Origin of the sequence: Gordonia sp. KTR9, assembly GCF_000143885.2 — a bacterium.
In the GTDB taxonomy this organism is placed as follows: domain Bacteria; phylum Actinomycetota; class Actinomycetes; order Mycobacteriales; family Mycobacteriaceae; genus Gordonia.
The window spans coordinates 2,526,174-3,448,919 of the sequence record NC_018581.1 but is presented as its reverse complement, the minus strand read 5'-3'; the positions used below and the strand labels follow the sequence as shown (position 1 = coordinate 3,448,919).

Annotated in this window: 770 protein-coding genes, 4 tRNA genes, 3 rRNA genes, 8 pseudogenes and 3 riboswitches (2 of these 788 running past the window's edge); of the genes and pseudogenes, 403 read left to right on the top strand and 382 right to left on the bottom strand. The window is 67.2% G+C overall.

Annotated features, from left to right (window positions below; all coding sequences use genetic code 11):
* Together dnaE and KTR9_RS16205 are read left to right on the top strand one after the other, a co-directional pair.
* Window positions 1–1,464: the end of a DNA polymerase III subunit alpha gene (gene dnaE / locus KTR9_RS16210; protein ID WP_014927276.1), read on the top strand. 2,079 nt of this gene lie to the left of the window's left edge; 1,464 of the gene's 3,543 nt are visible here — the last part of the coding sequence; its start codon lies off the left edge, out of view; it ends in the stop codon at window positions 1,462–1,464.
* 132 nt (window positions 1,465–1,596) lie between these two features.
* Window positions 1,597–1,866, top strand: a complete 270-nt coding sequence (locus KTR9_RS16205; RefSeq protein ID WP_044506900.1) for a hypothetical protein — start codon at window positions 1,597–1,599, stop codon at window positions 1,864–1,866.
* On the opposite strand, the gene KTR9_RS16200 is transcribed toward KTR9_RS16205, so the two are convergent.
* Window positions 1,809–2,795: an SMP-30/gluconolactonase/LRE family protein gene (locus tag KTR9_RS16200; protein WP_014927275.1), complete on the bottom strand. Its 987-nt coding sequence runs from the start codon at window positions 2,793–2,795 to the stop codon at window positions 1,809–1,811. The two genes, KTR9_RS16205 and KTR9_RS16200, sit on opposite strands and share 58 nt — an antisense overlap.
* Before the next feature lie 205 nt (window positions 2,796–3,000).
* On the opposite strand from KTR9_RS16200, the gene ilvA reads away from it, so the two are divergent.
* Together ilvA and KTR9_RS16190 are read left to right on the top strand one after the other, a co-directional pair.
* The gene (gene ilvA / locus KTR9_RS16195; protein WP_014927274.1) at window positions 3,001–4,377 is read left to right on the top strand and encodes a threonine ammonia-lyase IlvA; all 1,377 of its coding nucleotides are present in this window, start codon (window positions 3,001–3,003) and stop codon (window positions 4,375–4,377) included.
* A 277-nt stretch (window positions 4,378–4,654) separates the two neighbouring features.
* Window positions 4,655–4,981, top strand: coding sequence for a hypothetical protein (locus tag KTR9_RS16190; RefSeq protein ID WP_014925451.1), 327 nt, complete (start codon window positions 4,655–4,657; stop codon window positions 4,979–4,981).
* 48 nt (window positions 4,982–5,029) lie between these two features.
* Here the strand turns inward: KTR9_RS16190 and treZ are convergent, their stop codons facing one another.
* Entirely contained in the window at window positions 5,030–6,790 is a 1,761-nt protein-coding gene (treZ, locus tag KTR9_RS16185; protein WP_083889031.1) for a malto-oligosyltrehalose trehalohydrolase, read from the bottom strand.
* A 349-nt stretch (window positions 6,791–7,139) separates the two neighbouring features.
* On the opposite strand from treZ, the gene KTR9_RS16180 reads away from it, so the two are divergent.
* From KTR9_RS16180 to KTR9_RS16140, 9 genes are read left to right on the top strand one after another with little or no spacing between them, the layout of a single operon-like run.
* Entirely contained in the window at window positions 7,140–7,997 is an 858-nt protein-coding gene (locus tag KTR9_RS16180) for an MlaE family ABC transporter permease (RefSeq protein ID WP_035717212.1), read from the top strand.
* Window position 7,998: 1 nt separating this feature from the next.
* Window positions 7,999–8,865, top strand: coding sequence for an MlaE family ABC transporter permease (locus KTR9_RS16175; protein WP_010842297.1), 867 nt, complete (start codon window positions 7,999–8,001; stop codon window positions 8,863–8,865).
* 10 nt (window positions 8,866–8,875) lie between these two features.
* Window positions 8,876–10,210, top strand: a complete 1,335-nt coding sequence (locus KTR9_RS16170) for an MlaD family protein (RefSeq protein WP_014927271.1) — start codon at window positions 8,876–8,878, stop codon at window positions 10,208–10,210.
* Window positions 10,207–11,241: an MCE family protein gene (locus KTR9_RS16165; protein ID WP_014927270.1), complete on the top strand. Its 1,035-nt coding sequence runs from the start codon at window positions 10,207–10,209 to the stop codon at window positions 11,239–11,241. The genes KTR9_RS16170 and KTR9_RS16165 overlap by 4 nt, the downstream gene beginning before the upstream one ends.
* The gene (locus tag KTR9_RS16160; RefSeq protein ID WP_014927269.1) at window positions 11,238–12,227 is read left to right on the top strand and encodes an MCE family protein; all 990 of its coding nucleotides are present in this window, start codon (window positions 11,238–11,240) and stop codon (window positions 12,225–12,227) included. The genes KTR9_RS16165 and KTR9_RS16160 overlap by 4 nt, the downstream gene beginning before the upstream one ends.
* Window positions 12,221–13,354 (top strand): MCE family protein, encoded by a 1,134-nt coding sequence (locus KTR9_RS16155; RefSeq protein ID WP_014927268.1) that lies wholly within the window; start codon window positions 12,221–12,223, stop codon window positions 13,352–13,354. Before KTR9_RS16160 ends, KTR9_RS16155 begins: the two co-directional genes overlap by 7 nt.
* Window positions 13,355–13,365: 11 nt before the next feature.
* Complete coding sequence (locus tag KTR9_RS16150; protein ID WP_443134906.1) at window positions 13,366–14,520, top strand: MlaD family protein; 1,155 nt, start codon at window positions 13,366–13,368, stop codon at window positions 14,518–14,520.
* Window positions 14,517–15,689, top strand: coding sequence for an MlaD family protein (locus KTR9_RS16145; protein ID WP_044508017.1), 1,173 nt, complete (start codon window positions 14,517–14,519; stop codon window positions 15,687–15,689). The genes KTR9_RS16150 and KTR9_RS16145 overlap by 4 nt, the downstream gene beginning before the upstream one ends.
* 59 nt (window positions 15,690–15,748) lie before the next feature.
* Window positions 15,749–16,672 (top strand): hypothetical protein, encoded by a 924-nt coding sequence (locus KTR9_RS16140; RefSeq protein ID WP_014927265.1) that lies wholly within the window; start codon window positions 15,749–15,751, stop codon window positions 16,670–16,672.
* Between the two features lie 6 nt (window positions 16,673–16,678).
* Here the strand turns inward: KTR9_RS16140 and treY are convergent, their stop codons facing one another.
* From treY to KTR9_RS16120, 4 genes are all read right to left on the bottom strand, one after another.
* Window positions 16,679–19,009: a malto-oligosyltrehalose synthase gene (gene treY, locus KTR9_RS16135; RefSeq protein WP_014927264.1), complete on the bottom strand. Its 2,331-nt coding sequence runs from the start codon at window positions 19,007–19,009 to the stop codon at window positions 16,679–16,681.
* A gap of 4 nt (window positions 19,010–19,013) precedes the next feature.
* Window positions 19,014–21,560: a glycogen debranching protein GlgX gene (gene glgX, locus KTR9_RS16130; protein ID WP_014927263.1), complete on the bottom strand. Its 2,547-nt coding sequence runs from the start codon at window positions 21,558–21,560 to the stop codon at window positions 19,014–19,016.
* A gap of 134 nt (window positions 21,561–21,694) precedes the next feature.
* Complete coding sequence (locus KTR9_RS16125) at window positions 21,695–23,875, bottom strand: acyltransferase family protein (RefSeq protein ID WP_044506890.1); 2,181 nt, start codon at window positions 23,873–23,875, stop codon at window positions 21,695–21,697.
* 170 nt (window positions 23,876–24,045) lie between these two features.
* Complete coding sequence (locus KTR9_RS16120; protein WP_044506888.1) at window positions 24,046–24,603, bottom strand: TetR/AcrR family transcriptional regulator; 558 nt, start codon at window positions 24,601–24,603, stop codon at window positions 24,046–24,048.
* Between the two features lie 131 nt (window positions 24,604–24,734).
* Here KTR9_RS16120 and KTR9_RS16115 point away from each other — a divergent pair, with 131 nt between their 5' ends.
* Genes KTR9_RS16115 through KTR9_RS16090 form a run of 6 tightly spaced genes read left to right on the top strand, consistent with a single transcriptional unit; the run spans window position 24,735 to window position 29,927 of the window.
* Window positions 24,735–26,066 carry an adenosylmethionine--8-amino-7-oxononanoate transaminase gene (locus KTR9_RS16115; protein WP_014927260.1) on the top strand — a complete coding sequence of 444 codons (1,332 nt, stop codon included), beginning with the start codon at window positions 24,735–24,737 and terminating at the stop codon, window positions 26,064–26,066.
* Window positions 26,063–27,244, top strand: a complete 1,182-nt coding sequence (locus KTR9_RS16110) for an 8-amino-7-oxononanoate synthase (RefSeq protein ID WP_014927259.1) — start codon at window positions 26,063–26,065, stop codon at window positions 27,242–27,244. The genes KTR9_RS16115 and KTR9_RS16110 overlap by 4 nt, the downstream gene beginning before the upstream one ends.
* Window positions 27,241–27,981: a dethiobiotin synthase gene (bioD, locus tag KTR9_RS16105; RefSeq protein ID WP_014927258.1), complete on the top strand. Its 741-nt coding sequence runs from the start codon at window positions 27,241–27,243 to the stop codon at window positions 27,979–27,981. The genes KTR9_RS16110 and bioD overlap by 4 nt, the downstream gene beginning before the upstream one ends.
* Before the next feature lie 41 nt (window positions 27,982–28,022).
* Complete coding sequence (gene bioB / locus KTR9_RS16100; RefSeq protein WP_014927257.1) at window positions 28,023–29,060, top strand: biotin synthase BioB; 1,038 nt, start codon at window positions 28,023–28,025, stop codon at window positions 29,058–29,060.
* Window positions 29,061–29,094: 34 nt separating this feature from the next.
* Window positions 29,095–29,334, top strand: a complete 240-nt coding sequence (gene bsaP / locus KTR9_RS16095) for a biotin synthase auxiliary protein BsaP (RefSeq protein WP_010842313.1) — start codon at window positions 29,095–29,097, stop codon at window positions 29,332–29,334.
* Window positions 29,331–29,927 carry a DUF2567 domain-containing protein gene (locus KTR9_RS16090; protein WP_014927256.1) on the top strand — a complete coding sequence of 199 codons (597 nt, stop codon included), beginning with the start codon at window positions 29,331–29,333 and terminating at the stop codon, window positions 29,925–29,927. Before bsaP ends, KTR9_RS16090 begins: the two co-directional genes overlap by 4 nt.
* Here the strand turns inward: KTR9_RS16090 and KTR9_RS16085 are convergent.
* Both KTR9_RS16085 and map read right to left on the bottom strand, forming a co-directional pair.
* A complete protein-coding gene (locus KTR9_RS16085) occupies window positions 29,890–30,648 on the bottom strand; it encodes an NUDIX hydrolase (protein WP_044506884.1) in 759 nt (252 codons plus the stop codon). The two genes, KTR9_RS16090 and KTR9_RS16085, sit on opposite strands and share 38 nt — an antisense overlap.
* Window positions 30,649–30,734: 86 nt before the next feature.
* Window positions 30,735–31,508 carry a type I methionyl aminopeptidase gene (map, locus tag KTR9_RS16080; RefSeq protein WP_014927254.1) on the bottom strand — a complete coding sequence of 258 codons (774 nt, stop codon included), beginning with the start codon at window positions 31,506–31,508 and terminating at the stop codon, window positions 30,735–30,737.
* Window positions 31,509–31,589: 81 nt separating this feature from the next.
* Here map and KTR9_RS16075 point away from each other — a divergent pair, with 81 nt between their 5' ends.
* The 4 genes from KTR9_RS16075 to nadC all read left to right on the top strand — a co-directional run bounded on the left by KTR9_RS16075 (window position 31,590) and on the right by nadC (window position 34,533).
* Complete coding sequence (locus tag KTR9_RS16075) at window positions 31,590–31,850, top strand: helix-turn-helix domain-containing protein (protein ID WP_010842318.1); 261 nt, start codon at window positions 31,590–31,592, stop codon at window positions 31,848–31,850.
* Complete coding sequence (locus tag KTR9_RS16070; RefSeq protein WP_014927253.1) at window positions 31,847–32,353, top strand: DUF1990 family protein; 507 nt, start codon at window positions 31,847–31,849, stop codon at window positions 32,351–32,353. Before KTR9_RS16075 ends, KTR9_RS16070 begins: the two co-directional genes overlap by 4 nt.
* Before the next feature lie 195 nt (window positions 32,354–32,548).
* Window positions 32,549–33,607, top strand: a complete 1,059-nt coding sequence (gene nadA / locus KTR9_RS16065) for a quinolinate synthase NadA (RefSeq protein ID WP_010842320.1) — start codon at window positions 32,549–32,551, stop codon at window positions 33,605–33,607.
* Window positions 33,604–34,533 (top strand): carboxylating nicotinate-nucleotide diphosphorylase, encoded by a 930-nt coding sequence (nadC, locus tag KTR9_RS16060; protein WP_014927252.1) that lies wholly within the window; start codon window positions 33,604–33,606, stop codon window positions 34,531–34,533. The genes nadA and nadC overlap by 4 nt, the downstream gene beginning before the upstream one ends.
* Here nadC and KTR9_RS16055 read toward each other — a convergent pair.
* Window positions 34,530–34,853, bottom strand: coding sequence for a hypothetical protein (locus tag KTR9_RS16055; RefSeq protein ID WP_044506881.1), 324 nt, complete (start codon window positions 34,851–34,853; stop codon window positions 34,530–34,532). The genes nadC and KTR9_RS16055 overlap by 4 nt on opposite strands.
* Before the next feature lie 205 nt (window positions 34,854–35,058).
* Here KTR9_RS16055 and hisD point away from each other — a divergent pair, with 205 nt between their 5' ends.
* The 25 genes from hisD to KTR9_RS15930 all read left to right on the top strand — a co-directional run bounded on the left by hisD (window position 35,059) and on the right by KTR9_RS15930 (window position 64,049).
* Window positions 35,059–36,402: a histidinol dehydrogenase gene (hisD, locus tag KTR9_RS16050; protein WP_010842323.1), complete on the top strand. Its 1,344-nt coding sequence runs from the start codon at window positions 35,059–35,061 to the stop codon at window positions 36,400–36,402.
* Complete coding sequence (locus KTR9_RS16045; RefSeq protein ID WP_014927250.1) at window positions 36,399–37,550, top strand: histidinol-phosphate transaminase; 1,152 nt, start codon at window positions 36,399–36,401, stop codon at window positions 37,548–37,550. Before hisD ends, KTR9_RS16045 begins: the two co-directional genes overlap by 4 nt.
* The gene (hisB, locus tag KTR9_RS16040; protein WP_010842325.1) at window positions 37,547–38,200 is read left to right on the top strand and encodes an imidazoleglycerol-phosphate dehydratase HisB; all 654 of its coding nucleotides are present in this window, start codon (window positions 37,547–37,549) and stop codon (window positions 38,198–38,200) included. The genes KTR9_RS16045 and hisB overlap by 4 nt, the downstream gene beginning before the upstream one ends.
* A complete protein-coding gene (hisH, locus tag KTR9_RS16035) occupies window positions 38,197–38,835 on the top strand; it encodes an imidazole glycerol phosphate synthase subunit HisH (RefSeq protein WP_010842326.1) in 639 nt (212 codons plus the stop codon). The genes hisB and hisH overlap by 4 nt, the downstream gene beginning before the upstream one ends.
* The gene (locus KTR9_RS16030; protein WP_014927249.1) at window positions 38,832–39,170 is read left to right on the top strand and encodes a hypothetical protein; all 339 of its coding nucleotides are present in this window, start codon (window positions 38,832–38,834) and stop codon (window positions 39,168–39,170) included. Before hisH ends, KTR9_RS16030 begins: the two co-directional genes overlap by 4 nt.
* A gap of 56 nt (window positions 39,171–39,226) precedes the next feature.
* Window positions 39,227–39,970 (top strand): bifunctional 1-(5-phosphoribosyl)-5-((5-phosphoribosylamino)methylideneamino)imidazole-4-carboxamide isomerase/phosphoribosylanthranilate isomerase PriA, encoded by a 744-nt coding sequence (priA, locus tag KTR9_RS16025; RefSeq protein ID WP_010842328.1) that lies wholly within the window; start codon window positions 39,227–39,229, stop codon window positions 39,968–39,970.
* The gene (locus KTR9_RS16020) at window positions 39,970–40,791 is read left to right on the top strand and encodes an inositol monophosphatase family protein (protein WP_014927248.1); all 822 of its coding nucleotides are present in this window, start codon (window positions 39,970–39,972) and stop codon (window positions 40,789–40,791) included. Before priA ends, KTR9_RS16020 begins: the two co-directional genes overlap by 1 nt.
* A gap of 67 nt (window positions 40,792–40,858) precedes the next feature.
* Complete coding sequence (gene hisF, locus KTR9_RS16015; RefSeq protein WP_010842330.1) at window positions 40,859–41,632, top strand: imidazole glycerol phosphate synthase subunit HisF; 774 nt, start codon at window positions 40,859–40,861, stop codon at window positions 41,630–41,632.
* Between the two features lie 40 nt (window positions 41,633–41,672).
* The gene (gene hisI, locus KTR9_RS16010; protein WP_014927247.1) at window positions 41,673–42,074 is read left to right on the top strand and encodes a phosphoribosyl-AMP cyclohydrolase; all 402 of its coding nucleotides are present in this window, start codon (window positions 41,673–41,675) and stop codon (window positions 42,072–42,074) included.
* Window positions 42,075–42,150: 76 nt separating this feature from the next.
* The gene (locus KTR9_RS16005) at window positions 42,151–42,330 is read left to right on the top strand and encodes a tautomerase family protein (RefSeq protein WP_004021167.1); all 180 of its coding nucleotides are present in this window, start codon (window positions 42,151–42,153) and stop codon (window positions 42,328–42,330) included.
* Window positions 42,327–43,901 (top strand): anthranilate synthase component I, encoded by a 1,575-nt coding sequence (locus KTR9_RS16000; RefSeq protein ID WP_014927246.1) that lies wholly within the window; start codon window positions 42,327–42,329, stop codon window positions 43,899–43,901. The genes KTR9_RS16005 and KTR9_RS16000 overlap by 4 nt, the downstream gene beginning before the upstream one ends.
* Window positions 43,898–44,686, top strand: a complete 789-nt coding sequence (locus KTR9_RS15995) for a TIGR02234 family membrane protein (RefSeq protein ID WP_014927245.1) — start codon at window positions 43,898–43,900, stop codon at window positions 44,684–44,686. The genes KTR9_RS16000 and KTR9_RS15995 overlap by 4 nt, the downstream gene beginning before the upstream one ends.
* Before the next feature lie 163 nt (window positions 44,687–44,849).
* Complete coding sequence (trpC, locus tag KTR9_RS15990; protein WP_010842334.1) at window positions 44,850–45,668, top strand: indole-3-glycerol phosphate synthase TrpC; 819 nt, start codon at window positions 44,850–44,852, stop codon at window positions 45,666–45,668.
* A gap of 62 nt (window positions 45,669–45,730) precedes the next feature.
* The gene (trpB, locus tag KTR9_RS15985; protein WP_014927244.1) at window positions 45,731–47,077 is read left to right on the top strand and encodes a tryptophan synthase subunit beta; all 1,347 of its coding nucleotides are present in this window, start codon (window positions 45,731–45,733) and stop codon (window positions 47,075–47,077) included.
* Entirely contained in the window at window positions 47,074–47,883 is an 810-nt protein-coding gene (gene trpA / locus KTR9_RS15980; RefSeq protein WP_014927243.1) for a tryptophan synthase subunit alpha, read from the top strand. Before trpB ends, trpA begins: the two co-directional genes overlap by 4 nt.
* An 80-nt stretch (window positions 47,884–47,963) precedes the next feature.
* Window positions 47,964–49,592 carry a prolipoprotein diacylglyceryl transferase gene (gene lgt / locus KTR9_RS15975; RefSeq protein WP_014927242.1) on the top strand — a complete coding sequence of 543 codons (1,629 nt, stop codon included), beginning with the start codon at window positions 47,964–47,966 and terminating at the stop codon, window positions 49,590–49,592.
* 293 nt (window positions 49,593–49,885) lie between these two features.
* Window positions 49,886–54,457 carry a glutamate synthase large subunit gene (gene gltB / locus KTR9_RS15970; protein WP_014927241.1) on the top strand — a complete coding sequence of 1,524 codons (4,572 nt, stop codon included), beginning with the start codon at window positions 49,886–49,888 and terminating at the stop codon, window positions 54,455–54,457.
* Window positions 54,450–55,955: a glutamate synthase subunit beta gene (locus tag KTR9_RS15965; RefSeq protein ID WP_014927240.1), complete on the top strand. Its 1,506-nt coding sequence runs from the start codon at window positions 54,450–54,452 to the stop codon at window positions 55,953–55,955. The genes gltB and KTR9_RS15965 overlap by 8 nt, the downstream gene beginning before the upstream one ends.
* Before the next feature lie 160 nt (window positions 55,956–56,115).
* A complete protein-coding gene (pyk, locus tag KTR9_RS15960) occupies window positions 56,116–57,540 on the top strand; it encodes a pyruvate kinase (RefSeq protein ID WP_010842340.1) in 1,425 nt (474 codons plus the stop codon).
* Window positions 57,541–57,618: 78 nt separating this feature from the next.
* Entirely contained in the window at window positions 57,619–58,497 is an 879-nt protein-coding gene (locus KTR9_RS15955; protein ID WP_014927239.1) for an acyl-CoA thioesterase, read from the top strand.
* Between the two features lie 24 nt (window positions 58,498–58,521).
* The gene (locus KTR9_RS15950; protein ID WP_044506877.1) at window positions 58,522–59,031 is read left to right on the top strand and encodes a hypothetical protein; all 510 of its coding nucleotides are present in this window, start codon (window positions 58,522–58,524) and stop codon (window positions 59,029–59,031) included.
* Between the two features lie 217 nt (window positions 59,032–59,248).
* Entirely contained in the window at window positions 59,249–61,234 is a 1,986-nt protein-coding gene (locus KTR9_RS15945; RefSeq protein WP_014927238.1) for an ABC transporter ATP-binding protein/permease, read from the top strand.
* 108 nt (window positions 61,235–61,342) lie between these two features.
* Complete coding sequence (locus KTR9_RS15940; protein ID WP_014927237.1) at window positions 61,343–63,172, top strand: AMP-dependent synthetase/ligase; 1,830 nt, start codon at window positions 61,343–61,345, stop codon at window positions 63,170–63,172.
* Window positions 63,173–63,227: 55 nt separating this feature from the next.
* Window positions 63,228–63,698: a DUF6325 family protein gene (locus tag KTR9_RS15935; RefSeq protein WP_044506876.1), complete on the top strand. Its 471-nt coding sequence runs from the start codon at window positions 63,228–63,230 to the stop codon at window positions 63,696–63,698.
* A 42-nt stretch (window positions 63,699–63,740) separates the two neighbouring features.
* On the top strand, window positions 63,741–64,049 hold the full coding sequence (locus KTR9_RS15930) for an SHOCT domain-containing protein (protein WP_014927235.1): 309 nt from the start codon (window positions 63,741–63,743) through the stop codon (window positions 64,047–64,049).
* Window positions 64,050–64,318: 269 nt separating this feature from the next.
* Here KTR9_RS15930 and eutC read toward each other — a convergent pair whose 3' ends face one another.
* From eutC to KTR9_RS15915, 3 genes are all read right to left on the bottom strand, one after another.
* Window positions 64,319–65,125 (bottom strand): ethanolamine ammonia-lyase subunit EutC, encoded by an 807-nt coding sequence (gene eutC, locus KTR9_RS15925; RefSeq protein ID WP_014927234.1) that lies wholly within the window; start codon window positions 65,123–65,125, stop codon window positions 64,319–64,321.
* Window positions 65,122–66,531: an ethanolamine ammonia-lyase subunit EutB gene (locus tag KTR9_RS15920; RefSeq protein ID WP_010842348.1), complete on the bottom strand. Its 1,410-nt coding sequence runs from the start codon at window positions 66,529–66,531 to the stop codon at window positions 65,122–65,124. The genes eutC and KTR9_RS15920 overlap by 4 nt, the downstream gene beginning before the upstream one ends.
* Window positions 66,532–66,659: 128 nt before the next feature.
* Entirely contained in the window at window positions 66,660–67,262 is a 603-nt protein-coding gene (locus KTR9_RS15915; protein WP_014927233.1) for a TetR/AcrR family transcriptional regulator, read from the bottom strand.
* Between the two features lie 78 nt (window positions 67,263–67,340).
* On the opposite strand from KTR9_RS15915, the gene KTR9_RS15910 reads away from it, so the two are divergent.
* The gene (locus tag KTR9_RS15910) at window positions 67,341–68,228 is read left to right on the top strand and encodes an alpha/beta fold hydrolase (RefSeq protein WP_014927232.1); all 888 of its coding nucleotides are present in this window, start codon (window positions 67,341–67,343) and stop codon (window positions 68,226–68,228) included.
* A 17-nt stretch (window positions 68,229–68,245) separates the two neighbouring features.
* Here the strand turns inward: KTR9_RS15910 and KTR9_RS15905 are convergent, their stop codons facing one another.
* Entirely contained in the window at window positions 68,246–68,473 is a 228-nt protein-coding gene (locus tag KTR9_RS15905) for a dodecin (protein WP_010842351.1), read from the bottom strand.
* Between the two features lie 95 nt (window positions 68,474–68,568).
* Here KTR9_RS15905 and KTR9_RS15900 point away from each other — a divergent pair, with 95 nt between their 5' ends.
* On the top strand, window positions 68,569–68,976 hold the full coding sequence (locus KTR9_RS15900; RefSeq protein WP_014927231.1) for a YchJ family protein: 408 nt from the start codon (window positions 68,569–68,571) through the stop codon (window positions 68,974–68,976).
* A gap of 7 nt (window positions 68,977–68,983) precedes the next feature.
* Here KTR9_RS15900 and KTR9_RS15895 read toward each other — a convergent pair whose 3' ends face one another.
* The 5 genes from KTR9_RS15895 to KTR9_RS15875 form a co-directional block, all read right to left on the bottom strand.
* Entirely contained in the window at window positions 68,984–69,916 is a 933-nt protein-coding gene (locus KTR9_RS15895) for an antibiotic biosynthesis monooxygenase (protein ID WP_010842353.1), read from the bottom strand.
* A gap of 69 nt (window positions 69,917–69,985) precedes the next feature.
* On the bottom strand, window positions 69,986–71,383 hold the full coding sequence (locus KTR9_RS15890; RefSeq protein ID WP_014927230.1) for an amidohydrolase family protein: 1,398 nt from the start codon (window positions 71,381–71,383) through the stop codon (window positions 69,986–69,988).
* Between the two features lie 49 nt (window positions 71,384–71,432).
* On the bottom strand, window positions 71,433–72,428 hold the full coding sequence (locus tag KTR9_RS15885) for an antibiotic biosynthesis monooxygenase (protein ID WP_044506873.1): 996 nt from the start codon (window positions 72,426–72,428) through the stop codon (window positions 71,433–71,435).
* A 266-nt stretch (window positions 72,429–72,694) separates the two neighbouring features.
* Window positions 72,695–73,327, bottom strand: a complete 633-nt coding sequence (locus KTR9_RS15880; RefSeq protein WP_014927228.1) for a DUF2461 domain-containing protein — start codon at window positions 73,325–73,327, stop codon at window positions 72,695–72,697.
* Between the two features lie 5 nt (window positions 73,328–73,332).
* Window positions 73,333–73,992, bottom strand: a complete 660-nt coding sequence (locus KTR9_RS15875; protein ID WP_014927227.1) for a CHAP domain-containing protein — start codon at window positions 73,990–73,992, stop codon at window positions 73,333–73,335.
* Window positions 73,993–74,101: 109 nt separating this feature from the next.
* On the opposite strand from KTR9_RS15875, the gene KTR9_RS15870 reads away from it, so the two are divergent.
* Entirely contained in the window at window positions 74,102–75,586 is a 1,485-nt protein-coding gene (locus KTR9_RS15870; protein ID WP_014927226.1) for a phospholipase D-like domain-containing protein, read from the top strand.
* A 3-nt stretch (window positions 75,587–75,589) separates the two neighbouring features.
* Here the strand turns inward: KTR9_RS15870 and KTR9_RS15865 are convergent, their stop codons facing one another.
* The 4 genes from KTR9_RS15865 to KTR9_RS26985 are packed head-to-tail and all read right to left on the bottom strand — an operon-like array spanning window position 75,590 to window position 77,779.
* A complete protein-coding gene (locus tag KTR9_RS15865) occupies window positions 75,590–76,192 on the bottom strand; it encodes a TetR/AcrR family transcriptional regulator (RefSeq protein ID WP_010842359.1) in 603 nt (200 codons plus the stop codon).
* The gene (locus KTR9_RS15860) at window positions 76,189–77,394 is read right to left on the bottom strand and encodes an NAD(P)/FAD-dependent oxidoreductase (RefSeq protein WP_014927225.1); all 1,206 of its coding nucleotides are present in this window, start codon (window positions 77,392–77,394) and stop codon (window positions 76,189–76,191) included. Before KTR9_RS15860 ends, KTR9_RS15865 begins: the two co-directional genes overlap by 4 nt.
* Window positions 77,391–77,570, bottom strand: a complete 180-nt coding sequence (locus KTR9_RS15855) for a rubredoxin (protein ID WP_010842361.1) — start codon at window positions 77,568–77,570, stop codon at window positions 77,391–77,393. Before KTR9_RS15855 ends, KTR9_RS15860 begins: the two co-directional genes overlap by 4 nt.
* Window positions 77,567–77,779 carry a rubredoxin gene (locus tag KTR9_RS26985; protein ID WP_010842362.1) on the bottom strand — a complete coding sequence of 71 codons (213 nt, stop codon included), beginning with the start codon at window positions 77,777–77,779 and terminating at the stop codon, window positions 77,567–77,569. Before KTR9_RS26985 ends, KTR9_RS15855 begins: the two co-directional genes overlap by 4 nt.
* A gap of 113 nt (window positions 77,780–77,892) precedes the next feature.
* Between KTR9_RS26985 and KTR9_RS15850 the strand changes: the two genes are divergently transcribed.
* The gene (locus KTR9_RS15850; RefSeq protein WP_014927224.1) at window positions 77,893–79,209 is read left to right on the top strand and encodes an IS256 family transposase; all 1,317 of its coding nucleotides are present in this window, start codon (window positions 77,893–77,895) and stop codon (window positions 79,207–79,209) included.
* 13 nt (window positions 79,210–79,222) lie between these two features.
* On the opposite strand, the gene KTR9_RS15845 is transcribed toward KTR9_RS15850, so the two are convergent.
* Entirely contained in the window at window positions 79,223–80,557 is a 1,335-nt protein-coding gene (locus KTR9_RS15845; RefSeq protein ID WP_014927223.1) for an alkane 1-monooxygenase, read from the bottom strand.
* A gap of 591 nt (window positions 80,558–81,148) precedes the next feature.
* Here KTR9_RS15845 and KTR9_RS15840 point away from each other — a divergent pair.
* Window positions 81,149–82,411 carry an HNH endonuclease gene (locus tag KTR9_RS15840; protein WP_014927222.1) on the top strand — a complete coding sequence of 421 codons (1,263 nt, stop codon included), beginning with the start codon at window positions 81,149–81,151 and terminating at the stop codon, window positions 82,409–82,411.
* A 241-nt stretch (window positions 82,412–82,652) separates the two neighbouring features.
* Here the strand turns inward: KTR9_RS15840 and KTR9_RS15835 are convergent, their stop codons facing one another.
* Window positions 82,653–83,252: a hypothetical protein gene (locus KTR9_RS15835; RefSeq protein WP_014927221.1), complete on the bottom strand. Its 600-nt coding sequence runs from the start codon at window positions 83,250–83,252 to the stop codon at window positions 82,653–82,655.
* 368 nt (window positions 83,253–83,620) lie between these two features.
* On the opposite strand from KTR9_RS15835, the gene KTR9_RS15830 reads away from it, so the two are divergent.
* From KTR9_RS15830 to KTR9_RS15815, 4 genes are all read left to right on the top strand, one after another.
* Window positions 83,621–85,231 (top strand): aldehyde dehydrogenase (NADP(+)), encoded by a 1,611-nt coding sequence (locus tag KTR9_RS15830; protein ID WP_014927220.1) that lies wholly within the window; start codon window positions 83,621–83,623, stop codon window positions 85,229–85,231.
* Between the two features lie 25 nt (window positions 85,232–85,256).
* Window positions 85,257–86,189 carry a 5-dehydro-4-deoxyglucarate dehydratase gene (locus KTR9_RS15825; RefSeq protein ID WP_014927219.1) on the top strand — a complete coding sequence of 311 codons (933 nt, stop codon included), beginning with the start codon at window positions 85,257–85,259 and terminating at the stop codon, window positions 86,187–86,189.
* A 6-nt stretch (window positions 86,190–86,195) separates the two neighbouring features.
* A complete protein-coding gene (locus KTR9_RS15820; protein WP_014927218.1) occupies window positions 86,196–87,533 on the top strand; it encodes a glucarate dehydratase family protein in 1,338 nt (445 codons plus the stop codon).
* Window positions 87,534–87,639: 106 nt separating this feature from the next.
* A complete protein-coding gene (locus tag KTR9_RS15815) occupies window positions 87,640–88,533 on the top strand; it encodes a LysR substrate-binding domain-containing protein (protein WP_010842369.1) in 894 nt (297 codons plus the stop codon).
* 218 nt (window positions 88,534–88,751) lie between these two features.
* Here KTR9_RS15815 and KTR9_RS15810 read toward each other — a convergent pair whose 3' ends face one another.
* Window positions 88,752–89,147 (bottom strand): universal stress protein, encoded by a 396-nt coding sequence (locus tag KTR9_RS15810; protein ID WP_014927217.1) that lies wholly within the window; start codon window positions 89,145–89,147, stop codon window positions 88,752–88,754.
* Window positions 89,147–90,187 carry a 2-hydroxyacid dehydrogenase gene (locus KTR9_RS15805; protein WP_014927216.1) on the bottom strand — a complete coding sequence of 347 codons (1,041 nt, stop codon included), beginning with the start codon at window positions 90,185–90,187 and terminating at the stop codon, window positions 89,147–89,149. Before KTR9_RS15805 ends, KTR9_RS15810 begins: the two co-directional genes overlap by 1 nt.
* 371 nt (window positions 90,188–90,558) lie before the next feature.
* On the opposite strand from KTR9_RS15805, the gene KTR9_RS15800 reads away from it, so the two are divergent.
* From KTR9_RS15800 to KTR9_RS15760, 9 genes are all read left to right on the top strand, one after another.
* Window positions 90,559–92,133, top strand: coding sequence for an ABC transporter substrate-binding protein (locus KTR9_RS15800; protein WP_014927215.1), 1,575 nt, complete (start codon window positions 90,559–90,561; stop codon window positions 92,131–92,133).
* Window positions 92,134–92,150: 17 nt separating this feature from the next.
* Window positions 92,151–93,077: an ABC transporter permease gene (locus KTR9_RS15795; RefSeq protein ID WP_014927214.1), complete on the top strand. Its 927-nt coding sequence runs from the start codon at window positions 92,151–92,153 to the stop codon at window positions 93,075–93,077.
* Between the two features lie 31 nt (window positions 93,078–93,108).
* Window positions 93,109–94,107, top strand: coding sequence for an ABC transporter permease (locus tag KTR9_RS15790; RefSeq protein ID WP_014927213.1), 999 nt, complete (start codon window positions 93,109–93,111; stop codon window positions 94,105–94,107).
* A complete protein-coding gene (locus KTR9_RS15785; protein WP_014927212.1) occupies window positions 94,104–95,123 on the top strand; it encodes an ABC transporter ATP-binding protein in 1,020 nt (339 codons plus the stop codon). The genes KTR9_RS15790 and KTR9_RS15785 overlap by 4 nt, the downstream gene beginning before the upstream one ends.
* On the top strand, window positions 95,116–96,183 hold the full coding sequence (locus tag KTR9_RS15780; protein ID WP_014927211.1) for an ABC transporter ATP-binding protein: 1,068 nt from the start codon (window positions 95,116–95,118) through the stop codon (window positions 96,181–96,183). Before KTR9_RS15785 ends, KTR9_RS15780 begins: the two co-directional genes overlap by 8 nt.
* Window positions 96,184–96,211: 28 nt before the next feature.
* Window positions 96,212–96,931, top strand: coding sequence for a sulfite exporter TauE/SafE family protein (locus tag KTR9_RS15775; protein ID WP_010842377.1), 720 nt, complete (start codon window positions 96,212–96,214; stop codon window positions 96,929–96,931).
* A gap of 20 nt (window positions 96,932–96,951) precedes the next feature.
* Entirely contained in the window at window positions 96,952–98,310 is a 1,359-nt protein-coding gene (locus KTR9_RS15770; protein ID WP_014927210.1) for an enolase C-terminal domain-like protein, read from the top strand.
* A gap of 4 nt (window positions 98,311–98,314) precedes the next feature.
* Window positions 98,315–99,337: a 2-hydroxyacid dehydrogenase gene (locus KTR9_RS15765; protein ID WP_014927209.1), complete on the top strand. Its 1,023-nt coding sequence runs from the start codon at window positions 98,315–98,317 to the stop codon at window positions 99,335–99,337.
* 289 nt (window positions 99,338–99,626) lie between these two features.
* Entirely contained in the window at window positions 99,627–100,712 is a 1,086-nt protein-coding gene (locus tag KTR9_RS15760; protein ID WP_014924910.1) for an IS110 family transposase, read from the top strand.
* Between the two features lie 464 nt (window positions 100,713–101,176).
* Here the strand turns inward: KTR9_RS15760 and aqpZ are convergent, their stop codons facing one another.
* From aqpZ to KTR9_RS15745, 3 genes are all read right to left on the bottom strand, one after another.
* On the bottom strand, window positions 101,177–101,956 hold the full coding sequence (gene aqpZ, locus KTR9_RS15755; RefSeq protein ID WP_014927208.1) for an aquaporin Z: 780 nt from the start codon (window positions 101,954–101,956) through the stop codon (window positions 101,177–101,179).
* A gap of 160 nt (window positions 101,957–102,116) precedes the next feature.
* On the bottom strand, window positions 102,117–102,878 hold the full coding sequence (locus KTR9_RS15750) for a pirin family protein (RefSeq protein WP_014927207.1): 762 nt from the start codon (window positions 102,876–102,878) through the stop codon (window positions 102,117–102,119).
* 73 nt (window positions 102,879–102,951) lie between these two features.
* Window positions 102,952–103,626: a DUF1345 domain-containing protein gene (locus tag KTR9_RS15745; protein WP_010842382.1), complete on the bottom strand. Its 675-nt coding sequence runs from the start codon at window positions 103,624–103,626 to the stop codon at window positions 102,952–102,954.
* 107 nt (window positions 103,627–103,733) lie between these two features.
* Here KTR9_RS15745 and KTR9_RS15740 point away from each other — a divergent pair, with 107 nt between their 5' ends.
* From KTR9_RS15740 to KTR9_RS15705, 8 genes are all read left to right on the top strand, one after another.
* Window positions 103,734–104,027 (top strand): hypothetical protein, encoded by a 294-nt coding sequence (locus tag KTR9_RS15740; RefSeq protein WP_014927206.1) that lies wholly within the window; start codon window positions 103,734–103,736, stop codon window positions 104,025–104,027.
* Complete coding sequence (locus tag KTR9_RS15735) at window positions 104,024–104,848, top strand: hypothetical protein (protein WP_014927205.1); 825 nt, start codon at window positions 104,024–104,026, stop codon at window positions 104,846–104,848. The genes KTR9_RS15740 and KTR9_RS15735 overlap by 4 nt, the downstream gene beginning before the upstream one ends.
* A gap of 57 nt (window positions 104,849–104,905) precedes the next feature.
* Window positions 104,906–106,849, top strand: a complete 1,944-nt coding sequence (locus tag KTR9_RS15730; RefSeq protein ID WP_014927204.1) for a fumarate reductase/succinate dehydrogenase flavoprotein subunit — start codon at window positions 104,906–104,908, stop codon at window positions 106,847–106,849.
* 1 nt (window position 106,850) lies between these two features.
* Window positions 106,851–107,597 (top strand): succinate dehydrogenase/fumarate reductase iron-sulfur subunit, encoded by a 747-nt coding sequence (locus KTR9_RS15725; RefSeq protein ID WP_014927203.1) that lies wholly within the window; start codon window positions 106,851–106,853, stop codon window positions 107,595–107,597.
* Window positions 107,598–107,816: 219 nt separating this feature from the next.
* Window positions 107,817–108,959, top strand: a complete 1,143-nt coding sequence (locus tag KTR9_RS15720) for an acyl-CoA dehydrogenase family protein (protein ID WP_014927202.1) — start codon at window positions 107,817–107,819, stop codon at window positions 108,957–108,959.
* A 242-nt stretch (window positions 108,960–109,201) separates the two neighbouring features.
* Complete coding sequence (locus KTR9_RS15715; RefSeq protein WP_044506866.1) at window positions 109,202–110,146, top strand: WcbI family polysaccharide biosynthesis putative acetyltransferase; 945 nt, start codon at window positions 109,202–109,204, stop codon at window positions 110,144–110,146.
* On the top strand, window positions 110,143–111,153 hold the full coding sequence (locus tag KTR9_RS15710; RefSeq protein ID WP_014927200.1) for a hypothetical protein: 1,011 nt from the start codon (window positions 110,143–110,145) through the stop codon (window positions 111,151–111,153). The genes KTR9_RS15715 and KTR9_RS15710 overlap by 4 nt, the downstream gene beginning before the upstream one ends.
* Complete coding sequence (locus KTR9_RS15705) at window positions 111,150–112,526, top strand: glycosyltransferase (RefSeq protein WP_014927199.1); 1,377 nt, start codon at window positions 111,150–111,152, stop codon at window positions 112,524–112,526. The genes KTR9_RS15710 and KTR9_RS15705 overlap by 4 nt, the downstream gene beginning before the upstream one ends.
* Before the next feature lie 69 nt (window positions 112,527–112,595).
* Here KTR9_RS15705 and KTR9_RS27355 read toward each other — a convergent pair.
* The 6 genes from KTR9_RS27355 to KTR9_RS27985 all read right to left on the bottom strand — a co-directional run bounded on the left by KTR9_RS27355 (window position 112,596) and on the right by KTR9_RS27985 (window position 117,799).
* Window positions 112,596–112,668: transfer RNA gene (locus tag KTR9_RS27355), tRNA-Phe, on the bottom strand.
* Window positions 112,669–113,202: 534 nt separating this feature from the next.
* Window positions 113,203–114,168: a lactonase family protein gene (locus tag KTR9_RS15700; RefSeq protein ID WP_238553887.1), complete on the bottom strand. Its 966-nt coding sequence runs from the start codon at window positions 114,166–114,168 to the stop codon at window positions 113,203–113,205.
* A 164-nt stretch (window positions 114,169–114,332) separates the two neighbouring features.
* Window positions 114,333–114,752 carry an ester cyclase gene (locus tag KTR9_RS26570; protein WP_158409755.1) on the bottom strand — a complete coding sequence of 140 codons (420 nt, stop codon included), beginning with the start codon at window positions 114,750–114,752 and terminating at the stop codon, window positions 114,333–114,335.
* A gap of 223 nt (window positions 114,753–114,975) precedes the next feature.
* Entirely contained in the window at window positions 114,976–115,917 is a 942-nt protein-coding gene (locus KTR9_RS15690) for an alpha/beta hydrolase (protein ID WP_014927196.1), read from the bottom strand.
* Between the two features lie 380 nt (window positions 115,918–116,297).
* Window positions 116,298–117,218: a helix-turn-helix domain-containing protein gene (locus KTR9_RS15685; protein WP_044506864.1), complete on the bottom strand. Its 921-nt coding sequence runs from the start codon at window positions 117,216–117,218 to the stop codon at window positions 116,298–116,300.
* Between the two features lie 431 nt (window positions 117,219–117,649).
* Entirely contained in the window at window positions 117,650–117,799 is a 150-nt protein-coding gene (locus tag KTR9_RS27985; protein ID WP_014927194.1) for a carboxymuconolactone decarboxylase family protein, read from the bottom strand.
* A gap of 503 nt (window positions 117,800–118,302) precedes the next feature.
* Here KTR9_RS27985 and KTR9_RS28225 point away from each other — a divergent pair.
* Both KTR9_RS28225 and KTR9_RS28135 read left to right on the top strand, forming a co-directional pair.
* Complete coding sequence (locus tag KTR9_RS28225; protein WP_193363196.1) at window positions 118,303–119,040, top strand: tyrosine-type recombinase/integrase; 738 nt, start codon at window positions 118,303–118,305, stop codon at window positions 119,038–119,040.
* Window positions 119,009–119,374, top strand: a complete 366-nt coding sequence (locus KTR9_RS28135) for a tyrosine-type recombinase/integrase (protein ID WP_193363195.1) — start codon at window positions 119,009–119,011, stop codon at window positions 119,372–119,374. Before KTR9_RS28225 ends, KTR9_RS28135 begins: the two co-directional genes overlap by 32 nt.
* 229 nt (window positions 119,375–119,603) lie before the next feature.
* Here the strand turns inward: KTR9_RS28135 and KTR9_RS15675 are convergent, their stop codons facing one another.
* The 4 genes from KTR9_RS15675 to KTR9_RS27970 all read right to left on the bottom strand — a co-directional run bounded on the left by KTR9_RS15675 (window position 119,604) and on the right by KTR9_RS27970 (window position 122,800).
* On the bottom strand, window positions 119,604–120,212 hold the full coding sequence (locus tag KTR9_RS15675; RefSeq protein ID WP_014927193.1) for a nucleotidyl transferase AbiEii/AbiGii toxin family protein: 609 nt from the start codon (window positions 120,210–120,212) through the stop codon (window positions 119,604–119,606).
* Window positions 120,212–120,880, bottom strand: coding sequence for a type IV toxin-antitoxin system AbiEi family antitoxin domain-containing protein (locus tag KTR9_RS15670; protein WP_014927192.1), 669 nt, complete (start codon window positions 120,878–120,880; stop codon window positions 120,212–120,214). Before KTR9_RS15670 ends, KTR9_RS15675 begins: the two co-directional genes overlap by 1 nt.
* Window positions 120,881–121,005: 125 nt before the next feature.
* Window positions 121,006–122,010, bottom strand: coding sequence for a hypothetical protein (locus KTR9_RS27975; RefSeq protein ID WP_238553884.1), 1,005 nt, complete (start codon window positions 122,008–122,010; stop codon window positions 121,006–121,008).
* Between the two features lie 34 nt (window positions 122,011–122,044).
* Window positions 122,045–122,800, bottom strand: a complete 756-nt coding sequence (locus KTR9_RS27970) for a DNA cytosine methyltransferase (RefSeq protein WP_014927190.1) — start codon at window positions 122,798–122,800, stop codon at window positions 122,045–122,047.
* An 85-nt stretch (window positions 122,801–122,885) separates the two neighbouring features.
* Here KTR9_RS27970 and KTR9_RS15660 point away from each other — a divergent pair, with 85 nt between their 5' ends.
* From KTR9_RS15660 to KTR9_RS15650, 3 genes are all read left to right on the top strand, one after another.
* Window positions 122,886–123,263: a hypothetical protein gene (locus tag KTR9_RS15660; protein ID WP_148281204.1), complete on the top strand. Its 378-nt coding sequence runs from the start codon at window positions 122,886–122,888 to the stop codon at window positions 123,261–123,263.
* 115 nt (window positions 123,264–123,378) lie between these two features.
* Entirely contained in the window at window positions 123,379–123,615 is a 237-nt protein-coding gene (locus KTR9_RS15655) for a helix-turn-helix domain-containing protein (protein ID WP_014927189.1), read from the top strand.
* Window positions 123,616–123,885: 270 nt separating this feature from the next.
* The gene (locus KTR9_RS15650) at window positions 123,886–124,242 is read left to right on the top strand and encodes a hypothetical protein (protein ID WP_044506860.1); all 357 of its coding nucleotides are present in this window, start codon (window positions 123,886–123,888) and stop codon (window positions 124,240–124,242) included.
* 80 nt (window positions 124,243–124,322) lie between these two features.
* Here the strand turns inward: KTR9_RS15650 and KTR9_RS15645 are convergent, their stop codons facing one another.
* From KTR9_RS15645 to KTR9_RS15635, 3 genes are all read right to left on the bottom strand, one after another.
* A complete protein-coding gene (locus KTR9_RS15645; RefSeq protein ID WP_049942628.1) occupies window positions 124,323–124,793 on the bottom strand; it encodes a hypothetical protein in 471 nt (156 codons plus the stop codon).
* A 208-nt stretch (window positions 124,794–125,001) separates the two neighbouring features.
* Window positions 125,002–125,340 (bottom strand): hypothetical protein, encoded by a 339-nt coding sequence (locus tag KTR9_RS15640; RefSeq protein WP_014927186.1) that lies wholly within the window; start codon window positions 125,338–125,340, stop codon window positions 125,002–125,004.
* Between the two features lie 186 nt (window positions 125,341–125,526).
* A complete protein-coding gene (locus KTR9_RS15635; protein WP_014927185.1) occupies window positions 125,527–125,706 on the bottom strand; it encodes a hypothetical protein in 180 nt (59 codons plus the stop codon).
* Between the two features lie 345 nt (window positions 125,707–126,051).
* On the opposite strand from KTR9_RS15635, the gene KTR9_RS15625 reads away from it, so the two are divergent.
* On the top strand, window positions 126,052–126,576 hold the full coding sequence (locus tag KTR9_RS15625) for a hypothetical protein (protein WP_148281203.1): 525 nt from the start codon (window positions 126,052–126,054) through the stop codon (window positions 126,574–126,576).
* A 163-nt stretch (window positions 126,577–126,739) separates the two neighbouring features.
* Here the strand turns inward: KTR9_RS15625 and KTR9_RS15620 are convergent, their stop codons facing one another.
* From KTR9_RS15620 to KTR9_RS15605, 4 genes are all read right to left on the bottom strand, one after another.
* Window positions 126,740–127,231: a hypothetical protein gene (locus KTR9_RS15620; RefSeq protein WP_044506857.1), complete on the bottom strand. Its 492-nt coding sequence runs from the start codon at window positions 127,229–127,231 to the stop codon at window positions 126,740–126,742.
* Between the two features lie 237 nt (window positions 127,232–127,468).
* On the bottom strand, window positions 127,469–128,413 hold the full coding sequence (locus KTR9_RS15615; protein WP_014927181.1) for an acyl-CoA dehydrogenase family protein: 945 nt from the start codon (window positions 128,411–128,413) through the stop codon (window positions 127,469–127,471).
* 1 nt (window position 128,414) lies between these two features.
* Window positions 128,415–129,566: an acyl-CoA dehydrogenase family protein gene (locus KTR9_RS15610; RefSeq protein ID WP_014927180.1), complete on the bottom strand. Its 1,152-nt coding sequence runs from the start codon at window positions 129,564–129,566 to the stop codon at window positions 128,415–128,417.
* Between the two features lie 32 nt (window positions 129,567–129,598).
* A complete protein-coding gene (locus KTR9_RS15605) occupies window positions 129,599–130,345 on the bottom strand; it encodes an enoyl-CoA hydratase/isomerase family protein (RefSeq protein ID WP_014927179.1) in 747 nt (248 codons plus the stop codon).
* 151 nt (window positions 130,346–130,496) lie between these two features.
* Between KTR9_RS15605 and KTR9_RS26705 the strand changes: the two genes are divergently transcribed.
* Genes KTR9_RS26705 through KTR9_RS15585 form a run of 4 tightly spaced genes read left to right on the top strand, consistent with a single transcriptional unit; the run spans window position 130,497 to window position 135,530 of the window.
* Window positions 130,497–132,776 carry an acyl-CoA dehydrogenase gene (locus tag KTR9_RS26705; protein ID WP_014927178.1) on the top strand — a complete coding sequence of 760 codons (2,280 nt, stop codon included), beginning with the start codon at window positions 130,497–130,499 and terminating at the stop codon, window positions 132,774–132,776.
* A 34-nt stretch (window positions 132,777–132,810) separates the two neighbouring features.
* Window positions 132,811–134,472 carry an AMP-binding protein gene (locus KTR9_RS15595; protein WP_014927177.1) on the top strand — a complete coding sequence of 554 codons (1,662 nt, stop codon included), beginning with the start codon at window positions 132,811–132,813 and terminating at the stop codon, window positions 134,470–134,472.
* Window positions 134,473–134,521: 49 nt separating this feature from the next.
* Window positions 134,522–134,713: a ferredoxin gene (locus tag KTR9_RS15590; protein ID WP_014927176.1), complete on the top strand. Its 192-nt coding sequence runs from the start codon at window positions 134,522–134,524 to the stop codon at window positions 134,711–134,713.
* Window positions 134,714–134,747: 34 nt separating this feature from the next.
* Window positions 134,748–135,530: a FadR/GntR family transcriptional regulator gene (locus KTR9_RS15585; protein ID WP_044506853.1), complete on the top strand. Its 783-nt coding sequence runs from the start codon at window positions 134,748–134,750 to the stop codon at window positions 135,528–135,530.
* On the opposite strand, the gene KTR9_RS15580 is transcribed toward KTR9_RS15585, so the two are convergent.
* The gene (locus KTR9_RS15580; protein WP_014927174.1) at window positions 135,523–136,596 is read right to left on the bottom strand and encodes a hypothetical protein; all 1,074 of its coding nucleotides are present in this window, start codon (window positions 136,594–136,596) and stop codon (window positions 135,523–135,525) included. The two genes, KTR9_RS15585 and KTR9_RS15580, sit on opposite strands and share 8 nt — an antisense overlap.
* Before the next feature lie 86 nt (window positions 136,597–136,682).
* Between KTR9_RS15580 and KTR9_RS15575 the strand changes: the two genes are divergently transcribed.
* The gene (locus tag KTR9_RS15575; RefSeq protein ID WP_014927173.1) at window positions 136,683–137,540 is read left to right on the top strand and encodes an acyl-CoA thioesterase; all 858 of its coding nucleotides are present in this window, start codon (window positions 136,683–136,685) and stop codon (window positions 137,538–137,540) included.
* A gap of 34 nt (window positions 137,541–137,574) precedes the next feature.
* Here KTR9_RS15575 and KTR9_RS15570 read toward each other — a convergent pair whose 3' ends face one another.
* The 5 genes from KTR9_RS15570 to KTR9_RS15550 all read right to left on the bottom strand — a co-directional run bounded on the left by KTR9_RS15570 (window position 137,575) and on the right by KTR9_RS15550 (window position 142,576).
* Complete coding sequence (locus KTR9_RS15570) at window positions 137,575–138,441, bottom strand: NAD(P)-dependent oxidoreductase (RefSeq protein WP_014927172.1); 867 nt, start codon at window positions 138,439–138,441, stop codon at window positions 137,575–137,577.
* On the bottom strand, window positions 138,438–139,289 hold the full coding sequence (locus KTR9_RS15565; RefSeq protein WP_014927171.1) for a mycofactocin-coupled SDR family oxidoreductase: 852 nt from the start codon (window positions 139,287–139,289) through the stop codon (window positions 138,438–138,440). The genes KTR9_RS15570 and KTR9_RS15565 overlap by 4 nt, the downstream gene beginning before the upstream one ends.
* 101 nt (window positions 139,290–139,390) lie before the next feature.
* Window positions 139,391–140,233 (bottom strand): enoyl-CoA hydratase-related protein, encoded by an 843-nt coding sequence (locus KTR9_RS15560; RefSeq protein WP_083888974.1) that lies wholly within the window; start codon window positions 140,231–140,233, stop codon window positions 139,391–139,393.
* The gene (locus KTR9_RS15555) at window positions 140,193–141,761 is read right to left on the bottom strand and encodes an AMP-binding protein (protein WP_044507997.1); all 1,569 of its coding nucleotides are present in this window, start codon (window positions 141,759–141,761) and stop codon (window positions 140,193–140,195) included. Before KTR9_RS15555 ends, KTR9_RS15560 begins: the two co-directional genes overlap by 41 nt.
* A gap of 44 nt (window positions 141,762–141,805) precedes the next feature.
* A complete protein-coding gene (locus KTR9_RS15550; protein WP_014927168.1) occupies window positions 141,806–142,576 on the bottom strand; it encodes an SDR family NAD(P)-dependent oxidoreductase in 771 nt (256 codons plus the stop codon).
* A gap of 125 nt (window positions 142,577–142,701) precedes the next feature.
* Here KTR9_RS15550 and KTR9_RS15545 point away from each other — a divergent pair, with 125 nt between their 5' ends.
* A complete protein-coding gene (locus tag KTR9_RS15545) occupies window positions 142,702–143,880 on the top strand; it encodes a thiolase family protein (protein WP_014927167.1) in 1,179 nt (392 codons plus the stop codon).
* Between the two features lie 41 nt (window positions 143,881–143,921).
* On the opposite strand, the gene KTR9_RS15540 is transcribed toward KTR9_RS15545, so the two are convergent.
* On the bottom strand, window positions 143,922–144,356 hold the full coding sequence (locus tag KTR9_RS15540) for a Zn-ribbon domain-containing OB-fold protein (protein ID WP_014927166.1): 435 nt from the start codon (window positions 144,354–144,356) through the stop codon (window positions 143,922–143,924).
* Window positions 144,357–144,486: 130 nt separating this feature from the next.
* On the opposite strand from KTR9_RS15540, the gene KTR9_RS15535 reads away from it, so the two are divergent.
* The 4 genes from KTR9_RS15535 (at window position 144,487) to KTR9_RS15520 (ending at window position 149,445) form a co-directional block, all read left to right on the top strand.
* Window positions 144,487–145,665 carry a thiolase C-terminal domain-containing protein gene (locus KTR9_RS15535; RefSeq protein WP_014927165.1) on the top strand — a complete coding sequence of 393 codons (1,179 nt, stop codon included), beginning with the start codon at window positions 144,487–144,489 and terminating at the stop codon, window positions 145,663–145,665.
* A gap of 119 nt (window positions 145,666–145,784) precedes the next feature.
* On the top strand, window positions 145,785–147,263 hold the full coding sequence (locus tag KTR9_RS15530) for an aldehyde dehydrogenase family protein (RefSeq protein ID WP_014927164.1): 1,479 nt from the start codon (window positions 145,785–145,787) through the stop codon (window positions 147,261–147,263).
* A 45-nt stretch (window positions 147,264–147,308) separates the two neighbouring features.
* A complete protein-coding gene (locus KTR9_RS15525; protein ID WP_014927163.1) occupies window positions 147,309–148,298 on the top strand; it encodes a cyclase family protein in 990 nt (329 codons plus the stop codon).
* A 34-nt stretch (window positions 148,299–148,332) separates the two neighbouring features.
* Window positions 148,333–149,445 (top strand): Zn-dependent alcohol dehydrogenase, encoded by a 1,113-nt coding sequence (locus KTR9_RS15520; protein ID WP_014927162.1) that lies wholly within the window; start codon window positions 148,333–148,335, stop codon window positions 149,443–149,445.
* A 176-nt stretch (window positions 149,446–149,621) separates the two neighbouring features.
* On the opposite strand, the gene KTR9_RS15515 is transcribed toward KTR9_RS15520, so the two are convergent.
* Complete coding sequence (locus KTR9_RS15515; RefSeq protein WP_014927161.1) at window positions 149,622–150,902, bottom strand: cytochrome P450; 1,281 nt, start codon at window positions 150,900–150,902, stop codon at window positions 149,622–149,624.
* Between the two features lie 211 nt (window positions 150,903–151,113).
* On the opposite strand from KTR9_RS15515, the gene KTR9_RS26565 reads away from it, so the two are divergent.
* The 3 genes from KTR9_RS26565 to KTR9_RS15500 all read left to right on the top strand — a co-directional run bounded on the left by KTR9_RS26565 (window position 151,114) and on the right by KTR9_RS15500 (window position 153,433).
* The gene (locus tag KTR9_RS26565; RefSeq protein ID WP_014927160.1) at window positions 151,114–151,782 is read left to right on the top strand and encodes a TetR/AcrR family transcriptional regulator; all 669 of its coding nucleotides are present in this window, start codon (window positions 151,114–151,116) and stop codon (window positions 151,780–151,782) included.
* A 186-nt stretch (window positions 151,783–151,968) separates the two neighbouring features.
* Entirely contained in the window at window positions 151,969–153,123 is a 1,155-nt protein-coding gene (locus KTR9_RS15505; protein ID WP_014927159.1) for an amidohydrolase family protein, read from the top strand.
* Between the two features lie 4 nt (window positions 153,124–153,127).
* The gene (locus KTR9_RS15500; RefSeq protein ID WP_044507991.1) at window positions 153,128–153,433 is read left to right on the top strand and encodes a hypothetical protein; all 306 of its coding nucleotides are present in this window, start codon (window positions 153,128–153,130) and stop codon (window positions 153,431–153,433) included.
* A gap of 113 nt (window positions 153,434–153,546) precedes the next feature.
* On the opposite strand, the gene KTR9_RS15495 is transcribed toward KTR9_RS15500, so the two are convergent.
* From KTR9_RS15495 to KTR9_RS15485, 3 genes are read right to left on the bottom strand one after another with little or no spacing between them, the layout of a single operon-like run.
* On the bottom strand, window positions 153,547–154,719 hold the full coding sequence (locus KTR9_RS15495; protein WP_014927158.1) for an NAD(P)/FAD-dependent oxidoreductase: 1,173 nt from the start codon (window positions 154,717–154,719) through the stop codon (window positions 153,547–153,549).
* A complete protein-coding gene (locus KTR9_RS15490; RefSeq protein WP_014927157.1) occupies window positions 154,716–155,699 on the bottom strand; it encodes an acyl-CoA dehydrogenase family protein in 984 nt (327 codons plus the stop codon). The genes KTR9_RS15495 and KTR9_RS15490 overlap by 4 nt, the downstream gene beginning before the upstream one ends.
* 28 nt (window positions 155,700–155,727) lie before the next feature.
* Window positions 155,728–156,897, bottom strand: a complete 1,170-nt coding sequence (locus tag KTR9_RS15485; RefSeq protein ID WP_014927156.1) for an acyl-CoA dehydrogenase family protein — start codon at window positions 156,895–156,897, stop codon at window positions 155,728–155,730.
* 115 nt (window positions 156,898–157,012) lie between these two features.
* Here KTR9_RS15485 and KTR9_RS15480 point away from each other — a divergent pair, with 115 nt between their 5' ends.
* The 4 genes from KTR9_RS15480 (at window position 157,013) to KTR9_RS15465 (ending at window position 161,065) form a co-directional block, all read left to right on the top strand.
* A complete protein-coding gene (locus KTR9_RS15480) occupies window positions 157,013–157,993 on the top strand; it encodes a cyclase family protein (protein WP_044506850.1) in 981 nt (326 codons plus the stop codon).
* A gap of 68 nt (window positions 157,994–158,061) precedes the next feature.
* The gene (locus KTR9_RS15475; RefSeq protein WP_238553883.1) at window positions 158,062–159,531 is read left to right on the top strand and encodes an aldehyde dehydrogenase family protein; all 1,470 of its coding nucleotides are present in this window, start codon (window positions 158,062–158,064) and stop codon (window positions 159,529–159,531) included.
* Window positions 159,532–159,561: 30 nt separating this feature from the next.
* Window positions 159,562–160,071: a DoxX family protein gene (locus KTR9_RS15470; protein WP_044506848.1), complete on the top strand. Its 510-nt coding sequence runs from the start codon at window positions 159,562–159,564 to the stop codon at window positions 160,069–160,071.
* A gap of 52 nt (window positions 160,072–160,123) precedes the next feature.
* Window positions 160,124–161,065 (top strand): alpha/beta hydrolase, encoded by a 942-nt coding sequence (locus tag KTR9_RS15465; RefSeq protein WP_014927152.1) that lies wholly within the window; start codon window positions 160,124–160,126, stop codon window positions 161,063–161,065.
* Here the strand turns inward: KTR9_RS15465 and KTR9_RS15460 are convergent.
* The 4 genes from KTR9_RS15460 to dctP all read right to left on the bottom strand — a co-directional run bounded on the left by KTR9_RS15460 (window position 161,040) and on the right by dctP (window position 165,320).
* Complete coding sequence (locus tag KTR9_RS15460) at window positions 161,040–161,285, bottom strand: hypothetical protein (RefSeq protein ID WP_044506846.1); 246 nt, start codon at window positions 161,283–161,285, stop codon at window positions 161,040–161,042. The two genes, KTR9_RS15465 and KTR9_RS15460, sit on opposite strands and share 26 nt — an antisense overlap.
* A 679-nt stretch (window positions 161,286–161,964) precedes the next feature.
* On the bottom strand, window positions 161,965–163,464 hold the full coding sequence (locus KTR9_RS15450) for a TRAP transporter large permease (protein ID WP_014927151.1): 1,500 nt from the start codon (window positions 163,462–163,464) through the stop codon (window positions 161,965–161,967).
* Window positions 163,451–164,014, bottom strand: a complete 564-nt coding sequence (locus KTR9_RS15445) for a TRAP transporter small permease (protein ID WP_014927150.1) — start codon at window positions 164,012–164,014, stop codon at window positions 163,451–163,453. The genes KTR9_RS15450 and KTR9_RS15445 overlap by 14 nt, the downstream gene beginning before the upstream one ends.
* A gap of 28 nt (window positions 164,015–164,042) precedes the next feature.
* Window positions 164,043–165,320, bottom strand: a complete 1,278-nt coding sequence (dctP, locus tag KTR9_RS15440) for a TRAP transporter substrate-binding protein DctP (RefSeq protein WP_083888973.1) — start codon at window positions 165,318–165,320, stop codon at window positions 164,043–164,045.
* Window positions 165,321–165,908: 588 nt separating this feature from the next.
* Between dctP and KTR9_RS15435 the strand changes: the two genes are divergently transcribed.
* From KTR9_RS15435 to KTR9_RS26970, 4 genes are all read left to right on the top strand, one after another.
* Window positions 165,909–166,754 (top strand): SDR family oxidoreductase, encoded by an 846-nt coding sequence (locus tag KTR9_RS15435; RefSeq protein WP_044506842.1) that lies wholly within the window; start codon window positions 165,909–165,911, stop codon window positions 166,752–166,754.
* 103 nt (window positions 166,755–166,857) lie between these two features.
* Window positions 166,858–168,534, top strand: coding sequence for an FAD-dependent oxidoreductase (locus tag KTR9_RS15430; protein ID WP_044506840.1), 1,677 nt, complete (start codon window positions 166,858–166,860; stop codon window positions 168,532–168,534).
* A 26-nt stretch (window positions 168,535–168,560) separates the two neighbouring features.
* Window positions 168,561–169,976 (top strand): MFS transporter, encoded by a 1,416-nt coding sequence (locus KTR9_RS15425; protein WP_014927146.1) that lies wholly within the window; start codon window positions 168,561–168,563, stop codon window positions 169,974–169,976.
* A gap of 10 nt (window positions 169,977–169,986) precedes the next feature.
* Entirely contained in the window at window positions 169,987–170,862 is an 876-nt protein-coding gene (locus tag KTR9_RS26970) for an alpha/beta fold hydrolase (RefSeq protein WP_014927145.1), read from the top strand.
* Between the two features lie 326 nt (window positions 170,863–171,188).
* On the opposite strand, the gene KTR9_RS26560 is transcribed toward KTR9_RS26970, so the two are convergent.
* Both KTR9_RS26560 and KTR9_RS26555 read right to left on the bottom strand, forming a co-directional pair.
* Window positions 171,189–171,623 carry a hypothetical protein gene (locus KTR9_RS26560; RefSeq protein WP_049942603.1) on the bottom strand — a complete coding sequence of 145 codons (435 nt, stop codon included), beginning with the start codon at window positions 171,621–171,623 and terminating at the stop codon, window positions 171,189–171,191.
* Window positions 171,624–171,662: 39 nt separating this feature from the next.
* Entirely contained in the window at window positions 171,663–171,872 is a 210-nt protein-coding gene (locus KTR9_RS26555; RefSeq protein ID WP_148281200.1) for an MFS transporter, read from the bottom strand.
* 17 nt (window positions 171,873–171,889) lie between these two features.
* On the opposite strand from KTR9_RS26555, the gene KTR9_RS28220 reads away from it, so the two are divergent.
* The 5 genes from KTR9_RS28220 to KTR9_RS15390 all read left to right on the top strand — a co-directional run bounded on the left by KTR9_RS28220 (window position 171,890) and on the right by KTR9_RS15390 (window position 177,820).
* Complete coding sequence (locus KTR9_RS28220; protein WP_338010622.1) at window positions 171,890–172,324, top strand: SbtR family transcriptional regulator; 435 nt, start codon at window positions 171,890–171,892, stop codon at window positions 172,322–172,324.
* Between the two features lie 610 nt (window positions 172,325–172,934).
* The gene (locus KTR9_RS15405) at window positions 172,935–174,179 is read left to right on the top strand and encodes an ABC transporter substrate-binding protein (protein WP_014927140.1); all 1,245 of its coding nucleotides are present in this window, start codon (window positions 172,935–172,937) and stop codon (window positions 174,177–174,179) included.
* A 31-nt stretch (window positions 174,180–174,210) separates the two neighbouring features.
* Complete coding sequence (locus tag KTR9_RS15400) at window positions 174,211–176,229, top strand: ABC transporter permease (protein WP_014927139.1); 2,019 nt, start codon at window positions 174,211–174,213, stop codon at window positions 176,227–176,229.
* The gene (locus KTR9_RS15395; RefSeq protein WP_014927138.1) at window positions 176,226–177,092 is read left to right on the top strand and encodes an ABC transporter ATP-binding protein; all 867 of its coding nucleotides are present in this window, start codon (window positions 176,226–176,228) and stop codon (window positions 177,090–177,092) included. Before KTR9_RS15400 ends, KTR9_RS15395 begins: the two co-directional genes overlap by 4 nt.
* Window positions 177,089–177,820, top strand: coding sequence for an ABC transporter ATP-binding protein (locus KTR9_RS15390; RefSeq protein WP_014927137.1), 732 nt, complete (start codon window positions 177,089–177,091; stop codon window positions 177,818–177,820). The genes KTR9_RS15395 and KTR9_RS15390 overlap by 4 nt, the downstream gene beginning before the upstream one ends.
* 528 nt (window positions 177,821–178,348) lie before the next feature.
* Here the strand turns inward: KTR9_RS15390 and KTR9_RS27340 are convergent.
* The 8 genes from KTR9_RS27340 to KTR9_RS15355 all read right to left on the bottom strand — a co-directional run bounded on the left by KTR9_RS27340 (window position 178,349) and on the right by KTR9_RS15355 (window position 187,062).
* Window positions 178,349–178,861 carry a hypothetical protein gene (locus KTR9_RS27340; protein WP_148281199.1) on the bottom strand — a complete coding sequence of 171 codons (513 nt, stop codon included), beginning with the start codon at window positions 178,859–178,861 and terminating at the stop codon, window positions 178,349–178,351.
* Window positions 178,862–179,098: 237 nt separating this feature from the next.
* Complete coding sequence (locus KTR9_RS15385) at window positions 179,099–180,292, bottom strand: cytochrome P450 (protein ID WP_014927135.1); 1,194 nt, start codon at window positions 180,290–180,292, stop codon at window positions 179,099–179,101.
* 139 nt (window positions 180,293–180,431) lie between these two features.
* Window positions 180,432–180,623, bottom strand: a complete 192-nt coding sequence (locus KTR9_RS15380) for a ferredoxin (protein ID WP_014927134.1) — start codon at window positions 180,621–180,623, stop codon at window positions 180,432–180,434.
* Between the two features lie 105 nt (window positions 180,624–180,728).
* Window positions 180,729–182,198: an aldehyde dehydrogenase family protein gene (locus KTR9_RS15375; protein WP_014927133.1), complete on the bottom strand. Its 1,470-nt coding sequence runs from the start codon at window positions 182,196–182,198 to the stop codon at window positions 180,729–180,731.
* A gap of 71 nt (window positions 182,199–182,269) precedes the next feature.
* The gene (locus tag KTR9_RS15370; protein ID WP_014927132.1) at window positions 182,270–183,133 is read right to left on the bottom strand and encodes a mycofactocin-coupled SDR family oxidoreductase; all 864 of its coding nucleotides are present in this window, start codon (window positions 183,131–183,133) and stop codon (window positions 182,270–182,272) included.
* Window positions 183,134–183,297: 164 nt separating this feature from the next.
* Window positions 183,298–184,680 carry a phosphotransferase family protein gene (locus KTR9_RS15365; RefSeq protein WP_014927131.1) on the bottom strand — a complete coding sequence of 461 codons (1,383 nt, stop codon included), beginning with the start codon at window positions 184,678–184,680 and terminating at the stop codon, window positions 183,298–183,300.
* Window positions 184,681–184,858: 178 nt separating this feature from the next.
* Complete coding sequence (locus KTR9_RS15360) at window positions 184,859–185,467, bottom strand: DoxX family protein (RefSeq protein ID WP_014927130.1); 609 nt, start codon at window positions 185,465–185,467, stop codon at window positions 184,859–184,861.
* A 770-nt stretch (window positions 185,468–186,237) separates the two neighbouring features.
* Window positions 186,238–187,062 (bottom strand): mycofactocin-coupled SDR family oxidoreductase, encoded by an 825-nt coding sequence (locus KTR9_RS15355; protein WP_014927128.1) that lies wholly within the window; start codon window positions 187,060–187,062, stop codon window positions 186,238–186,240.
* Window positions 187,063–187,300: 238 nt separating this feature from the next.
* On the opposite strand from KTR9_RS15355, the gene KTR9_RS15350 reads away from it, so the two are divergent.
* Window positions 187,301–189,652, top strand: coding sequence for an alpha-L-rhamnosidase (locus KTR9_RS15350; RefSeq protein WP_049942601.1), 2,352 nt, complete (start codon window positions 187,301–187,303; stop codon window positions 189,650–189,652).
* A 1,032-nt stretch (window positions 189,653–190,684) separates the two neighbouring features.
* On the opposite strand, the gene KTR9_RS15340 is transcribed toward KTR9_RS15350, so the two are convergent.
* From KTR9_RS15340 to KTR9_RS15325, 4 genes are all read right to left on the bottom strand, one after another.
* A complete protein-coding gene (locus KTR9_RS15340) occupies window positions 190,685–193,057 on the bottom strand; it encodes an acetyl-CoA acetyltransferase (protein WP_014927126.1) in 2,373 nt (790 codons plus the stop codon).
* A gap of 20 nt (window positions 193,058–193,077) precedes the next feature.
* Window positions 193,078–195,189, bottom strand: coding sequence for an acetate--CoA ligase family protein (locus KTR9_RS15335; RefSeq protein WP_014927125.1), 2,112 nt, complete (start codon window positions 195,187–195,189; stop codon window positions 193,078–193,080).
* Between the two features lie 76 nt (window positions 195,190–195,265).
* The gene (locus tag KTR9_RS15330) at window positions 195,266–196,354 is read right to left on the bottom strand and encodes an NAD(P)-dependent alcohol dehydrogenase (RefSeq protein ID WP_044506831.1); all 1,089 of its coding nucleotides are present in this window, start codon (window positions 196,352–196,354) and stop codon (window positions 195,266–195,268) included.
* A gap of 140 nt (window positions 196,355–196,494) precedes the next feature.
* On the bottom strand, window positions 196,495–197,988 hold the full coding sequence (locus tag KTR9_RS15325; protein ID WP_014927123.1) for an aldehyde dehydrogenase family protein: 1,494 nt from the start codon (window positions 197,986–197,988) through the stop codon (window positions 196,495–196,497).
* A gap of 203 nt (window positions 197,989–198,191) precedes the next feature.
* Here KTR9_RS15325 and KTR9_RS15320 point away from each other — a divergent pair, with 203 nt between their 5' ends.
* On the top strand, window positions 198,192–198,830 hold the full coding sequence (locus tag KTR9_RS15320; protein ID WP_014927122.1) for a TetR/AcrR family transcriptional regulator: 639 nt from the start codon (window positions 198,192–198,194) through the stop codon (window positions 198,828–198,830).
* Between the two features lie 458 nt (window positions 198,831–199,288).
* On the opposite strand, the gene KTR9_RS15315 is transcribed toward KTR9_RS15320, so the two are convergent.
* Window positions 199,289–200,347: an enoyl-CoA hydratase/isomerase family protein gene (locus KTR9_RS15315; RefSeq protein WP_014927121.1), complete on the bottom strand. Its 1,059-nt coding sequence runs from the start codon at window positions 200,345–200,347 to the stop codon at window positions 199,289–199,291.
* Window positions 200,348–200,392: 45 nt separating this feature from the next.
* Here KTR9_RS15315 and KTR9_RS15310 point away from each other — a divergent pair, with 45 nt between their 5' ends.
* The 3 genes from KTR9_RS15310 to KTR9_RS15300 all read left to right on the top strand — a co-directional run bounded on the left by KTR9_RS15310 (window position 200,393) and on the right by KTR9_RS15300 (window position 204,045).
* Complete coding sequence (locus tag KTR9_RS15310) at window positions 200,393–201,625, top strand: CoA transferase (protein WP_014927120.1); 1,233 nt, start codon at window positions 200,393–200,395, stop codon at window positions 201,623–201,625.
* Window positions 201,622–203,019 carry an amidohydrolase family protein gene (locus KTR9_RS15305; protein ID WP_044507979.1) on the top strand — a complete coding sequence of 466 codons (1,398 nt, stop codon included), beginning with the start codon at window positions 201,622–201,624 and terminating at the stop codon, window positions 203,017–203,019. Before KTR9_RS15310 ends, KTR9_RS15305 begins: the two co-directional genes overlap by 4 nt.
* 147 nt (window positions 203,020–203,166) lie before the next feature.
* Entirely contained in the window at window positions 203,167–204,045 is an 879-nt protein-coding gene (locus KTR9_RS15300) for an acyl-CoA thioesterase (RefSeq protein ID WP_014927118.1), read from the top strand.
* Here the strand turns inward: KTR9_RS15300 and KTR9_RS15295 are convergent.
* A complete protein-coding gene (locus tag KTR9_RS15295) occupies window positions 204,028–204,924 on the bottom strand; it encodes an acyl-CoA thioesterase (RefSeq protein WP_014927117.1) in 897 nt (298 codons plus the stop codon). The two genes, KTR9_RS15300 and KTR9_RS15295, sit on opposite strands and share 18 nt — an antisense overlap.
* A gap of 103 nt (window positions 204,925–205,027) precedes the next feature.
* Window positions 205,028–205,786, bottom strand: coding sequence for an SDR family NAD(P)-dependent oxidoreductase (locus KTR9_RS15290; protein ID WP_044507977.1), 759 nt, complete (start codon window positions 205,784–205,786; stop codon window positions 205,028–205,030).
* 142 nt (window positions 205,787–205,928) lie between these two features.
* Here KTR9_RS15290 and KTR9_RS15285 point away from each other — a divergent pair, with 142 nt between their 5' ends.
* The 3 genes from KTR9_RS15285 (at window position 205,929) to KTR9_RS15275 (ending at window position 209,253) form a co-directional block, all read left to right on the top strand.
* Window positions 205,929–206,234, top strand: coding sequence for a hypothetical protein (locus KTR9_RS15285; protein ID WP_044506827.1), 306 nt, complete (start codon window positions 205,929–205,931; stop codon window positions 206,232–206,234).
* A gap of 37 nt (window positions 206,235–206,271) precedes the next feature.
* Window positions 206,272–207,780 (top strand): class I adenylate-forming enzyme family protein, encoded by a 1,509-nt coding sequence (locus KTR9_RS15280; protein ID WP_014927114.1) that lies wholly within the window; start codon window positions 206,272–206,274, stop codon window positions 207,778–207,780.
* 174 nt (window positions 207,781–207,954) lie between these two features.
* On the top strand, window positions 207,955–209,253 hold the full coding sequence (locus KTR9_RS15275; RefSeq protein ID WP_049942599.1) for an FAS1-like dehydratase domain-containing protein: 1,299 nt from the start codon (window positions 207,955–207,957) through the stop codon (window positions 209,251–209,253).
* A gap of 139 nt (window positions 209,254–209,392) precedes the next feature.
* Here the strand turns inward: KTR9_RS15275 and KTR9_RS15270 are convergent, their stop codons facing one another.
* From KTR9_RS15270 to KTR9_RS15255, 4 genes are all read right to left on the bottom strand, one after another.
* A complete protein-coding gene (locus KTR9_RS15270) occupies window positions 209,393–210,199 on the bottom strand; it encodes a FadR/GntR family transcriptional regulator (RefSeq protein WP_014927112.1) in 807 nt (268 codons plus the stop codon).
* A gap of 193 nt (window positions 210,200–210,392) precedes the next feature.
* Window positions 210,393–211,580 carry an acyl-CoA dehydrogenase family protein gene (locus KTR9_RS15265; RefSeq protein WP_014927111.1) on the bottom strand — a complete coding sequence of 396 codons (1,188 nt, stop codon included), beginning with the start codon at window positions 211,578–211,580 and terminating at the stop codon, window positions 210,393–210,395.
* A 39-nt stretch (window positions 211,581–211,619) separates the two neighbouring features.
* Window positions 211,620–212,432, bottom strand: coding sequence for an enoyl-CoA hydratase/isomerase family protein (locus KTR9_RS15260; RefSeq protein WP_014927110.1), 813 nt, complete (start codon window positions 212,430–212,432; stop codon window positions 211,620–211,622).
* Complete coding sequence (locus KTR9_RS15255; RefSeq protein ID WP_014927109.1) at window positions 212,429–213,529, bottom strand: acyl-CoA dehydrogenase family protein; 1,101 nt, start codon at window positions 213,527–213,529, stop codon at window positions 212,429–212,431. The genes KTR9_RS15260 and KTR9_RS15255 overlap by 4 nt, the downstream gene beginning before the upstream one ends.
* A 187-nt stretch (window positions 213,530–213,716) precedes the next feature.
* Here KTR9_RS15255 and KTR9_RS15250 point away from each other — a divergent pair, with 187 nt between their 5' ends.
* The 5 genes from KTR9_RS15250 to KTR9_RS15230 all read left to right on the top strand — a co-directional run bounded on the left by KTR9_RS15250 (window position 213,717) and on the right by KTR9_RS15230 (window position 219,346).
* Window positions 213,717–215,267, top strand: coding sequence for a class I adenylate-forming enzyme family protein (locus KTR9_RS15250; RefSeq protein ID WP_014927108.1), 1,551 nt, complete (start codon window positions 213,717–213,719; stop codon window positions 215,265–215,267).
* 38 nt (window positions 215,268–215,305) lie between these two features.
* Window positions 215,306–216,454, top strand: a complete 1,149-nt coding sequence (locus KTR9_RS15245; RefSeq protein ID WP_014927107.1) for an acyl-CoA dehydrogenase family protein — start codon at window positions 215,306–215,308, stop codon at window positions 216,452–216,454.
* Window positions 216,455–216,505: 51 nt separating this feature from the next.
* Window positions 216,506–217,651, top strand: coding sequence for a thiolase family protein (locus tag KTR9_RS15240; protein WP_014927106.1), 1,146 nt, complete (start codon window positions 216,506–216,508; stop codon window positions 217,649–217,651).
* Window positions 217,651–218,454 (top strand): crotonase/enoyl-CoA hydratase family protein, encoded by an 804-nt coding sequence (locus KTR9_RS15235; RefSeq protein WP_014927105.1) that lies wholly within the window; start codon window positions 217,651–217,653, stop codon window positions 218,452–218,454. Before KTR9_RS15240 ends, KTR9_RS15235 begins: the two co-directional genes overlap by 1 nt.
* Window positions 218,455–218,542: 88 nt before the next feature.
* The gene (locus KTR9_RS15230; protein ID WP_014927104.1) at window positions 218,543–219,346 is read left to right on the top strand and encodes an enoyl-CoA hydratase-related protein; all 804 of its coding nucleotides are present in this window, start codon (window positions 218,543–218,545) and stop codon (window positions 219,344–219,346) included.
* Window positions 219,347–219,505: 159 nt separating this feature from the next.
* Here the strand turns inward: KTR9_RS15230 and KTR9_RS27720 are convergent, their stop codons facing one another.
* The 3 genes and pseudogenes from KTR9_RS27720 to KTR9_RS15215 all read right to left on the bottom strand — a co-directional run bounded on the left by KTR9_RS27720 (window position 219,506) and on the right by KTR9_RS15215 (window position 221,774).
* Window positions 219,506–219,658, bottom strand: a complete 153-nt coding sequence (locus KTR9_RS27720; RefSeq protein WP_193363194.1) for a DUF7156 family protein — start codon at window positions 219,656–219,658, stop codon at window positions 219,506–219,508.
* A 16-nt stretch (window positions 219,659–219,674) separates the two neighbouring features.
* Window positions 219,675–220,598 (bottom strand): annotated as a pseudogene (locus KTR9_RS15220) (hypothetical protein).
* Between the two features lie 231 nt (window positions 220,599–220,829).
* Window positions 220,830–221,774, bottom strand: coding sequence for an NAD(P)H-dependent flavin oxidoreductase (locus tag KTR9_RS15215; RefSeq protein WP_044506824.1), 945 nt, complete (start codon window positions 221,772–221,774; stop codon window positions 220,830–220,832).
* 134 nt (window positions 221,775–221,908) lie between these two features.
* Here KTR9_RS15215 and KTR9_RS15210 point away from each other — a divergent pair, with 134 nt between their 5' ends.
* The 4 genes from KTR9_RS15210 (at window position 221,909) to KTR9_RS15195 (ending at window position 228,332) form a co-directional block, all read left to right on the top strand.
* Entirely contained in the window at window positions 221,909–224,215 is a 2,307-nt protein-coding gene (locus KTR9_RS15210; RefSeq protein WP_044506823.1) for an acyl-CoA dehydrogenase family protein, read from the top strand.
* A 219-nt stretch (window positions 224,216–224,434) separates the two neighbouring features.
* The gene (locus KTR9_RS15205) at window positions 224,435–225,787 is read left to right on the top strand and encodes an AMP-binding protein (RefSeq protein ID WP_083888971.1); all 1,353 of its coding nucleotides are present in this window, start codon (window positions 224,435–224,437) and stop codon (window positions 225,785–225,787) included.
* A 15-nt stretch (window positions 225,788–225,802) separates the two neighbouring features.
* A complete protein-coding gene (locus KTR9_RS15200) occupies window positions 225,803–227,332 on the top strand; it encodes an AMP-binding protein (protein WP_044506821.1) in 1,530 nt (509 codons plus the stop codon).
* 127 nt (window positions 227,333–227,459) lie between these two features.
* Window positions 227,460–228,332 carry an NAD(P)-dependent oxidoreductase gene (locus tag KTR9_RS15195; RefSeq protein ID WP_274518067.1) on the top strand — a complete coding sequence of 291 codons (873 nt, stop codon included), beginning with the start codon at window positions 227,460–227,462 and terminating at the stop codon, window positions 228,330–228,332.
* Between the two features lie 86 nt (window positions 228,333–228,418).
* Here KTR9_RS15195 and KTR9_RS15190 read toward each other — a convergent pair whose 3' ends face one another.
* The 4 genes from KTR9_RS15190 to KTR9_RS15175 all read right to left on the bottom strand — a co-directional run bounded on the left by KTR9_RS15190 (window position 228,419) and on the right by KTR9_RS15175 (window position 235,304).
* Window positions 228,419–229,162 carry an ABC transporter ATP-binding protein gene (locus tag KTR9_RS15190; RefSeq protein ID WP_014927096.1) on the bottom strand — a complete coding sequence of 248 codons (744 nt, stop codon included), beginning with the start codon at window positions 229,160–229,162 and terminating at the stop codon, window positions 228,419–228,421.
* The gene (locus tag KTR9_RS15185; protein WP_014927095.1) at window positions 229,159–231,987 is read right to left on the bottom strand and encodes a branched-chain amino acid ABC transporter permease/ATP-binding protein; all 2,829 of its coding nucleotides are present in this window, start codon (window positions 231,985–231,987) and stop codon (window positions 229,159–229,161) included. The genes KTR9_RS15190 and KTR9_RS15185 overlap by 4 nt, the downstream gene beginning before the upstream one ends.
* A gap of 45 nt (window positions 231,988–232,032) precedes the next feature.
* Window positions 232,033–233,274 carry an ABC transporter substrate-binding protein gene (locus KTR9_RS15180; RefSeq protein WP_014927094.1) on the bottom strand — a complete coding sequence of 414 codons (1,242 nt, stop codon included), beginning with the start codon at window positions 233,272–233,274 and terminating at the stop codon, window positions 232,033–232,035.
* A 356-nt stretch (window positions 233,275–233,630) separates the two neighbouring features.
* Window positions 233,631–235,304 carry a thiolase C-terminal domain-containing protein gene (locus tag KTR9_RS15175; protein ID WP_014927093.1) on the bottom strand — a complete coding sequence of 558 codons (1,674 nt, stop codon included), beginning with the start codon at window positions 235,302–235,304 and terminating at the stop codon, window positions 233,631–233,633.
* Between the two features lie 187 nt (window positions 235,305–235,491).
* On the opposite strand from KTR9_RS15175, the gene KTR9_RS15170 reads away from it, so the two are divergent.
* From KTR9_RS15170 to KTR9_RS15155, 4 genes are all read left to right on the top strand, one after another.
* Window positions 235,492–236,652, top strand: coding sequence for an amidohydrolase family protein (locus KTR9_RS15170; RefSeq protein ID WP_014927092.1), 1,161 nt, complete (start codon window positions 235,492–235,494; stop codon window positions 236,650–236,652).
* A 2-nt stretch (window positions 236,653–236,654) separates the two neighbouring features.
* Window positions 236,655–236,870, top strand: a complete 216-nt coding sequence (locus KTR9_RS15165; RefSeq protein ID WP_044506818.1) for a hypothetical protein — start codon at window positions 236,655–236,657, stop codon at window positions 236,868–236,870.
* Window positions 236,871–236,905: 35 nt separating this feature from the next.
* Window positions 236,906–237,832 (top strand): DUF7065 domain-containing protein, encoded by a 927-nt coding sequence (locus KTR9_RS15160; RefSeq protein ID WP_014927091.1) that lies wholly within the window; start codon window positions 236,906–236,908, stop codon window positions 237,830–237,832.
* A 101-nt stretch (window positions 237,833–237,933) separates the two neighbouring features.
* A complete protein-coding gene (locus KTR9_RS15155) occupies window positions 237,934–239,160 on the top strand; it encodes a CaiB/BaiF CoA transferase family protein (protein WP_014927090.1) in 1,227 nt (408 codons plus the stop codon).
* A gap of 760 nt (window positions 239,161–239,920) precedes the next feature.
* Here KTR9_RS15155 and KTR9_RS15145 read toward each other — a convergent pair.
* Window positions 239,921–239,997, bottom strand: a tRNA-Leu gene (locus tag KTR9_RS15145).
* A gap of 113 nt (window positions 239,998–240,110) precedes the next feature.
* Between KTR9_RS15145 and KTR9_RS15140 the strand changes: the two genes are divergently transcribed.
* Both KTR9_RS15140 and KTR9_RS15135 read left to right on the top strand, forming a co-directional pair.
* A complete protein-coding gene (locus KTR9_RS15140; RefSeq protein WP_014927089.1) occupies window positions 240,111–240,734 on the top strand; it encodes an ANTAR domain-containing response regulator in 624 nt (207 codons plus the stop codon).
* Window positions 240,735–240,928: 194 nt separating this feature from the next.
* Window positions 240,929–242,293: an ABC transporter substrate-binding protein gene (locus tag KTR9_RS15135; protein WP_014927088.1), complete on the top strand. Its 1,365-nt coding sequence runs from the start codon at window positions 240,929–240,931 to the stop codon at window positions 242,291–242,293.
* A 131-nt stretch (window positions 242,294–242,424) separates the two neighbouring features.
* Here the strand turns inward: KTR9_RS15135 and KTR9_RS15130 are convergent, their stop codons facing one another.
* The 4 genes from KTR9_RS15130 to KTR9_RS15115 are packed head-to-tail and all read right to left on the bottom strand — an operon-like array spanning window position 242,425 to window position 246,639.
* The gene (locus tag KTR9_RS15130) at window positions 242,425–243,237 is read right to left on the bottom strand and encodes an ABC transporter ATP-binding protein (RefSeq protein WP_010842414.1); all 813 of its coding nucleotides are present in this window, start codon (window positions 243,235–243,237) and stop codon (window positions 242,425–242,427) included.
* A complete protein-coding gene (locus tag KTR9_RS15125) occupies window positions 243,234–244,400 on the bottom strand; it encodes an ABC transporter ATP-binding protein (protein WP_014927087.1) in 1,167 nt (388 codons plus the stop codon). The genes KTR9_RS15130 and KTR9_RS15125 overlap by 4 nt, the downstream gene beginning before the upstream one ends.
* Window positions 244,393–245,382 (bottom strand): branched-chain amino acid ABC transporter permease, encoded by a 990-nt coding sequence (locus KTR9_RS15120; RefSeq protein ID WP_010842416.1) that lies wholly within the window; start codon window positions 245,380–245,382, stop codon window positions 244,393–244,395. Before KTR9_RS15120 ends, KTR9_RS15125 begins: the two co-directional genes overlap by 8 nt.
* 3 nt (window positions 245,383–245,385) lie before the next feature.
* Window positions 245,386–246,639, bottom strand: coding sequence for a branched-chain amino acid ABC transporter permease (locus KTR9_RS15115; RefSeq protein WP_010842417.1), 1,254 nt, complete (start codon window positions 246,637–246,639; stop codon window positions 245,386–245,388).
* A gap of 266 nt (window positions 246,640–246,905) precedes the next feature.
* Between KTR9_RS15115 and KTR9_RS15110 the strand changes: the two genes are divergently transcribed.
* From KTR9_RS15110 to KTR9_RS15085, 6 genes are all read left to right on the top strand, one after another.
* Window positions 246,906–247,475 carry a GNAT family N-acetyltransferase gene (locus KTR9_RS15110; protein WP_010842418.1) on the top strand — a complete coding sequence of 190 codons (570 nt, stop codon included), beginning with the start codon at window positions 246,906–246,908 and terminating at the stop codon, window positions 247,473–247,475.
* 31 nt (window positions 247,476–247,506) lie between these two features.
* The gene (polA, locus tag KTR9_RS15105) at window positions 247,507–250,287 is read left to right on the top strand and encodes a DNA polymerase I (protein ID WP_014927086.1); all 2,781 of its coding nucleotides are present in this window, start codon (window positions 247,507–247,509) and stop codon (window positions 250,285–250,287) included.
* The gene (locus tag KTR9_RS15100; protein WP_014927085.1) at window positions 250,287–251,372 is read left to right on the top strand and encodes an isocitrate/isopropylmalate dehydrogenase family protein; all 1,086 of its coding nucleotides are present in this window, start codon (window positions 250,287–250,289) and stop codon (window positions 251,370–251,372) included. Before polA ends, KTR9_RS15100 begins: the two co-directional genes overlap by 1 nt.
* A 296-nt stretch (window positions 251,373–251,668) precedes the next feature.
* Window positions 251,669–252,583, top strand: a complete 915-nt coding sequence (locus tag KTR9_RS15095) for an ABC transporter substrate-binding protein (protein WP_044506813.1) — start codon at window positions 251,669–251,671, stop codon at window positions 252,581–252,583.
* A gap of 1 nt (window position 252,584) precedes the next feature.
* Entirely contained in the window at window positions 252,585–253,544 is a 960-nt protein-coding gene (locus KTR9_RS15090) for an amino acid ABC transporter permease (RefSeq protein ID WP_014927083.1), read from the top strand.
* The gene (locus KTR9_RS15085; RefSeq protein ID WP_014927082.1) at window positions 253,541–254,347 is read left to right on the top strand and encodes an amino acid ABC transporter ATP-binding protein; all 807 of its coding nucleotides are present in this window, start codon (window positions 253,541–253,543) and stop codon (window positions 254,345–254,347) included. Before KTR9_RS15090 ends, KTR9_RS15085 begins: the two co-directional genes overlap by 4 nt.
* A 135-nt stretch (window positions 254,348–254,482) precedes the next feature.
* Here KTR9_RS15085 and KTR9_RS15080 read toward each other — a convergent pair whose 3' ends face one another.
* The gene (locus tag KTR9_RS15080) at window positions 254,483–255,346 is read right to left on the bottom strand and encodes a class I SAM-dependent methyltransferase (protein ID WP_014927081.1); all 864 of its coding nucleotides are present in this window, start codon (window positions 255,344–255,346) and stop codon (window positions 254,483–254,485) included.
* A gap of 44 nt (window positions 255,347–255,390) precedes the next feature.
* Here KTR9_RS15080 and KTR9_RS15075 point away from each other — a divergent pair, with 44 nt between their 5' ends.
* Window positions 255,391–258,390: an ATP-binding protein gene (locus KTR9_RS15075; protein WP_238553874.1), complete on the top strand. Its 3,000-nt coding sequence runs from the start codon at window positions 255,391–255,393 to the stop codon at window positions 258,388–258,390.
* On the opposite strand, the gene KTR9_RS15070 is transcribed toward KTR9_RS15075, so the two are convergent.
* Window positions 258,356–259,453, bottom strand: a complete 1,098-nt coding sequence (locus KTR9_RS15070) for a class I SAM-dependent methyltransferase (RefSeq protein ID WP_014927079.1) — start codon at window positions 259,451–259,453, stop codon at window positions 258,356–258,358. The genes KTR9_RS15075 and KTR9_RS15070 overlap by 35 nt on opposite strands.
* A gap of 488 nt (window positions 259,454–259,941) precedes the next feature.
* Between KTR9_RS15070 and KTR9_RS15065 the strand changes: the two genes are divergently transcribed.
* Genes KTR9_RS15065 through KTR9_RS15025 form a run of 9 tightly spaced genes read left to right on the top strand, consistent with a single transcriptional unit; the run spans window position 259,942 to window position 270,762 of the window.
* The gene (locus KTR9_RS15065; RefSeq protein WP_044506809.1) at window positions 259,942–260,823 is read left to right on the top strand and encodes a glycosyltransferase family 2 protein; all 882 of its coding nucleotides are present in this window, start codon (window positions 259,942–259,944) and stop codon (window positions 260,821–260,823) included.
* Entirely contained in the window at window positions 260,813–262,153 is a 1,341-nt protein-coding gene (locus KTR9_RS15060) for a lipopolysaccharide biosynthesis protein (protein ID WP_014927077.1), read from the top strand. The genes KTR9_RS15065 and KTR9_RS15060 overlap by 11 nt, the downstream gene beginning before the upstream one ends.
* Window positions 262,150–263,835, top strand: coding sequence for a glycosyltransferase family 2 protein (locus KTR9_RS15055; RefSeq protein ID WP_014927076.1), 1,686 nt, complete (start codon window positions 262,150–262,152; stop codon window positions 263,833–263,835). The genes KTR9_RS15060 and KTR9_RS15055 overlap by 4 nt, the downstream gene beginning before the upstream one ends.
* A complete protein-coding gene (locus tag KTR9_RS15050; RefSeq protein WP_014927075.1) occupies window positions 263,832–265,580 on the top strand; it encodes a hypothetical protein in 1,749 nt (582 codons plus the stop codon). The genes KTR9_RS15055 and KTR9_RS15050 overlap by 4 nt, the downstream gene beginning before the upstream one ends.
* Complete coding sequence (locus tag KTR9_RS15045; RefSeq protein ID WP_014927074.1) at window positions 265,577–266,857, top strand: hypothetical protein; 1,281 nt, start codon at window positions 265,577–265,579, stop codon at window positions 266,855–266,857. Before KTR9_RS15050 ends, KTR9_RS15045 begins: the two co-directional genes overlap by 4 nt.
* Window positions 266,854–268,035, top strand: a complete 1,182-nt coding sequence (locus tag KTR9_RS15040; protein ID WP_014927073.1) for a glycosyltransferase family 4 protein — start codon at window positions 266,854–266,856, stop codon at window positions 268,033–268,035. The genes KTR9_RS15045 and KTR9_RS15040 overlap by 4 nt, the downstream gene beginning before the upstream one ends.
* A complete protein-coding gene (locus tag KTR9_RS15035; RefSeq protein WP_010842433.1) occupies window positions 268,035–268,796 on the top strand; it encodes an alpha/beta hydrolase in 762 nt (253 codons plus the stop codon). Before KTR9_RS15040 ends, KTR9_RS15035 begins: the two co-directional genes overlap by 1 nt.
* Window positions 268,769–269,977 carry a glycosyltransferase gene (locus KTR9_RS15030; RefSeq protein WP_238553873.1) on the top strand — a complete coding sequence of 403 codons (1,209 nt, stop codon included), beginning with the start codon at window positions 268,769–268,771 and terminating at the stop codon, window positions 269,975–269,977. Before KTR9_RS15035 ends, KTR9_RS15030 begins: the two co-directional genes overlap by 28 nt.
* On the top strand, window positions 269,974–270,762 hold the full coding sequence (locus tag KTR9_RS15025; protein WP_010842435.1) for a glycoside hydrolase family 16 protein: 789 nt from the start codon (window positions 269,974–269,976) through the stop codon (window positions 270,760–270,762). Before KTR9_RS15030 ends, KTR9_RS15025 begins: the two co-directional genes overlap by 4 nt.
* A 284-nt stretch (window positions 270,763–271,046) precedes the next feature.
* Here the strand turns inward: KTR9_RS15025 and KTR9_RS15020 are convergent, their stop codons facing one another.
* Window positions 271,047–271,622 (bottom strand): 2'-5' RNA ligase family protein, encoded by a 576-nt coding sequence (locus KTR9_RS15020; protein ID WP_014927070.1) that lies wholly within the window; start codon window positions 271,620–271,622, stop codon window positions 271,047–271,049.
* 226 nt (window positions 271,623–271,848) lie between these two features.
* Here KTR9_RS15020 and rpsA point away from each other — a divergent pair, with 226 nt between their 5' ends.
* Entirely contained in the window at window positions 271,849–273,327 is a 1,479-nt protein-coding gene (rpsA, locus tag KTR9_RS15015) for a 30S ribosomal protein S1 (RefSeq protein WP_010842437.1), read from the top strand.
* 73 nt (window positions 273,328–273,400) lie between these two features.
* Here the strand turns inward: rpsA and KTR9_RS15010 are convergent, their stop codons facing one another.
* The gene (locus tag KTR9_RS15010) at window positions 273,401–274,006 is read right to left on the bottom strand and encodes an SWIM zinc finger family protein (protein ID WP_014927069.1); all 606 of its coding nucleotides are present in this window, start codon (window positions 274,004–274,006) and stop codon (window positions 273,401–273,403) included.
* The gene (locus KTR9_RS15005) at window positions 274,003–275,619 is read right to left on the bottom strand and encodes a DEAD/DEAH box helicase (RefSeq protein WP_014927068.1); all 1,617 of its coding nucleotides are present in this window, start codon (window positions 275,617–275,619) and stop codon (window positions 274,003–274,005) included. Before KTR9_RS15005 ends, KTR9_RS15010 begins: the two co-directional genes overlap by 4 nt.
* Before the next feature lie 222 nt (window positions 275,620–275,841).
* On the opposite strand from KTR9_RS15005, the gene KTR9_RS15000 reads away from it, so the two are divergent.
* The 3 genes from KTR9_RS15000 (at window position 275,842) to KTR9_RS14990 (ending at window position 279,345) form a co-directional block, all read left to right on the top strand.
* Entirely contained in the window at window positions 275,842–276,588 is a 747-nt protein-coding gene (locus KTR9_RS15000) for a TetR/AcrR family transcriptional regulator (RefSeq protein ID WP_014927067.1), read from the top strand.
* A gap of 101 nt (window positions 276,589–276,689) precedes the next feature.
* Window positions 276,690–277,925 carry a zinc metallochaperone AztD gene (aztD, locus tag KTR9_RS14995; protein WP_044506801.1) on the top strand — a complete coding sequence of 412 codons (1,236 nt, stop codon included), beginning with the start codon at window positions 276,690–276,692 and terminating at the stop codon, window positions 277,923–277,925.
* A gap of 586 nt (window positions 277,926–278,511) precedes the next feature.
* On the top strand, window positions 278,512–279,345 hold the full coding sequence (locus KTR9_RS14990) for a hypothetical protein (protein WP_044506799.1): 834 nt from the start codon (window positions 278,512–278,514) through the stop codon (window positions 279,343–279,345).
* A gap of 25 nt (window positions 279,346–279,370) precedes the next feature.
* Here KTR9_RS14990 and KTR9_RS14985 read toward each other — a convergent pair whose 3' ends face one another.
* Window positions 279,371–279,922 (bottom strand): TetR/AcrR family transcriptional regulator, encoded by a 552-nt coding sequence (locus tag KTR9_RS14985; protein WP_193363193.1) that lies wholly within the window; start codon window positions 279,920–279,922, stop codon window positions 279,371–279,373.
* A gap of 93 nt (window positions 279,923–280,015) precedes the next feature.
* On the opposite strand from KTR9_RS14985, the gene KTR9_RS14980 reads away from it, so the two are divergent.
* From KTR9_RS14980 to KTR9_RS14965, 4 genes are all read left to right on the top strand, one after another.
* Window positions 280,016–280,930 (top strand): alpha/beta hydrolase, encoded by a 915-nt coding sequence (locus KTR9_RS14980; protein WP_014927063.1) that lies wholly within the window; start codon window positions 280,016–280,018, stop codon window positions 280,928–280,930.
* Window positions 280,927–281,727: an SDR family NAD(P)-dependent oxidoreductase gene (locus KTR9_RS14975; RefSeq protein ID WP_014927062.1), complete on the top strand. Its 801-nt coding sequence runs from the start codon at window positions 280,927–280,929 to the stop codon at window positions 281,725–281,727. The genes KTR9_RS14980 and KTR9_RS14975 overlap by 4 nt, the downstream gene beginning before the upstream one ends.
* A 117-nt stretch (window positions 281,728–281,844) precedes the next feature.
* Window positions 281,845–282,741, top strand: a complete 897-nt coding sequence (coaE, locus tag KTR9_RS14970) for a dephospho-CoA kinase (protein WP_014927061.1) — start codon at window positions 281,845–281,847, stop codon at window positions 282,739–282,741.
* Window positions 282,742–282,876: 135 nt separating this feature from the next.
* Complete coding sequence (locus KTR9_RS14965; RefSeq protein WP_044507969.1) at window positions 282,877–283,347, top strand: hypothetical protein; 471 nt, start codon at window positions 282,877–282,879, stop codon at window positions 283,345–283,347.
* 22 nt (window positions 283,348–283,369) lie between these two features.
* Here the strand turns inward: KTR9_RS14965 and KTR9_RS14960 are convergent, their stop codons facing one another.
* Entirely contained in the window at window positions 283,370–283,960 is a 591-nt protein-coding gene (locus KTR9_RS14960; RefSeq protein WP_044506796.1) for a DUF402 domain-containing protein, read from the bottom strand.
* Window positions 283,961–284,054: 94 nt separating this feature from the next.
* Between KTR9_RS14960 and KTR9_RS14955 the strand changes: the two genes are divergently transcribed.
* From KTR9_RS14955 to KTR9_RS14945, 3 genes are all read left to right on the top strand, one after another.
* Window positions 284,055–284,720 (top strand): hypothetical protein, encoded by a 666-nt coding sequence (locus KTR9_RS14955; RefSeq protein ID WP_044506794.1) that lies wholly within the window; start codon window positions 284,055–284,057, stop codon window positions 284,718–284,720.
* A gap of 20 nt (window positions 284,721–284,740) precedes the next feature.
* Window positions 284,741–286,897: an excinuclease ABC subunit UvrB gene (gene uvrB / locus KTR9_RS14950; protein WP_014927058.1), complete on the top strand. Its 2,157-nt coding sequence runs from the start codon at window positions 284,741–284,743 to the stop codon at window positions 286,895–286,897.
* Between the two features lie 224 nt (window positions 286,898–287,121).
* On the top strand, window positions 287,122–287,565 hold the full coding sequence (locus KTR9_RS14945; RefSeq protein WP_004018865.1) for a universal stress protein: 444 nt from the start codon (window positions 287,122–287,124) through the stop codon (window positions 287,563–287,565).
* A gap of 88 nt (window positions 287,566–287,653) precedes the next feature.
* Here KTR9_RS14945 and KTR9_RS14940 read toward each other — a convergent pair whose 3' ends face one another.
* Complete coding sequence (locus tag KTR9_RS14940) at window positions 287,654–288,556, bottom strand: hydroxymethylglutaryl-CoA lyase (protein WP_014927056.1); 903 nt, start codon at window positions 288,554–288,556, stop codon at window positions 287,654–287,656.
* 424 nt (window positions 288,557–288,980) lie between these two features.
* On the opposite strand from KTR9_RS14940, the gene KTR9_RS14935 reads away from it, so the two are divergent.
* Window positions 288,981–297,284 (top strand): amino acid adenylation domain-containing protein, encoded by an 8,304-nt coding sequence (locus KTR9_RS14935; protein ID WP_014927055.1) that lies wholly within the window; start codon window positions 288,981–288,983, stop codon window positions 297,282–297,284.
* The gene (locus KTR9_RS14930; RefSeq protein WP_014927054.1) at window positions 297,281–320,527 is read left to right on the top strand and encodes a non-ribosomal peptide synthase/polyketide synthase; all 23,247 of its coding nucleotides are present in this window, start codon (window positions 297,281–297,283) and stop codon (window positions 320,525–320,527) included. Before KTR9_RS14935 ends, KTR9_RS14930 begins: the two co-directional genes overlap by 4 nt.
* A 75-nt stretch (window positions 320,528–320,602) precedes the next feature.
* Here KTR9_RS14930 and KTR9_RS14925 read toward each other — a convergent pair whose 3' ends face one another.
* The 4 genes from KTR9_RS14925 to KTR9_RS14910 all read right to left on the bottom strand — a co-directional run bounded on the left by KTR9_RS14925 (window position 320,603) and on the right by KTR9_RS14910 (window position 325,806).
* Complete coding sequence (locus KTR9_RS14925) at window positions 320,603–322,951, bottom strand: HelD family protein (RefSeq protein ID WP_014927053.1); 2,349 nt, start codon at window positions 322,949–322,951, stop codon at window positions 320,603–320,605.
* The gene (locus KTR9_RS14920; RefSeq protein ID WP_014927052.1) at window positions 322,948–323,640 is read right to left on the bottom strand and encodes a hypothetical protein; all 693 of its coding nucleotides are present in this window, start codon (window positions 323,638–323,640) and stop codon (window positions 322,948–322,950) included. Before KTR9_RS14920 ends, KTR9_RS14925 begins: the two co-directional genes overlap by 4 nt.
* Before the next feature lie 106 nt (window positions 323,641–323,746).
* Window positions 323,747–324,841, bottom strand: a complete 1,095-nt coding sequence (locus KTR9_RS14915; RefSeq protein ID WP_010844351.1) for a DoxX family protein — start codon at window positions 324,839–324,841, stop codon at window positions 323,747–323,749.
* A 266-nt stretch (window positions 324,842–325,107) separates the two neighbouring features.
* Window positions 325,108–325,806 (bottom strand): MBL fold metallo-hydrolase, encoded by a 699-nt coding sequence (locus tag KTR9_RS14910; RefSeq protein ID WP_014927051.1) that lies wholly within the window; start codon window positions 325,804–325,806, stop codon window positions 325,108–325,110.
* 242 nt (window positions 325,807–326,048) lie between these two features.
* On the opposite strand from KTR9_RS14910, the gene uvrA reads away from it, so the two are divergent.
* Window positions 326,049–328,931 (top strand): excinuclease ABC subunit UvrA, encoded by a 2,883-nt coding sequence (gene uvrA, locus KTR9_RS14905; RefSeq protein WP_014927050.1) that lies wholly within the window; start codon window positions 326,049–326,051, stop codon window positions 328,929–328,931.
* A gap of 95 nt (window positions 328,932–329,026) precedes the next feature.
* Here uvrA and KTR9_RS14900 read toward each other — a convergent pair whose 3' ends face one another.
* The gene (locus KTR9_RS14900; protein ID WP_010844354.1) at window positions 329,027–329,314 is read right to left on the bottom strand and encodes a hypothetical protein; all 288 of its coding nucleotides are present in this window, start codon (window positions 329,312–329,314) and stop codon (window positions 329,027–329,029) included.
* 114 nt (window positions 329,315–329,428) lie between these two features.
* Window positions 329,429–329,854 carry a DUF1844 domain-containing protein gene (locus KTR9_RS14895; RefSeq protein ID WP_014927049.1) on the bottom strand — a complete coding sequence of 142 codons (426 nt, stop codon included), beginning with the start codon at window positions 329,852–329,854 and terminating at the stop codon, window positions 329,429–329,431.
* A gap of 267 nt (window positions 329,855–330,121) precedes the next feature.
* Between KTR9_RS14895 and infC the strand changes: the two genes are divergently transcribed.
* The 41 genes from infC to KTR9_RS14690 all read left to right on the top strand — a co-directional run bounded on the left by infC (window position 330,122) and on the right by KTR9_RS14690 (window position 378,820).
* Complete coding sequence (gene infC, locus KTR9_RS14890; RefSeq protein WP_084817310.1) at window positions 330,122–330,763, top strand: translation initiation factor IF-3; 642 nt, start codon at window positions 330,122–330,124, stop codon at window positions 330,761–330,763.
* Window positions 330,764–330,879: 116 nt separating this feature from the next.
* Window positions 330,880–331,074, top strand: a complete 195-nt coding sequence (rpmI, locus tag KTR9_RS14885; protein WP_004018754.1) for a 50S ribosomal protein L35 — start codon at window positions 330,880–330,882, stop codon at window positions 331,072–331,074.
* A 43-nt stretch (window positions 331,075–331,117) separates the two neighbouring features.
* The gene (rplT, locus tag KTR9_RS14880; RefSeq protein ID WP_010844357.1) at window positions 331,118–331,498 is read left to right on the top strand and encodes a 50S ribosomal protein L20; all 381 of its coding nucleotides are present in this window, start codon (window positions 331,118–331,120) and stop codon (window positions 331,496–331,498) included.
* 47 nt (window positions 331,499–331,545) lie between these two features.
* Window positions 331,546–332,355 carry a TrmH family RNA methyltransferase gene (locus KTR9_RS14875; protein ID WP_014927047.1) on the top strand — a complete coding sequence of 270 codons (810 nt, stop codon included), beginning with the start codon at window positions 331,546–331,548 and terminating at the stop codon, window positions 332,353–332,355.
* A 46-nt stretch (window positions 332,356–332,401) separates the two neighbouring features.
* Entirely contained in the window at window positions 332,402–334,876 is a 2,475-nt protein-coding gene (locus KTR9_RS14870) for a Tex family protein (RefSeq protein ID WP_044506789.1), read from the top strand.
* 157 nt (window positions 334,877–335,033) lie between these two features.
* Window positions 335,034–336,428: an acyltransferase family protein gene (locus KTR9_RS14865; RefSeq protein ID WP_014927045.1), complete on the top strand. Its 1,395-nt coding sequence runs from the start codon at window positions 335,034–335,036 to the stop codon at window positions 336,426–336,428.
* A 118-nt stretch (window positions 336,429–336,546) separates the two neighbouring features.
* Window positions 336,547–337,599: a phenylalanine--tRNA ligase subunit alpha gene (gene pheS / locus KTR9_RS14860; RefSeq protein ID WP_010844361.1), complete on the top strand. Its 1,053-nt coding sequence runs from the start codon at window positions 336,547–336,549 to the stop codon at window positions 337,597–337,599.
* Between the two features lie 59 nt (window positions 337,600–337,658).
* Window positions 337,659–340,136 carry a phenylalanine--tRNA ligase subunit beta gene (gene pheT, locus KTR9_RS14855; protein WP_014927043.1) on the top strand — a complete coding sequence of 826 codons (2,478 nt, stop codon included), beginning with the start codon at window positions 337,659–337,661 and terminating at the stop codon, window positions 340,134–340,136.
* Between the two features lie 211 nt (window positions 340,137–340,347).
* Window positions 340,348–341,373: an N-acetyl-gamma-glutamyl-phosphate reductase gene (gene argC / locus KTR9_RS14850; RefSeq protein WP_014927042.1), complete on the top strand. Its 1,026-nt coding sequence runs from the start codon at window positions 340,348–340,350 to the stop codon at window positions 341,371–341,373.
* Window positions 341,370–342,638, top strand: a complete 1,269-nt coding sequence (gene argJ, locus KTR9_RS14845) for a bifunctional glutamate N-acetyltransferase/amino-acid acetyltransferase ArgJ (protein WP_014927041.1) — start codon at window positions 341,370–341,372, stop codon at window positions 342,636–342,638. Before argC ends, argJ begins: the two co-directional genes overlap by 4 nt.
* Window positions 342,635–343,552 carry an acetylglutamate kinase gene (argB, locus tag KTR9_RS14840; protein ID WP_014927040.1) on the top strand — a complete coding sequence of 306 codons (918 nt, stop codon included), beginning with the start codon at window positions 342,635–342,637 and terminating at the stop codon, window positions 343,550–343,552. The genes argJ and argB overlap by 4 nt, the downstream gene beginning before the upstream one ends.
* On the top strand, window positions 343,549–344,784 hold the full coding sequence (locus tag KTR9_RS14835) for an acetylornithine transaminase (RefSeq protein ID WP_014927039.1): 1,236 nt from the start codon (window positions 343,549–343,551) through the stop codon (window positions 344,782–344,784). The genes argB and KTR9_RS14835 overlap by 4 nt, the downstream gene beginning before the upstream one ends.
* Window positions 344,781–345,704 (top strand): ornithine carbamoyltransferase, encoded by a 924-nt coding sequence (gene argF / locus KTR9_RS14830; protein ID WP_010844367.1) that lies wholly within the window; start codon window positions 344,781–344,783, stop codon window positions 345,702–345,704. Before KTR9_RS14835 ends, argF begins: the two co-directional genes overlap by 4 nt.
* A 65-nt stretch (window positions 345,705–345,769) precedes the next feature.
* Window positions 345,770–346,276 carry an arginine repressor gene (locus tag KTR9_RS14825; protein WP_010844368.1) on the top strand — a complete coding sequence of 169 codons (507 nt, stop codon included), beginning with the start codon at window positions 345,770–345,772 and terminating at the stop codon, window positions 346,274–346,276.
* A 156-nt stretch (window positions 346,277–346,432) separates the two neighbouring features.
* On the top strand, window positions 346,433–347,632 hold the full coding sequence (locus tag KTR9_RS14820) for an argininosuccinate synthase (protein ID WP_010844369.1): 1,200 nt from the start codon (window positions 346,433–346,435) through the stop codon (window positions 347,630–347,632).
* Window positions 347,629–349,101, top strand: coding sequence for an argininosuccinate lyase (gene argH / locus KTR9_RS14815; RefSeq protein WP_014927038.1), 1,473 nt, complete (start codon window positions 347,629–347,631; stop codon window positions 349,099–349,101). Before KTR9_RS14820 ends, argH begins: the two co-directional genes overlap by 4 nt.
* Before the next feature lie 81 nt (window positions 349,102–349,182).
* Window positions 349,183–352,179 carry an AMP-binding protein gene (locus KTR9_RS14810; RefSeq protein WP_010844371.1) on the top strand — a complete coding sequence of 999 codons (2,997 nt, stop codon included), beginning with the start codon at window positions 349,183–349,185 and terminating at the stop codon, window positions 352,177–352,179.
* A gap of 5 nt (window positions 352,180–352,184) precedes the next feature.
* The gene (locus tag KTR9_RS14805) at window positions 352,185–352,400 is read left to right on the top strand and encodes a Trm112 family protein (protein WP_035718125.1); all 216 of its coding nucleotides are present in this window, start codon (window positions 352,185–352,187) and stop codon (window positions 352,398–352,400) included.
* Window positions 352,401–352,441: 41 nt separating this feature from the next.
* On the top strand, window positions 352,442–353,758 hold the full coding sequence (gene tyrS / locus KTR9_RS14800) for a tyrosine--tRNA ligase (RefSeq protein ID WP_014927037.1): 1,317 nt from the start codon (window positions 352,442–352,444) through the stop codon (window positions 353,756–353,758).
* Between the two features lie 448 nt (window positions 353,759–354,206).
* Window positions 354,207–355,729, top strand: a 16S ribosomal RNA gene (locus KTR9_RS14795).
* A gap of 433 nt (window positions 355,730–356,162) precedes the next feature.
* Window positions 356,163–359,297: ribosomal RNA gene (locus KTR9_RS14790) — 23S ribosomal RNA — on the top strand.
* A 123-nt stretch (window positions 359,298–359,420) separates the two neighbouring features.
* Window positions 359,421–359,537 (top strand): 5S ribosomal RNA (gene rrf, locus KTR9_RS14785).
* Together the 16S, 23S and 5S rRNA genes form the textbook arrangement of a ribosomal RNA operon.
* Window positions 359,538–359,667: 130 nt before the next feature.
* Window positions 359,668–361,935, top strand: a complete 2,268-nt coding sequence (locus KTR9_RS14780; protein ID WP_044506787.1) for an HAD-IIA family hydrolase — start codon at window positions 359,668–359,670, stop codon at window positions 361,933–361,935.
* Between the two features lie 11 nt (window positions 361,936–361,946).
* A complete protein-coding gene (locus KTR9_RS14775) occupies window positions 361,947–362,237 on the top strand; it encodes a hypothetical protein (protein ID WP_014927035.1) in 291 nt (96 codons plus the stop codon).
* 43 nt (window positions 362,238–362,280) lie between these two features.
* Entirely contained in the window at window positions 362,281–363,165 is an 885-nt protein-coding gene (locus KTR9_RS14770) for a TlyA family RNA methyltransferase (RefSeq protein WP_014927034.1), read from the top strand.
* Window positions 363,166–363,241: 76 nt separating this feature from the next.
* Window positions 363,242–364,261, top strand: a complete 1,020-nt coding sequence (locus tag KTR9_RS14765) for an NAD kinase (protein WP_010844799.1) — start codon at window positions 363,242–363,244, stop codon at window positions 364,259–364,261.
* Window positions 364,262–364,263: 2 nt separating this feature from the next.
* Window positions 364,264–366,018: a DNA repair protein RecN gene (gene recN, locus KTR9_RS14760; RefSeq protein WP_014927033.1), complete on the top strand. Its 1,755-nt coding sequence runs from the start codon at window positions 364,264–364,266 to the stop codon at window positions 366,016–366,018.
* Between the two features lie 103 nt (window positions 366,019–366,121).
* Entirely contained in the window at window positions 366,122–367,309 is a 1,188-nt protein-coding gene (gene steA / locus KTR9_RS14755) for a putative cytokinetic ring protein SteA (RefSeq protein WP_044507963.1), read from the top strand.
* A gap of 3 nt (window positions 367,310–367,312) precedes the next feature.
* Entirely contained in the window at window positions 367,313–368,248 is a 936-nt protein-coding gene (locus tag KTR9_RS14750) for a copper transporter (protein WP_014927031.1), read from the top strand.
* Between the two features lie 143 nt (window positions 368,249–368,391).
* Window positions 368,392–370,191 (top strand): CTP synthase, encoded by a 1,800-nt coding sequence (locus tag KTR9_RS14745; RefSeq protein ID WP_014927030.1) that lies wholly within the window; start codon window positions 368,392–368,394, stop codon window positions 370,189–370,191.
* 6 nt (window positions 370,192–370,197) lie between these two features.
* On the top strand, window positions 370,198–370,833 hold the full coding sequence (locus KTR9_RS14740; protein ID WP_014927029.1) for an NUDIX domain-containing protein: 636 nt from the start codon (window positions 370,198–370,200) through the stop codon (window positions 370,831–370,833).
* Window positions 370,830–371,750 carry a site-specific tyrosine recombinase XerD gene (xerD, locus tag KTR9_RS14735; protein WP_010844805.1) on the top strand — a complete coding sequence of 307 codons (921 nt, stop codon included), beginning with the start codon at window positions 370,830–370,832 and terminating at the stop codon, window positions 371,748–371,750. The genes KTR9_RS14740 and xerD overlap by 4 nt, the downstream gene beginning before the upstream one ends.
* Before the next feature lie 180 nt (window positions 371,751–371,930).
* Window positions 371,931–372,878, top strand: coding sequence for a ParA family protein (locus KTR9_RS14730; protein WP_014927028.1), 948 nt, complete (start codon window positions 371,931–371,933; stop codon window positions 372,876–372,878).
* Window positions 372,875–373,753: a segregation and condensation protein A gene (locus tag KTR9_RS14725; RefSeq protein ID WP_014927027.1), complete on the top strand. Its 879-nt coding sequence runs from the start codon at window positions 372,875–372,877 to the stop codon at window positions 373,751–373,753. Before KTR9_RS14730 ends, KTR9_RS14725 begins: the two co-directional genes overlap by 4 nt.
* The gene (scpB, locus tag KTR9_RS14720; RefSeq protein ID WP_014927026.1) at window positions 373,750–374,508 is read left to right on the top strand and encodes an SMC-Scp complex subunit ScpB; all 759 of its coding nucleotides are present in this window, start codon (window positions 373,750–373,752) and stop codon (window positions 374,506–374,508) included. The genes KTR9_RS14725 and scpB overlap by 4 nt, the downstream gene beginning before the upstream one ends.
* Before the next feature lie 6 nt (window positions 374,509–374,514).
* The gene (locus tag KTR9_RS14715) at window positions 374,515–375,450 is read left to right on the top strand and encodes a pseudouridine synthase (protein WP_014927025.1); all 936 of its coding nucleotides are present in this window, start codon (window positions 374,515–374,517) and stop codon (window positions 375,448–375,450) included.
* Window positions 375,447–376,160, top strand: a complete 714-nt coding sequence (gene cmk / locus KTR9_RS14710; RefSeq protein WP_014927024.1) for a (d)CMP kinase — start codon at window positions 375,447–375,449, stop codon at window positions 376,158–376,160. Before KTR9_RS14715 ends, cmk begins: the two co-directional genes overlap by 4 nt.
* Complete coding sequence (gene der / locus KTR9_RS14705; RefSeq protein WP_010844811.1) at window positions 376,157–377,596, top strand: ribosome biogenesis GTPase Der; 1,440 nt, start codon at window positions 376,157–376,159, stop codon at window positions 377,594–377,596. Before cmk ends, der begins: the two co-directional genes overlap by 4 nt.
* A gap of 117 nt (window positions 377,597–377,713) precedes the next feature.
* Window positions 377,714–377,977 carry a membrane protein gene (locus KTR9_RS14700; protein ID WP_044506782.1) on the top strand — a complete coding sequence of 88 codons (264 nt, stop codon included), beginning with the start codon at window positions 377,714–377,716 and terminating at the stop codon, window positions 377,975–377,977.
* Between the two features lie 149 nt (window positions 377,978–378,126).
* Window positions 378,127–378,200: transfer RNA gene (locus KTR9_RS14695), tRNA-Pro, on the top strand.
* Between the two features lie 143 nt (window positions 378,201–378,343).
* Window positions 378,344–378,820, top strand: coding sequence for a DUF6389 family protein (locus KTR9_RS14690; RefSeq protein WP_014927022.1), 477 nt, complete (start codon window positions 378,344–378,346; stop codon window positions 378,818–378,820).
* A gap of 14 nt (window positions 378,821–378,834) precedes the next feature.
* On the opposite strand, the pseudogene KTR9_RS14685 reads toward KTR9_RS14690, so the two are convergent.
* The 9 genes and pseudogenes from KTR9_RS14685 to KTR9_RS14645 all read right to left on the bottom strand — a co-directional run bounded on the left by KTR9_RS14685 (window position 378,835) and on the right by KTR9_RS14645 (window position 386,904).
* Window positions 378,835–379,567 (bottom strand): annotated as a pseudogene (locus tag KTR9_RS14685) (dienelactone hydrolase family protein).
* Between the two features lie 182 nt (window positions 379,568–379,749).
* Entirely contained in the window at window positions 379,750–380,838 is a 1,089-nt protein-coding gene (locus KTR9_RS14680) for an ATP-binding protein (RefSeq protein WP_014927020.1), read from the bottom strand.
* Between the two features lie 38 nt (window positions 380,839–380,876).
* Window positions 380,877–381,350 (bottom strand): GNAT family N-acetyltransferase, encoded by a 474-nt coding sequence (locus tag KTR9_RS14675; RefSeq protein ID WP_010843770.1) that lies wholly within the window; start codon window positions 381,348–381,350, stop codon window positions 380,877–380,879.
* Between the two features lie 23 nt (window positions 381,351–381,373).
* Window positions 381,374–382,315 (bottom strand): diiron oxygenase, encoded by a 942-nt coding sequence (locus tag KTR9_RS14670; protein ID WP_014927019.1) that lies wholly within the window; start codon window positions 382,313–382,315, stop codon window positions 381,374–381,376.
* Window positions 382,312–383,205, bottom strand: coding sequence for a prephenate dehydrogenase dimerization domain-containing protein (locus tag KTR9_RS14665; protein ID WP_014927018.1), 894 nt, complete (start codon window positions 383,203–383,205; stop codon window positions 382,312–382,314). The genes KTR9_RS14670 and KTR9_RS14665 overlap by 4 nt, the downstream gene beginning before the upstream one ends.
* Window positions 383,202–385,325, bottom strand: a complete 2,124-nt coding sequence (pabB, locus tag KTR9_RS14660; RefSeq protein WP_014927017.1) for an aminodeoxychorismate synthase component I — start codon at window positions 385,323–385,325, stop codon at window positions 383,202–383,204. Before pabB ends, KTR9_RS14665 begins: the two co-directional genes overlap by 4 nt.
* Before the next feature lies 1 nt (window position 385,326).
* The gene (locus KTR9_RS14655) at window positions 385,327–385,746 is read right to left on the bottom strand and encodes a chorismate mutase family protein (RefSeq protein WP_014927016.1); all 420 of its coding nucleotides are present in this window, start codon (window positions 385,744–385,746) and stop codon (window positions 385,327–385,329) included.
* 289 nt (window positions 385,747–386,035) lie between these two features.
* A complete protein-coding gene (locus KTR9_RS14650; protein ID WP_010843775.1) occupies window positions 386,036–386,338 on the bottom strand; it encodes a hypothetical protein in 303 nt (100 codons plus the stop codon).
* Window positions 386,335–386,904: a recombinase family protein gene (locus KTR9_RS14645; RefSeq protein WP_014927015.1), complete on the bottom strand. Its 570-nt coding sequence runs from the start codon at window positions 386,902–386,904 to the stop codon at window positions 386,335–386,337. The genes KTR9_RS14650 and KTR9_RS14645 overlap by 4 nt, the downstream gene beginning before the upstream one ends.
* Window positions 386,905–387,273: 369 nt before the next feature.
* Here KTR9_RS14645 and KTR9_RS14640 point away from each other — a divergent pair, with 369 nt between their 5' ends.
* Window positions 387,274–388,188: an alpha/beta fold hydrolase gene (locus tag KTR9_RS14640; RefSeq protein ID WP_014927014.1), complete on the top strand. Its 915-nt coding sequence runs from the start codon at window positions 387,274–387,276 to the stop codon at window positions 388,186–388,188.
* A 9-nt stretch (window positions 388,189–388,197) separates the two neighbouring features.
* Here KTR9_RS14640 and KTR9_RS14635 read toward each other — a convergent pair whose 3' ends face one another.
* Window positions 388,198–388,701, bottom strand: a complete 504-nt coding sequence (locus KTR9_RS14635) for a methylated-DNA--[protein]-cysteine S-methyltransferase (RefSeq protein ID WP_044506778.1) — start codon at window positions 388,699–388,701, stop codon at window positions 388,198–388,200.
* A gap of 120 nt (window positions 388,702–388,821) precedes the next feature.
* Here KTR9_RS14635 and KTR9_RS14630 point away from each other — a divergent pair, with 120 nt between their 5' ends.
* Window positions 388,822–389,247: a nitroreductase family deazaflavin-dependent oxidoreductase gene (locus KTR9_RS14630; protein WP_035717879.1), complete on the top strand. Its 426-nt coding sequence runs from the start codon at window positions 388,822–388,824 to the stop codon at window positions 389,245–389,247.
* Window positions 389,248–389,343: 96 nt separating this feature from the next.
* Entirely contained in the window at window positions 389,344–389,820 is a 477-nt protein-coding gene (locus tag KTR9_RS14625; protein WP_014927012.1) for a hypothetical protein, read from the top strand.
* Window positions 389,821–389,829: 9 nt separating this feature from the next.
* Here the strand turns inward: KTR9_RS14625 and KTR9_RS14620 are convergent, their stop codons facing one another.
* Window positions 389,830–390,879, bottom strand: coding sequence for a fused (3R)-hydroxyacyl-ACP dehydratase subunits HadA/HadB (locus tag KTR9_RS14620; RefSeq protein ID WP_044506775.1), 1,050 nt, complete (start codon window positions 390,877–390,879; stop codon window positions 389,830–389,832).
* Between the two features lie 63 nt (window positions 390,880–390,942).
* Window positions 390,943–392,202, bottom strand: a complete 1,260-nt coding sequence (locus KTR9_RS14615) for an oxygenase MpaB family protein (RefSeq protein WP_014927009.1) — start codon at window positions 392,200–392,202, stop codon at window positions 390,943–390,945.
* Between the two features lie 143 nt (window positions 392,203–392,345).
* Here KTR9_RS14615 and KTR9_RS14610 point away from each other — a divergent pair, with 143 nt between their 5' ends.
* On the top strand, window positions 392,346–392,996 hold the full coding sequence (locus KTR9_RS14610; RefSeq protein ID WP_014927008.1) for an MBL fold metallo-hydrolase: 651 nt from the start codon (window positions 392,346–392,348) through the stop codon (window positions 392,994–392,996).
* On the opposite strand, the gene poxB is transcribed toward KTR9_RS14610, so the two are convergent.
* On the bottom strand, window positions 392,993–394,729 hold the full coding sequence (gene poxB / locus KTR9_RS14605) for a ubiquinone-dependent pyruvate dehydrogenase (RefSeq protein ID WP_014927007.1): 1,737 nt from the start codon (window positions 394,727–394,729) through the stop codon (window positions 392,993–392,995). The genes KTR9_RS14610 and poxB overlap by 4 nt on opposite strands.
* 131 nt (window positions 394,730–394,860) lie before the next feature.
* Here poxB and KTR9_RS14600 point away from each other — a divergent pair, with 131 nt between their 5' ends.
* On the top strand, window positions 394,861–395,892 hold the full coding sequence (locus KTR9_RS14600) for an LLM class flavin-dependent oxidoreductase (protein ID WP_014927006.1): 1,032 nt from the start codon (window positions 394,861–394,863) through the stop codon (window positions 395,890–395,892).
* Between the two features lie 29 nt (window positions 395,893–395,921).
* Here the strand turns inward: KTR9_RS14600 and KTR9_RS14595 are convergent, their stop codons facing one another.
* The 10 genes from KTR9_RS14595 to KTR9_RS14550 form a co-directional block, all read right to left on the bottom strand.
* Window positions 395,922–396,563 carry a GyrI-like domain-containing protein gene (locus tag KTR9_RS14595; protein WP_014927005.1) on the bottom strand — a complete coding sequence of 214 codons (642 nt, stop codon included), beginning with the start codon at window positions 396,561–396,563 and terminating at the stop codon, window positions 395,922–395,924.
* Window positions 396,564–396,573: 10 nt separating this feature from the next.
* The gene (locus KTR9_RS14590) at window positions 396,574–397,377 is read right to left on the bottom strand and encodes an ABC transporter permease (protein WP_014927004.1); all 804 of its coding nucleotides are present in this window, start codon (window positions 397,375–397,377) and stop codon (window positions 396,574–396,576) included.
* Window positions 397,374–398,342 carry a daunorubicin resistance protein DrrA family ABC transporter ATP-binding protein gene (locus tag KTR9_RS14585; RefSeq protein WP_014927003.1) on the bottom strand — a complete coding sequence of 323 codons (969 nt, stop codon included), beginning with the start codon at window positions 398,340–398,342 and terminating at the stop codon, window positions 397,374–397,376. The genes KTR9_RS14590 and KTR9_RS14585 overlap by 4 nt, the downstream gene beginning before the upstream one ends.
* 34 nt (window positions 398,343–398,376) lie before the next feature.
* Window positions 398,377–398,862, bottom strand: a complete 486-nt coding sequence (locus KTR9_RS14580; protein WP_014927002.1) for a PPOX class F420-dependent oxidoreductase — start codon at window positions 398,860–398,862, stop codon at window positions 398,377–398,379.
* 67 nt (window positions 398,863–398,929) lie between these two features.
* Window positions 398,930–400,132: a serine hydrolase domain-containing protein gene (locus KTR9_RS14575; protein ID WP_044506772.1), complete on the bottom strand. Its 1,203-nt coding sequence runs from the start codon at window positions 400,130–400,132 to the stop codon at window positions 398,930–398,932.
* Window positions 400,133–400,204: 72 nt separating this feature from the next.
* Window positions 400,205–401,509, bottom strand: coding sequence for a polysaccharide pyruvyl transferase family protein (locus KTR9_RS14570; protein ID WP_044506770.1), 1,305 nt, complete (start codon window positions 401,507–401,509; stop codon window positions 400,205–400,207).
* A gap of 71 nt (window positions 401,510–401,580) precedes the next feature.
* Window positions 401,581–403,209, bottom strand: coding sequence for an FAD-dependent monooxygenase (locus tag KTR9_RS14565; protein ID WP_014926999.1), 1,629 nt, complete (start codon window positions 403,207–403,209; stop codon window positions 401,581–401,583).
* 117 nt (window positions 403,210–403,326) lie between these two features.
* A complete protein-coding gene (locus tag KTR9_RS14560; protein ID WP_014926998.1) occupies window positions 403,327–403,740 on the bottom strand; it encodes a hypothetical protein in 414 nt (137 codons plus the stop codon).
* A gap of 68 nt (window positions 403,741–403,808) precedes the next feature.
* A complete protein-coding gene (locus KTR9_RS14555) occupies window positions 403,809–405,236 on the bottom strand; it encodes an FAD-binding oxidoreductase (protein WP_014926997.1) in 1,428 nt (475 codons plus the stop codon).
* A 122-nt stretch (window positions 405,237–405,358) separates the two neighbouring features.
* Complete coding sequence (locus KTR9_RS14550) at window positions 405,359–408,559, bottom strand: AAA family ATPase (protein WP_014926996.1); 3,201 nt, start codon at window positions 408,557–408,559, stop codon at window positions 405,359–405,361.
* A gap of 111 nt (window positions 408,560–408,670) precedes the next feature.
* Between KTR9_RS14550 and KTR9_RS14545 the strand changes: the two genes are divergently transcribed.
* Both KTR9_RS14545 and KTR9_RS14540 read left to right on the top strand, forming a co-directional pair.
* Window positions 408,671–409,039, top strand: a complete 369-nt coding sequence (locus tag KTR9_RS14545) for a VOC family protein (RefSeq protein ID WP_010843796.1) — start codon at window positions 408,671–408,673, stop codon at window positions 409,037–409,039.
* A 40-nt stretch (window positions 409,040–409,079) separates the two neighbouring features.
* Window positions 409,080–409,682 carry a mismatch-specific DNA-glycosylase gene (locus KTR9_RS14540; RefSeq protein ID WP_044507959.1) on the top strand — a complete coding sequence of 201 codons (603 nt, stop codon included), beginning with the start codon at window positions 409,080–409,082 and terminating at the stop codon, window positions 409,680–409,682.
* Here the strand turns inward: KTR9_RS14540 and KTR9_RS14535 are convergent.
* The 4 genes from KTR9_RS14535 to KTR9_RS14520 are packed head-to-tail and all read right to left on the bottom strand — an operon-like array spanning window position 409,663 to window position 412,197.
* Complete coding sequence (locus tag KTR9_RS14535; protein WP_014926993.1) at window positions 409,663–409,959, bottom strand: DUF503 domain-containing protein; 297 nt, start codon at window positions 409,957–409,959, stop codon at window positions 409,663–409,665. The two genes, KTR9_RS14540 and KTR9_RS14535, sit on opposite strands and share 20 nt — an antisense overlap.
* Entirely contained in the window at window positions 409,959–410,789 is an 831-nt protein-coding gene (gene ppk2, locus KTR9_RS14530; protein WP_014926992.1) for a polyphosphate kinase 2, read from the bottom strand. Before ppk2 ends, KTR9_RS14535 begins: the two co-directional genes overlap by 1 nt.
* 11 nt (window positions 410,790–410,800) lie before the next feature.
* On the bottom strand, window positions 410,801–411,772 hold the full coding sequence (locus KTR9_RS14525) for a malate dehydrogenase (protein ID WP_193363278.1): 972 nt from the start codon (window positions 411,770–411,772) through the stop codon (window positions 410,801–410,803).
* A gap of 8 nt (window positions 411,773–411,780) precedes the next feature.
* Complete coding sequence (locus KTR9_RS14520) at window positions 411,781–412,197, bottom strand: META domain-containing protein (protein WP_044506767.1); 417 nt, start codon at window positions 412,195–412,197, stop codon at window positions 411,781–411,783.
* A gap of 164 nt (window positions 412,198–412,361) precedes the next feature.
* Between KTR9_RS14520 and KTR9_RS14515 the strand changes: the two genes are divergently transcribed.
* Entirely contained in the window at window positions 412,362–413,579 is a 1,218-nt protein-coding gene (locus KTR9_RS14515) for a hypothetical protein (RefSeq protein WP_014926989.1), read from the top strand.
* 39 nt (window positions 413,580–413,618) lie between these two features.
* On the opposite strand, the gene KTR9_RS14510 is transcribed toward KTR9_RS14515, so the two are convergent.
* The gene (locus KTR9_RS14510; protein ID WP_014926988.1) at window positions 413,619–415,166 is read right to left on the bottom strand and encodes a hypothetical protein; all 1,548 of its coding nucleotides are present in this window, start codon (window positions 415,164–415,166) and stop codon (window positions 413,619–413,621) included.
* 153 nt (window positions 415,167–415,319) lie between these two features.
* Here KTR9_RS14510 and secA2 point away from each other — a divergent pair, with 153 nt between their 5' ends.
* From secA2 to gcvP, 8 genes are all read left to right on the top strand, one after another.
* On the top strand, window positions 415,320–417,791 hold the full coding sequence (gene secA2, locus KTR9_RS14505) for an accessory Sec system translocase SecA2 (RefSeq protein ID WP_014926987.1): 2,472 nt from the start codon (window positions 415,320–415,322) through the stop codon (window positions 417,789–417,791).
* A complete protein-coding gene (locus KTR9_RS14500) occupies window positions 417,788–418,417 on the top strand; it encodes a CDP-alcohol phosphatidyltransferase family protein (protein ID WP_010843804.1) in 630 nt (209 codons plus the stop codon). Before secA2 ends, KTR9_RS14500 begins: the two co-directional genes overlap by 4 nt.
* Before the next feature lie 21 nt (window positions 418,418–418,438).
* Window positions 418,439–418,843, top strand: coding sequence for a glycine cleavage system protein GcvH (gene gcvH, locus KTR9_RS14495; RefSeq protein ID WP_010843805.1), 405 nt, complete (start codon window positions 418,439–418,441; stop codon window positions 418,841–418,843).
* A 273-nt stretch (window positions 418,844–419,116) separates the two neighbouring features.
* Entirely contained in the window at window positions 419,117–419,614 is a 498-nt protein-coding gene (gene garA / locus KTR9_RS14490; protein ID WP_010843806.1) for a glycogen accumulation regulator GarA, read from the top strand.
* Window positions 419,615–419,619: 5 nt separating this feature from the next.
* Entirely contained in the window at window positions 419,620–420,342 is a 723-nt protein-coding gene (gene ftsR, locus KTR9_RS14485; RefSeq protein WP_010843807.1) for a transcriptional regulator FtsR, read from the top strand.
* A 161-nt stretch (window positions 420,343–420,503) separates the two neighbouring features.
* Window positions 420,504–421,016, top strand: a complete 513-nt coding sequence (locus tag KTR9_RS14480; RefSeq protein ID WP_010843808.1) for a bifunctional nuclease family protein — start codon at window positions 420,504–420,506, stop codon at window positions 421,014–421,016.
* A gap of 298 nt (window positions 421,017–421,314) precedes the next feature.
* Window positions 421,315–421,959 (top strand): MerR family transcriptional regulator, encoded by a 645-nt coding sequence (locus KTR9_RS14475; RefSeq protein ID WP_014926985.1) that lies wholly within the window; start codon window positions 421,315–421,317, stop codon window positions 421,957–421,959.
* Between the two features lie 29 nt (window positions 421,960–421,988).
* Window positions 421,989–422,090, top strand: a riboswitch (glycine riboswitch).
* 173 nt (window positions 422,091–422,263) lie between these two features.
* Window positions 422,264–425,173: an aminomethyl-transferring glycine dehydrogenase gene (gene gcvP / locus KTR9_RS14470; RefSeq protein WP_014926984.1), complete on the top strand. Its 2,910-nt coding sequence runs from the start codon at window positions 422,264–422,266 to the stop codon at window positions 425,171–425,173.
* A gap of 94 nt (window positions 425,174–425,267) precedes the next feature.
* Here the strand turns inward: gcvP and KTR9_RS14465 are convergent, their stop codons facing one another.
* The 9 genes from KTR9_RS14465 to KTR9_RS14425 form a co-directional block, all read right to left on the bottom strand.
* Complete coding sequence (locus KTR9_RS14465) at window positions 425,268–426,503, bottom strand: substrate-binding domain-containing protein (protein WP_014926983.1); 1,236 nt, start codon at window positions 426,501–426,503, stop codon at window positions 425,268–425,270.
* 140 nt (window positions 426,504–426,643) lie between these two features.
* Window positions 426,644–428,836: a malate synthase G gene (locus KTR9_RS14460; RefSeq protein ID WP_014926982.1), complete on the bottom strand. Its 2,193-nt coding sequence runs from the start codon at window positions 428,834–428,836 to the stop codon at window positions 426,644–426,646.
* A gap of 73 nt (window positions 428,837–428,909) precedes the next feature.
* Window positions 428,910–429,812 carry a hypothetical protein gene (locus KTR9_RS14455; RefSeq protein WP_044507957.1) on the bottom strand — a complete coding sequence of 301 codons (903 nt, stop codon included), beginning with the start codon at window positions 429,810–429,812 and terminating at the stop codon, window positions 428,910–428,912.
* 5 nt (window positions 429,813–429,817) lie between these two features.
* Entirely contained in the window at window positions 429,818–430,891 is a 1,074-nt protein-coding gene (locus KTR9_RS14450; RefSeq protein WP_010843814.1) for a hemolysin family protein, read from the bottom strand.
* Window positions 430,884–432,332 carry a hemolysin family protein gene (locus KTR9_RS14445; RefSeq protein WP_014926980.1) on the bottom strand — a complete coding sequence of 483 codons (1,449 nt, stop codon included), beginning with the start codon at window positions 432,330–432,332 and terminating at the stop codon, window positions 430,884–430,886. Before KTR9_RS14445 ends, KTR9_RS14450 begins: the two co-directional genes overlap by 8 nt.
* 1 nt (window position 432,333) lies before the next feature.
* Window positions 432,334–433,767: a GuaB1 family IMP dehydrogenase-related protein gene (locus KTR9_RS14440; RefSeq protein ID WP_014926979.1), complete on the bottom strand. Its 1,434-nt coding sequence runs from the start codon at window positions 433,765–433,767 to the stop codon at window positions 432,334–432,336.
* Between the two features lie 15 nt (window positions 433,768–433,782).
* Window positions 433,783–435,240, bottom strand: coding sequence for an NADP-dependent phosphogluconate dehydrogenase (gene gndA / locus KTR9_RS14435; RefSeq protein ID WP_010843817.1), 1,458 nt, complete (start codon window positions 435,238–435,240; stop codon window positions 433,783–433,785).
* Between the two features lie 100 nt (window positions 435,241–435,340).
* The gene (locus KTR9_RS14430) at window positions 435,341–436,294 is read right to left on the bottom strand and encodes a M56 family metallopeptidase (RefSeq protein WP_014926978.1); all 954 of its coding nucleotides are present in this window, start codon (window positions 436,292–436,294) and stop codon (window positions 435,341–435,343) included.
* Window positions 436,295–436,338: 44 nt separating this feature from the next.
* Window positions 436,339–436,737: a BlaI/MecI/CopY family transcriptional regulator gene (locus tag KTR9_RS14425; RefSeq protein ID WP_010843819.1), complete on the bottom strand. Its 399-nt coding sequence runs from the start codon at window positions 436,735–436,737 to the stop codon at window positions 436,339–436,341.
* A gap of 352 nt (window positions 436,738–437,089) precedes the next feature.
* Between KTR9_RS14425 and KTR9_RS14420 the strand changes: the two genes are divergently transcribed.
* The 7 genes from KTR9_RS14420 to KTR9_RS14390 all read left to right on the top strand — a co-directional run bounded on the left by KTR9_RS14420 (window position 437,090) and on the right by KTR9_RS14390 (window position 442,265).
* A complete protein-coding gene (locus KTR9_RS14420; protein WP_010843820.1) occupies window positions 437,090–437,512 on the top strand; it encodes a PaaI family thioesterase in 423 nt (140 codons plus the stop codon).
* Window positions 437,513–437,646: 134 nt separating this feature from the next.
* A complete protein-coding gene (locus tag KTR9_RS14415) occupies window positions 437,647–437,949 on the top strand; it encodes an urease subunit gamma (protein ID WP_004022149.1) in 303 nt (100 codons plus the stop codon).
* A gap of 86 nt (window positions 437,950–438,035) precedes the next feature.
* Window positions 438,036–438,413 (top strand): urease subunit beta, encoded by a 378-nt coding sequence (locus tag KTR9_RS14410; RefSeq protein WP_014926976.1) that lies wholly within the window; start codon window positions 438,036–438,038, stop codon window positions 438,411–438,413.
* Window positions 438,414–438,416: 3 nt separating this feature from the next.
* Window positions 438,417–440,135, top strand: a complete 1,719-nt coding sequence (locus KTR9_RS14405; RefSeq protein WP_010843822.1) for an urease subunit alpha — start codon at window positions 438,417–438,419, stop codon at window positions 440,133–440,135.
* Window positions 440,135–440,800 carry an urease accessory protein UreF gene (locus tag KTR9_RS14400; protein ID WP_014926975.1) on the top strand — a complete coding sequence of 222 codons (666 nt, stop codon included), beginning with the start codon at window positions 440,135–440,137 and terminating at the stop codon, window positions 440,798–440,800. Before KTR9_RS14405 ends, KTR9_RS14400 begins: the two co-directional genes overlap by 1 nt.
* A 47-nt stretch (window positions 440,801–440,847) precedes the next feature.
* Complete coding sequence (gene ureG / locus KTR9_RS14395) at window positions 440,848–441,534, top strand: urease accessory protein UreG (protein WP_010843824.1); 687 nt, start codon at window positions 440,848–440,850, stop codon at window positions 441,532–441,534.
* 2 nt (window positions 441,535–441,536) lie between these two features.
* The gene (locus tag KTR9_RS14390) at window positions 441,537–442,265 is read left to right on the top strand and encodes an urease accessory protein UreD (protein WP_014926974.1); all 729 of its coding nucleotides are present in this window, start codon (window positions 441,537–441,539) and stop codon (window positions 442,263–442,265) included.
* Window positions 442,266–442,293: 28 nt separating this feature from the next.
* Here KTR9_RS14390 and KTR9_RS14385 read toward each other — a convergent pair whose 3' ends face one another.
* Both KTR9_RS14385 and KTR9_RS14380 read right to left on the bottom strand, forming a co-directional pair.
* A complete protein-coding gene (locus KTR9_RS14385; RefSeq protein ID WP_014926973.1) occupies window positions 442,294–443,811 on the bottom strand; it encodes an NAD(P)/FAD-dependent oxidoreductase in 1,518 nt (505 codons plus the stop codon).
* 171 nt (window positions 443,812–443,982) lie between these two features.
* Entirely contained in the window at window positions 443,983–444,588 is a 606-nt protein-coding gene (locus tag KTR9_RS14380) for a GNAT family N-acetyltransferase (protein ID WP_010843827.1), read from the bottom strand.
* A gap of 137 nt (window positions 444,589–444,725) precedes the next feature.
* On the opposite strand from KTR9_RS14380, the gene KTR9_RS14375 reads away from it, so the two are divergent.
* From KTR9_RS14375 to recD, 4 genes are read left to right on the top strand one after another with little or no spacing between them, the layout of a single operon-like run.
* Complete coding sequence (locus KTR9_RS14375) at window positions 444,726–445,241, top strand: acyl-CoA thioesterase (protein ID WP_044506760.1); 516 nt, start codon at window positions 444,726–444,728, stop codon at window positions 445,239–445,241.
* Window positions 445,242–445,272: 31 nt separating this feature from the next.
* Complete coding sequence (gene recC / locus KTR9_RS14370) at window positions 445,273–448,755, top strand: exodeoxyribonuclease V subunit gamma (RefSeq protein ID WP_014926971.1); 3,483 nt, start codon at window positions 445,273–445,275, stop codon at window positions 448,753–448,755.
* Entirely contained in the window at window positions 448,752–452,132 is a 3,381-nt protein-coding gene (locus KTR9_RS14365; RefSeq protein WP_014926970.1) for a UvrD-helicase domain-containing protein, read from the top strand. The genes recC and KTR9_RS14365 overlap by 4 nt, the downstream gene beginning before the upstream one ends.
* Window positions 452,132–453,994: an exodeoxyribonuclease V subunit alpha gene (gene recD, locus KTR9_RS14360; protein ID WP_014926969.1), complete on the top strand. Its 1,863-nt coding sequence runs from the start codon at window positions 452,132–452,134 to the stop codon at window positions 453,992–453,994. Before KTR9_RS14365 ends, recD begins: the two co-directional genes overlap by 1 nt.
* Before the next feature lie 103 nt (window positions 453,995–454,097).
* On the opposite strand, the gene KTR9_RS14355 is transcribed toward recD, so the two are convergent.
* A complete protein-coding gene (locus tag KTR9_RS14355; RefSeq protein ID WP_010842454.1) occupies window positions 454,098–454,853 on the bottom strand; it encodes a PIG-L family deacetylase in 756 nt (251 codons plus the stop codon).
* Between the two features lie 174 nt (window positions 454,854–455,027).
* On the opposite strand from KTR9_RS14355, the gene htpG reads away from it, so the two are divergent.
* Both htpG and KTR9_RS14345 read left to right on the top strand, forming a co-directional pair.
* Complete coding sequence (htpG, locus tag KTR9_RS14350; RefSeq protein ID WP_010842455.1) at window positions 455,028–457,031, top strand: molecular chaperone HtpG; 2,004 nt, start codon at window positions 455,028–455,030, stop codon at window positions 457,029–457,031.
* A gap of 31 nt (window positions 457,032–457,062) precedes the next feature.
* Entirely contained in the window at window positions 457,063–458,058 is a 996-nt protein-coding gene (locus tag KTR9_RS14345; protein ID WP_044506758.1) for a hypothetical protein, read from the top strand.
* A 6-nt stretch (window positions 458,059–458,064) separates the two neighbouring features.
* Here KTR9_RS14345 and KTR9_RS14340 read toward each other — a convergent pair whose 3' ends face one another.
* Together KTR9_RS14340 and KTR9_RS28130 are read right to left on the bottom strand one after the other, a co-directional pair.
* A complete protein-coding gene (locus tag KTR9_RS14340) occupies window positions 458,065–458,535 on the bottom strand; it encodes a nitroreductase family deazaflavin-dependent oxidoreductase (RefSeq protein ID WP_044506756.1) in 471 nt (156 codons plus the stop codon).
* Complete coding sequence (locus tag KTR9_RS28130) at window positions 458,532–458,663, bottom strand: hypothetical protein (protein WP_274518045.1); 132 nt, start codon at window positions 458,661–458,663, stop codon at window positions 458,532–458,534. Before KTR9_RS28130 ends, KTR9_RS14340 begins: the two co-directional genes overlap by 4 nt.
* Window positions 458,664–458,681: 18 nt before the next feature.
* Between KTR9_RS28130 and KTR9_RS14335 the strand changes: the two genes are divergently transcribed.
* The gene (locus KTR9_RS14335) at window positions 458,682–459,641 is read left to right on the top strand and encodes an N-acetylglucosamine kinase (protein ID WP_014926965.1); all 960 of its coding nucleotides are present in this window, start codon (window positions 458,682–458,684) and stop codon (window positions 459,639–459,641) included.
* A gap of 9 nt (window positions 459,642–459,650) precedes the next feature.
* Here the strand turns inward: KTR9_RS14335 and KTR9_RS14330 are convergent, their stop codons facing one another.
* On the bottom strand, window positions 459,651–460,493 hold the full coding sequence (locus KTR9_RS14330; protein WP_014926964.1) for a crotonase/enoyl-CoA hydratase family protein: 843 nt from the start codon (window positions 460,491–460,493) through the stop codon (window positions 459,651–459,653).
* Window positions 460,494–460,614: 121 nt separating this feature from the next.
* Between KTR9_RS14330 and KTR9_RS14325 the strand changes: the two genes are divergently transcribed.
* Entirely contained in the window at window positions 460,615–461,274 is a 660-nt protein-coding gene (locus tag KTR9_RS14325; RefSeq protein WP_014926963.1) for a PaaI family thioesterase, read from the top strand.
* Between the two features lie 41 nt (window positions 461,275–461,315).
* Here KTR9_RS14325 and KTR9_RS14320 read toward each other — a convergent pair whose 3' ends face one another.
* From KTR9_RS14320 to KTR9_RS14300, 5 genes are all read right to left on the bottom strand, one after another.
* Entirely contained in the window at window positions 461,316–461,870 is a 555-nt protein-coding gene (locus KTR9_RS14320) for a dihydrofolate reductase family protein (protein ID WP_014926962.1), read from the bottom strand.
* Entirely contained in the window at window positions 461,870–462,814 is a 945-nt protein-coding gene (locus KTR9_RS14315) for a helix-turn-helix transcriptional regulator (protein ID WP_014926961.1), read from the bottom strand. The genes KTR9_RS14320 and KTR9_RS14315 overlap by 1 nt, the downstream gene beginning before the upstream one ends.
* Window positions 462,815–462,885: 71 nt before the next feature.
* Window positions 462,886–464,637, bottom strand: a complete 1,752-nt coding sequence (locus tag KTR9_RS14310) for an alpha/beta hydrolase (RefSeq protein ID WP_014926960.1) — start codon at window positions 464,635–464,637, stop codon at window positions 462,886–462,888.
* Window positions 464,638–464,740: 103 nt separating this feature from the next.
* On the bottom strand, window positions 464,741–465,553 hold the full coding sequence (locus KTR9_RS14305; protein WP_014926959.1) for an ABC transporter permease: 813 nt from the start codon (window positions 465,551–465,553) through the stop codon (window positions 464,741–464,743).
* Window positions 465,550–466,473 carry an ABC transporter ATP-binding protein gene (locus tag KTR9_RS14300; RefSeq protein ID WP_014926958.1) on the bottom strand — a complete coding sequence of 308 codons (924 nt, stop codon included), beginning with the start codon at window positions 466,471–466,473 and terminating at the stop codon, window positions 465,550–465,552. The genes KTR9_RS14305 and KTR9_RS14300 overlap by 4 nt, the downstream gene beginning before the upstream one ends.
* Before the next feature lie 150 nt (window positions 466,474–466,623).
* On the opposite strand from KTR9_RS14300, the gene KTR9_RS14295 reads away from it, so the two are divergent.
* Both KTR9_RS14295 and KTR9_RS14290 read left to right on the top strand, forming a co-directional pair.
* Window positions 466,624–467,757, top strand: a complete 1,134-nt coding sequence (locus tag KTR9_RS14295) for a sensor histidine kinase (protein WP_014926957.1) — start codon at window positions 466,624–466,626, stop codon at window positions 467,755–467,757.
* Window positions 467,754–468,404 carry a response regulator gene (locus KTR9_RS14290; protein ID WP_014926956.1) on the top strand — a complete coding sequence of 217 codons (651 nt, stop codon included), beginning with the start codon at window positions 467,754–467,756 and terminating at the stop codon, window positions 468,402–468,404. Before KTR9_RS14295 ends, KTR9_RS14290 begins: the two co-directional genes overlap by 4 nt.
* Before the next feature lie 191 nt (window positions 468,405–468,595).
* Here KTR9_RS14290 and KTR9_RS14285 read toward each other — a convergent pair whose 3' ends face one another.
* Window positions 468,596–469,681, bottom strand: coding sequence for an NAD(P)H-dependent amine dehydrogenase family protein (locus KTR9_RS14285; protein WP_014926955.1), 1,086 nt, complete (start codon window positions 469,679–469,681; stop codon window positions 468,596–468,598).
* Window positions 469,682–469,816: 135 nt separating this feature from the next.
* On the opposite strand from KTR9_RS14285, the gene KTR9_RS14280 reads away from it, so the two are divergent.
* The gene (locus tag KTR9_RS14280) at window positions 469,817–470,551 is read left to right on the top strand and encodes a glucose 1-dehydrogenase (RefSeq protein WP_044506750.1); all 735 of its coding nucleotides are present in this window, start codon (window positions 469,817–469,819) and stop codon (window positions 470,549–470,551) included.
* Here the strand turns inward: KTR9_RS14280 and KTR9_RS14275 are convergent.
* A complete protein-coding gene (locus KTR9_RS14275; protein WP_014926953.1) occupies window positions 470,526–471,512 on the bottom strand; it encodes an arsenic resistance protein in 987 nt (328 codons plus the stop codon). The two genes, KTR9_RS14280 and KTR9_RS14275, sit on opposite strands and share 26 nt — an antisense overlap.
* A 51-nt stretch (window positions 471,513–471,563) precedes the next feature.
* Between KTR9_RS14275 and KTR9_RS14270 the strand changes: the two genes are divergently transcribed.
* Window positions 471,564–472,274, top strand: coding sequence for a CPBP family intramembrane glutamic endopeptidase (locus KTR9_RS14270; protein WP_044507955.1), 711 nt, complete (start codon window positions 471,564–471,566; stop codon window positions 472,272–472,274).
* Between the two features lie 27 nt (window positions 472,275–472,301).
* Here the strand turns inward: KTR9_RS14270 and upp are convergent, their stop codons facing one another.
* From upp to KTR9_RS14245, 5 genes are all read right to left on the bottom strand, one after another.
* Entirely contained in the window at window positions 472,302–472,931 is a 630-nt protein-coding gene (gene upp / locus KTR9_RS14265) for a uracil phosphoribosyltransferase (protein WP_010842472.1), read from the bottom strand.
* A 64-nt stretch (window positions 472,932–472,995) separates the two neighbouring features.
* The gene (locus KTR9_RS14260) at window positions 472,996–474,240 is read right to left on the bottom strand and encodes a URC4/urg3 family protein (protein ID WP_014926951.1); all 1,245 of its coding nucleotides are present in this window, start codon (window positions 474,238–474,240) and stop codon (window positions 472,996–472,998) included.
* Entirely contained in the window at window positions 474,240–475,487 is a 1,248-nt protein-coding gene (locus KTR9_RS14255; protein ID WP_010842474.1) for a GTP cyclohydrolase II, read from the bottom strand. The genes KTR9_RS14260 and KTR9_RS14255 overlap by 1 nt, the downstream gene beginning before the upstream one ends.
* A gap of 172 nt (window positions 475,488–475,659) precedes the next feature.
* On the bottom strand, window positions 475,660–477,903 hold the full coding sequence (gene katG / locus KTR9_RS14250) for a catalase/peroxidase HPI (protein ID WP_014926949.1): 2,244 nt from the start codon (window positions 477,901–477,903) through the stop codon (window positions 475,660–475,662).
* A gap of 81 nt (window positions 477,904–477,984) precedes the next feature.
* Window positions 477,985–478,410, bottom strand: coding sequence for a Fur family transcriptional regulator (locus tag KTR9_RS14245; RefSeq protein ID WP_044507953.1), 426 nt, complete (start codon window positions 478,408–478,410; stop codon window positions 477,985–477,987).
* Between the two features lie 127 nt (window positions 478,411–478,537).
* Here KTR9_RS14245 and KTR9_RS14240 point away from each other — a divergent pair, with 127 nt between their 5' ends.
* Window positions 478,538–479,431 carry a hypothetical protein gene (locus KTR9_RS14240; RefSeq protein ID WP_014926947.1) on the top strand — a complete coding sequence of 298 codons (894 nt, stop codon included), beginning with the start codon at window positions 478,538–478,540 and terminating at the stop codon, window positions 479,429–479,431.
* 39 nt (window positions 479,432–479,470) lie between these two features.
* Here KTR9_RS14240 and KTR9_RS14235 read toward each other — a convergent pair whose 3' ends face one another.
* On the bottom strand, window positions 479,471–479,884 hold the full coding sequence (locus KTR9_RS14235; RefSeq protein WP_035717273.1) for a hypothetical protein: 414 nt from the start codon (window positions 479,882–479,884) through the stop codon (window positions 479,471–479,473).
* Window positions 479,885–479,956: 72 nt separating this feature from the next.
* Window positions 479,957–480,517, bottom strand: a complete 561-nt coding sequence (locus tag KTR9_RS14230) for a DUF4334 domain-containing protein (protein WP_044506742.1) — start codon at window positions 480,515–480,517, stop codon at window positions 479,957–479,959.
* A 139-nt stretch (window positions 480,518–480,656) separates the two neighbouring features.
* Between KTR9_RS14230 and KTR9_RS14225 the strand changes: the two are divergent.
* Window positions 480,657–481,070 (top strand): annotated as a pseudogene (locus tag KTR9_RS14225) (PPOX class F420-dependent oxidoreductase); the annotation flags it as partial.
* 65 nt (window positions 481,071–481,135) lie between these two features.
* Window positions 481,136–481,573: a VOC family protein gene (locus KTR9_RS14220; RefSeq protein WP_014926943.1), complete on the top strand. Its 438-nt coding sequence runs from the start codon at window positions 481,136–481,138 to the stop codon at window positions 481,571–481,573.
* Between the two features lie 23 nt (window positions 481,574–481,596).
* On the opposite strand, the gene KTR9_RS14215 is transcribed toward KTR9_RS14220, so the two are convergent.
* Entirely contained in the window at window positions 481,597–483,240 is a 1,644-nt protein-coding gene (locus tag KTR9_RS14215; protein WP_044507950.1) for an alkaline phosphatase D family protein, read from the bottom strand.
* Between the two features lie 157 nt (window positions 483,241–483,397).
* Here KTR9_RS14215 and KTR9_RS14210 point away from each other — a divergent pair, with 157 nt between their 5' ends.
* Together KTR9_RS14210 and KTR9_RS14205 are read left to right on the top strand one after the other, a co-directional pair.
* Window positions 483,398–483,697 (top strand): putative quinol monooxygenase, encoded by a 300-nt coding sequence (locus KTR9_RS14210; RefSeq protein WP_014926941.1) that lies wholly within the window; start codon window positions 483,398–483,400, stop codon window positions 483,695–483,697.
* Between the two features lie 56 nt (window positions 483,698–483,753).
* A complete protein-coding gene (locus tag KTR9_RS14205) occupies window positions 483,754–484,437 on the top strand; it encodes a DNA alkylation repair protein (RefSeq protein WP_014926940.1) in 684 nt (227 codons plus the stop codon).
* Between the two features lie 70 nt (window positions 484,438–484,507).
* Here the strand turns inward: KTR9_RS14205 and gdhA are convergent, their stop codons facing one another.
* From gdhA to KTR9_RS14190, 3 genes are all read right to left on the bottom strand, one after another.
* On the bottom strand, window positions 484,508–485,869 hold the full coding sequence (gene gdhA / locus KTR9_RS14200; protein WP_014926939.1) for an NADP-specific glutamate dehydrogenase: 1,362 nt from the start codon (window positions 485,867–485,869) through the stop codon (window positions 484,508–484,510).
* Between the two features lie 184 nt (window positions 485,870–486,053).
* The gene (locus tag KTR9_RS26955) at window positions 486,054–486,434 is read right to left on the bottom strand and encodes a hypothetical protein (RefSeq protein WP_238553871.1); all 381 of its coding nucleotides are present in this window, start codon (window positions 486,432–486,434) and stop codon (window positions 486,054–486,056) included.
* Window positions 486,435–486,924: 490 nt separating this feature from the next.
* The gene (locus KTR9_RS14190; protein ID WP_014926937.1) at window positions 486,925–487,920 is read right to left on the bottom strand and encodes an alpha/beta hydrolase; all 996 of its coding nucleotides are present in this window, start codon (window positions 487,918–487,920) and stop codon (window positions 486,925–486,927) included.
* A gap of 248 nt (window positions 487,921–488,168) precedes the next feature.
* On the opposite strand from KTR9_RS14190, the gene KTR9_RS14185 reads away from it, so the two are divergent.
* Window positions 488,169–489,545 carry an NAD-dependent succinate-semialdehyde dehydrogenase gene (locus KTR9_RS14185; RefSeq protein ID WP_014926936.1) on the top strand — a complete coding sequence of 459 codons (1,377 nt, stop codon included), beginning with the start codon at window positions 488,169–488,171 and terminating at the stop codon, window positions 489,543–489,545.
* Between the two features lie 90 nt (window positions 489,546–489,635).
* Here the strand turns inward: KTR9_RS14185 and KTR9_RS14180 are convergent, their stop codons facing one another.
* The 3 genes from KTR9_RS14180 to KTR9_RS14170 form a co-directional block, all read right to left on the bottom strand.
* On the bottom strand, window positions 489,636–490,382 hold the full coding sequence (locus KTR9_RS14180; RefSeq protein WP_044507946.1) for an MBL fold metallo-hydrolase: 747 nt from the start codon (window positions 490,380–490,382) through the stop codon (window positions 489,636–489,638).
* Between the two features lie 190 nt (window positions 490,383–490,572).
* On the bottom strand, window positions 490,573–491,082 hold the full coding sequence (locus tag KTR9_RS14175) for a putative immunity protein (protein ID WP_014926934.1): 510 nt from the start codon (window positions 491,080–491,082) through the stop codon (window positions 490,573–490,575).
* Between the two features lie 24 nt (window positions 491,083–491,106).
* Window positions 491,107–491,580, bottom strand: a complete 474-nt coding sequence (locus KTR9_RS14170) for a winged helix-turn-helix transcriptional regulator (protein WP_014926933.1) — start codon at window positions 491,578–491,580, stop codon at window positions 491,107–491,109.
* A gap of 126 nt (window positions 491,581–491,706) precedes the next feature.
* Here KTR9_RS14170 and KTR9_RS14165 point away from each other — a divergent pair, with 126 nt between their 5' ends.
* Both KTR9_RS14165 and KTR9_RS14160 read left to right on the top strand, forming a co-directional pair.
* Window positions 491,707–492,882, top strand: coding sequence for an acetyl-CoA C-acyltransferase (locus KTR9_RS14165; RefSeq protein ID WP_014926932.1), 1,176 nt, complete (start codon window positions 491,707–491,709; stop codon window positions 492,880–492,882).
* A 181-nt stretch (window positions 492,883–493,063) separates the two neighbouring features.
* Window positions 493,064–494,344, top strand: a complete 1,281-nt coding sequence (locus KTR9_RS14160; protein ID WP_014926931.1) for a low temperature requirement protein A — start codon at window positions 493,064–493,066, stop codon at window positions 494,342–494,344.
* Between the two features lie 54 nt (window positions 494,345–494,398).
* On the opposite strand, the gene KTR9_RS14155 is transcribed toward KTR9_RS14160, so the two are convergent.
* The 5 genes from KTR9_RS14155 to KTR9_RS14135 form a co-directional block, all read right to left on the bottom strand.
* Complete coding sequence (locus tag KTR9_RS14155; RefSeq protein WP_014926930.1) at window positions 494,399–496,027, bottom strand: APC family permease; 1,629 nt, start codon at window positions 496,025–496,027, stop codon at window positions 494,399–494,401.
* A gap of 166 nt (window positions 496,028–496,193) precedes the next feature.
* Complete coding sequence (locus KTR9_RS14150; RefSeq protein ID WP_014926929.1) at window positions 496,194–497,489, bottom strand: NtaA/DmoA family FMN-dependent monooxygenase; 1,296 nt, start codon at window positions 497,487–497,489, stop codon at window positions 496,194–496,196.
* A 58-nt stretch (window positions 497,490–497,547) separates the two neighbouring features.
* Window positions 497,548–498,447 (bottom strand): LLM class flavin-dependent oxidoreductase, encoded by a 900-nt coding sequence (locus tag KTR9_RS26550; protein WP_014926928.1) that lies wholly within the window; start codon window positions 498,445–498,447, stop codon window positions 497,548–497,550.
* A gap of 2 nt (window positions 498,448–498,449) precedes the next feature.
* A complete protein-coding gene (locus tag KTR9_RS14140; RefSeq protein ID WP_014926927.1) occupies window positions 498,450–499,700 on the bottom strand; it encodes an acyl-CoA dehydrogenase family protein in 1,251 nt (416 codons plus the stop codon).
* Between the two features lie 61 nt (window positions 499,701–499,761).
* Window positions 499,762–500,961: a GNAT family N-acetyltransferase gene (locus tag KTR9_RS14135; protein ID WP_014926926.1), complete on the bottom strand. Its 1,200-nt coding sequence runs from the start codon at window positions 500,959–500,961 to the stop codon at window positions 499,762–499,764.
* 248 nt (window positions 500,962–501,209) lie between these two features.
* Between KTR9_RS14135 and KTR9_RS14130 the strand changes: the two genes are divergently transcribed.
* From KTR9_RS14130 to KTR9_RS14115, 4 genes are read left to right on the top strand one after another with little or no spacing between them, the layout of a single operon-like run.
* Window positions 501,210–502,802 carry an ABC transporter substrate-binding protein gene (locus KTR9_RS14130; protein ID WP_014926925.1) on the top strand — a complete coding sequence of 531 codons (1,593 nt, stop codon included), beginning with the start codon at window positions 501,210–501,212 and terminating at the stop codon, window positions 502,800–502,802.
* Window positions 502,802–503,878 (top strand): ABC transporter permease, encoded by a 1,077-nt coding sequence (locus KTR9_RS14125; RefSeq protein ID WP_010842500.1) that lies wholly within the window; start codon window positions 502,802–502,804, stop codon window positions 503,876–503,878. The genes KTR9_RS14130 and KTR9_RS14125 overlap by 1 nt, the downstream gene beginning before the upstream one ends.
* Window position 503,879: 1 nt before the next feature.
* Entirely contained in the window at window positions 503,880–504,782 is a 903-nt protein-coding gene (locus tag KTR9_RS14120; RefSeq protein WP_014926924.1) for an ABC transporter permease, read from the top strand.
* Window positions 504,779–506,488 (top strand): ATP-binding cassette domain-containing protein, encoded by a 1,710-nt coding sequence (locus KTR9_RS14115; RefSeq protein WP_014926923.1) that lies wholly within the window; start codon window positions 504,779–504,781, stop codon window positions 506,486–506,488. The genes KTR9_RS14120 and KTR9_RS14115 overlap by 4 nt, the downstream gene beginning before the upstream one ends.
* A gap of 57 nt (window positions 506,489–506,545) precedes the next feature.
* Here the strand turns inward: KTR9_RS14115 and KTR9_RS14110 are convergent, their stop codons facing one another.
* Entirely contained in the window at window positions 506,546–508,672 is a 2,127-nt protein-coding gene (locus tag KTR9_RS14110; RefSeq protein ID WP_014926922.1) for an MMPL family transporter, read from the bottom strand.
* A 108-nt stretch (window positions 508,673–508,780) separates the two neighbouring features.
* Between KTR9_RS14110 and KTR9_RS14105 the strand changes: the two genes are divergently transcribed.
* Window positions 508,781–509,221, top strand: a complete 441-nt coding sequence (locus KTR9_RS14105; protein WP_014926921.1) for a MarR family winged helix-turn-helix transcriptional regulator — start codon at window positions 508,781–508,783, stop codon at window positions 509,219–509,221.
* A gap of 13 nt (window positions 509,222–509,234) precedes the next feature.
* On the opposite strand, the gene KTR9_RS14100 is transcribed toward KTR9_RS14105, so the two are convergent.
* Complete coding sequence (locus KTR9_RS14100; protein ID WP_044506737.1) at window positions 509,235–509,528, bottom strand: hypothetical protein; 294 nt, start codon at window positions 509,526–509,528, stop codon at window positions 509,235–509,237.
* A 187-nt stretch (window positions 509,529–509,715) separates the two neighbouring features.
* Here KTR9_RS14100 and KTR9_RS14095 point away from each other — a divergent pair, with 187 nt between their 5' ends.
* Window positions 509,716–510,156, top strand: coding sequence for an acetyltransferase (locus KTR9_RS14095; protein ID WP_044506735.1), 441 nt, complete (start codon window positions 509,716–509,718; stop codon window positions 510,154–510,156).
* A 78-nt stretch (window positions 510,157–510,234) separates the two neighbouring features.
* Here KTR9_RS14095 and KTR9_RS14090 read toward each other — a convergent pair whose 3' ends face one another.
* From KTR9_RS14090 to KTR9_RS14075, 4 genes are all read right to left on the bottom strand, one after another.
* Window positions 510,235–510,765 (bottom strand): hypothetical protein, encoded by a 531-nt coding sequence (locus KTR9_RS14090; RefSeq protein ID WP_014926919.1) that lies wholly within the window; start codon window positions 510,763–510,765, stop codon window positions 510,235–510,237.
* Between the two features lie 104 nt (window positions 510,766–510,869).
* Window positions 510,870–511,568, bottom strand: a complete 699-nt coding sequence (locus KTR9_RS14085; protein ID WP_238553869.1) for a PE-PPE domain-containing protein — start codon at window positions 511,566–511,568, stop codon at window positions 510,870–510,872.
* Between the two features lie 372 nt (window positions 511,569–511,940).
* Window positions 511,941–512,729, bottom strand: a complete 789-nt coding sequence (locus KTR9_RS14080) for an SDR family NAD(P)-dependent oxidoreductase (protein ID WP_044506733.1) — start codon at window positions 512,727–512,729, stop codon at window positions 511,941–511,943.
* A 149-nt stretch (window positions 512,730–512,878) separates the two neighbouring features.
* Window positions 512,879–513,256: a hypothetical protein gene (locus KTR9_RS14075; protein WP_044506732.1), complete on the bottom strand. Its 378-nt coding sequence runs from the start codon at window positions 513,254–513,256 to the stop codon at window positions 512,879–512,881.
* Window positions 513,257–513,419: 163 nt separating this feature from the next.
* Here KTR9_RS14075 and KTR9_RS14070 point away from each other — a divergent pair, with 163 nt between their 5' ends.
* The gene (locus tag KTR9_RS14070) at window positions 513,420–514,307 is read left to right on the top strand and encodes a DUF5996 family protein (protein WP_014926915.1); all 888 of its coding nucleotides are present in this window, start codon (window positions 513,420–513,422) and stop codon (window positions 514,305–514,307) included.
* A 153-nt stretch (window positions 514,308–514,460) separates the two neighbouring features.
* Here KTR9_RS14070 and KTR9_RS14065 read toward each other — a convergent pair whose 3' ends face one another.
* The 3 genes from KTR9_RS14065 to KTR9_RS14055 all read right to left on the bottom strand — a co-directional run bounded on the left by KTR9_RS14065 (window position 514,461) and on the right by KTR9_RS14055 (window position 516,586).
* A complete protein-coding gene (locus KTR9_RS14065) occupies window positions 514,461–514,901 on the bottom strand; it encodes an SRPBCC family protein (protein ID WP_014926914.1) in 441 nt (146 codons plus the stop codon).
* A gap of 145 nt (window positions 514,902–515,046) precedes the next feature.
* Window positions 515,047–515,526: a DoxX family protein gene (locus tag KTR9_RS14060; RefSeq protein ID WP_014926913.1), complete on the bottom strand. Its 480-nt coding sequence runs from the start codon at window positions 515,524–515,526 to the stop codon at window positions 515,047–515,049.
* Window positions 515,527–515,686: 160 nt separating this feature from the next.
* Entirely contained in the window at window positions 515,687–516,586 is a 900-nt protein-coding gene (locus KTR9_RS14055) for a GntR family transcriptional regulator (protein ID WP_014926912.1), read from the bottom strand.
* A gap of 155 nt (window positions 516,587–516,741) precedes the next feature.
* Here KTR9_RS14055 and KTR9_RS14050 point away from each other — a divergent pair, with 155 nt between their 5' ends.
* The 6 genes from KTR9_RS14050 to KTR9_RS14025 all read left to right on the top strand — a co-directional run bounded on the left by KTR9_RS14050 (window position 516,742) and on the right by KTR9_RS14025 (window position 523,661).
* A complete protein-coding gene (locus tag KTR9_RS14050; protein WP_014926911.1) occupies window positions 516,742–518,007 on the top strand; it encodes a RuBisCO large subunit C-terminal-like domain-containing protein in 1,266 nt (421 codons plus the stop codon).
* Between the two features lies 1 nt (window position 518,008).
* Window positions 518,009–519,304: a four-carbon acid sugar kinase family protein gene (locus tag KTR9_RS14045; protein WP_014926910.1), complete on the top strand. Its 1,296-nt coding sequence runs from the start codon at window positions 518,009–518,011 to the stop codon at window positions 519,302–519,304.
* Between the two features lie 36 nt (window positions 519,305–519,340).
* Window positions 519,341–520,384, top strand: coding sequence for a zinc-dependent alcohol dehydrogenase (locus KTR9_RS14040; protein WP_014926909.1), 1,044 nt, complete (start codon window positions 519,341–519,343; stop codon window positions 520,382–520,384).
* A 75-nt stretch (window positions 520,385–520,459) separates the two neighbouring features.
* On the top strand, window positions 520,460–521,497 hold the full coding sequence (locus KTR9_RS14035) for a 2-keto-3-deoxygluconate permease (RefSeq protein WP_014926908.1): 1,038 nt from the start codon (window positions 520,460–520,462) through the stop codon (window positions 521,495–521,497).
* A 145-nt stretch (window positions 521,498–521,642) separates the two neighbouring features.
* Window positions 521,643–523,067 (top strand): pyruvate kinase, encoded by a 1,425-nt coding sequence (gene pyk, locus KTR9_RS14030; RefSeq protein WP_044506729.1) that lies wholly within the window; start codon window positions 521,643–521,645, stop codon window positions 523,065–523,067.
* 195 nt (window positions 523,068–523,262) lie between these two features.
* Complete coding sequence (locus tag KTR9_RS14025; protein ID WP_148281193.1) at window positions 523,263–523,661, top strand: hypothetical protein; 399 nt, start codon at window positions 523,263–523,265, stop codon at window positions 523,659–523,661.
* Window positions 523,662–523,859: 198 nt separating this feature from the next.
* Here KTR9_RS14025 and KTR9_RS14020 read toward each other — a convergent pair whose 3' ends face one another.
* The gene (locus KTR9_RS14020; RefSeq protein ID WP_044506727.1) at window positions 523,860–524,390 is read right to left on the bottom strand and encodes a hypothetical protein; all 531 of its coding nucleotides are present in this window, start codon (window positions 524,388–524,390) and stop codon (window positions 523,860–523,862) included.
* 167 nt (window positions 524,391–524,557) lie between these two features.
* Window positions 524,558–524,833: pseudogene (locus tag KTR9_RS14015) on the bottom strand (hypothetical protein); the annotation flags it as partial.
* A gap of 209 nt (window positions 524,834–525,042) precedes the next feature.
* Between KTR9_RS14015 and KTR9_RS14010 the strand changes: the two are divergent.
* Both KTR9_RS14010 and KTR9_RS14005 read left to right on the top strand, forming a co-directional pair.
* The gene (locus KTR9_RS14010) at window positions 525,043–525,498 is read left to right on the top strand and encodes an SRPBCC family protein (protein WP_014926904.1); all 456 of its coding nucleotides are present in this window, start codon (window positions 525,043–525,045) and stop codon (window positions 525,496–525,498) included.
* 239 nt (window positions 525,499–525,737) lie between these two features.
* Window positions 525,738–526,574, top strand: a complete 837-nt coding sequence (locus tag KTR9_RS14005; RefSeq protein ID WP_014926903.1) for a DUF4436 family protein — start codon at window positions 525,738–525,740, stop codon at window positions 526,572–526,574.
* Window positions 526,575–526,625: 51 nt separating this feature from the next.
* Here the strand turns inward: KTR9_RS14005 and KTR9_RS14000 are convergent, their stop codons facing one another.
* Entirely contained in the window at window positions 526,626–527,453 is an 828-nt protein-coding gene (locus tag KTR9_RS14000) for a MerR family transcriptional regulator (RefSeq protein ID WP_044507938.1), read from the bottom strand.
* A gap of 148 nt (window positions 527,454–527,601) precedes the next feature.
* Between KTR9_RS14000 and KTR9_RS13995 the strand changes: the two genes are divergently transcribed.
* The 4 genes from KTR9_RS13995 to sigJ all read left to right on the top strand — a co-directional run bounded on the left by KTR9_RS13995 (window position 527,602) and on the right by sigJ (window position 531,058).
* Window positions 527,602–527,940, top strand: coding sequence for a nuclear transport factor 2 family protein (locus tag KTR9_RS13995; RefSeq protein ID WP_014926901.1), 339 nt, complete (start codon window positions 527,602–527,604; stop codon window positions 527,938–527,940).
* A complete protein-coding gene (locus tag KTR9_RS13990; protein ID WP_014926900.1) occupies window positions 527,937–528,782 on the top strand; it encodes an oxidoreductase in 846 nt (281 codons plus the stop codon). Before KTR9_RS13995 ends, KTR9_RS13990 begins: the two co-directional genes overlap by 4 nt.
* A gap of 126 nt (window positions 528,783–528,908) precedes the next feature.
* Window positions 528,909–530,123 (top strand): NAD(P)/FAD-dependent oxidoreductase, encoded by a 1,215-nt coding sequence (locus KTR9_RS13985; RefSeq protein ID WP_014926899.1) that lies wholly within the window; start codon window positions 528,909–528,911, stop codon window positions 530,121–530,123.
* 29 nt (window positions 530,124–530,152) lie between these two features.
* Entirely contained in the window at window positions 530,153–531,058 is a 906-nt protein-coding gene (gene sigJ, locus KTR9_RS13980; protein ID WP_044506723.1) for an RNA polymerase sigma factor SigJ, read from the top strand.
* A gap of 69 nt (window positions 531,059–531,127) precedes the next feature.
* Here the strand turns inward: sigJ and KTR9_RS13975 are convergent, their stop codons facing one another.
* The 3 genes from KTR9_RS13975 to KTR9_RS13965 all read right to left on the bottom strand — a co-directional run bounded on the left by KTR9_RS13975 (window position 531,128) and on the right by KTR9_RS13965 (window position 533,585).
* The gene (locus KTR9_RS13975) at window positions 531,128–531,811 is read right to left on the bottom strand and encodes a type 1 glutamine amidotransferase domain-containing protein (protein ID WP_014926897.1); all 684 of its coding nucleotides are present in this window, start codon (window positions 531,809–531,811) and stop codon (window positions 531,128–531,130) included.
* A 94-nt stretch (window positions 531,812–531,905) separates the two neighbouring features.
* Window positions 531,906–532,874, bottom strand: a complete 969-nt coding sequence (locus tag KTR9_RS13970) for an alpha/beta hydrolase (protein ID WP_014926896.1) — start codon at window positions 532,872–532,874, stop codon at window positions 531,906–531,908.
* A gap of 120 nt (window positions 532,875–532,994) precedes the next feature.
* Window positions 532,995–533,585, bottom strand: coding sequence for a TetR/AcrR family transcriptional regulator (locus KTR9_RS13965; RefSeq protein WP_014926895.1), 591 nt, complete (start codon window positions 533,583–533,585; stop codon window positions 532,995–532,997).
* 181 nt (window positions 533,586–533,766) lie between these two features.
* Between KTR9_RS13965 and KTR9_RS13960 the strand changes: the two genes are divergently transcribed.
* The 9 genes from KTR9_RS13960 (at window position 533,767) to KTR9_RS13920 (ending at window position 543,545) form a co-directional block, all read left to right on the top strand.
* Entirely contained in the window at window positions 533,767–534,693 is a 927-nt protein-coding gene (locus KTR9_RS13960; RefSeq protein WP_014926894.1) for an acetoacetate decarboxylase family protein, read from the top strand.
* Between the two features lie 8 nt (window positions 534,694–534,701).
* Window positions 534,702–536,270, top strand: coding sequence for a succinic semialdehyde dehydrogenase (locus KTR9_RS13955; RefSeq protein WP_014926893.1), 1,569 nt, complete (start codon window positions 534,702–534,704; stop codon window positions 536,268–536,270).
* A 46-nt stretch (window positions 536,271–536,316) separates the two neighbouring features.
* Window positions 536,317–537,249 carry an NAD-dependent epimerase/dehydratase family protein gene (locus tag KTR9_RS13950; protein WP_014926892.1) on the top strand — a complete coding sequence of 311 codons (933 nt, stop codon included), beginning with the start codon at window positions 536,317–536,319 and terminating at the stop codon, window positions 537,247–537,249.
* Between the two features lie 321 nt (window positions 537,250–537,570).
* Window positions 537,571–538,125, top strand: a complete 555-nt coding sequence (locus KTR9_RS13945) for a hypothetical protein (RefSeq protein ID WP_014926891.1) — start codon at window positions 537,571–537,573, stop codon at window positions 538,123–538,125.
* A gap of 273 nt (window positions 538,126–538,398) precedes the next feature.
* Window positions 538,399–538,755: a hypothetical protein gene (locus tag KTR9_RS13940; protein ID WP_443134905.1), complete on the top strand. Its 357-nt coding sequence runs from the start codon at window positions 538,399–538,401 to the stop codon at window positions 538,753–538,755.
* Between the two features lie 673 nt (window positions 538,756–539,428).
* A complete protein-coding gene (locus KTR9_RS13935) occupies window positions 539,429–540,364 on the top strand; it encodes a helix-turn-helix domain-containing protein (RefSeq protein ID WP_014926889.1) in 936 nt (311 codons plus the stop codon).
* 193 nt (window positions 540,365–540,557) lie between these two features.
* Window positions 540,558–541,271 (top strand): helix-turn-helix transcriptional regulator, encoded by a 714-nt coding sequence (locus KTR9_RS13930; protein WP_238553868.1) that lies wholly within the window; start codon window positions 540,558–540,560, stop codon window positions 541,269–541,271.
* A gap of 283 nt (window positions 541,272–541,554) precedes the next feature.
* Window positions 541,555–542,769: an amidase family protein gene (locus KTR9_RS13925; protein WP_014926887.1), complete on the top strand. Its 1,215-nt coding sequence runs from the start codon at window positions 541,555–541,557 to the stop codon at window positions 542,767–542,769.
* Between the two features lie 278 nt (window positions 542,770–543,047).
* Window positions 543,048–543,545 carry a hypothetical protein gene (locus KTR9_RS13920; protein WP_014926886.1) on the top strand — a complete coding sequence of 166 codons (498 nt, stop codon included), beginning with the start codon at window positions 543,048–543,050 and terminating at the stop codon, window positions 543,543–543,545.
* A 63-nt stretch (window positions 543,546–543,608) separates the two neighbouring features.
* On the opposite strand, the gene KTR9_RS13915 is transcribed toward KTR9_RS13920, so the two are convergent.
* On the bottom strand, window positions 543,609–544,553 hold the full coding sequence (locus KTR9_RS13915; protein ID WP_014926885.1) for an NADP-dependent oxidoreductase: 945 nt from the start codon (window positions 544,551–544,553) through the stop codon (window positions 543,609–543,611).
* A 210-nt stretch (window positions 544,554–544,763) separates the two neighbouring features.
* Between KTR9_RS13915 and KTR9_RS13910 the strand changes: the two genes are divergently transcribed.
* Window positions 544,764–545,378 carry a hypothetical protein gene (locus KTR9_RS13910; RefSeq protein WP_238553867.1) on the top strand — a complete coding sequence of 205 codons (615 nt, stop codon included), beginning with the start codon at window positions 544,764–544,766 and terminating at the stop codon, window positions 545,376–545,378.
* Window positions 545,379–545,406: 28 nt separating this feature from the next.
* On the opposite strand, the gene KTR9_RS27955 is transcribed toward KTR9_RS13910, so the two are convergent.
* Window positions 545,407–545,616, bottom strand: coding sequence for a hypothetical protein (locus KTR9_RS27955; RefSeq protein ID WP_238553865.1), 210 nt, complete (start codon window positions 545,614–545,616; stop codon window positions 545,407–545,409).
* A gap of 311 nt (window positions 545,617–545,927) precedes the next feature.
* Window positions 545,928–545,987, bottom strand: a pseudogene (locus KTR9_RS28275) (hypothetical protein); the annotation flags it as partial.
* A gap of 65 nt (window positions 545,988–546,052) precedes the next feature.
* Here KTR9_RS28275 and KTR9_RS13900 point away from each other — a divergent pair.
* Complete coding sequence (locus tag KTR9_RS13900) at window positions 546,053–547,852, top strand: ABC transporter ATP-binding protein (protein WP_014926883.1); 1,800 nt, start codon at window positions 546,053–546,055, stop codon at window positions 547,850–547,852.
* Between the two features lie 45 nt (window positions 547,853–547,897).
* Here KTR9_RS13900 and KTR9_RS13895 read toward each other — a convergent pair whose 3' ends face one another.
* Both KTR9_RS13895 and KTR9_RS13890 read right to left on the bottom strand, forming a co-directional pair.
* On the bottom strand, window positions 547,898–548,422 hold the full coding sequence (locus KTR9_RS13895) for a hypothetical protein (RefSeq protein WP_044506721.1): 525 nt from the start codon (window positions 548,420–548,422) through the stop codon (window positions 547,898–547,900).
* Complete coding sequence (locus KTR9_RS13890) at window positions 548,419–549,237, bottom strand: class I SAM-dependent methyltransferase (RefSeq protein ID WP_014926882.1); 819 nt, start codon at window positions 549,235–549,237, stop codon at window positions 548,419–548,421. Before KTR9_RS13890 ends, KTR9_RS13895 begins: the two co-directional genes overlap by 4 nt.
* 186 nt (window positions 549,238–549,423) lie before the next feature.
* Here KTR9_RS13890 and KTR9_RS13885 point away from each other — a divergent pair, with 186 nt between their 5' ends.
* Window positions 549,424–551,907, top strand: coding sequence for an ATP-binding protein (locus KTR9_RS13885; RefSeq protein WP_238553863.1), 2,484 nt, complete (start codon window positions 549,424–549,426; stop codon window positions 551,905–551,907).
* 320 nt (window positions 551,908–552,227) lie between these two features.
* The gene (gene rsgA / locus KTR9_RS13880) at window positions 552,228–553,313 is read left to right on the top strand and encodes a ribosome small subunit-dependent GTPase A (RefSeq protein ID WP_014926880.1); all 1,086 of its coding nucleotides are present in this window, start codon (window positions 552,228–552,230) and stop codon (window positions 553,311–553,313) included.
* 21 nt (window positions 553,314–553,334) lie between these two features.
* Here rsgA and KTR9_RS13875 read toward each other — a convergent pair whose 3' ends face one another.
* Window positions 553,335–554,084 (bottom strand): DUF6319 family protein, encoded by a 750-nt coding sequence (locus KTR9_RS13875; protein ID WP_014926879.1) that lies wholly within the window; start codon window positions 554,082–554,084, stop codon window positions 553,335–553,337.
* Between the two features lie 477 nt (window positions 554,085–554,561).
* Window positions 554,562–555,503 carry an SDR family oxidoreductase gene (locus KTR9_RS13870; RefSeq protein ID WP_014926878.1) on the bottom strand — a complete coding sequence of 314 codons (942 nt, stop codon included), beginning with the start codon at window positions 555,501–555,503 and terminating at the stop codon, window positions 554,562–554,564.
* A 120-nt stretch (window positions 555,504–555,623) separates the two neighbouring features.
* On the opposite strand from KTR9_RS13870, the gene KTR9_RS13865 reads away from it, so the two are divergent.
* The gene (locus tag KTR9_RS13865; RefSeq protein WP_014926877.1) at window positions 555,624–556,463 is read left to right on the top strand and encodes a helix-turn-helix transcriptional regulator; all 840 of its coding nucleotides are present in this window, start codon (window positions 555,624–555,626) and stop codon (window positions 556,461–556,463) included.
* A gap of 39 nt (window positions 556,464–556,502) precedes the next feature.
* Here KTR9_RS13865 and KTR9_RS13860 read toward each other — a convergent pair whose 3' ends face one another.
* Window positions 556,503–557,294: a hypothetical protein gene (locus tag KTR9_RS13860; RefSeq protein ID WP_010842544.1), complete on the bottom strand. Its 792-nt coding sequence runs from the start codon at window positions 557,292–557,294 to the stop codon at window positions 556,503–556,505.
* A gap of 304 nt (window positions 557,295–557,598) precedes the next feature.
* On the opposite strand from KTR9_RS13860, the gene KTR9_RS27950 reads away from it, so the two are divergent.
* The 8 genes from KTR9_RS27950 (at window position 557,599) to KTR9_RS13820 (ending at window position 564,248) form a co-directional block, all read left to right on the top strand.
* Window positions 557,599–558,012: a GNAT family N-acetyltransferase gene (locus tag KTR9_RS27950; RefSeq protein WP_238553862.1), complete on the top strand. Its 414-nt coding sequence runs from the start codon at window positions 557,599–557,601 to the stop codon at window positions 558,010–558,012.
* Between the two features lie 52 nt (window positions 558,013–558,064).
* Window positions 558,065–558,268, top strand: a complete 204-nt coding sequence (locus tag KTR9_RS26940) for a zinc-ribbon domain-containing protein (protein ID WP_014926875.1) — start codon at window positions 558,065–558,067, stop codon at window positions 558,266–558,268.
* A gap of 54 nt (window positions 558,269–558,322) precedes the next feature.
* The gene (locus KTR9_RS13845) at window positions 558,323–559,858 is read left to right on the top strand and encodes a protein adenylyltransferase SelO (protein WP_044506715.1); all 1,536 of its coding nucleotides are present in this window, start codon (window positions 558,323–558,325) and stop codon (window positions 559,856–559,858) included.
* Between the two features lie 26 nt (window positions 559,859–559,884).
* Window positions 559,885–560,256 carry a TraR/DksA family transcriptional regulator gene (locus KTR9_RS13840; RefSeq protein WP_010842548.1) on the top strand — a complete coding sequence of 124 codons (372 nt, stop codon included), beginning with the start codon at window positions 559,885–559,887 and terminating at the stop codon, window positions 560,254–560,256.
* 115 nt (window positions 560,257–560,371) lie between these two features.
* Window positions 560,372–561,415 carry an NAD(P)-dependent alcohol dehydrogenase gene (locus KTR9_RS13835; RefSeq protein ID WP_044506713.1) on the top strand — a complete coding sequence of 348 codons (1,044 nt, stop codon included), beginning with the start codon at window positions 560,372–560,374 and terminating at the stop codon, window positions 561,413–561,415.
* Between the two features lie 45 nt (window positions 561,416–561,460).
* On the top strand, window positions 561,461–562,186 hold the full coding sequence (locus tag KTR9_RS13830; protein WP_044506710.1) for a lysophospholipid acyltransferase family protein: 726 nt from the start codon (window positions 561,461–561,463) through the stop codon (window positions 562,184–562,186).
* A 72-nt stretch (window positions 562,187–562,258) separates the two neighbouring features.
* Window positions 562,259–563,350, top strand: coding sequence for a YihY/virulence factor BrkB family protein (locus tag KTR9_RS13825; protein ID WP_035717335.1), 1,092 nt, complete (start codon window positions 562,259–562,261; stop codon window positions 563,348–563,350).
* 79 nt (window positions 563,351–563,429) lie between these two features.
* On the top strand, window positions 563,430–564,248 hold the full coding sequence (locus KTR9_RS13820) for a DUF1206 domain-containing protein (protein WP_014926870.1): 819 nt from the start codon (window positions 563,430–563,432) through the stop codon (window positions 564,246–564,248).
* A 24-nt stretch (window positions 564,249–564,272) separates the two neighbouring features.
* Here KTR9_RS13820 and KTR9_RS13815 read toward each other — a convergent pair whose 3' ends face one another.
* On the bottom strand, window positions 564,273–564,908 hold the full coding sequence (locus KTR9_RS13815; protein WP_014926869.1) for an isochorismatase family protein: 636 nt from the start codon (window positions 564,906–564,908) through the stop codon (window positions 564,273–564,275).
* A 124-nt stretch (window positions 564,909–565,032) separates the two neighbouring features.
* Here KTR9_RS13815 and KTR9_RS13810 point away from each other — a divergent pair, with 124 nt between their 5' ends.
* Window positions 565,033–565,980 carry a GlxA family transcriptional regulator gene (locus tag KTR9_RS13810; RefSeq protein WP_014926868.1) on the top strand — a complete coding sequence of 316 codons (948 nt, stop codon included), beginning with the start codon at window positions 565,033–565,035 and terminating at the stop codon, window positions 565,978–565,980.
* A gap of 16 nt (window positions 565,981–565,996) precedes the next feature.
* On the opposite strand, the gene KTR9_RS13805 is transcribed toward KTR9_RS13810, so the two are convergent.
* The 4 genes from KTR9_RS13805 to KTR9_RS13790 all read right to left on the bottom strand — a co-directional run bounded on the left by KTR9_RS13805 (window position 565,997) and on the right by KTR9_RS13790 (window position 570,013).
* A complete protein-coding gene (locus KTR9_RS13805) occupies window positions 565,997–566,446 on the bottom strand; it encodes a DUF1622 domain-containing protein (RefSeq protein ID WP_044506708.1) in 450 nt (149 codons plus the stop codon).
* A 51-nt stretch (window positions 566,447–566,497) separates the two neighbouring features.
* The gene (locus KTR9_RS13800; RefSeq protein ID WP_014926866.1) at window positions 566,498–567,997 is read right to left on the bottom strand and encodes a flavin-containing monooxygenase; all 1,500 of its coding nucleotides are present in this window, start codon (window positions 567,995–567,997) and stop codon (window positions 566,498–566,500) included.
* A gap of 121 nt (window positions 567,998–568,118) precedes the next feature.
* Window positions 568,119–569,219, bottom strand: a complete 1,101-nt coding sequence (locus KTR9_RS13795) for an NAD(P)/FAD-dependent oxidoreductase (RefSeq protein WP_014926865.1) — start codon at window positions 569,217–569,219, stop codon at window positions 568,119–568,121.
* Complete coding sequence (locus KTR9_RS13790; RefSeq protein ID WP_044507927.1) at window positions 569,219–570,013, bottom strand: PfkB family carbohydrate kinase; 795 nt, start codon at window positions 570,011–570,013, stop codon at window positions 569,219–569,221. Before KTR9_RS13790 ends, KTR9_RS13795 begins: the two co-directional genes overlap by 1 nt.
* A gap of 143 nt (window positions 570,014–570,156) precedes the next feature.
* Here KTR9_RS13790 and KTR9_RS13785 point away from each other — a divergent pair, with 143 nt between their 5' ends.
* From KTR9_RS13785 to KTR9_RS13760, 6 genes are all read left to right on the top strand, one after another.
* Complete coding sequence (locus KTR9_RS13785) at window positions 570,157–571,305, top strand: zinc-dependent alcohol dehydrogenase (RefSeq protein ID WP_010842559.1); 1,149 nt, start codon at window positions 570,157–570,159, stop codon at window positions 571,303–571,305.
* 9 nt (window positions 571,306–571,314) lie between these two features.
* The gene (locus KTR9_RS13780) at window positions 571,315–571,896 is read left to right on the top strand and encodes a hypothetical protein (protein ID WP_010842560.1); all 582 of its coding nucleotides are present in this window, start codon (window positions 571,315–571,317) and stop codon (window positions 571,894–571,896) included.
* Between the two features lie 18 nt (window positions 571,897–571,914).
* The gene (locus KTR9_RS13775) at window positions 571,915–572,589 is read left to right on the top strand and encodes a UdgX family uracil-DNA binding protein (RefSeq protein ID WP_014926862.1); all 675 of its coding nucleotides are present in this window, start codon (window positions 571,915–571,917) and stop codon (window positions 572,587–572,589) included.
* A gap of 122 nt (window positions 572,590–572,711) precedes the next feature.
* Window positions 572,712–573,176 (top strand): nuclear transport factor 2 family protein, encoded by a 465-nt coding sequence (locus KTR9_RS13770; protein ID WP_014926861.1) that lies wholly within the window; start codon window positions 572,712–572,714, stop codon window positions 573,174–573,176.
* A gap of 145 nt (window positions 573,177–573,321) precedes the next feature.
* Entirely contained in the window at window positions 573,322–574,656 is a 1,335-nt protein-coding gene (locus KTR9_RS13765; RefSeq protein WP_014926860.1) for an NAD(P)H-binding protein, read from the top strand.
* A gap of 134 nt (window positions 574,657–574,790) precedes the next feature.
* Window positions 574,791–575,804, top strand: coding sequence for a YihY/virulence factor BrkB family protein (locus KTR9_RS13760; RefSeq protein WP_010842564.1), 1,014 nt, complete (start codon window positions 574,791–574,793; stop codon window positions 575,802–575,804).
* A 39-nt stretch (window positions 575,805–575,843) separates the two neighbouring features.
* Here the strand turns inward: KTR9_RS13760 and KTR9_RS13755 are convergent, their stop codons facing one another.
* From KTR9_RS13755 to KTR9_RS13745, 3 genes and pseudogenes are all read right to left on the bottom strand, one after another.
* Complete coding sequence (locus KTR9_RS13755) at window positions 575,844–576,164, bottom strand: DMT family transporter (protein WP_010842565.1); 321 nt, start codon at window positions 576,162–576,164, stop codon at window positions 575,844–575,846.
* Window positions 576,165–576,166: 2 nt separating this feature from the next.
* A pseudogene (locus KTR9_RS13750) lies at window positions 576,167–576,509 on the bottom strand (DMT family transporter).
* Window positions 576,510–576,614: 105 nt separating this feature from the next.
* Window positions 576,615–577,079, bottom strand: coding sequence for a DoxX family protein (locus tag KTR9_RS13745; protein WP_014926858.1), 465 nt, complete (start codon window positions 577,077–577,079; stop codon window positions 576,615–576,617).
* A 117-nt stretch (window positions 577,080–577,196) separates the two neighbouring features.
* On the opposite strand from KTR9_RS13745, the gene KTR9_RS13740 reads away from it, so the two are divergent.
* Window positions 577,197–577,667, top strand: a complete 471-nt coding sequence (locus KTR9_RS13740) for a MarR family winged helix-turn-helix transcriptional regulator (RefSeq protein WP_044506705.1) — start codon at window positions 577,197–577,199, stop codon at window positions 577,665–577,667.
* A gap of 57 nt (window positions 577,668–577,724) precedes the next feature.
* Here the strand turns inward: KTR9_RS13740 and KTR9_RS13735 are convergent, their stop codons facing one another.
* Window positions 577,725–578,576 carry a helix-turn-helix transcriptional regulator gene (locus KTR9_RS13735; protein ID WP_014926856.1) on the bottom strand — a complete coding sequence of 284 codons (852 nt, stop codon included), beginning with the start codon at window positions 578,574–578,576 and terminating at the stop codon, window positions 577,725–577,727.
* Window positions 578,577–578,677: 101 nt separating this feature from the next.
* Between KTR9_RS13735 and KTR9_RS13730 the strand changes: the two genes are divergently transcribed.
* The gene (locus KTR9_RS13730) at window positions 578,678–579,442 is read left to right on the top strand and encodes an SDR family oxidoreductase (protein WP_044507925.1); all 765 of its coding nucleotides are present in this window, start codon (window positions 578,678–578,680) and stop codon (window positions 579,440–579,442) included.
* Between the two features lie 17 nt (window positions 579,443–579,459).
* Here KTR9_RS13730 and KTR9_RS13725 read toward each other — a convergent pair whose 3' ends face one another.
* From KTR9_RS13725 to KTR9_RS13715, 3 genes are all read right to left on the bottom strand, one after another.
* On the bottom strand, window positions 579,460–580,473 hold the full coding sequence (locus tag KTR9_RS13725; RefSeq protein ID WP_014926854.1) for a nitronate monooxygenase: 1,014 nt from the start codon (window positions 580,471–580,473) through the stop codon (window positions 579,460–579,462).
* Window positions 580,474–581,940, bottom strand: a complete 1,467-nt coding sequence (locus KTR9_RS13720) for a sugar porter family MFS transporter (protein ID WP_014926853.1) — start codon at window positions 581,938–581,940, stop codon at window positions 580,474–580,476.
* Window positions 581,941–582,164: 224 nt separating this feature from the next.
* Window positions 582,165–584,636, bottom strand: coding sequence for a sensor domain-containing protein (locus tag KTR9_RS13715; RefSeq protein ID WP_014926852.1), 2,472 nt, complete (start codon window positions 584,634–584,636; stop codon window positions 582,165–582,167).
* Between the two features lie 298 nt (window positions 584,637–584,934).
* Here KTR9_RS13715 and KTR9_RS13710 point away from each other — a divergent pair, with 298 nt between their 5' ends.
* The gene (locus tag KTR9_RS13710; protein WP_193363191.1) at window positions 584,935–585,822 is read left to right on the top strand and encodes a hypothetical protein; all 888 of its coding nucleotides are present in this window, start codon (window positions 584,935–584,937) and stop codon (window positions 585,820–585,822) included.
* 53 nt (window positions 585,823–585,875) lie between these two features.
* Window positions 585,876–586,736 carry an LLM class F420-dependent oxidoreductase gene (locus KTR9_RS13705; protein ID WP_014926850.1) on the top strand — a complete coding sequence of 287 codons (861 nt, stop codon included), beginning with the start codon at window positions 585,876–585,878 and terminating at the stop codon, window positions 586,734–586,736.
* A 286-nt stretch (window positions 586,737–587,022) separates the two neighbouring features.
* Here KTR9_RS13705 and KTR9_RS13700 read toward each other — a convergent pair whose 3' ends face one another.
* The 3 genes from KTR9_RS13700 to KTR9_RS13690 all read right to left on the bottom strand — a co-directional run bounded on the left by KTR9_RS13700 (window position 587,023) and on the right by KTR9_RS13690 (window position 591,279).
* A complete protein-coding gene (locus KTR9_RS13700; RefSeq protein ID WP_014926849.1) occupies window positions 587,023–588,411 on the bottom strand; it encodes an IS1380 family transposase in 1,389 nt (462 codons plus the stop codon).
* A gap of 323 nt (window positions 588,412–588,734) precedes the next feature.
* Window positions 588,735–590,324 (bottom strand): ABC transporter permease, encoded by a 1,590-nt coding sequence (locus tag KTR9_RS13695; protein ID WP_014926848.1) that lies wholly within the window; start codon window positions 590,322–590,324, stop codon window positions 588,735–588,737.
* 4 nt (window positions 590,325–590,328) lie between these two features.
* Window positions 590,329–591,279, bottom strand: coding sequence for an ABC transporter ATP-binding protein (locus tag KTR9_RS13690; protein ID WP_044507923.1), 951 nt, complete (start codon window positions 591,277–591,279; stop codon window positions 590,329–590,331).
* A 133-nt stretch (window positions 591,280–591,412) separates the two neighbouring features.
* On the opposite strand from KTR9_RS13690, the gene KTR9_RS13685 reads away from it, so the two are divergent.
* From KTR9_RS13685 to KTR9_RS13640, 10 genes are all read left to right on the top strand, one after another.
* A complete protein-coding gene (locus tag KTR9_RS13685; protein WP_004018570.1) occupies window positions 591,413–591,616 on the top strand; it encodes a DUF2945 domain-containing protein in 204 nt (67 codons plus the stop codon).
* A 93-nt stretch (window positions 591,617–591,709) separates the two neighbouring features.
* Window positions 591,710–592,069 carry a PadR family transcriptional regulator gene (locus KTR9_RS13680; RefSeq protein ID WP_010842578.1) on the top strand — a complete coding sequence of 120 codons (360 nt, stop codon included), beginning with the start codon at window positions 591,710–591,712 and terminating at the stop codon, window positions 592,067–592,069.
* Entirely contained in the window at window positions 592,066–593,409 is a 1,344-nt protein-coding gene (locus KTR9_RS13675; RefSeq protein ID WP_014926845.1) for a permease prefix domain 1-containing protein, read from the top strand. The genes KTR9_RS13680 and KTR9_RS13675 overlap by 4 nt, the downstream gene beginning before the upstream one ends.
* A gap of 58 nt (window positions 593,410–593,467) precedes the next feature.
* Entirely contained in the window at window positions 593,468–594,064 is a 597-nt protein-coding gene (locus KTR9_RS13670) for a sulfite oxidase-like oxidoreductase (protein ID WP_044506700.1), read from the top strand.
* On the top strand, window positions 594,061–594,777 hold the full coding sequence (locus KTR9_RS13665) for a ferredoxin reductase (protein WP_014926843.1): 717 nt from the start codon (window positions 594,061–594,063) through the stop codon (window positions 594,775–594,777). Before KTR9_RS13670 ends, KTR9_RS13665 begins: the two co-directional genes overlap by 4 nt.
* Window positions 594,778–594,836: 59 nt before the next feature.
* Window positions 594,837–595,313 (top strand): glutathione peroxidase, encoded by a 477-nt coding sequence (locus KTR9_RS13660; protein WP_010842582.1) that lies wholly within the window; start codon window positions 594,837–594,839, stop codon window positions 595,311–595,313.
* Window positions 595,314–595,347: 34 nt separating this feature from the next.
* Window positions 595,348–596,250: a DUF1295 domain-containing protein gene (locus KTR9_RS13655; RefSeq protein ID WP_044507921.1), complete on the top strand. Its 903-nt coding sequence runs from the start codon at window positions 595,348–595,350 to the stop codon at window positions 596,248–596,250.
* Window positions 596,247–597,368 (top strand): FAD-dependent oxidoreductase, encoded by a 1,122-nt coding sequence (locus tag KTR9_RS13650; protein ID WP_014926841.1) that lies wholly within the window; start codon window positions 596,247–596,249, stop codon window positions 597,366–597,368. Before KTR9_RS13655 ends, KTR9_RS13650 begins: the two co-directional genes overlap by 4 nt.
* Before the next feature lie 52 nt (window positions 597,369–597,420).
* Window positions 597,421–598,155 carry a hypothetical protein gene (locus tag KTR9_RS13645; protein WP_014926840.1) on the top strand — a complete coding sequence of 245 codons (735 nt, stop codon included), beginning with the start codon at window positions 597,421–597,423 and terminating at the stop codon, window positions 598,153–598,155.
* 4 nt (window positions 598,156–598,159) lie between these two features.
* Window positions 598,160–598,960: a crotonase/enoyl-CoA hydratase family protein gene (locus KTR9_RS13640; RefSeq protein ID WP_014926839.1), complete on the top strand. Its 801-nt coding sequence runs from the start codon at window positions 598,160–598,162 to the stop codon at window positions 598,958–598,960.
* 64 nt (window positions 598,961–599,024) lie between these two features.
* Here KTR9_RS13640 and fadD5 read toward each other — a convergent pair whose 3' ends face one another.
* The 4 genes from fadD5 to KTR9_RS13620 form a co-directional block, all read right to left on the bottom strand.
* The gene (fadD5, locus tag KTR9_RS13635) at window positions 599,025–600,629 is read right to left on the bottom strand and encodes a fatty-acid--CoA ligase FadD5 (RefSeq protein ID WP_014926838.1); all 1,605 of its coding nucleotides are present in this window, start codon (window positions 600,627–600,629) and stop codon (window positions 599,025–599,027) included.
* 434 nt (window positions 600,630–601,063) lie between these two features.
* Complete coding sequence (locus KTR9_RS13630) at window positions 601,064–602,311, bottom strand: RNA polymerase sigma factor (RefSeq protein ID WP_014926837.1); 1,248 nt, start codon at window positions 602,309–602,311, stop codon at window positions 601,064–601,066.
* On the bottom strand, window positions 602,308–602,685 hold the full coding sequence (locus KTR9_RS13625; RefSeq protein ID WP_014926836.1) for a YciI family protein: 378 nt from the start codon (window positions 602,683–602,685) through the stop codon (window positions 602,308–602,310). The genes KTR9_RS13630 and KTR9_RS13625 overlap by 4 nt, the downstream gene beginning before the upstream one ends.
* A 124-nt stretch (window positions 602,686–602,809) precedes the next feature.
* The gene (locus KTR9_RS13620; protein WP_014926835.1) at window positions 602,810–603,301 is read right to left on the bottom strand and encodes a M15 family metallopeptidase; all 492 of its coding nucleotides are present in this window, start codon (window positions 603,299–603,301) and stop codon (window positions 602,810–602,812) included.
* A gap of 113 nt (window positions 603,302–603,414) precedes the next feature.
* On the opposite strand from KTR9_RS13620, the gene KTR9_RS13615 reads away from it, so the two are divergent.
* Window positions 603,415–604,617, top strand: coding sequence for a DUF2235 domain-containing protein (locus tag KTR9_RS13615; protein ID WP_014926834.1), 1,203 nt, complete (start codon window positions 603,415–603,417; stop codon window positions 604,615–604,617).
* Here KTR9_RS13615 and KTR9_RS13610 read toward each other — a convergent pair whose 3' ends face one another.
* From KTR9_RS13610 to KTR9_RS13600, 3 genes are all read right to left on the bottom strand, one after another.
* Window positions 604,618–605,022 carry a VOC family protein gene (locus KTR9_RS13610; RefSeq protein WP_014926833.1) on the bottom strand — a complete coding sequence of 135 codons (405 nt, stop codon included), beginning with the start codon at window positions 605,020–605,022 and terminating at the stop codon, window positions 604,618–604,620. It lies immediately after the preceding gene.
* Window positions 605,019–605,303 (bottom strand): ArsR/SmtB family transcription factor, encoded by a 285-nt coding sequence (locus KTR9_RS13605; protein ID WP_014926832.1) that lies wholly within the window; start codon window positions 605,301–605,303, stop codon window positions 605,019–605,021. Before KTR9_RS13605 ends, KTR9_RS13610 begins: the two co-directional genes overlap by 4 nt.
* A gap of 189 nt (window positions 605,304–605,492) precedes the next feature.
* On the bottom strand, window positions 605,493–605,783 hold the full coding sequence (locus KTR9_RS13600) for a hypothetical protein (RefSeq protein WP_014926831.1): 291 nt from the start codon (window positions 605,781–605,783) through the stop codon (window positions 605,493–605,495).
* A 165-nt stretch (window positions 605,784–605,948) separates the two neighbouring features.
* On the opposite strand from KTR9_RS13600, the gene KTR9_RS13595 reads away from it, so the two are divergent.
* Both KTR9_RS13595 and KTR9_RS27945 read left to right on the top strand, forming a co-directional pair.
* A complete protein-coding gene (locus KTR9_RS13595) occupies window positions 605,949–606,704 on the top strand; it encodes a M23 family metallopeptidase (RefSeq protein WP_044506697.1) in 756 nt (251 codons plus the stop codon).
* A gap of 215 nt (window positions 606,705–606,919) precedes the next feature.
* Window positions 606,920–607,237: pseudogene (locus KTR9_RS27945) on the top strand (MFS transporter); the annotation flags it as partial.
* A gap of 88 nt (window positions 607,238–607,325) precedes the next feature.
* Here KTR9_RS27945 and KTR9_RS13590 read toward each other — a convergent pair.
* From KTR9_RS13590 to KTR9_RS13570, 5 genes are all read right to left on the bottom strand, one after another.
* Complete coding sequence (locus KTR9_RS13590) at window positions 607,326–607,736, bottom strand: hypothetical protein (RefSeq protein ID WP_044506696.1); 411 nt, start codon at window positions 607,734–607,736, stop codon at window positions 607,326–607,328.
* Between the two features lie 143 nt (window positions 607,737–607,879).
* Window positions 607,880–608,299 carry a HEAT repeat domain-containing protein gene (locus KTR9_RS13585; RefSeq protein ID WP_014926828.1) on the bottom strand — a complete coding sequence of 140 codons (420 nt, stop codon included), beginning with the start codon at window positions 608,297–608,299 and terminating at the stop codon, window positions 607,880–607,882.
* Complete coding sequence (locus KTR9_RS13580; protein WP_238553861.1) at window positions 608,296–614,700, bottom strand: putative T7SS-secreted protein; 6,405 nt, start codon at window positions 614,698–614,700, stop codon at window positions 608,296–608,298. Before KTR9_RS13580 ends, KTR9_RS13585 begins: the two co-directional genes overlap by 4 nt.
* Entirely contained in the window at window positions 614,701–615,345 is a 645-nt protein-coding gene (locus KTR9_RS13575; RefSeq protein ID WP_014926826.1) for a hypothetical protein, read from the bottom strand. It lies immediately after the preceding gene.
* Window positions 615,342–615,734 (bottom strand): SseB family protein, encoded by a 393-nt coding sequence (locus KTR9_RS13570; RefSeq protein ID WP_044506693.1) that lies wholly within the window; start codon window positions 615,732–615,734, stop codon window positions 615,342–615,344. Before KTR9_RS13570 ends, KTR9_RS13575 begins: the two co-directional genes overlap by 4 nt.
* A gap of 243 nt (window positions 615,735–615,977) precedes the next feature.
* Between KTR9_RS13570 and KTR9_RS27315 the strand changes: the two genes are divergently transcribed.
* The 6 genes from KTR9_RS27315 (at window position 615,978) to KTR9_RS13550 (ending at window position 620,600) form a co-directional block, all read left to right on the top strand.
* Window positions 615,978–616,352, top strand: a complete 375-nt coding sequence (locus KTR9_RS27315; RefSeq protein WP_148281191.1) for a hypothetical protein — start codon at window positions 615,978–615,980, stop codon at window positions 616,350–616,352.
* The gene (locus KTR9_RS26930) at window positions 616,294–617,010 is read left to right on the top strand and encodes a DUF3558 family protein (RefSeq protein WP_014926824.1); all 717 of its coding nucleotides are present in this window, start codon (window positions 616,294–616,296) and stop codon (window positions 617,008–617,010) included. The genes KTR9_RS27315 and KTR9_RS26930 overlap by 59 nt, the downstream gene beginning before the upstream one ends.
* A gap of 335 nt (window positions 617,011–617,345) precedes the next feature.
* Window positions 617,346–618,599, top strand: a complete 1,254-nt coding sequence (locus KTR9_RS13565) for a hypothetical protein (RefSeq protein WP_014926823.1) — start codon at window positions 617,346–617,348, stop codon at window positions 618,597–618,599.
* A gap of 25 nt (window positions 618,600–618,624) precedes the next feature.
* Entirely contained in the window at window positions 618,625–619,245 is a 621-nt protein-coding gene (locus KTR9_RS13560; RefSeq protein WP_014926822.1) for a uracil-DNA glycosylase, read from the top strand.
* Window positions 619,246–619,420: 175 nt separating this feature from the next.
* On the top strand, window positions 619,421–619,921 hold the full coding sequence (locus KTR9_RS13555) for a hypothetical protein (protein WP_014926821.1): 501 nt from the start codon (window positions 619,421–619,423) through the stop codon (window positions 619,919–619,921).
* A gap of 73 nt (window positions 619,922–619,994) precedes the next feature.
* Window positions 619,995–620,600, top strand: coding sequence for a class I SAM-dependent methyltransferase (locus KTR9_RS13550; RefSeq protein ID WP_044506689.1), 606 nt, complete (start codon window positions 619,995–619,997; stop codon window positions 620,598–620,600).
* Between the two features lie 35 nt (window positions 620,601–620,635).
* Here KTR9_RS13550 and KTR9_RS13545 read toward each other — a convergent pair whose 3' ends face one another.
* Window positions 620,636–621,121, bottom strand: coding sequence for a nuclear transport factor 2 family protein (locus tag KTR9_RS13545; protein ID WP_014926819.1), 486 nt, complete (start codon window positions 621,119–621,121; stop codon window positions 620,636–620,638).
* Window positions 621,122–621,466: 345 nt separating this feature from the next.
* Between KTR9_RS13545 and KTR9_RS13540 the strand changes: the two genes are divergently transcribed.
* Window positions 621,467–622,738, top strand: a complete 1,272-nt coding sequence (locus KTR9_RS13540; RefSeq protein WP_014926818.1) for a vWA domain-containing protein — start codon at window positions 621,467–621,469, stop codon at window positions 622,736–622,738.
* A 132-nt stretch (window positions 622,739–622,870) separates the two neighbouring features.
* A complete protein-coding gene (locus KTR9_RS13535) occupies window positions 622,871–624,307 on the top strand; it encodes an ADP-ribosylglycohydrolase family protein (protein ID WP_238553859.1) in 1,437 nt (478 codons plus the stop codon).
* An 86-nt stretch (window positions 624,308–624,393) separates the two neighbouring features.
* Here KTR9_RS13535 and KTR9_RS13530 read toward each other — a convergent pair whose 3' ends face one another.
* Together KTR9_RS13530 and KTR9_RS26925 are read right to left on the bottom strand one after the other, a co-directional pair.
* Window positions 624,394–625,275 carry an HNH endonuclease gene (locus tag KTR9_RS13530; protein WP_014926816.1) on the bottom strand — a complete coding sequence of 294 codons (882 nt, stop codon included), beginning with the start codon at window positions 625,273–625,275 and terminating at the stop codon, window positions 624,394–624,396.
* A 244-nt stretch (window positions 625,276–625,519) separates the two neighbouring features.
* Window positions 625,520–626,656, bottom strand: coding sequence for a DNA (cytosine-5-)-methyltransferase (locus KTR9_RS26925; protein ID WP_044507917.1), 1,137 nt, complete (start codon window positions 626,654–626,656; stop codon window positions 625,520–625,522).
* A gap of 208 nt (window positions 626,657–626,864) precedes the next feature.
* On the opposite strand from KTR9_RS26925, the gene drmD reads away from it, so the two are divergent.
* From drmD to KTR9_RS13495, 6 genes are all read left to right on the top strand, one after another.
* Window positions 626,865–630,032, top strand: a complete 3,168-nt coding sequence (drmD, locus tag KTR9_RS13520) for a DISARM system SNF2-like helicase DrmD (protein WP_014926814.1) — start codon at window positions 626,865–626,867, stop codon at window positions 630,030–630,032.
* Window positions 630,029–634,084 carry an Eco57I restriction-modification methylase domain-containing protein gene (locus KTR9_RS13515; RefSeq protein ID WP_014926813.1) on the top strand — a complete coding sequence of 1,352 codons (4,056 nt, stop codon included), beginning with the start codon at window positions 630,029–630,031 and terminating at the stop codon, window positions 634,082–634,084. Before drmD ends, KTR9_RS13515 begins: the two co-directional genes overlap by 4 nt.
* The gene (drmA, locus tag KTR9_RS13510; protein ID WP_014926812.1) at window positions 634,081–637,764 is read left to right on the top strand and encodes a DISARM system helicase DrmA; all 3,684 of its coding nucleotides are present in this window, start codon (window positions 634,081–634,083) and stop codon (window positions 637,762–637,764) included. Before KTR9_RS13515 ends, drmA begins: the two co-directional genes overlap by 4 nt.
* The gene (drmB, locus tag KTR9_RS13505) at window positions 637,761–639,845 is read left to right on the top strand and encodes a DUF1998 domain-containing protein (RefSeq protein ID WP_014926811.1); all 2,085 of its coding nucleotides are present in this window, start codon (window positions 637,761–637,763) and stop codon (window positions 639,843–639,845) included. The genes drmA and drmB overlap by 4 nt, the downstream gene beginning before the upstream one ends.
* On the top strand, window positions 639,832–640,551 hold the full coding sequence (gene drmC, locus KTR9_RS13500; RefSeq protein WP_238553858.1) for a DISARM system phospholipase D-like protein DrmC: 720 nt from the start codon (window positions 639,832–639,834) through the stop codon (window positions 640,549–640,551). Before drmB ends, drmC begins: the two co-directional genes overlap by 14 nt.
* 76 nt (window positions 640,552–640,627) lie before the next feature.
* Entirely contained in the window at window positions 640,628–641,011 is a 384-nt protein-coding gene (locus tag KTR9_RS13495; RefSeq protein WP_044506685.1) for a very short patch repair endonuclease, read from the top strand.
* Window positions 641,012–641,347: 336 nt separating this feature from the next.
* On the opposite strand, the gene KTR9_RS13490 is transcribed toward KTR9_RS13495, so the two are convergent.
* Genes KTR9_RS13490 through KTR9_RS13480 form a run of 3 tightly spaced genes read right to left on the bottom strand, consistent with a single transcriptional unit; the run spans window position 641,348 to window position 647,496 of the window.
* The gene (locus KTR9_RS13490; protein ID WP_014926808.1) at window positions 641,348–644,596 is read right to left on the bottom strand and encodes a helicase-related protein; all 3,249 of its coding nucleotides are present in this window, start codon (window positions 644,594–644,596) and stop codon (window positions 641,348–641,350) included.
* A complete protein-coding gene (locus tag KTR9_RS13485; RefSeq protein WP_014926807.1) occupies window positions 644,589–646,367 on the bottom strand; it encodes a phospholipase D family protein in 1,779 nt (592 codons plus the stop codon). Before KTR9_RS13485 ends, KTR9_RS13490 begins: the two co-directional genes overlap by 8 nt.
* Window positions 646,354–647,496: a DUF6361 family protein gene (locus tag KTR9_RS13480; protein ID WP_044507915.1), complete on the bottom strand. Its 1,143-nt coding sequence runs from the start codon at window positions 647,494–647,496 to the stop codon at window positions 646,354–646,356. The genes KTR9_RS13485 and KTR9_RS13480 overlap by 14 nt, the downstream gene beginning before the upstream one ends.
* A gap of 298 nt (window positions 647,497–647,794) precedes the next feature.
* Here KTR9_RS13480 and KTR9_RS13475 point away from each other — a divergent pair, with 298 nt between their 5' ends.
* From KTR9_RS13475 to KTR9_RS13415, 12 genes are all read left to right on the top strand, one after another.
* Window positions 647,795–648,448, top strand: a complete 654-nt coding sequence (locus KTR9_RS13475) for a hypothetical protein (RefSeq protein WP_238553857.1) — start codon at window positions 647,795–647,797, stop codon at window positions 648,446–648,448.
* Window positions 648,449–648,544: 96 nt separating this feature from the next.
* Window positions 648,545–649,609 (top strand): hypothetical protein, encoded by a 1,065-nt coding sequence (locus tag KTR9_RS13470; protein ID WP_014926804.1) that lies wholly within the window; start codon window positions 648,545–648,547, stop codon window positions 649,607–649,609.
* Window positions 649,602–650,042: a hypothetical protein gene (locus KTR9_RS13465; protein WP_014926803.1), complete on the top strand. Its 441-nt coding sequence runs from the start codon at window positions 649,602–649,604 to the stop codon at window positions 650,040–650,042. The genes KTR9_RS13470 and KTR9_RS13465 overlap by 8 nt, the downstream gene beginning before the upstream one ends.
* A gap of 557 nt (window positions 650,043–650,599) precedes the next feature.
* Window positions 650,600–653,380 carry an AAA domain-containing protein gene (locus KTR9_RS13460; protein ID WP_238553855.1) on the top strand — a complete coding sequence of 927 codons (2,781 nt, stop codon included), beginning with the start codon at window positions 650,600–650,602 and terminating at the stop codon, window positions 653,378–653,380.
* A gap of 141 nt (window positions 653,381–653,521) precedes the next feature.
* On the top strand, window positions 653,522–659,515 hold the full coding sequence (locus tag KTR9_RS13455) for a DUF4011 domain-containing protein (RefSeq protein ID WP_014926801.1): 5,994 nt from the start codon (window positions 653,522–653,524) through the stop codon (window positions 659,513–659,515).
* 116 nt (window positions 659,516–659,631) lie between these two features.
* Window positions 659,632–661,428, top strand: coding sequence for a hypothetical protein (locus KTR9_RS13450; protein WP_044506680.1), 1,797 nt, complete (start codon window positions 659,632–659,634; stop codon window positions 661,426–661,428).
* Between the two features lie 94 nt (window positions 661,429–661,522).
* Window positions 661,523–662,470 carry a hypothetical protein gene (locus KTR9_RS13445; protein WP_044506678.1) on the top strand — a complete coding sequence of 316 codons (948 nt, stop codon included), beginning with the start codon at window positions 661,523–661,525 and terminating at the stop codon, window positions 662,468–662,470.
* Window positions 662,467–662,955, top strand: coding sequence for a DUF3293 domain-containing protein (locus tag KTR9_RS13440; protein ID WP_014926799.1), 489 nt, complete (start codon window positions 662,467–662,469; stop codon window positions 662,953–662,955). The genes KTR9_RS13445 and KTR9_RS13440 overlap by 4 nt, the downstream gene beginning before the upstream one ends.
* Window positions 662,956–664,308: 1,353 nt before the next feature.
* Window positions 664,309–667,116: a PD-(D/E)XK nuclease family protein gene (locus KTR9_RS13430; protein WP_014926796.1), complete on the top strand. Its 2,808-nt coding sequence runs from the start codon at window positions 664,309–664,311 to the stop codon at window positions 667,114–667,116.
* Window positions 667,113–670,367: a UvrD-helicase domain-containing protein gene (locus KTR9_RS13425; protein WP_014926795.1), complete on the top strand. Its 3,255-nt coding sequence runs from the start codon at window positions 667,113–667,115 to the stop codon at window positions 670,365–670,367. Before KTR9_RS13430 ends, KTR9_RS13425 begins: the two co-directional genes overlap by 4 nt.
* 30 nt (window positions 670,368–670,397) lie before the next feature.
* Window positions 670,398–670,715 carry a hypothetical protein gene (locus tag KTR9_RS13420; RefSeq protein ID WP_014926794.1) on the top strand — a complete coding sequence of 106 codons (318 nt, stop codon included), beginning with the start codon at window positions 670,398–670,400 and terminating at the stop codon, window positions 670,713–670,715.
* 243 nt (window positions 670,716–670,958) lie between these two features.
* Window positions 670,959–671,282 carry a hypothetical protein gene (locus tag KTR9_RS13415; protein ID WP_044506674.1) on the top strand — a complete coding sequence of 108 codons (324 nt, stop codon included), beginning with the start codon at window positions 670,959–670,961 and terminating at the stop codon, window positions 671,280–671,282.
* Between the two features lie 102 nt (window positions 671,283–671,384).
* On the opposite strand, the gene KTR9_RS27310 is transcribed toward KTR9_RS13415, so the two are convergent.
* The 6 genes from KTR9_RS27310 to KTR9_RS13390 form a co-directional block, all read right to left on the bottom strand.
* Window positions 671,385–671,786: a hypothetical protein gene (locus KTR9_RS27310; RefSeq protein ID WP_049942595.1), complete on the bottom strand. Its 402-nt coding sequence runs from the start codon at window positions 671,784–671,786 to the stop codon at window positions 671,385–671,387.
* A 325-nt stretch (window positions 671,787–672,111) separates the two neighbouring features.
* On the bottom strand, window positions 672,112–672,993 hold the full coding sequence (locus tag KTR9_RS27305; RefSeq protein WP_049942593.1) for an SIR2 family protein: 882 nt from the start codon (window positions 672,991–672,993) through the stop codon (window positions 672,112–672,114).
* A gap of 473 nt (window positions 672,994–673,466) precedes the next feature.
* The gene (locus tag KTR9_RS13405; RefSeq protein ID WP_014926792.1) at window positions 673,467–674,024 is read right to left on the bottom strand and encodes a hypothetical protein; all 558 of its coding nucleotides are present in this window, start codon (window positions 674,022–674,024) and stop codon (window positions 673,467–673,469) included.
* Between the two features lie 377 nt (window positions 674,025–674,401).
* Entirely contained in the window at window positions 674,402–677,746 is a 3,345-nt protein-coding gene (locus tag KTR9_RS13400; RefSeq protein WP_014926791.1) for an ATP-binding protein, read from the bottom strand.
* Window positions 677,743–678,666 carry a DUF4194 domain-containing protein gene (locus tag KTR9_RS13395; RefSeq protein WP_014926790.1) on the bottom strand — a complete coding sequence of 308 codons (924 nt, stop codon included), beginning with the start codon at window positions 678,664–678,666 and terminating at the stop codon, window positions 677,743–677,745. Before KTR9_RS13395 ends, KTR9_RS13400 begins: the two co-directional genes overlap by 4 nt.
* The gene (locus KTR9_RS13390) at window positions 678,663–680,177 is read right to left on the bottom strand and encodes a DUF3375 domain-containing protein (RefSeq protein ID WP_014926789.1); all 1,515 of its coding nucleotides are present in this window, start codon (window positions 680,175–680,177) and stop codon (window positions 678,663–678,665) included. The genes KTR9_RS13395 and KTR9_RS13390 overlap by 4 nt, the downstream gene beginning before the upstream one ends.
* Window positions 680,178–680,301: 124 nt before the next feature.
* On the opposite strand from KTR9_RS13390, the gene KTR9_RS13385 reads away from it, so the two are divergent.
* The 3 genes from KTR9_RS13385 to KTR9_RS13375 all read left to right on the top strand — a co-directional run bounded on the left by KTR9_RS13385 (window position 680,302) and on the right by KTR9_RS13375 (window position 683,878).
* Window positions 680,302–681,417, top strand: coding sequence for an alpha/beta hydrolase (locus tag KTR9_RS13385; protein WP_014926788.1), 1,116 nt, complete (start codon window positions 680,302–680,304; stop codon window positions 681,415–681,417).
* 201 nt (window positions 681,418–681,618) lie between these two features.
* Window positions 681,619–682,014 carry a PLD nuclease N-terminal domain-containing protein gene (locus KTR9_RS13380; RefSeq protein WP_014926787.1) on the top strand — a complete coding sequence of 132 codons (396 nt, stop codon included), beginning with the start codon at window positions 681,619–681,621 and terminating at the stop codon, window positions 682,012–682,014.
* Window positions 682,015–682,303: 289 nt separating this feature from the next.
* A complete protein-coding gene (locus KTR9_RS13375; RefSeq protein ID WP_238553854.1) occupies window positions 682,304–683,878 on the top strand; it encodes a DUF6924 domain-containing protein in 1,575 nt (524 codons plus the stop codon).
* Window positions 683,879–684,284: 406 nt separating this feature from the next.
* Here KTR9_RS13375 and KTR9_RS13370 read toward each other — a convergent pair whose 3' ends face one another.
* Both KTR9_RS13370 and KTR9_RS13365 read right to left on the bottom strand, forming a co-directional pair.
* A complete protein-coding gene (locus KTR9_RS13370; protein ID WP_010842624.1) occupies window positions 684,285–684,971 on the bottom strand; it encodes a ZIP family metal transporter in 687 nt (228 codons plus the stop codon).
* Between the two features lie 121 nt (window positions 684,972–685,092).
* Window positions 685,093–686,141, bottom strand: a pseudogene (locus tag KTR9_RS13365) (IS110 family transposase).
* A gap of 727 nt (window positions 686,142–686,868) precedes the next feature.
* Between KTR9_RS13365 and KTR9_RS13360 the strand changes: the two are divergent.
* From KTR9_RS13360 to KTR9_RS13300, 13 genes are all read left to right on the top strand, one after another.
* Window positions 686,869–687,393: an MSMEG_0572/Sll0783 family nitrogen starvation response protein gene (locus tag KTR9_RS13360; protein ID WP_010842625.1), complete on the top strand. Its 525-nt coding sequence runs from the start codon at window positions 686,869–686,871 to the stop codon at window positions 687,391–687,393.
* A gap of 13 nt (window positions 687,394–687,406) precedes the next feature.
* The gene (locus tag KTR9_RS13355; RefSeq protein WP_014926782.1) at window positions 687,407–688,318 is read left to right on the top strand and encodes a carbon-nitrogen hydrolase family protein; all 912 of its coding nucleotides are present in this window, start codon (window positions 687,407–687,409) and stop codon (window positions 688,316–688,318) included.
* Window positions 688,311–688,781, top strand: coding sequence for an MSMEG_0570 family nitrogen starvation response protein (locus tag KTR9_RS13350; protein WP_014926781.1), 471 nt, complete (start codon window positions 688,311–688,313; stop codon window positions 688,779–688,781). The genes KTR9_RS13355 and KTR9_RS13350 overlap by 8 nt, the downstream gene beginning before the upstream one ends.
* Window positions 688,778–690,049, top strand: coding sequence for an MSMEG_0569 family flavin-dependent oxidoreductase (locus KTR9_RS13345; RefSeq protein WP_014926780.1), 1,272 nt, complete (start codon window positions 688,778–688,780; stop codon window positions 690,047–690,049). Before KTR9_RS13350 ends, KTR9_RS13345 begins: the two co-directional genes overlap by 4 nt.
* A gap of 320 nt (window positions 690,050–690,369) precedes the next feature.
* Window positions 690,370–691,425: an MSMEG_0568 family radical SAM protein gene (locus KTR9_RS13340; protein WP_014926778.1), complete on the top strand. Its 1,056-nt coding sequence runs from the start codon at window positions 690,370–690,372 to the stop codon at window positions 691,423–691,425.
* Window position 691,426: 1 nt separating this feature from the next.
* On the top strand, window positions 691,427–692,887 hold the full coding sequence (locus KTR9_RS13335) for an MSMEG_0567/sll0787 family protein (RefSeq protein ID WP_014926777.1): 1,461 nt from the start codon (window positions 691,427–691,429) through the stop codon (window positions 692,885–692,887).
* Between the two features lie 40 nt (window positions 692,888–692,927).
* Complete coding sequence (locus KTR9_RS13330) at window positions 692,928–693,776, top strand: carbon-nitrogen hydrolase family protein (RefSeq protein ID WP_014926776.1); 849 nt, start codon at window positions 692,928–692,930, stop codon at window positions 693,774–693,776.
* A complete protein-coding gene (locus KTR9_RS13325; protein WP_014926775.1) occupies window positions 693,773–694,915 on the top strand; it encodes an MSMEG_0565 family glycosyltransferase in 1,143 nt (380 codons plus the stop codon). Before KTR9_RS13330 ends, KTR9_RS13325 begins: the two co-directional genes overlap by 4 nt.
* The gene (locus tag KTR9_RS13320; protein WP_014926774.1) at window positions 694,912–695,913 is read left to right on the top strand and encodes a DMT family transporter; all 1,002 of its coding nucleotides are present in this window, start codon (window positions 694,912–694,914) and stop codon (window positions 695,911–695,913) included. Before KTR9_RS13325 ends, KTR9_RS13320 begins: the two co-directional genes overlap by 4 nt.
* Window positions 695,879–696,289, top strand: a complete 411-nt coding sequence (locus KTR9_RS13315) for a nuclear transport factor 2 family protein (RefSeq protein WP_014926773.1) — start codon at window positions 695,879–695,881, stop codon at window positions 696,287–696,289. Before KTR9_RS13320 ends, KTR9_RS13315 begins: the two co-directional genes overlap by 35 nt.
* Window positions 696,286–697,320, top strand: a complete 1,035-nt coding sequence (locus KTR9_RS13310) for an LLM class F420-dependent oxidoreductase (protein ID WP_014926772.1) — start codon at window positions 696,286–696,288, stop codon at window positions 697,318–697,320. Before KTR9_RS13315 ends, KTR9_RS13310 begins: the two co-directional genes overlap by 4 nt.
* Complete coding sequence (locus KTR9_RS13305; protein ID WP_044506668.1) at window positions 697,320–697,799, top strand: SRPBCC family protein; 480 nt, start codon at window positions 697,320–697,322, stop codon at window positions 697,797–697,799. The genes KTR9_RS13310 and KTR9_RS13305 overlap by 1 nt, the downstream gene beginning before the upstream one ends.
* Before the next feature lie 29 nt (window positions 697,800–697,828).
* A complete protein-coding gene (locus KTR9_RS13300; RefSeq protein WP_014926770.1) occupies window positions 697,829–698,434 on the top strand; it encodes an FKBP-type peptidyl-prolyl cis-trans isomerase in 606 nt (201 codons plus the stop codon).
* 241 nt (window positions 698,435–698,675) lie between these two features.
* Here KTR9_RS13300 and KTR9_RS13295 read toward each other — a convergent pair whose 3' ends face one another.
* The 4 genes from KTR9_RS13295 to KTR9_RS13280 all read right to left on the bottom strand — a co-directional run bounded on the left by KTR9_RS13295 (window position 698,676) and on the right by KTR9_RS13280 (window position 703,389).
* Entirely contained in the window at window positions 698,676–700,091 is a 1,416-nt protein-coding gene (locus KTR9_RS13295) for a cytochrome P450 (protein ID WP_193363188.1), read from the bottom strand.
* A 100-nt stretch (window positions 700,092–700,191) separates the two neighbouring features.
* Window positions 700,192–701,466 (bottom strand): glycosyltransferase 87 family protein, encoded by a 1,275-nt coding sequence (locus KTR9_RS13290; protein WP_014926768.1) that lies wholly within the window; start codon window positions 701,464–701,466, stop codon window positions 700,192–700,194.
* Between the two features lie 88 nt (window positions 701,467–701,554).
* Window positions 701,555–702,001 (bottom strand): globin domain-containing protein, encoded by a 447-nt coding sequence (locus KTR9_RS13285; protein ID WP_014926767.1) that lies wholly within the window; start codon window positions 701,999–702,001, stop codon window positions 701,555–701,557.
* Window positions 702,002–702,117: 116 nt separating this feature from the next.
* On the bottom strand, window positions 702,118–703,389 hold the full coding sequence (locus tag KTR9_RS13280; protein ID WP_044506665.1) for a reverse transcriptase family protein: 1,272 nt from the start codon (window positions 703,387–703,389) through the stop codon (window positions 702,118–702,120).
* 278 nt (window positions 703,390–703,667) lie between these two features.
* On the opposite strand from KTR9_RS13280, the gene KTR9_RS26910 reads away from it, so the two are divergent.
* Both KTR9_RS26910 and KTR9_RS13270 read left to right on the top strand, forming a co-directional pair.
* Window positions 703,668–704,027 (top strand): GNAT family N-acetyltransferase, encoded by a 360-nt coding sequence (locus tag KTR9_RS26910; RefSeq protein WP_014926765.1) that lies wholly within the window; start codon window positions 703,668–703,670, stop codon window positions 704,025–704,027.
* Between the two features lie 356 nt (window positions 704,028–704,383).
* Complete coding sequence (locus KTR9_RS13270) at window positions 704,384–705,646, top strand: HNH endonuclease (protein ID WP_014926764.1); 1,263 nt, start codon at window positions 704,384–704,386, stop codon at window positions 705,644–705,646.
* A 386-nt stretch (window positions 705,647–706,032) separates the two neighbouring features.
* On the opposite strand, the gene KTR9_RS13265 is transcribed toward KTR9_RS13270, so the two are convergent.
* The 5 genes from KTR9_RS13265 to KTR9_RS13245 form a co-directional block, all read right to left on the bottom strand.
* On the bottom strand, window positions 706,033–708,468 hold the full coding sequence (locus tag KTR9_RS13265) for an ATP-binding cassette domain-containing protein (RefSeq protein ID WP_014926763.1): 2,436 nt from the start codon (window positions 708,466–708,468) through the stop codon (window positions 706,033–706,035).
* Between the two features lie 206 nt (window positions 708,469–708,674).
* Window positions 708,675–709,085, bottom strand: coding sequence for a VOC family protein (locus KTR9_RS13260; protein ID WP_014926762.1), 411 nt, complete (start codon window positions 709,083–709,085; stop codon window positions 708,675–708,677).
* Between the two features lie 19 nt (window positions 709,086–709,104).
* Complete coding sequence (locus tag KTR9_RS13255; protein WP_010841122.1) at window positions 709,105–709,536, bottom strand: helix-turn-helix transcriptional regulator; 432 nt, start codon at window positions 709,534–709,536, stop codon at window positions 709,105–709,107.
* A gap of 41 nt (window positions 709,537–709,577) precedes the next feature.
* Entirely contained in the window at window positions 709,578–711,248 is a 1,671-nt protein-coding gene (locus KTR9_RS13250) for a phospho-sugar mutase (protein ID WP_014926761.1), read from the bottom strand.
* Entirely contained in the window at window positions 711,245–712,474 is a 1,230-nt protein-coding gene (locus KTR9_RS13245; protein ID WP_010841120.1) for a glucose-1-phosphate adenylyltransferase family protein, read from the bottom strand. The genes KTR9_RS13250 and KTR9_RS13245 overlap by 4 nt, the downstream gene beginning before the upstream one ends.
* 112 nt (window positions 712,475–712,586) lie before the next feature.
* Between KTR9_RS13245 and KTR9_RS13240 the strand changes: the two genes are divergently transcribed.
* Window positions 712,587–713,762 (top strand): NAD(P)/FAD-dependent oxidoreductase, encoded by a 1,176-nt coding sequence (locus KTR9_RS13240; RefSeq protein WP_014926760.1) that lies wholly within the window; start codon window positions 712,587–712,589, stop codon window positions 713,760–713,762.
* 19 nt (window positions 713,763–713,781) lie between these two features.
* On the opposite strand, the gene KTR9_RS13235 is transcribed toward KTR9_RS13240, so the two are convergent.
* The 6 genes from KTR9_RS13235 to KTR9_RS13210 all read right to left on the bottom strand — a co-directional run bounded on the left by KTR9_RS13235 (window position 713,782) and on the right by KTR9_RS13210 (window position 717,903).
* Window positions 713,782–714,789, bottom strand: coding sequence for an oxygenase MpaB family protein (locus KTR9_RS13235; RefSeq protein ID WP_014926759.1), 1,008 nt, complete (start codon window positions 714,787–714,789; stop codon window positions 713,782–713,784).
* 125 nt (window positions 714,790–714,914) lie between these two features.
* Entirely contained in the window at window positions 714,915–715,643 is a 729-nt protein-coding gene (locus tag KTR9_RS13230) for a VOC family protein (protein WP_014926758.1), read from the bottom strand.
* The gene (locus KTR9_RS13225) at window positions 715,640–715,960 is read right to left on the bottom strand and encodes a hypothetical protein (RefSeq protein ID WP_014926757.1); all 321 of its coding nucleotides are present in this window, start codon (window positions 715,958–715,960) and stop codon (window positions 715,640–715,642) included. Before KTR9_RS13225 ends, KTR9_RS13230 begins: the two co-directional genes overlap by 4 nt.
* A gap of 69 nt (window positions 715,961–716,029) precedes the next feature.
* Window positions 716,030–716,251 (bottom strand): DUF3263 domain-containing protein, encoded by a 222-nt coding sequence (locus tag KTR9_RS13220; protein WP_044506661.1) that lies wholly within the window; start codon window positions 716,249–716,251, stop codon window positions 716,030–716,032.
* Window positions 716,252–716,452: 201 nt separating this feature from the next.
* Window positions 716,453–717,541, bottom strand: a complete 1,089-nt coding sequence (locus KTR9_RS13215) for a DUF475 domain-containing protein (RefSeq protein WP_010841114.1) — start codon at window positions 717,539–717,541, stop codon at window positions 716,453–716,455.
* Window positions 717,538–717,903: a hypothetical protein gene (locus KTR9_RS13210; RefSeq protein WP_010841113.1), complete on the bottom strand. Its 366-nt coding sequence runs from the start codon at window positions 717,901–717,903 to the stop codon at window positions 717,538–717,540. Before KTR9_RS13210 ends, KTR9_RS13215 begins: the two co-directional genes overlap by 4 nt.
* Window positions 717,904–718,127: 224 nt before the next feature.
* On the opposite strand from KTR9_RS13210, the gene KTR9_RS13205 reads away from it, so the two are divergent.
* Window positions 718,128–718,472 (top strand): RNA polymerase-binding protein RbpA, encoded by a 345-nt coding sequence (locus KTR9_RS13205; protein ID WP_004019027.1) that lies wholly within the window; start codon window positions 718,128–718,130, stop codon window positions 718,470–718,472.
* A gap of 78 nt (window positions 718,473–718,550) precedes the next feature.
* On the opposite strand, the gene KTR9_RS13200 is transcribed toward KTR9_RS13205, so the two are convergent.
* From KTR9_RS13200 to cobN, 5 genes are all read right to left on the bottom strand, one after another.
* Window positions 718,551–719,369 carry a polyprenol monophosphomannose synthase gene (locus tag KTR9_RS13200; protein ID WP_044506658.1) on the bottom strand — a complete coding sequence of 273 codons (819 nt, stop codon included), beginning with the start codon at window positions 719,367–719,369 and terminating at the stop codon, window positions 718,551–718,553.
* Entirely contained in the window at window positions 719,353–721,038 is a 1,686-nt protein-coding gene (gene lnt, locus KTR9_RS13195) for an apolipoprotein N-acyltransferase (RefSeq protein WP_014926754.1), read from the bottom strand. Before lnt ends, KTR9_RS13200 begins: the two co-directional genes overlap by 17 nt.
* A complete protein-coding gene (locus tag KTR9_RS13190; protein WP_014926753.1) occupies window positions 721,035–722,669 on the bottom strand; it encodes an amidohydrolase in 1,635 nt (544 codons plus the stop codon). The genes lnt and KTR9_RS13190 overlap by 4 nt, the downstream gene beginning before the upstream one ends.
* A gap of 109 nt (window positions 722,670–722,778) precedes the next feature.
* Window positions 722,779–723,288, bottom strand: coding sequence for an FxsA family protein (locus KTR9_RS13185; protein WP_014926752.1), 510 nt, complete (start codon window positions 723,286–723,288; stop codon window positions 722,779–722,781).
* Between the two features lie 192 nt (window positions 723,289–723,480).
* Entirely contained in the window at window positions 723,481–727,293 is a 3,813-nt protein-coding gene (gene cobN, locus KTR9_RS13180; protein WP_014926751.1) for a cobaltochelatase subunit CobN, read from the bottom strand.
* A 78-nt stretch (window positions 727,294–727,371) separates the two neighbouring features.
* Window positions 727,372–727,442, bottom strand: a riboswitch (cobalamin riboswitch).
* A 60-nt stretch (window positions 727,443–727,502) separates the two neighbouring features.
* Here cobN and cobG point away from each other — a divergent pair.
* From cobG to KTR9_RS13165, 3 genes are read left to right on the top strand one after another with little or no spacing between them, the layout of a single operon-like run.
* On the top strand, window positions 727,503–728,699 hold the full coding sequence (gene cobG / locus KTR9_RS13175) for a precorrin-3B synthase (protein ID WP_014926750.1): 1,197 nt from the start codon (window positions 727,503–727,505) through the stop codon (window positions 728,697–728,699).
* A gap of 13 nt (window positions 728,700–728,712) precedes the next feature.
* Window positions 728,713–729,336 carry a precorrin-8X methylmutase gene (locus KTR9_RS13170; protein WP_014926749.1) on the top strand — a complete coding sequence of 208 codons (624 nt, stop codon included), beginning with the start codon at window positions 728,713–728,715 and terminating at the stop codon, window positions 729,334–729,336.
* 11 nt (window positions 729,337–729,347) lie between these two features.
* Window positions 729,348–730,970 (top strand): precorrin-2 C(20)-methyltransferase, encoded by a 1,623-nt coding sequence (locus KTR9_RS13165; protein ID WP_044506656.1) that lies wholly within the window; start codon window positions 729,348–729,350, stop codon window positions 730,968–730,970.
* Here the strand turns inward: KTR9_RS13165 and KTR9_RS13160 are convergent.
* The 4 genes from KTR9_RS13160 to KTR9_RS13145 are packed head-to-tail and all read right to left on the bottom strand — an operon-like array spanning window position 730,923 to window position 734,546.
* Window positions 730,923–731,684: a cobalt-precorrin-6A reductase gene (locus tag KTR9_RS13160; RefSeq protein ID WP_014926747.1), complete on the bottom strand. Its 762-nt coding sequence runs from the start codon at window positions 731,682–731,684 to the stop codon at window positions 730,923–730,925. The two genes, KTR9_RS13165 and KTR9_RS13160, sit on opposite strands and share 48 nt — an antisense overlap.
* The gene (cobM, locus tag KTR9_RS13155; protein ID WP_014926746.1) at window positions 731,681–732,457 is read right to left on the bottom strand and encodes a precorrin-4 C(11)-methyltransferase; all 777 of its coding nucleotides are present in this window, start codon (window positions 732,455–732,457) and stop codon (window positions 731,681–731,683) included. Before cobM ends, KTR9_RS13160 begins: the two co-directional genes overlap by 4 nt.
* The gene (locus tag KTR9_RS13150; protein ID WP_014926745.1) at window positions 732,454–733,752 is read right to left on the bottom strand and encodes a bifunctional cobalt-precorrin-7 (C(5))-methyltransferase/cobalt-precorrin-6B (C(15))-methyltransferase; all 1,299 of its coding nucleotides are present in this window, start codon (window positions 733,750–733,752) and stop codon (window positions 732,454–732,456) included. The genes cobM and KTR9_RS13150 overlap by 4 nt, the downstream gene beginning before the upstream one ends.
* Window positions 733,749–734,546, bottom strand: coding sequence for an SDR family NAD(P)-dependent oxidoreductase (locus KTR9_RS13145; protein WP_044507909.1), 798 nt, complete (start codon window positions 734,544–734,546; stop codon window positions 733,749–733,751). The genes KTR9_RS13150 and KTR9_RS13145 overlap by 4 nt, the downstream gene beginning before the upstream one ends.
* A gap of 63 nt (window positions 734,547–734,609) precedes the next feature.
* Between KTR9_RS13145 and KTR9_RS13140 the strand changes: the two genes are divergently transcribed.
* Window positions 734,610–735,026, top strand: coding sequence for a PPOX class F420-dependent oxidoreductase (locus tag KTR9_RS13140; protein WP_014926743.1), 417 nt, complete (start codon window positions 734,610–734,612; stop codon window positions 735,024–735,026).
* A 3-nt stretch (window positions 735,027–735,029) separates the two neighbouring features.
* On the opposite strand, the gene KTR9_RS13135 is transcribed toward KTR9_RS13140, so the two are convergent.
* The gene (locus tag KTR9_RS13135) at window positions 735,030–736,211 is read right to left on the bottom strand and encodes a M24 family metallopeptidase (RefSeq protein WP_044506654.1); all 1,182 of its coding nucleotides are present in this window, start codon (window positions 736,209–736,211) and stop codon (window positions 735,030–735,032) included.
* Between the two features lie 54 nt (window positions 736,212–736,265).
* On the opposite strand from KTR9_RS13135, the gene KTR9_RS13130 reads away from it, so the two are divergent.
* A complete protein-coding gene (locus KTR9_RS13130) occupies window positions 736,266–737,222 on the top strand; it encodes a 5'-3' exonuclease (protein ID WP_044507908.1) in 957 nt (318 codons plus the stop codon).
* 39 nt (window positions 737,223–737,261) lie between these two features.
* Here KTR9_RS13130 and KTR9_RS13125 read toward each other — a convergent pair whose 3' ends face one another.
* The 11 genes from KTR9_RS13125 to dop all read right to left on the bottom strand — a co-directional run bounded on the left by KTR9_RS13125 (window position 737,262) and on the right by dop (window position 749,636).
* The gene (locus tag KTR9_RS13125; RefSeq protein WP_014926740.1) at window positions 737,262–738,212 is read right to left on the bottom strand and encodes a DUF4333 domain-containing protein; all 951 of its coding nucleotides are present in this window, start codon (window positions 738,210–738,212) and stop codon (window positions 737,262–737,264) included.
* A gap of 241 nt (window positions 738,213–738,453) precedes the next feature.
* Window positions 738,454–741,261, bottom strand: coding sequence for a DEAD/DEAH box helicase (locus tag KTR9_RS13120; protein WP_044506652.1), 2,808 nt, complete (start codon window positions 741,259–741,261; stop codon window positions 738,454–738,456).
* Window positions 741,258–742,178: a twin-arginine translocase subunit TatC gene (tatC, locus tag KTR9_RS13115; RefSeq protein WP_148281281.1), complete on the bottom strand. Its 921-nt coding sequence runs from the start codon at window positions 742,176–742,178 to the stop codon at window positions 741,258–741,260. The genes KTR9_RS13120 and tatC overlap by 4 nt, the downstream gene beginning before the upstream one ends.
* A gap of 93 nt (window positions 742,179–742,271) precedes the next feature.
* On the bottom strand, window positions 742,272–742,544 hold the full coding sequence (gene tatA / locus KTR9_RS13110) for a Sec-independent protein translocase subunit TatA (RefSeq protein ID WP_010841094.1): 273 nt from the start codon (window positions 742,542–742,544) through the stop codon (window positions 742,272–742,274).
* 108 nt (window positions 742,545–742,652) lie between these two features.
* A complete protein-coding gene (locus KTR9_RS13105; protein ID WP_014926737.1) occupies window positions 742,653–743,624 on the bottom strand; it encodes a helix-turn-helix transcriptional regulator in 972 nt (323 codons plus the stop codon).
* Complete coding sequence (locus KTR9_RS13100) at window positions 743,624–744,616, bottom strand: helix-turn-helix transcriptional regulator (RefSeq protein WP_010841092.1); 993 nt, start codon at window positions 744,614–744,616, stop codon at window positions 743,624–743,626. The genes KTR9_RS13105 and KTR9_RS13100 overlap by 1 nt, the downstream gene beginning before the upstream one ends.
* A gap of 69 nt (window positions 744,617–744,685) precedes the next feature.
* Window positions 744,686–746,044, bottom strand: coding sequence for a Pup--protein ligase (gene pafA / locus KTR9_RS13095; RefSeq protein ID WP_010841091.1), 1,359 nt, complete (start codon window positions 746,042–746,044; stop codon window positions 744,686–744,688).
* Between the two features lie 75 nt (window positions 746,045–746,119).
* Window positions 746,120–746,896, bottom strand: coding sequence for a proteasome subunit alpha (gene prcA, locus KTR9_RS13090; protein ID WP_014926735.1), 777 nt, complete (start codon window positions 746,894–746,896; stop codon window positions 746,120–746,122).
* Window positions 746,893–747,768, bottom strand: a complete 876-nt coding sequence (prcB, locus tag KTR9_RS13085) for a proteasome subunit beta (protein ID WP_010841089.1) — start codon at window positions 747,766–747,768, stop codon at window positions 746,893–746,895. Before prcB ends, prcA begins: the two co-directional genes overlap by 4 nt.
* Window positions 747,765–747,956, bottom strand: coding sequence for a ubiquitin-like protein Pup (locus KTR9_RS13080; protein ID WP_004019064.1), 192 nt, complete (start codon window positions 747,954–747,956; stop codon window positions 747,765–747,767). The genes prcB and KTR9_RS13080 overlap by 4 nt, the downstream gene beginning before the upstream one ends.
* A gap of 180 nt (window positions 747,957–748,136) precedes the next feature.
* Window positions 748,137–749,636: a depupylase/deamidase Dop gene (gene dop / locus KTR9_RS13075; RefSeq protein ID WP_010841088.1), complete on the bottom strand. Its 1,500-nt coding sequence runs from the start codon at window positions 749,634–749,636 to the stop codon at window positions 748,137–748,139.
* A 67-nt stretch (window positions 749,637–749,703) separates the two neighbouring features.
* Between dop and glgP the strand changes: the two genes are divergently transcribed.
* Both glgP and KTR9_RS13065 read left to right on the top strand, forming a co-directional pair.
* Window positions 749,704–752,352: an alpha-glucan family phosphorylase gene (gene glgP / locus KTR9_RS13070; RefSeq protein WP_044506645.1), complete on the top strand. Its 2,649-nt coding sequence runs from the start codon at window positions 749,704–749,706 to the stop codon at window positions 752,350–752,352.
* Window positions 752,353–752,469: 117 nt separating this feature from the next.
* Complete coding sequence (locus KTR9_RS13065; protein WP_014926733.1) at window positions 752,470–752,895, top strand: nitroreductase family deazaflavin-dependent oxidoreductase; 426 nt, start codon at window positions 752,470–752,472, stop codon at window positions 752,893–752,895.
* A gap of 39 nt (window positions 752,896–752,934) precedes the next feature.
* Here KTR9_RS13065 and KTR9_RS13060 read toward each other — a convergent pair whose 3' ends face one another.
* From KTR9_RS13060 to KTR9_RS13050, 3 genes are all read right to left on the bottom strand, one after another.
* Window positions 752,935–755,487, bottom strand: a complete 2,553-nt coding sequence (locus KTR9_RS13060; RefSeq protein WP_044507905.1) for an FHA domain-containing protein — start codon at window positions 755,485–755,487, stop codon at window positions 752,935–752,937.
* Between the two features lie 117 nt (window positions 755,488–755,604).
* On the bottom strand, window positions 755,605–757,395 hold the full coding sequence (gene arc / locus KTR9_RS13055; protein WP_010841084.1) for a proteasome ATPase: 1,791 nt from the start codon (window positions 757,393–757,395) through the stop codon (window positions 755,605–755,607).
* A 179-nt stretch (window positions 757,396–757,574) separates the two neighbouring features.
* Complete coding sequence (locus KTR9_RS13050; protein ID WP_010841083.1) at window positions 757,575–758,405, bottom strand: tRNA (adenine-N1)-methyltransferase; 831 nt, start codon at window positions 758,403–758,405, stop codon at window positions 757,575–757,577.
* 201 nt (window positions 758,406–758,606) lie between these two features.
* On the opposite strand from KTR9_RS13050, the gene KTR9_RS13045 reads away from it, so the two are divergent.
* Window positions 758,607–759,491 carry a RecB family exonuclease gene (locus KTR9_RS13045; protein ID WP_010841082.1) on the top strand — a complete coding sequence of 295 codons (885 nt, stop codon included), beginning with the start codon at window positions 758,607–758,609 and terminating at the stop codon, window positions 759,489–759,491.
* 69 nt (window positions 759,492–759,560) lie between these two features.
* Window positions 759,561–760,427, top strand: a complete 867-nt coding sequence (locus KTR9_RS13040; protein WP_014926731.1) for a thioesterase family protein — start codon at window positions 759,561–759,563, stop codon at window positions 760,425–760,427.
* A 508-nt stretch (window positions 760,428–760,935) separates the two neighbouring features.
* Here the strand turns inward: KTR9_RS13040 and hisG are convergent.
* The 6 genes from hisG to KTR9_RS13010 form a co-directional block, all read right to left on the bottom strand.
* Entirely contained in the window at window positions 760,936–761,781 is an 846-nt protein-coding gene (gene hisG / locus KTR9_RS13035) for an ATP phosphoribosyltransferase (RefSeq protein WP_010841080.1), read from the bottom strand.
* Between the two features lie 92 nt (window positions 761,782–761,873).
* A complete protein-coding gene (locus KTR9_RS13030) occupies window positions 761,874–762,137 on the bottom strand; it encodes a phosphoribosyl-ATP diphosphatase (protein WP_014926729.1) in 264 nt (87 codons plus the stop codon).
* Window positions 762,134–762,805, bottom strand: a complete 672-nt coding sequence (locus KTR9_RS13025) for an HAD family hydrolase (RefSeq protein ID WP_014926728.1) — start codon at window positions 762,803–762,805, stop codon at window positions 762,134–762,136. Before KTR9_RS13025 ends, KTR9_RS13030 begins: the two co-directional genes overlap by 4 nt.
* Before the next feature lie 98 nt (window positions 762,806–762,903).
* Complete coding sequence (locus KTR9_RS13020; protein ID WP_010841077.1) at window positions 762,904–763,704, bottom strand: helix-turn-helix transcriptional regulator; 801 nt, start codon at window positions 763,702–763,704, stop codon at window positions 762,904–762,906.
* A 68-nt stretch (window positions 763,705–763,772) separates the two neighbouring features.
* Window positions 763,773–764,243, bottom strand: a complete 471-nt coding sequence (locus tag KTR9_RS13015) for a CinA family protein (RefSeq protein WP_014926726.1) — start codon at window positions 764,241–764,243, stop codon at window positions 763,773–763,775.
* A gap of 160 nt (window positions 764,244–764,403) precedes the next feature.
* Entirely contained in the window at window positions 764,404–765,834 is a 1,431-nt protein-coding gene (locus tag KTR9_RS13010; protein WP_014926725.1) for an MFS transporter, read from the bottom strand.
* 139 nt (window positions 765,835–765,973) lie between these two features.
* Here KTR9_RS13010 and KTR9_RS13005 point away from each other — a divergent pair, with 139 nt between their 5' ends.
* Window positions 765,974–766,897, top strand: a complete 924-nt coding sequence (locus tag KTR9_RS13005; protein WP_014926724.1) for a manganese-dependent inorganic pyrophosphatase — start codon at window positions 765,974–765,976, stop codon at window positions 766,895–766,897.
* Between the two features lie 15 nt (window positions 766,898–766,912).
* On the opposite strand, the gene KTR9_RS13000 is transcribed toward KTR9_RS13005, so the two are convergent.
* The gene (locus KTR9_RS13000) at window positions 766,913–767,677 is read right to left on the bottom strand and encodes a crotonase/enoyl-CoA hydratase family protein (RefSeq protein WP_014926723.1); all 765 of its coding nucleotides are present in this window, start codon (window positions 767,675–767,677) and stop codon (window positions 766,913–766,915) included.
* A 13-nt stretch (window positions 767,678–767,690) separates the two neighbouring features.
* Complete coding sequence (gene metH / locus KTR9_RS12995) at window positions 767,691–771,281, bottom strand: methionine synthase (protein ID WP_014926722.1); 3,591 nt, start codon at window positions 771,279–771,281, stop codon at window positions 767,691–767,693.
* A 51-nt stretch (window positions 771,282–771,332) separates the two neighbouring features.
* On the opposite strand from metH, the gene KTR9_RS12990 reads away from it, so the two are divergent.
* A complete protein-coding gene (locus tag KTR9_RS12990) occupies window positions 771,333–772,211 on the top strand; it encodes a PAC2 family protein (RefSeq protein WP_004019089.1) in 879 nt (292 codons plus the stop codon).
* Window positions 772,212–772,227: 16 nt separating this feature from the next.
* Here the strand turns inward: KTR9_RS12990 and KTR9_RS12985 are convergent, their stop codons facing one another.
* The 6 genes from KTR9_RS12985 to KTR9_RS12960 all read right to left on the bottom strand — a co-directional run bounded on the left by KTR9_RS12985 (window position 772,228) and on the right by KTR9_RS12960 (window position 777,191).
* On the bottom strand, window positions 772,228–772,536 hold the full coding sequence (locus KTR9_RS12985; RefSeq protein ID WP_010841070.1) for a hypothetical protein: 309 nt from the start codon (window positions 772,534–772,536) through the stop codon (window positions 772,228–772,230).
* Between the two features lie 58 nt (window positions 772,537–772,594).
* On the bottom strand, window positions 772,595–773,845 hold the full coding sequence (mshC, locus tag KTR9_RS12980; protein WP_014926721.1) for a cysteine--1-D-myo-inosityl 2-amino-2-deoxy-alpha-D-glucopyranoside ligase: 1,251 nt from the start codon (window positions 773,843–773,845) through the stop codon (window positions 772,595–772,597).
* A gap of 87 nt (window positions 773,846–773,932) precedes the next feature.
* Window positions 773,933–774,787 (bottom strand): SCO1664 family protein, encoded by an 855-nt coding sequence (locus tag KTR9_RS12975; protein WP_014926720.1) that lies wholly within the window; start codon window positions 774,785–774,787, stop codon window positions 773,933–773,935.
* A complete protein-coding gene (locus KTR9_RS12970) occupies window positions 774,759–775,493 on the bottom strand; it encodes a DUF3090 domain-containing protein (protein WP_044506633.1) in 735 nt (244 codons plus the stop codon). Before KTR9_RS12970 ends, KTR9_RS12975 begins: the two co-directional genes overlap by 29 nt.
* 25 nt (window positions 775,494–775,518) lie before the next feature.
* Window positions 775,519–776,280: an MSMEG_4193 family putative phosphomutase gene (locus KTR9_RS12965; RefSeq protein ID WP_044506631.1), complete on the bottom strand. Its 762-nt coding sequence runs from the start codon at window positions 776,278–776,280 to the stop codon at window positions 775,519–775,521.
* A 68-nt stretch (window positions 776,281–776,348) separates the two neighbouring features.
* A complete protein-coding gene (locus KTR9_RS12960) occupies window positions 776,349–777,191 on the bottom strand; it encodes an undecaprenyl-diphosphate phosphatase (RefSeq protein ID WP_014926717.1) in 843 nt (280 codons plus the stop codon).
* Between the two features lie 100 nt (window positions 777,192–777,291).
* Between KTR9_RS12960 and KTR9_RS12955 the strand changes: the two genes are divergently transcribed.
* From KTR9_RS12955 to KTR9_RS12945, 3 genes are read left to right on the top strand one after another with little or no spacing between them, the layout of a single operon-like run.
* Window positions 777,292–778,368, top strand: a complete 1,077-nt coding sequence (locus tag KTR9_RS12955; RefSeq protein ID WP_014926716.1) for a YncE family protein — start codon at window positions 777,292–777,294, stop codon at window positions 778,366–778,368.
* Window positions 778,365–778,709, top strand: a complete 345-nt coding sequence (locus KTR9_RS12950) for a DUF5703 family protein (RefSeq protein ID WP_014926715.1) — start codon at window positions 778,365–778,367, stop codon at window positions 778,707–778,709. Before KTR9_RS12955 ends, KTR9_RS12950 begins: the two co-directional genes overlap by 4 nt.
* Window positions 778,703–779,839, top strand: coding sequence for a quinone-dependent dihydroorotate dehydrogenase (locus KTR9_RS12945; protein ID WP_014926714.1), 1,137 nt, complete (start codon window positions 778,703–778,705; stop codon window positions 779,837–779,839). Before KTR9_RS12950 ends, KTR9_RS12945 begins: the two co-directional genes overlap by 7 nt.
* Before the next feature lie 52 nt (window positions 779,840–779,891).
* Here the strand turns inward: KTR9_RS12945 and KTR9_RS12940 are convergent, their stop codons facing one another.
* Window positions 779,892–780,437 carry a YbhB/YbcL family Raf kinase inhibitor-like protein gene (locus tag KTR9_RS12940; protein WP_014926713.1) on the bottom strand — a complete coding sequence of 182 codons (546 nt, stop codon included), beginning with the start codon at window positions 780,435–780,437 and terminating at the stop codon, window positions 779,892–779,894.
* A gap of 105 nt (window positions 780,438–780,542) precedes the next feature.
* A complete protein-coding gene (locus KTR9_RS12935) occupies window positions 780,543–781,877 on the bottom strand; it encodes a M20/M25/M40 family metallo-hydrolase (protein WP_014926712.1) in 1,335 nt (444 codons plus the stop codon).
* Between the two features lie 120 nt (window positions 781,878–781,997).
* On the opposite strand from KTR9_RS12935, the gene KTR9_RS12930 reads away from it, so the two are divergent.
* Window positions 781,998–782,086: transfer RNA gene (locus KTR9_RS12930), tRNA-Leu, on the top strand.
* Between the two features lie 90 nt (window positions 782,087–782,176).
* Here KTR9_RS12930 and KTR9_RS12925 read toward each other — a convergent pair.
* Window positions 782,177–783,106, bottom strand: a complete 930-nt coding sequence (locus tag KTR9_RS12925) for a mechanosensitive ion channel family protein (protein ID WP_014926711.1) — start codon at window positions 783,104–783,106, stop codon at window positions 782,177–782,179.
* Window positions 783,107–783,198: 92 nt separating this feature from the next.
* Entirely contained in the window at window positions 783,199–784,461 is a 1,263-nt protein-coding gene (locus tag KTR9_RS12920; RefSeq protein WP_014926710.1) for a M23 family metallopeptidase, read from the bottom strand.
* A gap of 112 nt (window positions 784,462–784,573) precedes the next feature.
* Between KTR9_RS12920 and KTR9_RS12915 the strand changes: the two genes are divergently transcribed.
* Both KTR9_RS12915 and KTR9_RS12910 read left to right on the top strand, forming a co-directional pair.
* A complete protein-coding gene (locus tag KTR9_RS12915) occupies window positions 784,574–785,638 on the top strand; it encodes a nucleoside hydrolase (RefSeq protein ID WP_044507899.1) in 1,065 nt (354 codons plus the stop codon).
* 9 nt (window positions 785,639–785,647) lie between these two features.
* Window positions 785,648–786,598 carry an LLM class F420-dependent oxidoreductase gene (locus KTR9_RS12910; RefSeq protein WP_014926708.1) on the top strand — a complete coding sequence of 317 codons (951 nt, stop codon included), beginning with the start codon at window positions 785,648–785,650 and terminating at the stop codon, window positions 786,596–786,598.
* A 343-nt stretch (window positions 786,599–786,941) separates the two neighbouring features.
* Here KTR9_RS12910 and meaB read toward each other — a convergent pair whose 3' ends face one another.
* From meaB to KTR9_RS12895, 3 genes are read right to left on the bottom strand one after another with little or no spacing between them, the layout of a single operon-like run.
* Entirely contained in the window at window positions 786,942–787,940 is a 999-nt protein-coding gene (meaB, locus tag KTR9_RS12905) for a methylmalonyl Co-A mutase-associated GTPase MeaB (protein ID WP_014926707.1), read from the bottom strand.
* Window positions 787,940–790,228 carry a methylmalonyl-CoA mutase gene (scpA, locus tag KTR9_RS12900; RefSeq protein WP_014926706.1) on the bottom strand — a complete coding sequence of 763 codons (2,289 nt, stop codon included), beginning with the start codon at window positions 790,226–790,228 and terminating at the stop codon, window positions 787,940–787,942. The genes meaB and scpA overlap by 1 nt, the downstream gene beginning before the upstream one ends.
* Window positions 790,225–792,171, bottom strand: a complete 1,947-nt coding sequence (locus KTR9_RS12895) for a methylmalonyl-CoA mutase family protein (RefSeq protein WP_014926705.1) — start codon at window positions 792,169–792,171, stop codon at window positions 790,225–790,227. Before KTR9_RS12895 ends, scpA begins: the two co-directional genes overlap by 4 nt.
* A gap of 147 nt (window positions 792,172–792,318) precedes the next feature.
* On the opposite strand from KTR9_RS12895, the gene KTR9_RS12890 reads away from it, so the two are divergent.
* The 3 genes from KTR9_RS12890 to KTR9_RS12880 all read left to right on the top strand — a co-directional run bounded on the left by KTR9_RS12890 (window position 792,319) and on the right by KTR9_RS12880 (window position 794,429).
* Window positions 792,319–793,104 carry a TVP38/TMEM64 family protein gene (locus KTR9_RS12890; RefSeq protein ID WP_014926704.1) on the top strand — a complete coding sequence of 262 codons (786 nt, stop codon included), beginning with the start codon at window positions 792,319–792,321 and terminating at the stop codon, window positions 793,102–793,104.
* Window positions 793,105–793,185: 81 nt separating this feature from the next.
* Window positions 793,186–793,791, top strand: coding sequence for a hypothetical protein (locus KTR9_RS12885; protein ID WP_014926703.1), 606 nt, complete (start codon window positions 793,186–793,188; stop codon window positions 793,789–793,791).
* Window positions 793,788–794,429 (top strand): hypothetical protein, encoded by a 642-nt coding sequence (locus tag KTR9_RS12880; protein ID WP_014926702.1) that lies wholly within the window; start codon window positions 793,788–793,790, stop codon window positions 794,427–794,429. The genes KTR9_RS12885 and KTR9_RS12880 overlap by 4 nt, the downstream gene beginning before the upstream one ends.
* Window positions 794,430–794,679: 250 nt before the next feature.
* On the opposite strand, the gene KTR9_RS12875 is transcribed toward KTR9_RS12880, so the two are convergent.
* From KTR9_RS12875 to KTR9_RS12865, 3 genes are all read right to left on the bottom strand, one after another.
* Entirely contained in the window at window positions 794,680–795,906 is a 1,227-nt protein-coding gene (locus KTR9_RS12875; protein WP_044506627.1) for an SPFH domain-containing protein, read from the bottom strand.
* Window positions 795,907–795,969: 63 nt separating this feature from the next.
* Window positions 795,970–796,398, bottom strand: coding sequence for an NfeD family protein (locus KTR9_RS12870; RefSeq protein ID WP_010841048.1), 429 nt, complete (start codon window positions 796,396–796,398; stop codon window positions 795,970–795,972).
* A gap of 82 nt (window positions 796,399–796,480) precedes the next feature.
* On the bottom strand, window positions 796,481–797,308 hold the full coding sequence (locus tag KTR9_RS12865) for a DUF3097 domain-containing protein (RefSeq protein WP_014926700.1): 828 nt from the start codon (window positions 797,306–797,308) through the stop codon (window positions 796,481–796,483).
* Between the two features lie 144 nt (window positions 797,309–797,452).
* Between KTR9_RS12865 and KTR9_RS12860 the strand changes: the two genes are divergently transcribed.
* Window positions 797,453–798,319 (top strand): hypothetical protein, encoded by an 867-nt coding sequence (locus KTR9_RS12860; protein ID WP_044506625.1) that lies wholly within the window; start codon window positions 797,453–797,455, stop codon window positions 798,317–798,319.
* 70 nt (window positions 798,320–798,389) lie between these two features.
* On the opposite strand, the gene KTR9_RS12855 is transcribed toward KTR9_RS12860, so the two are convergent.
* The 8 genes from KTR9_RS12855 to KTR9_RS12820 form a co-directional block, all read right to left on the bottom strand.
* The gene (locus tag KTR9_RS12855) at window positions 798,390–799,532 is read right to left on the bottom strand and encodes a ferrochelatase (protein WP_014926698.1); all 1,143 of its coding nucleotides are present in this window, start codon (window positions 799,530–799,532) and stop codon (window positions 798,390–798,392) included.
* Complete coding sequence (gene inhA / locus KTR9_RS12850; RefSeq protein WP_014926697.1) at window positions 799,529–800,368, bottom strand: NADH-dependent enoyl-ACP reductase InhA; 840 nt, start codon at window positions 800,366–800,368, stop codon at window positions 799,529–799,531. Before inhA ends, KTR9_RS12855 begins: the two co-directional genes overlap by 4 nt.
* A gap of 62 nt (window positions 800,369–800,430) precedes the next feature.
* Complete coding sequence (gene fabG1 / locus KTR9_RS12845; protein WP_014926696.1) at window positions 800,431–801,165, bottom strand: 3-oxoacyl-ACP reductase FabG1; 735 nt, start codon at window positions 801,163–801,165, stop codon at window positions 800,431–800,433.
* Between the two features lie 123 nt (window positions 801,166–801,288).
* Complete coding sequence (locus KTR9_RS12840) at window positions 801,289–802,257, bottom strand: VWA domain-containing protein (protein WP_010841042.1); 969 nt, start codon at window positions 802,255–802,257, stop codon at window positions 801,289–801,291.
* Between the two features lie 4 nt (window positions 802,258–802,261).
* A complete protein-coding gene (locus KTR9_RS12835; RefSeq protein WP_014926695.1) occupies window positions 802,262–803,200 on the bottom strand; it encodes a DUF58 domain-containing protein in 939 nt (312 codons plus the stop codon).
* Window positions 803,190–804,386 carry an AAA family ATPase gene (locus tag KTR9_RS12830; RefSeq protein ID WP_014926694.1) on the bottom strand — a complete coding sequence of 399 codons (1,197 nt, stop codon included), beginning with the start codon at window positions 804,384–804,386 and terminating at the stop codon, window positions 803,190–803,192. The genes KTR9_RS12835 and KTR9_RS12830 overlap by 11 nt, the downstream gene beginning before the upstream one ends.
* A 193-nt stretch (window positions 804,387–804,579) precedes the next feature.
* Complete coding sequence (locus tag KTR9_RS12825) at window positions 804,580–806,091, bottom strand: NlpC/P60 family protein (protein WP_010841039.1); 1,512 nt, start codon at window positions 806,089–806,091, stop codon at window positions 804,580–804,582.
* Between the two features lie 374 nt (window positions 806,092–806,465).
* The gene (locus KTR9_RS12820) at window positions 806,466–807,077 is read right to left on the bottom strand and encodes an Rv1476 family membrane protein (protein ID WP_014926693.1); all 612 of its coding nucleotides are present in this window, start codon (window positions 807,075–807,077) and stop codon (window positions 806,466–806,468) included.
* Window positions 807,078–807,450: 373 nt separating this feature from the next.
* Between KTR9_RS12820 and KTR9_RS12815 the strand changes: the two genes are divergently transcribed.
* Together KTR9_RS12815 and KTR9_RS12810 are read left to right on the top strand one after the other, a co-directional pair.
* Window positions 807,451–810,273 carry an aconitate hydratase gene (locus KTR9_RS12815; RefSeq protein ID WP_148281189.1) on the top strand — a complete coding sequence of 941 codons (2,823 nt, stop codon included), beginning with the start codon at window positions 807,451–807,453 and terminating at the stop codon, window positions 810,271–810,273.
* A gap of 15 nt (window positions 810,274–810,288) precedes the next feature.
* Window positions 810,289–810,855, top strand: a complete 567-nt coding sequence (locus KTR9_RS12810) for a TetR/AcrR family transcriptional regulator (RefSeq protein WP_014926691.1) — start codon at window positions 810,289–810,291, stop codon at window positions 810,853–810,855.
* Between the two features lie 4 nt (window positions 810,856–810,859).
* On the opposite strand, the gene KTR9_RS12805 is transcribed toward KTR9_RS12810, so the two are convergent.
* Window positions 810,860–811,723 (bottom strand): hypothetical protein, encoded by an 864-nt coding sequence (locus KTR9_RS12805; RefSeq protein WP_044506622.1) that lies wholly within the window; start codon window positions 811,721–811,723, stop codon window positions 810,860–810,862.
* 148 nt (window positions 811,724–811,871) lie between these two features.
* Here KTR9_RS12805 and KTR9_RS12800 point away from each other — a divergent pair, with 148 nt between their 5' ends.
* The 6 genes from KTR9_RS12800 (at window position 811,872) to KTR9_RS12775 (ending at window position 819,733) form a co-directional block, all read left to right on the top strand.
* The gene (locus tag KTR9_RS12800; RefSeq protein ID WP_014926690.1) at window positions 811,872–813,485 is read left to right on the top strand and encodes a GMC oxidoreductase; all 1,614 of its coding nucleotides are present in this window, start codon (window positions 811,872–811,874) and stop codon (window positions 813,483–813,485) included.
* A gap of 112 nt (window positions 813,486–813,597) precedes the next feature.
* Window positions 813,598–815,151, top strand: coding sequence for an AMP-binding protein (locus tag KTR9_RS12795; protein ID WP_044506621.1), 1,554 nt, complete (start codon window positions 813,598–813,600; stop codon window positions 815,149–815,151).
* A 175-nt stretch (window positions 815,152–815,326) separates the two neighbouring features.
* Entirely contained in the window at window positions 815,327–816,991 is a 1,665-nt protein-coding gene (locus KTR9_RS12790) for a thiamine pyrophosphate-binding protein (RefSeq protein ID WP_044506619.1), read from the top strand.
* Window positions 816,988–817,653, top strand: coding sequence for a hypothetical protein (locus KTR9_RS12785; protein ID WP_014926687.1), 666 nt, complete (start codon window positions 816,988–816,990; stop codon window positions 817,651–817,653). Before KTR9_RS12790 ends, KTR9_RS12785 begins: the two co-directional genes overlap by 4 nt.
* Window positions 817,650–818,678, top strand: a complete 1,029-nt coding sequence (locus KTR9_RS12780) for a 3-oxoacyl-ACP synthase III family protein (protein WP_014926686.1) — start codon at window positions 817,650–817,652, stop codon at window positions 818,676–818,678. Before KTR9_RS12785 ends, KTR9_RS12780 begins: the two co-directional genes overlap by 4 nt.
* Window positions 818,675–819,733, top strand: a complete 1,059-nt coding sequence (locus tag KTR9_RS12775; RefSeq protein WP_014926685.1) for a pyridoxal phosphate-dependent aminotransferase — start codon at window positions 818,675–818,677, stop codon at window positions 819,731–819,733. The genes KTR9_RS12780 and KTR9_RS12775 overlap by 4 nt, the downstream gene beginning before the upstream one ends.
* Here the strand turns inward: KTR9_RS12775 and KTR9_RS12770 are convergent.
* Window positions 819,717–821,345, bottom strand: a complete 1,629-nt coding sequence (locus KTR9_RS12770) for an ABC-F family ATP-binding cassette domain-containing protein (protein WP_014926684.1) — start codon at window positions 821,343–821,345, stop codon at window positions 819,717–819,719. The two genes, KTR9_RS12775 and KTR9_RS12770, sit on opposite strands and share 17 nt — an antisense overlap.
* Window positions 821,346–821,444: 99 nt before the next feature.
* On the opposite strand from KTR9_RS12770, the gene KTR9_RS12765 reads away from it, so the two are divergent.
* Window positions 821,445–822,254: an SDR family oxidoreductase gene (locus tag KTR9_RS12765; protein WP_014926683.1), complete on the top strand. Its 810-nt coding sequence runs from the start codon at window positions 821,445–821,447 to the stop codon at window positions 822,252–822,254.
* 58 nt (window positions 822,255–822,312) lie between these two features.
* Window positions 822,313–823,440: a lycopene cyclase family protein gene (locus KTR9_RS12760; protein WP_014926682.1), complete on the top strand. Its 1,128-nt coding sequence runs from the start codon at window positions 822,313–822,315 to the stop codon at window positions 823,438–823,440.
* A gap of 15 nt (window positions 823,441–823,455) precedes the next feature.
* Here the strand turns inward: KTR9_RS12760 and KTR9_RS12755 are convergent, their stop codons facing one another.
* The 10 genes from KTR9_RS12755 to KTR9_RS12710 form a co-directional block, all read right to left on the bottom strand.
* A complete protein-coding gene (locus KTR9_RS12755; protein WP_014926681.1) occupies window positions 823,456–824,445 on the bottom strand; it encodes an SGNH hydrolase domain-containing protein in 990 nt (329 codons plus the stop codon).
* A gap of 23 nt (window positions 824,446–824,468) precedes the next feature.
* Window positions 824,469–825,707, bottom strand: a complete 1,239-nt coding sequence (locus KTR9_RS12750; RefSeq protein ID WP_014926680.1) for an acyltransferase family protein — start codon at window positions 825,705–825,707, stop codon at window positions 824,469–824,471.
* A 105-nt stretch (window positions 825,708–825,812) separates the two neighbouring features.
* A complete protein-coding gene (locus KTR9_RS12745) occupies window positions 825,813–826,205 on the bottom strand; it encodes a J-domain-containing protein (protein WP_010841023.1) in 393 nt (130 codons plus the stop codon).
* A gap of 103 nt (window positions 826,206–826,308) precedes the next feature.
* Window positions 826,309–826,734 carry a metal-sulfur cluster assembly factor gene (locus KTR9_RS12740; RefSeq protein ID WP_014926679.1) on the bottom strand — a complete coding sequence of 142 codons (426 nt, stop codon included), beginning with the start codon at window positions 826,732–826,734 and terminating at the stop codon, window positions 826,309–826,311.
* Window positions 826,731–827,198: a Fe-S cluster assembly sulfur transfer protein SufU gene (gene sufU, locus KTR9_RS12735; RefSeq protein WP_014926678.1), complete on the bottom strand. Its 468-nt coding sequence runs from the start codon at window positions 827,196–827,198 to the stop codon at window positions 826,731–826,733. Before sufU ends, KTR9_RS12740 begins: the two co-directional genes overlap by 4 nt.
* Window positions 827,199–827,201: 3 nt before the next feature.
* Window positions 827,202–828,491 carry a cysteine desulfurase gene (locus tag KTR9_RS12730; protein ID WP_044507897.1) on the bottom strand — a complete coding sequence of 430 codons (1,290 nt, stop codon included), beginning with the start codon at window positions 828,489–828,491 and terminating at the stop codon, window positions 827,202–827,204.
* A 44-nt stretch (window positions 828,492–828,535) separates the two neighbouring features.
* Complete coding sequence (gene sufC, locus KTR9_RS12725; RefSeq protein WP_010841019.1) at window positions 828,536–829,309, bottom strand: Fe-S cluster assembly ATPase SufC; 774 nt, start codon at window positions 829,307–829,309, stop codon at window positions 828,536–828,538.
* Between the two features lie 51 nt (window positions 829,310–829,360).
* Complete coding sequence (gene sufD, locus KTR9_RS12720; protein ID WP_010841018.1) at window positions 829,361–830,548, bottom strand: Fe-S cluster assembly protein SufD; 1,188 nt, start codon at window positions 830,546–830,548, stop codon at window positions 829,361–829,363.
* Entirely contained in the window at window positions 830,548–831,999 is a 1,452-nt protein-coding gene (gene sufB / locus KTR9_RS12715; RefSeq protein WP_010841017.1) for a Fe-S cluster assembly protein SufB, read from the bottom strand. Before sufB ends, sufD begins: the two co-directional genes overlap by 1 nt.
* Window positions 831,996–832,847, bottom strand: coding sequence for a helix-turn-helix transcriptional regulator (locus KTR9_RS12710; protein ID WP_014926676.1), 852 nt, complete (start codon window positions 832,845–832,847; stop codon window positions 831,996–831,998). Before KTR9_RS12710 ends, sufB begins: the two co-directional genes overlap by 4 nt.
* A 133-nt stretch (window positions 832,848–832,980) precedes the next feature.
* On the opposite strand from KTR9_RS12710, the gene mptB reads away from it, so the two are divergent.
* The 4 genes from mptB to KTR9_RS12690 all read left to right on the top strand — a co-directional run bounded on the left by mptB (window position 832,981) and on the right by KTR9_RS12690 (window position 837,766).
* The gene (mptB, locus tag KTR9_RS12705) at window positions 832,981–834,810 is read left to right on the top strand and encodes a polyprenol phosphomannose-dependent alpha 1,6 mannosyltransferase MptB (RefSeq protein ID WP_014926675.1); all 1,830 of its coding nucleotides are present in this window, start codon (window positions 832,981–832,983) and stop codon (window positions 834,808–834,810) included.
* A gap of 108 nt (window positions 834,811–834,918) precedes the next feature.
* Window positions 834,919–835,902: an ABC transporter ATP-binding protein gene (locus KTR9_RS12700; RefSeq protein ID WP_014926674.1), complete on the top strand. Its 984-nt coding sequence runs from the start codon at window positions 834,919–834,921 to the stop codon at window positions 835,900–835,902.
* Window positions 835,899–836,714, top strand: a complete 816-nt coding sequence (locus tag KTR9_RS12695; protein ID WP_014926673.1) for an ABC transporter permease — start codon at window positions 835,899–835,901, stop codon at window positions 836,712–836,714. Before KTR9_RS12700 ends, KTR9_RS12695 begins: the two co-directional genes overlap by 4 nt.
* Window positions 836,711–837,766, top strand: a complete 1,056-nt coding sequence (locus KTR9_RS12690; RefSeq protein ID WP_014926672.1) for a COX15/CtaA family protein — start codon at window positions 836,711–836,713, stop codon at window positions 837,764–837,766. Before KTR9_RS12695 ends, KTR9_RS12690 begins: the two co-directional genes overlap by 4 nt.
* 13 nt (window positions 837,767–837,779) lie before the next feature.
* Here KTR9_RS12690 and KTR9_RS12685 read toward each other — a convergent pair whose 3' ends face one another.
* Window positions 837,780–838,166, bottom strand: a complete 387-nt coding sequence (locus KTR9_RS12685; RefSeq protein WP_044506614.1) for a hypothetical protein — start codon at window positions 838,164–838,166, stop codon at window positions 837,780–837,782.
* Between the two features lie 32 nt (window positions 838,167–838,198).
* Between KTR9_RS12685 and KTR9_RS12680 the strand changes: the two genes are divergently transcribed.
* The gene (locus KTR9_RS12680) at window positions 838,199–839,173 is read left to right on the top strand and encodes a quinone oxidoreductase family protein (RefSeq protein ID WP_014926670.1); all 975 of its coding nucleotides are present in this window, start codon (window positions 838,199–838,201) and stop codon (window positions 839,171–839,173) included.
* Window positions 839,174–839,180: 7 nt separating this feature from the next.
* Here KTR9_RS12680 and KTR9_RS12675 read toward each other — a convergent pair whose 3' ends face one another.
* The gene (locus tag KTR9_RS12675; RefSeq protein ID WP_010841009.1) at window positions 839,181–840,176 is read right to left on the bottom strand and encodes a heme o synthase; all 996 of its coding nucleotides are present in this window, start codon (window positions 840,174–840,176) and stop codon (window positions 839,181–839,183) included.
* A gap of 309 nt (window positions 840,177–840,485) precedes the next feature.
* On the opposite strand from KTR9_RS12675, the gene tkt reads away from it, so the two are divergent.
* Genes tkt through pgl form a run of 5 tightly spaced genes read left to right on the top strand, consistent with a single transcriptional unit; the run spans window position 840,486 to window position 847,013 of the window.
* Window positions 840,486–842,564 (top strand): transketolase, encoded by a 2,079-nt coding sequence (gene tkt, locus KTR9_RS12670; protein WP_010841008.1) that lies wholly within the window; start codon window positions 840,486–840,488, stop codon window positions 842,562–842,564.
* Window positions 842,565–842,615: 51 nt separating this feature from the next.
* Window positions 842,616–843,737, top strand: a complete 1,122-nt coding sequence (tal, locus tag KTR9_RS12665; RefSeq protein WP_010841007.1) for a transaldolase — start codon at window positions 842,616–842,618, stop codon at window positions 843,735–843,737.
* 6 nt (window positions 843,738–843,743) lie between these two features.
* Complete coding sequence (zwf, locus tag KTR9_RS12660) at window positions 843,744–845,297, top strand: glucose-6-phosphate dehydrogenase (protein WP_014926668.1); 1,554 nt, start codon at window positions 843,744–843,746, stop codon at window positions 845,295–845,297.
* Window positions 845,298–845,346: 49 nt separating this feature from the next.
* On the top strand, window positions 845,347–846,279 hold the full coding sequence (locus tag KTR9_RS12655) for a glucose-6-phosphate dehydrogenase assembly protein OpcA (RefSeq protein ID WP_010841005.1): 933 nt from the start codon (window positions 845,347–845,349) through the stop codon (window positions 846,277–846,279).
* Window positions 846,276–847,013 carry a 6-phosphogluconolactonase gene (gene pgl / locus KTR9_RS12650; protein ID WP_010841004.1) on the top strand — a complete coding sequence of 246 codons (738 nt, stop codon included), beginning with the start codon at window positions 846,276–846,278 and terminating at the stop codon, window positions 847,011–847,013. Before KTR9_RS12655 ends, pgl begins: the two co-directional genes overlap by 4 nt.
* A 4-nt stretch (window positions 847,014–847,017) precedes the next feature.
* On the opposite strand, the gene ppc is transcribed toward pgl, so the two are convergent.
* The 18 genes from ppc to KTR9_RS12555 all read right to left on the bottom strand — a co-directional run bounded on the left by ppc (window position 847,018) and on the right by KTR9_RS12555 (window position 868,583).
* Complete coding sequence (gene ppc, locus KTR9_RS12645) at window positions 847,018–849,849, bottom strand: phosphoenolpyruvate carboxylase (RefSeq protein ID WP_044507895.1); 2,832 nt, start codon at window positions 849,847–849,849, stop codon at window positions 847,018–847,020.
* Window positions 849,850–849,894: 45 nt separating this feature from the next.
* Entirely contained in the window at window positions 849,895–850,131 is a 237-nt protein-coding gene (gene secG, locus KTR9_RS12640; RefSeq protein WP_010841002.1) for a preprotein translocase subunit SecG, read from the bottom strand.
* Between the two features lie 131 nt (window positions 850,132–850,262).
* Window positions 850,263–851,051, bottom strand: coding sequence for a triose-phosphate isomerase (gene tpiA, locus KTR9_RS12635; protein WP_014926665.1), 789 nt, complete (start codon window positions 851,049–851,051; stop codon window positions 850,263–850,265).
* 3 nt (window positions 851,052–851,054) lie between these two features.
* A complete protein-coding gene (locus KTR9_RS12630; protein WP_014926664.1) occupies window positions 851,055–852,266 on the bottom strand; it encodes a phosphoglycerate kinase in 1,212 nt (403 codons plus the stop codon).
* 33 nt (window positions 852,267–852,299) lie between these two features.
* Complete coding sequence (gene gap / locus KTR9_RS12625) at window positions 852,300–853,319, bottom strand: type I glyceraldehyde-3-phosphate dehydrogenase (RefSeq protein ID WP_010840999.1); 1,020 nt, start codon at window positions 853,317–853,319, stop codon at window positions 852,300–852,302.
* Window positions 853,320–853,511: 192 nt separating this feature from the next.
* A complete protein-coding gene (gene whiA, locus KTR9_RS12620) occupies window positions 853,512–854,495 on the bottom strand; it encodes a DNA-binding protein WhiA (protein ID WP_014926663.1) in 984 nt (327 codons plus the stop codon).
* Between the two features lie 64 nt (window positions 854,496–854,559).
* Window positions 854,560–855,585, bottom strand: coding sequence for a gluconeogenesis factor YvcK family protein (locus tag KTR9_RS12615; protein ID WP_014926662.1), 1,026 nt, complete (start codon window positions 855,583–855,585; stop codon window positions 854,560–854,562).
* Complete coding sequence (rapZ, locus tag KTR9_RS12610; protein ID WP_014926661.1) at window positions 855,582–856,514, bottom strand: RNase adapter RapZ; 933 nt, start codon at window positions 856,512–856,514, stop codon at window positions 855,582–855,584. Before rapZ ends, KTR9_RS12615 begins: the two co-directional genes overlap by 4 nt.
* A complete protein-coding gene (gene uvrC / locus KTR9_RS12605; RefSeq protein WP_014926660.1) occupies window positions 856,507–858,558 on the bottom strand; it encodes an excinuclease ABC subunit UvrC in 2,052 nt (683 codons plus the stop codon). Before uvrC ends, rapZ begins: the two co-directional genes overlap by 8 nt.
* A 10-nt stretch (window positions 858,559–858,568) precedes the next feature.
* A complete protein-coding gene (locus KTR9_RS12600) occupies window positions 858,569–859,063 on the bottom strand; it encodes a PH domain-containing protein (protein WP_010840995.1) in 495 nt (164 codons plus the stop codon).
* Window positions 859,060–859,572 carry a 6,7-dimethyl-8-ribityllumazine synthase gene (gene ribH / locus KTR9_RS12595; RefSeq protein WP_010840994.1) on the bottom strand — a complete coding sequence of 171 codons (513 nt, stop codon included), beginning with the start codon at window positions 859,570–859,572 and terminating at the stop codon, window positions 859,060–859,062. Before ribH ends, KTR9_RS12600 begins: the two co-directional genes overlap by 4 nt.
* Window positions 859,569–860,891, bottom strand: a complete 1,323-nt coding sequence (locus tag KTR9_RS12590; RefSeq protein WP_010840993.1) for a bifunctional 3,4-dihydroxy-2-butanone-4-phosphate synthase/GTP cyclohydrolase II — start codon at window positions 860,889–860,891, stop codon at window positions 859,569–859,571. Before KTR9_RS12590 ends, ribH begins: the two co-directional genes overlap by 4 nt.
* A 20-nt stretch (window positions 860,892–860,911) precedes the next feature.
* Entirely contained in the window at window positions 860,912–861,550 is a 639-nt protein-coding gene (locus tag KTR9_RS12585; protein WP_014926657.1) for a riboflavin synthase, read from the bottom strand.
* A gap of 44 nt (window positions 861,551–861,594) precedes the next feature.
* A riboswitch (FMN riboswitch) is annotated at window positions 861,595–861,751 on the bottom strand.
* An 82-nt stretch (window positions 861,752–861,833) separates the two neighbouring features.
* Window positions 861,834–862,859, bottom strand: a complete 1,026-nt coding sequence (ribD, locus tag KTR9_RS12580) for a bifunctional diaminohydroxyphosphoribosylaminopyrimidine deaminase/5-amino-6-(5-phosphoribosylamino)uracil reductase RibD (RefSeq protein WP_014926656.1) — start codon at window positions 862,857–862,859, stop codon at window positions 861,834–861,836.
* A 4-nt stretch (window positions 862,860–862,863) separates the two neighbouring features.
* The gene (gene rpe / locus KTR9_RS12575; RefSeq protein ID WP_010840990.1) at window positions 862,864–863,568 is read right to left on the bottom strand and encodes a ribulose-phosphate 3-epimerase; all 705 of its coding nucleotides are present in this window, start codon (window positions 863,566–863,568) and stop codon (window positions 862,864–862,866) included.
* An 840-nt stretch (window positions 863,569–864,408) separates the two neighbouring features.
* Window positions 864,409–866,919, bottom strand: coding sequence for a TPR repeat region-containing protein (locus tag KTR9_RS12565; RefSeq protein ID WP_044506609.1), 2,511 nt, complete (start codon window positions 866,917–866,919; stop codon window positions 864,409–864,411).
* Window positions 866,919–867,227 (bottom strand): hypothetical protein, encoded by a 309-nt coding sequence (locus tag KTR9_RS12560; RefSeq protein WP_044506607.1) that lies wholly within the window; start codon window positions 867,225–867,227, stop codon window positions 866,919–866,921. Before KTR9_RS12560 ends, KTR9_RS12565 begins: the two co-directional genes overlap by 1 nt.
* A gap of 96 nt (window positions 867,228–867,323) precedes the next feature.
* Window positions 867,324–868,583 carry a DUF222 domain-containing protein gene (locus KTR9_RS12555; protein WP_014926654.1) on the bottom strand — a complete coding sequence of 420 codons (1,260 nt, stop codon included), beginning with the start codon at window positions 868,581–868,583 and terminating at the stop codon, window positions 867,324–867,326.
* Window positions 868,584–868,773: 190 nt separating this feature from the next.
* Between KTR9_RS12555 and KTR9_RS12550 the strand changes: the two genes are divergently transcribed.
* From KTR9_RS12550 to KTR9_RS12540, 3 genes are read left to right on the top strand one after another with little or no spacing between them, the layout of a single operon-like run.
* The gene (locus tag KTR9_RS12550) at window positions 868,774–869,136 is read left to right on the top strand and encodes an ArsR/SmtB family transcription factor (protein WP_044506606.1); all 363 of its coding nucleotides are present in this window, start codon (window positions 868,774–868,776) and stop codon (window positions 869,134–869,136) included.
* Window positions 869,136–869,615: an SRPBCC domain-containing protein gene (locus KTR9_RS12545; protein ID WP_044507893.1), complete on the top strand. Its 480-nt coding sequence runs from the start codon at window positions 869,136–869,138 to the stop codon at window positions 869,613–869,615. Before KTR9_RS12550 ends, KTR9_RS12545 begins: the two co-directional genes overlap by 1 nt.
* Entirely contained in the window at window positions 869,612–870,247 is a 636-nt protein-coding gene (locus tag KTR9_RS12540) for a dihydrofolate reductase family protein (protein WP_014926651.1), read from the top strand. Before KTR9_RS12545 ends, KTR9_RS12540 begins: the two co-directional genes overlap by 4 nt.
* 15 nt (window positions 870,248–870,262) lie before the next feature.
* Here the strand turns inward: KTR9_RS12540 and KTR9_RS12535 are convergent, their stop codons facing one another.
* From KTR9_RS12535 to KTR9_RS12450, 18 genes are all read right to left on the bottom strand, one after another.
* Window positions 870,263–871,636, bottom strand: a complete 1,374-nt coding sequence (locus tag KTR9_RS12535; protein WP_014926650.1) for an RsmB/NOP family class I SAM-dependent RNA methyltransferase — start codon at window positions 871,634–871,636, stop codon at window positions 870,263–870,265.
* Window positions 871,633–872,592, bottom strand: a complete 960-nt coding sequence (gene fmt, locus KTR9_RS12530) for a methionyl-tRNA formyltransferase (RefSeq protein ID WP_014926649.1) — start codon at window positions 872,590–872,592, stop codon at window positions 871,633–871,635. The genes KTR9_RS12535 and fmt overlap by 4 nt, the downstream gene beginning before the upstream one ends.
* Entirely contained in the window at window positions 872,593–874,557 is a 1,965-nt protein-coding gene (locus tag KTR9_RS12525; protein ID WP_014926648.1) for a primosomal protein N', read from the bottom strand.
* A 64-nt stretch (window positions 874,558–874,621) separates the two neighbouring features.
* A complete protein-coding gene (gene metK, locus KTR9_RS12520) occupies window positions 874,622–875,830 on the bottom strand; it encodes a methionine adenosyltransferase (protein WP_044507891.1) in 1,209 nt (402 codons plus the stop codon).
* A gap of 89 nt (window positions 875,831–875,919) precedes the next feature.
* Window positions 875,920–877,191 carry a bifunctional phosphopantothenoylcysteine decarboxylase/phosphopantothenate--cysteine ligase CoaBC gene (gene coaBC, locus KTR9_RS12515; protein WP_044506603.1) on the bottom strand — a complete coding sequence of 424 codons (1,272 nt, stop codon included), beginning with the start codon at window positions 877,189–877,191 and terminating at the stop codon, window positions 875,920–875,922.
* A gap of 15 nt (window positions 877,192–877,206) precedes the next feature.
* Complete coding sequence (gene rpoZ / locus KTR9_RS12510; protein ID WP_010840978.1) at window positions 877,207–877,506, bottom strand: DNA-directed RNA polymerase subunit omega; 300 nt, start codon at window positions 877,504–877,506, stop codon at window positions 877,207–877,209.
* Window positions 877,507–877,547: 41 nt separating this feature from the next.
* Complete coding sequence (gmk, locus tag KTR9_RS12505; RefSeq protein ID WP_014926645.1) at window positions 877,548–878,177, bottom strand: guanylate kinase; 630 nt, start codon at window positions 878,175–878,177, stop codon at window positions 877,548–877,550.
* Window positions 878,178–878,217: 40 nt separating this feature from the next.
* The gene (mihF, locus tag KTR9_RS12500) at window positions 878,218–878,532 is read right to left on the bottom strand and encodes an integration host factor, actinobacterial type (protein ID WP_004021989.1); all 315 of its coding nucleotides are present in this window, start codon (window positions 878,530–878,532) and stop codon (window positions 878,218–878,220) included.
* Between the two features lie 475 nt (window positions 878,533–879,007).
* Window positions 879,008–879,868: an orotidine-5'-phosphate decarboxylase gene (gene pyrF / locus KTR9_RS12495; protein WP_014926644.1), complete on the bottom strand. Its 861-nt coding sequence runs from the start codon at window positions 879,866–879,868 to the stop codon at window positions 879,008–879,010.
* Complete coding sequence (gene carB, locus KTR9_RS12490; protein WP_014926643.1) at window positions 879,865–883,200, bottom strand: carbamoyl-phosphate synthase large subunit; 3,336 nt, start codon at window positions 883,198–883,200, stop codon at window positions 879,865–879,867. The genes pyrF and carB overlap by 4 nt, the downstream gene beginning before the upstream one ends.
* Window positions 883,200–884,369 (bottom strand): glutamine-hydrolyzing carbamoyl-phosphate synthase small subunit, encoded by a 1,170-nt coding sequence (gene carA / locus KTR9_RS12485; protein WP_010840974.1) that lies wholly within the window; start codon window positions 884,367–884,369, stop codon window positions 883,200–883,202. Before carA ends, carB begins: the two co-directional genes overlap by 1 nt.
* Complete coding sequence (locus KTR9_RS12480) at window positions 884,366–884,986, bottom strand: PH-like domain-containing protein (RefSeq protein ID WP_014926642.1); 621 nt, start codon at window positions 884,984–884,986, stop codon at window positions 884,366–884,368. Before KTR9_RS12480 ends, carA begins: the two co-directional genes overlap by 4 nt.
* Entirely contained in the window at window positions 884,983–886,308 is a 1,326-nt protein-coding gene (locus tag KTR9_RS12475) for a dihydroorotase (RefSeq protein ID WP_014926641.1), read from the bottom strand. The genes KTR9_RS12480 and KTR9_RS12475 overlap by 4 nt, the downstream gene beginning before the upstream one ends.
* Window positions 886,309–886,339: 31 nt before the next feature.
* Window positions 886,340–887,290: an aspartate carbamoyltransferase catalytic subunit gene (locus KTR9_RS12470; RefSeq protein ID WP_044506598.1), complete on the bottom strand. Its 951-nt coding sequence runs from the start codon at window positions 887,288–887,290 to the stop codon at window positions 886,340–886,342.
* Window positions 887,290–887,874, bottom strand: coding sequence for a bifunctional pyr operon transcriptional regulator/uracil phosphoribosyltransferase PyrR (gene pyrR, locus KTR9_RS12465; RefSeq protein WP_010840970.1), 585 nt, complete (start codon window positions 887,872–887,874; stop codon window positions 887,290–887,292). Before pyrR ends, KTR9_RS12470 begins: the two co-directional genes overlap by 1 nt.
* Window positions 887,875–887,992: 118 nt before the next feature.
* Window positions 887,993–888,478, bottom strand: coding sequence for a transcription antitermination factor NusB (gene nusB, locus KTR9_RS12460; RefSeq protein WP_010840969.1), 486 nt, complete (start codon window positions 888,476–888,478; stop codon window positions 887,993–887,995).
* A gap of 3 nt (window positions 888,479–888,481) precedes the next feature.
* A complete protein-coding gene (efp, locus tag KTR9_RS12455) occupies window positions 888,482–889,045 on the bottom strand; it encodes an elongation factor P (protein ID WP_010840968.1) in 564 nt (187 codons plus the stop codon).
* Window positions 889,046–889,066: 21 nt separating this feature from the next.
* The gene (locus KTR9_RS12450; RefSeq protein ID WP_044506596.1) at window positions 889,067–890,176 is read right to left on the bottom strand and encodes a M24 family metallopeptidase; all 1,110 of its coding nucleotides are present in this window, start codon (window positions 890,174–890,176) and stop codon (window positions 889,067–889,069) included.
* 96 nt (window positions 890,177–890,272) lie between these two features.
* Here KTR9_RS12450 and KTR9_RS12445 point away from each other — a divergent pair, with 96 nt between their 5' ends.
* On the top strand, window positions 890,273–890,803 hold the full coding sequence (locus tag KTR9_RS12445; protein ID WP_010840966.1) for a B-4DMT family transporter: 531 nt from the start codon (window positions 890,273–890,275) through the stop codon (window positions 890,801–890,803).
* A gap of 40 nt (window positions 890,804–890,843) precedes the next feature.
* Here the strand turns inward: KTR9_RS12445 and aroB are convergent, their stop codons facing one another.
* The 15 genes from aroB to aspS form a co-directional block, all read right to left on the bottom strand.
* Complete coding sequence (aroB, locus tag KTR9_RS12440) at window positions 890,844–892,019, bottom strand: 3-dehydroquinate synthase (RefSeq protein ID WP_014926637.1); 1,176 nt, start codon at window positions 892,017–892,019, stop codon at window positions 890,844–890,846.
* 11 nt (window positions 892,020–892,030) lie between these two features.
* Window positions 892,031–892,600, bottom strand: coding sequence for a shikimate kinase (locus KTR9_RS12435; RefSeq protein WP_014926636.1), 570 nt, complete (start codon window positions 892,598–892,600; stop codon window positions 892,031–892,033).
* The gene (aroC, locus tag KTR9_RS12430; RefSeq protein ID WP_014926635.1) at window positions 892,597–893,805 is read right to left on the bottom strand and encodes a chorismate synthase; all 1,209 of its coding nucleotides are present in this window, start codon (window positions 893,803–893,805) and stop codon (window positions 892,597–892,599) included. Before aroC ends, KTR9_RS12435 begins: the two co-directional genes overlap by 4 nt.
* 51 nt (window positions 893,806–893,856) lie before the next feature.
* Window positions 893,857–894,261: a prepilin peptidase gene (locus KTR9_RS12425; RefSeq protein ID WP_044506593.1), complete on the bottom strand. Its 405-nt coding sequence runs from the start codon at window positions 894,259–894,261 to the stop codon at window positions 893,857–893,859.
* A gap of 87 nt (window positions 894,262–894,348) precedes the next feature.
* On the bottom strand, window positions 894,349–895,236 hold the full coding sequence (locus KTR9_RS12420; RefSeq protein ID WP_014926633.1) for a shikimate dehydrogenase: 888 nt from the start codon (window positions 895,234–895,236) through the stop codon (window positions 894,349–894,351).
* Window positions 895,233–897,128, bottom strand: a complete 1,896-nt coding sequence (gene mltG, locus KTR9_RS12415; RefSeq protein ID WP_014926632.1) for an endolytic transglycosylase MltG — start codon at window positions 897,126–897,128, stop codon at window positions 895,233–895,235. The genes KTR9_RS12420 and mltG overlap by 4 nt, the downstream gene beginning before the upstream one ends.
* Window positions 897,115–897,576, bottom strand: a complete 462-nt coding sequence (gene ruvX, locus KTR9_RS12410) for a Holliday junction resolvase RuvX (protein WP_014926631.1) — start codon at window positions 897,574–897,576, stop codon at window positions 897,115–897,117. Before ruvX ends, mltG begins: the two co-directional genes overlap by 14 nt.
* On the bottom strand, window positions 897,576–900,251 hold the full coding sequence (gene alaS / locus KTR9_RS12405; RefSeq protein ID WP_014926630.1) for an alanine--tRNA ligase: 2,676 nt from the start codon (window positions 900,249–900,251) through the stop codon (window positions 897,576–897,578). Before alaS ends, ruvX begins: the two co-directional genes overlap by 1 nt.
* A gap of 121 nt (window positions 900,252–900,372) precedes the next feature.
* Window positions 900,373–901,758 carry a replication-associated recombination protein A gene (locus tag KTR9_RS12400; protein ID WP_044506591.1) on the bottom strand — a complete coding sequence of 462 codons (1,386 nt, stop codon included), beginning with the start codon at window positions 901,756–901,758 and terminating at the stop codon, window positions 900,373–900,375.
* A 7-nt stretch (window positions 901,759–901,765) separates the two neighbouring features.
* Window positions 901,766–902,941, bottom strand: coding sequence for a hypothetical protein (locus tag KTR9_RS12395; RefSeq protein WP_035716982.1), 1,176 nt, complete (start codon window positions 902,939–902,941; stop codon window positions 901,766–901,768).
* 148 nt (window positions 902,942–903,089) lie between these two features.
* Complete coding sequence (locus KTR9_RS12390; protein WP_014926628.1) at window positions 903,090–903,995, bottom strand: transglutaminase family protein; 906 nt, start codon at window positions 903,993–903,995, stop codon at window positions 903,090–903,092.
* Window positions 903,992–906,700: a circularly permuted type 2 ATP-grasp protein gene (locus tag KTR9_RS12385; protein ID WP_044506588.1), complete on the bottom strand. Its 2,709-nt coding sequence runs from the start codon at window positions 906,698–906,700 to the stop codon at window positions 903,992–903,994. The genes KTR9_RS12390 and KTR9_RS12385 overlap by 4 nt, the downstream gene beginning before the upstream one ends.
* Entirely contained in the window at window positions 906,697–910,182 is a 3,486-nt protein-coding gene (locus KTR9_RS12380) for a transglutaminase family protein (protein WP_014926626.1), read from the bottom strand. Before KTR9_RS12380 ends, KTR9_RS12385 begins: the two co-directional genes overlap by 4 nt.
* Complete coding sequence (locus KTR9_RS27610; RefSeq protein ID WP_158409752.1) at window positions 910,179–910,331, bottom strand: hypothetical protein; 153 nt, start codon at window positions 910,329–910,331, stop codon at window positions 910,179–910,181. The genes KTR9_RS12380 and KTR9_RS27610 overlap by 4 nt, the downstream gene beginning before the upstream one ends.
* 21 nt (window positions 910,332–910,352) lie before the next feature.
* Complete coding sequence (aspS, locus tag KTR9_RS12375) at window positions 910,353–912,185, bottom strand: aspartate--tRNA ligase (protein WP_014926625.1); 1,833 nt, start codon at window positions 912,183–912,185, stop codon at window positions 910,353–910,355.
* A 196-nt stretch (window positions 912,186–912,381) separates the two neighbouring features.
* Here aspS and ypfJ point away from each other — a divergent pair, with 196 nt between their 5' ends.
* Window positions 912,382–913,236 (top strand): KPN_02809 family neutral zinc metallopeptidase, encoded by an 855-nt coding sequence (gene ypfJ, locus KTR9_RS12370; RefSeq protein ID WP_010840950.1) that lies wholly within the window; start codon window positions 912,382–912,384, stop codon window positions 913,234–913,236.
* Entirely contained in the window at window positions 913,233–914,906 is a 1,674-nt protein-coding gene (locus KTR9_RS12365) for a DUF885 domain-containing protein (RefSeq protein ID WP_014926624.1), read from the top strand. The genes ypfJ and KTR9_RS12365 overlap by 4 nt, the downstream gene beginning before the upstream one ends.
* A gap of 14 nt (window positions 914,907–914,920) precedes the next feature.
* Here KTR9_RS12365 and KTR9_RS12360 read toward each other — a convergent pair whose 3' ends face one another.
* Window positions 914,921–915,736 (bottom strand): SDR family oxidoreductase, encoded by an 816-nt coding sequence (locus KTR9_RS12360; protein WP_044506584.1) that lies wholly within the window; start codon window positions 915,734–915,736, stop codon window positions 914,921–914,923.
* Entirely contained in the window at window positions 915,733–916,410 is a 678-nt protein-coding gene (locus tag KTR9_RS12355) for a hypothetical protein (RefSeq protein WP_044506581.1), read from the bottom strand. Before KTR9_RS12355 ends, KTR9_RS12360 begins: the two co-directional genes overlap by 4 nt.
* Window positions 916,411–916,523: 113 nt before the next feature.
* On the opposite strand from KTR9_RS12355, the gene KTR9_RS12350 reads away from it, so the two are divergent.
* Complete coding sequence (locus tag KTR9_RS12350) at window positions 916,524–917,201, top strand: hypothetical protein (RefSeq protein WP_014926621.1); 678 nt, start codon at window positions 916,524–916,526, stop codon at window positions 917,199–917,201.
* Between the two features lie 3 nt (window positions 917,202–917,204).
* Here the strand turns inward: KTR9_RS12350 and hisS are convergent, their stop codons facing one another.
* Window positions 917,205–918,470 (bottom strand): histidine--tRNA ligase, encoded by a 1,266-nt coding sequence (gene hisS / locus KTR9_RS12345; RefSeq protein WP_014926620.1) that lies wholly within the window; start codon window positions 918,468–918,470, stop codon window positions 917,205–917,207.
* Complete coding sequence (locus KTR9_RS12340) at window positions 918,467–919,207, bottom strand: MBL fold metallo-hydrolase (RefSeq protein ID WP_014926619.1); 741 nt, start codon at window positions 919,205–919,207, stop codon at window positions 918,467–918,469. The genes hisS and KTR9_RS12340 overlap by 4 nt, the downstream gene beginning before the upstream one ends.
* Window positions 919,208–919,466: 259 nt before the next feature.
* Here KTR9_RS12340 and KTR9_RS12335 point away from each other — a divergent pair, with 259 nt between their 5' ends.
* Window positions 919,467–920,387, top strand: a complete 921-nt coding sequence (locus tag KTR9_RS12335) for a peptidylprolyl isomerase (protein WP_010840946.1) — start codon at window positions 919,467–919,469, stop codon at window positions 920,385–920,387.
* Window positions 920,388–920,703: 316 nt separating this feature from the next.
* Here the strand turns inward: KTR9_RS12335 and KTR9_RS12330 are convergent, their stop codons facing one another.
* A protein-coding gene (locus KTR9_RS12330) for a RelA/SpoT family protein (RefSeq protein ID WP_014926617.1) crosses the window boundary here: on the bottom strand, window positions 920,704–922,746 show its 3' portion. Its footprint extends 339 nt past the window's final position; 2,043 of the gene's 2,382 nt are visible here — the last part of the coding sequence; its start codon lies beyond the right edge, outside the window; it ends in the stop codon at window positions 920,704–920,706.

Here is a 922,746-nt window from a genome sequence, read left to right as displayed (position 1 = left end):
GAGGAACCGCTCAAGGAGATCCTGTCGGAGACCTACGGCCTGATCGTCTACCAAGAGCAGATCATGCAGATCGCGCAGAAGGTCGCCGGGTACTCGCTCGGACAGGCCGATCTGCTGCGTCGCGCGATGGGCAAGAAGAAGAAGGAGATCCTCGACGAGGCCTACGACGGCTTCGCGGAGGGCATGCGCACCAACGGCTTCTCGCAGGCCGCGATCACCGCGCTGTGGGACACCGTCCTGCCGTTCGCCGGCTACGCGTTCAACAAGTCGCACGCCGCGGGCTACGGACTGGTGTCGTTCTGGACCGCCTACCTCAAGGCGAACTACCCCGCCGAGTACATGGCCGGGCTGCTGACCTCGGTCGGCGACGACAAGGACAAGGCGGCGATCTATCTCGCCGACTGCCGCAAGCTCGGGATCACCGTGCTACCGCCCGATGTCAACGAGTCGCAGCGGAACTTCGCCGCGGTCGGCAAGGACATCCGGTTCGGTCTGGCGGCGATCCGCAACGTCGGGTCCGGGGTCGTCGGGTCGATCATCTCGGCGCGCGAGGAGAAGGGGAAGTTCACCAACTTCTCCGACTATCTCGGCAAGATCGACGTGACAGCCTGCAGCAAGAAGGTGACCGAGTCGCTGATCAAGGCGGGGGCGTTCGACTCCCTCGGACATCCGCGAAAGGGCCTGTTCCTCGTGCACGGCGAGGCCGTCGAATCGGTCATCGGCACCAAGAAGGCCGAGGCGATCGGACAGTTCGACCTCTTCGGCGATGCCGGTGGAGCCGACGACTCGATGGCCGAGGTGTTCGCGGTCAAGGTGCCCGAGGAGGAGTGGGACACCAAGCACAAGCTCGCCATCGAACGAGAGATGTTGGGGCTCTACGTGTCCGGCCACCCGTTGAGCGGCGTCGAACATGCGATCGCCGCGCACACCGACACGTCGATCTCGACCCTGCTCGAGGGGAACGTCGCCGACGGCGCCCAGATCACCATCGGCGGCATCATCTCGTCGGTGACGCGACGGGTGAACAAGAAGGGCGAACCGTGGGCCGCGGTCACCCTCGAGGACATGGTCGGCGGTGTCGAGGTCTACTTCTTCCCGCGCGCCTACACCGCATACGGGATGGACATCGTCGCCGACAACATCGTCCTGATCAAGGCGCGCGTGAACCTGCGTGACGACAGCATGATGATCAGCGCGAACGACCTCGCGGTGCCGGACCTGGAAACCGCCGGGGCGACGAAACCCGTTGCCCTCACCTTGTCGGCGCGCCTGTGCACCCCTGATCGCGTGGCCGCCCTCAAGCAGGTGCTGACCCGGCATCCCGGCATGGCCGACGTGCACGTCACCCTGGTCAGTGACAAGCGGCAGACCCAGCTGAAACTGACCGAATCGCTCCGCGTCGCGCCGAGCTCGGCGCTGATGGGGGACCTCAAGGCACTCCTCGGACCCAGCTGTCTGAGCTGAGATGAGGGCGCCCTGGGTGCGCGACTTCCCGTCGCCGTGACCGAGGATTCGGGTCGCCGAACATTTTGCTTCGTCTTCCGCTACACTCGACGACACGTCCGGTGCATGCGAGCAGTGAGGGAGTGATTCGAGATGGCGACCCTGATCGATGTCGACCCGCGCCATCGCGCGCCGCGGGCATCCCGCACCGTCGATGTCCTCGGCGTGCTGTGGCCCGCACACAAGGTCCACGCACTCGTCGCGGCCGCGGCGGTCGCGCTGGTGAGTGTCCTGCTCATCGGGTCGCTCGAGGTGACCGCGTGGGTGAGCGGGCTGACCCTGCTCGCCGTGTGGTGGGGTGAGCGCTACCTGCCCGGGACGGCAGCCGTCGCTCCGGCGTCGAATCCGCCCGGGATCTCATAGATACGCCCGTCGAATCCGGCGCGGAACAATCGTCCCGCCGAGAATCCGCGGTTCCCCCGTCCGTACGACAGGACACTCGAGGTCGGTAGTCCGGCCGCCAGCACGCAATAGCTGCCCGGCGAGGTGACCCGCACGATCTCGCCCGTCGCGTTGAACGGCACGATCGGACGGTCGCGCGAATCCAGGGTCAGTCCGTCCGGAGTCGACGGCGCGCCCACGGTGAGCAGATTCTGCACGACCCGCGGGTTCGCGGTGGAGATCCGGCTGACACCCGGGTTCACGAAGGTCCTCGACACGTAGAGCCACCCGTCGCCGCGACCGAGGACCGCCCCGTTGGCGCTCGGCAGTGCTCCCCAGGCCCCCTGCACGGCACCGTTCGGGCTCACCCGCCCGATGAGATTGCCGAAGTCGTTGGTGGCGTACACGTTTCCGCGGGCCGACACATCCATCCCGTTGGCCGCCGAGAGTCCCGACACCCAGGGGCGCAGCGCGCGGGTGTTGACGTCGAGGCGGGCGATGGACGCGTGCCGCAGCGCGTCGCCGACGAAGACCCGCGGGTCCGCGCCGTACCCGACCAGCAGGGTGCCGCCGGGGGTCCATGCCAGCGCACCCGCTCCGCTACCCCCCGGCACGCGTGCGATCGGAACGGCAGGTGCTCCCGGTCCGGCGAGGCGGTACACGCGACCGGAGATGAGGTCGGTGGTGTAGAGGCGACCGCCCGCGTCGACGGTCAGACCTTCGAGCGCCGCACCGGGGACCGAGCCGACGAGTCGCGCCGGCTGGCCGGCGCCCGCACACACCGGGGCGGCCGCGGCCGGGGCGGGATCCACGGCGGCTGCGAGGCCGACCGCCAATGCGGCGGCCGCACCGAGTGCGGCCAGCCGCGACAGGCGACGCGGGCGAGGTGCGAGAGTTCGACGAGTGATCATGGCTGCTCCCTGGTGGGTGGGACTGGGTCGCCGTCGGTGGTCGCGAATGGGACGGCCGTGGGGGAGATACCCGCCCGGGCCGCGTTCACACGCACCGTCCAGTGTTACGCCACCGAGCGGGAGAATGTGCCGCGATCGCGATTCGACCGGGCGTCGCGACGTCACCGCAACCCGCGACACCTGGACATGAGCCGACAGTGAGAACATGGCTGTCGTGAGTACGCACCACGTCCCGGTCCATCAGCAGGCATTGTCGGTAGACGCGATAGAAGCCGCGTCGATCCGCATCGCCGACGCGGTGGCGCGTACCCCCCTCGAGATCTGCCCGCGGCTGTCGGCCGGCTCCGGTGCCGAGATCTTCCTGAAGCGTGAGGACCTCCAGGCGGTCCGTTCCTACAAATTGCGCGGTGCCTACAACGTGATGGCGCAGCTGTCGGCGGAGGAGCTCGCGCGCGGGGTCGTCGCCGCCAGTGCCGGCAACCACGCACAAGGCGTTGCGTTCGCCTGCCGGAGCATGGGGGTACACGGACGCATCTACGTCCCGACCACCACGCCCAAGCAGAAGCGGGACCGAATCCGTTGGCACGGAGGCGACTTCGTCGAACTCCGGGCCGTCGGGGAAACCTACGACGCTGCTGCGGCGGCCGCTCAGGACGACGTGATGCGCACCGGAGCGGTGTGGATCCACGCGTTCGACGACCCGCGGACCGCGGCCGGGCAGGGGACCATCGCGCACGAGATCGTCGAACAGCTCGGTCGCGTCCCCGACGTCGTCGTCGCGCCGGTCGGCGGCGGCGGATGTCTGGCCGGGATGGCGACCTACTTCCGCGGTATCTCCGACGACGTGACGATCGTCGGCGTCGAACCGACCGGTGCGGTGTCGCTGAGCGCCGCACTCGTCAACGGCGGACCGGTCACCCTCGACGAGATCGATCCCTTCGTCGACGGCGCGGCGGTCAAGCGGATCGGGTCCATCGGACACCGGGTGCTGTCGGACCTGGGTGCGACCGTCACCGACCACCCGGTTCTCGCCGACATCGCCCCGACCCCTGCCGTGCGGGTGGTGCCCGACGAGCGGTTCGCGCCTGTCCCGGGATCGGCACACATCACCCACGTCGACGAAGGTGCCATCTGCTCGGCGATGCTCGAGCTGTACCAGAACGAGGGGATCATCGCCGAACCCGCGGGCGCCCTCGCCGTCGCCGTGCTCGACAAGCTGCAGCTGCCCGCGGACGCCACCGTGGTGTGCCTCGTGTCCGGGGGCAACAACGACGTGTCCCGGTACGGCGAGATCATCGAGCGCTCACTGGTCCACCGGGGCCTCAAGCACTACTTCCTCGTCGACTTCCCCCAGGAGCCGGGCGCATTGCGACGTTTCCTCGACGAGGTGCTCGGGCCCGACGACGACATCACGTTGTTCGAGTACGTCAAGCGGAACAACCGGGAGACCGGTGCCGCCCTGGTCGGTGTCGAGTTGGGGCACCGCGACGGACTCGGCGGGCTCATGGACCGGATGGCCCACTCCCGCCTGCACTGTGAGCGGCTCGAACCGGGTTCCCCGGCGTACGCCTACCTCACGTAGAACGTCGAGGGGGGTCTGTTGCCCACGCCGCCCCGCTGAGATGCGCCCTCGGCAGGATCCGCGGCGACGATGAGTTCGCCTTCTCGGTGGCGCTGTGGTGGGTGGTTTCCTGGGGTGCTTCGTGGTGCAGGCGCGTTTGCGGACGGGGAGCCCGGACGTCGGCCATCCGAACGACTCCCGACCTCCCGGGAACATTCCGGCCCGGGGTCGCCTCCAAGTACATGAACCGCCCAGAAGCACTGCACACCAGCGCTCCACCACTTGGAAGGACACCACCATGAGCACCGAGATCCCCGCCGACGCCGTTCTCGTCGACACCGACGGCGACGGAGCCGTCGACGCCGCCCTCACCGACGTCGACGGTGACGGCACCACCGACGCCATCCTCGACACCGACGGCGACGGCCAGGCCGACTCCATCGCCTACGACACCAACGCCGACGGCGAGATCGACGTCATCGAAGCCGACACCGACGCCGACGGATACACCGACATCGCCGTCGCCGACACCGACGCCGACGGCACCTTCGACACCGCCGTCGACGACGAAGGCAACGTCGAGGTCGGCGACTTCGGCAGCATCGACGGCGGCGACGCCGTCTGACCCCCGCCTGATTCCATAGCCCGAAGCCGCGTGTACCGCGGCTTCGGGCTAGGAATCGTTGTGGGCCGGACTCCGGCGTCCGACGATGACGTTGTGGCCCGGCGAGCTGAGCCCGGTGTCGTCGGATCGGACGGGCTCCCAGGCCGACTCGACGTCGAGGGTGACGGGCACGGTCACCTGTTGATCGCCGGGGATGCACACCACCGACCAGTCGCCGCGGTGCATCGCGAACCAGCCCGCCGCCTCGTCGAAGTCGACGGACACCGAGCCGAAGGTCGGATCATGCAGTGCTGCTTCGGCTTTCCGCAACGCGATCAGGGTCCGGTAGAAGTCGAGCACACGTGCGTGGTCGGGCCGATCGAGTTCGGTCCAGTCCAGCTTCGACCGCTCGAAGGTCGCCGGGTCCTGCGGATCGGGCACATCGTCGCTGTCCCAGCCGTGCTCGGCGAATTCCGACTTGCGTCCCTCGGCGGTCGCCCGGCCGAGTTCCGGTTCCGGGTGGGAGGTGAAGAACTGGAAGGGCGTCGCCGCGGCCCACTCCTCGCCCATGAACAGCATCGGGGTGAAGGGGGACAGCAGGACCAGTGCCGCCTTGATCGCCAGCTGTCCGCCGTCGAGGTAGGCACTCGGACGGTCGCCGATGGCGCGGTTGCCGATCTGGTCGTGATTGCAGGTGTAGGCGAGCAGGGCCGAGGCGGGCACCGTGCCGGTCGGGATCGGCCGCCCGTGATGGCGTCTGCGGAACGACGAGTAGGTGCCGTCGTGGAAGAAGCCGCCGGTGAGGACTTTCGCGAGGCACTCGTAGCTGCCGAAGTCGGCGTAGTACCCCTGCCGCTCGCCGGACACCAGGGTGTGGATCGCGTGGTGGATGTCGTCGTCCCACTGCGCGGTGAGCCCGAGTCCGTTGGCGGTGCGCGGCAGGATCATGCGGGGATCGTTCAGGTCGCTCTCGGCGATCAGCGACAGGGGGCGCCCTAGCTCGGCGGCGAGATCATCGGTCGCGGCGGCGAGCTCCTCCAGGATGTGGACGGCGCGGTGGTCGGCGAGCGCATGAACGGCGTCGAGGCGCAGTGCGTCGACGTGGAACTCGGAGAACCACCGCAACGCGGTTCCGATGATGAAGGCGCGCACCTCGTCGGAGTCCGGATCGGACAGGTTGACCGACGACCCCCAGGACGTCGTGCCCTCGCTGAGGTAGGGCCCGAAGTCGGGTAGGTAGTTGCCGGACGGTCCGAGGTGGTTGTACACGACGTCGAGGACGACGCCGAGCCCCTTGGCGTGGCAGGCGTCGACGAACCGGGCCAGCGAGGCGGGACCGCCGTAACTCTCCTGGACCGCGTACCAGCCGACGCCGTCGTAACCCCAGTTGTGGTCGCCGTTGAACGCGTTGACCGGCATCAGTTCGACGAAGTCGACCCCCAGGTCGACGAGATGGTCGAGTCGGTCGATCGCGGAGTCGAGTGTGCCCGCGGGTGTGAACGTACCCAGGTGCAGCTCGTAGACGACCGCACCCCGGATGTCGCGGCCGGCCCACGCGGCGTCGGTCCAGGTGTCGGCGTCGACGGTGAACAGCGCGGACAGTTCGTGCACCCCGCCCGGCAGGCGCACGGCGCGCGGATCCGGACGCGGCGGCCCACCGTCGACCGAGAAGCCGTAGCGGAGTTCGTCCTCGCCGTCGGCGGCCGGTGCGGCATCGACCTGCCACCACCCACCCCGCGCCGCCGACATCGCGATCCGACTCGGCCCCGACCCCGTCCCCGTCGTGGTCACGAGCTCGACGACCTGCGCCGTCGGCGCCCAGACGCGGATCTCGTCCAGCGACCGCGGTGCTCGGTAGGGACCCTCAATGGAACGAAGTGGTAGGTTTTGTTCCCGTTGGTCGGCCGACCAAGTTATTGTGCTCTGGGCAACAGCGGTATCGGTCGGGGGATTCGTCACATCATGCAAGGTATGTCGGACCTCGGACAGGCGCAGTCGGGCGCTACTGTGAGGCCGGACACATTTCGACCACGAGAATGGGGTATGTTACCCGCGGCGCTCCTGCCCACGGGGGGCACGCGAAGAGGTTCTGCGGAAACGAGGACGCGCGTCGGCGACGACGAGCGCGATCGCGACCTGACGGCCGGTGAACGGGTAAGCCGAGACGCAAGGGTAGGGATTGAGCACTAACGCAGTCACCTCGGACGACGAGGAGGTGGGTCGCAAGAGACCGGGGGCGGTTCGGTCGTGGTATGACGGCCATATCGTCGCCTCGTTCGACACCTTCGGACGCCAGCTCGGCATGTTCGTCGAGGTGTTCCGGACGCTCTTCGTCGATCTCTTCAAGCGACGCTTCCCGTTCGGCGAGTTCGTCCGGCAGTGCGCCTTCATGGCCAGCACCTCGGTCTTCCCGACGCTCCTCGTCGCCATCCCGATCGGCGTCATCGTGTCGATCCAGGTGTCCAACATCGCCGGTCAGGTCGGTGCGACCTCGTTCTCCGGTGCCGCCACGGGCCTGGGCGTGATCCGGCAGGGCGCCCCGCTGGTCACCTCGTTGCTCCTGGCCGGTGCCGTCGGTTCGGCCATCGCCGCCGACCTCGGCTCGCGCACCATCCGCGACGAGATCGACGCGATGCGCGTCATGGGCGTCAACCCGATCGAGCGCCTCATCTCGCCTCGACTGCTCGCCACCATGGTGGTCAGCTTCCTGCTCTGTGGCTTCGTCTGCTTCGTCGGGTTCATCACCGGTTACGTCTTCAACGTCTACTTCCAGGGCGGGACACCGGGCAGTTACACCGGCACCTTCGCGTCCTTCGCGACCACCTCCGACCTGATGTTCGCGTTGGCCAAGGCCGTCATATTCGGCGCGATCGTGGCGATCGTCGCCTGCGATCGCGGCCTCTCGACGAAGGGCGGGCCCGCCGGCGTGGCCAACTCGGTCAACGCCGCCGTCGTCAACTCGGTCCTGCTGCTGTTCACGGTGAACGTGATCCTGACGCAGCTGTTCACGATCCTGTTCCCGGCGAAGGTGGTGTGAGATGACCGCGTCACGGTATGTGCCTCCGGCCCTGCGGCCGCTCGAGGCCGCCAAGTCGGTGTACCGCGGTCCGCGTGATGCGCTCGCCGCGATGGGCCACCTGATCACCTTCCTGGTCCGGTCCATCGTTGCGGTGCCGCTGGCGTTCCGCCACTACAGCAAAGAGGTCTGGCGTCTCCTGGCCGACGTGGCGTGGGGCAACGGTGCCATCGTGGTCGGCGGCGGCACCGTCGGCGTCATGGTGATCCTCGGGATCATGGGTGGCGCGACGGTGGGGATCGAGGGCTACACCGCCCTCAACCTGCTCGGCATGTCGCCGGTGACCGGTGGTCTGTCCGCATTCGCGACGACCCGTGAGATCGCGCCGCTGCTCGCCGCCACCGCGTTCACCGCACAGTCGGGATGCCGGTTCACCGCGCAGTTGGGGTCGATGCGCATCGCGGAGGAGATCGACGCGCTCGAGGCGATCGCGATCCGGCCGCTGCCCTATCTCGTCACCACCCGGATGTGTGCCGCGGTCCTGGCGATCGTGCCGCTCTACTCGGTGTCGCTGGCCGCGAACTACCTCGCCTGCCAGTTCATGTTCATGGTGCAGAGCGGTCAGGGCGGCGGCACCTACCTGTACTACTTCAACCAGTTCCTCGTCTCGTGGGACATGTTGTTCTCGTTCATCAAGGTGATCGTCTTCGTCCTGCTCACGACCTTCATCCAGTGCTACTACGGCTACTTCGCCTCAGGGGGCCCCGAAGGTGTGGGAGTTGCTGCCGGACATGCCATCCGCCTCGCGATCATCGTCATCGTGTTCGCGAATCTGGTCATGACACTCGTGTTCTGGGGCACTTCGCCCGGAATCAAGATCTCGGGATGAGGGGGAGACCGTGAACATCGCGACCGACGGACGTAATCCCTCACTGCTGCAGTACGTGCTGCGGGGCGTCGCCTTCCTGCTCGTCCTGCTCGTCATCTTCGTGCTGCTCTTCATGCGTTACCAGGGGACGTTCAGCAAGACGGTGGCCGTGACCGCCGACCTCGTCGATGTCGGCGACGGCCTCTCCAACGGCGCCGACGTCCGGTACAACGGGCTCATCGTCGGGACGGTCAAGTCCATCGCCGTCGACGACGACTCGCAGGCCGACGCCGCCCGGCTGATCAAGAACGTGGGCATCGACATCGAGCCCGCCCAGGCCGAGGGGATCCCCGCGTCGGTGACCGCGCGGACGGTTCCGTCGAACCTGTTCGGCGTCAACTCCGTCGAACTGGTCCCGCCCGCCGAGGTGGGCACCGACCGGTTGTCCGCGGGGGATGTGATCCCGGCCGACAAGTCGCTCGAGACGATCAAACTGCAGGACGCCCAGAACGAGCTGAAGCAGATCCTCGACGCCGTACCGCCGGAAGAACTCGCGCAGGTCCTCGGCACCATCGCCGACGCACTCAAAGGCGGCGGATCGGTGTTCGGGTCGTTCGTCGGTGTGTTGCGGAACTACTTCGACTCCATCAACGCCCAGTTTCCGCCGGGCGCGCCTCCCGGTTTCGACAATTTCGACGCCGCGCTCACCGGACTGTCGCAGTCGGCGCCGCAACTCCTCGACACGTTGGGGCGCAGTGTGATCCCGGCGGTGACGCTCGCGGAGAAGCAGCGTGACCTGACCGCTGTGCTGACGGCGAGCCAGGGACTGATCGATCAGACCCAGTTGCTCTTCGCACGCAACGGCGACGGCGGCCAGCGCATCGTGACCGATCTGAACCGGATGCTGGGTGCGCTTGTCCTGGAACCGAACTCGCTGCCCCAGGGCGTGATCGCACTCAACAATCTGGCCGCTCGGGTGCTGACGGTGTTCACCGGCACCAACGGGCACGTACAGCTCAACATCGGGGTCAGTTTCGGCGCCTTCCAGCGCTACACCCGGCAGAACTGTCCGGTGTACGACGGCGGCCCCTACGGAACCCTGCGCGGTCCGGGGTGCGTCGGGCCGGGAACGGGGACCGGGCCGACGATGTCGGGTCCGCTGTCGATCTATCCCTCCGACGGAATGCGCCGCAACAAGCCGGTCGGCAACGTGACCACCGATGCCGACAACAAGACCCTCGGCACGGTGTTGCGCCGCACCCCGTCGGCAGCCGACACGATCATGCTGGGACCGCTCGTCCAGTCGCTCGACGTGCGGAACGCCACCGGGCCCGGTGGCGGCGACGGCCAAGGAGGGGGACGATGAGCGCGGCTTCGGGGTCGATCCGCAAACCGCTGATCGGGTTCACGATCTTCGGCATCGCAGCATTGCTGGTCACCTACGTGATCTTCTCGACGCTGGAACGTTCGGTGCCGGGATCGACCAACAGCTACACCACCTACTTCGGTGATGCGTCGGGTCTCGCGACGGGCGATGACGTCCGCATGGCCGGCGTCCGCGTCGGCCGGGTGGACCAGATCGAACTCGCCGACGGCCGCGCCCGGGTCTCCTTCGAGGTGCAGAACAACCAGCAGGTGTTCACCAACACCCGCGCGGCGATCCGCTACCAGAACCTCATCGGCCAGCGGTATCTGAACCTGACACTGGTCCCGGACCGGGAGAGCCGACCTCTCGACCCGGGGTCGACGCTGCAGCTGCCCTCCGAGGATTCCTTCGACGTCACCACCCTGCTGGCCGGATTCCAGCCGGTGTTCGAGACCCTCACCCCGGAGCAGGTCAACGCCCTGTCCGAGGGATTGATCCAAGCGTTCCAAGGCAATTCGGTGTCGCTGAGCTATACGGTCGCCGAGGTCGGACGGCTCGCTGAGGACACCGCCAATCGTGACGTCGTGCTCGGTGCGATCATCAACAACCTGAGTGTGGTGATGCGTGACCTCTCGCGGCAGGGCGGCCAGCTGGGCACCGTGATCGAGTCGATGTCGGCGCTGATCGCCAACCTCAACTCCAACTCGGCGGCCTTCGGTAGCGCGGTGACCGACATCGGCCGGACCGCAAGCGGTTTCGCCGACGTGCTGAGTGAGAGCCGGCAGAGCCTCGCCGACGCCGCGACGGACGGCCGGATCGCCACCAACACGCTGATCAGCAACGGCGCCAAACTCGATCGGATGGCGGTCGACGCCCCGGTCTTCCTCGGTCATTTCCCGCTCGTGCTCGGTGAGGGCGCTTACTTGAACATCTATGCATGTGATCTCGACGTCGCGATCGGTGACGTCCTGCTCCCGCCCGGGATCTTCAACAAGATCGGTGGCACGAGTCACTCGGTGGTGTGCCGATGAGCTGGTTCCGCAGAAGTTTTCGCAACAACCGGCGGGTGTGGTCCGGGGTGATCGGTGCCGTCGTCATCGTCGCCCTGTTGCTGGGCGTGACGGCCCTCGCGAGCGCACATCTGGGCAAGCAGACACTCACCGCCGACTTCGCCCAGGCCGGCGGTATCCGGCCTGGGGACAAGGTCCGCGTCGCCGGCATCGACGTCGGCGAGGTCACCGGCACCGAACTCGCCGGGCAGCACGTGGCCATCACCATGAAGGTCGACAGCGACGTCCGGGTGACGGCCAACGGCTCGGCGGAGATCAAGATGTCCACGCTGCTCGGTCAGCGCTACATCGATGTGTCGCTGGGGGATTCACCCGAGGACGCGCCCGACGGACACATCGGGAAGACCGCCGTGCCCTACGACCTGCAGCGCACCATCGAGGCGGGGGCGCCGATCCTGACCGGCATCGACGACAAGACGCTCTCCGAGAGCATCCGGACGCTCAACCGGCAGCTCGCCGGTGTACCGGCCATCACCGAGCCGACCTTCGAGGCGCTCACCCAGATGTCGAAGGTCATCACCAATCGCAAGGACCAGATCAATCAGTTGATCGCCGACACCAAGACGATCACCAGCATCGTGGACGACAACCAGGCCCAGCTCGCCGTGATCGTCGGGCAGGGGCGCGACCTGACCCAGAAGATCGTCGCGCGTGAGGAACTGGTCACCCGGATGCTCGACGGCATCGCCGAACTCACCGAGCAGGCGACCGCGGTGGCCGGCGAGAACGCGAATCAGTTCGCGCCGATCATGGCGAACCTGAACACGATCACCCAGGGGCTGGAGAAGAACCGCAACAATCTCCGCAAGTTGCTGGAGGTCCTGCCGGTGACCGCACGCCTGACCAACAACGTCATCGGTGACGGGCCCTACGCGAACGGCTACCTGCCGTGGGGCATCTTCCCGGACAACTGGCTGTGCCTGGCCCGGGTGGTGGACGGATGCTGAGCGCGGACACGAGGACAGGTACGACGATGCGCGCCAACGGACTTCGCCGCCCGATCCTGCTGGTCGGGGTCGCACTGCTCGGCATCCTCGGGCTCTCGGGTTGCTCGATGATCCCGGGGAGCTGGAAGGCGGCGGTCGGACAGGCGATCGAGGTCACGGCCTACTTCGACAACGTCGCCGGCCTCTACGTGAGCAACGACGTCGCCGTCCTCGGCATGCCGGTCGGCCAGGTCACCGCGGTCGAGCCGCAGGGCGACCGGGTGAAGGTGACCATGACGATCGACAGCGACGTACCGGTCCCGGCCGACGCGACCGCGGCGATCGTCAACACCTCGATCGTCACCACCCGGCACGTCGAACTGTCACCCGCCTACGACGGCGGACCGAAGCTCGAGGACGGGTCGGTCCTGAAGGAGACGAAGGCCCCGGTGTCGGTCGGCGAACTGTTCGACGCCATCGACGGTCTGGTCGTCGCCCTCAAGGGCGAAGGCGCCGGACCCGGCCCCCTCGCGGAGATGATCGACATCACCTCCGGCATCGCCACCGGCAACGGCGACGAGATCCGCGCGGCACTGGACGAACTCGGCGGGGCGTCGGATGTGGTGGCGGGCAACAGCGATGCCCTCGTCGACATCCTCGAGACCATCGAGGGGCTGACCACGACTCTCGTGCAGAACTATCCGAAGATGACCGCGTTCTCGAAGTCCGTCAACGAGGTGTCGGAGCTGCTGGGCGACCAGGCGCCGGGTCTGCTCGCGACGTTGGGGAACCTCAACCAGACCCTGCAGAACACGACCGTGTTCCTGCAGAACAACACCAACACCATGTCGGTGTCGTTCGACCGGCTCGCGGCGCTGACCGCGAACCTCAGCGACTATTCGCGGCAGGTCGTGGAGACCATCGACGTCGGGCCGCTGCTCTTCCAGAACCTGAGTAACTCCATCTCGGCCGAACAGGGCGCGTGGCGCGCGCAGGTGCTGCTCGACAAGTCCCTCGTCGACAACGAACTGCTCGCCGAGTTCTGTGAGGCGATCAATCTGCAGAAGGACGGCTGCCGGACGGGCAAGCTCAAGGACTTCGGGCCCGATCTCGGTATCTACTCGGCGATGCTGGAGTTGACGAAATGAGAACGGCGACGATGCACTCGCTGGACCGCGCGGGATCGGCCGGGCGTCCGTCGCCGGCGCCCTCGCGCCGCGGCGTCCGCCGGGGCGGCGTGCTCGCGGTGTTGCTCGCCGCCCTGATGGGACTCACCGGCTGCGGACTGCTCCCGAGTCTCACGGTCGAACAGATCCCACTGCCCGCACCTGGCGGCATCGGGGACTCGATCACGCTGACCGCGAACTTCGACAACGCGCTGAACCTGCCGACGCGAGCGAAGGTGAAGCTCAACGGAAACGACGTCGGGCAGGTCACCGACCTCGTCGCCAAGGACTACACCGCCGTGGTGACGATGGAGGTCAGCAAGAAGACCAACCTCCCGGTGGGCACGGGCGCCGAGCTGCGCCAGGCGACGCCCCTGGGCGACGTGTTCGTCGCGTTGCTGCCGCCGATCGAGGCGAAGGACGGTCTGATGGTCGACGGTGACACCCTCACCGGCCCGACGTCGGCCGCCGCGACGGTCGAGGATCTGCTGATCAGCATGAGCGGGGTCGTGGACAGCGGGTCGCTGAACTCACTGACCATCATCCTCACCGAACTGAGCAGTGCGGTCGCGACGAACCCGTCGGACCTCAACGGCGCGATCCGTGGCATGACGACCGGCATCCGGAAGCTCAACCAGAGTTCGGCCGCGGTCGATCGATCGCTGGCCACCACGCGTGTGCTCACCGGACAACTCGCCGACGGGCGCGCGCAGATCATGGCGTCGATCAACAAGCTGGGTCCGGCGCTGGAGTCGCTGAACGGGCAGATCGCCACGATCCTGACCACTCTGGACAAGACCCAGCAGGTCACCGCCGCCACCAACGATTTCCTCGACACCGACCAGGACAATCTCGTGGAGATGCTCGGTCATCTGTCGACCGTGCTGGCCGGCCTCCGTCAGGCCGCCGGCCCGCTCGGATCGCTGGCCGACAACCTGCACACGCTCACGCCGAAGTGGGTCAAGTCCACGCCGGGTAGCGCGGCGGCCGTGTCGTCGAAGGTTTACTGGCTCAGCCCGGGCGTCGGATTCGACTCGGCGAGCAGGTTGCCCGAGATCCAGGACGTCGACGAGGGTTCGGCGGCGTTGCAGCAGACACTGACCCGCCTGCTGGCGCGGATCACCGGGACAAGGGGGTGTTGCGGATGAGCGGCGTGTTCGGTGTCCTGCGCAGGAATTCGGTACTCGTCGGCAACATCGCCCTGGTGCTGGTGATGGTCGTCGGACTCGGCTACCTCGCTCTCGGTGTCCTGCGGTGGCAGCCGTTCGCCGACAAGTACTCGCTCACGATCGAGTTCCCCATCTCCGGTGGCCTGCAGGAGACCTCGGGCGTCACGCTGCGCGGTGCGCGCGTCGGCGACGTGGACACCGTTGGGGTGCAACCGGATTCGGTCAAGGTCGTGGTCACGGTCGACGACCGGTACAAGATCAACCGCGACAGCACGGTGGCGGCGCTGGGTCTGTCGGCAGCGGGGGAGCAGTACGTCGACTTCCAGCCGGCGACCTCGGACGGCCCCTACCTGAAGGACGGCGACGTCATCCGGGCCGACCAGACCGAGGTGACCGTGCCGTTCTCGCAGCTGCTCGAGTCCTCGCTGGAACTGATCAATCAGATCGATCCCGCGAAACTCCGTTCCGCCGTGGACAATCTGAAGATCGCGCTGTACAACGAGGACGGCACCAACGACCTGTCGGTGATCTTCGACTCGGGTGGCACCATCTTCGCGAAGCTGTACACGGCGCTGCCGGAGACCACCAAGTTCATCCAGAACGCGGGCACCATCTTCAAGACGACCGCGCAGATCCAGCCCGACCTCGGCACGACGGTGGCCGGTCTGAGCACTCTGGTCAACGCGGCAGCCGCGTCCGATCAGGAACTCCGTGAACTCCTCGACCGGGGCCCGTCGCAGTTCACGAGCCTGGCCGGGTCCATCAACCAGCTGACCGATCCGATCACCGACGTGACCAAGCAGTTCGTCGACATCGCCGAGCAGGGTGCACTCCGTGCGCCGGCTCTCGCGACGCTGTTCCCCGCCATCCGCGATGCCAGCGTCAAGAGCCTCACCATGTTCCACGACGGTGCATGGTGGGCGTTCGGATCGGTGTACCCGCGCCCGAGCTGCAACTACCCGGTCACACCCCGCCGGCCGACGCAGATCCTCGAGCTGACCATCCCGACCAATCTGTACTGTGTGACCGAGGATCCGCGCCAGCAGATCCGCGGCTCGGCCAACGCGCCGCGGCCGCCCGGTGATGACACCGCGGGACCGCCGCCGGGCTACGACCCGAACGCCCGTACCGTTCCGCTCGACAAGTGATGGGCCGCTCGACGACTGACGGCCACTCGACGACGACAGACAAGTTGCGTGACCTGTAGATGACTGACCGGAATGACCCTGACGTGAACCCGACGACCGAGAGCGAGGCGGACACCGCGTCCCCCGACACCTCCGCCGTCGCATCCGGCCCCACCGACGCGGTGACGGACGACGACACGGCGACGGACGAGACGGACGCGGCGGACGCGAGCAGTACCGGCGCGTCGCCGGCACCGCGTGGGAAGTCCGCCCGCCGGACCGGTTCCTCGACACCCGTCTCGAAGCCCGCCGCGGCCGACGACGCCTCGACCGAGAAGGGCGAGTCTCCGGCCGCGTCCCCGAAAGACGACGCGGGGCGTCGGGAGATCTCCTTCACGGTCACCGGCCGCGGGATCAAGAAGGTCCTCGCCGCCGTCGTGGCTCTCGCGCTGGTCGCGCTCGTCGCGTTCCTGGGCTGGCGCGCGTACGACCTCCAGCGGGAGGCCGATGCCTTCGCCGATTCGAAGGTGGCCTCGGCCGACTTCGTCACCAAGCTGGTCACCACCCTCAACGCCGACAACGCGGGCAACTCGAAGGAACTGCTGGGGCCGCTGTCGACCGGGGAACTGCGCACCCGCCTCGAGCAGGAGCGTGCCGACACCGAGGCGAACGTCGAATCCCTGAACATCGAGGTGTCCTCGACGATCAGTGTGGTCGCCGTGGAGACCGTCGATGCCGACACCGCCAAGACGGTGGTGATGGCCGAGGTGACGGGCCGCAGCGTCAAGCTGCCGAGCGGCGGCACGAGCCTGATGGTGTTCCGCCTGGACCTCAGCAAGGAAGACGGCAAGTGGCTGGTGTCGAAGGTCGACGGCCCGCCGGGAAGCCCCAGCGGCCAGATCGATCCGTCGCAATCGCTCCCGGGCGCCGGGGGCGCACCGGCACCGCAGCCGTCGCCGGCACTGCAGCCGGCACCACAGCCGGCTCCCGCTCCGGCCGGCTGACCCGCGTCAGTCCCGCACGAGGATCGCGACCGGGTGCTCGCCCCGCGCGGCGCCCAGGTCGACCGCCCCTTCGTACACGGCCCCCGATCGTTCGTCACGCCACCGCGATCCCGCGGGCAGCGTGATCGACGTGGCGGTCGCGGCCTCGTCGTCGAGGCTGTGGGTGAACCGCGCGGTGAGTACGACCACCGACGGGCCGTCGTCGGTGCCGCGCGCGAACGCGATGGTGTGGTCGGCGGCGGGTCCGTCGGCGGTCAGTCGCTCATAGGTCCCCGAGACACCGAACGCATCCGGGTGCGCGGCACGGACCCGTAGTGCGTCCCGCACGAGTCTGGTCTTGGGGTGGTCGGTCGACCGTCCGAAGTCGACCGGTCGTCGATTGTCGGGATCGACGAGGGAGTCCTCCCACCATTCGGTGCCCTGATAGATGTCGGGCACCCCGGGGCCGAGAATCGCAATCGCCTTGCGCGCGAGTGCTTCCTGCTCCCATGCGGAGGCAATCCGATCGACGAGTTCGGAGACCGCGGTCGCGATGTCTCCGGTGGTGACCTGGCCGATCCAGTTCTCGACCGCGGTCTCGAACTCCTCGTCGACCTCGGTCCACGTGGTGCGGAGTCCGGCCTCGCGGGTCGCCTTGCGGGCGTACTCCACCAGTCGTCCGCGCAACTCGTCGGTGACCCGACCGTCGGTCGGCCAGACCCCGACGATGTTCTGCAGCAGGAAATAACCGGTCAGGTCATCCGGCACGGCGGTGTCGCGCCAGATGGTCTCGACGAGCTGGGACCACCGGTCGGGGACCTGTGCGAGCACCGCGATGCGCGCACGCACGTCCTCACCGCGTTTGGTGTCGTGGGTCGACGTCGCCGTCATGGCCAGCGGCCACTGTGCGGCGCGCTCGGTGTTGTGCCGGTGGAACTCGGTGAGCGACAACACCGGATCGGCAGGGTCGCCGCCGACCTCCTGGGCGGACACCAGCCTTGCCGTGCGGTAGAACAGGCTGTCCTCGACACTCTTCGCGGTCACCGCGCCGCAGGTCTGCGCCAACCGCGACGTCGCCTCGCCGGGAACCGCGGTCTCGCGCACGACGAGATCGAGGGCCGCACGCAGGTCGGGCTTCGCGTCGGCGATGCTCGTCGCCACGGCGAGGAGGCGTGGACGCAACGACGGATAGTCCGCCCGGTACACCCCGAGCGCGGCGATGAGTTCGGTACAGGCGGCGGCGATGAGGTCCGGCTCCACGGCCGGCGATCCGCCACCGCCCGCGGTGAGCGCGCGCACGAGGCGGCGGAGCTCCGCCGGGAACGACTCGCGCACCGTGCTGAGCTTGCGTTCGTGCTCGGCGGCCTCCACCCACCGCGCGTCGCCGGACTCGCCGGTGATCCGTTCGTGCAACTCGGTGAGCTGGGCGACCCCGGCCGGCGCCACGAACACGGCGTCGATGACGCGCATGTGGTCGTAGCCGGTGGTGCCCTCGACCGGCAGGGTCGGTTCGAGCGGCTCGTCCGGCGCCAGGATCTTCTCGATGTAGAGGAGGCGGTCGTCGCCGATGTCGGCGCGCAGGCGGCGCAGATAGTCCTGCGGGTCCCACAGGCCGTCCGGATGATCCACGCGCACACCGTCGATGAGGTCGGCGTCGAGCAAGTCGCGCAGCCACTGATGGGTGGCGTCGTAGACCTCCGGGTCCTCCTGGCGGAGACCGGCGAGCTCGTTGACGGTGAAGAACCGCCGGTATCCGATGAGTCCGCTGTTCCAGGGGACGAGCCGATAGTGCTGGCGGTCGTGGACATCTCGTGGCGTGCCGCCGGGCCGAGTATCCCGGCCGGCGCCGGGCGCGATCGGGAATGCGTGATCGTAGTACCGCAGGTTCCCGTCCTCGTCGATCTCGAGAGGGCTCAGGTCTCCGTCGGCGGCGAGGACGGGCAGCGCCAGCTTTCCCTCGACACCGTTGTCGTCGCCGAAGTCGGCGTCGAAGTAGTTCGCGTAGTCCGACCCGGACCCGTGGCGGAGCAGGTCGGCGAACCACGGGTTGGCGAGCGCGTCCGCCACCCCGGTGTGGTTCGGGACGATGTCGATGATCAGACCCATCCCGCGTTCGGCTGCCGCCGAGCGCAATTCACGCAATCCCTCGACACCGCCGAGCACGGAGGCCACGGCCGGAGGCGGCAACCAGTCGTAGCCGTGCGTCGAACCGGCCGACGCCGTGCCGATCGGGGAGAGGTAGACGTGACTGATCCCCAACTCGGCCAGATGGTCGAGTATCCCGGCCGCGTCGGCGAACCCGAAGTCGCCGTGAAGTTGGAGCCGGTATGTCGCGTGTGGGGTCGGGCGGTTGCTCATGAACTCACGAGGTCTTCCGCAGGACCAGTACGGACCGCGCGCCGACCGTCACCGATTCGCCGGACGCGGCCGTCAGTTCGGTCTCGCCGACGGGGTGGGTGGTGTCGAGCTCACCGACCCATTCGTTGCCGTACCAGTTCGGCGGGAGAGTGAACTCCAGATCCTCGTAGTGGGCGTTGAAACAGATGAAGAAGGAGTCGTCGACGACGAGTTCGCCTCGTTCGTCCTTCTCGCCCAACCCGTTTCCGTTGAGGAACACCGCCAGGCTCTTGCCGAATCCGCTGTCCCAGTCCTCGGCGGTCATCTCTTCGCCGGCCGGGGTGAGCCAGGCGATGTCGAGTGCCTGGTCGCCCCACCGGATCGGTTTCCCGCCGAAGAACTTGCGGCGCCGGAACACCGGATGCCGGGTGCGCAGCGCGATGGCCCTGCGGGTGAAGTCCAGCAGGTCGGCGTTCTCCTCGGCGAGTGTCCAATCCATCCAGGACAATTCGGAGTCCTGGCAGTAGACGTTGTTGTTGCCGTGCTGGGTGCGCCCGATCTCGTCGCCGTGCGCGAGCATCGGCGTTCCCTGCGACAGGAACAGCGTCGCCAGGATGTTGCGCTGCTGTTGTGCGCGCAGAGCGTTGATCTCGGGATCGTCGGTCGGTCCCTCGACGCCGCAGTTCCACGACCGGTTGTGACTCTCGCCGTCCCGGTTGTCCTCGCCGTTGGCCTCATTGTGCTTGTCGTTGTAGGACACCAGGTCCCGCAGCGTGAAGCCGTCGTGGGCGATGACGAAGTTGATACTCGCGAGCGGACGCCGGCCGGTCGCCTCGTACAGATCCGACGATCCGGTGAGCCGGGAGGCGAACTCGCCCAGGGTGGACGGCTCGCCGCGCCAGTAGTCGCGGACGGTGTCGCGGTACTTGCCGTTCCACTCGGTCCACAGCGGCGGGAAGTTGCCCACCTGATAGCCGCCCTCGCCGATGTCCCAGGGTTCGGCGATGAGCTTGACCTGGCTGATGACGGGGTCCTGCTGGACCAGATCGAAGAACGCCGACAGCCGGTCGACGTCGTGGAGTTCGCGCGCGAGTGTCGAGGCGAGGTCGAACCGGAACCCGTCGACGTGCATCTCCAGGATCCAGTACCGGAGCGAATCCATGATGAGCTGCAGTGTGTGTGGATGGCGGACGTTGAGGCTGTTGCCGGTACCCGTGTAATCCATGTACATCTCGGGTTCGTCTTCGACGAGCCGGTAGTAGGCCGCGTTGTCGATGCCGCGGAACGACACGGTCGGACCGAGGTGGTTGCCCTCGGCGGTGTGGTTGTAGACCACGTCGAGGATGACCTCGATGCCGGCGTTGTGGAACTCGCGGACCATCGCCTTGAACTCGGTCACCGCGCTGGCCGGCTGGTCTCGGTTGGACGAGTACTCGATGTGCGGCGCCAGGAATCCGAATGTGTTGTAGCCCCAATAGTTTCTGAGACCCTGATCGCGGAGGACGAAGTCCTGCATGAACTGGTGCACGGGCATCAGCTCGATGGCCGTGATGCCCAGTTCCTTGAGGTGGTCGATGATGACCGGATGGCACAACCCGGCATACGTACCGCGTAGGTATTCGGGGACGTCGGGGTGGGTTGCCGTCATGCCCTTGACGTGCGCCTCGTAGATCACCGTCTGGTGATACGGACGATTGGGCGACCGGTCGTTCTGCCAGTCGAAGTAGGGATTGATCACCACTGAGACCATGGTGTGTCCGAGCGAGTCCAGCTGAGGCATCGGATTGACCGGTTCGGGGTCGGCATCCGGGACATTCTCACCTTCCGGCGGCGCGGTGCCGTCGGAGTCCGGCTGTTCTGTTCCGGACGGAACGGCCTCGTCGGTGTCGGCATCGGACGCCTCGCCGGGATCGGTCGTCTCCGATGTCGTCTCGTCGCCGTCGTCCAGACCGGTGTCGGCGCCCTCCTCGGCCGATGTGTCCTCGCGCGCGGGTTCGTCGCTGTCCTGGGGCGGCGTCGGGAGCGGGTAGGAGAACAGTGATGCGTCACCGTCGAAGTCGCCGTGGAACGCCTTGCCGTACGGGTCGAGCAGGAGCTTGCTCGGGTCGCACCGCAGCCCGCGCGACGGGTCGTACGGGCCGTAGACGCGGAAGCCGTAGAATTGTCCCGGGCCGACGTTGGGCAGATAGCAGTGCCAGCAGTAGCCGTCGACCTCTTCGAGCCGGATGCGGCGTTCGTGGCCCTCGCGGTCGATCAGACACAGCTCGACCGCCTCGGCCACCTCCGAGAACAGCGAGAAGTTCGTTCCCGCACCGTCGTAGGTGGCGCCGAGGGGAAACGGGGTACCCGGCCACACCGGGATCGGGGCCGGCTCCGGTTGGACCAGTGCTTCGGCCTGGATCGGGTCCGACGGCATGGGAACCGGGTCGGACGTGGCACCGCCGCTCGGTGGCGCCGCTGTCGTCGAGGTGGTGTCGAGGTCTGGTACAGCGGGCTTCGGGGTGGAGCCGGGATCGCCCGGCTGTTCACCGGGGGCTGGCGGTTCGGAGTTACCCGCCTTCGGCGACGTCATGGGTCGACCCTAGTCGCGTTGCCGCGGGCGGTCATCTCAGGACGCGGCCGGCCGGCTCGGATGTGGTCTGTCCCACCGGTATGCCTCCGCCGACTGTCGAGCGGTCGCCGATCAGGCCCCGATCGCAGGCGTCGTCACGGGACCTCGGGACCGGCCCAGGGCAGCTGCGCCGCCATCTGCCGACCCAGTTCGTCGGTGAGGCTGCGGACGTAGGTCGCACTCAGATGGTGCGGGTCCTTGTAGACGGTGATGTTGCCGACGATGGCCGGGCAGCGATCGGAGGTGCAGATGCCGTCGGACATGTCGAGTGGGTGGAAGTCGGGCCGCGTCGCGGCCAGTGCGGCGCCGGGGTCCTCGGGCGCGAGCACGGCGGCCCGATTCGATCCGCAACTCTCGGCGTCGCCGCCGTCGGCGAGGCAGATCGGCGTGTCGATGGTGCCCTTCGCGTTCTTCGGCCAGGGTGTGTCGCGCATACCGAGCACCGGCACACCCGCCTCGAGGAAGCGATCGAAGATCGGCACGTAGTCCGGCGGCACCCAGTCGCCGGGTTCGTAGTCCCGCGGCCGGGTCGAGTTCGTCAGGACGGCATCCGGTTTGTCCGCGATGACACGGTCGATGACACGCTGTCCCCAGTCGTAGCACTCGGGGTAGGGCACGCCGCGTTGCTTGGGCACGGGGTTCGTCGACAACGGACACCCCATCTTGAGGTAGGTCGTCACCTTGAAGCCGTTGCGCTTGCCGAGGGTGTCGAGCGCCGAGATCCACATCTCGGCGTGTGAGCCGCCGGCGAGGGCGATGGTGCGCGTCGCGGTGGGGTCGCCGTAGACGCCGACGTGGATCTCGTTGTCGGTGAAGTCGCTCATGTACCCGTCGGTGGAGGTCTCGGGGAAGTCCATGATGACCTCCAGTGCCGACGGCTGCGGGTCGAGGGCGGGTACCGGCCAGCCGTCGAGCAGCGCGCGGGCACCCGGGAACGACCTCGGATCGAGATTCTTCGTGTCGACGACGATGTTGGCGACATGGCGTTCCCACACGGTGATGCCGATGCCGGTGACGAGCGTGCCCACCACGAGGATCGACGTCACGACCGATGTGTAGGACATCCATCGGGAGCGTCCGTCCCGGGTGCCGCGTGTCAGCTCGGATCGGCCGCCCCCGCGCAACGGGTCCTCGATGTAGAGCTTGGTGAGCCATGCGAGTCCGACCGACACCGCGAGGATGACCACGCCCTCGAGGAAGTTCGCATGGTTCTTGTCACGCCAGGTCAGGTAGAAGATCAGCAGCGGCCAGTGCCACAGATACAACGAATAGGCGATGGTCCCGAGCCACACCGGCCACCGGCTCGCCAGCCATCGGTTGGTGACGGGCATCTCGGTGGAGGCGACGGCGTGGGTGCCGTGCGGAGGCTTCTGCAGCGCGGTCGCGCCCGCCCAGATGATCAGCAGCGTGGCACCGACCGGCACGAGCGCCATCGGACCGGGATAGGCGTTCACGCCGTCGATCCAGAACCCGCAGCTGACGATCAGGGCCAGTGCGACGACGGTCGCGATGTTGCGAAGCCAGTTGGGGACACGCAGCGACGGCAGCCAGATCGCCAGCAGGCCGCCGGCCAGCGGTTCCCAGAGTCGCGACAGCGTGTCGTAGTAGTTGTACGGCTGATTGATCGCCAGGCCGCGGTGCGCCCAGTAGAAGGAGGCGAGGGCGACGACGAACACCGCCCCGCCGACGAGGAACCTGATGACCCGGGGGTCGGCGAACGGCCGGGCGACCCGGGCGCCGAGTTTGAGCAGCGCCGCGAACGCGAGGGCGACGAGCAGGGTCAGGACGAAGAACTGGCCCTGCACCGACATCGACCAGATGTGCTGCAGCGGACTGTTCGCCGAACTGGCGGCGAGGTAGTCCTGGGAGTTCTGCGCGAGATACCAGTTCTGGTAGTACAGCGCGCTCGCGATGACCTCGCGCCCGACGTTGGCCCAGCGGGTCTGCGGCAGGATCACCAGCGTCAGGACCGTGACCGCGATGAGCACCGTGAACAGTGCCGGCAGCAGCCTCTTCAGCAGCCGCTTGAGGCGCGGCCAGGGATTGAGCGTGTCGCGGAAGGTGACGTGCGGCGCCTGACTGGCGATCGCGTGGCGCAACAGTGAGCCGACGAAGAAGTATCCCGAGAGGGTGAGGAAGACGTCGACGCCGCCGGAGACCTTGCCGAACCACACGTGGAAGCAGGCGACGAGGGCGATGGCGATGCCTCGCAGGCCGTCGAGGTCGGTGCGGTATGCGGGCGTCGTCGGCGTCGAGGGGGACGACGTCGGCGCCACTACTCGCGTCGTCGATGCCACAGGGCGTGTTCTTTCCGGTGGGGGACAGATCGGTCTCGAGGGCCGAGCCGTGATGACCGGCTAGCAATGTACTCGCCGAAGCTGTGAAATATCGATTCCGACGACTGTGACACTCGCCTGTACCGGTGATTCGGTGCGACCGGGCGGAATCACCGCGAGCGGCGCGTGCGAGCCCCGTCGAGGATGATGGCCAGCCCGTCGCGGAATTCGCCGCCGAAGTCACGACCCGACGGCCCGGTGACGCCGAGGCGCTCCATCTGCGCGCGTGTCTGTTCCTCGATGGTGAGTCCGATGACGAGCTGGCACAGTGCCGTGCTGACCGCCTCGGCGTCGCGCACCGACAGCCCACCGGACGAACCGGCGGCGATGATGTCTGCGGTGATGGCCTTCGACGACAGGCCGCTGGCCCAGCTCGACGAGACGACTTCGGCGCTGTCGGGTACCTCGAGCAGTGCGCTGCGCATCCCGGTGGCGAGCCGATCGAGGCGGTCGTCCCATGCCAGCCCGGTGTCGGGGATCGCGACCGCGGCCAGGATGTCGTCGGCGAGCGCGGCCAGCAGCGTCTGCTTGTTGGGGAAGTGCCAGTACAGCGCGTTGGGGCGGACGCCGAGTTCGGTGGCCAGGCGCCGCATCGACAGGTCGGCCAGGCTGTGCTCGCCCAGGATGTCGCGGGCGGCGCGCAGGACATCGGTCCGACTGTTGCTCACCCGCGTCAGCGTAGTGATCCGCGGATGGGGCATGCACCCCACCCCTGTACACCGTTCAGGAGGGCCTGTACGGTGTTCAGGAATCCTGGACGGTGTCCAGGCCCGGACATCGGCATCCAGGAGGTGCAGAAGTGGATCACGAGGACATCGGTCGCGTCGACGCGGACCACATCTGGCATCCGTACGGCGCGCTGCCCGCGACCACCCGGCCGCTGATCGTGAACTCGGCCGCCGGCGTCCGCCTCGAACTCGCCGATGGACGGTCGGTGGTCGACGGCATGAGTTCCTGGTGGGCCGCGATCCACGGGTACCGCCACCCCCGGCTCGATGCCGCCGCGGCCGCACAGCTCGGCCGGATGTCGCACGTGATGTTCGGCGGCCTCACGCACGAACCCGCCGCCCGCCTGGCGCAGCTCCTCGTCGACATCACTCCGTCGGGCCTGCAGAAGGTGTTCTTCTGCGACTCGGGATCGGTGTCGGTCGAGGTGGCGATCAAGATGGCGCTGCAGTACTGGCGCAGCCGCGGGCAGGCAGGTCGTACGCGCCTGCTCACGTGGCGCGGTGGATACCACGGCGACACCTTCGCCCCGATGAGCGTCTGTGATCCCGACGGCGGCATGCACACGATGTGGTCGGGCGTCCTCGCGAGCCAGATCTTCGTCGACGCGCCGCCGGCCGACTTCCGGGCCGACTACGTCGCCGAACTCGAGCGGACCGTGGCCGCGCACCGCGATGAGCTCGCCGCGGTGATCGTCGAACCCGTTGTCCAGGGTGCGGGTGGGATGCGATTCCACGACGCGGCGTACCTGCGTGCGCTCCGCGAGATCTGCGACCGCCACGACGTCCTGCTCGTGTTCGACGAGATCGCCACCGGATTCGGCCGTACCGGAACGCTGTTCGCGGCCGACGCCGCCCCGGGCGCCGGAGTGGGGGAACCGGGAACGGGCGTCGCACCGGACATCATGTGTGTCGGCAAGGCGCTGACGGGCGGCTACCTGACGCTCGCCGCGACCCTGTGCACCACCGAGATCGCCGACGTGATCAGCGCGGGGGAGGCGGGCGGACTCGCACACGGGCCGACCTTCATGGCCAACCCGCTGGCCTGCGCGGTCGCGGTCGCCGCGGTCGAGCTCCTGCTGGAAGGGCCCTGGGCCGAGCAGGTGTCGGCCATCGAGCGCGGGCTCGCACAGGGGCTCGAACCACTGCGGGATCTCGACGGCGTCGTCGATGTGCGCGTCCTCGGTGCGATCGGCGTCGTCGAACTCGATCGCCCGGTCGACATGGTCGCGGCCACCGATGCGGCCGTCGAGGCGGGGGCCTGGCTGCGGCCGTTCCGCAATCTCGTCTACACGATGCCGCCGTTCATCTGCACGGCCGAGGACATCGAGGTGATCGTGCGCGGGGTGTCCGCGGCGGTGTGCGCGACGGTGGGCGAGCGCGAACTGGCCGGGGTGCGGTCATGACGTCCGTGCAGGCGCAGCAGGACTCGACTGTCGTCACCGGTGGAGAGGTCGGGCTGGCCTGGCTCGCCGAGGCCGCTCATGAGCGGAGCGTGGCCGGGCTGCATCGCAGCCCGCATGTCCGGCGTGCCGGCGCCGGCGAGATCAACCTCGGTTCCAACGACTACCTCGGGTTGTCGACGCATCCCGCGGTCGTCGCCGGCGCCCGAGCTGCCGCGGACCGGTGGGGCGGGGGTGCGACGGCGTCGCGCCTCGTCGTAGGCACCACCCAGGCGCACATCGATCTCGAAGACGATCTCGCCGACTTCCTCGGATTCCCTGCCGCACTCACCTTCTCGTCCGGTTACCTGGCCAATGTCGGCGCCGTGACCGCCCTGGCGAAGCGCGGCGACCTCATCGTCAGCGACACCGGCACCCACGCGTCATTGATCGACGGCTGCCGGCTGTCCCGCGCCCGGGTCGTGGTCGTCGACCGCGGCGATCACGAGGCCGTCCGGCGGGCCCTCGCCGAGCGCACCGAGAGCCGGGCGCTGGTCGTCACCGATTCGGTGTACAGCATCGACGGTCAGCCTGCGCCGGTCGCGGATCTGTACGCGGCGGCACGCGCGCACGGCGCCGTCCTGCTCGTCGACGAGGCCCACGCCCTCGGTGTGCGCGGTCCGGGTGGGCGGGGACTCGTTGCCGAACAGGGTCTCTCGGGTGCGCCCGATCTCGTCGTCACGACGGTGCTGTCGAAATCACTCGGCGCGCAGGGCGGTGTGGTCCTCGGATCGCAGATGGTGCGGTCGCACCTGATCGACTGCGCCCGCACCTTCATCTTCGACACCGGCCTGAACCCCGCGGCGGTGGGCGCCGCGCACGCGGCCCTGGGCATCCTGCGCGCCGATCCCGGGCTCCCGGATCGGCTGCGCGCCAACGCCCGTCGTCTGGCCTCCGCCTGCGGAGCCGACGAGCCCGCGGCCGCCGTGATCTCGATCGTGGTCGGGGATCCGCAGCGTGCGGTCGCGGCTGCGGCGGCCTGCCGGGACCGTGGGGTCCTCGTCGGTTGCTTCCGTCCGCCCTCGGTCCCGGTCGGTACGTCCAGGCTGCGGATCACGGTGCGCGCCGACCTCGATGCGCGGGCCCTCGATCATGTGGCCGCCGTCGTCGACGCGGCCCTGCGCGAAGTCGGTGCGCGATGACCACCCGGGAGCGCGGCACGGTCCTCGCCGTCACCGGGACCTCGACCGACGTCGGGAAGACCGTCGCGACCGCAGCGCTTGCCGCATCGGTACGGCCGGAGCCGGCCGTATGCAAACCCGTCCAGACCGGAGTCGGTCCCGACGAGCCCGGTGACCTCGCCGAGGTACGCCGCCTCGCAGGCGTGATGACCGCCGTCGAGTCGTTCCGCTACCCGGAACCCCTCGCGCCCGACACCGCCGCGCGCCGTGCCGGGATGCCTCTGGCCGATCCGGCGGTGATCGTCCGCGCGGTGGACGACCTCGCCGCGACGCACGACCTCGTCCTCGTCGAAGGGGCGGGTGGAGTGATGGTTCGCCTGGGCGAGACCGCCACCATCCTCGACATCGCCTCGGCGAGCCTGCGGCCCGGCACCGCCGACGGTGTCGTCGTGGTGGTGGCACCGGGCCTCGGCGCGCTCAACCACGCCGAACTCACCGTGAACGCGGTGCGGGCACGTGGACTACGCCCGGCCGGACTCGTGATCGGCTGGTGGCCGGACGATCCCGACCTCGCGATGCGGTGCAACCGCACCGACCTTCCGCGGGTGACCGGGGTACCGGTCGTCGGCGTCCTGCCGGCGGGCGCGGCGGATCTCGAACCAGCCGACTTCCGCCGCCACGCACCGTCCTGGTTCGACGGCGAGTGGCTCTCCGCTCTTTCGCCCACGCGATCGGAACAGCTCGTCCGGACGCCGTAAACCGTTCCCGCAGTGGAACATCCATCCAAGGAGTATCACCAGTGACCCAGGCAACAGTCGACGCCGCCACCTCCGCCCCGGCGTCGGAGGACATCCTCGCGATCGCCCGCGCCCAGGTGCTCGACCGCGGCGAACCCCTCGATCAGGAGCAGGTCCTGCAGGTCCTGCGGTTGTCCGACGACCGGCTGACCGAGCTGCTCCAGCTGGCACATGACGTGCGGATGCGCTGGTGCGGACCGGAGGTCGAGGTCGAGGGCATCATCTCGCTGAAGACCGGCGGCTGCCCGGAGGACTGCCACTTCTGTTCGCAGTCCGGCCTTTTCGCCTCGCCGGTGCGCAGCGCCTGGATCGACATCCCCTCGCTGGTGGAGGCCGCCAAGCAGACCGCGAAGACCGGCGCGACCGAGTTCTGCATCGTCGCCGCGGTTCGCGGTCCCGACAAGCGACTGCTCAGTCAGGTCGCGGCGGGCATCGAGGCCATCCGCAACGAGGTCGACATCCAGATCGCCTGCAGCCTGGGCATGCTCACCCAGGAGCAGGTCGACCAGCTGCGAGACATGGGCGTGCACCGCTACAACCACAACCTGGAGACCGCGCGCAGCCATTTCCCGAACGTGGTGACGACCCACACCTGGGAGGAGCGCTGGGACACCCTGCGCATGGTCCGCGAGGCGGGCATGGAGGTCTGCTGCGGCGGCATCCTCGGCATGGGCGAGTCCCTGGAGCAGCGCGCGGAGTTCGCCGCCGAGCTGGCCACGCTCGAGCCCGACGAGGTGCCGCTGAACTTCCTGAATCCGCGGCCGGGCACCCCCTTCGGCGACCTCGACTTGCTGCCCGCGTCGGAGGCCCTCAAGTCGGTGGCCGCCTTCCGCCTCGCATTGCCGCGCACCATCCTGCGCTTCGCCGGCGGACGCGAGATCACCCTCGGCGACCTCGGGGCCAAGCAGGGCATCCTCGGTGGCATCAACGCCGTCATCGTCGGCAACTACCTGACGACCCTCGGCCGGCCCGCCGAGGACGACCTCGACCTCCTCAGCGATCTGTCGATGCCGATCAAGTCGCTGAACGACACGATCTGACGGGATCGTCCGCCGCGATGGGTAGCGTGTTCTCATGATCGACACCGTCCCGGGTCCACTCGCCGAGCCGTGCCGGTTCGGTGTCTTCACCGGACTCCAACTGGAACTGCAGGCTCCCGACGCCGTTCCGCAGGCCGCCCGGCTGGGTCTCGAACCACCTCGCTTCTGCGGTCAGTGCGGACGCCGGATGGTGGTCCAGGTGCGGCCCGACGGGTGGGACGCGCGCTGCTCACGGCACGGCACGGTCGACTCGACCGAGCTGGGGCGCCGGTGAACCCGCCGGTGCGCTCGGTCTCCCGCCTGGCGGTCGTCTGCATCGGTGTCGCGCTGCTCGGTGCGGTGGCCGGGGTGATCTGGGCCCTCGTCACCCCGCCGACGACCGGAGTCGTGTTCGAAGGTCTCCGCCGCGACGACATCCCCGCCGACTTCGACGGCGTGGGAGCCTTCGCCATGACGATGTTCGCCTACGGCGCGGTCGCCGCCGTGGCGGCGTGGTTCGCGGCCCGGTCGTGGCGGGGCGTCAGTGGTTTCGTCTGGCCGGCACTCGCGACCACGGCCGGATCGGCGATCGCGGCGTCGGTCGGGATGTGGGTCGCGGGTCTGCGATTCGACGACGATCCGACCGCGCTGCCGGTCGATGCGACGTATCGGATCGCGCCGGAACTCCTGCTCGACGGCGCGACCCGTGCCGGTTCGAGCCAGCCGTGGACGCTGCTCATCTGCGCGCCGTTCGCCTTCGCCCTCGTCTACCTCGTGTGCGTGTTGTCCTCGCGGACAGCCGACCTCGGTGTCGGGGATCTCGACGACCATGAGCTGTCAGCGGATGCGTTCACATCGGCGGGCGCAGCGTCGCGAACTCATCTGTGACGCGTAACTCCTTCTCGGCGAAGGCATAGAGGGCAGGCGGGCGGCCGCCGCTGCGGCCGGTCTTGCCGACGGTGCCGGTGGAGACCACCACGGCGCGCCGGCTCAGGATACGCAGCAGGTTGGTCGTGTCCACGGGATAACCCAGTGCGGCGCAATAGATCTCAGACAGTGCCGACATCGGGAACCGGGCCGGCGCCAAGGCGAACGCGATGTTGGTGTACGAGAGCTTCGCGGCGAGCCGATGCCGCGCCGCATCGACGATCTCGGTGTGATCGAAGGCCAGCGGCGGCAGTTCGTCCACGGCGAACCAGCCCGCGGCGTCGGGCGGCGTCGCGGCGGCGTCAGAGGGCACAAGGCCCATGTAGGTCGAGGCGATGGTGCGGAACACGGGCACCCGATGCGGATCGGAGAAGACCGACAGCTGTTCCAGATGCGCGATGTCGCGGACGTCGAGGGAGTCCGCGACGAGTCGGCGAGCGCTCGCCGACAGGGTCTCCTCGGCGCCGACCCCGCCGCCCGGCAGTGTCCAGAGGCCGTCGACCGACCGCGTCAACAAGACGCACAGCGAGGGATCATCGGTGTCCGAATCGCATCCGGAGTCGGGCGCGGTGTTCGGCGAGAACCGGATCTGGGGGACCCGGATCTGGAACACGACACTCAGGACTTCCACCCGGAGGGTCGTACCGTCGGCGATGGGTGGCTCGGACCCGGCGGCTGGCATGCGCACGATTGTAGGACGCCCCCTGCTGGTTGAGCCGGCTCCGAGCGCAAGCGAGGCGCCGTGTCGAAGCCACATGGTGACCTCGACTACCCGCCCCCGTTCGTCGTGAGGATCAGCGCTTCGCCGTCGGTGACGGCGATCGTGTGCTCGCTGTGGGCGCCGCGGGAACCGTCGAAGGACCGGATCGTCCACCCGTCGGCGTCGAACTTGATGCGCTCGGATCCGAGCGTGAACCACGGTTCGAGTGCGAGGGTGAGGCCCGGGCGGAGTTTCATGCCGCGTCCGGCCCGGCCCACGTTCGCGACGTGGGGGTCCTCGTGCATGGTGCGGCCGAGGCCGTGTCCGCCGAACTCGGTGTTGACCCGGTATCCATGCGCGGCGGCGACGGCGCCGATCGCCGACGAGATGTCGCCGATCCGCCCGCCCGGACGTGCCGCGTCGATGGCCGCGCTCAGGGCCTCCTCGGTGGCCGCGACGAGTCGCTGGTCGTCGGGTCGCGGGGTGCCGACGATGATGCTGCGTGCGGAGTCGGCCACCCAGCCGTCGATCGCGACGGCGATGTCCATGGACAGCAGGTCTCCGTCGGCGAGGACGTAGTCGTGCGGGAGGCCGTGCAGGACAGCGTCGTTCACCGACAGACAGATCACGTTGCGGAAGGGTCCGCGGCCGAACGACGGCGAGTAGTCCCAGTAGCAGGACTGCGCGCCTCGCTCGGCGATGAGTTCTCGCGCGCGTTCCTCGAGTTCGAGGAGGTTGACGCCGACGTCGGCGCGGCCGGCGAGGTCGTCCAGCAGATCGGCGATGAAGGCGCCCGTCACCCCCATGGCGGCCACCTCGGCGGGTGACTTCAGCTCGACCATTCTCGTCCTCTCGTAGCGGTGTGCGGTATAGAAATACCAGTATTGTCGGTATTTGTATACCGGAGCCGCTACCATCGCCACATGGTGCGCAACCCGTTGACCCCGGAACAGATCGCGGCAGGTCGTCGTCTCGGTGCCCGTCTCCGCGAGTTGCGCGACGACCGCCCGCTCGGTGATGTGGCACTCGGCGCGGGCATCTCGCCGGAGACCCTGCGAAAGATCGAGACCGGACGCATGCCGACGCCCGCCTTCGCCACGATCGCGGCTCTCGCCCGCGCGCTCGGTGTCTCGCTCGACGATCTGGCGCTCGTGCTCGACGCCGAGGTGGTGCGGGCCGGGTGACCGTGAACCGGCCGGCGCTCACCTATCCCGAGGTCGGCGCGACCTCGGGCACGCTGCCGCCCGGCTACCACCACCTGCGGCGCTCGCGGGTCGTGGGATCGGGGGCCACGTGCTTCTCCTCGGCCGGGCAGCGGATTCTCGGCTGGGACATGCATCGCCGTGCCGGTTTCGGGGTCGATGAGTCCACCTCCGCGGCAACGGTCGGCGCCGACGTCGACCTGCGGGTCGGTGTCGGACCACTCGGGATCACCGCGCGGTGCCGGGTCGTCGAGGTGATCGACGCACCGCGCCAGTGCGGCTTCGCCTACGGCACGCTCCCCGGTCATCCCGAGATCGGCGAAGAACGTTTCTGGGTGGAGTGGCTCGACGACGACACCGTGGTCGGGCACATAGTCGCCTTCTCGCGCCCGGGTCGGTGGTTCACCCGTCTGGGCGGCCCCGTCGGGCGGCTCGCGCAGTCGCGATTCACCGAGCGCTATCTCGACGCACTGATGTGCTCGTGAGGTGCGGACCGGCCGGCCTGGCCTGCCGTCGACCGCGTCCGGTCAGGTCGTGGGAATGTCCTGTGTGTGGCGAATGTTACGATGCATAGCGTTTTCGACCATGAGTCGAAAACCTGCCTCGGACACACGGCCCGTGATCTGGGGAACCAGCGTCCCGGGGACGGAACTCGTCGCCGGGCAGCCAGAGGAGTGGCAATGAGCATCACCAGTGATCGCCCGGCGGCCGTGACAGCAGCGGGGCTCGTCGATGCCGAGTGGTACGACGCCCCCGGTGGCTACACCGGCGTGGAGCCGACCCAGGAATGGGCGGACGAGGTGCGGCGCCTGGCCAAGGCGCGCAACGCGACGTTGCTCGCGCACAATTACCAGCTCCCGGCCATCCAGGACGTCGCCGACCATGTGGGCGACTCGCTCGCGTTGTCGCGGATCGCGGCCGAGGTCGACTCGGACGAGATCATCTTCTGCGGCGTGCACTTCATGGCGGAGACCGCCAAGATCCTGAGCCCGGAGAAGCGGGTCCTCATCCCCGACGAGCGCGCCGGATGTTCGCTGGCCGACTCGATCACCGCGGACGAACTGCGGGCCTGGAAGGCCGAGTTCCCCGACGCGCTCGTGGTGTCCTACGTCAACACCACCGCCGAGGTGAAGGGTCTCACCGACATCTGCTGCACGTCGTCGAACGCCGTCGACGTGGTCGCCTCGATCGATCCCGATCGCGACGTGCTGTTCCTGCCGGACCAGTTCCTCGGCGCACACGTCAAGCGCGAGACCGGCCGCGACAACATCCACATCTGGGCGGGCGAATGCCACGTGCACGCCGGCATCAACGGTGACGAGCTGACCGCGCAGGCGAACGCTCACCCCGACGCCGATCTGTTCATCCACCCCGAATGCGGTTGCGCGACATCGGCGCTGTATCTGGCGGGCGAGGGTTTCGTACCCGAGGACAAGGTGAAGATCCTCTCCACCGGCGGCATGCTCGACGCGGCCCGCGAGACGGGTGCGAAGCAGGTCCTGGTCGCCACCGAGGTCGGGATGCTGCACCAGTTGCGCAAGGCGGCACCCGGTGTCGACTTCCAGGCCGTCAACGACCGCGCGTCGTGCCCCTACATGAAGATGATCACGCCCGCGGCCATGCTCCGGTGCCTGCGCGAGGGCCGCGACGAGGTCTTCGTCGACGCCGATGTCGCCGAGAAGGCGCGCAAGAGTGTCGAGCGGATGATCGCGATCGGCAACCCCGGATCGGGCGAGTGAGCAACTCCACCCCCTCCACGAACGCGACGGGCAACGGCTTCGTCGGGCAGGCCGCGAGCGGCGAGCTGGGGGCCGCGGTCACCGACGAGGTCCGCGCGCTGATCCGCACCGCCCTCGACGAAGATCTGCGGTACGGGCCCGACATCACGACCTCGTCCACGGTCCCCGCCGACGCGGTCGTCGATGCGGCGATCATCAGCCGCGCGCACGGTGTGATCGCCGGCGTCCCCGTCGTCGAGGCGGTCTTCGACGAGGTGATCGGCGCGGGCGACTACACGATCACGTCCCGGGTCGACGACGGCGCCCGGGTGGAACCGGGTGCGGTGGTGCTCGCCGTCCATGCCCCGACGCGTGCGCTGCTGACTGCGGAACGCACTGCGCTGAACCTCATCTCCCACCTGTCGGGTATTGCCACCACCACCGCGGAATGGGTGGCGGCGGTGGAGGGCACGGGCGCCCGAATCCGCGACTCGCGCAAGACGCTTCCGGGCCTGCGGCATCTGCAGAAATACGCCGTTCGTGCCGGCGGGGGAGTCAACCACCGGATGGGTCTCGGCGACGCCGCCCTCATCAAGGACAACCACGTCGTCGCCGCGGGCTCGGTCGCGGCGGCCCTGCAGGCCGTGCGTTCGGCCGCGCCGGATCTCCCCGTCGAGGTCGAGGTGGACTCGCTGGCCCAGCTCGACGAGGTCCTCGAACTGCGACCCCAGCTGGTGCTGCTCGACAACTTCGAACCATGGGCGACCCAGATGGCCGTGCAGCGTCGCAACACCCGCTCGCCCGAGACCAAGCTGGAGAGCTCCGGCGGACTGTCCCTCGACGTCGCCGCCGACTACGCCCGTACCGGGGTCGACTACCTGGCGGTCGGCGCGCTGACACACTCGGTCACCGTGCTGGACCTCGGGCTGGACATCCCGGCGCCTTAGAGGCTGCTGGTGCCGCCGGTTCGGATGTCGACCTCGAACACATCCGTACGGGCGATAGCCCGATCCCGTTCGTCGGCGAGCGCCACGCGGCGCGGATCGGCGAGATAGGCGTCGAGCGCGTCGCGGTCGGCCATGCTCAGGATCTGCACCTCGTGCGGCGTGCCGTCGTGCCCGGCGCCGATCACTCGGCTGACGACCGCACCGCCGTGCTCGGCGAGCAGGTCGAGGACGGTGTCCTCGTAGCGGGTCAGCGCGTCGGCTGTGTCGTCGTGCGCCCAGAGCAGGCAGCAGAGGTGTAGCGGCTTCTGTGGTTCCGGCACGCGCCGGACGTTAAACGCGGACGACGTCGTCGTGCGACGGGGTTTCGGAGCACGCACGGTCGGCGGCCGTGTGAGAGGACGGGGCAGATTCGTCCGGATACCGGACCGAACTGCCCCGACGTTCTCGGTGACAACCCGCACCAGAAACCCGCTGGCACCCGACACGTATCCTTGTTGGGTAAATCCGCAGCCACCAGGAGAGATCATGCTCGCCCGAATTGACCTGCGCGGTAGCACGCCGACACTCGCCGAGTTGCGTCGTGCTCTGCCCCGCGGGGGTACCGATGTCAATGCCGTCCTCGACACGGTGACACCGGTCGTGCATGCGGTGGCCGACAACGGCACCAGCTCGGCACTCGACTTCGGCGAGAAGTTCGACGGTGTCCGTCCCGCCTCGGTGCGGGTGCCCGCGCAGGTCATCGCCGATGCGCTTGCCGAGCTCGACCCGCAGGTCGCCGACGCACTGCGCGAGTCGATCACGCGCGCCCGCAAGGTCCACGCCGATCAGCGTCGTGCGACCACGCGCACGCAGGTCGTCGACGGCGGCGTCGTGAGCGAGAAGTGGATACCGGTCCGTCGGGTCGGTCTCTACGTCCCGGGTGGCAACGCGGTGTACCCGTCGTCGGTGATCATGAACGTCGTCCCCGCGCAGGAAGCCGGGGTCGGCTCGTTGGTCGTCGCCTCGCCGCCGCAGAAGGACTTCGGCGGCTGGCCGCACCCGACCATTCTCGCTGCCTGCGCCCTCCTCGGCGTCGACGAGGTGTGGGCCGTCGGCGGTGCGCAGGGCGTGGCGCTGCTGGCCTACGGCGGCACCGACACGGAGCAGGCAGACGAGCCGGGCGCCGTCCTCGACCCGGTCGACCTCATCACCGGTCCCGGCAACATCTACGTCACCGCGGCCAAGCGACTGTGCCGCAGCGTGGTGGGCATCGACTCCGAGGCCGGGCCCACCGAGATCGCGATCCTCGCCGACGACTCGGCGGATGCCGGCATCCTCGCCTCCGACCTCATCAGCCAGGCCGAACACGACGTCCTCGCCGCCTCGGTGCTCGTCACCGACAGCGCCGAACTCGCCGACGCCGTCGACGCCGCGCTCGACACCCAGGTCGCGGCCACCAAGCACCGCGAGCGTGTCACCACCGCGCTGTCGGGGGAGCAGTCGGGTGTCGTCCTGGTCGACGATCTCGACGCCGGACTGGCCGTCGTCGACGCCTACGCTGCCGAGCACCTCGAGATCCAGACGCGCGACGCCGCCGCGGTCGCCGACCGCGTGCACAACGCGGGCGCGATCTTCGTCGGCCCGTACGCACCGGTCAGTCTCGGTGACTACTGTGCAGGCTCCAATCACGTTCTGCCGACCTCGGGTTCGGCCCGGTTCGCGTCGGGCCTGTCGGTGCAGACCTTCCTCAAGGGCGTCCACGTCATCGACTACGACGAGGCCGCTCTGCGTGAGGTCGCCGACAAGGTGGTGACGCTGGCCGACGCCGAGGACCTGCCCGGTCATGGCGACGCGGTGAAGCAGCGCTTCGTGAAGAGCGCCGCCCGGTGACCGCGTCCGATTCGGTGGTGGGTGCTGTCACGCCGGGTGCCTCGATCACCGTCGACGACCTTCCGCTGCGCGCCAACCTCCGCGGCAAGAGTGCCTATGGCGCACCGCAACTCAAGGTTCCGGTGATCCTCAACACCAACGAGAACCCGCACGCGCCGTCGCAGGCGCTGATCGACGACGTCACCGCGTCGGTGGGTGCGGCGGCCGCCGAGCTGCACCGCTATCCCGACCGCGACGCCGTCGCCCTGCGCACCGACCTCGCCGCGTACCTGACCCGGGCGACCGGCGTCCGGCTGGGCGTCGAGAACCTTTGGGCGGCAAACGGTTCCAACGAGGTCCTGCAGCAGTTGTTGCAGGCCTTCGGCGGGCCGGGCCGGAGTGCGCTCGGCTTCGTTCCGTCGTACTCGATGCACCCGATCATCTCGGACGGCACCGACACCACCTGGCTGGTCGCGGCGCGCGCGGCCGATTTCTCGCTCGACACCGAGTACGCGGTCGCCGAGGTCGCCAACCGCGAACCCGATGTCGTCTTCGTGACCTCACCGAACAACCCGACCGGCGGATCGATCCCGCTCGCCGATCTCCGCCGGATCGTCGAGGCCGCACCGGGCATCGTGATCGTCGACGAGGCCTACGCCGAGTTCTCCGCGGCGCCGAGCGCCGTCGAGCTCATCGACGAGTTCCCGGCGAAGGTCGTCGTCAGCCGCACGATGAGCAAGGCGTTCGCCTTCGCCGGCGGGCGTCTCGGATACCTGGCCGCGGCTCCCGCCGTCGTCGACGCGATCCAGCTGGTGCGGCTCCCGTACCACCTGTCGGTGCTGACCCAGGCCGCCGCGCGGGCAGCGCTGCGCCACAGCGACGACACCCTCGCCGGGGTGGCCGCGATCATCGCCGAACGCGATCGCGTCGTCGCGGAACTGACCGGCCTCGGGTTCCGCGTCGTGGACTCCGACTCGAACTTCGTGCTCTTCGGCGGCTTCCGGGATGCTGCGGCGTCGTGGCAGCGTTATCTCGACCAGGGCGTCCTGATCCGCGACGTGGGTATCGCCGGTCATCTGCGGGTGACCATCGGCCTCGCCCCGGAGAACGACGCCTTCCTCGACGTCAGCCGCACGCTCGCCACCACAGATCTGGAGAACACTCAGTGAGCAACAGCCCTGCGAGCACCCCCGCACCAGGGAGCCCGACACCGCGCATCGCGAAGGTCGAACGGACCACCCGGGAGTCCTCGATCTCCGTCGAACTGAACCTCGACGGCACCGGCGTGACGAACATCTCCACCGGCATCGCGTTCTTCGACCACATGCTGACCGCCTTCGGGCAGCACGGCAGCTTCGACCTCACGGTCGAGGCGAAGGGTGACATCGAGGTCGAGGGCCACCACACCATCGAGGACACCGCGATCGTGCTCGGCCAGGCGCTGGGTCAGGCGCTCGGCGACAAGAAGGGCATCCGTCGCTTCGGCGATTCCTGGATCCCGATGGACGAGACCCTCGCCCAGGCCGTCGTCGACGTCTCCGGTCGCCCGTACTGCGTGCACACCGGCGAGCCCGACCACATGCTCACCGCCGTGATCGGCGGCTACCCGGGTGTGCCGTACTCGACCGTCATCAACCGGCACGTGTTCGAGTCGATCGCACTCAACGCCCGCATCGCGCTGCACGTGCGGGTGCTCTACGGCCGCGACCAGCACCACATCACCGAGGCGGAGTTCAAGGCGGTGGCGCGTGCGCTGCGCGCCGCGACCGAATACGACGCACGCGTCTCCGGGGTGCCGTCGACGAAGGGTGCGCTGTGAGCGTCGACGTCACCATCCTCGACTACGGGTCGGGCAACCTGCGGTCGGCGCAGCGCGCGCTGGAACGGACCGGGGCCCAGGTGACGGTCACCTCCGACTTCACCACCGCCCTGGAGGCCACCGGACTCGTCGTGCCCGGCGTCGGCGCGTTCGCCGCCTGCATGGAAGGTCTCCGCGCCGTCAAGGGCGATCGGATCGTCGGTCGGCGACTCGCCGGCGGGCGGCCGGTGCTGGGCATCTGCGTCGGCATGCAGATCCTCTTCGAGCGCGGCGTCGAGTTCGGTGTCGAGGCGGAGGGTTGCGGGGAGTGGCCGGGCAGTGTGACGCAGCTGCCGGCGCCGGTGCTGCCGCACATGGGCTGGAACACGGTCGACGCCCCGGCGGGTTCGGTGCTGTTCGACGGACTCGACGCCGACACCCGCTTCTACTTCGTGCACTCCTACGCCGCGCAGACCTGGGAGATGGACAACGAGGGTTCGCCTCTGGTCGCACCCCGACTGACCTGGGCCGAACACGGCGGCCGGTTCCTCGCCGCGGTCGAGAACGGGCCGTTGTCGGCCACGCAGTTCCACCCGGAGAAGTCCGGTGACGCTGGCGCCCACCTGCTGGAGAACTGGGTTCGGGGACTCTCGTGACCGACGGCACGCCGCGCCCCGGCCACGACGGCGGGTTCGGCGACGGGCACGGCGGGCCGCCGCCCGAACCCGTGCCGGAGGACTCCGCGTCGGCGTCGACCGGTTTCTCGATCGCCAAACTCGCCTTCTACGCTCTCGGGGCGGGTGTGCTGGTCCTCGTCGCGTCCGTCCCGATCATCGCGCTGTGCGCGCACTGGTCGCCGATCGCCGGGCTCGTCGCCGCGCTGGTGGCGGTGGCGGCGATGATCGCCGCGATCGGTACCGTTGCCAACCGCATGGTCGACCGTGCGCGGGCGGACCTGATCGCGGCTCGCGACGGTCACGACCCCGCCTGACCACCCGTCCCACAGCCGCTCACGCTCGATCCAGAACAGACAGGACAGATTCACCCATGGGTAGCACCCTCGAACTCCTTCCCGCCGTCGACGTCGCCGACGGGCAGGCGGTCCGCCTGGTCCAGGGCGCGGCCGGCACCGAGACGTCCTACGGCTCGCCGCGCGATGCCGCGCTGGCGTGGCAGCGCGACGGCGCGGAGTGGATCCATCTCGTCGACCTCGACGCGGCCTTCGGCCGAGGCGACAACCGCGACCTGCTGGCCGGCGTGGTCGGCGAACTCGACGTGAAGGTCGAGTTGTCCGGCGGCATCCGCGACGACGATTCGCTGGCGGCCGCCCTCGCGACCGGGTGCACCCGCGTGAACCTCGGCACCGCTGCCCTGGAGAACCCGGAGTGGTGTGCCCGCGCGATCGCCGAGCACGGCGACCGCATCGCGGTCGGCCTGGACGTCATCCGCGACGGCGGGTCCTACCGCCTGCGCGGACGCGGCTGGGTCACCGACGGAGGCGATCTGTGGGAGGTCCTCGAGCGACTGAACCGCGACGGGTGCGCGCGGTACGTGGTCACCGACGTGTCCAAGGACGGGACGCTGCAGGGGCCGAACCTCGACCTGCTCGCCGAGGTCGCCGCGGCGACCGACGCCCCGATCGTCGCCTCGGGTGGAGTTTCGGCCATCGACGATCTGGTCGCGATCGCCGGCCTCACCGGCAAGGGTGTGGAGGGCGCCATCGTCGGCAAGGCGCTCTACGCGGGCCGCTTCACCTTGCCGGAGGCGCTGGCCGCGGTCGCCGGGGTCTGATGAGCGCGGCGGACACCTCCCTCGACCTGCCCCGGCTGCTCGACATCGCCGGGTCGATCCTCGACGCCTCCGTCGAGCGGTTCGTCGACGGTCAGGGCGCGCCGAGCGCGATCAACAAGGGCGGCACCGACTTCGCCACCCAGATCGATCTGGACCTCGAACGCCACATCGGGGCCGAGCTCGCCGACCGCACCCAGATCCCGGTGCACGGCGAGGAGTTCGGCGGCGCCGATGTCGTGGACGGTCCGGTGTGGGTGCTCGACCCGATCGACGGCACCTTCAACTACTCCGCGGGGATGCCGCTCACCGGCATCCTCCTCGGTCTGGTCGTGGACGGTGAGGCCACCCTCGGAATGACCTGGTTGCCTCTCGTGGGACGTCGCTACGCCGCGCACGTCGACGGTCCGCTTCTGGTCGACGGCGAGCCCGTCCCGCCGGTCCCCGACATGGAACTCGCCGAGGCCGCCATCGCGTTCGGCCCGTTCGACGCACGCGGCGGCGGCAGATACCCGGGCACCCGCCGCGCCGACCTCCTGCGCGAACTGAGCACGCGAGCCGCCCGGATCCGGATGACGGGTTCCACGGGTGTCGACATGGCGTTCACCGCGGCAGGCGTGTTCGGCGGGGCGATCGCATTCGGCAGGCACCCCTGGGACAACGCCGCGGGAGCGGCCCTGGTCCGCGCCGCCGGCGGCGTCGCGACCGACATCGCGGGCCGACCGTGGACCGTGGCATCGCCGTCGCTCGTCGCGGGTACGCCGACCGTGCATGCCGGACTGATGCGTGTCATCGGCGACACGGTCCGGGAATGGTCGGCGTGACGGCGCCGGGAACCGTGTTGAGGACGTCTGTGAGTACCGAAGCCACCACCCCGAAGGAGACCCGACGATGACGCTGGCGACCCGGGTCATCCCATGCCTCGACGTCGATGACGGCCGCGTGGTCAAGGGCGTCAACTTCGCCAACCTGCGCGATGCCGGCGACCCGGTCGAACTGGCCGAGCGCTACGACCGCGAAGGCGCGGACGAGTTGACCTTCCTCGACGTCACCGCGTCGAGCTCAGGACGTTCGACGATGATCGACGTCGTCAAGCGCACCGCCGACCAGGTGTTCATCCCGCTGACCGTCGGCGGTGGCATCCGGACCGTCGACGACGTCGACACGATGCTGCGCGCCGGGGCCGACAAGGTCAGCGTCAACACCGCGGCCATCGCCCGCCCGGATGTGCTCGCCGAGATGAGCCGGCGTTTCGGATCGCAGTGCATCGTGCTGTCGGTGGACGCGCGGACCGTGCCGGAGGGGTCGGAGCCCACGCCCTCGGGCTGGGAGGTCACCACGCACGGCGGCCGCAAGGGCACCGGTATCGACGCGGTCGAGTGGGCGGTCCGCGGCCAGGACCTCGGTGTCGGCGAGATCCTCCTCAACTCGATGGACGCCGACGGAACCAAGCAGGGCTTCGATCTGCGCATGCTGACGGCCGTGCGCGCCGCGGTGTCGGTGCCGGTCATCGCCAGTGGCGGCGCCGGACGCATCGACGACTTCGCCCCGGCCGTGCAGGCGGGCGCCGACGCTGTCCTCGCGGCCTCGGTCTTCCACTTCGGCGAACTCACCGTCGCCGAGGTGAAGGCGGCCATGCGCGACGCCGGGATCATCGTCCGATGAGGCGCCGCGCCCGTTCCCGCACCGATCAGGAAGGTCGCTGATGGCACTCGATCCCGATCTCGCCACACGCCTCAAACGCAACGCCGACGGCCTGTTCACCGCGGTCGCCCAGGAACGCAGCACCGGCACGGTGCTGATGGTGGCCTGGATGGACGACGTCGCTCTCGAGCGCACGCTGTCCACCCGGAAGGGGACCTACTACTCCCGGTCACGCCAGGAGTACTGGGTGAAGGGGGAGACCAGCGGGCACTCGCAGTACGTGCACGACGCCCGGCTCGACTGCGACGGGGACACCGTGCTGCTGGTCGTCGACCAGGTCGGCGCGGCCTGCCACACCGGCAATCACAGTTGCTTCGACACCGAGTCGCTGACCTTCGGGATCGACGCGGCGCCGGGTTCCGGGGCCGACGCCGGGCGGGGCTCGCCGGGCACAGCAGAATAGAAGTCCAGACGCGAGTCCCGGGGGAGACCTCCCGGGTGCTCGTCACAGCTCGAGACCTTCGAAAGGCGGTGCGTCCATGCCCCTCATCCAGATCTCGCAGACGCCGGGACTGTCCGATCGCGTGAAACGCGAGACGATTGCCGCGGTCACCGAGGCCTACGCCAAGGCGACCGGCAAGAACCCCGACTCGGTCTGGGTGACGATCACGGAGGTGCCGCGCAATCAGTGGGGCGTCGGCGGCGAGCCGCTCGGATGATCGCCACCACCGGCGGCGCGGCCGCCACCACCACTCTTCCGGAGTTCCTCGATCTCGCGCGTGATCACCGCGTCGTGCCGGTGACGCGCAAGGTCCTGGCGGACTCCGAGACACCGCTGTCGGCCTACCGCAAGCTCGCGGGTGACCGTCCGGGAACCTTCTTGCTGGAGTCCGCCGAGAACGGGCGATCGTGGTCCCGCTGGTCGTTCATCGGCGCCGGCGCGCCGTCGGCCCTGACCGTCGTCGACGGGCAGGCGCACTGGTGGGGTTCGGTGCCCGTCGGCGCTCCCGAGGGCGGCGACGCGCTCGAGGTCCTGGCGGAGTCGCTGCGTCTTCTGCAGACCGACCCGCTGCCCGGGATGCCGCCGCTGACCGGTGGGTTCGTCGGGTTCATGGCCTACGACATGGTTCGGCGGCTGGAACGTCTTCCCGAGACCACGGTCGACGACCTCGGCCTCCCCGACATGATGATGGTGCTGGCCACCGACCTCGCCGCGGTCGATCACCACGAGGGCACGATCACCCTCATCGCGAACGCGGTCAACTGGGACGGCTCCGATGACCGGGTGGAGCACGCCTACGCCGACGCCCTCGCCCGGCTCGATCGGATGACCGAGGCACTCGCCGCACCCGCGCCGTCGACGGTGTCGACCTTCGACCGCCCGCGCCCGGAGTTCTCCGCCCAGCGGTCCCTCGCGGAGTACAGCGAGATCGTCACCGACCTGGTCGGCGAGATCGAGGCCGGTGAGGCCTTCCAGGTCGTGCCGTCGATGCGCTTCGAGATGGACTCCGACGCCGACCCGCTCGACGTCTATCGCGTCCTGCGCGCGTCGAACCCGAGTCCGTACATGTACCTGCTGCGTATGCCCGGCACCGAGGAACACAGCGACACGGGCTCGCCCGATGCGATCGCGCGCAAGCCGTTCACCATCGTCGGCAGCAGCCCCGAGGCGCTGGTCACCGTGGCCGACGGGGTTGCGACCACCCACCCGATCGCGGGGACGCGCTGGCGCGGCGCGACCGAGGAGGAAGACCAGCTGCTCGGCAAGGGCCTCATCGAGGACGAGAAGGAGAACGCCGAACACCTGATGCTGGTGGACCTCGGACGCAACGACCTCGGACGCGTCTGCGTGCCCGGCACGGTCAAGGTCAGCGACTACCGGCACATCGAGCGGTACAGCCACGTCATGCACCTCGTCTCGACCGTGTCGGGGACCCTCCGCGACGACAAACACGCCCTCGACGCGGTGACGGCCTGTTTCCCGGCCGGAACCCTCACCGGGGCACCGAAGGTGCGGGCCATGGAGCTCATCGACGAACACGAGATGACCCGTCGTGGGCTCTACGGAGGGATCGTCGGCTACATCGACTTCGCCGGCAATGCCGACACCGCCATCGCCATCCGCACGGCACTGCTCGCGCGCGGCAAGGCGTTCGTCCAGGCCGGCGGCGGTGTGGTGGCCGACAGCGAGCCCGAGTACGAATACAACGAGGCGCGCAACAAGGCCACCGCGGTGCTCAACGCGGTCGCCGCCGCCTCGACGATGCGACGGGTGGGTGAGACCTCATGACCTCTGCCGAGCCAGGTGCCGGAGCAGGGCCCGACGCCGAGGCGTTGCGCCGCAAGTCAGTCCGCCGACTGCAGGTCCTCGCGGCCGTGCTGATGGCGGCCGCAGCGGCTGCGTTCTGGGGTGCGAGCCGGTTGACCTGGGCCACCGTCTCCGCCGAGGACGGGTTGTCCCCGCAGCGCGCGTTCGAGGTCAACGGCGGGGACTGGAGTCCGTGGCTCACCCCGCTCGCGCTGGTCTATCTGGCGGGCATCGCCGCGGCGCTGTCGGTGCGCGGCTGGGCGCTTCGCGTCGTCGCGATCCTCGTCGCCGTCGGCGGGGTGCTGGCCGCCTTCCCGGCGATCTCGCTGATCACCGGCGGCGCCGACTCGAACTATGCGGCAGATGCCGGCAGCATTCCCGATCGCTATGTCGTGCTCTACGTCGACACCAACCCCCTCGCCGCACTCGTCGTCCTCGTCGGCACCCTGTGCGCGGTGGGCGCGGCGGTCGCGCTTCTGCGCGTCGCGAAGGGGGCGACCAGGTCGTCGAAGTACACGACCCCGGCGGCACGGCGCGAGGAGATCGAGACCCAGATCTTCGCCGACTACGAGCGCCGCAAGGCCGCCCAGACGGAGACCGGAACCCCCGCGCCCGAGACGACGACCGGCGGGTCCGGCAAGCCGGGGGCCGCGGACGACACCGACTCGCCGGACCCGACGCCGCCGGGCGCGAACGAGCGCATGATGTGGGACGCGCTCGACACCGGCATCGACCCGACCGACCCCACCGATCCCGACCGACGCTGAGCCACGCGCGGATGCCTGGGCGTGCGAACTCACTGCCCGAGCCGGGACATGGCCGCGCACCCGTCGGCGCGACGAGGTCACAGATCGGCCAACCCGGCCGCAACCGGCCGCACCGGCCCGTCTACCCTGAGAACACACCTCGAGCGGAAGGGAGCAAGTCGCTGTGAGCGTGCCCAACGTTCTCGAATCGATCATCGAGGGAGTGAAAGCCGACGTCGCGGCTCGCGAGGCCGTGGTCGACTTCGCGTCGGTCAAGGCGGCCTCGGCCAAGGCTCCCGCACCCAAGGATGCACTGGCCGCCCTGCGCCAGCCCGGAATCGGCGTCATCGCCGAGGTCAAGCGCGCGAGCCCGTCGAAGGGTGAGCTCGCCAGCATCGGTGATCCCGCCGAACTCGCCCGCGCCTACGAAGAGGGCGGTGCGCGCATCATCAGCGTGCTCACCGAGGAACGACGGTTCCGCGGTTCACTCGCCGACCTCGACGCCGTTCGCGCCGCCGTGAACATCCCGGTGCTGCGCAAGGACTTCATCGTCGGCACCTACCAGATCCACGAGGCCCGCGCCCACGGGGCGGACGTCATTCTGCTGATCGTCGCCGCTCTCGAACAGAACGTGCTCGCCTCGCTCCTCGACCGCACCGAGAGCCTCGGCATGACCGCGCTCGTCGAGGTGCACACCGAGGAAGAGGCCGACCGCGCCCTCGAGGCCGGCGCCTCGGTCGTCGGCGTCAACGCGCGCAACCTCAAGACCCTCCAGGTCGAGCGCGACACCTTCTCCCGCATCGCACCCGGTCTGCCGACCGAGACCATCCGCATCGCCGAGTCGGGTGTGCGCGGTACCGCCGATCTGCTGGCCTACGCCGGCGCCGGCGCCGATGCCGTACTCGTCGGCGAAGGTCTCGTCACCAGTGGTGACCCGCGTGCCGCGGTCCGTGAGCTCGTCACCGCGGGTACTCACCCGTCGTGCCCGAAACCTGTTCGCTGACAACGCGTCCGGGCCGGTCTCGGTCCGCGTGATCCTGTCGGCCCGATCGTCTGTGAGATGAAGTGACCGCGCATCCTGATTCCGCCCACACCGATGTCACCGGGGCCACCCCGCTGCCCACCGCGAGTGTCGGGCTGACCACACGCACCTCCATGGAACCCGATGAGCACGGGCATTTCGGCGTCTACGGCGGGCGCCACGTCCCCGAGGCGCTCATGGCCGTCATCGACGAGGTCACCACGACCTTCCAGAAGGTCCGCGCCGACGACGATTTCCTCGCCGAGCTCGACCGTTTGCAGCGCGACTACGCCGGCCGCCCGTCCCCGCTGTACGAAGCGAAGCGGTTGTCCGAGTTCGCCGGTGGGGCGCGCATCTTCCTCAAGCGCGAGGACCTCAACCACACGGGCTCCCACAAGATCAACAACGTTCTCGGACAAGCGCTCCTGGCCCAGCGGATGGGCAAGCACCGCATCATCGCCGAGACCGGCGCCGGCCAGCACGGGGTCGCCACCGCCACGGCCTGCGCGCTCCTCGGCCTCGAGTGCGTGATCTACATGGGCCGGGTCGACACCGACCGCCAAGCGCTCAACGTCGCCCGCATGCGTCTCCTCGGTGCGGAGGTGATCGCCGTCGACAACGGCTCGGCGACGCTGAAGGACGCGATCAACGAGGCCATGCGTGACTGGGTCACCAATGCGCACAACACGTATTACTGCTTCGGCACCGCCGCCGGACCGCATCCGTTCCCGGTGATGGTCCGCGATCTGCAGCGCATCGTCGGGCTCGAGGCGCGCGTCCAGATCCTGGACAAGGCCGGGCGCCTGCCCGACGCGGTGACCGCGTGCGTCGGTGGCGGTTCCAACGCGATCGGTATCTTCCACCCGTTCATCGACGACGAGGGTGTGCGGCTCGTCGGATTCGAGGCCGCCGGCGACGGCGTCGAGACCGGCCGGCACGCCGCGACCTTCACCGGCGGGACGCCCGGCGCGTTCCAGGGCGCGTACTCCTACCTGTTGCAGGACGACGACGGTCAGACCATCGAATCGCATTCGATCTCAGCGGGTCTGGACTATCCGGGCGTCGGGCCGGAGCATGCGTACCTCAAGGACACCGGGCGTGCGGAGTACCGGCCGATCACCGACACCGAGGCGATGGACGCGCTCGCCCTGCTCAGCCGCCGCGAGGGGATCATCCCCGCCGTCGAGTCGGCGCATGCGGTCGCCGGCGCCCTGAAACTCGGGCAGGAGCTGGGTGAGGGCGCGATCATCGTGGTCAGCCTGTCCGGTCGTGGCGACAAGGATGTCGACACCGCCGCACGCTGGTTCGGATTGTTCGACACCCCGCCCTCGCAGGACGAGGCCACCCTCTCGGCATCGGCCGACGTCCAGAAGCCCGGAGAGCAGGCATGAGCACCCAGTCGATCCCGTCCAAACTCGGCCCCGTGTTCGCCCGCTGCCGGGAGGAGGGCCGCAGTGCGCTGATCGGTTACCTCCCGGTCGGTTTCCCGACCGTCGAGGAGTCGCTCACGTCGTTCCGGACGATGGTCGACGCCGGATGCGACATCATCGAGGTCGGGGTGCCCTACTCGGACCCGGTGATGGACGGCCCGACGATCCAGGATGCCGCCGACCTGGCCCTGACCAACGGTGTGCGCGTCCGTGACGTGTTCACCGCGGTCGAGGCCATCACCTCCGCCGGTGGCAACGCGGTGGTCATGAGCTACTGGAATCCGGTGCTCAAGTACGGGGTCGAGAACTTCGCCCGCGATCTGGCCGAGGCCGGCGGCGCGGGTCTGATCACCCCCAACCTGATCCCCGAAGAAGGGGCGCAGTGGCACGAGGCGGCCGACCGGCACGGTCTCGATCGCATCTATCTGGTCGCGCCGTCGTCGACGGCCGAGCGGATCGCCCTCACCGTCGACGCCTCCCGCGGGTTTGTCTACGCGGCGTCCACGATGGGTGTGACCGGTGCGCGAGATGCGGTGTCGGACATGGCCCCCGAGCTGTGCGCACGGGTTCGCGAGTACTCCGACATCCCGATCGGCGTCGGGCTCGGCGTTCGCAACCGTGAGCAGGCTGCGCAGATCGCGTCGTACGCCGACGGAGTCATCGTGGGATCGGCACTGGTGACCGCGGCGAACGCAGGGCAGGATCGGTTGGCCTCGCTGGTCTCCGAACTGGCCGAGGGTGTCCGCTCGCGCCGGGCATCGGTCTGACCCGAGCGCGCAGTTCTGATCGTCACGGCGGCTTCCGGTCGATGCGGGGAGCGCCGCGGCCGGTCGGCTAGGGTGGCAGCGTGATCGCGCCGACCTCGACGATGATGGCCTACCTCCCCAGTCCGCCCCAGGGCGTGTGGGACATCGGACCGTTTCCGCTCCGTGCGTACGCACTGTGCATCATCGTCGGCATCATCGTCGCCGTCTGGTGGGGCAACCGCCGGTGGATGGCGCGTGGTGGACAAGACGGCGAGGTTCTCGACGTCGCGATCTGGGCCGTGCCGTTCGGCCTCATCGGTGGTCGGCTGTATCACGTCATCACCGACTGGAAGACGTACTTCGGTGCCGATGCCCTGAAGGAGCCGATCGACGCCCTGAAGATCTGGGACGGCGGTCTCGGTATCTGGGGTGCGGTCGCGCTCGGCGCGGTCGGTGCGTGGATCGGCGCTCGTCGCCGCGGTATCCGCCTGCCCGCCTTCGGTGACGCCATCGCGCCCCCGATCTTGTTGGCGCAGGCCATCGGTCGTCTCGGCAACTACTTCAACCAGGAGCTCTACGGCCGCGAGACCACACTCCCGTGGGGCCTGGAGATCTACGAACGCGAGAACGCCGCCGGGTACTCCGATCCCGGGTTGATCGACGGCGTCTCCAACGGCGTCGTCGTCGCGGTGGTCCACCCGACCTTCCTCTACGAGCTGCTGTGGAACGTGCTCATCGTCGTCCTGCTGGTGGTCGTCGACCGGTACCTCCGCATCGGGCACGGGCGACTGTTCGCGCTCTACGTCGCGGGCTACTGCCTGGGCCGGTTCTTCGTGGAACTGCTCCGCGACGACCGGGCAGCCGTCGCCAATGACATCGCAGGCATCCGGCCGAACCTCTTCACCGCGGCGCTGGTGTTCGTCGCCGCCGTCCTCTACTTCGTCCTCGCGCCCAAGGGCCGCGAGCAGGGTCTGGAGATGTACCACGACGACCGTGCCGCCGAGCTCGCGGAACAGGGCGTCGCCGGGTACGTCGACGACTGGTACGACGAGGACCTCGAGCCCGAGGCGACGTCGGCGGTCGCCGCCGGCGGGGTGGCGACGGGCGCGACCGCATCGTCCCTGTTCGACGCCGACGACCCCGACCGAACGTCGCCGGATCCCGAGGTCGCCGAGGTAGCCGAGGGCGACGACACCGATGAGAGCGGAGACGCGCCCGTCACCGCGGCGACACCGGGACAGACCGAGGCCGCAGCGCAGACCGAGACCGACGCCGAATCGGACGCGCCGGTACCGCAGGCTGAGGCCGACGACGACTCCAGTGACGAGGGAGCTCTCACCAGCGGCGTCGTCGACCCAGAAGCCGTCGACCCAGAAGCCGTCGACCCAGAAGCCGTCGACCCAGAAGCCGTCGACCCAGAAGCCGGCGACGCGGAACCCGACGGTCCGGAAGCCGTCGACCCCGAAACCGGCGATTCAGAAACCACCGAGCCGGACGACCCCGCGGACCTGACGCCGACCGAGCAGCTCGCCACAGAGCCGGAGTCGGAGACATCCGCGGACACCGCGTCCCACCCGACGGACGATTCCATCGCCGACGAGGCCGCGGAGTCGCCGAGTCCCGACACCGACGACACGACATACACCGACGACACGACAGATCCCGACGACACGACAGATCCCGACGACACGACAGACCCGGATCCCGATTCCACCGGGGACAAGTCCTGAGCGTCCGGTCGGCGTCAGCGGCCGGTCGAGGTGCTCGTCGCCGCGGTCACCGGCGTCACAGGTCTCGGGCGACGACGGCCGCCGGGGTGTTCGGATAGGATCGGATCTCACGGTGTGCGATCCCTCCGCCCCGGTACCGACAGTTCCAGAGCCCGTGACCGATCAACGGTTCTGACTCAGCCCGGTACCGATCTCGGCACGGTCATTCGTACGCCGCGCAATGCTCCACGGGCCAATGCTGTCCCATTGGACACTCAGCAGCGAACCGTTCGCCGGTTCGAGTGGAGGTAGTGATGCTGTTTTCTGCGCTCCCGGCCAAGCAGGGTCTGTACGACCCGGAGGCCGAGGTCGACTCGTGTGGCGTGGCCATGGTCACCGACATCCACGGTCGCCGTTCGCATTCGATCGTCGCCGACGGACTGCTGGCCCTGGAGAACCTCGAGCATCGAGGTGCGGCCGGAGCAGAGACCAACAGCGGCGACGGCGCGGGAATCCTGATCCAGCTCCCCGACGAGTTGCTGCGCGCCACCGTCGACTTCGACCTTCCCGAGCCCGCCGCGGACGGGTCGAACAGCTACGCCGCGGGAACCTGCTTCCTGCCCATGGACCCCGACCTCCGTCGGGCCGCGATGGAGCGGGTCGAGGCGCTCGCCGCCGACGAGGGCATCACCGTCCTCGGCTGGCGCGATCTCCCGGTCGACCACGAACACGCCGACGTCGGCGGGACCGCCGTCGCGTGCATGCCGTACATGATGCAGCTGTTCGTCACCGTCGACCCGGCTCCCGGCGCCGAACGAATCGCCGGGGTGACCCTCGATCGCTACATCTATCCGTTCCGCAAGCAGGCCGAGCGGGTGACGCCGGAGATCGAGGAGGCGGGCACCGGCCTGTACTTCCCGTCGCTGTCGAGCCGCACGATGGTCTACAAGGGCATGCTCACCACGATGCAGCTGCCGCTGTACTACGAGGACCTGCGAGATGACCGCTGCCTCAGCGCGATCGCGATCGTCCACTCGCGTTTCTCCACCAACACCTTCCCGTCGTGGCCGCTCGCGCACCCGTTCCGGTTCGTGGCGCACAACGGCGAGATCAACACCGTGCGGGGCAACCGGAACCGGATGCGCGCCCGCGAGGCGCTCCTCGAGACCGACCTCATCCCGGGAGACCTCAAGCGCGCGTTCCCGATCTGCACCCCGGAGGCCTCCGACTCGGCGTCGCTCGACGAGGTCCTCGAACTCCTGCACCTCGGCGGTCGCGACGTCCACCACGCGGTGATGATGATGGTGCCCGAGGCGTGGGAGAACGTCCCCGACATGGACCCCCGTCGCCGGGCGTTCCTGCAGTTCAACGCCTCGCTGATGGAGGCGTGGGACGGGCCGGCCTGCGTCACGTTCACCGATGGCACGGTCGTCGGCGCGGTCCTCGACCGCAACGGCCTGCGCCCTGGCCGGTGGTGGCAGACGCGCGACGGCCGGGTCATCCTCGCCTCCGAGTCCGGAGTGCTCGACGTCTCGGTGGACGACGTGATCAGCAAGGGTCGCCTGGAACCCGGCCGCATGTTCCTCGTCGACACCGCTCAGGGCCGGATCATCCCGGACGAGGAGCTCAAGGGTGAGCTGATGAACGCCGAGGCGTACGGCGAGTGGTTGCATGCCGGTCTGCTCGACATCGCGACGCTGCCCGACCGGCCCGTCTTCCAGCCCAACCACGACACCGTGGTCCGCCGCCAGATCTCCTTCGGCTACACCGAGGAAGACCTGCGTGTACTCCTGACCCCGATGGCGGCGTCGGGCTACGAACCGCTCGGGTCGATGGGCACCGACACCCCGGTCGCCGTCCTGTCGCAGCGTTCACGTCTGCTCTACGACTACTTCGTCGAACTGTTCGCCCAGGTCACCAACCCGCCGCTGGATGCCATCCGCGAGGAGATCGTCACGTCGATGAGTCGCGTGATGGGTCCGGAGCAGAACCTGCTCCGCCCGACCGCGGCGTCGTGCCGGCAGATCATGGTGCACTGGCCGGTGCTGGACAACGCCGAGCTGGCCAAGCTCGTCCACATCAACGACGACGGCGACAACCCCGGTCTGTCGGCAAAGGTGCTCCGCGCGCTGTACGAGGTGTCCGAGGGCGGTGCGGGTCTCGCTGCGGCACTCGAGGATCTGCGCCTGCGGGCCAGTCAGGCGATCGCCGAGGGACACACCACCCTGGTGATCTCCGATCGGCTGACCGATTCCGATCACGCGCCCATCCCGTCGCTGCTGGCCACCTCGGCCGTGCACCATCACCTGGTCCGCACCAAGGAGCGGACGCGGGTCGCGCTGGTGGTGGAGTCCGGCGACGCCCGCGAGGTCCACCACATCGCCACCCTCATCGGCTTCGGCGCGGCCGCGGTCAATCCGTACCTGGCGCTGGAGACGATCGAGGACCTGATCGCCGAGGGTGAGCTCACCGGTGTCACGCGTGCCAAGGCGATCGGCAACTATCTGGAGGCGCTGGGCAAGGGCGTGCTGAAGGTGATGAGCAAGATGGGGATCTCGACCATCAGCTCCTACACCGCCGCACAGGCTTTCGAGGCCGTGGGGTTGTCCTCGGAGGTGGTGCGCGAGTACTTCACCCGCACGGTGTCGCGCATCGAGGGCGTCGGACTCGACGAGCTGGCCGAGGAGGTGCGGATCCGCCACCACCGCGCCTTCCCGGAGAACCCCACCGAGCAGGTCTACCGTCGGCTCGAGGTCGGTGGCGAGTACCAGTACCGCCGGGAGGGTGAGCTGCACCTGTTCTCGCCCGAGACCATATTCCTGCTGCAGCACGCCACCAAGACCGGCCGGGCCGAGATCTTCCGCAAGTACTCCGACGAGGTCGATCGGCTCTCGCGCGAGGGCGGTACCCTCCGCGGCCTGTTCGACTTCGATCTCGACGCGCGCGAACCGGTCCCGCTCGAGGAGGTGGAGCCGGTCGAGGCGATCATGAAGCGTTTCAACACCGGCGCGATGAGCTATGGGTCGATCTCCGCGGAGGCCCACGAGACCATCGCGATGGCGATGAACAGGATCGGCGGTCGCTCGAACTCGGGGGAGGGCGGCGAGGACGTCGAGCGTCTCTACGATCCCGAGCGCCGCAGCGCGGTGAAGCAGGTCGCGTCCGGGCGTTTCGGCGTCACGAGCGACTATCTGATCAACGCCACCGACATCCAGATCAAGATGGCGCAGGGAGCCAAACCCGGTGAGGGCGGTCAGCTCCCGGCCTACAAGGTGTATCCCTGGATCGCCAAGACCCGGCACTCGACGCCGGGTGTCGCGTTGATCTCACCGCCGCCGCATCACGACATCTACTCGATCGAGGATCTCGCGCAGCTGATCCACGACCTGAAGAACGCGAACTCGCAGGCGCGCATCCACGTGAAGCTCGTCAGCGCGGTCGGCGTGGGCACGGTCGCAACAGGGGTGTCGAAGGCGCACGCCGACGTCGTTCTCATCTCCGGGCACGACGGCGGGACCGGGGCATCGCCCCTGACCTCCCTCAAACACGCCGGCACGCCATGGGAGATCGGCCTCGCCGACGCCCAGCAGACCTTGATGCTGAATGGCCTGCGCGACCGCATCACGGTGCAGTGCGACGGAGCGCTGCGTACCGGACGCGACGTGATCACCGCGGCCCTGCTCGGAGCGGAGGAGTACGGATTCTCCACTGCTCCGCTGATCGTGGCCGGATGCATCATGATGCGTGTCTGTCACCTGGACACGTGCCCCGTCGGCGTGGCGACACAGAACCCGCAGCTGCGGTCACGCTTCACCGGGCAGGTCGACCACCTGGTCAACTTCTTCCGATTCATCGCCGAAGACGTTCGGGAACACCTGGCGCGGTTGGGTTATCGCACCCTCGACGAGGCCATCGGGCAATCCCAGCGGCTGCACACCGACACCGCGGTCGCGCATTGGAAGTCCAAGGGACTCGACCTCAGTCCGATCTTCCGCAAGGTCGAGGACAAGGGACCGACTCGTCGGGTGCGGGGTCAGGAACACGGCCTCGACCGTGCGCTCGACCAGACCCTGATCCAGCTCGCCGAGGGTGCGCTCGAGGACGCGCACCCGGTGACGCTGGAACTGCCGGTGCGCAATGTGAACCGGACGGTCGGAACCCTTCTCGGTTCGGAGGTGACGCGCCGGTACGGCGCGGACGGACTCGCCGAGGACACGATCACGGTCAAACTCGAGGGTTCGGCCGGGCAGTCGCTCGGTGCGTTCCTCCCGCCCGGCGTGACGATCCGGTTGACCGGTGACACCAACGACTACGTCGGAAAGGGGTTGTGCGGAGGCAAGATCGTCGTCACCCCAGATCCCGACTCGTTGTTCGTCGCCGAGGATCAGGTGATCGCAGGCAACACCATCCTCTACGGTGCCACCTCCGGTGAGGTGTACCTCAGAGGTCGTGTGGGCGAGCGTTTCTCGGTGCGAAACTCGGGCGCCACGGCCGTCGTCGAAGGGGTGGGTGACCACGCCTGCGAGTACATGACCGGTGGCCGGGTGGTCGTTCTCGGACCGACCGGGCGCAACCTCGCCGCCGGCATGTCGGGTGGGATCGCGTTCGTCCACGATCTCGATCAGGCGAAGGTGAACATGGCCATGGTCGAACTGCTGCGTCCCGACCCGGAGGACCTCGCCTGGCTCAAGCGCACCATCGTCACACACACGGAACTGACCGGTTCCGCGATCGGCGCGTCGATCCTGGCCGACTGGCCTCGACGCTGCCTGGCGTTCACCAAGGTGATGCCCACCGATTACAGACGTGTCCTCGACGCGGCCCGGATGGCCGAAGCCGAAGGGCGCGACGTCGATTCAGCGATCATGGAGGCGGCACGTGGCTGACCCGCGCGGGTTCCTGGAAGTCCCGAAGAAAGAGGCGAAGTACCGTCCCGTCGCCGAGCGCGTCCACGACTGGGACGACGTGTACGAGCACGCCGACAACCCGATCAAGGTCCTCGACGAGGTCAGCGCACAGGCCCGCCGGTGTATGGATTGCGGTATCCCGTTCTGCCACTCCGGAACCGCGGGGTGTCCGCTGGGCAACCTCATCCCCGAGTGGAACGACCTGGTCCGGCGCGGCCGGTGGGATGCGGCGAGCAGCAGGCTCCACGCGACCAACAACTTCCCGGAGTTCACCGGGATGGTGTGCCCGGCGCCGTGCGAGGCCGCCTGCGTGTTGTCGATCTCCGAACAGGCGACCGGCGGCAGTGTGACCATCAAGCGCATCGAGAAGACGATCGCGTACGAATCGTGGGCCGAAGGTGTCATCGGGCCCGAGCCGCCCGAGTCCACGACCGGCAAATCGGTCGGCGTCGTCGGCTCCGGTCCGGCGGGTCTCGCCGTCGCGCAACAGCTCACCCGTGCCGGGCACGATGTGACCGTCTACGAGCGCGACGACCGCCTCGGCGGGCTGCTGCGCTACGGCATCCCCGAGTACAAGCTGCAGAAGTCCGACATCGACCGGCGCATCGCCCAGATGCGTGCGGAGGGAACGACGTTCGTGACCAACTGCGACGTGGGGACCGACCTGTCGGTCGAAGACCTGCGTTCGACCCACGACGCGGTGGTCCTGGCCATCGGTGCGATGGAGGCGCGTGACAACCCGGTGCCGGGCCGGGAGCTCAACGGCATCCACCTGGCCATGGAGCATCTCGTGCCCGCCAACAAGGAGTGCGAGGGCGACGGCCCGTCACCCATCACCGCGGCAGGCAAGCACGTCGTGATCATCGGCGGCGGCGACACGGGAGCCGACTGCCTGGGAACGGCACACCGTCAGGGTGCGGCCTCGGTCGTGCAGCTCGACTACAACCCGGAACTACCCGGCGAACGCGACGACGAACGGTCCCCGTGGCCGACCTGGCCGCTGATCATGCGGACCTCGAGCGCGCACGCCGAGGGCGGCGAACGGCTGCACCAGGTCGCGGTGCAACGATTCGAGGGTGACGACGACGGCAACGTCACGACGATGGTCCTCGCCGAGGTGGAGGTGAGACGGGACGCCGAGGGCCGCCGCGAGATCACGCCGGTCGGTGACGAGTTCGAGATCCCTTGTGAGTTGGCGCTTTTCGCGATCGGTTTTGCCGGTGTGCGCGGCGGCCAGCTGCTGTCCGATCTCGAGATCGAACCCAATCCGCGCGGTGTGATCTCGTGCGGGAGCGACTGGCAGACCGACGCCCCGGGCGTGTTCGTCTGCGGCGACGCCCACCGCGGCGCGTCGCTGGTGGTGTGGGCGATCGCGGAAGGCCGGTCGACCGCGCGTGCGGTGGACGAGTTCCTCGTCGGCGAATCGGATCTGCCTTCGCCGGTCCGTCCCGCATCCCTGCCGTTGTCCGTGCGGTGACAGCCGGCGATCGTCGCCGAACACGCGCGGGCGCAACAAGTTAAGTTAATTTCATACTCGGCGGTAGCGGGCCGCCACCAGCGGTAACAGCTGGTGGCGTCCCGGTGACAAGTCGCCGCCGACATAGAGATGCACGGCTGATGAGGACTAAGGTGTTCTTGTGACACGCCGAACCAAGATTGTTTGCACGCTGGGCCCGGCCACCGCGAGTGATGAGCGTTTGAAAGAGCTTGTCGAGAGCGGTATGGACGTGGCTCGGATGAATTTCAGCCACGGTACGCATGAGGATCATGCGGCCGTTTATGCGCGCGTTCGTAAGGCTTCGGACACCACGGAGAAGGCGGTCGGTGTTCTGGCCGATCTGCAGGGTCCGAAGATCCGTTTGGGCCGTTTCGATGGTTGTGATGGGTCGACGGTGTGGGAGACCGGTGAACAGGTACGTATCACCGTCGAGGATGTCGTGGGCGAGCACGACCGGGTCTCCACGACGTACAAGCAGCTCGCCGAGGACGCGAGCCCGGGGGATCGTCTGCTGGTCGATGACGGCAAGGTCGGTCTGGCCGTGTCTGCGGTCGAGGGCAACGATGTCGTGTGCACGGTGACCGAGGGCGGGCCGGTCAGCAACAACAAGGGCCTGTCGCTTCCGGGGATGAGCGTGTCGGTGCCGGCGATGTCGGAAAAGGACATCGCCGACCTCGAGTTCGCGTTGGAGCTCGGGGTCGACATGGTGGCGCTGTCGTTCGTTCGCAGTCCCTCGGACATCGAGTTGGTCCATGAGGTGATGGACCGGGTGGGCCGCCGGGTGCCGGTGATCGCGAAGTTGGAGAAGCCTGAGGCGATCGAGAATCTCGAGGCGATCGTTCTGGCGTTCGACGCGATCATGGTGGCTCGTGGTGATCTGGGGGTGGAGTTGCCGCTGGAGCAGGTGCCGTTGGTGCAGAAGCGGGCGATTCAGATGGCTCGGGAGAATGCCAAGCCGGTGATCGTGGCGACGCAGATGCTCGATTCGATGATCGAGAATTCGCGTCCGACGCGGGCGGAGGCCTCGGATGTGGCCAACGCGGTGCTCGATGGTGCGGATGCGGTGATGCTCTCGGGGGAGACCTCGGTGGGCAAGTATCCGTTGGAGACGGTTCGGACGATGGACCGGATCTGCCGTGCGGTCGAGGGTGGTCCTCGTGATGTGCCGCCGTTGTCGCATGTGCCGCGCACCAAGCGGGGTGTGATCTCGTATGCGGCGCGTGACATCGGTGAGCGTCTGGAGGTGAAGGCGTTGGTCGCCTTCACCCAGTCCGGGGATACTGTGCGGCGGCTGGCACGTCTGCATTCGCGGTTGCCGTTGCTGGCGTTCACCCCGACGCAGGCGGTGCGCAGTCAGCTCGCGCTGAGCTGGGGGACCGAGACGTTCATCGTCGACCACGTGGACACGACGGACCACATGATCGATCAGGTCGACCATCAGCTGCTCCGCATCGGGCGGCTCAGTGAGGGTGATGTGGTGGTGATCGTCGCCGGTGCTCCGCCGGGGACGGTGGGTTCGACCAACCTCATCCACGTACACCGGATCGGCGAGCAGGACCACTGACCTCGTCCGCTCGGAGTTCGGGGCGGTGCACCAGCCGCGACGGTCGGGTTCACGAGACACACCACTAGGGTGTGAGGCATGACCGTGGACCAGGCCGGAGATCTCGGGAAACTACTCGCGTTGCTCGACGTCGAACGTCAGGGCGACGACCTGTTCATCGGGCACCACCCCGAGCAGGTCACCGCCCGGACGTTCGGCGGTCAGCTGCTCGGACAAGGCGTTGTCGCGGCGGCGCGGAGCCTGACCCGGGGCAATCCGCCCATCCACGCCCTGCATGCACATTTCATCCGTGGCGGGGACGTCACCGCGCCGATGGAGTACCACGTCGATCGCTTCCGCGACGGCAGGTCGTTCGCCAACCGGCAGGTGACCGCCAAGCAGGGCGGCGAAGAGATCTTCACGATGCTGGTCGCGTTCCAGGACAACACCTCCGGGCTCGAACATGCGGTGGAGATCCCGAACGTGCCCTATCCGGAGGAGTTGCCTACTCTCGGAGAGCATTTCAAGGGTTACGAAGACCGCATCGCGACGTTCGTGAATGCGTTGCATCCCATCGACATCCGCTTCGCCAACGACCCGAGCTGGAAGGCCAAGGACGCGGGGGAGAAGCTGACCGACAACCGGGTGTGGATGAAGGCCGACGGCACGATGCCCGACGACCCCGTGATGCACGTCGCGGCAATGTGTTACGCCTCCGACACCACGGTGCTGGATTCGGTCATCACCACCCACGGCCTCTCGTGGGGCATGGACCGGCTGTTCGCGGCGACAGTGAATCATTCGATGTGGTTCCACCGCGAGTTCCGGTTCGACGACTGGCTGCTCTACGCGACGCGGTCGCCGGTCGCGACCGGGTCACGCGGAATGGGCTCGGGCCGATTCTGGATGCGCGACGGCACTCTCGCGACATCGGTCGTGCAGGAAGCGCTCATCAAGTACTTCCCGCCCAAGAAGTGACCGCGCCGGTCTGCGGGGGAGCTGATGGATCGCGAACGGGGTGAGTCGGTGACACCGGGGTACGGCCCCGCCCACGAGATGTGGCTCGACCCCGGCCCGCCGCTTCCCCGGCGGACGTGGCAGCGGCGCACCAGGGTCCCGGTCATCGTCGCGACCTCCATCGCGATGGTCGGGTTCGCGGTGGTCGTCATCGCCGCCGTCATCGCGGGTCTCCTGACGACACCGGAGTTCACCGCCAAGGGCGGAGTGGTCGCCGACTGTGCGACAGAGGTCGCGGCGGTGCCGGGTGGGGGCACCCTTGCCCGTGGAGCCCGGGTCGTCATCTATGACGCTTCCGGCGGCGAGGTGGCGACCACCACGCTGTCGAGGTTCCTCCGTGGCGACGATGGTTGCCGGCTCACCTTCGAGGTGAGCGGTGTGGAGTACACCGACGCCGGCTATCTGGTCACCGTCGGCGACGCCGACGGTCGGTTCTCGGAGTCGATCTCGACCGCGGCCCTGCAGCAGGGCGCAGTGCTCCGGCCACTGGGCTGACGCCCGACTCGCCGGCGAAACCCGACAATCCACGCACTCGGCGGAGATGGCCGGTGCGACGTCGCCGTGGTTGCCCGGACACCGGGTGAACGGCGGGTTAAACTGCGCCGGATCATCATCGGAGTCACCGAACCCGTTGCGGCGGCCGGAACCTCGATGACATCGACCGGGGATGTCGACCCGGTCTCCGTCGGGACGTCCGTAGCGAGGAGTGTGCGTGGAGTACAGCATCGACTGGGGCAACGAGGTGTGGGCCAGTCTGAAATGGTTGGCCATCGCGTTCGCCATCTCGGCCGCGGTCATTCTCGTGATCGGCTACCTCCTGGCGAGGTTCAGCCGATGGGGCACGCCGCTGTGGCGGGTGATCGGCGGGTTCTTCACCGACCGGGAGACACGGGTCAAGGCGTGGGGGTTGGCAGTGGCCTTGACCTTGCTCGCGCTGTTGGGAGTCCGGGTGTCGGTGCTCATCTCCTACTGGAGCAACGACCTCTTCACCTCGCTGCAGACCGCCGGTGAGGGTCTGGCCGCGGGCGGTCCGCAAGGCGCCGAGATGCTCCAGGTGGGTGAAGACGCGTTCTGGCACTCGATGGCCGTCTTCGGAATCCTGGCCACACTCCATGTCGTCCGCACGATGGTCGAGATCTACGTGGGCGCCGCATTCGAGATCCGGTTGCGCTACTGGCTCACCGAGGGTGCCACTGCGGACTGGATGGAGGGTCGCGCCTTCTACCGCAACCGCTTCGTCGATCTCAGCGCGGGTCTGCTGCGCCGCAGGCTGTTTCGCCGCACCGAGTCGAACGTGAACCGTCGGGCCGCCGACATCCATCCCGGCGTCGACAACCCCGATCAGCGCATCGAGGCCGACATCACCACCGTCGTGTCATCGGGTTCGTCGCTGTTCTGGGGCGGCGGCGGGTCCTCGACCAATGGTGTCTTGCCCGCGTGCGTGTCGATCGTGTCGTTCGCTATCGTCCTGTGGGACCTCTCCGGTCCCGTCACCCTGTTCGGTGTCGAGATCCCGCGAATGATGATGTGGCTGGTGCTGGTCTACGTCCTCGTCGCCAGCGTGGTCGCATTCGCGATCGGACGCCCGCTGATCCGATTGAACTTCTGGCGCGAGCGCCTCACCGCGAACTTTCGTTATGCACTCGTCCGCATCCGCGACGGCGCTGAGAACGTCGCGTTCTACAGCGGCGAGCGCGTCGAACACACCAACCTCATGACCAGGTTCCGTGCGGTGGTCAGGAACTTCTGGCAGATCATCCACGTCCAACTGGCGTTCGTCGGCTGGAACTTCAGCGTGACCCAGCTGTCGGTGGTGTTCCCGTACCTCGTGCAGGCACCACGATTCTTCGACGGCCAGATCAAGCTCGGTGACGTGTCGCAGACCTCGTCGGCTTTCGCCGAGATGCACGATGCGCTCTCGTTCTTCCGGAACGCCTACGACGACTTCACCGTGCTGCGGGCCGCAATCATCCGTCTCGACGGCCTGGCCGACGCCGACGCGCGCTCGCGGGTCATGCCGGAGGTGACGACCGTGGATCGTGAACGCGCCGTCGCGCTGTCCGATGTCGACGTCAAGACGCCCAGCGGTGACGACCTGATCACCGCGCTGAACCTGTCCCTCGCGCCGGGCGCGGCGCTCGTCGTCAAGGGACGGTCGGGCTCGGGGAAGACGACGCTGCTCCGTGGGCTCGCCGGGTTGTGGCCGTTCATCGACGGCGAGTTCGCCCGGCCGCCAGGGGAACACACGCTGTTCCTGTCCCAGATGCCCTACATCCCGCTGGGGGACCTGCGGACCGCGGTCGCCTATCCGGCCCTGCCCGACGACGTCGGTGACGAGGCCATCAAGGTCGCGCTCGAGAAGGTGTTCCTCCCGCATCTCGTCGGCCGGCTCCACGACGAGGAGGACTGGGCCAAGGTGCTCTCGCCGGGCGAGCAGCAGCGCGTCGCCTTCGCCAGAATCCTGCTGACACGACCACAGGCGGTGTTCATGGACGAGGCCACCTCGGCGGTCGACGAGGGTCTCGAGTACTCGCTCTACTCGCTGATCCGTTCGGAGTTGCCGGAGACGATCGTGGTATCGGTCAGCCATCGGAGCACCACCGATCAGCATCACACGGACCTGCTCGAACTGACCGGCGGCGGGGCCTGGAATCTCGAGTCGCTGACCAACGGTCCTTCGCTGGACAAACGGTCCTGATCTGGGTTTTTTGCCAAGCGGTTACCAATCGCCGGATCCGTGCATGACCCCTGCCTCCACTCGCTAATGTGACGTGAAACACATCACTTCGGCAAGTCGAGGACTCTCATGACCGCTGCAGAGACCATCACGTTTCCCCATCAGACCGGCGTCGCCGTCGCGACGCTACCCGCCGCGTTCCAGCAGACGGTCACCGTGCGACCGGACGCCGTCGCGCTCCGCACCGTCGGCGGGCTGCAGGAGATCACCTGGGCGGAGTACGCCCGCCGGGTCGAGGCCATCGCCGGTGGACTCGCGGCGTTGGGCGTCACACGCGGCGACACCATCGGGATCATGCTGACGAACCGTCCCGAGTTCCACCTGGTGGACGCCGCCGCACTCCATCTCGGGGCCGTCCCGTTCTCGATCTACAACACGAGTTCGCCCGAACAGGTCGAATACCTCTTCGGAAACGCGGAGAACGCGGTCGTCGTCACCGAGCAGGTGTTCCTGCCGGTGCTCACGGCCGCGGCGACGGCCGTGTCCACCACGGTCGTCGTCGACGGAGTGGCGACGGGCGCGATCTCACTCGCCGACGTCGAACAGACGCCGGCGCCGGAGGGCTTCGACTTCACCGCGTCGTGGCAGGCGGTCAATCCCGACGATCTGGCGACGCTGATCTACACCTCGGGCACCACCGGCCCACCCAAGGGCGTCGAGATCACCCATCGCAACATCGTCGCGGAGATGGCCGCGCTCGCCGAGATCGTCCAGGCGGGGTTCGACGACCGGGCCATCTCATACCTGCCTGCGGCGCACATCGCCGACCGCGTGTCCTCGCATGCGGCGAACATGATGCGCGGCATCCAGATCACGACCGTGCCCGATCCACGCGAGATCGCCGCAGCGCTTCCCGACGTGCATCCCACCTTCTTCTTCGGGGTGCCGCGGGTGTGGCAGAAGATCCGTGCCGGCATCGAGGCGAAGCTGGCCGAGGAGTCCAGTCCGGCGAAGAAGGCACTCGCGGGCTGGGCGTTCCGCGCCGGGGCGTCGGCAGCCCAGGCCCGGATCGACGGCAAGGGATCGGGTGGCCTCGCGTACGGTCTCGCCGACCGTCTGGTGCTGCACAAGGTCCGTACCGCGTTGGGGCTGGACCAGGTCTCCTTCGCCGGTTCCGGCGCGGCCGCGATCCCGCCCGAGGTCCTGAGATTCTTCCTGGGCCTGGGCATTCCGGTCCTCGAGGTGTGGGGGATGTCGGAGACCACCGGCGTCTCGACGATGACGACCGACGACAATCTGCGGATCGGCACCGTCGGCACCCCGGTGCGTGGCGTGGAGGTGAGGCTGGCCGACGACGGTGAGCTCCTCGTCCGTGGACCGGTGGTGATGCGTGGCTATCGCAAACAACCCGACAAGACCGCCGAGACCATCGATGCCGACGGGTGGTTGTCGACCGGCGATATCGCGACGATCGACGACGACGGAAACGTCACCATCGTCGACCGGAAGAAGGAACTCATGATCAATGAGTCCGGTAAGAACATGTCGCCCACCAATATCGAGAACGCGATGAAGGCGGCCTCGTCGCTGATCGGTCAGGTGGCCGCGATCGGCGACGCCCGGCCCTTCGTGTCGGCGCTCGTGGTGCTCGACCCGGATGCCGCGGCCGCGCGCGCGAAGAAGCTCGATCTGTCCGGCGGCGATCTGGCCGAGTTGTCCACCCATCCCGACGTGGTCGAGGAGGTGGCGGTGGCAATTCGTGCCGGGAATCGGTCACTGTCCCGCGTGGAACAGGTCAAGCGATTTACCATCGTGCCGACCGCCTGGGATCCCGGCGGCGACGAGCTCACCCCGACGATGAAGTTGCGCCGCAAGCCGATTGCGACAAAGTATGCGAGCGAGATCGGTGAGCTGTACGAGGCGCAACCGGGACGGTCGGTGGTGGACCTGCGGTCGTGACCGGGGTCGATCGACGACGGTCTCACCGCCGGAACCAGACAGACGAGGAGAAGGAATGGACGACCAAGCAGGTGTCGACCAGACGGCAGATCGCGAACTCGGACCCATCGACTACATCGTGGTCGAGTGGACGGGCAAGCAGCCGACCGGCGAGGCGCTTCCGCATCTGATCGATCTCATCGACCGCGGCATCGTGCGGCTGATCGACATCGTCTTCATCACCAAGGACGCCGACGGCACCGTCGCCCGGCTCGAGATCAACTCGCTCGGAGCGGAGTTCGCGGTCTTCGACGGGGCAGCGACCTCACTGCTCGACGACTCGGACCTCGCGGAGGCGGCCACCGTCATCGATCCGGGCTCCAGCGCGGCCGTCCTCGTCTGGGAGAACGCGTGGGCCGCTCCGTTCGCCACCGCTGTCCGCAACGGCGGCGGACGACTCGTCGCGTCGGGCCGGATTTCGGTGGATGCCCTGCTCGCACAGCTCGATCTGGTCGACGAGGCGACACCGGCCGCACCGACCGCGTAGCTCGCCGTCGACAACCGATCTGACACCTCGAAAGGACAGAACATGCCAGGACTTCTCCGCGGCGTCGCCCGTACCGCCGTCATCTCCGGTACCGCGACGGCGGTGAGCAATCGCGTGTCCCGACGCCAGGCGAGCAAGTGGGCGCAGCAAGGCGCACAGGACCCTCGGTCACAGCAGCAGTACTCCCAACCGCAGTACTCCCAGCCGCCGCAGCAGCCACCCCAGCAGGCGCCCGCCCCGCGCCCCACGGACACGATCTCGGCGCTGAAGGAACTCGGGGCGCTCTATCAGCAGGGCATTCTCACCGAGGCCGAGTTCGCCGCCCAGAAGGCCAAGATCCTCGGTACCTGAGGCGCCCCCCTGCTCCCTGAGGTGCGAGGAGCGTTGGCGACAGCCCCTGCTCCCTGAGGTGCGAGGAGCGTTGGCGACAGCCCCTGCTCCCTGAGGTGCGAGGAGCGTTAGCGACGAGCCACGAAGGGTCCTGGTGAGCAGCCGCTCGGGAACCCTTCGTGGCTCGCTTCGCTCGCACCTCAGGGAGCGAGAGGTGGCTCGCTTCGCTCGCACCTCAGGGAGCGAAAGGTGGCTCGCTTCGCTCGCACCGCAGGGAGCAGCAGCCACTCTCACGACTCGTGCGGGAGCACTTCTGCGTCGTCGATGGCGTCGGGTGTTCCGTTGTGCGACATGTCCTTCAGAGCGACGCCGGATCGTCCGAGTCGTCGGGCGCCGTCGATGAGCGCGGCGGTCGTGGCCGCGGCGACGTCGTAGTGCAATCCGTCGGGCGGGTGGATGTTGGAGATGCAGTTCCGATCGGAGTCGGCGCGTCCCGGTCGGGGCAGGTGCGTGAGGTAGATCCCCAGGCTGTCGGCGACCGAGAGGCCAGGTCGCTCACCGATGATCACGATGAGGGTGGTGACGCCGAGGGCCTCGCCGATGTGGTCGCCGAGTGCGACGCGAGCCTCGGTCGCGATGACCGGCGGGGCGATGGAGTACCGGCCGTCGAGCCGGCGGAGGAGGGCCGCGAGGAGACCGTGGCCGTGATCGGCGAGCGCCCGGGGTGACAGTCCGTCGGCCAGCACGATGCCGATCTCGGCGTCGACCCGTGGGACCTGCGACAGATCCTCGGGCAGCCGACCCAGGTCGGGTCGGCGCAGGTATTCGCTGCGTGTCGCCGCGCGGCTGGTGACTGTGACCGGGGGATCGAGGTCGAGTTCGCCGATCGAGCGCGCGAACCCCTCGACGTCGAGCGGCTCGTGAACCGCGTCGCGGGCGGCGGCATGAGCGGCCTGGAATTCGAGGACCCGCCGCGACGGGAGCGAATTGCCGGCACGTCCGAGGCCGATCCGCGCCTGCGTGCTCCGGCGGAGTTCGGTCCAGGGGTCGGGCTGCGGAGCCTGATCGTCCGCGGGTGCGGGCCGGGCCGGCGTCATCGTCCGGCCGTCAGCGGCAGGAGGGGAGACTCGCCCGGGTCCACCGGCAGGATGCGTCCGGCGCCGTCGGTCATGCCGAGTCGCGCGAGCCAGGACTCGAACTCGGGGGCCGGCCGCAATCCGAGTGCGGCACGGACGTAGAGCGCGTCATGGAACGACAGACTCTGATAGCCGAGCATGACGTCGTCTGCTCCGGGAACGGCGATGACGAATGCGGCACCGGCGACACCGAGCAGCGTGAGCAGGGTGTCCATGTCGTCCTGGTCGGCCTCGGCGTGATTGGTGTAGCAGACGTCGACACCCATCGGCAGCCCGAGCAGCTTGCCGCAGAAGTGATCTTCGAGGCCGGCGCGGATGATCTGCTTGCCGTCGTAGAGATACTCGGGACCGATGAACCCGACGACGGTGTTGATCAGCAACGGGTTCAGCACTCGTGCCACCGCGTACGCGCGGGTCTCCAGGGTCTGCTGGTCGACCGGTTTGCCACCGGTCCCGAGGTGCGCGCCGGCCGAGAGTGCCGATCCCTGACCGGTTTCCAGGTACATCACGTTGTCGCCGACGGTCCCGCGGCGCAGTGACCGTCCCGCCTCGTCGGCGTCGCGCAGGATGTCCAGCGTCACGCCGAATCCCTTGTTGGCACCCTCGGTGCCCGCGATCGACTGGAACACGAGGTCGACGGGCACCCCCTGTTCGATGAGGTCGACGGTGGTCGTGACATGGGACAGAACGCAGGACTGCATCGGGATCTCGAAGCGCTGCCGGATGTCGTCGAGCATGTGCAGGAGTTCGGCCGTCGCGCGCGGTGAGTCCGACGCCGGGTTGATCCCGATGACCGCGTCGCCACACCCCATGAGCAGGCCGTCGAGGGTGGCCGCGGCGATGCCCCGCGGGTCGTCGGTGGGGTGGTTGGGCTGCAGCCGCGTCGCGATCCGGCCGGGCAGGCCGATGGTGGTGCGAAACGCCGAGGTGACCCTCGCCGCCGCGGCGACCAGGATCAGGTCCTGGTTCCGCATGATCTTCGACGCGGCCGCCACCATCTCCGGCGTGAGGCCGGGGCCGACGCGGGCGAGACGTTCACCGGCGTCGGACCGGGTCGCGATCTCCAGCAGCCAGTCCCGGAAACCGCCGACGGTCAGATGGGCGATCTCGGCGAACGCGGTCCGGTCGTGGGTGTCGACGATGAGCCGGGTCACCTCGTCGGATTCGTAGGGCACCAGCGCCTCGTCGAGGAATCTGCTGAGCGGAACGTCGGCGAGTTGCCATGCGGCAGCTGCCCGTTCGGCATCGGAGTCCGCAGCGCAGCCGGCGAGCTCGTCGCCGGACCGGCGTGGGGTCGCCTTGGCCATGAGCTCGACGAGGCCGTCGAACTCATGGGTCGTGCCGGCGATCGTCTGGGTGTATCTCATTGGATGCCCCGGCCGGAAGGGGAGTGGTCGCGCGTCATGGTCCCCCGAAGTCTAGGTTCGGTTCCGCGAAGCCGCATGCCGAATGCGGGACCGTCCCGGGCGTCGCACTGGCCGGATGACGCGGCGGGTCAGGCGGGAGCTCCGCTGTTCTCCGGGTCGGCCGTCAGCGCCCGCGCGTAGCCGCCCATCGCGCGTCCGGCAGCGAGGATCGGAGCCGTCGACCGCTGCGTCCGAGCGAGGATGAAAGCGCCCTCGAGGGAGGCGATGACGGCGAGGATCAGCGTTCGCGCCTCCGGCTCGGGCAACCCGTGTGTTCGGTACAGCGCGGTGCCCTGGTCCACCCAGGCGTCCATCACCTCCGCGGCCACCGCCCGGAGTGCCGGCTCCGTGTCGGCGACCTCACCGGCGACGGTCGCGACGGGACACATGTTGAGCCATCCGCTCTCGGCGATGGTGTCGGCTGCGGCGACGAAGGCCGCCTCGATGCCGTCGGCGATGTCGTCATATGGGGCGAGCAGCATACCGACGAGCTCGCCATACGCCGCACCGGACTGACGCAGCGCGGCGGCCGCGACGTCCCGCTTGCCGCCGCTGAAGTGGTGATAGATGGACCCGATCGGGGCGCCGGCCGCGTCGACGACCTGTTTGATCCCGGTCGCGGCATAACCCTGCCTGCGGAGTAGCTCGGTCATCGCGACCACGATGCGTTCGTCCGTCTTCACCCTGGCCATTCTAGAGCATCTGTTCTAGAGTGATCGTTCTAGAAGCTCCAGACCACGTGCTCGGGTATCCGATCCAAGGAGATCGACATGGAACACCACGACCAGGCGAGAGTGGATCGGTCGACGACGATGCGGCGGGTCGACACGCCGGCCGGAGTCATCGAGTACGCGGACGACGGCGTCGGCGCGCCGGTCGTGTTGCTCCACGGCCTGTTGATGGACCACGAAGTGTGGGATGCGGTGATCCCGTTGTTGCCCAGCGGGTTTCGGTACATCCGGCCGGTCCTGCCGCTGGGGTCGCATCGGATTCCCCTCGCCGCCGATGCCGACCTGACGCTGGACGGCATGGTTCGGCTCGTCGCCGGTGTACTCGACGCGCTCGACCTCGACGAGGTGACTCTCGTGCATTCGGACTGGGGTGGCGCACTTTTCCTGACCGCACTCGGCCTCGACCGGCGGATCGGGCGGATGATCGTTCTCCCGTGCGAGGCGTTCGACAACTTCCCACCGGGTCTGCCGGGGAAGATGGCGACGCTCGCGGTGCGCCTGCCCGGCGGGATCACCATTGCCGCACGCCAGTTGCGCATCGGATGGTTGCGGCGGCTGCCCATGCTCTGGGGCTGGATGGTGAACGGCCCGGTCGACCCGGCCCAGATGCGGCGCTGGACGGATCCGGTGCTCACCGATCCCCGGATACGCCGGGATGTCACGAAGTATGCGACCACGGATTTCGATGCCGCCGAACTCATCCGCCGCACCGAGGCGCTGTCCGGCTTCGAGGGCGAAGCTCTCGTGCTGTGGTCGCCCGACAACCGCGTGATGCCACCCGCCCACGGGCCGCGGCTCGCCGAACTCCTACCGCGCGGGCGTTACGTGCCGATGCCGGGCGCGGCGGTCCTGCCCATGCTCGACGACCCGCAGACCGTCGCCGCCGAGATCGGCGCGTTCCTCACCGACGCGAGACCCGCGTCGTGAGGAACGCGCCGTGACGATCACGGTGTCGCGTCGCCGGAGCCCTCGATCTTGAAACCGACCTTCAGCGTGACCTGGAAGTGTGCGATCTGACCGTCTTCGATGTGGCCGCGGGTCTCGGTCACCTCGAACCAGTCGAGGTGACTGACCGTCGCAGAGGCACGGGCGATCGCGTTACGGATGGCGTCGTCGGTGCCAGAGGCCGAGGACCCGACCACTTCGATGACTCGATACACGTTGTCCGACAAGGGAGTCGCTCCAATCATGAGAACCTACGGGCAGGGGGCGCGGTGGGTCCGCGGCGCGGACGACCGCTCCTCCTGTCTACCCCTAAGATCGAGAGGTGACCAGCAAACCGGCAAACCGAGACGTCCCCGCGAGGTGCCCGTGTCTGTCCGGTCTCGTGCTCGACGACTGCTGCGGACCCGTTCTCGCCGGTGAGCGTGCCGCACCGACAGCCGAGGCGTTGATGCGCTCGCGTTTCACCGCTTTCGCGCTCGGAGATCGGAATCACCTACTCGCCAGCTGGCACCCCGACACCCGTCCCGCCGCGCTCGAGCTGGACGAGTCGATGCGCTGGTACCGCCTCGACATCGAGTCGAGCGTCGGTGGGTCACCGTTCGACACCGAGGGTGAGGTCACGTTCACCGCGTATCACCGACGCGGCGCGGAACGGGGATCCCTGCACGAGCGCAGTCGTTTCACGCGATCGGAGGGCCGCTGGGTCTACGTGGACGGGGTCGTCGGGTGAGTACGACTCAGGAGTCGGCGTAATCCCAGAACTGCAGCCACGTCACGTTGGCGAACACCGTCAGACACAGCAGATAGATGAGCAGGACCGCTCCCGCCCCCGCGATGTTGCTCCGCCGGTTGTTCCCGTCGACCGGATCGAGCCATCGCCGGAACGGGCGTGACGCCCACGGCATCAGCCACCATTGCATGAGAGAGACGCTGACGACCTGACTCAGCCACAGCGCCAGCCACGGCTGGGCGCCGAAGCGGTCGAGGGTGGGGCCGAGAAATCTCGAGAGTGTCATCACCGTGGGGTACAGCACCAGCAGCACCATCATCGCCGACTTCCAGTTCGGCGTCTGCAGGATTCGGCCGCGGTCGGTGCGCACGGTGGTGCCGAATGCCGTCGTGCTCGCCATCGTCTCGAAGTCGTGGGTCAGGCTCGAACGCAGCCCGGCGAGCGCTTCGCCGCGTCGGCTCGACGACACCCAGGCCGCCAGCTGACGGTCCGTGCGGAACCGCAACACCGACAGCGACGTCTCTCGCTGTTCGTCGATGAACAGCGCCGTGCCCTCGTAGCCGCCGAAGCCGCTTGCCGCGTCGGTCAACACGTGTTGCGCCGCGACGAAGTCGCCGACCGCGCCCGCGACGATGTCATGGCGGAAGGCGCCGACACCCGGCGGCGGCGACCGGCCGTCGACGAGCTCGAGTACGGGCGTCGCCGGTAACCAGCCGTGCGCGCGTCCGGCGTCCAGCGCCGCGCGGTGGTGCGGACCGTCGAGCCACCGGTCCAGGGCGTCCTCGTCGACGAACGTGGTCGCGACCGCCGGATCGAAGTGCCCGTCGGTCACCGCCGAGATCGCGGTTCCCAGGCAGCCTCCGGAGTCGGTGGCCGAGGCGGCCAGCGTCGCGGCCCACTGTGCGAAGTCATCGGCTGGGCCGGCGTGGAACACCGACACCGCGATGATCGCGGTGCCGGCTGCGTCGCCGGCGGCGTCGTGGTTGGTGACGATCGTCGTGTCCGCCGGTCAGACGGTGACCCGACGCCCCTGGACCCAGACCTCGGCGATGGACGACTCGCGAAGGCCCATCAGCAGGCCGAACAGGGTTTGGTCGCGGGCGAGATCAGGGTCTTCGGAGCGGACGGCGTTGTCCAGTGTGGACTTCAGGGCCTCCACTGGTTCGATGACGAGGAAGTCGGCTTCCTTCCCCTGATCGAAGTTTCCGAAGCGGTTCTCCATGTCGAGGGCGCGGGCCCCGCCGACGGTCCCGATGAACAGCATCTCGGCCGGGTGCATCGAGACCCCCGCATCTCCGGGTTCGGTGATGTGCTGTTTGAAGGCGTCACCGAGGACGCGCGGGATCAGCCATTCATCGCCGCCACCGAAATCGGTTCCGGCGGAGATGTTCACGCCCGCCGCCACGGTGCGCTTCCACGGCATCGTCCCCGACCCGAGGAACAACTGGGACACCGGACAGTGCGAGATCGAGGTGCCGGTCTCGGCCATCCGCGCCAGTTCCGCATCCTGGCAGTGGACGCAGTGCGCGAGGATGGTGCGCGGACCGAGCAGGCTCTTGCCGCCGACCTCGGATCCGGGCAGGAACTTGCCGTCGTAGGTGTCGAGGTAGGAGTCGACCTGGTAGACCTCCTTGGTGGTGTCGACCTCGCCGGTGCCGGGGCGGTTGTTCTCGTTGAGGTGGCTGTGGACGTAGACGCCCTGGTCGCGGTACTCGTCGTACAGATCGCCGAGATTCTTCAGCGTCTCGGTGGTCACCGACAGCGAGAACCGCGGCACGATCGCGACGTGGAGCAGCGCGGTCCGGTAGTCGCCGGTGTCGGCCGCGTGCCACTTGTCGATCTCGGCCCGTGTGAGGCGGATGGCCTCTTCCTCCGAGGTCAACAGCGGTTTGGCGGTGTCACCACCGACGGTCTGGATACCGCGGCCGGCGACGATCCGCAGGCCTGCCTTGCGGGTCTCGGAGAACAGGGAGTCCTGGGCGTGGGGGAAGGCGGACCCGAACACCATCATCGCCGTCGTACCCGCGGCGACCCGTCGTCTGGTGAACTCGACCGCCGCGGCCTGGGCGAACTCGGGGTCGGCGAATTTCGATTCGGACGGGAAGATGCAGAGGTTGAGCCACTCGAGTAGCTGTCCGCCGCCGTAGGAGTCGCCGGCGTAGGTCTGCGGGAAGTGGATGTGGGTGTCGACGAAACCCGGTATGAGGTAGCCGCTCGGATGGTCGTGCGACTCGGCCGATGCGAATTCGTCTGGGAGGTCGGCCTTTTCGCCGGCGAACTTGATCGTGCCGTCGTCGCCGACGACCAGCGCTCCGTCGGGTATCGACACCAACGCGTCGACCGCCTCGGTGATGGCGGGACTGCCGGCCAGATGGAAGATGTGTCCGTAGTGGACGGTCTCGGTCATCGGTGCTCCTCGGTTGGTGTGCGTGCGGTCGGTGCTGTCACGGCGAGACTCACGGCAGTGTCCAGACCTGGACCGTGATCAGGTAGAAGATCGCGACCCAGGCCGCGTTCAGCGCGAGGATGAACAACGCGCCCCGGATGTTCGTCCGGGGTTGGGGCGCTCCCGGTCGTGGATGCAGCCACCACCCCAGCACCCGGTTCACGTAGTAGGGCATCGTGAGATAACTCATCGCGAAGCTGGACAACAGGTTTCCGACCAGCATGCCCAGCCAGAGCGGCATCCCCAGCGGTGCGGTCATCAGGGTGAGGAACACCACCGTGGGGTAGAGGCCGACCCAGACCGCCACGGAGGTCTTGACATTCGACGGCGGTGGCGCGTCGTCGTCGCCGTGGGAGAACCAGTTGCCGAAGGAGTGGTCGATCCGGCGCAGTGTGAAATCACCGAAGTCGTCGGCCTCGGCCAGGAGTCGGGCTCGCTCGCCGGACGTCAGCCAGGCGTCGAGGTGCTCGGCGGTGTCGAACCGGTAGGAGATCGTCCACTCCTCTTGGACGCCGGCGATCGGCCGGAACAGCTCGGTACCGCGGAACCCGGGAAAGCGGTTCTCGGCGGCGTCGACCTGCCGTTGCCATGCCAGGAAGTCGTCGACCTTGGCGTCGGCGACCCGGTGCGAGACCACGACGGTGACCAGGGTCTCCGGCTCTGCGGTACCCGGCGCCAGCACGCGGGCGGTGGCCGGACCGTCGAAGAGCGGTTTGCCCTCGTCGACGAGGTCGAGCCGGACGGCGCTGTTGAGCCAGTCCTGCAGGTGACTGACCGAGTCGAACCCGTAGATGGCCGTCCAGTCCGGGTGGCTGGGATCGGGGGCCCGAAGCTTCGACCCGACGTATCCGGGGAAGCGGGTGGCCGCGGTCTCGATCTTCCCGTACCACTCGCGGTAGCGGCTTTCCATACCAGCGTGGACGCGTTGCCCGATGACGAGGGTTGCGGCACCTTCGGCAGCTTCGGACTTCCGCCCCGTCTCGGGACGGGAGATCTCGTTGGTCATGGGTCCTCCGGTGCGAAGTGTCCCGGATCTGCACCACACGTGGGGGGTTGCGCCGGCAGGCATCGGGAAAGAAGATGCGGGACAGGAACTCTCGACGATCACGCGATCCGGGTGGGTCCGCGTTTCCCGCCGACGCGTCGTCGGGATGCTCGGGTGTGATCTCGGACGCGGTCGGCGCCAGTATCACCCCGCGCCGTCCCTGAGCGCGCGCCGAATCGGAGAACTCGTCGTGAATTGGTCCGGGCGGACCGGTGCGATCTCGGGGGTCAGCTGCCGGTCCGCACCGCGATCCATTCGACCAGGGGCACCGTCGCGCGCCAGTCCCGGCGTATGCGATCGACGAGTGCCGCCGAATGGATGATCTCGTCGAATCCGTAGTCCCGGCCCACCGACAGCGATCGGTGGCGGAGCAGTTCGATGCGCGGGTGGTCGACGTCGTATCCGCGGGGCGCGGTCTTGAGCCGGTCCCCGGCGATCTCCCAGCCGTCGGTGGTGAGCCGCCGCAGGAGGCGTTCGAGCTCGGGCCCGCTCCGGTCGTGGTCGATGGACTTGCGCAACTCGGCGAGCCGGGCCGGAGTGGCCTCGTAGAAGCCGGCGCCCACGCGGACACCCGGCGCCCCGATCTGGACGTAGTAACCGGTGGCCGGAGCCACCGCGACGAACGCGCCCTGATGGGTCTTGTACGGCGCTTTGTCCTTCGAGAATCGGACATCGCGATGTGGCCGGAAGATCTTGGCCGGGCCGAACTCGTCGGCCAGCGCGTCGGTCAGTGCCCTCATGGGCTCGGCGACCGCGGAACGGTAGACGTCCTTGTGGTCTTCCCAGAACACCTTGGAGTTGTCGATCTCCAGATCGTCGTAGAAGTCGAGTGCGGCTTCCGGGAACCCGGTGAAGTCCATCGCCGTCACCCGGGAACACCGCGACCGAATCCGAGGACACCGCCGTCGGATCGCCAGACCAGCGAGTGGATCCGGATGCGGCCCATCTCGTTGCCGCCCACGGTGACGGCGGTCTCACCGTCGACTGCCACGACGATGTTGGTGTGCTGTCCGAAGCCCGACGACCGGTCGTAGAGCACGACATCACCCACCCGGGGGGCGCGGTCGCCGACGGCTTCGAAGCGGCCGGCGGCCTCGTAGTACTCCTGCAGCGTGTACACGCCGGGGATGCGCCAGTGACCCGAGTGTGGGTTGACCAGCGGACTGCCCGCCGCCCGCATGATCCAGCTCACGAAGTTCGCACACCACGGCTCGTCGGCGCCCTCGGAGAAGAACGTTCCCGGTCGCTGGGCGGCGTGTTCGCGCCGCACCGCTTCGACGATCCGCAGCTGACCCGGCGTGAGTTCCGACGCGTCGACCTGCGGAAATTCGGCGGTGTCCCACGGCAACCAGCGTTCGGGCACGGCCTGCCACGCGACCAGGCCGACGCCGGCGACGACGACTGCGACCAGCGCCGCGGCGATCGCGGTCCGCCGACCCCGCCGACGTACCGGGCGTGTGCGCGCAGCGGCACCCGCAGGTCGGTCGGCAGTCGGGTCGGCGCTCACCTCGACGAGTGTAGGCATCGTTCGCGCCGCCCGGACCCGACCCGGCCTCGCCCGCAGGGGCCGCACGCGGTCTTGGCACAATGGGACGCCGGTCGGGGGGCGCAAGGCGATCCAAGGAGAGAACGCGGTGGACGAGTCAGCTCACGAGCCGATCCTGCGTGCGGGGGACACGTGCCGGGAGATCGCGACCGCGGATCGCGTCGCGTGCATCGTCGACGCCGCGGACTATTTCCTGCATGCGAAGTCGGCCCTCATGCAGGCGCGGCGGCGCATCGTCCTCATCGGCTGGGACGTGGACACCCGCATCAGGCTCGACCCCCGTACCGCCGACGACGAGGTCCCGGACGTGCTCGGTGACTTCCTGCGGTGGCTCATCGACAACCGCCCGGAACTGGAGATCCACGTCCTGCGCTGGAGTACCGGCGCGTTCACCGGAATCCTGCGCGGAGTCGCGCCGCCCTTCGTCCAGGACCTGCTCACCGGTCGCCGGCTGCACTACCGGATCGACGCCGCGCACCCCGTCTCCGCCGCTCATCACCAGAAGATCGCGGTGATCGACGACCAGTTCGCCTTCTGCGGCGGCATCGACATGACCGTCAACCGCTGGGACACGTCGGAACACCTGTCACACAACGAGTTCCGTCGAGACCCCGACGGCCGACCGCACGGTCCGTGGCACGATGTCACCGTCGCCCTCGACGGTGACGCCGCACGCGTGGTCGCCTCCGTCGCGCTCGACCGCTGGGAAGCCGCCACGGGCGAATGCCTCAAGCCCCTCGTCGACACCGACGGCCCCGACATCTGGCCGACGGATCTCGACGTCACGTTCACCGACTGCGACGTCGCGGTGGCGCGGACGATCCCGCAGTACGACAACCGGCCCCAGGTCGAGGAGATCCGGCTCTTGTACCGCGCTGCTTTCGCCGCGGCACGCCGCACCATCTACATCGAGAGCCAGTACCTGGCGGCCCGGGAGGTCGCGGATGCGCTGGCGGAACGTCTCACCGAGCCCGAGGGGCCCGAGATCGTCCTGGTGCTGCCCCGGAACGCGGACAGCCCGGTGGAACGACTCGCCATGGACGGCGCGCGGCACAAGCTCCTCCAACTCCTGTGGCGCGCCGACAAATACGACCGGTTCCGCGCGTACTACCCGGTGACCGCCGACGGTGACCCGATCTACGTGCACGCCAAGGTGCTGATCGTCGACGACGTCCTCCTGCGCATCGGATCGTCGAACCTCAACAACCGGTCGCTGGGATTCGACAGTGAGTGCGACGTCGCCATCGAGGCCGATCCGCGTGATCCGGCGGACGGGAACCTGCGGGAGACCATTCTGTCCATGCGTACGCGCTTGTTGTCCGAACATCTGGGCGTCGACGGCCAGGTGTTCGACGATGCTGTGGCACAGGAAGATTCACTCGTGCGCGCAGTCGATCGGCTGACCGGGCCGGGGCGGACACTCGAGGCGTTCGATCGCGAGACGATCGACGGCGAGCAGTCCCTCATCGCGGAGAACGAACTCGTCGACCCCGAGGACGCGAGAGTCGGCACGATCGACCGGCTCTATCGCGCGGTCATCCGGCGCGGCACTCGGAACCTGTTGCGCCGCTGATAGTCACACGCGTGCGCGGGCGACTTCGACGGCCGGGGCGATGATCGCGGCGAGGTCGGACGCCACATCCCGATCGCCTTCGGGAGGCATCGCGATGTAGCTGAGCGCCATCCGGGTGATCGCACGCGAGATCCGCACCACGTCGGAGTCGTGCATCGACAGCCAGGTGGACTCGCGGAAGGCGTCGGCCAACCGGTCGGCCGCCGTGGTGATGATCGGCGCGGCGTCGGTGGTGATCAGCTTCATGAGGTCGGGTTTGGCCTCGCCGGACAGCAGCGAGGCGATCAGCGGATCGGTGGCGACCCCGGCGAAGAACTCACCGAAACCCTTGTGCAGGGCTTCGGTGACGTCGCCGACGGAACCGGCAAGCGAATCCGCCACATGGCCCGCGAATCGGCCTGCCAACCGGACCGCGTAACCCTGCGCGAGTCCGTAGCGGGACCCGAACTCGTTGTAGACGGTCTGGCGGCTGACCCCGGTGGTGGCCGCGACATCGGACATGCGCACCTCCGCCCAGTCCCGTTCCAGCAGCAGGTCGTGCAGTCCATCGAGCAGCGAGTTGCGCAGCAGGGCCTTGCTGTCCTGTGCGTAGTTGCGGGTGGTCATCCGCCGACGCCGGCCGGCTGGAGGGAGGACTCGATCTCGGCGCGCAGGGACCGCCCGGAACCACCCCTTCCGATGCAGACCGCGCCGACGAGTCGACCGGCGGAGAACGAGCGGACGATCGAATTCGAATCGTCGGGCTCGACGTCGACACGATCTCCCGCGTTCGGCCACCCGACGAGCTGGATGTTGATGGAATACTGCATCGTCCAGGCCAGTGGCACACGCGGCACGGGTGCGGCGGTGTCGGCGTTCAGCCCGAGGTCGGCGGCGATCGTCATGGCGACCAGTCTGCCGTGCTCGGTCGCGGTGAGCCACTGCTCCGCACGCATCGGCGCCCCGGTCAACGGATGCGGACGCGCGGCGACGTCACCCGCGGCATATACGCCGGGCACACCCGTTCGCAGCGAATCGTCGACGACGATGCCGGCCGGATCGACGGGAAGTCCAGCGCTGCGGGCCAAACCGAGCTCGGGTTCCATCCCGATCGCACTGATCACCGTCCCCGTCAACGTGCGCCCGTCAGACAGCGTCACCGAGTGTGGGCCGGTGGCGACGGGCACCGCGCCGGTGAGAATCCGCACACCACGTTCGCGATGCAGCGTTGCCACCGCCTCGGCCACCGTCGGCGGGACGACACGGGACAGGAGCGATGAACCGCGCTCGACCACGGTGACGCGCGATCCCTCACCGGGTGTCGCGACCGCCGCGGCGATCTCCAGACCGATCAGTCCGCCGCCGATGATGATCACTGGTCCGTCCGCGATCGCCTCCCGAAGTCCCTCCGCATCGCGCCGGGTGCGTAACGAGGAGGGAGGCGACGACTGGCCGGGCAACCGCCGGGCCCGTCCGCCGGTGGCCAGGACCAGCGCGTCGTAGGCGACCTCGGTGACGTCGGCGAGGCGGACCCGTCGCGACGAGGGGTCGACGTCGACGACTCGGGTCGAGGTCACGATGTCGATGCCCCGCTCCGACCAGTACCCGGGCGGACGAAGCGTGATCTTGGTGTCCGACAGGTCACCGGCGACGAGGTTCTTGCTCAGGGCAGTCCGACGGTAGGGGAGGTGTGGCTCCTCTCCGAACACGGTGATCGTCCCGTCGAAACCGTTGGTACGCAGTGTCTCCGCGGCGGTGATGCCGGCGACGCCGGTACCGACGATCACCACCGATTCGCTCCCGGGGCCGCCGGCACGGGCGACGCTCACGGGCGGGCCACCTCGATCATCTCGAAATCGGCCTTTGCCGCACCGCAGTCCGGGCAGCTCCAGTCGTCGGGGATGTCGGCCCAGCGTGTGCCAGGCTCGATGCCGTCCTCCGGCCAGCCGAGCTCCTCGTCGTATTCGAAACCGCAGACCTCACAACGGAAGAGCTTGAAGTTCATCGGACTGACACTCCTTCGCCGGATCCATTCGGCCCACTCGCTTCGCCCTCGGCCGCGAGAAAGTCGACCTTCTCTCGCACACCGCAGTCAGGACACGCCCAGTCGTCCGGGACGTCGGACCATGCGGTGCCGGGCGGGAACCCCTCACGGGGTGCGCCTGCGGTCTCGTCGTAGACGTAATCGCACACCGGGCAGCGGAATGTGCTCATCGCGGCGACACCCCGTGCTCGGCGAGGACGCGCTCCCGGCGATGGGGACTGTCGTGAGAACGGTGTAAGTGGCCTTACCGCCCTCGGTGTGTCGGGGGCAGGAAGGTCGCATCATGACCGACACTCTGGTGGCTGTGGAGCCATCTGATGAACACGATGACGGGATCGTCGAGGTGCCTGCGGACCGCAGCGTCGATGAACTCGAGGTAGCCCGCGAGCTGGTCCGCCAGGCCCGGGAGGCCGGGGTCCGCCTGACCGGTCCGGATGGGTTGCTCAAAGCGATGACCAAAACGGTGCTCGAGACGGCGCTCGATGAAGAGATGTCTGAGCATCTCGGTTACGACAAGCACGACCAGCGTGGTCGCGGGAGTGGCAACTCGCGCAACGGGTCTCGGTCGAAGACCGTGCTGACTGATGCGTGTGGGCAGGTCGAGATCGATGTCCCGCGGGATCGGGCGGGCACCTTCGAGCCGCAGATCGTGAAGAAGCGCCAACGCCGCTTGACTGATGTGGATGAGGTGGTGTTGTCGCTGTATGCCCGTGGGCTCACCACCGGTGAAATCAGCGCCCATTTCGCCGACATCTACGGTGCTGCGGTCTCCAAAGACACGATCAGCCGGATCACCGACCGGGTGCTCGAAGAGATGGCCACCTGGCATGCCCGTCCGCTCGAACGCGTCTACGCCGCGTTGTTCATCGACGCCATCCATGTCAAAATCCGCGATGGGCAGGTAGGGCCCCGGCCGATCTACGCCGCGATCGGGGTGGATCTGGCCGGGCATCGTGACGTGCTCGGGATGTGGGCAGGTGAAGGCGATGGTGAGTCGGCAAAGTACTGGCTGGCGGTGCTTACCGAGCTGAAGAACCGGGGTGTAGCCGACATCTTCTTCCTCGTCTGCGACGGGCTAAAAGGCCTGCCGCAATCGGTCGGGGCGGTCTTTCCCGACACGGTGGTGCAGACGTGTGTCATCCATCTGATCCGGGGCACATTCCGCTATGCCGGCCGCCAGCACCGCGATGCTATCGCCAAGGCGATCAAACCGATCTACACCGCCCCCACCGCTGCAGCCGCGGCCGAGGCGCTGGATGCGTTCGACGCCGAGTGGGGGCACCGGTACCCGGCAGCTATCCGGTTGTGGCGCAACGCATGGCAAGAATTCATACCGTTCCTCGACTACGACATCGAGGTCCGTAAGGTGATCTGCTCGACGAATGCGATCGAGTCACTCAACGCCCGCTACCGGCGCGCAGTGCGGGCTCGTGGGCATTTCCCGAACGAGCAGTCGGCGCTAAAGTGCCTGTACCTGGTGACCCGGTCGCTCGATCCGACCGGCACCGGACAGAAACGATGGACAATGCGGTGGAAACCAGCACTCAACGCATTCGCCATCACCTTCGCCGACCGCATGCCGGCCAGCGAAGACAACTAACCGAAAACGCCACTTACACCGTTAGTCTGATACTCCCCGGCGATGCGGTGCGATGTTGATGCGTTCGACGTCTCCGTCGTAATGGTCGAGCACCCGCTTGTCCATCACCCGCCGCCAGATCGGCGGGAAGTAGGCGAGCGTGATCATGCTCGCGGCGATGCGGTGCGATGTTGATGCGTTCGACGTCTCCGTCGTAATGGTCGAGCACCCGCTTGTCCATCACCCGCCGCCAGATCGGCGGGAAGTAGGCGAGCGTGATCATGCTCGCGTATCCGCTCGGCAGATTCGGGGAGTCATCGAAGCTGCGGAGGGTCTGGTACCGCCGGGTGGGATTCGCGTGGTGATCGCTGTGCCGCTGGAGGTGGTACAGGAAGATGTTCGTGCAGATGTGGTCGGAGTTCCAGCTGTGCTCGGGTGTGCATCGTTCGTAGCGTCCGGTCGTCGTCTTCTGGCGGAGTAGACCGTAGTGCTCGAGATAGTTGACGGTCTCCAGCAGCGAGAACCCGTAGACGGCCTGGATCACGAGGAACGGCAGGATCTCCCAGCCGAAGGTCGCCATGAGCGCACCCCAGAGCACTATCGACATCGCCCACGCGTTGAGGACGTCGTTGCTCGGGTGCCAGAAGGGCTTGCCCGCTCGCTCGAGCCGCTTGCGCTCGAGTCCGACGGAGGACTTCAGGCTTCCCCAGACGCTGCGGGGAAGGAAGCGCCAGAACGATTCTCCGAAACGTGAGCTGGCCGGGTCCTCGGGCGTTGCGACCCGTACGTGGTGCCCGCGGTTGTGTTCGATGAAGAAGTGCCCGTAAAAGGTCTGGGCGAGAGTGATCTTCGACAGCCAGCGTTCGAGGTCGTCCTTCTTGTGGCCCAGTTCGTGAGCGGTGTTGATCCCGATCCCGCCCATCGCGCCGACCGACAGGGCCAGCCCGATCTTCGAGGCGAGACCGAGCCCGCCGTCGATACCGAGCCAGCTGAGGTCGTCGGCCGTCCACAGATAGCAGGCCATCACGAGGCTCGCGATCTGGAACGGGATGTAGACGTAGGTGCAGTAGCGGTAGTACTTGTCGTTCTCCAGCTGCTCCATCAGCTCGTCGGGCGGATTCGATCCGTCGGGCCCGAAGAAGACATCGAGGATGGGCAGCAGGACATAGACCAGCATCGGCCCGATCCACCACCAGACGGGCGAGAGGACCTCGAAGCCGTGGCCGACGGCATTGAAGCCGGCGACGAGCACCATCGCCAGGAAGATCGACGTCGGTGGTATCAGGCCGAGCAGCCACAGATGGCGCTTGCGGTCCTTCCACTCGAGGTGGGAGTCGTCCGCGGTGGATGGGGTCGATGCGGTACTCATGGGCGCTCCTGTAGGGACGGGGCTGTGACGTACAGCACTGGACATTAACCAAGTCAATGTCCGCTGTCTAGACATACAAGTCAATTTGTAAAGCATGATGCGTACGGCGGTGCCCGCCCGGTTCCCACCCGCACGCGGCCGTTCGCTGTGCAGGAGGTCAACCTGGCTCGCGATTGTGCGGTGGTCGCGCTCGTTGGGTGTGCGCTCAAATCTCCGGGATCCGTGAGTGGCTGAGCTTCGTTTTGCTGCGTGGGCGGTCAGCCACACCGGACGCCCGCCCTGGACGGCGGACACGCGTCCCCACCCGCATTACCCGACAACACCTTCTGGCCGAGTCGTGCGTTCACAAGTCGACACTGCACGTCCGCCGCGGACCGCAAACCCGGCCGAGTGTCGCGACGCTGTTCGAACCGGCCCACCCTGAAATTGCGCCCCGTTCGGTCCGGTTTTGCGAAACGGGTGTGACTGCAGTCGACTGTTGTCAACGATTTATGCACAGTCGACGAAAATCGACGCACAGTCGACGAAATCGACTGCACAGTCGAAGATTTCGCGATCCCGGGCTTGTGGAAAATCCTCGAAATCGAACGAATGTTCCTGTACCTTGGAGTCATGCCAGAGCTCACCACCCTCCTCGATCAGCTCATCGAGACCGCACCGCCCGCCGACGACTCCACGGGCACAGCAACATTCGACGCGTTGAACGTGTTGCGGTTGATTCGCAACACCGTCGATCACCAGATCGTCACTCACACAGCACAACTCGACGAACTCGAAGTCGCACACAAGGCAGGTGGCACCACCCGGCAGCTCTTGATCGAGATGGGACACGCACCCGCCATCGCCTCACGCATCATGCGAAGCGTCGACGGCCTACCCACGCTGCCCGCCCTGGCACGTCACGCCGCCGACGGACGCCTGTCGTCGGAAGTCGTCGACGCCATCGTCCGCGGGATGAACCACATCGACAAACGCTCGGCGACAGCCATTTCCGACGACGAGCGCTCCGAGTACGAGATCGAACTCATCGGTCAAGCACTCTCCGGGGCGACACCGACACAAGTGCTTGAACACGCGCGCACGATCGCCAACACCCTTGCCGACGCCACCGACACTGGCATCCCTGCCGCCGAGGACTCGTCGTTGAACACCGTCAACGTCCACACCACCGACGACGGCCGTATCGACATCCGCGCCGACCTCACCCAGGTCGTCGGCGAGAAGTTCCTGGCGATGATCGACGAACGTTCCTGCCCACGACCTGAACCCGACGGCGCCAACGACCGACGCACCGCTGAGCAACGCCGCGCCGACGCCTTCGAGTTGATCCTCGACCAAGCCGCATTGGGTGCGAGCATTGACAGCATCGGCAGTCCCCGCACGCAGCTGGTGGTGACCATCCCCGCCGCCGGCGCCGATCCGGCAACCCTGCCGTGGACTGGATCCGTCAGCCAGGCCACCGCGAAACGACTGTCGTGCGACGGGTCGTTGACCGAGATCGTCCTCGACAGTGAGGGAGTTCCATTGCAGATGGGGCACGCCCGGCGGTTGTTCCTGGCGCACCTACGTAAAGCCGTGATCGTCAGAGATGGCTGCTGCATCAAATGTGGTGCGCCGCCGTCGCATACGCAAGTCCACCACATCGAGCACTGGGCCGACGGTGGTTCCACCGACCTCGACAACGGGTGTCTGCTCTGCCAACGCTGCCACACCCAGGTCCACCACCACGGCTGGGACATCGTCCTCGGCTACGACCGACACCCCTGGCTCATCCCGCCCGCATCGATCGACCCACAACGACGGCCCATGCCCGCCTACAACCGGCGCACCATGCGACTCGACAACGCCGCCTGACACCCGCCGATCACACTTGGCGTAGCACCTTCCGCACCCGGCCTGGCCGGACCGCATCCGTCCCTTGACAACTCCACAGTGAGAGGCACTCGGGCCTCGTTCCCGCTCGGCACCGCTGAGCGGGAACGGGTTCCCGCATCGTCGAAAATGAAGAATCCCCAACCCCGCTCAGCGGAGTTGGGGATTCGGTGTCAGGCCGCGGTCCGGTGGGATGCTCGGGCAGCGGTGTCTCTGCTCGGTCTCAGGGCGTGTTGATCCAGTCCAGGATCGACTGGCCGGCGCGGGGATCGCCGTTGTTGATGCCGATGACCGCGCCGATGGCAGCGCCGACGCCGGCGCCCCAGACGCAGCCGACGATGATGATGCAGCCGATGACGAGTCCGGCGAGCGCGCCGATCGCGGTCGTGACGTTTCCGCCGCGGTTCCAGCCATTGGTGATGTGCCAGATCATCTTCTGGTAGGCGCGGTCCTTCTTCGCCGACGCCGGGCGGACGCCGGCCGCGATCGCGGCGCGCGCCTCAGGGGAGAGGATCGGCGTGAACGTCGCCTGGGTGCGATCGGCGGAGACCTGCGCGCGCATCGGAACCGCGGCGCCGTCGAAAGGCAGCACGAGTCCGATCCGTTCGATGGTCCGTCCGCGGGAGTCGACGACCTGGAGCTCCTGCTCGCCCGCGACGAACGTCGCGTTGCGCAGCTGGGAGACGATGGAGGTCCCGTCGGCAGACGCGCTCGAGTGGTAGGACGGCAGCGCGGGCGCGGGTGCGCCGTTGGCGGTGCCGAAGGAGATGGTGAGTGCCGAGATGGCCAGGGCCATGACGGCGATCAGGCGAATGCGCTTCATCGGTTCTGGATTCCGCTTTCGTCGAGTGGATGGTAAGCGCGATCCGACGGACGGCACATCAGGTGTGGCTCGGCGAATGTGCGTTATGTCGGGTTCGGCGTAGTGATTGTCCCATCACGGGTTGTCTTCCGACCGACCGGAGGCTCGGCGTGGGCCGTCCGGATGACGCATCGGACATCGGTCGGCCGCTCCCGGCGCGAGCGAATCACCTGGAATGATTCATCATCCGCATTGATGGCGTCACTAATTGACTTGGACATGAATGGATGACCGACTCTACGGTCGGGACATGCCGAACTCGGCGCGAGGCCGTCGCCGACGGCGACCGCCACTCCGGCAGACGCAGACTCACAAGGAATGGGACCACGATGACCATTGCGCACCGACCCGCACCGCTGACGACGCAGGACCTCACCGGCCAGCTGATCATCGCGGGTGAGCGGGTGACCGGCTCCGGGAATGCCGTCCACGGCATCGACCCCACCACCGGTGGGCGACTGCTGCCCGCATACGCACACGGCACCGAGGCCGATGTCGTCCGTGCGACCGCGGCCGCGGCAGACGCCTTCGCGCCCTACCGGGCGACCTCGTCGGAGGACCGGGCGCACTTCCTCTCCACGATCGCCGACAACCTCGACGCCGCGACCGAGGTCCTCGTCGAGCGCGCGGTCGCCGAGACCGGGCTCCCGGCGGCGCGCATCACCGGCGAGGTCGGTCGTACCTCGGGCCAGCTCCGCCTGTTCGCCTCGGTGCTGCGGGAGGGCAGCTGGCACGGCGCCCGGATCGACCCCGCACGCCCGGACCGCACGCCACAGCCGCGCGCCGACATCCGGCAGCGCAAGATACCGCTCGGGCCGGTGGCCGTCTTCGGCGCCAGCAACTTCCCGCTCGCGTTCTCGGTCGCCGGCGGCGACACCGCATCGGCGCTCGCGGCCGGGTGTCCGGTCGTGGTCAAGGCGCACGACGCCCACCCCGGCACATCGGAACTCGTCGGCCGTCTGATCACCGACGCGGTCGCCGTCACCGGGATGCCTGCGGGTACGTTCTCGCTGCTGTACGGCGCCGGACCCGAGCTCGGCATCGCACTTGTCACCGACCCGCACATCAAGGCGGTGGGATTCACCGGATCACGTTCGGGTGGAACGGCTCTCGTCGCAGCCGCGGCATCTCGGCCCGAACCCATCCCGGTGTATGCGGAGATGAGTTCGATCAACCCCGTCTTCCCGCTCGATGGTGCGTTGCGCGCCGACGCGGCGGGCCTCGGCCGCGCGTTCGTCGGCTCACTGACGATGGGATCGGGACAGTTCTGCACCAATCCCGGCCTCGTCATCGCCGTCGACGGCCCCGACCTCGACACCTTCGTCGCTGCGGCCGCCGAAGCGATCTCCGCGTCCACCCCGACGCCGATGCTGACTCCGGGAATCGCTGCGAGCTACGCGTCGGGTGTGGACGAGTTCGTCTCCGCCGCGGACGTCATCGCTCGGTCGGAGGAGTCGAACGCGCCCAATACGTGTCGGGCCGCGCTCTTCGGCACCGATGCCGAGACCTTCCTCGCGTCGGCGACGTTGCAACAGGAGATCTTCGGGTCGTCGAGCCTGGTCGTGCGGTGCCGAGATGCGCAGCAGGTACGAGAGGTGGCCGCAGAGCTCGAAGGTCAGCTCACCGCGACCGTCCATGCCGTGGACTCCGACCGGGAGGATGCCCGCATCCTGCTCGAGGCCCTGGAACTCAAGGCCGGCCGAATCCTCTTCAACGGGTGGCCGACCGGTGTCGAGGTCGGACACGCGATGGTCCACGGCGGACCGCATCCGTCCACCTCCGACAGCCGTACCACCAGCGTCGGGTCGCTCGCCATCGAGCGATTCCTGCGACCCGTGGCCTATCAAGACGTTCCGCCGGCACTGCTGCCGCGGCCGATCGCCGACGGCAACCCCGACAACATCTGGCGCCGCGTCGACGGCGAACTCATCCGCGACTGAACCACACCCCATCCAAGGAGTCCCAATGCTCAACGGCGTCCTGTTCTTTCCCGTCACACCCTTCGACAGCAGCGGTGAGGTGGACTACCGGCGCCTCGCCGAACACATCGACCGCGGGGTGGCGGCCGGCCCCGGTGGCGTCTTCGTCGCCTGCGGCACCGGCGAGTTCCACGCGCTCGGACTCGAGGAATTCGGTCGGATCGTCCGGTGCGCGGTCGAGACCGTCGCGGGTCGCGTCCCGGTGTTCGCCGGTGCCGGCGGCTCGATCATCCAGGCCCGGGAGTTCGCGGTGAGTGCGAAAGCCAATGGCGCCGAGGGTATCCTGCTGCTGCCCCCGTACCTGGTGACGATGCCACCGGCCGGCCTCGCCGAGTACACGCGATCTGTCGCGGCGGCCACCGACCTGCCGCTGATCGTCTACAACCGTGGCAACGCGGTGTTCGACGAGGAGTCGGCGATCGAGGTCGCCCAGCTGCCGACCGTCATCGGTTTCAAGGACGGCACCGGGGACCTCGACAACGTGTCGCGCATCGTGATCGCGGTGAAAGAGGCGCTGGGGGACTCCAAGGAGTTCCTGTTCTTCAACGGCCTGCCCACCGCGGAGATCACGCAACAGGCCTACCGTGCCATCGGGGTGACCCTGTACTCGTCGGCAACCTTCGCCTTCGCCCCGGAACTGGCTCTCGCCTTCTACAACTCGCTGGAGAACGGCGACGTCGAGTTGACCGAGGCGTTGTTGCGAGAGTTCTTCCATCCCTTGGTCCGTCTGCGTAACACCGTGCCGGGGTACGCCGTCGCGCTCGTGAAGCACGGTGTGACGATGGAAGGGATCAACGCCGGCCCGGTACGCGCGCCGTTGGTTCAGCCGACGCCTGAGCACCAGGCCGAGCTCGAGCGGATCACCGCGGCCGGCCGGGCGGTGCTGGCAACCACTCTCGCCGTCCAGGCCGCGGTCTGAGAAGTCATGTCGACGAACACAATGGACACGGCGCCGGTCGGCTTGTCCGCCATCGAGACTCCACGGGCCGACACGACGATCGCGAAGGTCGCCGTCACCCCGGTCGCCTTCGTCGACCCGCCGTTGCTCAACACGGTGGGTGTTCACCAGCCCTACGCACTCCGGGCGATCATCGTGATCGAGACGGCCGATGGTGTGCGCGGACTCGGCGAGACCTACGCCGACACCGCGCATCTCACCCGGATGGAGGCCGCCGCCGAGGCGATCATCGGTCTCGACGCGTTCGCACTCCACCGACTCCGGGACGCGATCGACGCCCGGATCTCGACGCTGACGGTCACCGGAGGCGACGGGGTCGCCGGGATGATCACCACGGCCAGCACGACCGATCGTGTCTTCTCGCCGTTCGAGGTCGCCTGTCTGGACATCCAGGGCAAGACCCTCGGCCGCCCGGTGAGCGACCTGCTGGGCGGACGCGTGCGGGACCGGGTTCCGTTCAGCGCGTATCTGTTCTACAAATGGGCGGCCCACCCCGGCGCCGCCGGCACCAACGGTCTGCCGGACGAATGGGGTGAGGCGATCGACCCGGGCGGCTTGATCCGACAGGCCCATCGGATGATCGACCGGTACGGGTTCACCGCGATCAAACTCAAGGGCGGGGTGTTCGACCCCGACGAGGAGATCGCCGCGATCAAGGCGCTGCACGCGGAGTTTCCCGGCGTGCCGCTACGTCTCGACCCCAACGCGGCGTGGACCGTGGAGACGTCGCTGCGCGTAGCGGCGGAGCTCGAGGGCATCGTCGAGTACCTGGAGGACCCGACCCCGGGCCTCGACGGGATGGCCCGGGTCGCCGAGCAGGCGAGCATGCCGCTCGCGACCAACATGTGTGTCGTGGCCTTCGACCATCTCGAACCCGCGGTGCGGAAGCGGTCGGTCTCGGTCGTGCTGTCCGACCACCACTATTGGGGCGGACTGCAGCGGTCGCGCCTCCTCGGCGGCATCTGCGAGACCTTCGGACTGGGCCTGTCGATGCACTCCAACTCGCACCTGGGTATCAGTCTCGCCGCGATGGTGCATCTGGCGTCCGCGACACCCAACCTCACCTACGCCTGTGACACCCACTGGCCCTGGAAGACCGAGGATGTGGTCAAGCCAGGAGCCCTCCGCATCGTCGACGGTGCGGTACCGGTCCCGACCGGCCCGGGACTGGGTGTCGAACTCGACGAGGAGTCGCTGGAGGCGCTGCACCAGCAGTACCTCGACTGCGGCATCCGCGATCGGGACGACACCGGCTACATGCAGTCCATCGATCCCGGCTTCGTGAACTCCAGCCCGCGGTGGTGACCACCGGACGCGGTCTGGATGAACCCTCGACCGGCACCGGAGACGTCGGCTAGCGTCATCCACACCACCCCGTAGATCACGGGGCCACGATGCCGAAAGTGGATCGATGTTCTCTCTGTCGCGCCTGTCCTGCTTCATCGCGGTCGCCGAGGAGCTGCATTTCGGCCGAGCCGCCGAGCGGCTGCACATGACGCAACCCCCGCTGAGCCGGCAGATCCAGCAGCTGGAGCACGAACTCGGCGTCCAGCTGATCGAACGCAGCAGCCGGGCGGTGTCGCTCACCGCGGCCGGTGCGGCATTCCTTCCCGACGCGCGGCGGATCGTGGCGCTCGCCGAGGGGGCGGCGCTGACCGTCCGCCGCGTGCCGGCCGGCGACCTGGGGACCGTCAACATCGGTTTCACGGGTGCCTCGGCGCGGGCGGTGTTGCCCCGCCTCATGCAGACCGCCCGTGAGAAGCTGCCCGACGTACGGCTCGTGCTGCGGGAGATGGTCACCGTCGCGCAGGTCGAGGCGCTGGTTCGTGGGGATCTCGACCTCGGCATCGTCCGGCCACCGATCTCCCGGCCCGGTGTGAATTCTCGTCCGCTGCACCATGAACGGCTGGTCGCCGCCTTGCCCGCCGATCACGAGTTCGCCGACGTCGAGCACCTGGCGATCGAGGACTTCGACGGTCAGGCGGTCATCATGTACTCGCCCACGGACGCTCGGTACTTCAACGAGCTGCTGATCAGTACGTTCACCGCGGTCGGGGCATCGCCCCGCTACGTCCAGTACGTCACCCAGGTGCACACCATGCTCGTGCTGGTGCATTCCGGGTTGGGGATGGCGCTGGTGCCGGAGTCAGCGATGACCATGCACCCCGACGGCGTGGTCTTCAAGGAGGTGACCGCGATCCGCGATCGCCCCGTACAGATGAACATCGCCTGGCGTGCCGACAACGCCAACCCGGCCCTGGCGCGGCTGATGAGAGACGTTCTGCCCGAACGGGAATGGATCTGACGGCGACCTGGGTTCTCGGAGAACCGATTCCCGTCGACTGTGCGCCAATTCCCGTCGACCGTGCGTCGATTCCCGTCGACTGGACCGGCAGAACGCACTTCGTCGACGCGACCTCGATCGAAGTCGCCTCGACGAAAGGAAGTCTGCTGGTCGATCTCCGCCGGAAGGTGGTGATAGGTGGTGATCAGGCTGCTGAGACCGACGCTCCGGAGAGCCGGTCAGACTGCGGCGCGTACCGGAGGCTTGACCGCGACCACCGGACACTGTGCGTCGAGCAGCACACGCTGGACCACGCTGCCGGTCAGCAGTTTGCCGACCGGTGAACGCCTGCGCTGGCCGATCACCAGGAGCTCGGCCGCGTCGTCGTAGGACGCGTCGATGAGTTGATCGGCGTGCGACAGGCCCGGATCGTTTTCGGCGACACGGTAGTCCACCTCGCCGGCCGCCGCGACGTCGCGGGCCTCCTCGAGATCGATCAGGAACTGCGGGGACGCGGCATCGTCACCGTCGGCCACGACCACGACGTCGGTGCCGCGCATCCGGGCCTCGGCGAAGCCGAACGGAAGTGCGCCGCGACCTTCGGGTGTCGGGAGATAGCTGAGGACGACAGACATCAGATGTCCTTTCGCGGCACGGGATTCGGGGCGACGACCGGGGTCGACAGATCGCCTGTCCGGAGGAACGACTCGAGGTTGGCGACGGTGAGTTCTTCCATGGCGGCACGGGTCTCGACCGTGCCGCTCGCGAGGTGGGGGAGCAGTACGACGTTGTCCATGGACAGCAGCTCCGCGGGTACCTCCGGCTCGTGTGCGAACACGTCCAGGCCGGCGCCGGCCAGTCGTTCGTGCCGAAGCAGGTCGACGAGCGCGTTCTCGTCGACGACGCTGCCGCGGGCCACGTTGATGAGGTAGCCGTCGGGACCCAACGCCTCGAGGACGTCTCGATCGACGAGATGGCGCGTGTTCGCTCCACCGGCGGCCGCGACGATCAGCACGTCTGTCTGCGCGGCGAGCTCGACCGGTGACGCCGCGTAGCGGTACGGGGAGCCGGCCACCGGGCGCCGGTTGTGGTACGAGATCCGGCAGCCGAAGGCCTCGAGACGGTGGGCGATCGCGGACCCGATGCGCCCCAGCCCGAGGATGCCGATGTCGGTGCCGGAGACCTTGCGGGTGAGGGGCACGTTGCCCTCCGCGGGCCAGCGTCCGGCGCGGACGAACCGATCGGCCGCGGAGAGTCCCCGCATCGTGTCGAGCAGCAGTCCGACGGCGGTGTCGGCGACACAGTCGGTGAGGACGTCCGGGGTGTTGCTGACCCCGATGCCGAGTTCGGTTGCTCGAGCGACGTCGGTGGTGTCGTATCCGACGCCGAAGTGGACGATGGCGCCGAGGTTCGGCAGTGCGGCCATCAGGCCGGCGTCGACCCCCGTCCGGCCGGAGGTCACGACCGCGGTCACCGCCTCTGCATTGCGTGCGAGGAAGGAAGCCCGCGTCTGGTCGTCGTCCGGCAGTCGCTCGGCGCCATAGGTGTCGGCGAGGCGCTCCTCGAGCGAGGGCTTGAGGGGTCCGACTCGCAGAACAGAGCCGTGCTGAGATGAAAAAGACTCTGGTGCAACGGGTTCCGGTGCTGTCGCGGTACCGGCCGAACTGCTCGTCATGATTGACCTCCAGGAGTGCAGGACACAGACCGGTCCTTCGGTGGATGGGTTCCACGCTAGAAGCGGGCACGGATACCTGTCCAACACGCAAATAACATGGATCGATACTCAAACAGTATGGATGCGGCGTCGTCGATTCGGAAGCCGGAACGCCGGAGAGGAAAACTGTCAGGTCAGCGGCGTTTTCGAGCGATCCGGGCGTCGGCCCGGATGCTCTGCGGGAGGGGCCAAAAGCCGCCGAAACGGCCTTCTACTGGGCTTTTGCTCTGTTGACGCCGTCATTCCCACGCTCATAGCGTGTGTCTACCGTCACAAACGCGGTCGAGCCCACCGCGAGATCACCCCCAGCTTCTCTGTCAACGGAGGTCCCCATGCAGATCGCAGCCCTGCGATCCCGGAAGCGCCCCGCGGCGTGTCTGATGACCCTGTCCGCGGTGGCCGTGCTCGCCGCCAGCGGTTGCAGCGTCGCGAACACGACCGCCGGCGAGAGCGCCTCCCCGGACACCCTGCGCATCGTCCTGCCCCAGGAACCGCCCACCCTGGAACCCTGCGATGCCTCCCTCACCGCGACCGGCGTCGTCGTCCGATCCAACATCACCGAGCCCCTCATCGAACGAAACCCGGACAGCGGCGCCCTGGAGCCGAGTCTCGCGACCGCGTGGAGGCAGGTGGAGCCGAACGTCTGGCGATTCACCACGGCCTCGGGGGTTGAATTCAGCAACGGGCAGCCGTTCGACGCCGAGGATGCTGCGTTCTCGATCCGCCGCACGTTCAACGGCGCTATCGGTTGTGACGTCAACGGCTATGTCTTCGACGACAGCACGCGCGAGGTGAGTGTCGTCGACCCGAACACGATCGAGGTCCGGACGGAAACGCCCGATCCGATCCTCCCGCTGCGCCTCTCCTTCATCGAGATCGTCCCGCGTACCACCGTCGCCGATGACAAAGTCCGCGTCCCGATCGGGACCGGGCCCTACATGGTCGACTTCTGGGATTCCGGCCAGCGGGTCGCGCTCAAGGCGAATCCGAACTATCACGGCGACGCACCACAGTTCAGCCGCGCGGTGTACCAGTGGCGCGGCGAGGGCAGCGTGCGCGCGGCGATGGTGACCAACGACGAGGCGGACATCGCCACGTCGCTGGGACCCGAGGACGGAGCAGGCGATCTCGGCACCGCCTACACCAACAACGAGACGACGGCGCTGCGCATGCAGGCCACCGATGCCCCGCTGAACGATCAACGGGTGCGGGAGGCCATCGATCACGCCATCAATCGCGACGGTATCGTCAGCGCGCTGTTCCAGGGGCTCGGCAACCCCGCGGCCCAGCTGGTCGGCAAGGGCATCGTCGGGTACAACGATCGGCTCGAGCCGACCTCCTACGACCTGGACCGTGCGAAGGAACTGGTCGACGAAGCCCGGGCCGACGGTGTGCCGGTCGACCGCACGATCCGGCTGATCGGGCGTACGGGCCAGTTCCCGAAGATCAACGAGACCATCGAGAACATCCAGTTCACCCTCGACCGGATCGGCCTGGACGTCGACATCGAGATGATGGACACGTCCGGTCAGATGCAGTACCAGACAAGGCCGTTCGTTCCCGGATCGGGACCCGTGCTGTTGATGATCATGCACGGCAACCAGGCCGGTGACACCCAGTTCACCCTGGACCAGTACATGTTGTCCGACGGCTACCAGAGCACCTACGGCACCGCGGCGTACGACGAGCAGATCCGCGCCGCCGAGGCGCTGACCGGAGCGGCACGTCAGGATGCGCTCGCCGCGGTACTGGCGGCCGAACCCCGCGAGATCCGCCAATATGCCTACATCGCGCACATGCAAGCGGTCCTCGGTAAATCGAGTCGTATTGCCTACCAGCCCAATTCGGCCACCGGCGATGAGATGCGTCTCGCCGAGATGACCCACGCGCCAGCCCAGAACGACTGAAACAGAGGCGATGACCGATGCTCACCTTCCTCCGGCGCCGGATGTTCACCAGCCTGATCCCGCTGATCATCGTCTTGTTCGGCGTGTTCTTCATGGCTCGGCTGACCGGCGACCCCACCAATCTCTACCTACCCGTCTCCGCCACCCCGGACCAGCGTGCCGAGTTCGCCGCGGCCAACGGGCTCGACAAGCCGATCTGGCAGCAGATGACCGACTATCTGACCGGGGTGCTGCACCTCGACTTCGGTGAGTCGCTCAAGACGGGGCAGGAGGCGGCAGGCATGGCGCTCCGCGCCTTCCCGGCCACCCTGCAGCTCGCGTTCGTCACGTTGATCCTGTCGATCCTCGGGTCGATCGTGATCGGCTGCTGGGCGGCCTACCGGCCGAACTCCCTCGCCGACCGCTTCTCGAGCCTGCTGTCGATGACCGCGGCCAGCGTCCCCGACTTCTGGTTCGCGATCACCGGGATCTGGATCTTCGCGGTCGTGTTCGGCTGGTTGCCGACGTCGGGGACCGGCGGGATGCTGGCCTGGGTCCTGCCCATCGCGACCCTGATGATCCGGCCGCTCGGCGTACTCACCCAGGTCGTGCGCGGTGCCATGGTCTCCGCGCTCTCGGCGCCCTACGTGAAGGTGGCACGCAGCAAGGGAGCGGGGGATCTGCGGATCGTCACCCACCACGCCCTGCGCAACGCGGCCGCCCCGGCCCTCACCGTCGCAGGCGATCTCGCGGTCGGCCTGATCAACGGTGCGGTCATCGTCGAGGCCATCTTCGGATGGCCCGGCATCGGCAAGCTGATGATCGATTCGATCCTGCAACGTGACTTCGCGGTCCTGCAGGCAGCGGTGCTCCTCACCGCCATCAGCATCTTCATCCTGAACATCGTCATCGACGCGGGTCTCGCACTTCTGGACCCCCGCGTTCGTGACAAGGCCACGGTCTAGTCGCCGACGACCATCGAGGAGTTCTGACACCATGTCCATCGTCACCGATCCCGTCGACACGACGAGTCCCGTCGCCTCGACCGACATCACCGGCGACTCCGTCGCCACCAAGAAGGTGCCAGCCGGGCAGCTGCCGTTGTGGCGGTTGTTGTTCCGCGACAAGTTCGCGACGGTCGCCGCGGGCATCCTGACCATCGTCCTGCTCACCGCGATCTTCGGTCCGTGGCTCGTCGGTGACGCCGCCACCGACCAGAACCTCGACGAGTCGAATCTCCCGCCGTTCAACCTGGACACGGGTTGGATGAACGTCCTGGGCACCGACCCGCTCGGACGCAGCATGCTCGCCCGGCTCATCGTCGCGTGTCAGACCACGCTGATGGTCTCCCTGCCCGCGGTGATCATCTCGTGCGTCGTCGGTTCGGCGATCGGCATGTGGGCGGGATACCACCGCGGGTGGCGGGAGACCACGGCGATGCGCATCGCCGACGTCATCATGAGCTTCCCGTCCCTGCTGCTCGCCGTCGTGATCCTGTACGTGTTCTCACCGAGCGCCGCCAACATCATCGCGGTGCTGGCGATCACTCGCATCCCGATCTACCTGCGGACCGCACGTGCCGAATCCGCCGAGCTCCAGAGCCGTGTGTTCGTCGACGCGGCAAGGACGTTCGGCGCGAGCAGCGGTGCCATTCTTCGTGGTCACGTGCTGCCGATCCTGCTTCCGACGCTGCTCACGGTCGCCACCCTCGACTTCTGTTACGTGATGCTCGCCGAGTCGTCGCTGTCGTTCCTCGGCATCGGAATCCAGCCGCCCGACATCAGCTGGGGACTGATGGTGTCGCAGGGCCGGACCTACCTGCAGACCGCCTGGTGGCTGTCGTTCTTCCCCGGTCTGGCCATCGTCATCACGACCGTGTCGGCCACGATGCTGGCCGCATGGGCGCGGATCGCGACCGATCCCGGCCAGCGGTGGCGACTGACCACCCCGAACGCCCGCAAGCGGTTCTTCTCCTCACGAAAGGCGCTGCGATGAGTGCTCCTGCCCTCGACCGGCCCGATGCCGGTACCGACGACCGCGTCGCGCTCGACGTCGTCGACCTGACCGTCGATCTGCGGACCCCCACCGGGGCCGTCCGCGCCGTCGATCATGTCTCCTTCCGTGCCCGGCGCGGCGAAACGCTGGCGCTGCTCGGCGAATCCGGGTGCGGCAAGTCGATGACCGCGCAGGCGCTGGTCGGTCTGCTCGACCCGATCGCGTCGGTCTCCGACGGGTCGATCACGCTCGACTCCGTCGACCTGGTCTCCGCGTCGCCGTCGAAGCGGCGCAACATCGCCGGCACCGAACTCGCGATCGTGTTCCAGGACGCACTGACCGCGCTCAACCCGGTCTACCCGGTCGGCACCCAGCTCGCCGAGCCATTCCGCATCCATCGCCGGATGTCGAGGAAGAAGGCCCGCCTCGAGGCGATCGAACTGATGCGTCACGTGGGCATCCCGGAACCGGAGTCCCGGGTCGACTCCTATCCCCACCAGTTCTCGGGCGGGATGCGGCAGCGTCTGCTGATCGCGATGGCGGTGGCGCTGAGCCCCAAGGTGCTGCTCGCCGACGAACCCACCACCGCGCTCGACGTCACGGTGCAGGCCCAGATCATGGCCCTGCTGAGCCGCCTCCGCTCCGAGCACGACATGGCGGTCGTCCTGATCACCCACGACCTCGCGCTCGTCGCCGAACAGGCCGACCGCGTCGCGATCATGTACGCCGGCAACGTCGTCGAGACCGGACCGGTCGCCGAGGTCTTCGGCAGTCCGAAACACCCGTACACCAAGGGACTTCTCGATTCGGTACCCGTCAGTGCCGAACGGGGCGCCGACCTGAAGTCGATCGGCGGGACCCCGCCCGACCTGCACTCCATCCCGGCGGGCTGCGTGTATCAGGCACGGTGTCCGCTGGCTCGGGCGCGGTGCGTCCAGCAACGCCCGACCCTCACGGCCACCGGCGCCGACCGCGCCGCCGCCTGCCACTTCTCGGAGGAGATCGACAATGCCTGAGACGACGACGAGGTTCGACAAGGCCCCGGCTCCGGCGGGCGGGGTCACCCCCGACACGAGCCGGGTCCTCGAGGTGCGCGACGTCGGAAAGACATTCGCGGTGTCCGGCAAGGGCGGACGCAAGCAACTGCGGGCACTCGACGGGATCGACCTCGAGCTCCGCCGGGGCGAGACACTCGGACTCGTGGGCGAATCAGGTTGCGGCAAATCGACTCTCGCACGGACGCTGATGATGCTCGAGCGTCCCGACTCCGGCACCGTCCGTTGGGACGGCACCGATCCCTATCGGCTCAAGGGCAAGGACCTGCTCGCCCTGCGCCGCAAGGTGCAGATGGTGTTCCAGGATCCGTACGCCTCACTGAACAACCGCATGACGGCGGCCGAGATCATCGGCGAGCCGTGGCGCACCCACAAGGATCTGTACCCCCGCAAACGGGACCGGGCAGCTCGGGTACGCGAACTGCTGCACCTCGTCGGGCTGCGTCCGAGCGACGAACACCGCAGTCCCCAGGAGTTCTCCGGCGGTCAGCGTCAGCGGCTGGGGATCGCTCGCGCGCTGGCGCTCGATCCCGAGGTGATCATCTGCGACGAGCCGGTGTCCGCCCTGGATCTGTCGGTACAGGCACAGGTGCTGAACCTGCTCAACGAACTCCAGCAGGAACTCGACATCTCCTACATCTTCATCTCCCATGACCTGTCCGTGGTCCGGCACGTGGCCGACCGGGTCGCGGTGATGTACCTCGGCAGGATCGTCGAGACGGGCAGCACCGAAGCCGTGTTCGACCATCCCGCGCACCCCTACACCGAGGCGCTGATGTCCGCGGCGCCGACCCTCGACGCCGAGAACCGCCGTGAGCGGATCCTTCTCAGCGGCGAGGTGCCCTCGCCGCTCAACCCGCCGTCGGGATGCCGCTTCCGGACGCGCTGCGCCCATGCCACCGACGTCTGCGCGACCGCCCTCCCGCCGGCCGTTGCCGACGGGCACCAGGCCGGTCACGTCGCCGAGTGCTACCACCCCCGCGGACGGGTCGCGCTGGGCATGCCCGCGCCGGCGGCATGAGTGCGCCCAGCATGAATGCCTCGGCCGCGTGAGCGTCGTCGCATGCGTGGTCATCGCCGTCGCCGTCTTCCTGGCGTCGTGCATGCAGGCCTCGATCGGCTTCGGGATGGGCATGCTCGCGGCACCGGTGGTTGCTCTGGTGGCGCCGACGCTGCTTCCCGGCATGTTGATCGCCTCCGCGACGACCGTGACGTTGCTGGTCGTCATCCGCGAGCGGGGGAGCCTGGACCTGCGCGGTACCGGGTGGGCGCTGATCGGCCGGGTCCCCGGGACCATCGCGGGCGCCCTGTTGCTGGTGTGGTTGCCGACCCGTGGGCTGTCGCTGTTGCTGGCCGCGGTCGTCCTCGGCGGGGTCGCGGTCGCGTCGGTCGGGTGGCGGCCGGCACCTGTGCGCCGCAACCTGGCGACCGCTGGCGCGGCGTCGGGATTGCTCGGCACGGCGACGTCCATCGGTGGACCACCCATGGCACTGGTGTACTCCGGCAAGGAGAACGCACACGTTCGCAGCAACATGAGTGCGTTCTTCCTCGTCGGAAGTCTGATGTCGCTGGGCGCCCTCGCCGCGACCGGGAGCCTCCGAGCGGAGATCCTCTGGGCATTCCTCGCACTGACACCGATCGTCGTCCTGGGCTTCGTCGCCTCCCGCGTCGTCAACCGGGTGCTCGACCGGAACCGGCTGCGCACCGTGTCGATCACGGTGTCGGCCATCGGCGCCGCCCTGCTCATCGGGCAACAGATCTTCTTCTGACACACGTGAAAGGACCAATCATGACGACAGCGACTTCGGCGCCGCGCGCCACGACGACCCCGGTCGTCACCGAGATGCGGGTGATCCCGGTTGCCGGACGGGACAGCATGCTGCTCAACCTCTCCGGTGCGCACGCCCCGTTCTTCACGCGCAACCTCGTGGTCCTCACCGACTCCGAGGGCAACCAGGGGGTCGGCGAGGTCCCCGGCGGTGAACCGATCCGGACCACGCTCGATGATGCGCGTCCGATCGTCGAGGGGCGCGGTATCGGCGAGTACAACGCGGTCCTGCAGGACATCCGGCGGACCTTCGCCGACCGCGACCGGGGTGGACGCGGAGACCAGACCTTCGACCAGCGCATCACGATCCACGCGGTGACAGCAGTCGAATCGGCTCTGCTGGATCTCGTGGGCCAGCACCTCCGGGTACCGGTGGCCGCTCTGCTGGGAGAGGGACAGCAACGCGACCGGGTCGCCGCGCTGGGCTACCTGTTCTTCGTCGGGGACCGCACCAAGACGAACCTGGACTATGCCGACGGTGCCGGCGAGGCCGACGACTGGATGCGCCTGCGCCATCAAGAGGCTCTCGACGCGGAGGGCGTCGTCGCGCTCGCCGAGGCGGCCCAGAAGCGCTACGGTTTCGCCGATTTCAAGTTGAAGGGCGGAGTTCTGTCGCCCGATGAGGAGGCCGATGTCGTCACCGCGCTCGCCGAACGCTTTCCGACGGCGCGGGTGACCCTGGACCCCAACGGCGGGTGGTTGCTCGAGGAAGCGATCCGGATCGGTGGACGCCTGCGCGATGTGGTCGCGTACGCCGAGGATCCGGTGGGGCCGGAGGGCAGGTTCTCCGGTCGTGAGGTCATGGCCGAGTTCAAACGCGCGACCGGACTCCCGACCGCGACGAACATGATCGCGACCGACTGGCGCGAGCTGGGACATACGATCCGGACGAACGCCGTCGACATCCCGTTGGCGGATCCGCATTTCTGGACCATGGCCGGCTCCGTGCGCGTTGCGCAGCTGTGTGATGCCTGGGGCCTCACCTGGGGCTCGCACTCCAACAACCACTTCGACGTCTCGCTGGCGATGTTCACGCACGTCGCGGCCGCCGCGCCGGGCGAGATCACCGCGATCGACACGCACTGGATCTGGCAGGACGGACAGCGCCTGACCACCGAGCCGTACGAGATCGTCGACGGCCATCTCTCGGTTCCCGACCGGCCAGGACTCGGCGTCGAACTCGACATGGAGCAGGTGGAAGCGGCCCATCAGCTGTACCGCACCGAAGGACTCGGAACGCGCGACGACGCGATCGGGATGCAGTTCCTCATCCCGGACTGGACCTTCGACAGCAAACGTCCCGCACTCGTGCGGAGCTGAGGCGGTGACGGAGTCGCGGAGCGATGTCCTGAAAGTCGTGGTGGGCGAACGCAATTTCGCGCCGCACCGCGAACTGTTCGAGAGCCTGCTGCCCGCCGGTGTCGACACCTCGTGGCACGCGGCCTTCGACGAGGCCGCACTCGTGGCCGATCTGGCCGACGCCGATGTCTATGTCGGCGGCCGGGTGACGCCGGCGATGGCACGAGCAGGTTCGGGGCTGCGGCTGGTGCTCACCGGCGGTGCCGGCACCGACAAGGTGAGTTTCGATGATCTCCCGGTGCACACCGAGGTGGCCAACACGTTTCACCATGAGGACTCGATCGCCGAGTACATCGCCGCCGCGGTGGTGACGGTGCGCCGCGACCTTCTCGTCCAGGACGCGGCCCTCCGGCAGGGGTCGTGGGCGTCGGCGGTCTATCGAGACGGCGTTCCGCAACCACAGACCCTCCGCGGGGCCATGATCGGTTATGTCGGCTTCGGCCACATCGGTCGGCGAACCGCGGATCTGATGGGGGCGTTCGGCGCGCGGGCCTGTGCGGTGACGGGTTCCGGCCGGGTCTCCGACGCCTCCGGGCTCGAATGGTACGGCGACACCGCCGATCTCGGTCGTCTGATGACGGAGTCCGACGTCGTGGTCGTCTCCGCGCCGCTGACGTCGAGCACGACAGGGATGATCGACGCCGCGCAGCTGCGACGGCTCGGGGCCTCGGGTGTGCTGGTGAACGTGGGCCGCGGCCCGCTCGTGGTCGAGCGGGATCTGTTCGAGGCGCTACGGGACGGGGTGATCGGTGGCGCCGCGATCGACGTCTGGTATCGCTATCCGACCGCCGGTGACCACGCGGATCCGTCGGAACTGCCGTTCGGCGAATTGCCCAATGTTCTGATGACCCCCCACATCTCGGGAGTCACCCGCGACACCTTCATCGGGCGGGTGCACGACATCACCGACAACATCTCCCGGCTGCGGTCGGGACGAGAGATCTTGCGCGTCGTCAGCAGGCCTCAATCGGCCAGCGCAACCGTGTGATTGAGCCTGACCCGAAAGACCCGACCCCGCTGCTCCCTGAAAGAAGCGACCACACTGCTCCCTAATCCGAAAGAACCACGCACCCACTGGTCCCTGATCCGAAAGAAGCGACCACCCACTGCTCCCCAATCCGAAAGAAGCGACCACACACTGCTCCCTGAGGTGCGAGGAGCGATAGACGGTATGAGGGCCTTGGGGCCGAAGGCCTCAAGCTGCAAACACATCGTGGGTTGCTGCTGCTCAGTTCACACTCGGCGGTAGCACCACATTGCAGATCAGGAGGCCTCCGGTGATTGTTCAGGGTACAAGTGTCGGATTGGATGTTCACGCACGTTCGGTGGTCGCTCACGCCATCGATGAGGACAGCGGCAACGTGATTCGGGAGACGTTGGTTCCCGATGCGGCGACCATCGTGAGCTGGCTTCACAGCTTGGCTCCGCCTGTGCGGGTTGCCTACGAGGCCGGTCCGACGGGTTTCGGATTGGCTCGGGCGATCACTGCGGCCGGGATGGAGTGTGTGGTTGCCGCGCCCTCGAAGCTGCAACGGCCAGCCGGGGACCGCGTCAAGACCGATGCCCGAGACGCTGCGCACCTGGCGAAGTTGCTGCGCCTGGGCGAGGTAGTCGCGGTCGGTGTGCCCGAGGAGGGTACCGAAGCGGCCCGTGATCTGGTCCGCGCCCGCGAGGACGCTCGCAGCGACCTGATGCGGGCGCGGCATCGATTGTCCAAACTGCTTCTGCGCCAGGGGATCGTCTACTCCGGCGGGAAACCCTGGACCGGTGTTCATCAACAGTGGCTGCAGCGTCAACGTTTCGAGCTGCCGCTGTTGCAAGCCGCCTTCGACAACGACCTGGACGCGGTGTTGAGCGTGACCGCACGCCGAGACCGCCTCGATGAGCTGATCGAACAGACCGCGGCCACCGATCCGTGGCGGGCTGTGGTCACCCGATTGTCATGTCTGCGGGGTGTGTCGACGCTGACCGCGTTCGCTCTGGCCGTCGAGATCGGCGACTGGTCGAGGTTCAGTGGCGCCACGATCGGCCCCTACGCCGGGTTGGTGCCCTCGGAATACTCGACCGGCGGTACCCGCAGTCAGGGATCGATCACCAAGGCCGGGAACGCCCACGTGCGGCGGTTGCTGGTCGAGGCGGCCTGGCAACACCGGCGGCCCTACGGCACGCCCGGACAGACCATGCGCCGTCGGTGGGAGGCCGCCTCACCCTCGGCCCGCGCCCGTGGCCATGCCGGCAACCGACGGCTACACAAGCGTTGGCAACAATTCGACCGCCGCAGCAAACATCCCTGCGTGGCCAACACCGCGATCGCTCGTGAGCTCGCCGGCTGGTGCTGGTCGCTGGCGGTGCTCGACGACTAACCAGCACTGACACACAATCTTGGCCACCCGCCGCGACTGTGCTGTGGTGAACAGGGAACGAATCCACGGCGTCGCTATGTGCGCCAGCACCTCTGGGTGCACGGTACGCACGCTTACATAGACCCGTCGGTCAGCGTTTTCATCTCCTGTCGAACACCGTTGAGCGGTAACCAACCCGCGTATATCAGTCCGACAACACCGTCGCGAGTAACGACCACCACACACCGCGGCGGGTGGCCAACCCCCACTACAGCCCCCTAGCAAGGAGGCCAACTCGCCATGGAACTTGACAAAGCAGCACTACATATCAGCGACGAGCCTCGAAGGGCCTGGTGAGATTCCTTGCGATGCCCTTCGTGGCTCGCTTCGCTCGCACCTCAGGGAGCAGTGATCGACGCTCGCCCCGCCCTGCCTGGCTCAGTAACAGGTTTTATGCGGTCTTGCGGATCAGGGAACGGGCGGGATCAGGCGTCGGCTGTCTCGACCCGGTCCGGCTCGGCGGCCGAGCGCTTGCCGTTCTGGAACAGCAGGGGGTAGAGGAGGCCGCCGATGAGTCCGCCGATCAGCGGGGCGAGCCAGAAGGCCCACAGCTGACCGGGGGCGCCGTTGCCGTTGAAGAAGGCGACGGCCGTCGACCGTGCCGGGTTGACCGAGGTGTTGCTGATCGGGATCGAGATCAGATGGATCAGGGTGAGGCACAGGCCGATGGCCAGTGGACCGAAGCCGGCGGGAGCGCGACCGTCGGTCGCACCCAGGATCACGATCAGGAAGAAAGCCGTCAACAGGATCTCCGCGATCAGCACCGCGGCCAGAGAGTAGTTGCCGGGGGAGTGTTCGCCGAATCCGTTGGCGGCCATGTTGCCCTCGGCTTCGAAACCGGGTTGACCTTTCGCGATGAGGAAGAGCATCAGACCGGCGAGCAGACCACCGACGACCTGCGCGATCCAGTAGGTGGGCAGATCTTTCCAGGACAGGCGACCGCTGACGGCGGCACCGAGCGTGATCGCGGGATTGAAGTGTGCTCCCGACACGTGCCCGACCGCGTAGGCCATGGTGACCACGGTCAGTCCGAAAGCCAGCGCGACACCGAGGAATCCGATTCCGACCTGGAAGGTGTCCTGGCCGTCTTCGGATTGGGCGATCTGCTTGGCGGCGTAGATGGCACTACCGCATCCGCCGAACACCAACCAGAAGGTGCCGAAGAACTCAGCCGCAAGTCGTGCTGCGGGCGACGGAGAAGGCATGGACGTCCTTTCGCTCGGTGACCTGACCGTCGAGGCGCGCGAGGTGCCTCACCGTTCGAATGGCTCACACCCTAGCGGTGCTGCCGCAAACAGGCAGCAATATAACAAATCATGTGCAGATCAGTGAACAGGTCGGAGCTGCGGGATGTCCCGGCGACGGTCAGCGGGAAAACGTCGTGTGCATCTCCCAGAACAGGATCTCGGCTTCGGTTGTCGTGGAGACGATGAGGGCGCCGTGGTCGGTCGTGCGCAGAGCGTCACCCTCGACGAGTCGTGCGCCGTCGTCGAGGTCGACGACGCCCCGGGCCACGTAGAGATGTCCGAACGGTGCCGGGGGCAGGGTGACCGATTGTCCGGGTCCGAGACGCGCGACGTGCAGTGCCGCGTCCGGGTTCTTGAGCGAGATCGCCGTGGTGGTGGCGTGTCCGGCCATTCCGGAAGCAACCGTCACCAGCGCGCCGGTGGCGAGGTCGGCGCTGAAATCGCGCTCGGCGTAACCGGGTTCACCCCCGGCGTGCTCGGGAGCAACCCACATCTGGACGACACGCAGGTCCCGGTCTTCGCCGCGCCGGGAAGCGTTCGCCTCGGTGTGGGTGATTCCGCGACCCGCGCTCATCCGCTGCGCGACGCCGGGGGTGATCACGCCGGCGTTGCCGAACGAATCACGATGAGCCACTGCGCCTTCGAGAACCCACGCGACGATCTCGGCGTCGCGGTGGAAGTGGGCCTCGAAACCTTCGCCGGCGTCGACGCGATCGTCGTTGTGGACGAGCAGGACGCCGTGTGCATTCGCGGTCAGGTCGAAGTTTCCGGTGACCGGGAAGGACTGGCGGGAGTCGAGCCACTCGCTCCGGAAGACGTACCGGTCGGCGCCTCGGATGACCTGCGGCGACGTCGTGGTCGTGGCCCGTGTTTCGCTCATCGTCGACTCCGATCTCGTCCGGGAACTCCGCCGGCTCAACCGCCACGTCGCCGACGCTATTCCGGTAGCACGGCTAGTCGAGGAGATTGACCGCGTTGGCCACGACCAGGCTGAGGATGACGATCGACAACAGTGACTGCGATGCCATCGCGAGCTTCGAGCGACGCGACAGCGGCATCACGTCGGTGGGACTGAACGCAGTTGCGTTCGTCAGTGCCAGGTAGAGGTAGTCGAAGAAGACGGGCCGCCAGTCCGGTGCTGCCAACCGCGGCTCGAGCTGCTGAGGAAACGCGAGATCGGGGCGTTCGGCCGGGTGTAGGTGCCGGTTCACCGGACCGCCGCCGTCGAGTTCCCAGTAGAGGAACGCGAACGCGATGACGGTCTGCAGCCAGACGAGCGCTCCGGCGACCAGCAACTCGTTCGCCGCCTCGGTCTGCGGGTTGCCGTACAGGAGGTCCCACACGAGTCGTCCCGCAGCCCAGGCCGCCCCTGCGGCGATGGCCACGACGAGACCGATCGAGAGTGCTCGGACCCACCGTCCGGGACGGTCGATCCGGCCGGGATCCACCACGATCAGCATCAGCAGCACGGTCCCCTCGATCGCCGGGAGCAGCCAGGAGACGCCGGCGGCGTAGCGCGCGGGGAGCAGGAACGGGATCGCCATCGCGACCAGCACGAACCCCGATGCCGTCCAGCGTTGCTCGGCGCGGGGCAGGTTCTCCCCGGGAACTCGGTCGTCATCGTTCATCCGGCGGCCTTCGGTGTAGGGGCTACGACACGTTCGGCCAAGACCGTTGACTCGACGTGCCCGGCCGGTACTGTGTTGTGCATCACATAGGCAGGAAGGGATGTGCCATGATATCGACCGAGATGAAGGATCTGCATCGCAGTATCGGGGTCTTGCGGCATCACATGACCACGCTGCAGACGCAGTACGGCGATGTCGACGCCGTCCGGCGGATGTCCAACGATCTGGACCGTCTGGAGATCGACCTCCACGATTTCGAACACGCGCCACCGCCGCCGCTGCAGGCGAAGCTCGGGCGGGACCAGGTCATCTATGTTCCCGACAGCAAGTCCGACGAGTCGGCCTGGCTGGGCGCGCAAGACGAAGGGCTGGGCTTTCATTCGCGTGAGCGCACGAAGTGAGCGCCCCCGCGACTGAGCGGGACACAGTCGGGGTCTTCTCTCCGGGTCGCGCGCGGATCCTGGCGCGAACACTTCGCCAGGACAGGTGGTGGCTCGCGCCGCTGCTGACTGTCACCGGTCTCGCGGCTTTCGTCATCTACGCCACCGTGCGCTCGTTCGTGCGGAGTGCCTATTACGTAGCGGATTACCACTACCTGTCGCCGTTCTACTCGCCCTGTCTGAGCGAGTCGTGCGTCCCTGGTGCCAGTCATTTCGGCACACCCTTTCCCGAGCTTCCGATGTGGATTCCGCTGGCGTTCTTGTCGCTGCCGTTCCTGCTCGGATTCCGGTTGACCTGTTACTACTATCGCAAGGCCTACTACCGTTCGGTCTGGTTGTCGCCGCCGGCATGCGCGGTCGCCGAACCGCACAGCCGGTACACGGGCGAGACCCGGCTGCCGCTGATCATCCAGAATTCGCACCGCTACTTCTTCTACGCCGCCGTGATCATCTCGGTGATCAACACCTACGACGCCGTCGTCGCGTTCCACGGCGCGGACGGTGGTTTCGGATTCGGGCTGGGCAACGTCATCCTCGTCGTGAACGTGCTGCTGCTGTGGACCTACACGGTGTCGTGCCACTCGTGTCGCCACGTCACCGGCGGCCGGCTCAAGCATTTCTCGAAACATCCGGTGCGGTACCGGATCTGGACCCAGGTCTCCAAACTGAACACCCGACACATGCAGTTCGCCTGGATCACGCTCGGCACGTTGGTGCTCACCGACCTCTACATCATGCTGGTCGCCAGCAACACCATCTCGGACCTGAGGTTCGTGGGTTGACCTGTTGAGACACAACGCCTGTTGTGCAGCCGTTTTCAACGTTGGGAGTCGCGCCAGATGGCCGAGCCGGAACGCTACGAGTACGACGTCGTTGTCATCGGTGCGGGTGGCGCCGGGCTGCGCGCGGTCATCGAGGCCCGCGAACGGGGTTACTCGGTTGCCGTCGTGTGCAAGTCGCTGTTCGGCAAGGCCCACACCGTCATGGCGGAGGGCGGATGTGCCGCATCGATGGGCAACGCCAACTCGAAAGACAACTGGCAGACCCATTTCCAGGACACGATGCGTGGCGGCAAGTTCCTCAACAACTGGCGCATGGCCGAGCTGCACGCGAAAGAGGCCCCCGACCGGGTCTGGGAACTCGAAACCTACGGCGCGCTGTTCGACCGGACCGCCGACGGACGGATCTCGCAGCGCAACTTCGGCGGTCACACCTATCCGCGACTCGCGCACGTAGGCGATCGCACCGGGCTGGAGCTGATCCGGACGATGCAACAGAAGATCGTCTCGCTCCAGCAGGAGGACTTCGCCGCCACCGGCGACTACGAGTCGCGCATCAAGGTGTTCGCCGAGTGCACGATCACCGACCTGCTCAAGGACGGCGACGCCATCGCCGGAGCATTCGGGTACTGGCGCGAATCGGGCCGCTTCATCCTGTTCGAGGCACCGGCGGTGGTTCTCGCGACCGGGGGTATCGGCAAGTCGTTCAAGGTGACCTCCAATTCGTGGGAATACACCGGCGACGGCCACGCGCTCGCGCTCCGGGCCGGGGCGAGCCTGATCAACATGGAGTTCATCCAGTTCCACCCGACCGGGATGGTCTGGCCGCCCAGCGTCAAGGGCATCCTGGTGACCGAGGGCGTGCGAGGTGACGGCGGAGTTCTCAAGAACACCGACGGCAAGCGCTTCATGTTCGATTACATCCCACCGGTCTTCAAGGGGCAGTACGCCGAGACCGAGAAAGAGGCCGACGAATGGCTGGCCGACAACGACAGCGCCCGCCGAACCCCGGACCTGTTGCCCCGCGATGAGGTCGCGCGGGCGATCAACGAGGAGGTCAAGGCCGGGCGCGGCACCGAGCACGGCGGCGTGTACCTCGACATCGCGTCCCGGATGCCTGCCGAGGAGATCATGCGCCGGCTCCCGTCGATGCATCACCAGTTCAAAGAACTCGCCGACGTCGACATCACTGCCGAACCGATGGAGGTGGGGCCCACCTGTCACTACGTGATGGGCGGGATCGAGGTCGATCCGGACACGGCCGCCTCGCGGGTGCCGGGACTGTTCGCGGCGGGTGAGTGTTCCGGTGGGATGCACGGCTCGAACCGGTTGGGCGGCAACTCGCTGTCGGACCTGCTGGTCTTCGGCCGGCGCGCCGGGCTCGGCGCGGCGGCGTACGTCGAATCGCTGACGACGCGGCCCGCGGTCTCCGCCGGTGACATCGACCGGGCTGCGGCGTCGGCTCTGGCGCCCTTCGATCCGCCGGCAGAGGGCAAACCGGAAAACCCCTACACCCTGCACACCGACCTGCAACAGGCCATGAACGACCTGGTCGGGATCATCCGGAAAGAGGCCGAGATGCAGGAGGCGATCGGTGTCCTCGCCGACCTGCGAACCCGGCTGGGCGGTATGCAGGTCGAAGGGCACCGCCAGTTCAATCCGGGCTGGCATCTCGCGGTCGACCTGCGCAACATGCTGCTGGTCTGCGAGTGCGTCGCGAAAGCCGCGCTCCTGCGTACCGAGAGCCGCGGTGGACACACCCGCGACGATCACCCCGCGATGGACTCGAGCTGGCGCAATGCCTTGCTGGTCTGCACCGCGGATCTCGACGGGGACGGTCCGGTTCCCGAAGTCAGCGTCGTGCGTACGGAACAGACCCCCATGCGGCCGGACCTGATGGAGTTGTTCGAGTTCCAGGAGGTCGAGAAGTACTACACCGCAGACGAGATCGCCGGTCATCCCGGCGCCGGAGGCGAACGAGCCGAGGGACATTCGGAGGACTGACATGGGATACGACGCGAAGTTCCGGATCTGGCGTGGCGACACCGACGCCGGTGGGCTCGAGGACTACACGGTCGCAGTCAACGAGGGCGAGGTGGTGCTCGACATCATCCACCGGCTGCAGGCGACGCAGGCCCCCGATCTGGCAGTGCGATGGAACTGCAAGGCGGGCAAGTGCGGCTCGTGTTCGGCGGAGGTCAACGGCCGCCCGAAGTTGCTGTGCATGACCAGGATGTCCACCTTCACCGAAGACGAGGTCGTCACGGTGACCCCGATGCGGACGTTCCCGGTGATCCGCGACCTGGTCACCGACGTCTCGTTCAATTACTCGAAAGCCCGTGAGATCCAGTCGTTCACGCCGCCCGAGGGTCTCGCGCCGGGCGAATACCGGATGAAGCAGGTCGACGTGCAGCGCTCGCAGGAGTTCCGCAAGTGCATCGAGTGTTTCCTGTGCCAGGACACCTGCCACGTCGTGCGTGATCACGAGGAGAACAAGCAGAACTTCGCCGGGCCGCGCTTCCTCATGCGTGTCGCCGAGCTCGACATGCATCCCCTCGATGTGGCCGAGCGGCGCGACTCGGCCCGCACCGAGCACGGACTGGGACTGTGCAACATCACCAAGTGCTGTACCGATGTCTGTCCCGAACAGATCAAGATCACCGACAATGCGCTGATCCCGATGAAGGAACGCGTCGCCGACCGGCACTACGACCCGCTCGTGTGGTTGGGCAACAAGCTGTTTCGTCGGTAGAAGAGCCGGCGCATGTGCGTGGCCCGGCCGGCGTGACCGTCCCAGGCTGATGTCGCGCAACGTTGCGGCGTGCGCAACTATTCTCTACATCTACCGCCGTACCTAGGACGTGGCACGCCTCGCTGAGACAAAGTGGCTCGGCCATGCCAACGCGACCTTGCCAACAGTCACTGTTACGCTCGCCGTTGACACTGTTATTCGTGGATAGGTAAGCACACCATGGCCGAACGTTCCTCCTGGGAAGACGACGATCTCACCGCATTGCGCGACCTCGCCCGCAGCTTCTGCGAGAAGGAGATCAAGCCGAACGCCGAGAAGTTCATCGAGCAGCACCACGTCGACCGCGACCTGTGGAACAAGGCCGGAGACCTCGGCCTGCTCTGTATGTCGATCCCGGAAGAGTACGGGGGCGGTGGCGGCACCTTCGCTCACGAGGCGGTCCTGATCGAGGAGCAGGCCCGCGTCGCGGACAGTTCGTGGGGCGTCAGCCTGCACAACGGCATCGTTGCGCACTACATCCTGGAGTACGGCTCCGAGGAGCAGAAGAAGACCTGGTTGCCGAAGATGGCGAGCGGCGAGGCGGTCGGTGCTATCGCGATGACCGAACCGGGCACCGGATCAGACCTGCAGAACGTGAAGACGAAGGCGATCAAGCAGGGCGACGAGTACGTCATCGACGGCTCGAAGACCTTCATCACCAACGGCAGCCAGGCCGACCTCATCATCGTCGTCGCCAAGACGGATGTGTCCGAGGGGGCCAAGGGCATCTCCCTGATCCTCGTCGAGGCCGAGCGCGAGGGTTTCCGTCGCGGACGGGTGCTCGACAAGGTCGGCCAGCGCGGTCAGGACACCTCGGAACTGTTCTTCGACGGCGTTCGCGTCCCCACCTCGAACCTGCTCGGCGCCGAGGAGGGGCAGGGCTTCATCCAGCTGATGCAGCAGCTCCCGCAGGAGCGGCTGATCATCGCGGTCGCGTCGGTGGCAGGCATGGAGAAGGCGGTCTCCGAGACCATCGCCTACACGAAGGACCGCACGGCATTCGGCCGACCGATCTTCAGTTTCCAGAACACCAAGTTCAAACTCGCCGAGGCGGCCACCGAGACGCGGATCGGCCGCGTGTTCGTCGACGACTGCATCAACAAGCACATCAACGGCGAACTCGACATCCCCACCGTCGCGATGGCCAAGTGGTGGACCAGCGACCGCGCCATGGTGGTGGCCGACGAGTGCCTTCAGCTGTTCGGCGGATACGGCTACATGAACGAGTACCCGATCGCTCGTCTCTGGGCCGACAACCGTGTCCAGAAGATCTACGCCGGGACCAACGAGATCATGAAGGAGATCATCGCGCGGACCCTCTGACGACCGAGCGACTCTCGATGTGGCGGCGGCCCCGGTGATCAGATCACCGGGGCCGTCGTACACCCGTCCGGTTCCCGGGGCGTTCCGAATGTCTGAGGACCGAGAACCGGCCGGCTGTGATCCATTCGATGATTCGTTAGCGGGCGAAACGGATACACCGGGTTGCCGGGGTGCTCAGAAGGGGAGTCAGTACTGACGATGAGAGACGACAACCGCGACGCTCCATGTGCTCCAGAGCTCCTATGAGGTCGAGTGACGACCTTGCGGCAGACGGTCGGACCCGGCACTACGGCGAGTTCTACGGCGTGACCGAGGCCCCGGGAACCGACGATCGGGAGATGCTCGTCGTCTGGGGGAACTGCCAGGCCGAGGCACTGCGGATCGTTCTGTCGAGCTCGCCGGACCTGCCGTTCCGTACTGTGCGCGTCCCGCCGGTCCACGAGCTCGAGTCCTCCGACCTCGCCCGGGTCGAACACCTCGTCCGCCGGGCCGCGGTCATCGTGTCCCAGCCGGTTCGTGCCGGCTACCGAGGTCTGCCGATCGGCGGACCGGACCTGGCCGACATGGCGCCGTCGGCGTCCGTCATCGTGTGGCCGGTCATCCGATACGGCGGTTTGTACCCGTTTCAGGTCATCGCCCGGCATCCCGCGCAACCGTCTGCGGTACCCGCTGCTGTTCCGTACCACGATCTCCGGACGGTGCTCGCGGTGCGGGACGGTCGTGGCCATGACGACGAGTGGGACGTCGACGTCGCGGCCGACCGCATCCGAGAGGCAGCGCAGTGGAGTGTGGAGCAACTCGAGGTACGCGAGCGGCGGCACTGTGACGTCGGGATCTCCGACATCCTGCTCCCTGCCGGGGCCGAGGCCGCCCACACGATCAACCATCCCGGAAACCGGGTGTTGCTGACGCTCGGCGCGCGGATGCTCGACGCACTCGGCGCGTCGGCCCCGGTCCCGCCGTCGCGCGATCTGCTCGGCAACATCCGAGCACCGTTGGAACGACGGGTCATCGATGCGCTCGGTATCGAGGCGTCCCCGCGAGCGTCCTGGGACGTCGACGGCGCAGTGATGTCCGACGACGATGTTCGCCGCCGCCAGATGCACTGGTACGCCGAACATCCCGAATTCATCGATGCCGTCCTGGACCGGTACGTCGACCTCATCGAGATCCTGGGACTGTCGTGACGGGGCCGATAGGACATCTCGTCGTCGGACCTCGGTCGCACGGTGTGGTGCGGTATGCGCAATCGGTTTTCGATGCGGTGATCGCCGAGAGTGCCGGTCACCGGCTCGCGTACATGCGCACACTCAGAGCGGGTGTTCCCCCGGGACTGGCCGAGTGCGCGCTCGTGCACGTGCACGTCACCGATCGGTTGTTCGGACGTACCCCATCGCGAGCACGTGACAACCTGCTCGCCATGATCGCCGGGCTGCACCGACCGGTCTCGGTGACGCTGCACGATCTGCCCCAGCCCTCGGACGGGGCGGCGATGCAGGCACGCATCGAGTTCTTCCGCTCGGTCGCCCGATCCGCGACGGGGGTGATCGTGTCGAGCCGACACGAGGCGTCGCTCTTCGCGGAGTACGTCGACGCGTCGATCACGCCGGAGGTGGTTCCGCTGATGTTCGACACCGTCCGTGTCGACAAGCCCACGGAGTCAACCGAATTGACCGTCGGCGTGCTCGGTTACCTGTATCCCGGGAAGGGGCACATGGAGACACTCCGGGCGATGTCCGGTCTGGATCCGTCGGTCGGCTTCGTCGCGCTCGGCACCCCGTCACCCGGGCATGAGGACCTGGCCGACGACCTCGCCAAGGTCGCCGCGGACATGGGCAGACGCTGCACCATCACCGGCTATCTGACCGACGACGAACTCCGTCGGGCGTCGGCCGAGGTCACCGTTCCGGTCGCCTACCACCGGCACATGTCGGCGTCCGGTTCGATCAACTCCTGGATTTCCGCCGGTCGCCGGCCGCTGGTCCCTCGCACCACCTATACCGAGGAACTCGATGCTCGTTCACCGGGAGTCGTGACGATGCACGGGAACAACGACTCCGCGCTGAAGTCCGCCATCGAGAGTGCGTTCGTCCGACCGGCGTCCACCTGGATCGACTCGGCAGTGGTGCCGTCGCCCACGGCGGTCGACGTCGGCCGAACCCACGAGCGGTTGTGGCGGCGGTGGAGTGCGTGACGGTCATCGAGCTCGACGACGGTCGGATCATCGTCCCAGACAACCGCTGGGACCTCGTCGGCGACTCCTCGCCGCGGCCGTTGGTGAGTGTCGTGATCCCGTACTACAACCAGCCTCACCAACTCGGGTTGGTCCTCGAGGCACTGACGGCCCAGACCTATCCGGCAGATCGTCTGGAGGTGGTGGTCGCCGACGACGGTTCGACATGCTCGCCCGACGTGAGCGCGTGGACATCCCGGCTGAACCTCACCGTGGTGACACAGGAAGACAAGGGATTTCGGGCGGCGGCCGCCCGCAACCTGGGAGTCGCGGCGTCGAGCGGCTCGGTTCTGTGTTTTCTCGACGCAGACACGGTCCCGACAGCTGACTACGTTCGCCACGCGGTCAGGTTGCCCGCCGCGGTGCCCGACGCACTGGTGGTCGGGCGACGCAAACATGCAGATCTCGGTCAGGTCGTCGCGGACTCGGTGGTCGAATGGCTGCGCGGACGGCGTCATCTCGAGAACTCGCATGACTGCGAACCAGGATGGCTGGTCGACGCATACGACCGCACGTCCAGCCTGCTGACCCCTGGTTGGGACAGCTACAAATACCTGATCAGCGCGGTGATGACCTGCAGCCGTACGTTGTTCGACGACGTGGGTGGATTCGACCCGTCCTTCGTCCGATACGGGGGAGAGGACTGGGAGCTCGCGAACCGGGCCTTCATGATGGGTGCGGTGTTCGCTCACGAGCCCCGCGCGGTGGCGTGGCACGACGGTCCCGACTGGGCCGAGCGTTCGGTGCGCGAACGGATCTCGGAGAAGAACTCGGAAGCGCTGGCACTCGCTCCGCTCGTGACCGATCCGGCGGCGCGAACAGCCGGACTGTCATACACGATCCCGGACATCGTGGTACTGGTGTCGACGGAGGGCCACACCGCGGCATCGCTGATGCAGACCGTCGGCAGTGCGCTGCGCGGTGTGGACGGCGCGGTCTGGCTCGTCGGCCCGCGCGCCGGCTCACTGTATGACCAGCTCGGGGTGCATGATTCGCGAGTCCGGATCGGCCGCCCGGACGCATCGACGTTGTCGCGGTGCAGGTTCGTCGCCGAGATCGCCGGTCCCGTCGTCTTCTCGGAGAGCTCGCTCGCGCTCCTCACCGCCCACGTTGCGCCGGGGGAGTGCGGCCAGGTGACGGTGGACTTCGACGGGTCGCCGTCGGCGTCGGTCATTGTTGCGGCGTCGCGTGCACGACACCGCGTCCGACGCTGGGCGGCCCACACCGGCGTGGACTCCGACGACCTCCTCCGCGGGCTGTTCGGGGTCCGGACCGTGCACCACAGCGAGGTCGAGATAGACGTCGCGGATGGCGAGCCGTCCCTGTCCTGGTGAGTGTCGAGTCGCCGCCGCCGCATGCCCCGCGGAACGCAGGATCCGGCCCCGGGCCGGGTTCGGTGTGCCTGGTGCCCACGGTCAGACCCGAACTGACACTGGACTGGACGGGTTTTCAATCCGTTGCCTCACCCTGTCGGATCAACAGCGGGTGCGGATGGTCAACAGCCACTCGGGGAACTCGGTTGCGATGCGGAGAATGATCCGCTCGGCCGACAGGCGGCCCTACGGTATTCGGTGCGCCGGCTCTCCACCCAGCCGCCGATCGAGAATCCGGCGATCCGCGTTCCACTGGGCGGGGCGCTCAATCCGTGCACGATGACGTACCGGTGCGGTGGGCGAGTCCGATCTCCAATTTACGGTCGTAGACCGCACCCAGGACGCCTCCCCTGCTGGCGTCACGGGTGCCGTCGGGTTGTGAGCCGTTCGGACGGTCGAAACAGACCGACACAACTGTATCGGCGGCGACCCGCCGGGCGGCTCAATCGAAGACGGCCGGATGGGCGTCGAGCATCAGACCTGGCGACCGCGCCGAGTGCGTCGGTCCATGTATCACCGCCGGCCTCGGCCATCGTCGTGATCCGGGCGCCGGCCATCCATCCGTCATCCCGAGGCTGGTGTGTCTGCTTCCAGGTAGCCGCTGAAGCAGAACCCGGGTACCGCGTGGTCTCGGAAGTTACCCCGAGGGAATGATGGTGAAAGCAGTGTCGCCGTCAGCGAATACGAGCCCAGTGTCGATCGGTGGCCGGTTCGCGCGAGCGAGCCTTCCGGAAGGCAACACTCTGAACGAGGTCACGTGCGCCGTACCGGTCGACAACGACGTGACATCGATGACGTAGAGCCAGCTTTCGTCCTCGCTCAGGACGACTCGGGCGGGAGGGCGCGTGGGCTCGACCTGCATCGATCCAAGAGAGTTGAGCGTCCCGCTGCCTCCGATCCGGAACTGCCCGACACTCATCCCCATCGTCATCGGCGAATACAGGTGCCTGCTATCGCGGGTGATAGCCATGCCGTGTGGCATCAGGCCCACGAACGGGGCCCCTATCGAGGTCAGTGTTCCGTCACTGTTGATCCGCCAACCACTGATGCTGTGCGATTGCTCGTTCGTGATGTACAGATACTTGCCATCGGGTGTGATGCTGCCCAGGGCGGGTGCGATTCCGGTCGTCTGGGTTGCGCCGATGTGCGTGAGTTCGCCTGAATCGCTGAATGCGTACGCGTCCATCGTGTTCAGAACGAAGCTCGGGACGTAGACATGTTTGCCATCCGGCGTGAAGAGCGGATGACCGAGAGGGCTGACAGCGTGGGGTTGGGCGGTCCGACTGATCGGAGTCAGTCTGCCGTCGACCGACACGCGGTAGGTGACCATGGTCGTCTTCAGTGCTCCGACTGTGGCGACCATGTACCTGCCGTCCGGACTGATGCCGAGGCCTGTCACCGGTTCGCCGGGCCGGGTCAGCCCACCCGGCAACGGTACGAGCCGGCCCTCCTTGCTGATCCTCCAGCCCTGAATCGTCCCCGAAGCAACGCCGGAGCCGTAGATGAAGCGGCGGTTCGGGTGTCCGATCAAACCCAGGGAGAAGCCCGCGGCGGCCGTAGTGCTGCTGACGGGGGTCAGCGTGCCTCCGTCAGCCCGGAGCACCTTGACCGCCTGTGTGCCCGTCGCACCGATGACCAGATACTCCGGGGCCGTGGTGGGTGACGGTCTGGGTGCCGCGGCGGCCGTCGAGGCGAGGGTGAACGAGATCATCGCGGTCGCGATCACGCTGATGAGTAGGCGGCGGCGTGAAGCGCCTCTACGGGACCTCATGATGCGAGGGGCAGCAGGCCGAGTTGGGCGAGAAATGATGCGTTGTCCCAATACACTCGGTGCGCGGTGATTCCGTTGCTGTCGCCGACGAAGACATCGATGAGCGTGAACGCTACGTCCCTTCCCGACGGGGGGACGTCACCGTCGGGCGTTGCCAGGGGTCCGTTCTGTGTGCCCTTGAACTCGACCTCGGCGACCAGACCGTTTCCTTGCTCCCATTGGTCGAGGACTGTCACCGTCATCCCAGGAAATGCCGTGATGAAGCCGTCGATCACGGGCCGGAGCTCGGCTGTGCCGTTCGCCGGGCCGGAAGGGAATGACGCGGCCACGTCGCTTGCGAAGCAGCTGATGGCGAGGTCGGTGTCCCCGGCATTCAGACCGTCGTAGTGGTCTTGGACGAGTTTGGCGAGTGTCACGGGTTCCTGTCCTCCGAAATCATGGTGGTGATGTGCATCACGCATGTTTCCGTATAGCGGTGTCGAGGACTGTCCAACTTTTAACACACTCGGTATCGAGAGACATGATCGATACTACTAAGGAGCCGTTCGGCATTGAGTTCGACGTCGTCAGCGAAACCGAGAATCCCGCACCCAGTGGGGAGGTGCGGGATTCTCGGGTGTCGGTGGGTTGCTGCGTGGGTTATAGGTGTTCTGCGAAGAATGGGATCACGGATTTGAGTGCTTCGCCTGCACCGTGGGGTTGGTCGTAGAGGTCGTAGTGTGACACGTTTTCGAGCACGATGAGCTTTTTGTCTTTGGATGCTGCTCGCCTGATGATGTCGTGTCCGTCGCGGTAGGCGCCGAATGCGCCTTGTTTGTCGCCGACGATGACCAGCAGTGGCTGGGTGAGGAGGGTGTCGGCGAGGTGGAAGGCGTCCCAGCCGAGAGCTGATGCGCCGTGGGCGTTTTCGAAGAGCACGCATCCGTTGGGTGATTCGCCGCGTTCGGTGCGGTAGTAGTCGTAGGCTTCGACGATGTCTATGTCACCGACGTCGTGTGCGGCTTCCTTCGAGTCGGGGAGCATTCCGGCGACGGCGCTGTCGGCTCCGCGGGCTTCCTTGGTGCGTTGGGTGGCTGCGGCCTCGAGTGCGGCGATGACGGCGTCGTTTGATCCTTGGGTTTCGCGCATCATGCGTCCGTAGTTGACGCCGGTGATGGACGCGACGGCCTTGAAGCGTTTTTCGGTCATGGCGGCGTTGAGTGTGTAGCCGCCGCCGCCGCACACGCCCAGCACGCCGATCCGGTCGGCGTCGACGTAGGGGAGGGTGGTCAGGTAGTCGGCGACGCGTCGGAAGTCCTCGACTCGTTGTGCGGGGTCTTCGATGAATCGTGGTGTTCCGCCGCTGGCGCCTTGGAAGCTTGCGTCGAAGGCGATCACGACGTTGCCGGCTTCGGCGAGTGCGCTGGCGTAGATGTTTCCCGATGTCTGTTCTTTGCAGCTGCCGATGGGGTGGGCGCTGACGATGGTGGGGTAGCTGTTGTGTGCATCGAAGTGTGGTGGGTAGTAGATGTCGGCGGCGATGTCCCAGTACATGTCTGGGTTGCGGAATGTGGTGTGTTCGATGGTGGTGTTGGTTGCCATGGTCAGGGCCTCCGTGTGGTGGTTTTGCTGTCGGAATTCATGCTCCCGTTTCGTTGCGTGTGCAACCAGGCTCGATTCGTTCCTGGGAGGAATCGCTCCCCCGGTGAGATGGCGTCAGCCGGCGCTGGGGATAGATGGAAGGTTGCGAATGGTGGTGCCGATATTCGGGTTCAAACGTTCTCAGTGCGGTGGCCCGGTGGTTGTCATCGGGGTGTGGTGAACGGCAGATTGCCAGCCGCAGGGCAGGGCGCATATGGCGATGAGTTCGCGAGCAACGCTGCCGTTTGAAAGTGTCTGGGCTACAACGAAAGCGGTGGCTGGGTACTGGCAGTTGTCGCATTTGCCAAAGTAGTTCAGGACCTCGGTCGCCTGCGTGTGTGTCATCTGTGGTCCTGCTCGTGATTCGTGTCTCCGGCCCGGGTGGCCGGGCCGGGCGAGCCGGTCGGCCGCGGGCTGGACGCGCTCAGCGACGCGAGAATCCGGAGCTTGTCGTGCGACGACGTGCCGGATTCTGCCGACCACAGCACGAGCTGCTGATCGGGATCGCCGGTGTAGCGGAAAGTGTCCCAGTCGAGTGTCAGGTCACCGACGTCCGGGTGGTGGAGCGTCTTGCTGCCGAACTCCTGTCGTGCGACGTGTCGGGCGGCCCACCAATGTCGAAACTGTTCGTCCGCGATGGAGAGCTCACCCACGAGCGACGTCAGCCGGGGATCATTGGGGTTCTCGATAGCATCCATCCGCAGGATCGCAACGCAAGTTCGGGCCACGCCGTCCCAGTCCGCGTACAGATTCCGCATCGTGGGGTCGCTGAATACCATCCGGATGTAATTGCGGTCGCGAGTGGCCATCGTCGAGAAATCGGCCAGGAGCGATGCGGCCAGCTGATTCCAGGCCAGTATGTCGAGATAGCGGCCGAACACCAGCGCAGGTGTCTCGGTGAGCTGGTCGAGCAGTCGCTGGATCTGGGGCCGGATGGGTTTGGCGCGGCGCCGCGGTGGTATGCGCCGGTCCGCTTGTTGCGCGAGCCTCTCGGCGTAGTCACGCTGATCTGGTGTGAGGCGAAGCGCGTGGCTCAGTGAATCCAGCACGGGCGCCGATGGCGCCAGCCGACCCTGTTCGATACGGGTGTAGTAATCGTGGCTGATCGCGACGAGGTCGGCCACCTCTTCGCGACGTAGCCCGTTGACGCGCCGCGTATGGCTGCCGTGGGTCGGGAGGCCGACGTCTTCTGGAGTCAGTTCGCTCCGGCGGGCTCTGAGGAAGTGGCCCAACTCGCGAAGATGTGGCTCTCGGTCTGTCATGTGTACACCCTGTTCCCCTCGCCAATCGCCAGTCCCGGTCGGCCGCCAGTCAAGATCCGGCCCGCGACACACGGCATTCCCGCCGCGCGGTCGGTTGGCTTTCCCGTGCCGTTCCAGACTGAACCCAAGACCCCTAGGCCGACAATGGGAGAGTTATTTCCCATGTAGCCCCATGTGGCGACCGGACGACCGATGGGGCCCCGGAGAGGCGAGGGCCAGCGCCTCTCGTCCTGGGGTCAACCAAGGTTTCAGTGGACGGTAGCCTGACTCCGGATTGGTGCCAAACACATCTCACAGACCCTAGATTCCTCCGAACACGCTTCGTTCGCATCCATACACGAGCGGGGTCTGTCCGCAGCCGGGAATGCTGCGCCCCGCCCGCGGAATGTAAGAGGGGCGGCACCCGGGCGGGGCGCTTCGACCGCGGCCTCTCAGAGGCGGGGCTGCAGCACCTTCCGGAGTTCACCGGTTGCGCTCATCGCCGTCGGCCAACCCGAGTGGAACGCGAGGTGGGTGACAACCTCGACCAGTTCAGCGGGCGTGATGCCGTTCTCGGTAGCCCGCTTGAGATGAAATTCCAATTGGTCCAGGTCGACGTCTGAATCCCATCGAGCAGAGTGGACTGCCTGCCGGGGAAAGCGTTTCGGCCAGAAGAGGTCGTACGGCAGGCTCGGTCAGTGTGCTGACGCAATTCAGTTGGGAACACCTCGATGTCATGCACGTGACACGCATTGATGTCTGCATGACAGCTACGGAAGCATGCGAACAAGCTACGAGCCTGTTGCTCTCTTGTGCCCCCGGTCAGACTCGAACTGACACTGGACGGGTTTTGAAACCATTTATCTCGAGCAATACCACGCGGGTTTCGTGCTGGTCAAGACGTAGGTTTATGCTGGTGAGAGACCGAATACGTACATGACTAGTCTCTGGGGCCACACTGGTTGACAGGTGTGAACTCGTTTTGCCATGCGCTGCCACGCAACCTTTTGACGGCTGCCATGCGCAGCTCCAGGACCGGAACCTAAAAGGGGAGTTGGACGCTGTGGCGTGGACTGAGCAGAATCGTTCGGGCACCTATAGGGCCATGTTCAGGGACGAACACGGCAGACGACGCAGCGCCGGAACCTTCGACCGCGAGAAGACCGCCCTAGGAAGAGCTCAGGCAGCCGAGGACGATGCCCGAACCCGCAAACCCCGGGAATCCCTCACCTGGGCTGAATGGCGCCAGCGGTGGGTCAAGACCCGCAACGTCGAAGCTTCCACCCTCGGTCGGGACAACGTACGGATCACCAAACACATAGGCCCTCAATGGGACGCGACCAGGCTAACCGACATCGCCCGGCCAGCGGTTCAGGCGTGGGTACGACACCTCTCACGCCCCAAGGCTGAGGGCGGGGCTGGCCTGTCGCCGTCAACCGTACGCAAGACTGTAGGTGTCTTATCCGCGTCGATGAAGGCGGCAATGCGCGAGGGGTTGATCGACGCAAACCCCTGCACCACTCTGGAATACCCTGCAATCCCACCATCCCCAGAACGTTGGCTCTCAACCGCAGAGGCAGACGCACTCCGAGACGTCCTCGCGGATCAATACCTGTTCACGTTCGAATTGCTGCTCGGTACCGGCGCTCGATGGGGTGAGGCGTGTGGAATCCACTGGGACGACGTCGATCTGTCACGCAAGACTGTTACGTTTCGCTGGTCGTGGGAGCGGCGTGAACACTACTTCAAGGCGCCGAAGACGGGTCGGACACGGATCGTCCCCATCGGTGAAAAGCTCGTGGCTTTACTGAATGAACCGGTTAGATCGGGATGGACTTGGTGAACCCCCAAAGGTCGACTATCGTGGCGGTTCCCGACCCCTCTACGGTGTTGTTTTGCGCACTGCCGCTGGCACACCCCCGAATGGGACTTCATTCGCCCATGGGCTGACAGCGGCCGGCAACGCAGCATTCACTGGTATAGGCCTCAACCGCAAGCGTGTTGGCAATGTGCGGCCGCACGACCTACGGCATAGCTACGCGAGTCGGCTCGTCCAGAGCGGTGTTCCGCTGGACACGGTTTCGAAGTTGATGGGGCACTCCTCAGTCCTCGTCACCCAGCGGTATGCGTCGGCGGGTGAGTCTCAATGGGAGGCAATTCGTGGTGTGCTGGGCTGATCGTGCTGTTAGGGCCAGACCAGATTCGGTGCGTTCCCCGAGCCGATGCATTGTGCTAGCCGCGCACGCTTGGCGGCGAGATCAGGTCAATAAGGGCCGGTCGCTGGGGGGCCACCGCCGGGTTAGCGACGGAGGCCGGGTTGCACTCAGGTCGAATTTCCTCTGTCACCGGCCAGCGTCCACTGACCGCGTGAGCATAATAAAGTAGCGCCCGCAGCGCGACGATCTCTTAGGTCAGACGTAATGGGCGCGGGTCGAGGGTGTCGCCGTGGGTACCGGTCAGCTCGTAGAGCGCGGCGACCTTGTCGGCGACCGCTTCGGCGGCGGCCTGCATCCAGATGACGGGCATGGGGTCGAGTTCGTCGAGCGCGAGCACCGGGCGCGGGCTGATCGTCTCGGGCGGTAGCAGCATCTCCCGGTGGGTGGAGAGGTCGAGCGTGGCGTCGGAGAACCGTTGTCCGGCAATGTTGTAGCGGATACGTCCGGCGAACAATCCGGGACTGCGTGTGGGAGTGATCGTGATGTCGAACTCGCCGAAGTCGCCGGGTCCGGGGCGGGCGGCCTGGCGCAGCGAGTGCTGCATGTGTTCGGCGTCGAGGCGGGTGGCCAGGTCGGCGTCGGCGGTGGGGCGGGCTTGGGTCGGCGCCCGGAATTGCAGGGCGCTGCCGCCGGTGAGGATCCACTGGTCGGCGTCGGGGGAGCGGAACAGCCGGGCCAGGAACAACTGGAGGGTCACGGTCTGAGCGAGCTCGTCGCGACTGAACCTGCTCGTCCGGGCCTCGGCGGACAGGCGGGCTTTCAGCCCGGCGCGGAAGGCTTCTTCGGACGCATACGGCATCAGCCGACCAGCACCGGCCCGGCAGGCATCTGGGCCTGATCGAGCAACGAGGCGAACAGCTCGGCGCCCGAAGCGTAGTTCCAGCGCGACGCGGCCCGATCGCATGCCGCGATCAGCTCGTCGGCGTCGACCAGCGACTCGCTCAGGCAGGTGTGTAGCGCGGTCCCGATGTGCCCGCCGTCGCCGTGGGTGAGCAGCAGGTCGGCCACGGCGCGCGCGGGTGTGGTCACCGGCAGCCCGTCGACGAGGTCCCAGTCGCGGCCGCGGTCACCGATCGGCCGGCGCCAGGTGCGCACCGACGGGTCGCGAACGTTGATGCGATGCGGGCTGCTCAGCTCGAGCCCGGATGCGGTGATCGTGCCCAGCCGCAGCACCTGGGCGGCGGCGGCGTGGCTCACCACGCTGTCAGGGTTGGTGCGGCGTTCGTCGATGTCTGCGGTGGGGTGCAGCGCCAACCACTGTGCCGCCCAGTCACCGAGGGTTGTCCAGGCCGAGGACTCGGGGAGCTCGTAGACGCCGTGGTGGACCCGGACGATGGCCTCACGGGCAGCGAGGCGGGCCAGGACGTACGGCGCGACGCCGAGGTTGCGGGCTTGGGCGGTGGTGAACAGGCCGAACTGGCGATCCGCCAGGTCGCGGATCGCGCCCCACCGGTCAGCGTCGATCATGCAGCAATAATAGCAACGGGAGCGATCGGTGAGGCTTTCCGAGCAGTCCGAGCGCGGCCCGTCCGTGTGGACGGGGCCGGGTGCCCCGGCACTGTGGCCACGGTGTGCCGGGGCGGTCGACGTCGTCATCCGCTGGTGGGGTGGAGGACTTCGCGTAGGCGGGTGCCGATCCACAGCGGGACGGGTGGGGTGACGGCGTTGCCGTAGCCGTCGATCTGGTCGCGGCCTTTACCCCAGACGGTGAAGGTGCCTTTGTGGTCGCCGAAGTCGGGGTCGAATCCGCAGCCGCGGCCGACCTCGTGCGGGGTCATCATGCGGAAGAAGCACTCATCGAGCGGGATGTCGGCGAGGGCGTCGCGCCAGTGGGAGGCCAGCAGGGCGGTGGTGTCGCGGCTGGTCAGGGTGCCCAGGGGGTCGGTGAGCGGGTGCGCGGCGGTTTCGGTGCCGGTGCTGCCGTTCTGTTTGAACCAGCCTGCGTGCAGGGCGGGGTCGCCGGTCGCGGTGAGCAGGCCGGGGGTCTGTTCGGCGGTGACTGTTGGCATGGCCTGGGCGTGGCTGGTCGGGGTGGTGTGTTTGCGGAAGGGCACCACACCCGAGGACACGATGCTCAGGGTTTCCGAGCCGCCCTGGGTGGGCAGGGCCTCGTCGAGGCCGCGTGGTGCGCCCTGGAAGTTGTTGATGGCCATCGCGACTGGGGGTGTGAGCAGGCCGGTGGTGTTGGTGGCGGTCTGGGTCCGCAGCGGTTGACCCAGGGTTCGGGTCCGGCACTGCGATCCGGGGCGCTCGAAGGTGTTTCCGGCGGCGACCATGATGGCGCCGGTACTGAGCAGCGCGGTCTCTTGCTGCGAGGTTTGGGTGGCCATCGGTTGCAGCGGGTGGCGCTCGACGCCGCGTTGGGCTTTGGCCGGCATCAGCACGGCGGGGAACTCGGCGAACTTCTGTCGGCACCGTTCAGCGCGGGCCATGGTCGCCGGGGCCAGCGGCTTGGTCCGCTCGCCGATCCGGGTGCCGAGGTGGGTGAGGTCCAGGGCGGTCAACGACGGTGTGGCGGTGGGGGAGACCTCGCCGAAGCAGCGCGGGCAGCGGTAGTTGTACTGCTTGCCGTAGCGCACCGATCCGCTGGCGGGCACGCCGGTCTTCCACGCCCACATCGCCTCGACAGCCTCATCGCAGGGGCCGCACCGCCTGGGGGCGGTGGTCGAGGTCGGGGGCGGGCAGTGTGCGGTCCCAGAACACGATGTAGAGCCGGTCCCGGCTCTGGGGGACGCCGAAGAACATCGAGTTGAGGTAGAGCACCTTGTGCTCGTAGCCGAGCTTGGTGATCTCGCGCAGCCACCACCGATACGTCGACCCGTCGCCGACCTTGCGTCGGCCCGGGACCGCTGGTCCCCAGGACTGCAACTCGGTGGTGCATTCGACCAGGATCAGCAGCGGGTGGTGCTGATCGGCGTAGTGCAGCACGCAGTTGGCCGTGGCCCGATCCCGCTCGGATCGGGTGGCGCGTTCCTCGAACTCGGGGTCGTCGAGGTCGAACAACGTCAGACCCTGTTCGTAGGCACGCTGGGTGTTGGCCTGGGAATGGTTGGTGCAGGTCACCCCCGCAACCAGCAGGTCGGCCGCCGGGAGTTCGCGCACCGAGTGATAGGTGTCGGAGTCGGTGTTGATCAGATCGGCGATCCAGTGCTCGACGTGCGGATGGTTGGCCTCGTGCACCTCGACCTCGACCTTGTAGCGGTTGTGGTTGGCCCCGACGATGGTGTCGAATCCTGCGGCCTCGATGCCCTGGGTGAATCCGCCGAATCCCGAGAACAAGTCCAGCGCGGTCGGGTTGTCGTGGCGGAATCGTCTGCGGCGCAGCGCCGGTCGATGTTCCGCCGTCTTCGAGATGATGTGCCCCATGATCGTCGCTTCCTCACTCATTCCATCCCTAGCGGTTGCCTATAGACAACCATTAGCGGTAGCCTATAGGCAACCATCAAGACGCAGAGGAAAGAAGGAGCAACACATGACAACGATCACCGAAAACACCTGCGCGGCAACACCGATGAGCGTTCATGCGCGAGCGATCGCCGCAAGCATCGAGCAGTGGCGCCAAGCCTACAACCTCGCAGGCAGCGTCGACGCTGAACATGACGCGGCCGCCGCCCTCGTCGGGCTGGTCGAGCAAGCGATGCCCGAGCTGGCGCGCACCGCGGTTGTCGAGCGGTCCTATCTAGTCCGCCGGGTGCAGCGCTACGTCGGCCCGCTTCCCGCACAGTGGGCAACGATGGACGATTCCGAGCGCGACCAGTACGTCTGTGACCATTGGCTGGCTGTCGAGGAGTTCGACGAGCACATCGACGACGACCAGCTGACCCTGACGACCGTGAAGCCCACCCAGTGACCGATGTCGCTCGTCCGGGCGCGGCGTCACCCTGCCGCCCGCGGCGACCACGTGGGTAGGCTCAGCCACGCCGAGCGTGCCCGCCAGTCCGGCGGGCGACAGGGGAGGAGTCTTGATGGCCGTCGACATCGACGAACCTGCGTTGCTGCGCGCACTCGGAGAAGCGATCACGACGCGCCGCGAGGAACTCGGGCTCAGTCAGCGCGCCCTCGGCCTCGAGGCCGGCGTCGAGCGCAACATGCTGCGCGGCGTCGAAGACGGGTCGCGTCGCGCGACGATCATCACGCTTGCACGCATTGCTGGGGCGCTGAAAGTGCCGGTGTCACAGTTGCTTCATCAGATCGGGTACTGACCTCGACAGCTCTCTTCGCGTGCGAACGTCGTCACCCTGAAGCCAGGACGGAGGGGAGAGGGCTGCACCGTTCGGGGGGTCTGCCGCTTTCCCCTCCCGTCCTGGGAGAACGATCTTCGGTTGGTGTGGCAACTCAGAAGAACGCTTCGCCACACTAGCAAACCTTATGTTTGCTGTAGTCGATGCCGTCCGCGCGGCCCGGCGCTTGCTTGTCACACGGCTCTGCAACACTGCACGCACGTCGAACCCGATCCGAAAGGACATACCCAGATGATGTTTCTGGCTCTCGACAACCCCACTCCGATCGCGCCGACTGGCGTCGTGGCCACGGCTGTCGGATGGGTGGTGATCGGGGTCTTTTGGGTCGGCGCGGTGGTCGTCGGGGCATTGCTCGGACACGCGGCCAGCGTCCCGGGTGCGGGCATTGAGGCGGCAGAGACGCGGCGGGCCCGCCGCGCCCCTGCGCTGCTCGTTGCCGTCGTGCTGATTGTCGCCCTCGTCATGGCTGCCCTACTGCTCCCGCTGCCCATCCCTGTCGCCATCGTTGTACCGGTGGGCGCAGGCATCGTGGCAGTAGTCGGTGTGTATGCCTCCCTACCTGGACCCCAGGAGTCGAGAACTCGCTAGTTCGCGAACATGAACGAGGGTCTGGTCCGTATCGGACCAGACCCTCTCTTTTTGCATATCGGAGCCCGTTGGTCTGAGGACTACGGGATGAGAACGTAGTAGGACACGCCCTTGTTGAGGTTCGGGTGAGTGGTGAAGGACATGAGGTTGATGCCTTGTCCGACCCCGCGAAGATTCACGCGGACAGGCGCTTCCGGTCGGGGACCGAGGTTCATCGGCACCACTCGTTCGCGGAACTGGATACCGGACCAATAGCCGATCGCCACGTTGACCTTGCAGGAGGGGTTGCGGCCCCAGGCGGGCTGATTGCCGGTAAATCCGCGTGAGGTCAGGGAAATGGTGGCCTGACCCCGCTTGGCGGGGTTGGTGTCGATTCCGACGTGGATGGCGCCGCGGCACAAGGCGTTGTTGCCCATGACCCAGATGTCTTCTCCGAGGATGCCGAGCCGTGGTGCTGGCGCTGCTGATGCCGGCGCCGGGACTGCGAGTAGCAGTCCCGACAGTGCGGCGACGGTGACCAGAGCCCGAGTGGTGAACGTCTTCATTGTCATGTGTCGCAACACTACTGTAGGCGCCGCCGGCGCTGCGGACATCGATGTCATGGTCCGGCTGAGCTACCGCATCGGGCACCAATCGGCCTGCTGCGCAGAGCTTTTGCCCACGTCACCGAGCAGGGCTTGTGTCCATCCGTTTTAGCGATACCCAAGCGGTCGAGGGCCGGGCGCCAGCTCGCAAGTGGTGCGCCCGACCCTCCCGGGGTTATCCGTAGATCACCTCGCCGTAGATGCCGGCTTGGGCGATGACATCGGCGGCGATGGCGTCGACGTCGCCGGCGTCGTTGCTGCGGTTGGCCGCTCGGATGAGGTTCCGTAGGTAGTCGGAGACCGCTGCCGAGCCGTCGGCGACGGCGTTAATTCCGCGGGCGATCGTGTCGAGAGTGACCTCGTGTACAGCGTGCTCGAGGTCTTCGATGACGGCGCGTTGGGTGGTGCTCCACCGGTATTCGATGCAGGTCCACCAGTAGCCGATGCCGCCTTCGAGGGCGCAGACGTAGATGTCGGAGAGGAACTGGGTGCGGGCGGTGGTGCGAGTGGTCATGGTGACTCCTTCCGATTGCGCGACCCGGTGTCGCGTCCCACCCTGGGGACACGGCGAGGGTGGGCGGTCAACGCCGCAGAGCGCAGCGCGGGTTGAGGGGCCGGGCCCCCGACGTGTCACCTGAAAGGACTTGTGACAGAACTATTGTCAATGCATCGTGGTCAGAAAAGTTGGTTCTGTGCGGCGTCAGCCGCTCCGAGGTGTTTCATTGAGCTGGTCAGCGATCGCGGACAGGGTGCGGGGAGTGGCCTGATTCCATGCGGTTTTCAGGCGGGATGATTCGCCGGGCGAGAGTGGCCGGCCGATCACGCCGGCGGTGATCGTTGCGATGGCCACGATGTCATCGAGGTCTACGACCTGGTTCATCGTGCTCCTTGGAGGTTCGTCGGCTCGCGGCCGGGGATCTGCGCTGATTGTGCCGGTGCCCTCTGACAGGCGCGAGCGACACAGTTTCGTCTAGGGCGGTTGCTAGCGTGACTAGATGACTACGTGGGATGAGGTCGAGGTAGGTAACCACCAGTTCCAGATCGGCGGGCTCGAGTCCGACCCCACCACCATCGCAGCGGAAACCGACGTCTTCACCGTGTCCAGGTCCGGGTTGCTGATAGTCCACACCGGTATCTCTGCGGGCCCGGCCACGGTCGGTGTCGACTCCATGACAGCGCCCCGCCGGCCGATCTGGACGCCTGGGACAACGTCGCGGAGACAACGGTGTCGACCACCCAAGACCTGCACGTGATGACCGTCGACGGGCGACGTCCTGAGACCCTGGGCCCCATCCCCGCTCCCGCATCTGGCGTAGTGACCCTCCGGGTATCCACACGCGGGCGTGCCGCGAACTGGGATCACATCGTCGACGAACCCTGCGAGGCCTACCTGATCCAGACGTGGCCGGCCGACACGAACACCCCGACCCGGCAACTGAAATCGGCTGACGGGATGTGGGCCGACGCCGACCGCAACCACGACGGGGACGCCGTCCAAGACGACCCTGGCATCGATGTCACTGCGGATGCGACGGTTCGGTTGCGCGGGCCCGTTATAACTCCCACGCCAAGTGAGTGGCAGCTGCTTGATGATGATGAACTGGTGGACGAAATCGACAAGCTCGTCGCGGCCCGAGACGCCACCGATGATCTCGCGATCCGAATGCAAATCGAGGTAGCCGCTCAGGAGTTGATCGACGAAGCACTCAACCGAGGTATCACTTATCCCGTCGCGCCTCACGCACCCTGATCGGGAGGTGGGGTACCTCTGTAGCTGCTGCCACTAGGTCGGTCGGCGATGTTCGGTGCGCCGTGAATCAGCGCCGAGAACCAGTCAGAGCTACCGTCGACCCAACCATTCTCCCTCAGGAAAAGCAGGTCACCCCAGGCCGCCGCCGACGGAAGTTCGAAAGTTAGGCGGGGAGGGAGCCGATCGCCGCTTGCTCGCCGTCGCGGCCACTCCGTGTTGCTACCCCGTCGATGAGAACTGCGCCCATGGCGCCTCCCGCGCGGCCGCGGGGCCACATGATCCCTGTCCGCTCAACCTGGTCCTGCACCAGAGTTGCACAGCTGACAGCTACAGCTTCTTCTCCGGCAGTGGCCAACACCCCTTCACCGGAATGCCCCATCCTGTGAGACACGCCGCCCTCAGGGGTGACGTCGCTCGACAGCCAGACGTAATCCTGCTCGTCATCCTCGCGAATCTGGAGATGCTCTGCCTTGAACCGAATATGGGCGATAGCGCCGTTGAAGCGGCGAACACGCAAGTCACGGCCGATCCGCTTCAGCGCGCGCGTCCACGCCATGGGCAGGACACTCGACGTCACCACGACGCCGACGTCCGAACTCCACGTGGCAGTCAGCAAAGTCTCGTAAGAGAACCAGCTGTCGACGTAGTTACCCACCCAAGCAGCCTAGACAACGAACCGCCTAGTGAGCAGAGCGGCGCACCGACACCGCCATCGGAACGCCCTCCAAGTCGCGATCGACAGACCTTACGTCACAATGCACCGAGAACTGTGCTCCCCCACGAGTACCTGTCCACCAAGTACACGCTCATTCCACGAGGACGATCGCCTCGAGCTCCCGCGTGACCAGATCGGGTGGCCGCGGGAGCTCGAGGCGAGCGCGAAAAATCTGAATCAGCCGTCGAATCCGCGAAGGACCAGTGACGGCGGAGTGCCCGCGGCCCGAGTGCGGGTACTGGTGACGTACTCGATTGCGGCGGTGTCCGGCACCGAGAGGCGCAACCACCGGGCTTGAGCGCTCAGGCGTATCAGTCCCGTCTCGTTGCAGAAGCCCAGCGCGCCGAACAGCTGGTGTGCGTGCGCCAGGACTTTGCCGGTCGCCTCCAGGGTGTACAACCAGGTCAAGGCGGCCGACGCGTGTGCCCGGTCGTCGTCGCGAGCCCACCGCCACCCTGCGTCGTACACGGCGACCTCGGCACCCTGCAGGAGCATCGAGCACTCGGCTAGCCGAACCTGGACCGACTGGCGGGATGCGAGCGGCTTGCCGAAGACGGTGCGGTCCTTGGCATGTCGCATCGTCATCTCGAATGCGCCGGATGCCAGGCCAAGTGCGGAGGCGGAGGCGAGCAACCAACGGCGAGCCGCGAGCGGGTCCGCGCCGTCGACGGAGCCCTCCAGCCAGCCATGCGGCATGTCGTAGGCGTTGTGGACGGCAGGGCAGGGCTGCCGAGTGAGTGCGGTGCCGTCGACGGTCGAGACGACTGCGTCCGCGCGTGCTCCCCAGCCGACGACCTGCCGGTCGGCGGCGCAGGGGCCAACACTTGTGATGACGCTGCCACGGCTGAGGACCTCGTCTGCCAATTCGGGATTGGCGCGGGCCGCGAGCTCGGCTTCGACAACCGGGCCCGGCAGAGGTGCGCGTGCGATCGTGCTGATGGCACAGACGACGTCGAGCATGTCGCCGCCCTGCGCCTCCAGGTCGAAGATTCCGAAGTCCACCAACTGTTTCCAGCCGTTCGCATCGTCGGTCTCCGAAACCTCGAACAGCGGACGGTCTCGTGTCCACCGACGCAGTTCGTCGACCAGCCCGGCAGTGTGATCGGGAAGTACGAAGTCCATCTCAGCGAATCCTCTCCAGACCCAGACCGCGTTGCGCGATGATGCCCATCTGGATCTCATATGCACCGGCGGTGACAGTCCCGGTAGGTGCCAGCCGGACGAAGTCCTCGATCTCGCCGCCCTCGACAGCCCAGGTGTCGTGCGAGTCGGCGAGTGCACTGGTACCGAGTACCTGGTCGGCGATGGCCGCGACCCGTTGTTCCAGAGTGACGTTGTGGACCCGGGCAGCGCTACCTTGCCAGGTCGGCACCTCGCCACGTTCTTTCATGTCGACGACCAGGTAGCTCATCAGCTCGGCCACGCGCGCGGAGGCGAGAGCGCCGGCGATGTCGCGGCGGATGTCCGGACGGTCGGCCTCGGGCAGGCGCTCCAGCTCGCCGAGAATGCGGGTGGATCTGGCGTACCTGGCCACACCGACTCGCTCGAAGGCCAACGACGCCATGGCCACTCGCCACCCATTGCCCGGAGTCCCGAGCACGGCGTCGGCGGGAATCACCGCGTCAGTGAAGACAACGGAGTTCAGCTTGTGTTTGCCGAGGGGCGTCGAGATGGTCTTGACCTCGACGCCGGGAGTGGACATGTCGATGAGCAACACCACGAGCCCGGCGTGCCGTTCGGAACCCTGTTCGCATCGCGCGACGAGGACGCCGAACTCGGCGAAGTCGCCGTAACTGGTCCAGATCTTCTCGCCGTTGATGACGAACTCGTCGCCGCTGGGTGTCGCCTTCGTCCGCAGCGCAGCCAGGTCCGACCCGGCGCCCGGTTCGGAGAAGAGCTGTGCCCATTGAACATCGCCGGCGGCAATGCGTGGGAGGTACTTCGCCTTCTGTTCGTCGGTACCGAACTCGATGATCGCCGGTCCGATCCAGTTGACGCCCATGTACTGGCCGCCGCGCGGCTCGAAGTACGCCCACGCCTCCTCCTGCAGCACCACCTGGCGCCAGTTCGAGGCGTTCTGACCGCCGTACTCTTCTGGCCACGTCTGGGTGAGCCAACCGCGCTCGGCCATCTCACGGGTGACGTCGAAGCTGAGGTCGAGATAGTCGTCCGGCCCGTGGAAGATGCCGACCCAGTCGTCGGGTAGCCGGGCTTCCAGGAGGGTGCGGAGTTCGGCGCGGAACTGCTCCTGGTCTTCGGAGAAATCGAGATCCATGGTGTCCTTCGTTCCTTCCCGGACCGATGTGATTACTTGCCGAGGACCTGCGCGGTCAGCGCGCGGAACTCGGCGGAGGCGATGAGCTGCCCCTGGATGTCTGCGGAGGCGTCGAAGTGGCTGTCCGACGGCCAGTCCTCACGAGCGAGCCGCGCGTACGACTCGAGGAGATGGCGGGGATGTGTGGCGAGTTTGACGGCGCGCTCGCGGGCGGCGTCGATCGCAGTCGGCTCGGCCTTCTCGCCCAGGCCCAGTCGCTCGGCGAGATCGGCGTCGATGCGCTCCTGGTCGGCGAGCAGGCGCCACAGGAGCGAACCGTCCAAGCGGCGGAGCAGTCCGATGCCGCCGACACCGTGGATGAGTCCGGCGTTCGCCCAGCCCTGACGGAACCAACCCCGGGGGCCAACGAACCGCATGTCGGCGGCCAGAGCGATGTCCAGGCCCAGCCCGATCGCGGCACCGTCGACGGCCGCGGCGGTGGGCAGGGGACACTGCTGGAAGGCGCGGATGATCCGCTGCATCCGGCTGTAGACCGTGTCGCGCACCTGCTCGGGGGTGTGGGTGGCCGAGATCTCGGCGAAGGCCGGTAGATCGCCACCGGAACAGAAGGCGCCGTTGCCGGTCACGATCACGAGAGCCGCGTCCGATCGCCCGGCCTCGTCGATCGCGGTTACGATCTCGTCGGCGTCGGTGGGATTGAGCGCATTGCGCTTCTCCGGCCAGTCCAGGGTCACCACGGCCGCACCGGACTCAACTGTCAGCACCACACCCACGGTCATCTCCTCCTGCTTGCATCCTCGCCCGGCCACCGGGCCACTGCGGCCGACTCCGGCCCTCGGACGAGTATGGACGTCCAGCCCCGATAAGTCTATGTTTTATCTACCTATTTATGCTAATTCTAGACGTGATGGCGAACACTCAGGAGGCCCAGTGACGACGAGCGCTAAAGCTCACACGAGCGCGGATGCCGGGTCCATCGGCCGGCTCGAGTCGACCGTGGAGACCGACGATCATCGCGCGTTCGCCGACGCGGTGTCCGCGGCGGTCGCGTCGATATGGGACGACGATGCCCTGAGGGCGGTCGGACGCGATGGCGCCGAGGCCGACGACGAGCTCGCATGGTCTGTGCTGACCGATGCGGGACTGCCCGCGGTGCCGGTCTCGGAGGCTCGTGGCGGGTTCGGTGGTGGATGGCTGGATGTCGTGTCGGCGACCGAACGCCTGGGTCTGGCGCTGGTGCCCACTCCGTTGGCGGCCTCCTTCGCGGCCACGATGATCCTGTTGCACCGGGACGACAACGACGACACTCTCCTCGGTCGGGTGGCCGACGGAAGTGCTCGGGTGACCGTTGCCGCGGATTGGCGAGCGGCCGACTGGGCCGACAAGGATTCGGTGAGCGTCGTCGCCACCGAGGCCGACTCCGATGGGACGGTGACGCTGACCGGACGGGTCGATTGTTACCTCCGTCCGTCGGCCGACCTCCTGCTGGTACCGGCGGTGACGCCCGACGGAGTGATCGTGGTGATGGTGCCGGCCGCCGACGCGGTCGTCACCTCTCGCATCGGTCTCGACCTGCTGTGCCCGCTCGGTGCCGTCTCCTTCGACGGTGTCGACGCCACCGTCGTACTCGAGGGACCGGCATCCCGGTGTGCGTTGTCCGCGGCCCACGCGGCCGCAACCCTCGCTCTCTCTGCCGAGCAGGTGGGCGTCTGCCGCCGAGCTCTGCGCCAGGCGGTGGAGCACGCGAAGGACCGCACGCAGTTCGGTGCGCCGATCGGACGATTCCAGGGCGTGTCCCACCGACTCGCCGACGTGTTCGTCGAGACCGAGCTGGCCGCGACGGCGGTGCGACATCTGGGCGCCGTGCTGGACGCGGGCGCGGATCCGGACGATGGAGAACAGCGCGCGGCCGCGCAGCTCGCGCATCATCAGGCGACCCGGGCCCTGCGCGTCGCATCGGCAGCACTGATCCAGGTCCTCGGCGGGCTCGGCTTCACCTGGGAGTCGACCGCCCACCATGCCTTCCGTAAGGCCGGGGCGCAGGCCAGGCTGCTCGGCCCGGCATCCGCGCCGACGGTTCATCGGACCGATGAGGCGATGGTGACCCCGCCGGCCGATCCCGTGGTCGACGAGTTCCGGTCGTTCATCGCCGACGCGCTGGCCGCGCATCGGGACCAGTGGGGTGCCGACGACACCTTCGCCGCCCGGCGCGCCTGGCAGCGCCGCCTGTTCGACGGGGGGTGGATCGGCCTCGGATGGCCGCAGACCCACGGCGGACGTGGCCTCACGGTGCGGCAACAGGTCGACTGCGAACGCGAGCTCGCGGCCGCGGGCGCGCCCACGATGGCCGGCATCCTGGGGATCAACAACGTGGGGCCCACACTGATCGCCCTGGGCACCCCCGAGCAACAGCGACATCTGCCGGCCATCCTCTCTGCCGACGAGGTGTGGTGCCAGGGTTTCAGCGAGCCAGGGGCCGGAAGTGATCTGGCCGGACTCCGCTGCCGGGCTGTGCGTGAGGGCGACGACTACGTGATCAACGGCCAGAAGATCTGGACCACCGACGGTCTGGATGCGACGCACATGGAACTGATGGTCCGAACCGACCCCGAGACGACGCGTCACGCGGGTATCACCATGCTGCTGGTCCCGATCGACACACCGGGCATCACGCGCCGTCCGATCGTCCAGCTCGACGGCACCACCGGATACGCCGAGGTCTTCTTCGACGACGTGCGGGTCCCGGTGTCGTCACTCCTGGGCGACGAAGGAGAGGGATGGTCGGTCAGTCGGACGACCCTCGCGTACGAGCGGACCGGCGTCGTCGCCCTTGCCGCCCGACTTCAGCAGACCGTGCGCGACGTCCTCGATCGCATCGATCCCGCGCTGCTCGATGACGACGTCGCACGGGAACTGGGCGAGACCGCGGCGCGTGCGCGCCTGTTGGATCTGCACGGCGAGAGAATCTTGTCGGCGATCGAGTCAGGTACGCCGCCCGGTCCCGAACAGTCGGTTGTCAAGCTCGCCTGGAGTCAGGTCACCCAGTCACTCGGTGAGCTCCGGCTGGCGTCGAGCGGAATCGATGCGCTCGAACCGGATGCCGTGACCGAAACCTCGTACCTTCGATCCCGGTCGGCCTCCATCGCCGGTGGTACCACCGAGATCATGAAGAACCTCATCGCCCAGAAAGTTCTGGGTCTGCCGCGATAGCTGTGGTGCCCACAGCACAGGAGGAGAACCTTTGATGACCGAGACAGCACTACATCCCGACGCCACTGCCGCGCAGGCGCCCCCGGTGGAATGGTCGAGCGGGGTACAGGAAACCGTCAACGAATTACTCGAGCGGGCTGCACGCGAATGGCCCGACCGCCCCTTCCTCGAGAACAACGGCGTTGTGCACAGCTACGCCGACCTCGCCGAGTCCGCCGCCGCACTCGCCGCCGGGTTGGCGTCGCTGGGGGTCGCGCGCGGGGACCGGGTCGTGATGTTGCTCGACAACAGCGTCGAGTGCGCGCAGGTGTGGTTCGCCGTGAACTGGCTTGGGGCCATCTGGGTGCCGCTCAACACCGCGAACAAGGGTGAGTTCCTGCGCCACCAGATCGAGAACTCCGGCGCCGCCGTGGTCATCACCGAGTCGCGGTTCGTCGAGCGCCTCGTGGCCGTGGCCGACGGGGTACCCGAGGTGACCACGGTCGTCACCCGGGATGCGACCGACCATCAAATGCCCTGGCGCACTGAGCGTCTCGACGAGCTGACCGCGGCTTCGGCCGGTCACCCGCCGGTGCCGATGGTTTCGGTCGCACCCGGCGATCTCGCGATGTTCATCTACACCTCTGGAACCACCGGGCCGTCCAAGGGGTGCATGATCAGCCACAACTACGTGTGCAATCTGGCCCGTCAGTATCTGATCGGGACCGGCCGGACGCCCGATGAGGTGGCATGGACGGCACTTCCGTTGTTCCACATGAACGCGGCATCGACGGCAGTCCTGTCCACGCTGATGATCGGCAGCAGGGTCTACCTCGCCACGCGGTTCAGTGTGTCGGGATTCTGGCGTCAGATCGAGGAGAGCGGTGCGCGGATTGCGACGCTGCTCGGTGCGATGTTGACCATGGTCGCCAATGCCCCCGAGACGGAGGCGGAGAAGCGGTGTTTCGGTCAGCTCCGTGTCGTGCGCGGTGCGCCGTTCCCGGCCTCATTGCAGGAGCAATGGAAACAGCGGTTCGGCGGGGAGATCTTCGGTTCGAACGCATTCGGTCTCACCGAGGCCTCGCTCGTCACCCTCGCCGACGCGTCGGCAACCCCGCCGCCCGGGAGTGCGGGTCGTCGGGGGCCGGACTTCGACGTCCGGATCGTGGACTACCAGGACTGTGAGGTCCCGGCGGGTGAGGTCGGCGAGATCGTTGTGCGACCCCGTCGCCCCAACATCATGTTCGCCGGTTACTGGCGTCGTCCGGACGCTACGGCCGAGGTGATGAGGAACCTGTGGTTCCACACCGGTGACCTGGGCTATTTCGATGACGATGACTGGCTGTACTTCGCCGACCGCAAGAAGGACTATCTGCGGCGCAGGGGCGAGAACATCTCGTCCTACGAGCTCGAGTCGACGTTCCATCAGCATCCCGCGGTGCGGGAATGCGCGGTGTACGCCGTGCCGAGTGAGCTCACCGAGGACGAGGTCAAGGTGACGGTGACCCTCCGTGAGGGTGAGTCGGTGACCCCGTACGCACTCTGCGAATGGTCGTTGGACCGCTTGCCGTACTTCGCGGTGCCCCGGTACGTCGAGATTCGCGATGAGTTGCCCAAGAACGCACTCGGAAAGATCCTGAAGTTCGAACTCAGGAACGAGGGCGTCACCCCCGACACCTGGGACCGCGAGGAATCCGACCTCGAACTCCGACGGTGAATCCGCTTTGCTGAGCACTCACCGTTCCGCCACTGACAAGGAGAAGACATTGAAGATCGTCGTCGACCGAGACGCGTGCCAGGGCCACGGGCGGTGCGCGGTGTACGCCCCAGAGGTCTATGAACTGGACGACGAGGGCTACTGCGCGATCACCGAGATGCTGGTGCCCCCGGCGCAGGAGGAGGATGCCATTTCCGGCGCCGACGCGTGCCCGGAAAACGCGATCGAGGTCATAGATTAAGCGAGTTTCGGGCGCGGTCCGTTACCATCACCCCATGACAATGCAGCCGGTGGACGCCGCCGTACCCAACGGCGGGTTCCGCGTGCCCAAGACTGCCGAGCTGGTGGCGGCCAACCTGCGCCGGCAGATCATCCGCGGTGAGCTGGTCGAGGGCGACAGCCTTCCGCCCGAACACCAGCTCACCGAGACGTATCAGGTCTCGCGCCCCACGCTGCGGGAAGCGTATCGGATTCTGGAGTCGGAGAGGCTCATCGAGGTGCGGCGCGGCGCCAAGGGTGGGGCGCGCGTGCGCCTGCCGGACGCTGACGTGGCCGCACGGCACGCGGGTCTGATGCTGCAGTTCGAACGCGCCGAGTTGAGCGATGTGTACGTCGCTCGCGCGGTGATGGAAGCCCCCGCCGCGGCGCTTGCAGCAGCCGATCCCAACAAGGAAGGACTCCGCCGGCTCGAGGAGAACCTGGCCGAGGCGGAACGTGTGCTGTCCGACCCCCTCGCCGACCAGAGCCGGCTGCCTCTCCTGTCGCGGAACTTCCACACGATCGTCGTCGAGATGAGTGGCAACAAGACGTTGGCGCTGTTCGACTCGATGATCGGCACGATCATCGACCTGGCCAGCAAGAACTTCGTGACAACGCAGTCGACTATGCGCCGCCCCAAATCGACGGCCACCGCGCTCAAAGCGCACAAGAAGTTGTACCGGCTCATCGCCGCGGGCGACGTCGAGGGCGCTGACGCGCTGTGGCGTCAGCACCTCGACGGTGTGTCGGAGACCATGACCGACGTGGTACCGGGCACGGTCATCGATCTGCTCAGCTAGCCCAGCGTGGCAGCACCGCGATGGTCGCGGCCGCCGTGATCTCGTCGCGCTGATTGCGGGACCGCACCGTGCATTCGACGCGCCCGTCGTCACCGACCGTGACGACCTCCCCCGAGATGCGGGTGAGGTCACCGATCAGGTTCGGTGCCAACAACTTTGCATCCAGGTCTACGATTGTCGCGACGTCGCCGCACCAGTCGGTGACGAGCTGTGCGAGCCACGAGATCCGCTGGGCGCCGAAGTCGTAGCCGCGCGCGAGTCCGTTCTGTCGCGCGATGTCGGTGTCCCAGTGTCCGGCTTCCGCGGTGTCGGGATACCCGTTCTCGCCGAACAATCGCGACGCCGGGTCCTCCGACCACATCCGGTGGGCCGGCCGGTCGGTGAGCACCAGCGGGGAGCCCCAGCCGAGCAACCAGGCGATGATGGAAGTCACCGTGAGCGGGCCCTTCACCAGCGTGCCCAGTCGATCGCCCACGCGAACGTCGGTGCCGAAAACCGGTCGAGAGTCGGAGTGGCTCTCGCGCAACGACTCACGCATCAGGTCGTCGAGTTCGGTAAGCGTGTATGACGGTGGCGCGGGCGCGTCGGCAGCGCGGGGGAGTGCCTTGTCGGCGCGTGCGAACCGCATGGTGCGCTTGTGGCATTCGGCGAGCAGTGTGTCGTCGACGTGATAACAGTAGCGCTCCTCCAGCTCGACGACCCGGCCACGGCTGCGTGACGTCCTGACCTCCACGCCGGCCAGTTCCACGGTCGTCCTCACGCAACGGTCGAGCTCGACGTCGGAGTGAAACGTCCACCGGTCGCCCTTCCAGAGCGCGGCGAATCCCGGCAGGTACGACGACGGTGCCGGGGGGACGGCATCGGCCGGTCGCCCGACGCTGCTGCAACTGTAGAGATAGGTCGGCGGCACTCGTCCGCCGGTTTCCCACAGAGGGTTGTCATCGCCGATACCGGCCGCGAAGTGCCGAACCGACTCGGCGGTGACCTGTCGGTTCCACCCCTCGACCGGGACGGGGACGCCGATCGTGCTGCGCAGCAGCGCGAGTCGATCGTCGAGATCAGACATTGCACTCCTCGATCATCGGTGGGCTCGGACCAGCGAACGTCACAATCAGATATATAATACAACTAAATTAGGGACGCGAGTTCGGTATGACCGGCGACACGGAGAGCGTCATCTCGCTCGACGACATCCTCACACTGCGACGGACCGGTGTGGACCGCTACGCGGGGTCGCCGGCCCCGGATGGGGGTGGACGCCTCTACGGAGGCCATGCCATCGCACAGGCCGTCATCGCGGCGTCTGAGACGGTCAGCGGCTCGGTCCTGCGGTCGCTGCAGATCGACTTCCTCCGCCCGGGGAAGGAGGAGCGCGGAGTCGATTACGCGGTGCAGCGGCTGCTCACCGGACGCCGTCTTGCGAGTCGACGGGTCGAGGGCCACCAGGGCGGCAAGCTCTTGTTCACCGCCACGGCGCTTTTCGCCGGCCAGGAGATCGCCGGGGCGGTGGATCTGCCCGAGGGGAAGAAAATGACCGACATGCCGCCGATCCCCACCAGGCGGGCTGTCGAACAACACGAAGTACGTGGCGTCGACGTGCCGGGCGCAGCGATTCCCCGATATGAGCGGACCGGGATGCGGTTCGTCGATGACCCGCCGCGGGTGGCGGCGCACACCGGATGCGTGCCGCGACGGAGCCGTGGGTACTGCGATCTGCGCGAGTTGGACCCCGAGCGGGCGATCGCGGGTCTCGGCTATGCGAGCGATCTGTCCATGCTCGACCCGGTGGCCTACAGTACCGGCCTGATCTGGCGCGAATCCGCGGTTCCGGCCACCCTCACGCACACGATGACCGTCCACCGGCCAGATCTCGTCGGCAGCATCCTGCTCTTCGATCGCGAGCTCGCCGGCGCCACGGACGGTATCGTCACCGTGGTCGCCGGCGTCTACGCCACGAGCGGGCACCGGGCCGCGACCCTCACGCAGAGCGCATTGCTCCTGGAGCCGTGACCGGGTGCCCGGATCGAGGCACCCGACGGCGGCCCTATCGGGCCGCGGTCACACCTAGGTCGAGCGGACCCTCGACGACGACGTGCCCGAACAGCCGGGTCTCGACCCCGAGCGACGCCGCAAGAGTGAGAGCCGAATCAGAGTCCTTGCTCAGATATTTGCCGACGCGTTCGCCGAAGGCGGCGACACTGCGCTCGGCGGACATCCGACGCATCGCGTCGGAGGCGCCACTGCACTGATTGACTGTCGACAGGAGTACGGCCGGATCGACACCGAGATCCTGCCCGATGCGCGCCGCTTCGGCGACCATCTGCACGTTGGCTGTGAACAACAGGTTGTTGATCAGCTTGATGGTGCTCGCGGTGCCGAGACCGCCCGTCGGAAGGTACCGACCGGAATAGGCCGTGACCGTACGCTCGGCGGTGTCCACCGCGTCGGGATCGCCGCCGGCCAGAACCGTGAGGCGACCTTCGCGAATGTCGGTCGCACTGCCACTGATCGGTGCATCGACAACCCGAGCGCCTCGGCGCGCGGCGGCATCGGCGATTGCGCTGATCAGGCGGGGTCCGGCAGTGGTGTGAATGACGAGCGTTGCACCGGCGTCGAGGTGAACCGCGACGCCGTCGTCACCGAGCACCACGTCCTCGAGCTGCGGCTCGTCGAAGAGGCAGACGACGACCAGCTCGCGGCCGCGGGTGGCAGCGGCGGGTGTGTCCACCACGTGTGCCCCTGCGGCGGTCAGCTCCTCGGCGACCTCGCGTCGGCGCACCGAAACGGTGACAGGCACCTGACGATCGAGGAGACGATGGATCATCGGGGTGCCCATGCTGCCCGCGCCGATGAACCCCACGTGCGGTCCGGCCGCCGGGGTGGTGCCGGGCGAGAGCGGTTGCCCACTCACAGGCCGGTCACCCCCGCCTTGAGCAGGGCGCCCGCATCGACCTTGAGTTGCAGGCCCGTCACATAGCGCGACTCGTCGGAGGACAGGAACACGACCGCGTTGCTGATGTCCTCGGGCTCCACATAAGGCACCGGCATGATCTGGGTGGTCGCGAAGGCGTCCAGAACATCTTCCCGCTTCGGGTCCTCGAGGTCGGGACGGAAGACCTTGTACATGGGAGCGCTGTGGAGCATCGGGGTGTTGCAGTTCCCCGGGTGCACTGCGTTGACCCGGATGTTCTGGGGGCCGAGCTGAATCGCGAGAGCATTGACCAGCGAGGCGACGCCGCGCTTGGCATACGAGTAGCCGGCGCCGCCGGGCCCGTTCTTGACGCCCTGTGGTGTCAGACCGGCAAATGAACCGGTCGCGATGATCGATGCACCCGCCTGGAGGTGGGGGAGCGCCACGTCGATCGCGTTCTGCACGCCGGTCAGATTCGTCGACACGGTCTCGAGCCACACCGAGTCGGGCTCGCCCTCCCCGAGCGGGCACACCCCGGCATTGGCGATCACGATGTCGAGCCGGCCCAGTTCGGCGACGCCGGAGTCGACGGCGGCGGCGAGGGCGGCCTTGTCCCGTACGTCGACGATATGGGGACTGATTCGACCGTCGAGGCCCTTGACCATATCCACCGTCTCGGCGAGATCATCGGGCGTGGCGAGCGGATAGTTCATCCACTCCGGCTGTGCGCAGATGTCCACCGCGATGATGTCGGCACCTTCGCGTGCCAACGCCAGGGCATGGCTGCGCCCCTGTCCTCGTGCGGCACCGGTGATCAGGGCGACTTTGCCCGCAACCCTACCTGTCATTGGTTACTCCTTACGTTCGGTCGTGCCGAGGTGCCCGGCCCGTGATGGTTGTGAACTGTCGTCGTCCGGATCGTTCGCCGGCAGCTCGTGTCAGTCGCTCGTCAGCGTCCGGTCCACTGTGGCGCCCGCTTCTCGGCGAAGGCGGCGAGGCCCTCGCGCGCGTCATCGGAGGCGTTGACAGCGGCGGCTTCGCGTGCAGTGTGTTCCCACAAACCCGCCTCGGCCGGTACGGAACCGTCGCTGATGCCCTTGGCTATCCGTTTGGTGGCCTGTACCGCCACCGGACCGTTTGCACCGATGGCGTCGGCCAGCAGCAGCGCCTCGGCCCGGACGCGGTCGGCGGGGACCACGCGGTTGACGAGATGGTGCTCGAGAGCTGCTTCGGCGCTCAGTGATCCACCGGTCAGCAGGAGTTCGAGGGCCAGGCGTTCGGGAAGTTGCCGCGTCCAACGGAAGGCGCCACCGGCGCCGGCAACTCGTCCTCGCTTCACCTCGGGCAGTCCGAAGACCGCGTTTTCGGAGGCGACGATGAGGTCGCTGGCGAGAGCGAGTTCGGTGCCCCCGCCCAGCGCGAGGCCGTTGACGGCGGCGATCGTCGGCTTGGAGATCGGGTGGTTGACGTAGCCGGCCAGTCCCCATGCTTCCCGTCCGGGCGGGATGATCGGCTCGCCCCTGGCGATCGCCTTCAGATCTGCGCCGGAGCAGAAGGCCTGTTCACCTGCCCCGGTGAGAACCACCGTGCGGATGTCGCGATCCTGTTCGGCGTCCTCGAGGGCATCACCGATCGCCAGGCACACGCTCATGTCCACTGCGTTGCGGACCTCGGGCCGGTTGATCGTGATCACCAGCGTATGGCCCTCTTGGACGATTACCACGGACTCGGTCACAGTCGACCCTTTCCGGTCAGGTCCCGACGCCGGTGGCGTCGGCGCCGTCCTGCACATGGCGGCGTAAGGCGAACTTCTGGATCTTGCCGGTCCCGGTCTTCGGGAGGTCGGTGAAGACGATGCGTCGCGGCACCTTGTATCCGGCGAGGTGGGTGCGCGAGAACTCGATGAGTTCGTCCGCGGTCACCTCCTGGCCGGACCTGAGGGTCACGAAGGCGACCGGTACTTCACCCCAGCGCTCATGCGGTGCCCCGACGACGGCTACCTCGGATACCGCAGGATGACGCGACATCGCTTGTTCGACCTCGATGGAAGCGATGTTCTCACCGCCGGAGATGATGACGTCCTTGCGCCGGTCCCGCAGCTCGATCTCACCCGCGGGATGCACCACTGCGAGGTCACCCGTACGAAACCACCCGCCGCCGAATGCGTCGCGGGTGCCGTCGGGATCGTCGTGGTAACCGGCGGCGACGGTGTTACCGCGGATGAGGACCTCGCCCACGGTCTGCCCGTCGGGAGGAACGTCGACTCGGGCCGGGTCCCCGTCCGGGACGACCCGCAGCAATTGCGCGACGACACTGGCATTGCCTTGCCGCGACTTCAGCACAGCCTGCTCGGTCAACGGCAGCGCATCCCACTCCGGTTGCCACTCGCGCAGCACCGACGGTCCGAACGTCTCGGTGAGACCGTACAGGTGGGTGACGGAGATGTTGAGGTCGGCGAGTGCCTTCAACAACGACGGGGAGGGCGGGGCCCCGCCGGTACCCACGGCCATCGGGTGATCGACGCGGATGGCGCGCTCGTGCGCGGCGAGGTCGATCAACACCGTCGGGGCGGCGTTCATGCTGGTGACGCCCTCGTCGAGGATCTTCTCCCAGATCGTGCCGGTGTCGACCTTGCGCACGCAGACGTGTGTCCCGCCGGCGGCGGTGACAGCCCACGGGAACGACCACCCGTTGCAATGGAACATGGGGAGCACCCACAGATGAACGGTCTCGGGGACCAGCCGCGCGTGGTAGGCCATCGACAGCGCCTGCAGATAGGCGCCGCGATGGTGATAGACAACGCCTTTCGGCTTGCCGGTCGTACCACTGGTGTAGTTGATCGCGATCGGCCCGCGTTCGTCGGTGAGCCGACGGTGCAGTTGCGCTGCGCTGCCCACGCGGTTGTCGTAGGTCGTCGAGTCCATGGCGGTCGCCACACCCAGCGTCTCGGCCACTGCGGCCAGGCTGTCGTCGTAAAGGAGGACATCAGCGCCCGCGTGCTCGACGATGTAGCGCAGTTCGGCTGCAGCGAGTCGCGTGTTCAGCGTGACCACCACCGCGCCCGCCATCGCCACACCGAAGTGGGCTTCGAGGAGCATCGCGCTGTTCGGAGCGAGGACCGCCACACGGTCGCCGGGCCCGACGCCGAGTTCGGCGAGCAGCCCGGCCTGACGACGGCATCGCTCGAGGAGTTCGGCGTAAGTGCGGCGTACCGGACCGTCCACGACGGCGATTCGGTGACCGTGCACCACGGCCGCGCGCTCGAGGTACGTGACCGGCGTCAGCGGTTCGAAGGACGAGTCGAGCTCGGGTTCGTTCATGTCGTCTCCGCGTCCGTTCCACTGTGACGGTGCGTGGGCATCGGTCACCGTGCGTTGAAGCGCTGGGCCCCGTCGATGCGGATGACCTCACCGTTCAGGTAGTCGTTCTCGGCGATGTGAAGCGCGAGAGACGCGTACTCCTCGACGTGCCCCATGCGCTTCGGATTGGGGACGCCCGGACCGAATTTGGCCTGCGCGTCGTCCTCGCTCATGCCGTAAGCCGGGGTGAAGAACGTGCCGGGGGCGATCGACATGACCCGCACGCCGACGGGCGCCAGGTCGCGAGCGGCGGTCAGATTCAGTCCGATCACGCCGCCCTTAGCCGCAGAGTAGTCGGTCTGACCGGGCGCGCCCTCGAAGCCCGCGATGCTGGCCGTGCTGATCACGACGCCTCGCTGTCCCGATTCCAGGGGCTCGTTGGCCGTCATCGCGGCCGCCGCCTGACTCATCACGTTGAAAGTGCCCGACAAGAAGATGTCGACCGTCTTGCGGAAACGCTCGAGTCCGTAGGGTTTGCCGTCCCGGTCGACGATGCGGGCGCGCGCCGCCGACCCGCCGTGCACGATCACGGCGACGCGCAGCGGACCCAGCTCAGAGGCGGCCGCGATGGCAGCGCGGACAGACTCCTCATCGGTCACGTCGGTGCTGCGGAACACGGCGGAACCGGATAGCTCCGCCGCGAGTTCCTGACCGCGTTCCTCGGCGAGATCGGCGATGACGACCTTCATTCCGGCCTCGACGAGCCGCCGAACCGTGGCCGCGCCGAACCCGCCCGCGCCGCCGGTCACGATCGCCGAGCCGCCTTCGAGAATCATACTTGTCGTCTCCTACTGTGAGCTGTTTCGGATATGGTTAACTTTTTATACCCAATCGGGGTTGGCGCACAAGGTCCCACATCCCGAAGCCGCATCCTGTGGCTGGCTGACGAAACGAGGTAACAGTGACCGACGCAGTGATTGTGAGTGCCGTTCGAACGCCGATCGGCACCGCGCGCAAGGGTTCCTTGGCCAATACCACCGCGCTGGAACTCGCACACGAGGCCGTCGGGGAGGCGCTGCGCCGGTCGACGGTCGACCCTGATCTGGTGGACGATGTCATCTTCGCCGAATCCGGCTGGGGCGGGGGCGACATCGCTCGGCACTCGGCAGTGACCAACGGGATGGTTCGAGTCCCCGGCCAGGCGGTCAACCGGCACTGCGCGGGGAGTCTGGCTTCGGTGGGCAACGCGGCGGCGGCTATTCGTGCCGACATGAACGACGTCGTGATCGCCGGCGGCGTGCAGTCGACGTCGACGGCACCGACGATGCGCTGGCGGGTGCCAGGCACCAGCGATGAGTTCGTCGAGAACTGGTTGAGTCCCACGCATCCGGACTCGCCTGCGGCGCCCAACCGGGACATGTCGATCACCGTCGGTTGGAACACCGCCCGCGCCGCGGACATCGATCGAGAGACGATGGACCGGTGGGCGCTTCGGTCGCATCAGCGTGCCATCGCAGCCATCGATGAGGGTCTGTTCGACGATGAGATCGTCTCGGTGAAGGCTCTTCAGCTCGACGGTTCGTACCGCGATTTCGCGGTGGACGAGCACCCGCGTCGAACCAGTACCTACGAGAAGCTCGCCTCGCTCGCCCCGCTCCATCCGGAGATCGAGGGATTCTCCATCACGGCAGGCAATGCCAGCGGCGTCAACGACGCCGCGGCCGCACTCACGCTCGCGAACGGTGACCTCGCCGCCGCGCAGGGATGGCCGGTCCTCGCGCGGGTCCGATCCTGGGCCGCGGTCGGGATCGAGCCGGCGCTCATGGGCATGGGTGTCGTGGATGTCGTGCCACTGGCCCTGCGCAAGGCCGGAGTGGATCTCGGCGACGTCGACGTGTGGGAGATCAACGAAGCGTTCGCATCGGTGCCCATCGCGGCGTGTCGCCGCCTGGGTATCAGTGAAGAGAAGGTCAACATGCTGGGCAGCGGCTGCAGCCTCGGCCATCCGGTCGCGGCATCGGGTGCCCGGATGCTCACCACACTGATCCATCAACTCCGACGCAGCGGCGGCGGCACCGGTGTCGCCGCGATGTGCGCGGGCGGGGGGCAGGCCGGGGCGGTCGTGCTCGAGGTGTACTGAGGCGAACCGAGACGGGCCGGCGAGTCGCCGGCCCGTCGGCGTCAGAGCGGACGGAACACGGGTACCGCACGGTCTTGGGTGTGGATGAACGTGACGGTGACGCGCATGCCGATCTGCACGTCCTCGGGATCGACGTCGATCAGATTGGCGGTGACCCGGAGGCCGGTCTGATCGTCGAGTTCCACCACCGCCGCGACGAACGGCACTTTCCAGCCGGGCAGCCACGGGTAGCGGTTGACGGTGTAGGTGAACACGGTCCCGTCGCCCGTGACGGCCTCCGGGCGGAGCGTGTCGGTGAGGCAGTACGGGCACCGGGGTTGTCCCGGGTGGATGAACCTGCGGCACTCTGAGCAGCGAGGGAGTTGCCAGGTCCCCGTCAGTCCTGACGTCCAGAACGCGGCGTTCGCCTCGGTGACAGGTGGTAGAACCCGGCTCTCGGCCAGGGGGTCTGCGGCCAGATCGCGGGAGGGGGTCATGGAAAGCTCCTGGGTTCGATCGACGCCGGGTACCGACGAGTCGCGGTACTCGACTCAATTCGATAGATGATTATACTAACTTTACGGCGTGCGGACAGTCGCCGCCATGACCGTTGAAAGGTCGAGGTCGATGCATCATTTCGAGTCCGACGTGGTGATCAGTGGAATCGGGCAGTCAGCGGTGGGGCGCCGCCTCGGACGATCCGGCCTGGACCTCACGGTCGAGGCGACCCGGGTGGCCTTGGCCGATGCCGGACTCACTCGTGCGGAAGTCAACGGACTGTCGGCCTACCCGTCGATGCACGACGACCCGGGCTTCGGGCCAGTCAGCGTATACGAGCTGAAGGAGGCGCTGCGCCTCGATCTCGACTGGATCGTCGGGATGCCCCATTCGATGGGCCAGTTCGGGCCGATCATCGAAGGGGCGATGGCGATCTCGTCCGGTCTCGCCGACCACGTGCTCTGCTATCGCACGATGACGGAGTCCACTGCACAGGGTGCCGCCGGACGCGCGGCCGTCACCGGTCGACCGCGGGCTTCGCTGAACCAGACGGTCGAGTACTTCATGCCGTACGGCCTTGCCAGTGCAGCGCCGTGGGTGGCGCTGTACATGCAGCGCTACCTTCACGAATTCGGTGCCAGTAGAGAACAATTCGGCGGATTGGCGGTCGCGCAGCGCAAGCACGCGATGTTGAATCCGAAAGCGTTGTTCCGGGAGCCGATGTCGATCGAGGACTATCTGGGTGCGCGGATGATCTCCGATCCGGTGTCCCTGTATGACTGCGACGTCCCGATCGACGGGAGCACCGTCGTCATCCTGTCCCGCAAGGATGCCTGCCCACGACCCGAGGCCTCGGTGGGCATCGAAGCCGTGGGGGCCGGGATGCGGGTCAGTGCCTACTGGGATCAGTCGCCAGACATGATTCAGATGGCGGCCACCGGTGCGGCGCAGCGACTCTGGCAGCGCACCGATCTGTCTCCGTCGGATGTCGACGTCGCCCTGCTCTACGACGGATTCAGCTACCTCGCCATCACGTGGCTAGAGGCTCTCGGCTTTTGCGGGCGAGGCGAGGGTGCCGCCTTCGTCGAAGGCGGCGAGCGCATCTCGCTGGGCGGGCAACTGCCGGTCAACACGCAGGGTGGTCATCTGTCCGGTGGGCGGCTGCACGGTTTCGGCATGCTCCATGAGGCCTGCCTCCAGGTTCGCGGTCAGGCGGACCGGCGCCAGGTCGCCGGGGCCGAGCTGGCCGTCGCGACCGCCGGTGGCGGTCCGTTGGCCGGCTGTCTGCTGGTTTCCTCGCCGGTCTGAGCGATCCGCTCGTACCCCCTTGACGTCGGCCTCCGTTGTGGCTTTAATCACGTTAAAGAAATAACTCTTTAAGCGATTCGCTGCGTCGCCGTGAGCGCGGAGCCACACCAGGAGCAACCATGACGAGCACCCTCGATTCCACTCCCACCGCGAACCCCATCAAGGACCGGGACGCGATCTACGTCGCCGGACAGTGGCAGAAGCCGGCCGGCGGCGAACAGATCACCGTCGTCGATCCCACGACCGGAACGTCGATCGCCACTCTGGCCGCTGCGGGCGTCGACGATGTCGACCGAGCAGTGCTGTCCGCGCGCGAAGCACTGGACTCCGCCGTGTGGAGCGGACGCGCACCCGACGAGCGTGCCGCGACACTCGTGGCCATCGCCGAGGCGCTCGACGCCCGGTCCGAGGCGTTCCTCTCGATACTGGTCGCCGACCTCGGATTGCCGCGTTCGTTCGCTGAGTTCGTCAATCAGACCGTGTCGCAGATCTGGCGTGATGTCGCGGATCTGGCCGCCGAGCTGAAGACCGAGGAGACTCGCACCGGCGCCGGATACAAGACCGTCATCCGCCGCGAGCCCGTCGGTGTCGTCGCCGCCATCGTCCCGTTCAACGCCCCGACCGCGCTGGCCGCGGCGAAGATCGCGCCGGCTCTGCTCGCCGGGTGTTCGATCGTGGTGAAGGCGGACCCGTCGACGCCGTTGGCGTCCTACCTCCTCGCCGAGGTGTTCGACGAGGTCGGACTGCCGCCTGGTGTGATCTCCGTTTTGCCCGCGGGTCGCGAGGTCGGCGCGCATCTCGTGGCACATCCCGGCGTGGATTTCGTGAGCTTCACCGGCAGTACCGCATCCGGCCGCGCGGTGATGAAGTCGGCTGCCGACCACATGGCCCGCATGACCCTGGAACTCGGAGGCAAGAGTGCCGCGGTCATCCTCGACGACGCGGACCCCGCGGCCGTGTTGCCCTTGCTCATCCCGCTCGCACTGGGGCAGTCGGGACAGGTGTGCACCGCCCTCACGCGTCTTCTGGTGCCCGAGGATCGCCTCGACCTGTGGTCTGAACTGCTCGCCGGCGCGTTCGCGTCGCTGCCGGTCGGCAACCCGGCCGCCGCTGAAACGGTCATCGGCCCACTCGTCAACGAGGATGCAGTTGCGCGGTGTGAGCGCTTCGTCGCGGCGGCCGTCGACACCGGCGCCCGCGTTCTCGCCGGCGGCGAACGGTTGTCGTTGCCGGGGATGGAGAACGGCTACTTCTTCGCTCCGACTTTGCTCGGCGACGTGGCACCCGACTCCGCGGTCGCCCAGGACGAGGTCTTCGGACCGGTGATCAGCCTGATCACCTACCGCGATGTCGACGACGCGGTGCGTATCGCCAACGGCACCGACTTCGGTTTGGCCGCAGCGGTGTTCGGCACCGATCTCGAGCACGCGCTCGCCGTGGCCGACCGCCTCGACGCCGGCGTGGTGGCGGTGAACAGCCCGGGTACCGCGATGGCGCAGCCGTTCGGTGGCTACAAGCAGTCGGGAATCGGGCGCGAAGGCGGCCCCGAGGGACTCGACCACTTCTTCGAGGTCAAGCAGATCCGGGTGCCCGAGTGACCCCGTCCGCCCACCTGGCCCCATCCGACCGAAAGGGAACTTGCGATGTCCGGTTCTGACCGCCCCCCGTTCGATGACCTCCCCCTCCTGGAGGGGATGAAGATCCGCTCCGCCTGGGGCCACTACGGCTCCAAGGATTCACTCGGAGCCGTCAACCTCATCACCGAAGACGTGGTGCGTGCCGCCGCGGCACTGGTGCACAGCGGGGAGCGCTTCGTGCTCTCGATGCCGCTGTCGATGCCCGATCCGCCCTTTTTCGGCCGCGAACCGCTCAAACACGAGTCGTTCAGCACCTATCAGGACGTCACCGACGACCGACTCGACAATTTCTATCCGCAGGCCGGCAGCCAGTGGGATGCGTTGGGCCATCATGGATATCCGGCCGAACGCGGCTTCTACAACGGACGCACCGAGGCGGACGTACTGGAAAAGGGTGAGCTCGGCATCGACGGGCCGGCGGCGCGAGGTCTGGTGACGCGGGGGGTGCTGCTCGACGTCCCGCGTCATCTCGAACGCAGTGGCGTGGACTATTCACCGGACAGCCGCTTCGAGATCGGCGCCGACTTGCTCGCCGACATCGCCCGGTCACAGGGCGTCGAACTCCGAACCGGCGACATCCTGTGCGTGCGCACGGGATGGGTCGGATACTACAAGGGCCTCGATGAGGGTGCCCGTCGCAACCTGGCCGAGGCCAGCCACCGGCTGGCTTTCGAGACCCCCGGCCTCGGGCCGGCGGAGGGTATCGGGCGGCTCGTCTGGGAGTCGGGCATCGTGGCAGTGGCCGTCGACAACCCGGGTGTCGAGCCCTTCCCGCCGCCGATGGTCACCGAGCCCCAACCGGGTCCGGACACCGAAAACCTCGTGCACACTCAACTTCTCACCGCGCTGGGGGTGCACTTGGGCGAGTTCTTCGACTTCGACGCGCTCGCCGAGGCCTGTGCAGCCGACGGACGCTACGACTTCTTGCTCACCTCGGCCCCGCTGTGGATCGACGGTGGCATCGGCTCCCCGCCGAACGCGCTGGCAATCCGCTGAGTGCCGAACATACACAGAGACAGAACGGACGACGATGAAGACACGTGCAGCAGTGCTCCTCGAACAGGGCAGGCCGTGGGAGATCCTTGAACTCGACCTCGATGACCCGGGACCCGGTGAGGTCCGCGTCAAGATGAAGGTGGCGGGGCTGTGTCATTCCGACAAGCATGTCAAAGTCGGTGGGGGAGCCAGGTTTCCGATTGTCGCAGGCCACGAGGGTGCCGGTGTCGTCGACGCCGTCGGAGACGGCGTCGACTCGGTGGCCCCCGGGGACAACGTGGCTATCTCCTGGATTCCGGCCTGCGGGCGATGCCGCTGGTGCAACGACGGACAGAGCAATCTGTGTGACCTCGGCGCGAACATGATGACCGGCGAGCTCGCTGCGGGGGGGTTTCGCTTCCATCACGAGGGACAGGACCTGGGGGGAGAGGGCGCAGTGGGCACCTTCTCCGAGTACACCGTGGTCAACGAACGCTCTGTGGTGAAGATCGACGACGACACACCGCTCGAGCACGCCTCGCTGGTCAGCTGCGGCGTGACCACCGGTTGGGGTGCCGTGGTCAATGCCGGCGGCGCTCGTCCGGGTGACGCGATCGCAATCTACGGCTGTGGCGGTATCGGCGCCAACGCGGTGCGGGCGGCCGCGGCACTCGGTCCCGACCTGCTCGTGGTGATCGAACCCGTCGAGTGGAAGCGGGACTTCGCCAAGCAGCAGGGTGCAGATCTGGTCTTCGCCGACGCCGAGCAAGCCCAAGCCGAGGTCTGGGAACGGACCCGCGGCGTCGGCGTCGACATCGCCGTCGTCACCACCGGCGTCGCTTCGGCAGAGGTGACCGGACAGGCGTTTGCGCTTACCCGTAAAGGCGGCAAAATCGTCCTGGTCTCAACGGCCGATGACATGATGGAGGACACCGTCGTCCTGCCCGGATCGCTGCTCACCTTCTTTCAGAAGACCGTGGTGGGAACGCTTTTCGGTCATTGCAATCCGCACTCCGACGTCCCGAAGATGCTCCGCATGGCGCGTGACGGCAAGTTGAACCTCGACGGTCTCGTGACAAGACGTTATTCACTGGACGACGTCAACAAGGGCTTCGACGACCTGCTCGCGGGTGAGAACATTCGCGGCGTCATCGCCTTCGACAACTGAGGTACGTCGGCAACAGCCGATGTGATCGCGAGGGCCAGGGACCGGCGTCCCTGGCCCTTCGTCGTCGCATGACGCGTAGCGTGTGCGGATGGTCGTGATCTGATCGCGAACACGACGATGCCCGGCGAGAGTGCTCTCGCCGGGCATCTGGGTCGTGGCGTCGGGCCTCGAGCGGGTCAGCCCAGAGTCAACGGGAGGGATTCCAGACCGGCGACTCCACCGCAATGCATGCGCAGCTCCGCGCCGGGGGTCACACGGTACTCGGGAATACGACGATGCCATTCCTCGAACGAGATGCGCAGTTCGAGACGGGCGAGGTTCGAACCTGCGCACCGATGGGCGCCGGCGGCGAAGGCGAGGTGCCGGTTCGGACGACGATGGAAATCCACCGTGAGCGGATCGTCGAACTCACGCGGGTCGCGGCAGGCCGACCCGCTGTGCAGCCACACCCGATCGCCCTTCTTCATCTGCACACCGGCGAACTCGAGGTCGTGCGTGACCGTACGAGCGTCGTTGACGAAACTGTTGAACCGCAGCAGTTCCTCGATGGCGTTCGGGATGAACTCGGGATCGGCGACGATCTGCGCACGGTGCTCAGGGTTGTCGGCGAGGTAGCGGAACATCAGGCCGTGCGCCGCCGTGACGGTGTCGAGACCGGCGATGAACAGCAGGAAGGACATGCGCAGCACTTCGTCGTGCGTGAGCTTCTCACCGTCGACCTCGCTGTTGAGGAGGACGGTGATGAGGTCATCGTTCTCGACTCCGGAGTCGATGTCGGCGGCGCGCTCGGCGATCAGCTGGGTCAGGTAGTTGGTGACCTCTCCGCCGGCCTCCCGCTTGCGCGCGAGTCCGTCGCCGATCTGCGAGCTGTGCAGGATCGCGCTCACCCACCCGATGAACTTCTTGTGTTCCTCGAACGGCAGACCGAGCATCTCGGTGAAGATCCGCACGGGAAGCTGTTCGGCGTAGGCCTCCATGAACTGGACTTCGCTTCCACCGGCGGCGAGGATGTCGTCGATCAGTGCGTTGGCGGTCGCCCGGATGTGGTCCTCCATGGGGCCGATCCGTTTGGGTCCGAACACCGGATTGATCAGTGCGCGGTACTTCTTGTGCTCCGGGGGGTCGAGTTCGATCGGGAGCATCTTGAGTCCGCCATAGCCCGGCCCGCCCGGCAACCCGACCGGTGAACTCGAGAAGTCCTCCGGGCGCTGGAACACCTCACGCTGGTCCTCCCAGCGCGTGACGGCCCAGAAGCCCTCGTACGCAGGGCTGTAGAAGACGCGGAACTGCTCACGGAGGTCGTCCATGAAGCCGATCGGGTCGATGTGGACGATCTCGTCGTTGTGATGATCGACCCAGTGAACGAGTTCTTGGGGTACATGCGAGGGCACCTCGACCCGCTCCGGAGGCGTCGTGCCTGTAGTCGGCGAGGCCACTGCGGCCGCGTTGTCACTCATGGGTTGTTGCCTTTCTCGTGTACGGCGCTCGATCCGTGCGGATGCTGAAGGGGTCTCGGCGAACGACGAACGATCTCCGCGCCCGCCGGAATAAGATAGATCATCTTACTAATACTAGTGATTGCGCTCACAGAGGTCCAGTCCGGCCCGGGGCCGGTTTCCCGGACGACCTCCGTTGCGCCGATGATGCTGGTGGTGGCACCGTACGGGCATGCCGAATCCCGATCACATCGCCGGACTCCGCATCGATCCCAACCCCGTGGCGTCCGCGCGACCCCGCCGATCGGCCACCCGCAGTCGGATCGCTGAGGCAGCTGCGCAGATCTTCGCCGAAGTCGGGTTCGCCGACACCACGATGGAGGCTGTGGCCGAGCGGGCTGACGTGTCGGCGCGCACGGTCTACCGGCACTTCGGTAGCAAGGGGGCGTTGCTGGCCGCCGGTTTCGCGGTCCGGATCTCGAATTGCCTGGCGCGGGTGTCCGTCTTGCTCGACAGCGGAATGGATCTCCGTTCGAGTCTCGAGAGTGCCGTGCGAGCCGGATTCCTCGACCAGTCCGAGCACACCGGGGGGCTGGTCGCGACTGCGGCCGGGGAGGGCGAGCTGTGGGCGCAGTGGCTCTGGGCAGCGCACCGCCAGCACAATGTGCTGGCGCGTCTGCTGTGTCGTGCCGATGGGCGACCCGCCGAGGAAGCGACGTCCCCGGTCTGGCAATTCCGTGCCGGTGCGCTGCTGAACGCCTTCGTCACCGCCCACGAGCTGTGGATTCGACACCCCGGGCAGCGAGAACTCCGAGACCTGCTCGTCGAGACGATCGAGACCATGATGCCGATTCTGAGCAGCTCCGAGCCCCTGGCTCCACCGATGAACGGACTCTGCTGAGACAGATGCCGCCGTGGTCCGAGGTCGGCGGCACTGGCGAATGAGGACGTGATCTGCCACACTCGAGTTGTGTCAGTTTATGACGCGAAATCAGTTAGCTATTGCAAGGCCGGATGGACGACGGTGCTCGGGCGGAGTGAGGACCGATCGCCGCTGTCGGACCGACCGAGTACGTGAGGACGTCACATGCCACTGCAAGACCACATGCAGCTCATCTCCACGGACGATCACCTGATCGAACCGGCCAACCTCTGGATCGACCGACTGCCTCGCAAATTCATCGAGGCCGGACCGCGCATCATCGAGAAGGTGATGAACGATCCCGATCGCCCTGCGCACGTCTGGACGATGGAAGGCAAGATCTACCCGTACATCGGCCTGAATGCGGTTGCCGGGAAGAAGCCCGAAGAGTTCGGTGCGGAACCGGTCCGCTTCGACGACATGCTGCCCGGATGCTACGACCCGAAGGCGCGCGTCAACGACATGGACATCGACGGAGTCCAGGCGGCGTTGTCCTTCCCCTCATTCCCCAAGTTCGCCGGCACGATCTTCCTGCAGAACGAGGATCGCGAACTCGCCTTGCTCTGTGTTCAAGCGTGGAACGACTATGTGCTCGACGAATGGTGCCCGACCGCTCCGGACCGCTTCATCCCGCTGGTGATCCTGCCGTTGTGGGATGCCGATCTCTGCGTGCAGGAGATCCACCGGACTGCCGCCAAGGGAGCGAAGGCGGTCTCCTTCCCGGAGAACCCGGCTCCGCTCGGGTTGCCGTCATTCCACACCGATCACTGGGACGGCGTCTTCTCCGCGTGTGAGGAGACGGGGCTGCCGCTGTGCGTGCACTTCGGCACCTCCGGTAAGCCGCCGATCACCGCGCCCGAGGCGCCGATGGCCGTGATGATCGCCTTGTTCGGTTGCAACTCGATGTACGCGACGGCGGACCTGTTGTTCTCGCCGGTGTTCCACCGCCACCCGCGGCTGAAGTTCGCTCTTTCCGAGGGCGGAATCGGCTGGGTTCCCTACATGCTGGAGCGGATCGACGCGACCTGGGAGAAGCACCGCTTCTACCAGAACATCAATCAGACCGTCCGTCCGTCGGACCTGTTCCGCGAGCACATCTACGGATGTTTCATCGAGGACGACCACGGCATCGCGAACCGGCACCTGGTCGGTATCGACAACATCACCTGGGAGTGCGACTACCCGCACTCGGACTCGAACTGGCCCAACAGTCGCAAGGTCGTGACCGAGGCCATGCGCAACGTGCCCGACGCCGAGGTCGAGAAAATGGTCGAAACCAACGCGCGCAGGCTGTTCAACTTCCCGCGGGTCGGTGCGTGAGGCGATGAGCGCACAGGCATCGGCGAACAACAACCGCAGCGAAGTCGAGCAGATCGAACAGATCAAGGCCGCGGACTGGACCGACATGGACCTGCTCACGCGGGACCTCGCGGGTGAGCTGCTCGACACCGAGATCGACGCCGAAGAACAGCGGCTCACGGCTGCAACCGACGATCCGGAGCTCAGCGACGAGCAGCGACGTGCTGCTGTCGAACTGCGGGAGAGGAGGATTCGGGCCATGCGTGAGGTGCGTTCGGGTCTGTCCGAACAACCCGATCCAGCCGCGACATCCCCTGCGGCGTTGAATTGACGATCAGACGACGACCGCGGTGCCCGCTCGGCGGGCACCGCGGTCGTTTTCTGTTCTGGTGTTCTCTGTTCTGGTGTGCCCGAATCGATATGGTGGCCGGGCGGACCGACCCCTCAGGCGTGGGCGGCCGCGGCGTTGGCCGACAGTTCTTTGATGAGCGGGGCCGACTCCTTGACGAAGCCTGCGGCCAGGAAGCCGATCAGCTTACCCTCGAACTCGCTGCGTGCCAGGAAGTCCTCGTCCCAGTCCCCGGCGACGAGAACGTGATCGTCGGCCGCGCCGGGGAATCCGTACCCGTCCAACCGGATGCCACCCTGCTCGGTCCAGAATCCCGGTACCGAGACGAAAGGCTCGGTCGAGCCGAGGATCGCGGCCGCCACGTGCCGTGCGGACTCGCCCGCGTGGGTCCAGTGCTCGAGCCGCCGACGCCTGCCGTGCAACAGTGCCTGCGGAGCCGAGGCGACGTCCCCCACCGCCCAGAAGTTCGACGCGCCGACGACGCCCAGCCTGTCGTCGACCTCGATACCGGCCGTCACATCGAGTGCGGTGGATCGAAGCCAGTCGACGTTGGGTGCTGATCCGACAGCTTCGATGACGACCGATGCCGCGAGCACTTCGCCGTTGTCGAGGACCACGGCCCGGGGTGCGGATTCACCGACGACGTGCGTCGCGGTGCGCCCGTTCCGGAACATCACACCGGCGGACTCCGAGCGCCGGCGCAGAGCTGCTGCGGCCGGCGCGCCGATCGCACCGACCAGGGGCTCGGCCTCGGGGGCGACAACGGTGACCACACGCCCGAATCGGGCGATGGTCCAGGCGAGTTCGGTTCCGAGGAAACCTGCGCCGAGGATCACGACATCACCAGTCCCGCTCAACGCCTGCGCCAGAGCCCGGGCGTCGGCAACCGTACGGACCACGTGTCGGGCCGTCGACGGGCCGGCCAGATCTAGTCGTCGCGGACGTACGCCCGATGCCGCCACGAGGTGGTCGTAATCCAGGGTGGTGTCGTCCGACAGCCGCAGCACGTGGGAGTCGAGGTCGACGTCCACGACACGGGTCTCGAGTCGCCATTCGAAATCCGCGGTCTTGCGCATCCGTAGCGGGACGTCATCGGAGGTCACGTCTGCTCGCAGTGCCGATTTGGAGAGCGGGGGTCGGTTGTAAGCACGCTCGGACTCGTCGGACAGCACGACCACCTCGCCGTCGAACCCCTTGGTGGACAGTGCTTCCGCGGTCCGCATCCCGGCAAGGCCGCCACCGACGACCACGGTGCGTGCGCGGCTCATGGCGTCACTCCGGTGCCCGAGAGGACCGAATGCGCGAGGGCCGACCCGCGCGACCCGACGTGGTCGAGCACTGTTGCCCGCTCGAGATAGAGGTGAGCATCGTGGTCCCAGGTGGTACCCATCGCACCGTGCGTCTGGATAGTGGCAGATGTCGCAGCGGTCGCCGCGCGGGTGGCGAGGAGCCTGGCGACGGACGCTTCCCAGCCGGCGCCCTCACGTCCCTCGGCAGCAGCGGTCGCGGCGAAGGCGAGTTGCGCGTCGGCGGCCTCGAGGGCCACGGCGACGTCGGCCAAGCGGTGTTTGATCGCTTGGAAGGAGCCGATCGGCTTGCCGAACGCCGTCCGGTCGCGTGCATAGGTCACGGCCAGGTCGAGACATGTCGACGCGATGCCGACCTGCGCAGCCGCGACCGCCAGCACGGCTTGCGAGCCGGCGCCCGCATCTGCGCTCACCAGGGTTTCTCCCAGCGCGGAGATCTTGAGTGCCGGTGTCGCCGCGTCGATCAGGTCCGCGGGCTCGGCATCGGTGACCGCGACGGCGCTGACCGTTGTCGACTCCGTACCCACGGACACCGCGATCGTGGTGTCGGAGTCGGCGTCGAGCAGCAGGTATCCCGATGTCACCGGGATGGCGAGCGCTGCCACGGCGTCGCCGGACAAGAGCCGGGCCAACAACGAGACATCCTCGCCGTCGGCGACCGCGGCCGCGGCGATCGTGGTGGCGAGCAGGCGCAGCGGAGCGAGAGCACGCCCGGCCTCGCGGTGTGCCAGCACCAGCTCTTTCTGCGAGAGTCCCAGCCCGCCCTGGGCTTCGGAGACCGTTAGACCGAACCATCCCAGCTCGGCGCTGCTCGCGATGAGTGATGTGACCGCATCACCGGCGGCGATCGAATGTGCCTGAGCGGGACCGGCGTGTGCCGCGAAGAAGTCGCGGGCGAGGTCCTGGATCTCGCGTTCGTCGTCGTCGAGTAGTAGATCCATGATTGTCCAATCGAGATGGGGGCCGGTGTCAGCGTGGCAAGCCGAGGACTCGGTCGCCGATGATGTTGCGTTGGATCTCGGAGGTACCGGCCCCGACCGTGCGGGCGAAGTCCCAGAGCCAGAGCCCGGACCACCCGTCCTCCCAGTAGGGCTGGAACTCGAGGCCGTCGGCCGCGAGCACCTTCATCGCGAGAGCGGCGACCTGCTGGCGCAACTCGGCGAAATACAGGCGGATGATCGAGCCCTCGGGCCCGGGCACGCCACCCCGGACCGACTTCGAGACGCTTCGATAACTCATGGCGCGCAGGGCGGCGACACTGGCACGGAGGTCCGCGAGTTCGACCGCGATGCTCTCGTCGTCGATCGCGCGCCCCGAACCGGACGGCGAGTCTCGCCGCCTGCACAGCTCGATCAGCTCGTCGACGGCGTGTGACAGTTCGAGCTGTTCGGTGAGGAACGCGGAGCCGCGTTCGAATCCGAGCGTGTTCATGGCGACGGTCCAACCGTTGCCGAGTCCGCCGACCACATTCGCCAGAGGAACGCGAACGTCGTCGTAGAACACTTCGCAGAAGTGGTGGTTCCGGGCGAGCGTCTTGATCCGGCGGACCTCGATACCCGGCGTGCCCAGCGGTACGAGCACCCACGAGAGGCCTTGGCGCTTTGGGGCTTCAGGATCGGTGCGGAAGAGGCAGAAATGGTAGTCGGCGACGTCGGCATAGCTCGACCACACCTTCTGGCCGTTCACCACCAGGTGATCACCGTCGATCACAGCACGAGTACGGACGGACGCGAGATCCGATCCCCCCGACGGCTCCGAGAATCCCTGTGACCAGATCTCCTCGCCACGGAGTATCTTGGGCAGGTGCTCGGTGCGCTGTGCGTCGGTCCCGCGGAGGGCGAGCGTCGGGCCCCCGTAGAACAGTGCCGGGAACGTCGTCCCGGTGTACGGAGCCTGGGCGCGTGCGTACTCCTCGTACCAGATCAGCTGTTTGACAACCGACAGGCCGAGCCCGCCGTACTCGCGCGGCCACGAGACTCCCGCCCAGCCGCCGTCGTATTGCGTCCGCTGCCAGGCGTTGTCGAAGTCGCGCATCGCTTTGCCGTCTTCCGGACGTCGCTCCGCGGGGACGTGCGCCGTCAACCACTCGCGCGCCGATTCACGGAAGTCGACTTCTTCGCGATCGAACTGCAGGTCCATGAGACCTCCTTACTCGTACCGGAGGCGGCAGCGCTCAGGCGGGCTGGCCGACTGTGTGGAACGATCATGCCGGATCCTCTGTTAATAGTCTAATTAGTTAACTAATATGGCGCCTATGCGTCTTCCCGATGATGAGCAGATACAAGCGTGGCACCCTCCGGCCTACACCGTCTCGACCGACGGCAAGGTGGTGGGGGCTCGCCCTGGAACCCCCAACAACTGGGGACGGTGGGGCGCGGAGGACCAACGCGGAACCGCCAACCTGCTGACCGACGACCGGATCGTGGAGGCAGGACGGCAGATTCGCAGCGGAAAATCATTTTCCCTTGCGCTGCCGATCGGCAAGCGATCGCCGGTCGTCGGCAGTCGCGTCGCCACCTTGCACACCTTCACCAGCTCGACCGTCGACGACATCGTCGGTGATCGGTCTGCGCTGGGCTTCCAGACCTCCGATGACATCGTCGTCATGCCCCTGCAGGGCGCAACGCAGCTCGACGGACTCGCGCACGTCGCGGCCGACGACACCATGTACAACGGCTACTGGGCAGGTCTGACCACTGCGCGGTCGGGTGCCCGCCGGCTGGGCGTCCATCATCTGGCCGGTGGAATCGTCGGCCGAGCAGTTCTCGTCGACGCAGCTCGGCACCTCGAGTTGGACCCCTACACCGGAGTCGTGGACGCCGACGGACTGGAATCGACGCTGGCCGCGGCTGGCGTGACGGTCCAGCCTGGCGACATCCTGCTGATCAGGACGGGTTGGCTCGAAGCGTTCCTGGGGCCGGACCGGTCGCCGCGAACCCGTGCGGCCGGCCTCGCCCCGTCCGTTGCTCCCTGGCTGGCCGACGCCGATGTGGCGATGGTGGCCACCGACACGCGTACCGTCGAGGCCCTGCCCAATCCGGACGGGGATGCGGTGTTGCCGCTGCACATCGCGGCGCTGCGCGATCTGGGTCTGCTCCTCGGAGAGTTGTTCGACCTCGATGACTGGGCTCGCGACTGCGCCGAGGACGGGGTGTACACCGGCATGTTCGTCGCGGCACCGCTGCCGGTCGTGGGTGGCGTAGGTTCGCCCCTCAACCCGCTGGTGCTGAAATGACGGCGACACTGGAATCCGCTGCGGCGGAATGCAACTCAATCGATCGAGACTATTAGATGGAGACGACCGTGATCGACAAGACCCAGCTCTACATCGACGGCACCTGGACCGACGGTGTTGAGGGCCGTCGGATGCCGGTGATCAATCCGGCAACCGAGGAAGAGGCGGCCACCGCCGCGGTCGGCACGGCCGCAGACTGCGACCGCGCGATCGCAGCGGCGCGCCGTGCGTTCGACTCCGGACCCTGGCCGACGATGAACCGAATCGAGCGGTCGGAACTGCTGGGCCGTTTCGCCGACGAACTGCGGGCGCGTCTGGATTCCCTGGCCGCTGCCATCACGCTCGAGACCGGGGCCCCGTCGGCCACGGTGCGCCCCGTCCACCTGCTCGCGCCGCTGGCCCATCTCGACTACTACGTCGAGCAGGCCCGCGCTCCCGAGGTGACGACACTTCCGCTACAGGTCAATCCGCGTCCGGACGGCACGTCGTGGCTGGGAGGGTCGGCGCAGGTCCGTGAGCCGGTCGGCGTGGTCTCGGCGATCACCGCGTACAACTTCCCGTTCCACCTGAATGTCGCCAAGCTCGGTCCGGCGTTGGCCTGCGGCAACACTGTCGTGCTCAAGCCCTCGCCGAACACTCCGTTGACCGCCGCGCTGATGGCCGAGGCGGCCGAGGCGGCTGGGTTTCCGCCGGGGGTCGTCAACGTCGTCAACGGGGGAGCTGACGTCGGTGCCCTGATGTGTACCGACCCCCGGGTCGATCTCGTGTCGTTCACCGGTTCGGAGGCGGTCGGAGCTGCCGTCGCCGCCCAGGCGGCGCCGACCATCAAGCGGGTGCTTCTCGAACTGGGCGGCAAGTCGGCCATGATCGTGCGCTCCGATGCCGATCTCGGCGCCGCGATCACCATGGGACTCGGCAGCGTGATGACCCAATCGGGCCAGGGATGCGCACTGACCACTCGTCACTTGGTACACGCAGATATCTACGACGACTACGTCTCCGGTCTGGCTGACCGGGTGCGCGCGATCCGCTTGGGGGATCCCGCCGACCCGTCGACGTCGATGGGACCCCTGATCAGTGCCGCCCAGCGGGAGAAGGTGGAGGGATTCGTCGACGATGCGCGAGCGGCCGGTTCGACGCTGGTGACCGGAGGCGGCCGCCCGGACTTCGCCAGAGGGTTCTTCGTGGAGCCCACGGTGTTCGCCGACGTCGACAACTCGACCCGGCTGGCGCAGGAGGAGGTCTTCGGACCCGTCGCGGCGGTGATGTCCTTTCGCGACGACGACGAGGCGATTGCGATCGCCAACGACTCGAACTATGGGCTCGGCGGAGCGATCTTCTCCGCGGATGCGGGCCGGGCCTTCGAGATGGCCAGGCGCATCCGGACCGGACAGGTCCACATCAACGGCGGGTCCGGGGCCTCGCCGGGTTGGGATCCGTTCGGCGGCTACAAGCGGTCCGGTCTCGGCCGCGAACTCGGAGAGGCGGGTATCGCCGATTACTCCGAGATCAAGACCATCAAGTATCACGCGGGCTGAACTCGGCCCGACCGAAGAAAGGAAAGAACGATCGACGCCATCGACCTCGGTCTGCTGTTCATCCGCGTGGCCGTCGGCCTCACTGTCGCGGCTCACGGGATCAACAAGTTCTACGGCGGCGGCCGGATACCGGGAACCGGCCGCTGGTTCGACTCGATCGGAATGCGGCCCGGACGGTTGCACGCCGTCCTGGCCGCATCGACCGAGGCGGTGGCGGGGGTGCTCTTCGCGGCCGGTCTGCTGACCTCGTTCGCCGCGGCCGGGATCGTCGCCGTCATGTTCGTCGCCGCCTACACCGTGCATCGTGCCGACGGGTTCTTCGTGAACGGCAATGGCTGGGAGTACAACATGATCCTCGCCGTGGTCGCCGTCGGCGTCGCAGTCACCGGACCGGGGGGGCTCTCGCTCGATCACCTGCTCGGGTCTGAGCCCCTGCTCGACGGCTGGTGGGGACTCGTCATCGGGCTGGTCGGCGGACTCGTCGCGGGGATCGGTCTGCTCCTCGCCTTCTATCGTCCCGTCACGACCGAGCCGGCCTGACCGGCACTGACACCCACGCGCCCGCGCACCGAACTCGAGGAGAGGTACCCCGATGATCGACACGACAGGACTACACCCCGAACTCGCGGCGATCGCGCCGCATCTTCCGGACCTGGCACTCGACGATCCACTGGCCGCTCGCGCAGCCGGTCGTGCGCTGGTCGAACAGGCGATGGCCGGCGCGCCCCCGCTGGACCTGTCCGGCATCGAACGGCAGGAGATCGAGGTCGCGGCCCCCGACGGTCCGGTCGCCGTCACCGTGTACCGGCCGGCGGGCGTCCAGGAACCCGCGGCCGTGATCAACATCCACGGGGGTGGGTTCGTCATGGGGGACCGGGAAGCCATCGAGGCCCAATGCGTCTCCTGGGCACGTGAACTCGGAATCGCGGTGCTGAACCCCGAATACGGACTCGCGCCGGAACGGCCGTGCCCGGGTGCGCTCGAGGACTGCTACGCGGTGTTGCAATGGGCTGCGGCAGGCGATTTCGACGCCGGCCGGCTCGCCGTCGCCGGCAGCAGCGCCGGCGCGTGCATCGCGGCCGGGGTGGCGCTGATGGCTCGTGACCGGGGCGGGCCGTCCCTTGCCTTTCAGATGCTCGGTTGTCCCGTGACCGACGATCGCGCGGACACGGACTCGGCGATGCGCTTCACCGATACGCCGGTGTGGAATCGCGAGAAGGTGTTGCAGTCGTGGGATCTGTACGCGGGCAAGGACCGTCGGCACCTCGGCGATCATGGTGCGCCGGCCCGGGTCGAAGATCTGTCCGGGTTGCCGCCGACCTTCGTCCTCGTGGCGGGCCTGGACCCGCTTCGCGACGAGGGAATCGGCTATGCCCAGCGGCTGATCGAGGCCGGAGTGCCGACCGAGTTGCACGTGGTCCCGGACGTCTGCCACGGTTTCACCTCGCTCCCGGGAACGCGCAGTACGGAATTCGCCGGGGTGCAGACGGTCGCACTGGGTCGGGCACTCACCCGGGTCCCACAAGGATCTTGAGCTCCTTGTTGTCGCCTGACAGGCTCGACGCGAGCATGGCTGGGGCGTCGGCGAGTGGTACGACTGTTGTCACCACCGCTCCGGCGTAGCCGTCGGCGAGCACGGCCACCGCAGTTCTGGAATCGACCACGGTGTAGGCGACCGAGCCGCGGACGGGGAGCTCTCCGGCGACGAGCCGCTCGGTCGGCAACTCGAGCGGCCGCGGTCCGGTGCCGATCACACCGATACATCCTGCGCGGCGGCGAGATCTGACAACGGGAGCGAGCCGGGGTATCGGGAAAGCGACTGCGTTGGCGCTTTCGTCGCGTGGTTATGACGTGGCGTTGGCGGCTCGTCCGGTGGCGGGCGATGAATCGTTGGACAGCAGTGTCACGGTGCATCCCCCCGATACGCGCAAAGCTGCCAGGCAGTTCGGCCGAGACGGCTGAGCTCGCGAGACGGTTCGGCGTGCGGACGCTCCTGGTGCCGTTGGATCTGACCGACCTCGCCACCGTGCGCACGCAGCTGCCGAGCAGGTCTCCGCAGAGTGGGGCGGAGTCGATGTCCTGTCCACAACGGGCGTCACGCGGGTCCGACCCTGCAGGCCGAGTTCGCCGACCGAGGTATCCGCTCATTCAATGTGGATACGAAATTCGTTGCCACGGAGGGGAACACGTTGGTAGCCAGCGAGATCGGCCACGATGTGAGCCGTGGTGCCGCCTCAGAGACGGTCGGTGCGACAATCGCGCGGATCGTCGACTCCGCGGAGGCAGATCAGTTCGCGGACGCTACCAGCGAGGCGCAACGTCTCGCGGCGTCGATCCGTCTTCTGGCCGAGTAGGTCCCGGTCCAAGACATGCCGAACCGGCCCCGGATCGCATGGTCAGAGACCAACGCGACCGGGACCGCCACGGTCAGATCTAACCGCTGCCCCTGTCCGGCAGCCACGTCGAGATCTCAGGGAACGCGATCAGCACACCGACCACGACGGCGGCTCCGGGCAAGAACCAGCCGACCGAGACGAAGACGTCCCGAATGGTGATCTTCTGACCCATGTTGACCGACGGATCGCGGACGATCGCATAGACGATCATCGACAGGATTCCGACGGGCGGTGTGAGCATCGCGATCTCGCCCATCAGCACCACGAACGCGCCGAACCACAGCAGCGAGATGTCCAGTGCGGTCAAGGTCGGGATCAGGATCGGGACCGTGAGCAGGATCATGGGGAGCGATTCCATGAAGGCGCCGAGGACGAGATACACGACGGTCATCAGGAGCAGGAATTCGACCCTGGAGAGATCCCACGAGGTGATGACGTCGGAGAACTTGGTACTGATTCCGGTCAACGCCATCATCCGGGAGAGCATCTCGACACCGATGAGCAGCAGGAAGATCGCCCCTACGGTCGAGACCGTGCCTGTACAGGCGGCCGAGAGCTGACGCCAGGTGGTGTTCGTGTGTCGGGTGTTGACGACGAGAACGACGATCGCGAACAGCGCTGCGAAGGCGCCGGCTTCCGTGGCGGTGACGACACCGGTGAACATGCCCACCACGATGATCGCGATGAGCGCCGGAATCGGCCATGTCGGAATGAGGCTGGCGAACCGACTCTTCCAGGTGACTTCCGGGCTCTGAACTTCACGAGAACCAGCGAGTCGCGGTGTGACGGCGACCACCGCGATGATGATCAGGGCGAACAAGACAGCCACCACGAGTCCGGGACCCAGACCCGCCAAGAGCTGTTTGCCCACCGGTACTTCGGCGACGCCCGCGTAGATGATCAGCAGGATGCTCGGCGGGATCAGCTGACCGGGTAGCCCCGCCACCATGACGGCCCCGAGGGCGAGTCGCTTGTCATATCCTGCCCGGAGCATCTCGGGCACACCGATTTTGGTGAGCGTGTAGGTGGTTGCCACCGACGACCCGGACACCGCGGCCAGGCCCGCGCCCGCGCCCGTGGTACCCACCGCGAGACCCCCGGGGAGCCAACCGAGCCATTGACGTGCCGCGCTGTAGACCGACGAGGCGACACCGGACTGTGACAGCAGCATGCCCATCAGCACGAACATCGGCACGACGCTCAGCGTCCAGCTCGCGATCGCGTCGAACGGCAACGAGCCAAGGGCGCCCGTCGCTGCACGTGGACCGCGCAGGTTGTACATGGCGATCAGCGACGGCACGATCATCGCGACTGCCACCGGGACGCGCAGGAACATCAGCGTGAGCATCGTGCAGATCGCGAGCACACCGATGGTGATCGAGGGCAGGGGGAGGAAGAGCGCAACGGTGAAGCAGGCCAACAGGGTCGTCGAGACACCGACGGCGGTCCAAGAGCGTCGTCCCGGTGGTCTGCCGCCGGACTCGGGGGCGCTTGCCGAGGAGTCCTCCCGGGCCATCTCGTTGTTAGTGATGGTCATCCGTCGCCCTTCTCGTGGTGCCACTGGCGGGAGTCAGTTCGTCATCGTCGGGGTCGACCTGGCCGGCGTACTCTGCGGAGGCGATCGACCGGACCGCCGTGGTGAGGAATTGCGCGGCAAGGACGGCGAACGAGACCGGCACCAGAATCCAGACCGGCCAGATCGTCAGCGCCGACACGCCGCCGGTGAGCTCGATGTCGTAGGCGTGTAGTGCCTCGCTCGCGCCGTACCACGCGAATCCCGCGAAGACCATCGCCGACAGCAGGTGCGATCCGACGATGACCCATCGCTGTGCGGCTCGAGGAATCCGGCGGAACAGGAGGTCGATGGAAACGTGCTCTCTACGTGCCTGCGCCGTGACGAACCCGATGAGCGCGAGGATCGGCATGTACCAGTACTCGGTGATCTCGAGTGTGTTCGGCACCGGAGCGGAGAAGAACGATCGTGTGATGGCGTTCAGGGTCACGTGCAGCATCATCAGTATCAACGTTGCGGCAGCGAGTGTTTCGGCCAGGGTCAGAGCGCGCCCGGCCAGGGATGGTCTGCTCATGTTCCTCAATCGTGTTGTCAGCGTTGGGCTATGACGGCCTGTGCGGCAAGTAGACGTCGCGGTGGACGCGGTCTGCGTACTCGGTGAAGTCGAGATCCGCCGTTGTGAACCATTCGGAGAATCCGGCGAGGTCCGCCTCGTTTCGGTACCCGCTCTCTGCGGGGATCGGCTTCCACTTCTCCGCTGCGGCCCTGGCCCCGGCCAGGAAGGTCGACGGATCCGGCACCGCATCGGACTCGGCGAACTCTGCCAACAGCGCCGTACTCGCTTGTTCGATCGATCGCCTGGCGCCCGGTGTGTACGGCTTCACCGAGCCACCGGCTTCGGCGATCTGTTGCGACACCTCGGCGTACAGCTTCATGCTCTTCTCCAGTTGGACCGCATACAGAACGCTCAACTTGTCCCAGAGCAGTTGTTGCGCTGCCAGCGGCAGTGAATTCCACGTGTCGGCCGAGAAGGCCCAGACCGCCGGGTTGGACGTCGCCGGGAGATCCGGCGAGAAGGTCACCTGTGGCGCGACGTCGACGACGTTGGTCGCGATGGCCCCGGTCGCCGCGGTGACGACGCAATCGACGACGCCACGCTGGACGCCTTCGTAGACATCGGAGTAGGGGATGGACACGGGGGAGGCGCCGAGGGCCGAAACCTGCGCGCTGTGTTCTGTCGATCCGGAGGACACCGTAGTGCCCTTGAAGGCCGACAGGTCGGTCCGTGACTGGGGGCAGAACATCAGTGGGCCGCCGACGAAGTTTGCCGGATTGAGAATCTTCAGGCGCTTTTCTTCGAATTCCTCGGTCAGCTCGGGCGAGGAGAAGGCGAACTCGGTCATCCAACTCGTGGCCGACAATGTGCCTTCGATCGGGCTCTGGTCGGCGAACAGGGTGGCCTTCGCCATGGCGTTGCTGACCGGGAACTCCGACGGCTCGTAGCCGGGTATGACCAGTGCCATGTCGATACGACCGTCCTCGAGCGCGTCGTCGGCGTCCTCGGCTTTGGCGATCGCATTCGAGTACGCCACATCGAAGGTGATCTTCTCGCCGGACCACTCGGTGACCGTCTTCATGTACATCTCCAGATCAGAGATGTTCAGCGAGCCGGCGGGGTTGGTCGCCTGGACATAGATCGTGACCGGCTCGGTGTCGGCGAGGGCCGACCGATAATCGTCCGCGTTCGCACCGTAGGGCACCGCGGGGCCGGAACCGCCTATCCCGCTGCGTGTTTCGGCGCACGATGCCAGGACAACGGCCACCACCACCGCGATGACCATGTGCGCCGATATCCGTTTGCCTCGCCCGGGTGAGGGCATATCGCAACTCCTCCTCTGTCGTCTGATGTCCTCGGCGGGTCGCCACTGCCGGCTCGGTGCAGATGCGAGCACCGGCCAGCCCACAGTAAATAGTTAAATAGGTCTACTATTTAAAGTGATCTAACTCACCGATCTCCTCGATGTCAAGACCTACCGTCGAATGCATCGACAAGAAGGTGCCGGTTGTCCCAAACCGCCGGGTGATATCGAAAGGCTGAGGGCGCTCTGTTCAATCCTGTTTCTGCGCAGAAGAATTCGGCCCGCAGCGGAGAGTGGGGGATGGGCTGGGGGTGTGATACGTGGTCAGGTGTCACACCGCGTGCATCGACGACGACATGGCAGTTCCGCGACGGCCGGATTCCGTACCCGACCTGTCGTGGATGCTGTCGGGAGCGCCCGTGAGGCGGGAGGTCGTGATCGCCAGGTCGGCATTAGGTTGAAGATTAATATGATTTATGATTTCGGTATGCCACTGATGGCGTCTCGCACGCTGCACGGAGGGGCGACTTGGAATGCGTGGCGGCGACTCTCGGAGAGCCCATTCCAGAGCAGTTGCGCCGGGTGGCGACACCAACGGAAGGAATCGTCATGAACCCTGCATCTGAGGACCGGTCGCTCGAAGGGCGCACCGTCATCATGTCGGGCGGAAGTCGGGGTATCGGCGAAGCCATCGCTGTTCGAGCGGCCCGTCGCGGCGCCAACGTGGCGATGATCGCCAAGACGACCGAGCCTCATCCGAAACTGCCGGGCACCATCTACACCGCCGCTGCGGCAGTCGAGGAGGCCGGTGGCAAGGCTCTGCCGCTGGTCGGTGACATCCGTGACGATGACTCCGTGGCAGACGCGGTTGCACGCACGGCCGCAGAGTTCGGCGGGATCGACATCGTTGTCAACAACGCCAGCGCCCTGGACCTGACACCGACCGAACACATCAGCATGAAGAAGTACGACCTGATGCAGGACATCAATGCTCGGGGCGCCTTCCTGCTGACGAAGACCGCGATCCCGCATCTGCGACGCTCGGCCAACGGGCACGTGCTGACCTTGTCGCCGCCGATCAACCTCGACCCGAAATGGTTCGGGGAGATCGGAACCGCGTACACCATCTCGAAGTTCGCGATGTCGCTCGTGACCATCGGCTTGTCGGCCGAGCTCGCGGAGGACGGGATCGCGGTGAACTCGCTGTGGCCGCGCACCACGATCGACACCGCTGCAGTACGGAACATCCTGGGCGAGAAGCTGGTCTCACGCAGCCGCACCCCGGGCATCATGGCCGACGCCGCGATGAGCATCATCACCCGCCCGTCATCAGAGGCCACCGGGAACTGCTTCATCGACGACGAGGTCCTGGCGGCCGACGGCATCGTCGACCTGTCGGGCTATCGAGTCGCCCCTGGTGAGGAAGAACTCGAGCTGGACTTCTGGATGGAGTGAGCAGCGGTGCCGGGGTACACCGCTGGATTTGTCTAGTTCATTTAGCTATTTTGTAGGAAGTGGTATCCCGACGCCGCAATCCGTGAGAGACAAGGTCAGACGAATGGCGCACGTGATCACCCGGCCATGCTGCAACGACGCCTCGTGCGTCAGCGTGTGTCCGGTGAATTGCATCCACCCGACCCCGGGGGAGCCGGAATTCTTCACGGCGGAGATGTTGTACATCGACCCCGAGACGTGCATCGACTGCGGTGCATGCATCGACGAGTGCCCAGTCGAGGCCATCGTGCCCGACGACCAGATCGACTCTCACACAGAGCCTTATCTGCAGATCAACGCGGATTACTACACGGACCACGACGTCGAGGGCGGACTGGTGTCGCCGACGAAGTCGCCGCCGCTGCCGGACGAACCACTGCACGTCGCGATCGTGGGTGCCGGGCCGGCCGCCTTCTACGCCGCCGAGGAGCTTGTCCGGCGGCAGAGCGTCAAGGTCGACATGTTCGATCGCCTCCCGACGCCATACGGTCTCGTACGGGCAGGTGTCGCTCCTGACCACGCGCTCACCAAGGGCGTCGAGAAGACCTTCGCCTCGATCGCGGCCAAGCGGAACTTCGACTACCACCTCAACGTCGAGGTGGGAAAACACATCAGCCACGACGAGTTGGTAGCGCGCTATCACGCGGTGATTTACGCCGTCGGCGCGGCCACCGACAGGCGACTCGGCGTCGACGGTGAGGATCTGGACGGTTCGATCCCGGCCACCCAGTTCGTGGCCTGGTACAACGGCCACCCGGACTACGCCGATCTCGACGTCGACCTCTCCGCCGAGCGGGCCGTGGTCATCGGCAACGGCAACGTCGCCCTTGACGTAGCGCGCATCCTGGTCACCGACCCCGAGGTCCTGGCGAAGACCGACATCGCTGACCATGCCCTGGCGAAGCTGCGTAAGTCGAACGTGCGCGAGGTCGTGCTCGTCGCGCGTCGTGGTGTCGCGCACGCCGCGTACACGAACAGCGAATTCCTGGCACTAAGTGAGGTCGACGGCGTCGACGTGGTCATCGACCCCGCCGATCTGGTCTTCGACGAGGCGACCCGGGCCGGACTCGACGATGATTCCCTGGACTCCACGATCGCCACCAAGATCCGACTCGCGCGCGAGTTCGCGGAGAAGCCGACGACCGAGGGCAACCGGCGCATCGTCTTCCGGTTCCTGACCTCGCCCATCGCCCTGGGCGGCGGCCGGGTGGTCGAGACGGTGTCGCTCGTGCGTAACGAATACACGTCGGGAGCCGGTGCGGTCGGCGTTGCGCCGACCGATCAGCACACCGAGATCGAGGCGGGGCTGGTGCTGCGCGCCATCGGGTACCGAGGCGTGCCGGTCACCGACCTGCCGTTCGACGAGCTGCGGACCGTGGTGCCCAACTCCGAGGGCCGGGTCCTGACCGAGGCCGGCGGCGAGGTGATCGGCGGGGTGTATGTCGCCGGCTGGATCAAGCGTGGCGCGTCCGGCGGCATCGGCATGAATCGCAGCTGCGGTCAGGAGACCGCCGCAGCCGTCCTGGCGGACTTTGTCGACGGCAAGCTCAGCGCTCCGGCCACCGCCCGCGCTGATGTTGCCGACCTCGTCGCCGATCGGGGAGCCCGTCGCATCGATCTGACGGGCTGGAAGAACATCGACGCCGTGGAGAAGGGCGCAGGTAAGGCTGCAGGCCGCCGCCGGCTCAAGCTCGTGCGGCTGACCGATCTCGAGACCGCTGCCACCGGCGATGCGCACTGAGGGCCCGCCGGCCCGAGCGGCTGCCGATGGTGTCTGACGAGTCCGAGACCGAACGTCCGTCGGGCGGTACCCATCTCGCGGTCGCGGCCGTGATCGCGGGGGTTGTCGCCTACTCGCTCCTGCAGTCCATGCTCGTGCCCGTACTCCCGGCGCTCCGCGACAAGTTCGAGGTGAGTACTCCGGACGCGGCGTGGATACTGACAGGCTTCCTGCTGTCGTCGGCGGTCAGCACGCCGATGATGGGGCGGATTGGGGACATACGCGGACTGAAGCGAACGTATCTCACTGCCTTGTACTTCTTGACGGCCGGAGCTGTCATCGCAGCCTTCGCGTCGACATCGGCAGTGGCTATCGCCGGACGGGTCCTCCAAGGGGTCGGTGGCGGTGTGATCCCGCTGGCCTACGGCATCCTGAGGGCGATCCTTCCGAGCCGGCGACTTCCGACGATGATCGGCGTGGTAGGCGGCGTCGCTGGGATCAGCAATGCGATCGGAACGGTTCTCGCCGGACCGATCCTGCAGTATCTCGGGTATGCATGGTTGTTCTTGATTCCTGCTGCTTTCTGCATCGTTTCGGGAATCCTTGTTGCGACCGTGGTGCCCACCGTCGCCCCTCGTTCCGAGGCAAAGATCAATGTCGTGGCCGGCCTGCTCTTCTGCGCTTGGTTGTCGACCCTGCTGATAACACTCGGACAGGGGAGCACCTGGGGTTGGATGTCGTCGCAAGTCATCATGGCGACCGCGATCGCTGTCGTGACATGTGCGATCTGGATCGCCGTGGAACTCAGGTCATCCAGTCCGCTGATCGACCTGCGGCTCATGGTCTCGCACCAGGCCGTGGCGGCTTCGCATGCGATCTCGCTGCTTCTCGGATTCACGCTTTTCGGTGTCTTCGCGCTTCTTCCCGCTTTCCTCCAGGATGCACAAGCCGGTTTCGGCCTGGCGAGTGCGACCGTCGGCTTTTACATGGTGGCGTTGAGTCTCGGCATGTTTACAGTGGGTTTCCTGGCGGGCCGACTCATTCGTGTCCTGCGTTCGAGGTGGATGGTGGCAATCGGCGCGATGGCGGTCGGTCTTGCGCTCCTCGCGCTCGGACTGTGGAACGTATCGCCGATCGCGGTGTGGTGCCTGACCCTGGTGATGGGTCTCGGCTTCGGTGGCTGCTTTCCGGCCATCTCCACGGTTGTCGTGATGTCTGTCGACCCTGCGGACACCGGGCAGGCGGGGGGCGTCAACGCGAACCTGCGCACCATCGGAGGCGCTGTGGGGACTGTGGCCGTGACCGGACTGATGTCGGTGGCCTCTCCGATGAGCCCCGCGGGTGGCTTCTCCGTCGGCTTTGGCGTGCTGGCCGTCGCCGCGACCGCGGTCTCGTTTTGCGCCGTCGTGTTCTTACCGCGTCGGCGCGGGGGCGGTTTCGACGCCGCTCGGAATCGAAAGTAGGGAACAGTAGATGGACAACTACTCCTCAGCAACGGGACGCGCGTCGTCAGTCGCCCTCGAACTATGTTGTGAGGGAACAGCAATTCGAGGCGAGCACACGATCGTGCCCCAGAGCTACGGGGATGTGGTGTTCGTTCATGGGGGCGGGCAGACGCGCCACTCGTGGCGACGCACGGCGAGGCGTGTCGCGTCCGCGGGTTGGTCCACCCTTGCCTTCGACCTCCGCGGTCATGGGGAGAGTGACTGGGCGCCCGACGGCGACTATTCGACCGATGCGATGATCGCGGACCTCCGAGCGGTGGTCGGGCAATTGTCGCGGCCCCCCGTCGTGGTCGGAGCCTCGCTGGGCGGACTACTAGCGGTTTTGCTGGACGGCGAAGGGCACGAGACCGTCCGGGCCATCGTGCTCGTCGACGTGGTACCTCGTGTCGATGAGGCCGGTGCATTGCGCGTCATGGAATTCATGGCGGCGCATCGAGAAGGATTTCGATCGCTCGATGCAGCAGCCGACGCTATTGCGGTCTACAACCCGCACCGACCACGAGCGTCCTCGACGGATGGACTCCGACGAATCCTTCGCTGGCGCGAGGATCGTTGGCATTGGCATTGGGATCCGAGCTTTCTTCCGGATCCGCCGGCGCGACGGACCGATCCGGATCGCGTGGCGGCTGCGGCAAGGAAGGTCACGGTGCCAACCCTTGCTGTGCGAGGTGCACACTCGGACATAGTCACCGAACAGGGACTGCGCGACCTTGCGGCACTCATACCGCACGCCCAGGTCGAGGTCGTTGATGCTGGTCATATGGTGGTCGGTGACGATAACGCCACCTTTGATGAGCAACTGCCCCGATTCCTGCTGACGCTCCACCAACTGTCATCACGATGACATCCGGTCGCCGCCGACACCCATCGCTGATGAGGTGCCGCCAGAACGGCGGGCCCTCCGATCCACTCTGGGAATCTTCGTAGGCGCCGAACCTTCAGGTACCCGACTACACCCGCTCGGTGAGCACGCCCTCGAGGCCGAACTTCGCCGCCGGTCGACACATCGGATCGAGCGAGCTGACATGCCGGCCCTGTCAGCTCCCGTCGATGAGGCGTTGATTGCATCAATGCTGCTGCACAAAGCGACTTTGAACTCACATCTTGAACGGCGCAGACGGTCGTACGGCGTCAGGCGTCCAGCTGACAGTATGCACTGCGGAAACGTTGTTACGGGGCAGGAACGCGGCAAGAGCCAGGGGCCAGCAGTGAGCCTACAGCGCCTAGGGCCATGATCGCCCGGAATGCCTCCGAACTGGGTAGAACCACAGGCCCAGTGGTCGTCGTCAACTGTGACAGGATCAGACCGGCCACAGCGCTGGCGCCCGCGGTGCCCAAGGCGCGCATCAGGGCGTTGAAGCTGTTGGCAGCTGCGGTCTGTTCCGGTGGTACCGCCGCCATGATCAGCGCAGGAATGGCGCCGAATGCCACACCGATTCCGACACCGATGACGGCGCCGATGAGTACCAGTTCCGAGATCGCATTGAGCATGACAACGCCGATGCCGTAGCCTGCGGCGACGATCACGGCACCCAACATGAGGCTGACTCGTGGTCCGCGGGCGGTGGTGATTCTCGCCGAGATCGGCGCAGAGACGAGGAGCATGGCGCCAAAGGGTGCCATGACCAGTCCGGCTGTCAGCAGTTAGCCGCCCAGGCCATAGCCTGTTGCTGCTGGCAGCTGAACAACCTGCGGGAACACCATCATCGCGGCGAACATCGCAAAGGAAAAGACCACCGACGCGGCGTTGGTCAGCAGTACCTGACGATGCGCGGAGACCTCGAGATCGACGAGTGGTCGATCGGTTCGGAGCTCCCACCACCCCCAGTAGAGCAGAACCACGACCGCGATCACGAGAGCAGTGACGGTGGGTGCCGAGGTCCATCCACAGTCGGCTCCCTTGGACACTCCGAGCAGCAAAGCGACCAAGCCGGCCGACGAGGCCGCAGCCCCGACGAAGTCGAGAAAACCGCCGCGCTTCCGGCCAGGATCGTGGCGACGCGCTGCGGCAGTGGGCCATCGAGTTCGTTAAGTTCGTCGGCGAGAAGCGTGGTATGCCCCAAGCGCTGAAACCAGTTCTCGGCGAACATAAGCCGTCTCACAGTGAAATCAAGCATCGTCTCGTTGCCGCAGCGGATCTGTTACTCGCCGACTCGGGAGAAAAGGTAGTTCGCGACGACATCAGCACACTCGACCTACTGATGCTTCTCAACGGAATCACTTATTTTGCAGAGGATTACGAGCCGATGGTCCGGTTCGTCGATGTCCTGCTCGACGGCCTTCTCGTCGCACGAAACGCGTCGTGAGATAATCCCATGACGTGCCACGATGCAACGATCGAGGATTCCTGGTCGGGGTCGCGAAACGTCGCGTGCGCCTTTGTTGTCACCCGGGGATTCGGCGCATCACCAGGATGTCATCTGGCCCGGCGCGTTTCAGGTCGGGATTCGCGAGCCACCTTTCGACTGTTCAACTGCAGGGCCATGATGGCCTCGTCGCCTGGCCAGTACATCGGATGCATCAGGTCCTGGCGCGGGACACAACGAGACGGGTCGGACACGTATAGGTAGCGTGACGACCACTTTGCCGACTGGCGCTTGGGTGGACGGCCTGCCTCGGCTACCGGTCACCGGCGCCTGAAAATGTTGGAACCGCTTCCCCTTCGTCTGCATGGCGGTCAGCAGGCGCGCGTTCTGTTGTGGACCCGCGGGAGTTGGGCCAATGGCATGTTGACAGGCCGCGGTTGCAGCTCGTTGTACTCGAGCATCCGTGTTCGCCGTGCCAAGGTCCCGACTAGACCTGGACCGTCCTGACCCATGGGGGCGTCGTTCGAGGCCCTTGCTTCTGGTGGCTTGACAATGCGTTAAATAAATATCACTATCTACGTGATTCAGATCACCGCGTCTCCTGGAGGAGATGCACTTCACGAGTGAGGTTCTGTTGAAGCGCAAACTCATCAGCTCTACGGGGGCGATCGTCGTCGCCGCTATGCTCGCGGCCGGGTGTGCCGATGCCGGCAGTGGGGATGGAAGCTCGGTCAGCGCGGGCGATACTGTCAAGGTCGGCTTGATGTATGACGTGACCGGCCCCGCAGCGGCCGGAAGCGTCGGAGCCGACATCGGTGCGAAGGCCCGGATTGATGCGATCAACGCTGCCGGGGGTGTGAACGGGCGCAAACTCGAACTGGTGATCGGAGACTCCGCCTCCACCCCTGCTGGGGCACAGTCGGCTGCCAAGACTCTTGTCGAACAGCGCGGGGTATTCGCCGTCATGACGTGGACCTACACCGCCAATGCCGCAGCGGCCTACCTCGAGCAGCAGGGCGTTCCTGTGATCGGCGGCAGTTGGGATTCAGCACCGCAGTGGGCCCACGGCGAGAACTTCTTCGGCACGCAGCCCGCGAACACCGAGGCTTCGGTGGTCACAACGTATGGCAATTGGTTCAAGAAGGCTGGCGTGACGAAGGCCGCGGCCATCGGGCTGAACACTGCTTCGGGCAAGACTGCCGCCGAGAAGGTGGCGGAATCGATCAAGTCGGGTGGTATCGACGTCCCGCTGGTCAACACATCGATCGACCAGACCACCGCCGACTTCGGCCCCACCGCGCTCGCCATCAAGAACTCCGGCGTCGACGGCCTCTATGTCGCCCTCGCCCCCAACGGCATCTACGCCCTCGCAGCGGCATTGAAGCAGCAGAGCGTCAATCTCAAGCTCGCCATGGCAGGCACCGGCTACGGTCAGGAGCTCCTCGACAACCCGTCCGCACGACAAGGCGCCGAGGGCATGCAGTTCGTCATGCACTACCAGCCCAAGGAGCTCGGCACGAACGCGACAAAGGCGATGGTGTCGGCACTCGAGGGGCAAGGCTTCACCGGGTCACCGGGGTTCGCCGTCGCCGGCGGTTACACCGACGTCGACCTCTTCGCGTACGGCCTGCGGCTAACCGGTGACGACCTCACCCGCGAGAACTTCGTCACCAAGCTGCGAGACGACACCGGATGGAACGCTGACGGTCTGATGGCGGGCACCGCCTCGTTTCCCGAGTTCGTCCCGGCGGGACCAGGCTTGAACTACGGCAATTGCATGTACGTGTCCGAACTCCGCGGGGAGAGCTTTACACCGGTCGTCGACACGCCCTACTGCGGCGACAACATCGACTGATCGATGGACAATCGACGGATTGGGTTGACCCATGCTTGAATTCACGGTGGCCGGACTCGCCCTGGGCTCGATCTATGCGATCGTCGCCTCGGGATTGGTCATCACCTACGTATCCGCCGGCGTACTGAACTTCGCGTTCGGTCCGATGGCTTTCTTCCTGGCACGCTTCTACTATTTCCTGCACAGCGAGCAAAGCATGGGAATCCTCCCGGCGTTCGTCATAGCGGTGTTGATCGGCGGCCCGCTGCTGGGCGTCGCGCTCTATTTCGCGTTGTTTCAACATATCCGGCGGTCATCGACACTCATCAAGATAGTCGCAACCATCGGGCTCTCGGTGGCCCTGCCCGCGGCCAGCAGGCTCATCTTCGGAGACCTCGCGGTCACCGTGGTCCCCGGCCTTGCTCCCGAGCCAGTAGCGGTCTACCGAGTCGGCGGCGTCGCCATCAACCTCAATCAGGTGTTGATGATGGGTGCGCTGGTGCTGCTCGTGGTCGTCGGCGGATTGGCATTGAAGTTCACCCAGGTCGGCCTGGTGGTGCGGGGGATGGTCGACACGGAAGCGATGTCTCAGCTCGTCGGGGTCAACACTCGGCTGGTGTCGGTGGGGGTCTGGGCGTTCAGCTCATTCCTCGCCGGCGTCGCCGGTGTCCTCGTGGCGCCAACCGTCGGGTTGTCGTCGGATCAATTCATCCTCCTGGTGAGCGCCGCGTTCGCCGCGGTGGTGATCGCCCGATTCGTCAGTGTCGGCGTCGCCATTGTCGCCGGCCTGCTCATCGGATGGCTCACCACCGTGATCCAGAGTCAGTTGCCATCCGACAGCAGTTGGACCACCGCCGTCGTCGCAAGCACGCCGTTCGCCCTGATGCTCATGGTGTTGCTCTATTACCGCGTCACCGGCCGGGGCGCCGACGAGGACACCGGTGTCGGCGGGGCACTGGACCGGGCGATCGCGGTTGTCGACACGGGTACCGCAAAGACCGTGGGAGGCAGCGTGCGCCGCATCTCCCAAGGATCCCGGGGTCCGCTCATCGCGCCGGGCGTACTGATCGCGCTCGTGTGCGTCGCTGTGCTGCCGCAGGTCTTGCCCAATTACTGGGTCGGCCTCGTCGCGCAGGGCATCTGCATGGCGATCGTGTTCTTGTCTTTCACCCTGCTCACCGGTCAGGGCGGCATGGTGTGGTTGTGTCAGGCTGCGCTGGCCGGCATCGGCGCGGTGACCACCGCCCAACTAGTGACCGAGTTCGGCTGGCCCGTCATCCCGTCCTTGCTCGCCGCAGCGGTGGTCACGTCGCTGTTCGGACTCGTCATCGGCCTCGTCACCATACGGCTGGGTAACCTGTACATAGCGTTGGTCACGCTGAGTTTTGCGTTGTTGATCCAGACGATGATGTTCACGCGCGAATGGATCGAGAACAACGGCGCCGGAATCGCCGTGCTGCGACCGGACTGGCTGCGCACCGATGCCGACTTCCTCTACTTCGGGCTCGTGGTCTTCAGTCTCGCCGCACTGGTGGTACTCAACTTTCGACGCTCGACTGCGGGGTTGGCCCTCGCGGCGGTCCGCTCCAGCGAAGCGGGTGCGCGATCGATCGCGATCAACGTGGTGCAGGCAAAGCTGATGGTCGCCGTACTGGCCTCGGCAACAGCGGGAGTCGGCGGCGGCATGATGGCTCTGTATGCGGGAGCGGCCACCCCGCTCACCTACTCGGCGATCCTCGGAATGGTCTGGCTCGCAGTGCTTGTCACCATGGGCGTACGTTCGAACATCGCCGCACTGTTCGCCGGGATGGCGCTCACTGTCTTCCCTGGCATCTTCTCGACCTACCTCCCACACTCGCTCGGTGACGTGCCCACCGTCCTGTTCGGCGTCGGCGCAATCCTCGTCGCCCGCGATCCCGAGGGGGTAGTCGCGACTCAGTCCCGCCAGATCACTGGTCTCGTAAAACAATTGGGGCGCAGTGCTGGCCGCCGCCCGTCCACCACGTCGCCACCTGGTGATGACATGATCACGCCGACAGCGCAACAGGCACAGGGAGAGGTGGCACGGTGAAGCACGCCGAGAGCCGGACGGCCGATGGTCCCGTGTTGTCCACCGTCGACATCACGAAGAGGTTCGGTGGACTGGTGGCGCTCGCGGACGTGAGCGTGCAGGTCGCGCCCAGTTCCATCGTCGGCCTGGTCGGACCCAACGGTGCCGGCAAGAGCACATTGTTCAATGTGATGTCGGGGTACTTGCGACCCTCGTCGGGTTCGGTGTTCCTCGATGGCGTCGAACAGACCCGCCACAGCGGGCCCCAGCACCGCGCGACGATGGGCGTTGCGCGGACTTTTCAACATCCGGAATTGTTCTCGGATCTGACGATTCGCGAACACCTGATCCTGGCCAAACGGGTCCGATCGGCTCCCCGGCGGCTGTGGACCGACCTGTTGCGCGGAGCCGGGCTGCGGATGTCGACGACGAGCGATGACGCGGCGGTGGACACGCTTCTCGACGATCTGTCGTTGACCGACGACGCCGACCGACTCGCAGTTGGTCTCCCCCTCGGCGTGGCCCGCCGGGTGGAGGTGGGCAGAGCGCTGATCACCGATCCCCGGGTGGTCCTCCTCGACGAACCGTCGTCGGGGTTGGACGAGTCCGAAACACGGGATCTGGCAAGGGTGTTGCGGGACGCGCGGACCAGACACTCGGTCGCTCTGGTACTGGTCGAGCATGACGTCGACCTGGTGTTGGGTATGTCCGACGAGGTCTACGTTCTCGACTTCGGCAAGCTCATCGCGCACGGCACGCCGGCGGAGATCCGGCGCGACCCGACCGTTCGGGCTGCATATCTCGGTGACGCCACCGAGATCGCGACCCCCGACACGCCCACGTCCGACACACCCGTTTCCGAACCGGCAGGACTTCACCAATGACCACCGATCACGTCCTCGAAGTAAGGAACCTCTCCGTCCGCTATGGACCGGCACTGGCAGTGCACGACGTGTCGTTCGACGTCCGCACCGGTTCCGTGACCGCCGTCCTGGGCACCAACGGAGCGGGCAAGACGACGCTGGCCCGGGCACTGTGCGGACTCGTCCGTCCGAGCGAGGGCTCGATCGTCTTCGCCGGTTCCGAGGTGGTCGGCATGCGGGCGGACAAGATCGCGCGAGCGGGACTGATGTACCTGCCGGAGGGCCGCGGTATCTTTCCTGGTTTAAGTGTCGGCGACAACCTCCGCATCGCCACGGTGAGCCGGCCACGCAGCCAACGTTCAGAGTGCATCGACCGCGCGGTCCAGTACTTCCCCGTGCTGGCTCAGCGCCTCGGCCAGCGGGCCGGGACCCTCTCCGGCGGAGAGCAGCAGATGCTTTCGCTCGCAAGGGCGTTGGCGTTGCGACCACCACTCGTGATCGCTGACGAGATGTCGCTGGGTCTGGCCCCGAAGATGGTGGACATGGTCTTTGAGGGACTCAAATCGGCGGCTGCGGCCGGCACGGCCGTCCTGATGATCGAGCAGTTCGTACATCGGAGTCTGGAGATGGCCGACTCCGCCCTGGTCATCCGACGCGGCAGCTTGGCCTGGCAGGGTCCAGCCGAAGGTGCGACCCAGGCGGTTGAGGAGCACTATGTCCCCGCCGGACGCACGGCGTCCGCGTCGTAGCTTCCCTGTTAACCGAAGGCGGCCTTCGGCCCCGTATGCTGGCTTGCGATGCTGATTTTCGCCGTTGGCTGCGTCAGCCGGGACATCTCGGTGCCGACAGGGTCAACGACTTCAGTGCGCGGATTTCTCATCGTTGGCTCACCGTGTTCTCGGTCCTGTCCCCGACGACTGACAGCTGGACAGCGCCGAACAAGACTCTGACCGACAGTGTCCACCTGGTGGTGGACTACCACACGAAAGCAGCGTTCGCGGCGGCTGCACTGCTGGTCAGCTCGGTACTACTACGCATCTCCGGCAGAAGCGTGGCCGCCACAGTCCCCTTCGCAATACTGTGGGCAATCGCGCTCACGCTGTCCATCCTTCAAGTCCGCGAATACGCTGGCCAGCAGTACGTGTGTTCCGACTCCGGGTTCTGTATTCCCGACCTCGGACTGTTCCTCACGGCCGTCCCGTTCGCGGTTCTGGTGTCCGCTGCTGTCCTCGGTTCGGCAGCCATTCACGTTGTACTCGCTAGGGAACCCCCGCCGATCAGCGGGGCACCGGTTCCGTCGATGAAGGCGGTGAAGTCGGTTTACTCGTCTCGCACGTTTCCGCCGAGTCCGACGAAGTTGTGGTGGCTCGTATCAGGTAGTCGAATCCGTAGTTGCCTGACCACGCCGTGTTCCAGCCGGTGTCATCGAGTTTCATGCCGATCTGCGCCTGGCTGGCTTCTGAGCATGCCCAGGTCTTCGGTGAAGCCGTCGGCGAAAGTGCGTCGGGTCGGCCCGTCCGTTGCGTCGGGGTCGAAGAGTTGGTCGGTACGCCGATGCCGACGGTGCGAAAGTTGATAGAGCAGCGCGTCGTCCTGATCGGGGTGTCCGTTTTGTACGCAGCACGGTGCGAGATAAGCCCGCCAACCTGCTCAGCGAGCGCCTCTGCGAGCGGCATCGATGCCGGTTCGACCGGACTCTCCGACAGTCCACGAGACGGCGCGTACGCAGGGACCTCACCACCGGCGAAACTCGCGCCGACAACGACCACTTCCGCGGGCGATTCACTCATCTGATCCTCCACGTGTCTCACATGGTGAGCACACCTACCGCGCACCATTCGGTATGCCGAATGATCAACGGCGAGAGTGGGTGTCGGCCCGGTGTCGATTGAGATCGTTTTCGGTTGATCAAGTAGCTGCGTCACTGCGCAGAGCAACGTCGCGATAGTCGGCTGCTTGCGAGAGTCTCTGGCGGGATGCCGCCCTGCCGTCTCACCCAGGGACTCTCGTTCGTCGCTTCTAGCGGTTCAGCGGTCCCAGACGATGGGGACCGAGTTGAGCCCGAGCTGAGAACCCATTTCCATCGGTGCAGCGTTCTCTGCGAGGCGGTAGTGCGGGATGCGCTTGTGCCACTCCTCGAGTGCGATGCGTAGCTCGCGGCGGGCGAGGTGCGAACCGAGGCAGCGATGGGGTCCTGCGCCGAACCCGATGTGATTGTTCGGGCTTCGGTCAAGGATGATTTCGGTCGCGTCGTCGTAGACGTTGCCATCGCGAGTGGCCGCGTTGAGTGGAAGTGACAACATCTCGCCCTTACGGATGGGGCAGCCGGCGACTTCGGTGTCTTTTGTGGCCTGCCGCGCGGGAACCACAATTGCGTAGGCCCGGATGAACTCCTCGATCGCCGAAGGGATTAGCTCTTCATCGTCGAGGATCATCTGCCGATGATCTGGATTGGCAGCCAGGTGATGGAAGATCAGTCCTAGTGTCGCCGACACGGTGTCCATACCTGCCATGAACATGAGGAGACAGAAGGAGTTCATGTCGTCCGCGCTCACCGGTTCGCCGTCGATCTCGAACGCCAGCGCCTGGCTGATGAGGTCGTCCTGCGGGTGCTCGCGGCGGGCTTCGATGATCGACCCGAAGTATTCGATCACCGCGTTCATCGCAGCCATCCGAGTCCGGGTCACTTCCTCGGTGTCACCCGTCGCATGCAGGATGTCGTGTTCCCACACCATGAGCTTGTCGAGATCCTCGACGGGCAGGCCCATCAGTTCGAGGAAGATCGATGTCGGGTACTTGAAGGCGAAGGCTTCCATGAAGTCGCACTCGGTGCCGTTGACGATCGGCTCGATGAGCTCGATGGCGCGCGCGCGGATTTTGTCTTCGAGCTTGTCAGCTTCTTTGGGCGAGAACAGTGGACCCAACTGCTTACGCCATTGACGATGTTCGTCGCCGTCGAGCATCTCCGGAATCCATTTGTACCCGGGTTCGGGATCGAAAACGCTGACCGCCCTACTCGAGAACGTCTTCGCATCTTGGTAGACAGCCATCATGTCCTCGTACCGGGTCACGATGTAGTGGGGCACGCCGAACTCGTTGCTGATAAGCGGCGCCTCATCGCGGAGCTGGTCGAACTGGGCTATCCATTCGCCCGCCGGTCGCGCCTCAAATGGGTTGATGGAGTGTACGGGGCAAGTGCCGGGTTTCTCTACGCTGGTCATGGTCTTCCTTTGCGTAAGGCGAAGTCGTCGGATTCGCCACGGGTCATGAGGTTGGGACAGCCACCACGTTCGCCTCGAACCTGGCTGATAGGTGAGTGGTGGAAGAGGCCGCCGAGAAGAAGCGGTCGATTTTGGTGGGTCAGCGCACCAGGGCGATGGCTCGCTCCGGGCAGGCGGCGACAGCTTCGTGGCCCTTGGCCTCGGCATCTGACGGCAGATCGACCTCAGCGCGTAGGGCGTAACCGCTGGCGTCGATGTCGAACAGGTCTGGATCAACCTGGTAGCAGCGTGCGTGCCCTGAACATTTGTCCAAATCGATGTGTGCCTTCATGTACTATTCTTTCCTCGTAGGGTGTGCGGACGAATCCGGTGATTTAGCGTCTGCCGCTGGCCCTCGTCAGCGAGTATCGATGCAACCTCCAAGCCGAATTGGCTTCTAACCGGATGCGACGGCCCAGGAGACGGTTTTGGTCTGCAAGAACTCGTCGAGGCCCGCCTCGCCCCACTCACGACCCAGCCCGCTCTGTTTGTAGCCACCGAAAGCCGCATGGGGGCTGATACCGCCACTACCGCCGTTGACGTTCACGAATCCGGTGCGAATGCGCTTTGCGATGCCGTACGCACGTGCTGGACTGTTTGCCCAGATGCCGGCTGCCAGTCCGTAATCGCTGTCGTTGGCAATGCGCACGGCCTCGTCATCATCGTCGAACGGGATGACCACGCCCACGGGACCGAAGAACTCACGCTGCGCGATGGTCATTGAGTTGTCGACGTCGACAAACAGGGTGGGTTCGACGAAGAACCCTTTGTCCAATCCCTGGGGCCGGCCTCCACCGAAGGCAATCGATGCCCCTTCTTCGACACCGATGCGGATGAGGTCCTCAACTTTGTGGCGTTGCGCCTCGCTACCCAATGGGCCCATGGCGGTGTCCGGCTCGGCGGGGTCGCCAACCTTCACGCCCGCAAGAGCGCCCTTGAGGATCGCGACGAGTTCGTCGTAGCGGGATCGATGGACCAACGTACGGGTCAGCAGTGCGCAGCCTTGGCCAGCATGAACAATCATGCCGCCGACCACGCTCGGAATGGCTTTCTGTAGGTCGGCGTCGTCGCAGATGATGTTGGCCGATTTGCCCCCGAGTTCGAGGACGACCTTCTTGAGCGTGGGCGATGCCTGCTCCATGACTTTCCTGCCGACTGTGTCCGATCCCGTGAAGCTCACCAGATCGACCTTCGGATTGGTGGTGAGCTCCACGGCACCGTCGAGATCCCCGTGCACGACGTTCAACACACCTGCCGGCAGTCCTGCCTCTTCTGCGATCTCTGCGATGACAAGTGCCTCCAGAGGAGTCGTCGGCGCCGGTTTGAGTACCGTGGTGCATCCCGATGCCAGCGCGGGCGCGATCTTCATGATGTTGAGGAAGAAGGGAAAGTTGTAAGCCGAGATCAGTGCGGCGACCCCCCACGGCTCCCGGAGTATGACTCCTTGTTCCATTCCGGTACCGATGTGTGGGGCGATGGGCTTCGCCAGCGGATACGAGGGCATCACTCGCTCGACCATGTCTCGGAAGTGCTGTATCGGAAAGCCGACCTGCACCGATTCTGCAACCGCCCGCGTCCCACCGGTCTCGGCGATGTTCAGTTCGACGAGGTCATCGAAACGCTTCTCCATCAACTCAGCCATGCGTCGCATGACAATCGACCGCTCCTGCATCGACATCTGGGGCCACGGACCCTCATCGAACGCGGTGCGCGCGGCGTCGATGGCCCGCACCATGTCGGTACGTGTACCTCGTGGAGCGGTTCCGATGACCTCTTCGGTCGCCGGATTGATTACCGGGAGGGTCTCGCCTGAGGACGGAGGGACCCATTCGCCGTTGATGTACAGATTGGAAAAGTCTTTTGTCATGATGATCCTCCAAAGAATGCCGACACGTGCTGCTGTGGCTCGGTGACAGGTCCAGATGCTGAGGGCGGGTGTTATGCGCTCGCGTACGGTGCGGTGTGCGGTAGGAGGGCTCCACCGTCGACCTTCAGCTGCAGACCAGTCACATAGCGCGACTCATCGGACGCCAGAAAGACGACGGCGTTGCTGACATCGACAGGCTCGATGTAGCCGATCGGCATCGGCTGCATGGCGGGGAAGGCGACTTCGGCGTCGTCGCGAGTCGGTGCTTCGAGATCCGGTCGGAACACGCGGTACATCGGGTCGCTCTGCAGCATGTCGGTGTTGCAGTTCGTCGGATGGACTGCGTTGACGCGAATCGACTCGGGTGCCAACTGGAGGGCGAGGTCGTGCACGAATCGGGCCACACCCTGTTTGGCGTGTGAGTATCCGGCACCACCGGGTCCCATGGCAGGGCTGTCGGTGGCACCCTTGACCATCGCCGCCACGGATCCGGTCGCGATGATCGAGGCGCCGGCAGACAAATGGGGATACGCCGCGCTGACGGTGTTGATCACGCCGACCAGGTCGACGTTGACGGCATCGAGGAAGGCTCCCTTCGAGATCTCCGCGCCCATTGGGCAGATACCGGCGTTCGCCACGACGATGTCGATCCGTCCGAGTTCGGCGATTCCGGCGTCTACCGCATCCCGCAACTGCGACGGTTCGCGTACATCGGCCCGGACGGCCACGCATCGCCGTTCTTCCTTCTCGACCAGACGCTGGGTTTCATCGAGGTCTTCCGGTGCCGCCAACGGATATTCGTTTGTTGCGATGTTCTCGCAGAGGTCCACCGCGATGATGTCGGCTCCCTGTGCCGCGAGCGCGATCGCGTGGCTTCGGCCCTGGCCCCGGGCCGCGCCGGTGATGAGGGCGACCTTGCCGTCGAGTTTTCCCATGTCGATTCCTTATGGCTGCTGGTGCGAGCGAGCGAGAGGCTAGCCGAGCCAGTGGTTCGCTGACGTATCTAACTAAGCACACCATGTGCTCTACCTCACTGTAGCGAACGAGAGAGAGCTTGTGAATAGGGCACGGCGTGATAGCTCGCTTTCGCGGCTGGAAGTCAATCCAGTGGGTCGAAATGGCGGTCCGCGAGCACGCCCATGGCGGGGCGCAGGACCTCGGTGCTCCTGGCCACCTGGCGGGCGAAGAAGCCGACTATCTGCGCGTCGGTCACCGACCCGGCTTGATGGGCCTGCGCCAGTGCGGCAATCGCGGTGGCGACATCCTCGTGATCCTGCGGAAGGATCTGCCGGATGTCTTCGAGATCGGCGGCTTCTTCGGCCTCCTTATACCGGTCGGATTGCCGCAGATACTTGAGGATGCGTGCCAGCCCCTTGCTGCGGGAGATGACGAAGTCATCGGTGCTGCGCGGAACGATGATCTGCCGAATCTGTTCCAGCGCAGCGTTATACAGCCAGTCGTCGGGTCCGGGCGGTGCGTCGAGCTCGGCGGGGTCGTCGACAGTCAGACCGAGAACGTCGGTCAAGGCTTCGATGAGTAGTCGCCGGTGTAGCAGTCCGTAAGCGAGCTGATTGCCGACCTCGGACAGCGGTGAGCGGTCGGAGTCGAGTTTGTGGCCGAGTATCACGACTCTCAGCTCGGCAAACACGCGGTAGTAACGGATTCGCGACAGATCGATGTCCCATGATACGCAATCGGCATAGTCGGTCAGGCGATCCCGCAAATTGGTGAAAGGCTCCTGCACCGCGCGCAGCGACACCCACGCGAGGTCGTCGTGGGGGTCGCCGAGATGGCCCATCTCGAGGTCGAGTACCGCGGTGACACGGCCGTTTTCGTACAGAAAGTTTCCGGGGCCGGTGTCTCCCTGAACGATGACAACCGGCCCGGACGCTGCTGGCCTGTTCCGGCGCAGCCAGTCCAGGCCGAGATCGATCAGCGGGTCGTCCTCCGCACTGCTTCCGCGATAGATGGCTTCCCACACATCGATCTCATGGTCGACCAGTTCGCGTAGATCCATATCGGCGTTCTGGTCGGGCAGGTCGAGTCGGTGGGGATCCACGCAGTGCATTGCCGCGAGTGTCCTCATGAACTCCGAGGCCACCGAGACCCGTTCGCCTTCGTCGGTCAGCGCGGAGAACCAAGGGTGGCCGGTCACCCGTGTGGAGAGAATGGCCTGCTCGGTGGGATGTACTCCGATGACGTGTGGCATCGGTATCCCGGTACCGTTGAACGCCTCGTAGAGCTTCGCCTCCCGGTGAAGTGTGAAAGGGTCCCCTTTCTCCTCCGGGGTCTCGCGGTCGTAGCGCAAGAACAGGGGAATGGCGCGGCCATCGTGGGTGACGCTGTCCACGTACCAGGCCTCGCGCCGGCCTCCGCCGGGTCTGCGTTCGACCTTGACCACTTCGGAGTCGGTGATCCTGCTTATCCAGGAGACAAGCGCCGTATCAAGGCTGATGTCGTCTGGGTTGGCTTGGCCGGTCACGGTTCTCCTTCGTTTGCGGACCGGCCCGACAGCCGACCACGAGATGTATTACCAATATAACTATGAGTCGCACTTGCCGGGTCCGAACGCGTGGGCTGGTTGGTTGATGGTCGAAGACGTTGGCTGGAAATGTCGCTGTTCCGCCGGCGACGGCTCCCGCCTTGGTTCGGTCAGACGATCACAGGCCTGATTGCGGCCGGTGAAAAATGGCGAGCTGCAGACCTGCTGCAGCGAGTCCGAATCCGGTAGCCAGTGCAGTGGATATACCCGGCCTCAGCTTGTCATCGATCCCCAAGGCTCGGTCGATGCTCAGGCGTCCGGGCCCGATGGCTGCCAGTGCAGCTGCGGCACACGAAAGGTTCGCAACGTACTCCCAGCCTTCGGACGTGATGAAAAAGCCGTTCTGCATGTGGACCGAGCGTGCGGCTACGGCCATGGTGCCAATGACCGCCGAGCAGGCTAGCGGGGTGGCGCCCCCGACGAGTACGGCGGCTCCGGCTCCGGTTTCGATGACCGCGGAAGTGCGGGCCTGGGCGGAGGGCAGGCGGAAGCCGATGGACTCGAACCAGGAGGATGTTCCTGCCAGGCTGCGCCCATGCATTACGCCATGAGCGATCATCGTTCCGCCGATGGATACCCGCAGGAGGATTTGGGCCAGCGGGCGATCTGACGCCTTGGGCGAGAATAGCGGCATGTCACCGTTCCGTTCCTTGGTTGGGTTGATGCGTAGGAGTCGAACGCCGCCCGGTGTGACGGTGGCCGGACGAATGAAACACATTGTCTGCATTGTGCTTCCGTCAGATGTTGTGATCGCACGCCGCCGCGGACCGTTGGCTTCGAGTGCAGGGTGCAACCTGCGGTCGGCAGTTCGTGTCCTCGCCGGTCCGTCGCATCGTCATATGATACCTAGTACACTATGTGTGGATAGGCAACCGTGTTCTGCGATACGAGCGGTCGCTCGTATTGCAAAACGGCTTCGCGTGGATGTGGATCGGCATCAGGGAAGGGCCGCGGTCGTGCCCGCCGCGGCGTCGGGAATCGGTGCCGCCAAGAGTCTGTATGCCTGACCCGCGGCCACGGGGTGTCGTCATGTTCACTCGTTACCTGGACGTGGACCATGCGCACAAGGGCATCCGTCGCAACGCCGTCTGTCCCGGTCTGGTGAACTTCGAACTGGGAGGCGTCAAACAGGCTTACGAGCTGGAGGGGCCGGTCGATCGCCGATTGGGCGGGTTACCGATCCGATCATCTATCCCGAAGGCACCCCGATCGCAACTAGACACAAGCCATCACCGCGCGTGCGGTCGGGGGCATCACATCGCCGCAAGAGGGGAGATCATGAACGACGGGTTCAGCTGGCACTACGGAATTCGACGCCGACGGCATCGGGTGAACCGCAGTGGAGCTGCGAAGTGACCGACTAAGTGGGGAGTGGGTCCGAGTTGGGCTTGCGCGTGGGGACAGCACGTTGACAGTCGGATCAGTCGAACGGTCTTTCCCGTGCTGCCGCGCGTCCGACCGCACGGGAAACAGACATTCCCGGGATGGTGCCCGATATCAGAAGTGCTGTGTCCCGCCGTCGACGGAGATTTCCTCGGCAGTGACGAACGACGCCTCGTCGCACGCGAGGAACGCGACGACACCTGAGATCTCCTCGGCCTCGGCAGAGAACCGGTTCAGGAACGTCGTTCCCATGCCTGCGAGTCGCGGGTTCGCCTCATTGGTCTGCTCGATGCGCGCAATCATCTGCCCCGACCCCATCGGAGTGTTCACCGCCCCGGGGTGGACTGTGTTGACGCGGATGTCGTACTGGCCGAGTTCGGCTGCGAATGCCCGGGACATTCCCACGAGTGCGTGTTTGCTCGTCGAGTAGTGAACCATAAAGGGCTGCACCTTCTTTCCTGCCAGGGAACTGATCAGGACGATAGAACCGCCCCCGCCGTCGATGAGATGTTGTGCCGATGCGGTGACCGTGTTCCACACGCCGGTCACATTGATGTCCATGACGTCCTGAAAGCTCCTCGGGGTCACTTCGTCCCAGGTCTCCGGGATGCAGATCCCGGCGTTGGCAACAACCACGTCCAGACGTCCGAGAGCGGCGACTCCGTCGGCGACGGCACGCTTCAGGCCTTCGAGGTCGCGAGTGTCGCAGCGAGACAGCAGTGCTTCCACGCCCTGTTCCTCGACCAGGCGCCGGGTCTCGTCGAGGTCGTCCTCGGTTGCCGAGTCATACGGCACACCGGGCAGTGGGCCCGCGAGGTCGACGCCGACGATATGCGCGCCTTCGCTCGCGAGTCGAACCACGTGCGCCCGTCCCTGACCACGGGCTGCGCCGGTGATGAATGCGACCTTGCCAACCAGCCGCTTTGATGGATGTGCCATTGATGCTCCTCTCGCAACCGCGCCATCAAACTTCGCCGGCGCTTGTGCCCAGCGACGTGCGCTACGACCGCGGCGCCGTCAGCGCCATACTCAGTATAGATAGTGCACGTAGTAATATGACGACGCTCGGACGCGCCGTGGCCCCGTATAACGGCGTCGCTGCCTCTGGCGTCTCGCCAATGAAGAGTGATGCATCGGATGAGAGGTTGGCTCGATGGGCAAACCTCGAGGAGGTTTTATGAACGTGCAAAGTGAACCGCGCTGGATCATCGATACGCGATCGGCGGCTGGGGGCGAACGGCGAGCGATTTACTTTGTCAGGGACATATCTGTGCGTGGGCAGGTCCGAACGGCACGCCTTCGCGCTTCGGCGCTCGGGTGGTATCGGGCGTTTGTCAACGGCGACGATCAGACCGGTCCGGCACTCGTACCTCGATGGACTCCGTTTGACCAGTACGTCGAATTCCAGGACTACGACGTCACCACCACTCTGGTGACGGGAAACAACCGGATCGGACTAGTCCTCGGCGACGGACGGTACAGAGGCGGTCTAGGCGCGTTCCAGCACGACAGTGTTTACGGCGATCGCCTTGCCGGATGGGCCCAGCTGACAATCGAGTACGTCGACGGGACACGGGACGAATACGTTACGGACACCACCTGGAAGGTGGGCGCGGGACCGATTGTGCGCAGTGACCCCATGGCAGGAGAAGTCGTAGACCTTCGCGTGCCCAGCGCGCTCGACCCGGCAACGGTTATCGGGGGGTTTCCGCATGCGGCGGTCACGCCGAGCGGGGCGCGCCAGCTGATCGCCGAGGAGGTGGAGCGCGTCACCGAGATCGGTCGGCTTTCCGCGGCATCGATTATTCGCACGCCGTCTGGGAAGCAGTTGGTCGATTTCGGTCAGAACGCGTCTGGCGTGGTGCGTATCAGGCTCTCTGGGCCGCCGGGACGAGTGGTCCGCCTAAACCATGGCGAGATCAAAGGCGCCGACGGTGAACTCGATATCAAATATCTGACTCCGTTTCGCGCCTGGCCCCACAAGCCGCAAACCGATCAGGTCACATTGGACGGGCGGACCATGTGGTGGCAGCCTTGGTTTACAATCCACGGATTCAGGTTCGTAGAAGTGGAGGGTCTCGACGCGAACCTCACCTCGGAAGATATCGAATTTGTCGTGCTCTCGACGGCATTGGAAGAGACCGGGTCGTTCACGGCGTCCGACCCGCGGTTACAGAAGCTGTATGAGAACGTGCGCTGGTCGATGCGCTCCAATTTCACTGACACACCGACCGATTGTCCAACGAGAGAGCGGTCCGGCTGGACCGGTGACGCACAGGTCTTCGCCGCTGCGGGGACCGTCTTTGCGGATATCGACGCGTATTTCCGTCGATTCTTACGAAACCTCGCAGCCGAGCAGCTGCCCGACGGGCGCATGCCGATATATGCCCCAGCCGAAGCTTCGGAATTCTCCGGCGGCATGGCCAGAACCACCCGCATGTTGTCCGGTTCTGCCGGCTGGGGCGACGCTATCGTCCTCATCCCTTGGACTCTGTACTCCTACTATGGCGACACCACTGTGCTTGAGTCCTCCTACCCGGCCGCCCAGCGCTGGATTGACTTCCTGGGCAACCGGGCGGCGGCGCCGAGCCGCAGAAAGCGTGGTCGCCGAGGCCGAGTGTCGGCCCACCATGAGCAGTTTATCGTGGAGAAAGGGTTCGACTGGGGAGAATGGATGCGCCCCGGCGAGTCTTTCCTTTCATCGGCAGTCGATTCTTTTCGCCGTTCCGGCGCGACCGTCGCTACCGCGTATTACGAGCATTCCGCCCGCGTCCTGGGAAAGATAGCGGGCGTGCTGGAACGCACAGACGACGAACGCCGGTATACTGACCTTGCAGACAGCATTCGCCTCGCATGGCGAGAGGCATACCTCGGACCTGACGGTCGAATCGGCATTGACCGTCAGGACGATTACGTCCGCGCCCTCGCCTTCGGACTCCTCGACGAACAGGAGAGGCCCGCGGCAGCTGCCCGGCTCGCCGGACTGGTCATCGCAGCGGACTACCACCTCGGAACCGGCTTTCTATCGACTCCGATGTTGTTGGACACACTTAGAGACAACGGTTACGCGGACGTCGCTTACCGACTGTTGCTGCAGGAGACCACCCCGTCGTGGCTCGACCAAGTTAACCGCGGCGCGACCACCACCTGGGAAACCTGGGAGGGCTACACGAAGAGAGGTAGTGCGGCAAACAGCCACAATCACTACAGCTTCGGCGCAGTGGCACGATTCCTGGTTGAACACGTTGCCGGCGTCGCCCCGGGGAAAGCAGGATTCGAAACAATCGAGTTTCGGCCCGGTCTCGAAAGTGGACTGACCTCCGCCGCAGCCGCGGTCGGAACGCCCCGCGGTACCGCGTCGATCGCTTGGCGCAAAACCGTCGGACACTTTTCGGTACATGTTGTCGTACCTCCAGGGGCGCTCGGGAAACTCGAAATATCCAGCGAGTCACACCTGCTCACAGAGGGTGAGCACGACCTCCACGTCACAATCCACGGCACACTTGTCAACTCGCGAGATGCCCCATAATCGCGCCAACCGTCCAGGGCTCACGTAGATGGCCCCGGTGGTGGTCGATCTCACCACCCCGCGACGCCGAGCCGCCCCTTTTGGCTGCCGCCGACGGCTGGTCCATGTTGAGCAGGGTCGGGCCGAATTTGGCTATCGGTGCCGATGCAGCCTCTGGCGTGGTCGTCGCCGAGCGAAAATGACCGCATCAGGATGCATTTGGTGCACATGGTTCTAGGTCGTCGGAACATGGTCGCGTGTCCTGCCGCGATCAGCGGGTCCGCTGTGACGATCGAGGACGCGGCCTCGGTGTCTGGTCCGCTCGACGCCGATCACCTAGTGAACCTGTCCCTGCTGATCCGCTGCGACTTCAGCGACCAGCTGCGTGGACGACGGTGGCGAAAGCGGCGGTCAAAGTGACGTGAGCGGTGACCGAGGGCGGGTGCTGCAGGACCCAGATATCACGGATCAGTCCGAATTGAATACGGCTCCGTTGTGAGCCGGCACACAAGATGGCGATCGATCTGCGCGAGGACTGTGGATCAGCAGACTCGAGGGCAACCAACCGATCGACACCTCGGGGAGTCGGAGGCGTGTCCGGGGTCGCGACGACGCGGGTCGCAAACGCCGTGATCTCGGTGCCGACACCCACGCAGCGGCCGTGTGACCGGACCTCGACGCGATCGGCGAGCGCTGCCATCAACCGACCGGCGTCACCGCGAGTACAAGAGCGGTGGTTCGAATCGGTTTGCTTCCGGTGCACATGAATGAGATCGAGTGCCGACACCACGGGGTGGGTCACGTCGTCGATTGGCCGCCGGCGGGAGGTCTCCACGAGGACTGTAGCCACCATCGCCAGAACGCCGAACGGACTTACGGAGGTGTGGCCAGCTCGACGACTCAGCCCTGTCACCACCCAGGGATTACCTCTGCGCGGCACTCCACAAAGACCGGTGTAAGAGTCGCTGTAGCGACTGGCACCAGTCTCTTACCGGCCGCGGACGGGTCCGCCGCGGCGTCCTGCCGTCGGATCGTGGCGCCGGCGGATGCCACTTACCGGTTTCGCCATTGTGGCCTGCGCTTCTCGCCGAACGCGGCCACTCCCTCGAACATGTCTTCGCTGACCATCAGTTCGTCCATTGCGTTGCAGTGGTGTGCGACGGCGTCGAGCGTATCCGGGATCGCGGCGGTGTCGTTCATGACCGCCAGGGAGACCCTGACAGATGTCGGCGAACCTGCCATGATCTCTCGCGCGAGTGCGCGGGCCTCGTCAAGCACCGACCCGGGAGATGAGACACGGTTGATCACGCCGTACGCGAGGCCTGTTTCCGCGGTGATCTGCTTACCGGTGAGAATCATCTCGGTCGCGAGCTTTTCGGGCACCATCCTCGGCAACCGCACAAGTCCTCCGGCGCCGGCGACGAGTCCGACATTCACCTCGGACAGGGCGAAGCGTGCTGATGGGTCGGCCACGACCAGGTGGCAAGCCAGAACGATCTCGAACCCGCCACCCATGGCGAAACCGTTGACGGCGGCGATAACCGGTTTGGTCATATGGCGGCGGGATGTGAGGCCGGCGAAGCCGTTCTTGGGAACCCACATCGGCTTCCCGCTCGCCGAGTAGCGCAGGTCGTTGCCGGCGCTGAACGCCTTGTCTCCGGCGCCGGTGAGAATCGCCACCCATAGAGCAGGATCGTCGAAGAACGCGGTGAAGACCTCGTCGAGTTCGTCGTTCGCCCGCGGCGTCAGCGCATTTCGCGCTTCGGGTCTATCGATGGTGACCTCGAGGACGTGCTCGTCGCGGTGTACGGTCACGAACTCATAATCCGATCGCAGTCGTGCCTTCCGGTGCGGTAGCCATTTATCCGCGGCGGCGCGATCGGTGGTGATGCGGTTTCCCTGAGCGATGGATCTGACGTATGCCGCTTGTCCTATCGCTTCACCGGACTCGAGTAACGACAACATCGCTTCGTCGCCGTCGAGGGTGGTGGCGAGGAAGCGCCGACCGTCGACGAGGCGTCCGACGACGACACCGAGTTTTCCTGCGCGACCGTGCTTGATGGTGTACGTCTCGATGGTGACCGCCCCATCGGCGACGGTCGCCACGTCAACTCCGCGGGCTTCGTCGAGTTCAGATTGGATCCGCGCGCTGCTGTCTTCTCGCCAGGCCGTAGGCGTTGTGGAGTACACGGCCGCGGAGTATTTGCTCAAGGTGCCGCCGTTGGCGCCGACGAAACCGAAGCTTCCGGGCTCGCGGCGTAGCCGAATCACGGTCTCGGCGAGCGCGTGCATCGAATAGTTGTTCCCGGCACCGCCGAAAAAGGGCAGGCCACCGGTGACAGTGAGTCCACGAGGATCGTCGGGATCGATCCCGAGCCGATCGATGACGTTGAAGACCGCGATCGGAAAGCAGCTGTACAGGTCGATGGTAGCCAGCCCGCCGACGTCGATACCCGCTAGTTCCAACGCGTGCTCGGAGGCCCGCGTGGCCGCCGGGCTGCGACTGAGATCGGGTCGCTCGAGAAGCGGCTTCTCCACGAGGTCGGCGTGCCCGTGGATAAACACCCACTTCTCAGAGGGGATGTGCAACTCGCGTGCCGCCTCCACGGAGGTGATGATCACGGCGGCCGCCTGATTGACCTGGTCGCGTGCAACGACGAACCGGGGGTACGGGTCGGCGATCATTCGGTTGCGATCTGACACAGTCGCCAATTCGTCGGCAGTACGTTCGACGGGCGCGGCCGAAAGCGGGTTCCTGGCAGCCACTCGCGAGAACGGGGCGAAAAGCTCACCCATTGCACCCGCATACTCACGGGTCGACATGCCCAACCGGGCTCGGCGGGCATTCTCGAAGAGGGCGTACTGACTGGGTGCATCGGTGAGTCCGTGCGTGCTGTGGTATCGGCGAACAAGGCCGCTCAGGCCGTAGCCTCGATCTTCAAGCTGCCCGCCGCGGCGCTCGCTGAAGTCCGGCTTGTTCTCTGCGGTGGCGAGTTGACGCACCGTGGAGATTGCTTCGGATCCCACGATCAGCGCGACATCGCTGAGTTCCTCGAGCGCGATGGCGCGACTGAGCTCGGTGACGAGGTGTTGGGGCGACTGGCCGCCGCCCACCTCGAGGATCGCGTGAGCAGGGTCCGCCCCGATCCGATCGGCGACCGATCGCGGAAAGTTGTCAGATCGTCCGAGCGGTGCCGGTGCTCTCGGCGTCGAGTTCTCGAACTGCCGAATACCGGCCACCGTGCCGATCCGGTCGATCAGGGAGCGCTGGTCGCATCCGGCGTCGTCGAGCGCGGCAGCTGCGGCCGCGGCGGCGAGACCGACTGCGGACAACCCTTGATAGTTCCCGTCGTCGATGCGCTCTGCGAACTGGCCGACGCCGACTATCACGGGTGTGCGCGGATCGAGTGATTCCAGCGATTGCATTACAGCTCCTTACCTCGGTCTCAGGCTCGCCAGGTGATTACGGCATCAAGTGCCTCGATGGTGTCCCCGTCCACACGCAGTGGATTGACCTCGAGCGACTCGAGGTCGTCGCCGAGTGCATAGGCCAGATTGCCGATGTCGGCCACCACCGCAGCCAATGCGTCCAGGTCCGCAGGAGCAGCGCCACGCACACCGTCGAAAATGGCGGATCCGCGCAGGCTGCTCAGTAATGCGCGGGCCCGGTCGACAGAGATCGGGAGGGTCGCCAGCGCAGAATCGGCGAGAACCTCGACGAAGATGCCGCCGATGGCCACGGCGAGAATCGGCCCCCACTGTGGGTCGCGCACGACGCCGACGAGTAGCTCCGTTGCCGCAGAACGCATGGGGGAAATGAAGACCCCCTCGATAGCGGCGTCGGGCACCTCCCGGGCGGCGTTGCTCACTGCGGCGAATGCTTCGGCGACATCGTTGTCACCCAGGATGGACAGACGGACGCCGCCGATGTCGGTCTTGTGGAGAATGTCGGGCGAAACGATCTTGATCGCTACCGGAGCTGCGAGTTCCCGCGCGACCTCGACTGCCTCGTCGGCGCTTGTGACGAGGTGTGAAGGGACCACCGGTATACCGGCATCAGCCAATACGGCGCGCGCAGCGGCTTCTGACCAGGAACCGACTCGCTCCCCGCGTACGTCGACCTTCGGGATCGCAGCGGGTTCTTCTTCCTTCGCGGCGGTAGCCTGCGACCACCACGCAATCCTCTGCAGCGCCACCACTGCCTGTCGCAGGCCGCCGACAGCGGTCGAAATCCCGGTCTTGGTCATCACCGTCCGAGTGATGTCGGTGATCGGTTGCATGACCTGGTTCACCACGACCACGGGGGTGTCGGACTGCGCTGCGCCGATCGCCTCCAGCATGTGACCCCCGGCGTAGGGCCCGTTCGTATCCTCCCACGGGAGTCCGGTGATGACCGCCACTGCACCGATGCTCGCGTCCGCCGACATCGCCTCGATTGCTCGGGTGAAGATGCTCGGGTCGAACACCGCCGCTCCTGTGACATCCAATGGGTTCTGCACAGTGCCGTAGTCCGGCATAATTCGTTGCAAGGCCGTTTCGGTGTCCTTGCTGAGGGCGGGCAGCGTGGCGCCGACGTCCTGTGCACGATCTGCCACGATGTCGCAGGCCCCTCCGGAGATCGAGACGACTCCGATACCGGGCGCGCGAAGTCGGCCAGTTCTCGCGGCGGTACCTGCGACGATCATCATGTCTTCGATGGAGTCGACTCTGATCACGCCGAGCTCGCGAAACACCGCGTCGATGGTGCGGTCATCCCCGACGAGTGCGCCTGTATGGGCCGCCGCGGTACGGGCGGAGAGTTCGCTGCTGCCTGCTTTGAGCACGACAACCGGTTTGCTGGCAACGGCCGCCCGACGTGCCGCCTCAGCGAACACGACGGGGTCTCGGACTGTCTCGAGGAAGATTGCGATCGCCTTGGTGTGATCGTCGTCGACGAGGAAGTCCAGGGCATGGCCGGCGGTGATCATCGCCTCGTTGCCGAGCGTGACCAAGTAGGACAGGTCGGCATCCGCCTGATGTGCGAAATCGACCATTGCGCTGGCGCTGGCGCCCGACTGGGACAGCAGACCCACGTGGCCGGCGACGCGCGGCAGGTTGGGTATAGGTGTGACAGGCACCTGATCGATCAGGTTGGCGAAGCCGAGGTGATTTGGGCCCAGCAGGACCATGCCCAGGTCCTCAGCGTGCTGGACGAGTACGGCCTCCGCCGCACGGCCGGACAGACCCGCCTCGCCGTAACCGGAGCTGAGGATCACCGCGTTGCTGATCCCTGCCTCGGCCGCCTCGGTCATGGCATCGAGGGTCGCGGCCTGAGGAACCATCAAGAATGCGACGTCAACGTCTTCGCCGATGTCTTTGCAGCTCCGCACCGAAGGGCGACCGTGGACTTCCACGCCTCGGCGATTGACGAGAAAAGTGTTTGCGCTGTACCCGAATTCGACAAGGTTGCGGTAGGCGGACGCGGAAAATCCTGACTTGTCGGATGCGCCGACGAGTGCCACGGTTTGCGGCCGGAACAGGGATCGTAACCGATCAGGGGTGATGGGAGTTCGAGACATTGGGCAAGTCCCTCCTGCTGGACGTTTGTCGACGCCCGAGCATTGATGACATTTTAGATTGATCTACATCGGTGACTCAGGTGAATGTCAGAACTGGCTTGATCACCGCATCGCGCATTCCTGTGATCGCGTCGTTGATCTGCTCGAACGGGAACACGTCGATGAGTTTTTCGACTGGGAACTTTCCCTCTCCATGCCAGGCGAGTAGTAGAGGGATCATCGAGTGAGGATCGGAGTCCCCTTCGATGGACCCCCGGATTGACTTGCCACTGTTGATCAAGTCGGCGATGTTGATGGTGATCTCAGGCGTACCGATACCGACAGTTACCAGCGTTCCCAAGGCACGGAGAGCGGCAGCGGCGCTCGCGATGACTGTAGGGACAGCGGTGGTGTCGAGGGCGTGCGTCGCACCGCCGCCGGTGATCTCGACGATCTGATCGACCAGATTGCCATCGGCGCCGTCGAGTACATGGGTGGCGCCGACGTCCAGGGCGATCTCTCGGCGACGCTGTGACAAGTCCACTGCGACGACCGTCGGCGCTCCTACGGCCCGGGCTGCCATGATCGCTGCCATCCCGACACCGCCGGCCCCGAAGACCACTACCGCAGAGGAAGAGTCGGGCCTGAGTACGTTGACGACCGATCCCGCACCCGTCTGAAATCCGCAACCCATCGGCGCCGCGATGGTCAGATCCACTTCATCGGCAACGACTACGACGTTCTCGCGGGTGGCGATCGCGTGACGGGCGAAGCTCGACTGCCCGAAGAACGAGGAGTAGACGGGAGACCCGTCAACGCTCACGGTGCTGGTGCCGTCGGTACGGGAACCAGAAGCGTTGAGGACAAGGAAGTTCTCGCAGTATGCCCGGTTTCCGGCGATGCACTGTGGGCAGGTTCCGCAACTGTTGTAGCTGACGAGAACCTTGGCGCCGACGGTGACATCGGTGACCGCGGCGCCGACCGCCTCGACGATCCCGGCGCCCTCGTGTCCGTAGAGGGCAGGCGAGTTCACTGCTGAGAACTCTTTGAACGACACGTCCGTATGGCAGATGCCTGCTGCTTCGATGCGAACCAGCACTTCCGTGTCCTGCAGGGAGGCGAGGTCGACTTCGGAGAGAACGAAAGGCGTTCCCGGACCGTGGGAAAGTGCCGCGATTGTGCGCATATGAGCTTCTTCCTCGGTGTCGTTGACGGGGCCGCGACGTTGCCGCTGACCGGCGCAGGCCGAGCGGCCATGAATTTCGGGTGTCATCTTCTGTCTCGGACGCGCTGCTGGACACGGGATGAGACCGGGGTTTCGGGAGGTCACGAAGATGCGGTGCGCATCTCGATCTCGACCTTGGCCTGCGAAATCATCGCTGCGAGTGCGTCGGCCTCCACCTCGCCGGCGGGTGGCATGGCGAATTCGGCTGTGCCACGGGCGCGTTCACTCGTCGCGATGGTGCGAAGATGACTGAAGGTGGTGAATCCGGTGTATCCGGTGTAGGCGCCCAGGCCGCTGCGCCCTATGCCTCCCGACGGGGCGCCTTCGACCCCCCAGTGCGCTCCGATGTCGTTGCGGGTTACGCCACCTGAGGTCGTGCGCTCGATGTACCTGCGGTAAGAGGCGTCGTCGGGTCCGAACCAGTAGGCCGCAAGTGGGCTGGGTTTGTGCACGATGTAGTTGATTGCCTCATCGAGGTCGTCGTACGGGTAGACAACGATGACCGGTCCGAAAATCTCGTCTTCTGCGATTGCCATGTCGGCGGTCACGTCGAGCAGGATCGTCGGCGCGATCCGCCGGGTTTCGCGATCGGGGAGCCTATCCGACTCAGTGGCGTCGCAGATGGTGATGCCGGTCGCTCCTTTCGCGACTGCGTCATCGACAAGGCCTCGGATTCGGTCGAAGTTCCGTTCGTTGATGAGCGATGTCACTGCAGGATCATCGGCGAACGTGGCGAAGAAACGCCTGACGACGCGGGTGTACTCGTCGACGAAGGAATCCATGAGGTCACGCGGCACGAAGACGTAGTCCGGACACAGGCACACCTGTCCGCCGTTGAGGAGACGAAAGGAGGCTATGCGGGTCGCGGCTTGCTCAAGATCGGCGTCGGGAGAGATGACCACCGGGTTCTTGCCGCCGAGCTCGAGGGTCACCGGAACGAGATTCCGGCCCGCCGACTCCGCGACCATCGCGCCGACCCCTGGTGAACCGGTGAACAAGATGTGGTCGAATCGAAGGTTGGAGAAGGCCTGTGCCGTTCCGATCCCTCCGGTGACCACAGTGACCTCTGAAGGGTCCATCGAGCCGGCAACAGCACGCGCGAACGCCTCCGCTGTGCGTTCAGGAATGTCGGAGAACTTGATCATGACCCGGTTGCCGGCTCCCAGAGCCTCGATCGTCGGCGCCGTCACCAAGCCGACCGGGAAGTTCCACGGTCCGATGACACCAACCACTCCTTTGGGACGGGACTGGATGAATGTCGGGGTGCCCGCGCTGTCAGATCCCTCGACGGCGCGATCCTGCATCCAGTCGACAAGGTTGGCGCGCACAATTGAAGCGGTCCGGATGGCACCCACGATGTCATTGGCGAGATTGGCCAACCGAGAGCGATTGCCAAAGTCGGCATGGAGAGCTTCGGCGATCTCGTCGGCGGCGCCCAACACCGCACCCACGAATCGGTCGATACGGTCGAGTCGCGTCTGCAACGTGGGTGGACCTTCTTCCCGGAACCCGGCGCGCAACCCGGACAGGGCCTCGCCGAGCGCTTGCGGGGAAGGATCGTGCATCCAGCCAGCGGTCTCGTCGACAGCGGTCATAAAAGATCAATCCTTTGCTCGAGCTCGGCGCTCGCGGAATCGCAATTCGTTCTGGGCCCAACATGAGCCGGAAGGTCCGCGACGGTGGCGACCGCCGGGGTTCGTCATTACTGAACGCTGACGTTCGGGATGTGTTCACAACGCTATACTGAACGCATACGTTCGGCAATACACGAGTTGAGATCATGGCAAGATCGGTCTCTATGAAGAGCGGTGTTCCCAGTGGTCGTCGTCGGGATCCCGACGTCGACCGGCGGGTGTTGGCAGCGGCCTTGGAAACCTACGGGAAGCGCGGCTGGGGCGGTTTCAGCGTCGAGGCCGTCGCCAAGCAGGCCGGCGCCGGTAAGGCATCGATCTACCTGCGATGGCCGACGAAGGAGGACCTTCTCGTCGACGCCCTCCACCAGCTGGGTAGCTCGAAGTATGTCGAAACCGGCGATGTTCGAAGCGATCTGTTGAGCCTCGCGACGCAATTGCTACAGCAGTACCTCAGTGACGAGGGACACGCAGCAATGCGACTAGCCGTTGAGACAGAGCAGATTCCGGCCGTGGCCGAAGCGTGGAGCAAGCTGCGAGAGTCGCAGATCTTGGCCGCGCGCCGTCTCGTCCGCAACGCGATCGATCGCGGCCAGCTGCCAGAATCCACATCTGTGACGCTGCTCCTCGATCTGTTGTGCGGGGCCACCACGATGCACGTTCAGGCAACCCCGCCGCGTATGAGACACCACATCCTTGCCGAGATCGATGACTACGCGCGGAGACTCGTCGACTTCTTGCTCACAGCCGTACGTGCTGACGAAGGACTAGTCGCAGACCACGGACCCGATCCATCCGCGGCTTGATCGACCTGACGACCGCAGAGTCGGTCGGGCTGTTGCTGTGCGCACTAGGGCCTCGTGATGGGTCTCGGCCCAGCCGACTGACCAGTCACGCTCAATCGCTACGTCGGCATCTACGGCACCCGGTGCGGCGGGACAAGCCCATGCGACTTGCCAGGTACCGGACCGCCGACCAGGACCTCTATTTGAAAGCAGACTCCGGTCCCCATGGCGGTCGGGGTTGCTCTATGCTGGGTAGACCGATGGTGCTAGCCCTTCGCGTCCGTCTGGTTGTGGTCACCGGTTACAACAGGCGCTCCCCATTGACGTTCGGTGCGGGTCGGCGGTATCACGGTGCCGGTCAGTGCTCCTCTTGGCGAGCGGCCGTTCGCAGCGGGGAAGTGGGGCGAGGCCAAGCCGGGGCGTTGAACCCGGCTGACCCAAATTCCTCGCAACCCCGCAGTGACCCGGTTACTAGAGGCTCAATCCTCGATGGCATCGATCAGCCCCCAGGACAGTGCTTGCGAGGCATCGATGTCGGCGCCGGTGACGAATAGGTGAAGCGCCCGCCATCGCCCGATCCGGCGGGGCACGCTCACGGTGCCGCCGGCGCCGGGGATCAGGCCCATCGACACCTCGGGGAGCAGGAGATGCGTGTCCGGGGTCGCGACGACGCGGGTCGCGAACGACGGGATCTCGATACCGGCACCCACGCAGTGACCGTGTAGCCGTACCTCGACGCGATCGGCCAGCGCAGCCATCAGCCGACCTGCCCCACCGCGGGTGCGGACGAGATGCGCGGTGGTCGCGTCGGGCATGTGACCGAATTCGTCGAGGTCCCCCCCGGCGCAGAACGAGGTGCCCGCCCCGTCGAGGACCAAACGGCCGATCGTCGCGTCGGCGATCGCAACCCGCAACGCTTCCACGAGCGCATCGCGCAGCGCCGTGCCGTAAGCATTGCGGCGCTCGGGCCGGTTCAAGGTAATGCGCAAGGTGTCGTCGACGCGGTCGAGCAGGACGGGGTCGAGCGCGGGCGGCGGGAGTGGCCGGTTCTGGGCGCGTCGCGCGGCCAGCCAGCGGCCGAACTCGGGACCTCCTTGCAGTGTCGAGTAAGCAAACGACTCGACATCGAGGGCACGGATCGGGTCGAGTGGTTCGGCTACGCGAATCACCTGTGCGACAACCAGAGCCGCCGTCGGGCATTGTCGGACGGCGTCGAGGAAACCGGCGAGTGCGAGATCCACGTCCTCAGCGCCGACGACTTCACGGTGGTCCGCTTCCGGTGCGTAGGTGAGATCTAGCGCCGACACCACGGGGTGGATCGCGTCGTCGATCGGTCGGCGAGAGGTCCCCACGAGGATGACCTCTGAAGCGCATGCGCGCTGCGCGGCTTGCGCGATGTGCCCGCTCACCCCGACAGGGATGTCGAGATCCACCACTACCACCGGGTCGGCAATCGTGGCCTCCGACCCGAAGAGTTCGCCGCCCGCCATGATCGGTGCGCCGGCGAGCTCGTCGATTGAGATGCGGCGGGTGTCCATATCCGTTGCCCTCCTGGTTGTCCGTGCGGACGGTAACATCTCCCTGTGCCCGGCGATGCTTCTCATGACCCCTTGGGTGCTTGGGCCGCAAGCGGGATACCGCATCTGACCGGTCGGTCCGACGGGCCACCGATCCTGCCCCTCGGCGACGCGGCGGTACAGGCGCGTCGCCTGACGGACTGGGTGCGCGCGGCGAGCGGCGGGTCGGTGGATCTCGACGGAGCCGCCCTGCTCGCCGAACGGGCGGCGCTCACCGGATTTCGCCGGTGCGGTGCCGTCACGCCCGGCGGTTCGGGACGGTTGTTACCCGCCACTGACGGATGGGTTGCGGTGAGCTGCGCCCGCCCCGACGATCCTGCCCTGCTCGGCGCCCTGGTCGGCCGGGATGTCGGCGACGACCCCTGGCCTGCCGTGCAGGAATGGGTTGGCGGACATACCCGCGCCGAGTTCGACGAACGGGCGACGCTACTCGGCATCGCCGGCGGCGGCGTCGCGCGGGACGAGGAGATCGTTGCGGCGTCGCGGGGGGTTCAGCGTCCGGCCGGTGCGGTGCGGGAGGTCGCCGGGATGCTGGTCGTCGACTTCAGTGCACTGTGGTCGGGTCCGTTGTGCGCACATCTGCTGGGACTGGCGGGAGCGCGTGTTGTCAAGGTCGAGACCCCGCAACGACCCGATGGCGCCCGTCGTGGCAACGCCGGGTTCTATCGGCTGCTGCATGGTGGTCACGAATCCGTCGTCCTGGACCCGGCCCTTCCCGGCGAACGCGACGCATTGCACCGCCTCGTTGCAGCCGCCGACATCGTCATCGAGGCCTCCCGGCCGCGCGCGTTGCGTCGATTCGGCCTCGACAGTGCCGAGTTCGTGGCCTCGGGCGGCACGTGGATATCGATCACCGCGGCGGGGCGGGATTCGGATCGCATCGGTTTCGGCGATGACGTCGCGGCGTCGGCGGGTCTCGTCGTCGGTGACGATGCCGGAATGATGTTCGTGGGTGATGCGATCGCCGACCCGTTGTCGGGACTGACCGCCGCCGCGCTGGCGATGTGCGCGACCAATGGCGGCGTCCTGTGGGATGTATCGATGCGCGCGACCGTGGCGGCCACGATCGGCGGTCCCGCGCCTCCTCCTGTTCGCCGATACCGCGAGCGGTGGATCGTCGAGTCCGAGTGGGGGGCCGTTGATGTGCTCGCGCCGACGCCTCGGGCGGCGATCTCGGCGGCCCCCGCATCGGGACGCGACACCGTCGACGTCCTCGCTCGCCTCGGGATACCGTGGTGACGCGGTTGGTCATCGTGAATGTGACTCTTCCCGAGGGTATCCGGGACGTCGCGATCACGGACGGTGTCATCACCGAGATCGCCGAGGAATTGCACCCGGCGGGGTCTGACGTCGTCGATGGCCGCGGGGGTGCCCTCATTCCCGGACTTCACGATCATCACCTCCACCTCCACGCGCTGGCGGCAGCCACGTCCTCGGTGCGATGCGGGCCGCCGCAGGTCACGAGCGCTGCGGAGCTCGCGACAGCCCTTGCTGCGGCGCCGACCGCCGGGGACGCCGGGTGGGTACGCGGGTTCGGCTATGTGGAAACCGTTGCCGGTATGCTCGATCGAACGTCTCTCGACCGTCTGCACGACCGGCGCCCGGTCCGCCTCCAGCACCGAAGCGGCGCCGTCTGGTTCTTCAACTCGGCGGCTGCGGCGATCGTGAATCTGTCTTCCGGTGACCACCCCGGGATCGAACGAGATGCATTGGGTGCACCCACCGGGCGTGTGTGGCGGGCCGACACCTGGCTTCGCGAGCGGATCGGCGGCGCCGGGCCACCCGGGTTGGCGGCAGTGGGCGCAGAACTCGCCCAGTTCGGCATCACCGGGGTCACCGACGCGACTCCGGACCTCCCCGACGACAGTCTGGCCCACCTGCTGGCCGAGCATGCGAACGGTGCGCTCCCACAAGGCCTTCACTTGCTGGGTGTGGAACCGGAGGTCACCGGATCAGCTCCGACGGTCACCGTCGGGCCCTGCAAGATCGTGCTGGCCGATTCCGATCTGCCGGACTTCCCGACGCTGTGTCGTCAGATCCGCAAGATCCGCGAGCACCGGCGCGGGGTCGCCGTGCACTGCGTCACCCGGGAGTCGTTGTTGCTGCTGCTGGCGGCTCTCGACGAGGTCGGTGCGCATCCGGATGACCGGATCGAGCACGGTGCGATCGTTGCCGAAGAGACCGCACTCGAACTGAGTCGGCGCGCCATCCCCGTCGTCACCCAGCCCGGGTTCATCGCCGACCGTGGGGACGACTACCTCGACAGGTTGGACGCGCACGATGTCCACGATCTGTACCGGTGCCGCACACTGATGGAATCAGGTGTGGCAGTTGCGTTGTCGAGCGATGCCCCGTACGGTCCCACCGACCCGTGGTCGGTCATCGCGGCCGCGGCGACACGGGTGGCGCCCGACGGCCGGATCGTCGGAGCCGCCGAACGCATCGACCGGAGGGCTGCGCTGCGGATGTATCTGGCCCCGTTGTCGCACCCACAGAGCCCGCCGCGAACCGTCGCGGTGGGCCGGCCCGCAGACTTGGTTGTGCTCGCGGGTTCGCTTGACCGAGCGCTGACGATTGGATCGGATGCCGTGCGCTGCACCATCATCCGCGGTCGAGTGATCTATCACGGGTGATTATCGGGTCTACGGGTCTGATGCTGGGGGTTGGTGGTCGGCCCACTCGCGCATAGTACGGAGAAACTAAACATAGTTTACTATGTGCACTATCAGGATGTTCGTCGCCCTCGTCGAACCGTTCCAAGAACCAAGGAGATATGAAATATGACGACAGTTCAACACCCGGGCCGCGCGGCGACGACCGATGTACCCTATCGCCCGGGCTGGCTGCCGACCCTTTTTGATCTGGACGATCTTCGCCGTGTTCTCGATGTACGGTTCCCGCCGAGTGGTGGTCGTACTGCTGTGGACAGTGTTCCCTCGGGCCACGGCGGCGTCCTCGGGAGTCAGCTGCTGGCACAGCAGGTCGTTCTGGCCGAGCGCAGTGAACCCGGCAAGCGCGTGCAGAGCCTGCAGACGCAGTTTGTCCGTGGCGGGCGATGGAACCGTCCAATCGACGTCGAGATCATTCGACACCACAGCGGGCGCTCATTCGCGTTCGTGGCTCTTGTGTTCCGTCAGGACGGTGACGTTCTCACCACGGCTTCGGTGATGTTGACGATCGATGAAGCGGATGATTTTCGACGGGACGTACCGCCCGCCGAGGCGAAGTCCGTCGAACATGCGTCGGAGGTGAGAAGGGCGTTGATCCCATGGGCGATCCGCGAATCGGTCACTGCCGATGCGGCCGATTATGAGGCCTGGATGCGAGTCCCCGAGGCGCGTGGCGACGCGACACTGGGACGCGCCTTGATCGCGCACGCGTCCGAGATTCCCGCGATCCACAGCGCCGTCGCAGCCCGCGGCATCGCCGTACCCGCGGGCGGGACTGTTCCGGGAAACATTCTGGCGCACACGGTTACCTTCACCGCACCGTCAGACCTCGCCGATTGGCACCGCATGAGTATCGCCAACGTGTTCGTCGGCAGCGGCCGCCAGCTGGGTAGGGGAGTGGTCGCCGATGCCGGTGGCCGCACTGTGGCCACCTTCGATTCGATTGGAGTCTTGCGAGTCCCGCAGGTGCGCTCAGCGCAGGCGCAGTAGACCTTCCTGGCTGGTGCTGGCAAGGAGCAATCCGTTGCGGTCATACAGGTGGCCGCGGCACAACCCTCGGCCGTGGCCCATCCACGACCCCTCTTGCTCGTAGAGGCGCCATTCGTCGATGCGGAACTGTTCGTGAAACCAGACCGTGTGGTCGAGGCTGGCCAGCTGCAGTCGGTCGTCCTCGATGGTGACCGTGTGCGGGGAGAGTGCGGACGACAGCAAGAACAGGTCGGAGAGGTAAGCGAACGCCGCCGCGTGAACCACGGGATCGTCACCCAAGGGTTCCGATGCGCGAATCCACGCTCGCTGAACCGGAGGACGCGACTCGCCGCGCGCGTTGGCCAGGCGCGGGTACTCTTCCGGAAACTTGAAGTCCGCAGCGACGTTGCCGCGGAGGTGCGACAACCAGGGGACGGCCGCTGCGTCCTCGGCGGTCAGGCTGTCGTCGAACTCGGGCAGGTCTTCCGGCGATCGCGCGGGCGCACTTACGGGGACCTGGTGGGTCAGGCCGCCCTCCACCCGCTGAAACGAGACCGTTGCAGTGAAGATCGGTCGGTCGGACTGCTCCGCCAAGACTCCGCGGGTAGTGAAACTACCGCCGTCGCGAAGCCGATTCACGTTGTACTGCACAGGTACAGAAGGGTCACCTGGGTGCAGGAAACTCCCATGCACCGAGTGCACGGGACGATCCGCGGGCGCGGTCCGGGCCGCCGCGACCACGGCCTGTCCTACCGCCTGGCCCCCGTAGATCCGTGATGCTTCGACAAACGAGTGGCCAAGAGAGGTGTCACTGTCGATTTGTTCGAGGTCGAGCACCTGTCGGAGGGGCGGTCGACAGGCTCCCGCCACGGTCTGGTCGAGCTCTGGGGTCGATGACATCTTACAAAGATAACCCAGTTAGATATGAATCCCGAGACCCCGGCGAACTGGGCGGCCCGCCCGCCGGACGCGAGGCAAGCTCGCGATGCCGGCGAGCCCTCGCTCACCGTGGGGCGAAACGCTGCCCGGCATCCAGGCGAAGGCACTGGCCGTTGAGCATCGGGTTGTCGACGATCGCAAGAGCAAGTTTTGCGTATTCCTCCGGGCGGCCCATGCGCTTGGGGAAGGCGGCGTCGGCGACCAGTGGGGCGATTTGCTCCTCGGTGAGGCCGGCGGTCGCGCCGGTCGCAAAGAGGCTTGGCGCGATCGCCATCGCGCGGATGCCGAGCGGTCCCAGGTCGCGGGCCATCACCAGGGCCATGCCGGCGATCGCTGCCTTGGACGCGGTGTATGCGACCTGGCCGATCTGCCCCTCGAATGCTGCGATGGACGATGTGTTGATGATGACGCCGCGCTCGTCGTCCTCGGCGTCGTTGGCACTCATGTGTTGAGCCTGAAGGCGATTGAGGTTGAACGTGGAGATCAGATTCAGATCGACGACGCTGCGGAATGACTCCAGGTCGTGTGGTCCGCTTCGGCCCAGCGTCTTCTTTACCGTGCCACCGCCCGCAGTGTTGATCGCGATGTGCAGACCGCCGAGCTCGGCGACCGCCCCCGCAAGCTGCTGCTCGGTACCCTCGTAGTCGAGGATGTCGACTGCGGCGAAACTGCCTCCGATTGCGTTGGCGATCTCTTTCCCGTCACTGCCGTCGCGATCGAGAATTGCGACGGTTGCACCTGCCGACGCGAGCGCCTCGGCGCTAGCGCGGCCCATCCCGGATGCTCCCCCGACAACGACGGCTTTCTTGCCCTGGATTTTCACTGTCATCTCCTTGTCTGGCGGGCAGCTTGTTCGGCCCCGACTTATAGTACTATGCTAACTATGTGATGCAGACCTCATGGTCTGCCATAGTGATGACGCGAGGTGGCGAGTGCATTGCGTCACAATTCATGGAGGAGAAATCATGGACCTCAAGGTCGGTCAATTGCTGGCCAGCGTCGTGGACTCGACCACGGCCATTGTCATCAGCGCGCCGAAGACGTCGGCGTCCTTGACATGTGGTGGGGTCGAGATGGTCGAGGGCAAGGGCCCTGGCGGCAGTGGCGAGATCGACCCGGCCCATCGCGGTGGAGCGAAGCTGGGCAAGCGGTATGTCGATGTCGACAGCGGGTTGGAACTGTTGTGCACCAAAGCCGGCGACGGCGCCCTGGCGTTCGGCGGCAAGGTGTTGCCGGAGAAGACGGCCAAGCCACTGCCCGCCTCGGACTGACAGTCCTGGCGCCGATCGCAATCACTATGGAGTGCTTATGAATCTCACGATGCTGCTCGACATGGCCGTGGACGGCTTCGGCGACCGCGTGCTCATCGGTCCCAGGGATTGCGGTATCACCGCACGCGGGCTCCGAGACAGGTCGATACGTGGAGCCGATCTGATCCGGAAGGCCAACGCGGACGCGGTCGTGTACCTGTCGTTGAACGGTCCGTCGTTCCCGATCGCGTTGTTCTCCGCCGCCCGAGCTGGCGTTCCGCTCGTTCCGGTCAACTACCGACTCGGTGCCGAACAGATCGAAGGGGTGCTCGCCAATCATCCTCGCGCTCTGGGGATTGTGGGCCCGGAATCTGTGGCGACGCTCGCCCGAGTCGGCATCGATGCGATGGCCGTCGACGACTTCCTCGCTGCTGTTTCCGGGGAACCCCTGACCGATCCCGAGGTGGAGGCGGGAGAGGTCGCCGACACCGGGGGGCCGGCAGTCGTCATCTACACGAGTGGAACCACCTCGGCGCCCAAGGGTGTGCTCTTGCGCCATGAGAACCTGACGTCGTATGTGTTCGGGTCGGTCGAGTTCGCCTCGGCCGCGGCGGAGGACGCAGCGCTGGTCAGCGTCCCCCCGTACCACATTGCCGCGGTTGCGAACGTGATCTCGAACCTGTTCGCCGGACGGCGGACACTGGTGCTCGAGCAGTTCACGCCGCAGCAGTGGCTAGAGGTCGCCAGGTCGGAGAATGTGACCAATGCTCTGGTGGTTCCGACCATGCTCGCGCGGATCGTCGACAGCGACGAGGACAAACATCTCCCAACGTTGCGCAACCTCGCCTACGGCGGGGCCCCGATGCCGGGAGCCATCATCGAACGCGCTCTGGAGATGTGGCCGGAGGTGGGATTCGCGAACGCGTACGGACTCACCGAAACCAGTTCAACCGTTGCGGTGCTCGGTCCCGACGACCATCGCGAAGCCCTGGCGAGCGACGAACCTTCCGTCCGGGCGCGCCTGTCCTCCGTAGGACGCGTCCTTCCGGGTATCGACCTCGAGATCAGGGATGAAGACGACAACCGCGTCGACGTCGGAGTCGTGGGAAGAATCTGCGTACGCGGCGAACAGGTGTCTGCGGAGTATGCCGGAATCGGTCGAGCTGTGGACGATGGGGGTTTCTTCGACACCCGGGACAAAGGTTATGTCGACGACAACGGATTCCTCTACATCGGCGGTCGAGTGGACGACACGATCATCCGTGGTGCGGAAAACATTGCTCCTGCGGAGATCGAGGAGGTCCTCTACCGGCATCCCGCAGTCCTGGACGTTGCCGTGGTCGGGGTGCCCGACGAAGAGTGGGGCCAGCGTATCGAGGCGGTCGTCGTGGTACGACCGGGTGTGAACGTCGGGGTCGACGAGTTGCGTTCCCATGTACGGACCATCCTTCGCGGCAGCAAAACTCCCGATCGCATCGTCTATTGGGACGAACTACCGCGTACCGAGACAGGAAAGCTGATCCGCCGAAATGTCTTGGCTAGGCTGACCGAGACGTCCACGGTGTGAACCTTGCGCCGTCCTCTTTAACTTAGTTATCTTTGTTGATACGGTGAACTCGTTCGCAGAGTGAGATTCCCCTTCTTCGCGTGCACGTTCGGCCACGAGCGCCATCGGCTGCCGGTCCACCCGGGGCGGCGCCCCGGGTCGAGGCAGGCTCACAATCACGGAGGTTCGATTCGAATGACAGTCCCACAAAAAGAGGCGCCACCCGCGGTGGCCGAAGATGCGGCCATCTACACCTTCAAAGACTCTGATGTGCAGCGCGCTCACGATCTGGTCGGTGTCTACCACGCGGTGACGCAGCGAGAGCAGTACACGCGTGCTTCCCCCGACATCATGCGGAACTTCGCGCGTAGCTATGGGGATGACAACCCGCTGTTCTGCGACGAGAATTATGGCCTCGACACCCGTTGGGGCGGACAGATTGCGCCTCCGATGATCAACATCGCGCTTTCGCAATCGCTACTGGCCGACCCGATTCCGAGGGAAATGCGCAAGCCGTCGTTTCGGGGTATCCATGTGTTCGTTTCCGGAACCACCACCGATTGGTACCGGCCTGTCTATGACGGCGACACGCTGTACTCCTTCCAGGGGTTCGAGAGTGTCGAGGAGAAGCAGTCCGAGTTCGCCGGCAAATCACTGATCGTCACCCGCTCGCATGTGCAGATGAACCAACGTGCTGAAATCGTGCAGATTCAACGCGTGATCACGATCCACACTGAGCGTCACGAGTCGAAGAAGCGCAAGAAGTACGACGCCATCAGCCCGGCGACGTATTCTGAGGACGACATTGCGCGCATCGACGAGATCTATGCCGCGGAGGTCTGCCGCGGCAGCGAGACGCGGTACTGGGAAGACGTCAACGTCGGTGACAGTCTGGGCACCATGGCCAAGGGGCCGCTCACCACGACCGACATGGTCGTGTTCCATTCGGGCGGATACGGTTTTGCGCCGTACACCCCGTGCACGGGTCGGCTCGCGTACCAGAATCGCCAGCGGATCGGCGCTTTCTACATCCCGAACGAGAGCGGCATCCCCGATGTCGCTCAGCGAATCCACTGGGATAGTGAGTACGCTCGATCGATCGGTCTGCCGGCCGCGTACGACTACGGCATGATGCGCGACTGTTGGATCAGTCACTACCTCACCGACTGGATGGGGGACGAGGGTTGGCTTGTCCGCCAGTCGAGTCAAATGCGCAAATTCAATTACCAGGGCGATACCCATACGTTCACCGGTGAGGTCACCGACAAGCGGGTCGAAGGCGACCGCTACCTTGTCGACGTCGAGCTGCGCGGCACCAGCCAACGCGGAGAAGTGACCTGTCCGGCGACAGCGACCATTGCGCTGCCGAGCAGAAAGTCCGGCCAGGTTGTCCTACCGACGGCGCCTGAGGATCTGAGCCGTATTGCCGTGCAGATTCTCTCGCGCAACGGTGAGCTACGTGCGGAGAAGCGGCGTGCAGGCCTGAACGCTTGACCCTTTGAACTTTAGACCCTCTCACACCAGAGTAGGCCCGGTCGGAGTCATCCGACCGGGCCTACTCGCTGCCGCTTGGCAGCCGTCGATCGGCGCGTACTCGCTGCCTGTGTGAAGGCTACGTCTAAGAACTCCTCGATCAATCCAGGATGTCCCGCACCTCGACCTGTTCGTTCCCGCGGAGCAGCGAGTCGCGGGCGGCGACCATGTGGTTCTGCCAGTGAATGAATGCGCCGTCCCCGTCGCGCGCCCGCAACAGCTTGATCAGGCGACGGAGGGATCGGATGAGCAGCTTGTAACTGTCCTGGTACTCGGTCACGTCGGCGATGTTCGAGTGTGCCTTCTCCGTGGTGACCACGGTCATGTGACGCTCGGTGATCTCGTCGAGCATGCCCGCGATCAAACCGAGCGTGGCGTTGCGCGACATCTCGACCATCCTGAGGTGGAACCTGGCCGCGCCCGGGCCGAGTGCATCGGCGGCAAAAGCGGTCGGTAAGTCCTCGTCGACGATTCGCTCGAGTTCGTCGAAATCCGCATCGGTACCTTGCTCGGCGAGTATGCGAGCGGCAGCGGGTTCGATCGCCTCGCGTGCCACGAAGACATCCGCGACCGTCGCATTGCTCAACTCGAGCAGCAGTGAGGCGGGCCGGGCAACGATCTCCGGCCCGGGGACGCAGATTCTGGCGCCCGACCGCGACCCGCGGCGGACCTCCACCAACCGTTCTGACTCAAGGACGCGAACTGCCTCTCGAAGTGTCGGGCGGCTCACCGAGTAGTGCTCCATGAGTTCGGCCTCATGGGGGAGGTGGTCGCCATCCTTCAGTTCGCCGTCTACGATCATGCGGCGAAGCCTCCGGGCGACCAGTTCGGCGGTCTTCGGCGTCCTGATAGTGCGTGCGGCGTGATTGCGCGAGTCGAAAACGGGAGCCAGTGCCTCATCCGTCACAGCTGGACCTCACTTCAGGCTGATACGTCTCGTTCGTGTATGAGTTGAATACCGTGCAGCGGATCTCACCACTGTCGCGAAGGCCAGGGTGGAGCCGGTGTATAACACTTACCACACTAAGTTATAAAAGAAGGCCGTGGGCGCCGATTAGTAGGCTGGAGAGTTCGACTGGAGCCGCTGGTCGGGCTGCCGGTTAGCGGGGCAGACCCAGACCCCGCTCGGCGATGATGTTGCGCATGATCTCCGAGCTGCCGCCCGCGATGGTGTAGGCGCGTGCATAGAGAAATTCGTCCTGCCAACGGCCGTGATCGACGACGTCCGGATCGGTCTCGGCGAGGACGGCAGATTCGCCGAGAATGTCCAGCGCGACTTCGGCGATCTCTACCCCCAGCTCACTGAACATCAGCTTGGCAATCGGCGCGTCCTGCACCCGCTCGTGGCCATGGGACCACCGGCTCACGTTGGCATAGACCAGCGCCGACAAGGATTCCACCGCAGCATCCAACCGGCCGAGTTCGTCGACGATCCGGGCGTTCTCGATGAGCGGACGTCCTCCCCGGGTCGTCGTACGCGCGAGTTCGATCAGCGCGTCGACATTCTGTCGCTGGGTGACTGCGCTCGTCGCCACACCGGTTCGTTCGTGAGCGAGGCTCGAGTTCGCGATCTTCCACCCCTCACCGGGGTTGCCGATCAACGCGTCCGGCGACAGCACCACGTCATCGAGGAACACCTCGTTGAAGTCGGAGGTACCGGTCATCTCCCGCAGGGGTCTGACGTCGACGCCGGGAAGGGTCATGTCGACGATGAAGGCACTGATCCCTTTGTGCTTCGGCGCATCTTGATCGGTGCGAGCCAGAAGATAGCCGAAATCGGCCCAGTGGCCGTTGGTGGTCCACACCTTCTGGCCGTTGACCCGGAAGCTACCGTCTTCCTGGAGGACGGCGCGGGTGCGCAGCGACGCAAGGTCGCTGCCCGAACTGGGTTCGCTGAACAGCTGGCACCAGATAACTTCACCGGTACGCATGGGCGGCAGGAACGTAGCACGTTGTTCGGCTGTCCCGAAGTCGATGAGCGCGTTGGCGACCAGACTCCCGGCGCCGGTGCCCTGCGGCGCCCGTGCCCGCGCGATCTCCTCGTCGACGACGATGTCGCGTTCGAGCGAGTGGGCTATCCCCTTGCCGCCGAACTCTTCAGGCCATCCGGCGCCGGCGTAGCCGGCGGTGAAGAGTGCGCCAGTCCATTTCTTGAACAGCTCGAGTTCTTCGCGGTTCTCGGGCGTGCGGACTCCGGCCTTGGGGGCGATGGGTGGTGCGTTCTCGGCGACGAAGGCACGAACCTCCTCGCGGAATTGTTCGAGTTCGGCGCTCATGCCGTAATCCACGGTGACTCCTCGGACGAATGACATTGCTTGGGCACAGGACTAGCGCACTTCGTATTCGCGGGTGGGAACCGCGGATCGGTCCACCTGGGTGGTGCCGAGCGGATTTCCGATCACGGTGTAGGACATGGCTGTCGCGAGCGCCTGGTTGCGCCCCGTGTCCAATGATTCCCACACCGCCCGGATGCTGCCCTGGATGGCTGCAGGCGGCTTGCTGGCGATCCGGTGAGCCAAGTGCGCCGCGCGACCCCACAGTTGGTTGCGTTCGACAACCTCGCTCACCAACCCGACTTGAAGTGCGCGGGTCGCAGACATCCTCTCGTCCAAGCCGGTCAGCACCAACCGGAGCACTTCCCCCAGGGGCATTCTGCGGACGAGGCCGATGGGTTCGAGCGCGGCGACCATTCCGTACGACACGTGCGGGTCGAAGAACTGGGTGTCGTCACTGCAGATGATGATGTCGGCCTCGTTGAGCCAGTAGAGCGCACCGCCGGCGACGAGGCCGTGCGCGGCCACCACCACGGGCTTCCAGCAACCGTTCTGTTTGGGGGACAAGTCCTCGCCGGGATCGCGCTGACTGAAGGGGTTGTCGGAGATGAAGGTCCCCTCCTGGACGTCGACACCGGTGCTGAATGCGCGGTCACCTGCCGCACGGAGCACGACGGCGTGCACGTCGTCGGCGAGGCCGGCGAACTTCCAGAGCGCCCTGAACTCCACCCTCATCTCATCGGTGAAGGAATTCATCCGTTCGGGTCGGTTGAGCGTGATGGTCAGGACGTTGTCGGTCAGTTCGGCGATGACCGTCTTCAGATCGCCCAGATTCAGATCCGCTGAGAACCATTCGTTCGATGTCATTGTTCCTCCGTCGTCGTATCGGTCCCAGGTCGGGTCGTGATCAATCGACGGCGGTGGTAAGCGACCGAGCCGTCCAGCGCCTCATCGACCTTGATCCGGCGCAGAAGCAGGTGCAAATCGTGTTCCCAGGTGAAGCCGATGCCGCCATGCACCTGGAGTGCGAGCTGTGCCGTCTCGCTGGCGTGTGTCCCGACGTGCGCGGCCGCGGCTGACACGGCTCGACGGCGTGTAGCGGAATCGGACCCGTCCAGCGCGACTGCTGCGGCCCACGCCGCGGCACGCGAGGACTCGATCGCCACGGCCATGTTGGCGCAATGATGTTTGATGGCCTGGAAGCTCCCGATCGACTGTCCGAACTGCGTACGCGAGAGGGCGTATTCGACGGTTCCCTCCAACAACCGGTCGGCCGCACCGAGTGCGTCGACTGCGCGGAACAGTGCCATCGCGTCGCGTAGCTCGTCGGCGACGTCGTGGTCGACGACACACCACTGACCTTCGTCCAGCTCGACGTCGAGGTGAACCGCAGTCCAGTCCCGTGTGAGATCCAGGGTGTCCATCGTTCGAATCGACACGCCCGCAGTCTCTGCAGGCACATGGGCCGCCACTCGCCGACCGTCGCATAGGTCTGCGAGTGCGACGTACCCGGTTGCATCGGAGCGTCCCGGCCCCGGCGCCGCCGTTCCCGAGATGTGCAGTCCGCGACTCGTTGTGCCGGCCGTCAGTGCCGGACCCTCTGGCGACCCGATGACGGGAGTCACGAACGCTTCGCCCTCGGCGGCCTGCTCGGCAACGGACCTGAACGTACCGGTTCCGGCCAGCAGCTTGGTGGCCAACGCCAACTCGGCCACGGGTACCGAACTCGCGGCACGTCCGTGTTCCTCGACGAGGACGAGTAGGTCGACGTAGCTGCCGCCTATGTCGTCCATGAGCAGTCCTACGAAACCGGATTCGGTCACGTGGGCGAGCGCGCGCGGGTCCACGCGTGCCGGTTCGGAGTCGATCTCGGGGCGCCGGATGGCGATGGGATCGTTCTTTGCCAGCCAGTTGCGTTCATTGGTGGCCAGGGCGGTCTGCTCGGGGCTGAGTGCGAAGTCCATCTGTTCCTTCCGAGACGTCGGCAACCGCGTGAGGCGCCTGTCAACATTGACCTAGTTAACCATGTCATCTATCTTTCAGATAGAGCGTACCCGGGCGTCATTGGGGCACGGAAGTCCTCTCCGAGCCCGTGCCCGTTCGTACCGGCGCGCTGCCGTGCGTAGCGCTTCACCGAGTTGGGAAGGGCGTATGACCACAATTAGAGACGCACTGGACGGGCTGTGGGCTGCCGATGACCAGATGCCGATGATTCAGCAGGACGGGCGTTGGACGACCTGGGGCGACGTGCGTGTGCTCGCCGAGGCGATCGACTCTCAACTGACCCGGATCGGCTGCGGCGAAGACGCACGAATCGGGGTGGTGCTGGAGAACAGGCCGGCGTCGATCGCGGCGCTGATCGCGGTTCTGCGCGCAGGTCGAACCATCATCACCCTCAATCCGATGCAACCGATTCCGCGGCTGTCTTCTGATCTGGCCAACGCTGCGGCCGACTGTGTGTTGGCCGGACACGCGTTCTGGGGCCATGACGAGTTCACGAGCGCCGTGACAAGGTGCGGTGCCGCCGGTTTCGACATCGATGGTCGGTCTGTCACGCAGACCGTCTCCGGCGATCCGCGGCCACAAGCGACACCTCCGACCGAGTCGGTCGCGATCGAGATGTTTACCTCAGGGACAACGGGCCCCCCGAAGCGCATTCCGCTCACCTGGCGTCAGCTCGAGTCCGCCCTCAATGCGGTCCACGGCTACACGGGTAAGGGAGGCCGGGCGGGGCGTGAAATGTTCACGGGTCGCATCGCCCTGGTGACCCTGCCGATCGTGCATATCGGCGGGCTCTGGGGGGTCCTGCAGAACATCGCCGAGGCCAGACCTTTCGTGATGCTGCACAGATTCACGATCGAGGGGTGGGTCGACGCCGTTCGCGAACACAAGCCGAAAGTCGCCGGCCTTCCGCCGGCGGCCATGCGATCGCTCCTGCAGGCCGATGTCGATCCCGCCGACCTCTCGAGTCTGTCCGCGATCACGGCCGGGACCACAGTGGTCGATCCCGATCTTGCCGATGAGTTCACGCGGCGGTTCGATTGCGCGGTGTTGGTCATGTACGGAGCGACTGAGTTTTCCGGCGCCATCGCCGGATGGACGATGCCCCTGTATCGGGAGTGGTGGACGCAGAAGCGTGGCAGTGTCGGGAAGGCTTTCCCCGGTGTGAACTTGAGAGTTGTGGCCGAGGACGGGAAAGTCCTGGGGGACAACGAGTCAGGTCGTCTCGAGGTCCGCTCGGGCCAGGCCGGTACCGGCGGGAGGGAGTGGATTCGGACCAGCGACCTCGCACGCCTCGACCACGACGGGTTCTTGTACATCGAAGGTCGGGTCGACGACGCCATCGTCCGGGGCGGGTTCAAGGTACAGCCGGAACTCGTGGCCGCCACCCTGAGGAATCATGACGCCGTCCTCGACGCCACCGTATACGGCCGCGCCGACGAGCGACTCGGGCAAGTCCCCGTGGCGGTGGTGCAGCTCGTCGACGGCGAAACGGCGTTCGACGAGGATGAGGTCAAGACGTTCTGCCGCGGACATCTGACGCCCTACGAGGTACCGACACGGATTTTCGTTCTCCCGGAACTACCGCGGAACGTGTCGTTGAAGGTCGATCGTCGTCGACTCCTCGAGCTGATCGCCGAGTTGGAGCTTCTTGAAGGTGCCCATAAAGACCAATCGTCCGTCGGTGCCCGGCTCGCCTGAAGGCGTTTCCGACGCATCAGTGCAAGAAATGAGATGACATGCAGCGAGAAATCTTCGAGTCCGAGCACGATCAGTTCCGCGCGTCCGTTCGCGAGTTCCTGACCCGCTACGCCGTGCCCAACCTGAGGCGGTGGTCGCAAGAAGGCATCGTCGACCGGAGCATCTACACCGAGGCCGCGAAATTCGGATTGATGGGGTTTTCGGTACCCGAGGCCTTCGGCGGTGCGGGCGTAGCCGACGATTTCCGGTACAACGCGATTGTCGCCGAGGAACTTAGCCGCATGGACTCGGACGCGCCGGCGTTCACCCTGCAGAACGACATCATCGCGCCGTACCTGCTGGAACTGACCAACGACGAGCAGAAGGCCCGGTGGTTGCCGAAATTCGCGGCCGGCGAACTGATCGTCGCGGTGGCGATGACCGAGCCCGGCACCGGAAGCGATCTGCAGGGCATCAAAACCACTGCCCGCCGAGAGGGCGACGGATGGATTCTCAACGGCGCCAAGACATTCATCTCATCCGGAATCCACGCCGACCTCGTCGTGGTGGTGGCACGTACTGACCCCGAGGCGAAGGCGAGCTCCGCGTTCACGCTGTTTGCCGTGGAGCGGGCGATGCCCGGATTCACCCGTGGCCGCAATCTCGACAAGCTCGGTCTGCATTCGCAGGACACTGCCGAACTCAACTTCGATGACGTCCGGGTGCCCGATGAGAATGTCATCGGTCAAGTGGGTAAAGGTTTTATCCACCTGATGCACAACCTTCCCATGGAACGGCTGTCCATCGCGGTCTCGGCGGTCGCTTCCTGTCGCACCGTTCTCGACTACACGCTCACCTATGTGAAGGACCGCAAGGCTTTCGGTTCCCCGATCGGGTCCTTCCAGGCCAATCGCTTCACGCTCGCCGAACTAGAGACCGAGGTCGACATGGCCCAGGTTTACGTCGACCGCTGCATCCTGCTCCTGAACAACAAGAGACTGGATGTGACCGACGCGGCAAAAGCCAAGTGGTGGACCACCGAACTGCAGCAGAAGCTCATCTATCAGTGCCAGCAGATGCACGGCGGTTACGGTTTCATGACGGAGTACCCGGTGGCTCGCGCATACGCGGATGCGCGCATACAGACGATCTACGGTGGCTCGACCCAGATCATGAAGGAAATCATCGGACGTTCGCTTGGTCTGTGACCGACAGACGATCTTGCCTGAGGGACACGAATACAACCAGAAGGACCAGTCATGACAAACGCAGTGATCGTAGAAGCCGTCCGGACGCCGGTCGGCAAGCGTAATGGCGGCCTGTCGGGAATCCACCCGGCAGATCTCTCGGCACTCGTACTGAACGAATTGGTGACCCGCGCCGGCGTCTCGGCCGACGCGGTCGACGACGTGATCTGGGGATGCGTCGGACAGGTGGGCGAGCAGGGGTTCGACATCGCCCGCACCGCGGTGCTCTCGGCCGGATGGCCTGAGACCGTTCCGGGCGTCACCGTCGATCGTCAATGCGGCTCGTCACAGCAATCGCTCAACTTCGCCGTCGCGTCCGTCATGGCCGGCCACTACGACGTGGTCGTCGCCGGAGGTGTGGAGTCCATGTCGCGGATCACCATGGGACTGTCGGGTTCGGTCGGCGGAAGTCCGAACGGACCGAAGTTCCAGGAGCGCTACGGCGTCGACCCGAACCAGGGGATCGGAGCAGAGATGATGGCCGAGAAGTGGGGTCTGAGCCGGACGGACGTCGACACTTTTGCCGCCAGGTCGCATGAGCGGGCGGCCGCTGCTCAGGATGCGGGCTACTTCGACGGCCAGATTGTCGCCGTCCCCAACGCGGACGGGACCGTCACCAAGGATGAGGGCATCCGCCGCGGGACCACCATAGAGAAGCTCGCCGGACTCAAGACGGTGTTCAAAGAAGACGGTGTCATCCACGCCGGCAACGCCTCTCAGATCTCCGACGGCGCAGCCGCGTTGCTGGTCATGAGCGAAGAGGCAGCTGAGAAGCACGGACTGAACCCGATCGCACGGGTTCACACTGCGGCCGTTGTGGGCGCCGACCCCGTCATGATGCTCGCGGCGCCGATTCCCGCGACCGAGAAGGTCCTGCAGCGTTCGGGTCTTTCGGTCTCCGACATCGGTGTCTTCGAGGTCAACGAGGCGTTCGCGCCGGTGCCGCTGGCCTGGCAGAAGGAGCTCGGTGTCGCCGACGAGGTCCTCAATCCCAACGGAGGTGCGATCGCGCTGGGCCACCCGCTCGGCGGATCTGGTGCCCGTATCCTCACCGATCTCGTACATCACATGCGCCGCAACAATATCCGGTACGGTCTGCAGACGATGTGCGAAGGTGGCGGGCAGGCCAACGCCACGATCCTCGAGCTGGTGAAGTGATGTCGACAGCGGAAACGATTACGCCCGGCGCGCTCGTCGAACGGCGCGACAACGTTCTCGTCATCACCCTCAACCGCCCGGAGGCACGCAATGCGGTGAATGCGTCCGTCAGTATCGCCGTCGGCGGCGCGCTGGAGGAGGCGGAGAACGATCCCGAGATCCGTGTCATCGTACTGACCGGTGCAGGCAACAAGTCGTTTTGTGCTGGTGCCGACCTGAAGGCCATCTCGCGCGGTGAGGGATTGCATGCTCCCGGCAAGGAGCATTGGGGTTTCGCCGGCTTCGTGAACCACTTCGTCTCGAAGCCGACCATCGCTGCGGTGAACGGTACCGCACTGGGAGGCGGCACCGAGTTGGCGCTGGCGGCTGACCTGATCGTCGCCGCAGAGAGCGCGTCCTTCGGTCTGCCCGAGGTCAAGCGAGGTCTCATCGCGGGTGCCGGCGGCGTGTTCCGGCTGCCGGCCCAGATTCCCCATCGACTCGCGATGGAGATGATGCTCACCGGTGACCCGATCTCTGCCGCGACCGCCGAGGAGTACCGACTCGTCAACCGAGTCGTGCCCGATGCCGAGCTTCTCGATGCCGCGCTGGCCCTGGCCGAACGCATCTCTGCGAACGCGCCGCTGTCGGTCCAGGCAAGCAAACGCGTCGCACTGGGGGTTGAGAACGGTGAGATCGTCGCCGAGAAGTCGAAATGGGCTCTCTCCGAGAGGGAGTGGCAGAATCTCATGGGCTCCGAAGACGCCAGGGAAGGGCCGTTGGCATTCGCCGAGAAGCGTGCACCGGTGTGGAAGGCCCAGTGACCTCGAGGACGATGTCCCCGATCGCGGAGCCGCGGCGGGGCATGGTTCCGGGAACCTGGTCGAGCCAGTCAGTTCGGAAGGATGACGTATGAGTGAACAGGTCGAAACCGAGAGTCCGTTGTTGGTCGAACGACACGGGCACGTGGCGCTGTTGACCCTCAATCGGCCGGACCGGCGGAACGCGATCAATCGCGCGATGCGTAAGGCCATCAAGAGTGAATTGTGGAAGGCCGACGCGGACCCCGAGGTGCGGGTCATCGTCATCACCGGGGCGGGCAGCGCATTCTCGTCGGGGGTCGATCTGCCCGAGGCGCTGTCGGGTCCCGCCCCCCGGACCGAGGGCACCACACCGACCCAGGTTCTCCGTGCGGTGAGTAAACCGGTCATCGCTGCGGTGAACGGTCCGTGCTACACCGGGGCGTTCGAGTTTGCGACGAACTGCTCGTTCATCGTCGCCTCGGACCGTGCTGTGTTCTCCGATACGCACGCAAAGATCGGACTGCTCAACGGGTGGGGTGGGAGTGCGATGCTGCCGCGGGCTGTGGGGCTGCCTGCGGCCATCCAAATCATTTTGTCGGGTGACCCGGTCGATTCCGCCACAGCGCTTCGTATCGGTCTGGCGAACGAAGTCGTGGACCATGAGCACCTGCTGGAGCGGACACTCGAGATCGCGGGCTCGATCGCGGAGAGTCACCCCGGCGCGGTGCAGCGGATGCTACGGCTCCTCAAAGAGGGGGCAGGAGCCTCCACCGCTCATGCGCTGGGTCTTGAGGCCGAGGCTTCCGCAACATTCAAGCCGGACAACAAAGACATCGGTGCCCGGTATGACAAACGCCAGTCGGCCAGGGTCGCGAAGGCGTCGGAGCGGTCCGCGGCCAGCCTGCAGGAGTGAACAACGTTTCCCGCCCCGCCCAACCCCCCGACGCCCAGTCGGCAGATTCACGCGAACAACCATCCCCTTCCGCACCCCATGAGGCGAGATCGCGGGAGGGGATGGTTGTACCAGGACTGGGAATCGTCTGAAGCGTTGTGACCTCGACGCAACCACGCATCACACCGTGATGACGATGTTCTGGGTCAGGGCGACGATGATGCCGAGCACCACGATGAACGCGAAGCATCCTGCGAGCAGTCGAGCGGTTTCCCTGCGCAACCCCTCGTCGGATTGCGGCGGAAGGAAGAATTCATCGGGCAAATCTTTCACCTGGACTCCTTGATGATCACGGGATATAGACGGATTCGGCACCGGTCAGCGCGCGTAACAGCACGAGCGGGACGACCAGGAGGACGAAGAACGTGACTTGGAAACTGATGAACCACGCGCCCAGTCGCATCAGCTCGAATTTCCATCGAGCGATGGTGCGTCGTAGTTGAGGTGGTCGTCGAACTCTTGCTTCTTCGTCCTGCGCTCGTGATCGACGGAAACGGCGGTCATGACGGTCTCAGCGGATCCTGCTGCATCTGTTGACGACTGTATATCCGCTTTCGGCGCGGTGAACCGCTCCGGTCGGCAGAACCGCTCAAAGTGATTGAGACCGCGGATCGGAGGCTTGCCGGCCCAGTAGGCGATGAGGTTGGGCCACACACACATCAGCCCGATGGTCCACAGAAGGGTGATGCGGCCACCGCCATCCCCCCACTCGAGCACGGGCCCGATGCCGGGGTCGTACGTCCACCAACCCATCGCGGTGGCGGTACCCTCGACGACGAAGTCCCAGACATAGTTGACCGGAATCGCCAGCACCACCATCGATTTGAGCATGCTCCAGCCGAATCGCGATGACACCCACTGGCTCAGCCACAACACGAGCAGCGCGTGGATGCCCCAGTACACCGCGTAGGCGAAAGGCATGAAAAGCGGATCGTATGGTGTCTTGAGCGGGAGCCAGTCGAGGAGATGATGTTCGGCGAACGCCGGGCTGTAGAAGAGCATCTGGCCCCAGTCGCCGATGGTCTCCATCCAGTACACGGCGAGACTGTTGAAAAGAAACAGAAACCCCACGTCAGTCGGCGCCGCCGGATCACGTCGACGATCGCCAGGACGATGAACACCGCGCCGATGGCGGTGACCACCCAGTTGAAGAACCACGTACCCGAAGGAGATCCATCACCGATGGGGGTACCAGTTCGTCGGCCACCAGCATTGCTGCCTCTCTTTCGCACGTTGTCGAGCGGATGCCGCAGAGTCACTTTTTTTCGATCACCGAACAGTGGCATGCGGTGCCGACCGAAATCTGGCCATACCATCGCGCTGCTCAGGTCAGAGAAGAGGCGATACTTCGACAACCTAGTGCACTAACTATCGGCGTGTTCGCGGATTCGCAGATCCGTATCCATGTCTTCTGGCTCTGGCTGATACGCCACCGGTCGACCGGTCATCCGTTCATGCCCACCCGCTGCTCGAGGTTGGTGCGCCAGTCGGCTTTGCTCGACGCCGTTGCGAGTTCGGTTGCGAGTCGGTCGACGGCGGCCTCGACACTGGGAATGTCATCGACGAGCGCGGTGGAATGTCCGCCGCTGTAGACGGTCTTCCACGGCTTGACTCCGGCCGGGAGATTCGGCCGATGGCGCCCGGTCGGCGCCGGCAGGTCGGCGGGATCCAGACCGTTCGCAACGATCGACTGCGTGAGGAAGTTGGCGGGGAGCCCGGCGATCGCTTCGGTGAACAGCACATCCTCGCTTCTAGAGGACACCAGCATCTCTTTGTGGTCCGGCGATGCCCCCGACTCGGCGCTGGCGATGAATCGGGTGCCCATCACCACCAGGTCGGCGCCGAGGGCGAGGCCGGCGGCGATGCCGGCGCCGTCGGCGATGCCACCCGCGAGCATGATCGGGCCATCGAAGAACGTGCGCACTTTCGGCAGGAATGCGAATGGCGACAGCGTGCCGGCGTGTCCACCGGCGCCGGCGCATACCAGCATCAGTCCGTCGGCCCCGGACTCGATCGCCTTCTCTGCGTGCCGGACCGTGGTCACGTCGTGGAACACTTTGCCGCCCCACCCGTGGGCGGCGTCGACGACCTCGCGAGGATCCCCCATATTGGTCAAGATCAGCGGTGCTTCGTACTTGCGGAGCGTCGCGAGGGCTGCATCTCGTGCCTCTTTGTCAACGGCGGACGAGGCGAGCATGTTCACGCAGAACGGTGCGAACGTGCCTCCTTGTGACAGGGTTTCGGCCTCGGCGGTACGAATCGCGTCGAGCCAGGTCTCCAGCGAGTGCGGCGATCGCGGATTGGCGGAAGGGAATGCGCCGATGACGCCGGCGTGGCACGATGCGATCACCAGGTCCAGGCTCGACACGATGAACATGGGTGCGGCCATGACAGGGATCCGCAGCCCGCTCCACGGAATTTGCACGTCTTCTTCTCCTCGATCGACGAAAGCTACCTTGCTTTGCAGTATAACTAAGTTAGCTTGGTAGAGGGATCGAGGAGGCAAAGGTGGCCAATAAAGCGATGGAAGCAGGACAAACGTCCGGCGAGATCACCGACTGGCGAGAGCGATTGACGCAGCTGATGGCGGACTACGCTCGCCGACCTCGCCCGGCGACGTCGAAGGAGCGTGCTGCCGCCGCACGTCGGTGGCAGTCGGAGCTGGTCGACGCAGGTCTCGCGGCGCCAGGCTGGCCCCGGTCCGCGGGCGGCATGGAACTCGAGCTCGAAGACCAACTGGACTACTACCGAATGACCACCTCGGCGGGGGTGCCGAAGCACCCGAGCAGTATCTCGTTCATCGTGGCGCCCACCCTCATCGTCTATGGGACGCAAGAACAGAAGGACCGCTTTCTCGAACCGCTGTTGCGTGCGGACGAGATCTGGTGTCAGGGGTTCTCGGAGCCGGGTGCGGGTAGCGACCTGGCGTCGCTGTCAACGAGAGCGGTCCGCGACGGCGACAACTATCGGGTCACCGGACAGAAGATCTGGACCTCGCAGGGCGACCACGCGGACTGGATGTTCGCGCTGGTCCGCACCGGCCCCGCCGGCCGGAGTACAGCAGGCATCAGCTATCTCCTCATTGACATGAAGTCCCCGGGAATCGACGTGCGACCGCTGCGTGACGCGTCCGGCGCGGCGCACTTTGCAGAGGTCTTCCTCGACGACGTGGTGGTCCCGATGGCCAACCGGGTCGGCGAGGAGGGCGAGGGATGGAGCGTGATGCGCACCTCGCTCGGGCATGAACGAGCCACTGCCTTCCTCGCCGACGAGTTCCGCTACCGAACCCTGGTCGACAAGGTCATCCGACTCGCGATCGGTCGTGGAAGAGCCGACGACCCCATCGTCCGGCAGGAGATCGCCGAGATGGAGGCCGGTGTCAGAGTTATCGCAGCCAACAGCTCGCGAGCGCTGGCGGCGGTCTTGCGCGGGGAGGATCCGGGCGCCGTGGCCTCGGTCAACAGACTGGTCAAGTCCGAGTTCGAGCAGCGGTTGCATCGGCTCGCCCTGCGCCTGACGGGACCCGGCGCAGCGCTCGGCAACCGGTCGCCGGGCGCGGTTGACGGTGGTCGATGGACGTACGGCTACCTCATGACGCGCGCATCGACGATCGGCGCCGGGACAGCCGAGATCCAGCGCAACACGATCGCTGAATCGGTACTCGGGCTACCGTCGCATCGGGGTGAGGGCACCCGCTCCGCGTCGATCACTCCCGGCCGACCCTTGACCGTGTCCGACGAGAACGAGGCTGACCTTCGCGCCGTCCTCGGCAAGGCCGTCTCTACGTCGGTGACCACAGCGGCGCTGATGTCCCGAGCGGAGACTCACGACGACTACGACATCGGGCTCTGGGACGAACTGGTCAAGTTCGGCCTGCCCGGGCTCGCTGCCGCCGAAGACCTCGGCGGCGGAGGCGCGGGTGTGCGCCTGCTGTGCGCGGCCGTCGAGGAGGCTGCATTCAATCTCGCGCCGGTCCCGCTCGTCCCGACCGTGATCGCCCTCGAGGTGGCTGTCGCCGCGCAGGGCCGTGAGGTGGTTTCCGCGATCTGTGCCGGGGCGACCGCGGCGCTGGTCGTCCCGTTGTCGGACCGCGGTTGGTCCATGGAATCAGGTCGGTTGCCCATTCTCGACGGGAACCGGTTGACCGGCAGCGTCGGCGAGGTGCCCGGGGCTCCGGTTGCCGATCAGCTGGTAGTCGTCGCGCACGACGGCGTCGGGCCGGTCATTGTGACCTGCAATGCCGCGGCGGCGTCGATCTCGGTGCAGGAGGCTCTGGATCTGACCGCCACCATCGGGACCGTTGACTTCGAAGCGACCGAGGTCGAGGTGCTGGCGCGGGGCGACGACGCTCGACGGTCGTTGGCCGAAGCCCGCCGAATCGCGGAGCTGGTGATGGCCGCCGACTCGGTCGGCGTGGCGAATCGAGCATTGGCGATGGCCGTGGACTGGGCGGGGCAACGCGAACAGTTCGGTCGCAAGATCGGCTCGTACCAGGCGATCTCGCATCGCTGTGCAGACATGCTCGTTGCTTCCGAAGGGGCCAGGAGTCAGGTCTTCGCGGCTGCGGACATGCCACCGGACGACCCCGACGCTACGCTGGCCGCCCACCTCGCCACCTCGGCAGCGCTCGATGCGGCCGTCTCGGTGTCGGAGGATTGCATACAGGTCCATGGCGGTATCGGATTTACGTGGGAGCATACGGCTCACCTGCTGCTGCGTCGTGCGGTCTCGAATCAGGTGCTCGTCGGTCGTCCCGAACAGCTGCGTGACAGCGCTGCGCAGCTTCTCGTGGACCGGCTCGACCATGGGTACTCAGATGAACGCCGGTGATCACGAATCGACGTCGACGAACCTCGCAGACGTCTTTCGGACGGCGCTGGACCGCCACGATGAGGTCCCCGTCGTATACGCCGGGTTCGACGGGACCCGTCTCCTGACTGTCCGCGAGCTCCACCTCGCGGCACGGTCCGTGGCCGCCGGGCTCGCTCGCCTGGGGGTTCGACCAGATGACTCGGTGGCGGTTCAGCTTCCGGGTGGCGTACAGCGGCGATCGCCTATCAGGCGGTATTCCTGCTGGGCGCCACACTCGTTCCGATCGTCCACGTCTACGGCCCCGCCGAGGTCGACTTCATCCTGCGGCAGTCCCGGGCGCGCGTCCTCGTGACAAAGGAGAGATGGCGCTCGGAGTCCTACCTCGACCGCATCAGCGGGTATCGGGACGTCCGCACCTTGCGGGATGTGGTCGTGGTCGGCGCCGCGCCGGCCGGGTGCGTGGCCTGGTCTGATCTGATCGCCACCACCCCGGCGCCGCTCGCCGCCTCGGAGGCTGACGCCGATGACGTGTGCTTACTGATCTACACCTCCGGTACCACCTCGTCACCCAAAGGGGTTCTGCATTCCCACCGCACACTGCTCGCGGAACTGAACTCCGCTCCAGCGGTGATGGCGGCCGAACCCGACGCCGTGCAGCTGGTGTCCTTCCCCCCGGGGCATGTCGCGGGGGTCGTGAGCTATCTGCGCCCGATGGTGGCCGGTTCGCGAACGGTCTTCATGGACGCCTGGGACCCGGCGCAGGCCGTTCGATTGATCGGCGAGTATTCGGTGACCTCGACCTCCGGAACGCCGTTCCACTTGTCGGGCCTGCTCGACCTGGCGGACAGCGGAGTCGAGTTGCCGTCCCTGCGCGAGTTCCTGGTGGGTGCCGCGACGGTTCCGGAAAGTCTGATACGTCGGGCGGACGCTGCAGGCATCCGTGCTTTCCGTTGTTACGGCTGCACCGAGCACCCGACCGTCACGGTCGGTAGTGCCGACGATCCGCTGGATGTCCGCATCGCCACCGACGGTGCCCCCCTGCCCGGGGTGAGTATCCGGATCGTCGGTACGGACGGGAACGAGGTCGTAAACGGAGTCGACGGCGAGATCCTCACCCGTGGGCCGGACCGCTTCATCGGATACCAGGATTCCGAGCTCGACCACGACACATTCGACTCCGCAGGTTGGATGCGCACCGGAGATCTCGGCCGTCTCGACGCGAACGGCCGACTGACCGTAACCGATCGGATCAGGGATGTGGTGATCCGCGGTGGGGAGACGATCTCGTCCAGCCAGCTCGAAGACGTTCTCCTCTCCCATCCGGCCGTCGCCGAGGGTGTGATTGTCGCCGCCCCGGACGCGCGTTACGGGGAAGTCGTTGCTGCCGTCGTTGTTCCGGTATCAGGCGCCCGAATCGAACTCATTGACATCGCGGAACACTTTGCCGTTGCCGGCCTGGCCCGGCAGAAGACGCCGGAACGCCTGGTACTCGCGACTCGTTGCCGAGGACCGCGGTGGGCAAGGTTCGCAAAGCTGATGTTCGAGCGGCCAACTTCGGCTGATGAGGAGCGAGATGTACTCGGCAGGTGAACCGTGACCACGACGATGGATCTGGGACTGCTCGCGCGCGAGCACGGCGAGAAGCCGGCAATCGTCGTGGCCGGGAGCGGTGCGCGATTGTCCTATCGGGAACTCGATGAACAATCGAACAGGATCGCGCACCTGTTCCGCGACCGCGGCCTCGTACCCGGTGATCACATCGCTGTTCTCATGGAGAATCGGGTCGAGTTGCTGCCCGTGGTCTTCGCGGCACAACGCGCCGGCCTGTTGTACACCCCGGTGAACTGGCATCTGAGGCCAGACGAAGCGGCCTACATCGTCTCCAATTGTCAGGCACGGATTCTCGTGTATTCACATGAGCTGAGCGGCCTTGCTCATGCGGCGCTGGCGCAAGCGGACGCGGTCGAATCGGTGTACGTCGTGGGTGGGCCCGACGGGACCGCCGACCTCGCAACAGCCGCATCGGCGTATTCGGACGGCCCCATCGCGGACAGCGTGGAGGGGGCGTACATGCTGTACTCTTCCGGCACGACGGATCAGCCCAAGGGAATCGTGCCGACCATGACCGGCAATCCGTTCGGTACCGGACTGGCGATTGATCACATGATGCGAAGCGCCTTTGGATTCAGTTCGGACGGAGTTTATCTCAGCCCAGGTCCGCTCTATCACGCCGCGCCGCTCGGTTGGACGATGGGTACCATACGCAATGGTGGTACTGCGATTGTGCTGGAAAGGTTCGATGCCGAGGATGTCCTTGCCGCCATCGACACCTACGGTGTCACCCACGCACAATTCGTTCCGACCATGTTCGTGCGGATGCTGAAACTCCCTGCCGAGGTGCGCTCGTCACACGACGTGTCGTCGTTGCAGGTCGTCGTCCACGCCGCAGCGCCATGTCCGGTCGCGGTCAAGAGGCAGATGATCGAATGGTTCGGCCCCATCATCGTCGAGTTCTATTCCGGTAGTGAGGGAACCGGGTTCTTCATGATCGACACTGCTGAGTGGCTGACCCACCCCGGGTCGGTCGGCAAGGCTGTTCTGGGTGTGCCCCACATCTGTGATGACGAAGGCCGGGAGTTGCCCCCCGGTGAGGTCGGCACGATCTGGTTCAGCGATGTCACCAGGTTCGAATACCACGGGGAACCGGGAAAGACAGCCGCGGCCTTCAATTCACAGGGCTGGAACACGCTGGGGGATCTGGGTTATCTGGATGCCGACGGATATCTGTACCTGTCGGCGCGTAGGACGGACCTCATCATCTCCGGCGGCGTGAACATCTACCCGCAAGAGATCGAGGATGCGCTCATCATGCATCCGGATGTCGCGGACGCGGCGGTGCTGGGAGTCGCGGATGACGAGATGGGGCAGCGTGTGTTCGCAGTGGTCGAACCCACGAGTCCCGGCCGCGCAGGGCCGGACCTGGAGGCCGAACTCGTTGCCTACCTACGTGAACGCATCGCGGGCTACAAGGTGCCGCGTGGTTTCGCCTTCGATCTGATCCCTCGCCTGCCCTCCGGCAAGATCCTGCGTCGAAATCTCTCGTCCAGATTCGATACCACGGACCCCCGGGCTTGACGGATCGCCCACGTCATAGCCGCTGTCGCGCCCGACGGACCCGTGCGCAACGGCATCTTCGTATGCCTGGTGAGCTAGGTGGTGAGTCAGAAACCGCTGCAGTATTACATGGTGAACTAGGTAACATATCTACCGGAGCGCTTGCGCTCCGACCAAGAACCACGCTGTTGTATCGGAGGTTTCAGCAATGAAGGTCGGGTTCATTGGGGCCGGACGGATGGGCTGGCCCATGGTTCGACGGTTGCGAGCCGGAGGCCACGAGGTCATTCTCTCGACGCGTCGCCCCGAAGTCAGGGCAGCCGCAGAAGAGGTGGGTGTGACGGTCACCGACTCGGTCCGTGATATCGGCGACGAGGTCGCTCTGATCATCACGTGCTTCTTCTCCGTCGATCAGCTGCACGATGTGGTTCATCGGCAAGGCCTGCTCGAGGCGCTCGGTCCGGCGAGCACGCTAGTGAGCCACGCGACCGGAGCTGTCGATGCGCTGCAAGACATTTCGACGGACCTGCGGGCGGCCGGACACCGGTTGGTGGACGCGCCGGTCAGCGGAACGGCGGATGACATCGATCAAGGTGCGCTGACAGTCCTGATCGCTGGCGACCCGGTAGCGGTTGATGGAGTCGATCCAGTGCTGAGAAGCTACGCGAGAGCCATCGTTGCGTGTGGCAATGCGGTGGGCGATGCGCAGAAGGTGAAGCTCGTGAACAATCTCCTGTTTGCCGCGTCGTCTCAGATCGCGGTGCAAGCCGCGCATTTCGCTGCGTCGCTCGGAGTGGATCCGGCTCTGATGTTGCGGGCTGTGGGCGAGTCGAGCGGCAACTCGTACGCACTCGAACAACTGAGACGATTCGGTGACACCGACTCGTTCGTTACCGGAGTGGGCCCCTTTCTCCGCAAGGACGTCGGTGCCTGCCTGGCGCTGGCAGACGAGCTCGATGTCGACCCGGGCTGTTTGTCGCAGCTTGTCGAGTCCGGTCCGATCGGCGACCTGACCGGATAGGGCACGGACGCGTCGCGGCCGGGTGCGACCCGCCCCAGACGAAGATGCCCGGATCGATTCGATCCGGGCATCTTCGATTCCGTCGGCTACTTCGCGACTTCGGCGTCCTCGGTGTCGTGGGCCCCGAGGTAGGCGTTCTCGATGAGTTCTGGTGAGGCGGCGAGTGTAGCGGCATCGCCTTGTAATACGTTGCTGCCGTGTCTGAGTACCAGGGCTGTGTCCGCTATTTCCAGGGCGAGTTGGACGTGCTGCTCGACGAGTATGACTGCGGTTCCGGTGGTGTCGGCGACGGTGCGGACGATCGGTAGCAATCGTTCTACGATGACCGGTGCCAGCCCCATGCTCAGTTCGTCGATGAGGAGCACTTTCGGGTGTTGCACAAGCGCACGTCCGATCGCCAGCATCTGCTGCTCGCCGCCGGACAGGGCGCCTGCTGGCACTTTCATACGCTCGGCGAGCCGGGGAAAGTGTCCGAGGATGATGTCGCGCTGTGCAACCCACGACCTGCGTGAGCTGACCGCGAGTCTGAGATTGTCCTCGACGGTGAGGCCGGTGAACAGGGCGCGGTCGTCCGGGACCAGGACGAGGCCGGCCTTGGAGGCACTGCGTGCGTGACCCGGTTTGACCCCGCGTCCACCGATGCGGACGGTCCCCGCCAGACCGGGCAGCAGTCCGGCCAGCGTCATCAGGATCGTGGTCTTCCCGGCGCCGTTGGGGCCGAGCAGTGCGAGGACCTCACCCTCGTGCAGTTCGAGGTCGAAACCGCGCACACAGGGTCGTCCTTCGGAGTAGCCCGCGTCGAGGTCGGAACATGCGAGTACACAGCTCATGCTTTCAGCTCCTGTCCGGTGGTCGTCATGCGGCGCTCGTCGTGAGGTGCAAAACCGCTGACGGGTGGGACGTCGCCACTGTGGGTGGCACCGAGATATGCCTTGGTGACCGCACGATCGTTGCGGACCTGTTCGGGGGTACCGATGGCGATGACCCTGCCGAGGTCGAGGACCACGATGCGATCGCAGACGTCGAGCACCAGCTCCATGTCGTGATCGACCATCACGATGGTGAGCCCCGCGTCACGGATTGCGCGGAGCCGGTCGCCCAACCACATGCTCTCGGTACTGTCGAGTCCGGCGGCCGGTTCGTCGAGCAGAACCACGCGCGGTCTGCCGGCGAGTGCTCTTGCGACAGAGACCAATTGCCGTTGTCCCTGCGAGAGTTCCCGCACCGGACGATCGATCACGGTACTGAGATGGAGTACCTCGTAGAGGTCGTCGAGACCGGCGTCGTCGAGCGGCGGACGATCGGGTCCCCGGTGCTGCGAAGCGGTGGTGCCCACGGAGACGTTCTCGCGGACGGAGAGATCGTCGTACAATTCGATGCCCTGGAAGGTGCGGGCGAGCCCTTCTCGGCTGCGTCGATACGGTGGCAGAGCGTCGAGTTTCTCGGCCAGGAGGGTGACGGAGCCGGTGGCATCGGCGAATCCGCTGAGGGCATCGATGAATGTGGTTTTACCGGCGCCGTTGGGTCCGATGAGACCGATGATCTCGCCATCACGAACATCGAAGGACACATCGTCGAGCGCGACGACACCCCCGTATTGGACGCTCACACCCTCAGCGGACAACAGCACGTCACCGATGGGCCGTTCAGGCCCGGCATAGGGCTTGATGTTCCCGCCGGTGATGTCGAGATCGGCCACCGCGTCGCGCTGCGGCGCCTTCGTCAGTTTCGTTCGTACCCAGGTGACGTTCTTCTGGATCTCGGAGATGATTCCCTCCGGATTGAAGATGACGGTGACCACGAGCAGGATTCCGGTCACGACCGAGTAGTAAGCACCCACGTTGGCGACTCGGTCGAGGAAGATGAACAGAATTCCTCCGGCTCCCATGACACCGGCGAGCAATCCGCCCGACACACACGTCACACCAGCGAGGTACACGACTGCGAACATCGCGATTCCCCCCATGGCGGAGAAGGATTCAGGCACTGCCAGCGTCTGTTGGTAGGCCATGAGCGACCCGCCGATACCGGCGATGAAGGCGCCGACGCCGAACGCGATCATCTTGGTCCGCGACACGTTGATTCCGGAGGCGGCCGCAGAGCGTTCATTGGCCCTGACGGCAAGCATGGAGGCGCCCAGGCGACTGGTCCGCAGTTTGACGGTTGCCAGCGCGGTGATCACCAAGACAATCAGGCACAGGATGCCGAATGAGATCCTCGGATACGAATCGCCCGAACCGATTCCGAGGTCGAATCCGAACAGTGACGGGTCTTCGACCTTTGCCCCGTCGCTGCCTCCGTTGAACTTGTTGTTGCGGAACCAGAACATCTCGAGGAACACCGCGAGGCTCAAGGTCACCACAGCTACCGGAAGCCCTCGAATCCGCAGGGCAGGCAAACCGACCACGAGGCCGACAACGGTGGCCACCAGAGCGGCGAGGATCGGTGCAAGGGGGAACGGGATGCCCCAGTCGGTTGTGAAACGGCTGAGCATGAACGCGGAAACACCGGCCAGTGTGAGCTGCGCCAGCGAGATCTGGCCGGCGAACCCGGTCACCACGACCTGTGAGAGGGCAACGATCGCGAGGGTGATGCTGACGATGACCGCACCGCGGTAGCTGCCGTCCGTGAGGATCAGGAGGCCGAGCGCGAGGACACTCGCGACGAGGGTCGGAACCAGCACATTCCGGGGTCGGGTAGCGGTTCCGAGCGTGTTCTGCACGATCGCGCCGCGCGAGGGCAGCGGTTTTCCGCGGAACACCAGGAAGACGAGGATCAGGATCAGGGGGATGATCTCGGCCATGCCGGCCTGCGGTAGCCAGCTGACGGTGGACTGTAGATGGGTCATCTCCGACTGCAGCACACCGATGGCGAGGCCGGCCGCCACTGCGGGTCCGATCGAACTGAAGTTGCCGACCAGCGCGGCGGCGAGAGCAGGAACGATGAAGAGCGTGTACGAGATCGGGATCAGCGGGACGATGGGTGCGATCAGGATGCCCGAGAGACCGGCGATCATGGTGGACAGTGTCCAGTTGGCGTAGGCGATCCGTTCCGGCGACAGACCTGTGACGATCGCGCCCTTCTCGGACTCGGCGGCGGCACGGGTAGCCAACCCGAACCGGGTCAGTCGGAAGGCCAGGATCAGCAGGACGGTGAGCATGACGATGATCAGTGCGAACCAGACCCGATCCGAGGGGACCCGAATGGAACCAAAGGTCCAGATCTCAGTGGGCAGGATGGCGTCCACCGACACCGGGGTGGTGCCGACCCTGGCCGCCAGCAGAGCTTGGACGGCGAGCATCAGGGCGATCGAGGCAACGGCCTTTGCTGTTGCCGGGGCCGTCCTGAGCAACCTGAATACCGCGAAATACATCAGGATGCCCAGGACGCCGGCGATGATCAGTGCGATCCCCATAGCCGGTAAAAGCCCCAGCGGCCCACCGAGATCCAGGGTTTTCGGCAGACCCGGGATCGGGATGAGCAGCGCACCCTCCCGGAGGTAGGCGTACGTGTACGCAACGTAGAGCGCGATGGCACCGGTTGCGAAATTCACCACGCCCGAACTCCGATAGGTCATGACCAAGGCAAGGGCCAGCGCCGCATATACGGCGCCGTTGCCGAGTCCCAAAAACAGGAACTGGAGATCTTGGGTCATCAGAAAGCCTCTCGAACGATTCCGGGCGTTAAGGAGAACTTGGAACTACTGGACGAGCTGAGGATCGGTCAGCTCGCCGTCCTCGAAGGTGGAAACGATCGAGCCGGTGCTGCAGACCGACTTCATCCCGGGTGCGGCAGTGCCGTCGCAGGTGAACGTGATCCCGTGTCCCGCAGGAAGAACGACGTCCCTTGCCGATGCAATCGCCTTGCTGATCGTGGCGGGTGATGTGTCGCTGCCCTGCACCGACTGTGCAGCACGGACCAAACCCAGCATGCCCTGGTAGCCGATGACGGCGTAGCCGGTGGTGTCGGTGTCAGGAGAGTACTTGTCCATCACGCTCTTGTAGAGAACGGTCTCCGGGTCGTCGGACACGATGTCCGCGGGGGAGAAGACGTGGACACCGTCGAGTGACGAGCCGACGGCCTGTACAACCGAGGGCGCCGCACACGGCTGAATGGACATGCGATCGGCCGTGGTGCCCAGCGTGCCGAGTGCCTTGAAGGCGGCGGTGCACAGGTTCGACTCGCCGATGACGATCACACCTTCCGGGTTGTCCCCGAGCCCGGCGCTGACCTGAGGAGTCGCGTCGGGCGTGCCCGGCGGAATGGGGACGATCTTGAGGTCGACTCCCTTGGCCTTGAACGACGGTGTACCCACTGACTCCAGCCCGCTGATTGCCGCCGGCACGTCGATGGTGTAGGCGGTCACCTTCTTCATGTTCTTCTCGCCGGCGTAGGTGGCCATCGACTGGAGCGTGCCCGGCAGCCCGCCCGTCCACATGTAGGCGTTGTCGCTGGTGAGCTCAGAGGGTGCCTGACCTGCCGCGGAGACATACGGAATCCCCGCGCCGGTGATGATCGGCGCCATCGAATCGCCCGATCCGGTGCTCGTGACCAGGACCGCAGAAACGTTTGCCTCGACCATCTGATTGGCGCAGTCGCGTGCGGAGTTCGGGTCCTCGGTGTTCTTACAGGTGACCAGTTCGATCGGACGGCCCCCGATGCCCCCCAGGTTCTCATTGGCGTACTTGACGACTGCCTCGGCAGCCTCTCGGTTCTCGGGCTGCGAGATTGCCTGCCCGCCTTCGTTGTTGATCAGACCGATTTTCACCGGATCGCCGGCAGCGGCCTTGCCGGGAAACGAGCCCTCGGGGGCTGCGACGCTGGCCGAGGATGAGGAGTCGGCGCTGTCGTCGTTGCTGCACGCTGCCAATCCGGTCAGCGCGACGGCCGCGGCTGCGGCCGCGACGACTGGGGCAGAGCGCGAGCCTCTGAACGTTTTCATCGGGAGTCCTTCTCGGTAGGTATAGGAGTCGGCTGGAGGTCATCGCGCGATAGAACTTGCGCGCCATGGCATCGGTCTCCAGCCGCCTTCTTCGGTCACCTAGATAACTAGGTAGCCTCGCAACTATAAGGCAAGGAATGATCTATGTCACTAGGAAGATCTACTGTGATCCAGAAGACTGTCGACCCGCGGTTGGCGAAGCCCGAGCGGAGGACCACGTCGCGACGCTTCTCACGGGCGCCGCCACAAGAGGAAACTCGATACGAACGGCGACAAACGAGTGCGAAGGGCCGCGAGAGGGCGAACCAGGGCGGGAGCGGTGGACCGCCCGCGTCAGTGCGGACGGCGCACCGATCTCATTCGTTGCGGAGCAGCACCGCGCCCGCAGGCACCCCGCCGCCGGCTGTGACGACAGCGACTTTGGCGTTCGGGACCTGGCGGCCCGGTGCCTCGCCACGCAATTGCAGGACCGCCTCGCGGAAGAATCCGTAGCCGTGAGTGCGTCCCGCGGACAACTGTCCGCCGTGCGTGTTGACGGGAAGCCGACCGTCGATCGAGATACCGCGACCGCCATCGATGAACTCTTGGGCGCCACCGATCTCGCAGAACCCGAGACCCTCCAGCCACGACAACGCGTTGAAGGTGAAGCCGTCGTACAGCTCCGCAACATCGACATCCGCCGGTCGTAGGTGGGTCCGACTCCACAGGTGCGCTGCCGGTCCGAGTGATTGCGGCATGTGCGTGAGAGTTCCCTGATCCCAAGAGAGCGGTTCGAGGATCTGCGTGCCCACGGCTTCGATGAAAACCGGGACACAATCGAGATCGGCCACTGTCTCCTTCGCCGAGACGATCACGGCCACTGCACCGTCGACCGGAACATCGCAGTCGTAGAGACCGAACGGAGATGACACCATGCGCGCGCCGAGATAGTCGTCCATGGTGATCGGGTCGCGATACACGGCTTCAGGGTTGGCGACGGCGTTCGTCCGGGCGTTCACGGCAATCGCGCCCAGGGTCTCCCTGTCGGTGCCGTATCGGTGGAAGTAGTGCGACGCCTGCATCGCGATCCAGTTCGCGGCGGACATCGCTCCGAACGGAGCCCGGAACTCCGTCATTCCGGTGGCCCTGCCGCCGCCTTCATGCCATGTGCCCGCACGGACCAGCGTTGAATGGGTCGACTCCCAGACGGTGCGGAAGCACAGGACGTGTCGGCACAGACCGGAGGCGACGGCAAGCATCGCGGCCACGATCGACCCGTTCTGTCCGGGGGTGTCACCCCCGCCGTTGATCCACGTGGGGCGGAGGTTCAGTGCTTGCTCCACCGGCATGATCCCGCCCTCGGAGATGCCACCTTGGTGCGCGCCCGGATACGTGGACAGTCCGTCGATGTCTTCCAATTCGAGTCCGGCGTCAGCCACTGCCTGCAGGCACGCGTCGACGGTCAGCGACAGTGGGTCGACCATCAAACGTCGACCCACCTTCGACTGGCCGACGCCGGTGATCGCGACACGGTCCTCGAACTTCGTCGACGACGCCATCGGACGCACCAGTCCCGAGTAGTCCACCGGTTCAGGCAGGGGGCCGTCGACATCCGGAAACTCAGGGTCTGGTTCGAAAAGCGGGAGCCAGATGCCGTCGATCGCCCGCTCGAAGAGAACGCGCACCCGCAGGCCCACGCGGACGTCACCGGGGTCGCAGTTGACAATGTTCGTGGTCAGGCGAGCGCCGTCGTCCTCTGCGAGGGCGACAATCGCAACCACGTAAGGGGGCGGAAGGTCCGGTAGCCACTGCTGCGAGTTCACCGTGAACCCGACCACCGTTCCTCTGCCGGAGGTCTGAGTCATCCGCAGATCCCGGCTCCGGCAGACCCGGCACATGGTCGGCATCGGATGACTCCATGCACCGCAGTCCTCACACTTGGCGACACGAAGTACCTCGTCGGCGCCCGACGCCCAGAACTGCGCGCTGGACAGCGTCGGCTGCGGGAGGGGCCTGCTCGATTCGGCCCTGCTCGGTTCGTTGTTGTCCACGGCGGCGCTCCTCCAGGTTCGACTGATAGCCGAATCCACTTGAGACATATATGACTATCATTCTGATTCGCGAAGTTCAGAGGCGACGGCGCACAGAGACGCTCGCGGCCTTCACGATAGTGACACAGATCATTCCATCTGCCATAGTGATAGTCGACTAAGTTATCTATGTCACTTGGAGGACGTCATGCCACTGCAGGATTACATGCAACTGATCTCGACTGATGATCATCTGATCGAGCACCCCAAGCTGTGGGCAGACCGTCTACCTCGCAAATTCCTCGAAGCCGGACCCAGGATCGTCGAGATGAAGATGGGCCCCAACGACCGTCTGGCGGAAGTGTGGAACTACGAGGGACGCATCTATCCGTACATCGGACTCAACGCGGTTGCCGGTAAGAAACCGGAGGAGTTCGGTGCGGAACCGACCCGGTACGAGGACATGCTGCCGGGCTGTTACGACCCCGCAGCCCGGATCATCGACATGGACATCGATGGGGTCCACGCAGGCGTGTCGTTCCCGTCGTTCCCCCGCTTCGCCGGCACCGTCTTCCTCGAGGGCGAAGATCCCGAGCTGGCACTCCTTTGTGTCAAGGCATGGAACGACTACGTCCTCGATGAGTGGTGCGCTACCGCACCCGACCGCCTGATCCCGATGATCATTCTTCCGCTCTGGTCCGTGGAGGAGTCGGTCAAGGAGATCCACCGGACCGCGGCAAAGGGCTCGCGCGTAATCTCTTTCGTCGAGAACCCTGTGCCGCTGGGACTCCCGTCGTTCCACACCGATCACTGGGATCCGGTGTTCCGGGCCGCGACGGAGACCGGGCAGCCGCTGTCCGTACACTTCGGGACTTCTGGCAAAGCGCCGATCACCGCACCAGAGGCGCCGATGGCCGTGATGATCGCGCTGTTCGGCTGCAACTCGATGTACGCCACTGCCGACCTGCTGTTCTCGCCCGTGTTCCACAACCACCCAGACCTGAAAGTCATGCTCTCCGAGGGCGGCATCGGTTGGGTTCCCTACATGCTCGAGCGCATGGACCAGACCTGGAACAAGCACCGCTTCTACCAGAACATCAACCAGACGGTGAAGCCGTCGGATTTGTTCGCCAAGCACCTGTTCGGTTGCTTCATCGACGACGAGCACGGACTGGTGAACAGGAACCTGGTGGGCATCGACAACATCACCTGGGAGAGCGACTACCCGCACTCGGACTCCAACTGGCCGAATTCGCGAAAAGTGGTGCACGACTTGATGATCGACGTCCCGGACGACGAGGTCCACAAGATTGTCGAGCTGAACAGCCGGAAACTGATGAACTTCCCCCGCACCGAGCCGACAGTCTGATCATGGCGGAGGAACAGATCGAACAGATCCCCCTGTCCGATTGGACTGACCAAGATCTCCTGACCAACGAACTCGCGGAGTCGTTGCTCGAGAAGGAGATCGAGCAGGAAGAAACCACACTTGCGTCCCTGGGCGAAGCCGAGGCGGCTCCGGTTCGACGCCGCATCGCCGCGATGAGGAGTGCACAGGAAAGTGCGCGGGCACGGCGGTCCAAGTGAGTCGACTCAGCCAGGTGCACGACCCGGAGGAAACGATGACCTCGACAGAAGCACAGTTCACGGCGATCGACGACGAGCTACATCCAGTCGGCGACAGCTTCTATGAGACCGAGACCTTCTGGTTCTCGTTCTTCGTCCCTGAACGGGACATCGGAGCCTGGATCTACACGAGCATCAGACAGAATGTGGGTGCGACAGCCGGCGGTCTGTGGATGTGGGACCGATCAGCGACTCTGCCGTGGGACATTCCCTTCTACGAGAACTTCACAGCATTGAAGATGCCTACGATCGACGGACAGACGTTACGGAGCCCGACTGGTGCCCGGATCGACACTGTCGAGCCGGGGATGGTCTATGACCTGCACTATGAAGACCGTGATCGGATCTCCCTGGAACTCCGTTTCACCGGGCTCGAGGCGCCTGTTCCCCTTCGGAAGGGAGCACCGCCGTACCCGGTGGCGTCACATTATGATCAGACCGGGCACGTCGTCGGTCACCTTGTGTTGGACGGGGAACGCATCGAGGTCGACTGCTATGCGATGCGCGACCGATCATGGGGTCCGCGTCACGAACGCGGATATCAGCGAGTGGGTTACACCTGGCTCGCGAGCCAGGACCTCAGCATGCTTACCTTCTCGGCGCCGACGGCGACGTCTGATGACATCCACTCCGGATACATCCGTCGCGGCGAGGACGTGTCCAGGATCGTCGGCGGCCACCGGATTGTGGGCAGGGACCCCAAAAATGCGTGGGTTGAAACCCTCGACATCTCGGTCGTCGATGAACACGGGAACGAGTGGACTGCTGCCGGGACGGCTCGGAGCAGATTCGTCTTGCCCGGTGCCACCAATGTCTGCGTGAACACTTTGCTCGCTTTCGATGTGGGCGGTGAGACCGTCTTCGGTGAGGATCAGGACGTGTGGGCAATGAAACAATTCCGATCGGCGCGGCAAAGAGCCTGATTCGTGTCGCAAGCGGCCCGCGGTGTGGGCAGCCGTGGCCGTAGTCCTGCTTGCACCGTTCAGATCTGCGGTGACGACTACATCCCTAGAAAGGGGAGAACATGCATCGTCCGATGGAGGGCGTCCGAATACTGGAAGTGGCCCAGTTCACCTTTGTGCCGGCGGCCGGTGCGATCCTCGCGGATTGGGGTGCCGACATCATCAAGGTCGAACATGCCGAGACCGGGGATGCCCAGCGTGGACTCGTCCGCGTCCTGGGGCTGGACGCCGGTGTCGGATCGTCGTTCGCGCCGATCATGGAGGGGCCGAACCGGGGTAAGCGGAGTATCGGTATCGCGCTCGACAAACCGGAAGCGCGGCCCGTGCTCGAGGAGTTGGTCAAGCGGAGTGACGTTTTCTTGACCAACTACCTACCAGCTGCACGACGCAAACTGGGCCTGACACTCGAAGACATCCGCGCGATCAATCCGGACATCATCTTCGTGACGGGTAGCGGTTTCGGCACCGAGGGCCCCGATTCGGAGAACGGGGCATACGACGCGACTGCGTTCTGGGCACGGGCGGGTAGTGCTGATGGCACCACCGGCCCCGGCGCCACGTCGGTGTCGCAGATGCCGGCCGGAGCATACGGGGACAACATCGGCGGTATGACGATCGCGGGCGGGATCGCGGCTGCGCTGTTCGGGCGCGAGAGGACCGGACAGACCACCGAGATCGATGTCTCGCTGTTGGCCGTTGGTGCCTGGGCGACGCAGTTCAGCGTCAATCTCGCGCTGGCCACGGGCGGCCCGCTGCCCAAGGTCGAGCGCACGACCGCCGCTCCCGGAAACCCGCTCACCGGTAACTACAAAACATCGGATGAACGCTGGATTCAGCTGTCGATGCTGCAGCCGACCAAGTACTGGGACGAGTTCTTCGGAGTGCTCGACCGTTCCGATCTCGTCGGCGAACCCAGGTTCGACACCATGGACAAGGTCGTCGCGGCTCACGAAGAGATCAAGCTCGAGATCGCGAAAACGATCGCGAGCCGCACGCTCGAGGAGTGGAAGTCGGCATTCAAAGGCATGACCGGCCAGTGGGCACCCGTGCAGGACGCCTGGGATCTAGGTCATGATGAGGCGCTCGAAGCCAACGGCAGGATTGTCGAGCTGACCGACGCCGATGGCCGGCAGCAGAAACTGGTCGCGAATCCCGTTAAGTTCGATCGAGCACCGGTCGAGCTCACCCGTGCCCCACAGTTTGCCGAACACACCGACGACATATGTCGTGAACTCGGGTTCGACGACGAGGGTCTCATCGGTCTCAAGATTGCCGGAGCGATCACCTAGGCCACTGATTGGCGAAGGCGAAGTGGACGAATCGAGAACCCCTGGGACTGTGGAACGGATCAAATGAGATCCGGGACAAGCACCCAGGGATTTCTTACTGTGTCCGTCTACCGCCCGGCAGTCGGAAATTCGATTGCAGTGTCTACAGCAGATCCGCGATGGATGTGCGTGTCTGCCGCCGGGGCGAAGTATTTCATGACGGCGCGCGCCTCGCCCGCACCGACCACGCCGGTCAGGAAGCGGTCACGGATGTAGAAGCAGGCGACCCGTGTCCATCCGGGCGTGTCCGCGAGGCGCGTCTCCGGATTGTCGACCCGCGAACGAGTTCGGCGAAATGTTCTCCTGTCGCGAGCGCGGCATCGATGTCGTCAAACCTTGAGAACATCCCCGCCGCCCGTGGTTACTCCCCCCACATGGAGGACGAGATTACCCCGTCCTGGTGCGTTGCGGCAGCTCGGCTCGAAGGTGATGTTGGCGACTGGGACGCCTCCATCGGCGAGCAGGACTTTGTAGCTCTGCCCGGTGAAATACGGCGCGGAAAGGTCGGCCGTCTCCCACTTCTGGCCAGCTCGGCAGCCAACAATCAGCACTTCAGGGTCTGCTCGGTGTAACACCTGTTACAGCGGGGCGGAGCTCGAATTTTCAGCTCCATGCATTGTGTAAGCCCTAGGTGGGGACACCTCAAAGTCATGCAACTGCCACGCGTTGATGTCTGCATGACAGTTTGTAGACACGAAAATCACCGATGAGCAGGCAAGTCTGGTGCCCCCGGTCAGACTCGAACTGACACTGGACGGGTTTTGAATCCGTTGCCTCTGCCAATTGGGCTACGGGGGCCAGTGGACGGGGTTGCCCCGCGCCGGGAACCAACTCTAGATGATCGGCCGAGCGGCCTGCCAACCGGTACTCTGCGGGCACACAGACGTGGCGTGAGCGACGTGGAGGAGGGGATGGTGACGGTGACCGACAGTGCGACGACTGCAGCCGGTGAGACCACGACAACCCACCGAGTTCTGGTGGCCGAGGACGATTCGTTGATCCGGATGGATCTGATCGAAATGCTCCGCGAGGAGGGGTACGACGTCGTCGGTGAAGCGCCGAACGGGAAGGTCGCCGTGGAACTGACCGAATCGCTGTCGCCCGACCTCGTGATCATGGACATCAAGATGCCGGTGCGTGACGGTATCGACGCCGCGACCGAGATCGCCGAGAAGCGCCTCGCGCCCGTTGTCATGCTGACGGCGTTCAGCCAGCGGGACTTCATCGACAAGGCGCGCGATGCCGGCGCCATGGCCTACCTGGTCAAACCTTTCACCAAGGCCGATCTGGTTCCGGCCATAGAGGTGGCGGTGAGCCGTTATCAGGAGCTCAAGCAGCTCGAGCGCGAAGTCGCGACCATGAACGAGCGGTTGGAGACCCGAAAACTCGTCGAGCGGGCGAAGGGCCTCCTGATGGAGAAGCAGGCCCTCTCCGAGCCCGAAGCGTTCAAATGGATCCAGCGTGCGGCCATGGATCGCAGGACCACCATGAAAGCCGTTGCGCAGGTTGTGGTGGAGACCCTCGGGACCGACTGATCCCGAGCGCCTCCCAGGCGCAATGACCGTGTGCGCAAGTCAGTTTCACTGTCTTTACGCAGCCGCAACAAGATCGCGCTAGCTTTTCTCCAGCGAGGCGCGGTCCGTTGTACTCCGAGGTGCCGCCTTCGTGACGAACGCCGAACGCACAGGCCGAACGCCGAACGCGCAGGCCAGACGCAAGGAGAGCATCGATGTCCTTACGCTTTATCAGGAGCGGGGCAGTGGTCATGACCGCCGCGGCAGCACTCGTGGTCGCCGGCTGCAGCAGTTCCGACTCGGGTTCCGAGGGAGGTTCCGAGGCGTCGTCGAGCGCCGCCGTCGAGTCCACTCCGGCCCCTCCGGGCCTCGGCCTCGCCCAGAAACTGGCGTGCAACCCGCCGAAGGCCACCCCCGGCCCGGCCAGTACCGAAGCGCTGAAGATCGGCACCCTGCTCCCGGCGACCGGATCGCTCGCCTTCCTCGGGCCGCCCATGGAGGCGGGTGTGGAGCTCGCGGTGAAGGACATCAACGCAGCGGGCGGTGTGTTGGACAAGCCCGTCGAACTCGTCACCGGTGACTCCGGCGACACCACCACCGACACGGCGAACGCAACCGTCGACCGCGAACTCAGCGCCGGCACACAGGTCATCATCGGCGCGGCCTCGTCGTCGGTGTCGCTGAAGGTCATCGACAAGGTCGCCAACGCGGGCGCGGTCATGTTCTCGCCCGCGAACACCTCCGACGAGTTCACCTGCTACCAGGACAAAGGTCAGTACTTCCGCACCGCGCCGGCGGATGTCCTGCAGGCGCAGGCACTCTCGCAGACGATGGCCGAGGACGGCGTGCAGCGTGTGTCGATCCTCGCCCTCAACGATCCGTACGGAACGGGACTGGCCGACAACACGGTTCGCGATCTCGAGGCCGCGGGCGTCCCGGCGGACCAGATCCAGAAGATCATCTACGATCCGAACGCCCAGTCGTTCAACGCCGAGGTCGACCAGGTGAAGAACTTCAACCCGGACGGCATCGCGATCATCGGTTTCGAGGAGAGCGCCAAGATCATCACGCGTATGCACGAGGTCGGCATCGGTCCCAGCGACGGCAAGCTCGTGTACGGCGTCGACGGCAACATGGGCAACGCGCTCGGCGAGTCGGTCGGCCCGGGTCTCCTCGCCGGCATGAAGGGCACCACGCCGCTCACTCAGACCAGCGGTGACTTCCAGGCGGCTCTGAAGGAGCTCGACAGCGAACTCATCGACTTCAACTACGCCGGTGAGAGCTACGACGCTGCCGTACTGAGCGCACTCGCGGCCACGGCCGCCAAGTCGACCGACGGTCGGACGATCGCGGCCAACATCATCGGCGTGACCAACGGCGATGAGAACTGCGACTCGTACCAGGCCTGCCTGGAGCTGCTGAACGGCGGCAAGACGATCGCCTACGTCGGCAAGACCGGCAACCTGGCCTTCAACGCCGCCGGCGAGCCGAGTGTCGGCTCGTACGGTGTGCTCGAGTTCGACGACAAGAACGCACTGCTCACCCCGACGCGCAAGTACGTCTCGGTCGCAGCGCAGTAAACCCACACACAACGAGACCCCCGGCTCCGGCCGGGGGTCTCGTCATGTGAGTGGTACTTTGGGGCACTCGTTCACGTATTCCGTTGTCGCTCACCGCGTCGGCGGGAACGTCTACGGAACGGGTGTGGGGCTCACTTCTTCTCCGAGCTGCCCGCGAGGGTCCCGAGGTAGAGCTCGATGATCTTCGGATCGTTGGCGAGGTTGCGGCCGGTGTCGGTGTAGGCGTTGCGGCCCTGGTCGAGCACGTACCCGCGGTCGCAGATCTGTAGGCACCGGCGGGCGTTCTGCTCGACCATGATGATCGAGACGCCGGTGGCGTTGATCGCCTTGCAGCGGATGAACACCTCGTCCTGGAACATGGGGGACAGGCCCGCGGACGGCTCGTCGAGCAGCAGCACCGCGGGGTCCATCATCAGGGCGCGTCCCATCGCGACCATCTGCCGTTCGCCGCCCGACAGCGCGCCCGCCTTGACCTTCCGGCGTTCGGACAGAAGCGGGAAGAGCTCCGACACGAACTCGAACCTGGTGGCGAAGGTCTTGGGCCGCAGATAGACGCCCATCTCGAGATTCTCTTCGATGGTCAACGCGGGGAAGACGTTCTGCGTCTGCGGAACGTAGCCGACACCCTTGTCGACGAGGACGTGCGCCTTCGCCGAGGTGATGTCGTCGCCGCGGAGTGTGACCGAGCCCTCGCGGACGGGGATCAGCCCGAACAGTGTCTTCAGCAGAGTCGACTTGCCGGCGCCGTTGGGGCCGATGATCCCGACGATCTCGCCGTCCCCGAGATAGAAGTTGCACTCCTCGAGGATGTTGATGCCGGGAAGGTAACCGGCGGTGATGTCGTCGGCGCGCAGCAGTGCGTCGCCGGCGAGTTTGCGGTGTTCCTCGGCGGTGGCCGCGAGTTGCGCCGGCGTCAACTGCCCGGACCCGGGTTCGGTGCTCATCGTCCGTCCTTCTTCGTATCGGGCGCCGACGGTGGCAACTCGGAGACCTCCGAGAGATCCCCGCCTTCTTCGAGTGTGGCCTCGATGGCGGCCTCGACCTTCTCCGCGAGCACCGCGGTCGCACCGACCGGACGCCCCTGATCGTCGAACTCGAGTGCCTGATCGTGGTGGCCGCCGAGGTACGCATCGACGACGGCCTCGTTGTCGCCCAGTCGATCCGGGAGCGACTCGGCGATGACCTGGCCCTGGGCCATCACCACCACCCAGTCGCTGATGTCGCGGATGACGTCCATGTCGTGTTCGACGAAGACGACCGTGACCCCCTCGTCGCGCAGGGATTTGATGTGCTCGAGCAGGCTCTGGGTGAGCGCCGGGTTGACGCCGGCCATCGGCTCGTCGAGCATCACGATCTCGGGGTCGGTCATCAGTGCGCGTGCCATCTCCAGGAGCTTCCGCTGGCCGCCCGACAGTGAACCGGCGAAGTCGTCGGCCTTGGCCTCGAGCTTGAAGCGCCGGAGCAGTTCGTGGGCGCGGTCGGTGACCTCGGCTTCCTGCTTGCGCCATGCCCAGGGCGCGAGAGCGGCGAGGAAGTGCTCGCCTCGCTGTCCGGTGGCGCCGAGCCGGACGTTGTCGAGGACGGTGAGTTTCGCGAGCGCCTTGGTGAGCTGGAAGGTACGCACCATCCCGCGGCGGGCCACCTGGTGGGGAACCATCCGGCCGAGGGAGTCCCCGTTCAGCGACCAAGTGCCCGAGTCGGGCTTGTCGAATCCGGTGATCAGGTTGAAGAAGGTGGTCTTGCCCGCGCCGTTGGGTCCGATGAGGCCGGTGATGGCGCCGCGCTGTACCTCGAGATGATCGACCTGCACCGCCTTGATGCCACCGAAGGTCCGGGAGATGTTGTCCACCACGATGATCGGATCGGGTTTGGACGAGCCGGGTTCGGGTGTGACACCGGCGAACAGCTGCGACCGCTCCGACGCGGAGAGCGTGGTGAGGTCGCGGCGTGTCGCCCGGACGGGAGCGGCTTCGTGGTCTCGGCCAGTGACCTCGACGGACGCGGCGGCCTCGCTACGCTCGGACGACGCTGCTCGGCCAGCAGAGGGGGCCGGTTCGCTGCCGGGGGCGGTATGGCGGCCGGGACGCGGTGTGGTGTCGTCAGGCATCGAGCTGCACCTCCCTCTTGTTCCCGAGCAGTCCCTGTGGTCTGAACACCATCATCAGAATGATCGCCAGACCGAGCAGTACGTAGCGGAATGCACCGACCTGTTGCGCCGACAGATTCAGCAGCGGGTCGTCGCCGGATGTGGCCTGCCGCAGCAGTGCGTCGGGAACGGCGAGCAGGAACCAGAACAGCATGGCGCCGAGCACCGGGCCGAACACCGTCGCCGCTCCGCCGAGGATCAAGGCGCCGTAGGCGAAGAACGTCTGCGCGGTCGAGTAGAAGTCGGGGTTGATCGACTGGGTGGCGAAGGCGTTGAAGACACCCGCCAGGCCGCCGATACAACCGCCGAGCACCAGGGCCTGCATCTTGAAGAAGTAGGCGTTCTTACCCAGCGATCGTGCGGCGTCCTCGTCTTCGCGGACCGCTTTGAGCACCCGGCCCCAGGGACTGCGGACGAGCAGGTACACCATCAGGCACAGCAGGCCGACGACGATCCAGCCGACCACCATCGACCACAGATCGCCGCCGAGGAACTTGACCCCGAAGAACGAATACTGCTTGCCGTTGTCGAACGGGCTGATGGAGAAGAAGCTGCCCGCGTAGGCGTAGATGCCGTTGGTGGAGTGGGTGAAGTCGTCGGTCGAGGTCGAACGGAAGACCAGCCGCAGGATCTCCGACGCCGCGATGGTGACGATCGCCAGATAGTCCGCACGCAGGCGCAGGGTCGGCAGGCCCAGCACGACCGCGAGCATCCCGGCGGCGGCGATGCCGATGATCGCGCCGAGCCACAACGGCTGGTCGTAGTTCACGGCCATGATGCCGACGCCGTATCCGCCGAGCAATGCGAAGGCGATCTGGCCGAAGTTGAGCAGTCCGGCGTAGCCGAAGTGCAGGTTCAGGCCGATGGCCAGCAGGGCGTAGAAGATCGCCGACGGGCCGATCAGCTGCGCGATCGCGATCTGGAGCGCTGAGATGATGTCCATGGGTCAGCCGATCCTCGCTCGAGATCCGAGAATGCCCTGGGGCCGGATGGTCAGGATGATGATCAGGATCAGCAGTCCTCCGATGTACTTCAGGTCGGGACTGAGGATGTAGGTCGACAACTGGACCAGCAGGCCGACGATGAGACATCCGAGCAGTGCGCCGTAGGCCGTGCCGAGCCCGCCGAGCGTGATGCCGGCGAACATCAACAGGAGGAGTTTGAATCCCATCTCCCACTGGACCCGGCCGCCGAGTTCGGAGAGCGCGAACATCACGCCGCCGAGTGTCGCCAGACCACCCGCCAGTGCCCAGACGAACAGGATGACCCGGTCGACGTCGATTCCCGACGATTCGGCGAGGTCCTTGTTGTCGGCCACCGCGCGCATCGCCTTACCGATCCTGGTGCGCTGCAACAGCACGGCGACCCCGAGCAGGACCACGATGCTGATGAGGATGCACGCCAGGTTCACAGGTGTGATCGCGAACGGGCCGGAGCCGATCTGGGTCTGCGCCTGATAGTCGTTGAACGGTTCGGCCCGATCGGAGAAGAAGATCAGGATCAGGTAGCGCAGTACGAGCGACAGGCCGATCGACACGACGAGCATGGCGATCAGCCCGGTTCGTCGTCTTCGCAGCGGTCTCCACAGGCCGAGTTCGTTGAGGATCCCGATGCCGACGCCGACGATCACCGCCAGGATCGTCGCGGGGATCAGCTGTACACCGAGCTTGACGTTGATGACCCACGCGATCACCGCGCCGAGGGTGACCAGCTCGCCGTGGGCGAAGTTCGTCAGTCCCGTCGTGCCGAAGATGAGGCTGAGTCCCACGCCGGTGATGGCGATGATCAGGCCGAACCGGATCCCGTCGATGGCCAGCCGCGTCAGTTCGGAGATCGCCGACACCTCGGTGCCGGTCCGCACGTCGCCGAAGGAGAAGATGACCGGCCGTGGCGTGCCCCCGCTGACGTCGACGGGTAGCTCCGATTTCTGGACCTCGACGCCGTCGGGGAGTGAGTCGGTGTCGATGACGATCGTGTACTGGCCGGGCGGCACGTTGATCGACCACGCACCGGTGGCCGACGAGGTCGCGGTGCCGACGACGGCCCCCGAGGCGTCCTTGGCCTCGAGGTCGACGCCTTCGACCTTCTCGGTGCCGTTGCGCAGCACGCCGAAGACGCGGACCTCGTCGCCGGGGGCGGCCGAGGCGGTGGCCGTACCGAAAAGGCCGCACAGTATCGACGCCGCGACGAGAAGCAGCATGGCGATGGCGGTGAGTCGCCTCGGGGATCGGGGGACAGGCCGTTGGCTCTCGACATCTGAGCGATCATCGAGAGCGCTTCGGGGCGGCGTCTGCGTACAGGTGCCGGCGCGTTGCGATGTCATCCTGCGGGACATTAGCGCCAGCATCGTCACCGCGTGACGACAACGACGTTTCCCGGAGGTAACTTCTGTCGCGGCGACGGGGCCGTCGCTGGTTCCATCGCAATGCGCTGCCGCAGGCTCGATTCGGACCGTAAGGTGACCGTATGATCCCGGTCACCGTCTCGACCACGACAGACCTCGAACTCGCCAGCAGGTTGCTCGCGCAGGCATTCGCCGACGACCCGGTGACGGTGTGGATGCAACCGGACACGTCGCGGCACCTCGTCATGTTCCGCACGCTGTTGAAGTACAGCCACGGGCCGAACGCGACGCTGGACCTCGCGATGCGCGACGGACAACCGGTCGGTGCCGCCGCGTGGGATCCGCCCGGACACAAGGTGTCGGCGAAGGCGCAGACCCTGTCGATGTGGGGCTTCTTCCGGGCGATGGGTTCCCGGATGAGCCGCGGTGCCAAACTCGAGGCGGAGTTCGGCAAGCGCAGGCCCAAGGAACCCCACTGGTATCTCGGGCAGATCGGCGCCCCGGTCCACGGCGTGGGTGTCGGCACCACCCTCTTGCGCCACCGGCTCGACCAGATCGACGGTCCGTCCTACCTCGAGTGCTCGAACGTCCGCAATGTCCCGCTCTACGAGCGATTCGGCTTCGAGGTGACCGAGGAGTTCGAGTTGCCGATGGACGGTCCGAAGGTGTGGGCCATGTACCGGCCGGTGTGAGCTGTCGGGAGTCATCACTAGACTTTGCGAGGTGAGTCCAGCGCAGAGTTCCCCGGCAACGACCCCCGCCACGGCAACCGGAACGACGGGCAAGGCGGCCGCCGGCGCCAAGGGCAAGACCAGGCAGCCGGTGTTGATGCTGCTCGACGGGCACTCGCTGGCCTATCGGGCGTTCTTCGCGCTGCCGGCGGAGAACTTCAAGACGCATTCCGGCCAGACGACCAACGCCGTCTACGGCTTCACCTCGATGCTGATCAACCTGCTGCGCGACGAGGAACCGACCCACATCGCCGCCGCCTTCGACGTCTCCCGGAAGACCTTCCGGTCGGAGATGTATCCCGAGTACAAGGCGCAGCGATCCAAGTCGCCCGACGAGTTCAACGGACAGGTGGATCTCACCAAGGAGGTTCTCGATGCGCTGGGGGTCTCGGTGCTGGCCATCGAGGGATACGAGGCCGACGACATCATCGCGACCCTCGCGACCCGGGCTCGTGAGGACGGGTACAAGGTCCTGATCGTCACCGGCGACCGCGACTCGCTGCAACTCGTCGACTCCTCGACCACCGTGCTCTATCCACGCAAGGGAGTCTCCGACCTCACCCGGTTCACGCCCGAGGAGGTCGAGAAGAAATACGGTCTCACCCCCGCCCAGTACCCCGACTACGCCGCGCTGCGCGGCGACCCCAGCGACAACCTGCCGGGCATACCCGGCGTCGGGGAGAAGACCGCCTCCAAGTGGATCCGTGAGTACGGATCGCTCGCCGCGCTCGTCGATCATGTCGACGAGGTCAAGGGCAAGGTGGGCGACGCGTTGCGCGCGCGTCTGGCGTCGGTGCAGACCAACCGCCAGCTGACCGAGCTCGTCCGGGACATGCAGCTGCCGGCGTCGCCCGACGACCTGGCCATGGTCGGGTGGGACCGCGATCGCATCCACCAGCTCTTCGACGACCTGGAGTTCCGGGTCTTGCGGGATCGTCTCTTCTCGACGCTGAGTTCCGTTGAGCCAGAGGCCGAAGCAGGGTTCGATCTCGACGGAGCGGTCCTGGGTGCGGGCGAGGTCGCCGGCTGGCTCACCGAGCACGCCCGCACCGGCCGCGTCGGTCTGGCCATCACCGCGCCGCACGTCGTCGTGGGGTCGGACCCGACGGGCGTGGCGATCGCGGCCGCAGACGGGACGTCGGCGTATGTCGACGTGACCGCGCTGAACCCGGAAGACGAGGCGGCACTGGGGGACTGGTTCGCCGACCCGTCCGCGTCGAAGGCGGTCCACGAGGCGAAGTGGGCCGTCCACGCGCTCCGCTCGCGCGGCTGGAAGCTCGACGGCGTCACCAGCGACACCTCGCTCGCGGCCTACCTCGTGCGGCCCGGACAGCGAACCTTCAACCTCGACGATCTCGCGCTGCGATACCTGCGTCGTGAACTCCGGGCCGACGGCGGTCCGGGCGACGGCCAGATGTCGCTGCTCGACGACGACTCCGACGGTCGCGTCGCCGAGCAGCACATGCTGGAGGCGCGAGCGGTCCAGGAACTCGCCGACACGCTCGACACCGAACTCGACCGGATCGACTCCAAGCCCCTGCTGACCGAGATGGAATTGCCGCTGTCCTTCGTGCTGGCCGACGCCGAGGCTGCCGGGATCGCGGTCGACGTTGACCACTTCGGTGCTCTCGAGCGGATGTTCGCCGACCGGATCCGCGCCGCGGCCGAGGCGGCGTACGAGGTCATCGGAGAACAGATCAACCTCGGTTCCCCCAAGCAGTTGCAGACCGTCCTCTTCGACAAGCTCGACATGCCGAAGACGAAGAAGACCAAGACCGGTTACACCACCGACGCCGACGCGCTGCAGTCTCTCTACGAGAAGACCGAGCACCCGTTCCTCGCGCACCTTCTGGAGCACCGCGATGCGACGCGGCTGAAGGTCACCGTCGACGGCCTCCTGAAGTCGGTCGCCGACGACGGGCGTATCCACACGACGTTCAACCAGACGATCGCCGCCACCGGACGCCTGTCGTCCACCGAACCGAATCTGCAGAACATCCCGGTGCGCACGGAGGCGGGCCGGGAGATCCGCCGCGGCTTCGTCGTCGGCGCCGACACCGCGACCGGCGTGCCCTACGACTGCCTGATGACCGCCGACTACAGCCAGATCGAGATGCGGATCATGGCGCACCTGTCGGAGGATGCCGGCCTGATCGAGGCGTTCAACACCGGTGAGGACCTCCACAACTTCGTCGGGTCACGCGCCTTCGGTGTGCCGATCGACGAGGTCACCACCGAGATGCGTCACCGAGTGAAGGCCATGTCCTACGGGCTCGCCTACGGCCTCAGCGCCTTCGGGCTCGCGGCCCAGCTCAAGATCAGTCGTGATGAGGCCAAGGAGCAGATGGAGGCGTACTTCGCGCGATTCGGCGGGGTGCGCGACTATCTGCACGACGTGGTCGCCGAGGCCCGTCGCAACGAGTACACCGCGACGCTGTTCGGCAGGCGTCGCTACCTGCCCGACCTGAACAGCGACAACTGGCAGCGTCGGCAGTCCGCGGAGCGAATGGCGCTCAATGCGCCCATCCAGGGCACCGCGGCGGACATCATCAAGGTCGCGATGATCAACGTGCACAAGCGTCTTGCGGCCGAAGGTCTCACGTCGCGGACGCTTCTCCAGGTCCACGACGAACTCGTGATCGAGGTCGCCGCCGGCGAGCGGGAATCCGTCGAAGCGGTGGTGCGCGAGGAGATGGGCAATGCCATCACCCTGTCGGTGCCGCTGGAGGTGTCGGTCGGTTTCGGTCGGTCTTGGGACGACGCAGCGCACTGATGGGCCTGCGCGACAGGAGGTTCGGCGTCCTCACCGGCGACGGGATCGGACCGGAGATCGTACCCGTGGCAGTCGCGATCGCGGATGCTGCCGCCGGACGGGAGTCGATCGAGATCGACTGGCAGGAGCTGCCTTTCGGGTCGTCGGCCATCGCCTCGCACGGCGACCCGGTACCCGCGCAGACTCTGTCGGCCCTCGACGAGCTCGGATTCTGGATCGTGGGACCCCACGACTCGGCCGCGTACCCGCCCGGCCACGGCGATCGGACACCGGGTGCCACGCTCCGTACCCGCTACGAGCTGTTTGCAAATCTCCGTCCGGCACGCGGTTTTATGGGCGTACCGGCGCTCCGGCCCGACATCGACGTGCTGATCGTGCGGGAGAACACCGAAGGCTTCTACGCCGATCGCAACATGGCGGCCGGCAGCGGCGAGTTCATGCCGAACCCGGACGTGGCGCTCGCGGTCGGGCTGATCACCCGCGCGGCCTCGGAGAGAATCGCGCGGGTCGCGTGCGCCGCCGCGATCGAGCGCGCGGGTACCGACCGGCAACCGCGGCTGACGATCGTGCACAAGGCCAACGTCCTGCGTATGACCACCGGCCTGTTCCGGGATGCGTGCCGCGACGTCGCCGCCGAGTTCCCCGAGGTGGAGGTGTCCGAGCAACACGTCGACGCGATGGCGGCCCTGCTCGTCCGGCGCCCCGCCGACTTCGACGTCCTCGTCACCGAGAACCTCTTCGGCGACGTCCTGTCCGATCTCGCCGGCGAATTGGCCGGCTCGCTGGGCATCGCGGGTTCGGTCAACAGCTCGGAGTCCCGGGTGATGGCGCAGGCGACACACGGGGCGGCGCCCGACATCGCCGGACGCGGCATCGCGAATCCGGTCGCGATGATCGTCTCGGTGGCAATGGGATTCCGGCGTTACGGCCTGATGACGGACGACGCGGCACTCGTCGCGGCCGGCGCCCGGATCGACGCCGCGGTCGCCGACACACTTGCGCACACCGCAACCCGCGATCTCGGTGGTGGCGCGGGGACCGCGGAGTTCGGGGACGCGGTGGTCCGGCGGATCGCGGAGGCGTGACCCTCTGCTGCGTGAGGTGCGCCCGGAGCTTGCGGAGGGCGCGTCACGAAGGGTCTGGCGACCGAGGCTGCGAAACCCTTCGTGACGCTCGCAAGCTCGCTCCTCAGGGAGCGAGGGGGCTTTCGTAGTCCACGACGGCCGCCAGGCCGCAGATACTGAGGTGCGAGCGGAGGCGTGACCCTCTGCTCCCTGAGGTGCGAGCGGAGCGAGCCTCGAAGGGCCGGAACACGCGTGAATCGCGGGTGGCGAGCCGGGGTGCAGGAGGCGAACTACAGTGAGTTGGTGCGCTCGGCCGGATGGAGGGAAGTGGTGTGACGCGGGTTGCTCGCTGGCTCGGCGTCCTGCTCGCCGTCCTGGTCGTCGTGACGGGTTGTGTGGACAACGAAGCCCGTGAACGCGCGAACCAGGTCGCCCCGATCGACGTCGACGTGGCGAAGGTGCCGGCGATCGCCGCCCTCGTCCCACCGGAGATCGCTCGCACCGGACGGCTGATCGTCGGGGTCAACATCCCGTACCAGCCGAACGAGTACAAGGACGCGTCCGGGAAGATCGTGGGCTACGACGTCGACCTGATGAACGCCGTCGGCAAGGTGCTCGGACTCGTACCCGAATACAAGGAGTCCCAGTTCGACACGATCATCCCGTCGATCCAGGCCGGCACCTACCAGGTCGGCATGTCCTCGTTCACCGACACCCTCGAACGCGAGAAGCAGGTCGACTTCGTGACCTACTACAGCGCCGGCGTGCAGTGGGCGCAGGCGACCGACAACGACGACGTCATCGATCCCGACAACGCGTGCGGTCTCCGGGTGGCGGTCCAGACCACCACGTACGAGGACACCGACGAGATCCCCGCGAAGAGCGAGGCCTGCGTCGCGGCCGGAAAGCCCGCGATCGACAAGGTCAGGTTCGACAGCCAGGACGAGGCGGTCAACGCGCTGATCCTGGGACGCGTGGCCGCGATGTCCGCCGACTCGCCGGTCACCGCCTATGCCATCAAGCGCACGAACGGCCGGCTGAAACCGGCCGGTGGGATCTTCGATTCCGCCCCATACGGTTGGGCCATACGGAAGGGCTCGCCGCTCGCGGTCGCGATGCAGCGCGCAGTGCAATACCTCATCGACAACGGACAGTACGAACAGATCGCGGCCAATTGGGGTCTCGAGGAGGGGATGATCGATGTCTCCGTCATCAACGGGGCGGTGAGCTGAGGTGACGTCACCACAGGCCGGCCCCACCGCATCGGCCGAACCGGAACCGATCAAGGCGGTCCCGCTCCGTCGTCCCGGGCAGTGGATCGCCGCCGTGATCATCATCGTGCTGGCTGCGCTGTTCATCTACGGTGCGGCCACCAACGAGGCCTACAGCTGGGGCACGTACGGCGACTATCTCTTCGACTCGCGCATCTTGTCGGGTGTCGGCTACACCCTGGCCCTGACCCTGCTGTCGATGGCGATCGCCATCGTGCTCGGTGTGCTCCTCGCGATCATGCGGCTGAGCCCGAACCCGGTGCTGCGCGGGACGTCGTGGGTGTACCTGTGGATCTTCCGCGGCACGCCCGTGTACGTGCAGCTCGTGTTCTGGGGCCTGTTCCCGGCGATCTACAAACAGATCGACCTCGGCATCCCGTTCGTGCACCAGTTCGTCTCCTTCGACATCCAGACCCTCAATGCGGCGTTCCTGTTCGCGGTGATCGGTCTGGGCCTCAACGAGGCCGCATATATGGCCGAGATCGTCCGGGCCGGTGTGTCTTCGGTCGGTGAGGGACAGACGGAGGCTTCGGTCGCGCTGGGTATGTCGTGGTCGCAGACGATGCGACGCACGGTCCTGCCGCAAGCCATGCGGGTCATCATCCCGCCCACCGGCAACGAACTGATCAGCATGCTCAAGACCACCAGCCTGGTGGCGGCGGTGCCGCTGACCCTCGACCTCTATGGCCGTCAGCGCGACATCTCCGGCGTGATCTTCGAGCCGATCCCTCTGTTGCTGGTGGCATCGACGTGGTACCTCGTCATCACCAGCGTCCTGATGGTGGGCCAGTACTACGTGGAGCGCTACTACTCCAAGGGGGCGACGCGCGCACTCACCGCGCGCCAGCTCAAGACGATGGCCGACGGCGCGGCCACGGCCCCCGGCGGCGCCGCCGGTCCGGCAGGGGGAGAGAAGGCATGAGCCCGAGAGAGCACACAGCCGGACCGATGGTCGGCGGATCTCCGCCGCCGATGGTGGTGGCCGACCGTGTCTGCAAGAGCTTCGGTTCGGTCCAGGTTCTCAAGGGGATCTCGCTGGAGGTCGCACGCGGTGAGGTGCTGTGTCTCATCGGACCGTCGGGGTCGGGGAAATCCACGTTCCTGCGATGTGTGAACCACCTGGAGGTCGTCAACGCCGGGCGGCTCTATGTCGACGGTGATCTGATCGGTTACCGCGAACGCAGCGGCAAGCTCTACGAGATGAGTGCCAAGGACGCGGCGACCCAGCGCCGCGACATCGGCATGGTGTTCCAACACTTCAACCTGTTCGCGCACCGCACGGCGCTGGAGAACGTGATCGAGGCGCCGATGCAGGTGAAGCGGCAGTCCCGCGCCGAGGCCGAGGAGAAGGCGCGTTATCTGTTGGATCGGGTCGGGCTGTCCGACCGAGCCGACGCGTACCCGGCCCAGTTGTCTGGCGGCCAGCAGCAGCGGGTCGCCATCGCCCGCGCGCTCGCGATGGACCCCAAGCTCATGTTGTTCGACGAGCCCACGTCGGCGCTCGACCCCGAACTCGTCGGCGATGTCCTCAAAGTGATGCGTGAACTCGCCGCGTCGGGCATGACGATGGTGGTGGTGACCCACGAGATGGGATTTGCCCGGGAGGTTGCCGACCAGCTGGTGTTCATGGACGCCGGCGTCGTCGTCGAGAAGGGCGACCCGCGCGAACTCCTCGCCGACCCGAAGGAACAGCGCACACGGGAGTTCTTGTCGAAGCTCCTGTGAGGGCGATACTCTCCGCTGCTCCGTGGGGCGCGGTCTGAAAAGCGCCCGTGGAAAACGGACAGTCGCCGCTGTGTCGGCGACTCGTGTCCACGGGGCGGTTTTCCGCAGATCTTGGGCGTCCGCGCGCGCGGACCCCTATCGGGCCTTGTGACTGCAGAAGATCGCGGTTCCCGGAAAGTAGCTGCCACGCAACGGACTCCACTGGCCCCATGTTCGGTCGAAACCGTCCGGCCACTCGGGTTCGATGATGTCGTCGAGGACGAAGCCGGCGGCACGGAGTTCACGGACACGGTCACCGATCGTGCGGTGGTGCTCGACATAGGTCAAGGTGCCGTCGGCATCGGTCTCGGTGTACGGCGTGCGGTTGAAGTAGGGGATCCGCACGGTCAGACCCTCCGGGCCCGGGTCGTCGAGGAACATCCACCGCATCGGGTGGTTGACGGCGAAAACCCAACGCCCGCCCGGCTTCAGGACTCGGGCGACCTCGCTCATCACGCCGGCGGAGTCGGCGACGAACGGCACCGCGCCGAACGCCGAGCAGGCGGCGTCGAACGACTCGGCCGCGAAGGGCAGGGTCTCGGCGGTGGCCTGCACGAGCGGTACCCGCACACCTTCGGCAGCCATCGCGTCGAGCCCGATGCCCAGCATCCGCCGCGAGAGGTCCACTCCCACCGCACGTGCGCCGTGCGCGGCCAGCCACCGGGCACAGGGCGCCGAACCGCAACCGATCTCGAGGATGTCGCGCCCGTCGATGTCGCCCAGCAGCCGGACATCGGATTCGCGGAGGCCTTCCGGGCACCAGACGAAGTCGCCGCCCGCGGCATGCGCGCCGAGAAAATCACCATGCTCGTCGTGGTAGTTCTCGGCGTCGTGATCCCACCACGACCGGCTGGCACGGTCGCTGGTCGCGGAGTCGACGTCGCCGAGAATCCTCGGGGGTCGGCTCGATCCGGGGCCGGTCGACGTCGTTTGTTCGGATTCCGCCTGGTTGGGGGACATCCTGCGATGATAAGGCCATGGTCTGTCTCGCTCTGCTGGGTCCGGTGGACACATCGGACGGCGCGGGCGTGCCTCGACCCCAGTTCGGGACCCCTCGTCTCCGGTGCCTGCTTGCCGCACTGGCGTTGCGTGCCAACGCGGTCGCCGACGTGGACTGGCTGACCGAGATCCTCTGGACGGATGCAGCTCCCGCCACCCCCGAGTCCGCACTGCACAACCTCGTCTTCCGGCTGCGGGCAACCCTGCGACAGCGTCAGGTCGACGACCGGCTGAGGGTCGTCACGACCTCACCCGGCTACACCCTCCAGGTGGATCGGGCCGACGTCGACACCCTGTTGTTCGACGACATCGTGACGCGCGCCTGCGCTGTCGTCGACACCGAGCCCCGACTCGCGATCGATCTGCTCGACAGGGCCGAGACTCTGTGGCATGGAAGGCCTTTCGGGGAGTTCGCCGATACCTCGTGGGCGCGGGCGGAGGTCGGGGCACTGATCGAGCGGCGCGTGCTGGGAGTCGAGACGGCGGCCGACGCCCTGATCGCCCTCGGCCGCCCGGAGGATGCCTATGTGCGGTTGCTGCCGTTCATCGACGAGCACCCCTATCGCGAGGGACTCCACCTGAGAGTCATGGATTCGTTGTGGCGGATGGACCGCGCGGCCGACGCGCTCGACGTGTACCAGCGGCTCCGTCGACGTCTCGCGGAGGACATCGGCACCGATCCCGCCGTGTCGGTCCGCGAGCTGCATGCCCGCATTCTCGACGGGGAGTCGTCATCGTGGACGCGCGGTGTCGCGACGGACCCGGAGGCGCCGGACCCGGACAAACCGGCCCACGACCGGACGGTCACCGCCTCGGATGCGCGTGACGGTGCACCGCAGTCCGGATCGGCGTCCCTGATCGGACGCGAGGCACAATTGGCCGACTTGGCGGCAACCATCCGCGCTGGCGGGGTGGTCACTGTGGTCGGACCCGGAGGCGTCGGCAAGACGGCTCTCGTCCGTCGGCACGCACGGTCGGTGAGCGATCGTCCCGTCTGGTTCGCCGAGCTGGCGGCGATCGGGAGTCCCGACGGGGTCGCGCATGTCGTGGCGTCCGCGACGGGGTCGACGATGCGGCGCGACCTCCCGACCCTGGACGCACTCACCGACGCCCTGAGCGGGCAGCAGGGTCTGCTCGTGCTCGACAATTGTGAGCACGTACTGGACGCCGTGGCCGAAGTCGTTGTCGCGCTGCAGGATCGATGCCCAAACGTCACGGTGATCACGACCTCTCGGGCACCGCTCGGACTCGCGACCGAACAGATCATCGTTCTCGATCCGCTGCCGGTGCCCGACGTGGACGCGACCGCCGATGACATCGAGTCATCTGATGCGGTGCGGCTGTTCTGCATGCGCGCCCGTGCCCGGGACCCGCGGTTCGAGTTGAACCCGAACAGCGCGCCGGCGGTCGCCGAGATCTGCCGGCGACTCGACGGGCTGCCGCTCGGTGTCGAGCTAGCTGCGACCAAGGCGCGCGCGATCCCGCCGACCGAATTGGTCGCCCGGTTGCACTGGCGTTTTCGGATCCTGCGGACTCCACACGGAGTCGAGCCTCGGCACCGCAGTCTCCATGCGCTCGTCGATTGGTCCTACACGCTGCTGAGTGAACCGGCACGCGGTCTGTTCGACGTGCTCAGCGTCTTCCCCTCGCGGTTCGGCCTCGACGACGCGGAGTTCCTGGCGGAGGCCATCGGTGTGCTGGCCCGCGAGGACGTGGCCGACGCCGTGGCCGAACTGGTCGAGGCGTCCATGGTGTCCACCGACGCGGGTGGCTACCTCATGCTGGAGACGTTGCGCGCGTACGGTACGGAGTCGCTGACCGGCCGCGACGCGCTCGACGCCGCGCGATGTGCGCACACCGCGTGGGTGGCGGACTGGCTCGGGCCGTTGGGATGCGACGTCTACGGACGCGGGCACCTCGAGGCCGCGCGACTGGTGCACGACCGGCTCGACGACGTGCGGCAGGCGATCGACCACGCGGGCGTTCATGACCTCGACCTCGCCGACACGATGCTGCAAGGGTTGATTCCCTATCTCGAGCTGACCATGAGCCCGGAAGTCACCGGGTGGGCACGGGTCCTCGTCGACCGTCACGAACCCCGGTTGCTCGGTGCCGGCGTGTGGGCCGTGTCGGCGGGCGGCGCGCGATTCGACGGGGATCTGCCGGCCGCTCGGCATTGCACCAACCAGGGCCTCGCCGCCGACCCCGGCCCGGCCGTCCGCGTCTATCTCCACATGATGTTGGTCGACGTCGGACTCTTCCAGGGGGATCTCGACGCCGCGCTACGAGACGCGCGTACGTTTCGCGAACTCGCGCTGGTGGCCGCCATGCCGGGCGCGGCGCACATGTCCGACATCAGCGCCCTGCTCATCCGCTCCTACCAGGGCGAGGACTCCTACCCGGCGGCCCGTGCCCTCGAGATCGCCTGCTCGACCGCGGGGGAGGACGTGGTCGCCGCATGGTGCCGATACGTCTCGGGCGAGTGCTTGCTCGACACGGATCCCGTCCGGGCGCGGCAACTTCTCGACGGCGCCATCGGATCGGCGCGCCGTCACGGCGATCGGTACCTGCTCGGGGTGGCGATGGCGTCTCGGGCGTCGATCGTGGCGCGGTCCGGCGATACCGAGCGCGCCGCTCTGCTCTACGTCGACGTACTCGAGCACTGGCGACAGACCGGGAACTGGACCAATCAGTGGGTGACCCTGCGTTCGGTGGTCGATGTCTTGGTGGAGCTCGGACGGAGTGAACCGGCCGCGCTGCTGCTCGGCGCCATTCGGCGCGCGAGCCGGGTGGCCGGGTCCGATCCGTTCGGGAGTGATGTCGAGCGACTCCGCTCGGCCGAGAACCGCATCCGTGACGCGCTGGGTGACACGACGGCGGACGATTTCGTGGCCACCGGTGCGGCGGTGACACCCTCGGATGCCGTCGACGTGTCACTGACCGCGTTGGCCACCGGGCGCGCCGACCAGCTCAGGTGGTCAGCTCGTAGAAGCGGAAGAAGCTGAAGTCCTCGATGGGGAGGACTTCCACGCCGGCGAACCCCGCATCGTCGGCGTACTGCCGCAGGGTCGACGACCGGAACACGGTGCCGGTGGCTGCCGACGGAGGCGAACTCATCGAATCGGGTAGACAGACGAACAGCGAGAACCCGTACATGATCTTGTCCAGATCGTCTGCGGGGCCGGTGAATTCATCGGACACCGCCTCGTCCATGACGATCAGCGGGGCGCCGGGTGCCAGCGAGCGACGGACCGCGGCGAGCACCTCGACCGGCCGGGGCATGTCGTGTAGGCACTCGAACGCGAAGGCGGCGTCGAACGGACCGTGTGCCGCCGCCCCGTCACCATCGGCGACAAGGAAGGTCACACGCTCGGAGACCCCCGCGGTTGCGGCGTTGGCACGGGCCATCCGGACCGACGCCTCGTCGACGTCGAGTCCGATGAAGGTCGCCTCCGGGTAGGCCCGGGCGAGAGCGATGGTCGAGTGGCCCGCTCCGAACCCGACGTCGGCGACACGGGCACCGGGGCGCGACAGCCGCTCGTGGAGGTGTTCGACGCCGGCGAGCGCAGGAGCGAGTCGGGCGTCGAACCACGGCCGATTGAGGTCGGCCTGGGACTCGCGCGCGTCGGCGCCCAGGGTCTCCCAGCTGACGCCTCCGCCGTGCCGGTAGGCGTCGAGCAGCTCCGGCAGATGACGTGCCGCCGCCGCGAACATGCGCGGGAGTGCTCCGAGGTACGACAGGCTCGAGGTGTCGGTGAGCACCTCCGCGACGCCCGGCGAGATCGCGAAGGTGGGTGGCCGGTTCGTCAGGTCGGCGTCGAGGATGCCGAAGGCGCACTGCATCTCGAGCCACTCGCGGGCGTAGCGCGCGTTGGTCTGGGTGCGTTCGGCGAGCCCGTCGGCGGTGAGGGGGCCGGATTCGGACAGGCATCGGTACCACCCGAGCCGGTCCCCGAGATAGACGCTCAAGGTCTCGGCGGTGGCAAGGGCCGAACCGAAGAGTCGTTCGGCGAACTCGTCGGCGCCCGGTGCTGATGAGTCGGTGGCGGGTGTCGTTGTTTCGGTCATGACCCGATGATGGCGGCAGCACCTCTCACGTCGCTCTCACGGCGATCGCGAAACCGCGTCGCCGGTGCTCTCGGAAATCAGCTCCGACCGGGAAACATTCCCTGAAGGTATGGAAGAAATGATTTCGCGGCCATCCATATCGGCGGGCGGAAAGGGGTCGATTCGCGATGCCTTGTCGGTGACTGGTTCGCACCGCGCATTCAAACGGATTGGTGCGCAACGTTAAACGGTTCCGTGATTTAACTCACTGGGCGGAAATGCGTTGTTCACACTGTCGCGATTGCGCGCTTAGGGGTTCTGTGCCAGATTGGATTCAGCGATGCACGGGGGGAAACCATTCCGGGGGGAAAGGTTCCGGCGTCGCCCAGCCCCGAGTTCGGGGGCTTCATGCGCAACTCACTGGTCCGACAGGCCGCCGCGGTTGCCGGCATGTCGGACCGACCATGTGTGAGCGCTTCGCTTCTGGTCGACCGGAAAAGGTTTTTGTCATGGGGGAGAATCAATTCGCTCCCGGGGGGAGTTCTGCTGTTCCCGGGATCTGGGACCATCTGGCGCCGGGAACCCCGCGCCCGAAGGTCTCGGTGATAGTGCCTGCGATGAACGAGGCGAGGAACCTGCCGCATGTCGCGGCGCGGATGCCACCGGACGTCGACGAGATCGTCGTCGTCGACGGGCATTCGGTCGACGACACGGCGGCGGTGGGTCGTGCCCTGTGGCCCGACGGCATACACGTCACCCAATCCCGCAAGGGCAAGGGCAATGCGCTGGCCTGCGGTTTCGCGGCCTCGTCCGGCGAGATCATCGTGATGATCGACGCCGACGGAAGTACTGACCCGCAGGAGATCTCGCGGTACGTCTCGACGCTCGTGGACGGTGCGGACTACGCGAAGGGCTCACGGTTCGTGGCCGGCGGCGGCAGCGCGGACATCACCAAGGTTCGCCGCGTGGGGAACTGGGGACTCAATCTGATTGTGAACACCCTCTTTTCGTGTCGGTTCACCGATCTGTGCTACGGCTACAACGCGTTCTGGCGGCAGTGTCTGGGCGTCATGCAACTGCCGTCCACGGCTGAGCCCGATCCGCAGTGGGGCGACGGTTTCGAGATCGAGACACTCATCAACGTCCGTATCGCGGTGAGCGGTCTTCGGGTCGCCGAGGTGCACAGCTTCGAGGCGAACAGGATCCACGGAGAGAGCAACCTCAACGCGGTTCGCGACGGACTCCGGGTGCTGCGGACGATCCGTCAGGAATTCACCCATCAGCGCAGGTCGGCCCGGTCGGTGGGCCCGGTCCGGAACCTGCCGCCGGTGCCAGCCGCGCCGGAACCGCGCGGCGACTCGGGCTGGGCGAGATCCCGCAATGTCAGCTGACCTCGACGCCGGGCATCCATCGACCTCACGGTACGGCGCTCAGCGAGTGCAACGCGAAGCGATTGCGGTCGCCATCGGTTCGGCGATCAATGCTGTTCTCGGGGTTGCCTTCTGGGCGTTCTCGGCGCGGTTCGTGGCACCGGACGAGCTCGGTGTGATGACGGCCGTCCTGTCGGTCATCACTGCGGTCGGATCGGTCATCGCCGCGGGTGTCGGCGACGCCTACACTGCGATCCTGCCCGCCGTCGGTCGCGACCGCCCAGCCGTGTTCCGGCGTGGCCTCCGCCTGACGACTGTGCTGTCGACCGTCGCCGGAATCGTCAGCGGCCTGGTGGTCATCACCTCGCTGTCCGAGGTGCGCGGCGACTACGCGGTTGCCGCCGTCGTCGTCGTCGGGATCATCGCTTGGTCGGCATACGGATTGCAGAGCGCCACGCTGATCGCCATCGGGCGGGCGAACTGGACACCGCCGTCGAACATCGCGCACGGCGTCGCCAAGATCGTGGTGCTGCCGGTGCTCTGTGCGACCATCGCGTGGCAGAGCGTGCCCCTCGCGGTGGTGATCGCCTCTGCGGGAATGGTGGTGGTGCTGCGGCCGTCGATCAGGCGGCTGATCGACACCGGTGACGGGCTACCCACGAGCGGAACCATCTCCGCGGGACAGGCGATGGTCGAGTTCCATCGCGTGGTCAGCCGTACGACCGCGTTGTCCGGGCTCAACCTGGGCGTTCTCGCCCTCACTCCATTTCTCGTGACACTCTTCGCCGGTCCCGAAGACGGTGCGCGATTCGCCCTCGTCTTCGCGATCGTGTCCACCCTCGACTTCATCGGTGCGTCGATGGCGGTGTCGCTGGCGGTTCATGCGTCCGCGGAGCCCGCCTCGGCCGGCGCGATGGCCAAGAGGCTCATGGCCCGTGCGGGTGTCGTGACCGTGCTCGGATCGGTCGGCGCCGCAGCAGTCGTTCCCACCGCGCTCCATGTGCTCAACCCGGCCTACGACAGGGGCACGACCCTTGCCGTGGTCGTGGTGCTGTGCGCGGGCTCGATCATCCGGTTGCCGTATCTGATGTGGGCGGCGCTGCGGCAGTCGGAGCGGCGTCTTCGGGCGCCGTTGGTACTCAGCGGTGCCACCGCGATCCTGCTGTTCGCGATGATGCCGGCGTGCTGCGCGGCGTTGGGAGCCGTCGGTGCGGCGTGGGTCGTTCTCGCGCATCAGGCAGTACTCACCGCGGGAGCGGGGATCGTGTTCGGGCGCAAGTACTTCGGTGAGAGTGCCCGTGGTCGCGAAGCGTTGTCCCGCGGCTCGTCTCGGAAGAAGGAGAAGCGATGAGAGACACCGAGACGTCCACTGGACCGGCGATGCTCACACCGGTCAGACAGATCGTGGGCGCGGGTCCGGTGTGGTCGGGAGCCGTCTGGGTGGGGCAGGTCGAGGACGGGGACATCCCGCCCGGGCGGATCGAGATCGTCGGCGGCTCCGGCTTCTCCGAAGCACGGTTTCTCGTCAGACGGGACGGTCAACCTCTCGGCTTCGTCCAGGTCCCGATCGTCGACGGTACGGTCGACGGGTCGATTCTGCGCGCACGCGCCCGTGAACTGCCCGGTCTCGTGTCGCAACCGCGTCGGGAGACCTCGCCCGCGGTGTCGGTGGTGATCTGCACCAGGGACCGCCCGGACCATCTCGCGCGGCTGTTGGCGAGCCTCGTCGAACTCGACTACCCGGAGTTCGAGATCCTGGTGGTCGACAACAACCCGACGAGCGGTGTCACCCGGCCCGTCGTCGAAGCGGCTTCCGGCCTTCCGATGCGGGTCGTCGACGCGGTCGGGCAGGGATTGTCGATCGCCCGCAATGTCGGTGTCCGCCATGCTATCCACGACATCGTCGCCTTCACCGATGACGACGTGGTCATCGACGCGCAGTGGCTCGATCGCCTCGTGATCGGCTTCGAACGGGACTATCGCGTGGCCTGCGTCTGCGGGATGGTGCCGTCGGTGGAAGTGCTGACGCCGACGCAGGCCTGGTTCGACCATCGGGTCGGTTGGGCCCGGCGGTGGGAACCGGCGCTCTACGGGCTCGACGACCACGCGGCGGACGACGACCTGTTCCCGCTTCGCGTGTCGGAGTTCGGGACGGGCGCCAACTTCGCTGTGCGCAAGGCGGCGGTCACTGCACTCGGCGGGTTCGACGAGGCGCTCGGCGCCGGGTCGCCCGCCGGGAGCGGTGAGGACATGGACATCTTCGTGCGGATCCTTCTGTCGGGCCGGCTCCTCGCGAGGGAGCCCGGTGCGATCGTCTGGCACAGCCATCGGGAGACCGTCGCCGAACTCGACAAGCAGATGCACGACTACGGAGTCGGGTTGAGCGCCCTGCTCGTCAAGATGCTGGTGCATCCCCGCACCACGGGCATGGTCGCCAAACGACTCGTCGTCGGTGTGCGCCATCTGGGAGCAGTCACCGACGTCGAGCATTCCGCGGCGCTCGCGGCGGAGCCCGAGCTGGCCACGGTACGCCGGCGGGAGCTGACCGGCGTCGTTCGTGGTCCGTGGAGGTTGCTGCGAGGCAGACTCGCCGGGCGTAGCGGCACTCCGTTGCGCAACCGTGCGCGCGGGGTCGCCGGGCTCTTCGACTTTCGTCGCGAGCAGATGTGGGGGGACCGGGGCAACACGATCCTGGCGGGCCGCCTGGCAGGCACCGCCGTCTGGTGCGGGGCGATCGGCATGCTGGCGGCGGCCGGGGTGCTGCCGGGCGCGCTGCAGGCGCTGGCGGTGGCAGTGTTCGTCCTGGCCGGGCCCGGTTCACTCGCGGTGTCGTTCTCGGCATACCTGCCGGGTTCGGCGCGTTGGGTGCTGGTCCCGACGCTCGGTTCGGCCATCTGCACCTTGTCGGTGACAGGTCTGCTGATGGCCGGGTTCTGGGATCCATCGGCGCTGTTGGCGGGCCTCGGTGCGCTCACGAGCGTGGGAGGACTGCTGCGTGGCAGGTACCTCGCGTCCCGGGCGGTGCGGCGATGACGGCCACCCCGACCATCGAGCCCATCACCACCGCACGCGAATCGGCAGCCACGGGTTCGACAGCGGCGGGGTCGGCGGCACGGGTCCGCCCGCCGTGGCGCCGGGTGGCGACACCCTGGGTCGTGCTGGCGCTCTGCCTGGCGTGTTTCGTCCACGGCGTCCGGACGATCCCGACGTCGGCCTTCAACCAGTTCGGACTGCTCGCCGGGGCGTCGCCGACGTATGCGATCTCGATCGTGCTCGCCGCACTGGGTTTCGGTGTTGCGATACGACAGCGCAATTCGCCCGCGGCGGTGACGGCGATCGTCGCGATGGTCGTGTGTCAGCGGCTTCCGCGGGCGATCTCCACCGAGGAGCCGATGTATGCATGGACCTACAAACACCTGGGTGTTGTCGACCATGTCCAGCAGAGTCATTCGCTCGCGCACGGTGTCGACGTCTACAACGGCTGGCCCGGGCTCTTCGCACTGACCGCCTGGCTCAGCGATCTCACCGGCGTCGAGCCGATCGACATCGCGCACGGATTCACCCCGGTGTTCTGTCTCGCGTTGGCCGCTCTGGTCTACGCCGCGGCGCGTGCCTGGCGATTGACGCGTGACCAGAGTCTGACGGCGACGTTCCTGGTGGTGTCGTTGAACTGGGTGGAACAGGACTATTTCGCTCCTCAGGCCTTCGCCATCCTCCTCACGGTCGGCATCCTCGTTCTCATCGGGCTGTCCCGGACCCGGCCCGCGGGGACCCTCGCCCTGGTGATCCTCTTCGCTGCTCTCGCCATCTCCCATCAGCTGACCCCGTACTGGGTCCTGGGAGCTGCCTGCCTACTCGTGCTGGGGCGACAACTCAAGCCCTGGTGGGTCGTCCTGCTGATGGCCGCGGCCCTCGCCGCGGTTCTCGCCTACAACTTCGACGTCGTATCGCAGTACACGCTGTTCTCCAGCGATGTCACGGGCAATGCGCGGACGAATGGTGCGGGACTCACCGGAATGGCCGGACAGGTCGTCGCGAGCTGGGTGATGCGACTTCTCACGGTGTCGATGTGGGGCGCCACCGCGACCGTCCTGCTGATCAGATGGCGACGTCGCCAGCCGGTCTGGGCGTTGGGAGTGCTGGCACTGAGTCCCATCCTGATCCTCGGTGGCCAGAGCTACGGGGGCGAAGCGGTGTTCCGGGTGTTCCTCTACTCGCTGGTCGGTTGCGCATTCGTCCTGGCTCCGGCGCTGGTGGGTGGATTACGTTCTCGGCCGGCCATATCCGTGCCGGCGTTCGCGGTGTTCTTGTTGGTCACCGTGATGGCCGCGCAGGCGTCCTCGGCCAACTGGTACACGAATCTGATCGGTGCCCCGCAGGTTGCGGCAAGCGAGGATCTGCTGGAGGGCAACGTCTTTCCCGCCTACGTCACGCCGCTGGTGCCGACGTGGCCGGAGCGCAGCACCGGCGACTACGTGCGCTTCGCCGAGTTCACCGACACCTACGACCACTCGCTGATGTTCGTACCCGGAATGCGCGGAAGGAGTTTCGCGTCCGACACCGACTACCAGCAGTTCATGTCGGTCGTGACCGGACGGGACCGCCCGACGTATCTCGTGCTGTCCGAACCGATGCGGGCCTACGGCGCCTATTTCGGAATGTTCCCGGCCGACGCGGTAGCGAACCTGCGCGCCCACGTGTCCACCGACCCGCGGTGGGAGGTCGTCGACGACCGACCCGGCGCGTGGGTCTACCTGTACCAGGAGGCTTTGAGATGAGTAGAACCGTGACGAACGATGCGGTGACGAGTGACACCGGGGCCGGCAGCACCGGTCGGACGGACCCCCTCGCGTTGCAGAGGCGCGACCGGCCATGGGTCGGAACGGTGTTGAGCCTGCTGCTCGGCCCCATCGACCTGCCACCCCTCGAGGGTGTCCGGGCGGCGGTGGCCAGGGTGGCCGAGGAGAATCCCCATGCCCGCATCGGATGGGGACTCGACCGCGACGAGCTGCGCTGGATACCCGGAGCGCCGACCGAGGCCATGGTGACCGAGGGCGCGGCGTGGGACGACACCACGGGTATCGGTGAGGTCGTGGATGCGATGGTCGCGGACGCCGACCCGCACCTGCCGCTCCAGTTCGTCGTGTACCCGGGATATCTCGGGATGGTGGTCTGGCATGCGCTCGGCGACGGGCGGAGCAACGGCGCCCTCATCGAGGCCGTGGCCGGCGCGGCGTCCGGCGGCGGGTACAAGCCGGTGGCCTCGCACCCGTCGGGACGGGCACCGGTTCTCGCCGCCGCCTGGGCGACCTTCGGGCGAGACCCGAAACGGCTGCGCGCGGCCTTCACCGACCGGCCGGATCGTCCGGAGACGCCGGCGTCCGGTCTGACGGTGCCCTGGCGACCCTCACGGAAGACGTTGTACACCAGTATCGACGGTGCGGTCCGCGATGAGGCGTTGTCCGCCGCGCGGGAGGCGTCGGGCAAGGTCAGCAACTTCGCGGTCATGGCCTTCGCGGTCACCCGGGCGCTGCGTGAGGCCGGCATCGTCATCGCGCCGATCTCGAACGTCGTCGTCGACCTGCGAACCTACCTCGACGGGGACTGGATCAACGGCAACTTCCTCGGCTCGCTGCCGATCCGGATCGACGACCGCACCTCGATCTCGGATGTGTCGCAGTCGATCCGCTCGGGTCTGCGGACGGGCCGGCCCCTGGCCGGGGCGGTCCTGTCCTCCGTGCGTACCGGCGGACGACGGCACCGCACCGCGATCCCCGAGTCTGCCGACCGGGGCATGCCCGCGGTCGTCTCCTTCTCCGATGTCGGAATGCGCACCGACATCCCGTTCGCGCCCGGTGGCCGTCCGGTGTACGCGAGCAGTTCCGAACCCGATGGGCCCCACGGGGTGACGGTTGTCGGCCTGCACACCCGCGAGGCGAGTCTGCTGTCGGTCTCGTTCCACGACAACGTCGTCGACGCCGACCGCGTCGGCGCTGCGCTCGCCGCGCTGACACATGACTTCGGCGCGATCGTCGCGGGAGGGAGGGTGCGGTGATCAGGGTCCTGGCGGTCTCTCCGTCGCCCGACGTGACCGGCGCCGAGCAGAGCCTCCTCAACATCGCGGCGCACTTCGAGCAGTCCGCGATCCACATGACCCTCGCCGCTCCCGCAGGCGGGACTTTCGAGAAGCGCTGGCGCGAGACGGGTCTCGGGTTCCACGCGCTGGATGTTCCCGCCCGGCAGGGATTGCGGTCCGGTGACGGCCGCCGGTGGCATGGTCTGCGTGCGCTGTCGACCAGCGTGTGGCGAACGGTCCGGGCGACCGGCCGGCTGGTTCGCTCGGTCCGGGAGACCGAGGCCGACGTGATCCACTCGAATCTGCTGATGACGCACGTGGATTGCGTGATCGCGGGTTTGCTCACCGGGGCGAGGCCGGTGCTCGAACTCCACGAGATCGTCGCGCCGGGTCTCCCGCGCTGGATTCTGGGCGCGCTGATCCGCATGTCCGGTGCGACCATCGCCATCAGCGCCGCATCACGGGACCAGGTGCCGACGTGGGCCCGAGCCGGAGTGGTCGTGATCCCGCAGTGCGTCGACCCCCGCCGGTTCGACACCCGCCGAGAAGGGAACGGCGCGGCCGACACCCCGTGGCGGGCACGGCTCGCGGCACGCCCGGACGAACTGATCGTGGCCGCCGTCGGCCGCGTCGACCCCGAGAAGGGTCTGCACATCCTGGTCAGAGCGGTTGCGCGGTCCCGGGAGAAGGGACACCCGTTGCAGTTGGCCCTGGTGGGTTCGCCGGGGACCGACGATGGACGGTACCTGTCGGAGCTGACCGCACTGGGTGCGGAACTGCTCGGTGAGGCGGTGCGGGTCGTCCCGCACACCGACGACATCGCCGGCGTGCTGGGCGCGATCGACGTGCTCGCCTGTCCGTCCTACGCAGAACCGTTCGGCATGATCTTGCTGGAGGCCCAGTTGTGCGAGCTACCGGTGATCGCCTGCCGGTCGGGCGGGCCGGCGGAGTTCATCGAGGACGGGGAGACCGGGTTGCTGGTCGAACCGGGGGACGTCGACGATCTCGCCGCGGCACTCGTCCGGCTCGCCGAGGACGACCTCCTGCGGAAACAGCTGGCGCGTTCCGGTTCCGAGCGTGTGCGCGACGAGTACACCGCTCCGGTGCGTGCGAGTCGGATCGGATCGCTGTACGAGTCAGTGGCGGGTGTGCAGTGATGCGCCGTGTCGGCCTCGTCATGATGCTGGCGGCAGTGCTCGCGTCGACGGGGTGCTCGACGGTCGACGACGGCGGCCTCACCCGTGACCGCGTGGTCGTGGACGGGGAGAACACTGTGGGGGTCGTCGACGCGGATGTGACCACACGAGGCGTCGTCGTCTACTTCCACGGGCTCGACGAAGACGAGTCGATCCTCGAGAAGGATGACCCGCACCGGTCTCTCGTGCGCGATCTCACGGACGCGGGCTACGCGGTCGTGGCCAGTCGTGCGGGCGGAAATGCATTCGGAAACAATGCGTCCCAGCTGAACTACGCCGAGTTGGCGACCTGGGCGGCCGACCGGTATCGCGTCTCCGACGTGTTCTTCCTCGCGGAGTCGATGGGAGCGATCGCCGCGATGAACCTGCTGGCGAAAGATCCGGACCTGCGGCCCCGAGGGCTCGCCGCGATCGGGCCCGCGCTGAATTTCGACCAGGCGCCTGCCGACTATCGGACGAGTATCGCGGACGCGAACCCCGATCCGGCTGCGGTCGATCCGATGCAACTGCCGGTGGAATCATTGAGCGGCAGCAACATCCGCTTCTACGTGAGCCCGTCGGACACCCTGGTCCCGACGTCGGCGAATGCCGATGCGTTCCGCGCGCGGTTCGGTGGCGTGGCGGACATCTCGATCGTCGAATGCACGGGACCGCACCTGGATCCGTCGTGCCTGCAAGGAGAGGATGTGGTGACGTGGTTCAACGGACTCACCCGTTGGTGATCGAGGAGGCCCCCGCACCCTCGGTACCGGACACCAGCATCGAGCGGGTGATGGTCGTGGGTTCCGGGCCGCACTTCGTGAGCGGGATCAGCTACTACACGCACGCTCTCAGCGAAGCGCTCGGTACGCGGTACGACACTTCGGTCGTCCTGATGCGACGTCTGCTGCCGACCCGGATGTACCCGGGCGCGGAACGGGTCGGCGAACCCATCGCCGACCTCGAGTATCCACGGGAGATGCACGTCTACGACGGGGTCGACTGGTTCTGGTTCCCGTCCATGTTCCGGGCCCTCTTGCTGTTGTGGCGGCGTCGCCCGCACGTGGTCACCTTCCAGTGGTGGACCGGGACCGTCGCGCACAGCTATCTGTTGCTCGCCGCGGTGGCACGGTGCCGCGGATCGCGAATCATCATGGAGATGCATGAGATACAGGACACCGGCGAGGCGGACATACCTCTCGTGCGTCGGTACACCCGCATCATGATGACGCTCCTGCTGCGACTCGTCGACGGCTTCGTCATCCACTCCGAGGCGGATCTGGTACCCCTTGCCACGACCTATCCGATCGGCTCGAAACCCGTCGAGGTCGTACGGCACGGGCCCTTCCGGCAGTATTCGTCGAGTTCCCGACCGGCGCGGGTGGCGCCGGCGGACTGCACCAACCTGACCTACTTCGGCACCATCCGGCCCTACAAGGGGCTCGAGGATCTCATCTCTGCGTTCGAGACCCTCGAGAACCCGGAACGGTTCTGGCTGACGGTGATCGGGGAGACCTGGGAAGGGTGGGAGCTGCCCGCCCAGCGCATCGGCACGAGTCCGCTCGCCCATCGGATCACCTTCGTCAACCGCTACGTGACCGACGCCGAGGCGGCGAGCTGGCTCGCCGGCGCGGACGCCCTGGTCCTGCCGTACCGGAGATCGTCGGCCAGCGGCCCGTTGCACGTCGGCATGTCCCTCGGCCTGCCCGTGGCGATCACCGCCGTACCGTCCCTGACGGAGGCGGCGCGGGGTTACGACGGCTGCGTGTTCTTCCCGTCGGGGGACATCGGTGCCCTGCGCGATGCCCTCGTCACCGTCGCGACGATGCGCGACACGACCTTCGATGATCCCGCGTCCTGGCAGCATTCGGTGCAGGCGTACGGAGATCTCGTGGGCCGAATCGACGCACGGGCTCGCCGGTGAACCGCCACCGTCAACGGAGTCGCTCCGGAGGGCTGTCCCGTCGATACCTCTGGATCGCGTTGCCGCTCGCGGTCATCGCCGTCCTCGCCCTGGTCGGTGGTCATCAGCTCGGCGTCGGGTCGTCATCGGCGGATCCGGAACGGTGCACCGCCACCGCGGCGCAGCGTGGGGGATGGGGGAGTCCGTCGAAACTGGATTCCTTCGACACCGAGGCCTCGCTGGACAACTGGTGGATCTACGACGGTCCGGGTCACGCCGACAACGGCCGTCGGACGCCCGACGCGGTGGCCGTCTCGGACGGCAACCTGGTCATCACCGCCCGCCCGGACGGCAGCTCGGGCGGGATGGCCGTTCGCGGCGGGGGCAGCAGATTCGGGCGCTGGGAGATCTGCTCGCGGTCCTCGGTGGCCGCGCCGACGTGGCACGCGGTGGCGCTGCTGTGGCCCGACACCAACGACTGGCCGGTCGGAGGCGAGATCGATTTCATGGAGATCATCGATCCGCTCCGCCGTTCGGTCGAATACAACCTGCACTACGGAGCGCAGGACGACATCGAACATCACCGGGTGGAGGTCGACGCCACGAGATGGCACGCGTGGGCGGTGGAATGGACCCCGCGCCGCATCGCGGTGTACCTCGACGGAGAGCTGTGGGCGCAGAGCACCGACGTCTCCCGTTTTCCGCCCCGCTCGATGCACCTCTGTCTGCAACTCGACAACTTCGGCGGGCCGACGGTGCCGGGTGGCGAGATGCTCGTCGACTGGGTGACCGAGTATTCCGTGTAGCGACCTCACGTCATAGCCGGTGGATTTCGGTCCCGAGTGGGTAATCTGTGCGCCGTGGGCGACGAGACTTGCCGATGCGGTCACGACCGAGCGGCGCACGAGCACTATCGGGCAGGCACCGAGTGCGCATTGTGCGGCGCCGGCTCCTGTCCGCGATTCCGGCGGAGGTCCCGGCTTCGGCGCCTTCTAGGCGTGTTGCCCGGCGGCCCGGGCTCCGGCCGCGCATCCGCCTGACGCCGTTCGGGTCTCTCGGGCGTGATCGGCGGCGCTGTCGTGGCGTCCGCTCAGCAGGCCCGCCCCGCGAGCACCACGTCGGCTCCCTCGTCGGGGTCCCAGCGGCGGAGCGCGGTGAACTCGCCGACGATCTCGGCGCGCGGGTCGAGGACGGCCAGTGCCCGGACGAGCTGCTCGGCGTCCATCCGTCGTGCGAGGGTGACGTGCGGAGTCCACTGCCCGGGGGCGGTATGCGCGAACGCGGACCCGCGACTCCCGGGCGTCGCCGTGGCGCCCGACTGTCCGGACTCGACGAAGTCGGCGGACAGCCGGCAGACCTGCGCATGGACCGAGAGGAGTTCGCTCGACGGCACCACGAGTCGTGCGAGCGTCGATCGGGTGCCGGCGCCGAAGACGATCGGAGCGCCGAGCCGCATGCCGACCGGCAGGCGCATGGCCACCCCGGCGAGCGCCGCATCGGCCTGGGGATCGATCCGCGACGCGGCCACGAGCGTCACGTGGGGCCGGTTGGTCGCCGAGGCGACGCGCCCCTGATGGGGCAATCCCGCCGTGGCGAGTGCGGCCCATTCGGCACGAACCTGCTGGTCGGACGAGTCGTCGAGGAGGAGTTCGAGCGAGTGGGCCACCAGGCGATCATCTCATCCGCCCGCGGGGCGCTCGTCGGTGCGCACTCATGCGACGAGTCATTTGCCCAGCACATTGCCGCTGGAGTAGGCTTCTACACGCGCGTGTGCGCTATGACGCGCGGTTCGCACCTGACCTGACCGGTGACAGGCTGGTCCAGGTGGTGTCGATCAACAAAGCTTTGACGAAATCGTACCTACTACACACCTGTCCGGAGCAACTCAACATATGTCGTCCCCCACGATCACCTCGCCGCAAGTAGCCGTCAATGACATCGGCACTGCCGAGGACTTTCTCGCCGCCATCGACTCCACGATCAAGTACTTCAACGATGGCGACATCGTGGAAGGCACCATCGTCAAGGTCGACCGGGACGAGGTTCTGCTCGACATCGGTTACAAGACCGAAGGCGTCATCCCTTCTCGCGAACTGTCGATCAAGCACGACGTCGACCCCAATGAGGTCGTCAACGTCGGTGACGAGGTCGAGGCCCTGGTTCTCACCAAAGAGGACAAAGAAGGTCGTCTGATCCTCTCCAAGAAGCGCGCGCAGTATGAGCGTGCGTGGGGCACCATCGAGGAGCTCAAGGAGAAGGACGAGGCCGTCAAGGGCACCGTCATCGAGGTCGTCAAGGGCGGCCTGATCCTGGACATCGGGCTGCGCGGCTTCCTCCCGGCATCGCTGGTGGAGATGCGTCGCGTCCGCGATCTGCAGCCGTACATCGGCAAGGAGATCGAGGCCAAGATCATCGAGCTCGACAAGAACCGCAACAACGTGGTCCTGTCGCGTCGTGCATGGCTCGAGCAGACCCAGTCCGAGGTCCGCAGCGAGTTCCTGCACCAGCTGCAGAAGGGCCAGGTCCGCAAGGGCGTCGTGTCCTCGATCGTCAACTTCGGTGCGTTCGTCGATCTCGGCGGTGTCGACGGTCTGGTTCACGTCTCCGAGCTGTCCTGGAAGCACATCGATCACCCGTCCGAGGTCGTCGCAGTCGGCGACGAGGTCACCGTCGAGGTCCTCGACGTCGATCTGGACCGCGAGCGTGTGTCGCTGTCGCTCAAGGCAACCCAGGAAGATCCGTGGCGTCAGTTCGCCCGCACCCATGCGATCGGTCAGATCGTGCCGGGCAAGGTCACCAAGCTGGTGCCGTTCGGTGCGTTCGTCCGCGTCGACGAGGGCATCGAGGGTCTGGTCCACATCTCCGAGCTGGCCGAGCGCCACGTCGAGGTGCCGGATCAGGTTGTCGCCGTCGGTGACGACGCGATGGTCAAGGTCATCGACATCGACCTGGAGCGTCGCCGGATCTCGCTGAGCCTCAAGCAGGCCAACGAGGACTACACCGAGGAGTTCGACCCCTCGAAGTACGGCATGGCCGACAGCTACGACGAGCAGGGCAACTACATCTTCCCCGAGGGCTTCGACGCCGAGACCAACGAATGGCTCGAAGGCTTCGAGAAGCAGCGTGAGGCATGGGAGGCCCGGTACGCCGAGGCCGAGCGTCGCCACAAGATGCACACGGCCCAGATGGAGAAGTTCGCCGCTGCCGCCGCCGAGGCCGCCAACGCCCCGACCGACTACTCGTCGGCGACGGAGAGCCGCGGAGGCTCCTCGTCGAGCAGCAGCTCGACCGGTGGGTCGTCGGCGGGCGGATCGCTGGCCAGCGACGAGCAGCTCGCTGCGCTCCGCGAGAAGCTGTCGGGCAACGCCTGACACACCCCGCTCACCGAGTAGTAGAGAAGCCCTCCCGGGAAACCGGGAGGGCTTCTCTCGTTCTCACCTCCGGTCAGCGAGGGAGGTCGGCGCGAGGCCCGGACTGCCAGTAGTCCCTGACATCGAAGGCGGTCAGCGCCGACCAGCGCGGGGGTATCCGACTCGATGGTGCGTCGGGATCCGGTGCGGCGTCGACGGACGAGCCGTCGAGTGATCCCTCGAAGTCGCGGAGCCGGAGGGCAAGGGCGGGCTCCCGGTCGACCGCGGCGGCGAGCGAGTACAGCGTCGCGAGGATGTGTAGGCACCGATCGCCGCGCGCGCGACACGAACAGTCGGCGACATCGAGACCGGCGGGCGACCACGCCGCGGCCTCGACCAGCCGGTGGTACATGTCGTCGGTCGGTTCGGTGGACGCGCCGAGCAGCTCGCGCAGGGCTGACGCGGTGGCCGAGGTCATCGGGCCGAATTCGAGATGTGCCACCGACGCCTCGCCACCCCGTTGGACCAGACCGCTGACCGATCGTCCGTCGACCGTCAGCGTGACACCGCCGTTGCGGGCGACACTGCGGGCGCGTGGCGCGAGCGGGTTGGGAGAGCGCGTCGAGATCGGCTCGGCGAGCCGGACGATCTCGGCACCCCAGCGGCTGAAGCCGAACTCGGCGGGTGGGCCGGCGGTCATCGCACCTCCCGATTGCGGCGCAGGACGTCGATCAGCCGCTCGTCGCTCAGGCCGGTCAGTTCGGCGAGGGCCGAGGAGTCGTCGGCGTGCGCGCTGAGTGCGGACTTGCGGCGGTGCAGGTCGTCGATGTGCTCCTCGAGAGAGGTGGCCGACGTGAGGGTCGTGATCGTGACCGGACGCTGCTGACCGATGCGGTGTACCCGATCGGAGGCCTGGGCCTCGACCGCGGGATTCCACCAGCGATCGAAATGGATGACGTCGCACGCGCGAGTAAGGGTGAGTCCGACGCCGCCGGCCTTGAGACTCATCACCATCACCCCGGGGCCCCGGCCGGCCTGGAAGTCGGCGACGAGTTCATCGCGCCGGCCCGGTGGAAGACCGCCGTGGAAGAACGGGACGTCGACACCGAACTGCTCGGCGAGGTGACGGACCAGGAGTTCGCCCGTGTCGCGGTACTGGGTGAAGACGAGCGTGGGGGAGTCGGTACGCAGGTTGTCGCCGAGAATCTCTGTGCACACATCGAGTTTGCCCGAGCGGCCCGTGAGCACTCGGGTGTCGCCGGTGACGAGACCGGGATGGTTGCAGATCTGTTTGAGCCGGGTGAGGGTGGCGAGAATCCTTCCGTGCCTCTCGAATCCATCGCCGAAGCCATCGTCTTCCACGCGGGCGAGATGGGCATCGTAGAGCTGCGCCTGCTCGTCGGTCAGATCGACGAGAACGGGATTGGAGATCTTCGGTGGCAGTGCCGACGCCACGCGGGATTTGGTGCGCGCCAACACCACCGGCGACACCGCGACCCGGAGTCGGTGCAGTGCTCCGGTGTCACCGTCGTCCACGGCCCTGGTGAATCGGCGTCGGAACACCGCCCGGTGGGGGAACACTCCGGGCGCGATGACGCGGAGGATCGCCCAGAGGTCGTCGAGACTGTTCTCGATGGGCGTGCCCGTCAACGCGATGCGAGCGCGGGCATCGATGGAGCGGGCCGCGCGGGAGACCTGGGTCCGCGGGTTCTTCAAGGCCTGCGCCTCGTCGAACACGACTGTCGCCCAGGGATACCGGCGTATCGCCTCGATGCTCAACCGCAGTCTCGCGTAGGAGATCACGGCGACCGAACCGGGCGCCTCCGGGGTGTGATCGAGAGGTCCGGTGTGCACGTCGAGTGTCGGCGCGAAGCGGGTCATCTCATGTGCCCAGTTGGTCACGAGGCTCGTCGGGCAGACGACCAGTTGGGGTCCCTCGTGTGCCCGAAGCGTCAGCAGCCCGATGGCCTGGACGGTCTTGCCGAGTCCCATCTCATCGGCCAGCACGGCGCCACCGGTGACCTCCGCGGTACGGGCGAGCCATGCGACGCCGCGGATCTGATACGGCCGCAGGCTCGCTCGAAGCGAGATGCGTAGTGCGTCCTCTGCGGCTAGGCAGTCGCGCATCGCCGAGCGCGCGAACTCGGCCGTGGTCATCGCGGTGCCGGTGGGGTCGACCTCGGCGTGCGCGGCGAGAGGCAGTGACGTCGCGAAATCACCGGCGAGCGTGCGCTGCCAGGCGTGTACCGACTCGGCGACCGGACCGGACGCGCTGGAATCGCCCGGTTCGCCGGCAGAGAGGAGCGTCGGCACGTCGACGAGTTCGCAACGGACGTCGCGGACGACGAGGCCGCGGCCCTCGGGAACCGCCAGGCGGCACGAGTCCGGACGGTGTGCGGCATCGGGATCGTGTGACGACCACAGGGCGAATTGATGGAGATCCGGCAGATATGTGGCCTGGATGGTCAGCAGGGGCTCCTCTTGGTACGGTGTACGGAGTTTCTACTCGGTACACCGTACGGGAAAGGCTTCGCCGTGTCGACCGCTGATGACGCACGCGTGCTGGTTCGGCTGTTGTGGCGGGCCGAGGCCGGAGTCGAGGGTCCGCGGCGCGGTCCGCGACAGCGGGTCTCGATCGACGACATCGTGACGACGGCGATCCGCCTCGCCGATGCGGGGGGACTCGACGCGGTGTCGATGCGCGCGCTGGCCGCCGAGATGGGCGTCGGGCCGATGAGCCTCTACACCTACGTACCGACACGTGACGTCTTGGTGGCGCTGATGGTCGACCAGGTGGCGGCGGACGTGCCAATGCCTTCGAGCTCGCCGACCGTGGTGGAGTCGCTGGCGGGTGTCGCGCGTGCACTGCGCGCCGAGTGTCTCGCTCACCCGTGGCTGCTGGAGGCCACGCCCTGGCGCCAGGTGCTGGGGCCCCACCGGCTCGCCCGCTATGAGCGACAGCTCGAGCTGCTCGAGTCTGCCGACATCTCGGATGTGCAGCGCGACAACATCATCGCACTGATCGGCGCCTTCGTGACCGGCAACGCCCGCGAAGCGGTCGGGGAGCGGTCGGCAGCCGTGGAGACCGGGATGAGCGATGCGCGATGGTGGGAGATCGTCGGCCCCGAACTCGCGGCGGTCGTTCCTGACGGCGCGTTCCCCCTTGCGGACCGGGTCGGGAGTGCGGTCGGTGAGCTCCATCAGGCGCCCGGTGCCCCCGACGACGCCTTCGAGTTCGGGCTCATGCGCGTACTCGACGGATTGCGACCGTTGCTGTCCTGACCCCCCGGCGTGAGTGTCCGGAAGGATAGCTGCGGACGCGAGGGCTCACCTGCATCCATGCATTGTTGACAATCATTTTCATTGAGCTGTTCACTGTTCGGGTGTTTGCACAACGGACAAATCTGACCCGATCTCTGGCGATCCTCACCGCCGCATCGTTCGCGCTCGTCGCCTGTGGCAGCGAGGATTCCGGTGACTCGACGCCCGCTGCCCCCAGTTCGGCCAAGGCCGTCGAACAGCAGAGCGCCACACCGCGTCTCGCGCTCAGCTACGACGGCGGCATCCTGGTTCTCGACGCGGAGTCGCTCGAGCAGGTGGCCGACCTTCCGGTCGACGGCTTCATCCGACTCAACAGCGCCGACAACGGCCGAAACGTGTTCGTCTCCGAGTCGGACGGATTCCGGGTTCTCGACATGGGGACCTGGACGCGCCAGCACGGCGACCACGGTCACCACTACACGACCACTCCGGCCCTCACCGACATGACCTTCGGCGGCGAGGAGCCCGGACACGTTGTGCCCCATGACTCCCGGATCACACTCTTCACCGACGGGACCGGCGAGGTCGAGATCGTCGAACCCGCCGAACTCCTCCGTGGCAACCCGGCATCGACCTCGTTCACACTCCCCGAGCCCCACCACGGGGTCGCGGTGTTCCGGGAGGACGGCACCGTCGTCGTCACCGTCGGCAACGAGGACTCGCGCAGCGGGGTCGCGATCCTCGACGGTGAGCGCAAGGAGATCGTGCGCAACGACCAGTGCCCGGGAGTGCACGGTGAGGCCGCCGGCGCCGACGGTGTCCTCGCCTTCGGTTGTGAGGACGGCCTTCTCATCGTGCGAGGGAACGACATCCGCAAGGTGGACAGCCCCGACCCCTACGGCCGGATCGGCAACCAGGCAGGCAGCGACGAGTCCCCGATCATCCTCGGCGACTACAAGTCCGACCCCGACGCCGAACTCGAACGCCCGACGCGCTTCTCGCTCACCGACACCCGCACCGGTCAGCTCCGTCTCGTCGATCTCGGCACCTCGTACAGTTTCCGGTCCATCGAGCGTGGTCCCGGAGGTTCCGCGGTGATCCTGGGAACCGACGGCGCCCTGCACGTTTTCGACGTCAACACGGCCACGAAGACCGCCACCATCCCGGCGATCGGTGCGTGGACCGAACCGGACGAGTGGCAGTCCCCGATGCCGAACGTCGTCGTCCAGGAGGGCATCGCCTACGTCAGCGATCCGGCGGCGAAGAAGATCGTCGCCATCGATCTGAACAAGAACGAGAAGGTCGGTGAGGCGGGACTGCCGCACGAGACCATCGAGCTCGCCGCCGTCACGGGCTGACCGGCAGTCCGCGGAGACCTCGTCCCGCCCGCGTGTTCCCGATGCGGGATCGCGCGGGTGGTACGAGGTCTCCTGCGTCCGCGGTGTCCGTGGATGGCCGGCCGTGAGCGGTCGATCCGAGTCGTTCCACGCTGCACTCGTGACGGCGCGGTCGTGCATCGACCGTGCGTCGGATCCCGTTGACTGTGCGTCGGATCTCGTTGACTGTGCGTCGGATCTCGTTGACTGTGCGTCGAAACCCGTTGACTGTGCGTCCGATCCTGTCGACTGTGCGCTCGCGCCCATCTGCTTCTGAGGTGTGGGCGGAGGCGAACTTCTCATCGCCTGGCAGAGGTGCCGAGGTCGGTCGAGATGCCGTGGAACACGCTGCAGGCGACTTCGCGTTCGAACCAGTGCGACGCCCAGTCGACGGAAACGATGCCCAGTCGACGAAAACGATGCCCAGTCGAGGGCACGGCCGCCGACCGCCGGACCTTCGAGGTCATGGATAAGCGGCGCCAGCACTGATCACCGGTGGGCACTCGGGCAGTCGGTTCCGTCGAGCGGGCGTGGAACCAGTCGGTCCGATTCGTCCTAGGCTGTACGTATGAGAAAGCCGTCGTGGGTGGAGCTCGCCGGTCGCAATGCGGCCGCCGAATCGGTGTATGTGGCCGGTACATTGACGGTCCGCGAGTCGCCGGGCGGGGAGATTGTCTTCGACTTCCAGCACGCGCCGGGCGGGAGATGGCGCGTCGAGAGGGCCGGCAGGCCGATATACCTCGCGAATGGCCGATCCTCGGTCGTTCGCGTCGATGATCACATGCAGCAGCTCGACGGCGACATCCGTATGGCGCTTCTGGGTGCTCGGTTCAGCCCACTCGATCTGTTGGGCCCGGACTCTTTGTTGCACAGGATGAGTGCCGGGCTGGCCGCCGACGCGACGAGCCCTGAGGACATCGGCGGCCGGCCCGGGTGGTCGGTCCGACTCGTCGGGGCGGGCGCGGGCGCGGTCGTCCTGGTTTTCGACGACTCGACCGGCTTGCTGGTGCGGGTGGCGAACGACCGCGGCGACGTCCTGCTGCAGGTCGACAACCTCGCCGAACCGGAGACGCTTCCCGACGCACTCTTCGTGTGGGACGGGCCGATTCGCCCGGCCCCGTCGCCTCGCGATCGGCGTCGGAACACGGCAGACGACGACACCGAGCGCCTCGAGTACATGCGGGCCGTCGTCGCCGCGCAGGCAAGACCTCACGAGGTTCTGGCTGCTGTCACCGCTGCCGACGGCGAGGCCTCTGCCCGGGCGGCCGTGATTCGGCTTCTCGGCGTCACCGAGTTCGGCGCCGACGCGATCATGGCGACACCCATCGGTCGGTTCCGGGGTGATCACACCGCCGCCGACCGCCGGACCTTCGAGGTCCTGGAGGAGCGGCGCCGGTACTGATCACCGGTCCGGGCCAGCGCCCCGGCTAGCTCGTGGCCGATGGCCACCGATGGGCCAATGTCTCGCATATGGCGCGCTGTTCGCCTTCGTCTTGCGTATGCATCAACAGTCCTTCGACGGTGAAGACGGCGATCATCACCTCGGCGTCGACGGTCTCCGCAGGGACGCCTGCTGTTTCCAGCTCGGCACGGAACAAGGTGGCCGTGAGGAGGTGAAAATTGTTGTGCCACTCCGCTACTGCAGAGGAGTGTGGTACGCGAGAGTGCACTGTGGTCACCAGACCGCTCATCTCGGTCAATCGCCGCACGATCCACAACACCCGAGCGGCGATCGGCTCGTCTGCAATTGCCTGATACTGGGGCCAGACATCGGCCATGACGGCAGACACGACTGCAACGAGCACGTCATCCTTGTCATCGAAATACCAGTAGATGGTGTTGGGCGCCACCCCGGCTTCCTTCGCCAACCTGCTCATCGACGTCGCCTCATATCCGCCTTCGATGAACAGCCTCCGGGCGGCCGCGACGATCTCCTGGCGCTTCTCGTCGGCAGCCTGCGGCCTCTTGTTCCGCGCCACGGACACCACCTCCACACCACTCGGTCTTGAACGGCATTCAAGATGCTGCTAGCTTGTTGAACGCCATTCAAGATACCTGATGGAGGTCCATCGATGACGCGTCAGTTCACCTTCGTTCGATCCGATGTCACGTTCGATTCCGGCGATGTCCAGTGCGCAGCCTGGCTCTACCGCCCGGATGGGGTCGTGAACCCGCCCATCGTCGTCCTCGCTCACGGTTTCGCCGCATTCCGCGAACTGCGGCTCGACGCCTACGCCGCACGGTTCGCGCAGGCCGGGTATGCCTCGCTCGTCTTCGACTACCGCCATTGGGGTGCCAGTGGCGGGTCGCCGCGTCGCATTCTCGACATCGGAAAACAGCACGGTGACTGGGATGCCGCAATCGCCTACGTTCGGGGCCTGGAGGGCGTCGACACGCGGCGCGTGGTGGCGTGGGGGTCGTCTTTCGGCGGCGGCCACGTCCTGAGACTGGCTGCCCACGACCACGATGTGGTCGCCGCGATCGTCCAGGTTCCGCACGTGAGCGGCCCCGCGTCAGCGTTCTCCCAGTCTCCAACACTGGTGGCGCGACTGATCATCGCCGGGGCGCGTGATCAATTCCGGGCGTGGACGGGACGGACGCCCTACCGGATGGCCGCGATAGGGCGACCCGGCGACGTCGCGATGATGACCTCGCCAGGCGCTTACGAGCAAGTCGAACGCATGGGGGACATGCGTGAGGAACTGCTCGCCGAAAACGACGTCGCCGCCCGGATCGCACTGCGCGTGCCCTTCTACTCTCCCGGACGTCACGCAGCGGCGATCAACGTCCCAGTGCTGGTCCAACTGGCAGCGAAGGACGACGTCACGCCGATCGACAAAGCCCAGGCTGTAGCGCGCCGCATACCGAAAGGCGAGGTGCACACCTACGATTGTGGCCATTTCGAGCCCTACCTCGACCCGTACTTCGAGACCATCGTCGCCGACCAGCTCGACTTCCTGGACCGCCACGTCGGCGACCCGCGATGAGCGCACACTCTCCCCGCCGCACAGCTCTCGTCACGGGAGCCTCCGCCGGAATCGGAACCGCGTTCGCCCGACATCTCGCCGCCGAAGGCCACGACCTGATCCTGGTGGCGCGACGGGCAGGCCGGCTCGACGAGCTCGCAACCGAACTCCGTCAGCAACACGGCGTTCTCGCCGAGGTCATTGCGGCCGACTTGAGTGACCCGGCCGCTCCCGCCGCCGCGATCATCGATCGGGCGGACGAGCTGGGGATGCCGATCGACGTGCTGGTCAACAACGCAGGCCTGTCCTCGAGCACCAAGTTCTCCGAGACCCCATGGGAATCGGTTGCCGCCGAACTGCAGCTCATGGTCACGGCGGTGACCGAGCTGACCCATCGCGTGATACCCGACATGAAAGCACGGCGCTGGGGACGGATCGTGAACCTGTCGTCTCTCGCTGCGGTATCGCCCCCGGGGGAGGGCCTGCTCTACACCGGGATCAAATCGTATGTGCTGAACATGTCCCAATCGCTGGACATGGAGCTCAAACCGCACGGCATTCATGTGACAGCACTGTGCCCGGGCTTCACGCACAGCGAGTTCCACGACGTCATGGGCACCCGCGACGCCGCGGACCGGTTGCCGGGATTCATGTGGCAGGAACCCGAAGATGTCGTCCGCGAAGGTTGGGCCGCGGTCAAGGCCGGAAAACCCGTCTGCATCCCCGGCGTCGTCAACAAGGTGTCCGCGGCCGCGATGCGCCCCATCCCCGGACGTATCGGCTACCACCTTGGGCGCACACTGAACCCGTTCAAGTAGCAGCAGACGAGTTCGTACGTTCTGTTGGGAGGCCGCTTCGTTGACCGCGGCGTGATGGTGTGCAGGGCGACTGCCCCGGACGTACTCCAACGTGAAGGCGTTTGTCAGACTGGGGTCGTGATCAGGCTTGGACTGACCGGTGGCATCGGCGCCGGCAAATCGACCGTGGCAAAGACGTTCGTCGAGCGGGGCGCGTACATCATCGACGCGGACAAGATCGCCCGGGAGGTGGTCGAGCCGGGGTCGGAGGGTCTGGCGGCGCTGGTCGAGGCGTTCGGGCCGGACATCCTGGCCACCGACGGGAGCCTCGACCGTCCGGCTCTCGCGGCGAAGGCCTTCGTCGACGACGAGTCGCGGCAGACCCTCAACGGCATCACCCACCCGCTCATCGGGGCGCGGACGCAAGCCTTGCTCGACGATGCGCCGGCGGACGCGATTGTGGTGCAGGACATTCCGTTGCTGGTGGAGAATCACACGGCTCCGTTCTTTCATCTGGTCGTCATCGTGTTCGCCGAAGCCGACGTGCGGTTGCACCGGCTGACGACGATGCGCGGTGTCGCCGAGGCCGACGCCCGCGCCCGCATCGCCGCGCAGGCGACCGACGAACAGCGTCGTGCCGTCGCCGACGTGTGGCTGGACAACTCCGGCGCCCCCGAGGATCTGGCGGCATCCGCGGCGCGGGTCTGGGATGAGCGTCTCGTGCCGCTCGAGATGAATGTCCGCCGTCGCCGGGTCGCCGATCCCGTCCCTGAACTCGTCGCGTCCGAACCCGATCCGCACGGTCCGTCCGCGCGTCTGGTGAATCGGCTGTGGGCGGTGGCCGGTGAACTGGCCACCGCCGTCGACGTCACCGACGCGGCAGCGGTCGAGTTGCAGGTGACGGCACGTGATGCCGCTGCCGCCGAAGACCTGGTCGACCGGTTGGCCGACGGTGGATTCGCGCCGGCCGGGCCGGATCTGTACGGCTCGTGCGACCCCGGCAGACCGGCCACGGTGCGAGTCGTCGCCGGGTGAGAGGCGCACGGCACAAAAACTGACTACAAACGTTGCCAAAATGCTTACGCGCGGTGCGGAGCGCTGCTAGCTTGTGAGTCGCACGCCTCCGCGGTGGTGGTGTGCTCGAGGACGAGCCCAGGAGTGGAGCACAGCATGGTCGGTCGGGGACGTAGGGGTCGCGCGCGGATTGTCGGCGGCGCAATAGCTTTCGGTGCAGTGACGTGCGCCGGTGTCGCACTGGCCGCGCCTGCCGAGGCGGCCCTGCAGGGCATCGCGGTGGACACCCTCCCGGGTTACGGGTCGTCGGCCAACGGCTCGTTCAACTACGGCGTGTACGGCGCGGGGTGTGCCTACGAGCTGTCCGTGCTCGTCGGTGACCCCGGCTCGGCGAAGTCGAATCTGAAGGTGACATCCGTCGGTGCCGGTCGCACGGTCACCATCTACGACCGGAAGCCCGCGAGTGTCGAGGTCAGGCCGACGTGGCGCCCGTCGACACCGGGTCGATACGTGCTCAAGGCGACCCTCGACGGGGTGGAGAAGACGCGAGCGGTCACCGTCGGTACCGGCGTCCAGCTCCCGGACTTCATCCGCAACGGAGCCTGTTTCGTCCTTCCCACCTACTGAGACCTCTGAGGTCTGTCGAGATCTACCGGGCGCCGCCGCGGCGATGGTCGTGGTCGCTGAAGGCCACCACGCCGCCCGCCGCGGCGTCCAGCCAGGCCTGGACGTCGTTCCCGTGCTCGGCCGTACCGACGAGCGCGCGCGTGGCGATCTCGACGGCCTCGACGCACTGTGCGGTGTCGAGGAGCCCGTCCCGGTGCGCCTCGAGCAGTTCATCGGTGTCGAGCAGCACCGGCGGGGTGCCCGGTACGTCGACGAGATCGAGATACCAGTCCTCGGCGTACCACCGCCCGGCGTCGTCGGGGCCGGCGAAGCTGCCGACATCCAGATACAGGCGCTGACCCTCCCGGTAGCCGCCCTGATAGTGGAAGATGTTGGCGCGCAGTCCCAATGCGGGCAGCAGCCAGGATTCCAGGTGATCGAACCGCGGATGTCCGGGTGCGTGGCGCGACATGTACAGCCCGTAGTCGGTGACGCGATATTCCTCGACTGGCCGGACGAAACCCTTGTTGTCCGTGTTCGTCATCCCGGGTACGTCGAAGACCTCCCGCTTGGGCGGGTGCAGCGGGTGTGATGCGGGCACCGGCTCGGCCGCGCGTCCGCGATGGTTGGTCATGCACCGAATCTAGACAGAACGACCGACGATCTCAGGGTGAAAGCCCGAGTTCTCACCGATGTGCGAGGCGGGGCGGTCGGCGCAAGGTCGACAGATGACTTCCGTCGAAGCGACCCGTGGTCCCGCGCGCCGATTCGCCGAACCGAAATCGTCCGCCAGGCGTGCCAGGCAGATGCTCCTGTGGATCCATGTGCTGTCCTCGGTCAGCTGGATGAGTCAGGCGCTCGCCCTGCTGGTGCTGATGCTGAATCCCGGGGAAGGCGGCGTCGTCGCGGCGCACGTCCTGGACACCACGGTGCTCGTCGTCTCGGCCAACCTGTCGGCGATGTCCGGGTTCCTCCTGTCGTCGACGACGCCCTGGGGCTTCTTCGTACACTGGTGGGTACTCGTGAAATTCGTGATCACGGTCGGGCAGCTCGTCGTCGGGATCGCGGTGCTCTCGCCCACGCTCGACGAGGCGACGCGATCCGGCGACGCAACGCCGGGTCTGCTGACGGCGACTGTCGTGATGGCGACGCTGATCGCATTCCAGGCCTGGCTGTCGATCGCCAAGCCGTGGCCGCGGGTGCCGCGCCGGACTCAGGGAAAGGCGCCGGTCCCGGGTACTGTCGTCCGGATCGCGGCGCCGGCGGCGCTCCTCGGCGACGTCGTCGTGTTCGTCTCCGTCGGCCAGCCGATCCCGCTCTGCTCGGTGGTCGTTCTCGTCGCCGCAATCATCGGGCGTCGGCGGGCGCATCGAGCGGGAACATCGTTGTCATAGGTCGCGTTTACCCTGGCACTATGGCTTTTGCAGCAGAACGCCCCGTCATCGCGCACTCGGAGTTCCGGCCGGTCGGCGAGATCGAACGGACCGAAGCCCGGCTGGAGGTCGTCAGCGAATACGAACCTGCCGGTGACCAGCCCGCCGCCATCAAAGATCTGACCCGCCGGATCAACGCGGGTGAGAAGGACATCGTGCTCCTCGGTGCCACCGGTACCGGAAAGTCGGCAACCACCGCCTGGCTGATCGAGCAGGTGCAGCGTCCCACCCTGGTCATGGCTCCGAACAAGACGCTCGCGGCGCAGTTGGCGAACGAACTGCGCGAGATGTTGCCCAACAACGCCGTCGAGTACTTCGTGTCGTACTACGACTACTACCAACCCGAGGCCTACATCGCGCAGACCGACACCTATATCGAGAAGGATTCGTCGATCAACGACGACGTCGAGCGTCTGCGTCACTCGGCGACGTCGAGCCTGCTGTCCCGGCGCGACGTCGTGGTGGTCGCCTCGGTGTCCTGTATCTACGGCCTCGGCACACCGCAGTCGTACCTCGACCGATCCGTCGAGGTGGAAGTGGGTCAGGAGATCGATCGCGATGCACTGCTGCGGCTTCTCGTCGACGTCCAGTACACGCGTAACGACATGTCGTTCACCCGCGGGAGTTTCCGTGTCCGTGGCGACACCGTCGAGATCATCCCGTCGTACGAGGAACTCGCCGTCCGCATCGAGTTCTTCGGCGACGAGGTCGAGTCGCTGTACTACCTGCACCCGCTGACCGGAGACGTCGTGCGCCAGGTCGACTCACTGCGCATCTTCCCGGCCACCCACTATGTCGCCGGGCCCGAACGCATGGAGAAGGCCATGGCGAGCATCGAGCGCGAACTCGAGGAACGGCTCGCCGATCTGGAGGGCAAAGGCAAACTGCTCGAAGCCCAGCGTCTACGGATGCGGACCACGTACGACCTCGAGATGATGCGCCAGGTCGGATTCTGCTCGGGCATCGAGAACTACTCTCGGCACATCGACGGACGCGCCGCCGGGAGCGCCCCGGCGACGCTGATCGACTACTTCCCCGACGATTTCCTTCTCGTCATCGACGAGTCGCACGTGACCGTGCCCCAGATCGGCGGCATGTACGAGGGCGACATGTCGCGCAAGCGCAACCTCGTGGAGTACGGATTCCGCCTACCGTCGGCCGTCGACAACCGCCCGCTGACATGGGACGAGTTCGTGGATCGCATCGGACAGACCGTGTACTTGTCCGCCACCCCGGGGCCGTATGAGCTGGGCCAGTCCAACGGCGAGTTCGTCGAGCAGGTGATCCGCCCGACGGGTCTCGTCGATCCCCAGGTCGTTGTCAAACCCACCAAGGGCCAGATCGACGACCTGGTCCACGAGATCCGTGAGCGAACCGACCGTGACGAGCGCGTGCTGGTGACGACCCTGACCAAGAAGATGGCCGAGGACCTCACCGACTACCTGCTCGAACTCGGCATCCGGGTCCGCTATCTCCACTCGGAGGTCGACACCCTGCGCCGCGTCGAACTCCTGCGTCAGCTCCGATCGGGTGACTACGACGTCCTCGTCGGCATCAACCTGCTGCGCGAGGGCCTCGACCTCCCGGAGGTGTCCCTCGTCGCGATCCTCGACGCCGACAAGGAGGGTTTTCTCCGGAGCACCACCTCGCTCATCCAGACGATCGGTCGTGCGGCCCGCAACGTGTCCGGCGAAGTCCACATGTATGCGGACAAGATCACCGACTCGATGCGCAACGCGATCGACGAGACGGAGCGACGTCGCGAGAAGCAGATCGCGTACAACAAGGCGAACGGGATCGACCCCAAGCCGTTGCGCAAGAAGATCGCAGACATCCTCGACCAGGTCTACCGGGAGGCGGAAGACGAGACCGTTGCGGTCGGCGGTTCCGGACGGAACTCCAGCCGCGGACGCCGCGCCCAGGGCGAGGTCTCGAAGGCCGGCAGCTCGGGGGTCATCGAGAAGCGCGACGTCTCGCTGATGCCCCGGGCCGAACTCGCCGACCTCGTGTCTCAACTCACCGACCAGATGATGAGCGCTGCTCGGGACCTGCAGTTCGAACTCGCCGGGCGACTCCGCGACGAGATCGCCGATCTGAAGAAAGAGATGCGCGGGATGGACGCGGCCGGGATCAAGTGACGCCTCACCGGTTCGCCCGCGCCGTGTGAACGGACAGCTGAGAGTGGTAGTGGCCCGAGGTGAGCGGACCGCCGTGGTGCGCAGCTGATGTGCCGATCACCACGAACGGGGGACAGACACGTCCGTGGCAAACTAGTGTCCCGATGCAAGACCCCTGCAATTCGGGGATACGCGGTGACGCCTCGCTGATGGGCAGCGAGGCGATTTCATGTCGGGAGGTTGGGATGAGCTCTTACGAAACCGTCGTCGTCGGTACCGATGGCTCCGAGTCGTCGATGAAGGCTGTGGAACGTGCGGGTGCACTCGCGGGCGACGCTCAGTTGGTGATCGCGTGCGCGTACTTCCCGAACGAGCGCGGTGCCGGGGATGCGGCCGACGTCCTCAAGGACGAGGCATATCAGGTCACCGGGTCGACCCCGACCGAGGAGATCCTGCGGACCGCGAAGGAGCGCGCCGCCAAGGCCGGTGCGACGAACGTGGTGCAGCGCCCGGTCAAGGGCGCTCCGGTCGACGCGCTCCTGCAACTGGTGAGCGACGTCAAGGCCGACCTCCTGGTCGTGGGCAACCGCGGCCTGAACTCGATCGCCGGCCGGCTTCTCGGATCGGTCCCCGCCGATGTCGCTCGCAAGTCGGCGTGCGACGTCCTGATCGTGCACACCACCGGGTAGTCGCCGGGAGTCGCCGCGCAGTCGTGCTGCGGCCCACCGATCTCGAGGGCCGATCGATCTGCGTGGCTCATCGACAGGTGTCCCCGCCTCAGCGGGCGGCCGGAAAAGGTCCGGCACGTCCGAGGAGTGCGGGGACATCCTTGTCGAGGGCTGTGCCCAGCCATTGTGCGGCGTCGACCAACTGTCGCATGTCGACGCCGGTGCTGACATCTGATCGATCCAGTGCGTAGACGAGATCCTCGGACGCGATGTTGCCGGTGGCCGCAGGCGCGAACGGGCACCCGCCGAAGCCGCCGATGCTCGCGTCGAGCGCGCGCGCACCCGAATCGAGTGCGGTAAGCGCGTTCGCATAGCCGGTGTTCCGCGTGTTGTGGAAGTGCCAGCGTTGCGGGATGCCGGGAGCTCGTTCGGCGGTCCGTGTGGCGAGGTCGCGAACCTGTGCCGGCACCCCGACGCCGATTGTGTCGGCGAGCGCGATCTCGTCCGGTGCGGCCTGATCGGTCAGCCGGGCCACGATGTCGGAGACCCAGCCCGGACTGACCTCGCCGGTGAACGGGCAGCCGAACGCCACCGCGATGGTCACCGTCGACGCGATCCCGGCCGCGCGCGCGTCCCGGACGACGTCGACGGCTGCCGCGACGGTGTCCTCGACGCTGCAGCCCTGGTTCCGTCGACTGAACTCCTCGGTGGCCACGACCACCGCGTTCACCTCGTCGACCGCGGATGCGAGGGCGCGGTCGAGACCACGACGGTTGAGGACGAGCCCGATATAGGAGACGCCGTCCACGCGGGGCACCCGGTCCATGACCTCCTCGGCGCCGGCCATCTGCGGAACCCGCCTGGGGTTGACGAAGCTGACCGCCTCGATGCGGCGCACGCCGGCGTCCACGGCACGGCTGATGAACTCGACCTTCTGGTCGATCGAGAGCAGCGTCTGTTCGTTCTGCAACCCGTCCCGCGGCCCGACCTCGATCACCTGCACGTCTGACATGAGTTCGATCTTGCCCGTTCCGCCTCCGCGACTCCACGGGGGTCTCGTTCGGCCCGCTCGCTTCGCTCCCGGCGCCAGGCCCCATTCGGCCCGCTCGCTTCGCTCCCGGCGCCGGCGACGCCATGTCCGGTATGTCGTTCCATCCCTCTGTCGGTCGAACGACCGAATCTCGGGGGTCTCGAACCGCCCCAGACGGTACGGGAGTGGCCAGTGTGACTCTGCTGGACTCGGGTGATCCCATCTGTCACATGTGCTTTCGACTTCTTCGGTTCTCACGAACCAGCCGATGATGCGGGATGTATCACTTTCGGAAGCCGATGCGATGTACCGCGTATGATTCGTTGCTGTTCGACGATCGCTGCGGGGGGACGCGGGGGCGTCTTCGTCGAGCGACCCAATCGCCGAAACCGACGTCGGACGAGGCATGGATGACACTGCGTCCCACCGAGATGGGACTGGGGGGCACAGGCGCCCGGGGACACCCCGAGCGCCTCGAGGGGCGGACCTGCTGGGTCTGACCGCGGCGCAACGTGCGATGTGGTTTGCCGAGAATCTCGTCGACGACCACTCGGTCACGGTCGCGCACTACCTCGACATCGTCGACGACGGGCGCCCGTTCGATCGGGAGTTGTTCCGTCGTGGCGTTCTCGAGGCGGCGCGTGACCTGCAGACGGCGTACACACGCGTGATCGAGGTCGACGGCACGCCCCAGCAGTACATCGACTTCTCCGTTCCGTTCGACGTCGTCGACGTCGACCTGCGGTCCGATCCGGATCCCGAAGCGGCGGCCGAGGACTGGATGCGCGCTGACCATCAGCGGACTGTGGACCTGCTCGCCGACCCGGTCGCCGTCGCCGCCTTCATCCGAATCGCCGACGATCGCACGTACTGGTACATGCGCGGGCACCACATCGCGTTCGACGGGTACGGCGCGCTGATGTGCCTCCACGAGGCGGTGGCGCGGTACAACCGGCATCGTGAGCCCGGCGGCGACGATCCCGGCAACATGGCATCGTCAGGGACCGGTCGCCGTCCGGTGCGGCGTGCCAGCGTCGCCGAGGTCGTCGCCGACGACGCCGCGTACCGCGAGAGCACGAGGTTCGAGAAGGACCGCGAGTTCTGGCGCGAACGCGCCGCCGGACTCCCCGAGAGGGTCACCCTGGCGGCCCATCCCGCGACCACGGGCGTCTGCAACGAGACGATCGTCTCCGCGGGAATGCTCGGCCCCGAGCTGGACGAGGCACTGCGTCGGTGTGCCCGGGACCTCGACGCCTCGGTTGCCGCGATCCTCACCGCCGCATTCGCCGCATTCCTCGCCCGTATGTCCGGAAGCGACGACATCGTCCTCAGCCTGCCGGTGACCGCGCGTACGACGGCGCGGATCCGGCACTCGGCCGGGATGGTCTCGAACATGCTGCCCCTGCGGGTGGACGGAATCGCCTCGGCGACGTGTGCCGACGTCGTCTCGGCCGTGACCGCGGAGATCACCGCGGGTCTCCGCCATCAGCGCTACCGGTCCGAGGACATCAGGGCCGCAGCCGGTTTCGGCGACACCCTCGGCACGACATTCGGGCCACTGGTCAACCTGCTGCTGTTCGACAAGCCGATCGTCATCGACGGCGCCCGGGTGCGCTATCACATGTTGTCCGCCGGGATGGTCGAGGACCTCGTGATGAACGTCTTCGCGGCCGGTCCGGACGCGCCGCTGGAAGTGGGCCTGCACGCGAACCCCGCCCTGTACGAGTCGGCCGAACTGAACCTGCACCGGGAACGCCTGCTGAACCTGCTCACGCAGTTCGTGGCCGGGCCGAACCGGCCCGTCGCAGACCTCGACCTCCTGATGGTCGGGGAGTCGGCGACGCTGGACGACCTGGGGTCCGGCGGACCGGCCGTCGGCGTGGACGGTGAACACGTCCTGGCCGCTTTCGATCGCCAAGTCGACTCGACCCCGGACGCGCCCGCGGTGACGTTCGGCGACACCACCCTCACCTATCGCGAGTTCGCGTGGGCCTCCGCGAGATTCGCGGATCGGTTCGCGAGTCTGGGCGTGCGCCGTGGTGATCGGGTCGTCGTGGCGCTGGACCGGTCGATCGAGCAGGTGTGCGCCGTCTACGCCGCGATCGGGCTGGGTGCGGCCTATGTGCCTGTCGATTCCGCCGAACCGGAGGAGCGTCGACGGGCGATCACCGCCGCGGTGGATCCGGGTCTGGTCGTCGACGCGCAGTTCGTCGCCGACCTCCACGCCGACCTCGTCTCACCGGACCCTGTTCCGGCCGCACCGCCGCACCGAGATCGGCAGGCGCCGGCGGGTTTGGCGGCCTATGTCATCTTCACCTCGGGGTCGACCGGGACTCCCAAGGGCGTCGAGGTCGGTCACCGGGCGATTGAGCAGCGCCTCGCGTGGATGCAGCATGATCACCCGATCACCGCCGGGGATGCCGTGCTGTACAAGACACCGGCGACCTTCGATGTGTCGGTCTGGGAGTTGCTGTGGCCGTTGCGCGTCGGGGCGCGGATGGTGATCGCGGCGCCGGGCGGTCACCGCGACCCCGACTACCTCCGCGACCTCATCGAGCGTTCCCGGGTCACCGTCCTGCACTTCGTGCCGTCCATGCTCGACGCATACCTCGACGTGGTGCTCGGACGGGACCCTGCCGGTCCGGAGGCCGACGGGCGCCGGGTGATCGGCGATTCCGGCCCGCGCGACGCAGCGCACGAACGGATCTCGTTGCCCGATCATGTGCGCTGGCTGTTCACCTCCGGGGAGGCGTTGCCTGCCCGGCTCGCCCAGCGGGTGCGGTCGACCAGCCGCGCCGGACTCGTGAATCTGTACGGGCCTACCGAGGCCGCGATCGACGTGACCGCCCAGCGGATCACGACCGATGGGGTCGTCGTTCCGATCGGTCGGCCGGTGCCGGGCACGGTGGTGCGGGTCCTCGACGGCCGTCTGCGTCCGGTCCCGGTCGGAGTCGCCGGCGAGTTGCACCTGGTGGGGGATCAACTGGCGAACTGTTATGTCGGCGCACCGGGTCAGACGTCGACCAGGTTCGTGGCCGATCCGCAGGGCCTCGGGGGTGCTCGGATGTACCGCACCGGCGACCTGGTCCGGTGGACCGGCGACGGAGAGCTGGAGTATCTGGGGCGGACCGATCAACAGATCAAGATCCGGGGTCAGCGTGTGGAGCCCGGCGAGGTCGAGGCGGTGATCGCCGCGATACCGGGCGTCGACGCGGTGGCGGTGGTCGCGCGCCGTGACCTCGGACCCGCGCCGGTCCTGGTCGCCTATATCCGCGCTCGCGGCAATCAGTTGAAGGGCAACGACTCCCACGCCGCCAACGGCCTCGGGGATATCTGCGGCGTGGTGGATGCCGAGGTCGTGCGCGCACACTGCCGCCGCCGGCTTCCCGGCCACATGGTGCCCCACGGGGTGGTCGTGCTCGACTCGTTTCCCACCACCCGATCGGGAAAACTGGACCAGCGCGCCCTTCCGGCGCCGGAACTCGGTTCCGTCGCAACGAGTTTCCGGCCACCGCACACGCCTGCCGAGCGGGCGATCGTGGCGCTCGTGGAGGAGGGGCTCGACCGCGACGGCGTCAGTGTCTCGGACAACTTGTTCGCCTTGGGTTCCGACTCGCTGCTCGCCGCCCGGATGGTGTCCCGCGCACGCGTCGATCACGGGCTCGGAATCGCGCTGACCGATGTCTTCGAGGCGGTCGATCTCGCCGATCTCGCCTCGCGTGCGGTGGCGATCCCGGAGTCCGGCCAGGCCACCTCACGCCCGTCACGTCCGCTGCGTCCGGCACGAATTCCGCTGTCGCAGGCGCAGACCCGACTGTGGTTCATCAACCGGATGTCGCCGGCCGACTCGACCTACAACATGTCCGGGGCGCTGCGCCTGACGCATCCGGTCGACGCCGACGTGCTGCATCGGGCCGTCCTGGATGTCGTGAACCGACACGAGATCCTGCGCACGGTGTTCCCCGTCGTGGACGGGGAACCGGAGCAGCTGATCCTGGACCCGAAGGTGGCCGCCGATCTCCTCGGGAGCGGAGCGAGCGGGACGGGTGTCGACGGGAGGGACCTCGCAGCCGCGATCTCCGCGATCACGGACGTGGGATTCGACCTCGCCGAGCAGATCCCGTTCCGCTACCGGCTGGTGACGGGTCATCCCGACGGCGACGTCATCGTGCTGGTCCTGCACCACATCGCGGCCGATGGGCAGTCGCTCCGGCCGCTGCTTCGCGATCTGATGACCGCCTACGACTGTCGGCGCGCGGGCGAGGAGCCGGATTTCCCGCCGTTGCCGATGCAGTACGCGGATATCGCCGTCGAGCGTGCCGAGACCCTCGGTACACCGGAGTCGCCGTCGCCGTTCCTGGTCGAGGGGCTGGAGTTCTGGCGTGCGGAATTGCGTGGGGCGCCGGATCTGTTGCAGTTGCCCACCGACCGGCCGCGGCCGCGGGTGATGTCGAGTGGTGGGGCCCACGTGGACATAGTGCTCGGCCCCGATCTGACCGCCGGGATCCGGCGGCTTGCGATGTCGTTGTCGGCCACCCCGTTCGCGGTGTTCCAGTCGGCCCTGGCGATCACGCTGGGCCGCTTGGCCGCCACCGACGACGTGAGTATCGGCACCGCTGTCGCCGGTCGCGACGACCCGGAGGTCGCCGACCTGGTCGGCATGTTCGTCAACACCGTCGTCCTGCGCACGACGCTGCATCCGGGGGACACCGTCGCCGAGTTCGTCACCGCCGCGCATCGCCGCTGCGCCCGCGCGATGAGTTGCGCCGACGTCCCGTTCGAGCGCGTGGTGGACGCGGTCGCGCCGCATCGGTCTCCGGCGCACTCGCCGCTGTTCCAGGTCGCGCTGACGGTGCAGCCCGACCAGCTGGCCGAGCTCGCGCGCTGGACCGGGTCCGCGGAGGTTCTCGATGCGCGGGTGCCGTCGGCGAAGTATGACGTGACCGTCTCGGTGACCGATCACACCGACCGCTACGACGTCGAATTCGCCTATGCCACCGATCTCTTCGACGCCACCACGGTGCGGGAGATGGCGGGACGGCTGGAGTTCGTCCTGCAGCAGATGGTGCGCGGATCGTCGCGGACGATCGGTTCGATCGACCTGTTGCGGCCGGACGAGACGCGCCGCCTGGCGTCGCCGGCCCGGGGCGCGCGTGCGGAACAGACACTCGCCGGTCTGCTGGCGCGCGGCCTCGCCCGCGCCGACCCCGGCGCACCGGCCCTCGTCGGCGACGGTGCGTTGCGCTGGTCGGAAGTCGCGACCACCACCCATCAGATCGCCCGCGTCCTGATCGAGCGTGGCATCGGTCCGGGTGACGTCGTCGCCGTGAGCATTCCGCGATCACACCGGTCCGTCCTGGCCGTGCTGGGGGTGGCCGCGAGCGGAGCCGCCTTCGTGATGATCGACCCCCGTCTGCCCGTCGCGCGCCGAGCCGCGATGCTCGCCGACAGCGGGGCGGTGCTGCTGATCACGACGGATTCGGCCGCCACGGATGAGGGCATTACACCCGGTAGCGGGTCCTTGGAGACCCGTTCCACGGTCGCACAGCTCGTCCTCGACGACCTCGAGGTCGATCTGGGCATCGCGGGTCGGCCGACGCACCCGGTGGCCGATGCCGAGAGGGTCCGGCCGATCTCCCTCGACGACGTCGCATATCTCCAGTTCACCTCTGGGTCCACCGGTCGGCCTAAGGCCGCCACATTGACACACGCCGGGTTCGCCGAGCTGGTCGCCGAACAACAGCACCGGCTGGGTGCGGCCCCGGATTCGCGCATACTCCACGTCGCCGCACCGGGATTCGATGTGGCGGTCTGGGAGATCGTGTTCGCGGTGTGTTCGGGGGCCCAGCTGGTGATCAGCCCACCCGATGTGTTCGCCGGACCCGAACTCGAGAACGTCATCGCCCGGCATCGGGTCACGCACACGATCATGACGCCCACCGCGCTCGCCACCCTCGATCCCGCAGCGGTGCCCGAACTCTCGGTCGTGATGGTGGCGGGTGAGGCCTGCCCGCCGGAGCTGGTCGCCAAATGGGACTCGGCGGGTCGCCCCCTGCTGAATCTGTACGGCCCCAGCGAGACCACCATCTGGGCCACCGCCTCCGCGCCCCTACGGCCGGCGGAGCCGGTCACGATCGGCGGACCGATCTCCGGAGTCGGCGTCAAAATCCTCGACGGGGGCCTGCGCCCGGTTCCGGACGGTGTCCTGGGTGAGCTGTATCTGTCCGGACGGGCGCTCGGGCGCGGCTATCACGGTCGTCCCGGATTGACGGCAGCCCGGTTCGTCGCCGATCCGTTCGACGTCGGGGGCCGGATGTATCGCACCGGCGACCTCGTCACGAGGACGCCGTCCGGTGACATCGTCTATCACGGCCGCAACGACTTCCAGATCAAGATCCGCGGGATGCGGGTCGAACCCGGTGAGGTCGACGGGGTTCTCGCGAGCCATCCCGACGTGGAGAGCGCGGTCACCGTCGGCACATCGACGCCGGCGGGGGAGACGGTCCTGGTGTCGTACGTGACCGCTCCGGCCGATCGAATGCCGGCACCCGAGCACATCCTCGACCACGCTGCCGCCCGTCTGCCCGCACACCTCGTGCCGCACACCGTGGTGGTGCTCGACGAGCTGCCGATGACCCGCACAGGCAAGGTCGACCGCCGCGCTCTGCCCGCGGTGGAGATCTCGCCCGCACGTGAGTACGTCGCGCCCCGCAGCCGGCTCGAAGGCGTCGTGGCCCAGATCTTCGCCGACGTGCTCGGGGTGCGACAGGTCAGCGTCCACGACGGGTTCTTCGAACTCGGCGGCAGCTCGCTGTCGGCGACCAAGGTCGCCTATCGCGTCGAACAGCACATCGGACGCCGCGTACCGATGTCGCTGCTCTTCGAGAATCCCACCGTGGCGGATTTCGTGGCCGCGGTGGCGACGGCCGACCAGGCGGTGGCCGGGCGCATGCTGACACCGCGCGAACGCACCCACGTCGTCGACCTCACCGGGGTCCAACGCGGGCTGTGGTCCATCAACCAGACCGATCCGACGTCACCCGCGTACAACGTCGGCCTGACCCTGGAACTCGACGGCCGATTGGACGTCCCCGCCCTCACCGGCGCTGTGGGCGATCTCGTCGCCCGCCACGAGTCGCTGCGGACCCGCTATCCGCTGCACGACGGTGCGCCGGTACAACTGATCATCCCCGCCGCGGATGCCGTGCACGCGTTGCGGATTCCGCTGGTCGATCTCGCCGGGGACCGGCTCGAGACCACCTCCGGGGACCGGGTGGCCGCCGAGGTCGCCGGGGTCGTCGACGCCGGTTTCGATCTGACCGGACCGCCGGCCGTCCGTGCGACGATCCTGCGACTGAGCGCCGACCGACACGTGCTGGTGTTCGTCGTGCACCACATCAACGCCGACGGTGGATCGCTCGGCCCGCTCGCTCGGGACCTCGCCGAGTTCTACGCCGCCCGGATCGCGGGCAAGCCAGGACCGCGCAGTGCCGCCGGGCAGCGAGTGCAGTTCGCGGACTACGCGATCTGGCATGCTGAGCGCCTCCAGACCACCCGACCCGACGGAGTCACCGAACGACAGCGTCAACTCGAGTACTGGGGACGGCGTCTCGACCGGGTGGGGGAGCCGGCGACGATCCCGACCGACCGTCCGCGGCCCGTCGAGCCGCGTCACCTCGGTGGCGTCGTCGATCTCCACATCCCGTCGTCGACCGCGACGATGATCCGACAGATGGCGCGGGTGGGTAACACGACCCAGTTCGCCGTCCTGCATGCGGCGCTCGCCGTCCTGATCGGACGACTGGCGGGCAGCGACGACATCGTCATCGGCACGCCGTTCGCCGGCCGGGACGATCCCGCCCTGACCGACATGGTGGGAATGCTCGCCACCACGGTGCCACTGCGTACGCAGCTGCGCCTCGACGAGCCGTTCGCGGACCTGTTGCGACGCGTACACACCGACGATTTCGCCGACCTGGGGCACACCGACGTGTCCTTCGACGAGATCGTCGATCACCTCGCCCGCGCCGACCGCGGGTCGGTCCGTCGCGGACGCCGCAATCCGCTGTTCTCGGTGATGATCGCCTACCAGAACCTCGAATTCCCGGACGTCGAACTCGACGGCCTGCACGTCCGCCCGCGGCTGCCCTCGTCGTTCCCCGCCAAGGTCGATCTCGAGGTCATGCTCTACCCGGGTGACCCCGACGGCGTCGACCGGAACGGGGCCCTGGGCGGGCAGATCGCCTTCGACACCGATCTGTTCGACCCCGACACCGTGGCCTTGTTCGCCGATCGGTACCGAAACCTGCTGGCCGACATCGTGACACGGCCGGACACCGCGGTCGGGGATCTCGCGCTCTGGGAGGAGGGGACCGCCGCGGACCACCGGGGAACCGAGGACGCGCGGCCGCTGCACGAGATCGTGTCGGCGGTCGCGGCGGTCGCGCCCGACACCGTCATCGGCGTCGCGGGGGCGCCGACGGTGACCTTCGCCGACCTCGAGGCGACGGCTGTCGCGATGTCGATCTCGGTTCCCGACGACGATCCGGCGGAGGCGCTGACCATCGCCGTGGCAACTCTTCTCGCCGATGCCGACCGGTCCATCGACGACGTCTTCAAGAGTGTACGAACCGCCGCCGAGGCCGTGTTGCATCTCGACACCGATTCCGGAACGGGTGCGGTCCCGCGAAATCGTGTGGGACCCGCGTGACGTCGGACGCCTCGATTCCCCGCGCCTCGACGGTGCCCGCCCCATCGTCGCCGCACCGCCCCTCGGCGCTACGGTCACTCGCGCTCGCCGCCACCCACGCGGGCGACGACCAGGCCATGACCGGTGCGGCGGGGCCGGTGTCCTTCCGCGCCCTCCATCGGCGGGTGTCGGCGTCGGCCATCACCCTGGCCGAGCGCGGCGTCGCGTCCGACGCCGCGCTGCGTGCGACGGTGACGGCGTTGATGCCGCGCGCAGGGCTGAGTGGGTCGCAGCTCGCTGCGGCTGCCACCGAGATCGTCGACGAACTCGATCGGCGCTTCGCCGAGGTCCTCGGCGCCGGCGACCGCGAGTCGCTGCCGGGACTCTTCCGGATCGCCGCGCGCCGCCGTGCCGACGCCGTCGCCCTCACCGACCTCGACGGCGCGTCGCTCACCTACCGTGACCTCGACGGGCGATCGGAACAGATGGCCCACGCCCTCGTTGCCCGCGGCGCGGGACCGGAGACCCTCGTCGGCGTCGCGCTGCCGCGGTCGGTCGACCTCGTCGTGGTGTTGCTGGCGGTCCTCAAGACCGGCGCCGCCTATCTGCCCCTCGATCGCACCCATCCGGTCGCGCGCCTGACCGGCATCGTCGAGGACGCGTCACCTGTCGTCGTCCTGGCCGAGGCCGAGACCGTCGAGGCCTGGGCCGAGATGGACGTGCCGCTGTGCACTCCGCAGGACTTGACGGCGCAGTACGAGATCGCCGCCGACGGCACGCCGCCCCCGCCGCTGCCGGAACACGTGGGCGCGCATACGAGCGCCTACGTGATGTACACCTCCGGGTCCACCGGGCGACCCAAGGGTGTCGTCGTCACCCACGACAACGTGGTGGCGCTGCTGACGGCACTCGACGCCGTCGTGGAGAGCACGCCCGACGACGTGTGGTCGCTGTTCCACTCCTACGCATTCGACGTGTCGGTGGGTGAGATCTGGGCTGCCCTGCGCGCGGGCGGGCGCCTGCTCGTGCTCGATCACGCGACCACACGCGCCCCCGACGACGTGGTCGAGGCCTTCGACCGGCACGGGGTGACGATCGTCAACTTCACCCCGTCGTCGTTCTATCAGTTCGCCGCGGCCGTCCGGCCGCCCCACGGCCGCCGGTTGCCCGACTCCGTTCGGCGAGTGCACTTCTCGGGAGAGCTGCTCGACTACGAGCAGGTCCGGAAGTGGCAGTCGGACCGGGAGACAGACGGGTCGGCGACCCGTTCGGGCGCCGACGTCGCGGGTCCGCAACTCAACAACATGTACGGTCCGACCGAGACGACCGTCTACATGACCCGCCGCGAACTGACGCGCGCCTTCGTCGACGAGGCGACCGCCTCCGACATCGGGACCCCACTGCTCGGTTCGCGTGTACACGTGCTCGACGGCCGGCTCGCATGCGTGCCCGACGGGGTGCCCGGTGAACTGTACGTCTCGGGTGCGCAGGTCACCCGCGGGTTCCTGAACCGGCACGGTCAGACGTCCACCCGGTACGTGGCCGACCCGTTCGGACCGCCGGGCAGCCGGATGTATCGCACCGGCGACGTCGGGGTGTCCCGCAACGGGTCCATCGAATTCGTGGGACGACGCGATGGCCAGGTGAAGCTCCGCGGCTTCCGCATCGAGCTCGGCGAGGTGGAGTCGGCGATGTCGGGGCTCGACGGTGTCGACGCCGCGGGAGCGGACATCCGCACCCTCGGCGACACCGAGCATCTCGTCGGCTACCTCGTCGCCACCGACGGGGTCGGTGATCCGGTCGCCACCGACGGGGTCGGACTGGCGGAGAACGAGATTCGCGCACTCCTGGCGACCGCGGTGCCCGACTACATGGTGCCGACGCGATACGTCTGGCTCCCGCGGCTCCCGCTCACCGTGAACGGCAAGCTCGATCGCGGCGCCCTGCCCGACCCGGTGGTGTCCGGGAACTCGCCGGCGGTCGCCGAACCGCCCGCCACCGCCACCGAGACGGCGCTGGCCGCGATCGTCGCCGAGATCCTGGGTGTCGGCGACGTCGGGGTCACCACGTCGCTGTTCGATCTCGGCGGCAACTCGCTCACCGTGACGAGGGTGGCTGCCCGGGCAGCCGAGCGATTCGACACCACCGTCTCCGCGCGTGCCGTGTTCGCCGACCCCACCGTTCGAGGTCTGGCATCGATCATCGACGGGCAGGACGGCGGGGACCCCGATCGGACGGGCGTCCCCGCGCGGCATGTGCCCCTGCGCCGGGTCGACCGCGACGGCGTGCTGCCGTTGTCGCCCGCGCAGCGTCGCATCTGGTTCCTGGAGACGCTCGACCCGGGCGGCGCCGGCTATCTGATCCCGGCGGTCCTCCGCCTGAGCGCCGCGCCGACGCCGAGTCGCGACGGCGGTCACCGGGCCCCGGACCCGGCGGTCGTCGCTGCCGCACTCGCGGATCTGCTTGCGCGCCACGAGGTCCTGCGCACGCGATTCGTGTCGGTGGACGGTGTTCCCGAACAGGTGATCGCCCCGGTCGGCGACCCCCGGCACGACGTTCGGGTGGCGCCCCCGATCGACATGCGCGACGCGGACGAGGCCGACGTCTCGGCCACCATCGCCGAGATCACCACTCGTGGTTTCGATCTCGAGGCCGCCGCGCCGGTCCGGGCGCGTCTGCTCCGCGTCGCCGACGACGACGTGATCCTGGTCCTGGTGGTGCACCACATCATCAGCGACGGCGGTTCGGTCGCGCCGATGGTCACCGACTTCATGACCGCCTACGAAGCGCGTCAGGCCGGCCGGGAACCCGGCTGGGCACCGCTGCCGGTCCACTACGTCGACTACGCGGTGTGGCAGCACGACAAGCTCGGGGACGCCGCCGATCCCACGTCCCTCGCCGCACGCCAGCTCGACTATTGGCGGACCCGCCTCGCGGGTGCACCGGAACTCGTCGAACTCCCGGTGGACCGACCGCGTGCCCCGGTCCGCGACGACACCGGGGCCGAACTGTCCTCGGTGTTCGACGCGGCCACCTGGAACGCGTTGCGAGAGCTCGCCGGACGACACGGGGCGACGATGTTCATGGTCGTCCACGCACTGCTCGCGGTCACTCTAGTCAGGTCCGGCGCGGACGACGACGTGGTCATCGGGACTCCGGTGGCCGGGCGGGGCGAGCGCGATCTGGACGCACTGATCGGGATGTTCGTCAACACGCTGGCGTTGCGAAGCCGGGTGCGTCGCGACGCCGCTTTCGTCGATCTCCTGGACGACATCCGCGACATCGACGTGGCCGCACTCGATCACGCCGATCTCCCGTTCGAGACCGTGGTCGACGAGGTCGTCGCAGGACGCAACACCGCACATCCACCCCTTGTCCAGGTTGCTCTCGCGTTCCAGAACGCCTCGCGACCCGAGGTCGAGTTGCCAGGTCTCGTCGTCGCCGAGATCGAGGCCCCGGTCACCACGGCCAAGGTCGACCTGCAGGTCACCGTCCTCGATGAGCCGGGCCGCCCCGCCGACGCCGACACCCGCGTGATCGTGACCTACGCCGCCGCGTTGTTCGACGCCGACACCGTGGACGCGTTCCTTCGTCGAATGGTCGCCATCGCGCGAGCGGTCGCGGGCGACCCACATACACCGGTCGGCGACCTGCCCACCGGCGACGACGACTCGGGCTCGGTGGTCGCGTCCCCGGGAATCGCGTCGTCGAGGACGACCTTGGCCGACCTGCTGGACGCGGCGATCTCCGCCAACCCCGACGGCATCGCGGTCACCGAGAACGGGCGGCATCTGACCTACGCCGAGCTCGACGTCCGGACCCGACGGCTGGCCGGTGTGCTCGGTGCCCGCGGTGCCGGGCCGGGGTCCGTCATCGCCTTGGCCATCCCGAGATCGCTCGAGGGCACGGTGGGGTTCTGGGCCGTCGCACGCACGGGCGCTGCCGTGGCCCCCGTCGACCCCGCCCTGCCGGGCGAGCGTCTGCGACACATGCTGGACACCGTCGACGCACGTCTCGGGGTCACCTCGACCGCTCTGGTCGCCGGACTGGAGCCGTCGTCGCCCGCAGTGGAGTGGGTCGTCGCCGACCACCACACTTGTGACGACGTGACCGGGAGCGGCGAGACCGGCGTCGAGACGGCCGCCCGACACCCGCGAACCGATGAGATCGCCTACGTCATCTTCACCTCCGGGTCGACGGGACGGCCGAAAGGGGTCGAGGTCACGCACCGTGGGCTGGCCGACCTGGTCGCCGACGCCCGCGTCAGATTCGACCTCACGCCCGCGGCCCGCGTACTCCGCTTCGCCGCACCGGGTTTCGACGCCGCTGTCTTCGAGACACTGGTCGCGGTGGCAGCCGCGTCGACGATGGTGGTGGTACCGGACGGGGTGACCGGCGGCGTCGAGCTCGCGGCGACCCTGCGCCGGGAACGCGTCACGCACGCGACGATCACCCCGACCGCACTGGCCACCGTGTCCGATGCGCTCTCCGAACCGGTGTCGGATGGGCTCTCCGAGCCGGGATCCGACGATCCGGGATCGGGCACGCGCGCGGCGGGATTCCCCGATCTCGAGGTCATCTCCGTCGCCGGTGACGTCTGTTCGCCGGAACTGGTCCGGACCTGGTCACCCGGACGCTCGATGCGAAACCTCTATGGCCCCACCGAGGCCACCATCTGGGCCACCTCGTCGGGGCCGATGCGTCCGGATTCGGCGGTCACCATCGGCGGTCCGATCGCCGGGATCACCGCCGCGGTGCTCGACCAGCGACTTCATCCCGTCCCGGCCGGCGTGGCCGGCGAGCTGTATCTGGCCGGTCCCGCGCTCGCGGCCGGCTACGTCGGCCAAGCGGCGCTGACCGCCGAACGGTTCGTCGCCGCCCCGTTCCCGACCACCGCGTCCGGCGCGCCGGGGGAGCGCATGTACCGCACCGGGGACATCGTCCGGTGGCGCCGACGGAACGGTCGGTGGTCACTGGACTTCTTGGGCCGCAACGACTTCCAGGTCAAGATCCGTGGGTTCCGGATCGAGCTCGGCGAGATCGACGCCGTCCTCGGGGAGCATCACGCGGTGGACTTCTCGACGACCGCCGGCATCGAGCACCCGACATCGGGCGAGACGGTCCTGGTGTCCTGGGTGCACGGCGTCGCCGGTGTGGCACCCGACACCGACGACGTGGCTGCCCACGCGGCCCGTCGACTACCCGCCCACATGATGCCCGCCGTCATCGTGCCGATCGGCGAGATCCCGCTGACGGCCACCGGAAAGCTCGACACCGGGGCGCTGCCCACGCCGCGTTTCGGCGGCGACGTCCACGTCCCGCCGGAGACGGAGACCGAGCAGACGGTCGCGGCCGTCTACGCCCAGGTGCTGGGACTCGACCCCGCGGAAGAGGTGTCGGCCGAGGCGTCCTTCTTCGCACTCGGAGGCACGTCGCTGTCGGCGACCCGGGTCGTGGCACGCCTGGGTGTCGCTCTCGGCGTGGAGATCCCGGTGCGCGCGCTGTTCGAGACCCCGACCGTGCGCGCGCTGGCCGCTGCCGTCGACGCCGGCACACACGGCCGCGGCGGCGACCTGCCGGCACTCGAGGCGGTCCGCAGGCCCGACCCGGTGCCCCTGTCGTACGCGCAGCGCCGGATGTGGTTCCTCAACCAGTTCGATCCGGACTCGACCGCCTACGTGATCCCGATCGTGGTCCGCGTGCGCGGCGACCTCGACGTGCCCGCGATGCGCTCGACGATCCTCGACGTAGTCGACCGGCACGAGGTGCTGCGCACGATCTACCCGACGGTGGCATCCGACGATGCGGTCGCCGCCGGAGCCATCTCGGGCGGTGTCGAACCCGTGACGCACGTACCCACCGACTGGGCGGAGCGGATCACGGTCGGCCACACCGAGATCACCCCCCGGGCCGTCGCATCCTCCGACGAGGTCGTCCACCAGGAGATCCACGAACTGGTGGCCGCCACGTTCGATGTGACGACCGACCTGCCGGTGCGCGCTCGCATCGTGTCCGTGTCGGCGACCGAACACGTACTGGTCATCGTGCTGCACCACATCGCCGCCGACGGCGAGTCGGCGCCGGTGCTCGCGACGGAGATCGCCCGGGCCTATCGGTCCCGGCGATCGGGCCGGGCGCCGGACTGGCCCGCCCTGCCGTTCCAGTACGCGGATTACGCCGTGTGGCAACGACGTCGGCTCGGCGACGCCGCGGACCCCGAATCCCTGATGGCACGACAGCTGCGGTTCTGGGGTGAGCGGCTGACCGGCCTACCCGACGTCATCCCGCTGCCGACCGACCGTCCCCGCCCCGCCGTATCCGACGGACGGGCGGCCACGGTGCGGTGGACGTTGCCGTCGGCGGCCGTCGCGCGACTGCGCCGGCGCGCCGCGGCGCGCCGCGCCACCCTGTTCATGGTCGCGCACACGGCCACCGCCGCAGTGCTCGCGCGTCTGACGTCGACCGCCCGGATCGCGGTGGCCACACCCGTCGCCGGCCGCGGCCGCCAGGAGATCGACCAGCTCATCGGCATGTTCGTCAACACCGTCGTCCTGTCGGTCGACGTCGAGCCGCATCTCACCGTCGGCGCACTGCTCGAGCGTGTCAAGAACGCCGACCTCGCGGCGTTCGACAACGCCGACGTCCCGTTCGAGCGCGTGATCGACGCGGCGAACCCGCGACGCATCGAGAACGTGGAGCCGCTCGCGCAGGTCCTGCTCGTGCACGCCACGACCGGCGAACCGTCGCTCGGCGCACTCGACGGTCTCGACGCCGAATTCGTCGAACTCGAGGACACCGCGGCCAAGTTCGACCTCTCCATCGGCTTCCGCGAGACCGCCGACGGCGGGCTGGCCGGCTCGATCACCTATGCCACCGCGCTGTTCGACCAGGCGACCGCGGAGATGATCTCCTCGGCGTTGTCCTCGGCACTCACCGCACTCGCCGCCGACACCGATCTCCCGGTCGCCGACATCCCGATTCTCACGACGGCCGAAGCGGCCGCCCAACAACAACTCTCGGTCGGCCGAGTGGTGCGGTTGGCAGACCTCACGGTGCCGGGCGCGATCGCGGCCGCCGACCACGTCCGAACTCCGGAGGCGGTCGCGGTGCGCTGTGGCGAGCGCACGCTCACCCACCGCGAGTTCGGCGCGCGGGTGGCCACGCTCGCGCGGGATCTCATCGATCTGGGGATCGGCCCCGAGGACTGCGTCGCGGTGTGCATGCCACGGTCGGTCGAACTGGTCGTCGCGATCCACGCGGTCCTCGCCGCAGGCGGACAGTACATGCCGGTGGCACCCGACGCCCCGACCGACCGCACCCGGTACATGGTCGACACGTCGCACGCGACGATCGCGCTGGTCTGCGACGACCGGGCGCCGGCGGCACACGTGGTCGACCGCACCGTCGTGGTGGACGCCGGAAGCCCCGTCGACCTCGACACGGCCCCGGTCGCCGACGCCGAACGCCGGTCGACGCTACGACCCGAGCACGCGGCCTACACCATCTTCACCTCGGGCTCGACCGGCCGGCCGAAGGGCGTCACGGTGAGCCACCGCGCAGTTGTGAACCGGTTGCGGTGGGGCGTGGACGAATTCGGGATCGGGCCGGACGACTCGATCCTGCTGAAGACGCCCGTCACCTTCGACGTGTCGGTTCCCGAACTGCTGACCCCGCAGCTGACCGGCGCCCGGCTGGTCGTCGCGCCCGACGACGCACATCTCGATCCGCGCTCGATGGCCCGTCTCATCGACGCCGAACAGATCACCACGGTCCACTTCGTCCCGTCACTGCTCGCGGTCTTCGTCGATGAGATCCGGGACGCCGCGCACCCACTCCTGCCGAGCCTTCGCCACCTCTACTGTTCCGGTGAGGCGTTGCCGCCGGCGACCCTGCGTGCGGCGCGCGCGGTGCTCCCACATGTTCGCGTCACGAACCTGTTCGGTCCCACCGAAACCGCCGTCGAGGTCACCGCGGCGACCCCGAACCTCGACGCCGACATGGTGCCGATCGGGCGACCGGTGTGGAACACCCAGACGTTCGTCCTCGACCGACGGCTGCGTCCGGTGCCCGCCGGCGTGACCGGCGAGTTGTATCTGGGAGGTGTCCAGCTCGCGCGCGGGTATGCCGACCGCACCGATCTCACCGCCGAACGCTTCGTCGCCGATCCCGCGGGCGGCGGTGCCCGGCTCTACCGCACCGGCGACCTCGTCCGACGCAACCGCGTCGGAGACCTGGAGTATCTCGGGCGCAGCGACTTCCAGGTCAAACTACGCGGTCAGCGGATCGAGCTCGGCGAGATCGAGGCGGTCCTCGCCGAGGTCGACGGCGTCCGGCAGGCCGTGGTCACCGTCGCGAGCGCCCCGGGTGGGTCGGATCATCTGGTGGGCTACCTCATCGGACCGGACACCAGCGGAACGGGTGGGGCCGACTCCGTCGCGCGCGCACGGGAGGCGGTGACCGCGTCGCTGCCGGCATACATGCGGCCGACTCTGTGGGTCCCGCTGACCGAGGCGCCGCTGGGCAGTACCGGCAAGTTGGACCGCAAGGCGCTGCCCGCGCCGCGATTCGACCCGTTGTCGGCAGCCGAGGACTCCGATGCCGCTCCCGTCGGTGAGTCGGAGCAGACGGTTGCCGCGATCGTCGCCTCGGTGCTGGGGCTCGAGGACATACCGATGACCCGTTCGTTCTTCGAACTCGGCGGGGACTCGATCGCATCCATCCGGCTCACGTCGGTGCTGCGCGCCGCGGGACTGCACCTCACACCACGCGATGTGTTCGCGGCGTCGACGATCCGTGATCTCGCGCGCGTCGCACGGACGGAGTCGATCGCCGGGCTCGACGAATTGCCCGGCGGCGCAGTCGGTCCGGTCGGAATGACCCCAGGTCTGGGGTGGATGCTCGAACTGGCCGACGAACCGGACGAGCTCGCGGACTTCTCGCAGAGCACTGTGCTCACACTCCCCGCCGAGGCCGACGATGCGGCGGTGCGGGCGGTGGTGACCGCCGTCGCCGCGGCCCACCCGATGCTCACCGCGTCGTTGCGGATCGATGCCGGTGGTGCGCCGAGCGTCCTGGCAGGCGGCGGCGACCCGGGGGACGTCGCGGTGGAGATCATCGACCGTTCCGACATCCCCGGGACGGCGACCTCGGCACCCGCGGTGGACGACTCCGTCCGGGCGGCCCACGCGCGAGCTCTCGGAACGTTGTCGCCCGCCGACGGGCGCCTGCTCGCCGCAGTCGGTGTCCGCTTCGCCGACGGCACCGGCCGACTGGTCGTCGCGGCCCACCATCTCGGCGTCGACGCCGTGTCGTGGCCGACCATCGTGACGGGTCTGGGCCGCGCGTGGTGGCAGTACCGCAACGGGGAGTCGCCGGCCCTCACCGCATCGGGTACCTCGTTCCGGCGCTGGTCGGGCGTGCTGGCCGAACTCGTCGACCGGGCCGCGGAGATCGACTGGTGGTCAGCACAGTTGCCCCTCGCGTCGCCGCCGGAGTGGACTGTCGACCGCGTCCGGGACCGCCTGGCCACCACGGTCTCGGTGACCCGTACCGTCGAGCCCGTTCTCGCCGAGCGGGTGCTGGGCACGGTCACCGAGTCGTTCCGCGCGCGCCCGGACACGGTGCTGGCGGCCGCCGTCGCGCTCGCGGTCCGGGGTCCGGAGTCGGCGTCGGGTCCGGTGTCGATGATGATCGAGAACCACGGCCGCGAAGAGGGCATCGCACCCGGTGCCGACCTGACGGAGACGGTCGGGTGGTTCACCTCCTTCGTCCCGGTGAGTGTCGATGTCCCGGGGACAGCGTGGACCGGAGGTGTGCCCGGCCCGGTCGGGAACGCCGAGGACGTCACTCCGGGACGTCGTCTGGCAACGATGGTGAAGGCGCTCAAGGACACACAGGCCCGCATGCCGGACAACGGCATCGCGTTCGGACCGCTGCGCTGGTCACGTCCCGACTCGCCGCTTCGGGCGCGGCCCCTCCCACCGATCACGGTGAACTACCTGGGCCTTCTGGGTCATGGCGCCGGGAGCGAAGCGAGCGGGCCGAATAATCGTGCGAACCTCGATGAAACCCAGACGACCGCAACGGAATTCGTTCCGGTCCCCGACGCGCCGTCTCTTCCGCCGTCGGTGCGGGGCGAGATGTCGGCGCTGGCCGCGCTCACCGTGACGGTCGCAGCGGCGGCGACCGCACACGGTCGCGAGTTGCGGGTGGACCTCACCGCGCCCGAAGGTCTGCTCGACGAGTCGGCACTGGCCGGCATCGCGGATCGATGGGCGACGGCCCTGTCGTCGCTCGCGGCGTATGTGGACGCCGTGGGCGATCCGGGGCCCAGTGAGACCGACGTGATCGGCGGACTCGATCAGGCGGAGATCGACCACGTGCTCGCCGCGCGGTCGGCGACACCACGTACGCGCGACCCGTACGCGATCTGGCCCCCGACCCCGCTGCAGCACGGGCTGTTCTACGAGGCGGAGCGACTCGTGGGCTCCGACCCCTATGTGACGCAGTCGATCATCGAGTTCGACGGCAATCATCCCGTCGACACGATTCTGCCGGCGATCCGCGAACTGCTTGTCCGGCAACGCGTCCTGCGTTCCGGGTTCACCCGGACGCCGTCCGGCCGGTTGGTGGTGGTCGTGCCGCCGACCGACCATCCCGCGGTCACCGAACCGGACTTCCGCGGCGCCGATCTGACCGATGTGAGCGTGGCCGACGCTGCGGCGCGGATCGCGGAGATCGCCGCCGAGGACCTGCGCCGCCCGTTCGCACTGGACACCCCGCCGTTGCTCCGGTTCTCGGCGGTGTCCCACGACACGGTGACCGGCCCGGCTCTCACGCTGGTGATCACGGCCCACCACATCATCCTGGACGGCTGGTCGGGTCCGGTCCTCGTCGCCGACCTGCTCGCGGCACATCTCGGCCGGCCCGCGATCACCCCCGCCCGCGACTTCGAGTCCTACCTCGCATGGCTCGAGAGTCGCGACCGGACGACCGCGCTGGACGCGTGGCGCGAGCATCTCGCCGACGTCGGCCCGACGCTGGTCTGTCCACAGGTGCACCCCCGCGGTGATCGCGAACCCCGCCGCCACGAGGTGACCGTCCGGGTCACGGCGGACCGGCGGACGGCACTGGAACGGACGGTGCGCCGGCTGGGCACGACGACGAGCACGGTGCTGCACGCGGCGTGGTCGATCGTGCTGTCCCGCTTCACCGGCGAGGAGCGAGTCGTCTTCGGTGAGACGGTGTCGGGGCGGCCCGCCGACCTCGACGGTGCCGACAGCATGATCGGCCTGTTCATCAACACGGTGCCGGTGGTCGCCGACGTCGACCCGCGTCAGACGCTGGCCGGGCTCATCGGTGAACTGCACCGCGCCCGGGCGCGGATGCTGGACCACCAGTTCGTCGGGCTCGGGGACATCACCGCGGTCACCGGACACTCGCGGCTCTTCGACACCCTCGTGGTCTTCGAGTCGTATCCCGTGGACGTGGACACGGTGGTGGAGGGGTCGCGGACCTCGGGTCTGGAGATCCGCGACGTGAGCACGACTGATGCCACGCATTATCCGTTGGCACTCATCGCCGCGCCGGAGGGGGACGACCTCTGTCTCACGGTCAAGGCCGATCTGGCCGTCGTCGGTGACGGGATCGCCGAGGTGATCGCGGCCACGCTGACGGATGTCCTGGACGCGGTGACCGATGATCCGGCGCTGCCGACCGCCGCGCTCGATCCGATGCCGGCCGCCATGCGTTCGACGGTCGAGGGTTGGTCGCGTGGTGTTGGGGTGGGGTTGGGGTGGTCGGGTCGTTCGGTGGGGTCGGTGGTTGCTGAGCGGGTGGGGTTGTCGGTGGGTGCGGTGGCGGTGCGGGTGGGTGAGCGGGTGGTGTCGTATGGGGAGTTCGGTGGGTTGGTGGGGGGTGTGGCGCGGGAGTTGTCGGGGTTGGGTGTGGGTGTGGATTCGGCTGTGGGTGTGGTGATGTCGCGGTCGTTGGAGTTGTTGGTGGCGGTGCATGCGGTGGTGGCTGTGGGTGGTCGGTATGTGCCGGTGGAGGTGGATGCGCCTGCGGAGCGGGTGGGGTTCATGTTGTCGACGGCTGGTGTGGGTGTGGTGGTGGTGCGGGCGGGTGATGTGGCTTCTGGTGGTGTTGGTGGGGTGTCGGGTGTGCGGCGTGTGGTGGTGGATTGTGGTGAGGGGGTGGGTCTTTCGGTTGATGGTGTGGTGGTTGGTGGGGTGTCGGGTGTGGTGGGGGCTGGGTTGTTGGGTGGGGTGGTGTCGGGTGTGGGGGAGGTGCCTGGTGGTGCGGGTGTGTACACGTTGTTCACGTCTGGGTCGACGGGGCGGCCGAAGGGTGTGACGGTGTCGCAGGCTGCGGTGGTGAATCGGTTGGGGTGGATGCAGTCGTTGTTCGGGTTGGAGCAGCGGGATGTGGTGTTGTGGAAGACGCCGGTGTCGTTTGATGTGTCGGTGTGGGAGTTGTTTTGGCCGTTGATGGTTGGTGCTTCGGTGGTGGTGGCTGAGCCTGGTGGTCATCGGGATCCGTGGTATGTGGCGTCGGTGGTGGAGCGGTGTGGTGTGTCGGTGTGTCATTTTGTGCCGTCGATGTTGTCGGTGTTTGTGGAGGCGTTGGGGGAGTCGGCGCAGCAGCAGGGTTCGGTGGGGTTGGGGTCGTTGCGTCAGGTGTTTTGTTCGGGTGAGGCGTTGGGTGTGGGTGCGGTGGAGGGGTTGCGGGGGTTGGTGCCGTCGGTGCGGGTGGTGAATTTGTATGGGCCGACTGAGGCTGCGGTGGATGTGACGTCGTATGTGGTCTCGGGTGGTGAGGTGGTGGTGCCGATTGGTCGGGCGGTGCCGAATGTGTCGGTGTGGGTGTTGGATTCGCGGTTGCGGCCGGTGCCGGTGGGTGTGGTGGGTGAGTTGTATCTGGGTGGTGTGCAGGTGGCGCGGGGGTATGCGTCGCGGGCGGGGTTGACTGCGGAGCGGTTTGTGGCGGATCCGTTTGGTGGGGTGGGTGTGCGGTTGTATCGGACGGGTGATCGGGTGCGGTGGAGTGGTGTGGGGGAGTTGGAGTATGTGGGTCGTGTTGATTTTCAGGTGAAGTTGCGGGGGCAGCGGATCGAGTTGGGGGAGATCGAAACCGTCCTCGCAGGTGCCGACGACGTCGTCGCCGCGGCGGTCGTGGTGCGCGACGACCGGCTGGTCGCCTACATCGCTGGTCCGGACGAGTCCGCGGTTCCCGGGGTACGCGAGCATGCGGCCCGGCGACTCGCGTCGTACATGGTGCCCGACACCGTCGTCGTGCTGGATACGTTGCCGTTGAACACCGCGGGCAAGGTCGACCGCAAGGCGCTGCCCGCCCCGGACGTCGTCTCCGACGCGCGGGTCGAACCCGACACCGACACCGAAGTGGCGATTGCCGGTGTCTTCGCCGACGTGCTCGGACTGTCGGGCTCGGAGTCGATCTCGGTGACCGACACCTTCTTCGACCTCGGCGGCAACTCGCTGGCCGCCACTCGGCTGGCGGCACGCGTCTCCCGGATGCTCGGCGTCACGGTGCGGGTCCGGGACGTCTTCGACGCCCCGACGGTTCGCGACCTCGCGCGCCGAGTCGACGCTCCCGGCTCCGGTACTGCGACACCGGGTCTGCGCCGCCCGTCGGTGTCCCGTCCGTCCGACTCACCGCGTCCGTCCGTGCTGCCCCTGTCGAGTGCGCAACGCCGGATGTGGTTCATCAATCAGTACGAGCCGGAAGTCGCGTCGTACATCATCCCGTTCGCCTTCCGCATTCGCGGCCAGGTCGACGTCGAGCACCTACGTCGTGCACTCGCCGACGTGGTCGCACGCCACGAGATCCTGCGGACCACCTACCCGATCGGCCGCGACGGGCGCCCGGAACAGCTGATCCACGAGGTCGATGCGGGGTCGTCTGCATCAGACCGGGACGGATTCGACTGGGCAACTGTGGATTCTGAATCCGAAGCACTCGCCGTGGCCGCCGAACCGTACGATCTGACGCGCGACCTGCCCGTGCGTGCCCGAGCACATGTCGAGCCCGGAACGGGTGCGCTGCTGGTCATCAGCATCCACCACATCGCGGCCGACGGCGAGTCGGGTCGAGCGCTGTCACGCGACCTGCTCATCGCTTACGAGGCGCGACGCGACGGCCGGACCCCGGACTGGTTGCCGCTGCCGATCCAGTACGCCGATCACGTCGTGCGCACGGCCGGGCGCGTGGACGAGCAGGACGAGCACCGGCAGTGGTGGGTCCGGCAGCTCACCGGTGCGCCGGTTCTTCTCGATGTGCCCACCACATATCCTCGTCCGGCCACGCCGACCATGCGAGGTGCCGCGGTCGAGTTCGTCATCCCGGGACGAGTTGCGCAAGGCGTGGACGCACTCGCACGGCACTGCGACGCGTCCGCATTCATGGTGCTGCACGCGGCACTGGCCGCGGTACTGGGCCGGCTGGCGGGGACCCGGGACGTCGTCATCGGGACCGCCGCGGCGGGCCGGGACGGCGACACCGACGACCTGATCGGCATGTTCGTCAACACCGTTGCGTTGCGGACCCCGATCGTGCCCGCACAGGCATTCGCCGACCTTCTGCGGGTGGTGCGCGAGGTCGATCTCGACGCCCTCGATCATGCCGACGTGCCGTTCGACGACGTCGTCGACGAACTCGGCGTGGTCCGCGCTGCGTCTCACGCACCGCTGGTCCAGGTTCTGCTCACCACCTCCGAACTCGCCGTTCCCGTCACACCCGACGGTCGATTCGCCGGACTCGAGATCGAACCCGTTTCGGTCGAGGACAATTCGGCGAAACTGGACCTCACCCTGGGTGTCCTCACCGACCCGGCGCAGGGGGCTCCCTGGCGCGGTTCACTCACCTACGCGACGGACCTCTACGACGAATCCGACGCCCGCCGGCTCGTCGATCGCTTCGTCGGCGTGCTGGCGGCCGCGGTCGGCGACGGCACGTGCCCGGTCGGTGACCTCAACGTGCTGACCGGGGACGAGGAGATGGTCCCCCTCGTGTCCGGCATTCCCGATCCCGATCCGACGCTCCTCGCCGACCTGCTCATCGGCGCGACGCGGACGCGTCCGGCCCACCCGGCCGTCGTCGATGGCGAGGAGATCTGGAGCTACGCCGAACTCGACACGGCGAGTTCGCATCTCGCGTATGACCTGGTCGAGCGCGGCATCGGCCCGGAGGACGTGGTGGCGTGCGCGTTTCCGCGGTCGGCGACCGCGCAACTCGCGTTGTGGGCCGTGGCCAAGACCGGTGCGGTGTATTGCCCGATCGATCCCCGGTATCCGGCGGAACGCATCGCTCGCGTCCTCGCCGCCGCGGACGCCGCGCTGATCCTCACCGATGGGACCGTGGAGGGACTCACCGCCGACGTGGCCGCGACGTCGTCGGCGCCGTTGCTGCTCACCCCGGACCTCGTCCGCGACCTGCGACGGCGACCGGTCGTCGACCCCCCTCGTCCCCTCCGACCGATGACCGCCGATTCCGGCGCCTACATGATCTTCACCTCCGGGTCGACCGGAACTCCCAAGGGAGTGCTGGTGACGCACCGAGGACTCGCGGGCGTCGCCGCGGTGCTGCGCGACCGGCACCGGTCCGGGCCCGAGGCGCGCTGGCTGGGTATCAGCTCGCCGGCCTTCGATGCCGCCATTCTCGAGGTTCTCGGAACCTATGGCAGCGCCGCAACGCTCGTCGTCGTACCTCCCGACGTCGTCGGCGGTCGTGACCTCGCCGATTTCATCACGGCGAACAATGCCACCCATGCCTTCCTGGTGACCTCGGTGGCGGCGTCATTGCCGGACCCCGCCCGTCTGCCCATGACCGACGTACTCGTCGGCGGCGAGGCCGTCCCCGACACCGAGAAGAACCGGTGGGCCCCGCACGTGGGGTTCCACAACGGCTACGGACCGACCGAGACCACGATCATCAGCGTCACCTCGCCCCCGATCGGGACCGACGAGCCGGTCCATCTCGGCAGCCCGGTCCCCGGTGCGAGCGCGGTCGTCCTGGACGAGTGGCTGCACCCGGTACCGCCGGAGGTCGTCGGGGAGCTGTACCTCGCCGGACCCGAACTCGCGCGCGGCTATAACGCAAGGCCGGCGATGACGGCCGAGCGCTTCGTCGCCGCGCCGTTCGGTGAGCCGGGGACGCGGATGTACCGGACCGGAGATCTCGTGCGCCGGTCCCGTGACGGCGCACTGACGTACGTCGGCCGGTCCGACTTCCAGGTCAAACTGCGCGGCCAGAGGCTCGAACTCGGTGAGATCGAGTCGGTCCTGAGCGCTCACCCGGAGGTGCGGACGGCCGCGGTCGTCGGCGTCGGGAACCCGGTGGCCTCGCTGGCCGGCTATGTCGAACCGGTCGATCCCGGGGGCGGACCGGACCAGGCGCGACAGATGACCGCCGCGCTCCGGGAGCATCTGGCGGCCCACCTCCCGCCGCACATGATCCCGGCCGCGCTCGCGGTCCTCGACACCATGCCGCGCAGCCCGATCGGGAAGATCGACCGTGCGCGCCTCCCGGCCATCGAGCCGACGAGTGCCGACGCCGAGCGCGTTCCGCCCTCGACCCACACCGAGCGGGTACTCGCCGCCATCGTCGGTGACGTCCTCGGCGTCGACGAGACGGCGTCGGACGGCTCGTCCGGCACCGGGGTTTCGGTGACCGCGGATTTCTTCGCCATCGGCGGCAACTCGTTGTCGGCCACCCGCGTCAGTGCCCGCGCCGGCGACGCCTTCGGGGTCCGCGTGGGTGTGCGCGACATCTTCGAGGCGCCCACGGTCCGTCGGCTGGCGCGTCGCATCGACGCCGCCTACGACGACGCATCGCGCCCGCCGCCGTTGCGCCGGGCCGATCCGCGGCCGGCATTCATCCCGTTGTCGTATGCGCAGCAGCGCATCTGGTTCCTCAACCGGCTCGACCCGGGATCGGGTGCCTACACCATCCCGCTGCTCGCCCGTCTTCGCGGCCGACTCGATCGGGACGCCCTGCGCGACGCCGTAATCGACCTGATCGCCCGCCACGAGGTCCTGCGAACGATCTTCCCGGCGCAGGGTGGCGAGCCCCGCCAGCACATCCTGCCGGTCGACGAGGCCCGTGCCCGCCTGCGGTGGGAGACCGTCGCGGTGTCACCGGATCTCGCCGATCCGACCGCGCTCGTCGGGGACGTGACCTTCGACGTCACCACCGAACTCCCGCTGCGGGTCCGACTCGTGGCGGTCGGCCGCGATGGGATGCAACCCGACGAGCACATCCTGGTCGTCGTGCTGCATCACATCGCCGCCGACGGCGAGTCGATGCGCCCGCTCGTCGCCGACCTGTGGAGTGCGTATCTGGCACGCGCCGAAGGACGGGCGCCGGAACCCGGCGCCGGGAGCGGAGCGAGCGGGCCGAATACCATCAACGGCGCCGGGAGCGGAGCGAGCGGGCCGAATACCATCGACGACGCCGGGAGCGGAGCGAGCGGGCCGAACACCATCGCCGCGGCACCACTGATCCAGTTCGCCGATCACGCTCTGTGGCAACGGGACACGCTCGGCGACATCGACTCGGCGGAGTCCGTTCTGGGTCGCCAGGTCAGCTACTGGACGAACCGACTCGCCGGAGTTCCCGACCTGCTCCCGCTGCCGACGGACCGGCCGCGACCGCCGGTGGCGTCGCAGCGCGGGGGCCGCGTGACCGCGGACATCCCGGTTGAGCTGACCGGGCGCATCGCGGCCACGGCCCGCGCACACGGCGCCACCGAGTTCATGGTGGTCCACGCGGCACTGTCGATCATGCTGGCGCGGCTGTCGGCGACCCGCGACATCGTGATCAGCACACCGGTCGCCGGTCGCGGGCACGCGCAGCTCGACGACCTCGTCGGCATGTTCGTCAACACCGTGGTACTGCGTACCGACGTGGACCCGCGGACACCGATCGGAGAGTTTCTCGAGCGGGTGCGCGTCGACGACGTCAACGCGCTCGCGCGTGCCGACGTGCCCTTCGAGTACCTGGTGGACCGCCTGTCCCCGGTCCGGTCGGAGGCGTTCGCCCCGATCAGCCAGGTGATGCTGTCGGTCCTGCATGACCGGGAGAACCCTGACCGGGCCGACGCTGACCGGGACGGCACCACCCCGCGGGTGCCGGTCGTCAGATCCGGCGCGGTGGGGTCGGACGTACTCGTCCTCGAACCGATCGAAGCATCCACCGGCACCACCCAACTCGACCTGACAGTGGCGGTGACGATCCGTCCCGGACGCCCGTGGGCGGTGGAGATCGTCTACGCCACCGACTTGTTCGACGAACCGACCGCGCGCACCGCGATCATCCGGCTGACCAGGATCCTCGAGGCGATCGTCGGGGAAGGTGACCTTCCCGTCGGCGCGATCGACCTGACCGACGGGGCCGAGCGCGCGCGGATCGCCGGGCTGGTGGCGGGACCGGACCTGCCGGTGCCGTGGTCGACGATCACCGACGCGATCGAGGCCGCCGCGCGCCGCTCACCGGAGTCGACGGCCCTCGCGGCAGGCGAGCGGACGGTGACCTACCGCGAGTTCCTCGACCGGGTCACCCGGCTCGCCGAGACCCTGACCACCCGCGGGGTGGGGCCGGATGTGGCGGTGGGCGTGTGCATCCCGCGCTCCGTCGAACTCGTCCTGGCGATCCACGCCGTCATCATGGCGGGCGGCAGCTATGTCAGCATCGACCCGTCGACACCCACCGACCGGGTATCGGCGATGGTCGACGCGGCGTCGATCGCGATGATCCTGACGGTCGACGTCCGACCGCCCGCGCTCTCCGCACTGTCCACGCCGACGCTCGTGGTCGACGGAAGCGCGCCGCAGGCAGCGATCTCCGGTCCACGACCGGAACTGCGCCGGCCTCGTCCGAGCAACGCCCTCTACACCTTGTTCACGTCCGGATCGACGGGAACGCCCAAGGGCGTCACCGTCAGTCACGGTGCCGTACTCAACCGGCTGACGTGGATGTCGGTTCGTTCTCCGCTGCGTCCCGACGACGCGGTCATGCTCAAGACACCGGTCACCTTCGACGTGTCCGTCCCCGAGCTGTTCGAGGCGCTGATAGCCGGGGCCCGCCTGGTCATCGTCGAGGACGGTCGGCATGTCGACCCGGCCCACGTCCTCGCCGAGATCGAGCGGCACCGGGTCACGTCCGTCCACTTCGTGCCGTCGATGATGGCGGCGTTCGTCGAGTACATCGGTGACCATCCGCAGCGGCGGGAGGCACTGTCGTCGCTGCGGCGGATCAACGCCTCGGGTGAGGCCCTGCCTGCCGCCGTAGCGGAGGCGATGACCGCACTGGCACCGCAGGCCGACCTCGACAACCTCTACGGTCCGACCGAGGCAGCAGTCGAGGTGACGGCGTATCGCTTCGCTCCCGGTGATGTGCTCGTGCCGATCGGCCGGCCCAACGCGAACACCACGACGTGGGTGCTCGACGACATGCTGCGTCCGGCGCCGGTCGGGGTGGTCGGCGAGCTGTACGTCGGCGGGGACCAGCTGGCGCGCGGGTACGCGGGTCGACCCGATCTCACCGCCGAGCGCTTCGTGGCCGACCCCACCGGGGTGGTGGGAGGGCGGCTCTACCGGACCGGTGACCTGGTGCGCTGGAACGTCTCCGGCGCGCTCGAGTATCTCGGCCGGGCGGACTTCCAGGTGAAGCTGCGCGGGCAGCGAATCGAACTGGGCGAGATCGAGACCGTCCTGGCTCGCGCCGACGGTGTGACGCACGCGGCCGTCACCGTCCGGAGCGGTCCGGCGGGCGATGCGCTGGTCGGATATCTCGCCGGCAGCGTCGACCTCGACGCGATCCGTGAGCACCTCCGACAATCGTTGCCGCAGTACATGCGTCCGGCCCAGTGGGTGATCCTCGATTCGGTCCCGCTCACAGCGACCGGCAAACTCGACCGTCGAGCACTGCCCGCACCGGGCGGCGAGCTGACCGGGATGGAGCCGCCTGCCGACGCCGCCGAACGAGCGGTTGCCCTCGTCTTCGCCGAGGTGCTGGGGCTCGACGAGGTGTCGGTGACGGTGCCGTTCTTCGATCTCGGTGGCAACTCGCTGGCCGCGATGCGGGTCGTGGCCCGGATCGGCGAGCAACTCGGTGTCGACCTCGATGTCCGCGACCTCTTCCGCACCCCGACGGTCCGCGAGCTCGCGCGGATCATGATGCGACGTCGGGTGGCCGAGCATCCGCTCGTCGCGCGCCCCCGTCCGCCGCGTATCCCGTTGTCGTATGCGCAGCAACGCCTCTGGTTCATCAACCAGTTCGACGTGACCTCCCCGATGTACAACATGCCCGTCGCCTTCGACATCCGCGGGTTCCTCGATGTCGGTGCGCTGCGTGCGGCGGTCGTGGCCGTGATGACCCGACACGAACCACTGCGGACCGTCTACCCGCTGGGCGAGGACGGGGTGCCCACACAGCACATCCTCGATCCGGCGACGGCGGCGGACGCGTTGCGTTTCGATTCGGCCGGCTCGGCCGAGGAGGCGATGACGTTGTGCGCGGAGGGATTCGACGTGTCGACGCAGTTGCCGCTGCGGGTCGCGATCGCCACGTCACCACCGGAGGCGTCGAGCGGTACGCCGCCGACGCATCGGGTGGTGCTGGTCCTCCACCACATCGCCGGCGATGCGGCGTCCCTGGCGATCCTGGCCGGGGAAGTGCTCGGCGGATACCGCCACGACGCGACGATCGACGTGCCGGGGATCGCGTACGCCGATCACGCTCTCTGGCAACGCGACGTGCTCGGGGACCTCGACGATCCGACTTCGCCCATGTCCGTGCAGTACTCGTACTGGGCCGAGACGCTCGCCGGCGTCCCGGCCGCGCTGGAGATACCCGGTGACCGTCCGCGTCCGCCGGTCGCCGATCCCACCGGCGGCCGGCTGTCTCTCGAACTCGGCGAGCGACGCAGTGCGGCAGTGGCATCGACCGCACGGGCCCACGGGATGACGCCGTTCATGGTCTGTCACGCCGCGTTCGTCGCCGCACTCGCGCGCGTGGCCGACGTGGACGATGTCAGCGTCGGCGCCGCCGTGTCGGGGCGCGGCCACGCGGCCACGGCAGGGCTGATCGGGATGTTCGTCAACACGGTGGTGCTACGGACCGAACTGCGGGTCGCGGACACGGTCGGGGACCTTCTCCGTCGGGTACGCGACACCGACCTCGCGGCGTTCGCGCACGCCGACATCCCGTTCGAGACACTGGTCGAGCATCTCGCGCCGGTTCGTTCCACGGCTCACGGGCCGCTCGTCCAGGTCATGCTCAACTACGTCGCCGAGTCGTCGGGGGGGCCGGCCGTACCGGGACCCGGTCGTGGCCCGGTGATCGGTGTGGACTCCCACCCGTTGATCGTGGACGGTCTCGAAGTGGTGGCTGTCGAACCTGGGCCGCCGCCGGCGAAGGTCGATCTCACCCTCGGTCTCGCGGAGCGACCCGTCGGCGCCGGTTCCGGTGTCGAGCTGGTCGGCGAGATCGATTATGCCGCGGCGCTGTTCGACGTCGAGACGGTGACGGCAATCCGAGACGTCTTCCTGCACATGCTCGATGCCGTCACCGGTGACGTCGATGCCGTCGTCGACGAGGTCGATGTGTCCGGTGCCGGGGATGGGGTGTCGGCGATCGTCGACTCCGCCGGCCGGGCGGTGCCCCCGCGGGTGCCGGGGGAGATGTACGAGCGCGCGGAGGACGGTGCGCTGATCCCGACGGGCGTGCGGGCGCGGTGGGTCGACGCACCGGGGTCACGACGCGAGATCGTGGGGCCGATCGCGCGCCATCCCCGGATCGACGGGCGACGAGTGGATCTGGATGTGGTGGAGGAGGCGTTGGCCGCGGTGACAGGCGTGACCGCGGCGGCCGTTGTCGGTCTGCCGACCGATGACGGCGTCGAGGTGGGCGCCTGCGTCGTACTCGACCGTGACGACCTCGATGTTCCCGGGCTCCGCCGCGAACTGTCGCAGACTCTGGCAGCCCATTGCGTGCCGACGATGATCAGCATCGTCGAGAGCATTCCGCTCGGGACCGACGGCCGGCCCGACCACGGCGAGGTCGCCGCACGGATGACCGCCGACGGTGGCGTGCGGAACGGCACCGAGGACACGGCGCCGACGGGTCGTTGGGAGGTGACCGTCGCGGAAGCCATGACGGAGATCACCGGACAGGCGGTGACGAGCTCGGGCCAGGGATTCTTCGATGCGGGTGGGACGTCGCTGTCGGCGGTGCGGTTGGTGTCGCTGCTGCGTCGTCGAACCGGTGTGCCCGTCGAAGTCGCCTGGATCTTCGCCGGACCCACGCCGCGCGATCTGGGCGCGCGACTTGCCGCGTACGTCGTGCAGGAGGACCCGGGCGCCACGGACGTCCCGCGGGGCGAGGTGGTCGTTCCGCTACGTGCGGAGGGCAGCCGCGCGCCGGTCTTCTGTGTTCACCCGGCCGATGGGTTGGCGTGGCTCTTCGCCGGCTTGACCCCGTATCTCGACGATCGGCCGGTTTTCGGTCTGCAAGACCCCTTCGTCGTGGCCGGCGACACGGCCGACGCGTCGATCCGCGACCTCGCCGGACGGTATGTGGCCGAGATCCGGCGGATCGCCCCGGACGGCCCCTACCACCTCGTCGGCTGGTCCATCGGTGGGCTGATCGCCCAGGAGATGGCAGCCGAATTACGTTCGCAGGGTGCCGAAGTCGGTGTCCTCGCCCTCCTCGACAGCTATCCCGCCACCGATGACGACCTCGAGATCGACGACGAGACGGCGCATTCCGGGGTGTCCACCCAGGACGCGCCGGCCGGCGCCGCGAACGCGAGAACACCGGACGCCCGGACCACGGTCGCGGACCTGCTCGGCGGGTGGCGGGCCGTCATCGACATCGACACGGTCACCGCGGCGGACGATCCGGCCGCGATCGCCGCGGCGATCCGCGAGCGGGTCACCGGACTGGGCCTGCTCGACGGCGCTGCCTTCGATCGCATGCTGCAGCGGATGGCGACGTCGGCCGAGCGCACCGTCGACCACCGGCCGCGTGCCTACGACGGCGACGCGATGCTCGTCATCGCTGCCGCCGGTGAAGCCGACCCGGATATGACGGCCGAGCGCTGGGCACCGTTCCTCCGTGGACGGGTCACCCGCGTCGATGTCGATGCCGATCACCTCGGGATCGTCGGCAGCGATGCGCTGCGGGAGATCGGACCGCGGATCGACGCCGCGATCGCGGAGGCAGAGGCACGAGACCGCGACGCCTGAGACGCCGCCTCCGCGAGACCCCGTTGCGATATGTCCCGGAGACCGGGATCAAGCGCGACGCGATTCCCACGCCGATCAGCCGTTCGGGAGGTCTCCGAGTACGTCGGGGAGCTCGTCGCGATGGACGACGACGAGTCGCTGGGTCGCCCGGGTGAGGGCGACGTACAGGTCGCTGAGTCCGCGCGGCGACTGGTCGATGATCGCAGCGGGCTCGACGACGATCGTCGTGTCGAACTCCAGGCCCTTGCAGCTTCGTACCGTGTACACCCGGGGCGGCTCGCGGTCGGTGAGGGCGAAGCCGTCCGGCGACAGCGCCGCATCGATCACGTCGTGCAGGTGATCGGGGACCACGACGGCGGTGAGGCCCTCGGGTTCGGCGAGCGCGACGGCTCGGAGGACGGTGGCGACGATGTCCTGCGGCGACCCACCGTTCGCGCGCAGTGCCACCGGTTCGATCCCGTTGCTGCGCAGAGAGGTCGGCGCCTTCTCGCCGTTGCCGATCTCGTCGAGCACACGGGCCGCGTACTCCATGATCTCGCTGGGCGTCCGGTAGTTGACCGATAGTTCCTTGAACTGCCAGCGGCTCGCGACGTACGGCTCGAGGACCTCGCCCCACGAGCGGGTGCCCGCCTCGTCGGACGTCTGGGCGGTGTCGCCGATGATCGTCATCCACCGATTCGGGATGCGCCGCATCACCATGCGCCAGGCCATCGCCGAGAGCTCCTGGGCCTCGTCGACGATGACGTGGCCGAACGTCCAGGTCCGGTCGCCGTAGGCGCGCTCGGCTGTGGTGGCGCGCCGGGTCTCGGTCTGGCGGGAGGCGAGTTGCTCGGCATCGATCAGGTCGTAGGCCATCAGGATCTCGGGGTCGAGTTCGTCCTCGAGGTCCTGAGGCGCCGAGCCGGTCAGGATGTCCAGGGCGTCTTGTGCGTCGGCGAGCTGGCGGCGCCAGCGTGCGCGTTCGGCCCGCTCGGCGTCCTCGGTGCCATAACCGATCAGCTCGGCGAGCTCGTCCAGCAGCGGGACGTCGGCCGGTGAGAAATCCTCGCCCGTCGTCGTGGCCGGCCGCGACGACCGCTGCAGCGCAGCACGATCGGCGTCCGTCCATCCCGGGGTGGCCTTGCGTATCGCCCGCTCGTCGGCGAGGAGGTCGCGCAACAGTGCCTGCGGCGTGAGAGTCGGCCAGTATCGCAACAGCGCGGCACGGATGTCGGGATCGCGGCTCATGTCGTCGCGGATGTCGGCGATGTCGGCGGGACTGAGCAATTGCGAGCCGTCGAGCAGGCTCGATCCGATCGTCGCCGCATGCCGCGCGGCGAGCTCGGCGAGTCCCGCCTTGAGGAAGGCGTTCTGCGACAGGTTGTGGGCGCGACGCGTGGCGCGGGCCTTGGCACGTGCGGTCTTGATCAGCTCGGAGTCGATCTCGACCCGGTAGCTGTCGAAATCCACCGCCTCGGGCCGCGACGGCAGCGACTGCTGTGCGCGGACCGCTCGCTTGAGTACGTCGACCATCCGCAGTCCACCCTTGACCGCCGCGGTCGGCCGCGGGTCCTCGGTGCCCGCCCGCACGCCGGGGAACAGATCCCCGATGGTCGACAGGAGTACGCCGGACTCGCCCAGTGAGGGGAGCACCTGGCCGATGTAGTTCAGGAAGTCGTCATTGGGTCCGATGATGAGAATGCCACTGCGCGAGAGGTTCTCGCGATGGGTGTAGAGCAGATAGGCGGCCCGGTGGAGTGCGACCGCGGTCTTGCCGGTGCCGGGGCCGCCCTGGATGACGGTGACTCCCCGGTGGGTTGAGCGGATGATCAGGTCCTGCTCGCGCTGGATGGTCTCGACGATGTCGGTCATCTCACCGGTGCGCGCCGCATTGAGTGCTGCCACCAGTGCCGACTCGTTGACGACGTCGCCGTGCCCGAAGTCGTCGAGTAGGGCATCGCCGGCGGTCAGGGACTCGTCGCTGACGCCGCGGACCTTGCGGCTGCGGGTGCGGATGTGCCGACGGCGCGCGACGTCCTCGGGCGCCGCTGGGGTCGCCAGATAGAACGGACGGGCCAGGGGAGCGCGCCAGTCGAGCAGGAGGGTGGCGTCGGTTGCGGTGGCGTCGAGCTCGCCGTCGTCGGCGAAACCGTCGTCGAGGACACCGATGCGTCCGATGCGCCGGACTTCGCCATCTTCGAGATCGAGTCGTCCGAAGTACAGATTGTGTTCGGCGGCATCGAATTTGGCGAGATCCTCGTTGTACATCCGCTCGTACGACTCGCGCTCGGACAAGGCCTGCGGGGTGCCGCCTCGCTCGGACAACGTCGACGACAACCGGCGCTGCGTGGTCCGCCGCATCCGGTCGAGGCGGCCGTACACGCGGTCGAGGTGCCGTTGTTCCTCGTCCACCCGGGGATCGGTGTCCGGAGAGAGCGCGGTCATCGGCCGTGTCCGATCGGCAGCAGATCGTCGGACCCGCACGGCCGGGACAATCCGGCGGCCCGGATCCGACCGGTCGTCGCCTGAGGATCGGCCGCCAGTCGCGTGCACACCTGCGATGCCGGGGCAGCGAGGGACACATCGTCGAGCTTTCGGGACAACCATGCGAGAACGTCGGCCTGCGGACCGAAGGGGAGTGGTTCACCGGTCGCCGGGTCGGCGAGCACGCCGTGCCGGGACACGTAGAGGTCGAAATCCGTGGGCAGGGGCGGCCGATCGTCCGAGAGGAGAGTGGCGGGCCGGCCATGTGTCAAGGGGTGGTCGCGCGTATTCACTGTCTGTCGATGGTAGTTGGGTTCGGTGGCGTCCAGTGCCGCGACGTGTGCGGGACCGAGCCAGGCCGCGATGGTCCCGATTGTCTGTTGACCTGCGAAGACCGGGGCAGCAGGTAGATAGCCGCGGGCTGCGACATGCGCGGAATGGCCGACTGTGATGTTCGTGACGTGGACTGCCCGCAGGCAGATCGTGTCCGCCGACGGCACGTGCGCCAGCTTGCGTCGCAGGACGTCCGGGGCTGCGTTGGATCCGACTGCGACGACCAGCCGGGCGCCGACGGGCGGAACGGTCCCGAACGCCGGATGGCCGAGCACGTCGTGTAGCACTGCCTCTCTCAGCGCCACGGACGCGGGCACCCAGGGATAATCCTCCGGCGGGTGCACCGCGTCCGTGGTCGTGAGATCGGTTGTGTTCAGGGTCGTGCTCGTATCTTGTGCTCGTGCGCGAAAGGATCCCGAGGGATCAGCGACGTGCCTTGCGCAGACGCTTGCGGCCCTGATCGGCCGAGTCCTCGGCGGCCGCGGCGAGCTGACGCGCGGTCTCGGCGAGCTCGGCCGATCGTGCGCGGGCCACGTCGGCCAGCTCGGCGGAGCGGTCACGGGCCACGTCGGCGAACTCGGGTGCGCGCTTGCGCGCGGTGTCGGCGAGATCCGACGCGCGGTCGCGGGCGGAATCGGCGATCTTCGGAGCCTTCTTCTTGGCCTGCTTCTGCGCCTTCTTGGCCTGCTTCTGGGCCTTCTCGGCTCGCTTCTGCGCTTCCTTGACGAGCTTCGGGCCTCGCTTGCGGGCGGTCTCGGCGAGATCCGACGAGCGCGCGAGAGCGGTGTCGGCGAGTTCCGACGAACGAACGAGCGCCGCATCGGCCAGAACCGGGGCGCGGTCACGGATGCGGTCGGCGACGTCGGATGCGGTGTCCGCAGCCTTCTCGGCGAACTCGAGCGAACGCTTCTGCGCGGCCTCGGCGATCTCGGGAGCGTGCTCGCGGAACTTCGCCGCGGCGTCGGCAGACCGCTCCGAGACGATCTCGGCGCCGTCGTGCGTGCGTTCGACGAGGTGTTCCCAGGTCGACGACCCGGCGGCGGCACCGATCGGCAGGGCCGCGGCGACGGCGGAAGCCTTCTGACGTCCGCGCCACGCGAGCGAGGGCTTGCCCTCGGTGTCGACGGCAGCCAGGAGAACGCCGCCGAGGAGACCGACGTTCTTGATGAAGGCGTTGCGCTGCGCTTCCTTCCTGACCGGGTCCGCCTCGTTCCAGAAATCGGTGCCGGCCGCGGTGGTCGGGATCAGTGTCCCGGCCAGGACGACCGACGCGACTCGCGGGAACTTACCGGTCGCGAGGAGGATGCCGCCGCCGATCTGGGCGGCCGCGTTGATCTGGACCAGCGTCTCGGTGTTCTCCGGGATCCGGCCGGCCACCTCCGGCGGGAGCGACGACCGGGCCTTGTCCACAACCGGTTCCGCGGATTGCGCGATCGGTTTGGGGCTCCGGATGGCGTCCACGCCGCTGGCGACGAACGCCGAGGCGAGGAGCGGACGGGCTATACGGCGGAGAATCATCGGTCACAACCTTCTTCAGTCGGGTTTGGCTATCGAGATCCGTCGGGTGAAGCACGTTTCTGGCCCGTTCAACGCTACCCCCTCGCGACGAATCTGCAGGTCACTCGGCGTGCCGTGAAGAGTTTGCCGCTCGCGGGGCCTCCCGGGTCACGTCTCGCCGAACGATCCGATGAACAGGTAACCGTCCACGACGAAGACCAAACACCCGGTGTTCACGAGCGTCGCTCGCGCCACAGTGGTCACCCGCGACGCTCGCGCCGCAGTGGTCACCAGCGGCGCTCGCGCCAGTCCGGCAACGACCCGCGCTCGGCACCCAGAGTCGTGTCCTTGCCATGTCCGGGATAGACGACGGTCGAGTCGTCGAACCGGTCGAACAGCTTCGTCGAGACATCCTCGAGGAGGGTGTCGAAGTCCTCCGGCTTCCAGGTCTTCCCGATGCCGCCCGGGAAGAGGCAGTCGCCGGTGAACAGGTGCACGGTTCGCTCGCCGCCGTCACTCACGTCGGTGAGGGCGAGGGCGATCGACCCCGGAGTGTGTCCGACGAGGTGGATGGCCTCGAAGGAGAGGTCGCCGACCTCGATCACGTCACCGTCGTCGACGAGGCGGTCGGGTGCGACCGGGAGTTCGCCGGCGTCGAGTCGTCCGGCAGCGGTGGGAACCCCGGTCGACTCGGCCACAGCGGCGAGGGCCTGCCAATGGTCGAAGTGTTGATGGGTCGTGAAGATCAGTTTCGGGGTCCCCTCGACAGCCGAGAGCACCTCGGTGATCGTGTCCGCGTCGTTGGCTGCGTCGATGATCAGCTGATCACCTGTCGCGCGGGAGGTCACCACGTAGACGTTGTTGTCCATCGGACCGACGGACAACTTCACGATCGTGGCCGACGACAGCGTGCGGCGCTGCGGGGTCTTCGACTCGGAGAGATCGCCGGTGTAGGTGTCACTGATCGGTGTCGCTTCGGAGGTCATGCCGACAGGCTATGACAGCGGGCGGCCGGAATGTGACGGTCGTGACCCTGAGGGTTTGCGTGGCGCGCGTATCCTGGACTATCGGTTCGACGATGACACACGGGCGGCGAGACCGATCGCCCGGTCGTCGGGCTCCGAATCTTTCCCGGGGCGAGCTCGTGATGACGATCCTGTCGGTGGCCGTCGGTACTGTGCCCCTGCGCCGGCCGTGCGCCCTGTGACTCGAGAATGTTAGGACTGCAGTGGTTGATCGTCTGATCGTCCGAGGTGCCCGCGAACACAATCTGCGCGGCATCGATGTCGACCTGCCCCGGGACAGCCTCATCGTCTTCACCGGGCTGTCGGGATCGGGCAAGTCGTCCCTCGCCTTCGACACGATCTTCGCCGAGGGACAGCGGCGCTACGTCGAGTCGCTGTCCGCCTACGCGAGGCAGTTCCTCGGGCAGATGGACAAGCCGGACGTGGACTTCATCGAGGGTCTCTCGCCCGCGGTGTCCATCGATCAGAAGTCCACCAACCGCAATCCTCGGTCGACCGTCGGCACGATCACCGAGGTCTACGACTACCTACGTCTGCTCTACGCCCGCGCGGGCAAGGCGCACTGCCCGATCTGCGGCGAGCCCATCGCCAAGCAGACGCCTCAGCAGATCGTCGACCAGGTCCTCGCGATGGACGAAGGCACGCGTTTCCAGGTCCTCGCGCCGGTTGTCCGCACCCGCAAGGGTGAGTTCGTCGATCTGTTCGCCGAACTCCAGACGCAGGGCTTCTCACGTGCGCGCATCGACGGGGTCGTGCACCCGCTGACCGATCCGCCGAAGTTGAAGAAGCAGGAGAAGCACGACATCGAGGTGGTCGTGGACCGTCTGGTGGTCAAGAGCAGTGCCAAACAGCGCCTGACTGATTCGGTCGAGACCGGTCTGCGCCTGGCCGACGGCATCATCGTGCTCGACTTCGTCGACCTCGACGAGGACGACCCGGAGCGCGAGCGGCGCTTCTCGGAGCGGATGGCCTGCCCGAACGCGCACCCGATCGCGATCGACGACCTCGAACCGCGGTCGTTCTCGTTCAACTCGCCCTACGGCGCCTGCCCGGAATGCGACGGGCTCGGCGTCCGCAAGGAGGTCGACGAGGAACTCGTCGTGCCCGACCCGGAGATGTCACTCGCCGAAGGTGCGATCGCGCCGTGGTCGACCGGACACAACGCCGACTATTTCCTCCGGCTGATGTCGGGTCTGGCCGACCAGATGAAGTTCGACATCAACACGCCCTGGAAGAAGCTGCCCATTAAGGCGCGTCGGGCTCTGCTCAACGGCAGCGATCACCAGGTCCACGTCAAGTTCCGCAACCGATACGGCCGGACCCGGTCGTACTACACCGAGTTCGAGGGTGTCCTCTCGTTCCTCGCGCGCCGCATGGACCAGACCGAGTCCGAGCAGATGAAGGAGCGCTACGAGGGCTACATGCGCGACGTGCCGTGCCCCGCATGTCAGGGTGCGCGCCTCCGCCCCGAGATCCTCGCGGTGACGCTCGATCACCCGGAGTACGGGCCGAAGTCGATCGCCGAGGTGTGTGCACTGTCGGTCGCCGACTGTGCCGACTTCCTCGACCAGCTGCAGCTCGACTCGCGGCAGGCAGCCATCGCCGGCCGTGTCCTCAAAGAGGTCCAGGCCCGCATCCGGTTCCTGCTCGACGTCGGGCTCGAGTACCTGTCCCTGGAGCGCGCGGCGGGTTCGCTGTCGGGCGGTGAGGCACAGCGCATCCGACTGGCCACCCAGATCGGATCCGGCCTCGCGGGCGTGCTCTACGTCCTCGACGAGCCGTCGATCGGTCTGCACCAGCGCGACAACCGCCGGCTCATCGACACGCTGACCCGTCTTCGGGATCTCGGCAACACACTCATCGTCGTCGAACACGACGAGGACACCATCCGCGCGGCCGACTGGATCGTCGACATCGGTCCCCGGGCCGGCGAGCACGGCGGCCACGTCGTGCACAGCGGTAGCTACAAGGACCTGCTGAAGAACCGGAAGTCGCTGACCGGTGCGTACCTCGCGGGTCGCGACACGTTGCCGGTGCCGGAGATCCGCCGGCCGATCGACCGCAAGCGGCAGCTGACCGTCGTCGGTGCGCGCGAGCACAACCTGCGTGGCATCGACGTGTCATTCCCGCTCGGCGTGATGACCGCGGTGACCGGTGTTTCGGGGTCGGGCAAGTCGACGCTCGTCAACGACATCTTGGCGACCGTGCTCGCCAACAAACTCAACGGTGCGCGGCAGGTGCCCGGCCGTCACACGCGCATCAAGGGTCTGGACAACCTGGACAAGCTCGTCCAGGTCGACCAGTCGCCGATCGGCCGCACCCCGCGGTCCAACCCGGCCACCTACACCGGTGTCTTCGACAAGATCAGGACGCTCTTCGCGGCGACCACCGAGGCCAAGGTGCGCGGCTACCAACCGGGCCGGTTCTCGTTCAACGTCAAGGGCGGCCGCTGCGAGGCGTGCACCGGCGAGGGCACGATCAAGATCGAGATGAACTTCCTGCCGGACGTCTACGTCCCGTGCGAGGTCTGCCACGGTGCGCGCTACAACCGGGAGACCCTCGAAGTGCACTACAAGGGCAAGACCATCTCCGAGGTCCTCGACATGCCGATCGAAGAGGCAGCCGACTTCTTCGAACCCGTCACGTCGATCCACCGCTACCTCAAGACACTCGTCGACGTCGGTCTCGGTTACGTCCGGCTCGGACAGCCGGCACCGACCCTGTCCGGTGGCGAGGCGCAGCGCGTCAAGCTGGCCGCCGAGTTGCAGAAGCGGTCGATGGGCCGGACCGTCTACATCCTCGACGAACCCACCACCGGGCTTCACTTCGAGGACATCAAGAAGCTGCTCGCCGTGATCAACGGCCTGGTCGACAAGGGCAACACGGTCATCGTGATCGAGCACAACCTCGACGTCATCAAGACGGCCGACTGGGTCATCGACATGGGACCCGAGGGCGGCGCAGGCGGCGGGACCGTCGTCGCCGAAGGTGTCCCGGAGGACATCGCGGCGACCCCGGGCAGCCACACCGGCAAGTTCCTGGCCGAGATCGTCGACATCGACCACGCGGTGGCGTCGGTCGGCTGACCCACCGGACAGAATCGCCACTTCCGTTGCAGCAGCGCTGGTCACAACCTGTGCGTCTGCGGGGAAGTGGCGATTCCGTGTAAGTGTTGCCGGGCCTACTTGCCCATCGACTTGCGGATCTCATCGAGACGTTTCTTCGCGGCCTCGTCGCGCTTGCGCATCATCTCGTCGACGCTGTGTCCTTCCGGACTGGCCTCCGCGAGCTCCTGGGAACCGATCGCGGTCGTGATCCGGTTCTCGATCTTGTCGCGGACGAAATCGAAGGTCGGGACGCCGCTGTCGGAGTAGTTCGGATCGGGGAACGCTCCCGGTACCGGGGCGGTCGGCACGATCTCGGCATCGACGATCTCGTCGGATCCCCCGGGCTCATCGGCATTCGTCATGAGTCCAGGGTAGAGGGTTTCGACACGGCTCGTCGCTACGCTCCTCGCCTGCTCAACCAGCAGGAGTGCGGGCTTCGTCGCTACGCTCCTCGCCTGCTCAACCAGCAGGAACCGCTACCGCCGAGGCGCGCGAACCGGACCGGTGTACTTCTCGCCCGGGCCCTCGCCGGGCTCGTCCGGGTAGGCACTCGCCTCCCGGAACGCCAGCTGCAGGCTCTTCAGGCCGTCACGGATGGGCGCGGCATGGATGCCGAGATCGGCCTTCGACGCGTCGACGATGCCGGCCAGGGCGGTGATCAGGGTGCGGGCCTCGGGGAGGTCGATGCGGTCGGCGGGGGTGCCCTCGGCCAGTCCGAGCTTCTCGGCCGCCGCACTCATCAGCATGACGATGGACCGGGTGATGACCTCGATGGCCGGAATATCGCCCAGGTCACGGACGTTGTCCGGATCGGTGTGCGCTGCATCTTCCGTGTCGGCGCCGCCACCCGTCGCACCTTCCGGGGGTAACGGTGCAGGTGACGAATAGGAGTTCTCGGCCATGGCTGTTAGACTCCCATAGCACGACCGCCCTGGTATGCGCCGGGGTCGTAAGTGGAGTTCCGCTCCCACCGTTCGACGCGAGGTCACTCGCAGTTGCACGGTCCGGTTCACGCCGATCGTCGCAGATCGCATCTTTCGATGCTGAGCTGTACATCGGCGGCAACGTGTGTCAGTGATGGCATCCGCGTTGCGAACCGGTCGGTATCGGAGCCCCGCGGACAACAGTCCCGGGGCTTCCTTGCTGAGGTGTCCCGCAGGTTCTCTTGCATACGTCCCTCGCCACGACGCGACGGTTACCACTGCAGGATTGAACAAGGAGGCCCCATCAGCACTGAGACCCGCATCAACGAGCGCATCCGCGTCCCTGAGGTCCGACTCGTCGGACCCAACTCGGAGCAGGTGGGCATCGTGCGTGTTGAAGATGCGCTTCGCTTGGCCTACGAGGCCGATCTCGACCTGGTCGAGGTGGCTCCGGACGCCCGTCCGCCGGTCTGCAAGATCATGGACTACGGCAAGTTCAAGTACGAAGCGGCCCAGAAGCAGCGCGAATCGCGTCGCAATCAGCAGATGACCGTCATCAAGGAGCAGAAGCTCCGTCCCAAGATCGACGACCACGATTACGAGACCAAGAAGGGTCACGTCATCCGGTTCCTCGAGGCGGGATCCAAGGTGAAGGTCACCATCATGTTCCGCGGCCGCGAGCAGTCCCGTCCCGAGCTCGGCTACCGACTGTTGCAGCGCCTGGGCAACGACGTCGCCGACTACGGCTTCGTCGAGACGTCGGCCAAGCAGGACGGTCGCAACATGACGATGGTCCTCGCCCCGCACAAGGGCGCGAAGACCCGCCAGAAGGCGCAAGAGAGCCGTGAACGTTCCGGTGGCCCGAAGGCCGCCGCGGACGAGAACTGAGTCGATCGGCCGGACGAGAGTCCGAACCGTTCCGGCCGAGATCACGACACGCGAACCCGGTACACACCGGACCTCGCCAGGTCCGGTGCCCGAGTTCGCCCGAGAGAAGGAAGAACATGCCGAAGAGCAAGACCCACAAGGGCACCGCGAAGCGCTTCAAGGTGACCGGCAGCGGAAAGATCGTCCGCCAGAAGGCCAACCGCCGCCACCTGCTCGAGCACAAGTCGTCCAAGCGCACCCGTCGTCTCGACGGCACCACCGTCGTCAGCGAGAACGACGCCCCGCGCATCAAGCGACTGCTCAACCGCTGACGCCAGCGACCCCAGACATCTGACAAGCAAAAGGATCTAACACATGGCACGCGTGAAAAGGGCCGTCAACGCCCAGAAGAAGCGTCGGTCCACCCTCGAGGCCTCCAAGGGCTACCGCGGACAGCGGTCGCGCCTGTACCGCAAGGCGAAGGAGCAGCAGCTCCACTCGCTGAACTACGCCTACCGCGACCGTCGCGCGCGCAAGGGTGAGTTCCGCAAGCTGTGGATCTCGCGTATCAACGCCGCGGCCCGCGCCAACGACATCACCTACAACCGACTCATCCAGGGCCTGAAGGCCGCTGGTGTCGAGGTCGACCGCAAGGTGCTCGCCGACATCGCCGTGACCGATCCCGAGGCCTTCACCGGTCTGGTCGAGGTCGCCCGCAAGGCACTGCCGGCCGACGTCAACGCCCCGGCTGCCTGATTGCGCCCCAGCACCCACGACCCGCGAGTCGCGCGGACGAGCCTCCGATGACGGAGATCCTGTCCGAGCGATCCTCGCGGGTCGTGTCGTATGCGAAGCTGCATCGCGCCGCCGAGCGGCGGGAGCAGGGTCGCTTCCTCGCCGAAGGGGCGAATGCCGTCGCGTCGGCGCTCTCCGTCGGACGGGTCGAGGCGCTCCTGATCGCCGACGAGGAGCACCACCGCCACCGCGCTCTCGTCGAGACCGCCACGGCGGCCGGCATACCGGTGTCGGTGATCACCGACCGTGCCGCGTCCAAACTCGCTGAGACATCCACGCCCGCAGGCATCTTCGCGATCTGTCCGCTTCTCGACGTTCCGCTCGGGTCCGCTCTCGCCGGTGAACCCCGGCTCCTGGCGATCGCCGTCGAGGCCCGTGAGCCCGGCAATGCGGGGACGCTGATCAGGTGCGCCGACGCGATGGGCGCCGACGCCGTCGTCCTGCTGGGCGACGCCGTCGATCCGCACAACGGCAAGTGCGTCCGGGCGAGTGCGGGAAGCGTGTTCACGGTGCCCGTGGTGCGCGAGCGGTCCGTCGAGGACGCGCTCGACGCCATTCGCGCGGCCGGTGTCACGCTGCTCGCCACGGCGGCCGACGGCGAGGTCGACCTGGACTCCGCCGGCGACATCCTCGCCGGCCGCGTCGCCTGGCTCTTCGGCAACGAGGCGCACGGGCTGCCGCCGCACACTCAGCGCTCGGCCGACCATCGCGTGTCCATTCCGATCCGCGGTCGCGCGGAGAGCCTGAATGTCGCTGCCGCGGCGGCCATCTGTCTGTACGAGAGCGCTCGCGTCCACCGCGCGGCGGGTCGCGTCTGACCGCTGTCCGAGTCGGCCGGTAGGGTCGGCGATCGTGTCAGAAACTGTGTCACCCGACTCCGCCCCCGAACCCGCGCCCGCGACCCCCGGCTCGCCGGCCGCCGCACCGCAGACGGTGCCCGCGCCCGATCCCGCGGTCGTGAACTCCCGCATCGCCTTGGCGATCGCCACCGAGCTCGGTGTGGGCGTCGGCCAGGTGCGGGCGGCGATCGAACTGCTCGACGGTGGATCGACCGTTCCGTTCGTCGCCCGGTACCGCAAGGAGGCCACCGGTGGTCTCGACGACGCGCAACTCCGCACGCTCGACGAGCGTCTCGGCTACCTGCGCGACCTCGAAGCCCGACGTCAGGCGGTCCGCGAATCGATCGCCGCGCAGGGCAAGCTCGACGCCGCTCTCGACGCACGCATCCTCGAGGCCGACACCAAGGCGCGCCTCGAGGACATCTACCTTCCCTACAAGCCCAAGCGCCGCACCAAGGCCCAGATCGCGCGCGAGGCCGGCCACGAGCCCGTGGCCGATGCGTTGCTCTCGGACCCGACGACGGACCCGTCGACCTTCACCGCCGAGCAACTCGACGGTGCTCGGGCGATCGCGGTGGAGCGGTTCGCCGAGGACGCCGACCTGGTCGGTGAACTCCGCGAACTGATGTGGCAGACGGGAGTGCTGCGCACCGCGGTTCGCGAGGGCAAGGAGTCGGCCGGCGCCAAGTTCGCCGACTACTTCGAGTTCTCCGAACCGTTCACCTCGCTGCCGTCGCATCGGGTCCTGGCGGTGCTGCGCGGGGAGCGCGAGGAGATCCTCTCGGTCACTCTCGACGCCGATCCCGAGGCTGGCGACCGGCCCGCCGGCCCCGGGCCGTACGAGCAGCGGATCGCCGCCCGTTTCGGCATCTCCGATCAGGGCCGTCCCGCCGACCGCTGGCTTGTCGACACGGTGCGATGGGCATGGCGCACCAAGCTCTTCGTCGGGTTGTCCCTCGATGTCCGGATGCGGCTGCGTCAGGCCGCGGAAGCGGATGCGGTCGCCGTGTTCGCGACGAACCTCAAAGACCTCCTGCTGGCCGCGCCCGCCGGATCGCGCACGACCATGGGGCTCGATCCGGGTCTGCGGACCGGTGTGAAGGTCGCCGTCGTGAACGCGACCGGCAAGGTCGTGGACACCGCGACGATCTACCCCCACGAGCCCCGGCGTGACAAGTCCGGCTCGCTGGCCGTGCTGGGCGCGCTGGTCGAGAAGCATGGCGTCGAACTCATCGCCATCGGCAACGGCACCGCCTCGCGGGAGACCGACGCGCTCGCCGGGGAACTGCTGTCCGCGATCAAGGCGGCCGGCAAGACTCCGCCGACGAGTGTCGTCGTGTCCGAGGCCGGTGCCTCGGTGTACTCCGCGTCGGCCTACGCCTCGAAGGAGCTGCCCGACCTCGACGTCTCCATCCGCGGCGCGGTCTCGATCGCGCGTCGACTCCAGGACCCGCTCGCAGAGCTCGTGAAGATCGACCCGAAGTCCATCGGGGTCGGCCAGTACCAGCACGACATCTCCGAGACCCTGCTCGCGCGCTCGCTCGGCGCGGTCGTCGAAGACGCGGTGAACGCGGTGGGCGTCGACGTGAACACCGCCTCGGTGCCCCTGCTGTCCCGGGTCTCCGGCATCACCGCCGGTCTCGCGGAATCGATTGTCGCGCATCGTGACACCAACGGCGCGTTTCGGAATCGCAAGCAGATCACCGCTGTACCCCGACTCGGACCCAAGGCGTTCGAACAGTGCGCAGGCTTCCTGCGCATCGCCGACGGCGACAATCCGCTCGACGCGTCGAGCGTGCACCCCGAGGCGTATCCGGTCGTCACTCGCATCATCGAGAAGGTGGGCACCGATGTCCGGTCGCTGATCGGAGACACCGCGACCCTCACCACGCTGCGTCCCGAGGAGTTCGTCGACGAGACGTTCGGTCGTCCGACCGTCGTCGACATCATCGCCGAACTGGACAAGCCGGGACGCGACCCGCGTCCGGAGTTCAAGACCGCCACCTTCGCCACCGGTATCAAGAAGGTCTCCGACCTCACCCCGGGCATGGTCCTCGAAGGTCAGGTCACCAACGTGGCCGCTTTCGGTGCGTTCGTCGACGTGGGTGTCCACCAGGACGGACTCGTCCACGTCTCCGCGATGGCGCACCGCTTCGTCTCCGACCCCCACGAGGTCGTCAAGTCCGGTGACATCGTGAAGGTGAAGGTCATGGACGTCGACGTCGAACGCAAGCGCATCGGCTTGTCGCTCCGGCTCGACGACGAGCCGGGGAGCGATGGCAAGCCTGCCCGCGCACCTCGCGGTCAGGCGCGTGAGGACTCTCCGCGCGGCGGCGGGCAGCCGCGTAAGAACGACCAGCGCGGCGGCGGTCGCGGCAACCCGGCCGGGCAGGGTGGCCGGGGAGGTCAGGCCAATCGAGGCGGGAATCGCAACGATCGGCGGCCGGCGCCCAGCGGAGCGATGGCCGACGCGCTCAAGCGAGCCGGCTTCGGCAAGTAGCGTCACAGCCCCGGCGGTCCGGTTTCTCGAACCGGGCCGCCACGGGCACAGGTGGTGTCCAGACGTTCCGGCCGGCGTCCGGCGACACGGGAATTGCTGACCCCGACCGAGTAGTTCTGCTCAGGTCGTCGCGGCCGCCGCTGCCGAGACTGATGGCATGCTCAGCACCGAATCCGGACGACCGGAGTCGACCGGTCTGCCGGGTACCCGTGACCTCGACGCTCTCACCGGCAACCGTGATCGCGTCGTCGACCTCCTCCGCATCGTCTCGCTCGTCGTGGTCGTCGGCGGCCACTCGATCATGCTCACCGTCGAGGTCGCCGACGGCGCGATCCATCTGGGCAACACGCTCGGCGACGTGCCCGCATTGCAGCCGGCGACCTGGGTGCTGCAGGTGCTGCCGCTGTTCTTCTTCGCCGGGGCCGCCGCGGCGACCCTCGGCTGGACCTCACGCGGCCCCGCCGACATCCCGACGGCGGGGCAGTGGCTGTTCGGGCGGTCGCAGCGCTTGTTGCGCCCGGTCTTCTGGTACCTCGGAACCGTCGGGGCCGTGTACGCCGTCCTGTCCCGCATCGGTGCCTCGGCAGCGGCCGACGTCGTCGCGCGTCTCGGGGTGCAGTTGCTGTGGTTTCTCGGCGCCTACCTGCTCGTGCTGGCCGTCGTCCCGTTTCTGCAACGGCTCTCCTCCGGTGGTGGCGTGGCGCTCGCTCTGGCGTTCTGTTGGGGGAGTACGGCGATCGTCGACGCCGTCCGACTGGCGGACGGTCCCGCCGCACTGGGCTACCTGAACTTCCTCACCGTGTGGACGATCCCCGCTGTCCTCGGAGTCGCCTACGCCAAGAAGATCCTCCGACCCGCCACGGCACTCGCGGTGGCCGTCGGCGCGCTCGTCGCCGACCTCGCCCTCGTCTCGTGGGGGCCGTACGAGGTCTCGCTCGTGACCGTGCCGGGCCAGCAGTTGTCCAACATGAGTCCGCCGAGCCTGCTGCTCGCCGGCCACGCGATCGTGTTGTGCGCGGGCGCGATCGCCGTGCGCCGGTTCCTCGCGGTCGTCGTCGGCCGTCCGAATGTCTGGTGGTGGGTGGTGCTGGGCAACCGGGGTGCGATGACGCTCTATCTGTGGCATCTGCCGGTGCTCGCGGCGATCATCGGGACCGGTGCTGCGCTCGGTGTCGACCGTGCCGATGTCGGGTCGGCATCGTTCGGGGCCGTCGTCGGTGTGCAGACCCTGCTGCTGCTCGCGGCCATGATCCCGGTGGTCGGGGTGCTGTCGCCGCTGGAGAACCGGCCCCTGCCGTGGTGGGACGATCCCGTTGCCCGACGCAGCGGGCCGCTGCGGAATGCGACCCTGCTGATGCTGCTGGCCGGTGTCGGCGTGGCGATCCTGATGGTCGCGCGTGCCGGACTGGCCGGTGGAGGCGTGTGGTGGCTGGTCGTGGGCCTCGTGTGTGCCGTCGCCGCTCGTGGGCTGGCGGTTCCCGCCGGTCGCCGGACCACGGCGGGAGTTGCTTCCCGGAGACGGGGCTCCCGGCAGGTCAGCGCGTCGCGGTAGTCGACTACCCTCGACGGGAGTCATCGTCGGCACCCGAGGTGTGCCGCTGGGTCAGCGTGCGCAGCGGGACGACGGTGGCCCACCATCCACCGATCGACGCATGAGGAGCACGCCCACCGTGGCCACTTCCGCCGACGCAACGGCATTCCCGGGACCCGACGACCTCGAGGCGGCCGCATCCGCGGCGATCGCGGCCTTCGAGGCGGCGGTAGATCTCGATCAGCTCGCCGCGGCCAAGTCGGCGCACCTCGGTGACCGCTCGCCGATCGCTCTCGCCCGCCGCGCGCTGGGTTCGATTCCCAAGGACCAGCGCTCGGAGGCGGGCAAACTGGTCAATCAGGTCCGCGGCCGGGTGTCGGCGGCTCTGGAGGCGCGCACCGCAGTCCTCGACGCCGAGCGCGACGCGGCGGTCCTCGTCGCCGAATCCATCGACGTGACGTTGCCGAGTGGGCGGCGTCCGGTGGGTGCACGTCATCCCATCACCGTCATCGCCGAGCAGGTGGCCGACGTGTTCGTCGGGATGGGCTGGGAGATCGCGGAGGGCCCGGAGGTCGAGACCGAGCACTACAACTTCGACGCGCTCAACTTCCTTCCGGATCATCCCGCCCGGTCCATGCAGGACACCTTCTACATCGCGCCCGAGGGGTCTCGTCAGGTCCTGCGGACGCACACCTCGCCGGTGCAGGTGCGGTCGATGCTGAGCCGCGACCTGCCCATCTACGTCGCCTGTCCCGGCCGTACGTTCCGGACCGACGAACTCGACGCCACCCACACGCCGGTGTTCCATCAGATCGAGGGCCTCGCCGTCGACAAGGGGCTCACGCTCGCCAATCTGCGCGGCACCCTCGAGACCTTCGCCCGAGCGCTCTTCGGACCGGAGACGACGACCCGTATGCGGGCGAGCTACTTCCCGTTCACCGAACCCTCCGCCGAGGTCGACGTGTGGTTCCCCGCCAAGAAGGGCGGGCCGGGCTGGGTCGAGTGGGGCGGTTGCGGCATGGTCAATCCGAATGTGTTGCGCGCCAGCGGTATCGATCCCGACGTCTACTCCGGCTTCGCCTTCGGCATGGGTCTGGAGCGCACCCTGCAGTTCCGCAACGACATCTCCGACATGCGCGACATGGTCGAGGGTGACATCCGTTTCACCCTCCCGTTCGGTCCGGCCGCCTGACACCACGCGGCCGCACCTCCGCCGACTTCTCACGACGCGACGAAAGTAGTTGATACACAGTGCGTGCACCACAGTCCTGGTACACCGAGGTCCTCCGATCCGGCGACCCGCAGTGGTCGGCGACCACCGAGGAGATCGACGCGGGATTCGTTCGCGTCGGGTTCGAGATCGAGGACATCGAGGCGTTCCCGGAGATCACCGGTCCGCTCGTGATCGGTCGCGTGGAGACGATCGAGGAACTCACCGAGTTCAAGAAGCCGATCCGGTTCTGCACGGTCGCCGTCGGTGAGGCCGAGCCGCGCGGGATCGTGTGCGGCGCGCGCAACTTCGCCGAAGGTGACCTGATCGTCGCCGCCCTGCCCGGTGTCGTGCTCCCCGGTCCGTTCGAGATCGCCTCACGCAAGACCTACGGCCGGGTCTCCGACGGCATGATCTGCTCGGTCTCCGAGCTGGGGATCGGTACCGATCACAGCGGCATCCTGGTACTCGCGCCGGGCACCGCCGAACCGGGCGCCGATGCCCGTGAGGTCCTCGGACTCGACGACGCCGCGATCGATGTGAACGTCACCCCCGACCGCGGTTACGCGTTCTCGGTGCGCGGTCTGGGCCGCGAACTCGCCGGCAGCTTCGGGGTGCCGTTCGTCGATCCGGGACTGCGATCGGCGGACCTGCCGGACGACGGGTCGGTCCCGGCGTGGCCCGTCGCCATCGACGAGGACTCCGGCGCGACGCGCTACACCGCACGGGTGATCACCGGCGTCGACCCGACGGCCATCTCGCCGTGGTGGATGCAGAAGCGGCTCATGGTCGCCGGGATCCGTCCGATCTCGGCCATCGTCGACATCACCAACTACGTGATGATCGAGCTCGGTCAGCCCCTGCACGCCTTCGACGCCGACCGGGTCACGGGCACCGTCACCGTCCGCTCGGCACAACCGGGGGAGAAGCTCACCACCCTCGACGACACCGTGCGCGTCCTCGACCCCGAGGACGTGCTGATCACCGACGAATCCGGGCCGATCGCGCTGGCCGGGGTCATGGGCGGCGCGAGCACCGAGGTGGGGTCCGAGACCACCACTGTGCTGTTGGAGTCGGCGACCTTCGATCCGGTTCGGGTCTTCCGTACCGCGAAGCGCCACAAGCTGACCTCCGAGGCGAGCAAGCGGTTCGAGCGGGTCGTCGATCCCGAGATCACCGCGGTGGCCTCCGATCGCGCGGCGCAGCTGATCGTCGAGATCGCCGGTGGGCGGGTCGCCTCGCCGCTCGCGGAGACACACGTCCAGACCCCGGCCCGGCCGACGATCTCCATCGCGGCCGACGAACCGGACCGCGTCGCGGGGGTCGGCTACCCGCCCGGCACCACCCTGACCCGACTGACCGAGGTCGGCTGTGTGGTGACCGGAACCGACGAACTCGACGTGTTCCCGCCCTCCTGGCGACCCGACCTCCGTCAGCGCGCCGACCTCGTGGAGGAGGTCCTGCGGCTCGAAGGTCTCGAGGACATCCCCGCCGTGGTTCCCCGGGCACCCGGCGGCACCGGTCTGACACCGGTCCAGCGACGCCGGCGCAGCATCGGGCGCACGCTCGCGCTCGACGGGTACGTCGAGGTCCTGCCGTACCCGTTCATGCCGTCGGGTGTGTTCGACCTCTGGGACCTCCCGGCCGACGACGAACGGCGACGTACGGTCAAGGTCCTCAACCCGCTCGAGTCCGACCGTCCCGAGCTGAACACGACGCTGCTGCCGGGCCTCCTCGAGATGGCGGCCCGCAACATCGCCCGGGGACAGCGCGATCTGTCGCTCTTCACCATCGGACAGGTCGTCGTCGCGGGCGATCACGTGGCCGCGGTGCCGGCGCTCGACGTGACCCGCCGTCCCACCGACGAGGAGATCGCCGCGCTCGACGCCTCCCTGCCGCACCAGCCGCTGCACGTCGGCGTCGTACTCACCGGACTGCGCGATCCGGCCGGACCCTGGGGTCCGGGACGCGCCGCCGACCATCTCGACGCCTTCGAGGCGGCACGCACGATCGGCCGGGCGGCCGGTGTCACCGTCGAGCTCACGGCCGACGATCACCGCCCGTGGCACCCCGGCCGCTGCGCGCGGCTCACGGTCGACGGACGCACGGTCGGATACGCCGGCGAGCTCCACCCCGCGATACTCGAGCGAGCCCATCTGCCCAAGCGAACCTGCGCAGTGGAGATCGACGTCGACGCGCTGCCCCTGGGCGAGAGACTTCCGGCGCCGTCGGTGTCGGTGTTCCCCGCGGTGCTGCAGGACGTCAACGTCGTCGTCGGTGGCGATGTCCCGGCCGCGGACGTCGAGAAGGCGCTGCGTGACGGGGCCGGCGACCTGCTCGAGGACATCGCGCTGTTCGACGTCTTCACCGGCGAGCAGGTCGGCGCGGGGAACAAGTCGTTGACGTTCTCCCTGCGGTTCCGCGCACCCGACCGGACACTCACCGAGGAAGAGGCCAACGAGGCCAAGCTGGCCGCCGTCGATGCCGCAGCCGCCCGGGTGGGGGCCCGACTCCGCTGACAGTCCAGATCCACACCCACCCCTGAGTGAATTCATTTGCACCCTGCTGCATAATGATCCCATGGCTTCGACAAGCTCAACCAGCGGCGAACTGCGCTCGACCAGCGGCGAGAATTCGTCCTCGACCAGTGGCGAGGGTTCGTCCTCAACCAGCGGCGAGGGTTCGTCCTCGACCGGCAGTGCAGGGACATCCTCGACCGGCAAGGTGAAGGTGGCGGTGGCCGGCGCGAGCGGCTACGCGGGTGGCGAGATCCTTCGGCTGCTGTGCGGGCATCCCCGTCTGCGATTCGGTGAGTTCGAGATCGGTGCGCTCACCGCGGGCGGCAACGCCGGGACACTCCTGGGCACCCACCACCCTCATCTGCTCCCGCTAGCCGACCGGGTGCTGCAGGACACGACGCCGGAGATCCTCGCCGGGCACGACGTCGTCTTCCTGGGGTTGCCGCACGGCGCGTCGGCGGTGATCGCCGATGCGCTGCCGCCGACCACGCTCATCATCGACTGCGGTGCGGACTTCCGGCTCCGCGACGCCGGTGAATGGACGTCGTACTACGGCGGCGACCACGCCGGGACCTGGCCGTATGGTCTGCCGGAGCTGCCCGGCAATCGGGAGGTGCTCAAGGATGCGAGTCGGATCGCGGTACCGGGCTGCTATCCGACGGTCTCGATCCTGTCGCTGCTCCCGGCGATCGCCGCGGGCATCGCCGACCCGCACGTGACCGTCGTCGCGGTGAGCGGTGCCTCGGGTGCCGGCCGGTCACCCAAGGTCGATCTCCTGGCGTCCGAGGTCATCGGGTCCGCGCGGGCCTATGGGGTGGGCGGGGTCCACCGGCACACACCGGAGATCTCCCAGGCACTGTCGGCCGCCGCGGACCAGCCGGTGACCGTCTCGTTCACGCCCATCCTCGCCCCGATGGCCCGCGGGATCCTCGCCACGTGCACCGCGCGCACTGCAGCGACCGCCGAGGAGGCCCGCGCGGTGTACGAAAAGGCCTATGCCGACGAGGAATTCGTGCACGTCCTGCCGGAAGGGCGGCTACCCGCCACCGGTTCGGTGATCGGCTCCAACGCCGTACAGCTCGGCGTGACCGTCGACGAACGCGCGCAGACCCTAGTGGTCGTCGGAGCGGTCGACAACCTGACCAAGGGCACCGGCGGTGCCGCCGTCCAATCGATGAACCTGGCTCTGGGTTGGACCGAGAACGAGGGACTGAGCACCGTGGGAGTGGCACCGTGACCGGATCGCACGACACCGACAGCACCGACACCGGGCAGGACCGGATCGAGGGCGGCGCACCCGGCGACCATCCCCGCCTCGTGCGGGGGCAGGGCGTCACCGCACCGCTCGGATTCCGGGCCGCCGGCATCGCCGCCGGGATCAAGGCGTCCGGCGCGCTCGACCTCGCGCTCGTGTTCAACGAGGGTCCCGATCACTCCGCCGCAGGCGTTTTCACCCGCAATCAGGTGAAGGCGGCGCCGGTGCTGTGGTCGCAGCAAGTCCTCACCACCGGCCGGTTGCGCACGGTGATCCTCAACTCCGGCGGCGCGAACGCCTGCACCGGACCGGGCGGATTCCAGGACACCCACAAGACCGCGGAGGCCGTGGCCGACGCGCTCAGCAACTGGGGGACCAGCACCGGTGCGGTCGAGGTCGCAGTGTGCTCCACCGGGCTGATCGGCGACCGGCTGCCGATGGACAAGGTGCTTGCCGGAGTCACCGAGATCGTCCAGGACATGGGCGGCGGCCTGTCCGGCGGGACGGATGCCGCGCACGCGATCATGACCACCGACACCGTGCCCAAACAGGCTGCGCTGCATCATCCGCAGGGGTGGAACGTGGGCGGCATGGGGAAGGGGGCGGGCATGCTCGCGCCGTCGCTGGCGACCATGCTGGTGGTCCTCACGACCGACGCCGCCGCGACCCCCGAGCAACTCGACACCGCCTTGCGCAGGGCGACGGCACGGACCTTCGACCGGCTCGACATCGACGGCTCGTGTTCGACGAACGACACGGTGCTGCTGCTGAGTTCGGGCGCCAGCCAGATCCCGGTCGAGCAGACCGACCTCGACGACGCGGTGTTCGCGGTCTGCGACGATCTCGCCGCCCAGATGATGGCCGACGCCGAGGGCGTCACCAAACGGGTCGTCATCACGGTGATGGGGGCCGATACCGAGGACGACGCGCTGACCGTCGCCCGCGCCGTCGCGCGCGACTCCCTGGTGAAGACCGCCTTGTTCGGGTCGGATCCGAACTGGGGCCGGGTGCTGGCCGCTGTCGGTGCCTCGCCGGTCACGATCGATCCCGACCGGATCGCCGTGTCCTTCAACGGGAGTCCAATGTGCGAGAACGGTTTCGGCGTCGAGGGAGCTCGCGATGTGGACCTGTCGGGTCCGGACATCACCGTCGTCGTCGACCTGAAGCTGGGGGAGTCCGCGGCGAGTGTCCGGACCACTGATCTCTCCCACGCGTACGTCGAAGAGAATTCGGCGTACTCGTCATGAGTGGGACGACATCGGGGGCCCACCCGATCGACCCGGCCGCCGGCCTCGCGAAGGCGAAGGTCCTCGCCGAAGCCCTTCCCGCGCTGCAGCGACTCGCGGGTGCGACCGTCGTCGTCAAGTACGGCGGCAACGCCATGATCGACGACGCGCTGAAGAAGGCGTTCGCGGCGGACATGGTCTTCCTGCGCGCGTGCGGCATGCATCCCGTGGTGGTTCATGGTGGCGGCCCGCAGATCTCGGCGATGCTGAAACGTCTGGGACTCTCCGGTGAGTTCAAGGGCGGTTTCCGGGTGACGACCCCGGAGGTCATGGACGTGGCCCGGATGGTCCTGTTCGGCCAGGTCGGGCGCGAGCTCGTGGGGCTGATCAACTCGCACGGCCCGTACGCGGTCGGCATCACCGGCGAGGACGCCCATCTGTTCACCGCGACGCGCCGCACGGTGCTCGTCGAGGGCGTGCCCACCGACATCGGTCTCGTCGGCGACATCGCGTCGGTCAACACCTCGGCCGTGCTGGACCTCGTGGCCGCCGGCCGTATCCCGGTCGTCTCGACGATCGCGCCGGACCGCGACGGGGTGGTGCACAACATCAACGCCGACACCGCGGCAGGTGCTCTCGCCGAGGCGCTCGGTGCTGCTCGGCTCGTGATGCTGACCGACGTCGAGGGTCTGTACACGGACTGGCCCGACCGCGGGTCCCTGGTGTCCCAGATCGACACGGACACACTGACCGAGCTGATGCCGTCGCTCGACTCCGGCATGGTCCCCAAGATGGAGGCGTGCCTGCGCGCGGTCACCGGCGGCGTCGACCGCGCGCACGTGATCGACGGGCGTGTCGCCCATTCGGTACTGGCCGAACTGTTGACCGAGAGCTCGACCGGCACCACCGTCGTGGTTCCCGAGGAGGACGCATGACCGCTCCACTGCAGCAGCGCTGGACACAGTCGCTGATGAACAACTACGGCACCCCCGCCATCGCCCTCGTCGAGGGTTCGGGAGCGTATGTCACCGACGCCGACGGCAAGCGCTATCTCGATCTCCTCGGCGGGATCGCGGTGAACGCCCTCGGTCATGCGCACCCGGCGATCGTCGACGCAGTGACCACTCAGCTCCAGACGCTGGGGCACGTGTCGAACCTGTACATCGCGCCGCCCGTGGTCGAGCTCGCCGAGAAGTTGCTCGACCGGTTCGGCCACCCGGGTCGCGTCTTCTTCTGCAACTCCGGGACCGAGGCCAACGAGGCCGCGTTCAAGCTCGCCCGGCGGACCGGTCGGCCCGAGATCGTCGCCGCCGAGAAGGCCTTTCACGGCCGGACGATGGGTGCGCTCGCGATGACCGGACAGCCGGCGAAGCGCACGCCGTTCGAACCGATGCCCGCCGGCGTGCGGTTCGTTCCCTACGGAGACGTCGACGCCCTCGACGCGGCGGTCTCCGACCAGACCGCCGCGGTGATCCTCGAGCCGATCCTCGGGGAGGCCGGCGTCGTGGTGCCCCCGGCCGACTATCTGGCGGCCGCACGCCGGATCACCGAGGAGCGCGGCGCACTGCTGATCCTCGACGAGGTGCAGACCGGCGTCGCCCGGACCGGAACGTTCTTCGCCCATCAGCAGGTGGGCGTGGTGCCCGATGTGATGACGCTCGCCAAGGGGCTCGGCGGTGGCCTCCCGATCGGCGCGTGTATCGCCACCGGCCCCGCTGCCGACCTGTTCGAGCCCGGTCAACACGGCACCACCTTCGGCGGCAATCCCGTCAGTGCGGCCGCCGCGCTGGCCGTACTCCAGGTCATCGAGTCCGATGATCTACTCGATTCTGTTGCAGCGGTGGGGAAGTCGATCGCGACCGGTATCGAGGATCTGCAGCACCCGCTGGTGTCCCACGTGCGGGGGTCGGGGCTGTTGCTCGGAGTGGTGCTGACCCAACCGCTCTCGCAGCGCGTCGAGGCCGCGGCCCGGGACGCCGGATTCCTCATCAATGCGCCCGCGCCCGACGTCCTACGCCTGGCCCCACCGCTGATCCTCACCGAGGAGCAGGGACGGGGTTTCGTGCGCGCACTGCCAGAACTGCTCGACACCGCCGCGGCAGCGGCCCTGTCAGACACCGCTGCGGCCGCACACGCCGCCACATCGAACGAGGGGGACAAGCCATGACCAGACACTTCCTGCGCGACGACGATCTGACCCCGGCCGAGCAGGCCGAGGTGCTCGCACTCGCGGCCGAGGTCAAGGCGAAACCGTTCGACTTCCGGCCATTGGAGGGCCCGCGGGGAGTCGGGGTGATCTTCGACAAGAACTCCACCCGAACCCGGTTCTCGTTCGAGGTCGGCATCGCCCAGCTCGGCGGTCACGCGGTCGTCGTCGACGGCCGGACGACGCAGCTGGGGCGCGAGGAGACGCTGGAGGACACCGGTCTCGTCCTGTCCCGCTTCGTCGACGCGATCGTGTGGCGGACGTTCGGGCAGGACCGCTTGGAAGCGCTCTCGTCGACCGCCACCGTGCCCGTGGTCAACGCCCTCTCCGACGAGTTCCACCCGTGCCAGGTGCTCGCCGACCTGCAGACCATCGCCGAGCACAAGGGTGCGCCTGCGGGGCAGACGATGACGTATCTGGGTGACGGTGCCAACAACATGGCGCACTCGCTGGCCCTCGGCGGCGTCACGGCCGGCATGCACGTGATCATCAGCTCGCCGGACGGTTTCCAGCCCGACCCCGTGGTCATCGCGGCCGCCGAGAAGCGCGCCGCGCAGACCGGCGGCTCGGTGAAGCTGGTGACCGATCCCGTCGCCGCCGCGACCGGTGCCGACGTGCTGGTGACCGACACCTGGGTGTCGATGGGGCAGGAGGCCGACGGCAAGGACCGCACGGCGCCGTTCCGGCCGTACCAGATCAACGACGAACTCCTCGCTCATGCCGCGGACGACGCGATCGTGCTGCATTGTCTGCCTGCGCATCGCGGCGACGAGATCACCGCCTCGGTGATCGACGGTCCCCGCAGCGTGGTGTTCGACGAGGCCGAGAACCGCCTGCACGCGCAGAAGGCCCTGCTGATCTGGCTGCTGGACCACCAGTGATCCGGTACCACGAGTGACCGGGGAACGACAGTGAGCGTCGAACCGACCATGACCAGGAATCCACGATGACCGCCGGAGCCGAGCCCTCGGAGAGCCGACTCGCCGCCACCCGCGCGGGGCGACATGCGCGGATCATCGAGATCCTCTCCACGCATCAGGTCCGCAGCCAGTCCGAACTACAGCGGCTGCTCGCCGAGGAGGGCGTCGACGCCACCCAGGCGACGCTGTCGCGCGATCTCGACGAGCTCGGCGCGGTGAAGCTGCGCGCCGCGGACGGCGGCGCCGGTGTCTACGTGGTGCCCGAAGACGGTTCGCCCGTCCGCGGGGTGTCCGGCGGGACCGACCGGCTCGGCAGGCTCGTCTCTGACCTGTTGGTGTCGACCGACAGCAGCGGCAACCTCGCGGTGCTGCGAACGCCCCCGGGTGCCGCGCACTATCTCGCGGCCGCGCTCGACCGGGCACGCCTGCCCGACGTCGTCGGGACGATCGCCGGGGACGACACGATCTTCGTGGTGGCACGCGAACCGCTCGACGGAGCCGAACTCGCCCGCCGGATCGAGGGCCTCGTGTAGCCGTCCCCTCATCCATGTCCGGTTCCGCCCCCCATGGCGGACAGACCACACCAACCACAACAGACGAGACGCCGCCAACCGAGACCCGGACGGTGGCGTCGGAACACCGGGGCCGATGATGGACTCGGTCAACGCGCAGAACAGGAGCTTCACCTCATGGCAGAACGTGTCGTACTCGCATATTCGGGCGGCCTGGACACCTCGGTCGCGATCAGCTGGATCCAGAAGGAGACCGGCAAGGAGGTCGTCGCCGTGGCGCTCGACCTCGGCCAGGGTGGCGAGGACATGGAGGTCATCCGTCAGCGTGCACTCGACTGCGGCGCGGTCGAGGCCGTCGTGGTCGACGCCCGCGACGAGTTCGCCGACGAGTACTGCCTCGGCGCCATCACCTCGAACGCGCTCTACATGGACCGTTACCCGCTCGTCTCGGCGCTGTCCCGCCCGCTGATCGCCAAGCACCTGGTCACCGCGGCCCGTGATCACGGCGGCACCGTCGTCGCCCACGGATGCACCGGCAAGGGCAACGATCAGGTCCGCTTCGAGGTGGGCTTCGCGACCCTGGCGCCCGATCTGCAGGTCCTCGCGCCGGTCCGCGACTACGCGTGGACCCGCGAGAAGGCCATCGCCTTCGCCGGGGAGAACGACATCCCGATCAACGTGACCAAGAAGTCGCCCTTCTCGATCGACCAGAACGTGTGGGGTCGCGCCGTGGAGACCGGTTTCCTCGAGGACCTGTGGAACGCGCCGACCAAGGATGTCTACGACTACACCGAAGACCCCACGGTCAACTGGAACTCGCCCGACGAGGTCATCATCGGCTTCGACAAGGGCCGCCCGGTCAGCATCGACGGCCGGCCGGTGAGTGTGCTCGAGGCGATCCAGGAACTCAACCGCCGTGCCGGAGCCCAGGGCGTCGGACGCCTCGATGTCGTCGAGGACCGACTGGTGGGCATCAAGAGCCGTGAGGTGTACGAGGCTCCCGGCGCGATGGTCCTCATCCGCGCGCACGAGGAGCTGGAGCACGTCACCGTGGAGCGCGAGCTCGGCCGCTACAAGCGCGGCACCGATCAGAAGTGGGCCGAGCTGGTCTACGACGGTCTGTGGTTCTCGCCGCTGAAGCGGTCGCTGGACGCCTTCGTCGCCTCGACGCAGGAGCACGTCACCGGCGAGATCCGACTGACCCTGCACGGCGGCACGATCGCGGCCACGGGTCGTCGCAGCTCGGAGTCGCTCTACGACTTCAACCTCGCCACCTACGACGAGGGCGACACCTTCGACCAGTCCGCGGCGCGCGGCTTCGTCGAACTGCACGGCCTGTCGTCGAAGATCGCCGCGAAGCGGGACCTGAATCTGTGAGTGCGGGCACCGGCGGCGGTACCGGCCCGGAGACCGGTGGGACGACCAACCAGGGTTCGCTCTGGGGCGGTCGTTTCGCCGGTGGACCGGCCGAGGCGATGGCCGCGCTGAGCAAGTCGACTCATTTCGATTGGGCGCTGGCCCCTTTCGACATCGAGGCCTCCAAGGCGCATGCCCGGGTGCTGAACAGCGCCGGGTTGCTCACCGATGACGACCTCGTCGGCATGCTCGACGGGCTCGATCGCCTTGCCGCCGATGTCGCCGACGGCAGTTTCGGGCCCGCGGAGTCCGACGAGGACGTCCACGGCGCCCTCGAGCGCGGCCTGATCGAGCGGGTCGGTCCCGAACTCGGCGGCCGGCTGCGGGCGGGGCGGTCCCGCAACGACCAGGTCGCCACCCTGTTCCGGATGTGGCTGCGTGCCGCCATGCGTCGGGTCGCGCTCGGCCTGCTCGACGTCGTCGACGCGCTGACCGCCCAGGCGGCGGCGCATCCCGATGCGATCATGCCGGGCAAGACGCACCTGCAGGCCGCGCAGCCGGTGTTGCTCGGTCACCATCTGCTCGCGCACGCGCAACCCCTGTTGCGCGACATCGACCGGCTCGCCGATGCGGATCGTCGAACCGCGGTGTCGCCGTACGGTTCCGGCGCACTCGCCGGCTCCTCGCTGGGCCTCGACCCGGCGGCGATCGCGGCCGACCTCGGCTTCGACGGGCCTGCCGAGAACTCGATCGACGCCACCTCCGCGCGCGACTTCGCCGCGGAGGCCGCCTTCGTCTTCGCGATGATCGCGGTCGATCTCTCCCGGTTGTCCGAAGAGGTGATCATCTGGAGCACACCGGAATTCGGCTACGTCACGCTGGCCGACGCATGGTCCACCGGCAGCTCGATCATGCCGCAGAAGAAGAACCCGGACGTCGCCGAGCTCATGCGCGGCAAGGCCGGTCGACTCATCGGTGACCTGACCGGACTGCTGGCCACGCTGAAGGCGCAGCCGCTGGCGTACAACCGGGACCTCCAGGAGGACAAGGAACCGGTCTTCGACGCGGTGGCGCAGCTGGAACTGTTGCTGCCGGCGGTGACCGGACTGGTCGCGACACTGGAGTTCCACACCGACCGCATGGCGGAACTCGCCCCCGCGGGCTTCACCCTCGCCACCGACATCGCCGAATGGATGGTCCGAGAGGGCGTGCCGTTCCGCGTGGCCCACGAGGCCGCGGGCGCCTGCGTCCGCGAAGCGGAATCACGCGGTGTCGGCCTGGACGAGCTCGACGACGCGACGCTGGCGGGTGTCCATCCGGCGCTGACGCCGGCGGTGCGGGAGGTCCTGACGGTGCGCGGTTCGGTGGAATCGCGCAACGCACACGGCGGTACCGCGCCCGGACAGGTGCGGCGACAGATCGAGGTCGTGACGGCCGCGACCACCGATCTTCGAACACGCTGGACCGCTGGGCCCGGCGGGCGTCGCTGATCCCGCCCGACTGGGTACAGTGACCTGAGTCACCGACTCGTCGGTGAGTCCGGGAACACCGACGACTGGAGGATCGACACGATGGCGGTGTGGGACGGGGGCCCCGATCTCGCGGGGATGGTCGGCAGGGTGCTGGCCACCGCGCAGAACGGTCTGGAGGTGTTGCGCTTCGGCGGGCTGGAGACCGGTACCGAGCCGGCGCCCTTCGCGGTGGTCGAGACGCACAAGATGTTCAAGCTTCGGCGGTACTTCCCGAACGATCCGTCGACCGGCCCGAACATCGTTCTGGTGCCGCCGATGATGGTGTCCGCCAACGTCTATGACGTGACCGAGCACAACGGTGCCGTGTCGATCCTGCACCGCAACGGCATCACACCGTGGGTCGTCGACTTCGGCTCGCCGGACTCCGAAGAGGGCGGGATGGAGCGCAATCTCGCCGACCACGTGGTCGCCATCAGTCGGGCGATCGACCTGATCGTCGAGGCGACCGGGCGCGACATCCATCTGGCCGGGTACTCCCAGGGCGGGATGTTCGCGTACCAGACCGCGGCGTATCGCAGATCCAAGGGGATCGCGAGCCTGATCACTTTCGGTAGCCCGGTCGACGTGCTCGCCGCACTGCCCCTGGGGCTGCCCGCGGGACTGGTGGCACCGGCCGCCGAATTCCTGGCGGACAAGGCGTTCTCGCGCAATCTCTGGGTGCGGGATTGGATGGCACGCACCGGATTCCAGCTGTTGGACCCGGTGAAGACGGTCCGCAGCCGCATCGATTTCCTGCGTCGCCTGCACGACCGCGAGGCGCTGCTGCCCCGCGAGGACCAGCGCCGGTTCCTCGAAGCCGACGGCTGGGTCGCGTGGTCGGGGCCGGCGATCGCCGAACTGCTGCGGCAGTTCGTCGCGCACAACCGGATGGTGTCCGGGGGCTTCGTGATCAACGGTGATCTGGTCTCTCTCGCCGAGATCACCTGCCCGGTCCTCGCGTTCGTCGGCGATGCCGACGACATCGGGCAGCCCGCGGCGGTGCGGGGCATCGTCCGGGCCGCGCCCGACGCGGAGGTCTACGAATCGACCCTGCCGGTCGGACATTTCGGACTCGTGGTCGGCAGCGCGGCCGGTGAGCACACCTGGCCGACGACCTCCGACTGGGTGAACTGGATCTCCGACAACGGTCCGCGCCCCGAACTCGTCTCCGAGATGTCGCTCGTGGAGCCGGGGCACGGCGGCGGGGTCAGCCTGTCCTCGCGCATCACGCACGGAATGGGCTCGGTGGCCGACGCCGGGACCGCCGCCTCGCGCGAGCTGCTCGGTCTGGCCAACTCCCTGCAACGGACCTCGCGGGCGGTGGCCTCGGAGTCGGTGCGGACCGTGCCCCGGCTGTTCCGGCTGGGACAGATCCAGAGCGGGACGCGCATCTCGCTCTCGAAGCTCATGGCCGAGAACACCAAACGCGGCGGCGACAGCGAGCTGTTCCTGTTCGAGAACCGCGTGCTCACCCACGCACAGGTCAATGCGCGCATCGACAACGTGGTCGCGGGTCTGGTCGACTGCTGCATCCGTCCGGGCCAGCACATCGGCGTCCTGATGGACACCCGGCCCAGCGCGCTGGTCGTGATCGCCGCGTTGTCCCGCCTGGGTGCGGTGGCGGTGCTGCTCGCCGCGGACGCCGACGTCCGCGAGATGATGCGGCTCGCCGACAGTTCGGTGATCGTCACCGATCCCACGAATCTCGACCTCGCGACCGCTGCCTCGGATCGGGTTCTGGTGCTCGGCGGTGGAAGTGGCGATTCCCGCGCCATCGAGGGTGCCGATGGGACGTCGATCGTCGACATGGAGCGCATCGACCCCGACGAGGTCGTGATGCCGACCTGGTACCGGCCCGATCCCGGGCTCGCGGGCGATCTCGCATTCATCCTGTTCAGCCGGGCGTACGGCAAACTCGTCCCGTGGCCGGTGACCAACCACCGGTTCGCGATGTCGGCCTTCGGTGCGGCGTCGGCGGCGGCGCTCACCGACCGCGACACCGTGTACTGCCTGCCACCGCTGCACCACGCGTCGGGACTGCTCACCACGCTGGGCGCGACCGTGGTCGGACGGTCGCGGATCGCGCTGTCGAACGGCATCGATCCAGCGAACTTCTCGGTGGAGGTACAGCGCTACGGCATCACGGTCGTGTCGTACACGTGGTCGATGCTCAGCGGCATCGTGCGCGATCCCGATTTCCACATCAACCAGCACAACCCGATCCGGTTGTTCATGGGCTCGGGCATGTCGGCGGGACTGTGGGAGGACGTGTGCTCGAGCTTCCCTCGGGCGCGGATCCTCGAGTTCTTCGCGACCGCCGACGGTTCGGCGATCCTCGCGAACGTGTCCGGGGACAAACTGTCCTCCGTCGGCCGGCCGTTGCCGGAGACCAATCCGGTCGAGGTCGCGGCCTACGACATCGTCGGCGACCGGTTGCTCATCGACGACTCGGGCTTCGTCCGCCGGGCGGAGACGGGGGAGCCGGGTCTGCTCCTGGCCAAGGCGAAGCACAAGTTCGACACCAACGGGACGGTGTTGCGCGACGTCTTCACGACTCGTGACCGGTGGGAGGTGTCGGGACATCTGTTCGTGCGCGACGCCGACGGAGACCTGTACTTCCTCGGTGCGACAGACCGGGTGATCCGGACCGCTGACGGGCCGGTGTTCATCCCCCCGCTCACCCACGCACTGTCGCGGCTCAAGAGTGTCGACCAGGTCGTCGTGTACGGCGTCGGCGAACCCGGACACCAGGTCGTGGTCGCAGCGATGACCCTGCGTCCCGACGCGAAACCGGACTCGCTCACGGTCACGCAGCTGCGGATCGCGCTGGGGGAGTACCGCGCCGACGCCCGGCCGCACCTCATCCACGTCGTCGACGACATCCCGCAGTCGGCGTCCTTCCGTCCGCTGAGCACCGGCCTGGTCGAGGACGGACTGCCGAAACCGGGTGCGCGCGTCTGGTATCGCGACGAGGAGGGGCGTTACCGCAGGTACACCCGCACCGTGGCCGGCAAACTGGACTGGGCCGGGTCGCGGACGAGCGATGCCCTAGGGTGATCGGGGTGACGACACGCGCTGAGGCCATCGACCCGATCGTGCGCGAACGACTGGCCTGCCCGCAGGACCACGGTCCGCTGATCAACGCCGGCGACGAGCTCTACAACCCGCGGTTGCACGTCGCGTACCGCATCGACTCCGACGGAATCCCGGTGATGCTGATCGACGAGGCGCGCGCGGTCGACGACGCCGAGCACGAACGCATCGTCGCCTCGCAGTAGTCGCCGATCGGGGGTCTCTCGTCGGATGACAAGATCGAGGGGTGAGTGCTGACAACGCCGAACCCCCCGAGTCGACTGACGTCCCCGCAACCGTCGACATCCTCGACGAGCTCCGGTGGCGTGGGCTGATCGCTCAGTCCACCGATCTAGGCGCCCTGGGTGATGCGCTGGCGAACGGGCCGGTCACCTTGTACGCGGGGTTCGATCCGACGGCGGCAAGTCTCCACGCCGGTCACCTGGTCCCCTTGCTGACCCTCAAGCGGTTCCAGCTCGCGGGCCATCGGCCGATCGTCCTCGCCGGAGGTGCCACCGGCCTGATCGGTGACCCCCGTGACGTGGGGGAGCGGACCATGAACTCGCCCGACGTCGTCGCCGAGTGGGCCGGACGCATCGATGCCCAGCTCCGACGATTCGTCGACATCGAGGACACGCCCACGGGTGCCGTGGTGGTCAACAACCTGGACTGGACCGGTGAGCTGTCGGCGATCGAGTTCCTGCGCGACCTCGGTAAGCACTTCTCGGTGAACGTGATGCTCGCCCGCGACACGGTCAAGCGACGCCTCGAGGCCGACGGCATGAGCTATGCCGAGTTCAGCTACCTCCTCCTGCAATCGAACGACTTCGTCGAGCTCCACCGCCGGTACGGCTGTGTCCTGCAGATCGGTGGCTCCGACCAGTGGGGGAACATCGTCGGCGGTGTGGACCTGGCCCGACGTCTCGACGGCTCGGCGCTGCACGCCCTGACGGTTCCCCTCGTGACGTCGTCGGACGGGAAGAAGTTCGGCAAATCGACCGGCGGTGGCAGCCTGTGGCTCGACCCCGAGCTGACGAGCCCCTACTCCTGGTACCAGTACTTCGTGAACACCGCCGACGCCGATGTCGTCCGCTACCTGCGGTGGTTCACCTTCCTCGGGCGGGAGGAGATCGACGAACTCGAGCGCGCGACCGTCGAGACCCCGCATCTTCGGCGCGCGCAACGAGCACTCGCTGCCGAGATGACGACCCTGATCCACGGCAAGGCCAACACGGATGCGGTGGAGCTGGCCAGCCAGGCGCTCTTCGGAAGGGCCGAGCTCGACGAACTCGACGAGGGCACGCTTGCCGCGGCAGTCCGGGAGACCTCGATCGCCGAATACCCCGAGACACGTCCGACCATCATCGAGTTGCTCGTCGACACGAAGCTCTCGGAGAGCAACAAGGCTGCCCGTCGCGCGGTCTCGGAGGGCGGCGCGTACGTGAACAACACCAAGATCACGGACCCGGAGTGGCAGCCGGCGGACGCCGACCTGCTCCACGGACGGTGGTTGGTGGTCCGTCGCGGCAAGAAGAGTTTCGCCGGCGCCAGACTAGGCCGCTGACCAGGCGATTTGACGCGTTGTTCGCGCCTGTGTAACTTAATCGACGCACCGCAGAGAGCAACTCCCCCGGAGCCGCAAGCCCCGGGGAAGCCGAAGTGCCCGAGCCACTCGCTCGGGCCGCCTGTGCGGGGCCACTCCCGAGAACGAGATCGCGAGCGTTCAGCGCGCTCTGGGGAGAGCTCATCGGAGCCGGCTTCATACCGAAGACGTCTGGTGGGTGTGTGTTCTTTGAGAACTCGATAGTGTGTTGGTGGATTGTTTGATGCCATTTATTGTGGCGTCGAATGGTTTGCTTAGATGTGTGTCACGCGGCTTCAAGTCGTGTGACGCTGATGAGTTTATTTTTTGATGCCAGTTTTTTTGAGGATTATATTGGTCAGGTTTTGCTTTCCTGATTTTTGTTGAAACGCTGGCCCTCTTGTGGGGGTTGGTTTTGTTTCGCTGTTTTTTCATGGAGAGTTTGATCCTGGCTCAGGACGAACGCTGGCGGCGTGCTTAACACATGCAAGTCGAACGGAAAGGCCCAGCTTGCTGGGTACTCGAGTGGCGAACGGGTGAGTAACACGTGGGTGATCTGCCCTGCACTCTGGGATAAGCCTGGGAAACTGGGTCTAATACCGGATATGACCAACTGTCGCATGGTGGTTGGTGGAAAGCTTTTGCGGTGTGGGATGGGCCCGCGGCCTATCAGCTTGTTGGTGGGGTAATGGCCTACCAAGGCGACGACGGGTAGCCGACCTGAGAGGGTGATCGGCCACACTGGGACTGAGACACGGCCCAGACTCCTACGGGAGGCAGCAGTGGGGAATATTGCACAATGGGCGCAAGCCTGATGCAGCGACGCCGCGTGAGGGATGACGGCCTTCGGGTTGTAAACCTCTTTCACCAGGGACGAAGCGTGAGTGACGGTACCTGGAGAAGAAGCACCGGCCAACTACGTGCCAGCAGCCGCGGTAATACGTAGGGTGCGAGCGTTGTCCGGAATTACTGGGCGTAAAGAGCTCGTAGGCGGTTTGTCGCGTCGTCTGTGAAATTCTGCAACTCAATTGTAGGCGTGCAGGCGATACGGGCAGACTTGAGTACTACAGGGGAGACTGGAATTCCTGGTGTAGCGGTGAAATGCGCAGATATCAGGAGGAACACCGGTGGCGAAGGCGGGTCTCTGGGTAGTAACTGACGCTGAGGAGCGAAAGCGTGGGTAGCGAACAGGATTAGATACCCTGGTAGTCCACGCCGTAAACGGTGGGTACTAGGTGTGGGTTCCTTTTCACGGGATCCGTGCCGTAGCTAACGCATTAAGTACCCCGCCTGGGGAGTACGGCCGCAAGGCTAAAACTCAAAGGAATTGACGGGGGCCCGCACAAGCGGCGGAGCATGTGGATTAATTCGATGCAACGCGAAGAACCTTACCTGGGTTTGACATACACCAGACGCGGCTAGAGATAGTCGTTCCCTTGTGGTTGGTGTACAGGTGGTGCATGGCTGTCGTCAGCTCGTGTCGTGAGATGTTGGGTTAAGTCCCGCAACGAGCGCAACCCTTGTCCTGTATTGCCAGCGGGTTAAGCCGGGGACTTGCAGGAGACTGCCGGGGTCAACTCGGAGGAAGGTGGGGATGACGTCAAGTCATCATGCCCCTTATGTCCAGGGCTTCACACATGCTACAATGGCTGGTACAGAGGGCTGCGATACCGTGAGGTGGAGCGAATCCCTTAAAGCCAGTCTCAGTTCGGATTGGGGTCTGCAACTCGACCCCATGAAGTCGGAGTCGCTAGTAATCGCAGATCAGCAACGCTGCGGTGAATACGTTCCCGGGCCTTGTACACACCGCCCGTCACGTCATGAAAGTCGGTAACACCCGAAGCCGGTGGCCTAACCCCTTGTGGGAGGGAGCTGTCGAAGGTGGGATCGGCGATTGGGACGAAGTCGTAACAAGGTAGCCGTACCGGAAGGTGCGGCTGGATCACCTCCTTTCTAAGGAGCACACAACAACACTCATTACGTGGCCGATTGTGTCGCGGTGAGTGTGTGTTCGAGGGTGAAACATCAAACACGCCACGCAACGGTGCCGGCCTTCAATGGGCGGGTGCCAGTGGTGAGCTTTCCGGGTGACCGGTATGTTGCTGCCAACACGCTATCGGGGTTCTGAGAGAACACACGTTTTCTCTGGGCTGATCGTTGAGACGCCGTGCTGAGGCATCCTGTGATGGGGTGTGGAGCGGCGGACCGGTGGTCGGTGTGTGTTGTTTGAGAAGTGCATAGTGGATGCGAGCATCTTTATTTCAAACCAACTTTTGTTGGTCTGTGATTTAGCAGAAAATGATTTGTTTGTTGTGGTGATGTCTACATTCGGTCCTCGCGGCGTGACTCTTAGGGGTTGTGTGGTGGGGGTTGTTTGTAGGTGTTGTTGTAAGTGTGTAAGGGCGTTCGGTGGATGCCTTGGTACCAGGAGCCGATGAAGGACGTGGTAGGCCGCGATAGTCCTCGGGGAGTTGTCAAACGAGCTGTGATCCGAGGGTGTCCGAATGGGGAAACCCAGCACGAGTGATGTCGTGTTACCACCAGCTGAATGTATAGGCTGTGTGGGGGGAACGTGGGGAAGTGAAACATCTCAGTACCCATAGGAAGAGAAAACAATTGTGATTCCGTGAGTAGTGGCGAGCGAAAGCGGATGAGGCTAAACCATGCGCATGTGATACCGGGTAGGGGTTGTGTGTGTGGGGTTGTGGGGTTCGTCTTCTTCCATCTGCCTGTGGAAGCGTGAGTCAGAAAATCGTGTGTTAGGTGAAGTGGCCTGGAATGGTCTGCCGTAGTCGGTGAGAGTCCGGTAGCTGAAAACACATGGTCTTGCGTGACGGTGTCCCCAAGTAGCAGCGGGCTCGTGGAATCTGCTGTGAATCTGCCGGGACCACCCGGTAAGCCTGAATACTTCCTGGTGACCGATAGCGGACTAGTACCGTGAGGGAAAGGTGAAAAGTACCCCGGGAGGGGAGTGAAATAGTACCTGAAACCGGACGCTTACAATCCGTCAAAGCCTGCGCACCCTTGTGGTGGTGGGTGATGGCGTGCCTTTTGAAGAATGAGCCTGCGAGTTAGTGCTCGGTGGCGAGGTTAACCCGTGTGGGGTAGCCGTAGCGAAAGCGAGTCTGAATAGGGCGTTTGAGTCGCCGGGTCTAGACCCGAAGCGGAGTGATCTACCCATGGCCAGGGTGAAGCGTCGGTAAGACGTCGTGGAGGCCCGAACCCACTTCAGTTGAAAATGGAGGGGATGAGTTGTGGGTAGGGGTGAAAGGCCAATCAAACTCCGTGATAGCTGGTTCTCCCCGAAATGCATTTAGGTGCAGCGTCACATGTTTCTTACTGGAGGTAGAGCTACTGGATGGCCGATGGGCCCCACAGGGTTACTGACGTCAGCCAAACTCCGAATGCCGGTAAGTGAGAGTGTGGCAGTGAGACTGCGGGCGATAAGGTTCGTAGTCGAGAGGGAAACAGCCCAGATCGCCGGCTAAGGCCCCTAAGCGTGTACTAAGTGGAAAAGGATGTGGGGTCGCGAAGACAACCAGGAGGTTGGCTTAGAAGCAGCCACCCTTGAAAGAGTGCGTAATAGCTCACTGGTCAAGTGATCCTGCGCCGACAATGTAGCGGGGCTCAAGTACACCGCCGAAGCCGCGGCACTCACATTTAGCCCGTCGGAGCCTTACGGGGTTCCGGCCAGGTGTGTGGGTGGGTAGGGGAGCGTCCTGCATCCGTGGAAGCTACAGAGTGATCTAGTGGTGGAGGGTGTGGGAGTGAGAATGCAGGCATGAGTAGCGAAAGCAGAGTGAGAAACTCTGCCGCCGAATGACCAAGGGTTCCTGGGCCAGGCTAATCCGCCCAGGGTGAGTCGGGACCTAAGGCGAGGCCGACAGGCGTAGTCGATGGACAACGGGTTGATATTCCCGTACCCGTGTATCCGCGCCCATGCTGAATCAGTTGTACTAACCATCCTGATCCTCACGAGAGTGCCTTCGGGTGCCGAGTTGGGGTGATGCATGGGACCTTGGCTGGTAGTAGGCAAGCGATGGGGTGACGCAGGAAGGTAGTGGGGCCAGTCAGTGGTTGTACTGGTGTAAGCCTGTAGGGCGAGCGATAGGCAAATCCGTCGTTCATGAAGCCTGAGAGGTGATGCGTAGCCGTTGCGGTGAATTCCATGATCCTATGCTGCCGAGAAAAGCCTCTAGTGAGTTGGTACACGGCCCGTACCCCAAACCAACACAGGTGGTCAGGTAGAGAATACTAAGGCGATCGAGAGAACTGTGGTTAAGGAACTCGGCAAAATGCCCCCGTAACTTCGGGAGAAGGGGGACCCATCCTGGTGACGGCATTTACTGTCTGAGCTGGTGTGGGTCGCAGAGACCAGAGAGAAGCGACTGTTTACTAAAAACACAGGTCCGTGCGAAGTCGTAAGACGATGTATACGGACTGACGCCTGCCCGGTGCTGGAAGGTTAAGAGGACCGGTTAGTCACTTTGGTGGCGAAGCTGAGAATTTAAGCCCCAGTAAACGGCGGTGGTAACTATAACCATCCTAAGGTAGCGAAATTCCTTGTCGGGTAAGTTCCGACCTGCACGAATGGCGTAACGACTTCTCTGCTGTCTCAACCACAGACTCGGCGAAATTGCAGTACGAGTAAAGATGCTCGTTACGCGCGGCAGGACGAAAAGACCCCGGGACCTTCACTATAGCTTGGTATTGGTGTTCGGTTCGGTTTGTGTAGGATAGGTGGGAGACTGTGAAGTGGGCACGCCAGTGTTCATGGAGTCGTTGTTGAAATACCACTCTGATCGTATTGGACTTCTAACCTCGGACCCTGATCGGGTTCAGGGACAGTGCCTGGTGGGTAGTTTAACTGGGGCGGTTGCCTCCTAAAAGGTAACGGAGGCGCCCAAAGGTTCCCTCAGCCTGGTTGGCAATCAGGTGTTGAGTGTAAGTGCACAAGGGAGCTTGACTGTGAGACGTACATGTCGAGCAGGGACGAAAGTCGGGACTAGTGATCCGGCACCGGCAAGTGGAAGCGGTGTCGCTCAACGGATAAAAGGTACCCCGGGGATAACAGGCTGATCTTCCCCAAGAGTCCATATCGACGGGATGGTTTGGCACCTCGATGTCGGCTCGTCGCATCCTGGGGCTGGAGTAGGTCCCAAGGGTTGGGCTGTTCGCCCATTAAAGCGGCACGCGAGCTGGGTTTAGAACGTCGTGAGACAGTTCGGTCTCTATCCGCCGCGCGCGTAAGAAACTTGAGGAAACCTGTCCCTAGTACGAGAGGACCGGGACGGACGAACCTCTGGTGTGCCAGTTGTCCCGCCAGGGGCACTGCTGGTTAGCTACGTTCGGAAGGGATAACCGCTGAAAGCATCTAAGCGGGAAGCCTGTTCCAAGATGAGGTTTCTCACCCCCTTTGCGGGGTTAAGGCCCCCTACAGACCATGGGGTTGATAGGCCAGAACTGTACGCACAGCAATGTGTTCAGGTGACTGGTACTAATCGGCCGAGGACTTACCAACAACACCCACAACATCACCACAAACCTATTCTTTGGTTTCTGGTTGTGTTCGCATCCACTATGTACTTCTGAAACAACACATGAGGCTATAAATAAGCAATCGTGTGTGGTTGTTTCACAAAGTTACGGCGGCTATAGCGGAGGGGAAACGCCCGGCCCCATTCCGAACCCGGAAGCTAAGCCCTCCAGCGCCGATGGTACTGCACCTTAATCAGTGTGGGAGAGTAGGACACCGCCGAACACAACTTCAGAAAGGCCCCGTATTCGATGAATTTCTTTCGTCGGATACGGGGCCTTTCTCATGCGTCCGCCCATGCCGGCGTCGTCGCCGAGTGGCATCCAGCAAGGTTCGAGAGCATAGATTGGCAGCTATGAGTGATCGTGATCGTCCGCGCCGCGAGGGCCGCGGACAGCGGGACACGCGTGGACAGCGAGACGGTGGCCGAGGCGGCCGTCCTGATCGTCCGGGGCGTGACCGGGCGTCTGACCGTGGCAGCCGTCAGCCCGGGCCGCCGCTACCCGACGACGTGGCAGCCTCGGATCTCGATCCCGAGGTGCGTCGTGACCTGCTGACACTCGACAAGGCCAACGCCGAGATCGTCGCGCGGCACCTGGTGATGGTGTCGCGGATCCTGCTCGAGGATCCCGCTCAGGCGCTGGAGCACGCACGCGCAGCCCGCGCCCGCGCCTCCCGGGTCGGCGTGGTCCGGGAGACCGTCGGCATCGCCGCCTACAACGCCGGCGAATGGCAGGAAGCCGCGACGGAACTCCGGGCCGCCAAACGCATCACCGGCAATTCCGCCCTGCTGCCGCTCATCGCGGACAGCGAACGTGGTCTCGGGCGCCCCGAACGTGCCGTCGAGATCGCCCGAGGTGACGAGGGCCGGTCACTGACGGGTGAAGACGCCACGGAGATGCGGATCGTCGAAGCGGGCGCCCGGATGGACCTCGGCGAGCCCGAGAAGGCCGTCGTCACCCTGCAGGCGGAGAATCTCAAGCCAGGGCAGCTCGGCACGGGTCCGGCTCGCCTCTTCTACGCGTATGCCTCCGCGCTCGAGTCGGCCGGTCGCCGGGACGATGCGATCACCTGGTTCATGAACGCCGCGGCAGCCGACGTCGACGATGTCACCGACGCCGAGGACCGCCTCACCGAACTGGCCAACGACGATCAGCCCGCTCAGGGCGTGTCGGTGAACGGAGCGTCAGCGGGTGGCGACGCGCAGGCGGCGCCGGTGCCGGGCGTCGAACACGACGTCGAGCAACAACCGCTGTCGGAGTCGCCGGCGCCGGCCGAGGACTCGTCTGGCGACGCCGCCGCGAGCGATTCGTCCGCCGAGTCGGTTGCACCTGCCGTCGCGATCGAGCATGTCGAGACCCAGAACGACGAGGCCGAGAACATCGAGACCGTTCCGGGTACCGCAGACCTGTCGCAGACCTCGACTCCGGTCGACACAGCCGTGCACGCGGACGAGGCCGGCCCCGTTGTCGAACCGGAAGTGGACCGCGAGACCACCGACGTGGTCGTCTCCGAGTCGACGATCGTCGAAGGCGTGCCGAACCCTCTGACTGCTTTGGCGGACTCGTCGGAGTCGCGGGCTCCGGCCGCGCCCACCGCCGACGGTCCGGCCGATTCCGTCACCCTCGTCGATCGTCACGACGCACTGCTCCTTGATCTGGACGGCACCGTGTTCGCCGGGCACCACGCTCTGCCCAACGCTCTCGCCGCGCTGGCTCGGCTGGCCATACCGCGGTTCTTCGTGACCAACAACGCGAGTCGTCGTCCGTCCGAGGTGGCCGCCCATCTCCGCGAACTCGGATTCGAGGCGACCGACGACCTCGTCGTGACGAGTGCGCAGTCGGGTGCCCGGCTGCTGTCCGAGCATCTGGAACCGGGATCGCGTGCCCTGGTGATCGGTACCGACGGCCTCGCGCAAGAGGTGCGCGAGGTCGGCGTCGGGGTGACACGAAGTGCCGATGACCGGCCCGCCGCGGTGATCCAGGGGCACTCACCGGACACCGGGTGGGCGCAGCTGTCCGAGGCCGCGCTCGCGATCCGGGCCGGTGCGCTGTGGATCGCGACGAACGTCGACGCCACCCTGCCCTCTGAGCGGGGACTGCTGGTGGGGAACGGCTCCATGGTCGCCGCGCTGCGTAACGCGACGGGTAAGGAGCCCCTGGTGGCGGGCAAGCCGGCCGCGCCGTTGATGGCCGACGCGATCGCGCGCGCACGTGCGAGTGCACCGCTCGTCGTCGGGGATCGGCTCGACACCGACATCGAGGGCGGACACGCCGTCGGTATCGAGAGTGCTCTGGTGCTGACCGGCGTGAGCACCGTCGACGATCTGCTGGCGGCTCCGCCGGAGCAGCGGCCCACCTACGTTCTGGACGATCTCGCGGGCCTGTTCGTCGACATCGACGCCGTGCGCGTGTCCGACCAACCCGGGTGGGACGTCGAGGTGGACGGTTCGACGGTGCGGGTCGCCGGTTCGGGTGCGGAGGCGGGTCTGGTGCCCGCGCTCGCGGCGGCCGTCTGGGAAGCGGTCGATGCCGGGTCGGCGGATCCGGACGAGTTGCGGGTTGTCGCGGAGGGAACCGCACGGGCCAAGCTCGAATCCCTCGGTGTCACACTCGTCGGCTAGCGTGGTGCACGATGAATCACCCGACCGCTTCCCCGGCTGACCCAGGACCGTCCCGGCCCACCCCGGGTGCGATGCCGCGTCGGCAGTTCGATCCGGTAGCCGACGGGTTCGGGGCGGCTGGTGACGTGGGCGAGCTGCCCGACGTGGAGGCCGAGGTCACCGGGATACTCGCGCAGGTCGACGAGATCCGAGAGTCGGTGGGCGACACGTTCTCCCTTGCGGCACTCGAACGTCAGGCCGGGCTCCTCGAGCAGGCCCACGACTCGCTCACCGCGGCCCTCGACGCCGTCGACCGACGATGACCCCGAGCGGGGCGCAGTCGTCGGTGGAAGAACGGTCCTGAGCATGGCGACCAGAGCACGGCTCGATGCCGAACTCGTCCGTCGCGGTCTCGCGCGCTCACGCGAGCAGGCGCGTGAACTCGTCGATGCCGGTTCGGTTTGGGTGAACGGGACCGTCGCGTCGAAGGCGGCCACCGGCGTCACCCGCGACACTCCGATCGTCGTCGACGAGGGTCCACGAGACGACTGGGCGTCACGGGGTGCGCACAAACTACTCGGTGCACTCGACGCCTTCGAGCCGCAGGGACTCGTGGTCGAGGGACGTCGATGCCTCGACGCCGGCGCGTCCACCGGGGGATTCACAGATGTACTGCTCCGGCGCGGCGCCCGTGAGGTGGTCGCCGCGGATGTCGGTTACGGACAGCTCATCTGGCGGTTGCAGAACGACGATCGCGTCGTGGTCCACGACCGGACCAACGTCCGACATCTCGAGCCCGAGTCCATCGGAGGTCCGGTCGACGTCGTGGTCGCCGACCTGTCGTTCATCTCGCTCGGGCTGGTGCTCCCCGCGCTGGCCCGGTGTTGCGCGCCGGACGCCGACCTGCTGCCGATGGTCAAACCGCAGTTCGAGGTCGGCAAGGACCGGGTCGGTTCGGGCGGTGTGGTCCGCGACCCGGCGCTGCGCGCCGAAGCGGTACTGGCGGTCGCGACCGAAGCCGCCGCACACGGTCTCCGCACCCGGGGTGTGGTCGCGAGCCCGCTGCCCGGGCCGTCGGGCAACGTCGAGTTCTTCCTCTGGCTGCACAACGAGCACCACCGGACAGGCGGGGAGTCGGGACAGAGCGATAGGGTCGACCGGTCGGACTCGGCCGACGCGGATCGCCTCACCGGATCCCCGGACGAACTCCGAGCCATGATCGAACAAGCGGTTGCCGCGGGTCCGCGCTGATCGCTCGGTTCGGTGACGTGGCCGAACTCCGACACCGCACTCTTCCCAGACCGCACTTCGATGGAGGGAATCACCAGTGACCGACGATTCGGCGCCGGACCACACCGGTGCCCGCGAGTTCTTGGTGGTCGCCCACACCGGACGCGAGAACGTTCTCGACACCATCGAAGCGATCGCGCGACGCTGTGCGGCCGCCGGCGTCGCACTCCGCGTCGTCGACCATGACACTCTCGACCGCGACGCCCCCGATCACGACGTGCTGTACCGCAACAACGAGGGCGGGTCGCCGCGTCCCCCGAACGTACCGGTCGATCCCGAATACCTGCGGTCCCTCGGAGCTGTCGTCGAGGTGACAACCGCCGAGTCCGCCTCGGCCGAGGGCTGTGAGCTGGTCATCGTGCTGGGCGGCGACGGCACCTTCCTGCGGGCGGCGGAGCTGGCCTATCCCGCGGAGGTCCCCGTCCTCGGTATCAACCTCGGGCACATCGGCTTCCTGGCGGAGGCGGAGGCCCATCGGGTCGACGAGGTCATGAACCAGCTGATCGCCCGGGACTACCGCATCGAACCGCGGATGACCCTCGACATCGCCATCGTCGATCCGGCCGACCCGGATCCGCCGACCGCCTGCAGCTGGGCCCTCAACGAGGTCGCGGTCCTGAACACGAGCAACAACGGTGTGCTCGAGCTCGTGACCGAGGTCGACGGCCGGCCGGTCTCGGCCTTCGGCGCCGACGGCGTGCTGGTGTCGACACCGACCGGGTCGACGGCCTATGCCTTCTCGGCGGGTGGCCCGGTGATGTGGCCCGATCTGGAGGCCATCCTGGTGGTCCCCAACAACGCACACGCGCTGTTCGCACGGCCGATGGTCACGAGTCCACGATCGCGGATAGCGGTGGAGGTCGACAAGAACGGACGGTCGGCGGTGGCGCTGTGTGACGGTCGGCGCGCGCTCGACGTCCCCGCCGGTGCGCGGGTCGAGGTCGTGCGCAGTGAGCGGTCGGTGCGATGGATCCGGATCGACTCCGATCCCTTCGCGGACCGACTGGTCACCAAGTTCGCCCTCCCGGTCACGGGTTGGCGGGGGAGGCAGGCGTAGGCGTGCTCGAAGAGATCTCGATCACCGGACTCGGCGTCATCGAAGAGGCGCAGGCGCGCTTCCATCCCGGGTTCACGGTGCTCACCGGCGAGACCGGAGCGGGCAAGACGATGATCGTCACCAGCCTGCACCTGCTGTCGGGCGCACGCGCCGACGCGTCCCGCGTCCGGACCGGTAGTGCCAAGGCGATCGTCGAGGGCCGATTCCGTCTCGCGAACAACGGTGGCGCGCAGCGAGACCCGGTCGTCGCCGAGATCTTGGACTCCACCGGGGCCGAGCTCGACGACGACGACACCGTCATCGCGGTCCGGTCGGTCAGCGCCGACGGGCGGTCCCGTGCCCATCTGGGCGGGCGTTCGGTGCCGGTGGGCGTGATGGGTCAACTAACCACCGCGGTCCTGGCCATCCACGGCCAGAACGATCAGTTGCGCCTCCTGCGACCCGAGCACCAGCGTGCCGCGCTCGACACCTTCGCCGGACCGAAGGCCGCCTCGGCACTGGAGTCGTACCGGAAGGCGCGGTCGGCCTGGGTGGAGTTGCTCGACGAGCTCGACACCCGGCGCGCCAACCAGCGGGAGCTCGCGCAGGAGGCCGACCGGCTGCGGTTCGGCATCGACGAGATCGCCGCCGTCGACCCGGCGCCCGGGGAGGACGAGGACCTGACCGCGACGATCCGTCGGCTCTCCGACCTGGAGTCCATCCGGGGTGCCGCAGATCAGGCCCACCATCTCGTCGCGGGCGAATCGGGGTCGTCGGTCATCGAGGGCCTCGGAACGGTCCGGACGCTCCTCGAGACCGCGGCGGACGACACCTTGCGCGACCTGGTGCCGCGCGTCGCCGAGGCGCTCACCGTCATCACCGACGTCGGTGCCGAACTGACCGCCTTCACCTCGAGCCTGCCCGCCGACGCCGAGGAACTCGACAAACTTCTCGCCCGTCAGGCCGAGCTGAAGACGTTGGTCCGCAAGTACGCACCCGACGTCGACGGCGTGATCGACTGGCGCCGCACCGCGGAGGCCAGGCTGGCCGAACTCGAGGACCCGCGTGCCTCGGTCGAGGAGCTCGAGGTCGCCGCGATGTCCGCCCGGGATGCCGTGCAGACCGCGGCCGAGAAGTTGCACACGCTGCGCGCGAAGGCCGCCAAGTCGATGGCGGACAAGGTGTCCCGTGAGCTCAAGGGGCTGGCGATGGGGGACTCGGCGCTGGCCGTCGCGGTCAACCCGGACCCGGCGTCGCCCGACGACCGGCTGGCGGTCACCGTCGCGGGCACCGCTGTGCACGCCGGCGCCGATGGCACCGACAAGGTCGAGTTCGCGCTCGTCGCCCATCCCGGCGCCACCCCGTTGCCCATCGCGAAGTCGGCATCGGGTGGCGAGCTCTCGCGGGTGATGCTCGCGCTCGAAGTCGTCCTCGCCGCACCCACGTCGGGGTCGGTCATGGTCTTCGACGAGGTCGATGCCGGCGTCGGTGGCCGCGCGGCCGTCGAGATCGGGAAGCGCCTGTCGAGGCTCGCCCGGGCGCACCAGGTCATCGTGGTGACGCACCTCCCGCAGGTGGCGGCGTTCGCCGACAATCACCTCGTCATCGGCAAGAGCAAGAAGGGTGCGCTGGTCACCAGCAGCGTGCGCACGCTCGATCGGGACGAGCGTGTCGCCGAGCTGGCCCGCATGCTCGCGGGCCTGGGGGAGTCCGACACCGGACGCGCCCATGCCGAAGAACTGCTGGCGATCGCGGAGACGGAGCGCGCTGCCAACTGACCGGTCACGAACGGTGAAACACATGGTGCGTGTGTGACAAAAGTTGCTGCTGTTACGGCGCGCCTCCACGGCTGAGACCTGCCTTCGGCCGATCATGGCCGTCATGAAGATGCCTGCACTGCTCGCGCGTACCACCGAAGAACTGCCTGGCGTGACCGGTATCGCCAGAATCGACAAGAACACGAAACGGCTGCTCAACCGCGTCGGGCCCGGCGACATCGCCATCCTCGACGAGGTCGACCTCGACCGGGTGACCGCCGATGCCCTCGTCGAGGCCAACGTCGTGGCCGTGGTCAACGCCTCGCGGTCGATCACCGGCCGCTATCCCAACCTCGGGCCCGAGGTCCTGGTGGCATCCGGCATCGTGCTGCTCGACGACGTGGGACCGGACATCTTCAAGCGGGTCAAGGACGGCGCCAAGGTGCGGGTCCACAACGACCGGCTGTTCGTCGGGGAACGACGACTGGCTCTCGGCACCGAACTCGACGAGCGTGAGATCGCCGACATCATGATCGGCGCCAAAGCCGGTCTCGTCGACCATCTCGAGGCGTTCTCGGGCAACACCATCGAGTTCATCCGCAGCGAATCCCCGTTGCTGATCGACGGCGTCGGTGTCCCCGAGATCGACGTCGACGTCGCGGGCCGCCATGTCGTCATCGTCGGAGAAGGCGCCGACCGCGCCGCCGACCTGCGCTCCCTGAAGCCGTTCATCAAGGAGTATCAGCCCGTCATGGTGGGTGTCGGGGCCGGCGCGGACACCCTGATGAAGGCCGGGTACAAGCCCGCGATCGTCGTCGGCGACCCCGACACCATGAAGACTGCGACGCTGAAATCCGGTGCACAGCTGGTGCTTCCGGCTGACACCGACGGCCATGCGACCGGGCTCGAACGCATCCAGGATCTGGGCATCGGCGCCACCACGTTCCCGGCCGCCGGTTCGGCCGGCGACCTGGCGCTGCTGCTCACCGACTACCACGGCGCCGATCTGATCGTCACCGTCGGCTATCCCGGGTCACTCGACGACTTCTTCGACCGCTCGCGCCGGGAGAGCAATCCCTCGATGTTCCTGACGCGGCTGAAGGTCGGTCAGAAGCTGGTCGACGCCAAGGCGGTCGCCACGCTGTACCGCAGCCGGGTGTCGGGAGCGGCCATCGCGTGTGTCGTCCTCGCGGCCCTGGTGGCCGTGATCGCGGCCGTGATGTTGTCGAATGCGGGCACCGACATCACCGACTGGATCGTCCTGCAGTGGAACGCGCTGCTGGACTGGGCACGAGAGGTTTGGAACAGGTAGCCGATGATCTCGCTACGACAGCACGCGATCTCACTGGTCGCGGTCTTTCTCGCGCTCGCCCTGGGACTGTTCCTGGGATCGGGTTTCGTCGGCGACCGTGTCAACTCGATGACCGGCACGAGCCGCGACCGCATCGGCGACCTGGAGAACGAGCGCGACGATCTCAACGCAAAGCTCAATGCCTCCAACAGCTTCGACCTCGCCATCGCGCCGCGGCTGATCGCGGACAAGTTGAAGGGGCAGTCCGTTCTGGTGGTGACCGCACCAAACGCGGCGGAAGCCGACGTCGACGCGGTCAAGGAGTCGATCTCGGGTGCCGGGGCACGCTTCGGCGGACAGCTGGCCCTGACCGACGCACTGCTCACCGACGGCAAGTCCGAGGAGCTGCGGACGATCGTCGACCAGACCATCCCGCCGGGCACGATGCTCCGCGCCGAACTGACCGACTCCGGCGGGCGGGTCGGTGACCTCCTGGGGGCCCTCGTGCTGTCGAACGAGACGGCACGTCCGGCGTCGTCCGGTGATCGTCGGACCGGTCTCGGCACGCTGCGCGACGGTGGATTCATCGACTACGCCGACAACGCCATCACCCCGACCGATCTGGTCGTCGTGGTCACCGGCGACGAGTTCGGACCGGACTCGGGCGCGCAGGGCGCGCTCGTCGGCCGCTTCGCTGCCGCGATGTCGGCACGCGGGGTCGGCGGTGTACTCGTCGGGCGCACCGGGTCGGCCTCGGGTGGGTCGCCGATCGCCATCGTCCGCTCGGATCCGTCGCTGGCCAACGCGGTCTCGACGGTCGACAACATCGATCAGCCGACCGGCCTCATCACGACGATCCTCGCCCTGGCCGCCGAGGTCGACGGTACGACCGGCTCCTACGGCACCGGAGCGGGGGCGACCGCGATCACGGTCGGCGTCGACGGCCGGCCGGCCGCGTGAGAACGGGCTCGCTGCGCTCGCGGAAGGGCCGCCACGCCCGCCTGCGGTGTGGCGGTGCGGCGTCGGGCGCCGGTGGTGTTACCCTGGAGTCCCGTAGGTAATCAGGGCATCGGCCCCGATTCGGCCGACGGGAGACACTTCTTTTGCGACCACTTCGCCATGTTCATGACACCAAGCACATCTTTGTGACCGGTGGTGTCGCCTCTTCGCTGGGCAAGGGCCTGACGGCCTCCAGCCTGGGGCAGCTTCTCACCTCGCGGGGCCTCCGGGTCACGATGCAGAAGCTCGACCCCTATCTGAATGTCGATCCCGGCACGATGAACCCCTTCCAGCACGGAGAGGTGTTCGTCACCGAGGACGGCGCCGAGACCGACCTCGACGTCGGGCACTACGAACGCTTCCTGGACCGCAATCTCTCGCAGTCGGCGAATGTGACCACCGGACAGGTCTATTCGACGGTGATCGCCAAGGAACGCCGCGGCGAGTACCTCGGCGAGACCGTCCAGGTCATCCCGCACATCACCGACGAACTCAAGTCGCGGGTGCTGGCGATGGGCGAGCCGGACGCCGACGGCGAGGTGCCCGACGTGGTGATCACCGAGATCGGCGGAACCGTGGGTGACATCGAGTCGCTGCCGTTCATCGAGGCCGCGCGCCAGGTGCGCCACGACGTGGGCCGCGACAACGTCTTCTTCCTGCACGTCTCGCTGGTGCCGTACCTGGCTCCGTCGGGCGAGCTGAAGACCAAACCGACCCAGCACTCGGTCGCCGCGCTGCGCAACGTCGGCATCCAGCCCGACGCGCTCATCCTGCGCTGCGACCGGGACGTGCCCGAGGGGCTCAAGAAGAAGATCGCGCTCATGTGCGACGTCGAACTCGACGGCGTGATCTCCACCCCCGACGCCCCGTCGATCTACGACATCCCGAAGGTGCTGCACAGCGAGCACCTCGACGCCTACGTGGTCCGCAAGCTCGGTCTGCCGTTCCGCGACGTCGACTGGACGGTGTGGGGCGAACTGTTGCGCCGCGTGCACGAGCCGCGGGAGACCGTCCGCGTCGCGCTGGTCGGCAAGTACGTCGACCTGCCCGACGCCTACTTGTCGGTGACCGAGGCCATTCGTGCGGGCGGCTTCGCCTGGAAGGCGCGCACCGAGATCAAGTGGGTGCCCTCGGACGAATGCGCCACTCCGGCAGGTGCGCAGGCCGCGCTCGGCGACGTCGACGCGATCCTGATCCCCGGCGGCTTCGGCATCCGCGGCATCGAGGGCAAGGTCGGTGCCATCTCGTATGCGCGCCGCCGCGGGATCCCGCTGCTGGGTCTGTGTCTCGGCCTGCAGTGTGTCGTCATCGAGGCAGCCCGGTCGGTCGGGCTCGACGAGGCGAGCTCGACCGAGTTCGATCCGGAGACGCCGCACCCGGTGATCTCGACGATGGCCGATCAAACCGACGCCGTGGCCGGCGACGCCGACCTCGGTGGCACCATGCGGCTCGGCGCCTACGACGCCGTGCTGAAGGCCGGGTCCGTCGTCGCCGAGGCGTACGGGACGCGTGAGGTGTCCGAGCGTCACCGCCACCGCTTCGAGGTCAACAACGCCTACCGCGACAAGATCGCCGACTCCGGACTCGTCTTCTCGGGCACCTCGCCCGACGGGCATCTCGTCGAATTCGTCGAGTACCCCAAGTCCGTTCATCCGTATCTCGTTGCCACCCAGGCGCATCCGGAGCTCAAGAGTCGGCCGACCCGTCCGCATCCGCTGTTCCGGTCGTTCATCGAGGCCGCGTTGAAGTACAAGGCCGCCGAGCGCCTCCCGGTCGACCTCGGTGACGACTACGAGTCGAACGACGCTCCCGCGGACGCGGTCGCCGCGGTCAACGCGGTCACGGTCGAACCGGTGGCCGGGCTCGGCGAGGCAGCGCTCGACGACTCCGTCGGCAGGGGCTGACCCGCCTTGGGCCACGACTTCGAGGTCAAGGACAGCCGCACGGTGTACGACGGCGCGATCATCACCCTGCGGGTCGACGATGTCGAGATGCCGGGCGGACGCGTCGCCGAGCGTGAGGTCGTCGAGCATTTCGGGGCCGTCGCGATCCTGGCCCGCGACGACGCCGGTCGCGTGGCGATGGTGCGGCAGTACCGTCATCCGCTCGGACGCCGACTGCTCGAGTTGCCCGCCGGGCTGCTCGACCAGGCCGACGAGGAGCCCCTGGCCGCCGCGCAGCGCGAGTTGGCCGAAGAGGCCGACCTCGCCGCCGACTCGTGGCACGTCCTCGTCGACCTCGCCCTCTCACCCGGGTTCACCGACGAGGCGCTGCGGCTGTATCTCGCCGAGGGGTTGCACCACCTCGACGCGGCCGAACGCGTGGACGAGGAAGCCGACATGACGGTGGAGTGGGTACCGCTCGACGACGCTGTCGCCCAGGTGTTCGCGGGCGAGATCGTCAACGCGACCAGCGTCGCCGGCATCCTGGCCGCGGCGGCTGCACGCGAATCGACGACCGGTCTGCGAGGTGTCGGCGCCCCGTGGCCGGACGAACCGACCGCATTACGCAACCGTCGTGCCGACGATCGGGGCCGCCGGTCGTGACCCTGGCCGCCGACATCTCGCGCTACCTCGATCACCTGACGGTGGAGCGAGGTGCGGCGGCCAACACGGTGTCGTCGTACCGGCGCGACCTCGAGCGGTACCGGCGATACCTCGACCGACGAGGGATCTCGGCCCTCGACACGGTGGCCGAGGAGGACATCCGCGAGTTCCTCGTGGAGCTGCGGCGCGGCGACGCCGACGCGGGATTCGCGCCCCTCGCGGACAGTTCGATCGCGCGAACCCTGGTCGCGACCAGGCGGTTTCACAAGTTCGCGGTGGACGAGGGGATCGTGACGACCGACGTCGCGCACGATGTCCGGCCGCCCCGCGCCGCCCGCCGCCTGCCGAAGTCGCTGCCGGTGGACGAGGTGCTCGCGATCCTCGATGCCGCGGGCGCCGACGACCATCCGCGCGGCCTGCGGGACCGTGCCCTGCTGGAGTTCCTCTACAGCTGCGGGGCGCGGATCTCCGAGGCCACCTCGCTGGACATCGACGACCTGGATCTCGACGACATGCGGGCGGTTCGCCTTCGTGGCAAGGGCGGGAAGGAGCGTCTCGTGCCGATCGGCGGACCGGCCGTCGACGCTCTCGAGGCGTATCTCGTCCGCGGACGGCCCGCGCTGGTGTCGCGGGCGACGCCCGCGCTGTTCCTCAACGCTCGCGGTGGCCGGCTCTCGCGGCAGAGCGCCTGGCAGGTGCTCGTCACCGCGGCCGAACGTGCCGGACTCGACAAGGCGGTCTCGCCGCACACCCTGCGGCACAGCTTCGCGACGCATCTCCTCGACGGCGGCGCCGACGTCCGCGTCGTCCAGGAACTCCTGGGCCATGCCTCGGTCACCACCACGCAGGTGTACACACTCGTGACGGTGAACACGATGCGCGAGGTCTATGCCGTCGCCCATCCGCGGGCGCGCTGACCGCTGCGGTCGCGTCGGGCGCGCCGACGCCGGAATGATCGGGCAGATGTCCTAGGCTGATACGAGGCTCGGACGCCGACGGGCGGACCGGCTGCCCGACCGAACAGCGGCGACAGCGGCACCGACCAGCAGCGTGATCGAACAGCAGCGGCATCGAACAGCGAAGGGAGCGGCGGACACGTGACCACTCCGAGCGCACCGCGGTCTGGCGCCCGTCCGGGAGATCAGTACAGCATCCAGGTGTCGCCCGGCAACGACACCGAAGAAGCAGGGCACGACGTCGACGAGATCGGGCCCACCGGGCGGCCGTATCGCGACGTTCCCGAACCGGCATTGCTCGACCGCCACGGACCCGCCACGGTGATCGCGGTCTGCAACCAGAAGGGCGGCGTGGGCAAGACGACGTCGACCATCAATCTCGGTGCGGCGCTTGCCGAATACGGTCGTCGGGTGCTGCTCGTCGACCTCGACCCGCAGGGTGCGCTGTCCGCGGGACTCGGTGTGCCGCACCACGAACTGGATCAGACCGTCTACAACCTGCTCGTGCCGCCGCAGGTGGCGACCGACGAGGTCCTGATGAGGACCCGCGTCGACGGTCTCGACCTGCTGCCCAGCAACATCGACCTCTCCGCCGCGGAGATCCAACTGGTCACCGAGGTCGGTCGCGAGCAATCGCTGGGCCGGGCACTGCACCCCGTGCTCGACCGCTACGACGTCGTCCTCATCGACTGCCAGCCGTCGCTGGGTCTGCTCACCGTCAACGCGCTGGCCTGCGCCGACACCGTGCTCATCCCGATGGAGTGTGAGTACTTCAGCCTCCGCGGACTGGCGCTGCTCACCGACACGATCAACAAGGTGCGTGACCGGCTCAACCCGCGTCTCGATCTCGGCGGCATCCTGGTGACCATGTTCGACGCCCGCACGCTGCACTCGCGCGAGGTGATGGCGCGTGTGGTCGAGGTGTTCGGCGACGCCGTCTACGACACCGTCATCGCCCGTACCGTCCGGTTCCCGGAGACCAGCGTCGCCGGAGAACCGATCACCTCCTGGGCGCCGCGGTCGGCCGGCGCGAAGGCATACCGGGCGCTCGCGCGCGAGGTCATCGCCCGCAACGTCAAAGGCACATGACGCTCGGCACGGACCAGGTGGCGCCCGACGCCGCGGCCTCCGAACCCGCCACAATCGGAGAAGGGGCGGCGCCGGAAGGCGCCCAGGAGTCCGGCTTCCGGGTGAAGCTGCGCAACTTCGAGGGCCCGTTCGATCTGTTGCTGAACCTGATCTCACAACACCGCCTCGATGTGACCGAGGTGGCGCTGCATGTGGTCACCGACGACTTCATCGCCTACACGCGCGAACTCGGGCCGGAGATGGGCCTCGACGCGACGACCGAGTTCCTCGTCGTCGCCGCGACGCTGCTGGATCTCAAAGCGGCTCGCCTCCTTCCGTCCGGTGAGGTGGACGATCCCGAGGATCTCGCACTGCTCGAGGCCCGGGACCTGTTGTTCGCCCGGTTGCTGCAGTACCGCGCGTACAAGCAGGTGGCCGCTCTGTTCGGCGAGCTCGAGGCGGCCGCGCTCCAGCGCTACCCACGGGCGGTGTCGCTGGAGAAGCGGTTCGAGGATCTGCTGCCGGAGGTGACCCTCGGCGTCGACGCCGACGGCTTCGCCCAGGTCGCCGCGACGGGGCTGACGCCGCGCCCGGTGCCCACCGTCGGCCTCGACCACCTGCACGACGTGCAGAAGGTGTCCGTTCCGGGCCAGGCGCGTCGGATGGCGTCCCTGCTCAGTGCCGCGCCGGGCACATGGTTGAGCTTCCGTGATCTGACCGCGGACTGTGCGAGCGGGCTGGAGATCGTCGGCAGCTTTCTCGGATTGCTCGAGCTGTTCCGAGAGCGGGCCGTCGCCTTCGAACAACCCGTGGCGCTCGAGGACCTGGCGGTGATGTGGACCAGCGAACGCGGCGCCGACGACCTGCGCATCGACAAGGCAGAGGACTACGGATGACAGACCACGTTCCCGACGTCGAGACATACGACGCGACCAGGGCGGCCGCGGGGGAGGATCCGGGACCGGCCGAACCCGAGCAGACCGCGCTCCAGGGTGACGGGGAGTATCTCGACGACGATCGTCTGCGCTCAGCGCTGGAGGCGGTGCTCCTCGTCGTCGACACCCCGGTGACCACCGACGAACTCGCGAACGCAGTGGACCAGGACCGCACGCGGGTCCGGGAGACGCTCAACGCGATGTCGTCCGAGCTCACCGCGTCGGGCAGCGGCTTCGATCTGCGATTCGCCGGCGACGGCTGGCGCTACTACACACGAGCGGAATACGCCCCGTACGTCGAGCGGCTGCTGCTCGACGGGGCGCGGTCGAAGCTCACCCGAGCGGCCCTCGAGACACTGGCGGCCATCGCGTACCGGCAGCCGGTCACCCGGGCCCGGGTCAGCGCCATCCGCGGCGTCAACGTCGACGGCGTGATCCGCACGCTCGTCGCACGCGGGCTGATCAACGAGGTCGGCAACGAACCGACCACGAACGCCACGACGTATGCCACCACCGAGCTGTTCCTCGAGCGCCTCGGCCTCGCGTCCCTGTCGGAGCTACCCGATCTGGCGCCGCTCCTACCCGACGTGGACCTGATCGACGACCTCGACGAGGAACTGCTGGCGGATCCCCGATTCGCCAAACTGTCCTCTCAACCGTCAGACTCGAAGGAACTGATCATCGACGGTGGCACCACCACCGACTCACAGGACTGAGAGAACATGGCATCCGCTGGCCGAGATGGCTCACCGGGAAACCGCCGCAAGGGCGCGCCCGCACAACAGCCGCGAACCAAGAAGACCCACCGCAAGGGGTCGTCGAAGCCGAACGTCGAAGTGGGCAAGATCCGGCTGAACAACGCAAAGCCGGCGCGCCACCAGACGCCCGCCGATGACACTCACGGCTCCGGCGCCAACTACGTCGAGGACGGCGTTCGGTTGCAGAAGGTGCTCGCCCAGGCCGGCGTGGCGTCACGACGCGGCGCCGAGGAGATGATCGCGGCCGGTCGTGTCGAGGTCGACGGCGAGATCGTCACCGAGCAAGGTATGCGTATCAACCCCGACACCGCGATCATCCGCGTGGACGGCGCCCGCGTGATCATGGACGAGACCCGTCAGTACCTGGCGTTCAACAAGCCCAAGGGCTGGCAGTCGACGATGTCGGACGACCAGGGCCGTCCCAGCGTCGGTGACGTGATCGCCGAGCGGGTCATGGCGGGCCAGCGACTGTTCCACGTCGGTCGCCTCGACGCCGACACCGAGGGTCTGCTGCTGCTGACCAACGACGGCGAACTCGCGCACCGGTTGATGCACCCGTCCTTCGAGGTGCCCAAGACCTACCTCGCAACACTCAAGGGCGAGGTCCCGCGCGGGATCGCGCGACGCATGCGCGAGGGCGTCGACCTCGACGACGGCCCGGTGACGGTCGACAAGTTCACCGTGATCGAGGTCCACGAGGGGCAGTCGCTGGTGCGGATCACTCTGCACGAGGGCCGCAATCGCGTGGTGCGTCGCATGATGGACGAGGTCGGTTACCCGGTCGTCAAACTGGTTCGCACACATGTCGGTTCGGTGGCACTGGGCGAGCAGCGCCCGGGCAGCCTGCGCGTCCTGGGCAGCGACGAGGTCGGTGGCCTGTACAAGGCGGTCGGCCTGTGACTGACGGGGTGTCCTCGTCTGCCGGCGGAACCACGCATGTCGTCGCCATCGACGGTCCGGCGGGTACCGGTAAGTCGTCGGTCTCGAAACTACTCGCGGCCAAGGTCGGGGCCAGCTACCTCGACACCGGTGCGATGTACCGGGCGGTGACGCTCGCTGTTCTCGATGCCGGTGTGGCGCTGGACGATCCAGCCGGGATCGCCCGCGTCGCGGCCGGCGTCGACATCGCGCTAATACCGGACGGAGACGGTGCCAAGGTGTTTCTCGACGGTCGCGACGTCTCCGGTCCCATCCGGACCGAGCACGTCACGAGCGCCGTGTCCGCGGTGTCGGCGGTACCCGAGGTGCGCACGAAACTGGTTGCGCTGCAACAGCAGAATGCGCAAGGACGGTTCGTCGTCGTCGAGGGCCGCGACATCGGCACGGTGGTGTTCCCCGAGGCGGACGTCAAGATCTTCCTGACCGCGACGCCCGAGGCGCGCGCCGAGCGGCGGCACAAGCAGAACCTGGCCGGCGGACGCGACAGCGACTACGAGGCGGTGCTGGCGAGTGTCAACCGGCGCGACCATCTCGACTCGACGCGCAAGGTGTCGCCGCTGCGTGCGGCCGACGACGCGACTCTCGTCGACACCAGTGACAAAACCCTCGACGAGGTGCTCGACGAACTGAGCGGCCTCGTGGAGACCCGGATCGGAGCTGTGGAACGGTGAGCGACAACTACTCGGACGATCTCACGGCGCTGCCCGGCGACGGCACGTGGTCGGACGAAACCGACTGGCAGCTGACCGATGTCGGGGGCGCCGACGACGCGTCCGGCGTCGAGCACATGCCGGTGGTGGCGATCGTCGGACGGCCCAACGTGGGCAAGTCGACGCTCGTCAACCGCATCCTGGGCCGTCGGGAAGCCGTGGTCGAGGACATCCCCGGCGTGACCCGTGACCGCGTGTCGTATGCGGCGTCGTGGTCGGGCCGGCGGTTCACCGTCGTCGACACCGGCGGCTGGGAGCCGGACGCCAAGGGCCTGCAACAGGCCGTCGCCGCCCAGGCCGAACTGGCCATGCGCACTGCCGACGCCATCGTCGTCGTGGTCGACGCCACGGTCGGCGCGACCGCGACCGACGAAGCTGTCGCACGGGTGCTGCGGCGCTCGAAGACCCCGGTCATCCTGTGTGCCAACAAGGTCGACAGCGAACGTCTGGAGTCCGACACCGCCTCGCTGTGGTCGCTGGGGCTCGGCGAGCCGTACCCGGTGTCGGCCGCGCACGGCCGCGGCGCCGGCGACCTGCTCGACATCATCCTGGACAAGCTGCCCGAGACCCCCCGGGAGGCACCGACTCTCGGCGGTCCTCGTCGGGTCGCGCTCGTGGGCAAACCGAACGTCGGCAAGAGTTCGCTGCTGAACAAGCTGACCGGTAGCGAGCGTTCGGTGGTCGACAACGTGGCCGGCACGACCGTCGACCCGGTCGACGAACTCGTCGAACTCGGCGGCAAGACCTGGAATTTCGTCGACACCGCCGGTCTGCGACGCAAGGTGCGGACCGCGAGCGGTCACGAGTACTACGCGTCGCTGCGGACGCGGTCGGCGCTCGACGCGGCCGAGGTGGCGGTCCTGCTGATCGACGCGTCGGAACCGATCACCGAACAGGACCTGCGCGTGCTGTCGCTCATCATCGAGAGCGGCCGCGCGCTCGTGATCGCGTTCAACAAGTGGGATCTGGTCGACGAGGATCGTCGGTATCAGCTGGACAAGGAGATCGACCGCGAGCTCGCTCGTGTGCCCTGGGCGCGGCGGGTGAACATCTCGGCGTCGACCGGCCGGGCCGTCCAGAAGCTGGTGCCCGCGCTGGAATCAGCGCTCGAGTCGTGGGACAAGCGCATCTCGACCGGCCCGCTGAACAACTGGCTCAAGGACGTCATCGCCGCCAACCCGCCGCCGCTGCGCGGTGGCCGGCAGCCGCGCGTAATGTTCGCGACCCAGGCCTCGGTCCGGCCGCCGACCTTCGTGCTGTTCACCACCGGCTTCCTCGAGGCGGGCTACCGCCGATTCCTCGAGCGGCGGCTGCGTGAGGAGTTCAACTTCGACGGCTCGCCGGTTCGGATCAACGTCCGCGTCCGCGACAAGCGGGAGCAACGCCGCAAGCGCTGACCCGCGGCGCCGTCAGGTCCACCACGGCTGGACAGTTCCTCCACCGCTCAGGTGGTGGACGTGTCCAGCTCTGGCGGATCTGTGGTGTATGACACGCGTTGTGGGCTAGGGTGTCTCGTGCTCATCTTGGCAATCATCGTTTTCGGCATGGTCATCGGCGCCCTCGCGCAGATCCTCCTCGGCGGCAAGAACCTGCGAACCGTCGACTGGGGTCTCGCCCTGGTCGCCGGACTCGTGGGTTCCTTCCTCGGCGGATTGCTCATCAGTCTGCTCTCCGGCGACGGACTCGAACTCCGTCCCAGCGGCATCATCGGCTCCCTCGTGGGCGCGGTCCTGGTGACCGCCGGGTGGATCTGGTTCAAGAAGCGTTCGACGGTCTAGGCCGCAAGCAGATGTCGCGGATCGGTGCGCCGATCGCACCGTTTCGCGACACCTGACCGGGAAGCCTCGAAACGGCCCCTGACCAGCCGATTGGTTCGGGACCGTGCTCGTCGGCTAGGCTTTATATCGCTCCGCTTCGGCGGGAGCAACGGGCTGTGGCGCAGTTTGGTAGCGCACTTGACTGGGGGTCAAGTGGTCGCAGGTTCAAATCCTGTCAGCCCGACAGAGAACCCTGATGAGCGTCGCTCATCAGGGTTTTTTCTTTCGCGGCGACCGACGGTCCTCCCGTTCCCGGGTCGGCGTATGCGCCGGCAGGTCGCACTGCGCGATGCGGTGCGCAGGCGGCGACCCACATACGCTCGTGGCGTGGACGCAGCCGAGTACCGACGCAGCCTTGCACACATCCTTGCGACGCGATCCGTAGATGTCGCAGCAACGTTGGAACGCCTCGGCGCGGCGGCGTCCGACGTCGCCGGCGGCGTGACGGTCGACGGTGTGATGATCGATGTGTTCGTCGACCAAGACGGCGAAGGTCCGTTCGATGTCTGGGCACGATTCGAGGGTGCGGACGCGTTCGAACTGGACCGGCGATTCGACGACGAGCGACGGCTGTTCGGCGTCGAATGGGGGGAACTCGGCTGGGAACCGGCGGTGCCGTCGCGACCGCGGGGATGGTCGCGCGACGACCTGGAGGAAACGATCGTCGATGTCGTCGCGACGTGGCTCGACGCGCTTGTCCCGAGTGGGCCGGTGGACTGGGAGATCGGTTCGGCCGCAGGAACGCTCGACCGACGGCCGCTGGGGCCGAGCGCCGACCGGGACGGAACAGGTCCACGGGGCTGACGCTCGGCGCCCGATCAGCTCAGATGTCGGACGAAGAATCCGGCGGCGGCGTCACCCGCGTACGTCGGGACGCCGGTGTGTCCACCCATGTTCGCGTGGAGGCTTTTCTCCGTCGAACCGAAGGCGTCGAAGAGGTCCAGCGCGGCCTGCCGGTCATTGTGTTCGTCCTCCCATTGCAGCAGCACGTGCAGGGGGATCGTGACGCGTCGGGCCTCGTCGAGAATCGCTCGCGGGATGAAGCTCCCCGCGAACAGCACGGCGGCCGCGATCCGGGGTTCGGTCACGGCGAGCCGGACGCCGACGGAGATGACGCCCCCGGAATAGCCCACCGGCCCATCGATGTCGGGCAGTGCGAGGAGTTGGTCCATCGCCGTCTGCCATTCCGGGACCGACTGCTCGACCAGGGGCAGGACGAGCCGGTCGACGATGTCGGCGCTGAACCTCAAGGCCGGCGTGCAGCGTTCGACGGAGGTCGGCACGGGCGTGTTCGGCAGCGATCGACGTCGGTCGGTCACCGCCGCCGGGAGTTTCGATCGTCGCCGCGGCGAAGCCGTCGGTCACTGCCCGCCGCGCCCGGGCGGACAGCCGTGGATACATCTGCTGAAGGCCGCCGGGGTGGCCGAGCAGGATCAGCGGAACGGGTGACGAGGTCGTGGCGGGCGTCCACAGGGTGCCCGGGATGTCGCCGAGGACGAAGTTCCGTTCGACGACGCCGTCGACGAGGTGGGTCTCAGAGGTGAAGTGCATGGTCGTGCCTTTCGGGGAGTGCGCTCATACGGCGCTCCCCGGACGACCTATCGCCCGACCGTGACTCCGCAGGGGAGCGCCCACGTCGAATCGTTCATGGGTATCGCCTCCTCGGTCTGTCGCACGGACGGTGAACACACTAGCAGCGGTCGACCTGCCGCCACGCCGGATTGTCGTCGGCGCTAGACACCCAGCGGCACCGCGACGTCGGCACCGCCCTCTTCGGTGATCCGGGCACCCATCTGGGTGTAGGTGGGGGCCGTGATGAACCCGCCCGCGAAGAGCGCCTCGCCCTGGCGGAATCCGGGGGACTCCGCGAGCAGGTGCTCGGGGACGAAGCCGAAGGTGTCGGCGAGTTCGGCGAGATCCCGCGGGGCGTTCATCCGCATCAGGCACAGGTTGTCGCACTGGGACAGGACATTGGGATGGATCTTGGTGGGTCGTTGCGTCGACAGCAGGAGCCAGAGGCCGAATTTGCGTCCCTCGGCGGCGATCTGCACGACGCGATCGATCAGTGCCTGTTCCACCGCGCTCGTGGCCAGCGGCGGACAGATGTTGTGGGCTTCGTCGATCACGATGAGGACGGGCCGTCGTTCGTCGCGGCGTTCCCACAGGTGCTCGAGCACACTGAGAGCGGCCACCTTCGGTTCCGCCGGGTGGGCGAAGCCGCCCAGGTCGAGCACGGTCGCCTGCGGTCGCTCGTCGACGATGTCGGTGGCTGCGACGCCACCCCGCGCCCACAGTGCCCAGTCGAGAACCTGGAGATTCTCGATCCGCTTGGCCAGCCGTTGGTGTCCGGGGTCGTCGGAACGGCGGAGGGCCTCGAGGTAGGTGGTCTGGTCCGACGTCTCGGTGAGCGTGGCGTCGGCGTGTAGCAGGACGTTGTACTCGTCGGCGTCGGCGATCGGATCCAGCTGCAGGACCGCGGCCTTCGCGGCGAGGGGCAGGGCGAGAAAACGTGTCCGCAACTGCGGTCCGTCGCGCCGGGTGGAATGGAGCACCCGGATGTCGGCGGCCGCGATCGCGTCGGCCGTTGCGGGGTCGGTGGTGCCTCGTGTCTCCGGCAAACGCGTGAAATCGGCGTTCGGGTCGAGGATGAGCAAGGGGAGTCGGGTGCGCAGCAACAGCTGCTCGAGCACCACCCCGAGCGCGTAGGTCTTTCCGGATCCGCTCTGGCCGCACCAGAAGGTGTGGCGGTTGAACTTCTCCGCTGCGAGGAGGACGTCGGTCGTCGCGTTGTCGCGATGGCTTCCCACTGTCAGCTGAACCACGCCCGTACCTTACTGGCACGAGCGGCATCTCATCGGACTTACGGGGTGGACAGCTCTTTGCGCAGTACGAAAGCCCGGTCGCCGGTGGCGGGGTCGCGCATCGGGAATCCGTGCCTGGCGTAGAAGCGGTGTGCGTCGACGTCGGGTTCGTCGACCTCGATCTCGAACTCACCGGCGCCCCGCCGTGTCGCCTCGGCGACGGCAGCGGTGAGAACGGCACTGCCGAGTCCGCGGCTCCGTTCGGCGGGTGTCGTGTACATCTCGTCGAGCAGCGCGATGCCGCCCTCGACCCAGACGTTGGTGCGGATGGTGACCAGTCCCAGCGACACGATCGGAGCGCCGGCGACGACGGCGAAAGTAGAAGCACCGGAGAGCAACTCGTGCAGACGGCGTGCCAGCGCCACCGGCCCGGGCGACGGCTCGTCGAACTCGCGATTGAACTCATCCAGCAGATCGGCGATCGTCGCTGCGTCTGCCGTCGTCGCCAGTCGGGCGCGGTTGTGGACGTTCACGATCCCACGGTAGCGGTGCGCACTCAGCCGATCCGGCCGAACCGGGCGAGGAGACGGTCGACTGCGCTGCAGTCCTGCAGGACTCGACGGCGATCGGGGTCCTCGGCGACATCGCGGAGAATCGTGTCGCCGTCCGGGATTCGCTCGGCGTCGACGATCGCCGACCACAGGGACCCATCGGTGGAAGTGAACGCATCGACACCGTCACGCAGGGCGCGCGCCAGGATGATCCGATCGTCTGGGTCCAGCCGGTCGTGGACCAGACCGATCATCTCACCGGCGACCGAGCCGTGCGCGCGCTCGTCGCGGCGATGCAGGGCGACGGTGGCCTGGTGTACCGGCTGAATGGTCCGGTCGTCGGCGATGAGGGTCAGGTAGTCGCCGATGGAGGTCTCGGCGACCGTCGCGTACGCCAGGGTCGTCAGAGCCGCGGCTCGCGCCGACTCCGCCCGCGCGAGCGCCTCTCGGTGTCGGCGCACCGTCAACGACTCGGGCAGCGCCGCGTCCGGCAGCGCCCAGCCGCGCCGCCGGCGGGTCAGCGCGGACGCGTTCAGGTGCATCAGCGTGTGGTACTCCTCGTCGACCATCGACTGCACCACCGCCGCCCGGCCCGCATCCGAGAACCCCGTGCCGAACGCATCCCGGAACAGCAGTCCGAAACCGGGTGTCACCACGTCTTGCTCGATGTCGACGACGTTCTTGTTGTAGGCGATCCAGGCCCACGCGCGGACCCTGGACCGGATGTCCTCGTCGAGCCGATCCCAGCCCGGATGCCCGTCGAACGGGAGCATCGAATCGGGATAGTCGGAACAGGCGTCGTCGAAGACGTCGTCCATCGTGGGTCCGTCGAGTTCGGGTTCGGTGCGCCGTACCGTCGCACGGCGCGGCCAGCTGCGGACCAGCCCGCGGATCACCGCCGTCTCCACCGGATCGGAGGCGTCGTGGTCGGGCAGCTCGCCGGTCACGATGCCATTCCGTCGAACAGTCGGGCACACATCTCCGCGTATCCGTCCCCGCGGTCGCCCAGCGATGCACCGGCCCGGGCGAGCAGCGCCGTGAACTCGGTGCCGGCGGTGTCATCGTCATCGTCGCAGGCGGCCGACACCCGGGACACGGCCCGCGCCAGCGCATCTCGCGCCGCAGGCGCGCACGGGTTCGATCTCTGCACGTCCCGGTACACCTCTGGTGTCCCACCGGTGATCCGAGCCAGCATCGCCGACATCGTCGTGAACGGAGGGGTTGCCAGCGTCGCGGTCTCGTCGGCGTCTACGCCGAGGTCGGCCAGCGCGCACCCGAACGACAGGATGGTCGCGTGGGTGAGGGCCTGCACCGCCGCACACAGGCGGTCGTGCCGGTCCGCGGTGGTGAGCTCCGTCCTGGCGCCCCACCGTGCCAGGTCGTCGAGCAGAAGGTCCGCGCCCGGCCCGCCCCGATGGACGACGACCGCGACCGCACGGCCGGGTAGTCCGAGGGACGGCGCGAACATCGGATTCACCCCGACGATCGGCCCGCCCGCGTCGACGTCGACCCCGTCGAGACGGGCGACAGCCGCCGAGAACCGCGACTTCACCGACAGCGTCTCCACCAGCAGCGCCGTCGAACGCAGCAAGGGCCGGACCGTCCCCACCGCCGCCAGCGCCACATACTCCGGTACCGCGAGGACCACGATGTCGGCCTCGCGCATCCGCGCCTCCGCCTCCGGGCCGGGAGACCTGATGTCGTCCCCGAACGCGGCGTCCAGGACGTACACGTCGGCGCCGTCCGCGCGCCACCGATCCGCGAACATCGCCCCCACCGCTCCCGCACCGCCGGCCACGACCACCGACCGCGCCTCGGGGGCGGTCGATCCGGTCATGGCCCGCTTTCGTCGGCAACGGACAGGCAGCGTCGCATGGTCAGCGCCTTGACCATCGTCTCCTCGAACTCCTCGTCCGGATCCGACAGCGCGACGATCGCACCGCCGACCCCGAACGTCACCTCGGAATCGGTGGCGACCATCGTGCGGATCACGATCGACAGATCGGCGGTTCCCGTCAGCGAGAAGTAGCCGATCGCGCCCGAGTACACCCCCCGCGGACCGGCCTCGAGCTTGTCGATGATCTCCATCGTGCGGATCTTCGGCGCCCCGGTCATCGAACCGCCCGGAAACGCCGCCCGCACACAGTCGACCGCCGACAGCCCCTCGCGTAGCGTCCCACGCACCGTCGACACCATCTGATGCACCGGTGCGTAGGTCTCGATGTCGAACAGGGACGGCACGTGCACCGAGCCCGGCTCACAGACGCGCGAGAGGTCGTTGCGGACGAGGTCGACGATCATCAGGTTCTCCGACCGGTCCTTCTCGCTCGCTCGCAGCGCGCATCGGAATTCCTGGTCCTCCAGCGGATTCGCCGACCGAGGCCGGGTGCCCTTGATCGGTTTCGACTCCACCGTGCGGTCCGCGGCGACCTTCAGGAAGCGTTCCGGCGACGCGCTGAGCACCGACAGCCCCGAGAACTGCAGCAACGCACTGTAGGGCATCGGGCTGATCTCGCGGAGGCACGAATACCCGGACACGGGGTCGAGGGTGCGGTGCACGGTGGCCGAGTTCGTCAGGCACACCTCGTAGGACTCCCCGGACCGGATCTCCGCCAGGCAGTCCTCGACGAGCCTCAGGTACGTCTCGTGGTTGTGCCGGAACACGATCGGCACCTCATGTGGAACCGGGACCAGCGGGGGAGTCGTCGATCGGGGGAGTGGGGGCGGCAACTCCCGGATGGTCGACGCCGTCTCGCGCAACCATCGAGTCGTGTCGGGATCCGGTCTGTCGAGATTCTCGACCGGTTCGAGTGCCAGTACGTACACGCACCCGCCCTCGTGATCGATCACCACCGCGCGGTCCGCGAACACCAGCGCGGCATCGGCCTGCTCGGACGCATGAGCCAACTGTCCACCGGTGTCCGCCTTGAGTTCGTAACCGAGGTAGCCGACATAACCGAGACAGAACCCCGACGGCAGATCCGACCGCGGCGCCACCGAGCGCTCCCGCACCTGCGCGCCGAGATAGTCGAAGAAGGTGCTGCGGACCACCTCGACCGTGCCGTTCGAATGTTGCACTCGCACGGTCATTTCCGGCACACGGTAGGTCACATACTCGGCGTGCGGTCCCGAGCAGTCGCCCATGACGGAGAATCTGCCGTCCTCGTCGTCGGCCGCCGATCCGTCGAGCCAGTAGCTGTTCGGTCCGTCGGCGAACAATCGCTCATACAGCGCTTGCGCATCCACGGTCCGGTCGACGCGCACCGACCGCACCCGATAGCGGTGTTCGTGCTTCGTCGACGGCATATGCTCTGCGGGAACAGATCCTGTCGTCGGCGACGTTCTCACCGCCACGCCCGTCGCTCGCCGGTTCGTACGCAGCGGTGTCGCTGCGGCAAAGTTCGCCAGCAGTTCCCGGCCGTACTCGCTGCAGATCGACTCCGGATGGAATTGCACCCCCCACATCGGCAGATCCCGGTGGTGCACCGCCATCAGGACGCCGTCGTCCGACCACGCCTGCTCCTCCAACACGTCGGGGACATCCATCACCGCGAGCGAGTGATATCTCACCGCCCGGAACGGGGACGGCAGCCCCGCGAAGAGGCCCCGGCCGTCGTGGTGCACCGCGCTGACCCGCCCGTGTCGTGGCTCCGGGGCCCGCACCACGGGACTGCCGAACACATGGCACAGGCCCTGGTGTCCCAAACACACACCGAGTACGGGCAGCCCGCTGTCGGTCAGAGCCGTTGCGCTGATCCCGAAGTCGCGGACGTAGTCCGGTCGACCCGGGCCGGGGGAGACCACCACGTTGTCGACAGCCGTGAGGTCGACCGACGCCCACGGCACGTCGTTGGCGACGACGACCGGCTCCTGGCCGTTGACCTCGGTCAACAGCGCGTACAGGTTGTAGGTGAACGAATCGTAGTTGTCGATCAGCAATGTGCGCACCGCGGCCACCTCACTCCGCGCTCGAGTCGGCGGACGTGCGCTGGACGGGGGCCCGATCCGGGTTCGCCTGTCGCGCCGAACCGCGGTTCGGCCGTGGTTGCTCGGCCGCCACGATGAGGTCCTCGACGCGGCAGGTCTCCGAGATCATCAGGTCGTAGAGGGCGTGCAGGAAATCCGGGGACAGGTCATGATCGACGGCGAACCGGTGGGCGTGCTCGTGCACAGCTCCGACGCGGTGCGGTTGCATCACGGCAATGGCGTGTCGCCGTTTGAGTTGCGCGATGCGGGTACACACCTCGAGCCGGGCGCGCACGTCTTCGAGCAATCGATCGTCGATCCCGTCCAATTCCGTTCGCAGTGCTTCGAGTTCGCGTTCGCTGAGCTCGTTCTCACCCAGCACTCGCCCGTCGATGTTCGTCGATTGGTTCACGGCGCGACCACCTAGAAGTGTCCGAATGTGCGGCCCGCCGGCTTGAACCGCCCCGAAATGCGGCGCCGCCCCGTGGGTACTGCGCCTGGGTTCGCGTCGGCGAACCCCAACCCCGCCTCGGTCCATGGTCGCACCGACCGCGAGATCGCGAAGGCGTTGACGTCACCACCTGATCACGATTCACCAACGACCGATACGTCACCGCGGCGAGATCCGTTGCCGGGCACCGGTTCGATTGCGGCAAGTCCGGCCTTCCGGGCAGTGTGAACCGCCGAATCCTTTGCAGCACTCACTTTCCGGCGTGCCGCAGGTGCCCGTACAGGGCGGCGCGATAGCCGCGGGTGTAGCTCGGCTCCTCGTCATCGGGATGGGGCGGGCAGGCGAGCGTGGACGACGCGAGTTGTCGCGCCCAGGGCGCCGGGAGGGCATCGAGATCGGCAGCGGCATCGAGAAAACCCTGCTGGAACAGGTCCGGGTCGAGGTGCTCGTCGAGTTCGGCGTCGTAGATCGGAAACGACGTGGGCAACCGCGTGACGACGCCGTGTTCGGTCACGATATCGAGCTCGGGCAGGTCGGAATCAGGATTCTTCAACGGACCGAACGCCTTTCGGCAAGCGTACGATACAGGGTTGCGCGACTGACCCCGAGCTCCTGCGCGATCTTCGGTACGGAGACCCCTCGCGCGCGCATCTGCTCGGCGCGCGCCACCTGGTCGGCGTCGAGCGCGCGCGGACGACCGATGGTCGACGTCGACCCGCGCAGCGTCCTCGGAGTCGAACGGTCCGACCGCGGTCCCGCGTCGTCGAGTTCGGCCAACGACGCCAAGACTGCGACGAGCATCGCTCCGGCCGGGTCGGCGGTGTCGATGCCCTCGCGTAACGAGCGCAGTCCGATACGACGCCCGGTCATCTGGTTGGCGATCTCCATGACCTCGTGCACGGTGCGGCCCAGGCGATCGATACCGACCACCACCGTGATGTCTCCGGCACGTGCGTAGTCGAGAAGTGCGGCCATCCCGGGCCGGTGGCCGGAAGGTGCGGATCGGTCGCTCGCGTCGGTGTAGATGCGTGTGGGATCGACGCCGGCGTCGGTGAGTGCATCGATCTGCGGCGCGAGTGGGTGGGCGCCGGCTGTTTCGCGGGCATAGCCGAGGGCCATCCCCGACGACTCTGTTGCATCTGCTGTCACCGGGGCAGCGTATCTCAAAAGTATCGAAATACCGCGCCACGGCGCGCTGCGTTTTCGAGACTGTGTGTATGAACCGAGGCGGATCTCGCGGGGAATCTGGCTGAGGATCTCTCAGAAGTCTCATATAGCGTCTCGAAATAATCTGAGACTACCGGCGAGGCGGGTGGAAGGCCGCGGTCGGCGGTGATCGTGCACATCGCCCTTGTTTTCGGGACGGATGGCATAGATGTAAAGCGCGCCGACACCATCTGTTCACAGGGGTTTCGTCCGCTTCCGCCGCGAACGGCCCGCACCGGCGCTACCGTCGCACCACCCGACGTCGACGGTGGAGGCAGGTTCATGGGACTCACACACTCCGACGGCCATGCGACCGGATCGCGGCTGATCGAGACGCCGGCCGGGCCGGTCGAGTGCATCGACGTCGGGACGGGACCGCCGCTGGTGTTCCTGCACGGGTCGCCGGGTGGCTGTGACCAGGGTGTTCTGATGACTCGTTTCCTCGCCGGGTCGCACCGTGTCATCGCGATCTCGCGGCCCGGTTACCTGGGCACGCCCCTCGGTCATGACACGCGCGCCCCGGCAGCGCAGGGTGAGCTGGCCGCGGCCACCCTGGATGCACTCGGGGTCGAGCGTTTCGCGCTGATGTGCTGGTCCGGTGGTGGACCCGCCGCGTACTCGCTGGCTGCCGCGGTGCCGGAGCGGGTCGCATCGATGGTCGCCGTCGCCGCGGTCAGCACTCGTTTCGACCCGCGGAGCAGCCTGCGCGGACGACTCGAACTATCCGAGGAGAAACTCCTCTTCAGCCGTTTCGGTCAGTGGCTGGCGACCACGCTCGTGTCGAAGGCGCCGTCCACGGCCATCTCGACACTCCTGTCCGGTGAGGGAGACCTGTCGCGTGCGCAGATCAGGGCGCTCACCGCGGAGATCATCGCCGATGACGACCAGCGCACGCTGGCGATCGATCTGTTCGACACCGTGTCGGGGTCGCGAAAAGCGGGCTTCGACAACGACTTCGACCAATTCCGTGACTTCGACCTACCGCTCGCGGAGGTGAGCGCACCCGTGCTGGCGATACACGCCCGAACCGACGCCGACGTCCCGTTCGATCAGAGTGTCCACGCGGCGCAGACGCTGCCCGATGCTCGCCTCGAAGCCGTCGACGAAGGAACGCACCTGTCGTTGTGGCTCGGCCAGGACGCTCCAAGGCTGCAGTCGCTGGTCGTCGACCATCTGTCCGGGGCGTCGCGAACGTGACGCTCGACGTCAGAACAGTGTCGGCGGGAGAGCGCCTTCGAACTCGAGCAACCAGCGCTTGGTCGCCAGACCCTGACCGGTCGTGCCTCCCGAGTAGCCGCCGAGACCGTCACCCGCGATCACGCGATGGCAGGGGACGATCAGCGGTACCGGATTGATGCCCATGATGGTCCCGACGCCACGCGCGGAGACCCGTGTGCAGGTCATCGCCGCCAACTCCCCGTAGGTGACGGTGTCGCCGTGGGTGACCTCCCGATGCAGCGTCGTCAGGACTGCACGCGCGGCGTCCGACATCCCGTCGAGGTCGACAGGCAGATCGAAGTCGGTGAGCTCGCCGGTGAAGTAGGCCCGGAGTTGTCGGATCGCTTCGGCGAGAACCGCATCGGTGGTGTCGATGTCGGTCGCTGTGTCGGTGCCGACCCGCCAGGCCACGCGCACGATGGCGGAGCCGTTGCTGTCGACGGCCACGGTGCCGACCGGCGTCGGCAGGAGAGCACGGCGTGGTGAGGGCATCGGTGGAGACTCGCGATCAGGGGTCGGGTGTCGCCACAGTAGCGGAGGGCCAGGACATCGGACGGTGAGGAGCACGTCGGCACGCGGAATATCCGGGGCGGTCGTGGTGTTCTGCCCACCATGAGTGCTAATGCAGAGTTGAGTCCTGAAGGCTGGGTCCGCGAGCAGACCGAGAAGATCCTCGAGCAGGGCACCACCGACGGTGTGACAGTGATGGACCGCCCGATCGTCCTGTTCACGACCACCGGCGCCAAGTCGGGCAAGAAGCGCTACGTCCCGCTGATGCGCGTCGAAGAGAACGGCAAGTACCTGATGGTCGCCTCGAAGGGCGGCGCTCCCGAGCATCCGGCCTGGTACCACAACGTGAAGGCGAATCCTCAGGTCACCGCTCAGGACGGCACCGAGGTGAAGGAACTGACCGCTCGTGAGCTGAGTGACGGCGAGGAGCGTGACCACTGGTGGGAGCTCGCTGTCGCGGCCTACCCTCCCTACGCGGAGTACCAGACCAAGACCGACCGGCAGATCCCGGTGTTCGTCCTCGAATGAGAATCGCGCTGGACTGAGCCGCGCTGAACCGATGGAGCCCCCGACGGTGGTCGGGGGCTCTACTCTGTCTCACGCAGTGTTCGGGAAGGAAGTGCCATGGGCCACGTCGTCGACTTCAAAGATGTCTCCACCGCGGGACTCGAGAGTTCACCCGTGTCGGAGGCGCTGGCCGGTCTACGGGCCAACGAGGCCCGGTACTACAAGACGAAGTACGGGCACGACTTCACTGTCGTCCCGGCGTCGGATGCGCCCGACATCCTCGATCGGGTGACCACGATCCTGGCGAACGAGCGGGACATCACCATCAGCTCGCCCGCGCTCGAGGTCAGCGACTTCGAGGTGGGCCCGGACGACGCCAGGCTCCGTATGTCGTATGTGTTCTACGAGTCGGGCCTGGCCGTCAACGTCATGTACAGCATCGACCCGGCCGGGAAGCGGGCCGTCGGGTTCAAGCTCTCCGACGGTATGGACGTTCCGGCGGAGCTGGAGTCCAGGTTCAAGTTCGCAAGGCAGAAATCGAAGCTCGCCGGCGTCATCCGTGGATCGTACTTCGTCATCAAAGGGGAGTACTGACCCTGACAGTCACTTGAAGCGGATGGTCATGGTCGCGAGACCGAAGATCTTGCGACCACCCGACTTCGCCACCACGATGACGACGCCCGTTCGGGTCTCCGGATCGAGCGACTTGATGCGACCGCTGTATTCGATCTCGCCGCCTTCGGCGCCCGAGACGACAGCGGGCTGGGACAGGCGGACCGCGTAGCGGGTGACGGCGCCCGGGTCACCAGACCACGAGGACACGAAGGCGGCCCCGAGGCCCATGGTCAGCATGCCGTGCGCAATCACATCGGGCAGGCCCGCCAGCTTCGCGCTCGTCTCGTCCCAGTGGATGGGATTGGCGTCGCCTGCGACACCGCCGTAGTTCACGAGATCGCCGCGGGACAGCCGGAAGGTGTGCGCCGGCAGCTCGTCGCCGACGCTCAATTCGTCGAAGTTGCGGGCTCCCGACGTCCGGCCGGTGTCATCGGCGGCCCGGATGTCGCCGTCGGGACGAACCGTCTTCACGTATCGTTGCGCGGACTCGTCGTGGCTGAAGATGTTGACGTCGTGCATCATCACCTTGCGAACCGCTCTGCTCAACTCCGGGTCGACCTCGTCGGCGGTCACGCCGACGACCGTGGTGTGCATCGTGTGCACTCGCTCGCCCGCGGCGTCGGTCATGGTGTTGGTCACGGTGATGAGGTCTTTACCCGCGATCCGCCGAACACTGGTCAGCTCGACGTCGGTGGTCAGCTCGTCCCCGGCGACGATCGGACGGTGCTGCTCGAAGACCTGCTCGGTCTGCACGTAGGTGTCATATCCGACGATGACCTTCTCGAAGAGCTCCCGGTTCGCCGCCATGGCCGGGATGGAGGTGAAGGTCAACGGTGTGACGAGTCCCGGATAACCCAGTGCCGCAGCGGCTTCGGGCTCCCAATGGGCGCCGTGATAGTCCTGGACCGCGCGTGCGTACTCGCGAACCTTCTCTCGCCCGACCTGGTACGAGCCGTCGAGGACGTAGTAATGACCCACGCGGGATTCGATCCCGGCGGGATCATCGGTCGTGGCGGTGGTCGTCGGAGTGTGCGTCACCCCGAACAGGCTAACGGTGTGTGCATTCGTGTCCAACTCCGGAGTAACTTCGGTGTGCTGTCGTCAGCGCCGGAGTCCTTTCCCGTGCGCGTACTCGGCGGGACGCCCGGAGGTCTGCCAGTCGTGCCAGTTCTCCCGGTGGCGGCACATCCACTTCTCGTGCAGCCGGCGAAATCGGGGTGACAGTCGACGGAGTGTCTCGACGACGATCACGGCGGGCAGGCGGAGCACGATGACCAGCACCCCCGGAACCGGACTCGGCATCCGATAGCGCAACCGCGTCGTGGGCAGCATGTAGATGCTCGAATAGGCCGCGTACATCGCCGCGTTGTACCGGCCGCGAAGTCGCTCCAGGCCGGTCGCTCCGCTCTTCGCGAACGCCGCGGGGAACGACTCGATGAGCTCGGCGCCGTCGTCCCCGGCGTCGTAGCTGCGGGTCGAGGTGACGAACGCCAGCAATCGCAGCGAGTCGGCGATGGTCTCGGGGTACCACTGGGTGCGTACACCCAGCAGGTGGCCGAGGTAGCGCTGGTAGTGCAGCAGGACCCGGATCTCACGGGGCGTCGTCTGTACTCCGGTCAGCCACAGGGCCATTGCCGGAACCACGCTGCCGCCGAGCAGGGTCAGCAATTGATACGACTGGCTGATCGGGTCGCCCCAGCGATGCCGATCCCATTCCGGGTGGTCGGCGACCGTGCGACGAACCCACACGTGCATGACGCGCACCCGCATGGCCGTCGCGCGACCCTGCGACCCCGGCGTGAGCAACGCCCCGGGTTGCGAGACGTCGATCCAGAAGCGCGAGGTCTCCAGAAACCTGCGCAACGCGTTGTCTCCCGCGTAACCGCCGGCCAGTGACAGCGGCTTCGCCACAGCGGCTTCGGTGTACATCTCCAGGGTGATCCCGCCGGCGACACTGAACAGGCCGGTACCCCACCGACGCCAGATGGCCTCGCCCTCGGCGATCAGCTCGGGGTCGACCCAGTCGGGCACGGCCTCGAACTCCTCGAACAACTCGACCAGCGCCGGCGGGGGATCGTCGATGCTGTCGAGGCCGTCGGTGAGTGCTTGGTCGAGGAGCGCTCGGGCCGCGTCGCCGCCGATCGTGCCGTAGACCTCGTCGACGAACCGTTCGGCGACCGGATCGGTGCGGAACATGTCTGCGGCGAAGGTGCGCAGGTTCTCCTGCTCCGGGAAGAGGTCCTTCCCGGTGGCGCGGCGGACCAGCGCCCGGGCGCGTCGGAGGCGCCGGTTCGCCATCGCGGACTCATAGCCGACCGCGGTGGGAAACGCGGGAGCGTCGGACGACAGCGAAGTGGACACGTGAACTCCAAACAGGTGAGACGGATCTTCATATGTGTATCACCCGGTGGCGGACTCGTGCACGGGCGGTCGTGGACGTTGACTTCAAGCGGACATGAAGTTGCACCGTGGGTGGACATACCGACCGACTCGAGGAGACACCGATGCGCCGCGTTCTCGCCGACCTGTGGGAAACCATCAGCGACAGTCCGTTTCCCGGACTGACCACACATGCCTACCTGTGGACGTCGAACCGGAACGTCCTTTTCTACTCGGTTGCCTCCGACGCCGAGTTCGACGACTTCGAGCGGCTCGGAGGAATCGATCACCAGTACCTGTCGCATCAGGACGAGGCCGGGCCGCAGCTGGGCGCGATCTCCGAACGCTTCGGGGCGACGCTGCACGCGCCGGCCGCCGAAGCGAACCGGATCGGCGGCCACGCTCGGATCGGGGTTGCCGTCGCGGACCGGCACATCGACGACAACGGGGTCGAGGTGATCCCGACACCCGGCCATTCCCCGGGGAGCACGAGCTACCTCGCGACAGGCGCCGACGGCGACCGGTACCTGTTCACCGGGGACACTCTCTACCGCAACGCCTCGGGGCGATGGACCGCCGGATACCTACCGGGTATCAGCGACGCGGACCAGCTCGAGGCGAGTCTGGAACTCCTGGGAACGCTCGATCCGGACGTCGTCATCTCCAGTGCCTATGCGGGTGACTCCGCCGTTCACCGGGTCGACGCGTCGACGTGGAGCGCGGATGTCGCGGAGGCCGCCCTCGGTGTGCGGGCGGCCGTCGACCGGCAGGCCTAGTCGAACAGACGTCGGAACAGGTTGGTCTCGGCGAGGTCGACCAGTTCGTCGCCACGTCCCGACAGCACGGTTCGCAGGGCGTACAGCGTGAACCCCTTCGCCTGGGCGGCGGTGATCGCCGGCGGAATGGACAGCTCCTGCCGGGCGGTGACGACGTCGAGCAGGGCCGGACCGTCGTGGGCGAGGAACTCGTCGACCGCGTCGGCGAGATCGTCGGGCTGCTCGACCCGGCGGCCTCGGATGCCGACCGACTCCGCCAGCGCGGCGAAGTCCGGGTTCTCCAGATCGGTTCCGTAATTGACGAATCCGGCGGCCTTCATCTCGACCTCGACGAAGTTCAGGGACGAGTTGTCGAAGACGACGATCTTCACCGGCAGCCGGTTCTGCGTGATGGTGAGCAACTCGCCGAGCAGCATCGCCAGCCCGCCGTCGCCGGCGAGCGCGATGACCTGGCGGTCGGGAAAGGCGGTCTGCGCACCGATGGCCTGGGACACCGCGTTGGCCATCGAGCCATGGGTGAACGAACCGATCAGGCGGCGGGCCCCGTTCATCGCGAGGTAGCGAGCCGCCCAGACCACCGGTGAACCGACGTCGGGGATGAACACTGCGTCGTCACTGGCCTTCTCGCTGATCAGGCGGGCCAGGTACTGCGGGTGGATCGGTGCCCGATTGCGGTCGTTGTCGGCGAGGTCGTCGAGGCGGCGCCGCGCCGTGGCGTAGTGGGCCAGCGAGGTCGACAGGTGTTCGGAGTCGCGGCCGGTGGTGATCGACGGCAGAAGCGCTCGGACGGTGTCGCCGACGTCACCGACGAGTGGCAGGTCGACGGGACAGCGTCGGCCGATCTGCTCACCGCGGATGTCGACCTGGATGATCGTCGCCTTCGAGGGATAGAACTGTTCGTACGGGAAGTCGGTGCCGAGCATGAGCAGGGTGTCGCACTTCTCGATCGCGCGATACCCCGACGAGAAGCCCAGCAGCCCGGTCATTCCCACGTCGTAAGGGTTGTCGTACTCGATGAACTCCTTGCCGCGCAGCGCATGCACGATGGGGGCCTGCAGGACCCGCGCCAGCTCGACGACCTCGTCGTGGGAATCCTTCACCCCGGCGCCGGCGAGAATGGTCACCCGCTCGGCGGCATTGAGAGTGGCAGCGGCACGCGCGATCTCGCCGTCGGTGGGACGTGTGACGCGCGGGATGTGGCGGATGGGGGCGCCCGCTCGTCGCTTCGGGCACGGCGCGAGGAAGGTCTCGCCCGGGATGACGAGCACCGCGACGTCCTGCTTCTCGACGGCGGTGCGCAGCGCGATGTCGAGCAGGCGCGGCATCTGCTCGGGAGTGCTGACCATCTCGCAGAAGGCACTGCATTCCCGGAACAGCTGCTCGGGGTGCGTTTCCTGGAAGTAGCCGGTGCCGATCTCGGTCGCGGGGATGTGCGCGGCGATCGCGAGGACCGGAACACGACTGCGGTGTGCGTCGAACAGTCCGTTGATCAGATGCAGATTGCCGGGCCCGCAACTTCCCACGCACACCGCGAGTTCACCGGTGAGGGCGGCTTCCGCGGACGCGGCGAAGGCCGCCGACTCCTCGTGCCGGACATGCCGCCACGAGATGGTGTCGTTCCTGCGCAGGGCATCGGCGAAACCGTTGAGCGAATCGCCTGGTAGCCCGTGGACGCGCCGCACTCCCGCACGGTCGAGCTCCTCGACGATCCTCTCCGCGACTGTGGTCGACATGGCGATCCGTTCGGTCGGGGTCGGTGTGACCCGACTATAGACGCGAGTCGGGTACCGCCGGCGCCACGGAGTTCGGCTCACTCCGATCCTCTTGGGCGTCGTCCGGCTCGTGGCGGTGTGAGAATCGACGCATGCCTCGACGCGGTGAACCCCTCCGTAAGCTCGGATTCCTGACCATCGGACGCTTCGACGGCGACAACCCTCGCCCCGGCCACCTCGAAACGCTGCGGATGATCGAGCTCGCCGTACAACTCGGCTTCGACAGCGTGTGGGTGCGCAACCGCCACTTCCAGTACGGCATCTCCTCACCCGTGGCAGTGCTGGCGGCCGCCGCGGTGCGGACCAGCCGCATCGAGCTGGGCACCGCGGTGATCCCACTCGGTATGGAGAACCCGCTGCGCCTGGCCGAGGATCTGGCGACCGTCGACATCCTCAGCGACGGACGTCTCAATCCAGGTGTGTCCGTGGGCGTCCCGATGCGCTACGACGACTACAAGACTTCGATGTATCCCGAAACCCATGCGCTGGAGAACTTCTCGAAGGACCGGGTGGTGCGGCTGCTGGACGGCCTGCGCGGTGAACCGGTCAGCGACTTCGAGGGGACCGTCGGGATCGAGACCTTCTCGCGGCGAGTGCAACCGCACTCACCCGGCCTGGCCGATCGGGTCTGGTACGGAGGCGGACTCAGCTCGGCGATCTGGGCGGGCCGGCAGGGGCTCAACTACCTGACCTCCTCGGTGGTGACCATCGAGGGAACACGGTCGCGAGACTTCGCCACCATTCAGGCCGAACACATCGACGCCTACCGCGCCAATCACATCGATCCCGACCGTGCGCGGGTCTCCCAGGGACTGGTGGTCATCCCCACGGACTCGGCAACCCCGAGCCAGGTCCGGAAATACCGGGCCTATGCCGACAGCCGATACGAGCGCACGCTCACCCCGCAGGGTCCGCGTGGCCTGCTGTTCTCGCCGGACCACGTCGGGCCGTCCGACGAGCTCGCCGAGAAGCTCTATGATCACGCGGGATTCCAACGCGCCACGGAGGTGGCCTTCGCGTTGCCGTTCTCCTTCGATGAACCCGATTACCTGCAGATCGTGGGTGATCTCGCCGGACGGCTCGGGCCGGCACTCGGCTGGGCGCCGGCCGGGGGCGATGTGTAGCGAAAGTGCGTGCTATATACCGTCTTTCGCTACGAAATCCCGGTGGCCGGTGTCGCGGGTTCCACCGGCTGGCGCAACAGCGTCCGGAGTCTGTCCGGCGCGACCCGGCGGAAGTCGCTGAAATAGATCTCGTGGTGATGGCCCCGCATGGTCAAACCGTTGTCGGGTATGAACCGCTCGTGCATCTCTGCCAGCACCGGGCCCTCGTCGTCGAACGAACCGTGGTGAAGCGTCTGGACGCACAGGCCCTCGTCCAGGGATGCGATGCGGAGGCCGTCGAGGCGCGGCGGTGGTTTCTTCGAGCCGACCCGCAGGACGGCGGCGTCGAGCAGTCCGTCGTCGATCCAGTCCGGGATCATCAGCATGAGAGTCCAACTCCAGCGGCCCTTGTCGCGAGCACCGGTGAAAGCGCTCATGTCCTCGGCCCACCAGAGACCCTCGAGCGGGGGGACGACGTAGTCGCGGCCCAGCTCGCCTCGGCTCGCGAACTTCAGGGTGTACGCGACCGGGTAGAGCGTCTCGATGGTCGCCACGAACTGCGGCGTGGTGTTCGGGTCTCCCGACCCGTCGATCATGAGGTAGCGCATCAGGGGTACCTCGAGCACACGTATCCGGCCCCGATGGGCCTTGTACGTGTCGAATGTCTTCTTGAAATCGACCTTCTCGGGCACGCCGACGACCCTATCCGGGAATGCGCCGCCGCTCATAGGTTCGGAGCGCGAGGAAGTACGAGGCCCCGCCGATGGCAACACTCCAGGCGAGTGCCGCGATCACGCTCCCGGCAGGGACCGTGGCGTCGGTGAGGGTACCGCGCAGGACCTCGATGACGGGTGTGAAGGGCTGATACTCCGCGAACTGCCTCAGCCCGGCGGGCAGCGACTCGGCCGGGACGAAACCTGTGCTGAGAAAAGGCAGGATCGTGAGGAACATCGGTGTGTTGCTGGCCGTCTCCACGCTTTTCGCCGCCAGTCCGAGATAGACCGACAGCCAGATCAATGCGATCGCGAACACGCTGGTCACCCCGAACGCGCCCAGCCAGTCGAGAGGACCGGCCGTCGGTCGGAACCCGATCGCGACCGCAACGGCGAGGACGACGACGATGCTGAACAGTGCCTGGAGCAGGCTGGCCACCACGTGACCGGTCAGGACCGCGGAGCGGGCGATGTCCATCGTGCGGAATCGGTTGATGATTCCCGCGGTCATGTCCATCGCCACGACGATGGCGGTACCCTGCACCGCTGACGCGACGGTGACCAGCACGATCCCGGGCACCACGTAGTCGAGGTAGGCGGCCCGCCCGCTGTCACCGGATTGCGTGGTCATCCCGGCGCCGAGCTGCCCGCCGAACACGAAGACGAAGAGCAGCAGGAAAACGACCGGGATTCCGACCAGCATCACGGTGAGTGCCGGGAACCGGAGGAGCCGACGAACGTTGCGGCGGATCATGACCCGCGAATCCGACACCGTGTGGGTCAGGGCCGTCATGATCCCGCTCCGGACTGATCCGGGTCGGGGACCTCGGGAGCCGGGTTGCCCGTGAGGGCGAAGAACACGTCGTCGAGTGTCGGCGCATGGACGCTCACGTCGGCGACCGGGACCCCTGCGGTCTCGAGCCGGTTCAGAGTGGTCCGGATCGTGGCGACGGTGTCGTCTGTCGCGATGTCGAGGCGCCGTGAGTCGGTGACGCGACGCGCATCCGGGAGCAGCGAGGCCGCCGCGTCGAACGAGTCGCGGTCGGCGAACGTCAGGCGCACCTCGGAGGCGTGAACCCGGCTCTTCAACTCCGCAGCTGTTCCCTCGGCCACGATGTGTCCGTGGTCGAGGACGGCGATGCGGTCGGCGAGGTGGTCGGCCTCCTCGAGGTACTGCGTGGTCAGGAAGATCGTGACGCCGTCGGCGGCGAGCCGGGAGATGGTCTCCCACAGCATCCGACGACTCCTGGGGTCGAGTCCTGTGGTCGGTTCGTCGAGGAAGATGACGCGCGGGATCGCCACGAGCGTCATCGCGAGATCGAGCCGCCGGCGCATTCCGCCGGAGTACGTCGACACCGGGCGGTCGGCGGCCTCCACGAGGTCGAATTGTTCGATCAACTCCTGCGTCCGTGCCCGCCCGCTGCGCCGGCCCAGCCGGCGAAGGTCGGCGATGAGAGCGAGGTTGTCTCGCCCGCTGAACAGATCGTCGACGGCGACCGACTGGCCGGTGACGCCGATGATCGCTCTGACCGACCGGGTCTGCGTGACCGTGTCGAAGCCGCCGATGGTCACCGTTCCCGAGTCGGCGGGGAACAGGGTCGAGGCGATGCCGACGGTCGTCGTCTTCCCGGAACCGTTGGGGCCCAGGAGCGCGGTCACGCCGCCCGCGGGAACGTGCAGATCGATGCCGTCGAGAACACGGTGCTCGCCATAGCTTTTCGTGAGTCCGCGGATCTCGATGTCGGCGGCGGCGGTCAACCGATCGGGTCCGTCGTCGTGCCGCGTGCGTCGATCATCGATCGTCGGCGTCGAGTCGTGCGGCGACGTCGGCGGGGAATCCGCCGGTGGCGACCGGGCCCCAACTCGTCGGCGTGATGCGGATCAGCGACTTGCCCTGGGTCCGCATCGCGGCGCGGTACTCGTCCCAATCCGGATGCTCACCGGAGATGCTGCGGAAGTAGTCGACGAGTGCATCTTCGGCCTCGGGCATGTCGAGCACCTCGGCGTCGCCGTCGACCTGGACCCAGGCGCCGTTGAAGTCGTCGGAGAGCACCACGACTGTCGCGACGGGGGTGTGCCGGAGGTTCGCGGCCTTGGCACGACCGGGGTAGGTCGAGATGACGATGCGACCCTGTTCGTCGACCCCGCCGGTGACCGGCGACATCTGCGGACTGCCGCTGGATCGGACGGTGCTGAGGATCATGTGGTGACGCGGCCGGATGAACTCGAGCAGTCCGGCACGGTCGACGACATCGGCTTTCGCGACTGTTCTGGCCATGCCGCCGACTTTACGCGGGGACCGGTGTCGGAGTGGGCCCCGTTCCGATTCGGGTGAGGTGCCGGACTCAGTCGGGTAGTGCGGCGACGAGGCCCGCCTGGACCGCGTAGACCGGGGCCATGGACTTGCCGTCGACGGTGACGGCATCGTCGGTGTTGATCACGATGATGATCGTCGTGTCCGACTCGTAGTCATGGAACAGTGAGGTGTTGTATCCCGGGAAATCGCCGTCGTGGCCCCACCATCCGTCGCGGTTCCCGATACCGATGCCATATCCGGAGGTGGCGGTGTTGGGCGGCGGCGAGGTGAGAATCGAATCCCGGCGGAGCTGCTGAGTCGCCGGATCCAGGACACCCTGTCCGGTGAACAGCGCTTCGCCCCAGGTCTGCAGGTCGTCGATCGTCGATATCACGGCGCCCGCGGTGGAGGCGAAGGATGGATTCCAGCGAGTGGAATCGACCGTCTTCCCGTCGGATTGACCCTGATCGGTGAGTCCGTTCAGGTGTGGGTCGGGGATCTCGACGGACCCGCCGGGCCATGAGGACTCGTCCATTCCGAGCGGCGTGAAGATCCGGTCGGCGAAGATCTCGCCGATGGGTTTGGCGAGCACCTTCTCGATGACCAGACCCAGCAGGACGTAGTTCGTGTTCGAGTACTGCCAGCCCTGCCCCGGCGGGAAGCTCGGTGGCAGCGCCTTCGCGGTGTCCACGAGTTCGGTGGGGCTCCACACGCTTTCGGGATCGGCGAAGAACCTGCGGTCGAAGCCCTCGGAGGCGGTGTACGACGGTATGCCGCTGGTCATGTCGGCGACCTGCCGCAGCGTCGCGGTGCCGTTGGGTGCGTCCGGGACATACTTGTCGATCGGATCGTCGAGGGAGACCCGGCCCTCCTGCACGAGTTGGAGCAGGAGCGTCGCGGTCATCGTCTTGGTGAGTGAACCGATCCGCGTATGGTCCGCGGGTTCGATGGGCTCGTTCCCGCCGGCCGCCCGCACACCCGATGTCCCCGTCCAGGTTCCGGCCGGCGAGATGACCCGGGCGATGACGCCGGGGAGGTCGCCGGCGGCGCGCGTGTCGTCGACCGCCTTCTGGAATGCCGCAGCAGTGTCTGCGGGCACCGAGGTCGGCTGTCCCGAACCGGACGCCGGTGCCGACGATCCCGTACCCGACGCCGTCTCCGAGGGCGAGCACGCGACGAGGCCGAGTGCGGCCACCGCACCGAGCGTCGTCATACGGAGGAGGACGGTGGCGCGCAGAGGCTTTCGGCTCATCCGCTCACTGTAGCGGCAGACCGGCGCGGCGAGGTGGATTGAGACAAAAGCCGCAGAGGTTCCGGCGAGGAGTCACATGCGGTGTGCCAGCATCGGCGGGACGGGGTAGATGTCGATGGCCGTGGCGAGTTTGGCCGCGACCGCCCGCTCCCGCGCGACCGCGTCGAAGCCGCGTCCGTCCGGTCGGTCCGGTACAGACGTACCGGAATCCACGACGGTCCAGTCCGAGCCGGCCTCGATCAGGGACCGGTGTTTGGTGGAGTAGTACCCCGGCATCGCCACGACCGCGACCCCGGGATCGCCCGCGGCCGCGGCCATGAGATGCGGGTGGAACCGGGTACTGATCCACGTGTTTCGATGCCCGGCGGGCAACCCGCCACTCCACACGTCGCGGAAGTTGAGGACGGTGGCGCCGGCCAGGCGCGGACCGAGGAGGTAGGGAACCTCGTTGTCGTGCCCCGGGATTCCTTCGACGACGGTGACCTCCGATCCGGGCACGTCCCAGGCGTCGAGGGTCGCGTGCACGAAATCGGCCAGGGCCTCGACGCCGGTCGCCCGTGGCCCGACGAAACGCTCGGTGAGATCGGATTGGAGGCAGAGTACGACACCCCGTTCGGCCGGCGGGTCGGTGCGGTACAGCGGAGGTCGGGGCCGGTGCAGAGCCAGCCATGCATCGTCACCGGAATGCCGTGCCGCGACGGCGCCGTCGAGTACGTCTACCGACGCGGTGTCGCGCACGTCCACGATGTCGAATGCGGCGAACGCCTCGGTCAGCGCGGCCCGAGCCCGGCCCTGCAGTGCGGGAACGAGTCCCTGACCGGTCGCGGCGAGTCGGGCGCCGGATCGCCGGGCCACTGCGGCGGCGGCGACGAACAACGAAACGTGGTGCGGCCACACGGTGTTGAGGTAACCGCCACCGAGTAGGTGAATGGTGGTCGCCGAGTGCAGGAGGTCGATACCCGCGGTCACGCGCGGCGCGAGACCGGCGTCGAGCGCAGCGGACGACACCCATTCCCAGGGGTCCTGCTGTTCGGCGTCCGCCGCGTAGGTGGTCAACTGCCACAGTGTGTCGACGACGAGCATGTTCGGATGAGCGTCGTGCAGCAGCGTCGTGGCCGTACCGGGGCTGTGGCAGTCCAGCACGACCGTGGCGTTCGGGCGCACCCGAGCCAGATGTCGCAGCCACGTCCGGGCGATGAGTTCGTCGCCGTAGTTCGGATGACCGGCCGGGGCCACCAGATAGATCACCTCGCCGGTGCCCATCGCGCGGCCGAGCCGGGAATCGGCGGTGCGGTGCCGGACCGAGGTGCCGATGCGGTCGGCCAGGATGCCCGCGGTCCGGAACAGCGGACGGTCGGTTGCCGGTCGTCTCGTCACGGTCCCCAACGTTACGGTGTGCCGGGGCATCGGCCCCCGCCGGACGGTGTGCCGGGGGTGGCCCGCGAGAGCTACCCGAACGTGCCCTCGAGGTAGGCGAGTGCGGCCTTGGTGTCGGCGATGGGGCCGCGGTATCCGATGTAACCGTCGGGCCGGATGACGAACACCGTCGAACCGTCGGGGAGGTAGCCGTCGGCGAACCGGCCGTCGGTGTCGCGGAGCAGCGGTAGATCGGTGCTGCCGACCTGTGCCGTCGCGGCCGCGATCACATGGATGTCGATGTGGCCGTGCGCCTTCGCGGCGATCTCGCCGGCGAGGGATTCGAGAACCGCGACGTCCCCGGTCCCGGCGGCGGCGTCCGCGTACAGGATGAGCGAGTGGTCGACGCCGTCCAGCACGCCGAACAGGCGCACCGGGTGATTGACCGATTCGCGGCTCAGGCCCGTCGCGTCCGGCGCGCGTTCGCCTGCCCGTGGCGCGGCCGGGGCGGTCGGCACCGTCGACCCCGCGACGGCGGGACTGTCGGCGTAGGAGATCAGCAGCTGGGCCTCCCGCCGCATGATGAAGTCCATGTCGGTGGAACCGGCGCCGATGCCCTCGCGAGCGTCTCGGACGGTGCGTCCCACCACCTCCTCGCCGACGGGCCGGCGCTCGAGGTCGTAGCTGTCAAGGAGCGCGTCGGAGGCGACCCCGGTGACGGCGAGCGCGAGTTTCCAGGCGAGGTTGTGCGCGTCCTGCACGCCGGTGTTCATGCCCTGCGCGCCGGTCGGCGGATGGATGTGGGCGGCGTCGCCCGCGACGAACACGCGTCCGCGGCCGTAGGAATCGACGATCCGATGACTGATGCGGAACACCGACGACCATCGCAGGTGCGAGACCGTTGCGGGTTCGGGCGCGAGCCTGTCGACCACGGCCTGGATGTGGGCCAACTCCGGCGCGCGGGTGCCCTCGAAGCCGTGGGCCACACCGTCTCCGCCGGTCGTCGGTGCGACCGCCAGCTCGTCGGGGACCAGCATGGACATCCGGTAGCGGCCGCGGCCGGGCAGCGGGATGCACACCAGTTGGTCGTCGGTGGTGCCGTCCGCGGTCTGGTGCATCGACCGGATGGCGTAGCCGCGGGGCATCGACCAGTCCACCACGACGTCGCCGAGCATGTACTGCTCGCTGAAGGCGCCGCCCTCGAAGCTCAGCCCCAGGCCCTTGCGCACGACGCTGTGCGCACCGTCGGCGCCGATGAGATAGCCCGCCCGGACGGTGGTTTCCCCGTCCTGACCCGTGAGGGTGACGGTCACGCCGTCCGCGTCCTGCTCGAATGCCGAGACCGCCGTACCCCGATCGATCTCGGTGCCCAGATCGGAGAGTCGCTCACGCAGGATTCGCTCGGTCGCGTACTGGGGGAGCAGGTGGAAACGGTAGGGAACATCGGGCGGTGTCGTGAGGTCGACCCGTGAGACCTGACTTCCGTTGACGTAGACGAGCTGACCGCGCATCTCCAGGCCGGCGTCGAGCACCTGTCCGACGACGCCCATGCTCTCGAACACCTCGAGCGTGCGGGGCTGGATGCCGACAGCTTTGGCGTACTGCGGAGGTTCGAGCAGCGGATCGACAATGCGAACACGGATTCCGCGTCTGCGTAGTTCGACGGCGGCGGTCAGGCCGATGGGTCCGGCACCGGCGATCAGGACATCTACTTCGGTCATGGAATCCTCCTGTGGTCGGCCGGTCGCCGACGCTCAGAAGATTATCGGTCGATCACGCGCCGACGGGGTGACAAGTCGGAGAAAGCGGACGCCGAACAGTCGTCGCCGAGCGGCCGACTACCGCGGGATGGCGGCGGGACCGATCGCCCGTGCGCCCAATCGCACGACCCTGGCCCGCAGTTCGCGGTCGGCGGTGACCACGATCCGCTCCCGGTGCGGGCTCGAGTCGGCGACGACCTCGACGATCGTGTCGTCGCCCACGGCGGGTGCCTCGACGACCCGGACGTGTTCGCTCGCCTCGACCCCGCGAGCCCGGCCCTCGACGACGAGCACAACCTCGAGCGGTCCCGGCAGTCCCGCGAGGCCACCGACGGCGACGGCCTCGAGTCGCGTCCGCAGTCGTTCGGCGGCACCGCGGCGATCGCGCCACCACCCGTCGGGCACCGAACCGACGACGTTGGCGCCGTCGACGACCAGGAGGGGCCGGGCATCGTCCGCGCTGTGGGACCGGGGTCCGGACGGATCAGTCATGCCGACCATCAGCGCACACAGTGCGCGCCGGGGCAAGTGGGCCGTGATCGCCCGCCCGGGTCGTCCCGTCAGATGTCGCCGTGGCAGAAGCGGTTCGACGGGTCGAGGGCGGCTTTGATCTCGTCGAGACGTCGTCGGTGGTCCGAGCTGTACGCGTCGTCGGCGCGGGCCACCCGTTCGGTACCCGAGGTGAAGTTGAGATAGGCGGCGCCGGTGACGTACGGCGCAAGCTCGGTGCGGGTCACGCGCAGCGTCGACTCGACCGCCAGCGCCACCTGGGGGTCGGGCACCGCCGCGACGAGTTCGAGGAGGAACCGTCCCGTCCGGGCCCGGTCGTTGGGCGCGTGCTCCGCGCCGCGGGCGATCGCTCCGCCGGCGTGGCGGATCTCGCCGATCACGATCAGCGGTGCCGATGCCGGGGCGGGCCGGACCCTCGCGGCGACGATGTCGACGGCGACGTCCGGGAGGTCGTCGAACCATTCGGTGGTGACCATCACCGGCATCGGTTCGGTCGGATCCATGCTGACGGCGTCGATCGCGGCGAACGGCAGCACATCCCACATGTCGACGACGGGCGTGCGCCAGTCGCGCCATTCGTCGACGACCGCGCGACCGGCGTCGAGATCGCCTGACCAGCATCCGCGCACGACGGCGAAGCTCCGGCCGCGTAGCGGTTCCGGGACGTCGTCGGTGGGCGGGAGGTTGAGGATGGCGACCGCCGAGGTCAGCGCGTCCGACTGCGCGGGTGCCCAGTCCCGGAATCTGCGGATGATCTCCTCGGCGTCGGCGGCAGGGTAGAAGAGGTTGCCCGCGTACACGGTCGACACCTCGACGAGCGAGATCTCCATCGACGTCACGACGCCGAGGCCGCCCGCGCCGGCGCCCTTCAACGCCCAGAAGATGTGCGGGAAGCTGGTGTCGGTGACCCGGATCGGCGTGCCGTCGGGGGTGACCAGGTCGAACGAGAGCACGTGGTCGGACGCCAGGCCGAAGCGCCGACCGAGCCAGCCGAAGCCCCCGCCCAGGGTGTAGCCGATCGCGCCGACACCACTCGCCGAGCCCATCAGCGGCGCCAGTCCGTATGACGTGGCGGCGTCGACAACCGTCCGCCAGGTGGCGCCCGCACCCACGCGCGCGGTCCGGGTGACCGGGTCGACGCTGACCGACGCGAGGCGGGAGGTGTTGATCAGCAACCCGCCGTCGGCCGGCCTGCCGGTGCCGTGCCCGGTCGTCTGCACGGCGACGCGCAGGTCCTCCTCGACGGCGAAACGGACGGCCTCCACGACATCGAAGTGGTTGGCGGGAACGGCGATCACGGCGGGACGATGCACGTCGAGCCGGCTGAAACCCGACCGTGCGTCGACGTAGCCCGCGTCGCCGGGACCGTAGACGTCACCCGCGATCCGATCGCGGAGTTGCGCGAGCACCGAGGTACGGGTTCGGACGGTGAGGCGTTCGGTGTTCTCGGGCGGGGAGGAGGCGGGTGTTGCGGTCATCGGCAGGTCCTCGGTTGCGGCCGGAGCGGTCCGGCAGGATTCGTCGGTCTCCGGTCGGCGCCGGATTCCCGACAAGGGTCGCCGAAGGTCCTTGGATGCGACTTGAGACGGACTTGGTGCGCTCAGGCGGGAGAGGTGAGTCCCCAGGTCGTCGCCAGTGCGTCGATCCTCCGGACCAGCCCGTCCGCCTCCTGTGCGAGTGCGGTGTCGCGCGCGGCGGACAGGGTCGCGCCCACCACGGAGGCCGGGCGACCGTTGGCGTACTCGTAGCGGGCGCGGACGACCAGGCGGTGTGCGTCGGCATAGCGTTCGCCCGTGCGGTCGGCGAAGTCCGCGGCCCGGTCGAGGAGCGTCGCGGCGTCGGTGAGTTTGCCCGCGACCACCAGGACCTCGGCGTGCAGGCCCAGCCAGTAGCCCTCACCCGTGCGCGGATGGTCCTCCATGCCGATGTCGTCGGCCCCGAGCCGGTCGATGTGCTCGAGTGCCTCGTCGAGGTCGCCGGTCATCGCCCGCGCCCACCAGTACATCCGTTCGCCGCCACGACGGAGGTAGGCGAGCGCGGCGGCGCCGTCGGACATGATCGCCGGACCGGCATCCAGAACCCACTCTGCGTCGCCGAGCATGGACGCCGCGCCGACCGCGAAGATGGCCATGCCGAACTGCGACCGGGGATCGGGATGGGCGTCGGCCATCGTCGCGAACAGCGCCCGGCCGGCATCGGTGCCGAGGTGCACCGTCGCCGCCCAGGCGCGGAAACCGCGGGCCATCGCGAGCTGATCGTCGCGCAGGCCCTCGACATCGACGTCGATCGGCGCGTAGGTCTCCAGGATGCGATGCGCCGCACCGAAATTCCCGCGGTGGAAGTCGTCGATACCGGCGGCGTGCATGCCCAGGTGGGTGACGACCGGGTCGTCGGATCGTTCGGCGCGCCGACGCAGGTCCTGCGCGAGGCGGTGACCGGTCTCGGTGTCCGCGATCTGGATGTGGGCCGCGCAGCGTGCGTAGTCGAGGGTCGCGAGCAGGCGGGTGTCGCCCAGTGTCGATGCCAGCGTCCGGGCGCGCTCCTGCAGGACGGGGTCGGCGGCGAAGTAGCCGTGCGCCGCGACCTCGCCGGCCAGCTGGGTGGTGATCGCGACGAGTTCCGCCTGCTGGTCGCCGGTCGAGCGGGCGAGCGTCGCCGCATCTCCGAGATGTCTGCGTGCGCCGTCGAAGTCGTAGGTGCGCAAGGCGATGTCACCCGCGGTGAGCAGTGCGGTGGTGGTGCGTTCCCGATCGGCCAGCGGTCCGGCGGACCACAGGTGCCGGGCGACTCTCGTCACCGCATGCGGCGAGGAGTTGCCGGCGAGGGCGTCGGCGATCGCGAGGTGCAGCCGTCGCGCGCGCATCGCGGCGATGCCGTCCGCGATCGCCTCCCGGATGATGTCGTGGCTGAACCCGAAACCGAACGGATCATCCGGTCCGAGGTCGATGACCCCCGCACCGCCCGCGGGCTCGAGCAGGTCGAGTGCCTCGTCCACCGGGCGGTTCGCGGCGGTCGCCAGGAGGACGAGGTCCACGCGGGTTCCGATGAGCGACGCCAGCTCGAGGAGTTCGGTCGTCTCGGGTGACAATCCGACCAGTCGCTGGCGGACCACGTCGCGGACACCGGACGGGACCGCGGTGCCGGCGATGGACCCGCGATCGGCCAGGATCCGGGCCAGCTCCCGGACGAAGAAGGCGTTGCCGCCGGTTCGTCGCTCGATCGACGACACGGTGGCGACCTCCGGCCACTGCCGGGTCTCGCGCCGGATGAGTTCGGAGATGTCGTCGCCGCTGAGCGGTCCGACGTGCAGGCGCCGGTGTTCCGGGAGACGGGCCAGCGTCGCCAGCGTGGTGGCGACGACGGGTCGTGCCGACGGCGAACGCAGCGAGGCGAAGAACGTCACGCCGGTGGTCCGTCGTGCGGCCATGTGCGCGAACAGTTCCAGCGACGCACCGTCGGCCCACTGGAGGTCGTCGAGCACGATGATCAGCTTCGCCGTCGCGGCCACTCCGTCGAGGAGATCGGCGGCCTGGTCGTAGAACTGGAATCGGGCGGCCGCATCGGGCATCTGCCGGGGCGGCGGGATCACGTTGACGCCTTCGGTCACCATCCGGCCGAGCGAGCTGTCGAGGAGACGTTCCCGATCGGCGGGATCGAGCCGGGGCAGCACCGCACCGAGGATCTGCACCCATGGCCACATCGACGGCGCGGCCGGGTCGTCGACGCAGCGTCCCCACAGGACCAGCAGATCGGCGGCACCCGCGGCTCGGCGGCCGGCTTCGTCGATCAGCGCGGTCTTTCCAGCCCCCGGCTCACCCTCGACCACGACGACGCCCCCGTGCCCCGACATCGAGGCGAGCACTGCGCGATGCAGGGCGGCCAGTTCTTCGGTCCGGCCCACGACCGACGGCGTCTCGTCGGGTTCGAGGGTGTCGACGCCGTGGCCGGGAACGGTGTCCGGCGGGGTCGTCGGGCCGGGGTCGTCGAGGTCCGACGCGATCGTCGCGGTGTCCGGGCGGGCTGCCGTCGGCACGTCGAGATGCGGAGCGTGGTCGAGGATGTCGCTCTCGAGGGTCCGGAGCCGCGGTCCCGGATCGACGCCGATCTCGTCGGCCAGGATTCGACGGGCGGTGGCGATCGCACCGAGGGCGTCGGACTGGCGACCGAGACGGTAGAGCGCCGTGGCGAACAGCACCCACAGTCCCTCGTCGAGGGGCGAACGCGCGACCTCGCTCTCCAGTTCGGTGACGAGCAGACGGTGGTCGCCGTCGGCCATCCGGGCCTCGAAGGACATCTCCCGAGCGGCCTGCACCATGCGGTCGAGGTGTCCGGCGGCCTCGTCCCGGAAGGCCAGGCCCTCGAACTCCGGCAGCAGGGGGCGATAGTCGTCGAGCACCTGTGCCAGGAGCGGTGCGGCCCCGGCCGCGTCGCCCCGCTGCATCAGGGTGCGTGCGGAGCCGAGCCGGGCGGTCAGCCGACGCGCGTCGACCTGCTCGGCGGTCGTGGGGAGGCTGTATCCGGTTCCGTGGGTGAGCAGGACCGTGGACGGAGTCCGTGGCTTCCGGTGTGGTTCGAGGGCCTTGCGCAGACCCGAGATGTAGGACTGGAGCGACACTTCCGCCCGCTCGGGGGGTGAATCGCCCCAGATGCCCTCGATCAGACTGTCGGCGCGCACCGGCGCGCCCTCGGCGAGGATCAGCTGTGCGAGCGTCGCCCGCTGCTTACGCGTGCCGAGTTCGACGGGGTCGGAACCGATCTGAGCCCCGAGGCCACCCAGGATCGTGTAGGAGAGTTCGGGCATCAGCGTGAGTCTAGGTGGTGACCGCAGCCGTGGGGCGGTAGTGGCGAACGCGCCCGGCGGCCTCCATGCGACCGGGCCCGGATGTCGGTGGCCGGGAGTAGCTTGGCTGCCATGACTCTCGCACTGGGCATGATCACCGTCGACGCGCTCGCGCCGGCACCGCTGGCGACGTGGTGGGCCGACCAGCTCGGCGGTCGGATCGTCGAGGAGAACGACGGGTACTTCGTCGTCGTCGCAGTCGGGGAGGGCACTCCGCTGTTCGCGTTCCAGCAGGTCGAGGACCCCACACCGGGGAAGAACCGCATCCATCTCGACCTGACGACCGACGATCTCGAGTCGGAGGTCGAGCGACTCGTGGCCGCGGGCGCCACCAAGATCGCCGATCGCGAGATGCCCGGCTTCGCGTGGGTGACCCTGGCCGACCCCGACGGCAATCAGTTCTGTGTGTCGGCCAGGCACGAGGCGGAGGCGACGTCCTGACACGCAGGCATGTCGTCCGGCCGACCGACGGGTGCTCCTGATGGGATTCAGCCGTGCCGAACTCCTCGGCTATCAGGACCGCACCGTCGACGATCTGGTCGGCGAAGGGTGCAAGCTGCTGTTCGTCGGGATCAATCCGGGTCTCTGGACGGCGGCCACCGGAGCGCATTTCGCGCGTCCGGGCAATCGGTTCTACCCGGCGCTCGCCAAGGCCGGCATCGTTGGCCACGTCATCGACGCCTCACGCGGTATGTCCGACGCCGACCGCGCGCTGCTGCTCGACCGCGGTGTGGGAATCACGAATGTCGTGCCGCGTGCCACCGCGACCGCCGCCGAACTGTACGTCGACGAACTCCGCGAGGGCGGACGCCGGCTGCGCGAGCGGGTTCGGATGATCGGCCCGCGGGTCGTCGCCGTCGCCGGTATCACCGCCTATCGCAGCGCGTTCGGGCGCCGCGACGCCGTGCCGGGACGGCAGGACGAGACGTGGGATGTGGGCACAGGGGACGGTGCCGAACTGTGGGTGGTTCCGAACCCCAGCGGGCTGAACGCCCACGAGACCGTGGACTCCCTCGCCGCCGCCTACCGTCGGGCCGCGGTCGCCGCCGGGGTGGTGGAGGACCTCAGAAGTCCTCGGAGCTGACGACGCGGCGCCGCACCGACAACAGCTCGACCTCGGGGTGGCCCGCAGCCGACCGTTCGACGGCGTCGAGCACGTCGACGACGTGCCCGCGATCGGCGGCCACCGCACTGACACCGATGACGGTCCGACGATGCACGTCCAGGTGACCCACCTCGGCCGCCGAGACCGTGTACCGCTCGCGGAGATCGGCGACGATCGGCCGCACCACCGACCGCTTCTGCTTCAGCGAGTGAACATCGCCGAGCAGATAGTCGAACTCGCAGAACCCGATCCACATCAGTGGTCGGTGCGGATCAGCGTCGCCACGTGGTCGGGTACGTACTTGGACAGCGAGCGCGGCGGCCGGTGATAGTTGCCCGACTCGATCGGATGCTTGGGCAGGGACACGCGGGGACGCGGGACCTCTTCATAGTCGATGGTCGACAACAGGTGGGAGATCATGTTGAGCCGCGCGTGCTTCTTCACATCGGACTCGACGACATACCAGGGGCTCAGGGCGGTGTCGGTGTGGACCATCATCTCGTCCTTGGCGCGCGAATAGTCCTCCCACCGATACACCGACTCGAGGTCCATCGGGCTCAGCTTCCATTGCCGGACAGGGTCGTTCATGCGCGACCGGAACCGTTTGAGCTGTTCGTCGTCGGACACCGAGAACCAGTACTTGCGCAGCAGGATGCCGTCGTCGATGAGCATCTGCTCGAAGATCGGGGTCTGCCGCAGGAACCGCGAGTGCTCCTCTGGCGTACAGAAACCCATGACCTTCTCGACGCCGGCCCGGTTGTACCAGGACCGGTCGAACAACACGATCTCTCCGGGCGCGGGCAGGTGTGCGACGTAGCGCTGGTAATACCACTGGCCGCGTTCACGATCCGTCGGTGCGGGCAACGCGGCGACCCGCGCGATGCGCGGGCTGAGGTACTCGCTGATCCGTTTGATCGTTCCGCCTTTGCCGGCGGCGTCGCGTCCCTCGAAGACGACGACCACGCGGGCGCCGGTCTCGCGGACCCACTCCTGGAGTTTGACGAGTTCGGTCTGCAACCGGAACATTTCCGCCTCGTAGACCTTGTTCGCGATCTTGGCCTGCTTCGGTTTGTCCTTCTTCGACATGAGCAGAAAGACTACGGGGTGCGGACGGCCTCGCGCTCGGATTGCAGTTCGGCGACCGACGCGTCGATGCGCGCCCGGGAGAACTCGTTGATGTCGAGACCCTCCACGATCTGCCACCGCCCGTCGACCGAGCGCACCGGGAACGAGCAGACGAGTCCGTCGGGGACGCCGTACACACCCGGAGACGGCAACGCCACCGACGTCCAGTCGTCCGGTCGTGTGCCGAGAACCCAGTCGTGGACGTGGTCGATCGTGGCGTTGGCCGCCGACGCGGCCGACGACGATCCGCGGGCTTCGATGATCGCGGTGCCGCGCCGGGCGACGGTCGGGATGAAGTCGTCGACGAGCCAGTCGCGGTCCGCGGCGATGTCCGCGCCGCTCCGGCGGCCGACCCGCGCATGGAAGATGTCGGGATACTGTGTCGCGGAGTGATTGCCCCACACGGTGACCCGGCTGATCTCGTCGACACTCGCGCCGGTGCGCCGGGCGAGCTGCGCGATCGCGCGGTTGTGGTCCAGACGGGTCAGCGCCGTGAACCGTTCGGCCGGCACCTCGGGCGCATGCGCGGCGGCCACCGCGGCGTTCGTGTTGGCGGGGTTGCCGACGACGATCACCCGGATATCGTCCGCGGCAACATCGTTGATCACCGAACCCTGGGCCGCGAAGATGTCGGAGTTGGCCGCGAGCAGGTCGGCCCGCTCCATGCCCTTGGTCCGCGGCCGGGCCCCGATGAGCAGACCGAAACTCGCCCCGTCGAACGCCTTGCGCGGATCGTCGAGGACGTCCACCGACGTCAGGAGCGGAAAAGCGCCGTCGTCGAGTTCCATGGCGGTGCCGACCGCGCCGGAGATCGCCTGCGGCAGCTCGAGAAGCCGCAGGGCGACGGGCTGGTCGTGACCGAGCATAGCGCCGGCGGCGATGCGGAACACGCTGGCGTACCCGATGCTGCCAGCTGCTCCGGTCACGGTCACGGTCACGGGCATCCGACGGTTCACGACGCCTTCTCCGTGAGCAGGACCTGCGCGGCCGGTCCGACGAGGACCAGGGCGTGGCCGACGGAGTACCAGGTCAGCGGTTCCTTCGTGAACTCGGTGACCCAGGTGTCGGCGCCGGCGCGCGGCCCGGGACAGGCCATCATCGTCGAGGCGAGGGAGCCCAGGCGCAGCAGTGAGTTGTCGACGCGGAGGTCGCCGATGTGTCGGTTGCATCCGGCCGACAGGGCGATCCGGTTGGCGGCGGGAAAACTGACCTCCAGCGGTCCGCCGCCGGGGATCTGCTCTCCGGTCACCGCGGTCGAGGTGTAGGTCTTGCCGACAAAGTCGGGGGCCGGGGGAGCCGCGGACGCGGAACCGGCTCCGACGATCGTCGTACCGAGCGCGATGATCACCGCGCTGAGCAGCAGGGCCATGCGTAAGCTGATGCGGTGTTCGCGGGCTGGGTGACGGTCGTGCGCGGATCGACGTCCCGGTACGGGTTGACGTCTCTGCGCCGGATGACGGCGTTCGCCGGAGCTCACGTGCACAACGGTAGCCGACCGGACAGGGGTATGGATATGACGAATGTGGGCGCTCCATGGTCCCGGTGACGTGTCGGACCGAGTACCTGACCGGTCGCCATCATCGTTCGGCCACGGCCGCCTGGGTCCTCATGGTCGCCGGGATGGTCGCCCTCGTGGCCCTCAACGTCGCCGGGGTCGACGGTCTGGTCACCTCGGCGGTGGTCGGCGCGGCGATCGTGGCCTCCCTGCTCGGGGCGGCATTCGGGCGGCTCGGCGAACGAGGCGCTGTCCTGCTGACCGTCGACGAGGACACGGTCTACTTCGGGAACGAGGACCGCACACTGGTCAGCTACCCGCTCTCCTCACTGGTCACGGTCGCGGTGGGCGGGCCGGCGGACGCCACCTCGGACATGACCGGCGAGCGTGTTCGACATCTCACGGTGATCGGGCAGAAGTACCTCAAACTGACCTTCGCGACCCGGGACGGAAAGCCGGTCCCCGCCGACCGGACCCCGCGTGACCGCGACGACGACCCCGACACCGCGCCGGAGACGCACTTCTGGCGGGTCGCCGTCGTGGAGGGGGACCCGGCGGTGGCGGAGGTCCTGGCCCGTCTCCGGCGGCACGCGCCCGAACGCATCGCCACCAGGAAGAAGACCGCGACGTCGGCCGGGCAGCAGCCGCGGGCCGCCGCGGCGAGTGCTCCGCCGGACGAGCCCGTCGATCTGACCCGGCCCCCGACGAGCGGACCGCGGATCGTCGACGCGGGTTCCGACGAAGCGGCGCAACGACTGTGGGAGGAGGCAGCGCGTCGCCACGACGAAGTTCTCGGCGCCTACGGCAGTTACGAACTCGATCCCGCCATGCTGCTCCGGTACCCGGCCGTGACCGACGTGACCGTCGACCAGACGCAGACCTTCCATCTCGCGCTCGACGAGGCGATGGCCCTGCGGACCGACGACTATCCGGGGAACCGCTCGCGCGCCGACGCCTACCAGCAGTCGGTCGCCCGACTGCGGCGGGCCTGGATCGCCTGTGAGAAGAACGGCCGACGGGTGGGGGCGTCCTATCTGGAGCAGGGCGATCAGGACGACCTCGACACCGCGCTCAAGCTCTACAACCACGCCGCGGCCAGCACCACGCCCGCCGAGCAGGCCACCTACTACGGCCGGGTCCGCGACATCGTCAGCACCATGACCGACCGCGGTGTGCTCCACCCGCCCGAGGCGGCGGTGGCCGAACTGCAGGCCGTCACCCGGAGAGCGCTCGAGGCGGGTACGCCGAAGGCGTGAGGTGAGGCGATGAAGGCCCTGGCCAGGGGAGCCGTCCGGTTACCGGCCTTCCTTGATGAAACGTCCGTCCAGGGTGTACAAACCCTCGGCGCCGTCGGTATTGGCGATCTCCATCCGGATCACGAACTCCTGAGTGTCGCTGATGCGGTCGAGTTCGACCTCCGCGCCCACTGCGTCGCGGTCGTACTCGGGGACTGACGCGCGTGTCATCAGGTCGGCACGCACCCGATCGAAGACCTCCGCGGAGATGCTGTCGAATCGGAAGCCGTCGGCTCGATACCGGCCCGCCGAGATGCTCGATGAAGGGAAATAGCCGGGGGCGACGGCAAGTTCGCCGCCGCGGTCGGCGATCCGGTAGCGGACCAGGACGCCGCCCGAGTTCTGGATGGGCCCCGCTGTCACCGGAGAAACGCCGTCGGCGATGCCCTGGATGATGAACTCCTCGATGACGGGCGCGTTCAGCGGGACGCGTGCCGCGGCCAGTTCACGCCGCGCCAGTTCGAATGACTTCTGGAAGTCAGCAGGGTCGAAGAACTCGGCGACGGTGCCGTCGGGTGTCGCCTGGACGGTGTAGTCCTCGAAGACGCCCTCGCCGGGTTCGATCGTCCCGGTGATGAGCACCGGCGCGTCCGGTGCGGCGCGCTCGATCGCGATACGTTCGAGTTCGGGTTCGGTGGAGTACGGACGGACGGCCGCAACCATCGGTTCGGCGACCGAGCCGAGCACGTTCGGGTCGATTGCCGTGGCGTCGAAGGTCTTGTTCGCCCGGTCGGTGTTCGGCACCGCCGAGGAATTCGAGTACCCGTCCCCGACGAGGACGCTCGTCGCGCGTCCGGTTGCCGGGTCGAGGACGATCGCCTGATCCGACGAGGAGTCGAGCTGATACCTCAGCGCCAGCACGTTGCGCGTCGCCTCCGGCCCTTCGTATTCGACGATCGCCTCCAGCATCCGACGGTGCCGGTCGGCGAGGCTCGACGCTTCCTCTTCGGCGGACGGATCGTCGTCGGAATCGAGGGCGGAGTCGAAACCCGACAGCGAGGGTCCCTCCACGTGCCACCCGCCCGCGACGCCGAACAGCAGTGCGCCGGCCACGAGCAGGGTCACCACCGGGTAGGCGAGAGCCCAGCGCCCGGGCTGGTCGTCGAATTCGGGGGTGTCGGTCTGATCGCGCGGCGGGAGTGAGTCCGGCGGCAGGGTGGTGAACGGGCTTTCGGTCAGGGACTGGAAGTTGCCCTTGGTCATCGAGGTGATCCAGCGGGCCCGGTAGGCGGTGTCGTTCGGTGGGTTGATGGTCGCGGTGACCATGGTCGGTTGTAGGTCGTCGGCGGTGAGGCTGCTGCGCGTGAGTGCCTCGACCTCCACCTGCGGCGCGTCGGGCGACGTCGCGCGCCGGAACTCCGGCAGTTCGGACACCCGGGACGCGCGCGGACTGATCGCTATCCCGACGAACACCAGCGGGATCCCGAAGAACAGCGCCACCCACCAGTCGTTGAACGCACCGAGACCCACGCCCACCGCGATCAGCGATCCGGCGATCACCGCCCGCACGAGGCGGAGACGAACCCTGTTCCGGCGAGTCCTGGTCATGGGCCGTCCTTAGTCCTCGAGCCGAATCGGGTGGACTGATCATAATGTCGGCGTCCTCGGTCGACCAGCGGCCGCGTACCGTTGTTGCTGACCTGGCCGCCGGGAGGGGGCGGGTCGCGACGGAAACCGGGAACGATCAGGAGAAATGTTTCGGTGGGAAAGCTGAGCAACAGCATGTGGCGACTTCTGGGCGCCCAATCGACTCGCAACCAGTCGAAGTCGTTGGGAGTGATCAAGGACGCCGAAGCCCACACCGACTGGGCCGCCGAACTCGCCGACGACGCGTTCAGCGCCGAGGCCGAGAAACTCGACATCACGGAGAAGCCCGCCGACCGCGCGAAGTTCCTCGCCCTGGTCCGTGAGGCCGCCGACCGTGCCATCGACCTTCGGCCCTTCGACGTTCAGCTGCAGGGTGCCCTCCGCCTCCTGGAGGGCGACATCGTCGAGATGGCCACCGGTGAGGGCAAGACACTCGCCGGGGCGATCGCCGCGATCGGGCATGTGCTGCAAGGGCACCAGGTCCATGTGATCTCGGTCAACGACTACCTGGCGACTCGCGACGCCGAGTGGATGAAACCGCTCTTCGACGTCTTCGGCATCACCGTGCACGCGGTTTCGGAGAACTCCGACCGCGAGGAACGCCGACGCGCATACGCCGCGGACGTCACCTACGGGTCGGTCAACGAGATCGGCTTCGACGTCCTGCGCGACCAGCTCGCGCTGTCCGAATCGGACCTCGTGTCACCCAAACCCGACGTCGCGATCATCGACGAGGCGGACTCGGTCCTCGTCGACGAGGCGCTCGTACCGCTGGTCCTCGCCGGGTCGACCGAGACCGAGGTGCCCGACGCGGCGATCCACGACGTCGTGTCGCGGATGAAGAACAAGCACTACGAGGTCGATGCCGAGGGACGCAACGTCACCCTCACCGACGAGGGTGCGGCGTTCGTGGAGGAAGAGCTCGGCGGGATCAACCTCTACAGCGAGGAACACGTCGGGTCGACCCTCGTGCACGTCAGCATCGCGATGCACGCGCACTATCTCCTGGAACGCGACATCCACTACATCGTGCGCGACGGTGGCGTGCACCTCATCAACGCCTCGCGTGGCCGGGTGGCGCAGCTGCAGCGCTGGCCCGACGGTGTGCAGGCCGCCGTCGAGCTCAAGGAAGGTCTCGCCCAGACCGATTCGGGCGAGGTCATCGACACCATCACCGTGCAGGCGCTCATCGGCCGCTACCCGAAGGTGTGCGGCATGACCGGTACCGCGCTCGCCGCCGGTGAACAGTTCCGCCAGTTCTACGAGCTGCGCGTCTCTCAGATCCCGCCGAACACGCCCAACGTCCGGACCGATCTGCCCGACCGCGTCTACGACACCAAGGCCAACAAGGTCGAGGCGATCGTGGCCTATGTCAAGGAGATCCACGAGACCGGGCAGCCCGTCCTCATCGGCACCCACGACGTCGCCGAGTCCGAGGAGCTCGCGTACTTCCTGGACAAGGCCGGGGTGCCGTCGGTGGTGCTCAACGCGAAGAACGACGCCGAGGAGGCGAAGATCATCGCCGAGGCCGGCGCACGGGGTGCCGTGACCGTGTCGACCCAGATGGCCGGACGGGGCACCGACATCCGCCTCGGCGGTTCCAAGGACGACGCGGACGCCCACGACGAGGTCATCGAACTCGGCGGGCTGTGCGTCGTCGGAACGGGCCGGCACGACACCGAACGTCTCGACAGCCAGCTGCGCGGTCGCGCGGGCCGCCAGGGCGATCCGGGAACGTCGGTGTTCTTCTCGAGTCTCGAGGACCCGGTCGTCACCAAGAACCTCGCGTTCAAACGAGATCCGGTGTCGCCCAATGAGGACGGCTCGATGGGCAGCAAGGGCATCGACCTCATCGAGCAGGCCCAGCGGATCGCCGAGGGCGTGATGCTCGAACTCCACGCGAACACCTGGCGCTACAACAAGCTGGTGAACCAGCAGCGCGACATCATCGTGGAGCGACGGATGCAGATCCTCACCACGGACACCGCGCTCGACGAGCTGGCGGACCTGGAACCGGAACGCTACGCCCAGCTGACCGGCGAGAAGACGCCTGCCGAGTCCCAGACGGACAAGCCAGAGACCGACAAGCCAGAGACCGACAAGCCAGAGACCGACAAGCCCGGGACCGACAAGACCGAGGCGAGTGTGTCGGATGTGGCCGGAACGGACGCGACGGCGACCGATGCCGGCGCCGACGAGGCCCCGGCGGTGTCGCCGGTACCCCGAGAAGTGCTGTCGCAGGCCGCGCGCGAGATCGTGCTGTACCACCTGGACCGCGCGTGGGCCGACCATCTCGCGTTCGTCTCCGACGTGCGCGCGAGCATCCACCTGCGGTCGCTGGGCAAGGAGAGTCCGCTCGACGAGTTCCACCGGTTGATCCTCGCCGAGTTCGCCGACCTGCCAGGTACGGCTCTCACGAAGGCGCGTGAGACCTTCCGCGAGGCCGACATCACGCCCGAGGGTGTCGACCTGGGATCCGCGGATCTGCACCGCTCGACGACCACGTGGACCTACATGGTGCACGACAATCTGTTCTCCTCAGGCGGGGCGAAAACACTGCAGGGCATCATCGGGATCTTCCGGTGACCGAGCCGGAGGCGGCGACCACGCCGGCTCCGGACCGGATCGTCACGGTCCCGAACGCGCTGAGCGTGCTACGGCTCGCTCTCATCCCGGTGTTCGTGTGGCTGCTCCTCGTCGAGGAGGCGGACGGGTGGGCCTTCGCGGTCCTCATGTTCTCCGGGTTCTCCGACTGGGCCGACGGGAAGATCGCGCGGCTGCTCGATCAGTCGTCGCGGATCGGTGCGCTGCTCGATCCGGCCGCCGACCGGCTCTACATCGTGATCATCCCGATCGCGTTCGGCATCCGGGACTTCTTGCCGTGGTGGCTGATCGGTGTGATCATCGCGCGGGACGTCCTCCTGTTCGCCTCGGCGCCGCTGCTGCGGTCGCGCGGTGTGCTGGCGCTCCCGGTGCTCTACATCGGCAAGGCCGGGACGTTCGCGCTCATGAGTGCTTTCCCGTGGCTCCTTGCCGGACAACTCGATTCGATCGTGGGGACCATCGCATACCCGATCGGTTGGGCCTTCATGATCTGGGGTGTCGGACTGTATGTGTGGTCCTTCGTCCTGTACTGGTATCAGACGATCCTGGTGGTGCGGCACATGCCGCCGCGTCACCGGGCAGGCGCCTCGGCAGACAGTAGGGTCTGACCGAGAACGAAAGGGGTTCGCGTGACCGACAGCAAAGTGCCAGAGACCTTGCGTTACACCGCGGAGCACGAGTGGATCGAGCGACTCGGACCGACCACGGTGCGCGTCGGGATCACCGATTACGCACAGGACGCCCTGGGCGATGTGGTCTTCGTCCAGTTGCCCGAGAGCGGTGCGGAGGTGACGGTCGGGGAGTCGTTCGCCGAGGTGGAGTCGACCAAGAGCGTGTCCGACATCTTCGGTCCGCTCGCGGGGACGGTGTCGGCGGTCAACGACGCCCTCGACGCGTCGCCGGAACTGGTCAACTCCGACCCGTACGGCGAGGGTTGGCTGGTCGAGATCGAAGCGGCCGACGAGGCGATCCTCGACGAACATCTGGGCGAGATCCTCGACGCCGCGGGCTACCGCGCCGTCATCGAGGGCTGAGTACCCGGTGGCCGTGAGCGGCCGGTGCCCCGATCGACCCGGCTGATGGCTCCCGGAGCGATATGATCGACGATGCCGGAGTCGACTCGCTCGCCGGTGCGATCGGCATGACCGGTACGGTTACGGCAGTGGGAACGAGGGGCGCGACGTGACACCGATCCTCACGATCTCGCGCCCAGAACTACCCGGCCGCACAAGTCATGTAGATTCGACCGGCCATCGCGGCGAGAGCCGACGGGCATCTTCCCGGACGGTTCCGACTGTTCCGAGGACATGGTTGACGACTATGCGGTTGGCACTGACGATGACGAAGGAGAAGCGGTGAGCGAAAACGACAGGGACTTCGAGGCGCCGGTGGAGACCACATCGGTGTTCCGGGAGGAGTTCATCAACGAACTCGATGCCGGGACCAGCACCTCGAGTGAGCCGGCCGACACGGGGGTCGAGCGACTCGCTCCCGGGACCGCGCTGCTTGTCGTGAAGCGAGGACCCAACGCCGGGTCGCGGTTCCTCCTCGACCAGCCGACGACCTCGGCCGGCCGGCACCCCGACAGCGACATCTTCCTCGACGACGTGACCGTCAGCCGCCGTCACGCCGAGTTCCGCCTCGGCGACAACGAGTTTCAGGTGGTCGATGTGGGCAGCCTGAACGGCACCTACGTGAACCGGGAACCGGTCGACACCGCGTCGCTGAGCAACGGCGACGAGGTCCAGATCGGCAAGTTCCGCCTGGTCTTCCTCAGCGGTCCCCGCGACGAAGCAGACGCCTGACACCCGTGACGGCGTCCACGGCCCCCCGCGGCGAAGGATCGATGTCGATCGGCACGGTCCTCGCCCAATTGCGTGATGACTTTCCCGACATCACGATCTCGAAGATCCGATTCTTGGAGTCGGAGGGTCTGGTGACCCCGGAACGGGCACCGTCGGGATATCGGCGGTTCAGCCAAGCCGACTGCGATCGGCTGCGATTCGTGCTGACCGCCCAGCGGGATCGGTACCTCCCGCTCAAGGTGATCAAAGAGCAGCTGGACGCGATCGACAACGGGAACGGCGGCTTCGGTCCGGGCGGGACGCGGGTGCTGTCCGCGGCCCGCGGGACCGTGGCCCCGGCCACCGACTTCGGCGCCCGGGCCGGGCGCGTCTCCCGTGAGTCGCTGATCGAACGGACCGGAGTCGATTCGGCTTTCGTGACCGAACTCCAGCGCAACGGGCTGCTGATCGCCGGGCCGGCCGGGTTCTTCGACGAGGACGCGGTACGGCTCGTCGAGGCGGCGGCCGCCCTGGCCAGTTACGGCCTGGAAACCCGTCATCTGCGGGCGTTCAAGGTGTCCGCGGACCGCGAGGCGGGCCTGGTCGCCCAGATCGCCAACCCGATCGCCAAGGGCAAGGGCACGGGTGCGCGGGACCGTGCCGAAGAACTCGTGCGTGAGATCGCCGCGTTGTCGGTGACCCTGCACACGCAGTTGGTCAAGGCTGCCGTCAAGAGCGCGCTGGACTGATCTCCGGGCGCGCGGGTCGGTGTCCGGCGCGGTCGGCCGCACCGGACTGAACAGCCACGATCGTCCCAAACCGCCGCGAGTCGGCCGCCGCTGTCCACTCAGTCGGTGTAGCGTCGAGATCACTGAAACGAGCGCCGTACAAGGCGTCTGGGAGGTGCGAGATGAGCGAGATGCGTGTGGTGGGCATCAGGGTCGAACCCCCGCAGAGCCAGCCGGTGTTGTTGCTGCGCGAGGTGGAGGGCGAGCGCTATCTGCCGATCTGGATCGGGCAGAGTGAAGCGGCTTCGATCGCCCTGCGGCAGAAAGGGATCGAGCCTCCTCGCCCCTTGACGCATGACTTGATCGTCAATCTGATCAAGGAGTTCGGGCAGACCCTGCTCGAGGTTCGGATCGTCGACATGCAAGAGGGCACCTTCTACGCCGAGATGATCTTCACCGGCGACCTGCGCGTGTCGGCGCGGCCGTCGGATTCGATCGCGGTCGCGATGCGGGCCGAGGTCCCGATCATCGCCGACGAAGAGGTGCTCGCCGAGGCGGGTCTGCTGATCCCGGACGAGGAGTCCGACGAGGCCCCCGAGGCTCAGGCCGACGAGGTCAAAGAGGACGAGGTCGAGAAGTTCAAGGAGTTCCTCGACAACGTGTCCCCGGACGACTTCAAGGCGAGTGGCGCCTGACCGGTCGGCGCATCCCGTGCGACGGACCGCGCTCGTTTCCGACGCCGGGGGGCCAGATCACGGAACGGACACCGCCCGGTCACCATTTGTCTCGATCTCAAGTTGAGGTTGAGCGTGCTGGCGAGTCGCGTTGATCCTCCGTCATCCGCCGCATAGCGTCATCAGCGACATCGAGCACCGGACACGGGCCGATGAAGATGAATCGGCCGACCGGAAACAGCCTGGACCGCGTAGTGTGGACGTGGACGTCAGGCACTGTGGTGCGGCGTCCGATCCGAGCTTTGCGAGGGAGTCAGAAGTGGGCGATCGTCCGGTCGACAGCGAAACGACGTCGAGCGACCAGTCACCCGATCGTCCGGTGACCGAGCGTGTCGACACCGTCCCGACCCAGGGCAGTCTCGGCGACATCGCCCCGGGCCTGTTCCCGGACGACACGGTGCCCGACGAACTCGTCGGCTACCGCGTACCGAGCGCGTGCCAGATCGCCGGTATCACCTATCGCCAGCTCGACTACTGGGCCCGCACCTCGCTGGTCGTCCCGTCGATCCGTGGAGCAGCGGGCTCCGGGAGCCAGCGCCTGTACTCGTTCAAGGACATCCTCGTCCTCAAGATCGTCAAGCGGCTGCTCGACACCGGCATCTCCCTGCAGAACATCCGCGTCGCCGTTGACCACCTGCGCCAGCGCGGTGTCGAGGACCTTGCGAGGATCACGCTGTTCTCCGATGGCACGACTGTGTACGAGTGCACGTCGGCCGAAGAGGTCGTCGACCTGCTGCAAGGCGGGCAGGGAGTGTTCGGTATCGCGGTCAGCGGCGCGATGCGTGAGCTGACCGGCACCATCGCCGATTTCCCCGGAGAGCGGGCCGACGGTGGTGTCAGCGAGACCGCGCCCGAGGACGAACTCGCCGCGCGCCGCAAGAACCGCGCCCGTCGCACCGGTTAGTCCGCGTCCCGCGTAGACTGGGTCCGCGTCGCTACGCTGCGGGAGAGCGCCGAAGGCAGAGATGCCGGCGGCCGCCGAAGGAGCAACACCTCCCCGTCAAACTCTCAGGCACCCAGGACCGCGGTGGTGACGACGTCTCTGGAAAGTGACGATCCGTCGTCCGCCCACGGTGAAAGGTCGTCGCGCAACGCTGCGGGGCACCGAATCTCTCAGGCGTCACATCGGCTGCGGCCGACGACATGACAGAGGGGGAGGGTCAGCAAGCCGGTGCTCGCACCGGCGCCTGCGAGAGGTGCCCTCCACCGTGTCCATCACCGATGCGACCCCGTCCGACGCCCCGGACCCCGCCACAGCTGCCGCCGCCCAGGTGTCGGCCGCCTTCGTCGATCGCCATGTCGGTCCGGATGCCGACGAGACCCGGCGCATGCTCGAGGCGATCGGCGCGGCCTCCCTCGACGAGCTGGCCCACCGGGTCATCCCCGCGGTCATCGCCGACGAACTCGACTCCGACGTGCTCGGCGCCCTGCCCGAGCCGCTCAGCGAGAGTGCGGTCCTCGCCCAACTCGGCGACCTCGCCGCACGAAACACCGTTGCCCGCTCGATGATCGGGCTCGGCTACTACGGAACCCACACGCCCGGCGTCATCCTGCGCAACGTGCTGGAGAACCCGGCCTGGTACACCGCATACACGCCCTATCAGCCGGAGATCAGCCAGGGGCGTCTCGAGGCGCTGCTCAACTTCCAGACCATGGTGGCCGACCTCACCGGGATGGAGGTGGCCAACGCCTCGATGCTCGACGAGGCCACCGCGGCCGCCGAAGCGATGACGCTCATGCGCCGTGCGGGTAAGTCGAAATCGCCGCGCGTGGTCGTCGACACCGACCTGTTCCCGCAGACACGTGCGGTGATCGACACTCGCGCCGAGCCGCTGGGCATCGAGGTCGTCGAGGCGTCGCTGCATCCCGAGCTGCCCGGGTACGGACTGCCCGACGGGGAGTTCTTCGGGGTGATCCTCCAGGTGCCGGGCGCATCGGGTCGCGTCCTCGACGCCACCGCGATCATCGACGCGGCGCACGACCGCGGAGCGCTCGTCGCCGCCGGTGCCGATCTGCTGGCGATGACCCTCCGCACGCCGCCCGGCGAGCAGGGAGCCGACGTCTGCTTCGGCACGACGCAACGCTTCGGGGTGCCCATGGGCTTCGGCGGGCCGCATGCCGGGTACCTCGCGGTCGGATCGAAGCATGCCCGGCAGCTTCCCGGTCGTCTGGTCGGTATCTCCAAGGACGCCGATGACAATCTGGCCTACCGGCTCGCCTTGCAGACCCGGGAACAGCACATCCGTCGTGAGAAGGCCACGAGCAACATCTGCACCGCGCAGGTGCTCCTGGCCGTGATGGCCGCCATGTACGCCTCCTACCACGGCGCCGACGGCTTGCGCGCCATCGCGCGACGCACCCACGCGACCGCTGCCCGGCTCGCCGACTCGGTGGCGGCCGGCGGATTCGCGGTGGCGCACGCGAACTTCTTCGACACCATCGAGGTGCGCGCACCCGGGCAGGCCGATGCCATCGTGGCCCGGGCCCGCCAGGAAGGCATCAACCTGCGCCGGGTCGATTCCGACACCATCGGCATCGCCTGCGACGAGACGACGACCGATGCGGACGTGGATGCGGTGCTGCGGGCCTTCGAGGTCGCCGGCGTCACGCCGCGGGCGTTCGCGCAGCCGATCGAGAATCGCACCAGCGAGTTCCTCACCCACCCGGCGTTCAACCGGTATCGCACCGAAACCGCGATGCTGCGGTACCTGCGCGCCCTGTCGGACAAGGACATCGCCCTCGATCGCAGCATGATCCCACTCGGGTCCTGCACCATGAAGCTCAATGCCACCACGGAGATGGAACCCATCACCTGGCCCGGCTTCGCACAACTGCACCCGTTCGCGCCGGCCGACGACACCGAGGGAATCCGTGAGCTCATCACGACGCTCGAGGGCTGGCTCGTGGCGGTCACCGGATACGACCGTGTCAGTCTGCAACCCAACGCGGGGTCGCAGGGCGAGTTCGCGGGCCTGCTGGCGATCCGCGGGTATCACCTCAGCCGCGGTGACGTCGACCGGGATGTGTGCCTGATCCCGTCGAGTGCCCACGGCACCAATGCCGCGTCGGCGGTCATGGCGGGCATGCGGGTCGTGGTCGTCGGGTGCCGCGACAACGGCGACGTCGACCTCGACGATCTGCGCGCGAAGATCGACGCCAACGACGGTCGGGTCGCGGCGATCATGATCACCTACCCGTCGACGCACGGGGTCTTCGAACACGACGTCCGCGAGGTCTGCGGTGCCGTTCACGACGCGGGCGGACAGGTCTACGTCGACGGCGCCAACCTCAACGCGCTGGTCGGCGTCGCTCGACCGGGCCACTTCGGAGGCGACGTCAGTCACCTGAACCTGCACAAGACCTTCTGCATCCCGCACGGCGGCGGCGGACCGGGCGTCGGGCCGGTCGCGGTCCGGGAGCATCTCGCGCCCTTCCTCCCCGGGCACCCGCTCGCCGACGAATTGCCCGGCTCGGCGACCATCGCCGCCGCCCCGTACGGATCGGCGGCGATCCTGCCGATCACCTACGCCTACATCGCGATGATGGGTGCGGACGGCCTGCGGCGTGCGACGCTGACGGCGATCACCGCCGCCAACTACGTCGCCAAGCGGCTCGGTGAGCACTACCCGGTGCTGTACACCGGCGAGGACGGCTTCGTCGCCCACGAGTGCATCCTCGACCTCCGGGCCATCACGAAGGCCACCGGAGTCACTGTCGACGACGTGGCAAAACGGCTCGCCGACTACGGTTTCCACGCTCCGACCATGAGCTTCCCGGTGGCGGGCACCCTGATGGTCGAGCCCACGGAGAGCGAGAACCTCGACGAGATCGACGCGTTCTGCGACGCGATGATCGCGATCCGGGGCGAGATCGAACTCGTCGGACGAGGGGAGTGGCCCGTCGACGACAACCCGCTCCGCGGTGCGCCGCACACGGCGGAGTCGCTGGTAGGCGAGTGGGATCATCCGTACTCCCGGGAACTCGCCGTCTACCCGCAAGGCCTCCCGTCCGCGGGTGGCCGGGCGAAGGTGTGGCCGGCCGTCCGGCGGATCGACGGGGTCTACGGCGACCGCAACCTGGTGTGCAGCTGCCCGCCCATCGAGGCCTACAGCAACTGACCTGGTCGCTTGCAGCGACGAACGTTCCCTACTGCTCGTTGAGCAGGTGAGGAGCGCAGCGACGAGCCGTGTCGAAGCGACCGGGGCCGGTGCGCTAGCCGCCCGCGGTTCCCGACGGCACCGTCGACGCGGTCGAGCTCGCCGGGACGCTGGCCGGTCCGTAGACCAGCCGGTTGATGGCGACGATCGCACCGTTCTCGGGCGTGGGCATCGGATCCGGTGTCCGCGGGAACGTCACGGTCGAGGTCGGCGCGGGCATCGGGGCGTCGCCGCGGAAACCGAGCTCGGTGAGCAACCGGAGTTGCTCCGGCTCCGAGGCGAACTCGATGAACTCGGCAACGGCATCGGTTGCCGAGTCGGTCACCGCGGGACCGGACAGCCGGACCACCGGGTAGTCGGCGATCGGCGTTGGACCGGACGGGATCAGTTCCGCCAGCCGCGCGCGGTCGTCGCCGCGGGTCATCTGGAACAGGCGCTGTTCGGTGATGGGAACGACGTGGATGCGGGCCCGCGCCGCGTCCGGCGCGTCGGCGATGACCGTCGCCGCGCCCTGTGGCGTCCCGTCCGGAGAGAGGGGGGCGCCCTCGAGCATGGCGCGCACGCTGGAACTCACCCGCGGCGACTGGGCGTCGGCGGTGGTCAGCGGCCCGGTGGTCCGGGTGACACGCGTCGCGACCGCCTGGGCGGCCAGCGCGCTGGCGTCGGACTGCGCCCCGATCGGCATCGCCATCCGCAGCGACCCCCAGCCCTGGAGGCCGAAGTCGGTGAGCGAGTTGTCCCGCCGCTGCAGGGTGGGGATCTGAGACCAGTCGAGTCGCCCGGCCAGGGCGCCGTTGAGTTCGGGAGACACGGCCAGCACGACCGGTGTCGAGACCAGGGAGCGGGTGTTGCCCTCGATCGCATCCGGCTTCGCCGCCGCCAGATCTGCCGACCACACCGACGACTGCGGCACCCAGGCGGCGGGATAGGCGCCCATCGACTCGGTGTCCCATGACCCCGACAAGCCGTCGAGCGTGATCTTCGCGTCGCCCGGACGGACGTCGACGGTGACGCACTTGTCGCGCACGACCGGATTGGTCTCCCCGAAGTTGCGGGCGACCGCGGCCAGCCCCGGCGCGATGTCGGGATCGGCGATGATCGGGACCGACTCGCGACCCTCGACACATTGGGCGGCGGCTTCGTCGGCCTGACGATCGATCTGATCACCGAGGTCCTGCCACGTGACGACAACGGCCGCGACGAGCAGGACCGACAAGAGGGTGGCGACGACACCTCGGCTCACGCCGCGGCTGCGGATGCTCTCCCCGCCGCTACTCCGGTGATGTGCCAACGCCGATGCCCTCCCTGCTCGGTGCGACCCTCGCCCGGTCGGCCGTGGCGACCCGGTGCGCAGTGCAGGGTACGACGATACGCCGTGCCGATCCTCGGTGGATCGGCACGGTCGTATCGCCTATGTCGGAACGCGGTCGCTCAGCCCGCCGGGTTGGCCGCCTTGTACTCGCGGCGCCGTCGGTGCAGGATCGGCTCGGTGTAGCCGCTCGGCTGCGTCGTGCCCTCGAGGATCAGTTCCTTGGCCGCCTGGAAGGCGATGTTGGAGTCGAAGTCCGGCGCCAGCGGACGGTAGGTCGGGTCGCCGGCGTTCTGACGGTCGACCACGGGGGCCATCCGCTCGAGCGAGGCCACGATGTCGGACTCGCCGACGATGCCGTGACGCAGCCAGTTCGCCAGCAGCTGGCTCGAGATCCGCAGGGTCGCACGGTCTTCCATGAGCGCGACGTCGTGGATGTCGGGCACCTTGGAACAGCCGACACCCTGGTCGATCCAGCGCACCACGTAGCCGAGGATGGACTGGCAGTTGTTGTCGAGTTCCTGCTGCTTCTCCTCGTCGGACCAGTCGGTCTTCGGCGCGAGCGGGATGGTGAGGACGTCCTCGACCCGGGCGGGATCGCGCTTGGCGATCTCGTCCTGGCGCTCGAAGACGTCGACGAGGTGGTAGTGCAGCGCATGCAGCGTCGCGGCCGTCGGCGACGGCACCCACGCGGTGGTGGCGCCGGCCTTCGGATGCCCGATCTTCTGCTCGAGCATGTCGGCCATCAGGTCGGGCATGGCCCACATGCCCTTGCCGATCTGTGCCTTGTGCTGCAGGCCGGCGTGCAGGCCCGTGTCGACGTTGAAGTTCTCGTACGCACCGATCCAGGTCTGCTGCTTCATCTCGGCCTTGCGGACCATCGGCCCGGCCTCCATGGAGGTGTGGATCTCGTCGCCGGTGCGGTCGAGGAAGCCGGTGTTGATGAACACGACGCGCTCCTGGGCGGCCTTGATGCACGCCTTGAGGTTCACGGTCGTGCGGCGCTCCTCGTCCATGATGCCGACCTTGAGTGTGTTCTCCGGCAGGCCGAGGACCTTCTCCACGCGGCCGAACAGCTCGACGGTGAAGGCGACCTCGTCGGGACCGTGCATCTTCGGCTTCACGATGTAGACCGAACCGCTCCGCGAGTTCTGCAGTCCCTGGTCGCTCATTCCGTGGATGCCGATCAGCGAGGTGATCAGGCCGTCGAGGATGCCTTCGGGGACCTCGTTGCCGTCGGCGTCGAGGATGGCGTCGTTGGTCATCAGATGTCCGACGTTGCGGACGAAGAGCAGCGACCGACCGTGCAGATCGAACGTGGTGCCGTCCGGGGCGGTGTACTCGCGGTCGCCGTTGAGCACACGGGTGAAGGTCTTGCCGCCCTTGGAGACCTCTTCGGCGAGATCGCCCTTGTTGAGGCCCAGCCAGTTGCGGTAACCGATCACCTTGTCCTCGGCGTCGACCGCGGCGACCGAGTCCTCGAAGTCCATGATCGTGGTGATGGCGGACTCGACGACGACATCCTTGATGCCGGCCGGGTCGGTGGAGCCGATGGGCGAGGACGGATCGATCTCGATGTCGAGGTGTAGTCCGTTGTTGCGCAGCAGGATCGAGGTCGGCGAGCCGGCATCGCCCCGGTATCCGACGAACGCGGTCGGATCGGCGAGGGTCGAGGTCTTGTCGCCGTCGAGCGTCACCTGCAGTGCGCCGTCGACGACCGCGAACGCACGTACGTCGGTGTAGCTGCACTGTTCGAGCGGCACGGCTTTGTCGAGGAAGTCCTTGGCGTAGGCGATGACCTTGTCGCCGCGGACCTTGTTGTAGGACGAACCCTTCTCGGCTCCGTCGGACTCGGGGATCGCGTCGGTGCCGTAGAGCGCGTCGTAGAGCGAGCCCCACCGTGCGTTCGAGGCGTTGAGCGCGAAGCGCGCGTTGAGGATCGGGACCACGAGCTGCGGACCTGCGGTGTCGGCGATCTCGCGGTCGACGTTCGACGTGGTGATCTGGAAGTCGGCCGGGACCTCGGCGAGGTAACCGATTTCGGTGAGGTACGAGGTGTACTCGTCGAAGTCGGCGGTGCCGGGGGTGAGATCGGCGTCTTTGTGGTCACGGTGCCAGGCGTCGAGCTTGGTCTGCAGTTCGTCGCGGACGGCGAGCAGCTCGCGGTTGCGCGGGGCGAGATCGGCGATCACCGATGCCGCGCCGGCCCAGAAGGCATCCGCATCTACACCGGAACCGGGCAACGCCTCGTTGTTGATGAAGTCGTGCAGGACGGTGGCGACCTGCAACCCGTTGACGGTGATCCGGTCAGACATGGCAGCCTTTCTCGAGCGAATGACGACGCATACATGCTACTCGTCGGTAACGGCGCTCGGCAGGCGCCTCCCGTCACGAGTGGTGTGCGCGCTCCGCGAGCTCCGTACACAGGTCGAACAGCCGAGACCGCAGGGTCGCTCCGCGTTCGGCGATCGCCGATTGCTCGCGGACGTACTCGGCGCGGCCCGCGGGTGTCTCGATTCGGACCGGTGAATACCCGAGATCGCTGAGATCGTAGGGACTCGCGCGCATGTCGAGGTCACGTGCCCGGAGGGCGAGCGCGAAGCAGTCGAGCGTCAGGTCCGACGGCACGAGCGGCGCGAGAGTGAAGCAGTACCGGTAGAGGTCCATGGTCGCGTGCAGGCACCCCGGTTGCTCGTGCTCGATCTGTGACGCCCGGGTCAGCATGGTGTCGTTGTGCGGCAGCGCCGGATCGGTGAAGAACCGGAAGGCGTCGAAATGCGTGCACCGCAACGGCATGGACTCGACGACCGCGTCCGTCCCGGCCGGTCCCAGACGCAACGGCATGTCGTGCCGGGTGTGGTCGGTGCGATAGACCATCGCCCACTCGTGCAGCCCGAAACACCCCAGCCGGGCGGGCCGCCGGGCGGTGGCGCCGAGCATGTCGACGGCCGCCGCGAGTGCGTCGGCCCGGCTCCGGAGGTAGAACTCGCCGACGTGCACGCCGGCCTCGGTCTGCTCGTAACCGCGCAGACCGAGGAACTCCTCACCTTCCTCTAGAGTCACGCCGAAGCCGGGATGCCAGCGCAGTACGTGTGCGGGGCGTGACGAGTAGTAGGTGAACAAGAAGTCGATCACCGGATGCCGCGCACCGCGCCGCCGAGCGTCGAGGTAGGGGCCGATCAGGTCGTCGACCGCCCGACGATGCGCGTCGCGCCGGGATCGCCAGGCCCCGCCGGTGAGGAGGGTGGCGTCGCGAACCGGGCCCGGGGAGGGCAGTCGCGTGCTCGCCATCGCACTCACACCCGATGGGTCTCGTCGCGGACGTTGCCGACGAATTCCTCCACCAGATCGGCGAGGGGAACGATGCCGATGGTGCGGCCGCTGTCGTCGACCACGGCGCCCAGGTGCGAACTGGAACGACGCAGCACGCCGGTGGCCTCGTCGAGTGGCGTGGTCGAGTCGATCACCGGCAGCGGCCGGATCTTGTCGACGCCGATGATGGTGTCCGGTCCGATGTGCTCGTCCAGGATCTCGTCGAGCACGTCCTTGAGGTGCAGGTAACCGGTGAAGGTGCCGTCGGGTCCGCGGACGGGGAACCGGGAGAATCCGGTCTCGGTGACCGCCTTCTCGACGGCGCCCAGTGTGGGCCCGATGCCGCCGGTGCCGGACACCTGTACGCCGACACTGCGCATCTGTTCCAGCGGGATCATCACCTCGGATACCGTGCGGCCGACGGATTGCAGGGCGCGGGTGAGGCGTTCGTGCTCCTCGGCATCGAGGAGGCCCTCCTGCTTGGACTCGCCGACCATCTCGGCCAGCTCGCCCAGCGACACCGTCGACTCCAGTTCGTCCTTCGGCTCCACGCGGAGCAGTCGCAGCGAGATGTTCGCCGTCCAGTTGTAGAAGGCGATCAGCGGCCGGACCAGGCGGATGAACAGCAGGTGCGCCGGTACGAGCAGCATCGCCGACGTCTCCGGGCCGGCGAGCGCGATGTTCTTCGGCACCATCTCACCCAGCAGGATGTGCAACACCACGACGAGCGACAGCGCGATGGCGAACGAGATGGGGTGCAGCAGGGCGTCGGGAACGTGCGCGAGATGCAGCGGCGCCTCGATGAGATGCGCGACCGCGGGCTCGCCGACGCGGCCGAGCAGGATGGAGCAGATCGTGATGCCGAGTTGTGCACCCGCCAACATGAGCGACAGCCGCTGGCCGGCGTAGATCACGGTGCGCGCACGGGTCTTACCGCTCTCGGCGAGTGCTTCGAGGCGGTCGCGTCGTGCCGAGATCAGGGAGAACTCGGCACCCACGAAGAACGCGTTGCCGGCGAGGAGGACGACGGTCAGTCCGACCGCCCACAGATCACCCATGTGGGTCCTCCTCCTGAGTTGTCGGCGTGTGGATGTCCTGGCCGGCGGCCCCTTGTACGTCGTCCTGCTCCGCGGGCGCGGGCCGGATCGCGACGACATCGACCCGGCGCCCGTCCATCTGTGTCACGGTCGCACGCCAGGCGACGTCCGGGCCGCGATCGGGGGACTGGGTGGTGTCGTCGTCGGTCTCGCCGCCGGGTGAGCGGCGCGGCAGGTCCACCACGTCGTCGACGGCGGGAATGCGACCCAGGCAGTACATGACGAGCCCGCCCAGCGTGTCGTACGGACCATCGGGCGCATGGTAGCCGGTGGCGTCGTAGAGCTCGTCGATCCGCAACAGCCCGGCGCACAGGAAACCGTTGCCGTCGACGGCCACGTCGGCGCGTTCGTCGTCGTGCTCGTCGGTGACATCGCCGAGGATCTCCTCGATGAGGTCCTCGGTGGTGACGATCCCGGCGGTGCCCCCGTATTCGTCGATCACCACGCACAGTTCCATGCCGTCGGCGCGGATCCGCTCCATCAGCGCGTCGCCGTCCAGGCTTGCCGGCACGCGTGGGACCGGCCGGGCGATCGAGGTGACCGACGTGGTGGCCTGCCGTTCCGGCGGGACGGTGAACGCCTGCTTGATGTGCACGACCCCGACGAGGTCGTCGAGGTCGCCGTCGATCACGACGGGGAAACGCGAGTGACCGGTCCGCGACGATGCCATGACCAGGTCGCGGACGGTGTCGGCGCGGTCGAGACAGTCGATCGTGACGCGGGGGGTCATCAGGTCTTCCGCGGTGAGCTCGCCGAAGCGCAGTGACCGGTCGACGAGGGTTGCGGTCTGCTGGTCGAGTGCGCCGCGACGTGCCGAGTTCCGCACGAGCGACACGAGTTCTTGAGGCGACCGCGCCGAGGCCAGCTCGTCGGTCGGTTCGATGCCCAGCCGGCGCACGATCCAGTTCGCCGCGCCGTTGAGTCCGTCGATCGCCCAGCGGAACACCGCGGAGAACACCGTCATCGGGCCCGCGGTTGCTCGTGCCACCGCCAGCGGCTTCGAGATCGCCAGGTTCTTCGGGATCAGCTCGCCGAGCACCATCGACAGTGACGTCGCGATGACCAGCGCGAGGATCAGCGACGTCGCCGAGGCGACCGCCTCGCCGACCCCCAGTGCGTTCAGCGGCGGCCGGAGGATCCGGGCGAGGACCGGTTCGGCGATATAACCGGTGATCAGCGTCGTGATGGTGATACCGAGCTGGGCGCCGGAGAGCTGGAACGAGAGGGTGGAGTGCGCGCGCTGCACCATCCGCGCACGCCGGTCCCCGCGATCGGTGACGTCGGCGGTGATGGTCGAGCGCTCCAGCGCGGTCAGCGAGAACTCGGCCGCCACGAACAGGGCGGTTCCCAGGGTCAGCGCGATGAACCCGACGAGACTCGCGATCAGGAGCAGGATCTCCACGTCACCACCCGCCCGGCAGGGGCCGTCCTTCGGCGAAACCGGCGGGCGACTGGATCCCCAGCACCACCTTGTCGTGCAGCTCGCTCAGATTTCGGGCGCCCGTGTAGGTCGCCGTGCTGCGCACACCGGCGCAGATGTGATCGATGAGGTCCTCGACTCCGGGACGCTCCGGGTCGAGGCGGATCCGCGAAGTCGAGATGCCTTCCTCGAACAGGCTCTTGCGTGCGCGGTCGTAGGTGCTGTCGCCGCTGGACCGCGCGGCGACGGCCCGCTTCGAGGCCATCCCGAAGCTGACCTTGTAGGGGCCGTGCGCGTCCTCGAGAAGGTCACCCGGTGACTCGTGCGTACCGGCGAACCAGGAGCCGACCATGACGTTCGACGCGCCGGCCGCCAAGGCCAGGGCCACATCGCGCGGGTGTCGAACGCCGCCGTCGGCCCATACGGCCGCACCGTGCCCCGCGGCGACCGAGGCGCATTCGGCGACGGCCGAGAACTGCGGGCGCCCGACGCCGGTCATCATCCGCGTCGTGCACATCGCCCCGGGGCCGACTCCGACCTTGATGATCGATGCCCCCGCGCTGATGAGATCGAGGGTGCCCTCGGCGGACACGACGTTTCCGGCGGCGATCGGGACGCCGAGGTCGGCGTCGGCGACCGCGGAGAGCGCGGTGAGCATCTTCTCCTGGTGACCGTGCGCGGTGTCGATGACCAGCAGGTCGGCACCCGCCGCGACCAGCGCGCGAGCCTTGCCCACGACATCGCCGTTGATGCCGACGGCCGCTGCGATGCGCAGTGAGCCGGCGGAGTCGACGTTCGGCGAGTAGATCGCGTGCCGCAGGGCCCCCACGCGGTTGAGGACCCCGGCGAGCCGGCCGTCGGGTTCGACGAGCACGGCCAGGCCGAGGTGCAGATCACCGAGTGCGTCGAAGACCTCGCGGGGCGGGGTCTCGACGGGCAGCGTCACGATGTCGGGGTCGGCGACCTCGCGCACCCGTGCGAACCGGTCGACATCGCGGCAGCGCTTCTCGGTGACGACACCCACCGGTCGGCCGTCCTCGACCACGACGGCCACCCCGTGCGCACGCTTCGGGATCAACGCGACCGCGTCGGTCACCGACGCCCCCGGGTCGAGGATGACCGGGGTGTCGGCGACCAGATGCCGCGACTTCACGTACTGGATGGACGCGGACACCGCCTCGATGGGCAGGTCCTGGGGGAGCACCACGAGCCCACCGCGGCGGGCCACCGTCTCGGCCATCCGCTTGCCCGCGACCGCCGTCATGTTCGCCACGACCAGCGGAATCGTGGTCCCGCTGCCGTCCGAGGTCGACAAGTCGACGTCGAAGCGCGAACTGACGTCCGACCTGCCCGGGACGATGAACAGATCGTCGTACGTCAGATCGTGTGTCGGCCGGTGGCCTTCGATGAATCGCACTGAGTTCGCAGGCTCCTATTCGGTCACTTCCGAGCGGTCCCCGCTCCACAGTGTGTGGAACGTGCCTTCTTTGTCGATGCGCTGGTAGGTGTGCGCGCCGAAGTAGTCGCGCAGGCCCTGGGTCAGTGCGGCGGGCAGGCGTTCGGCGCGCAGACCGTCGTAGTACGACAGCGACGACGCGAAGGCCGGCACCGGGATACCGAGCAGGGTCGCGGTCGAAACCACCCGGCGCCAGCTGTCGATGCCGACCTCGACGGCCTCGCGGAAGTACGGCGCGAGCAGCAGGCTCGGGAGTGCCGGATCGTCGTGGTAGGCCTCGCGGATGCGGTTGAGGAACTGCGCCCGGATGATGCAGCCGCCGCGCCAGATGGTGGCCAGTGCCCCGCGGTCGACGTCCCAGCCGTATTCGGCGCTGCCGGCGGCGATCTGATCGAAGCCCTGGGCGTAGGCGACGACCTTCGAGGCGTACAGGGCGGTCTTGATGTCGTTGACGAAGGTCTCGCGGTCGGCGGGGGCCGAGCCGAGATTCCCCGCCGACAGACCGCGAGCGGCGACGCGCTGGTCGGTGGCGCTCGACAGGGCGCGGGCGAACACGGCCTCGGCGATGCCGGTCGTCGGGATGCCCAGATCGAGCGCGGACTTCACGGTCCAGCGGCCGGTGCCCTTCTGGCCCGCGGCGTCGACGATGACATCCACGAGCGGCTTGCCGGTCTCGTCGTCGACCTGGCTGAGGACCTCCGCGGTGATCTCGATCAGGTAGCTCTCGAGTTCGGTGGTGTTCCAGTCGCGGAATACGTCGGCGATCTCCGAGACAGGCATGTCCAGGGCTTTGCGCATGAGGTCGTAGGCCTCGCCGATCAGCTGCATGTCGGCGTACTCGATGCCGTTGTGCACCATCTTGACGAAGTGGCCGCTGCCGTCGGGGCCGATGTGGGTACAGCACGGCTCGCCGTCGACCTGGGCGGCGATCGACTCGAGGAGCGGTCCGAGGGACTCGTAGGACTCGACGGGACCGCCCGGCATGATCGACGGGCCGTTGAGCGCCCCCTCTTCGCCACCGGAGATCCCGGCGCCGACGAAGTTGAGTCCGCGGGCGGACATCGCGGCCTCGCGCCGGATGGTGTCGGTGTAGAGGGCGTTGCCGCCGTCGATGATGATGTCGCCGGGCTCCATCGCGTCGGCGAGCTCTTCGATCACCGCGTCGGTGGCGTCGCCCGCCTTCACCATGATCAGCACCCGGCGCGGACGCTCGAGGGCGGCCACGAACTCGGCGACTGTCTCGGTGCGGATGAAATCACCGTCACCGCCGTGGTTCTCGAGCAGCGCGTCGGTCTTGGCGATGCTGCGGTTGTGCAGCGCGACGGTGTACCCGTGCCGGGCGAAGTTGCGTGCGATGTTCGAACCCATGACGGCCAGGCCGGTGACACCGATCTGGGCCTTCGCGGAGGGAGACGATGAGTCGACGTTGTTCATGCCGACAGCCTATTGCCTCGGTGTCCGAACCGGCGATCTGCCTCCACGTGTGACCGCGGTCCGATTTCTGTCGGGAGTCGGCTGTCGGGGAGTCGGGTCGTCAGAATGCCGACATGAGGCGGTTGAGCTCGGTCAGCCACGGGATCGCGACCGCAAGGGTCGGGAGGACCAGGATCGCGGCCGCCGCGACATAGGCGCCGGCGGCGACGGCCCGGGCGGGACGGTCATCGCGGAGGCGATGGACACGTGTCAGGGTGGTCGGCCCGCCGACCGCCATCGCACCGCGCGGCGCCACCGCGTCGGCACAGGCGACCAGGGCACGACCCAGCGTGGTCGGGGCGGTCGCCCGAACGGCCTGGTCGTCGGCCAGTGCCTCGACGAGCAACTCGGCCGCGCCGAGCGCGGAACTGCTCCGCACGAATCGGGGGAACGCCTCGTGCAAGGCGATGAAGGCCTCGAGCACGAGGTCGTGCCGAGCGCGCAGGTGGGCGCGCTCGTGGGCGATGACCGCGACCAGTTCGTCACGGGTGAGGCGGTGCACCACGCCCTCGCTGACCACGACGCGCTGTCGGAGTCCGGGCAGGCAGTAGGCGAGTGGTTGCTCCACGTCGATCATCCGGACGTCGCGGGCATAGAGGGGGTCGTCGGCGTCGTCGATCCGGTCGCAGCGGTCGAGGATGTCGATGAGCTGGCGGTGCGCCTTCCGGCGGGCGCGGGTGCGTACACCGACGCGGATCACCGTGTAGAACAGGCGCGCGCCGACGAGGAGGGTCAGGACGAATACGCCGACGCAGAGGAGCCACAGCGGCAGGCCGAGCCGTTCGATCTCGCGGACCGGGTGAGTGGTCGGGGTGCCATCCGGTCCGATCACGAGGATGTTCGCCGCGATCGCCAGGCCACAGCTGAACGCCGACAGCACGGCGGCGAGGGCAATGGCCTGCCACAGCGTCATCGCCGCGCGTGGGGCTCGGATCGGCCAGCGTGCCCGGGACAGTGCCTCGGGGACGGGTCCGGCGAGCACCAGGCTGACGATGCCGAAGAGCAAGGCGGTCATCTGGTGATTCCTAAATGTGGGCTGCGAGTGGTGGTGCCGCGAATCTAACCGGTGTCGCTTGTTCCTCGTGCGGCTTCGAGCTCATCGAGTGCGGAACGGAGGGCAGCCGCCTCGTCGGCGCCGACGCGTCCGACGAACGACACCAGTGCCGCGTGTCGGGAGCCAGGGGCGTCGGCCTCGCTGAGGGCGTCGACCATCAGGCTGGCGACCAGGTCCTCCCGCGGATGGGTGGGGACGTACTTGTGTGCCCGGTCGTCCCGGATCTGGGTCACCAGATTCTTCTTCGCCAGTCGCTGCAGGACCGTCATGACGGTCGTGTAGGCGAGGGAGCGGTCCCGCGACAGCGCGGCATGAACCTGCCGCACGGTCTGCGGGGTCGAACTCTCCCACAACGTGTCCATCACAGCGCGCTCGAGGTCGCCCAGGCCATTCATCTTTCGCATTTTACTGCTGTGCCTCCGTTTGTGGGTCCGCTGGATACCCAGTTGTTGCGTGCCGGTGTGCCGAGCGACGCCCTTGCGGAGCGGCACGCCGTTGACGTGGCCATTTCCCCGGCGCTTGACACGTTGGTAAGGCTAGCCTACATTAAGTGTCACGTCGGACCGCGCGAGAGTCCTGAGGGCTGCAGAGACCCCCGGTCCACGGCACGGAAGGCCCCGCATCTCCCAGAGGTGCGGGGCCTTCCGGTATCTACGGGGACAACGTCGGAGGGTGTGTCCCGTGTTCCCGGCGGCCTCCCCGGTCGCGAGCCGACCGCTGTCGCGACGCACGGAGCCGCATGCGACTGTTGACGGCATGACTGCGAACAGTGCGGACGGTGTTCTCCGGGATTCATTCGGCAAGGGCCTCGACGGCGTCCTGGGCCTCGAAGTCGTCGAGGCGGGTCCTGACCGGATCGTGGCCACGATGGAGATCACCGAGAGTCATCATCAACCGTTCGGGATCGTGCACGGCGGGGTCTACTGCGCGGTCGGCGAGAGCGTCGCGAGCATGAGTGGCTTCCTGTGGCTGCAGGACTCCGGGATCGGTGGGACCGCCGTCGGGGTGAACAACAACACCGACTTCCTCCGGTCGGTCCGCGCGGGCACCGTCACCGCGACGTCGACTCCGATCCACCGGGGCCGACGTCAGCAGTTGTGGGCCGTCGACATGGTCGACCAGGACGGCGCGCTGCTGGCCAAGTCTCAGGTGCGACTGCAGAACATCGAGGTCAAGTAGGCCGCTGAGGCCCGCGTCACCCCCGGGCGGCTCGGCGCGCCTACCCCGCCCCGGCATGGCAGGATGACTCGTACTGCCCGGCCGGACCCATTCGAGACGACCGTCCGGCCGAACACTTTCGAGGAGCGCTCCCGGTGCGATTGTCGCCGCATGAACAAGAACGGCTGTTGATCTCTTACGCGGCCGAACTGGCCCGCCGGCGACAGGCACGGGGTCTGAAGCTCAATCACCCGGAATCGGTGGCTCTGATCACCGACCACGTCCTCGAAGGCGCGCGCGACGGCCGTTCGGTGGCCGAGTTGATGACCTCGGGACGCGAGGTGCTCCGGCGCGACGACGTGATGGACGGTGTGCCGGAGATGCTGCACGACGTCCAGGTGGAGGCGACCTTTCCCGACGGCACCAAGCTGGTGACCGTGCACGACCCGATCGCCTGAGAGTCGTCGATCGAGACCAGTGGCGGGTCGGTCCTTGCCGGACCCCGTCCCGTTCACCGAACCGCAGCATTCCAGAGAGGACCGAGATGTCGGGTACTCATTCCACCGGCCCGCGATCGACGATCGTGCCGGGCGAGGTCATCGCCGTCGAGGGGACCATCGAACTCAACGCGGGTGTCGACGCCGTGGAGCTTCGTGTCGTCAACTCCGGTGACCGCCCCGTGCAGGTCGGCAGTCACGTGCACTTCCCGCAGTCGAACGACGCACTCGTCTTCGACCGTGTCCGCGCACATGGCCGTCGGCTCGACATCCCGGCCGGCACGGCCGTGCGGTTCGAGCCGGGTATCGAGATGACCGTCGGTCTCGTCCCGCTCGGCGGCACCCGGGAGGTGTACGGGATCACCCTCGATCCCCCCGGTGCCTGCGGTCCGGTCGACGCCGTCCGCAGCGACGAGAGTGAGTGACGCATGGCCATCCTGGGACGCGACCGCTACGCGCAACTGTTCGGCCCGACCACGGGCGATCTGATCCGGCTCGCCGACACCGACCTGCTCATCGAGGTCACCGACGACCTCTCGGGTGGGCCCGGGCGCGCCGGGGACGAGGCGGTCTTCGGCGGCGGCAAAGTGATCCGCGAGTCGATGGGACAGAGCCGGGCGACTCGCGCCGACGGTGCCCCCGACACGATCATCACCGGTGTCGTCGTGCTCGACCACTGGGGAATCATCAAGGCCGACCTCGGGATCCGGGACGGCCGCATCGTCGCGATGGGTAAGGCGGGCAACCCCGACACCATGGACGGGGTGCATCCGGACCTGGTCATCGGACCATCGACGGAGATCATCGCCGGCAACGGCAAGATCGTCACCGCCGGTGCCATCGACTGCCACGTGCACTTCATCTGTCCCCAGATCATGGACGAGGCGCTGGGCAACGGGATCACGACCGTGGTCGGTGGCGGGACGGGACCGGCCGAGGGCAGCAAGGCGACCACCGTGACGCCCGGCGCCTGGCACCTGGCATCGATCCTCGCCGCGACCGATCACTGGCCGATGAACATCGCGCTCCTCGGCAAGGGCAACACCGTCAGCGCCGAGTCGATGCACGAGCAGATCCGGGCGGGCGCATCGGGTTTCAAGCTTCACGAGGACTGGGGCAGTACGCCCGCTGCCATCGACGCCTGCTTGCGGGTGGCCGACGAGACCGGCGTCCAGGTCGCGTTGCACTCCGACACCCTGAACGAGGCGGGATTCGTGGAGACCACGCTCGGGGCGATCGCGGGCCGGGGCATCCACGCCTACCACACCGAGGGAGCGGGCGGTGGTCACGCGCCGGACATCATCACCGTCGCGGCCTATCCGAATGTGCTTCCGTCCTCGACGAATCCGACTCGCCCGCACACGGTGAACACGCTCGACGAGCATCTCGACATGCTGATGGTCTGCCATCATCTCAACCCGACCGTGCCGGAAGATCTCGCCTTCGCCGAGAGCCGGATCCGTCCGTCCACGATCGCCGCCGAGGACCTCCTGCACGACCTGGGTGCCATCTCGATGATCGGGTCGGATTCGCAGGCGATGGGCCGCATCGGCGAAGTCGTGCTGCGAACCTGGCAGACCGCGCACGTCATGAAACGCAAACGCGGGTCACTCCCCGGCGACGGCCGGGCCGACAACAATCGTGCACGGCGTTACGTCGCGAAGTACACGATCTGCCCGGCGCGCGCGCACGGCTTCGACGACGAGATCGGTTCGGTCGAGGTCGGCAAGCTCGCCGACCTGGTGCTGTGGGATCCCGCGTTCTTCGGGATCCGGCCGGATCTGGTCATCAAGGGCGGCGCCATCGCCTGGGCGGCGATGGGCGACGCCAACGCGTCGATCCCCACGCCGCAGCCCGTTTTCCCGCGGCCGATGTTCGGCGCCGCACCGAAACTCGCGGCCGCGACGTCGGTGAGCTTCGTGGCCCCGGGGGCCGACGCAGACCTCGCGGGCCGGATCGGGGTCGACCGCAGGCTGGTCCCGGTCAAGAACACCCGGGGTGTCGGCAAGGCAGACATGATCAACAACGACGCATGCCCGACGATCGAGGTCGATCCCGACACGTTCACCGTGACGGTCGACGGTGAGGTGTGGGAGTCCGAACCAGTCGCCGAACTCCCCATGGCGCAACGGTATTTCCTGTTCTGATGCGTTCCGACGACACGACCACGGTCACCTCCGCGCCGCTGGCGATGATGCTCGCGCTGGCGGATTCCCGGCTGCCGGTGGGCGGGCACGTGCACTCCGGCGGTGTCGAACAGGCGATCACCGACGGATTCATCCGCACCGCAAGCGATCTCGCGGCCTTTCTGTACCGCCGGGTGACCACGAGCGGTCTGGTCGCGGCCTCGGTGGCGGCCGCGGTGGCCGACGGCGTACTCGAGGTGCCCCGCGCGCAACGTGAGACCGACGCGCGCACACCGTCATCCGCCGCTCGGAAGGCCTCGCTGGCGCAAGGGCGCGGCATGGTGCGGCTGGCACGCCGGATGTGGCCGGACACCGATTGGTCGGCCCACCGGCCGTCGACGCACCTTCCGGTCATCAGCGGGTCCATCGGCGCGGTGTCCTCCCTGTCGGGATTCCACACCGCGCTGATCCTCGTCTACACCACGATGAGCGGGTCGGCGACCGCCGGTCAGCGGTTGCTCGCACTCGACCCCGCCGACGTGTCGATCATGATCGCCGAGCTCGGCGCCGAATGCGAACGAGTCGCCGCCGAGGCCGCGGTCGGTCTGGCGGACCTGTCCGACCCGGTCCTCGACATATTCGCCGAACGTCATGAGCGGCAACCGATGCCGCTCTTCATGTCCTGATCCCGCGACCTCGCGCAGCCGCACGTCGCGAACCGAGAGGAGTCCTCATGCCCCCGCATCTCATCGACGGGCAGCCGCACACCCACGACCACGACCGGCCGCGCCGCAAGCGCGAACCCGGTGAGGCCCTGCGCATCGGCATCGGCGGCCCGGTCGGGTCCGGCAAGACCGCGCTGGTGGCCGCGTTGTGCCGGCAGCTCCGGGACGAGCTGTCGGTGGCCGTGCTGACCAACGACATCTACACGACCGAGGATGCCGACTTCCTGCGCCGCAACGCCGTTCTGCCCGACGAGCGGATCACCGCCGTACAGACCGGCGGATGCCCCCACACCGCCATCCGTGACGACATCACCGCCAACCTCGACGCCATCGACGATCTCGTCGAGGCCAACCCGCCGCTGGACCTGATCCTCGTGGAGTCCGGCGGCGACAACCTCACCGCCACCTTCTCGACCGGGCTCATCGACGTCCAGATCTTCGTCATCGACGTCGCCGGCGGCGACAAGGTCCCGCGCAAGGGCGGCCCCGGCGTCACGTTCTCGGACCTGTTGGTGATCAACAAGATCGATCTGGCCGAACGCGTCAACGCCGACCTCGAGGTCATGCGCCGCGACGCGGCGAAGGTCCGTGACGGCCGCCAGACCGCGATGATCTCGCTGACGGAGGATCCCGCGGCGACCGACGTGCTGGCGTGGGTCCGGACTCAGCTGGCGGCCCCGGTCGTCGCCGGGTGACCATGCGCACCGAGGTCGACATCGTCGCCACGGTCGACCGCGGCGTGCGTCACCGGGCGGTCGGGGGACTGGGCGTGCGGGTCACCGCTCCCGGCCACGTGCAGCTCATCGGTACGGCCGCGACGCCGCTGGGCGGTGACGAGATCGTGGTCCGCATCGAGGTCGAACCCGGTGCACATTTGCGGGTGGGCAGCGTCGCGGCGACCATCGCACTACCGGCCCGCGACCGTGTGGACTCGTCGGCCCGGTGGGAGATCCTGGTCGGCGACGGCGGCCGTCTGCGCGTTGATCCGCAGCCGACCGTGGTCGCCGGCGGCGCGGTTCACCATTCCGACATCGCGGTCGGTCTCGCGTCCGGCGCCACCCTCGATCTGCACGAACACGTCCAGATCGGCCGGGCGGCCACGATGACGGACACGACGCTGGCCGACCGTGATCGGGCGGGCACCTGGACAGGGGGACTGCGCGTGGACACCGACGGCGAGGTGGTGCTGGCGCATCGGCTGCGGCTGGGTCACGGCACACCGGCCGCAGCTGCCGGCCACCGCGCGGCGAGCAGCGTCTTCCGCTACCCGGACAATCGGCCGGGGGTGGTGCACGCGACCGAGTTCGCCGCGCGCCTCCAACTGGCCGGTGGTGCCAGCCTCACCAGTGCGCTCGGGGCGTCGGTCAGCGCTGCGCGCCGGCTGGCCGACGACCTCGAGCTCGACGCACTGGCCGTGGTGTCGTAGCCCTCCGCGGTCAGCAGGCCGCGGAGGGTCAGCTGGCCTCGGCCTCGGATTCGTTGCCGTCGGCGTCTTTGCCCTCGGTGGGTACCGACCCGGTGGTCCCGGGGCCGGTCGAACCCGAGTCCACGGTCCCGGCGTCGGTCTTCGCGGGTTCTGACTCCGAGGTCGTGCCGGCCTTCTCCAGGGCGGACAGCTGGCCGATCGCGGTTCGCGCATACACCTGCTGCTCGGTCACCGCGAGCTGCGATCGACCGCGCGTGGTGAACGCGAAGAACCAGTTGATCAGCGTGTTCAACCGGTTGCGGAACCCGACCAGATACACGAGGTGCAGCGCGAGCCAGCCGAGCCAGGCGAAGTAGCCCTCGGTCTCGAACGTCTTCTTGATACCCGGGATCGGGACCTGCATCACCGCGGAGTACCGCGAGATCGTCGCCATCGAACCCTTGTCGTAGTAGCTGAACGGCTTGCGCTGGTCCGGGGTCTGGCCCTTCAGCTCGGCCTTGATGGCGTCGGCCGCGTAGCGACCGCCCTGGATCGCGCCCTGTGCGACGCCCGGCACGCCGTCGACCGCCATCATGTCGCCGACCACGAACACCTCGGGATGGCCGGGGATCGTGAGATCCGGCAGGACCTTCACCCGTCCGGCGCGGTCGAGTTCGACGCCGGACTGTTCGGCGAGCTGCTGTCCGAGCGGGCTGGCCTGCACGCCGGCCGACCAGACCTTGCACTGGGATTCGATGCGGCGGGTGGTGCCGTCCTTCTCCTTGACGACCAGACCGTCGTAGTCGACGTCGACGACCATCGCGTTGAGCTGGATCTCGACACCCATCCGCTCGAGCCGCTCCGCGGCCTTGCCGCCGAGCTTCGGACCGAACGGCGGCAGGACGGCCGGTGCGGCGTCGAGCAGGATCACCCGGGCCTCGGTCGGGTCGATGTTGCGGAACGCGCCCTTGAGTGTCTTGTCGCTCATCTCGGCGATCTGCCCGGCCAGCTCGACCCCGGTGGGGCCGGCGCCGACGACCACGAAGGTCAGCAGCTTGGCGCGCTCGGCGGGGTCGTGGGACAACTCGGCCTGCTCGAAGGCGCCGAGGATGCGGCCGCGCAGCTCGAGGGCATGGTCGATGGTCTTCATGCCGGGTGCGAACTCGGCGAAGTGATCGTTGCCGAAGTAGGACTGGTCGGCGCCGGCGGCCACGATCAGGTCGTCGTACGGGGTGACCGTGATCCGTTCGAGCAGCCGGGAGGTGACGGTCTTGGCGTCCAGGTCGATGTCGTACACGTCGCCCATGAGCACGGCGGTGTTCTTCTGCTTGCGCAGGACGACGCGGGTGGCCGGCGCGATCTCGCCCTCGGCGACGATGCCGGTCGCCACCTGGTAGAGCATCGGCTGGAACAGGTGATGCGTGGTCTTGGCGATCAGCGTCACGTCGACATCGGCCTTGGCCAGTCGCTGGGCGGCGAACAATCCGCCGAAGCCGGACCCGATGATGACGACTTTCCGGCGGGTCGTGGCTGCTCCAGTGGGGGCCTGGACGGCGGGGCTGCTCATCTCCAGACATCTCCTTCTACGTCGTTGGGCGACGGTCGTGCGGGACTTCGGCGGACCGGGTGGGGGCGCTACCCGAGGTGACGGTGCAGCGCCGGGGCCGGAGTACGACCGTGCATGTTCTCAACGGTAGTCAATGATGATCCGATGGGCGCGGCCAGAGGGGTGTTGTGCTCACGCGGTGAGACCGCCGGCCGACGACCAGCGCTGCGATCGCTGCTGCCAGTCGGCGCGCAGGATCTCGTACTCGACCTCGGAGCGGTCCCGGTCCGGGTGGATGGTCAGCAGGTCGGCCGAGTCGGCCGCGTCGTCGCAGAGGTGGATCGCGCAGAGCGTCATGCCCAGTTTCTCCATCACCCGCCGCGACGACGCGTTGCGGGCGACGGTGCTGGCGAAGACCCGTTCGGTCCCGAGGTGGTCGAACGCGAAGGCGACGAGGGCGAACGCCGCCTCGGTGGCCAGCCCGCGACCCCACACCGTGCGGCGGAGGCGGTAGCTCAGTTCGAGTTCGGCCCGGCAGCTGTGCCGTGGGGTGCGCAGCGAGATCCAGCCGAGGAAGGCGGTCGTGGCGGGGTCGCAGAGAATCCAGGTGCCGGTGCCGTACTTGCGACGCTCGGTCTCGGCACGGGGGAGCATCCAGTCCTCGATCACGGCGCGCGGGGTGGCCGCACCGCCGCTCACATAGCGCATGACCTCGGGATCACTGTCGAGGTGGACGAGCTCGTCGACATCGACGGCGGACACCGGGCGCAGCCGAGCCCGTACCGTGTCGATGTTCACCCGAGCCCCTCACCGCGCGCCGGGGGTGCGCGCACCGATTCGCCTGTGGTTCTGACCCCCGGCGAGTGAGTCTACGGTCTGGCCGTCGGTGACTCCGGCAGTTCGCCGCACGCGTGTCCCGCACTAAGATCTGCGCCGTGGCCCTCGACCCAGACGCCCTCGATCCCGACGCCCTCGATCCCGACGGGCACGCAGCCGGTTCTGCCGGGCCCGACTATCACCTCGACGTCCCGGTTGCGCTGCGGTGGGGTGACATGGACATCAACAACCACATCAACAACGTGCAGATCTCCCGGATCTTCGAGGAGAGCCGCGTGCGTTCGTTCATCGAATGGATGCCCGACCGCCCGCGGCGGTTCTCGTTCCTCGTCGTCCGCCACGACATCGAGTTCTCCGCTCCCGTCCACTACTCGCCCGACCCCGTGCACGTCCGCACGTGCATCGGACGCGTCGGCCGGTCGTCGTTCGTCATGGCCCTGCGCCTGTTCGACCAGTCCGGGACGTTGTGCGCCACCGCCGAGACCACGATGGTCGTCGTCGACCCGGACACCGGCCGACCGACCCCGATTCCCGACGACGCCCGGGGACTTCTGTCGGCACGGCTCGGGGAACCGGTGCGGTTCCACACACCCCGGTCGGACGTCGCGGGTTGACCGGCCCGCGCCCGACGGGCACACCCTTCCGATGCTGATCCTCCACCGCGCCGAACGCACCGACACGCTGGCCGACGCCCTGGCCGACGTCCTGACGCATCCGCTGGACGATCCGATGCGTCCGGAGATCGTGTCGGTCCCCGCCGCCGGGGTCGAGCGGTGGCTCGCCCAGCATCTGGCACGGCGGTTGGGGACCGGTGCCGGCGGCGACGGTATCGCCGCCAACATCGACTTCACCGGGCCGTCCCGTCTGGCGGACGCGATCGGCGCCGCGGTGCTCGGCGGAACCCGTCTGCACACCGCCGCCTCGCTCACGGCGCCGGACGACCCGTGGCGCGCGACCGAGCTGACGTGGCCGGTGCTGCGCGTCCTCGACGACCGGATCGACGATCCCGCTCTGGACGTCATCGCGCGGCACATCGGAGCCGGCGATGCCTCCTCGCCCCGGATCGGACGCCGCTACGCCACCGCGCGGCATGTGGCCGAACTGTTCGACCGGTACGGGCGGTCGCGGCCGTCCCTGATCGCCGACTGGGCCGCCGGTGACGACCTCGACGGCGCCGGTCGACCACTGCGGGATGACCTCGCCTGGCAGCCCGCGTTCTGGCGTGCGGTCCGCGAGGAGATCGGCCGACCGCATCCCGCGGAGGATCTCGCCGCCGTCTGCGATCGCCTCCGCGCCGACCCCGCGGCCGGCGGGTTGCCGGAACGACTGTCGGTGTTCGGGCCGACGCGGATCACCGAGTCGTTCCGTCAGATCGCTGCCGCCGCGGCCGTCCACCATGATGTCCACCTGTTCGTTCCGCATCCGAGTCCGCGCCTGTGGGACGAACTCGGAGCCCTGGTCGACCGCGATGCCCTCGAGGGGGTTCCGCCGAGGCGCGGGGAACGCGAGCTCCCCGAACTGCGAAACCCGTTGCTGGCCGGCCTCTCCCGGGATCTGCAGGAACTGCAGTTGCGGCTCGCCCCGATCGTGGATCGGGACGTCCACCATCCGCCGCGGCAGCCGGTGGTCGCGGATTCGGCGCTACACGCGGTCCAGTCGGGGATCCGCGATGACCTCGATCCTGCGCCCGACGTCACCGACTCCTCCGGTGATTCCGGCCCCGTCGGCATCGCGCACGGTGGCCTCGCATCGTCGTCGGCGGTCGCGGACCGGTCGGTCGAGGTGCACGCCTGTCACGGACCCGAGCGCCAGATCGAGGTGCTGCGGGATCGGTTGTTGCATCTGTTCGCCGACGATCCCGAGCTGCAGCCGCGCGACGTCCTCATCATGTGTCCCGATGTCGAGACCTTCGCGCCCCTGATCCGTGGTGCGTTCGGTCAGGCGGGACTGCCGCATCCGGCCTTCGACCTCCGAGTTCGGCTGGCCGACCGCGGAATCCGTCACGTCAACCCGATCCTCGACGTGATCGTCGGGGTCGTCGAGCTGGCCGCGGGACGCGTGACCGCCGGTGATGTCGTCGACCTCCTCGGGGCCCCGCCGGTACGAACACGGTTCGCGATGACCGACGACGACCTCGACCTCATCCGGGAATGGTTGGCGCACAGCAATGTCCGCTGGGGTCTGGGCGTCGCCGAACGGGCCCGGTACGGTCTCGAACGCTTCCGGCAGGGCACCTTCGATGCCGGCCTGGATCGCATCTCCCTCGGCGTCGTCGCCGAGGAGTCCGACGATGAATGGCTCGGCACCGCACTCCCGCTGGCCGGCGTCGAGAGCACCGGGATCGACCTCGTCGGCCGGTTCGACGAGTTCCTGTCCCGCCTCGGACGGGTGCTGGCCGAACTGCGGGAAGCCGCGCCCGCGCACCGCTGGGCGGAGACGCTCATCGATGCCGTCTCGTCTCTCACGGCGACCGAGCCCGTCGACGATTGGCAACGCGCGCAGGCCATCCGGATGCTGAGTGAGGCCTTCGGCGACACCCGGCCGGTCGAGCCGGAGGAGGTACTGCGCCTGGCAGACGTGCGGGACCTGTTGGCGGCTCTGGTCGCGGGCCGGCCGACGCGCTCGAACTTCCGCACCGGAGAACTCACCGTCTGCACGATGGTGCCCATGCGCTCGGTGCCGCATCGGGTGATCGTGCTCCTCGGTGTGGACGCGGAGGTCTTCCCGCGTGTGCAGCGCATCGACGGAGACGACGTCCTCGGCGTCGATCCGCTGGTGGGGGAGCGTAACCCGCGGGACGAGGACCGGCAGTGTTTCCTCGACGCGATCTGCGCGGCGCAGGACGCACTCCTGGTTTTCTACAGCGGTGCCGATCCGGTGTCGGGCCGGCGGATCCCGCCCGCCGTGGTCGTCAGCGAACTCACGGACACCCTCACCGGCCTGACCGGCACCAGCGTTCTCCGTCGGCACTCTCTGCACGGGTTCGATGCGCGGAACTTCACTCCCGGTGGGGTGCCGGGCATTCCGGGACCGTTCAGCCACGATGCGTCGATGCTCGCCGGCGCCGAGGCGTTGCGCGAGCCGTCGCAGCGTCCGGTGGTTGCCGCACACGAGGTACTGCCCGCGCCGGAACGCACCTTCGACACCGAGGACATCGACCTCGCGACGCTCATCGATTTCCACGTGGATCCGATCGTCGCGTTCGTCCGGCAGAGACTCGGTGCCCGCATTCCCGACGACGACCGGCCGCACGACGACCAGCTCGACGTCGAACTGGAACCGCTGGACAAGTGGGGAATCGGCGATCGGTTCCTGTCCCGGATGCTGACCGGGGTGTCGATCGCGGACTGCGAAGCGGCCGAACTCCGGCGCGGCACCCTGCCGCCGTTCGCGTTCGGTACCCGCGAGCTCCGCGCGATCTCGCGGGCGGTGACCCGCTTGCACGGCGTCGTCGAGCCGTTGCGGTCGGGGACTCCCAGAACCCTCGACGTCCTGGTCCGCCTGCCCGACGGACGCCGGGTGCATGGCACGGTCGGCGACGTGTTCGGCGACACCGGACCGGCCGCGGTGGTACGGGCGACCTATTCCAAACTCAAGGCCAAACAGCAACTCAGTGGCTGGATCACGCTCCTCGCGGTCGCCGCCGCGGCGACTCAGGGCAACCCCGAAGCCCGACCGGTCGAGTCGGCGGTCCTGGTCGGGCGTGCCGCACGGGGCGGTGGGACCAGCACCGTCAGGCTCCGGCGTCCCGAGGATCCGGTCTCGCTGCTCCACGACCTCGTCCGACTGCGCGACGAGGGTCTGCGTCGCCCGCTGCCGCTGCCGTTGGAACCGGCGTGCACTTTCGTCGAGAACGACGGTCCCGGCCGGCGGAGCACCTTCTCGCTGGCCAATGCCCGCAGGACCTTCGACGACAAGTTCGGTCCCGCCAACGACCCCTACGTGAAGCTGGCCTTCGGTGGAGACGTACTGGCCGATGTCGAGTTCGACGACCTCCTCGACGACCCTGCACCCGAGCAACGAACCATCGGCGGTGTCGAGTTGGCCATGACCGAGGGAGAACCGCTGTTCGCCGGACTGGCTCGAACCGTGTGGGTGCCGCTCAACCAGCACCGGGAGGGCACATGAGACGCCCGGCCACCTTCGACATCACCGCCGACCTGCCGGACCACACCACGGTTCTGGAGGCGAGCGCGGGCACCGGGAAGACCTACGCGATCGTCGGTCTCGCCGCCCGGCACATCGCCGAGGGGGTTCCCATCTCGGAGATGCTGCTCGTGACGTTCAGTCGGGCCGCGACCGCCGAACTGCGCGAACGCATGCGAGACCGCGTGCGGGAGTTGCTCGACGGGCTCGGCCGGACCGGTCCGGTGCCCGACCACGACGCGTTGCTGCAGATGCTGGCGCAGGGATCTCCGGCCGAGGTGGCCGCGCGCCGCCACAATCTGGCCCGCGCCCTGAGCGACTTCGACGCGTCGACGATCGCGACCACCCACACGTTCTGCAACCGCATGCTGGAAGCGCTCGGCTTTCTCGGTGAGCGTGAACTGGTCTACTCGATCGTCGAAGAGGTCGACGAGCTCACCGAAGAGGTGGCTCTGGACCTGTATCTGCGAGGCTTCTGGGCCAGTGACGCACCGGAGTTCGACTTCGCCGAGGCCCGCGCCATCGCCCGCGACGCGGTGCGTCAGGCGTCGGTTGCCCTGGCGCCGGACGAGTCCGGGTCGACCGATGGGCCCGGGGCTGACGCCGTCGCCGCCCGCCGGGTGAGTTTCGCGTCCGCGGTCCGCCGCATCGTCGAGACCCGGAAACGCGATGCGCGCGTACGCACCTACGACGACCTGCAGGCCATCCTGCACCGGATCGTGACCGACCCGGTGGTCGGCGAGCGTGCGTGCCGCCGAATCCGCGACACCTTCACCGTCGTCCTGGTCGACGAGTTCCAGGACACCGATCCGCTGCAATGGGAGATCGTGCGCCGCTGTTTCCACGGCCACCGCCGCCTCATCCTCGTCGGCGATCCCAAACAGTCGATCTACGGATTCCGCGGTGCCGAGGTCCTCAGCTACCTCGCCGCGGTGTCCTCCGCCGACACCCTCCAGGCGCTCGACGTGAATCGCCGATCCGATGGGGCCCTGGTCGACGCCCTCGGTCATCTGTATGGCCAAGCCGCGCTGGGACATCCGGGCATCGTCGTGCATCCCGTCTCCGCTGCGCACGCGGGGAGCCGTCTGGACGACCGGCCACCGTTGCGGATCCGTGCGTTCCTGCGCAACGACTTCTCCACCCGCAATTCCTACAACCTGCCCTCGGTGAAGGACGTCCGCGCCCGGATCGCGGTCGACGTCGCCGACGACATCGCGCACACCTTGGCCCAGAGGGCTCGGCTCGAGGTCGACGGAGTCTCTCGCCTGGTCGACCCGGGCGACATCGCGATCCTCGTGCGGCTCAACAGCACCATCGAGCCGTTGCAGCGCGAACTGGCCGCGCGCGGCATCAACTCGGTCATCGGCTCGGGGGTCAACGTGTTCTCGACGACCGCGGCCCAGCACTGGTTGTGGGTGATGCGCGCCATCGAACAGCCCTCCCGCGCCGACCGGGTGCGGCTGGCCGCACTCACGACACTCCTCGGTTGGTCGACCGAGCAGGTGGCGACCGCGGGCGAACCCGCGATCGCCGAGCTCGGTGCGGAGATGTCTTCGCTTGCACGAGTGTTCGTCCAAGGCGGGTTTGCCGCGATGGCGCAGCGGCTCCTCGACGCGCATGGGGTCGCGGCTCGGGTGCTGGCCACCGAGAACGGGGAACGCATCCTCACCGATCTCCTGCAGGTGTCCGCGCTGTGCAGCAAGCACGTCGTGGAGACCTCGGCGGGACTCAGCGCCCTCGTGGAGTGGCTGGCCGAGCGGATCGCGGACACGTCCGCGCGGCAACGGTACGAGGATCAGAGCCGCCGTCTCGACCGTGACACCCAGGCAGTCCAGATCATGACCGTGCACGCCAGCAAGGGCCTGCAGTTCCCGATCGTCTACGTTCCCTACGGCTGGGACGGGACGTGGATCGGCGACCGCGGCAACATCACCTACCACGACGAATCGGGTACGCGGCGTCTCGATGTCGGCGGTGGGCAGGCCCCCGGACGCGCGGCCCGGCGCAAACGCTATGCGGAAGAGACCGCCGGTGAGGATCTCCGATTGCTCTACGTGGCCCTGACGCGGGCGCAGTCGCAGGTCGTCGCGTGGTGGGCGCCGTCGATGAACACCACGAGCGGGCCGCTGCACCGCCTGATCTTCGGCCGCGGCACCGCGACGCGGATCCCTTCCGAGACCGGCGAATCGGTGTGGTCCGTCGCCTCCGATGTGCCCATTCCGGACGACGACCCCACCTGCGTGAGCGAGCTTCGCGCCCTGGCCGAACGCGACGCGGCGATCTCCATCGAGCCCGCCGGCCGGATCGAGGCAGCCGCGGTGGCGGCCCCGCCGCGGTCCGAGGGGGAGGCCGCAACCCTCGGGGTGGCACGGTTTCGGCGTGGCATCGATCAGGAATGGCGTCGGACGTCGTACTCGGCCATCGTCGCCGACGTCGCGCACAGCGCACCCGGTGCGCCCGCCGGCCCGGTCGTCACCACCGGCAGCGAACCGACCGAGGACATCCTGACCGACGAGCCGGTCGGCGATCCGACCGAGGTCGACGAGACGAAGCCGGACGCCGACCGGGCCGGAACGCCGTCGCTGATGAACGGGCTGCCCTACGGTGCGGCGTTCGGAACCCTGGTGCACGAGGTCCTCGAGTACGTCGACACCTCGGCGCCCGACATCAACGCCCATGTGCGCGAGCTCTGTTCACGCGCCCTGGGGGTCCTGCCGGCCGACATCGACGCCGATGTGCTGGTCACCGCACTGGCGGGCGTTCTCAGAACCCCACTCGGATTCGGCGACCTCTGGGGTGTCGAACCGGGCGATCGGCTCGCCGAGCTCGACTTCGAGCTCCCGCTGGGACCGGCCGACCGCACATCCGGCGGCGGTGGGGCGACCCCGGGGCGGTTCGCCGAGCTTCTGGACCGGTATCTGCCCGGCGGGGACCCGCTGCGGGACTACGCCGATCACCTGCGCGAACTCCCCGCCCGAGAACTCCGCGGGTTCCTGACGGGCAGCATCGACTCGGTGCTGCGCACCCCGGACGGGCGTTACGTCGTCGTCGACTACAAGACCAACCGGATCCGTCCGGGCGACCTCCTCGTCGAGGATTTCGACACCGAAGCGATGGCGGGCGAGATGATCGCGGCCCACTACCCACTGCAGGCGATGCTGTATTCCGTTGCGCTGCACAGATATCTGCGTTGGCGCGTACAGGATTACGATCCGGTCCGGCATCTCGGTCCGGTGCAGTACCACTTCGTACGCGGAATGGCCGGTCCGGATACTCCGCCCGGTTGCGGCGTGTTCGAGTGGGACCTGCCCGCAGAGCTGATCATCGCGCTGTCCGACGCGCTGGCGGGAGCATCCTGATGTCCAGTTCCGATGTGCAGGTGACTGAGTGGGCCACCGGTGTGCTCGCCGAGTGGAACGAGGCCGGTGTGCTGGCCGCGGCAGACGTGCACATCACCGATCGGCTCGTGGCGATGTGCGCCGAACCGGTCTCCGAGACCGCGCGCCTCGGCGCCGCGCTCGCCGTACGTGCGGTGCGGCTGGGTTCGACGTGCCTGGCGCTGGACCGGTTGGGTGACCTGGCCGGCGAGACCAGCCCGGCTCTCACGGTTCCGTCGTCGGATGCGATGCTCCACGCGTTGCTGGAGAGTCCGCTCGTGGCCGGCAGCGAGGCGGGTCCGTTGCGTCCGTTGGTCGTACGGCGGTCCGTCGACGGGCCGCTGGTCTATCTCCAGAAGTACTTCCGGCAGGAGCAGACGATCCGGGACACGCTGGCCCGCCGCGCACAGACGTCACCGGCCGTCGACGCCGACGCCCTGCGCGCCGCGATCGCCGCCGTGTACACCTCGCCGGAGGACGGCCGGCTGCAGAAGCTCGCCGCCGCGGTCGCCGCGACCCGATGGACGACCGTCCTGGCGGGCGGTCCGGGCACCGGCAAGACCTACACCGTCGCACGCATTCTCGCCGTACTCGACGCGCTGCAGGGCCCCGGCCTCCGGATCGGACTGTGTGCGCCCACCGGCCGGGCGGCCGCCCAGCTGCAGGCCTCGGTGGAGGCGGAGTCGACGGTGCCGGTCACGGCGCACGCCATCACCCTGCACTCGCTGCTCGGCTGGCGCCCGGGAGCCAACCCGAGGTATGGCCGCGGGCGTACATTGCCGCACGATGTGATCGTCGTCGACGAGACATCCATGCTGTCGATGACCGCGATGAGCCGGCTGCTCGACGCGGTCCGGCCCGACGCGCGCGTGATCTTCGTCGGTGACCCGCATCAGCTCGCGTCGGTCGAGGCGGGTGCGGTGCTGGCCGATCTCGTCGAACGGACCGATGTCATCGGGGTGCAGGCGGACTCGGACGCTGGGGTGAGGGCGTCGCAGGCCGCGCTGGAAGCGGTGGGTCCGGCCGGCGAAGACCTGGACCCGGCCGACACGGATCGCCTCGCCGACGGCGTCATCACCCTGCGTCGGCAGTTCCGGTTCGGCGGTGGCATCTCGCGGGTGGCCGCCGCCGTGAATTCCGGCGACGCCGACGAGGTGGTGAGACTCGTGACCGCGGACGACGTTCCGAACGTCGAGCTCGTGTCAGCCGATGACCTCGACGACGTGCGTGCTGATGTCGTCGAGTGGGGTATGGCCCTTCGAACGGCTGCCCGCGACGCCGATGCCGAAGCCGCTCTCGATGCCCTCGACACCCATCGCGTGTTGTGCGCGCACCGTGAAGGGTCGTCGGGCGTCCGCGGATGGTCGGCCAGGATCACCGAGTGGCTCGGTACCGCAGGCGCGGAGCACACCGGATGGTATCCGGGACAGCCGATCCTGGTCACCGCCAATGATCGTCAGACGTCGACGTTCAACGGTGACACCGGTGTCGTGATCGCCGACCCCGACGGCCGAATGCAGGGAGCCGACGCCGTCCGGGTCGCCTTCCGGCGGGGCGGATCTGTCCGACTGCTGCACCCGACGCAACTCGCCGACGTGGAGTCGGTCCACGCGATGACGATCCACCGTAGCCAGGGGAGTCAGTTCCGGCAGGTCACGGTGATCCTTCCTCCCCCGGGGTCGGAGTTGCTCACCCGGGAGCTGCTCTACACCGCCATCACTCGAGCCCGCGAGCGCGTGCGGATCGTCGGGACGCCAGAGGTCCTCGCCGCGGCGGTCGATCGACGCGTGCAGCGGGCCAGCGGTCTGCGATCAGCGGTGACACCTTTCGGGGATACGGAGTGATTCCGGCAAACCCACCCCTTTTCCGTAAACCCACCCGGTCCGAGCGCGGTGAGAATCTGGAAAAGGGGTGGGTTTGCGGGCGTGGGGCAACTCGTCGACCGTCCTAGATCAGGTCGCACCCACCGGGGACGAGGTCTCGCCGCTGGTAACACTCGACGCCGAGCAGCTTCTCCTGGACGTCGTCGGGCAACGTCATGAAGCCCGAGATGGCCCGGCTGCGAGGGATCTCCGAACGGTGGGCGGTGACCGCGGCCCGCTTCCGGGCCGCGAGATCCGACACGTCGACGACCACGTCGATCTCGGACTCCGGCGTCCCGGGCAACTGAGCCCGCGGGATGTCCGCGAAGAGGCTCTCCGCGAGGATGTCCATCATCCATTCCGGGATCGTGGCGAAGTACAACGAACGGACCCGCCAGGCCGGCCCGGCGCGGTGATAGAGCTTCGTCGACGCCGCGGCATCCGCGGCCGCGCACGCGAGCCGATGGGCATGGACGTGGTCCGGGTGACCGTAGATGCCCAGCGAGTCGTAGGTGATCACGATGTCGGGTTGCAGGGCACGGATGTGGTGGGTCAGTGCGCGGACCTGTTCGTCGAACGACGCGTCGCACAACCGCTCCGCATCGGGGGCCGACTCCGGTCGCCGGTCGTCGGCATAGCCGAGCATGATCGGCGGTCGTGGCATCCCGAGGATGTTCACCGCGTCGGCGAGTTCGCGGTGCCTGATCGTGCCGTCGGTCCAGGTGCACATGACGAGGTCCGCCTCGCCGCCGGCGTCGGTGTGACGCGCGATCAGGCCGCCGGTCCACAGGGATTCGTCGTCAGGGTGCGCGTGCACCAACAGCAGTCGCGGTGTGCCCATCCACCTGGCTTCCTGATCGTTCCCGGCCGGCACGGATGCCGCCCGGGTTAGTCGGTCCCCGACCCAGGGTAGCCACACCACCGCTCGGTAAAGTCGGTGTCCGTCCCCACGTGTCGCACCGGTGCGACAGATCCCCGCCGCCCGGTGCACGAGAACAGAACATGGAGGTCTGCGATGAGCGCTCAGCCCGAAGTCCACGAGTTCCAGGCCGAGACCCGGCAGCTGCTGGATCTCATGGTGCACTCGATCTACTCGAACAAGGACAGCTTCCTGCGCGAGTTGATCTCGAATGCATCCGACGCGCTGGACAAGCTGCGGCTCGAGTCCCTGCTCGACAAGGACCTCGACGTCGACACCTCCGATCTCCACATCACCCTGGACCCGGACGCGGAGGCACGGACGCTGGTCGTCGCCGACAACGGCATCGGCATGACCCGTGACGAGGTCGTCGGATTGATCGGCACGCTGGCCCGTTCGGGCACGGCGGAACTACGCCGATCGCTCGCGGAGGCACGTGCGAACGGGGTGTCCGACGCGGCTGCCGAGGAACTGATCGGCCAGTTCGGTATCGGCTTCTACTCGACGTTCATGGTCGCCGACAAGGTCACCCTGGTGACCCGCAAGGCGGGGGAGACCACCGGTACCCGCTGGGAGTCGACCGGTGACGGCACGTACACGATCGACGATGTCCCCGACGCGCCGCAGGGCACCTCGGTCACGTTGGCGCTCAAGCCCGTCGACACCGAGGACCACCTCTACGACTATTCGGATCAGACCAAGCTCCGTCAGCTCGTGAAGCGGTACTCGGACTTCATCGCGTGGCCGATCCGGATGGACGTCGAGAAGACGGTCCCGGTGGAGACCCCCGACGCCGACACCGAGGACGCGGGCGAGGCGAAGACGCCGGAGACGACGACGATCGTCGAGCCGGAGACGATCAACTCGATGAAGGCGCTCTGGGCCAAGTCGCGCTCGGAAGTGACCGACGAGGAGTACCAGGAGTTCTACCGGCACGTCTCCCATGCCTGGGATTCGCCGCTGGAGACCATCACGCTGCAGGCCGAGGGCACCTTCGAGTACCAGGCCCTGCTGTTCATCCCGACGCAGCCGCCGTTCGACCTGTTCATGCGGGACAGCAAGGTCGGCATCCATCTCTACGTCAAGCGCGTCTTCATCATGGACGACTGCGCCGAACTGATGCCGGAGTATCTGCGCTTCGTGAAGGGTGTCGTCGACGCGGCCGACCTCTCGCTGAATGTGTCCCGGGAGATCCTGCAGCAGGATCGTCAGATCCGTGCCATCCGTCGCCGTCTGACGAAGAAGGTCATCTCGACGGTCACCGAGATGCGCGCCGGTCGTCCCGAGGACTACCGCACCTTCTGGGATGCCTTCGGCCGGGTGTTCAAGGAAGGGCTCGTCAACGACCCGGACAACCGCGATGCGCTCCTGAAGGCGTCGTCGTTCGCCACCACCCACTCCGAGGATGAGCTGACCACACTCGCCGACTACATCGGCCGGATGAAGAGCGGTCAGGACACGATCTACTACATGACGGGCGAATCGCGTCAGCAGATCGTGAACTCGCCGCACATGGAAGCGTTCCGCGCCAAGGGGATCGAGGTCCTCGTCCTGTCCGATCCCGTCGACGAGATGTGGGTTTCGGCGGGCGCGGAGTTCGACGGCAAGACGTTCCAGTCGATCGCCAAGGGTGCTGTCGACCTCGAGGGTGACGACGAGGACACCGACGACTCCGCCAAGGAAGAGCAGAACAAGACCTACGCGGATCTGTTGGAGTGGCTCACGAGCACCCTCTCCGACGATGTCAGCGAGACGCGGCTCTCCTCGCGCCTGACCGAATCGCCGGCATGCCTCGTCGGTGACACGTTCTCGATGTCACCGCAGCTGGAGAAGCTGTACCGGGCGTCGGGGCAGGAGTTCCCCAAGTCCAAGCGGGCCCTCGAACTCAACCCCGATCACCCACTCGTCGCCGCTCTGAACAAGGCCTACGGAGCCGGTGATCACGAGCAGCTCGTGCCGACGGCGAAGCTGCTGTACGGCATGGCCGTCATCGCCGAGGGCGGCGAGCTCGACGACCCGGCCGAGTTCGCGAAGATCCTCGCCGGCCGCCTCACCGAGGCGTTCACCGGGAACGGGTCGGCGGCCGGTTCGGAGTCCTGATCGCTCCAGCCGGACCACGGACAGGCCGCCGGTGAGCCGCCGGAGACGGATCATCGTCTTCGGCGGCGTGGCGGTTGTCCTGACGATGGTGCTGGTAGCCGCGCTCGTCGTCGGTCTGGCCCGCGAAGACGAGCGGGCGGCCACCCCGGCCGACGCCGTCCGCACCTATCTCGATGCACTTGCCGACGCCGACGCCGACGCCGCTCTGGGCGTGATCGACCCGCGTCCCGATGCGCGGTTCCTGACCGACAACGTCCTGCGCGCACAACGCGCTGCCGCACCTCTCGGCGACATCGAGGTGCAGCCTGCGGCCGACGGCGAACCGGAGGCGAAGGTCCGGGCGCGGTACCGAATGGGGACGCGGGTGGTCGACACCGAGATCCGGACCACGCGGGTCGCCGACGGGTGGGCGGTCGTCGACGGCGCGGTCGCGGTTCGGATCGTCTCGCTGGCGGTCGTGCAACCGACGCTCTTCGGTGCGGAGGTCGAGGAGGGCGACACGGTCCATCTGTTCCCCGGACCGCAGCGCTGGGGCTCCCGCGACACCGATTTCGTCGCGCGCGCGTCGGATGACGATCACCCGACCACGCCGCGAGCACCCATGACGGTGCGGGTCGTCGGCGAGCTGAGTGCCGCCGGCACCGGGGCCGTCAGCGACGCGGTGTCGGCCCACCTGACCGCGTGTGCGGCGTCGAGCCGCGCCGATGCGGGCCGGCAGGTCGAGGGCTGCACCCAACGGCTGTATCGCTCCGCGGTCGACGGCAGTGTGCGGTGGACCGCGCCGAGGGACTTGTCCGGTCTGCGATATCTGCTCCGCGATCCGGGTTCGGATGCACCGGGGGACAGGGGCATTCGGAGCGGATCCGGTCTGGGGGTCGTCGATGTGGTCGGACCCGTGCGCTGGCGGGTGTCCTACACCCCCGACTACGACGCCGACGGGCCGCGGGTCGAGACGGTCGACGAGCAGTATCTCGTGGGCCATGTCGATCTCACCGACAGCCGACCGGAGTTCGTCACCGACGGCTGATCGGCATCAGGTCAGTGGCCGCAGCCGGAACACCGGGATACGGCGGTCGGTGCGTTGCTCGTACAGATCGAAGTTGGGCCAGACCGTGCGCAGTGTCTGCCAAGCCGCGTCCCGGTCGGCCTCGAACAGTTCGGTGGGCACGGCTGCGGACACCTCGCCGTGGACGACGATCTCGATCTCGTCGGCAGCACGGACATTGAACACCCATGCCGGCATCTTCGGGCCGCCGAAGTACGACCCCGCGATCAGCCAGTCCGACCCGTCCGGGGCGGCGAGGAGCTGCGTCGTCCGGATCGCGCCGCTCTTGCGTCCCGGAACCCGGATCGTGATGTTCGGCAGGTCACCGATGTCGAGCAAGCTGAGCCGGTTGCCCGACACGGATTGGATCACGCTGTCGCACTTGACGATCTGCGGGAGAAACCGAGGCATCCAGGAGATCGAACCGATCTTCACCGCGAGTCCGCGCCGCACACTCATGCGCCCAGTGTGTCATGTGCGTCCGGCCTCGGCGTCGACTCCCCGCACATCCCGCCGACGCCGTCGAGGTGCTCTCGGCGGTCGACGATGCCGTCGATATGCGCGACCCTCTCGGGGCCGGCGATCACCCGGGTAGCGTGCGATCCATGCTCACCGGTGACAGCGCGACGCGCATCCTGATCGACGGCGGCCAGACCGGTACCCGCGTCCGCATCGAGACGGCCGGCGGTGCCGCTGACCACGAGGCACCGCCGATCCGTACCGACAGGCCGGTCGTGGAGCAGATCGCCACGACGGTGCGGGACATCCTCGACGCGGGGGCCGGCCAGCCGGCGGCTGATGAGTCGGTCGGCCGGTCGGTGATCGCGGCCGGGGTGTCCGGCCTGACCCCCGACGCCTCTCGCCCGGTCGACCTGCTCGAGGCACTTGCCGGCGTCGGCGTCGTTTCCGTTGCGCTCGCCCATGATTCGGTGACCGCCTATCTGGCCGCCAATAGCGACGAGTTCGGTGCGGTCACCGCGGTGGGGACGGGCGTGGTCACACTCGGCGTCGGCCGCGGCGGGGTGTGCCGCGTCGACGGCTGGGGTCACCTGTTCGGCGACGCAGGCAGTGCGTACTGGATCGGGCGCTCGGGGATCGCGGCAGCCCTCCGCGCCTTCGACGGCCGGGGACCCGACACGGCGCTGCGCATGGCCGCGGAGGAGGAGTTCGGTCCGCTGCCCGAGTTGTACATGGTGGTGCAGGCCGACCCCGACCGGGTCGCGCGCGTCGCCGGCTTCGCGCGGACGGTCGACGCCGCGTCGGAGGACCGGGATGCGGTGGCACAGCGGATCATCGACGATGCGGCCGACGAACTGGCCACCGCGGCGGTCACCGCCCTGGACCGCAGCGGCCACGGCACCGACGACCCCGCACGCGTGAGTTGGGTGGGAGGCGTGATGTCGGCAAGTGACCGACTCCGAAACCGATTCGTGGACAGCGTGTCTCGCCGAGCCTCAGGCGTGACGGTCGCACCGCCGCACGGTAGGCCGTTCGACGGCGTGCGACTCCTGGCCGATCTCGACAACACGCACCCGCTGTCCGGGGAGGTGTACCGCGCGTGGTGAACCGCCGGCTCAGCGCCCCTTGAACTCGGGTTTGCGCTTCTCGAAGACGGCGGTGATGGCCTCGGAGAGGTCCTCACTGGGCAGGAACGCCGAGTTCCACGCCGCGACGTAGCGGAGGCTGTCGTGGACGGCGGCGCTGCGCGAATGGTCGAGCACGGACTTGATGCCGTGGACGACCAGCGGCGGGTTGTCCGCGATCTCGCGAGCGGTCGTCCGGGCGCGTTCGAGGACGGCGTCCTGATCGTCGGCGACGTCGTTGACGAGACCGATCTTCTCGGCACGAGCGGCGTCGATGTCCTTGCCGGTCAGCGCCAGCTCGCGCAGGTGGCCGTCGCCGATGATGAACGGCAGCCGTGCGAGCGTGCCCACGTCGGCGACCATGCCGACCTTGACCTCGCGCACACTGAACTTGGCGTCGGCGCTCGCGTAGCGCACGTCAGCTGCGCAGATCAGGTCGACCCCACCGCCGATGCACCAGCCGGACACTGCCGCGACCACGGGCTTGCGACAGTCGGCGACCGCGGTGATCCCGGCCTGCAGCTTCCGCAGCGAGTCGAGGAACTCGGTGCGCGGCGCCGCCTTCGCGTCCCCGGCGAGAACACCGGACAGTGTCCCGCCCATCGCGACGAGGTCGAGACCGTAGGAGAAGTTCTTCCCCGACCCCGTCAGCACCACCGCGCGCACTGCGGGATCGGTGTCGAGGTGTCCGAACAACTCGGGGAGTTCCCGCCAGAAGTCCGGTCCCATGGCGTTGCCCTTGCCCGGGCCGGTGAGGGTGACCTCGGCGATGTGGTCGGCGACGGTGACGTCGAACGCGGTCCAGGCGCGATCGTTCCAGGCATGGTCTGTCATGCGAGGGAGCCTACTCGGCGGTCAGGAGTGTCCGAGATCGGATCCGCCGACGATGCGTCGGTTCCGACGGCCGGCCCGGGTTGCGACGACCATCACACATCGAGGGCTGTTAGATGAGTCCATGAGCGGATACATCCAGGAGAACATCGATCCGGAGGAGCTCGCGCACCGGGCCGAACTCGCGTCTGCGATCGCGGGCAGCGTCCGGGACCTGATCGACGCGACCGTACGCACCGAGGTCGGCGATTCCGACATCGAGGAGGCGAGGCGACTCATCGCCGCCGCCGCCGAGATCCTCCGGAAGGATCAGCTGCCGGGTTCGTTCGGCATCCGGTTCAACGCGGATGGCACGAAGCGCTCCTGGGGCAACGCCGTGCTGGGCCGTCGCAACCCGATCGCACCGCCGGTCGAGGTCCGTCACGAAACCGACCACAGCTGGTTCGAGGTCGAACTCGGACCCCAGTACGAGGGCCCGGCGGGACTCGTCCACGGCGGCGTGCTCGCGCTCGTCTTCGACCAACTGCTGGGCTCGACCGCAGTGTTCCAGCGTGTGCCCGGTATGACCGGCACCCTCTCCGTGCGGTATCTGCGTGGGACGCCGCTCGGGCCGATCCGGGGCGAGGCGCGAGTCGATCGGGTGGAGGGGGTGAAGACCTTCGTCACCGGAACGATCTCGGTCGGCGGAGAGGTGACCGCCGAGTCGGAGGGGATCTTCATCCTGCCGCGGTGGGCTCGCGGCGAGGTGCCCGACGTCATGCGGAAGTCGGTCGGCGAGGGCTGAGTTCACGCCCGAGAGTCGGAAACCGGTCAGACCCTGGCCGATCAGACCGGGGCAGAGGCCGACCGCGGTCCGACGGGCGAGTAGCGCGCGCACAGGAATGCGCCGTTGCGTGCGAAGTCCTGCAGCTCGAAGTCGTAGGGGCGAGGGAAGAGTGGACGTCCCGACCCGAGGGTGACCGGCGCGAACGTGACGATGACGTCGTCGAGCATGCCGGCCTCGGCGAACTGCGCGGCCAGGTCTCCGCCGCCCACAATCCAGATGTCCCGCCCGTCGGCTGCCTCGACGAGACGATCGCGAAAGTCTGCGGGGTTCCCGGCCACCACCGTGATGGTGTCCGACACCGGCGTGAGCGCACGGTGGGTGAAGATGAATGTCGGGATCTCGTACGGCCAGGGTTTCCCGTCGGAGACCTCGTGATCGAGAAGCCACTTGTAGGTCGTGGCACCCATGACGGCGCAACCGACCCGGGAGAAGAAGTCGTCGTAGTTCATCGGCCCGCCCTTCTCCAGCGGCTGGCTGAGCAGCCAGTCGAGGTTGTCCCGGTCGTCGGCGAGGAAGCCGTCGAGGGTGGTTGCCGTGTAGTAGCGAAAGGTCATCAGAATCCTCCGGAGTGTTTGCGGTGCCACATGATCGGGTCGGGATCGAGTGCGGGGGCCGTCATGTCGATGCCGGCGTCCTGCAACATCCACCGGGCGACGAGTCGACGGTGTGCGGAGAACGTCAGGACGTGCGCGACGATTTGCGAGAGCAGGAACGACTCGGGTGGATCGCACAGTGCATCGATGACGCGGTCCTGCCATGCGCCCCGGCGATCGATGTCGCGGATCAGGGCCAGCCAGCGCGGTGCGATGTCGCGGTGGAGCTCGATGAGGTCGGTCGGTTCGGTCGGCGCCGCGGGTGGCAGGTCGGCCCCTTCGATCGTCGCCAGCCAGGGGAGCTTGTCGGCGACCAGATGCGAGAGCACCTGAGCGAGATTCTCCTCCGGTCCACTCCAGGACAGCGGTTGGTTTCCGGCCAGGCGCGGTGCCGTCCACGACGCGGCGTCGACACCCTTCGCGGCGTCGAGAATCGCCTCGATGTCGTCGAGGTCATGGCGAACCATGAGCATCACCACGTTGCCCGCATCCTCGGTGGTGGGTGAACCGCTGTCGATGTAAAGCGCGGTGGGAGAGTGGAAGTGGATGCCGTTCGGCGCGGGCAGCCAGTGGCTGTGCTCGCCCACCGCGCCCATCCGGCCGGGACTGTGCCCGAAGGCCCGGCTGAACGCGCGCGCGAATCCGTCCACCGACGAATACCCCGACTCGAAGGCCACGTCGGTCACCGACTGGCCTCGCTGCAACAACCACGCCGCACGTTCGAGGAGGACGCGGCGTCGCAGGGCCACCGGTGCCTCGCCGGCACCGCGCCGCACCTGCCGCGTGAAATGGAACGGTGACGCGTAGGCACCCGACGCCATGTCGTCGAGCGACGTGTTGTCCTCGGACAGCACCGCATCGAGCAGTTGCCGAAGGCGGTCGCGGTCGGCCGGTGAAGTGCTCACCCTCTGAGTATGGAACGGCGGGGACCCGGCGCGCCCGACCGAAATTGCTCCGCTCGACCGGCGGGCGCTTGTCAGTCCCGGGTCAGCAGCGGGATCAGTCTCTCGGTCTTGGCCTCGGTCCAGCCCGGTGGCTGCAGGATCTTGGCCCAGGCCGCGGGGATCGCGGAGAGGTAGTTGTGTCCGTGGCCGTCGGGCACCCCGACCGAGACCGCCATGTCCGCGCTGACCTGGAGGAATGTCACGAACGGAATCCAGCGCATCGCCGACAGCACATCGCGGCCGGGTTCCTCCTGGAGCCAGTCGGGTTCACGCAGGATCAATCGGGGGTTCCACCACGAAATCGGGTCGGAGGCGTGTTGCAGGTACACCGCGCGACCCGACGGAGACACCCACTCGGTGGTCGGCTCGTCGAGGTCCGGAGCGTCGGCGATGAATCGGACCTGCCGACCGTCGTCGAAGGTGGGCAGGACTTCCGGGGTCCCCTCGTCGCGCGACCCGGTCGTGTCCACCCACAGCTTGTTGTTGAAGGTCGGGCCGCTGAACAACGCGCCGTCGGTGCGCGCGCTGAGCGCCGGGATGGTCCCGAACGCCGACTCGGCCGCGAAGGAGCCGAGGCTCTCGCCGAAGACGACCAGTTTCGGGCGCTGGGCCTCGGGAACTTCGCGCACCCGTTCCGAGACCGCTTCGAAGAGTGCCTGCCCCGCCTGACGGGCGCGTTCCTTGTCGACGAGGAACGACAGCCAGCTCGGCAGGTAGGAGTACTGCATGCTGACCGTCGCGGTGTCGCCGTTGTACATGTACTCCAGGGAGTCCACGGTGGCCTGGTTGATCCAGCCGGTTCCGGTGGTGGACGCGACTGCGATGAGCTTGCGCTGCAACCCTCCGGCGCGGACGAGCTCCTCGGCGGCCAGTTCGGCATTGGCCCGCAGGTCCTTGCCCGATCCGAGTCCGACGTAGGCGCGGATCGGTTCGATCGCCGGCGTGCCGTTGAACTCGCTCAACTCGGCCACCGTCGGCGACACCGAGACGAAGATGCGGCCTTGGCGCCCAAGCGAATCCCACGTCACCAGCGAGCCCGGACCACCCGAACGCAGCGGCGTCGTCGGCGGATTCGAATCCGCGGTGGTCTCGTCGTTGACCGCGGCGAAGGACGAGTTCAGCGCGGACATCCCGTAGTTCGCGACCACGCCGTTGAGGACCAGCACCGTGACGATGATCGCGATGGTCGCCGCGGCGAAGGCCGAGATGCGGGGAGGTGCAACACGATTGATCTTTCGTACGAGCCAGGCGACACCGTCGCCCCATGCCTGGCCGATGGTCATCAACAGTGCGAAGACCACGACGGCGATGAGCACGATCTGCGGGTAGGCCGTCCATGACAGCAGATCGACCCCCATCATCGTCCGGATCTGGTCCTGCCATCGCTGGAAGGCGACGAGCATGACCACGGTTCCGGCGATGGCCGCCAGGCCCAGCGCCGCCCAGAGCCGACGCATCGGCGCCGGCCAGGGGTCGTCCCGGGAGATCATGTAGCGGATCAGCCACGAGACACCGACACCGAGGGCGTACCCGACGGCGGCCGAGGCCCCGCTCACGATGCCCTGGAACAGCGGACCGCGGGGTAGGAGCGACGGTGTCACCGACAGCCACAGGAAGACGAGCGCGACCGTCAGCCCTACGCAGGAGTACCGGTGGAGCCGTCGGCGCCACCACGACGGCTTCGGTTCGTCGGCCGGGCCGGATGCCGCCGCGCGCTCCGGGACCGGCGGTTCGTCCGGTTCCGGAGCGGCGGGTGGCTGCGAGGTGGGTGCGGTGGACGACACGTGGGTTCCTCTTTCTCGAGAACCCGGAAACCGTAACACCGATCGTCGGTGTGGGAGCGGCGCTTACGGCGACCGTGACCGTCGTGCCACCGGGCGGCGTCCGTTACTTCACCTCGGACCTCAGGATTCGCAGGACACCGATGCCGAGGGGTAGTCCGATCCAGATGACGGCCGAGACCAGCATCCGCGCCCATTCGCCTCCGGTTGCCCAGTCGGCCTCCTGGAACGGCACGTTCGTCAGTCCGGTGTCGACCCATTGCCCGAGATTGTCCTTGAACCACGGAACCAGCTGGCTCACCACGGTGAGTGCGGTGGGCAGGGCGAAGTACGCGACGATCGCGCCCGGGGTGTTCAGGATCAGGGCGGCGAACCCGAACCCGAGAAGCAACCCGAAGGTTTGCGACACAAACGAGTTGACGAAGCCTGCGAGGGTGAGATCCCAGGAGCCGGCGGGATCGGCGAACGCCAGACCGGCGATCCCGTTGCCGATGACACCGAGCACGAGCGCGACCGCGACCGCCGCGATGGCGGTGAGCAGCGCCGCGACCAGCTTCGCACCGACGATGCGCTGCCGCCGCGGCTCGAGCGTGAACGTCGTCAGCGCGGTGCGCTGGCTCCACTCGCCGGTCACGAGCAGGATCGCCAGGATCGGCAGGATGATGGCCGTGGGGATGTTCATCATCCCGAAGAACTGTCCGAGGTTCAGGTTCTCGGGGGTGTTGCGGTTGGCGATGAGCATCGCGACGACGACGACAGCCGCGATCACGCCGATCGAGGCCGTCAGCCAGAAGCCGGCGCGGGTGTCGACGAGTTTGCGAAGTTCGACTCGGACGAGTCGGGAGAACGGGATTCCGGGGCGGTCGACGTCGATCACGTCGGCCGGCGGCAGCGGTGTGCCGAAGTCGGCGATGGTCATCGGGCTGCTCCTTCGAATGTGGTGTGTTCGCGCTGGGTTTCGGCGGTGAGCTGCAGGAACATCGCTTCGAGCTGAGCTCCGTCAGCAGGACGCAGCTCGGTGAGGACGACGCCGACGGCGGTCGCGACGCGGCCGACGTCGATCGGCTCGGCATCGACATCGAGGCCACCGGAAGCGTTGCGCTGCACCGTGATCCCGGAGGCCGCCAGCGCGTCGCCGAGTGATGCGTCGTCGAGTGACCGGACGCGCGTGCCGGCGCCGGCGAGTAGCTCGTCCTTGGTGCCCTGCGCGACGATCCGGCCGTTGCCGATCACGACGATGTCATCGGCGACGATCTCGATCTCGTGCAGCAGATGCGACGACAGCAGCACCGTCCCGCCGCGATCGGCATATCCGCGCAGCAGGGTTCGCATCCAGTGGATCCCGGCCGGGTCGAGTCCGTTGGCCGGTTCGTCGAGGATGAGGATCTTCGGATCGCCCAGCAGGGCCGCGGCGATGCCGAGCCGCTGGCGCATACCGAGTGAATAGTTGCGGACCCGCCGTCCGGCCTCCTCCGGGGTCAGGCTCACCAGTTCGAGCATCTCGTCGACGCGGTCGCGGCCGATGCCCATGGTCATGGCCGACAGTCGCAGCACCTCCGCGCCGGTTCGGCCGGCATGTTGGGCCGAGGCGTCCAGGAGGATGCCGACCTGTGTCGCCGGATTCGGGATCATCCGGTAGTCGACGCCGTACAGATGTGCCACTCCGGAAGTCGGCGGCGTCAGTCCGGCGATGATCCGCATCGTCGTCGACTTCCCGGCTCCGTTGGGACCGAGGAATCCGGTCACCTGCCCGGGCCGGCAGGTGAAGGACACGTCGTCGACCGCGACGTAGTCGCCGTATCGCTTCGTCAGATTCTTCACAGTGATCATGGCGTCCATCGTGTCCTTCGCAGGTGACGATCACATCGGGCATCCGGACACCGTCGTATCGGCCGAAAGTCGTAGGGGTCGGCACCCATCGGTCGGACGCGATCGACGACGCCGCACGACTACGGTGACGGTGTGCGTCCTGAGCAGTACCAACCCCCGATGGCGTGGACCGGCCGACTGTGGCGGCTCGCGGTGATGCTCTGCATCTCGGTCGGCGCCTTCGCCACGCGCGCGGCGTACCTCTGGGACGAGGCCAGGTGGTGGTTCATCACCGACCTCGCGCTCGGGGTGCTCTCCTACATCGTCATCTGGTGGCGCCGAAGCCATCCCGTACCGGTCACGACCTTCACGAACATCGTGACGATCATGTCGTCGTCGTCGCTCGGACCGGGGATTCTCGCCATGGTGTCCCTGTCCACCCGGCGACGGTGGCGCGAGATCATCCCGCAGGCCGTGCTGTCCGTCGGCGCGGGGATCATCGCCCTCGAGTTCTTCGCCACGCCCACCGAGGCGAGCGATCCGGTCATCGTCCAGTACACGGTCACGGTGGTCGCGACGGCGGCAATGGTTGCGTGGGGTCTCTACATCGGTTCGCGCCGTGAGCTTCTCGCGAGCTGGCGGGCGCGCGCGCTCGCCTCGGAGGCCGAGCAGCAGGCGAAGGTCATGCAGGCACGATCGCTGGAACGGGCACGGATCGCGCGGGAGATGCACGACATCCTCGCTCACCGCATCTCGGCGATGAGTATGTCGGCGGGTGCGCTGGCCTACCGTTCGGACCTGTCCGGCGAGCAGATCCGCGAGACGGCGCAGACCATCCAGGAGACCTCACACCTGGCGCTGACCGAACTGCGGGAGGTGCTCGGGGTTCTGCGCGAAGGCCCCGGTGACGCCACTCCGGAGGAACCGCAAGGTGTTCCGGACCTGTCCGCGCTCATCGAGGAGGCGCGCCGGCTGGGTATGCGGGTGGAGAGCCGCTGCGATATCGACGTGACCTCACTGAGTCCGGCGATCTCGCGGACGTTGTACCGGTGTGTGCAGGAGGCCTTGACCAACGCGCGCCGCCACTCGCCGAGCGCGCCGGTGACCATGCATATCCGCGGCGGTCCGGATCACGGAGTGGATCTGCTCGTCGAGAATCCGCTACCGCTGTCGATGGGTTCGAGTCGTCCCACACCCGGGTTCGGCCTCGTGGGTCTGGCCGAGCGGGTCGAGTTGCACGGCGGCCGACAGTCGGTGACGGTCAGCGAGGACAAGCGCTTCCTGTTGCACGTGTGGCTACCGTGGCAGTCATGACCGCCCGCATCATGATCGTCGACGACGACCCGCTCGTTCGCTCGGGACTCCGGCTTCTCCTCGGCGGCGACTCGGGTCTGGACATCGTCGCCGAGGCGAGCAACGGGCAGGAGGCCCTCGACACCCATGGCGCCGGACCCGTGGACCTCGTCCTGATGGATCTACGGATGCCGATCCTCGACGGGATCGCGGCAACCGGCCGCTTCAAAGCCCTGTCCTCGGCGCCTGCGGTCATCGTCCTCACGACCTTCGACGCCGACGACTACGTGGTCCGCGCACTGGCGATGGGCGCGGACGGGTTCCTTCTGAAGGACACTCCACCCGACGACATCGTCGCCGCCATCCATGACGTGCTCGACGGCCGGCCGGCCCTGAGTCCCTCCGTGACCGCCGCCCTGATCAAGCAGGTCGTGAGCACCGGTGGCCATCGTGCATCTTCTGCGGCGGGGCGCGTCGACCAGCTCACGGCGCGCGAGCGGGACGTGGCCGTCGAACTGGCCCGCGGCGCGTCCAACGCCGAGATCGCCGAACGCCTCTACATGAGTCTCGCCACGGTCAAGGCGCACATCTCGCACATCTTCACCAAGCTCGATGCGAGCAACCGTGTCCAGGTCGCGATCCTCATGCACGACGCCGGGATGGTCTGAGCGCGAAGGCATGCCGAGGTCTCCCCGGCGGTGGAGCGTCAACCTGCCGGTTGACCTCCAACCTGCCGGTTGACGTCCGACCTGCCGGTTGACGTCCGACCTGCCGGTTGACGTCCGACCTGCCGGTTGACCTCTTACCTGCCGGTTGACCTCTTACCTGCCGGTTGACCTCTTACCTGCCGGTTGACCTCTTACCTGCCGGTTGAGCCTGTCGAAACCCCAGGACCCGTCACGAGGGGGAGGTCGAGCGTGGTGCGGAGTCCCGCGGGTCCGTCGACGACCGCCGGGATCGCGTTCACGATCCGGCCTGCGGCGGCGACGATGGCGGCGTGATTGTGGTCGCCCTTGCGGCTCGTGGGACAGATGTCGACGGTGTAGGACGGTTCGCCGGTGATCTCGACGCGATAGCACCCGCCCGGCTGGGCGGGTTGGGCCCAGTCCGGCCGGAGGTCGCCCCGAAGCCGCGTCACGTGCTCGATGACGATCACCGGTTCACCGGCCACCTTGCCGATGATCTCGAACCGCACGGCGGCGCGGGTGCCCGCGGCGATGTGCCCGGCCGCGATGTCGAAATCTTCGGGCGCGGGCTCGCTTTCGAAGACCTCGTCGATCTCGTCGATCGTGACGCCGAGACCGGCGGCCAGTTGCCGGATCGTCGTCCCCCACGCCAGACCCAGCACACCCGGGAGGAACAGCATGGGTGTCTCGTCGAGCGGTTTGCCGAAGCCCATGACGTCGAACATCACCGTCGCCCCGTCATAGGTCGCGTAGTCGGCGATCTCCATGCAGCGCACCTGCTCGATCCGCTGGCAGGTTCCCGCGAACACGAACGGGATGAGGTCGTTGGCGAAGCCGGGATCGACGCCCGTGACGAACAGGCTGGCCCCGCTGCCCGCGGTGGTCTCGTCGATCTTGGCGATGGCCTTCGCGGGCATCACGCCCCACGGGTACTGGAGCGTGTTGGGCGAGGAACCGACGACGTCGATGCCCGCGGCCAGTACGCGCACCACGTCGTCGAACGCCTCGACGGGCCGGGTGTCGCCCATCGCGCAGTACACGACGCAGTCCGGCTCGGTCGCTATCGCCTCGTCGAGGTCGCCCACCGCCAGGACTCCGGTGGGCGCCTCCACTCCGGCCAGCGTCGCGGCGTCGATTCCGACCTTCTCCGGTGTTGACACGGACACCGCCGTGAGTTCGAACCGCGGGTCCTCGATCAGCTGGGTGAGGCACAACCGGCCGACGTTGCCGGTTCCGACGAGAGCTACCCGGATGGACATGGCGTGGTACTCCTTGGGCTCGGTAGTCGCCGGTCGGGCGTGGTGTACACCTGTCCGGACGTTTGTCTGTTCAGTAGACCATTTCTTGGTGGAACCTGTTCTATTTTCGATCTCATCGCGGTAGCGTTGCGCCCCATGGGACGCGTAGACGACAAGGTTGCAGTGATCACCGGCGGTTCGCGGGGGATGGGAGCCGAACACGCCCGGGCCCTCGTCGCGGAGGGCGCGAAGGTGGTGATCGGCGACATCCTCGACGATGAGGGCAAGGCGCTGGCCGCCGAACTGGGGGACGCGGCACGCTACGTCCACCTCGACGTCACCTCACCCGAGGACTGGCAGAGCGCCGTGTCGACCGCGGTCGACGAGTTCGGCAAGGTCAACGTCCTGGTGAACAACGCAGGCATCGTGAACGGCTCGACGATCCAGAAGTTCCGGCTCGACAAATGGAAGCAGATCCTGGATGTGAACCTCACGGGTACGTTCCTCGGTATCCAGGCGGTCGCCGATCTGATGATCGATGCGGGCGGCGGGTCGATCATCAACGTCTCGTCGGTGGAGGGTCTGCGTGGCAGTCCCTGGGCGCACGGTTACGTCGCAAGCAAGTGGGGAGTGCGCGGTCTGGCGAAATCGGTTGCGCTCGAACTGGCTCCGCACAACGTGCGGGTGAACTCCATCCACCCGGGTCTCATCCGGACGCCGATGACCGAGGGGATTCCCGACGACATGGTGACCGTGCCGATGGGCCGGGCCGCGGAGTCGCGTGAGGTGTCGACCTTCGTGGTGTTCCTGGCCAGCGACGAGTCGTCGTACGCGACCGGCGCCGAATTCGTGATGGATGGTGGCCTCAGCGCCGACGTGCCACACAAGTGAAGGCCCACACGAGAACGACCATCCCGAGCAGTTCGACCAGCGTCTGGGTGATCACCGTCGCGGCGGCCAGTTCCGCTCCGACCGGCAGGGCCAGCGCGAGCGGTAGGACGACGAGCGAGTTGCGGGTGGCACCGGAGAAGACGACCGCGGTCGAGGGTTCCGTGGCGAGCCGGAACGAGCGCGTCACCCCGAGCCCGATCGCGACCATGATCACCAGGAACGCGGCGAAGACCGGGATGACGCCGGCGATCTCGGCGAAGCGTGAATCGACAAGGAGCACCTGAGAACTCACCGCGACGAAGAGAACGGCCATCATCAGCGGGACCATGGTGGTGGCGGCTCCGGCCGAGGTTCGGCGGCCCGCCTCGGACCGGTCCGCCCACGCCTGGGTGGCCCACGCCAGCGCGAGCGGGCACATGATGAGGATCAAGAACGCCCAGAGGAAGGGCTCCGGCTCGATCACCGACCGCCCGTCGCCGAGCAGTACCAGCAGGTAGAGCGGTGTCATCAGCATCTGGGCGAGGAGCAGCAGTGGCGTGGCCGCGAGCAGACGACGGGCGTCACCGCCGCCGAGTCCGGCGAACACGACGACGTAGTCGACGCACGGGCACAGCAGCACCAACAGAGCACCGAGCCGTATCGCGTCGTCGGCGGGCAGGGTGAGGGACAGCACCGCGATCAGCAGCGGGGCGAGGACGAAGTTCAGGAGCAACACCGCCGCCATGAACCGGCGGTCGCGCCACGAAGCCAGCAGGTCCGACAGGCGGATCTGCAAGAAGGTGACGTAGAGCAGCGCTGCGAGCAGTGGCGTGATCGCCGCCTCGAGCAACTCGGCAGGACCGGGAACCACCACACCGGCGACCAGTCCGGTGAGGATCGCGCCGAGATACAGCACCACCTGATGGCGTTCGAGGCGGTCGACGACGGTCGCGGATCCGGGCACCGCATCATTCTGCGACACCGCGGTCTCGTTCACCGGCACCGCAGGGACGCGGTGGGGCAGACTCGACGGGTGATCACCCCCTCCCGGCGCACCGACGTCGCGCTGTTGATCGTGGTGGTCGCGCTTCTCGTCGCGGTGAACGTGGGCGCGCATCTCACCGAAGGTGCGGTGTCGGTGGCGATCGTCCCCGTGGCCGCCGTCGTGGCCGTGGTCATCGCTCGTCTCGCCGGCCTCGGCTGGCGGGACCTCGGCCTGAGCCGCGCGGAGCTGCGTGCCGGGATCCCGGTTACCGTGGCAGCGGTCCTCGTGGTCGCCGCCGTGGTGTCCACGGCGGTCGCGATCCCGGCCACGCGTGAGTTCTTCCTGTCCGACCGGTACGACGACACCTCCGAGGCCCTTCTCGCGGCATTCGTGATCATTCCGCTGCAGACGGTTCTCCCCGAGGAGGTCTTGTTCCGCGGTGTGCTGCAAGGGGTTCTGGGCCGGCTGTTCGCCCCGTTGACGACGCTGGTCGTCGGCGCGATCGCCTTCGGCCTCTGGCACATCCTGTCCTCGACGGGGCTCACCGCGGGCAACGAAGGACTGAGCGGCATCTTGGGCGCCGGGACGATGGCGCAGATCGTCGGCATCGCCGGAGCCGTGCTCGCGACCGCGGTCGCGGGTTTCGTGCTGGGCTGGCTCCGGCAGCGCACCACGAGCCTGCTCGCGCCCATCGCTCTCCACTGGGCCCTGAACGCGACCGGGGCGATCGGTGCCGCAGTGGCCTGGCAGGTGTCCTAGACGGGCATCACCCGCGGATCGTCGGCCTCACGCGGTTCCGAAGATGCGGTCGCCCGCATCGCCGAGCCCGGGGCGGATGAAGCCGTTGTCGTCGAGTTCCCGATCGACCGCTGCGGTGTAGATCGGCACGTCGGGGTGCGAGCGGTGCAGTACCTCGATGCCCTCCGGGCAGGCGAGCAGGCAGACGAACTTGATGGATTTCGGACCGTATTCCTTGATGCGGTCGATGGCGGCGACGGCCGAATGGCCGGTCGCCAGCAGTGGATCGACGATCACGACGTCACGTTCGGACAGCTCCGACGGCATCTTGAAGTAGTACTCGACGACGACCATGGTCTTCGGGTCACGGTAGAGACCGATGTGGCCGACGCGCGCGCCCGGGACCACCGTCAGCATGCCGTCGGCGATGCCCGCACCGGCACGCAGGACGGCGGCGAACACCAGCTTCTTGCCGTCGATGACTCGCGCGGTGGTGGTCTCAAGTGGCGTGTCGATGGTGATCTCGTGCATCGGGATGTCGCGCAGGACGTCGTACGCCATCAGGATCGAGATCTCGTCGAGGAGGCGGCGGAAGTCGTTGGTCGACGTTTCCTTGCGACGCATCAGCGTCAGCTTGTGTTGCACCAGCGGATGGTCGATGACGGCGACGCTGCCCATGAATACCTCTCGGTCGAGTGTGTGAAGCGATGTGTGGATCGGGTCGTGGTCTGGACGCCGGTGCTCAGAACACGGTGCCGGTGCTGCGTATCGACAAGGGCGGCAGACCATCTCGAATCCGGTTCGCCAGAACTCGACCGGCCGCCCATGTCCCGCCCTCGAGCACGCAGGCCAGCGGCATGGTGGTCGTATCCGCGCCGAGCCGCTTGCGCACGAGGTCGGCGATCTCGTCGATCAGGGCGACGGTGAGCGCACGCCATTCGACGACGAGTTCGTCGCCGACCTCCCACTCGCGATCCGCCCAGCCCTCGTCGCGGAGCTCGAGTACCCCGGAGTCGATCAGAAGTCCGCCGTTGCGATACTCGGGGAGACCGGTGAGCTCGTCGAGTCCGGTCACCCGGACACCGGCCCACCGGAACGGCTCCAGCAGTGAGTAGGTCAGCCACTGCGACAGTTTGTGGAACGGCACCCAGCCTGCTGTCAGACCCGGACCGACGACGGCGTCGTGATGCCAGCAGTCACCCAGTGGATTGGTGTCGATCGCGTTGTCCGACGGCCAGATCGGGCCCAGGTATTCGAGGATGGCACTCAGGATGTCCACCGCGGACACCTCCGAGCGCCCACCGCGGGTGAGGTGGTCGAACAGGCCGCCGGGCCGCGCGTCCGGACCGAAGATCTCGGGCCGGCGGGACAGGGTCTCACCCAGTCGGCGCAGCAGATCGACTCGTCCGGGGAGGCCGGTGAGCGGATTGTCGGGACCTGTCTGGAAGGCGGCGCCGAGAGTGTCGGCACTGATCCGGCTCAGACCGCCGGCGTCGACTCGCAGGGGATCGGTCGGGTCACTCGAGAACAGCCCGTCACAGAAGGCCACCCAGCTCGCGACGCCGAGTCCCTCCGAACGCGTGAGGACGAGATCGCTCGACTGCTCGCGGTAGGACCACTCGGGACCGGCCCCGGCGTCGAGCAGGACACTGACGAGCACGACGTCGACGAGGGCGCGGGTCCGCTCGGCCGAGCCGGCCGCGGGCAAGGCGGCATCGATCGCGCCGAGGCGGTCGACGCCGCCGGCCTCGAAGTGTCGCCACCGGCTGTGAAAAGGAATGTCCCCGTCGGGATATCGTGACAGCGTCGTCTCCGCGACGAGGTCGGCCGTCGCGTCCAGTGCCTCGTCGCGAACCACGAACCACGATGACTCGCCGGACCGTGCTCGTTCCAGGAGCTGCCGCGATCGGCTCCGGATGGTGGCGGTGGACCGAAGCATCCGACCGGCCTGGGAAGCCGACAACTCCACGTCCGGCGCACCGGCCATCAGAGCGCCCGACCCTTGACCTGTCGCAACTGTTCGGCGTCCGGGACAGGTCCGGGGGTGAAGTAGCCGGCAGCCATTTTCGCGTCGATCTCGACCCGGGCGTCGGCGGGGATCAGTTCGTCGGGGATGTTCACGCGTTCGCCGACCTCGATGCCCGAGCCGGTGATGGCGTCGTACTTCATGTTCGACATCGACACCAGGTGGTGGATCCTGGTGATGCCGAACCAGTGCAGGACGTCGGGCATGAGCTCCTGGAACCGCATGTCCTGAACGCCCGCAACGCATTCGGTGCGTGCGAAGTATTGATCGGCGGTGTCGCCGCCGAGTTGACGTTTGCGGGCGTTGTAGACGAGGAACTTGGTGACCTCGCCGAGCGCGCGTCCCTCCTTGCGGGAGTAGGCGACCAGGCCGACGCCGCCGCGCTGGGTCCCGCGGATGCACTCCTCGATCGCGTGCGTCAGATAGGGACGGCACGTGCAGATGTCGGAGCCGAAGACGTCGGAACCGTTGCACTCGTCGTGGACGCGTGCGGTGAGTTCCACCGACGAATCGGCGAGGTCGCGGGGGTCGCCGAAGATGTAGACCGTCTGGCCGCCGATGGGTGGCAGGAACACCTCCAGGTCCGAGCGGGTCACGAGTTCGGGGTACATGCCGCCGGTCTCCTCGAACAACACCCGACGCAGCTCGGCTTCGGAGCATCCGAAGCGATCGGCGACGCCGGGCAGATGCCACACCGGCTCCACGGCCGCCTTCGTGACCAGCGCGGCGCCACTGGGCAGCAGGACCTCGCCGTCGGGGATGAGACGACCTTTCTCGATCGCCTCGGCGATCTCTGGGAGGATGACGTGCGCCTTGGTCACCGCGATGGTGGGCCGGATGTCGTAACCGCGCCCGATCTCGTCGGGGAAACTCTCGGCGACCGTGGCACCCCAGGGATCCATCGAGACGATGGCGCGCGGGTCACCCCACTGCGGATACGGTCCGATGTGGTCGGTGGGCGAGGTGTTGGTGAGGTCGGCCCGGTGCTCGCGCGCCAGGGCGCCGGCGGCGACGGCCAGGGCGCGGTACACGCTGTAGGAGCCGCTGTGGGTGCCGATGACATTGCGATGCCCACGCGTGCCCGTGGTCCCGATGACGGGACCGCGCTCGGCCGCGGTGGCGGCCCCCCAGTGGATGGACGGCGCGTCGATCCCGCCGCTGTGGGAGGTCAGTCGGATGTGGCCCAGGGACCTGTGTTCGCCGGACATCGTCATCGTCCTCACTTCTGTCGAGACGGTCACCCGCCACTTCAGGGAAAGCGCCAGCATAGTTGCGGATGCCCGTGCGTGCCGGGTGATGCCGAACGCCGTGGCGGCGGCACCCGCCGAGGGTGCCGCCGCCACGTTCTGACCGTCGTGGTGACGAGGTGCGCCGCCTCGATCAGAGGTCGAACCGGTCCAGGTTCATCACCTTGTCCCAGGCCGCGACGAAGTCGTTCACGAACTTCTCGGCGGCGTCGTCGGTCGCGTAGACCTCGGCGAGAGCGCGCAGCTGGGAGTTCGACGTGAACGCCAGATCGGCGCGGGTACCGGTCCAGACCTGCTCACCGGTGGCGCGATCCCGACCGATGTAGACGTTCTCCTCATCCGAGGCCGACCAGGCCGTCGACATGTCGAGCAGGTTGACGAAGAAATCGTTCGTGAGGATGCCGGGACGATCGGTCAGAACACCCGCAGATGAGCCGCCGAAGTTGTTGCCCAGCACTCGGAGTCCGCCCACCAGCACCGTCATCTCGGGTGCGCTGAGGGTCAACAGCGCTGCCTTGTCGACGAGGGTGAACTCGGCCGGGAGATCACTGCCCTCGGCCATGTGGTTGCGGAACCCGTCGGCTCTGGGCTCGAGGTACGCGAAGGACTCGACGTCGGTCTCCTCCTGGGAGGCGTCGGTGCGACCCGGGGTGAACGGCACGGTGATGTCCACGCCCGCGTCCCGCGCGGCCTTCTCGACGGCCGCCGCACCGCCGAGCACCACCAGGTCGGCGAACGAGATCGTCGCGCCGGCCTCACCGATGAACGAGTCCCGGATCCCTTCGAGGGTGTCGATCACGGCCGCCAGCTCGGTGGGCTCGTTCACCTCCCACTCCGACTGCGGTTGCAACCGGATGCGGCCGCCGTTGGCGCCGCCGCGCTTGTCGCTGCCGCGGAAACTCGACGCCGCCGCCCAGGCGGTCTTGACGAGTTGCGCGACAGTCAATCCCGAGTCGAGCAGCATCCCCTTCAGGATCGCCACGTCGGCTTCGGACACGACCGGTCCCTCATGCACCGGGACATTGTCCTGCCAGAGGTAGGTCTCCGTCGGGACCAGCGGCCCGCGATAACGGACGGCGGGCCCCATGTCGCGGTGCAGGAGCTTGAACCAGGCCTTGGCGAACTCATCGGCCAGTTCCTCGGGGTGGTCCAGCCAGCGCCGGGTGATCTGCTCGAAACCGGGGTCGTACCGCATCGCGAGGTCCGTGGTCAGCATCGACGGATGAGTCCTGTCGTCGCCGAACGCCTTCGGGACGGTGCCTGCTCCGGCTCCGTCTTTCGGGCGCCACTGGTTGGCCCCGGCCGGACTCTTGTAGAGCTCCCACTCATAGCCGTAGAGCGTCTCGAGAAATGCGTTGTCCCAGGTGGTCGGAGTGGGATTCCAGATCACCTCGAGTCCGCTGGTGATCGCATCCGCACCCTTGCCGGAGCCGTGTGAGCTGGCCCAGCCGAGGCCGGCGTCCTCGACGGCGGCGGCCTCCGGTTCGGGACCCACCAGCCCGGCGTCACCGGCACCGTGGGTCTTGCCGAAGGTGTGGCCGCCGACGATCAGTGCGGCGGTCTCGACGTCGTTCATCGCCATACGCGCAAACGTCTCGCGGATGTCCACCGCGGATGCGAGGATGTCCGGATTGCCGTTCGGCCCTTCCGGATTCACATAGATCAAGCCCATCTGCACTGCGGCAAGGGGTTTCTCGAGTTCGCGGTTGCCCGAGTACCGGTGATCGGCGAGCCACTCGAGTTCGGGTCCCCAGTACACCTCGTCGGGCTCCCACTCGTCGACGCGACCGAATGCGAAGCCCGCGGTGGCGAATCCCATCGACTCCAGCGCGACATTTCCGGCGAAGACCAGCAGGTCGGCCCAGGACAGGGCCTTGCCGTACTTCTTCTTGATCGGCCACAGCAGGCGGCGCGCCTTGTCCAGGTTGGCGTTGTCCGGCCAGCTGTTGAGCGGGGCGAATCGTTGCATTCCGGCGCCGGCGCCACCGCGTCCGTCCTCCACGCGGTAGGTGCCCGCGGCGTGCCAGGACATGCGGACGAACAGACCGCCGTAGTGTCCGAAGTCGGCGGGCCACCAGTCCTGGGAATCGGTCATGAGCGCTGTCAGATCCGCGCGCAGAGCCTCGACGTCGAGGGTCTCGAGGGCCGAGTCGTAGTCGAAGTCGGCGTCCATCGGATTCGCGACCTCCGGATTGTGCTGGAGGACTTTCAGATTCAATTGATTCGGCCACCAGTCGCGGTTGGCGCCGCCCTGGGTCGGCGGCTTGAGCCTACCGTGTGCGACCGGGCATCCGCCGGTCGCGGGCTCGGTGTTCGCCTCGGCGATCGGGGGGTGTTCCCGCGCGTCGGAGACGGACGTGGGGTCGTGCTGGGCCATCTGGGTTTCCTTTCGGGCACGGAGAGAACTGCGATCGCCGGGTCGGCGATCGCAGAGTGGGTGCGATGTCGGTCGTCGGGGTTATCGGTCGGGGATGCAGTCGGGGCAGTAGCCCCAGTAGATGACCTCGGCTTCGTCGATGACGAAACCTCGCTCGTCGGACGGGGTCAGGCACGGGGCTTCGCCGATTGCGCAGTCGACGTCACCGATGGACCCGCATGTACGGCATATCACGTGGTGGTGGTTGTCCCCGACCCGTGACTCATATCGAGACACGTGGCCCGACGGTTGGATACGTCGGATCAGGCCGGCCGAAGTCAACACGCCCAGAACGTCATACACCGTCTGTTGCGAGACCTCGGGCAGTCGTGCGCGAGTCGAACGCAGCACCTCGTCGGTGTCGGCGTGGGGGTAGGCCCGGACGGCCTGCATCACCGCGATGCGCGGACGAGTGACCCGCAGTCCGGCCGCCCGCAGGTGCTGGGTGCAGTCGTCGTCGGTGAGCATGACGCCCATCGTGCCCGCTTTTCTGGAACCATTCAAGTTTATGTGGGGAAGTGAGGTGCCGATCACCCCCGAAGTCGTAGGATCGGCTCATGCCGACAGCGACGCCGACTCGTTCGCGGGTGAGCTGATGACCCGTTACGACGAGATCGTCGACGAGCTCTACGGTCTCGCGCCCGGCGCGTTCGTGACCCGCCGGAATGAACTGGCTCGTGAGGTGAAGGCGGATGGCGACCGCGAACTCGCCGGTCGGATCGAAAAGCTGCGGCGACCCACGCAATCGGCCTGGGCGATCAACCAGTGGGTGCGCGCGTACCCCGACGACAGTGCGCTCATCGCCGAGTTGGCGTCGGAATTGACTGCGGCGCAGCGCCGCTCGGCGGTCGACAAGATGCGGGCACTGTCCCGGCGCCGCCAGGAGCTGATCAGCTCGTCGGTGACTGCGGTCGCGAGGGCAGCGGCTGACCGTCAGGTGAGGCTGGCGGACGGTGCCGTTCGAGAGGTCACGCAGACACTGCGCGCCGCGGTGGCCGACCAGGAGGTACTCGAGCAGGTGTTGCGGGGCAATCTCACCGCGTCTGCCGAGTACAGCGGCTTCGGACCCGCCGGCGTGTTCGTGGTGCCGGAGCCGTCACCGGAACGGGGCGAGGACGAGCCGGAGGTCGACGATGCGGGAGGTACGGCCGACGACCTAGATGAGCCGACCCCGTCGGACGACTCCGACAGCGAACGCGAACGCCGTGAGCTCGAGGCCCGGCTGGCCGACGCGGAGGCGGGGGAGCGGGCTGCGCGATCCGACCTCGACGATGCCTCGAAGACGGTCGACGGTGTGTCGTCGGAAGTGGACGAGATCGTCGGCCGGGCTCAGGAACTACGGGCTGAGCTGGCGCGCTGCGAGGAGTCGCTGCGTTTTGCGCGCCAGCGACTGTCGACCGCCGAGCATGGCAGGGCCGAGGCCCGGATCGCGCTCCGCGAGGCGGTCGCGGCGACCAACGAGATCCGCGCGGCGCTGGCCGAACTCTGAGGGGACCACGCACCACCGCGGATGGTCGGCGCCTGAGGGTCAGCGCGTCAAGTGGAAGCGCAGCAACTCGGAGGTGCCGTTGAGCGCACGACCCCAGTAGCCGCCGCGGCCGTCGGCGCGGAGCTCGTCACGCACGAATCCGACGGGGGTTCCCGAGTAGTCCACGACGATGACGGGCGCGCCGTCCTGCACCGAGCGGCCCGGGTACACCGCACCGGGGAACGCCCATCCGATGGCTGTGTCGTTGACGACTCGCGAGCCCGTGAAGTTCTTGCCGAACCACACCGTGTCGGCGATGGGGGCACTCGTGACATCGCCGCGGTAGTACCCGGTCGGCATGGGCGGGGCGGCCAGCGCGGTACCGGGCGCGACGAGCGTGATCACCCCCGCGATCAGAACCGCGGCGGCCGGCGCGGCACAGTGTCGGAGATGGGATGTGAGTGCGGTGTCCACCTGTCGATTGAACGCCCGTGCAATCCCGTTGACCTGGGATCGGCCATGCCGATACGGAACCGGTAGCGAGGGTCAGTGGCCGACGAGGCGCAGAGAGTCGTCGCGCCGGAGCACGAAGAAGTACGGCTTCGGCGAACCCTTGAGATCCATGGCGCCCAGGACGGCGTCGTCGGAGATCCGGCGGAAGACGTCGTTGATCGGCAGCTGGTCGTAGACCATCGTGGCCGAGTCCGTGCCGCGGTACCGGGTGGTGCGCAGACGGGCACGCGCTCGTCGGGTGCCACTGAGGAGACGGGTCGCCGCGATCGGCGTCGCGAACGACAGCGATCTGACCCCGGGTGCCTTCTCGGCGATCCCGAGTCCGCCGAACGCGATCGCCGGGTTCATCGCCCACAGAGCCGAACCGTCGCGGGTCGGGAAGAGGAGCGGATGCACGGTCTCGGCGTCGACGAACTGTTTGCCCCACCAGCCGCTTGCGGCCAGGAATCCGTCCAGGGGGTGCCCGGTGGGCACTTCGGCGCCACGCCAGGTGCCGATCATGAAGTCGGGTTCGACCGCGGCGGAAGAGTCGAACAGGTCGAGTGCCTCGGTGGTCGTCGTCGGCGTGGTGGTCAGGAGCTCGCGCACATGCATGCCGTCGATCGTACGTGCAAAGACACAGGATCTGAAGAATGTCGCAACAGCGCACCGCCGCGCCGCCCGGAGGTGTTCGGCGTTCCGGAATAGCCGGCATGTTCGCCGGGTTGCCGCAGGCATGACCGACTCTGCGTAAGACCCTCGTGACCTTCTCGCCGAAGGCGGGCTCGGTGTCCTGGCCACGATCAAGGCATCGGGACTTCCTCAGCTGTCGCCGGTGACGCCCTTCTACGACCGCGACGCCGAGATCATCTATGTCTCGATGACCGAGGGGCGGGCCAAGACGGCGAACCTCCGGCGCGATCCACGCGCAGCCCTCGAGATCACCGGCCCCGATCGCTACACCTGGGCGACGGCGGAGGGCACCGTGACACTGATAGGTCCGGGTACCGAACCGGACGGGCCCGAGGTCGAGGCCCTCGTGGACTACTACCGCCGAGCTGCCGGCGAGCACCCGGACTGGGATGAGTACCGCAGGGTGATGGTCGCCGACCGTCGTGTCCTGATGGTCATGGCGGTGGACCGGGTGTACGGCGAACGTCTTCGCTGAGATGTCGGGCGCCGCGTTGTCGAATGAGGACGCGCGCTGTCCTCATGGTGGCGCACAGTGGAGGCATGGCGACTGAATTTCAGGTGACGTTCGATTGTGGTGATCCGGCATCGCTGTCGGAATTCTGGGCCGAGGTGCTCGGCTATCGGCTCCAGGACCCACCACCCGGTTTCGACAGCTGGGATGCCGCGCTCGATGCGTTCGGTGTCCCGCCGGAACGCCGGAACGACGCGTCGGGGGTGATCGATCCGGACGGACGCGGGCCCCGGCTGTTCTTCCAGCGCGTCCCCGAGGGCAAGGCGGCCAAGAACCGGGTCCACCTCGACGTCCGTGCCGCACCCGGTCTGCGCGGGGACGAGCGGATGAACGCTCTCGAGGCTGAGGCGGACCGTCTCGTCGGACTCGGCGCGACCCGGGTCGAACGGCACGATCCGGCCCCACCGCTCGGCGAGGGGCACATCGTCCTGCAGGACCCCGAGGGCAACGAGTTCTGCCTGGACTAGGGATTTCGTAGCGACACTGCGCGCTATGTGCGTTCTCTTGCTACGAGATCCGGGGTCAGGGAGATGTTTCGGGCCCTACCCAGCGTCCCGTCGAGGTCGGGTTGCTCGAAGGTGACCTCGGCGGAACGCCCCTCCACCGAGAGCGTCGCGATGGTGTTGCCGAACAGCGGGCCGAGAGAGTTGCGCCAGGCGACCGGCAGATCCGGCGACCCGCCGCGACGGGCCCAGCGTCGGACGATCGAGGCGAGCCGATTGGACCATCCCAGCCGGAACACCACCTTGATGTACGGCGGGATCGCGTTGTGCACGGGCGAGCACACCAGCTGGTGGACGTCGGCGGTGGTCGCGTCCGAGAAGGTCGCACGCGCGGCGTAGCTGTGGTGGACGTCGCCGGACAGTACGCTGACCGTCGCCGGCCCCGGATCGCGGGTCGCGACCCGCCGGATCATGTCACTGAGCCGGACGAAGGAGTCGAAGAAGGCAGGCCAGTGCTCGAGGTCCGCCCCCTGCCGGATCTTCTCGGCGAGGTGCCCTCGACGCCCCGACCGCCGGGCGCCGATCTCGTTGAGGGTCTCCGCATCGCCGACGACGGGCGGCAGCAACCACGGCAGCGATGAACCGAGGACGAGGTGGTCGAGCCCGTCCAGATCGTCGTCGACCTGGCTCTCGACCCAATCGAATTCGACGTCGCTCAACATCTTTCGCGTCCCCCCGGAGAGGATGCGACCGTTGCGGGAGTCGATCATGACGAGCCGCGTGTTGCCCAGGTCCCATCGGAAGCTGAACCGGATGCCCTTGGTTCCGTCGGTTTCGTGGTCGGCGCGATCCGCGACACCGATCAGGTGGGGCCAACAGTCACCGTCGATCTCGCGCACGCGGCGGTAGTCCTCGGACTCGGCCAGTTCGGCGGGGGAGAGGTTGCCGAGGTGCTGATACACCCAGTACGACGCCAGGCCGGCGCGGATACGGTCCTGCCACCACGGCTTCTCCCGCATCTGACGACGCCAGGTGTCGGAGGTGTTCCAGTCATCACGGATGTCGTGATCGTCGAAGATCATGGCCGTGGGCACGGTGGAGAGGATCCATCGGATCTCGGGGTCACCCCAGGTGTGCCGATAGAGGCCCTCGTATTCCTCGAAGTCGACGACTTCGTCCGACGGTCCGGCGGTGGACGTCCGATTCGATTCCAGCGACTCCTTCACCTGCGGGGTCAGTTCGTCGGCGTACACCTGGTCGCCGAGCAGGATGAGCGTGTCCGGCCACTCGTCGACCGGGAGATGACGCATCCGGATGGCGTAGCAGTCCAACGCGTCGAGTCCGAGTTTCTGGTCGAGCTTCGGGTCTTCGGCACGTGGATACCGACAGGACCCGAACACGAATCGGTGCCGGTCCGCGGTGTCCGGTCCCCGGGTTCGGATGACGCTGGGCGGGAATTCCATGTCGGGAAGCGGCCACTCGAGGGCGCCGTTGACGCGGACCTGGTACTCGGTGATCGTGTCGGGCACCAGGCCGGTGACCTCGACCAACGCATAGTGATGACCGGACACCTCGAATGTCCGGGTGCCGCAACCGAGCACCTCGACCTCGCCCGGTTCGTCGGTTTGCACCCAGACCAGCGCGGAGGTCTCGTCGACGTGCCGGAGGATCGGACCCAGAACCAAAGCCATTCGATCAGAGTAGGCCGTCGCGCGCGCTCGTGCGCCCGCGTCGATCGGCGCGATGAGTTCGTTCGGGAGAGCCGGTCTGTACTCGTGTTCCCGCTGCACGTGGGGAGACGGTCACGCCGGCAGGACGGCGCACCGAGAATCGACGGAGGAGGAACCCATGGTGATCGTGGCCGGCAGTCTTCGAGTGGACCCGCGGGGGCGGGCTGACTACCTCGCCGGATGCGAGGAGGTCATCGGTGCGGCCCGTCGGGCTCCGGGGTGTCGCGACTTCGGGATCAGCGCCGACACGACGGACCCGGGCCGTGTCAACATCTTCGAGCGATGGGACTCGCAGTCGGCAGTCGACGCCTTCCGGGGTGACGGGGTCGGCGACGAGCAGGCGCAGGCGATCCTCTCGGCGGCGGTCGCCGAATACGATGTCGCCGACATCCGGATCCTCGCCGGCGATCCGGACTGACGACCGTGCGCCGGCCGTCGTCGTACGCTGTGTGCGCGCCACGCGAGGGGAGAGAGATGACCGGCAGTACCGACGTCCACCAGAGTCTCGCCGAGGTCCTCGATGAGCTACGGACACTCGATGACCCGAAGATCCGGGCGGTGAACGAGCGGCACGGGGACGATCACGGGGTCAATCTCACGAAGCTCAGGGCCCTCGCGAAACGACTTCGGATACAGCCCGACCTCTCCGCGGCGCTGTGGGTGACCGAGGACACGGCGGCGCGGTTGCTCGCTCTGCTGATCTGCCGCCCGAAGTCGTTCGACGCCGCGGCGCTCGACACGATGGTCCGCGAGGCCGACCGGCCGAAGGTGCACGATTGGTTCGTCAACCATGTCGTCAAGAAGAATGCGCATGCCGAGGAACTGCGGACGGCGTGGATGGGTGACCCCGATCCCGGTGTCGCGGCAGCGGGCTGGGCCCTGACCTCCGATCGGGTGGCCAAGCGCCCCGGTGATCTCGACCTCGCGGTCCTGCTCGACGTCATCGAGTCGGAGATGACACAGGCTCCGCCTCGTCTGCAGTGGGCGATGAACACCTGCTTGGCGACCATCGGCATCGAGAATCCCGAGTTCCGTACCCGTGCAATCGACATCGGGGAGCGGTTGAAGGTGCTCGAGGACTATCCGACGTCACCTGGGTGCACGTCGCCGTATGCGCCGGTGTGGATAGCCGAGATGGTCCGACGCCGCGAGGTCTGATCGGAGATCATCCGGCTTCGACCTACTTGAAGGTCAAGTGTCCGTGCATCTCCGGCGTCGCGGCTTCGGGTCAGATGAGACCCAGTGCGAGCATCGCATCGGCGACCTGGGTGAACGCCGCGATGTTGGCGCCGGTCGCGTAGTTGCCGGGCACCCCGTACTCGTCCGCCGTGTGCAGGCAGTGATCGTGGATCGACGTCATGATCTCCGACAGCCGCTCTTCGGTGTGACTGAACGACCACGAATCCCGGGATGCGTTCTGCTGCATCTCGAGTGCGCTCGTGGCCACTCCGCCCGCATTCGCGGCCTTACCCGGCGCGAAGCTGACGCCCGCCTCGGCGAAGATGCGCACCGCCTCGGGTGTGCTGGGCATGTTCGCGCCCTCGGCCACGATGCGGCACCCGTTCTTCGCCAGTTCGGTGGCGTCGACCCCGTTCAGTTCGTTCTGCGTCGCGCAGGGAATGGCGATGTCGGTGGGCACACTCCACAACGAGCCGGAGCCGATGTGCCGGGCGGACCCGCGGCGAGCGTCGACATAGTCCGAGATCCGGCCACGCCGAACGTTTTTGATGTCCTTGAGCAGTTCCAGGTCGATACCGGCCTCGTCGACGACATGACCTCCCGAGTCCGAGCAGGCGATCACGCGGCCACCGAGTTGTTGCACCTTCTCGATGGCGTGGATCGCGACATTGCCCGAGCCCGAGACGACCACGGTCTTGCCGTCGAGATCGTCGCCGACGGCCGCCAGCATGTCACGGACGAAGAACACGACGCCGTACCCGGTTGCCTCGGTGCGGACCTGCGAGCCACCCCACGCGAGTCCTTTGCCGGTGAGGACGCCGGACTCGTAACGGTTGGTGATGCGCTTGTACTGGCCGAAGAGATAACCGATCTCACGACCACCGACGCCCGTGTCGCCGGCGGGCACGTCGGTGTACTCGCCGATGTGGCGGTACAGCTCGGTCATGAACGACTGGCAGAAGCGCATGACCTCCCCGTCGGAGCGCCCCTTGGGATCGAAGTCGGCGCCGCCTTTGCCGCCGCCGATCGGGAGTCCCGTCAGAGCGTTCTTGAAGATCTGCTCGAACCCGAGGAACTTGACGACGCCCAGGTAGACGCTCGGGTGAAAACGCAAGCCCCCCTTGTACGGTCCCAGAGCGGAGTTGAACTCGACACGGAAACCGCGGTTGATCTGCACCTGGCCCTGGTCGTCGACCCACGGCACCCGGAAGATGATCTGGCGCTCGGGCTCGGTCAGCCTCTTGATGATCCCCGCGTCCGCGTAATGAGGGTGCTTCGCCAAGACCGGACCCAGACTGTCGAAGACCTCCCGGACGGCCTGGTGGAACTCGGCTTCCCCGGGGTTTCGCGCAACGACCTGCGCGTACAGATCACTGATCTTCTCGTCGAGCACGGCCACGATGACGACCACTTCCTTATCGATACGTGTGGGACGGCGACGTGCGTGAGCACGTCGCCACCCGCACCCTATCGAGCGACAGAAATTCGACCGCAGACCGGTCCGTCTGACGAACGTCGCGGGTGCATCCGCGACGGGAGATCAGGATGGACTCGCCCTGACGACGAGGGGGATCGCGCTCACCGCGACGCGCGCATCACGATGACGCGAGAACGGGTCGCCGTATCTCGAGCGTCGGGTGCCGAGTCGCGATCTCACGCCGGGACGTCGGGTCGGCGCCGGTGGTGAGCGTCAGAATCCAGGGCACCGATTCGGTGTCGTCTGACACCCATGGATCCAACTCGAGGTGGGCCAGGATGTCGCGCGACAGGCTCTCGACTTTCGCGACGGTCAGGCGACCGGAGGAGTCCGCGAATCCGAAGCACACCTCTCGACCCTCCGGGACCCCGAACACGTCCACGTCGTTCTCGCGGTGCCACTGCCTGCGCAGCAGCAACGAGTCCGACTCTTCGACGACAACCGAGCATCTGGCGGGGTGAGAAAAGGCGTTCAGGGCGCGTGTCGACGCGCGATCCACGAATTCTCTCACCCGACTCGGAGACCCGCATACGCGTATCCGACACTCCATCACAACCGCTTTCACGGCCACTCTTCCTTTCATAGTTTCCGGTCGAGTCCGACCGGTGCCATGGACTCTAGCCGAGAAAAAAATAAAAGCCAGTTCGACGGTTTCGGTTTGTCTGATAGCGACGAAATCGCTTGTACGCCAGTAGGTGACGGTCACGGCAAAGGTGAACGCGCGGCGAGACTGGACTTTTGTTTTTTCCGGGCTATGGTCACGGAGGTGGTAGGTCAGAGCCCCTGTGGTCGACAACCGATGGAGGAAAAATGGCAGAAAAGAATTCGAGTTCCAAGAAACGCCGCCAAGAACTCAAGGAGCGCCGTGAGCGGAAACGCGCACTCGAGGACACCTCAATTGTTCGGAGGAGGAAAAGTGCCCGCTGACGTGGCTGCTCTCTGAGGAGCGAGCAGTTCCTTCGAGGAGCGGTGAACGGCCGATCGCGGCGTCAGCGCGGGCCGTTCAGTGCCCGCGCGATGGTCGGCCAGGCACGATGCAGGTCCTGGTTCCAGTAGCCCCATGAGTGCAGTCCGGCGCGGAAGTCATACGTGATGTCGACTCCCGCGCGGTCCGCGCGACGTTTGAAGCTCTCGGTGCATCGGGCGACGATACCCTCGAGGACGCCGCCGACGGGTGACGCGAGACCGGCAATTCCGAGTGCCGGGTCGGGGAGCCCGTTGCCGACCGCCACGTACACGGGCTTGCCGCGCAGCGCGGACACGTGATCGGCAGGATTGTGGGCATCCCAGGTGTCGTGGTCGAGCGGCCCCCACATGTTCTCCGGATTTCCGCCCCTCGTGCTGACCGATGTGGCGGTCGCCTGCCGGAACTCGGGCGATCCCTGATCGAGGCACCCGCTGAACGCGACGGCGCCCCGGTAGAGATCGGGGTTGCGCACCGCGATGGACATCGCGCCCAGCGCTCCCATCGACAGCCCGCCGATCACGTTGCGTCCGTCGCCCCGAAAGCGCCGGTCGACCAGTGGCGGGAGTTCGTCGGTGAGAAAGGTCTCCCACATGTTCCGCCCCAGCACCGGGTCGAGCCGGCGCCAGTCGGTGTAGTACGAGCCCGTACCCCCGATCGGCAGAACCACGTTGACCTTCTTGTCGGCGACGAAACGTGCGATGTCGGTCTGGAACGTCCATCCACTCTGGGTGTAATTGGTGTAGACCCCACCGTCGATTCCGTCGAGTAGATACAGCGTCGGGCGCGGTCCGGTCCGGTCGCGGGGAACCAGCACGCTCACTCGGACCGGCCGCTTCATCGCTGCCGAATACACGGTCATCGTCGTGCGCGTCGCAGTCTCCGGGGAGACCGCGAGGATGCGCGCCGAATCGCCGAGCTTCGGTGGAGTCGCCGCGGCCGGCTGCCCTGTCGAGAGGCTCGCGACGATCGCGATGAGGAAAGCACAACCGAGCCCCGCGGCTCGCCGCCAGTGTGACACTCTTCGATCCCCCTCGGACGCTGCCGATCACGAGTCGCGACCCACCCCCAGGTCGACGTCCGGCATCCGCCGCGTGTCGGTCGATCACGGGTCCGAACTCGGACCGCCGCCATAGTAGAACAGGTTCGTGACCGTCGTGGGACCAGAGCGCGCCGACGGTCGGGGTTTTGGGCCGTGGGACGCGGGTACCCGACTGCTCCCGGGCTGTGGACAGTCGGGATGCAACGACAGAGGAAGGTAGGTGCTCCTTGAGCACATATGTCACCGCGAATCCGACCACGGGTGTGACCGACCGGGAATTCCCCGGACTGAAGGACGACGAGGTGGCCGGCGTTGCCGAACGGTCGCTGGCTGCCTACCAGGACTGGCGTTCGACCGAGGCGTCCGAGCGTGCCGCGATACTGTCGCGAACCGCGGATCTGTACGAGAAGCGAGCCGATGAACTGGCGGCCGTCATCACGACCGAGATGGGCAAACCGGCCAAGGAAGCTGCCGGTGAGGTTCAGCTGGCCGCCGACATCTATCGCTGGTACGCCGAGCACGGACCCGATCTCCTGGAGACCGAAGCCCTCGATCCACAGGGAGCGGACGCGTCGATCGTGCAGGTGACGCCGATCGGGCCGCTCGTCGGCGTCATGCCATGGAACTATCCGTACTATCAGGTCGCTCGATTCGTCGCGCCGAACCTGTTGGCGGGCAACACCGTCATCCTCAAGCACGCATCGATCTGCGCCGCGTCGTCGGCTCTGATGGCGGAGATCCTGCACGACGCGGGTGTGCCCGCCGACGCGTACATCAACGTGTACGCGAGCAGTGATCAGATCGCAGAATTGCTGGCCCACAACGCGATACGCGGTGTGTCTCTCACCGGAAGCGAAAAGGCCGGCGCCGCCGTGGCGAAGGTGGCGGCGGAGAACCTGAAGAAGTCCGTGCTCGAGCTCGGGGGGTCGGACCCGTACATCCTCCTCGATTCCGCCGACATGGAACGCACGACGAAGATCGCGGCTCGGGCACGATTGTCGAACGCCGGTCAGGCGTGCAATTCACCGAAGCGCTTCATCGTGCTCGAGGAGTTGTACGACGATTTCGTCGACGGGGTGGTGAAGCAGTTCGAGTCGACCGCGGTCGGTGATCCGGCGGACGAATCCACCCAGATGGGGCCGTTGTCATCTCTCTCGGCGCGCGACACCGTGGCCGAGCAGGTCGAGACCGCGGTGAAACAAGGTGCCACGCTGCGCACGGGTGGGAAGCCCGTGCAGCGGGACGGCGCCTTCTTCGAGCCCACCGTCCTGACCGACATCACCCCGGACATGGATGCGTACTCCGAAGAGATCTTCGGTCCGGTCGCCATGATCTACAAGGTCGCCTCCGCCGAGGACGCCGTGGCGCTCGCCAACGATGTCGAGTTCGGCCTGAGCGGTTCGGTGTGGAGCGGCGACATCGGCAAGGCCGAACAGGTGGCCGACCGGCTCGAGGTCGGGATGGCCTATGTCAACGAGCACGGCACCACCTTGCCCGGGCTCCCGTTCGGCGGGGTCAAGCGTTCGGGTTACGGCCGCGAACTCGGACGCTGGGGCATGGGCGAATTCGTCAACACGAAGCTCCGTCGGACAGCCTCCGCATAGATCGGATCACCCGACGACGAGCGGGTCTCCACGACGTGCAGGGCGGGCCGACGCGAGAAGCGTCGGCCCGCCCTGCTGTCTTCGGCTGGGTCAGCCGCTGGTCTCACGCGCGCGGGCGACGGCGACGGCCACCCCGTGGTGCCACGGGACGCCATGGCCGGGCAGGAGCGATTTCGCCGCTGTTGCCGCCAGCGCGTCGAGCGATGTGCGATTGCGATCGAGGTCGGCGGTTGCGGACCCGGCGATCATGCGCGGGCCGGTCGCTGCGGTGTACGGATCGAGCGTCACCAGGGCGTCGCCGGCGATGACCGCGTCGCGGGACGGAAAGTGGAGTGACACATGGCCGTAGGTGTGCCCTGGGGTGGGGACCACCTGCGCGCCGCCGGGGAGCACCGCGTCGTCGCCGAAGGTCGTCACGTCCATGTGGTCGACGCCGCGCACGGTGAGCGCGCCCGCCGCTGCCATGCGCCCGAGCAGCGGGAGGGCACGCGGATGACGAAGGGGCACCCCGAATCTGGTGGCGTTCTGATGTGCGTAGCGGTAGGGATGCGATGCCAGCCACGCGTCGTCACGATGGACGTGGACAGGGATCCGCCACTCACGCGCCAGGCGTCGCGCGGTGCCGACATGGTCGAAATGGCCATGGGTGATGATCAGATCGGAGACCGCGTCGGTGTCCCGGCCGAGTTCGCGGACGGCTTTGCGGAGCGGCTCGTACGACCGGGGGAGTCCGCAGTCGACGAGCACCAGCCGGTCACCGTCCTCGACCAGATACTGATTCGTGTGCGCGTGTTCGAGCCAATGGATGCCGGGGACGACGTCGCGATGCAAGGTCATGCTCGGGCGCATACCCGGCGGGGGCAGCGGCAAACCGTGGTACGACCTTGGAAGTTTGGACAAGACCGGGGGTTTTCTGTAATCACCCCGGCCTCTGGCTCGACATGCGGGTTACAGCACCGCGCGAGCGTGAGTCCGACACTATCAGGCCTACCGCGGCGGAAGCCAATCGTGGACCGTGGTGCCGGAATCAGCCGTCGGAGAACACCGACCAGCACAGGTCATTTCGTGCGCGCTGGTCGGCGAGCACCAGGTCGCGCAGTTGGTCCGGGAGTTGTGCACGCTGCCAGGCGCATTCGCGCCTGCCGGCGTCATCGCTGCCGTGTTCGGCGCTTACCGCCTTGATCGCATACGCCGCGGCGCCCAGATCATGCGAGGCAACGTGTGCGGTCACCGCTGCCTGTCCGGCGGCGTATGCGGCGAATCGTGGAGCGCCACGGAGGTCACGAGCGGCACCCATGGCGTGTCCGCCCGCGGCTCGCGACTCCATCATCGCCAGCTCACCCCTGGTCCACGCGCGGACCGCGGCGATGGCGTCGCGGGGTCGCGTGTCCTCGGGTCGCGCCGACTCGAACAGGGGGAGGACGTGCTCGGCGCACGCCGCGGCCCAGAGTGCCAGCAAGTGATGGTCGGCGTCGGTGAGTGTCCCGCCACGGCGGATGGTGACCAAGCGGGGATCGAACACCTTGGGGAGAATCATCCCGACCGTTCCTGTCTGCGCGAATCAGCGCGTGTGCCGGGCGACGCGCAGCTCGACATCCTCGGGTGCGAGCACCGCGGTGGGCTCGGCGACGACCCCGACACGCACGGGGGCATGCTCCTTGTCGGTCACGGTGAGCGGCGCGCCGTCGGGCTGCAGATGGTCGTTGCCCCATTGCATCAACGACATCACCACGGGAAACAGGTCGCGGCCCTTGTCGGTGAGTTGATACTCGAACCGTTCACGCTGCCCGGCTTCGCGGTAGGGCACCTTGGTGAAGATCCCCGCCTCGGTGAGTTCTCTCAGGCGGGCCGACGCGACCGCATCGGTGATCCCGACCCGGCGACTGAACTGATCGAACCTGGTGGCGCCGTAGAAGGCCTCCCTCAGGATGAGGATCGCCGACCGGGTCCCCACCAGGTCGATCGCCTTCGCGATCGAGCAACCGGTGGCCTCCCAGCTGTCGCGCTCGGCCAGCGGTCCCTTCAGGTGCATCATGGCTCCACCCTACCCTGACTTGACAGAACCATAGCCAGGGCGTAGATCTGACTATGGCAGACAAAAGTCAGCTGGATATCCGGGTCGGCTGGAGTTTCCGACCCGCGAACTGATGGAGGATCAGTCATGAGATCTGCGGTCATCGTCGACGCTGTTCGCACGCCCATCGGCAAGGGCAAGCCCACCGGCGCCCTCCATGACGTCCATCCCGTCGACCTGCTGGCGCACAGCCTGCGCGCGGTCGTGGATCGCTCGGGCGTCGACCCCGAACTCGTCGACGACGTGATCACCGGAGTGGTCAGCCAGGTGGGCGAGCAGAGTTTCAACCTCGCGCGCCGCGGCCTCCTGGCCGCGGGCTATCCCGAGTCGGTGCCGGGCGTGTCCGTCGATCGCCAATGCGGCAGCGGCCAGCAGGCCATCGCATTCGCTGCACAGGGCATCATCGCGGGTACCTACGACGTCGCGGTCGCCGCGGGAGTCGAGTCGATGTCCCGGGTTCCGATGGGTTCGGCCGCGGCCGGTACCGGCGATCTGAACGGGCGGGCATTCGACGAGCGATACCCGGAGGGGCTCGTGGGTCAGGGGATCTCGGCCGAACTGATCGCCGCCCGCTGGGACATCTCGCGGCGCGAGATCGACGAATTCTCCCTGCGGTCCCATGATCTGGCCGCCACGGCCACCAAGAACGGACTCTTCGACAACGAACTCGCGGCTCTTGCCGGACTGACGTCGGACGAGGGGATCCGGCTCGGGGGCAGTCTCGACGATCTGGCCCGACTGCGGCCCGCCTATTACGACGAGGCGATCGCACGCCGATTCCCGGAGATCGACTGGAAGATCACCGCGGCGAGCGCGAGTCAGATCAGCGACGGGTCGTCCGCGGTACTACTCATGAGCGAGGAGAAGGCCGCCGAGCTCGGCGTGCGTGCCCGAGCCCGGGTACACACCATCGCGGTCGCGGGTGACGATCCGCTGCTGATGTTGACCGGCATCATCCCGGCAACCCGAAAGGCATTGTCGCGCAGCGGGCTGCGCATCGAGGACATCGACCTGTTCGAGGTCAACGAGGCGTTCGCGCCGGTGGTGCTCGCATGGTCGAGGGAGTTCGGCGTGGACTTGGACAAGGTCAATGTCAACGGCGGCGCGATCGCGGTCGGTCATCCGCTGGGCGCCAGTGGCGCGCGCCTCGCGACCACCGGGCTCAATGCCCTCGAGCATCGTGGAGGTCGCTACCTCCTCCAGACGATGTGTGAGGCGGGCGGACTGGCGAACGCCACGATCTACGAACGACTCGCCTCCTAGGTCGCGATGTCCGGACCCCACCGGGGCTGGGGGCGGCCACTGTTCGAGGGTTGCCCCTGTCGTTTGGGTGTTGCGACGGTGGGGTACCGGAGTGCACCGACGAGGCGTCGCTCGAATGCGTCGACGCCCGTAGGGCAGGATGGGTAGCGGACGAGCCCGCCACGCCGAGGATGGGACGCCGATGATGGGTGAGAGTACGCAGTCGCCGCCGGACGGTGGGCACGACGACGCTGCCGGCGTCGACGACGCGACTGATGTACGGGACAGCGAGGACAGCAGCGGTGCGGGCCAGCGGGCCCCGCTCGTCGAACCCCCACGGTTGCGCGTGGAGGAGGACCGGGCGGCCACCAGGCTCGAGTTGTTCTTCGATCTCGCCTATGTCCTCGTCATCCACCAGTTGGCGATCTCGCTCACCGACAGCATGGGCTGGCGGGGCGTGGGTGTGTTCGCCGGGTTGTTCGTGGTCACGTGGTGGTCGTGGGTGACCACGACGCTGTACGCCAACCGCTTCGACACCAACGATGTGTTCTACCGGGTCCTGAAACTGGCCGCGACATTCGCGGTCGCGGTGATGGCCGCGGGTGCCGCGACCGCGGTCGGCGGCGACGGTACCGTGGCATTCGGGGTGGGTTACATCACGACCCGGGTCATCCTGGCAGCGTTGTATTTCCGGGCTTGGCGACACATCATCGAGGTGCGCGTCACGGTCGACATCTATCTCGCGGCCACCATCGTGAGTGGGCTGATCTGGACGGTCTCGCTGTTCATGCCGTCACCGGTCACCTACATCCTGTGGGCGGTGGGCATTCTCGTAGAGGCGGTGGCGCCCTTCGCCGCGACGCGCTGGGGCCCGGACGTACCGCTACACCTCGAACACCTTCCGGAACGCTTCGGGCTGTTCGTCATCCTCGTTCTCGGCGAGTCGATCTCGGCCATCGTGCTCGGCATGAAGGACAGCCACTGGGCATGGTCGTCGACCGCCGTGGCAGCCCTGGGGTTCACGATCGCCGCCTCCGTCTGGTGGATGTACTTCGACATCGGCGGGGCCGAGGCCAAGGTCGAGATCCAAGACGACGACAGTGCGGTGGGCAGCGGACGGGCCGACGGGTACATCTACGGTCATCTGCCGCTCACCCTGGGTGCCGCTCTCGTGGGGGTGGGTATCGAACAGTATGTGCTCCACCCGATCGGTGAGTTGGAGTCTGCCGGGCGATGGATCCTGTGCGGCGGTATCGCTCTTTTCACTGTGGGGGTCTGCTCGATCCTCGGGTGGAGCTCGGGCAACTGGAAGACCGTGGTCCCCTGGCCCGCGTTGGTCATCCCGGTGGTGCTCGTGGTGGGCGCCGTCGACAACGCTCTTCCGTATGCGTCGGCGGTTGTCCTCGCCGTCGGTGCCGTCATCACCGTGGCGACCGGGGTCGTCCGGCGGCGGCGGAGCCCCGTCGAGACGACCGAGACCTGACCCCCGGCCGACCTCGGGACGGCGCCCGGGTCCCCGGGTCGGCCGGGCTCGACATCAGTGACGCGCTGCCGCGTCGAAGTGGTCTGTGTCGGGGCGCCGGTGATCGTCTGTGGTGGAGTCGCTGTCGGCGCGAAGGACCTCGACGATGCCGAGGTCGGCGAGCCGGGCGTGCTCCTCGACCGACAGCGTCTGGATGCTACCGATGCGGCGCGCCACATCGGGGCGTGCGCGGCGCAGGTACAGGTACCAGCCGACCGCGACGGCCAGGATGGCCGCATACACCAGCGGCAGGACATTGAACGGCCACTCGGGCTGCGGGTAGACGTTGTTGAGGATGACGTAGCCGAGACCGAGCGCGGCGAGACCGGAGACGATGGCACGCACCGGTGTGAGGGCCTTGATCCGATACAGCCAGATCGGCGTCGCGATGACCACGAGAAGGTAGCTGATCAGAAAGCCCCAGTTGGCCACGTAGGCGCCGTAGACATCGAAGACCAGCCGCCCGGCCGAGCTGAACGTCGCGACGACGGCGAACACCAGCGCCACCGCGCCGACGAGGAGAATGCCGACCCACGGCGTGCGATAGCGCGGGTGCGCCTGCGCGAGCACCTTCGGGAGGGCTCCCTCGTGGGCGAGGGTGAACAGTGACCGGGCGGCCGAGGTGGTGACAGCCGTGACGAAGACGATGAACGCGATGGCCACCGCCGCACTCACGACCGGGTTGATCCACGCCACCCCGGTGTCGTCGGCGAGCTGGGGCAGGACGGCCTTGTCCCCGTCGAAACCGTCGAAGTGCAGCACCTGGGGGTAGGTGGCCAGCAGGTAGAGCACCCCGATGATGAGCACGACGCGCAACAGTGCCCGGGCGATCGTGCGGTGCGCATCGCGTGCCTCGGCGCCGAGCGATGCCACGCTCTCGAATCCCGCATAGGCACCCACGGCGGTGACTGCCGCGACGAATGTCGAACTGTCACCCAGATTGGAGAGGCTCAATTGCTCGGCGTCGAACCGGAACCCGTAGGCGACATACGACGCGATGATGATGACGGCGATGGACACCAGTGCCAGCACCTCGAAGGCGAGTTCGTACCTCGCCGCGAGGGTCGCTCCGCGAAGTGGCAGGTAGATGCCGACTCCGACGACGATGACGACGAGAAGCAGCTTGAACCACGTTGCCTCGCTGCCCAATCCGATCTCGAACAGGAACGCGTCGACGTACAGGACGCCGCCGAGGGTGCCGGTGGTGGCGAAACCGATGTACCCCAGCAGCAGGCTGGTGCCCGCGACGAACGCGAATCCCGGGCCGAGACCGTTACCGGTGTAGGTGCCCAGGGAACCGCTCGACACCGTGCGGCGGGCCTGGAAACCGATCGTGCCGGCGATCAGCAGAGCGATCACCAGCCCGACGATCGCCGCCCAGGCCGCCCCTTTACCGGCCGCCGTGTACAGCGCGAACGGTACGACGGCAATCGCGACGCTCGGTGCCGCCGCGGCGAGCCCCTGGGCGAACACGCCCCAGGTGCCCAGCGCGTCCTTCTCCAGTCCTGTGGTTTCCGCGGACGTCAGGTTGCGTCCACCGAGGGACAGCGTCGTCGGCGATGGTGCCGGCGAATCCGGGCCCGTCGGAGAAGGCCGGGACGTGCCGGCATCGGTGGTCGGTGGGGTCTCCGCGGATGCGGTCATGACTCCCTGCTTTCTCGAATCGCGATGCCGTCGGAAAACGCTGGCGCGCAGCTGTTTCGATGATTGTCGCGAGGTGATAACGGTCGGGACCGAGTATGCGCGGATTCGGTCGCCGAGAAACTCGTTGCGCTCGCTGCGGTTCTTTCTCCTCGGGTTCGGCGAGAAGTCAGAGCGCCCAGACAGGAGTCGGTGACGCCGCCCGCAGATGCTCACGCAGGGTGTGGGTCTCGTACTCGTGCCGGAACAATCCGCGGCGGCGCAGAATCGGCACGAGCTCGTGCACGATCACGTCCAGGCCGTCGACGAGGACATCCGGCTGCAGATTGAAGCCGTCGATCGCGCCGGAATGGAACCAGTCCTCGATGTGATCGGCCAGCTGGTCCGGCGTCCCGACGAAACCGGCATGTCCGGAACCGGTGTAGCGCGTCTGTGTGAGATATTCCCGCACCGTCGGGTTCGTCCGCCTGATCTGGGCCACGATCGATTCCCGGAAACCCACACTGCCGGTAAAGGTCTGGAGGTCCACCGGGGCGGCCAGCACGTCTTCGGGGAACGGTTCGTCGAGTTCGAGCTTGGCGGCGTCATAGCCGATGGCCTGCGACAGCCATCCGAGCGAGTACGACGCGGGGCCGCGGTCGTGCAGCTCGTCGCTTCGCCGACGAGCCTCCTCTTCCGTGCTCCCCAGGGACAGCAGCAATCCCGGGAGGATCTTGACGTCGTCGGGGGAGCGACCCGCGGCACGGGCCAGCCCCTTGACCAGCCGGTAGTGTTCGATTGCCTTGTCCCGTGTCAGTTCGGCGGCGAACACTCCTTCGGCCACCCGTCCCGCCAGTGCGCGGCCCTTGGCCGAGCCGCCGGCCTGGAAGAGTACCGGATAGCCCTGCCGGGAGGGCGGCACGCGAAGCTGCGCATCCACCGAGAAGAAGTCGCCCCGATGGTGCACCTCCTGTCCGGTCACAGCCGAATCCCACAGCGCGCGAACGACGTCGACGAACTCGGCGGCACGTTCGTACCGGTCGTCGCGGAGCGGGACGTCGGGCAGGCCGAAGTTGCGGGCCGGCGCCGTGCCACGGCTGGTGACGATGTTCCATGCGGCGCGGCCACCCGACGCGTGGTCGAGGGACAACAGCCGTTCGGCGAGTTCGACGGGGTCGTTGAACGTCGTCGAGGCCGTCGACACCAGTCCCACGTTCTCGGTGACCCCGGCGACATAACCCCAGTTCACCGTCGGCTCGAGGTGCGCGGGGTTGGCGTCGTGGGCGGGATCGCCGAGGGCCGGGACGTCGGCGAGGAACAAGGCGTCGAGGGTGCCGCGCTCGGCGGCCGCCCGGATCCGCCGCCAGTACGCGGGGTCGACGAAGGACAAGGCGTCGAGTTCCGGCGACTGCCACGCGGCGGGTAGGTAGCCGAGGACCAGCACGTTGATCCCGAGGATGACGTGTCCGTCGCGGCGCTCGGTCATGGGTACTCCTGAGGATTGTGTCGGGGTGCCGGCGTCGGACCGGGCTCGTCGGTGGCGACTACAGCCACGGATGGGGCTGGGGTACAGCGAAAGCCGGCCGACCGCGGTCGCGCGGGGGTGCCGGCAGGGAGAGGGCCGCGCGCAGGGGCTGCGACCGTTCGGTGGCACGAGCACCGTCGGCCAACCACCGGCGCGCGGTGGACAGCAACTCGGTGAGGTCTGTGTCGGCGCGGGACGCGAGGACGACGCCCGTCGCGTCGCCGGGGAGTGGCTCACCTGGTTCCACGACGCGGACCGGGCCGTTTCCGCCGATCACGAGGTCGACCGCGTCGTCCGCCTCGGGGTCGTGCTCTCCGGCGGCGTACCACCCGATGACGGACGGGCCGTGCGGCGGCTCTGGGACCGTCAGTGGGCCGGCGATCCGGAAGACGCCCTCGACGTCGACGTGTTCGATCTCGTCCGAGCGTACGAAGATCCCCGACTCGCGGTCGCCCACCACCGAGTCCAGTTGCCAGCTACGTTCCAAGGCCCGCACCGCTCGGGCCGCGGCGACCGCGCGACCCGCCGGGGACGTGTCTGCAGCTACCCCGCCGGTGGACACCGACCACGGGTCCCCGGACGCGCCCGCGTGATCTTCGGGTCCGAAGACCACCCCGCTCCGTCCGGTCGACAGGTGACCGAGGGATGCAACGCGACGGGCGAGGTTGTACGGGTGATCACGACGAGGCGGTGCGGGAACGAGGACTCGCGCAGCCACGGTGCGCGCCAGAAGGACTGCCGCGGCAGCACTCCCGTCGACGATGACCTCAGTGGGACCGGAACGGCCGTCGAGCCGGTCGATCCCGAGGATGGAGAACGCCAGCGGAAGGTCGTCCCACTCGGCCCTCAGCTGCGGATCGTCGAGCAGCCGCAGAACCGCCGTGCCGGTCAGCCCGAGTGCGAGGTAGGGCTCGGCCATCGTCAGTTGCCCTGTCCACCGCGACCGGCGGCGAAGAGGTCGGGCACCGGATCGGCGCCGTTCACCACCCAGTCCCCGAGGATGCGTGCCTTGTATACACGCGGATTGTGCGATGCGAGGGTCCGCGCATTGCGCCAATGTCGGTCGAGCAACGTGGTGGTCGAGACGCCGGATGCCCCGAGTGCGTCGAACACGGTGGTCGTGGCGTCCAGCGCGGCGTCGATGATCACCAGCTGAGCCTGGTCGGTGGCCACCTGGGAAGTCCGGACTCGCAGTGCGCGCTCGTCGGCGTCGCCGGCAGCGTGAGCGATGGCGAGGCGATCCAACTCGCGTGCGGTCTGCCGCAGAGCCGCCTCCGCGGCGAATGCATGCGCCGACACGCTGCCGATGACCTGCAGCAGCTGGGGATCCGAGGCAGGCACCGGGTCGAGACCATGGGGGTAGTTGCGCCCGCGCGAGCGCAGGGCGATCACGCCGTCGCGCAAGGCCGCACGGATGATCCCGGTCAGGACCGCGAGTATCGCGACCTGGTAGAAGTGCCCCTGGTACACGAACCGCTCGGCGACCGGGAAGACGTTCCCGTCCTCGGCCGGCACGTCGATGTAGTTCGCGCTGCCGCTCGCGGTGGTCTGTTGCCCGAAACCGGTCCAGTCGTCGACGAGTTCGACGCCGGGGTGGTCGCGGCGGACGAGGGCGGTGAGCAGTGCTCCGTCGTCGGTCCGGCCGATGACGTCGAGCCAGTCGGCGAACAGGCTGCCGGTCGCGTAGAACTTCGCCCCGGTCACGCGGTACTGATCGCCGTCGGGCCGGATGGTCGTGGCCATCGCGGCGAGGGTGCCGTTGTTGGCCTCCGTCCAACCGCCGCCCACGAACTCGCCGGCCAGGAATCTGTCGATCCACCGGTCGTTGGCGGCCGATTGCGGTGCGTTGAGCCGGTCCTCGACGAACGCGAGGTGGTTGCGCCAGACGTGGGCCACGTTGGCGTCGGCCTCGGCCAGTGAGGCGAGGAGCGCGAAGGTCTGCTCGAGCGATGCGCCCAGTCCGCCCTGCTCGACGGGGATACGGATCCGGCCCAGGCCCGCGGCCTTGAGCCACGACACCTGGTCGTGGGCGAATTCGCGGTGGCGCTCGCGGTCGATGTTGCCCGCGGCGATGCGTTCGAAGATCGGGGTGAAGCGTTCGTCCAGTTCGGTGTCGGTTGCCGTTGCGGGCTGCAGGTACACCGGCGCGGTCGGCGCCACGGTGTCGGTCATGTGCTCACTGCTTTCTTGTCGGGAGTCTGTCGGGGAACGGGTTCCGGTATCGGCATCGGCCTCAGAACGAGGTTCCGGAGAAGGGCAGCCGGTCGGTGCCGAACAGCACGTCGAGACGACGGATCGCGTCGTCTCGGTGCACGGTGACCCGGCCGACCGCGGCGAGTTGACGCCAGCGGGTGCCGCCGAGGTAGGTGGCGCCGAGCGCGGACACGTCGACCGTGACATCCGGCCGGGCGTCGGTGCGCCGCACAGATTTCGAGCCGATCTCGTAGATGCCGGAGTTGGACGGCAGTTGCGGATCGACGACGGCGACGCTCACCGGGTCCTCCTCGGCGTATGCCCGTGCACCGAGCGCCGCCTCGACGTCGATGAGTCGAAGCCAGGTCTCGTCGCGTTCCGGCCCGAGCGTGAGGGACCGGCGGTCGTCGACCGCGACCACGATCGGATCGTCAAGTGGGACAGCCGCGATGTCGATGACGTCCACGAGGTCGAGCGAGAGCAGGTGCCGCCACAGGCCGGCCCGTGCCGAGTCGTTCGCGGCGACGAAGTCGGTGACCGTGATCGTCCGTTCGCTGCTCTCGAACCAGTGGTCGGAGCCCTCGGGGCGGTAGATGACGAAGCCGTCGTCCACGTCTCCGGTGCGATGCACCGCTACGTGGACGGAGGCCGGATCACCCGCACGACGCAGACGCTGGAGTTCCCACCACGGCTCGGGGAGACCGATCGAGCCCGGCGACTCGACGAGCCCGGCGATATCTCGCAGCCGGCTGGTGGTCACCGCGTCGTCGACGAGGACGATCCGGCCTCCCTCCGGATGTGTGGGTCGGAGACGGGCACGCCGGGCATCCACCCGCACCGAGCGGGCGCTGCTCGCCACTCCGTAGCCGAAGCGCTCGTAGATGACCGCCTCCGACGCGCGCAGCGTCGCTACGACCTCTCCACGGCGTGCGAGGTCGTCGAACTGCGCTGCGAGCAGCCGTCTGAGCACGCCGCGGCGCCGGTGCGTCGGCAGCACGCCGACGTGCGTCACGGCGGCGTGGGGTACCCGGGTGCCGCCGGGGACCACGAGATACCCGCTGTAGGAGTCGGTTCCGCCGATCACCCGGCCCTCGTCGAGCGCGCCGATGTACCGCCCGGGGTCGGTGATCGTGGCGGCGTCGAGAGTCAACGGCGGTAGTCCCACCATGGAGCGGAAGAAGGCGCCGAGCGCCGACCGCACTTCCTCTGGCGTCGACAGGTTCCGGATCTCGAGGGTCACTCGCCCGAGTATCGGCGTGCGGGCGATGGAAATCGACTGTTTCGCGCGCCGAGATTCGATTGTCCAGATTGGGAATCATAGTGTGTGGCAACCGAAGATGAGACGCCAACCAGGCCCATATTCCTTCTGCCCGACATCGGATCGCGTTGAATCGAAGACATGCCGAAGAACGCGCCCGCCCCGTAGCGTCGTCCCCCGACGTGCGCTGGCGATCGCGGCGCACCCCTTCGAGGAACGGCCACAGCACCATGCTCATCGAACGGATCCGTCGTCGCGGCGTCATCGTTGCCGCCCTGACACTGTCGGTCGCCGTCATCGCGACCGCCTGCGGAGGAGGAGGTGATTCGATCTCCTCGAAGAACCCCACCGACACCTTGGTGGTCGGTCTCTACACGGAACCGACGGCGATCGACCCGCAGCGCGAGTATTTCTGGGAGACCTTCCGCGCGTCACGGAACATCTACGAGCCGCTGGTGCAGGAGGTGCTGTCGAGCGACCAGGGCGTCACGGAGTTGGCACCGGGGCTCGCGACCGCGTGGCGACACACTCCCGACGCCACCACCTGGACATTCGACCTCCGACGCGGAGTGAAGTTCCACGACGGAACGGACTTCGACGCTGCCGCACTCGACTTCAACGTCAAGCGGTTCACCGACCCCGGCTTCGAGTTCTACGACGAGAAGAGTGCCGCGATGCTCAAGGCGCGCTTCAACGACCTCGAGAGCACCCGCATCGTCGACGATCACACCTACGAGTTCACGTTCAACCGCCCGTACCTGGGCTTTCCCCGTCTGCTCGCCCAGTCCATCGGTTCGCCGCTGATCTTCAGTCCCGCGGCCCTGCGGGAGTACGGCAACGACGGCCTGTCCGAGCATCCGACCGGCACGGGGCCGTATCGATTCGTCGAGCGCAAGATCAACGACCACATCACTCTCGATCGCTTCGACGGCTACTGGGGTGAGTCTCCCGCGCTCAAGCGCCTGGTGTTCCGCACCATCCCCAACAACCAGAGCAGGCTCGCCGCGTTCCAGAGTGGCGAGATCGACATCCTCACCCGAGTGCAGCCGACCGATGTCGAGTTGCTCGAACGGCAGGGCGCGGTGGTGCCGAAGGGGACCGGGGCGCAACTGGACTACGTGTCGTTCCTGTTCGGCAACAAGTGGGCGCAGAATCCCTCGGTGCGCGAGGCGGTCTCGCTCGCCATCGACCGGCAGGGTCTCGCCGACAACATCTACTCCGGTCACGCCCAGCCGTTGTGGTCGTTCCTCAATCCCGGCAACGAGGCATACGACGCGAACCTCCGGAACTACTCCTACGATCCCGAGCGTGCGCGAGCGGTGCTCACCGAGGCCGGCGTCGGGAACGGTCAGGTGTCGTTCAACATCATCGCCGACCTCGCGGGTCAGCCCGAGGCAGAGGCCATCTCGGCGAACTTGAAGGCCGTCGGGATCAACGCGCCGGTAGTCGCGCTCGAGCGCGGCAACTACTCGTCGCGCATCTCCAACCCGCAGCCCGACGACGGCTTCCATCTCGGCGAGTACGGCGGCACCTACCCGGAGTGGGCCCTCGAGGGATTCAACTCGACCGTTGTAGCCAATGGCGGTGAGCGCTACGTCGACTACCCGGCGATCACCCGTGCTCTCGACGCCGCGCGGTACACAGCCGATCCCGCTGTCCGGATCGCCAACTGGCAGAACGCCGACAAGGTCATCGCCGCCGATCACGCGGTGATCCCCACGGTGAACTTCACCCGCTACTACGCGATCTCGCCGCAGGTCCGCGGATTCGTCTGGCCGAACACGAACTGGTACGACCTCGGTCCGGTGTCGAAGGAGGGCTGATGTCGACGACCCTGTTCACGAACGAGACCGTCGCCCGGCCCGGACCGCCTCCGCCGCAGCCCGGAGAGCCGGTGGAGGAGCGGCCGGTCCGGTTGGCCACGATCCGTCGCGCGGCCCGAAGACACCGTCTCGCGCTCCGGATCTCGGGCCGCGTCCTCCTCCTCGTGCCGGTGCTGTTCGTCATCTCGATCCTGGTCTTCGTCCTCGGGAAGGCCAGTCCGGGTGATCCCGTCAAAGCGAGCCTGCACGGCGTGCTCTCGCCCGACGCGGTGGCCGACCTCCAGAAGGCCTTCGGACTGAACGACCCCGTGGTGGTCCAGTACCTCACGTGGCTGTCGAGTCTGTTCACCGACGGCGGTGGACGCTCGATCATCAACGGCTCGACAGTGTTCGACACCTTGGGTACGGCGTTCGGCAACACCCTCGTCCTCACCGCGGCCGCGGCGCTCGTGTTCGTGGTCTTCGGCGTGTTCATCGGGACGGTGGCTGCACTCAACCACAACCGGTTCGTCGACCGGGCGATCATGCTGCTCGTGCAGGTCGGCTCCAACCTGTCGGTGTACTGGTTCGGGCTGCTGCTGATCTGGCTGTTCGCCCTGGAGTGGAAGGTGCTGCCCGCCACCGGCATGCGTGACGCCTCGGGCGACGGGGGAGCCGGCGACCTGTTCCATCACCTCATCCTCCCGGCGTTCTCCGCCGCGCTCATCTCCATGCTGATCCTGGCGCGCTTCGCCCGTGCCGGGGTCATCGAGAGCATGGAGTCGGACTACATCCGGACGCTGCGCAGCCAGGGCATGCCGCGACGGCGGATCCTCGTCAAGCACGTGGGGCGCAATGTCGCGCCGATCATCGTCACCACCACCGGTCTCGAGGTCGGGACACTCCTCAGCGGTGCGGTGTTCGTCGAGTTCGTCTTCAGCTGGCCCGGTGTCGGCACCGACCTGATGAACGCCATCAGTGCGCACGACTATCCCGTCATCCAGGGCGGCGTCATGTTGGTCACCGTGGTGTTCGTCCTCGTCAACCTCGTCACCGATGTCGTCGGCGACCTACTCGATCCGCGCCTGAGGAGCTGACGTGACCCTGTCCGAGGAATCAGTCGACCGCACGGTCGACGCCGGCGTCCCGGTCCCTCGACGTCGGCCGCGGCGCCCGGCGTGGACCCATCACCGGCAACTCCTCGTCGCGGTGTCGGTGCTGGCGGCGGTCATCGTCGTATCGGTGCTGGCGCCGTGGATCGTGCCCCATGACCCCACCGTCGGCGATCCGGCGTCGCGGTACCTGACACCGGGCACCGAGGGTCATCTGTTCGGTACCGACGAGCAGGGTCGCGACATCTTGAGCCGCCTCATCTGGGGTGGTCGGGCGACGATCGGGCCGACCGCGATCGCCACCTCGGTCGCGGTCCTGATCGGGTCGGTGATCGGCCTGCTCACCGGATGGTCGCGATCGTGGCTGTCCTCGGCGGTCATGCGCATCACCGACATCCTGTTCGCCTTCCCCGTCGTCATCGTCGCGTTCGCACTGGCCGAGGTGATCGGGATGGGGGTCTGGGTGGTGGCCTCGGCGGTCGTCTTCGCAGCCGTCCCGTACGTCACGCGTATCGTGCACGCCGAGACGCGTCGGCAGCGTGAACTCGAATACGTCGACGCCGCAGTCGGTCTGGGAGCGTCGTCGTGGACGGTCCTGCGGTCGGAGATCCTGCCGAACGTCGGCGCGACCATCATCGTCTACTGGACCAGTCTGATCGGGATCCTGATCGTGTTGGCTTCGAGTCTCAGTGCACTCGGCATCGGCGTGCAGCCGCCGACCCCGGACTGGGGCCGGATGGTGGCCGAGGGCGCCAAGGTCCTGATCTCGGGAAGCCCGTTCGTGGCGATCGTCCCGGGTATCGCGATCCTCGTCGTCGGTCTGGCGTTCAACTGGCTCGGCGACGGATTACGTGACGTACTCGACCCGCGATGGAGTCCTCGACCATGACCGCCACCCACCACGATGTCGCCGCCCGCGCCACGGAGCCCGCTGCTTCGCTACTGCGCATCGATCACCTGTCGGTTCGCTTTCCCCACCGCGACGGCGGTGTGGACGCGGTCACCGACCTGAGTCTCGACTTGCCCGCCGACCATGTCCTGGCCCTTGTCGGGGAGTCGGGTTCGGGTAAGAGCGTCACCGCGTCCGCGATAGCCGGTCTGCTGCCGGCGAGTGCTCGGCCCGAGGTGACCGGATCGATCTCACTGGACGGGCGGCAGATCGTCGGTGCGCCGGAACGTCAACTGAACACACTGCGAGGCAGGAGAATCGGGACGATCTTCCAGAATCCGGCGACCTCGTTCGACCCGTCGTTCACGATCGGCAACCAGCTGATCGAGTTGATCAGACTGCACCGTCGGTCGAGTAGGGCGGACGCCCGCGAGCTGGCCGCGGAGTGGCTGGCGCGCGTGGGTATCCACGACGCAGCACGTGTCCTGGGCAGTTATCCGCACCAGCTCAGCGGTGGGATGCGGCAGCGGGTCATGATCGCCGCAGCCTGCCTGCCCGAGCCCGATCTGCTGATCGCGGATGAGCCGACGACCGCACTCGACCCGACCCTGTCGGTCCACATCCTGGACCTCATCGACGGCCTGCGCCGGGAGCTCGGCATGGCGGTACTGCTGGTGACCCACGACTTCGGCGTCGTCGCACGCCTGAGTGACTCGGTCGCGGTTCTCCGGCACGGCCGTCTCGTGGAGTACGGCGCCACGGCCGAGTTGCTCACAGATCCGCGACACCAGTACACGCGGCGGCTCATCTCGGCGGTTCCCGAACTCTCCGCCGACGCGCACCTCGGCGAGCGTGAGACATCCAGGCCCGCCACCGCCCCGGCCGCGGTGATCTCCGGGGTGTCGAAGGTGTTCCCCGCGACCGGCGGGCGAAGCGAGGATTTCGCGGCGCTGGACGACGTGTCGATTCGGGTGGACCGCGGACGCACACTCGGGCTGATCGGCGAATCCGGGTCCGGGAAGTCCACGCTCGCCCGCATTCTCGCCGGGATCGAACCGGCCTCCCGGGGATCGGCGACCATCCACCGCGACGGAGTCGAGATCGAGATCTCGCGACTGCGGGATGCCGAACGCGCACGGCACGTGCAACTGGTGTTCCAGGATCACGGGAGTGCGCTGAATCCGCGGATCCGGGTGAGCGGACAGATCTCGCGGCCCATCAGCCGGCTCGGGGTGGCTTCTGGTCCGGCAGCGCGTCGGCGTGCCGACGAACTCCTCGATCTCGTCGGACTCGATCCCTCGGTCATCGGCGACCGATACCCTCACCAGCTGTCCGGCGGGCAACGCCAGCGGGTCGGCATCGCCCAGGCGCTCGGGGTCGAGCCGGCCCTGGTGATCCTGGACGAACCGACGTCGGCTCTGGACGTCACGACTCAGGACGAGATCCTCGAACTCCTCGCGGACCTGCGGTCGACGACATCGGTCGACTACGTGCTCATCGCTCACGACCTCGCCGTCGTACAGGCTTTTGCCGACGATGTCGTGGTTCTGGACGGGGGACGGGTTGTCGACCGGTTCGAGGCGCGTGACTTCCGTGCTCCGGACCGCGATCCCGTCACACGTCGTCTCGTCGACGCGGTGCTGTCGCCGAGACCGCGGTCGCCGCGGCCGGCTGTTCATGTGGACAAGGTGCTGCCGGTCCGCTGATCGCTGGACCGGCAGCACCGACCGCCGACGGGAACTCGCGCCGCTGTCGTGGTATCCCTACGGGCCCACCAGCTCCTTGTCTTCCGGCACGTCCTCTTTCTTGGCCAGCGCACTCGGCCACCACACCGGTCGGCCGATGTCGTAGACGAGCGCGGGGACCAGGAGCGTCCGCACGATCAGTGCGTCGAGGAGAACGCCGAAGGCGACGATGAACGCGATCTGCGCCAGGAAGATCAGCGGAATGACTGCCAGCGCCGAGAACGTCGCGGCGAGGACCACACCTGCGGAGGTGATGACTCCGCCGGTCACGGTGAGTCCACGGAGAACACCTCGGCGCGTGCCGATCTGGAGTGCCTCCTCACGGACGCGGGTCATCAGGAAGATGTTGTAGTCGATGCCCAGCGCCACCAGGAACACGAACGCGAACAGCGGTACGACCGGATCTGCGCCGGGGAACCCGAGGATGTGGTTGAACACGATCGACGAGATTCCCAGCGTCGCGGCGAAGCTCAGGATCACGGTGGCCATCAGGAGGATCGGGGCCACGATCGCGCGGAGGAGCGCACACAGGATGAGCAGCACCACGATGCTGACGATCGGGATGATCAGATTCCGGTCGTGGATGGCCGTCGTCTTGGTGTCGAGGTCGACCGCCGTCGGGCCACCGACGAGCGCATCGGCGCCGTTCACGTTCCCGACCGCGTCGCGAAGTTGCCCGATGGTCTCCTCGGCGGCCAATGAATCAGCCGGGTCCGTCAAGGTCGCCTGAAGTGCGACCCGTCCGTCGACGGTCTTGGGTGCGCCCCCCGGGTCGGTGACCGGAACGACCTCGGCCACGCCCTCGACGTTCGCTGCGGCGGTCTGAACCTGTTGCCACGATGCGCCGTTGGCGATGATGACCGCGGGCGAACCGTCCCCGGCGTCGAAGTGGGCGGTGAGTACCTCTTGGCCCTCTTGCGACTCCACCGGCACGAGGAAGGTGTCGGACTGCGCGACGCCGTCGGCCTTGAACTGGGGGAGGAACAACGCGAAGAAGACCAGAAGCAGCGTGGTGGCCACCCAGAAGCGGCGGGGGTGTCGCCCGATCCGGTTCGCCAGGGCGCCCCAGAAACGATGGTTGCTGCTGTCGTCTCGCTGCGCCGAGTCGGGATCGAGGACCGGACGCTTCGGCCAGAATGCGGTGCGTCCCAGCAGTGTCAGAGCCGCGGGAAGGAATGTCATCGAGGCCAGGAAGGACGCCGCGATACCGATGGCCGCTACCGGGCCGAGTCCGCGGTTGGAATTCAGGTCCGACAGCAGCAGGCACAGGACTCCGGCGATGACCGTGCCGGCGGAGGCCGCGACCGGCTCGAGAGTGGCGCGCCACGCGGCCTTTATCGCGTCGTACTTGTCGTCGGTCACGCGTAGTTCTTCTCGATAGCGGGACACCAGTAGCAGGGCGTAATCCGTCGCCGCACCGAACACCAGGATGAAGAGGATGCCCTGGCTCTGACCGTTGAGGGTCAGCACGTCGTTCGAGGCGAGTACGTAGACCAGCAGGCTCGCGAGTCCGAGCGCGAACACGGCGGACACGATGACGACGAACGGGAGAATGGGACTGCGGTACACCACGATCAGGATCAGGATCACGACCGCACCGGCAACCAGTAGCAGCAGGCCGTCGATTCCGCCGAATGCGATGGTGAGATCGCCGGCGGTGCCCGCGGGCCCGGTCACGTACAGCGACAGCCCCTCGGGCGGGCCGTTCGCGAGTTCCGCACGCAGCGCCTCGATGCTCCCCGATACCTCGCCCGAGGAGTCCACGGGCACGATCATCTGGATGGCCTGACCGTCCTGAGAGCGGATCGGCGGCGACGTTCGTTCAGAGATCCCGTCGGTGCCGGCCACCGTGGCCACGGCGTCGGACACGAACGCGAGGTCGGCGTCGGTGATGCCGCTTGTACGTTCGGCGACGACCACCGCCGGGATCTCAGAGGAGTCGACGAAGTCGGCTTCGAGTCGGGAGACCTCGGTGGCCTCGGCGGATGCGGGTAGGAACGAGGTGTTGTCGTTGGCCTGCACGTCGCCGAGTTTCCCGGCGAACGGCCCGCCGACGGAGCCCAGGGCCAGCCATCCGATGACCAACAGGGCTGGCAGAATCCATCGCAGGCGACTGACTCGCCGAGAAGGGGTGGGTGGGTTCACGGGGCTTCCGTTCGTTGGTTGCGGCGGGCCGGGGACAGCACCATGATGTTCAGCAGGCTGAACAATTGCAAGTCTGTGTGATGTGACAACGAGAATCGGCAGGACACGATGGACGACGGGATGGACGGGTGGCCGACCGGCCGGCTGCTGTCGGCGGCGGCGAGACTTGTCGAGCATGCCTGGGAGGCCGTGCTGCGGGAGTATCACATCTCCAGCGCCGGACTCGTCGTACTGCACGTGTTGAGCGCCGGGCCGGCCACCCAGCGCGAGATCGCCAAGAAGGCGAGGGTGACCGACCAGACGGCGAGCCGCACCATCGAACGACTGGAACGCATGGGTTATGTGCAACGCCAGATCGACCCCGACGACGAGCGCCGCAAGCACGTGAGCTCGACGCCGGCCGGGAGCGAGGTCTATCACGCCCTGCTCGAGCGCGAGCGAACCGATCCGGCACTGATCGCGTCCATCGGTGAATCCGAACCGGAGCTCCGCCGGTTGCTACTCGAATTGATTCGCGTGCAACAGGATCGGGGCGCGGGTTCACCATGACGCGGGGCTGGGCTCAGCCGGCGTCGCGGGCGGCTTCGAGTCCGGCGACGAGCGCGTCGACCTTGGCGCGGTTGTCGGCAGACGTCATCAGGCCGACGAACGGCGGACGCGAGAAGGTGAGAGTGACCTGGAGGAGTTGTTCGCGTTCGCCGCCGAACAGCTTCTTCCGCCGGTCGATCTCCGTGATCTCCGCGGAGACGAACGAGGCCGCCGGCAACCGGGTCTTCGATGTGCCACCCCGGAGTTTTTCGAACCAGTCCCCGTCGAGCACGACCGTTTCATTCGACAGACCATGGATCTCGAGCACCTGTTACCCCTCGTCCCTGCGGATGTGTCGTCATCACGATATCCGGCGCGACCGTCGACGCCGAGGTTTGCGGGAGATCGTATTACGTTGTCCTGCGACGGCGGCGCCCGCTACAGTGCCGACCGTGCTTGACCGACCACATCGGCGACCCCTTCGCTCACCGGCAGAAACCCCGGCGGCGGGTGGGGTGAAACTACGACCGTCCGAGCCGAGCGACACCGACCGTCTCGTGGCCGTGTGGCGTTCGGCGGTCGAGGCGACGCATCATTTCCTCAGCCCCGCGGACATCGACGGCTTTGCGGATCGACTCGCGCGGGACTTCTTCCCGGCGGTGGAGCTGGTCGTCGCGGAGGTCGACGGGGTCGTCGTGGGCTTCAGTGGAACCGCCGACAACCGGCTCGAGATGTTGTTCGTCGACTCGGCCGCCCACGGGCGGGGCGTCGGCACGGCGCTGCTCGATCATGCGGTCGAACACGCGGGCATCGACGAGCTCGACGTCAACGAACAGAATCCGGGTGCGGTGGAGTTCTATCGCCGCAGAGGGTTCGAACAAGTGGGACGCTCGCCTCTCGATTCCGACGGCCGGCCGTTCCCGCTGCTGCACCTTCGGCGGCCCGGGATTTCGTAGCACTAGTCGGCGCCATATCCCCACTGTCACTACAAGATCGGGCGGCTCACCATCGGCGACCGTCAACGCCGGCCGGCGTCAGGAGTCGTGACGCCGGTCCTTCTTGGTCTGACGGCGCGCGCCGGCCGCGATGGTCGACGCCTCGTACTTCTTCCGGCCCGGCGAATCGCGCGTGTCGTCCGTACGGATTCGTCCCGACGAGTTCACCTTGCCCTTACCGTCGCTCGCGTTCTTGCGCGGTTTGCCGCCCTTGCCCGACACTGGTTCATCGTTACGCGCGCGTGCCAGTCTTTCGGCCTTCAACTCGAGCGCGGCGTCGCGGGAGACCCGAGCCAGTCGCCGACTCACTCGACTCAGCGCGTCCTCGAACACCTCGGCTTTCGCGGCGTTCCGGACATTCGCCGCCTTGGCGCTGCCACGGCCGCCCTTGGCCTTGACCTTCTCCGCTCCCGCGCGGCGATACAAGGTGACGTGTTTGTTGCGTGCGCGGCGGATGCGGGAATGGAGGTCGATCAGCCCGTCCTCGTCGAGCCCGGCCATCTGGGACTTCTTGGTCTCACGGACGAGAAGATAGTCGCTCTCGGACAGAGAATTCAGAGTCTTCTTCATGCCGGTCCTCGCTCACCACATCGTCCGATTGTGCACTGATGGTAGATCTCGGCGTCCGTTTCGACGTCGGTTTCCACCTGATCCACGCGAGATGGTTGCCGGGGTCAGGTGCCCGAGGGTGCTGGTGGATCCCCCATCGGCCGGTCGTAGGCCCTCTCGACCTCTGGGCGAAGTCGGGCGTCCTCGACCGCTTTTCGGGCGGCGGTTGTCCACATCTGCGTGACCATCGGCAGGTAGTAGGTGGCCGGCGACCCGAGGATGTAGGTGACGTTGCCTTCGACGAAGGTCTTGTTGGCCGGATCGTCGAGCCCGATCATGCTGTAGTCGTTGTGGACGGGTCGGCCTTCGCCCTGTCCGCCAACAGAGTTCGACGCGCTGTGGTTGCGACGAGCAGCGTCGGTCATCAGATCACGATTGGGTGCGTCGGCCCAGTAGTCGTACTGTCTCGCAACGACCTTGACGGTGTACCGGGTGTCATCGGGGAAGTTGTTCCCGCCATAGTCGGCCCGGCATCCGCCTTGATTGGCGCAGCCGTTGTACTTCGATTCGAGATCACCGGTCAGCACGAACATCACTGTGGCGGGGTCGATGTCGCTGGTCGGTCCGTATGTGCGTAGCCAGTCGTCTTGAACTTGCGCACCCTGACTGTGGCCCACCACGATCTTCCGCCCTGGGATCTCGTGCAGCATCTCGTTGAGCTTGTCTCGTCCGCGGTGGGTGTTCGTCGCGCCCGGGAAGTTGTTGTACGGCACGTTCACAACGTGATTCGGTGCTGCGAACAGCTCCCCGCGGAGCCAGTTCATCGGTAGCGACCGAAACGCCGGGTCCAGTGTCAGGACCGTGGCACCTCCAGGGCCCGGTGCCGCGCCGGCGACGACCGGCGACCATTGTCCGATCCCAATTGCCAGTATCAGGACCAGAATTACCCGCATATGTCGTTTCATCGTCTATTCGCCGCCTTGAGGTCTCACCACTGTCTATCACACCGAGAATTGACACCGGAACAAATGAAAATAGGGACGGCGGTCCGTATGAGCGCAATTCGCTGTCGTCGTGATTCCAATAGGCCTGATCGTCCACGATGACTCTTCCGGCTTCATGCCGGGCAACAGCTCGGTTGCCGCAGAAGCGGATGAGAGCCTGTCCGCAGCTGGTCAGGTGATCGACGCGATCGCCTAGTCGGCGGCCGTCGGTGCGAAATAGTCGATGACCGGTAGCAGTGTACGTACGGCAGCCGGCGCCACGGAGGTCGGACGGTGGGTGATCGCGCGGACGATCCACCGGCCGGCCTCGTCAACGCTGAGTGCCGGAGTGTTGTCGTATTCCGCTGTGGGCGAGATCATCTCGTTTCGTACGAGTGGAAAGTAGACGTTCGTCGCCCGAACGTGTGGGTGAGGGTTTTCCGCGTTGAGGCTCCGGCCGAAGATGGCCAGTGCGCTCTTCGACGCAGCGTAGGCCGAGAACCTGGGAAAGGTGTTCGCCATGATTCCCCACGTGCACACGTTGACGATGTGTCCTGACCGACGGTCGATCATGTCCGGCAGCAGGCCGAGAGACAGTTGGACGGGGGCGAGGTAGTTGAGACGGATGGTGCGCTGGTAGTCGTGCAACCGGTCGGTGGAGTCGACGATGGTTCGTCGGATCGAATGGCCCGCGTTGTTGACCAGTACGTCGACCGGTTCCTGTCGGAGTTCGTCGATCAATTCAGCGGTCGAGGCCTCGTCGGAAAGGTCGCAGAGTCTGTAGTCGCAGCCGGTCTCGTCGGACAGCTCGCTCAGTTCTTGCCGACGTCGTGCCACGGCCACCACATGCGCGCCGCGCGCGGTGAGCTGTCGTACGGATTCCCGTCCGATCCCCGCCGAGGCGCCGGTCACGACGACGGTGAGTCCACGAACACTGCGTCCTTCGCCGGCGATGGCCTCGGAAACTGCCCGAGGTAGCAGCGTGCGGCGCTGCAGTGCCATACCGACGCTCCTGCCGAGAACTGCCGTCAGATCAGTTCTGATCGTGCTCACCGGGTCTCCTCTTCTGATCACGTCAATGCCGCCCACCGGGGGATCGTGTCGACGACCTGACAGCGGCCCCGACCGGTCGCCGAGCCGCCTCTGGCCGCTCAGTCTCCTCCGCCACCCGAGCTTCCGCCGGAGGAATCAGAACCGCCGTCGCCCGACCAGCCGCCATCGAATCCGAACCAACCCGAGGACGAATCCGAGCTCTGGGCATGTCGACGCCGCCGCGTCGGCGTCGGACGCGGACCCTCCGGGTTCCCGAGCCCCGACCGGCCGACCGACGTCGGTTGATCCCGTCCGAACTCGCGGATCGCCGTAGGCAGCACGAGAGCAAAGACGAAGAGCACGGTGAGTACGACGATGATCAACCAGTCCGGTGCCCCGAGCAGCGCGGCAACCATGGTGCTCCCGATCGCGACGAAGACCAGAATCGCTCCCAACGTGATACGCGGCAATGTGCCCTCCTCGGTGATGGCGCACACGTAGCGTGGCGCCTCTGATCCCGACAGGTTAAGCGGTCCTTCGACCCTCCTGTTGCCGAACTCCACAGGTGGCAGGCGCCGCCGTGTAGCCATCACCCAGCCCCGACCTCGTGGGCATTCTGGGGCGCGCTCGTCGAGTTGACGCGTCCGGGATCATAGGGGCATGGAGACGCAATACGAGGCATGGCCCGCGCTACCGGTGGATTCGTGGATCGATACCAGGGACACAGTGCAGTTGTGGACCCAGATCGTCGGCAAGACGCGCCTGGCTCTCGGTCCGGAGGTCAATCACTGGTGGGGGGTGCCGTTGTATGTCGACGCGCGAGGACTCACCACATCGCTGATGGCCGTCGGAGGCCGCGGTCTCGAGATCCGCTTCGACTTCCTGGACCACGAATTGCTCCTCTTGGTGACCGACGGAACCACTCGTCGAATGAAGCTCGAACCTCGGACGGTGGCCGACTTCTACACCGAGTACACGTCCCACCTCACCGATCTGGGTTTCGACATCGACATCGTCGCGACCCCCGTCGAATTGCCCGAGGCGACCCCGTTCGCCGAGGACACCGCCCACTCGTCGTACGACGCAGAGGCCGTGTCGAGGTTCTGGCGGTCGCTCGTCAGTGCTCATCGTGTGTTGTCGACGTTCCGCGGCGAGTTCCGGGGAAAGTCGTCACCAGTGCACTTCTTCTGGGGCGCTTTCGATCTGGCTGTCACGCGTTTCTCGGGACGCAGTGCGCCGCAACATCCCGGTGGGGTGCCGAATTGTCCCGACTGGGTGATGCACGAGGCTTACAGCGACGAGGTGTCGAGCGCGGGATATTGGCCAGGGGGCGCCGAGGAGGGCGCCTTCTACGCATACGCGTACCCGCATCCCGAGGGCTACGACACCCACCCTGCGGTCGAGGCCCCGGCCCGCTGGGATGCCGCGCTGGGGGAATACGTTCTGCCGTATCACCTCGTGCGCCAAGCCGAGGATCCGGACGCCATGGTTCTGAACTTCCTTCGGCAAACCCATCAGGCGGCGGCGGAGACCGCGGGCTGGGAGTAGGCGCGGGCCAGGCCATCGACAGTCGGGACCGGACACCCGGACTTCGTTTCGTCGACGCGACTTCGGTCGAGGTCGCGTCGACGAAACGAAGTCTGCCAGTCCGATGCCCGCAGCCCGCAGCCCCGGGTCAGGATCGAGACACCGGCGGGTCGGTCAGTCGGCCAGCAGCGAGTCCAGCGTCTCGAACGCCGCGCGCCAGCCGGCGGCGGCGTAGTCGTACTGCTCGTCCGTGAGGTTCCCGCCGGTCTGGCTGAATCGGAGTTCGGTACCGGCATCGACGGCGATGAAGTCCGCGGTGAGGAGTTCGCGCTCGTCACCGGGCTCGTCCGTCATCGTCAGCACGAGCTTGTTCGGTCGCACGACCTCCACGTACTCACCGCGCCAGTGGAATTCGGGCATGTCTTCCGCGACGATCATCGTCGCGGCCCAAGTGCCGCCGGATCGGGCGTCGAGCGCGACCGAATCGACGGGCACCTCGTTTGTGCTGCCGCCGAACCAGGTCGCGAAGAGCGCCGGTGTCGTCCACGCGTCGAACACCGCGTCAGGCGAAGCGCCGAAGGTATAGGTGAGGGTCGCCCCGGTCGCGTCGGTCATCGTGAGCCTGCCTTCTGGTCGTCGATGTCTGTGGACATCGGTCTGCCTCGGTGCGGACGACGTTGTCCACACCGAGGCAGACCCTCACGACTGGCAGAATTCATCGGTGCGCGCTTGGCTCAGGATTCATTGTCCTGCCGGTGTCCTACTGTCGGACCATCGACGTTTCGGGTGGCTCCGAGATCGACTCTGTGTCTGTCTGATTTACGGGGATCGCGTTGCCGCGTAGACGATCGAGAACGGACTGCGCGGTCAGCTTGCCCGGGCCGATGACGACCAGGATCAGAAGCGCCCAGCAGAAGAGCGCCGAGGACTCACCGTCGTTCTGAATCGGCAGCAGCCCGTCGCCCTGGTGCTTCCAGAAGTAGGCCACCGCCATGCTTCCCGCACTGACGAATGCCGCAACCCGGGTTCCGACGCCGGTCATGATGAGCAGTCCGCCGACCACCTGGATCGCGGCGGCCCACCACGACGGCCACGCGCCGAACTCTGCTGTCGAGCCACCGTACGGTTCGATCGGCCACGCGAACAGCGTCGTCGTCCCGTGACAGAAGAAAAGGAAACCGACGACGATGCGGTAGACGCCGATCAGCCACGGACGAGCACTCTCAGTTAAGGCAAGCATTGCCTAACTATTGCACGGTCGTCTCGTCTCACGACTGCTTTAGCGACCCACATCACATGCGCTCGAACCATCAAGTTTCGCTGCGTGTGGTGAGGGGGCTGGGTTCTCTGCCAAAGGTCTTCGTTTCCCCGGTCGTCCTCGTTGCCGCCTGATTCGGCTGCTATGTATCGGTGGCCACGGTGGACCGCTCACCGGTCGGGCCTGGAGCGCTGTCCTCGCTGCCGAGTTCCCTACGTAGTTCCGACACGGTGTTCTGGAGCTCGACGAGGAGCGATCTCGCGGCGTCGAGGTCGACTGCCTTGGTGTCGTGCGTGTCAGCGACCCACGCATCGACGTCGAAGACGGTGTTCTGCCGGTGCCACACCCGAAACCATTCGAGTCCGTAACCGGATTCGTCGCGGGTCACGCCTTCGAGCAACAGCAGTGGATCGCCGGGGGAGACTTTCAGATGGTCTGCCACGACCTCGTCGGCGGCGACCGCTTGTACCTGTCGTGGTCCGCCGACGGGTACGTAACCATGGGCGCGCATGAGCCCGAGCAGGGAGTTGCCCTCGAGCAGCTGCGCGGTGAAGTGCGGAAAGGTGTCGGCGGAGACCCATGTCGTCATGTAGGCAACCGGCAGGTCTCCGAGGTAGCGGAGTCGTTCGATGCGGGTTGTACGGCCGGAACCCAGGGCGGCTCTAGCCGTTTCAGGCGCCAGGGATGTCTCGACGGAGAGCACTCGTGTCACCAGCTGCTGGCCGTGGGATTGGGCTTGCTCGTCGAGGCCGCCGGCCCGTTGGACTCGGCGGCGGAGCGTGGGGGTCGCCGCAACAATGCTTCCGCGACCGCGCGACCGCTGTACCAGGCCCAGTTCGACGAGGGCGCCGAGTGCCTGGCGCACGACGCTCCGTGAGACGCCGAAACGTTGTTGAAGCTCCTGCTCGGTGGGTAGCGCACTCCCGGGGCGCGCGCGCCCACTGGTGATCTCGGCGTGCAGCAGGTCGCGTATCTGCACGTGCAGTGGCCGGGTGTCGTCCCGATCGATGCCGGGACGGTCCGCTTCTGCCTCGTTCTGCACATGCTGATCGTAGAACTTCGTCGTGGACGTCGACGTGATCGGCTTTCCTCCCGTGTTTGACAGTGACTCATGTCACCCGTAAAGTACGTACAAATCATACGTACAAAGTCGTGGCGATGTCGATGGTCACCGCGATCAGAAGAAGGGCCGCATCGATGCGAGACTCGCGAATCATTCGCTGTACCTACTACCTGGAGTCGGAGATCGACCCGAGCGCTGCCGCGGCGTTGCTCGCCGGTGAGCAGTCGAGCGGCACCTTCGTCCCGGTTCCGGGGGAATCCGCGCGGATTCGGGAACGGCACGCCGCCCGGGTTGCGGATGTCCGGGAACTCGGCCGGGTGCGCCCGTCGCTGCCGTCGCGTCACGAGCCGGAGAAGGTCCGGGCGGCGATCGCCACCATCGAGTTCCCCATGGAGAACGTGGGTGTCGACCTGGCCAGCTTGCAGACGGCGATCGCCGGCAACCTGTTCGAGCTGGGAGAGCTGTTCGCGTGCCGCCTGCAGTCCGTCGAGCTTCCGGACGAGTTCGTCGGGGCGCACGCCGGGCCGGCCTTCGGGATCGGGGGGACCAGGAATCTGATCAGCGACGCCTCCCGGGGCGCGCTGATCGGAACCATCGTCAAGCCGAACGTGGGTTTGTCCGAAGACGAGTTCCGGTTGGTCGTCCGCGAGCTGGCATTGGCGTCGATCGATGTCATCAAAGACGACGAGCTGATGACGGATCCGGCGTACCTGCCGTTGGAGCGACGGGTTGCGGTCGCGACTGACGAGATCGCCAAGGCCGAGCAGGTGACCGGCCACCAGGTGATGTACGCGTTCAACATCACCGGCGATCTGTACGGGCTGCGCCGTCGCTATGACACCGTCGTCAACGGCGGAGGCCGATGCGTCATGCTCAACATCCCGATCATGGGTTTACCCGCCCTCGAACTGCTCCGGTCGTTCAGCTCGGTCCCGATCCACGGACACCGGGCCGGATTGGCCGCCTCCATGCGCTACCCCGGGCTGGGTGTGGACTACGCCGTGTGGCAGAAGCTCGCCCGGTTGGCAGGTGCAGATCACCTGCACGTCAGCGGTCTCGGTAGCAAGTTCTACGAGCCCGACGACGAGGTGTCCCGCAATGTCGCGGCACTGCTCACCCCCCTGGGTGACACCATCACTCCGCTGCCGGTGCTGTCCTCCGGGCAGAACGTCTCGACACCGGGACCGACGTTCGACGCGGTTCAGACCACCGATGTGCTCATGCTGGCCGGAGGCGGTGTGGCGGCCCACCCCGACGGGCCCGCGGCCGGCGTGCGCAGCCTTCGCCAGTCCTGGGAGGCAGCGGTCGACGGTGTCACGCTCGAGGAGGCGACACGCTCGTACGCGAGCGACGGGGATCTGCACCTGGCCCACGCGGTCGAGATGTTCGGAGGGCGCTGAGATGGCACGCTTCGCATTCGTCGCCGACGATCTCACCGGCGCCGGTGACGTCCTCGCACAAGCACACGCTCACGGGTTGGACGCCGTTCTCGCCATCGGGGACGCGCCCTTGCCCGCCGACGCCGATGTGGTCGGAATCGCCGGGCCGGCCCGCTCGCTGGGTGGAGCCGCATTCGACCGGCAGGTCCGCGGCGACCTGTCGCGAATCTCCGAGGTCGACGCCGAGGTCGTCCTCTACAAGGTGTGTTCGACGTTCGACAGCGCACCCACTCTGGGCAGTATCGGACGTGGAATCGAACTGCTCCACGAACGATTCCCCGGCCACGGGCCGGTGCCCGTGGTGCCGGCTCAACCCGGTTTCGGACGGTTCACCGCCTTCAGCCAGCATTTCGCGGCGTTCGGCGACCAGATCTACCGACTCGACCGCCATCCGGTCATGGCCACACATCCGTCGACCCCGATGTCGGACGCTGATCTGCGGAACCTGTTGTCCCACCAGTTCGGCGACCACCGCGTTCCGGAAGCGCTGCACCTGCCTGCCTACGGTGATGGATCCTTCGATGCATCGTGGAAAGCGTTGCGCAGCAACGAGAACTCCCCGGCGTTCGTCGTCGACGCGGTGAGCGATGCGCAGCTCGACGCCGTTGCCTCGGCGCTGCGTCGTGATTCGTCGCGGGGCGAGCCGGCACTGGTCGTCGGTTCCGGCGGCATCATGACCGCACTCGCGAAGTCGGCCGGGGCCGGCGGGGTCGGTGCCGGCACCGATCGCGCCGGTGGGCCGGTCCTGGTGGTGAGCGCGTCCGCCTCGAGTGTCACCGCGCGCCAGCTCGACGACGCACGGCAGCACGGTTGGGACGAGATCCCGGTACCTGCACGGTTGCTGCATGAGCGTGATGACGAGCTGACCAGAACGCTCGTCGCCGACGTGTCGAACGCGCTGGGTGCCGGCCGAAACGTCATGGTGCACACCACGCTTGGTGCCGGCGATCCACGGTACTCGACCACCAGAACGGTATCGGCCCAACATGTGGGCACCGTGCTGGGCGAACTCGCGGCGACGATGGCCACACAGAGTCTGACCTCCGACATCGTGGTGTTCGGCGGCGATACCTCCAGCCACGCCCTGGCTGCGATGGACGTTCGTTATCTGCGCGTCGCTCGGCAGTTCGTCACCGCCGGCCCCATCTGTACCGCCGACGACGATTCCTCGGTTGCAGGCTGTCGACTGCTCCTCAAGGGCGGGCAGGTCGGTCCCGTCGACATCCTGCGCCGCTTCGCCGCACCCACTTCAGCGTGACCACCTTCCCGTAGCTGTGAGAAAGAGATCCAACCCATGAGAGCAGTACTGAAGACCGCGGCCGAGCGCGGAGTCGAATACGTCACCGACGCACCCGATCCGAAAGCGACCGACGGTCACGTGGTGATCGAGGTGGCCGCCGCGTCACTGTGCGGCACCGACCGCGAACTCTATGAGTGGACACCCTCGGCGCAGGCGTTCAACCTGTCACTTCCGGTTGTCCTGGGGCATGAAGGTGCCGGCACCGTGGTCGAGGTCGGACCCGGGGTCACCGACCTCGAGGTCGGCGACCGTGTCGCACTCGAGAGCCACCTCATCTGCGGCCGGTGCTATGCCTGCCGAACAGGCGACGCCCACACGTGCGAACGAACCCGCATCATCGGAATGCACATCGACGGCTTGTTCGCCGAGTACATGAACGTTCCGCAGGACATTTGCGTGAAACTCCCCGAGGGCCTGTCCTTCGAGTCCGGTGCACTGCTGGAAGCAGCAGGAGTCGCGGTCCACGCAGTTCAGCGCGCGAACTACTCCGTGGCGGGTCGTGCGGTCCTCGTCAGCGGCGCAGGGCCGGTGGGACTGGTCGTGGCCTACCTGGCCCAGCTCATGGGTGCCGCGTACGTCGTCGCGGTCGAGCCCAATCCCTACCGTCGCGCTCAAGCCGAGAAACTCGGCGTCATCGCCATGGCGCCTGACGACGACCCTGTGCAGAGATGTCTCGAACTGACCGGCGCACGAGGGGGATTCGACGTCGCGTTCGAGTGCTCCGGCGCCCCGGTCGCACTCGGCACCCTGTTCGAGGCACTACGCCGCGAAGCGACCGTCATCACCGTGGGCCACCCGAGCCGGCCCGTCGACATCGACATCGCACAGTTCATCAACAAGAAGGGCATCACCCTGCGCGGCATCTTCGGCCGCCGGCTCTGGGAGACCTGGGAGCAGAGCCTGCTGCTCTTGGACTCCGGCCGGCTCGACCTGGACTGGCTCGTCACACACCGCAAGAAGCTCAGCGATGTCGACAAAGCCATCGATCTGCTGACCGGCGACGCATGCAAGGTGCTGCTCGTCCCAGGAATGGGCTGACGCCCAGCCGTACCCGCCACCGCCTCACACCTCGAGATCGGTCCCCAACTTCGTTCCACCCCTTCAGGAGTCACCATGTCCGTACCCATCAGAAGTGCCATCGAACGTGTTCCCGGCGGAATGATGCTCGTGCCGCTGCTCATCGGCGCTCTCATCCATACCTTCGCCCCCGACGCCGGAGACTTCTTCGGCTCGTTCACCGGCGCGTTCTTCACCGGCCTGGCGCCCTTGCTGGCAGTGTTCTTCTTCTGTCTCGGCGCGACACTCGAAGTCCGTTCCACCCCATATATTCTCAAGAAGGGCGGCGTGCTTCTCGGTACGAAGGTCGTCTTCGCGATCATCGTGGGTGTCATTGCCGGACGCATCCTCGGCGAAGCCCCGGTCGCCAGTGGCATTTTCGCGGGCCTGTCGGTGCTGGCCATCGTCGCCGCCCTCAACGACACGAACGGCGGCCTCTACATCTCCCTGATGGCCCAGTTCGGACGAAAGAAGGACGCCGGGGCCTACTCCCTGATGTCGCTCGAGTCGGGCCCGTTCCTCACCATGGTCACGCTGGGCATCGCCGGCCTGGCCGCGTTCCCCTGGCAGGCACTCGTCGGCGCGATCCTGCCGCTCGCGCTCGGCATGCTGGTCGGCAACCTCGATCCACGGATGCGTGAACTGTTCGCCCCATTGGTGCCGGCGATGGTGCCTTTCCTCGGGCTCGCACTGGGCCTGACCATCAACCTCAATGCCGTACTGCAGGCGGGACTTCTCGGAATCGCCTTGGGTCTGTTCGTCTCCCTCGGCGGCGGCCTCGTCCTGATGACCGCCGACCGACTGACCGGCGGAGACGGAGTGGCCGGTCTTGCTGCTGCCACCACGGCAGGGAACGCCGCGCTGGTGCCGGCGATCATCGCGGAAGCCAATCCCGCCTACGAAGCAGCGGCCGAACAGGCCACGGTACTGGTTGCAGCATCGGTCGTCGTCACCGCAATCGTGTGCCCGATCATCACCTCTGCATGGGCCAAGCGCGTCAAGAAGCGGCGGGCCGGAACAGACGACGAGACCGATGTCCCCGACGCAGAAGATGTCCCACGAGCCCGCGAAACGCACGGTAGCGCAACCGCATAACGGCGACCGAAGAGTCTGAGGAAGAATGATTCTCACCGTCTCGGCACTCGATCGGGTGCCGAGACGGTGTCGTCGCGCGGACGTCGTGTCACAACCATGCGCAGTGATGATCTGCGCAACAACACCTTCGAGTAAGAAAGCCGGAATGCATCGCCGAACCAAGATTGTTTGCACGCTGGGCCCGGCCACCGCGAGTGATGAGCGTTTGAAAGAGCTTGTCGAGAGCGGTATGGACGTGGCTCGGATGAATTTCAGCCACGGTACGCATGAGGATCATGCGGCCGTTTATGCGCGCGTTCGTAAGGCTTCGGACACCACGGAGAAGGCGGTCGGTGTTCTGGCCGATCTGCAGGGTCCGAAGATCCGTTTGGGCCGTTTCGATGGTTGTGATGGGTCGACGGTGTGGGAGACCGGTGAACAGGTACGTATCACCGTCGAGGATGTCGTGGGCGAGCATGATCGGGTCTCCACGACGTACAAGCAACTCGCCGAGGACGCGAGCCCGGGGGATCGTCTGCTGGTCGATGACGGCAAGGTCGGTCTGGCCGTGTCTGCGGTCGAGGGCAACGATGTGGTGTGCACGGTGACCGAGGGCGGGCCGGTCAGCAACAACAAGGGCCTGTCGCTTCCGGGGATGAGTGTGTCGGTGCCGGCGATGTCGGAGAAGGACATCGCTGATCTGGAGTTCGCGTTGGAGCTCGGGGTCGACATGGTGGCGCTGTCGTTCGTGCGTAGTCCCTCGGACATCGAGTTGGTCCATGAGGTGATGGATCGGGTGGGCCGTCGGGTGCCGGTGATCGCGAAGTTGGAGAAGCCTGAGGCGATCGAGAATCTCGAGGCGATCGTGTTGGCGTTCGATGCGATCATGGTGGCTCGTGGTGATCTGGGGGTGGAGTTGCCGCTGGAGCAGGTGCCGTTGGTGCAGAAGCGGGCGATTCAGATGGCTCGGGAGAATGCCAAGCCGGTGATCGTGGCGACGCAGATGCTCGATTCGATGATCGAGAACTCGCGTCCGACGCGGGCGGAGGCCTCGGATGTGGCCAACGCTGTTCTCGATGGTGCGGATGCGGTGATGTTGTCGGGGGAGACCTCGGTGGGTAAGTATCCGTTGGAGACGGTTCGGACGATGGACCGGATTTGTCGTGCGGTCGAGGGTGGTCCTCGTGATGTGCCGCCGTTGTCGCATGTGCCGCGCACCAAGCGGGGTGTGATCTCGTATGCGGCGCGTGACATCGGTGAGCGCCTGGAGGTGAAGGCGTTGGTGGCGTTCACCCAGTCCGGGGATACTGTGCGGCGGTTGGCTCGGTTGCATTCGCGTCTTCCGTTGTTGGCGTTCACGCCGACGCAGGCGGTGCGTAGTCAGCTCGCGTTGAGTTGGGGTACTGAGACGTTCATCGTCGATCACGTCGACACGACGGACCACATGATCGATCAGGTCGATCATCAGCTGCTCCGCATCGGGCGGCTCAGTGAGGGTGATGTGGTGGTGATCGTCGCCGGTGCTCCGCCCGGCACGGTGGGTTCGACCAACCTCATCCACGTGCACCGGATCGGCGAGCACGACCACTGAACCGTTCGATGACCGTCGGTCGCAGCGATCGTCGTGCATGACTGATCTATCGCCGCTGACCGGCGACACGGACGGGAACGCCGACACGGGTAGTGCGAGAGTTGTGCGAGTATCGGCCGGGTGACCCGAATCAGACGCTGGACGCGGTGTGCGGTCTTGGGGCCCCCGCTGCTTCTGGTGGTCGGGTTCGCGTCCATGGCAGTGCTCAATGAGGTCGCCAATCCGTCGTCGGCGCTGGATGTGACCGCCACCTGGGCGTTGCTGATGACACTCGGTGCGCTGTTCTATCTGCCGGCTCTCGTGGCTGCCGGGCTGGCCGTTTCAGTACTCACCGCCCTGCCGTTGGCCGGAAGAATCATCGCGACCACGGGGTTGCTGTGGACCACCGTGGTGTGGACCGTCGCGGTGGCCGACATCGCACGCATGACATTCGATCCGCAGCCCTACGACGAATTCGCCTGGGTCCCAACCCTTACGGCCGCCGAGCTGCTCGTGTTCACCGCACCGTACGTCGCCATGTCGGTGATCAACGCCATCACGGTCTGGGTGTTGTGGTGGCCAGTCCGCGGCCGGTCGGTCGTCGCGCGGGGCTGAGGTCGAGTCCGCTCGCCGTCGGGCGGTGTCCCCGCACCTGACACCCACCTGCTCGAATACCCTCCGTCAGCCCGGATACTCACCAGGAACAGCTCGCCGTTGACGACGAGACCGATCGGGCCGTCGGCTTGCGCCGGACGCCAGTCATCGGGGTAGGTGTCGGCTTGCATCGGACGAGTCTCCTCTCAGTGGTCGGTCTCACCGGGTAGGCCGGAGGTCGGGGTTGTCTTTCGGTTGCAGGCGTGCGAGATCGCCGACTGACGCGACGACGTTGCTCGAGCGGCTGCGGGTCCACACTGCGCGACCCTCCACGGTGCGTACATCCATGGGCGGCCCGTCTCGAAACGCCGGCCACAGAACCCACAAGTCAGAAATCAGCTCGTCTTGCACGCGTCCCGCCGTCCAGCTGATCGCTTCCGCCTCAGCACAATCTGCGGGGGTCGGTTCGGGCGTCCACACCCAGATTCTTCCGTCGAGGTCGCGGATGTCGAATATGAGTGTGCCGTTGCCGTCGAGGTAAACGTTCCACAGGGCTGACTCGCAATCCCATGTGTAGGACTTCGTACCGGTCTGCATGTGCAGCATGTCGCGCCGCACTGTATCGATGGCGAGCCGCCAATGGGGTGGCAGCACCCCGGGCCCTCCGGTCACCGCGCCATCGAGCCATCGAGTCCAGCGCGCGACTGGCTCAAACCAGTCCTCGAACCACTCGTTCCCGTGCTCGTTCATCACTCGAACGCTAGAGACTCGATGTGCTCAACGCATCGCAATATTTCGCAGCAGGCGTCCGGGCGTAGGCGGCGTCAAGAGTGCTTGGCCGGCCCGTGTAATCGGCCCACCCGCAGACGACGGGAGGGCGCTGTCGGTGATCCGTGGCGGGGCGGGTGACTCTGCTCGATGGTCATTCGCGGCCAGGGCGGTTGCCGCAGGACTGCAGCCGATCCCAGCGTGGCCGCGACGAGGCCGGTGATCACTCCGATGAGTGCCACTCGACCGCTGTCGACGGCCGGGGTCCAGGTCGTGACGCCGCCGGTCACCGTATAGGCGCCGACGGCGACCGGCCGGCCGCGGAACCCGCGGCGCGACACCGGGATCATCGTGGTCTGCTCATCGATCGTGATCGGGTCGTCGAAATACGTGCCGCGACCGGCGGCGGGCTCGCTGACCGACATCAGGTCTCCTCGAGTTCGGTGCGGGGGATCGGGTGCCACCAGTATCGGATGCCGAGACCTCGAACGGGCGGAAATGCCATCCCCGGCGGGGGAGCGCACCACCCGCGTGATGCGAGGCGCCGGCTGGGCCGAGAAGTCAGCGCGCGATACAGCTTGCTCTGCGACGATGGTCTGATGCTGCATCACATCCTCGGCGAGCTGGACCCCTCATGAACCACCTAGCTTCACCCACGTGGCTGAAGTCGGCTCTGCGCGTTCGCAGTACATGGCGTCGCGGGATGCCGACGGCCGAACTTCGGATGAACCTGGCCCCAGAGGCGGTGTGGGCAACGCTCGTCGATGTGCGGGACTGGCCGCGATGGGGTCCCACCGTCTCGGGTGCGCAGGTGGAAGGTGCCGGCGGGTTGACGCTCGGGACCAGGGGGACCGTCACGACGATCGCCGGAGTTCCGCTGCCGTTCGAGATCACCGAGTTCGTGGAACATCGATCCTGGGCGTGGAAGGTCGCAGGAGTGAACGCGACCCGTCACGAGGTGATCGCGGTGCCGGGTGGCTGCGTCCTCAGTTTCGGTGCGCCGGTGTGGGCGATCGGGTATCTGCCGGTGCTGGCTGTTGCCTTGCCACGCATCGAACGGATCGCCGCTGAGAAACTGAACAAACCGTGACATGAATCGACAGGGGGCACGGGTGATGGTTCGCGGCAGAATCGGCCCAGCGGAATCGCTCATTTCATCATCGTTCGCGGGATACTGGTCAGCGAGAGTGCGCCATGACGCTCACAGGTGCGTCGTTGGGCCGTTCCGATGACGAGAACCTCTCTTACTCAGCATGATCACCGATACACTCACGTCCAGCCGGCGCCTGCTCTTGGCCGCCGAACGGTGGTGACGACGGAGGCCGGCGTATGGCGGAGAGCGGTAGACGATCGGGTTGGGTCAAGGGTCTGGCGATTGTCGTCGGAGTAGTGATTCTGTATGTCGCGGTGCTGGTGGCGTACGCAGCAGGCGGTGCCGGTGGCGACCCGGATACGAACGAACCCGCTGCCAACGAGGTTCTGGTCTATCTGGACATCGACTCGGTCGATGGTGCGGCGTTCGAGGTCGGGGGCAACGTCTCGGTCTATGCCGGCAGCGATCTGCTCGACGAGCGCGGAGAGCTCAGGGAAGATCTGACCATCGATGTCTCACCGAGAGTCTCGGCCGCTGAATTGCAGTTCCCCGCTGGTACCCGCCCGGGCGCCCTGCCGGTGACCTTGTACAGCAACGGCGACATCCGACACTGGCCGTTCGACAGCTATGTGTCCGACTCCGTGACAGTTCAGGCCTTCGGGCCGAACGACGTGGAGTTGCCGACGGACGTCGTGCTCACCGATTCGCTCATCGGCTGGAACATCGAAGCCGGAGACACGCCCTCCTCCGGCGGAAAGGCCTTCACGATCTCCTCGTCGAGAACGGCCGGATCGTTGACCTTCGATCTCGCGTTGTGCGTGATGCTGGTTGTCCTGCCGATCTGCACGCTGTTCGTCTCGATCCAAACGGTTCGCCGTCGCAAGGCATTTCAGCCCCCGATGGTCACCTGGTTCGCGGTGATGCTGTTCGCTGTGCTGCCGTTGCGCAACATCTTTCCCGGTACGCCCCCATTCGGGTCGTGGGTCGATTACTCCGTGGTGCTGTGGGTCCTCGGCGGTCTCGTCGCATCGCTGGCGCTGTACGTGATCGCCTGGTGGAAGCAGGCTCCCTGATCGGACCCGGCGGCCGGACCGCGAGTTGTGGGACCGCGGGTCCTGCTGCTGTCAGTCGGGCGGTGGAGTGGTGCTGAAGATCGGCCAGTAGATCTCGGTCGCGGTGATCGATGTCGGGTCTGACGGTGTGCCGCCGACGTAATGTTCGCGGATCGGCCCCGGGCCGCTGATCAGATGCTCGTTCACGTAGACCCCCAGGGCCCCGTAGCTGCGGTCGATGCCCTCATGGCCACCGGAGTGGGTGAGCACCGCGAATTCGGCCCGGGGCAAGACCTCGGCACGGATGCCCTCTGGGGGAGTCGCGGACTCCGGTGCGGGTACGAAGAGGGTTGCCTCACCTCGTGATTCGACGAACAGCGCTCGATCGTAGAGGCCGCCCGGCACGATTGCGGACGTGGCGCCTCCCACCGTGGCGACGGCGTTCCGCAACGTACTCAGCGTCGCCGCGAACCACCCGTCGAGTTCGGAGACCTCGAGGGTGGCACCAATGGACCATACGGCGAGCGCGGGTTCATGCCGGACCGCCACCACGGTGGGGGTGTGCACAGGAGAAAGTAGTTCGCGCAGTGCGCCGACGGTGTCACGAGTCTGCTGCAGCTGGACCTCCATCTGCTCGAGATGAGTTGCGATGATCTCGGTGCGAGCCGCTGCGTCGTCGGTGCTCAGTAGCGCCTTGATGTCGGGTATGGACATTCCGAGAGATCGGAACCGGCGGATGATATGCGCATGATCGACCTGGCTGGTGTCGTAGAACCGGTAGCCCGTGCGGGAATCGATGTGGGTCGGTTGGAGAATGCCGATGTCGTGGTAATGCCTCAGGGCCTTCCGGCTCAGGCTCGTCATCACTGCGAAGTCGCCGATCGAAACCTGTGCGCCCATCGCGTCCTCCTGTGATCCGTCGCGCGTGTTACCACTCGAGGGCATCCTGCAGTCTGCCCCTGGGGGAAGGTCAACATGTCGGTGCAGTCCGACGAACTGCGGCGTTCACAGTTGACTTTCCCGTAGGGGGAAACTCCATCGTTGGGTCATGACCACAGAATGGGATGCTCTCCCGGACACCATAAAGACGTTCATGACCGCGCTCGACGCCCGAGAGGACGACCGTGCGTCCGCCGCGTTCGCCGCCGATGCCGTCGTGACCGACGACGGCCGCGACTACCGGGGCCGGGATGAGATCGAAGCATGGCTGGCCGACTCGGTCAGCGAGTACACCTATACGTCCGAGTTCACCGGCGCAACCACGACCGCTGGGATCGTCGACGTCGGGCAGCGCCTGCAGGGTGACTTCCCGGGCGGCGTCGTCGACCTGCACTACCGCTTCACGTTGCGCGACGCGCTGATCAGCCGGTTGGTGATCGAGCCATGACGCGGCGTTGGTTCATCACCGGGGGCACACCCGGTGGGTTCGGGGTTGCGTTCGCCGAAGCGGCACTCGAGGCGGGGGGCCGCGTTGTGCTCACGTCCCGGCGTCCGCACGAGTTGGTGACGTGGGCCGAGCAGTTCGGAGACCGCGTGCTCGTCGTACCGCTCGATGTCACCGATCCCGCGCAGGTGCAGCGAGCGGTGGGTGCAGCCGAGGAGCACTTCGGCGGTATCGACGTGCTGATCAACAGCGCCGGCCGCGGCTGGTTCGGATCGATCGAGGGTATGGACGAATCGTCGATGCGGGCGATGTTCGAGCTGAACTTCTTCGCAGTGCTCTCCGTGACGCGCGCCGTACTGCCGGCCATGCGTGCCCGCGGCGACGGATGGATCGTCAACGTGAGCTCGGTGGCGGGGCTTGTCGCGGCGACCGGCTTCGGCTACTACAGCGCGACGAAGTTCGCCATCGAAGCCGTCACCGAGGCGCTCCGCGAGGAGGTCGTGGCGCAGGGGATCTCGGTGCTGGCAGTCGAACCAGGAGCATTCCGCACGAACGCCTACGCCGGCTTCGCCGACGAGCCGGTGTCGGAGCCGATTCCGGAGTACCACGAGATGCTCGAGCAGATCCGCGCAGCGTTCGTGGACATGGACGGTAGACAACCCGGCGACCCGCGACGCGGCGCCCGTGCGGTGATCGCTGCCATCGACCAGGACCAGCCTCCCCGCCGGTTGATTCTGGGTAGTGACGGTTTTGATGCCGTGACCGACACGCTGGAAGCGGCGTTGACAGACATCCGAGCCAACGAGGACCTCTCCAGGGACGCGGACTTCCCCGAAGATGTGTAACCCGTCAGCGCGTGGTCGCCGCGCGTCCGACTCAGTGCGGTCCGCGATGTCGCGTAGCTGTCACATTCGCGACACCGTCGGTGTCTCGAGGATGACCACCTCGAACACCCGACGGAAGGCAGGACCATGAACACCACCGACATCATCGGATTCGACGACACGAACGCCAACGGGCATCGGACGCACGTTGTCGTCCTCGGCGCGGGCTACGCCGGCGCGATGGCGGCCAACCGGCTCCGGCGGAATCCCGCTGTCGACGTCACGGTCGTGAATCCGCAGCCGTTCTTCGTGCAGCGCATACGGTTACATCAGTTCGTATCGGGTACCGGTGATCCGAAGGTCGGTTTCGACGACGTGCTGGCCGACGACGTGCGCGTCCTCGTCGACACCGCCGTGCGCATCGACGTGCGCGGGCGCCGGGTGCAGCTCGCCTCGGGGGCTTGTCTCGACTACGACTACCTGATCTATGCGATCGGGACCCGCCGTCGCACTCCGGAGATCCCGGGAGCGGCGGACCATGCCCTGTCCATCGCCGATTGGACGGGCGCACAACGGATACGGGAACGCGTCGAGGGCCTCGCGGCGAATGACATGATCACGGTCGTCGGCGGGGGACTCACCGGAGTCGAGTTAGCTGCCGAACTCGCCGAGACCGGACACGATGTCCGGCTGGTCGGCGGCGGGGGGATCGCGACCTCGGTGAGCGCCCGGGCCCGGCGCGCCACGCGGACGCAACTGAACCGACTGGGTGTCGACGTCGTGGACCGGGGACGCGCCGTCGAGGTGGGGGAGCGGACCGTCAGCGTCGAGATCGACGGCCAACGGATGGTCTTGTCGAGCGCGGCAACGATTCTCGCCACGGGTTTCGAGGCTCCCGAGTTGGCCGCCGACAGCGGTCTGGTCGTCGACGAGATCGGCCGGTTGCGCACCGATGCGACCCTGGTTGCCGTCGGTGACGACCGGATCGTCGGCGCCGGGGATGCGGTTGCGGTCGAGGGCATGAGATTGCGGATGAGTTGCCAGGCCGCCGAGCCGCTCGGTGCTCAGGCTGCCGATGCCGTCCTCGCGAAGATCGGCGGTGAGCAGCCGAACGCTGCCGACCAGGGTTTTGTCGCGCAGTGCGCCAGCGTCGGTCGCCACGCCGCCACCCTGCAGTTCACGCACCGCGACGATTCGCCTGCGCGAGCGGTCGTGACCGGTCGCGTTGCGGCCTGGGCGAAGGAGCTGGTGTGTCGCGGAACGGTGGAGAACATCCGGCGTGAGGCCGCTCGGCCCGGTAGGTTCAGCTGGTTCGGTGGGGCGAAGGTGACGTCAACCGAACCCGAACCGGTCGCGCGCTGACCGGCAGGACGATGAGGAGCGGAGTGAACATGCCCGTCAGCGAGTCCGACCGTCGTGCAATGTGTTTTGCCGAGCTTCGGCCGCTGCTGTTCACCGTCGCCTACGAGATCGTCGGGTCCGCGGCCGACGCGGACGACGTCCTGCAGGAGAGCTACCTGAGGTGGGCCCGGGTCGACGACGACGATGTCGTCGACCCGAAGGCCTACCTCGCCAAGATCGTCACGCGCCAGGCGCTCAACGCCCTGAGGTCCCGGTCGCGGCGGCGGGAGGAGTATGTCGGACCGTGGCTCCCGGAGCCGATCCTGCTCGATGACCGCGATCTGGCCGACGACGTCGTACTTGCCGAGTCGGTGTCCACGGCGATGCTGGTGGTGCTCGAATCCCTGAACCCCGACGAGCGTGCGGTATTCGTCCTGCGTGAGGTCTTCGGCTTCTCCCACAACGAGATCGGGACGATGGTCTCGAAGTCCGCTGCCGCAGTTCGCCAGATCGCGCACCGCGCACGGGCGCATGTCGAGTCGCGCCGGCCGCGTTTCGAACAGGTCGATGCGCAGCGCGCCGGCGCGGTCGTGGCGGAGTTCCTGGCCGCCGCCCAGTCTGGGGAGATCGAGCCTCTCATGGCGATGCTCGCCCCCGATGTGGTGTTCACCGCCGACAGCGACGGCAAGGCCACCGCGGTCAAACGACCCGTTCAAGGCGCGCTGCCGGTGGCGCGCCTGCTCGCCGGGTTCGCGCGGCTCGGGACCACTGTCGACGATTACCGGGTTGAGGCGGCCGTATTCAACCACGAGCCGGGAATGCTCGTGTACTTCGATGCAAAACTCCAGGGTGCGTTCACATTCCACATCGTCGACGGCGTGATCGAACACGTCTACGCGATGCGCAATCCCGACAAGCTCGGCGGGGTCGAGCAGCCGCGGACACTTGCACGGTGACACGGTGGACCCGGTGGTGGCCGAGAGCCATGGCAGTGCGTGGCAGGGTCAGCACAGTGGGCGCCGATGTCAGAGGAGGGCAGCCACCTTCTTTGCGGTTTCTTTGGCGGAACCTGGATTCTGGCCGGTGACGAGGGTGCCGTCGACGACGGCGTAGGAGACGAACGGGAGCTTGGCCTTCTCGTAGAGAGCACCACGCTCCTTGGCAGCCTCTTCGGCGTTGTACGGGACAAGCTTGTCGACTCGCGCCAGTTTCTCTTCCTGCCAGGCGAATCCGGTCATCTTCTTGCCGGCGATCAGGTACGAGCCGTCGGATAGTCGAGTGTTGAGCAGGCCGCAGTAACCGTGGCAGACCGAGGAGACGATGCCGCCGCGCTCGTAGATCTCGCGGGTGATGCGTTGCAGGCCAGGGCTGTCGGGGAAGTCGTACATGACCGCGTGGCCACCGGTGAAGAAGATCGCATCGTAATCGGCGGAGTTGATGTCGTCGGGGTGCTTGGTGTTCTCCAGGAGCGCCATCTTGGCTGGGTTGGCGCGCCAGGCCTTGGCAGTCTTGTCGTAGTTGGGGAACTTCAGGGCGCGAGGCTCCAGCGGTACGGCGCCACCCTGCGGGCTCACCAGGGTTTGTTCGAAGCCGTGCTCTTCGAAGACATGCCAGGCGTGGGTGAGTTCGGAGAGCCACAGGCCGGTCGGGTGTTCGGGGTCATCGTAGTGACCGACGTTGGTGACGACGTTCAGGATTCGTGTGGGCATGCGTGCCCTTCCTTCGATTCGTGGTGGTGGCAGGTCGGCGACGCCCTTCCAGGCAGCGGATCTCTTCCGAGCCGGGTCATCTCCGCGACCGTGGCTACTGCAAAGCGGTCCTCAGGGCATCGATCGCGAGATGTCGCGCGACGTTTGCGCCCTTGGTGTTTCGCAGACTGTCGAGGAGTAGGAAGTCGTGGACCATGCCGGCGATCCTGACCGACGTGACGTCGACTCCGGCTTCGCGCAGCTTGTTGGCGTACTGCTCACCCTCGTCGCGAAGGACGTCGGCCTCGTCGGTGATCACCAGTGTCGGTGGAAGTCCTGTGAGGTCCTCGAGCGAGGCCTGCAGGGGAGAGGCGTATTTTTCGGCACGTTGTGCCGGGTCGGTGGTGTAGGCGTCCCAGAACCATTGCATGCCATCGCGGGTCAGGTAGTATCCCTCGGCGAACTGGAGGTAGGACGGGGTATCGAATCCGGCGTCGGTGACGGGATAAAGCAGCACCTGGGCTTTGAGGTCGATGCCGCCGCGGTCTTTGTTCATCATTGCGAACACCGCAGACATGCACCCGCCGACCGATTCGCCGGTGACCGCGATCCGGGAGGTGTCCAGGCCGTGTTCGGCGCCGTGCTCGAGCACCCACTGGCCCACGGCGTAGTTCTGCTCGACCTGGGTGGGGTAGCCCTTCTCCGGAGCCCGGTCATAGACCGGGAACACCCCGGCCGCCCCGGCACCGACCGTGAGTTCGCGGAACAAGCGGTCGTGGGTGTGTTCGTCACCGAATACCCATCCCGCTCCGTGGATGTAGAACACCACCGGCAGCGGACCGGCGGCTCCCGTGGGGCGAATGATGCGGGTGCGGACGGTTCCCCACTCGCCGGCGTCGACGTCGACCCATTCCTCGTCGACTTCCGGGCGCTCGACGTCCTCACCACTTTGCAAGTCGGAGAGAATCTTTCGGCCCTCTTCCGGCGCAACCTCATAGATCCGGGGATGCGGGTCGGTCTGTTCGCACAACTGCTTCGCCTCGGGTTCGAGAACGGGGTCTATCGGGGGTGGCAGCTCGGTCACAATCGTCTCCTCCGTGTGCTGGGCACTTCGAGAGTCGGACACGCTCAAATGTATGCAGCGCTTACATGGAGGCTAACGCCGATGTCCGGGAGAGTCAATGAGTCGTGCACAGGGGAGGGGTCAGCGCTGGTCGGTTCCTGGCTGGGCCGCGAGAACGGCGATGAGGGACGAGCGCACCTGGGCGACGGTGTCGTCGATCGAAGGGCTGGCGAGCTTACGGTCCAGATAAAGGCAGGCCATGCCGTGCACCAAGCCCCAGCCGCCGAGGGCGAGGTCGATCGGGTCGGAATCGGGAAAGACGCCGGTGATGGCTGCCGCCAGCAGCTCGTGTACCGCCGCTGCGGCGGCGACACGCTCGTCGCTCTCGTGATCGCATTCGTTGCCGAACATCAGTCGAAACAGCGCGGGGCGGCGCAGTGCGAATTCGACATAGGCAGCACCGAGGTCGGCAAGTTGTTCCACAGTGTCCGGGAGGTCGCGATCGCGGGACAGATCTGTCTTCAGATCCCGCAATCCCTGAGCTGCCAGGGCGGACTCCAGGGCGTCGCGGTCCGGGAAGTGTCGGTATGGCGCGGTAGCGGAGACGCCGGCCTCGCGGGCGACCGCGCGAATGGAGAATGATTCGCCGCGCTCGAGCATGCGCATCGCTGTCGTGAGCAGCGCGGCACGCAAATCGCCGTGGTGGTAGCTCTTCTTGGTACTCGCGGGCATTGCCGGTCCTCCTTTCATAGTCATTGTGCTCGGGTCTTGATTGTCGTCGTCATGGGGCCGGTGATCCGCTCTGGGGCAGGCCGCCGATGCGGGCGGCTGGGTCTGCGGCCGGACTATGTTGACGCTGCACACATTGCACTCTACCCTGATGTGAGCAATGTACACATTCTAGGGAGTTGCCATGACATCGTCGAAGGCCGGGCCGAACATCGAGGTGGTCGAGGTCGACCTCGGCGGCCGTACCGTCAGCGTGCCGAAGGGCGGGCTGTACGACCGCTACCGGATGAACACCGATCTCGACGAGGTGGCCGGGGACCCGCGCGTGCGGAGTGTCGATTTCTTCCGGGCTCTGCCGAAGACCGAGGTGCAGTCGGCGATCGGGCCGACCCGGACCCCGAACTTCTACTACTCGATGTCTCGGGCACAGATCGTCTATGTCGCTCCGATGAAGGCGCTGCGCTCCCGGCTGCCGGATGAGCTCGATCCGTTGCAGATCGCTCCGGGGCTCGGACTGTTTTCGGTGGTGTTCTTCCGGTACGACGTGTGCGACATCGATTTCTACACCGAGGCCACCGTCGGTATCGCGGTCCGGCCCGCGCGCCACGGCGGCCTGGGAACCGTCGACGCCCTGACGGCGCTGGCCAACGACTCGATGCACGCCTACGTCCTGTCGTTGCCGGTCAACACTGAGATCGCGCAGGTACGTGGTCATGATGGTTACGGCTTTCCGAAGTGGGTCACCGACATCGACGTCGACATAGACCACCGGCGGGTGACCGGACGAGTGGCCAACGACGACGGTGGCACCGACATCGCGCTGACGGTGCCCACCCCGCAACAGAAGACGTTTCCCAGCGGCACCAATGTGTCCACGCTGGTCTCCTACACGCAGCTCGAAGGTGCCTGGCACGCGACACTCAGCCAGACCAACACTCTGTCGGCGGGCAGCAAGCTGCTGCCCAGGGATGTGAACCTCGAGTTGGGGTCGGGCCGTCTGGCCGACGATGTGCGCTCTCTGGCGCCCATCAAGCCGCTGCGACTGGACGTGGCCACCGAGTGCCAGAACGCGCTGCACATTCCCGTCCCGGTGTCCGTCCCCGCGAAATGAGGAGCCCAGTGGTCACCCCAACCATCACCCGTCGCATCGACGCGAACCGACTCGACGCCCTGACCCGGCGGGTGCAGGCAGCCGATCCCGAAGCTGTCCTCGAGGTCACCAACGCCATGACCGGCGGGGTGCTCAGTGCCGTTCCGCATTGCACGCCTGCCGACGTGGTTGCCGCCGCGCACCGCGCCCGCACGGTGCAGAAAGCCTGGGCCGCACGACCGGTCGACGAACGCGCCGCAGTGCTGATGCGTTTCCACGACCTCGTGCTCGCCCGCCAGGACGAGGTCCTCGACCTCATCCAGCTCGAGAACGGCAAAGCGCGGCGCCACGCGTTCGAAGAGATCCTCGACGTGTGCCTGGCGTCCCGTTACTACGCCAACACCGCCGCAAAGTACCTGCGCCCCAAGCGTCGCCGCGGAGTGCAATTGGCGCTGACCAGAGTCTGGGAACTTCATCACCCCAAGGGGCTGGTCGGGATCATCTGTCCGTGGAACTACCCGCTCACCCTGGGCATCAGCGACGCGCTACCCGCGATCGTCGCCGGCAACGCGGTGCTCACCAAACCCGACGTGCAGACCCCGTATGCCGCGCTGTGGGCGGTCGAACTGCTCGAAGAGGCCGGAATGCCGTCCGGCTTGGTGCAGGTGGTCACCGGCAGGGGAGCCGAGCTGGGTACGCCGATCATCGAGAATTCCGATCTCCTCATGTTCACCGGCTCCACCGCCGTCGGCCGCACGGTCGCCGCCCAAGCAGGCGAGAACCTCATCGACTGCTCGATGGAGCTCGGCGGCAAGAACGCGCTGCTCGTGCTCGATGACGCCGACATCGACAAAGCGGTCGCCGGGGCCGTGCGAGCGAGCTTTTCCAATACCGGACAGCTGTGTATCTCCATGGAACGCATCTACATTCCGGATGTCCTGTGGGATGAGTTCACCACCAAGTTCGCCGCGGCGACAACGGCGATGAATCTGTCCGCCGACATCGACTACTCCGGCGACATGGGCTCGCTGGTCTCGCGGAAACAGCTCGACACCGTCGTCAGCCATGTCGAGGACGCCGTCGCCAAGGGGGCGCGCGTGCTCGCCGGCGGTCGAGCACGACCCGACTTAGGGCCGTTCTTCTACGAACCGACCGTCCTCACCGATGTCGACGACACGATGACGGTCTACGACCACGAAACCTTCGGGCCGCTGGTCTCGGTGTACCGCGTTGCCGACGAGGAAGAAGCCATCGCTCAGGCCAACGCCAGCGAGTACGGACTCAACTTCAGTGTCTGGACCTCAGACGAGCAGCGCGGCTACCGCGTGGCAGCCCGGCTGCACGCCGGCACGGTCAACGTCAACGACGCCTACGCCGCGGCCTGGGGATCGATGGACGCCCCGATGGGCGGAATGAAAGCCTCCGGACTCGGCCGCCGCCACGGCGAACACGGCATCGTCAAATACACCGAGTCCCAGACCATCGCCATCGAACGGCTGCTGCCGGTCGGCGCCCCCGACGGTATGAACCCCGCCCGCTACGCCCAGGTGGCGTCGCTGGCGCTGCGCCTACTCAGGCGCGTACCCGGCCTGAAATAGCAAACGTCCACCGCCACAATACAACTCACCGAAGCTGAGGATCCCGATGCACACCGTCCTGGGAGCCAACGGCCAGATCGCCGAAGAGCTCACCCGCTACCTCCACGACAACATCACCCACGACCTGCGGCTCGTCAGCAGAAACCCGAGAAAGGTCCACGACACCGACCAACTCGTCGCCGCCAACTTGTTGGACGCCGACGCCACCGCCGACGCGGTCAAAGGCAGCGACATCGCCTACCTGACCGTCGGGCTGCCCATCGACTCCACACTGTGGGAACAGCAATTCCCGGTCATGATGGCCAACACGATCGCCGCTTGCCAGAAGCACGACACCAAACTCGTCTTCTTCGACAACACCTACATGTACCCGCGCACCTCCACCCCGCAGGTCGAGAACACCGAGTTTTGTCCCGTCGGCCGCAAGGCGACCGTGCGTGCCCGCATCGCCGACATGCTCCTCGAGCAGATGCGCCGCGAGACGATCGAGGCCGTCATCTGTCGGGCACCGGAGTTCTACGGACCCGGCAAAACCCAGAGCCTCACCAACTCCGCGATCTTCGACCGGATCAGGCAGGGCAAACGACCGCTGGTGCCGGTCAGCGCGCACACCAAACGCACGCTGATCTGGACACCGGATGCCAGCTGCGGCATGGGACTGATCGGCAACACCCCCGACGCCTACGGGCACACCTGGCACCTCCCGGTCGACCCACAGCGGCTCACCTATCAGGAAATGGTCGCGATCGCCGACGAGGTGACCGACCGCGACATCAACTACATCACCATCCCGGAGAAACTCTTCGCGCTCGGCGGCCTGCTCAACCAGTCTGTGAAGGAAGCCTCCGAACTGTTGCCACGCTACCGCGACGACAACATCTTCGACTCGACGAAATTCGCCACCCGATTCCCCGACTTCGCGGTCACGACATACCGCCAGGGCATCACTCAACTCCTCACCGAGAAATCAAACAAGTGAACTGGTGAACGTCTGTGCCGACGCCTCGGTCAGGTATACGAATCGTGTACGCCTACAGCCGATGTGGGAACTTCGCAGAAGCGCAGAACGGCGCTCGGTCGGCATCGCCGCGGGCGACGCTTCCTTTAAAGCCATTTGCCGGACATGAGTGCGTTGACGCCGAGCCCGTAGCTGTATGTACTCGGGTCAGCTCGAAGGAACTGCGCACTGAGGGTCGAACGTACCCCGCGAACACCCTTCGCTGGAGTCAGCTCTGAGCGAAGACCGTTGCGATTACCGCGTAAGCGAGTAATCATGTAATCACTAATCAGAGGAGTGATCATGATCAAGCAACAGGGTCGTGGCGGAGGACGTCGCGGCGGGTGGCAGCAGGCCGAACTCCCCGACGCGAGCGACGCCCGGGCGTGGTTCGTCGGTCGCCTGCCCGACGACTGGTTCGACGGCGCCCCCGAGGTAGTCGTCGATCGCGACGAGATCACCGTCGTTGGAACGCTGGCGGCCCCCGATGCCGACGGTGACGGCACAGCGGCCGCCCAGGGTCGAGCGTCGCGGTTCCGTGAGGACACGCGCACGCAGCGAATGGCCATCGCCGACGAGGCGCAGGCACGCTACGGGCGCACGGTGTCGTGGGGTGTGCGGATCAATGATCAGCGAATCATGTTCACGCACTTGGCCGTTCCGGTGATGACGCGTCTTCGACAGTCCGAGCGGCAGGTCCTCGACACACTCGTGGACGCGGGCGTCGCGCGTTCGCGCGCCGACGCGGTGGCGTGGTCGGTCAAGCTGGTAGGTGAACACACCGAGGCCTGGCTCGCCGAACTGCGGCAGGCGATGGACTCCGTGGACACCCTGCGAGCCCAGGGGCCGCAGATCTGAGTCACTGACGGCCCCTTGGGCCTTGCAGTGCAGGACCATAGAGCGCCAGCGGCACATCGCCAGCAGCTGCCCTGGTAGCGGGTCAGTGATGTCGGGGGAGGTGCAGCACGTGGCGCCTCATCGGCACGCCGATGAGGGCCGAGGCGATCACGTCTGCGGTGCCGTCGGTGACGGCGCATTCGGCCGCCAGGCGTACTGGCCTGGTATCCCTGCATATTCCATCACTGCATAATGCGGTTGCAGCGCCGTGCGATTCGCTGCGAGTCTTGTCGTGTGGAAGCTATTGCGTCGAAGGAGAAGAACCAGCCAGCACCGCCGCATTTGGTCTTCGATGACCTTGTCAGCCCGAACAGGCAGCCGTCACGCCCATGGCTGCATCTGTACGACGACGAGGTTGCGCCGACGGTCCTCGAAGCGGCGCGACCCAGGCGGGTGGTGTGGTCGTCGTTGTGGACGAAGCGACCGGATGCTCAAGTGGTCTTCGATCTGAGCGACGGGCGTAGTGGTACCAATCTCCGGTGGACGCTGCTCATCGAGCAGCCTGCACCGGATGATCGCCAACTGCGTCACCTATGCCAACGCATCGGCAACCTGATCAACGCCAACCTGCGTTATACGTACGGCCAGTAGCGTCAGCCACGAGAGTCAGTCGTAGAACGACTGGCTACCGTATCGGTCGGCAGGTAAGGGCAGCGTGGACAGGTGAGTGCATCGGATAACTAGCAGGCAGTTACTTGACATAATGTATCTTATCGGCGAATTGTAGGGACGCGTCGCGGAGCAGACAAGTCGGCTAGATCCTTAGGGTCCTGAGCGACTGTCCAGGGCTCGTTGGATGTTCTCAGGGCTTGTTGGATGTTCTTCCTTGGATGTTCCGGTGACTGTGCAGGTTCCGGACGCATGTCGGTTGTCGTTCGTCGAAGCCGGCTGCGATGGCCGTGTGCGTGTCTGTAGATGCCGTGCCCGCGAACGATGCCAACCCATAGGCTCCGGCCCGCATGGATAGGTTGCTCGGTCTCGCCCACTGGCGTCGTAGTCCGATCTCAAAACGTCACATGTGACGAAAGTCGAGGGACAACCCAGAGGCTCCTGTAGGCGCCAATTACGGAGATCAAGGCCGTCCGTCGTCGCGGTCGGACAAACGCTCTGGTTGTGGGCGCAGGAATGTGTTCTGTGCGTGCACTTCACCCCACGTTTTTCGGCCGAATCGGTAATCTGCGCATACGTCCATTCAGCTGGGTACATGGCCGAACACATGGAGGGATGCTGCTTGACCGTTCTATTCCGCGCTGCGGACATACCCATGTCGGAACGCCACGAGGCCACGCTGGAGGCGATCTCCGGCGCTGCCTGGCCCACCACGGTCACACTTGATGACGGAACCTCGCCGCATGGCGAGGTGTCGGTGACCTCCTTCGGGCGCGCGTCGATACTGCGACTCGAGATGGCCGGGATGCACGCAACCCGCAGCGCCACGCAGATCCGAACCGGCCGCTCCGACCACGTATCGATCGCAGTTCAAGAAAAGGGTCACCACGCCCACGAGCAACACGGCCACCAAGTCGTGGTAGGGCCAGGTCAGTTGTCGCTCAATGATCTCGATTCGCCCTTCACGATGGGCTGGTCGGGTCGAGCAGCCAACCAAGCCCTGTGGATGCCCGTCGACGACCTCGGACTACCCCACCACGTCGTTCTGCAAGGCGGCATGCGCTTGGCGTCAAGTCCCATCCATGACCTGGTCAGCGCGCAGATACTCAACCTGACGGCCGCCGGCGATTCTCTCGCCGAAAGCGCCCACGCCGAACAGATCGGTGAGACGACAATCGACCTCATTCGGGCACTGCTGGCCTCGGCCTACGACGGTGACTACGCTCGGGGTCCCATGGCTGAGGTATTGCTGCCACGGATCCGTGGATACATCGATCAGCATCTCAGCGACCCGTCTCTCTCACCGAACTCCATCGCTCACGCGCACGGAATCTCTGTACGAAAGCTGTTCTCGCTCTACAGCGCAGCTGACATCAGCCTCGAACAATCGATCATCACACGCAGGCTCAGAGGCGCCCACGCCGACCTCGACCGACCCGAAACTCGAAGGCAGTCAATCGCTTCCATCGCCCAACAGTGGGGCTTCAGCAATCCCTCCCACTTCAGTCGCCGGTTTCGTGAAATGTATGGGATGACCCCGATCGCCTGGCGAAACATGGCCGCTCATCAGCGCAAGCCCGTCGATGTCTGAGCGGGCCACCCCGCCCGGCATCGCCGACCGCTTCACGCTGACCGGTACGCACCGCGACCGTCCCGACCTGTCGGTCGAACACTGGGCGTTGGGATTCGACACGTACCTGACGCTTCTGAGCTACGACGGCATCGCCATGGCATCGCTTCCTCATCTCGAGCGAGCAGCGAAGGGTCACCTGCGGCAGGTGTCGGTGGCGGTTCTCGCCGCGGGTGATTGGTGGCTGAGAATCGACGGCCGTTCGCAACTCATCGGGTCGGACAGTCCGACGTTGGTGGTCGTCAACCACCAACGGCCGCTGGATTTCCGCAACAACCGGCGCGGATCCATCGTGGCGTTGCACACCCTGTCAGCAAGGCTGATGCTCAGCGAAAACACCATTGACCGCGCGATCACTCACCTCGGTCCTTCAGTTGCGCTGTACCCGTTGGCTGTCACGCAGATCCAACATCTGGGAATGCTGGCTCGCACGGCACCGGCACTACTGCCCGAACTCAATGTGCCCACGGTGGCCCTGATCCGCTCGCTGCTTCTGAATGCAGCCGCGACGGGAGGTTCCCCCTCAGAGAGCAATCTCGTGGCTGTGATCGAGAAATACATCGATGACAACATCCGCGACTCGTCCATGTCGCCGGCCGCGATCGCAGCGGCGCACCACATCTCGGTGCGGCAGCTGTACAAGATCTGGCCCGCCGACAACACGACGGTCTCGTCCTACATCACCCGTCGTCGTGTTGAGTCTGCCTGCGCCGCTTTGGTGTCCGAGCCGCACCTCTCGATAGCCGCTCTCGCTCACCAGCACGGCTTCGTCGACCCCACCCACTTCGCACGCCGGTTCCGCGAGGCGTACGGCACGACGCCCAGTCGCTTCCGCGCAGGCGACCGCCGGACCCAGCTCCCCCGCTAGCGAACCGGTTGTCGAGGTCTTCCCCCGGGGCACTCAGCTCGCTGCGGCCGATCTGGTTGCGGGTGATCGACGCCCCTCCGCCCGAACCTCTCGGTGCTCCGGTCGCCGACAGCCCTTAGATGGCCTAACATTCCTACGACTCGAGGGTACATAGCGCACGCCTGCATCATTGCGGGCGACGCCCCTCACATGACAACGCCGTTGGGACAAGGGGATCGAACTGATGCAGGATTTGACGAGGCGAGGGTTCCTCGGATTTGCCGGCGCTTCCGTGGCGGGTGCGGTGGGTCTCGTAACGGCCCAGACCGGCTCTGCGTCACTGCTTCCGGGAACCCGCTCGCCCCGCGTCGACCCGACCGTGTGGCGTGAATACGGCGAACCATTGGTACGCCCGACCGGCGTCGGGATCCTGCAGGGCAAGTCCGTTGCGGTGAAGGATCTCTACACGATAAAGGGACACCGGGTCGGCGCGGGCAACGAGCAATGGTTGCGAGAATCACAGCCCTCGAGGACGACGGCGCGCTCGGTGGCAGCGCTACTGGCGGCGGGTGCGTCTGTCGCAGGCATCAGTCGCACAGACGAGTTCGCATACAGTTTGGCCGGTACCAACGGCCACTACGGAACTCCGCCCAATCCGAAAGCGTCGAACCGCATTCCGGGCGGCTCCTCGTCGGGTTCGGCGAGTGCGGTCGCGCTCGGCCAGGCGACCATCGGGTTGGGCACCGACACCGGCGGATCGATCCGAATCCCGTCGTCGTACCAGGGTCTGTATGGAATCCGCACGACCCACGGTGCGGTGTCCCGTGACGGTCTCCTGCCCCTCGCGCCATCGTTCGACACCGTGGGGTGGATGACCCGTTCGCGGGCCGACCTGGTCGCGACCACGAGCGTGCTCATGCCCGGACTCCCCTCGCGCGTCGACTTCCCGATCACCTACTCCGACGACATCATCGACCTCGCGAGTCCCGACGTGGCCGCCGCCGTGCGAGCCGGGATCAAGCGGCTGGGCAGCCAGATGCCGCTGCGCGCGATCCGGTTCGATACGGCTGTGCTGCCTCTGTGGGTCAAGGCATTTCAGACTCGGCAAGGGTGGGAGGCATGGCGGGCTCACGGTGAATGGGTGTCGCGGCACTGGGATTCGCTCAACCCCGACGTCCGATCGAGGTTCGAGACTGCCTCGAAGGTCACCGCATCCGACCTGGCCGCAGCCGACCGGACACTTGCCACAGCGCGCAACCGGATCAACAGCGCGCTCGGTGAGACGATCCTGCTGCTGCCGTCTGCGTCGTCGACCGCTCCCACCCGCGCGAGTGCGGCCCTTGGCGGCTCGGTCATCGAGGACACTCGAGCACGCACGTTCCAGCTGACATGTCTTGCCGGAATCACCGGTCGTCCCGCGGTGAGCAATCCACTCCCTGTTGGTGGACCACCGGTGGGTCTCTGCGCGGTCGGACCCCGTGGCTCCGACCTCGCCTTGGCGACACTTCCGGTCGTCTGAGAACGGGCGGCGCGATCCGACGCCGCCCGCGGCCGCATGAATGATGTTCATCAGAACGTCCGGGTAGATGTCGGTGGCGAATCCGCCATCCTTTACCCCCGCCGACTGCCCCACCGGGGTCACGTTTCCTTTGACGAGCTCCAAGGAGATGCGCGGCTGTAGCCGCCCGTCAGTCACCGCGAAATTGTGGCCGACGCCTTGTGGAGTGCCACCTGGGTTGATCGTCGGCGTGGATTTCTGGGTTGGTGGCTGCCGGACACATGAGGGAGAGTGGTCCTATGTCTCACAACGAGTCACGCATCGACCGGTCGTCGATAGCAGACATGGTCGCGCAGACCACCGGCCAGGCGATTCGTGCTGCACGCGCCTACGACTTCGAGGCGTTCGATGCCACCGCCGACCTGCTTGCGTTGCACCCCGAGTCGCGTGAGGTGCATGCGCTCATGCTGCGGGAACTACTCGAGACCGCCTTCCCAGATGGGCTCACCGGCGACGATGTGTCCGAGGTGATGACGACCACGAGCCGGGCTGTCGCCTCATGGAATTCTGCCATCAGTCCCGCATCTCTGGCGCTGGTGCTGACCGGGGCGTTGGGAGTGGGCGACACAGCTGACTCCCATGCGCTGTCGTCCGCCGGCCTCTTGGACACCGAGACCACCGCCGCTGCACTTTTGGTCATCGCCGACCTCGCCGCGCGGGCCGAGGTCGACCCGGCAGCGTACTTGACCCGGGCTGTGGAGGAGATCCGTCGCGCCCAGACGATGGAGATGCCTTGATCTGTGGTGACCCGCAGTTGTCAACCGGGTTGGCCCACCAGCCTGACTAGAGCACCCGCGCTGTCATTCGCCGGCAACGCGGACCACGATTTTGCCCCGCACGTGACCGGACTGGCTGCTCTCGTGGGCACCGGCGGCATCGGCCAGGTCGAACACCTCGGCGATCTCCGGCTTGAGGTCGCCGGTGTCGCCGAGACGGGCCAGCGCCGCGAGGTCGGCGGAGTCGGGCCGCACCCAGACGTAGTGACCGCCGAAGTCGTCCCGCGCGCGTGCGTCGGTGATCGAGGCGACCGTCCCGCCGTCCCGCAGCACATCTGGCACCGAGTCGAGTGCGTCGCCACCGACGTAGTCGAGGACGACGTCGACGCCGTCGGGTGCGAGTGCACGCACCCGGTCGGCCAGACCCTCCCCATATGTGGTGGGCTCGGCCCCGAGGGTCCGGAGATAGTCGTGATTGGATTCTGAGGCGGTGCCGATCACTCGTGCGCCGAGAGCGCGAGCGACCTGGACCGCGAAGGATCCGACGCCGCCCGCGGCGGCATGGACCAACACTGTGTGGTCTGCCTGGACTCCCGCCCGGCGAATGGTCTGATACGCCGTGAGGCCTGCGAGGGGAACAGCGGCAGCCTCCTCGAACGACCAGCTCGACGGTTTGTGGGCGAGAGTGCGCACCGGTGCGGCGACCAGCTCGGCGAAGGTTCCGCCCGCCACTTCCCCTCCGACGACGTCTTTCCGGACATAACCGAACACCTCGTCCCCGACCTTGAACTCAGGCGTGTCCAGGCCGACCTGTTCAACCACACCCGCGACATCCCAGCCCGGGACCACTGGGAAAACGGTGTCCATGATCTCGGCGAGGTACCCCTCGCGGACCTTCCAGTCCACCGGATTGACACTCGAGGCCCGGACGCGGACCAGCACGGAGTCGGGGCCGACCTTGGGCGTGGGGAGGTCGGTCAGTTGCAGGACATCAGGACCGCCGAAGCGGTCGTAGGTGATAGCTCGCATGGTGGCACCAACGGGTGTCTCGACGGAATGATTCCAACAGCACTGTGACTTCTGCCGGCGTCAGATCGTGACGATCGTGATGCGCGCCCGCCATCCGGCGGGAGAGGGACGTGGTCCGACGCGGCAACGACCAGTGCAAATCCAGGCCCAAAGCTGCGGGACGGAGCCCGGTCGCGGAATGAAAGATATTGTCCCGTAGTGTATTCACCCGTGAATCTCGCTGCTGCCGATGCCATCGTGACCGACTCCACTGCCCGCGCCTGCGTGTGGTGCTCATCCAGCGACGACATCGCAGAACTCCGCGGCGAACCGCGGTGCGGGCGCTGCCGAGAGGCAGAACAGATCATCGCGGCGGCCCGTGAGTTCGTCGGCTTCTATGGTCTACGACCCTTGGGCGCGTCATTGACGTCCGATGACGACGAAGAACGCGAACACCGGGTGGCGGCTCGTGAAGCCTGGGCAGTGCTGAACCGGACCCGCACACAGCCCCCGCTGCGCGCCCGGTCCGGGCAGCGCGGCATCGCACGATCCGCATCCACCACCGCAAGGACAGGCGGACACACGACAGCCCCCAAGGCCAAGAACGCCGTGTCCGGAAACGCCCGGCCGGCGGATGTCTCCCGACCCGACCGCGAGGAACTCATGAGCCGCGCCCAGTCGTTGCTGGGGCAGCTGACCGAGATCGAGGAACGGCTGGCCGTCGCGCAGGCTGACCCCGGCCTGAGCGGCAAGGCGAAGGTGTCCGACTTGACCGCCAAGCGCGATTCGGTGCTGCGTACGCTGGCCGCATTGGAAAAGGCCAAGCGGGCCCTGGAGCCTGCCTGACATTTCGCGCGCCAGGACCGTTGTGTTCTCACCGCCACAGCGACACGATCAGGACGAGAATGAGCAGCTTCAGGGCCCAGTCCCCCAGGTGTACTGCTGCTGCTGATATCGCAGCTCCCTCGTGGAACACCGCGCCGGCGAGCAGCACGAGCGGAATGAGGAACAGCCCCGCAGCGAGCAACAGTACGCCGGTGAAATCCGGATCGAGTTGCGCGACCAGGCCGGCGACGAGCACCACGAGCACAGCGTTTCGGGCCAGTTCGACGACCGGCGTCGCCCAGGTCGGCCGGTGAACCTCGGCCGCAGCCGGTGCGCCCAGAACGCTGTAGTACAGCGCGCGCGCTCGCCACGAATGCGGCGACGACCGCGACTACGCACGCCCATACGTTGACGTTGCTCATGCCTCATCCGATCGTGTGTGTGCGAAGTCTGACCACGCCACCTGACGAAACTCATCGCCGGCCCCCTGGCGGCGGCGCCGCCGCGAACAGCCGGTGGGCCCCGACCAACCACGAGAATGGTGCTCGCCTCGACGAGAGCCGCGTCGACGAGCGACTGGCGGTCGGGGAAATGGCGGTGCAGGGTGCTGCGGCTGACGTCGGCACGCACGGCGATGTCGCCGAGGGCCTGTGTCAATCTAGAACTCGTATGCACCACTCCGGAGGGCCTGTCCGATGACGACTTCGATATCCACAGCCGATCCCGGGCAGACCCCAGACATGCCGATGCGCGCCAAACTGGCGATCCTCTGGTCGTACATGCGCCCGAACCGCGGGCTCCTCGCGCTGGGTGTCTTCCTCGGATTACTCGCTACCGCAGCCGAACTCGCAACCCCCCTGGTCACCAAGTGGGTACTCGACGGGCTGGCGGTCTCGGAATCGCTGGCGGCGCCGATCACCGTCCTGGCCGTTCTGCTCGTCGCCCCATCCGTGATCAGTCTGATCCAGACGATCATGCTGGGCACACTGGCCGAACGCATCATCCTGGCCACCCGGACCGGCCTGATCGGTCACCTCCTTCGTGTCGAGATCCCCGAACTCGGCCGGAGACCGAGCGGCGAGTTGGTAGCGCGCGTCACCTCCGACACCCTGCTGATCCGTGAAGCGACGACATCGAGCATCGTCAACGGTGTCAACGGCTCGGTCGGGATGGTCGGGGCGCTCGTTCTCATGGCGGTTCTGGACCTCCCGCTGTTCGCGACCACGATTGCCGTCGTCATCATGGTCGGTGCCGCCGCAGCAGTGCTGATGCCCGGACTGGCCAAGGCGCAGCAAGACGCGCAAGCCGAGATCGGTTTCCTCGGTGGCCGATTGGAGGGCGTCCTCCGCTCGATCCGCACGGTCAAGGCAAGTCGCGCCGAGGCGCGAGAATCCGCCCGGATCGGCGAATTCGCGCACCGCTCGGCGAGCAAGGGTATCCGGGCCGTCCGCATCGAGGCCTGGGCGTGGACGATCACCGGCGGCGGAATCAATCTGGCGGTGATGATCGTCCTGGCGTTCGGCGCCTGGCGTGTCGCGGACGGTTCGATGAGCGTCAGCACCCTGATCGCTTTCCTGCTCTATGCATTTCAGCTGATGATGCCGGTCTCGCTGCTGACCATGAGTGTCACTGCGCTGCAGTCGGGGCTGGCCGCCGCCGCGCGAATCTCCGAGATCTCCGACCTCCGAACGGAATCTGACGATGCGGTGATCGGATCTTCACCGGCGCACGTCGACCGGACCGCCGCCGCGCTCGAACTCCACGACGTGGTGTACCGCTACGCGCCCGACGCCCCAGCCGCGCTCAACGGCATCGATTTGGTGATTCCGCGCCGCGGGCACACCGCCATCGTCGGACCGTCGGGCGCCGGGAAGACGACCATCTTCTCCCTCTTCCTGAAGTTCCTACGGCCCGATCGGGGAGAGATCCTGCTCGACGGCCGGCCGCTGGACCAGTGGACACTCAACGACTTGCGCGCCCGTATCGCCTACGTCGAACAGGACACCCCGCTCGTTCCAGGGACGGTGCGCGACAACCTGGTCTACGCGGCACCCGAGGCCTCCGACGACGACGTGTGGCGTGCCCTGGCGGCCGTGCGGATGGATGACCGGGTCCGCTCCATGCCCGATGGTCTCCTGACCGATGTCACCGCATCCACGCTGTCCGGCGGGGAACGGCAACGAATCGCACTCGCCCGAGCACTGGTCGTCGACCCCGAACTCCTCCTTCTCGACGAGGTGACCGCCCAACTCGACGGGCTCACCGAGGCGTCGGTGGCCGACGGCATCCGACGACAAGCGGCCCGCGGAGCAGTCGTCACCATCGCCCATCGGCTCTCCACCATCATGGACGCCGATCAGATCGTGGTCCTCGAAGCCGGACGGGTGCGTGCGGTCGGCAACCATCGGAGCCTGCTCGCCACCGACGAGCTCTATCGGGAACTGGTGGCCGCCATGCGTATCGACACGGACGTCGACCCCGCCGAAGCCGGTTGAATCGACACTCGCCCACCCGGATGTGCCCGGGTGGGCGAGGTCGGCTCAGAACCTGCCGGCCACCACGTTGGTGGTCTGGACTCGCGCGCGGCAGTCGCCGTCGGTGAACCGGACCCGGACGAACACCTCGTCGGCGCCGTCCCGGTCCTCGTCGAGAACCGAACTGGGAACCACGAACTGGCGGAGGTATTCGAGTCCACGGTCGGACGCCCGCAAGAATCCGTCGGTACCCACTGATGTGCCCGGGAAGTTGCGATCGTAGAGGTACTGCTCCTTCCCGTCGTCTCCCAGCACGATGTAGTGCATGCCACCGCAGCCCCGATCGTTGATGTGCGTGACGAATCCGACTGCGTCCGCCCGGGTCATCGGGTACAGACCCTGGATGATGATGCGGTTCTTGCCGGCGCCGGTGATGTTCTGATCGACGATCGTCAGCGTCGCGCCCGGGGTGCGGGCGGGTGCTGCCGATGCAGTCGTCACGAGAGGTGCCGCCACACCGACGGCTGCGGCGATCGCTGTCACCGCACCGAGGCGCGTGATGACCGTGCTGCGTCTGCGAGGAGCGTTCACGACCGCACCGCCTCGACCACCCGGTACTTCCAGTCGATCGAGATCCCGCCGGGCACCGGCTGCTGGTGGGACTCGGCGAGCGTGATCAGGTCGGCTCGCAGTGCCTGCCTGCCGTCCTCGTCGAGTTTCGACGCGGCGGCGAACGTCGGGCCGTAGTAGCCCAGGAACAGGTCCGCGAACGCGGCCGCGTCCACGAATCGAACGGTCAGCGCCTCGGTGTGCGAACCGACCGATTGCACGCGATCACCGAACAACGACGCGACGTAGTCCTGATCGCCCCATCGAGTGGCGGGACGTGCGCCGGGAGGCGGGGTCACGTGGCGGCCGACGGTGGCGAGCATTCCGCCGACGAAGCCGTCCGCGGTCCAGCTGGTGACCACGATCCTCCCTCCCGGTCGGACGACGCGGGTCAGTTCACGCGCGGCCAGTTCGTGATCGGCGGCGAACATGATGCCGATCGTCGAGATGCCGGTGTCGAATACCGCGTTGCCGAACGGCAAGACCTCCGCCGGGGCTTCGACGAACTCGACGTCGAGATGCTCTGCGTCGGCACGGGTGCGGGCGATGTCGAGAAGCGCCGGCACATAGTCGATCGCGGTGACGTCGCCGCCCTGCCGAGCCGCGGCGAGTGCGGAATGACCGGTGCCGGTCGCGACGTCGAGGACCCGGTCACCGGGAATGACCGACGCCGCGGTCACGGTCGCTTCGTTGACCGGCACGGTCAGCGCGGCGATACGGTTGTAATCGCCGCTGCTCCAGACCTTCTGCTGCTTGTCGCGCAACGAGACGAGGTCCGGGGTGATGGATGTCGTCATTGGATTGTCCATTCTGTGTGTGGGACGACTTGACGTCGGTGACCGATTCGGTACCGGCGCACTGACAACAGTCGGTCACCGGGTGTAGGGGCGACATCGGTGAGGACCTCCCATCTTTCGTCGAGCGTCCTGTACATGAATGGGTAGACCCACCTATTCGACCGTTCCGCGGCCTACACTCGGACGGTGCGTTTGTTGGAGAGAGCCGAGCAGTTGTCGCAGATCAGGGCGGCATTCGCCCGGTTTCCGACCGGCTCGGCATTCTCGGTCGCCGGCGAGAGCGGCGCGGGCAAGACGGCGCTGGTCACCCAGGTGTGTGCGACCGCCCGCGATGTGCGGGTTCTCCGAGTGGCTTGCGATCCGCTCGACACCCCGCGCCCCCTCGGACCCGTCAAAGATCTCGGTATCGGCCTCGAGCCGATGACGCTGGCCGAGGTCTGCGAAGCAACCTTCGCCCATCTCGGTGCCGAACCGTCACTGCTGGTGGTGGAAGATCTGCACTGGGTCGACGCGGCGTCGACCGATGTGCTGCGGTTCCTGTGCCGTCGTATCGAGTCGATGCCCTTGGTCCTGCTCCTGACACATCGAGACCTCGAACCGCAGGCATCGGCGCGTGCGCTCCTCGCCGAGGACGTGTGCCGCATCGAGTTGCCGCCGCTCAGCGTCGCGGCGATCGCCGAGTTGGTCGAGGGTACGGGTCTCGATCCCACGCTGGTGCACGCCGCGACCGGTGGCAATCCGTACTTCGCGACCGAGGTCTCCCGCGAACCAGACCTGCCGATCCCCTCGTCGGTGCGTGACGCCGTGCTGGCGCGGACGACGAAGGTCAGCGCGACAGACTTCGAAGCACTCCAGCTGATAGCGGCGTCCCCGGAACGCGTCGCCGACACCGCGTTGCCCGTCCTGGGGATCGACTACCCCACGCTCCAGCGTCTCGCCGACACCGGACTCCTGGAGTGGCGATCCGATGGCATCGTCTTTCGACATGAGTTGGCGCGCCGGGCAATCGAATCCACCATCCCACCGGGCGGGGTCGCACACCTGCATGCACAGCTGCTGGAGGCGCTCGAGCAGTTGGGCACCGTGCACCCGTCCGTGTTGACCCATCACGCCGTTGCCGCCCGAGACTCGGGTCGTGCCATCCGATATGCCGTCGCGGCGGCAGAGGACGCCATCCGCGGCGGTGCGCACACGGAAGCCGTGGCGTACTACGAGATCGCGAAGCGGCACCAGGGCAACGCCTCGGCGCGCGAGCGTGCGGAGTTGCTGCTGGCGCTGGCCAACGAGCAGTACATGGTCAGCCGACTCCGAGATGCGATAGCCACTGTCAACGAGACGTTCCCGCTGTGGACGGAACTGGGCGACGACACCGGTGTGGCGACAGCTCATGTCGCCGTCGGTGTCTATGAGTACTACAGTGCGCACCGGCAACGCGCCGAGTCACACCTGACCCGTGCGGCAGAGATCGCGTACGGCACCGGGGCGACCACGGTGTACAGCCAGGCCCAGATCCAGCGCGCCTTTCTGGCGTTCATGCGGGGCGACGTGTCGGGGACCGCGACCCTGTTGGCCGACACCACCTCCGCAACCGACGACGAACTGCGCCTGTGGAATCAGGTCGTCTCGGATTCGGCCGCCCTGTCCAGCGGCGAAGAACATTCGCGGACCAGGCTTCTCGCGCACATGGAAGCCGCTCGCACACTCGGTTTCGACGAACTCGCCTCGACCGTCTATTCGCAGGTGGCCAGCCTCGACGTCGAACAGGGCAGGTACCGTGCGGCCGACCGGATCCTCGACGCCGGTCTCCCGTTCACGGTCGAGCGCGACATCCAGATCTGTCGGCACTGGCAGACCGCGGTGCGGAGCCGACTGCAGCTGACGCGTGGCCACTGGAACGGTGCCCTCGAGGACGCCGGAGCTGTCATCGAAGCCGACGGGATGCCGATCGCCACGTTGTGGCCGCGCCTGGTCACGGCGCTGGTGCCGCTCCGGTGTGGCGCTCCGTTCGATGTCCACGAGATCGAGAAAGCGTGGACCCTGGCCGGTCAGATCGACGAACCCCTCCGGCGACTCGCGGTCCTGGCCGCTCTCGCGGAGATCAGCTGGATGACCGGTGCCGAGGATGCGCGGGTCGTCGCGGCGGACACTCTCGACGACGACGGAACCGAGTGGGCATCGGGAAGCGTCGCCGTCTGGCGGTCCCGACTGGGCATGTCGACCCAGACCGGTCCGATCGCGGAGCCGTATCAGTTGTCCATCGACGGCCGGCACGCCGACGCCGCCCGGTGGTGGACGGACGCCGGCGACCCGTTCTCGGCGGCGTTGTGCTGGATCGACTCCGACGATCCCGGACGCGGTGTGACGATGCTCGACGGTCTCGGCGCGGTGGGTACCGCAGATCGCGCGCGAGCGATGTTGCGCGAACGGGGCTGCGACACAGTCCCCCAGCGCCCCCGTTCGACAACCCGCGTGAACCCGGGTGGCCTGACGAACCGGCAACTGGAGGTCGCGCGTCTGGTGGCAGAGGGGTTGTCGAACACGGAGATCGCCCGGCGGTTGTACATCTCGTCGAAGACCGCGGACCATCACGTGTCGGCGGTGCTGTCCAAGCTGGGCATGACCTCGCGTCGCGAAATCCTCGCTCGGGGTGTGGAGTTGGGGCTGCGATAGTTCGAAGGCCCCGGTTGTTGCGAGAACTTGTATGACGTCGAACCCGGAATCCGGGCTCATCGTCATACAAATCGAGAAAAACAGTGGCGGCCCTCGTCGGACGGTGCTAGCGTCAGCCGCGCTGTCCGAGAACGGACAGCTCGAGACCTGGAGGTGTGTCGATGGTTGCCGTCGAGATCGCTGTCGTCGACAGCAGCATCCGAGCCATCCCCAATTCTCCAGCCCGTCTCCGACCCTCGTAATCTGTTCCCTCACAGGCGACTCTGTCGCAGCACTGGGGAACTTCCGGGGTCGCGGGCTCATACCCGAAGGTCTCCACAGTGAATTCTCCAGATCATTCGTCCTCCCCTATCGAGCTCACCAGCATCGGCTGGGACGAGCATTTCTCGACTCTGTTCGCCGATCACGCTGCCGACGATGATGTGCCTGCTCGCGTCGTGCGAGTGGATCGCGGCGGGTGCGACACCCTGACAGCAGCGGGTCCGGTCCGGGCCGTCCGCAGCTCCCACCACATCGGCGACCGCGAACTGGCCGTGTGCACCGGTGATTGGGTCGTGCTGCGCCGTGACGATGAGCGGGCCCAGGTCGTGGGCGTGCTGCCGCGGCGGACGGCGATCGCGCGCGCGAGCTCGGACCGGACTTCGGAACGGCAGGTGCTCGCCGCCAACGTCGACACGGTGATCATCGCGGTGTCGGTGGCGCACCGGGTGAACGTCGGCCGGATCGAGCGCCTGCTGACGCTGGCCTACGACGCCGGCACTCGACCGGTCATCGCGCTGACAAAGTCCGACCTGGTCGACGACACCCTCGCCGGCGAAGCCGCGGTCACCGCGGTCGCCCCGGGCGCCGAGATCGTGACGACGAGCACGGTCAGCGGCGTCGGTATCGATCTGCTCGCCTCGGCCATCACCGGTACCGCCGTTCTCCTGGGTTCTTCCGGTGCCGGCAAGTCGAGCCTGGCCAACGCGCTGCTTGGACGAGAGCACATGGCGGCCAGGCAGATTCGCTCGGTCGACGGCAAAGGCAGGCACACCACGGCGCACCGTGAGCTGCTGCCTCTCGCGGGGAGCAAGGTGCTCATCGACACCCCCGGTCTGCGCGGGATCGGGGTGCAGGATGTTGCGGACGCGGCCGGCCGGACCTTCGCCGAGATCGAAGAGTTGTCCCGCGACTGCGGATTCCGCGACTGCGAGCACCGCAGCGAGCCCAGATGCGCGGTGCAGGAGGCAATCCGAGAAGGCCGGCTCGATGCCGGTCGATTGGAGCGCTACCGCAAACTGCTACGCGAAAGCGAGTGGTCGGCGGCTCGGGGCGATGCCCGTCGGTCGAGTAAGCGAAACAAGAGGGACAAGGCCATCACGCGAGACATCCGCGCGATGTACCGGTTTCGGGACCGGCAGGGCTGAGGCGACCCAGCCGGCCAGTCGTCAGTCGTCGTCGCCGGGACCGTCCAGGTGTGCGAGGGCGGCCCGCGCGGCTTCGAGTTCCTGACTGAGCTCCTCGATGCGACGCTGGGCGGCGGATCGTGCGGACTCGATCACGGCGTCGACTGCCGCGATCGCGGTCTCGTCGTCCAGCTCTCGCATCGCTCGTGCCACGCGATCCGCCGTGACCTCGGCAGGTTTCCCCTGCTTTCGGGTCCCGTGCGCAACTGACACCGTCCAGGTGCTCTCCCCCGACGCGGTGATCGTGACGGTCGTCGGCGCGGTCGACGGCTTCGACTTTCGCGGCGGTTTGCTCGTCGCGGGTGGGGGCGTCGGCTCCACCGATTTCGGTTGTGTGTCCGTCGCGGGCCGTGACTTCTTGGGTGCGTCAGCGGGAATTGTCGGGGTCACAGCAGGTTTGGCGACCGGGGCGGGATCGTCCTGCGCGGGTGCCCGCTTCGGTGTGCGCCCGCGAGCGGCCGTCGTCGTGCCCGGCGCCGGCCGGTTCCGCCGCAATTCGTCGGCCTCGAACGGTAACTGGTCGTCGATGCCTCTCGGGCTCACCGTCACCGTCGAACCGTCGATCGACACGACCCGCGCCGAGGCGCCGGCCTCCAGATTCAACGACGGCATCGCGTCGCGCAGATACACCGTGGCCCGTTTTCCGGAGGCGAGTGCGGCGGACAGCGACTCCAGATCTCCGGGCGTCAGTCCGGCTCTTGTCTGAGAACTCACCGAGACATTGTCGCACATGCGTGCGAACGGATGCCGCGGGATCGGGGCGGTCAGGTTGCGATCTCCGCAGCCTGAGCGGATTTCAAACCTACGGATAGATGACTGTTACGACTTCGTTATCTCGTGCATCGGTGCGGCGTCGACCGGCGGCACCGGGGGAATCCCGAACGTTCGCGGCCCTAATGTTCTCGGGGACGGTATCGGGTCATCGGAGGGAAATCTTGTGACGAAGGCGAGTACCACAGCAGATGTCTCGACAGGCGCGCGCGAAGTCCCGATAGCCGATCATGCTCGTGCCGGCGTGACGATCGCCGCGCTGCTGTGTGTCACCTCGGCGGCGACCTTTCTCACCCTCTTCCCCTGATTCGTTCGTCCCCAAGACTCCGAGTGGAAAGCACCACAAGTGCTCCTTGCCGGTGTGTCACCTGCGTCGACTGCGGTCCGCAGGTGGCACACACCACTTCGCCGATCGAGAGCCATCGCAAGGTCTGATCGTCAGCTCGCCCTCACGCGGGTCAATTGTTCAGAGACCTCCCACAGCCGTGTCGCCGCCCCGTGATCACGGAACGGCCCCCAGAGTGGATGCGCACCGGGTGGACCGCCCACGTTCCCCGGCCACTGGGGTCCGTAGAACGCACCGTCGGGCACCTCGGGCGTTGTGGCAGCCATCAGTGCTGGGAGAGAGCCGGTTTCGACCGTTCCGACCCCCAGGCCATGTCGCGACAACCACTCGATGATCCGCCGGCCGCCGGTTGACGCCGTCCTGCCGACCTCCGGCCTGGCCGCGAGAAGACTGGTCGGAGCGACCCCGGGATGCGAGATCGTGCTCGTCACATCCCAACCCGCGGCGTGGCTGCGGCGTCCGAGTTCGAGGCCGAACAGCGCACACGCGATCTTGGACTGACGGTATGCGCTCATCCCGTCGTAGTCGTGCTCCCAGTTCAGGTCGTCCCAGTGCATCGAGCCCCGCTTCGCGGCGATGCTCGTCTGCGACGTGACCCGCGCCTTTCCGGCACGGAGCACCGGCAGCAGCGCGACAGTGAGCGCGAAATGCCCGAGGTGATTGGTGCCGAACTGGACCTCGAATCCATCGGACGTGGTCATCCGTTCCGGCGGAGTCATCACACCGGCGTTGTTGACCAGGATGTTGATCGGTGTGCCGTCGGCGCGGAGCCGTGCGGCGAGCGCCTCGACGGAGGCCAGCTCGGACAGGTCGACGTGCTCGAGGGTGAGTGTGGCCGCGGGGTGTCGGTCGTGAATGCGCGTGGCGGCCGCCGCACCCTTGTTCGGATTGCGTACGGGCATGACCACTTCCGCACCGGCTCCGGCGAGGGCCGCCGCGATCTCCCAGCCGATCCCGTCGCTGGCGCCGGTCACCACCGCTCGTCGACCGGTGAGGTCCGGAAAGGTCAGGGTGTATCTGCTGCCTGGTGACATCTGAGCTCCTCGTCGGGCCGGGTTCGTTCGCACGTCTTCGAGTGTCGCGGCCGACCGCACCGTTAACCACGGCCTGTCGATCCGTGGCTGAGCGGTACCCGTGCACGGAACAATGGCCACATGATCGATCGACCCGGCCTCGCAGACTTTCTCCGGGTGAGGCGTGCCGCGCTGCAACCCGAGGACGTGGGACTGCCGCGTGGACAACGGCGTCGCACAGGTGGCCTCCGTCGCGAGGAGGTGGCGGCGTTGAGTCACATGTCCACCGACTACTACTCGCGACTCGAACGAGAGCGCGGCCCGCAGCCGTCGCCGCAGATGATCGCCGCCATCGCCCAGGGCTTGCACCTCTCGCGCGCGGAGCGAGACCATCTGTTCCTCCTCGCCGGCCACCGGCCGCCGATTGCGGGCTCCGACCGCGAGCACGTCGCCCCGGGCATGATGCGCATTTTCGACCGACTCGACGACACTCCGGCCGAGATCGTCACCGAACTCGGTGAAACGTTGCGCCAGAACCGTCTCGGGGTCGCCCTTGTCGGCGACCTCACGCGGTTCGACGGTCCCGCGCGAAGCATCGGCTATCGGTGGTTCACCGACGCCGGTTCTCGCCGGTTGCACCCTGCCGAGGACCATCAGTTCTACTCGCGGATGTACGTGTCGGGGCTCCGAGGAGTCATGGCGCTCCGTGGCCCTGATTCCTACGCGGCGTCACTGGCGGAACGACTCCGCGCCGAGAGCGAGGAGTTCCGCGACATCTGGGCACGGCACGAAGTGGGCATCGCACCTCGGGAGCTCAAGCGGTACGAGCACCCCGAGGTCGGGTTCCTGGAGCTGAGTTGCCAGATCCTCGTCGACCCGCGGTGTTCGCACTCACTCCTCGTCTACACCGCGACACCGGGTAGCGCGAGCGCGGAGAAGCTCCGGCTGCTCTCCGTCGTCGCCGCACCGACAGCGACCTGAGCGGTCGTCAGGGTAGCCGGGAGACCCCAGGGAGAGCGCTCAGAAGTCGAATCCACCGCCGAAGTCGCCGCCGCCGAAATCGCTTCCTCCACCGCCGAAGTCGCCGGAATCACCGCCTCCGGAATCGCCACCGCCGAAGTCGCCGGAGTCGCCGCCGCCCTCGAGCGCACCCGCTTCGGAACCGTCGCCGGCGCCGCTCTCGAATCCCTGCGCGTCGTAGGGCACGCCCGCCATCCCGGAGAACATCGCCGAGAACAAGAACATCGACCCGAGTCCCCAGGCGCCGGCCACCAGAGCCGGTTTCCACCACGGCTCCGAGTACCAACCGGCGGGAACCGGCCGACCCGCGACACGACCGCCGGGGTAGTAATTCGGGGTCTGCGCCGACGGATTCGGCGATGCCGCGACTTGTCGTCCCTCGAACTCCACGGTGCGATCCTCGGTGACCGCACCCGCACTCTTCTGACCGTCGAGTTCGGGAATGGCCGGTCCGGGGTCGAGATTCATCGCCGCGCGGGCGGCCCGGATGTAATAGAGACCCTCGATCGCGGTCTGCTTGGCCAGCCGGGCCTGCGTCGGCGAGTTGGCCTGCTCGATCTGGGACCCTGCCGCGGTGTAGCGCTCCCCCGCGTCGGCGAGCGCTTGCTTCGACGCCGGGCCGTCGCCGACCAGCATGAACACCTGTCCCCCGAGTCGTTCGATGGCTTGCCGCGCGTCGGCCTTCGCGTCGTCCAGTGTGCGGGCCGCGTTGGCGCCGGAACGCTGCTGTGCGAAGACCACCACCCCGACGACGATCACGACGATGACGGCAATCAGTATCAGTGCTTCCATGCTTCCCTCCGGTTTGCGTGTCCGCGGCCCGCCGTTGTCGTCATCAGACCGACAATTCGGTCACCATCGAGCCTACCGATTCCCGACATCGCGACGGCCACGTCGCGGAGTGGGCGACGGCACCTCCGACGGTGTCCATTCTCGTCGCGGAACCCGATCGACGCCGCGCCTTCACCGGAGTGAAACGCGCGTGGCCGGGCGAGAACGTGGCGTCGTCGTACGGCGGACGCGGAACATCGGTCACCCTTGGGGGGTGACCGATCGGGACGGAGTGGGAATACACCGCTGTCGAAGCGCGGAACAAGTGGCCGAACTTCGGTGGGAGTGGGCGCGCGAGACCGATGCCACAGTCGGACCATGGCAGGGCGACGTGGACTTCGTCGCCGCGGTCGCAACCTGGCTCGGCGACGACCGGCGAACGGTCTGGACCGCCGGGACACATGAACTCGCAATCGGAATGGTGTGCTTGACCGAGCACATCCGGATGCCCAGTCCGCGCCGGGCCGCCGGTGGCCGATGGGGCTACCTCGGCCACCTGTATGTCCGGCCGACGTTCCGCGGGTCCGGGATCGGAGAAGAACTGGTCCGGCGCGTCACCGAGACCGCGGACGACCGCGGCTACGCCAAGACGGTGCTGTCACCGACCGAGCCGTCCATCGCACTCTACGAGCGTTGCGGTTTCACGAGGGATAACCTCCACATGGCCCGACGCCGATGACACCGAACTTCCGCACACGTCCAGTCGCCGCCGGGATCTCTACCATGGCGGTGTGTTCTTCTTGTTCGGATATGGCCGTAGGCAAAAGCATCTCGGCGCGGGCCAGACCCGTGCGTGTCCCCGCTGCCACAACACCACCCAGTGGGCGAGGATGCGTGAGTACTCACAGTTCAGTGTCTTCTTCATTCCGATCGCCCGGTGGAATCGACGCAACTTCGAGGCGTGCGGCATCTGTGGCGCGGCACTGGCTGTCTGACGGCCGTCCGAGGCCGGCGAACCGGACGGTTCCGACCGCGCCCCCGGTTTGCCGATGGCGAAACTGGTTACCCTCGGTAGGGTGTCCGCCTCTCCTGATTCCCCCGCACGCACGAGTGCCGCGATCGCCGGCTTCGAGCGCACTTTCGTCGATGCGCTGACGCCACTCACCGTGCCGTGGCAGGGCGCCGATGCACCCGCACCGCGCCTGCTGGTCGTCAACGAGGCACTCGCTGCCGACCTCGAGCTCGACACCGACGCCCTCCGAACCGACGACGGCATCGCGCTCCTGGCGGGTGCGGCCGCCCCTGTCGACGCCGTCCCCGTCGCGACGGCTTACTCCGGGCACCAGTTCGGCGGTTACACCCCACTTCTCGGCGACGGTCGGGCCTTGCTGTTGGGAGAGCTCGTCGATCGCCACGGTCGACGAGTGGACCTGCAGCTCAAGGGTTCTGGGCGCACTCCGTTCTCTCGGGGCGGCGACGGGTTCGCCGTGGTGGGGCCGATGCTGCGCGAGTACCTCGTCAGTGAGGCGATGCATGCGCTGGGCATCCCGACGACGCGCTCGCTGTCGGTCGTGGCCACCGGGCGCGACATCCAGCGCACCGGTGCCGAACCCGGCGCGGTGCTGGCCCGGATCGCCGCCAGCCATCTCCGCGTGGGAACCTTCGAATACGCCGCGCGTAACACCGACCTGACGCAGCAACTGGCCGACTACGCCATCGACCGTCACTATCCGGAACTCGCCGCGGCGTCGGAACCCGGCGACCACAGCCGCTACGTCGCGTTCTTCGAAGCCGTTCTCGAACGTCAGGCGGCCCTGGTGGCCCAGTGGATGCTCGTCGGCTTCGTCCACGGGGTGATGAACACCGACAACACCACGATCTCCGGAGAGACCATCGACTACGGCCCCTGCGCCTTCCTCGATGCGTTCGATCCGTCAGCGGTGTTCAGCTCGATCGACCATGCCGGTCGATACGCATACGGGAATCAGCCCGCCGTCCTGAAGTGGAACCTGGCCCGGTTCGCCGAAACCCTGCTCAGGTTCATGGCGCCGACGCCCGACGACGCGATCACTGCGGCGACCGAGGTGCTGACCACCTACGAGGCGCGCTACGAACGACATTTCATCACCGGCATGGCGTCGAAGATCGGACTGGACGATGTGTCTGCCGAACCCGACCTGATCGCCGACCTTCTGACCCTGATGCGCGACCAGCGCGCCGACTGGACGGGCACCTTCCGGGCGCTGGCCGACGAGCTCCGCGGCGACCAGGTCCCGATCACCAGCCTCATTCCCCGCGAGCACGTCGGTCCATGGCTCGAACGGTGGCGAGGTGCACTGGCCGGTGCCGGCCGCGAGCCCGAGGCGGTCGCCGCGGCGATGGACCGTGTCAACCCGGTCTACATCCCACGGAATCACCAGGTCGATGCTGCCCTGCGTGCCGCGACCGAGGGAGATCTGGAACCGTTCGGCCGGTTGCTGACCGCGGTCACGCATCCGTTCGAACGTCGCATGGACTGGGCTCACTACGCGGCACCGGCCCCGCAGGCGTTCAGCGACACCTTCAAGACCTTCTGCGGTACCTGAGCGAGACGCCGTCGGATGGGCGCACTGTGAACCCGAGTGAGGACGTCGACTCCCGCGATGCACTGGTCGCCGAGAGGGAACGTACCGCCGCACTGATCGAGTCGTTGTCGACCCGCCTTGCTGCCGTCCTCGAGGCGACGAGCGACGCGGCAGCCGACGACGAGCATGATCCGGAGGGTTCGACGCTGGCGGTCGAACGCGGACACCTGGTTGCCCAGTTGGAACGATCGCGGGTTCGGCTCGACGAGATCGGTGCCGCGCTGGATCGTGTCGGCTCCGGTGCGTACGGGCATTGCGAGACATGCGGCGCACCGATCGGTGCGGAGCGCCTGGAGGTGCTGCCGGCCGCCCGGCAGTGCGTACGCTGCGCGGCTCGGAGCCCGTCGCGGCGATGGTGAGGTCCGACCAGGAATTCATGTCCGGTTCGCCGTAGACCTATGCGCGTATGGCCATTCGCGGGTAGACCGGAGGGCGGGAGAGCACGCGAACGACTCGAACCGAAGGGTGTCCGGCATGAAAGCCATCCAGATCATCAAGCCAGGAAGTCCGCCAGAGCTCCGTGAGGTCGACAAGCCCACACCCGGTCCCGGACAGGTGCTCTTGAAGGTGACCGCTGCGGGTGCGTGCCACTCCGACGATTTCGTGCTCAACATGCCCGCAGAGGGTTTCCCTTATCCGTTGCCGATGACGCTCGGGCATGAGGGCGCAGGCGTGGTCGCCGAAATCGGTAGTGGCGTCACGACACTCACCGAGGGGACGGCGGTCGCGGTCTACGGCCCGTGGGGTTGCGGTGTCTGCCATTTCTGTTCGCGGGGGCTCGAGAACTACTGCACTCGCGCCGCCGAACTCGGCATCGCCCCACCCGGACTCGGCAACGAGGGCGCGATGGCGGAGTACATGATCGTCGACGACGCTCGTCATCTCGTGCCGCTCGGTGATCTCGACCCGATCGCGGCGGTCCCGCTCACGGATGCCGGGCTGACCCCCTACCACGCGATCAAACCATCGCTGCCGAAGCTCGTCGGCGGCACAACGGCGGTCGTGATCGGTGCCGGCGGTCTGGGACACATCGGGATTCAGCTGCTGAGGCACCTGACCCCGGCGCGGATCATCGCTCTCGATGTCAGCGAGGACAAGCTCGCGTTCGCGCGCGAGGTGGGCGCCCATGAGACAGTCCTCAGCGATGCCGACGCCGTGGCGAATGTCCGGTCGATCACCGGGAACGACGGGGCCACAGCCGTATTCGACTTCGTCGGACTCCAACCGACGCTCGACACCGCGATGGGGGTCGTCGGCACGATGGGTGACGTCGTGATCGTGGGCATCGGTGACGGCGTCGCCGCTGCCAAGGTGGGATTCTTCTCGCAGCCGTACGAGGTGTCGGTGCGCGCCCCCTACTGGGGCGCTCGGGATGAGCTGATCGAGGTACTCGACCTCGCTCGCGACGGTGTGCTGGAGGTTGCCGTGGAGAAGTTCTCCCTCGACGACGGGCTCGAGGCGTACCGACGACTCGCCGCGAATGAGTTGCGCGGACGGGCGGTCGTCGTCCCGGACTGACCAGAACCGCACCGCGCCGTCACAACCTACGGTACCGTAACTTAGGTGAGGGTCGAGCTGTCCGAGTCGCAGGCTGTGTACGAGCACTACCTCGTCCATCAGCAGGACCGAGCCCGGGCGCGGATGATGTACGGCGTGCTCGCCGCTCGGATTCGGCCGGTCGTTCGCTTTCGCTCGCGGGACCGGCTCAACCGCACCGTTCGCACCGGGGTGCCGATGCTCATCGCGGCCAATCACGTCTCCGAGCGGGACCCGTTGGTCCTCGCCGCAGCGGGGTTCCGCTCACCCTTGCGACGGCGGATCGGCAGTCTGCGGGTCCTCGCGAAGGACGAATTGTTCGAGGATCCGGAGCAGCGTAGGAAGATCGACACCCTGGGCGGGATCCCGGTCTTCCGCAGCAAGGACCACGGAGTGCGGGCGGCCGCGGATGCGGGGCGTCGGATGATCGGCGTCTGCGTCGAACGGATGGCGCGCGGTGACAGCATCGCGGTGTTCCCGGAGGGAACCTGCAACGAGGGCGACCCCACCCAGGTTCAGCGACTCGGTACCGGGATCGGACACATCGCTCATCGCGCACTACGGAACGACGTCGAGGTGTGGATGGTGTCCGCGGGGATCGCCTATCCGAGCGGAGGCGGGCGCCCCGTTGTCGCGTTGGGCGATCCGGTGGACCTCCGCGGTCGACGCGACGAGACGCCGGCTGCGGTGACGCGGTGGATCCAGCGTGATCTGCAACGTGCGGTCGACGACGCGTGCACTCACGTGCGCTGACGTCGAACGCCCGGCGGGGGTTGACGACGTCGATCGGGTTTGGCTTGCGTGCCCGAGGGATATGCGCAGGAGATGCAACGAGATGACGCAGCCGACCCAGCTGAGCGAGATCCGGTCGCGGGCGACCGGGACGTTCGCGACGACCCCGATTCGGCCGATCCCGACGACCCGCGTAAGCCGGACTCGCCGACCGACCTGACCAAGCCGTCGATGCTCTTCGTACTGAAGAAGACCGCTCGCGAGTTCTCGCGCGACCAGTGCACCGACCTCGCCGCGGCGTTGACGTACTACTCGGTGCTGTCGCTGTTCCCGGCGCTGCTCGCGCTGGTCTCGCTGCTCGGCGTGTTCGGCCAGGGCGAGAAGACGACCGACGCAGTCCTGCAGATGGTCGACGACATCGGCCCGTCGTCGGCGGTGGACACGTTGCGAGGGCCCGTCGAACAACTCGTGGCCGCGCCCAGCGCCGGTTTCGCACTCGTGCTCGGTCTGCTCGGCGCGCTGTGGTCCGCATCGGGATACGTGGGAGCCTTCGGCCGCGCCATGAACCGCATGTACGAGATCGACGAGGGCCGCCCCATCTGGAAGTTGCGGCCCATCATGCTGCTGGTGACACTCGTGGCGCTTGTTCTCGCGGCCGCGGTGGCACTGATGCTCGCGATCAGCGGGCCGATCGCGAAATCGATCGGTGACGCCGTCGGGCTCGGCGACACCGCGCTCACCGTGTGGAACATCGTTCGGTGGCCCATCCTGCTGCTGTTCGTCATCCTGATCGTCGCGATCCTGTACTGGGCGACGCCGAATGTGCAGCAGCCGAAGTTCCGTTGGATCAGTGCCGGTGCGGTGCTCGCCATCGTCACGTGGATCGTCGCGTCGGCCGCGTTTGCGCTGTATGTGTCGAACTTCGGCAGTTACAACAAGACCTACGGGGCACTCGCCGGGGTCATCGTGTTCCTGCTGTGGTTGTGGCTGACGAACCTCGCCCTGCTGTTCGGCGCCGAGTTCGACTCGGAACTCGAGCGCGGCCGGCAGCTCCAGGCGGGTATGCCCGCCGAGGAGCACCTGCAACTGCCGCCGCGGGACACCACGGCCTCGGACAAGAACGATGAGAAGGATCAGAAGTTCATCGAACAGGCGCGGGCGCTTCGCAACTCGCAGGGGAACTGAGCCGTCGGGTGGCACCCCGTAACGTCAATGGGACCGGCCGGGCACGAGCTCGGTCGATCGGCGGAAGGGACGTGGCACGATGAGCCGCAATCAAGTGACCGGCGCGGTGGACCGCGCCACCGACAGCCCGTGGTTCGAGCGCCTCGCCCGCGCCGGGCACGCAGTCAGCGGGCTGCTCCATCTGCTGATCGCCTACATCGTCCTCCGCCTCGCCTTCGGCGGGGGTGGAAACGCCGACCAGTCAGGGGCCCTGGGCATCTTCGCCGACTCGTCGGGTGGGCGAATCGTGCTGTGGGTCGCCGCGGTCGCGTTCGCCGCCCTCGCCCTGTGGCGACTCGCCGAGGCCATTGTGGGGCCACACGCGACCGAACCGGGTGAGGACAGCGACGGTGCCGAGCAGTGGTTCGACCGCGGAAAGGCGCTGTCGCTGGCCGTCGTCTACGTCGGTTTCGCTTGGTCGGCAATCCGTTTCGCGACAGGTCAGGGGAAGTCGAGCGGTCAGGAGAACGCCGGTCTGACAGCTCGGCTCCTGCAGTCGGGCGGAGGCAAGTTCGTTCTCGTCGCAGCCGGCCTGATCATCATCGGGGTCGGGATCTACCACGTGTACAAGGGAGCGAGCCGATCGTTCCTCGACGATCTCACGATCTCCGGCGACAAGGCTGCGACGGTTGCCGGCGTGGTCGGCTACTGCGGCAAAGGTGTCGTCCTCGCCGGTACCGGCATCCTGGTGATCGTCGCGGTCGCGACCGCAGATCCCTCGAAGGCGACGGGGATCGACGGTGCGGTCAAATCTCTCGCGGGCCTGCCGGCCGGCCAGGTCTTGATGGTGTTGGCAGCGGTGGGTATCGCCGCGTACGGCGTGTACTGCTACTGGCTGGCGCGGTACGCACGGATGTGATCCACCTGAACCGCGAGGAGGGGGTCAGGCACCGAAGACGTTCTGCCCCTCCAGCGCCGACGCGACGAGGTTGTCCTTCTCGAGTGCGGTGCCGGCAGTGACGGCCTCGAGCCATGCGTCGGTCGTGGCGACGGCGGCGAAGTTGGAGTTGAGCACCGCCATGAGCGTGTTGTGGACCTGCTCGGCCGACGCCTTCCCGGCCGCATTGGCGATGTGGATCGCACCCGTGGCGTCGGAGATGATCTCCGCGGTGAACCCGAGTTCCTCGGCGCCCGCCGCCGACGCGAGGTCGCAATTGTTGGTCATGTAGCCGACGAGGGTGATCGTGTCCACGCGCTCGGCCCGCAGCCACTCGGCGAGGTCGGTGCCGCCGAACACGCTTCCGACGTTCTTGTGCACCGACTTCCAACTCGGATCGACTCGTCGGGCGACCTCGGGATGCAACTGCCAGGCATCGCTCCCCTCGGCGAACACCGGAGCATCCGACGGCAGCGTGTGGCGGACGACGACGACCGGGACGGCGTTCGCGACCGCATGGTCGATGATCCGCGCGATGTTGCGCACGCTCGTCTCGCCCGGCGGGTACTGGATGGTGAGCGGGCCGTCGAAATACTGGTTCTGGACGTCGACGAGGACGAGTGCCCGACGAGATGCTGTCACGATGTGCTCCTTGTGTCGTCGGCGTTCGCCGGTGCGCCCGCCGATGTGTCGACTCGATTCTCCGAGACCACCGGGTACGGTCGGAAGTGGCGCAACTGCCCCCTACCGATGAAATCGAGCCAGTATGCACATCGCCATCTACGCCTTCGACGGCGTATCGAGCTTCCATCTGGCCGCACCCCAGCTGGTGTTCGGCGAAGTGCGCCGGGTGTCACCACGTACGCCGTGGACGACCACGCTGTGGAGTTTCACCGAGGATGCGGTCACCCTCGCCGAGGGCTACCGCCTGAGTGGATTGTCCGGTCCCGACGCCGCCGCCACGGCGGACATCGTCGTGGTGCCGTCCTGGCCGGAGGATCTGCCGGAGCTCGACGCCCGTCTCGACGAACTGCTGACCGCGGCGCACGCCCGCGGCGCCACCATTGTGGGCTTGTGCCTCGGGGCCGTGGCCGTTGCGGACTCGGGTCTCCTGGCCGGCCGGACCGCGGTGACCCACTGGGCTGCGATGGAGGCGCTCAAGTCCCGGCACTCCGACATCGACCTCGACTCGTTGGTCCTGTACGTCGATCACGGCGACGTGATGACTTCTGCGGGAACGGTTTCCGCGGTGGACGCATGCCTGCACCTGGTGCGGGAGCGGCTCGGCGCCGACGTCGCCAACGACGTGGCGCGCAGTCTCGTGGTGGCCCCACACCGTGACGGCGGGCAGGCCCAGTACACCCGGCGTCCCGTGCCCACGACAGCCGCGGACAATCCGATCGGTGACGTGATCGCCTGGGCGCTGGGGCATCTCGACGAATCGCTCACCGTCGAGCGATTGGCCGCACACGCATGCATGAGTACGCGGAGCTTCGTCCGAAACTTCAAGATCGCGACCGGCGCCACCCCCGCACAGTGGGTCCTCACCCAGCGACTCGACGCGGCGCGCGTGCTGCTGGAGACCACGGACCTGGCCGTCGACACCATCGCCCGTCGCTGCGGATTCGGGAGCAGCGTCACGATGCGGCAGAACTTCGCGACCGCGTTCGCGACGTCACCCGCGAGGTACCGGCAGCAGTTCCGACGGACGTAGCCGTCGGCCGTGGCCGTCAGCCCGATGTCCGCCGCGCGTCGGCCGCGGAGTTCTCACGCGCGGCCGCGGAAGCCGCGGAATCGCGAGCGACCGCCTGGCCCAGCAGTTGTCCGCCGCTGGTGAGGAGCGCTCGGCGCCACGGAAGTACCCCTTCGATCTCGATCTGGATGGACATCGACAGGACGGTCCGGATCACGACGATGATCCCCAGGATCAGCGCGTCCTCGATGGAGGGTTTGGAGGTGATGGTGCGGATGAGATCGGCGGCGACCAATACCTCGAGTCCGAGCAGGATGGCTGCGCCCAGGGTGTTGCGGAGTACGGAGAACGCCACCCCTCCCCCTTCGTGACGGACCAGGGATCGTGCTCCCAGGACGATCGCGACGACGAACCCGATGATCATCGCGAGCGCACCGACCGCCTCGAACACCACGGCCACCACGGTGAAGGTCTCCTCGAACTCCATGCGGTCAGCGTACGGTCCCGAACTCGCCGGCACCGTTCTTCCGACACGGGGTCAGGACGACGGCGCAGCCGTGGTCGCCGAAACGGTTCGCTCCCCCGCCACGGCGAATCGCAGATTGTCGTCGGCCACGTGGCCGCGGAGCAGGCGACGGTCGGTGTAGTAGCTCATGGACATGACCCACGGCGCTTCCGGACCCTGCTTGGGCAGGGTGTCGAGCGCTCGTTGCACGTAGCCCGCGCCGAAGTCGAGCAGTGGCCGGGTCGGCATGTCCGGGTCGGCCACCGCCCAGACCGTGTCGTACCCCGCGGTGTCCATGTGCGCGAGGAGTTTGCAGAAGTACTCGCAGATGAGGCCGATCTTGAGCGTCCACGACGAGTTCGTGTACCCGATGGCGAGTGCGAAGTTGGGCACCCCGGACAGCATCATTCCCCGATAGACGACGGTGTCCGGCAGTGACACCTGCTCGCCGTCGACGCTGAGGTCGATTCCGCCGATGATCTTGATGTTGAGACCGGTTGCGGTGACGATGATGTCGGCGGCGAGCTCCTCGCCGCTCTCGAGCCTGATCCCGGTCTCGGTGAACGTCTCGACGCGGTCGGTGACGATGGAGGCCTTGCCCGACCGGATCGTCCGGAACAGGTCGGCATCGGGGACGACGCACAACCGCTGATCCCAGGGGTTGTACGGCGGGTTGAAATGGGTGTCCACCGGATAGTCGTCCGGTAGCTGAGATTGATTGATCTTTCGGATGATCCGGCGGGCGGTTTTCGGGAACCGTTGGCACAGTTCGAACAGCACCCGCTGCTGGGCGACGTTCTTCTGCCGCGTCAACGCGTAACCGCGTTCGTCGCCCAACACCTTCTTCAGGGTGTTCGCGATCGCGTCCTCGCGTGGCAACGGGATGATGTAGGTGGGTGTCCGTTGCAGCATCGTCACGTGCGCGGCACGCTCAGCCATCGCCGGCAGCAGTGTCACAGCAGTGGCACCGCTGCCGATCACCACGACCCGCTTGTCCGTGTAGTCGAGGTCCTCCGGCCAGTGCTGAGGATGCACGATCTGTCCCTGGAACCGCTCGCGCGCGGTGAAGTCCGGGCTGAACCCTTCGTCGTAGTCGTAATAACCGGACCCGCAGAAGATCCACCGCGCACTGATCTGGATGTGTTCACCGGTGTCGGTGCGCTCGACGGTGACGGACCAGCGTGCGTCGGCGGACGACCACGACGCCGCGATCACCCGATGGCCGTAGCGGATGTGCGGCGCGAGGTCGTTCTCCTCGATCGTCTCGTGCAGGTAGTCGAGTATCCGGGGTGCGTCGGCGATGGCCTGCTTGTCGGTCCACGGCTTGAACGCGTAGCCGAAGGTGTGGAGGTCGGAGTCCGACCGTATTCCCGGGTACCGGAACAGATCCCACGTGCCGCCCGCCGACTCTCGGGCCTCGACGATGGCGATCGTCCTGCCCGGGTGCTCGGTTCGCAGGTACCGGGCGGCCCCGATGCCCGATATGCCTGCGCCGATGATGAGGACATCGACATTCTCCGGCGTCGTCGTCACCCGGTACTCCTCTGGTCGACTACGGTGTGCAGTCTCCAGGATGCACCACGGACGTCAGGCCGAGGTCTCGACCTCACGTCCGGCCTGCTGACCAGGACTCACGTGGCGGTGTCGACCAGGCTCATGCCTTGTCCGCGACGCCGCCGAGTCTGTCCTCGGGCGCAAACCCGGACGGAACACGCCCTGCGACAACGGTCTCGGCGAGCGCTTCACCGATCACGGGCGCGTGTTTGAACATGTTGTGGCCCGCCACCGCGACGACAGGCCCGGTACGCCAGAGCGCGACACCGTCGTCACCCCACGGGAGAGTGGTCACCCAGCAGTGCACGATGTCGCGAGGTGTGGGATCGAGGCCCGGCAGTGCAGTCGCCACATAGCGGCCGGCTGCGTCCGCGAGCTCACCCAACCGAGTCGCGTCGTCGAGGGTTCCGTCGTCGTGTGCGTCGATGTCGTCGGCGATGCCCAGCCCATACGCCGACCGGTCCGGATACCCCGCGGCGTAGACAGCGTCCGCGCCGAAGTGTCCACTGCCGTCCTGAAGCGTCGGAAGCCGAAGGTTGCTGTCCCGCACCGCGAACGAGACCCGAACGTGCGCGCCCAATCGGACCGGGATCGCCACACCGAGGCCCCGGGCCAGCGGTGCGGTTCCGCGTCCCGCGCACACCACCGCCGCACCATGCTCCCCCACCGTCGTCGGTGTCCTGATGGTGACGGTGTCACCATCGGAATGCGCCGCGAGAACCTCCTCGTGGACGAAGGTCCCGGACAACCGGCCGCTCAGTCCCGCGATCGCGGAGCGCGTGTCGATAGAACCCCCGTCGACATCGAGCATCGCCTCGCCCTGATAGTCCGCCAGCACGGGCATCACCTCCCGAAGCCCCTGGGCGTCGAGCGGAACCACCGTCACTCCGGCCCGTTCGAGCAGACCGCGACGGCGAGGGACCGCATCGCCGAGCATCACGGCTCCGTCGGGCGAGATCAGCGGGATCCCGAACTCATCGGACCAGACGTCCCAGTGGTGCCGGGCCCGGACGGCCAGATCGACCAGGCGCCGGTCGTCGTGCGCGTGCCGGAAGATCCGCGACTGCCCCGCCGACTGGCCGTGACCCGGCCGGCCCACGTCGTACACGGTGACCGAAAGACCCTGCCGAACAAGGCGATAAGCGGCCGACAGGCCGATGATCCCGGCACCGACGACTGCGACGTCGGAGACCCTGGGCACTACTTCCCTCCGTGCCAGACCGCGTCGAAGGGGGCCTGCGAGGCCAAACGGCCGACGATGCCGTCGTGCGTGAACTGCTTGGCGGTCCGGATCGCCTCCAGAACGTCGACCCCCTTGGTGAGCTCCGCGGTCGTAGCCGCGGCGAACACACACCCGGCCCCGGAGACACGCTCGTCACCGACCTTCGGGGCGCGCAACACGGTGACGTCCGTACCGTCGAAGACGACATCGATCGCCTCGTCGCCGGGGAGTCCGACCCCACCCTTCACGACGACGACCTTCGGCCCCAGGTCGTGGATGCGGCGAGCCGCCTCGCCGAGATCGTCGATCGACGTCAGCTCGTCCATGCCGGCCAGAGTCGCGGCCTCGAACAGATTCGGGGTCACCACGGTGGCCAGCGGCAGGATCTCCGAACGCAGAGCATTGTCGGTGTCGAGCGCGGCCCCCGGCTCCTGACCTTTACAGATGAGCACAGGGTCGACGACGACCTCGCGCCACGGTCGCGAGGCCAGTGCCGCTGCGACGGTGGAGATCGTGGCCGGGGTGCCCAGCATGCCGATCTTCACGACATCGGGCTCGTGCGCAGCGGTTGCCACCTCGATCTGATCGGCGATCACCGCGGACTCGACGGGTACGAAGCGATGCGCCCAGTCGTTGTTCGGGTCGAAGGACACGATGCAGGTGATGGTCCCCACCCCGTAGGTACCGAGCTGCGCGAAAGTGCGCAGGTCGGCCTGGATGCCCGCTCCCCCGCTGGCCTCCGATCCGGCGATCACATATGACACCACTGACATCGACATCTCCTCCTGCAGCCTGTCCTGGGCTCGGGTTCCTTTTGTACACCCCTGCCCGTGACACCGGTCTTCTCGCGCAGTGTCTCCAGCGCGATTAGTCCCGCGGACGCCGGGGTATCCGGCAGCGCATGAGCCCAGACACAATGCGAGCGATGGTCTACCGCGGGCCCTACAAGGTCCGCGTCGAGGAGAAGCCTGTACCGCAGATCGAACATCCCAACGACGCCATCGTCCGGGTGACCCATGCCGCGATCTGCGGCTCGGACCTGCACCTGTATCACGGGATGATGCCCGACACCCGCCCGGGGATGACTTTCGGACACGAGTTCGTCGGGGTCGTCGAGGCGGTCGGCGGCTCGGTCCAGAACGTGGGTGTCGGCGACCGGGTCATGGTCCCGTTCAACATCTACTGCGGAACGTGCTACTTCTGCGCGCGGGGCCTGTACTCCAACTGCCACAACGTGAATCCGAACGCCACGGCCGTCGGCGGGATCTACGGCTATTCGCACACCTGTGGTGGATACGACGGCGGACAGGCCGAGTTCGTGCGTGTTCCGTTCGCCGATGTCGGACCCAGCGTCATACCGGACTGGATGGACCCGGAGGATGCGCTCATGCTGACCGACGCCCTCCCCACCGGGTACTTCGGAGCCCAGCTCGCCGACATCCGGCAGGGCGAGACCGTCATCGTGTTCGGCGCCGGACCGGTCGGACTGTACGCCGCACGGTCGGCCTGGTTCATGGGCGCGGGACGGGTCATCGTCATCGATCACCTGCAGTATCGCCTGGACCAGGCCGCGCAGTTCGCCCACGCCGAGACCTACAACTTCGCCGAGTACGACGACATCATCGTCCACCTCAAGGAGATCACCGACAACATCGGCGCGGACCGCGTCATCGACGCCGTCGGCGCCGAGGCCGACGGCAATTTCCTCCAGCACGTGACAGCGGCCAAATTCAAACTCCAGGGCGGATCCCCGATAGCCCTCAACTGGGCCATCGACTCGGTCCGCAAAGGCGGGACCGTCTCGGTCATGGGCGCCTACGGCCCGATGTTCAGTGCGGTGAAGTTCGGCGACGCCATGAACAAAGGACTCACTCTCAACATGAACCAATGTCCGGTGAAACGTCAGTGGCCCAGATTGTTCGACCACATACGCAACGGCTACTTCAAGCCGAATGACATTGTCACCCATCGCATACCACTCGAGCACATCGCAGAGGGTTATCACATCTTCTCGGCGAAGCTCGATGACTGCATCAAGCCCATCATCGTCGCCGACGCCGGCTGAGGAGGAACCGTGCCCGCATATCCCGCAGACCGCCCCAACGATCCCGACACCTCCGCCCTCGTCGACCGGATCCCGGGCTGGGGCGTCGATCTGGACACCGCGAACCGTCCCGCGGTTCCCCGCGAACTGCCCGTCGAACCGGCGCCCGGCGTCCACTGGACCGTCCCGGACGACCAGCCCGAGCGTCGACCTCGCGAACGGTCCAACGAACACGCCTTCCTCACACCGGTTTTCGGTACATCGACGCCGCCGCGCGGGCTGTCCGGCGCGATCCGGCGATCTGCCTACCGCTACAGCGAAGGTCGCGCGGCGCACTGGCTGATCCTCCTCGGCGCCGACCGTGTGGCGTCGATCGAAGCGCACCTCGCGTCCCTGGCGACCGCCCGACCGGACAACCCACTGACCGAGACCGGCATCGCGTCTGAGTTCACCCACCACGGCTGGTCATCGCGCCATGGCCGCACCCGCGTCGACGGCAGTCATGCCTGGATCGATCCGCTGCTCGTGGGCGGGCCGTGGGTGGTCACCGGCGCGGTCGCCGGTGTCGCGGTTCGCCGACTGGTCCGCTCTGCTCGACGGTCTCGTCGATGACCACGGTTGGCAGGCATCGTGAATCCCGGAGCAAAGACGACGCATGTCGGCGCGGCTGAGTTCGTCCCCGACTCGCACGACCTCGACGACCTCGCATCGGCGGCGCGCGCCTGTCGTGGGTGCGACCTCTACCGCGACGCCGACCAGACCGTGTTCGGCGCGGGCGATCCCGGATCGACGATCATGTTCGTCGGCGAGCAGCCCGGTGACCAGGAGGATCGTGCCTGTGAACCGTTCGTCGGTCCGGCCGGCCGCGTGTTCGATCGCGCACTCGAGGCCGCCGGCATCGACCGCGAGATCACCTATGTCACGAACGCGGTGAAACACTTCAAGTACACCCGGGCAGCGGGTCAGAAGCGACGAATTCACGAGAAGCCGAACCGCGGTGAGGTCGTCGCGCGCCGGCCCTGGCTGTTGGCCGAACTCGACGCGGTCTCGCCCCGCATCGTCGTGTGTCTGGGCGCCACAGCCGCACAGGCGTTGCTGGGCACCGGTTTTCGACTCACCAAGCACCGTGGCGAACGCTTCGACCTCGGAGCCGACGGAGATGTCGGTCCCGACCATTCCGAGTCCGTGGTGGCGACCGTTCATCCCTCGTCGATTCTCCGCGGACCCGCAGAACAGCGCGATCAGGCGTTCGACGCCTTCGTCGCCGATCTCCGCGTCGTCCGGGATCTCGCGAGCACCAGCTGACCGATCACGCAGCACAGCGGAAATCGCTGACAGGCGTCTGGACTGGTGTCTATAGTCGTCGACGAGGAAGCCGGCGACCGCGGGTCACCTCGGCACAGCGGAGATCGACCGACTGGAGAACGATGGATCTGCAAGAGATCAGCGACCGGTTCGGCATCGCGGACACGCTGTACAGGTACTCACGCGCCGTCGACACCAGGGACTGGGAACTGTGGCGTTCGGTGTTCACCCCGGAAGCGGTGGTCGACTACTCGTCGACGCCATTCGGTCAGGCGGGCACCCGGGACGAGATCGCGGCGTGGCTCGAGGAGAGTTTCGCGTTCGTGTCGGTGAGTCAGCACTTCATCACCAATATCGAGTACACCTTCGCCCACCCCGGCGAGGGTGATCGTGCTGACGTGCGTGCGATGTTCTACAACCCGATGCGTTTTGTCGGCATGCCCGAACTGAGCACGTGCGGCGGAAACTATCACCATTCGATGGTCCGGACCGCCGACGGATGGAAGAGCGCCGGGCTCGTGGAAGAGTGCCTGTGGTTCGAGAACTCGCCGGCGGGAGCGGATGACGGCTCACCGGCCGACGGCTGATGCGGGTTGGTCACGTGTCCTGTGCATCGCGTCGTTACCGAACCGTGGCCGCAGAGAACGATCCGGCACCGACCCTGCCGATAGGGCGGCACGACGCGAACAGTCTCCCTAGCCTGAGAAGCACATCCCAGAGCAGAGGAGTCAGGTGGACGAGTCGCGAACCTGTCTGGTCACCGGAGCGACCGGCTATGTCGGCGGCCGGTTGGCACCGCGGTTGCTGGCACGCGGGCACAGCGTGCGCGCGCTGGCGCGGACGCCGGACAAGCTGTCCGGCGCACCGTGGTTGTCCGAACCGGGAGCCGAGGTGGTCGAAGGTGATCTCTCCGATCGCGATTCGCTGGTGAAGGCTTTCGCGGGCGTCGACGTCGTCTACCACCTGGTGCATTCGATGAGCACCGACGCCGACTTCGCCGCCGAGGAACGACGTGCCGCGGAGAACGTCGTCGCCGCAGCCCAGCAGAACGGGGTCTCCCGGATCGTCTATCTGGGCGGCCTGCACCCGTCCGGCACCGAGCTCTCCGAACACCTCGCATCCCGTGCTGAGGTCGGAGACATCCTGATCGACTCGCCGATCGAAACCGTCGCGTTGCAGGCAGGCACCTTGATCGGATCGGGGTCGGCCTCGTTCGAACTCATCCGGCACCTCACCGAGCGTCTACCGGCGATGACAACACCTCGGTGGGTGCACAACAAGATCCAGCCGATCGCCGTCGACGATGCGCTGCACTATCTCGTCGAGGCGGCCACCGCGACCGTCCCGTCGTCCAGAACCTGGGACATCGGCGGGCCCGACGTCCTGGAATACGGCGACATGATGCAGGTGTATGCAGAGGTCGCGGGCCTGCGTCCGCGGATCATGGTGGTCCTGCCGTACCTCACCCCGGCCCTGGCCAGCCGGTGGGTCCGGTTCGTCACGCCGATTCGTGGCAAGATCGCACGACCGCTGATCGAATCGCTCGAATGCGACGCGGTGTGCCGCGACCGAGCGGTCGACGCGATCATCGATCGTCCGGACGGCGGGCTGACCCCCTACTCGCAGGCGGTGGCACTCACCCTCGAACGGTCCGCGCGCGGCGACGGGCCGGCCTCCTGGGCCAACGCCTCCGCCGATGTGTCCCCCGCCGAGCCGCTGCCCACCGACCCGGAGTGGGCCGGCGAGGAGATGTTCGAAACCGTCACCCGCAGCAGCGAGCAGGCGAGCCGCACGACGGTCTGGGACCGTCTCGAACGGGACGCGCGACACCGCGGCGAGATCGCAGATGCGCGACGGCCGGACTTCCTCCGAGTACGCCTGCGCGACAACAGATTCGGTAGGGCTTATCGCGAACAGCAGATCCGGGACGTCGACGGTTCGCGCGGGGTCGTGGAGACCACGACCACGGAACGCTTCTTCCCACGTGGTCTGGCCGGTCTCGCCTATTGGCGTCTAGGGCTCCCGTTCCGGGCACTCGGCATTCCCGGCGCTGATCCATTTCGGTGAATCGCCGATCCGATGGCGTGTCGGACAATCAGGCCGCGTGCGGGTTACAGTCGGCACCACCGTGGTAACTCCCGGTGAATGACTCGTTCGACTGAGCGAGAAGCGCGGACGATCCGTCGAGGAGGAATGAACGGGTGTCGTTGACCGAGCGGGTCGACCGGTTCCAGCGGGACCATCCGGCGACGGGTTTCCCACTCGCCGTCATCTACAAGTTCGTCGACGATCAGGGCGCGTACCTGGCGGCACTGTGCGCCTACTACGCCTTCATCTCGCTGTTCCCGCTGTTGCTGCTCTTCGCGACCGTGCTGGGGATCGTCCTGGCCGACAATCCCGACCTCCAGGAACGGATTCTGGACTCGGCGATGAGCCAGATCCCGGTCATCGGCGGACAACTCGAGGAGCCCGAGAAACTCAGTGGCGGTGTCACTGCGATCGTCATCGGGGTCGTGGTCTCCCTGTACGGCGGCCTCGGAGTGGCCGTCGCCGCCCAGAACGCGATGAACACGATCTGGGCGGTCCCGCGCAACGAGCGCCCGGATCCGATCGTCGCCCGCCTACGTGGACTGTTGTTGCTGTCGACGATCGGCGTCGCGGTGATCGGCCTGACCGTCGTCAACGGCGTCTCGGCCGCCTTCGAGCTCGGCATCGTGGGGCGGTGGCTGGCGATCCTCGGGTCGGTGGCGCTGAGCACGCTGGTGTTCACGGTCGCGTTCCGGATCGGAACCGCCCGGGATGTGTCGGTGCGGGATGTGTTGCCGGGTGCTTTCGCAGCAGCGGTCGGCTGGCAGATCATCCAGACCTTCGGCGCGGTCTACGTACAGCACGTCATCGGGAACGCGAGTTCCACCAACGGCGTCTTCGCGATCGTGCTGGGCCTGCTGGCGTTCCTGTACATCGCGTCGATCGTGATCGTGTTCTGCCTCGAAACCAACTCGGTGCGGGTGGATCACCTCTACCCGCGGTCGCTGTTGACGCCGTTCACCGACAACGTCAGCCTGACGAAGGGTGATGAGGCGGCGTACTCGGCACAGGTTCTCGCGCAGCGCAACAAGGGTTTCCAGGAGATCGACGTCTCATTCGACAATCCACGCGACGTCGAGTCCGACGTCGAGATGGACGTGAGCTCCCCCGATTCCGAACGCGGTTGACCGTCGAGGCCCCAGCGGGGGCAGTCTCCGAGCCGCAGGTCAGTGCAGCGCACCCAGCTCGACGAGGAGCACTCCGACGATGATGACGCCGATACCGGCGACCATTCGACGGGTGAGCCGCTCGCGGAACAGGAAGTGTGCCGCGACAGCCGTTGCCGCGACGCCGGCGGCGGCCCAGATGCCGTAGGCGACACCGAGCGGCACACCGTTCCTCAGCCCGAATGTCAACGCGACGAACGCCGTCAGATATCCGGCCACCACGACTGCGTAGAAACGCCGACGGCCGGTCGCGGCGGCGCGCAATGCGAGGGTGCCGGTGACCTCGGCGACGATCGCCGCGACGATGAACAGATATCCCACGGTCAGGCCTCCGTGGTGCCGGCGTCGACGGGTGGCCGGTGACCGGTCTCGACCAGGACCACCCCGATCACGATGCACACGATGCCGATCCCCATCACGATCCCGAAGGGTTCGTCGAAGATCCAGGTCGCCAGAACCGCGGTGAGGGCCACACCCGACGCCGACCAGATCCCGTAGGCCACCCCGACCCATGCCGCGCTTGAGGACTCCGGCGAGGAGTGCGAACGCGAGCATGTACCCGACGGCAACCACGACGTACAGCTCCGGTTCGGTTTGTGCACCCTTGAGCGACAAGGTCGCCGCCACCTCGGAGGCGATCGCCGCGATCAGCATCAGCCAGGTCATGTCTCTCATTCCGCTCGGCACCCTGACGGGGACTGTATGTCAACGACGCAGCGCCCCGGCCGAACGGGGCCGGGGCGCTGCGTCGTCAGCGGAGCGAGCGGGCCGTCAGCGCGTGGATCCCGCGAGTTCGCGCGACCGGGAGTCGTCGGCGGACAGCCAGCTGACCTTCGAGCCCAGTGCGGCGTCGACACTGAAACGCCCGGCGCCGATGACAGCCAGGATCAGTGCGCCGGCCCCGAGGGCGAGGACCAACTCGTAGCCGCCGTCGGAGACCCAGATGCCGTTGTCCACGTGTGCGATGAACAATGCGCCGATCATGTTCAGGGTCAGCAGCGCGGCGATGATCGGGGTCAGCAGTCCGATGATCAGTGCGATGCCGCCGAGGATCTCGAGCCAGGTGACGACGAACGCCGAGAACGATGCGGCCGGGACGCCCATCATGTCGAATCCGGTCTGCGGTCCCGTCCAGCCGTTCTGCTGGAACTTCTGCAGGCCGTGGGCCAGGAAGATGACGCCGAGGGCGACGCGTCCGAGGAGGATGCCCGCGCTGCGGACGATGGGGTTGGTCATGACTGAGCCGCCTCACTGAGAGTGTGTTCTGACTTGATGAATCAAGTGAAGGCTAGGCTATGACACTTGACGCGTCAACCTGATCACGGATGTGTTCACTTCATATACACTGCGCAGATGTCGACTGCCCCCGAGCCGAATTGGCTCGACGACGAGGAAATGGACGCCTGGATTCAGGTGGCAACCGCGCTGGCCCACCTCCCCCACGCGCTCGACGCCCAGCTCCTCCGCGACGCCCAGATCACACACTTCGAGTACGAGGTGATGGCTGCTCTGTCCGAGGCGCCGGACCACACCTTGCGGATGAGCCAGCTCGCCGAACTGTCCTACGGTTCGCTGTCGCGGCTGTCGCATGTGGTCGGAAGACTCGAGAAACGTGGGTGGGTTGGGCGCCACCCCTGCCCGGAGAACGGCCGGTTCACCAATGCCGTTCTCACCGAGTCGGGTTGGGAGAAGGTGGTGGCCACCGCGCCCGGGTATGTGGCCAATGTGCGCGAACTCGTCATCGATCGGCTGACGCGTGCGCAGCTTCGGCAGGTGTCCGCGATCGGCAGGCGGATCAACACGCGTCCGACCGGTTCGCCGTAGTCCCACCGCGATGCGCGCTGTCGCAGCGGCCGTCGGCGCGCGTCACGGGCCGGACCGTCAGCGCGGGTCGAGCCGGAGCTGCTGGGTGCCGAGAACATTGAGCAACTCGATCTTTCCGGCCGCATCGGTCCTCGGTGCCGCCGTCAGCACGAGCAGGACCTGGGTCTCGTCCTCGGTGAACAACGCCTGGCAATCCACCTCGATCGCGCCGACCTCGGGATGGAGCAGGATCTTGTGGTCCTCGAAGCGTCGACTCACCATGTGGGTGTCCCAGAGTGCGGTGAACTCGCTGCTGCGGCGCCGGAGCTCTGCCACCATCGCTCCGGCTCGTGACTCCGCACCCATCACACCGTAGGCAGCCCGCAGTGAGGCGACCTGTGCCCGGCTCTGCCGTTCGTGGTCGTCGGCCGGATAGCGGGGGCGCTCGTCGTCGGGGTGCACGAACCACCGGTAGATGGCGCTGCGTTCCATCCCGGTGAGGTGGTCGTTGTCGCCGAACAATGCTCGCGCGCAATCGTTCTGGATCAACGTATCCCCCAGCGCCGAGAGGATGAGGGCGGGCGTGCCGGTCAGCCGGTCCAGGACGCGCAGAAGTCCGGGTGCGATGTGGTCCGACGCAGCCACCCGGTCCGGTGCGCTGTGCCCGGCGACCCGGAACAGGTAGTCCCGCTCATCGGCGGTGAGGCGTAGGGCGCGAGCGAGCGCCGACAGCATCTGCGTGCTCGGTTGTGGGCCGCGGCGCTGCTCGAGTCGGGTGTAGTAGTCCGTGGACATCGTCGCGAGCTGAGCGACCTCCTCACGACGCAGACCCGTCGTGCGCCGCCGGGCGCCTGCCGGAATACCCACATCCGACGGTTGCAGACTGTTGCGTCGGCTCACGAGGAACCCGGCCAGCGCATCGCGATCCATCTCGTCAGTATCGCGGCGCCGGTACCGCGTTGCCAGGGATCGGCGATCCCCCGATGAGCGCGCTCTGGATCGTCTCCCTGCCGGATCGGAGACTCGACGGCATGAACCTCACCGGAAACACCATCTTCATCCCCGGCGCGACCAGCGGAATCGGCCTGGCCCTTGCCACCCGGCTGCACGACGAGGGCAACACCGTCATCGTCGGTGGGCGGCGCACCGAACTCCTGGACCGAATCCGTGCCGAGCACCCCGGGCTGCACACGATGGAGATCGACGTCGCCGACCCGGACAGTGTCGATGTGGCCGCACGACAGGTCATCGCCGAGCACCCTGATCTCGACGTGCTCGTCGCGATGGCCGGGATCATGCGCATCGAGGACTGGTCGTCACCGGCGGGCTTCCTCGACACCGCCGAAGCGACCGTCACCACCAACCTGCTGGGCCCGATCCGTCTGATCGCCGCGTTCATCGAACACCTGCAGGCGCGGCCGGCCGCCACGATCACGACCGTGTCCTCCGGCCTGGCGTTCGCCCCGCTTCGGGTGACACCGACCTACAACGCCACCAAGGCCGCCATCCACATGCTGAGCGAGTCGTTGCGCCTCCAATTCGCCGGCACATCGGTGGACGTCGTCGAACTCGTACCGCCGGCGGTACGCACCGATCTGTTGCCCGGGCAGCGTGAGAGCGACATCGCCATGCCACTCGACGAATTCGTCGACGAGGTGGTCGACCTCATCGGCTCACAGCCCACCGCCACCGAACTGCTCGTCGAGCGGGTGAAGTTCCTGCGGTGGGGCGAAGCGCGCGGCGACTATGCCGAGGTCGTCGCGACGCTGAACGAGCGCGACCCGCACGGTTCCTGAACTCGTTCGGAGCGTGATCAGCCGAGCCGGGTGATCGTATCGACGGCCGACTCCTCGACGGCGTCGCGGAACCCGCTCCCGGCCCAGAGGTTGATGCCGTCGGGATCGTTGGCGGCGGCGCGCCGGATGCCGCCGGTCAACGTGTTGACTGCCGGGTATTCGGCCACCGCGACGTCGGAGAACCTGTCGGTGAACAGGTTTCGCAGTGCGCGGGCAGGTCGGCCGCTGAACGCCCACGTGACCACGGACTCGGTTCGTTCCGGATCGGCGAGTGCGGCCGCATGGGCGGGCTTGGTACCGGCCTCGCTGGTTCTCAGCAGAACGGTACCGACCTGTACCGCAACGGGTCCCAGGGATCGGATCTCGTCGGCCCGGGCCGCCGTCGAGATCCCGCCCGCGGCGACGATCGGCAGTTTCACCCGATCGGCCACCTCGCCGATCAAGTCATGCAAAGGCAGTGTGGGAGAGCTGATCCGACGGTCGAAGACCGATCGATGACCGCCGGCGTCCGGACCCTGCACAATGAGCCAGTCGGCCCCGGCCTGCCCGGCGATCTCGGCATCCGCGGCCGTGGTCACCGTGACCCCGACGCTGCACCCATGCCGGTGTAGCTCGGCGAAGACCTCAGGCCGGGGACACCCGAAAGCGAAGGAGACAAGCGGGATCCGCTCGTCGCACATCAGCCGGATCTTGGTGTCGAAATGGTCGTCGTCGTCGCCCAGGTCGTCGACGTCGGGAAGGGTCACACCCAGATTTCGCGCATACGGCACCAGTTCGGCACGGTAGCGGGCGAGGGCGTCGGGGTCCACCGGCTCCGATTCCGGAACGAAGATGTTGACGCCGAAGACCTCGGTGCCCGCCGCCCGCACGGCCGTGATGTCGGCGCGCACCTTGTCGGGGCTCAGGTAGCCGGCGGCGAGCTGGCCGACACCGCCAGCCGACGCCGCCGCCACCACCAGCTCCGGGGTGGTCGGACCACCGGCCATGGGGGCGGCGACAACGCGGCGCGAGAGTTCGCGGAGATCGAACATTCAGCCCTTGTCCTTCGCCGCGCGGACCGCGGTGAACTGTGAGAGTCGCGCGTCTGCCACCGAATCCATCTGTTCGAGCTCCATGCCCTTGGTCTCCTCGACCTTCCGGAAGACGTAGAAGAACGACGCCGCGGCGCAGAAGGCGAAGAACCCGTAGATGATCCCCAAGCCCACTGCTTCGGTCATCGGCGGGAACAGCATCGAGATGGTGAAGTTCGCGACCCAGTTGACCGCCGTGCAGACGCCCAGGGCGACGCCGCGGATCCGGTTCGGGAACATCTCCCCCAGCATCACCCACATCACGGGGCCCCAGGTCGCCGCGAACGCGACCACGAACAAATTGGCGCCGATCAGTGCGACCACACCCCAGGGGTCGGGCAGTGTGATGTTCTCGCCCTCACCGATCTGTTGGGTGAACGCGATACATGCCATGAGCAGGCCGATGAACATGCCCACCGAACCGCCGAGCAGGAGCCTGCGGCGTCCGAGGCGGTCGACGAACAAGATCGCCACGAAGGTCATCACGACGTTGATGACGGCGGTGATGACCGACGTCTTGAACGAGTCGGCCTCGGAGAAGCCGACGGACTGCCACAGGGTGGTCGAGTAGTAGAAGATCGCGTTGATACCGACGAACTGCTGGAAGATCGCCAGCCAGATGCCCACCCAGACGAGCGGGTGAAGTCCGAACGACGGCCCCGTGATGTCCCTGATCGACGACTTCGCCTCACGCTTGACCGTCAGCTTGATCTCTCTGACCCGCTCGAGCGGATTCTCCTCGCCGGTCACCTCCTGCAGGATCCGTGCCGCCTCGGCATCGCGGTTGCGGCCCACCAGGTATCGCGGCGACTCCGGGATCAGGAGCGCCAGCACACCGTAGACGACCGCGGGCACGACGCCGACGAGGAACATCCACCGCCACGCCTCCAGACCCCACCAGAAGTCGCTCGACGCGCTCCCGGCACTGTCGGCGAGCAGGGCGTCGGAGAGCAACGCCGCGAAGATTCCCAGCGTGATCGCCAGCTGCTGCATGGAGGCGAGGGCACCGCGGTATCGGGCCGGTGCGATCTCGGAGATGTAGGCCGGCGCGATGACCGAGGCGATACCGATGCCGATGCCGCCGAGGACACGCCACAGCAGCAGGTCGGGAATCGTCTGGGTGAAACCGGTCCCGATCGCCGAGATGATGAAAAGTGCGGAGCCGAGCAGCATCACGCGCTTGCGACCCCAGACGTCGGCCAACCGGCCGGCGAACCAGGCGCCGAGCGCGCAACCGAGCAGTGCGATCGCGACGGTGAAGCCGGTCATCAGCTTGCCCAGTCCGAAATCCGCTTCGATCGAGTCGACCGCGCCGTTGACGACCGAACTGTCGAAACCGAACAGGAATCCGCCGACCGCGGCGGCGACCGTGACGCCGATGACCTTGGCAGTGTGTTGTTCGGCGACTTCGCGCTGCTGGTCGGTCATGGCGTCGTCCTGACCGTCGGAGAAGCCCACCGCAGAATGTGTGTCATGTCCGTGACCTCGCTGTCCGGTTGCATGGACGCCGGGTAATCGACGTTGGCGCTCAATCTACTCGCGTGAGTCGCCCTGACTGACGCTATCGGACACAGACGAACACGGATCGCAGGCGCGCGCCGGTGGTCTCGTGTCGCAGTATGGGGGGGCAGTCGACGCGTGCGCCGGGAAGGTCAGGCGGTCTCCCAGACACCGGGATTCGGACGGATCCGGAGTCCGGACGCGATCACCTCCGCCAGCGGAGCCGGGCGGCCGAAATGGTATCCCTGGGCCAGGTCGCACCCGACCTCGGCGACGATCGCGGCCTGCGACTCCGTTTCCACTCCCTCGGCGACGACCCGCATCCCGGCGGCGTGCGCCATCGTCACGATGCCGGCGAGGATCGACTTCGCGCTCGGATGTTCCTCGAGGGCGTCGACGAAGGACTTCGCGGTTTTCAGCACGCTGACCGGTAGGCGGTAGAACTCGCTCAGCGACGACGCACCGGTGCCGAAATCGTCGAGCGACACCTGTGTTCCGAGCTCGCGTACGTCCCGCAAGAGAGTGAGCAGGTCCCCGTCGAGCGGGTCGAGTGCACTCTCGGTGATCTCCAGACAGAACGCGGCGGGGTCCAGGCCGGACCGGGTGATCGTGTCCCGGAGCCGGTCCGGGAACTGCCCGTTGGTGAGTTCGCGCCGGGAGACGTTGATGCACAACATCACCCGGCGCAGTTCGGGGACGGCCGCCACCTCGGCGGCGGCGGTCTCCAAGACGTAGTTCCCCACCCGGTCGATGAGGTTGGATCCTTCTGCGAGCGGGATGAACTCGGTCGGTGAGATGGAGCCCAGCTCCGGGTGGTGCCAGCGCAGAAGACCTTCGAGTCCGACGAGGGTGCCGTCACCGGTCGACACGATCGGCTGATAGTGGACCTCGAGTTGGTCGGTGTCGGCCTCGAGAACGCGTCGCAGTTCCTCTTCGATACGCTGCTGGCGCTGGAGTTCTTCCCGGTGCTGGGTCTGGAACCGGACGTAGCTGGCTCGCGAAGCCTTGCGCGCCCGGTGCAGCGCGATGTCGGCGTCGCGCAGGAGGTCGGCGGCGGTGAACTCGTCCCCGGCATTGACGGTCGCAACGCCGATACTCGCCCGGACAGTGAGCGGTTCGGACCGGGAAGTCACCGTGACGGGTTCGTCCACCGTTCCGCGGATCTTGTCGATCTGCGCCTCGATCTCGTCAGCTGAGCACGCTGTTCCAAGGGTGGATACGAGCACGAACTCGTCGCCACCCAGACGTCCCACCGCGGCGCAGTCGGGTGTGATCAGCGCCAGCCGTTCCGCGATGGTGTGCAACACCTCGTCGCCCACGGCATGGCCGAGTGAGTCGTTGACCAGTTTGAAGTTGTCGAGATCGATGTAGAAGATCGCGACACAGCACGAGTCGTCCTCGTCTTCCGCATCGAGTCCGGCCATGTGCGATTCGAGCTCACGGATGATCCCGGAGCGGTTGTACAAGCCCGTCAACGGGTCGCGGACAGGGCCCCACGCGAGGTCGGTTCGCTCCCGGAAGTCGTCGGTGACATCGACGAACGACACGAGGACGACCACGTCGGTGCCGTCGTCGGGGATCGGTCGGCAGCTGCACGACAACCAGCGTGCCCCGACGGATGTCGTGACCTTCGCGGTCGTGTTGGTGACCGGCTCGCGGGTGCGCAGACACTGCGTGATCGGGGACTCGCCCTCGGCGAACTCCAGTTTCAGCTCGTCTATCCCCGATCCCGGGACCGCCTCCTGGCCCAGCACTGTCGCCGCGGCCGGGTTCGCGAGTTCGATGTCGCCGTCCTCGCGCACGACGATCACCGCCTGATGGAGTGCATCGAGAACGACGCCGAGACGCTCGACGAAAGAGCGGTGCGTCGGTTCGACGACGACGAGAAATCCGTCGTCCATGGTCGTCACCGACGTCCGGGTCGGAAATGATCGTCCGTTGTCGTGACGGCGATGCAGCTGATCCACCGCCCTGCCGAGCGAGACCGCCGTCTGCAGATCGACGTGGACGCCGACCACGTCGTCGAGATTCCGTCCGATCGCCTCGGAGGCGCGCCGGCCGTACATCCGCTCTGCGGCAGGGTTCCACGACAGGACGGTCAACTGGTCGTCGACGGCAACCACCGCGTTGCTCACATGCTCGAGGAGTATCGCGTGCCGGCGGAGAGCCGACTCGACCGCCTTGTGCGCGGAGACGTCGCGCAGGATGACCTGGTAGGCCGGGGAGTCGTGCCACACGGTGCGAACCGAGATGACCTCCATCGGTCGCGAGACACCGTGGGCGTCCACCATCACGACTTCTTCGGGTTTCGTCGCGGCACCTGGCGCATCGCTCATGGACGCGATCCGCTCGACCATCCGGGGCAACTCTTCTGGATGGACGAACTCGGCGATCGGACGGCCGAGCATTGCCTCGCGGTCGTCGATGCGCGCGAAAGCGAGCGCAGCAGAGTTGACATAGACGATCAAGCCGTCCCGGTGCACGGCGATCGCGTCGGGGCTCAGTTCGAGTAGGAGGCGATGACGTTCGGCAACGGCGGCGTCGCCGGGTGTTTCCCCAGCGCCGGGAACGACTCCGGCGGGCATCCCCGCGGACCCGTGGTCGTCACCTGCGGATCGTGCCATCGAGTCACCCCTCCCGCCTCCGGGATCATCCTCCCCCACACCACCACGGAATTTATGCGCTGCGCGGTGAAAGAACGTGTCCATCGGGGAATTTGCCCCGGTCGCCGCCTGAATTACCCGAATCGCGGAGTTCTCATGGACCGCCCGCCATGTCGATGAAGTTGAGACGGCTGGCCGTCGTCGGGGATGCCATGAGTGCGGATGTCCGGGCGGGACCTGCGGGCCCGGCCCCACACAAATGTGACGCGGATTGCCGTAGTGCGCTGCGGATTGCCTCGTCGCGCCTCACAATTCAGCAATGAGCGATGATCCGACTCCGCCGGTGGCCGACTCGACGCGGACCGATCCACCGCCGACGTCGGGCGCCCGGCACGCATTGACGCTGTTCCTCAACTCGCCGTTCGCGGGTATGTCCCCGTGGATCCTCATGGCGCTGCTCGCGGGGCCCGGCCGGTTCGAGGAAGCCGCGGCGTCGGCGTTCGCGCTGTCGCTCCTGCTGGTGATCGGCGGTCACAAGCGTGGCACGAGTGTGAAGCTCCTCGAAGTCTTCGACGTCACCTACTTCGGCACGATGGCGATCATCGCGTTGTTCGCCTCCGACGGCGTCATCGACTGGCTGGAGCGCTGGGGCGGGGAGATGACCAACATCGCTCTGGTCTCGTTCGCGCTCGGGTCGATCCTCGTGCGTCAGCCGTTCACCCTCCAGTACGCGCGGGAGACCACCGAGAAGGAATTCTGGGACAGCCCGCTGTTCATCCACATCAACTACGTCATCACCTGGGCATGGGTGGCCGGGTTCGGTGTCGCCGCGATCTCGGGCGCGTTCGGCGATCTGGTGCTCGACGACCCGAACAACTTCTGGACCGGGTGGATCATCCAGATCGGTGGCACGATCTTCGCGATCGCGTTCACCGAGTTCTATCCCGACTACGCGACCTACCGTGCTGCGATTCGGGAGGGATGGGCCACCGACGAGAAACCGGAGAGCATCCTGCATTTGTTCGGCTGGGTGCCGATCTACGTTCTCGCGATCGGCATCTCCGGGTTGGTCACCGACTCACTCGGCACCGTCGCGGGAGTCGTCCTCATCGTCGCGGGGGTCGTCGCGATCAACCTGTTCAAGCGGATGACCGCCGCGATGGACGCGCGGCTGGAGGCGGCGGCGGGTCGACCGGCGAACAGCTGAGCCGGATTCGACCGTCGCCACAACCCGATCACTCGATCGGTAGTGTCGAGGGCATGAAATTCGACGGCGTAGGAATCTGGAGTTCACCGCTACGGTACGGAGACACCGGGGAGGCCGCCGAAGCCGCGGCCGAGCTCGACGAATTGGGTTACACAGCCCTGTGGATCCCCGACGTGGGCGGTCCGGTCCTCGATGCGGTCGAGAACCTGCTCGGTGCCACCCGCAACACTGTGATCGCCACCGGAATCCTCAACATGTGGATGCATGAGCCGCATGACGTCGCGGCGGCCCACGCGCGCCTCAGCGAGCAGTTCGGCCCGCGGTTCCTTCTCGGCCTCGGCATCAGCCACGCACCGCTGATCGACGCGCAGGAAGCCGGACGCTACAAGAAGCCGCTCGCGACCACCAAGGCGTTCCTCGACGGCCTGGACGACGCGCCGCAGCCGGTGCCGGCCGATGCCCGGGTGCTGGCCGCGCTCGGACCGAAGATGCTCCAGCTCTCGGCCGACCGGACTGCCGGAGCCCACCCCTACCTGGTGACCCCGGACCACACCTCGATCGCCCGCGACACTCTCGGCGACGGACCGCTGCTCGCCCCGGAACAGACGGCGATCTTCGCCGCCGACCGCGACGAAGCACGCGCGATCGGCACGAAATGGCTCAAGGGCTACCTCGCGATGCCGAACTACGCCAACAATCTTCGGCGACTCGGGTTCTCCGAGGAGGACCTGACCTCGGCGAGCGACCGACTCTTCGACGCTCTGATCGTCTGGGGCGACGAGGCCGCGATCCGCAAGCGGATCGACGAGCACCGTGCGGCCGGCGCGGACCACGTCTGCGTGCAGGTTCTGCAGGCCGACCACCGAGGCTTCCCGCGCGAGCAGTGGCGCCGCCTCGCGGCAGCCCTGGGCTGATTCCTGCCCCCTGAGGTGCGGACACCCGCCTGCCCCCTGAGGTGGCGGTGGCGTGAGCTTCCGCTGCTCCCTCAGGTGCGTAACCCTCCTGCCCCCTGAGGTGTGAGGAGCGGTAGCGTGAGTTCCCGTTGCTCCCTGAGCCTGGATCCGTGGATGGTTATCCGGGGGGTGTGGTTGGTGATGGCTGAGTGTCTGGTTGTGGTGTGGGCGTCGGGTATTCGCTGACCTTGTGTCAGCTTTTTCACTGGGGTTCCTGGTCGTGGTTGGGCAGTGTGGAGTGTGTGTGTCAGGTGGTGTTTATTGCGGTCCACAACGCGGTGAAGGCGTGTTGTGCTGGCCAGTGGCGGGGTAGGTGCAGGACGGGTGTTCGTGCTGGTCGGGCCAGTCGGGCGGGCACGGCGATGAGTGTTCGGCGCAGCGTCGCCCCGCGTGCGGCGCGCAGTGCCGGTGCTGCGCTGAGCGCGGCGAGGGCGCGCAGGAGGTTGTGACTGATGGCGGCCAGGGCCAGCCAGGCTGCGTTGGCACCGAACACTCCGGAGGGTAGATGTGCCAGCGGTCCGTCGATGAGGTCGGCGAACACGGTCTCGATGATGGCGTGGCCTCGGTGGTTGATGTCGGCGGTGACGGTGTCGTCGGTGGTGTTGGTGAAGAATGCGTGGTACCGCCAGGCGGGCATCAGGGTGTCGGTGTTGGCGGGGTGGTGGGCTTTGACGCGGCGCACGATGAGTCGGGCGGTGATCGGGTGAGGCGACTGGGGTTTCACGGTGTAGGTGGTTTCGGCGACTTCGGCATCGGAGATCAGTTCGCCGGTGTCGGGGTCGGTGACCGCGCCGGGATAGTGCACCGGTGTCCAGGCATCGTCTTTGATGGCCGTGATCGCGCGGGTGATAGCGGTGTTGGTCCGCAGGACCAGCGAGAACGTGGCTCCTGCACGCTCGCAGGTCGCCATCACCTCGGCCGAGCCGTAGGCCGAATCCCCGCGTACCGTGATCTCGCCGGCGGCTCCGGCGCGGCGTGCGGTGGTGATGGTTTCGGCGATCATTTTTGCTGCCCCGGCACCGGAGGCGGCGCGCCCTGCGCGCAGCCACGCGTTGGCGATCACAGGTGGATGACCGGGCGCGCAGACGGTGGCGATCAGTGGTGACAGGCCCCGGCGGAGGAGTTCACGTCCGGCGATCTTGGCGTGGCCGTAGGAGCCGCCCTGTTTCTGATAGCCGTAGACCGGGCGCAGCAGCGAGTCGATATCGACAAACACTCGGGCGCCGTCGGTGGGTAACAACCCTGCCCGCGCGCACATCGCCGGTAAGGTCCGGGTCATCACGGCGTTGAGTTGTCGGACATGACCGGTGGTGAACTCGCGCAGGGTCTGTCCGATCGTGGCCGGGGCGTACACGCGGTCGAACAGGCGGGTGTGCCCACCGGCGCGGACGAGGTTGAGGTCGTCGATACTGTCGGCGCCGCAACAGAATCCGGCGATCACGGTCAACAGCTTCGCGTCGAGGTTGGCCCCGGCTGAGGCGACTTGGGTGGTGCCCAAATCGACTCGCTCGGCCAGCTGGGAGGCCAACCCCGTCGAGTGGGCCAGTCGCATCACCGGTACTAGCCCGGCATGCGACACCAGGTTGTCGTCATCGAAGACAGCGGACTCGGTAGTGAACCTATGCGATACTTTCACTGAAAGTGCCTTTTGACTGGGTTGTTTTGTTGTCTCAACACCACCAATCATCCCAGTTCAAAGGGCATTTTCTTGTCATCGACACCCTAAACACATCCACGGATCCAGGCTGAGGTGCGAGGAGCGAAAGCGACGAGCCTCGAAGGGCCTGGTGAGACGCGTTGCGAGGCCCTTCGTGGCTCGCTTCGCTCGCACCTCAGGGATCAGTAGTTGGGCTCGCTCGCACCTGAGGGATCAGTAGTTGGGCTCGCTCGCACCTCAGGGATGAGTGGTTGGGGTCGCACCCCAGGGATGAGTGGTTGGGCTCGCACCCCAGGGTGCGTCTACGGCACGTCCCGCCGCCGGAACCCGGCGAACCCGAGTACGACCAGCAACACCACGACCACTCCCACCCCACACAGCCCCCACCAGTCGGGTTGCGCGGCAGAGACATCCGGCACGTGGTGGAACGGACTGACTCCCAGCGCCCACTCCGGGAGCTTGAAGCTCGGGCCCAGGATCGTCAGCACGAACGACACCAGGACGCCCAGCCAGATCGCGGGCCGCATGTGGGGTCGGGCGCCGATCACTGCGACCGCGATGCCGACGACGGCCCAGACGGCCGGGATCGTGGCAATCGACTGGACGAACACATCGCCGAAACCGATGTCGAGATCCGTTGTCGAGGCGAAGATCCCGATGACCGAGCCGGCGACGGTGACGAGAACGGCGGGGACGACGAGCGCGACCCCGGTGGTGGCGCCGAAGTAGCTCGACCGGCTGACGGAGGTGGCGAGTACCGCCTCCGCGCGGTCCTCCAGCTCCTCGGTACGGATTCGGTTGACGACCTGAACGCCGGCGACGGACGCGATGATCCCCACCAGACCGAGAATCGTCGTGACGAACGCCGACACCAGGTCCGCGGGCGACGCGGCGCCGGAGGCGAAGATCTGGGCCATCGCCGGGTTGGCCGTCAGCAGACCGCGAACCGACCTGGTGAAGTAGCCGAAGACGACGCCGAGTCCGACGAAGGCGAGTGCCCACGACACGATCGGCGCGCGGTTGAGGCGGAACGCCAGGGATAAAGGCGAGCCGACGCGGCCCCGTGACGGACCAGGCCGCGCCGGAACGAGTCCCTGACCGAAGTCCCGCGCGCCCTGCAATACGAACGCCGCCGCTCCCACGACGACCACGAAGATCACGCCGAGCAGCAGCGGCCACCAGTGATCTCCGGTTGCCGGTCGGGTCTCCTGAACCCAACCCAGCGGATTGATCCACGTGGTCCATGCGGGTGCGTTCACCGAGAAAAGGAAACCCCTCAGAACGAACAGCACGCCGAGAAGCGACACCGAGATCGTGGTGGCGGCCCGCGCGTCCGAACCCACCTGGGCGCTCACCGCCGCGACGCCGCCGAACATCCAACCGGTGACCGTGAACCCGGCTCCCAGCAGAAACGACGATTCCCAGTCCCCGCCGCACAGCGACGTCGCGAGACCCGCGACGACCCCCACCGCGATCGAGCACATGCCGGCCATGATCATCGCGGTCGACAGCCGCGCGGCGCGCCCGAGCACACCTGCGGCGAGGAGTTCCGCCTGGCCGGAGTCCTCCTGTCCGCGCGCGGCTTTGACCACGATGAAGATCGCTGCGAGGGCCGCGACGAATCCGCCGAGCGCGAGGCTGCGCCACGCGACGAAACCGTCGACGGTGGACAGGTCGTAGGCGGGCCCGAAGATGAGGCCCAGCGCGGGATTCGAGCCGATGGTCGCGGCGAACGCGGAGCGTTCCGCGGCGTCGGGAAACAACAACGGATACGCGATGACCGAGGACACGGCGAGAGCGGTCGGCAGCACGATCCACGGCAGGAAGCTGCGACCCTCGTGGTGCAGGGAGGCCCGCAACAGCGGGGCGGTGCCGATCGTCGACGCCGTCATCGCCTCACCGTTCGCCTCGGGGAAGATCGCCCGTCTCGTACAGCGACAGGAACAGACTCTCCAGCGACGGTGGTTCGACCGTCAGGGCGCGCAGGCCGCAGGATGGCAGCACCGCCATGACCGGACCGATCCGGTCCGAGTCCACGGTCGCGCTCAGGCGATGCCCTCCGGAACCGGTGTCGCGCACGTCGACGTCGTGCAGCTGCGCCAGGAGATTCGGATCCGGAAGCGAATCCAGTTCCGCACGAACCGAAGTGCGGGTGTGCCCGCGAAGCTCGGCCAGCGTGCCGGTCGCCACGACGGCCCCGTCGCGGATGATGGAGAGCCGGTCGGCGAGGGTTTCGGCCTCGGCAAGGATGTGACTCGACAGCAGCACGGTGGTACCCCGGTCGGTGGCCTCGCGCACGACTTCCTGGAATACGTTCTCCATCAACGGGTCCAGCCCGGACGTCGGCTCGTCGAGGATGAGCAACTCGACATCGGACGCCAACGCGGCCACGATCGCGACCTTCTGCCGGTTGCCCTTGGAGTACTGCCGCCCGCGCTTGGTCGTGTCGAGTTCGAACCTCGCCACGAGATCGGCACGACGCTCCTCGTCGAGACCGCCTCGCATCGAGCCGAGCAGATCGATCATCTCGCCGCCGGTCATCGTCGGCCACAGCGCGACGTCGCCGGGTACGTATGCCAGTCGCCGATGTAGCTCCACGACATCACGCCAGGGGTCGCCGTCCAGCAGTCGGACCTCTCCCCCGTCCGCCCGCAACAAACCCAGCAGGACGCGGATCGTCGTCGACTTGCCTGCACCGTTGGGTCCGAGGAAACCGTGGACCTCGCCGCGGGCGACTTGGAGGTCGAGCCCGCGTAGCGCCTCGAACTTGCCGAAGTTCTTGCGCAGGCCCCGGACATCAATGGCCGGATCGGTTCCCCGATGGTTCTCGGAATGTTCCACGCCCATGCGCACCTCCGGCTCGACGACCTGATGATCGTTCCACAGCAAGCGATCCGACGGGTGCGGTTCGCGTCGCCCAGCGCGGACGAGCGGGCGGGGGCAGGTTTGACCATCGTTGCCGGCGGGGCACTCTGCCGCCATGGCGATCAAGAAGAACGACACCGTGCGCTGGAACACGTCTCAGGGCGAGACCGAGGGCACGGCCGAGGAGAAGCGGACCAAGGAATTCACCTTCGAGGGCCAGAAATTCAAGGCCAGCGAGGACGAGCCGTACTGGATCGTCAAGTCGTCGAAGACGGGTTCGAAGGCGGCGCACAAGGAGTCGTCGCTGTCCAAGAAATAGAAATAGCTGTCGGAGATACCCGGTAGGCCTCGATCGGATCAGCCCTATACCTAGAGCTGCTATGCTCCTTGTAGTTCTAGGTATAGGGGTTCTATGTATATCGAGAAAGACCTGGTGGCCGCTTCCGCGACGCCGCTGGTGCTCGGCATTCTCGCCGAGGGTGAGTCCTACGGGTACGCGATCCTGAAGCGCGTCCGGGAGATGTCCGGTGGCCGGATGGAATGGACCGACGGCATGCTCTACCCGTTGCTCCACCGGCTCGAGCGTGCCGGCCATGTCGAGGCGACCTGGGGCAAGGCCGACACCGGCAGACGGCGTAAGCACTACACGATCACGCCGTCGGGGCTGGCCGCCCTCGCCGAGCGCAGGTCCCAATGGGAAGTCGTGGCCGACGCGCTCGATCAGGTGTGGCGGACGGTCGCCCTGCCGCCCACCGCGGAGGGCCTGGCGTGAGCGCGGACACCGAACTCGAGAGCCAGATCGACCGGTGGCGCGGATATGTCCTGCGCCATCAGGCCATTGCCACCACCGATGCCGATGAGATGGAAGACCACCTGCGCGGTCAGATCGCCGACCTCGCCGCCGGCGGTCTCGACGACGACGAAGCGTTCCTGGTCGCCGTCAAGCGAATGGGACGAGTCGATGCGCTCTCGCGCGAGTTCGCCCGCGAGCATTCCGACAGGTTGTGGAAACAGCTGGTCCTGACCGCGGAACCAGCCGGGGATCTGGGCCGAAGACGTCACGAGCTCGGCGTCGTGATCGGTCTCGTCGTCGCGGCGGCCGCCACGGTCCGCATCGCGCTGGAGGTCATGCCCGAATGGGTTCTCGTCCGCAATGCGACGCTGCTCGTCTTGCCGTTTCTGGCAGTCTATTTCGGCTGGAAACGCCGGGTCTCGACACGAACCGCGCTCGCGGTGGCCGCCGCATTCGTCGTGACCGGTGTGACCGTCAACATCTATCCCTTCGTCGACGAGGGGCCCACGCAGGCCATCGTCGCGATCCACGCGCCGATCGTCCTGTGGTTCCTGGTGGGCGTGACGTACGTCGGCGGCCGATGGAGATCGGGTCCCCGGCGCATGGACTTCATCCGCTTCACCGGCGAATGGGTCGTGTATGCAACGCTTCTCGGCCTGGGCGCGGCTGTGCTCACGGGGCTGACCGCCGGCGCCTTCGGTGCCCTCGACATCGACGTCGACGTCGTGATCTCCCAGTGGCTGGCGCCGATCGCTGCGACAGGAATAGTGCTGCTCGCCGCCTGGCTGGTCGAGGCGAAGCAGAGCGTGGTCGAGAACATCGCACCGGTGTTGACCAAGGTGTTCACGCCGATCACCGCGGTGATGCTCGTCGTGTTGCTGGTCGCGATGGTGACCAGCGGCGACGTCGTGGACGTCGACCGCGAGTTGCTGATCCTCGTCGACCTGATCCTCGTCCTCGTTCTCGGCTTGCTTCTGTACGCCATCTCGGCGCGCGATCCGCATCTGCGGCCGGAGCTCTTCGACCGTCTGCAGCTGGTACTGGTGGTGACCGCGCTCGCGGTCGACGCGGTCATGCTGACGATCATGGCCTCGCGTATCGCGGAGTTCGGGTTCACCGCCAACAAGACCGTGGCCCTGGGCCTCAACCTCGTTCTGCTGGTGAACCTGTCGTGGGCTGCGTATCTGCTCTTCGGTTTCGTGCGTCGCCGCCGCGGGTTCGACGCCACGGAGCGGTGGCAGACGGACTACCTGCCAGTGTTCGGGGTCTGGGCGGCCGCGGTGGTCGTCGCGGTGCCGCCGCTGTTCGACTTCTCCTGACGGCGCCGGAGCGAAGCGAGCGGGCCGAATGGAACGCAGCCGCGTAGACTGCGCGACCATGGCCATCGTCAACCGAGGGTTCGTGGGACGCCGCGACCGCGATGCGCGGCGTCTCCCACCAGGGCAGTACACGACACTCGATTTCCCGGTCCTGTCCTCCGAGCCGACACCCTCCGTCGCCCCGGAGGGTTGGATGCTGGCCGTGCAGTCGGCAGACCATCGGGCGGCCACGTTCACCTGGGAGCAGTTCCAGGATATGCCGCACGACGACATCACCACCGACATCCACTGCGTCACAAGGTGGTCGAAGTTCGACACGCGGTGGCGCGGAGTCTCGTTCGACACGCTGCTGCAGGCGCTGCCGTGGGAGCCGGCACCGTATGTGATGGCGCACTGCCACGGCGGTTACACCGCCAATGTGCCGCTTGCCGATCTCGTCGGCGGGCGCGGCTGGATCGCCGACACCTACGACGGCGAACCGCTCGCCGCCGAGCACGGCGGTCCGGCACGACTCCTGGTGCCGCACCTGTACTTCTGGAAAAGTGCCAAATGGGTTCGGCGACTTCGGTTCATGACCGAGGACGCACCCGGTTTCTGGGAGGAGCGCGGATACCACATGTACGGCGACCCCTGGCGCGAGCAGCGCTACTCGTGACGACCTGGCATCTCACGACGGTCACCTCGGTTGTCGACATCACCCCGACCGCGCGGACGCTGCGCCTCGCCCTTCCCGAGGCCATCCACGCGCTGCCCGGCCAACACGTCGACATCCGCCTGACCGCCGAAGACGGCTACTCCACCGCGCGGGCCTACTCGCTGTCCGACGTCCGGGAGACCCGCTCGGTCGAGGTCACCGTCGAACGACTCCATGACGGCGAGGTGTCGCCGTACCTGGTCGACGTCGTCGAGCCCGGCGACCCGCTGGAGATCAGCGATCCGCACGGATTCTGGTTCACGTGGCCGTCCGGCGACGACCGCCCCGTCCAGCTGATCGGCGGTGGCTCCGGTATCGCGCCGCTCATGTCGATGATCCGCAGTCGCGAGGTCGAGGCGCCGCAGACGCCGTTCTCACTCGTCTACTCCGTCCGCAGTCCCGACCGCGTCTACTACCGGGACGAGTTCCGGCAGCTGATCGACCACCGGCGCATGGACGTTCACCTCATCCACACCCGCGTCGGGCCCGAGAATGCAACGCGACCCCCGGGGCGCCTCACCGCGGACGAACTTGCCGGACTCACGCTCGATCCCGCGACGTCGCCGACGGTGTTCATCTGCGGGCCGAACCGCTTCGTCGAGAACTGCGCCCAGTGGATGGTCGACGCCGGCCACGACCGGACCCGCATCCGGACGGAACGCTTCGGGGAGTGATCCGAAGTCCTTCGACGGTTCTCCCGAGCAAGTGCTTGATCGGCACGTAGCGTAGGGTCATGACCTCTGCGTACGACTTCACCGCCACCGGTATCGACGGCAACCCCGTCGAACTCTCGGAATTCCAGGGCAGTCCCCTGCTCATCGTGAACACCGCCTCGCAGTGCGGATTCACCCCGCAGTACCGCGGCCTGGAGGCCTTGCACCGCGACTACGCCGACAAGGGGCTGCGCGTCCTCGGCTTTCCCTGCGATCAGTTCGGGCACCAGGAGCCCGGTGACGAGGACGAGATCAAGAACTTCTGCTCGCTGACCTACGACGTGACTTTCCCGATGTTCGCGAAGGTCGACGTGAACGGTCCCGACGCCCACCCGCTGTTCGCATGGCTGCGGGACCAGAAGTCCGGCGTCCTCGGCGGGCGCATCAAATGGAACTTCACCAAGTTCCTGATCGGCCGGGACGGGTCGGTCGTCGCGCGGTATGCCCCGACCACCAAGCCGGAGAAACTCGCCGGGTCCATCGAAGAACAGCTGTGACCGAGTGGACACGCCCGTGAGCACCGACACCGCCATCAGCCGCACCGGTTCGTTCGTCCGCGTCACCGTCGCCTACGTGATCGCCTTCGCGGTCGCCGCGGCCTGGCTGATGTGGGGTCCGGCCACCGGCCACCTGTGGCTCGACACGTTGATCGCCGATCTGCTGGCCACGCTGGTGATCTTCGCGTTCAGCAGGTACTACGGCAATTCCAGCTTCTACGACGCCTATTGGAGTGTGGTGCCGCCCGCGCTCCTCATCTACTGGTGGGCGGCAGGCGACCTCGGGATCGACGCGGTGCACTGTTGGGTCATCGCCGTCGTCGTCGGTGCCTGGGCGATTCGTCTCACCGCCAACTGGGCGATCGGCTGGCCGGGTCTGCAGCACGAGGACTGGCGCTATCCGATGCTCAAATCCGGGGCCGGACGCGCGGAGTTGCCCGTCGACCTGATGGCGATCCACGTCTTCCCCACCGTCCAGGTGTTCCTCGGCATGATCCCGGTCTACGTGGCGGTCACCCACACCGGCGGCGTCGTGGCATGGCTGACCGCCGTGGCGGCCGTCGTCGGACTCGCCGCCACGCTGCTCGAGTACGTCGCCGACGGGCAACTGCGTCGTTTCGCCGCTCACCGGACGCCGGGCGCCGTCCTGGACACGGGCGTATGGGCGTGGTCGCGCCACCCGAACTACTTCGGCGAGGTCATGTTCTGGGTGTCGATGGCCCTGTTCGGGCTCGCCGCCTCACCCGGTGACTGGTGGTGGCTGTTCGTGGGAGCGGTGCTGATGCTGGCGATGTTCCTCGGTGCGAGCATCCCGATGATGGAGAAGCGGAGTCTCGAGCGACGCCCCGGCTATCAGGACGTCATCGACCGGGTACCGCGCTTCGTCCCACGCCCGCCGCGCTCTGCCGCGCACCCGCCGGGTCAGGTCTCTGCGTGAGCCGACCGCGCGTCGTCGTCGCCGGTCTCGGTGACTCCGGATTGCTGACCGCGATCCACCTCGCCTCGCACGTCGATGTCGTGGGGATCTCGTCGAAGCCGGGACTCGTCAGCGGGCAGGAACTCGGTCTGCGGATCAGCCGGCCCGACGCCTGGGCACGTGATTACCGAATCCCGTTCGGACGCTTCCGCAAACTCGACGGTATCCGGACCGTCCACGGCACGCTGACGGCCGCCGATCTCGACAACCGCACCGTCACCGTCGTCGATGCCGCCGGCTCCGAGAGCGTCGAGGGTTTCGATGCGTTGGTCATCTCCACCGGGGTCCGCAACGGCTTCTGGCGACAACCGGACCTGCAGTCCGCCGCGGACGTCGACGCCGACCTAAGGTCGTCGCACGAGCGGTTCGCCGAGGCCGCCTCCATCGCCGTCATCGGTGGCGGGGCGGCTGCGGTGAGTGCCGCCGCCAACCTGGCGCGGACCTGGCCGGGCAAGCGCATCGATCTCTATCACCCGGGCGAACGCGCCCTCCCACACCATCATCCGCGGACCTGGGCCACGGTCCTCGCGCGGTTGCGCCGGCTGGGTGTCGGCGTGCACGGCGGCCACCGCGCGGCCGTGCCCGACGGATTCGGCTGCGACGAGATCACGCCGGGGCCAGTGAGCTTCTCGACCGGACAGCCGGCGGTCGAGGCCGACGCCGTGCTGTGGGCCATCGGCCGGGTCACGCCGAACACGGAATGGCTGCCGCCGGATGTCCTCGACGCGTCGGGCTTCGTCCGTGTGACGGCCGAACTACGGGTCCCCGGTGTCGAGTTCGTGTACGCGATCGGCGACGTCGCGGCGACCGACGACCTCCGCAGCTCGGCCCGCAACCGGGCCGATCGCCTGCTCGCGCACAACATCCGCGCCGACCTCGCCGGACGGCCCGACCGGGTGCGGAGCTACGTTCCGCCGCGGCGAAGGTGGGGTTCTGTGCTCGGGGTACAGGCCGATGGTCTGCAGGTGTTCGCGCCCAACGGCCGCCCGTTCCGCTTCCCCGCCTGGTCGGTCGACACGATCCTGCAGCCATGGATCGTCCGTCGCGGCATCTACGGCGGCATCCGTGAGCCGGAGTGACCGTGCCGCTCTTCTCGGCGGTCAGCTCGCCACCCGCGCATAGACTCGGCCCATGAGCAACGAACCGTTCTCGGCGAATCCATCCGGACATCCCCCGACGCCGGGTGGACCGGGACAGCCGTCGTCAGGTGCGTACCCGCCGGGAGCGGTGCCGCCCGCCGGGTCGCCACCGGGAACCACTCCTTCGTCCGCCTCGTATCCCGTCGGGAGCGAGCCCGGTACGGCGCCGGCGACCGACCCGACGACAGACGCGACGCCGGTCAAGCCGACCGCGGGCGAACGCGCGAACGCCGTCGTCAAGAAGGTGGTGATCGGACTCGTCATCGCTGCGCTGCTCGTGGTCACCTATTTCATTCTCGAGGCATTCCTGCCCCGCTGGTGGGCCGGTCAGATCGGACAGCGTGTCGAGGGTTCGTTCAGTCGCGGCATCGGCACCGGCCTGGTCCTCGGGATCGTCTGCACCTTTGTGCCGGTGCTGTTCTTCACGCTGTCCTTCGTCTACCGCGGACGGATGAAGAACGTCCCGACGATCATGTTCGCTGTTCTCGGCGTGATCGTCGCGGTCCCCAATCTGCTCACCCTCACCGTGGTCGCCGGTGGCGGGAACGGCGCCCATGCCGGTGAGCGCATCTTCGACGTCGAGGCGCCCGGTTTCCGTGCCGCAACCGCGTGGGGCGTGATCATCGGCGCGGTTCTCGCGGTCGGCGTCGGCTACTTCATCTGGCGCTACCGGCGCCGCGGCCGCCAGCTCCGAGAGATCAAGCACCCCACCACAGATCGGACGTAGACAGATGACCGAGCAGCGGATCGTCGTGGACATCGACGACGCGGGGGTCGCCACCGCGACCCTCAACCGGGCCGACAAGCACAACGCTCTCGACCCGGCGATGTTCGACGCCCTCATCGAGGTGACCGGCACCCTGGCCGAGGACAAGCGCGTCCGCGCCGTCGTGGTCCACGGTTCGGGCAAGAGCTTCTGCTCCGGACTGGACGTGTCGAGTCTGGGTCAGGGCGGCAGCGTGAACTCGCTCCTGGAACGCGAACCGGGCGTGCTCGGCAACCACGCGCAGCGAGTGTCGCTGGACTGGGGCCGGATCCCGGCGCCGGTGATCGCCGCCATCACCGGCAACTGCTTCGGCGGTGGCCTGCAGATCGCGCTGGGCGCCGACATCCGGTACTCGACCCCCGACGCGCGGCTGTCCATCATGGAGGTCAAGTGGGGTCTGGTGCCCGACATGGGCATCACCCAGACGTTGCCGCGACTCGTGTCCGCGGATGTGGCAAAGGAACTCACGTTCACCGGCCGGATCATCGACGGCACCGAGGCCCATCGGCTCGGCCTGGTCACTCGCGTCGTCGACGATCCGCTCACCGCTGCACTCGACCTCGCGCACGAGATCGCGTCGAAGTCGCCGCACGCTGTCCGCGCCGCCAAGCGGCTCTACGACGAGTCGTGGGCGGGCACGGACCCGGCGGGAGCGCTGATGCTGGAGAGCCGACTCCAGGTCGGCCTGATGGGGTCACCCAATCAGATGGAAGCGGTACACGCCGGGATGTCGCGACGCGAAGCGCGCTTCGCCGACCCCGAGTGACTCGCTCCCGGGCCCAGTCGATTCACCGGGCCCGGGTCGCTCACACCGCCGGGCCGAAGACCGTTCAGTCGGCCAGCCCGGCGTCCTTGCTGCCGTAGGCCTCCCGTAGCCGTGGTTTGACGACCTTGCCACCGGCGTTGCGCGGGAGTTCGTCGATGATCACCAGATCCTTCGGATGCTTGAACCGGGCGAGGTTCTCGTTCAGATGCGGTTCGAGCTCGGCCAGGGTGAGATCCTCGACGCCCTCGGCCAGCACCACCACTGCTACCGGCACCTCGCCCCACTTCTCGTCTGCCCGGCCGATGATCGCGGCCTCGCTGACACTGGGGTGTCCGTAGAGGACGTTCTCGACCTCGGCGCAGTAGATGTTCTCCCCACCGGAGATGATCATGTCCTTCGCGCGGTCGACGACATAGAGGAAGCCCTCCTCGTCCTGGCGCACCAGGTCGCCCGAGTGGAACCAGCCGCCGCGGAAGGCTTCTGCGGTCGCTTCGGGCTTGTTCCAGTAGCCGATCATCATGTTGGGTCCGCGGTAGACGATCTCCCCCACTTCGCCGGGTTTGACGTCGTTCATCAGTGGATCGACGATGCGCGCGGTGACGGCCGGGACGACCTTGCCGATGGAACCCAGCTTGCGCAGCGCATCGTTGCCCTCGAGGATCGTGGTCACCGGCGACATCTCGGTCTGTCCGAACGCGGTCATGTTCGCGGCGTCGGGGAAGGACTCGTTCATCGCGTTGAGGATGGTGTCCGACGCCGGTGCCGCGCCCCAGCTCATGGTGCGCAGCTTGAGGTTGCGCGGCCGCGCCTTCTGTGCGGCGCACACCGCCTGCCACTGGGCCGGCACCATGAAGATCGACGTGACATTCTCGCGTTCGAGTGTGTCGAGCATGGTGTCGGGGTCGAACGCGCCGAGCGGATGCAGGACCGCGCGCACGCCGCGGTAGAAGATCGGTGCGAACCCGCCGATCCCGGCGATGTGGAAGAGCGGCGGCACGATCGAGGCGACATCGTCGGATTGGCCGTTGGTGGTGGCGATCGTCGTCACCGCCTGCGCCTGGATGTTCTGATGGGTGAGCATGGCGCCCTTGGGTTTTCCCGTGGTTCCCGAGGTGTACATGATGACCGCCACGGTGTCCTCGGGTACGTCGACCTCCGGCAGGTCCGACGCGTCCTCGGCGAGAAGGGTCTCGAAGTCGAGATGGGCGTCGTTGTCGCTGCCGCCGACAACGATGATGGTGTCGATCTGCCCGGTCGACCCGGCGACCGCGTCGGCGACCGGCGCGAGCAGGGTCTCGGTGACGACGACTTTGGCTCCGCTGTCGGTGACCAGGTAGGCGACCTCGGCCGGACTCATCCGGATGTTCACCGGTACCGGGATGGCACCGATCAGCGTGGCCCCGAGAATCGCCTCGATGTACTCGGTGCGATTGAGCAGGGCCATCAGGACACGATCACCGAACCGGACACCCCGCCGATGGAGTGCCGCACCGAAGGCGCGTGACCGATCGTCGAGCTCTTTCCAGGTCGTGTTGGTGTCGAGGTAGGTGATCGCGGTATTGTCCGGGGTCATCATCGCGTGCCGGCGAACCTGGTTGTTCCAGTGATTGCGTCGCGAGCGATACGGCTCGGTGGTCAGGTTGCTGGCGACCTCGGCACTTGCAGTCATGACTGCCTCCCATTCGTCGAGCGGACTCGACCCGTAGTGAACGCCCTCGGCGAGGGTCCGGCACTGTTGTGTCTCGTGTCACACATTAGGTCGTCGGCGTTGCCAGATTCAGGCATTCCCGCGGTTCGGGTGGTGGACGTATTCGTCGACTGTGCGTCAGATTGCGTTGACTGTGCGTTTGTCCATGGGGCGAACTCCAGTCACATCCATTTCGCGTTTCGCTTGGACGCAACTCAGTGCCTGGGCGCAATTGCTGCGACGCGACGGCCCTGTGCGGATCGGGTGGCGGCGGGGTGGGTCGGATGTGCACAGTCGACGCAGGTCGACGCCCAGTCGACGTGAAGGCCTACCCAGTCGACGGAAATGCCCACCCAGTCGACGGAAAGGCCTACCCAGTCGACGGAAACGCCTACCCAGTCAACGAAGTTCGCGACTCACGGCAATCCGGCGTCACGTGCACACCGTCGAAGATATTCGCTCGCGCGCTTGTCGCGGGTGAGCGCTTCCGCCTGCTCATAGTGCCTTCGCGCCGCATCGTACGAACCGGCCCGAACGAGCAGATCCGCTTGCGCGGCATGGAACGGTCCGAAGTCGGCGACTCCCGGCTCGCCGTCCAGACGCTCGAGGAGTGCGAGTCCGTCCTGCGGCGAACTCGCCCGTCCGACGATCGCCGCGTGAGCGGTGCGCGCACCGAGAGTCGGCGCAATCGCGACGAGTGCCGCCGACAACGACTCCAGCGAGGCCCAGTCGACCGCACCGGTGCGAGCGCGGTCGGCGTGCACGGACTGCATCGCCGCCTCGAGTTGGAACCGACCGTGCGGGCGGCCGAACGACGACGCCCGTCGGAGCATCGCTTCGCCGTCACGGATGAGTGCCGCGTCCCAGGTCGCGGGATCTTGCTGTTCGAGCGGGACGAACGGACCGGTTCGCGCCGGCGCTCGTGACAGCGACAGCGCGATCAGCGCGGCGAGACCCCAGGCCTCCGGCTCGTCGAGCAGCGAGGCGAGCGTGACGGCCAGGTAGAGCGACTCCCCCGCCATCGATTCGACGGTGTCGGGATCGGCGCCGTCCGCATCGTTCCACGCGATTGCGAAACACCCGTAGACGGCTTCGAGAACGGCGGGCAGCCGTTCCGGCATGGCCTCCCGATCGGGAACGACGAACGGGATCCGCGCGTCGCGGATCCGACGCTTCGCGCGCACGAGACGCTGCGACATCGTCGACGGTGCGACCGCGAAGGCGTCCGCGATGTCCGCGGCCTCGAAGTTGAGCACCGACTGCAGCATCAGCGGGGTGCGGGCGGCAGCGTCGATGGCCGGATGAGCACAGGTGAACAGCAACTCGAGCCGCTTGTCGGGGATGGCGTCGAGGTCGACGTCGTCGAACGGGGTCACGGCGGTCGCTCCATGAGAGATGGTGTCGTCGAGGACCGTCGACGTGCGGTGCGCTGCCGACTTCCAGGCGTCACGCTGCTGATTGCGCGCGACGGTGAGCAGCCAGCCCTCCGGATTCGCCGGTACCCCGTCCGCCGGCCAGGTGACGAGTGCCCGTTCGAAGGCGGTGCCCAGCGCATCCTCCGCGAGAGCGAGGTCACCGGAGGATGCGGCGAGAAGCGCCACCAGTCGCGAATACGATTCGCGGGCAGCGTGTTCGGCTGCGGTGTGCGCTTCTCGTCCGGTCACGCGTTGGGGGTCCACGATCCTTCGACGGTGTAGGTCGCGCCCGGCCTGATCTCGACCACTCCCCATTCGATCGGCGGTGCCTGACCTGCCCACTCGATGGCGGCGTCGAGGTCGGCGACGTCGATGACGACGGTTCCGCCGAGCTGCTCTTTGGTGTCGGCGAACGGACCGTCCTGCACGACGAGTCGGCCGTCGACCTTGCGCAGCGTCGTGGTGACCTCCGAGGGCTGCAGGACTTCGGCGCTCACCAGCACGCCGGCGTCCTGAAGCGCGCGGGTGTAGGCGGAGAAGGCCGCCTGGCCTTGGGCGAGGGCTTCCTCACCGAGGGTTGCGGCGTCCATCTCCGGGTAGTGCAGCAGAAGCGAGTAGTGCATGATCTGACCTCTCGTCCAGCGGGCCGCTCATCGGTCCGTGTGCAGTGATGACGACCGTGCCGCCCGCCATTCGACATCTCCCCCGAAGTTCTCTCCGTCGGTACCCCTCCCCATTCACGAAGGGTCACCCCAGCCGGTCGGCACGGGCCGCCGCGTCGGGCCACATCGCGGGACACGGCAGCCCGGGGACGGTGGCGATCTCGAAGTGCCACCACTCGTTGGCGAAGGTTCGACACAGGCCCCAGCGGTGACCCGTGCGTTCGAGCCAGGCGGCGCCTTCTCGTGGGCCGACGTCGATGGCCTTGCCGCGCACGTGCGGCGATTGCTCGGGCGGCAGGACCCAGCGTCGTGCGGCTGCCGGGCTGCCGTAGGTCGCGATCGCGTCCCGCCACATCTGGCGCTGCTCGGCGTGTGTTCGCTTCCCGGAAGTGATCCACAGCGGAACCCCCTGCGCGCGAGCAGAGTTCGACGCTTGCTGGTAGGCCGTCGCCAGAACTGGATCGAGGCCGGCTGTCGGCGGCGCGGCCGTCGCCGGGCCGGGACCGAGTCCCGCGATCAGTAGGGCACCGAACACGGCGGCACAGATGATTGTCAATCGGCGCGTGGTTACGTCCATCAACCTCATGACCGCAGTAAACCGTACGACCGACACCCGTCGCATCAAGCCGCGAAAAGGGGTTACCGTGTGACCCGGGTGGGCCGCGCGCGAGCCTGTGGAGGGTCGGAAAAATGAAGAAGCGTCTGGTGGTCTGTTGTGACGGCACGTGGAAGTCGTCGAAAGACCCGAGAATTTCGAATGTCGAGAAGATCGCCCGAGCCGTCACCACCGATGCCGACGGCGGCGCGGTGCAGCTGGTCCACTACGTCAACGGCGTCGGTACCGGGTCGGGCTGGTCCGACCGTGTCATCGGCGGGGCTTTCGGTCGGGGTCTCGATGCCAACCTGATCGATGCCTACCGCTTTCTCGCTCTCAACTACGAGCCCGGCGACGAGATCTTCGTCTTCGGCTTCAGTCGCGGTGCGTACACCGCCCGGAGTCTCGCCGGGATGATCTGGCACGTCGGCCTGGTCACGCCGCGCGAACTTGCCGAGAACCCGACGGAGAATCTGTTCGAAACGGTCCTGCGGTACTACCGGATGAAGCCAGAGAACCGACCGGCATCCACCCCGGGTACCCGGGTGCCGGTCAAGTTCATCGGCGTCTTCGACACCGTCGGCGCGCTCGGCGTTCCCGGCATCACTCGGGTGAAGCACAAGTTCCACGATGTGAACCTGGGCAGGAACGTCGGAGTCGCACGGCAGGCACTCGCCATCGACGAACGCCGGCTGACGTTCGACCCTTGCGTCTGGGAGATCAAGGACGAGGACCGGGGAGAGATCGATGTGAAGCAGGTGTGGTTCGAGGGCGTCCACTCAGACATCGGCGGGGGTTTGGCGATCACCGAACCCTCAGAACTGAGCCTGTCCTGGATGGTGCGCGAGGCAACGCTCGCCGGCTTGCAGTTCTCGTACGACCGATTCACCAAGATCCGCTACCCCATCGACCCCGCTGATGCGAGATACACCACGAACAAGTCTATGAACGCCATGTACGGCATCGTCAACGTGTTCAAAATCGCGTTCGGGCCGCTCCGCATGCGCGGGTCGACCATTCGGCATAAAGGTCAGTCGCGATTGCTCGAGGCGAAAGCGAACGATCGTGCCGCCCCGCTGTACATCGCCGCTCCTGCGTTGACTCGGTGGAACGACAACGTCGGGTCCCGAAAGAAGAAGGCAACGAACATCGGCGCGTGGACCGCTGTGGTTGAGAAGTCACAGCTGAAGTTGCCATACCGCGTGGTCGAGATACCTCCGCTCGAAGCGCCGGCCGGGCAGGCTCAACCGCCTGTTGCGCCGGTCGACACGGCACCGCCGCTGGCTACTCAGCAGTAGTCACTGCGGGGCACCGTCTTTCGTTGCAGCGATCTGGATGAGGTTGCCGCACGTGTCGTCGAAGACCGCGACAACCGCAGGTCCGATGTCGGTGGGTTCCTGGGTGAACTCGACACCGAGGCCGAGAAGCCTCTCGTATTCGGCCTGAACATCGTCGACGGCGAACTGCGCCAACGGGATTCCATCTTCGATGAGCGCATCGCGGTAGGGCTTGACCGCGGGGTGGCCGGACGGTTCGAGCAGGAGCTCCATGCCCTCCGGATCTTGCGGCGAGACGACCGTCAACCACCACGTGTTCTCCCCCATCGGGATGTCGTGTCGCGTAGTGAATCCCAGGATCTGGGTGTAGAACTCGTGCGCCTTGCGCTGGTCGTCGACGAAGATGGACATCAGTGTGAGCCTCATGGGAGGACCTTTCGAGGGGTGGGCCATCGGTCGGTGATCTCGCCGATTGGTGCGGGGTCGAAGTAGTGGAATTTGGAGCGTCCACGTTTCTCGGTGTGAACGAGTCCGGCGGACTCCAGGACGCCCAGATGCTGCGAGATCGCCTGCCGGCTCAGGTTCAGCCCACGCCGCGATGTGAGACGACCGCAGATCTCGAACAACGTCTGGCCGTCGCGCTCGACCAGCTCGTCGAGGATTGCCCGCCTCGTCGAGTCATCGAGTGCATGGAACACATCGGCCACACCTGACAATAGGCAAGTCGCCACTTGCATGTCAATGGAGAGACGCGGGCCCTCTAGGTGATCTTGCCTGGAATGGCACTCGACAAAGGGCCGCGAGAATTGGAGGGCGATCTCCGAGGTTGGGCTCGCCAGCAGGGTCGGCGTGCCAGCCGCTAGGCTCCTGACGGCTCTTACGTAGTGGCGAGGTGGTCAACCCTCTGCTTCGGGTCGCGGGACGACGGCCTCCCACCTCTGCCGACGCTCGTCGTTTGTCTGCTCCCACCATGGGGTCCCGCGCTCCCCGAGCGCGACCTTCGCGGCCTGGACGCCATGGCGCGACTCAGGTGCGCCCTTTGTCCGTTTCACGTCTCGACGCCACGCCATGAGGATCGACTGCAGTTCGGCCCGGCGCTCGTCCGGGATCAGCGGATCCGTCGCCCGCCACTTCCGGCCGTTGACGATGATGTGGTGGCCGTCGGGGGTGTGTTCGGGATCGGGCATGGTTCCACGGTGCCACGGCGGAGATCGGCGGGTGTGACCCAGATCTCTCTGGGCGTGTGAACTGCGATTCTGTGGACGATGAGCGAGCACTCTCAGGGTCTGCTTATGTCCGCGTGGGTAACCTCGCCGTGTCCTTGCCGATACCGAACCGTTACCCAACCCGAGATGGACAACGCTGTGCCTCATCACCGCCTGAACGCCCAGACCACGACGCGCCCCGCCACCCGCGCCCTGCTCGACTCGACGCCGCGCGCGTCGGGGCCCGGGCGTCATCGCGCCGCCTCGCGCTCGACCACCCGCACGGCTGTGCGGACCGGCGCCTTCGCCGCGTTCGTCGGTGCTATCAGCCTGACGGCCGGTACCGCAGCGCAGGCGTCGGCCCAGCCCGCTCCCCCGCCTGCGCCGAAGATCGCGTTGCCCGACAACGTGAAGCTCCCGGCCGGTCTGGTCCTGCCGCCCGAGATCGACGACTTGGCTCGCGACGTCCTGCCGCCGTCGGTGTTCACCCCCGGTAACCCCGGCATCCCTGGCATCAAGACGGCTGTGAAGCCCGTCAGCGGCACCGTGACCTCCGGCTACGGCCCGCGATGGGGAACCCACCACAACGGAGTCGACATCGCCAACAAGGTCGGAACCCCCATCTACGCCGTGACCGATGGTGTCGTCCTCGAGTCCGGCCCCGCGTCCGGCTTCGGCCAGTGGGTCCGGGTGAAGCAGGACGACGGCACCGTCGGCGTCTTCGGTCACGTCGACCAGAGCTTCGTCCGTCCCGGCCAGAAGGTCCGCGCCGGTGAAAGAATCGCGACCGTCGGCAACCGCGGCCAGTCCACCGGCCCGCACCTCCACTACGAGGTCTGGGACGCCAACGGCACCAAGATCGATCCGCAGGCGTGGCTCAACAAGCGTGGGGTTCATCCGTGATTGACGCCTGACCCTGCTGCAACGACGATCCCACCTACTCTGTCGGTGGGATCGTCTGCATTTGTCGGTCGGAGGCAGCGCTGCAGACGTGTTCGGGGCCGGACGCGTGCTCCGACGAGCCGCTACCGCGGAACGGATTGCAGCACTGTGGATATCCGCGCTGCGGCGTCGCGGACGCGATCGACCTTTGTCGCCAGCGAGTCTCCGCCGAAACCCTCGATTCGACCGGCAGCATCGTGGTCGTCGGACTCATCTACTTCGTCTACATGACGCTCAACGGTGTCGTGCAGGTGCCCGCGTTCCCGTCTTCTCCGAGCTGTTCCCCCGGGCCACCCGCTACACCGGTGTCTCGCTCGGGTTCAACATCGGCACCATCGCCACGGGCGGGGATCGCGCCGTACGTGGCGGCCCAGGTCGTCGAATCGACTGGGAACGCCATGTCACCCGCCTACTGGGTCGTCGGTGTCTGCCTGATCGGTACCGCCACGCTGCTCGCCATTCGCGGGACCAGCAGGACAACTCTTCCTTCCTAGGCGGTCTGTGACGGGTGTGGCAGGCGAGGCAGGTTCGTTGAGACCTGGCTCGCCGGTTGGTGTTTGGAACGGTACTGAGACAAGAGGGTCACGCGGAAAGCTCTGCGAGCAAGCTTCGTAATCTCGCTTCGCCGCTTTCACGTGCGCGCTCGGTTATGGGCGTATTGGGGATGACAAAAAACTGAATAGTTCCTTGCTCATAGAAACGCCGCATGCTAGAGGTACCGAATTCTAAGGCGCCCCCTTCAATCGTAAGAGCGAATAGGTCGTCACTCAGCTTCACGCTGGTTGGGTTAACCGTGAAGTACGCCGTATATCCGAGGTCGGCATAGATCTCTGTTCCCTCGCGCACTTCAACGGAGTCGAGCGAGAAGTAACTATCGAGGGACCTACCACGAGGAAGGTCTGGCAGCTCGATGTAGATTACTGTCGATGTCGAGTAGGTTTCGAAGTATTCCGTCAAGGCCCGGCGGGCTTGGTCGGCGTACTGTCCAATCACTTTTCCTCCCAAAACTTTTCGGCAGTATGCCGGCCTAGCCAGTCTGTGCGTTCTGGCGCTCCCCGACATTTCACTACTTCGGCGACGCCAGGTTCTCGAAACCAGCTTGCGATCGCCTGCAGTCCCAACGCCACTACGAGTCATCAAGTAGAAGATTGCGTCCGTTGTGCGAGAGAGTTCTCAGCGCACTCGCGGACCCAATCATCCTCGTCACCTGCGAGTCGCTGCAACACGGTTTGTCTGAGCTTAGGGTTCTTCGCTAGCGCCGCTCGGACGCCCGCGTCGGAATCGGAGGCCAATAGGTCGGCAATCGTTTCGTCCTTCGCCGCAGCCCGTCGCATTGCAACTGTGAAACGCACGTCGCGATCTACGTCCTGCGCAAGAACCCGGAGAACGTCAAGCGGAAGAGTCTTGTTCTGAACCACGTATGGCCGATACTTGGGCATTTCTGAGATGATTTTGAGCCACACCTCCGCCGGTGCCGAGTCACGAGCCACACGGTGCCGATCTTCGACGTCGTCGCTGTTGAGGAGTGACTCATACTCGCTGAGTGAGGTGATCAATGCAGGTCCTTTCTGGGTATGTAGACTCCGGCATCGCCTTTGTGTTTGCCCACGATAAAATCTCCGTACTCGTCGGCGTCCCTGAACCAATGCAGTCCGCGCTTATCTTCTGTGTACACCTTCCACACCGAATTCCCGTGACCAGCATCATCCTTTGACCACCAGAGGCCGTCCGATTTGCTCTGGTAGTACTTTCTGGAGCCCCAGGACCTCGTCTCTGATGTGCCGTCCTTGGTGATCTCCCATAGCCTCCGCTCGGGGGACTGTTTGTCGTCCCGTTCCAGCGAGTCGCCGTCACGGGAGCGGGAGTCACCGCAACCCTTGGTTGGGGCCAGACCACGCGGGTCAGCCGCCAATGTGGGGTTCGTCGGATATGTATGAGGGTTGGGTGCGGGCCGCAGTCCCAACGGGTCCGGACTCAGGTAGCGCCCCGAGCCTGGGTGGTAGTACCTGTGTCGGTTGTAGTGGAGACCGCTTTCGGGGTCCGCGTACTGACCCGGGAACGCCCACGGCGTCGACGAGCCAACCCACGTGCTCTCGCCGTAAAGTGTCCTCGCTGAGTGTCCTGCGACCTCTCCAGTTAGCGGGTCAACGAGTGCAGTCGGTGTCGCGATCTGATCAGTCACGATCGCGAAGAACTCTCGGTCGACCTCGGCCTGGGTCCACTCTCGCGGTCTGGGCGACGCGGATGCAGGTGCACCCAGATTGAGACTCACCTCCCCGTCCTGTGCGCCGTCCTCGAACTCGATGGTGTCCGACGCCGTGATTGATTTGGTGCTGCGAGTTTGCGCTAAGGGCGTGTACGCGTAGGGCGCGAACGTCCAGGTAGTCGCCGTGAGGCCAGCGTTGGAGTCCGCGTCCGGGACAGCAGGCGTCGACTCCGTCTGCTCGACCATCTGCTCGCCGTGCCAGTGGAACCGGGTGACTGCCCCGGTTGCTGTGTTGGTTTTGCTGAGTCGACGTCCCAAGTGGTCGTAGGTGTACGTCCACGTCGTAGCGTCGGGAGTGGTCACGCTGCGCAGTCGATCGTGAGCGTCCCAGACATATTGCAAAACATCGGGTTTCCGCGACAGCCGCCTCCGACTCATCGAGGTGAGGCGACCGGCGGGGTCGTAGCGGTACGACGTACGGCCGTCGTCGACGAGCAGCGTGCCGGAGTATCGCCAGCGGGTGCCCTTCGAGGCTCGGCTAGCGCCTCGCACCTCAGGGATCGGAGGCGGCTGGCTAGCGCCTCGCACCTCAGGGGGCAGAGGCTGACTGCCGCCTCGCACCTCAGGGCGCGGAGGCTGGCTGGCTTCCCGCGCATCAGGGGACGGAGGTCGGCCGGTGGCTTGCGCATCAGAAGACGCGATCGCTGAGGTCCCGTAACCGGTGATGTTGCCCGTCGCGTCGTAGGTCAGTTGCTCCGAGCCGGTTGGGCTGATTGCCGCAGTTATCCGCCCGAGCACGTCGACTCTGTAGTCAGTCCGGCCGCGTTCGGCAAGCGTCGTCGTTGAAGTTGTCAGGATGCCATCAGGGCGGTACGTGTACTCAGCTCGTGCGACAGTGCGTTCCGGTCCCCCACCAGCCGCATCGCCGGACCCGAAGTTCAGCGTCGCCGGATTCGCAGAGACCGTCGCAACCGACCGACCGATGAGCCGACCGACCGGATCCCACGACGAGTCGATCGCCGTGCCCTCGAATTGTCGACGCTGCTCGCGGCCCGTGGCTGAGGTGGTGATGTCGCAGGTACGGCCAGCGGTCGAGATGAAGTCGAGCACGCCACGCGGGTCGTACCCGAAACGCGTGTGTACCGCGGTCGGCGTCGTCACCCATGCCAAGCGACCTGCGCCGGTCCACCCCGACTCGATCACCCAGTCCGTGGATCCGTCGTTCACGCCGCTCAGCTGCGGCATTCCCGCTGCCGTGTAGGTCGAGTGCCACCGCCCGAACGCACCGACGACACTCTCGGGCCGTCCTGCGGAGTCGTAGCTGTACCCGGTGACCTCGCCATCGAACTCAGGGTTGAGCGGGTCGGAGCACCGTTCAGCGACGACACGACCAGCCGCGTCGTACTCGAACGCCACGGCCTGCCCGGCAGCGTTCGTCCGCGTGGCGAGTCGTCCGCCCGCGTCGTAGGCGTACGTGGTTGTCGCGCCGTTGAAGTCGGTCTCGGACTGCAACGAGCCGTCCGCGCTGTAGGTATAGCTCCACACGAGACTGTCAGGGTTGGTGACCTCGACGAGCCTGCGTGCGGTGTCGTAGGTGAACGTGGTTCGCGATCCGTCGGCGTCGACCCGGGCGATCGGTAGGTCGTAGTGGCCATACTCCCAACGAGTAAACGCGCCAACCGGATCGACGTAAGCGACGCAGTTTCCTTCGCCGTCGTACTCCCAACGCGACTGTCCACCATCGGGAGCGACGAGACTAGTCCGATTCCCCATCGCGTCGTACCCGACGACCGTGATGGCGCCCTCGGCGTCGACGACCTCGACCGGCCGTCCGAACGCGTCGTACGCGATCCGCGTCATGTTGCCGAGCATGTCGGTGATCTCAGTCGGCAATCCGGCCGAGTTGTTGCGGTACCGAACCATCACACCGTCGGGATCCGTGTGTGAGGTCAGCGCACCATGTTCGTCGTAGGTGTATGACGTGACCGCGCCGGCATTGTCGGTCACTGTCAGCGGACTTCCGTTGTCGGTGTACGTGATACGCGTGGTTATCGGACCTGGTTCGACGACTCTGTCGGGGCGTCCCGGGCCTGCGTAACTCACCTCCGTCAATGCGCCGTCGGGGCCGACGATCCGTTCGACATCGCCGAAGGCGTTGTAGTGCAGCCGCGTCGGAAGCCCATCCGGACCGGTGAGCACCATCGGTTGCCGACTGTCGTTGTAGTCGGTCCGGGTGATCCGCCCCAGCGGATCGATCTCCTGCCGCACTCGATTGTCTGCGTCGATGCCGTACAGCGTCGTCGCGCCGACGGCATCGGTGTAGGTCGTCATCGACCCGGGACCTGCCGTTCGGAGCTGGTAGTCGAACCGCCCGGACCAGACTCCGTTCATGCCGGACTGGATGGTGACGCGGCCGAGGTCGTCGTACCGGTTCCAGTACTCCATCCCGATCGAGTCGCGCCACCAGGTCATTCGCCCGGCGTCGTCGTACCCGAAACGTGTTGTCGCGCCGACGGCGTTGGTCGACGCTGCGAGATGGCCGCGATGGTAGGCGAAGGTGCACAGCTGCTCGTCTACGGGGACGCCGTCCACCCCGGCGACCAGGCGGTATCCGAGGATCCGGGCGCCGTCGCACTGGACGTCGATGCGATAGCCGGCGGAATGTTCGACAGCGGAGGGTCTTCCGTGCTCGTCGAAGACGAAGCGGATCCGGTTGCGGTGCCGGTCGGTCAGTGCTGAGACCGCGATGCTCCCCGCTCGCACATCAGCGCCGTCCAGTTCCGGGATCGGAATGAAGAACCAGCTGACGAGCGTCCGGATGTGGGTCAGTTGATACCCGTCCGTGGCCGTCGCCCGTAGCTCCCAGTCTGTGTCGTTGACACTTCGTGACACCGAGTCTGCCTGTGGCTTGGGGAAATTCGTCATGGTGCCGTCAGCGTCGACGATGGTCACCAGATCGTCGGTGACGATGGCACGGGCGTCGAAGGTGGACGGCGTGGTCGGTCCGAGCCAACGTCCCCACCGGTAGCGGGATCGGTGTCGATGGGTCAGACGGAGCGGAAGAAATCCGGGGAGGTCGACGTCGGTCAGCGGGAGGAAGTACTCGCCCGTCGCGACATTGACCGGTTCGCCGTTGCTGCGGCACTGTTCGGGCGACTCGTTGCCTTCGCTGGTGTCGGCGCGTTCGGTCGAGCCCGCGTCGGTGCGATCTGGATGCCCGGCGTCGTGTGGTTGGCCGGTGTCGTTGTCGGGGGTGGAGTTGGTGCCGTCGGGGTTGTCGCCGTCGGGTCGGTTCGACGGTTCGGGGTCGCGCGGGGACGACGGCGCGTCCGGGCCCGCTGGCCGTGGGTTGGCCGCAGCGGGGCGTTCCGGTGTGAACGGGCGGTCCGGAATCACGGCCGGCGGGATCGGCCGATCGTCGGGGCCGCTGCGGGGCGAGGGAGTGGTTTCCGGCGCGTTCCGGACGGTTGGTTCGGGCACATGATGGGTGTTCGACGGGACCGGACGTCCACGGTCGACGTCGCGCGGTGTGGTGGATTCTGGCGTGGTGCGCGCAGGAGGTGTGCGGTCCGGGGTGTGGTCGGGAGTGCGCGGAGAGGCCGCTGGAGCATCTGCCCGGCTCGGAGCGCCGGGACTGGTCGGCGTCGCGCCTGGCTTCGGTTGCGCAGCATCCGGTGTGGCATGCGGCGTCGACACTGGATGATGGGCGCCGACCGGCGCGATGGGCCCGGTTGCGGGTGTGTCTGCCTGGTCAGGCGTGCGTGTCGGGGTGTCGACGATGTCGGGTCGAGTTGTCGGCGCATCCGGGTGCGTCGACGTCGGTGACGGACGTGGACCAGGCGCGTCTGTGTCTGGTCGCGCGTGAGGTGTCGTCGGCGCGGCTTCGTCGGCTTTTGGCGGGTGGCCGCCGGCCGGCTCGTCATGCCGTATCGGGGTCCGGTCGACGACGGGCTCGTCGGGTTTGGCCGGCGACGGTTCGTGATGCGCTGGGTTCGGTGCGTCGTCGCGGTCGACGGCGTTGTGGCCTGGGGTGGAATGGCCGGGTGAGTTGTCGCCACCGGCCGCGGCCGCGGGCGTGGTGGTGTCGCCGCGGTTGGGTCCGGGCGGGTCGTCGTCGCCCAGGTTTCTTGGTCCAGATGGATTGTCCGCGGGTCCCGGCGTCTGCGATCCCGGACCGTCCGCAACAGGCGACGGCGCGGGCTCGGGTTTCGGCGCGGGGGCCGCAGTGTCGGGATTGGGGGCATGTGGGCCGGAGCCGTCGACAGGTCCGCCAGCGACGGGCTGGTCCGGGGACGCAGCGTCAGGGCGTGGTGCAGGCGATTCAGGTGATCCCCCGCTGGGCGGAGTGTCGACGGCTCCTGCCGGTGGCGCAGACGAATCGGGCGTGGGAGCCGGATTCGGCGAGCTGGCCGGTGACGGGGGCTCGGCGGCCGGAGCCTCCGGGGCGGGACCGTCGGCCCTGGGAACTGGAGGCGCGTCGTGATCGACGGGGATGTCGGGACCGTGCCGCCCCGGCAGCTCGGCACTGGGACTGGCACCAGGCGTGTTCGGCGACGACCCGTGCGGCGCGGGCGTCGGGTGCGGCGACGCTGGCGGGGCGTCTGGGCGATGTGACGTCGGGCTGATATGTGGAGTCGGCGGCGTCGTCGGGAGGTTGCGGCCTGACTTCGCGAGCCCGGTTATCAGGCTGCCGCCCTTGGGTCCCGGCGCGATCATCATGACCGTATTGCCGATGACGTTGCCCAGCGCCTGGGACGGATCCGTCGACCATCCGGACCCGGCGAAGTTTCGAACGAACTCGTCGGGATGGGCGACCTGGTGCACGATCCCGGTGACCATGGTCGCCGAGTTGCGCATGTACTGGTGGGGGTTCGCGATGTTGTAAGGGTTCTGCGGGCTCAGCATGTTGAGCCCCTTCACAACCTCGGTGACCGACCCGATAAGGCCCGCTTCGAAGTGGTTGAAGCCGGTGAGCCCGGCAGTCCCGACGTCGCTGGCAGTCATGCGTGCCTGGTCGAACGCAGACGGCATGGGTGGTGCCATGCTCGCGGCGCCGCTGAGGTCGGCTTTGACTCCCGGGGCCGACGAGTTGCGATGGTCGCGTCCGACTTTCAGGACTCGCTCCGCCTCGGCTTTGTATCCGGGCCACGGGTCGGGCCCCGGATGTGTCGGCGGGGTGTCGCGACGATCGTTCTTGTAGTCGTCGAGCTCGTCGTTGTAGACATTGGCCTTGGCGACCCACTCGTCCCGTTTGCGCTCGCCCTCTTCCCAGATGCGGACGGCCTCGGCGGCCTTCCGCTGCGCGAAGGTGACGACGCCGGCCCAACCAGAGAGCGCTGCAGCCGCTTTGGAGGCGGCGTCGCCGGCTGCGAACCACTGCGGGACCTGGCGTCCAGTGGCATCGCGGAACTCGACTGCGCCGGTGCCGGACCAGTCACCGACCGAGATCCCACGTAAACCTTCACCCGCCGCGACGAAGTTGCCGGCAAAGCCCGTGAACTTCTCGGCGAGAGCGGTGATGCCGGGAGGGTCGCCGAGGATCAGTTCCTTGGGGTCTTTGGTCTGGTCGAGGTTCTTCTCGTCGGGCATGGCGCCCAACGAGTTCGCGACGTCGTCGCCGAAATCCTCGACGCCGGTCGCAATGCTGTCGAGGCCGACGGCGCGCAAACCGCCGCCGAGTATCTCGGTAGCACCGTCGACCAGTCCCCCGAGCACTTCCTTTCCGCCCTCGAGGGCGTCGAAGAGGCCCACCTACTTGGTGACCGGTTTGTCAGCCGGCTCGGACTCGGCGCTGCTCGGCGGGTCCGCGGTGAATCCGTCACGCTCGAAGCCGTCGATCGTGTCGGTGACAAGTGTCGACGGGTCGACCTGGTGGCGGGCGATGGTCTCGAGGTCCTCGATCAGTGTTCCTCTGAGTTCCTGGCCCAACTGCCGATGCGCTGCCATCTCCTCGGGCGTCAGGGCCCACTGCGGGTCGGTGATGGCGTTCTTGTTGTGCTCCCACAACTCGCCCCACGACTTGTCTTTGACGTCCTCCGGCGTAAGGCTCGGGTCACCGATCAGGTCCATCGTGAAGTTCTTGAGCTGGTCGCCCGCCCATTTCTCTTCACGCTCGTAGTGACTCGCCCCGAGTCCGAGGCCTTTCGAGATCTCGGCCGCGCCGGTGACGAGCGCCCGAACGCCCCATTCCCAGCGGTCGCAGTACTCCTCGAGGCCGCTCTTCGGGTCGGCGTGACCGATCGTGCGGCCGTCGAGGTCGAGGTCGCCGTACCCGCGACCGAGCGCAGCGCTGTAGTCGGACCCGACGCCGGTGTCGGCGAGCCCGTCGATCACGCCGTTGATGCCGGCGCTGGCCTTGGTGAGGTCGGCGGGGTCGACCTTCAGATTGTCGGTCATCGGACTACCTCGCCCTCGTCGTCGTAGTAGCAGTGCGGCGTCAGCTCGCGGCTCGGCGGAAACGTCATCGTCGACGGTGTCGCGGGGTCGATGACGAGGCCGGTGGGTTCGGGGGCTTGGTCGAGGACGCGGTCGATCAGCGCGTGACCGGGAACGTCGAGGTAGCGGACCTCATCGAGGTTTCGGTCGGTGAGTTCGGCGAAGTCACGCAGACGCTCAGGGGTTGTGAACGCCAGCATCCAGGGGATACCGGATTCGACCAGCGTGAACAGGCGCCTGTTTTGGTCGAGCGGAACGGCGAGGCTGGCATCGCGGAGGGCATCGTAGAGCCGAGGTGGATCACCGAAACCGGACAAATACGCCCGCACCTCATCGACATATGTCGTCATCACCGGACTCCCCCGCAGTCATCACCGTGCCGGTTGATGCTAGATCATGGAACTTGGATTCTCGCGGTGGTGTACACAGGGGACATTAGCCAACTGCTGACTCTGCAGTTGTTTCATCGATGGTTTGGGAAGGTTCGTCCGCCAACTCACAAGGCCGATGGTTGACGTCGCGACCAGGGACGTCGTACTAGTGTGTTCGTCGAGGTAGACCAATGCTCGCGACCAGTAACGGGGAGGAAGCCTGTGAGTACGCCCTTCGGAGACGACTCGTTGCTGCCCAGTCCCGCCCCGTACATGCCAACGAGTCCTCATGGGCCCGGCACTGTTCTGCGTTCAGATCGTGCAGCTTGGGAACGTCGTGAGACGGCAGCAAACGAGGCCGCGCGCGATCTAGCCGGCGCGTTCAACAGCCTGAAAGAGATCGATTCGTATAACTATTTCGGTGATTGCGTCGAAGGCGACATGTTCTTCGAGGCATTATCGGGCGCGCTCGCGCGACTATCCGAACAAATCGATCATAATCTCGCGACCGTGCGCAGTTTAGCTATCCAATGCAAAGATGCCTCGTGGCGAATTTCATCTACAGATACTGAAAGCGCTACGAATATTGAAACGTAGAGCCATAATTTCGCGGACCAGTTGTTTGTTTGTAATCCCTCTCGCGGCTTACATGTTGACATCATGTGGTGTTTCTGGAACTCCGCTAGCCGGCGAGGTTGCCGCTAGCTCATCGATGTCGGAGCCCGTAGAACTAAACACCGAAATCAGACAAACCGACGACCGGGGCCGTGCTCTACCGTTCGAGAACAAGTTTCCGAATCGCTGGAGCATAAATAACAATGGCACTACATATGAACCGTGTACCTACGTGAGTAGCGTTACGCTTTCTCGGTTCGGACTAGATCCCGATTCAGTTGAGGACGCAGCACTATCAGACTTTCAGACTGCGCGTGGATGCCGATGGTATTACCTTGATGACCCTCTTTCGTCGCTCAGTCAGTCAGTTGGCAATTTGGTGCGGCCCGGCTTGGGCCTCCAGGGGCACAAGGACCGGATCTCCATCGCTTTTGACTTGCTCCCCGACATCGTGGTTGCGGGAAGGGCTGTGATTCGTGGGTCGAAAGGCCAAGGAAGTTGCTCAGTCTTTGTCCGATCCGGCGACGCGGTCGTAGGAACCTCAGTTACCAGATTCGATATAGTCCGACCCCCGACTGCTGAAGTTTGCAACACGGCTGTTGAGTTCCTTCGCGCGACTATCGCCGATATCCCGCTGTAGCCCAGGCGAAACGAGACTCAACTGTCCTTCCAGATCGCATTGCGAAGAGCTACATGCTCGGCGAGTGGCAGTGTGCAGTGTGGCGGCCGGGCAGACGCCCAAACGCTCGCTTGCGTAGGTAGGCAGAGAAGCGCGTATCTGACGCACGCTAGGAGAACTTGCATCTTCAAACGCGATTTCGCCGACGGTGATCGGCCGACTGCCGGTCTCGAGTCTCCGCACCCTAGTCGCGCGGGTCGGCCCAGAGCGGAGGCTCTGTCCTCCGTTCAGACGAACTGCGATTGTGTCGGCCTTGTCCGCTACATTCGTTTGGTCACCACGCAGATGGAGGTTCGATGTCCAAGGAGCTCGTAGAGGTGCCGGTGTGGACGCTGGCAACGGCTGAGGCGGACATCCCCGCCGTCTTGAGCGACGCAGCGGTGACTCCCGAAAGACTTACGGGCCTTCGTCGAGCTCTTGCCGAGTTAAGCGAGACCCCCCTGACGACACTGGAGGCCCATGCAGCGCCCGAGTCGCTCGATCGGTCGAAAGGTATCCACCTGCACGGTGTGAGTCCGTTGGCGCAGCAGCTTTCACAGCTCGTTAAGAACACGCCGCAGGTCGTCACGGACGGCGGCGAAACGCTCTACCGAATGCAGGTGCCCGCAAAGTTCGCGGCGCAGGTAGCGGGTGGGATGGTGAAACCGATGGCGGCGTCGACCGCTGCCAATGGGGTGCACACTGCGCTCACCGACGGATCAAGGATCGTCGGGCAGGCAACAATGGTCCCTGTGACCGCAGGAAAGGCAGCTGCTGCCGGCGCCGGTGCCGCGGCACTGACAGTCGCGGCGCCCTTGGTCCTGATGGCTGTCGCCGTTGGCGTCAGCGCATACGCTGACCAGCAGCGTCAGAAAACCCTCGAGAGGATCACTGAACTACTCGAGAAACTTGTTGCTGACAACCTGGAGTCCGAACAGCACGCGCTGGAGGCATGCCGGGGTGCTATCCAAAAGGCGACCTCCATCGTCCTGGACGAGGGGCGAATAGGGGTGTCCCTGGGACTTGACTCGGCAGTGTTTGCGATCGACAGCGCCGTGTCCAAAGCGTCGTCCCGAATCGCCAAGTGGGAGAAAGCACTGCAGACGTTTGACAGCGACAAGGTCGAACTGAACAAACTAGTTAGGGCGATGCCGGGTGTAGAGACTGCAGACAGCGAGTTCTACGTGCACGTTCAGCTTGCCCGGCTTGCTATCGCGATGAAACGAAGAGTCATCGTGCTGCAAGCGGTTGAGCACGCGCAACTGTCGGAAGGGAACCCGTTCGAGCGTTTCGCTGCGGTGCTGCATAAGGAGCAACATGACATCGAAGCAATCGACCGCCGCCTTGACGGCGTTCTGCTTCGCCTGTCGTCGCTGCAACTCGACCGTTCGCACGGAATCCGCGACGTCATGTTCTCCTCCGGCGAGGTGGACAAACTGCTGAACACGACGCGTCGACTGCGCGACCTTGGGCAGACGGTGCAGATTGCCGGACGGCAGTCGGAGGTCACGATCGACATGGTCCAGGAGAAGAACGGCTCGGTGATCGTTTTTCCTGCGATCGCGTCGTAGTGCCGGAACCAGAAGCGCTCGCACCGTGAACGGACGCAACGCCGAGCCCGACGTTGTCGCCGACAAGCTGGCTCGGATTCGCGCGCCTCACGTTGCTCCCCTGAATGACCTGGCGGACCGGATCGCCCAGGCGGAGGGCCTCAGTAAGGGCGAGGTGCCGTACGTCGATCCCGATACCGGCGGTGTCGATGCCCGGATGCTGGTGCTTCTGGACAATCCGTCGACAAAGGCCGAGTCGGCGACCGGTTCTGGATTGCTAAGTCTGGACAACAACGATCGGACCGCGCGCAATTGCCGGGAAGCGTATGCGCGTCACGGGGTCCGCTCGAAGGACGTCATGCACTGGAACGTCGTACCGTTCCCGGTCGCCGGGGTGAAGAACGGCGGTTCGACACCTGGTGAGCGGGCACGTGGCGTTCGGTGGACCCGTGAAGTTGTGGACTCGCTACTCAACCTCGAAATCGTGTTGCTGCTCGGGGCAGCAGCCCGCGACGGCTGGCGCCGTGCGACTATCACTCGTCCCGGCATCTACGTGCCGGCGGCCAATGTTCCACATTGTTCGATGCGAGGCCTGAACACCGCGGGCGGGCGTGAGCGTTTCGAAGCCGCAATTGCCGACGTCTCTGAGAGACTCAGACGGTCCTGAGCGTGCCACCGTCGGCGGATGGGGGCTCGGTAGCACTCCGACGCCCCCCGCCTGAAGTCACGGGTTTTCGGACGCGACAGAATCCCCAAGGCCCCTGTGTAACAGGATCCATCGATGCTGTCGGGGCGTCCTATCGTCACTTCATATGAGTACCGACACGAGCGACAGAGAACGTATGTCGAGAACACGCGGGGCCTCGATACCGCACACGTTGTGGCTGGCCGCCGGACTCATGTGTACCGGTGCGAGTCTCCAGCTGATCGGCATGTTCTACGCCCTGTCACTGGTCGAGTCCATCAACGAAGAAGTTCGTGCGCGGCATTACGTCAGGCTCGGTCCTCAACCCGCGCAGTCGAACTACGACGCAATCGACAACGCCGTCGAGACGGGGACAACCATCGGGGCCGGTTTGGTCGTGTCTTTCTGCCTCGCCGCCGCGGGACTCTGGTTGTTCATGGCATACGCCAACGCGCGAGGCTTCACGTGGGCACGCCTCATGGCGACCGTCATCGGTGTTGTCGGACTGGTCTTCGGCTTGACGTCACTGGCGGCCGACGACCGTCCGGTGACCGAGGCGCTGAACGTTCTACTGGTCGCGGTCGAACTCGCCGTACTGATACTCCTCTGGCTTCCAGGATCGAACGCCTACTACCGGCGTGTGTCGGCAACCAAGTGACGGTGCGTGCCGACGCGTTGACAGCCGTCTTAGCTGTGCAGGGACGCGACGCTGCATTTGGCACAATGCGGGCATGGTCGAACAGAGCATCTGGATGCAGAAGGTCGCCGAGGATCCGAACCACTCGAGCTGGTACGTCGAACGTTTCCGTGACCTCGCTCGGGAGGGCAACGACCTGGTCGGCGAAGCGCGGCTCATCGACGCAATGGCTGCACGTGGATCTCGCATCCTCGATGCGGGATGCGGCCCGGGCCGCGTAGGTGCTTACCTCGCCGAGGTCGGACACGACGTCGTCGGCGTCGACGTAGACCCCGTACTCATCCAGGCCGCCGAAGTGGACCACCCGGGCCCGCGCTGGCTGGTAAACGACCTCGCCGAACTCGACCTCCCCGCCCGCGGCATCGCCGAACCGTTCGACTTGATCGTCTCGGCCGGCAACGTGATGGCGTTCCTCGCCCCGAGCACGCGCGTGACAGTCCTCGAGCGACTGCGCGCACATCTCCGCGACGACGGTCGCGCCATCATCGGATTCGGCGCCGGCCGCGACTATGCGTTCGACGAGTTCCTCGAGAACGCCGCCACCGCCGGCTTCGCTCAGGACCTTCTGTTGGAATCCTGGGACGTCCGGCCGTTCAATCAGCAGTCAGAGTTCCTCGTGGCGGTCTTGCGGCCGGCGTAGCCGATTCCGTCTGGCGCCAAGAGGGCCGGGCAATTTCAACTTTTGAGATCCGTGACAAACTTCCCCTCGGTGATCTCGACCTCGGACGCTAGCGGTTGCCGCATCCGCCAGCGTTCGGTCAGCGTCGACGCGGCGATCTTCCACTCACCGTCCTCGACTATGTACTCGTCGTCGTACTCCCCCACCATGACCGTTTCGGTTCGGTCGAGCAGGTTCACCTGACGGAAGCGCAACGACCATCGTCCCGCCGCGGTCGTCTCGCTGGTGAGGGTGATCTCGGGATGCATGCCGTGGTGCATGTCGAGGATGGCGAACCGGCCGTCCTTTTTGTGCAGTGCCACCCGACGGAAGATGTCGGTGAGTGCGTCGGCATCGTCGAACGTGCCCATCGATCCGTAGTCGATCCGCGCGCCGGAGCGGACGAAGCAGTCGCGAAACGCAGACACGTCCTTGGCATCTGATGCCCGCCAATAGCGGTACTTGAGTCGCTTGATCGAAGCGACCTGCCCATCTCCAGCCATCGTTCCCGCTCTCGCACCCAGGCGCGCCATCGTGTCGCGCCGCACCGACTCGCCACAGGCAGCCTATGCCGCGCGACGTGCTACCGAGTGGATTCACCGACAGTGGACAAAGCAGCCGCACCGCATGGCCAGAGGCTGAGCCTGCGCTCCGGAACGCCTACCTGCATCGCGGCATCCGAATTGTCGGTGGTCGATGCAATCATGCAGGAGTCATGAGGGGTTCTCGTCCCGATCTGAATGAATCATCACCCGATACCGCCGTCACATGCGCACAACCGCGTCGCGGCATCGTCGCCGTAGCTGGAGATGACCCTTGGTCGAGACGAGTCGGAGGAAGGAAGACACATGAAACTCTCTGCTGCGCTCGATGTCGAGGTCGTCGCTCACGAAGCCGCGGACGAGGTGACCGTGCTGCTCGAACTGCAAGCACCCGCCGGACCCGTCACGAACAGAACTCCGACTGCTTTCCAAATCGTGCTCGACCGAAGTGGCTCCATGTCCGGTGCCCCACTTGACGGTGCACGCAAGGCACTCACCGGCGTTGTCGCGCAACTCGATCCCGCCGATGTCTTCGGTGTTGTCACCTTCGACGACGCGGCTGACGTCGTGGTTCCTGCCGCCCCTCTCTCGGACAAGCAGCGTACCGCCGACGCCATCGCGGGGATCGTGAGCGGTGGCTGTACCGACCTGTCGTCCGGTTACCTGCGGGCTCTGCAGGAGGTGCGGCGAGGCATCGGCGCGGCCGGCATCCGCGGCGGGACCGTGCTGATCATCAGTGACGGCCACGTGAACCGGGGTATCCGGGACGTCGACGATCTCGCGTCGGTCACCGCCAAGGCCGCCGCCGACGGGGTCGTCACCTCGACACTTGGCTACGGCCGCGGGTACGACGAGACACTGCTCTCTGCGATGGCGAAGGCAGGCAACGGCAATCACGTTTTTGCCGACGACCCCGATGCGGCAGGGGCGGCGATCGCCGGGGAGGTAGACGGTCTGCTGGCCAAGGCAGCTCAGGCGGTCACCCTTACGGTGCGATTCGTTCCGCAAGTAATGCATCTGACCCTGTACAACGACCTCCCGGTCCACCAGACCGCCGAGCACGAGCTGATGATCGAGCTCGGCGATCTCCACTCGCTGGAGCAGCGGAAACTGTTGTTGCAGATGAAGGTCGACGGCCTTGCAGCACTGGGACTTGTCCAGGTCGCCGACCTCGAGCTGCGCTACGTGGAAACTGCGACGCTGACCGAGCACACCGTGACCGTGCCGATCTCGGTCAACGTGGTGCCCGGCGACGAACTCGGCGATCGCGTCCCCGACCCCAAGGTGCACTCCGAGAAGCTCTACCAGGAGGGACAGGCCGAGAAGCTGCGTGCATCGCGAGCCTTCGAGCATGGTGACATCGAAGGCGGCGAGTCCGCACTGGGCGTTGCGCGTGCTCGTCTCACCGAGGCTGCCGCGTTTTGTCCCCCGGAGGACCGTCAGACCATCGACGACGAGGTGGGCGCGCTCGATGGGCTCGCCGCCGACATCCGCACTACAGGTGCGGGTTACGTCTCGAAGGCGACCCGCGACTCGTATCATCTCGCCAACCGCAAGCGCGGCCGACGCCGGGACTGAGTTCGTTCACGACGACGCTCCGCGTGGTCGTCACCGAGAACCCGGCCGCCGCCTAGCCGTCGAACCATCCTGACTCGAAGGAGCCTCACGAAACTCACTACCGCGCAACTCGACCGAGCCGCAGGCGTTCTCTTGGCCACCGCAGTCGGTGACGCGCTCGGCGTCCCGTACGAGTTCGAGTCCCGCGTTCTGCGGGATGACGAACCTCCCCAGATGCTCGGCGGTGGCCTCGGCGACTTCGCACCTGGCGAATGGAGCGACGACACGTCGATGGCCATGGCGATCGCGGATGTCGCCGCCACCGGCGCCGACCTCACTACCGACGACGCGCTTGACGCCATCGCGGACAACTTCCTGCGCTGGTTCGACGGCGGCCCCGCCGACGTCGGCATCCAGACCAGCGCTGTGCTGAACGCGACGAGGCGCCGGCTCAACCGCGGTGAAGTCGGCGCGGGTGCGATCATGCACGAGGAAGCGAACGCCTACGCCGAGGAGCACCCGCACTCGGCTGGCAATGGTGCGCTGATGCGAACCGCGCCCGTGGCGCTCGCCCACCTCGACGATCGCGACACGCTCGCGGAGGCCGCGCGTCTGGTCGCCGGCCTCACCCACGCCGATCCGCTGGCCGGCGACTCCTGTGTCCTGTGGTGTGAGGCCATACGGGGCGCGGTCCTCGGCGGCCGAATCGATGTCCGTGCCGGGCTCGACCTACTACCCGGCGAGCGGGCCGACCAGTGGTCAGCCTGGCTCGACGCTGCCGAATTCGAGCCTCCGAAGTCGTTCTCGCCGAATGGCTTCACGGCCACCGCTCTGCAAGCGGCGGCTGCAGCGTTCACGCAGACACCGGTCCCCGACTCGATGTCGTGCCGTCACCTGCAAGCCTCGCTCGACGCCGCGATCCGAATCGGCAACGACACCGACACCGTCGCCGCAATCGCCGGCGGTCTGCTCGGCGCCCGATGGGGCGCAAGTGCGGTCCCGTGGTTCTGGCGTCGTGCCGTGCACGGTTGGCCTGAGCGCGACGGGCGTCCCAGCGACTCGCACGACTTGGTTGCGCTGGCGACGTTGGCGGTCCGCGGTGGCGAACCCGACGACAAGGGTTGGCCGTTGGTCGACGACGTCGCATACTCCGAGCACGCATTCACCGAAGTGGTCCCCCACCCGTTCGACGACGGCGTGCTGCTCGGCACGCACGCGACTGTCGACCATCGTGCCGATGCGGTGGTGTCGATGTGCCGTGTCGGACGACGCCAGGCGTGTTTCGGTAAGGCGACGGAGTTCGTCGCGTCGCGGCTCATGGATTCGGACGATTCTGCGGAAGACCAGAACCTCGACTTCGTGCTGGCGGACACGGCCGACGCCGTCCGTGGGTTGCGCGCCGAGGGCAGGACCGTGCTGCTGCACTGTGTGGCCGGACATCAGCGGACGCCGAGCGTCGCCGTCGAGTACGGCGTGATGCTGGGGCATCCGATCGAGAAGGTGCGTGCCGCGGTGCTGGAAGCTATGCCAGGTGCGCGAGGACACGGGATCGTATGGGAATCAGCCGGCGCGGTGGCGCTGGGATGGTAATCAAATCTTGGCGATGCCAGCTCAGTACGAGCGCGAGACCAATAGCAAGATCTAGTTTGCACTGTTCAGCGACGGGCGCGACGGCTTCAAGAAGCCGCGTTGAACTCGTCAAAACGGCGAGCCAACCGCTCGCGGTCCGGTCGTTCGGATCGGCGCGAGGGCAAGCGAAGACGCCGACCCTCCATCTCTTGAATGCCATGCTTGAGCATCGGACCGTCCGTTACGTCCAATACGTCGCGTGCGACGTGTACGGAGAAGTCGGGCGAGATGCCGATGATGTTCAAGTCGAAAGCGCTGTGGTGGATCTTGCACAGACTGAGGCCATTGGTGACGATCGGGTGCCCGTCGAAGTCCTTATCAGGCGTGATGTGCGCAGCGTCGAGCAATCGGCCGTATTCGAGATTGCAGACTGCGCAAGAGGTGTCGTACGCCTTTAAGACACGTCCTCGAAACTCGGCTTGATGCAATCGTTTACGGGTTACCCGCTCCGCGTACGCGCGCTCCGTTGGCGACGGATCGAGGGGATCGCGAAGGAATCTGAGACTCTCATCGACCGCTAGAACGAATTGCCGAGCGTCGGTGTCGTCTGCAATTACATAGGTAGGAAACACCGGGACGTAAACCCCGTCTCGGATCTTGCGGAGAAGAATGATGGGCACTCCGAGCTCGTAGGCCCTGCGGAGTTTCTTGTTGTCCCCGTCCAAAGAACCTGCGCGGTAGTCGTAACGGAAGAGGTCGCCTAGATCGCTGTCCGAATACTGGCTATCAGGCGACGAAACGACCGACAGAGTCGCTTCCATGTCGCGAGGATTCCAAATACCTCGGGATCGGTCGATGACCCGACGCGTCTGTGTACCCACTTGCAGCGCCGTGAGCTCGTCTCGGGTGACGAAGCCACGCTCCGCGACCTGCTCGGCCAACGCCTCCATGATGGCCTCGCGCAGACTCGATTCAACTGGACTGACCATAATGACCTCCGTCGGTTCCTAACTCTGCAATGTAGCGGCACCGAATGCCAGTGGTCGCTCAGTGCAGTCCCGTCCAAGCCGTCGCTTGCTCAGACCGGTCGATCTCCATGGGCACTTTCTCAGGGATGAGGCCGCATCTGAATACCCGTTTCGATATGCCGGCGATGGCTGCCAGACGGATTGGTGTCCGACCTGGCACTGTCGTGAATTGGTCTGTCGAAGCCTTCTGACCGATCACTCTGTATCAGTCGGCGTAGAACTCGGCATGCGCGTGAAGTGCAGAGGTGAAGTCGGCACGTCGACGTAGCGAGCTGGCTTCCAGCCGCCTGGTGAAACCTCTCGTCGCAGTAAGGCTGAGAGGAGTTGTGCCGTAACGTGTGAGAAGGCCATCCAGTGACTGACCGTTCCGGACTCTCACTGGACGTTCGGATAAGCACCAAGCCTCCGCCTGCCCATCCACGCGCGCCGCTGCGGTGGGCCAGGATGTGCCTGGCAACAGTACAGTTCGCTGAACATCCACGGGCTCTCCAGGCTGAGCCAGCCGTCGACCTATCCATGTGGCGACCGGCGCCGTGACGGCGTTGCCCACCAACTTCCAGCGAGTGCCGTCCTTCCCCGCCACGCGGGTCCATCCAGACCTGAACCCCTGCAGCCTCTCGCCCGCCTCGATCGAGGGCTTCACGATTGCTTCGCCGGTGGGCCCGGCAGGCCGCCACACAGCGGGAGGGGAGGCTATCCCCAACTTCGACCCGCCCTTCAGAGTCGGTGTGACACCCTCGCCCCATCCGAGACCCCGGTTCCCTTCAGTCCAGTAGAACCCGTACGCCTTGTGCGACCTGAGCCCGCCTGAACCTCCGACTTCGTCAGCGAACAAGACACCACGTGGGTCCTCGCTCTTCGATGCCACGACAAACACTCTGCGTCGTCGCTGACGCACGCCGAAGTACTGAGAATCGACGAGCCGATAGGCCCAGTTCCAGTTGTTCTGATCAAGCCATGAGGTGATTGCACCGATTGGAGCACCCCTGTGGAGTGTGAGCATGTTCGGCACGTTTTCGAGCACGAGCCACGTGGGTGCCCGCTTTTCGACGAGACGGAACACCTCATTGACCAGCCCGGACTCAGCTCCACCGATACCCACTTTCCGACCGACCTGGCTTAGGTCTGTACAAGGAAAACCCGCTGTCACCACGTCTACGGGAGGAAGGCTTCTCAGGGCCGTGATGTCGCCAGCCACGTGCGCATCGAACCGCTGTGACAAGACAGCGGCAGCCGGTGCCCAGTTCTCGCAAAGAAGCTCGGTCGTGACTCCCCCGCGGGACAGACCCAGTTCGAAACCGCCGATGCCAGAGAACAGACCCGCCGCACGCATGCGATACATCCTCGAGGAAATCTGTGACAAAAGCCAGTCGTCGTAACGCTGGCTGCGCTTACGAAAGATCCGTCGTGCGGCATGGTCGCGCATCGCACAAGGGTGCCGCCACGACGACGTGCGGTGTCCTCCGGTCGTGTCGTCTGGCCGCGTCCTACTACGACCTGTCACCGGGGGTGGCTAGAGTTCCGATCGTGGTGATTCGGCTACAAACGCGATGACGACGAAGATCATTGACAGCGTTCCAGAGGTAGGTCAACTCGTAACCATTCGAGGTGCCAAGTGGGCCGTCGCAGACGTCCAGCAACAAGGCCTCGGCCGCAGCAGCGCCGACGACGCCACGGCCCAGTTGCAACACTCAGTGACACTGCAGTGCGTCGATGAGGATCGCCTCGGCCACGAACTCCGCGTTGTTTGGGAAATCGAGCCCGGCCGGAGTGCGCATACTCACCGCGGCCTTCCTGAGCAGGTGGACCCGGAACGGTTCGACGACCCGAACAAACTCGCTGCATGTGTCGATGCGCTCCGGTGGGGCGCGATCACCAGTGCCGACGACGGTACGGTCCAGGCTCCGTTCCGAAGCGGCGCGAACGTCGAGCCGTATCAGCTCACTCCCCTCAAGCGGGCACTCGCGAGCCCCCGCGCGAACCTTCTCCTGGCTGACGACGTGGGACTCGGCAAGACTATCGAGGCCGGCCTGGTCATTCAGGAACTGCTGCTGAGGCATCGCGCGCGCACCGTGGTTGTCGTCTGCCCGGCGGGTCTCGTCTTCAAGTGGCAGGACGAGATGCAGGAGAAGTTCGGACTCGACTTCACCGTTGTCAACTCTGACACGATGAAGGACGTCCGCCGTTCCCACGGCATCCATGCGAACCCGTTCACGCTGTTTCCTCGGATCATCGTGTCGATGGCATGGTTGCCCGGGCAGCGCGCGCAGCGACAGCTGCGGGACGCGTTCGGCTCTAGCACGCGTTTTGCGTTCGACATTCTCGTGGTCGACGAAGCGCACCATGTCGCACCGAGCAGCCCGGTCCGGACCACCAAGGTTGGACTCGAGCGCCGCGGCTACGCCGTTGACTCACATCGCACCCGCGCTGTCCGTGAGCTCGCGGAACGTTCCGAGCACCGATTGTTCCTCAGCGCGACGCCACACAATGGATATACGGAATCGTTCACTGCGCTGCTGGAGATGATCGACCCCCAGCGGTTCGTTCGCGGCAACAAGATCGATCCCGTCGCGCTCAGCGAAGTGGCCGTCCGACGCTTGAAGCGGGACCTCAAGGATTCCAAGGGGTTCCTCGACCGGCAGGTCAAGGCGCTGCGGTACGCGCCGGTTCACAAGGAATCCCAGGCATACGACCGTCTCCTCGCGTTCACCAGGCGACGCGACAAGGCGGTGTCAGAAGAGGGCCCCGGCGGGGCGGCGAAGGACATGGCAACGCTGCTGCTGAAGAAGCGTTTCTTCTCCTCCCCGGTCGCCTTCGCCCAGACCATCGACGTCTACCGCGATACCCGGACCAAGGGGCTGGACGTCGACTTTGACCGCGACTACGACGAGATCTTCGGCCCGGACGCCGACGAGCTCGAGGAAGGCAAGTTCGATCAGCCCGAATTGGAGGCACTGCGTGACGCGAAGAAGTCGCTCCCCCCGCTCACCGACGAGGACATCGACGACCTCGAGTGGCTCAGCGCTTGGGGCCACGGCTTCGAGGGCCGGCCGGATTCCCGTCTCAGTGTGCTGCTGAAGCACGTCGAAGGTGAGCTTCGCTCGCACGGCGACTGGAATAACGAACGACTCGTGATCTTCACCGAATACGTGGACACCCTGAGGTGGATTCGAGACATCCTGCGACAGCAGGGTTACGAGGACAACCGCATTGATGTCATCGAAGGTGGCACAGACTCACATACCCGCGAACTCATCCGCCTGCGGTTCAACGAGAGCCCTGCGAAGACACCGATTCGTATTCTGCTCGCCACCGATGCCGCCGGCGAGGGCATCGACCTGCAGAACCACTGCCATCGGCTGGTGAACTTCGACATCCCGTTCAACCCCAACCGACTCGAGCAGCGCATCGGCCGCGTCGACCGCTACGGCCAGACCGTCGCGCCCGAGATCCACCACTTCGCTCCTGATGCCAACGGCACCACGGCGCTGAGCAAGGACGTCGACCTACTGTCGCGCGTAGCGGTCAAGATCGACCAGATCATGCGGGATCTCGGGTCCGCCAACGAGATCATCGCCCCCGACATTCAACGACAGTTCGGTGGGCAGGTCATCGAGCGCCCCAAGGCCAAGGCCGAGAAGGATCCGATCGCCGGCATGATGCGCGGCGAGAAAGTCCTTAATGCTGAACTGGCGCAGCTGGAGAACGACCTCGCCAGCAGCCGCGAGCGGCTTCACCTCCGCCCGGAGAACCTGCAGCGCGTCGTCGAGACTGCGTTTGAGCTCAACCAGCTCCCGCCTCTGAAGCTCGTCGGTTCCCAGGACACCGATGCTCCGGTGTTCGCACTGCCGAATCTCGATTCCTCCTGGGAGCAAGTCACCCGTGGGCTCTACACGCGCTTGGACCCGGACAACGCGCGTCCGATTGCCTTCGACCCCATGGTCCTCAAGCCGAGGGAGCAGGGCGGCGACCCCGACGTCGTGTACATGCACCTGGGGTCACCGCTGCTTCAGCGCTCGACGCGACGACTGCGGGCAGCGCTGTGGGGCGGGGATCGGTCGCTGCAGCGTGTCACCGCGACGGTCGTGCCAGGGCTCGACGAGTCATACGCCGTCGCGGTGACGCGCCTGGTTCTGGTCGGCCGCGCTGGACTTCGGCTCCACGAGGAAGTCTTCCTCGCCGGCACCCGCCTCGCCCGTCGCCAGGCCGTCGGCGTGCAGCGTGCCGAGGAAATACTCGAGTCGACGCTCGATCGCACTGACCTCAACCCGGTTCCGCCAGACATCGCGAACCAGCTTGCCGCCGCGTGGAACTCCTCCGAGGAGAGCGGTGTGCGCGCGCGGGTCGAGCAGGCGATCGCCGACCGCGCCGAGCGACGCAGACGAGCGGTCGACGGTCAGCTCGCCGAACGCAAACAGGCCGATCGCGCTCGTGTCGATGAGATCTTCGGTCGATTCGGCCAGACGCTTCGCGATGCGCTCACCGACGCGGAGGCGATGGACGATTCCCAGTTGGCGTTGTTCGACGACGAACGCCGTCAATCCGAACGCGACCTCCGCGAGATCAGGCGCAGGATCGACGCGCTCGCGGACGAACGTGACCGTGAACTCGATGCTGTCGACACCCGCTACGACGAAATCCGTGCCTGGGAGTTTCCGGCAGCGGTGATTTTCGCGATCGCTCCCAAGGACATCGAGAACGGACTTGCACTGCGATGAAGAAGACGAGCTCACGGAAGCAGGACTTCCACTCCGACTGGCTCAGCCAGGTCGACATCGAGGGACCGTTCCTCGCGCTGCCCGTCCTGAAGGACATCTGGAAGGACGGCGTCGACCGTCTCGGCGACGCCGATGATCGACTTCTCACCTACAAGCAGGCGTTCACGCGGTGGCAGCGTGCTCTCGACAAGTTCGCCGCCGAGCCGCGTACCCCAGAGTCCAAGTCCGCCTACGCCGAGGTGAACCACGCGTGGATCTACACCGTCCTCGACCAGCTCGCCGAATGGGACGAACTACGAACGGATGTCGACGTCAGCGTCCAATCACCGGGAGAACAGGTCACCGTCACTGCGACCGCCGGTCTCGAGGGCCGCGACGGACAAGCCGCGGCGCTGCTGCTCATCTGCGAACCAACACCCGGCGGCTTGCGTGAAACGGGCCTCGACGGCTGGCCGGCAACAGAAGTCGACCGGCTGGCAATGCTGCTCCGCAAGGCCAATGTCGAGGTTGGAATCGTCACCGACGGCCAATGGTGGGCGCTGGTGTCCGCCAGGGACGAAAAGCCCACCGGCTCAGGCATGTTCAACGCGCTAACCTGGGCCGAGGAGCCCCTCCTCCGGGACGCGTTCTTCACCCTCATCAACCAGCGTCGATTCTGCACTCTCGACACCGAGCAGCGCCTCACCAAGCTGTTCGAGCGGAGCGAGCTCGAAGCCGAGGCGATCACCGAAGCCCTCGGCACGCAGGTACGCAGGTCCGTCGAACTTCTGGTGCAGGCGTTCTCCGAGGCCCGGCTGAAGGCCGCCAAGGGTGGTGATCCGGATCCACTCACCGAGAAGCCCGACGACGTATATCAAGCGGCTGTCACCGTCATGATGCGGATCGTGTTCCTCCTCTTCGCCGAGGAACGCGACATGTTGCCCACCGAGCAGCTCTACTGGGAGTCGTACGCAATCAAGGACCTCCTCGCCGGCCTTCAGGCACAGGCAGCTGGCGGCGAGGAGCAGCTAGACGAGACCTACGACGCCTGGCATCGACTTCTCGCCGTGAGCAAGGCGCTTCACGGTGGCGTCAACTACGACGAAATGCGGATGCCCGCTTACGGTGGCTCGCTGCTTGATCCCGATCGATTCCTGTGGCTGCACGCTGTGGGCGACCACGGTTTGCGCCTGAAGGTGTCCGACCGCGTCATGATGCACGCACTCGATTCGGTGCAGACGGTCGTGACGGGAGGAGAGCGCCGCCGAATTTCCTTCCAAGAGGTCGACGTCGAGCAAATTGGATACATCTACGAAGGCCTACTCGGCTACTCCTGCGCGACTGTCACCGACGACATCATCCTTGGTCTCGTCGGCAAAGACGGCGAAGAGCCGGAGATCCCGCTCGGCACGCTCAATGAGCTGTGGGACGAGTACGGCGGAGACCCGAAGAAGGTCGCTACGGCCCTGATGGCGTGGACGAAGGGAAACCAGCCGGCAGCAACAACTAAGTCAGCAGCGGCACTCACCAAACTGATCGCGAAGGAGCCCACCCCTGACGAACGAGCGGAGTTGGTCCGGCTTCTGACGCCGGTTGCCGGTGGCGACGCCGACCTCCTTGAAACCCTCGTCGGGTTGGGCAATCTGATCCGACGCGATCTCCGGAACATCCCCCTTGTCTTCCCGATTGGCGGCCTCGTAGTCGTGGAGACACCCTCGCGCAAGAATGCCGGCGCCCACTACACGCCGCGATCACTCGCAGAAGAAGTTGTGCTGTATACACTCCAGCCTCTGGTGTATCGGCCTGGCCCCCTCCAGACAAACGACGACAAGGAATGGAAACTCAAGCCCGCAGCCGAAATCCTGGACCTTAAAGTCGCGGATATCGCTGCAGGCTCCGGTGCCTTTCTTGTTGCGGCAGCGCGGTATCTCGCCGAGCGCGTAATCGAAGCATGGACTCGTGAGGACATGCTCGGCGAAGTTGACCTCGCGGACGCTAGCCAGGTTAAGCGCCGCGCATTACGCGAGGTGATTGCTCGCTGCCTCTACGGCGCCGATATCAACTCGATGGCCGTAGAGATGTGCAAGCTCTCGCTCTGGTTGGTATCGATGGACAAAACCAAGCCGTTTTCATTCGTCGACGACAAAATCTTTTGCGGAAACTCACTGCTCGGCCTAACTAGCCTCGACCAGCTGCGCTACCTGCATATCTCACCCGAGCCGGCGCGAATGCACCAATCGTTGCTCGTCGACGTCGATGCCAAGATCGCCGCCGCTGCGAAGTTGCGCTATGAACTTGCCAGCCCTGTTGAGGATCACGATCCGATGCGGTCGGCGCGGGCGAAGCTACGTCTCCTTGAGCAAGTCCATCGAGCGACCGAAGACCTGCGGATGATCGCAGATGGTGTGATCGCCGCGGGCCTTCCGTTGGGAGGCAAGCCGGGGCGCCAACTCGATGGCGCGTTCAAGACCCTCTCGTGGCAGGTTGGGGAGTCGTTTCCCGCCGACGGGTCCCACGGGAGTTCCGACAATCTACTCGACCGCATCGAGAACGGTCTGACGCCTTCCGTGGACACCGATTACGAGCGATGGAAGCCCCTTCACTGGGCAATTGAGGCCCCTGACGTACTCGTCGAGCACGGTGGATTCGATGCCGTTGTCGGTAATCCACCGTTCCTCGGAGGCAAGAAGCTTGCGGGCGCAGTGGGGGCGAATGTTCGAGACTGGTTGGTGAACGTGGTTAGCCCGGGGGCGCCGGGTGGCGCCGATCTGGCCGCGCACTTCCTCCGAAGGGTTGCGATCGTCCTTCGCCAAGGTGGGTCGTTTGGCTTGATATGCACCAACACAATCGCGCAGGGCGACACGCGCGAAGCGGGACTGGATGTCTTGACTGACCGCGAGTTCACGCTTACCCGCGCAATCCGAAGTGCGCCGTGGCCGTCCATCTCCGCCGCCCTGAGTTTTGCCGCCATTTGGGCAACGAACCAGCGAGTCGGGTCAGACGTGTCGCGGTGGCTGGATGGACAGTCTGTCACCGGCATCTCAAGCGTCCTCGAACCAATCCGTCGCGTTGGAGGTGCTCCCCTGAGGCTCGCTGCAAACCGCGATCAGGCTTACGTTGGCACCTACATTCTAGGCAAGGGGTTCATCTTGTCGGACGCAGATGCCCGACAAACACTGAAAAGCGGAGATGCGGACGAAAGGGTCGTTCAGCTCTACTTGGGTGCCGACGACTTAGTAACCCGCCCTGATAGGTCAGCGTCTCGTTGGGTGATCAATTTTCATGATTGGCCAATCGAGCAAGCACGCGAGTTCGGCGTATTCAAGATAGTGGAACAGGAAGTCCGTGCCGAGCGTCAGCGCAAGAAAGAAGATGGTTCGTTTGTGTTGCGCAAACCTCTTCCGCAACGCTGGTGGCAGTATGCAGACAAACGCCCCGCGCTATACAAGGCTCTCGAACAAGTAGATGAAGCGGTGGTTATTCCACGCGTCAGCAAGGTCTTTTTGCCAGTCTTGGCTTCGGCCAAACAAGTTATCGCCGACTCTTGCGTGGTGTTTCCTACCGCGTCGCGAAGCCTTTTTGCCTTGCTTAGTTCGGCGGTGCATCAGGTATGGGTCATGACGTACTCGTCAACACTCGGCGCAACAATCCGATACACCCCGTCCGATGTGTTCGAGACCTTTCCATTTCCCGGTTCAATCGGCGAGCTCGAAGTCGTTGGACGAGCGCTCAACAGTGTTCGGTCAGATATTATGACTCGTAGACAAATCGGAATCACCGGACTATACAACCTGGTCAACGACTATCGCATCGACAGTGACGCAGAGATCGAGCGTCTGCGCGCGGCACACGTGAGTGTGGATCGCGCAGTAACGAAGGCGTATGGGTGGGATATTGAGTTGGATCATGGATTCCATACCTATCGTCAGATGGAGCGCTGGACAATGTCCCCGACCGCACGGGTGGAGATTCTCGATCGTCTCGTTGAGTTAAATCACGAGCGAGCCCGCGCCGAAGGGCAGGTCGTGCCGGAGCAGATTGTCGCGAACCGAGAGGACACACTGTTTTCATGACCGTCAGCGCATCCACCTCCGTCCGGACCGATCTCTTGAGCCTTGTCGAGCAGGAACTGCTCGGACCGCGCAACGGTCCTGACGAGGAGATCAAGGGCACCCCTCGAGCGGCCTACATGGTCGGCGCGCTCGCCCCCGTGACAATCGACCCCTCACTTGGGGGCGTCACCGGGACTAGTGTCGGTGCGGACCCGGCAGAGACCGGACAGGCGATGAGCGACCTAGACCCGACCACGAACGGTCAATCGGGAGTCCCGGTTCCAACCGACGAAGACATGGCGTCCTCCGACGACGGGGAAGATCGCGACGAGGGCGCGAAAGGTGCGCTCACACACCCATCGTCGATGGGCCTGCGGTTCCAGGTTCCCAGCGACTGCGGCGTACTGACCGTCACCGCCTCGTGGGGTCGGTACGAGACGTTTCGCCGAGAGAACGAAGACGGCCGCAAGGTGCAGTGGGCGCGACGCTCCCCCGTCACCAAGACAGCGGAAGTCGACGTACGCGGTCAGCTCGCCCACACCACCCTCGCACCGATCATTCTCGACGCAGATGTGACACTACGGGTCGAGCTGTTCCCCAACGGTGATCGCACGATCGTCGAACTGGCGCTGTCCAACGACCGAGTGACCGGGATGGACGCTCCGCCCGGAGACTGGCTGTTCCAGACCAAGATTCGGGTCGAAGCCAACAGTGGGGAGCCGGTCTTCCTGCCGTCGCGCGATGTGCTCGACGCGGATTACTCCGAAACCGATGACGAACGGCGTCGGCTCGACCTGCACTACCGGCACCGCCTCGAGTTCGCGATCGGGCGGACGGCATCGGTCACCTGGATCGAGGCCGACGACGAATCCCGCCGCGCGACCTCGGTGGAGACCACGTGGCTCCCCACAGCCGAAGTACCCCAGACCGTCGCGGGCGAAGCAGGGGCTGCGGTGACCTCGATGCGACTGCTCATGGATCTCACACCGGAGGCGGTCGACGGGGCATTCCTGCCGCTCGTCGACGGCTACCGAACGTGGCTCGACGATCAGAAGACGCTCGCCGCCACGCTGCCCGCCCACCTCAAGATCACTGCCGATGAAGCCATTGCGGAGGCAGGACTGGTAGTCACGCGTCTGGAAGACGGATTAAGACTGCTGAGGACCAGCTCTGACGCACTTGACGCGTTCCGTTTCATGAATCGAGCGATGCGGGACCAGCGAATGCGGTCGCAAGTGGCCGCCGCTCGGTCAGAACGCAGCGACCTCTCCATCGAGGGTGCTCTCGCAGCAGTGGAGGAGAAGGGCGACAGTGCGGCGTCCTGGAGGCCATTCCAGCTGGCATTCATCCTCCTCCAAGTCCCCACACTTAGGGACCCGACGAACGAATCCCGCAGCGGCGCCGCAGCAAACGTCGAGCTTCTCTTCTTCCCGACCGGTGGTGGAAAGACCGAGGCATACCTCGGTCTCGCCGCCTTCACGTTCGCGATCCGCCGCCTGCAGGGCGTCATCGACACCGACGACGGACCACTCGACGGCGGTGACGGCGTCGCTGTGCTCATGCGCTATACGTTGCGGCTTCTCACCTCGCAGCAGTTCCAACGCGCCGCGGCACTCGTGTGCGCTGCCGAACTCATCCGCCAATCCGACGCGGCGAAATGGGGACATCGACCGTTCAGCATCGGGCTCTGGGTCGGGTCGGCGGTCAGCCCTAAGCGCTACACCGATGCCAAGGAACAGATCAGGACAGCTCGCGAGGACACTGGCAAGACCCACGGTTTGACAGTGTTGCAGCTCCAGCGCTGCCCGTGGTGCGGGTCGGTCATCGACCCCAAACGGGATCTCCAGACTGTGGGCGCCACCGAGCGCATCGAAGTTCACTGCGGCGACCGCAAGGGCATCTGCCCGTTCTCGATCGACGGCGGCTCCGGCGCCCTGCCGATCACCACCGTCGACGATGAGCTGTACCGCAACCCACCCACCTTCCTGCTCGCGACCGTCGACAAGTTCGCACGGCTTGCGCGCGAAGGCGAGGCCGCCAGTCTCTTCGGCTACGTCTCCGCCCGCTGTCCACGCCACGGCTATCGGCACCCCGATTCCCGGGGTAACTGCAAAGGCAACTCTCACAACAAGAAGGACGAAGGTGGGGTAGCCTACCCTGCCGTCCAGATCGCGACGGTGCCGCGCCTGCGGCCACCAGATCTGATCATCCAGGATGAGCTGCACCTCATAACCGGCGCACTCGGGACCGCGGTCGGCGTGTTCGAGAACGCCGTCGACGTGCTCTCGTCATACGACCAGAACGGAACGACAGTACGACCACTGGTCGTTGCCTCCACCGCAACAGTCCGCAACGCGCTGAACCAGGTGACCGCCCTCTATGGACGCGGTGTGGCTGTGTTCCCGCCGCAGGTCCTCGACGTTCGCGACACCTTCTTCTCACGTGAGAAGCGACTCTCGGACGGCGACCCGGGCCGCAAATACATCGGCGTCTGCGCCCACGGAATCCGATTGACCCTCGCTGAGATTCGTATGTCGGAAGTTCTTCTTCTTGCCGGGCAGAAGCTCCTCGACGAGCACGGCGACGCGGCGGATCCGTACATGACGACCGTCGGCTACTTCTCCGCCACCCGCGAGCTCGCCGGCATGAGGCGCTACCTCGACGATGACGTGACCACCCGTGTCGCCGGCAACACCGAACCGTTCCCGCGCAGGACCACCGACTGGGCACGGCTCGAGATCGGCGAACTAACGGCGCGCATCTCGTCCGAGGAGATCGCCCGCACCCTTGACCGGCTTGCCCTACCGTTCACGTCGACCTGGACCCCAGCTGCGGGTGGGCAGGCTCAGCCGCGCTGGAGCACCCGCGGGAAGTCGGCGTACGGCAAGGCTCTCGCCGACGCCCACAACGGGAAGAAGCAACCACCCAAGCCGGTTCCTCGTCCCTACGACGTCGTACTTGCCACGTCGATGTTGCAGGTCGGTGTCGACGTTCCCCGACTTGGTCTGATGCTCGTGGTCGGTCAACCGAAGAACACGGCCGAGTACATCCAGGCTTCGTCCCGCGTCGGGCGCGACGCGCGCAAGCCCGGGTTGGTTGTGTCGCTGGCGAACTGGTCCCGCCCCCGGGACATGTCGCACTTCGAGTCCTTTCGCCACTACCATGAGACTTTCTACGCACAGGTCGAGGCGCTCAGCGTCACGCCCTACTCGGACACCGCGATGGAACGCGGCCTCACCGGCATGCTCGTCAGCGCTATCCGCGTCACCGACGAACGCGGGTCGGACTCGCTGTCTCCCGAACCTGGCGCCCGAGAGATCCTGAGCAAGCTGCCGATGGCTCATGCCCTGGTCGACCGGATCGTCGCCCGCGCAATGCCCGCGGCACCCGACTCGCAGACGGTCGAGCGCATGCGGCAGAAACTGCTCCAGCGAATTGACCGGTGGCATGCGAAGGCGCAGGAGAACTCCGGTGCGCTCGTTTACGAACGCAGGCGGACGGACCACATCGAGTGGCCACTTCTCATCAGCCCGGAAACTACTGTCCCGTCACCCGCAGACCGGATCTTCGTAGTTGCCAACTCCATGCGCGAGGTGCAACCCGAGTTCAACCTGCTGGTGAGTCCTGGCCGCGACAACCTCGCCTTCAGAGAGCAGACCGGCGCCCCGTCATGGCAGTTCCCCGAGGAAGGCAGCGAATGACCGCGACCACGCCCGCTGAACTCGACGGCGGCGAGCTTCAACCGGTCAGTGTCGGTGCGACGGAGCTCAATCCGATCGCCGACGTCGAGGCGAAAATCACGAAGAACCGCAGCAAGGTCGGATCACTCCGGCCGTCCGCGCTGCTCTACACATCCGGTGTCGGTGCAACCGTCGACCTGCCGCGCCTCTCCGTCATGCCCAGCGGCCTCGACAGCTGGCAGCGCTACTACGACCGACGCGCCGGCGGGGCGGACGTCATCATCGAGCCGCGACTGCTCGAGCTCGTCCGAGCTTATCTGGGCAACCAGGTCGACCAACTTCGAAAGGCTCCGTGGGCACCGGAGTTGCCCGGCGGGGCCGGCGATGACGCCATCGACCTCGGAATCCCGGCACGAGTGTTCCCCCAGTGGCTGCGCTGCACCGGCTGTAACCAGTTGGCGCCCGTAAACCACCAGGTATTCGAGTTCAAGAATGTACTGAGGTACCGGCCGGATCAGGCGCAATTTGTGCACAAGAACTGCAAAGGGTGGGATTCCGGTTCCAGGGGTACCACGGGACGGAAGGGCAAGGAACAGGCAGCGGTGCCTGCCCGATACCTGATCGCCTGTGTCAACGGGCATCTCGACGAGTTTCCTTATGCCGCGTGGGTTCACCGCGGACAGTCGTGCCCGAATGCTCCGATCCCATCGCTTCGTATGCGGGAATGGAAGAGCAACATCGGTCCGGATGTACAGATTGTCTGCCTCTCGTGTGACGCGCGACGCGGCATGCTCGAGGCGACCGGCCCCAAGGCAGCGGAGAAACTGCCCCGGTGCCGCGGCCGGCATCCTCACTTGGACGCCTTCTACAAGTGCGACCAGCCGGGCAAGCTGATGATGCTCGGTGCCGCGAACCAGTGGTTCGCATCCACGGTCGGGCTCCTGGCATTGCCTCGCGAAGAGTCCGCAACTTCGGAGGACCTGCTTCCGCACCTGGAGGGCCTCCCCCCCAACATCATCGCCACAGCCACGAGCAGGGACTCGCTCACGGCTTTCCGCATGTTGGTCACCACCATCGCCCAGACCGATGTCTTCGAAAAGACCACAGACGACGCTCTCTGGGACGCCCTGCAAATGCTGAAAGCCGGAAAGTCTTCTAGCTCCTCAAAAGCGGCCAGCACGGACCCGACCGACATCCTCCAACCGGAGTGGGTTGTGCTCACCGATGAGGTTAAGTACACAAAGCACAGCGGTGCGGTAGACTTCCGAGCTCTTCGACGGGATGTCCCGGACACGCTGCGGCCGCTCGTCAAAGAGGTCGTCGCGATCGAGAAGCTCAAGAAGGTAAATGCCTTCGTGGGCTTCACCCGCATCGACGCTCTTGACCGCATCGATGATAGTAAGAGCCGCGTCGCCCCGCTGGCCCAAAAGGGAAGGCCATCTTGGGTGCCCGCGACAGAGGATCGTGGCGAGGGCTTCTTCCTGCAATTCGACGAGACAGCCGTCCTGGAGTGGGAGGAGAAAGTGATCGATCTTCCGATCTGGGAGACGTTCCGCAACGCGCACGCGCTGAATTTTCGGCGCCGCACCAGCAAAACGTCCGACAGCAGCATTGATCCCGACACCCGGTTCCCTGCGCCGCGCTACTGGGCCGTCCACACGCTCTCGCACCTCCTTATCCGGGAGGCAGCAATGTCGAGTGGATACGGGTCCGCGAGCTTGACGGAGCGGATCTACGCCTGGCGGGAGGACGGCAACCGGCCTGCCGCGGCGGGCCTGCTCATCACCACGACGGCGTCCGATAGCGAGGGAACCCTCGGCGGTCTCGTCGACCTTTCTCGGCCAGAACGACTGGAGGCGTTGGTACATGAGGCCGTCCGCCGTGGCGGTCGCTGTTCGAGCGACCCGGTCTGCTCCCATCGTCGACCGCGCGGCAAGGAGGACTTCCTCCACGGGGCGGCCTGCCACTTCTGCCTCTTCATCAGCGAGACGAGCTGCGAGCGGACCAACCGGTTCCTCGACCGAAGACTGCTGCTTGGGCTGCTTGTAGACAAGAACGTTGCGACACCGGGTTTGCTAGCCCCTATGCATGGAGCCCGATAATATGTCTGCCGCTGCTCGGCTGGGCGCGATACTGGGACGCGATGAGGCGAGCGCCATCGCCGCAGCCCTACGGCAACGCAAGCTCCCCCACTTAGCCGCGCAGAGGGCGTTTCCCCTCCACCGCACCGAGGTCAAAACTCTGCTCTCGGAGTTGATTGCGACGGTGCGAGGAGCTGACCCTGCCGCAGCTGTACTGGACGGCATCGCGGCTGTCCCTCGCACCACTTGCCCTGAGCCTGTCTGGACAACGCCGAATGTTCCAGGTGTGGAGGGGAGAACGACTCTCGCGGTCGCGGACATGATCAACCGAGCAGAACGATCGGTCTACGCCGCTACATACTCCGCATCGAGGAGAGCCGAGTACGTAGAAGCACTGACGAACGCGATCGATCGCGGAGTCTCGGTCACGATCGTCCTCGACCGGAGCATGCAGGAGAGGAACGGCGGGGCCGTACCGAAGGCACTCGCAGGCGCTCGACTGTGGGCATACGCGCCCGAGCCGACGGGCTCGTGGACACCGCTGCAACACGCGAAGCTCGTTGTTGTTGACAGCACTTCAGCGCTGGTCACGAGCGCAAACTTCTCGGACTCGGCTGCTAGGCTGAATCTTGAATGCGGACTACTCAGTCGCGACCCTGAAGTTGCTGGTGGCCTCGTTCGCCAATTGGAGATTCTCTACCAGCAAGGGGCGCTGGTTGATTACTGACCCGCCGCTCGGTGTCACCATCAGGTCGTAGCCCTTGATTAATCCGAAGCCACTCGATGCGATCGTGCGACAGCGCATGTCGCGGCAAGCCCGTCGCGATACCCGGGTAGAGCTGCAGGTCCGCCGCCGGCTCCATTCGGCTGGTGTTCGATACCGAGTTGACTACCGACCAGATCTATCGATGCGTTGCCGCGGCGATATCGTCTTCACGCGACGAAAGGTCGTTGTCTTCATCGATGGGTGCTTCTGGCACGGGTGCCCGTTGCACGCGACGCAGCCGAAGAACAACGCAGACTGGTGGCGCGCGAAACTTGCGAGCAACGTGGAGAGGGACCGCCGTCACTCAGATGCGCTGCGCGACCTTGGGTGGCAAGTGCTGCGGTTCTGGGAGCACGAAAAACCGGAAGACATTTGCGTGAAGATCCTCGGAGCGATCCGTACTGCTGACCGTGCGGACTAATCCGTTGCTAGTGACAACCAGCGGGCGATTCAATTCAATGTGCGGACCAATAACTGGCGGATCAACTGCGGACGACAGGAAACAGAGCACTTCTTCGCCTAGCCGCCGACGCCTAGTACGCCGGCGAGGAATCCGCCTCTTGGACGAATTCAAGAATGCCGGTCCCTCGCGATTGCCTCGCACTTCCCGTTCGAAAAGCAGTGGCGACTCCTGCCCGAGGACGCCATCGCCGCCAGCATCCCGACCGACTGCTTCAAGCCGCCACTTAGAGACGTGCGGCTTCTCCCCCGCTGTTCTCAACTGCATTTGGCGGGTCTCCTGTGCCGCGGCTTCGGCTTAATCGCTGATCGGACCGGCGCCTGGTCGCAGATCGACCCGCCAAGTAGTCGCTTCGTCCGCCGTCACTCCAGTAGCCGCGACGACTGAGATCAGATCTTCCTGCCTAGCCTGCCCGAAAGCGAGCCGATAGTAAGCGACCCGCTTCTTCACCCGCTCGATCCGCGCTTCATCGATACTCAACTGATACGGCAACACATCGCGAAACACTCTGTGCGGTCCCGGATAAACCCAGTCAGGAGCCAACCCCGGTACCTCGGGATGCGGCGCGTCAGCACCCGCAAGGTCATATGCCTCGTGCCACGGGTTGGCCGATCGCAGCATCTCCGATCCATGCTTCTGCGCGATGTTCCGTCGGACCGCATGCCCGCGGAACCGGTTCACACGCCCATCTCGCTGCTCAAAGTCGACTGGGTTGCCCGGCACGTTCCAGTGCACGAGGTTGTGACACCACGGATGGAAATCGATACCCTCCTGTCCTACACTCGTCGACACCAGCACAAACGGCCAGAACGGCGAGTTGAACGCTTCGCGGATGTCGGTGGAGCGCACCGACTGGTCGTCCTGTTTGGAGTCGCCGTAGCGCATGGCGAAGCGGCAGCGGAAGTCGATGTCGTCCCCGCCCAGTGGGTCCTTGCCCTTGTAGATCGCGGTGCTGAGCTTCAGCGGCTGGGACGCGTGAAAGGCGAACCGGATCAGCTTCTCATCGGTCATCGCACTGTCACCCTCGACCGCGGCCAAATGATACAGATACTCGTCGAGCACTGCCTGCAGATTGCCGTCTGCGCAGTAGCGCAATACTTTCTGCCAATACGGGATGTCGTCGCGGTACAGCTCGTCGAGGATCAGTGAGGACTCCCACCGGTTGAAGAGCGTGCGCAGACCAGACGCGAGGACTGCGGCCGCGCGCCACCTACCTGCGACCGTCACTTGCGAAGTGTCCACGGACAGCCGACCCAAGGCGCGCCACGCGCAGTTGGCCGGTGAGTGCATCGCCAGCTGCGCGGTGCGGAGGGCGAGATTGGGCGGGATAGTGGTCAAGTCGCCATCGCGCTCGCCGCGACGCACAGCGGCAGCCTGCGCCACGTAGTCCTCCAGAGCCGACGTTTGTTCTTGGTGTTCAGGCGCGTCGGGATCGTCGGGGTCGTGGACGCGACCTGCCATCGCCGCCGTGGGCGTCAGCCCGGCCGCCGTGCCGGCCAGGGCCTCATCGAGAACACCGTCGGCGATCATGAGAGGCCACCGCCACAACACAGAGGCGCTCTCCGTGGCGGTCGATTCGCGAGCGCCCGTAGGTAGACCTGAGACGAGCTGCTTGGCGAGTTGCGCCTCGGCTTGTTCACGATCGGCCGCGTCGCCGGTCGGGCCGGCACTCGCCAGCGGATCGGCCCGGTCGGCGAGGCCGGGCAGCGGGAAGAACGCGATGAATGACGCCATCGCGGAGAGGTCTGTGCCCCTTCGACTGAACTGGAGTCGTTGCGAGACATTCTCATTGGTCGTGGTGATATTCCTTGGCGCAGCAGTCTCGCTTCGCGCGATGCGCCGGCTTGCATCGTGGCTCAGCAGGGAGGCCACCGCGGTGGGCGTCGCCGACCATTGAGAGAAGACCAGCTTCTTCGTCATCGTTTGTGCTTGAAAGCTCGCGTAGGGTCCGCCCGGCCATAGGTACGGCTGTGACGGCGGCATCCACAGCATCTGTTGCCAATTCATTCCGGTGGTCTGATCAATCAGAGTCTGCAGGCGTGGGTTTTGCTGCGGCAGAAACTCGTACGACTCAATCGCCTGAAGGTCGAGGCGCCGCAGGCCGCGAAGCATCCGCTGGACTTCGGGATCCGCGACGTCTCGGCTGACGAATCGCCCGAACTGGTACGCATCCATAAAGTGCACTAGCTCCGGTACCGACTTCCACACGTCCATCGGAAGATTCGTGCCAACGTACTGAGCAAGATCGGTCAGCTTGATGAACTGACTGACATCGTCGGCGGTGACCGCCGAGGCCGGCACTCGACGTTCCTTGACCATCGATGACTTCGCTGTCGACGGACGCTCGGTTCGGCACATGACCGTGAGCAGCTCGGTGCGCAACCGATCCCGAAGCTCCGACGGGTCCTGTCCGCGCGTCACGGCATCGCGGAACTCGCTTAGTAGCTTGGCGATTCCGCGAGTTCCTTCGCCCGGGTAGGTGCGTCCCTTAGTGAGGAAATCGAGCGTGCCCATGAACTGCTCACGGTGCGATCCGTTCGACGACTTGCTCGTGGAGCCGGTTCCGTCGGCAGGGTCGTCGATGTCGAAGGGCTTGTAGGGGGTGGCAGATAGCAGGAGCACTCGTGCGGTCGAGTAGTTAAACATCTCCTGTGCTAACTCGCTGACTGGTAGATCGTCCTGGAGCAGGTCGGTGAATCGCTGAAACTCGTCGAGAATTACGAGGTCGGGTTCGAGTGCTTCGACACCGGCACGCGCCAGCGTTCGTCGTAGCGCAATCACCATGTCGGCAGCGGCAGTGAAGCCGCCGGGGACGTCGGTGTTCCCGACCGTACCGTCGAGCAGTTCGGTGAATTGGTCGATGACCGAAGACCCGTTGACGTCAGGCACTCGGACCAGCTCCAGGAATTTGGCGACCACTGTTGGGTCCAGCGGCGACGCGCCAGCAGGGGCGTTGTCGTCCAAAGTTCGCTCAAACCATTGGGTGTGCTCCTTGAATCGCGTCCACTCCATGGTCCCGCGCAGGATGCGGTAGGCGGCTGTGGCGCGGGCTCCTCGAAGGTCGAGTTCGTCTCTGAGGATCAGAAACAGCAGCGATCGTTCGTCGCGCGTGCCGGTGCGCCAGCCCCTGTCAGGGAACGATGTTCGCGGGGTGAGCGAGACAAGGTTGACGGGCTTACCGACCGAGGTGACCGGCGTGTTCAGCTGATGGGTTGCCGTGGCGAGCATGCTCAGTCGGGTCGATAAGTTGACCTTGGTGCCAAGGATGTCGAGACGTTTGACGTTCTGTCGTGCCACGTCGGCATTGGAGCAGATGTAGACGATGTCGATCCGGCCGACTTCGTCGTTGTCTTGAAGATCTTCGATGGCGGCAGCGATCACGCCGCGAGCAACCATGCTCTTGCCGAGGCCGGTCTCGTCGGCGACTAGGTACCGGGTGCCCGTCTTGCTGCGGTAGAGCACATCGACGACTTGGTCGACGCTGGCTCGCTGAAACGGGCGCAGCTCGGCGAGGTACGGTGCGGCCGAGAATCGGAAGTCAGACACTGGCACCACTTTCCATTTCCGTCGCAGCGACAATCGACGACCACAAGTGCTCGAAGCCCTCGGGAAGTACCTGGTGTGGATCGCCTTTGGCGATGATCGAGGTGACCACCCCAGCGAGCTGATCCAAGATTTCGCGGCGAGCGACCGATGCCTTCAGCATCTGCTCGAACAGCCCCTGTTCGAGTTGCGTCCACCGACCGCCCTGCCCGGAGCCTGCGTCGACGATGTCGGTACCGTCGCCGGCCGGACTGCCGAAAGCGAGCAGCAGCGAGAGCAGGCGTCGAAATGCTTCGGGGCTGCTGATCTCGTGCGTGATGACCTCGTCGAGCCGGCGGCCGACGTCTCCGACCAGATCGGCTTTGACAACCGTGGCGCCGCGTCGACCCTGGGCGTCCTCAACGGTGAGGACAACGAAGGCGGTGACGTCGCTGAGGTGAAGGTCTGAGTACGTAACACTCACTTGGGCGCCCGAAGACACCGTCGTCGCTGTGGATGCGACGGTAAGGAGCGAAATGGACGCCTTGGCGACATCCGAGTTGTGTGGCCACGGATCGGTACTGCTGATGTCGAGACGAGCGTGATCGTCGTCGTCGAGGGACAGGTGCGCGGTCAGTGGCACCGCCGCGACCAAGCGGAGGAATGACTCGAGCGCGACTTGTGGATCGTCCTCGCTCTCGGCGCCGGGGCCTATCTCCGCGGCTTCTAGGATCGAGCCGAATCCATCGGTTCCCAAGAGCGCGTCGACGCCGTAGGTCTTGGTGCGGCCGGTGAGTTCGACCAGGATCTCAACGTTGTCTTCGAAGGCGGCGCGTGTGGCGTTGGCGGAGCCGATGAATACGTGTGCGAGTCTCGCGCGTTCGATTACATAGAGCTTGGCGTGTAGGCCGGTGAAGAGCGTTGCGGCGGTACCTGATTCCTCATCGTCTGCTGGAATGCCAGCCGTGGGGCTCAAGACGAAGGGATGGTCGATCCAGTCGGCCCACTCTGCGGTGAGGCCGTCGAGTGATTCTTGCCTCGACACGACCGACAGGGAGTTCTTCGAGGTGGCAGCGAGGCGTTCGATTCCGTTGTCTTTCAGGAATGGTGAGACGAGCAGGTGCTTGTAGCCGCTGAAGTCCGGTTTCGGTTGCGGACGGCTCGGGAGGCCGAACACGTGGAAGTCGAGGTCGGTCACGTCGGGTGGGAAGTCCCACTTGGCGTATCGGATGGTCTCGGCGAGTTCCGTGAGCCGGTTTTGACGTGCAGCTTTCAAGCTGGTCGGGGCTGCGGATCCCAAGTAGCGCAATAGCTCTGCGAGGGGCTTGTTGGTCGCGTCCGGACGGGATGTGATCCAGCCGTCAAGATTGAGGGCGACATCCCACGATCGATCTTTGGTGAGGTTGCGGCTGAGCACGATCAGCCGGACGAATTGTTCGCCGTCGTCGTTGGTGTACACGCCCAGCCAGATCTTGGGGTGGAATAGGCCGCGGGTGCGGGTGATGCCGTGGATCGAGTTTTCGAGAAGCGAGAACAGGCGCGCCCGATCTCGGGGTACTACGACCTGCCCGGTCTGGTGAAAGATGTCGATCCTCGCGATGCTCGCGCGGATTGCTGCGATGGTCTCGACGCTGTCTGCGGATTCGACCTTGGCGCTGCCTGCGAGCGCCAGGCACGGGAGCAGTGCGCTCTCAAGGTCGAGGGTGAAGGTGGTGGCAACGAGGTGGTCAAACGTGAAACCCGGAGGCGGTACGAGTTGTTTCAGCAACGTGGTGCGGCTGTCAGGCGGGAGCATGGGCAAGTCCGTCCTTGATGTCAGCCAGGAGGGTCTGGACGATTGGCCAGCGGAAGTTGAGACGCGGTGAGCCAGACGAGCCACCCCAGTTCTTGATCTGGCGATCGTTGTTCAGACGAGACTGCTCGCCCTTGTTCTTGCGCTCGCGCTCGGCAATTATCTGACGGATGTCGGGATCGGTCGACATTGTGTGCGGCCCGCGATAACGCACCTGACTAATCCACTCGTTGATGAAGATCATCGTGCCGGGTGCGACGGGGTTGCCGTTCCTGCCGAGGAGGACGGTGGTCCAGAAGTCGTCGAGGTCCCAACTAATCAGTTCGGTCCGGTTGAGGTCGATTTCGTCGGCCCAGTCGGTGAGGCGTTTGGTGTAGTGGTCGGTCCAGTTCCCGTCGTCTGACCTGACGGCGTCGAAGCGTTCTGCGATCAGCAGGTTGTAAATAAGCGTGGCGCCATTGACAACCAGTGAGAACAGCCGCGCGTGTTCGACAGCGTCTTTCAGCTCGCTCGGCGCTGCGACTAGAGCGGGATGCTGCCAGGATTGGCTGACCTCGCCGGGGTCGGTCTCGAGTCCGTTGGCCAGGAGGTACGCGAGGTATGTGCCGGACGCGGCGACCACGATCCGTTCACGGAGCCACTCGGCTTCGTCGCGGGTGAGGTCGAGTCCACCGGCGAGTGACTTGGGGAAGTCGGCTGGAGGACGGACGTCGACATCCCAGCGCAGGGCCTTCGCGTCGGGCAGGATCTGATATCGCTGCAAGGCGGACCAGTAGATGCTCGACGGTAGGTTCTGGACGGCCTTGCCTGCTCGAGAGCCGATCATGCCGCGAACCGGTGACGGCGAGCGCAGAACCTCGATGAGTTTGCGTTCCTCGTCGTTGGCCTTCGAGGCGACCATCGTCCCTGTGTACTTGGCCGCTGCTCGTTCGAAGATCCACGGGATGATCAGGAAGTACCGTGGCCGAGCGTGGACCGTCGACGTTCCGGGAAACAGTAGGTCGGCAATGCCGTCGCGGACCTGGCCGATGCCCAGGTCGTCGAGTGTGCTGGTGTCACTGAACATCTTGACGATCTCGCGCATTCGGCGTTCGTCGTCAGGCGAAGTGTCCAGCCAGGCGAGACTCGACATCGGCATTCCCCTTTCGTGGGCCTACTCGGCGAAACGAGTCGGGTCGCTCGACATCGCACCTGCTCGATCACAGTCCCTCATCGTGTCGCCTGCAATTTCGACGGCGTTACGGGGTCGCGCACACCCGTGTTGGGTCTTGGCCGAAGCCTAGTTGCCTACGAAGCGGTCTGAAGGGATTCGCGCCGTAACGACACGCGGGGACTCACCGATACGGGCATCGACAGCACACCGAGTGCCCATGAGGAGTTACGCATTGTCAGCGCAAGCTAATTCGACCGATCGGCTGATTGACGCGATCGTGGCACTCGACCCCTCGCCACGAACCCACCGTTGGAGCAGTATCTCGCTCTGCGTCCTCGATGCTGTGTGGAGCATCGGAGCAAACTACGACAGCGTCGTGACTCCTTTGGTACACAGATTCGCGGCGGCTTACGCGATACCGCAGGCACTAGTTCCCATCGAGGCCCCCCTGCCGGCCGAGTCCTTTTCACTACCTCGCCTTGCCTCGCTGAACGTCGACGAACTGGTTGCAGTAACGAACCGTCAGCGGACCTCGACTCGAGGCGGCATTGTGAAAGCCGAAGCCGCCGTTCACTACGCACAGATCCTCGCTTCCCACCAGGTCGAGACTCTTGACGATGGCATGGCTCTGCTGAGCCGTTCGGAAGACGTGCAGGTCGTCGACGACGCGTTGGCAAGGGTGCCAGGTGACGGCCAGTTCGGGGTCCGGCGAGGCTACCTGTGGATGCTCATAGGTGACGACGAGAGGATCAAGCCAGACCGGATGGTCCTCCGTTTGTTGTCGCGCATCGGGTTAGACGTCGACCCTCTGCAGGCAGAGCGGCTCATCCTTGGCGCCGTAGCTAGCGTTTCCACCGAGCTTGGCAGGAACGTCACCGCGTGGGAGATCGACCATGCGATTTGGTCGGCTGCTCGGGCGTATGGACGCTAGCCAGCCCGCGCACCCAGGTATCGAACGTTCACGCACAACCGCCAGACTTGTCCGACTTCTGTGCAACACTCATGGCCACATCGAGAAAGGTCCCCTATGGTCTTGCCATTGATCCCCCTGGTCGCAATCGCGGTCGGTGCCGCAGCCGGCGGTGGCGGCGTCGCGCTCGGCGGCAAGGGCGCCTACGACATCAAGAAGGCCAAGAGCGAGCTCGACGCCGCTCGAAGCCTGTACGAATCGCGTCGTGCCGAGAGCGAGGCGCTCGTGAGCGCCGTCAACGATCGAATCGTCAGCTACGGGACCGAGCAAGAGACAGCACTCCGAGATGTCGTTCTGCGCATGCACGACTTCCTGATCCGGAACGAAAAGAAAGTGCGCGACAACGAGAAGTTGCTCGCAGACGGACTCGAGGCCAGCGTAAACCTGGTGGCCGGCAAGAGCTCGCTAGATCTTTCTGCGGCCGAATGGGTGCGCGGTGTCATCAGCTCCGTCGCGACCGGGGTTGGCACCAGCGCGGCTACCACGACGGCGATCTCGTCGTTCGGTGTTGCCAGCACAGGCGCTGCAATCTCCGGCCTCTCCGGCGCCGCAGCTGAGAGCGCGACGTTGGCGTGGCTGGGTGGCGGTGCTCTCGCGGCTGGGGGTGGCGGTGTCGCGCTCGGTGCACTCGCCCTCAACTTCGTGACCTTCGGTCCTGGTCTACTCGCTGCGGGATTCGTCATCAATGGCAAGGGAAAGAAGGCCAGCACTCAGGCTCGCGAGTACCAGGCGAAGATTGCGGTCGAGATCGAGAAGCTCGGCATCGCAGACACCGCGCTTGCAGCAGTCGAGGCACGCGTTGACGAACTGAGCGAGCTACTTGCAGATATGTCGCAGAAAGCGACCGATGCGCTCGACGAACTCGAGGCCGAAGCGTTCGACCCAGAAGTCCATGCGCCTGTGTTTCAACAATCCATGATTCTGGTCAAGGCCGTCATGGATATCGCGACAACGCCGGTATTGGATGAGGGCGGCGAACTCACGGACGCAGGCCATGCGTTGACTGTGAGGTACCGGCCTGCCGATACACGAAGAGCAGAGTCAGCGGCACCTGCATCAGCAGGTGATACCGCGTCGGCGAGCGCTACTGCGATCACCGGGAACGAGATGACAAATGACTGACAGCAAGAAGCCACTCAGCGGAGAAGTGCTGCGCCCGAAGAATTCTGGGCTACGAGTACCGGCTGGTGTCGACGGTCTGGCCGCACTCAATCAGCTCGTCGACGCTGCTCGCGAGTGCATCACCGTTCACGCGACCGAGAACACCAAGCAGGCCCGCATTGCTGCCTATGAAAGCACCGAGGTCGCTCGGATCAAAGCGGCCGAAGGCGTCCTACGGCAGTACTTCGACGCGACATTCACGGAGCGTCGCGCTACGTTCGCCGCACTCTTCGAGCGTCTCGACAAAGCACTCGACTCCGGCGATTCGCAGGTCATCCGCGATGTGGTCAATGGAGTCGTCGACATCGCGAAAAGCTCACCGCTAGCCGACCTGGGCGACCTCGGGCAGATTCGCGCGGCGCTCGATGACCCGGACCAAGTCTGGGATCTGTGATCTGACCGGGCTCGACTACCCTTTGGATGGAGAATTGATCTGAGCTTGCGCTTCGATGCTGGCCGCCGGGCATTATCGCCGTCGTCGAATTTAGTGGTCTGAGCCGGTCTTCCGCTTGGAACCTCTGACTGCGCAGAGGGCGCGGCAGGCCCGAAAACACTTGTGAGCTCCATCAAGCCATCCGCACGACTGTTTTCGGTAGCGCGCTCGATCGCTTCTTTGCCGGGTTGGGACACTAGAGCTACTCAACAAAGCCGTTGAGTAGCTCTGGTGCCGTCTCGCTTCGCTGCGAAACGACGACCTCGGCCCACCCACCCGGGGCTCTAGTGCCCGGCCGACGATGCATCGCCCTCCGCTCGCAGAGCCCATGACCACTGCCGCAGTCAGATCGCGGAGCTGCCGCGGCTCGGACGCCGAGCCGATGCCACTGGTCCGTTCGGACGAATTCCGGACCCGACCGCCCGGAATGTCCGAAGTATGTGTTTGTATCGCTAACGGGTTCGGGGCTGGGTAGCAGGGGCGGTGGAGTTGTGGCGGCTGGTCGTTCGAAAACCATCTTGATCGAGTTCGAGAAGCTTGTTCGCGAGGGACCGATCGGACGCGACGCCGTCCTGCAAGAACTCGACCGTCGAGGACTTCGCGGCGTTACAGATGGTGACCTGTTTCTACTCAATGTCGAACACCCCGTAGCTCAGTTCGACGAGACCAGTCAGGCCTGGCTGCCGGCTGGCGCCGCACCCTCCACACCACGCGCCCGCCCGAACCCGCGGACGTCCGACGGAAGGTCGCTAACGCATGCAGGACGGATCGAACTAGCGAATCTCCGTGAGAGTGCGGGACTACACGAAGCCGTACCTGCACCCGCACCTGCGATACAACCGGTCGATCCGCGATGGACCGACATCGCGCAGCAAGCCATTCGCGGACTGGGCGACGAGTACTCTCAAGCCGTCCGCGAGGTCGCCGAGCAGCAGATTCATCTCGCGAACGGCCGTCGCCACTCGGCGACGGAGACCCGCGACCTCGTCGTCTACCAGATGCAGGACAGCCTGCAGATCCGCGAAGGAAGCTCCGCCACGCTGGTCGTCGGACGCGAATCCACCACGCAGAGCTTCGAGGTGGAGGTCGTCTCAGTGTTCGGCGCAGAGCTGACCTTGTCCGTTCCTGCTCAGATGCCGCATTCGCCGGCCGCGAAGTTACGCATAGACCTGACCTGGATCATTGCAAAACAGCGAACGCGACTTCAGGAGCTGCTACAGAAGCCGGAGCGATACAACACAACCGCAGCCCTCGCGGTCGTCACACGGCCAGCCCCCTCCAGTCCAAACGCCATCGCACCCCATCCCGCAGACCACGTACTCAACCCGCAACAAAACCTAGCCGTGCGACATGGCATGTCCTGCAAGCTAACTTGGCTATGGGGTCCTCCTGGCACCGGCAAGACCACCACACTGTCCGTCCTCATCCGGGACCTACTGGCCGCAAACAAACGGATCCTCTTGTGCGCGCCTACGAACACAGCCGTCGATGTAGCGCTAATGGGCGCACTCAGTCGACTAAGCGCCTTTGACCCCGGGCGCATCGTGCGAATCGGTCAGCCAGTAGATCAGGGGTTGGCGAACCGTGGCGTGCCGGTTCTGGTGGAGGAGATCGCGGCTGCGCGGGGGCAGGAAATCGCACGACGCCTGGTCGATCTGAGGAACGAATCTGCCGACCTCAGCGCGCAGATTCAGAAGACCGCAAAGGCCGCTGGTCCCTCCACTGCACGGATACGCGTGCAGCGGCGCCTCGCAGAGGTCAAGGAGTTGACCAGTCAACTCAATACGGCCCTCGCGGAAGTGCGACGCCAGGTCGTCAGGGAAGCATCGCTCGTCGCTGCGACCGCACACCAGTGCACGCTCGAGCTACTCAGCGAGCAGCGCTTCGACACGATCGTCATCGACGAGGCGAGCATGCTGACCGCGACGCTTGCGATGCTTGTGGCCGGCCTGGGAGAGGGCCACACGGTTGTCGCGGGAGACTTCCGTCAGCTAAGTCCAGTCGCGGTGTCAGACACACCCGCCTCGCATCAGTGGTTGCACGACAGCCCATTCGAGGCATCGGGAATCGCAGCTAGTGTTCTGCGTCGAGAGATCCCTCCGAACCTCGTCGCACTGACCACTCAACACCGCATGCGTGCCGGTATCTCCGACGCCGTGAGTGCAGGCTTCTACGCCGAAAGCCCGCTGGTCACAGCCACCTCCGTCGTCGAGCGATCCCGCCCACGGGTACCGTTCGGGGTCGGTGACTTGATCGCCATTGACACCTCGGACCTGAATGCTTGGATGGGCCGCCGCGGTGGTCTGCGGTCTCGCTTCAATCTCATGCATGCTCAAGTCGCTGCGTCGGTGGCAGCAGCAAGTACGGACGTCGACGCAGCTTTCGTCACGCCGTTCAATTGTCAAGCATCCTTGTTGCGACCTTTTACTGCGGATCTCAGCCAAGGCGAGGCCTCCACAGTTCACAAGTTCCAGGGTGGAGAAGCGGACCTAGTCGTCTTCGACTGCGTCGACGCTGGAGGCAGCAATTTCCGGCTCCATGACTGGTTTGCGAACGGCAGCGCCGGTGGCACAGGAGCGAGACTGGTCAATGTCGCTGCAAGCCGTGCACGGGAGCAACTCGTCCTGCTCGCCGATTTCGGTCGTATTCACCGGCAGCGAAAAGTGGTCGACGCCACGTACAAGTTCATGCGTCAGTTTCTCGAGCATTCGGAAACCGTCAGCTGGCGCGGTGCAGTCGCGAGAGAGTCCTCCCCAACCACTGTTCACAGCACCCTCGACGAGCTATCCGCGGACATCGAGAATACTGACGGCCCCATCGAAATTCGAAGCGCTACAGTCTCCCCCACAGCCCTGATGCCATTGCTCGCCCCACTACGAGAAGCGGCACAACGCGTGCCAGTCTCCATCTGGTTCACCCCCGAATCGAACGGAGACCTGCCCACTGCGCTGACGCATCTCACCCGATCGGAGGTCTTCCTGCGACCTGCAAGACCTGTACATGAGTCGATGGCTGTCGTTGGCTCCGTGGTCTGGTCGTCGGCACGCCCACTGCTCTCCGATGCTCCCGGGGTCTCGCTACGGACGCAACATTCCGGGTTGGCGGACGCCGCTCGGATGGTCGTTCGACGACGAACGACCGGTCTCGCCCAGGGCAGTGACCAGCCTGCGGAACGGTGTCAGTGCGGACGACCGCTGGCCCGGGTCGAGGACTTCAAACGTGCACCCGAGATGATCTGCCTGTGGTGCGAGCCTTCGGATCGCCGAACGCTGCCGCGGTCTCGTCGGCGGGTTGTCTAGAAGCCAGGCCGTCGAATCGAGACCTGAAGCACGCGACTGGCAGAAGGTGTCGGTGATCGCTGATATATGTTTCCCGTCGGCGGGGATGTGATGGATGACGACCGAAATACAGCCGCCGTTCAGGGCGGCGAAGGAGCCCTCATGAGCGTAGAAGTTGGCGATCCGACGCGCACCCACGTCGCGGAGGACGCTGGGCTGCGTATCGTCCTGCACGCGCACCCCGCGATCAATCTCGCGCTCGTCCACAATGGCGTACCACTCATCACCGCGCTCGAGGTCATCAACACCTCAGACGCCGAGATGACGGACTTGACCGCAACGGTTCATTTGCATGGGCGGGGTACCGAACTCACCCCGTCTACTTCGCGTACCTATGACGGACGTGTTGCCGCCGGCGCGGACGTGCTGTGGGATGACTTCCGCTCGTTCCTGCCGCACGTCGACGAGTTGCGCGACCTCAACGAGAGCTACCAGGCCTCCATCACGGTCACAGTTCAGAGTCTGTGGACCGAGACCGCCCAGCTCACAGTTCCCATCCGGGTGCTCGCACACAACGAGTGGTTTAACTCACCTGCCTTCTACGATTCCCTGGCGGCCTTCGTGCAGCCGAACACACACGCCGTGACGTCAGTTCTCGACGCTGCGGCTGAGATCCTGCGGACAAATACCGGCGACGCGTCCCTAGGCGGCTACCAAGGGGGACGAGAACGAGCAGCACTCATTGCGGCCGCGGTCTACGAGGCATTACGCGCACGCGGGATTCGGTACATAGATCCTCCAGCATCCTTCGAGAACACCGGACAGAAAGTGCGCACCACTTCCCAAGTTCTCGAGCAGCGGTTCGGCACGTGCATCGACCTTTCGGTCACGTATGCCGCATGCCTAGAAGCCGCCGGCATACGGCCGCTGATATGGATCACCGAGGGTCATGCTTTCGCCGGTTTCCTCCGCGAGGAGACAGGTCTCCCCCATCCGTCCCTCACAGATCAGAATGCACTCCTCAACCTGGCGGAGTCAGGGATTGCTGTGCCCGTCGATGCAATCTTCTACGACAGCAGCGAGGCGGGAGGCTTCAAGGCAGCGATTTCCGCAGGCCGCCGGTTCTTCGCAGAGCCGGACAGGTTGCTCGGCGTCATCGGTATCACGGCCGCTCGGAAGGACGGCATTCGCCCGCTCCCCAGCACCGACGAGGTCGCGCCGACCGAACCTGTCGCACCAGCACACCTGAGTTCCTCGTTGGAGCTGCCCGCCGAACTCCGACGATCGAACTCGACGGATGACTTGGTCCTCGACCCGCGAGACACTGCACCAGCCCGGGTCAAGAAATGGAAGCGCTCGCTCCTTGACCTGAGCACCCGGAATCGCCTGCTTAATCTGCGCCCGTCGACGGAGGTGATCGACCTCCACATGCCAGCCGCAGGTCTCGCGCTCCTCGATGACCTCGTGCATGCGGGCACAGCGATCACGCTGACACCCAACGACGAACTGAGTTCCATCCATCAACTCCAGGGCGCCCGACGCGCAGCGGAAATCGACCCGGCATTGTTGCTCCAGTACCTGCATGACGACCGCAACGTCTATGCCACCGTCACCCGGGACACCTACACGCAACGGTTCAAGAAGCTGGCGCGAACAGCCAGAACAATGTTCGAAGAGACTGGAAGCGCGAATCTGTATTTGACGTTGGGGGCGCTCGTTCATCGCACACCGTCAGGTAAGGAGGCTCGTGCTCCGCTGTTTCTGTTGCCTGTGAAAATCGTCGGCGGCACGGGCAAGAGCCCCTTCAGTTTTGTCGTAGACACAACTGGTGTGGCGTCGCCCAATCACTGTTTGGTGCAGTGGCTCAGGATCAAGCACAACGTCAGTATCTCGGCGCTCGAGATACCAGCACTCGACGACTCTGGTCTGGATATCGACGCCGCGCTGCGTGGGATCCGCTCCGCCCTAGTCGAGAACAAACTCGATTTCCGGATCGACGAGATTGCGACTCTGTCGATCTGCCAGTTCGGCACCTTCGGGATGTGGAAAGACTTGGCCGACTGCTGGGATGTGCTGGAAGTCAGCCCCATCGTTCGTCACCTCACCCACAAGGCCGGCGAGTCCTTCCAAGACCCCGCCGCGAAAGACGACACCCTTCTCGAGCACATCCGCGTCGACGAAGCCGACGTCCCGGTTCCGATAGCGGCGGACGGGTCCCAGTTGCGCGCGGTGGCGTTGGCTGCGCAGGGGTATACGTTCGTGCTCGAGGGGCCTCCGGGGACCGGCAAGTCGCAGACAATCACCAACCTCGTTGCGCACGCCCTCAGCGAACGTAAGTCCGTCCTGTTCGTCGCTGAGAAACAGGCTGCTCTGGACGTCGTCAAGAAGCGCCTGACAAAGATCGGCCTGTCCGACTTCACCCTCGATCTACACGGAAAGAACCAGCGACCAAACGAAATTCGTGACCAGCTCAAACGAGCAATCGACAATGCGGTCAGGTACAACGAACACGGTTGGGCCGCAAAGCTAGCTGAGTATCAATCCCGTATGACTCCACTCATCGACTACCCGAGTAAGATTCACAGCCGCAACGCCGCCGGCGAATCATTGTGGAATGCCTACGATTCGGCGCTTGCCAGCGAGGAAGCCCCTGCCAGCGCTCCAGTTCCCAACTCGTACGTCGCGAGACCCCAGGTACCTCAATCCGAGATCGTCAGCGCACTCCAGCAGTTCTCGCGCTCCGCAAGCAGCCTGGACATCGGCCCGGCTAGTCCATGGTCGCTAGTGGGACCGGGAGCTGTTCAATCGCAGGACGACGTTGCGACCGTGCTGCGCAGCTTGTCACAGGCTCTGTCGGCGGTAAACGCTGGTGGAGTCGTCCCCCTCCTTCGGCAACTCAGGGCGCCGGGCGATATAGAAGAACTGTTGCCTCAGGCACATCGGCAAGTGGGCTTCCACGTGCCCGATTCGAACATGCTGCAGCGGTGGGCCGATCCTCAGTTCCGGTCATTGCGGTCAGGATTGTTCAAAGGCATCACCGAGCTTCATGAGAGCTGCGCGCCGGTGCTCGCCACTTTCACGGCCATGTTCATCGAATCAGGTGACATCGCAGCGTTCACCGAGCAGGCTGAGGAAGCCAGCAAGGGTGTTTTCGGTAAGAAGAAGAGAGCCGACCAACTCGCACGCGACCTCGTGCCGTTCACCCACTCGAACGTCGACCTGTCTCCTCCTACAGTCGTCGGACTTCTTCGCGCGGTGCCCTCGATCCGCGAGTACGTCCAACGACTCCAGACCGAGATGCAGGACCTGCTCGGCGCGTACGCCCCCGCGTTCTGGAACCCGCTCGCAGCGGATGCCGCAGAATCGTTGAGAGCAGCGTTCATGTACATCGACGAGACCACGACGTACGCGCGGTCCCATTCGAACGCATGGAACTTACTGAGCACGAATGGTTTTCCCGAAGCCCAGGGTATCGACATTCTCACCCAGGTTGCAGAATGCTGGCGGCAGTGGATGTCGATTCTGGGCACGCAACCAGACGATTTCGCGCGGTGGACCGTTGGCCGGCATTGGCTCGACGCGTGGCAGTCGGACAACGACATCTGGGAGAAAGAGGCTGCCGACGCGGATGCGCGCCGCTTCATCGTGTGGTCCAGGACGTCCGCTTGCTTGGAGCCACTCCGCCAGGCGAAGCTCGACGAGTACGTGGGCGCGCTGCTGAACGGCGAGGTCGCAGCTGCCCATGCTGTGGGAGCGTTCATTCGAGGGGCCGCCGAGACCTCTCTGAGGGAACGTCGGCTTGCCGGCGGACTCAGCGCGTTCAATTCAGCGCTTCGAGATGGTGAGATCGCCGACTTCGTACGCTCGGCCGCGGAACTTCGAGCAGAGCAGATCAAGGCTCTGCCTGCCGCGTTGCTCGCGAATCGACCTTTCCGGGCGAAGGAGCTTCGCGGTGAAGTCGGCGAGCTGCGGCGGCAACTCGATCGCAAGCGTGGTGGTGCCAGTTTCCGGAATCTGATGACTCAGTACGGAAAGCACATCCTCGCTGCGACGCCCGTCATGTTCGTGAGCCCAGCGTCTCTAGCGCAGTTCGTTCCACCGGGTTCGGTCACGTTCGACCTCGTTGTGTTCGATGAGGCGTCCCAGGTCCCTGTTTCGCAGGCGATTGGTGCTCTCGGCCGGGGACGGGCAGCAGTCATCGTGGGAGATTCTCAGCAGATGCCGCCCACCTCGATCGGCCAGGTCAGCATCAATGACGACGATGAATCCGATGAGAGCGGGGAGGTCGCGCCCGAGGATCTCGAGAGCATCCTCACTGAATGCGTCGAATCCGGTGTCCCACAGCTTTGGTTGTCGTGGCACTACCGCAGCCAGGACGAGTCGCTCATCAACTTTTCGAATCAGAAGTACTACGAAGGTCGTCTTGCGAGTCTGCCCTCCCCCGGCGGCGATGACACTGCGGGCATCGAATGGCGTCGAGTCGATGGTCACTTCAACCGAGAGGACAGGAAGGCCGGTCTCCGTACAAACCGTGTCGAGGCAGAAGCGATCGTGGCGGAAGTCCGAGCGCGACTCGCGACGCCACACCTCGCAGCCCAGAGCTTGGGCGTGGTGACGTTCAACATCCAGCAGCAGTCACTCGTTCAGGATCTCCTCGAAGAGAGCGGCGACCCCCTTGTGTTGGAGCGACTACGCCCCGATGCCGAGGAAGGGATCTTCGTGAAGAACCTCGAGAACGTCCAGGGCGACGAACGAGACGTGATTCTCTTCAGTACTGCATTCTCCAAGAAGCCCGACGATCCGAAGATGCCCCTGAACTTCGGCCCGTTGACGCGATCGGGCGGTGAGAAGCGGTTCAACGTTGCGGTCACCCGCGCGCGACGAAAGGTGCTCATCTTCACATCGTTTGATCCCGCTGACATCGACTTGGCACGGACAAAGTCTGTGGGCCTTGCCCATCTACGCGCTTACCTCGAGATGGCAGCCAACGGGGTACTTCCCACCAAATCCGACGCGTCGCGGCGCGATCCCGGCGGTGACCGTGTTCAGCAACGTATTTGCGCTGCCCTGCGCGAACGTGGTTACGAAGTCGAAGTGAACTTCGGATTGTCGGACTTCGTCATCGATTTTGTCGTGCGCGAACCAACCTCACCACGCTGGCAGGTGGCGATACTGCTCGACGGCCCCAACTGGGCAGACCGCCCAACAGTCGCCGACCGAGACCTGACCCCTCAACTACTCGAACCGATGATGCACTGGGGCGCAGCGCTGCGGCTCTGGTTGCCCGAGTGGATCGATTCTCCGACTTCAGTGTTGGAACGGGTAGACGCGGCGGTTGGACACGCGAACGAGAAACAGCGCGAGTACGAGGCGAAGCTCGCTGACGCAGCCGCCGCTCGCGCAGCGGAGATCGCTTCGCTTCAGTCCGCCACCGACTATTCCTCGGATGACGCGGAATCGTCGGAGCAATGGAAGCCGGAAGCACCTCCCTCGAGTGGATCGTCGGAGGTCGCGACCGAGTCGCCGCGCCTCATTGCGAGTCTCACGACCGTCGAACCCCCACCAGTCACGACCACGGCAACTGAGCGGGACTGGGATCGCAAGGGCGCGAGGTATATGCAGGCGCCAACGACCGCCCTCGGCGCTCGAGAAGACCTCGACCGAATCAACTCCCAGTCGGTCAAGCAGACGATCACCAACGCAGTTCGTGAAACCGTGTCCATCGAAGGTCCGATAGAGCTCGATCGACTCGCGCGAAGCATTGGACACCGCTTCGGCTATGACCGGTTGCGCGCCACGCGTAAAGATCTCATCGTCGATTGCGTACCGCGCGCACTGGTTCACGGCACCCCGTTGGGAACCTTCGTGTGGCCCGAGCAACTCGACCGAGAAGCATGGCGTGGGTTCCGCTCGACTTCAGCCGGTATGACACGTCCTCTGACGGAGATCGCTCCGGAGGAGATCATCAACGCGATGGCGACGTCGTGCGGCCCCCGCGGCCTCGACGAGGAGGCACTGATGCGCGCAACCATCGCTAAGTTCGGGCAGCGCCGGCTGACCCAGGGAATGACCGAGCGCCTCGCAACATGCATCGCTCTAGGTGTGAAGTCTGGCAGGTTGCTGCGGATAGGTCTGACGATCAGAGCCGGAGCTTGATTTCGTAAAATTGGACATTCGTACCACCTCCTGAAGCCTCGCGCGCCACATCTATGGTTGACCACCGCCACAGGCCTCGCAGGTGCGGAGCCGGCAGCATCGAACGGAGGACCCTGATGACTCAATTGACCCAGCCTGAAGGCACAGACAAGGTCGATCCCAGCGAACTGGTCGCTGACGAGGTCGACTTCGCAAACGAGGTGGGGTTCTATACTGACGATCCCTCCACGCCGGCGCTGTTCGAATCCTTGACCACCGGTACGGAGATGACCACGTGGGTCGAGCCCTCAGAGGAGGGCTTACGGATTCGAGTCGCAAACAGCAGTGATCCCGTCGCGGTCTGGGACAGCAAGCAGGGTTGGGTACAGGCGAGCCAGTCCTACCCGACGCGAGGGGACGCTGTTGATACATCCGAGCCCACGCCACTTAACTTGGTCTACACGCTCCTCAGCCTGGGCTGGCGCATCTCTTCGGCCGTGGACATCAGTCGAATCTCGATAAGGGCAATACCGCCCAAGAGTTGGGCCAGCGTACTGACAGATCTCGCGTGGGAGAAGCGCGCCCTCGCACCAGCCTCGCCCGTGACCATCGTCCTTGTAAGATCCGACGCTGGAAACCTCCAGATCGATGTCGCGGCCTCCCGGGTTCGAGGTGCCGACGGCAAGGCGGAGCCCATAGACTTCGACAGCCTTGTCGGCCTGGCCCTGGCGGTCGCACCGAACTGGGTCATGCCAGACGAGGTAGTCATTGAACCCACCTGGCACTCCCACGGCAACTCGACGGCTAGAACTAGTCTTCCATCGGATCCCTACACGGACGAGGGTCTTGGGAGCGACGGCGGCTCCGACGGACGCAAAGAACAACTTGCTAGGTGGCTAGACACTCACGACATGAGTTCGCCACTGCTAACGCGAACTGCAGTATCAGAGTTCATCGGCGAGCGTAGCCCCGTGGGCCACTACGTGCTCGCGTTCCGCGACGGTAGCTGCTACATCGGGGAAACCGTCGACTTTAGGACGCGCTTCGCCACACATGACAGGACATATGAGGGTCAGATCGAGGCGTATCACCTGCGGTTCGATCAAGCCGCAGCAGCACAACCCAGCGGGAGCAAAGCGCGAAAGCGCCACCTACTCAACGCAGAACGTTCGTTGATTCACGACGCACAGAATCAGGCGCTTGTCGCGAGGAACTTCCGCGAGATGGCCAACCCGATCGTACCCTCGCCCGAGTTCACCAAGTTGTTCGCCGGCACGTCCGCGGAGCAGCGACTGACAGAGTGGTTTGCGCATCCCGACGCTGTGAACGCGAGCGATAGAACTCCACTCCAATCCTTCACCGCAGCGCAATTCGGCGGCGCAATGGACAGGATCAACAGGTTCAACCAACTCCCCGAGGCCAGCCAGATCACTCGCATCGTCGGTACGTATCTGCGTCGGTGCGTGCCGTTCCCTGCTCTTACTGAGTACCGCAGTTGGTCTATCAGCTGCCTGCCCACCTCGAAACGAGGGACAAGCGGTAGAACCTATTCAGTGATCACCTGTCTATCGATCTCACGAACTGAGTCCCTAACGATCCTGCGTGAAGACTGGTCGAACCGTGTAATGGGATTCCTCCAGGCAAACGAGATCGAGGCGCAGCTCCACAACGCTTTCGGCATCGTCAGACTCATCCGCCACCATCCCGAGGTCTCTGTGGCGACTAGCGACTACCACGAGTTTGGTCCTGGGACGGTCGCAGTTGAAGCCGACTCCCTCGACGCCCTCGAACGACTCCTCGACGACGCACAGATCACTCGAGCCGCCTCGACCTCGGCGCTCCGCTTATGCCGCATGGGGCCGTCGATGCAGCGGGCCATCCACAACCCCTACCTCGTAGAGCAAGCGCTAGAACTGCCGCGCGCTTGGACATGACCGAAGACCCAATCGCGACGTCTGTGCCGTGTCACCCGTGATCTCTGCCCTCGGGCGTTGAACAACGACCGCCACATATTGGAAGGACTGACTTTTGTCGGAGATCGTGTATGAAATCGTGCGCCGTAAATCCGACATAGAGAACGGTCAGGAGCACGAACACGTTCGGTTGAGCAGAAGCGCGGACCGCCTTACTCGTTGTGTCGACGGCGAAAGCGACGCACAGATTCCTGAAGGCACTACGCCGCTGGCAGCGATTCAGCAGGACGAGCGTCTGGGAGTAGTGCATGAAGCCGAGCTGTCATCGATCTCCGTGGCGCCGGATCTCGCACCGAGGATGCCACTGTTCCTACGCGTCAGGGTAACTGGCGATCAACTGCCTGACCGTGACGATTGGGACGTCACCATCAACGACGTGCCCCATGCCCCGTTCCGCACGACCTCGGACACTCTGCGCCTTCTTCCTGTTGACAGCGATTTAGACATCGAGTTCTCGACGACATGGGCGTCGATCTCATTTTGTGAGACCGGCAGCATGACGTCCGGTCTCGACACAGTGACGCTAGGGTTGATCTCCGACTCTGTGGCGGTGTCGAGCACCCGCTTGGATCCTCTTGTCGGCGCTCCTGAAATGCCGGTTCAGCTATGGGATCTGACGGACGACTCGACCCCCAAGATCGTGTCTGACTGGATCACCGCCAACGGGCTGATCGACTATCTGACGACGCCCTCCACCATGCTAGTTCGACTGTTCGCCGAGTCAGCAGGCGCCGACAAGAGAACCGAACCCACCGTCAGGTGGGGTGACTTCCTGGCGGGAGAGCACGCCGATGACGGCGAGATCGGGTGTGGACCGAGCGCGCGCTGGGAACTTCGTCTCGATCTGCCGCCTGAGATCGTCCAAGCAACCCTCGATCGGCTGAGCGCCGAGGAACGCGAGTACGCCGTGATCATTCAAGGGGTAGACGATCCCGGGCCAATCGATGACAACACTCGGACTGCTCCGACACCGATGCACGGCACTCGGCGGTCCGACTCATGAATTCGCACTCAGACTTCAGCTGGCCGACCGTTTCGAAGCTGGCAGAGTATGCCGCCGACGACCAGCTTTGGCAGAACTACCTGAACACCAAGGTGTCCATCGAGTCCGCGATGGCGACCGGCACTGTGTGGCCCGCCGACAGGTCGGATCCGCAGCTGCAGCTGCCGGACTTTCATGTGGTTACCGCAGTGCTTCCGGACACCGACCCCCTCAGCGCTGACAACGCAGCGCGCATCAAGGTTCTGGATGACGAACTCGATTCCGCCGGACTGGCGTATGCACAAGCTGTAGGCGCAAGTTTCGACGGCAGCTACAGCGAGGACAGTCGAGCGGTGTTCGGCCTCACCGATGAGGAGGCGCGGTCGTTGGGAGCGCGGTTCGGGCAAGTCGCTGTGTTCGGCCTCCGTGGAGCTCGGTGGTCACTGATCGCGTGCGGCAGCAACCGACGTAACGACCGTGGTTGGCGGTGGGAACCGCGTAGCTGAGCGCAACTGTCAGCCACTGAACCAGCCGCACGCAAACCGTGAGTGGACAGCGAGGTCCACCACTGTGTTCTGTGCAAGGACGTGCCGCGACAAGTTACTGATACCGGTTCGTTCTGCGTATACGGCACTTCACACGTGAGGTTTTCCTCATCGGCAGATCCTAAGAACCTCATCTCAACCAAGAACCCTCCGAGATCTGCCATCCTCGGACCGGCAAAACGCGAGCCATAGGCGCCCTCGCGGATCACAACCTGTGAGGGGACGTCCAGTATGCCGTCGCCTACCGGACGGACCCCGCTACGCGGATGGTTCGACGCCGCAGGCTCGCCGTTGAGCATCCGAGCGAGTTCCTGCGCCTGGTTGTGGGCAGCAGCGTTCTGCAGTATCGCCGCGGTGGCTAGAACCTCGCTCAGCCAGACGAAGTTCTCTGCGTGAACGACGCCGGTGCTGCAACGGTTGAGCATTGCGCGTTCGGGGTCCCACACAAGAGCGTCGAGTGTCGCATGCGTATTGAACGCAGCCACCACCCGTGCCGGATCCAAGTTCGGATCGACAGCACCCACGGTCTCGGTCCACATGCGGACTCGGCATACCTCGGTACCCTGTGACATGAAAGGGGGGCTCACCTCGACATGTTGCGCGAGCCGGTACGACCACCAGGTGAAGCCTCGTTCACGCCGCAGCGCCCACTGATCATCGATCATGAGCTGCTGGTACAGGCTGTTCACGAGATGCAACCCGATATCTGACAAGTCAGCTCCTTCGACGGCACGGTGGGCGGGGATTCAACCCAGGCGGCGAGAGTACGTCACCGGCCATCGCCAGCACCGTCCAAACCTGGTGCTGATCGAGAATACGGCTCAGCCTTTGCGCCGCATGTCATCTGATCAGACTGTCGGTGCTCGTCGCTATAGTTATGCAACTTCACGGACTGGTCCGCTCGCCTGATCAGCCCACGCTGCGCGTCGGTCCTCGCCCTCGCGCTGAGGCAAGGAAGGTCGCGTTGACGACGAGACGAAAGCCTACCGCCAGCCGGTGCGTGTCCAATTCTCCTGGACACCGCCTGCACTACATCCAGGCACGAAGGGCGCAGGAGTTAGATGAGCGCCCCATCCCCGCGTCGGTAACCGTCCACCTCGACGGCATGGTCGACCTCCGCGCCGACGGCCTGAACCTGAGGATGTGGACTCACGATCCCGAGGAGCTCGACTTGCCCCGCGGTGTCATGAAACGCGCACACTGGATTTCGCGATACAGCGTACTGAGCGTCAATGGACGGATGTTCAGTCTGGCGTCACCCGACTCCCATACGGATTGCCAGTACCCCGAACCCTCCGTTGCTGACGAGACCTCGTGACGCGCCCGGTCGATTCCCTGGTCGCCGCTGTTTGCGCCGCTAAAGCGAAGTCCCCGCTGGCACTCGTCACTATCGTGGTGCCCAGTCCTGGTGCCGCCCGTGACGTTCTCCACCACCTTGCGCGCCGCGGCGGTGTTGCGAACACCCGCGTTCTTACGGTTCCCCAGCTCGTGGCCGCACTCGCGACACCTGCGCTGGCGCCGAGACTGCCGTTGCGCTATCCCCTCCTGGAGGCAGCCATTGAGCGGGTGCTCATGGATGCTCCAGGCGCATTTCACGAGGTCGCCCAGGAACCGGCCACCTCTCGGGCGCTGTCTGCAGCAGCGTGGGAACTGACGACTCTCTCCCACCCTGAGATGGCCTACGAGACTCCCCTGGTCACAGATTTGCTGCGTGTGTACCGGATCGCCGTCGAACGCCTCACCAGCCGATACTTCCTGCAACACGAGGCGTACGCTGCGGCGGGAGAAAACCTTCCCGAGGTCGGCAAGATCATCGCCTATCGCCTACAGCCGACCACTGCAGCTGACGCTGCCTTGATCGAGCGACTCGAGAACGTCGGCGTAGTGGTTGCCTCCGACCCGGTTGCCGCCCCCACCCAGGTCATCCACACCTCCGACGCCGACGACGAGGTCCGGGCGGTGGTTCGACTCGTTCGCAAGCACCTGGCTGACGGTGTACCCGGTCACCGGATGGGGATCTTCTACCCCACCGAAGACCCCTATCTACCTTTACTTCAGGAGCACCTGACCGCGGGGAACGTCACGTTCCATGCCCCCGAATGCCACACTCTCGTCGACCGTCCGATCGGACGTAGTGTCCTCGGCCTGCTTTCACTTGACACGACGAAAATGCCCCGGCGAGAACTTCTCTCAATTCTTGCCGACGGCGCACTCACACGTCCCCGGGTCGACAACAAGCCGTTATCGCAGCCCCAGTTGGAGCGCCTCACGCGACACATCGAACCAATCGTCGGCGGCGATGACTGGCATAAGCTGATGCACGTTGCTGCAGAGAAGAAACACCATCCCTCCTCGATCGCCCTGTACGACTACGTGCAACGCTTGCAGAAACGGCTCGCATCAACCGGGTACGCGCCCGACTGGGGCACTGTCGCAGCGGAACTCGGCTCACTCCTCGACGTGACGTTCCGTACCCAAACCTCGGACGTCGGCCATGCGGACCTGACCGCGGTTCGTCAGGCCGTTGCCGATCTCGATCTGTTAGACGGCCTCGCCGCGGTTCCGTCGCCCGCGCGTGTTCATGCCGCTGTCGCGGTCCGTCTCGAATCGTTCCGCGGAACACTCGGAAACTCCAGGATCGGTGTTACCGTGGCACCTCTGAGCGCCGGCGTGGGAAGAGAACTCGACATCAGTATCGTCGTCGGCGTTGCCGAGGGCATGGTGCCGGGCCGACGCGCGGACAACCCGCTCCTCCCACCCGACCTTGTGGGCATTACCGCCCGAGAGCACGTCGACCAGCAGCTCTGGGCATACACGAACGCCTTGAACGCGGGAACCATCGCACGAATTGCCACCTTTCCCCGCGGAAGCCTTCGCGGCGGCGCCGAAAAGGTACCCTCCCGCTGGCTTGTCCCGGCACTAACCGACCTGGCCGGCCGCAAAGTCAACGTCGTCGAATGGCAACGCCAGACACAGGACGCCACATCTATCGTTGCCGTGGAGTCCTTCGATGTCGCTGCGCAGCACGCAGATGAACGCATCGGTGCCTCTGCGGCCTCCCCTACCGAGTGGCGTCTCCGTGAGCTAGCCGGCGTCCCCGCGTACCGCCGACGGGGTGCGCTCGACGATCCGGTCATCAACCTCGGCATGCAGATGCGTAGCGACCGACTCAACGGCCGGTTCACGCGCTTTAATGGCAACCTCGCCGAGGTCTGCGAACTCATTTCCACCTTCGACCATCCGGTGTCCCCCACTGGTCTCGAGACCTGGGTCGCAAGTCCCTACCAGTTCTTCCTCGAACACATACTCCGGCTGACGACTCTCGACGATCCCGACGAGGCCGCCCAGATTGATGCGCTGACACGAGGCAACCTCGTCCACGCGATCCTCGAGAGGTACGTCATCGACTCCATCGAAGGGACCGAGCTCGACTTCGCCAGACTGAGTCTCGTCGCGCAGGAAATTCTCGACAACGCCGAGGCCGACAACCCCGGCTGGCTCCAACAACTCTGGGCGAAAGACCGTGGAATCATCGTCCGCGATCTCGCCGACTGGTTCCACCACGACCATGCCGACAAAGCCAGCGGATGGAAGCCCACCCACGCCGAGGAACAGTTTGGTACTGAAGCCACGGTCGTACTACTCATCGGCAACAACATGATCCGGTTTCGGGGAAAGATCGATCGGATCGACACCCACCTGGACGGTCGAGTTCGCATCACCGACTACAAGACCGGCAAGGTCGACAAGAAGTACAACGAAATCAGTGTGGATACACCTACTGGTGGTGGCAAGCAGTTCCAGCTACCTGTGTATGGATTGTTCGCCCGCACATTCGGCGACAACGTCGAAGCTCGATATTGGTTCGTCACCCGGAAAGGCGAGTTTACGTCGGTCGGATATCCGGTGACCGACAGCGTCGTCGCCACACTCGCAGACGATCTTGCACTCGTCCACCGCTGCATCAGCGACGGGCAGTTCCCGCCCAAGGTGGCCGACACGTTTTGGGATCTGCCGGTCATCGACCTGCTTGGGCGAAGCGGTTTGAATCGCGCCTGGGCCAATCTCGAGAACGTTCGCGAACTAGCCGACTACGTCCAGAAGTATGGAGGCCGAGTGTGACCGCCCTCGCCTTGGCCGACCAGGCCGCACGCGACAGGATCGCAACCGCGACGTCGACCACGCTGTTCGTCGAAGCTGGTGCGGGCAGCGGCAAGACCCACTCCCTGGTGAGCCGAATTTGCAGCCTCGTGTTGGACGAGGGAGTCGAGCTCCACACAATCGCCGCAATCACCTTCACCGAGAAGGCCGCCGCTGAACTCCGCGAGCGAGTCCGAGTCGAACTCGCCAAGCACGACACAGACCGAGCCAACACTGCGCTTGATCAGGTCGACGTCGCCGCCATCGAGACCCTGCACGCGTTTGCCGCGCGCATCGTCCGGCAACATCCGCTCGAGGCCGGCGTACCGCCGCGGGTTGAGATCGTCGACGCTATGGGATCGGAGCTATCTTTCGAACGCCGTTGGCGCCGAATGCAAAACCGGCTGTACACCGATGAAGCCAGCCCAGTGCTTGTTGATGCGCTCGGCATTCTGATGGCGCGCGGAGTCTCCGTCGACCAAGTGAAGAAACTCGCCGACGCGCTGGACCGCACCTGGGACTGGCTCGAACTGGGCGATGAACCCGCTGGGATAGCTCCGGCCGACGTCGATCGCATCCTGCGCGAAACCGACCTGATAGTCGACAGACTCACCGACTGCCTGGACCGCGAGGACAAGCTCGCGATGAAACTCGAGGAACTGCGAGAGTGGCGGATACTGGTCGCAGCCGAGCAGGACGCATTCGGGTGGATTCCAATGGTCGCGCTTTGCCCAAAGGTGGGCAACGTAGGTCGTGGTGCCGCATGGCGCGGAGGAACGACTCAGCGCAAGGCAATTCAGCAGGCCGTCAAAGATCTCCGCGACATTGTATTTCCCGACGTCGTCGACTCGTACATCGCGGCGGCGGTGGAGGTCGTCGTCTGGCATCTCACCGAAGTCGTTCTCAACGAAGCGACCAAACGTCAGCGGAGTGGACAGCTCGAGTTCCACGACCTCCTCGTACTCGCCAACCGAGTGCTCGATAACACTCACGTCGCTGCCGATGCCCATGCCCGCTACCAGCGGGTGCTCCTCGATGAGTTCCAAGACACTGACCCGTTGCAGATCGCGCTCGCCGAGAAGATCGTCGCCGGTCCGGACCACCCAGGACGACTGTTCACCGTCGGCGACCCCAAGCAGTCGATCTACCGGTTCCGTCGGGCCGACATCTCGGTTTTCATGGGTGCACGCAAGCAAACCCCTGACACCGATGTCGTGCAGCTCACCACCAATTTCAGGTCAACCCGTCCGGTCATCGACTGGGTCAACCGGGTCTTTGGCGCGCTCATCACTCCATCGGATAACGTGCAGGCCGAATACATCCCATTGGACCCCGCACCGGGACGGCCCGAATGGGACCCGGAGTGGGGCCCGACCCCGTTAGTATTCATCAGCGACGAGCAGGTGTCAGATGAAGCATCCCTGTCGGATGCCGACGTCACCCGAGCCCGCGAATCCCGTGACGTCGCGCGCATCATCGCAACAGCCGTCGAACGCGGCTGGTGCAAGGAGAGTTTCACCGGAAGCGGCTACGACCACCAAGCGGTGCAATGGAAGGACATCTGCATTCTGATCCCGTCGCGCACCGTGCTTCCGTACCTGGAGAAGAGTCTCGACGAGGCTGGGATCGAATTCCGTTCCGAAGCATCGAGTCTCGTGTATTCGACGCAGGAGGTTCATGACCTCTTGCTCGCCTGCCGGGCTCTCGCGAACACCGCCGACGAGGCTGCCCTCGTCGGGTCGCTACGGACGCCGATGTTCGGTTGCGGCGACGACGATCTGTTGCGGTGGAGGGCCGCCGGCGGCTACTGGAGCATCTTCGCGGAAGCCCCCGATGACTTACAGGACTCTCCTATCGCTCGTGCCTTCGCCTATCTGCGTTCGGTCACCGATGAGCTGGGGTCACTCAATCCAGCAACCCTGTTGAGCAAACTAGCCACCGACCGGCGGGTGTTCGAGATCTCCATGGATTCTCCGCGTCACCGTGACGTCTGGCGCCGCCTGCGTTTCGTCATCGACCAGGCGCGGGCGTGGTATGCCGAGGACCGCGGGTCCATGCGCGACTACCTAGACTGGGCCGCGACCCAGGCCGACGAGAATGCCCGTGTCGCCGAGACGGTACTCCCGGAGATTGGTGTGAACGCGGTGCGGATCATGACCATCCACGCCGCCAAGGGACTACAGTTTCCGATGGTCGTGCTAGCCGGAATGAGCGGTGGATTCCGAACCCAGCCCGAACCGGTGCTGGTCGACAACAGCGGCGCACTTCAAGCGTGTATCTCCACGTCAGCCACGACCAAGGGTTATCCCGCTGCGCGTGACGCAGAAAAGGTCCACGCTGAAGCCGAGAAGATACGTCTGCTCTATGTTGCCTGCACGAGGGCGGAGAGTCATTTGGCCGTCTCCGGCTACGCAGCAAAGCGGGGCGCTTCCTGGGGATCAATACTTGCGCCCGCTCTCGATGGGTTGCCTAACGATGTACCCAGCCTTGTTGAGCCCGTTCGGCGCGACGACGAAGCGGTGCGTTCGGAGGTTCGCCAGAGCTGGGACGAGTGGACTCTAGAAACCGCACGAGTACGCGATGCATCATCCATTCGCCCTTCCTACACGGTGACGGACGCCGTCCACAGCGACGATCTCGACGCGCGGGCGATCCTTGCCGGGTACCGCGATGCTGGTCTGTTGCCCACGGCGAACGGTTCCGAAGTAGTTCCCGCTGGCAGGGCCAGCCACGACTCTGGAAAGTCCTACGGCACGGCTCTCCACGCGATCTTGGAAAGAATCCCGCTATCCGCCGACCACGCTCTGATCGACGAGGCTGCCCGCGGGACCGCATACACACAGGGAATCGAGGACGTTGAACACTTCGTCGACACGATCCGCTCGACGCTGGCGTCCGAGCCGGTCAGACGTGCTGCAGACCGCGAGCACTGGCGCGAGATGCAGCTCGCTGGTCTCGGTCCCGACGGCACAACCGTTATCGAAGGCATCGCGGACCTCATCTATCGGGAGGACGACGGTTCGCTGGTTGTTGTCGACTACAAGACTGACGTTGGCGTTTCTGCCACGACACTAGAGCAGTATTGGTCGCAGCTATCGATCTATGCTCATCTCGTCACAACTGTTGCAGGCGAACGGGTCTCAGCCTTGAAATTGGTGTTCAGTCGGGCGGGCGAGTCGGCCGTATTGTCTCGAACGGCAGAGAGACGGGCCGCACCGGGGAACTACCCGTAATCGTAATCATGTCGACCGAATGAGGACACCGTGACCGAGACAGAGCACCCGCTGATCGACGACCCGCAAGCACCATGGAATTGGAGGACCGTCGACGAGGCCACCGCTCAGTCCGAGCTTGGTTGCGAGCTCTTGTATGAATACGACGGGTCCTGGGCAACGTACGACGAAGTAGTAGCTTCGGTGACAGCGGAGGCCGATACGATCCCAGCCGACAAATCGCGCTGGAGAGACGGCGACTTCGACGCAGACGAGTACATCGACGAAGCTTGCGGCTGGGGCGTCATAGGAACAATTGAAGTCCGGACCCGTATCGCCACGGAGTACACGGCGGCAAGTTCCGATTGAGCGCTAACGACTTACAGGCGAACCTCTGTCCAGGGCAGCATGCGACCCACGAGAGCTTGGAAGACTGGCTATCGGCCACACTTGTAGCGGGACCGTGCGCTTGGGCAGAAGATTAAGTCGTTCATCAAGCGCGTCCGGTTGCGATCTTCGGATGATCAGCGTCAGGTGAGCCGCGCGGGGCAGGATTAGTGCAGCGTCTGGCGTCAGTCCGTCGTTCGTATCGACAAGGAGCTTCGAACTGAGATGAGCATGAACTACGACCAGGTCCTGATCGAGTGGGCGCACACCTACAACGGTTACGAGCGTCTGGCCGCAGGCCCGGGCAAACTATACGAACTCCTGGCTCCGCTGCGGCAAGAGTTCGATCAACACGGGATGGTGCCGGACTGGGCAGGGATCGACCTGCTTCGAGGGTGGGCTTTCTATCTCGTACGTGCGCATCGGCACAGCGGCGGTTACGAACCTTTCACGGTCGAGTACCCAGAGGTCTATGCGATAGCGGATGCCATCGACAAGCACGCTGCCGTCACTGATGCAGACCGACCACCGGCACGACCTGGCAACTGATCGAGACGTCGGACGTACTCAGGAACGACTCGTGTATCGCGTGTTTGGGCGCGATCGCGAGGACCGCTCCTAGGCGGCCACTGCAGTCCTTCACTGCGCGGCCTACGACGACAGCTGCCTCCTCAAGTCCTCTAAAAGGGATGCACTCTCGACGTCTTCGGCAATCAACTTGACCAGCCGCTCGACGGCTTCTTGGGCGAAAACCGAGTCGCGGCGCACCAGGTTGTACACATTGACCGACAGGCCGGCACGTGCGTTCCGTTGAATCACGTCCTGCACCTTGGAAGAGCTTGGCAGATCGCGGATTTCCCACCAGGACGAGGTGCCCAATGCAAACCACGGATCTACCGGCTTGGGAGCACTTTCCGCGATACGGAACGGCGACAGCAACTTGGCCAGTTCGCCGCGTGCGTCCTCGTAGCTGGTCAGACGTTTCGTGTCCGTGCTCGGCTCGGATGACCGCCCACAGGAGTACCACGTACTTGTACGTGGCTCGTCGCCCATTCTTCGATGCTCGCATGAGTTGCTCTAGTTCCGTCAGTAGCGTTCGTGACTCGTCCCAGTGCGGGTCCGCACCGAGCTCAGCGAGCTTGTCGCGAAGTGGGCGGAGCTGCGTCCGTGGGCTCGATTGAACGTGAGAGAGAACTCGTCGAACCTCACTGGCGGCGGTCTGGTCACTGGACTGAAGCAGCCCGCGGAACCTCTCATCGAGCAGCCACGATTCGTCCTGTGCGGCATACATGGCCACTGCGTCGAGGAACATCTCCATGGCTCGCACGCGGGCGACCATCCCGTCGGCATCGCAATGTAGCCAACGAAAGCGGGTCTTTTAGAGTTCGGCTCGAGCCGGCGACTCAGAAACATCGATGAACGTGCCGAACGAGTCATCGGATTCTAAGAAGTCGTCGACCTCGATCGCCAATCTGATGACGTTGTCGTCGGACATGGATGTGCCGACGACAAGCACGTGCCGGGTCATCATCAAGGCCTGCAGAAGCGAGCCAGCGGGCCGGGAGTTTGCGTCATATCGCACGAAGCTTCGACGGGTGAGAACGACGGACTCAGGTCTACCGACTTCGCCGTGCATCTTGAGCACCCGTGGTCGGCGGGGTTGGACCGCTTCCCAGGGGATCACCGTCGGCCTCAGTTCACCGGTCGCCTCGACCGCATCCTCATACAGCTCGTCGTAGTTGGTGGTCACCACCTCGCGACAACGAAGTCCCGCCACGAGGGGATGCGCAAGAGAGACTTTCTTGGCGCGTCTCACTATTCGTGCGATCTCGCTACCCAAGTTGTCGCCCAACCGCAGAGAGATCAACTCCGCCTGGTCGAGCGGACTGTCTTCGAGATTCATCAGTGTGTTGGCGTCGACGCCGGCCCTCGATCCCAGCTCTTCTAGGAGTGCTTTCCAACCCGGAAGCCCCGCAGACACGCTGACCCCAGCACCGAGAAACAGCGCGAGGTCGCCATCGCGTGCCCGGGTACCGAGATCCTTCGCGACTCGAAGCTGTCCGGGGCTGAGCTCCCAATGGACAGCAGTCGCTGTTCTCCGGAAATGTTGAAGTGCGCTGTAGACGGACCGGTCAGGGGTCACCAGAGCCACATCGAGCGAGCGGTCGGCCGCCACGCTCCGCAGCAACGTGACGAGGTCTCTGATAACCAGCCCCTTGAGACCTCCCTTCCCTCCCCCGGCTATGCCGAAGACGGGCATAGCCACCACGGGTGGACGTGGCCACTCGGCTCGAACGCGCGAGCTACGTCGGCCAGGACAGCTCGTAGGCGATCAGCCAGCTGGGCGCCAACGGCTGCGGAGTGGTCGATGACGTTCACAAACCAGTTGTGCCCGTCCTGGGCGTCGCGACAGAAGGCCTTGTCCTAGGTATCGGGTTTCGAGGGTTGCTCACCGCCGAACAGCGGGTACTAGTGCGGTTCGACTTCGAAGTCTGCGTCGGTCGGCACCACGACTGCATCAGCGCCCAGGGCCTCAATCCGTCCGTGAACGACGAAGGGGATGGCCGGAACCGTTGGCGGCGTTGCTCATAGGTTCACCTAATCAGACACGCGGCGCGGCAGGTCAGCGTGTGTCTGAACTCGTTGGTTCAGTCGCTCAGCAGCCAGATGTCGTCAAAGTGACCGTGGCGCGTTGCACGACGTCTGATGTGTCGAAGAAGCACGAGTCGGTGTCTACAGCCTCACATCGATGGCCCGAGGACGATTCCCGAGACGCGCGAGGAGCTCGTCGCTGAACTCCCCTGCGAGCGTCGGACAGTTGATGAAAGACAGAGAGGCGTAGTTGCAGTAGCCGAAAAGCTCGTGGGGCCAGTTCCCGATCAGATCAATGTGTCCGCAGTTCGTACAGTTCACGGTCGGTTCTGCCCGTGATTCGTACCAGTCGAGTATGAGTGCACCCGCTGCGCCGCCGTCGAATTGCTGGTGGCCGCACCGAGGACACGGCGGACCTTCGAAGCCACCGATGTTGTGAGACATCTGCCAGCCCTTCTTGATCCGCACACCGAACAAGATGTACCGACCTCCGGCGACGGCGCCGGTTTCAATCCATTCCGGGTCCATGGCATCGGCGAATCGCGGGCCTTCGCGGAAAGTCCCATAGAACGCGTCCGGCTTTGCTGATGGCGCAATGATCTCCTGGCTGAGCAGCCAAGTGATCTGCGCGTCAACGAGATCTGACGCTTGATTCTCGTCGGCGTCGAGGCTCATGAACTCGACCCAGTAGTCGGACATGTCATCAACCTAGTCGGAGTGCAGTCCCAAGCCCGGACGCAGATGCATACTGCACCGACGCGTCCCTATGGGCGTTAGATGCACCCGGCTCGGAGGGTCGGCGTCGAGCGCATCTTGTGGGAACCACTAGTGGGTTGAGGGTGTAACCGCCCGAGGTCTGGTCGCCAGGTGGTTTCGACACGCCTCCTCGCTAGCGCTCGTCGACGGCTCAACCAGCAGAAGGGCCGCTCTTGGACGGCTCAAGCGGCAGTGGGAGCGCTCGTCGACGGCTTAACCAGCGTAGAGAACGCTTTGTCGACAGCTCGACTAGCAACTGGGCACCTCGCGGGCGGCTCAACTGCGCAGGGATGCCCGTCGAATCTTCGGCTAGCACAGCGCTAGACGGGCAACTGACTCCCCGACCGCCTCAACTCCGAGAACGCCTTAATCCCCGTCGAAGTAGCGGTAGCAATTGGCCGCAGCTCAGGCCCAGCCTCGGTCTTCGACACCATCACGACGTTGTCGACGTACGGCTGGATCGTGCTGGTGTTCTGGACCGTGGCGACGATGATCAGCTGGAAGCCGAACTTGCGGAACGCCGACAGCGCCTGCTGTGCGAACTGTGGGTCGGACTTGGAGAACGCCTCGTCGAGCATCAGCTGGGCGAAGATGGGCCGGTTGTCGTTGCCGTGCGGGCTGGCCAGGTTGAAGCTCAGCGCACCGGCGAGACAGAAGGCCATCAGCTTCTCCTGCTCGCCACCGGAGTTGTCGCCGGCGTTGGAGTAGGTGCGGATGGTCTCCCCCGACTCGGCGTCGTGTTCCTCGCAGTAGAAGTCGAAGCGGTTGCGCACGTCCAGGGCGTCGCGCGTCCACTGGCGGTCCTCCGGGGTATTGCCGGCGAGACGTTCGCGCAGCAGCAGGATGTCGGAGTACTGCTCGAGGATTGCCTGCTCATCGCCGAAGCTCACCGCCGTCGCGCGGTTCGAGATCTGGCGGGCCTTCTCGGTCAGCTCCTCGACCGCGGCGAGCTTCTTGCGACCGGGTCGCAGCCGCAGACGGGTGCCGCGGTTGAACGCCACCGCACCGAGGCCGGTGTTGACGCGCTCGATCTGCTCGACGATGCGTCGTTCCTCGGCGTCGGCGGCCATGTGCAGGCCCAGGATCGCGCCCGGCGCCTGCTCGGTGATGAGACGGCGCATCCGCTCGTAGGCGGCGGGCAGCTCGCGTTCGTCGATTCGGCGGCAGACGGCGACGTAGTCGTGAAGGCGTTCGTCGAAGTCGTCGCTGTCGTTGGGGATGGCGTCCGGGAACTCCTCGTCGTAGGTGTCGAGGATGCGGGCCAGCTCGTCGCGGGAGCGTCGAGCATCCGAACGCATGCGGTCGCGCTCACGGCTCGCGGCCTTGACGATCTCCTGGCGGTACGGCTCCGGGTTGAGCACGTCGAGAGTCGCCGAAAGGTCCTCGCGGAACCCGTCGAGGGTCTTCTCCGCCTGGGCGGGGACGTCTTCGGGCTTCAACCGGTCGATGAGGTCCAGGAGCTGGGTGCGGCGGGAGTCCTGGCGAGCGATCTTGTCCTTGACCAGCGCTGCCTGCGAAATCGCGTTGCGCACCTGCTCCCACAGGTCTTCAGCCTTGCGCTGCAACGCCTCAACGTCGGGGTTTTCCTCGATCAGCAGGTCGTACTGATCGGTGAGCTGGTCGACGCGGTCATCGACGGAGTCGACGTCGATCTCGTTCCACTGCGTGAATTGCTCGCACACACGGCGATACGCGTCGCGACGCTTCTCCTTTGCGCTGCGCTCCCGATCGAGCTCGGCGCAATCCTGACGGGCATCCTCGAACGCCCGCTCCTCGTAGTCGAGTTCGTCGCGAAGCGCGGCGATCTTCGACGCGACGTCGCCGACGAAGATGTACTGCGACCGGCGCAACTGCTGGCGGTCGTCCTTCACCGCGAGCTTTGCCGAATCCTTACGCAACCCCTGGTCGGTGACGGCCTTAGCGTACTGGGAAAACTCGCCAGGACTGTCCACACACATGTGGCTGCCCAGCTTCGACAGGACGGTCATCGCCTCGGCCGCACCCGGGTGCGAGGCATCGACGGGACGGAGCTTCGAGGCCAGAGTCCCTGGCTCGAGGACCGGCATTGGGCGAGAATCGGCCTGGTGCAGCTGGATCCGGCCGCGCATGTCGTGCGAGTTCACGAAGCGCAGGGCGGCGCGGAAGTGCTTGTCGGGCACCAATAGACGAAGGCCGACGTTGCGCAACACCTTCTCAACGGCCAGACGCCAGCGCTCCTCGTCGGGATCGAGTTCGACGAGCTCGGCGACGTACTTCAGCTCGGACTCGTCGATCTGCAGGCCGTGGGCGATGACGCGGCGCATCTCGTGCTCGGTGCGCGGGAGCGCGGAGCCGGCGTTCTCGACGCGGCCGAGTTCCTCCATCGCGGCGTCGCGGCGGGTACGAGCAGCGACCTCGCTGGCCAGCGCCTCGGCATAGTGAGCGCGACCGGCGTCGAGCTGGCCGTCGATCTTGGTGGCCTCCTCCTGAAGTTCCTCGCGGAGCAGCCAGAATCCCTCGGCCCGCGTGGGCGGGGTGAAGCCGAGAGCGGAGACCTTGTCCTCGTACGCGTTACGTCGGGCGGTGACCTCGGTGCTGAGTTTCTGTGCGCCACCGAGCTGTTCGCGCAGCGGAGCGAGATCGCCGGTGGAGGTGGCGATCCGGGACAGCAGCAGGCTGTGGTCCTGGCGGAGCTGGTCGTGCTGGGTGGTCAGCGCGGCGAGATCACCGTCGAGGCGGGTGATCTGGTCGTCGAGGTCGGCAACCTCGGGCTCCGCGTTGCGGATCCGCAGGTTGTTGACGTAGCTGCGAATGGTGGTGTTGTCGATGGTGTCGAGGACGGAGAACGTGGCCGCCTCCCCCGCGTACCGCTCGTGCACCTCCTCGATGTTGCCGAGGATGGTGCGCTTGCGGCGCGCGACGTCGAGCAGTTCACGCGCTTCGACGAGCGGGTCGATCTGGTCGAGGGCGTCGGCGATCCCGACGATGCTGGTCGGGGCGTCGAGCATGAACTCCCGCACGAACTGCGCGAGACCGCCGACGCTCTTGAGCGACTTGGCTTTTCCGAGGAGCTGCTGTGCGGCGTCGGAGCCGCGGATGCCGATGAGCGAGTACAGCGTCGAGAGGTACTTGCCCTCGCCGGGTCCGCCGCGCCAGCCGCGGTCGCGGAACTTGGCCGAGTTGTAGTTGTTGGCGGCCCACTCGTTGCAGGCCTCGACGATGTCGGCGTCGCCGTCGTAGATGAAATACGAACTGTGGGCATCTGTCATCTTGCCCGCGGCAAGCCATTTCAAGACGAGGCCGGTGATGGCCTCGCCGGAGCTGGAGGTATAGGTGACCGAGATGGCCGCCCACGCCGGGCCGGTACCGCGCAGGTACATGATCTCGCGGTGGGCGTTGGTGCCGTCGCGCCGCTCGCCCCACGCGCCGCGCACGTACTTGCCCACCGTGCGCTTGCCGCTGGAGGATCCGGCCGCCGTCGCATCACCCGAGGCGTTGAAGTTGCGCCGATGATCCGGCAGGAACGCCAGCGAGATGGCGTCGAGCAACGACGACTTGCCGCTACCCGACGAGCCGGTGATCAGAGAACCGTTGGGACTGAACGGGATCGAGTGATATCCGTCGAACACGCCCCAGTTGATCAGCTGCAACCGGGACAGGTGGTACTGGTCGACCTGCCCGCTCACCAGTCGTCTCCTTCGTCGTCTCCGTAGGCGTTGTCGAGATCGGCCGCGTCGTCGTCGCGCTCGGCCGGCTCGTCGGCGAGGTCCTCCGGCGGCACTTCCCCGGTGTCACCGGATCCGATGAACTGCTCGAATTGCCGCTGTAGGTCGGTGATCACCGACGCCGTCATCACCGCGGAGATCACCGGGCTGACGATGAAGGTGTCGGCATCGTCGCGCTGCTTGCGCAGGAACTCGAGCTCCTCCATCTTGTCGAGCGCGCGTTCGATGCGCTTGTCGAAGAGCGCGAGGTCGCGGTCGATGGTGTTGGTGACGCCGGCGAACAGCTCGTGAATCTCCTCGCGGGTGATCAGGACGGACTCATCGCGGGCGGCGCGCACGTACTTGGCCAGGTGCAGCGCCAAGATCGCGTCGTAGGTGTGAATCGTCTCGCGCTTGAGGATCTTTCGGCCCCAGCGGGAGTCGTAACCGGCCTGCTCGACGAAGGCGACCTGCAGCTCGTCGACGATCCGCAGCCGGAGGTCGAGTTCGGAGAGGCGGCCGCGCAGGGCGTCCTGGTACTCGGAGACCCACGACCACAGCTGCGGTTGCCGGTCACCGCTGATGTAGCGGCGGGTCAACAGGTTCTGCAGCGCCCAGCACGCGCGGTCGGGCAGCTCGCTGACGTCGCCGTCGAAGCGCGGTGCGTCCGGCGTGTGCGACGCCGCGCGGTTCGCGACGGTGGGCAGGTCGTCGAAGCCGGCGAATTCGTCGGTCTCTGGGGCGCCCTTCGTGGCTCGCTGCGCTCGCACCTCAGGGGGCAGAGGGTCGGTGTCGGGACCCTTCGAGGCTCGCTTCGCTCGCACCTCAGGGAGCAGAGGGTCGTCCCCTGGCACCTCAGGGAGCGAAGAGTCGGCGTCCACCTCAGGGGGCAAAGATGTCATTCGGCGTCGACCTCCGCAGTCGGAATCGGTTCGGTGAAGGTCAGGTCGGGCACTTCGATGGCGTGGTCGTCTCCGATGAGGGACCGGAATCGCACGGTGGTCATCGGCACCTTCTCCCCCGCCGCTTGCTGTTTGGACGCCCAGGACCACAGCACGATGACGTGCGCGAGGTACGGCTCCTCGAGTCCACCGATGACGTCGGCGAGGGCGACGGGTCCGGCGGCGACCGCGGCGTTCACGGTGTCGGTGAGTTCGGTGGTGTCGACCTGGCCGGACAGTGACGCGAACGACGTGAGATCGGCGTCGACGGCGGCCGGGAGCGCCGGTGCGGGCGGTACGTGTTCGCGGATCTCGAAGGCGAGCCGGCCGATGGAGTTCACCGTCGGCGTGGCGAGGGGAAGCTCGTACCCGATCCGACGGTCGGCCAGGGACGTCTTCAGCAGTTCGTTGGCCGTGGCGAGGGCGTCGTTGAGCTGACGGGCCAGGCCGCGGCTCTGCTCGAGGGTCCCGGACGCGACGAAGCGTCGAATACGGCGCGCACACCTCTGCCGAGTGCGTCCGACCTCGGCCATCTGCTGAGTGACGAGGCCGAAGAAGTTGTCCATTACCGACCGCAGGCCGGCGTCCATGGCCGGGAAGTTGTCGACGATCGTCTCGATGTCGTGCTTGAGGCGGGCCCGACGCTCCGGGTCCTGAATCATCTGCGAGAACGCCTGGTACGACGCGGACTGTGGCGAGTCTAGAAGCGCCTCGTAGTCGTCGAAGAGCTGGCGCTGACGGTCGCGGTAGGCGAGGTCGGAGTCGCCCGGGTCGTCGAGCAGGGCGGTGGTGATGCGGTCGAGCATCGTGCCGTACTGGCCGATGTCGGAGATGATCTGCTCCATCTGGTAGCCGATGGTGCGCGCCGCGTCCTCGGCCACGCGCAGGTCGACGGGCGGGCGTCGGCCGGCGTCGAGGTCGGCGAGCTCGGCGTCGAGGTCGGACATCTGCGCCTCGATCTCCGAGCGGATCTGGTCGGGATCGTTGCTGACCTGGCCGGCGACGCGTCGGAGCTCGGCGGCGATCCCGGTGATGGAGCCGCCGGTGGCAATCGAATCCTCACGACGCTGCCGGCGCATGAAGTCCAGGACCGACCGCGCCTCGCTGGTCAGATGGCACAGGTTGGGGGCGTTCGGGTCGGTGGTGTCGGTGACGCGGTGCAGCCAGCCCTGCCGAGCCCACATCTTGACGAGTTCGAGGCCGTTGGCCTGGTCGGTGAGTTCGAGGTCGGCGAGGTCGCGATCGAGGCGCACCGACAGCTCGGTCTCCGACAGTTTGGTGCCGTAGTCGAGGTGGCGTTCCATCAAGGTGACGTAGAGGGCCGAGTTGGTGGCCGCGAAGAGCCGACCCACCGCCGACTTCTGGATCGAGCGGTTCGATTCCCACGCGTCGGCCAGCGTGAGCTGCGCGGACTCGGGGGCGCTCGACGCGCCGGGGGCCTCGACCGGAGCCGGGAAGGCTGAGAACTCCATCGCCGCCTCACGGGGATCTCGGGGACTAGAGGACCCGGGTAGTCTGCCACGCCTGGCGGCCGCGGCCCCACCCGGTGGGTCGCGTGTCCAGCCGCGGGAGACGCGCGTCGCTACCCTGAGGCGCATGGTGATGGCTGATCGTCCGGAGGTCCAGACCGCGTCGGCGCCGGTGACCGCGCTGACGGTCGTCGGCCTCGCGCAGAGCATGATCAACGGCCTCGCGCGGGTGCCGTTCCGCAAGCCCTGGTCGGGCCCATCCGGATTGCTCGACAACGTCGGCCAGTCCGTCACCCGCCAGACCATCCGCGCGTTCATGGGCTACTCGATGGGACTGCCGATCGAGGAGTTCCGGTCGATGGAGAAGATCCTCGACGACCTGTGCCGCATCGTGATGCCGCCCTTCGTCGAGCTGACCGACGGCGTCGAACTCACCGACGACATCGTCGGCGGGGTTCCCGGGCTGTGGTGTCGCGCCAAGGCCAGCTCCGACGCCTACGTCGACGACGAGAAGGACAAGGAAGAGATCGGCGCGACGATCCTCTACCTGCACGGCGGCGGATACATCGGCACCTCGCCGATGATGTACTCCGCCTTCGCGGCGTCGCTGGTGCGCATCGCCGGACACGAGGTGTTCATCGCCGACTACCGGATGGCCCCCGAATTTCCTTTTCCCGCAGGTGTTCACGACGCCGCCGACGTCTACCGGGGCTTACTGGGCCGCGGCGTCGACCCGGATCACATCATCGTCGCCGGTGACTCCGGCGGAGGTGGGCTCGCGGCGTCGCTGGTTGCCTACCTTCACGACCACGATCTGCCTCGTCCAGGCGCACTCGCATTGTTCTCCCCCGAGATCGATCTCGACCTCGACCATCCGTCGATCACCGAGAACGCCCAATACGACATCCTGCCCTGGAGCATCCCGGTCACTCCCTACCTGCACGGTGTCCAGCCGAACGACGCGCGGGTCTCGCCCGTCAACGCCGAACCCGACCCGTCGTGGTTCCCGCCCACCTTCGTCTGCTGGGGCGGCAGCGAGATGTTCCGCGACGGCATACGCGACTTCGCCGCACGGCTCGAGGCGTCGGAGGTGCCGACGCACGCCATCGAAGAACCCGGCATGTTCCACGTCTTCCCCATCCTCATGCCGTGGGCCGAGGCGTCGAAGCGCGTGTTCCGGGCGTTGTCGGAGCTGGCGGACGGGCACGTTGAGGGTGATCCGGACGCTGCGCAGACGCACTGAGTTCGCCGCGCGGATCGTCGAGGCGTCGTCGTCGCCGGGTGTCGTGGGGAGCGAACGTAGCCAGGCCGAGATCCCTGGTCGCCGCCTCCCGGGCGGGCGGATCGTGACAGCGGTTTATGTTGGACGAACCAAGAGCCTCAAACGGACCTCCTCTGTGGATACGGCCGATGTGGTGACCGACGCTCAGAAGAGGGGACAGACATGCCGTATCTCGGGCTGATCTACCTGGTGATCTTGGTGGTCGCGCTGATCGACATCATCAAGACCGACGACGCCGCCGTGCGCGGGCTGCCCAAGTTCGCCTGGGTGGTGCTGGTGGTGATGATCCCACTGGCCGGCGCGCTGGTATGGCTGGCGGTCGGACGCCCCACCGCCGATGAACGACCGCGCCGGCAGCACTCGGGCGCGACCAGTGAGTTCCCGGAATACGACCACCCCGGCCGCTACATTCCGCGGGACCCTGAGGCAGACCGGGAGTTCCTCCGGCAGGTGCGAGAACGCGCCGAACAACAACGTCGGACCGCGCGCGAACAGCAACGAGCCGCCGACAGGACCGACCGCACCGACGACGAAGGTCTGCCACCGACCACCACGTAGAGCGCAGAAGACGGCGGCCGGATCGAGGTACGGCAGTTAGGTTGTCGGTATGACATCGTGGCCAGAGATCCGGGGTTTGTCGTACAGCACGATGGGTCGAACGGCCCGTGGCACCGTGTATTCCAGCGACGGGACAGCCAGCTCTGTGTGGTTCGCTCCGCCCACGTCGTGGCGGATGGAGGTCGCTGACGGGTCACCCTCCTATATCGAGAGTGCCACCGACGAGTACGTATTCCGTGGGGATGGCGTCGCTGTCCACACCGCGAAGCACCCGAACCGCCTTGTCGCAGTGACGGGCGTGTCTCCGACGGTGTTGTTCACCGCGTACCGCAGTTGGACCCCAATGGAACTGACGGGACGGCCACCGCGTTTCAGTGAACCGCATCAGTTGATCGAGGCCGAGGTTCGGGGCCGGCGGGGTTGGCAGGTGGAGTTCGACGATTCCTACGGCGGTCCGACGATCACGATGGTGCTCGACGCCGAGTTGGGGATAGCGCTCTCATGGAGGCAAGGCGAGCAGTGGGTGCAGATGGAATCGCCGGTGCTCGACGAGGACTTTGACCCCGCCCTGTTCACCTGGGATGGGCCGGCAGTCGAGTTCGAGGAGTACCTCGAGTCACGGGAACAGCTCGAACACCAGCAGAAGATGCAGGAACTGATGAACATGCCGCCGACCCACATCGGGTGGGTGCCGATGCAGGTCACCGCGTCACCAACAGACGGTGACCCCTTGTCGGGTGCACTGGATGTGACCGTGACGGCAAGTTCACCCCAGTTCGGGATCCGCCGCTGGCTGACCAAGCTGGGAGAGCCCGAGGTGGGGTTCTCGATGGAGCTCTACTCACCCCGTGCACGCACCACGATCGGGCCGTGGACTGTCGAATTGCGTTCCTACAACGAGATTTCCGCCGACGACGCCGATCGTGTTCTCGCCGAGCTGGGGTTGCCAGACCCGCCCGGCGCCGTCGGTGACATTCGGGACGCAACCACGGCCCGTCAGGAAGCTGCTGAGGAGGCTGAGATCGTCTCCGCGTTGGGTATCGGTCGTGACCTCGATGACTACTTGCACGACTCGTACGGCGTGTCGCTACTGGTGCGCACCGACTTCAGCGACGACCGACGTTGGCGCGAGATCGCTCTGGCCGCGATGGCGCCCGTGGACAGCGGCATGGACGACGAGTCCACCTTCGAGGCGGGGCTGACGTGTATCGACCACCGAGACAACGACGGTCTGACAGTCGAGGCCCTTGTCGAGCGGATCGGTGACGACCCGCCCTACTATGCGTTCGTTGCTGATTCGGTCACGATGTTCCATCCCGAGATGGCGATCCTGGTGGTCGATTGCGGCCGCACCGACTTCGGCCACGAGCCCGGCCGGACCTTCCGCGTCATACCTGAACAGATGCAGTCGGTCGAGAACAACCTCTCGATCTCGAATATGGATTTTCGTGACTTCGCCGACTCCGTCGATGACGATGGGGTCTTTCGTGGCTTCGCGCCGTCGCCGCCGCATGTGGCGATCCTGCAGCGCGACGAACTCCTCGCTCTCAGTGCCACCAACCGGTCGACCCCGGCACTGGCCCGCTTCGCCGAGGAGCTGCCTCAGGTGGACCACCCGTCCATGGTCGTCTACGAGACCACCCGAACGAAGGTCCACGACTCAGTGGCTGCGCTCGACGACCCTCCCGCCAACGAGATCCGCGTCGGAGTCGAGGACTACTTGGCAGCAACCGCCCGGGAAGGCATGTGCCGGCATGGATTCGTCCAGATCCGGGGCGGACATTGGAGTCTGGTGATCGATCCCGACACCGGGACGCTCGAAGCCGCGATGCTCCGTCAATACCAACCCTCCACGCCGTCGTGAGGCATGTCCGGATGTATTGCAATACCTGCGTTTCGAAGACTTGATGGCGTGTCCCGTCACTGCACCCAGCCGCACCGTTCTCCGCGCTCGTTGGTTCAGGCGTGGCTCCAGCCATAGGTCATTTCCACCCAGAGGGTCACCGGAGATGATTGCCTGATCTTCGACATCCGCCGCGTCGACGCAGCTCGCCTGGAGACCGTCGTCGACTCACTCGCTCGATACGGCCCCGTCACGACCTCGCTGGTGCTGCACGACTAAGCGCCCAAGTCCCTCATGCCGCAGCCGTCGGCAAGCTCATGACTGTGAAACACACGGCTGGCTCGGGCAGTGGCGGGGCTTGTTGCTGCCGGAGTGACGACCCGCGTCAGGGTCGTGGCGGGTCCGCCTGAGGGAGCGGTGGGCACAGTCAGCCGAGCACGAACGCCAGCAGGAAACCACCGGCGGTCGCGAGGCCGACCCACCATCCGCCCTCGCGGTAGGCCTCCGGCATCAGCGAGTTTGCCAGCACCCCGAGCGTCGCGCCGCCGGCGAACGCCTGCACCACGCTGATCGCGGTCGGTGAGATGGCGTCGGCCACCGCGTACCCGCCCACCGTGACCGCAACCAGGACGACGGCGGTGAACAACCACATCGCCAGCGCCGAGCGGATCGAGGCGTCGTGCTCGCGACGCATCAACGACGCCCCGCTCACCGCTTCGGGGACGTTGCCGACCGCGATCGCCACTACCAGCACGAGCGAACCGCCCGCGGTGAGCGAGACGCCGAGCGCGGTGTTCTCCGGGACGCCGTCGAGGAATACGCCGATCATCAGCGCGGGTCCGATGGCCGACGACCCGAGCTTGGTTTCGACGAGCCGGTCAGCGACGACGTAGACCGCGGTGCCGGAGAACAGCGCCATCGCCGCGACCCCGGTGCCGGCCTGGGTGAAAGCCGGTTCGAACAGTTCGGTCGAGACCGCCGCGATCATCGTCCCGGCACCGAACGCCATCAGGGTCGCGAGGATCGGATTCGGCAGATTCCAGCGCAGCCCGATTGCAGCGCCGACTGCGATGGGAACGGCGGTCGCGAGACCGTACAGAACCGCGGTGAGCATGAGGACAAGGTTGCCTCGTGGCGCGGTCGATGGCGAGTGCGGCACGCGGGGTGGTGACCGTTGGTTGCGTGGACCCTTCGTGGCTCGTCGCTTGCGCTCCTCGCACCTCATAGCTCCTATGTCAAGCGGCGTCTTGTTGTGGGGTTGTGCGGTTGTGGTGGTCGAGGGTGAGGTTGTTGTAGACGACGCGGGCCAGGCGTCGTTTGAGGCAGCGCATGGCTTCGCGTTTGGTTTGCCTTCGTCGCGTTTGCGTTGGTAGTAGGTGTGGCCGAGGGACTCGGGCATGCGGGCTTGGGTCAAAGCGATGCGGTGCAGGGCGGCGTTGAGTTGTCTGTTCCCTGAGCGGGTGAGGCGGTGGCGGCCGGGGTTGGCTGACCACACCGGCACGGGTGCGACTCCGGCGTGCCGGGCGAAATGCGCCTCGGTGCCGAAGCGGGTGATGCCGGCGGATTCGCCGAGTAGTTTCGCCGCGGTCAGTTCCGCGCAACCGGGCATCGTCATCAACGTCGGCACTGCGTCGCGCGCCAGGGTGGTGATCTCGCGGGTGACCTGTTTGATCTCAGCGGTCAATGCGATGATCGCGGCGACCTCGTGGCGGGCCAGTCGGGCATCGATCCCGGGGCGGTCGATCAGCCACGCCGCGAGGTTGTTCTGGTGTTTGTTCAGCGTCAACCCGCCCCGAGGCATGTGGTATTCGGGGTCGAGTTGATGCACCCGCCACAACACCCGGTTGATCTTCGACGTGCGGTCCCGCACAAGGGTTTCCCGATAGTCCACCAGCGCTTTGGCCTCATACGACACGTCATCGTGGGAGGCCACCGGCAGATCAGGTTCACGGGCGGCGGCCCGCGCCACAGCCAACGCGTCGATGGGATCGGACTTACCGCGTTCACGCCCGGTGCGGCGGTGTTCGGCCATCAACCGCGGGGTGACCCGCACGACCTTCTGCTTTGCGCCGAGTAGGTCGCGTTCGAGGCGGGCGGACATGTTGCGGCAGTCTTCGATGGCCCAGAGCAGTTCGTGACCGAACCTATCGTGGGCCCAGCGCAGTGCTGTGTGATGACCGGCGGTCGTTGTGGGTACGACCGTGGATCCGAGTTTGCGGCCGACGTCATCGACGGCGACAAAGGTGTGGGAGCGCTTGTGAACATCAGCACCGATGACGATCATGGAGCTTGCCTTCCTGTCACAGGGTGGGCGGACAGTCGGGCCGGTCGGTGGACATACTTCAGTGGAGGGGCGCTGCCACGCTCCTATCAAGTCACGCCGGCCGGTCCGTCACACCAGATGTCGGCACGATGAGGCAACACCAACCCAGCAGGGGTGGCAGGGAGCAAGAGAGCCAAACACCCGGTGGACGAAACCCAATCACCACTCACGTGGCTCCACAACCCTGACACTGAAGGGAGCAAATGGTGGTTGCTTGCACCTTAGGGAGCACATGGTGGTGCTCGCCCCTCAGGGAGCAAGAGGTGGTTCCTCGCATCTCAGCGAGCAAGAGGCGATGAAGGATCTGCAATCCAACAGGTCACAGAATTGCGGATACCTCGATGGACCGTGCTGGGGCACGAGGGATACACTGTGTATGTCCGACGAACCGGTCAGACCCCCGACCCGACCGGTTCGTCGGACATTTTTGTCTGCTCGGCCGGGGCCGTGCGTGTCGGTCGACCGACCAGGGTCGTGTTACACGATTCTGCGGTTTCTTTATTCCGCCGGAAACCATTCGGTAATCGGTGGCGAGTGAACTGAGTGTCGTAGCAAACAATCGCTACTCGATCAGACCGGATCTCCGGTCGAACCACTCCGGGCAATGATGCCCGATCCCACCTTCGCACGTCGAGCCGCCATGCGGCCGAACACTTGCAGACACCGTCTCGCCATCCCAGGAGTTCTTGTGCCCTCTTTCGACGAAACCATCACCGAGAACATCGCCGCGTCGCTGGCGGAGATCCCGCACCCCTCACTTCCCAAGGGCTCGAGCATCTATGGCGGTACGAAGATCTTCCCGGACTATCAGGCCGAGAACGGTGAGTCCTACTTCACCCTCGTGCACGGCATCGCACACGAGTCGTCGGTGTCCTTCGTCGCAGTCCTGCAGGCCACACGCGCACTTCGCAAGGGCTTCGAGTCGGCCATGTACTTCTACGGTCCGGGCGCCATCAATTGCCTTGCCACACGCGGATTCCCGACTACCGGCGACTCAGGGTTCCCCGGCGAGCAGAACATCAACAACTCGCTGGAGACCTTCATCTCCGAGGGCGGCACCGTGTTCTGCTGTCGCTTCGGCCTCGCACTGCACGGCGGACGCGAGGAGGACCTGATCGAAGGTGTCATCCCGGCACACCCGCTCGACGTGCAGGACGCGCTCATCCACTACGCCCGGAAGGGCGCAATCATCAACTCCACCTACATGGTCTGAGGATCCGAAACACATGACCACCATCGGAACCGTCGCGGCGAACTTCACCCGCGACCTCGAGCAGAACTACGCGACGATCGAACAGTACGTCGGCGAAGCACGAACGCGGGGAGTCGACTTCCTGGTGTTCCCGGAAGCGGCGATCGGCGGATACCTGTCGTCGCTGGGCAACCACGGCGACACCCGGAAGAACAGTGCCCGGTCGTTGCCGCCGGCGATCTCCCTCGACGGACCCGAGATCGCTCGGGTGCAGTCCATCGTCGGCGATCTGGTGGTGGCGATCGGATTCTGCGAACTCGGCGAGGACGGCGAGACCCGCTACAACGCAGCCGCCGTCCTCGACGGGAACCACATCTACGGCAGCTACCGCAAGGTGCACCAGCCGCTCGGCGAGAACATGTCGTACTCGTCGGGCGACGGATACGGCGTCTTCGACACCCCGGTCGGACGTATCGGTCTCCAAATCTGTTACGACAAGGCCTTTCCCGAGGCTGCCCGGATCATGGCGCTCAAGGGTGCCGAGATCATCGCCAGCCTGTCCGCATGGCCGGCCGCGCGCACCGCGACCGCCGAGAACCTCCAAGACGATCGGTGGACCTACCGGTTCAACCTCTTCGACACCGCGCGGGCCCTGGAGAACCAGGTGTTCTGGGTGGCTTCTAATCAAAGCGGGACGTTCGGGTCGCTGCGCTACGTCGGCAACGCCAAGATCGTCGACCCGGGCGGAAACATCCTCGACACAACGCTTCTCGGGAGCGGACTGGCCGTCGCCGAGGTGGACATCGCGGAGAGCTTCACCGCCATGCGTGCCGGGATGTTCCATCTGCGGGACCGCCGGCCCGAGGTGTACGGCATGCTCGTCGAAACCGACAGCGATTCCGACGCCGGCGCCGATTTCGCCTGGCGGGACCTCGCTCATGCCTGAGATGACCGTCCAGGTGCGCTGGCCCGACGGACTGTTCCGCCAGTACTACTCCCCCAGCCTCGTGCTGCACGACCATCTCGCGCCAGGTACCTACCGCGTCGACGACTTCCGGTCCCGTGCCACCACCGCACTCGACGAGGCCAGCGCACGGGTCCGCGCCAAGTACGGCTTCGCGTGCACGTCCGCGGCGGCGTCGGCCGAGGAGATCGCCGTCGACGCCGCCCGGCACCCCGATTCGGCAGAGGTCGAGGTGGTCTCGATGTACCCGCCGTTGCCGGGTGCGGAGGTGGCTTCGACTCGGGGCGTCGCTTCGCTCCGGCCCGGCTCAACCAGCGGAGGGGACGCGGGCGTCGCTTCGCTCCGGCCCGGCTCAACCAGCGGAGGGGACGCGAGCGTCGCTTCGCTCCGGCCCGGCTCAACCAGCGGGATACCCGGCCCAGCCAACACTGAGGAGCAGTTATGAACGCACACGTGCCGGTCGTGGTCATCGGCGGCGGACAGGCCGGGCTCTCGGTCAGCTGGTACCTCGGACAGGCCGGCGTCGAGCATCTGGTCGTCGAAGCCGATACCGCAGTGCATGCGTGGGCCGACAAGCGCTGGGACAACTTCACCCTCGTGACTCCCAATTGGCATTGCAAACTCCCCGGTTACACCTACGACGGTCCGGAACCGGACGGGTTCATGACCCGCGACGAGGTCGTGGAGTGGCTGCACGGGTGGTTGCAGACGTTCGAACCACCGCTCGTCGAGCACACGAAAGTCACTCGGCTGCAGCGGTTGTCCGGTGATCGGTTCGAGCTGACACTCGACGGCCCCGACGGGATCCATTCGATCACCTGCGACCAGGCCGTGATCGCGACGGGTGGATACCCGCTGCCGGTGGTGCCGCCGTTCGCGCCGTCGCTGGATCTGGCAGTGCACCAGGTGCACTCCGAGGAGTACTTCAATCCCGAGCAACTCCCCGACGGTGCTGTGCTGGTCGTCGGATCGGGACAGTCGGGCACGCAGATCGCCGAAGACCTGCACCTCGCCGGCCGGCAGGTGCACCTCGCGATCGGAAATGCGCCGCGGGTCGCGCGCTTCTACCGCGGCCGCGACTGCATGACATGGCTGTCGGACATGGGCCTCTACGACACCCCGACCCAGGAGTACCCGGGCGGACGGGCCGCACAGGAGAAGACCAACCACTACGTCACCGGACGCGATGGAGGCCGCGACATCGACCTACGACGATTCGCCGTCGAGGGCATGAAGCTCTACGGCGTCCTCACCGACGGCAAGGACTCGACGCTGCGGTTCGCGCCGACCCTGACCGCTGCCCTCGACCGCGCCGACGCCGTGTACAACTCGATCTGCGGCGACATCGACCGTCACATCGACAAGCACGGCATCGACGCGCCCAAGGGTTCTCGGTACGAACCGGTATGGGTTCCGGACGTCGATCCGTCCGAGCTCGACCTCGCCGCCGAGGGCGTCACGTCCATAATCTGGGCGATCGGCTACCGGCCCGACTACCGGTGGATCGAGGCCAGCGCCTTCGACGGCGGCGGTCGGCCCATGCAGACCCGCGGGATCACGGAGGTTCCCGGACTCAGCTTCGTCGGGTTGCCGTGGATGCACACCTGGGGGTCCGGACGGTTCCTCGGTATCGATCGCGACGCGCGGTATGTGGCGGAGCACGTTGTCGAGGCGGTACGGAGTGGGCAGCCGTATCTGGCTGCTGCGCAGTGATTTTGGTTCAGATTGTCGCGGGGGTTCACGGGACCCTTCGTGGCTCGTCGCTAACGCTCCTCGCACCTCAGGGAGCAATGGGGGGCGTCGCTAGCGCTCCTCGCACCTCAGGGAGCGGTGGGTCGAGTCGCGAGGTAGCTTGCCAGACCCTTCGTGGCTCGTCGCTAGCGCTCCTCGCACATCAGGGAGCGGTGGGGGCGTCGCTAGCGCTCCTCGCACCTCAGGGAGCGGTGGGTCGAGTCGCGAGGTAGCTCACCAGACCCTTCGAGGCTCGTCGCTAGCGCTCCTCACACCTCAGGGAGCAGAGAAAGAGAGTACCCATGACGGTATCCACACGAGTGGACCTGGCGTTGCTCGGTATTCGCGGTGACCCGCCGTTGCAGCGCAGTGGCGGTGCGGGGCCCAGCGACGACGGTCACCTGATGGTCGACGGGCTGCACGCGGCGATTCCGCGGAACCCGCAGAGTCCGTTCGTCTTCGACGGTGACCGAGTGTTGTACGACGGGGTCGACATCGGTGTCGAGGTCAGCGCCATCGGACGTCCGCGGTTCTACGACCTGCAGACCGCCGAGGGCGTCAGCTACGAGAAGATCGCCCGCCTGCACGGCCGCAACGTGCTGGCCACGACTGTTCTCCAGACCTGCATCCGCTACGCCGAAGATCAGCGCTGCCGGTTCTGCTCGATCGAGGAATCGTTGAAGTCGGGCTCGACGATCGCGGTGAAGAAGCCCGAGCAGCTCGCCGAAGTCGCCCGTGCGGCGGTCGATCTCGACGGCGTCACCCAGATGGTCATGACCACCGGCACCAGCGGCGGGCGCGATCGCGGAGCCCGCCACCTCGCCCGGTGCGTCCGAGCCATCAAGGAGGCGGTGCCGGAACTGCCGATCCAGGTCCAATGCGAGCCGCCTGCGGACCTCGCCGTCCTGACCGAACTCCGCGAGGCCGGCGCCGACGCCATCGGGATTCACGTCGAATCGCTCGACGACGACGTGCGGCGCCGCTGGATGCCCGGCAAGTCGACGGTACCGATGGCGGAGTACCGCGCGGCCTGGGCCGAGGCGGTCCGGGTGTTCGGCCGCAACCAGGTGTCGACCTACCTGCTGGTCGGTCTTGGCGAGGACACCGACGAGATGATCGCCGGCGCCAAGGAACTGGCCGATATGGGGGTGTACCCGTTCATCGTGCCGTTCCGGCGTCACGTGGGGACCCTGGCCGTCGACGTCGACAATGCTCCCGCACCCGATCCCGCGATCGTCGAGAAGATCAGCCGTGAGGTCGCGGGTCACCTGTGCTTCATCGGCATGTCCGGGTCGGAGCAGCGGGCGGGTTGCGCGGCGTGTGGTGCGTGCAGCGTGCTGCCGACGGTCGGAGGCTGAGATGCTGTCCATCCCCCGCGTTTCGGCAGCGACTCCACTGCCGGGCGAACTGTCGATCCTGTCCGGACTGCCGCGAACGGCTCCCCGGTCCGAGTTCCTCATCACTGTTGCGGACAGCCCCCGGGAACTGGCGGCGTATCGGGCGCTACGACACCACGAATTCGTCGAGCGCCAGGCACTTTTCGAGCACACCGATCTCGACGACACCGACGAGGACCCACGGACCACGGTCCTCGTCGCCACCCTGCCCGACGGAACGATCGCGGGCGGGGTGCGGGTCGCCCCCACACCGTGGGCGGGCTCGGCACACGCCGACATCGGCTGGTGGTTCGGGAGTCGGCTCGTCGTCGCCGAGGCGGGGCACACCGCCGGACTGGGCGCAGCACTCGTCCGGGCGGCGTGCGCGCACGTCGAGCAGCTCGGTGCACTGCGGTTCGACGCCACCGTCCAGGATCGGTACGCACCGATGTTCGTCCGCCTCGGCTGGCAAGATCACGGCCCGGGGCCGCAGATCGAAGGGCGGTCGCATCGGGAGATGCGCTACCCGGTCGACCGAGTTCAACGCACGGTCGACGGGACGAAAGCGGTTCTCGCCGAGGCGCTCGCGCCGTTCGCCGACATGCCCGGCGGACTGGGATCCGCCGGATTCCGCGGCGACGACGGCGTTCCGCTGCCCGGCACCGATGTGATCGCCGCCTGCGACGCGATCGTCCCGTCGATGATCGAACGCGATCCCGAATGGGCCGGTTGGTGTTCGGTGCTCGTCAACATCAACGACCTCAGCGCCATGGGTGCTCGACCACTCGGTCTGCTCGACGCCGTCGGGGCGCCCACGACGTCACACCTGACCCGCATCATCCGGGGCATCAGCTCGGCCGCGGCGGCGTGGCGCACACCCGTTCTCGGTGGACACACCCAGGTCGGCGTGCCGTCGGCGTTGTCGGTGACCGCCTTGGGCACGACGGATCGTCCGCTGCGAGCCGGAGGCGGCGCCGTCGGCGACACCGTGACCCTCCATGCCGACCTCGGCGGCTCCTGGCGACCGGGTTATCACGACCGCCAGTGGGACTCGACGAGCTCCCGCAGCAGCGACGAACTGTGCGCCATGGCGTCGCACCTGGCGAACGTCCGACCCGCGTCGGCCAAGGACGTCAGCATGGCCGGCATCGTCGGAACACTGGGCATGCTCGCCGAAGCGTCGGGAACCGGCGCCGAACTGGATGTGACGGCGGTGCCGCGACCCGACGATGCCTCGATGGGCGCGTGGCTCACCTGCTTCCCCGGATACGCCATGCTCAGCACCAACCGTGCCGGCGCCCGATCCGCGGTCCCCGCGCCTGACCCGGTGACGACCGCCGACTGCGGCCGGCTGACCTCCGAACCCGGCGTGCGGCTGCGGTGGCCCGACGGTGAGACGACCGTCGCCGTCGCGTCGACCGTCACCGGGCTGGGCAGCGCATGAGTCCACACCCGGTATCGGACCCCAGCGGTACAGTTCGCCCATGAGGACGGTCACCCTCGGCGCCCTCGCCGCGCACTTCGGACGCGACGTGGAACGCGGTGTCGCCAAAGCGGTCGGCATCATCGAATCCGCCGCACGCGACGGCGTCGACCTCCTCGTCTTCCCCGACGCCTCGCTCGGCGGTTACCTCGGCGACCTGCGCCACCCCGACCCGGCCGAACTGCCGCCGGCCCTTCACCCCGACGCTCCCGAACTCGCCGCGATCGCCGCCGCCGCCGGCGACATGACGGTGTGTATCGGTTACACCGAAGCCGTCGACGACCAGCGGTTCAACACCGCCGTCTGCGTCAACGGAGACGGAATTCTCGGTACGCACCGCAAAGTCCATCAGCCCGCGGGCGAGGAACTCGCATACGCGGCCGGTGACCGGTTCGGCGCCTTCGACACCCCGGTCGGCCGCCTCGGCATGCTGATCGACTACGACAAGACGTTTCCGGAGTCGGCGCGCACGCTGGCCCTCGACGGGGCGCGGATCATCGCGGCGCTGTCCGCATGGCCCGCCAGCGTCACGGACCGTGCCGCTCGCCTGCCCGCCGACCGGCAGTCACGCCTGTTCGACCTCTACGACTGCGCCCGAGCTGCGGAGAACCAGGTCTTCGTCGTGTCGTCGAACCAGACGGGCGTGATGGGTTCGCTGCGCTTCCTCGGACAGGCGAAGGTCGTCGGACCAGGCGGCGACGTCTTGGCCACCACCCGATCGAAGGGTGGATTGGCCACGGCAACAGTCGATGTCGATGCCGAGGTCGACCGCGCCCGGCGGGTCCTGAGTCATCTCGGCGAACTCCGGCCGGACACCTACCGGTCGACGACGTCGGCGGACCAGCGATGACCGGGGCGCCGAATCCGTCACCGCGCGTCGCACTGCTCACCTACTCGACGAAACCCCGTGGCGGCGTGGTCCACACGCTGAACCTGGCCGAGGCGATGGCCCGGCTCGGCGTCGATGTCACGGTGTGGTCATTGGCCCGCGGCGGCGACGAGGGCTTCTTTCGTGCCGTCGATCCGGCTGTCCGGGTGCGGCTCGTCACCTTCCCCGATCGCGAGAACGAGACGATCACCGAACGCATCGTCCGGTCCATCGACACCCTGCGGGCGGCCTTCGATCCCGGTGCCTACGACATCGTGCACGCCCAGGACTGCATCAGCGCCAACGCCGTAGGGACGTGTATCCGCACCATCCACCACCTCGACCAGTTCACGACGCCCATCCTCGTCGACTGCCACGAGAAGGCCGTTGTCAATCCGTATGCGCGGATCTGTGTGTCGCGCGCGGTCGCCGACGAGGTCGAATCGGGCTGGGGCCTCACCCCGACTGTGATCCCGAACGGCGTTGCGTATGAACGCTTCGCCGACGCGGCGTCGGATGATGCCGTCGCCTCCGAAGCGCGCCGACGCTGGTCGGATCGGCTCGGCGACTACGTGCTGGCCGTCGGCGGGATCGAACCGCGCAAGGGCAGCATCGACCTGCTCGACGCGTATGCCGTTCTACGCACTGTTCATCCGGAACTGACGCTCGTCTTCGCCGGTGGCGAGACCCTGTTCGACTACCGGGACTACCGTGCCGACTTCGACCGTCGGCGCGCCGAACTCGACGTCGAACCGCTCGTGCTCGGCAACGTGCCCGACGACGACCTCCCGTCGCTCGTCGCCGCCTGCCGAGTGTTCGCGTTCCCGTCGGTCAAAGAAGGTTTCGGCTTGGCCGCGATGGAGGCCCTCGCCGCGGGACGGCCCGTCGTCGCGCGAGACCTCCCCATCCTGCGCGAGGTGTTCGGTGAGACCGTCGCCTATGCCTCGACCGTCGGAGAGCTGGCGTCCGCCCTCGAGGCGTCGCTCACGCCCGACCCCGACCGCACGGTGTCGGGACGTGCCCTGGCCGCCTCCCTGACATGGGACGACGCGGCGCGCCGGCACCTCGAGTTCTACGCGCGGCACCCGCATCCGGCGGGGCGGATCGACACGCGGGAATGAGCGACTCGCGCAGGAACGAACGCGCCGGGATGCTGGCGGTGGCGCTCACGGCCATCCTGTGGGGCACGTCGGGTACCGCGGCGGCGATGGCCCCCGCGCTGAGTGCCGTCACCATCGGTGCCGTGGCCATGTGCGGTGGCGGCCTGTTGCAGGCGTCTGTCAACGCGCGGGCCATTCGACGCTCATGGTCACAGGTGACCGCGCAGTGGCGGGTCGCGCTCCTCGGCGGGATCTGCGTGATGATCTACCCGCTGTGCTTCTTCGGATCCATGCGCGTCGGCGGCGTCGCGCTCGGCACCGTCGTGTCCCTGGCGTCGGCACCACTCGTGTCGGCGGTCATCGAACGGGTCGCCGAGGGTCGGAAGCTGACCCCGCGATGGACGGTCGCCTGCCTGCTCGGCATCGTCGGCAGCGCGGCGCTGGCGTTGTCGCGGAGCGAGTCGTCACACGGGGACGCGCTGTCGGGCAATCAGTCGGCCGCGCTGGGCGTCGGGCTCGGGTTGCTCGCCGGGATCACCTATGCCGGGTTGTCGTGGTCGATGCGTCGACTGATGAACAGCTCCGTGCCGCGCGGCGCCGCGGCCGGGACCGTCATGGGTCTGGGCGGGGTCTTGCTGCTGCCGATCGTCGCGCTCGGCGTACCTGCGGTGGTCGCGCACCCCGAGACGCTCGGTGTCCTCGCCTACCTCGTCCTGGTCCCGCAGTTCCTCGGGTACGTGTTGTTCAGCCGCGGGCTCGGCCGGATCGACAGCTCGACCGCCACCACCATCACCCTGATCGAGCCCGCCGTGGCGACAGTGCTGGCCGTCGTGGTGCTCGCCGAACCGATCACCGCGGTCGGATGGGTGGGCATCGCACTGCTCGCGATGGCCTTGCTCGTACTCCTGGCTCCTCGCCTTCCTACATCGACCGGCCCGGCATCCATTAGCGTCGACTCAGAATCATCGACAGGGAGGTCGACGTATGAAGCAGTTCCGAGAGGCCGTCGAGGCACGTGACGAGCAGGTGATGAGCGCGCTGCTCGCCGACGACGTGGTCTTCACCAGTCCGGTCGCGTTCAAGCCGTACCCGGGCAAGGCGATCACGTCGGCCATCCTGCGTGGCGTGCTGCGGGTCTTCGAGGACTTCCGCTACATCCGCGAGATCAACGACGCCGGCGGACACGACTCGGCACTCGTCTTCGAGGCCGTGGTCGGTGGCAAGAAGATCACCGGGTGCGACTTCATCCACGTCGACGACGACGGCAAGATCGACGACCTCATGGTCATGGTCCGCCCGCTGTCGGGTGCGCAGGCCGTCGCCGCCGCGATGGGCGCGCAGTTCGATCAGATCGCCGCCGAAGCCGCTGCCGACTCCGAAGGGGCTGTCCAGTGAAACTCGGTCTGCAACTGGGCTACTGGGGCGCGCAACCGCCGACCCATCACGCCGAGATCGTCGCCGCGGCCGAGGCGTCCGGCTTCGACAGCATCTTCACCGCCGAGGCCTGGGGATCCGACGCCTACACCCCACTGGCGTGGCTAGGGTCGTCGACCGAACGTGTCCGGCTCGGGACGTCGGTGCTGCAGTTGTCGGCCCGTACCCCGACCGCCTGCGCGATGGCCGCGCTGACCCTCGACCACCTGTCCGGCGGGCGGCACATCGTCGGACTCGGGGTGTCGGGGCCGCAGGTCGTCGAAGGCTGGTACGGGCAGAAGTTCGCCAAGCCCCTCGCCCGGACCCGCGAATACATCGACATCATGCGCCAGGTGTGGGCCCGCGAAGCCCCCGTCAGCAGCGCCGGACCCCACTACCCGCTGCCGTACAACGGTGAAGGCGCATCGGGACTGGGCAAGACGCTCAAGCCGATCACCCATCCCCTGCGCAGCGACATCCCGGTGATGCTCGGTGCCGAGGGGCCGAAGAACGTCGCGCTCGCGGCCGAGATCGCCGACGGCTGGCTGCCGCTGTTCTACACGCCACGGATGGCCGACACCTACAACGAGTGGCTCGACGAGGGCTTCGCGCGCCCCGGAGCACGACGCAGCCGCGAGGACTTCGAGGTGTGCGCCACCGCCCAGATCGTCGTCACCGACGACCGTGCGGGCACCTATGCCGCGATCAAGCCGTTCCTGGCGTTGTACATGGGCGGGATGGGCAGCGAGGACACCAACTTCCACGCCGAGGTCTACCGCCGCATGGGGTACTCCGACGTCGTCGACGAGGTGACCGCACTGTTCCGGAACAACCGCAAAGACGAAGCAGCACAGATCATCCCCGACGCGGTCGTGGACGACTCGGCGATCGTCGGCGACCTCGACCACGTGCGCGAACAGATCAAGGTCTGGGAAGCGTGTGGGGTGACGATGATGCTCGTGTCGCCGGGAAGCGTCGCCGAGGTCGAACAGCTCGCCGACCTGATCCGGTGATGCTCTCCCCCGCCCGTGTCACCGTCATCGATGCGGTGGTCTCCTTCGACGCGCCGCTCGACGTCACTTTCGACTACCTCGCGGACCCGGCGAATCGTCCGGAGTGGCAATCGAGTCTGCGGCGCGTCGACGACCTGCGGCCGATCGGTGACCGGGCGGGTGACGCCGGGACGAGCTGGACCGACGTCACCGTCGTACCCGGGGTGTCACCGCTGATGGAAGTGACTGTGTGCCAGGCGCATCGCGTGTGGCAGGAGATCGGGCGGTGGCGGTCGGTCGACGCGGTCCTGACGTTGACCTTCGCCGAGCGTGACGGTGGGAGCCGAGAAGGGGGCACCGATGTCCATGCCGAGGCGGTGTTGACGGTGCCGGCGATCGGCGGGTTGGTGCTGACCGCGGCGCGGTGGCCCACCGCGCGAGCGGTGCGGGCCGATCTCGAGCGAGCCGCCCGTGTTCTCGCCGGTCGTGGCTCTCGGTGAGTGGTCGCGGCTCGGGTAGCGTTCCCAGGGTGAACATCAAGAACGCGACACTCGTCCTCGGCACCGCCCTCGTCCTGGCCGTCGCCGGTTGCAGCTCCGACTCCGATTCCGGTTCGAGCACAACGGAACCCACGGCGACCGCGGCGACCGGCGGTGCTGAGACACCGGCAGGATCGGAGAGCTGCCCGACCGCACCCGCGAACGCCGACGCCACACCGCAGTGGACCGAGCAGGGCACCACCGGCAGCCTGCAGATGGTCGCGTCCACAGCGACCCAGGCCCCGGACATCACCGTCGAGAACCCGTTCAGCGTCGATGCCACCCAGGTCAAGGTGCTCGTCGAAGGTGACGGCGCCGTCGTGCCAGAGACCGCTTCGGTGGCGGTCTGCTATGTCGGTGTGAACGGCCGCACCGGCGAGACCTTCGACAGCGCCTACGCAAACGGCTCCCCCGCCACCTTCCCGCTCGACGGCGTGATCCCGGGCTTCAGCAAGGCCATCGCAGGGCAGAAGGTCGGGTCCAAGGTGGGCGTCGCCATGACGTCGGCCGACGGCTACGCCTCCGGAAACCCCCAGGCGGGCATCGAGGTCGGCGACACGCTCGTCTTCGAGATCAGCATCCTTTCGGCGTCGTAAGGCGGTAGTTCCCGCGCCTGCGAGGCAGCCTTCCCCTGCTCCCTGACGTGCGAGCGCAGCCCCCCTGCTCCCTGAGGTGCGAGCGCAGCGAGCCACGAAGGGCCCGTACCGATTTCGCGGTGCTGGCCCTTCGTGGCTCGTCGCTTGCGCTCCTCGCACCTCAGGGAGCAGAGGGGGATCCGTTTGCGCTCCTTGCGGCTCGGGGAGCAGCAGGGGATCCGCTTGCACTCCTCGGGGGCTGTCAGATCTTGCGGTGCCGCAGGTTGATCGGCAGACCGTCGGCGGGGGTCGGTCCGGTGCCGTAGGTCAGCTCCGGGCGGTAGTCGGCCGGGACGTCCCACTCGAAGCGCAGCAGCATCTGGTGCAGGATCGACTTCACTTCCATGCCACCGAAATACAGGCCGATGCACTTGTGTGCGCCGCCGCCGAAAGGCGCCCACGCGAACCGGTGGACCTTGTCTTCGCGACGTTCGGCCGAGAAACGCTCGGGGTCGAAGTGGGTGGGGTTGGGCCACCACTCCTTACGGAGCATCGTCGCCCATGGGTGGATGCCGAGCAGTGTGCCCTTCGGGATGTAATGCCCGCAGACCTCCGTGTCCTCGATCGCCATCCGGAAGAGCATGCCGACCGGGGCGTTGAGCCGCAGCGTCTCCTTGAACGCGAGCTCCATGCTGGGGAGCTTGTCGACGTCGTCGTAGTCGATCGTCGGCTTGTCGAGGGCGAGGGATTCCTCGCGCAGGCGCTGCTGCCATTCGGGATGGCGGCCGAGGAAGTAGGTCATCATCGACAGCGCGATGGTGCTGGTGTCGTGCGCGGCCATCATCACGAAGATCATGTGATTGACGATGTCCTCGTCGGAGAACGTCTCACCCTCGTCGCTCTCGGCGTTGCAGAGCACGCTGAACAGGTCGTCGGCGTCGTTGCCGCGACGCAGCGGGATCTCCGAGCGGAAGTACTCCTGCAGCACCTCGCGGCCTCGGAGCCCCTTGGCCCAGGTCCAGTTGCCGACGTCCTTGCGGACGATCGCCTGACCGCCACGCACGGCCGCCTCGAAGGCATGCTCCAGGCGGTGGGCCTCGGACTCGCTCACGTGCGCACCCATGAACACCTCGGTCGCCAGCGACAGGGTGAGATCCTTGGTGCGCGAGTACATCCTGAAGCCGTTGCCCACCTCCCAATTGGCGAGGGTTTTCTCGATGTGCGGGGTCATGATGTCGAGGTAGCCGGTGAGCCGCGGCCGGCTGAACGCCTGCTGCATGATGCGGCGGTGCTGCATGTGCTCGTCGAAGTCCATCAGCATGACGCCCCGGCGGAAGAACGGCCCGATCATCGGTTCCCAGCCGAGCTCACTGGAGAAGGCCTTCTTGCGGTTCATCCAGACCGCTTCGATCGCATCCGGGCCGACCAGGGTGACCATGTTCATGCCCAGCGCACCCGACCACGACACCTCGCCGTACTTCTCGAACCGGTCCATCGCCGACTTCAGCGGGTCGACCAGCGCTTCGAGGGTGTTCCCGAGCCACGGGATCCCCGGGTCGCCCATGACCGGCTTGAGGTCGGAACCGGCGGGTGGCTCGGCCAGCGGGCGCTCCGAGCTCGGGTACATGCTGCTCGCCTTCGCCAGCACGCCTTGGATCTGCTTCTTCCGACTCGTCATGAACCTGCCACTCCCCGTTGATCCGATGTGCGTTACATCACCGTGCACCATTGGAACGGATTTTAGCGCTTGTTTCAAGGGGATCGCGCAGACGAGGTGTTCAGGCTGGTTGTGCGAGCGTGTCGGCGCCTCTCCGGGCGGCGAGCACGCGGGGCGCGGACGCTCCCAGGGCGATGAGGAACACCAGGCCCCAGAGCAGGTACGACGACCCGATGACGTGCTGCCACCAAGACCAGGACAGCTCGGCGTCGTACCGCTGCGGGATGCGCTGGTGCGGCGCGACGGCGAAGATGACCAGTCCGGTGCCGAACAGCCACCACCAGATCGTCGACGCCGTGGGGCGCGTCGCGAGGTAGGTGAGCAGGATCAGCAGCGGGACCACCCACACCCAGCTGTGGTCCCAGGCGACCGGCGAGCAGAACAGCGCGGCGAAAGCGACCGCGATCAGGGCCGCCACGTCGTGCGGTGTCGTCGTTCGAGGGCCTGCCGGTGCCGCGGACACCAGACGCCACGCCACCCAGGCGATGAGCAATCCGACGACCAGCGAGACGAGGAACCAGGCGAGGTCGGATTCCGCACCCAGGCGTCCGAGTTCACCCTTGATCGACTGGTTGTTCGCGAAGTGTGGGCTCCCGATCCGGTCGGTGTCGAAGAGGGTCGACGTCCAGTAGGTCGTCGAGTCGTCCGGTGTCAGCAGATGTCCCAGTGCGGCGTAGCCGGCCGCCGAGAGCGCAGCCACTCCAAGTGCACGCCAGTCCCGCCGGACGAAGAAGTACAGCAGGAAGACCGCGGGAGTCAGCTTGATCGAGATGGCGAGACCGACGAGGAGTCCGTTCCACCACCTGCCCCGGCCCATCAGGGCGTCGACGACGACGAGCGTCATCAGCACGATGTTGATCTGTCCGAAGTTGAGGGTGTCGCGGACCGGCTCGAGCCAGAGACCGACCGTCGCGGCCGCGGTTGCGAGCCACCACAGGTCGGAGGCCGATAGGTCGAGGAGGCGCGACAGCACGATCCGGCACACCACGAGCAGACAGCCGATGGACATCGCCGTGAACAGGGCCTGCCCGACTGCCAGCGGGACGAGGGTGAACACCGAGAACAGCGCGGCGGCCAGCGGCGGATAGGTGAAGGGCAGACTCGCACCCTCGGCCAGCGGTGGCAGGACGCCGTACAGCTCGTCGCCGTCGAGCAGGACCTGACCACCCATGCGGTAGACGTCGAAGTCGATGCGATAGGGGGCGGGCGGCTGATTCGGCAGGACGACGATCGCGACCACCGAACTGATGAGGAAGGCGGCGAGAGTCGCCCATCGTGCCCAGGGCGTCTCCAGGTAGCGATCCAGCGAACTCCGGGTGGTTCCAGCAGCAGTCACGAGCCCTCACTTCCGAGCGGGATCGTATCGCGGGGCGCCTCCTGCGCATCGGAGCGGAGTCCGGGACCGGCCGTCGTTCGGGGAGGTTTCAGGCCGCGCCGGCGCTGCGTCGAGGAGCGCGTGCCGGAGTCCGGGACTCTGCCGGGTAACCGTCGAGCATGATGGTCGCGACCGCGCCGAGCGCACGGTCCCATGCCAGCGTCATGGCCGGAGTCCACGAGTCGCCGGCGATCTCGCTCATGGCGGCGATCATGCATTCCGCGACTGCCGTGTACATCGGCCGCGTGACGCCGAACCCGGCGTGCCGACGCCCCAGCGCATGCAGCGTCGTCGTCAGCCACTCGGCGTCGTCGACATGCTTCACCACCGACACGACTACGTTCCGCAACATCTCGGCCTGGGCGCGGCTGTCTCGGCCGAACATCGCACGGACCGTGGGATAGCGGTCGAACAGTATCTCGTAGAAGCGAACCGTGAGTCCCGAGTCGGGCAGGTCGACGAGGGCTAGGCTCTCTTCGAGCAGTTGCTTGTCCATGTGCGGACTTTGGTGGCTTGGCATTGCGGCTGGACTCGCGGCGCGGAAGGCAGAGGTAACAGTGGTCTCACACCGAAGTGCGCCCAGTGTGAGGTTCGGGATGCTTCGGTGTTTTCTCAGGTGTCCCAGTCGATCGAGCCGGCCATGTCCAGGAGCCGGCGTCGGCGCGCCTCCCCCGTTGCGCCCACCCAGGCGATGAGTCCGTAGACGTGCGCCCGGAAGTCCGGGTGGTCGTCATGATTCTGCGACGACGCCCCGTGGCGGCGCGCGTTGTGAAGCAGGGCCCTCAGGTTGTCGTAGTCGGATCTCGCGACCTGGGGTCGGTCGTTGACGACCAGGCCGGCAAGGCGTTGGCGCTGATGGCTGTACATGATCTGGACCTTGCCCGGGTGGACGGTGAAACGCTCGTCCTCGACGATCCGGAGCATCGTCCACAGCGCACGGTCGGCATTTATCGCGTCGCCGGAGATCGCGAGGTCGTCGCCGTACCGGGTGTAGCGGAGACCGTTGCGGCGGGCATAGCCGTTCAGGCGCCGGTCCAGCGGTCGCATCACGAGGTTGGCCAGATGCGGCGAGGTCGGCGCACCCTGAGGCAGGTGCCGGTCCCGTAGTAGCACCGCATGTTCGCGATCGAGTCCCTGAAGTTCGTCCACAGGTGTTGCCGTGGTGCACAATTCGGCGAGCAGGCGCGCGATGTGTGGCTGATAGCCGGCGTCCCGGAACACCGCACGGACACGCTGGACGGTGATGGTCTCGAAGCAGTGCCGTAGGTCGACGCGCACGACCGCGGGCCGGTCCGTGTGCGGCCAGGCGAAAGCAGCGGGCGATGACCCGGGCACGAAACCGCGGGCCGCCGGGTGTGCCGGGATGCGTTCGACCAGCCGTCTGAGCAGACGCCGCTGCGTTTCTCGCATCCGTGGCTTCGGAGCTTCGATGACGCGAACACCGTCGCGTTTCTCACGGCGCCAGATGCGGTAATGCCGCAGCGGAAGACGCGCGGTCCGCAACCACTGGCCCCGGTCGGCGAACCACTCGAGCTCCGGGACGGTGAAGTCGAGCCAGTGCGCGAACTGCTCCACATCGTAGAGATCGGGCAGATCGTCGAGCACTGCTCCCGTCGACTCCGGCTCGTGGAGCAGGATGGGCTGACCGACCGCGGGGGCCAGATGTGTCCATGGCAGCAGGGCCTCGATCATCACGCTCGCGGGATGGCGCGGTTCGTGTGGTGAGAGGTCGAAGATGCGTGCGGCCACGTCCGTGGTCACGTCAGCGGGCAGAACCGCCCGCAACGCGGTGAGCACCTCCGGCCACGTCCAGGCCGAATACGTCCGCGAAAACGCCGCAGCGACTTCGGCCGCCTCGTTCGCGTCCAGAAAAGGCTCGGTCACGGCGTCGTCGTGCGTCGGCGTGAGGGCTGTCGGTGATGAACGACGGGTGTGGTGACCAGAACTGTGATGCAGCGGCGCCGCGTGGCACGTGGAGCGTGCGGGCCGGCGTCGGACGCAGGAACCAGCCGTGAATTGCACCCAGGGGTTACCCCTGAGACGGATCGCGACGATCCACTCTCACCTCGCCCGTCGTTCATCAACCGACATGCTGCCACGGCGGTGGGACAACTCGGTGGAACGACGGGACGTGCGCGGGTCACCTGCGGCGGCTGCCGCTGGTGCAGTTGGCGAGAGTGCTTCGTGGACGGGCGGTGTGCGGCTCGTCAGTGGCCGCACTGCATCTGAGGAACCCCTGGGTTGGCGGATCTCGTGGATGCATTGGTGCTCGCGTCGCTCCCGCATCGACTGAACTGTGGTCGCTGAATGTCGTTCCCCGTCATCACGGCCACGGCGCGGCCCTTGAATTGATGACCTCGGTGCTCGGCGATACCGGAGTCCCGGCCTACCTGTGGGTTGTACGCGACAACGCACGGGCCGTGGCGTTCTACCGCAAACACGGCTTCCAACTCGACGGTGGCACACGCTACGACCCCGACTGGGACTGCCACGAAGTACGCATGACCACCACACAGGGATGAGAGACGAGACGCAACTCCCATCGAAAAGGTGGAAGAACGACGCTGAGCCACTCCTACAGCGTTCGCCGGCTTGGTAGGCGACTCTGGGCGCGCCGCCCCGGCAGGCAAGCCGTGGCATTCCGGGGCGTGAGTATTGGCGTTCGAACACCCGCCTCCTCCGCATCGCGGACGCAGAAGCGCAAGTTGACGACGAACGTCGACTTACGGCCCGAATCGCGATACGGCTGTGACGGGAGTTCACCACTGTCGACGGTTTACGCACAGTCGACGAGAATCGACGCCCAGTCGACGAAATCGACTGCACAGTCGACTATTTCGCGATCCCAGGCTTGTGGAAACTTCTCGAAATCGAACGAATGTTCCTGTACCTTGGAGTCATGCCAGAGCTCACCACCCTCCTCGATCAGCTCATCGAGACCGCACCGCCCGCCGACGACTCCACGGGCACAGCAACATTCGACGCGTTGAAAGTGCTGCGGTTGATCCGCAACGCCGTCGATCACCAGATCGTCACCCACACAGGACAACTCGACGAACTCGAAGTCGCACACAAGGCAGGTGGCACCACCCGGCAGCTCTTGATCGAGATGGGACACGCACCCGCCATCGCCTGCCGCATCATGCGCAGCGTCGACGGCCTACCCACGCTGCCCGCCCTGGCTCGTCACGCCACTGACGGACGCTTGTCGTCGGAAGTCGTCGACGCTATCGTCCGCGGGATGTCGCACATCGACAAACGCTGTCCCGACGGACTTTCCGAGAACGACAAGTGTTCCTACGAGATCGAACTCCTCGGCCAAGCACTCTCCGGCGCGACACCGGCACAAGTGCTTGAACACGCCCGCACCATCGCCAACACCCTTGCCGACGCCACCGACACCGCCATCCCCGCCGCCGACGACTCGTCGTTGAACACCGTCAACGTCCACACCACCGACGACTGCCGTATCGACATCCGCGCCGACCTCACCCAGGTCGTCGGCGAGAAGTTCCTGGCGATGATCGACGAACGTTCCTGCCCACGACCTGAACCCGACGGCGCCAACGACCGACGCACCGCCGAGCAACGCCGCGCCGACGCCTTCGAGTTGATCCTCGACCAAGCCGCGTTGGGTGCGGGCATTGACAGCATCGGCAGTCCCCGCATGCAGCTGTTGGTGACCATCCCCGCCGCCGGCGCCGATCCGGCAACCCTGCCGTGGACTGGATCCGTAAGCCAGGCAACCGCGAAACGACTGTTGTGCGACGGGTCGTTGACCGAGATCGTCCTCGACAGTGAGGGGGTTCCATTGCAGATGGGGCACGCCCGGCGGTTGTTCCCGGCGCACCTACGTAAAGCCGTGATCGTCAGAGATGGCTGCTGCATCAAATGTGGTGCGCCGCCATCGCATACGCAAGTCCACCACATCGAGCACTGGGCCGACGGTGGTTCCACCGACCTCGACAACGGGTGTCTGCTCTGCCAACGCTGCCACACCCAGGTCCACCATCACGGCTGGGACGTCGTGATGGGCTTCGACCGGCATCCCTGGCTCGTCCCACCCACAACGATCGACCCACAACGACGACCACTACCCGCCTACAACCGACGCACCATGCGACTCGACAACGCCGCCTGACACCCGCCGATCACACTTCGCGTAGCACCTTCCGCACCCGGCCGGCCCGGGACCGCGATCCGTCCCTTGACAACTCCATAGTGGGATAGTGAACGCCGAGAGTTAGAAGCTCGGCTCACTGGGTGCGAACGTGCAAGCGTCGCCCTGCTCGCTGAAGCGCGAGCGTTACGAAAGTTTCACAGTCTCGGTCGCCGGACCCTTCGTGGCTCGTCGCTTGCGCTCCTCGCACCTCAGGGAGCGGAGGGGTGGCGCTCGCCCCCGGGGGCAAGGGCATCGCCGTCGCTCCTCACACCTCAGGGAGCGGAGGGAGGGTTCGCTACAGCGCAACCCGTAGGAGCGCCCGCTTCTGTGCGTCTGCAGGTCAGGGACTTGCGCGTTCCTCAGTCTCAGGCCCCGACGTAGTCGGCGAGGTGCTCGCCGGTGAGCGTGGACCGGTCGGCGACGATGTCGGCCGGCGTGCCCTCGAAGACGATCCGGCCGCCGTCGTGTCCGGCGCCGGGGCCGAGGTCGATGATCCAGTCGGCGTGTGCCATGACGGCCTGGTGATGTTCGATGACGATCACCGACTTCCCGGAGTCGACGAGACGGTCGAGGAGTCCGAGGAGCTGTTCGACGTCGGCGAGGTGGAGGCCGGTCGTCGGCTCGTCGAGGATGTAGACGTCACCCTTCTCCCCCATGTGGCTGGCCAGCTTCAGTCGCTGACGTTCGCCACCCGACAGGGTCGTCAGCGGCTGGCCGACCTTGATGTAGCCGAGCCCGACGTCGACCATCCGATGCAGGATCTTGTGCGCTGCCGGTAGTTTGGCGTCCCCGTCGGCGAAGAAGTCCTCCGCCTGGGCGACCGACATCTCGAGCACCTCACTGATGTTGCGGCCGCCGAAGGTGTACTCGAGCACCTCGGCCTGGAATCGCTTGCCCTCGCACACCTCGCAGGGCGCGGCGACGCCGGCCATCATCGCGAGGTCGGAGTAGACGACGCCCGCGCCGTTGCAGTTGGGGCAAGCGCCCTCGGAGTTGGCGCTGAACAGTGCCGGCTTCACGCCGTTGGCCTTGGCGAAGGCCTTGCGGATCGGTTCGAGCAGACCGGTGTAGGTCGCCGGATTGGAACGCCTCGACCCCTTGATGGCGCTCTGGTCGATGGAGACGACCCCGTCTTCCTTGGCCACCGTCGAGTTGATCAGGGAACTCTTTCCGGAGCCGGCGACGCCGGTGAGCACGACGAGCACGCCGAGAGGGATGTCGACGTCGACATCGCGCAGGTTGTTCGCGTCGGCCCCACGGACCTCGAGATGTCCACTCGGCGTACGGACCTCGTCCTTGACGGCGGCGCGGTCCTCCAGGTGGCGCCCGGTGAGCGTGTCCGCGGCCCGCAGTTCCTCGACGGTGCCCTCGAAGACGATCTCGCCGCCGTCGGTGCCGGCGCCCGGACCGATGTCGACGACGCGGTCGGCGATAGCGATCACCTCGGGCTTGTGCTCGACCACGAGGACCGTGTTGCCCTTGTCGCGCAACGCCCGCAGCAGGTCGTTCATCCGGGTGATGTCGTGCGGGTGAAGGCCGATCGACGGCTCGTCGAAGACGTAGGTCACGTCGGTCAACGACGAACCCAGGTGACGGATCAGTTTGGTGCGCTGGGCCTCCCCACCGGACAGGGTGCCGGCCGGGCGTTCCAGCGACAGGTAGCCGAGACCGATGTCGACGAACGCGTCGAGATGATCGCGCAGCGCCGCGATCAGGGGTGCCACCGACGGGTCGTCGAGGTCGGCAACCCATTGGGCGAGATCGCTGATCTGCATCGCACACGCATCGGCGATGCTGATGCCCTTGATCTTCGACGACCGCGTTTCCGCCGTGAGGCGCGTGCCCTCACAGTCCGGGCACTTCGCGAAGGTGATCGCGCGGTCGACGAAGGCACGGATGTGCGGCTGCATCGCCTCACGGTCCTTGCTCAGCATCGACTTCTGGATCTTCGGGATCAGACCCTCGAAGGTGATGTTGATGCCCTCGACCTTGATCTTCGTGGGCTCTTTGTACAGCAGGTCGTTGAGCTGCTTCTTGGTGTACTTCGCGATCGGCTTGTCGGGGTCGAAGAAGCCGCAGCCCCGATAGATCCGGCCGTACCAGCCGTCCATCGTGTAACCGGGAATGGTCAGCGCGCCCTCGTTGAGAGATTTCGACGAGTCGTAGAGCGCGGTGAGGTCGAAGTCGGAGACGTCTCCACGACCCTCGCATCGCGGGCACATGCCGCCGGTGATGGAGAAGCTCCGGCGCTCCTTGACCTGCTGGCCGCCCTTCTCGATCGTCACCGCACCCGCCCCGCTGATCGAGGCGACGTTGAACGAGAACGCCTGCGGTGAGCCGATGTGCGGAGTTCCCAAGCGGCTGAACAGGATACGCAGCATCGCGTTGGCATCGGTGGCCGTACCCACGGTCGACCGGACGTTGGCACCCATGCGTTCCTGGTCGACGATGATCGCGGTCGTCAGACCTTCGAGGATGTCGACGTCCGGGCGAGCCATCGAGGGCATGAAACCCTGGACGAACGCGCTGTACGTCTCGTTGATGAGGCGCTGGGATTCCGCGGCGATCGTGCTGAAGACCAGGGAGCTCTTCCCGGAACCGGACACACCGGTGAACACCGTCAGCCGCCGTTTGGGCAGATCGACGCTGACGTCCTTGAGGTTGTTCTCACGTGCCCCGTGGACGCGGATGAGGTCATGCGTGTCGGCGGGGTGGACATCGGCACTCGGTGCGGCGCCGTCCTGCTCGGCGGACCGTGATGCGGATCGGGCAGGCCGGGCCGTGCGCGTTGCTGGGCTCATCGTCTCTCCATCAGGGCAACGACCACCGGTCGACGGTCGTCATGGTTCGGGGCACTCGTGTCGTTCCGGGGGTTCGGCTGCGCGGGAGGCGTCCGCGGACTCCCGGTCGATCTAACCAGGGTGGAGGGCACGGCCGCGGAGAGTTGTCCATCGACGGCGGCGACGAGTGCGTCCGAAGGCGGGAATCGACCGGGTCCGCACATTCTTCAGCCGGCCTGGTCGATACGGATGAGGTTGCCCGCCGGGTCACGGACGGCGGCGTCGCGCACGCCGTACGGCTGATCCATGGGTTCCTGCACGATGTCGACGCCACTGCCCTGCAGCTTCTCGAACAGGCCGTCGAGGTCGTCGGTCGCCAGCGTCAGGGCACCGTAGCTCCCCTTGGCGATCAGTTCGAGGATCGTCTGACGCTCGTCGTCGGTGATGCCGGGGTCGGCGGCCGGCGGATGCAGGACGATCGACGTACCCGGCTGTCCGGGCGGGCCGACGGTCAGCCACCGCATGCCGTCGTATCCGACGTCCTTGCGGAGTTCGAAACCGAGGAGGTCGCGGTAAAAGGAGAGGGCCGCCTCGCCGTCGGTGTGTGGAAGGAAGGTGTACTGGATCGTGATGTTCATGGGATCAGGCTAGGCAGTCTCATCCACGCTGTGCTTCTCGATTCCTGATCGGTCTGGTGATGTTCTTCGCCAGGCACGCCGGTATCCCGTCCGTCGCATCGGCCGACTGTTCGCGGTACACAGTCGGCGGGACCCCGACGAGTTCGGTGAACCGGGTGCTGAAGGTGCCCAGCGAGGAACAGCCGACCTCGAAACAGACCTCGGTGACGCTCAGGTCCCCGCGCCGGAGCAGGGTCATGGCGCGTTCGATACGACGAGTCATCAAGTACGAGTAAGGCGATTCACCGTAGGTCTGACGGAACTTCCGACTCAGGTGACCCGCCGACATGTTCGCCCCGCGCGCGAGCGCCTCGACGTCGAGCGGTTGCGCGTACTCGCGATCGATGCGGTCGCGGACCTGACGCAGCAGGGTCAGATCGCGCAGGCGCTGATCGGAATCGGTTCGCGGCACGAGTCGATCGTAGTGCCCTGACGATCTGCTGCGCAGACGGTTCAGACCTCGAGTACTGCGGCGATGTCGGCGCCGAGTGCGTCGAGACGATGGGCGGCCTCCGCACGGGGTACGACGCCGTCCGGGCAGTCGAGCACGACCTCCAGGTAGCACTTCAGCTTGGGTTCGGTGCCCGAGGGACGGACGACGACGCGGTCGTCGGCTGCGGTCCGCAGCAAGATGCCGTCCGTCGGCGGCAGGTCGGCCGATCCGTGTGCGAGGTCCAGTTTCTCCACCACCGGCGACCCGGCGAGGTGATCGATGGACGTGGACCGAAGGCGCCCCATCATCTTGCCGATGAGGGCGGTGTCCTCGACGCGGATCGTCATCGGTGCGGTGGCGTGCAGGCCGTGGCGGCGCGCCAGGCGATCGAGTTCGTCGGTGAGCGTACGGCCATCGCGGGCCAGTTCCTCGACCAGCGAGATCACCCGGACCATCGCACCGATGCCGTCCTTGTCGCGGACCGTGTCGGGGTCGGTGCAGTACCCGATCGCCTCCTCGTAGCCGAAGCGCAGGCCGGGCGTGCGGGCGATCCACTTGAACCCGGTGAGCGTCGCCGCGAACCGCAGTCCGTGATCCGCGGCGATACGGCCCAGCATCCGGCTCGACACGATCGAACTCGCCAGGGTGTCGCCGGGCCGGGTCGAGTCACGCGCCGCCTGCTCCCCCAGCAACCCGCCGATCTCGTCACCCGTCAGCTGCCGCCAGTGCCCGTCGGGACCGGGTGTGGCGACCGAGCATCGGTCGGCGTCGGGGTCCAAGGCGATCACGACGTCGGCGTCGACGTCGCTGGCGAGAGCCAGCGCGAGATCGAGTGCGCCGGGTTCCTCCGGGTTGGGAAACGGCACCGTCGGGAAGTCCGGGTCGGGATCCGACTGCGCCGACACGACATGCATGTCGCCGATTCCCGCGGCCCGCAACACATCTCGGGCAACCGAGCCGCCGACCCCGTGCAGCGGGGTCAAGACGACGCGCACCGGTGACAGATCGGGGTCGGTCCGTAACCCTGCGGTGCGCTCGATGTAGGTGCGGACGACCTCGTCGTCGAGGTGGATCACCGCCGCGGGATCACGCGGCACCTCGTCGGCGGGCGGCGCCTGCGCGATCCGGTCCGCGATGTCGGCGTCGGCGGGCGAGATGATCTGGACTCCCCGGCCCGCATCGTCGGTGGCGCGGCCACCCAGGTAGACCTTGTAGCCGTTGTCGGCCGGCGGGTTGTGCGAGGCGGTGATCATCACCCCGGCGTCGCAGCCCAGCGATCGCGTCGCGTGGGCGGTCACCGGGGTCGGCAGCCGAGGCGGCAGCGCGAAGACGGTGAACCCCTGCGCGGCAAGCACATCGGTCGCCACGTCGAAGAACTCGGCGGATCCGTGCCGGGCGTCGCACCCGACCACGACGCGCGCGTCGGGACCGACCGTGTCGAGCAGATACCGGGCGAGCCCGGCAGTCGCCCGAGTGACGACGGCGACGTTCATCCGCGACTCGCCCGCCCCGACCTCACCGCGCAGGCCCGCGGTCCCGAAGGTCAGCGGCCCGCCGAAGCGTGACGCGAGTTCCTCGGCGGCAGCGTCGTCGCCGGCCTCGGCTGCGTCGATCAGTTCGGTGAGCGTGGCTCGGGTCGACGGATCGGGATCGTGGTCTCGCCAGTGTCGTGCGGTCTCGATCGTCGTCACCGGATGCGGCGGCCGGGCTCGACGCGGTCGCCCAACGCGACGCGGGCGCCACGCAGGATCTGGGTGTCCATTCCGACGAGCGTGATCTTGTCCGTGGGTACCGGGCGCGTCCGGGGGTGCCCGCCGATCACCGCATTCGGGCCGACGCGAACCCGTTCGTCGAGCACCGACCATGCGACCGAGGCGCCGGCGCCGACGACGGCGTCGGCGAAGACCACCGAATCGGCCACCACCGCGCCCTTCTCCACGACCACCCCCGGTCCGAGGACACTGCGCCGGACAGTTCCCAGCACGTGGGCGCCGCCGCTGACCAGACTGTCCTCGACGACCGCCCCGGCCTCGATACGCGCGGCCGGCCGTTGCGGTTGATTGGTGAGGATCGGCCGGTCGCTGCGAAAGACGTCGATCGACCCCGAGATGAGGTCGCGATGTGCCTGGAGGTAGGTCTCCGGACGACCGGCATCGATCCAGTAGCCCGGCATCGCATGGGCGACCGTCTTGCCGCGGTCGACGAACCAGGGCAACAGATGCTCGCCGAAGTCGCCCAGTCCGGTGTCGTCCTTCGGCGAACCCTCCGTCGTCCGCCTCTCGAGATACTCCAGTCCTTCGATGAGAGCGGCCGGGTCGTAGACGAAGATCTCGGTCGCGATCGTGCGGGTGGTGGCGCGCTCGGGCTTGTAGCGGAACTCGCGGACCGTCCCGTCGCGGCGGGTCTTGACGGTGGCGTGCTGGGCGGCCTCGTCGAGCGGGCAGGTGGTGGTGACGACGGTGCACTCGGCCCCGTGCCGGCGATGGGTCTCGATGGCATCGCGGAAGTCGAAGTCGTAGACGTGGTCGGCGCTCATGACGATGACCTCGGCCGGAGCGTGGGCGGCGATGCGACCGCGGATGCGGTACAGCAGGTCGGCGTTACCGGTGGCGAATCCGTCTTCGGTCTCCGCGGCGTCGGTCTGTTCCGGTGTCACGACGCGTAGCCCGCCGCTCGTGCGGTCCAGGTCCCAGGGACGTCCGCCCGCCACGATCTGCGTGATGGTCTCGGCCTCGTACTGCACGCACAGCCACACATCGTCGATGTGACTGTGATGCAGATTGGACAGCGGAAAGTCGATCAGCTGATAGTTGCCCGCGAACGGCAACGCGGGTTTCGCGCGCCGGTCGGTCAGCACCTCCATCCGCGAACCACGTCCACCGGCCTGCACGATCGCGAGAACCTCCGAATAACGCATCACCCCAGTCTGCCGCACGCCGCCGGGTTTGCCGGGATAGCGCGCCCGTGGAGCTGTCGGTGGCATGCTCTATCACGAGGCCCGCGGGCCGGTCTGATGAGGGAGGTACGCCGTGACCCGCATTCGCCGGGCCGAGCACGCGACGAAGGAGCGTGTCGAGGTCGACTGTCTCGTCGTCGGCGGTGGGATCGTCGGTCTAGCCGTGGCACGATCGTTCGCCCTGCAAGGGCGCGAGGTCGTCGTCTTGGAGGCTGGGGATTCCGTTGGCGCGCAAACGACGTCGCGCAGTTCGGAGGTCATCCACGCCGGCATCTACTATCCCGAGGGCAGCCTGAAGGCGAGGTTGTGCGTCGAGGGCCGGGAACGGTTGACGCGCTTCTGCGATGAGCACGACGTGTCGTGGGCGCGGCCGGGCAAGCTGATCGTCGCCACCGACGACACCCAGCGCGATCGACTGGACGGGATACTCCGGCGCGGACTGGCCAACGGCGTCGCCGACCTCCGGCGGGTCGGCGTCGACGAACTGCGCGACCGCGAACCAGAGGTCCACGGCGTGGCGGCGCTGTTGTCTCCGTCGACCGGGATCGTCGACGTCGACGGTGTGGTTCGTGCGCTGCGGCGGGACCTCGAGGCACTCGGCGGAGCGATCGCGTTGCGCAGCACCGTGATCGGCGGTCGGGTCGATCCGGGCGGTGTCACCGTGCAGACGCGCGACGGTGAGGTGGCCGCGGCCCGGACACTGGTCAACTGCGCCGGTATCGGTGCATGGCAGGTGGCTCGGAGCCTGATGGGATTCGACGGCCCGATCCCGCCGCGCTTTCTCGCCAAGGGCAACTACTTCGGACTGTCCGGCGTACGAGCGCCGTTCCGGCACCTCGTGTATCCGGTACCCGCCGACGGCGGGTTGGGCGTGCACTTCACGATGGACCTCGCCGGCGCCACGCGATTCGGCCCCGACGTCGAATGGTTGACCGTGCCCGCCGAACGGGCGGTTGCCGAGGCCGAACTCGATTACGCGGTCGACGAAGCCCGCACCGACGCGTTCGAATGCGCCATACGCAGTTATTGGCCGGGACTACCCACGGGCGCACTGGTTCCTGCCTATGCGGGGATCCGGCCGAAGGTCGCGGGACCCGGCAGTGCTCCCGGCGACTTCGAGATCCGCGGCCCTGAAACACACGGGATCGCCGGGCTGGTCAACCTGTTCGGTATCGAGTCACCGGGCATCACGTCGTCACTGGCGATCGCCGACCACGTGGTCGGTCTGGTCACGCCCCCGACGACGTGACCAGACCGACCGGCCGACCTCAGCCCTGCTGTGCCCCGGCCTCTTTCGGATGGTGCTGGTAGGCGGCGCTCGCCTTCTCGCGGACCTTCATGGCCTGGATCGCGTCGTGGTGGCGTCGTGCGTGGTACGCCAGCGGAAAGTAGGTCAGGCGTTCGGGAAGTGTGCGGTAGGCGAACCGGAGATTGCGATGGATTCGCTCGAGGTGTCGCTGCTCGGCATCGGTCCAGGTGAGGCCGAGGATCTCGCGCACGCGCGGATCCATGACACCGACGGTGGTCAGGTAGTTGAAGTTCTGGAACGGCACCGATGCGGTGGCGGCCGCCTTCTTGGCAGCGGGACGCAACGGCCTGGGCACCGACTTCGGGATGACCGGCGCCGCACGCATCTGACCGATCAGTTCCAGCGCGACCGGGTGCCGGACCAGCTTGTTCTCGATGAAGTCGTCGAAGTACTCGTCGAACTCTTCCAAGGTCTCGGGGTAGTCCTTCATCGGCACCTGGACGATCTTCGCGATCCGCCGGTTGTCGCGCAGGAGTTCCTTGCGCTCGTCGAGGGTGAAGTGACGGCCCAGCACCAGCGGCGCGGCGGTCTTGATGGTCGGCAGCGCGGTGGCGATCACCCAGGCATAGGCCTCCGGGTTGAGCGCACTGATGTGCTTGCCCTCGGAATTGCGCATCTGCAGCGGTTGGTGCAACTTCCGGAGTCGCTTGCCCTCCTCCAGCGCTTCCTGCCCGCCGTAGGTCCAGCGCAGCACCGAATCGGCGGATCGGATCGCACGGCCGACGGGGTCGGTGCGGAAGACCGAGTACTTGTCGACGACGTCGCCGATGACCGGGTGCATCACCTGCATCACGAACGCCGCCCCGTTGATCGGGAGGAACGTGTACATACCCGTGAGCTTGGCGGTCAGCGAGTCCGGCGGGATCAGCTCGATCTCGTCGTCGCGATGGTTGAGCAGAGGCTCACCCGTCACGACGTCACTGGTTACGGGTTCGGTCACTGTCCGTTCTTCGTGTACCGCGGTCATGGTGGCCCCCAACATCGGCTCGGAAACAAAGCTAATTCGACAACATTCGTAGTCAGATTAGCGCAGGCGTTCTCGAAAACCCACCGTTTGCCGGATTTCGGGCGCTTCGACGCCGAAGGCCGCTGTCAGGAGTCGGGACCGATGACCACGGTTCGCGAGGTGAGTTCGCGGTGGCGGACCGTGAAGATCCGCGTGCCCTTCTTACGTCCGACCCGGATCTCGCTGAGGTCGAGGCCGGCCGCCGTCAGGCGCGCGTGGGTGGCGTCGACGTCGACCGACCGCCATGCGACGCCCCAGAGCGAGACCGGCGACGAGGGCACCGGGTCGGCCGCCGGGCGAGGCGCCGCCACGACCTCGACGATCAGGTCGCCCCGCCGGAAGAACAACTGGCGGGCGTCCTGCCCGATCGGCTGGTCGAGCCGGAAATCGAGATCGAAGGTGCCGGCGAACAGGGCGACGGCGACATCCCGGTTGTCGCAGGTGAAGACCAGGTGGTCGAGACCGGTGAGGTCGCCGCCCGGGTCGGCCCCGCGGTCGGGACGCTCGGCTATCCCGACCGCGGAGGTGTCACCGAGTGCGCCGAGGGCCGAATCGGCGAGCGGATGACCGCGTCGGCCGAGCAGCCGCCGGGTCGCCGGGACGTCGTCGACGGTGAAGTAGACGTCGTGGGTGTCGGATCCGCCGGCGCGTGGCCGCAGCGAGAGCACGACGTTGCCGACGCCCACGGCTCGACGGCCGTCGGCGCCGGCACCGACCTCGCGTCCGAGCAGCCGCTCATAGGTCTCGGCGGCCGACGGCAGATCGTCGCTTGCGAGGTCGACGAGGGCGTGCGGGCCGGCGGGGAGGTTCGTCACCGCTTCTTCTTACCCTTTCGACGCGCCGTGGGCGGCGGGACCCGTCGATGGATCAATTGCGCGGAGCTCGTGATATGCCATGCGCCGCACGAACACTCGTAGTACCGAAGTTCTGACGCGGTACCGACCAGGTGCCGACGCAGCCGATCGATGCCCTCACGCGCGTCGGCGGGCGAGGCGAACGGCAACTTGTCGGGCGTCGGGCACGCGGGGTAGTCGACTCCGGAGCGGCGCGGGCGGCGCGGTTGATCACGAAACGCGGTGCGTGCCTCGATCTCGCGATAGAACGCTTCGAGATCGTCGTCGGAGAAGGGCACCCGTCGATTATCCCCCTGTGGCGCGGGTCCATCGCGCCGGGCGGCCCGGGTCGCGCGCGGTCTCTCGGGTCAGCGGGCCATCCACAGCCGCCGGCGGATGACCTCACGCATACGACGCAGCTCCGAGTCCGTCAACGCCGACGGCGGGTCGGTGTCGACCAGGCGGTCGACCTCCGAGAAGAAGTCCCGATCCGTGAGACCGAACTGCTCGCCGATCTGTCGGGAGGAGCCCCCTCCCAAGGAGTACCAATTCGTCTCGAACTGGATCATCTGCTGCTGCTTGCTGTCCATGAAAGCCACCGAATCTGCGTTTTCGACCGAGAACCTGAACGTTCGCCGCGGAGCCATCCGACTTCGGCCCCCGCGTGACGCACGTCACCGACGTCGTCATTTCTACACCTGTCGACCGACAGATGACAGCGGGTGGCCCAGGCTGATTCCAAAGGTGTCTCAAACGTTCATCGCGCGTTCGAGAAGACCCCGAGACGAACCTCAGACGGCGACACGATCGGGGCTCGCCGCCCGCGCCTCGCGCCTGTTCGCGCGGATGCTGCTCGCGAGGGAGGCGCCGATGAACGCCACGCCGACGAGCCCGGTGATCACCTCGTTGATCTCGACCTCGATGCTGATCAGCAAGATCGCGGCCAGCGCGCCGATCGCCCAGTGCGCGCCGTGCTCGAGGTAGCGGTACTCCCCCAGCGTGCCCTTGCGAACGAGGTAGATCGTGATGGACCGGACAAACATCGCGCCGATGAAACCGAGCCCGAGCGCGATGATGATCGGGTCCGAGGTGATGGCGAACGCGCCGATCACCCCGTCGAAGGAGAACGAGGCGTCCAGCAGCTCCAGGTAGAGGAAGAGGAAGAACCCGGCCTTGCCGGTGGCGACGGTGACCGGGTGCGGACCGTCCCGTCCCGTATCGGGCTCCATGAACAGCGAACTCAATCCGTCGACGGTGATGTAGGTGACCATGCCGAGGAGGCCGGCGATCAGGACCGTCGCGCGGCTCTCGTCGGGCGCCAGGAACTCGGCGGTGACCACCAGTGCCAATGCGGCGAGCACGACGGCGAGTTGGTCCAGCTTGCCGAGGGTGGCCAGTGGCCGCTCGAGCCACGTGAGCCACGTCAGCGACCGCTCGGTCAGTACGAAGTTGAGGAACAGCAGAAGGAGGAACATCCCGCCGAACGCCGCGATCTGCGGGTGCGCCTCGGTGAGGATGGTCTCGTAACTGGGCTGTCCGTCGGCGAAGTGGGTCTGGCCCTCGGGCGGCGGGTTCATGGCCAGCTCGAGCGCCTCGACGGGATTGAGGTTCCCGGTGATCCAGACGATCACGAGCGGGAACAGCAGGCGCATCCCGAAGACCGCGATGAGGACGCCGACGGTGAGGAACATGCGCTGCCAGAACGCGCTCATCCGCTCCAGGATGGTCGCGTTGATGACCGCGTTGTCGAACGACAGCGACACCTCGAGGACGCCGAGGATGGCGCAGAGCGCGAGTCCGGTCCAGCCGAGGTAGAGGTAGGCGACGACCAGCGCCACCAGGGTGACGACCAGGGACGGTGCGAAGATGCGCGCGATCATCGCAACTTCTCGGCTTCCCGGGCGAGATCCAGCAGGGTGTCGGTGAGGCCGGCGAGCACGTCGTGGTCGGCGCGTTCGGCCACGGCCGTGCCGAGGTCCTCGGCGGCACACCGGAGGGCGAACATCCGGTCGCCGAAGTCGGCGGCCTCGGCCGCGGAGAGGATGACCGCGTCGTCGGGAATGGATGTGCCCTCGAGCAGCGTTCTCTGCTCGTAGGCCCGCTGCCTGCACGAACGCTTGCAGTATTTCCGACGGCGCCCCAGCTCGGAGTCGACCATCGCGCGACCGCACCATGCGCAGGCGTACGGCCGACGGCGGCGCGAAACGCCGGGTCCGACACCCGGCGATGCGCCGTTCTCCACCCGGTGCGAAGTGCCTGGTTCCACACCGAGACCGTACCGCTTACGGTCCCACTGACGGCGCTGGGCAACACGGGTCGTCGCCGGTGACGAACCTGCGCGGGAAAGCGCGTAGAATATTCCTGTTGACGACCCGAAAGTCGTGCGCAGCGTTGCGCGCGAACCAGGAATGCAACAGAGATCTCCCGGCAGACCGGGAGATCCGACGAAGTTGAGAGGAACCCTTCATGGCAGATCGAGTACTTCGGGGTAGCCGCCTCGGCGCGGTGAGCTACGAGACCGATCGAGACCACGACCTCGCGCCACGACGCATCGTCCAGTACCGCACCGACAACGGCGAGATCTTCGACGTGCCGTTCGCCGACGACGCGGAGGTCCCGTCGAAGTGGCCGTGCAAGAACGGCATGGAAGGCACCATCCTCGAAGGCGCCGAGCCCGAGGAGAAGAAGGGCAAGCCGCCACGCACCCACTGGGACATGCTCCTCGAACGTCGCAGTGAGGAAGAGCTCGAAGTGCTGCTCAACGAGCGCCTCGACCTCCTCAAGCAGCGACGCAAGGGCATCACCAACTGACATAGCGGGTGCCTGACGCCCCGATACGAACAGACCCGGCAGGATCACCTGCCGGGTCTGTTCGTCTGCACACAAGGGTCAGCGCGTCCGGAGGAGCCCCCAGCGCTCGAGCCGGCTCTGGACTCCCCAGCGGGCGACCATCGTGAACGCCTCGGACATGACCCCGCCGCTCATCTTCGAGACGCCGATCTCGCGTTCGGTGAACGTGATCGGCACCTCCCGGACGTCGAATCCGGCACGCACGGTTCGCCAGGCGAGATCGATCTGGAAGCAGTATCCGGCGGACTCGACGGTGTCGAGCTGGATCTTCTCCAGAACGATGCGGCGGTAGGCGCGGAAACCGGCGGTGATGTCGTGCACCCCCGCCCCGAGGGCGAGTCGTGCGTACGTGTTGGCCCCACGGGAGAGGAACTCTCGGCGCTTGGGCCAGTTCACGAGTCTGCCGCCGGGGACGTACCGGGATCCGATCGCCAGATCCGCGCCGTCGTTGATGGCGTCGAAGAGTCGATGCAGCTGTTCGGGTGCGTGGCTGCCGTCGGCGTCCATCTCGACGATGACGGCGTAGTCGCGGTCGAGTCCCCACGCGAAGCCGGCGAGATAGGCCTTGCCCAGGCCGTCCTTGTCGACGCGGTGCATCACGTGCACGCGCGTGGTCTCGTCGGCGCGGGCGAGTTCGTCGGCGACGTCGCCCGTACCGTCCGGGCTCGAGTCGTCGACGACGAGAACGTGCGCCCCCGGCAGCACGTCCTGCAGACGTCCGATGATCAGCGGCAGGTTGTCGCGTTCGTTGAACGTCGGCACGACGACCAGTGCGCCCGTGCCGTCGGCGCCGACCACGCGTTGCGGCGCGTCGTCGGGCCGCCGCTGCCCTGCCGTGGCGTCAATCCCCGATGCCATCGAGCTCCTTCGTGTCACCGGTCGCCCGTGCGGCGACCCTGCGTGGCCTGAGTGAGAACCTAGTACGCGAGCGCAGCGCAAACAAAAGTCCGGCCACCGCCGCGATGATCGCCAGCACCTCCGGCCACGGGCCCAGGCGGGTCGCGAGGGTCATGTCGTCGTGCAGCGGAAGACGTCCGGTCAGGACGTCGGAGGTGAACACGCCGGACTGTCGGCTGATGGATCCGTCGGGCTCGATGACCGCGCTCACCCCGCTGGTGGCCGCGACGACGACGGCACGTCCGTGTTCGACGGCGCGGACCTGTGACATGGCCAACTGCTGGTAGGTCATCTCGGTCCGGCCGAAGGTCGCGTTGTTGGTGGGCACGAAGAGCATCTGGGCGCCCTCACGCACGGACTGTCGCGCGGCCCGGTCGAAGGCGACCTCCCAGCAGGTCGCGACCCCGACGGTCACCGTCCCGGAGCGACCGGGCACGTCGACCACGGTGGGTCCGGTGCCGGGGCGGAAATCCCCGGCCATGTCGGCATAAGACGAGAACAGACGGAAGAACGGCCGCCACGGGAGGTACTCACCGAACGGCTGGACGATGTGCTTGTCGTAGCGGGCGACCGGACCCCGCGCGCCGTCCCAGACGAGCACCGAGTTGGTGGGCCGCCCGTCGGGGTTGCGGATGAGGGTTCCCACCAGGATGGGTGCGTCGACGGCCTCGGAGGCGGCGGTGATCTCGGCCGCGGCGTCCGCGTTGTCCAGAGGTGAGATGTCCGAGGCGTTCTCCGGCCAGAGGACGAAGTCGGGTTGCTCGGTCTGTCCGGAGTCGATCGCCCCGCCGTAGGCCATCGTGGTGCGTACGTGATTGTCGAGGACGGCGCGGCGCTGGGCGTTGAAGTCCAGGCCGAGGCGCGGGACATTCCCCTGGACGGCGCCGATGCGCGCCGAGGTGGTGGCGATGTTCCGGTCGAGGCTGGCGGGGGTCGCCGCGATCGCCGCGATCGGGGCGAGCAACGCGATGGCGACCGCGGTGGTGGCGATGCGCACCACGCCCGAGGAACGTTCGGGGAGAACCGGGCCGTCGGAATCCGGGATCGGGGTCCAGGTCATGCCGGTGCTGGTGCGCCGGTAGGCGCGGACGAGGACCACGAGCAGCCAGGCGACCGAGGAGCCGAACAGCGCGACGCCTGCCGACAGTCCCGGCGCGCCGAGCACCGAGGCCAGCGGCAGCAGCGGACCGTCGACCTGACTGAAAGCTGTTCGTCCCCAGGGGAAACCGCCGAACGGAAAGGCAGAGCGCAGTGCCTCCACGAGCACCCAGGACACCGTGAACCACACCGGCGGCACGGGCAACCGCATCGTGACGGTGGCGATCGCGCCGAACAGCGCCAGGTAGCCGGCGAGTATCGCGGCCAGCGCCAGCCACGGGAGGGGGCCGACGTAGACGCCGATCCACGGGAGCAGCGGCACGAAGAACGCCAGGCCGAAGACGAAACCGACCCAGGCGCCCGTGCGCGCGCGGGGCGCGCCGACAAAGAGTGCGGCGAACAGGAGGCCGAGTCCCAGGACCGCGAGGAACCACCAGTTACGCGGCGGGAAGGCAGCCCACATCGCGATGCCCGCGGCCGCGGCGGTTGCGGTGCGTGCGAGCCAGGACCGCGAGACCCGCGGCGGGCTCACCCGGCGTCCCGGTCGTACAGGGTCCGGCCCCGGTGCACGGTGCGCACACACCGCGGGAGCACGGCCCCCGGCGAGACGTCCGGCAGCGCCGGGACCCGGGAGCGCGGGTCGGTCGACCACCGCTGGACCTTCTCGTGGGATCCGGCGACGACGAGTTCGTCGACCTCCCAGACGGCGTAGCTCGCCGGAGCGCCGGGCGTGAGGGTCCCGGTGACGCCGTCGTTGACTCCCCCGGCACGCCAGCCGCCCCGGGTCGTCGCGGCGAACGCACCGCGCGCCGAGATCGCGTTGGTCGGCTGATGATGGTGCACGGCGGCCCGGATCGTCGACCACGGGTCGATGGCCGTGACCGGTGCATCCGACGAGAACGAGAGGGCCACACCGGTTTTGGCCAGCATCGCGAAGTCGTTGAGCGTGGCCGCGCGGCTCGACCCGAGACGCGCGTCGTACAGATCACCCGGCCCGCCCCATTCGGCGTCGAACAGCGGTTGCATGCTGGCGATGACGCCGCAGCGAGCGAGGACCTCGGCGTCGGCGGCCGTGACCATCTCGGCGTGTTCGAGCCGGTGGGCGCAACGCGCGAGCGCGGGCGTGCCGAGTTCGTCGGCGAGTTCGGCGAGTGCTCCGACGACCGCATTGGTCGCGGCGTCGCCGATGACGTGGAAGCCCGCCTGGATGCCCGCGATCGTGCAGGCGCGCAGGTGGCCGCGGATCTGCTCGGCGTCGAGGTAGCTGATCCCGCGGGTGTGCGGGTCGTCGGTGTAGGGCTCGGAGAGCCACGCGGTGTGGGAGCCGATGGCACCGTCGATGAACAGGTCGCCGCCGAGCGCGTCGGCCCGGGTGATCGACATCAGTTCGCGCGCGTGATCGGCGTCGGTGACCGCCTGTCCCCAGTAGCGCCGGATCTCGACGGGATGGTCGAGTTCGGCGAGGGCCAGGAAATCGTCCATGCCGCTGATGTCGGGTCCGCCGTTCTCGTGGACGGCGACCACACCGTGGGCGGCGGCCACGTCCAGCGCGCGACGCTGGGCACGTTCACGGTGTGCGGCGGTCACCAGGAGCCGCGCCGCTCCCCGGACGAGGTGGTGGGCTTCGGCGACCAGCGGCTCCTCCGGGTGGTAGCCGACGGCGTCGGCCAGATCCGGGATCAGGCGTCGCAGCGCGGTGGACGCCACGGCCGAGTGCTCGTCGATCCGGGCGAGGTAGGCCGGTCTCGTCCCGACCACGGCGTCGAGCTCGCTGGTCGTCGGGAACCGGCCGTCGTCTGGTTCGGCCCCCGCCCAGGTCGAGTCGTCCCAGCCGAGACCCCAGATGAGGTCGCCGGCGTCGTGGGCGGACTCGGCGGCCACGGCCTCCTCCACCAACCGCAGACAATGCGTGCGGCTCGACGCCTCGTTCAGGGTCAGACCGTCGAGGCCGAGTCCGGTGGAGGTCAGGTGCACGTGGGAGTCGACGAAGCCGGGACTGACGAAGAGTCCGCCGAGATCGATCACCTCGGCGTCGGGATGAAGCGCGCGGCCGACGTCGTCGGTTCCGACCCACACGACGATTCCGTCGGTGACGGCCATCGCGGTCGCGTCGGGGGCTGTCGGTGAGTACACGGCGCCGCCGAGGAGCAGTTGGGTTGCCACGATCGTTCAGTCTGCCTTGCCGTCGGTGGAGGGTGGCGAGGGGTCCGGGTGCGCGTGTGTCGGCACGGCGGGCGGTGCCGACACGTTCCAAGCGCAGATCAGGACGGGTTCAGTGACCCTGCGGCAGGCCTCGGGTCCCGAACGGTGTCGAGGTGGACCCCGGCTCGGGGGTGTCGGATTCCACGACGGAACCCTCGACGACGGTTGCGCCACGCCCCGGGCCGTAGACACCGGTGGCATACACCCCGGCCCGGTCCATGGCGGTCGCGACCCGACGCGCGCCGACCGCGGCGACGACCGGTCGCATCACACGGCGCATCGGCGGGAACAGCAGCAGGGTCCCGGCCACGGTGGACACGACACCCGGGATGACCAGCAGAAGAGTCGACACGGCGACGAGCGCGGTGTCGGCGAGCGGGGCGCGGGCATCCACCTCGTTCCGGGACGCGCGGCGCAACTCCCCGAAGACCTTGCGGCCCTGCCAGCGCAGGACCACGACTCCGAGGACGACGGCGGCGAGACTGATGAGCACCGCCCAGCCGAATCCGAGGGTCATGACCATCGCGACGAATGCGGCGATCTCCAGAACGGCGTAGGCCGCGAACCAGCGGAGTGCCATGGTGCTTCACCTGTCCTTCGGTGCCGTCCGGCACCCGTTGACGTCAGGGTCTGCACCGGTAACGAACGACGAGGCGATTTTTCTCCCGAGGGGTGGTTTCGACAAGCTCAACCAGCGGAAGGCGGCTCAGCCGGCACCGGAAACGAGCTCAGCCGGCACCGGAAGGAGGCTCAGCCGGCACAGGGAACGAACTCAGCCGGCAGAGACGTCCTCGCCGCGGCCCTCGATGTCGCCCTCGGTCTGCAGGTAGACGTTGCGCAGGGCGTCGAGCAGCTCGGCCGGGGGTTCGCGCCACATATCGCGCTCGACGGCCTCGAGCAGCCGTTCGGCGATACCGTGCAGCGCCCAGGGGTTGGACTGCTGCATGAACTGCTGGTTGGTCTCGTCCAGGACATAGGACTCGGTGAGCTTCTCGTACATCCAGTCGGCGACGACGTCGGTGGTCGCGTCGTAGCCGAAGAGGTAGTCGACCGTCGCCGCCATCTCGAAGGCGCCCTTGTACCCGTGCCGCTGCATCGCCGAGATCCAACGCGGATTGACGACGCGGGCGCGGAACACACGACTGGTCTCCTCCGACAGCGTCCGGGTGCGGACGGAGTCGGGCCGGGTGCTGTCTCCGATGTACGCCTCGGGCGACTTGCCGGTGAGTGCGCGCACCGTTGCCACCATGCCGCCGTGGTACTGGAAGTAGTCATCGGAGTCGGCGATGTCGTGCTCGCGGGTGTCGGTGTTCTTCGCCGCCACGGCGATCCGCTTGTAGGCGGCGCGCATGTCGTCGACCGCGGGCACACCGTCGAGGTCACGTCCGTAGGCGTAACCGCCCCACTCGGTGTAGACCCGTGCCAGGTCCTCGTCGCTGCGCCAGTCCCGGGAGTCGATGAGCTGCAGGATCCCGGCGCCGTAGGTGCCGGGCTTGGATCCGAACACGCGCGTCACGGCGCGTCGCCGGTCGCCGTGGTCGGACATCGAGGCGCGCACATGGGCGGCGACGAAGTTCTGCTCGTCGGACTCGTCCTCGGCCGCCGCGGCGAGCGCGACCGCGTCGTCGAGCATCGTGACGACGTGCGGGAAGGCGTCCCGGAAGAAGCCGGAGATGCGGACTGTCACATCGATGCGGGGGCGGCCCAGTTCCTCGAGGCCGATCAGCTCCAGCGAGGAGACGCGCCGGGACATCTCGTCCCACACGGGCATGACCCCGAGCAGCGCGAGCACCTCGGCGACGTCGTCACCGGACGTGCGCATCGCGCTGGTGCCCCACACCGAGAGGCCCACCGATGCGGGGTACTCGCCGTGATCGGTGAGGTAGCGCTCGAGCAGCGAGTCGGCCATCGCCCGGCCGGTCTCCCACGCCAGCCGCGAGGGCACCGCCTTCGGGTCCACGGAGTAGAAGTTGCGTCCGGTGGGCAGCACGTTGATCAGGCCGCGCAGCGGGGAGCCGCTCGGTCCGGCCGGGATGAACCCACCGTCCAGGGCGTGCAGCACGCGCGGGACCTCGCCGGTCGTCTGACGCAGGCGCGGCACGACCTCGGTGGCCGCGAACGTGAGCACGTCCCCGACCGCCACGGGTAGTCCCGCAGTGGCCGCGGCGACGGATGCCGCCGACCAGTCGTCCTTGGCGCACGCGGCGACGAGTTCGCGGGCCTGGGCCTCCACGGCGTCGACGGAACTCCGCTCGGCCGAGCCGTCCTCGACGAGGCCGAGGGCCTCGCGCAGGCCGGGCAGGGCCGACGTGCCGCCCCAGAGCTGGCGTGCGCGCAGCATCGCCAGGACCAGGTCGACCTCGGCGTCGTCGCGCGGGGGCTCGCCGAGCACGTGCAGTCCGTCGCGGATCTGCACGTCCTTGATCTCGCACAGCCAGCCGTCGACGTGCAGCAGCATGTCGTCGAAGACCTCTTCGTCGGGCCGTTCGGTGAGCCCGAGGTCGGAATCCATCTTGGCCGCGGTCAGGAGCGTCCAGATCTGCTGGCGGATCGCCGGTAGCTTCGCCGGGTCGAGCGCGGAGATGTTGGCGTGTTCGTCGAGCAGCTGTTCCAGGCGGGCGATGTCGCCGTAGGACTCGGCGCGCGCCATCGGCGGGATCAGGTGGTCGACGAGAACTGCGTGTGCACGTCGTTTGGCCTGCGTCCCCTCCCCCGGGTCGTTCACCAGGAACGGGTAGACGAGCGGGAGGTCGCCGAGAGCGGCGTCGGTGCCGCAGTCCGCCGACATGCCGAGGTTCTTGCCGGGCAACCACTCCAGGTTGCCGTGTTTGCCGACGTGCACGATCGCATCGGCGCCGAAGCCGGTGTCGTGGGCGGCGAGCCACCGGTACGAGGCCAGATAGTGATGCGACGGCGGCAGATCGGGGTCGTGATAGATCGCCACCGGGTTCTCGCCGAATCCGCGCGGCGGCTGCACCATGATCGCGATGTTGCCGAAGGTCAGTGCCGCGATCACGATGTCGCCGTCGGGATTGTGGGTGCGGTCGACGAACAGCTCACCGGGTGCGGGTCCCCAGTGCTCGGTGACCGCCGTGCGCAGTCCCTCGGGCAGGGTGTCGAACCACGCCCGATAATCCCGCGCCGACAGACGGATCGGGTTGGCCGCGAGGGTCTCCTCGGTGAGCCAGTCCGCATCCTGGCCGCCCGTGGCGATGATCTGATGAATCAGCGCATCCGAATCATCCTCTGCGAGACCGGGAATCGCTTCCGGTCCGGACTCGGGCCCGATGTCGTATCCGGCCTCGCGCATCGCGGCGAGCAGGCGCAGCAGGCTGCGCGGGGTGTCGAGGCCGACGGCGTTGCCGATCCGGGCATGCTTGGTCGGGTAGGCCGACAGCATGACCGCGACGCGCTTGTCCGCGGCCGGCGTCCGCCGCAACCGGGCGTGCGCGATGGCGATACCCGCCACCCGTGCGCAGCGCTCGAGATCCGGCTGGTACCAGGGCAGTCCGTCGTCGTCGAACTCCTTGAACGAGAACGGCACGGTGATGATGCGGCCGTCGAACTCGGGCACCGCCACCTGGGTCGCGACGTCGAGTGGCGACAGGCCGTCGTCGCTGTCCTCCCAGTCCGCGCGGGAACCGGTGAGGCAGAGACCCTGCAGGATGGGGACGTCGAGGGCGGCCAGTCGTTCGATGTTCCACGCCTCGTCGTCGCCGCCGGCCGATGCGGTGGCCGGGGTGGCGCCACCGGCGGCCAGCACCGTGACCACGAGCGCGTCGGCGGTGCCGAGCAGTTCGAGGAGATCGTCGGGTGCGGTCCGCAGCGACGCGCAGAAGATCGGCAGCGCGCGGGCACCCTTCGCCTCGATGGCGTCACACAGGGCGGCGATGTAGCGCGTGTTCCCCGCGAGGTGCTGGGCGCGGTAGTAGAGGACCGCGATCGTGGGGGCGTCGGCGGGCCCTTCGTGGCTCGTCGCTAGCGCTCCTCGCACCTCAGGGAGCAGTAAAGACTCGGCGTGCGCTCCTCGCACCTCAGGGAGCGGAGAAGCCTCGGCGTGCGCTCCTCGCACCTCAGGGAGCAGTAAAGACTCGGCGTGCGCTCCTCGCACCTCAGGGAGCGGAGAAGGCGTCCGTTTCAGCACGCCCCAGGCGGGGGTCTGCTGCGGGAGTTCGAAGCCGTTGCCGGTGAGCAGGACGGTGTCGGACAGGAAGTGGTGCAGGTTCACCATGTTGGCGACGCCGCCCGCGGCGAGGTAGTCGTGTGCCTGCGCGGCGACGCCGGAGGGCACGGTCGAGTGCGCCATCAGATCGGGGTCGGGCTGTTGCTCACCGGAACACACGACGAGCGGCTTGCCGGTCGCCTCGACCGCGGCGAGCCCGTCCTCCCAGGCGCGCACGCCGCCCAGGATGCGCACGACGATGAGGTCGACGTCGGCGGCGAGTCCCGGGATGTCCTCGACCAGGATGCGCGACGGGTTGGCCCCGCGGTACGCGACCGGGGCAAGTGCTGAACCGGGTTCCGGGTCGTGGGCGGCGGAGGCCGTGAGCAGATCGGTGTCCGAGGTCGAGAGCAGCAGGATCATCGTGTCTCCTCGCCGGGTTGTCGCGCCCGGTGCGTATCGGTGCCGTGGATGGCGGGTGCAGTGCGAGGGACTGGTCTGACTCCCGGATGGCCGGTCGATCCCGGCCCCCGATCACAGTGGCGCGACCGCGCCGGAATCGCACCGGCTTCAGCCCGCTCGCGGTGCGTTCAGCCTACGGCCACCCCACCGGCCGGTCGTAGGCTGGTGGGATGAACCAGCCAGCCCGGCCCGCCGCCGACCGTTGCCCGGGGGTCTTCGACACGCATCCGGCGGCCGACGGCGCGCTGGCCCGGGTCCGGCTGCCGGGCGGTCGGATCCGTCCGGACCAGCTGGAGCTGCTCGCCCGGGCGGCGGCCGAACATGCCGACGGACACCTCGAGCTGACGGTGCGCGGCAATCTCCAGGTGCGCGGGATCACCGACGTCGAGGCCGTCGCCGAGGCGGTCGTCGCCGCCGGACTCGCGCCGAGCAGCACCCACGACAAGGTGCGCAACATCGAACTCAGCCCGCTCACGGGCCGTATCGGCGGGATCGCCGACGCACGGCCCCTTGCCGCGGCCCTCGACGACGCCTTGCGCGCCGACCCGGCCGCAGCGTCCCTGTCGGGCCGGTTCCTGTTCGGCATCGACGACGGCCGCGGGGACATCGCCGCCCGGCGGCCGGACGCCTGCGCGGTGATCCGGGCCGGCAGCTCTGTCGCGACCGACCCTCCCCTCACGGCGGACACTCCCCTCGTGGCCGACATCGTCATCGGCGGGGTCCCGGTCGGCTCGGCCACCGGTTCGGAAGCGATCGTGCGTGCGCTGATCGCGGTGGCCGCCGGTCTGCGCGAGGTCGCGCCCGGCGCGTGGCGGGTGCGCGACCTCGACGCCGACTCCCGGCACCGGCTCGCCGACCTCGCCGCGTCGTCACTCGACCCCGTGATCGGCGACGACCCCGACGCCGCGCCGGACGTGACCCGAGAACCGCTCGTCGGTTGGTTCGACCAGGACGACGGGGCGGTACTGCTCGGCGCGGTCGTCGAACTGGGACGGCTGGCGGCCCGGCTGGCCGAGTTCATCGCGGCCGTCCAGGCGCCGGTCGTCTTCACACCCGACCGCGAGATCCTGCTGTGCGACCTCGACGAGGGCGTGGCCGAGACGGTCGTCCGCGTGCTGGCCCCGATGGGCCTGATCTTCGACGCCGCCTCGCCCTGGGCATCCGTCAGCTGCTGCGTCGGGGCCCCGGGATGCTCCTCCGCGCACGCCCCGGTCCGGGACGACCTGATGGCCCGGGTGCAAGACGGCGACCCGGTCGACGAACGCGAACACTGGGTGGGTTGTGCCCGGGGTTGCGGATCGCCGGCCGGATCACACCTCTCGGTGCAGGCCACGCCCGAAGGCGGATACGAACGGCGACGCCGTTAGGCTCGTCAACACCATGACCGAGTACCTGCGTGACGGCGCCGCGATCTACCGCCAGTCCTTCGCCACGATCCGCGCCGAGTCCGACCTCTCCGCCTTCGCGCCCGACGTGGCGACCGTGGTCGTCCGCATGATCCACGCGTGTGGCCAGACCGACCTGACGCGTGACGTCGTCGCGACGCCCGGTGTCGTGGCCGCAGCGCGCGGTGCGCTCGCGGCCGGCGCCCCGATCCTCTGCGACGCCAACATGGTGGCCTCCGGGATCACGCGCAAGCGCCTGCCCGCGGACAACGAGGTGCTCTGCCACCTGTCCGAACCCACCCTCCCGTCGCTCGCCGAGCAGATGGAAACCACGAGAACCGCTGCCGCACTGCAGTTCTGGCTCCCACGCCTGGAAGGAGCGGTGGTCGCGATCGGCAACGCGCCGACCGCACTGTTCGCGCTCCTGGACATGATCGACGACGGTGCACCGCGGCCCGCCGCCATCGTCGGGGCACCCGTCGGTTTCGTCGGCGCAGTCGAGTCCTGCGCGGCACTCGCCGAGCGCGATGACCTCGAATTCATCACGGTCACGGGCCGGCGCGGTGGCTCGGCGATCACCGCGGCCGCGGTCAACGCGCTCGCGACCCCGCAGGAATGATGGTGGCTCCCATGAATTCTCACAGCACCTCGACGAACCCGGACGGCACCTCGACGGCCGGGAACGCGTCTCGCCAGGGCACGCTCTACGGCATCGGCCTGGGCCCGGGCGACAGCGAACTGATGACCGTGAAGGCCGCCCGCCTCATCAGCACCGCGGACGTGATCGCGTATCACTCTGCGCGCCATGGCAACAGCATCGCGAGGTCGGTCGCCGAACCGTACCTGCGCGACGGCCAGACCGAGGAACGTCTGATGTACCCGGTCACCACCGAGACCACCGACCATCCGGGCGGCTACCAGGGCGCGCTCGACGACTTCTACGCCCAGAGCGCCGAACGCCTCGCGGTGCACCTGCGTGCCGGCCGCGACGTCGTCCTCCTCGCCGAGGGTGACCCGCTCTTCTACAGCTCCTACATGCACATGCACAAGCGCCTGTCGCCGCACTTCGACGCCGAGATCGTGCCCGGTGTCACCTCGGTCAGCGCGGCGTCGGCGGCGACCGGGGTCCCGCTCGTCGAAGGCGAGGAGACCCTGACGGTCGTTCCGGGTACGGCGTCGACCTCGGAGCTGCTCTTCCGGTTCCGTTCCGCGGACGCGATCGTGGTGATGAAGCTCGGTCGCACGTTCGAGCGGGTGCGCGATGCACTCCGCGAGGCCGGGCGTCTCGACGAGGCGTTCTATGTCGAACGCGCCTCCACGACGGTCGAACGGGTGCTGCCGGCGGCCGACGTGGATCCCGCGGAGGTGCCGTACTTCTCCATCCTCGTCGTCCCCGGACGCCGCAACAATCCGATGTTCGAGCCGAAGCCGGTCCCCGGTGAGCTCGTCGTCGTCGGACTCGGACCGGGTCACGACAGTTGGACCACCCCCGAGGTGCGCGCCGAGCTCGCCACGGCCACCGACCTCGTCGGGTACACCACCTATCTCAAGCGCGTCACCCCGCGCCCGGGTCAGCGAGTGCACGCGAGCGACAACCGGGTCGAGGCCGAGCGCGCCGAGTTCGCACTGGATCTCGCCCGCCGCGGCGCTCGCGTCGCCGTCGTCTCGTCCGGCGATCCCGGCGTGTTCGCGATGGCCGCCGCGGTCGCCGAGGTCGCCGCGCAACCGCGGTGGCACGAGGTGCCGGTACGCGTGGTGCCCGGCGTCACCGCAGCCACCGCCGTCGCCGCGGCGGTCGGAGCGCCGCTCGGGCACGATTTCGCGATCATCTCGCTCTCCGACCGGCTCAAGCCGTGGTCGGTCATCGAACGGCGCATCCGCGCCGCCCTCGGTGCCGACCTGGTGATCGCCATCTACAACCCGGGGTCGGCGAGCCGCACCTGGCAGGTCGGTGCCCTCCAGCACACCCTCGCCCAGACGGTGTCGCCCGATCGCGTCGTCGTGCTCGGTCGGGACGTCGGCGGTCCGGAAGAGCAGCTCACCATCACCACGGTCGCGGACTTCGATCCCGCCGTCGTGGACATGCGGACCATGATCATCATCGGGTCGTCGGCGACGAGGGTGGTCCCACGCGCGGCGGGTGCGCTGGTGTTCACGCCACGCAGTCACCGCCCGGTGGACAGCGCCGATGAGACTGCCGATCAGTCAGTCGAGCAGCGCCTCGAGCCAGTCCCGGGCGGCACCGACATCTGAGACGACCGGCGAGTCGGGTTCGGCGGGCCGGTCGACCATGATGACCTCGATCCCCAGTTCGGCCGCGGCCACCAGCTTCGCCGAGGTCAGTGATCCGCCGCTGTTCTTGGTGACCAGTAGGTCGATGTCGTTGTCGCGCAACAGCCTCGACTCCGAGGCATGGTCGTAGGGACCGCGGGAACGCAACACCTCGTGGCGGGGTGGAAGCGCTCCGGTCGGGGCGTCGACGACCCGGATCAGAAACCACGCGGAACGGATCCCCGCGAAGACGCCGACATCCTGGCGACCGGTGGTCAGGAAGACGCGTCCGCCACGGGCGTCCACCTCCCGCGCGGCCGAGGGGAGGTCGGGTACGCGGGTCCACGTGTCGGTGTCCCCGGGCACCCACGGGTCCCGGCGCAGCCGCAGCAGCGGGACACCCGCATCGGTGGCGGCCCGAGCAGCGTTGCGGGTGATGGTCGCGGCGAACGGATGGGTGGCGTCGACCACCGCACGAATCCGATTGCTGCGCAGCCAGTCCCGGAGCCCTTCGGTTCCGCCGAACCCGCCGATTCGCACGGGACCGACCGGCAGGCGAGGGTCGTTGACCCGACCCGCGAGTGAGCTGATGAACTCGATGCCGGACTCGGCCAGACCCGAGGCCAGCGCGCGCGCCTCCCCCGTTCCGCCGAGGATGAGCACGTGCTCGGTGGGATCCGGGGCGGAACTGTTCACCGCGACGAGTCGCGGTCGGCGCGGAGTTTGGTCATCCGCGCATGCGAGTACAGGTAGCTGTCGGTGGCGTCCGATGTCGACGGATCCAGCACACGCCCGACGAAGATGACCGCGGTCTTGCGGATGTCGGCGGCGTCCAGGGTCTCGGGCAACCGGGACAACGGGCAGCGCACGATCTGCTCGTTGTCGCGACTGGCGAAAGCAACTGTCGCGGTGGGGCAGTCGCTGCCGTAGTGCGGGGTGAGCGCCTCCACGACCTGTTCCGCGCGATGTGCCGCGAGATGCAGTGCGAGTGTCACTCCGGTCATGGCGAGGCTCGCGAGGTCCTCCCCCGGCGGCATGTCCGTCGACAGTGTCGACACGCGCGTGATCAACAGGCTCTGGCCGACGCCCGGCACGGTGAGTTCGGTGTCGAGTGCGGCCGCGGCGGCCGCGAACGCCGGCACACCGGGCACGATCTGATGAGGGATTCCGCGTGCGGTCAGTTCACGCTGTTGCTCGGACATCGCCGAGTAGACGGCGAGATCACCCGAGTGCAGGCGGGCCACGTCATGCCCCCGTGCGTCGGCGGCCGCGATGACATCGATGATGTCCGACAACGGCATCCGGGCGGTGTCGACGAGTTCGGCACCCTCGGGACACAGTGCGAGAAGCTCCGCGGGCACCAACGATCCGGCGTAGACACAGGTCTCGCACTCCCCCAGCACCCGTGCTCCCCGCAGCGTGATCAGGTCGGGCGCCCCCGGCCCGGCGCCGATGAAGTACACGGTCATCGGACAGCCTCCGCGAGACCAGCGTCCGGAAGCCCAGTCGTCGGTTTGTCGACAGACCACTGCACGATCGGGAGGGCCGGACGCCAGGTGGTCATCGTGCCGAGGGGCGCGACGGTCTCCACCGACAGGCGTCGCAGGGTACCGCCCTGGTCGGCGTGCCGTTGTGTCACGAGGGCCTGGTTCTCGACGGTCACCGCGTTCACCACGAGCCGGCCCGAATCCGCCAGCGCATCCCAGGCGAGCGCGAGGATCTCCTCGTCCAGTCCGCCGCCGATGAAGACCGCATCGGGTTGCGGCGCGGCGGCCAGCTCGTCGGGAGCCGGTCCTCGCACCGAGAGCCGGTGCGCCACGCCGTGACGAGCGGCATTGCGTCGCAACCGATCGGCGCGCTCGGGGTCGCGCTCGAAGGCGACCGCGAGTCCGCGGTCGTCGGCGCGTAACCATTCGATCGCGACGCTGCCCGACCCGGCCCCGATGTCCCAGAGGATCTGCGCCCCGGCCGGCTCGAGCGCGCAGACGGTGAGGGCGCGGATCGTCGACTTGGTGATCTGGCCGTCGTGCTCGTAGGCCTCGTCCGCCCGACCGGGAAGCCGGGTCCGGTGTGGTCCGACGCAGTCGACGGCGACGATGTTCAGCGAATCGCCGGCCCTGCGGTGCCAGCCCTCCGCGGTGTCGGTGGCGATCTGTTCGGCGGGGCCACCGAGCTGCTCGAGGACGGTCATCGCCGACGCACCGAAACCGGCATCTGTGAGGAGTTCGGCGACGGCGGCGGGAGTGGTCTCGTCGCGGCTCAGGACCAGCACGCGAGCACCGTCGGTGACCTCGCCGAGCACGACGCCCGGCTCGGTGCGAACCGCGCTGACGATCCGGGTCGTCGCAAGGTCCCAGCCGAGGCGCGCGCAGGCCAGACTCGCACTCGACACGGCCGGATACACCCGCACCCGGTCGGCACCCACGCGGGCGACGATGCTCGCGCCGACCCCGTGGAACATCGGGTCGCCGCTGGCGAGGATGTGCACGGTGTCCGGGTGGGCGTCGTCGACGCCCCCCGTCTCGACGAGCTCGGCCAGGTGCTCCGACATCGGTGAGCGCCACGGCCGCAGTTGTGCACCGAGTCGGGGCGCAGCACCGTCGAGGAGCGCCAATTGCCGTGCAGCGCCGTAGATCACCCGTGCATGGCGTAACTCGTCGCGTGCCGGCTCACCGAGGCCGGGCCAACCGTCGGCACCGATGCCGACCACCACGAACTCGGATGTGGGGACTGTCGACGTGACGGCTGCCCCCGGTGACCTCATCGGGGAAGCCTCCGCCACACCGCGCGTGGCAGCAGCCGCATACCGAAGAACACGGGACGTAGCACCCCCGGGATCCAGACCTCGCCGCGTCCCTTGCGGTACGCGTGCGCCACGGCGTCGGCAACCTGCTCGGGATTGCGCGACAACGGAGCCGGTTTCACGCCGGAGTCCATCAGGTCGCGGGTCATCGCGCCGACGACGAAGCCGGGGCGGGCCAGCAACAGACGAGCACCACTGCCGTGCAACGCATCTGCGAGACCGCTGGCGAACCCGTCGAGTCCGGCCTTGGTCGAGCCGTAGACGTAGTTGGCCCGGCGCACCCGGATGCCGGCCACCGAGGAGAAGACGATGATCGTCCCGGAGGCCTGAGCGCGCAGCACCGATGCGAGCGGTGTCAGCACGCTGACGTGCGCGTAGTAATCGGTGTGCGCGATCTGAAGTGCGTGTGCCACATCGGTTTCGGCCCGGGCCTGGTCACCGAGGATGCCGAACGCGACGATCGCGATCCCGATCGGACCGAACCGTTCGGACAGCGATTCGACGAGCGCGGGATGGGTGTCGGTGTCGTTCGCGTCGAAAGCCACGGTGTGTACCGCGACCGCCCCGGCCTCGAGCAGTCGTGCCGACTCGTCGCCCAGGTCGTCGGGACGGCGGGCCGCCAGGACGACCGTCCGCCCGGACGCGAGACGCGCGGCGGTGGCCACGCCGATCTCACTGCGGCCGCCGAACAGGACGAGGGCACCGACCGGGTCGGAATCCGGACCCGCTGATGCCCCTTTGCTGCGTGACGCCATGGCTAGCAGTATCGCATCGGCCCCGACACCGGTCGTGCGCGCCGTCGCCACTACCGTGGGGTCATGCCCCGCACCGCCGCCGACCTCGGATCCGATGCCCTCGCGTTCCTCACCGAACGCCACCTCGGCACCCTCACCACCCTGCGCGCCGACGGCACCCCGCATGCCGTCGCGGTCGGATTCACCTGGGATCCCGACGCCGGCCTCGCCCGGGTCATCACCTCCGACGGCAATCAGAAGGTCCGCAACACCGAGCGCGGCGGATATGCCGCCGTCACCAACGTCGACGGCCCGCGCTGGCTGACCCTAGAAGGACCCGCGACCGTCCGCCGCGAACCCGACCAGGTCCGTGCGGCCGAGCAGCGCTACGCGCAGCGATACCGGGAACCCCGGCCGAATCCCCGCCGCGTGGTGATCGAGATCAGGGTGAGCCGCGTACTGGGTTCGGCGTCGTTGTTCAGCGAGTCGCGGCCGGCCTGACCCCTAGGAGTTCGATCCGTCCAGCCGGACCAGTTCATGCGGGCGGTTGTTGACGGACTCGCAGCCGTCGTCGGTGACGATCACGATGTCCTCGATCCGGGCTCCCCAATGCCCGGACACGTACACCCCCGGCTCCACGCTGAACGCCATTCCGGCCCGCAGCGGGATGTCGTTGCCGCCGACGATGTAGGGCTCCTCGTGCACCGACAGCCCGATCCCGTGCCCGGTGCGGTGGATGAACCGCTCGGCCAGGCCGCGTGCGGCGAGGACATCGCGAGCCGCGGCATCGATCGACGACGCGCTCACCCCGGGCCGGACGGCGGCCACGGCCGCACGCTGCGCCTCGAGCAGCGCGGCGTAGGCATCGGCGATGTCGGCGGGCGGGTCGTCGAAGCAGTAGGTGCGCGTGGAGTCGGAGTTGTAACCCGGCTCGACCGGACCGCCGATGTCGACGACGACGATGTCGGACCGCTCGATGACCCGGTCGGAGAACTCGTGGTGGGGATCGGCGCCGTTGGGACCGGACCCGACGATGATGAACGCCGCCTCGGTGTGCCCCTCCTCGAGGATCGCGGCGGCGATGTCGGCGGCGACCTCCCGTTCGGTGCGGCCGGGGATCAACCAGTCGCCCATCCGCGCGTGCACCCGGTCGATCGCGGCACCCGCACGGCGGAGTGCGTCGATTTCCGCGGCATCCTTGATCATTCGGAGCTCGCGCAGTACGTCGGTCGCCAATTGCGGTGTGGCGCCGGTGTGCCGGGCGAGCGGGATCACGTGCAGGGCGGGCATGGAGTCGGAGACGGCGATGCGCGGCTGCGAGGGCAACCCGGCCAGTGCCAGCGCATGGGCGTCGTCGCCGTCGACCCAGTCGGCCACCTCGATGTCGAGATCGCCCACCGCCGAGGAGGACAGCGACGGGACCTCGAGGCGCGCGATCACGAGCCGTGCGTCGCCGGTCGCGGGGATCACGAGCGCGGTGAGCCGTTCGAACGTCTCCGCCCGTGACCCGACCAGGTAGCGCAGGTCCGGTCCGGGAGCGACGACGAGCGCGTCCAGATCCGCCGCGCGGGTGAGTTCGGCGGCACGTCGAACCCGGTCGCGGTACACCTCTGCGCCGAAGAGCGGCGCGGCCCCCGCCCCTGCCTCCGACGTCGCCACCCGTGCTGTTCCGGTCCCAGATGCCATGCGACGAAGACTACCGCCGACTCATGACAGAGTGTGGGGGTGACGGATTCGTTGATGCTGCTCGACGGCGCGAGCCTGTGGTTCCGATCGTTCTTCGCCCTGCCGGAGAAGATGACCAGCCCGGACGGACGCCCGGTCAACGCGGTGCGGGGCTTCCTCGACACGATCGCCAATCTCGTGGTGCGCGAACGACCCACGCGACTGGTGGTGTGCCTGGACCTGGACTGGCGCCCGGAGTTCCGCACCGATCTGATCCCCACCTACAAGGCCCACCGGGTGGCGGTTCCCGACGGCGGTACCGACGTCGAAGGCAGGGACATCGACGTCGAAGAGGTGCCCGACACGCTCACCCCGCAGGTCGACATGATCATGGCCGTCCTGGCGGCTTCGGGTATCGCGACCTCGGGCGCCGTCGGTTGTGAGGCCGACGACGTGATCGGCACGCTCGCCTATGACGAGGCGGAGGATCCGGTCATCGTGGTCAGCGGTGATCGAGACCTGCTGCAGGTGGTCGCCGATGATCCGGTCCCGGTGCGCGTCCTGTACGTCGGCCGCGGCCTGGCCAAGGCCGAGATGATGGGGCCGGTGGAGGTCGCCGAGAAGTACGGCGTGCCGGTCGATCGCGCCGGGATCGGCTACGCGGAGATGTCGATGTTGCGCGGGGATCCCTCGGACGGGCTGCCGGGCGTGGCCGGCATCGGTGAGAAGACCGCGGCGAAGCTGATCAGCGAGTACGGCAGCCTCGATGCACTCGAGGCGGCTGCCGCCGACCCGTCGTCAGCGGTGCCGACCCGGAGCCGGAAGTCACTGCTCGCGTCGGTCGACTACCTGCAGGCGGCGCGAATCGTCGTCTCGGTGCGCACCGACGCCGAGACGATCGACAGCGGCCCGGATGTACTCCCCGCCGAGCCCGCCGACCCCGCGGCCCTCGCCGAACTCGTCGAGGAACTGGGAATCGGGGCGTCGGTGGGGCGGCTGGCCAAGGCCCTCGGCTGGCCCCAGGCCGGCTGAGGCCCCCGAGGGTGACAGCCGGCTGAGGCCCTTCGCCGGTCAGCTCGGGCGCGAGACCTCGTAGCGGCCGTCGTCGTCGATGAACGTGACGGTGACCTGCTGCTGCTGACCGCCGACGGTGACCGAGCAGGTGAACGACGCACCGGTCTCGACCCGCTGACCCGACGGGCACTGCACATCGGAGACGTCGCTGGCCTGATAATCCTCGGTGAGGATCTGCTGCACACCGTCCTGCGCAGCCTGCTGGTCGAGGTTCTTCGGTGCCCACCCGGGAAAGAGGAACGCGGTGATCAGCACGATCGCGGCGATGAGGATCAGCGCGCCGCCGCCGACGAACATCAGTGTCCGGGCGGTCTTGTTCGACTTCCCGGCCGCCATCCCGCTGAACTGATCGCCGCCACCGTACGGATTCTGACCGTACTGGTTCTGACCGTAGGGCTGTTGGCCGTAGGGGTTCTGCGCATTCGGTCCCGTGGCGCCCTGCGGGTTCTGGCCGTAGGGCTGCTGGCCGTACTGCCCCTGTCCGGGCGCCCCGTACTGGCCGGCCCCGTACTGCCCTGGGGCACCGTACTGCCCCGGTGCACCATATTGGTCGGCGCCGTACTGAGCACCCGGCTGGCCATACTGTTGACCACCGGGCTGACCGTACTGTCCGGGGTTGCCGACCTGCGTCGGCTGGGACTGGGCCGGACCGGAATGGGGAGGCTGCCCCGCAGGTCCACCCGCTTGCTGGTAAGGGTTCTGCTGATACGGATCCTGTTGCGGCTGGCCGTAACCCGGGGTCTGCGCGGCCGGGTTCGGCGCCATGGTGGTCGGGTCGGCCGGTGGTGCGCCGGCCTGGCCGGCGCCGGGGAGGTTCACGATCTCGGTCTTGCCGTCCGGACCCGACTGGTCTCCGGACGCTCGCGGGCCGGCTTGCGGATCGGGGCCGGAAGAATGTGGGCCGGGGGGATTCGGTTGGGACGGGTTGGGGTTGTACGGGTCGGTCATGAATCCCTCCCACTCGGCCGTTCACCCGGCGACGGGTGTCGGCGAACTGTGACGTCGCGGCGGTATCGAGGCGGGCACGCCGACACCGGATGCAGATGAACGTTACCTCAGCTGCCTGGGACTATCAGCAAACATCGCACGCGCCCCGCGGGCGCGTCGTCCGGTGAACCGACACCCGCCGACCGACCGATGCATGCACCCGAGCTCGGCTGAAACGATCAGCCGGGTTCGGCCGAAACGATCAGCCGAGTTCGGCAGCGACCACCCCGCGACGGATCGCCTTGACCGCCGCCCGGGCCGTCCCACCGAGACGGGTGTCGGACCCCACGCCGAGCCGGATCTGTTCGAGAAGATCCACGACCTGCCGGTTCCACCGCACGAAGTCCCCCGGCGAGAGCAGTTGTCCGCGTTCGCCTGCCAGGAGCAGGGCCTCGCCGAGCGAACGGCCCGATGCCCACGTCGCCACGGCGACAGAGAATCCGGTGTCTGGTTCGCGTGTCGGGCTCACCCGATGCCGCTGCTCCACCGCGGTGACCCGCGACCAGATCCCGACCGTCGCCGCCATCGCGGCGCGCATCGAGCTGCTGCCCGGAAGAGCATCGACTCCGCTGTAACTGTCGCGCCGGCTCTCGTAGACCAGTGCGGCGACCACCGCGGCGAGATCGGGCGCGGAGAGATCGTCCCAGACGCCTGCCCGGATGCACTCGGTCACCACCAGGTCGCTCTCGCTGTAGATGCGGCCGAGCAGCTTGCCCGAGTCGGTAACCAGCATCGTGTGGCCGGTGGACTCGGTCGATTCGGCGACGCGCTCGAGATAGCCCAACTCGCTGAGGACACCGACGATGTGATCGAACGTGACGCCGAGGGTCGACGTCCGGTCCCCGATGCTGCGCTCGGCGTTGACGATGTCGCGCAACAACCGGTTGCGGCGTTCGGCGAGCCGGAACAACTCATCACCGTTCGGCAACTGATGCGCCGGATGCGCACGCAGGGTGCGTCGAAGGCGCGCGAGCTCGGTGTCGTCGGCGGCGTCGGCGCGCTTCTTCTGCCGTCCGCGCGGCATCTCGATGCCGGTCGATCGCAACGCCGACGCCAGATCGCGTCGGCCGCGACCGGTGCGACGGTCGGCGTTCTTCGGCAGTCGCATGTTGCCCAGCACCTCGGGCGGATTGACGAAGTCGCGGGTACCGACGCGACCGCACCAGGCGTCCTCGGTCAGTACGAGCGGCTTGGGATCCTGCGCCTGCGTGGCCGGTTCGATGATGACCGCCAGACCGCGGTGCCGTCCGACGGGTACGCCGATGACATGCCCGCGTTTGAGCGCGGCCAGGTCCGCGGTGATGGCGTCGTGCGTGTCGGTGCGCCTGCGGAACTTGAGATCGCGTTCGCGGCTGCGGATGTCCTCGCGCAGCGTGACGTAACCGAGAAAGCCGGCATAGGGCTCTTCTTCCGAATCGGCTTCGGCCTCAGCAGGTTCCAGCCCCCGCGCCTGCGCCGTGCGCGCCAGCTCGCCGTCGAGTTTGCGCAGCGCCCGCTGGGCCTCGTCCAGTTTGCGCGCCTGCCCGACGACCGACCGGTCGGCCTGGAACTGCGCGAACGACCGATGCAGCAGCTCGCGGGCGCCGTCGAGGCCCAGCCGTCCGAGGAGGTTGACCGCCATGTTGTACTCCGGCGAGAACGAGCTGCGCAGCGGGAAGGTACGCGCGCCGGCGAGGCCGGCCACCTCCTCCGGGACAACCTCGGGTGTCCACACGACGACCGCGTGGCCCTCGACGTCGATCCCGCGGCGACCCGCCCGCCCGGTCAGCTGCGTGAACTCGCCGGGGGTCAGATCGACATGGGCTTCACCGTTGTACTTGACCAGACGTTCGAGGACCACCGAGCGCGCGGGCATGTTGATGCCGAGCGCGAGCGTCTCGGTGGCGAACACCATCCGCACCAGGCCCCGCACGAACAGCTCTTCGACGGTGTGCCGGAACGTCGGGAGCATGCCCGCGTGGTGCGAGGCCAGCCCCCGGCGCAACCCCTCTCGCCATTCGTGCACACCCAGCACATCGAGGTCGGTCGGCGACAGTTCGGTGAGATGGCGGTCGACGATCGCGTCGACCTCGCCGATCTCCGCGGGGGTGAGGAGCGAGATACCCGACCGCAGACACTGCGCCAGGGCGGCGTCGCATCCGACGCGCGAGAAGATGAAGCCGATGGCCGGGAGCAGGCCCTCCCGGTCGAGACGCGTGACGAGATTCGGCCGGGACAGCGCCGGTCCCCGTCCGTCACGCCGGGGTCCGCTGCCGCGACCTCGTCCACGGCCGCGCGACGACTCCCGCTCGTCGTCGGCCATCAGGATCCGGTGCCGGATCTGGCGTTTCAGCTCCGGATTGACCCGGGGCCGGGTACCGGCCTTGCGTGCCGGACCGGTGTCGGCGGGGTCGAACAGGTCGAACAACCGCTGCCCGACGAGCATGTGCTGGGACAGCGGCACCGGCCGGTGCTCGTCCACGATCACCGAGGTGTCGCCACGAACCGTCTGAATCCAGTCGCCGAACTCCTCGGCGTTGCTCACCGTCGCCGACAGGCTTACCACCCGAACCGATGGTTCGAGGTGCAGGATCACCTCTTCCCACACCGCCCCGCGGAACCGGTCGGCCAGGAAGTGGACTTCGTCCATCACGACGTGCGACAACCCGTCGAGAGCTCGTGACTCGGCGTAGATCATGTTGCGCACGACCTCGGTCGTCATCACGACGACGGGCGCATCGGGGTTGATCGAGCTGTCGCCGGTCAGCAACCCGACCGACTCGGCCCCGTGGACCGCCACCAGGTCGTTGTACTTCTGATTGCTGAGCGCCTTGATCGGCGTGGTGTAGAAGCACTTCGTGCCACCGGCCAGCGCCAGATGCACGGCGAACTCACCCACGATGGTCTTGCCCGCGCCGGTCGGCGCGCACACCAGCACACCGTGCCCGCCTTCGAGTGCCTCGCACGCGCGGAGCTGGAAGTCGTCGAGCCGGAAAGCGAGTCTCGACGTGAACGAGTCGAGTTGTGTCACAGGACGTCGTCGAAGGTCGCGCGCGCCCGCGTCGACGTGCGGGTGGCGCCGGCGCCGACATGGTTCGCCGGCGCCGGGATCGGCGATGCCGGAGCGATCGGCTTCGTCGGCGGCAGCGGGCTGGCCTCGTCGTCGGAGAGGTTCGCCCAGGCCGACGCCTTCTTCGCCTTGCGCTTGTCGAAGATGCGCGCGAACTGGATCGCGAACTCGAGCAGGACGGTGAGCGCGAGTGCCAGGGCCAGCATCGTGAACGGGTCCTGGCCCGGCGTGACGATGGCCGCGAAGACGAAGACCGTGAAGATGAGGCCGCGCCGCCAGCTCTTCAACCGGGCGTAGGTCAGCACTCCCACCACGTTGAGCGCGATGATGAGGAGCGGGAGTTCGAAACTCACGCCGAAGATCACGAGCACGTTGAGCATGAATCCGAAGTACTGGTCACCGGCCAGGGCCGTGACCTGGACCTCGTTGCCGACGGTCAACAGGAAGTCGAAGGCCTTGGCGACCACCAGGTAGGCCAGCACCGCGCCGCTGACGAACAGGGTCGTCGCCATCGCGACGAACAGGATGCCGTATCGGCGTTCGTGGTCGTGGAGACCGGGGGTGATGAACTGCCAGATCTGGTAGATCCACACCGGGCAGGCCATGACGACACCGGCGGTGAGCGCCACCTTGAGGCGAAGCATGAACTGGTCGAACGGCCCGGTCGCCAGAAGACGACAGGAGTCGTCGGCGGTCAGCGAGGCACGCGACGATGGCGGCAGATCACAGTACGGACCGCGCAGCATGTCGCCGAGCGAGGAGATGCCGAGGAAGCCGTGGCTGTACCAGAGGAACCCGAGGATCGTCGTGGCGATGATGGCCAGCATCGAGATGACCATACGAGTGCGCAACTCGTACAGGTGCTCGACCAACGACATGGTGCCGTCGGGGTTGAGCTTTCGTTTGCGCTGCCGGGGGTCGAGACGTCGGGGAATCGGAAGAGTGCGCACTGGCGATGCTCCGACGCGCCCCTATGCCGATTTCTTGACGTCGGCGTCGCGCTGCGTGGCGGGCTGGGTGGAGTCACCCGCGGGCAGCTCACGGCGCGACGGGTCGGCCGGCGTCGCGTCGGCGGTGGCCTGCGAGTCCTTGTCGTCGTCCTTCTGCATCTCCTTGACCTCGCTCTTGAAGATGCGCAGCGACTGTCCCAGACCTCGGGCGGCGTCCGGCAACTTCTTCGAGCCGAACAGGATCAGCAGCACAATGGCAACGATCGCCCAGTGCCACCATGACGTGAAGCCCATGAGATCACCCTTCAGTTCGGATCAGACAGTGTTCAATGCTACCTGAGACGCGCCCGGCGGGGAGCTGGCCCGGCCGGATGATCCGCCCGGCCCCGCGGTGGGCGGTCCTCAGCGATATCGCCTGCGTGCCGCGGTCGCGGTGTCGGCGACCGCCGCGGCGACGGCCGGCGCGTCGACGACCCGGACGGCTCCCCCGAATCCGAGCAGGAACCGGGTGAGCCACTCCGGCGAGCCGTAGACGAGCCGGGCGCGGACCGGCAGGTCGGCGTCGGGCCGGTCCTCGACCTTCTCGACGGGTTCGAGCGGGTAGTAGTCGAGGACCCACAGATGGTCGGCGTCGATCTCGATCTCGACAGCCGGGAGATCGGGGTTCTCGGCCACCAGCACCGACTGATTCGATGACGCGGCCTCGGCCGGCGGACGGCTCGGTTCGTCCAGTTCGGACGCGGTGTCGACGCGGTCGAAGCGGAAGAGCCGCACGCCCTCGGCCATCCGGCACCACGCCTCGAGATAGGTGTGCTGATCCATGACCTGCAGACGGATCGGGTCGACCACCCGGTCGGTGACGCTGTCGCGGCCGGCCGAGTAGTAGCGAAGGCGCAGTGCACGAGCGTGCTTGGTGGCCTCGCGGATCGTCGTGTAGGTGGGGTTCTCCCCCGACGGATCGGGAGCCGAGTCGGACGCACCGGCGACCCCGGGCACCGTCGCACCCACCGCTTGCTCGATCTTCGCGATCGCCCGACGAGCCGCCGCCACATCGACGACGCCCGGCGTCTCGACGAGCGCTCGCAGTGCGACGAGGAGCGTGCTGGCCTCCACGGTGGTCAGCCGCAGGGGCCGGTCCATGCCCGCGGTGAACCCGACCGTCACGTAACCCTCACTGAACTCGAGTTCGATGAGGTCATCGGGGTAGTACCCGGGGAGTCCGCAGACGAAGAGGAGTTCGAGATCCTTCGTGAGCTGCGCCTGGGTCACACCGAGTTCGGCGGCGGCCTGGACGATCGAGATGCCGCGGCGGGCCTGGAAGTACGGGACCATCGCCAGCAGGCGGTTGAGGCGGGACGGTGCTGCGGCGGCCATCAGACCGTCACCCCGCTGAGGCGGTCGAGGCTCGCGATGACGAGGTCACGCAGCTCCGGCGGGTCCAGGACGACCGCGTCGCGGCCCACACCCAGGACCATGCGTGCGACCGTGGTGAGCGAGTGGATCTCGAGGGTCACGATGTCGCCGGGGTCGCCGTCGAGGTCGGCGGGCTCGGTCGCCGTCGCGGCCCGGCGGAGGCCGAACGCCCGGTCGGCCGCGACCCAGATCCGCGCGGTGCGGCCGTCGGAACCAGAAGCGGAATCGACAGCCGCCGAGACGATCTGCTGGAGATCGGTACCCGCCGGCACCACGACGGCGTCGGCGGCACCGACCGCGGAGACGGCCGTGATCCGCGACAGCCGGAACGTCCGGGTCGCGTCGCGATCGCGGTCGTGACCGACGACGTACCAGCGGCCCCGGTGCGACACCACTCCCCACGGTTCGACGCGCCGGGTGGTCGGTGCGGCGGCCGCCGACGACCGGTGCCGGAACTCGACCGCACGCCTGTCCTGGACCGCGGCGAGCAGGCCCGCGATGACCTCTTCGGAGCCGAGTGATCTCGACGACCCGCCCGTGGTGATCCCCAGATCGTCCTCGGAACGGACGTCGAGCCCGGCTGCCCGCAGCTTGAGGATCGCCGTCTGCGACAGCGTCGAGACCTCCGGCGTGTCCCACAGCGCGGCGGCCATGGCGATCGCCGCCGCCTCATCGGATTCCAGGGAGATCTCCGGCAATTCGTAGGAGTCGCGGTCGATGCGGTATCCCTCGCCGCCGGCCGCCATCGGCGACCGGCCGGTGACGAGCGGGATCCCGAGATCCCGCAGCTCGTTCTTGTCCCGTTCGAACATCCGGTTGAACGCCTCGTCGGACTGCCCGTCATCGGAGTAGCCGGCAACGTTGCGGCGGATGTACTCCGCGGTGACGTACTGCCGCGTCCACAGCAGGCAGATCACGAGGTTGAGCAGACGCTCGACTTTGGGGGTTGCCACCGGGTCAGGTTAGAACGTGGCCGCTCACCGCGTGCGGAGGCACGCTGCGTTCGCGGGTAACCCGGGCACTCACATCGACGCGATGAGGCGATCGACGCGCTCGTCGACACTGCGGAACGGGTCTTTGCACAACACGGTCCGCTGTGCCTGGTCGTTGAGTTTGAGGTGCACCCAGTCGACGGTGAAGTCGCGGCCCGCCTTCTGCGCGGCCGAGATGAAGTCGCCGCGAAGTTTTGCGCGGGTGGTCTGCGGCGGCTCGTTGACCGCCGTCTTGATCGCCTCGTCGGTGGTCGCCCGGGCGACCAGTCCCTTGCGCATCAACACGTCGAAGACGCCGCGGCCGCGTTTGATGTCGTGGAAGGCCAGGTCGAGTTGCGCGATCTTCGGATCCGACAGTTCCATCGAGTACCGGTTCTGGTAGCGCTCGAAGAGCTTGCGCTTGATGACCCAGTCGATCTCGGTGTCGACCTTGGCGAAATCGTTGCTCTCCACCGCGTCGAGCATGCGGCCCCAGAGGTCGACGACCATGTCCATCTCCGGGTCCGGTCGGCGGTTGGTGAGGTGCTCGACGGCGCGGGCGTGGTACTCGCGCTGGATGTCGAGGGCGCTGGCCTGCCGACCGCCGGCGAGTCGTACCGGCCGTCGCCCCGTAGGGTCGTGGCTGACCTCACGGATCGCGCGGATCGGGTTGTCGAGCGCGAAGTCACGGAACGCGACGCCGGCCTCGATCATCTCCAGCACGAGCGCCGCGGAACCCACCTTGAGGAGGGTCGTCATCTCGGACATGTTCGAGTCGCCGACGATGACGTGCAGCCTGCGGTACTTCTCGGCGTCGGCGTGCGGCTCGTCGCGCGTGTTGATGATTGGACGCGACCTGGTGGTCGCCGAGGAGACGCCCTCCCAGATGTGCTCGGCGCGCTGCGACAGGCAGAACGTCGCCGCCTTGGGGGTCTGCAGGACCTTGCCGGCGCCACAGATCAGCTGGCGGGTCACGAGGAACGGCAGCAGGACGTCGGAGATGCGGGAGAACTCCCCCGCCCGCACGACCAGGTAGTTCTCGTGGCATCCATACGAGTTGCCCGCCGAGTCGGTGTTGTTCTTGAACAGGTAGATGTCGCCGCCGATGCCTTCGTCGGCGAGTCGCTGTTCGGCGTCGACGAGCAGGTCCTCGAGCACGAGCTCGCCCGCCCGGTCGTGGTTGATCAGCTGGATGAGGCTGTCGCACTCCGCGGTCGCGTACTCCGGGTGCGAACCCACGTCGAGATAGAGGCGGGCGCCGTTCTGCAGGAAGACGTTCGACGACCGGCCCCACGACACGACCCGCCGGAAGAGATAACGGGCGACCTCGTCCGGACTCAGGCGGCGGTGGCCGTGGAAGGTGCACGTGACACCGAACTCGGTCTCGATGCCCATGATTCGTCGCTGCACTTGACCAACCCTACTCGCGCGGGCCGCGGCGGACCGGTCGACACGCACCGGCCGCCGCGAGCCGCAGCGTTCTCATCACTGTTCGGTGGACGGCGTCTCACCAGGGGATTCGCCGGAATCGGCGGTCGCGGTCGCGGCCGCCGGGAGCAGACCTTCGACCGTGGACGTCGTGAGGCGCCGGAATGCGCGCCGCGGACGGTTGTGGTCGAGGACCGCGACTTCGAGGTCACCCGCGGCCAACGCCCGACGTTCGGTCGGGGTCCCGCCGCCGTTGTCGGCCGGAGCCGTCAGCGCGTCGACCGCGACACCGATGGCCCGTCCGAGTTCCATGTCCGGCTCGTAGCTCTCCTTGAGCGCGGCCGCGATCGGCTCGGTCGCCCCGCCCATCACGAGAAAGCGTGTCTCGTCGGTGATCGACCCGTCGTAGGAGATCCGGTACAGCTGCGAACGCTTCGGTTTACCCGGTCGGGCGACCTCGGCGACGCAGAGTTCCACCTCGAACGGCTTGGCCTGCTCGGTGAAGACACTGCCGAGTGCGTTCGCGTAGGTGTTGGCCAGGGACAGCCCGGACACGTCGGCACGGTCGTAGCTGTAGCCGCGCATGTCCGCGATCTGGATCCCGGCCTTGCGCAGGCTCTCGAACTCGTTGTACTTGCCCACGGCCGCGAAACCGATCCGGTCGTAGATCTCGCTGGTCTTGCGCAGCGTGTTCGACGGGTTCTCCGCGACGAACAGCACGCCGTCGGCGAAGGTGAGGATCACGACGCTGCGACCCCGGGCGATGCCCTTGCGGGCGAGCTCGGAGCGGTCGCGCATGATCTGCTCGGCGCTGGCGTAATACGGGAAGGTCATCGTGCACCCCCCTGGTGCTCGGCACTCCGGCGTTCGATGACGGCGCGCGCCGCCGCCTCGATGTCGGTCGCGTCCACCTCCCGCGCCCCGTCGGCCCCGACGATCGCGGCCATCGGGAAGATCTTGCGGACCAGATCGGGCCCGCCGGTCGCCGAATCGTCGTCGGCCGCGTCGTACAGCGACTCGACGGCGATCGCGAGTGCCTCGTCGGCGGTCAGGTCGGGGCGGTACAGCTTTTTCAGCGACGACTTGGCGAACACCGACCCCGAGCCGATGGCGGTGTACCCACCGAACTCTTCGTGGCGGTCACCGGCGACGTCGAAGCTGAAGATCCGTCCGCGTTCGCTCGGGTCGTCGTGATCGATGTCGTAACCGACGAGCAGCGGGATGGCGGCCAGGCCCTGCAGGGCGGCGCCGAGATTGCCGCGCACCATCGACGCCAGCCGGCTGACCTTGCCGTCGAGGGTCAGCGGGACGCCCTCGATCTTCTCGTAGTGCTCGAGTTCCACAGTGAACAACCGCACCATCTCGATCGCGATGCCGGCGGTGCCGGCGATCCCGGCGGCCGAGTACTCGTCGGTGATGTAGACCTTCTTGACGTCCCGGGTCGCGATGAGATTGCCCATCGTCGCCCGGCGGTCTCCGGCCAGGACGACCCCGCCCGGATACGACACCGCCACGATCGTCGTACCGTGCGGGATGTCACCGGCGCCGTCCGTGCCGCCGGCGAACGATCCCACGCGGTCGATCTGGGCCTGCGGGAGCTGTTCGGGCGCATGCGTCCGGAGGAAGTCGGTGAACGACGAGATGTCGGCACCGAAAGCGGAACGGGACTGGGACAGCGGGGGCAGTGAACCGAACCTGTCGCTCACTGGCCGCCCTTCTGGACGTAGGCGCGCACGAAGTCCTCGGCGTTCTCCTCCAGCACGTCGTCGATCTCGTCGAGCAGGTCGTCGGTGTCCTCGGCCAGCTTCTCGCGACGTTCTTGTCCGGCGCCGGAATCGGGGCCCACGCCCTCGTCGTCGCCGCCGCCACCACGCTTGGTCTGTTCCTGCGCCATCTGCTGCCTCCTTGAAACCGATCGCCCCTTGGCGGGCTACCGCGGTCGAGGGAGAGTCGGGATCGGGTGTCGCTGTCGCGGCGGTGATCCCTGGTGTCTCGACCCTGCGGAATCGTGTGCTCCCACACTACCTGTGGGGACGACAAGTGTGGCGGAACGAGGCACAAGCCCCGCGTCACGTCAGGTGGTGAGCTGATCCACCAGTTCGGCGGCCGAGTTCACCGAGTCGAGGAGCTTGCCGACGTGCGCCGCGGTACCGCGCAGCGGTTCGAGTGTGGGGATGCGGACCAGCGAGTCCCCGCCCAGGTCGAAGATGACCGAGTCCCAGCTCGCCGCGGCGACGTCGGCACCGAACCGGCGCAGGCACTCACCGCGGAAGTAGGCCCGCGTGTCGCGCGGCGGCTCGCTGATCGCGGCGAGCACGTCGTTCTCGTCGACCAACCGCTTCATCGATCCGCGCGCGACGAGCCGGTTGTACAGCCCCTTGTCGAGCCGGACGTCGGAATACTGCAGGTCGATGAGCTGCAGGCGCGGCGCCGACCACGACAGGTTCTCGCGCTGGCGGAAACCCTCGAGGATGCGCAACTTCGCCGGCCAGTCGAGGATGTCGGCGCACTCCATCGGATCGCGCTCGAGGCGGTCGAGCACGTCGGCCCACGTCTGCAGGACGTGGGCGGCGCGCTCGTCGTCGGAGTGTTCCTGCTCGTGGAATTTCTGGCAGCGTTCCAGATACTCCCGCTGCAGGGCCAGCCCGGTGAGTTCGCGGCCGTTGGTCAGGGCGACGGTCGCCGTGAGCGTCGGGTCGTGGCTGATGGTGTGCACGGCCTGCACCGGTCGCGCGAGTTCGATGTCGGAGAAGTCGACGCCGGCCTCGATGAGATCGAGGACGAGCGCCGTGGTCCCGACCTTGAGGTAGGTGGAGGTCTCGGCGAGGTTGGCGTCGCCGATGATGACGTGCAGGCGCCGGTACCGCTCGGGATCGGCATGCGGTTCGTCGCGGGTGTTGATGATGCCGCGCTTGAGGGTGGTCTCGAGCCCGACCTCGACCTCGATGTAGTCCGACCGCTGTGACAGCTGGTAACCGGCCTCGTCGCCGGACTGTCCGATGCCCACCCGTCCCGAACCGGTGATCACCTGGCGCGAGGCGAAGAAGGTCGTCAGCCCGGCGATGATCGCGGTGAACGGCGTGTCCCGCGCCATGAGGTAGTTCTCATGGGTGCCGTACGACGCGCCTTTGCCGTCGATGTTGTTCTTGTAGAGCTGAAGTTTCGGGGCGCCCGGGACGCTGGCCACGTGGCGGGCCGCGGCCTCCATCACGCGCTCGCCCGCCTTGTCCCAGATGACCGCGTCCATGGGGTCGGTGACCTCGGGGGCGGAGTACTCGGGGTGGGCGTGGTCGACGTAGAGCCGGGCGCCGTTGGTGAGGATCATGTTGGCCGCACCGATCTCGTCGGCGTCGATGATCGGAGCCGGCCCGGACCCGCGGCCGAGGTCGAAACCACGGGCGTCGCGCAGAGGCGACTCCACCTCGTAGTCCCAGCGTGTCCGCTTCGCGCGCGGCACTCCCGCGGCCGCGGCGTAGGCGAGAACGGCCTGCGTGGACGTCATGATCGGGTTCGCGGTCGGGTCGCCGGGCGCGGAGATTCCGTACTCGACCTCGGTCCCGATGATTCGCTGCATCCTTCGAGGGTAGAGGTTCATTCGCCGCCGGTCGCAACCACCGCATGTGCGCAGTACGGTCGACGCCGTGAAAGCATTCCGCCGGTTCACCGTTCGAGTCCCGCTGCCCGACCGCATCGCGGACCTCGCGCCGTTGTCGCACAACCTGCGCTGGGCCTGGCACCTCCCCACCCAGGAATTGTTCGCCACGATCGATCCGCACCTGTGGTCTTCGACCGGCGATCCGCTCCGGGTCCTCGCCGAGGCCGACCCGCGACGACTGGCCGAGCTGGCGGCCGACGAGGACTTCGTGGCGCGGGTGACCGACGCATACGCCGACCTCCGGGAGTATCTCGACGCACCGCAGTGGTTCCAGAGGTACGCGGCGGGATCATCGGGCGAGGACCGTGCCGGACAGGACCGGGTGGTGCCGCCCGGAATCGCCTACTTCTCCATGGAGTTCGGCGTCTCGGAGGTCCTCCCGATCTACTCCGGCGGCCTCGGCATCCTCGCCGGTGACCACCTGAAGGCGGCCTCCGACCTCGGCCTGCCGCTGATCGGCGTCGGATTGCTGTACCGGTCCGGCTACTTCCGCCAGGGCCTCGACCACGACGGATGGCAGATCGAGCGGTATCCCGTGAACGACCCCGCCGAACTCCCCCTGACCCTTCTGCACCGCCGGGAACACGACGGAACCGGCGGCGGCGTCAGCCGCGTCGACGACGAGGACCCGGTCATCATCGAGGTCGCGATGCCCGATGGCGCGACCCTGTCGGCTCAGGTGTGGGTGGCGTCCGTGGGGCGAATCCCGTTGCTGCTCCTCGACTCCGACATCGCCCACAACGACGATCAGCCCGACGGGGCCGCCCTGCGCGCCGTGACCGACCGGCTGTACGGCGGCGACCAGGAGCACCGGATCGCGCAGGAGATCCTGCTGGGCATCGGTGGCGTGCGCGCGCTGCGCGAGTACATGCGCATCGCCGGCCGGGACGAGCCGACGGTGTTCCACATGAACGAAGGACACGCGGGCTTCCTCGGGGTGGAACGCATCCGGGAGCTCGTGGCCGGCGGTCTCGACTTCGACACCGCGGAGGCGGTGGTCCGCGCGTCGAACGTCTTCACGACCCACACCCCCGTGCCGGCCGGTATCGACCGGTTCCCCGCGGACCTCGTGGCCCGGTATCTCGACGCCGACGACGGTGGCGGGTCCCGCCTGCTCCCGGGGCTGGCCGCGGCGACGGTCGTCGAACTCGGCGACGAGGCCGACCCGGGTGTGTTCAACATGGCACACATGGGATTTCGGCTCGGACAACGCAGCAACGGGGTCTCCCGACTGCACGGTGCGGTGAGTCGCGAGATGTTCGCCGACCTCTGGCCGGGTTTCGACGCCGCCGACGTCCCCATCGGAGCGGTCACCAACGGTGTGCACGGTCCGACCTGGGTGGCCCCTCAGTGGCGCGACTTCGCCGGCGGAGACGAGGATTCCGCGGCCGAGGTGTATGCGGGCCTGTCCGACGAGACCATCTGGCAGACGCATGAGGAGTTACGTGCGGGACTCGTCGGTGAGGTGCGCCGCCGTGCTCGCGCCAGCGGCCTCGAGCGGGGCTTCACCGATGCCGAACTGGGTTGGACCGCCGACCTGTTCGACCCGCACGTGCTGACGATCGGGTTCGCCCGGCGGGCGGCCACGTACAAACGCCTCACCCTGATGCTCCGCGATCCCGAGCGCATGCGCGCCATCCTCACCGACCCCGATCGGCCGGTGCAGCTCGTCATCGCGGGCAAGGCGCATCCCGCCGACGACGGGGGCAAATCACTGATCCAGCAGGTCGTGCGGTTCACCGAGGATCCGGAACTGCGCGGCCGAATCGTGTTCCTCCCCGACTACGACATCTCCATGGCTCGCGCCATCTACGCGGGTTGCGATGTGTGGCTGAACAACCCGGTGCGGCCGATGGAGGCCTGCGGGACGTCGGGGATGAAGTCGGCGCTGAACGGAGGGCTCAATCTGTCGATTCTCGACGGCTGGTGGGACGAGATGGCCGACGGCGAGAACGGCTGGGCCATCCCCTCGGCGGAGGGCATCGCCGACGAGCACCGTCGCGACGACCTCGAGGCGCAGGCGCTGTACACGCTCCTGGAGGAGACGGTGATCCCGCTGTTCTACCGCCGCGACGAGAACGGGGTGCCCCGCCGGTGGGTGGAGATGATGCGTCACACGCTCACCCGACTGGGGCCGCGAGTGCTGGCGTCGCGCATGGTCCGCGACTACACCACCGACCTCTACTGCCCGGCGGCGAAGGCCTACGAATCCGCGTGCACCGACTCGTATGCGGGTGCACGCGACCTCGCGGCCTTCCGCCGGACGCTGGAGACCGGATGGTCATCGGTACTGGTGGCCGGGGTCGAGGACGAGACGCGCGCGGACGGCCTCCACGTCACGGCGCACGTCGCACTCGGAGACCTGGCACCGGAGTCGGTGGCGGTCCAGGTCGTGCTCGGCCGGGTCGGCGACGACGATGACATCCTCGATCCGACGTTCACCGACATGACGCCCGAACCCGACCGCGATGCATCGGACCGGGTGGTGTTCTCCGCACTCGTGCCGCCGTCGGCGTCGGGCCGACTCGGCTACACCGTCCGGGTGCTGCCGAGTCATCCGCAGCTGTCCGCCGAATCCGAACTCGGCCTGGTGCGCTTCCCGACGTCGACCGGTGGGAGTCCACACCTGGCCTGACCGGCGGCCGTGGGACAGATCCGCCGGACACCGGAGGAGAATTCAGGGTTGTCCCGGATGTCGCCACCCGCGTCGTGCCGCCACACTGATCGGACGGTGCGGTGACGGGAGAAGCGAATGGCCTTGTCGTCGGCGGTCGCTCGGACGGCCTCGCGGATCGCCTCGCTGCTGGGTCAGCGCCGGATGCGCCTGGTCGCCGTGCTGAACAAGTACGTGACCAATCCGGTCGTGCGGCTCTGGGCCGGACGGGTGCCCGGCATGGCGGTGATCGAGCACGTGGGCCGTCGTAGTGGGCGTCGCTACCGCACGCCGGTCATGGCCGTCGTATCGGATCACCGATTCTGGGTCGTCCTGAACTACGGCGCCGGATCGGACTGGGTCGCCAATGTGACCGCCGCACAGGAAGCCACGGTCCGGCACCGCGGCCGGCGGCACCGGATCGAGAACGTGCGCGTCGAACCGGCGTCAATCAGTGCGATACCACTCCCCGATCGTCTCGACGCCGACCGGAAGGTGCTGTGCGCCACGATGCGGGACGCCTGAGGGACGGACCCGCGCGTCAGCGTTTCGTGAGACCAGGCGTCAGCGCTTCTTCAGACGCAGACGCGAGTAGGTGAACGCGAGCAGCAGCGCGCTGATCACCGCGAGCACCCCGTACGCCAGCGCGGTGTGGGCGATCGACGTCTCCCACAGCGTGATCCGCTGCGGGGCGGCGACATTGATGCTGTAGAGGTCGACACTGCCGGCCGCGGCCACGTAGCCCCAGAAGGACGGGAAGATCCACGACAACTGCTCCAGCCCGACGCCGTCGAGCTTGAAGAGCCCGCCGCAGAACACCAACTGGACCATCACGACGATGACCAGCGGCGGCATGACCTGCTCGTTGGACTTCACGGCCGACGAGATGGCCAGTCCGACCAGCGTGCTCACACAGGCCAGGACAGCCACCGCGACCAGCAACGCGAGCGGCGGCGGCAGGATCGGTCCGCCGAAGTCGGGCAGCCCGCGACCGGCGAAGGTGATGCCGACCATGATGATCGTCTGCAGGACCGCGGCGACGAAGAACACGACGATCTTCGCGAAAAGGTATGCGCCGGGCCGCAATCCGACCGCACGCTCGCGTTCGAAGATGTCGCGCTCACCGACCAGATCGCGCACGGTCAGTGCCGCACCCATGAACGCCGCGCCGACGACGAGCACGACCAGGATCTGGATCGCCTCCGCGCCGTCCTTGGGTGGAGGCGCGTTGGGGATCACCTCGAGACGCGCGAATCCGCTCGAACCCGGGATCACCAGCGTGAGCAACCCCAACACGACCGGCAGCAACACGAGGAACACCAGGTAGCCGACGTCGGCGAAGATCAGCCGTACCTGACGTCGGGCGATGGTCGACGACTGGCGGGGGAAGCTTGTGTGCGGCACCGGTATCGGTGGGCCGGGAGGACGCTGGGGCGGCGGTGGAGCGGGTGCGCGGCGGTGCCGGTCCAGGTACCGCATGTGCGCGGTGTCCGGCTGGTCGGCGACGTAGGCGAAGATCTCGGCCCAGTCGGAGGTGCCCATCTCGCCCTCGACCTGTCCGGGCGGGCCGCAGAAGGATGTCTTGCCGCCGGGGGCGAGCAGCAGCACCTGGTCGCACATGGACAGGTAGGTCAGTGAGTGCGTGACCACGAGAACCACACGTCCGGCGTCGGCGAGCCGGCGGAGCGTGGCCATCACCTGGCGGTCGAGAGCGGGATCGAGACCGGAGGTCGGCTCGTCGAGGATCAGCAGCGACGGGCCCGTCAGCAGCTCCATGGCCACCGACGCACGCTTCTGCTGGCCGCCGGACAGCTTCTCCACCCTGGTGTCGACGTGCTCGGTCAGCTGCAGCTCACTGAGCACCCCGTCGATCACCCGGTCCCGGTCGGCCTTCGAGAGGTCGGGTGGCAGGCGCAGTTCCGCGGCATAACGCAACGCCTGTCGTAGCGTCAGCTTGTGGTGCAGCACGTCTTTCTGCGGCACCATGCCGATGCGGGTGCGCAGCGCGTCGTACTCGGCGTGCACGTTGCGGCTCTCGAAGGTGACCAGGCCGCTCGTCGGCGAGTTGAGTCCGGCCGCGATCCTCGACACCGTCGACTTACCCGCGCCCGACGGGCCGATCACCGCGGTCAACGTGCCGGGACTGGCACTGAACTCGACGTCGGCCAGCAACCGCTTCCCGCCGTCGACGACGAGGCTGACCCCGTGGACATGGAGCCCGTCGGCGACCGCGGCACTCTCCTGGCCGCGCATCAGGGTTCCGCCGGACACCACGAAGTCGCTGTTGCCGATCGTGACGACGTCACCGTCGGTCAGCGGGGCGCTCGACACCCGCCGGCCGTTGACGAAGGTCCCGTTGACGCTGCCGAGATCCTCGATGACGAGGGCGGCCCCGCGGCTGGACACCTGCGCGTGATGCCGCGACGCCAGCACATCGCTGACCACGATGTCGTTGTCGGGCGTGCGACCGATCCGCTGGACCCCGCGCAGTGAGATCGACTCGCGCTCCGGCGGAGTCGGCGCGCCGGGCAGCCGGTAGACCGCGGACACGTTCTGCTGCAGCGCCTGCAGATGCGGCGCGTTCAACACTTCCTGCGGCATCGGATCCGTGCCGCCGAATACCCGCCCGCCCGCTCCGCTTCCGGCGCGCTCGCCGGGACGGCCGTATCCGCCGGGTGCGCGCGCGGGCATCTGCCCGGAGGCCGGGACTCCGGCGGGCGGGAAACCCGCCGAGCGGGGACCCGACGCGGGATGGCCCGACTGCATCGGGCGCGAGACCGGCGGAACCGGCCGGGGCGGCATACCGCGACCGGGAGCCGGCGAGTCGACCACGAGATCGACGACCGGACCGGTCGTCACGTCGCCGAGGCGCACCTGCATCGAGCCCGGCACCATGAACTCGGCCATCCGCTGACCGTTGACGAAAAAGCCGTTCGTGCTCCCGATGTCGACCAGACACCAGGCCGCCCCGCGCCACTCGATGGCCAGATGCCGGCGCGACACCATCGGGTGGTTGATCACGATGTCGTTGTCGGGCTCGCGCCCGAGGGTGACGCGCGGGGACCCGCCCAGTGGATGCGGTGCCCCACCGTCGACGATCACTCGTCCACGCGCCATCGATGTGTTGTTCATCGCCGACAACTCTAGTGCCTGAACGCGCTGTTCACGCGGTTCTGTCGAGCAGACAGCCGACCCCGTGGGAGTCGGCTGTCTGCTCGGCGGATGTGTCGGTCGTTACAGGTACTGGCCCGTGTTCGTCTCGGTGTCGATGGCGCGGCTCGCGCCGGCGCTCTTGCCCGTGACCAGGGTGCGGATGTAGACGATCCGCTCGCCCTTCTTGCCCGAGATCCGGGCCCAGTCGTCGGGGTTGGTCGTGTTGGGCAGATCCTCGTTCTCCGCGAACTCGTCGAGGATGGAATCGAAGAGATGCTGCACACGCAGACCCGGCGCACCTGTGTCGAGTTGCGACTTGATCGCGTACTTCTTGGCGCGGTCGACGACGTTCTGGATCATCGCGCCGGAGTTGAAGTCCTTGAAGTACATGATCTCTTTGTCGCCATTGGCATAGGTGACCTCGAGGAACCGGTTGTCCTCGCTCTCGGCGTACATCCGCTCGACGACCTTCTCGATCATCGCGTTGACGCAGGCCGTGCGATCACCGCCGAACTCGCCGATGTCGTCGGCGTGGATCGGCAGCTCCTCGGTCAGGTACTTCGAGAAGATGTCGATCGCCGACTCGGCGTCGGGACGTTCGATCTTGATCTTCACGTCGAGACGTCCCGGACGCAGGATCGCGGGATCGATCATGTCCTCGCGGTTCGACGCACCGATCACGATGACATTCTCGAGGCCCTCGACACCATCGATCTCGCTGAGCAGCTGCGGGACCACGGTGGTCTCCACGTCCGAGGAGACACCCGAGCCACGTGTGCGGAAGATCGAGTCCATCTCGTCGAAGAACACGATGACCGGTGTGCCCTCCGAGGCCTTCTCCCGCGCGCGCTGGAAGATCAGCCGGATGTGCCGCTCGGTCTCACCGACGAACTTGTTGAGCAGTTCGGGGCCCTTGATGTTGAGGAAGTACGACTTCGCCTCCTTGGCGTCGTCGCCGCGCACCTGCGCGATCTTCTTCGCCAGGGAGTTGGCCACCGCCTTGGCGATGAGCGTCTTTCCACACCCGGGCGGACCGTAGAGCAGCACGCCCTTCGGCGGACGCAGCTGGTAGTCGCGGAACAGGTCCTTGTGCAGGAACGGGAGTTCGACGGCATCGCGGATCTGCTCGATCTGACGACCGAGGCCGCCGATGTCCTCGTACCCGACGTCCGGGACCTCCTCGAGGACGAGATCCTCCACCTCGGCCTTGGGCACCCGCTCGAAGGCGAAGCCGGCCTTGGTGTCGATGAGCAACGAGTCACCGGGGCGCAGCTTGCGACGCAGACCGTCCTCACCGTCGACCTCGCCGAGGAGCGGTTCGGCCAGCCAGACCACCCGCTCTTCGTCGGCATGGCCGACGACCAGGGCGCGTTTGCCGTCGCCGAGCACCTCACGCAGCGTGCTGATCTCGCCGACGGTGTCGAACTCACAGGCCTCGACGATGGTCAGCGCCTCGTTCAGGCGCAGGGTCTGGCCCTTGGTCAGCGTCTCGGTGTCGATGTTGGGTGAACACGTCAGCCGCATCTTGCGGCCGGAGGTGAACACGTCGACGGTGGCGTCGGGATGCACGTCCAGCAGTACGCCGTACCCGCTCGGCGGCTGACCGAGACGGTCGACCTCCTCGCGGAGTGCGATGAGTTGCTGGCGGGCTTCCTTGAGAGTGTCGAGCAGCTTCGCGTTGCGTGCGGTGAGGCTGTCCACACGCTCCTGGAGATCCCCGGCCGGCCGGCCGGCTGCGCCTCGCGCAGACGGGTCCGAGCCGCTCCGCGACAGTGGCGGAGTGTAGGCGGGGACGAAGCCCTCGTCGGATGCACTGGCGCTCTCGGGAACCGCGCGGTCCCCCAGTGCGTCGTGGCGGTCAGATTCGGTCATTGCTGACTCCTCTCGCCGGCAATCACCCGATCCCTCGATCGGAATGCTCGCGCCGTATCCCTACGCTACCGGCCGCGACGCGGAATCGCCGTCTGCCGCGCAATCGCCGGTGTTGACGGTGTGTTAAATGTGCGTCTTCGCAACGTATTCGCGATGTTTCACCGCGACCGCGGGCGGGATCAGCCCTTGCTGGGGCGACGCTGCGGACGCAGCGTGGTGGTTCCGTCGGCCAGGCGCCGAGCGGTGATCAGAAAGGCCGTGTGGCCTTGCATTTTGTGCTCGGGCCGCACCGCGAGTCCCACCGCACTCCACTCACGCAGGAGCGTCTCCCACGCCCGGGGCTCGGTCCAGCACTCCTGCTCGCGCAGGGCTTCCATCACCCGGGACAGCTGGGTGACGGTCGCCACGTACACCGTCAAGACCCCGCCTGGTTTCAACACCGTGCGGACGACGTCGAGGGGTTCCCAGGGCGCGAGCATGTCCAGGATGACCCGGTCGAAGCGTTCGTCCTGGTCCACGTTCGCCAGGTCGTCGACGGTCAGGTGCCAGTTGGCGGGGCGGCCGCCGAAGAAGGTCTCGACGTTGCGGATCGCGTGCTCGGCGTGGTCGTCCCGGATCTCGTAGGAGACGACTTCGCCCTCGGCGCCGACCGCCCGCAGCAACGAACACGTCAGCGCACCCGAACCGGCACCGGCCTCGAGAACACGAGCACCCGGGAAGATGTCGCCCTCGAGCACGATCTGCGCCGCGTCCTTGGGGTAGATGACCTGGGCTCCGCGCGGCATCGACAGCACGTAGTCGACCAGCAGCGGCCGCAACGCGAGATACTGGGTCCCGCTCGTCGCGGAGACGATGCTGCCCTCGGGCGAGCCGATCAGATCGTCGTGCGAGATGGCACCCCGATGGGTGTGGAACTGCTTCCCCTCGTCGAGCAGCACCGTGAACTTGCGCCCCTTCGCATCGGTCAGCTGAACCCGGTCGCCGACGACGAACGGTCCGGTGGTGGGCACTGGTGCTTCCTCTCGTGAACGATCCGAACCCGCGCGACTCGGCGCCGGTTCGTGGGCCGTGTGGACGTTACCCGACGACGTGGGCCGAACCCGCCTCGTGTCGCCCCGCCGGACCGGCGAGCGACTTTCCGGTGTGGCGACTGCGAGTGTCGGGACGCCGGCCTGTCGGGACCGGCGCCTACCCTGCGAAGGGTGAGCACGATGACCGGAGTCGGGGACACCTCCACCAGCACGACGCGGGCAACGGCACCGGACACCCCCGGGTCGGACGGCCGGGGCATCGTCGGGCGGCCGCTGGCCCTGTCCCCGTCCCGGGCCGCCGACTTCAAGCAGTGCCCCCTTCTCTATCGCTACCGCGCGATCGACCGCTTCCCGGAAACACCCACGACCGCCCAGACCCGGGGCACCGTCGTGCACGCTGCCTTGGAGAACCTGTTCGACCTCCCGGCCGAACTCCGCACCCAGGATTCGGCCGAGCTGCTGGTCGAGGGCGCCTGGGCGGCGCTGTGCGAGGGCGACCCGGAACTGGCGAAGGTCGTCGGAGTAGACGGGCAGGAGGCGTTCCTCGCGGATGCGCAGAAGCTCATCGCCACCTACTACACGATGGAGAACCCCACCGCCTTCGACGCCGACGCGGTGGAGGAACACGTCGAGATCGACGCCGACGACATGCTGATGCGCGGCTTCATCGACCGCATCGACGTCGCGCCGACCGGTGAGATCCGCGTCGTCGACTACAAGACCGGACGATCCCCGGGCCAGGCCTACGAGGCGAAGGCGCTGTTCCAGATGAAGTTCTATGCGCTCGCGATCCTGCGCACGCGCGGGGTGGTTCCGGCCCGGTTGCAACTGATGTACCTCTCCGACGGGCAGCAGTTGATCTATCGCCCGGACCACGACGAACTGCTCCGTTTCGAGCGCACCCTGCGTGCGATATGGCAGGCGATCCGCGCAGCCGTGGTCTCGGGTGATTTCCGGCCGAAGAAGTCGTGGCTGTGCAAGTTCTGCGAGCACCACGCCCGCTGTCCCGAGTTCGGGGGCGAAGTCCCGCCGTACCCCGGTCCACCGGCGGGTTTCGCGGCCTGACCGACACCGGAACCGGGGTCCGGGTGCCCCCGTACCGGGTGACTATGCCGACAGTCATAAGGTGACCGCGTGGAGAACTCGTACTACGAACCCGTCGACGCCCCGTCGGACTCTGCCCAGACGAATTCTGCAGGGTCTGATTCCGAAGGCGACTTCGAGTACTTCCGTCCGACCGACGCCACGCTGAGCGTGTGGTCGCCGACCATGCAGCACGGCGGTCCCCCGTCGGCCCTCCTGATGCGTTCGCTGCTGCGATGCGAGCCCGATCCGGCCCAGCACTTCACGCGGGTGACCACCGAGATCCTCGGGCCGGTCGGGTTGGGCATCAACCGGGTCGCCGCCCGGGTCATCCGGCCCGGCCGCCAGATCAGCCTCGTCGAGACCGAACTGCAGGTGCAGCAGGCCGACGGGTCGTTCCGCGCCGCGGCACGATCGGTGGGCTGGCGACTGCGCGTCGCCGACACCGCCGAGATCGCCAACGGTCCCGCTCCCCTGGCTCCCGGTCCCGACGAGTCGGCAGCGGTGATCGGTTTCTCCGACGACAGCGGCGAGGCCGTCGACTGGGGCACTCTGGGGTTCATCGGCACCATCGAGTCGATCCGGGCCGAGGGACGCAACGGCTCGACTCCCGCGGTGTGGCTGCGCCCGGCGATCCCGCTCGTCGCCGGCGAGAAGACCGAGGACCTGGAGTCGGTGTTCACCGTCATCGACGTCGCCAACGGGCTGGGTACCCGACTGCGCCCGGACCAGTGGACCTGGATGAACACCGACACCACCGTGCACCTGACGCGCGTCCCGAGCGGACCGTGGGTCGGGATCGACGCCCACATGATCGCCGGCCCGGACGGGTTCGGCAGCACCTTCGCCGACCTCTACGACGCCTCCGGTCACATCGGGCGGTCGGCCCAGACGGTGATGCTCAGCGCGGTGCGGTAGCCACGCCCTCTGCTTTCTGAGGTGCGGGCGAAGCCAGCCACCCACTGACCCTCAGGTGCGAGCGAAGCCAGCCACCCCTGCCCCTCAGGTGCGAGCGAGCGCGCCGCCTACTGCTCCCTGAGGAGGCCGGAGCCTGCGGAGGCCGTCTCGAAGGGTCCTGGTGAGATGCGTCGCCACGCCCTTCGTGGCTCGTCGCTTGCGCTCCTCGCACCTCAGGGAACGGGGCGTTCGTCGAATGCGCTCCTCGCACCTCAGGGAGCGGGGAGTTCGTCGAATCCGCTCCTCGCACCTCAGTATCTGCGGCCTGGCGGCCGTCGTGGACCACGAAAGACCCCCGCTCCCTGAGGAGCGAGCTTGCGAGCGTCACGAAGGGTTTCGCAGCCTCGGTCGCCAGACCCTTCGTGACGCGCCCTCCGCAAGCTCCGGGCGCTCCTCAGGGAGCAGGGCGGGCCAGCAGGTCTGTGATTCTTTCAGATTAGGGAGCAGGGGCTGGTGGATCTACCGAAAGCTAGAACCGGCAGGAGCGGATGTCGGTGGCGAGAATCGCCTTCGCGCCCAGCTCGGACAGCTCGTCCATGAGGTTCTGGTGGTCCTTGCGGGGCACCATCGCACGGACGGCGACCCAGTCCGGGTCGGCCATGGGTGCCACGGTCGGTGACTCCAGGCCCGGGGTGAGCACCGACGCCCGGTCGAGAAGTGAACGGGGGCAATCGTAGTCGATCATCACGTACTGCTGTCCGAACACCACACCCTGGACCCGGGCGACGAATTGCCGTTCGGCCTTGGTGAGTTCGGCGTCGCGCCGGGAGATGAGAACGGCCTCGGAATCGCACAGCGACTCCCCGAAGGCCACCAGGCCGTGCTGGCGCAGCGTGCGACCGGAACCGACGACGTCGGCGATCGCGTCGGCGACGCCGAGCTGGATCGAGATCTCGACCGCACCGTCGAGCCGGATGATGTCGGCGGTGATGCCGTGACCGGCCAGGTCCTCACGCACGAGGTTCGGGTACGACGTGGCGATCCGTTTGCCGGCGAGATCGGCCACGCTCCACTGCTGGTCGGCCGGCGCGGCATAGCGGAAGCTCGACGAGCCGAAACCCATCGCCAGCTGCTCGCCGACCTCGGCGCCGGAGTCCCGGGCGAGGTCGCGCCCGGTGATGCCCAGGTCCAGGCGGCCGGACGCCACGTAGATCGCGATGTCCTTGGGGCGGAGGAAGAAGAACTCGACGTCGTTGTTGTTGTCGAGGACCGTGAGGTCCTTGGCGTCGGTCCGGCGTCGGTAGCCGGCCTCGGAGAGGATGGCCGACGCGGATTCGGAGAGCGCACCCTTGTTGGGTACGGCCACTCGCAGCATCTCGATGTCCTTTTCGTGGGTTGCGCCCGCGGGCGCGGTGATGGAGCGGAACTGTGTCGTGCGGGAGGTGTGTCCGGACCGGGTCGCCCCGGTCACAGATGTCGGTACACGTCCTGCAGCGTCAATCCCCGCTTGATCATCATCACCTGCAGCCAGTAGACGAGCTGCGAGATCTCCTCGCCGAGCGACTCGTCGGATTCGTGTTCGGCCGCGAGCCAGACCTCACCCGCCTCTTCGATGATCTTCTTGCCCAGGGTGTGCACACCGGAGTCGAGGGCGGCGACGGTACCCGAACCCTCGGGACGGCTCTGCGCCTTGTCGCTGAGTTCGGCGAACAGCTCCTCGAAAGTCTTCACGATTCCTCATTTTTGCATGTCGTGATGCGCGCGAGACCGCCGGTCCATGCGTCGGCCACATCGTCGAGGTCCAGCCCGACGAGGGATGTCCGGAAGACCCGCAGCCGACCCGGCTCGACCGGTGCCGCCGACTCGACGACGAGCGTCGGACATCCGGCGGCCGACGCCGCCTGAGCACCGGTCGGCGAATCCTCGACGGCCAGGCAGTCGGCCGTCGGGACGCCGAGGAGTTCCGCGGCGCGCAGGTAGGGATCGGGCGCGGGTTTGCCCACGGCGACCTCGTCACCGCAGACCGTGGTGGCGAAGCGTCCTCGCCCGATTGTCTCCAGGGCCACCTCGGTGAGCTCCCGCACCGTGTTGGTCACCAGGACCATCGGGATCCCCGCCCCGGCCACCAGGTCCAGCGCTTCGGGCGCGCCGGGACGCCACGGCAGGGCCTGCGCGAACAATTCGGCGACCCGGTCGAGGGTCCACCGCCCGTCGGCATCCGGATCCCGTTCCGCGGCGGACAGACCGGCCGCGTCGTGCACCTTGGCAAGCGCGTCGGGCAGCGAGTTCCCGAGGGTGGATTCGCGGAGTCGGGGCGACATGACGATGCCGTGCCGCGCGGCCAGCTCGGCCATCGCGACGTCCCAGATCGGTTCGGAGTCGAGCAGGGTCCCATCCATGTCCCACAGCACGGCGGCGGGCAGGCGCGCGCCCGAGGGCGAGGTCGCGGGGACGGACGTACCGACGGGGGCGGGCCGGCTCGGTCGGGCGGTGTCTGTCACCCCTGCATCATCGCAACCCACCGTTCGGTGGGCTCGTCGGCGGGGTAGAACAGCTCGATGGTCAGCTCGTCGAGCGTCACATCTCGCGGTGACCCGAACGTGGTGAGCGTGCTGAAGAACGACAGCACCTGGTCGCCGAGTGCGAGCCGGAACGGCACCAGCAGTTCCGCCCGGTCCCGGGGTTCGGCACGCTCGCGCGCGAGGCGACCGTCGAGTGCCGCGACGGACGGGTACGCCGACACCTCGCGTTCCAGGTCGGCCAGGCGCTGGTCCCCGGTGATCCGGGCCATCCGTCGAAGCAGGTCGAGCAGGTAGGTCGCCCATTCGTCGAAGTTGTGCGTCCGCTGCGCGAACCCGTCCGGATGAAGGGAGACCCGGAACAGATTGACCGGACCCGATCGCAGGTCACGCGGGAGCATGTCGAGAAGTGTGAGGGCGGTGTCGTTGGCCAGGACGACGTTCCAGGTCCGGTCGAGCGCCATGCCCATGTTCGGGTTGTGGGCGTCGAGCAATCTCTGCACCGACGAGCGCACGCGCGCCATGGCATCCGCGTCCAGCGGTTCCTCGCTGTAGCGGGGTGCGTGACCCGCGGCGAGAAGAAGCGAATTGCGTTCTCGCAAAGGGACATCGAGGCGTTCGGCGAGCGCCTCGAGCAGCGCCGGGCTGGGCCGTGACCTGCCGGTCTCCACGAAGCTGAGATGGCGGGGTGAGACGCCGACCTCGTAGGCAAGATCCAGCTGACTCAGCGAGCGACGAGAGCGCCACTGCCGCAGCATGCTTCCCACCTCGACGGCCATGTGCGTCATGGTAGGTCCCGGGTGGGACCGTGACGACCACCTCACGGGTAGCGGTCGTGATCCGGCATTCAGGACCGCAGACAGGACTCGATCAATGCCAGCGAGTGTCCGATGGTCTTGGCCAGGACTTCCTCGGGTTCGCCGTCGAACACCTCACGCGACGCACTGACCCGGCCGCGGTGGTCCAGACCGAACCACACCGTGCCCGGCGCAGCCTCGTCCGGTTCGGGTCCGGCTTCGCCGGTCACCGCGACGACGAGATCGGCGTCGAAGAGGCGGGCGGTCGTCGCCACCATCGCGCGCGCCGCCGTCTCGCTCACCACCGGCCCCTCGGGCACGTCGAGCAGGCTGTACTTGACGTCCTTGTGATAGGCGACGACGCCACCGCGGAACCACGTACCCGCATTCGGCGCCTTGCTCAGCTCCGTCGCCAGATTGCCACCGGTCAGCGATTCTGCGACCGCGATCCGCACACCTGCCTCCATCGCGGCGTCGGCCACGCGCCGGCAGGTCTCCGAGAAATCACTCACATCGGACATGTGTCGCTCCCTTCGCGTCGGCGTCGATCACCGATGGTTCGTATCCATTCGACGGCGGCCTGAAACGACTACCTGGTAGGTGGTGGTGCCGACGGCGTCGGGCTGCGATCTCGAGGACATGACCCGCCCCCACAACGACCCTGAGTCCGCGCGTCATATCTCACGCCGCCCAGATGCCCGACGTGGACTCGAACCGGTCGCGGGTACGTACCGCTGTCCGGGCCGCCCAGGCGCCGGTGGCGAGGTAGGCCAGCGCCGTGACGGCCACGCCGCACAGGGTCACCACCACCCAGAAGGGACGCGCGTTCGACGCCAGGTCGTCGGCCACCGCTCCCGCCGTTCCCGAGAACGCGATGGCCCCCGAGACCGCCACGCCCAGCGCGGTACCCACCTGGCGACCGGTGGACGCTATCGCGGAGGCGAGACCGGCCTGGGTCTGCGGCATTCCCGAGACCGCGGCGTTCGTGATGGGCGCGTTGACCAGTCCGAACCCGATGCCGAACACGAGGTAGGCCGCGCCGAGGTGGATGAACGCGGTGTCGGGGCCGACGCCGAGGAGCAGCAACCCGCCCGCCGCCATCCCGACTCCACCCGCGGACAGCGGCGTCCTCGCGCCCCGGGCGGCCACGAGACGCCCGGAGACGGGTGCACAGCACGCGGAGGCGACCGCCATCGGCAGTAGCATCAGACCTGCCCTGAGCGGGGTGAGCCCCCGGACTTCCTGCAGGTAGAGGGTGTTGAGGAAGAGAAACCCCCCGGTGGCCGCAAACGCGATCACCGCGCAGACGACCGCGATGCCGAACGGCGCACTGCCGAAGAACCGGGGGTCCAGGAGAGGGTCGTCGCGTCGGGACTCGTACCAGACGACGATCACCGACGAGCATGCGGCGACCACGAAACAACCGACGATGGCGCCGGACGTCCAGCCCAGGACGTGGCCCTCGATGATCCCGAAGGTCAGGGTCGACAGCAGGACGAAGATCAGCAGCTGACCCACCACGTCGGTCCGCCGACCGCGCGGCGTCCTCGACTCCGGGATGTACCGCCTGCTCAGGACGACGGCGAGACCGCACACCGGAACGTTGAGCACGAAGATCGCCTGCCAGCCCAGACCGGACACCAGTGCCCCGCCGACGACCGGGCCGAAGGCCAGACTCGCCCCGAATGCGCCTCCCCACAGCCCTATTGCGCGAGCGCGCGCCCGCGGCTCGGTGAACACGGCGGTGACGATGGACAGCGCCACCGGATTCAGCATCGATCCCCCGACCGCCTGTACCGCGCGGGCGGCGATGAGGACCTCCGGTGTCGGCGACACCGCGCAGAACACGGAGCCGGTCCCGAAGATCACCAGGCCGACCCCGAAGATGCGCCTGCGTCCGAGCCGGTCTCCGGTGGCGCCGCCGAGGATGAGCAGGCTCGCGACCACCAGCGTGTAGGAGTCGACCACCCATTGCAGCTGCGACGGCGTGGCGTCGAGATCGGCACGGATCGACGGAAGTGCCACGTTGACCGCGGAGATGTCGAGTCCGACGAGGAACATGCTCAGACAGCAGACGACCAGGATCACGCGTGGACGTCCGGTCGTGGACATGGGGCCAATCTAGAACGATCCCCGCGGTGCGGGCGTCAGCTCGACGAGGATCCACGCTCGCGGAACGACACCCACGATCTGCCGGGATCGTCGTAGTCTGGGCCCACGCGTCGTCGCCCAGGGAGAAAGCCGAGGTCCCATGTCGAAGATCCTGGTGTTCGGACACCGCAACCCCGACACCGATGCCATCGGGGCCGCGATCGGCCTCGCCGGCCTCGAAGCCGCGCTGGGCAGTGACGTCGAAGCCGTGGCCCTGGGCCATCCGAGCCTCGAAACCGCCTTCGCGCTGGAGCATTTCGGCCTCGACGCACCGCGTGTGATCGAGACCGCCGCGCCGTCTGACGTCATGCTCGTCGATCACAACGAACGACAGCAGAGTGTCGCCGACATCGCCGACGTCACCGTGCTGAAGGTCATCGACCACCATCGGATCGCCAACTTCGAGACGGCGGCGCCGCTGTACGTCCGCGTCGAGCCCGTCGGGTGCACCTGCACGATCCTCACCCGGATGTATGCGGAGAACGGCGTCGAGATCCCCCGCCCGGAGGCGGGCATCATGCTCTCGGCCATCATCTCCGACACCCTGCTGTTCAACTCGCCCACCTGCACCGACGCTGATCGTGCGGCTGCGGCGGAGCTCGCCGCAATCGCCGGTGTCGACGTCGATGAGTACGGCGACGCACTGCTCCGCGCGGGCACCGCACTCGGTGACGAGCCGGCGTCGGCGATCATCGGCCGGGACTCCAAGAGCTTCGCGATGGGACCGAAGACGGTGCGGGTCTCGCAGCTCACCACCGTCGACTCCGCCGAGGTCCTCGACCGGCGCGACGAGTTCTTCGCCGCGATGACCGCCGAGAAGGACGCCGCGGGGTACGACCTCTATCTGCTGCTCATCACCGACGTGATCGCCTGCGACTCCGACCTCCTCGTGGTCGGCGAGCCGGCCGCGGCCGTCGAGCAGGCTCTGGGGGTCTCCGTCATCGACGGTCATGCCTTCGGCAAGGGCATCGTGTCGCGCAAGAAGCAGATCGTGCCGCAGTTGACGGAGGCGCTGGCCGGTTAGGCGCCAGACCGGCGCCTATCCGACGCCCTCGCCGTGCCGGCCCGCCCCACCGGCGAATCTGGTTGCGCCCGCGAGTGTGTCGGCCGCCAGCGAGGCCATGCCGTGGCGCAGTTCATTGGCGATCGCCGCATCGGTGTCCATGCCGTCCTGTTCGAGAACCGACAGCCGGTCCTCACGCATGCACGTCTGCGGAAACGCCGCGATCTCGGTGGCCAGGGCGACCGCGGCCGTCAGCGCCGTCCCGGACGGTACGACGCGGTTGGCGAGCCCGATCGACAGCGCCTCCTGCGCCGGTACCGCCCGGCCGGTCAGCACGAGGTCCATCGCCCGGCTCTCCCCGATCAGGCGCGGCAGACGGACCGTGCCGCCGTCGATCAGCGGAACGCCCCAGCGACGGCAGAACACCCCGAAGACGGCGTCGTCGTCCGCCACGCGCAGGTCCGCCCACAACGCGAGCTCGAGCCCGCCCGCCACGGCGTGCCCGGAGACCGCCGCGATCACCGGCTTGGACAACCGCATCCGCGTCGGACCCATCGGACCGTCGCCGTCGGGTGCCACCCGGTTCGGCTCGCCCTCGGAGATCGCCTTGAGATCGGCACCGGCGCAGAATGTCCCGCCCTCGCCGTAGAGCACCGCGACGGACACCGAGTCGTCGGCGTCGAACCGGCGGAACGCATCCGCCAGCGCGTCGGCAGTCGCCCGATCGACCGCGTTGCGCCGATCGGGCCGGTCGATCCCGATGATCCGCACCGGCCCCTCGGTCCGCTCCCGAACCGTCATCTCGTGTCCCCGATCAGGTGTTGAAGTACTTGGCCTCCGGATGGTGCAGCACGAACGCGTCGGTCGACTGCTCGGGATGCAACTGCAACTCCTCGGACAGTTCGACGCCGATCCGGCCGGGCTCGAGCAGCTCGATCATCTTGGCCCGGTCCTCGAGATCGGGGCAGGCACCGTAGCCGAACGAGAAACGCGCACCGCGGTATTCGAGGTCGAAGAAGCCCTGCGCGTTCTTCGGGTCCTCGCTGTCCATCGTGCGGTCGCCGAACGTCAGCTCGCTGCGCACGCGCTGATGCCAGTACTCGGCGAGCGCTTCGGTGAGCTGGACGCCGATGCCGTGCACCTCGAGGTAGTCGCGGTAGGCGTCCTCGGCGAACAGCTTGTTGGCGAAGTCGGCGATCGGCTGTCCCATGGTGACGAGCTGGAACGGCAGCACGTCGACCTTGCCCGCCGCCTTCGCGTCGTCGCGCGACCGGATGAAGTCCGCGATGCACAGGAACCTCGACCGCTGCTGGCGCGGGAACGTGAAGCTGAACCGTACCGGCGCATCCGGTTCCGGCTCGGTGAGCACGTGGACCGTGTCCCCCTCGCTCACCGCCGGGTAGTAGCCGTAGACCACCGCGGCGTGCTGCAGGATGTTCTCGGTCGACAGGCGATCGATCCAGTAGCGCAGGCGCGGACGGCCCTCGGTCTCCACCAGCTCCTCGTACGACGGTCCGTCACCGCCGCGCGCACCGCGGAGACCCCACTGGCCCAGGAACAGGGCGCGCTCGTCGAGGAGCTGCATGTAGTCCGCGATCGGGACGCCCTTGACGATCCGCGACCCCCAGAACGGCGGCGTCGGGATCTCGTTGTCGGCGGCCACATCCGAGCGGGCCGGCACCTCGACGGGCGTCTCGGCGGCCTTGCGCTTGGCGGCGATGCGCTTGGACCTGTCGTGCCGGGCCTTGCGTTCGGCGGCCTTCTCCGCCGCCGCCTTCGCCTCGGCGCTGTCCGGGTCGGGTCCCCCGCCGCGCTTGGCCGCCATGATGTCGTCCATCAGGCGCAGACCCTCGAAAGCGTCGCGCGCATAGTGCACGTCGCCCTCGTAGGTCTCCGAGAGATCGTTCTCGACGTACGAGCGGGTGAGCGCCGCGCCGCCCAGGAGGACCGGGTACTCGCCGGCGAGACCCCGGGAGTTGATCTCCTGGAGGTTCTCCTTCATCACCACGGTCGACTTCACCAGCAATCCGGACATGCCGATGACGTCGGCCCGCTTGTCCGCGGCGACGTCGAGGATGGTCGCGATCGGCTGCTTGATGCCGATGTTGACGACCTCGTAGCCGTTGTTGGACAGGATGATGTCGACGAGGTTCTTGCCGATGTCGTGCACGTCGCCCTTGACCGTCGCCAGGACGATGCGGCCCTTGCCGTCCTCCCCGGTGGCCTCCATGTGCGGTTCGAGGTGTGCCACCGCGGTTTTCATGACCTCGGCGGACTGCAGCACGAACGGCAGCTGCATCTGACCCGATCCGAAGAGCTCGCCGACGGTCTTCATCCCCGACAGCAGTGTGTCGTTGATGATCGACAGCGGCGGCACCTGCGTCATCGCCTCGTCGAGATCGTCGGTGAGCCCGTTGCGCTCGCCGTCGACGATCCGGCGTTCCAGCCGCTCGAACAGCGGCAGCTTGGCGAGTTCCTGGGCCCGCGACTCCCGCGCCGAGGCGGCGGAGACACCCTCGAAGAGCTGCATAAGCTTCTGCAGCGGGTCGTAACCCTCGCGCCGGCGGTCGTAGACGAGATCGAGGGCGACCTCGCGGTGCTCCTCGGGGATCCGGGCCATCGGCAGGATCTTCGACGCGTGCACGATCGCGGTGTCGAGGCCGGCCTGCACGCACTCATGCAGGAAGACCGAGTTGAGCACCTGTCGCGCCGCGGGATTGAGTCCGAACGAGATGTTCGAGATGCCCAGCGTGAAGTGCACGTCGGGGTGGGCCTCGTGCAGCCGACGAATGGCCTCGATGGTCTCGATGCCGTCGCGCCGGACCTCCTCCTGACCCGTCGAGATCGGGAAGGTCAGGGTGTCGAGGATGATGTCCTCCTCGGCCAGGCCCCAGTTGCCGGTGATGTCGGCGATGAGCCGCTCGGCCACCCGGACCTTCCAGTCGGCGGTGCGCGCCTGTCCCTCTTCGTCGATGGTGAGCGCAACGACCGCCGCGCCGTGTTCGACGACCAGTTGCATGATCTTGGTGAACCGGGAGTCCGGTCCGTCGCCGTCCTCGTAGTTCACCGAGTTCACCGCGCAGCGCCCGCCCAGCGACTCCAGACCGGCCCGGATGACCTCCGGCTCGGTGGAGTCGAGCATGATCGGCAGCGTCGACGACGTCGCGAATCGACTCGCGAGGGCGGTCATGTCGGCGGCACCGTCGCGGCCCACGTAGTCGACGTTGAGGTCGAGCATGTGGGCGCCGTCGCGGGTCTGGTCCTTCGCGATGTCGAGGCACTTCTGGTAGTCCTCGGCGATCATCGCCTCGCGGAAGGCCTTGGAACCGTTGGTGTTCGTGCGCTCACCGATGACCAGGAAGCTCGCGTCCTGGTCGAAGGGCACCGCGGAGTAGAGCGACGACGTCTCCGACTCGTGCTCCGGGGTACGGGTCGCCGGGGTCACCTCGGCGACCGCCGCCGCGACCTGCCTGATGTGTTCGGGCGTCGTCCCGCAGCAGCCGCCGACGAACTCCAGTCCGAATTCCCCGACGAACTGCGCCATGGCCTGCGCGAGTTCCTCGGGTGTCAGCGGGTACTCGGCACCGTTGGGGCCCAGGACCGGCAGACCGGCGTTCGGCATCACCGACACCGGGATGCGGGCGTGCTTGGACAGGTACCGCAGGTGCTCGCTCATCTCCGCCGGACCGGTGGCGCAGTTCAGGCCGATGAGGTCGATCCCGAGGGGCTCCAGCGCGGTCAGCGCGGCGCCGATCTCCGATCCGAGGAGCATCGTGCCGGTCGTCTCGACCGTGACGTGGGTGATGATCGGGATCCGGCGACCCACCCGCTCCATCGCGCGACGGGCGGCCACCACCGCCGACTTGACCTGCAACAGATCCTGGGAGGTCTCGATCAGGACCGCGTCGGCCCCGCCTTCGAGCATGCCGATAACACATTCGAGGTAGGCGTCGCGGATGGCCGCATACGTGGTGTGGCCGAGGCTGGGCAGCTTGGTGCCCGGCCCGATCGATCCGAGTACGAACCGGTCGGTGCCGTCGGCCGAGGGGCCCATCTCGTCGGCGACGCCGCGCGCGATCGCCGTGCCCTTGTACGACAGTTCACGGATGCGGTCCGCGATGTCGTAATCGCCCAGATTCGACAGGTTGCAGCCGAAGGTGTTGGTCTCCACGGCGTCGGCGCCGGCCTCGAAGTAGGCGCGGTGGATGCTCTCGAGGACGTCGGGACGGGTGTCGTTGAGGATCTCGTTGCAACCCTCGAGGCCGCGGAAGTCGTCGAGAGTCAGATCGGCGGCCTGCAGCATGGTGCCCATCGCCCCGTCGCCGATCAGCACCCGGCGCGACATCGACGACAAGAAGGTCGTGTCGAAATCGCGAGGATCGGTTCCGGAGAGTTCAGGGGACATGGTTGACAGCGTAGTTCGCCCTCTCTGCGTGTTCGGTCGTAGGCTGGATCGGTGAACGCTGAGCAGACGTCGAACCTTCCCCAGCTGCGCAGACCCATTCTGCTCGCGGCCTTCGAGGGATGGAACGACGCCGGGGACGCCGCCAGCAGCGCCGTCGAGCACCTGGCACTCGAATGGGACGCCCGACCCCTCGCCGACATCGACTCCGATGAATACTACGACTTCCAGGTCAATCGCCCCACCGTGAATCAGATCGACGGTGTCACGCGCCGGATCGACTGGCCGACGACGTCCATCTCGTACTGCAGTCCGCGCGGCGCCGACCGCGACATCGTGCTGGTCCGCGGGATCGAACCCAACATGCGGTGGCGGGCGTTCTGCGCGGAGATCGTCGACCTCGCGCAGGAGCTCGGGGTCGAGACCACGGTGATGCTGGGCGCCCTGCTCGCCGACACCCCGCACACCCGCCCGGTGCCGGTGACCGGCGCCGCCTACAGCAGCGAGTCCGCGGCCCGCTACAACCTCGCCGAGAGCCGCTACGAGGGGCCCACCGGCATCACCGGGGTCCTCCAGGACCTCTTCGTCCAGGCGGGCCTGCCGGCCGTGTCGTTCTGGGCGGCGGTCCCCCACTATGTGTCGACGCCGCCGAACCCGAAGGCGACGGTGGCGCTGTTGACCCGGGTCGAGGAGGTCCTCGACATCGAGGTGCCGCTGGGCACGCTCCCCGAACAGGCGGAGGAATGGGAACGCGCGGTCACCGAGATGACCGAGGACGACGAGGAGATCGCCGACTACGTGCGCGGGCTCGAGGAGCGCGGCGACGCCGAGGTCGATCCGGACGAGGTGATGGCGAAGATCGACGGCGACGCACTGGCCGCCGAGTTCGAGCGCTATCTCAAGCGCCGCGGTCAGGGTCCGTTCGGGTCCTGAGCCCGGCTGCCGGGGGTCAGCCGATCTTCTCGATCGACACGACGGGCGTGGTGATCCGCCAGGTGCGGACGTCGGGATCGTCGGCGGCGCGCACCCAGAACTGCGCGGATTCTCCCAGGCGACAGGACTTCACGCCGAGCAGCGGGATGTCCTCGGAATCACGCCGGAGCCGGCTGACCGTCCAGTCCTCGTTGTCGGTGCCACCGACCCCGGGGGCTCGCAGGAGCGTCATCTCGCTGAAATCCAGCAGATAGGTCGACGTCCGGGTGACGACGGTGTACACCCCGGCGTCGGTCTCTGGTCGGATCTCTTGCACGCGCGTCACGCCAGCACTCTACCCAGACGCCGCCGAGCAGACATCTCGGTGCGCAGGACAGCGCTCCTCAGACGCCGGGCGCCGGCGGGATCCCGAGCAGCGCATCGACCGCGGCCGCGAGTTCGGCGGGCGCCGTCGTCGACGAACCGATGCCGTTGCGCACGTCTGCGCACCAACCGTCGACTGCGGCAAGCGCTTTGGGGGTGTCGAGGTCGTCGGCGAGGTGCTGGCGGAGGCGCGCGATGACCGGCCCGGCGTCGGGTCCGGTGCTCGCGCCGAGCGCCGCACGCCACCGGGCGAGTCGTTGCACAGCGGTGTCGAGGACCTCGGCGGTCCACATCCGATCACCGCGGTAGTGGTCGGCGAGCAGTGCGAGGCGGATGGCCGCCGGGTCCACCCCGTCGCCGCGCAGCACCGAGACGAACACGAGGTTGCCGCGGCTCTTGGACATCTTCTCGCCGTCGAGGCCGACCATTCCGGTGTGCACGTAGTGCCGGGCGAACCGTCGCGAACCGGTGAGGGCCTCGCCGTGCGCGGCGGAGTACTCGTGGTGCGGGTAGATGAGATCGTTGCCGCCGCCCTGGATGTCGAACTCGATCCCGAGCCGGTTCAGCGCGATCGCCGAACACTCGATGTGCCAACCCGGGCGGCCGGGTCCGAACGGCGACTCCCACGACGGTTCGCCGGGACGTTCGGCGCGCCACAGGAGCGCGTCGAGCGGATCGCGCTTACCGGGACGATCGGGGTCGCCGCCGCGCTCGGCGAAGAATCGCGCCATCGTCTCGCGGTCGTAGCCCGACTCGTACCCGAACTGTTCGGTGGCGTCGGTGCGGAAGTAGACGTCCGGGAACTCGGCGTCGTCCACGGTGTAGGCGGCACCGGAGGCCAACAGCTTGTCGACGACCTCGACGACCTCGCTGACCGACTCGACCGCGCCGATGTAGTCGCGTGGCGGCAGTACTCGCAGGGCGGTCATGTCGTCGCGGAACAGCTGCGTCTCCCGAGCACCGAGGTCGCGCCAGTCGATGCCGTCGCGGTCGGCCCGCTCGAACAACGGGTCGTCGACGTCGGTCACGTTCTGGACGTAGTGGACCTCGTGACCCTGATCGCGCAGCACCCGATTGACCTGATCGAAGGTCACGTAGGTGGCAGCGTGCCCCAGGTGGGTGGCGTCGTAGGGGGTGATGCCGCAGACGTACATGGTCGCCGTCGCCCCGGGCGAGACGGGACGGACCGCACGGTCGGCGGTGTCGTAGAGACGGAGGGCGGGTCCACTGCCCGGAACGGCGGGGAGTTCGAGATCGGGCCACGACTGCATGCGTCCACTGTATTGCCCACGGCGCGCGAGCTGTTCACTCCCCTCGCGCCCGACGGACCGTACCGCCTCAGGACGTCTCAGGACACCTCAGAACGGCGGCCACGGAATCGGCCGATGGCCGGGCGGATGCGGCATGGTCGCGCTCTCGGCGACCACGATCGCCCGGATCGCCAGCGACTCGACCTCGTCGGGGGTGATGTGTTCGACGAGCTGCGCGCGCAGCGCCGATCCGTCGGTCTCCAGACTCTCGGCGAGCTCGGCGATGTCGGCCACGAGGTGCCCGGGGACCGGCTCCCCCGCCCAGCCCCACAGCACCGTCCGCAGCTTGTCCTCGCTGTGCAGGCAGATCCCGTGATCGATGCCGTAGACGCCGCCGTCGAGCCCCTCCAGCACATGCCCGCCCTTGCGGTCGGCGTTGTTGAGGATCACGTCGAGCACCGACATCCGCTGAAGTCGCGGGTCGTCGGCGTGCACCAGCACGACGGGGTCGCCGTACGGGTCGTAGGCCTGGAGCACGGCGAGGTATCCGGCGGGTACGGCACCCACCGGGCACAGGTCGACGAGGTCGACCCGCGGTTCGGTCTCCGGGATCGGGTGATCGGTGTTGTCGGGTGTCTCGACCCAGCGCTGCACCATCCCGGGCCCGAGCGGGCCGTCGCGGTGCACGGTGGTCGGAATGGTGTCCCAGCCGAGCGCCTCGGAGATCAGGTACGACGCGACCTCCCGTCCGGCGAGGGTGCCGTCGGGGAAGTCCCACAGCGGGACCTCCCCGCGCACCGGCTTGTAGACACAGCGCACGGAGGTCTGCGTGTCGAGCACCGCGTCGCACACGAGCGTCGCGTTGCTGGCCGACGGGATCCGGCCGAGGATCGTGAGTTCGCCTTCGCGGAGGACGTGGTCGGCCGCGGGCTCGTCAGTCACGCGCGGAGGGGTCGGCGTCACCGGGCTCGTCGGGGTCGTCGGACTCCCCGGGCGGCGGTGCGCCCCCCTCTTGGCCCAAGGGGTCGTCGTCGACCGCAAGGCTCGGATCGCCCTGTGCAGCAAGGCTGTTGAAGACATCGGGGTCGATGAAGTCGAGGGACTTGCTCAACTCCGCATCCCGCTTGTAGCCGTTGGTCCGGATACACAGGTGGCCCTCGGGGTCGAGCGGTTCGCTGCACAGCGGGCACGGTTGCCGACCCGCCGAGATCACCTTCGACGACCGCGCGGCGAACTCACGGGCGGCCGCGGTGGTCAGGAAGACCCGCACCGCGTCCGGACCCTCGTCGGTGTCGTCGAGCACGACGCTCTCGTCGAACTCCCCCTCCGTGACGGCGAGCAGCTCGACCACCACGGCCTCGGACTCCGCGTCCCATCCCAGACCCATCGTGCCGACCCGGAACTCGGCATCGACCGGCATCACCAGCGGACTCAGGTCGCCGACCCGGTCGGTCTCCGGCGGGATCGGGGTGCCGAAGCGGCGGTGGATCTCGTCGAGCAGTGCGCCGATCCGGTCCGCCAGGATCTGGACCTGCTGCTTCTCCAGCATCACGCTGATGATGCGGGCCTCGTGGACCGCCTGGAGGTAGAACGTACGGTCACCGGGCTGCCCGATCGTGCCCGCCACGAAGCGGTCCGGGCTCCGGAACACATGGATGGCTCGAGACATCACACCTCCTTCGTCGTCTGGTTCATTATCCCGATGTCGCCGGGATCGTCGCGGTCCCGTTCGGCGACGGCGCGACATCCGCCCCGGTGTCGCCGCCCACGACCGCGTCGTCGGCGGGCCGCTGCCCGTCCTCGGCCGGCGGTGGGGGCTTCGGTATGGACAGGTTCTCGGTGGTGTTCACCGTGTGCACGTACGGGCGCGACGACGCGTACCGGATCACGCTGATCGACGCCGGCTCGACGACGATGCGCTGGAAGGCATCGAGATGAGTGCCCATGGCGTCGGCGATGATCGACTTGATGACGTCGCCGTGCGAGCAGGCGATCCACACCCCGGAGCCGTCGGGTCCGCCATGGATCCGGTCCAGTTCACGGATCGCACGCACGGCTCGGGCCTGGACGTCGGCCAGACCCTCGCCGTCGGGGAACACCGCGGCCGAGGGCTGCTGCTGCACGACCTTCCACAGCGGTTCCTTCAGGAGTTCCGAGATCGACCGACCGGTCCATCCGCCGTAGTCGACCTCCGCGAGATCGTCGACGACGATCTCGGGCGGCGCCTGCCCGTCGGTGCCCAGCGCGGCCAGCAGTGGCGCGACCGTCTCGGCGCACCGGTCGAGCGGCGACCGCGCCACCGCCCGGATGGAGCCGAGATGGTCGCCGAGGCGTCGAACCAGATCGTCGGCCTGGGCGCGCCCGCGGTCGTCGAGATGGACGCCGGCGCTGCGACCGGCGAGCACCCCCGAGGTGTTCGCCGTCGAACGGCCGTGCCGGAGAAGGATCACGGTCATCCCACAACCATAGGCACCGGCCGCGCGGGCCCGCACGGCGCGCGGAGTCCGGCGCGGCGGGCGCGGCGTCATGTCGCCGAGATCACGCCCGTCGACAGCAACACGATCAGCGTCACGCCGAGCACGATGCGGTAGGCGCCGAACCAGTTCATCGAATGCGCGCTGACGAATTTCAGCAGCCAGGCGATCGCGGCGTAGCCGACGACGAAGGCGATCAGCGTCGCGACGAGCAGCTGCGATCCGCTGGCCTGCGTGCCCTCTCCGCTGGGGTCGAAGGCGTCGGGGAGGCTGAACAGGCCCGACGCGGTGACCGCGGGGATGGCCAGCAGGAACGAGAAGCGGAACGCGGCTTCACGTTCGAGCCCGAGGAACAGACCCGCACTCGCCGTGGCGCCGGAGCGCGACACCCCCGGGATCAGCGCGAGGCACTGCGCGCCGCCCATCACGAGGCCGTCGCGCAGGGTCAGCTGCTCGAGGTTCCGTTGCTTCTGCCCGTACCGTTCGGCCAGCCAGAACACCCCGGCGAACAGGATGAGCATGATCGCGACGAGCCACAGGTTGCGACCGGTGGTGCGGATCTCGTCTTTGAACAGATAGCCGATCAGTCCGATCGGGATGGTCGCGAAGATCACATACCAGCCGATCCGATAGTCGACGTTCCGCTCGTCGGCGTGGCGCAGACCCCGGAACCAGGCGGTGACGATGCGGATGATGTCGCGGCCGAAGAACACGAGGACCGCGGCCTCGGTCCCGAGTTGGGTGACCGCGGTGAAGGAGGCGCCGGCGTCCTCGCCGAACATCAGCTCGGAGGCGATCCGGAGATGTCCGGAGGACGAGATCGGCAAGAACTCGGTGAGGCCCTGCAACGCCCCGAGGACGATCGACTGGGTCCACGTCATGGTGTCGGTCACGGCGCCCGATGCTACTTGGGACCGCCCCGGTCGACCCGACTGGCGACACGGCCTCGACCCTCCCGACCGGCGTTCGGATGCGGTCACGCAAGATGGGGACATGTCCTCGCCGCGACCATCCCAGCCCCCTCACCAGTTCCGCACGGGCGTCTCGCGATTGCGCGGTCCGGTCGCCGCGGCGGCGGCACTGGTGATCGGTGTGGGCATGATCACCGCGTGCGGATCCGACGACGGCACGCCGGACGTACCGACCGTGACGCCGGCGACCGCACCCGAGGCGCCGGCGAGTTCGGCGTCGGCTCCCGCCGGCACCGTCGTCCCCGCGCCCGCGGGGGCGCGCGCGCTCGCGACGTCGGGCGGGACCGTCGCCGTCCTCTCGGCCGACGGGAACCAGATCCTCCGCTACGACGCGGGAAACGTGACCGCGCCTCCGCGGACCATCGCCGTCCCTGGCCTCGTCGCCCTGGCGGCGGGTGACGACGGCGAGTATGTCGGCGCCGGCCCGGGTGTGCTCGTCGTCGTCGACGCCGAGGGCCGGGTCCAGACCGGCGATCTCGAGTCCGACCAGCCGACCGCGGTGACGCGCACCCCGACCGGCTTCCTCGTCGTCGGCACGGCGGACGGACGCGTTCTCGTGTACGACGCCGACTTCGCGAAGAAGCACGATGTCGATCGGTTCGTCCGGGTGGACTCGTTGACGGCCGCGCCGGAATCGGCCGGGGAGCTCGGTGGGCAGGTCGTCGTGCTGGATCGCGCACAGTCGTCGGTGACCCCCGTCGACCCCGGGTCCGGCGAACTCGGGCCGGCTCTTCGTGCGGGCAACGGGGCGACCAACTCCACCGTGGACGAGTTCGGACGGGTGCTGGTGGCCAACACCCGCGACGGCGAGATCCTCGGCTTCTTCGGATCACCTCTGGTGATGCGCTTTCGCTACCCGGTTGCGGACGGACCGTACGCCGTAGACTACGACGACACCCGGGACCGGCTCTGGGTGTCGACGACCGGCAACAACGAGGTGGTGGCCTATGACCTGGCGGACGGCGAACCCACCGAGGTCCAGCGGTTCGCCTCGGTCGTGCAGCCCGACCGGATCGCGGTCGACGAGTCGGGCACCGTCTACGTGCTCTCCGCGCGCGACGGCGGACTCCAGGTGGTCACCGATGAGCGGGCCGAATGAGTCCTGATCGTTCGGGCACGCGACCCGCACGCACCTCGGCTCGGCACGGCTCCCGCTATCCGGAGGGCTGGGAGGTCACCACGGAGGACGTCGAGTGCGTCCTGTTGCGTCTGCCACCCGATGTGACCCGAGTGACCGCCTCGATGCGCCTGGCCCTCGAAGCCGAGTTCGGCGGCTGGGAACTGTCGCGGGTGCGGCTCTACTCCGACGGCACCCGGAAAGTGCTGCTGAAGCGGCGCCGCCCGCCGCGTGGTTCACGCGGCTCCCACAGCGACGACTCGGCCGACGATCGGTCCCCCGACCAGAACGGCCACGACCCCCGGAGCGCACGCGCATGCTGAAGTCCCGCAGAGCCACCGGAGTACTTCCCGTCCTCAACCGGTGGTGCTATCCCCTCCTGCGCTCGATCATGTTCCGCGTCGATCCGGAGAGGATCCACCACATCGTCTTCGCGGTCCTGCGCGTCGTCGGACGGTTTCCGCCGCTGGCGTTCCTGACCGCCAAGCTGCTGGCCCAGCACGACCCGGTCTTGCGCACACGGGTCTTCGGTGTCGACTTCCCCGCCCCGATCGGTCTGGCGGCCGGGTTCGACAAGACGGCCGGTGCGGTGAACACCTGGGGCCAGATCGGATTCGGCTTCGCCGAGATCGGCACGATCACCGGTCAGGGGCAGCCCGGCAATCCGACGCCGCGCCTGTTCCGTCTTCCCGCCGACCGTGCGCTGATCAACCGGATGGGCTTCAACAATCCGGGTGCCGAGGTGGCCGCGCAGCACCTGATGGATGTCCGACGGGGGCCGGTCTCGGTGCCCATCGGCGCCAACATCGGCAAGACCAAGGTCGTCCCGGTCGACGACGCGATCGACGACTACCGGCGCTCGGCCGAATTGCTGGGACCCCTGTCGGATTTCGTCGTCGTCAACGTGAGTTCGCCCAACACCCCGGGGCTGCGGGATCTGCAGGCCGTGGACTCGCTGCGGCCCATCTTGACCGCGGTACTCGGTGTGGTTCACGTCCCGGTGCTGCTCAAGATCGCGCCCGATCTCGTCGACGACGACGTCGACGCCGTGGCGGATCTGGCGGTCGAACTCGGCCTGGCCGGAATCGTCGCCACCAACACCACGATCGGTCGTGAGGGTCTGCGCAGTTCGTCGGACGAGGTCCGGGAGATCGGTGCGGGTGGCCTGTCCGGGCCGCCGGTCGCCGCGCGCTCGCTGACCGTCCTGCGCCGGCTCTACAACCGGGTGGGCGGCCGGATCGCGCTCGTCAGTGTCGGCGGCATCGAGACGGTCGACCAGGCCTGGGAACGGATCTGCGCCGGCGCCGACCTCCTGCAGGTCTACACCGGCTTCATCTACGGAGGCCCGGTGTGGCTGACGGAGCTCCACGCCGGCCTCGCACAGCGGGCGCGGGCAGGTGGCTTCGCCTCGATCTCCGACGCGGTCGGTTGCGCGGCTCGCAACCAGCCGTGAGGGTCACCGTTGGCCCGGCGGTCTCGCACCACCGGGCCATCGATGGCCGGAGTCAGACGTTCTCGCCGGGCTGTTCGTAGGTCCCGACGAGTGTTGCGCGCGCGATCGCGTGGGAGAACAGGTTGAATCCCAGGTACGCGGGCGTCGCGTTCTCCGGCAGACCGAGGGACTCGGTGTCGACGGCGTGCACGACGACGAAGTACCGGTGCGGACCGTGTCCGGGCGGCGGCGCCGCACCGATGTACCGGCGCAGCGAGGCGTCGTTGCTGAGGGTGACCGCGCCGTCGGGCAGCCCGGAACCCTCCTCGTCGCCTGCGCCCTCGGGGAGGCTCGTGACCGAGGCGGGGATGTCGGCGACCGCCCAGTGCCAGAACCCGGCGGCGGTGGGGGCGTCGGGGTCGTACACGGTGACGGCGAAACTCTTGGTCTCGGCGGGGAACCCGGACCAGCTCAGCTGCGGCGAGAGGTCCTCGCCACCCGCGCCCATGATCCCGCTCACCTGTCCGTTGGCCAGCGCGGCCCCGTCGGTGAGGCTCTCCGAGGTCAGGGTGAAGCCGGGGAGGCTCGGTAGCGGGGAGTACGGGTCGAATGACGACATGTGTTCACCTTTCTCACGTTTCGCGCGTCGGAAGAGTGCGGGGCATTCTCCGACCGATAGGTCAGGGTCGCCGAAGAAGCCGTGCTGCTCACTCTAGGTGAGGGTTCAGCTGTGCCGCAGAAAGTGCTCGAAGACCTTGGTGCCGAACAGAACCGAGTCGACGGGCACGCGCTCGTCGACGCCGTGGAACAGCGCCGCGAAATCGAGTTCGGGCGGTAGTCGCAACGGCGCGAAGCCGAAGCACCGGATGCCCAGCTTCGCGAATGCCTTGGCGTCGGTGCCGCCGGAGAGCATGTACGGCACCGTCTTTCCCTGGGGGTCGTGTTCGAGGACGGCGGCATTCATCGCCTCGACCAGATCGCCGTCGAAGGTGGTCTCGTAGGAATCGAGATGGGTGATCCACTCGCGCCGCACGTTGGGACCGATGAGTTCGTCGATCTCCTTCTCGAAGGCGGCCTGGCGTCCGGGGAGCACCCGGCAGTCGATGACCGCCTCCGCCTTCTGCGGGATGACATTGGCCTTGTAGCCGGCCTTGAGCATCGTGGGATTGGCGGTGTCGCGGAGCGTCGCGCCGATGATCCGCGCGAGATTGCCCAGTTTGAACAGCGACGTCTCCAGGTCGGGCGCCTCGGGACTCAGGTCCAGGCCCGTTTCCGCGCTGACCTCGGCCAGGAACTGGCTCACCGACTCGGTCATCACCAGAGGGAACCGGTGCCGTCCGATCCGGGCGACCGCCTCGGCGACCTCGGTCACGGCGTTCTCCTCGTGCAGGAACGATCCGTGTCCCGCGCGGGCCTCTGCGGTGAGTCGCATCCACGCGAGGCCCTTCTCGGCCGTCTCGACCAGATAGAGCCGCCGCTGCGTGCCGTCGGGCCGGTCGACGGTGAGTGAGAAGCCGCCGACCTCGCCGACCGCCTCGGTGATGCCCTCGAACAGGTCGGGCCGGTTCTCGACGAGCCAGTGCGAACCCCACGACCCGCCGGCCTCCTCGTCGGCGAGGAAGGCGAACACGAGCTCACGGGGCGGGACGGTGCCGTCCCGTTTGAACTGCCGCGCGAGCGCCAGGGCCATGCCGGCCATGTCCTTCATGTCGACCGCGCCCCGACCCCAGATGTAACCGTCCTTGATGGCCCCGGAGAACGGATGCACACTCCAGTCGGCCGGCTCGGCGGGCACGACGTCGAGGTGGGCGTGGATGAGCAGTGCGCCACGTTCGGAATCCGGAGGTCCGGCGAGCCGCGCGAACACGTTGCCCCGGCCCGGCCGCCCGGATTCGACGTACTGGGTCGTGTAGCCCACCTCCTCGAGATGCTCGGCCACCCAGCGGGCGCACTCCTCCTCGCCCTTGGTGGTCTCGGGCTCGCCCGTGTTGGAGGTGTCGAAACGGATCAATCGACTGACCAGATCGACCACTTCGTCGGTCGCAGACTGTGTAGACACCCCTCACTCCTACGGGATTTGGGATACACGGGCAACCTCGGTTAGGGTTATCCCGCTGCAGCGAGACGGGTCGAAAGATCACCGGCGAGAGATCGCCGGAACCCTCACCGCGGCACGCAGGTCCGAGTGGCGGAATGGCAGACGCGCTAGCTTGAGGTGCTAGTGTCCTATTAACGGACGTGGGGGTTCAAGTCCCCCCTCGGACACCACGAGAACAACGAGAAGAACCCCGGCTCACCGCCGGGGTTCTTCTCGTTGTGGGTTGATCGTCTTGTGGGTCAATCGTCCCGCCGCAGCCCTCAGGGCGCGACGGAATCCGCCAGCGCCCCCCAGGCCCGCGAGTACGGCAGGTCGATCGAGTTCTCCACGAACGACCGCAGGATCGCCCGGCGCAGTCGTCGCTGCACCGCCCACTGGCCGTTCGGCTTGGTCTTCACCGTCAATCGCAGGACGACCTGATCCGACGACACCTCCTGGACGCCGAGCATCTCGATCTGTCCGAGAATGTCCGTCGAGTCCTCCTCGATCGCGGTGCGGGCCGCGTCATCGGCCACCTGCTGCGCCTTGTCGATGTCGGCGCCGGGTGCCACCGGGACGTCGACGCGCGCGACCGCGAACTCCTGGCTCATGTTGCCCACGCGGGCGATCTCACCGTTGCGGACGTACCAGAGGGTGCCGTCGATGTCGCGCAGGGTGGTCACACGCAGTCCCACCGACTCCACCTCGCCGACCGCCTCGCCGAGGTCCACGATGTCACCCACGCCGTACTGGTCCTCGAGCAGCATGAACACACCGGTCACGAAGTCGCGCACCAGATTCTGCGCACCGAAACCGATTGCGAGGCCGACGATCCCGGCCGAGGCGATGAACGGTGCGATGTTGACGCCCAGCACGCTGAGCACCGACAGCACGACCCAGACGAGCAAGACGATCGAGACCGTCGATTTCAGTACCGAGCCGATCGTCGCGGCCCGCTGGGCCCGCCGCGCGGCGATCTGCGCGTTGCGTTCGGTGGATGCCGACTTGGAGCGCAGCCCGCGCATGAGGGCCGCACCCCGGCCCGGCTCCCCGCCGGCGGCCCGTGGCCGGGTGGCGCGGTCGATGGAGCGGTGGATGACGAACCGGACGATCAACGCGACGATCACGTAAGCGACGATGCGAGCGGGATTCTCGATCAGCCATTCGCGATTCGTTTCCGTCCATTCGAAGGCAGAGTCCTGAATCGACATGGGTCCGACCGTACGGACGATGACATCGTTGTCCAGTCACCGCGGCACCCCGCCGGCGCGGCAGGGCGGATGTGCGGGATCGGAAACCGTTGTCAGCCTGCGGTGAACGTGACGATGTTCTGATCGAGGATCATCTGATCCTCGTGTGTGCTCTCCGTCACGCCGGGGACGAGCCGCAGCGGCACCCCGGTTCCCTCGGAGACGTCGAAGGCCGCGGTGTCGGCCACCCGCCCGGTGATGGTGAACTCCTCGGTCACACTCGGGACACCCTGGGACCCGAGGAACTCCGGTCCGTTCATGACATGCACATGCAGGTGTGGTGCCACCGAGTTCCCGCTGTTGCCGACCTTGCCGATGACGTCGCCGCGCCGTACGCGATCGCCCGGCGCGAAACGCACCGAACCGGGTTGCATGTGCGCATAGTTCACATAGAAGCCGTCGCCGATGTCGAGAACGAGGTTGTTGCCGTCGGCGTCTGCGATCGCCAGATCCGCGGGAAACGACCCCGGCGTCTGCTCCGGCAGATCGTTGCGACTGGCGACGACCGTGCCGTCGGCCACGGCGAGCACGTCGTCGCCGAAGATCCGATAGCTCGCGGGGTCTTTCGCGTCACCGACGAAGATCCGTCCGTCCGCGTCGGCCTGCTCCCAGTCCACCGCGTAGCGCTGGGCGAGGACGGGAGACCCGTTCAGCGGGAGGATCGCGCGGGTGTGCCGGACCGCGTCGCAGCACGCGTCGGCGGCGATGTAGCGTTCGCCGGCGAGCGGGGGTCCCAGGACCGGGACGGTCGAGTCGCTCACCGTGACGGGCGCGATGCGTTCGTCGACCTCCCGCATACCCGGCGGTGCCGTGTCGGCGCGCACCGAGACCTCGTGGACGAGTTGCTTCGGCGCTTCCGACGAGAAGACCACATGGACGAAGAGGACTCCGTTCTGTCCCGGCGCCAGCACCTGCGAGTACTCCTCCGGTGCTCCCGGGGCCGGCGGCACCGACGGTGCGCCGGTGGGCTTGAGCCGGGTGCGGACCCCGTTCTCGTCGAGGACGAGGAGCGGTTCGTCGTCGGCGGTCGCGTCGAGCACCCCCACCCCGGCGATCGTCACCGGTGTGCGCATGTAGTTGGTCAGCGAGACCTCGTAGACGAGGTGGTTGTTCCCGTCGGAACCGGCGAACGGCGTCGGGGCGAACATCACCGAACCGACCACCGGTGTGACGACGGGCTCCGATGGTGCGCCGCTCGACGAGGCCGCGGCACTGCCCGAGGAGGCGTCCGGATCCGACGAATCCGTGCCGCACGCGCTCGCCAGGAGTATCGCGCCGGCGCCGAGGGCTGCCAGCGCGAGTCGTGTCGAGGCCATCGGCTCCTCCGGGACTCATCAGGCCGACGACCGTTCGTCCCGGCTGCGGTGAGCGTAGGGGCCCGGCGGGGTGGCGCGCCGACCTTCGGGCCGCACCCGGCACAATTGTGTGGTGACCCAGCGCCTGTTCTTCGACTGCGACACCGGAATCGACGACTCACTCGCGCTGATCTACCTGCTCGCTCGCGCCGATGTCGACCTCGTCGGCGTGGCGTCGACCGCAGGCAACGTGCCCGTCGACGTCGTCACGGCCAACAATCTCTCGTGGCTGGAGCTGTGCGGTCGCACTGAGGTACCGGTCCACACCGGTTCGGCCACTCCCCTGGTCGCGGCTCTGATGACCACCGAGGACACGCACGGACCGCTGGGCGTCGGACACGCCGAGCTGCCGGCTCCGACGACGACACCGAGCCATCTCGACGCCGCCGACGCCTGGATCGAGGCCTCGCAGGCACACGACGGCGAACTCGTCGGCCTGGTGACCGGACCGCTCACGTCTCTGGCGACCGCGATCCGACGGGATCCGGGCCTACCGGCTCGTCTGCGGCGCCTGGTCATCATGGGCGGCGCCTTCCACACGCACGGCAACACGACGCCCACCTCGGAGTGGAACGTCGCCGTCGATCCGGAGGCGGCCGCCGAGGTGTTCGCCGCGTTCGGCACCGCGGGCGCCACCGAGCCCATCGTCTGCGCACTCGATATCACCGAGTCGGTCATCCTGACCCCCGACCACGTGGTCCGGCTCGCGGCCGCCGCCGGCAGCACACCCGTCGAGTGCCCGGACCCGACCGACGACCGCGGACTCCGATCGGTCGCCGACAACGAGCTGATCCGGCACCTGGTCGACGCCCTGCGGTTCTACTTCGAATTCCACGACGACCACGACGAGGGCTACATCGCCCACCTCCACGACCCGTTCGCCGCGCTGGTCGCGCTGGCCCCCGACACGGTGCAGACGCGCGCCGCGCGCGTCGACGTCGAACTCGCCGGCACCCTGACCCGGGGCATGACCGTTGCCGACGAACGGTGGATGACCTCGCCGGGACCCAACGCCCGTATCGCGACCTCCGTCGACGTGGACGCCGTGTTCGACGAACTCATCGAGACGATCGGCGCGTTCGCCCGCAGCCGTGCTCCCGAGGTCGTCGGCACCGCCCCGGAGAAGTCCACGGACTAGTCTGGACGGGTGACTCGACTCGGTTACCAGATCCCGAACTTCACCTACCCCGGAGTCCCCGCCGACCGGTTGTTCCCCACCGTGGTCGCGCAGGCACGCGAAGCCGAGGACTCCGGCTTCGACACCGTGTTCGTGATGGACCACTTCTATCAGCTGCCGATGCTGGGCGAGCCCGACGATCCGATGATCGAGTGCTACACCCTTCTCGCGGCTCTTGCCCAGCACACCTCGACGGTGCGCCTGTCGTCGCTGGTCACCGGAAACACCTACCGCAACCCGACCCTGCTCGCGAAGACGATCACGGCACTCGACGTCGTGTCCGGCGGTCGGGCCCAGCTCGGCATCGGCGCGGGATGGTATGAGCTGGAACATGATTCCCTCGGCTACGAGTTCGGGACGTTCACCGACCGGTTCGAACGTCTCGAGGAGGCGCTGCAGATCATCCTCGGCATGCTCGCCGGGGAGGCTCCGAGCCTCGACGGCAAGCGCTACCGGGTCGCGAAAGCCCTCAATGTGCCGGCGCCGCTGTCGAAGATCCCGGTGATGATCGGCGGCGGGGGCGAACGCAAGACGTTGCGGATGGTCGCGCAGTACGCCGACGAATCGAACTTGCTGTGCTTGCCCGCCGACATCCCGCGCAAGCTCGACGCCCTCGCCGAACACTGCGAACGGCTCGGCCGGGACCGCTCGGAGATCACCGTGACGGTGCAGACGTCGGCGTGCGTGGCTCCCACCCACGACGAGGCGAATGCCGAGCTGGAGGCCTACCTGCAGCGCACACCGGCGGCCGAGGTGCGCCGCGGGTCGACGATCGTCGGCGACCCCGACGAGGTCGCCGCCCGCTACGCCGACATCCTGGCCACCGGGGTCGACGGCGTCACCGTGAACGCACCCGCCAACGGCCATGTGCCGGGCCGGGTCTCGCTTCTCGGCGAGACGCTCGCGCCGCTGCTTGCCTGACCGCTGCTCCCTGAGGTGAGTTGAGCGAAACCACCACTGCTCCCTGAGGTGCGAGCGAAGCGAGCCACGAAGGGTCGTGGTGAGACGAGTCGCCGGACCCTTCGTGGCTCGTCGCTAGCGCTCCTCGCACCTCAGGGAGCAAAGGAACCGGACAGCGCTCCTCACACCTCAGGGAGCAAAGGAACCGGCTGCCGCTCAACGCACCTCAGGGAGCAGATGAAACCGGCTGCCACTCAACGCACCTCAGGGAGCAAAGGAACCGGCTGCCGCTCAACGCACCTCAGGGAGCAGATGAAACCGGCTGCCGCTCAACGCACGTCGGGGCGAGTACCGTAACGGCCGCTCAGCGCTCGTCGAACGCGTCCACGATCCGCTGGGCGGCGAGCGCCGGGGTCAGCGACCCGTCGCGCAACTGCTGCTCGACCTCGCCGCGGATGCCTCGGACGGCGGGCGAGTCACCGAGCCGGGACAGCACGATGTCGTTGACCATCGCCCACGTCCAGTCGATCTGCTGCTGATTGCGTCGTGCGGTGAACTCCCCTGCCTCGGTGAGTGTCTCGTTGTGACGCACGACGGTCTTCCAGAACTCGTCCACCCCGGAGTTCTCGATCGCGCTCATGGTGAGCACCGGTGGCATCCACAGCGCATCGTGCGGGTAGATGAGCTTCAGCGCGTTCTTGAGCTCGCGAGCCGCGCCCTTCGCCTCGTTGAGGTGTTTGCCGTCGGCCTTGTTCACGACGACCACGTCGGCGAGTTCGAGCACACCCTTCTTGATGCCCTGCAACGAGTCTCCGGTCCGGGCGAGGGTGAGGAACGTGAACGTGTCGACCATGTTGGCGACCGTCACCTCGGACTGGCCCACGCCCACGGTCTCCACCAGCACCACGTCGAACCCCGCGGCCTCGACCAGCACGATGCTCTCCCGGGTGGCCTTGGCCACGCCGCCGAGTGTGCCCGACGTCGGCGACGGCCGGATGTAGGCGTTCTCCGCCGTCGACAACCGGCCCATCCGGGTCTTGTCGCCGAGGATCGAACCCCGCGTGCGCGTCGAACTCGGGTCGACGGCGAGCACCGCCACCTTGTGACCGAGCTCCAGCAGATGCATGCCGAGCGCCTCGATCGTCGTCGACTTGCCCACGCCGGGGACACCGGTGATGCCGACGCGGAACGACTTTCCCGCGTGCGGCGTCAGCTTCAGCAACAGCTCCTGGGCGGCCGCCCGATGGTCGGCGCGCTTGGACTCCACGAGCGTGATCGCGCGCGCCAGATCGGCGCGGCGATCGGCCAGTACGGCATCGGCCAGCGCGTCGACGTCGATCTGACGTCGAGGTTGGACCGCCATCAGTTCGCGGTCGCCCCGGGCAGCTCCAGGCCGAGGGTGTCGGCGAGCTTGCCGATGAGCTCCACGGCCGAGTCGGCGATGACCGATCCGGGCGGGAAGATCGCGGCGGCGCCGGCCTCGTACAGTTCGGCGAAGTCACCGGGCGGGATCACGCCGCCGACGACCACCATGATGTCCTCGCGGCCGACCTCCTTCAGCGCCTCCCGCAGGGCGGGAACCAGCGTCAGGTGTCCGGCGGCCAGCGACGACACACCCACCACGTGCACGTCGTTGTCGGCGGCCTGTGCGGCCACCTCCTCGGGCGTGGCGAACAGCGGGCCCACGTCGACGTCGAAGCCGAGGTCGGCGAACGCGGTCGCGATCACCTTCTGGCCGCGGTCGTGCCCGTCCTGACCCATCTTCGCGACCAGGACACGCGGCTGACGGCCCTCCGCCTCGGCGAACTGGCGCACGGCCTCGATCGCCGCGTCGATGTTGCTCACCTCGCCCGCCTCATGTCGATACACACCACTGATCGTCTTGATCTCCGCCTGATGCCGACCGTAGACCTTCTCGAGCGCCTCGGAGATCTCGCCGACCGTCGCCTGATGGCGCGCGGCCTCGATGGCCAATGCCATCAGGTTGTTCTCCAGGCCGCCTTCCGACGACGCGGCGGCGCGCGTGAGATCGGCCAGGGCCGCCTCGACCGCCCCCGAATCGCGCACCGCGCGCAGTCGGTCCAGCTTCTCGAGCTGCTCGGCGCGCACCTTGGAGTTCTCGACCTTGAGGACCTCGATCTCCTCGTCGTCGGCGACCTGGTACTTGTTCACGCCGACCAGCGGCTGCTGGCCCGAGTCGATACGTGCCTGGGTGCGTGCCGCGGCTTCTTCGATTCGTAGCTTCGGCAGGCCCTCGTTGATCGCCTGCGTCATGCCGCCGGCCTCTTCGACCTCGCGGATGTGCTTGCGCGCCTTCTGCGCGAGCTGATGGGTCAGCCACTCGACGTAGTTCGAACCGGCCCACGGATCGATCGGCCGCGTGGTGCCCGACTCCTGCTGCAGGAGCAGCTGGGTGTTGCGCGCGATGCGCGCGGAGAAGTCCGTCGGCAGTGCGATCGCCTCGTCGAGGGCGTTGGTGTGCAGCGACTGGGTGTGCCCCTGGGTCGCTGCCATCGCCTCCACGCACGTGCGGGCCACGTTGTTGAACACGTCCTGGGCGGTCAGCGACCATCCCGAGGTCTGCGAATGTGTCCGCAGCGAGAGCGATTTCGCGTTCTTCGGCTCGAAGTCGGCGACCAGCTCACTCCACAGGAGGCGTGCCGCCCGCAGCTTGGCGACCTCCATGAAGAAGTTCATGCCGATGCCCCAGAAGAACGACAGTCGCGGGGCGAACTTGTCGATGTCCAGACCGGCCTCGAGCCCGGCCCGGATGTACTCGACGCCGTCGGCGAGGGTGTAGGCGAGTTCCAGATCGGCCGTCGCCCCGGCCTCCTGGATGTGGTAGCCCGAGATCGAGATCGAGTTGAACTTCGGCATCTTCTGGCTGGTGTACTCGAAGATGTTCGAGATGATCCGCATCGACGGCTTCGGCGGATAGATGTAGGTGTTGCGGACCATGAACTCTTTGAGGATGTCGTTCTGGATGGTCCCGGCCAGCTTCTCGGGCGGCACACCCTGTTCCTCGGCGGCCACGACGTAGAGCGCGAGGATCGGCAGCACGGCGCCGTTCATCGTCATCGACACCGACACGCTGCCGAGGTCGATGCCGTCGAAGAGCTGGCGCATGTCGAGGATCGAGTCGATGGCCACACCGGCCATGCCGACGTCACCGGCGACGCGCGGGTGATCGGAGTCGTAGCCGCGATGCGTGGCGAGGTCGAACGCGACCGACAGTCCCTTCTGCCCGGCCGCGAGGTTGCGTCGGTAGAAGGCGTTGGATTCGGCGGCGGTCGAGAAGCCGGCGTACTGGCGGATGGTCCACGGCTGATTGACGTACATCGTCGGGTACGGGCCCCGGATGAACGGCGCGGCACCGGGAACCGAGTCGAGCGGGTACGGATGCTCGGCGTCGTCGAGGACGGCGTCGCGTTCGGCGCGCGTGTACACCGGCGTGACGTCGATCTGCTCGGGGGTGTTCCAGGTGACCTGGTCCACCGAGTAGCCGTGTGCGGAGGCCAGTTCCTCGGTGACGGCGGCCGCGGACCCGGAAGGTCCTCCGGCAGCGGCCGGGGCGGCGGGCTGCTCCGATGACAGCCCGATTCCGGCGAAACTCGGAATCGACTGTGTCAGATCGGGTTCGGTCTGGGTCATGCCGTTGCTCCCGCCGTCTTCAGGGATGTCGAGACCAGCTCGTCGAGGAGGTCGCCGAGGGTGCTCACCGCGTCGATGCCCACCCGCAGTGAACCGTCGGGCCGATCGTCGCTTTCGGGCCACTCCCGGTCCGGTCCGGCGAGCAGGACCTTCGACAGCCCGGCCGCCCGAGCGGCCGCGAGTGCCGCGGGCCCCTCCTCGGCGTACCGCGCCTTGGTGCCGCAGAGCACCGCGATCGGGGTGTTCGCCCCGGCCACCGCGTCGCCGACCTTGTCCGCGGTCAGCGGACCGGGGTTGACGACGGTGATGCCGCCGGCCCCCAGCAAGTTCGCGACGAAGGTGGTGCGCCCGTTGTGTTCGGCGACGCTGCCCAGCGGGATCAGCAGGATCGACGGCCGCGCGCCGTGCTCGGCGAGCACGACGTCGGAACGATCCCGCAGCGCCTCGAAGGCGCGTCCGATCCGCGCGAGGCGTGGCGTCCCGGTGACGACGTCGGTGACCGCCGAGGCCGGCGCCCCGGTCGTCTCCGACAGTGCGCGTTCGTCGATGTTGGGGAATTCGTTGACGCCGGTGACCGAGATCCGACGGTGCGCGACCTCGGTGTCGCGGCGTGCCAGTGAAGCGTCGACCTTCTCGGCGATCCAGCCGGTGTCGAGCGCGGCGCGGTATCCGCCGGCGGCCTCGACCTCGGTGAACGCCGCCCAGGCGTTGGTCGCGAGGTCGTCGGTGAGGGACTCGACGAACCACGAACCGCCGGCCGGGTCGAGGACGCGTCCGATGTTGGACTCCTCGAGCAGCAACAGCTGGGTGTTGCGGGCGATACGACGCGAGAACGACGCACTCGAGGTGCGCTTGTCCGCCGGGATGGTCGCGTCGTAACCCAGGACGGTGAGCTGGTCGGCACCGCCGACACCGGCTCCGAACGCCGCGATGGTGCTGCGGAGCATGTTCACCCACGGGTCGCGCTGGGAGTACATCGACAGGTCGGTCACTCCGTGGGTCAGCGCGCCGCCGGCCTCGGGTGCACCGAGCACCTCGGCCACCCGGGCCCAGATCTTGCGCAGCGCACGGAATTTCGCGATCGTGGCGAACTGGTCGTCGTCGGCCGAGACGCCGAAGGTGATCTGACCCAGCGCCGCCTCTGCCGACAGGCCGGACGCGGTGAGGTCACGGAGATGGGCGACCGCAGCCGCCACCGTGAGGGCCAGTTCGAGGCCGTTGTCGGCACCCGCGGTGGCGAAGTCGCTTCCGTCGACGCGGAACGTGCGCACGCCGACGGGCAACCCGGAGGCCGCGAGCCCGGTCGCCTCGTCCGGATCGACGGTGGGTCGGCCGGAGAAGGCGGCCGTCAGCGGCGACAGCCCGAAGGAATGGACGGTGGCCGCGGTCGGAGCGGCGGCCACCGGGGCGGCCTGCGCCTGCTCCTTGAGGGACAGCAACTCGCGGGCCGCTGCGATCCCCTCGGTGCCCGCGTCGAGGGTCACCGGCACCAGATCGAGGTAGACGCCGCGCAGCGCGGTCGCGAGGTCGGCGACCCCGAGCCCGTCACCGGGCCTGCTCACCGAGAGCCAGAGGCCGCTCGTCCCGTTGGACATCGCCTCGAGGATGAGCTCGTTGAGATCCTCCGCAGCGGTCGCGTCGTCGCCGAACCTCTCGGTGACGCGCCAGCCGGTGGTGACGTCACGAGCGGGGTCGGCGCCGCGGACGAACGGGAAGCGGCCGGGCACACCGGGTTCGGCGAGCTCGTCGCGACGCGTGTACAGCGGCCGGATGGTCAACCCGTCGGCGGTGTCGGTCGAGAGCAGCGCCTCGGGCGTGTCGGGCAGCTCGTCGACGTCGACACGTCGCGACTTCGCCAGAACGGCCGCCGCGGCCGTGGACCAGGTCTGGTAGGCCTGATCGAGTTCTGGGTCCGTTGTGGGCTGGTCAGTTTGCTGTGGCATGTGGGGAAGCACACCTCCGTGAATGCACTGTGATGAGCGCGTAGACGACACTAGCCGATCGCTCGCTCGGCTCGGCGTCGAGGTCGGCGTGACATGGCGCACTCGCCGGAACCGGTCCACCGCTGTTGTCCAGAGTAGAGTGTCCGGGTGCCCGATCCCTCCACTGTCAGCGAAGACATCGCCGACGCGACCGGGGACGACGCCGGCGGTGTCGCGGACGCCCGGACGACCGGTGACGGCCGGGCCCAGTCGGCGGATCGCCGGGGATTCGATCGTCGGGTCATCCGCCGGGCACTGGTTGTCGCAGCACTTCTCGCGGCCGTCCTGGCCGGGTCCTACTTCGTCCCGCTGCCCTCGGTCGCGAGCGTGCGCGACTGGGGCGCCGATCTGGGGCCGGCCTTCGTGTGGTTGTTCTTCCTCGCCTATGCGGTTATCACCATCGCCCCGATCCCGCGTTCGACGTTCACCGTCATGTCCGGGATCTTCTTCGGGCCGCTCGTCGGGTTCGCGGGTGCGATGATCGCCTCCTCGATCGCGGCGGTGGCCGCCTTCGCCCTGGTCCGCAGCGTCGGGCGTGATCGCGTGCAGCCGTACCTGAAGAGCCCGGTGGTCCGCGCGGTCGAGTACCGGCTGGAGCGTCGCGGATGGTTGGCGGTCGGTTCGCTGCGGTTCATCGCGGTCTGCCCGTTCTCGGTGGCGAACTACTGTTCGGCACTGTCGTCGGTGCGCCCGGTGCCGTACACGGTGGCCAGCATCCTCGGCATGGCGCCGGGCACCGCCGCCGTGGTGATGCTGGGCGATTCGCTGACCGGCGACACGCATCCGCTTCAACTGGCGGTGACCGGAGGTCTCTTCGCGATCGGCATCGCGGGCCTGGTCCTGGACTCCCGCTTGCCCGTGGCGAACGCGCCAGCAACAACCCCTCGGACTTGATCGTCGCCGATCAAGTCACCGGCGTTGATCAATCCAGTTGTAGGGCTTGATTCTTGTAGATCAAGTACATAGCCTTGAACGATGTTCGTTCTCACCGTCGACCAGCGCGGAAGCCGCCGCGACATCGACCGTGTGGACACCGTCCTCGCCGCACTCGACGCAGTCGACACGGTGCGGGCCTTCGAACGCACCGCGGGCGACGAGATCCAGGGCATCCTCGCCGACCCGGTGGCCACCGCCCGACTGGCCGTCGAACTCACCGCCGACGGGCACTGGAGCGTCGGCATCGGCGCCGGGGCGGTCGACGAGCCGCTCCCCCCGTCCACCCGCGCCGGGCGCGGGCCCGCCTTCGTCCATGCCCGCGACGCCGTCGAGGCCGCCAAACGGCAGCGGGTCCCGCTCTGCGTCCGCGGCACCGACACCCGCTGGTGCCGTCATGCCCAGACCGCCGGGCGACTCATCGCCGACGTCATCACCGCTCGCAGTTCCGCCGGCCGCGAGGCGGTCGAACTGATGCGCCGCGGGCTCACCCAGGTCGAGGCCGCCGCCGAGCTCGACATCACCCCGCAGGCGATGAGCCAACGACTACGCGCCGCGGGATGGGACCTCGAGTCCGATTCCCTCGATCTCGTCGCCGACGCGCTCGCCGAAGCGGACCGACACACCCCGACCGGAGGATCGGAATGATCATCGCCGCGGTCGTCCTTCTCCTCGTGACCGCCCTGACGACGCCGATCTGGTCACTCGCGACGCGGAAGCGACGCCGCGAGGCGCCGGAGGCCGTCGTGCGCAGGCTCGACGTGATCGGGGCCGTCGTCCTCCTGATGCCGGCCGCGGTGGCCGCTGTCCTCGCCGCCGCGGCCGGGCCGGCCACCGGCTTCCTCGCATCGGCGGTCCCGGTCCTCGCCGCCCTCGCCGCGGTCACCGGCGGTGGACCCGTGGTCCGGACGGTTCTCGTCGCCGGTGGCGTCGGCGTGCGCCCGGACACCGGATCCGACGCTCCGGGGGCGCCGGACCACGAGCCCGGGAACGACGCCGACACGCCCGATTCGACGGAGAACCCTGGTCCCGGGCCGGCGGGAGCCGGCGAAGCCGGACCGCTCCGCGGCGGCCGGGTCATCGGATATCTCGAACGTCTCGCGGTCGTCACCACTCTCATGGCCGGGTGGCCCGAGGGCCTCGCGATCATCCTCGCCGTGAAGAGCCTCGCCCGCTACCCCGAACTCCGTGCGCCGCACGCCGCCGAGCAGTTCATCATGGGCACCTTCGCCTCGGTGATGTGGGCGGTCGGGATGGCGGGCGTCGAGCACCTCCTCACCCACTGACCTGGCACGACCACCTCAGCATCTGCGGCCCGGCGGCGGTCACGGCCACCAGAGCGGGCGTTGGTCACAGCCAGCGCTGACAGACAGACTTCACCTCGACAGCCAGACTTCGATCGAAGTCCATCGGTCGAGTTGAGGTCTGGCGGTCGCGGCGCGACCGCCGGGCGTCGGCCATCTGCTGCGACTCAGGCCGCCTCCGAGGATCGCGATCCACTGACTCCGGACCCACCGGTCGGCCGGTTCCTTCGGATCAGGAGGGTTCGGTCGGTGCGGGGTCGGGCTGCTCGGGCTGGGCCCAGGCGCCGTCGGCCAGTTCGGCCGGCTCGGACCCCACCGGCGGCACATGGCGGGAGGCCCGCGCCGCGCGAGCGGTGATCTCGGGGGCCACCGGGGTCCGGGCCACGGCCTCGGCCTCGGCGACGGCCTGGGCGACCTTCGGATCGGACGCGAGGGAGAACCAGTCCTCGGTCTCCGACTCGTCGACCTCGGAGGGCGGTGAGTCCGCCGGTTCGTACCGGAACACGCCATCGTCGCCCTGCACACCGAAGGACTTGGCGAAACCCTGCAGGGCCGAACCGAAGTCGGAGGGCACCACCCACACCTTGCTGCCCTCGCCCTTCGCCATCTCGGGCAACTGCTGCAGGTACTGGTAGGCCAGGAGTTCCGGGGTCGGTTTGGCGGCCTTGATCGCGGCGAAGGTCTTCTCGATCGCCTTCGCCTCACCCTGCGCGTTGAGGTACGATGCCGCGCGTTCACCCTGCGCGCGCAGGATGCGCGACTGCCGTTCGGCCTCGGCGGCCAGGATCGCGGCCTGCTTGGCACCCTCGGCGGCGAGGATCTGCGACTGCTTGTTTCCCTCGGCGGTCTTGATCGCCGACTCGCGCTGACCTTCGGCCGAGAGGATCGTCGCCCGCTTCTCGCGGTCGGCCTTCATCTGCTTCTCCATCGACTCCTGGATCGACGGCGGCGGCATGATCGATTTCAGCTCGACGCGTGCGACGCGGAGTCCCCAGCGGCCGGTCGCCTCGTCGAGCACGCCGCGCAGCTGACCGTTGATTGAATCGCGGGAGGTCAAGGTCTCCTCGAGCGTCATCCCGCCGACCACGTTGCGCAGTGTCGTGATGGTCAGCTGCTCGACGCCCGCGATGTAGTCGTCGATCTCGTACACGGCGGCCCGCGGGTTGGTGACCTGGAAGTAGACGACGGTGTCGATGGACAGGGTCAGGTTGTCCTCGGTGATGACCGGCTGCGGCGGGAACGACACCACCCGTTCACGGACGTCGACGCGGGCACGGATGCGGTCGATGAACGGCAACAGCAACGTGAGCTGTCCGGACACGGTTCGTGTGTAGCGGCCCAGCCGCTCGATGACCGCTGCCTCCGCCTGCGGGATGAGCGCCACCGACTTGACCAGGATCACCACCACGAGCAACACGAGCAAGACGAGGACGGTCAGGCCGAAGATCTCGTACTCCATGGTCACCTTCCTGCGTTGTCGTTCTCGGCGGTCCGCACTGCTGGTGCCGCAGCGCTGCACGTCTCAGGCGCGAAACACCACCGCGGTCGCGCCGTCGATCTGCACGACGGTCACGTGGGTTCCGGGTTCGAGCACCTGGGACGGGTCCATCGCGCGGGCCGACCACACGTCGCCGTCGATCTTGACGCGTCCGTCGGTGGCGTCGACCTGTTCGGTCACGACCGCCGGTCGTCCCTCGAGAGCCTCGGTGTTCATCAGCACCGCGGGTCGGTTGAGCATGTGGCGGCGGGCCACCGGACGGATCGCGACCAGCAGCAGCACCGAGACGAGCGCGAAGACGAGACCGTCCACCCAGAGCGGTGGCTCGAAGACGAAATCGACGCCTGCGGCGGCGAGTGCACCGCCGGCCAGCATGAGCAGGACGAGTTCGCCCCCGAACATCTCCGCGACCGTCAGGACGATCGCGGCCGCCAACCACAGCAGGGCGCTCACGCGTCCAGTCTGCCAGAGATGCCCGGACCGGCCTCGCCGCTCGGGACCCGGACGGGCCGCCGGCGGCGTCCGGCCGACGGCGTCAGCTGGGTTCTTCGGCCGCGGTCACGAAGTCGATGAGTTCCTCGACCGAGCGCAGGAGATCGACCTCGAGGTCGCGGAAACTGCTCACGCCGTTCAGCACTCGGCGCCAGCCGGCGCGGGGATCGCCCCAGCCGAGCTCGGTGCACACCCCCGTCTTCCAATCCGTGCCCCGCGGGATCCGCGGCCACGCCCGGATGTCGACGGAGGCAGGCTTCACGGCCTCCCAGACGTCGATGTAGGGATGCCCGCACACGAGGACGTGCTCACCCACCTCGGCGGTGAGGTGTGCCTCCTTGGAGCCGGCGACCAGATGGTCGACGAGTACCCCCGCCCGACGGTGGGGCGCCGGCTGGAATTCGTCGAGCGCCGCGTCGAGGTTGTCGAGGCCGTCGAGACTGACCACGACCACGCCCTCGGCGCGGAGGTCGTCGCCCCACACGCGTTCGAGAAGCGTGCCGTCGTGCACCCCCTCGACGAAGATCCGGCTCGCGCGGGCCGTACGCGCACGGGCACGGGGGGCGGCGCGCGAACCCGACGCCGTCGTGGCCGGCTTCTGTGGGCCCCTGGTGCGCGGCCGCACGAGCGTCACCGGCCGCCCGTCGATCAGGAACGCGCCCGGGTGCATCAGGAACACCCGCGTCTGACCCCGGCGATCCTCCAGACGCACGAGGTCGCCGGCGTAACTCTTCTCGAGTCCGACGACCGCACCGCAGAATCCGGTGGCGGCGTCCTCGACGACCAGGTCTCGCTCCGCCGCGACCTCCGCAGGACGCGGCTTCGCCCGGCGGGGCTGAGAGAGCACGTCGCGACCGTATCGGTCATCCATCGCACACCACCTTCTCGATCCGTCTTCTCGCCGCCGTGGTGGAACCCGTTTCGGTGGCGCACACACCCTAAGCCCCGGCGACTCCGACCACCGGGTTGCCACGCCCGGCCCGGCCGTCGGCCCCGGCGGTATCCTGGCATCTTGATGAATCGCAGCCTCTTCTCCTCGACCGTCGCGTGGCCGACGTGTGCACTCGGCGCATGGTCGGCTGCCTGGCTCACCGGTCGTTGCTCCCCCGACGACGTGATCGAAGCACTCGCGGAATCCGCCGACCGGCACGCGGTGCGGTGGCCGGACGGGCCCGGAACACCGGACGAACAGGTGTCGCCCGCAACGGGTTCGGCGAACGGCGTGCTCGATCTCCTCGCGCTTCTCCGACCGGCGCGGCGCCTCGTGGTCCGCCTGCCGTCCACGGGCGACCCGCAGGGTCTGCCGCCTCATCCCGCGACGTCGGCCGCCCTCGGCGCGGGCGAGGTGCTGCTCGTCGACGACGCGTCGAGCACCGGCACCCTCGCACTCGTGCCCGCATTCACCGCGCGGGCGTCCGCCGCGGAGGCCACCGACCCGCCGTTCGTCTCGTGCACATGGTCGGCCTACCGCTACGACGCCGCACTCGACCTCGGGCACCTCGTGTCCGCCGGCCCCAGCGCCGGTGACCTGGAATACGAACTGCGCCAAGCTGTTCGGGATGCGACCTCGATCATCGGCGGGCTCGGCGGACGCCGGGCGGCCGACGCGACCGATCTCCGGACTCAACTCGCCGCGCTCACCTCACGGCACCGGGTCGCCCTGCCCCCGCACATCCTCGACGCGCGTTCGACCCGTCTGATCGACACGGCCGCGCAGGTGGAGGCCATCGTCGACCTCGCGGGCGCACGCAGTGTCGAGATCGGCGACACTGCCGGACAATGGGATTCCGGCGACGCGACCCTTCGCGGACTGCAGGTGCTGACCCGGACGGCGCGTGCCGCCGCGGTCAACCAGACGATCCTCGAACTGCTGCGTCACTGAGTCCCCGACCTGTCGCACCCATGGCCGCGGCGGGCGTTCGGAGACGACGCCGCACGGGTTGCCTGCGTCTCTACCGACCGCGGCCGGCAGGACTCGCCGACGACCTCGGACGAGCCGCGGGCACACAACAGTTCTCCCGGCACGTGCGGCCGTTGTCGGCGCACCCCATCGCGGAGAGATCACCGAGCCCCCCGGCGTAGGCCTCCACGAACTCGCCGATCATCGAGATGAAACGCGGGTCGGCACCCACGGTGTCGGCGCGCGCATAGTCCATGCCCAGGCGTTCGGCGACCTCGGCGGCCTCGTTGTCGAGGTCCCAGATCACCTCGAGATGATCGGAGATGAACCCGACCGGGTACACCACCACTCGCCGGACTCCCTCGGCGGCAAGGTTCTCCAGATGATCGCAGATGTCCGGCTCCAGCCACGGGATCTGCGGCGGACCCGACCGCGACTGCCAGACCTGGTCGAAGTCGGTGACGCCGAGCTCGTCGGCGACCGCCTGCGACGCGGCCATCACCTGACGCGAGTACAAGCGCCCACCGTCCGCTGCGGGACCCGACGCGGCGTCGGCCGAGGTCGGTACCGAGTGGGCGGTGAACACCAACCGCGGCGTCTCGTCACCGGGCCCGAGGGTGTCCAGCGCGCGGCGCACCGCATCCGCCCCCGCCGCGACGAACGCGGGGTGCGACCAGTACTGGGGAAGCTTGCGCAGCACCACCGTGCCGTCGGGTCCGGCGCTCGCCGGCACACGTTCGGCCAGGGCCTTGCGCGCGCGGTCGATGTCCTCGTGGTACTGCCGGCATCCCGAGTAACCGCCCCACGCCGACGTCGGGAACACGAGGATCCGGCGGTGTCCGGCCCGGTACATCTCTTCCAGCGTGTCCTCGACCATCGGGTGCCAGTTGCGATTACCGAAATACACCGGGAGGTCCACAGCGCGTCGGTCGAGCTCACGCCGGAGCGCGTCGATCATCTCCAGGTTCAGGCGGTTGATCGGCGAGACACCCCCGAAGTGGAGGTAGTGCTCGGCCACCGACTCGAGCCGCTCGCGCGGGATTCCCCGACCGCGGGTGACGTTCTCCAGGAACGGCATCACGTCCTCGGGTCCGTCCGGCCCGCCGAACGACAGGAACAGGACGGCGTCGAAAGGAGCCGAATCGGTCGGAGTGGGGTCGGCGGGTGCCGAACTCCCCGGTGCTGACGAGGTCATGAGCCGGTGGTCATGCCCTCCGGGAACCAGGTGTTGTGGCTGGCCCCGCCGTCGACGTAGACGATGGAACCGGTGGTTCCGGGCAGCCAGTCGCTCAGCAGCGCACAGACCGACTTGGCGACGACAGTCGGGTCGTCGACATCCCAGCCGATCGGCGACGCGCCGTCCCAGTACTCGTTGAGCATGTTGAGCTGCTTGGCGTCGTCGGTGGCGGTGCCGGCGATGGCCTTCGCGGCCAGGGTCTTGATCGGTCCGGCGGCCACGAGGTTCGACCGGACGTTCTTGGCGTTGCCCACTTCCCGCGCCACGTACCGGTTGACCGACTCCAGAGCCGCCTTCGCCACGCCCATCCAGTTGTAGTACGGCATCGCGGTGCGGGGATCGAAGTCCATGCCGACGATCGAGCCCCCCTCGTTCATGGCGGGGAGCACGGCGCGCGCGAGCGAGGCGTAGCTCCACGCCGAGATCTCGAAGGCCTTCGCGGCGTCGGGGCCGGGCCCCTCCAGGAACGGCTTGGCCTCGGGACCCATCAGCGTCCGGGGCGCGAAGGCGATCGAATGCATGACGCCGTCGATGCCCTGCGGCGCCAGCTCGGTGATCTTCCCGGCGAGCGCGTCGAGGTCGTCCTCGTTGGTGACGTCGAGCCCGATCGCGGGCGGCACCTCCTTCGGCAACCGCTTGGCGATCCGGTCGATCAGCCGCAGCCGCTCGGGGATGCCGGTGATGATGACGGTCGCGCCCTGCTCCTGCGCCATGGCGGCGGCGTGGAAGGCGATCGACGCATCGGTGATGATGCCCGTGATGAGGACGGTCTTCCCGTCCAGGATTCCGCTCACGTAGATGTGCTCCTGAGATCGACGTTGATTGACGTGTCGTGCAGCCGCGCGGTGCGGATCGGTCAGTGCCCCATGCCCATGCCGCCGTCGACGGGCAGGACCGCACCCGAGATGTAACCGCCCTCGTCCGAGGCGAGGAAGCTGATGGCGGCGGCGACGTCTTCGGGCTTGCCGGTACGGCCGAGCGGGATCGCCTGTTTGGCCATCTCGACGTAGCGGTCCTCCATCGACGCGGTCATGTCCGTCTCGATGAATCCGGGCGCGACGACGTTGGCGGTGATGTTGCGCGAGCCGATCTCCCGCGCGATGGAACGCGCCATACCGATCAGGCCCGCCTTCGAGGCCGCGTAGTTCACCTGGCCGGGGATACCGGACATCGCGACCACCGAGCCGAGGAAGATCATCCGCCCCCACTTTGCGCGCTGCATCCCCTTGGTGGCGCGCTTGGCGCAGCGGAACGCCCCGGTGAGGTTCGCGTCGAGAACCTTCTCGAAGGATTCCTCGGACAGTCGCATGAGGAGCATGTTCTCGGTGATCCCCGCGTTGGCCACGAGGATCTCGACGGGACCCTGGTGCTCCTCGACCTCGGCGAAGGCGCGGTCGACCGACTCCGAGTCGGTCACATCGCACTTGACGCCGAACAGGCCGTCCGGGGCTCCGGAACCGCGATGGGTCACCGCGACCCGGTGGCCGTCGGCGGCCAGGCGCTGTGCCACGGCCAGGCCGATTCCGCGGTTGCCGCCGGTGACCAAGACCGAGCGGGAGGGATTCTGCGCTTCGTTGCTAGCTGCCGTCATGGGTGTTCAACCTATCCGTTCTCGTTGCGGGGGTGGCATCGCGGTGGCCCGCTCGGGCCGGGACGACCCCGGCGCCGTGTTAGTGTGGGCCGCTCGCTTCCATCCCGGCGCCGGCAACCCGACTCAGGGCAGCCGGCGGTTGATGGCCAGCGCTGCGAACGCCGACACCAGCGCGAACAACGTACCCGCGATCAGCCACGGCTTCGAATTGTCCCCTCGACGGGTCTCGTAACCGATCTCGTCCTGGAGCTGCTCGTAGACCTTGTTCAGTTCGTCGAGGCTGGCCGCGGTGAAGAAGTCGCCGCCGGACAGGTTGGCGATCTTGCGCAGCGAGTCGTCGTCGACGGGGACCGGCACCCGGTCACCCTCGAGTTCGACGGTGCCCGTCCGGGTGCCGAAGGAGATGGTGGAGACCGGGATCTTCTCCTCCTTGGCCTTGCGGGCCGCGGTGAAGCCACCGCGCGGGTCGTCGGGATCGTCCGGGACGGTCTCCTTGCCGTCGGACAGCAACACGACGCGGGCGGGCGGCGCCCCTTCGGTGCCGCCGAGGACCGCGTTCAGCGTGCTGATCTGCTGGAGCGCGGCGAAGATGCCCTCACCGGTCGCCGTCTTGTCGTCGAGCCGCAGCTTGTCCACGGCGACCTTGGTCGCGTTGTGGTCCGGTGTCGGCGACACCAGGCTCGCCGCGGTCCCGGCGAACGAGATCAGTCCGAGGTTGATCCCCTCGGTCAGCTCGTCGGCGAACTTCTTGGCCGCCTCCTGTGCCGCGTGGATCCGCGAGGGCGACACGTCCGTGGCATTCATCGACCGCGACACGTCCATGACCAGGACCACGGTCGCCTTGTTGCGCGGTACCTTCCGGTCCGCCTGTGGGCCGGAGAGCGCAACCGTCAGCAGGATCAGCGCGATGATCAGCAGCGCGATCGGCACGTGCCGCAGCCGGCCGCGGTCGGCCGGCGCGACCGACTTCAGCAGGTCGAGGTTGGCGAAGGTCAACGCGCGTTGCCGGCGGCGGCGCAACATGTACACGTAGGCGACGCCGAGCAGCACGACGACCAGGAGCAGCAGCAACCACCAGGGACTGGACAACATCGGCCTACCCCACCCCCGCCGCCAGCCCGCGGCGGCGTCGTGCGACGAACTTGACGGTGTCGGCGATCCATTCCCGGTCGGTGCGCAGCGTGAGGACCGAACCGCCACAGCTCCGCAACGTGCGGTGTACCCGTTGCTGGTGAGCCGCGGCCGCGGCCGCGAAATCGCGCCGGAGGTCCTCGGTGATCGTCACGTCGTGGATCTCGCCGGACTCGGCATCCGCCAGGGTGACCTCCCCGATCGCCGGGAGGTCGAGGTCACGGGGGTCGAGGACCTCGACCGCCAGCAGTTCGTGATGGGCGCCGATGGCGCGTAGCGACCGTTCCCAGTCGATGGGCCCGAGGAAGTCACTGATCACGACGGCGAGGCCGCGCCTGCGCTGGGGCCGGCGGAGCGCCTCGATACCCGCCTTGAGATCACCGCGCACGCCGGGTGAACTGCGCCGGGCGGTGGCGATGGCCTTCAGCAGGTTCTGGGCGTGCGCGCGTCCGGCGCGGGCCGGTACCCGCACGATGTCGTCGCCGGTCACCACCAGCGCTCCGTGCCGGTTGCCGCCGCCGGTCGTGAGGTGGACCAGAGCCGCGGCCGCGGCCACCGCGAGGTCGCGTTTGGTGCAGTCGACGGTGCCGAAGTCGAGGCTGGCCGAGGCGTCGACCACGAGCCACGTCTCGAGTTCGCGGTCGGCGATCATCTGTCGGACATGGGGCTGGGTGGTGCGGGCGGTGACCGACCACTCCATGCGCCGGACGTCATCGCCCGGCTGGTAGGCCCGCGCCTCCCCCGGTTCCGAACCCGGTCCGGGGATCAGCCCGAGGTGCTCTCCCTGCAGCACGCCGTCGAGCTTGCGTCGCACGGTGAGCTCGAGCATCTTCAGCGCCGCCGTCAGTTGCGCCTCGTCGAGCAGACCGGCGCCGAGCCGCGGGAGGTCCCGGTTAGCCGCCATACTGAGGCGAATTCCGGTTCGCCGGGGCCGAATTCGGGTCCAGCGGGCCGGCGGACTGCGAGACCTGTTGTCCTGCATAACCGTTCGGCCCGTGCCCGGCGTGGGGCGCCTGTGCCTGCCCGGCGGGGTACTGCCCCTGCGGCACGGGCTGCGCGCCGACCTGCGGCAGTCCGACGGTCTGCAGGACCCGGGCGATGACCTGATCGGCATCGATCTCGTCGGCCAGTGCGTCGTACGACAGCACCAGACGGTGCCGGAGCACGTCGGGCATGATCTCGACGACGTCCTGCGGGATCACGTAATCGCGCCCGCGGACCAGCGCCAGCGCCCGGGCGGCGGCCACGATGCCCAGCGTCGCGCGCGGGGACGCGCCGTAGGACAACCAGGACGCGACGTCGTTGAGGCCGAGCTCGGCCGGGCGGCGGGTGGCGTTGATGACACGGACGACGTAGTCGACGAGGGCGTGGTGGACGAAGACGTTCGCCGCGGTCCGCTGCAGTCGGAGCATCGCCTCGGGGTCCAGGACCTGGGACGCGGTCGGCGGGACGTTGCCCATCCGGTAGACGATCTCGCGCTCCTCCTCCACCGACGGATAGTCGACGAGGACCTTGAACAGGAAGCGGTCCCGCTGCGCCTCGGGCAGCGGGTAGACGCCCTCGTTCTCGATCGGGTTCTGCGTCGCCATCACCAGGAACGGGTCCGGCATCGCATACGTCTTGCCGCCGATCGACACATGACGCTCGGCCATCACCTCGAGCAGGGCGGACTGCACCTTCGCGGGTGCGCGGTTGATCTCGTCGGCGAGCAGGAAGTTCGCGACGACCGGGCCGAGTTCGGTGTCGAACTCCTCACGGCCCTGGCGGTAGATACGCGTACCGATCAGGTCGGTCGGCACCAGGTCGGGGGTGAACTGCACACGGGAGAACGATCCGCCGACGACGCGGGCGAACGTCTCGACCGCGAGTGTCTTGGCGACGCCGGGCACACCCTCGAGCAGGATGTGGCCACGCGCGAGGAGTCCGACGAGTATGCGCTCGACGAGCTGATCCTGGCCGACGATGACGCGCTTGACCTCGTAGATGGCCCGCTCGAGCAGGGCGACGTCGGCGTCGCTCAGCACCGAGTCCGCTCCTGCCGCCGCGGGATCCCCCGTGGCCGCCTTGCCGAGGGAGTGCGATTCGGTCAACCCGTGCTCCTGTTCCTCTGGACTGCTGTTCCGTCGAACCACGATGCGTCGGCCCGTGGGCGCGGCCGCGATCGCGCAGCGCGCAGGCGTCGACCCCGCGTGTCTGTGCCAGCCTAGCCGTGTGAACTGAAAAGGTGCCAAGAAGACTCGGCGGGTGTCGGTCGTTCACGAGCCCCGCCCGAATCGTCGGCTGTCAGAGCAGACGCACCACGTTCGGCATCGCGCCGTCGGTGCGCAACGGCGACACCTTCACGACGTCACCCGACTGCGGTGCCTCGACCATCTTGTTGTCACCGAGGTACAGCGCGACGTGTGCGCTCGCGTTCGGGCCGTAGAAGATCATGTCGCCGCGACGCATCTGCGACAGCGGGAACTGCGGACCCGAGGTGTACTGGTAGCCCGTGTAATGCGGCAACTCGATGCCCACGCCGGCGAACGCGTAGATCATCAGGCCCGAGCAGTCGAAACCGATCTTGTTGTAGTCGCCGTAGCTGTCGGCGACGCCGCCGTCCCGGATGCCCTGCGTCGGCCCGTTGGCGTCACCGCCGCCCCAGGCGTAGGGCACGTTGAGCTGCGAGAGCGCGCGGTTGACGGCGATCTCCACGGCCTGCGGGCCGCGAAGTCCGGGACGGACCATGCCGCCTCCGCCGCCACCGCCGGAGGAACTGCCGAACAGGGTGCCGAGGCTCCCGGAACCGAGTCGCGCACTGAGGGTGTCGCCCCCGCTGCTGCCGGTGAGGTCCGCACCCCCGATGCCGAGTTCGTTCAGCAACTCCGACTGGGGCAACTGTTGTTGACCGACGAGACCCGCGAGGATCGACTGACCGACGTCGAGGGCCAGGCGTGCGGCGGCCTCGGCCGCGACGGCGAGTGCCTGGTTGTCGGTGGCGGGGGTGGCCGGCAGCGCCTTCAGGGCTCCCTCGGCCGACGGACCCGTCGGGAACAGGTTGGTGAGCAGATCGCTCGCCGACGGCCCCTCGACCGTCTTCTTCGGGACGTATCCGCGAATGGTGTTGAGGCGCTTCTGCACCCGGTCGCGTTCACCGATCAGCGTGGCCTTGCGCTTCTGCTGGGTCGCGATGGCCGTCTTCGCCTCGGTGACCGCCGCCATCGCGTCGATCTTGCGCTGCTCGGCACTCTTGGCCGCGAACGATGCCTGCCGGCGGGTGGCCTCCACGGCGGCGAGGCGGTTGGCCTTCTGATTGCGTGCGACCTGCAGGCGCCGGATCATCTCCTGCTGCTTCTTGCCGACCTGGTCGATCAGCTTCATCCGGTCCAGCACGGCCTGCGGGTCTTCCGAGGACACGTAGTTCGACATCGAGCCCTGCTCGGGACCCTGCTGATAGGCCAGACGCGCGAAGCGGTCGAACTCCTTCTGCGCGTCGACGACGGCCTTGCTCGAGCGGTCGAGTTCGGTCCGGGCTCCGCGCGCGGCGACCGTGGCCAGGCGCCGCTGCGCGAGTGAGTTCTGGAAATCGGCGATCGACCGGTTCACGTTCTCCTGACGGGCCGCGAGCGCCTGGTCGAGGTCGGCGATGTCCTGGTTGACCGTCGCGATGCGGTTGATCAACCCGGAGATGGGCGACTCGGGCGTCTTCTTCGGTGCCGCGTCGGCATGACCCGCGCCGACCGCGCAGATGAGTACGACAGCCAGGGCCGCCGAGACGCGCGCCGGCCACGACGCACCAGTTCTTCCTCGCCTCACCTGGAACTCCTCGCGGTATGTGCGGGGATCTCGCGATCCCCGGCCCGGCGATCGTCCGGGTTGTCAGAACCGCGGCGATCACGCACTGCACTTACGTCACAAGGGACCCTGCAGGGGACACAGGCATCACACGTGACATCAGAACCGTACGTCACATCAACCACACGCGAAAACCGCGTTCGTGAATTACAAACGCGTGATTACCTGCGAAAATGCCGTGAACTGGCGAAAGATCGGACCGTCGTCAAGGTCTCGAATTGGCAACAGACCGCCCGACACGCCGGACAGCGTCCGCGCGCGGCCGGATGCAGGTGGCATGGGCTCGGATCGTGCGCCGCGCAGCGACGGTTCGGAGCAGGGCGCGAGGGGCCGGACTACTGACCGGAGGAGGAGGGTTCGCGATCTCGCGACGACAGTTCGTCCGAGGCGTCGACCGTCGCCTGCACGGGCCCCAGCGGGCCGGCGGCCTCGGTCTTGCGCGCGCGGACCCGGCGGACCCTGGCGAGCACGGCACCGGCCGCGACGACGAGGACCAGCAGGACGCCGACGATCGTCCAGTCCACGTTGGGACCGGTCATCGTGTCGATCATCTGCCGCGCCGCACCCGCCGGGTCGGTGAGGGTCAGTCCGTCGGTGGCCTGCTCCTGCACCACGCGACTGAAGTCGGGCGACGAGCTGCCGACCGAGTTCGGACCCAGCACGATGACGGTGCCACCGACCTGATCCTGCAACTGGTTGGCGATGTCGCGGTAGAGGGTGAACCGCGGCTGCACCTGATCGACGACCACGAAGCTCACGTCGTGGCCCTTGGACCCGGCGTACTCGACGACCTCGAGCATCCGGGGCAGTTGCTCGGGGGTCGCGCCGGCGACACCGTCGTCGGCGATGTCCCGGGACAGTTCGCCCATGTCGACTCCGACGAGTCCGGAGAGTTCGTTGTTCTCCGTGGGAGCTGCCAGCACCAGCGTCGTCGCCTGCGGACCCATCCGCCACCCCTGCCTCTCGAGATCACCGGGGTTGCGCGGACATTGACAGCCGGTTTCGCGTCGGCGTCGAGTGCCCACTCGCCGAACCCCGCCCTGCACCGTACGACACAATGGAGTCGTCTGGGTATTCCGGTGTCGGCACGTCCGCCCGGCGCGTCCCGGGCCCGAGCTTGGTAACAGTACGCTCGTACTGTTAGACTGGACGATGTTGTCGCGGGTGGCCCTCGCGGACATCCGATGGCGCCGGTGCAGCCCGCCGGTGCAGAACGTCAGACCGCGCGGACACCGACGGAACGGGAGCGACGCCCGCCCGGCCGGAACCGCCCGACCGCAAGTGGATCATCGAGTAATCGCCGGCGCAGCCCGTCGGCACATGAGGAGAGTGGATTTAGACGTGAGTATCAATTCCTTCGGCGCCCGCGGCACGCTGGACGTCGGTGACAACAGCTACGAGATCTACCGTCTGAACGCCGTCGAGGGCACCGGCAAGCTCCCCTACGCGCTCAAGGTCCTGGCCGAGAACCTGCTCCGCACCGAAGACGGTGCCAACATCACCAAGGAGCACATCGAGGCCATCGCGAACTGGGATCCGAACGCCGAGCCGAGCATCGAGATCCAGTTCACCCCGGCCCGCGTGATCATGCAGGACTTCACCGGTGTGCCCTGCATCGTCGACCTCACGACGATGCGCGATGCGGTGAAGGAACTCGGCGGCGATCCCGACAAGGTCAATCCCCTCGCACCCGCCGAGATGGTCATCGACCACTCCGTGATCATCGAGGCCTTCGGCAACGCCCAGGCGTTCGAGCGCAACGTCGAGATCGAGTACCAGCGCAACGAGGAGCGCTACAAGTTCCTCCGCTGGGGCCAGGGTGCCTTCGACGACTTCCGCGTCGTGCCGCCGGGCACCGGCATCGTCCACCAGGTCAACATCGAGCACCTCGCCCGCTCGGTCATGGTCCGTGACGGCGTCGCCTACCCGGACACCTGCATCGGCACCGACTCGCACACCACGATGGAGAACGGCCTCGGCGTCCTGGGCTGGGGCGTCGGCGGCATCGAGGCCGAGGCCGCGATGCTCGGCCAGCCGGTCTCGATGCTCATCCCGCGCGTCGTCGGCTTCAAACTCACCGGCTCGGCGAAGCCCGGCGTGACCGCCACCGACGTGGTCCTCACCATCACCGAGATGCTGCGCAAGCACGGTGTGGTCGGCAAGTTCGTCGAGTTCTACGGCAACGGCGTCGGCGAGGTCCCGCTCGCCAACCGCGCCACCATCGGCAACATGAGCCCCGAGTTCGGTTCCACCTGTGCGATGTTCCCCATCGACGAGGAGACCGTGAAGTACCTGCGGCTCACCGGCCGCAGCGAGGAGACGCTCGCGCTCGTCGAGGCCTACGCCAAGGAACAGGGCATGTGGCTGGAGAAGGACGCCGAAGAGGCGGTCTACTCCGAGTACCTCGAACTCGACCTCGCCGACGTCGTGCCCTCGATCGCCGGGCCGAAGCGCCCGCAGGACCGCATCGAGCTGTGGGACGCCAAGAACGCATTCCGCAAGGACATCCACAACTACGTGGAGAACGGCAACTCGGCCCCGCAGACCAAGCTCGACGAGGCCGTCGAAGAGACCTTCCCGGCTTCGGATCCCGCGACGCTGTCCTTCGCCGACGACGGCGCCGAGCCGCTGCATTCGGCGGCGAACAACGCCGAGGGCCGCCCGACCAAGCCGGTCCGGGTCGATTCCGAGGAACGCGGCTCGATGATCCTCGACCACGGGATCGTGACCATCGCGTCGATCACCAGCTGCACCAACACGTCCAACCCGTCGGTCATGCTCGGCGCGGCACTGCTCGCCAAGAAGGCCGTCGAGAAGGGCCTGACCTCCAAGCCGTGGGTCAAGACGTCGATGGCCCCCGGTTCGCAGGTCGTCACGGGTTACTACGACAAGTCCGGCCTGTGGCCGTACCTGGAGAAGCTCGGTTTCTACCTCGTCGGTTACGGCTGCACCACCTGCATCGGCAACTCGGGTCCGCTGCCGGAGGAGATCTCCAAGGCCATCAACGAGCACGATCTGACGGCCACCGCCGTGTTGTCGGGCAACCGGAACTTCGAGGGTCGCATCAACCCCGACGTGAAGATGAACTACCTCGCGTCCCCGCCGCTGGTCATCGCCTACGCGCTGGCCGGCACGATGGACTTCGACTTCGAGTCCGACGCCCTGGGTCAGGACAACGACGGCAACGACGTCTTCCTCAAGGACATCTGGCCCACGAACGAGGAGATCGAGGCGACCATCGCGTCGTCGATCTCGCCGGAGCAGTACGCCTCGGACTACGCCGACGTCTTCAAGGGTGACGAGCGCTGGCAGAACCTGCCGACGCCGTCGGGCAAGACCTTCGAGTGGGATGAGAAGTCCACCTACGTCCGCAAGCCTCCGTACTTCGAGGGCATGCAGCGTGAGCCGGCACCGGTCACCGACATCAAGGGCGCTCGCGTCCTGGCCAAGCTGGGCGACTCGGTGACCACCGACCACATCTCCCCCGCTTCGACGATCAAGCCCGGCACCCCCGCCGCGCAGTACCTCGACGCCAACGGTGTGGCCCGCAAGGACTACAACTCGCTCGGTGCCCGCCGCGGCAACCACGAGGTGATGATCCGCTCGACCTTCGGCAACATCCGCCTGCAGAACCAGCTGCTCGACGGTGTGACCGGCGGTTACACCCGCGACTTCACCCAGGAGGGTGCACCGCAGTCGTTCATCTACGACGCCGCGCAGAACTACGCCGAGCAGAACATCCCGCTCGTCGTGCTGGGCGGCAAGGAGTACGGCACCGGGTCGTCGCGCGACTGGGCCGCGAAGGGCACCAGCCTGCTCGGCGTCAAGGCCGTCATCACCGAGAGCTTCGAGCGCATCCACCGCTCGAACCTCATCGGCATGGGCGTGATCCCGCTGCAGTTCCCGGAGGGCGAGTCGCACAAGTCGCTGGGCCTCGACGGCACCGAGACCTTCGACATCGCCGGCATCGAGGAGCTGAACAACGGCACCACGCCGTCGACCGTGCACGTCACCGCCACCAAGGAGGACGGCTCGACGGTGGAGTTCGATGCGAAGGTCCGCATCGACACCCCCGGTGAAGCCGACTACTACCGCAACGGAGGCATCCTGCAGTACGTGCTGCGCAACATGATCAAGAGCTGACAGGAGGCACGCGACGTGCCCAAGGTCAGCGATGACCGGCTTGCCGCGCGTCGTCGGGAGATTCTCGACGGCGCGCGGCATTGCTTCGCGGAGTACGGATACGACGGCGCGACCGTCAAACGGATCGAAGAGTCCACCGGCTTGTCCCGGGGTGCGATCTTCCATCACTACCGGGATAAGGAAGCGCTGTTCCTCGCTCTCGCGCGTGAGGACGCCGAACGGATGGCCGATGTGGCGGCCGAGCAGGGTCTGGTGCAGGTCATGCGCGACATGCTCACCCGGCCGCAGGATTTCGACTGGCTCGGGACGCGCTTGGAGATCGCACGAAAACTGCGGACGGACAACAGCTTCCGGGCGGAGTGGGTATCCTATTCGGCCGAGGTCGAGCAGGCGACACTCAACCGGCTGGAACGCGGCCGCCAGGCGGGGCGCCTGCGCGACGACGTGCCGACGGACGTCCTGTTGAACTATCTCGACCTGGTGCTCGACGGCCTGATCACCCGGCTGGCGACCGGACAGCCCACCGACGACCTACACGCCGTGCTCGACCTCGTCGAAGAGTCCGTGCGCGCGTTCGACTGACGTCTCACCCGGCGGTCAGTATCGCCACGACCTCCCGGATCGACCGGCCCGCCGACAACCGGTAGGCCCGGACCGCGTCGTCACCCGTCAGCTGGACGACCGGAGTGCCTCTGGTCGTCCAGCGCCTCGTCCCGGCGGTCCCCGACGCCATGGGCCAGAGCTCCGGCGCCGGCCTCCGGGGGTCGTCGCCGACCGGGCCCAGTCCCCGTGCCTGCCGCGCCCGTTGTCCTGCGACGGCGACCAGCCAGCATTCGGCGACCGCAACGGGTCGAATCGACGACAAGACCCCGTTCGTACCGTCGAAGGTCATGGTCATGGTGTCGGCGCGCAGTACCCGCATCGATGACCCGAACAGTGTGAAGCGCGCCATGCGGTCGTTGTGCAGGTCGAACTCCGCGCCCAAACCGCGCAACGCCTCGGTGCAGTCGACGGACAGATACCGCGCCGGCGAGTCCCGCTCCCGGCGACGCTCTTCCTCCTCTCGTCGTCGATCACCGATCGGCCGATAGTCGCGTTCGAGCGATGTCCGATCCGCCGCAGCGCCGTCGGCCAGCCGCCGGTGCAGCCAGGCGGGATCGATCTGCATGAAGTACCGATAGTGGATTCGAGACGGCACGTCTGCTGCCAACACCGGACGGTCCTCGACGAGCATCTGGACGCCATGGTCGACCGACCAGACGGCAGCGACCCGGCCGTCGACGTCGGCGACCCACGCCCATCCGCGGGAACGGATCTCGGGTGCGGCCGATGCGAGCACGACACTCAGCGCCGTACCCGGCTTCACCGCGAGCGGCCGTGCGTGGCACGAGACGTCATCCCCCATCGCCACACTGTCGCGGTCCACCTCGATCTCCAACGACGTCGTCACGCCGCGGAGCCTATCGCCCGGCGTACTCGCCCTCTCGCGGATGTGCATCCTGTGCCGTCGGCGGGGACGAGCCGAGTGGTGATCCATCCCACAGGAAGCGCAAAGGGTTAAGGAGTTCCTAACCTTACTTAGCTCACGCTAAGGTTCCGTGGTGAACTACGACAATTCCGGTCCGGCAGTCTCTCGCCGGACCCTCATGCGCTCCGCGGCCGGCGTCGGGGCCCTCGCCGCGCTCGGCGCGACCACGACTCCGGCGCAGGCGGCGCCGGGGCAGACCGCGATTGTCATCGGCACCGGCTTCGGCGGCGCGGTGGCGGCCCGACGCCTCGGCGAGGCCGGATACAAGACAACGGTTTTCGAGCGCGGTCGCCGCTGGCCGATCCGCCCGGACGGCAACACCTTCGCCACGACGACCAATCCGGACAAACGCGCGGCGTGGTTCGGCAGCCCGGCCGGCGCAAGTGCGGCGAGCGGCATCCCGGTCGAGCCGTACCCCGGTGTTCTCGACCACGTGATGGGCAACGGCGTCGAGGCCGTGTACGGCGCGGGCGTGGGTGGCGGGTCACTCGTCTTCGGCTCGTTCACGCCCGTCCCCCGCCGCCAGGACTTCAACCACATCTTCCCGGCGGCCGCGGACTACGCGCAGCTCGCCCAGACCTATTACCCGCGCGCCAAGGCGGGGCTCGGCGTCTCGCCGCTGCCCGCGGACATCCTCGCCCATCCCAAGTACGTCGGCGCCCGCTCGTGGCTCAAGGTCATCGAGCGTTACGGGGCGTCACCGCACTTCTTCGACTTCGCCATCGACTGGGACATCGTCCGCGACGAACTCGCCGGCCGGGCCACCCCGTCGGTCTCCGCCGGCGAACTCAGCTACGGAGTCAACAGCGGCGCCAAGAAGTCACTCGACCGCAGCTACCTCCTCGCCGCCGAACGGACCGGCAACGTCTCCGTCAAGCCGATGCACGAGGTCTTCGACATCCGGCCCCGGTCGCGGCGCGCCGGATTCGTCGTCACCGCAAGGGTTCTCGACGAACAGGGGCGCACGGTACGCACCGTGACCAGCGAGGCCGATCATCTCTTCATGGCCGCGGGCTCCTTCCACACCACCCGGCTGCTCGTCGAGGCCCGCGCCCAGGGGCGCCTGCCACGGCTGTCGTCGCGCATCGGTGACGGCTTCGGCGTGAACGGCGACTTCCTCACCATCCGGGCGAACCCGCGCGAGGACTTCGGTGCCGTCCAGGGCGGACCGGGCTACGCCCGGATCTACGAGGACGATCTGCCCGGCGGGCCGGTCTCGATGGTCTATCAGGCCACCCCGCTGCCCGCCCCGCTCGGCAAGGCCGCGACCACCCACCTGGTGCAGGCACACACCGACGAGCGCGGCACGATCGACTACGACCACCGCACGCGGCGCGCACAGCTGAACTACCCCCACCCGGCCGACCGCAATGATCTCGACCGCCGCAGCAATGCATTCATCGCACGGTTCCACGAACGCACCGAGGGCCGCTTCGGCTTCCGCGCGAACGGCACTCACATATCATCGCGTGCGCTCGGATTCGGTTCCGCGAGCACGTATCACGGACTCGGCGGCGTGGTGATGGGCGCAGCGGCCGACATGGACGGCGGCGTACGCGGGTACGACAACCTGTGGGTCGTCGACGGCTCGTTCGTGCCGGGCGCCGTGGGTCTGGTGAATCCCGCGCTGACGATCACCGCCCTCGCGGAACGCACCATGGACAGGTTTCTCGCGACGCACTGAGGATCTGCGAAATCGGACACGGCGCTAGGGTAATGTGACTCGCACCACCCCGAACGATCGTTAGATACGGTCGTTCGGGGTGACCATCCCTTCGTCACGAGGAGCGCCACCCTTGTTCCCTGGAGTCTTCGCGAAATCCACTCCCGACAAGCCGGCCGTCATCCGTGCCGCGACCGGTGAGGAACTGACCTACCGCCAGCTGGACGAGAACTCGACCCGGCTCGCCAACTATCTCGAGTCACTGGGCCTCCGGCGCGGTGACAACATCGCCGTGGTCTCGGCCAACGACTTCCACGTCTTCGAGGTGTACTGGGCGGCACTGCGCAGCGGCCTGTACGTGACGGCCGTCAATCACCATCTCACCGCAGCCGAGACGAACTACATCCTCTCCGACTGCAACGCGCAGGTCCTGTTCGCCGGCGCATCCGTCGTCGACGCCGTGGCGGCGTCCGGGGAGATCGAGGCACTGGCGGGTCCGGGGCGACGCGTCGTCTGGGGTGGAGACCTCGACGGCTTCGAGAGCTACGACAAGGTCCTGGCCAATGCGTCGGCCGAGCCGCGCACCGACCAGCCGCGCGGTACCGACATGCTCTACTCCTCCGGGACCACCGGACGCCCGAAGGGCATCAAGACACCGATGCCGGAGGGGCAGGTCGACCAGGTGCCCGACGCCTACACCGCGATCTTCGCGCCGATGTACGGCTACGACGACACCGCCGTCTACCTCTCCCCCGCGCCGCTGTATCACGCTGCGCCACTGCGCTATTGCGGGATGACGAACTCGGTGGGCGGCACCGTCGTCATGATGGACCGGTTCGATCCCGAGGCGGCCCTCGCCGCCATCGAGAAGTACCGCGTGACCCACAGCCAGTGGGTTCCCACCATGTTCATCCGGATGCTCAAGCTCCCCGCCGACGTCCGCACGAAGTACGACGTCAGCAGCCTCAAGGTGGCGGTGCACGCCGCCGCACCGTGCCCCGTCGAGGTCAAGCGCGCGATGATCGAGTGGTGGGGACCGGTCATCCACGAGTACTACGCGTCGACCGAGGCCGCCGGTGCGACCTTCATCGGTCCGCAGGAGGCGCTGGATCATCCGGGTTCGGTGGGCAAACCGCTCCTCGGCGTGGTCCACATCTGCGACGAGGACGGCAGGGAACTGCCGACCGGTGAGGTCGGCCAGGTGTACTTCGAACGCGAGGAGGTGGCCTTCCAGTACCACAACGACCCGGACAAGACCCGCAAGGCCCAGCACCCCGAGCACGAGAACTGGTCCACCACGGGCGATGTCGGGTATGTCGACGACGAAGGCTATCTGTACCTGACCGACCGCAAGGCGTTCATGATCATCTCCGGCGGCGTCAACATCTATCCGCAGGAGGCCGAGAACGTCCTCATCAACCACCCCGCGGTGTTCGATGTCGCGGTGATTGGCGTTCCCGACGCCGACCTCGGCGAGGTTGCGAAGGCGTGCGTCCAGCTCGCCGACGGCATCGAGCCCACCGATCGGCTCGCCGAGGAACTGATCGCGTTCACCAGCGACAACATCGCGGCGTACAAGGCGCCTCGATCGGTCGACTTCGTCGACGACCTACCTCGTACGCCCACCGGAAAGCTCGTGAAAGGCGATCTGCGCAAGCGGTATTGGCCGGAGACGCCGGTCGGCTGAGGCGCCGGGCACTCGCCGAGTCACTCCCCCTGCCGCCGGACATTAGCTTACGCTAAGCTAATTAGCACTGAGTGTGTCCGATGTTCGGACATCGACGAATCGACCGGTGCCGCACCACGGTTCGGGGCTGGGAGTACAGGGTTTGAACGCGCGAGACGGGCACACGGCTCTTACGGTGGCCGACCGGGTCGTCGCACGACTGGTCGACGCCGGTGTGCGTACCGCCTTCGGCGTCCACGGCGCCAACATCGAAGACGTCTTCGACGCGGCCGTGCGGCACCCGCGACTCGCCCCGGTCGTCGCCAAGCACGAGTTCGGCGCCGGCGCGATGGCCGACGGGCACACGCGGCTCACCGGTGAGCCGGCCGCGGTCCTGACGACGTCGGGCGGCGGGGCACTCAATGTCGTACCGGCACTGGGCGAGGCCTACGACAGCCGCGTTCCGGTGATCGCCCTGATCGGTTCGGCACCGACACCCGCGGTGGGACGCGGCGGGTTCCAGGACATGCTCGACCCGCCCGACACCGTCGACCTGCGTGCCGTGTTGTCCGGCGTGGTCGGCTTCTGCGGGCTGGTCGACGAGCCCTCCCGTCTCGACGGCGTCCTCGACGAGGCATTCGCCACCACGGCGCGGGGGCTACCGGCCGCGGTGATCCTGCCGAAAGACGTCCAGACGTCGCCCTGGACCGAAGCACATTCGCCACCGGCGAGGCCGGCAGACCTCGCATCGGTACCGGCCGCAACGGTCGACGATCTCGCCGACCGCCTCGCGGAGGTGTCGCGAGCCGGCGGGACCGTGTGCATCTGGGCCGGCGAGGAAGCATCCCGGCTCGGGCTGGCGGATGCCGTCGACAATCTCGCGGGCCTCCTCGGCGCCGCTGTCGTGGTCTCCCCGGGCGGCCGCGACATCGGCCGTACGTCGTGTTCCGGGGTCACCGGCGTGATGGGACATCCGTCGGCACACCGGGCCGTGCGCGATGCGCAGTTGATCCTGGCGATCGGCTGCCGAATGTCGATGACGGACCGCGCGGGCCTCGACGACGCCTTGGCGACGATCCCGGTCGTCCATCTCGGCGGCGCGCCGCCGCGCACCGCGGCCGCCGTCGAGCACATCGCCACGCAACGTCTCACCGACACCGTCGGCGCGATCCACCGGTCGCTCGCCGACCGGGTTCCCGGACCTCGCCCACCCCGGGTCCATCCGATCGAGCATCTGGAGGTCGTCCCGTCGGCGACGGCTGTCGGCATGCGGGACGCGCTCGTCACCATCGGCGACGCCCTGCCCACGGGCTGCGCGGTGTTCGCCGACGCCGGGAACACCGGTGCCGCGGCGATCCACCACCTCCCGTTCGGCGACGGTCGGTTCCGCGTCGGCCGGTTCGTCGTCGCGTTGGGCATGGGCGGGATGGGGTGGGCGATCGCCGCGGGAATCGGGTCCGCGATCGCCGCGCGCCGTCCCATCCCGGGCGGCCGGGTCGTCGTCATCGCCGGTGACGGCTCGTTTCTCATGCACGGCATGGAGATCCACACCGCGATCGAACACGACGCGCCGATCACCCTGATCGTCCTCAACAACGACGCGCACGGCATGTGCGTCACCCGCGAGGCCCGCTTCTTCCCCGGCGCGCCGAGCGTCAACAGGTTCCGTCACACCGACGTCGCGGGCGGGCTCGACGCGATGTTCGCCGGCGTGGCGGTCCGCTCCGCCCCGGACCTGGAGACCCTGCGTGCGGCGTGCGACGAGCTGCTGTCGCGTCCCGGACCGAATTGCATCGTCGTTAATGCCGATCCCGACGAAGCACCCCCGTTCGCCCCACTGATCGCGAGAGGCACTCCATGACCACGCACTCCTCGGCCCTGTCCGACCTCGGGGACACCGCGGCCACGCTCGACGGCGTGGTCCGGGTGGAGACCCACCCCCGCTCCGCCAACACCGCACTCGTCGTCGACAAGGTCCGCTCGGTGTATCCCCATCACCAGGTGTTCGGCGACTACTGCCCTGTCCAGGGATACGTCGACGCACCTCCCCGCGAACTGTTCGAGTGGCTCGCCGACACGCGTTCACTCGAGGAATGGACCTACAGCACACGGGATTTCACGGAAACCGAGGAACCGGGCCTGTGGGTCGGACACGATCGCCTGAACGAGGACACGAAGATCTACGTCCGCACGGTGGCCAACGCCGACGCCATGACCGTCGACTATCACTGCGCGTGGGATCAGGGAAAGCATCTGTGGATGATCTACCTGATGCGCGTGGTTGACGCACAGCTCGTTCTCGACCGCCCCGGTTCGGTGGTCCTGTGGAACAACTGCCACCACCCGTTCTACGACGAGAACCCGTACCCCGACACCGCGCCTGCCGGTCGTGAGGAGTGGGTCGGCGACCTGTGGGACATGTTCGGCGCCGGACACCAGATCGAACTCGACAATCTCACGGCCATCGCCGAACACCGCCACCGCAACGGACTTCCGCTGACCCCCGAATGGATGCGCTCATGACCGCGATCGCCCCGACCGTCGCCCTCGCCGATCTCGCCACCTACCGGCCCGCCGCACGGGTGCCCGCGGAGTTCTTCGCGCAGTTCGCCGAGGACGACGAACTCGCCGACAACGTCATGTTCCGGGCACCGGCCTTCCGCCACCATGCGGCCGAAGGCGAGACCTCCGCGGACATGATCGTCGCGGCTGCGCGCCGGCTCCAGGACCGGCACGGCGACGGTTACCTCGATGACGTGGACGTCGTGCTCACCCACAGTCAGCTGCCGGAGGTCCCGGTCCGCGGGTGCGTGGGCGAGGTCGCCCACCGCCTCGGACTCGCTCCGCGGACCGTGCTCGATGTGCACAACGGCGGCTGTGCCGCGTTCGTCCATCTGATCGAGATCGCCGGCGCGCTCCTCCGCGCCGGCGGCGGTCGCAAAGCCCTGATCGGGTTGGCGCAGAACAGCGCCGGTCAGATCTTCACCCAGGAGCAGGTCCGCGTGAAGGCGCAGGCCGCGATTCCCGGAGACGGGGCGGCGGTCGCGACCCTGACGCTCGGGGATGCGGGGAACCCGGTGCTGGGCACCGAATCCCGGTCCTTCGGCCAGTTCTCGGCGGACATGACCGCCGTCGCGCAGCCGGAGCGCAAGTACTGGGAGGCGGGTCCGGGCCAGATCCACGTGGGCTTCACCGAGGCGAAGATCGCGAAGGTCCTGGCCCGCGGAAACCGGATGGTTCCGGAAGTGGCTGTCGCGCTGGCCGATCGGATCGGCATTCGACCCGCCGACCTGGACGTCCTCGTCACCAATCAGCCGAACCGGATCTTCCTGCGCAACTGGCGCGAGGCCCTCGAGTTGCCCGAGTCGAGACATCCGGACACCTTCGACGAGTGCGGCAACCTGTTCGCGGTCGGGATACCGATGACACTCGACGCGGCGATCGACGACGGTCGCGTCCGCCCCGGAGACGTCGTGATGATGTCGGCGTTCGCCCATGCGGGCGACTTCGCCGCCGCCGGCGCGATCCGGTGGAGCGGGCGTTCGTGACCGTCGTCCTCCCCGATCCGACGGGTGCAGGCCTCGAGCACGCGCTGACGCGATCGACGGACATCGTGCGATGCGACCGGAACGAGTCCGCGTACCCACCTCTTCCCGCCGTCGTCTCCGCACTGCGTCGCCACTCGGCCGACGCGCACCACTATCCGTCCTTCCGTCCCGAGCACCTGCGGACGACCGTCGCCGAGCACATCGGTTCGGAGGAAGAGAACATCACCATCGGCGCGGGTGCGACCGCGGTTCTGTCGGCGATTTTGCAGGACTCGGCGGCGCGGTTCCGGACCGCGGGCTGTCGGACACCTCGAATCGCCACCCCGGCACCGACATTCGAGGGCTTCGCACTGCTCGCCGACATGATCGGGATGATGCTCGACACGACCCCGCTGCTCGACGACGGGCGCCCCGACATGACCGCGCTCGCCGCGGCGGCCGGTTCCGACACCGCGGCCGTCATCGTCTGCAGTCCCCACAACCCGACCGGATCGGTGGTCACCGACGACGAGATCCGGGGATTGCTGGCGACCGTCGACGCGTCCACTCCGGTGATCCTCGATCAGGCCTACATCGAGTACAGCTCGACTGCGCCCGACATCGGGACGCTGCTGACCGAGCATCCCAATCTGATCGTGGTGCGGACCTTCTCCAAGGCCCACGGCCTCGCGGGCCTGCGTGTCGGATACGCGACCGGATCGGCGACTTCGATCCGCGGCGCGCGGCGCCACGAAGTCCCCTTCTCGATCACCGCGGCCGCCGAGCAGGCGGCGTCGCTCGCGCTCGCGGCCTCCGACGAACTGGCCGGCCGGGTGACGGCGATGCGCCGCGAACGCGGTCGTCTCGCCGCCGCCCTGGACGACGCGGGCCATCCGGCGCTGCCGAGCGAGGCCAACTTCCTGTACGTGCCGGGTGCCGACGGCATCGAGTTCGGTCGACGGTTGCGGTCCGCCGGAGTCGTCGGCCGGGAGTTCGACGGTCACGGACACCGGCTGACGGTGCCCGACCGGGCCGGTACCGACCTGGTCATCGCCGCGATCAGGCGAGCTCGATGAGCTCCTGGTACTCGTCGCTCCAGTGGTCCTCGGTGCCGTCCGGCAACAGGATGACGCGCTGCGGGCCGAGAGCGGCAGCCGCCCCGGGGTCGTGCGTGACGAGTACGACAGCGCCGGTGTAGCTCCGGAGGGCGTCGAGGACCTGTTCGCGCGAGATCGGGTCGAGGTTGTTCGTCGGCTCGTCGAGGAGCAGCACGTTCGCCGCCGACGACACGAGACCGGCCAGCGTGAGACGGGTCTTCTCGCCGCCCGACAGGGTGCCGGCCGGCTGGTCGAGCTGCGGACCGGTGAACATGAACGCGCCCAACAGGCTTCGGAGATCCTGCTCGCCCGCGTCGGGTGCGGCGTGCCGGATGTTCTCCCACACGGTCGCCTGGTCGTCGAGGGTGTCGTGTTCCTGGGCGAAGTAGCCGATCTTCAACCCGTAACCGGGCTCGAGGCGACCGGTGTCCGGCTTCTCTACCCCGGCAAGCATTTTCAGCAGCGTCGTCTTGCCCGCGCCGTTGAGACCCAGGACGACGACTCGACTGCCCTTGTCGATCGCCAGATCGACGCCGGTGAAGATCTCCAGCGAGCCATAGCTTTTCGAGAGACCAGACGTCATCAGCGGGGTCTTGCCGCAGGCGGCGGGTTCGGGGAAGCGGATCCGCGCCGTACGGTCGGCCACCCGCTCGTCGTCGAGCGCGTCGATCATCCGCTCGGCCCGCTTCAGCATGTTCTGGGCGGCCGTGGCCTTGGTCGCCTTGGCACCCAGCTTCGCGGCCTGCGTGCGCAGTGCGGACGCCTTCTTCTCCGCGTTGGCCCGTTCGCGACGACGACGCTGCTCGTCGGTTGCACGCGCGTCCAAGTACCGCTTCCAGGTCATGTTGTAGATGTCGGCCTCACCGCGCACCGCGTCGAGGAACCAGACCCGGTTCACCACATCGGCGAGCAGGTCGACATCGTGACTGATCACGACGAGCCCGCCCTCATGGTTCTGCAAGAAGCCGCGCAGCCAGGCGATGGAGTCGGCATCGAGGTGGTTGGTCGGCTCGTCGAGCAGCAGGGTGGTGTCGGATTTACCGGAGCCGTCGGAGGCCGCGAACAAGATGCGGGCCAGTTCGATGCGTCGACGCTGACCACCGGAGAGCGTGCGCAGCGGCTGGTTGAGGACGCGGTCCGGCAGACCCAGGCTGTTGCAGATGCGGGCGGCCTCGGACTCGGCGACGTACCCGCCGAGGGACGAGAAGCGCTCTTCGAGGCGTCCGTAGCGGGCGACCGCCTTGTCGCGGAGTTTGTCGTCGGCGGCCTCGGCCATCGCCGCCTGCTGCTTCTCCATGTCGCGCAGGATCTCGTCGAGCCCACGCGCGGAGAGCACCCGATCCTTGGCGAGGACGTCCAGATCACCCTCTTTGGGATCCTGCGGGAGGTAGCCGAGTTCGCCGGAGCGGCGGATCGAACCCGCGTAGGGTTCGGTCTCCCCCGCCAGGATGCGCAACGTGGTGGTCTTCCCCGCGCCGTTGCGGCCCACGAGGCCGATGCGGTCGCCGGGCTGGATGCGCAGGGCATCGCCGGGCGCCGACAGCAGGGTCCGAGCGCCCGCTCGTACCTCAAGGTCGGTCGCGGTGATCACGACGTTCCATTCTACCGGTGCCGCGCCACTGGTTTGACCACGCGCTCATCGCCGGCGACGCCACCGACTCCGCCCGCGGCGACACGGTGGACCGATACGGTGTGGAGCGTGACGCACTCCACACCGATTCCGCAGAACTTTCCCCAGTCCTCCGACCTCACGGGCCGCTCGGCACTGGTCACCGGCGCCAGTCGCGGCATCGGAGAGGCGATCGCGACCGAACTCGCCCGGCGCGGCGCCTCGGTCGTCATCACCAGCCGCAAGGCCGAGCCCCTCGAGGAGGCCGCCGGCCGGATTCGTGAGTCGGTGCCCGGCGCGACCGTCTCGGTGTGCGCGGCCAACACAGGTGACGCCGACGACCGGTCGGCTGCGGTGGCCGCGGCCGTCGCCCAGGGCGGTATCCACATCCTCGTCAACAACACCGGCATCGCGCCGCTGGCCGGCCCGCTGATGGGCGCCGATCTCTCCGCGTACCGCAAGACCTTCGACACCAACGTGGTCGCCGCGCTGGGGTTCGTCCAGGAGGCCTACCGGGCGGGGATGAAGGACACCGGCGGTTCGATCGTCAACATCGCGTCCGTGGCGGGCCTGCGGTCGACCGGTGTGATCGCGGCCTACGGCACGTCGAAGGCGGCGCTGATCCGCCTCACCGCCGAACTTGCCTGGGAGCTCGGACCGAACATCCGGGTCAATGCGATCGCCCCGTCGGTCGTGCGGACGAAGTTCGCCTCGGTGTTCACCGAGGGCGACAACGAGGCACGCGTCGCGAATTCGTATCCGCTGAAGCGCATCGGCGAGCCGGAGGATGTCGCCCGCGCCGTCGCGTTCCTCGCGAGCGACGAGTCGGCGTGGATCACCGGCGAAACCCTCACCGTCGACGGTGGCATGCTGGCCACCGGCGGTTCGTGAGCCTCCTGCCCGACGGCGCGTGCCCGTCCGGATCGCCGCCCGCGACGAAGGACGGGATGTGAGTTCTGGAGTCATCGTCGCGGGGGCCGGGCCGGCCGGGCGGGCCCTCGTGCACCGGCTGGCACGCGCGGGTGTGTCCGTGACCCTCGTCGACCCGTCTCCCGAGCGGATCTGGCGGTCCACGTTCGCCTGCTGGTCCGACGAGCTGCCCGACTGGATCGATCCGGCCGCGATCGCCGCCAGCACCGCGCGCATCGGCGTCGCGGGTCGCGACCTCGAGGAGATCGCCCGCGGCTACACCGTCTTCGACACCCCCGGGCTGCAACGGTCGCTGACCCTCGACGGGGTTCCGGCCGTGGCCGCACGCGTAGTCGAGATCGACGGTGCGCGTGTGCGTCTCGACGACGGAAAGGTCCTGACCGGCGAGGCGGTGGTCGACTGTCGTGGTGCGCTCCCCCACGACGCACCCCGGCAGACCGCATACGGGATCGTCGTCGGCGCCCGGACCGCCGAGCCGATCCTGGCCGGACACGAAGCGCTGCTGATGGATTGGCGGGGCGGCGCGAAGCATCGTCGGGCGCTGCCGTCGTTCCTGTACGTCGTACCCCTCGGCGGGGGCGAGTATCTCCTCGAAGAGACCTGCCTCGCCGGATACCCCGCGCTGGGCCTCGACGAACTCCAGCGGCGGCTCGCCGACCGCCTGGGCGGAATGCCGTCGGAGGTCCTGCGGGTCGAGCACGTCGACTTCCCGCTGACCGGCTCGTCGCCACAACCGTGGCGCGATCCCACTTTCCGGTTCGGCGCCGCGGGTGGTTTCAAGAACCCGACGACCGGCTACAGCGTCGCGACATCCCTGATGTGCACGGACGCGGTGGTCACCGCTCTTGCCTCGGGTCGCGACCCCGCCACCGAGCTGTGGCCGTCGTCCGCCCGCGCGGTACACAACCTCCGTCTGCGCGGGCTCAGCGCGCTACTGCGGCTGAGTCCTTCGCAGACCATCGCCTTCTTCGAGGCGTTCTTCGCCATGCCCATCGCCGCCCAGCGCAGCTACCTCAGCGGACGCGACGATCTCACCGGCACGATGGGCGCGATGACGCGTGTCATCAAGGCCGTCGACATGCGCACCCGCGCCGTGGTGGCGCGGGGTGCGATGTCGACGCCGGAATGGGCCGGCGACACCGACTGACCGCTCGCGCAGGTGTCAAGGTTGCGCGCGCAGCGCGGGCGCCATGATCTCCTCGAGCGGACCCGACAGGAGCCGGGCGTACTGGCCCGTCACGTGGAACTTGCCGGAGTACACCAGCCGGTCGGCGATCACCGCGGGGCACGTCTGAGCGCAGAACCAGGGGTCGACGTCGATGAAAGTCTGTCCGGTGAGCTCCGCGGCGGCCGACCACCCCGACTGGACCGGGAGGGCGTCGGCGGCCGGTTCCGCGCACCGGGTGAGGTCGGCGGGGTTGGCCGCCACGCACTCCGACGGACTCTGCGACGGACGCGGGACACCGCCGAGCAGAAATGCCCTCGTGCCCGCCGGGAGGTCGTTGATCGTGGAGACCAGGCCGTCGCGCCACACCTCCGGCGTCGTGTCCCGCCCGGGTCCCTGGTTGCCGCCGTCGTGCCAGCCGGCCATCACGACGATCTCGGCGTTCTCGCGGGCGATGGTCTCCATCCGCCAGTCCTGCCAGTCGTCACATTCGGTGTAGGCCCGCTTGAGCTGCCACTGGTAGTACGTCAGCGCGGCCGGTCCGCAGTTGCTCTTGGTCAGCGCGAGTACTCGCCAGCCGTGGCGTTTGCCGACGAGATCGAGCGCCGAATGCCACATCGATGCCGCCGAGTCGCCGATCAGCGCCACGGTTCGGTCGCTGGTCGTGTCACCGAGGATGCACGGTCCGATGTCGTCGAGACGGCTGACCTCCAGGGGTGGTTCGCACCCCTCGATCGACCATTGATCGGAGTAGTCACCGCTGGCGGCGAGCAACTCGTCGGTGGTGATCGTCGGCGGGAGGTCTCGCACCGCGGTCGCGGCCCGGACCGCTGCGAGAACATCGGCGGTGGACACCGCCGATGGGACCGCCTCGGACTCTGACGTCGCGGCGGCGGGCCGTTCAGGCACCGCCTGGCACCCGGCCACCATCACGGCCACACACAACGACACGACCGCCACGACCGTGGCGGTGACTCTCCTGGTCATCCGCTGACCCTTTCGTGAAACTCTCAGAACAGTTGTTGGACAAGGGGAACGGGGAGCGCCCATCGGTAGCGCTCGAATGCTGCGACCGCGAACACGACCGCGATGCTCACCGGGATGACGGCCAGGCTCCACCACGGCCGGCCGGCGAGTCCGCGCGACCGGCGGATCGGGTTCTCGAACGCGTGGTACATGACCGCCGCACACACGACGGTCACACCGACGAGGAGCAGCTGCATCGGCAGCGTGAAGTCGGCGCCGATACGGGCGGCGGTGAGGGTGAACAGCGGCCAGTGCACGAGGTAGAGCGAGTACGAGATGTTCCCGAGGTAGACCAGCACGCGGGTGCCCAGCACCGACACGGGAACCGTGCCGCGACAGCACATTCCGGCGATCAGCAACGCGGCCGTGCCGAACACCGGGACGACGGCGACCCACCCCGGGAAACCGTCGGTGCCGTCCAGGGCCACGACCGACCACGCGATGGCCGCGAACCCGGCCCAGCCGAGCCCGGCGGCCACGACCGGCCGATCCGCGACAGCGTTCATCAACCACGGGCCCGCGACGGCGAGCAGACAGCCGACCGCGAGCTCCCAGGCACGGGTGAACGGCGAGAAGAAGGCCTCGGTCCCGTTGACCGGTGTCAGCACGATCGAGTAGAGGTAGGCGGCCACCGCAAGCACGATCAGAAGAGCGAACAGCAACTGTCGCAACGTCACCCGGCTCGTCCGGGCGGCGATGCCGATCGCCACGATCATCAGCGCCGGCCAGACCAGATAGAACTGCTCTTCGACGGCCAGCGACCAATAGTGCTGCAGCGGTGACGGATCGGCGCCGAGCCGGGCATAGTCGGACCCGGTCTCGATGAAGTGGAAGTTCGCGAGGAACAGCGACGCGGCCGTCGCGTCCGGCAACACCCGGGCGCCCCGGACGAAGTTCGTGAACTCGAATGTCGCGATGACGGTGAGAACGATCACCAGGGTCGCCGCGGGCACGATACGTCGCGCACGTGCGGCGTAGAAACCGAGGAACCAGGCGCCGCGCGATTCGGTGGACCGCCGCAGGAGCATCTGGGTGATGACATACCCGGAGATCACGAAGAAGACGTCGACGCCGATGAAACCGCCTGGGAAACCGGGCATTCCGACATGGTCGAGGATGACCACCAGAACCGCGACCGCGCGCAGGCCCTGCACGACGGGACTGCGAAGGTGTCTGGAAACGGCGGGCTGATCATCGCGCGCGGCACCGACTGCGACTGCCACCGGCCCCTGCCTTCGCTCCCCAGTGAGCTACCCGCGCAGCTCCTGAGGCGAAGCTAGCATGCAGGTTAGGCTAACCTCAAATCCTGGCATCCCGGGCACTAACGATCAGCGCCGCAATGCCCGCCAGCGCCTGATCATGTCGTCGACGTCAACGGTGTGCGCGACGACACTGTGCGGCAGCGCGATCTGGCGCGACGCGAGATGTGCTTCGCGCACACGGCGATTGAAGTCGACGAGGATGTCACGGACCGCCGCCTCGTCGGCGATGTCGCGCAACGACTCCGGGAAGTCCTGCGCCTCCCGGCGCAATTGCAGCGGCGCGGGAAGCAGCGCCGACGAGTCCAGGTTCTCGTCGCGGATCTTGCGTTTGACCCACCAGTCGGGGTCGTCACTGTCGGTGAGATCGAGCGGCTTGCCCGCGCCCGGCAGATTGTCGAACTCGCCGCGTTCGGTTGCCTCGCGGATCATCCGCTCGACTCGCGACTCGAAACGTCTCATGCGATCAACTCCTCGCACGCCCAGCACCATGATCGGAAAAACGCCGGCACCCGGTCACCGATGGTGACCCGAGTGCCGGCGCGTGGGAGTTCCCGACCGTCGGCTAGACGGTGAAGCCCAGGGCGCGCAACTGCTCGCGACCGTCGTCGGTGATCTTGTCGGGGCCCCACGGCGGCAGCCAGACCCAGTTGATCTCCAACTCGGTGCACAGACCACTGCTGACCAGTGCCCCGCGGGACTGGTCCTCGATCACGTCGGTCAGCGGGCAGGCCGCCGAGGTGAGGGTCATGTCGATCTTCGCGACCGCGTCGTCGGTCACCTCTATTCCGTAGACCAGCCCGAGGTCGACGACGTTGATGCCCAGCTCGGGATCCACCACGTCGCGCATGGCCTCCTCGACGTCCTCGATGGCCGGCAGCGAGGTCGCCGGTGCCGGGGGTGTGCCCGTCACGCCGGTGTCGGTGGTCGCTGTCTCGGTGGTCGCTGTCTCGGTGGTGACCGTATCGGTGGTCACTGTGTCGTCAGTCATGCTGTCTCCGCTCGTGTCTCGTGGCTGTCCATCGTCTGCGCGAGTGCGTCCTTGAAGGCCATCCAGCCCAGGAGTGCGCACTTGACGCGCGCCGGGTACTTGCTCACCCCGGCGAAGGCGATCCCGTCGCCGATGACGTCCTCGTCCCCGGCGTCCTTACCGCGTGAGGTCATCATGGAGCTGAACGACTCGACGGTGGCCAGGGCTTCCCCGACCGGGCGGCCGACGATCAGATCGTGCAGCACCGACGTCGACGCCTGCGAGATCGAACACCCCTGCCCGTCATAGGAGACGTCGTCGATCCGGGAGCCGTCCTCGGACACCGCGACGCGTAGGGTCACCTCGTCACCGCAGGTCGGGTTGACGTGATGGACCTCGGTGCCGAACGGCTCACGGAGTCCGCGGCCGTGCGGATGTTTGTAGTGATCGAGGATCACTTCCTGGTACATCTGTTCCATCCGCATGGCTCAGACCGTCCCGAAGAACTTCTGCGCCTTCACGATCGCGGCGGCGAGTGCATCGACCTCGTCGAACGTGTTGTAGGCGGCGAACGATGCGCGTGCGGTCGCTGCGACACTGAAGCGCCGATGCAGCGGCCACGTGCAGTGGTGACCGACCCGGATGGCCACGCCCTCGTCGTCGAGGATCTGACCGAGGTCATGGGCGTGGATGCCGTCGACCAGGAAGGCCACGGCCCCGCCGCGATTCTCCGCGGTCTGCGGTCCGATGATCCGTACGCCGTCGATGCCGGCGAGCTGCTCGAGCGCCCGCGCCGTCAGCGCGTGCTCGTGCGCGGCAACGGTTTCCATGCCGAGATCGGTGAGGTACCGCACCGCAGCACCGAGTCCGACGACCTGCGAGGTCATCGGCACGCCGGCCTCGAACCGCTGGGGCGGCGGAGCGTAGGTCGACGCCTCCATCGTCACGGTCTCGATCATCGACCCGCCGGTGATGAACGGCGGCAACGCGTTCAACAGGTCCGACCTGCCGTACAGCGCGCCGACGCCACTGGGACCGAACATCTTGTGACCCGAGAAGGCAGCGAAATCGACGCCGAGGGCGCGGAAGTCGACCGCCATGTGCGGCACCGACTGGCACGCGTCGAGCACGACGAGCGCGCCCACCGCGCGAGCGCGTGAGACGAGCTCGGCCACATCGGCGACCGCGCCGGTCACATTGGACTGGTGTGTGAAGGCGACGACCTTCACCGACTCGTCGAGGGTCAGCGAATCCAGGTCGATGCGGCCGTCATCGGTCACCCCGAACCACCGCAGGGTCGCACCCGTGCGTCGGCACAGCTCCTGCCAGGGAACGAGGTTCGCGTGGTGTTCGAGCTCGGTGATGACGACGGTGTCGCCGGGTCCGAGTGCTGAACCGCCGAGAACATCGGCGGCCCGCGGGTCGCCGAGGGTGTAGGTCACGAGGTTGAGCGCCTCGGTCGCGTTCTTGGTGAACACGAGTTCGTCGGCGGATGCCCCCACGAAACCCGCGATGACCTCGCGGGCGTCCTCGTAGGCGTCGGTCGCCTCCTCGGCGAGCTGGTGCGCACCGCGATGCACCGCGGCGTTGTGATGCGTGAGGAAGAACCGCTCGGCATCCAGCACCTGGACCGGACGCTGCGAGGTCGCGCCGGAATCCAGATACACCAACGGCTTCCCGTCGCGCACCGTGCGGGACAGGATCGGGAAATCAGCCCGCAACGCGTCGACGTCCAGTGCCGCGGGAGCCTGTGTCGTTGCCTCTGTCGAGAGTGTCACCTGGTACACCTCCTGTACTGAGGGACTCGGACCGGTCGGGTGACTCAGACGGCCTTGGCCGCCGAGGTGAACCGCTCGTACCCGTTCTCCTCGAGCACGTCGGCGAGCTCGGACCCACCCGACTCGACGACGCGCCCGTTGACGAACACGTGCACGAAGTCCGGCTTGATGTATCGCAGGATGCGCGTGTAGTGGGTGATCAGCAGCACGCCGCCGTTGTCGCGCTCCTTGTAGCGGTTCACGCCCTCGCTGACGACGCGCAGGGCATCCACGTCCAGGCCCGAGTCGGTCTCGTCGAGGATGGCGATCTTCGGCTTCAGCAGATCCAGCTGCAGGATCTCGTGGCGCTTCTTCTCGCCACCGGAGAAGCCCTCGTTGACGCTGCGCTCGGAGAACGACGGATCGATCTCCAGGGCGGTCATCGCCTCCTTGGTCTCCTTGACCCAGTGACGGAGCTTGGGCGCCTCGCCGCGGACGGCAGTGGCTGCGGTGCGCAGGAAATTCGACATCGAGACACCGGGCACCTCGACCGGGTACTGCATGGCGAGGAACAGGCCGGCGCGTGCGCGCTCGTCGACGCTCATCTCGAGGACGTCTTCGCCGTCGAGCGTGATCGACCCGGAGGTCACCTGGTACTTGGGGTGTCCGGCGATGGCATAGGACAGCGTGGACTTGCCCGAGCCGTTCGGGCCCATGATCGCGTGCGTCTCACCGGACTTCACGGTGAGGTCGACACCCTTGAGGATGTGGATGGGCTCGGCGTCGGTATCGGTCTGGACGACGTCGACGTGCAGGTCACGGATTTCGAGTGTGGTCATGTGTGTTCTTTCTCAGGCTGTGGAATGTTCGTGGTCCGGCGCGCAATGCGGTCAGGCGTCGGCGAGCTCGAGCTCTCGCTCGACAGCTGCGGACAGGCGTTCGCGGAGCTCCGGCACGCCGATCTTGGCGATCACCTCGCCGAAGAAGCCGCGGATCACCAGTCGACGCGCCTGATCCTCGGGGATGCCGCGCGCCTGCAGGTAGAACAGCTGCTCGTCGTCGAATCGTCCGGTGGCACTGGCGTGTCCGGCGCCGACGATCTCGCCGGTCTCGATCTCGAGGTTGGGCACCGAGTCGGCGCGCGCATTGTCGGTGAGCACCAGGTTGCGATTGAGTTCGAAGGTGTCGGTGCCCTCGGCCTCCGCGCGGATCAGCACATCGCCCACCCACACGGTGTGGGCCTCGCGGGTCCGATCACCGGAGGTGTCGCCCTGCAGCGCACCCTTGTAGACCACGTTCGAGCGGCAGTGCGGCTGACTGTGGTCGACGAGAAGACGCTGCTCGAGGTGCTGGCCGGCGTCGGCGAAGTACAGACCCCACAACTCGACGTCACCACCCGGTGCGTCGTAGTGGACGATCGGCGACAGGCGAACCAGGTTGCCGCCGAAGCTGATCGCGAAGTGCCGCACCACGGAATCGCGACCCGCGCGCACGTGGTGTGTCGCGACATGAACGGCGTCGTCTGCCCAGTCGTGGATGTTCACGACGGTCAGGGCCGCGCTGTCGCCGACGACGAACTCGACGTTCTCCGCGTACGTTCCGCTGCCCCTCTGGTCGAGGACGACGACTGCGCGGGCGAACGCCTCCAGACGGACCTGGGTGTGGCCGAAGCCGGTTTCGCCCTCACCGGGGCCGGTGACCGTGACAGTGACCGGCTCGGCGAGTTCGACCTCGCGGCCGACGGTCACCACGGTCGCCTGCGTGAACGACGAATAAGCCTGCGCGGCGACACGGTCGAACGGCACACCGCCATCGCCGAGTCGCTTGTCGTCGCGACCGACGGTCTCGACGGTCACACCGTCGGCAAGCCCGGTCACCTCCACGTTCGCCTCCGCGGTGCGTACCGCGGAACCGTCGTGCAGACCACGGAGACGACGGAACGGGGTGAACCGCCAGGCCTCCTCCCGGGGACTCGGCACCTCGAAGGCGTTCACGTCGAACGAGGTGAACAGCTCCCCCTTGTTGACGACGGGCGCCTGGGAGCCGGGGGTGGACACGGGGAGTGTGGGATCGGCCATCAGCCGACAGCTCCTTCCATCTGGAGCTCGATCAGGCGGTTGAGCTCGAGCGCGTATTCCATCGGGAGTTCCTTGGCGATCGGTTCGACGAAGCCGCGAACGACCATGGCCATCGCCTCGTCCTCGGTCAGGCCACGACTCATCAGATAGAAGAGCTGATCGTCGCTGACCTTCGAGACGGTCGCCTCGTGGCCCATCGTCACATCGTCCTCGCGGATGTCGACGTAGGGGTAGGTGTCACTGCGGGAGATCGTGTCCACCAGCAGCGCATCACATTTCACTGTCGACCGGCTGCCGTGAGCACCGTTGTTGATCTTGATCAGGCCGCGGTAGGACGCGCGGCCACCGCCCCGCGCCACCGACTTGGAGACGATGTTGCTCGAGGTGTTCGGCGCCAGGTGGACCATCTTCGATCCGGTGTCCTGGTGCTGGCCGGGACCTGCGAACGCGACCGAGAGGACCTCGCCCTTGGCGTGCTCACCGGTCAGCCAGACCGCCGGGTACTTCATGGTGACCTTGGAGCCGATGTTGCCGTCGACCCACTCCATCGTGGCGCCGGCCTCGGCCTTGGCGCGCTTGGTCACCAGGTTGTAGACGTTGTTCGACCAGTTCTGGATGGTCGTGTACCGGCAGCGGCCGCCCTTCTTCACGATGATCTCGACGACTGCCGAGTGCAGCGAGTCGGTCTTGTAGATCGGCGCGGTACAACCCTCGACGTAGTGCACATAGGCACCCTCGTCGACGATGATCAGCGTGCGCTCGAACTGGCCCATGTTCTCGGTGTTGATCCGGAAGTAGGCCTGCAGCGGGATGTCGACGTGGACACCCGGCGGCACGTAGATGAACGAGCCGCCCGACCAGACCGCGGTGTTGAGCGCGGAGAACTTGTTGTCACCGGCCGGGATGACGGTCCCGAAGTACTGCTGGAAGATCTCCGGGTGCTCCTTGAGCGCGGTGTCGGTGTCGAGGAAGATGACACCCTGCTTCTCGAGGTCCTCGCGGATCGAGTGGTACACGACCTCGGACTCGTACTGCGCCGCGACGCCGGAGACCAGACGCTGCTTCTCCGCCTCGGGGATGCCGAGCTTGTCGTAGGTGTTCTTGATGTCCTCGGGCAGGTCGTCCCACGTGGCGGCCTGCTTCTCGCTGGACCGCACGAAGTACTTGATGTTGTCGAAGTCGATGCCCTCGAGCCCCGCGCCCCAGCCCGGCATCGGCTTCTTGTCGAAGATCTTGAGTGCCTTGAGGCGCTGCTCGAGCATCCACTCGGGCTCGCTCTTCTTCGCCGAGATGTCGGCGACGACCGCCGGGGACAGCCCGCGCTTGGCGCTCGCGCCCGCGACGTCGGAGTCGGCCCAGCCGTAGCCGTACTTGCCGAGGGCGGCGATCGTCTCCTCTTGCGTGAGGGGCGCCGCTGGGGTCGGGGTGGCGGCCGGATCGGTGACAGTCATCGCGTGGCCTTTCGGGTTGTCGTGGCGGTCGGGGTGGGAATCGGGGTGGCGCGGCGCGATACGGGCTGCGTATCGGACACCGCGACGGCCCCGGATCGATCGGGTCTCTCGTCGGTGGTCCCGCCCGGCGGCGGGTGGATCGGCACGTGTGTCGTGCAGGCGCAGTCACCGTTGGCGATGGTCGCCAGGCGCTGCACATGCGTGCCGAGGAGTTCGGTGAAGACCGCGGTCTCCGCCTCACACAGCTCCGGGAACTCGGTGGCGACGTGCGCCACCGGGCAGTGGTGCTGACAGATCTGCAGGCCGGTGCCCACCTGCCGGGTGTTGGTGGAGTATCCGGCGCTGGTGAGCGCGTCGGCGATCTCCTCGACCGTGTCCGCCACCGTCACCGGGTCGGTGTTGGGACGGACGCCGGCCACGATGCGTTCGACTCGCTCGCGGGCGAACTCGGTGACCGCGTCGGATCCGCCGAGGTCGCGGAGCTTGCGCATCGCCGCGCCGGCCAGATCGTCGTAGGCGTGGCGCATCTTGCCGCGTCCGGAAGCGGTGAGCTGAAAGTACTTCGCCGGCCGGCCGCGACCGCGCTGGCCGAATCCCGGAGAGGCGACCTCGATGTCCCCCGCGCCTTCGAGGGCATCGAGGTGACGTCGGACACCCGCCGCGGAGATCCCGAGGCGCTCGCCGATCTCGCCCGCGGTGAGCGGGCCGTCCTCGACGAGCAAGGTGACCACGGCCTCACGGGTCTGACCGTCGTGGTGCGGGTCGGCACCACCGGTCGTCGTGGCGCCGGTACCAGCGGATGGCACGGCGCCGGAGCTGTCTGACGACAGCACAACATCGTTCCGCATGGTTTTCACAACACGAGTGTGACGTAATTGCTTCCCAGCTGCCAGCAAGGGTGCCCTAATCGCAGGGGGTCGTGAGGCCCCCACGTCCGCCGATTACAGTCGTCGTGTGCCCGAAACCACAGCTCCGCGCCGCGTGCCGGACTACTTCGGACTCGTGTGGACGCGATTGCTGGCGGTGCTGAACTATCTCGGACTGCGCAAACAGCGCCCTGCCGACGCCGCGTCCGCCGACACCGCCCGCGGCGACTACGGCAAGACCGTCGCCCGCCTGCACGACGACGAGCGCGAGGTCGGGCCGCTCAACGCCGAGGAGACCCGCAGGCTCCGCCGCATCAAGCTGTTCGGTGCCACCGGGTCGGTCCTCATCCTCATCGGTGCCCTCGGGACCGGCGCAGTACCCGTGCTGCAGAATCCGGTGGCTGGGATGCGGGTTCTGTCGTTGCCGTCACGGATGTTCGGCACCGCGCTCGCCCTGTCCATCGGCGGCGCGATCACCCTCGTCGTCGCATGGCTGCTGCTCGGGCGGTTCGCGGTCGGCCGGTTCAGCGTCGAGGTGCGCCACGGGCGGAGCCCAGAGCGCCGTATGAGCCGCCGCCAGGCCGACCGGACCCTCATGCTCTGGATCGCCCCGATCATCGTCGCGCCCCCGCTGCTCAGCAAGGACATCTACTCCTATCTCGCCCAGAGCGCGATCGCGTCCCGCGGCATGGATCCGTACTCGGTCAGCCCGGTCCGGGGACTCGGGGTCGACCACATCCTGACCCGGTCGGTACCCAACCTGTGGCGTGACACCCCGGCGCCCTACGGTCCCTTCTTCCTGTGGATCGGCGAGGGCATCACCAAGGTCACCGGCGACAACATCACCGCCGCGATCTTCCTGCACCGCATCGTCGCGCTGATCGGTGTGGCACTCATCGTGTGGGCACTCCCCCGGCTCGCCCGCCGATGCGGGGTGTCGTCGGTGGCCGCACTGTGGCTCGGCGCGATGAACCCGCTGGTCATCCTGCATCTCGTCGGCGGCATCCACAACGAGGCCCTGATGCTCGGGCTGATGCTCGTCGGTCTCGAGTTGAGCTTCCGCGCGATCTACGGCGCCGAACGCCTCCGCAGACCCGGCACCCTCGTCCCCACCCGCGCGGGCTGGTTGCTCATCGCCGGGGGCGCGGTGCTCGCGGCGTCGGCGATGATCAAGGTCACGTCGATGCTCGCGCTGGGCTTCGTCGGCATCGCCCTCGCCATGCGGTGGGGCGCGACCCTGCCCGCGCTCCGGCACGCGCCGGTCCGCGAATGGTGGGGCCGGTCGCGGTGGTCGGTGCTCATGCTGAGTGCGTCCGCAGCCTTCTACGTGGTGGTCCTCGGCGTCGTGATGATGGCCATCTCCCTCGGCACGGGGCTCGGCTTCGGCTGGACCGGCACGCTGTCGACGGGTGAGATCGTCCGCTCCTGGATGTCGATGCCGACGCTGCTGTCGGTGACCACCGGGCGGATCGGGGTGACCCTGGGCCTCGGTGAGCACACGCAGGCGATCCTCGAGGTCGCCCGGCCGATCGCGCAGCTCGTCGCCGCGCTCTTCATCGTCCGGTGGATGCTCGCCACGCTCGGCGGCCGCCTCCATCCGCTCGGCGCGCTCGGTGTGTCGATGGCCACAGTGGTGTTGTTCTTCCCGTTCGTCCAGGCCTGGTACCTCCTGTGGGCCGTGATCCCGCTGGCCGCGTGGGCGACCGGCGCCTGGTTCCGGATCTCGACGATCGCCGCGTCGGCGATCATCGCCATCGTGGTGATGCCCACGAGTTCGAACACCAGCGGAGTGGTGCTGGCACAAGGACTTCTGGCCGGCGTGATCATGGTCGCGGTCCTCACCGCGCTGTTCTTCGAGGACCGCGCGCCGCGACGCCGACGTCGGCGCACGTCCGCTCCGGATGACGACGAGACGCCGGCCGGGTCGGCCTCGACGCGCCGATGACGACGTGCGTGGTGGGCCGGGTCACCGTTTTTCGTCCCTGGGCTCCGAGCGCCTAGTCTGACCTGTGTGCGAAGCACGACCTCTCGGCAGATCAACGACGACGATCGGGTGAACGATCGTCGGCTCCGCGATCCCGGTTTCGGAGAGGTGACCGCGGACCGGTCGGACTCCGCCGGTCCCGCGGTCGAGATCAGCGGCCTGGTCAAACGTTTCGGCGACCGTACGGCCGTCGACCGGCTCGACCTCACGCTCCGACGCGGCGAGATCCTGGCTCTCCTGGGGCCCAACGGGGCGGGCAAGACGACCACCGTCGAGATCTGCGAGGGATTCACCGAGCCCGACGCCGGTACCGTCCGCGTCCTGGGACTCGACCCCATCGCCGACAACGATGCACTCCGGCGCCGCATCGGCGTCATGCTCCAGGGCGGCGGCGCCTATCCGGGAGCGCGTGCCGAGGAGATGTTGCGCCTCGTCGCGGCGTACGCGGCAGATCCCATCGACCCCGAGTTCCTTCTGGACGCACTCGGCCTGACCGAGGTGCGGCGTACGTCCTACCGGCGACTGTCCGGCGGGCAGCAACAGCGCCTGGCGCTGGCGTGCGCCGTCGTCAACCGGCCAGAGCTGGTCTTCCTCGACGAGCCGACCGCCGGGCTCGACGCCCACGCCCGGCTCGTCGTGTGGGAACTCATCGACCGGCTGCGGGCCGACGGCGTATCGGTGCTCCTGACCACGCATCTGATGGACGAGGCCGAGGAACTCGCCGACCACGTGACGATCATCGATCACGGCCGGGTCGTCGCCGACGGGACACCCGCCGACCTCACCAGCACCGGCGCGGAGAACGAACTGCGTTTCACCGCTCCCCGCGGACTCGATCTGTCGATGCTGGTGCTGGCCCTGCCGGAGGGATACCACTGCACCGAGGCCACCCCCGGTTCGTACCTCGTGATCGGTCCGATGACGCCGCAGGTGCTTGCGACCGTGACGGCGTGGTGCGCCAAGATCAACGTCCTGGCCACCGACCTCCGGGTCGAGACCCGCAGCCTCGAAGACGTCTTCCTCGATCTGACCGGACGGGCCCTACGACCGTGACCTCACCTGTTCCCACCGACGCGCAGCGGTCCGGCACGTTCCCCGACGGCCTGTTCCGCCCGGCTCCTCGGCCGGCGTCACTGCCGGCCATGATCGCCGCGCAGTCCGGACTCGAACTCAAGCTCCTGCTCCGCAACGGCGAGCAGCTGCTGCTCACCATGTTCATCCCCATCACGCTGCTCGTCGGTCTGTGCCTGCTGCCGATCGACACCGGTTTCGGCGCGGGCCCGGCGGAGCGCGCGGCACTGTTCGTCCCGGCGATCCTGACCGTGGCGGTGATGTCGACGGCGTTCACCGGGCAGGCGATCGCGGTGGGCTTCGACCGCCGCTACGGAGCCCTCAAACGGCTCGGCGCCACCCCGATCCCGCGTTGGGGGATCATCGTCGGCAAGTCGATCGCGGTGCTCGTGGTGGTCGCGTCGCAGTCGGTGATCCTGGGTGCGATCGGTGCGACCTTCGGCTGGCGACCGAGTCCCGTCGGCCTGCTCATCGGCGCGGTTGTCCTCGTGATCGGCACAGCGTGTTTCGCGGCTCTCGGTCTGCTTCTGGGCGGCACGCTCAAGGCGGAGGTCGTCCTGGCCCTGGCGAATCTGCTGTGGTTCGCGTTGATCGGCCTCGGCAGTCTCGTCGTCGTCGATTCCAATGTCCCCGACGCCGTGTACTGGATCGCGCGGTGCATCCCGTCGGGGGCCCTGAGCGAGGCGCTCGAGATGGCTTCGGAAGGTTCGTTCGACGCCTTCGGGGTGGGTGTCTTGCTGGTGTGGGCCGCGGTGGCCGGCACCTTGGCGGTGAGGTGGTTCCGATTCCGATGACATCCGATACTTCGAACGCGCCGGCGGCATCCCGGTCCGGCGAGCGACCGGCGTCGACCGACGAACCGCGTCCGCTGACCGGTCCGTGGCGGTTCATCCCCGGCTTCGGCCGGCCGACCGCGCGATTCGTGCACCGCTGGGCGATCGCCCTGCTCATCTCGAACGTGGGCATCGTCGCCACCGGCGGCGCCGTCCGCGTCACCGGCTCGGGACTCGGTTGCCCGACCTGGCCGCGATGCACCGACGAGTCCTTCGTGCCGCACGGCGAGCTGGGCGTGCACGGCGCGATCGAGTTCGGCAACCGCATGCTCACCTGGGTGCTGATCGTCATCGCCATCGCGACCTGGGTGGCCGTTCTCCGGTTCGCCGGGTCGGCGCGACGGGACAAGTGGCTGGTCACCCTCATCGCCCTGGGCATCCCCTTCCAAGGGGTCATCGGCGGCATCACGGTGCTGACGCAGCTCAACCCGTGGGTCGTCGCGCTGCACTTCCTTCTCTCCATGGCCTTGGTGTCCGCGGCCACGGTGCTGGTCTATCGGATGCGGCCGTATCCGACGCCCGTCGCGCCCGAGTCGTCCGACTCCGACGCTCCGCCCACCGCAACCCGCCGGCTCGGTATCTACCTCGCCTGGCTCGTCTACCTCGTCACCTGGGGAACGATCTACCTCGGCACAGTGGTGACCGGCTCCGGACCGCATGCCGGCGACGCGGACGCGCCGCGCAACGGCCTCGACCCCGACAACGCGACCCAACTGCATGCCGACGCCGTCTTCGCCCTCGTCGGACTCGCGATCGCAGCTCTCGTCTACGCCCGCGTCTTCGCTCGCCCGCAGCAGCGATCGGCCGTGGTGTTCATGCTGCTCCTGCTGCTCCAGGGCCTGATCGGGTTCGTCCAGTTCGCCACCGATCTGCCCGTCGCTCTCGTCATCGCGCACATGTTCGGCAGCGCGCTGCTGCTCATCGGCGCCACCTGGCAGCTCGTGGTCGCGAAGAACACAGACGTGAGTAACTCAGGCACGAAAAAGGCAGACCCGCTGCGCGAGTCTGCCTGATCGACGCCCGGCCTCAGAGGATGGCGCGGTTACGCGCTCGGGGGAAGCGCTTCTGCCGAGCGACCCAGCCCGCCATCTTGCGGTAGTGCGAGGTCGACACCGTCGTCTCCGAGGTGAGGTCGCGGTCCCACTCGGCGATCTCGAGACCGTCGACCGCATCGACCACGGCCTGTGCGGTCGCCAGGTCCGGCACCACCCGGTCACCGAGGATGCCGTTCGCGTCGCCCACCATGGTGATCCGTACCCCGGCGTCCCCGATCGCCTGGAGAACCACCTTCGCGCTGCCACCTTCGCGCTCGACGAACTTGCGTACCGAGGCGACGACCTCGGTGGGTGCATCGACCTTCTTCTGCTGGCTCGAGTTCTCGTCGGCGGTGGTGTTCGTCATGGGGGTCAGCATACCGGGACGGTTTCGGCGTGTAGAACGGTGTCGTGCGAGCGATTCAGGTGACCCGCCACGGCGGACCCGACGTCCTGACCTTCGGCAGCGTCGACGACCCCATACCCGCGCCCGACGAGGTGATCGTCCGGACATCTGCGGTGGGCGTCAACTTCATCGACACCTATCTACGACGCGGCCTCTATCCCTCGACCCCGCCCTACATCCCCGGCAGCGAGGGCGCCGGCGTCGTCGTCGCGACCGGCTCGGACGTGACGTCGCTGCGCGAGGGTCAGCGTGTGGCGTGGTGTGCGGCGCCCGGTTCCTACGCCGAGCTCGTCGCGGTCCCGGCGTCGAAAGCCGTTCCGGTGCCCGACGCGGTCGACGATGCGGTCGCCGGTTCGTCGCTGCTCCGCGGCCTGACCGCGCACTACCTCCTCGACGGAAGCGCTCATCCCCGGTCCGGCGAATCGATCCTCGTGCACGCCGGTGGCGGCGGTGTCGGGCTGATCCTGACCCAGCTGGCCAAACGCCGCGGACTGAGGGTCATCACGACGGTGTCGTCCGACGAGAAGGAGGAACTCTCCCGGGCGGCTGGCGCCGACCACGTGCTTCGCTACGGCGAGGACCTGAGCTCGCGGGTCCGTGAACTCACGGACGGGCGCGGCGTGCCCGTGGTGTACGACGGCGTCGGCGCCGACACCTTCGAGCAGTCACTGGCGTCGACCGCGATACGTGGGATCGTCGTGCTCTTCGGAGCGGCGAGCGGACCGGTTCCGCCGTTCGATCTGCAGCGTCTCAACCCGGCGGGATCGCTGTCGGTGACCCGCCCGACACTGGGCCATTTCACCGACACGGCCGAGGAACTCCACTGGCGAGCGGGCGAGTACTTCGAGGCGATCGTCGACGGCAGCGTCGAGGTGCGCGTCGGGCAGCGGTACCGACTCGCCGACGCGGCGGCGGCGCACACCGATCTGGAGGCGCGCGTCACGACGGGCACCACGGTGCTGTTGCCCGCCGGGATCTGAGCGGGGCTCAGAAGTAGGACGAGATGGTCTGAAGTCCGACGACCGCGTCGATCGCGAGTCCGCAGAACACGATGGCGAGATACTCGTTGGACTGCAGGAAGACCTTCAGCGGAGCGACTTCGGCGCCACGCTTGGTGTCGCGGTACAACTTGTGCACGCGCTCGAGGAACCAGCCGCCGGCTGCCAGCGCGATCACGGTGTAGATCCAGCTCGTCGCCGGGATGAGCAGGAGAGAGCTCACCACGGTGAGCCACGTGTAGATGAGCATCTGCCGGGTGACGCGTTCCTCGGTCGCGATGACCGGGAGCATCGGCACGCCTGCCGCCTTGTAGTCCTCCTTGTAGCGCATCGCGAGCGCCCAGGTGTGCGGCGGCGTCCAGAAGAAGATGACGGCGAAGAGAACGATCGGCTGCCAACTCAGCGAGCCGGTGACCGCAGCCCACCCCACCAGGGTCGGCATGCAGCCCGCAGCACCACCCCAGACCACGTTCTGCCAGGTCCGACGCTTGAGGATGAGCGTGTAGACACCGACGTAGAAGAGGATGGTCGCCGAGACGAGCAGGGCGGAGAGCAGATTGGCGGCGAAGTACAGGACCGCGAAGGACGCCGCCCAGAGGACGAGACCGAAGATCAGGGCACTGCGGGTCGCGACGGCGCGGCGGGCCAGCGGACGCCGGGCCGTGCGCTTCATCTTCTTGTCGATGTCGGCGTCGGCCACCATGTTGAGAGTGTTCGCACTCCCGGCTCCGAGCCAGCCGCCGATCAGGGTGAAGGCGATGACCGCGATGTCGACGTGGCCGCGGTCGGCTTGCAGCATGACCGGGATGGTCGCGACGAGAAGCAGCTCGATGACGCGCGGCTTGGTCAACGCGATGTAGGCGAGCACCGTCGCACGCACGCGCCCGGCCCACGACTGATCGGCCGGTGCGACCGGATCGGTCGATACCTGCGGATTCGATGCGGTGTCGGTCGAGTGAGATGCGGCGGAACTGTCCCCGCTCACACGCTCCCCTATCCTCACGAACACTCCTCGTCCGCCCGCACAGACGCCCGCGGGCTACTACACAGCATGGTAGACGTTTGCCTTTGCGAACCGTGAATCGAGGCACGGCGACGACGCGGGCGGGCCCACGACCGGCGCGGACGCCTGAACTCGCCGGTAACCATCGGTCGGCGCGCAGTGCGAGCCCGGCGCCGATTACTCTGGACCCGTACGCGCCGACGGGCGTCGGTCGCCCGAGCGCCGACAGCCTCAGGACCGATCGCCACTTGTACGAATCGCACCGAGCAGGCACAGGAGACAATCAGCATCGTGGCCGACACAGACGAGATCCGCGCTTTGACCACCCCCCGTCACCCGGACGACTGGACCGACCTCGACACCCGCGCCGTCGACACGGCCCGGCTCCTGGCGGCCGACGCAGTGCAGAAATGCGGAAGCGGACACCCGGGCACCGCGATGAGCCTCGCGCCACTGGCCTACACCTTGTTCCAGCGGGTGATGCGCCACGACCCGACCGACACCGACTGGGCCGGCCGCGACCGTTTCGTGCTCTCGTGCGGGCATTCGAGCCTGACGCTCTACATCCAGCTCTACCTCGGCGGATTCGGCCTCGAGCTCTCCGACATCGAGGCGCTGCGGACCTGGGACTCCCTCACCCCGGGCCACCCCGAGTTCCGTCACACGCGCGGCGTGGAGATCACCACCGGCCCGCTCGGTCAGGGTCTGGCGTCGTCGGTGGGCATGGCGATGGCCGCCCGTCGCGAACGCGGCCTGTTCGACCCGGACGCGGCCCCCGGGCAGAGCCCGTTCGACCACTACATCTATGTCGTCGCCTCCGACGGCGACATCGAAGAGGGCGTGACCTCGGAGGCCAGCTCGCTGGCCGGTACCCAGCAGCTCGGCAACCTGATCGTGTTCTACGACCAGAATCAGATCTCGATCGAGGACGACACCGACATCGCGCTGTCGGAGAACGTCGCCAAGCGGTACGAGGCCTATGGCTGGCACGTCCAGACGGTCGAGGGCGGCGAGGACATCGTCGCCATCGAGGCCGCGGTCGAGGCCGCCCGCCAGGTCATCGACAAGCCGTCGATCATCTGCCTGCGGACGATCATCGGCTACCCGGCGCCCAACATGATGAACACCGGCATGGCCCACGGTGCGGCGCTCGGCGAAGACGAGGTCGCGGCGACGAAGAAGGTCCTCGGCTTCGACCCCGCCAAGAACTTCGAGGTGAGCGACGAGGTCATCGGGCACACCCGCAAGCTCATCGACCGCGGCGCCGAGCAGCGCAAGGCGTGGACGTCGTCGTTCGACGCCTGGGCGGAGAAGAACCCCGACGCCAAGAAGCTGTTCGACCGGCTGACCGCCCAGGAGCTCCCCGAGGGCTGGACCGACGCCCTCCCGAGCTGGAACGTGGGCGACAAGGACGTCGCGACGCGAAGCGCGTCGGGCAAGGTGCTCGGCGCCCTCGCGCCCGTGCTGCCCGAGCTGTGGGGCGGTTCGGCCGACCTCGCCGGCTCAAACAACACGACGATGGACGGCGAACCGTCGTTCGGACCGACCTCGATCAGCACCAAGAAGTGGTCGGCGAACCCGTACGGCCGCACCCTGCACTTCGGTGTGCGCGAGCACGCGATGGGCTCGATCCTGTCGGGCATCGTCTTGCACGGTCCCACCCGCGCCTACGGCGGCACGTTCCTGCAGTTCGCCGATTACATGCGTCCCGCGGTCCGGCTCGCCGCCCTGATGGAGATCGACCCGATCTACGTCTGGACCCACGACTCGATCGGTCTCGGCGAGGACGGCCCGACCCACCAGCCGATCGAACACCTCGCCGCGCTGCGTGCGATCCCGAATCTCGATGTGGTGCGCCCCGGCGACGCCAACGAGACGGCGTTCGCATGGCAGCACCTGCTGACGCGACGCAACCATCCGGTCGGCCTGGCACTCACCCGGCAGAACATCCCGATCCTCGAGGGCACCTCGGCGCAGGGCGTTGCCAACGGCGGGTATGTCCTGAGCGACTCCGAGGGTGACCCGCAGGTCGTGCTCATCGGCACCGGTTCCGAGGTCCACCTGGCCGTCGACGCGCAGAAGGCGTTGGCGGAGAAGGGAATCAAGGCGCGTGTCGTCTCGATGCCCTGCGTCGAGTGGTTCGACGAACAGCCGCAGGGCTACCGGGACGACGTGCTGCCGCCGTCGGTCCCGCGCGTCGCCGTCGAAGCCGGTATCGCGATGCCGTGGTACCGCATCGTCGGCGCCGGTGGCGAGATCGTCTCGATCGAGCACTTCGGTGCCTCCGCCGACTACAAGGTGCTGTTCACCAAGTTCGGTATCACCGCCGAGGCCGTGACCGCGGCCGCCGAGCGCGTCGTCGCCGGCTGACAAAGCCGTAGACAACACCGGCTGACAAGCCAACCCCATGAGGAGAGAATCGTGACCCAGAACGAGAAGCTCGCCGAACTGTCCGCTGCCGGAGTCTCGGTGTGGCTGGACGACCTGTCCCGGGACCTGATCAGCTCCGGCGACCTCGCAGACCTGATCGCGACCAAGTCGGTCGTCGGGGTGACCACCAACCCGTCGATCTTCCAGGCCGCGCTGTCCAAGGGCAACGCCTACGACGATCAGGTCAACGAGCTGGCCGCACGGGGCGCCGATGTCGACGCCACCATCCGGACGGTCACCACCGACGACGTCCGCAACGCCTGTGACGTCCTCGCCCCGACCTTCGAGGCGACCGACGGCGTCGACGGCCGGGTCTCGATCGAGGTCGACCCGCGCCTGGCCCACGACACCGACGCCACGGTGGCCCAGGCCGTCGAGCTGTGGAAGATCGTCGACCGGCCGAACCTGCTCATCAAGATCCCGGCCACCGAGGCGGGCCTGCCGGCCATCGCCAAGGTGATCGCCGAGGGCATCAGCGTGAACGTCACGCTGATCTTCTCGGTCGAGCGCTACGAGAAGGTCATCGACGCCTACCTCGACGGCCTCGACGCCGCCGCCCAGGCAGGCCATGACCTGTCGCGCATCCACTCCGTCGCGTCGTTCTTCGTGTCGCGCGTGGACACCGAGATCGACAAGCGGCTCGACGCCATCGGAACCCCGGAGGCCGTGGAACTGAAGGGCAAGGCCGCACTGGCCAACGCCCGCCTCGCCTACTCGGCCTACCAGCAGGTCTTCGAGGTCGAGTCCCGCTTCCCCGACCTCCTTGCCAAGGGCGCGCGGCCCCAGCGCGCACTCTGGGCGTCGACGGGTGTGAAGAACCCGGACTACCCGGACACGCTGTACGTGAGCGAGCTCGTCGCGCCGAACACGGTCAACACGATGCCCGGCAAGACGATGGACGCCTTCGCCGACCACGGCTGGGTCAACACCGGGTCCATCATCGGTCTCGCCGCCGAGTCGCAGGAGATCTTCGACAAGATCTCGGCGGTGGGCGTCGACGTCGCCGACGTCTTCAAGGTTCTCGAGGACGAGGGCGTCAGCAAGTTCGAGGACGCGTGGAACGATCTGCTCAGCGCGACCGCCGAGCAACTGTCCGCAGCGAACGAGGGCTGAGCGCAGGTGGCCGGAGGCGAGCAGTCGGTCGGGTCCGGTTCGTGGACCAATCCGCTCCGTGACCCACAGGACAAACGGCTGCCACGCATCGCGGGACCATGCAGCCTGGTCATCTTCGGGGTCACCGGTGACCTGGCACGCAAGAAATTGATGCCGGCGGTCTACGACCTGGCCAACCGCGGCCTCCTGCCACCCTCGTTCGCTCTCGTCGGGTTCGCCCGTCGCGACTGGACCGACGAGGACTTCGGCGCCATCGTTCACGACGCCGTCCGCGAGCACGCACGGACCGGATTCCGCGAAGAGGTGTGGGAACGCCTCGCCGAGGGATTCCGCTTCGTGCAGGGCGCCTTCGACGACGACGCCGCCTTCGACCGGCTGCGCGACACCCTCAAGTCGCTCGACGTCGAACGCGGGACCGACGGCAATCACGCCTTCTACCTGTCGATCCCACCGAAGGCGTTCCCCACGGTCTGCGAGCAGCTCGAACGCAGCGGACTCGCCGCCCCGACGGGCGACAGCTGGCGCCGGGTGGTGATCGAGAAGCCGTTCGGTCACGACCTCGAGTCCGCCCGCGAGCTGAACGCGATCGTCAACAACGTCTTCCCGGAGTCGTCGGTGTTCCGCATCGACCACTACCTCGGCAAGGAAACCGTCCAGAACATCCTGGCCCTGCGGTTCGCCAATCAGCTCTTCGACCCGCTCTGGAGTTCGCACTACGTCGACCACGTCCAGATCACCATGGCCGAGGACATCGGTCTCGGCGGTCGGGCGGGTTACTACGACGGCATCGGCGCGGCGCGCGACGTCATCCAGAACCACCTCATGCAGCTCATGGCCCTGGTCGCGATGGAGGAGCCGATCTCCTTCGAGCCCAAGCAATTACAGGCCGAGAAGATCAAGGTCCTCGCCGCGACCCGCAACGTCCTGCCGATCGACGAGAACACCGCCCGCGGTCAGTACGGACCCGGTTGGCAGGGCAGCGAGAAGGTCCCGGGCCTCAAAGACGAAGACGGCTTCGCGAAGGACTCGACGACCGAGACCTTCGCCGCGATCGCACTCGAGGTCGACTCCCGACGCTGGGCCGGTGTGCCGTTCTACCTCCGTACCGGTAAGCGTCTGGGCCGACGGGTCACCGAGATCGCGCTCGTGTTCAAACGCGCACCACACCTGCCCTTCGATCAGACGATGACCGAGGAGCTCAGCCAGAACGCGCTCGTCATCCGGGTCCAGCCGGACGAGGGCATCACCCTGCGCTTCGGCTCGAAGGTCCCCGGGTCGAGCATGGAGGTCCGGGACGTCAACATGGACTTCAGCTACGGCACCGCCTTCACCGAGGCCTCGCCGGAGGCCTACGAGCGGTTGATCCTCGACGTCCTGCTGGGTGAGCCCTCGCTGTTCCCCGTCAACGAGGAAGTCGAGTTGTCGTGGCGCATCCTCGATCCGGTGCTCGAACACTGGGCTGCGTCGGGCTCCCCCGACACCTACGAGTCCGGCACGTGGGGTCCGCCGTCGGCCGAGGAGATGATGGCCCGCACCGGTCGCGCGTGGCGCCGGCCGTGACGAGAAGCCCGCACGTCCTCACCGACCGTTCCGTTCAGGAGGCCACCCGATGATCGTCGAACTGCCCGACACGTCGACCGGAAAGGTCGCGAAGAAGATCATCGAGGTGCGTGCCGCGGGTGGTGCGCTCAGTCTCGGACGCGTCCTCACTCTCGTCGTGTGCGTCGAACTGGGCGAACCGATGGAAGGGGCCATCGAGGCGGCGGTCGGCGCCAGTCGCGAGCATCCCAGCCGCGTCATCGTCGTGTACCGGGGTGTGCGCGAGGGTGACTCACGGCTCGACGCGCAGATCCGCGTGGGCGGCGACGCCGGCGCCTCGGAGGTGGTGGTGCTGTCGCTGCAGGGCGAACTGGCCGACCATCCCCACAGTGTCGTGACTCCGTTCCTCCTGCCCGACACCCCGGTCGTCACCTGGTGGCCGGGCAAGGGCCCGGTGCGTCCCGCCGACGATCCACTCGGCAGGCTCGGACATCGGCGCATCGTCGACGCGAGCAAGGCCGACGACTCGCTCGCGGTGCTCGCGCAGCGCCTCGAGACCTACTCCCCCGGCGACACCGACCTCGCCTGGACCCACGTCACGCACTGGCGCGCGATCCTCGCCTCCGCATTCGATCGTCCGCCGCACACCCCGGTCACCGAGGTCCAGGTGACGGGAGCGCAGAACTCGCCATCGGTCGATCTACTCGCCGGGTGGCTACGATCCACCCTGCGCGTGCCGACCCGGCGCCGGCGTGGGAGTTTCGAGATCCGCCTGTTCCGCGACGACGGCCCGACCATCCTCGCGGTGGACGAAGAGAACAACGCGGTGCTCTCGATGCCGGGTAAACCCGATGGGCGCGTCGCGATGGGCCGACGCGAACTGCCCGCCTGTATCGCCGAGGAGTTACGACGACTCGACACCGACGAGGTGTACGTCGAAGCACTCAAGGGAGTGCCCGAGGTCGAGTTCGCAGACGACGCCGAAGGAGTTGCCGCCCGATGACCACCGAGACCCTCGTCTTCGACTCCAAGCAGGAACTGGTCGAGACCGCCGCCACCCGTTTCGTGGACCTCGTCACCCGCGCCCAGGCCGAACGCGGTGTCGCCAGCGTGGTGCTGACGGGCGGCAGCAACGGGATCGGACTCCTCTCGGCGCTCGCCGCGGACAGCGGCACCATCGACTGGTCGAAGGTCGACATCTACTGGGGCGACGACCGATTCGTCCCCGCCGACGACCCGGAGCGCAACTCGGGTCAGGCACGTGAGGCGCTGCTCGACAAGGTTCCCGTCGACCCGTCACGGGTGTTCCCGATGGCGCCGTCGGACGGTCCGCTCGGTGACGACATCGAGGCGGCGGCAGCCGATTATGCCGCGATCCTCGCCGGCCGGTCGAGTGACGGTGTGGCCCCGGACTTCGATCTCCACCTGCTCGGCATGGGTGGTGAGGGGCACGTCAATTCACTGTTCCCGCACACCGCGGCAACCGCGGAGACCACCAAGTCGGTTGTCGCCGTCGAGGATTCGCCGAAACCACCACCGCGCCGGATCACGCTGACCCTGCCCGTGGTGAACCGCTCGCGACAGGTGTGGTTCCTGGTCGCCGGGGCCGACAAGTCCGAGGCGGTCGGCGCCGCCCACCGCGGCGCGGATCCTGCCGACTGGCCCGCCGCCGGCGCCCGCGGCACCGAGGAGACGATCTGGTTCCTCGATGACGCGGCCGCCGCCGACCTCAAGTGATCTTCTAACCCGAATTGCGCAGCGCGGTCGCGAGACCGTTCATGGTGAGCTGGATCCCGCGTCGAACGATGGGGGTGTCCTCCCCGGCCCGGAAACGGCGGAGGAGCTCGACCTGTAGCAGGTTCAGCGGTTCGAGGTACGGGAACCGGTTGTAGACCGACCGCTTGAGTGCGGCGTTGTCGTGGAGCAGGTCGTCGGTGCCGGTGATCTTCGCGCACATCGCGATGGTCCGTTCGTGTTCGTCGACAATCATGCCGAACACCCTGTCGCGCAACTCCTCGTCGGGAACGAGCTGCGCGTACCGGTGAGCCAGCCCCATGTCGGACTTCGCCAGCACCTGGGCCATGTTCGACATGACGGTGCGGAAGAACGGCCACTTCGCGTAGTACCGGCGCAGTGTCTCGAGGCGGTCCGGGTCGTCACCGACCCACTCCTCGAACGCCGACCCCGTGCCGTACCAGCCGGGCAGCATCACCCGTGACTGGGTCCACGAGAGCACCCATGGGATCGCACGGAGATCGGAGATCTTCTCGGTCTGCTTGCGCGACGCCGGGCGGCTGCCGATGTTGAGGGCCCCGATCTCCGACAGCGGCGTCGAGGTGGTGAAGTACTCGACGAAGCCCGGTGTCTCGTGGACCAGGCGGCTGTAGGCGGCTCTGGCCTTCGCCGCGATGTCGTCCATGATCTCGTAGGCGGAATCGGATTCGTCGCCGAGTCCCTCCACGTCCAGGAGTGAGGACTCGATGGTCGCGGCGAGCAGCGTCTCGAGATTGCGACGAGCCGTGACCGGTTCGGCGTACTTCGCGGCGATGATCTCGCCCTGCTCGGTGATGCGCAGCGAACCCTGGACCGCGCCCGGAGGCTGGGCCAGGATGGCGTCGTAGCTGGGACCGCCGCCACGTCCGACGGTGCCGCCGCGTCCGTGGAACAGACGCAGCCGGATCCCCGACCGCGCCGCCGCGTCGACCAGGTCGAGCTCGGCCCGGTAGAGTGCCCAGTTCGCGGCCATGTAGCCGCCGTCCTTGTTGGAATCGGAGTAGCCGAGCATGATCTCCTGAATCCCGTTCTGGGACTGGACCATCGCGCGGTAGAACGGGACGTCGAGGACGGCGAGCAGCGTCTGTGCACCCTGCTGGAGATCCTCGATGGTCTCGAACAGCGGAACCACCCGTACCGTACAGCGAGGCGTTCCGCCATCCGGGTCGTAGAGTCCGGCCTCTTTGAGCAGGATCAGTGCCTCGAGCATGTCACTCACCGAGGTGCACATGCTGATGATGTAGTTCGGTACGGCCGCCGGTCCGAAGGTGGCCACCGCCCTGGCGGCTGCCCGGACGATCCCGAGTTCCTTGGTCGCGAGTTCGCTGAGCTCGGCGTCGGGGCTGGTCAGCGGACGACGCGCACTCAGCTCGGCCGACAGGATTCTCACCCGCTCGGACTCCTCGAGCGACGCGTAATCCGGATGCACCCCCGCCCACGCCAGGAGTTCGGCGACCACTTCCTCATGCATGTCGGAGTTCTGCCGCATGTCCAGTCCGGACAGGTGGAAACCGAACGTGCGCACCGCTTCTCGCAAGGCGAGCAGCCGATCGTCGGCGATCGAGTCGTCGTTGTTGGCGCGGAGCGCATCATCGATCACGTCGAGATCGGCGAGAAGCTCGGCCGCATGGCCGTACGGTTGCCTGCCGTCGATCAGGGACTCCTCGCTCGAGGTGAGGAAGTCGTCGTCGAACATGTCCCGAGCGGTCGCCAGCAGGCGGGAGCGGATGGCGCGCAAGGCGAGCCGGAAGGGTTCGTCGGCGCCCGGATCGTCGGCCGACGCCCCGGCGAGGTCGAACAGGGTGTCGCTGGCATCGATCAGTCGCGCCGACATGCTCAGTTCCTGAGCCAGGCTCTCGAGCTCGGACAGATGATGTCCGACGGCGGTCTGCGCGGCGAGGGTCGTGGCCAGGGTCACGACCTCGGAATTCACGAACGGGTTGCCGTCGCGGTCGCCGCCGATCCACGACCCCATCTGGATCATCGGCTCGTCGGCGAGTCCCGCATCGGGGTACGTCGCGCGCAGCGCGGCACGCACCGCGGTGTTGATGGCCGGCACGACCTCGAAGAACGACGCATCGTAATACCGCAGCCCGGAACGGATCTCGTCCTGGATGGTGAGGCGTTCGAGTCGGATGAGAGCGGTCTGCCACAGCGTCAGGATCTGACGTCGAATGGACTCGGTGACCTCTGCGTCCTCGTCCGGTGTCAGCTCGGTGCGGCCGCGGAACCGCATGAGCTCGGTGATGCGGTTCTGGGCCTCGAAGACGGTGCGGCGGCGGGTCTCGGTGGGGTGCGCGGTGATGACCGGGACCACCGCGGCGTCGGCGAGGGTCCGGCCGACCTCCTCGTCGCCCAGCCCCGCGGCGGCGAGTTTGCGGTAGGTGGCGGCGAGACTGCTGTCCTGCGGCGGGTCTCCGGCCCGGACGTGGATGGCCCGACGCCTCTCGCGGTGGATGTCCTCGGCCAGATTGGCCATCAGGGCGAAATGGCTGAAGGCCCGGATGACCGGGACGGCGGTGGAGATGTCCAGATCGACGAACATGTCCGCGAGTTCGTTCCGGTCGATCTCGTTGCGGCGCACGCGGAACGCGGCAACGCGGGCCGCTTCGACGAGATCGAACACGTCGGCGCCGGAGTGCTCTCGGACGACGTCACCGAGGATTCCGCCGAGCAGGCGGATGTCCTCGCGCAAAGGTTCGGTGAGCGCACGGCCCTCGTCGTCGACGACGATGTGGTCGACGATCGAGATGGACGGGCGCCAGTCCGGGACTCCCCGTGTGGGGACGGTTTCACTCATGCCGACAAGTATCCCGGCATCACCCGGGAGCGGCATCCCGAGATGCTATCCGGACAGTTTGATGTCGACGCCGACGCCGACGATGAAGATCACCCAGATCAGTCCGACGAAGATGGTGAGCCGGTCGAGGTTGCGTTCGACAACGCTCGAGCCCGACAGGCTGGACTGGACACCGCCGCCGAACAGCGACGACAGACCGCCACCCTTGCCGCGGTGCAGCAGGATGAGCACGATCAGCAACACGCTGGTCACGATCAATCCGATGTCGAGTGCACCTTGCACAGTCACGAGTCGAAACGCCCTTCCGTAAAGCCCTTTACATACAGCTGTGGCAGGCCGGCCCCCGATCGAGACGACGTGAATCGCATCGACTCGAGGCCAACCTGCCACAGTGTACGCGTGGGTATGACCCGTCAGGGCAAGGGGCCACCCGCGGCGATCGCCGACAGCGTCGCGAACTCGTCGGACTTCAGCGAGGCCCCGCCCACCAGCGCGCCGTCGACGTCCGGTCGTCCGACCAGGTCGCCGACATTCTTGGCGTTGACCGATCCGCCGTAGAGGATGCGCACCGATGCCGCGGTGTCGGCGTCGGCGATGTCCACCAGGGCCTCACGGATGGCCTTGCAGACCTCTTGCGCGTCGTCCGCGCCGGCCACCCGACCGGTGCCGATCGCCCAGACCGGCTCGTAGGCGATGACGGTCTTGGCGATCTCGGCGGCGGACAGACCGGCGAGCGAGCCCTTGAGCTGCGCGACGTTGTACGCCACGTGCTCGCCGGCCTCGCGGACGTCGAGCCCCTCGCCGATGCACACGATCGGCGTGAGCTCGTGCTTGAGCGCGGCCTTGGTCTTGGCGAGCACGACCTCGTCGGTCTCACCGTGCAGCGTGCGCCGCTCGGAGTGCCCGACGACCACGAACGTGCAGCCGAGCTTCGCGAGGAACGCGCCGCTGATCTCGCCCGTATAGGCACCCGAGTCGTGTGCGGACAGATCCTGCGCACCGTAGGTGAGCAGCAGCTTGTCCCCGTCGACGACGGTCTGCACGCTGCGGATGTCGGTGAACGGCGGGATCACCGTCACGTCGACCTTGTCGAAGTACTTCGCCGGCAGCGCGAACGCGATCTTCTGCACCAGCGCGATCGCCTCGAGATGGTTCAGGTTCATCTTCCAGTTGCCCGCGATGAGCGGCTTACGCTGTGCCATGGTTCAGCTCTCCAGGACCTTGAGACCGGGCAGTTCCTTGCCCTCGAGGTACTCCAGCGACGCGCCACCTCCGGTGGAGATGTGCGAGAAGTCGGAGTCGGGCAGGCCGAGCGTGCGCACGGCGGCGGCCGAGTCGCCGCCACCGACCACGGTGAACGCGCCGTTCCCGGTCGCGCCGGCGATGGCCTCGGCGACACCGCGGGTGCCCGACGAGAACTTCTCGAACTCGAACACCCCCGACGGACCGTTCCAGAAGATGGTCTTGGCACCGGACAGCACCGCGGCGAACCGCTTCACCGACTCCGGCCCGATGTCGAGTCCCATCCAGCCGTCCGGAATCGCGTCGGAGGCCACCGTGTCCGACTCGGCGTCGGCGGCGAACTTGTCGGCCACCACGACGTCGACGGGCAGGTGGATGACGTCGCCGAACCGCTCGAGCAGGCTCTTGCAGACATCGATCTGATCTTCCTGCAGGAGCGAGGTGCCGACCGAATACCCCTGCGCGGCAAGGAACGTGAACGCCATTCCGCCGCCGATGACCAGGGTGTCGACCTTGGGTGCCAAGGCCTCGATGACGCCGAGCTTGTCCGAGACCTTCGAGCCGCCGAGGACGACGGCGTAGGGACGCGTGACCTCGTCGGTGAGCTTCGACAGCACCTCGACCTCGGCGGCGACGAGCTCACCCGCGTAGTGCGGGAGCAGCTTGGCGACGTCGTAGACCGAGGCCTGCTTGCGGTGCACCACTCCGAAACCGTCGGAGACGAACGCGCCGTCATCGCCGACGAGCTCGACGAGCGCCTTGGCGAGCGCCTCGCGTTCGGCATCGTCCTTGGAGGTCTCCCGCGGATCGAAGCGGATGTTCTCCAGCAGCAGGACGTCGCCGTCGGTGAGCCCTTCCGCGCGTGCCAGCGCGTCGGTTCCGACGACGTCACCGGCGAGCTGCACGTTGCGGCCGAGTTCCTCGCCGAGCCGGGCGGCGACCGGGGCCAGCGAGAACTCCGGGTCCGGCTCGCCCTTCGGACGACCCAGGTGCGCGGTGATGATCACCTTCGCACCGGCGTCGATGAGCGCGTTGAGCGTCGGCAGGGACGCGAGGATGCGACCCGGATCGGTGATCGTCGACCCGTCGAGCGGGACGTTGAAATCCGACCGGACCAGCACACCCCTGCCCGAAACACCTTCCTCCAGAAGGTCTTTCAGAGTGGGAACACCCATGAGGCGTTGACTCCTAAAGTCGTTGGGGGTGGATCAGAGCGACTTGCCGACGAGACCGATGAGGTCGACGAGGCGGTTGGAGTAGCCCCACTCGTTGTCGTACCAGGACACGACCTTGGCCTGGTCGTCGATCACCTTGGTCAGGCCGGCGTCGAACAGCGAGCTGTGCGGGTCGGTGACGATGTCGGACGAGACGATCGGCGCGTCGTAGTACTTGAGGATGCCCTTGAGCGGACCGTCGGCAGCTGCCTTGAGCGCTGCGTTGATCTCGTCGGCGGTGGCGGTCTTCGACAGCTGTGCGGTGAGGTCGGTGACCGAACCGGTGGGGATCGGGACACGCAGCGCGTAGCCGTCGAGCTTGCCCTTCAGCTCCGGGAGGACCAGGCCGATGGCCTTGGCGGCACCGGTCGAGGTCGGCACGATGTTGATGGCGGCGGCGCGCGCGCGACGCAGGTCCTTGTGCGGGCCGTCCTGCAGGTTCTGGTCCTGGGTGTACGCGTGGATCGTGGTCATGAGGCCCTTGACGATGCCGAACTCGTCGTTGAGGACCTTCGCCAGCGGGCCGAGGCAGTTGGTGGTGCACGAGGCGTTGGAGATGATGTTCTGGCTGCCGTCGTACTTGTCGTCGTTCACGCCCATGACGATCGTGATGTCCTCATCCGACGCCGGGGCGGAGATGATGACCTTCTTGGCGCCGGCATCGAGGTGTCCCTGCGCCTTGGCGCGCGCGGTGAAGATACCGGTCGACTCGACGACCACGTCGACGCCCAGGTCGCCCCACGGGATCGCGGCCGGGCCTTCTTTGACCTCGAGGGCCTTGATCTTCTGCTCGCCGACGACGATGGTGTCGTCGCCCTCGAGGGAGACGTCGTCGGAGAGGCGACCGAGGATGGAGTCGAACTTCAGCAGGTGCGCGAGGGTCGCGTTGTCGGTCAGGTCGTTGACCGCGACGATCTCGATGTCGGTGGTGCCCAAAGCTTTTTGCGCTTCGACGGCGCGGAAGAAGTTGCGGCCGATCCGGCCGAATCCGTTGACGCCTACCCGAACAGTCACAGTTGTGCTCCTTAGCGGTATTCATGGTCGGGCCTGGTGGTCAAGCCCTGTCTGGCCGCGCGTGCGCGGTCAGCGAGAGCACACCTGAGTGGTCACGCCTCCGCGCACGTCGCCACCAGCCTAGTAGGCGACCCTGCGCTCGGCACACCGCAGGTCCGGGTCACGCACGCCGGTGGTGCTCCGCCGCGGGTCTCAGGCCTCGTCGAGCAGCTCGGAGGTGACCGCGGACTCGGTGTCGGGGATCCCGTCCTGGCGGGCCTTCTTGTCGGCCATCGACAGCAGCCGGCGGATTCGTCCGGCAACGGCGTCCTTGGTCATCGGCGGGTCGGCGAGCTGACCGAGCTCCTCGAGAGACGCCTGCCGGTGCGTGATGCGAAGCTGCCCAGCCGCGATGAGATGGTCGGGCACCTCGTCGCCGAGGATGTCCAGTGCGCGTTCCACCCGGGCCGCGGCCGCGACGGCCGCGCGCGCCGATCGACGCAGGTTCGCGTCGTCGAAGTTGGCGAGGCGGTTCGCGGTGGCGCGGACCTCCCGCCGCATACGGCGTTCTTCCCAGACGAGCCTCGTGTCGTGGGCACCCATGCGGGTCAGCAACGCGCCGATGGCCTCGCCGTCGCGGATGACGACCCGGTCGGCGCCGCGGACCTCGCGCGCCTTGGCCGTGACTCCGAGCCTCCGTGCCGCGCCGACCAGGGCGAGTGCCGCCTCCGGTCCGGGACAGCTGACTTCCAGAGCCGACGACCGACCGGGTTCGGTGAGCGAGCCGTGCGCGAGAAACGCTCCGCGCCAGGCGGCCTCGGCGTCGGCGACGCTGCCGCCGACGACCTGTGCGGGCAGTCCGCGCACCGGCCGGCCGCGCAGGTCGAGCAGTCCGGTCTGCCGTGCCAGGCCTTCGCCGTCCTTGGTGATCCGCACGATGTAGCGCGCCGATTTCCGTAGCCCGCCGCCGCGCAGGACGTGGACATCCGAGGCATAGCCGTAGAGGTCGTGGATCTCGCGGCGCAAGCGACGCGCCACGTTGCCCATGTCGACCTCGGCCTCGACCACCACGCGACCCGCGACGATGTGCAGGCCGCCGGCGAAACGCAGCAACGCCGACACCTCGGCTCTCCGAGAACTCACCTGAGTCACCGACAGGCGACTGAGTTCGTCCTTCACCGCCGCCGTCATCGCCACCGGTACCTGTCCTCCTGTCAACAGACCACACGTCCCTCGAGAAAGTCGCGGAACATCGCCCGGGTCAGGCGTCCGCTCGGCCAGAGTAACGGGTCAATTCACCTTCGCACAGTTCGTTCACCACGGCGGCGACTTTCGCCGGGTCATGGACCTGACGGCCGGGCACCGCGACGTCCCCGACATTCAGCTCCGCACCGAACAATCCGGCCGCACGCTCGAGGTGATCACGTTCACGCCCGGCCGGGACCGACGACGCGTCCACGAGGACATGGTCGACGCGGAACGTGTTCGCGTGGGCGTGCAGCACGTGGAGGTGTCGCTCGACCGAGAACCCCGGGGTCTCCCCCGGCTCGGGAGCCAGGTTGACCACCAGCACCTTGCGAGCACGGCTGCGCTGCAAGGCCTTCAGCTGCTCGGGCACCAGGACGTGCGGGATCACGCTCGAGAACCACGAGCCCGGCCCCAACATCACCAGATCGGCCGATTCGATTGCCGCGAGGGCCGATTCGCAGGCCGGCGGATCGTCCGGCAGCAGCCGTACACGACGCACCTTGCCGGGGGTGGTGGCGACCGCGACCTGCCCGCGGATCTCACGGCTGATGCGCGGATCGGCCTCGAGTCCCGAGACGTCGGCCTCGATGTCGAGCGGCACGGTCGACATGGGCAGCACGTGTCCCGTGATGCCGAAGATCGCCCGCAACTCCGCGAGCGCCCCGACCGTGTCGCCGAGCACCTCGGTGAGTCCGGCGAGGAGCAGGTTGCCGATGGGATGTCCGGCCAGGGCCCCGCGGCCGCCGAATCGGTGCTGGAGGACCTCGGCCCACAGTTCGTGGCGGCGGCGGACGACCGGATCGGCGGGCTGTCCATCCTCGAGCCCCTCGGGGGTACTCATCAACGCGGCGAGCGCCATTCGCAGGTCACCGGGTGGGATGAGTCCGAGTTCGGCACGCAGTCGCCCCGACGATCCCCCGTCGTCGGCGACGGTGACCACCGCGGTGATGTCGGCACTGAGGTAGCGCATCGCGGTCAGCGTCGCGTAGAGGCCGTGTCCGCCGCCGAGGGCGACGATCCGCGGCTCGGCGGAACTCATTCGCGCCCCAGGTCGCGATGCATGACCCGTACGTCGTAGGACGCGAGCCCGGCGTCGTCGACGGCGCGGCGCAGACGAGCCGACAACTCCTCGGCGATGGCCACACTGCGGTGCTTGCCACCGGTGCATCCGACGCTGATCGTCATGTAGCGCTTGCCTTCTCGCAGATACCCGCGACCGACGATCGAGACCAGTCCGGTGTAGTGGTCGAGGAACCCGTCGGCGTCCGGCTGACCGAGCACGTAGTCGCGGACCGGCGCCTCGCGGCCGTTGTGGTCGCGCAGCTCGTCGATCCAGTGCGGGTTGGGCAGGAACCGGACATCGGCGACGAGATCGGAGTCGATGGGCAGCCCGTATTTGAAGCCGAACGACTGCACCACGATCGACAGGCGGGGTTCGGTGTCGCCGGGCGCGACGCCTTCGACGATCGCGCGCAGCTTCGCCGCGGTCAGCGCCGAGGTCTCCACCACCAGGTCGGCGACGTTCTTGATCGGGGCCAGGATCGCGCGCTCGCGGGCGATCCCCTCGACGAGGGTCTCCTTGCCCTGCAACGGGTGACGGCGGCGAACCTGTTCGAACCGGCGAACCAGCACCTGATCGCTGGCATCGAGATACAGCAGTCGGGTGCGGATCCCGGACTGTTCGAGACGGTCCCGCAGTTGCTCGAGTTGGTGGGCGAGGTTGTCGTCGGAGGCGCGCAGCACCATGGCGAGCCGCGTGATCGAGGGATCGTCCTCCCGCACCATCCCGACCATCGTCGAGATCAGTGAGGGCGGCACGTTGTCGGCGACGTACCAGCCGTCGTCCTCGAGCACGTTCGCCGCGGTGGATCGTCCCGCGCCGGACATCCCCGTCACGAACAGCACGGTGAAGTCGGTCCCGGTCTGCTCCGCGGTCACCGTGCTCTCCGCTTCGGTGTGGTCACTCATCGACACCTCGTCCCGCGTCACCGGTTGCCACCGTCATCTCCTTCTCGGCCTCCGCCGGGGCCGGGGTCGGGGTCTGCTCCGGCACCGGCACCTCGTCGGAGAGCGCGGACTTGACCGCGCGCGCCGTGGTGAGGCCGATTCCGTGTACCTGGGATATCTCGTCCAAGGATGCCTCACGCAGGCGTGCGACCGAACCGAAGTGGGTCACCAGCGCGGTGCGGCGGGTTCGGCCCAGACCGGGCACGCCGTCGAGCACCGACTCGGTCATGCGCTTGCTGCGCTTGCTGCGGTGGAACGTGATGGCGAAGCGATGGGCTTCGTCACGCACTCGCTGCAGCAGGAACAGGGCCTGGCTGTTGCGCGGCAGGATCATCGGGTCGTCGTCGCCGGGGACCCACACCTCCTCGAGGCGTTTGGCCAGCCCGATCACCGAGACGTCGGTGATGCCGAGCTCGTCGAGTACCGCGGCCGCGGCGTGGACCTGCGGCGCACCACCGTCGACGACGAACAGGTTCGGCGGGTAGGCGAACTTCCGCGGCTGTGCCGGCGTGTCGGCGGCGGCGCTGATCTCCCCGGACACCGGTGGCGGTGCGTCACGGTCGGTACGGTGCCGCAGGAAGCGCCGTCGCGTGACCTCGGCGATGGACGCGACGTCATCGGAGTGACCCTCACCGGCGGCATGGCGGATCGAGTAGTGCCGGTAGTCGGACTTGCGCGGCAGGCCGTCTTCGAAGACGACGAGCGAGGCGACCACGTCGGTGCCCTGGACATGCGAGATGTCCACGCATTCGATGCGCAGCGGCGCCTGATCGAGCAGCAGCGACTCCTGCAGTTCCGTGAGGGCCGCCGAACGGGTCGTGAGGTCGCCGGCGCGCCGGAGCTTGTGCTGCGCAAGGGCTTCGGACGCGTTGCGGGCGACGGTCTCGAACAACGCCTTCTTGTCGCCGCGCTGGGGAACCCGCAGCCGCACGCGGCTTCCCCGGAGACCGGACAGCCACTCCTCGAGTTCCTCGGCGTCGGAGGGCAACTCCGGGACCAGCACCTCGCGCGGTATGGACTCCCCGTGTGCCCGGTCGGTCCCGACGTCGACCGTGGCGTCGAAATCGACCTGGGCGCCGTAGAACTGGGTGACGAACTCCCCCACCACGTCGCCGTCGGTTCCGTTGTCGCTGCGCTCGACGACCCATCCGCGCTGACCGCGTACCCGCCCGTCGCGGACGTGGAAGACCTGAACCGACACCTCGAGCTGGTCGCCGGCGAGGGCGATCACGTCGGCGGTGGTGCCGTCGCCGAGCACGACCGCCTGCTTCTCCATCGCGCGTCGCATCGCGCCGATGTCATCGCGCAGCCGTGCGGCGCGCTCGAAATCGAGTTCCTCGGCGGCGACGGTCATGTCCCGTTCCATCCTGCGGATCATCAGGTCGGTGCGGCCGGCGAGGAAGTCGCAGAAGTCCTCGACGATCTCCCGGTGCTCCTCGGCGTCCACCCGCCCCACACAGGGGGCCGAACACTTGTCGATGTAACCGAGCAGGCACGGCCGGTCGATCTGGCGATGCCGTTTGAACACACCGGCCGAGCAGGTCCGGGCCGGGAAGACCCGGGTGAGCAGGTCGACCGTCTCGCGGATCGCCCAGGCGTGCGCGTACGGGCCGAAGTAGCGCACGCCGCGCCGGCGCGGGCCCCGGTAGACGAACAGCCGGGGATACTCCTCGTTGAGCGTGACCGCGAGCATCGGGTAGCTCTTGTCGTCGCGATAGCGGACGTTGAAGCGCGGGTCGAACTCCTTGATCCAGTTGTATTCGAGCTGCAGCGCCTCCACCTCGGTGCCGACGACGGTCCATTCGACCGACGCGGCGGTGGTCACCATCTGGCGGGTGCGCGGATGCAGCGAGGTGATGTCGGCGAAGTACGACGTCAGCCTCGACCGGAGATTCTTGGCCTTGCCCACGTAGATGACGCGACGATGCTCGTCGCGGAATTTGTACACCCCGGGATCGGTCGGGATGGACCCCGGCGCGGGGCGGTAGGTAGTCGGGTCGGCCACGTGTTCCAGGCTAGTGGCCGGGCCGGACAGTCCCGCGGTAGCGCTCCTCCAGCTCGCGGAACCGGCCCATCGCGTCGATGGCGCGCTGGCCGTCGCCGGCCTGAACAGCCAGGACGGTGATGTGTTCGTCGGCCGGGAACAACAGCCACGCCCCGAAACCCTTCTCCGGGTAGGTGAGACCGAGAACACGGTCCCACTCGAAGAGTCGCACCGAGACCAGGTTGCGGACCTCGACCCCGGCGGCGCCGACACGCAGACGCGGGCGGGTGAACAGCAGGATGGCCGCCGAGATCAGGACGCCGATGAGGATGATCGCGACCTGGTCGGAGCCGCCGAGATTGCGGACGCCGACGTCGTCGATGGTCAACAGCAGGCCGAACGTGATGTGGATCGCGAGCACCACCGCGGCTGTCACGATCGCCCATCGCGGCAGGTTGCGGGGCCGGTACACCAGGTCCCACCCGGCCGCGTCGGTGCCGGCCGGGTGGGAGTCCGCAGAACTCACGCCGACGCTCCTCCGACCGCCACCGGGAGGGTCTCGCCGCGCTGCAGCGCGCGCAGGGTCAGCGCCGACGCCAGCGCGGCGACGGTGGCCTGTGCGCCCTTGTCCTCGGTCGAACCCGGGAGCCCGGCACGGGCGATCGCCTGGTCCTCGGTGAGCACGGTGAGCACCCCGTTGCCCACCGGTGTCGACTCGTCGAGGGACACCCGCGTGAGACCGGCGGTCACCGCGTCGCACACGTACTCGAAATGCGGTGTCTCACCCTTGATCACGACGCCAAGCGCCACCACCGCGTCGTGGGTGCGGGCCAGCGCCTGCACGATGACGGGCAGCTCGATCGCGCCGGCGACCTGCACGATCGTCGGTTCGGTCACGCCGTTGTCGCGTGCGGCCCGGATGGCACCGTCGAGGAGGGCACCGCAGACGGTCTCGTGCCATTGCGACGAGACGATGGCCAGACGCAGCGTGCCGGCATCGGCGAGTTCGAGGGTCGGCTCTCCGTGGCCGCTCATGCGGGTGCTCCTTCGGACGCGCCGTCGGTGGGCTGCGCGTGATCGTCGAGCCCGACGAGGTCGTGGCCCATCCGATCGCGCTTGGTACGCAGGTAGCGCAGGTTCTCGGCGTTGGCGCGCACCGGCATCGGGACCCGGTCGACGATGTGCAGACCGTACCCGTCGAGTCCGACGCGCTTCGCCGGATTGTTGGTCAGCAGGCGCATGGACCGCACGCCGAGGTCGACCAGGATCTGTGCGCCGAGTCCGTAGTCCCGCGAGTCGGCGGGCAGGCCGAGCTCGAGGTTGGCGTCGACGGTGTCGGACCCGGCATCCTGCAGCTGGTAGGCCTGCAGCTTGTGCAGCAGCCCGATGCCACGGCCCTCGTGACCGCGCATGTACAGGATGATGCCCCGGCCCTCGTCGGCCACCATCTCCATCGCCGCGTCGAGCTGTGGCCCGCAGTCGCAGCGCAGCGAACCGAAGACGTCGCCGGTCAAGCACTCCGAATGCACGCGCACGAGAACATCGTGACCGTCGGCTTCGCCGGTGATGTCGCCCTTGACGAGCGCGACATGCTCGACGTCGTCGTAGACGCTGGAGTACCCGACAGCGCGGAAGTCGCCGTGGCGGGTGGGGATCCGGGCGTCGGCGACGCGGACCACGTGCTTCTCGTGGCGGCGGCGCCAGGCGATCAGGTCGGCGATCGAGATCAGGGCGAGGTCGTGTTCGTCGGCGAACACCCGCAGCTCGTCGGTCTGCGCCATCGAGCCGACGTCCTTCTGGCTCACGATCTCGCAGATCACCCCGGCCGGCGAGAGGTCGGCCAGGCGGGCGAGGTCGACCGCGGCTTCGGTGTGACCCGGGCGGCGAAGTACGCCGCCTTCCTTCGCACGCAGCGGAACCACGTGGCCTGGTCGGGTGAAATCGGCCGCCGCGGCGTCGGGATCGGCCAGCAGGCGCATCGTCGTGGCGCGGTCGGCGGCACTGATGCCGGTGCCGATGCCTTCGCGGGCGTCGACGGTCACGGTGTAGGCCGTGCCGTGTTTGTCCTGGTTCATCGAGTACATCGGGGGCAGACCGAGCCGGTCGCACGCGTCACCGTCGAGCGGGACGCACAGGTATCCGGAGGTGTAGCGCACCATGAACGCCACCAGTTCGGGGGTCGCCTTCTCCGCCGCGAAGATCAGGTCGCCCTCGTTCTCGCGGTCCTCGTCGTCGACCACGACAACGGCCTTGCCCGCCGCGATGTCGGCGATGGCGCGTTCGATCGTGTCGAACGCGACTCCGGTGCCCTCGGCTGCGGTCACGTCTTCACCGTCTCGCGACGACTCGCTCATCAGAACCTCACTCGTTGTGCTCATTTCGCCCCCGCAACATCAGGAGTACCAGTCGTGTCCGAACCCAGGTGGAGGCGCTCGACGTACTTGGCGATGACGTCGACCTCGAGGTTGACCACGGTGCCGGGTCGGGCGGCGCCGAGGTTGGTCTCGTTGAGTGTCGTCGGGATCAGGGAGATCTCGAACCAGGAGTCGTCATCGGCCCCACCGACGGCCGACACGGTGAGCGACACCCCGTCGACGGTGATCGATCCCTTCTCGACGAGGTAGCGCGTGAGCTTCGCGGGAACCGCGATCCGTACGACCGTCCAGTTCTCCGACGGGTTGACCGCGGCGATCGTTCCGGTGCCGTCGACGTGTCCCTGCACGATGTGGCCGCCGAAACGACCGTTCGCGGGCATGGCGCGCTCGAGATTGACGGTGCTGCCGGCACCCAGGTCGGACAGCGAACTCCGGCGCAGCGTCTCGCCCATCACATCGACGGTGAACTCACCTGGGCGGAGGTCGACGACGGTCAGACACACGCCGTTGACGGCGATCGAGTCGCCGTGACCGGCATCGGCGGTGACCACGGGCCCGCGGACGGTGAATCGGGCGGCGTCGGAGAGATCCTCGCGGTCGGCGATGACGCCGAGTTCTTCCACGATTCCGGTGAACACGCACTCCTCCTGCTCGCTCGGAGCAGACAGGGCGGCCTCGTGTCGCCTGTTCTCTCGCATCCGGACTGTGACCGTCGGCTTCGGATTCGCACCGAATCTGCTGTCCCTACCTGGTGGCAGGCGCTCGCGGGCTGGACGATGCGGATCCACCGCACCCTCATCACCGCCGGTGGGGAGTTTCACCCCGCCCCGAGAACTGGTGACATCGACGCTAGCACGGTCCGAGATGTCAGTCGCATTGCGATTCCGGTGAGCGAAAGGCGCCGCGGGCATGTCGTGCCGCTCACCGTTCACGCGAGGTGGTCGAGGGTCGCGACAGTGTCAGGAGGACGTCGTCCCCGAGCCGCGTCACCGACGTCGTGCGGAACCGCAGGCCGTCGGTGAGGGTGGTCACGCCCGGGATCTCCACCGAGCCGCGTCCGGCGCCCAGCACCAGGGGGGCGACGTAGGCGTGCACCTCGTCGACGAGTCCGGCCGCGAAGAAGGCCCCCAGGATGTGCGGTCCGCCCTCGACCAGCACCCACAATGCGTCCGGCAGTGCGGCGAGCACGTCGGCGGGGTCGTGGGATTCGACCCGGATCAGCGGGCCGCCCGCCGGATCCCGGAGACGGGCGTCGGCCGGGAGGTCGCGGCGACCGAGGACGACGCGGGCGGGCTGGTGCGGGTGCAACGTGCCGTCGGCCGTGCGCGCGGTGAGAGTGGGATTGTCGGCCAGCGCGGTACCGGTGCCGATGACGATGGCGTCGATGCGAGCGCGCTGCGAGTGCGCGTGGTCGCGGGCCTGCGGGCCGGTGATCCACTGGCTGGTGCCGTCGGGCGCGGCGATCCGGCCGTCGACTCCGGCGGCGATCTTCGCGGTGACGTGCGGCCGCCCGAGACGCTGCCGGGTGAGCCACGGGCGGAGCGGGCCGTTCTCGACGTCGCCGGCCGCGACTCCCCCGGTGACGCGCACCCCGGCGGCCCGAAGCGTGTCGGCGCCGCCGGCGGCGACCGGGTTCGGGTCACTCACCGCGTAGTGGACTTCGGCGACACCCGCCTCGACGAGTGCCTGCGCGCACGGGCCGGTCCGACCGGTGTGGTTGCACGGTTCGAGGGTGACGATCGCGGTGCCGCCGCGCGCGGCGTCGCCCGCGGCTCGCAGGGCGATGATCTCCGCGTGCGGTCCGCCGGGCGGTTGGGTCGCGCCGATGCCGGCTAGGGTGCCGTCGGCGGCGAGGATGACAGCGCCGACCGGCGGATTCGGTGAGCTGACCCCCATCGCCTCCCGGGACGCGCTGATCGCGCGCTCCATGGCACCGGCGATGTCCATCGGGTCAGGCCTGGCTCTGCGCCCGTGCGGTGGCGGCCGACTCACGAAGTGCGGCGACGGCCTGTCCGGGATCGTCGGCGCCGTAGACGGCCGATCCGGCGACGAAGCAGTCGATCCCGGCCTCCGCGGCCTCCTCGATCGTGTCGGCGTTGATGCCGCCGTCGATCTCGACGAGAAGCCTCAGCTCCTCGGAATCGATGAACTTCCGGATGGCGCGGGCCTTTTCGAGAACCTCCGGGATGAACTTCTGACCTCCGAAGCCCGGCTCGACGCTCATGATCAGCAGGGTGTCGAAGTCCCGCAGGATCTCCAGATACGGCTCGAGCGCGGTACCCGGCTTGATCGACAGCCCCGCCTTGGCCCCGGCGGCGCGGATGTCACGGGCGACGCCGATCGGGTTCTCGGTGGCCTCGGCATGGAACGTGACGTTGTGTGCCCCCGCCTCGGCGTACGGCGGCGCCCACCGCTCCGGGTTCTCGATCATCAGGTGGCAGTCGAGCGGGATGTCGGTGGCCTTCAGCAGGCTCTCGACGATCGGTAGTCCCAGGGTCAGGTTCGGCACGAAGTGTGCGTCCATGACGTCGACGTGCAACCAGTCGGCCCGGGTCTCGCCCGGCCGCGCCACGGCAGCGGCCTCGGCCGCGAGATTCGCGAAGTCCGCGGACAGGATGGACGGGGCGATCATGGGCGCGGAACCGGCGGTGCACATGGTCGAAGTGTAGGACGCGGTGTTGCTACCGACGAAAGCGCTCCGGAGTCTCAGAGACCGTTGGCCGGCCAGCCGGGAGTGGGTGGCAGTACCGGCCAAGGCTCGGGACCGGTCTCGACCCCGAGTCTCGGGAGGTCGGGGTTCGGAGGCAAAGCGTTGCACGCGACGACGTCGGCGCGGTTCTCCGGCCCAACCCCCAAGCGGTCGAAGTACGACGCCTTCCAACTGCCGAACATCGACGTGAGGGGCGTGGTCTGAGAACCTCGTCGATCAGCGGGTGGCAGCCTCTGTCCCGCGCGCACGAATTCGATCGTTACCGGAGGCCCCCATGGAAATCGAACGTTGCGCCACTCGACCCCGCCACCGTCCGATCGTTGCTCGATCGACAGCAGCTCGCTGCGACATATCGTCAATCGACTTCGGTCAGCCGCGTCTTCGCGCCGAAGGGGAAACAAGAAGAGCGTATTCACCACTCGACTGGTCTGACTGTTGCTCGCCACCAGACGGATTCGCTCGTCGGTGCCTGGTGGCGATGCCGCGGCGAATCCGGGATATCCCCACTCCATCGACTGCCCCTCAAACGCAAGTTCGAATGACTCCGTGTACGCGCGGACAAACGTCCCCTCCGAACTCGTGAGGTCAAGGACATTTGTCGGACTCCAGCGGAAAGACATATCCAAATCAGGCGGTAGTCGCTTCCCAGGCGGTGCTGCCGGAGAACCACTCGTCGGCTGCTCGGCAGGTAACGGTGTCGCACCACAGCCGGCAACGAACAATGCCGTAAGAAGCAACGCCGACACACAGACCAGACGAAGTCTCGGCGAACGCGCCACGTCACCCCTAACGCTTGTAAGCATCTTCTAAATTCTCGTTGTGCCGAAGCGCGAATGAGTTGATGTCGGATTGCAGCTTCTGTTGGATGAAGGTTGCAGCTCGACTCTCGTCGCTACCATCGGCCATCACGCCGGAGCGCTTCATTTCGCCAAAATCTGGGTTGCTATCCGGCGAGTACAGACTTTGGAACTGGGGATCATCCGCGAGTTCTGGATGGGTCTCGAAGTATCCCGCAAGGATCTGCACGTACTTCGCGTTCGGATCGATCTCGTCTTCAAACAACTCGGTCCGAAGCCGTTGGAGTTCCGGGTCGGCCTTGACCGTATCCGGGTCGACCGGCAGGCCAGACAAGTCCAGCTTCGCCTGGGGCGCCACGCCGTCGATCAAGACCTTCACAGCCGGGTCCAGACCCGGAACAGCAGTCAGTAGCGCTTTGGCGCTGTCGAACATCGCGCCGACGACTGCGGCATCGTAGGCAGCCAGGTGCCGGCCGTCGACCTTTGTTTCCTCGATGTGCGCGTCCAATCCGCCGATCATGGCTCCTTCGAGGCGTCCGGTGACTTCACCGAGCCCGTAGTCGTGCGGGTCTTTTCCGAACTCCTGTTGCATCACATCGATCTGCAAGGCGGTCAAAGAGTTGACGATTCTTCCTGCGGTCGCATCCGAATTCAATACTTCGAAGGTCGACTTCAAGTCGCTCGCGTCGACTTCCGACACACCATGCGTGTGAAAGAGCTGCGGATCGGCGCCTGCCATAACAGCAGTGTGCGAGCCGATCGCGGAGGCCAGCGTGCGAGTCAGCTCGGGGTTGAGTTCGCCCAGAGCCGGTTTCCGGTCTCCGATGTCAATCAGCGCGTCCTTGTTGTCGCCGAAGTACTGCGCAAGGGCGGTCGAAATGTTGCCGGCACGTTCGCTCTCGAGCACCGCTTCGGGAGAACTACCATCAGGCGCGTAGGCAGCACCGGGCATCCAGTTGAACAGCCTGTTGATTCCGTCCGAGTCCTTGCCCGCTTCATCAGTCCAGTCGAACGTCAACAGATGCTTGAGGGCCTCTGCGTCCTTGAAAGACCGTTCGGCGCCGCCGAGATCGTAGGTCGTCGGCATCGAACTGCTGGACGGGTTACCGGTTGCCGACATCACTGCATCGTGTACCGCGATGTGATCGGCGCCCGCGACACCGAGCATGTCGACGAGGAGGCCCTCGACTTCGCTTTTGCCAACGATGTTGTGGTTCAACATGCTTGGATTCGACGCGTATTCCGTGGCGCCTGCAGCTGCAATCTCACTGGCCCTCGCGATCAATGCCCGGTCGACGTCGCTTCCCAACTGCACGGACCCCGAGCCGTACGCACCCCCCGGCGGGTCGACAGAGCGGTGCTCCAAGATGCCCATGATCGACTTGAGGTCGTCGAAGGTCTTCAGATCGGTGACCGACCTGTGGCCGCCGGAGTGCGCGCCTGAGTCCGGAACCGTCAGTCGTCCCCTACTCGCAGCAGCTTCGGACAGGGCGTCCCGGATCGGCGCCGGGAGTTGACTCGTCCCGCCGGTCACGAACGGGGCATCCGTCCCCCAGATCTCGGCAAACACGTTCGAGTCTGTCTGGCCGGTCCGCAGGTGCCGGTTTCCCAGCAGATACACGCCGTCAGCGAGACTCTGTTTCAAAGTCTCTCGCTCTGCGCCGGTGTACTTGTCGCCGAACGACTCCAGGGCGCCGAGGGACAGCGGCTGCCCTTGAGGTCCGCCACCCCAACTCGGCGTGTAGATCGCCTTCAGGTAGTCGAACTGCTCCTTCGGGATTACTGCGAAGTCACCGCGGGCGAGTGCCGATCGCTGCTCTGGGGTCAGGCTGGTGGCGCGGGAGAAACGGTCCTTCTGCTCGGTGGTGGCTGTACCACTCATGATGGCTTGGACATCGATGCTCGCCTGGCCAGGTGAGTAGCTGGACGCCAGTGGCGCATTGCCCTCTGCATCACCGAAGGCCGTGGCGAGAACGCGCGCCCCGTTACGATCGTCCTCGCCCATCTGGTCGGCCAGGGACTGGAGCGAGACGGTCGCCGTCTTGGCCTCCTCGGAGCGTGCCGCCTGGGCATCGAGTATGGAACGCTCCGTTGCGCTGCCCGCCTCCACGCCCTTGAGCTCGGCCGCATAGTCGCGGGTGTCGCGCACCGTCCAGTCGTCGGCGACGCTGAACTTGTCGCGTTCCAAGCCGAGCGCGCGGACCAGCGCCGTGGTGCGATTCGGACTGATCGCGGCCGACGTGTTTCGCAAGACGTTGGCGGCGTGCGTGAGGTCGGCCCCCAGTTTGTTGATCTCGGCTCGATCCGAGTCGGTGCGGCTCTCACACCCGAGTTGGGAGGCCCCCACCCATCCTCTGGAATCGCCGGCCCTCATCGGCGCTTCGGCCATCCGCTGGGTCAGACCGCTGAGGTCATCCACCGCCGTGTCGAGCGCACTGGCCGCAGCATCGAGAGACATCAGGTCCCAGCCGTTGACGATGGAGCGCGACGGACGCGACATCAGAACTCGGTGATCGCACGGAAGCCGCTGGCCAGTGACTCCTCCGTGTCGGCGACTTCGCCGGCTGCCTGGTAGCAGGTCTGCGACACCTGGTCCATCCTCGCCGCCGCCCGGCCGAGCAGCGACCGAACGGTCTCGTCCTTGCCGGCGCACGCAGCCCCGATGGCCGAGGCCGGCATCGCGTTCGAGGCGTCGCCGAAAGCGGACTTCCCGGTCCACAGGGCGCGCGTCTCCGAGGAACACCGAGCCAGCGCATCTCCGACGCCGGTGATGACACCCAGTTCCTCGACACCAAAGCGCTCAGCCATACAAACCCCCGAGTTTGCAGCAATCCTCGTCGTGGCACACCGCCACGACGAACAACTTAGTACGACTCGGCCCCACCGTGCGTCGGTCATCCACACTCAGGAGGCGGCCAGTATCTGGATCAGCCGAGTCTCGACACCACTCCGCGCTGCCGGCGTGTGTCCGATCGCTGGCGGAGGCACGCTCCGATGTCGGGCCTCGGTCGGGGTGATCACGTCGATCACGCGCACCCCGTCGACGACTCTGACGTCGTAGAACCACCCGGGAGCCTCCTTGGCGCGGTTGTGGATCACGCACGTTCCGTCGGCGTTGACCGCGCTGGTCGGGCCGTTGCGACGATGCGGTCTGGCGTGGTCGATCTCGGCGATCGGCGCACCGCAGTACGGAGTTCGGCACCGTTGATCACGCATCCGGATGTACTGGACCAGCGCGGGCGGGAAACCTCGCGCGCGTGACTCCATCGCCACCAGCGCGCCATCGGAGGGTCTTGCGTACAACTTCCGCAGCGTCGATGCGGTCTCCCCCGCAGCGGTCACCGAATCGGCGACCAGAAGCCGCGCAACGGTCGCCGGGATCGGTCCGTACCCTTGGAGCTCGGCGGCGGCGTCGTCCAGGCCGAGCAGAGACCGTTCGGACAGAACGAGATTCACCGCGATCGGCGTCGGTTCCGCAACGGAACGACCGGTGACACGTTCGACCAAGGTGTCGGCCATGACCTGTGCATGATTTCGGCTGTCTGTCCCGACCACCGAGTCGGCGTGCTTCTTCAGCGCGGCGTACACCGCGATCCCTTCGGTCATCGGCAGCAGCGCCGACAGTTGCGTCATCAGATCCGGAGCGGGCCGGACCGTGACGTGACGATCCTTCCCGGCCTTCGACTTACGTGCCGCCACCGCTTCGGGTTCCAGCTCGTAGGCGTGGCGTTTGGCCAGGACCTCGATCTCGCGATCGGAAACGCCTGTCAATGCCGTTCGATCACCACAGATCCGGCGGTCGATCTCTTCGCGCGATTCACGGATCAGGTAGGCGGTTTCGCGTACCAGGATCATCGCCCGCCACTCGGTGAGGACTCCGTCGGTGAGTGCCGCCAGAGTGTGCGGCATCTCGTGCGCCAGGGCGCGGGCGAAACCGAGGCACTGACTCCCCTTGCGAGGAGACACCTTCCGGGCCAGACCGACCTCGGCGGCCAGGCCGCGACCGCGCCCCTGGTGCGGGACGTTCCGCGCGGCTTCATCCGCCGCGCGCAGGTCATCGAGATTCGCGGTCTCCCGCACCTGAGCCGCGGTGCACGCCGACTTGATCTCTTCGAGGAGGGTGAGCCGACACACCGACTCGGCCTCGTCCGCGCCGGTGAGCATCCCGCCGATTCCCCTCACGATGGACCGCAGATGATCCGTGTCCAACCGAACTGTTGTGTTCGAAGCCTCCTCGTGCATACGTTCGATACTACCGAAGTTCGACCACATCAGCGGGCGCTTTCCACAGGGTCGGGACCGTCTGAATGCTTAGCCATTGAGATCAGTGATGGCATCTGCAACACTTAGCCATATGGCACACAGTACGGTCCCTTTGGACGACATCTTCGGCGCGCTCTCCGACCCGACGCGCCGCGCCGTCGTCGAGCGGCTGGGGCGCGGACCGGCGAGCGTCGGCGAACTCGCCCACCCCTTCCCCATCACTCTGCCGTCCTTCATGAAACACCTACGCGTACTGGAGGACAGCGGGCTGGTTCTGACCAAGAAGGTGGGCCGCACGCGTATGTGCACGCTCGACCGACGTCGTCTACGTCGGTTGTCCACCTGGCTGGACCATCAGCGGACCGTCTGGACCGAACGCACCGACCGACTCGAACACTTCGTCACCGACACCGACACCGACACCGACACCGACACCGACACCGAGGAGACATGATGATCGACCCCGAACTGGACCTCACCCTGCACCGGGTGATCCGCGCTCCGCGACAACGTATCTGGGACGCCTGGACTCAACCCGATCAATTTGCCCAGTGGTGGACTCCGGCCCCGACGGTCACCCGTGTCGACCGCCTCGAGCCCGCGCCCGGCGGTGCGCTCGTGACCCGGATGAGCGAGGACGGAACCACTTTCGTCCCGCACATGGATGCCGTCTTCCTCGTTGCGGACGTGTGCGAGCGTCTGGTTTTCACCAATGCCGTCGACAGTTCGTGGCGTCCCGCCGAACCAGCACCCGTCGCCATGACCGCCGAGATCACGTTAGCCGAGCATGCGGACGGAACCGAGTACAACGTCGTGGTGCGCCATCGCAGTCCGTCTGACCGTGACCGCCACGACGAACTCGGCTTCTACGACGGCTGGGGTTCGGTCACCGCCGCGCTTGCCGAGCTCGTGGAACACGAAGTCTCACAGTGAAGATCACCATCACGCAGTTCATCACACTCGACGGGGTCACCCAGGGTCCCGGTGCCGCCGACGAGGACACCTCGAACGGATTCCTCGCGGGCGGTTGGCTGGTGCCTCACATGGACGAGCAGTTCATCCGCCAGGCGTCGCGGTGGCTCGATCTCGCCGACGGGCTACTTCTCGGACGGCGCACCTATGAGGCGTTCGCCCGCGACTGGCCCGCGATCACCGATCCCGACGACCCGTTCACGGTGCGGATGAACGGACTGCCGAAGTATGTGGTGAGCAGCTCACTCACCGAGACTGATCTGGCATGGCAGCCGGCGACACTGCTGGTCGACGACCCGATCGGCGCGATACGGGACCTGCGCACAGACTCCGACCGTGAGCTGCAGGTCCACGGAAGCGCGACGCTGGCGTCGTCGCTTCTCGAGGCGGGTGTCGTGGACACCCTGCGCCTCGTGGTTGCGCCCACCCTGTTGGGCTCCGGGCGAACGCTGTTCGGCCGCAACAGGGTCGGAACCGGATTCCGACTGGCCGAACACCACGCCACGACCGGAGGTCTGATGATTCTCGAGTACGAGGCGGTGGGACCGCCGGCGGTCGCGGACTACGCAGGAGCGAGCGCCGTGACCCGATAGACCGCGAGCTGGCGGCTAGTCACGCGTCAGCGCCGCCAGGAACATGGCGTCGGTGCCGTGGACATGCGGCCAGAGCTGCACGTGGGGGCCGTCGCCCAACAGTTCCGGGCCCAGCTTGCCGACCGTCACCAGCGGGCGGGCATCGAGCTGGCGCGCGCCGTCGACCGACGCCACCACGTCGGCCACCACCGCGGTCGTCTCGGCCGGGTGCGGCGAACAGGTCGAATAGACCACGACGCCACCGGATTTCACCAACCGTAGGGCCTCGGTCAGCAACTGCTTCTGCAGAACGACGAGTTCGTCGACGTCGGAAGCGGTCCGGCGCCAGCGGGATTCGGGTCGTCGGCGCAGCGAGCCCAGCCCCGAACACGGGGCGTCGAGCAGAATCCGGTCGTAACCGGTGTCGAGTCCGCTCGACCGTGCGTCGGCGACATGGATGGTCACGGGCAGATCGGACACGACCTTGCGGATCAGCCCGGCTCGATGCTCGGACACCTCGACCGCGTCGAGCCGGGCACCGTCGATCTCGGCGAGCGAACCGATGAGTGCGGCCTTCCCGCCGGGACCGGCGCACATGTCGAGCCATCGCCCGCCGTCATCGACGACCTCGGCCACGGTCACTGCACGTGCGACGAGCTGACTGCCTTCGTCCTGCACGCCCGCGTACCCCTCACGGATCGCCGCGACGTCACCGGGATCACCACCCGGGAGATACATGCAGTACGGGGAGAAGTCGCCGACCTCACCGTCGCTCGTGAGGGCGAGTTCTTCGGCGGTGATGAATCCGGGGCGGGCCACCAGATGCACCGGCGGTCGCTCGTCATCGGCGGCCAGCGCCGCCTGCAGTTGTCCCGCCGAGCCGCCGAGCGCATCACGGAACACCTCCGCGATCCATCTCGGATGCGCGTACTGGAAGGCCAGGTAGCCGACGAGATCGTCCGCGGGTGACGGGGCGAGCTCGTCCACCCACAGGTCCTCGTCCTTCTGCGACACCTTGCGCAGCACCGCATTCACGAAGCCCGACGGCCCCATCCCGTTTTCCGCGCGCACCAGATCGACCGACGTCGACACCGCCGCATGCGCGCCGACCCTCGTCCGCAACAACTGATAGGTGCCGAGGCGCAGGACGTCGAGGACAGTGCCGTCGATGTCGGCGACGGGCCGTTGGGCCGCGGCGGAGATCACTGCGTCCAGCAACCCCTGCGCCCGCGCGGCGCCGTAGGCCAGTTCGGTGGCGAAGGCGGCGTCGCGGCCTTCGATTCTCCTGTCCCGCAGCATCTTCGGGAGGACGAGATTGGCGTAGGCATCACGTTCACGCACCGCGCGCAGGGTGTCGCGGGCAGCCACACGCGCGGGATCGAGGTCTTTCTGCCGGAACTTGCCGCTCATCGCAGGACCGTCCCGTCGGTCAGCCGTGCACCGCGCGCCCAGTCGGCGGCGGGCATGGGTTTCTTACCCGGCGGCTGCACGGTGCCGAGAGTGACCGGCTGCGAACCGGTTCCGACGAAGACCGCCTTCTTGGTGACCGCGAGCACACCGGGCGCGAGCACATTGTCCCGCACCGCATCGGGCAGACCGGGATCCTCGGTCGACGCGACGACCGACACCGGCCCGACCTTGATCCGAGCCTCGTCGAGACTCGTCCACGGCCCGGGCGCGGGGGTGTATGCGCGGATCAGGCGATCGATGATGTGCGCCGGCAGATCCCACCGGACCCGCGCGTCGTCGACCTCGACCTTCGGCGCATGGCTCACCCCGGTCGTCGGCTGCGGTTCGGGGGCGAGTTCGCCGGCCTCCAGTCCGTCGAGGGTGGACAGCAACAGTCCCGAACCGGCGTCGGCCAGGCGTGCCAGGAGGTCACCGCTGGTGTCGGTGGGTCGGATGGTCTCGGTCAGCACGCCGAAGACCGGGCCGGTGTCGAGGCCTTTCTCGAGCCGGAACGTGCTGGCTCCCGTCACCTCGTCGCCGGCCGCGATCGCGGCCTGAACCGGGGCCGCACCGCGCCAGGCGGGCAGCACCGAGAAATGCAGATTGATCCAGCCGTGCTGCGGGAGGTCGAGCAACCCGGGTGGCACGAGCCCGCCGTAGGCCACGACGGCCCCGCAGTCGGGCGCCCAGCGCCGGAGTACATCATCGACCTCCGGTTCCGACAACCGCCGCGGGGTGATCACCTCGAGCGAATGCTCGTCGGCGAGCCGGCCGACGGGAGACCGCATCACCTTGCGACCGCGGCCGGACACGGCATCGGGGCGGGTGATGACCCCGACCACCTCATGCGACGAGGCGATGAGGGCCTGCAACGACGGCACGGCCACCTCGGGGGTCCCGGCGAAAACGATGCGCATTCATCCGATCGTAGGCGGGTCGATCTGCACCCGGATCGGCCCGGTCTGCCGATGCGTGTTGCGCCGGACCTGACCGGCGACAAGGGCCTCGGCCAGCAGGCGTCCGTGCTTGCGCGGCAACCGCACCAGGATGCGATCCATCTCGTCGTCCGGAGCGGCCTCCCACTCGGCGCTGCCGGCCGGCGGGCGCACCCCCGGCGGCAACGGAACGGGCCCGAGGACGTCGGCGTCGGTCGGCAACTCCAGGTGCTCGACGAAGTCGGTGATCACCCCGGTCGGTCCGTCGACCGATGCCATCGTCACTGCGGGCGGGAACCCGAGCTCCACTCGTTGCCGAAGCTGGATGGAGGCGAAACCCACCGGGTCCCAACGGATCAGCGCCTGCACGGGTGCGAGTGAGGAATCGGCGACGATCACCACGCGACCGCCGTCACCGTGCGGCGTGACCATGGCGGCCAACGCCATCCAGCGGCGGACCGCATGCTCCTCGGCACGCAGATCGGCACGGTCGAGTTGCGCCCACGTGTCGACGACGATCGCCGCGCCGTACCCGCCCGGCGCGACCGGCTCGGCGCCCGGTGTCGCGACCACGAGCCGTGCACCGGGTTCGATCTCGTCGAGGATGGTGTCGCCTCCGCTGGTCAGCACCGGCACACCGGCGAAAGCGCGCCCCAGCTCCTCGGCGGTCCGGCGCGCACCGGTGACCGTGGCGCGCACCGAGGTGTTGCCGCACTCCGGACAGCGGAAGGAGCGCTCGGGGCGCCCGCACCATCGACAGCTCAGCCGTTGGTCGGAGTCGAGCTGCAATGGACCGTGACAGGCGCGACAGCGCGCGTGTTCGCGGCAGCGCGTGCACGCCAGCGATGGCACATAGCCGCGCCGCGGGACGCTGAACACCACCGGACGATCGGCGGCGAACGCCGACCGCGCCGCGTCGAACGCGACTTCGGGGATGCGTGCGGACCTCGCCATGGGGTCGCGGGCGATCTGGCGGTCGTCGTCGGAGATGGCCTGGACCCGTGGGCTGCGGGTGCGGACGGTCGCGCGGTCGGCGACGAGATCGTGTGCCCAGCCCGACGCCACCAGCGCCTGTGCCTCCGCGGTCCGGGCGAAACCGCCGAGCAGGAGACCACACCGTTCGTGATGGGAACGCAGCACCGCCACCTCGCGGGGATGCGGATAAGGCGCCCGCGGGTCCGACATGCTGTCGTCACCGTCATCCCAGACAACGACGAGCCCGAGATCGGCCACCGGCGCGAACACCGCGCTGCGCGTACCGATCACCAGTTGCGCCGCGCCACGACGCACGGCCAGCCACCGCCGGTAGCGAGCGGTGGGTCCGAGTCCGGCGGACAGCGCGACACCGCGGTCGCCGATCAACGGCTCTACCTCGGCCCACACGCGGTCGAGATCTCGCTGATCGGGGACGGTGAGGATGCACCCCCGTCCGGCGGCGAGGGTTGCTGCGGCGAGTTCGGCGAGACGCCGTGGCCAGTCCTCCCCCGGCAGGGCCTGCCAGACGGCACGAGGATGACCGTCGACGAGGTTCTCGACGTAGGAATCGGCGAGCGGGTACCGGTGCCAGTCGGTGAGTTCGGGGGTCTCGACGACGGCGGTCGGTTCCGGTGTCGTCTCCTTCTCGGTGCGCGCGTGCCGCGGCGGTATCGCCAGGCGCACGACATCGCCCATGGTGCCCGCGTACCGGTCGGCCACCGCGCGACACAGCGTGGCCAGCTGCGGGGTCAGGACCGGTTCGGCGGACACGACACGGTCGAGCCAGCCCAGCTTGCCGGGATGATCGCTCTTGTCGATCCGCTCGAGGAGGTATCCGTCGACGAGCCGGCCGGAGAATCGCACGCGGACGCGCACGCCGGGCTGCGCGGCCTCGTCCTGGTCGACGTCGATGAGATAGTCGAAGGGCCGATCGAGGTGCGCGAGTCCCAGAACAGGCAGAACACGGGCCACCGGCAGCTCAGCCGCCGGGACCCGTGCTCCTTTGGGTGTCAGTGAGAGTGCTTCCGCAGAGGGGCTACAGTCCCGCGGCGGCCCGCAGCTTCTCCGCGCGGTCGGTCCGCTCCCACGGCAGGTCGACGTCGGTGCGGCCGAAGTGGCCGTACGCCGCGGTGGGTGCGTAGATCGGGCGCAGCAGGTCCAGGTCGCGGATGATCGCGAGTGGACGCAGGTCGAAATTCTCCGCGATGACGCGCTCGATGACCGCGGGGTCGACCTTCTCCGTGCCGAAGGTCTCGACGAACAGGCCGACCGGGGCGGCTTTGCCGATCGCGTAGGCGACCTGCACCTCGATGCGGCTGGCCAGGCCTGCGGCCACTGCGTTCTTGGCGACCCAGCGCATCGCATAGGCCGCGCTGCGGTCGACCTTCGACGGATCCTTGCCGGAGAACGCGCCGCCGCCGTGACGGGCCATGCCACCGTAGGTGTCGACGATGATCTTGCGGCCGGTCAGACCCGCGTCACCCATCGGGCCGCCGAGGACGAACTTGCCCGTCGGGTTGACCAGCAGGCGGTAGTCGGTGGTGTCGAGGCTGGGCAGGTCGATCTCGGCGAGCACCGCGTCGACGACGTGCTTCTTGATGTCCGGGGCCAGGAGGTTGTCGAGGTCGATGTCGGCGGCGTGCTGGGTGGAGAGCACGACGGTGTCGAGGCGGACCGGGGTGTCACCGTCGTATTCGATGGTGACCTGGGTCTTGCCGTCGGGGCGCAGGTACGGCAGGGTGCCGTTCTTGCGGACCTCGGTCAGGCGGCGCGACAGGCGATGCGCCAGGGCGATCGGCACCGGCATGAGCTCGGGGGTCTCGTCGGTGGCGTAGCCGAACATCAGGCCCTGGTCACCGGCACCCTGGCTGTCGATCTCGTCCTCGGAGATGCCGCTGCGGCTCTCGTGCGAGTTGAAGACGCCGCCCGCGATGTCCGGGGACTGCGCGCCGATGGCGACGTTCACGCCGCACGATGCGCCGTCGAAGCCCTTGGTCGACGAGTCGTAACCGATCTCCAGGACCTTGTCGCGCACGATCTTCGGGATGTCGGCGTAGGCGGTGGTGGTGACCTCGCCGGCGACGTGCACCTGTCCGGTGGTCACGAGGGTCTCGACCGCGACACGCGCCTTCGGATCGTCGGTGAGGATGGCGTCGAGAATCGAGTCGCTGATCGCGTCACAGATCTTGTCGGGGTGTCCCTCGGTAACGGATTCGCTCGTGAACAGGCGTGACGAGGTGGTCATCAGATCCTCTCGAGATCTACGCGCGTCGATGGTCGCCGCGCCGCTGGCAGTGTCGGCCAGGTCCGACTGGCCGGGGGAATACATCCAACCTAATCGGTCGGTCGAGCTCCTCGACCATCAGGCACCAGTTGGCGCACTTCGTCAAGTATCCGACTCGACATGAGTGTTTTCGACCCGAAGGGCAGTGCGGTCTCGTCGCCGTTGGCGGCGAGCAACCAGCCGGTGTTGTCCTCGGTTCCGAAGGCCTTGCCATCGCCGACGGCGTTGACGACGAGCAGGTCACAGCCCTTGCGGGCGAGCTTCGCGCGACCGTGGTCGAGGACGCCGCCGGACTCGTCGCCGGTCTCGGCGGCGAAGCCGACGATCACGGTGTCGCGCGGGATCCGGCCATCGTCGCGGGCGGTGACGAGGCCGCGCAGGATGTCGGGGTTGGTCGTCAGCCGGATCGGCGCGGGGCCCTCGTCGCCCTTCTTGATCTTGGACTCGGCGACGGCGACCGGGCGGAAGTCCGCGACCGCGGCAGCCATGATCACGACGTCGGCGTCGGCCGCGCGCTTGGTCATCTCGTCGGCGAGTTGTTCGGCGGTCGAGATCCGCACGATGGAGACACCGGCCGGGTCACCCGCGCCGGACGTCGATCCCGCGACCACGGTGACACTCGCCCCGCGCTGTGCCGCGGCCCGGGCCAGCGCGAAACCCTGCTTGCCCGAACTGTGATTGCCGAGATAGCGGACCGGGTCGAGCGGCTCCCGGGTACCGCCGGCACTGATGAGCACGCGGACACCGTCGAGGTCGTACGGCAGGGCGTCGGCGCGGTCGAGGAGCAGCTCACCCAGAAGAGCGATCTCCTGCGGGTCAGGAAGACGGCCGCGACCGGAATCGGTACCTGTGAGGCGCCCCGACGCGGGGGTCATCACCACCGAGCCGTGGGCCCGGAGCGTCGCCACATTGGCCTGCGTCGCGGGGTGTTCCCACATCTCGGTGTGCATCGCCGGGACGAACAGCACCGGACATCGCACGGTCAGCAGCGACGCGGTCAGCAGATCGTCGGCGCGACCTTGGGCGGCGCGGGCCATGAGGTCGGCGGTGGCGGGGGCGATGACCACGAGGTCGGCGCCCTGCCCGAGACGGACGTGGGCGACCTCGTCGACATCGTCGAACACGGTCGTGGAGACGGGGTTGCCGCTCAGCGCCTCGAAGGTCGCCTTACCGACGAACTCCAGCGCGGCCGGGGTGGGCACGACGCGGACGTCGTGGCCGGCCTCGGTGAAGTGCCGGATCACCGAACAGACCTTGTAGGCCGCGATCCCGCCGCCGACGCCGATCAGGACGCGGCGTCGGGTTCCGATCGCAGTGCTCATCAACGGCGCCGGAGACTATTCGCCCTCGGTGTGCTCGAGAAGGTCGGAGTGGATCTCGCGCATCGCGATCGACAGCGGCTTCTCCTGGAGGCCGGGCTCGACCAGCGGGCCGACGTACTCGAGGATCCCGTCGCCGAGCTGGTTGTAGTAGTCGTTGATCTGGCGCGCGCGCTTGGCCGCGTAGATGACGAGCGCGTACTTCGACGACGCGCGGTCGAGCAGATCGTCGATCGGCGGATTCGTGATGCCCAGCGGCGTGTCGTACGCCGGTGCGTCGCTGATCTCGGAGATGTCGAAATTGGTCGGGGTGCTCACACGAACTCCTGCGTCGAGGTCTGGGTGTCGGAAAGGGCCGGTCAGGTCGCGGATGCGGCCGGCTGTTCGGGTCCGACCAGCAAGGATACCAACTGATCGGCGGCCCGGTCGACTTCGCTGTTCACGATGACGTGATCGAACTCGTCCTGGGCGGCCATTTCGGTCCGAGCGGTGGCGAGTCGGCGCTCGATCGCCTCGGGCGTCTCGGTGGCCCGGCCGGTCAGGCGGGACACGAGTTCGTCCCAGCTGGGTGGTGCGAGGAAGACGGTGACCGCCTCGGGGAGTCGGGCCACCACATTGCGCGCGCCGACCAGGTCGACCTCGACCAGAACCGGCTTACCGGCTTCCAGTGCGGCCAGGACCGGGGCGATCGGGGTGCCCGAGCGCTGCAGCCCGCCGTGGATCTCGGCCCACTCCAGGAGCTCGTCGGCGGCGATCATCCGGTCGAACTCGCCGGCCGAGACGAAGTGGTAGTCGCGGCCGTCGACTTCGCCGGGCCGCGGGTCGCGCGTCGTCGCCGACACGCTGAAGTAGACGTCGGGCACCGCGGCGCAGACCTTTGCGACCACGGTGGACTTGCCGACGGCCGAGGGGCCGACCAAAACGATCAGTCGACCCCTCGTGCGTCCGGTTCCCTCGTGGTTCGGGCGGTTGTTCACCGTCCGGTCCACGGGTTCGTCTCGCTGCCGTATTCGGTTCGGTTGCTCACGCTCAGGAGCTGAACTTCTCGAGCAGAGCCTTGCGCTGACGGTCGCCGAGACCGCGCAGGCGGCGGGTCGGGGCGATCTCGAGCTCGGTCATGATCTCCTGTGCCTTGACCTTGCCGACCTTGGGCAGGGCCTCGAGCAGGGCCGAGACCTTCATCTTGCCCAGGATCTCGTCGTTCTCGGCATCTTTGAGCACCTGCTGGAGATCGGTGCCACCGCGCTTGAGGCGCTCCTTGAGCTCCGCGCGGACACGACGAGCGGCAGCTGCCTTCTCCAACGCAGCGGCGCGCTGCTCATCGGTCAACTGGGGAAGGGCCACGGGGTTCCTCCGTCTTTCGTTCTCGAGTGGGACTGCATCGTTCGCCCTGGGGCGTCCGAGGCGCTGTTGCCGTGCGACCGCGGCTGGGTCGCCATCGCCGGCCTGTCAGCCGGGTCTGCACCCGGCCGACGCCATCAAATGTTGGCGGCGAATGCGACCGTACCGACGTGAGCAGGCATTTGCGAGTGCGACCCCCCGTTTTCGCGGCGTTTTCTCATGTTGTAGGGCAGTCGGTGCGTTCACGGGAGCACAGCACTGATTCACTGTTCCCGTCGTCGTCCTGACTACGCGTTTTCCGGTGTTCTCGCAGGTCAGCAGGTCGGCTGGAGAGGGCTGGGTCGATAACGCGACGAAAGACCTGCATTGTGCCCATGCACCAGGTGATACGCGTGTGACGCCAGAGGTGTGACGGAATCTGTGCGAAATCCGCGACGCTCCGCGCGTGTCGCAGGACGATCGATCCTCGACCGGACCGTCAGCCCAGTGCGGCCTCGACCTCGTCGCGGGTTCGGACGAACGCCTCCCGCAGCGCGGTCGGGTCCGGCCCGGCGCGGAGCACACCGCGGGAGCTGGCGGGCAGCAGCCATGCGGGGTCGGCCCCGTCGAACACGATCGGCAGGTCCGCGGGAGTGGCCCCCTGCGCGCCCAGGCCGGGGGCCAGGATCGGGCCCCGGAGGTCCGCGAGACCCAGACCGTGCTCACGCGTGGCCCCGACGACCAGACCGACCGTGGCCGTGCCGTCGGCGTTCTCGGCCGCGGCGGCGTCGACGATCGACTGCGCGACCGTCCGTTCGCCCGCCCGGGCCCGCTGGATGTCGGCGCCCTCGGGGTTCGACGTCCGCGCCAGCACGAAGACCCCCCGCTCCCCGTGGCGTGCGAGATCGAGGGCCGGGCGCAGGGCTTCGTACCCCAGATAGGGAGAGGCGGTCACCGAGTCGGCACACAGCGGCGACGACTCGGACAGCCAGGCCTGCGCGTACGCGGCCATCGTCGATCCGATGTCCCCGCGTTTGGCGTCGGCGATGACGAGCGCCCCGGCCTCTCGGCAGGCGGCGACGACGCGTTCGAGGACGGCGAAACCAGCCGCCCCGAACGGCTCGAAGAACGCCACCTGGGGCTTGACGACGGCCGCCACCGGGGCCAGCGCCTCGACGCAGAGATCGGCGAACGCCGACAGCCCGTCGACGTCCACCGACAGACCCCACTCGTCGAGCAGCGCCGCGTGTGGATCGATCCCCGCGCACAGACGCCCGCGTTCGGCGACCGCGCGGGCGTAGCGGCCCCCGAAACCGGGGCCGCCCGAATCGAAGTCGTCGATACCGGACGTGTCCGTCACGACCGCCCGGCCAGGTCGGCGTGGCGATTCTGCAGCGAACGCACGCCGATGTCACCGGTCATCGCGGCCTCGATGCCCTGCACGGCGGCCGAGGCACCCTGCACAGTGGTGATACACGGGATGTTCACCGACACCGCGGCGCTGCGGATCTCGTAGCCGTCGACGCGCGGGCCCGAGTTGCCGTACGGGGTGTTGATGACCATGGTCACCTCGCCGGCGCGGATGATGTCGACGATGGTGCGTTGCCCCTCGGCGGCCTCGAAGTGCTTGCGCACCGTCTCGCATTTGATCCCGTTGCGGCGCAGCACGTCCGCGGTGCCCTCGGTGGCCAGGATCTCGAATCCAAGGTCGGCGAGGTGTTTGACCGGGAAGATCAGCGCCCGCTTGTCCTTGTTGGCCACCGACACGAAGATCTTGCCGCTGGTGGGCAGCGATCCGTAGGCGGCGGTCTGCGACTTGGCGAACGCGCGCCCGAAGTCCGCGTCGATGCCCATGACCTCACCGGTCGACTTCATCTCCGGGCTCAGCAGGTTGTCGACCCCGCTGCCGTCGTGACGCCGGAACCGGTTGAACGGGAGGACCGCCTCCTTCACCGAGATCGGTGCCGTCGCCGGGGCCTCTCCGCCGTCGCCGGTGGCGGGCAGGATGCCCTGCTCCCGCAGGTCGGCGATGGACGCACCGAGCATGACGCGCGCGCACGCCTTCGCCAGCGGCACGGCGGTCGCCTTGGAGACGAACGGGACCGTCCGGCTTGCGCGGGGGTTGGCCTCGAGCACGTACAGGACGTCGTCCTTGAGCGCGTACTGGACGTTGAGGAGTCCCTTCACGCCGATCCCCTTGGCCAGGGCCTCGGTCGAGGTCCGCACCATCTCGAGGTCCGCTCGTCCGAGGGTCACCGGCGGCAGCGCACACGCGGAGTCACCGGAGTGGATACCGGCCTCCTCGATGTGCTCCATCACGCCGCCGATGTAGACCTCGTCACCGTCGCACAGGGCGTCGACGTCGATCTCGATCGCGTCCTCGAGGAACCGGTCGACCAGCACCGGGTGGTCCGGGGTCAGCTCGGTCGCGCGAGAGATGTAGTCCTCCAGCGACTTCTCGTCGTAGACGATCTCCATGCCGCGACCACCGAGGACATACGACGGCCGGACGAGCACCGGGTAGCCGATCCGGGCGGCGGTGTCCCGGGCCTCGTCGAAGCTCGTCGCGGTTCCGAATGCCGGAGCCGGCAGACCGGCCGCGGTCAGCACCCTGCCGAACTCACCACGGTCCTCGGCGAGGTCGATGGCGGCCGGGCTGGTGCCGACGATCGGCACGCCGGCCTCCTCGAGACGGTGCGCGAGGCCGAGGGGGGTCTGGCCGCCGAGTTGCACGATCACACCTTCGACGGTGCCCGACTGCGATTCGGCGTGGTAGACCTCGAGCACGTCCTCGAAGGTCAGCGGCTCGAAGTAGAGGCGATCGGCGGTGTCGTAGTCCGTGGACACCGTTTCCGGGTTGCAGTTGACCATGACGGTCTCGTATCCGGCGTCCGACAGCGTGAGCGCGGCGTGCACACAGGAGTAGTCGAACTCGATGCCCTGCCCGATGCGGTTGGGGCCCGACCCGAGGATCAGCACCTTGGGCCGGTCGGTCTGCGGGGCGATCTCGCTGGTCGCCCCGGGATCGAGCTCGTAGCTCGAGTAGTGGTACGGCGTCTTCGCCTCGAACTCGGCGGCGCAGGTGTCCACGGTCTTGTAGACGGGGCGCACGCCCAGCTCGATCCGCCGTGCGCGAACGGCCGCCTCGTCGGCGAAATCCGGTCGCAGAGCGGCGATCTGACGGTCGGAGAAGCCGGTGGACTTGGCTTCGCGCAGCAACGCCTCGTCCAGTGTGTCGGCGTCGCGGATCTCCGCACCGAGCGCGGCGATCCCGCCGATCTCGGCGAGGAACCACGGATCGATCGCGGTGGCCTCGTAGAGGTCCTCGATCGTCGCGCCGGCCTCGAAGGCGAGCATCAGCTTGTACAGCCGCCCGTCCCGGGGCGTCTTGATGTCCTCGAGCAGCGCGGGCAGGTCGACGGTCGCCGGGTCGGGACGGTTGGGCTCGGCCCAGAAGCCACCGGCCTTGGTCTCCAGTGACCGCATGACCTTGCCCAGGGCCTCGGCGAAGCTTCGGCCGAGGCTCATGGCCTCGCCGACCGACTTCATCGTCGTGGTGAGGGTGTCGTCGGCGCCCGGGAACTTCTCGAACGCGAACCGGGGCGCCTTGACCACGACGTAGTCGAGGGTGGGCTCGAAGCAGGCCGGGGTCTCCTTGGTGATGTCGTTGACGATCTCGTCGAGGCTGTAGCCGATCGCGAGTTTCGCGGCGATCTTGGCGATCGGGAAGCCGGTGGCCTTCGACGCCAGTGCCGACGACCGCGACACCCGCGGGTTCATCTCGATGACGACGAGGCGACCGTCGCGCGGGTCCTGCGCGAACTGGATGTTGCAGCCGCCGGTGTCGACGCCGACCTCGCGGAGGATGTCGATCGAGAGGTCCCGCATGATCTGGTACTCGCGGTCGGTGAGCGTCATCGCCGGGGCGACCGTCACCGAGTCGCCGGTGTGGACGCCGACCGGGTCCAGGTTCTCGATCGAGCAGACGACGACCACGTTGTCGCGGTTGTCGCGCATGAGCTCGAGTTCGTATTCCTTCCACCCGAGGATCGATTCCTCGATGAGGACGTTCGCGGTGGGCGAGGCGGCGAGGCCGCCTCCGGCGATCCGGTCGAGGTCCTTGTCGTCGTAGGCCATACCCGAGCCGAGTCCGCCCATGGTGAACGACGGGCGCACGACGACCGGGAAACCGAGTTCGGCGACGGTGTCGCGGACCTCGTCCATCGTGTGGCACACGCGCGACCGCGCGCTCTCGCCGCCGACCTTCTCGACGATGTCCTTGAACATCTGCCGGTCCTCGCCGCGCTGGATGGCGTCGAAGTCGGCACCGATCAGCTCGATGCCGTACTTCTCCAGCGAGCCGCGATCATGCAGGGCGACCGCGGTGTTCAGCGCCGTCTGACCGCCGAGGGTCGCGAGGACGGCGTCGATCGGATGTCCCGCGTCGCGCTCGGCCTCGATCACCTTCTCCACGTACTCGGCCGTGATCGGCTCGATGTAGGTGGCGTCGGCGAACTCCGGATCGGTCATGATCGTGGCCGGGTTGGAGTTCACCAGGCTGACCCGCAGGCCCTCGGCCTTGAGCACTCGACACGCCTGGGTGCCGGAGTAGTCGAATTCGCAGGCCTGGCCGATGACGATCGGTCCGGAGCCGATGACCAGGACGTGGTTGATGTCTTCGCGGCGCGGCATCAGGCACTCGCTCCTTGCTCACGGTCGCCCTCGAGCAGGGTGACGAACTTGTCGAACAGATACGCGGCGTCGTGGGGTCCGGCGGCCGCCTCCGGGTGGTACTGCACGGAGTAGGCGCGGCCGGAGAGCAACTCGACGCCCTCCACCGTGCCGTCGTTGGCGCAGACGTGGCTGACGCGCGCGCGGCCGAAGTCGGAGTCGAACTCCTCCCCCGCCTCGCCCTCGAGCGCGAAACCGTGGTTCTGCGAGGTGATCGACACCTTGCCGGTGGCGTGGTCGACGACCGGGATGTTGATGCCCCGGTGCCCGAACTTCATCTTGTACGTCGAGCGGCCGAGTGCGCGGCCCAGGATCTGGTTGCCGAAGCAGATGCCGAACAGCGGGATGTCCCGGCCGAGAACCCCGCGGGTGAGTTCGACGATGTCGTCGGCGGTGGCCGGGTCGCCGGGACCGTTGGAGAGGAACACCCCGTCCGGCTTGAGGTCGGCGATGGCGTCGAGCGCGACGGTCGCCGGCAGCACGTGGGTGCGGACGCCGCGTTCGGCGAACATCCGCGGTGTGTTGGTCTTGATCCCCAGATCGATCGCGGCCACCGTGAAACGGTGCTGGTCGAGGGGTTCGACGACGTAACCGCTGTCGGTGGTCACCTCGTCGGCCAGCCGGGCGCCCTTCATGTCCGGCTGGTTGCGCACGCGGGAGACGAGTTCGTCGGTGTCGGCGAGCGCCGGGCCGGAGAAGATCCCGGCCTTCATCGACCCGTGGTCGCGGAGGATGCGCACCACGGTGCGGGTGTCGATGCCGCCGATCCCGACGATGCCCTGGCGGTCCAGTTCCTCCTCGAGGGAGGTCGTCGCGCGCCAGTTGGAGACGCGTCGGGTGGGGTTGCGCACGGCGTATCCCGCCACCCAGATCTTGCCCGAGTCACCGTCGACGCCGGTGCTCCCGGCGCTGCCCGTGCTCTCGCCGTCCTCGGTGTTCCAGCCGGTGTTGCCGATCTGCGGCGCGGTGGCCACCACGATCTGCCGGTGGTAGCTCGGATCGGTCAGGGTTTCCTGATAGCCGGTCATCGCGGTGCAGAACACCGCCTCGCCAAGGGTCTCGCCGACTGCGCCGTAGCTCCGGCCGGTGAACACCTGGCCGTTCTCCAGCACCAAGACCGCTGTGTTCATTCCTGTGCCCCTTGTCCACTGTCATGCGTCCCGGCGAAGGCGTTCACCCAGCCGGGGTAGATCGTTTTGTCGTCGGCGCGCAGCCCGGAGTCGATCTCGGTGCCGCTGGGCAGGACCCAGCGGATGGCGAGGACCCCGTCGGCGGTCATCACCTTGCCGGCGATACCGCGCTCCGTCCGGACCGCGGTGATCGACTCGCGCGGGATCCAGATGTCGCTCGCGCCCTGACGTGCGATGAGGATGCCCGTCTCGAATTCGGTCAGCACCGACGACGCGCGGTCACCGAGGTCACCGACGGTCACCCGGTTCTGCCAGCTCGGCGCCATGGTGCTGCCGAGGTAGAGGCCGGTGTCTGGACCTCTGAGCACGGCGCCCGGGTCTGCGGGTGTCACCGGGAGTGCACCGATCGCGTCCGCCTGCGCCGCGGTCTTCTTCTGATTCCCGGTGGCCAGCAGGTAGAACACCGAGACCACGCCGATGGCGAGCAAGGCGACGACGCCGATGAACCACGCGTTGAACACGATTTTGCCGTATCCGAGCACCGAGGCGATCACCGAGGCGATCACCAGCACCGCGAGGATCGCCGGCACCACCCCACGCCTGGAGATCGCGGTCATCGGGTCACCTCACCGTCGTGGGCGGTCACGACGCCGCGCAGCACGGTCGCGGTGATCGTGGCGGGCATGGTCATGGCCTCGAACGGGGTGTTGGCCGACAGGCTCGCCAGGTCGGGACCGTGCACCACCCAGGACGTTTCGGGATCGACGACGGTCAGGTTCGCCGGCTCGCCAACCTCGATCGGACGGCCCTGATCGGTGAGTTCGACGATCTGCGCGGGCCGCTCGCTCATGACGCGCGCGACGCCGCGCCAGTCGAGGAGGCCGGGCTTCACGAGGGTCTCGACGATGATGGGCAGCGCGGTCTGCAGGCCGAGCATCCCGGGCTTGGCCTGGGCGAACTCGCAGCACTTCTCCTGCGCGGCATGCGGGGCGTGGTCGGTGGCCACACAGTCGACGATCCCCTCGGCCAGCGCCTGCCGCAATGCCGTCTTGTCGCGGACCTCGCGCAGCGGTGGATTGACCTTGTTCACCGGGTCGTAGGTGTGGAGAACCGAGTCGTCGAGCAACAGGTGGTGTGGCGTCACCTCGGCGGTGATCGCGATCCCCTGGTCCTTGGCCCAGCGCAGCAGTTCGACGGTGCCCTCGGTGGAGGCGTGGCAGATGTGGATCCGGGCGCCGGCGTCGCGCGCGAGGAGGGCGTCGCGGATGACGATGGACTCCTCGGCGGCGCGGGGCCAGCCCGCCAGGCCCAGGCGTGAGGCCGTCGGCCCCTCGTTGGCGACGGCACCGACGGTCAGCCGCGGCTCCTCGGCGTGCTGGGCGATGAGGACGCCGAGACCGGTCGAGTACTCCAGCGCGCGACGCATCAGGAGCGGGTCGTCGACGCACTTGCCGTCGTCGCTGAACATCCGGACGCCGGCGGCACCGGCGGCCATCATGCCCATCTCGGCGAGTTGCTTGCCGGCGAGACCGACGGTGACCGCGCCGACCGGGTACACGTCGACGAGTCCGACCTCGCGCCCGGACCGCCACACGTTGTCGGTGACGGTCGAGTTGTCGGCAACCGGACTGGTGTTGGCCATCGCGAAGACCGCGGTGTAACCGCCCAGCGCCGCGGCCGCCGAGCCCGAGCGGATCGTCTCGGTGTCCTCACGACCCGGTTCACGCAGGTGGGTGTGGAGGTCGACGAACCCGGGCAGCAGCACGCCACCCCTGCCGTCGATCGTCTCGGTGCCCTCGGGAGCGGTGACCGCCGAGCCCATCTCGCTGATGACGCCGTCGACGACGAGGACATCGATCGGGTCTCCCTCGCCATACGGGCGGACGGCACTGATGACGACGGACCCGGTCTGCGGTACGGATCCGGTGGAGGCGCTCACTGTCCAACTCCTGCAATGGTGTCGAGGGGGGTCATAGGTGGGCTCCTGCGGAATCCGAACCGACGAGCAGGCGGAAGAGAACCGCCATCCGGACGTGCACACCGTTGCGGACCTGTTCGAGAACGGTGGCCTTGGGCGAATCGGCCACCGAGTAGCCGATCTCCATGCCGCGCAGCATCGGCCCGGGATGCAGGACCACCGCGTCGTCGTGCAGCAGTCCCAGGCGGCGGTCGTTCAGCCCGAATCGGACCGAGTACTCGCGGGCACTCGGGAAGAACCCGCCGTTCATGCGTTCGGCCTGGACCCGGAGCATCATCACCGCGTCGACGGCGGGGAGTTCGGCGTCGAGGCTTCCCGAGACGCTCACCGGCCACTCGTCGACGCCGACCGGCAACAGCGTCGGGGGCGCCACCAGGACGACCTCGGCGCCGAGCGTCGACAGCAGATGGGCGTTCGACCGCGCGACACGGGAATGGATGATGTCGCCCACGATCGCGATGCGCCTGCCCTCGAGCGACCCGAGGCGCTGGCGGAGCGTCAGCGCGTCGAGCAGCGCCTGGGTGGGATGCTCGTGTGTCCCGTCACCGGCGTTGATCACCGCGGGGCCGTCGCCGTCCGGCGTCGTCGTCCAGTCGGCGATCTGGGCCGGCGCACCCGAGGCCGGGTGCCGGACGATCAGCGCGTCGGCGCCGGCCGCGTGCAGGGTCTTGGCCGTGTCGCGCAGCGATTCCCCTTTGCCCGCAGAGGAACTCGAGGCACTGACGTTGATGACGTCGGCGCTCATCCACTTGCCCGCGACCTCGAAGGAGACCCTGGTGCGGGTGGAGTTCTCGTAGAACACGGTCATCACCGTGCGCCCGCGCAGCGTCGGCAGCTTACGAACCTCGCGCCCGGTGAGGGCCTGTTCGAAACGTTCGGCGTCGTCGAGGAGGGCGGTGGCGTCGTCGCGGCTGAGGTCTTGGGCCGACAGCAGGTGCCGCATCACGAATCACTTTCTGCTGCAGCCGAACTCGACGCCGACCCGAGGACGACCTCGTCGATGCCGTCGTGCTCGACGAGGTGCACCGAGACCTGCTCGTCGCGGGCGGTCGGGATGTTCTTGCCGACATAGTCTGCGCGCAACGGGAGTTCGCGATGGCCGCGGTCGACGAGGACCGCGAGTTGAACGGCCGCGGGACGACCGAGATCACGCAGCGCGTCGAGCGCCGCGCGCACCGTCCGCCCGGAGTAGAGGACGTCGTCGACGAGGATCACGATCGCGTTGTCGACGCCGCCGGCCGGCACCATCGTCCGCTCGAGCGGACGGTGCGGCTTACCGCGCAGATCGTCGCGGTACAGCGTGATGTCGAGGTAACCCACCGGTACGTCGACGCCCGCGAACTCACCGATCTTGCCACCCAGCCGGGTGGCGAGAGATGTTCCGCGAGTGGGGATTCCGATGAGAACGACGCGGGGTGCGTCGGGCGAGTCCAGAGCAGTCTTCTCGATGACCTGGTGTGCGACACGGGCAATCGTGCGCGACACGTCAGCGGCATCGAGCAGCACCCTGGGAGCGGGGCTGGCCACAGCCGACCTCCTTCTCCGCCTCTCGGGACGGATCGTTAAAGGATGTCTGTCTCGCGACACTCTACACCGGGCGGCGACGCGGACGAATTCCCGCGACCTACGCCACACCCGGTGCGGATCAGTTCGGCTCCGGCCGTCCGGGTGCGGCACCACCGGGCTCGGCGGACGCGGCCGCGCGGACCTGCGGAGCGAGTTCGGCGATCTTGGCCAGCACCCCGTTGACGAAGGCCGGCGAGTCGTCGGTGGACAGTTCCTTGGCGAGCTCCACCGCCTCGTCGACGACCACGATCGTGTCGACGTCGAGAGAGTTGAACAGCTCCCAGGTCGCCAGGCGCATGATCGCGCGGTCGACCGCCGGGAGTCGTTCGAGGGTCCAGTCCCGCAGGTACGAGGAGATGACCGCGTCGACCTGCGCCTGATCGTCGGCGAGGCCTTGGATCACGGTCGCGGTGTAGTCGTGGATCGAGCCGACGCTCTCGTCGGATCGGACGTACTCGCGGCGTTCGGCGACGAGCTGCGCGGGACTGACTCCCTTGGCCTCCGCTTCGAAGAGCAGGTCCACCGCGCGGCGCCGCGCCTTGTGTCGGGTTCCGGGTTGTTTCACAGGTCAGGAGTTGACGCGGCCGAGATAGCTGCCGTCGCGCGAGTCGACCTTGAGCTTGTCACCGGTGTTGATGAACAGCGGCACCTGGATCTCGGCGCCGGTCTCGAGGGTGGCCGGCTTGGTGCCGCCGGTCGAGCGGTCGCCCTGGAGTCCGGGATCGGTCTGGGCGACGATCAGCTCGACGGTGACCGGGAGCTCGACGAACAGCGGGTTGCCCTCGTTCAGCGACACCTGCACGGTCATGTTCTCCAGCAGGAAGCGCGCACCGTCGCCGACGGTGGCCGGCGGCAGTGAGAACTGCTCGTAGTCCTGCGAGTCCATGAACACGTAGTCGGTGCCGTCGTTGTAGAGGAAGGTCATGTCACGACGGTCGACGGTGGCGGTCTCGACCTTGACGCCGGCGTTGAAGGTCTTGTCGACGGTCTTGCCGCTCAGCACGTTCTTGATCTTGGTACGCACGAACGCAGGCCCCTTGCCCGGCTTGACGTGCTGGAACTCCATGATCTGCCAGAGCTGGTCGTCCATGCGCAGCACGAGGCCGTTCTTGAAGTCGGCGGTGGATGCCATGTGGTATTCGTTCCCTTGCAGTCAGATGACGGTGAATGTCTTGTCGGTGGCGGTCAGCAGGTCGGGGTCGCCGTCGGTGACCACCAGAGTGTCCTCGATCCGGACCCCGCCCCATCCGGGCAGGTAGACACCGGGCTCCACGGTGACCGCAGCACCGCATGGCAGTGTACCCGCCGCGAGTTTGCCGATTCCCGGCGCTTCGTGGATCTGCAACCCCACCCCGTGGCCGAGACCGTGCACGTAGTGCTCGCCGTGTCCGGCGTCGTCGATCACGTCCCGGGCCGCCGCGTCGACCGCCCGGAGGTCGGCGCCGGGCGTCAGCGCCGCCCGGCCCGCGGTCTGCGCGGTCGCGACGAGCTCGTAGAGGTCTCGCTGCCACGACGCGGCGCGCCTGAGGACGAAGGTCCGCGTCATGTCCGAGTGATACCCGCCGACGACCGACCCGAAGTCGATCTTGACGAGATCGCCGTCGGCGAGGGCGGTGTGGGTGGGCCGGTGGTGAGGGATCGCCGAGTGCGCGCCGGCCGCCACGATCGTCTCGAAGGCGATGCCGTCGGCCCCGAGCCGATACATCTCCCACTCGAGGGCACGTGCGACCTGACGTTCGGTCGTCCCGGCCCGCAGCACGCCGTCGGCGACGATCTGCGCCAGGGCGGCGTCGCCGATCGCGCACGCCGCCCGCAGCAGTTCGATCTCCCCCGGGTCCTTGACCGCGCGCAGGTTCTGCACGACCCCGGACATGCCGACCAGCTCGACCCCGGAGTCCCCGACGGCGGTGGACAGCGCCTGATGCCCGGCCACCGTCTCGGTGTCGGACTCGAAGCCGACGCGACCCGCCCCGGCGGTCCGTGCGTGGTCGACGAGCGCACGGACCACCGCGCGTTCGATGATCGGTTCGACGTCGGGCACCTGTTCGGCGACCTGGGTGAGGTAGCGGCCGTCGGTGGCGATCCGATCGCCCGCGGGATCGTCGACGTCGATCAGCACAGCGGCATTCGAGCCGGTGAAACCGGTCAGATAGCGGACGTTGACGAGGTCGGAGACGACGAGGAACGAGACCGGGTCGGCTGCGGATCGCAGCTCGGTACGCAACCGGTCGCGGCGGCCACCGGTGTCATGGATGATCGGCACCCCCGCCACGCTACGGCGGGCGTCCGAACCGCGCGAACCCGACCACTTCGACCAGGTGTGTCCGCTGTCACGCGACCCGTGCGTAAGATGACGCGCATGTCTTCGTGGTTGGTGCGCGGTCTGACGATGACCGCAGTTCACGTCCTCGCCCGCGTGTTGCTCGGGTTCGCAGTGGTCCAGGCGCCGCTGAACTCGACCGTCTGGCGCACCATCGCGATCGCCGCCGTCGTCCTCATCGCCCTGGTGTGGGGTGGCTACGACGGTATCCGCGACGCCCGCGCGAACCCGGATCCCGACGACTACGAGGACCTCACCGTGCGCTGGCTGCAGGCCGGCGTCCTGGCGGGTGTCCTCGCCGGGCTGATCTCCTGGATCCTCGGCACGGTCGTCCTCGCCGGCATCGGGCAGGCCAGCCTGTTCGTCGAACTCATCGCCGGTGCGTCGTTCACCGCACTGCTCGTCTTCGTCCCGGCCTTCGTCGGCGCGGCGATCGGCCGGTTCCTCGTCCGGCGCGACCAGAACAAGAACGCCGCCGACGACGACTGGTCGGTCCACGAGGACGATTCACCCCGCCACGAGGACGGCACCCCCACCGACGCGGACGCGCCGACCCAGCGCATTCGCTGAGGCGGCACCGGTCGTGACCGCCGGCTGACGGCACCGGGTCCTAGAGCAGTACCGAGGTGCTCTTCGACGCCGGTCCGCCGGCCACCGCGGAGTAGGCGGCCGCGATCAGCCCGGGGTCCGGCCCTTCGAGTCGGCCGGGCTTGGCCAGCCCGTCCAGGACCACGAAGCGCAACACACCCGAGCGGTTCTTCTTGTCCCCCGCCATGCCCTGCAGGAGATCGGCGAACGCATCCGGGTCATAGGTCGTGGGGAGCCCCACGAGATCAAGGATCGCCTTGTGCCGATCCGCCGTGGCGTCGTCGAGGCGCCCCGCCAGGCGGGAGAGCTCGGCGGCGAACACGAGGCCCACCGACACCGCCGCGCCATGACGCCAGCGGTAGCGCTCACGGCGCTCGATCGCATGTCCCAGGGTGTGGCCGTAGTTGAGGATCTCGCGCAGCGACGACTCCTTGAGGTCGGCCGAGACCACGTCCGCCTTGACCTGGACCGAGCGGCGGATGAGCTCTGGGAGCACCCCCGACGTCGGGTCGAGGGCGGCCTCGGGATCGGCCTCGATGATGTCGAGGATCGTGGGATCGGCGATGAAGCCGGTCTTGATGACCTCCGCGAGCCCGGCGACGATCTCGTTGCGCGGGACGGTCTCCAGGGTGCCGATGTCGATCAGCACGGCGTCGGGTTCGTGGAACGACCCGACGAGGTTCTTGCCCGCCTCGGTGTTGATGCCGGTCTTGCCGCCTACGGCGGCGTCGACCATCGCCAGCAGTGTGGTCGGGATGTGGATGACCCCGATGCCACGCATCCAGGTGGCCGCGACGAACCCGGCGAGATCGGTGGCGGCTCCGCCGCCGAGGCTGATCACCTTGTCGTTGCGCTTGAGGCCGATCCGGCCGAACACCTCCCAGCAGAAGGACGCGACGGAGAGGTCCTTGCCGTCCTCGGCGTCCGGGATCTCGATCCGATGGGCGTCGAACCCCTTCTCCGCCAGGAACTCTCGAACCTGCTCGGCTGTTTTGGCCAGCGGCGGCTGGTACAGGATCGCGATGCGGTCGGCACCCTGTGCAGCTGCGGCCACCTCGCCGAGGAGTCCCCGGCCGATGATCACGTCGTAGGGCGCGCCGGCGTTGACGCGGATGGCCACCGGTTCGGTCCCTGCGGGTTCGTTCCCGGCCTGATCGTTCCCGGGCTGATCGTTCCCGGGCTGTTCATTCACTGACATTCTCGGCTTCCTCACATCAGTTCGCGGGCGAGTCGGACGACGACGGCATCGGCCACGGTGTCGGGGTCGGCGTCGGCATCGACGTCGAAGGTGCACATCGCCTCGTAGGTGGCCGTCCGTTCGGCGAGAAGTTCGGCGTACCGGGCGGCAGGGTCCGCCGACGCCAGGAGCGGGCGATCGGTCCCGGAGACGCGCTCGTATCCGCGCTCGGGCGAGACCCGAAGGTATACAACGCGATGATCGGTCAGGGCCTCCCGGACACCGGCGGTGGTGACCGCTCCGCCGCCGAGCGACACCACGCCACCATGGTTGTCCAGGACGTCGGTGACGACGTTCTCCTCGATCGTCCGGAACGCCTCGACGCCATCGGACACGAAGATCTCCGGGATGCTGCGCCCGGTCCGTCGGACGAGCTCGACATCGGTGTCGATGAAGTCGACGCCGAGCCGATCGGCGAGCACGCGCCCGACCGTGGACTTCCCGGCCCCCATGAAGCCGATCAGCACGGCCGCCGGACGACGACCCGTCGTCGTACGCGTCGGGGTCGGGGGCGGGGTCGGCGGTACCGGGGGCTGGGTCATGCCCGGGGCGGGCGCGCGTCGACGGCAGCCCGATAGGCGGCGAGATTCGCGGCGGTCTCGGTGACCGAGTCCCCGCCGAACTTCTCCAGCGCGGCCTGGGCCACGACGAGTGCGACCATCGCCTCGGCGACCACACCCGCCGCGGGCACGGCGCAGACGTCGGAACGCTGATGGATCGCGCTGGCCGTCTCCCCCGTCGACATGTCGATCGTCGACAGTGCGCGCGGCACCGTCGAGATCGGCTTCATGGCGATGCGTACGCGGAGATCCTCGCCGTTGGTCATGCCGCCCTCGAGCCCGCCGGCACGGTTGGTCGAGCGCAGCACACCGTCGGCGCCGGGCACCATCTCGTCATGGGCCTCGCTGCCACGGCGGCGGGCGGTGGTGAAGCCGTCGCCGACCTCGACGCCCTTGATGGCCTGGATGCCCATCAGCGCGGCCGCCAGCCTGGCGTCCAGGCGGGTCTCACCGCTCACGTGCGAACCGAGGCCGACCGGCACTCCGGTCGCGACGATCTCGACCACGCCGCCGAGGGTGTCGCCGTCCTTCTTCGCCGCCTCGATCTCGGCGATCATCGACTTCTCGGCGTCGGAGTCGAAGGCGCGGACCGGACTGGCGTCGATGGCCTCGAGGTCGGAGATGCGCGGTGGCGGACCGACATACGGATCGCTCGCGCCGATCGAGATGACGTGGGAGACGATGTCGATGCCGAGCACCTGACGGAGGAAGTTACGGGCGACGGTGCCGGCCGCGACGCGTGCCGCGGTCTCCCGAGCGCTGGCGCGTTCGAGCACCGGGCGGGCGTCGTCGAAGCCGTACTTGAGCATGCCCGAGTAGTCGGCGTGGCCGGGCCGGGGACGGGTCAGCGGTGCGTTGCGGGCGCTGCCCTCGAGTTCGGCGGCGTCCACGGGGTCGGCTGCCATCACCGTCTCCCACTTGGGCCACTCGGTGTTGCCGATCTCGATGGCGACCGGGCCGCCCATGGTCTGGCCGTGGCGGACCCCGCCGAGCACAGTCACCTTGTCGGCCTCGAACTTCATCCGAGCACCGCGGCCGTAGCCGAGTCGGCGGCGAGCCAGTTGCTCGCCGATGTCGGACGAGGTGACCTCGACACCGGCCACCATGCCCTCGACGATGGCGACCAGGGCGGGACCGTGGGATTCTCCGGCAGTTATCCAGCGCAACACAGTGGACGATTGTTCCATGCTCCCGCGCCCCGTCCGACGGCGGCGCCGCCGAACCACGGGTAGCTCCTGTCACAGCAGACCGGCGACGACGATCGTCGCGGCGACGAGCGCCGGCCCGTGCGGATGCGCACCCGTACCGGAGGGGTCCCGCCGACCCATCCGGTCGGTGACCACCGTGCCCGCCGCGATGAGCGAGGCGAGCGCCACCACGAGAAGCGCGGCATCCCAGCGCAGGGCCAGCGCGCCGCAGGCCGCGGCGAGCTTGACGTCTCCGCCGCCGCACCATCGCATGCCGTACGCGAACGCGTACGGGGTCGCCGCCGTCAGTGCGGCCACCGCCGACCCCGGATGCACCATGCACGCGCCCATCGCGCCGCAGATGCCCGGCCAGACGAGCACGTTCGGGATCCGGTGGGTGTCGGCATCGGTCACGGCGATGACCGACAGCCACAGCAGGATCACGCACTCGCCCATGGGCCGAGCATGTCGCGACATCAGCGCCTTGCGGCCGGTCGGTTCACAAGCCCCACATCCTGTGGACGGTCTCGGAACGACCAGGCGTCAGTCTGCGCTCAGGGCCTCGATCATCGCCTCGCGGGGCGCGGGGAGCCCGGTGAACAGCTCGACCTGCCGGAAGGCCTGGTTGACGAGCATGACCAGACCGCCGACGACGGTTCCGCCGGCCGCGTCGACCGCGGTCGCGAGAGGCGTCGGCCAGGGGTCGTAGATCACGTCCACGACCTTGCGCGCCCGCGCCACCGCCGATGTCAGGCAGGCGGCCGCCTGGGCGGGCACGGTCGACACGACGACCGCGGAGTCGCGGCACCGGCGGTCGAGGGCCTCGCCGGGTTCGAAGGGCAGGATGTCGCCGCTCATCCCCAACCGTTCACAGAGGTCGAGGACGGGTACGGCGCGCCCGGCGTCTCGAGCGACGACCACGACGTCGGTGACGCCGACGTCGTCGAGCGCCATGATCGTCGGCAGTGCGGTTCCGCCTGCCCCGACGACCACGGCGAGAGGTGTTGTCCCGGAGGCGATGTCGGTACCGATCGCGAGATCGCCGAGGGCACCCGACATACCGTCGATGTCTGTGCAGTCGGCGCGCCATCCGGACGGGACCCGGACGAGGGTGTTGGCCGACCCGACCAACTCCGCGCGCTCGGTGCGTTCGGTGGCGAAGTCGAGAGCCGCGCGCTTGTTCGGCATGGTCACCGAGAACCCGATGAAGTCGGCGTCGGCACGGGAGACGATCCCCGGCAGTCGCTCGGCGGTGCACTCGATCCGGTCGTACCGCCAATCGGCGAGCCCCAGCGCCCGGTAGGCGGCGAGATGGACTCGCGGTGACCGCGAATGGGTGATCGGCGAACCCAGGACCGCGGCCCGGCGGTGATCGCCGTGCGGGGAACGGACGTCGGCGGGCACGGTGTTCACGGCGGGTCCGCTGGTCACTGACTACATCCCGTGGCCACCAGCTTGTTGCGGCAGGCGACCTCGCGATTGCGCTTGTGGTCTTCGAAGGTGTTGGCGAACAACGTGGTCCCGGCGGTGTCGACGGTGACGAAGTACAGCCAGCCCCCCGGGGCGGGGTCGAGCATCGCCTCGAGAGCCGGTACGCCCACCGCCGCGATCGGTGTCGGCGGCAACCCCTTGTAGCGGTAGGTGTTCCATTCGTTGTCGTTCTTGTACGCCTCGCCGTGCACATCGATGTTCGTGATGTCGGCGGTGTAGTTCTGCGTCGAGTCCATCTGCAGCAGCTGGTCGCGGTCGAGGCGGTTGCGGATGACCCGCGCGACCTTCGGCGCGTCCTCGACGTGGCGGACCTCACGCTCCACGATCGACGCCGCGATCAGCGTCTCGTACGGCTCGAGCCCGGAGTTGTTGCGGTCCAGCAGTCCCCACTGCTCGAACATCGACCCGCTCTGGGAGATCATCTCCCGCAGGATCTGCGTGGCGGTGTGATCGGGTTCCACGCGCTCCCAGGTGGTCGGTGCGATCAGCCCCTCGATCCGACGGTGATCGCCTGTCATCCCGGCGACGTTCTGGCGGGCCCATTCGGGTACGCCGAGTTCCTCCGGCGTGGCCTCGGCCGCGGCCTTCTCGAGGTCGGCGACGGTCACACCCTCCTGCTGACCGTTGACCGAGAACGACGTGGCGTTCTCGATCAGCTGGAAGATCCCCGGGGTGACCTTGCCGTCGATACCGGTCTTCGAATCCAGTTGCAGCCCCGGCGGGATCACCACTCGCCCGACACGGTGCTCGGCTCCGTCGTCGGTGAGCATCTCCACGGCGGTGGTCGCCGGGATCTGGGTGCGCATCTTGTACAGCCCGCCGGAGATCGGCTGTCCGCCGGCGGCATCGACGAACGCCCGCACGCTGCCGACCACGTCGGCGTCGACGAGGATGCGGCCGAAGTCGGCGAGTGTGGAGTTGTCCGGGATGTCGACGACGACGTCGCCCGCACCGGCGGCGTTGGTGTAGTCCTTGCGGGACTCGAGCAGGCCGGTCGCGCGCACGCCGTAGTAGCCGACGCCGGTGATCAGCGCGAGCATGAAGACGATCGCGATCGCCAGCACCGCACGACGCTTCCCCCGGCTGCGATTGCGGCGCGGAGCCCGGCGCGTCTGCTGCGCTGCCTCGGCGTCGTCGACCCCGGCCCACCAGTCGTCGTGCTCCTCGGCCTCCCGGACGGGTGCAGGGGTGACCGGGCCCGGGTCGCGCACCGTACGCGCGGTGTCGGCAGGCCGGTCCTGGCGCGGGTCGCCGTAGCTCTCTTCGGCGTAGCTCTCTTCGGGGTAGTGCTCGTCGCCGTGGTGTTCGTCGCGGTAGTTCTCGTTGCCGTGGCCAGGGTCGGCGTAGTCGTCCTGCTCTTTCCCCGCGGATTCGTATCCGGCGGGGGCAGAACGGAATCCCTCGTTGCGGGCGCCACGGACGGGCGGTTCGGGAGTGGCCGGGCGAGCCATCGTGAAGTCGGTGTCGACGTCGTCCTCGACCCGCGGCCGCTGAGGCGGGGCCGGTCGAGGCGGGGCGGGGGGCGGCGTGGGTGCCTGTCCCGGCGGGATGCGGACCGGTGTCGCGCGCGGTCCGGGCGTCCCGGTGACCGGTCGCGCCTGTTCGGCCGGCGGGACGGGCGGCGGGGCCGGCCGACGACCGGCGGAGTCCCCGGATTCCGGGCCGGTCCGACGCCGACGGTGCCGCGTGTGCGGGGACCCGGCGGCCGGCTGGGTGAAGTACCGCAGACGCTCCGGGTCCATGCCCTCGGTGCGGCGGCCCTGCCCGTCGCGGTGGCGTGTGCGACGCCGATCGTCGGTCACCGGAGGCTCCCCTGACTCACCGTCGTGCATCCAACCACCCCTGAAGAATAGCGACCGCCGCGGCCTGGTCGATCACCGCGCGTGAGGACTTCACCGTCCGGCCGCTGGCGTGCAGCGCCTGCTGTGCGGTCACCGTCGTGAAACGTTCGTCGTGCCAGTGCACCGCCACCGGGTCGATCCGGGTCGCGAGACGGTCCCCGAAGGCACGCGCGGTCTCCGCCGCCGCGCCCGCGGTGTTCTTGAGGGTCTTCGGCAGCCCCACGACCACGCCGACGGCCTCGTACTCGGCGACCAGGGCGGCGATCCGGTCTAGATCGTCTGCTCCCGTGGGAGTCCGACGCACGGTCTCGACCGGCGTGGCGAGGATGCCGTCGGGGTCACACACGGCGACGCCGATCCGCACGCTCCCGACGTCGATGCCGAGGAGTCGTCCTCGGGTCCGCGGCGCAGCGTCGGGCCGGGCTTGCGGGTCGGGCATCAGGCGACGAACTCACGGATGCGGATCAGCGCGGCGTCGATCCCGGACGGATCGGTGCCGGCGCCCTGGGCCAGGTCCGGCTTGCCACCGCCACGGCCGCCGAGCAGCGGCGCGACCTCCTTGACGAGGTCGCCGGCCTTGATCCCGGCATCACGGGCGGCCGCGGTGGTGGCGATCACGAAGGGCACCTTGGCCTCCGGCCCGTCACCGCTCGGCGAGAAGAGCGCTATCACCGCCTGGCGGTCGGCGACCCGGCCACGAAGGTCGGTCACCACCGAACGCAGCCCGTTGGCGTCCAGGCCCGGCACCCGGCCCTCGACCACGAGGGTGGCACCGACGGTCGTCGCGGTGTCGAGGAGACCGGACACCGCGGCCCGCGCGGCTTCGGCACGCACCCGCTCGAGTTCCTTCTCGGCGTCGCGCAGTTTGGTGACGAGCTGCTCGACGCGCCCGGGCACCTCCTCCGACGGCACCTTCAGCGACGAGGCCAGACCGGCGAGCAGCGCCCGCTCCTTCGACAGGAATCGGAACGAGTCCATGCCGACATACGCCTCGACGCGCCGGACCCCGGAACCGACCGAGGACTCCCCGATCAGTGTGATCGGGCCGATCTGCGACGACGACGCGACGTGCGTGCCGCCGCACAGCTCCATCGAGAAGGGCCCGCCGATCTCGACGACGCGGACGACGTCACCGTAGTTCTCGCCGAACAGCGCCATCGCGCCCATCGCCTTGGCCTCGGACAGCCCGGTCTCGAATGTGTTGACCTGGTAGTTCGCCTCGACCGCGGCGTTGCTGATCTCCTCGATCTCGCGGCGCTGGGCCTCGGTCACCGGACCGGTGGCATTGAAGTCGAAACGCAGGTAACCGGGACGGTTCAGCGAACCGGCCTGTGTCGCACCGGGGCCGAGGACCTCGCGGAGCGCGGCGTGGACCATGTGGGTCCCCGAGTGCCCCTGGGTGGCACCGTGCCGCCACGCCGTGTCGACCGCAGCCAGGACCTCGTCGCCCTCCTCGATCTCGCCCTCGTCGATGCGCACCTTGTGCAGCCACACCGATTTGCCGACCTTCTGCACGTCGGTGACCGACATGCGCACACCCGAGCCGGTGGTGATGGTGCCGACGTCGGCCATCTGACCGCCGGATTCGGCGTAGAGCGGCGTCCGGTCGAGGACGACCGTCAGTTCCTGTCCGGCGGACGCGGCGGGCAGCCGGGCACCGTCGGCGACGAGGCCGAGCACCCGCGCCTCCGACACGAGCTCGTCGAAACCGGTGAACTCGGTGGGCCCGCGGTCGAGGAAGTCGCGGTACACACTGAGGTCCGCGTGTCCGGTCTTGCGGGCGGTGGCGTCGGCCTTGGCACGCTGCTTCTGCTCGGCCATGAGGGAGGTGAAGCCCTCCTGGTCGACCGCGAGACCGGCCTCGGCCGCCATCTCCAGGGTCAGGTCGATCGGGAAGCCGTAGGTGTCGTGCAGCGTGAAGGCGTCGGAGCCACTGATGGTCGTGCGCGACGCGCTCTTGGTGGCGGTCGCCGCGTCGGCGAACAGCTTCGAACCCGCGGCGAGGGTCTTGGAGAACGAGGTCTCCTCGCCCACCGCCACGTCGACGATGTGCCGGCGCTGCGTCTCCAGCTCGGGGTACGACGGCGACATCAGGTCGATGACCTTGCCGATGATCGCGCCCATGGTGGGCTCATTGTCGGCGGTACCGAGTAGCCGCATCGACCGGACCACCCGACGCAGCAGACGACGCAGGACGTACCCGCGGCCGTCGTTTCCGGGCAGCACACCGTCGCCGATCAGCATGGCCGAGGTCCGCGCGTGGTCGGCGACCACGCGGAACCGGACGTCGTCGGCGTGCGAACCGGCACCGTATGCGCGCCCGGACAGCTGCGCGGCGAGGTCGATGATCGGCTTGCACAGGTCGGTCTCGTAGACGTTGTCCACGCCCTGCAGCAGACACGCCACGCGCTCGACGCCCATGCCGGTGTCGATGTTCTGCTTGGGCAGCGGCCCCAGGATCTCGTAGTTGTCCTTGCCGCCGCCGGGACCGCGGACGTTCTGCATGAAGACGAGATTCCAGATCTCGATGTAGCGGTCCTCGTCGGCCTCCGGGCCGCCCTCGACGCCGTAGTCGGGTCCGCGGTCGTAGAAGATCTCCGAGCACGGCCCGCAGGGGCCGGGCACGCCCATCGACCAGTAGTTGTCCTTCATCCCGCGCCGCTGGATGCGCTCGGCCGGCACACCGATCTCGTCGCGCCAGATTGCCTCGGCCTCGTCGTCGTCGAGGTAGACCGTCGGCCACAGCTTCTGCGGGTCGATCCCGTAGCCGCCGTCCTCGACGCTGTTGGTCAGCAGCGTCCAGGCGAACGTGATGGCCTCGCGCTTGAAATAGTCGCCGAAGGAGAAATTGCCCGCCATCTGGAAGAAGGTGTTGTGGCGGGTGGTGATGCCGACCTCGTCGATGTCGAGGGTCCGGACGCACTTCTGCACGCTGGTCGCCCGCGAGTAGGGCGGGGTCTGCTCACCCAGGAAGAACGGCTTGAACGGGACCATGCCGGCGTTGACGAACAGGAGGTTGGGATCGTCGAGCAGCAACGAAGCGCTCGGCACCTCGGTGTGCCCGGCCTTGATGAAGTGGTCCAGAAAGCGCTTCCGGATGTCATGCGTCTGCACTGTGGGTCTCGTCCTCGCCGTTGGTGGTAGCGGCCGTTGATGTCGCGACATCCCAGACTACCGTCGGCGGGTCGCCGCAGAGCGGAGGGACTCTCGACCGCGACGACGTCGTCGCGGACCGTCAGCGGGACCGGCGCCGTGAGACCGCGCCGCGCACGATCGACCGCAACTTCGCGACCCGCGGCCCGATCTCGCGCTCCAGACCGTGGTCGGTGGGCACGTAGTAGTCCCTGCCGACGAGTTCGTCGGGCGGATACTGTTGCGGTACAACACCATCGGGGTCGTCGTGCGGGTATCGGTAGGCGACGCCGTTGCCGAGCTTCTTGGCTCCCGGGTAGTGACTGTCGCGCAGGTGGGCCGGAACCGCGCCGGCCTTGCCCGACTCGACGTCGGCGAGGGCGGCGCCGATGGCCGAGACCACACCGGCCGACTTCGGCGCCGTCGCCAGATGGATGGTCGCCTGGGTGAGCGCCAGTTTGGCCTCCGGCATCCCGACGAGGTTCACGACCTGGGCGGCCGCGACCGCGGTCTGCAGGGCCGTCGGGTCGGCCATCCCGATGTCCTCGCTGGCGTGGATCATCAGGCGCCGTGCGATGAAGCGCGGGTCCTCCCCCGCCGCGATCATCCGCGCGAGATAGTGCACGGCGGCGTCGACGTCGGAACCCCGGATGGACTTGATGAACGCGCTCGTCACGTCGTAGTGCTGATCGCCGTCCCGGTCGTAGCGCACCGCGGCGCGGTCGATGGCGGTCTCCACGTCGGCGAGGTCGATGCGGTCGGTCGAGTCGGCACTGGCCTCGAGGGCGGTCAACGCCCGGCGTGCGTCCCCGCCCGACACCGCGACGAGGTGGTCATAGGCGGCGTCGGTGACCTCGACCTTGCCGTCCAGCCCGCGCGGGTCGGCGACCGCCCGGGTGAGCACCTCCCGGATGTCGGAATCGGTCAGTGACCGCAACTGCAGCACCAGGGATCGGGACAACAGCGGTGCGACCACGGAGAACGACGGATTCTCGGTCGTGGCGGCGACGAGCAGGACGATGCGGTTCTCCACGGCGTCGAGCAACGCGTCCTGCTGCGTCTTGGAGAACCGATGCACCTCGTCGATGAACAGGACCGTCTGCTGACCGCCGGACCTGGCGTCACCGATGAGGCGGCGCCGGGCCACGTCGATGACCGCACGTACCTCTTTGACCCCGGCCGTCAGCGCGGACAGGGCCTCGAAACGGCCGCCGGTGGCTCGCGCGATGAGCGAGGCCATGGTGGTCTTGCCGGTCCCGGGCGGCCCGTAGAGCAGCACCGACGCCGCGCCCGAACCGCTGATCAGCTTCCGCAGCGGCGAGCCGGTCCCGAGAAGGTGTTGCTGCCCGACGATCTCGTCGAGGGTCTGTGGCCGCATCCGGACCGCCAGGGGTGCCGACGGAGACGGCGGGGCGGTGAGGCCCCCGGCGGCACCACGCCCACCGGAGCCGGCCCGAGGGTCGTCGGGTGGGTCGAACAGTCCGTCCACGAGCGGGTCAGGCCAGCCAGATGCGCTGTAGCGCGACGCCCATCGCGGTCGCGAACACGGCGATCTCGTCGTCACCCGCACGTCCCGCCGCGGCGGCGAGATCGGTCCAGCGGCTGACGATCACGCGCGGGTCGTTCGTGTGCAGGGCCCAGTCGTGGGTGAAACCGGACGCGCCGAAGTCGGCCACGTCGAAGTCGGCGTCGGCGTGATCGGCCTCCGGATCGCCCGGCAGCATCCACACCGTCGACAGCCACACCCAGAGCTGACGGGCGAGCAGCACCTTGCGCTGCATCTCCCGCTCGTGGGCGAGTGCCGGCCAGATCGAATGCACCTCCGAGCGCCATGCGTCGACCATCGACACCTCGAGGTCGGTGGCACGAGCGGAGGCCCGGGGCGGCAGCTGCGCGGTGATGGTGACGACCGCATAGGCGATGTCGAGGGTCGCGTCGCGGAATCCGCCCCACTCGTAGTCCATGAACTGCACGCCGTCGTCGTTCAGCAGGATGTTCTCCGGACCGACGTCGGAGGGACTGAACGCACGGTGGTCGCCCTCGTCGAACAGCGTGGCCGCGGTACGCAGGGATTCCACCACCCGGTCCGGGACCACGACGTCGAGGGCCGCGGCGTGCCCCACCACCGAGTCGATCGACCGCAGCGCCTCGTCGCGCAGGATGTCGCGTCCGTGCATGCCCGACGGTCCGCGGCGCAGCAGCGCGAGGAAGTCCCCTTCGCCGCCGACCGTCGCCGCGTGCATCCGGCCGAGGGCCTGACCCCAGGCGCTGACCGCGCGGGAGGTCTCGACCGGGTCGACGCCGGCGAGATACTCGAGCATCGAACGGCCGTGGCCGAGGTCGGAGAGGACCATGATGCGCAGGTCCGGATCCGACGCGATGAGCTGCGGGCCCGGGCGTGACTCGTTCGGCAGCGCCGTCGCGTACTTGTAGGACGCGATCTCCCGATGGAAGGCCTGCGGGTCCTCGTGTTCGGGAAGAGCCTTGATCACGAGTGATCGGTCCAGGCTCAGAGGATTCTGGGCGACCCGGACCCGCACCACCGTCGTGCGTCCGCTGCCACCGAGGTCCTCGGGATCGTCGAGGACCACTGCTGATCCGGCGCGGTGTGACAGCAGCGCCTCTGCCGCCCGCACCACGCTGGTGATGCGGCTTTCCGTAATGACCGTCATGTCGCCCACCAACCTACCCGTTGCAACGATGTCGCAACAGCAATATTCGTTCATCTGTATCACGTCGCAGCTGACAAATCGCCGAACCGGTTGCCGAATGCACTGCGGCAGAACGGATCACCAGGTGGGTCACCAGACCGTGCCCGGTTCAGCCTGGCGTGAGGCCATCCGCCGGGCTGACGTCCACCGAAACGTCGATGCGGCTCTTCGTGGAGTCGGTGTAGATGACCCCGCGAAGCGGCGGCACGTCGTCGTAATCACGTCCCCACGCCAGCGTGACGTGGCGTTCGTCGACCAGCTTGTCGTTGGTCGGGTCGAAGGGCAGCCACCTGCCGTCGGGCATCCAGACCGCAGCCCATGCGTGGCTGGCGTCGGCACCGTAGACCTTTTCTCTGCCGGGGGGCGGTTCGGTCGCGAGGTAGCCCGACTCGTACCTGGCGGCCAGGCCCTGCGACCGCAGGCAGGCGATCGCGACCCGCGCGAAGTCCTGGCAGACGCCCTCGCGCCGCTGCAGGACGGTGTCGACCCGGGTGGTGACGGCCGTCGAACCCGACCGGTAGGTGAAGTCGGCGAAGATCCGTGAGGTGAGGTCGGTGACGGCCTCGACGAGCGGACGGCCCGGGGTGAAGACCCCGGCGGCGTACTCGCGGACCGCGTCGGTGATCTCGGGTGGATCGAGATCGAGGACGAATTCGGCAGCCAGGGCGCTCTCCCGGCCGTCGACGACGCAGGGTCGTGCCTGTTCCCAGGGCGTCCGGGCCGCCGGGCTCAGGAGCACGCCCGGGTCCACGGGATCCACCTCGACGACCGACCGCGCGGTGACGGTGAGCTCGCGATGCGAGGTCCGGACGTGGAAGTAGCTGTCGTGGTTGCCGTACACGTCGAGCCCGGTCGACCGGTCGTCGGGTTCGGGCTCGATCTCCAGCGATGTCGAGTGCACGCGCTGGCCCGGTAGGTCGCGCGGGGTCAGGTGACAACGCCCGTACGACGACGACACGTCGTCGTCGTAGGTGTAGCTCGTCCGGTGCATCACGCGGTAGACACGCGAACTCACGACTGCCCACCTGCCCAGATCGGTCGCGCCTGGCGCGGGGTGGCGAAGCGGGTCCGGGTCAGCAGGTCGGAGAGCTCGGTGGCACCGGTGCGCAGCGTCGTCATCAGTTCGACGAGTTCAGGGCGCCTGCGGTCGGCGTCGACGCGCACCAGGTCGGCGGGGTCACCGCGACGCAGCTCGGCGATCATGTCCTGGACGGCTCGTTCGGCACCGGCCGACCGAAGGGTCTCCGGTACCGAGGACAGGTCGGCGTTCATCCGCTCCAGGCAGAAGATCATCGATCTCGGATTGGTCGGGTCGAAGAGCAGCAGCTCGGCGACACTGGCCGGTTGGTACAGACCGCGATTGCGGCGGCGATAGATGACCGACGACTCATTGGCCACCAGGTACGACTCCAGCAGCGTCTGCTCGACGTCGGTGTCCTGCGCCTCGGCGAACATCGCGCGCGTGAGGTCGGCGAGGGTGACCGCACGTTCGATACGTCGGCCGACGTCCATGAACATCCAGCCCGGGTCGTGCACCATCGACTCGGCCTGCAGTCCGGTGAGGGCCAGCACACCGTGCAGGATCTCGTCGTGTGCGCGGGCCAGGTCGGGTCCGAGATCGAGTGCGGCGTCGCCGACACCGGCGTCGGCGTCGGTGCGCGACCGGGCGACCAGCCGGGTCGTGCTCGCCATGATCCGTTCGACGGGCGCGAGCACCATCCAGGTGCTGGTCGACATCTGATCCCGGACCGCCCGGGCCGTACTCAGAAGCCGGTCGACCGAATACGCGATGGTCCCGGGCACCGACCGCGACACGGTGAGGTCGGCGATCTTCTCGATCGCCTCGTTCACCTGGTCGGGCGACGGCGGCCGGTCCGAACCCGACATCAGGAGATCGGCGGTGTCGAGATAGCGCGCGGTGCCCGTCACCGTGGCGACGGCGTGCAGCAGCAGCGGCACCGCCGGTGTACCGGACATCCACGGGCGGTACTGGAAGTCCTGATACCGCTCGCGGGACACCTTGGCCAGGCGCGTCACCAGCTCGGTCCGTTCGCCGTAGCGGCCCAGCCAGAACAGGTCCGCCAGGACACGAGGGCTGGCCGCGGCCGCGACGTCGGAGTATTCACGGGTCACCGGACGGCCCGCCGCGCCCGAGAGGACCTCGGCGGCCGGCTCGCCGCGCGTCTCCGAACGGCGCGATATGTGCCCGCCCACCTCGGTGCTGGTGACCCAGACGTCCTTGGCGGCAACCACATGGTGAGCAGCACCCTCGACCCCGTCGGCGAGGACCGCGCCCAGCCCGCCCGGCATCACCGCGTAGCCGGGACCCTGCGCGACGCTGAAGGCGCGGACCGACACCGGTGCCGCGCGCAGCGTCGCCGGTGGACCGCCGGAACCACTGCCGGGGGTGACCGTGGGGGCCACCGAGAACGCCTCGAGGTCGCGCGCCACCCACTGCCACGTCTGCGCCTCGATCCGGGCGTCGAGCTCGGCGCGATCGGCAGCGGCGAGCAGCGGACCGATGAACTCCTCGCCCGTGCACGTGTTGGTCAGCACCAGGGAGGCCAGCCGGTCACGGATCAGACCGCGCTGCAACCGATCTCCCGCCCAGTGGGTGGTGACCGACCTCAACCGCAGATCCTCGTCGAGCAGTACCGGCGCCAGACGCTCCAGCACGGTGTGCAGCGCCGGGTTCTCCAGGACGCCCGAGCCGAGGGTGTTGAGGACCGTCACGGTGCCGCGCGAGATCGCCTCGACCAGGCCCGCGACGCCGAGCTGGGAGTCCGTCCGCAGGTCCAGCGGATCCGCGTAGGCGGCGTCGACGCGCCGCAACAACACGTCCACGCGCTTGTACCGACCCAGCGACCGCATGTACACCGCACCGTCGCGGACGGTGAGATCGGCACCTTCGACGAGCGGGAAGCCGAGCACCGAGGCGAGATAGGCCTGGTCGAACGCGGTCTCGGACATGCTGCCCGGACTGAGGACCGCCACCGTCGGGTCGTCGACCCCCGGCGGCGCGTACTCGGTGAGCGCCAGCCTCATCGTGGCGGCGAAATTGGCCATCGGCCGTGGCGCGCACGCCTGGAACAGCTGCGGGAAGGTCTTCGACATCAGCCGGCGACCGACGATCGCGTACCCGACGCCCGACGGCGCCTGGGTACGATCGCGGTAGGCGACGAATTCGCCGTCGGGGGTTCGCGAGATGTCGACCGCGTGCAGGAACAAGGCATGCGGGCCGGCGACCTCCAGGCGCGCGGCCTTGCGGATGTACCCCGGATGCCCGAAGACCATCTCCGGCGCGACAAGTCCGGCGGCGATTGTCTTCTGATCGCGATAGAGGTCACGCAGCAGCAGGTCCAGCAGCATAGAACGCTGCGTGATGGCCTTCTCGAGTTCGGCCCACTCGACGCCGTCGACGACCAGCGGCACCGCGTCGACCTCCCAGTCGCGGGTCACGGTGTCGCGGCCGTCGAAGTCGTTGTAGACCACGCCGTCGTCGCTCACCGCGGCGGCCAGCCGGGCGGCGGAATCCCGGAGGCGGTCGGGTCCGCGCAACTGATAGATGCGGGCCAGGTCCGCCCATGCCGGGCGGATTCCCCCACCGGGTTCCAGGAGTTCGTCGTAGGAGTCGAGCGGCCGGCCCGGATCGAAGAGCGTGTGGCCCTCGGCGCGGTAGCGGTCGAACACCGCGGAAGCGTTGCCCGGCGAAGAGGTCACCGCAGAACTGTACGTGCCCGCCGCAGGTCGAGGATTCCGGGCACCCCGAAGTCGATGGCCTGCCGGGACTGCCGCTCGCGCAACAGTCCGACGTCGACGGTGCCCGTGGTGTGTCCGGCGGCCTCGAACCGCCCGTTGCGCCGCGATTCGGCCTCGACCGCGTTGACCGGCGGACGATCGTAGGCGCGTCCGCCGGGGTGCACGACGTGATAGGTCGCGCCGCCCACCGACCGGCCGTTGACCGTGTCGATCAGGTCGAAGGTCAGCGGGGTGTCGATGGTGATCGTCGGGTGCAGCGAGCTCGGCGGCTGCCAGGCCCGGAAGCGGATGCCGGCCACGCGTTCGCCGGTACGTCCCGTGGCACGCAGCGGGATCGGGAACCCGTTGCAGGTCAGCAGATATCGATCGTCCTCGCCACCCAGGACCCGCACCTGCACGCGTTCGACGGAGGAGTCCACGTACCGGGCGGTGCCGGTTCCGGTCGACTCCTCCCCCAGCGTGTTCCACGGTTCGATGGCACTGCGCAACTCGATTTCCTGGTCGCGGATCTGCACGGTCCCCAGACGCGGGAAGCGGAATTCGGTGAACGGATCCAGCCACGCGGTCTCGAACGGGTAGCCGGCCTCGCGCAGTTCCTCGGCGACCAGCGCGATGTCGGCGATGACGTAGTGCGGCAACAGGTGTTTTCCGTGCAGGTCACCGCCGTGGCGGATAAGCCGGGCACGGTAGGGCTTCTCCCAGAACCACGACACCAGGCTGCGCACCAGCAGCGACTGCACCATCGCCATCCGGTGGTGCGGCGGCATCTCGAAGGCCCGCAGTTCCAGCAGGCCCAGCCGGCCGCGCACCGAGTCCGGGCTGTAGAGCTTGTCGATGCAGAACTCGGCCCGGTGGGTGTTCCCGGTGATGTCGGTCAGCAGGTGTCGCAGCGCCCGGTCGGTGACCCAGGGATTGGGCGGCGCGCCGTCGAATCGCCCGCCGGTGGCGTTCTTGACCGCGAGCCGGTCGATCTCGGCGAAGGCGATCTCCAGTTCGTACAGCGCCGACTCGCGTCCCTCGTCGACTCGCGGTGCCTGCGACGTGGTGCCGATGAACCGGCCGGAGAACAGGTACGACAGCGCGGGATGACGCTGCCAGTAGGTCAGCATGGACACCAGCAGGTCGGGGCGGCGCAGCATCGGCGAATCCGCGGGCGTGACGCCGCCGAGGGTGATGTGGTTGCCGCCGCCCGTGCCGCCGTGGCTGCCGTCGAGATCGAAACTCTCCGTGCCCAGGCGGACCTGTCGCGCGTGCTCGTACAGCGATTCGAGCAATTCGGACTGCTCGGCGAAACCATGGGTCGGCTGGATGTTGACCTCGACGACGCCCGGGTCCGGGGTCACCGACAACGAGACGAGGCGCGGATCGGCGGGCGGTCCGTATCCCTCGACGACGACCGGCGTCGATGTCGCGGCCGCCGCGTCCTCGACGAGTTCGACGATCGCGAGGTACTCCTCGAGCGTCGAGGTCGGTGGCATGAACACGTGGACCACGCCGCCGCGGACCTCGGCGACGAGGGCCGTGCGCGGGAGGAACTGCGCGGGGTCCACCGCGCGCACGGTGTGGCCCAGGGCTTCCGACGGGTCGGCCGGGAGGTCCTCGTGGCGTGCGGACGGGTCGGCCTCGAACAGTGTCGGCGCCGGACCCCACGACAATGAGTTGAGCGGCAGGCGCAACCCGGCCGGCGAGGTGCCGGGGGTCAGCACGATCCGTCCTCGCCGGGTCGTCCACACCGCGCTCTGCCACGCGGTCCGGTCCTCCGACCGGCTCAACGGCAACAGGTGGGCGCTCGGCTCGGTGACGGCGGCGTCGAGCCGGGCGATCAGCGCTCGCCTGCGGTTGACGGAATCCACTGCCGGCGAGAGGCTCTCGTCGTCGTCGCCCTCCGTCGAATCGGCGTCGACGGCGATCTCGGCCTGCGCGAACGACCGCGCGGCGGGCAGGGTCGGGTCGGTCCCGGGATCACCGGGTGGCATCGCGGCGAGCTCGCGCATGCGCACCAGCGGGTCCTCGTAGGCGGGCACGACCTGGTCGGCCGGGAGCCCGAGCGCCTCGGCGAACGCGGTGAGCAGTTCCCGCGCCGGGCCGGCATCGCCGATGTTCTCCGGATCCGGGCCGTGGGTCTCGGTCTCGATCGCGGCCGCGCACTGTTCCGGCGTCGCCCACGGATCGGCGAGCAATTGCGGGTCCCGCCAGATCGGCAGTCCGTCGGTGCGCCACATCAGTTCGAGCTGCCAGCGCGGGAGCGGTTCGCCGGGATACCACTTGCCCTGGCTGCGCCGGATCAGCCCACCCGGTGCATACGCCTGGTGCAGACGGCCGGCCAGCCGTCCGGCCAGCAACCGTTTGTGCGGGCCGTCCGCGGCGGTCCGCCATTCCGGATCCGTCTGGTTGTCGATAGACACGAACGTCGGCTCGCCACCCATCGTCAGGCGCACGTCGTTGCGTTCCATCCGCTCGTCGACCAGGGCGCCGAGGTCGGTCACCCGGGTCCACTGTTCGGCGGTGTAGGGCAGGGTGACGCGCGGGTCCTCGTGGAACCGCGTGACCGTGTTGGTGAAATCGAGTGTCGCGTGGCACGGACCGGTCGATCCGGTGATCGGGGCGGCGCCGACGGGGTGTGGGGTGGCGGCCAAGGGGATGTGTCCTTCGCCGGCGAACAGGCCCGACGTCGGGTCCAGACCCACCCATCCGGCACCGGGGAGGTACACCTCGGTCCATGCGTGCAGATCGGTGAAGTCGGCGTCGGGACCCGACGGGCCGTCGAGCGACTTCACATCCGAGGTCAGCTGGACGAGATAGCCGGAGACGAAACGCGCCGCGAACCCGAGTTCGCGCAGGAGGGCGACCAGCAACCAGGCCGAGTCCCGGCACGACCCGATCGCGCTGGACAGGGTGTACTCCGGTGATTGAACGCCCGCCTCGAGGCGAACGGTGTAACCGACGGCGTCCCGGACCGCCGCGTTGAGTCGCACGAGGAAGTCGATGACGCGCGTACGACCGGCCGGACGGTGCTTGGCCGCGAACTTCGCGATCTCCGGATGTACTGGTGCACCGGCGAATTCACCTTCGGTGACACCCGCCGGCCGAAGGAAGATCTCCAGGTCGCGCCGCAGTTCGGCGGGATACTCGAACCCGAAGAACTCGGCCCAGTCCTCGATGAAGAAGTCGAACGGGTTGATCGCGGTGAGGTCCGCGACCAGGCTCACGGTGATCCCGAGGGAGTTCGACGGCTCCGGGAACACCAGGCGCGCCAGGTAATTGCTGAACGCGTCCTGCTGCCAGTTCAGGAAATGCGCACCGGGCTCGACGGTGAGCGAGTAGGCCTCGATGGGAGTGCGTGAGTGCGGCGCCGGACGCAGGCGGACGACGTGCGGGTAGATCCTGGTCGGCCGGTCGAAGGAGTACACCGTCCGGTGTTCGAGGGCGACCTTGATCGTCACCGACGGACCTCCCCGCCGGTGCGTGTCACCACGGTCCCGGCAGCCGACTCGGTCCCACCGCTGTGCGCCATGGAGGAGATCTCATCACAGATGACCGGAAGGCGCCGGGTGGCGAGCACCGCGGAAGGACCCGCGGTGGCCGAACTCACGTCCGGCCACCGCATTTCGGCTCAGGCCGAGGTACCTTCGGCGCCCGTCGCGGCGCCCTTTTGCTCGCTGTCCGGCCGGCCGGCGCCGCCCCGCGGCGCGGGCTTGGCGTCGATCCCCGATTCCTTGCGCTGCTGCGCGGTGATCGCGGCCGGGGCATCGGTCAGCGGGTCGACGCCACCACCCGACTTCGGGAAGGCGATCACCTCGCGGATGGACGACTCACCGGCGAGCAGCGCGGTGATGCGGTCCCAGCCGAAGGCGATGCCACCGTGCGGCGGTGCGCCGTAGGCAAAGGCGTCGAGCAGGAAGCCGAACTTCTCCTGCGCCTCGTCGTGGCCGATGCCCATGATCTCGAAGACCCGCTCCTGCACGTCACGGCGATGGATACGGATCGATCCGCCGCCGATCTCGTTGCCGTTGCACACGATGTCGTAGGCGTAGGCCAGGGCCGCGCCGGGATCGGACTCGAGGGCGTCGATCGACTCCGGCTTGGGCGAGGTGAACGCGTGATGCACCGCGGTCCAGGCCGAATGCCCGAGTGCCACATCGCCGGAAGCGGTTGCGTCCGCGGCCGGTTCGAACATCGGCGCGTCGACCACCCAGGTGAACGCCCAGTCGCCGTCCTTGACGAGACCCAGCTTCGAGGCGATCTCGCCGCGGGCGGCGCCCAGCAGCGCGCGCGTCGACTTCACCTCTCCCGCACCGAAGAACACACAGTCGCCGGGCTTCGCGCCGACGTGAGCGGCCAGACCGGAGCGCTCCTCCTCGGACAGGTTCTTGGCGACCGGCCCGCTGAGCGTGCCGTCCTCCCCGATGAGCACGTATGCCAGACCGCGCGCACCGCGCTGCTTGGCCCACTCCTGCCACGCGTCGAGCTGACGACGCGGCTGCGACGCCCCGCCCGACATGACCACGGCACCGACGTACGGGGCCTGGAACACCCGGAACGGGGTGTCCTTGAAGTACTCGGCGCATTCCACGAGTTCGATCCCGAAGCGCAGATCCGGCTTGTCCGAACCGAAGCGGCGCATCGCGTCGGCGTAGGTCATCCGCGGGATCGGGGTCGAGATGTCGACCCCGATGAGCTTCCACAGCGCGACCAGGATCTCCTCGGCGACCGCGATGACGTCGTCCTGATCGACGAAGCTCATCTCGATGTCGAGCTGGGTGAACTCCGGCTGCCGGTCGGCCCGGAAGTCCTCGTCGCGGTAACAGCGCGCGATCTGGTAGTAGCGCTCCATGCCGGCGACCATCAGCAGCTGCTTGAACAGCTGCGGGCTCTGCGGCAGCGCGTAGAACGTGCCCGGCTGCAGGCGCGCCGGGACCAGGAAGTCCCGGGCCCCTTCCGGCGTGGACCGGGTCAGCGTGGGCGTCTCGATCTCGGTGAAGTCGTGCGCGGCGAGCACGCCACGCGCGGCCGCGTTGGCCCGCGAACGCAGACGCAGGGCCGCACTCGGCCCCTCGCGCCGGAGGTCGAGGTAGCGGTGGCGCAGACGCGCCTCCTCGCCCGGCGTCTCGTCGAGCTGGAACGGCAGGGGCGCCGACTCGTTGAGGACCTCGAGCTCGACGGCGTTGATCTCGATCTCGCCGGAGCTCAGGTTGGGGTTCTCACTGCCCTCGGGGCGCACCTCGACGACGCCGGTCACCGCCACGCAGTACTCGGCGCGCAGCCGGTGGGCGGCCGGTGCGACCGACTCGTCCCGGAAGACCACCTGGACCAGCCCGGTGGCGTCGCGCAGGTCGATGAAGACAACGCCACCGTGGTCGCGACGGCGCGCGACCCACCCGGCGACGGTGACGGTCTGCAACGCGTCGGCGCGGCGCAGCGAACCTGCGGAATGCGTGCGGAGCACTGAGAATCCTTCCCGGAGTCGAAATCGGCCGGCGGAAACGCAGACCAGGTGTCCATGGTGCCGTATCCGTGCCCCGAGGCGTCAATCGCATACCGGCGCTGCCTCACCGAGGGCAGGTTTCGCCACGGCTCGTCGCTTTCGCTCCTCAGCTGCTCAACCAACGAGGGGCGGGTGCCGATCGTGCCAGAATGGCCGCGTGACCTTCCAAGGCAGCGGATCGATCGACACCGGCAACGTCTCCGGCGGCGGGGGCGGCGGGGGCCGGATCGCGCTGGGCGGTGGCGCGGGGCTCCTCATCACGATCGTCGCGCTGTTCTTCGGCGTGAATCCCGGCGACCTGCTCGGTGGCGGCGGTCCGGCGCCCGGGACGTCGTCCGACGCGGCACAGATCCAGCAGCAGCTGGACTCGTGCACTTACGAGATGGCCAACGAGAACACGATCTGCCGGATCAAGGCGACCACCGTGAGCGTCGACACGGTGTGGTCGGACCTGTGGCCCGAGTACCAGGCGCCGCAGACGGTCATCTTCGCCGATGCGGTGAACACCGGTTGCGGTTCGGCGAGTTCGGCGACCGGCCCGTTCTACTGCCCCGCCGATTCGACGGCGTACTTCGACCCCACGTTCTTCGCCCAGCTCCGCCGCATGGGCGGCAGCGACGGACCTCTCGCGCAGGAGTACGTCGTGGCCCACGAGTACGGGCACCACGTGCAGAATCTCACCGGCGCGCTCGCGAAGGGACAGCGGATGGGTTCGCAGGGACCGCGATCGGGTTCGGTCCGGGTCGAATTGCAGGCAGACTGCCTCGCCGGGGTGTGGGCCCACCACGCCGACGACGGTCCCGACGCGCTGCTGGCGCCCATCACCGAGGAACAGATCGCGACCGTGATCCAGACCGCGAAGGCCATCGGCGACGACACCATCCAGGGTCCGGGTTCCAATCCCGAGGGTTGGACCCACGGTTCGGCCGCGCAGCGCACGCGCTGGTTCACCATCGGCTATCAGGCGGGCGACCCGGATCGCTGCGACACGTTCGCCACCGACGCCCTGTGAACGCCACCGACACCGCGGGCGCGCGCGAGCCCACCGCCGTCGACGCGATCGCCGAGGCGCATCTGGACCGGCTGTGCACGCTCGATCCGCTGCTCGCCACCGAGATCGGTCACGGCGAGCACGACGACCGGATGACCGATTTCTCGGCGCAGGGGTGCGCCGAACGCGCCGAGGTCGCCGCCGGCACCCTGTCCGCCCTGGCGCGCGCCGACGTCGCCGATGCCATCGACCGCGTCACCGTCGCCACCATGAGCGCCTCGCTGCGTCGTGAACTCGCGCTCGCCGACGCCGGCGAGCACATCGGCGAGTGCAACGTCATCGCGTCGCCGCTGCAGGCACTGCGCGACGTCTTCGACCTCATGCCGACCGACACCCGCGAACAACGCGAGGTCTTCCTGTCCCGGCTCACCGCGATCCCGGCCTCGCTCACCGGCGTCGTCGACGGTCTGGCCCACCGGCTCCGGCACGGTCCGCGGCCGGCACGCCGGCAGGTGGAGGCCGTCGCCCGGCAAGCGGATTCGGCGGCCGACGGCATCGGCGGCAACACGGCGCCGATTGCGGCCGACCCGGCGCTGGCGGGCACGCTCGCCACTGCGCTCGACGCCGCCCGCACCTCGTTCGGGACGTTCGCCCACTACCTGCGCACCGAGGTTCTCGATCACGCCGTCGACGACGACGCCGTCGGCCGCGACCGGTACCTGCTGCACCTGCCGGCGTATCTGGGCGCCGACGCCGACCCCGACGACGCCTATGCGTGGGCGATGACCCGGCTGCAGCAGATCGTCGCCGAGCAGCAGGAGATCGCCGAGGGACTGCTCCCGGGACAGGGCGTGCCGGCGACGCTCGCCTGGCTGGATCGCCAGCCGCAGTACCAGATCCACGATCGCGGCGAGTTCGTCGACTGGATGCAGGCGACCTCCGACGCGGCCGTCGCCGGCCTCGCGGGCACCCACTTCGACCTCCCGGCCCGGCTGTCCCGGCTCGAATGCCGGCTCGCCCCGTCGTCGACCGGCATCATCTACTACACCCAGCCCAGCGAGGATCTGGCCCGGCCGGGCCGGATGTGGTGGGCGGTACCCGACGATCAGACCGTCTTCCACACCTGGCAGGAGAAGACGACCGTCTACCACGAGGGCGTCCCCGGACATCACCTGCAGCTCGGCTCGGCGATCGTCGACCCGGACCTCAATTCCTGGCGCAAGCTCGCCTCCTTCACCTCCGGACACGGCGAGGGCTGGGCTTTGTACGCCGAGCGGCTGATGGACGAGCTCGGCTGGCTCGAGGACCCGGGTGACCGCATGGGCATGCTCGACTCCCAGCGGCTGCGGGCCGCGCGTGTCGTGGTCGACATCGGCGTGCACTGCCGTCTGCCCGCACCGGAGTCCCTCGGCGGCGGGATCTGGGACGCCGACAAGGCCTGGACGTTCCTGACCTCGTCGGTGGCGATGGACCACTCGGTGCTGCGCTTCGAGCTCGACCGCTATCTGGGCTGGCCCGGTCAGGCCCCCTCGTACGCGCTCGGCCAGCGCGTCTGGGAACGGACCCGCACCGACGCGCTCCGCCTCCACCCGGACTGGACCCTCCAGGACTTCCATTCGCGCGCACTGGCTCTCGGCGGTGTGTCCCTGGACGTACTCGCGGCCGAGGTCGTCGGCCGTCCCGACGACTGACGTCCGATCACCGCTCAGGACACCCGACTGCGATCCAGGTACGACTGCCGCTGCGCCGGATCGAACGCGCCGTAGTCCGCGCCCCCGACGAACCGCTTGAGTCGCCACATGATCGGCGACGGGATGAGGTCCTCGAGGATGCCGATCGGCGCGAGGTAGCGCGGGACGGTGACCTCCCCGCGGCCGTGACCGGCGCTGGCGACGATCGCGGCGGCGACGTCGTCGGGGTCGAGCGTGGGCTGCAACCTCAACCGGACGCCCGCGGTCAGATCGGTGCGCGTGGCCGCCGGCAGGATCGTCGTCATCGTGATGCCCGTCCCGGCGAGCTCGGCGCGGACCGCCTTCGACAGCGCGACGACGCCGAACTTCGACGCGCAGTAGGTCGCGATCCCGGGGGTGGTGACCTTGCCCGCCATCGACGACACGTTGACGATGTGGCCGCGGCGGCGCTCGATCATCCCGGGCAGGACGAGGTGGGTGCCGGTGACGACCGCCCCGAGGTTGATCGCCAGTTCACGGTGCAGCCCGGCGAGATCCTGGTCGACGAGGCGACCCATGTGCTGGATACCCGCGTTGTTGACGAGCATGTCGATCGGTCCCGTCGCCGCCGCGGCGTCGACGAAGGCGGCAAACGAGTCGACATCGGTGACATCGAGGCGCATTGCGCGCGCCCGTTGCCCGAGTCGCTCGGCCGTGGCGGTCGCGGCATCGAGGTCTCGGTCGCCGATCCACACGGTCGCGCCGCGCTCGACGAGTGCGGCGGCCGTGGCGGCACCGATACCGCGGGCTCCCCCGGTGACGCACACCCGCGCGCCCTGCAGTGCGATCACAGCGGGCTGCCGATCGGGTGGCGCAGCGCGAAGTACGCGATCAGGCGGATCTCACCGGTGCCACGGAACAGCAGTGCCCGGCCGAGGTACACGCCCGGGACGAGTTCGACGATCTCGTCCCTGGTCTTGCGGATCGGGAACGTGCGGACTCCCGGATTCTTGTACTTCGGGACCCCGTAGTCGAGCGCGCGTACACGCACCTTCGGCTCGATGAGTCCGAGGCTCGGCTCGTGTTCGAAATGGAATCCCTCCATCTCGCCGTCGACCGGGCGCAGGCCGAGGTATCCGGCGGCGATGATCGGCATCACCAGCGCCGCGATGGGCGACAACCGGTTGAGGCCGGTTCCCGCGCGCTGGTCGAAGGACTTGCCCCGCCACGTCGGATCGATCTTCATCAGCGGGTTGGCAAGGGCGGCTTCGGGAATCCCGAACAGCTTCCCCACGATCAGTCCCTCCAGCTTGCCGTCGAGGCCCTGCGGGTCGCTTCCGGCACCGAAGAGCGTCGAGAGCGCCTCCCGGTCGTCGCGTTCACCGAGTTCCCGGAGGTAGCCCCATGCCTCACTACGCGCCCGGTTCGGGCTGTGGTCGGCGAGGGTCCGCAGTTCGGCCAGCATCTGGAGCTCCGTCGGGCTCCCCTCGTCGACCTCTCGTGCGGTGTTCAGCTCTGCACTCATCACGTCTCCTAACTGGCACTATTTTGTGCCACTTAATGTGGTACCAGAATGTGCCAGATAGGTCGCGGGCTGTCAACGGCCGCCCCGGCCGGGCGGGATGGAAGGATGAGCCGGTGAGTTCGACCAGCACCGACCGCAGCTACGGCGGCGAATCCGCGGCCGGACGGGCGGCGCGCCGGCGCGCCGCGCTCGTCGATGCCGCGGCGACGGTGATGTCCGACGGCCGGTGGCGAGCCGCGACGGTCGCGGGTCTGTGCTCCGACGCGCAGCTCAACAAGCGCTATTTCTACGAGAGTTTCCCCGACCTCGACACCCTGGCCGACGCGGTCATCGACGACATCTCCGGCGAGGTGGTGGATGCGGCCGTCGGCGCCTACCTCGGCCTTCTCGACCGCCCGCTCTCCGAACAGGCTCGAGGCGCCGTCGACGCGGTCGTCGGCGTCCTCGGAACCGACCGGCGCAAGGCGCGGATCCTGCTGGGCGGGGCCGCCGGGACACCCGCGGCGGACGAACGACGCACCGAGGCGATGACGGGGTTGACCGCCGTCCTCATCGAGCACGCACGGACCATCCACGGCGTCGAGCTCGAGGCCGACTCGCTGGCCCGGACCGCCCCCGCCTTCGTCATCGGCGGCAGCGCCCAGGCGATTCTCGCGTGGGCCGAGGGGACCCTTCCGGTCTCCCGGGCCGACCTCGTCGACGACATCAGCGCCCTGTGGCTGGCGCTCGGTGGCGCGGCCAGCGAGCTCGCACGCTCACGCCTCGAGTCCGGCACCCACGGCGTGGAATGAGCCTCAGCCCAGGAGGCGACGGACCTCGGCGACCGCATCGTCGAGGGCCACCCGGTGTTGTTCGCCGTTGCCAAGGTCCTTGATCTCCAGCCGGCGCTCGGCCAGTTCGTTCTCCCCGAGCACCAGGGCCAGCCGCGCACCCGAGCGGTCGGCGGCCTTCATCGCACCCTTGAGGCCGCGATCGCCGTAGGCGAGGTCGACACTGATCCCGGCGGCGCGCAGAGTGCCTGCGACACCGACGAGTTCGGCCTTTGCCGCCGAGCCCAGCGGTACCCCGAAGACCTGGCAACGCGCCGCCTCGGTACCCGCGACGCCCTCGGCCTCCAGCGCGAGCATGGTCCGGTCGACGCCGATCCCGAAGCCGATGCCGGAGAGGTCCTGCTTGGCGCCGAGCTGTCGCATGAGACCGTCGTAGCGCCCGCCACCGCCGATACCCGACTGCGCACCGAGGCCGTCGTGGACGAATTCGAAGGTGGTCTTCGTGTAGTAGTCCAGGCCGCGGACGAGGCGCGGATTGATCTCGTAGACGACGCCGAGCCGGTCGAGGTGGGCGAGGACGAGATCGAAGTGCGACTTCGCGTCGTCGGACAGGTAGTCGATGAGCAGCGGCGCACCCGCGGTGGCCGCCTTGATCTCCGGACGCTTGTCGTCGAGGACCCGCAGCGGGTTGATCTCGGCACGCGCCCGGGTCGCCTCGTCGAGGTCGAGTCCGAACAGGAACTCCTGCAACGCCTCTCGATATCGCGGACGGCTCTCGTCGTCACCCAGCGAGGTGATCTCGAGCCGGAATCCCGTCAGACCGAGGCGCCGGTACCCCTCGTCGGCGATCGCGATGACCTCGGCGTCGAGCGCCGGGTCGTCGACGCCGATCGCCTCGACGCCCACCTGCTGAAGCTGACGATAGCGACCGGTCTGCGGCTTCTCGTAGCGGAAGAACGGCCCGGCATAACAGACCTTCACCGGGAGCTGACCGCGGTCGAGGCCGTGCTGGATCACCGCCCGCACCACCCCCGCGGTGCCCTCCGGACGCAACGTCACCGACCGGTCGCCGCGGTCGGCGAAGGTGTACATCTCCTTGCTGACCACGTCGGTCGATTCGCCGACCCCACGCGCGAACAGCGCGGTGTCCTCGAACACCGGGAGTTCGATGTGCCCGTAGCCGGCGCGACGCGCCGCGTCGGTGAGCGTGTCCCGGACCCTTCGGAAGTCCGCCGAGTTCGGCGGGAAGTAGTCCGGGATGCCCCGGGGGGCCTGAAATGCTCCGCTCACAGTCCGTGTCGTCCCTTCGGTCGTGCGCTCTGGCTGTCGAGTCCGGCCAGGAAGGGATTGCTCGCGCTCTCCTGGCCGATCGTGGTCTGGGGTCCGTGCCCGGGCAGCACCAGTGTCTCAGCGGGCAGCGGCAACAGCTTCGCCGCTATCGAGTCGAGCAACTGCTGGTGGTTGCCTCCGGGCAGGTCGGTCCGACCGATCGACCCGGCAAAGAGTACGTCACCGGAGAAGCACACCGGGACCACCGCGGGCGTGTCGGGTCCGGCCTGGTCGCGGGCCTCCTCCGGCACGTCGACCTCGACACCGAGCAGCACCGAGCCCTGCGTGTGTCCGGGCGCGAGGTCGACCGAGAACGAGATCCCGGCGAGCTCCACCGGCTCACCGTCGGAGAATTCGACGACCTTCTCCGGCTCGGTGAACACCTCGTCCCCGATCATCGCGCCCAGCGCTCGTCCGATGCCCAGACCGGGATCGGCGAGCATGGGCCGGTCCGCGGGGTGGATGTAGGCCGGGATCGAGTACTCGTCGCACAGCTGCGCGGCGTTCCAGGTGTGGTCGAGGTGACCATGCGTGAGGAGGACGGCCACCGGGGTGAGGTCGTGTTCGGCCAGCAACTCCCGGACCCGGGGAGCCGCGTCCTGTCCCGGATCGATGATCACCGCATCTGATCCCGCCTCGGCGGCGACGATGTAGCAGTTCGTCTGGAACATCCCGGCGGGGAATCCGGTGATGAGCATGATGCTCCTCGGGTCGGCGCGGACAGGACGACGCACACACGTCGAGAGTCCATTGTTGCGTAGGCGGCATGGCTCGCCACCCGCCGCACCCTGTTCTCAGGTACAACTGGCACACTTGCCCCCGAGTAAGTGACATCCACGACGATGTCGGTACTGCCATGCCGACAGACCGTCGGCACTCCGTGCGGTGCAGCAGATCGGCACTCCGTGCGGGCAGCAGATCGGCACCTCGTGCCGGGATTCAGGAGGATTCACCCGCGTGTCCAGCAATGAGGAGCGCCGTGAGGCGGCGAAGCGGAAGCTCGAAGAACGCCTCGAGACCGAGCGCCTCGCCCGGCGCAAGCGGAAGATCGTGATCGCCTCGGTGTCGACCGCCGTCGTGGTGGCCGTGGTCGCGGGCGTGACGGCCGTCGTGGTGAAGAAGATCATGGACGACCGTGAGGCCGCACGCTGGACGACCTGCGCCTACGAGGACTCCCCGAGCCGCTTCGACCAGCTGCCCGATCAGGTGCCCGACACCGTCCCGGCTGATCAGCGCCCGCAGTATCAGGCCGAACTCGACGAGCTGAAGGCGGCCGCGAAGAACGAGCGGACCTCCCCCAAGCCCGACGAGCGGGTCCTCAAGTCGGGCACCGAGCAGGCCCTCTTCACCACCACCCAGGGCAACCTGCCGATCACACTCGAGCGCGACGGCGCGCCGTGCAACACCGCGGCGGTCACCTCGCTGATCGAGAACAAGTTCTACGACGACTCGACCTGCCACCGCATGACGACCAGCGACAAGCTGAAGATCCTGCAGTGCGGCGACCCCACCGGCACCGGTATGAGCGGGCCCGGCTGGACCAGTCCCGACGAGCCGCCGACCGACCTGCAGAAGGTCGGCCAGCCGGATCCGATGACCGGCTCGCAGCCCGTCATCTATCCCCGCGGGACGATCGCGATCGCCAACAGCAGCCAGGGCGGACAGAACCCGAACACCGGGTCGAGCCAGCTCTTCATCGTCATCAACGACAGCGAGCTCGGTCCCGACTACTCGATCGTCGGCAAGGTCGACGAGCCCGGACTCGCGGTGCTCGACAAGGTCTACGCCGGTGGCATCAACCCCGGCCCGGTCGGCAGTCAGCCCGGCGACGGCGAGCCCAAACTCCCCGTGACCATCGAGACCGCCACCATCGAGTAGTCGCCGACCTCTGCTCCCTGAGAGTTGCCGCTGGCAAACCCCTCTGCTCCCTGAGAGTTGCCGCTGGCAAACCCCTCTGCTCCTCAGAGTTGCCGCTGGCAACCCCTTCGCTCCCTGAGAGTTGCCGCTGGCAAACCCCTCTGCTCCCTGAGGTGCGAGCGAAGCGAGCCACGAAGGGCGTCGCAACGTGCCTCACCAGGCCCTTCGAGGCTCGTCGCTATCGCTCCTCGCACCTCAGGGACCAGGGGTTATGCGGTTCTTTCGGATTGGGGAGCAGGGGTTTTGTTCTCCCGGTGCGGCCCGGTCCGCGATGAGATCAGGCCGCCGAGGTCACCCGGTAGACGTCGTACACGCCTTCGACGTTGCGTACGACGTTGAGGACGTGGCCGAGGTGCTTGGGGTCGCCCATCTCGAAGGTGAACTTGCTGATGGCCACCCGGTCGCGGCTCGTCGTCACCGATGCGGACAGGATGTTGACGCGTTCGTCGGCGAGCACCTTGGTGACGTCCGACAGCAGGCGGTGACGGTCGAGGGCCTCCACCTGGATGGCCACCAGGAACACCGATTCCGGCGACGGGGCCCACGACACGTCGAGGATGCGTTCCTCTTGCTGCCGCAGCGATTCGGCGTTGGTGCAGTCGGTACGGTGCACGCTGATGCCGCCGCCGCGGGTCACGAACCCCAGGATGTCGTCGCCGGGCACCGGGGTGCAGCACTTGGCGAGCTTGATCACCACGTTGTCGATGCCGTCGACCATCACGCCCGCATCGCCGCCCTGCCGCGACCGCGTCGGCATCGTCGACGGCGTCGACCGCTCGGCGATCGCCTCCTCGGCGTCCTCGATGCCGCCCAGTGAGGCGACCAGCCGGTTGACGACGTGGCGTGCGGAGACGTGGTTCTCGCCGACCGCGGTGTAGAGGGCGGTCACGTCGGTGTAGCGCAGTTCGCGCGCGATCGCCGACATCGATTCCGCACTGAGGAGCCGCTGGAGCGGGAGTCCACCGCGGCGGACCTCCTTGGCGATCGCGTCCTTGCCGGCCTCGAGCGCTTCCTCACGGCGTTCCTTGGCGAACCACTGCCGGATCTTCGCCTTGGCGCGGGGCGAGACCACGAAGGTCTGCCAGTCCTTCGACGGGCCGGCGGTGGGCGCCTTGGAGGTGAACACCTCCACCACCTCGCCGTTCTCGAGCGTGCGTTCCAGCGCGACCAGTCGGCCGTTGACGCGCGCCCCGATACATCGATGCCCGACCTCGGTGTGGACCGCGTAGGCGAAGTCCACCGGCGTCGACCCGGCGGGCAACGTGATGACGTCGCCCTTCGGGGTGAACACGAAGATCTCGCGCACCGCGAGGTCGTAGCGCAGGGACTCGAGGAACTCACCCGGATCCGCGGCCTCCCGCTGCCAGTCGAGCAGCTGACGCATCCACGCCATGTCGTCGATCTCGGCGGTGTCGGACTTCTTGCCCGACTTGCGGTAGCCGTTCTCCTTGTAGCGCCAGTGCGCGGCGATCCCGAACTCGGCCGTCCGGTGCATCTCGTGCGTGCGGATCTGCACCTCGAGGGGCTTGCCCTCGGGTCCGATCACGGTGGTGTGCAACGACATGTAGACACCGAACCGCGGCTGGGCGATGTAGTCCTTGAAGCGGCCCGCCATCGGCTGCCACAGGGAGTGCACGACGCCGACGGCGGCGTAGCAGTCGCGGTCCTCCTCGCAGAGGATGCGCATTCCGACCAGGTCGTGGATGTCGTCGAAGTCGCGGCCCTTGACGATCATCTTCTGATAGATCGACCAGTAGTGCTTGGGACGTCCTTCGACGGTCGCGTTGATGCGCGCGCCGGACAGCGCGTTGTTGATGTCGGCACGCACCCGGGCGAGGTAGGTGTCGCGGGACGGCGCGCGATCGGCGACGAGCCGGACGATCTCCTCGTAGCGCTTGGGGTGCAGGATCGCGAACGACAGATCCTCGAGCTCCCATTTGACCGTCGCCATACCGAGCCGATGCGCAAGCGGCGCAATGACTTCGAGGGTCTCGCGCGCCTTGCGGGCCTGCTTCTCCGGCGGCAGGAAGCGCATCGTGCGCATGTTGTGCAGGCGGTCGGCGACCTTGATGACCAGAACACGCGGATCGCGCGCCATCGCGATGATCATCTTGCGGATGGTCTCGGCCTCCGCGGCGCTTCCGAGCGCGACCTTGTCGAGCTTGGTCACGCCGTCGACGAGATGGGCGACCTCCGGCCCGAAGTCCGCCTCCAGTGCCTGCAGGGAGTAGCCGGTGTCCTCGACCGTGTCGTGCAGCAGTGCCGCGATGAGGGTCGTGGTGTCCATGCCCAGATCGGCGAGGATCGTCGCGACCGCCAG

Excerpts from the sequence above, each read along its gene's own strand:
- KTR9_RS15245 (WP_014927107.1), top strand. The coding sequence starts at position 215,306 with ATGCAGCGAGAAATCTTCGAGTCCGAGCACGATCAGTTCCGCGCGTCC.
- KTR9_RS12835 (WP_014926695.1), bottom strand. The coding sequence starts at position 803,200 with ATGGCGGCTAACCGGGACCTCCCGCGGCTCGGCGCCGGTCTGCTCGAC.
- KTR9_RS15550 (WP_014927168.1), bottom strand. The coding sequence starts at position 142,576 with ATGATTCTCGAAGGCGGCTCGGCGATCGTGACCGGCGGCGCGGGCGGG.
- KTR9_RS13245 (WP_010841120.1), bottom strand. The coding sequence starts at position 712,474 with ATGCGTTATTCGGAGGTTCTCGCGATCGTGCAGGCCGGTGGACGTGGT.
- prcA (WP_014926735.1), bottom strand. The coding sequence starts at position 746,896 with ATGACCTTCCCGTATTACGCCAGCGCCGAGCAGATCATGCGCGACCGC.
- KTR9_RS14245 (WP_044507953.1), bottom strand. The coding sequence starts at position 478,410 with ATGCTCACCGACGACGACTGCACCCAGCACCTGCGGGCGGCCGGACTG.
- KTR9_RS13330 (WP_014926776.1), top strand. The coding sequence starts at position 692,928 with ATGAGGACGGTCACCCTCGGCGCCCTCGCCGCGCACTTCGGACGCGAC.
- KTR9_RS15100 (WP_014927085.1), top strand. The coding sequence starts at position 250,287 with ATGGGCCTGCGCGACAGGAGGTTCGGCGTCCTCACCGGCGACGGGATC.
- KTR9_RS26550 (WP_014926928.1), bottom strand. The coding sequence starts at position 498,447 with ATGGCCGAGCCCTACCTCGCACTCGGGCTGACCGGCACGGCGGTTCTG.
- pyk (WP_044506729.1), top strand. The coding sequence starts at position 521,643 with ATGCATCGCCGAACCAAGATTGTTTGCACGCTGGGCCCGGCCACCGCG.
- scpB (WP_014927026.1), top strand. The coding sequence starts at position 373,750 with ATGACAGACCACGTTCCCGACGTCGAGACATACGACGCGACCAGGGCG.
- KTR9_RS15210 (WP_044506823.1), top strand. The coding sequence starts at position 221,909 with ATGGAAGCAGGACAAACGTCCGGCGAGATCACCGACTGGCGAGAGCGA.
- upp (WP_010842472.1), bottom strand. The coding sequence starts at position 472,931 with ATGGGCAGCGTCGCCGTCATCGACCATCCGCTGGTGCAACACAAGCTG.
- KTR9_RS15120 (WP_010842416.1), bottom strand. The coding sequence starts at position 245,382 with ATGGACATCATCTCAGCGCTCCAGATCGCGATCGCGCAGCTGATCGGC.
- KTR9_RS15110 (WP_010842418.1), top strand. The coding sequence starts at position 246,906 with ATGATCCCGGTCACCGTCTCGACCACGACAGACCTCGAACTCGCCAGC.
- KTR9_RS14125 (WP_010842500.1), top strand. The coding sequence starts at position 502,802 with ATGTCGACGACCCTGTTCACGAACGAGACCGTCGCCCGGCCCGGACCG.
- KTR9_RS15160 (WP_014927091.1), top strand. The coding sequence starts at position 236,906 with ATGACCTCGACAGAAGCACAGTTCACGGCGATCGACGACGAGCTACAT.
- KTR9_RS12480 (WP_014926642.1), bottom strand. The coding sequence starts at position 884,986 with ATGACCGCGATCTCCAGGCGTGGGGTGGTGCCGGCGATCCTCGCGGTG.
- rpsA (WP_010842437.1), top strand. The coding sequence starts at position 271,849 with ATGTCGTCCCCCACGATCACCTCGCCGCAAGTAGCCGTCAATGACATC.
- KTR9_RS15095 (WP_044506813.1), top strand. The coding sequence starts at position 251,669 with ATGGAGGGAAGTGGTGTGACGCGGGTTGCTCGCTGGCTCGGCGTCCTG.
- KTR9_RS13325 (WP_014926775.1), top strand. The coding sequence starts at position 693,773 with ATGACCGGGGCGCCGAATCCGTCACCGCGCGTCGCACTGCTCACCTAC.
- KTR9_RS12560 (WP_044506607.1), bottom strand. The coding sequence starts at position 867,227 with ATGGCTGAGCGCTTTGGTGTCGAGGAACTGGGTGTCATCACCGGCGTC.
- KTR9_RS13735 (WP_014926856.1), bottom strand. The coding sequence starts at position 578,576 with ATGGATCGCGATGCGCTGGCCGGGTTCCTCGTGAGCCGACGCAACAGT.
- drmA (WP_014926812.1), top strand. The coding sequence starts at position 634,081 with ATGACCGTCAGCGCATCCACCTCCGTCCGGACCGATCTCTTGAGCCTT.
- KTR9_RS12940 (WP_014926713.1), bottom strand. The coding sequence starts at position 780,437 with ATGTCGTCATTCGACCCGTACTCCCCGCTACCGAGCCTCCCCGGCTTC.
- carA (WP_010840974.1), bottom strand. The coding sequence starts at position 884,369 with ATGAACACAGCGGTCTTGGTGCTGGAGAACGGCCAGGTGTTCACCGGC.
- KTR9_RS15255 (WP_014927109.1), bottom strand. The coding sequence starts at position 213,529 with ATGGACTTCGCACTCAGCCCCGAGCAGACCGCCCTGGCCACCAATGAA.
- KTR9_RS14010 (WP_014926904.1), top strand. The coding sequence starts at position 525,043 with ATGAACCACCTAGCTTCACCCACGTGGCTGAAGTCGGCTCTGCGCGTT.
- KTR9_RS13105 (WP_014926737.1), bottom strand. The coding sequence starts at position 743,624 with ATGGCCGCCGCAGCACCGTCCCGCCTCAACCGCCTGCTGGCGATGGTC.
- KTR9_RS16155 (WP_014927268.1), top strand. The coding sequence starts at position 12,221 with ATGCTGAGCGCGGACACGAGGACAGGTACGACGATGCGCGCCAACGGA.
- KTR9_RS14960 (WP_044506796.1), bottom strand. The coding sequence starts at position 283,960 with ATGACCAACCATCGCGGACGCGCGGCCGAGCCGGTGCCCGCATCACAC.
- hisD (WP_010842323.1), top strand. The coding sequence starts at position 35,059 with ATGCTCGCCCGAATTGACCTGCGCGGTAGCACGCCGACACTCGCCGAG.
- KTR9_RS14900 (WP_010844354.1), bottom strand. The coding sequence starts at position 329,314 with ATGACGAATGCCGATGAGCCCGGGGGATCCGACGAGATCGTCGATGCC.
- KTR9_RS14555 (WP_014926997.1), bottom strand. The coding sequence starts at position 405,236 with ATGACCGCAACACCCGCCTCCTCCCCGCCCGAGAACACCGAACGCCTC.
- arc (WP_010841084.1), bottom strand. The coding sequence starts at position 757,395 with ATGACCGAATCTGACCGCCACGACGCACTGGGGGACCGCGCGGTTCCC.
- KTR9_RS15820 (WP_014927218.1), top strand. The coding sequence starts at position 86,196 with ATGTCGACGAACACAATGGACACGGCGCCGGTCGGCTTGTCCGCCATC.
- KTR9_RS15935 (WP_044506876.1), top strand. The coding sequence starts at position 63,228 with ATGGACGACCAAGCAGGTGTCGACCAGACGGCAGATCGCGAACTCGGA.
- KTR9_RS16150 (WP_443134906.1), top strand. The coding sequence starts at position 13,366 with ATGCACTCGCTGGACCGCGCGGGATCGGCCGGGCGTCCGTCGCCGGCG.
- ribH (WP_010840994.1), bottom strand. The coding sequence starts at position 859,572 with ATGAGCGGCCACGGAGAGCCGACCCTCGAACTCGCCGATGCCGGCACG.
- KTR9_RS13710 (WP_193363191.1), top strand. The coding sequence starts at position 584,935 with ATGAGCGATGATCCGACTCCGCCGGTGGCCGACTCGACGCGGACCGAT.
- KTR9_RS27970 (WP_014927190.1), bottom strand. The coding sequence starts at position 122,800 with ATGAGTGAGGAAGCGACGATCATGGGGCACATCATCTCGAAGACGGCG.
- KTR9_RS14770 (WP_014927034.1), top strand. The coding sequence starts at position 362,281 with ATGGCGACCAGAGCACGGCTCGATGCCGAACTCGTCCGTCGCGGTCTC.
- KTR9_RS14260 (WP_014926951.1), bottom strand. The coding sequence starts at position 474,240 with ATGGCCGGTGCGCCGGACGTGGAGTTGTCGGCTTCCCAGGCCGGTCGG.
- KTR9_RS15385 (WP_014927135.1), bottom strand. The coding sequence starts at position 180,292 with ATGACCAGCGTAGAGAAACCCGGCACTTGCCCCGTACACTCCATCAAC.
- KTR9_RS15190 (WP_014927096.1), bottom strand. The coding sequence starts at position 229,162 with ATGAGCTGTGTACTCGCATGTTCCGACCTCGACGCGGGCTACTCCGAA.
- KTR9_RS13720 (WP_014926853.1), bottom strand. The coding sequence starts at position 581,940 with ATGACCGACCAGCAGCGCGAAGTCGCCGAACAACACACTGCCAAGGTC.
- KTR9_RS13540 (WP_014926818.1), top strand. The coding sequence starts at position 621,467 with ATGAAACTCTCTGCTGCGCTCGATGTCGAGGTCGTCGCTCACGAAGCC.
- KTR9_RS15865 (WP_010842359.1), bottom strand. The coding sequence starts at position 76,192 with ATGACCACCCGCAACTACGCACAGGACAGCAAGGCCCTGCTGCGCAAC.
- KTR9_RS15045 (WP_014927074.1), top strand. The coding sequence starts at position 265,577 with ATGAGTAGAACCGTGACGAACGATGCGGTGACGAGTGACACCGGGGCC.
- rpmI (WP_004018754.1), top strand. The coding sequence starts at position 330,880 with ATGCCGAAGAGCAAGACCCACAAGGGCACCGCGAAGCGCTTCAAGGTG.
- KTR9_RS15805 (WP_014927216.1), bottom strand. The coding sequence starts at position 90,187 with ATGACGAGCAGTTCGGCCGGTACCGCGACAGCACCGGAACCCGTTGCA.
- KTR9_RS15260 (WP_014927110.1), bottom strand. The coding sequence starts at position 212,432 with ATGACATCGAACGAATGGTTCTCAGCGGATCTGAATCTGGGCGATCTG.
- KTR9_RS14410 (WP_014926976.1), top strand. The coding sequence starts at position 438,036 with ATGTCGGGTACTCATTCCACCGGCCCGCGATCGACGATCGTGCCGGGC.
- KTR9_RS14895 (WP_014927049.1), bottom strand. The coding sequence starts at position 329,854 with ATGGCCGAGAACTCCTATTCGTCACCTGCACCGTTACCCCCGGAAGGT.
- KTR9_RS13890 (WP_014926882.1), bottom strand. The coding sequence starts at position 549,237 with ATGACGACATCCATCACCCCGGACCTCGTCTCGTTGCGCGACAAGCAG.
- KTR9_RS15355 (WP_014927128.1), bottom strand. The coding sequence starts at position 187,062 with ATGGCACATCCATCAAAGCGGCTGGTTGGCAAGGTCGCATTCATCACC.
- KTR9_RS15390 (WP_014927137.1), top strand. The coding sequence starts at position 177,089 with ATGACCACCGATCACGTCCTCGAAGTAAGGAACCTCTCCGTCCGCTAT.
- KTR9_RS16175 (WP_010842297.1), top strand. The coding sequence starts at position 7,999 with ATGACCGCGTCACGGTATGTGCCTCCGGCCCTGCGGCCGCTCGAGGCC.
- KTR9_RS13620 (WP_014926835.1), bottom strand. The coding sequence starts at position 603,301 with ATGGACGTAACCACGCGCCGATTGACAATCATCTGTGCCGCCGTGTTC.
- KTR9_RS15785 (WP_014927212.1), top strand. The coding sequence starts at position 94,104 with ATGAGTGCTCCTGCCCTCGACCGGCCCGATGCCGGTACCGACGACCGC.
- pgl (WP_010841004.1), top strand. The coding sequence starts at position 846,276 with ATGACCACCGAGACCCTCGTCTTCGACTCCAAGCAGGAACTGGTCGAG.
- KTR9_RS14910 (WP_014927051.1), bottom strand. The coding sequence starts at position 325,806 with ATGACCTCCGAAGCGACACCGATCAGTGACACCTACACCGGCGATCTC.
- KTR9_RS15660 (WP_148281204.1), top strand. The coding sequence starts at position 122,886 with ATGACAACGATCACCGAAAACACCTGCGCGGCAACACCGATGAGCGTT.
- KTR9_RS13405 (WP_014926792.1), bottom strand. The coding sequence starts at position 674,024 with ATGTCCGACTACTGGGTCGAGTTCATGAGCCTCGACGCCGACGAGAAT.
- KTR9_RS13185 (WP_014926752.1), bottom strand. The coding sequence starts at position 723,288 with ATGGCACTCCGCTGGTTCGCGGCCTACGCCGTTCTGGAGATCGCCGCA.
- KTR9_RS12965 (WP_044506631.1), bottom strand. The coding sequence starts at position 776,280 with ATGACCGTGATCCTTCTCCGGCACGGCCGTTCGACGGCGAACACCTCG.
- KTR9_RS13825 (WP_035717335.1), top strand. The coding sequence starts at position 562,259 with ATGCAACGAGATGACGCAGCCGACCCAGCTGAGCGAGATCCGGTCGCG.
- KTR9_RS13615 (WP_014926834.1), top strand. The coding sequence starts at position 603,415 with ATGAAGAAGCGTCTGGTGGTCTGTTGTGACGGCACGTGGAAGTCGTCG.
- gltB (WP_014927241.1), top strand. The coding sequence starts at position 49,886 with ATGCTGTTTTCTGCGCTCCCGGCCAAGCAGGGTCTGTACGACCCGGAG.
- KTR9_RS16145 (WP_044508017.1), top strand. The coding sequence starts at position 14,517 with ATGAGCGGCGTGTTCGGTGTCCTGCGCAGGAATTCGGTACTCGTCGGC.
- KTR9_RS15490 (WP_014927157.1), bottom strand. The coding sequence starts at position 155,699 with ATGGATCTACTACTCGACGACGACGAACGCGAGATCCAGGACCTCGCC.
- KTR9_RS14625 (WP_014927012.1), top strand. The coding sequence starts at position 389,344 with ATGGGCCACGTCGTCGACTTCAAAGATGTCTCCACCGCGGGACTCGAG.
- carB (WP_014926643.1), bottom strand. The coding sequence starts at position 883,200 with ATGCCGCGCCGCGAAGACATCAACCACGTCCTGGTCATCGGCTCCGGA.
- KTR9_RS15165 (WP_044506818.1), top strand. The coding sequence starts at position 236,655 with ATGGCGGAGGAACAGATCGAACAGATCCCCCTGTCCGATTGGACTGAC.
- KTR9_RS13010 (WP_014926725.1), bottom strand. The coding sequence starts at position 765,834 with ATGTCCACGACCGGACGTCCACGCGTGATCCTGGTCGTCTGCTGTCTG.
- KTR9_RS14385 (WP_014926973.1), bottom strand. The coding sequence starts at position 443,811 with ATGAGCAGCCCCGCCGTCCAGGCCCCCACTGGAGCAGCCACGACCCGC.
- KTR9_RS12755 (WP_014926681.1), bottom strand. The coding sequence starts at position 824,445 with ATGACCAGGAGAGTCACCGCCACGGTCGTGGCGGTCGTGTCGTTGTGT.
- bsaP (WP_010842313.1), top strand. The coding sequence starts at position 29,095 with ATGATCGACACCGTCCCGGGTCCACTCGCCGAGCCGTGCCGGTTCGGT.
- KTR9_RS14215 (WP_044507950.1), bottom strand. The coding sequence starts at position 483,240 with ATGGCTTTGGTTCTGGGTCCGATCCTCCGGCACGTCGACGAGACCTCC.
- KTR9_RS15810 (WP_014927217.1), bottom strand. The coding sequence starts at position 89,147 with ATGTCTGTCGTCCTCAGCTATCTCCCGACACCCGAAGGTCGCGGCGCA.
- garA (WP_010843806.1), top strand. The coding sequence starts at position 419,117 with ATGGTTGACGACTATGCGGTTGGCACTGACGATGACGAAGGAGAAGCG.
- KTR9_RS15615 (WP_014927181.1), bottom strand. The coding sequence starts at position 128,413 with ATGGACTTCGTACTTCCCGATCACACTGCCGGGCTGGTCGACGAACTG.
- KTR9_RS14065 (WP_014926914.1), bottom strand. The coding sequence starts at position 514,901 with ATGACCGACGCGACCGGGGCGACCCTCACCTATACCTTCGGCGCTTCG.
- KTR9_RS14935 (WP_014927055.1), top strand. The coding sequence starts at position 288,981 with ATGGATGACACTGCGTCCCACCGAGATGGGACTGGGGGGCACAGGCGC.
- rpe (WP_010840990.1), bottom strand. The coding sequence starts at position 863,568 with ATGTGCACCGCCGGTTCCGCGCCCATGATCGCCCCGTCCATCCTGTCC.
- KTR9_RS14715 (WP_014927025.1), top strand. The coding sequence starts at position 374,515 with ATGGCATCCGCTGGCCGAGATGGCTCACCGGGAAACCGCCGCAAGGGC.
- KTR9_RS15085 (WP_014927082.1), top strand. The coding sequence starts at position 253,541 with ATGAGCCCGAGAGAGCACACAGCCGGACCGATGGTCGGCGGATCTCCG.
- KTR9_RS13705 (WP_014926850.1), top strand. The coding sequence starts at position 585,876 with ATGAAATTCGACGGCGTAGGAATCTGGAGTTCACCGCTACGGTACGGA.
- KTR9_RS15815 (WP_010842369.1), top strand. The coding sequence starts at position 87,640 with ATGTTCTCTCTGTCGCGCCTGTCCTGCTTCATCGCGGTCGCCGAGGAG.
- KTR9_RS12630 (WP_014926664.1), bottom strand. The coding sequence starts at position 852,266 with ATGGGTGTTCCCACTCTGAAAGACCTTCTGGAGGAAGGTGTTTCGGGC.
- KTR9_RS13465 (WP_014926803.1), top strand. The coding sequence starts at position 649,602 with ATGACTGACAGCAAGAAGCCACTCAGCGGAGAAGTGCTGCGCCCGAAG.
- cobM (WP_014926746.1), bottom strand. The coding sequence starts at position 732,457 with ATGACCGTGTACTTCATCGGCGCCGGGCCGGGGGCGCCCGACCTGATC.
- sigJ (WP_044506723.1), top strand. The coding sequence starts at position 530,153 with ATGCCCGTCAGCGAGTCCGACCGTCGTGCAATGTGTTTTGCCGAGCTT.
- KTR9_RS13745 (WP_014926858.1), bottom strand. The coding sequence starts at position 577,079 with ATGACCAACCCCATCGTCCGCAGCGCGGGCATCCTCCTCGGACGCGTC.
- KTR9_RS14105 (WP_014926921.1), top strand. The coding sequence starts at position 508,781 with ATGGACGACGGGATGGACGGGTGGCCGACCGGCCGGCTGCTGTCGGCG.
- KTR9_RS13350 (WP_014926781.1), top strand. The coding sequence starts at position 688,311 with ATGCCTGAGATGACCGTCCAGGTGCGCTGGCCCGACGGACTGTTCCGC.
- KTR9_RS14875 (WP_014927047.1), top strand. The coding sequence starts at position 331,546 with ATGACGGAGATCCTGTCCGAGCGATCCTCGCGGGTCGTGTCGTATGCG.
- KTR9_RS15185 (WP_014927095.1), bottom strand. The coding sequence starts at position 231,987 with ATGACCCAAGATCTCCAGTTCCTGTTTTTGGGACTCGGCAACGGCGCC.
- KTR9_RS14255 (WP_010842474.1), bottom strand. The coding sequence starts at position 475,487 with ATGTCCGGCGAACACAGGTCCCTGGGCCACATCCGACTGACCTCCCAC.
- KTR9_RS13305 (WP_044506668.1), top strand. The coding sequence starts at position 697,320 with ATGCTCTCCCCCGCCCGTGTCACCGTCATCGATGCGGTGGTCTCCTTC.
- cobN (WP_014926751.1), bottom strand. The coding sequence starts at position 727,293 with ATGATCCTGCTGCTCTCGACCTCGGACACCGATCTGCTCACGGCCTCC.
- KTR9_RS14175 (WP_014926934.1), bottom strand. The coding sequence starts at position 491,082 with ATGATTCTCCCCAAGGTGTTCGATCCCCGCTTGGTCACCATCCGCCGT.
- KTR9_RS15560 (WP_083888974.1), bottom strand. The coding sequence starts at position 140,233 with ATGTGCAGGACGGCGCCGACGCCACCGGCGTCGGGACCTGACCGGAAA.
- KTR9_RS15795 (WP_014927214.1), top strand. The coding sequence starts at position 92,151 with ATGCTCACCTTCCTCCGGCGCCGGATGTTCACCAGCCTGATCCCGCTG.
- KTR9_RS14975 (WP_014927062.1), top strand. The coding sequence starts at position 280,927 with ATGAGCGCACACTCTCCCCGCCGCACAGCTCTCGTCACGGGAGCCTCC.
- KTR9_RS16140 (WP_014927265.1), top strand. The coding sequence starts at position 15,749 with ATGACTGACCGGAATGACCCTGACGTGAACCCGACGACCGAGAGCGAG.
- hisF (WP_010842330.1), top strand. The coding sequence starts at position 40,859 with ATGACGCTGGCGACCCGGGTCATCCCATGCCTCGACGTCGATGACGGC.
- KTR9_RS15745 (WP_010842382.1), bottom strand. The coding sequence starts at position 103,626 with ATGAACGATGACGACCGAGTTCCCGGGGAGAACCTGCCCCGCGCCGAG.
- KTR9_RS14305 (WP_014926959.1), bottom strand. The coding sequence starts at position 465,553 with ATGACCATCGCCGACTTCGGCACACCGCTGCCGCCGGCCGACGTGATC.
- KTR9_RS16005 (WP_004021167.1), top strand. The coding sequence starts at position 42,151 with ATGCCCCTCATCCAGATCTCGCAGACGCCGGGACTGTCCGATCGCGTG.
- drmC (WP_238553858.1), top strand. The coding sequence starts at position 639,832 with ATGGAGCCCGATAATATGTCTGCCGCTGCTCGGCTGGGCGCGATACTG.
- KTR9_RS26985 (WP_010842362.1), bottom strand. The coding sequence starts at position 77,779 with ATGAGCACATTCCGCTGCCCGGTGTGCGATTACGTCTACGACGAGACC.
- KTR9_RS14280 (WP_044506750.1), top strand. The coding sequence starts at position 469,817 with ATGGGACGCGTAGACGACAAGGTTGCAGTGATCACCGGCGGTTCGCGG.
- KTR9_RS12435 (WP_014926636.1), bottom strand. The coding sequence starts at position 892,600 with ATGACCCAGCCCCCGGTACCGCCGACCCCGCCCCCGACCCCGACGCGT.
- KTR9_RS14510 (WP_014926988.1), bottom strand. The coding sequence starts at position 415,166 with ATGACCAGGACTCGCCGGAACAGGGTTCGTCTCCGCCTCGTGCGGGCG.
- KTR9_RS15830 (WP_014927220.1), top strand. The coding sequence starts at position 83,621 with ATGACCATTGCGCACCGACCCGCACCGCTGACGACGCAGGACCTCACC.
- metK (WP_044507891.1), bottom strand. The coding sequence starts at position 875,830 with ATGACCACCTCGTCACGCCTGTTCACGAGCGAATCCGTTACCGAGGGA.
- KTR9_RS16020 (WP_014927248.1), top strand. The coding sequence starts at position 39,970 with ATGAGCGCGGCGGACACCTCCCTCGACCTGCCCCGGCTGCTCGACATC.
- KTR9_RS14300 (WP_014926958.1), bottom strand. The coding sequence starts at position 466,473 with ATGGACGCCATGATCACTGTGAAGAATCTGACGAAGCGATACGGCGAC.
- KTR9_RS13315 (WP_014926773.1), top strand. The coding sequence starts at position 695,879 with ATGAAGCAGTTCCGAGAGGCCGTCGAGGCACGTGACGAGCAGGTGATG.
- KTR9_RS13985 (WP_014926899.1), top strand. The coding sequence starts at position 528,909 with ATGAACACCACCGACATCATCGGATTCGACGACACGAACGCCAACGGG.
- KTR9_RS15495 (WP_014927158.1), bottom strand. The coding sequence starts at position 154,719 with ATGAGCCGCGCACGCACCGTGGTCGTCGGTGGCGGCCTTGCCGGGATG.
- KTR9_RS15610 (WP_014927180.1), bottom strand. The coding sequence starts at position 129,566 with ATGGATCTCGATTTCTCCGAAGACCAGGAGCAGTTCCGCGCCGAACTC.
- coaBC (WP_044506603.1), bottom strand. The coding sequence starts at position 877,191 with ATGAGCACTGCGATCGGAACCCGACGCCGCGTCCTGATCGGCGTCGGC.
- KTR9_RS14600 (WP_014927006.1), top strand. The coding sequence starts at position 394,861 with ATGCCTCGACGCGGTGAACCCCTCCGTAAGCTCGGATTCCTGACCATC.
- ruvX (WP_014926631.1), bottom strand. The coding sequence starts at position 897,576 with ATGCCCGACCCGCAAGCCCGGCCCGACGCTGCGCCGCGGACCCGAGGA.
- KTR9_RS14645 (WP_014927015.1), bottom strand. The coding sequence starts at position 386,904 with ATGGCCCTCGGCTATGCCCGCGAAACAGCCGGCGCCCACCCACTCGCG.
- KTR9_RS15180 (WP_014927094.1), bottom strand. The coding sequence starts at position 233,274 with ATGAAAACGTTCAGAGGCTCGCGCTCTGCCCCAGTCGTCGCGGCCGCA.
- KTR9_RS27340 (WP_148281199.1), bottom strand. The coding sequence starts at position 178,861 with ATGAGTGAATCGCCCGCGGAAGTGGTCGTTGTCGGCGCGAGTTTCGCC.
- KTR9_RS13015 (WP_014926726.1), bottom strand. The coding sequence starts at position 764,243 with ATGTCCGATGTGAGTGATTTCTCGGAGACCTGCCGGCGCGTGGCCGAC.
- KTR9_RS14170 (WP_014926933.1), bottom strand. The coding sequence starts at position 491,580 with ATGATGCACCTGAAGGGACCGCTGGCCGAGCGCGACAGCTGGGAGGCC.
- KTR9_RS12920 (WP_014926710.1), bottom strand. The coding sequence starts at position 784,461 with ATGGCCTCGACACGACTCGCGCTGGCAGCCCTCGGCGCCGGCGCGATA.
- KTR9_RS15730 (WP_014927204.1), top strand. The coding sequence starts at position 104,906 with ATGGCCGAGCCGGAACGCTACGAGTACGACGTCGTTGTCATCGGTGCG.
- KTR9_RS13870 (WP_014926878.1), bottom strand. The coding sequence starts at position 555,503 with ATGTCACCAGGCAGCAGATACACCCTGACCTTTCCGGACCTCACCGGT.
- KTR9_RS14090 (WP_014926919.1), bottom strand. The coding sequence starts at position 510,765 with ATGAAGAAGACTCTGAATTCTCTGTCCGAGAGCGACTATCTTCTCGTC.
- KTR9_RS15445 (WP_014927150.1), bottom strand. The coding sequence starts at position 164,014 with ATGAGCAGACCATCCCTGGCCGGGCGCGCTCTGACCCTGGCCGAAACA.
- KTR9_RS15845 (WP_014927223.1), bottom strand. The coding sequence starts at position 80,557 with ATGAGTACCGCATCGACCCCATCCACCGCGGACGACTCCCACCTCGAG.
- KTR9_RS15380 (WP_014927134.1), bottom strand. The coding sequence starts at position 180,623 with ATGAAGGCACACATCGATTTGGACAAATGTTCAGGGCACGCACGCTGC.
- KTR9_RS12885 (WP_014926703.1), top strand. The coding sequence starts at position 793,186 with ATGTTCGTTCTCACCGTCGACCAGCGCGGAAGCCGCCGCGACATCGAC.
- KTR9_RS13570 (WP_044506693.1), bottom strand. The coding sequence starts at position 615,734 with ATGACGACATATGTCGATGAGGTGCGGGCGTATTTGTCCGGTTTCGGT.
- KTR9_RS15605 (WP_014927179.1), bottom strand. The coding sequence starts at position 130,345 with ATGACCGTGGGTGTGGTGCTGACAGTTGAGTCCGGTGCGGCCGTGGTG.
- KTR9_RS15505 (WP_014927159.1), top strand. The coding sequence starts at position 151,969 with ATGCCACTGCAAGACCACATGCAGCTCATCTCCACGGACGATCACCTG.
- KTR9_RS15275 (WP_049942599.1), top strand. The coding sequence starts at position 207,955 with ATGACAGTCCCACAAAAAGAGGCGCCACCCGCGGTGGCCGAAGATGCG.
- steA (WP_044507963.1), top strand. The coding sequence starts at position 366,122 with ATGAAGATGCCTGCACTGCTCGCGCGTACCACCGAAGAACTGCCTGGC.
- gndA (WP_010843817.1), bottom strand. The coding sequence starts at position 435,240 with ATGAACAACGTCGACTCATCGTCTCCCTCCGCGAAGGCCCAGATCGGT.
- KTR9_RS13610 (WP_014926833.1), bottom strand. The coding sequence starts at position 605,022 with ATGAGGCTCACACTGATGTCCATCTTCGTCGACGACCAGCGCAAGGCG.
- KTR9_RS13390 (WP_014926789.1), bottom strand. The coding sequence starts at position 680,177 with ATGGAGTTCTCAGCCTTCCCGGCTCCGGTCGAGGCCCCCGGCGCGTCG.
- KTR9_RS14580 (WP_014927002.1), bottom strand. The coding sequence starts at position 398,862 with ATGGCCAGAACAGTCGCGAAAGCCGATGTCGTCGACCGTGCCGGACTG.
- KTR9_RS15880 (WP_014927228.1), bottom strand. The coding sequence starts at position 73,327 with ATGGACTTCACCGGGTTCCCGGAAGCCGCACTCGACTTCTACGACGAT.
- meaB (WP_014926707.1), bottom strand. The coding sequence starts at position 787,940 with ATGGCGGTCCAACCTCGACGTCAGATCGACGTCGACGCGCTGGCCGAT.
- KTR9_RS15585 (WP_044506853.1), top strand. The coding sequence starts at position 134,748 with ATGACAATGCAGCCGGTGGACGCCGCCGTACCCAACGGCGGGTTCCGC.
- KTR9_RS14085 (WP_238553869.1), bottom strand. The coding sequence starts at position 511,568 with ATGAACTGGCTCCGCGGGGAGCTGTTCGCAGCACCGAATCACGTTGTG.
- KTR9_RS14155 (WP_014926930.1), bottom strand. The coding sequence starts at position 496,027 with ATGACCGCATCCGCGGAGACCCCACCGACCACCGATGCCGGCACGTCC.
- drmB (WP_014926811.1), top strand. The coding sequence starts at position 637,761 with ATGACCGCGACCACGCCCGCTGAACTCGACGGCGGCGAGCTTCAACCG.
- KTR9_RS12545 (WP_044507893.1), top strand. The coding sequence starts at position 869,136 with ATGATCGACCCCGAACTGGACCTCACCCTGCACCGGGTGATCCGCGCT.
- KTR9_RS13965 (WP_014926895.1), bottom strand. The coding sequence starts at position 533,585 with ATGCCCGCGAGTACCAAGAAGAGCTACCACCACGGCGATTTGCGTGCC.
- KTR9_RS15250 (WP_014927108.1), top strand. The coding sequence starts at position 213,717 with ATGACCACAATTAGAGACGCACTGGACGGGCTGTGGGCTGCCGATGAC.
- KTR9_RS13270 (WP_014926764.1), top strand. The coding sequence starts at position 704,384 with ATGTTCCTGTACCTTGGAGTCATGCCAGAGCTCACCACCCTCCTCGAT.
- KTR9_RS15555 (WP_044507997.1), bottom strand. The coding sequence starts at position 141,761 with ATGAACGAACCCGAGCTCGACTCGTCCTTCGAACCGCTGACGCCGGTC.
- KTR9_RS15010 (WP_014927069.1), bottom strand. The coding sequence starts at position 274,006 with ATGACCGCCGGCCCACCCGCCGAGTTCGGCTTCAGCCGCTGGGGTGCC.
- map (WP_014927254.1), bottom strand. The coding sequence starts at position 31,508 with ATGGTCGAGCTGAAGTCACCCGCCGAGGTGGCCGCCATGGGGGTGACG.
- KTR9_RS12445 (WP_010840966.1), top strand. The coding sequence starts at position 890,273 with ATGTCTTCGTGGTTGGTGCGCGGTCTGACGATGACCGCAGTTCACGTC.
- KTR9_RS14955 (WP_044506794.1), top strand. The coding sequence starts at position 284,055 with ATGACTTCCGTCGAAGCGACCCGTGGTCCCGCGCGCCGATTCGCCGAA.
- KTR9_RS16190 (WP_014925451.1), top strand. The coding sequence starts at position 4,655 with ATGAGCACCGAGATCCCCGCCGACGCCGTTCTCGTCGACACCGACGGC.
- KTR9_RS13860 (WP_010842544.1), bottom strand. The coding sequence starts at position 557,294 with ATGGAAGCACTGATACTGATTGCCGTCATCGTCGTGATCGTCGTCGGG.
- KTR9_RS14005 (WP_014926903.1), top strand. The coding sequence starts at position 525,738 with ATGGCGGAGAGCGGTAGACGATCGGGTTGGGTCAAGGGTCTGGCGATT.
- KTR9_RS15340 (WP_014927126.1), bottom strand. The coding sequence starts at position 193,057 with ATGCAATCGCTGGAATCACTCGATCCGCGCACACCCGTGATAGTCGGC.
- KTR9_RS12840 (WP_010841042.1), bottom strand. The coding sequence starts at position 802,257 with ATGTTGTCCAGTCCCTGGTGGTTGCTGCTGCTCCTGGTCGTCGTGCTG.
- KTR9_RS15950 (WP_044506877.1), top strand. The coding sequence starts at position 58,522 with ATGGATCGCGAACGGGGTGAGTCGGTGACACCGGGGTACGGCCCCGCC.
- treY (WP_014927264.1), bottom strand. The coding sequence starts at position 19,009 with ATGAGCAACCGCCCGACCCCACACGCGACATACCGGCTCCAACTTCAC.
- KTR9_RS13845 (WP_044506715.1), top strand. The coding sequence starts at position 558,323 with ATGGCGAAACTGGTTACCCTCGGTAGGGTGTCCGCCTCTCCTGATTCC.
- KTR9_RS15580 (WP_014927174.1), bottom strand. The coding sequence starts at position 136,596 with ATGTCTGATCTCGACGATCGACTCGCGCTGCTGCGCAGCACGATCGGC.
- KTR9_RS15850 (WP_014927224.1), top strand. The coding sequence starts at position 77,893 with ATGACCGACACTCTGGTGGCTGTGGAGCCATCTGATGAACACGATGAC.
- KTR9_RS15500 (WP_044507991.1), top strand. The coding sequence starts at position 153,128 with ATGAGCGCACAGGCATCGGCGAACAACAACCGCAGCGAAGTCGAGCAG.
- KTR9_RS13990 (WP_014926900.1), top strand. The coding sequence starts at position 527,937 with ATGACGCGGCGTTGGTTCATCACCGGGGGCACACCCGGTGGGTTCGGG.
- KTR9_RS13145 (WP_044507909.1), bottom strand. The coding sequence starts at position 734,546 with ATGGCGTCACGCAGCAAAGGGGCATCAGCGGGTCCGGATTCCGACCCG.
- bioD (WP_014927258.1), top strand. The coding sequence starts at position 27,241 with ATGACCACCCGGGAGCGCGGCACGGTCCTCGCCGTCACCGGGACCTCG.
- KTR9_RS13685 (WP_004018570.1), top strand. The coding sequence starts at position 591,413 with ATGGCGATCAAGAAGAACGACACCGTGCGCTGGAACACGTCTCAGGGC.
- KTR9_RS12865 (WP_014926700.1), bottom strand. The coding sequence starts at position 797,308 with ATGGATGACCGATACGGTCGCGACGTGCTCTCTCAGCCCCGCCGGGCG.
- KTR9_RS13165 (WP_044506656.1), top strand. The coding sequence starts at position 729,348 with ATGAATTCTCACAGCACCTCGACGAACCCGGACGGCACCTCGACGGCC.
- KTR9_RS12740 (WP_014926679.1), bottom strand. The coding sequence starts at position 826,734 with ATGACTGACGACACAGTGACCACCGATACGGTCACCACCGAGACAGCG.
- KTR9_RS26930 (WP_014926824.1), top strand. The coding sequence starts at position 616,294 with ATGCCTCGTGGCGAATTTCATCTACAGATACTGAAAGCGCTACGAATA.
- KTR9_RS14025 (WP_148281193.1), top strand. The coding sequence starts at position 523,263 with ATGGCAGTGCTCAATGAGGTCGCCAATCCGTCGTCGGCGCTGGATGTG.
- KTR9_RS14545 (WP_010843796.1), top strand. The coding sequence starts at position 408,671 with ATGACTCTCGCACTGGGCATGATCACCGTCGACGCGCTCGCGCCGGCA.
- aqpZ (WP_014927208.1), bottom strand. The coding sequence starts at position 101,956 with ATGCCTTCTCCGTCGCCCGCAGCACGACTTGCGGCTGAGTTCTTCGGC.
- KTR9_RS14820 (WP_010844369.1), top strand. The coding sequence starts at position 346,433 with ATGGCAGAACGTGTCGTACTCGCATATTCGGGCGGCCTGGACACCTCG.
- fabG1 (WP_014926696.1), bottom strand. The coding sequence starts at position 801,165 with ATGACGGCAGCTAGCAACGAAGCGCAGAATCCCTCCCGCTCGGTCTTG.
- KTR9_RS15070 (WP_014927079.1), bottom strand. The coding sequence starts at position 259,453 with ATGACCGAAACAACGACACCCGCCACCGACTCATCAGCACCGGGCGCC.
- KTR9_RS13995 (WP_014926901.1), top strand. The coding sequence starts at position 527,602 with ATGACCACAGAATGGGATGCTCTCCCGGACACCATAAAGACGTTCATG.
- KTR9_RS13495 (WP_044506685.1), top strand. The coding sequence starts at position 640,628 with ATGTCGCGGCAAGCCCGTCGCGATACCCGGGTAGAGCTGCAGGTCCGC.
- KTR9_RS13945 (WP_014926891.1), top strand. The coding sequence starts at position 537,571 with ATGATCAAGCAACAGGGTCGTGGCGGAGGACGTCGCGGCGGGTGGCAG.
- aroB (WP_014926637.1), bottom strand. The coding sequence starts at position 892,019 with ATGTCAGTGAATGAACAGCCCGGGAACGATCAGCCCGGGAACGATCAG.
- KTR9_RS13640 (WP_014926839.1), top strand. The coding sequence starts at position 598,160 with ATGACCGAGCAGCGGATCGTCGTGGACATCGACGACGCGGGGGTCGCC.
- KTR9_RS14635 (WP_044506778.1), bottom strand. The coding sequence starts at position 388,701 with ATGCCCTCACCACGCCGTGCTCTCCTGCCGACGCCGGTCGGCACCGTG.
- KTR9_RS15315 (WP_014927121.1), bottom strand. The coding sequence starts at position 200,347 with ATGGACACCCGCCGCATCTCAATCGACGAGCTCGCCGGCGCACCGATC.
- KTR9_RS14575 (WP_044506772.1), bottom strand. The coding sequence starts at position 400,132 with ATGAGCCGAAAGCCTCTGCGCGCCACCGTCCTCCTCCGTATGACGACG.
- KTR9_RS14060 (WP_014926913.1), bottom strand. The coding sequence starts at position 515,526 with ATGCTTGCCTTAACTGAGAGTGCTCGTCCGTGGCTGATCGGCGTCTAC.
- KTR9_RS14420 (WP_010843820.1), top strand. The coding sequence starts at position 437,090 with ATGACTGCGAACAGTGCGGACGGTGTTCTCCGGGATTCATTCGGCAAG.
- KTR9_RS13345 (WP_014926780.1), top strand. The coding sequence starts at position 688,778 with ATGAACGCACACGTGCCGGTCGTGGTCATCGGCGGCGGACAGGCCGGG.
- KTR9_RS14780 (WP_044506787.1), top strand. The coding sequence starts at position 359,668 with ATGAGTGATCGTGATCGTCCGCGCCGCGAGGGCCGCGGACAGCGGGAC.
- KTR9_RS13215 (WP_010841114.1), bottom strand. The coding sequence starts at position 717,541 with ATGATCGCGCGCATCTTCGCACCGTCCCTGGTCGTCACCCTGGTGGCG.
- fadD5 (WP_014926838.1), bottom strand. The coding sequence starts at position 600,629 with ATGACTGCAAGTGCCGAGGTCGCCAGCAACCTGACCACCGAGCCGTAT.
- tpiA (WP_014926665.1), bottom strand. The coding sequence starts at position 851,051 with ATGGCACAGCGTAAGCCGCTCATCGCGGGCAACTGGAAGATGAACCTG.
- KTR9_RS14915 (WP_010844351.1), bottom strand. The coding sequence starts at position 324,841 with ATGATTCTCCGCCGTATAGCCCGTCCGCTCCTCGCCTCGGCGTTCGTC.
- KTR9_RS15675 (WP_014927193.1), bottom strand. The coding sequence starts at position 120,212 with ATGCCGTATGCGTCCGAAGAAGCCTTCCGCGCCGGGCTGAAAGCCCGC.
- KTR9_RS12690 (WP_014926672.1), top strand. The coding sequence starts at position 836,711 with ATGACATCCGATACTTCGAACGCGCCGGCGGCATCCCGGTCCGGCGAG.
- KTR9_RS13975 (WP_014926897.1), bottom strand. The coding sequence starts at position 531,811 with ATGCCCACACGAATCCTGAACGTCGTCACCAACGTCGGTCACTACGAT.
- KTR9_RS13260 (WP_014926762.1), bottom strand. The coding sequence starts at position 709,085 with ATGAACATCACGATCCAGTACACCTTCCTTCCACACACCGACGGCGAG.
- KTR9_RS13440 (WP_014926799.1), top strand. The coding sequence starts at position 662,467 with ATGAATTCGCACTCAGACTTCAGCTGGCCGACCGTTTCGAAGCTGGCA.
- KTR9_RS15930 (WP_014927235.1), top strand. The coding sequence starts at position 63,741 with ATGCCAGGACTTCTCCGCGGCGTCGCCCGTACCGCCGTCATCTCCGGT.
- KTR9_RS15535 (WP_014927165.1), top strand. The coding sequence starts at position 144,487 with ATGCATCATTTCGAGTCCGACGTGGTGATCAGTGGAATCGGGCAGTCA.
- KTR9_RS15200 (WP_044506821.1), top strand. The coding sequence starts at position 225,803 with ATGGATCTGGGACTGCTCGCGCGCGAGCACGGCGAGAAGCCGGCAATC.
- KTR9_RS14355 (WP_010842454.1), bottom strand. The coding sequence starts at position 454,853 with ATGGGCACACCGCGACTGCTGTTGGTGCACGCGCACCCTGACGACGAA.
- KTR9_RS15520 (WP_014927162.1), top strand. The coding sequence starts at position 148,333 with ATGAAGACACGTGCAGCAGTGCTCCTCGAACAGGGCAGGCCGTGGGAG.
- KTR9_RS13140 (WP_014926743.1), top strand. The coding sequence starts at position 734,610 with ATGCCCCGCACCGCCGCCGACCTCGGATCCGATGCCCTCGCGTTCCTC.
- KTR9_RS12880 (WP_014926702.1), top strand. The coding sequence starts at position 793,788 with ATGATCATCGCCGCGGTCGTCCTTCTCCTCGTGACCGCCCTGACGACG.
- KTR9_RS15400 (WP_014927139.1), top strand. The coding sequence starts at position 174,211 with ATGCTTGAATTCACGGTGGCCGGACTCGCCCTGGGCTCGATCTATGCG.
- KTR9_RS14990 (WP_044506799.1), top strand. The coding sequence starts at position 278,512 with ATGAGAAAGCCGTCGTGGGTGGAGCTCGCCGGTCGCAATGCGGCCGCC.
- KTR9_RS14080 (WP_044506733.1), bottom strand. The coding sequence starts at position 512,729 with ATGGCACTGCAGCGCCGCACGCTGCTACCTCGGGCAGTTTCCGAGGCC.
- KTR9_RS15350 (WP_049942601.1), top strand. The coding sequence starts at position 187,301 with ATGAACGTGCAAAGTGAACCGCGCTGGATCATCGATACGCGATCGGCG.
- KTR9_RS15690 (WP_014927196.1), bottom strand. The coding sequence starts at position 115,917 with ATGGCAACCAACACCACCATCGAACACACCACATTCCGCAACCCAGAC.
- KTR9_RS13670 (WP_044506700.1), top strand. The coding sequence starts at position 593,468 with ATGGCCATCGTCAACCGAGGGTTCGTGGGACGCCGCGACCGCGATGCG.
- KTR9_RS13415 (WP_044506674.1), top strand. The coding sequence starts at position 670,959 with ATGAGCATGAACTACGACCAGGTCCTGATCGAGTGGGCGCACACCTAC.
- KTR9_RS12395 (WP_035716982.1), bottom strand. The coding sequence starts at position 902,941 with ATGACGGTCATTACGGAAAGCCGCATCACCAGCGTGGTGCGGGCGGCA.
- KTR9_RS14560 (WP_014926998.1), bottom strand. The coding sequence starts at position 403,740 with ATGACTGATCCGTCCGGACCCCGGTCCCACAGCGCGGACGATGCCCGG.
- argF (WP_010844367.1), top strand. The coding sequence starts at position 344,781 with ATGACCAGACACTTCCTGCGCGACGACGATCTGACCCCGGCCGAGCAG.
- KTR9_RS15055 (WP_014927076.1), top strand. The coding sequence starts at position 262,150 with ATGAGAGACACCGAGACGTCCACTGGACCGGCGATGCTCACACCGGTC.
- KTR9_RS12470 (WP_044506598.1), bottom strand. The coding sequence starts at position 887,290 with ATGCGGCACCTGCTGTCGGCCCAAGACCTCAGCCGCGACGACGCCACC.
- KTR9_RS15300 (WP_014927118.1), top strand. The coding sequence starts at position 203,167 with ATGACGACAGTTCAACACCCGGGCCGCGCGGCGACGACCGATGTACCC.
- KTR9_RS15135 (WP_014927088.1), top strand. The coding sequence starts at position 240,929 with ATGTCCTTACGCTTTATCAGGAGCGGGGCAGTGGTCATGACCGCCGCG.
- KTR9_RS13695 (WP_014926848.1), bottom strand. The coding sequence starts at position 590,324 with ATGACGGCGTCGACGATCGGCACCGCCCCGCTGTTGCGGGCCTCCCTG.
- KTR9_RS14340 (WP_044506756.1), bottom strand. The coding sequence starts at position 458,535 with ATGAGTGTGCGGCGCGGACTCGCGGTGAAGATCGGTTCGATCTCCTGG.
- KTR9_RS15645 (WP_049942628.1), bottom strand. The coding sequence starts at position 124,793 with ATGACAATGAAGACGTTCACCACTCGGGCTCTGGTCACCGTCGCCGCA.
- KTR9_RS15575 (WP_014927173.1), top strand. The coding sequence starts at position 136,683 with ATGACCGGCGACACGGAGAGCGTCATCTCGCTCGACGACATCCTCACA.
- KTR9_RS13355 (WP_014926782.1), top strand. The coding sequence starts at position 687,407 with ATGACCACCATCGGAACCGTCGCGGCGAACTTCACCCGCGACCTCGAG.
- poxB (WP_014927007.1), bottom strand. The coding sequence starts at position 394,729 with ATGTCGACCACAGTCGCGGAGAGGATCGTCGAGGAGCTCGACCGTGCG.
- KTR9_RS15140 (WP_014927089.1), top strand. The coding sequence starts at position 240,111 with ATGGTGACGGTGACCGACAGTGCGACGACTGCAGCCGGTGAGACCACG.
- KTR9_RS14640 (WP_014927014.1), top strand. The coding sequence starts at position 387,274 with ATGGGACTCACACACTCCGACGGCCATGCGACCGGATCGCGGCTGATC.
- KTR9_RS15050 (WP_014927075.1), top strand. The coding sequence starts at position 263,832 with ATGACGGCCACCCCGACCATCGAGCCCATCACCACCGCACGCGAATCG.
- KTR9_RS15405 (WP_014927140.1), top strand. The coding sequence starts at position 172,935 with ATGCACTTCACGAGTGAGGTTCTGTTGAAGCGCAAACTCATCAGCTCT.
- KTR9_RS14150 (WP_014926929.1), bottom strand. The coding sequence starts at position 497,489 with ATGACCGAGCGCCGCGACGGACACGTCATCCTCGGGATCAACGTGCTG.
- KTR9_RS14425 (WP_010843819.1), bottom strand. The coding sequence starts at position 436,737 with ATGCGAAAGATGAATGGCCTGGGCGACCTCGAGCGCGCTGTGATGGAC.
- KTR9_RS14035 (WP_014926908.1), top strand. The coding sequence starts at position 520,460 with ATGTCCGTACCCATCAGAAGTGCCATCGAACGTGTTCCCGGCGGAATG.
- KTR9_RS26565 (WP_014927160.1), top strand. The coding sequence starts at position 151,114 with ATGCCGAATCCCGATCACATCGCCGGACTCCGCATCGATCCCAACCCC.
- KTR9_RS13370 (WP_010842624.1), bottom strand. The coding sequence starts at position 684,971 with ATGCTCACCGCGGTTCTGTACGGTCTCGCGACCGCCGTTCCCATCGCA.
- KTR9_RS12555 (WP_014926654.1), bottom strand. The coding sequence starts at position 868,583 with ATGCTCACCGGCGCGGACGAGGCCGAGTCGGTGTGTCGGCTCACCCTC.
- KTR9_RS15515 (WP_014927161.1), bottom strand. The coding sequence starts at position 150,902 with ATGAGTGACAACGCGGCCGCAGTGGCCTCGCCGACTACAGGCACGACG.
- KTR9_RS13000 (WP_014926723.1), bottom strand. The coding sequence starts at position 767,677 with ATGACGGTTCGGGAGCGGACCGAGGGGCCGGTGCGGATCATCGGGATC.
- KTR9_RS16075 (WP_010842318.1), top strand. The coding sequence starts at position 31,590 with ATGGTGCGCAACCCGTTGACCCCGGAACAGATCGCGGCAGGTCGTCGT.
- aroC (WP_014926635.1), bottom strand. The coding sequence starts at position 893,805 with ATGGAACAATCGTCCACTGTGTTGCGCTGGATAACTGCCGGAGAATCC.
- KTR9_RS14285 (WP_014926955.1), bottom strand. The coding sequence starts at position 469,681 with ATGTCCATCCGGGTAGCTCTCGTCGGAACCGGCAACGTCGGCCGGTTG.
- KTR9_RS13960 (WP_014926894.1), top strand. The coding sequence starts at position 533,767 with ATGACATCGTCGAAGGCCGGGCCGAACATCGAGGTGGTCGAGGTCGAC.
- KTR9_RS12945 (WP_014926714.1), top strand. The coding sequence starts at position 778,703 with ATGCTGAAGTCCCGCAGAGCCACCGGAGTACTTCCCGTCCTCAACCGG.
- htpG (WP_010842455.1), top strand. The coding sequence starts at position 455,028 with ATGAGCGCTCAGCCCGAAGTCCACGAGTTCCAGGCCGAGACCCGGCAG.
- KTR9_RS14980 (WP_014927063.1), top strand. The coding sequence starts at position 280,016 with ATGACGCGTCAGTTCACCTTCGTTCGATCCGATGTCACGTTCGATTCC.
- KTR9_RS13235 (WP_014926759.1), bottom strand. The coding sequence starts at position 714,789 with ATGACCGCGGTACACGAAGAACGGACAGTGACCGAACCCGTAACCAGT.
- ribD (WP_014926656.1), bottom strand. The coding sequence starts at position 862,859 with ATGGACATCGCCGGTGCCATGGAGCGCGCGATCAGCGCGTCCCGGGAG.
- KTR9_RS16000 (WP_014927246.1), top strand. The coding sequence starts at position 42,327 with ATGATCGCCACCACCGGCGGCGCGGCCGCCACCACCACTCTTCCGGAG.
- KTR9_RS15235 (WP_014927105.1), top strand. The coding sequence starts at position 217,651 with ATGTCGACAGCGGAAACGATTACGCCCGGCGCGCTCGTCGAACGGCGC.
- KTR9_RS15335 (WP_014927125.1), bottom strand. The coding sequence starts at position 195,189 with ATGTCTCGAACTCCCATCACCCCTGATCGGTTACGATCCCTGTTCCGG.
- KTR9_RS15540 (WP_014927166.1), bottom strand. The coding sequence starts at position 144,356 with ATGACCCCCTCCCGCGATCTGGCCGCAGACCCCCTGGCCGAGAGCCGG.
- KTR9_RS16200 (WP_014927275.1), bottom strand. The coding sequence starts at position 2,795 with ATGATCACTCGTCGAACTCTCGCACCTCGCCCGCGTCGCCTGTCGCGG.
- KTR9_RS13470 (WP_014926804.1), top strand. The coding sequence starts at position 648,545 with ATGGTCTTGCCATTGATCCCCCTGGTCGCAATCGCGGTCGGTGCCGCA.
- KTR9_RS16205 (WP_044506900.1), top strand. The coding sequence starts at position 1,597 with ATGGCGACCCTGATCGATGTCGACCCGCGCCATCGCGCGCCGCGGGCA.
- KTR9_RS13680 (WP_010842578.1), top strand. The coding sequence starts at position 591,710 with ATGTATATCGAGAAAGACCTGGTGGCCGCTTCCGCGACGCCGCTGGTG.
- KTR9_RS14405 (WP_010843822.1), top strand. The coding sequence starts at position 438,417 with ATGGCCATCCTGGGACGCGACCGCTACGCGCAACTGTTCGGCCCGACC.
- recD (WP_014926969.1), top strand. The coding sequence starts at position 452,132 with ATGTCCAGTTCCGATGTGCAGGTGACTGAGTGGGCCACCGGTGTGCTC.
- ppc (WP_044507895.1), bottom strand. The coding sequence starts at position 849,849 with ATGAGTGAAACCGTCCCCACACGGGGAGTCCCGGACTGGCGCCCGTCC.
- sufB (WP_010841017.1), bottom strand. The coding sequence starts at position 831,999 with ATGACTGTCACCGATCCGGCCGCCACCCCGACCCCAGCGGCGCCCCTC.
- KTR9_RS13740 (WP_044506705.1), top strand. The coding sequence starts at position 577,197 with ATGTCGACTGCCCCCGAGCCGAATTGGCTCGACGACGAGGAAATGGAC.
- KTR9_RS15715 (WP_044506866.1), top strand. The coding sequence starts at position 109,202 with ATGAGGTCGAGTGACGACCTTGCGGCAGACGGTCGGACCCGGCACTAC.
- KTR9_RS15525 (WP_014927163.1), top strand. The coding sequence starts at position 147,309 with ATGTCCGGTTCTGACCGCCCCCCGTTCGATGACCTCCCCCTCCTGGAG.
- KTR9_RS13125 (WP_014926740.1), bottom strand. The coding sequence starts at position 738,212 with ATGACCGACCCGTACAACCCCAACCCGTCCCAACCGAATCCCCCCGGC.
- KTR9_RS13950 (WP_014926892.1), top strand. The coding sequence starts at position 536,317 with ATGCACACCGTCCTGGGAGCCAACGGCCAGATCGCCGAAGAGCTCACC.
- KTR9_RS14590 (WP_014927004.1), bottom strand. The coding sequence starts at position 397,377 with ATGACGGCCCTGACCCACACGGTGTCGGATTCGCGGGTCATGATCCGC.
- KTR9_RS16165 (WP_014927270.1), top strand. The coding sequence starts at position 10,207 with ATGAGCGCGGCTTCGGGGTCGATCCGCAAACCGCTGATCGGGTTCACG.
- KTR9_RS16160 (WP_014927269.1), top strand. The coding sequence starts at position 11,238 with ATGAGCTGGTTCCGCAGAAGTTTTCGCAACAACCGGCGGGTGTGGTCC.
- KTR9_RS13025 (WP_014926728.1), bottom strand. The coding sequence starts at position 762,805 with ATGGATGGGACCCTGCTCGACTCCGAACCGATCTGGGACGTCGCGATG.
- KTR9_RS13265 (WP_014926763.1), bottom strand. The coding sequence starts at position 708,468 with ATGAGCCCAGCAACGCGCACGGCCCGGCCTGCCCGATCCGCATCACGG.
- KTR9_RS14220 (WP_014926943.1), top strand. The coding sequence starts at position 481,136 with ATGGCGACTGAATTTCAGGTGACGTTCGATTGTGGTGATCCGGCATCG.
- sufC (WP_010841019.1), bottom strand. The coding sequence starts at position 829,309 with ATGACCACACTCGAAATCCGTGACCTGCACGTCGACGTCGTCCAGACC.
- KTR9_RS12685 (WP_044506614.1), bottom strand. The coding sequence starts at position 838,166 with ATGCTGACCCCCATGACGAACACCACCGCCGACGAGAACTCGAGCCAG.
- trpA (WP_014927243.1), top strand. The coding sequence starts at position 47,074 with ATGAGCACCCAGTCGATCCCGTCCAAACTCGGCCCCGTGTTCGCCCGC.
- KTR9_RS13005 (WP_014926724.1), top strand. The coding sequence starts at position 765,974 with ATGTCGAAGATCCTGGTGTTCGGACACCGCAACCCCGACACCGATGCC.
- KTR9_RS12970 (WP_044506633.1), bottom strand. The coding sequence starts at position 775,493 with ATGTCTCGAGCCATCCATGTGTTCCGGAGCCCGGACCGCTTCGTGGCG.
- KTR9_RS14210 (WP_014926941.1), top strand. The coding sequence starts at position 483,398 with ATGGTGATCGTGGCCGGCAGTCTTCGAGTGGACCCGCGGGGGCGGGCT.
- mltG (WP_014926632.1), bottom strand. The coding sequence starts at position 897,128 with ATGCACGACGGTGAGTCAGGGGAGCCTCCGGTGACCGACGATCGGCGT.
- KTR9_RS13785 (WP_010842559.1), top strand. The coding sequence starts at position 570,157 with ATGCGAGCGATGGTCTACCGCGGGCCCTACAAGGTCCGCGTCGAGGAG.
- KTR9_RS15480 (WP_044506850.1), top strand. The coding sequence starts at position 157,013 with ATGCGTCTTCCCGATGATGAGCAGATACAAGCGTGGCACCCTCCGGCC.
- KTR9_RS13915 (WP_014926885.1), bottom strand. The coding sequence starts at position 544,553 with ATGCGAGCTATCACCTACGACCGCTTCGGCGGTCCTGATGTCCTGCAA.
- sufU (WP_014926678.1), bottom strand. The coding sequence starts at position 827,198 with ATGCGGATGGAACAGATGTACCAGGAAGTGATCCTCGATCACTACAAA.
- KTR9_RS12565 (WP_044506609.1), bottom strand. The coding sequence starts at position 866,919 with ATGTCGCGTCCGTCGCGCTCCATCGTCAACGGCTGGGACCTGATGTCT.
- KTR9_RS26970 (WP_014927145.1), top strand. The coding sequence starts at position 169,987 with ATGGACAACTACTCCTCAGCAACGGGACGCGCGTCGTCAGTCGCCCTC.
- KTR9_RS13130 (WP_044507908.1), top strand. The coding sequence starts at position 736,266 with ATGCTGCTCGACGGCGCGAGCCTGTGGTTCCGATCGTTCTTCGCCCTG.
- KTR9_RS13810 (WP_014926868.1), top strand. The coding sequence starts at position 565,033 with ATGCACATCGCCATCTACGCCTTCGACGGCGTATCGAGCTTCCATCTG.
- KTR9_RS27310 (WP_049942595.1), bottom strand. The coding sequence starts at position 671,786 with ATGGGCGACGAGCCACGTACAAGTACGTGGTACTCCTGTGGGCGGTCA.
- ureG (WP_010843824.1), top strand. The coding sequence starts at position 440,848 with ATGCCCCCGCATCTCATCGACGGGCAGCCGCACACCCACGACCACGAC.
- KTR9_RS13715 (WP_014926852.1), bottom strand. The coding sequence starts at position 584,636 with ATGGCACGATCCGCAGGTGACGACCACGGGTCCGCGGGGATGCCCGCC.
- KTR9_RS12745 (WP_010841023.1), bottom strand. The coding sequence starts at position 826,205 with ATGAGACGTTTCGAGTCGCGAGTCGAGCGGATGATCCGCGAGGCAACC.
- KTR9_RS15285 (WP_044506827.1), top strand. The coding sequence starts at position 205,929 with ATGGACCTCAAGGTCGGTCAATTGCTGGCCAGCGTCGTGGACTCGACC.
- KTR9_RS12355 (WP_044506581.1), bottom strand. The coding sequence starts at position 916,410 with ATGAGTGCAGAGCTGAACACCGCACGAGAGGTCGACGAGGGGAGCCCG.
- KTR9_RS12815 (WP_148281189.1), top strand. The coding sequence starts at position 807,451 with ATGAGGAGAGTGGATTTAGACGTGAGTATCAATTCCTTCGGCGCCCGC.
- KTR9_RS13515 (WP_014926813.1), top strand. The coding sequence starts at position 630,029 with ATGAAGAAGACGAGCTCACGGAAGCAGGACTTCCACTCCGACTGGCTC.
- KTR9_RS14535 (WP_014926993.1), bottom strand. The coding sequence starts at position 409,959 with ATGTGGATCGGGTTCTGCGAGTTCGACTATCTGCTCGGCGATGTTCAC.
- KTR9_RS14140 (WP_014926927.1), bottom strand. The coding sequence starts at position 499,700 with ATGACCGACACCGTGGCGCCGACCGCGCCGGTGTACCTGCAGCCCGCA.
- KTR9_RS26925 (WP_044507917.1), bottom strand. The coding sequence starts at position 626,656 with ATGTATCGCATGCGTGCGGCGGGTCTGTTCTCTGGCATCGGCGGTTTC.
- recC (WP_014926971.1), top strand. The coding sequence starts at position 445,273 with ATGCTGATCCTCCACCGCGCCGAACGCACCGACACGCTGGCCGACGCC.
- KTR9_RS15940 (WP_014927237.1), top strand. The coding sequence starts at position 61,343 with ATGACCGCTGCAGAGACCATCACGTTTCCCCATCAGACCGGCGTCGCC.
- KTR9_RS12590 (WP_010840993.1), bottom strand. The coding sequence starts at position 860,891 with ATGAGCGAGTCGTCGCGAGACGGTGAAGACGTGACCGCAGCCGAGGGC.
- argB (WP_014927040.1), top strand. The coding sequence starts at position 342,635 with ATGAGTGGGACGACATCGGGGGCCCACCCGATCGACCCGGCCGCCGGC.
- cobG (WP_014926750.1), top strand. The coding sequence starts at position 727,503 with ATGAACCAGCCAGCCCGGCCCGCCGCCGACCGTTGCCCGGGGGTCTTC.
- KTR9_RS15780 (WP_014927211.1), top strand. The coding sequence starts at position 95,116 with ATGCCTGAGACGACGACGAGGTTCGACAAGGCCCCGGCTCCGGCGGGC.
- KTR9_RS15080 (WP_014927081.1), bottom strand. The coding sequence starts at position 255,346 with ATGTCCCCCAACCAGGCGGAATCCGAACAAACGACGTCGACCGGCCCC.
- KTR9_RS12550 (WP_044506606.1), top strand. The coding sequence starts at position 868,774 with ATGGCACACAGTACGGTCCCTTTGGACGACATCTTCGGCGCGCTCTCC.
- KTR9_RS13805 (WP_044506708.1), bottom strand. The coding sequence starts at position 566,446 with ATGGAGTTCGAGGAGACCTTCACCGTGGTGGCCGTGGTGTTCGAGGCG.
- KTR9_RS13395 (WP_014926790.1), bottom strand. The coding sequence starts at position 678,666 with ATGACATCTTTGCCCCCTGAGGTGGACGCCGACTCTTCGCTCCCTGAG.
- KTR9_RS14325 (WP_014926963.1), top strand. The coding sequence starts at position 460,615 with ATGAGCGGATACATCCAGGAGAACATCGATCCGGAGGAGCTCGCGCAC.
- KTR9_RS13770 (WP_014926861.1), top strand. The coding sequence starts at position 572,712 with ATGGATCTGCAAGAGATCAGCGACCGGTTCGGCATCGCGGACACGCTG.
- KTR9_RS13150 (WP_014926745.1), bottom strand. The coding sequence starts at position 733,752 with ATGAGGTCACCGGGGGCAGCCGTCACGTCGACAGTCCCCACATCCGAG.
- rplT (WP_010844357.1), top strand. The coding sequence starts at position 331,118 with ATGGCACGCGTGAAAAGGGCCGTCAACGCCCAGAAGAAGCGTCGGTCC.
- KTR9_RS15920 (WP_010842348.1), bottom strand. The coding sequence starts at position 66,531 with ATGAGATACACCCAGACGATCGCCGGCACGACCCATGAGTTCGACGGC.
- KTR9_RS13565 (WP_014926823.1), top strand. The coding sequence starts at position 617,346 with ATGTCCAAGGAGCTCGTAGAGGTGCCGGTGTGGACGCTGGCAACGGCT.
- KTR9_RS15465 (WP_014927152.1), top strand. The coding sequence starts at position 160,124 with ATGATCGACACGACAGGACTACACCCCGAACTCGCGGCGATCGCGCCG.
- KTR9_RS15955 (WP_014927239.1), top strand. The coding sequence starts at position 57,619 with ATGACCGTGGACCAGGCCGGAGATCTCGGGAAACTACTCGCGTTGCTC.
- KTR9_RS12535 (WP_014926650.1), bottom strand. The coding sequence starts at position 871,636 with ATGAGCGGCAAGTTCCGGCAGAAAGACCTCGATCCCGCGCGTGTGGCT.
- ilvA (WP_014927274.1), top strand. The coding sequence starts at position 3,001 with ATGGCTGTCGTGAGTACGCACCACGTCCCGGTCCATCAGCAGGCATTG.
- KTR9_RS15910 (WP_014927232.1), top strand. The coding sequence starts at position 67,341 with ATGGAACACCACGACCAGGCGAGAGTGGATCGGTCGACGACGATGCGG.
- KTR9_RS16110 (WP_014927259.1), top strand. The coding sequence starts at position 26,063 with ATGACGTCCGTGCAGGCGCAGCAGGACTCGACTGTCGTCACCGGTGGA.
- KTR9_RS14205 (WP_014926940.1), top strand. The coding sequence starts at position 483,754 with ATGACCGGCAGTACCGACGTCCACCAGAGTCTCGCCGAGGTCCTCGAT.
- KTR9_RS14115 (WP_014926923.1), top strand. The coding sequence starts at position 504,779 with ATGACCGCCACCCACCACGATGTCGCCGCCCGCGCCACGGAGCCCGCT.
- KTR9_RS15295 (WP_014927117.1), bottom strand. The coding sequence starts at position 204,924 with ATGTCATCGACCCCAGAGCTCGACCAGACCGTGGCGGGAGCCTGTCGA.
- KTR9_RS15650 (WP_044506860.1), top strand. The coding sequence starts at position 123,886 with ATGATGTTTCTGGCTCTCGACAACCCCACTCCGATCGCGCCGACTGGC.
- KTR9_RS12895 (WP_014926705.1), bottom strand. The coding sequence starts at position 792,171 with ATGCCACAGCAAACTGACCAGCCCACAACGGACCCAGAACTCGATCAG.
- KTR9_RS27305 (WP_049942593.1), bottom strand. The coding sequence starts at position 672,993 with ATGCCCGTCTTCGGCATAGCCGGGGGAGGGAAGGGAGGTCTCAAGGGG.
- KTR9_RS15670 (WP_014927192.1), bottom strand. The coding sequence starts at position 120,880 with ATGATCGACGCTGACCGGTGGGGCGCGATCCGCGACCTGGCGGATCGC.
- KTR9_RS15435 (WP_044506842.1), top strand. The coding sequence starts at position 165,909 with ATGAACCCTGCATCTGAGGACCGGTCGCTCGAAGGGCGCACCGTCATC.
- KTR9_RS15155 (WP_014927090.1), top strand. The coding sequence starts at position 237,934 with ATGCATCGTCCGATGGAGGGCGTCCGAATACTGGAAGTGGCCCAGTTC.
- KTR9_RS14515 (WP_014926989.1), top strand. The coding sequence starts at position 412,362 with ATGGTCCCGGTGACGTGTCGGACCGAGTACCTGACCGGTCGCCATCAT.
- KTR9_RS13875 (WP_014926879.1), bottom strand. The coding sequence starts at position 554,084 with ATGTGCGACAATGTCTCGGTGAGTTCTCAGACAAGAGCCGGACTGACG.
- KTR9_RS12655 (WP_010841005.1), top strand. The coding sequence starts at position 845,347 with ATGATCGTCGAACTGCCCGACACGTCGACCGGAAAGGTCGCGAAGAAG.
- KTR9_RS12340 (WP_014926619.1), bottom strand. The coding sequence starts at position 919,207 with ATGCTCATCACCGGATTCCCCGCCGGGATGTTCCAGACGAACTGCTAC.
- KTR9_RS14050 (WP_014926911.1), top strand. The coding sequence starts at position 516,742 with ATGCGAGACTCGCGAATCATTCGCTGTACCTACTACCTGGAGTCGGAG.
- KTR9_RS14865 (WP_014927045.1), top strand. The coding sequence starts at position 335,034 with ATGCTCAGCACCGAATCCGGACGACCGGAGTCGACCGGTCTGCCGGGT.
- KTR9_RS13550 (WP_044506689.1), top strand. The coding sequence starts at position 619,995 with ATGGTCGAACAGAGCATCTGGATGCAGAAGGTCGCCGAGGATCCGAAC.
- KTR9_RS15430 (WP_044506840.1), top strand. The coding sequence starts at position 166,858 with ATGGCGCACGTGATCACCCGGCCATGCTGCAACGACGCCTCGTGCGTC.
- KTR9_RS14430 (WP_014926978.1), bottom strand. The coding sequence starts at position 436,294 with ATGACCGCCTTGCTCTTCGGCATCGTCAGCCTGGTGCTCGCCGGACCC.
- KTR9_RS14460 (WP_014926982.1), bottom strand. The coding sequence starts at position 428,836 with ATGTCTGACCGGATCACCGTCAACGGGTTGCAGGTCGCCACCGTCCTG.
- KTR9_RS15840 (WP_014927222.1), top strand. The coding sequence starts at position 81,149 with ATGTTCCTGTACCTTGGAGTCATGCCAGAGCTCACCACCCTCCTCGAT.
- KTR9_RS14290 (WP_014926956.1), top strand. The coding sequence starts at position 467,754 with ATGACCGCCCGCATCATGATCGTCGACGACGACCCGCTCGTTCGCTCG.
- KTR9_RS13205 (WP_004019027.1), top strand. The coding sequence starts at position 718,128 with ATGGCAGATCGAGTACTTCGGGGTAGCCGCCTCGGCGCGGTGAGCTAC.
- KTR9_RS13065 (WP_014926733.1), top strand. The coding sequence starts at position 752,470 with ATGGCCTTGTCGTCGGCGGTCGCTCGGACGGCCTCGCGGATCGCCTCG.
- KTR9_RS12710 (WP_014926676.1), bottom strand. The coding sequence starts at position 832,847 with ATGCGGAACGATGTTGTGCTGTCGTCAGACAGCTCCGGCGCCGTGCCA.
- KTR9_RS28225 (WP_193363196.1), top strand. The coding sequence starts at position 118,303 with ATGTTCAGGGACGAACACGGCAGACGACGCAGCGCCGGAACCTTCGAC.
- KTR9_RS13660 (WP_010842582.1), top strand. The coding sequence starts at position 594,837 with ATGACCTCTGCGTACGACTTCACCGCCACCGGTATCGACGGCAACCCC.
- KTR9_RS14610 (WP_014927008.1), top strand. The coding sequence starts at position 392,346 with ATGCGCCGCGTTCTCGCCGACCTGTGGGAAACCATCAGCGACAGTCCG.
- KTR9_RS13920 (WP_014926886.1), top strand. The coding sequence starts at position 543,048 with ATGTCTCACAACGAGTCACGCATCGACCGGTCGTCGATAGCAGACATG.
- KTR9_RS14000 (WP_044507938.1), bottom strand. The coding sequence starts at position 527,453 with ATGGGCGCACAGGTTTCGATCGGCGACTTCGCAGTGATGACGAGCCTG.
- KTR9_RS13020 (WP_010841077.1), bottom strand. The coding sequence starts at position 763,704 with ATGGCCGTCGAGGTGGGAAGCATGCTGCGGCAGTGGCGCTCTCGTCGC.
- KTR9_RS13530 (WP_014926816.1), bottom strand. The coding sequence starts at position 625,275 with ATGGTCAGTCCAGTTGAATCGAGTCTGCGCGAGGCCATCATGGAGGCG.
- KTR9_RS13865 (WP_014926877.1), top strand. The coding sequence starts at position 555,624 with ATGATCGATCGACCCGGCCTCGCAGACTTTCTCCGGGTGAGGCGTGCC.
- KTR9_RS12860 (WP_044506625.1), top strand. The coding sequence starts at position 797,453 with ATGAATCGCAGCCTCTTCTCCTCGACCGTCGCGTGGCCGACGTGTGCA.
- KTR9_RS14335 (WP_014926965.1), top strand. The coding sequence starts at position 458,682 with ATGCTCACCGGTGACAGCGCGACGCGCATCCTGATCGACGGCGGCCAG.
- KTR9_RS15370 (WP_014927132.1), bottom strand. The coding sequence starts at position 183,133 with ATGGGAAAACTCGACGGCAAGGTCGCCCTCATCACCGGCGCGGCCCGG.
- KTR9_RS14070 (WP_014926915.1), top strand. The coding sequence starts at position 513,420 with ATGGAGACGCAATACGAGGCATGGCCCGCGCTACCGGTGGATTCGTGG.
- KTR9_RS15485 (WP_014927156.1), bottom strand. The coding sequence starts at position 156,897 with ATGGACCTGCAGTTCGATCGCGAAGAAGTCGACTTCCGTGAATCGGCG.
- KTR9_RS14320 (WP_014926962.1), bottom strand. The coding sequence starts at position 461,870 with ATGACCTTTCGCTACTACACGGCAACCACCCTCGACGGCTTCCTCGCC.
- KTR9_RS14295 (WP_014926957.1), top strand. The coding sequence starts at position 466,624 with ATGGCGTGGACCGGCCGACTGTGGCGGCTCGCGGTGATGCTCTGCATC.
- KTR9_RS13545 (WP_014926819.1), bottom strand. The coding sequence starts at position 621,121 with ATGGCTGGAGATGGGCAGGTCGCTTCGATCAAGCGACTCAAGTACCGC.
- KTR9_RS13340 (WP_014926778.1), top strand. The coding sequence starts at position 690,370 with ATGACGGTATCCACACGAGTGGACCTGGCGTTGCTCGGTATTCGCGGT.
- priA (WP_010842328.1), top strand. The coding sequence starts at position 39,227 with ATGGGTAGCACCCTCGAACTCCTTCCCGCCGTCGACGTCGCCGACGGG.
- KTR9_RS13385 (WP_014926788.1), top strand. The coding sequence starts at position 680,302 with ATGGTGATGGCTGATCGTCCGGAGGTCCAGACCGCGTCGGCGCCGGTG.
- KTR9_RS13935 (WP_014926889.1), top strand. The coding sequence starts at position 539,429 with ATGTCGGAACGCCACGAGGCCACGCTGGAGGCGATCTCCGGCGCTGCC.
- KTR9_RS13450 (WP_044506680.1), top strand. The coding sequence starts at position 659,632 with ATGACTCAATTGACCCAGCCTGAAGGCACAGACAAGGTCGATCCCAGC.
- KTR9_RS13575 (WP_014926826.1), bottom strand. The coding sequence starts at position 615,345 with ATGACCGACAATCTGAAGGTCGACCCCGCCGACCTCACCAAGGCCAGC.
- KTR9_RS15855 (WP_010842361.1), bottom strand. The coding sequence starts at position 77,570 with ATGAACTTCAAGCTCTTCCGTTGTGAGGTCTGCGGTTTCGAATACGAC.
- KTR9_RS14450 (WP_010843814.1), bottom strand. The coding sequence starts at position 430,891 with ATGGGTGATCTGTGGGCGGTCGGACTGACCGTCGTCCTCCTCGCCGGC.
- KTR9_RS15835 (WP_014927221.1), bottom strand. The coding sequence starts at position 83,252 with ATGAAGCGCATTCGCCTGATCGCCGTCATGGCCCTGGCCATCTCGGCA.
- KTR9_RS15740 (WP_014927206.1), top strand. The coding sequence starts at position 103,734 with ATGATATCGACCGAGATGAAGGATCTGCATCGCAGTATCGGGGTCTTG.
- KTR9_RS15885 (WP_044506873.1), bottom strand. The coding sequence starts at position 72,428 with ATGACCAACGAGATCTCCCGTCCCGAGACGGGGCGGAAGTCCGAAGCT.
- KTR9_RS12875 (WP_044506627.1), bottom strand. The coding sequence starts at position 795,906 with ATGGAGTACGAGATCTTCGGCCTGACCGTCCTCGTCTTGCTCGTGTTG.
- KTR9_RS14665 (WP_014927018.1), bottom strand. The coding sequence starts at position 383,205 with ATGACCGGATCGACCGCCCCCGAGGCGCGGTCGGTGGTCGTGGCCGGC.
- KTR9_RS15685 (WP_044506864.1), bottom strand. The coding sequence starts at position 117,218 with ATGACAGACCGAGAGCCACATCTTCGCGAGTTGGGCCACTTCCTCAGA.
- KTR9_RS14565 (WP_014926999.1), bottom strand. The coding sequence starts at position 403,209 with ATGACCGAAGTAGATGTCCTGATCGCCGGTGCCGGACCCATCGGCCTG.
- tatA (WP_010841094.1), bottom strand. The coding sequence starts at position 742,544 with ATGGGCTTCACGTCATGGTGGCACTGGGCGATCGTTGCCATTGTGCTG.
- KTR9_RS15115 (WP_010842417.1), bottom strand. The coding sequence starts at position 246,639 with ATGCTGCTTCTCGTCGCGGCGTCGATACTGTGCGGCCTTTTCGGTACG.
- KTR9_RS16085 (WP_044506884.1), bottom strand. The coding sequence starts at position 30,648 with ATGCCAGCCGCCGGGTCCGAGCCACCCATCGCCGACGGTACGACCCTC.
- KTR9_RS14400 (WP_014926975.1), top strand. The coding sequence starts at position 440,135 with ATGCGTTCCGACGACACGACCACGGTCACCTCCGCGCCGCTGGCGATG.
- hisG (WP_010841080.1), bottom strand. The coding sequence starts at position 761,781 with ATGCTGCGAGTGGCCGTACCCAACAAGGGTGCGCTCTCCGAATCCGCG.
- KTR9_RS15450 (WP_014927151.1), bottom strand. The coding sequence starts at position 163,464 with ATGACCATCACTAACAACGAGATGGCCCGGGAGGACTCCTCGGCAAGC.
- KTR9_RS13900 (WP_014926883.1), top strand. The coding sequence starts at position 546,053 with ATGACGACTTCGATATCCACAGCCGATCCCGGGCAGACCCCAGACATG.
- uvrB (WP_014927058.1), top strand. The coding sequence starts at position 284,741 with ATGGCTTTTGCAGCAGAACGCCCCGTCATCGCGCACTCGGAGTTCCGG.
- KTR9_RS14040 (WP_014926909.1), top strand. The coding sequence starts at position 519,341 with ATGAGAGCAGTACTGAAGACCGCGGCCGAGCGCGGAGTCGAATACGTC.
- KTR9_RS13295 (WP_193363188.1), bottom strand. The coding sequence starts at position 700,091 with ATGACGAGTCGGAAGAAGCAGATCCAAGGCGTGCTGGCGAAGGCGAGC.
- KTR9_RS14480 (WP_010843808.1), top strand. The coding sequence starts at position 420,504 with ATGAGCGAGATGCGTGTGGTGGGCATCAGGGTCGAACCCCCGCAGAGC.
- KTR9_RS14540 (WP_044507959.1), top strand. The coding sequence starts at position 409,080 with ATGGGATTCAGCCGTGCCGAACTCCTCGGCTATCAGGACCGCACCGTC.
- KTR9_RS14750 (WP_014927031.1), top strand. The coding sequence starts at position 367,313 with ATGATCTCGCTACGACAGCACGCGATCTCACTGGTCGCGGTCTTTCTC.
- KTR9_RS14775 (WP_014927035.1), top strand. The coding sequence starts at position 361,947 with ATGAATCACCCGACCGCTTCCCCGGCTGACCCAGGACCGTCCCGGCCC.
- KTR9_RS14810 (WP_010844371.1), top strand. The coding sequence starts at position 349,183 with ATGGCGGTGTGGGACGGGGGCCCCGATCTCGCGGGGATGGTCGGCAGG.
- KTR9_RS13200 (WP_044506658.1), bottom strand. The coding sequence starts at position 719,369 with ATGGCATCGGGGATTGACGCCACGGCAGGGCAGCGGCGGCCCGACGAC.
- KTR9_RS14240 (WP_014926947.1), top strand. The coding sequence starts at position 478,538 with ATGACCCGTTACGACGAGATCGTCGACGAGCTCTACGGTCTCGCGCCC.
- KTR9_RS15565 (WP_014927171.1), bottom strand. The coding sequence starts at position 139,289 with ATGACAGGTAGGGTTGCGGGCAAAGTCGCCCTGATCACCGGTGCCGCA.
- KTR9_RS15915 (WP_014927233.1), bottom strand. The coding sequence starts at position 67,262 with ATGGCCAGGGTGAAGACGGACGAACGCATCGTGGTCGCGATGACCGAG.
- KTR9_RS15215 (WP_044506824.1), bottom strand. The coding sequence starts at position 221,774 with ATGGCCGCACCCATGTTCATCGTGTCGAGCCTGGACCTGGTGATCGCA.
- KTR9_RS15130 (WP_010842414.1), bottom strand. The coding sequence starts at position 243,237 with ATGAGCACCGAACCCGGGTCCGGGCAGTTGACGCCGGCGCAACTCGCG.
- KTR9_RS13600 (WP_014926831.1), bottom strand. The coding sequence starts at position 605,783 with ATGCCCGATCCCGAACACACCCCCGACGGCCACCACATCATCGTCAAC.
- KTR9_RS12955 (WP_014926716.1), top strand. The coding sequence starts at position 777,292 with ATGTCCTCGCCGCGACCATCCCAGCCCCCTCACCAGTTCCGCACGGGC.
- KTR9_RS14165 (WP_014926932.1), top strand. The coding sequence starts at position 491,707 with ATGAGATCTGCGGTCATCGTCGACGCTGTTCGCACGCCCATCGGCAAG.
- KTR9_RS14835 (WP_014927039.1), top strand. The coding sequence starts at position 343,549 with ATGACCGCTCCACTGCAGCAGCGCTGGACACAGTCGCTGATGAACAAC.
- KTR9_RS13725 (WP_014926854.1), bottom strand. The coding sequence starts at position 580,473 with ATGTTCGATCTCCGCGAACTCTCGCGCCGCGTTGTCGCCGCCCCCATG.
- KTR9_RS14230 (WP_044506742.1), bottom strand. The coding sequence starts at position 480,517 with ATGCATGTGCGCGAGCTCCTGACCACCACGCCGACGACGACCACCGAG.
- KTR9_RS14020 (WP_044506727.1), bottom strand. The coding sequence starts at position 524,390 with ATGAACGAGCACGGGAACGAGTGGTTCGAGGACTGGTTTGAGCCAGTC.
- KTR9_RS13335 (WP_014926777.1), top strand. The coding sequence starts at position 691,427 with ATGCTGTCCATCCCCCGCGTTTCGGCAGCGACTCCACTGCCGGGCGAA.
- KTR9_RS13790 (WP_044507927.1), bottom strand. The coding sequence starts at position 570,013 with ATGTCAGTGGTGTCATATGTGATCGCCGGATCGGAGGCCAGCGGGGGA.
- KTR9_RS15530 (WP_014927164.1), top strand. The coding sequence starts at position 145,785 with ATGACGAGCACCCTCGATTCCACTCCCACCGCGAACCCCATCAAGGAC.
- katG (WP_014926949.1), bottom strand. The coding sequence starts at position 477,903 with ATGGCCCAGCACGACCCCACGTCCGTCTCCGACGCGCGGGAACACCCC.
- KTR9_RS14455 (WP_044507957.1), bottom strand. The coding sequence starts at position 429,812 with ATGGCGAGCACGCGACTGCCCTCCCCGGGCCCGGTTCGCGACGCCACC.
- KTR9_RS12855 (WP_014926698.1), bottom strand. The coding sequence starts at position 799,532 with ATGACCTCGTCAGCACCGGGGAGTTCGGCACCCGCCGACCCCACTCCG.
- KTR9_RS13170 (WP_014926749.1), top strand. The coding sequence starts at position 728,713 with ATGACCGAGTACCTGCGTGACGGCGCCGCGATCTACCGCCAGTCCTTC.
- KTR9_RS13820 (WP_014926870.1), top strand. The coding sequence starts at position 563,430 with ATGAGCCGCAATCAAGTGACCGGCGCGGTGGACCGCGCCACCGACAGC.
- KTR9_RS14940 (WP_014927056.1), bottom strand. The coding sequence starts at position 288,556 with ATGTCAGACGTGCAGGTGATCGAGGTCGGGCCGCGGGACGGGTTGCAG.
- KTR9_RS14390 (WP_014926974.1), top strand. The coding sequence starts at position 441,537 with ATGCGCACCGAGGTCGACATCGTCGCCACGGTCGACCGCGGCGTGCGT.
- KTR9_RS15720 (WP_014927202.1), top strand. The coding sequence starts at position 107,817 with ATGGCCGAACGTTCCTCCTGGGAAGACGACGATCTCACCGCATTGCGC.
- KTR9_RS15060 (WP_014927077.1), top strand. The coding sequence starts at position 260,813 with ATGTCAGCTGACCTCGACGCCGGGCATCCATCGACCTCACGGTACGGC.
- KTR9_RS12950 (WP_014926715.1), top strand. The coding sequence starts at position 778,365 with ATGAGTCCTGATCGTTCGGGCACGCGACCCGCACGCACCTCGGCTCGG.
- KTR9_RS15725 (WP_014927203.1), top strand. The coding sequence starts at position 106,851 with ATGGGATACGACGCGAAGTTCCGGATCTGGCGTGGCGACACCGACGCC.
- KTR9_RS13320 (WP_014926774.1), top strand. The coding sequence starts at position 694,912 with ATGAGCGACTCGCGCAGGAACGAACGCGCCGGGATGCTGGCGGTGGCG.
- KTR9_RS15230 (WP_014927104.1), top strand. The coding sequence starts at position 218,543 with ATGAGTGAACAGGTCGAAACCGAGAGTCCGTTGTTGGTCGAACGACAC.
- KTR9_RS13380 (WP_014926787.1), top strand. The coding sequence starts at position 681,619 with ATGCCGTATCTCGGGCTGATCTACCTGGTGATCTTGGTGGTCGCGCTG.
- KTR9_RS15280 (WP_014927114.1), top strand. The coding sequence starts at position 206,272 with ATGAATCTCACGATGCTGCTCGACATGGCCGTGGACGGCTTCGGCGAC.
- KTR9_RS15890 (WP_014927230.1), bottom strand. The coding sequence starts at position 71,383 with ATGACCGAGACCGTCCACTACGGACACATCTTCCATCTGGCCGGCAGT.
- KTR9_RS14160 (WP_014926931.1), top strand. The coding sequence starts at position 493,064 with ATGATGGGTGAGAGTACGCAGTCGCCGCCGGACGGTGGGCACGACGAC.
- KTR9_RS15875 (WP_014927227.1), bottom strand. The coding sequence starts at position 73,992 with ATGCCTACACTCGTCGAGGTGAGCGCCGACCCGACTGCCGACCGACCT.
- KTR9_RS12425 (WP_044506593.1), bottom strand. The coding sequence starts at position 894,261 with ATGGGCGAGTGCGTGATCCTGCTGTGGCTGTCGGTCATCGCCGTGACC.
- KTR9_RS13625 (WP_014926836.1), bottom strand. The coding sequence starts at position 602,685 with ATGCACTACTCGCTTCTGCTGCACTACCCGGAGATGGACGCCGCAACC.
- KTR9_RS13480 (WP_044507915.1), bottom strand. The coding sequence starts at position 647,496 with ATGTCGAGTCTCGCCTGGCTGGACACTTCGCCTGACGACGAACGCCGA.
- rapZ (WP_014926661.1), bottom strand. The coding sequence starts at position 856,514 with ATGAGTGACCACACCGAAGCGGAGAGCACGGTGACCGCGGAGCAGACC.
- KTR9_RS13045 (WP_010841082.1), top strand. The coding sequence starts at position 758,607 with ATGACCGGAGTCGGGGACACCTCCACCAGCACGACGCGGGCAACGGCA.
- eutC (WP_014927234.1), bottom strand. The coding sequence starts at position 65,125 with ATGACGCCGGCCCGGCCCGCACCCGCGGACGATCAGGCTCCGCAGCCC.
- fmt (WP_014926649.1), bottom strand. The coding sequence starts at position 872,592 with ATGCGCATCGTTTTCGCCGGGACCCCCGAGGTGGCCGTGCCGTCGTTG.
- KTR9_RS13285 (WP_014926767.1), bottom strand. The coding sequence starts at position 702,001 with ATGGACAAGCAACTGCTCGAAGAGAGCCTAGCCCTCGTCGACCTGCCC.
- KTR9_RS15800 (WP_014927215.1), top strand. The coding sequence starts at position 90,559 with ATGCAGATCGCAGCCCTGCGATCCCGGAAGCGCCCCGCGGCGTGTCTG.
- KTR9_RS13455 (WP_014926801.1), top strand. The coding sequence starts at position 653,522 with ATGAGCGTAGAAGTTGGCGATCCGACGCGCACCCACGTCGCGGAGGAC.
- KTR9_RS14130 (WP_014926925.1), top strand. The coding sequence starts at position 501,210 with ATGCTCATCGAACGGATCCGTCGTCGCGGCGTCATCGTTGCCGCCCTG.
- KTR9_RS15325 (WP_014927123.1), bottom strand. The coding sequence starts at position 197,988 with ATGACCGCTGTCGACGAGACCGCTGGCTGGATGCACGATCCTTCCCCG.
- KTR9_RS15655 (WP_014927189.1), top strand. The coding sequence starts at position 123,379 with ATGGCCGTCGACATCGACGAACCTGCGTTGCTGCGCGCACTCGGAGAA.
- KTR9_RS14725 (WP_014927027.1), top strand. The coding sequence starts at position 372,875 with ATGACGCTCGGCACGGACCAGGTGGCGCCCGACGCCGCGGCCTCCGAA.
- KTR9_RS15360 (WP_014927130.1), bottom strand. The coding sequence starts at position 185,467 with ATGCAGACAATGTGTTTCATTCGTCCGGCCACCGTCACACCGGGCGGC.
- hisI (WP_014927247.1), top strand. The coding sequence starts at position 41,673 with ATGGCACTCGATCCCGATCTCGCCACACGCCTCAAACGCAACGCCGAC.
- mshC (WP_014926721.1), bottom strand. The coding sequence starts at position 773,845 with ATGCAGTCGTGGCCCGATCTCGAACTCCCCGCCGTTCCGGGCAGTGGA.
- KTR9_RS15330 (WP_044506831.1), bottom strand. The coding sequence starts at position 196,354 with ATGCGCACAATCGCGGCACTTTCCCACGGTCCGGGAACGCCTTTCGTT.
- ppk2 (WP_014926992.1), bottom strand. The coding sequence starts at position 410,789 with ATGTCGAAGAAGGACAAACCGAAGCAGGCCAAGATCGCGAACAAGGTC.
- KTR9_RS14825 (WP_010844368.1), top strand. The coding sequence starts at position 345,770 with ATGACCGCCGGAGCCGAGCCCTCGGAGAGCCGACTCGCCGCCACCCGC.
- KTR9_RS15125 (WP_014927087.1), bottom strand. The coding sequence starts at position 244,400 with ATGCCTGACGACACCACACCGCGTCCCGGCCGCCATACCGCCCCCGGC.
- KTR9_RS15750 (WP_014927207.1), bottom strand. The coding sequence starts at position 102,878 with ATGAGCGAAACACGGGCCACGACCACGACGTCGCCGCAGGTCATCCGA.
- KTR9_RS15035 (WP_010842433.1), top strand. The coding sequence starts at position 268,035 with ATGCGCCGTGTCGGCCTCGTCATGATGCTGGCGGCAGTGCTCGCGTCG.
- KTR9_RS15595 (WP_014927177.1), top strand. The coding sequence starts at position 132,811 with ATGACCGAGACAGCACTACATCCCGACGCCACTGCCGCGCAGGCGCCC.
- KTR9_RS15790 (WP_014927213.1), top strand. The coding sequence starts at position 93,109 with ATGTCCATCGTCACCGATCCCGTCGACACGACGAGTCCCGTCGCCTCG.
- KTR9_RS13555 (WP_014926821.1), top strand. The coding sequence starts at position 619,421 with ATGTCGAGAACACGCGGGGCCTCGATACCGCACACGTTGTGGCTGGCC.
- nadA (WP_010842320.1), top strand. The coding sequence starts at position 32,549 with ATGAGCATCACCAGTGATCGCCCGGCGGCCGTGACAGCAGCGGGGCTC.
- KTR9_RS15770 (WP_014927210.1), top strand. The coding sequence starts at position 96,952 with ATGACGACAGCGACTTCGGCGCCGCGCGCCACGACGACCCCGGTCGTC.
- KTR9_RS15640 (WP_014927186.1), bottom strand. The coding sequence starts at position 125,340 with ATGACCACTCGCACCACCGCCCGCACCCAGTTCCTCTCCGACATCTAC.
- scpA (WP_014926706.1), bottom strand. The coding sequence starts at position 790,228 with ATGACCCAGACCGAACCCGATCTGACACAGTCGATTCCGAGTTTCGCC.
- KTR9_RS13835 (WP_044506713.1), top strand. The coding sequence starts at position 560,372 with ATGAAAGCCATCCAGATCATCAAGCCAGGAAGTCCGCCAGAGCTCCGT.
- tatC (WP_148281281.1), bottom strand. The coding sequence starts at position 742,178 with ATGTCGTTGGTCGAGCACCTGTACGAGTTGCGCACTCGTATGGTCATC.
- KTR9_RS28135 (WP_193363195.1), top strand. The coding sequence starts at position 119,009 with ATGAACCGGTTAGATCGGGATGGACTTGGTGAACCCCCAAAGGTCGAC.
- KTR9_RS14180 (WP_044507946.1), bottom strand. The coding sequence starts at position 490,382 with ATGACCTTGCATCGCGACGTCGTCCCCGGCATCCATTGGCTCGAACAC.
- KTR9_RS14630 (WP_035717879.1), top strand. The coding sequence starts at position 388,822 with ATGAGTGCTAATGCAGAGTTGAGTCCTGAAGGCTGGGTCCGCGAGCAG.
- metH (WP_014926722.1), bottom strand. The coding sequence starts at position 771,281 with ATGTCCCCTGAACTCTCCGGAACCGATCCTCGCGATTTCGACACGACC.
- KTR9_RS14365 (WP_014926970.1), top strand. The coding sequence starts at position 448,752 with ATGAGACGCCCGGCCACCTTCGACATCACCGCCGACCTGCCGGACCAC.
- KTR9_RS15320 (WP_014927122.1), top strand. The coding sequence starts at position 198,192 with ATGAAGAGCGGTGTTCCCAGTGGTCGTCGTCGGGATCCCGACGTCGAC.
- KTR9_RS14045 (WP_014926910.1), top strand. The coding sequence starts at position 518,009 with ATGGCACGCTTCGCATTCGTCGCCGACGATCTCACCGGCGCCGGTGAC.
- KTR9_RS14550 (WP_014926996.1), bottom strand. The coding sequence starts at position 408,559 with ATGCCCGAACTCTCCTACACGATCCTGGGTGGCCTCGGGGCTCAGATC.
- glgX (WP_014927263.1), bottom strand. The coding sequence starts at position 21,560 with ATGACGTCGCCGAAGGCGGGTAACTCCGAACCGCCAGCCCCCGGTGAA.
- KTR9_RS15995 (WP_014927245.1), top strand. The coding sequence starts at position 43,898 with ATGACCTCTGCCGAGCCAGGTGCCGGAGCAGGGCCCGACGCCGAGGCG.
- dop (WP_010841088.1), bottom strand. The coding sequence starts at position 749,636 with ATGCAGCGAATCATCGGGACCGAGGTCGAGTACGGAATCTCCGCGCCC.
- KTR9_RS14965 (WP_044507969.1), top strand. The coding sequence starts at position 282,877 with ATGGTCGGTCGGGGACGTAGGGGTCGCGCGCGGATTGTCGGCGGCGCA.
- KTR9_RS15635 (WP_014927185.1), bottom strand. The coding sequence starts at position 125,706 with ATGAACCAGGTCGTAGACCTCGATGACATCGTGGCCATCGCAACGATC.
- KTR9_RS13645 (WP_014926840.1), top strand. The coding sequence starts at position 597,421 with ATGAGCAACGAACCGTTCTCGGCGAATCCATCCGGACATCCCCCGACG.
- efp (WP_010840968.1), bottom strand. The coding sequence starts at position 889,045 with ATGGCATCCACCGCCGACTTCAAGAACGGCCTCGTGCTGCGCATGGAC.
- KTR9_RS12820 (WP_014926693.1), bottom strand. The coding sequence starts at position 807,077 with ATGGGTCCGCAGGCGACGACGCTGGTGCTGGCAGCTCCCACGGAGAAC.
- drmD (WP_014926814.1), top strand. The coding sequence starts at position 626,865 with ATGACGACGAAGATCATTGACAGCGTTCCAGAGGTAGGTCAACTCGTA.
- KTR9_RS14520 (WP_044506767.1), bottom strand. The coding sequence starts at position 412,197 with ATGGCCCTGCTGCTCAGCGCGGTGATCATCGCGCTCGGTACGACGATC.
- KTR9_RS15825 (WP_014927219.1), top strand. The coding sequence starts at position 85,257 with ATGCTCAACGGCGTCCTGTTCTTTCCCGTCACACCCTTCGACAGCAGC.
- KTR9_RS15240 (WP_014927106.1), top strand. The coding sequence starts at position 216,506 with ATGACAAACGCAGTGATCGTAGAAGCCGTCCGGACGCCGGTCGGCAAG.
- KTR9_RS12925 (WP_014926711.1), bottom strand. The coding sequence starts at position 783,106 with ATGTCGATTCAGGACTCTGCCTTCGAATGGACGGAAACGAATCGCGAA.
- KTR9_RS26560 (WP_049942603.1), bottom strand. The coding sequence starts at position 171,623 with ATGCTCCTCGTCTCTGCGCCGATCTCGGCGAGAATCACCACCGCCCGC.
- KTR9_RS13730 (WP_044507925.1), top strand. The coding sequence starts at position 578,678 with ATGAACCTCACCGGAAACACCATCTTCATCCCCGGCGCGACCAGCGGA.
- KTR9_RS13080 (WP_004019064.1), bottom strand. The coding sequence starts at position 747,956 with ATGGCGCAGGAACAGACCAAGCGTGGTGGCGGCGGCGACGACGAGGGC.
- KTR9_RS13595 (WP_044506697.1), top strand. The coding sequence starts at position 605,949 with ATGGACAACGCTGTGCCTCATCACCGCCTGAACGCCCAGACCACGACG.
- KTR9_RS12615 (WP_014926662.1), bottom strand. The coding sequence starts at position 855,585 with ATGAGTTCCGCCGAGCCGCGGATCGTCGCCCTCGGCGGCGGACACGGC.
- dctP (WP_083888973.1), bottom strand. The coding sequence starts at position 165,320 with ATGCCCTCACCCGGGCGAGGCAAACGGATATCGGCGCACATGGTCATC.
- KTR9_RS12780 (WP_014926686.1), top strand. The coding sequence starts at position 817,650 with ATGACCGCGATCGCCCCGACCGTCGCCCTCGCCGATCTCGCCACCTAC.
- KTR9_RS13060 (WP_044507905.1), bottom strand. The coding sequence starts at position 755,487 with ATGGCGCGTGGACGAGTGATCGTCGACGGTGGGGCACCGCATCCACTG.
- KTR9_RS14925 (WP_014927053.1), bottom strand. The coding sequence starts at position 322,951 with ATGACCGCGCTCTCTCCGGACACCGATCCCCGGGTGGACGAGGAACAA.
- KTR9_RS14525 (WP_193363278.1), bottom strand. The coding sequence starts at position 411,772 with ATGCCCGTGACCGTGACCGTGACCGGAGCAGCTGGCAGCATCGGGTAC.
- KTR9_RS14330 (WP_014926964.1), bottom strand. The coding sequence starts at position 460,493 with ATGACAGACCATGCCTGGAACGATCGCGCCTGGACCGCGTTCGACGTC.
- KTR9_RS15065 (WP_044506809.1), top strand. The coding sequence starts at position 259,942 with ATGGGGGAGAATCAATTCGCTCCCGGGGGGAGTTCTGCTGTTCCCGGG.
- KTR9_RS13135 (WP_044506654.1), bottom strand. The coding sequence starts at position 736,211 with ATGGCATCTGGGACCGGAACAGCACGGGTGGCGACGTCGGAGGCAGGG.
- KTR9_RS13485 (WP_014926807.1), bottom strand. The coding sequence starts at position 646,367 with ATGCTCCCGCCTGACAGCCGCACCACGTTGCTGAAACAACTCGTACCG.
- KTR9_RS12785 (WP_014926687.1), top strand. The coding sequence starts at position 816,988 with ATGACCACGCACTCCTCGGCCCTGTCCGACCTCGGGGACACCGCGGCC.
- KTR9_RS15375 (WP_014927133.1), bottom strand. The coding sequence starts at position 182,198 with ATGACAAAAGACTTTTCCAATCTGTACATCAACGGCGAATGGGTCCCT.
- KTR9_RS13220 (WP_044506661.1), bottom strand. The coding sequence starts at position 716,251 with ATGGACAGCAAGCAGCAGCAGATGATCCAGTTCGAGACGAATTGGTAC.
- sufD (WP_010841018.1), bottom strand. The coding sequence starts at position 830,548 with ATGGCCGATCCCACACTCCCCGTGTCCACCCCCGGCTCCCAGGCGCCC.
- KTR9_RS13690 (WP_044507923.1), bottom strand. The coding sequence starts at position 591,279 with ATGGGCGTGGAACATTCCGAGAACCATCGGGGAACCGATCCGGCCATT.
- KTR9_RS15425 (WP_014927146.1), top strand. The coding sequence starts at position 168,561 with ATGGTGTCTGACGAGTCCGAGACCGAACGTCCGTCGGGCGGTACCCAT.
- KTR9_RS14945 (WP_004018865.1), top strand. The coding sequence starts at position 287,122 with ATGAGCTCTTACGAAACCGTCGTCGTCGGTACCGATGGCTCCGAGTCG.
- KTR9_RS15170 (WP_014927092.1), top strand. The coding sequence starts at position 235,492 with ATGCCACTGCAGGATTACATGCAACTGATCTCGACTGATGATCATCTG.